At 66.2% G+C, this 904,168-nt stretch carries 820 protein-coding genes, 5 tRNA genes, 2 other RNA genes, 7 pseudogenes and 1 riboswitch (2 of these 835 running past the window's edge); of the genes and pseudogenes, 465 read left to right on the top strand and 369 right to left on the bottom strand.

Going from position 1 to position 904,168, the window contains the following annotated elements:
• Positions 1-543 carry the 5' portion of a universal stress protein gene (locus ACMAUO_RS06405; protein WP_420356094.1) on the bottom strand. The gene continues 342 nt to the left of window position 1, outside the view, so 543 of the gene's 885 nt are visible here — the first part of the coding sequence; its start codon is at positions 541-543; its stop codon lies beyond the left edge, outside the window.
• 43 nt (positions 544-586) lie between these two features.
• Positions 587-1,195, bottom strand: a complete 609-nt coding sequence (gene pdxH / locus ACMAUO_RS06400) for a pyridoxamine 5'-phosphate oxidase (protein ID WP_420356093.1) — start codon at positions 1,193-1,195, stop codon at positions 587-589.
• 170 nt (positions 1,196-1,365) lie between these two features.
• On the opposite strand from pdxH, the gene fabI reads away from it, so the two are divergent.
• Together fabI and aroC are read left to right on the top strand one after the other, a co-directional pair.
• Positions 1,366-2,205: an enoyl-ACP reductase FabI gene (gene fabI, locus ACMAUO_RS06395; RefSeq protein ID WP_420356092.1), complete on the top strand. Its 840-nt coding sequence runs from the start codon at positions 1,366-1,368 to the stop codon at positions 2,203-2,205.
• Positions 2,206-2,356: 151 nt separating this feature from the next.
• On the top strand, positions 2,357-3,445 hold the full coding sequence (gene aroC / locus ACMAUO_RS06390; protein ID WP_420356091.1) for a chorismate synthase: 1,089 nt from the start codon (positions 2,357-2,359) through the stop codon (positions 3,443-3,445).
• 163 nt (positions 3,446-3,608) lie between these two features.
• Here the strand turns inward: aroC and ACMAUO_RS06385 are convergent, their stop codons facing one another.
• Positions 3,609-4,040, bottom strand: coding sequence for an OsmC family protein (locus tag ACMAUO_RS06385; protein ID WP_420356090.1), 432 nt, complete (start codon positions 4,038-4,040; stop codon positions 3,609-3,611).
• Between the two features lie 224 nt (positions 4,041-4,264).
• Between ACMAUO_RS06385 and metX the strand changes: the two genes are divergently transcribed.
• The 4 genes from metX to ACMAUO_RS06365 all read left to right on the top strand — a co-directional run bounded on the left by metX (position 4,265) and on the right by ACMAUO_RS06365 (position 8,517).
• Positions 4,265-5,419, top strand: coding sequence for a homoserine O-acetyltransferase MetX (gene metX / locus ACMAUO_RS06380; RefSeq protein WP_420356089.1), 1,155 nt, complete (start codon positions 4,265-4,267; stop codon positions 5,417-5,419).
• Between the two features lie 3 nt (positions 5,420-5,422).
• The gene (metW, locus tag ACMAUO_RS06375) at positions 5,423-6,028 is read left to right on the top strand and encodes a methionine biosynthesis protein MetW (RefSeq protein ID WP_182968513.1); all 606 of its coding nucleotides are present in this window, start codon (positions 5,423-5,425) and stop codon (positions 6,026-6,028) included.
• A 2-nt stretch (positions 6,029-6,030) separates the two neighbouring features.
• Positions 6,031-6,924 carry a glucosamine kinase nucleotide-binding domain-containing protein gene (locus tag ACMAUO_RS06370; protein WP_420356088.1) on the top strand — a complete coding sequence of 298 codons (894 nt, stop codon included), beginning with the start codon at positions 6,031-6,033 and terminating at the stop codon, positions 6,922-6,924.
• Positions 6,925-7,239: 315 nt separating this feature from the next.
• A complete protein-coding gene (locus ACMAUO_RS06365) occupies positions 7,240-8,517 on the top strand; it encodes a DEAD/DEAH box helicase (protein ID WP_182975506.1) in 1,278 nt (425 codons plus the stop codon).
• Between the two features lie 42 nt (positions 8,518-8,559).
• Here ACMAUO_RS06365 and ACMAUO_RS06360 read toward each other — a convergent pair whose 3' ends face one another.
• The 6 genes from ACMAUO_RS06360 to ACMAUO_RS06335 all read right to left on the bottom strand — a co-directional run bounded on the left by ACMAUO_RS06360 (position 8,560) and on the right by ACMAUO_RS06335 (position 18,347).
• Positions 8,560-8,952 (bottom strand): type II toxin-antitoxin system VapC family toxin, encoded by a 393-nt coding sequence (locus tag ACMAUO_RS06360; RefSeq protein ID WP_420356087.1) that lies wholly within the window; start codon positions 8,950-8,952, stop codon positions 8,560-8,562.
• A complete protein-coding gene (locus tag ACMAUO_RS06355) occupies positions 8,949-9,296 on the bottom strand; it encodes a helix-turn-helix domain-containing protein (protein WP_420356086.1) in 348 nt (115 codons plus the stop codon). The genes ACMAUO_RS06360 and ACMAUO_RS06355 overlap by 4 nt, the downstream gene beginning before the upstream one ends.
• A 98-nt stretch (positions 9,297-9,394) precedes the next feature.
• Positions 9,395-10,840 (bottom strand): MFS transporter, encoded by a 1,446-nt coding sequence (locus tag ACMAUO_RS06350; RefSeq protein WP_420356085.1) that lies wholly within the window; start codon positions 10,838-10,840, stop codon positions 9,395-9,397.
• 5 nt (positions 10,841-10,845) lie between these two features.
• Positions 10,846-13,308, bottom strand: coding sequence for a putative bifunctional diguanylate cyclase/phosphodiesterase (locus tag ACMAUO_RS06345; RefSeq protein WP_420356084.1), 2,463 nt, complete (start codon positions 13,306-13,308; stop codon positions 10,846-10,848).
• Between the two features lie 422 nt (positions 13,309-13,730).
• Positions 13,731-16,247 carry an alpha-glucan family phosphorylase gene (gene glgP, locus ACMAUO_RS06340; RefSeq protein ID WP_420356083.1) on the bottom strand — a complete coding sequence of 839 codons (2,517 nt, stop codon included), beginning with the start codon at positions 16,245-16,247 and terminating at the stop codon, positions 13,731-13,733.
• Between the two features lie 24 nt (positions 16,248-16,271).
• Complete coding sequence (locus tag ACMAUO_RS06335; RefSeq protein ID WP_420356082.1) at positions 16,272-18,347, bottom strand: glycogen debranching protein; 2,076 nt, start codon at positions 18,345-18,347, stop codon at positions 16,272-16,274.
• A 269-nt stretch (positions 18,348-18,616) separates the two neighbouring features.
• Between ACMAUO_RS06335 and ACMAUO_RS06330 the strand changes: the two genes are divergently transcribed.
• Positions 18,617-20,098 (top strand): mannitol dehydrogenase family protein, encoded by a 1,482-nt coding sequence (locus ACMAUO_RS06330; protein WP_420356081.1) that lies wholly within the window; start codon positions 18,617-18,619, stop codon positions 20,096-20,098.
• 92 nt (positions 20,099-20,190) lie between these two features.
• On the opposite strand, the gene ACMAUO_RS06325 is transcribed toward ACMAUO_RS06330, so the two are convergent.
• Positions 20,191-21,006: a class I SAM-dependent methyltransferase gene (locus ACMAUO_RS06325; RefSeq protein WP_420356080.1), complete on the bottom strand. Its 816-nt coding sequence runs from the start codon at positions 21,004-21,006 to the stop codon at positions 20,191-20,193.
• 156 nt (positions 21,007-21,162) lie between these two features.
• Complete coding sequence (locus tag ACMAUO_RS06320) at positions 21,163-21,867, bottom strand: HAD family hydrolase (RefSeq protein ID WP_420356079.1); 705 nt, start codon at positions 21,865-21,867, stop codon at positions 21,163-21,165.
• Positions 21,868-22,238: 371 nt separating this feature from the next.
• Between ACMAUO_RS06320 and ACMAUO_RS06315 the strand changes: the two genes are divergently transcribed.
• The gene (locus ACMAUO_RS06315; protein ID WP_420356078.1) at positions 22,239-22,832 is read left to right on the top strand and encodes a TetR family transcriptional regulator; all 594 of its coding nucleotides are present in this window, start codon (positions 22,239-22,241) and stop codon (positions 22,830-22,832) included.
• 73 nt (positions 22,833-22,905) lie between these two features.
• Here the strand turns inward: ACMAUO_RS06315 and ACMAUO_RS06310 are convergent, their stop codons facing one another.
• From ACMAUO_RS06310 to ACMAUO_RS06280, 7 genes are all read right to left on the bottom strand, one after another.
• Positions 22,906-24,189, bottom strand: coding sequence for an NAD(P)/FAD-dependent oxidoreductase (locus ACMAUO_RS06310; protein ID WP_420356077.1), 1,284 nt, complete (start codon positions 24,187-24,189; stop codon positions 22,906-22,908).
• A 107-nt stretch (positions 24,190-24,296) separates the two neighbouring features.
• Complete coding sequence (locus ACMAUO_RS06305; protein WP_420356076.1) at positions 24,297-25,799, bottom strand: aldehyde dehydrogenase family protein; 1,503 nt, start codon at positions 25,797-25,799, stop codon at positions 24,297-24,299.
• A 249-nt stretch (positions 25,800-26,048) separates the two neighbouring features.
• Positions 26,049-27,620: a TolC family protein gene (locus ACMAUO_RS06300; protein WP_420356075.1), complete on the bottom strand. Its 1,572-nt coding sequence runs from the start codon at positions 27,618-27,620 to the stop codon at positions 26,049-26,051.
• Entirely contained in the window at positions 27,617-29,416 is a 1,800-nt protein-coding gene (locus ACMAUO_RS06295; protein ID WP_420356074.1) for an FUSC family protein, read from the bottom strand. Before ACMAUO_RS06295 ends, ACMAUO_RS06300 begins: the two co-directional genes overlap by 4 nt.
• Positions 29,397-30,446 (bottom strand): multidrug transporter subunit MdtN, encoded by a 1,050-nt coding sequence (mdtN, locus tag ACMAUO_RS06290; protein WP_420356073.1) that lies wholly within the window; start codon positions 30,444-30,446, stop codon positions 29,397-29,399. The genes ACMAUO_RS06295 and mdtN overlap by 20 nt, the downstream gene beginning before the upstream one ends.
• A gap of 2 nt (positions 30,447-30,448) precedes the next feature.
• On the bottom strand, positions 30,449-30,739 hold the full coding sequence (locus tag ACMAUO_RS06285) for a YtcA family lipoprotein (protein ID WP_420356072.1): 291 nt from the start codon (positions 30,737-30,739) through the stop codon (positions 30,449-30,451).
• Between the two features lie 87 nt (positions 30,740-30,826).
• Positions 30,827-31,729: a LysR family transcriptional regulator gene (locus ACMAUO_RS06280; RefSeq protein WP_420356071.1), complete on the bottom strand. Its 903-nt coding sequence runs from the start codon at positions 31,727-31,729 to the stop codon at positions 30,827-30,829.
• A gap of 156 nt (positions 31,730-31,885) precedes the next feature.
• On the opposite strand from ACMAUO_RS06280, the gene ACMAUO_RS06275 reads away from it, so the two are divergent.
• Positions 31,886-32,659 (top strand): SDR family oxidoreductase, encoded by a 774-nt coding sequence (locus tag ACMAUO_RS06275; protein ID WP_420356070.1) that lies wholly within the window; start codon positions 31,886-31,888, stop codon positions 32,657-32,659.
• A gap of 123 nt (positions 32,660-32,782) precedes the next feature.
• Positions 32,783-34,123: an amino acid permease gene (locus ACMAUO_RS06270; protein ID WP_420356069.1), complete on the top strand. Its 1,341-nt coding sequence runs from the start codon at positions 32,783-32,785 to the stop codon at positions 34,121-34,123.
• Between the two features lie 56 nt (positions 34,124-34,179).
• Here the strand turns inward: ACMAUO_RS06270 and ACMAUO_RS06265 are convergent, their stop codons facing one another.
• The 4 genes from ACMAUO_RS06265 to ACMAUO_RS06250 form a co-directional block, all read right to left on the bottom strand.
• Positions 34,180-34,368 (bottom strand): hypothetical protein, encoded by a 189-nt coding sequence (locus tag ACMAUO_RS06265; RefSeq protein ID WP_420356068.1) that lies wholly within the window; start codon positions 34,366-34,368, stop codon positions 34,180-34,182.
• 656 nt (positions 34,369-35,024) lie between these two features.
• Positions 35,025-35,255, bottom strand: coding sequence for a hypothetical protein (locus ACMAUO_RS06260; protein WP_420356067.1), 231 nt, complete (start codon positions 35,253-35,255; stop codon positions 35,025-35,027).
• Positions 35,256-35,346: 91 nt separating this feature from the next.
• Positions 35,347-35,655 carry a helix-turn-helix domain-containing protein gene (locus ACMAUO_RS06255; protein WP_420356066.1) on the bottom strand — a complete coding sequence of 103 codons (309 nt, stop codon included), beginning with the start codon at positions 35,653-35,655 and terminating at the stop codon, positions 35,347-35,349.
• Positions 35,656-35,669: 14 nt separating this feature from the next.
• Positions 35,670-35,855, bottom strand: a complete 186-nt coding sequence (locus tag ACMAUO_RS06250; RefSeq protein WP_420357220.1) for a BrnT family toxin — start codon at positions 35,853-35,855, stop codon at positions 35,670-35,672.
• 985 nt (positions 35,856-36,840) lie between these two features.
• Here ACMAUO_RS06250 and ACMAUO_RS06245 point away from each other — a divergent pair.
• Both ACMAUO_RS06245 and ACMAUO_RS06240 read left to right on the top strand, forming a co-directional pair.
• Positions 36,841-37,041 carry a hypothetical protein gene (locus tag ACMAUO_RS06245; protein ID WP_420356065.1) on the top strand — a complete coding sequence of 67 codons (201 nt, stop codon included), beginning with the start codon at positions 36,841-36,843 and terminating at the stop codon, positions 37,039-37,041.
• An 88-nt stretch (positions 37,042-37,129) separates the two neighbouring features.
• Positions 37,130-37,780: a hypothetical protein gene (locus tag ACMAUO_RS06240; RefSeq protein WP_420356064.1), complete on the top strand. Its 651-nt coding sequence runs from the start codon at positions 37,130-37,132 to the stop codon at positions 37,778-37,780.
• A 149-nt stretch (positions 37,781-37,929) separates the two neighbouring features.
• On the opposite strand, the gene ACMAUO_RS06235 is transcribed toward ACMAUO_RS06240, so the two are convergent.
• From ACMAUO_RS06235 to ACMAUO_RS06120, 24 genes are all read right to left on the bottom strand, one after another.
• Complete coding sequence (locus ACMAUO_RS06235; RefSeq protein ID WP_420356063.1) at positions 37,930-38,100, bottom strand: hypothetical protein; 171 nt, start codon at positions 38,098-38,100, stop codon at positions 37,930-37,932.
• Positions 38,100-38,747: a hypothetical protein gene (locus tag ACMAUO_RS06230; protein WP_420356062.1), complete on the bottom strand. Its 648-nt coding sequence runs from the start codon at positions 38,745-38,747 to the stop codon at positions 38,100-38,102. Before ACMAUO_RS06230 ends, ACMAUO_RS06235 begins: the two co-directional genes overlap by 1 nt.
• Positions 38,748-38,751: 4 nt before the next feature.
• Positions 38,752-39,288 carry a lysozyme gene (locus ACMAUO_RS06225; protein ID WP_420356061.1) on the bottom strand — a complete coding sequence of 179 codons (537 nt, stop codon included), beginning with the start codon at positions 39,286-39,288 and terminating at the stop codon, positions 38,752-38,754.
• A gap of 115 nt (positions 39,289-39,403) precedes the next feature.
• Positions 39,404-39,670, bottom strand: coding sequence for a hypothetical protein (locus tag ACMAUO_RS06220; RefSeq protein ID WP_420356060.1), 267 nt, complete (start codon positions 39,668-39,670; stop codon positions 39,404-39,406).
• Positions 39,671-39,736: 66 nt separating this feature from the next.
• On the bottom strand, positions 39,737-39,982 hold the full coding sequence (locus ACMAUO_RS06215) for a hypothetical protein (RefSeq protein ID WP_420356059.1): 246 nt from the start codon (positions 39,980-39,982) through the stop codon (positions 39,737-39,739).
• 5 nt (positions 39,983-39,987) lie between these two features.
• On the bottom strand, positions 39,988-40,776 hold the full coding sequence (locus ACMAUO_RS06210; RefSeq protein ID WP_420356058.1) for a hypothetical protein: 789 nt from the start codon (positions 40,774-40,776) through the stop codon (positions 39,988-39,990).
• Between the two features lie 21 nt (positions 40,777-40,797).
• Complete coding sequence (locus tag ACMAUO_RS06205; RefSeq protein ID WP_420356057.1) at positions 40,798-41,124, bottom strand: hypothetical protein; 327 nt, start codon at positions 41,122-41,124, stop codon at positions 40,798-40,800.
• Positions 41,121-45,089 carry a phage tail protein gene (locus ACMAUO_RS06200; RefSeq protein ID WP_420356056.1) on the bottom strand — a complete coding sequence of 1,323 codons (3,969 nt, stop codon included), beginning with the start codon at positions 45,087-45,089 and terminating at the stop codon, positions 41,121-41,123. Before ACMAUO_RS06200 ends, ACMAUO_RS06205 begins: the two co-directional genes overlap by 4 nt.
• 23 nt (positions 45,090-45,112) lie before the next feature.
• Positions 45,113-46,147 carry a phage tail protein gene (locus ACMAUO_RS06195; RefSeq protein WP_420356055.1) on the bottom strand — a complete coding sequence of 345 codons (1,035 nt, stop codon included), beginning with the start codon at positions 46,145-46,147 and terminating at the stop codon, positions 45,113-45,115.
• A complete protein-coding gene (locus tag ACMAUO_RS06190) occupies positions 46,147-46,908 on the bottom strand; it encodes a hypothetical protein (protein WP_420356054.1) in 762 nt (253 codons plus the stop codon). The genes ACMAUO_RS06195 and ACMAUO_RS06190 overlap by 1 nt, the downstream gene beginning before the upstream one ends.
• Before the next feature lie 3 nt (positions 46,909-46,911).
• On the bottom strand, positions 46,912-48,534 hold the full coding sequence (locus ACMAUO_RS06185; protein ID WP_420356053.1) for a hypothetical protein: 1,623 nt from the start codon (positions 48,532-48,534) through the stop codon (positions 46,912-46,914).
• A 1-nt stretch (position 48,535) separates the two neighbouring features.
• A complete protein-coding gene (locus tag ACMAUO_RS06180) occupies positions 48,536-52,729 on the bottom strand; it encodes a phage tail length tape measure family protein (protein ID WP_420356052.1) in 4,194 nt (1,397 codons plus the stop codon).
• Positions 52,729-53,370, bottom strand: a complete 642-nt coding sequence (locus tag ACMAUO_RS06175) for a hypothetical protein (RefSeq protein WP_420356051.1) — start codon at positions 53,368-53,370, stop codon at positions 52,729-52,731. Before ACMAUO_RS06175 ends, ACMAUO_RS06180 begins: the two co-directional genes overlap by 1 nt.
• Positions 53,371-53,377: 7 nt before the next feature.
• Positions 53,378-53,596, bottom strand: a complete 219-nt coding sequence (locus ACMAUO_RS06170) for a hypothetical protein (RefSeq protein ID WP_420356050.1) — start codon at positions 53,594-53,596, stop codon at positions 53,378-53,380.
• Positions 53,597-53,775: 179 nt separating this feature from the next.
• Entirely contained in the window at positions 53,776-54,219 is a 444-nt protein-coding gene (locus ACMAUO_RS06165) for a hypothetical protein (protein ID WP_420356049.1), read from the bottom strand.
• An 80-nt stretch (positions 54,220-54,299) separates the two neighbouring features.
• Positions 54,300-55,514: a phage tail tube protein gene (locus ACMAUO_RS06160; RefSeq protein ID WP_420356048.1), complete on the bottom strand. Its 1,215-nt coding sequence runs from the start codon at positions 55,512-55,514 to the stop codon at positions 54,300-54,302.
• A gap of 56 nt (positions 55,515-55,570) precedes the next feature.
• Positions 55,571-56,008 (bottom strand): hypothetical protein, encoded by a 438-nt coding sequence (locus ACMAUO_RS06155; protein ID WP_420356047.1) that lies wholly within the window; start codon positions 56,006-56,008, stop codon positions 55,571-55,573.
• On the bottom strand, positions 56,005-56,274 hold the full coding sequence (locus ACMAUO_RS06150; RefSeq protein WP_420356046.1) for a hypothetical protein: 270 nt from the start codon (positions 56,272-56,274) through the stop codon (positions 56,005-56,007). Before ACMAUO_RS06150 ends, ACMAUO_RS06155 begins: the two co-directional genes overlap by 4 nt.
• 50 nt (positions 56,275-56,324) lie before the next feature.
• Positions 56,325-56,978 (bottom strand): phage head-tail connector protein, encoded by a 654-nt coding sequence (locus tag ACMAUO_RS06145; RefSeq protein ID WP_420356045.1) that lies wholly within the window; start codon positions 56,976-56,978, stop codon positions 56,325-56,327.
• Between the two features lie 17 nt (positions 56,979-56,995).
• On the bottom strand, positions 56,996-58,231 hold the full coding sequence (locus ACMAUO_RS06140; protein ID WP_420356044.1) for a phage major capsid protein: 1,236 nt from the start codon (positions 58,229-58,231) through the stop codon (positions 56,996-56,998).
• Between the two features lie 84 nt (positions 58,232-58,315).
• Complete coding sequence (locus ACMAUO_RS06135) at positions 58,316-59,026, bottom strand: head maturation protease, ClpP-related (protein WP_420356043.1); 711 nt, start codon at positions 59,024-59,026, stop codon at positions 58,316-58,318.
• A gap of 50 nt (positions 59,027-59,076) precedes the next feature.
• The gene (locus tag ACMAUO_RS06130; RefSeq protein ID WP_420356042.1) at positions 59,077-60,420 is read right to left on the bottom strand and encodes a phage portal protein; all 1,344 of its coding nucleotides are present in this window, start codon (positions 60,418-60,420) and stop codon (positions 59,077-59,079) included.
• On the bottom strand, positions 60,408-62,105 hold the full coding sequence (locus ACMAUO_RS06125; protein WP_420356041.1) for a terminase large subunit: 1,698 nt from the start codon (positions 62,103-62,105) through the stop codon (positions 60,408-60,410). Before ACMAUO_RS06125 ends, ACMAUO_RS06130 begins: the two co-directional genes overlap by 13 nt.
• Positions 62,102-62,404 carry a hypothetical protein gene (locus ACMAUO_RS06120; protein WP_420356040.1) on the bottom strand — a complete coding sequence of 101 codons (303 nt, stop codon included), beginning with the start codon at positions 62,402-62,404 and terminating at the stop codon, positions 62,102-62,104. The genes ACMAUO_RS06125 and ACMAUO_RS06120 overlap by 4 nt, the downstream gene beginning before the upstream one ends.
• A gap of 81 nt (positions 62,405-62,485) precedes the next feature.
• Here ACMAUO_RS06120 and ACMAUO_RS06115 point away from each other — a divergent pair, with 81 nt between their 5' ends.
• Both ACMAUO_RS06115 and ACMAUO_RS06110 read left to right on the top strand, forming a co-directional pair.
• Positions 62,486-62,911, top strand: coding sequence for a type II toxin-antitoxin system HicA family toxin (locus ACMAUO_RS06115; protein ID WP_420356039.1), 426 nt, complete (start codon positions 62,486-62,488; stop codon positions 62,909-62,911).
• Positions 62,908-63,297, top strand: a complete 390-nt coding sequence (locus ACMAUO_RS06110; RefSeq protein ID WP_420356038.1) for a type II toxin-antitoxin system HicB family antitoxin — start codon at positions 62,908-62,910, stop codon at positions 63,295-63,297. Before ACMAUO_RS06115 ends, ACMAUO_RS06110 begins: the two co-directional genes overlap by 4 nt.
• 4 nt (positions 63,298-63,301) lie before the next feature.
• Here the strand turns inward: ACMAUO_RS06110 and ACMAUO_RS06105 are convergent, their stop codons facing one another.
• From ACMAUO_RS06105 to ACMAUO_RS06070, 8 genes are all read right to left on the bottom strand, one after another.
• Positions 63,302-63,619, bottom strand: a complete 318-nt coding sequence (locus ACMAUO_RS06105) for an HNH endonuclease signature motif containing protein (RefSeq protein WP_420356037.1) — start codon at positions 63,617-63,619, stop codon at positions 63,302-63,304.
• Positions 63,620-63,675: 56 nt separating this feature from the next.
• Entirely contained in the window at positions 63,676-64,161 is a 486-nt protein-coding gene (locus tag ACMAUO_RS06100) for a DUF6362 family protein (RefSeq protein ID WP_420356036.1), read from the bottom strand.
• A 232-nt stretch (positions 64,162-64,393) separates the two neighbouring features.
• Positions 64,394-66,328 (bottom strand): ATP-binding protein, encoded by a 1,935-nt coding sequence (locus ACMAUO_RS06095; RefSeq protein ID WP_420356035.1) that lies wholly within the window; start codon positions 66,326-66,328, stop codon positions 64,394-64,396.
• Positions 66,246-67,235 carry a DUF7146 domain-containing protein gene (locus ACMAUO_RS06090; RefSeq protein WP_420356034.1) on the bottom strand — a complete coding sequence of 330 codons (990 nt, stop codon included), beginning with the start codon at positions 67,233-67,235 and terminating at the stop codon, positions 66,246-66,248. Before ACMAUO_RS06090 ends, ACMAUO_RS06095 begins: the two co-directional genes overlap by 83 nt.
• Positions 67,236-67,270: 35 nt before the next feature.
• Complete coding sequence (locus ACMAUO_RS06085) at positions 67,271-67,501, bottom strand: hypothetical protein (protein ID WP_420356033.1); 231 nt, start codon at positions 67,499-67,501, stop codon at positions 67,271-67,273.
• Entirely contained in the window at positions 67,498-67,713 is a 216-nt protein-coding gene (locus ACMAUO_RS06080) for a hypothetical protein (protein ID WP_420356032.1), read from the bottom strand. Before ACMAUO_RS06080 ends, ACMAUO_RS06085 begins: the two co-directional genes overlap by 4 nt.
• On the bottom strand, positions 67,703-67,897 hold the full coding sequence (locus ACMAUO_RS06075) for a hypothetical protein (RefSeq protein WP_420356031.1): 195 nt from the start codon (positions 67,895-67,897) through the stop codon (positions 67,703-67,705). The genes ACMAUO_RS06080 and ACMAUO_RS06075 overlap by 11 nt, the downstream gene beginning before the upstream one ends.
• Positions 67,897-68,385: a phage regulatory CII family protein gene (locus ACMAUO_RS06070; RefSeq protein WP_420356030.1), complete on the bottom strand. Its 489-nt coding sequence runs from the start codon at positions 68,383-68,385 to the stop codon at positions 67,897-67,899. Before ACMAUO_RS06070 ends, ACMAUO_RS06075 begins: the two co-directional genes overlap by 1 nt.
• Before the next feature lie 1,176 nt (positions 68,386-69,561).
• Between ACMAUO_RS06070 and ACMAUO_RS06065 the strand changes: the two genes are divergently transcribed.
• Positions 69,562-69,867: a hypothetical protein gene (locus ACMAUO_RS06065; protein ID WP_420356029.1), complete on the top strand. Its 306-nt coding sequence runs from the start codon at positions 69,562-69,564 to the stop codon at positions 69,865-69,867.
• 176 nt (positions 69,868-70,043) lie between these two features.
• On the opposite strand, the gene ACMAUO_RS20915 is transcribed toward ACMAUO_RS06065, so the two are convergent.
• Positions 70,044-70,250 carry a YdaS family helix-turn-helix protein gene (locus tag ACMAUO_RS20915; protein WP_473965173.1) on the bottom strand — a complete coding sequence of 69 codons (207 nt, stop codon included), beginning with the start codon at positions 70,248-70,250 and terminating at the stop codon, positions 70,044-70,046.
• Between the two features lie 80 nt (positions 70,251-70,330).
• Between ACMAUO_RS20915 and ACMAUO_RS06060 the strand changes: the two genes are divergently transcribed.
• From ACMAUO_RS06060 to ACMAUO_RS05990, 15 genes and pseudogenes are all read left to right on the top strand, one after another.
• A complete protein-coding gene (locus tag ACMAUO_RS06060; protein ID WP_420356028.1) occupies positions 70,331-70,711 on the top strand; it encodes a helix-turn-helix domain-containing protein in 381 nt (126 codons plus the stop codon).
• Positions 70,712-70,802: 91 nt separating this feature from the next.
• A complete protein-coding gene (locus ACMAUO_RS06055; RefSeq protein ID WP_420356027.1) occupies positions 70,803-71,054 on the top strand; it encodes a hypothetical protein in 252 nt (83 codons plus the stop codon).
• A 44-nt stretch (positions 71,055-71,098) separates the two neighbouring features.
• On the top strand, positions 71,099-71,359 hold the full coding sequence (locus ACMAUO_RS06050) for a hypothetical protein (protein WP_420356026.1): 261 nt from the start codon (positions 71,099-71,101) through the stop codon (positions 71,357-71,359).
• Positions 71,343-71,690 carry a hypothetical protein gene (locus ACMAUO_RS06045; protein ID WP_420356025.1) on the top strand — a complete coding sequence of 116 codons (348 nt, stop codon included), beginning with the start codon at positions 71,343-71,345 and terminating at the stop codon, positions 71,688-71,690. Before ACMAUO_RS06050 ends, ACMAUO_RS06045 begins: the two co-directional genes overlap by 17 nt.
• A 32-nt stretch (positions 71,691-71,722) precedes the next feature.
• Positions 71,723-71,971, top strand: a complete 249-nt coding sequence (locus tag ACMAUO_RS06040) for a hypothetical protein (RefSeq protein WP_420356024.1) — start codon at positions 71,723-71,725, stop codon at positions 71,969-71,971.
• The gene (locus ACMAUO_RS06035; protein ID WP_420356023.1) at positions 71,968-72,201 is read left to right on the top strand and encodes a hypothetical protein; all 234 of its coding nucleotides are present in this window, start codon (positions 71,968-71,970) and stop codon (positions 72,199-72,201) included. The genes ACMAUO_RS06040 and ACMAUO_RS06035 overlap by 4 nt, the downstream gene beginning before the upstream one ends.
• Before the next feature lie 12 nt (positions 72,202-72,213).
• A complete protein-coding gene (locus ACMAUO_RS06030) occupies positions 72,214-72,477 on the top strand; it encodes a hypothetical protein (RefSeq protein WP_420356022.1) in 264 nt (87 codons plus the stop codon).
• Complete coding sequence (locus ACMAUO_RS06025; RefSeq protein WP_420356021.1) at positions 72,474-72,884, top strand: hypothetical protein; 411 nt, start codon at positions 72,474-72,476, stop codon at positions 72,882-72,884. The genes ACMAUO_RS06030 and ACMAUO_RS06025 overlap by 4 nt, the downstream gene beginning before the upstream one ends.
• On the top strand, positions 72,881-73,246 hold the full coding sequence (locus ACMAUO_RS06020) for an ASCH domain-containing protein (protein ID WP_420356020.1): 366 nt from the start codon (positions 72,881-72,883) through the stop codon (positions 73,244-73,246). Before ACMAUO_RS06025 ends, ACMAUO_RS06020 begins: the two co-directional genes overlap by 4 nt.
• A gap of 190 nt (positions 73,247-73,436) precedes the next feature.
• A complete protein-coding gene (locus tag ACMAUO_RS06015) occupies positions 73,437-75,107 on the top strand; it encodes a DNA cytosine methyltransferase (protein ID WP_420356019.1) in 1,671 nt (556 codons plus the stop codon).
• On the top strand, positions 75,107-75,577 hold the full coding sequence (locus ACMAUO_RS06010; protein ID WP_420356018.1) for a hypothetical protein: 471 nt from the start codon (positions 75,107-75,109) through the stop codon (positions 75,575-75,577). The genes ACMAUO_RS06015 and ACMAUO_RS06010 overlap by 1 nt, the downstream gene beginning before the upstream one ends.
• Entirely contained in the window at positions 75,574-75,960 is a 387-nt protein-coding gene (locus tag ACMAUO_RS06005) for a hypothetical protein (RefSeq protein WP_420356017.1), read from the top strand. Before ACMAUO_RS06010 ends, ACMAUO_RS06005 begins: the two co-directional genes overlap by 4 nt.
• Positions 75,953-76,201, top strand: a complete 249-nt coding sequence (locus ACMAUO_RS06000) for a hypothetical protein (RefSeq protein ID WP_420356016.1) — start codon at positions 75,953-75,955, stop codon at positions 76,199-76,201. The genes ACMAUO_RS06005 and ACMAUO_RS06000 overlap by 8 nt, the downstream gene beginning before the upstream one ends.
• Positions 76,194-76,343: pseudogene (locus ACMAUO_RS05995) on the top strand (helix-turn-helix domain-containing protein); the annotation flags it as partial. The gene ACMAUO_RS06000 and the pseudogene ACMAUO_RS05995, both read left to right, overlap by 8 nt.
• 20 nt (positions 76,344-76,363) lie before the next feature.
• Positions 76,364-77,425, top strand: coding sequence for a tyrosine-type recombinase/integrase (locus tag ACMAUO_RS05990; RefSeq protein WP_420356015.1), 1,062 nt, complete (start codon positions 76,364-76,366; stop codon positions 77,423-77,425).
• A gap of 36 nt (positions 77,426-77,461) precedes the next feature.
• On the opposite strand, the gene ACMAUO_RS05985 is transcribed toward ACMAUO_RS05990, so the two are convergent.
• The 3 genes from ACMAUO_RS05985 to ACMAUO_RS05975 form a co-directional block, all read right to left on the bottom strand.
• Positions 77,462-77,536 (bottom strand) — tRNA-Thr (locus ACMAUO_RS05985).
• Between the two features lie 109 nt (positions 77,537-77,645).
• Positions 77,646-78,059 (bottom strand): RNA polymerase-binding protein DksA, encoded by a 414-nt coding sequence (dksA, locus tag ACMAUO_RS05980; protein ID WP_420356014.1) that lies wholly within the window; start codon positions 78,057-78,059, stop codon positions 77,646-77,648.
• 153 nt (positions 78,060-78,212) lie between these two features.
• Positions 78,213-79,865: an efflux transporter outer membrane subunit gene (locus ACMAUO_RS05975; RefSeq protein ID WP_420356013.1), complete on the bottom strand. Its 1,653-nt coding sequence runs from the start codon at positions 79,863-79,865 to the stop codon at positions 78,213-78,215.
• Between the two features lie 133 nt (positions 79,866-79,998).
• On the opposite strand from ACMAUO_RS05975, the gene ACMAUO_RS05970 reads away from it, so the two are divergent.
• The 4 genes from ACMAUO_RS05970 to ACMAUO_RS05955 all read left to right on the top strand — a co-directional run bounded on the left by ACMAUO_RS05970 (position 79,999) and on the right by ACMAUO_RS05955 (position 85,325).
• Positions 79,999-80,679 carry a TetR/AcrR family transcriptional regulator C-terminal domain-containing protein gene (locus ACMAUO_RS05970; protein ID WP_420356012.1) on the top strand — a complete coding sequence of 227 codons (681 nt, stop codon included), beginning with the start codon at positions 79,999-80,001 and terminating at the stop codon, positions 80,677-80,679.
• Positions 80,680-80,971: 292 nt separating this feature from the next.
• Positions 80,972-83,530, top strand: a complete 2,559-nt coding sequence (locus ACMAUO_RS05965) for a mechanosensitive ion channel domain-containing protein (RefSeq protein WP_420356011.1) — start codon at positions 80,972-80,974, stop codon at positions 83,528-83,530.
• Positions 83,531-83,853: 323 nt separating this feature from the next.
• Entirely contained in the window at positions 83,854-84,633 is a 780-nt protein-coding gene (locus ACMAUO_RS05960) for an SDR family oxidoreductase (protein ID WP_420356010.1), read from the top strand.
• Positions 84,634-84,755: 122 nt separating this feature from the next.
• Positions 84,756-85,325, top strand: a complete 570-nt coding sequence (locus ACMAUO_RS05955) for a GNAT family N-acetyltransferase (protein WP_420356009.1) — start codon at positions 84,756-84,758, stop codon at positions 85,323-85,325.
• Positions 85,326-85,585: 260 nt separating this feature from the next.
• Here the strand turns inward: ACMAUO_RS05955 and ACMAUO_RS05950 are convergent, their stop codons facing one another.
• On the bottom strand, positions 85,586-86,146 hold the full coding sequence (locus tag ACMAUO_RS05950; protein WP_420356008.1) for a DUF4142 domain-containing protein: 561 nt from the start codon (positions 86,144-86,146) through the stop codon (positions 85,586-85,588).
• A 440-nt stretch (positions 86,147-86,586) separates the two neighbouring features.
• On the opposite strand from ACMAUO_RS05950, the gene ACMAUO_RS05945 reads away from it, so the two are divergent.
• Positions 86,587-87,081 carry a hypothetical protein gene (locus ACMAUO_RS05945; protein WP_420357219.1) on the top strand — a complete coding sequence of 165 codons (495 nt, stop codon included), beginning with the start codon at positions 86,587-86,589 and terminating at the stop codon, positions 87,079-87,081.
• A gap of 155 nt (positions 87,082-87,236) precedes the next feature.
• On the opposite strand, the gene ACMAUO_RS05940 is transcribed toward ACMAUO_RS05945, so the two are convergent.
• Positions 87,237-87,650, bottom strand: a complete 414-nt coding sequence (locus tag ACMAUO_RS05940; protein WP_420356007.1) for a hypothetical protein — start codon at positions 87,648-87,650, stop codon at positions 87,237-87,239.
• A gap of 195 nt (positions 87,651-87,845) precedes the next feature.
• Between ACMAUO_RS05940 and ACMAUO_RS05935 the strand changes: the two genes are divergently transcribed.
• Entirely contained in the window at positions 87,846-88,304 is a 459-nt protein-coding gene (locus ACMAUO_RS05935) for a GNAT family N-acetyltransferase (RefSeq protein ID WP_420356006.1), read from the top strand.
• Between the two features lie 11 nt (positions 88,305-88,315).
• On the opposite strand, the gene ACMAUO_RS05930 is transcribed toward ACMAUO_RS05935, so the two are convergent.
• Positions 88,316-89,236: a LysR substrate-binding domain-containing protein gene (locus tag ACMAUO_RS05930; protein ID WP_420356005.1), complete on the bottom strand. Its 921-nt coding sequence runs from the start codon at positions 89,234-89,236 to the stop codon at positions 88,316-88,318.
• A 119-nt stretch (positions 89,237-89,355) separates the two neighbouring features.
• Between ACMAUO_RS05930 and ACMAUO_RS05925 the strand changes: the two genes are divergently transcribed.
• A complete protein-coding gene (locus tag ACMAUO_RS05925; RefSeq protein ID WP_420356004.1) occupies positions 89,356-90,225 on the top strand; it encodes a pirin family protein in 870 nt (289 codons plus the stop codon).
• A 73-nt stretch (positions 90,226-90,298) separates the two neighbouring features.
• Entirely contained in the window at positions 90,299-91,189 is an 891-nt protein-coding gene (locus tag ACMAUO_RS05920; RefSeq protein WP_420356003.1) for a pirin family protein, read from the top strand.
• Positions 91,190-91,224: 35 nt separating this feature from the next.
• Here the strand turns inward: ACMAUO_RS05920 and ACMAUO_RS05915 are convergent, their stop codons facing one another.
• The 3 genes from ACMAUO_RS05915 to ACMAUO_RS05905 all read right to left on the bottom strand — a co-directional run bounded on the left by ACMAUO_RS05915 (position 91,225) and on the right by ACMAUO_RS05905 (position 94,298).
• A complete protein-coding gene (locus ACMAUO_RS05915) occupies positions 91,225-92,484 on the bottom strand; it encodes a cation:proton antiporter (protein WP_420356002.1) in 1,260 nt (419 codons plus the stop codon).
• 249 nt (positions 92,485-92,733) lie between these two features.
• Positions 92,734-93,054 carry a hypothetical protein gene (locus ACMAUO_RS05910; RefSeq protein ID WP_420356001.1) on the bottom strand — a complete coding sequence of 107 codons (321 nt, stop codon included), beginning with the start codon at positions 93,052-93,054 and terminating at the stop codon, positions 92,734-92,736.
• Between the two features lie 290 nt (positions 93,055-93,344).
• On the bottom strand, positions 93,345-94,298 hold the full coding sequence (locus ACMAUO_RS05905) for a LysR family transcriptional regulator (RefSeq protein ID WP_420356000.1): 954 nt from the start codon (positions 94,296-94,298) through the stop codon (positions 93,345-93,347).
• A 105-nt stretch (positions 94,299-94,403) separates the two neighbouring features.
• Between ACMAUO_RS05905 and ACMAUO_RS05900 the strand changes: the two genes are divergently transcribed.
• The 4 genes from ACMAUO_RS05900 (at position 94,404) to ACMAUO_RS05885 (ending at position 97,725) form a co-directional block, all read left to right on the top strand.
• Positions 94,404-94,988 carry a glutathione S-transferase family protein gene (locus ACMAUO_RS05900; RefSeq protein WP_420355999.1) on the top strand — a complete coding sequence of 195 codons (585 nt, stop codon included), beginning with the start codon at positions 94,404-94,406 and terminating at the stop codon, positions 94,986-94,988.
• A gap of 169 nt (positions 94,989-95,157) precedes the next feature.
• Positions 95,158-95,811: a glutathione S-transferase gene (locus tag ACMAUO_RS05895; RefSeq protein WP_420355998.1), complete on the top strand. Its 654-nt coding sequence runs from the start codon at positions 95,158-95,160 to the stop codon at positions 95,809-95,811.
• Positions 95,812-95,948: 137 nt separating this feature from the next.
• Positions 95,949-96,371, top strand: coding sequence for an alternative ribosome rescue aminoacyl-tRNA hydrolase ArfB (gene arfB / locus ACMAUO_RS05890; protein ID WP_182974607.1), 423 nt, complete (start codon positions 95,949-95,951; stop codon positions 96,369-96,371).
• 49 nt (positions 96,372-96,420) lie between these two features.
• Positions 96,421-97,725: a replication-associated recombination protein A gene (locus tag ACMAUO_RS05885; RefSeq protein WP_420355997.1), complete on the top strand. Its 1,305-nt coding sequence runs from the start codon at positions 96,421-96,423 to the stop codon at positions 97,723-97,725.
• A 52-nt stretch (positions 97,726-97,777) separates the two neighbouring features.
• On the opposite strand, the gene ACMAUO_RS05880 is transcribed toward ACMAUO_RS05885, so the two are convergent.
• The gene (locus ACMAUO_RS05880) at positions 97,778-99,271 is read right to left on the bottom strand and encodes an FAD-dependent monooxygenase (protein ID WP_420355996.1); all 1,494 of its coding nucleotides are present in this window, start codon (positions 99,269-99,271) and stop codon (positions 97,778-97,780) included.
• A 426-nt stretch (positions 99,272-99,697) separates the two neighbouring features.
• On the opposite strand from ACMAUO_RS05880, the gene ACMAUO_RS05875 reads away from it, so the two are divergent.
• On the top strand, positions 99,698-101,239 hold the full coding sequence (locus tag ACMAUO_RS05875) for a methyl-accepting chemotaxis protein (RefSeq protein WP_420355995.1): 1,542 nt from the start codon (positions 99,698-99,700) through the stop codon (positions 101,237-101,239).
• Between the two features lie 64 nt (positions 101,240-101,303).
• Positions 101,304-103,037 (top strand): putative bifunctional diguanylate cyclase/phosphodiesterase, encoded by a 1,734-nt coding sequence (locus ACMAUO_RS05870; protein ID WP_420355994.1) that lies wholly within the window; start codon positions 101,304-101,306, stop codon positions 103,035-103,037.
• Between the two features lie 134 nt (positions 103,038-103,171).
• Here ACMAUO_RS05870 and ACMAUO_RS05865 read toward each other — a convergent pair whose 3' ends face one another.
• Both ACMAUO_RS05865 and ACMAUO_RS05860 read right to left on the bottom strand, forming a co-directional pair.
• Complete coding sequence (locus ACMAUO_RS05865; RefSeq protein WP_420355993.1) at positions 103,172-103,570, bottom strand: tautomerase family protein; 399 nt, start codon at positions 103,568-103,570, stop codon at positions 103,172-103,174.
• Between the two features lie 16 nt (positions 103,571-103,586).
• Positions 103,587-105,239, bottom strand: a complete 1,653-nt coding sequence (locus ACMAUO_RS05860; protein ID WP_420355992.1) for a GMC family oxidoreductase — start codon at positions 105,237-105,239, stop codon at positions 103,587-103,589.
• 137 nt (positions 105,240-105,376) lie between these two features.
• Here ACMAUO_RS05860 and ACMAUO_RS05855 point away from each other — a divergent pair, with 137 nt between their 5' ends.
• Both ACMAUO_RS05855 and ACMAUO_RS05850 read left to right on the top strand, forming a co-directional pair.
• Positions 105,377-106,252, top strand: coding sequence for a LysR family transcriptional regulator (locus ACMAUO_RS05855; RefSeq protein WP_420355991.1), 876 nt, complete (start codon positions 105,377-105,379; stop codon positions 106,250-106,252).
• Positions 106,253-106,899: 647 nt separating this feature from the next.
• Positions 106,900-107,946 (top strand): MIP/aquaporin family protein, encoded by a 1,047-nt coding sequence (locus tag ACMAUO_RS05850; protein WP_420355990.1) that lies wholly within the window; start codon positions 106,900-106,902, stop codon positions 107,944-107,946.
• Positions 107,947-108,035: 89 nt separating this feature from the next.
• Here the strand turns inward: ACMAUO_RS05850 and prpB are convergent, their stop codons facing one another.
• The 3 genes from prpB to ACMAUO_RS05835 all read right to left on the bottom strand — a co-directional run bounded on the left by prpB (position 108,036) and on the right by ACMAUO_RS05835 (position 111,746).
• Complete coding sequence (gene prpB, locus ACMAUO_RS05845) at positions 108,036-108,956, bottom strand: methylisocitrate lyase (RefSeq protein ID WP_420355989.1); 921 nt, start codon at positions 108,954-108,956, stop codon at positions 108,036-108,038.
• The gene (gene prpC, locus ACMAUO_RS05840; protein WP_420355988.1) at positions 108,953-110,113 is read right to left on the bottom strand and encodes a bifunctional 2-methylcitrate synthase/citrate synthase; all 1,161 of its coding nucleotides are present in this window, start codon (positions 110,111-110,113) and stop codon (positions 108,953-108,955) included. Before prpC ends, prpB begins: the two co-directional genes overlap by 4 nt.
• 106 nt (positions 110,114-110,219) lie before the next feature.
• Positions 110,220-111,746, bottom strand: a complete 1,527-nt coding sequence (locus tag ACMAUO_RS05835; RefSeq protein ID WP_420355987.1) for an MmgE/PrpD family protein — start codon at positions 111,744-111,746, stop codon at positions 110,220-110,222.
• A gap of 118 nt (positions 111,747-111,864) precedes the next feature.
• Here ACMAUO_RS05835 and ACMAUO_RS05830 point away from each other — a divergent pair, with 118 nt between their 5' ends.
• From ACMAUO_RS05830 to ACMAUO_RS05800, 7 genes are all read left to right on the top strand, one after another.
• Entirely contained in the window at positions 111,865-113,286 is a 1,422-nt protein-coding gene (locus tag ACMAUO_RS05830) for a helix-turn-helix domain-containing protein (RefSeq protein ID WP_420355986.1), read from the top strand.
• 186 nt (positions 113,287-113,472) lie between these two features.
• Positions 113,473-114,033, top strand: coding sequence for a GNAT family N-acetyltransferase (locus ACMAUO_RS05825; RefSeq protein ID WP_420355985.1), 561 nt, complete (start codon positions 113,473-113,475; stop codon positions 114,031-114,033).
• Between the two features lie 39 nt (positions 114,034-114,072).
• Complete coding sequence (gene panB / locus ACMAUO_RS05820; protein WP_420355984.1) at positions 114,073-114,903, top strand: 3-methyl-2-oxobutanoate hydroxymethyltransferase; 831 nt, start codon at positions 114,073-114,075, stop codon at positions 114,901-114,903.
• A gap of 30 nt (positions 114,904-114,933) precedes the next feature.
• Positions 114,934-115,173: an acyltransferase family protein gene (locus ACMAUO_RS05815; protein ID WP_420355983.1), complete on the top strand. Its 240-nt coding sequence runs from the start codon at positions 114,934-114,936 to the stop codon at positions 115,171-115,173.
• A 6-nt stretch (positions 115,174-115,179) separates the two neighbouring features.
• Positions 115,180-115,980, top strand: a complete 801-nt coding sequence (locus ACMAUO_RS05810; protein ID WP_420355982.1) for an acyltransferase family protein — start codon at positions 115,180-115,182, stop codon at positions 115,978-115,980.
• Positions 115,981-116,367: 387 nt separating this feature from the next.
• Complete coding sequence (locus tag ACMAUO_RS05805; protein ID WP_420355981.1) at positions 116,368-117,435, top strand: LacI family DNA-binding transcriptional regulator; 1,068 nt, start codon at positions 116,368-116,370, stop codon at positions 117,433-117,435.
• A gap of 268 nt (positions 117,436-117,703) precedes the next feature.
• Positions 117,704-119,359 (top strand): GMC family oxidoreductase, encoded by a 1,656-nt coding sequence (locus tag ACMAUO_RS05800; RefSeq protein ID WP_420355980.1) that lies wholly within the window; start codon positions 117,704-117,706, stop codon positions 119,357-119,359.
• Between the two features lie 55 nt (positions 119,360-119,414).
• Here the strand turns inward: ACMAUO_RS05800 and ACMAUO_RS05795 are convergent, their stop codons facing one another.
• On the bottom strand, positions 119,415-119,627 hold the full coding sequence (locus tag ACMAUO_RS05795) for an aspartate/glutamate racemase family protein (RefSeq protein ID WP_420357218.1): 213 nt from the start codon (positions 119,625-119,627) through the stop codon (positions 119,415-119,417).
• A gap of 172 nt (positions 119,628-119,799) precedes the next feature.
• Here ACMAUO_RS05795 and ACMAUO_RS05790 point away from each other — a divergent pair, with 172 nt between their 5' ends.
• From ACMAUO_RS05790 to ACMAUO_RS05780, 3 genes are all read left to right on the top strand, one after another.
• Positions 119,800-120,036 carry a hypothetical protein gene (locus tag ACMAUO_RS05790; protein WP_420355979.1) on the top strand — a complete coding sequence of 79 codons (237 nt, stop codon included), beginning with the start codon at positions 119,800-119,802 and terminating at the stop codon, positions 120,034-120,036.
• A 46-nt stretch (positions 120,037-120,082) separates the two neighbouring features.
• Complete coding sequence (locus tag ACMAUO_RS05785; RefSeq protein WP_420355978.1) at positions 120,083-120,355, top strand: hypothetical protein; 273 nt, start codon at positions 120,083-120,085, stop codon at positions 120,353-120,355.
• 80 nt (positions 120,356-120,435) lie between these two features.
• The gene (locus ACMAUO_RS05780; RefSeq protein ID WP_420355977.1) at positions 120,436-122,754 is read left to right on the top strand and encodes a TonB-dependent receptor; all 2,319 of its coding nucleotides are present in this window, start codon (positions 120,436-120,438) and stop codon (positions 122,752-122,754) included.
• Between the two features lie 42 nt (positions 122,755-122,796).
• Here ACMAUO_RS05780 and ACMAUO_RS05775 read toward each other — a convergent pair whose 3' ends face one another.
• The 4 genes and pseudogenes from ACMAUO_RS05775 to ACMAUO_RS05760 all read right to left on the bottom strand — a co-directional run.
• Positions 122,797-123,186 carry a hypothetical protein gene (locus ACMAUO_RS05775; protein WP_420355976.1) on the bottom strand — a complete coding sequence of 130 codons (390 nt, stop codon included), beginning with the start codon at positions 123,184-123,186 and terminating at the stop codon, positions 122,797-122,799.
• A 732-nt stretch (positions 123,187-123,918) separates the two neighbouring features.
• A complete protein-coding gene (locus ACMAUO_RS05770) occupies positions 123,919-124,248 on the bottom strand; it encodes a hypothetical protein (protein WP_420355975.1) in 330 nt (109 codons plus the stop codon).
• A gap of 12 nt (positions 124,249-124,260) precedes the next feature.
• Entirely contained in the window at positions 124,261-124,377 is a 117-nt protein-coding gene (locus ACMAUO_RS05765; RefSeq protein WP_420355974.1) for a glycoside hydrolase family protein, read from the bottom strand.
• Between the two features lie 50 nt (positions 124,378-124,427).
• Positions 124,428-124,703, bottom strand: a pseudogene (locus ACMAUO_RS05760) (phage tail length tape measure family protein); the annotation flags it as partial.
• A 264-nt stretch (positions 124,704-124,967) separates the two neighbouring features.
• Between ACMAUO_RS05760 and ACMAUO_RS05755 the strand changes: the two are divergent.
• The 9 genes and pseudogenes from ACMAUO_RS05755 to ACMAUO_RS05715 form a co-directional block, all read left to right on the top strand.
• Positions 124,968-125,234 carry a BrnT family toxin gene (locus tag ACMAUO_RS05755; RefSeq protein ID WP_420355973.1) on the top strand — a complete coding sequence of 89 codons (267 nt, stop codon included), beginning with the start codon at positions 124,968-124,970 and terminating at the stop codon, positions 125,232-125,234.
• Positions 125,212-125,517 carry a BrnA antitoxin family protein gene (locus tag ACMAUO_RS05750; RefSeq protein WP_420355972.1) on the top strand — a complete coding sequence of 102 codons (306 nt, stop codon included), beginning with the start codon at positions 125,212-125,214 and terminating at the stop codon, positions 125,515-125,517. The genes ACMAUO_RS05755 and ACMAUO_RS05750 overlap by 23 nt, the downstream gene beginning before the upstream one ends.
• Positions 125,518-125,870: 353 nt before the next feature.
• Positions 125,871-126,011 carry a hypothetical protein gene (locus tag ACMAUO_RS05745; RefSeq protein WP_420355971.1) on the top strand — a complete coding sequence of 47 codons (141 nt, stop codon included), beginning with the start codon at positions 125,871-125,873 and terminating at the stop codon, positions 126,009-126,011.
• Positions 126,008-126,196 carry a hypothetical protein gene (locus ACMAUO_RS05740; protein WP_420355970.1) on the top strand — a complete coding sequence of 63 codons (189 nt, stop codon included), beginning with the start codon at positions 126,008-126,010 and terminating at the stop codon, positions 126,194-126,196. Before ACMAUO_RS05745 ends, ACMAUO_RS05740 begins: the two co-directional genes overlap by 4 nt.
• A complete protein-coding gene (locus ACMAUO_RS05735; RefSeq protein WP_420355969.1) occupies positions 126,193-126,387 on the top strand; it encodes a hypothetical protein in 195 nt (64 codons plus the stop codon). Before ACMAUO_RS05740 ends, ACMAUO_RS05735 begins: the two co-directional genes overlap by 4 nt.
• On the top strand, positions 126,384-127,058 hold the full coding sequence (locus tag ACMAUO_RS05730; protein ID WP_420355968.1) for a hypothetical protein: 675 nt from the start codon (positions 126,384-126,386) through the stop codon (positions 127,056-127,058). The genes ACMAUO_RS05735 and ACMAUO_RS05730 overlap by 4 nt, the downstream gene beginning before the upstream one ends.
• The gene (locus ACMAUO_RS05725; RefSeq protein ID WP_420355967.1) at positions 127,048-127,302 is read left to right on the top strand and encodes a hypothetical protein; all 255 of its coding nucleotides are present in this window, start codon (positions 127,048-127,050) and stop codon (positions 127,300-127,302) included. The genes ACMAUO_RS05730 and ACMAUO_RS05725 overlap by 11 nt, the downstream gene beginning before the upstream one ends.
• Before the next feature lie 156 nt (positions 127,303-127,458).
• Positions 127,459-128,328: pseudogene (locus ACMAUO_RS05720) on the top strand (site-specific integrase); the annotation flags it as partial.
• Positions 128,329-128,335: 7 nt separating this feature from the next.
• Positions 128,336-128,452: pseudogene (locus ACMAUO_RS05715) on the top strand (hypothetical protein); the annotation flags it as partial.
• Between the two features lie 174 nt (positions 128,453-128,626).
• Here ACMAUO_RS05715 and ACMAUO_RS05710 read toward each other — a convergent pair.
• Positions 128,627-128,703: transfer RNA gene (locus ACMAUO_RS05710), tRNA-Arg, on the bottom strand.
• A 52-nt stretch (positions 128,704-128,755) separates the two neighbouring features.
• Positions 128,756-129,838 carry an alpha/beta fold hydrolase gene (locus tag ACMAUO_RS05705; protein WP_420355966.1) on the bottom strand — a complete coding sequence of 361 codons (1,083 nt, stop codon included), beginning with the start codon at positions 129,836-129,838 and terminating at the stop codon, positions 128,756-128,758.
• A gap of 58 nt (positions 129,839-129,896) precedes the next feature.
• On the opposite strand from ACMAUO_RS05705, the gene ACMAUO_RS05700 reads away from it, so the two are divergent.
• The 8 genes from ACMAUO_RS05700 (at position 129,897) to ACMAUO_RS05665 (ending at position 139,443) form a co-directional block, all read left to right on the top strand.
• Positions 129,897-130,127 carry a zinc-finger domain-containing protein gene (locus tag ACMAUO_RS05700; protein ID WP_114727402.1) on the top strand — a complete coding sequence of 77 codons (231 nt, stop codon included), beginning with the start codon at positions 129,897-129,899 and terminating at the stop codon, positions 130,125-130,127.
• Positions 130,128-130,138: 11 nt separating this feature from the next.
• On the top strand, positions 130,139-132,967 hold the full coding sequence (gene polA / locus ACMAUO_RS05695) for a DNA polymerase I (protein WP_420355965.1): 2,829 nt from the start codon (positions 130,139-130,141) through the stop codon (positions 132,965-132,967).
• On the top strand, positions 132,967-133,578 hold the full coding sequence (locus ACMAUO_RS05690) for an SCO family protein (protein WP_420355964.1): 612 nt from the start codon (positions 132,967-132,969) through the stop codon (positions 133,576-133,578). Before polA ends, ACMAUO_RS05690 begins: the two co-directional genes overlap by 1 nt.
• Complete coding sequence (locus tag ACMAUO_RS05685; protein WP_420355963.1) at positions 133,579-135,294, top strand: ABC transporter substrate-binding protein; 1,716 nt, start codon at positions 133,579-133,581, stop codon at positions 135,292-135,294.
• Positions 135,295-135,442: 148 nt separating this feature from the next.
• Complete coding sequence (locus ACMAUO_RS05680; RefSeq protein ID WP_420355962.1) at positions 135,443-136,477, top strand: ABC transporter permease; 1,035 nt, start codon at positions 135,443-135,445, stop codon at positions 136,475-136,477.
• Positions 136,477-137,451: an ABC transporter permease gene (locus ACMAUO_RS05675; RefSeq protein ID WP_114727407.1), complete on the top strand. Its 975-nt coding sequence runs from the start codon at positions 136,477-136,479 to the stop codon at positions 137,449-137,451. Before ACMAUO_RS05680 ends, ACMAUO_RS05675 begins: the two co-directional genes overlap by 1 nt.
• Positions 137,441-138,451 carry an ABC transporter ATP-binding protein gene (locus ACMAUO_RS05670; RefSeq protein WP_420355961.1) on the top strand — a complete coding sequence of 337 codons (1,011 nt, stop codon included), beginning with the start codon at positions 137,441-137,443 and terminating at the stop codon, positions 138,449-138,451. The genes ACMAUO_RS05675 and ACMAUO_RS05670 overlap by 11 nt, the downstream gene beginning before the upstream one ends.
• On the top strand, positions 138,448-139,443 hold the full coding sequence (locus ACMAUO_RS05665) for an ABC transporter ATP-binding protein (RefSeq protein WP_420355960.1): 996 nt from the start codon (positions 138,448-138,450) through the stop codon (positions 139,441-139,443). The genes ACMAUO_RS05670 and ACMAUO_RS05665 overlap by 4 nt, the downstream gene beginning before the upstream one ends.
• A 120-nt stretch (positions 139,444-139,563) precedes the next feature.
• On the opposite strand, the gene ACMAUO_RS05660 is transcribed toward ACMAUO_RS05665, so the two are convergent.
• The gene (locus ACMAUO_RS05660; RefSeq protein WP_246374317.1) at positions 139,564-139,959 is read right to left on the bottom strand and encodes a DUF5367 family protein; all 396 of its coding nucleotides are present in this window, start codon (positions 139,957-139,959) and stop codon (positions 139,564-139,566) included.
• Positions 139,960-140,049: 90 nt separating this feature from the next.
• Between ACMAUO_RS05660 and ACMAUO_RS05655 the strand changes: the two genes are divergently transcribed.
• Positions 140,050-140,628, top strand: a complete 579-nt coding sequence (locus tag ACMAUO_RS05655) for a TetR/AcrR family transcriptional regulator (RefSeq protein ID WP_420355959.1) — start codon at positions 140,050-140,052, stop codon at positions 140,626-140,628.
• Positions 140,629-140,650: 22 nt separating this feature from the next.
• Here the strand turns inward: ACMAUO_RS05655 and ACMAUO_RS05650 are convergent, their stop codons facing one another.
• The gene (locus ACMAUO_RS05650) at positions 140,651-143,554 is read right to left on the bottom strand and encodes a ligand-binding sensor domain-containing diguanylate cyclase (RefSeq protein WP_420357217.1); all 2,904 of its coding nucleotides are present in this window, start codon (positions 143,552-143,554) and stop codon (positions 140,651-140,653) included.
• Between the two features lie 171 nt (positions 143,555-143,725).
• Here ACMAUO_RS05650 and ACMAUO_RS05645 point away from each other — a divergent pair, with 171 nt between their 5' ends.
• From ACMAUO_RS05645 to ACMAUO_RS05635, 3 genes are all read left to right on the top strand, one after another.
• Positions 143,726-144,778, top strand: coding sequence for an alpha/beta hydrolase (locus ACMAUO_RS05645; RefSeq protein ID WP_420355958.1), 1,053 nt, complete (start codon positions 143,726-143,728; stop codon positions 144,776-144,778).
• A 388-nt stretch (positions 144,779-145,166) separates the two neighbouring features.
• Positions 145,167-146,273 carry a DNA polymerase IV gene (gene dinB, locus ACMAUO_RS05640; RefSeq protein ID WP_420355957.1) on the top strand — a complete coding sequence of 369 codons (1,107 nt, stop codon included), beginning with the start codon at positions 145,167-145,169 and terminating at the stop codon, positions 146,271-146,273.
• Between the two features lie 35 nt (positions 146,274-146,308).
• Positions 146,309-147,301, top strand: coding sequence for a 2-hydroxyacid dehydrogenase (locus ACMAUO_RS05635; protein WP_420355956.1), 993 nt, complete (start codon positions 146,309-146,311; stop codon positions 147,299-147,301).
• Between the two features lie 456 nt (positions 147,302-147,757).
• On the opposite strand, the gene ACMAUO_RS05630 is transcribed toward ACMAUO_RS05635, so the two are convergent.
• A complete protein-coding gene (locus ACMAUO_RS05630; RefSeq protein ID WP_420355955.1) occupies positions 147,758-148,165 on the bottom strand; it encodes a hypothetical protein in 408 nt (135 codons plus the stop codon).
• 248 nt (positions 148,166-148,413) lie between these two features.
• Positions 148,414-148,566: a hypothetical protein gene (locus tag ACMAUO_RS05625; protein WP_420355954.1), complete on the bottom strand. Its 153-nt coding sequence runs from the start codon at positions 148,564-148,566 to the stop codon at positions 148,414-148,416.
• A gap of 341 nt (positions 148,567-148,907) precedes the next feature.
• Between ACMAUO_RS05625 and ACMAUO_RS05620 the strand changes: the two genes are divergently transcribed.
• A complete protein-coding gene (locus ACMAUO_RS05620) occupies positions 148,908-149,819 on the top strand; it encodes a lysophospholipid acyltransferase family protein (protein WP_420357216.1) in 912 nt (303 codons plus the stop codon).
• A 46-nt stretch (positions 149,820-149,865) separates the two neighbouring features.
• On the opposite strand, the gene ACMAUO_RS05615 is transcribed toward ACMAUO_RS05620, so the two are convergent.
• The gene (locus ACMAUO_RS05615; protein WP_420355953.1) at positions 149,866-150,093 is read right to left on the bottom strand and encodes a hypothetical protein; all 228 of its coding nucleotides are present in this window, start codon (positions 150,091-150,093) and stop codon (positions 149,866-149,868) included.
• 219 nt (positions 150,094-150,312) lie between these two features.
• Between ACMAUO_RS05615 and ACMAUO_RS05610 the strand changes: the two genes are divergently transcribed.
• Positions 150,313-150,546 carry a hypothetical protein gene (locus ACMAUO_RS05610; protein ID WP_420355952.1) on the top strand — a complete coding sequence of 78 codons (234 nt, stop codon included), beginning with the start codon at positions 150,313-150,315 and terminating at the stop codon, positions 150,544-150,546.
• 101 nt (positions 150,547-150,647) lie between these two features.
• A complete protein-coding gene (locus tag ACMAUO_RS05605) occupies positions 150,648-151,070 on the top strand; it encodes a CHRD domain-containing protein (RefSeq protein WP_420355951.1) in 423 nt (140 codons plus the stop codon).
• Between the two features lie 19 nt (positions 151,071-151,089).
• On the opposite strand, the gene ACMAUO_RS05600 is transcribed toward ACMAUO_RS05605, so the two are convergent.
• From ACMAUO_RS05600 to cobT, 4 genes are all read right to left on the bottom strand, one after another.
• Complete coding sequence (locus ACMAUO_RS05600) at positions 151,090-151,422, bottom strand: DMT family transporter (protein ID WP_420357215.1); 333 nt, start codon at positions 151,420-151,422, stop codon at positions 151,090-151,092.
• Between the two features lie 130 nt (positions 151,423-151,552).
• Positions 151,553-151,702 carry a hypothetical protein gene (locus ACMAUO_RS05595; RefSeq protein ID WP_420355950.1) on the bottom strand — a complete coding sequence of 50 codons (150 nt, stop codon included), beginning with the start codon at positions 151,700-151,702 and terminating at the stop codon, positions 151,553-151,555.
• A gap of 188 nt (positions 151,703-151,890) precedes the next feature.
• Positions 151,891-152,655, bottom strand: coding sequence for an adenosylcobinamide-GDP ribazoletransferase (cobS, locus tag ACMAUO_RS05590; protein ID WP_420355949.1), 765 nt, complete (start codon positions 152,653-152,655; stop codon positions 151,891-151,893).
• The gene (gene cobT / locus ACMAUO_RS05585; protein ID WP_420355948.1) at positions 152,652-153,689 is read right to left on the bottom strand and encodes a nicotinate-nucleotide--dimethylbenzimidazole phosphoribosyltransferase; all 1,038 of its coding nucleotides are present in this window, start codon (positions 153,687-153,689) and stop codon (positions 152,652-152,654) included. Before cobT ends, cobS begins: the two co-directional genes overlap by 4 nt.
• Between cobT and ACMAUO_RS05580 the strand changes: the two genes are divergently transcribed.
• The 5 genes from ACMAUO_RS05580 to ACMAUO_RS05560 all read left to right on the top strand — a co-directional run bounded on the left by ACMAUO_RS05580 (position 153,678) and on the right by ACMAUO_RS05560 (position 159,775).
• Positions 153,678-154,124, top strand: a complete 447-nt coding sequence (locus ACMAUO_RS05580; protein WP_420355947.1) for a bifunctional adenosylcobinamide kinase/adenosylcobinamide-phosphate guanylyltransferase — start codon at positions 153,678-153,680, stop codon at positions 154,122-154,124. The two genes, cobT and ACMAUO_RS05580, sit on opposite strands and share 12 nt — an antisense overlap.
• Positions 154,125-154,801: 677 nt before the next feature.
• Positions 154,802-155,746 (top strand): hypothetical protein, encoded by a 945-nt coding sequence (locus ACMAUO_RS05575; protein ID WP_420355946.1) that lies wholly within the window; start codon positions 154,802-154,804, stop codon positions 155,744-155,746.
• Between the two features lie 364 nt (positions 155,747-156,110).
• On the top strand, positions 156,111-157,559 hold the full coding sequence (gene fumC, locus ACMAUO_RS05570; protein WP_420355945.1) for a class II fumarate hydratase: 1,449 nt from the start codon (positions 156,111-156,113) through the stop codon (positions 157,557-157,559).
• 288 nt (positions 157,560-157,847) lie between these two features.
• Positions 157,848-158,918 (top strand): quinone-dependent dihydroorotate dehydrogenase, encoded by a 1,071-nt coding sequence (locus ACMAUO_RS05565; protein ID WP_420357214.1) that lies wholly within the window; start codon positions 157,848-157,850, stop codon positions 158,916-158,918.
• Positions 158,918-159,775 (top strand): TIGR01459 family HAD-type hydrolase, encoded by an 858-nt coding sequence (locus ACMAUO_RS05560; RefSeq protein ID WP_420357213.1) that lies wholly within the window; start codon positions 158,918-158,920, stop codon positions 159,773-159,775. The genes ACMAUO_RS05565 and ACMAUO_RS05560 overlap by 1 nt, the downstream gene beginning before the upstream one ends.
• A 162-nt stretch (positions 159,776-159,937) precedes the next feature.
• Here ACMAUO_RS05560 and ACMAUO_RS05555 read toward each other — a convergent pair whose 3' ends face one another.
• Positions 159,938-160,522 carry a YqgE/AlgH family protein gene (locus ACMAUO_RS05555; protein ID WP_420355944.1) on the bottom strand — a complete coding sequence of 195 codons (585 nt, stop codon included), beginning with the start codon at positions 160,520-160,522 and terminating at the stop codon, positions 159,938-159,940.
• Between the two features lie 116 nt (positions 160,523-160,638).
• Between ACMAUO_RS05555 and ACMAUO_RS05550 the strand changes: the two genes are divergently transcribed.
• The 3 genes from ACMAUO_RS05550 to ACMAUO_RS05540 all read left to right on the top strand — a co-directional run bounded on the left by ACMAUO_RS05550 (position 160,639) and on the right by ACMAUO_RS05540 (position 162,826).
• Entirely contained in the window at positions 160,639-161,397 is a 759-nt protein-coding gene (locus tag ACMAUO_RS05550; RefSeq protein ID WP_420355943.1) for an SDR family NAD(P)-dependent oxidoreductase, read from the top strand.
• On the top strand, positions 161,397-162,314 hold the full coding sequence (locus tag ACMAUO_RS05545) for a polyphosphate kinase 2 family protein (protein WP_420357212.1): 918 nt from the start codon (positions 161,397-161,399) through the stop codon (positions 162,312-162,314). The genes ACMAUO_RS05550 and ACMAUO_RS05545 overlap by 1 nt, the downstream gene beginning before the upstream one ends.
• Positions 162,315-162,403: 89 nt before the next feature.
• Complete coding sequence (locus ACMAUO_RS05540) at positions 162,404-162,826, top strand: hypothetical protein (protein ID WP_420357211.1); 423 nt, start codon at positions 162,404-162,406, stop codon at positions 162,824-162,826.
• Between the two features lie 156 nt (positions 162,827-162,982).
• Here the strand turns inward: ACMAUO_RS05540 and clpA are convergent, their stop codons facing one another.
• Together clpA and clpS are read right to left on the bottom strand one after the other, a co-directional pair.
• Positions 162,983-165,316 (bottom strand): ATP-dependent Clp protease ATP-binding subunit ClpA, encoded by a 2,334-nt coding sequence (clpA, locus tag ACMAUO_RS05535; protein ID WP_420355942.1) that lies wholly within the window; start codon positions 165,314-165,316, stop codon positions 162,983-162,985.
• Positions 165,317-165,652: 336 nt separating this feature from the next.
• Positions 165,653-166,060 (bottom strand): ATP-dependent Clp protease adapter ClpS, encoded by a 408-nt coding sequence (gene clpS / locus ACMAUO_RS05530; protein WP_420357210.1) that lies wholly within the window; start codon positions 166,058-166,060, stop codon positions 165,653-165,655.
• A 303-nt stretch (positions 166,061-166,363) separates the two neighbouring features.
• On the opposite strand from clpS, the gene ACMAUO_RS05525 reads away from it, so the two are divergent.
• The 3 genes from ACMAUO_RS05525 to ggt all read left to right on the top strand — a co-directional run bounded on the left by ACMAUO_RS05525 (position 166,364) and on the right by ggt (position 170,579).
• The gene (locus ACMAUO_RS05525; RefSeq protein ID WP_420355941.1) at positions 166,364-167,512 is read left to right on the top strand and encodes a D-alanyl-D-alanine carboxypeptidase family protein; all 1,149 of its coding nucleotides are present in this window, start codon (positions 166,364-166,366) and stop codon (positions 167,510-167,512) included.
• Between the two features lie 387 nt (positions 167,513-167,899).
• Positions 167,900-168,709, top strand: coding sequence for a type I methionyl aminopeptidase (gene map / locus ACMAUO_RS05520; RefSeq protein WP_420355940.1), 810 nt, complete (start codon positions 167,900-167,902; stop codon positions 168,707-168,709).
• A 115-nt stretch (positions 168,710-168,824) separates the two neighbouring features.
• The gene (gene ggt / locus ACMAUO_RS05515; RefSeq protein ID WP_420357209.1) at positions 168,825-170,579 is read left to right on the top strand and encodes a gamma-glutamyltransferase; all 1,755 of its coding nucleotides are present in this window, start codon (positions 168,825-168,827) and stop codon (positions 170,577-170,579) included.
• Positions 170,580-170,681: 102 nt separating this feature from the next.
• On the opposite strand, the gene nudC is transcribed toward ggt, so the two are convergent.
• A complete protein-coding gene (gene nudC, locus ACMAUO_RS05510) occupies positions 170,682-171,626 on the bottom strand; it encodes an NAD(+) diphosphatase (protein ID WP_420355938.1) in 945 nt (314 codons plus the stop codon).
• 183 nt (positions 171,627-171,809) lie between these two features.
• Between nudC and ffs the strand changes: the two genes are divergently transcribed.
• The 6 genes from ffs (at position 171,810) to folB (ending at position 176,353) form a co-directional block, all read left to right on the top strand.
• An RNA gene (gene ffs, locus ACMAUO_RS05505) (signal recognition particle sRNA small type) lies at positions 171,810-171,906 on the top strand.
• Between the two features lie 68 nt (positions 171,907-171,974).
• Positions 171,975-174,008, top strand: a complete 2,034-nt coding sequence (locus ACMAUO_RS05500) for a DNA polymerase III subunit gamma/tau (RefSeq protein ID WP_420355937.1) — start codon at positions 171,975-171,977, stop codon at positions 174,006-174,008.
• Between the two features lie 13 nt (positions 174,009-174,021).
• Positions 174,022-174,345: a YbaB/EbfC family nucleoid-associated protein gene (locus ACMAUO_RS05495; protein ID WP_420355936.1), complete on the top strand. Its 324-nt coding sequence runs from the start codon at positions 174,022-174,024 to the stop codon at positions 174,343-174,345.
• Positions 174,346-174,370: 25 nt separating this feature from the next.
• Entirely contained in the window at positions 174,371-174,967 is a 597-nt protein-coding gene (gene recR, locus ACMAUO_RS05490; protein ID WP_420355935.1) for a recombination mediator RecR, read from the top strand.
• A gap of 171 nt (positions 174,968-175,138) precedes the next feature.
• Positions 175,139-175,930 carry an SDR family oxidoreductase gene (locus ACMAUO_RS05485; protein ID WP_420355933.1) on the top strand — a complete coding sequence of 264 codons (792 nt, stop codon included), beginning with the start codon at positions 175,139-175,141 and terminating at the stop codon, positions 175,928-175,930.
• A gap of 24 nt (positions 175,931-175,954) precedes the next feature.
• A complete protein-coding gene (gene folB, locus ACMAUO_RS05480) occupies positions 175,955-176,353 on the top strand; it encodes a dihydroneopterin aldolase (RefSeq protein ID WP_420355932.1) in 399 nt (132 codons plus the stop codon).
• Between the two features lie 33 nt (positions 176,354-176,386).
• On the opposite strand, the gene ACMAUO_RS05475 is transcribed toward folB, so the two are convergent.
• Positions 176,387-176,713: a TIGR02300 family protein gene (locus ACMAUO_RS05475; RefSeq protein WP_420355931.1), complete on the bottom strand. Its 327-nt coding sequence runs from the start codon at positions 176,711-176,713 to the stop codon at positions 176,387-176,389.
• A 195-nt stretch (positions 176,714-176,908) separates the two neighbouring features.
• Between ACMAUO_RS05475 and aroA the strand changes: the two genes are divergently transcribed.
• The 4 genes from aroA to ACMAUO_RS05455 all read left to right on the top strand — a co-directional run bounded on the left by aroA (position 176,909) and on the right by ACMAUO_RS05455 (position 181,381).
• Positions 176,909-178,258, top strand: a complete 1,350-nt coding sequence (gene aroA / locus ACMAUO_RS05470; protein ID WP_420355930.1) for a 3-phosphoshikimate 1-carboxyvinyltransferase — start codon at positions 176,909-176,911, stop codon at positions 178,256-178,258.
• Entirely contained in the window at positions 178,255-178,911 is a 657-nt protein-coding gene (gene cmk, locus ACMAUO_RS05465) for a (d)CMP kinase (RefSeq protein WP_420355929.1), read from the top strand. Before aroA ends, cmk begins: the two co-directional genes overlap by 4 nt.
• A 236-nt stretch (positions 178,912-179,147) precedes the next feature.
• Positions 179,148-180,860 (top strand): 30S ribosomal protein S1, encoded by a 1,713-nt coding sequence (gene rpsA / locus ACMAUO_RS05460; protein ID WP_420357208.1) that lies wholly within the window; start codon positions 179,148-179,150, stop codon positions 180,858-180,860.
• An 80-nt stretch (positions 180,861-180,940) separates the two neighbouring features.
• Positions 180,941-181,381 (top strand): hypothetical protein, encoded by a 441-nt coding sequence (locus tag ACMAUO_RS05455; RefSeq protein WP_420355928.1) that lies wholly within the window; start codon positions 180,941-180,943, stop codon positions 181,379-181,381.
• Between the two features lie 25 nt (positions 181,382-181,406).
• On the opposite strand, the gene ACMAUO_RS05450 is transcribed toward ACMAUO_RS05455, so the two are convergent.
• Complete coding sequence (locus ACMAUO_RS05450) at positions 181,407-184,109, bottom strand: M16 family metallopeptidase (protein ID WP_420355927.1); 2,703 nt, start codon at positions 184,107-184,109, stop codon at positions 181,407-181,409.
• 105 nt (positions 184,110-184,214) lie between these two features.
• Between ACMAUO_RS05450 and ACMAUO_RS05445 the strand changes: the two genes are divergently transcribed.
• The 3 genes from ACMAUO_RS05445 (at position 184,215) to ACMAUO_RS05435 (ending at position 186,349) form a co-directional block, all read left to right on the top strand.
• Positions 184,215-185,387 (top strand): serine hydrolase domain-containing protein, encoded by a 1,173-nt coding sequence (locus ACMAUO_RS05445; RefSeq protein ID WP_420355926.1) that lies wholly within the window; start codon positions 184,215-184,217, stop codon positions 185,385-185,387.
• Positions 185,388-185,519: 132 nt separating this feature from the next.
• Positions 185,520-185,726, top strand: coding sequence for a (2Fe-2S)-binding protein (locus ACMAUO_RS05440; RefSeq protein WP_420355925.1), 207 nt, complete (start codon positions 185,520-185,522; stop codon positions 185,724-185,726).
• Between the two features lie 101 nt (positions 185,727-185,827).
• Positions 185,828-186,349 (top strand): hypothetical protein, encoded by a 522-nt coding sequence (locus ACMAUO_RS05435; protein WP_420355924.1) that lies wholly within the window; start codon positions 185,828-185,830, stop codon positions 186,347-186,349.
• Positions 186,350-186,478: 129 nt separating this feature from the next.
• Here ACMAUO_RS05435 and ACMAUO_RS05430 read toward each other — a convergent pair whose 3' ends face one another.
• Genes ACMAUO_RS05430 through ACMAUO_RS05390 form a run of 9 tightly spaced genes read right to left on the bottom strand, consistent with a single transcriptional unit; the run spans position 186,479 to position 192,304 of the window.
• Positions 186,479-186,649 carry a DUF1674 domain-containing protein gene (locus ACMAUO_RS05430; protein WP_420355922.1) on the bottom strand — a complete coding sequence of 57 codons (171 nt, stop codon included), beginning with the start codon at positions 186,647-186,649 and terminating at the stop codon, positions 186,479-186,481.
• A 54-nt stretch (positions 186,650-186,703) separates the two neighbouring features.
• A complete protein-coding gene (locus ACMAUO_RS05425; protein ID WP_420355921.1) occupies positions 186,704-187,000 on the bottom strand; it encodes a hypothetical protein in 297 nt (98 codons plus the stop codon).
• Between the two features lie 27 nt (positions 187,001-187,027).
• On the bottom strand, positions 187,028-187,747 hold the full coding sequence (gene ccmI, locus ACMAUO_RS05420) for a c-type cytochrome biogenesis protein CcmI (protein WP_420357207.1): 720 nt from the start codon (positions 187,745-187,747) through the stop codon (positions 187,028-187,030).
• A 16-nt stretch (positions 187,748-187,763) separates the two neighbouring features.
• Positions 187,764-188,240, bottom strand: coding sequence for a cytochrome c-type biogenesis protein (locus ACMAUO_RS05415; RefSeq protein WP_420355920.1), 477 nt, complete (start codon positions 188,238-188,240; stop codon positions 187,764-187,766).
• Positions 188,237-188,815 (bottom strand): redoxin domain-containing protein, encoded by a 579-nt coding sequence (locus ACMAUO_RS05410; protein ID WP_420355919.1) that lies wholly within the window; start codon positions 188,813-188,815, stop codon positions 188,237-188,239. Before ACMAUO_RS05410 ends, ACMAUO_RS05415 begins: the two co-directional genes overlap by 4 nt.
• Entirely contained in the window at positions 188,812-190,791 is a 1,980-nt protein-coding gene (locus tag ACMAUO_RS05405) for a heme lyase CcmF/NrfE family subunit (protein ID WP_420355918.1), read from the bottom strand. The genes ACMAUO_RS05410 and ACMAUO_RS05405 overlap by 4 nt, the downstream gene beginning before the upstream one ends.
• A 6-nt stretch (positions 190,792-190,797) precedes the next feature.
• On the bottom strand, positions 190,798-191,328 hold the full coding sequence (gene ccmE, locus ACMAUO_RS05400; RefSeq protein ID WP_420355917.1) for a cytochrome c maturation protein CcmE: 531 nt from the start codon (positions 191,326-191,328) through the stop codon (positions 190,798-190,800).
• Positions 191,325-191,489 (bottom strand): hypothetical protein, encoded by a 165-nt coding sequence (locus ACMAUO_RS05395; protein WP_420355916.1) that lies wholly within the window; start codon positions 191,487-191,489, stop codon positions 191,325-191,327. The genes ccmE and ACMAUO_RS05395 overlap by 4 nt, the downstream gene beginning before the upstream one ends.
• Complete coding sequence (locus tag ACMAUO_RS05390) at positions 191,486-192,304, bottom strand: heme ABC transporter permease (RefSeq protein ID WP_420355915.1); 819 nt, start codon at positions 192,302-192,304, stop codon at positions 191,486-191,488. Before ACMAUO_RS05390 ends, ACMAUO_RS05395 begins: the two co-directional genes overlap by 4 nt.
• Before the next feature lie 182 nt (positions 192,305-192,486).
• Between ACMAUO_RS05390 and ACMAUO_RS05385 the strand changes: the two genes are divergently transcribed.
• Entirely contained in the window at positions 192,487-192,780 is a 294-nt protein-coding gene (locus tag ACMAUO_RS05385; RefSeq protein WP_114727460.1) for a YciI family protein, read from the top strand.
• Positions 192,781-192,783: 3 nt separating this feature from the next.
• Positions 192,784-193,200, top strand: coding sequence for an EVE domain-containing protein (locus tag ACMAUO_RS05380; RefSeq protein ID WP_420355914.1), 417 nt, complete (start codon positions 192,784-192,786; stop codon positions 193,198-193,200).
• A gap of 46 nt (positions 193,201-193,246) precedes the next feature.
• Here the strand turns inward: ACMAUO_RS05380 and ACMAUO_RS05375 are convergent, their stop codons facing one another.
• A complete protein-coding gene (locus ACMAUO_RS05375; protein ID WP_420355913.1) occupies positions 193,247-193,786 on the bottom strand; it encodes a hypothetical protein in 540 nt (179 codons plus the stop codon).
• A 232-nt stretch (positions 193,787-194,018) separates the two neighbouring features.
• Between ACMAUO_RS05375 and ACMAUO_RS05370 the strand changes: the two genes are divergently transcribed.
• Positions 194,019-194,918 (top strand): EcsC family protein, encoded by a 900-nt coding sequence (locus ACMAUO_RS05370; protein ID WP_420355912.1) that lies wholly within the window; start codon positions 194,019-194,021, stop codon positions 194,916-194,918.
• 175 nt (positions 194,919-195,093) lie between these two features.
• On the opposite strand, the gene ACMAUO_RS05365 is transcribed toward ACMAUO_RS05370, so the two are convergent.
• Genes ACMAUO_RS05365 through ptsP form a run of 3 tightly spaced genes read right to left on the bottom strand, consistent with a single transcriptional unit; the run spans position 195,094 to position 200,320 of the window.
• Complete coding sequence (locus tag ACMAUO_RS05365) at positions 195,094-196,812, bottom strand: PTS fructose transporter subunit IIC (protein WP_420355911.1); 1,719 nt, start codon at positions 196,810-196,812, stop codon at positions 195,094-195,096.
• Positions 196,809-197,777, bottom strand: coding sequence for a 1-phosphofructokinase (gene pfkB / locus ACMAUO_RS05360; protein ID WP_420357206.1), 969 nt, complete (start codon positions 197,775-197,777; stop codon positions 196,809-196,811). The genes ACMAUO_RS05365 and pfkB overlap by 4 nt, the downstream gene beginning before the upstream one ends.
• Positions 197,777-200,320 (bottom strand): phosphoenolpyruvate--protein phosphotransferase, encoded by a 2,544-nt coding sequence (gene ptsP, locus ACMAUO_RS05355; protein WP_420355910.1) that lies wholly within the window; start codon positions 200,318-200,320, stop codon positions 197,777-197,779. Before ptsP ends, pfkB begins: the two co-directional genes overlap by 1 nt.
• Before the next feature lie 152 nt (positions 200,321-200,472).
• On the opposite strand from ptsP, the gene ACMAUO_RS05350 reads away from it, so the two are divergent.
• The gene (locus ACMAUO_RS05350) at positions 200,473-201,453 is read left to right on the top strand and encodes a LacI family DNA-binding transcriptional regulator (RefSeq protein ID WP_420355909.1); all 981 of its coding nucleotides are present in this window, start codon (positions 200,473-200,475) and stop codon (positions 201,451-201,453) included.
• Positions 201,454-201,503: 50 nt separating this feature from the next.
• On the top strand, positions 201,504-202,355 hold the full coding sequence (locus ACMAUO_RS05345) for a shikimate 5-dehydrogenase (RefSeq protein ID WP_420355908.1): 852 nt from the start codon (positions 201,504-201,506) through the stop codon (positions 202,353-202,355).
• A 49-nt stretch (positions 202,356-202,404) separates the two neighbouring features.
• On the opposite strand, the gene ACMAUO_RS05340 is transcribed toward ACMAUO_RS05345, so the two are convergent.
• Together ACMAUO_RS05340 and ACMAUO_RS05335 are read right to left on the bottom strand one after the other, a co-directional pair.
• The gene (locus ACMAUO_RS05340) at positions 202,405-202,575 is read right to left on the bottom strand and encodes a hypothetical protein (RefSeq protein ID WP_420355907.1); all 171 of its coding nucleotides are present in this window, start codon (positions 202,573-202,575) and stop codon (positions 202,405-202,407) included.
• 5 nt (positions 202,576-202,580) lie between these two features.
• Positions 202,581-203,555 (bottom strand): 2-hydroxyacid dehydrogenase, encoded by a 975-nt coding sequence (locus ACMAUO_RS05335; RefSeq protein ID WP_420355906.1) that lies wholly within the window; start codon positions 203,553-203,555, stop codon positions 202,581-202,583.
• 116 nt (positions 203,556-203,671) lie between these two features.
• Here ACMAUO_RS05335 and aat point away from each other — a divergent pair, with 116 nt between their 5' ends.
• The 4 genes from aat to ACMAUO_RS05315 all read left to right on the top strand — a co-directional run bounded on the left by aat (position 203,672) and on the right by ACMAUO_RS05315 (position 206,179).
• A complete protein-coding gene (aat, locus tag ACMAUO_RS05330; protein WP_420355905.1) occupies positions 203,672-204,364 on the top strand; it encodes a leucyl/phenylalanyl-tRNA--protein transferase in 693 nt (230 codons plus the stop codon).
• Between the two features lie 41 nt (positions 204,365-204,405).
• Positions 204,406-205,080 carry a DUF4412 domain-containing protein gene (locus ACMAUO_RS05325; RefSeq protein WP_420355904.1) on the top strand — a complete coding sequence of 225 codons (675 nt, stop codon included), beginning with the start codon at positions 204,406-204,408 and terminating at the stop codon, positions 205,078-205,080.
• A complete protein-coding gene (locus tag ACMAUO_RS05320) occupies positions 205,077-205,667 on the top strand; it encodes a hypothetical protein (RefSeq protein ID WP_420355903.1) in 591 nt (196 codons plus the stop codon). The genes ACMAUO_RS05325 and ACMAUO_RS05320 overlap by 4 nt, the downstream gene beginning before the upstream one ends.
• A 155-nt stretch (positions 205,668-205,822) precedes the next feature.
• Positions 205,823-206,179, top strand: coding sequence for a hypothetical protein (locus tag ACMAUO_RS05315; RefSeq protein WP_420355902.1), 357 nt, complete (start codon positions 205,823-205,825; stop codon positions 206,177-206,179).
• A gap of 7 nt (positions 206,180-206,186) precedes the next feature.
• Here ACMAUO_RS05315 and ACMAUO_RS05310 read toward each other — a convergent pair whose 3' ends face one another.
• Both ACMAUO_RS05310 and ACMAUO_RS05305 read right to left on the bottom strand, forming a co-directional pair.
• Positions 206,187-206,666, bottom strand: a complete 480-nt coding sequence (locus ACMAUO_RS05310; RefSeq protein WP_420355901.1) for a peroxiredoxin — start codon at positions 206,664-206,666, stop codon at positions 206,187-206,189.
• Positions 206,667-206,717: 51 nt separating this feature from the next.
• Positions 206,718-209,816 carry a bifunctional [glutamine synthetase] adenylyltransferase/[glutamine synthetase]-adenylyl-L-tyrosine phosphorylase gene (locus ACMAUO_RS05305; RefSeq protein WP_420355900.1) on the bottom strand — a complete coding sequence of 1,033 codons (3,099 nt, stop codon included), beginning with the start codon at positions 209,814-209,816 and terminating at the stop codon, positions 206,718-206,720.
• Positions 209,817-209,881: 65 nt separating this feature from the next.
• On the opposite strand from ACMAUO_RS05305, the gene ACMAUO_RS05300 reads away from it, so the two are divergent.
• The 45 genes from ACMAUO_RS05300 (at position 209,882) to ACMAUO_RS05080 (ending at position 253,009) form a co-directional block, all read left to right on the top strand.
• Positions 209,882-213,151, top strand: coding sequence for an AsmA-like C-terminal region-containing protein (locus ACMAUO_RS05300; RefSeq protein ID WP_420355899.1), 3,270 nt, complete (start codon positions 209,882-209,884; stop codon positions 213,149-213,151).
• Between the two features lie 22 nt (positions 213,152-213,173).
• Complete coding sequence (locus tag ACMAUO_RS05295) at positions 213,174-214,421, top strand: DNA recombination protein RmuC (protein WP_420355898.1); 1,248 nt, start codon at positions 213,174-213,176, stop codon at positions 214,419-214,421.
• A 14-nt stretch (positions 214,422-214,435) separates the two neighbouring features.
• Positions 214,436-215,194, top strand: a complete 759-nt coding sequence (locus ACMAUO_RS05290; protein ID WP_420355897.1) for a response regulator transcription factor — start codon at positions 214,436-214,438, stop codon at positions 215,192-215,194.
• A 3-nt stretch (positions 215,195-215,197) separates the two neighbouring features.
• Positions 215,198-216,589 carry a sensor histidine kinase gene (locus tag ACMAUO_RS05285; RefSeq protein WP_420355896.1) on the top strand — a complete coding sequence of 464 codons (1,392 nt, stop codon included), beginning with the start codon at positions 215,198-215,200 and terminating at the stop codon, positions 216,587-216,589.
• A 154-nt stretch (positions 216,590-216,743) separates the two neighbouring features.
• Positions 216,744-219,926, top strand: a complete 3,183-nt coding sequence (locus tag ACMAUO_RS05280; protein ID WP_420357205.1) for an efflux RND transporter permease subunit — start codon at positions 216,744-216,746, stop codon at positions 219,924-219,926.
• Complete coding sequence (locus ACMAUO_RS05275; RefSeq protein ID WP_420355895.1) at positions 219,923-221,206, top strand: efflux RND transporter periplasmic adaptor subunit; 1,284 nt, start codon at positions 219,923-219,925, stop codon at positions 221,204-221,206. The genes ACMAUO_RS05280 and ACMAUO_RS05275 overlap by 4 nt, the downstream gene beginning before the upstream one ends.
• Complete coding sequence (locus ACMAUO_RS05270; protein WP_420355894.1) at positions 221,203-222,834, top strand: efflux transporter outer membrane subunit; 1,632 nt, start codon at positions 221,203-221,205, stop codon at positions 222,832-222,834. Before ACMAUO_RS05275 ends, ACMAUO_RS05270 begins: the two co-directional genes overlap by 4 nt.
• 108 nt (positions 222,835-222,942) lie before the next feature.
• Entirely contained in the window at positions 222,943-223,377 is a 435-nt protein-coding gene (gene rplK / locus ACMAUO_RS05265) for a 50S ribosomal protein L11 (protein ID WP_114727481.1), read from the top strand.
• A gap of 4 nt (positions 223,378-223,381) precedes the next feature.
• Entirely contained in the window at positions 223,382-224,077 is a 696-nt protein-coding gene (gene rplA / locus ACMAUO_RS05260; RefSeq protein ID WP_182973379.1) for a 50S ribosomal protein L1, read from the top strand.
• 292 nt (positions 224,078-224,369) lie between these two features.
• The gene (rplJ, locus tag ACMAUO_RS05255; protein WP_182949581.1) at positions 224,370-224,888 is read left to right on the top strand and encodes a 50S ribosomal protein L10; all 519 of its coding nucleotides are present in this window, start codon (positions 224,370-224,372) and stop codon (positions 224,886-224,888) included.
• 101 nt (positions 224,889-224,989) lie between these two features.
• Positions 224,990-225,364: a 50S ribosomal protein L7/L12 gene (gene rplL / locus ACMAUO_RS05250; protein ID WP_114727484.1), complete on the top strand. Its 375-nt coding sequence runs from the start codon at positions 224,990-224,992 to the stop codon at positions 225,362-225,364.
• 277 nt (positions 225,365-225,641) lie between these two features.
• A complete protein-coding gene (gene rpoB, locus ACMAUO_RS05245) occupies positions 225,642-229,814 on the top strand; it encodes a DNA-directed RNA polymerase subunit beta (RefSeq protein WP_420355893.1) in 4,173 nt (1,390 codons plus the stop codon).
• A gap of 105 nt (positions 229,815-229,919) precedes the next feature.
• The gene (gene rpoC, locus ACMAUO_RS05240; protein WP_420355892.1) at positions 229,920-234,107 is read left to right on the top strand and encodes a DNA-directed RNA polymerase subunit beta'; all 4,188 of its coding nucleotides are present in this window, start codon (positions 229,920-229,922) and stop codon (positions 234,105-234,107) included.
• Between the two features lie 501 nt (positions 234,108-234,608).
• Positions 234,609-234,980, top strand: coding sequence for a 30S ribosomal protein S12 (gene rpsL / locus ACMAUO_RS05235; protein ID WP_003621118.1), 372 nt, complete (start codon positions 234,609-234,611; stop codon positions 234,978-234,980).
• Between the two features lie 15 nt (positions 234,981-234,995).
• The gene (gene rpsG / locus ACMAUO_RS05230) at positions 234,996-235,472 is read left to right on the top strand and encodes a 30S ribosomal protein S7 (protein WP_182949575.1); all 477 of its coding nucleotides are present in this window, start codon (positions 234,996-234,998) and stop codon (positions 235,470-235,472) included.
• A 94-nt stretch (positions 235,473-235,566) separates the two neighbouring features.
• On the top strand, positions 235,567-236,757 hold the full coding sequence (tuf, locus tag ACMAUO_RS05225; protein WP_420355891.1) for an elongation factor Tu: 1,191 nt from the start codon (positions 235,567-235,569) through the stop codon (positions 236,755-236,757).
• A gap of 105 nt (positions 236,758-236,862) precedes the next feature.
• Positions 236,863-237,171 (top strand): 30S ribosomal protein S10, encoded by a 309-nt coding sequence (gene rpsJ / locus ACMAUO_RS05220; protein WP_012227960.1) that lies wholly within the window; start codon positions 236,863-236,865, stop codon positions 237,169-237,171.
• Positions 237,172-237,181: 10 nt separating this feature from the next.
• On the top strand, positions 237,182-237,865 hold the full coding sequence (rplC, locus tag ACMAUO_RS05215; RefSeq protein WP_114727489.1) for a 50S ribosomal protein L3: 684 nt from the start codon (positions 237,182-237,184) through the stop codon (positions 237,863-237,865).
• 12 nt (positions 237,866-237,877) lie between these two features.
• Positions 237,878-238,492 (top strand): 50S ribosomal protein L4, encoded by a 615-nt coding sequence (gene rplD / locus ACMAUO_RS05210; RefSeq protein ID WP_182949569.1) that lies wholly within the window; start codon positions 237,878-237,880, stop codon positions 238,490-238,492.
• Positions 238,493-238,527: 35 nt separating this feature from the next.
• Complete coding sequence (locus ACMAUO_RS05205) at positions 238,528-238,824, top strand: 50S ribosomal protein L23 (RefSeq protein WP_174787951.1); 297 nt, start codon at positions 238,528-238,530, stop codon at positions 238,822-238,824.
• A 16-nt stretch (positions 238,825-238,840) separates the two neighbouring features.
• Complete coding sequence (rplB, locus tag ACMAUO_RS05200) at positions 238,841-239,671, top strand: 50S ribosomal protein L2 (protein ID WP_420355890.1); 831 nt, start codon at positions 238,841-238,843, stop codon at positions 239,669-239,671.
• A 12-nt stretch (positions 239,672-239,683) separates the two neighbouring features.
• Positions 239,684-239,962 carry a 30S ribosomal protein S19 gene (gene rpsS, locus ACMAUO_RS05195; protein WP_007399623.1) on the top strand — a complete coding sequence of 93 codons (279 nt, stop codon included), beginning with the start codon at positions 239,684-239,686 and terminating at the stop codon, positions 239,960-239,962.
• 1 nt (position 239,963) lies between these two features.
• Entirely contained in the window at positions 239,964-240,368 is a 405-nt protein-coding gene (gene rplV / locus ACMAUO_RS05190; RefSeq protein WP_114727493.1) for a 50S ribosomal protein L22, read from the top strand.
• A 3-nt stretch (positions 240,369-240,371) separates the two neighbouring features.
• Entirely contained in the window at positions 240,372-241,049 is a 678-nt protein-coding gene (gene rpsC, locus ACMAUO_RS05185; RefSeq protein ID WP_114727494.1) for a 30S ribosomal protein S3, read from the top strand.
• 56 nt (positions 241,050-241,105) lie between these two features.
• Positions 241,106-241,522 carry a 50S ribosomal protein L16 gene (gene rplP, locus ACMAUO_RS05180; protein WP_114727495.1) on the top strand — a complete coding sequence of 139 codons (417 nt, stop codon included), beginning with the start codon at positions 241,106-241,108 and terminating at the stop codon, positions 241,520-241,522.
• A gap of 3 nt (positions 241,523-241,525) precedes the next feature.
• A complete protein-coding gene (gene rpmC / locus ACMAUO_RS05175; RefSeq protein ID WP_420355889.1) occupies positions 241,526-241,765 on the top strand; it encodes a 50S ribosomal protein L29 in 240 nt (79 codons plus the stop codon).
• Between the two features lie 13 nt (positions 241,766-241,778).
• Positions 241,779-242,057, top strand: a complete 279-nt coding sequence (rpsQ, locus tag ACMAUO_RS05170; RefSeq protein ID WP_182966061.1) for a 30S ribosomal protein S17 — start codon at positions 241,779-241,781, stop codon at positions 242,055-242,057.
• Between the two features lie 14 nt (positions 242,058-242,071).
• Positions 242,072-242,440: a 50S ribosomal protein L14 gene (rplN, locus tag ACMAUO_RS05165; RefSeq protein ID WP_042059420.1), complete on the top strand. Its 369-nt coding sequence runs from the start codon at positions 242,072-242,074 to the stop codon at positions 242,438-242,440.
• The gene (gene rplX / locus ACMAUO_RS05160) at positions 242,440-242,760 is read left to right on the top strand and encodes a 50S ribosomal protein L24 (RefSeq protein ID WP_182996449.1); all 321 of its coding nucleotides are present in this window, start codon (positions 242,440-242,442) and stop codon (positions 242,758-242,760) included. Before rplN ends, rplX begins: the two co-directional genes overlap by 1 nt.
• Before the next feature lie 10 nt (positions 242,761-242,770).
• On the top strand, positions 242,771-243,340 hold the full coding sequence (gene rplE / locus ACMAUO_RS05155; RefSeq protein WP_114727499.1) for a 50S ribosomal protein L5: 570 nt from the start codon (positions 242,771-242,773) through the stop codon (positions 243,338-243,340).
• A gap of 104 nt (positions 243,341-243,444) precedes the next feature.
• Positions 243,445-243,750, top strand: a complete 306-nt coding sequence (gene rpsN, locus ACMAUO_RS05150) for a 30S ribosomal protein S14 (RefSeq protein WP_114727500.1) — start codon at positions 243,445-243,447, stop codon at positions 243,748-243,750.
• Positions 243,751-243,762: 12 nt separating this feature from the next.
• Positions 243,763-244,161, top strand: coding sequence for a 30S ribosomal protein S8 (gene rpsH, locus ACMAUO_RS05145; RefSeq protein WP_114727501.1), 399 nt, complete (start codon positions 243,763-243,765; stop codon positions 244,159-244,161).
• 10 nt (positions 244,162-244,171) lie between these two features.
• Positions 244,172-244,705, top strand: coding sequence for a 50S ribosomal protein L6 (gene rplF, locus ACMAUO_RS05140; protein ID WP_420355888.1), 534 nt, complete (start codon positions 244,172-244,174; stop codon positions 244,703-244,705).
• Positions 244,705-245,067: a 50S ribosomal protein L18 gene (gene rplR, locus ACMAUO_RS05135; protein ID WP_114727503.1), complete on the top strand. Its 363-nt coding sequence runs from the start codon at positions 244,705-244,707 to the stop codon at positions 245,065-245,067. Before rplF ends, rplR begins: the two co-directional genes overlap by 1 nt.
• Before the next feature lie 15 nt (positions 245,068-245,082).
• Positions 245,083-245,661, top strand: a complete 579-nt coding sequence (rpsE, locus tag ACMAUO_RS05130; RefSeq protein ID WP_415530078.1) for a 30S ribosomal protein S5 — start codon at positions 245,083-245,085, stop codon at positions 245,659-245,661.
• Positions 245,654-245,839: a 50S ribosomal protein L30 gene (gene rpmD / locus ACMAUO_RS05125; protein WP_114727505.1), complete on the top strand. Its 186-nt coding sequence runs from the start codon at positions 245,654-245,656 to the stop codon at positions 245,837-245,839. The genes rpsE and rpmD overlap by 8 nt, the downstream gene beginning before the upstream one ends.
• 1 nt (position 245,840) lies before the next feature.
• Positions 245,841-246,332: a 50S ribosomal protein L15 gene (gene rplO, locus ACMAUO_RS05120; protein ID WP_420355887.1), complete on the top strand. Its 492-nt coding sequence runs from the start codon at positions 245,841-245,843 to the stop codon at positions 246,330-246,332.
• Positions 246,333-246,491: 159 nt separating this feature from the next.
• On the top strand, positions 246,492-247,838 hold the full coding sequence (gene secY, locus ACMAUO_RS05115) for a preprotein translocase subunit SecY (protein ID WP_420355886.1): 1,347 nt from the start codon (positions 246,492-246,494) through the stop codon (positions 247,836-247,838).
• Positions 247,835-248,494, top strand: a complete 660-nt coding sequence (locus tag ACMAUO_RS05110) for an adenylate kinase (RefSeq protein ID WP_420355885.1) — start codon at positions 247,835-247,837, stop codon at positions 248,492-248,494. Before secY ends, ACMAUO_RS05110 begins: the two co-directional genes overlap by 4 nt.
• 226 nt (positions 248,495-248,720) lie before the next feature.
• Positions 248,721-249,098: a 30S ribosomal protein S13 gene (rpsM, locus tag ACMAUO_RS05105; protein WP_114727509.1), complete on the top strand. Its 378-nt coding sequence runs from the start codon at positions 248,721-248,723 to the stop codon at positions 249,096-249,098.
• Positions 249,099-249,204: 106 nt separating this feature from the next.
• Positions 249,205-249,597, top strand: coding sequence for a 30S ribosomal protein S11 (gene rpsK / locus ACMAUO_RS05100; protein ID WP_012227919.1), 393 nt, complete (start codon positions 249,205-249,207; stop codon positions 249,595-249,597).
• 119 nt (positions 249,598-249,716) lie between these two features.
• Positions 249,717-250,736: a DNA-directed RNA polymerase subunit alpha gene (locus ACMAUO_RS05095; protein WP_114727510.1), complete on the top strand. Its 1,020-nt coding sequence runs from the start codon at positions 249,717-249,719 to the stop codon at positions 250,734-250,736.
• Positions 250,737-250,760: 24 nt separating this feature from the next.
• The gene (rplQ, locus tag ACMAUO_RS05090; RefSeq protein WP_114727511.1) at positions 250,761-251,186 is read left to right on the top strand and encodes a 50S ribosomal protein L17; all 426 of its coding nucleotides are present in this window, start codon (positions 250,761-250,763) and stop codon (positions 251,184-251,186) included.
• Positions 251,187-251,360: 174 nt separating this feature from the next.
• Positions 251,361-252,446, top strand: a complete 1,086-nt coding sequence (locus ACMAUO_RS05085; protein ID WP_420355884.1) for a catalase family peroxidase — start codon at positions 251,361-251,363, stop codon at positions 252,444-252,446.
• Positions 252,446-253,009 (top strand): cytochrome b, encoded by a 564-nt coding sequence (locus ACMAUO_RS05080; RefSeq protein WP_420355883.1) that lies wholly within the window; start codon positions 252,446-252,448, stop codon positions 253,007-253,009. The genes ACMAUO_RS05085 and ACMAUO_RS05080 overlap by 1 nt, the downstream gene beginning before the upstream one ends.
• On the opposite strand, the gene ACMAUO_RS05075 is transcribed toward ACMAUO_RS05080, so the two are convergent.
• Positions 253,006-254,277: a phospholipase D-like domain-containing protein gene (locus ACMAUO_RS05075; RefSeq protein WP_420355882.1), complete on the bottom strand. Its 1,272-nt coding sequence runs from the start codon at positions 254,275-254,277 to the stop codon at positions 253,006-253,008. The genes ACMAUO_RS05080 and ACMAUO_RS05075 overlap by 4 nt on opposite strands.
• Positions 254,278-254,562: 285 nt before the next feature.
• Between ACMAUO_RS05075 and ACMAUO_RS05070 the strand changes: the two genes are divergently transcribed.
• A complete protein-coding gene (locus tag ACMAUO_RS05070) occupies positions 254,563-255,918 on the top strand; it encodes an 8-oxoguanine deaminase (protein WP_420355881.1) in 1,356 nt (451 codons plus the stop codon).
• A 216-nt stretch (positions 255,919-256,134) separates the two neighbouring features.
• On the top strand, positions 256,135-257,160 hold the full coding sequence (locus tag ACMAUO_RS05065) for an isoaspartyl peptidase/L-asparaginase family protein (protein ID WP_420355880.1): 1,026 nt from the start codon (positions 256,135-256,137) through the stop codon (positions 257,158-257,160).
• 47 nt (positions 257,161-257,207) lie between these two features.
• On the opposite strand, the gene pgm is transcribed toward ACMAUO_RS05065, so the two are convergent.
• Together pgm and ACMAUO_RS05055 are read right to left on the bottom strand one after the other, a co-directional pair.
• Positions 257,208-258,866 carry a phosphoglucomutase (alpha-D-glucose-1,6-bisphosphate-dependent) gene (gene pgm / locus ACMAUO_RS05060; RefSeq protein ID WP_420355879.1) on the bottom strand — a complete coding sequence of 553 codons (1,659 nt, stop codon included), beginning with the start codon at positions 258,864-258,866 and terminating at the stop codon, positions 257,208-257,210.
• Positions 258,867-259,110: 244 nt separating this feature from the next.
• Entirely contained in the window at positions 259,111-259,776 is a 666-nt protein-coding gene (locus tag ACMAUO_RS05055) for a preprotein translocase subunit YajC (protein WP_420355878.1), read from the bottom strand.
• A gap of 124 nt (positions 259,777-259,900) precedes the next feature.
• Between ACMAUO_RS05055 and ACMAUO_RS05050 the strand changes: the two genes are divergently transcribed.
• Positions 259,901-260,254, top strand: coding sequence for an ArsC family reductase (locus ACMAUO_RS05050; RefSeq protein WP_420355877.1), 354 nt, complete (start codon positions 259,901-259,903; stop codon positions 260,252-260,254).
• Between the two features lie 72 nt (positions 260,255-260,326).
• On the opposite strand, the gene ACMAUO_RS05045 is transcribed toward ACMAUO_RS05050, so the two are convergent.
• Positions 260,327-260,536, bottom strand: a complete 210-nt coding sequence (locus ACMAUO_RS05045; protein WP_420355876.1) for a heavy-metal-associated domain-containing protein — start codon at positions 260,534-260,536, stop codon at positions 260,327-260,329.
• 180 nt (positions 260,537-260,716) lie between these two features.
• The gene (gene hpnR, locus ACMAUO_RS05040) at positions 260,717-262,258 is read right to left on the bottom strand and encodes a hopanoid C-3 methylase HpnR (RefSeq protein ID WP_420355875.1); all 1,542 of its coding nucleotides are present in this window, start codon (positions 262,256-262,258) and stop codon (positions 260,717-260,719) included.
• 444 nt (positions 262,259-262,702) lie between these two features.
• Between hpnR and ACMAUO_RS05035 the strand changes: the two genes are divergently transcribed.
• Complete coding sequence (locus tag ACMAUO_RS05035; protein ID WP_420355874.1) at positions 262,703-262,999, top strand: hypothetical protein; 297 nt, start codon at positions 262,703-262,705, stop codon at positions 262,997-262,999.
• A gap of 15 nt (positions 263,000-263,014) precedes the next feature.
• Here the strand turns inward: ACMAUO_RS05035 and ACMAUO_RS05030 are convergent, their stop codons facing one another.
• The gene (locus tag ACMAUO_RS05030) at positions 263,015-264,835 is read right to left on the bottom strand and encodes a cation:proton antiporter domain-containing protein (RefSeq protein WP_420355873.1); all 1,821 of its coding nucleotides are present in this window, start codon (positions 264,833-264,835) and stop codon (positions 263,015-263,017) included.
• 604 nt (positions 264,836-265,439) lie between these two features.
• A complete protein-coding gene (locus ACMAUO_RS05025) occupies positions 265,440-266,462 on the bottom strand; it encodes an L-idonate 5-dehydrogenase (RefSeq protein WP_420355872.1) in 1,023 nt (340 codons plus the stop codon).
• A 520-nt stretch (positions 266,463-266,982) separates the two neighbouring features.
• Here ACMAUO_RS05025 and ACMAUO_RS05020 point away from each other — a divergent pair.
• A complete protein-coding gene (locus tag ACMAUO_RS05020) occupies positions 266,983-269,400 on the top strand; it encodes a TonB-dependent receptor (RefSeq protein WP_420355871.1) in 2,418 nt (805 codons plus the stop codon).
• A gap of 24 nt (positions 269,401-269,424) precedes the next feature.
• Here ACMAUO_RS05020 and ACMAUO_RS05015 read toward each other — a convergent pair whose 3' ends face one another.
• The 5 genes from ACMAUO_RS05015 to ACMAUO_RS04995 are packed head-to-tail and all read right to left on the bottom strand — an operon-like array spanning position 269,425 to position 275,462.
• Complete coding sequence (locus tag ACMAUO_RS05015) at positions 269,425-270,402, bottom strand: aldo/keto reductase (RefSeq protein WP_420355870.1); 978 nt, start codon at positions 270,400-270,402, stop codon at positions 269,425-269,427.
• 17 nt (positions 270,403-270,419) lie between these two features.
• A complete protein-coding gene (locus tag ACMAUO_RS05010; RefSeq protein ID WP_420355869.1) occupies positions 270,420-272,006 on the bottom strand; it encodes a dipeptide ABC transporter ATP-binding protein in 1,587 nt (528 codons plus the stop codon).
• On the bottom strand, positions 272,003-272,869 hold the full coding sequence (locus ACMAUO_RS05005) for an ABC transporter permease (RefSeq protein WP_420355868.1): 867 nt from the start codon (positions 272,867-272,869) through the stop codon (positions 272,003-272,005). The genes ACMAUO_RS05010 and ACMAUO_RS05005 overlap by 4 nt, the downstream gene beginning before the upstream one ends.
• Entirely contained in the window at positions 272,866-273,804 is a 939-nt protein-coding gene (locus ACMAUO_RS05000; protein WP_420355867.1) for an ABC transporter permease, read from the bottom strand. Before ACMAUO_RS05000 ends, ACMAUO_RS05005 begins: the two co-directional genes overlap by 4 nt.
• Positions 273,801-275,462 (bottom strand): ABC transporter substrate-binding protein, encoded by a 1,662-nt coding sequence (locus ACMAUO_RS04995; protein ID WP_420355866.1) that lies wholly within the window; start codon positions 275,460-275,462, stop codon positions 273,801-273,803. The genes ACMAUO_RS05000 and ACMAUO_RS04995 overlap by 4 nt, the downstream gene beginning before the upstream one ends.
• 411 nt (positions 275,463-275,873) lie before the next feature.
• On the opposite strand from ACMAUO_RS04995, the gene ACMAUO_RS04990 reads away from it, so the two are divergent.
• The 7 genes from ACMAUO_RS04990 (at position 275,874) to ACMAUO_RS04960 (ending at position 285,492) form a co-directional block, all read left to right on the top strand.
• On the top strand, positions 275,874-277,112 hold the full coding sequence (locus ACMAUO_RS04990; RefSeq protein WP_420355865.1) for an acyl-CoA dehydrogenase family protein: 1,239 nt from the start codon (positions 275,874-275,876) through the stop codon (positions 277,110-277,112).
• Complete coding sequence (locus ACMAUO_RS04985) at positions 277,109-278,548, top strand: LLM class flavin-dependent oxidoreductase (protein WP_420355864.1); 1,440 nt, start codon at positions 277,109-277,111, stop codon at positions 278,546-278,548. Before ACMAUO_RS04990 ends, ACMAUO_RS04985 begins: the two co-directional genes overlap by 4 nt.
• A 1-nt stretch (position 278,549) precedes the next feature.
• Positions 278,550-279,725: an FMNH2-dependent alkanesulfonate monooxygenase gene (gene ssuD / locus ACMAUO_RS04980; RefSeq protein ID WP_420355863.1), complete on the top strand. Its 1,176-nt coding sequence runs from the start codon at positions 278,550-278,552 to the stop codon at positions 279,723-279,725.
• Positions 279,726-279,750: 25 nt separating this feature from the next.
• On the top strand, positions 279,751-280,284 hold the full coding sequence (locus tag ACMAUO_RS04975; RefSeq protein WP_420355862.1) for a flavin reductase: 534 nt from the start codon (positions 279,751-279,753) through the stop codon (positions 280,282-280,284).
• A 269-nt stretch (positions 280,285-280,553) separates the two neighbouring features.
• Entirely contained in the window at positions 280,554-282,719 is a 2,166-nt protein-coding gene (locus ACMAUO_RS04970; RefSeq protein WP_420357204.1) for a TonB-dependent receptor family protein, read from the top strand.
• A gap of 11 nt (positions 282,720-282,730) precedes the next feature.
• Positions 282,731-284,101 (top strand): LLM class flavin-dependent oxidoreductase, encoded by a 1,371-nt coding sequence (locus ACMAUO_RS04965; RefSeq protein WP_420355861.1) that lies wholly within the window; start codon positions 282,731-282,733, stop codon positions 284,099-284,101.
• Positions 284,098-285,492 carry an FAD/NAD(P)-binding protein gene (locus tag ACMAUO_RS04960; protein ID WP_420355860.1) on the top strand — a complete coding sequence of 465 codons (1,395 nt, stop codon included), beginning with the start codon at positions 284,098-284,100 and terminating at the stop codon, positions 285,490-285,492. Before ACMAUO_RS04965 ends, ACMAUO_RS04960 begins: the two co-directional genes overlap by 4 nt.
• Before the next feature lie 63 nt (positions 285,493-285,555).
• Here ACMAUO_RS04960 and ACMAUO_RS04955 read toward each other — a convergent pair whose 3' ends face one another.
• The 5 genes from ACMAUO_RS04955 to ACMAUO_RS04935 all read right to left on the bottom strand — a co-directional run bounded on the left by ACMAUO_RS04955 (position 285,556) and on the right by ACMAUO_RS04935 (position 292,379).
• Entirely contained in the window at positions 285,556-286,602 is a 1,047-nt protein-coding gene (locus tag ACMAUO_RS04955; protein WP_420355859.1) for an aspartyl protease family protein, read from the bottom strand.
• A 249-nt stretch (positions 286,603-286,851) separates the two neighbouring features.
• The gene (locus ACMAUO_RS04950) at positions 286,852-287,997 is read right to left on the bottom strand and encodes an MFS transporter (RefSeq protein ID WP_420355858.1); all 1,146 of its coding nucleotides are present in this window, start codon (positions 287,995-287,997) and stop codon (positions 286,852-286,854) included.
• The gene (locus tag ACMAUO_RS04945; RefSeq protein ID WP_420355857.1) at positions 287,997-290,366 is read right to left on the bottom strand and encodes a TonB-dependent receptor; all 2,370 of its coding nucleotides are present in this window, start codon (positions 290,364-290,366) and stop codon (positions 287,997-287,999) included. The genes ACMAUO_RS04950 and ACMAUO_RS04945 overlap by 1 nt, the downstream gene beginning before the upstream one ends.
• A gap of 56 nt (positions 290,367-290,422) precedes the next feature.
• A complete protein-coding gene (locus ACMAUO_RS04940; RefSeq protein WP_420355856.1) occupies positions 290,423-291,769 on the bottom strand; it encodes a glutamine synthetase family protein in 1,347 nt (448 codons plus the stop codon).
• Positions 291,762-292,379, bottom strand: a complete 618-nt coding sequence (locus tag ACMAUO_RS04935) for a cysteine hydrolase family protein (RefSeq protein ID WP_420355855.1) — start codon at positions 292,377-292,379, stop codon at positions 291,762-291,764. Before ACMAUO_RS04935 ends, ACMAUO_RS04940 begins: the two co-directional genes overlap by 8 nt.
• A gap of 208 nt (positions 292,380-292,587) precedes the next feature.
• Between ACMAUO_RS04935 and ACMAUO_RS04930 the strand changes: the two genes are divergently transcribed.
• The 3 genes from ACMAUO_RS04930 to ACMAUO_RS04920 are packed head-to-tail and all read left to right on the top strand — an operon-like array spanning position 292,588 to position 295,593.
• Positions 292,588-293,898 (top strand): M20 family metallopeptidase, encoded by a 1,311-nt coding sequence (locus tag ACMAUO_RS04930; protein WP_420355854.1) that lies wholly within the window; start codon positions 292,588-292,590, stop codon positions 293,896-293,898.
• Positions 293,899-293,910: 12 nt separating this feature from the next.
• A complete protein-coding gene (locus ACMAUO_RS04925) occupies positions 293,911-294,759 on the top strand; it encodes a MurR/RpiR family transcriptional regulator (RefSeq protein WP_420355853.1) in 849 nt (282 codons plus the stop codon).
• A 54-nt stretch (positions 294,760-294,813) separates the two neighbouring features.
• On the top strand, positions 294,814-295,593 hold the full coding sequence (locus ACMAUO_RS04920) for an N-formylglutamate amidohydrolase (RefSeq protein ID WP_420355852.1): 780 nt from the start codon (positions 294,814-294,816) through the stop codon (positions 295,591-295,593).
• 37 nt (positions 295,594-295,630) lie between these two features.
• Here the strand turns inward: ACMAUO_RS04920 and ACMAUO_RS04915 are convergent, their stop codons facing one another.
• On the bottom strand, positions 295,631-297,742 hold the full coding sequence (locus ACMAUO_RS04915; protein WP_420355851.1) for an AsmA family protein: 2,112 nt from the start codon (positions 297,740-297,742) through the stop codon (positions 295,631-295,633).
• Positions 297,743-297,979: 237 nt separating this feature from the next.
• On the opposite strand from ACMAUO_RS04915, the gene ACMAUO_RS04910 reads away from it, so the two are divergent.
• Positions 297,980-298,549 carry an NADPH-dependent FMN reductase gene (locus tag ACMAUO_RS04910; protein WP_420357203.1) on the top strand — a complete coding sequence of 190 codons (570 nt, stop codon included), beginning with the start codon at positions 297,980-297,982 and terminating at the stop codon, positions 298,547-298,549.
• A gap of 60 nt (positions 298,550-298,609) precedes the next feature.
• Here ACMAUO_RS04910 and ACMAUO_RS04905 read toward each other — a convergent pair whose 3' ends face one another.
• The 6 genes from ACMAUO_RS04905 to pncA form a co-directional block, all read right to left on the bottom strand.
• Complete coding sequence (locus tag ACMAUO_RS04905; RefSeq protein WP_420355850.1) at positions 298,610-299,479, bottom strand: aromatic ring-hydroxylating dioxygenase subunit alpha; 870 nt, start codon at positions 299,477-299,479, stop codon at positions 298,610-298,612.
• A 10-nt stretch (positions 299,480-299,489) separates the two neighbouring features.
• Positions 299,490-300,428, bottom strand: coding sequence for an ABC transporter permease (locus tag ACMAUO_RS04900; RefSeq protein WP_420355849.1), 939 nt, complete (start codon positions 300,426-300,428; stop codon positions 299,490-299,492).
• Positions 300,425-301,498, bottom strand: coding sequence for an ABC transporter permease (locus tag ACMAUO_RS04895; protein WP_420357202.1), 1,074 nt, complete (start codon positions 301,496-301,498; stop codon positions 300,425-300,427). The genes ACMAUO_RS04900 and ACMAUO_RS04895 overlap by 4 nt, the downstream gene beginning before the upstream one ends.
• Positions 301,495-303,117 (bottom strand): ABC transporter ATP-binding protein, encoded by a 1,623-nt coding sequence (locus tag ACMAUO_RS04890; protein WP_420355848.1) that lies wholly within the window; start codon positions 303,115-303,117, stop codon positions 301,495-301,497. Before ACMAUO_RS04890 ends, ACMAUO_RS04895 begins: the two co-directional genes overlap by 4 nt.
• Positions 303,110-304,234 (bottom strand): BMP family ABC transporter substrate-binding protein, encoded by a 1,125-nt coding sequence (locus tag ACMAUO_RS04885; RefSeq protein WP_420355847.1) that lies wholly within the window; start codon positions 304,232-304,234, stop codon positions 303,110-303,112. Before ACMAUO_RS04885 ends, ACMAUO_RS04890 begins: the two co-directional genes overlap by 8 nt.
• A gap of 105 nt (positions 304,235-304,339) precedes the next feature.
• Positions 304,340-304,942 carry a bifunctional nicotinamidase/pyrazinamidase gene (gene pncA / locus ACMAUO_RS04880; protein WP_420355846.1) on the bottom strand — a complete coding sequence of 201 codons (603 nt, stop codon included), beginning with the start codon at positions 304,940-304,942 and terminating at the stop codon, positions 304,340-304,342.
• Between the two features lie 91 nt (positions 304,943-305,033).
• Between pncA and ACMAUO_RS04875 the strand changes: the two genes are divergently transcribed.
• The 3 genes from ACMAUO_RS04875 to ACMAUO_RS04865 are packed head-to-tail and all read left to right on the top strand — an operon-like array spanning position 305,034 to position 306,629.
• A complete protein-coding gene (locus ACMAUO_RS04875) occupies positions 305,034-305,294 on the top strand; it encodes a hypothetical protein (RefSeq protein WP_420355845.1) in 261 nt (86 codons plus the stop codon).
• Between the two features lie 16 nt (positions 305,295-305,310).
• Positions 305,311-305,991, top strand: coding sequence for a Rieske 2Fe-2S domain-containing protein (locus tag ACMAUO_RS04870; protein ID WP_420355844.1), 681 nt, complete (start codon positions 305,311-305,313; stop codon positions 305,989-305,991).
• Positions 305,988-306,629, top strand: coding sequence for a glutathione S-transferase family protein (locus ACMAUO_RS04865; RefSeq protein WP_420355843.1), 642 nt, complete (start codon positions 305,988-305,990; stop codon positions 306,627-306,629). The genes ACMAUO_RS04870 and ACMAUO_RS04865 overlap by 4 nt, the downstream gene beginning before the upstream one ends.
• On the opposite strand, the gene ACMAUO_RS04860 is transcribed toward ACMAUO_RS04865, so the two are convergent.
• Positions 306,620-307,966, bottom strand: coding sequence for a hemolysin family protein (locus tag ACMAUO_RS04860; RefSeq protein WP_420355842.1), 1,347 nt, complete (start codon positions 307,964-307,966; stop codon positions 306,620-306,622). The two genes, ACMAUO_RS04865 and ACMAUO_RS04860, sit on opposite strands and share 10 nt — an antisense overlap.
• A gap of 243 nt (positions 307,967-308,209) precedes the next feature.
• Here ACMAUO_RS04860 and ACMAUO_RS04855 point away from each other — a divergent pair, with 243 nt between their 5' ends.
• Positions 308,210-309,823, top strand: a complete 1,614-nt coding sequence (locus ACMAUO_RS04855; RefSeq protein WP_420355841.1) for a GH39 family glycosyl hydrolase — start codon at positions 308,210-308,212, stop codon at positions 309,821-309,823.
• Positions 309,824-309,859: 36 nt separating this feature from the next.
• Here ACMAUO_RS04855 and ACMAUO_RS20925 read toward each other — a convergent pair whose 3' ends face one another.
• Both ACMAUO_RS20925 and ACMAUO_RS04845 read right to left on the bottom strand, forming a co-directional pair.
• Complete coding sequence (locus ACMAUO_RS20925; RefSeq protein ID WP_500862072.1) at positions 309,860-310,132, bottom strand: ACT-like domain-containing protein; 273 nt, start codon at positions 310,130-310,132, stop codon at positions 309,860-309,862.
• Positions 310,133-310,213: 81 nt separating this feature from the next.
• Entirely contained in the window at positions 310,214-311,812 is a 1,599-nt protein-coding gene (locus tag ACMAUO_RS04845) for a serine hydrolase domain-containing protein (RefSeq protein ID WP_420355839.1), read from the bottom strand.
• A 275-nt stretch (positions 311,813-312,087) separates the two neighbouring features.
• Between ACMAUO_RS04845 and ACMAUO_RS04840 the strand changes: the two genes are divergently transcribed.
• Complete coding sequence (locus ACMAUO_RS04840; RefSeq protein WP_420355838.1) at positions 312,088-314,409, top strand: TonB-dependent receptor; 2,322 nt, start codon at positions 312,088-312,090, stop codon at positions 314,407-314,409.
• 597 nt (positions 314,410-315,006) lie between these two features.
• On the opposite strand, the gene ACMAUO_RS04835 is transcribed toward ACMAUO_RS04840, so the two are convergent.
• Positions 315,007-316,341 (bottom strand): MFS transporter, encoded by a 1,335-nt coding sequence (locus ACMAUO_RS04835; RefSeq protein ID WP_420355837.1) that lies wholly within the window; start codon positions 316,339-316,341, stop codon positions 315,007-315,009.
• A 182-nt stretch (positions 316,342-316,523) separates the two neighbouring features.
• Here ACMAUO_RS04835 and ACMAUO_RS04830 point away from each other — a divergent pair, with 182 nt between their 5' ends.
• Together ACMAUO_RS04830 and ACMAUO_RS04825 are read left to right on the top strand one after the other, a co-directional pair.
• Positions 316,524-317,597 carry a dipeptidase gene (locus ACMAUO_RS04830; RefSeq protein WP_420355836.1) on the top strand — a complete coding sequence of 358 codons (1,074 nt, stop codon included), beginning with the start codon at positions 316,524-316,526 and terminating at the stop codon, positions 317,595-317,597.
• 105 nt (positions 317,598-317,702) lie between these two features.
• Positions 317,703-318,431, top strand: coding sequence for a helix-turn-helix domain-containing protein (locus ACMAUO_RS04825; RefSeq protein ID WP_420355835.1), 729 nt, complete (start codon positions 317,703-317,705; stop codon positions 318,429-318,431).
• Between the two features lie 30 nt (positions 318,432-318,461).
• On the opposite strand, the gene ACMAUO_RS04820 is transcribed toward ACMAUO_RS04825, so the two are convergent.
• The 23 genes from ACMAUO_RS04820 to rnpB all read right to left on the bottom strand — a co-directional run bounded on the left by ACMAUO_RS04820 (position 318,462) and on the right by rnpB (position 348,408).
• The gene (locus ACMAUO_RS04820; RefSeq protein ID WP_420355834.1) at positions 318,462-319,748 is read right to left on the bottom strand and encodes an NAD(P)/FAD-dependent oxidoreductase; all 1,287 of its coding nucleotides are present in this window, start codon (positions 319,746-319,748) and stop codon (positions 318,462-318,464) included.
• A gap of 525 nt (positions 319,749-320,273) precedes the next feature.
• Entirely contained in the window at positions 320,274-321,422 is a 1,149-nt protein-coding gene (locus ACMAUO_RS04815) for a Gfo/Idh/MocA family protein (RefSeq protein ID WP_420355833.1), read from the bottom strand.
• 72 nt (positions 321,423-321,494) lie between these two features.
• A complete protein-coding gene (gene ligA / locus ACMAUO_RS04810; protein WP_420355832.1) occupies positions 321,495-323,633 on the bottom strand; it encodes an NAD-dependent DNA ligase LigA in 2,139 nt (712 codons plus the stop codon).
• Positions 323,634-323,641: 8 nt separating this feature from the next.
• Positions 323,642-325,351, bottom strand: coding sequence for a DNA repair protein RecN (gene recN, locus ACMAUO_RS04805; protein ID WP_420355831.1), 1,710 nt, complete (start codon positions 325,349-325,351; stop codon positions 323,642-323,644).
• A gap of 40 nt (positions 325,352-325,391) precedes the next feature.
• The gene (locus tag ACMAUO_RS04800) at positions 325,392-326,366 is read right to left on the bottom strand and encodes an outer membrane protein assembly factor BamD (protein ID WP_420355830.1); all 975 of its coding nucleotides are present in this window, start codon (positions 326,364-326,366) and stop codon (positions 325,392-325,394) included.
• Between the two features lie 195 nt (positions 326,367-326,561).
• Positions 326,562-327,542 carry a UDP-3-O-acyl-N-acetylglucosamine deacetylase gene (gene lpxC, locus ACMAUO_RS04795; protein WP_420355829.1) on the bottom strand — a complete coding sequence of 327 codons (981 nt, stop codon included), beginning with the start codon at positions 327,540-327,542 and terminating at the stop codon, positions 326,562-326,564.
• Between the two features lie 415 nt (positions 327,543-327,957).
• Positions 327,958-329,403: a cell division protein FtsZ gene (gene ftsZ, locus ACMAUO_RS04790; protein ID WP_420355828.1), complete on the bottom strand. Its 1,446-nt coding sequence runs from the start codon at positions 329,401-329,403 to the stop codon at positions 327,958-327,960.
• A gap of 80 nt (positions 329,404-329,483) precedes the next feature.
• Positions 329,484-330,875 carry a cell division protein FtsA gene (gene ftsA, locus ACMAUO_RS04785; protein WP_420355827.1) on the bottom strand — a complete coding sequence of 464 codons (1,392 nt, stop codon included), beginning with the start codon at positions 330,873-330,875 and terminating at the stop codon, positions 329,484-329,486.
• Entirely contained in the window at positions 330,872-332,023 is a 1,152-nt protein-coding gene (locus ACMAUO_RS04780; protein WP_420355826.1) for a cell division protein FtsQ/DivIB, read from the bottom strand. The genes ftsA and ACMAUO_RS04780 overlap by 4 nt, the downstream gene beginning before the upstream one ends.
• Positions 332,024-332,073: 50 nt before the next feature.
• Entirely contained in the window at positions 332,074-333,030 is a 957-nt protein-coding gene (locus ACMAUO_RS04775) for a D-alanine--D-alanine ligase (RefSeq protein ID WP_420355825.1), read from the bottom strand.
• Positions 333,027-334,004 (bottom strand): UDP-N-acetylmuramate dehydrogenase, encoded by a 978-nt coding sequence (gene murB, locus ACMAUO_RS04770; RefSeq protein ID WP_420355824.1) that lies wholly within the window; start codon positions 334,002-334,004, stop codon positions 333,027-333,029. The genes ACMAUO_RS04775 and murB overlap by 4 nt, the downstream gene beginning before the upstream one ends.
• Positions 334,001-335,440, bottom strand: a complete 1,440-nt coding sequence (gene murC, locus ACMAUO_RS04765; protein WP_420355823.1) for a UDP-N-acetylmuramate--L-alanine ligase — start codon at positions 335,438-335,440, stop codon at positions 334,001-334,003. Before murC ends, murB begins: the two co-directional genes overlap by 4 nt.
• Complete coding sequence (gene murG, locus ACMAUO_RS04760) at positions 335,437-336,654, bottom strand: undecaprenyldiphospho-muramoylpentapeptide beta-N-acetylglucosaminyltransferase (RefSeq protein WP_420355822.1); 1,218 nt, start codon at positions 336,652-336,654, stop codon at positions 335,437-335,439. The genes murC and murG overlap by 4 nt, the downstream gene beginning before the upstream one ends.
• Complete coding sequence (locus tag ACMAUO_RS04755) at positions 336,651-337,814, bottom strand: FtsW/RodA/SpoVE family cell cycle protein (protein ID WP_420355821.1); 1,164 nt, start codon at positions 337,812-337,814, stop codon at positions 336,651-336,653. Before ACMAUO_RS04755 ends, murG begins: the two co-directional genes overlap by 4 nt.
• Positions 337,814-339,208 carry a UDP-N-acetylmuramoyl-L-alanine--D-glutamate ligase gene (murD, locus tag ACMAUO_RS04750; RefSeq protein WP_420355820.1) on the bottom strand — a complete coding sequence of 465 codons (1,395 nt, stop codon included), beginning with the start codon at positions 339,206-339,208 and terminating at the stop codon, positions 337,814-337,816. Before murD ends, ACMAUO_RS04755 begins: the two co-directional genes overlap by 1 nt.
• Positions 339,205-340,296: a phospho-N-acetylmuramoyl-pentapeptide-transferase gene (mraY, locus tag ACMAUO_RS04745; RefSeq protein WP_420355819.1), complete on the bottom strand. Its 1,092-nt coding sequence runs from the start codon at positions 340,294-340,296 to the stop codon at positions 339,205-339,207. The genes murD and mraY overlap by 4 nt, the downstream gene beginning before the upstream one ends.
• Positions 340,296-341,690 carry a UDP-N-acetylmuramoyl-tripeptide--D-alanyl-D-alanine ligase gene (locus tag ACMAUO_RS04740; protein ID WP_420355818.1) on the bottom strand — a complete coding sequence of 465 codons (1,395 nt, stop codon included), beginning with the start codon at positions 341,688-341,690 and terminating at the stop codon, positions 340,296-340,298. The genes mraY and ACMAUO_RS04740 overlap by 1 nt, the downstream gene beginning before the upstream one ends.
• Positions 341,687-343,162, bottom strand: a complete 1,476-nt coding sequence (locus tag ACMAUO_RS04735; protein WP_420355817.1) for a UDP-N-acetylmuramoyl-L-alanyl-D-glutamate--2,6-diaminopimelate ligase — start codon at positions 343,160-343,162, stop codon at positions 341,687-341,689. Before ACMAUO_RS04735 ends, ACMAUO_RS04740 begins: the two co-directional genes overlap by 4 nt.
• On the bottom strand, positions 343,159-345,246 hold the full coding sequence (locus ACMAUO_RS04730; RefSeq protein WP_420355816.1) for a peptidoglycan D,D-transpeptidase FtsI family protein: 2,088 nt from the start codon (positions 345,244-345,246) through the stop codon (positions 343,159-343,161). Before ACMAUO_RS04730 ends, ACMAUO_RS04735 begins: the two co-directional genes overlap by 4 nt.
• 18 nt (positions 345,247-345,264) lie before the next feature.
• Positions 345,265-346,161 carry a cell division protein FtsL gene (gene ftsL / locus ACMAUO_RS04725; RefSeq protein WP_420355815.1) on the bottom strand — a complete coding sequence of 299 codons (897 nt, stop codon included), beginning with the start codon at positions 346,159-346,161 and terminating at the stop codon, positions 345,265-345,267.
• Positions 346,158-347,171, bottom strand: coding sequence for a 16S rRNA (cytosine(1402)-N(4))-methyltransferase RsmH (gene rsmH / locus ACMAUO_RS04720; protein WP_420357201.1), 1,014 nt, complete (start codon positions 347,169-347,171; stop codon positions 346,158-346,160). Before rsmH ends, ftsL begins: the two co-directional genes overlap by 4 nt.
• A 5-nt stretch (positions 347,172-347,176) precedes the next feature.
• A complete protein-coding gene (gene mraZ / locus ACMAUO_RS04715) occupies positions 347,177-347,650 on the bottom strand; it encodes a division/cell wall cluster transcriptional repressor MraZ (RefSeq protein WP_420355814.1) in 474 nt (157 codons plus the stop codon).
• A 346-nt stretch (positions 347,651-347,996) separates the two neighbouring features.
• Positions 347,997-348,408: RNase P RNA component class A (rnpB, locus tag ACMAUO_RS04710), an RNA gene on the bottom strand.
• Positions 348,409-348,659: 251 nt separating this feature from the next.
• On the opposite strand from rnpB, the gene ACMAUO_RS04705 reads away from it, so the two are divergent.
• The gene (locus tag ACMAUO_RS04705) at positions 348,660-349,634 is read left to right on the top strand and encodes an alpha/beta hydrolase (RefSeq protein ID WP_420355813.1); all 975 of its coding nucleotides are present in this window, start codon (positions 348,660-348,662) and stop codon (positions 349,632-349,634) included.
• Here ACMAUO_RS04705 and petA read toward each other — a convergent pair.
• The 3 genes from petA to zwf form a co-directional block, all read right to left on the bottom strand.
• Complete coding sequence (petA, locus tag ACMAUO_RS04700; protein ID WP_420355812.1) at positions 349,618-350,295, bottom strand: ubiquinol-cytochrome c reductase iron-sulfur subunit; 678 nt, start codon at positions 350,293-350,295, stop codon at positions 349,618-349,620. The two genes, ACMAUO_RS04705 and petA, sit on opposite strands and share 17 nt — an antisense overlap.
• A gap of 106 nt (positions 350,296-350,401) precedes the next feature.
• Positions 350,402-350,872 carry a hypothetical protein gene (locus tag ACMAUO_RS04695; RefSeq protein ID WP_420355811.1) on the bottom strand — a complete coding sequence of 157 codons (471 nt, stop codon included), beginning with the start codon at positions 350,870-350,872 and terminating at the stop codon, positions 350,402-350,404.
• Positions 350,869-352,350, bottom strand: coding sequence for a glucose-6-phosphate dehydrogenase (gene zwf, locus ACMAUO_RS04690; protein WP_420355810.1), 1,482 nt, complete (start codon positions 352,348-352,350; stop codon positions 350,869-350,871). The genes ACMAUO_RS04695 and zwf overlap by 4 nt, the downstream gene beginning before the upstream one ends.
• A gap of 258 nt (positions 352,351-352,608) precedes the next feature.
• Here zwf and ACMAUO_RS04685 point away from each other — a divergent pair, with 258 nt between their 5' ends.
• Together ACMAUO_RS04685 and ACMAUO_RS04680 are read left to right on the top strand one after the other, a co-directional pair.
• Complete coding sequence (locus ACMAUO_RS04685; protein ID WP_114727655.1) at positions 352,609-352,884, top strand: DUF2312 domain-containing protein; 276 nt, start codon at positions 352,609-352,611, stop codon at positions 352,882-352,884.
• Positions 352,885-353,222: 338 nt separating this feature from the next.
• Positions 353,223-353,939: a hypothetical protein gene (locus ACMAUO_RS04680; RefSeq protein ID WP_420355809.1), complete on the top strand. Its 717-nt coding sequence runs from the start codon at positions 353,223-353,225 to the stop codon at positions 353,937-353,939.
• Between the two features lie 472 nt (positions 353,940-354,411).
• Here ACMAUO_RS04680 and proB read toward each other — a convergent pair whose 3' ends face one another.
• The 4 genes from proB to rplU all read right to left on the bottom strand — a co-directional run bounded on the left by proB (position 354,412) and on the right by rplU (position 357,366).
• A complete protein-coding gene (gene proB, locus ACMAUO_RS04675; RefSeq protein ID WP_420355808.1) occupies positions 354,412-355,560 on the bottom strand; it encodes a glutamate 5-kinase in 1,149 nt (382 codons plus the stop codon).
• On the bottom strand, positions 355,539-356,591 hold the full coding sequence (gene obgE, locus ACMAUO_RS04670) for a GTPase ObgE (protein WP_420355807.1): 1,053 nt from the start codon (positions 356,589-356,591) through the stop codon (positions 355,539-355,541). Before obgE ends, proB begins: the two co-directional genes overlap by 22 nt.
• Before the next feature lie 121 nt (positions 356,592-356,712).
• Positions 356,713-356,982: a 50S ribosomal protein L27 gene (rpmA, locus tag ACMAUO_RS04665; RefSeq protein ID WP_114727575.1), complete on the bottom strand. Its 270-nt coding sequence runs from the start codon at positions 356,980-356,982 to the stop codon at positions 356,713-356,715.
• A 69-nt stretch (positions 356,983-357,051) separates the two neighbouring features.
• Positions 357,052-357,366 carry a 50S ribosomal protein L21 gene (gene rplU / locus ACMAUO_RS04660; protein ID WP_114727576.1) on the bottom strand — a complete coding sequence of 105 codons (315 nt, stop codon included), beginning with the start codon at positions 357,364-357,366 and terminating at the stop codon, positions 357,052-357,054.
• Between the two features lie 280 nt (positions 357,367-357,646).
• Between rplU and ACMAUO_RS04655 the strand changes: the two genes are divergently transcribed.
• From ACMAUO_RS04655 to ACMAUO_RS04645, 3 genes are all read left to right on the top strand, one after another.
• Positions 357,647-357,736 (top strand) — tRNA-Ser (locus tag ACMAUO_RS04655).
• Between the two features lie 621 nt (positions 357,737-358,357).
• Entirely contained in the window at positions 358,358-358,615 is a 258-nt protein-coding gene (locus ACMAUO_RS04650; protein ID WP_420355806.1) for an AbrB/MazE/SpoVT family DNA-binding domain-containing protein, read from the top strand.
• The gene (locus ACMAUO_RS04645) at positions 358,612-358,944 is read left to right on the top strand and encodes a type II toxin-antitoxin system PemK/MazF family toxin (RefSeq protein ID WP_420355805.1); all 333 of its coding nucleotides are present in this window, start codon (positions 358,612-358,614) and stop codon (positions 358,942-358,944) included. Before ACMAUO_RS04650 ends, ACMAUO_RS04645 begins: the two co-directional genes overlap by 4 nt.
• A 152-nt stretch (positions 358,945-359,096) precedes the next feature.
• On the opposite strand, the gene ACMAUO_RS04640 is transcribed toward ACMAUO_RS04645, so the two are convergent.
• Both ACMAUO_RS04640 and ACMAUO_RS04635 read right to left on the bottom strand, forming a co-directional pair.
• On the bottom strand, positions 359,097-359,606 hold the full coding sequence (locus ACMAUO_RS04640; protein ID WP_420355804.1) for a hypothetical protein: 510 nt from the start codon (positions 359,604-359,606) through the stop codon (positions 359,097-359,099).
• Positions 359,607-360,332: 726 nt separating this feature from the next.
• Positions 360,333-360,494 carry a hypothetical protein gene (locus ACMAUO_RS04635; protein ID WP_420355803.1) on the bottom strand — a complete coding sequence of 54 codons (162 nt, stop codon included), beginning with the start codon at positions 360,492-360,494 and terminating at the stop codon, positions 360,333-360,335.
• 246 nt (positions 360,495-360,740) lie between these two features.
• Between ACMAUO_RS04635 and ACMAUO_RS04630 the strand changes: the two genes are divergently transcribed.
• From ACMAUO_RS04630 to ACMAUO_RS04615, 4 genes are all read left to right on the top strand, one after another.
• Entirely contained in the window at positions 360,741-361,250 is a 510-nt protein-coding gene (locus ACMAUO_RS04630) for a hypothetical protein (protein WP_420355802.1), read from the top strand.
• A 740-nt stretch (positions 361,251-361,990) separates the two neighbouring features.
• Positions 361,991-364,402 (top strand): TonB-dependent receptor, encoded by a 2,412-nt coding sequence (locus ACMAUO_RS04625; protein ID WP_420355801.1) that lies wholly within the window; start codon positions 361,991-361,993, stop codon positions 364,400-364,402.
• 614 nt (positions 364,403-365,016) lie between these two features.
• On the top strand, positions 365,017-365,982 hold the full coding sequence (locus tag ACMAUO_RS04620) for a VOC family protein (protein ID WP_420355800.1): 966 nt from the start codon (positions 365,017-365,019) through the stop codon (positions 365,980-365,982).
• 105 nt (positions 365,983-366,087) lie between these two features.
• Positions 366,088-366,420 (top strand): hypothetical protein, encoded by a 333-nt coding sequence (locus ACMAUO_RS04615; RefSeq protein WP_420355799.1) that lies wholly within the window; start codon positions 366,088-366,090, stop codon positions 366,418-366,420.
• A gap of 141 nt (positions 366,421-366,561) precedes the next feature.
• On the opposite strand, the gene ACMAUO_RS04610 is transcribed toward ACMAUO_RS04615, so the two are convergent.
• The 4 genes from ACMAUO_RS04610 to ACMAUO_RS04595 all read right to left on the bottom strand — a co-directional run bounded on the left by ACMAUO_RS04610 (position 366,562) and on the right by ACMAUO_RS04595 (position 371,086).
• Positions 366,562-367,383, bottom strand: a complete 822-nt coding sequence (locus ACMAUO_RS04610) for a DUF429 domain-containing protein (protein ID WP_420355798.1) — start codon at positions 367,381-367,383, stop codon at positions 366,562-366,564.
• Positions 367,384-367,561: 178 nt separating this feature from the next.
• Complete coding sequence (locus ACMAUO_RS04605; protein ID WP_420355797.1) at positions 367,562-368,257, bottom strand: hypothetical protein; 696 nt, start codon at positions 368,255-368,257, stop codon at positions 367,562-367,564.
• A 355-nt stretch (positions 368,258-368,612) separates the two neighbouring features.
• A complete protein-coding gene (locus ACMAUO_RS04600) occupies positions 368,613-370,250 on the bottom strand; it encodes an acetolactate synthase large subunit (RefSeq protein ID WP_420355796.1) in 1,638 nt (545 codons plus the stop codon).
• 386 nt (positions 370,251-370,636) lie between these two features.
• Entirely contained in the window at positions 370,637-371,086 is a 450-nt protein-coding gene (locus ACMAUO_RS04595) for a lipocalin-like domain-containing protein (RefSeq protein ID WP_420355795.1), read from the bottom strand.
• Between the two features lie 216 nt (positions 371,087-371,302).
• Between ACMAUO_RS04595 and ACMAUO_RS04590 the strand changes: the two genes are divergently transcribed.
• The 3 genes from ACMAUO_RS04590 (at position 371,303) to ACMAUO_RS04580 (ending at position 374,240) form a co-directional block, all read left to right on the top strand.
• A complete protein-coding gene (locus ACMAUO_RS04590) occupies positions 371,303-372,226 on the top strand; it encodes a LysR substrate-binding domain-containing protein (RefSeq protein ID WP_420355794.1) in 924 nt (307 codons plus the stop codon).
• Positions 372,227-372,248: 22 nt separating this feature from the next.
• The gene (locus ACMAUO_RS04585) at positions 372,249-373,349 is read left to right on the top strand and encodes an NADH:flavin oxidoreductase/NADH oxidase (RefSeq protein WP_420355793.1); all 1,101 of its coding nucleotides are present in this window, start codon (positions 372,249-372,251) and stop codon (positions 373,347-373,349) included.
• Positions 373,350-373,694: 345 nt separating this feature from the next.
• Positions 373,695-374,240 carry a Dps family protein gene (locus tag ACMAUO_RS04580; RefSeq protein WP_420355792.1) on the top strand — a complete coding sequence of 182 codons (546 nt, stop codon included), beginning with the start codon at positions 373,695-373,697 and terminating at the stop codon, positions 374,238-374,240.
• 116 nt (positions 374,241-374,356) lie between these two features.
• Here ACMAUO_RS04580 and ACMAUO_RS04575 read toward each other — a convergent pair whose 3' ends face one another.
• Positions 374,357-375,058: a DUF1868 domain-containing protein gene (locus tag ACMAUO_RS04575; protein ID WP_420355791.1), complete on the bottom strand. Its 702-nt coding sequence runs from the start codon at positions 375,056-375,058 to the stop codon at positions 374,357-374,359.
• 332 nt (positions 375,059-375,390) lie between these two features.
• On the opposite strand from ACMAUO_RS04575, the gene ACMAUO_RS04570 reads away from it, so the two are divergent.
• Positions 375,391-376,170, top strand: coding sequence for an acetoin reductase (locus ACMAUO_RS04570; RefSeq protein ID WP_420355790.1), 780 nt, complete (start codon positions 375,391-375,393; stop codon positions 376,168-376,170).
• A gap of 30 nt (positions 376,171-376,200) precedes the next feature.
• On the opposite strand, the gene ACMAUO_RS04565 is transcribed toward ACMAUO_RS04570, so the two are convergent.
• Together ACMAUO_RS04565 and ACMAUO_RS04560 are read right to left on the bottom strand one after the other, a co-directional pair.
• Positions 376,201-376,869: a flavin reductase family protein gene (locus tag ACMAUO_RS04565; protein WP_420355789.1), complete on the bottom strand. Its 669-nt coding sequence runs from the start codon at positions 376,867-376,869 to the stop codon at positions 376,201-376,203.
• A 55-nt stretch (positions 376,870-376,924) separates the two neighbouring features.
• Positions 376,925-378,274, bottom strand: a complete 1,350-nt coding sequence (locus ACMAUO_RS04560) for a cytochrome P450 (protein WP_420355788.1) — start codon at positions 378,272-378,274, stop codon at positions 376,925-376,927.
• Positions 378,275-378,698: 424 nt separating this feature from the next.
• On the opposite strand from ACMAUO_RS04560, the gene ACMAUO_RS04555 reads away from it, so the two are divergent.
• The gene (locus ACMAUO_RS04555; protein WP_420355787.1) at positions 378,699-379,784 is read left to right on the top strand and encodes a polyamine ABC transporter substrate-binding protein; all 1,086 of its coding nucleotides are present in this window, start codon (positions 378,699-378,701) and stop codon (positions 379,782-379,784) included.
• A complete protein-coding gene (locus ACMAUO_RS04550) occupies positions 379,771-381,411 on the top strand; it encodes a diguanylate cyclase domain-containing protein (protein WP_420355786.1) in 1,641 nt (546 codons plus the stop codon). Before ACMAUO_RS04555 ends, ACMAUO_RS04550 begins: the two co-directional genes overlap by 14 nt.
• Here ACMAUO_RS04550 and ACMAUO_RS04545 read toward each other — a convergent pair.
• From ACMAUO_RS04545 to ACMAUO_RS04530, 4 genes are all read right to left on the bottom strand, one after another.
• Positions 381,344-381,820, bottom strand: a complete 477-nt coding sequence (locus ACMAUO_RS04545) for a free L-methionine (R)-S-oxide reductase MsrC (protein ID WP_420355785.1) — start codon at positions 381,818-381,820, stop codon at positions 381,344-381,346. The two genes, ACMAUO_RS04550 and ACMAUO_RS04545, sit on opposite strands and share 68 nt — an antisense overlap.
• A gap of 228 nt (positions 381,821-382,048) precedes the next feature.
• Complete coding sequence (locus ACMAUO_RS04540) at positions 382,049-382,333, bottom strand: Rdx family protein (protein ID WP_420355784.1); 285 nt, start codon at positions 382,331-382,333, stop codon at positions 382,049-382,051.
• A 132-nt stretch (positions 382,334-382,465) separates the two neighbouring features.
• Positions 382,466-382,735 (bottom strand): HU family DNA-binding protein, encoded by a 270-nt coding sequence (locus ACMAUO_RS04535; protein WP_114727596.1) that lies wholly within the window; start codon positions 382,733-382,735, stop codon positions 382,466-382,468.
• 162 nt (positions 382,736-382,897) lie between these two features.
• Positions 382,898-383,665: a glucose 1-dehydrogenase gene (locus ACMAUO_RS04530; protein ID WP_420355783.1), complete on the bottom strand. Its 768-nt coding sequence runs from the start codon at positions 383,663-383,665 to the stop codon at positions 382,898-382,900.
• A gap of 342 nt (positions 383,666-384,007) precedes the next feature.
• Here ACMAUO_RS04530 and ACMAUO_RS04525 point away from each other — a divergent pair, with 342 nt between their 5' ends.
• Entirely contained in the window at positions 384,008-385,813 is a 1,806-nt protein-coding gene (locus ACMAUO_RS04525) for a HAMP domain-containing methyl-accepting chemotaxis protein (RefSeq protein WP_420355782.1), read from the top strand.
• A gap of 189 nt (positions 385,814-386,002) precedes the next feature.
• On the opposite strand, the gene ACMAUO_RS04520 is transcribed toward ACMAUO_RS04525, so the two are convergent.
• Positions 386,003-386,572 carry an HNH endonuclease gene (locus ACMAUO_RS04520; RefSeq protein WP_182949383.1) on the bottom strand — a complete coding sequence of 190 codons (570 nt, stop codon included), beginning with the start codon at positions 386,570-386,572 and terminating at the stop codon, positions 386,003-386,005.
• A gap of 177 nt (positions 386,573-386,749) precedes the next feature.
• On the opposite strand from ACMAUO_RS04520, the gene gluQRS reads away from it, so the two are divergent.
• From gluQRS to ACMAUO_RS04505, 3 genes are all read left to right on the top strand, one after another.
• Positions 386,750-387,667 (top strand): tRNA glutamyl-Q(34) synthetase GluQRS, encoded by a 918-nt coding sequence (gene gluQRS, locus ACMAUO_RS04515; RefSeq protein ID WP_420357200.1) that lies wholly within the window; start codon positions 386,750-386,752, stop codon positions 387,665-387,667.
• A 122-nt stretch (positions 387,668-387,789) separates the two neighbouring features.
• A complete protein-coding gene (locus ACMAUO_RS04510; protein ID WP_420355781.1) occupies positions 387,790-388,992 on the top strand; it encodes a pyridoxal phosphate-dependent aminotransferase in 1,203 nt (400 codons plus the stop codon).
• Positions 388,993-389,003: 11 nt separating this feature from the next.
• A complete protein-coding gene (locus tag ACMAUO_RS04505) occupies positions 389,004-390,218 on the top strand; it encodes a pyridoxal phosphate-dependent aminotransferase (protein WP_420355780.1) in 1,215 nt (404 codons plus the stop codon).
• A 97-nt stretch (positions 390,219-390,315) separates the two neighbouring features.
• Here ACMAUO_RS04505 and ACMAUO_RS04500 read toward each other — a convergent pair whose 3' ends face one another.
• On the bottom strand, positions 390,316-391,191 hold the full coding sequence (locus ACMAUO_RS04500; protein WP_420355779.1) for a peptidylprolyl isomerase: 876 nt from the start codon (positions 391,189-391,191) through the stop codon (positions 390,316-390,318).
• Positions 391,192-391,501: 310 nt separating this feature from the next.
• On the opposite strand from ACMAUO_RS04500, the gene ACMAUO_RS04495 reads away from it, so the two are divergent.
• Entirely contained in the window at positions 391,502-393,871 is a 2,370-nt protein-coding gene (locus ACMAUO_RS04495) for a TonB-dependent siderophore receptor (protein WP_420355778.1), read from the top strand.
• Positions 393,872-394,082: 211 nt separating this feature from the next.
• On the opposite strand, the gene ACMAUO_RS04490 is transcribed toward ACMAUO_RS04495, so the two are convergent.
• The 6 genes from ACMAUO_RS04490 to mtnK all read right to left on the bottom strand — a co-directional run bounded on the left by ACMAUO_RS04490 (position 394,083) and on the right by mtnK (position 399,710).
• Positions 394,083-394,520 carry a hypothetical protein gene (locus ACMAUO_RS04490; protein ID WP_420355777.1) on the bottom strand — a complete coding sequence of 146 codons (438 nt, stop codon included), beginning with the start codon at positions 394,518-394,520 and terminating at the stop codon, positions 394,083-394,085.
• Entirely contained in the window at positions 394,517-395,476 is a 960-nt protein-coding gene (locus tag ACMAUO_RS04485; protein ID WP_420355775.1) for a BPSS1187 family protein, read from the bottom strand. The genes ACMAUO_RS04490 and ACMAUO_RS04485 overlap by 4 nt, the downstream gene beginning before the upstream one ends.
• A gap of 56 nt (positions 395,477-395,532) precedes the next feature.
• On the bottom strand, positions 395,533-396,036 hold the full coding sequence (locus tag ACMAUO_RS04480; protein ID WP_420355774.1) for a hypothetical protein: 504 nt from the start codon (positions 396,034-396,036) through the stop codon (positions 395,533-395,535).
• 128 nt (positions 396,037-396,164) lie between these two features.
• The gene (locus tag ACMAUO_RS04475) at positions 396,165-397,787 is read right to left on the bottom strand and encodes an ABC-F family ATP-binding cassette domain-containing protein (protein ID WP_420355773.1); all 1,623 of its coding nucleotides are present in this window, start codon (positions 397,785-397,787) and stop codon (positions 396,165-396,167) included.
• Between the two features lie 96 nt (positions 397,788-397,883).
• Positions 397,884-398,441 carry a hypothetical protein gene (locus tag ACMAUO_RS04470; RefSeq protein WP_420355772.1) on the bottom strand — a complete coding sequence of 186 codons (558 nt, stop codon included), beginning with the start codon at positions 398,439-398,441 and terminating at the stop codon, positions 397,884-397,886.
• Between the two features lie 18 nt (positions 398,442-398,459).
• Positions 398,460-399,710, bottom strand: coding sequence for an S-methyl-5-thioribose kinase (gene mtnK, locus ACMAUO_RS04465; RefSeq protein ID WP_420355771.1), 1,251 nt, complete (start codon positions 399,708-399,710; stop codon positions 398,460-398,462).
• 159 nt (positions 399,711-399,869) lie between these two features.
• On the opposite strand from mtnK, the gene ACMAUO_RS04460 reads away from it, so the two are divergent.
• The 10 genes from ACMAUO_RS04460 to ACMAUO_RS04415 all read left to right on the top strand — a co-directional run bounded on the left by ACMAUO_RS04460 (position 399,870) and on the right by ACMAUO_RS04415 (position 410,204).
• Positions 399,870-401,273 carry an aminotransferase-like domain-containing protein gene (locus ACMAUO_RS04460; protein ID WP_420355770.1) on the top strand — a complete coding sequence of 468 codons (1,404 nt, stop codon included), beginning with the start codon at positions 399,870-399,872 and terminating at the stop codon, positions 401,271-401,273.
• Between the two features lie 323 nt (positions 401,274-401,596).
• Positions 401,597-402,079: an MSMEG_0572/Sll0783 family nitrogen starvation response protein gene (locus ACMAUO_RS04455; RefSeq protein ID WP_182949366.1), complete on the top strand. Its 483-nt coding sequence runs from the start codon at positions 401,597-401,599 to the stop codon at positions 402,077-402,079.
• Positions 402,080-402,106: 27 nt separating this feature from the next.
• Positions 402,107-403,075, top strand: coding sequence for a Nit6803 family nitrilase (locus ACMAUO_RS04450; RefSeq protein WP_420355769.1), 969 nt, complete (start codon positions 402,107-402,109; stop codon positions 403,073-403,075).
• Positions 403,072-404,181 carry an MSMEG_0568 family radical SAM protein gene (locus tag ACMAUO_RS04445; RefSeq protein ID WP_420355768.1) on the top strand — a complete coding sequence of 370 codons (1,110 nt, stop codon included), beginning with the start codon at positions 403,072-403,074 and terminating at the stop codon, positions 404,179-404,181. Before ACMAUO_RS04450 ends, ACMAUO_RS04445 begins: the two co-directional genes overlap by 4 nt.
• Positions 404,182-404,189: 8 nt before the next feature.
• A complete protein-coding gene (locus ACMAUO_RS04440; protein ID WP_420355767.1) occupies positions 404,190-404,741 on the top strand; it encodes an MSMEG_0567/Sll0786 family nitrogen starvation N-acetyltransferase in 552 nt (183 codons plus the stop codon).
• Between the two features lie 2 nt (positions 404,742-404,743).
• On the top strand, positions 404,744-405,706 hold the full coding sequence (locus tag ACMAUO_RS04435) for a sll0787 family AIR synthase-like protein (protein WP_420355766.1): 963 nt from the start codon (positions 404,744-404,746) through the stop codon (positions 405,704-405,706).
• Positions 405,703-406,869, top strand: coding sequence for an MSMEG_0565 family glycosyltransferase (locus ACMAUO_RS04430; protein ID WP_420355765.1), 1,167 nt, complete (start codon positions 405,703-405,705; stop codon positions 406,867-406,869). Before ACMAUO_RS04435 ends, ACMAUO_RS04430 begins: the two co-directional genes overlap by 4 nt.
• Positions 406,862-407,146 (top strand): MSMEG_0570 family nitrogen starvation response protein, encoded by a 285-nt coding sequence (locus ACMAUO_RS04425; protein WP_420355764.1) that lies wholly within the window; start codon positions 406,862-406,864, stop codon positions 407,144-407,146. Before ACMAUO_RS04430 ends, ACMAUO_RS04425 begins: the two co-directional genes overlap by 8 nt.
• A gap of 22 nt (positions 407,147-407,168) precedes the next feature.
• Positions 407,169-408,416: an MSMEG_0569 family flavin-dependent oxidoreductase gene (locus ACMAUO_RS04420; protein WP_420355763.1), complete on the top strand. Its 1,248-nt coding sequence runs from the start codon at positions 407,169-407,171 to the stop codon at positions 408,414-408,416.
• Positions 408,417-408,431: 15 nt separating this feature from the next.
• Positions 408,432-410,204: an AMP-binding protein gene (locus tag ACMAUO_RS04415; protein ID WP_420355762.1), complete on the top strand. Its 1,773-nt coding sequence runs from the start codon at positions 408,432-408,434 to the stop codon at positions 410,202-410,204.
• A 31-nt stretch (positions 410,205-410,235) separates the two neighbouring features.
• Here the strand turns inward: ACMAUO_RS04415 and ACMAUO_RS04410 are convergent, their stop codons facing one another.
• The 5 genes from ACMAUO_RS04410 to pip form a co-directional block, all read right to left on the bottom strand.
• Positions 410,236-410,718: a hypothetical protein gene (locus ACMAUO_RS04410; protein ID WP_420355761.1), complete on the bottom strand. Its 483-nt coding sequence runs from the start codon at positions 410,716-410,718 to the stop codon at positions 410,236-410,238.
• Positions 410,719-410,782: 64 nt separating this feature from the next.
• Positions 410,783-411,448: a hypothetical protein gene (locus ACMAUO_RS04405; protein ID WP_420355760.1), complete on the bottom strand. Its 666-nt coding sequence runs from the start codon at positions 411,446-411,448 to the stop codon at positions 410,783-410,785.
• Between the two features lie 929 nt (positions 411,449-412,377).
• Entirely contained in the window at positions 412,378-412,953 is a 576-nt protein-coding gene (locus ACMAUO_RS04400) for a cob(I)yrinic acid a,c-diamide adenosyltransferase (RefSeq protein WP_420355759.1), read from the bottom strand.
• A gap of 12 nt (positions 412,954-412,965) precedes the next feature.
• The gene (locus ACMAUO_RS04395; RefSeq protein WP_420355758.1) at positions 412,966-413,517 is read right to left on the bottom strand and encodes a DUF4142 domain-containing protein; all 552 of its coding nucleotides are present in this window, start codon (positions 413,515-413,517) and stop codon (positions 412,966-412,968) included.
• A gap of 72 nt (positions 413,518-413,589) precedes the next feature.
• Complete coding sequence (pip, locus tag ACMAUO_RS04390) at positions 413,590-414,537, bottom strand: prolyl aminopeptidase (protein WP_420357199.1); 948 nt, start codon at positions 414,535-414,537, stop codon at positions 413,590-413,592.
• Between the two features lie 48 nt (positions 414,538-414,585).
• On the opposite strand from pip, the gene ACMAUO_RS04385 reads away from it, so the two are divergent.
• Both ACMAUO_RS04385 and ACMAUO_RS04380 read left to right on the top strand, forming a co-directional pair.
• Positions 414,586-414,993, top strand: coding sequence for a DUF423 domain-containing protein (locus tag ACMAUO_RS04385; RefSeq protein WP_420355757.1), 408 nt, complete (start codon positions 414,586-414,588; stop codon positions 414,991-414,993).
• Positions 414,990-415,982, top strand: a complete 993-nt coding sequence (locus tag ACMAUO_RS04380) for an SAM-dependent methyltransferase (protein WP_420355756.1) — start codon at positions 414,990-414,992, stop codon at positions 415,980-415,982. Before ACMAUO_RS04385 ends, ACMAUO_RS04380 begins: the two co-directional genes overlap by 4 nt.
• Here the strand turns inward: ACMAUO_RS04380 and ACMAUO_RS04375 are convergent.
• Positions 415,968-416,282: a hypothetical protein gene (locus ACMAUO_RS04375; protein WP_420355755.1), complete on the bottom strand. Its 315-nt coding sequence runs from the start codon at positions 416,280-416,282 to the stop codon at positions 415,968-415,970. The two genes, ACMAUO_RS04380 and ACMAUO_RS04375, sit on opposite strands and share 15 nt — an antisense overlap.
• Positions 416,283-416,395: 113 nt before the next feature.
• Between ACMAUO_RS04375 and ACMAUO_RS04370 the strand changes: the two genes are divergently transcribed.
• Entirely contained in the window at positions 416,396-416,908 is a 513-nt protein-coding gene (locus ACMAUO_RS04370; protein ID WP_420355754.1) for a thioredoxin family protein, read from the top strand.
• Between the two features lie 179 nt (positions 416,909-417,087).
• On the opposite strand, the gene ACMAUO_RS04365 is transcribed toward ACMAUO_RS04370, so the two are convergent.
• From ACMAUO_RS04365 to ACMAUO_RS04350, 4 genes are all read right to left on the bottom strand, one after another.
• Positions 417,088-418,764 (bottom strand): M3 family oligoendopeptidase, encoded by a 1,677-nt coding sequence (locus ACMAUO_RS04365; protein ID WP_420355753.1) that lies wholly within the window; start codon positions 418,762-418,764, stop codon positions 417,088-417,090.
• Positions 418,765-418,813: 49 nt separating this feature from the next.
• The gene (locus ACMAUO_RS04360) at positions 418,814-419,809 is read right to left on the bottom strand and encodes an LLM class flavin-dependent oxidoreductase (protein ID WP_420355752.1); all 996 of its coding nucleotides are present in this window, start codon (positions 419,807-419,809) and stop codon (positions 418,814-418,816) included.
• 194 nt (positions 419,810-420,003) lie between these two features.
• The gene (locus tag ACMAUO_RS04355; RefSeq protein WP_420355751.1) at positions 420,004-421,947 is read right to left on the bottom strand and encodes an OPT family oligopeptide transporter; all 1,944 of its coding nucleotides are present in this window, start codon (positions 421,945-421,947) and stop codon (positions 420,004-420,006) included.
• A 96-nt stretch (positions 421,948-422,043) separates the two neighbouring features.
• Positions 422,044-422,649: a hypothetical protein gene (locus ACMAUO_RS04350; RefSeq protein WP_420355750.1), complete on the bottom strand. Its 606-nt coding sequence runs from the start codon at positions 422,647-422,649 to the stop codon at positions 422,044-422,046.
• A 231-nt stretch (positions 422,650-422,880) separates the two neighbouring features.
• On the opposite strand from ACMAUO_RS04350, the gene ispH reads away from it, so the two are divergent.
• The 20 genes from ispH (at position 422,881) to ACMAUO_RS04250 (ending at position 441,466) form a co-directional block, all read left to right on the top strand.
• On the top strand, positions 422,881-423,894 hold the full coding sequence (gene ispH / locus ACMAUO_RS04345) for a 4-hydroxy-3-methylbut-2-enyl diphosphate reductase (protein WP_420355749.1): 1,014 nt from the start codon (positions 422,881-422,883) through the stop codon (positions 423,892-423,894).
• A 15-nt stretch (positions 423,895-423,909) separates the two neighbouring features.
• Positions 423,910-424,875: a homoserine kinase gene (locus ACMAUO_RS04340; protein ID WP_420355748.1), complete on the top strand. Its 966-nt coding sequence runs from the start codon at positions 423,910-423,912 to the stop codon at positions 424,873-424,875.
• On the top strand, positions 424,865-425,392 hold the full coding sequence (gene rnhA / locus ACMAUO_RS04335; protein ID WP_420355747.1) for a ribonuclease HI: 528 nt from the start codon (positions 424,865-424,867) through the stop codon (positions 425,390-425,392). The genes ACMAUO_RS04340 and rnhA overlap by 11 nt, the downstream gene beginning before the upstream one ends.
• Positions 425,389-426,120 carry an ABC transporter ATP-binding protein gene (locus ACMAUO_RS04330; RefSeq protein WP_420355746.1) on the top strand — a complete coding sequence of 244 codons (732 nt, stop codon included), beginning with the start codon at positions 425,389-425,391 and terminating at the stop codon, positions 426,118-426,120. Before rnhA ends, ACMAUO_RS04330 begins: the two co-directional genes overlap by 4 nt.
• On the top strand, positions 426,117-426,887 hold the full coding sequence (locus ACMAUO_RS04325; protein WP_420355745.1) for an ABC transporter permease: 771 nt from the start codon (positions 426,117-426,119) through the stop codon (positions 426,885-426,887). The genes ACMAUO_RS04330 and ACMAUO_RS04325 overlap by 4 nt, the downstream gene beginning before the upstream one ends.
• A 12-nt stretch (positions 426,888-426,899) precedes the next feature.
• Positions 426,900-427,853 carry a nucleoside hydrolase gene (locus tag ACMAUO_RS04320; protein WP_420355744.1) on the top strand — a complete coding sequence of 318 codons (954 nt, stop codon included), beginning with the start codon at positions 426,900-426,902 and terminating at the stop codon, positions 427,851-427,853.
• Between the two features lie 132 nt (positions 427,854-427,985).
• Positions 427,986-428,969 carry a phosphate ABC transporter permease subunit PstC gene (gene pstC, locus ACMAUO_RS04315; RefSeq protein WP_420355743.1) on the top strand — a complete coding sequence of 328 codons (984 nt, stop codon included), beginning with the start codon at positions 427,986-427,988 and terminating at the stop codon, positions 428,967-428,969.
• Positions 428,970-428,973: 4 nt separating this feature from the next.
• Positions 428,974-429,888, top strand: a complete 915-nt coding sequence (pstA, locus tag ACMAUO_RS04310) for a phosphate ABC transporter permease PstA (protein ID WP_420355742.1) — start codon at positions 428,974-428,976, stop codon at positions 429,886-429,888.
• Between the two features lie 31 nt (positions 429,889-429,919).
• Positions 429,920-430,693 (top strand): phosphate ABC transporter ATP-binding protein PstB, encoded by a 774-nt coding sequence (gene pstB / locus ACMAUO_RS04305; RefSeq protein WP_420355741.1) that lies wholly within the window; start codon positions 429,920-429,922, stop codon positions 430,691-430,693.
• Positions 430,694-430,720: 27 nt separating this feature from the next.
• Positions 430,721-431,419, top strand: a complete 699-nt coding sequence (phoU, locus tag ACMAUO_RS04300; protein ID WP_420355740.1) for a phosphate signaling complex protein PhoU — start codon at positions 430,721-430,723, stop codon at positions 431,417-431,419.
• A gap of 215 nt (positions 431,420-431,634) precedes the next feature.
• Positions 431,635-432,171, top strand: coding sequence for a Spy/CpxP family protein refolding chaperone (locus ACMAUO_RS04295; protein ID WP_420355739.1), 537 nt, complete (start codon positions 431,635-431,637; stop codon positions 432,169-432,171).
• Between the two features lie 213 nt (positions 432,172-432,384).
• Positions 432,385-433,770: a signal recognition particle protein gene (gene ffh, locus ACMAUO_RS04290; protein WP_420355738.1), complete on the top strand. Its 1,386-nt coding sequence runs from the start codon at positions 432,385-432,387 to the stop codon at positions 433,768-433,770.
• 68 nt (positions 433,771-433,838) lie between these two features.
• Positions 433,839-434,189 carry a 30S ribosomal protein S16 gene (gene rpsP / locus ACMAUO_RS04285; protein ID WP_420355737.1) on the top strand — a complete coding sequence of 117 codons (351 nt, stop codon included), beginning with the start codon at positions 433,839-433,841 and terminating at the stop codon, positions 434,187-434,189.
• 37 nt (positions 434,190-434,226) lie between these two features.
• A complete protein-coding gene (gene rimM, locus ACMAUO_RS04280; RefSeq protein ID WP_420355736.1) occupies positions 434,227-434,790 on the top strand; it encodes a ribosome maturation factor RimM in 564 nt (187 codons plus the stop codon).
• On the top strand, positions 434,787-435,533 hold the full coding sequence (trmD, locus tag ACMAUO_RS04275; RefSeq protein WP_420355735.1) for a tRNA (guanosine(37)-N1)-methyltransferase TrmD: 747 nt from the start codon (positions 434,787-434,789) through the stop codon (positions 435,531-435,533). Before rimM ends, trmD begins: the two co-directional genes overlap by 4 nt.
• 30 nt (positions 435,534-435,563) lie before the next feature.
• Complete coding sequence (gene rplS / locus ACMAUO_RS04270) at positions 435,564-435,944, top strand: 50S ribosomal protein L19 (protein ID WP_114729415.1); 381 nt, start codon at positions 435,564-435,566, stop codon at positions 435,942-435,944.
• Between the two features lie 149 nt (positions 435,945-436,093).
• On the top strand, positions 436,094-437,497 hold the full coding sequence (gene leuC, locus ACMAUO_RS04265) for a 3-isopropylmalate dehydratase large subunit (RefSeq protein WP_420355734.1): 1,404 nt from the start codon (positions 436,094-436,096) through the stop codon (positions 437,495-437,497).
• 3 nt (positions 437,498-437,500) lie between these two features.
• Complete coding sequence (leuD, locus tag ACMAUO_RS04260; protein WP_420355733.1) at positions 437,501-438,124, top strand: 3-isopropylmalate dehydratase small subunit; 624 nt, start codon at positions 437,501-437,503, stop codon at positions 438,122-438,124.
• 43 nt (positions 438,125-438,167) lie between these two features.
• Positions 438,168-439,280, top strand: coding sequence for a 3-isopropylmalate dehydrogenase (leuB, locus tag ACMAUO_RS04255; protein ID WP_420355732.1), 1,113 nt, complete (start codon positions 438,168-438,170; stop codon positions 439,278-439,280).
• 77 nt (positions 439,281-439,357) lie between these two features.
• Positions 439,358-441,466, top strand: coding sequence for a prolyl oligopeptidase family serine peptidase (locus ACMAUO_RS04250; RefSeq protein WP_420355731.1), 2,109 nt, complete (start codon positions 439,358-439,360; stop codon positions 441,464-441,466).
• An 81-nt stretch (positions 441,467-441,547) separates the two neighbouring features.
• Here the strand turns inward: ACMAUO_RS04250 and rpsU are convergent, their stop codons facing one another.
• The gene (gene rpsU / locus ACMAUO_RS04245) at positions 441,548-441,751 is read right to left on the bottom strand and encodes a 30S ribosomal protein S21 (RefSeq protein ID WP_010506446.1); all 204 of its coding nucleotides are present in this window, start codon (positions 441,749-441,751) and stop codon (positions 441,548-441,550) included.
• A gap of 253 nt (positions 441,752-442,004) precedes the next feature.
• On the opposite strand from rpsU, the gene def reads away from it, so the two are divergent.
• From def to ACMAUO_RS04220, 5 genes are all read left to right on the top strand, one after another.
• On the top strand, positions 442,005-442,535 hold the full coding sequence (gene def / locus ACMAUO_RS04240; RefSeq protein WP_420355730.1) for a peptide deformylase: 531 nt from the start codon (positions 442,005-442,007) through the stop codon (positions 442,533-442,535).
• Positions 442,532-443,194, top strand: a complete 663-nt coding sequence (locus tag ACMAUO_RS04235; protein ID WP_420355729.1) for a rpsU-divergently transcribed protein — start codon at positions 442,532-442,534, stop codon at positions 443,192-443,194. Before def ends, ACMAUO_RS04235 begins: the two co-directional genes overlap by 4 nt.
• A 68-nt stretch (positions 443,195-443,262) precedes the next feature.
• Positions 443,263-443,730, top strand: coding sequence for a MarR family winged helix-turn-helix transcriptional regulator (locus ACMAUO_RS04230; RefSeq protein WP_420357198.1), 468 nt, complete (start codon positions 443,263-443,265; stop codon positions 443,728-443,730).
• An 85-nt stretch (positions 443,731-443,815) separates the two neighbouring features.
• A complete protein-coding gene (locus ACMAUO_RS04225; RefSeq protein WP_420357197.1) occupies positions 443,816-444,550 on the top strand; it encodes a response regulator in 735 nt (244 codons plus the stop codon).
• 24 nt (positions 444,551-444,574) lie between these two features.
• On the top strand, positions 444,575-445,969 hold the full coding sequence (locus ACMAUO_RS04220) for an ATP-binding protein (protein ID WP_420355728.1): 1,395 nt from the start codon (positions 444,575-444,577) through the stop codon (positions 445,967-445,969).
• A gap of 73 nt (positions 445,970-446,042) precedes the next feature.
• On the opposite strand, the gene ACMAUO_RS04215 is transcribed toward ACMAUO_RS04220, so the two are convergent.
• Positions 446,043-446,606: an outer membrane protein assembly factor BamE gene (locus ACMAUO_RS04215; protein WP_420355727.1), complete on the bottom strand. Its 564-nt coding sequence runs from the start codon at positions 446,604-446,606 to the stop codon at positions 446,043-446,045.
• Positions 446,607-446,757: 151 nt separating this feature from the next.
• On the opposite strand from ACMAUO_RS04215, the gene ACMAUO_RS04210 reads away from it, so the two are divergent.
• From ACMAUO_RS04210 to ACMAUO_RS04180, 7 genes are all read left to right on the top strand, one after another.
• Positions 446,758-447,321 carry a YceD family protein gene (locus tag ACMAUO_RS04210; protein ID WP_420355726.1) on the top strand — a complete coding sequence of 188 codons (564 nt, stop codon included), beginning with the start codon at positions 446,758-446,760 and terminating at the stop codon, positions 447,319-447,321.
• 139 nt (positions 447,322-447,460) lie between these two features.
• On the top strand, positions 447,461-447,664 hold the full coding sequence (gene rpmF / locus ACMAUO_RS04205) for a 50S ribosomal protein L32 (RefSeq protein WP_012554867.1): 204 nt from the start codon (positions 447,461-447,463) through the stop codon (positions 447,662-447,664).
• Between the two features lie 121 nt (positions 447,665-447,785).
• On the top strand, positions 447,786-448,883 hold the full coding sequence (plsX, locus tag ACMAUO_RS04200) for a phosphate acyltransferase PlsX (protein ID WP_420355725.1): 1,098 nt from the start codon (positions 447,786-447,788) through the stop codon (positions 448,881-448,883).
• Positions 448,884-448,944: 61 nt separating this feature from the next.
• Positions 448,945-449,913, top strand: a complete 969-nt coding sequence (locus tag ACMAUO_RS04195; RefSeq protein ID WP_420355724.1) for a beta-ketoacyl-ACP synthase III — start codon at positions 448,945-448,947, stop codon at positions 449,911-449,913.
• 130 nt (positions 449,914-450,043) lie between these two features.
• A complete protein-coding gene (locus tag ACMAUO_RS04190) occupies positions 450,044-450,361 on the top strand; it encodes an integration host factor subunit alpha (RefSeq protein ID WP_114729380.1) in 318 nt (105 codons plus the stop codon).
• Entirely contained in the window at positions 450,358-451,089 is a 732-nt protein-coding gene (locus tag ACMAUO_RS04185) for a MerR family transcriptional regulator (RefSeq protein ID WP_420355723.1), read from the top strand. Before ACMAUO_RS04190 ends, ACMAUO_RS04185 begins: the two co-directional genes overlap by 4 nt.
• An 83-nt stretch (positions 451,090-451,172) precedes the next feature.
• A tRNA-Pro gene (locus tag ACMAUO_RS04180) sits at positions 451,173-451,246 on the top strand.
• Between the two features lie 89 nt (positions 451,247-451,335).
• Here ACMAUO_RS04180 and ACMAUO_RS04175 read toward each other — a convergent pair.
• The 4 genes from ACMAUO_RS04175 to ACMAUO_RS04160 all read right to left on the bottom strand — a co-directional run bounded on the left by ACMAUO_RS04175 (position 451,336) and on the right by ACMAUO_RS04160 (position 455,999).
• Complete coding sequence (locus tag ACMAUO_RS04175) at positions 451,336-452,505, bottom strand: AI-2E family transporter (RefSeq protein WP_420357196.1); 1,170 nt, start codon at positions 452,503-452,505, stop codon at positions 451,336-451,338.
• A 20-nt stretch (positions 452,506-452,525) separates the two neighbouring features.
• On the bottom strand, positions 452,526-454,604 hold the full coding sequence (locus ACMAUO_RS04170; protein WP_420355722.1) for a S9 family peptidase: 2,079 nt from the start codon (positions 454,602-454,604) through the stop codon (positions 452,526-452,528).
• Positions 454,605-454,710: 106 nt separating this feature from the next.
• Positions 454,711-455,148, bottom strand: a complete 438-nt coding sequence (locus ACMAUO_RS04165) for a DUF3574 domain-containing protein (protein ID WP_420355721.1) — start codon at positions 455,146-455,148, stop codon at positions 454,711-454,713.
• The gene (locus ACMAUO_RS04160) at positions 455,148-455,999 is read right to left on the bottom strand and encodes an NUDIX hydrolase (RefSeq protein WP_420355720.1); all 852 of its coding nucleotides are present in this window, start codon (positions 455,997-455,999) and stop codon (positions 455,148-455,150) included. The genes ACMAUO_RS04165 and ACMAUO_RS04160 overlap by 1 nt, the downstream gene beginning before the upstream one ends.
• A 127-nt stretch (positions 456,000-456,126) precedes the next feature.
• Here ACMAUO_RS04160 and ACMAUO_RS04155 point away from each other — a divergent pair, with 127 nt between their 5' ends.
• The 4 genes from ACMAUO_RS04155 (at position 456,127) to fusA (ending at position 461,118) form a co-directional block, all read left to right on the top strand.
• On the top strand, positions 456,127-458,004 hold the full coding sequence (locus ACMAUO_RS04155; RefSeq protein ID WP_420355719.1) for an ABCB family ABC transporter ATP-binding protein/permease: 1,878 nt from the start codon (positions 456,127-456,129) through the stop codon (positions 458,002-458,004).
• A gap of 89 nt (positions 458,005-458,093) precedes the next feature.
• Positions 458,094-458,375, top strand: a complete 282-nt coding sequence (locus ACMAUO_RS04150) for a hypothetical protein (RefSeq protein WP_420355718.1) — start codon at positions 458,094-458,096, stop codon at positions 458,373-458,375.
• Positions 458,376-458,526: 151 nt separating this feature from the next.
• Positions 458,527-458,829, top strand: coding sequence for a 50S ribosomal protein L28 (rpmB, locus tag ACMAUO_RS04145; protein WP_420355717.1), 303 nt, complete (start codon positions 458,527-458,529; stop codon positions 458,827-458,829).
• 201 nt (positions 458,830-459,030) lie between these two features.
• Complete coding sequence (gene fusA, locus ACMAUO_RS04140) at positions 459,031-461,118, top strand: elongation factor G (RefSeq protein WP_420355716.1); 2,088 nt, start codon at positions 459,031-459,033, stop codon at positions 461,116-461,118.
• A gap of 74 nt (positions 461,119-461,192) precedes the next feature.
• On the opposite strand, the gene ACMAUO_RS04135 is transcribed toward fusA, so the two are convergent.
• On the bottom strand, positions 461,193-462,323 hold the full coding sequence (locus ACMAUO_RS04135; RefSeq protein WP_420355715.1) for a PDZ domain-containing protein: 1,131 nt from the start codon (positions 462,321-462,323) through the stop codon (positions 461,193-461,195).
• Positions 462,324-462,393: 70 nt separating this feature from the next.
• Positions 462,394-462,996: a TetR/AcrR family transcriptional regulator gene (locus ACMAUO_RS04130; RefSeq protein WP_420355714.1), complete on the bottom strand. Its 603-nt coding sequence runs from the start codon at positions 462,994-462,996 to the stop codon at positions 462,394-462,396.
• A gap of 101 nt (positions 462,997-463,097) precedes the next feature.
• Between ACMAUO_RS04130 and ACMAUO_RS04125 the strand changes: the two genes are divergently transcribed.
• A complete protein-coding gene (locus tag ACMAUO_RS04125) occupies positions 463,098-464,531 on the top strand; it encodes a coniferyl aldehyde dehydrogenase (protein WP_420355713.1) in 1,434 nt (477 codons plus the stop codon).
• A 51-nt stretch (positions 464,532-464,582) separates the two neighbouring features.
• On the opposite strand, the gene ACMAUO_RS04120 is transcribed toward ACMAUO_RS04125, so the two are convergent.
• On the bottom strand, positions 464,583-465,020 hold the full coding sequence (locus ACMAUO_RS04120; protein ID WP_420355712.1) for a host attachment protein: 438 nt from the start codon (positions 465,018-465,020) through the stop codon (positions 464,583-464,585).
• Positions 465,021-465,227: 207 nt separating this feature from the next.
• On the opposite strand from ACMAUO_RS04120, the gene ACMAUO_RS04115 reads away from it, so the two are divergent.
• Both ACMAUO_RS04115 and ACMAUO_RS04110 read left to right on the top strand, forming a co-directional pair.
• Entirely contained in the window at positions 465,228-466,346 is a 1,119-nt protein-coding gene (locus ACMAUO_RS04115; RefSeq protein ID WP_420355711.1) for a site-2 protease family protein, read from the top strand.
• Between the two features lie 976 nt (positions 466,347-467,322).
• Complete coding sequence (locus ACMAUO_RS04110; RefSeq protein WP_420355710.1) at positions 467,323-468,696, top strand: L,D-transpeptidase scaffold domain-containing protein; 1,374 nt, start codon at positions 467,323-467,325, stop codon at positions 468,694-468,696.
• Between the two features lie 378 nt (positions 468,697-469,074).
• Here the strand turns inward: ACMAUO_RS04110 and ACMAUO_RS04105 are convergent, their stop codons facing one another.
• Positions 469,075-471,285: a malate synthase G gene (locus ACMAUO_RS04105; protein ID WP_420355709.1), complete on the bottom strand. Its 2,211-nt coding sequence runs from the start codon at positions 471,283-471,285 to the stop codon at positions 469,075-469,077.
• 325 nt (positions 471,286-471,610) lie between these two features.
• On the opposite strand from ACMAUO_RS04105, the gene ACMAUO_RS04100 reads away from it, so the two are divergent.
• From ACMAUO_RS04100 to ACMAUO_RS04085, 4 genes are all read left to right on the top strand, one after another.
• Positions 471,611-473,053 (top strand): helix-turn-helix domain-containing protein, encoded by a 1,443-nt coding sequence (locus tag ACMAUO_RS04100; protein WP_420355708.1) that lies wholly within the window; start codon positions 471,611-471,613, stop codon positions 473,051-473,053.
• 182 nt (positions 473,054-473,235) lie between these two features.
• On the top strand, positions 473,236-475,173 hold the full coding sequence (gene acs / locus ACMAUO_RS04095) for an acetate--CoA ligase (RefSeq protein ID WP_420355707.1): 1,938 nt from the start codon (positions 473,236-473,238) through the stop codon (positions 475,171-475,173).
• 47 nt (positions 475,174-475,220) lie between these two features.
• Positions 475,221-476,033, top strand: a complete 813-nt coding sequence (locus ACMAUO_RS04090; protein WP_420355706.1) for a dienelactone hydrolase family protein — start codon at positions 475,221-475,223, stop codon at positions 476,031-476,033.
• A complete protein-coding gene (locus ACMAUO_RS04085) occupies positions 476,030-476,497 on the top strand; it encodes a hypothetical protein (RefSeq protein ID WP_420355705.1) in 468 nt (155 codons plus the stop codon). The genes ACMAUO_RS04090 and ACMAUO_RS04085 overlap by 4 nt, the downstream gene beginning before the upstream one ends.
• Before the next feature lie 13 nt (positions 476,498-476,510).
• On the opposite strand, the gene ACMAUO_RS04080 is transcribed toward ACMAUO_RS04085, so the two are convergent.
• From ACMAUO_RS04080 to ACMAUO_RS04070, 3 genes are read right to left on the bottom strand one after another with little or no spacing between them, the layout of a single operon-like run.
• Positions 476,511-478,049, bottom strand: coding sequence for an efflux transporter outer membrane subunit (locus ACMAUO_RS04080; RefSeq protein WP_420355704.1), 1,539 nt, complete (start codon positions 478,047-478,049; stop codon positions 476,511-476,513).
• Positions 478,046-481,138: an efflux RND transporter permease subunit gene (locus ACMAUO_RS04075; protein ID WP_420355703.1), complete on the bottom strand. Its 3,093-nt coding sequence runs from the start codon at positions 481,136-481,138 to the stop codon at positions 478,046-478,048. Before ACMAUO_RS04075 ends, ACMAUO_RS04080 begins: the two co-directional genes overlap by 4 nt.
• Positions 481,131-482,201: an efflux RND transporter periplasmic adaptor subunit gene (locus ACMAUO_RS04070; protein WP_420355702.1), complete on the bottom strand. Its 1,071-nt coding sequence runs from the start codon at positions 482,199-482,201 to the stop codon at positions 481,131-481,133. The genes ACMAUO_RS04075 and ACMAUO_RS04070 overlap by 8 nt, the downstream gene beginning before the upstream one ends.
• A 798-nt stretch (positions 482,202-482,999) precedes the next feature.
• Here ACMAUO_RS04070 and ACMAUO_RS04065 point away from each other — a divergent pair.
• The 4 genes from ACMAUO_RS04065 to ACMAUO_RS04050 all read left to right on the top strand — a co-directional run bounded on the left by ACMAUO_RS04065 (position 483,000) and on the right by ACMAUO_RS04050 (position 488,432).
• On the top strand, positions 483,000-484,982 hold the full coding sequence (locus tag ACMAUO_RS04065) for a M61 family metallopeptidase (protein WP_420355701.1): 1,983 nt from the start codon (positions 483,000-483,002) through the stop codon (positions 484,980-484,982).
• Between the two features lie 102 nt (positions 484,983-485,084).
• Entirely contained in the window at positions 485,085-485,735 is a 651-nt protein-coding gene (locus tag ACMAUO_RS04060) for a trimeric intracellular cation channel family protein (RefSeq protein WP_420355700.1), read from the top strand.
• A gap of 16 nt (positions 485,736-485,751) precedes the next feature.
• Positions 485,752-486,594 (top strand): extracellular solute-binding protein, encoded by an 843-nt coding sequence (locus ACMAUO_RS04055; RefSeq protein WP_420355699.1) that lies wholly within the window; start codon positions 485,752-485,754, stop codon positions 486,592-486,594.
• A gap of 11 nt (positions 486,595-486,605) precedes the next feature.
• A complete protein-coding gene (locus tag ACMAUO_RS04050) occupies positions 486,606-488,432 on the top strand; it encodes an ABC transporter ATP-binding protein/permease (RefSeq protein WP_420355698.1) in 1,827 nt (608 codons plus the stop codon).
• Between the two features lie 21 nt (positions 488,433-488,453).
• On the opposite strand, the gene ACMAUO_RS04045 is transcribed toward ACMAUO_RS04050, so the two are convergent.
• Complete coding sequence (locus ACMAUO_RS04045) at positions 488,454-489,890, bottom strand: aminotransferase-like domain-containing protein (RefSeq protein ID WP_420355697.1); 1,437 nt, start codon at positions 489,888-489,890, stop codon at positions 488,454-488,456.
• A 194-nt stretch (positions 489,891-490,084) separates the two neighbouring features.
• Between ACMAUO_RS04045 and ACMAUO_RS04040 the strand changes: the two genes are divergently transcribed.
• Together ACMAUO_RS04040 and ACMAUO_RS04035 are read left to right on the top strand one after the other, a co-directional pair.
• Positions 490,085-490,516 (top strand): UrcA family protein, encoded by a 432-nt coding sequence (locus ACMAUO_RS04040; protein WP_420355696.1) that lies wholly within the window; start codon positions 490,085-490,087, stop codon positions 490,514-490,516.
• 12 nt (positions 490,517-490,528) lie between these two features.
• Positions 490,529-491,410, top strand: a complete 882-nt coding sequence (locus ACMAUO_RS04035) for a PhzF family phenazine biosynthesis protein (RefSeq protein WP_420355695.1) — start codon at positions 490,529-490,531, stop codon at positions 491,408-491,410.
• A gap of 101 nt (positions 491,411-491,511) precedes the next feature.
• On the opposite strand, the gene ACMAUO_RS04030 is transcribed toward ACMAUO_RS04035, so the two are convergent.
• From ACMAUO_RS04030 to ACMAUO_RS04020, 3 genes are all read right to left on the bottom strand, one after another.
• The gene (locus tag ACMAUO_RS04030) at positions 491,512-493,104 is read right to left on the bottom strand and encodes an alkaline phosphatase D family protein (protein ID WP_420355694.1); all 1,593 of its coding nucleotides are present in this window, start codon (positions 493,102-493,104) and stop codon (positions 491,512-491,514) included.
• A 28-nt stretch (positions 493,105-493,132) separates the two neighbouring features.
• Positions 493,133-496,006 carry a TonB-dependent receptor gene (locus tag ACMAUO_RS04025; RefSeq protein ID WP_420355693.1) on the bottom strand — a complete coding sequence of 958 codons (2,874 nt, stop codon included), beginning with the start codon at positions 496,004-496,006 and terminating at the stop codon, positions 493,133-493,135.
• Between the two features lie 97 nt (positions 496,007-496,103).
• On the bottom strand, positions 496,104-496,256 hold the full coding sequence (locus tag ACMAUO_RS04020; RefSeq protein ID WP_420355692.1) for a hypothetical protein: 153 nt from the start codon (positions 496,254-496,256) through the stop codon (positions 496,104-496,106).
• 187 nt (positions 496,257-496,443) lie between these two features.
• On the opposite strand from ACMAUO_RS04020, the gene ACMAUO_RS04015 reads away from it, so the two are divergent.
• Both ACMAUO_RS04015 and ACMAUO_RS04010 read left to right on the top strand, forming a co-directional pair.
• On the top strand, positions 496,444-496,962 hold the full coding sequence (locus ACMAUO_RS04015; RefSeq protein ID WP_420355691.1) for an RNA polymerase sigma factor: 519 nt from the start codon (positions 496,444-496,446) through the stop codon (positions 496,960-496,962).
• An 87-nt stretch (positions 496,963-497,049) separates the two neighbouring features.
• Positions 497,050-498,009, top strand: coding sequence for a DUF4880 domain-containing protein (locus ACMAUO_RS04010; protein ID WP_420355690.1), 960 nt, complete (start codon positions 497,050-497,052; stop codon positions 498,007-498,009).
• Positions 498,010-498,033: 24 nt separating this feature from the next.
• On the opposite strand, the gene ACMAUO_RS04005 is transcribed toward ACMAUO_RS04010, so the two are convergent.
• The 4 genes from ACMAUO_RS04005 to alr all read right to left on the bottom strand — a co-directional run bounded on the left by ACMAUO_RS04005 (position 498,034) and on the right by alr (position 502,434).
• Positions 498,034-498,660 carry a LysE family translocator gene (locus ACMAUO_RS04005; protein WP_420355689.1) on the bottom strand — a complete coding sequence of 209 codons (627 nt, stop codon included), beginning with the start codon at positions 498,658-498,660 and terminating at the stop codon, positions 498,034-498,036.
• Between the two features lie 15 nt (positions 498,661-498,675).
• Positions 498,676-499,719 (bottom strand): threonine aldolase family protein, encoded by a 1,044-nt coding sequence (locus tag ACMAUO_RS04000; RefSeq protein ID WP_420355688.1) that lies wholly within the window; start codon positions 499,717-499,719, stop codon positions 498,676-498,678.
• A gap of 58 nt (positions 499,720-499,777) precedes the next feature.
• Positions 499,778-499,882: riboswitch (SAM-I-IV-variant riboswitch) on the bottom strand.
• Positions 499,883-499,994: 112 nt separating this feature from the next.
• On the bottom strand, positions 499,995-501,251 hold the full coding sequence (locus tag ACMAUO_RS03995; protein WP_420355687.1) for a D-amino acid dehydrogenase: 1,257 nt from the start codon (positions 501,249-501,251) through the stop codon (positions 499,995-499,997).
• 19 nt (positions 501,252-501,270) lie between these two features.
• A complete protein-coding gene (gene alr, locus ACMAUO_RS03990) occupies positions 501,271-502,434 on the bottom strand; it encodes an alanine racemase (protein ID WP_420355686.1) in 1,164 nt (387 codons plus the stop codon).
• Between the two features lie 158 nt (positions 502,435-502,592).
• On the opposite strand from alr, the gene ACMAUO_RS03985 reads away from it, so the two are divergent.
• The 3 genes from ACMAUO_RS03985 to ACMAUO_RS03975 all read left to right on the top strand — a co-directional run bounded on the left by ACMAUO_RS03985 (position 502,593) and on the right by ACMAUO_RS03975 (position 504,368).
• On the top strand, positions 502,593-503,057 hold the full coding sequence (locus tag ACMAUO_RS03985; protein WP_420355685.1) for an Lrp/AsnC family transcriptional regulator: 465 nt from the start codon (positions 502,593-502,595) through the stop codon (positions 503,055-503,057).
• A 15-nt stretch (positions 503,058-503,072) separates the two neighbouring features.
• Positions 503,073-504,023: a CHAD domain-containing protein gene (locus ACMAUO_RS03980; RefSeq protein ID WP_420355684.1), complete on the top strand. Its 951-nt coding sequence runs from the start codon at positions 503,073-503,075 to the stop codon at positions 504,021-504,023.
• 135 nt (positions 504,024-504,158) lie between these two features.
• Complete coding sequence (locus ACMAUO_RS03975; protein ID WP_420355683.1) at positions 504,159-504,368, top strand: hypothetical protein; 210 nt, start codon at positions 504,159-504,161, stop codon at positions 504,366-504,368.
• A 97-nt stretch (positions 504,369-504,465) separates the two neighbouring features.
• Here ACMAUO_RS03975 and ACMAUO_RS03970 read toward each other — a convergent pair.
• Positions 504,466-504,900: pseudogene (locus ACMAUO_RS03970) on the bottom strand (transposase); the annotation flags it as partial.
• Between ACMAUO_RS03970 and ACMAUO_RS03965 the strand changes: the two are divergent.
• From ACMAUO_RS03965 to ACMAUO_RS03955, 3 genes and pseudogenes are all read left to right on the top strand, one after another.
• Positions 504,895-505,002 (top strand): annotated as a pseudogene (locus ACMAUO_RS03965) (IS5/IS1182 family transposase); the annotation flags it as partial. The pseudogenes ACMAUO_RS03970 and ACMAUO_RS03965 sit on opposite strands and share 6 nt — an antisense overlap.
• 476 nt (positions 505,003-505,478) lie before the next feature.
• Complete coding sequence (locus tag ACMAUO_RS03960) at positions 505,479-507,287, top strand: M3 family oligoendopeptidase (protein ID WP_420357195.1); 1,809 nt, start codon at positions 505,479-505,481, stop codon at positions 507,285-507,287.
• Positions 507,288-507,321: 34 nt separating this feature from the next.
• Complete coding sequence (locus ACMAUO_RS03955) at positions 507,322-508,653, top strand: ABC1 kinase family protein (protein ID WP_420357194.1); 1,332 nt, start codon at positions 507,322-507,324, stop codon at positions 508,651-508,653.
• A 24-nt stretch (positions 508,654-508,677) separates the two neighbouring features.
• Here the strand turns inward: ACMAUO_RS03955 and ACMAUO_RS03950 are convergent, their stop codons facing one another.
• The gene (locus tag ACMAUO_RS03950; RefSeq protein ID WP_420355682.1) at positions 508,678-509,466 is read right to left on the bottom strand and encodes an exonuclease domain-containing protein; all 789 of its coding nucleotides are present in this window, start codon (positions 509,464-509,466) and stop codon (positions 508,678-508,680) included.
• A gap of 120 nt (positions 509,467-509,586) precedes the next feature.
• Between ACMAUO_RS03950 and uvrB the strand changes: the two genes are divergently transcribed.
• From uvrB to ACMAUO_RS03910, 8 genes are all read left to right on the top strand, one after another.
• Positions 509,587-511,824 carry an excinuclease ABC subunit UvrB gene (uvrB, locus tag ACMAUO_RS03945; RefSeq protein ID WP_420355681.1) on the top strand — a complete coding sequence of 746 codons (2,238 nt, stop codon included), beginning with the start codon at positions 509,587-509,589 and terminating at the stop codon, positions 511,822-511,824.
• A 123-nt stretch (positions 511,825-511,947) separates the two neighbouring features.
• Positions 511,948-512,835, top strand: coding sequence for an aldose 1-epimerase (locus ACMAUO_RS03940; protein ID WP_420355680.1), 888 nt, complete (start codon positions 511,948-511,950; stop codon positions 512,833-512,835).
• A 15-nt stretch (positions 512,836-512,850) separates the two neighbouring features.
• A complete protein-coding gene (greB, locus tag ACMAUO_RS03935; RefSeq protein WP_420355679.1) occupies positions 512,851-513,399 on the top strand; it encodes a transcription elongation factor GreB in 549 nt (182 codons plus the stop codon).
• A gap of 91 nt (positions 513,400-513,490) precedes the next feature.
• Complete coding sequence (gene gshB, locus ACMAUO_RS03930; RefSeq protein WP_420355678.1) at positions 513,491-514,486, top strand: glutathione synthase; 996 nt, start codon at positions 513,491-513,493, stop codon at positions 514,484-514,486.
• A 114-nt stretch (positions 514,487-514,600) separates the two neighbouring features.
• Positions 514,601-515,332: a class I SAM-dependent methyltransferase gene (locus ACMAUO_RS03925; protein ID WP_420355677.1), complete on the top strand. Its 732-nt coding sequence runs from the start codon at positions 514,601-514,603 to the stop codon at positions 515,330-515,332.
• Positions 515,333-515,485: 153 nt separating this feature from the next.
• Positions 515,486-516,820: a cbb3-type cytochrome c oxidase subunit I gene (locus tag ACMAUO_RS03920; RefSeq protein WP_420355676.1), complete on the top strand. Its 1,335-nt coding sequence runs from the start codon at positions 515,486-515,488 to the stop codon at positions 516,818-516,820.
• Positions 516,817-517,761 carry a heme o synthase gene (gene cyoE / locus ACMAUO_RS03915; protein ID WP_420355675.1) on the top strand — a complete coding sequence of 315 codons (945 nt, stop codon included), beginning with the start codon at positions 516,817-516,819 and terminating at the stop codon, positions 517,759-517,761. Before ACMAUO_RS03920 ends, cyoE begins: the two co-directional genes overlap by 4 nt.
• An 11-nt stretch (positions 517,762-517,772) precedes the next feature.
• The gene (locus tag ACMAUO_RS03910) at positions 517,773-517,910 is read left to right on the top strand and encodes a cytochrome c oxidase system small membrane protein (RefSeq protein ID WP_420355674.1); all 138 of its coding nucleotides are present in this window, start codon (positions 517,773-517,775) and stop codon (positions 517,908-517,910) included.
• Between the two features lie 21 nt (positions 517,911-517,931).
• On the opposite strand, the gene ACMAUO_RS03905 is transcribed toward ACMAUO_RS03910, so the two are convergent.
• The 3 genes from ACMAUO_RS03905 to ACMAUO_RS03895 all read right to left on the bottom strand — a co-directional run bounded on the left by ACMAUO_RS03905 (position 517,932) and on the right by ACMAUO_RS03895 (position 521,612).
• Positions 517,932-519,401: a transposase gene (locus ACMAUO_RS03905; protein WP_420355673.1), complete on the bottom strand. Its 1,470-nt coding sequence runs from the start codon at positions 519,399-519,401 to the stop codon at positions 517,932-517,934.
• An 88-nt stretch (positions 519,402-519,489) separates the two neighbouring features.
• Positions 519,490-520,170: a VC0807 family protein gene (locus ACMAUO_RS03900; protein WP_420355672.1), complete on the bottom strand. Its 681-nt coding sequence runs from the start codon at positions 520,168-520,170 to the stop codon at positions 519,490-519,492.
• Complete coding sequence (locus ACMAUO_RS03895) at positions 520,167-521,612, bottom strand: 8'-apo-carotenoid 13,14-cleaving dioxygenase (RefSeq protein WP_420355671.1); 1,446 nt, start codon at positions 521,610-521,612, stop codon at positions 520,167-520,169. The genes ACMAUO_RS03900 and ACMAUO_RS03895 overlap by 4 nt, the downstream gene beginning before the upstream one ends.
• A 28-nt stretch (positions 521,613-521,640) precedes the next feature.
• Here ACMAUO_RS03895 and ACMAUO_RS03890 point away from each other — a divergent pair, with 28 nt between their 5' ends.
• Complete coding sequence (locus tag ACMAUO_RS03890) at positions 521,641-522,210, top strand: TetR/AcrR family transcriptional regulator (protein ID WP_420355670.1); 570 nt, start codon at positions 521,641-521,643, stop codon at positions 522,208-522,210.
• Between the two features lie 39 nt (positions 522,211-522,249).
• Here the strand turns inward: ACMAUO_RS03890 and ACMAUO_RS03885 are convergent, their stop codons facing one another.
• The 3 genes from ACMAUO_RS03885 to ACMAUO_RS03875 are packed head-to-tail and all read right to left on the bottom strand — an operon-like array spanning position 522,250 to position 526,869.
• Positions 522,250-523,287: a hypothetical protein gene (locus ACMAUO_RS03885; RefSeq protein ID WP_420355669.1), complete on the bottom strand. Its 1,038-nt coding sequence runs from the start codon at positions 523,285-523,287 to the stop codon at positions 522,250-522,252.
• Complete coding sequence (locus tag ACMAUO_RS03880) at positions 523,284-525,098, bottom strand: peptidoglycan-binding domain-containing protein (RefSeq protein ID WP_420355668.1); 1,815 nt, start codon at positions 525,096-525,098, stop codon at positions 523,284-523,286. Before ACMAUO_RS03880 ends, ACMAUO_RS03885 begins: the two co-directional genes overlap by 4 nt.
• Positions 525,099-525,147: 49 nt before the next feature.
• The gene (locus ACMAUO_RS03875) at positions 525,148-526,869 is read right to left on the bottom strand and encodes a Y4lR C-terminal helical domain-containing protein (protein ID WP_420355667.1); all 1,722 of its coding nucleotides are present in this window, start codon (positions 526,867-526,869) and stop codon (positions 525,148-525,150) included.
• Positions 526,870-527,078: 209 nt separating this feature from the next.
• On the opposite strand from ACMAUO_RS03875, the gene ACMAUO_RS03870 reads away from it, so the two are divergent.
• A complete protein-coding gene (locus ACMAUO_RS03870; protein ID WP_420355666.1) occupies positions 527,079-528,164 on the top strand; it encodes an NAD(P)H-dependent flavin oxidoreductase in 1,086 nt (361 codons plus the stop codon).
• A 22-nt stretch (positions 528,165-528,186) separates the two neighbouring features.
• Here ACMAUO_RS03870 and ACMAUO_RS03865 read toward each other — a convergent pair whose 3' ends face one another.
• The 12 genes from ACMAUO_RS03865 to ACMAUO_RS03810 form a co-directional block, all read right to left on the bottom strand.
• Entirely contained in the window at positions 528,187-529,392 is a 1,206-nt protein-coding gene (locus ACMAUO_RS03865; protein WP_420355665.1) for a glutathionylspermidine synthase family protein, read from the bottom strand.
• Positions 529,343-529,726, bottom strand: a complete 384-nt coding sequence (locus ACMAUO_RS03860) for a hypothetical protein (protein WP_420355664.1) — start codon at positions 529,724-529,726, stop codon at positions 529,343-529,345. The genes ACMAUO_RS03865 and ACMAUO_RS03860 overlap by 50 nt, the downstream gene beginning before the upstream one ends.
• Positions 529,727-529,766: 40 nt before the next feature.
• Positions 529,767-531,023 carry a toxic anion resistance protein gene (locus tag ACMAUO_RS03855; RefSeq protein WP_420355663.1) on the bottom strand — a complete coding sequence of 419 codons (1,257 nt, stop codon included), beginning with the start codon at positions 531,021-531,023 and terminating at the stop codon, positions 529,767-529,769.
• Position 531,024: 1 nt separating this feature from the next.
• Positions 531,025-531,939 (bottom strand): heavy metal-binding domain-containing protein, encoded by a 915-nt coding sequence (locus ACMAUO_RS03850; protein WP_420355662.1) that lies wholly within the window; start codon positions 531,937-531,939, stop codon positions 531,025-531,027.
• A gap of 19 nt (positions 531,940-531,958) precedes the next feature.
• Positions 531,959-533,044 (bottom strand): hypothetical protein, encoded by a 1,086-nt coding sequence (locus ACMAUO_RS03845; protein WP_420355661.1) that lies wholly within the window; start codon positions 533,042-533,044, stop codon positions 531,959-531,961.
• 2 nt (positions 533,045-533,046) lie between these two features.
• The gene (locus ACMAUO_RS03840) at positions 533,047-533,433 is read right to left on the bottom strand and encodes a hypothetical protein (RefSeq protein WP_420355660.1); all 387 of its coding nucleotides are present in this window, start codon (positions 533,431-533,433) and stop codon (positions 533,047-533,049) included.
• Positions 533,434-533,576: 143 nt separating this feature from the next.
• Positions 533,577-534,539, bottom strand: coding sequence for a Tim44 domain-containing protein (locus ACMAUO_RS03835; RefSeq protein WP_420355659.1), 963 nt, complete (start codon positions 534,537-534,539; stop codon positions 533,577-533,579).
• A gap of 34 nt (positions 534,540-534,573) precedes the next feature.
• Positions 534,574-535,902, bottom strand: a complete 1,329-nt coding sequence (locus ACMAUO_RS03830; RefSeq protein ID WP_420355658.1) for a TldD/PmbA family protein — start codon at positions 535,900-535,902, stop codon at positions 534,574-534,576.
• Positions 535,899-537,164, bottom strand: a complete 1,266-nt coding sequence (locus ACMAUO_RS03825) for a M16 family metallopeptidase (RefSeq protein ID WP_420355657.1) — start codon at positions 537,162-537,164, stop codon at positions 535,899-535,901. Before ACMAUO_RS03825 ends, ACMAUO_RS03830 begins: the two co-directional genes overlap by 4 nt.
• A 64-nt stretch (positions 537,165-537,228) precedes the next feature.
• The gene (gene thrC / locus ACMAUO_RS03820) at positions 537,229-538,626 is read right to left on the bottom strand and encodes a threonine synthase (RefSeq protein WP_420355656.1); all 1,398 of its coding nucleotides are present in this window, start codon (positions 538,624-538,626) and stop codon (positions 537,229-537,231) included.
• A gap of 44 nt (positions 538,627-538,670) precedes the next feature.
• Positions 538,671-539,861 carry an L-dopachrome tautomerase-related protein gene (locus ACMAUO_RS03815; RefSeq protein ID WP_420355655.1) on the bottom strand — a complete coding sequence of 397 codons (1,191 nt, stop codon included), beginning with the start codon at positions 539,859-539,861 and terminating at the stop codon, positions 538,671-538,673.
• 16 nt (positions 539,862-539,877) lie between these two features.
• The gene (locus tag ACMAUO_RS03810; RefSeq protein ID WP_420355654.1) at positions 539,878-541,377 is read right to left on the bottom strand and encodes a carboxypeptidase M32; all 1,500 of its coding nucleotides are present in this window, start codon (positions 541,375-541,377) and stop codon (positions 539,878-539,880) included.
• 111 nt (positions 541,378-541,488) lie between these two features.
• Between ACMAUO_RS03810 and ACMAUO_RS03805 the strand changes: the two genes are divergently transcribed.
• The gene (locus ACMAUO_RS03805; protein WP_420355653.1) at positions 541,489-543,330 is read left to right on the top strand and encodes a tetratricopeptide repeat protein; all 1,842 of its coding nucleotides are present in this window, start codon (positions 541,489-541,491) and stop codon (positions 543,328-543,330) included.
• A 16-nt stretch (positions 543,331-543,346) separates the two neighbouring features.
• Here ACMAUO_RS03805 and ACMAUO_RS03800 read toward each other — a convergent pair whose 3' ends face one another.
• The 7 genes from ACMAUO_RS03800 to ACMAUO_RS03770 all read right to left on the bottom strand — a co-directional run bounded on the left by ACMAUO_RS03800 (position 543,347) and on the right by ACMAUO_RS03770 (position 554,582).
• Positions 543,347-544,612, bottom strand: coding sequence for an MFS transporter (locus tag ACMAUO_RS03800; protein WP_420355652.1), 1,266 nt, complete (start codon positions 544,610-544,612; stop codon positions 543,347-543,349).
• A gap of 136 nt (positions 544,613-544,748) precedes the next feature.
• On the bottom strand, positions 544,749-546,119 hold the full coding sequence (locus tag ACMAUO_RS03795; RefSeq protein ID WP_420355651.1) for an NAD-dependent succinate-semialdehyde dehydrogenase: 1,371 nt from the start codon (positions 546,117-546,119) through the stop codon (positions 544,749-544,751).
• 124 nt (positions 546,120-546,243) lie between these two features.
• Positions 546,244-546,678, bottom strand: coding sequence for a lysozyme inhibitor LprI family protein (locus tag ACMAUO_RS03790; protein ID WP_420355650.1), 435 nt, complete (start codon positions 546,676-546,678; stop codon positions 546,244-546,246).
• A gap of 41 nt (positions 546,679-546,719) precedes the next feature.
• The gene (locus tag ACMAUO_RS03785) at positions 546,720-549,617 is read right to left on the bottom strand and encodes a [protein-PII] uridylyltransferase (RefSeq protein WP_420355649.1); all 2,898 of its coding nucleotides are present in this window, start codon (positions 549,615-549,617) and stop codon (positions 546,720-546,722) included.
• Positions 549,618-549,676: 59 nt separating this feature from the next.
• A complete protein-coding gene (gene mutS, locus ACMAUO_RS03780) occupies positions 549,677-552,331 on the bottom strand; it encodes a DNA mismatch repair protein MutS (RefSeq protein WP_420355648.1) in 2,655 nt (884 codons plus the stop codon).
• Positions 552,332-552,419: 88 nt separating this feature from the next.
• Positions 552,420-553,988, bottom strand: a complete 1,569-nt coding sequence (murJ, locus tag ACMAUO_RS03775) for a murein biosynthesis integral membrane protein MurJ (RefSeq protein WP_420355647.1) — start codon at positions 553,986-553,988, stop codon at positions 552,420-552,422.
• Between the two features lie 108 nt (positions 553,989-554,096).
• Positions 554,097-554,582: a glutathione peroxidase gene (locus ACMAUO_RS03770; protein ID WP_420355646.1), complete on the bottom strand. Its 486-nt coding sequence runs from the start codon at positions 554,580-554,582 to the stop codon at positions 554,097-554,099.
• Between the two features lie 184 nt (positions 554,583-554,766).
• Here ACMAUO_RS03770 and ACMAUO_RS03765 point away from each other — a divergent pair, with 184 nt between their 5' ends.
• The 3 genes from ACMAUO_RS03765 (at position 554,767) to ACMAUO_RS03755 (ending at position 560,857) form a co-directional block, all read left to right on the top strand.
• Positions 554,767-556,008, top strand: a complete 1,242-nt coding sequence (locus tag ACMAUO_RS03765) for a NupC/NupG family nucleoside CNT transporter (RefSeq protein WP_420355645.1) — start codon at positions 554,767-554,769, stop codon at positions 556,006-556,008.
• 685 nt (positions 556,009-556,693) lie between these two features.
• Positions 556,694-559,114: a membrane-bound PQQ-dependent dehydrogenase, glucose/quinate/shikimate family gene (locus ACMAUO_RS03760; RefSeq protein WP_420355644.1), complete on the top strand. Its 2,421-nt coding sequence runs from the start codon at positions 556,694-556,696 to the stop codon at positions 559,112-559,114.
• Between the two features lie 354 nt (positions 559,115-559,468).
• Positions 559,469-560,857, top strand: coding sequence for a M20/M25/M40 family metallo-hydrolase (locus ACMAUO_RS03755; RefSeq protein WP_420355643.1), 1,389 nt, complete (start codon positions 559,469-559,471; stop codon positions 560,855-560,857).
• Positions 560,858-560,928: 71 nt separating this feature from the next.
• Here the strand turns inward: ACMAUO_RS03755 and ACMAUO_RS03750 are convergent, their stop codons facing one another.
• The 3 genes from ACMAUO_RS03750 to tsaD are packed head-to-tail and all read right to left on the bottom strand — an operon-like array spanning position 560,929 to position 563,823.
• Entirely contained in the window at positions 560,929-561,888 is a 960-nt protein-coding gene (locus ACMAUO_RS03750; protein ID WP_420355642.1) for an NAD(P)H-dependent glycerol-3-phosphate dehydrogenase, read from the bottom strand.
• A 4-nt stretch (positions 561,889-561,892) separates the two neighbouring features.
• Positions 561,893-562,720, bottom strand: coding sequence for a 23S rRNA (adenine(2030)-N(6))-methyltransferase RlmJ (locus ACMAUO_RS03745; protein ID WP_420355641.1), 828 nt, complete (start codon positions 562,718-562,720; stop codon positions 561,893-561,895).
• On the bottom strand, positions 562,717-563,823 hold the full coding sequence (gene tsaD / locus ACMAUO_RS03740; RefSeq protein ID WP_420355640.1) for a tRNA (adenosine(37)-N6)-threonylcarbamoyltransferase complex transferase subunit TsaD: 1,107 nt from the start codon (positions 563,821-563,823) through the stop codon (positions 562,717-562,719). The genes ACMAUO_RS03745 and tsaD overlap by 4 nt, the downstream gene beginning before the upstream one ends.
• A 77-nt stretch (positions 563,824-563,900) precedes the next feature.
• On the opposite strand from tsaD, the gene hemC reads away from it, so the two are divergent.
• Together hemC and ACMAUO_RS03730 are read left to right on the top strand one after the other, a co-directional pair.
• Positions 563,901-565,013: a hydroxymethylbilane synthase gene (gene hemC, locus ACMAUO_RS03735; protein WP_420355639.1), complete on the top strand. Its 1,113-nt coding sequence runs from the start codon at positions 563,901-563,903 to the stop codon at positions 565,011-565,013.
• Between the two features lie 79 nt (positions 565,014-565,092).
• Positions 565,093-565,755: a uroporphyrinogen-III synthase gene (locus ACMAUO_RS03730; protein ID WP_420355638.1), complete on the top strand. Its 663-nt coding sequence runs from the start codon at positions 565,093-565,095 to the stop codon at positions 565,753-565,755.
• Between the two features lie 37 nt (positions 565,756-565,792).
• Here ACMAUO_RS03730 and ACMAUO_RS03725 read toward each other — a convergent pair whose 3' ends face one another.
• Together ACMAUO_RS03725 and secB are read right to left on the bottom strand one after the other, a co-directional pair.
• Positions 565,793-567,112 carry an MFS transporter gene (locus ACMAUO_RS03725; RefSeq protein WP_420355637.1) on the bottom strand — a complete coding sequence of 440 codons (1,320 nt, stop codon included), beginning with the start codon at positions 567,110-567,112 and terminating at the stop codon, positions 565,793-565,795.
• A 636-nt stretch (positions 567,113-567,748) separates the two neighbouring features.
• The gene (gene secB / locus ACMAUO_RS03720; RefSeq protein WP_420355636.1) at positions 567,749-568,267 is read right to left on the bottom strand and encodes a protein-export chaperone SecB; all 519 of its coding nucleotides are present in this window, start codon (positions 568,265-568,267) and stop codon (positions 567,749-567,751) included.
• A gap of 220 nt (positions 568,268-568,487) precedes the next feature.
• Between secB and ACMAUO_RS03715 the strand changes: the two genes are divergently transcribed.
• The 5 genes from ACMAUO_RS03715 (at position 568,488) to ACMAUO_RS03695 (ending at position 573,483) form a co-directional block, all read left to right on the top strand.
• Positions 568,488-569,168 (top strand): Tim44/TimA family putative adaptor protein, encoded by a 681-nt coding sequence (locus ACMAUO_RS03715; RefSeq protein WP_420355635.1) that lies wholly within the window; start codon positions 568,488-568,490, stop codon positions 569,166-569,168.
• 69 nt (positions 569,169-569,237) lie between these two features.
• On the top strand, positions 569,238-570,398 hold the full coding sequence (gene mltA / locus ACMAUO_RS03710) for a murein transglycosylase A (protein WP_420355634.1): 1,161 nt from the start codon (positions 569,238-569,240) through the stop codon (positions 570,396-570,398).
• Positions 570,398-571,252, top strand: a complete 855-nt coding sequence (locus ACMAUO_RS03705) for a DNA-methyltransferase (protein ID WP_420355633.1) — start codon at positions 570,398-570,400, stop codon at positions 571,250-571,252. Before mltA ends, ACMAUO_RS03705 begins: the two co-directional genes overlap by 1 nt.
• Positions 571,253-571,348: 96 nt before the next feature.
• Positions 571,349-572,773: a cytochrome-c peroxidase gene (locus ACMAUO_RS03700; protein WP_420355632.1), complete on the top strand. Its 1,425-nt coding sequence runs from the start codon at positions 571,349-571,351 to the stop codon at positions 572,771-572,773.
• Between the two features lie 122 nt (positions 572,774-572,895).
• On the top strand, positions 572,896-573,483 hold the full coding sequence (locus ACMAUO_RS03695; RefSeq protein ID WP_420355631.1) for a Smr/MutS family protein: 588 nt from the start codon (positions 572,896-572,898) through the stop codon (positions 573,481-573,483).
• Positions 573,484-573,611: 128 nt separating this feature from the next.
• Here the strand turns inward: ACMAUO_RS03695 and ACMAUO_RS03690 are convergent, their stop codons facing one another.
• Both ACMAUO_RS03690 and hemF read right to left on the bottom strand, forming a co-directional pair.
• Complete coding sequence (locus ACMAUO_RS03690) at positions 573,612-574,703, bottom strand: hypothetical protein (protein ID WP_420355630.1); 1,092 nt, start codon at positions 574,701-574,703, stop codon at positions 573,612-573,614.
• A gap of 159 nt (positions 574,704-574,862) precedes the next feature.
• Positions 574,863-575,765: an oxygen-dependent coproporphyrinogen oxidase gene (gene hemF / locus ACMAUO_RS03685; protein ID WP_420355629.1), complete on the bottom strand. Its 903-nt coding sequence runs from the start codon at positions 575,763-575,765 to the stop codon at positions 574,863-574,865.
• 148 nt (positions 575,766-575,913) lie between these two features.
• Here hemF and ACMAUO_RS03680 point away from each other — a divergent pair, with 148 nt between their 5' ends.
• The 3 genes from ACMAUO_RS03680 to ACMAUO_RS03670 are packed head-to-tail and all read left to right on the top strand — an operon-like array spanning position 575,914 to position 578,832.
• Complete coding sequence (locus ACMAUO_RS03680; RefSeq protein ID WP_420355628.1) at positions 575,914-577,146, top strand: cytochrome b; 1,233 nt, start codon at positions 575,914-575,916, stop codon at positions 577,144-577,146.
• Positions 577,143-577,925, top strand: coding sequence for a cytochrome c1 (locus ACMAUO_RS03675; protein ID WP_420355627.1), 783 nt, complete (start codon positions 577,143-577,145; stop codon positions 577,923-577,925). Before ACMAUO_RS03680 ends, ACMAUO_RS03675 begins: the two co-directional genes overlap by 4 nt.
• Positions 577,915-578,832, top strand: coding sequence for an S-methyl-5'-thioadenosine phosphorylase (locus ACMAUO_RS03670; RefSeq protein ID WP_420355626.1), 918 nt, complete (start codon positions 577,915-577,917; stop codon positions 578,830-578,832). Before ACMAUO_RS03675 ends, ACMAUO_RS03670 begins: the two co-directional genes overlap by 11 nt.
• A 54-nt stretch (positions 578,833-578,886) precedes the next feature.
• Here ACMAUO_RS03670 and ACMAUO_RS03665 read toward each other — a convergent pair whose 3' ends face one another.
• Positions 578,887-579,555 (bottom strand): dienelactone hydrolase family protein, encoded by a 669-nt coding sequence (locus ACMAUO_RS03665; RefSeq protein ID WP_420355625.1) that lies wholly within the window; start codon positions 579,553-579,555, stop codon positions 578,887-578,889.
• A 46-nt stretch (positions 579,556-579,601) separates the two neighbouring features.
• Between ACMAUO_RS03665 and ACMAUO_RS03660 the strand changes: the two genes are divergently transcribed.
• Positions 579,602-579,802, top strand: a complete 201-nt coding sequence (locus tag ACMAUO_RS03660; protein ID WP_420355624.1) for a DUF4169 family protein — start codon at positions 579,602-579,604, stop codon at positions 579,800-579,802.
• A gap of 33 nt (positions 579,803-579,835) precedes the next feature.
• Here the strand turns inward: ACMAUO_RS03660 and ACMAUO_RS03655 are convergent, their stop codons facing one another.
• The gene (locus ACMAUO_RS03655) at positions 579,836-580,096 is read right to left on the bottom strand and encodes an usg protein (RefSeq protein WP_420355622.1); all 261 of its coding nucleotides are present in this window, start codon (positions 580,094-580,096) and stop codon (positions 579,836-579,838) included.
• On the opposite strand from ACMAUO_RS03655, the gene ACMAUO_RS03650 reads away from it, so the two are divergent.
• From ACMAUO_RS03650 to groL, 3 genes are all read left to right on the top strand, one after another.
• Complete coding sequence (locus ACMAUO_RS03650; RefSeq protein WP_420355621.1) at positions 580,095-580,226, top strand: hypothetical protein; 132 nt, start codon at positions 580,095-580,097, stop codon at positions 580,224-580,226. The genes ACMAUO_RS03655 and ACMAUO_RS03650 overlap by 2 nt on opposite strands.
• A 141-nt stretch (positions 580,227-580,367) precedes the next feature.
• Entirely contained in the window at positions 580,368-580,658 is a 291-nt protein-coding gene (locus ACMAUO_RS03645) for a co-chaperone GroES (protein ID WP_114726807.1), read from the top strand.
• Between the two features lie 53 nt (positions 580,659-580,711).
• Positions 580,712-582,352, top strand: a complete 1,641-nt coding sequence (gene groL, locus ACMAUO_RS03640) for a chaperonin GroEL (RefSeq protein WP_420355620.1) — start codon at positions 580,712-580,714, stop codon at positions 582,350-582,352.
• 160 nt (positions 582,353-582,512) lie between these two features.
• Here the strand turns inward: groL and ACMAUO_RS03635 are convergent, their stop codons facing one another.
• Positions 582,513-583,238 carry a hypothetical protein gene (locus ACMAUO_RS03635; protein WP_420355619.1) on the bottom strand — a complete coding sequence of 242 codons (726 nt, stop codon included), beginning with the start codon at positions 583,236-583,238 and terminating at the stop codon, positions 582,513-582,515.
• Between the two features lie 408 nt (positions 583,239-583,646).
• Between ACMAUO_RS03635 and ACMAUO_RS03630 the strand changes: the two genes are divergently transcribed.
• A complete protein-coding gene (locus tag ACMAUO_RS03630; protein ID WP_012225746.1) occupies positions 583,647-583,850 on the top strand; it encodes a cold-shock protein in 204 nt (67 codons plus the stop codon).
• Positions 583,851-583,858: 8 nt separating this feature from the next.
• Here the strand turns inward: ACMAUO_RS03630 and ACMAUO_RS03625 are convergent, their stop codons facing one another.
• The gene (locus tag ACMAUO_RS03625) at positions 583,859-586,816 is read right to left on the bottom strand and encodes an ATP-dependent DNA helicase (RefSeq protein ID WP_420355618.1); all 2,958 of its coding nucleotides are present in this window, start codon (positions 586,814-586,816) and stop codon (positions 583,859-583,861) included.
• 108 nt (positions 586,817-586,924) lie between these two features.
• Here ACMAUO_RS03625 and ACMAUO_RS03620 point away from each other — a divergent pair, with 108 nt between their 5' ends.
• The 3 genes from ACMAUO_RS03620 (at position 586,925) to ACMAUO_RS03610 (ending at position 591,479) form a co-directional block, all read left to right on the top strand.
• Positions 586,925-588,547 carry a lysine--tRNA ligase gene (locus tag ACMAUO_RS03620; RefSeq protein WP_420355617.1) on the top strand — a complete coding sequence of 541 codons (1,623 nt, stop codon included), beginning with the start codon at positions 586,925-586,927 and terminating at the stop codon, positions 588,545-588,547.
• Between the two features lie 42 nt (positions 588,548-588,589).
• Positions 588,590-590,653, top strand: coding sequence for a lysylphosphatidylglycerol synthase domain-containing protein (locus ACMAUO_RS03615; protein WP_420355616.1), 2,064 nt, complete (start codon positions 588,590-588,592; stop codon positions 590,651-590,653).
• A gap of 94 nt (positions 590,654-590,747) precedes the next feature.
• On the top strand, positions 590,748-591,479 hold the full coding sequence (locus tag ACMAUO_RS03610; protein ID WP_420355615.1) for a MarC family protein: 732 nt from the start codon (positions 590,748-590,750) through the stop codon (positions 591,477-591,479).
• Between the two features lie 52 nt (positions 591,480-591,531).
• Here ACMAUO_RS03610 and ACMAUO_RS03605 read toward each other — a convergent pair whose 3' ends face one another.
• From ACMAUO_RS03605 to thpR, 5 genes are all read right to left on the bottom strand, one after another.
• Positions 591,532-592,143 carry a uracil-DNA glycosylase family protein gene (locus ACMAUO_RS03605; RefSeq protein WP_420355614.1) on the bottom strand — a complete coding sequence of 204 codons (612 nt, stop codon included), beginning with the start codon at positions 592,141-592,143 and terminating at the stop codon, positions 591,532-591,534.
• On the bottom strand, positions 592,140-592,862 hold the full coding sequence (locus ACMAUO_RS03600; RefSeq protein WP_420355613.1) for an NAD-dependent deacylase: 723 nt from the start codon (positions 592,860-592,862) through the stop codon (positions 592,140-592,142). Before ACMAUO_RS03600 ends, ACMAUO_RS03605 begins: the two co-directional genes overlap by 4 nt.
• A gap of 91 nt (positions 592,863-592,953) precedes the next feature.
• Positions 592,954-594,351: a c-type cytochrome gene (locus tag ACMAUO_RS03595; RefSeq protein WP_420355612.1), complete on the bottom strand. Its 1,398-nt coding sequence runs from the start codon at positions 594,349-594,351 to the stop codon at positions 592,954-592,956.
• Between the two features lie 57 nt (positions 594,352-594,408).
• Positions 594,409-596,616, bottom strand: coding sequence for a PQQ-dependent dehydrogenase, methanol/ethanol family (locus ACMAUO_RS03590; RefSeq protein WP_420355611.1), 2,208 nt, complete (start codon positions 596,614-596,616; stop codon positions 594,409-594,411).
• Between the two features lie 361 nt (positions 596,617-596,977).
• Positions 596,978-597,520: an RNA 2',3'-cyclic phosphodiesterase gene (gene thpR / locus ACMAUO_RS03585; protein ID WP_420355610.1), complete on the bottom strand. Its 543-nt coding sequence runs from the start codon at positions 597,518-597,520 to the stop codon at positions 596,978-596,980.
• 199 nt (positions 597,521-597,719) lie between these two features.
• Between thpR and ACMAUO_RS03580 the strand changes: the two genes are divergently transcribed.
• The 5 genes from ACMAUO_RS03580 (at position 597,720) to cyoD (ending at position 603,026) form a co-directional block, all read left to right on the top strand.
• On the top strand, positions 597,720-598,502 hold the full coding sequence (locus tag ACMAUO_RS03580; RefSeq protein ID WP_420355609.1) for a Bax inhibitor-1/YccA family protein: 783 nt from the start codon (positions 597,720-597,722) through the stop codon (positions 598,500-598,502).
• Between the two features lie 657 nt (positions 598,503-599,159).
• Positions 599,160-600,083: a ubiquinol oxidase subunit II gene (cyoA, locus tag ACMAUO_RS03575; RefSeq protein ID WP_420355608.1), complete on the top strand. Its 924-nt coding sequence runs from the start codon at positions 599,160-599,162 to the stop codon at positions 600,081-600,083.
• A 5-nt stretch (positions 600,084-600,088) separates the two neighbouring features.
• Positions 600,089-602,083: a cytochrome o ubiquinol oxidase subunit I gene (gene cyoB / locus ACMAUO_RS03570; protein WP_420355607.1), complete on the top strand. Its 1,995-nt coding sequence runs from the start codon at positions 600,089-600,091 to the stop codon at positions 602,081-602,083.
• Positions 602,083-602,688, top strand: a complete 606-nt coding sequence (cyoC, locus tag ACMAUO_RS03565) for a cytochrome o ubiquinol oxidase subunit III (RefSeq protein ID WP_420355606.1) — start codon at positions 602,083-602,085, stop codon at positions 602,686-602,688. The genes cyoB and cyoC overlap by 1 nt, the downstream gene beginning before the upstream one ends.
• Complete coding sequence (cyoD, locus tag ACMAUO_RS03560) at positions 602,688-603,026, top strand: cytochrome o ubiquinol oxidase subunit IV (RefSeq protein WP_420355605.1); 339 nt, start codon at positions 602,688-602,690, stop codon at positions 603,024-603,026. Before cyoC ends, cyoD begins: the two co-directional genes overlap by 1 nt.
• A gap of 135 nt (positions 603,027-603,161) precedes the next feature.
• Here the strand turns inward: cyoD and fdxA are convergent, their stop codons facing one another.
• The 3 genes from fdxA to ACMAUO_RS03545 form a co-directional block, all read right to left on the bottom strand.
• The gene (gene fdxA / locus ACMAUO_RS03555; protein WP_012225727.1) at positions 603,162-603,494 is read right to left on the bottom strand and encodes a ferredoxin FdxA; all 333 of its coding nucleotides are present in this window, start codon (positions 603,492-603,494) and stop codon (positions 603,162-603,164) included.
• A gap of 174 nt (positions 603,495-603,668) precedes the next feature.
• Entirely contained in the window at positions 603,669-603,986 is a 318-nt protein-coding gene (locus ACMAUO_RS03550; RefSeq protein ID WP_420355604.1) for an RNA-binding S4 domain-containing protein, read from the bottom strand.
• Positions 603,983-606,646 carry a helicase-related protein gene (locus tag ACMAUO_RS03545; protein WP_420357193.1) on the bottom strand — a complete coding sequence of 888 codons (2,664 nt, stop codon included), beginning with the start codon at positions 606,644-606,646 and terminating at the stop codon, positions 603,983-603,985. Before ACMAUO_RS03545 ends, ACMAUO_RS03550 begins: the two co-directional genes overlap by 4 nt.
• A gap of 133 nt (positions 606,647-606,779) precedes the next feature.
• On the opposite strand from ACMAUO_RS03545, the gene ACMAUO_RS03540 reads away from it, so the two are divergent.
• The 3 genes from ACMAUO_RS03540 to ACMAUO_RS03530 all read left to right on the top strand — a co-directional run bounded on the left by ACMAUO_RS03540 (position 606,780) and on the right by ACMAUO_RS03530 (position 609,429).
• Complete coding sequence (locus ACMAUO_RS03540; RefSeq protein ID WP_420355603.1) at positions 606,780-608,204, top strand: leucyl aminopeptidase family protein; 1,425 nt, start codon at positions 606,780-606,782, stop codon at positions 608,202-608,204.
• A 163-nt stretch (positions 608,205-608,367) separates the two neighbouring features.
• Positions 608,368-608,775 carry a MarR family transcriptional regulator gene (locus tag ACMAUO_RS03535; RefSeq protein ID WP_420355602.1) on the top strand — a complete coding sequence of 136 codons (408 nt, stop codon included), beginning with the start codon at positions 608,368-608,370 and terminating at the stop codon, positions 608,773-608,775.
• A gap of 189 nt (positions 608,776-608,964) precedes the next feature.
• The gene (locus ACMAUO_RS03530) at positions 608,965-609,429 is read left to right on the top strand and encodes a hypothetical protein (protein ID WP_420355601.1); all 465 of its coding nucleotides are present in this window, start codon (positions 608,965-608,967) and stop codon (positions 609,427-609,429) included.
• Between the two features lie 31 nt (positions 609,430-609,460).
• On the opposite strand, the gene ACMAUO_RS03525 is transcribed toward ACMAUO_RS03530, so the two are convergent.
• A complete protein-coding gene (locus ACMAUO_RS03525; RefSeq protein ID WP_420355600.1) occupies positions 609,461-610,504 on the bottom strand; it encodes a glycosyltransferase family 4 protein in 1,044 nt (347 codons plus the stop codon).
• A 73-nt stretch (positions 610,505-610,577) separates the two neighbouring features.
• Here ACMAUO_RS03525 and ACMAUO_RS03520 point away from each other — a divergent pair, with 73 nt between their 5' ends.
• Genes ACMAUO_RS03520 through ACMAUO_RS03505 form a run of 4 tightly spaced genes read left to right on the top strand, consistent with a single transcriptional unit; the run spans position 610,578 to position 614,820 of the window.
• Entirely contained in the window at positions 610,578-612,578 is a 2,001-nt protein-coding gene (locus ACMAUO_RS03520; RefSeq protein WP_420355599.1) for a polysaccharide biosynthesis protein, read from the top strand.
• On the top strand, positions 612,575-613,720 hold the full coding sequence (locus tag ACMAUO_RS03515; protein WP_420355598.1) for a DegT/DnrJ/EryC1/StrS family aminotransferase: 1,146 nt from the start codon (positions 612,575-612,577) through the stop codon (positions 613,718-613,720). The genes ACMAUO_RS03520 and ACMAUO_RS03515 overlap by 4 nt, the downstream gene beginning before the upstream one ends.
• Positions 613,721-613,738: 18 nt before the next feature.
• The gene (locus tag ACMAUO_RS03510; protein ID WP_420355597.1) at positions 613,739-614,221 is read left to right on the top strand and encodes a hypothetical protein; all 483 of its coding nucleotides are present in this window, start codon (positions 613,739-613,741) and stop codon (positions 614,219-614,221) included.
• Positions 614,218-614,820, top strand: coding sequence for an HAD family hydrolase (locus ACMAUO_RS03505; RefSeq protein WP_420355596.1), 603 nt, complete (start codon positions 614,218-614,220; stop codon positions 614,818-614,820). Before ACMAUO_RS03510 ends, ACMAUO_RS03505 begins: the two co-directional genes overlap by 4 nt.
• A gap of 85 nt (positions 614,821-614,905) precedes the next feature.
• Here ACMAUO_RS03505 and ACMAUO_RS03500 read toward each other — a convergent pair whose 3' ends face one another.
• Entirely contained in the window at positions 614,906-616,036 is a 1,131-nt protein-coding gene (locus tag ACMAUO_RS03500) for an AI-2E family transporter (protein ID WP_420355595.1), read from the bottom strand.
• A 249-nt stretch (positions 616,037-616,285) separates the two neighbouring features.
• Entirely contained in the window at positions 616,286-618,169 is a 1,884-nt protein-coding gene (locus ACMAUO_RS03495; protein WP_420355594.1) for an ABC-F family ATP-binding cassette domain-containing protein, read from the bottom strand.
• A 316-nt stretch (positions 618,170-618,485) separates the two neighbouring features.
• Between ACMAUO_RS03495 and ACMAUO_RS03490 the strand changes: the two genes are divergently transcribed.
• The 5 genes from ACMAUO_RS03490 to ndk all read left to right on the top strand — a co-directional run bounded on the left by ACMAUO_RS03490 (position 618,486) and on the right by ndk (position 627,280).
• Positions 618,486-620,033 carry a TIGR02677 family protein gene (locus ACMAUO_RS03490; protein ID WP_420355593.1) on the top strand — a complete coding sequence of 516 codons (1,548 nt, stop codon included), beginning with the start codon at positions 618,486-618,488 and terminating at the stop codon, positions 620,031-620,033.
• Positions 620,030-621,313: a TIGR02678 family protein gene (locus tag ACMAUO_RS03485; RefSeq protein ID WP_420355592.1), complete on the top strand. Its 1,284-nt coding sequence runs from the start codon at positions 620,030-620,032 to the stop codon at positions 621,311-621,313. The genes ACMAUO_RS03490 and ACMAUO_RS03485 overlap by 4 nt, the downstream gene beginning before the upstream one ends.
• The gene (locus ACMAUO_RS03480) at positions 621,310-625,461 is read left to right on the top strand and encodes a TIGR02680 family protein (RefSeq protein ID WP_420355591.1); all 4,152 of its coding nucleotides are present in this window, start codon (positions 621,310-621,312) and stop codon (positions 625,459-625,461) included. Before ACMAUO_RS03485 ends, ACMAUO_RS03480 begins: the two co-directional genes overlap by 4 nt.
• Complete coding sequence (locus ACMAUO_RS03475; protein WP_420355590.1) at positions 625,458-626,762, top strand: TIGR02679 family protein; 1,305 nt, start codon at positions 625,458-625,460, stop codon at positions 626,760-626,762. Before ACMAUO_RS03480 ends, ACMAUO_RS03475 begins: the two co-directional genes overlap by 4 nt.
• A 95-nt stretch (positions 626,763-626,857) precedes the next feature.
• On the top strand, positions 626,858-627,280 hold the full coding sequence (gene ndk, locus ACMAUO_RS03470) for a nucleoside-diphosphate kinase (protein ID WP_420355589.1): 423 nt from the start codon (positions 626,858-626,860) through the stop codon (positions 627,278-627,280).
• 42 nt (positions 627,281-627,322) lie between these two features.
• Here ndk and purN read toward each other — a convergent pair whose 3' ends face one another.
• Both purN and purM read right to left on the bottom strand, forming a co-directional pair.
• The gene (gene purN, locus ACMAUO_RS03465) at positions 627,323-627,961 is read right to left on the bottom strand and encodes a phosphoribosylglycinamide formyltransferase (protein ID WP_420355588.1); all 639 of its coding nucleotides are present in this window, start codon (positions 627,959-627,961) and stop codon (positions 627,323-627,325) included.
• Positions 627,962-627,967: 6 nt separating this feature from the next.
• Positions 627,968-629,056: a phosphoribosylformylglycinamidine cyclo-ligase gene (purM, locus tag ACMAUO_RS03460; protein WP_420355587.1), complete on the bottom strand. Its 1,089-nt coding sequence runs from the start codon at positions 629,054-629,056 to the stop codon at positions 627,968-627,970.
• A gap of 98 nt (positions 629,057-629,154) precedes the next feature.
• On the opposite strand from purM, the gene ACMAUO_RS03455 reads away from it, so the two are divergent.
• From ACMAUO_RS03455 to ACMAUO_RS03440, 4 genes are all read left to right on the top strand, one after another.
• Positions 629,155-629,928 carry a DnaA/Hda family protein gene (locus ACMAUO_RS03455; protein ID WP_420355586.1) on the top strand — a complete coding sequence of 258 codons (774 nt, stop codon included), beginning with the start codon at positions 629,155-629,157 and terminating at the stop codon, positions 629,926-629,928.
• Between the two features lie 177 nt (positions 629,929-630,105).
• Positions 630,106-632,301 carry an RNA degradosome polyphosphate kinase gene (locus ACMAUO_RS03450; RefSeq protein ID WP_420357192.1) on the top strand — a complete coding sequence of 732 codons (2,196 nt, stop codon included), beginning with the start codon at positions 630,106-630,108 and terminating at the stop codon, positions 632,299-632,301.
• 66 nt (positions 632,302-632,367) lie between these two features.
• Positions 632,368-633,858 (top strand): Ppx/GppA family phosphatase, encoded by a 1,491-nt coding sequence (locus ACMAUO_RS03445; RefSeq protein WP_420355585.1) that lies wholly within the window; start codon positions 632,368-632,370, stop codon positions 633,856-633,858.
• Positions 633,855-634,670 carry a CDP-diacylglycerol diphosphatase gene (locus ACMAUO_RS03440; RefSeq protein ID WP_420355584.1) on the top strand — a complete coding sequence of 272 codons (816 nt, stop codon included), beginning with the start codon at positions 633,855-633,857 and terminating at the stop codon, positions 634,668-634,670. Before ACMAUO_RS03445 ends, ACMAUO_RS03440 begins: the two co-directional genes overlap by 4 nt.
• 26 nt (positions 634,671-634,696) lie before the next feature.
• Here ACMAUO_RS03440 and ACMAUO_RS03435 read toward each other — a convergent pair whose 3' ends face one another.
• The 4 genes from ACMAUO_RS03435 to ACMAUO_RS03420 form a co-directional block, all read right to left on the bottom strand.
• Entirely contained in the window at positions 634,697-636,145 is a 1,449-nt protein-coding gene (locus ACMAUO_RS03435; RefSeq protein ID WP_420355583.1) for an NCS1 family nucleobase:cation symporter-1, read from the bottom strand.
• A 14-nt stretch (positions 636,146-636,159) separates the two neighbouring features.
• Entirely contained in the window at positions 636,160-637,473 is a 1,314-nt protein-coding gene (gene aptA / locus ACMAUO_RS03430) for an omega-aminotransferase AptA (protein WP_420355582.1), read from the bottom strand.
• A gap of 311 nt (positions 637,474-637,784) precedes the next feature.
• Complete coding sequence (locus tag ACMAUO_RS03425) at positions 637,785-639,053, bottom strand: M20 family metallo-hydrolase (protein WP_420355581.1); 1,269 nt, start codon at positions 639,051-639,053, stop codon at positions 637,785-637,787.
• 178 nt (positions 639,054-639,231) lie between these two features.
• Complete coding sequence (locus ACMAUO_RS03420; RefSeq protein WP_420355580.1) at positions 639,232-639,900, bottom strand: TetR family transcriptional regulator C-terminal domain-containing protein; 669 nt, start codon at positions 639,898-639,900, stop codon at positions 639,232-639,234.
• Between the two features lie 136 nt (positions 639,901-640,036).
• Between ACMAUO_RS03420 and hydA the strand changes: the two genes are divergently transcribed.
• The 14 genes from hydA (at position 640,037) to uraH (ending at position 656,541) form a co-directional block, all read left to right on the top strand.
• On the top strand, positions 640,037-641,485 hold the full coding sequence (hydA, locus tag ACMAUO_RS03415) for a dihydropyrimidinase (protein ID WP_420355579.1): 1,449 nt from the start codon (positions 640,037-640,039) through the stop codon (positions 641,483-641,485).
• Positions 641,486-641,646: 161 nt separating this feature from the next.
• The gene (xdhA, locus tag ACMAUO_RS03410) at positions 641,647-643,125 is read left to right on the top strand and encodes a xanthine dehydrogenase small subunit (RefSeq protein WP_420355578.1); all 1,479 of its coding nucleotides are present in this window, start codon (positions 641,647-641,649) and stop codon (positions 643,123-643,125) included.
• Positions 643,118-645,496 (top strand): xanthine dehydrogenase molybdopterin binding subunit, encoded by a 2,379-nt coding sequence (xdhB, locus tag ACMAUO_RS03405; protein WP_420355577.1) that lies wholly within the window; start codon positions 643,118-643,120, stop codon positions 645,494-645,496. The genes xdhA and xdhB overlap by 8 nt, the downstream gene beginning before the upstream one ends.
• A 14-nt stretch (positions 645,497-645,510) precedes the next feature.
• Positions 645,511-646,338 (top strand): xanthine dehydrogenase accessory protein XdhC, encoded by an 828-nt coding sequence (gene xdhC, locus ACMAUO_RS03400; RefSeq protein WP_420355576.1) that lies wholly within the window; start codon positions 645,511-645,513, stop codon positions 646,336-646,338.
• A gap of 16 nt (positions 646,339-646,354) precedes the next feature.
• Positions 646,355-647,326: a LysR family transcriptional regulator gene (locus ACMAUO_RS03395; RefSeq protein ID WP_420355575.1), complete on the top strand. Its 972-nt coding sequence runs from the start codon at positions 646,355-646,357 to the stop codon at positions 647,324-647,326.
• 235 nt (positions 647,327-647,561) lie between these two features.
• A complete protein-coding gene (locus tag ACMAUO_RS03390; RefSeq protein ID WP_420355574.1) occupies positions 647,562-649,028 on the top strand; it encodes a SidA/IucD/PvdA family monooxygenase in 1,467 nt (488 codons plus the stop codon).
• Between the two features lie 56 nt (positions 649,029-649,084).
• Positions 649,085-649,285 carry a DUF4089 domain-containing protein gene (locus tag ACMAUO_RS03385; RefSeq protein WP_420355573.1) on the top strand — a complete coding sequence of 67 codons (201 nt, stop codon included), beginning with the start codon at positions 649,085-649,087 and terminating at the stop codon, positions 649,283-649,285.
• Positions 649,282-650,652 (top strand): AtzE family amidohydrolase, encoded by a 1,371-nt coding sequence (locus ACMAUO_RS03380; RefSeq protein WP_420355572.1) that lies wholly within the window; start codon positions 649,282-649,284, stop codon positions 650,650-650,652. Before ACMAUO_RS03385 ends, ACMAUO_RS03380 begins: the two co-directional genes overlap by 4 nt.
• Positions 650,653-650,655: 3 nt before the next feature.
• Complete coding sequence (locus tag ACMAUO_RS03375; RefSeq protein ID WP_420355571.1) at positions 650,656-652,248, top strand: gamma-glutamyltransferase family protein; 1,593 nt, start codon at positions 650,656-650,658, stop codon at positions 652,246-652,248.
• Positions 652,242-653,540, top strand: coding sequence for an allantoate amidohydrolase (locus ACMAUO_RS03370; RefSeq protein ID WP_420355570.1), 1,299 nt, complete (start codon positions 652,242-652,244; stop codon positions 653,538-653,540). The genes ACMAUO_RS03375 and ACMAUO_RS03370 overlap by 7 nt, the downstream gene beginning before the upstream one ends.
• A gap of 37 nt (positions 653,541-653,577) precedes the next feature.
• The gene (locus tag ACMAUO_RS03365; RefSeq protein WP_420357191.1) at positions 653,578-654,765 is read left to right on the top strand and encodes a pyridoxal-phosphate-dependent aminotransferase family protein; all 1,188 of its coding nucleotides are present in this window, start codon (positions 653,578-653,580) and stop codon (positions 654,763-654,765) included.
• Positions 654,762-655,667, top strand: a complete 906-nt coding sequence (gene puuE, locus ACMAUO_RS03360) for an allantoinase PuuE (RefSeq protein ID WP_420355569.1) — start codon at positions 654,762-654,764, stop codon at positions 655,665-655,667. Before ACMAUO_RS03365 ends, puuE begins: the two co-directional genes overlap by 4 nt.
• Positions 655,664-656,191 (top strand): 2-oxo-4-hydroxy-4-carboxy-5-ureidoimidazoline decarboxylase, encoded by a 528-nt coding sequence (gene uraD / locus ACMAUO_RS03355; RefSeq protein ID WP_420355568.1) that lies wholly within the window; start codon positions 655,664-655,666, stop codon positions 656,189-656,191. Before puuE ends, uraD begins: the two co-directional genes overlap by 4 nt.
• Positions 656,188-656,541, top strand: a complete 354-nt coding sequence (uraH, locus tag ACMAUO_RS03350; RefSeq protein WP_420355567.1) for a hydroxyisourate hydrolase — start codon at positions 656,188-656,190, stop codon at positions 656,539-656,541. Before uraD ends, uraH begins: the two co-directional genes overlap by 4 nt.
• A 64-nt stretch (positions 656,542-656,605) precedes the next feature.
• Here uraH and ACMAUO_RS03345 read toward each other — a convergent pair whose 3' ends face one another.
• The 4 genes from ACMAUO_RS03345 to ACMAUO_RS03330 all read right to left on the bottom strand — a co-directional run bounded on the left by ACMAUO_RS03345 (position 656,606) and on the right by ACMAUO_RS03330 (position 662,834).
• Positions 656,606-657,634, bottom strand: coding sequence for an isocitrate/isopropylmalate dehydrogenase family protein (locus ACMAUO_RS03345; protein ID WP_420355566.1), 1,029 nt, complete (start codon positions 657,632-657,634; stop codon positions 656,606-656,608).
• A gap of 184 nt (positions 657,635-657,818) precedes the next feature.
• Positions 657,819-659,594 (bottom strand): M24 family metallopeptidase, encoded by a 1,776-nt coding sequence (locus ACMAUO_RS03340; RefSeq protein WP_420355565.1) that lies wholly within the window; start codon positions 659,592-659,594, stop codon positions 657,819-657,821.
• A 64-nt stretch (positions 659,595-659,658) separates the two neighbouring features.
• Positions 659,659-660,573, bottom strand: a complete 915-nt coding sequence (locus tag ACMAUO_RS03335) for a 50S ribosomal protein L11 methyltransferase (RefSeq protein ID WP_420355564.1) — start codon at positions 660,571-660,573, stop codon at positions 659,659-659,661.
• The gene (locus tag ACMAUO_RS03330; RefSeq protein ID WP_420355563.1) at positions 660,570-662,834 is read right to left on the bottom strand and encodes an ATP-dependent helicase; all 2,265 of its coding nucleotides are present in this window, start codon (positions 662,832-662,834) and stop codon (positions 660,570-660,572) included. Before ACMAUO_RS03330 ends, ACMAUO_RS03335 begins: the two co-directional genes overlap by 4 nt.
• A gap of 59 nt (positions 662,835-662,893) precedes the next feature.
• On the opposite strand from ACMAUO_RS03330, the gene ACMAUO_RS03325 reads away from it, so the two are divergent.
• A complete protein-coding gene (locus ACMAUO_RS03325) occupies positions 662,894-663,625 on the top strand; it encodes a JAB domain-containing protein (protein WP_420355562.1) in 732 nt (243 codons plus the stop codon).
• Between the two features lie 59 nt (positions 663,626-663,684).
• On the opposite strand, the gene ACMAUO_RS03320 is transcribed toward ACMAUO_RS03325, so the two are convergent.
• Positions 663,685-664,392, bottom strand: coding sequence for an HAD hydrolase-like protein (locus tag ACMAUO_RS03320; protein WP_420355561.1), 708 nt, complete (start codon positions 664,390-664,392; stop codon positions 663,685-663,687).
• Positions 664,393-664,496: 104 nt separating this feature from the next.
• Between ACMAUO_RS03320 and ACMAUO_RS03315 the strand changes: the two genes are divergently transcribed.
• Entirely contained in the window at positions 664,497-665,126 is a 630-nt protein-coding gene (locus ACMAUO_RS03315) for a JAB domain-containing protein (protein WP_420355560.1), read from the top strand.
• 37 nt (positions 665,127-665,163) lie between these two features.
• Here ACMAUO_RS03315 and ACMAUO_RS03310 read toward each other — a convergent pair whose 3' ends face one another.
• A complete protein-coding gene (locus ACMAUO_RS03310) occupies positions 665,164-666,972 on the bottom strand; it encodes a sensor domain-containing diguanylate cyclase (RefSeq protein ID WP_420355559.1) in 1,809 nt (602 codons plus the stop codon).
• Here ACMAUO_RS03310 and ACMAUO_RS03305 point away from each other — a divergent pair.
• On the top strand, positions 666,971-667,222 hold the full coding sequence (locus ACMAUO_RS03305; RefSeq protein WP_420355558.1) for a hypothetical protein: 252 nt from the start codon (positions 666,971-666,973) through the stop codon (positions 667,220-667,222). The two genes, ACMAUO_RS03310 and ACMAUO_RS03305, sit on opposite strands and share 2 nt — an antisense overlap.
• Before the next feature lie 319 nt (positions 667,223-667,541).
• Here ACMAUO_RS03305 and ACMAUO_RS03300 read toward each other — a convergent pair whose 3' ends face one another.
• The 5 genes from ACMAUO_RS03300 to ACMAUO_RS03280 all read right to left on the bottom strand — a co-directional run bounded on the left by ACMAUO_RS03300 (position 667,542) and on the right by ACMAUO_RS03280 (position 672,735).
• Positions 667,542-669,428 carry a Hint domain-containing protein gene (locus tag ACMAUO_RS03300; protein ID WP_420355557.1) on the bottom strand — a complete coding sequence of 629 codons (1,887 nt, stop codon included), beginning with the start codon at positions 669,426-669,428 and terminating at the stop codon, positions 667,542-667,544.
• Between the two features lie 321 nt (positions 669,429-669,749).
• A tRNA-Thr gene (locus tag ACMAUO_RS03295) sits at positions 669,750-669,824 on the bottom strand.
• Between the two features lie 154 nt (positions 669,825-669,978).
• Complete coding sequence (serA, locus tag ACMAUO_RS03290) at positions 669,979-671,244, bottom strand: phosphoglycerate dehydrogenase (RefSeq protein WP_420355556.1); 1,266 nt, start codon at positions 671,242-671,244, stop codon at positions 669,979-669,981.
• Positions 671,245-671,356: 112 nt separating this feature from the next.
• Positions 671,357-672,190: a histidinol-phosphatase gene (gene hisN, locus ACMAUO_RS03285; protein WP_420355555.1), complete on the bottom strand. Its 834-nt coding sequence runs from the start codon at positions 672,188-672,190 to the stop codon at positions 671,357-671,359.
• Positions 672,187-672,735, bottom strand: coding sequence for a c-type cytochrome (locus tag ACMAUO_RS03280; protein ID WP_420355554.1), 549 nt, complete (start codon positions 672,733-672,735; stop codon positions 672,187-672,189). The genes hisN and ACMAUO_RS03280 overlap by 4 nt, the downstream gene beginning before the upstream one ends.
• 147 nt (positions 672,736-672,882) lie before the next feature.
• Between ACMAUO_RS03280 and ACMAUO_RS03275 the strand changes: the two genes are divergently transcribed.
• From ACMAUO_RS03275 to smpB, 4 genes are all read left to right on the top strand, one after another.
• Positions 672,883-673,626 (top strand): 3-deoxy-manno-octulosonate cytidylyltransferase, encoded by a 744-nt coding sequence (locus ACMAUO_RS03275; protein WP_420355553.1) that lies wholly within the window; start codon positions 672,883-672,885, stop codon positions 673,624-673,626.
• Entirely contained in the window at positions 673,623-674,498 is an 876-nt protein-coding gene (locus ACMAUO_RS03270) for a prephenate dehydratase (RefSeq protein WP_420355552.1), read from the top strand. The genes ACMAUO_RS03275 and ACMAUO_RS03270 overlap by 4 nt, the downstream gene beginning before the upstream one ends.
• A 127-nt stretch (positions 674,499-674,625) precedes the next feature.
• Positions 674,626-675,507 (top strand): 4-hydroxy-tetrahydrodipicolinate synthase, encoded by an 882-nt coding sequence (gene dapA / locus ACMAUO_RS03265; protein ID WP_420355551.1) that lies wholly within the window; start codon positions 674,626-674,628, stop codon positions 675,505-675,507.
• 2 nt (positions 675,508-675,509) lie between these two features.
• On the top strand, positions 675,510-675,998 hold the full coding sequence (gene smpB / locus ACMAUO_RS03260; RefSeq protein ID WP_114726869.1) for an SsrA-binding protein SmpB: 489 nt from the start codon (positions 675,510-675,512) through the stop codon (positions 675,996-675,998).
• Positions 675,999-676,129: 131 nt separating this feature from the next.
• On the opposite strand, the gene ACMAUO_RS03255 is transcribed toward smpB, so the two are convergent.
• Positions 676,130-676,819, bottom strand: a complete 690-nt coding sequence (locus ACMAUO_RS03255; protein ID WP_420355550.1) for a cold-shock protein — start codon at positions 676,817-676,819, stop codon at positions 676,130-676,132.
• Between the two features lie 429 nt (positions 676,820-677,248).
• Between ACMAUO_RS03255 and ACMAUO_RS03250 the strand changes: the two genes are divergently transcribed.
• Complete coding sequence (locus ACMAUO_RS03250) at positions 677,249-678,250, top strand: lipid A deacylase LpxR family protein (protein WP_420355549.1); 1,002 nt, start codon at positions 677,249-677,251, stop codon at positions 678,248-678,250.
• A gap of 581 nt (positions 678,251-678,831) precedes the next feature.
• Here the strand turns inward: ACMAUO_RS03250 and ACMAUO_RS03245 are convergent.
• Together ACMAUO_RS03245 and recG are read right to left on the bottom strand one after the other, a co-directional pair.
• Positions 678,832-679,584, bottom strand: coding sequence for a DUF1796 family putative cysteine peptidase (locus ACMAUO_RS03245; RefSeq protein ID WP_420355548.1), 753 nt, complete (start codon positions 679,582-679,584; stop codon positions 678,832-678,834).
• A gap of 303 nt (positions 679,585-679,887) precedes the next feature.
• Positions 679,888-682,005 (bottom strand): ATP-dependent DNA helicase RecG, encoded by a 2,118-nt coding sequence (recG, locus tag ACMAUO_RS03240; protein ID WP_420357190.1) that lies wholly within the window; start codon positions 682,003-682,005, stop codon positions 679,888-679,890.
• Positions 682,006-682,143: 138 nt separating this feature from the next.
• On the opposite strand from recG, the gene ACMAUO_RS03235 reads away from it, so the two are divergent.
• From ACMAUO_RS03235 to ACMAUO_RS03220, 4 genes are all read left to right on the top strand, one after another.
• Entirely contained in the window at positions 682,144-682,455 is a 312-nt protein-coding gene (locus ACMAUO_RS03235) for an FAD assembly factor SdhE (RefSeq protein ID WP_420355547.1), read from the top strand.
• Between the two features lie 53 nt (positions 682,456-682,508).
• Positions 682,509-685,946 carry a transcription-repair coupling factor gene (mfd, locus tag ACMAUO_RS03230; protein ID WP_420357189.1) on the top strand — a complete coding sequence of 1,146 codons (3,438 nt, stop codon included), beginning with the start codon at positions 682,509-682,511 and terminating at the stop codon, positions 685,944-685,946.
• 47 nt (positions 685,947-685,993) lie between these two features.
• Positions 685,994-686,788, top strand: a complete 795-nt coding sequence (locus ACMAUO_RS03225) for an SDR family NAD(P)-dependent oxidoreductase (RefSeq protein ID WP_420355546.1) — start codon at positions 685,994-685,996, stop codon at positions 686,786-686,788.
• Between the two features lie 199 nt (positions 686,789-686,987).
• On the top strand, positions 686,988-687,125 hold the full coding sequence (locus tag ACMAUO_RS03220; RefSeq protein ID WP_420355545.1) for a hypothetical protein: 138 nt from the start codon (positions 686,988-686,990) through the stop codon (positions 687,123-687,125).
• A 58-nt stretch (positions 687,126-687,183) separates the two neighbouring features.
• On the opposite strand, the gene ACMAUO_RS03215 is transcribed toward ACMAUO_RS03220, so the two are convergent.
• From ACMAUO_RS03215 to alaS, 4 genes are all read right to left on the bottom strand, one after another.
• Entirely contained in the window at positions 687,184-688,143 is a 960-nt protein-coding gene (locus tag ACMAUO_RS03215) for an aldo/keto reductase (RefSeq protein ID WP_420355544.1), read from the bottom strand.
• Positions 688,144-688,164: 21 nt separating this feature from the next.
• Positions 688,165-689,076 (bottom strand): endonuclease/exonuclease/phosphatase family protein, encoded by a 912-nt coding sequence (locus ACMAUO_RS03210; RefSeq protein WP_420355543.1) that lies wholly within the window; start codon positions 689,074-689,076, stop codon positions 688,165-688,167.
• Entirely contained in the window at positions 689,054-689,752 is a 699-nt protein-coding gene (locus ACMAUO_RS03205; protein ID WP_420355542.1) for a carbonic anhydrase, read from the bottom strand. Before ACMAUO_RS03205 ends, ACMAUO_RS03210 begins: the two co-directional genes overlap by 23 nt.
• A gap of 259 nt (positions 689,753-690,011) precedes the next feature.
• Positions 690,012-692,648, bottom strand: a complete 2,637-nt coding sequence (gene alaS, locus ACMAUO_RS03200) for an alanine--tRNA ligase (RefSeq protein WP_420355541.1) — start codon at positions 692,646-692,648, stop codon at positions 690,012-690,014.
• A gap of 146 nt (positions 692,649-692,794) precedes the next feature.
• Between alaS and ACMAUO_RS03195 the strand changes: the two genes are divergently transcribed.
• Complete coding sequence (locus tag ACMAUO_RS03195) at positions 692,795-693,499, top strand: TenA family protein (protein ID WP_420355540.1); 705 nt, start codon at positions 692,795-692,797, stop codon at positions 693,497-693,499.
• Positions 693,500-693,508: 9 nt separating this feature from the next.
• On the opposite strand, the gene ACMAUO_RS03190 is transcribed toward ACMAUO_RS03195, so the two are convergent.
• The 3 genes from ACMAUO_RS03190 to aroB form a co-directional block, all read right to left on the bottom strand.
• On the bottom strand, positions 693,509-693,973 hold the full coding sequence (locus tag ACMAUO_RS03190; protein ID WP_420355539.1) for a GtrA family protein: 465 nt from the start codon (positions 693,971-693,973) through the stop codon (positions 693,509-693,511).
• A gap of 128 nt (positions 693,974-694,101) precedes the next feature.
• Positions 694,102-695,238, bottom strand: coding sequence for an OmpA family protein (locus ACMAUO_RS03185; RefSeq protein WP_420355538.1), 1,137 nt, complete (start codon positions 695,236-695,238; stop codon positions 694,102-694,104).
• A gap of 301 nt (positions 695,239-695,539) precedes the next feature.
• Complete coding sequence (gene aroB, locus ACMAUO_RS03180) at positions 695,540-697,300, bottom strand: 3-dehydroquinate synthase (protein WP_420355537.1); 1,761 nt, start codon at positions 697,298-697,300, stop codon at positions 695,540-695,542.
• A gap of 98 nt (positions 697,301-697,398) precedes the next feature.
• On the opposite strand from aroB, the gene ACMAUO_RS03175 reads away from it, so the two are divergent.
• The 3 genes from ACMAUO_RS03175 (at position 697,399) to ACMAUO_RS03165 (ending at position 699,531) form a co-directional block, all read left to right on the top strand.
• Positions 697,399-697,542 (top strand): hypothetical protein, encoded by a 144-nt coding sequence (locus tag ACMAUO_RS03175; protein ID WP_420355536.1) that lies wholly within the window; start codon positions 697,399-697,401, stop codon positions 697,540-697,542.
• Positions 697,539-698,471 (top strand): site-specific tyrosine recombinase XerD, encoded by a 933-nt coding sequence (locus tag ACMAUO_RS03170; protein ID WP_420355535.1) that lies wholly within the window; start codon positions 697,539-697,541, stop codon positions 698,469-698,471. Before ACMAUO_RS03175 ends, ACMAUO_RS03170 begins: the two co-directional genes overlap by 4 nt.
• Positions 698,472-698,574: 103 nt before the next feature.
• Positions 698,575-699,531, top strand: coding sequence for an acetyl-CoA carboxylase carboxyltransferase subunit alpha (locus ACMAUO_RS03165; protein ID WP_420355534.1), 957 nt, complete (start codon positions 698,575-698,577; stop codon positions 699,529-699,531).
• A gap of 51 nt (positions 699,532-699,582) precedes the next feature.
• Here the strand turns inward: ACMAUO_RS03165 and ACMAUO_RS03160 are convergent, their stop codons facing one another.
• The 6 genes from ACMAUO_RS03160 to ACMAUO_RS03135 form a co-directional block, all read right to left on the bottom strand.
• Positions 699,583-700,749 (bottom strand): transglycosylase SLT domain-containing protein, encoded by a 1,167-nt coding sequence (locus ACMAUO_RS03160; RefSeq protein WP_420355533.1) that lies wholly within the window; start codon positions 700,747-700,749, stop codon positions 699,583-699,585.
• A 50-nt stretch (positions 700,750-700,799) separates the two neighbouring features.
• Positions 700,800-701,246, bottom strand: a complete 447-nt coding sequence (locus tag ACMAUO_RS03155; RefSeq protein ID WP_420355532.1) for a DUF1489 family protein — start codon at positions 701,244-701,246, stop codon at positions 700,800-700,802.
• Positions 701,247-701,249: 3 nt separating this feature from the next.
• Entirely contained in the window at positions 701,250-702,398 is a 1,149-nt protein-coding gene (locus ACMAUO_RS03150) for a nucleoside hydrolase (RefSeq protein ID WP_420355531.1), read from the bottom strand.
• A 185-nt stretch (positions 702,399-702,583) separates the two neighbouring features.
• Complete coding sequence (hemW, locus tag ACMAUO_RS03145) at positions 702,584-703,786, bottom strand: radical SAM family heme chaperone HemW (RefSeq protein ID WP_420355530.1); 1,203 nt, start codon at positions 703,784-703,786, stop codon at positions 702,584-702,586.
• Positions 703,776-705,740, bottom strand: a complete 1,965-nt coding sequence (locus ACMAUO_RS03140; protein ID WP_420357188.1) for a potassium transporter Kup — start codon at positions 705,738-705,740, stop codon at positions 703,776-703,778. The genes hemW and ACMAUO_RS03140 overlap by 11 nt, the downstream gene beginning before the upstream one ends.
• Positions 705,741-705,843: 103 nt before the next feature.
• On the bottom strand, positions 705,844-706,599 hold the full coding sequence (locus ACMAUO_RS03135; protein WP_420355529.1) for a YggS family pyridoxal phosphate-dependent enzyme: 756 nt from the start codon (positions 706,597-706,599) through the stop codon (positions 705,844-705,846).
• Positions 706,600-706,738: 139 nt separating this feature from the next.
• On the opposite strand from ACMAUO_RS03135, the gene ACMAUO_RS03130 reads away from it, so the two are divergent.
• The 17 genes from ACMAUO_RS03130 (at position 706,739) to ACMAUO_RS03050 (ending at position 723,131) form a co-directional block, all read left to right on the top strand.
• On the top strand, positions 706,739-708,040 hold the full coding sequence (locus ACMAUO_RS03130) for an RsmB/NOP family class I SAM-dependent RNA methyltransferase (RefSeq protein WP_420355528.1): 1,302 nt from the start codon (positions 706,739-706,741) through the stop codon (positions 708,038-708,040).
• A gap of 150 nt (positions 708,041-708,190) precedes the next feature.
• Positions 708,191-708,808: a ribulose-phosphate 3-epimerase gene (gene rpe, locus ACMAUO_RS03125; protein WP_420355527.1), complete on the top strand. Its 618-nt coding sequence runs from the start codon at positions 708,191-708,193 to the stop codon at positions 708,806-708,808.
• Positions 708,809-708,869: 61 nt separating this feature from the next.
• Positions 708,870-710,645 (top strand): heparinase II/III family protein, encoded by a 1,776-nt coding sequence (locus ACMAUO_RS03120; protein WP_420355526.1) that lies wholly within the window; start codon positions 708,870-708,872, stop codon positions 710,643-710,645.
• Positions 710,646-710,889: 244 nt separating this feature from the next.
• Positions 710,890-712,056, top strand: a complete 1,167-nt coding sequence (locus ACMAUO_RS03115; RefSeq protein ID WP_420355525.1) for a glycosyltransferase family 4 protein — start codon at positions 710,890-710,892, stop codon at positions 712,054-712,056.
• Between the two features lie 249 nt (positions 712,057-712,305).
• The gene (locus ACMAUO_RS03110; RefSeq protein WP_420355524.1) at positions 712,306-712,530 is read left to right on the top strand and encodes a Flp family type IVb pilin; all 225 of its coding nucleotides are present in this window, start codon (positions 712,306-712,308) and stop codon (positions 712,528-712,530) included.
• A 37-nt stretch (positions 712,531-712,567) separates the two neighbouring features.
• Positions 712,568-713,092 carry an A24 family peptidase gene (locus ACMAUO_RS03105; protein ID WP_420355523.1) on the top strand — a complete coding sequence of 175 codons (525 nt, stop codon included), beginning with the start codon at positions 712,568-712,570 and terminating at the stop codon, positions 713,090-713,092.
• Between the two features lie 12 nt (positions 713,093-713,104).
• A complete protein-coding gene (cpaB, locus tag ACMAUO_RS03100) occupies positions 713,105-713,926 on the top strand; it encodes a Flp pilus assembly protein CpaB (protein WP_420355522.1) in 822 nt (273 codons plus the stop codon).
• A gap of 32 nt (positions 713,927-713,958) precedes the next feature.
• Positions 713,959-715,311: a type II and III secretion system protein family protein gene (locus tag ACMAUO_RS03095; RefSeq protein ID WP_420355521.1), complete on the top strand. Its 1,353-nt coding sequence runs from the start codon at positions 713,959-713,961 to the stop codon at positions 715,309-715,311.
• Positions 715,312-715,322: 11 nt separating this feature from the next.
• The gene (locus ACMAUO_RS03090) at positions 715,323-715,661 is read left to right on the top strand and encodes a CpaD family pilus assembly lipoprotein (protein WP_420355520.1); all 339 of its coding nucleotides are present in this window, start codon (positions 715,323-715,325) and stop codon (positions 715,659-715,661) included.
• A gap of 2 nt (positions 715,662-715,663) precedes the next feature.
• Entirely contained in the window at positions 715,664-716,887 is a 1,224-nt protein-coding gene (locus tag ACMAUO_RS03085; RefSeq protein ID WP_420355519.1) for a CpaE/TadZ family protein, read from the top strand.
• A 32-nt stretch (positions 716,888-716,919) separates the two neighbouring features.
• Positions 716,920-718,287: a TadA family conjugal transfer-associated ATPase gene (locus tag ACMAUO_RS03080; RefSeq protein ID WP_420355518.1), complete on the top strand. Its 1,368-nt coding sequence runs from the start codon at positions 716,920-716,922 to the stop codon at positions 718,285-718,287.
• Positions 718,281-719,249, top strand: a complete 969-nt coding sequence (locus tag ACMAUO_RS03075; protein WP_420355517.1) for a type II secretion system F family protein — start codon at positions 718,281-718,283, stop codon at positions 719,247-719,249. The genes ACMAUO_RS03080 and ACMAUO_RS03075 overlap by 7 nt, the downstream gene beginning before the upstream one ends.
• Positions 719,246-720,196 carry a type II secretion system F family protein gene (locus tag ACMAUO_RS03070; protein WP_420355516.1) on the top strand — a complete coding sequence of 317 codons (951 nt, stop codon included), beginning with the start codon at positions 719,246-719,248 and terminating at the stop codon, positions 720,194-720,196. The genes ACMAUO_RS03075 and ACMAUO_RS03070 overlap by 4 nt, the downstream gene beginning before the upstream one ends.
• Positions 720,197-720,230: 34 nt before the next feature.
• Positions 720,231-720,986, top strand: a complete 756-nt coding sequence (locus ACMAUO_RS03065; RefSeq protein WP_420355515.1) for a tetratricopeptide repeat protein — start codon at positions 720,231-720,233, stop codon at positions 720,984-720,986.
• 2 nt (positions 720,987-720,988) lie between these two features.
• The gene (locus ACMAUO_RS03060; RefSeq protein WP_420355514.1) at positions 720,989-722,242 is read left to right on the top strand and encodes a pilus assembly protein TadG-related protein; all 1,254 of its coding nucleotides are present in this window, start codon (positions 720,989-720,991) and stop codon (positions 722,240-722,242) included.
• Positions 722,239-722,721, top strand: coding sequence for a TadE/TadG family type IV pilus assembly protein (locus ACMAUO_RS03055; RefSeq protein ID WP_420355513.1), 483 nt, complete (start codon positions 722,239-722,241; stop codon positions 722,719-722,721). Before ACMAUO_RS03060 ends, ACMAUO_RS03055 begins: the two co-directional genes overlap by 4 nt.
• Positions 722,718-723,131 (top strand): TadE/TadG family type IV pilus assembly protein, encoded by a 414-nt coding sequence (locus ACMAUO_RS03050; protein ID WP_420355512.1) that lies wholly within the window; start codon positions 722,718-722,720, stop codon positions 723,129-723,131. The genes ACMAUO_RS03055 and ACMAUO_RS03050 overlap by 4 nt, the downstream gene beginning before the upstream one ends.
• Before the next feature lie 56 nt (positions 723,132-723,187).
• Here the strand turns inward: ACMAUO_RS03050 and ACMAUO_RS03045 are convergent, their stop codons facing one another.
• Genes ACMAUO_RS03045 through ACMAUO_RS03035 form a run of 3 tightly spaced genes read right to left on the bottom strand, consistent with a single transcriptional unit; the run spans position 723,188 to position 726,348 of the window.
• The gene (locus ACMAUO_RS03045) at positions 723,188-724,309 is read right to left on the bottom strand and encodes an acetoin dehydrogenase dihydrolipoyllysine-residue acetyltransferase subunit (protein WP_420355511.1); all 1,122 of its coding nucleotides are present in this window, start codon (positions 724,307-724,309) and stop codon (positions 723,188-723,190) included.
• Between the two features lie 2 nt (positions 724,310-724,311).
• Positions 724,312-725,340, bottom strand: a complete 1,029-nt coding sequence (locus ACMAUO_RS03040) for an alpha-ketoacid dehydrogenase subunit beta (RefSeq protein WP_420355510.1) — start codon at positions 725,338-725,340, stop codon at positions 724,312-724,314.
• A 42-nt stretch (positions 725,341-725,382) separates the two neighbouring features.
• Complete coding sequence (locus tag ACMAUO_RS03035) at positions 725,383-726,348, bottom strand: thiamine pyrophosphate-dependent dehydrogenase E1 component subunit alpha (protein ID WP_420355509.1); 966 nt, start codon at positions 726,346-726,348, stop codon at positions 725,383-725,385.
• 197 nt (positions 726,349-726,545) lie between these two features.
• Between ACMAUO_RS03035 and ACMAUO_RS03030 the strand changes: the two genes are divergently transcribed.
• Entirely contained in the window at positions 726,546-727,493 is a 948-nt protein-coding gene (locus tag ACMAUO_RS03030; RefSeq protein WP_420355508.1) for a helix-turn-helix domain-containing protein, read from the top strand.
• Between the two features lie 14 nt (positions 727,494-727,507).
• Here the strand turns inward: ACMAUO_RS03030 and ACMAUO_RS03025 are convergent, their stop codons facing one another.
• Genes ACMAUO_RS03025 through ACMAUO_RS03015 form a run of 3 tightly spaced genes read right to left on the bottom strand, consistent with a single transcriptional unit; the run spans position 727,508 to position 729,465 of the window.
• Positions 727,508-728,683 carry a 5-(carboxyamino)imidazole ribonucleotide synthase gene (locus ACMAUO_RS03025; RefSeq protein ID WP_420355507.1) on the bottom strand — a complete coding sequence of 392 codons (1,176 nt, stop codon included), beginning with the start codon at positions 728,681-728,683 and terminating at the stop codon, positions 727,508-727,510.
• A complete protein-coding gene (purE, locus tag ACMAUO_RS03020) occupies positions 728,680-729,207 on the bottom strand; it encodes a 5-(carboxyamino)imidazole ribonucleotide mutase (protein WP_420355506.1) in 528 nt (175 codons plus the stop codon). The genes ACMAUO_RS03025 and purE overlap by 4 nt, the downstream gene beginning before the upstream one ends.
• Positions 729,208-729,264: 57 nt before the next feature.
• Positions 729,265-729,465 (bottom strand): DUF465 domain-containing protein, encoded by a 201-nt coding sequence (locus ACMAUO_RS03015; protein WP_420355505.1) that lies wholly within the window; start codon positions 729,463-729,465, stop codon positions 729,265-729,267.
• A 174-nt stretch (positions 729,466-729,639) separates the two neighbouring features.
• Between ACMAUO_RS03015 and ACMAUO_RS03010 the strand changes: the two genes are divergently transcribed.
• Entirely contained in the window at positions 729,640-729,810 is a 171-nt protein-coding gene (locus ACMAUO_RS03010) for a YdcH family protein (RefSeq protein WP_420355504.1), read from the top strand.
• A 53-nt stretch (positions 729,811-729,863) separates the two neighbouring features.
• On the opposite strand, the gene ACMAUO_RS03005 is transcribed toward ACMAUO_RS03010, so the two are convergent.
• The 3 genes from ACMAUO_RS03005 to rpmE all read right to left on the bottom strand — a co-directional run bounded on the left by ACMAUO_RS03005 (position 729,864) and on the right by rpmE (position 731,603).
• Entirely contained in the window at positions 729,864-730,442 is a 579-nt protein-coding gene (locus ACMAUO_RS03005; protein ID WP_420355503.1) for a DUF1013 domain-containing protein, read from the bottom strand.
• 238 nt (positions 730,443-730,680) lie between these two features.
• Positions 730,681-731,178, bottom strand: coding sequence for an Hsp20 family protein (locus ACMAUO_RS03000; protein ID WP_420355502.1), 498 nt, complete (start codon positions 731,176-731,178; stop codon positions 730,681-730,683).
• A gap of 194 nt (positions 731,179-731,372) precedes the next feature.
• Complete coding sequence (rpmE, locus tag ACMAUO_RS02995; RefSeq protein WP_114726912.1) at positions 731,373-731,603, bottom strand: 50S ribosomal protein L31; 231 nt, start codon at positions 731,601-731,603, stop codon at positions 731,373-731,375.
• Between the two features lie 227 nt (positions 731,604-731,830).
• Between rpmE and mscL the strand changes: the two genes are divergently transcribed.
• A complete protein-coding gene (mscL, locus tag ACMAUO_RS02990; RefSeq protein ID WP_420355501.1) occupies positions 731,831-732,292 on the top strand; it encodes a large conductance mechanosensitive channel protein MscL in 462 nt (153 codons plus the stop codon).
• 68 nt (positions 732,293-732,360) lie between these two features.
• Here the strand turns inward: mscL and ACMAUO_RS02985 are convergent, their stop codons facing one another.
• Entirely contained in the window at positions 732,361-733,092 is a 732-nt protein-coding gene (locus ACMAUO_RS02985; protein WP_420355500.1) for an SDR family oxidoreductase, read from the bottom strand.
• Positions 733,093-733,325: 233 nt separating this feature from the next.
• On the opposite strand from ACMAUO_RS02985, the gene ACMAUO_RS02980 reads away from it, so the two are divergent.
• The 4 genes from ACMAUO_RS02980 to ACMAUO_RS02965 are packed head-to-tail and all read left to right on the top strand — an operon-like array spanning position 733,326 to position 736,180.
• On the top strand, positions 733,326-734,366 hold the full coding sequence (locus ACMAUO_RS02980) for a hypothetical protein (RefSeq protein WP_420355499.1): 1,041 nt from the start codon (positions 733,326-733,328) through the stop codon (positions 734,364-734,366).
• Complete coding sequence (locus tag ACMAUO_RS02975; protein ID WP_420355498.1) at positions 734,351-735,091, top strand: ATP-binding cassette domain-containing protein; 741 nt, start codon at positions 734,351-734,353, stop codon at positions 735,089-735,091. Before ACMAUO_RS02980 ends, ACMAUO_RS02975 begins: the two co-directional genes overlap by 16 nt.
• Positions 735,092-735,121: 30 nt before the next feature.
• Positions 735,122-735,679, top strand: coding sequence for a GNAT family N-acetyltransferase (locus ACMAUO_RS02970; protein ID WP_420355497.1), 558 nt, complete (start codon positions 735,122-735,124; stop codon positions 735,677-735,679).
• 30 nt (positions 735,680-735,709) lie between these two features.
• Complete coding sequence (locus tag ACMAUO_RS02965; protein ID WP_420355496.1) at positions 735,710-736,180, top strand: hypothetical protein; 471 nt, start codon at positions 735,710-735,712, stop codon at positions 736,178-736,180.
• Here the strand turns inward: ACMAUO_RS02965 and secF are convergent.
• The 3 genes from secF to ACMAUO_RS02950 form a co-directional block, all read right to left on the bottom strand.
• A complete protein-coding gene (gene secF / locus ACMAUO_RS02960; RefSeq protein ID WP_420355495.1) occupies positions 736,110-737,051 on the bottom strand; it encodes a protein translocase subunit SecF in 942 nt (313 codons plus the stop codon). The two genes, ACMAUO_RS02965 and secF, sit on opposite strands and share 71 nt — an antisense overlap.
• An 11-nt stretch (positions 737,052-737,062) precedes the next feature.
• Positions 737,063-738,622 carry a protein translocase subunit SecD gene (secD, locus tag ACMAUO_RS02955; RefSeq protein WP_420355494.1) on the bottom strand — a complete coding sequence of 520 codons (1,560 nt, stop codon included), beginning with the start codon at positions 738,620-738,622 and terminating at the stop codon, positions 737,063-737,065.
• A 162-nt stretch (positions 738,623-738,784) separates the two neighbouring features.
• A complete protein-coding gene (locus ACMAUO_RS02950; protein ID WP_420355493.1) occupies positions 738,785-739,933 on the bottom strand; it encodes a PA0069 family radical SAM protein in 1,149 nt (382 codons plus the stop codon).
• A gap of 176 nt (positions 739,934-740,109) precedes the next feature.
• Between ACMAUO_RS02950 and ACMAUO_RS02945 the strand changes: the two genes are divergently transcribed.
• Positions 740,110-741,129, top strand: a complete 1,020-nt coding sequence (locus ACMAUO_RS02945; protein ID WP_420355492.1) for a Gfo/Idh/MocA family protein — start codon at positions 740,110-740,112, stop codon at positions 741,127-741,129.
• Between the two features lie 31 nt (positions 741,130-741,160).
• Here the strand turns inward: ACMAUO_RS02945 and ACMAUO_RS02940 are convergent, their stop codons facing one another.
• The 3 genes from ACMAUO_RS02940 to ACMAUO_RS02930 all read right to left on the bottom strand — a co-directional run bounded on the left by ACMAUO_RS02940 (position 741,161) and on the right by ACMAUO_RS02930 (position 744,154).
• On the bottom strand, positions 741,161-741,508 hold the full coding sequence (locus tag ACMAUO_RS02940) for a 4a-hydroxytetrahydrobiopterin dehydratase (protein ID WP_420355491.1): 348 nt from the start codon (positions 741,506-741,508) through the stop codon (positions 741,161-741,163).
• A gap of 31 nt (positions 741,509-741,539) precedes the next feature.
• Positions 741,540-743,351, bottom strand: a complete 1,812-nt coding sequence (locus ACMAUO_RS02935) for an ABC-F family ATP-binding cassette domain-containing protein (protein ID WP_420357187.1) — start codon at positions 743,349-743,351, stop codon at positions 741,540-741,542.
• Positions 743,352-743,419: 68 nt separating this feature from the next.
• Positions 743,420-744,154 (bottom strand): response regulator, encoded by a 735-nt coding sequence (locus tag ACMAUO_RS02930; RefSeq protein WP_420355490.1) that lies wholly within the window; start codon positions 744,152-744,154, stop codon positions 743,420-743,422.
• 360 nt (positions 744,155-744,514) lie between these two features.
• Here ACMAUO_RS02930 and ACMAUO_RS02925 point away from each other — a divergent pair, with 360 nt between their 5' ends.
• The 11 genes from ACMAUO_RS02925 to glpK all read left to right on the top strand — a co-directional run bounded on the left by ACMAUO_RS02925 (position 744,515) and on the right by glpK (position 758,559).
• Positions 744,515-745,090 carry a sigma-70 family RNA polymerase sigma factor gene (locus ACMAUO_RS02925; RefSeq protein WP_420355489.1) on the top strand — a complete coding sequence of 192 codons (576 nt, stop codon included), beginning with the start codon at positions 744,515-744,517 and terminating at the stop codon, positions 745,088-745,090.
• 157 nt (positions 745,091-745,247) lie between these two features.
• The gene (locus tag ACMAUO_RS02920) at positions 745,248-745,433 is read left to right on the top strand and encodes a hypothetical protein (protein ID WP_420355488.1); all 186 of its coding nucleotides are present in this window, start codon (positions 745,248-745,250) and stop codon (positions 745,431-745,433) included.
• Positions 745,434-745,523: 90 nt separating this feature from the next.
• Positions 745,524-747,236 (top strand): sensor histidine kinase, encoded by a 1,713-nt coding sequence (locus tag ACMAUO_RS02915; RefSeq protein WP_420355487.1) that lies wholly within the window; start codon positions 745,524-745,526, stop codon positions 747,234-747,236.
• 88 nt (positions 747,237-747,324) lie between these two features.
• The gene (cydD, locus tag ACMAUO_RS02910) at positions 747,325-749,079 is read left to right on the top strand and encodes a thiol reductant ABC exporter subunit CydD (RefSeq protein ID WP_420355486.1); all 1,755 of its coding nucleotides are present in this window, start codon (positions 747,325-747,327) and stop codon (positions 749,077-749,079) included.
• Positions 749,066-750,763, top strand: coding sequence for a thiol reductant ABC exporter subunit CydC (gene cydC / locus ACMAUO_RS02905; RefSeq protein WP_420355485.1), 1,698 nt, complete (start codon positions 749,066-749,068; stop codon positions 750,761-750,763). The genes cydD and cydC overlap by 14 nt, the downstream gene beginning before the upstream one ends.
• A 457-nt stretch (positions 750,764-751,220) precedes the next feature.
• Positions 751,221-751,595, top strand: a complete 375-nt coding sequence (locus tag ACMAUO_RS02900) for an OmpA family protein (protein ID WP_420355484.1) — start codon at positions 751,221-751,223, stop codon at positions 751,593-751,595.
• Between the two features lie 22 nt (positions 751,596-751,617).
• Positions 751,618-753,483 carry a DNA helicase RecQ gene (gene recQ, locus ACMAUO_RS02895; protein ID WP_420357186.1) on the top strand — a complete coding sequence of 622 codons (1,866 nt, stop codon included), beginning with the start codon at positions 751,618-751,620 and terminating at the stop codon, positions 753,481-753,483.
• Positions 753,484-753,487: 4 nt separating this feature from the next.
• On the top strand, positions 753,488-754,267 hold the full coding sequence (locus tag ACMAUO_RS02890; protein ID WP_420355483.1) for a DeoR/GlpR family DNA-binding transcription regulator: 780 nt from the start codon (positions 753,488-753,490) through the stop codon (positions 754,265-754,267).
• A gap of 232 nt (positions 754,268-754,499) precedes the next feature.
• On the top strand, positions 754,500-756,062 hold the full coding sequence (gene glpD, locus ACMAUO_RS02885; protein ID WP_420355482.1) for a glycerol-3-phosphate dehydrogenase: 1,563 nt from the start codon (positions 754,500-754,502) through the stop codon (positions 756,060-756,062).
• Between the two features lie 104 nt (positions 756,063-756,166).
• Complete coding sequence (locus ACMAUO_RS02880) at positions 756,167-757,033, top strand: MIP/aquaporin family protein (RefSeq protein ID WP_420355481.1); 867 nt, start codon at positions 756,167-756,169, stop codon at positions 757,031-757,033.
• A 29-nt stretch (positions 757,034-757,062) separates the two neighbouring features.
• Positions 757,063-758,559 (top strand): glycerol kinase GlpK, encoded by a 1,497-nt coding sequence (gene glpK, locus ACMAUO_RS02875; RefSeq protein WP_420355480.1) that lies wholly within the window; start codon positions 757,063-757,065, stop codon positions 758,557-758,559.
• 115 nt (positions 758,560-758,674) lie between these two features.
• Here glpK and ACMAUO_RS02870 read toward each other — a convergent pair whose 3' ends face one another.
• Complete coding sequence (locus ACMAUO_RS02870; protein ID WP_420355479.1) at positions 758,675-759,172, bottom strand: copper chaperone PCu(A)C; 498 nt, start codon at positions 759,170-759,172, stop codon at positions 758,675-758,677.
• A gap of 144 nt (positions 759,173-759,316) precedes the next feature.
• Here ACMAUO_RS02870 and nrdR point away from each other — a divergent pair, with 144 nt between their 5' ends.
• The 4 genes from nrdR to ACMAUO_RS02850 are packed head-to-tail and all read left to right on the top strand — an operon-like array spanning position 759,317 to position 762,844.
• On the top strand, positions 759,317-759,844 hold the full coding sequence (gene nrdR, locus ACMAUO_RS02865) for a transcriptional regulator NrdR (protein ID WP_420355478.1): 528 nt from the start codon (positions 759,317-759,319) through the stop codon (positions 759,842-759,844).
• Positions 759,845-759,895: 51 nt separating this feature from the next.
• Entirely contained in the window at positions 759,896-760,459 is a 564-nt protein-coding gene (gene nusB / locus ACMAUO_RS02860) for a transcription antitermination factor NusB (RefSeq protein ID WP_420355477.1), read from the top strand.
• The gene (thiL, locus tag ACMAUO_RS02855) at positions 760,440-761,447 is read left to right on the top strand and encodes a thiamine-phosphate kinase (RefSeq protein WP_420355476.1); all 1,008 of its coding nucleotides are present in this window, start codon (positions 760,440-760,442) and stop codon (positions 761,445-761,447) included. Before nusB ends, thiL begins: the two co-directional genes overlap by 20 nt.
• 53 nt (positions 761,448-761,500) lie before the next feature.
• The gene (locus ACMAUO_RS02850; protein ID WP_420355475.1) at positions 761,501-762,844 is read left to right on the top strand and encodes an IS1182 family transposase; all 1,344 of its coding nucleotides are present in this window, start codon (positions 761,501-761,503) and stop codon (positions 762,842-762,844) included.
• A 220-nt stretch (positions 762,845-763,064) separates the two neighbouring features.
• On the opposite strand, the gene ACMAUO_RS02845 is transcribed toward ACMAUO_RS02850, so the two are convergent.
• Positions 763,065-764,228 carry a GNAT family N-acetyltransferase gene (locus ACMAUO_RS02845; RefSeq protein WP_420355474.1) on the bottom strand — a complete coding sequence of 388 codons (1,164 nt, stop codon included), beginning with the start codon at positions 764,226-764,228 and terminating at the stop codon, positions 763,065-763,067.
• 156 nt (positions 764,229-764,384) lie between these two features.
• On the opposite strand from ACMAUO_RS02845, the gene ACMAUO_RS02840 reads away from it, so the two are divergent.
• The 12 genes from ACMAUO_RS02840 to ACMAUO_RS02785 all read left to right on the top strand — a co-directional run bounded on the left by ACMAUO_RS02840 (position 764,385) and on the right by ACMAUO_RS02785 (position 777,402).
• Entirely contained in the window at positions 764,385-765,200 is an 816-nt protein-coding gene (locus ACMAUO_RS02840; protein WP_420355473.1) for an SDR family NAD(P)-dependent oxidoreductase, read from the top strand.
• A 55-nt stretch (positions 765,201-765,255) separates the two neighbouring features.
• Entirely contained in the window at positions 765,256-766,224 is a 969-nt protein-coding gene (glk, locus tag ACMAUO_RS02835; RefSeq protein WP_420355472.1) for a glucokinase, read from the top strand.
• A gap of 111 nt (positions 766,225-766,335) precedes the next feature.
• Complete coding sequence (locus tag ACMAUO_RS02830) at positions 766,336-767,700, top strand: NCS2 family permease (protein ID WP_420355471.1); 1,365 nt, start codon at positions 766,336-766,338, stop codon at positions 767,698-767,700.
• Complete coding sequence (locus ACMAUO_RS02825) at positions 767,697-768,371, top strand: hypothetical protein (RefSeq protein WP_420355470.1); 675 nt, start codon at positions 767,697-767,699, stop codon at positions 768,369-768,371. The genes ACMAUO_RS02830 and ACMAUO_RS02825 overlap by 4 nt, the downstream gene beginning before the upstream one ends.
• An 8-nt stretch (positions 768,372-768,379) precedes the next feature.
• A complete protein-coding gene (locus ACMAUO_RS02820; protein WP_420355469.1) occupies positions 768,380-768,844 on the top strand; it encodes a cupin domain-containing protein in 465 nt (154 codons plus the stop codon).
• On the top strand, positions 768,841-769,473 hold the full coding sequence (locus tag ACMAUO_RS02815; protein WP_420355468.1) for an NUDIX hydrolase: 633 nt from the start codon (positions 768,841-768,843) through the stop codon (positions 769,471-769,473). The genes ACMAUO_RS02820 and ACMAUO_RS02815 overlap by 4 nt, the downstream gene beginning before the upstream one ends.
• 94 nt (positions 769,474-769,567) lie before the next feature.
• Positions 769,568-771,451: a molecular chaperone HtpG gene (gene htpG, locus ACMAUO_RS02810; protein ID WP_420355467.1), complete on the top strand. Its 1,884-nt coding sequence runs from the start codon at positions 769,568-769,570 to the stop codon at positions 771,449-771,451.
• 151 nt (positions 771,452-771,602) lie between these two features.
• A complete protein-coding gene (gene mtnA, locus ACMAUO_RS02805; RefSeq protein ID WP_420355466.1) occupies positions 771,603-772,706 on the top strand; it encodes an S-methyl-5-thioribose-1-phosphate isomerase in 1,104 nt (367 codons plus the stop codon).
• A gap of 129 nt (positions 772,707-772,835) precedes the next feature.
• Positions 772,836-774,647, top strand: coding sequence for an aspartate--tRNA ligase (aspS, locus tag ACMAUO_RS02800; RefSeq protein ID WP_420355465.1), 1,812 nt, complete (start codon positions 772,836-772,838; stop codon positions 774,645-774,647).
• Between the two features lie 8 nt (positions 774,648-774,655).
• Positions 774,656-775,552, top strand: coding sequence for a cell envelope integrity EipB family protein (locus ACMAUO_RS02795; protein WP_420355464.1), 897 nt, complete (start codon positions 774,656-774,658; stop codon positions 775,550-775,552).
• Complete coding sequence (locus tag ACMAUO_RS02790; RefSeq protein WP_420355463.1) at positions 775,546-776,949, top strand: amino acid permease; 1,404 nt, start codon at positions 775,546-775,548, stop codon at positions 776,947-776,949. Before ACMAUO_RS02795 ends, ACMAUO_RS02790 begins: the two co-directional genes overlap by 7 nt.
• 111 nt (positions 776,950-777,060) lie before the next feature.
• On the top strand, positions 777,061-777,402 hold the full coding sequence (locus ACMAUO_RS02785) for a hypothetical protein (protein ID WP_420355462.1): 342 nt from the start codon (positions 777,061-777,063) through the stop codon (positions 777,400-777,402).
• A gap of 52 nt (positions 777,403-777,454) precedes the next feature.
• Here the strand turns inward: ACMAUO_RS02785 and ACMAUO_RS02780 are convergent, their stop codons facing one another.
• Positions 777,455-778,237 carry an exodeoxyribonuclease III gene (locus tag ACMAUO_RS02780; protein WP_420355461.1) on the bottom strand — a complete coding sequence of 261 codons (783 nt, stop codon included), beginning with the start codon at positions 778,235-778,237 and terminating at the stop codon, positions 777,455-777,457.
• Between the two features lie 18 nt (positions 778,238-778,255).
• The gene (locus ACMAUO_RS02775) at positions 778,256-778,624 is read right to left on the bottom strand and encodes a HesB/IscA family protein (protein ID WP_420357185.1); all 369 of its coding nucleotides are present in this window, start codon (positions 778,622-778,624) and stop codon (positions 778,256-778,258) included.
• 147 nt (positions 778,625-778,771) lie between these two features.
• Here ACMAUO_RS02775 and ACMAUO_RS02770 point away from each other — a divergent pair, with 147 nt between their 5' ends.
• The 8 genes from ACMAUO_RS02770 (at position 778,772) to serS (ending at position 787,199) form a co-directional block, all read left to right on the top strand.
• Entirely contained in the window at positions 778,772-779,953 is a 1,182-nt protein-coding gene (locus ACMAUO_RS02770) for a deoxyguanosinetriphosphate triphosphohydrolase (protein ID WP_420355460.1), read from the top strand.
• A gap of 78 nt (positions 779,954-780,031) precedes the next feature.
• The gene (gene argS, locus ACMAUO_RS02765; RefSeq protein ID WP_420355459.1) at positions 780,032-781,825 is read left to right on the top strand and encodes an arginine--tRNA ligase; all 1,794 of its coding nucleotides are present in this window, start codon (positions 780,032-780,034) and stop codon (positions 781,823-781,825) included.
• Complete coding sequence (locus ACMAUO_RS02760; RefSeq protein ID WP_420355458.1) at positions 781,822-782,766, top strand: SPOR domain-containing protein; 945 nt, start codon at positions 781,822-781,824, stop codon at positions 782,764-782,766. Before argS ends, ACMAUO_RS02760 begins: the two co-directional genes overlap by 4 nt.
• An 85-nt stretch (positions 782,767-782,851) precedes the next feature.
• Positions 782,852-783,670, top strand: coding sequence for a segregation and condensation protein A (locus ACMAUO_RS02755; RefSeq protein WP_420357184.1), 819 nt, complete (start codon positions 782,852-782,854; stop codon positions 783,668-783,670).
• A complete protein-coding gene (gene scpB / locus ACMAUO_RS02750) occupies positions 783,667-784,395 on the top strand; it encodes an SMC-Scp complex subunit ScpB (RefSeq protein ID WP_420355457.1) in 729 nt (242 codons plus the stop codon). Before ACMAUO_RS02755 ends, scpB begins: the two co-directional genes overlap by 4 nt.
• 92 nt (positions 784,396-784,487) lie before the next feature.
• On the top strand, positions 784,488-785,090 hold the full coding sequence (gene tatB, locus ACMAUO_RS02745; RefSeq protein WP_420355456.1) for a Sec-independent protein translocase protein TatB: 603 nt from the start codon (positions 784,488-784,490) through the stop codon (positions 785,088-785,090).
• Positions 785,090-785,932 (top strand): twin-arginine translocase subunit TatC, encoded by an 843-nt coding sequence (gene tatC / locus ACMAUO_RS02740; RefSeq protein WP_420355455.1) that lies wholly within the window; start codon positions 785,090-785,092, stop codon positions 785,930-785,932. Before tatB ends, tatC begins: the two co-directional genes overlap by 1 nt.
• Positions 785,925-787,199 (top strand): serine--tRNA ligase, encoded by a 1,275-nt coding sequence (gene serS, locus ACMAUO_RS02735; protein WP_420355454.1) that lies wholly within the window; start codon positions 785,925-785,927, stop codon positions 787,197-787,199. Before tatC ends, serS begins: the two co-directional genes overlap by 8 nt.
• A gap of 52 nt (positions 787,200-787,251) precedes the next feature.
• On the opposite strand, the gene ACMAUO_RS02730 is transcribed toward serS, so the two are convergent.
• Positions 787,252-789,684, bottom strand: a complete 2,433-nt coding sequence (locus ACMAUO_RS02730) for a helicase-related protein (protein ID WP_420355453.1) — start codon at positions 789,682-789,684, stop codon at positions 787,252-787,254.
• A gap of 201 nt (positions 789,685-789,885) precedes the next feature.
• Between ACMAUO_RS02730 and ACMAUO_RS02725 the strand changes: the two genes are divergently transcribed.
• Together ACMAUO_RS02725 and gorA are read left to right on the top strand one after the other, a co-directional pair.
• Positions 789,886-790,776 carry a ferredoxin--NADP reductase gene (locus tag ACMAUO_RS02725; RefSeq protein WP_420355452.1) on the top strand — a complete coding sequence of 297 codons (891 nt, stop codon included), beginning with the start codon at positions 789,886-789,888 and terminating at the stop codon, positions 790,774-790,776.
• Positions 790,777-790,788: 12 nt separating this feature from the next.
• Complete coding sequence (gene gorA, locus ACMAUO_RS02720) at positions 790,789-792,186, top strand: glutathione-disulfide reductase (RefSeq protein WP_420355451.1); 1,398 nt, start codon at positions 790,789-790,791, stop codon at positions 792,184-792,186.
• A gap of 198 nt (positions 792,187-792,384) precedes the next feature.
• On the opposite strand, the gene ACMAUO_RS02715 is transcribed toward gorA, so the two are convergent.
• The gene (locus ACMAUO_RS02715; RefSeq protein ID WP_420357183.1) at positions 792,385-792,747 is read right to left on the bottom strand and encodes a hypothetical protein; all 363 of its coding nucleotides are present in this window, start codon (positions 792,745-792,747) and stop codon (positions 792,385-792,387) included.
• Positions 792,748-793,156: 409 nt separating this feature from the next.
• Between ACMAUO_RS02715 and ACMAUO_RS02710 the strand changes: the two genes are divergently transcribed.
• The 4 genes from ACMAUO_RS02710 to gltX are packed head-to-tail and all read left to right on the top strand — an operon-like array spanning position 793,157 to position 797,615.
• The gene (locus tag ACMAUO_RS02710) at positions 793,157-794,572 is read left to right on the top strand and encodes a class II 3-deoxy-7-phosphoheptulonate synthase (protein WP_420355450.1); all 1,416 of its coding nucleotides are present in this window, start codon (positions 793,157-793,159) and stop codon (positions 794,570-794,572) included.
• Positions 794,573-794,595: 23 nt separating this feature from the next.
• Complete coding sequence (locus ACMAUO_RS02705; RefSeq protein WP_420355449.1) at positions 794,596-795,777, top strand: nicotinate phosphoribosyltransferase; 1,182 nt, start codon at positions 794,596-794,598, stop codon at positions 795,775-795,777.
• A 56-nt stretch (positions 795,778-795,833) separates the two neighbouring features.
• Positions 795,834-796,223 (top strand): hypothetical protein, encoded by a 390-nt coding sequence (locus ACMAUO_RS02700; RefSeq protein ID WP_420355448.1) that lies wholly within the window; start codon positions 795,834-795,836, stop codon positions 796,221-796,223.
• Positions 796,224-796,283: 60 nt separating this feature from the next.
• Positions 796,284-797,615 (top strand): glutamate--tRNA ligase, encoded by a 1,332-nt coding sequence (gene gltX / locus ACMAUO_RS02695; RefSeq protein ID WP_420355447.1) that lies wholly within the window; start codon positions 796,284-796,286, stop codon positions 797,613-797,615.
• Between the two features lie 8 nt (positions 797,616-797,623).
• Here the strand turns inward: gltX and ACMAUO_RS02690 are convergent.
• Both ACMAUO_RS02690 and ACMAUO_RS02685 read right to left on the bottom strand, forming a co-directional pair.
• Positions 797,624-798,407, bottom strand: a pseudogene (locus tag ACMAUO_RS02690) (transposase).
• Positions 798,408-798,509: 102 nt separating this feature from the next.
• A complete protein-coding gene (locus ACMAUO_RS02685) occupies positions 798,510-799,808 on the bottom strand; it encodes a DUF6270 domain-containing protein (protein WP_420355446.1) in 1,299 nt (432 codons plus the stop codon).
• A gap of 383 nt (positions 799,809-800,191) precedes the next feature.
• Between ACMAUO_RS02685 and ACMAUO_RS02680 the strand changes: the two genes are divergently transcribed.
• The gene (locus ACMAUO_RS02680; protein WP_420355445.1) at positions 800,192-800,392 is read left to right on the top strand and encodes a hypothetical protein; all 201 of its coding nucleotides are present in this window, start codon (positions 800,192-800,194) and stop codon (positions 800,390-800,392) included.
• A gap of 25 nt (positions 800,393-800,417) precedes the next feature.
• Here ACMAUO_RS02680 and ACMAUO_RS02675 read toward each other — a convergent pair whose 3' ends face one another.
• Together ACMAUO_RS02675 and cysS are read right to left on the bottom strand one after the other, a co-directional pair.
• Entirely contained in the window at positions 800,418-801,206 is a 789-nt protein-coding gene (locus tag ACMAUO_RS02675; protein WP_420355444.1) for an RNA methyltransferase, read from the bottom strand.
• The gene (gene cysS / locus ACMAUO_RS02670; RefSeq protein WP_420355443.1) at positions 801,203-802,564 is read right to left on the bottom strand and encodes a cysteine--tRNA ligase; all 1,362 of its coding nucleotides are present in this window, start codon (positions 802,562-802,564) and stop codon (positions 801,203-801,205) included. Before cysS ends, ACMAUO_RS02675 begins: the two co-directional genes overlap by 4 nt.
• A 124-nt stretch (positions 802,565-802,688) precedes the next feature.
• On the opposite strand from cysS, the gene ACMAUO_RS02665 reads away from it, so the two are divergent.
• Positions 802,689-804,092: an MATE family efflux transporter gene (locus tag ACMAUO_RS02665; RefSeq protein WP_420355442.1), complete on the top strand. Its 1,404-nt coding sequence runs from the start codon at positions 802,689-802,691 to the stop codon at positions 804,090-804,092.
• On the opposite strand, the gene ACMAUO_RS02660 is transcribed toward ACMAUO_RS02665, so the two are convergent.
• Positions 804,064-805,623, bottom strand: a complete 1,560-nt coding sequence (locus ACMAUO_RS02660; protein ID WP_420355441.1) for a peptide chain release factor 3 — start codon at positions 805,621-805,623, stop codon at positions 804,064-804,066. The genes ACMAUO_RS02665 and ACMAUO_RS02660 overlap by 29 nt on opposite strands.
• Positions 805,624-805,928: 305 nt before the next feature.
• Positions 805,929-806,546 carry a 30S ribosomal protein S4 gene (gene rpsD / locus ACMAUO_RS02655; RefSeq protein ID WP_420357181.1) on the bottom strand — a complete coding sequence of 206 codons (618 nt, stop codon included), beginning with the start codon at positions 806,544-806,546 and terminating at the stop codon, positions 805,929-805,931.
• 344 nt (positions 806,547-806,890) lie between these two features.
• On the opposite strand from rpsD, the gene ACMAUO_RS02650 reads away from it, so the two are divergent.
• Entirely contained in the window at positions 806,891-807,436 is a 546-nt protein-coding gene (locus ACMAUO_RS02650) for an HdeD family acid-resistance protein (RefSeq protein ID WP_114726961.1), read from the top strand.
• Between the two features lie 49 nt (positions 807,437-807,485).
• Here ACMAUO_RS02650 and ACMAUO_RS02645 read toward each other — a convergent pair whose 3' ends face one another.
• The 3 genes from ACMAUO_RS02645 to ACMAUO_RS02635 form a co-directional block, all read right to left on the bottom strand.
• Positions 807,486-808,205, bottom strand: a complete 720-nt coding sequence (locus ACMAUO_RS02645) for an NADPH-dependent F420 reductase (RefSeq protein ID WP_420355440.1) — start codon at positions 808,203-808,205, stop codon at positions 807,486-807,488.
• A gap of 8 nt (positions 808,206-808,213) precedes the next feature.
• Entirely contained in the window at positions 808,214-808,810 is a 597-nt protein-coding gene (locus ACMAUO_RS02640; protein WP_420355439.1) for a cupin, read from the bottom strand.
• A 254-nt stretch (positions 808,811-809,064) separates the two neighbouring features.
• Positions 809,065-810,000 carry a hypothetical protein gene (locus ACMAUO_RS02635; RefSeq protein ID WP_420355438.1) on the bottom strand — a complete coding sequence of 312 codons (936 nt, stop codon included), beginning with the start codon at positions 809,998-810,000 and terminating at the stop codon, positions 809,065-809,067.
• A 172-nt stretch (positions 810,001-810,172) separates the two neighbouring features.
• On the opposite strand from ACMAUO_RS02635, the gene ACMAUO_RS02630 reads away from it, so the two are divergent.
• Entirely contained in the window at positions 810,173-811,159 is a 987-nt protein-coding gene (locus tag ACMAUO_RS02630) for a bile acid:sodium symporter family protein (RefSeq protein ID WP_420357180.1), read from the top strand.
• A 9-nt stretch (positions 811,160-811,168) separates the two neighbouring features.
• On the opposite strand, the gene ACMAUO_RS02625 is transcribed toward ACMAUO_RS02630, so the two are convergent.
• The gene (locus tag ACMAUO_RS02625; protein WP_420355437.1) at positions 811,169-811,966 is read right to left on the bottom strand and encodes an alpha/beta fold hydrolase; all 798 of its coding nucleotides are present in this window, start codon (positions 811,964-811,966) and stop codon (positions 811,169-811,171) included.
• 123 nt (positions 811,967-812,089) lie between these two features.
• Between ACMAUO_RS02625 and ACMAUO_RS02620 the strand changes: the two genes are divergently transcribed.
• Entirely contained in the window at positions 812,090-813,529 is a 1,440-nt protein-coding gene (locus ACMAUO_RS02620) for a pyridoxal phosphate-dependent decarboxylase family protein (protein WP_420355436.1), read from the top strand.
• Between the two features lie 76 nt (positions 813,530-813,605).
• Here ACMAUO_RS02620 and ACMAUO_RS02615 read toward each other — a convergent pair whose 3' ends face one another.
• From ACMAUO_RS02615 to ACMAUO_RS02605, 3 genes are all read right to left on the bottom strand, one after another.
• The gene (locus tag ACMAUO_RS02615; RefSeq protein ID WP_420355435.1) at positions 813,606-815,144 is read right to left on the bottom strand and encodes an APC family permease; all 1,539 of its coding nucleotides are present in this window, start codon (positions 815,142-815,144) and stop codon (positions 813,606-813,608) included.
• A 150-nt stretch (positions 815,145-815,294) separates the two neighbouring features.
• A complete protein-coding gene (locus tag ACMAUO_RS02610) occupies positions 815,295-816,086 on the bottom strand; it encodes a GDSL-type esterase/lipase family protein (RefSeq protein ID WP_420355434.1) in 792 nt (263 codons plus the stop codon).
• A 25-nt stretch (positions 816,087-816,111) separates the two neighbouring features.
• Entirely contained in the window at positions 816,112-816,954 is an 843-nt protein-coding gene (locus tag ACMAUO_RS02605; protein ID WP_420355433.1) for an undecaprenyl-diphosphate phosphatase, read from the bottom strand.
• A gap of 116 nt (positions 816,955-817,070) precedes the next feature.
• Between ACMAUO_RS02605 and ACMAUO_RS02600 the strand changes: the two genes are divergently transcribed.
• Positions 817,071-817,538 carry an MlaD family protein gene (locus ACMAUO_RS02600; RefSeq protein ID WP_420355432.1) on the top strand — a complete coding sequence of 156 codons (468 nt, stop codon included), beginning with the start codon at positions 817,071-817,073 and terminating at the stop codon, positions 817,536-817,538.
• 30 nt (positions 817,539-817,568) lie between these two features.
• Here the strand turns inward: ACMAUO_RS02600 and ACMAUO_RS02595 are convergent, their stop codons facing one another.
• Together ACMAUO_RS02595 and ACMAUO_RS02590 are read right to left on the bottom strand one after the other, a co-directional pair.
• A complete protein-coding gene (locus ACMAUO_RS02595; protein WP_420355431.1) occupies positions 817,569-818,666 on the bottom strand; it encodes a D-alanine--D-alanine ligase in 1,098 nt (365 codons plus the stop codon).
• Positions 818,663-819,238, bottom strand: coding sequence for a DedA family protein (locus ACMAUO_RS02590; protein ID WP_420355430.1), 576 nt, complete (start codon positions 819,236-819,238; stop codon positions 818,663-818,665). The genes ACMAUO_RS02595 and ACMAUO_RS02590 overlap by 4 nt, the downstream gene beginning before the upstream one ends.
• 228 nt (positions 819,239-819,466) lie before the next feature.
• On the opposite strand from ACMAUO_RS02590, the gene ACMAUO_RS02585 reads away from it, so the two are divergent.
• The 15 genes from ACMAUO_RS02585 (at position 819,467) to ACMAUO_RS02515 (ending at position 835,914) form a co-directional block, all read left to right on the top strand.
• Positions 819,467-820,435, top strand: a complete 969-nt coding sequence (locus ACMAUO_RS02585; protein ID WP_420355429.1) for a lytic murein transglycosylase — start codon at positions 819,467-819,469, stop codon at positions 820,433-820,435.
• Positions 820,432-821,298, top strand: a complete 867-nt coding sequence (locus ACMAUO_RS02580; RefSeq protein WP_420355428.1) for an RlpA-like double-psi beta-barrel domain-containing protein — start codon at positions 820,432-820,434, stop codon at positions 821,296-821,298. The genes ACMAUO_RS02585 and ACMAUO_RS02580 overlap by 4 nt, the downstream gene beginning before the upstream one ends.
• A gap of 2 nt (positions 821,299-821,300) precedes the next feature.
• The gene (locus ACMAUO_RS02575; RefSeq protein WP_420355427.1) at positions 821,301-822,557 is read left to right on the top strand and encodes a serine hydrolase; all 1,257 of its coding nucleotides are present in this window, start codon (positions 821,301-821,303) and stop codon (positions 822,555-822,557) included.
• A 5-nt stretch (positions 822,558-822,562) separates the two neighbouring features.
• Positions 822,563-823,198 (top strand): dTMP kinase, encoded by a 636-nt coding sequence (gene tmk, locus ACMAUO_RS02570; RefSeq protein WP_420355426.1) that lies wholly within the window; start codon positions 822,563-822,565, stop codon positions 823,196-823,198.
• Positions 823,199-824,176, top strand: a complete 978-nt coding sequence (locus ACMAUO_RS02565; protein WP_420355425.1) for a DNA polymerase III subunit delta' — start codon at positions 823,199-823,201, stop codon at positions 824,174-824,176. It begins immediately after the preceding gene.
• The gene (metG, locus tag ACMAUO_RS02560; protein ID WP_420355424.1) at positions 824,173-825,711 is read left to right on the top strand and encodes a methionine--tRNA ligase; all 1,539 of its coding nucleotides are present in this window, start codon (positions 824,173-824,175) and stop codon (positions 825,709-825,711) included. Before ACMAUO_RS02565 ends, metG begins: the two co-directional genes overlap by 4 nt.
• Positions 825,708-826,511, top strand: coding sequence for a TatD family hydrolase (locus ACMAUO_RS02555; RefSeq protein ID WP_420355423.1), 804 nt, complete (start codon positions 825,708-825,710; stop codon positions 826,509-826,511). The genes metG and ACMAUO_RS02555 overlap by 4 nt, the downstream gene beginning before the upstream one ends.
• Before the next feature lie 3 nt (positions 826,512-826,514).
• A complete protein-coding gene (locus ACMAUO_RS02550; protein ID WP_420355422.1) occupies positions 826,515-827,306 on the top strand; it encodes an MBL fold metallo-hydrolase in 792 nt (263 codons plus the stop codon).
• A gap of 385 nt (positions 827,307-827,691) precedes the next feature.
• Positions 827,692-829,638: a PrkA family serine protein kinase gene (locus tag ACMAUO_RS02545; protein ID WP_420355421.1), complete on the top strand. Its 1,947-nt coding sequence runs from the start codon at positions 827,692-827,694 to the stop codon at positions 829,636-829,638.
• 190 nt (positions 829,639-829,828) lie between these two features.
• Positions 829,829-831,136, top strand: a complete 1,308-nt coding sequence (locus ACMAUO_RS02540) for a YeaH/YhbH family protein (RefSeq protein ID WP_420355420.1) — start codon at positions 829,829-829,831, stop codon at positions 831,134-831,136.
• On the top strand, positions 831,136-832,695 hold the full coding sequence (locus ACMAUO_RS02535) for a SpoVR family protein (RefSeq protein WP_420355419.1): 1,560 nt from the start codon (positions 831,136-831,138) through the stop codon (positions 832,693-832,695). Before ACMAUO_RS02540 ends, ACMAUO_RS02535 begins: the two co-directional genes overlap by 1 nt.
• A gap of 321 nt (positions 832,696-833,016) precedes the next feature.
• A complete protein-coding gene (locus ACMAUO_RS02530; RefSeq protein ID WP_420355418.1) occupies positions 833,017-834,228 on the top strand; it encodes an amine dehydrogenase large subunit in 1,212 nt (403 codons plus the stop codon).
• Between the two features lie 24 nt (positions 834,229-834,252).
• Complete coding sequence (mauA, locus tag ACMAUO_RS02525) at positions 834,253-834,834, top strand: methylamine dehydrogenase (amicyanin) small subunit (RefSeq protein ID WP_420355417.1); 582 nt, start codon at positions 834,253-834,255, stop codon at positions 834,832-834,834.
• Entirely contained in the window at positions 834,831-835,286 is a 456-nt protein-coding gene (locus tag ACMAUO_RS02520) for a c-type cytochrome (protein ID WP_420355416.1), read from the top strand. The genes mauA and ACMAUO_RS02520 overlap by 4 nt, the downstream gene beginning before the upstream one ends.
• Before the next feature lie 154 nt (positions 835,287-835,440).
• Positions 835,441-835,914 carry a cystathionine beta-lyase gene (locus ACMAUO_RS02515; RefSeq protein WP_420355415.1) on the top strand — a complete coding sequence of 158 codons (474 nt, stop codon included), beginning with the start codon at positions 835,441-835,443 and terminating at the stop codon, positions 835,912-835,914.
• A gap of 19 nt (positions 835,915-835,933) precedes the next feature.
• On the opposite strand, the gene ACMAUO_RS02510 is transcribed toward ACMAUO_RS02515, so the two are convergent.
• Entirely contained in the window at positions 835,934-836,530 is a 597-nt protein-coding gene (locus ACMAUO_RS02510; protein WP_420355414.1) for a nucleoside 2-deoxyribosyltransferase, read from the bottom strand.
• 117 nt (positions 836,531-836,647) lie between these two features.
• Here ACMAUO_RS02510 and guaB point away from each other — a divergent pair, with 117 nt between their 5' ends.
• From guaB to ACMAUO_RS02495, 3 genes are all read left to right on the top strand, one after another.
• A complete protein-coding gene (gene guaB / locus ACMAUO_RS02505) occupies positions 836,648-838,150 on the top strand; it encodes an IMP dehydrogenase (protein ID WP_420355413.1) in 1,503 nt (500 codons plus the stop codon).
• Positions 838,151-838,189: 39 nt separating this feature from the next.
• On the top strand, positions 838,190-839,482 hold the full coding sequence (locus tag ACMAUO_RS02500) for an RsmB/NOP family class I SAM-dependent RNA methyltransferase (RefSeq protein WP_420355412.1): 1,293 nt from the start codon (positions 838,190-838,192) through the stop codon (positions 839,480-839,482).
• Positions 839,483-839,582: 100 nt separating this feature from the next.
• Positions 839,583-841,421, top strand: a complete 1,839-nt coding sequence (locus tag ACMAUO_RS02495) for a cation:proton antiporter (protein ID WP_420355411.1) — start codon at positions 839,583-839,585, stop codon at positions 841,419-841,421.
• Between the two features lie 38 nt (positions 841,422-841,459).
• On the opposite strand, the gene ACMAUO_RS02490 is transcribed toward ACMAUO_RS02495, so the two are convergent.
• The gene (locus tag ACMAUO_RS02490) at positions 841,460-841,918 is read right to left on the bottom strand and encodes a L,D-transpeptidase family protein (RefSeq protein ID WP_420355410.1); all 459 of its coding nucleotides are present in this window, start codon (positions 841,916-841,918) and stop codon (positions 841,460-841,462) included.
• Positions 841,919-842,175: 257 nt separating this feature from the next.
• On the opposite strand from ACMAUO_RS02490, the gene ACMAUO_RS02485 reads away from it, so the two are divergent.
• The 3 genes from ACMAUO_RS02485 to ACMAUO_RS02475 all read left to right on the top strand — a co-directional run bounded on the left by ACMAUO_RS02485 (position 842,176) and on the right by ACMAUO_RS02475 (position 845,927).
• A complete protein-coding gene (locus ACMAUO_RS02485; RefSeq protein WP_420355409.1) occupies positions 842,176-842,892 on the top strand; it encodes a response regulator transcription factor in 717 nt (238 codons plus the stop codon).
• Positions 842,893-843,319: 427 nt separating this feature from the next.
• Positions 843,320-844,501: an AGE family epimerase/isomerase gene (locus ACMAUO_RS02480; protein ID WP_420355408.1), complete on the top strand. Its 1,182-nt coding sequence runs from the start codon at positions 843,320-843,322 to the stop codon at positions 844,499-844,501.
• Between the two features lie 106 nt (positions 844,502-844,607).
• Positions 844,608-845,927, top strand: a complete 1,320-nt coding sequence (locus ACMAUO_RS02475; RefSeq protein WP_420355407.1) for a glycosyltransferase family 4 protein — start codon at positions 844,608-844,610, stop codon at positions 845,925-845,927.
• 231 nt (positions 845,928-846,158) lie between these two features.
• Here the strand turns inward: ACMAUO_RS02475 and ACMAUO_RS02470 are convergent, their stop codons facing one another.
• Entirely contained in the window at positions 846,159-847,616 is a 1,458-nt protein-coding gene (locus ACMAUO_RS02470; protein WP_420355406.1) for a mannose-1-phosphate guanylyltransferase/mannose-6-phosphate isomerase, read from the bottom strand.
• 678 nt (positions 847,617-848,294) lie between these two features.
• On the opposite strand from ACMAUO_RS02470, the gene ACMAUO_RS02465 reads away from it, so the two are divergent.
• From ACMAUO_RS02465 to ACMAUO_RS02455, 3 genes are all read left to right on the top strand, one after another.
• Positions 848,295-850,112 (top strand): glycosyltransferase family 4 protein, encoded by a 1,818-nt coding sequence (locus ACMAUO_RS02465; RefSeq protein ID WP_420355405.1) that lies wholly within the window; start codon positions 848,295-848,297, stop codon positions 850,110-850,112.
• A 59-nt stretch (positions 850,113-850,171) separates the two neighbouring features.
• A complete protein-coding gene (locus tag ACMAUO_RS02460) occupies positions 850,172-852,508 on the top strand; it encodes a glycosyltransferase (RefSeq protein WP_420355404.1) in 2,337 nt (778 codons plus the stop codon).
• 415 nt (positions 852,509-852,923) lie between these two features.
• Positions 852,924-854,450: a hypothetical protein gene (locus ACMAUO_RS02455; protein WP_420355403.1), complete on the top strand. Its 1,527-nt coding sequence runs from the start codon at positions 852,924-852,926 to the stop codon at positions 854,448-854,450.
• Positions 854,451-854,662: 212 nt separating this feature from the next.
• Here the strand turns inward: ACMAUO_RS02455 and ACMAUO_RS02450 are convergent, their stop codons facing one another.
• The 10 genes from ACMAUO_RS02450 to ACMAUO_RS02405 form a co-directional block, all read right to left on the bottom strand.
• Positions 854,663-855,868, bottom strand: coding sequence for an HAD-IIIC family phosphatase (locus ACMAUO_RS02450; RefSeq protein WP_420355402.1), 1,206 nt, complete (start codon positions 855,866-855,868; stop codon positions 854,663-854,665).
• Between the two features lie 97 nt (positions 855,869-855,965).
• Positions 855,966-856,559: a plasmid pRiA4b ORF-3 family protein gene (locus ACMAUO_RS02445; protein WP_420355401.1), complete on the bottom strand. Its 594-nt coding sequence runs from the start codon at positions 856,557-856,559 to the stop codon at positions 855,966-855,968.
• A complete protein-coding gene (tnpC, locus tag ACMAUO_RS02440; protein WP_420355400.1) occupies positions 856,556-858,070 on the bottom strand; it encodes an IS66 family transposase in 1,515 nt (504 codons plus the stop codon). Before tnpC ends, ACMAUO_RS02445 begins: the two co-directional genes overlap by 4 nt.
• 143 nt (positions 858,071-858,213) lie before the next feature.
• Complete coding sequence (tnpB, locus tag ACMAUO_RS02435; RefSeq protein WP_420355399.1) at positions 858,214-858,573, bottom strand: IS66 family insertion sequence element accessory protein TnpB; 360 nt, start codon at positions 858,571-858,573, stop codon at positions 858,214-858,216.
• Positions 858,570-858,977: an IS66-like element accessory protein TnpA gene (tnpA, locus tag ACMAUO_RS02430; protein WP_420355398.1), complete on the bottom strand. Its 408-nt coding sequence runs from the start codon at positions 858,975-858,977 to the stop codon at positions 858,570-858,572. Before tnpA ends, tnpB begins: the two co-directional genes overlap by 4 nt.
• A 19-nt stretch (positions 858,978-858,996) precedes the next feature.
• Positions 858,997-860,478 (bottom strand): ABC transporter ATP-binding protein, encoded by a 1,482-nt coding sequence (locus ACMAUO_RS02425; RefSeq protein WP_420355397.1) that lies wholly within the window; start codon positions 860,476-860,478, stop codon positions 858,997-858,999.
• A gap of 60 nt (positions 860,479-860,538) precedes the next feature.
• Positions 860,539-861,345: an ABC transporter permease gene (locus tag ACMAUO_RS02420; RefSeq protein ID WP_420355396.1), complete on the bottom strand. Its 807-nt coding sequence runs from the start codon at positions 861,343-861,345 to the stop codon at positions 860,539-860,541.
• Positions 861,342-862,532 (bottom strand): KpsE/RkpR family capsule polysaccharide export protein, encoded by a 1,191-nt coding sequence (locus tag ACMAUO_RS02415; RefSeq protein WP_420355395.1) that lies wholly within the window; start codon positions 862,530-862,532, stop codon positions 861,342-861,344. Before ACMAUO_RS02415 ends, ACMAUO_RS02420 begins: the two co-directional genes overlap by 4 nt.
• Positions 862,533-862,609: 77 nt before the next feature.
• Positions 862,610-863,836, bottom strand: coding sequence for a polysaccharide biosynthesis/export family protein (locus tag ACMAUO_RS02410; RefSeq protein ID WP_420355394.1), 1,227 nt, complete (start codon positions 863,834-863,836; stop codon positions 862,610-862,612).
• A 247-nt stretch (positions 863,837-864,083) separates the two neighbouring features.
• Complete coding sequence (locus ACMAUO_RS02405) at positions 864,084-864,878, bottom strand: exodeoxyribonuclease III (protein ID WP_420355393.1); 795 nt, start codon at positions 864,876-864,878, stop codon at positions 864,084-864,086.
• A 333-nt stretch (positions 864,879-865,211) separates the two neighbouring features.
• On the opposite strand from ACMAUO_RS02405, the gene uvrC reads away from it, so the two are divergent.
• From uvrC to ACMAUO_RS02370, 7 genes are all read left to right on the top strand, one after another.
• Positions 865,212-867,092, top strand: a complete 1,881-nt coding sequence (uvrC, locus tag ACMAUO_RS02400) for an excinuclease ABC subunit UvrC (protein WP_420355392.1) — start codon at positions 865,212-865,214, stop codon at positions 867,090-867,092.
• 99 nt (positions 867,093-867,191) lie between these two features.
• Positions 867,192-867,788, top strand: a complete 597-nt coding sequence (gene pgsA / locus ACMAUO_RS02395) for a CDP-diacylglycerol--glycerol-3-phosphate 3-phosphatidyltransferase (protein ID WP_420355391.1) — start codon at positions 867,192-867,194, stop codon at positions 867,786-867,788.
• A gap of 83 nt (positions 867,789-867,871) precedes the next feature.
• Positions 867,872-868,414, top strand: coding sequence for a hypothetical protein (locus ACMAUO_RS02390; RefSeq protein ID WP_420355390.1), 543 nt, complete (start codon positions 867,872-867,874; stop codon positions 868,412-868,414).
• Between the two features lie 57 nt (positions 868,415-868,471).
• Positions 868,472-868,732 (top strand): molybdopterin converting factor subunit 1, encoded by a 261-nt coding sequence (gene moaD / locus ACMAUO_RS02385; RefSeq protein ID WP_420355389.1) that lies wholly within the window; start codon positions 868,472-868,474, stop codon positions 868,730-868,732.
• Between the two features lie 3 nt (positions 868,733-868,735).
• Entirely contained in the window at positions 868,736-869,206 is a 471-nt protein-coding gene (locus tag ACMAUO_RS02380) for a molybdenum cofactor biosynthesis protein MoaE (RefSeq protein ID WP_420355388.1), read from the top strand.
• 230 nt (positions 869,207-869,436) lie between these two features.
• On the top strand, positions 869,437-871,371 hold the full coding sequence (locus tag ACMAUO_RS02375) for a ribonucleoside-diphosphate reductase subunit alpha (protein ID WP_420355387.1): 1,935 nt from the start codon (positions 869,437-869,439) through the stop codon (positions 871,369-871,371).
• A gap of 72 nt (positions 871,372-871,443) precedes the next feature.
• The gene (locus ACMAUO_RS02370) at positions 871,444-872,472 is read left to right on the top strand and encodes a ribonucleotide-diphosphate reductase subunit beta (protein ID WP_420355386.1); all 1,029 of its coding nucleotides are present in this window, start codon (positions 871,444-871,446) and stop codon (positions 872,470-872,472) included.
• 1 nt (position 872,473) lies between these two features.
• Here ACMAUO_RS02370 and ACMAUO_RS02365 read toward each other — a convergent pair whose 3' ends face one another.
• Positions 872,474-873,298: a tRNA1(Val) (adenine(37)-N6)-methyltransferase gene (locus tag ACMAUO_RS02365; RefSeq protein WP_420355385.1), complete on the bottom strand. Its 825-nt coding sequence runs from the start codon at positions 873,296-873,298 to the stop codon at positions 872,474-872,476.
• Positions 873,299-873,356: 58 nt separating this feature from the next.
• On the opposite strand from ACMAUO_RS02365, the gene ACMAUO_RS02360 reads away from it, so the two are divergent.
• Positions 873,357-874,433, top strand: coding sequence for a polyprenyl synthetase family protein (locus ACMAUO_RS02360; protein WP_420355384.1), 1,077 nt, complete (start codon positions 873,357-873,359; stop codon positions 874,431-874,433).
• 146 nt (positions 874,434-874,579) lie between these two features.
• Here ACMAUO_RS02360 and ACMAUO_RS02355 read toward each other — a convergent pair whose 3' ends face one another.
• Positions 874,580-875,398, bottom strand: coding sequence for a glutamate racemase (locus ACMAUO_RS02355; protein ID WP_420355383.1), 819 nt, complete (start codon positions 875,396-875,398; stop codon positions 874,580-874,582).
• Positions 875,399-875,408: 10 nt separating this feature from the next.
• Positions 875,409-876,167: an orotate phosphoribosyltransferase gene (locus ACMAUO_RS02350; RefSeq protein ID WP_420355382.1), complete on the bottom strand. Its 759-nt coding sequence runs from the start codon at positions 876,165-876,167 to the stop codon at positions 875,409-875,411.
• Between the two features lie 232 nt (positions 876,168-876,399).
• Between ACMAUO_RS02350 and ACMAUO_RS02345 the strand changes: the two genes are divergently transcribed.
• The gene (locus tag ACMAUO_RS02345; protein WP_420355381.1) at positions 876,400-876,639 is read left to right on the top strand and encodes a hypothetical protein; all 240 of its coding nucleotides are present in this window, start codon (positions 876,400-876,402) and stop codon (positions 876,637-876,639) included.
• A gap of 177 nt (positions 876,640-876,816) precedes the next feature.
• Here the strand turns inward: ACMAUO_RS02345 and gltA are convergent, their stop codons facing one another.
• The 5 genes from gltA to ACMAUO_RS02320 all read right to left on the bottom strand — a co-directional run bounded on the left by gltA (position 876,817) and on the right by ACMAUO_RS02320 (position 880,487).
• The gene (gltA, locus tag ACMAUO_RS02340) at positions 876,817-878,115 is read right to left on the bottom strand and encodes a citrate synthase (RefSeq protein ID WP_420355380.1); all 1,299 of its coding nucleotides are present in this window, start codon (positions 878,113-878,115) and stop codon (positions 876,817-876,819) included.
• 188 nt (positions 878,116-878,303) lie between these two features.
• On the bottom strand, positions 878,304-878,804 hold the full coding sequence (locus tag ACMAUO_RS02335; protein ID WP_420355379.1) for a SixA phosphatase family protein: 501 nt from the start codon (positions 878,802-878,804) through the stop codon (positions 878,304-878,306).
• Positions 878,805-878,860: 56 nt separating this feature from the next.
• Complete coding sequence (locus tag ACMAUO_RS02330) at positions 878,861-879,205, bottom strand: chorismate mutase (protein ID WP_420355378.1); 345 nt, start codon at positions 879,203-879,205, stop codon at positions 878,861-878,863.
• Between the two features lie 43 nt (positions 879,206-879,248).
• Entirely contained in the window at positions 879,249-880,055 is an 807-nt protein-coding gene (locus ACMAUO_RS02325; protein WP_420355377.1) for a metallophosphoesterase, read from the bottom strand.
• A 129-nt stretch (positions 880,056-880,184) separates the two neighbouring features.
• A complete protein-coding gene (locus ACMAUO_RS02320; RefSeq protein WP_420355376.1) occupies positions 880,185-880,487 on the bottom strand; it encodes a hypothetical protein in 303 nt (100 codons plus the stop codon).
• Positions 880,488-880,666: 179 nt separating this feature from the next.
• Between ACMAUO_RS02320 and scpC the strand changes: the two genes are divergently transcribed.
• Positions 880,667-882,187 (top strand): succinyl-CoA:acetate CoA-transferase ScpC, encoded by a 1,521-nt coding sequence (gene scpC, locus ACMAUO_RS02315; RefSeq protein ID WP_420355375.1) that lies wholly within the window; start codon positions 880,667-880,669, stop codon positions 882,185-882,187.
• 307 nt (positions 882,188-882,494) lie between these two features.
• On the opposite strand, the gene ACMAUO_RS02310 is transcribed toward scpC, so the two are convergent.
• The 8 genes from ACMAUO_RS02310 to miaB all read right to left on the bottom strand — a co-directional run bounded on the left by ACMAUO_RS02310 (position 882,495) and on the right by miaB (position 893,445).
• A complete protein-coding gene (locus ACMAUO_RS02310; protein WP_420355374.1) occupies positions 882,495-887,033 on the bottom strand; it encodes an AAA family ATPase in 4,539 nt (1,512 codons plus the stop codon).
• 16 nt (positions 887,034-887,049) lie between these two features.
• The gene (locus ACMAUO_RS02305; RefSeq protein WP_420355373.1) at positions 887,050-887,670 is read right to left on the bottom strand and encodes a thioredoxin domain-containing protein; all 621 of its coding nucleotides are present in this window, start codon (positions 887,668-887,670) and stop codon (positions 887,050-887,052) included.
• Between the two features lie 100 nt (positions 887,671-887,770).
• Positions 887,771-888,391, bottom strand: coding sequence for a thioredoxin domain-containing protein (locus tag ACMAUO_RS02300; RefSeq protein ID WP_420355372.1), 621 nt, complete (start codon positions 888,389-888,391; stop codon positions 887,771-887,773).
• A 73-nt stretch (positions 888,392-888,464) separates the two neighbouring features.
• Positions 888,465-889,403: a ketopantoate/pantoate/pantothenate transporter PanS gene (gene panS / locus ACMAUO_RS02295; protein WP_420355371.1), complete on the bottom strand. Its 939-nt coding sequence runs from the start codon at positions 889,401-889,403 to the stop codon at positions 888,465-888,467.
• A 5-nt stretch (positions 889,404-889,408) separates the two neighbouring features.
• Positions 889,409-890,329 carry a hemolysin family protein gene (locus ACMAUO_RS02290; protein ID WP_420357179.1) on the bottom strand — a complete coding sequence of 307 codons (921 nt, stop codon included), beginning with the start codon at positions 890,327-890,329 and terminating at the stop codon, positions 889,409-889,411.
• Between the two features lie 20 nt (positions 890,330-890,349).
• A complete protein-coding gene (ybeY, locus tag ACMAUO_RS02285; protein WP_420355370.1) occupies positions 890,350-890,865 on the bottom strand; it encodes an rRNA maturation RNase YbeY in 516 nt (171 codons plus the stop codon).
• Between the two features lie 52 nt (positions 890,866-890,917).
• Positions 890,918-892,075: a PhoH family protein gene (locus tag ACMAUO_RS02280; RefSeq protein WP_420355369.1), complete on the bottom strand. Its 1,158-nt coding sequence runs from the start codon at positions 892,073-892,075 to the stop codon at positions 890,918-890,920.
• Positions 892,072-893,445: a tRNA (N6-isopentenyl adenosine(37)-C2)-methylthiotransferase MiaB gene (miaB, locus tag ACMAUO_RS02275; protein WP_420357178.1), complete on the bottom strand. Its 1,374-nt coding sequence runs from the start codon at positions 893,443-893,445 to the stop codon at positions 892,072-892,074. The genes ACMAUO_RS02280 and miaB overlap by 4 nt, the downstream gene beginning before the upstream one ends.
• Positions 893,446-894,002: 557 nt before the next feature.
• Between miaB and ACMAUO_RS02270 the strand changes: the two genes are divergently transcribed.
• The 4 genes from ACMAUO_RS02270 to ACMAUO_RS02255 all read left to right on the top strand — a co-directional run bounded on the left by ACMAUO_RS02270 (position 894,003) and on the right by ACMAUO_RS02255 (position 902,605).
• The gene (locus tag ACMAUO_RS02270; protein ID WP_420357177.1) at positions 894,003-895,892 is read left to right on the top strand and encodes an autotransporter assembly complex protein TamA; all 1,890 of its coding nucleotides are present in this window, start codon (positions 894,003-894,005) and stop codon (positions 895,890-895,892) included.
• The gene (locus ACMAUO_RS02265; protein ID WP_420355368.1) at positions 895,892-900,136 is read left to right on the top strand and encodes a translocation/assembly module TamB domain-containing protein; all 4,245 of its coding nucleotides are present in this window, start codon (positions 895,892-895,894) and stop codon (positions 900,134-900,136) included. Before ACMAUO_RS02270 ends, ACMAUO_RS02265 begins: the two co-directional genes overlap by 1 nt.
• 183 nt (positions 900,137-900,319) lie before the next feature.
• Positions 900,320-901,486: a nucleotide sugar dehydrogenase gene (locus ACMAUO_RS02260; protein WP_420355367.1), complete on the top strand. Its 1,167-nt coding sequence runs from the start codon at positions 900,320-900,322 to the stop codon at positions 901,484-901,486.
• A 138-nt stretch (positions 901,487-901,624) separates the two neighbouring features.
• Complete coding sequence (locus ACMAUO_RS02255) at positions 901,625-902,605, top strand: sterol desaturase family protein (protein ID WP_420355366.1); 981 nt, start codon at positions 901,625-901,627, stop codon at positions 902,603-902,605.
• Between the two features lie 37 nt (positions 902,606-902,642).
• On the opposite strand, the gene ACMAUO_RS02250 is transcribed toward ACMAUO_RS02255, so the two are convergent.
• Entirely contained in the window at positions 902,643-903,233 is a 591-nt protein-coding gene (locus ACMAUO_RS02250; protein WP_114727028.1) for a CarD family transcriptional regulator, read from the bottom strand.
• An 82-nt stretch (positions 903,234-903,315) separates the two neighbouring features.
• Positions 903,316-904,168: the 3' portion of a bestrophin family protein gene (locus ACMAUO_RS02245; RefSeq protein ID WP_420355365.1), read on the bottom strand. 23 nt of this gene lie beyond the right edge of the window; only the last 853 of its 876 coding nucleotides appear in the window; the start codon falls outside the window, past its right edge — the gene reads right to left on this strand; the stop codon is at positions 903,316-903,318.

Genomic DNA, 904,168 nt, shown 5'->3' with positions numbered 1-904,168 from the left:
GTTCCATGCGATGCAGATCCGCCGGCCGGCAGTGGCGGGGGCGCGGCGGGGAGCGATGACGACCGGGCGGCCGCTGTCGAACAGGATGGCGTGCAGGGTTTCGGACGACGAGATTTCCTCGCCCGAATCCGGATGGGGGACCACGGTGACGTCGGACAGGCGGGCGCGGTAGGTGACGACCTCATGCTCGCGGCCCGTCATGGTGACGAGGCTGGCCGAGGCGCTGCCGATCGGGTTGCCGGCAAAGGGCGGGATCATGTCCGTGACCGTCACGCCGTTGGCGGCGGTGAATTGCCCGAACATCTCGCGCACCGCCAGGGCGCGGCGGGAGCCCTCGCGCTCGGCGGCGGACATCATGTCCTCGACCATGGCGCCGGACAGGCCCTCGCCGGCCAGGGGGGCGACGTCGCGGCTGTCGGCGCGCACATGCAGGCCCGCGATATGGCCGCCGAACTGCCGCGCGAGGAGCAGGGCCGTGGTCAGGGCGGCCTCGGCATTGGATGTTCCGTTCAGAGGTAGCAGGACTTTCTGTATATTTTTCAATGTTATTCTCCAGAATCCCAGGAACGTGGACGGCGGAAGCGGGTCAGGGATAGAGGCGCGTGGTCTCCCATGCCGCATCCGGTGCCGGGCGGCGCCAGACCGCCCGGTCGTGCAGCCGGTGGGCGCGATTCTGCCAGAATTCGATCCGGTCCGGAATCAGGCGGAAACCGGACCAGTCGGCGGGGCGGGGAATGGGCGTGCCTTCCGGGTAGCGGGCCTCTTCCTCGGCCAGCCGGTGCTCGAAGAGCGCACGGTCGGCCAGGGGGCGGGACTGGTCGGAGGCGATGGCGCCCAGCCGCGACAGGCGCGAGCGGCTGGCGAAATAGGCATCGGCCTCTTCGTCGGTGACCGGTTCGACCGGGCCTTCGATGCGGATCTGGCGCATCAGGCTCTTCCAGTGGAACAGCAGGGCGGCCTGCGGATTTTCCACCAGTTCGCCGGCCTTGCGGCTTTCGAGGTTGGTATAGAAGACGAAGCCGCGCCGGTCGGCGCCCTTGAGCAGGATCATCCGTACCGATGGCCGCCCGTCCTTCGTGGCCGTGGCGAGGGCCATGGCGTTGGGATCGTTGGGTTCGGCGGCCTCGGCCGCGCGCATCCAGTGGGCGAACAGGGCGAACGGGTCGGAGCCCAGGTCGATCAGCGGCATGCTCATAGTGGTCGGTCCCATTCTGGCCGGGCGGGAGGCGGAGACATGGCGGGCATGCCACGCATTCGGTGAAACCGGGGCTTCACGGCCGCTCGGATCTTGTCCGACGCGCGCGCTTGTGCAACCACGGCGCCAATCCGATCATGCCATATTCCATCCATTCCGAGGATTCTATCATGTCAGACGGCGCGTCCAAAGCCCCGCCCACCGGCACCCTGATGAAGGGCAAGCGTGGCCTCGTGATGGGTGTGGCCAACGACCGCTCGATCGCCTGGGGCATTGCCAATGCCGTGGCGGCGCAGGGCGGCGAGCTGGCCTTTACCTATCAGGGCGAGGCGCTGGGCAAGCGCGTCCGCCCGCTGGCCGAGCGCGTGGGCTCGTCGCTGGTGCTGCCGTGCGATGTGTCCGACGACGCCGCCATGGACGAGGCGTTCGCCCGCATCGAGGAAGAATGGGGGCAGCTCGACTTCCTCGTCCATGCCATCGGCTGGGCGGACAAGCAGTTCCTGCGCGGGCGCTATGTGGATACGCCGCGCGATGCCTTCCTGACCGCGATGGACATCTCCTGCTACTCCTTCACCGCCGTTGCGCGGCGGGCGGCGCGGCTGATGACCAATGGCGGGTCGATGCTGACCCTGTCCTATCTGGGCGCCGAGAAGGTGATGCCGCATTACAACGTCATGGGCGTGGCCAAGGCGGCGCTGGAGGCCTCGGTGCGCTACATGGCCGCCGACCTGGGCCGCGACGGGATTCGCGTCAACGGCATCTCGGCCGGGCCGATCATGACGCTGGCGGCCAACGGGATCGGCGATTTCCGCTATATCCTGAAATGGAACCAGTACAATGCGCCGATGGAGCGCAATGTGGCGCTGGAGGAAGTCGGCGGGGCGGGGCTGTACATGCTCTCCGACCTGTCGGGCGGGGTGACGGGCGAGATCCATCATGTGGATTGCGGCTACAACATCGTCGGCATGAAGAACCCCACGGCGCCCGACATCAGCGTCGCCGGCGACTGAAAAACCTGCCCGGAGATGCGCGCTGGTGGCGATCCGGCGCGCGTTTCCTGCGCTTCGCGGCGGGCGGCCATCAAGGCCGCTCTCGCTCGCCAGCCCCCGTTTCCGGTCAGGTTTTACGGACTGGGGATCGTAGCCAAGGGATTATCGGGCCATGTCGGATAACAGTTTCGGGCATCTGTTTCGGGTGACGACCTGGGGGGAGAGTCATGGGCCGGCCATTGGCTGCGTCGTTGACGGCTGCCCGCCGCGCATTGCGCTGTCCGAAGCTGATATCCAGCCCTGGCTGGACCAGCGGCGGCCCGGCCAGTCGAAATTCACCACCCAGCGGCAGGAGCCCGATACCGTCGAGATCCTGTCCGGCGTGTTCGAGGGGAAGACGACCGGGACCCCGATCGCGCTGCTGATCCGCAATGTGGACCAGCGGTCGCGCGATTATGGCGATATCGCTGAGCGCTATCGGCCGGGCCATGCCGATGTGGCCTATGACCTGAAATATGGCATTCGCGATTATCGCGGCGGCGGGCGCTCTTCGGCCCGCGAGACGGCGATGCGGGTGGCGGCGGGCGCGGTCGCGCGGCAGGTGCTGGGGGCCGGCGTGCGGATTCGCGGGGCGCTGGTGCAGATCGGCACCCATGCCATCGACCGGGCGCGCTGGGACTGGGACGCGGTGGGGGAGAATCCGTTCTTCTGCCCCGATCCGGAGATGGTGCCGGTGTGGGAAGAGTATCTGGGCGCCGTGCGCAAGGCCGGGTCTTCGGTCGGCGCGGTGGTCGAGATCGTGGCCGAGGGCGTGCCGCCGGGGCTGGGGGCGCCGATTTACGGCAAGCTCGATTCCGACCTGGCGATGGCGCTGATGAGCATCAATGCCGTGAAGGGGGTCGAGATCGGCGACGGGTTTGCCGCCGCTGCCCTGACCGGCGAGGACAATGCCGATCCGATGCGCATGGAAGACGGGCGGCTGGTCTTCGGCGCCAATCATGCCGGGGGGGTGCTGGGCGGGATTTCGACTGGCCAGCCGTTGGTGGCGCGGTTTGCGGTGAAGCCGACCAGTTCGATTCTGACACCCGTGCCCTCGGTGACGCGGGGCGGGGAGAATGTGGAGGTTTCGACGCGCGGGCGGCATGACCCGTGCGTGGGGATTCGGGCAGTGCCGGTAGGTGAGGCGATGATGGCGTGTGTGCTCGCCGATCATCTCTTACGTCACAGAGGCCAGACCGGGCACGACCCGCGCCCCGTCTGACCGTAAATGCGCGCTGGCGGCGATCCGGCGCGCGTTTCCTGCGCTTCGCGGCGGGCGGCCCATAAGGCCGCTCCGCTCCGATGCTCGGAAACACACGACGGGCGCGGCCCTGTGGGCCGCTCTCGCTCGCCAGCCCACATTTTCGGTCAGACGGTCAAGAAGATCAGGCCTTCAGCGTCGCTTCCAGCGTGATTTCGGCCTTGAGCAGTTTGGAGATCGGGCAGCCGGCCTTGGCCTTGGCGGCGAGTTCCTGGAACTGGGCCTCGGTGATGCCGGGGATGGTGGCTGTCAGGGTCAGGTGGGCGGCGGTGACGGCGAAGCCTTCGGCCTGCTTTTCCAGCGAGATGACCGATTTCGTGTCCAGCGCGGTGGCGGTGAGGCCGGCGCCGCCGAGGATGCCCGAGAGGGCCATGGCGAAGCAGGCGGCGTGCGAGGCGCCGATCAGCTCCTCGGGGTTGGTGCCGGCGACGCCTTCGAAGCGGGTGTTGAAGCCGTAGGGCTGGGCGGAGAGGGCGCCGCTTTCGGTGGAGACGGTGCCTTTGCCCTCCTTGATGCTGCCTTCCCAGTGGGCGGTGCCGAATTTCTTGATGGTCATGGCCTCGGTTCCTTCGATGGTTGGCGGAGTGCGCGACCATAACGCGGCGTTGCGCGGGAGGGACCCGCGCGGCCGCACACGATCCGGTGAAAGCGGGGCGCTTCCCTGGTGCGGTGCAGGCGCCTGTTGCGTGTGGCGGGCGCTGGTGCCATAGGACGACCGGACCGTGACAGGGATATTGCCCGCTTCCCGCAATCGTTCATGACGGAATGCCCGCCCGCGCGATGGACCAGACAACGCCCACCCATATCGAGCATACGCACATGCTGTTCCCCGAGGGGATGCAGCTTGAATGCGGCTTTCTGCTGGCGCCGGTCCGGGTGGCCTATCGGACCTACGGCACGCTGTCGGCGGCGCGCGACAATGCGATCGTGGTCTGCCATGCGCTGACGGGCGACCAGTATGTGGCGGAGACCCATCCGCTGACCGGCAAGCCGGGATGGTGGGGCCGCATGGTCGGGCCGGGGATGCCGATCGATACCGACCGGTTCTTCGTCATTTGCATGAATGTGCTGGGCGGCTGCATGGGCTCCACAGGGCCGCGCGATCCGCGCCCCGATGTTGCGGGCGAGCCGTGGGGCACCGATTTTCCGCCGGTCACCATCCGCGACATGGTGCGGGCGCAGAAGCTGGTGGTCGATGCGCTGGGGATTACCCGGCTGTTTGCCGTGGTCGGTGGCTCGATGGGCGGGATGCAGGTGCTGGAATGGGCGGCGACCTTCCCCGAGATGGTGTTCGCCGCGATGCCGATCGCGACCTCGCCCTTTCATTCGGCGCAGAACATCGCCTTCAACGAGGTGAGCCGGCAGGCGATCTTCGCCGACCCGGAATGGCATGGCGGGCGTTACTGGGAGCAGGGCGCGGTGCCGGCGCGCGGGCTGGCGGTGGCGCGGATGATGGCGCACATCACGTATCTGTCCGAAGAGGCGCTGACGCGGAAATTCGGCCGCCGGGTGCGGCGCGACCCGTATAACCAGGCGGGGGCGATGTCGCTGTTCGGCGAAATCTTCGAGGTGGAGAGCTATCTGCGGCACCAGGGATCGTCGTTCGTGCGGCGGTTCGATGCCAATTCCTATCTGACCATTACCCGGGCCATGGATTATTTCGATCTCGGCGCCGACCATGACGGCGACCCGTCGCGGCCGTTCCATGGCACGCGGACGCGCTTCTGCATCGTCTCGTTCACCTCCGACTGGCTGTTCCCGACCTCGCAGGCGCGGTTGCTGGCGCGGGCGCTGAACCGGGCGGCGGCCAACGTGTCGTTCGTCGAGATCGACAGCGACAAGGGGCATGATGCCTTTCTGCTCGACGAGCCGGATTTCGACCGGACGGTGCGCGGGTTTCTCTCCGGCGCCGCCGAACATGCACGGATCGCCTGACTTATGCGCCTAGACCAGCGGCTGATTGCCGACATGATCCGTCCCGGCACGCGGGTGCTCGATATCGGCAGCGGTGACGGGGCGTTGCTGGACTATCTGTTCCGCACCCGTGGCTGCGATGCGCGGGGGATCGAGATCGACATGCGCGAGGTCACGCGCTCGGTGGCGCACGGGCTGCCGGTGATGCATGGCGATGCCGACCACGATCTGGCGCATTATCCCGACGAAGCCTTCGACTACGTGGTGTTGCAGCGCACCTTGCAGGCGGTCGAGCGGCCGCGCGAGGTGCTGCGCCAGATGCTGCGGATCGGGCGGCATGCCATCGTCTCGTTCCCCAATTTCGGGCACTGGCAGTTGCGGCTGAAGCTGCTGACGAGCGGGCGCATGCCGATGACCGCCGTGTGGCATACGCCGTGGTACCAGACGCCGAATATCCACCCCTGCACTATCCTCGACTTCCTGATGCTGTGCCGGGAAGAGGGCTATGTGGTCGAGCAGTGGATGGCGGTGGACGAGGATGGCGAGCGCGCGCCCTGGCGCCGCTCCATCCGGCTGGCCAACCTGTTCGGCGAGCAGGCGCTGTTCCTGCTGCGGCGGCGGGGCCACTGAAGGTGGCGGCCGGGCGCACGCTTCTGGTCGGGATCGACGGCGGCGGGACGCGGACGCGCCTGCGGCTGGCGACGCCCGAGGGCGCGGTGCTGGCAGACGGAGATGGTGGCCCGGCCAATATCGCCCGCGATGCCGGGCCGGCGCGGGAGGCGATCGGGCAGGCGCTGGACCTGGCGCTGTCGCGCGCCGGGCTGCTGGGGGCGGATTGCCGGCTGGTCGCCGTGGCCGGGCTGGCGGGGGCCGAGGTGACCGGGGCTGTGGCGCGGTTCATGGCCCGGCCGCCGCTGTTCGCGCGGCTGGAGATCGTCTCGGATGCCTATACGTCCTGCGTGGGAGCGCATGCGGGCGCGGATGGCGCGATGATCGCGGCCGGGACCGGGACGGTCGGGCTGGCCATTGCCGGCGGGATGACGCGGCGGGTCGGCGGCTGGGGTTTTCCGCAGGGGGATGAAGGCGGCGGGGCCTGGATCGGGCTGGAGGCGATCCGGCTGATGCTGCGCGCGGGTGATGGCCGCGCGCAGCCCACCCTGCTGAGCGAGGCCGTGCGGGCGCGGCTGGCGGATGGGGGAGCGGACCCGATGCTGTGGGCGGTCGGGGCCGGGGCCGCCGATTTTGCCGGGCTGGCGCCGATGGTCAGCGTGCTGGCCAGGGATGGCGACGCGGAGGCGCGCGGCCTGCTGGGCCGGGCCGGGGCGGAAATCGAGCTGCTGCTGGGTGCCCTGCGCGCGGCGGAGGGGTTCGCGTCCTTGCCCTGCTGCCTGCTGGGCGGGCTGGCGCCGGTGCTGCTGCCCTATCTTTCCGCCGCCACGCAGGCCGGGCTGTCCGCGCCGAAAGGCGATGCCATCGACGGGGCAATGAGGCTGGCGCGGCGGCTGCACGACACGCCGCCGGCATAGGATATCGGGCGGGCCCGCTGGGCAGCCATCTGGAATAAGGACTTGCGGTGGGGGCGGCATGCGGGTAGAAGCCCGGCCGTGGACGGCCCCCGCCTGTCCCGTATCTGGACTTGTACGCGCGTGCCTTATTGATGCGGGGGGCACGGACTGGACGGACAAGATACCCTTTCTGACCCACGGATTACGGTGAATGACAGCGTGTCCTGCCTTTGCAGGGACGCGGGCCGTGCGTCGTGTTTTCTTTCGAGTTTTCCGGATGCTCATCCTGTCGTGAGGAATCCGGCCATTGCCGAGTGCCCGGAGGCGCTTCATTTCATGACGACTTTTGCCGACCTTCAGCTTGCCGAGCCGTTGCTGCGCGCGCTGAACGAGGAGGGATACACCACCCCGACCCCCATCCAGGCCGGGGCCATCCCGCACCTGCTGGCCGGGCGGGACCTGTTGGGCCTGGCGCAGACGGGCACCGGCAAGACGGCGGCCTTCGCGCTGCCGATCCTGCACCGTCTGCTGACCCATCAGCGCCGTGCGGCCCCCAAGGGCGCGCGCGTGCTGGTTCTGGCGCCGACGCGCGAACTGGCATCGCAGATCGATGAGAGCTTCAAGGCCTATGCCCGCCATATGCGCCTGAGCCATGCCGTGATCTTCGGCGGCGTCGGCCAGGGCCGGCAGGTCGAGGCGATGCGCCGTGGCGTCGATGTGCTGGTCGCGGCCCCCGGCCGCCTGCTGGACCTGATGGGCCAGGGCCATATCGACCTGTCCGGGCTGGAAGTGCTGGTTCTGGACGAGGCCGACCGGATGCTGGACATGGGCTTCGTCCGCGACATTCGCCGCATCGTGGCCGAGCTGCCGCGCGACCGGCAGACGCTGCTGTTCTCGGCGACCATGCCGCGCAGCATCGCCGAGCTGGCGCACGGCCTGCTGCGTGACCCGGCGACCGTGCAGGTGACGCCGCCGTCCAGCACCGTCGACCGGATCCGCCAGGCGGTGATGTTCGTCGATACCGACAAGAAGCGCGATGCGCTGCAGATGCTGGTGGATTCGCCCAAGGTCGAGCGCGCCGTGGTGTTCACGCTGATGAAGCATGAAGCCAACAAGGTTGCCGCCTTCCTGAACGACCACGGGATCGTGGCCGAGGCGATCCACGGCAACAAGTCGCAGGGCGCGCGCGAGCGGGCGATGTCGGGCTTCCGCTCCGGCGCTGTGAAGGTGCTGGTGGCGACCGACATCGCGGCGCGCGGCATCGACGTGGACGACGTGACGCACGTCTTCAACTACGACCTGCCCAACGTGCCGGAAAGCTATGTCCACCGCATCGGCCGGACGGCGCGCGCCGGGCGGGACGGCTGGGCGGTGTCGCTGTGCGATGCCGAGCAGCGGGCGTGGCTGCGCGACATCGAAAAGGCGATCGGCAAGCCGATCCCGGTGGTGATGGAACATCCCTACCATTCCGAGGCGGCCGAGAAATCGACCATGCGTCCGCCGGTGCTCGGCGGCGGCGGTGGCCGGGGCCGTGGGGGTGGCGGCGGTGGCCGCAACCAGTCCCGCTCGGGCGGCGGGCAGCATCGCGGCGGCGGTTCGCGCCGGGTTGCATGATGATCGGGGGCGCTCCGTTGCAGAACGGAGCGCCCTTTTTCTTTAGGTGGTTGCGAGATCGGTTTGGGAGAAATTATTCCCCTTGAACAGGAGGGGAAGATTGCGCTCCCTGGCGAGGGCATAGCTGGCGCAATCGCCGAAATTCAGCGCGGCCGGGTGCCGTCCCTTGCCGAACCGGATGAAAGCCTCGCGGGCCAGACAGGCATGGGCGGGCGAAAAGGGAATGATCGTGACGCCTGCTGTCTCGATCAACTGATCAAGCCCGTTCCAGATGCCGGGGAACGGGTTGCGTCCGGCCAGCACCATGCTGGTTTCCAGCAGGGTGACGCTGGAGATCAGGCAGCGGTCGGCGGCGACGATGCGGGTGAGGAATGTGTCCGCATCCGGTTCCGCGCGCAGGATCGCCACCAGAACCGATGTATCGAGCACGATCACGCGGGCAGGCCGCTCTCGTCGTACAGGTCTTCTTCTGTCAGCGGGGTGATCCCCTGAAGCTGCGCGGCGCTGGCGCGGCTGATGGCCTGGAGGCGGGACAGCAGGGCCGCCTTTTCCTGCGGTGGCTGTCGCCGGCGCACCCCGTCAGGGATGAATTCGACCCCGGCCTCTTCGAGGGCCTGTCGGATGGTGTCGGTCGCGGGGGATGCCACGCGGGCAAAGGTGCGGGGTGATTCCAGACGACGGATGGTGACGACTGAAACATGGGCGCGCCGCGCCAGTTCCTCCTGAGGGAGATGCAGGAGCGCGCGGGCCGCCCGGATCTGGTCAGAGGTCACATTCATGATCGTTATATATCATGATGATCGTTTTCGATCAATATCCGGTCATGGCACGCCGCTCGGAGCCACCCTGTGGCCCAGCAAAAAAATGCCTGACCGAATCAAGGTTTTTTGGTTCTTTTTTTCAAAAAAGAACATCCTGTCAGAACACCCAGGGCCGGCATCAGCGCGAACAGGGCGAACACCCAGAACGCCGCCCGTTCGGCCCCGACCATGCCGCCGGGGTCTGCCAGGCCGGCGATATTCGCGATCATGCCCGCCCACGCGCCGGCCAGGGCTGTCGTGTAGAGTTGCACCGTGGTCAGCGAGGCCGAGGCGAGGTCGCGGTCGGCGGGCTGGGCGGCCAGCAGCACGCGGGTGAGCAGGTGCGGCCAGGCGGCCCCGACCCCGAGCCCCACCGTCAGGAAGGCGAGGCAGACGGGCAGCATCGCCGGCCATGTGCCGTTGCTGGGCGTGGACAGATAGAAGGCCAGGAAGAGGATGCCGGCCAACCCCAGCGCGGGGGCGGCGACGAGGGCGCGCGCCACGCGGGGTGGCGGGGCGCCGGCGTTGAGGATGGCGCCGGTGGACCAGCCGGCGGCCATCAGCACCGAGAGATAGCCGGCGGTGAGCGGGGACTGGCGGTGGAGGTCCTGCAGGAACAGCGGCGCGAAGATCTCGATGACTTCCACCGTCAGGGCCAGGCAGCCCATCAGGGCGTAGAGGGTGGCGAGGGCGGAGCCCCAGGTGAGCGCGCCGGCGGGCAGCAGGCGCGTGCGGTGGTGGCGTTCGAGATGGGCGAGGCCGGCGAACAGGGCCAGCACGGTCAGGCATCCGGCCAGGTTGGCCCATGCATGCGGGCTGGCGCCGGCCACCGACAGGCACAGGACCGAGCCGACCATCAGCGCGATCTGGGCCCAGGCAATGCCGGGGCGGCCGGCGGCGTCGGTGCCGGTGGCGCGGGGCAGCACGCTGGTGGCCAGGAGGACGAACGGGATGCAGAGCGCCGCGAGCGTCCAGAAGGCGGCGCGCCAGACGCCGAGGCCCGCGAACAGGCCGCCGATGGCGGGGCCGATCAGCGTGGCGACGCCCCACATCGAGGACAGCATGCTCATCGCCCGTGGCCACAGGCCGGGCGGGAAGACCAGCCGGATGACGGCATAGGCCATCGAGACCAGCAGGCCCGAGCCGATCCCCTGCATCACGCGGCCGGCCAGCATGACCGGCATGGCGGGGGCGGTGGCGCAGAGCACGGCGCCGGTGGCGAAGATGGCGGCCGCGATGCCGTAGGCGGCGCGCGGGCCGAAGCGGCCGAGCGCGCGCGCCGACAGCGACGAGCCGACGATCGAGGCGGCGACGAACAGCGATGTGTTCCACGTGTAATAACGCATGCCGCCGATATCGCGCACCGCCGAGGGCAGTACGGTCATGGCGATATAGAGATTGACGGCATGCAGGACGACGCCGGCGGACAGCGTGATGGAGCGTGCCGCGTTGCCGCCGGAGAACAGGGCTGCCCAGCCGGTCGGGGCGTGGGCCGGGCCGGGTTTGCCGGATTGGAAGGACACGGCCGCTATCCGCGGCTTTCGTCGAGCACCGGCCAGTAGATCGGCGGCTGGATGAGCGGGCCGGGGCGGGCGAAAAGATAGCCCTGCCCGTAATCGCAGCCCAGTTCGCGCAGGATGGCGGCCTGGGCTTCCGTCTCGATCCCTTCGGCGATGACCTGCTTGTCCAGCGCCTTGCCGAGCGAGATGATCGAACGGATGATCTCGTGCGCGTTGCGGGCCGGTGTCGTGAGCTGGCAGACGAAGGAGCGGTCGATCTTGATGATGTCGACCGGGAAGCGCAGCAGATGCACCAGGGAGGCGAAGCCCGTGCCGAAATCGTCGAACGCGATGCGGATGCCCGCCGTGTGCAGCATATGCAGGGCCTCGGCGATCTCGTCGGACGCATGGTCGAGGGCGATGCCTTCGGTGACCTCGACGCAGAGCCGGTGGGGCGGAACCCCGGCTTCCTGCATGCGGTTGAGGATGTGCCGCCCCGCCGCCGCGCCGCGCAGGTGCACGCCGGTGAAATTGACCGCGATATAGGCCAGCCCGTCGCCGGCATCGGCCAGTGCGGTCAGGGCGATGGAGATGACTTCGTCCTGCAGGAGGGGGCCGATCGTCTCGTCCGTCAGCAGGATCTGGAAATCCGGCGGCGCCAGCAGGCCGAGTTCGGGGTGGTTCCAGCGCAGCAGGGCTTCGTTGCCGCGCTGCCGGCCCGTCCTGAGATCGACCAGGGGCTGGTAGTAGAGCACGAATTCCCCTGCCGCGAGGGCGCGGGGCGCGTCGGTCAGCAGGCGCGCGGCCAGGGAGTCGGCGCGGTCGAATTCCAGGGTGTAGGGCTGCCGGCGGCCGCCGCCGCGCTGCTTGGCCCAGTACAGCGCCCGGTCCGCCCGATGCATGGCGGAGGCGGGCGTGCCGGTGCAGTCGGTCTGCCCCACGCTGAACCAGAGCGACAGGGTGCGCCCCGAGTGGGACCAGGGCTCGCCCTGGAGGGCATCGAGCCGTTCGAGCAGCGTCTGGGCCAGGGGCTGGGGCACGATGATGCCGAATTCGTCGCCGCCCAGCCGCGCGACGGTGGTGCCGTCGGGAACGATCTGGCCGAGGCGGATGGCCATGTGGCGCAGCAAATTGTCGCCCAGTTCCTGCCCGTAGGAATCATTGACCGACTTGAGGTGATCCACGTCGATCAGGAGCAGGACGGAGAGCGGCTCGGCCTGTTCGAGCGCGGCCTGGAAGGCGGCGCGGTTGCCCAGCTGGGTCAGGTGGTCGGTCATTGCCGCGCGGCGCAGCGTTTCGGCCTCGGTCTGCATGATGGCCATCGCGCGGGCCGCGTTGTCGCGCGCGCGCCCGATATCGCGCAGGCGGTAGGCGACCGTGACGGACAGGGCGACGGATTCGAAGGCGATGCAGGCGAAGGTTGCCATGTCGATCGCGTCGCTCTGGGGCAGGAAGCCGATATTGCGGGCGAGCCGCAGGGCGAAGACCGAGATGACGGGCAGCCAGCCCAGCAGGAAGAACCAGATGATCCGGCTCCGCCTGCGGATGGCGACCGTAATCGTCGCCACGATCCACAGCACGTCAAGAATCAGCACGCCGTTGAACAGGCGATCGGTCCAGATCGGCGGGAACAGCATGTCGGCCGCCGCGATGAAGCCGGCGACGGTGGAAAGCGTGGTCAGGACATAGCCTGTCCACAGCAGGCGCCTGTGGCGCGCTTCGGCCTCGACGAGCGTGAGCAGGAGCATGGTTCCGGCGGCGACCATCGCGCCCAGGAAACAGTCGCTGAGCCGGACGGCCAGCGGGCCGGTCAGGCGGTCGTCGAGAATGCCGAGGAAATTGGTCCAGGAGAGGCAGTAGCCCAGCGCCAGGACGGTCCACGCGGCATACCAGATCTGGAAACGGTCGCGCCGCCGGTCATAGGTGGCCAGGTTATAGACCGTCGCGGAGACCAGGGCCCCGATCATGACCCCGATCAGGATCAGCCAGGCCATGCTCCGCTTCGCTTCGTCATCGGGCGTGCGGGCTTCGATCTTGCGGATGAACAGGGCACCGTCGAGATGGTGAAAGCCGATCGACAGGCCGGAGATTTCCACGCCGGGCGAATCGAAGGGGAAACGCATCAGGCCGCCGGGGGCCCAGTCATTGCCGACATGGCCGTCGGAATAGCTGTAGCTCTGGATGCTGCCGTCGCCGTTGGTCGCGGCGACGGTGATGCGGTCGAAACGATTTTCGTCGAGGAGCAGGGACCAGCCCGAGGGGAGGTCCTTCAGCACCGATGGGTCGGAGAGACGCAGCCAGACCCAGCCGTCGGTGCGGGGCGGCGTGCCGCAGCCCCGGATCCTGTAGGCCGAATGGTCGATCTGCTCCACCATGCCCGCCGCGCCGTCCAGGCAGATGGACGGATGAAGATCCACCGGGGCGGCATGGGCCGACACGCCCAGTGACGAGATCAGCATTGACAGCAGGATCGCCAATGCAGCTTTGAACATCAGAAGGTCTTCACCCGGGTCGCGGCTTCCGCCGTGACGGGCGGGAGGACAGGCTGATTGATTCCCACGATTACCCTTATATCGATTGCTTAGGCGTGGCGTCGTGCGCGGTCTGAAAACGGTCAGGCAAGGTTTACAGGGGCGATTCTCGTCTTGTTGATCTTTCTTACGAGGAAAATGTAACCAAAGCGGCAACAGCATATGCGTTCGGCGTGCGATGGTCGAGAGGCGAGTGCGGCCCGATCGGCGTGCCGTCGGGGCCTGAGGGCGGGCCGTGTGGCTGTTATGGCGCCCGTCAGGTCCCGGCATGGCATGGTTGTCCGCGCCCTTTGTTTTTATTTATGCCGTATCGACTCTGAAACGTATCCCTTTTTGCATCCCTTCTGGTGATTTATCTTCTTTTCGCGCGCGGTCGGGTATTCTTACCGTTGCCAGAGGATATGCGGGCTCTCCAGCGGGATCGCCATGCCGCCATGGGTGGGAACGACGCGGACGGTGTAATCCGTCACCGGCCGGTTCAGCCCGGTCGTGAGCGTGTAATGACACAGGCCATCGGCATCGCGGCAGTCGCCGGAAGGGATGATCACGACGGCGGGCGGCCCGCCATCGACGGGATCGGCGTAGAGCTGCACCTGGACCGCGTCGGCCGGAATGGACCCGAGCGCGAGGGTGACCGCCACGTGATAATGCCCGTCGGGTTGCGAGATCGTTACTGAGTCGACGCGCAGTTCGGGCCAGGATGTATCCAGCAGGTCCTGCCATTGCACGATCTCGCGCGCCGCGCTTCCGCCATCGGCCAGCCGGGCGTGGTAGCGCGTTGCGGCCGGCAGGTAGAAATGGTCGGTATAGTCGCGCACCACGCGGTTGGCGGAAAAGAGCGGCGTCAGGCGCGCCATGCTTTCGCGCATCCGCGCCACCCACGAGGCGGGGATGCCCTGGGCGTCGCGGGCGTAGAAGGAGGGAGCGATTTCGGTTTCGAGCAGGGTGTACATCGCCTCAGCCTCGGCGGCGTCCACCGCCGGGTCCTCGCCATGCTCGCGCCCGTCGCCCAGCGCCCAGCCGACTTCGGGCGCGTAGGCCTCGGCCCACCAGCCGTCCAGTTCCGACAGGTTCAGCCCGCCATTGACCAGCACCTTCATGCCGCTGGTGCCGCTGGCCTCCCACGGGCGGCGGGGGGTGTTGACCCAGAGATCGACGCCCTGGACCAGGACCTGGCCCAGCGCCATGTCGTAATCGGCCATGAAGACGACGCGGCCCCGGACATCCGGCCGCCGTGAGAATGCGATCCAGCGCGTGATCAGCGCCTGCCCCGCCATGTCGGCCGGGTGGGCCTTGCCGGCCAGCACCAGTTGCATGGGCCGCTCCGGATGCGAGAGCAGGCGCGCGAGGCGGTCCGGGTCGTGCAGCAGGAGGTCCGGCCGCTTGTAGGTCGCGAAACGGCGGGCGAAGCCGAGCGTCAGCACGTCGGGGCTCAGGGTCGGGACCGGCAGGCCCGCGGTGCCGCCATTGCCGACATAACCCCGCTGCTGCGCGCAGAGGGCGGTGACCTTGCGGATGAAGTCGGCGCGGGCCTGGCAGCGGGCGGTCCAGAGCGTGCGGTCGTCGAGCGCGCGGATGCGGTCGGCCAGGCCCTCCTGCGTGCCGCGCCAGCGCTCGGGGCCGGCGGCTTCGGTCCAGAGCGTGTCGGCCTCGATCGAATCCCAGCTTGGCGTGTGCACGCCGTTGGTCACATGGCCGACCGGGACTTCGCATTCCGGCCAGCGCGGAAAGAGCGGCGCGAACAGGCGGCGGCTGACGGCGCCGTGCAGGCGCGAGACGCCGTTGACCGCGCCGCTGGCGCGGATGGCCAGCCACGCCATGTTGAAGGGCTCGCCGCGATCGGTCGGATCGGAGCGGCCGAGGGCGAGCAGGCTCTCCAGCGGGATGTCGAGCCGGTTGGCGGTGTAATCGGCGAGGTAGGTGCCGATCAGTTCGGGCGGGAACCGGTCGAAGCCGGCGGGAACGGCGGTGTGGGTGGTGAACAGCGTGCCGGCCCGTGCGATGGTCAGCGCCTGGCGGAAGGGGATGTGCAGCCGCGCCATCAGGCAGCGGGCGCGCTCCACCGCCGCGAAGGCGGCGTGGCCTTCGTTGAGGTGGCAGACATCGGGCTGGTAGCCGAGTTGGTCGAGCAGGCGCCAGCCGGCGATGCCCAGGGTGATTTCCTGGCGCAGGCGCAGGTCGGCGTCGCCGCCGTAAAGCTGGGTGGTGACGCAGCGCACGCCGGGCGGATTGGCCGGGTCGTTGGTGTCCAGCAGATAGAGCGTCGCGCGGCCGACGATCGCCTTCCAGGCGCGGACCCACACATGGCCCTTGCCGAAATGGATCGGGATGCGCAGCACGTCGCCTTCGTCCGTCAGCACCGGGCTGACCGGCAGCAGGGACGGGTCGTTGAACGGGTAGAGCGCGTGCTGCTGGCCGTCCGGCGTCAGTTCCTGGCGGAAATAGCCCTGGGCGAACAGCAGGCCGACCGCGACCACGGGCACGCCGAGGTCGCTGGCCGCCTTGAGCTGGTCGCCCGCCACGTTGCCCAGCCCGCCGGAATAGATCGGCAGCGCCTCGCTGAGCATGTATTCCATGCTGAAATAGGCGATGCAGGACAGGGCGGTGCCACCATGCTTCTGGGCGAACCAGGTGGGGTGGCGCAGCCCTTCGGTCTGGGCCGCCACGGCGTGGCCGACTTCGCGGCGGAAGGCGGGCTTGTTCAGCAGCGCCCTGAGGCGGGCGCGCGAGGCGTTGTTGAGGGTCGTCCAGGGGTTCTGGGTGTGTTCCCAGCATTCGGGATTGATCTGGTGCCAGAGCGGATCGGTCGCGTGGTTCCAGCTCCAGCGCAGATCGAGCGCGAAGCCGTGCAGTGCGCGTTCTGCCGTGCGTGGGGTCAGCGTGGGACTCTCGGGCGCCATGTCACGTCGTCTCCCTTGTGTGCGTTATCTGGTTGTCGCGTCGTGCCTCGTGCGCAGCAGGACGCGGATCGAGCGGGCCTGGGCGGGCAGGCGCGCCATGTCGCTCACCGGCGTCGCCGTTTCGGTGGTGAGGATGTCGGCGGGCGAGGGCGCGGCGGTGTCGATGAGGCCGCGCCATGGGGTGGGGCCGCCGCGCGCCGCCTCGGGCAGGGCGAAATGCAGCGTGTCGTCCCAGCCGTTGATGAAGACATAGAGATCGTCATCCGCCATCGTGCCGCCCCGCAGGAAGAAGGCCAGGCTGCGCGAGATGGTGCGCAGGTCCGGGTCGCCGCCATCGACGCCGTGCCAGGAGACATCGTCGCGCCAGCCGACGCTGCGCGCGATGGAGGGGTGGGCGGCGCGAAAGGCGATCAGCATTCGTACGAAACGCAGCAGGGCGCTTTCGTTTTCCGTCAGGCGCCAGTCGAGCCAGTTGGTTGCGTCATCGCGGTCGTAGGGGTTGGGGTCGCCGCCCCGGCTGTGGCCGAATTCGTCGCCGGCCTGGAACATCGGGGTGCCGTTGGCCAGCATCAGCAGGCAGAAGGCGTTGCGCGTCTGGCGGCGGCGCAGCGCCAGCACCGGTTCGGGCGCGCCGTCGACGCCCTGATGGCCGCAATTGGCGGCGATCTGGCCGGGATCGTCGTAGGAGAACAGGTCGCGCAGCGTCAGCCCGTCATGGCTGGCGATGTAATTGACGCTCTGATAGGGGCGGGCGGCGTGGGCGCGGTCGTCGGGGAACAGGTCGGTGCTGCCGTAGAGGCGGGTCATCAGCGCGGGCACGCATCCGTCATCGCCGCGCAGGAAACGGCGGATATCGTCGCGGAAGCGGGCGTTCCATTGTCGCCAGGTCCGGCCGGGGAAGGCGCGGCCCAGTTGCATCAGCGAGCCGTCGCCGACCCAGGGTTCGGCGATCAGCCGGGTCTGCCGCAGGTGGGAGGCGGTGGAGAGTTCGGTGACGATCGGCGGTTCCGCGAGATTGACATGCCCGGTCTCATCGACCGAGAACATCGAGGCGAGGTCGAAGCGCAGGCCGTCGATGCCCATCTCCTCGATCCAGAACCAGGCGCTGGAGAGAATGAGCTGCCGCACCACCGGCGCCGCCACATCCAGGTCGTTGCCGCAGCCGCTGCGGTTGGTGGGGCGGAACGGAATGCCCGGCGCGCGCGTATAATAGCTGGGATTGTCGATTCCGCGATAGGACCAGACGGGGCCGCCGGCATGGTCCTCGCCCGTATGGTTGTAGACGACATCGAGAAAGACTTCGATTTCGGCTTCGTGCAGGGCGGCGACCATCGCGCGGCATTCGCGCCATGCCGCAGCCACCGTGCCATCGGAGGCATAGCCCGCGTGGGGCGAGAAGAAATTGAGCGGCATGTAGCCCCAGAACGTCCCGTGGACCGGGTCGCGCTGGAAGATCGGCATCAGTTCCACCGCCGTGATCCCGAGTGCCTTGAGGTAGGGGATGCGGGCCGTCAGGGCGGCGTAACTGCCGCGCTGCGCGGCAGCTACGCCGGATGACGGGTCGCGGGTGAAGGCGCGAACATGCAGTTCGTAAATGACGAGATCGTGATCGTGGCGTCGGGGGCGCCGGATGGGCGGGGGGCTTGTGGCCGTGCGGTCCGGCAGGACGCCCAGTGGCGCGCGCCCGGCTGTGGGGCCCGGCCGGCAGGCGGCCGCGCGGTCGAAGCCGGGCGGGAAGAAGACGCCGCGTGCGTACGGGTCCAGCAGCAGTTTTTCGGCGTCGAACAGCAGCCCGTCTTCCGGGCGGTGCGGGCCGGCGACGGAGTAGCCGTAATAACAGGCGTCGCCCACGCGGTCGGCGGGGATGCGGGCGTGCCACATATCGCCCGTCTTGTTGTGCGGCAGGCAAAAGGGCAGGCGCAGGCTGGGGGTGACGAGATCGTCCGCGCGATAGAGCAGCAGCGTGATGGCGGTGGCGTTGCGCGAGAAGAGGCTGAAATTGAACGCCTGTTCCTCGGGCAGCCAGACGGCGCCGGGCGGGAAGGGCGCGCCGTCGGACGCCGTGAAACTGCTGCTGACCGGCAACGTCGCGTTCGGCATGGCCATGCTCGCCACGGGTGGGATGGATGTGCAGCCTAGTGGGATCGCGGCGGGAAGGCGAGAAAATCCCGCGCCGGCTGGAGCGGGACGGTGATGGGGCTTGGCGGACGTGCGGCGTTCGGGACGGGATTTTTTTTGTTTCGAAAAATCGTTCAAATAACAGGAAGATATTCGATTATTTTTCCAGTGCGTGAAAAATCTTGAAATTTCCTGATAATTCCTATTTGATTGATGTCGATAATAAAAATATGGAGGCCGATGTTTTGCGATTGAGTCGTTCCGCGTTATCCAGCCTGCCCGGTACCGTCTACAGGCCGCGTTTCGATCCGGCCTTGTTGAAAAGCGGGATTTTGCATCTGGGGTGCGGAAGTTTCCATCGCGCGCATCAGGTTGCGGCCAGCCAGGCGGCCATTCATCATGCCGGAGAGGATGGCCTGCGCTGGGGCATCGCCTCGGCGACGATGCGGCGGCCGACGCTGACCGATCAGTTGCGGCAGCAGGATAATTGCTACACGTTGCTGACCCGCGAGCCCGATGGCACGGTGGCGTCCGTGATGGCGGCGATCTCGGAAGCGTTGTTCGCCGGGGCCGATCCGGGGGCGTTGATCGGGCGGATTGCCGATCCGCTCATCAGGATCGTGACGCTGACCGTGACGGCCAGCGGCTATCACATCACCGCCGAAGGGCGGCTGGACCCGGAATCCGACGCCATTCGCGAGGATCTGTCGCGCCCGTTTCCCCGCACCGCGCCGGGTATTCTGGTGGCGGGGCTCGATCTGGTGCGGCGGCGCGGGGGCGTGCCGCCCGTGGTGCTGAGTTGCGACAATGTGGCCGAGAATGGCGACACGCTGCGGCAGGTGGTGATGGATTATGCCGCGCTGCGCGGGAACGATGCGCTGTCGGCCTGGATCGGCGGGCATGTGGTCTTTCCCGATACGATGGTCGATCGGATCACGCCGCCCTTTCAGGAGGCGGATGTGGAGGATGCGCGGCGGCTTCTCGGCGGCGTGGAGGATACGATCCCGGTCTCGGCGGAGCCGTGGTTCCAGTGGGTCATCCAGGCTTTCGACGGTGAGCGGCCGGTGTGGGAGGCGCATCCGGGCACGCGCTTCGTGCGCGATGTCAGCGTGTTCGAGCGCGCGAAATTGCAGATGCTCAATGGCACGCACATGATCCTGGCCTATGCCGGGGGGCTGGCGGACCTGCCCACCGTCGCCGAGGCCGCGACCGATCCGGCGCTGGGGGCGATTGCCACGCATTTCATGCGGCATGAGCAGTCGGCCGGGGTGGCGCTGTCGGACGAGGACCTGGATTCCTATGCCGCCGGGCTGATGACGCGCTTTCGCAATCCGGGCATCGCGCATGATGTGGAGCGGATCGGGCGCAACGGCTCGGCGAAGATGGCTGCGCGGGTGATTGCGCCGATGCGGGAGAATCTCGAAGCCGGCCGGAAGGTGACGGGGGCGGTGCTGCTGATTGCCTGCTGGATCCGCTGGTTTGCGCTGCATGAGCAGGAGGCCCTGGAGATCGGCCTGACGGACCCGCGCGCAGATGTGCTGCGGCAGATCTGTGCCGATGCCCGGGATGATCATCGGGCGCAGGCGGAGGCGTTCCTGGCGATGGAGGAGGTGTTCGGGCCGCCTCTGCCGGACCATGAGGGGCAGGTGGCGGCAATCGCGGACATGCTGCGGCGGCTGACGGATGGCGATGTGCGGGCCGTGCTGCGTGAGGTTGCGAAAGCCTGCGCGTAAAGGCGCGCGAGCGCATTCGGTTGTCGGGTGCTGGCCGGCATGATGCCGGCCAGCCATGGGCCAGATTTCGATCGCCGGTACCCGCGAGGCTGTCAGTCGACCTTGCGGAACTTCAACTCGAAATTGTCGCCTTCGCCGATCGCCTGATATTTTGCATGATCGACGGCACCGAGCGCGTATGTCGGGGGGAGCGTCCAGACACCTTTGGGCCAGTCCGTCGTATCCCTGGGATTGGCGGCGACTTCCGAAGTGCCAATGAGCTTGAAGCCGGCACGCTCGATGAGCGCGATGGCATAATCCTGTCGGACATAGCCGTTTTCGGCGCCGGGGTCCTGTGGCCTGGTCGGACGGGCGCGATGGTCTTCGACGCCGAAGATGCCACCGGTCTTGAGGGCCTTGTGAATGGCCGCCAGCAACTCGGGCGCATCCTTGTCCGCCATCCAGTTGTGGAGGTTGCGGAAGGTCAGGATCACGTCGGCGGTGCCTGAAGGTGCCAGGGCGGGGTGATCGTGCCCGAATTGCGTGTAATGGATGCGGCCGTAGAGCTCGGGATGCGCGTCGACCCTGGCTTTCATCGCCGCTGGCCAGGTCGCATATTCGCTTTCGACCTCCGTGCCGCCGGGCACGCCCATTGCCGCATAGTAGGTGCCGTGGTCCCGCAGCAGCGGCGCCAGAATTTCAGTCCAGTAGCCGCTGCCCGGCCATATTTCCACGACCGTGGATCGGGGCGTCACACCGTAGAAGGACAGCAGTTCGTAAGGATGTCGGGCTTGGTCGCGCGCCGTCAGCGCGGGGTCGCGGGTCGGTGCCGATATCGCGGCGCGCAGGGACTGGTGATCGGGGGCCGCCGCAGCCGGCGCCGCGGCGACTATGCAGGCGAGCAGGGACAATGAACTCCGTATGCGCATTGTGACGATCCTTTCCATGCTGGCATCGTAATATTTGCGATAGCACGGGACGCGCCGCGCGGGCCATCCGCCGGGGCATGGTGCCCCGCCCGCCTCATTTTGAAGCCTGACCTGAAATGCGCGCTGATATTCGCCGCGCGCATTTGCGCCGTGGGGTCAGGCGTGGGCCTGTTCCAGCCAGTGGCGGACGTGGTCCAGGTCGTCGACGATGGCCAGTGCTTTTTCGCGGACGTCTTCGGTGGGGGCCAGCAGGTCGGGAACCACGATGACGGGGATGCCGGCGGCGTGGGCGGCGCGGGCACCGTTGTGGGAATCTTCCAGCGCCAGGCAGGATTCGGGGGCGATTCCGATTTTCTCCGCTGCCGTCAGGTAGGGTTCGGGGTTCGGCTTGCCGCGCGTGACGTCGTCGCGGGTGACGATGGCGTCGAAGCGGGTCAGGAGGCCGACCAGTTCCAGGTGGTGGTCGGTGCGGTAGCGGCTGGACGAGGTGGCGATGGCGCGGGGGAGCGCCAGCCGGTCGAGCAGGTCCAGCAGCGGGGTGACGCCCTTTTTCAGCACCAGCCGGTCGCTGTCGACGTAGCGGCGGAGATGGTCTTCCTGCAACGCGAAGAAGCGTTCGAGCGGGAAATCGGTGCCGTAGGTGTCATGCACCATCTGGCGGCAGGTGTCGGCCGGCATGCCGATCATGCCGCGACAGAAGGCCAGAGGAACGTCATATCCGAGGTCGGTCCCCGCTTCGGCCAGCGCGTCCATTGCCAGGGTTTCGCTGTCCAGCAGCAGGCCGTCCATGTCGAAAATCACGCCTTTGACGGCCTGGAAGGAGGATGCGGTCAGGTGAAGGGGAAGCGGGTATCCCGGCATGCGTTCTTCTCTTTCTGCTGTTTCTTTCTGGCCCATTATCGGCCGTGGGCCGGGCGCGGTGCAACCCGGAAAGGAGGTTTTTCGTAAACATCGTTGATTTGAAAAAGGAATTTTGGGCGTGATGGCGCTATGGCGGAGTGTCTGGCATCACGGAGCGCGTGAGGTGCTCTGATGGCGGTGATCGGGCTGGGCTGCTTGCGTGAGGGTGGAGGCTTTGGGCATTCGCCCCTATTATTGATCGCTTGTCTGCTGGCTTTCTTTTCCCCATGCCTGTCCGACCGGTGCGCCGGTCATTTCTGTTCGAGAGCGATCCTGTCTTGTCCGTGCCCCGGCCCCCGGTTTCTTCCCTGCGTGTTGCAGCTTCCGTCTCCGTGCCGTCGCGGCGGGAGGCGCGGCGGAGCGAGACGCATGCCGCGCTGATCGAGGGAGCGATGCGCCTGCTGTCGACCCAGGGGTTCGATGCGACCACGGTTGACGAGATCGCGGCCAGTGCCGGCATTTCGCGCCGGACGCTGTTTCGGTATTTTCCAACCAAGGCCGATATCGTGACCGCGTGGGCGCAGAACATGACCGATGTGCTGACGGCCAGCGTCGAAGCCTGCCCGGCGGATTTCAGCCCGCAGGATATCATTCGCACGGCGCTGGAAGCCGTGGTGCCGCAGATGGCGAAGAACCGCGCCGAGGCGTTCGCCTTTGCTTATCTGATCGAGCGCACGCCGGCGCTGCTGTCGGTCAGTTTGCGGAAATATGCGGGGTGGGAAGATGCGCTGGCGGCGGCGCTGGCCAGCCGGCTGCCGGTTTCGCCCGATCAGGCGCTGGCGGCGCGGGTGGCCGCGCGGTCGGGGATTGCGGCCTTTCGCACGGCGCTGGACGAATGGATCAGGCTGCGGGGGCGGCCGGCGCTGGTGCCGATCCTGCGTAAGGTGCTGGTATTGCAGGCGGAGCTTCTGACCCCGCCTGCCTGAAGACCCTGATAACGAATGGGTTTCCAAAGGGCGACTGCCCTTTGGTGGGTCAAGGGCAAAGCCCTTGCAGCGATCAGTCCAGCCGCACCGACGGCCGCACGATCGCGTCGATCCGGTCGGCCAAAATGGACATCAGGCCACGGAACAGGCCGTACAGCTCCACCTGGTGCTGGCGATAGAGCATCAGGTGGCCCAGCCGGGCGCTGAGGCCGTTCAGGAAGCCGCCGCCGAAGACGGTGCCGCCGGGCAGGGTGCCCCAGCCATTGTAGTTGCCCAGGGCCACGATGGCGCCCTTGTTGCGGAAGACGCAGGTGGGAATCGCGGTGCCGTTGCGCAGCCAGGCCGGCAGGTGGCGGGCGAGGTGATGGGCCTGCTGGCGGGCGACCTGCGCCGTGGGCGGCAGGGGGTCCGAGGAGATGAACGAGCAGTCGCCCATCGCGAAGATGTGTTCGTCATCCTGCGATTGCAGGTTGGGGTGGACCAGGATCTGGCCCGAGCGGCTGAGGGAGAGCCCGTCGAATGCGGCGGTGACGTCCGGCGCCTTCACGCCGGCGGCCCAGACGCGCAGGGTGGCGGGGATGCGCGTGCCGTCCTTCAGGCTCAACCCTTCGGCGTCGGCGCCGGAGACCATGGCGGAGGTGCGGACCGAGACGCCGATGCTTTCCAACTGGCTCTGGGCGGCCGTGGAGACGGCTTCGGGGAAGGCGGGGAGCACGCGGGGGCCGGCTTCCAGCAGCGTGATCTGGAGTTTCGGCGGGGCCGAGCCGAAGGAATGCAGGGCGACCAGGTCCAGCGCCTTGTGCAGTTCGGCGGCAAGCTGGGTGCCGGTGGCGCCGCCGCCGACGATGGCGATATCGAGCGGCTTGCCCACCGCGTAGGCGCGCAGAAGCTCCATGCGGAACTTCTCGTTGAAGCCGTTGGCCTCGACCAGATTGTCGATGAACAGGCAATGCTCGGCCACGCCGGGGGTGCCGAAATCATTGGCGCGGCTGCCGATGGCCAGCACCAGGGCGGCATATTCGACCGTGCGGCTTTCCAGCACCACCTCGCCCTCGGCGGAGCGGAACGGGCCGAGGATGGCGCGCTTGTTGGCGCGGTCCAGCGCCACGATCTCGCCGGGCCAGAATTCGAAATGGCGGCTGCTGGCCTGCGCCATGAAGCTGATGCGGTCGTTCTCGTTCTGTGCGGTGCCCGCCGCGAAACAGTGCAGCATCGGCTTCCAGACATGCGAGAAGCTCTTGTCGATCAGCGTGATCCGGGCCAGCCCCTGACGGCCCAGCGCGTCGCCCAGCCGGGTGGCCAGGGCCAACCCCGCGACACCACCCCCTACGATGAGAATTTCCGGTTTTGTCGCCATCGCGTCTTCAGGGTCCATCTGCAAGGGGTTGCCACGGGTGGCCCGGCATGGGCCGGGGCCCTGCCGGGTCGGACGGGGGCGCCATGTGAAGCGCCCCCGCGGTGGTCTTAGAAGAAGCCGAGCTTCTTCTCGCTGTAGCTGACCAGGAGGTTCTTGGTCTGCTGGTAATGTTCGAGCACCATTTTGTGCGTTTCACGACCGATCCCCGACTTCTTGTAGCCGCCGAAGGCGGCGTGAGCCGGATAAACGTGATAGCAGTTGATCCACACACGTCCAGCTTCCATGCCCCGCCCCATGCGGTAGCAGGTATTCGCGTTGCGGGACCATACGCCCGAACCGAGGCCGAATTCGGTGTCGTTGGCGATGGCCAGGGCCTCTTCCTCGGTGCGGAAGGTCGTGACCGCCAGCACCGGCCCGAAGATCTCCTCCTGGAAGATCCGCATCTTGTTGTTGCCCTTGAAGACGGTCGGCTGGACGTAGAAGCCTTCCTTGAGCACGGCACCGAGATCGGGCGTGCCGCCGCCGGTGAGCAGTTCGGCGCCCTCGTTCTTGCCGATGTCGATATAGTCGAGGATCTTCTTCTGCTGCATCAGCGAGTTCTGGGCGCCCATCATGGTGGTGGGGTCCAGCGGGTTGCCCTGCTTGATGGCCTTGACGCGGGGCAGGGCGCGCTCGATGAAGCGTTCGTAGATCGATTCATGCACCAGCGCGCGGCTGGGGCAGGAGCAGATCTGGCCCTGGTTGAGCGCGAACAGGGCGAAGCCTTCGATCGCCTTGTCGAGATAGTCGTCGTCATGGTCCATGACGTCGGCGAAGAAGATGTTCGGCGACTTGCCGCCCAGTTCCAGCGTCGCCGGGATCAGGTGCTCGGCCGCCGCGTGGGCGATCATCTTGCCCGTGGGCGTGGAGCCCGTGAAGGCGATCTTGGCGATGCGGTTGCTGTTGGACAGCGCGGCGCCGACATCGCGGCCCAGGCCGTTGACGATGTTGAGCGTGCCGGGCGGGAACAGGTCGCCGATCAGTTCCATCAGCACCAGGATGCTGGCGGGGGTGGTCTCGGCGGGCTTCATGACCACGCAATTGCCGGCGGCCAGTGCCGGGGCCAGCTTCCACGAGCCCATCAGCAGCGGGAAGTTCCAGGGGATGATCTGGCCGACCACGCCCAGCGGCTCGTGGAAATGATAGGCGATGGTGGTGTCGGTGATCTCGCTCAGCGCGCCTTCCTGGGCGCGGATACAGCCGGCGAAATAGCGGAAATGGTCGATCGCCAGCGGGATGTCGGCGTTCAGGGTCTCGCGGATCGGCTTGCCGTTGTCCCAGGTTTCGGCGCGGGCGAGCAGGTCGAGATTCTGCTCCATCCGGTCGGCGGCCTTGAGCAGGATCAGCGAGCGGTCGGCGGGCGACATATGGGCCCAGCCCTTGAACGCCTTGTGGGCGGCGTCCAGCGCCAGTTCGACATCCTCGGCGGTGGATTGCGGGACTTCGCACAGCACGCGGCCATCGACCGGCGTGATGTTGGACATGTAGCCACCCTTGACCGGGGCGACCCATTCTCCACCGATATAATTCTCGTAGCGTGCCTTGAAGGGCGGCTGTTCGTTGACAGACATGCGGACACTCCTTGGACTGCGACGGCCCTGATCCGACAGGCGGCCGGAAATGGAGCCGGACATCAAACCGGACCGGGCTGGTCCGTGTTGCTGTATTCCGCGTTATATAGACAGGCGGGCGCCCGGCAATCGGGCGGGAGGTCACATCCGCGTGAAAAATGGCACTGAGTGCCATAATGATATCGTATAAAAATATTATTTAACAATGTGTTGAGTATGTATTTCGGGGTTGGTTTGCGCGGATGCGTATCACGCCCCGCCTAATGCGCCGGTGCCGAAGGCGAGGCCGGCGGCGGCGATCAGGGTGGCGTAATAGGCGTCCGACCGGCTGATCTCGGCGTCCAGCAGGCCGTTCTGCGCCAGTTGCGCCTGGGTGATCGAGCCGGTGCCGCTGCGATAGGCCGTGAGGGCGGCGTCGAAGCTGGTCTGCGAGGCCGTGCGCAGGCTGGTGGCGGCGGCGTAGGCGTGCAAGCCGGTGCGCACGGCGTTTTCCGCCGCCACGATCTGCTGGATGGAGTCGTTGACTGTCTGGCGCAGGGTGGCTTCCGCGCTGTCCGACTGGTCCTGCGCCTGCTTGACGACTGCCGCGCGCAGGCCGCCATCGAAGATCGGCACGCTGATGCCGCCCAGGATCAGGCTGCTGAAGCGGTTGGCCGAGAGGTTCAGCGTGGGCGAGGCATCGCTGCCGACACCGGGCACCGAGGTCAGGTTCATCCGCCCGGTGGCGTAGGAGACGTTGCCGGTCATGAAGATGCTGGGCAGGAACGCATCGCGCGCCGCGCTGACGCGGTTGTGCGCCGCCCGCGCCGCCGCGTAGGCGGCCAGCACGTCGGGGCGCCGCGCCACCGCGCGCTTGACCATCTCTTCGCTCAGCCGGGCGTCGTCCTGCGTCAGGGGGCGGCCGGAGACGTCTTCCAGCCCGATCCGGGTGTCGGCGGAGACGCCGGTTGCGGTCAGCAGGGTGAGGTAGGTGTTCTCGTCCTCGCCCTCGGCCTGGACCAGGCGCAGGGCGACCTGGGCGGTGGCCTGCCGGGCCTGCGTCACGTCAAGGATCGTGCCCTGGCCCTGGTGCAGGCGGGCCTCGGCAGCCTGCTGGACGTGGTGGGCGTTGTCCAGGGCGGTGCGCAGCAGCCGGACGCGGGCGGTGGCGGCGGCGTGGGTGTAGAAGGCGGTGGTGACGGCGTAGATCACCTTCTGGTGCGCCGCCGTGAACAGGACATTGGTGGCGATCTGGGCCTGTCGCGCGGCGGCGACGGTGGCTTCGCGGCGGCCGAAATCGAACAGCAGCCATTCCAGGCCCAGCGTCTGCACCTCTCCGGCGCCGGAATTGCGGGTGCCGGGGCCGTTGCCCAGCGGCAGCGTGCCGTAGCCGTTGGTGACCAGCGACGCATCTTCGCTCTGGCCGTGGCTGTGGGACCAGCCGCCGACCACCGTGGCCGTGAGGTGCGGCAGGTAGGTGCTGCGGGCGATGCCGACCGCCAGGGCGGCGTCGCGCGCGGTGTTCCAGGCGCGGCGGGTCTGCGGATTGGCGGATTGGGCGATGTCGATCAGGTCGGCCAGCGTGTAGGGCTGGGCGGTGCGTGCCGGCAGGGCGGGGGAGGCGCCGCGCGTGACCACCTCCGGGTCGGCGGGGAGGCTGTAGCCGGGCGGCAATGTCAGGCCGTGCTTGCCATGGCCGGGGGGGACGATCGCGCCTTCCGTCGTGACGTCGGGTGTCCAGGGGCGGTCGGGGCGCGGTGGGGCGGTGGCCAGTTCGGAGGTAGCGCAGCCGGCGAGCAGCAGCAGGGTTGCGGCGGCGGCGGTTTGGATGCGGCCGGTCATGATGCGAGGGCCTCCATTGCCGCGATGCGGGCGCCGGCATCGGTGGGCGTGCCGGCCAGCAAATCGGCGCCCAGGCGGCCGGACTCGGCGAAGCCGGTCTGGAACGCGGCGATCCGGTCCATTTCCGCGCGCATGTGGATCGGCTCGGCCAGCGCGTATTCAACCTGCCGTTCGCCCTGCGAAACGGCGGATTGCAGGGCCGCCACGCAGGCGGCCTGTTCCTGCCTTGTGGTCGCCGCGCGCTGGCGCTGGAGCAGGGCCGTGACCGCGCGCAGGCGCTGGGCGATGCCGTCATAGGCGCTGGTGGGCCAGAAGCTGGTGAACATGGCGTAGGTGATGGCGTTGCCGAACATGATGCCGACGATCCGGTCGCGGGCGGTCGCCATGTCGCTGGTCGGGCCGTAGCCCTTGAGGTCGGTCAGGTAGAAGGCCAGGCCGATCTGGAAGCCGGCATAGGCGATCCGCTCGTCGCCGGTCTTGACCCAGGCCGCCAGCAGGGAGACGGCGAAGACCAGGATCAGGAAACCCGTGATGTCCTGGAGATGCGGCTGGACGAAGATGATGGCGGCAATGCCGATGGCGCCGCCGACCAGGGCGCCGCTGATGCGCAGTGTGAGCTTGGCGATCATCTCGCCCATCGTCGGCTGGGCGACGATGAAGCAGGTGATGATGCAGGTATGGATGCCCGGCCAGTCGATCATCCGGAACAGCAGGTAGCTGGTCATGACGGCGGCGGTGCCTTTCACCGCGAAGCGGACATGGGCGGGGTTGGTGAAGGCATCGGGCGCGAAGAAGCCGCTTTTCCTTTTTGCTGGTGTGTCCGGCTGTTTTGGCGTCGGGTCGGGGGTGGTGAAGACGGCCAGCAGCGCGGCCATGGCGGTGCAGGCCGGCCGGTCTGGGGGTATTGTGGGGGCAACGATGGCGGTGGGGTAGTCGCCGTCGGCGAAGATGGCGGCCATGTGCTCCAATGTGTCGATCAGGGCCTGTGGGGGCGGGGCGTCGGGGGCGCGTGTGGCTTCGGACTCCGCCAGGGCCAGCATGGCGACGGCGGACTCCGCCGCCTGGCGCAGGCAGGCGAGGTCGGCCGGGCGCCAGAGCCGTTCCAGGCCGGCCATGCGCAGGGATTTCGTCATGCCCGTGGTGCCTTCGCGCAGCAGGCCGGTGGCATGGGCGCGGGCGTCGGCATCGGTGCCGCGCAGCAGGGCCGCGCTGACGCGCAGGCGGGCGGCGATGTCGTCGGTCAGGACCCGGCGCGGCGAGGGGCAGATCAGCAGGCCCAGCACCACCATCACCGCGCCGGGTACCGCCAGGAACAGGTCGGTATAGAGCAGGGCGCGGGTGACGACTTCGCCGACCGGCACCTGGTCGATGGCCACCAGCCCGTAGACCACGATCAGCCCCAGCATGTAGGCCACCGGTTTCAGCTTGCTGGCCGAGCCGAGGAAGAAGAAGCCGAACGACAGCAGGGTGATGGTGGCGACCAGCGCCATCGGGTGATCCAGCGTCAGCGTGATCAGCCCGTAGATCAGCAGCAGCAGGATCAGGATCAGCACATTGACCGCGATGCCGGCGACCGCGTTGGTCACACGGTCCTTCTGCCACAGCGCCATCGTGACCAGCGCCGGTACCGCGAGGTCCGGCACCTGCCAGATTTCGCCCACCAGCACCGTCGCCGTGCAGCCGGCCGCCATGCGCAGTGCGTAGCCGAGCCGGCCGGGCGTGGGGTCGCGCACCAGGCGCCACAGCCGCGCCGGGGTCAGGGGGGAATCGGTCATGTCAGGGACAGGCGGCGCCATGGCGGATCTCGACCGTGGCCGTGGCCCCCATGCGCAGCAGGGTGGGGGCGGCCCCTTGCAGGCGGACCCGCACCGGGAAGCGCTGGGCGACATGGACCCAGTCCATCTGGCGCGGCACCAATGGCAGCGACCGCGCCAGCCCGGCGGAATCCGCCGACAGTACGCCCCAGCCGATGCTCTCCACCCGGCCCTGGATCGGGGTGCGGCGGTCGATCATCGAATAGACCGTGGCGCAATCGCCGGGACGGACCATGGGCAGGGTGAGTTCGCGCAGGTTGGCCACCGCGTACCAGGCATCGTCGGCGATCAGGGTGAACAGCACCTGCGACGGCGCCAGGACTTCGCCGGCCTTGACCCGCAGGCTGGTGACGTAGCCGTCGGCCGGGGCGGTGACCGTCGTCTGGCGCAATTCGTAGCGGGCGCGGTCGAGGGCCGCCTGGCTGGCGGCCTGGGTGGCCGTGGCGCTGGCGAGGTCGCCGATCGCGACGTCCGCCGCCGCCGATTGCTGGCGGGCCTGGGACAGCGAGATCTCGGCATCGTTCCGCGCTACCCGGGCCTGGTCGTATTGCTGCAACGGGACGTAGGCGCGGCTGGCCAGCGGTGCCAGTCGGGTGACCGTCCGGTCGGTCAGGTCGCGGTTGGTCTGGGCGCGCGTCACCTGGTCGCGGGCGGTGGCGGCCTGGGCGGTGCGGACGGCCAGCAGGCGACGCTGGTTTTCCAGTTCCGCTGTCGCCAGCGCCAGATTGGCTTCGGCCTGGCGCACCGTCAGCGCGTAGGGTTCCGGGTCGAGCCGGTAGAGCAGGTCGCCCTTGCGGACATGCTGGTTTTCATGCGCCGGCAGGTCGATCAGCCGGCCGCCGACGACGGAGGCGACATGCACCAGTTCGGCGTCGATGGCGGCGCTGTCGGTGGAGGGAAAGGCATCGTCCTGGTGGGCGACATACAGGCCGGCGAGGGTGGCGGCGCCGATGCAGGCCACGGCGATGACGATGCCGATGCGGCTTTTGCCGCCCATGCGTACCCGCTCCATGCTCACGGCCCGAATGCCAGCGCCCACAGGGCGAGGGCGGCCAGGGTACCCAGGGCGACATAGGTGAACAGCCGGAAGCTGAGCACGGCGTCGATGCCCGTCAGCAGGAAGACCACGCGCAACCCCACGGCCACCGCGACGCCCGTGAGCGCGCAGAGCATCCAGGCCGGGAAATAGGCGCCGACGATGGGGAAGGAGGGCGCGCCATGCAGCGCGCAGCCGTTCAGGGCGAGGAGGGGGAGAAGGGTTCTTCTTTTTCTGAAGAAAAAGAAGCAAAAAGACTTTTGTTTCATTGGGCTCCGCGCGGGCTGGCAGGGTCCGACTTTAAACGTCCAGAAGTTTTTTGGTTCTTTTTTTCAAAAAAGAACAGGAAAATGCTTTCAACTGCGTAAAAGCGGCGCCATCAGGCCAGCCAGCCAGTCGGCGAACACCCGTACCCGGCGCGCGGCGTGGCGGCGATGGGGATATAGCAGCGTAAGCGGCATCGGCTCGGCGCGCCAGTCGGGCAGCAGGTCGACCAGCGCGCCGGAGCGCAGATGGTCCTGCACGTCGAAGGCCGGCACCTGGATCATGCCCAGACCGGCGAGGCAGCAGGCGATCAGGGCCTCGGCGCTGTTGACGGTGACGCGGCCGGGCAGGGTGAGGGTGCGCAGCGTGCCGTCCTGGAGCCATTCCCAGGGCTCGACCCGTCCGCTGGCGGGCGAGGCGTAGCGCACCGCCTGGTGGGTCGGCAGGTCGTCCGGGTGGCGGGGCGTGCCGTATCGGGCCAGATAGGCCGGGCTGGCGACGTTGAGCAGGCGGAATTCGCCCATCCGGCGGGCGATCAGGGCGGAATCATGCACCGGGCCGACGCGGAGCGCGCAGTCGGTGCCGTCCTCGATCAGGTTCACGGCGCGGTCGGTCACGCCCAGTTCGATGGTGATGTCGGGGTAGCGGGCGAGGAAGTCGGGCAGGGCGGGGGCGACGACCAGCCGGCCGATGCGGCCGGGCATGTCCACCCGCAGCGCGCCGCGCGGGCCGGCGGGATCGCGGCGGAACTGGCCTTCCGCTTCCTCGATATCCGCGACCAGGCGGACGCATTGTTCGTAGAAGGCCGCGCCGTCCGGCGTGGGGGCGACGCGGCGGGTGGTGCGGGCCAGCAGGCGCGTGCCCAGCCGGGCCTCCAGATCCTGGATCGCGGTCGAGACCGTGGAGCGCGGCAGGTCCAGCGTGGCGGCGGCGCGGGTGAAGCTGGCGCTTTCCACCACCCGGGCGAAGATGCGGAACAGGTCGATGCGGTCCATCGCTTCCCTCGAAACCCTCCAAGTATGGGGGCGTTTGTTCGGATTCTACGACATGTGTTGTTCGGAAACGCAAATTTATCCGCGTTTCTGGAATGATATCGTGGCCTGCATGATCTCCCGCATCCGGCGGGGGAGGGACGGGAAGGAGCCATCGAGATGGCCGATCACAGCATCAGCGGAAAGACGGTCCTGATTGCCGGCGGGGCGAAGAATCTGGGCGGGCTGATCGCGCGCGACCTGGCGGCGGCCGGCGCGAAGGCGATTGCGATCCATTACAACAGCGACTCCTCGCGGTCGGACGCCGAGCAGACGCTGGCCAACATTCGCGCGGCGGGGGCCGAGGCGGTGGCCTTTCAGGCCGACCTGACCACGGCCGGGGCCTGTGCCGCGCTGTTCGCCGATACGGTGGGGGCGATCGGGCGGCCGGATATCGCGATCAATACCGTGGGCAAGGTGCTGAAGAAGCCGATCGTCGAGACCACCGAGGCCGAATTCGACGCGATGGCGGCGATCAATTCCAAGGCGGCCTATTTCTTCATCAAGGAAGCGGGGCTGCACCTGAAGGATAACGGCAAGCTGGTGACGCTGGTGACGTCGCTGCTGGGAGCCTACACGCCGTTCTATTCGACCTATGCCGGGGCCAAGGCGCCGGTGGAGCATTATACCCGCGCGGCCTCGAAGGAGTTCGGCGCGCGGGGGATTTCGGTCAACGCGGTCGGGCCGGGGCCGATGGATACGCCGTTCTTCTACGGGCAGGAAGCGCCCGAGGCCGTGGCCTATCACAAGCAGGCGGCGGCGCTTTCGGCCTTCAGCCCCAGCGGCCTGACGGAGATCGAGGACGTGGCGCCGTTCATCCGCTTCCTGGTTTCGGACGGCTGGTGGATCACCGGCCAGACCATCCTGATCAATGGCGGATACACGACCAAGTAATCGGGCCGGCCGGCAGGTCGTTCCCCTCGCGATCCGGCTTTGCGCCGGCTGGGGCCGTGTCTATGGTGACGGCCCGGGCGGCGCGGCATGGCGCCGCCCCTGTTTGTTTCGGGGGGACGGTTCTTGGGTCTGAAGCAGCGCCATATTCTGTTCATGGCATTGGGCGGGTCGGTCGGGGCCGGGTTGTTCCTCGGCTCCGGCGGGGCGATCCAGCAGGCGGGAACGTCGGTGCTGCTGGCCTATGTGCTGTGCGGAATCGTCGTGTTCCTGATCGGCCGGGCGGCGGCGGAACTGGCGCTGTCCGACCCCGAGGGGCGGACGCTGAACGCCTTTGTCGGGCGGTATCTGGGCGCGCGGATGGAATTCCTGGTCGGCTGGAGCTACTGGCTGATCTGGACGCTGGTGTGTATTTCCGAAATCACCGCCGCCGGCATCTTCGTGCGCCACTGGATGCCGGACGTGCCGCAATGGGCGGTTGCCGCCGTGCTGGGGGGCGTGTTGCTGGCCGTGGGTTCGCGCGCCGTGGCCACCTTCGGCGAGATGGAATTCTGGCTGGCCATCATCAAGATCTGGGCCATCCTGGCGCTGATCGGCTGCGGGCTGGTCACGATCCTCGGGCATGTCGGGCCGGCGGGGCCACGGGCATCCTTCGGCCATCTGTGGGATGCGGGGGTGGTGCTGCCGCACGGGATGGCGGGCTTCGCCGCCATTCTGCCGATGGCGCTGTTCGCCTTTGGCGGCACCGAGATCATCGCGCTGACGGCGGCGGAGACCGATGATGCCGTGCGCGTGCTGCCGCGCGTGATCAACGGGATCGTCGGGCGCATCATCGTCTTCTATGTGGGCAGCCTGGCCGTGATCATGGCGATCGTGCCGTGGGGCGAGGCGGATGCCACGCACAGCCCGTTCGTGCTGGCCTTCCAGCATATGGGGCTGCCGATGGCGGGCGAGGCGATCAATGGCGTCATGGCGCTGGCGGCGCTGTCGTCGTGCAATGCCGGGCTGTATGCCACCAGCCGCACGCTGGCGTCGCTGTCGGAAAGCGGCATGGCCTCGGCGCGGCTTCGCGAGCGCTCGGCGTCGGGCGTGCCCGCGATGGCCTTTGCGGCTTCGTTCGCGACCGTGCTGGCCGGCGTGGTGCTGAATTATTTCCTGCCCGATCGGCTGTTCGGCTACGCGATCCAGGGTGTGGCGTTTCTGCTGATCTTCGTCTGGGCGTCGATCATGGTGGCGCATCTGGCCTATCGGCGCAGCGCGGACGGCGCGCGCGGGGTGGTGGCGGCGCTGCCGGGGGCGCCGGTCAGCAACGGGCTGGCCATCGCCTTCCTGCTCGCGATCGGGCTGGATATCGTGTGGGGCGGGCGGCTGTATGTGCCGTTCCTGCTGGATGCGGCTTGGCTGGCGGCGCTGGTGCTGCTGCACGGCCGGATGTCGGCGCGGCGGGCGGGGGCCTCGGTGGTGTGAGGCCATCGGAGGATATGATGGCCCTGTGAGCCTTGTTTCAGGCGCGGCACCCGGCTTTACGAGCCGGTCGTGACCTCGGCCAGCACGGCTTTCACCAGGGCTTCCATGTCCACGCGGCCGTCGATCGCCACTTCCGTCGGCCAGCCGTCGAACCCGACGGTCGGCGCGGCCGGTCCTTCGGCGGCCTGACGGCTCAATTCCGCTCGTGCCGCGCCCATGGCGCGGGCCATCGTCAATATGTCCATGGATAGGTTTTCCTCCACGTTGGCGCCATGTGCAATCCTTGGCTGCGGATATGTCGTGGACCCCGTGGAGACAGGGCGGCTGGGTATGAGCGCGTCCATGGCGCCATAGCCGGCAACGATTCAAGCGTGGCGTGAATGCGCTATCCTCGGGAGGCCGGGGAAGGGAGACGAGGATGAAGCGCTGGATTGTGCTGTGCGTGGCTGTTGGGACGCTGGCTGGCTGCGGTCACCAACCCCAGGACGAGCGCGGGGAAACGCCCGCATGCACGCAATACCGCTCGATGATGACCGCCCCCATGCCGCCGGACGCCATGAGGCGGTTGCAGGAGCGGTGTGGGGCCAGCAGGTAGGTAATTCACTGATTGCCGTGTGCGATTTCCGACCTGTCTAATCGCCGGAAGGATGCCAGGAAGGACGTCGGATGCGCCTGATAGCAGGGGGGCTGAGGCGAGGCCAATCGGGAGCCATTTCAGAGGGGCTGGAGCGGCGACCTTGGCGGAGAACCGAAGGGCTGTGGCCATCTGAATACTTGTGGAAGGTGTGTCGTTCGAGATGATGGCTGATATGTGGAGAACAGTGTCGAGACGGTCGAGCGCGTCATGGCCCGGACACCGGTATAGAGGCCAAGCTGAATAAACAGGCGGATATGAGGCGTCTTAATAGTCCATCTCCGTCCGCATCTCGGTTTCCGTCGGGAAGCAGGCCTCAAGGTCATCCTCGTCGAACACAATCTCCGCGACGGCATAGGTTGGCCCGTTATACCAGGACGGATCGCGCCCGGGTTCGATTCTGATGGCGATCACCGTCCTGCGGCCGATATCCGTGCAGCGCCACTCGCCCGAGGTCGTCCAGAAGGACGAGCCGACGGTGAAATCGCCATGGTTCATCCTTTACTCCTGCCGAAAGAGTAGAATCTCGCGCCCGGCCCGCTTTTCGAGAGACGTTGGCAGTCAGCGGCAAGGCTTGGTTTCTGGTCGGTCACGCCGCCTCCATCGCTCGTCGAACCGCATCCGGTTCACGCGACAGCACGCGCAATAGTGTCCGCACGGCGGGATCGAGGCGCACGCGGCCCTGTTCCCAATTCCGCCACGTTGCCACGGGCACGCCGATCAGGGCAGCAATGGACACCTGCGTCATGCCCATCTGGCGCCGGACGGTCCCAGGGGTCGGGTAGGCCACCCCAAGGCCGTCTGGGGCCTCGGTGCCGTCCTCATGTGCCTGACGGGCCATATCCTCGTCTGTGGTCGCCCTGACCCGTTCCCAATCGATCGTGGACCGACGGGACATCGCTTCCTTCAATGTCATTCTTGCCATCTGCGCCACTCCTTGTCGTGCATGCGACGGGTTGAGATGATCCACGTCACGTTATCTCTCTGCGTGTAGACGACCATGAACGGCACGTCCTCAATCAGTCCGGCCGCCCGGATCCGGACCTCGCCGTAGTCCTTTCGGTCATCGACCTTCTCGAACAGTTCGCCCGCGAAGATCGGAAGAACGTCGGCGAAACTGAACCCGCGGTCACGGAGGCATTTGGTCGCTTTTGGCGTCGTGCCAGTCGAAGGCGCGGTCCATCGTCGTCATGGTATTTATATACGCTGGGAGCGCATATCGTCGCAAGGAGAGCTATACGCTGGCAGCGTATGGGTCTGCCTTGTCGGAGTTCTCCGGACCTCTGTGGAGAAGTCTGGAAGTCTGGAGCCCCTTTTCCTCACGAAGCGCCCGCCTGTGCTGATGCGGTGCCCGCACTTCCGGGCAGCGGGGCTACCAACTGGCAACTGGCAACTGGCAACTGGTGGCTGGTGCTCTGCGCCGGGGGTACAAGCGTCGCGTTTCCTCGTTCGGCTGGCCGAGGAAATGGCAGAAGCATGATTTTAGAAAATGTAGGGAAATCATGGTGCTGCTGGACAGGATTGAACTGTCGACCTCTCCCTTACCAAGATACTTCCTCCACGTAAAAGTGGCGGATTTCCTAGCATGACCCTAGGGGAGGAAGGCTATCTGTCTACAGTTCGTATAGGGTTTTCTGTGCCAGTGGCACAGAATTGACGCAAGGCTTGACTCTGTGCTAAATGTTCTCATTACGTTCTCTCTGTGGAACGCAAGCCACCGGCTCCACCTAATATTGTCGGTCGAGATTTCAATCGGTGAGTCACGAAGCGAACGAGATTGCAATAAGATTCTTATGCAGCCATGTTCTCTGCATACACCGGAATTGTGTGGCTAGATTGCAACGGTCAAACGATATGAGTATTTTGTGAAAATCACTTATCCTATTGATATATAATGAATATATTGGTTTTGGTATAATTGTTAACGAATGATTTCGTGCTGCAAAATTCTTTTTGAACGATTCTGGTCTTAACTTTGGTAAGCAAAAATGCCTAATGTTCAAACGCCGCTTCTGGAGTCCTGTGAGGGTGCCCTCATCAGGGCGATATGTGTCGCGGCCATAAGAATGAACGGAGAGGTTTTATGAACAGAAGCGAATGCGATACCCTGGCCGCCCGCTTCGACTCTTTGAAGGCGCGCGGTTTGGTTGATGTCAAGTTTCTACTGCGCGACGAAGAGAACGCAACACGTGAGGGCGTTTGCGCCGAGGTAGAGCAGATGCTGGTCTCTCACCTTGAAGGTAAGTCGAAAGCTTTCACCTTCGGCGATAGCCATCGCTCGTAAGTCCCGCTTCCCTCTATTCGGAGAAAGCCTCCCACAATATTTGGGAGGCTTTTTTTGTTCGATTTTGCCTGTAGGACCTTGTCGCTAAATGTACATTAAAGACAGCGCTCTTGAAGATTTGTTCCGGAAAGTGCGCCAAACGCAAGAGGAAATCAGAAGCTACTGTTTGGGTGGCGATAAGCCTGTAGCTTCTGTTGACGATCTTCTTTTCTCTGTAAAAAATATGTACGGTATCGACGTAATTCTTTATTTGGTTCCTCACGAAACTATTCATTTAGATAGCTTTCTTCTTCGATATAAAGACCGTTGTGAAATACTGATTAGTGATAGTCTGGCGGAAAGTGAGAGAAGGTTTGCTTCTGTTAAGGAAATTAGTCATATTATAATTGACCAGTCTGAAGATTGGTCAACAGACGTTTTGAACACTATTGATACCCTATTGCGGGATAGTGAACTGGAAATTTCTACAGATGGGGAACATACGCCAGAACACAGTTTAGTTGGCGAACATATTTCTGTCGTTGCGGCAAGCGAGTTTTTGTATCCTGATTTTTTTGTTGATGCAGATAAGAAGCTTATAGAAACGAATTCGACAACAGTTGCTGCGATTTCGGTTCAACGGAAAATACCGGTCAGATGTGTTAAGCTTCTTCATAATGAATCAAATTATACTATGTTCAAACAGTTTAGGGCGCGAGTCTCTGCTACAAGTATCGTTTCCAGCGCACCGTTGGCGTGAGTCGGGCTTGAGCACATTTCTTCCAAAGTTGTAACCACCGGCCGATAAGAAAAAACGCAAAAAGCATCCGGTTTTCGGCCGATGGATCTTGAATACGCAATGCGCCCAGCGGGTTTCGCTTACGCGGAAATCAGATTGATCTTGTTTCGTTATCCGGCCTGAACAGCCTGGTTGGCCTGGTCAGCGGCCGCCTTGGCAGCCTCCCACTCGGCCTCGGTCGGCTCACGGTCCTCCTGGATCGGCGCCAGCAGGGCCTTGATGCTATCCGCGATTCCCGGGATGGCCTGGATCAGGCCGGCAACAAGAGCAGCATACGGCATCACTTGGTTTCCTTGGTCTGGAGCAGGGTGGTCAGGGCGGACAGCGCGTCCTGCCCGGCGGTGATCGCGGCCTGGTCGAGCGGGTCGCCATGCTCGGCCGCGTCCATCAGCGGCAGGATCTGGTCGTGGGCCCGCTGAAACGCAGGCTTGAGGTCGGCCACGACCTTGGGGTCGGCGTCGGCGGAGTGCTCATAGGTGACCGCGAGCTTGGCGGCGATCGGGTAGGAGCGGCCCATCGCCATGACCGCTTGCTGCCGCTCGATCACGGCGTCGCTGCCGCAGGCCGACAGGGAGACGGCCGCACCCAGCAGCAGGGCGATGGCGGCCGCGCCGATCTTGCCGGCCGGTCCGGACGTGCCGCTGGAGCCCGAGGACTGGAGCGGGATGCCGGCGGCCTCGATCGCGGCCTTGGCAGCCGGGGCATCGGCGCGGGCGACGACGACGCCAGTCAGTCCCACCTGGAGCCGGTTCGTGGCCCAGCCGAAATTGAGAGCGATCAGGTTGATCGCCCGATAGACCGGCGCCCAGCGCGAGGTGTCGGCCGGGGGCTGAACGAAGGCAGTGAACAGCTTGCAGCCGATGACAAACAGGGCGACCCGCAGGGCGTCCTGCGCCGGTACGAGTGCCATCAGGGATGCTAAATCCACGAGATTATCCTTTCACGCGCGCCAGCTCGGCGGCGTTGGCCGCATTTCGGGCCGGTCCGGTTGACGCCGGCAGGCGGCCGAGGAACGCGGCCCGCTCGATCTCCCGGCGGTTGACCAGGCCCTGGGACACCACCAGGCGCCCAGTCTTCGGGTCGCGGATCTTGTTCCAGACCGGGAACTGGGCGCTGGCACCGTCGAATCGGCCGGCATTGAGCATCCGGAGCAGCGTCGAGGACGCGGCTGCCGTGGTGCCGACATTGTATTGCCAGGACAGCACCGCGCCCTCCTGGCAGGCCGAAAGCGGCACATGCACCAGCGCGCACAGCTTGCCGCGCAGGATGGCGACCGTGCCGGTCAGCAGCGCCACGGCAGCGTCTTCGGTGATCGGCCGTGTTGCGGCTGTGACGGGCGAGCCATCGGCCAGACAGCGATTGCCGTAACCGATGGTCCAGAGGCCGGCGACGTCCCGGTAGGGCGCCAGGCGCAGGCCCTCCAGCCGGCGCAGCAGCAGGTCTGCGACGCCGAGCGAATCCATCTCCATGATGGGCTCCATTGATGAGCAGGAATCAAAAAGGCCGCCCCGAGGGACGGCCTTGCGAACTTGCGCAGAATCGCAAGCCAGCCTGCCGGCGGCCCGCGAGAGCGTGGTGCGTGGATCATGCGACGGCCTGTGCGCCACCCATGGTGATCTGCTGCCGCAGTAGCGCGTTTTGCGTGTCGAGCGCCGCGATCTGGCCCCGCAGTGTCGCGATCATCTGCGCGTCGGTGGCCTGCTGCTGCTCCAGCTTGTCGACCCGGGCCGACAGGCGCTTGATCTCGGCCTCTGCGGCCCGGCCGCCGAATCCGATCAGCCAGCGCACGGTAAACAGGATGGCGCCGAGGACGGCAGCCCACCAGGGCTGCGGGGTCAAAGGGTCGGACATCAGGACTCCAGGCATAAAAAAACCGCCTCGGGGGCGGTGGGCGGTGCGGACGGGAAGAGGGTGGCGTTACGGTGCCGGTGGCGTGTAGATGCTGCCGACCGGGCATGCCCCCTCCGGATCGGCCGCCAGCGCGAACCCCTCAGGAACGGTTACCGTCGCAGGGTCGGCGATCTGCTGGGTCAGGATGACCGCCCCGGCCGGCGAGGCGATAAATGGTCCGGGCGTGACCGTTTTGCCTGTCGTCGGATCGGTATAGGGCGCCGGCGTTACGACATAATCGCCGGTGCGATAGAGGATGTAATTCGTCGTCATGGCCATTACTCCGCGATCCAGGCTGCGCCGCTGTAGATCACCGGGCAGAACGTCGATCCGCCGCCGGTCGGAGATCCGAGGAAGGTGCAGGCTGTTGCGTCCGTGACGTAGGCCCGTGCGCCCGCATAGCGTCGCGCATCGGTCGGCAGTGTCGCGACCGTGTAGCCGGTCGCAATTTCGCGCCGGACCCCGGCCATGGTGGCTGCGTTTGTCGAATTATCGCCAGCGGCGGCCGTTGGAAATTGCGGTGTTGCGTAGAATACGCCCACCCCAGTGGAACGGTTAAAGGTCAGGGCATTGTACAGATAGCCGCCGTCGTCGGCGAACGCTGAAAGACCCCAATTCGAACCGGCGTTGCTTCCGCTCTCGGGATCGGCATTCGCCGACATAATCCACCGGTCGACACCGCCAGTCTGATATCGAAATTGCCTGAAGCCATTCTTTGCGCCGTTTAAGAAGAGACTGGCCCCCGCAGCCCCGTTTGATCCTGCGGAAATATTGGGGGCGATGATACTCCCCGACATGAGGCATCCGGCCAGGGCGCACTGGTTTGCGTCCGCGTTTGCGCGCGCCTGCGCCTCAGTCGTGATATTGCCCTGCAACGTCGCCTCGGCGCCCTTTGCGCGCGCGATCTCGTCCGAGAGGCCAGACTGCGCCGCTGCAATATTGGTCAGCATCTGTGCCAGCGTCGAGGCGCCGACTGTAGTCGCCGGCGCGAGGCCACCCGGCGGCTGGAACGGCGCATACTGCGCCCAGGCCGACATGGGCGCCGCCATGGCGACCAGCATCAGCACATAACGAAATAGCCTCATGAGTCAGCTTCCTTTCGAAATCAGCAGGACCCCGCCTTGTGTCCACAGCGCGTTTTTCACGCCCGGGTCCGAGGTCGGCAGGGTCACGTCGAGAATCAGGTTGCCGGCGGAATCCACATGCAGCGCCGGCGTGCTGTTCAGCACCAGCGCACCGTTGCCATCCAGTGGCGCGACGCCGTTGGCCTTGCCGACGCCGAGCCAGGACCGGACATAGGACAGTGCGGCCCGATAGCTTGCCCAGCCCGTGCCGGTCTGACGTGAGATCAGCAGCAGGTCGCCCGACTGGACGTTGCTGCTGTCCTGCAATTGAGAGAGGGGTGTTGCGCTCACGTTAAATCCTCCAGCGCGATGGGCAGCAGGGCCTCGGTGACCAGCGACGATCCGTTTTCGAGCAGGAGCGTGGGCGCCGGCGGCGGATCGCCCGACAGGGTGTCGGGCACGAATTGCGGGTAGCGCAGTGCGTGACTGATCCCGTCCAGGATCTCGCCCTGGGCAAACCCGTAGACCTCGTAACCGGCCGGGTTGAGGGTAAAGGCGCCGCGTACCGGGTCGGTGGGCGTGACCACTTGCACCGCCTGCAACATCCTGATGCAGCGCCCGACGATGTATTTGACCTTGTCCACGCCAGCGCCGGCCAGGCCGCAGGCAATTGCGCCCTTGAGGCAGAGCGCCATGTCATGCGGCTCCCGCGTCGTGCCGTGCGGATCGAGATAGCCGCCGGCTGGCCAGGGCTGGCCCTGCGTCCAGCCCGGCGGCCCCCATTCGCTCGGCACATAGAGCGCGTCCGGATTGTCGCGGAGCCAGCCATAGATCCAGGTCAGATAGGCCCCGGCGACCTGCCCGGCGAGCGCTGCGGCCGCCAGGCCTTTCTGCTTGGCCAGATACCAGGTGTGCGCCATGGCGTCGAAGGCGCGCCATTGCCAGCCGGTCCAGGCCGGGTTGCCGTCGGGCGCGTCATAGACCCAGCTATCGACGGCGCCGACCTGCACCGAATCCCAGATCGCCGGCAGGTAGCAATGGGCAAAGGGCCCGCGCAGGTGCTGGGGATGCGCCGCCGCGAACTGGTCCTGGGCGTCGGCCATGAATTGCAGCATCTGCTGCAATTTGGCGCCGTTGCCGATATCGATCCACGGCGTGCCCGACTGGTATCCGGTGATGTAGGGCCCGCGATACGGCACCACGCTCAGATTGCTGCGCGATGGCCCGTTGATTTGCAGACCGAACGGCGCCGAACCGTAATATTTGATCGGCGTCCGGATCCCGTTGACGAGTTGCACGTCGCCGACCTTGAGCGTGAATGCGTCCGTCGACGTGGACTGGATCGTGAAAACGTCAATATTCTGCTCCGAGGTTGGCGGCTGGGCCGGTTGCTCGGCCGCGACATAGGCGACGTAGAGCGGCCCCAGATTGTCCGTGTCGGACTGGATCGTGATCCCCTGGGCATAGTTCGTGCCGCCGAGCGCCGGTACCGTTGGCGTGTCGCCCGTGCCGGGCTGCGCCGTATTGAGGATCAGCCGGGAGACATCCGGCTGGAACCAGCGCCAGGCCGGCACAAGCTTGCCATTGGCATCGAGCGTGCCGGCTGCCGGCATCTGCGTCACCCAGAGCCAGCCGTTGGCGTCCTGCACGCAGTACCAGAGGTTGGAGGCGGCGGCGTAATAGATGCCCGGCGGGCTGGACCAGGTTGCGAACGGGTAGACGTTGGCCCGCGAAATGCCGAAACCGGCATAGGCTGCCGTCATGTCCATCTGGATCGTCAGCATCTGGCTGCCGTCGGGCATCGCGGCGCTGGCGCGGACGATGTCCGTGATCGAGCCAAACGTGTAGTAGCCTCGGTCCGCCGTCCAGACCGATCCCGAAAAGACCTTGAAGGCCCGCATCGGGACGGAATACGGCCCGGGATGGCTCGGCCCGACCGGCAGCAGGCAGGAATACCTGTCCGCGACCGTGCCGGCATCGTGATGCGGCCGATAGATCAGGGCCAGCACCTGGTCGACCGAGGACACGATATCGAGGCTGATCGAGGTGTTGGCGGCTGTCCAGGACAGGAACAGCGCCTGGCACTCGAATGCCATCTCGCTCCGGGTCTCCAGCCCGCTGCTGCCATCCGCCAGGGGCAGCGTGAACGTCACATAGCCGTCGCTGGTGCGCGCTGCCGTGTAGTGAGACGGCGGCTGGGCTGCCCACCGTGTCGTGCCGTCGGCGGCAAACCCGTCGGCGTAGGAGTAGGTGAGCGGGTAGTTGTTATAGGGCCCGTCCGCGCCGGCCCGGAACATATAGGTGCCGTCACTCTCCTGGCTGCACATCAACTGCCAGACATCCAGCAGCCGGGCCTGGGCATATTGCCAGTCGGCGTTATCCGGCTCGGCCTGCTGGAGCAGGCGGAAACTGTCGACCAGCCAGTGGAGCGCATCGCCGGCGGCCGTGCGCTCGGTGGCGCCCATCTTGCGCCACATCGGCCAGGCCTCATACACCTCGCCGTAGGCGATCTGGACGTCGGGCACCGTGACGCAGTAATTGGCCCGGCAGGTGCCGTTGATCGAGGTATCGGCGAGGACGATCTTGCCGGGCGTCTCGCCGCTGTTGGGCACGATCGGCTGGCCAAATGACCCAGATTTCTGGGTGCCGTAGACCCGGTTGCCATCCTTGTCGATATAATAGGCGACGTTGACCGGATAGCCCGTCGGCAGGCCAGTGGTCGGATCTGGCGCAATGTCCGAAAACACGTTTTGCCAGACAAATTGCGTGCCGCCGGTCACCACCTGGTAGACGACGTCCGGCGGGCTCGCCAACTGGCCGACGCCGGCCGTAAAGGTCACGGCCTCGCCGATCACGCCGCTCTCGGCCAGATCCCCATTGGCCGCCAGCGGCCCGCGCACGGCGAACGGCGCGCCCCCGTTGACCATCCACGAGTGATGCCACAGCGGAGCGGCTGCCGCCGTTGGCTTGGTGTTGTAAAAAAAGTAGGTGCAGGCAGCGTTGAACAGGAACTTGGCATAGGCCAGCTTGGCCGGGTCGCGGTCGGCCAGATAGGCCGAGACGACACCGCGCAGCATCAGCGCGATCCCCTCGGACGAGCACACGCCGTCGGCGGTGTAGCCGCCCAGCGCGGCGCCGACGAACTGGTTGTTCTTCACCAGCCCCTCGGCAGTGATGAGCGGGGGCATGCCCGCCGCCGTGGCCGCAGCCCCGGTGGCGCGCTGGAGATAGGCCCACAGGCTGTCCGACATCGCCTGGACGATGGCGATCACCGCCGCGTTGCCGTCCGGCGGCAGGACGCCTCCGCTGCGCAGGCCTGTATAGATCACCCGATTCAGCATGATCGCGGGCGGCATGTTCTGGCTGTTGCCGCCGCCGGCGGACGCCAGCGTCAGGCCCGTGACCGCCCCGCCGATCATCAGCCCGGTTTTTGCCCGCGCCGTCCGCGCTGTCGCGGTCTGCTCGACCCGGCCGCCACCGGCGAAGATCGCGTCGATCTCGCCGCCCGTGCCCTGCGGCACGACGAAGCCGCTGCCCTGCTTCGGGCCATGGCTATGGCCGGGGTCGGTCAGGATATGATTGTGGCCCGGATCGTTGGCGCCGTGGGTGTGCGCCGCCATCAGCTCGCTGCCGCCGGCGGCGCCGAGCTGCGCGCCGTTGATTCCGGATCGGGCCGCGGTGACCCGGCCGGCCGCGCTGTCCAGGCCGATGCTCAGGCGCCCGCGCAGGTCGGGCAGCGCAAAGGTGGTCGCGCCGTCACCCGCGCCGTACAGGGTGCCGATCGCGGCAAACAGCCGGGCATAGTCGGTGCGGCTGATGGCCTGGCCGTAGCAGAGCAGCCAGCCGTCCGGGGCGGCCGGCGCCGCGCAGTCCATCACCACGCCGGGCGGCAGCCAGCCGGCGGACCGGTAGCGGGCGCGCATCGCGGCACGATCCGCGTAATTGGCGGCCAGCCAGGTGCGGTCGACCAGCACCAGGTCTCCGGCGCGCGCCAGGCCGTCAGGGCCGATCAACGGCAGGTATTCCGCCGGCACCTCGTTATAGACCGTGACGGTCCCCGCGAAATTGAGCGGCGCGGTGCTGCCGGCCGTGGTGCCCCGGACGGTCGTCCGCGTCAGGGTGATCGGGCCGGAGACATCGAGCGAGCCGATCCCCCATTCCGCCTGGGCGTCATCTCTGGCGAAATAGTAGAGATCGCCGCCCGACGGAAACGCGGCCGAGAACAGACGACGACCGACCGGCGCACCCTCCAGCAGGAACGGACCGGTGCCGGGACCGGTCGCGGTTTCCTGCACGAAATCTGCCAGTTTCGACATCCGTCAGGGCCTCTCGGAATTTGTCATGTGGGTGCGCCGTCGCCGGCATAGATGACGCAGTTCAGGACGATGGCAGGCGGCATGTTCTGGCTGTTGCCGCCGCCGGCCGATTTGATCGTCACGCCCGTCTTTGCGCTGTCCACGGATTCGTCCGTCGTGGCCGTGGCAGTCCGCGCCGTTGCTTTTTCGTCGACGTCTCCGCCGCCAGCAAAGGCCGCCCCGATCTCGCCGCCCGATCCCTGCGGCACCACGAAGCCGGCGCCATGGGCGGGCCCATGATCATGGCCGGGATCGGTCAGGGTGTGGGTGTGTCCCGGATCGTCGACGTCGTGCGTATGGGCCTGCGTCAGCTCGCTGCCGCCGACAGCGCCGAGCTGCGTGCCGTCGACGCCGGATCCGCCGCTGCTGATCCGGCCGGCGATCTCGCCGCCCATATTGTCCAGCGCGAAGGCCGCGCGGCCTCGCATGTCCGGCAGCGCGAAAGTCGTCGCGCCATCGCCGGCGCCGTAGGCGGTGCCGATCGCGGCAAACAGGGCGGCATAGGTTGTGCGGCTGACGAGCTGCCCGAAGCAGGGGAGCCAGCCGGCCGGCACCGTCGCGCCGGCGTAATAGAGGATCAGACCGGCCGGGAACCAGCCGAGCGCATCAAACTCCTGATCGGCCGTGGTCCGGTCGATGTAATTGTCGGCCAACCATGCGCGATCGACCAGCACCAGGTCGCCGGCGCGTGCCAGACCATCGGCTCCGATCAGTGCCAGGGCTTCGGCTGGCACCTCGTTGTAGACGTCGACGGTACCGGCGAAATTGAGCGGCGCGGTGCCGCCGGCCGTGGTGCCCCGGATGGTGGTGCGCGTCAGGGTGACCGGGCCGGAGACATCGAGCGTGCCGATGCCCCATTCGGCCTGGGTGCCGTCGTCGGCGAAATAGTAGACCGAGCCGCCGCCCGGAAACGCCGCCGCGAAGGTCCGCCGGTCGGGCGCCGCGCCGTTGAGGGTGATGATGCCTGTGCCCGGGTTGGTCGCGGTCTCCAGGACGTAGTCGGCCAGCATCGAGGCCATCAGAGGCGCTCCGTCATGGTCAGGGTGATGGCGTGGCGGTCGGCCGCGCCGAACGGGTTGGACAGGTCGGCACCCGATAGCCGGCCGAACAGCGCCTGGCGGGCAAGCGTGCCGCTGTCGGCGCCGGGATCGGGCAGGAACAGGATGTTCTGGCCGGTCGCGGCCACGCGCAGGATCTGCTCGATCACGGCGCTGTCGGCGTCGCCGAGGGATTGATGGGCGATCGAGGCGGTGCGCTGATACCAGCGGGCATCGACAAACTCGGTCCCGGCAAGGGATGTGAGGCTGTCCTGGCCGAGCGCCCGCCCCGTGGTGCTGTCGGTCGAGAAATTGCGCACCGGCTGCCAGAGCGGCCCGACATAGGCGAGCGGCACGTCCAGCCAGCCGTCAGGGTTGGTCGGGTCGGAGATCGTGAGCCGCACCGTGTCCCCCGCGAGGGTGGCTGGTGCGACGACAACGGACTGCCCGCCGACGATCGGGCCGCCGTTGGTTGTCCAAACCGGCTGCCCGCCGCTGGAGACGGTGACGGTCCAGGTCGCCAGAGCGGTCAGGTTGGTGCGGTGGAGGCTGATCGCGCGCAGCGGGGCGGCGGCTGATAGGGACAGGGCGAGGCCGGCCGCCGTGCCGGGGGTGCGCCAGCCAAGGCTGGGCGCTCCCTGCTGGTTGCGCAGGTTGGAGACGGGCAGGCGCGCCGCCTGCGCGTCAGCGGTCAGCGTCGCGTCGAGGACGCGATTCTGCCAGCCAAAACCACAAATTTGCATGGATCAGACCAATATCTGGAATGTCACAAAGCTGTTCGCCGAGCGGATCTGCTCGCCGACCACGATGCCGGGCGCGCCCCCGGTCAGCCCGACGGCGGGCGCCTGGAGCCAGACCGGATCGCCCAGGTCGAGCGACCAGGCGTAATCCTGCGGCACGCTGACCGCCCATAGCCGGCGCTGCACGCCCCACAGGGCGCCGTGGCGGTCCGCGATCACTTGCGCGTCGGCCGCACTGGCCAGCGCCGTGGTGATCAGGGCCGGATCGTTGGGCACTCGCCAGCGGGCCTTGATATCGCCTGACCACCAGACTGCCGCCCGGTCGGTCTGGGCGACCAGAGATTGCCGGTCGGCCGGGATCTGCGGATGCAGGGTCGATCCCGCCGGCTGCGTGGTGAAATTGTGCTGCCAGCCGATCCGCCAGCGCCAGGTGGGCGGGTCCAGGGAGGCATCGAGCGAGTCCGCGGTAATCTCGGTGATGACGTCCGCCGTCAGTGCCGCGACCGGCTGGGCGGTGCGGGATGGCGCGGTCAGGAGGATCGGCCGGAGGGTTCCGGTCCGTGTCGGCACCAGCGACAGGCCGAGGCCCGACAGCAGCGTGCTGACCGCCTGGGCACCGGTCACGCTGCCCGAGCCGTCCCAATACCAGCCGCCCGGCCACGGTGTGGCAGCCGAGACCGCAGGCCAGCCCGCATCGACGCACGATGCCGGCATGGCCACATCCTCCAGCAGGACCTGCCGCAGGATATCGACCACGGCCGTCGGCGCCGCCCCGCTGCGAAACTGGCCTACGGCGTCGATCGTGATCGCGTAGACCGGTTTCGTGCCCAATCGAAACCAGGTGCCATTGTTGCCCGTCTGGACGGTGTAGGTGCCCGGTGCGGGGCCGGTGGCGTAGAGATCATCCACGGTGCCGCCGGCCGCGATGCCGCCGGGGTAGCCACCCTCATAGAGCGCGGTAATCGCCGCCGGGCCGTCCGAGACCTGATAGACGTAATTGACGCTGTCGATCAGGGTTGGCGTCAGGTTGCAGGCGGTGCCGCGCAGGCGGGGCATCGCCCGGCCTGCCACGTTGGCGTCACCGTCCAGTTTTCCGGTGCCCCCGTAGAGGGTTACCGGCATGGCATTGTCGAGCCAGTAGGTCGCATCGAGCAGGTCGACCGCAACGCTGGTCCGGTCGGGCCGCCAGCCCCGGCCCAGCCCGGCGAAGACCGGCACCAGGTCGGATGCCGCCGGGTCGACCCAGATCCCGCGCGCGCCGTCCCAGCGTTTGCGGCCGGCGTGGATCCGGACCGGCAGGTGATCGTTGATGCGGGTCAGGATCGTGCTGTCCAGTGCCCCGCCCGGGTTGGACAGGGTGATGGCCCCGATCGACCGCGCACCGCCCAGCGCGTCGGCCGACAGGGTCAGTCCACGGTCGACCGAAAGCGCATCGGAGACATAGGGCGGGTAGGCGATTTCCCCATCGACAAACCCCGCGTCCGAAAAACGCAGGGTCTCCACGCTCTCCAGCGCGTCGGACGGGCTGGTGGCGACGCCATGCGGCCGCGTGCCGTATCCGGGCGCCGTGGCGGGCGAGGCGCTGCCCGCTGGCCTCACGATGTCCAGTTCGACGGTACGGATCTGCATGTTATCGGGTCACCAATAGGCGCGAGAGTTGCTGGATGTCGGTCTGGAGGGCCTTTTTCATGGTGGTGACCGCCTCGGTCACGCCATTGGTGGCGTCCACCTGGTTCTGCGCCAGTTTCTGGGCCAACGTCGCCGTCAGCGCGCCCGTGTCGGCCCCAGCCAGCGACTGGAGAATTTTGAGGGTCTGCTGATAGTCGGCGGTATATCCGGTGCCCGAACCCTGCCAGGACTGGGACAGTCCCAAAAACGACTGGGCATCGGACTGGATACGCGACAGGGCATCGTAATCGCCGCCCTGTGCGGCCTGGTAATCCGACGTCAGGCTGCCCTGCGCCAGATTGTATTGATCCTGCACCGAGAGCGGCGACGCGCTGGAGAGCGCCAGGCTCTGGGCGTAGGATGACAGGCTGGAATAGACCGAGGCGACCGACTGCTGTGCCTGCGACAGGTACTGCTGCTGCTGGGCGATGCTGTCGCCGTTATACTCGGCCTGGATCTGCAACCGTTCGGCCGCCAGCGTTTTTTCCAGATCCGCCGACTGCTGGACGTAGCTGGACTGCGTGGCGTAGGCGTCGCCCCAGATCGTCTCAAAGCTCGAAACCAGGTCAGCGCGCTGCTGATCGGCCGAAACGTCAAAATTCTCCAGGTCGGCGCCCTGCTGGTCGCCCGTCGCGGCCAGATAGCGGGCATCGACCGACCGGGCGCTGTAGGCGAGCTGTTGCCAGGTGGACGAGATTTCCGAGATCCGCTGCTGGAGCGTCGAGACGTCCATCGTCTGGCCGTCCAGCGCGTTGATCGCGGTGGAGAGATCACCCGAATAGCCGTCGATATGGTCGACCGTGACCGTGGCGTCGGAATTGAACTTCGACACCGAGACATGGAGGCTGTCGACGGTATCGGCCATCGTTTTCAGCGACGCGATTGCGGTCGTGAAGTCCGAAACCGAACTGAAGGACGACGGCATGCCCTGGTCCAGCGCCTGTTGGAATGTGGCGTCCGAGGTGCTGAGATTCAGGTCCGGCAGCCACTGTGCCAGCGTCAGGTTCTGGAGGCTCGGGTCTTTGTTGTTGGCGTCATCACCTACAAATCCGAGCCGCGTGCCGCCCTGGTAGGCGCTCCCGCCCGAGGCCGTCAGGCCGTTGGCGGACAGAACCGCGTTGATCGAGGCAATATCGCTGGTGAGCTGTGGCGTGACATTGTCGGTCTCTGCCTGATTGAAGACACTGCCCAGTGAGAGCTGACCGTTCGACAACATGACGTTATCGAGCGTGTAAGGGTTTTTCTTGTGTCCGAACAAGCCGCCGATCAGGCCGCCGAGGGCTCCTCCAGCCAGGCCGCCGATTAGCGTTCCTATGCCTGGGATGAACGATCCGGCGGCTGCGCCGATGCCCGACCCCAAGAGCGAGCCGATCGTTCCGTCGGTTCCTCCGCCGACACTGCCCAACATCGACCCGAGGGACATGCCGCCGGCGAGGCCACCAACGACACCCCCAAACGAGAATCCCGATGACGCTATGTGACCGATCGCCGTGACCTGCTCGCTAGCATCGTTGACGTCGTGCGATCCGGCCGAAGCAAATGGATTGCCGCTGCTGGCAGCATTCTGCCGCAGGTTGAACAACTGCCCGATGCTGAAACCCGAGCTGGACGATGCCGATCCATCAGCCTCGCCGAACGGATTCCCCACAGATGAGACCGCCGACGTCGAACCATTCAGCAGCCCCGCGATATCGCCCAGCGTGTTGCGCGTCCCGCCGTCGATCGAATTAAGCAGCGGATCAATCAGCGCCAGCTTGGCGATCATCGTCACCACCTGGCTCTCGATCCCCTGGAGCGCAGACTTGAAGTTGACGCCGGCGCCGGCACCCTGGATCAGTGCCTGGGTGATATCGTCGCCGATCGTGTCCGCCATCGACGACAGGGAGCCCGTCAGGTCCGACAGGACATCCTGCTGGTGCTGATAGGCCTGAGTGGCGCGCGTAACGGCATCGACGCTGTCCAGATACGCCTGGCTATCGGCCGACAGCAGGTCCTTTCCTTCGCGGCGCAGCTCCTGCTCGGCCTGCATATGCGCCAGCATGACCGCTCGCGCGTCGCTGTTCATGCCGATCGAGCGGGTTTCCGCCGTGATGTAAGAGACTTGATCCTCGTTCTGTGACGTCTGCTGGGCCAGCCGGACCTTGTTCTGGGCGTCGGTCAGCGCATCCAGCGCCTGGGTGCGCTTGGCAACGGCCTCGGCAAAGCCGGGCGCCGTGGTCGAAAAATGGTCCAGCGCGTCATTATAGGCCGCCCAGTAATTGGTCGCGTGGGCGGCCTCGGCACCGCCAGATTGCCATGCCTGGGCAATGGCATTCTGGGCCGTGACGTTGCGCAGGATCTCAGCCGTCGACACCGCATACTGCGCTGACAACGTTCTCGCCACGCCTGCCTCGGCAACCATTCGCTCGGTCAGCGTCGCATGGCCGCCGGTCGTGCGCTGGATCGCATCGTCCACCTGCTGGTCAGCCTCGACCATGGCGCGCTGATAGCCGGTCAGAGCCGCTGCACTGGCGGCCGTCTTGCCCTGCTGCTCGATCAGATCCTGATACGGGGTTTTCAGGCCAGCCAGCGCGACGTTGTGCTGGTTGAGCTGGCCCGTCAGCGACTGTATGTCGGCTGCGTATTGCGCGTCATCGAGGTGTCCTTTCCCTCTGATTTCGTGCAACTGGTTCGCGGCGTTGATCTGCTGATGGATCGCCTCGATTGCCCGTTGTTCGCTCGCGATCTGGCCCGAGACGCTACCGTCGGTTCCCGTGAGGCCCGCATTGAGTGTCTGCTGTAGCTGCGCGACACTGACCGCAGAGGCTGTTGGCAGAGTGCCTCCGGCCAACTTCGCCGCTGTCGTGCCGGCCGATCCCGAGACAGCGCCCGCCGAGGCATCGTCCGAGAACGATGGCAACTTCAGGTGGACAAGATCACGCGCGATCAATGAGAGCGCAGTCAGTTCATTGACCTTGTCCGTGATCGGATTGAGGAAGAATTCCCCGATCGGCTCGATAAATTCGCGCAAAGCCTCCTTTCCGACCGAGAGAGACTGATTCAACTCTTCGATCGAACGCTGAAACGGCGTCAGCCCCTGATCGTGCGCCCCTGCCGTGGCGCGCTCCATCTGGTTCAGTAGCGTCGTCCAGGCCTCCATCTGGTGCCCGGATTCCTCCAGGTGCTGGATCTGGAGCACCAGAGCCTGGTTGACGCCCAGAATGCCCTGCTGCGCGAAGTCCTGCGCTGCCTTCAGCGGATCGCGCATGGCCTCGGCCATCGTCTTCGCGGCATCGGGCACGGTCTCGTTCATCACCGTTGCCAGATTGCGGGCATCCTGCGTCAGGCCCGCGAGCTGGGACCCACTGACTGTCGGGACGGCCGCGAACGTCTCTTCGGTCGTCCGGGCATCGGTCAGCGACATGTCGCCATGCGCGGCGATCTGGCGCGCCGCAGTCTCGGCGGCCGACGCCATGGCATCGTAATCGTCCCGCGTGGCGCGCAGATGCTGCGACAGGCCAGCGAGCTGGGCCTGCTCGCCTTCGGCCGACGCGGCAAATTTGGCAATGGCCACGCCGGCACCGAGGGCAGCTACGGCGATTCCTGCGGGCCCCATCATGGCATCGGCGACCAAGCCGGAGGCGCTGCTCAGGCCGCCCATGGTCTGGATCATGTTCGGCATCTGGTAAAATGCAGCCGTGATGCTGCTGCCGCCCGCCAGAATCTGGTCGAAGTATTTATGGGCTTCGTCGGCCAGGATACCGATCTGATAGCCGGAGAGCTTGACCTTCTGGGTGTTCTTGTCCAGCGCGTCGCTGGACTCTTCCGCCGCCTTGACCGCGTCCTTGTGCTTCTGGGTCGCGGTGTCGAGCTTCGCCTGGTAGGTCTGGAGAGCCCGCTGGGCCTCCTCGGCCGTCACGGTGCCCGCCGCCATGGCGGCATCCAGCTTCGTCTGGGCATCGGCCAGAGTGCGCTGTGCCCGCTCCATGGCATTGGCGGTGCGAGTCACCTGATCGCCAGTGTTGACGTAGCCCCGCGCAGAGCGGCCGGCGGCCGTAATGCGGGTATCGACCGTCTCGGCAGCATCGGCCAATTTGTTCAGGGCATCAGCACCAGCCTGAGCGCCGGCAGTGACCTGATCCTGGTATGCGACGCGCAATTCCTCGATCGTGGGCATCAGATTTTCTCACTCAGGATCAGGGCAGGGTAGGTGATGGCCTGACCGGCCTGCCGATCGCGTCGGCGGCTTCGGCTGGTCTTCAAAATCCAAGGCGCGCCGGGGATCATGCCGCCTGGGATGTTCACAAACTGGCGGGCGGTCGTGATGGTCGGGAATTTCCGGCGCGTGGCTTGGCGGGCGCCCTCAACGATGCCGGGCGGAACCGACATCCGCATCGCGCCCGTGTCGATTTTCCGGGCATAAGGCTCCGGATTGACGATCATGACCGTCGATCCGTCCGGGATCTCGTTCAGGTCCATCTTCCAGGGCTTGCCGTCGACCACGACGGTCCATGCCTTGCGGTACCGGCCCGACCGGGAGGGCGATCGGGACATGCAGTAACCGACGGCAAACGCCGCCGCGAGCCCCAGCAGGTTGAACTGGTAGAGGATCACCCCGTCCGGCTGCACGGTCGCCTCGGGCATGTTCGGGCGCCCGTCCACGTAGGTCGTCCAGTGGCCGGGCGCGCTGCCGCTGCGGATCGCATCATCGCGGGCCTGGATCGCCCGCGCGGCCAGATTGGCCGACAGGGCAGCAGGCGACAGCGTGCGATCCGCCCAAAGCCGGATGTTACGCGCGACGGCTGCCCCATTACCCATTATGCCCTCATTTTTTCGACAGAAATTCGTCCAGATCATGTTTGATCTGGACTGCGCGCAGGCGCAGATATGCGCCGTCCATTTCCCTGACGAGGGACGTAACGAAGGCGCAGTCATCCTCGTGGAGACCGCGCTGGTGGCACCACGCGATGATCTCGGCGACCGCCAAAGGCTGCGGGCGCGAGACGCCACGGATCCGGCCCATGGCGGCGCCATAGATATCCACCGTATGACCGCGCGACCCAGTCAGATCCCACCAGCACCGCCACGGTGTGATATTGGACGGGGCCACGTCTACGCGGCGCTTGAGTGCATCTATCGCCGGCCAGTGGGACGCTGGTACTGGCTGGTCGCCGTATTTGACCAGTAAAGGAGCATCATCGACCGCCCATTCCAGGGCGGCCGTCAGTTTTTTCCCGCGTCCTCGATGACCTGCTTCTGGACGCGCCCGACCGATGAGGCGGCCTGGAGAGCGAGCACCAGCAGCCAGCGATTTTCACGATGCTTGATCAGTTCGTTGAATTCATCGAGCGTGACCGGCACTTTGCCCTCGTCGTCGTGCGTCAGGCCGTCGATGCCCATCAGGCACTTTTCCGTCAGGGCCTGTGCCTGACACCGGTCGTCTTCTGACGGGGGCAGGGTTTCCGGCGTCACGGGCGACTGTTGCGGCAACAGATTCACATTGTAGCGAAATGCTGCGGCGCGCCGGAGAGCCCACAGGCGGTCGGCATAGGCATCGCCCATTCCGCGCGTGAGAACGACGAAGGTCTCGCCTTCCGGACCGACGGTAACGGGGGTGCCCTGGGCGACGGCGTCGGTATTGCGAGTGAACGACGAAAGTCTGGCCATGTTCAATTTTTTCCCAAAAAAAGAGGCGCCAGTTCAGGCACCTATATGTCGACTGGTATGTTGAGGATCGATCAGCCGGCCTATGCAGCCCCGGAAATGCGGAAAATCGCGAACGTTCCCTCGGCGCCTTCCATCGGGCCGGGATCGATGTCGAAGGACACGGTATAGGTCTGGTTTTTTCCCTGCGTCGGCAGATTCCCGTTGCGCAGAGCAGAATTCAGGAAGGCAAAGGCATATCCATTGCCGACATCGTCCACTGAACGAATGACGACCGGCCCTTTCTTGCCGTTCCGCATATCCTGATATTGGTCCCAGCTCCGGAAATAGTAGGAGATTGATGCCGCCGCCTGGAATGAACCCTTCCTCATGCCGCAGGCATCAGCATGGCCGTTGCCGTAATCGGCACCAGACCCCGATCGTGACAGCGTGATGGTCGATGCCGTCACGCATCCCTCCGGCTGGACGCCATTGATCCAGCAGCCCAGGTAATTATCGACCGTATTATGCACGGGGCCCGTGGGTGCCGGGAGCACGCTGGCTGCGATATCGGCATCCGATATCGTCTCCTTGGCCGACAGCAGGTCGAAGCTGACTGTGCCGGAGCCACCCTGGTTCAACTGGATCTGCCCCTGGTTGACCAATGAACCGGGGTAATGAAGGAATTTTCCGAGAATTTTCTTCCGGAACGTGTAGGTTTTGTCGATCTTGCCGTTGACGATATCAGCCAAGGTGATGGTTGCGCCGACCGAAAGGGCCGTCTGGTCGGCGACGCCGAACGACCCGGCCTTAAACAGCAGCGCGCCGTCATTGGCCAGATAGGGCAGGATCAGATCCAGATTGTTCGTCGCGTCCCGGATCCACACAGCACCACAGGCCGGCCAGTTCGCGAAATCGGCCGCCCCGGCAATCGCGTCGCGGCCGCCATGGTTGGCGCTGGCACGAAGCACTGTCGCGCCGACTTCGGCGCTGACCGTGAGAACCTTCGGCGCAGCCGCGAAATCTGCCGACATGACGCCAGCAAACATGTCATCGAACGTCGTTGTGGAAAGCGCGCCGGAGATGCTGCCACTGGCCGACACTTGGGTTACGACTGATTCAGAGACCTCTCCGACCGCGTTGATCTCGTCCGGTCGCGATGTCGTCTCGCTCTGCCTCAGGCTATCGCCGGTAATGCGAAGGGCCTGATAGTCGCCTGTGGGTGGCACGCCGAAAGTCGCTTCCAGCGCGTAATCGATCACCGTGTCGTTTGTCTGCGCCCCGGCCGCCAGGCCGGCAGTCGCACCCGTAAAGCCCATGATGTCACCTCATGAAAAAAGGCCGCCCGTGGGCGACCTGGGATAGGGATGTCGGTTCAGGCGCCCCGAACCATCTGGCTCTGGTATCGGTAGGCGACCATCAATGTCGCCGCGTACCAGCGCCCGGACTGACTGAGGTCGGGCGGCGTGGAATCCTGCCCGTCATACTGCAAGCCGGCAGCCCATTTCGGCGCCGCCCCGACTGGCGCACGAAAGGCTGTCGACATGGCATGGCAGTGCGCCAAGGCGTCCGGCGTACTGAGGCCCCCCACCGGGATCATCAGCACCAGGACAATCTGGCCAGCTTCTTCATTCTCGATTTCGCCCATGCCCAGACGGTCCGAGGACGCTGCGCCCATTGGCATGGTCCAATAGGGCCCGGTGCGGTCGCTGAGGTCCTGCAGGAGCGGATCCAGTAATGGGATGCCCATATCCGCGCAGACCGCGCTCGCTCGCGCAAAGGCGTCATTCCAGACGCCTGGGCTGATCATCATTGACCTCCGGCGGATACAAGGGTCCATCCGACCAGCGCCGCACTGTCATAGACAGGGCTGGCATCGGTCAGCGTGTAGGTTTTTGGGCCGTCCGTCAGGCTGTCGCCCTTCTTCGGGGTGAACCCGGCCGCGCCAGTTTCATCCGCTGTGATCTGGGCAATGAATGGCGCCCGCGCCACGCCCTCGACCAACTGCGAGGACTGCGGGGGAGGGCCGGAAGCGATGACGATGACGGAGCTACCATCGCGCGGATGGGAGAGGGTCATCGGTCGCCCGTTGGCCTGGATCCGCCGGCGTCGGCGCCGGGCACGCCAACTCATCGGACACCGACCCCACCGAGGCCGCGCAGAACATCGGCTGCCGCTTGCGGCAGTCCGCCGACGCCAGGCGCGCTCGAACCCCAGGACGACGACCCAACGCCCTGCTCGCTTTCCGACCGCAGTAGCGGATCACGCCCGGACGCATGCCATAGCGCCGCCGCCGTCAGGCGCGTGGCCTGCTGAATCGAGCGTGGCAATGTGCCGGGATCGGCCTTCCCGTCGTCACCGACGGACGGCGCAACCCAGCCCGCCTGATACGTCACGACATATCGCCCCGCGCGCCACATGGCCGGACCGCCATCCGGCGGAAAAACCATGCCCGCGCCGGAGTTCTGCCCCAGCGTGCCGATCGCATCTGCCGACCAGGCCTCGCCGCGCGCCGAGAACGCGGTGATTGCGGTCACAGGGCATCGCCCGAGAGTCAAGCCAATGCATTTTTCGTCCGGACCCAGCTCGATCACATCCCGCCATGTGGCGGACAGGATCGGCCGCCCGATATAGGTCCGCACCATGTCGGACGCATCGAGCAGCAGAGTGGTCAGGCGGCTGTCCTGGGCATCATCCGTGACGCCCAGGTCCGCCTTGAGGTCGGCCAGCAGGGCCAGCGCAACGGGCTGCGCCGGCGGACCGGCAAGGATTGTCTGCCTCACTGGCCGAGCCTCCCCGATCAGCCGCCGGCGGCCGGCATCGCCATCGACTTGATCGGCTGCGCCGCCGAGGGCAGGCCGCCACCGAAACGGGCATAGCCGAAGAAGCCGGTCTGGAGAAAATCGGCATACCGCTCGTTCAGGCGCACAATGCTGACATCGCGGACCATGCGATATTTGTAGTTCTTCAGATTGCCGAACAGAATCGGCTGCTTGCCGGCGCCGATATCTGGCATGCTCTGGTTGATGAGGATCGGATAGCCCGCGAACATATCGGGCATCCCGGCCGTCAGGCTGGAAACCCAGAGCGGCCGACCCTGTGTGTCCTTCAGCTTGTGCAGCGCCTTCGTGCTGTTGTCGTTCATCATGAAGACAGAGCCGGTGCGGTATGCCGGGTCGACACTGTGGATCAGGTCCACAAAATCGTCATAGACCAGCGACGCGGCCGCCGCCGTTACGCCAACTGTTGAGGCCGTCAGAACGCCCATCGGGCCCGCAGCGCCGCCGGCACCGATCGTCAGGTCATCGGCGAGCGTGCGGCCAAACGCAGTCTGGAGCGCTTGGCGGATGAACGCATCCAGGTCGATGAAGCTGTCCTGCATCAGCGTCCACGGCACCAGGATCGCATCCGTCGCATACAAGAAGGCCTTGAGGGTCGTCTGACCGAAACTCAGAGTTCCCTGACCGATCTGGGTGTTCTCGGTAATGATCTTCGCCCGGCGCCCGGTATCATCATTGGTCGGCCAGGGGAGATCGGCGCCGGTATCGGTCACGACTTCATCGAAGTAGTTCAGCGCCTGGAAATAGGACTTCAGGGCGACCAGGAGCTGCGCCGCGAATGCGGGCGGTACCAGATATCCGCCGGCGGTTGCGGGCGTCGTGCTCTGCGCATTCCGGATGTTGCTACTCTGGGTGACGATCCGGCCCTGAGCGAAGATCCGATCGTCCGGCGCAACGCCTTCCATGCCGTTGCGGAGCCATGACATGAAGACGCGGGTTTCGCGCTGGTCCTCGTCCGCACGCTGACCGGGGCTGACGCCTTCGCGCTCGGCCCGTGCCGCCACCTGCTGGGCCAGCTCGGCATCCGCCGCATGCGCCCGCTCCAGGCGGTCGATCTGGGCTTTGACGCCATCAGCCTCGGCCATCATGGCGTCGAACTGGGCGACCTGTTCTGCCGTCACGTTCTCGGTGGAGATCAGGGCGCGCGCGTCTTCGATCAGCTTTGCCCGTTTGGCGCGCAGGTTCTTGATAATCATCTGTGTTTCCCGGATGGATGGAAGGGAGATGGCGACCCGATCAGCGCGTGGTCAGGTCATGATGCAGGGTGGAAAAGCGGCCGATCAGCCGGCGTTTTCCGCCTCCGCAAGCTGGATAAGGCGGCGCCGCGAGGCGAGGCTGGCCGACAGATCAGTCAGCACCGCCGCCGGCGCCGGCGCAGTGAGGATCTCCGGAGCGCGGGCAAACACGCCGGGGCGCAGCGACGCCTTGGCACTCTCGCCGCCCGAGAGGATGGTGTCGGCGAAACCGGCGTCCTTCGCCTCCTGCGCCGTGAACCAGGTTTCCGCGTCCATGAGCTGACCCATGGCATCGGCCGTCTGCCCGGTCTTCTGGGCGTAGAGCGATGCGAGTTGACCATCGATCTTGCTCAGGACCGACGCCGTTTCGGTCATGTCGTTTCTGTTGCCGACCACGACCCCCCAGGCATTGTGGATCATCAGGAAGGCATTTTCGGCCATGGAGACGGATGACCCAGCCAGCGCGATGAAGGACGCTGCCGACGCCGCGATTCCATCGACGACCACCGATACGTTGCCGGCATGGGCTTGAAGGGCAGCTAACATCGCCAGGCCGTCGAACACGTCGCCGCCCGGGCTGTTGATCCGTACGACAATGTCGCCGTCACCGGCCTGGGCGAGGGTCTGGACAAAGTCCTTGGCAGTCGTGCCCCAGAAGCCGATCTCGTCGTACAGGAGGATTTCTGCCGGCTTGTCGGCCGCCGCGCGGGGGCGAAGGCCGAGCGTCTGGGGCAGTCCCGCCTGGGCGTGCGTCATCAGCGCGCGGTTCGAGAACCGCGCGGCGGGCGAATGATATCGGTGCATGGTCAGTCCTGCTGGCTGCGCCGTTCAGGCGCCTGCGGTTGCTGGGGCGCTGGCTGCGGCGGTTTCGAGGCCTGGGTGGTAAGCGGGACGTTCGTGCTGTTGATCAGCGGGATGTCGCCACCCTGGACCGGAGGTCTGTTCTTTTTCCGTCGGGCTTCGTTAATCGTTTGGGTGCCGGAGGAAATTTCCTGCGCTGTCACCTGGGCAGATTTGACCGGGTCCATGGACAGCAGGCCGTCGCGTTCGAACTCGACGAAATAGCTGGTGCCGCCAAAGAGCTTGTAATTCAGCTCGCTTTCGATCCGGCTGAGGTCGGCATCGAGCGTGAAAATCAGATAGGCAAGCGTATTCTCGGACAGACCGGTGCCCCATGAGGTCGTTTTGTCGGTCTCATTGAGCAGATGGAGCGGCACGCCGAAGAAGCGCGAGATGTCCGCCACCTGGTAGCGCCGGGCCTCGATCGTCTGAAGATCCTGCGGGCTGAGCTGAAAGGGCGTGTATTTTGCCCCGTCATCTACCACCACGGTGCCGCCCCATCTCGATACACCGGAATGTGCGGCGTTGAATTCCGCCTTCGCACGCAGGATTGCGTCGTCGCTCATGCGCGTCGGAACCTGCAACACACCGCTAGGCAGAGCAGCGTTTTGATGCAGGCGCCCGGTCCGCTCCTCCATGGTCAATGCCAGGCCGACGGAACCGCGTGCAAACGCCTGAATCCTCGACAAGCCTTTGCGCCCGTCGAAACCCGGTCCGGGGATATGGATCATATCCTCGTGGCGGATTGTCTCTACGAATCCATCGTCATGGGTGCAGACGTAGAAATTGACGCCCGGATATTGCGGCAATCGAACCGGCTCGACATGCCCAGGAAGGAAGGTCTCGAACCCGACGACCCGCCCAGCGCCATCATAGCGGATCGCGCTATAATGGTTCCCCGCCAGCAGCACGTTGATGCCCCATAGTTCCCGCCAGGAGAAAGCAGTCATCGACCGTCCCGGATAAGGGGCCTGCTGGAGCAGGGGGGCCAAGCGGTGCTTGGGCGCCTCCACCCGCTGGCCATCTTCCTGCCGATGATAAATCTTCAACGGCAGCCCCGCGATGACCCCGGATTCCAGCGTGACACAGCGATAAACTGCCGAGCAGGCCATGGCCGTGCTTTCGCTGATGCGCGGCATCCATTCGGTCGAGCGGCCGCCGGTATAGCCAAGCCATGATTCCCAGGACGCGATATCGGTCAGCGGCGTGGTCGGGTTTTCGGGGTTGCCGGCGGCCCGGAACACGGGCTCGACCCGCGCGCGGGGCGCTGCGGCAGCCCCCGTTCCGAATAGACCGCTCAGCAGGCCCACAGGCTCTTCCTTTCGTAAATGCTCCGGCCTTGCGGCTGGGGATTTTTGGACATCAGGACGACGGCGTTCAGCAGCGCCATCAGCGGGTCGATCTTCAGGCGCCCGGCGGCCTGCTTGGTGATGATGATGGCATTGCCGCGTGGCTCCACCTTCGCGTTGCTCACCGCCCAGGCCATAATCGGGCGACCACCATGGAGCAGCGTGCCGTCCACCAGTTTGCGTTCGGCCGTCTTGATGGCGCCGGTCAGCGACCAGCCCTGAGACACACCGACGACGCGATCCCCGGCGATCTGCCGGTCGGCCAGGGCGTCTACGACCGCGCCTACACCCATCGGGTCGAGACCGACCATGGCCAGGCACCCCGACCGATCGACATCGCGCAGGGTATCGGCCAACTGCTCGATATCGGAGCCTGGCTCCTGGACGATCACCAGGTCTCCCTGCCGCTCGAAGTCGCGGAGCTGGGACGCTTCGCTTTTCCGCAAACCCAGAACACCCTCGAACACCCACGACCGCTGCCAGTGCAGCCATTCCATCGTGACGCTGTCGCGGCCGACAACGGCCAGGGACAGCAGATCGTCCAGACCGCCGCCGTCGATTCCGGCCACGACGACCTCAGATCGTGTCAGCAGTTCGTCCAGCGTTAGGTCCGGGTCGCCGGCGCCCTCCCAGTAATCTGCCCCGACCCAGCGGTCAGAGCGGAGCGCCAGCCCGATTTCGACGTTCAGATGCTGGGAGGCCCAGCGGATCAGTTCCTCTTTGCTCGTCTTCTTTGCCTCGGCGAATTCCTCTTCGAGGCGCGGTACCGTAATCGACAGCCCTGCATTTGGCAGCACCATGTGCCAATGCTTTGGGTCTTCCCACGGTGCCGGCTCGTCTGGCACGCGGGCTGGCTTCTGGATGTCGGCAGGAAACTCGTAGATAATCGGCAGCGTACGGCCAGTGCGTTTACCGTCGCGGATGCTTCGCGCCTTGATCAGGTCGGCCCTGAAGACCCCCCGAGGGGGTCGCTCGCTCTGGGTCGAGATGACCACCAGAAAGGCGTCCGATTGGCTGATCATGCCGCCCCGGATCTGCCCCATGACGCGATCTGCCTCGGCTTTTTCGGCAATGACGTGCTCTTCATCGACGAGCGCTCCGGCGAGGATGACGCCGGTCATGACATCGGGGCTAAACGTCTTGATCTTTAGCGTGGCCCCAGTGGGCCGGTAGGTGATACATTTAAGGTGCGACTGAATTTTGCATAAGCTCTTCAACTTTTTGTCGCAATCAATCATGCCCGACGCCTGACCGAACGCTATGTTGGCCAGTTCCTTGGTCGGGGCGACGAGGATGAATTCTCCAAGGGGCCGCTCGTTCATCAGCAAAGAAGTCAGCATGACTGCTGCGCTGTACGTTGTCTTGCCGTTTTTTTTGGGAACTAGCGCGAAAATTTCGCGGATTGCCCGCTGCATGCTGTCCGTATCAAGCGATCCATGGAGCGCCCGAACGATATCGCGGAACCAGTCGCCCCCGGCTTTACCCAGCGGCGGCGTGCCAATGATGTCAGGTATCCGGAGCCGATCGAATATCCGGGCAGCCCTGTCCGCCCTAGCGACGTTCAGGAGGGGTAGATCGGGTATCAGAGAGCGGCCGGTCCTGATCCGGTCTTCCCAGTCAGGACAGCTCAGATCCCACGCCGTCAATGCCGCGCCTCGTTCGGGGCAAGGTCATCGCCCCAATCATCACCCGCGCCCGTGGCGTCGCGAAGGTCACCTTGCCCGTCTGCCCGAGGGGCGAGCTTCGCATGCTCATAGGGACCGACCTCTTCCGCTGCCTTCATGCGGAAGTCGATCGGCGCAGTCTCGTCCCGCATGATCGCCAGCCAGAAGTCGCGCGGCCGGGCTGTTTCGGGGCTTTGAAGTCTCGGCCCCGACCAGCCGGACGCAGAGACATCGAGCTTTTTCTTGCGACCGGCGCCAGGGCGACTGCCACCGCGAGCCATCTGACCCTCCTTTGATTTCTTTGATTGTTTTCAAACACGGGCAAAAAATCTGTGCGTGAGCCTGATGCGGTTGGGGCACCCATGCGCCCCAGAGATTCGATACCCCCCCCCCCGGCATGCGCGGTGCGCATGGGGTGCGCCGGGTGCATAGGTCCGCATTCTTGCATGCGGTCGGCGCATGTATGCGCACCGCGCATGGAAATCCGTTCCGCATGCGCATCACGCATAGGCCGAGCAGAGCATCACAGGTTGAATTATATACACACGATCATACATATGATCTTGCGTCGGTGTTCGGGTGTGTGTATAAACATACTCATGAACAGCCGAGAGATCATCAAGGCGATCGAGGCTGACGGATGGGTGCTCCGCCGAATAACCGGGAGCCATCACCACTTCCGTCATCCCACGAAGCCCGGAACCGTCACCGTCCCGCATCCCAAGCGGGATATCCATCCGAAGACACTGAGAAGCGTCGAGAAGCAAGCAGGAGTGAAGCTCACATGACCAACTACATCGCACTGATCCACAAGGACCCTGACACCGACTTCGGTGTCAGTTTTCCGGACTTTCCGGGGTGCATCACCGCTGGCCGCACCTTGGACGAGGCGCAGTCCATGGCGCAGGAGGCGCTTGAAGGACACATCGCCTGCATGGCCGAGGACGGCGAGGCTGTGCCGGCACCGTCCAGCCTGGAGACGATCATGGCCGATCCGGAGAACCGGGATGGCGTTGCGGTGCTGATCGCCGTTCGGACGCCGAGCCGGGCTGTCCGGGTGAACGTCACTCTTGAGGAAAGCCTGCTGTCAGCGATCTCCGGCGTCAGCAAGAACCGGTCCAAGTTTCTGGCCGAAGCAGCATGGGAGAAACTGAACCGCGAACACGCTGCCTGACGGTCTATCCGTACCGTGCCGCTGTCCGTGCGGCCCGTGTCTTGGCGGTCTTGGCCGTGTGGCACGAGCCGCACAGGAGCTGGATGTTCGACGGGTCCAGCGGCGCGCCGCCGTCTTTCAATTCCCGGATGTGGTCGCCGAAGACACGGACGCCTTCGCGTCCGCAGGACTGGCAGCACCGGCCCCGCTGTTCGACCAGGCGCGTCATCAGGCTGCGCCATGGCTGCGAGAGATAGAAGGGATCAGCGGTTTTCGGGGCTGGCCGAGCTATCCGGGTATCGACCACGGACAAGCGGGGAGACAGGCATTTCAGGCGTGCCATGCGCGGTTCTCCCCAATAAAAAACGGCGCGAACCCCGAAGGATGCACGCCGCCCGATCATGGGGCTAAAAAGACTGCATTTTGGGAAGTTTGGGAAGCAAAAAAATCAGGTTGAGCGATTTTTTTCGCGATGACTGCAATCCCGCAGGAAGCCCAGCCCTTTGCGGTGTGATGGTTCGTGCCGAGGCGGTCGGCGATCTGGCGCCAGCTCATGCGGTGACGGTGCGAGATCGGATGGATCGCCATCCGCAGCAGGATGACCAGGCGATGGTTACGGTGCTCGATCCAGGCGACCCAGTCCAGCGCCTCGCCCATGCGGCTGATGGCGGCTGCTGAGGGGCGGCTGGGCGCTGCCTCGGCATCCATGTCGGCAAACAGCAGATCAGCCTCGCTGCGCACGATCTCGGGCCAGTTGGCACGGATCTCGGCGGGGCGCAGTCCACATGCAGGCATTGCCGCGAGCGTGCAGCCGGCCTCGAACAGACGGCGCTCGATCTCGACCACCAATTCCGGCCCGGTCAGCGCGTTCCCATCCGTTCTCATAGCTGTTCCCTTTTATATCTATATATATCAATATGTTATATGTATTGAGAACAAGAGAACAATGAGAACGCTATTTTCTGCCAAAGCGATGAAAGGCCAGAAGATGGCGATGGCTCATATGTATATGTAAAATCGCGTTCTCAATGTTCCCATGTGACCATGTTGATTTCACACGGTTTTCCTGTTCCCAATGCGTTCCCATCGTGTTCCCAATGCGGAACCGGGCGCGGGATCAGTCGTCGTCGTCGCCGTTGAAACCAAGCTCTTCGGCTGAAACCCACCAACAGCCGCGCTGTTTCTGGCCTTTAGATATCTGCACTGGCTTGGCCTGTTGTCGGGCGGATTCCAGCCTACCCAGCTCGAATACCCAGCGATTGCCGACGAATGGCGTGTCAGAAAACAGGTCCCGCAGCATAGAGTTTGCAGGCGAGAACCAGACGCCAGCGCCATCGGCCATCCGGGGCGTGGGACTGCCACGCTTGTTCTTGAGATCGTCGGGCCGGATGACACGCATCCCATACTGCGCCAGAATCTCGACCGCGTTGTATTTCGTGAGCGCGTCTACATCCGGCGTGGCGCTGCCCTTGTCGTCCAGGACGTGACCGATCAGCGCGCGCAAGGGTTTGCGCTCAGTCGAGCGGTTGAGCTGCACCACACGGGACATCAGGTGGTTGACCATCTGGGTCGGCGCGTCCTGCGACACGACTTCATCGGACTGGCGCATGTATTCGCGCAGGCCCTCAGCCTCGGTCTCAGCCTCGCGCAGCGTGGGGATACCGTCCCTGGTCAGCACCCACCAGCCAGACAGCAGCGCGCCAAGCTGGTCCATCTCGCGCGGGGCGCAGCCGGCCTTGCCGATAGCATCGCGGAACCGTTTGACGGCCTCGCGATAGCGATCCCACCCGGCGAGGGCGCGGCCCCACAACGCGCCGCCGGTGTCTTTCGCCCACCGGACAAGCGCCTGATGCTCCGCGCTATGGTCGGCGCCGACGGCGGGGCGCGTCAATTCGATGATGGTGAACCGGCCGAGATGCTGGGGCTTCATATCCGGGGGCGAAATCGACGCCATGATGATGCTGCCCGCCACCTCGATCTTGCGGGCCCGGCCATCAACGCCGCCGCGCGATCCCTTGGTGCCTTCGCCGCCCGATGCCGACAGCACCATATCGAGCAGGGCGCGGGCGCCGCGCTGGTCCTCACGGTCTGAGGCTTCGTCGATGAACATTGGCATAGCGCGGCCATCCAGTGACTGTTCCAGGCCAGCCTTCGAGGTATCGTTCGTATAAAAATGCAGCGGGGCCGCAGCGCGCAGAACGGCCAGCAGCGATGACTTGCCGCACCCCGCACCGCCAGTCAGGAAGCCCGCCGGGCGCCACGGAATGGCAGCACCATAGTATGAGCAGGCCAGCAGGCCGATGACAGCAATGGCAGCGCCATTCACGCGGAAATTCCAGAGTTCCTGTAGTTGGCCTTGCAAGAAGGCGGCAGATTCGGGCCCACAGCCAGGGCGTGGGATCGGCGAGGGCGACGCAGCCGCCCATATCTGGTTGCCGGTCCGCGTGCCAATCGGCTGGAGCTTGGCACCGATCAGCACCCGGTCGCCGCAATGCACGATCGGCATGCCCTCGACATCGGGCCACACACCCGGGCGGCGGATCAGGATGTGGTCACCGTACAGGCCCGCCTCGAAGCACTCCCGTTGCAGGTACTCGGCCGCGTCATTGATCTTGAAATCTACCGTGATCTCCTCGCTCTGTTCCTGACCATCGCGGCCCTTCTTCTTGATCAGGGTCTTTTTCGGAAACCGGTCCATCAGCCATGCCTTGATGCCGCCGAACAGCGCGATCAGCGCCCCGCGCCGCGTCATTTCGCCGGCCGACAGCGACCGAAGCTGGCCCACGCGGTCGAGGAAGTAGAACACGCCGTCGAGATGGCCGAGGGCGACAACCGGGCATTTCGCCTCCTGGTCGTCCGTTTCCGGCGGCGGGCCGTCGTCCGATCCACCACGGCCACCCTCGATCACCTGAAACTGACGGTCGGCCCCGTCGACAGCCGCGCGCACGCCGGCGAACGGATCAACGGGATCAGTTGATTGCGTCATTGAAGTCCTTGCCTTTCGGCGGCCACGCAACGCGCACGTCGCGCCCAGCCGCCAGATGGTGGTCAATGGCCCGGCGCAGGCCTCGCTGCGCCTCGGGCTTTGTGTCTCTGTCCGCCAGCAGCAGCACCGAGCGCACTTGCGGCGGAAGCTGGACCGTGGCGAGATTTGCGAGGCTGACGGCCGCGATGATCCGCAGCTCCGGGCAGGCGAGGGCGACCGATAGACAGGTCTCGATCCCTTCGCCGATGGCAACCTGCTCGTCGGCCGCCGCGTCGCGCAGGGATTTACCCGATGCACCGCGACGCAGGCGGATTGAGCCGCCGACGAACCGACCGCGTACCTTTTTCGGCATGTCGAGCGGCGCCTTGCGCCAGATGCCGCCGGCATCCTGCGCCAGCCAGGTCTGGTGTGTGGCGACGTGCTGCCCCTGCATGTCGGCAATGGCGGCCAGCATCGCGGGCATGCGCTGGCCGGTTTCCGCGCAATAATGCTCCGGCGCGAACCGGAGCGCGCGCGGCGCCTGGCCCAACCTGCGCAGGTCGATGCCACGTGCCGTCAGATAAGCCTCGACCGGCGTGCCGGCGATATCGGCCTGGGCACCCAGCCACATGGCCTGCGCCCGTTTCCGGCCCGCTTCCTCGCTGTCCCGTTCCCCGCCGGTGGCGACCTTTTCGATCACCTCTGCCCGCCGGATCTCCACGGCGCCGAGATCGCCCAAGCCGAGCCAGCCATAAGCCCAGCGATAGGCCGCCTTGAGGTCGTTGCCCGTCAGCACGGCCGCGACCAGGTCCAGCGCATCGCCAGTTTCTCCGGTCGCGAAATCGGCCCATTTCCCGGACTTCTGGCCGCCCAGATGGACCGCCATCGACCCGCCAGCCTCACCCGCGACCGAACCGCAGACCCATTCGGCACCCTGCCGGCGACCGCCGGGCAGCAGCTCACGCGCCAGGGCCTCGATCTGTTGGGCCAGCATCGCAGAAACTTCGGCAGCAGCGGGGCGACGGGGGCTCATGCGGACGGAGCCGCCCGTTTGCGGCGCGGCCGATACCGCACGACCTTTTCCCAACCCATGACGTCGAGCAATTCCGGGCCGATCTGGCGGTGCCCGTTGATCGCGTTCGACAGCGTACGCAGGTTGCAGCCGGTCTGTTCGGCGAACTTCACCTGGCCACCCGCTTCGGCAACCAAGGTATTCAGTTTTGCATACAGGCCGATATGGTCGACGAGATCGTCGCTCATGATACCGCACCTTTCAGCAAGACCATCCGTCCGCCACGAATCAGCGTAGCGCCAGATGCGAAGACGCGGGCCTGGTCGCGAAGGTCGAGCCGCACCTTGGCGCCGTGCCTGATCTCTTCAAAATTGGCCGGCCGGGCGGGAATGGCATAGGGATGGCGGCGCGGCGCGCTGCCGAATGGCCGCGGGCCGGGACGGCGCTTGTCACGCGGCATGGCGCATGGCCTCGCGACCCGTCGCCGGTATCCGCTTTTGCATACCCAGCACGGATTTGCGCTGATAGACTGAGCGCTCGGAAATCCCGAGCCTGGACGCGATCGTGCGATTGGAAAAACCGAGACGATCGAACGCACGAATAGCCGGATCGAGCCGGCACCAGTCAAGGGCAGGGCGCGCCATCAGCGGGTTCCTTGCTTGAGCGGGACGACCGGGCACGCACCGTCCTGCATGGACATGCCGCGCAACGTCGCCATCGCGTGATTGACGAAATGATTGAGGCGATGGAGGCGCGCCATCAGGGCCTGGCGCTCGTCCTCGGTCACAATCCCATCCGCCAGAACGCGAACGGTCTCGGCCATCAGGTCGCCGGCACCGAGCGCGATATCCTGCATGTCCTGGGCTATATCGCCTTCGCCAACGCGGATCGGCAGGATCGCGTAACCCTCGGCATGCGCCATGGCGGCCAGGATGTGCGGGTGCTCGGCGCACTGGTCGAGGGCGACCGCGACATCAGCAGGCACCACCTGGGGGCTGTTGCGGTTGTAGTAATCCGCGATCTGGCTACGCCCGACGCGCGTGGCACTGGCGGCCGCGTCGATGCCGCCGACGGACGTGACGACCTGCTTGGTTGCCGTTTTTATGGCGGCTATGTCGTGTGGCGCAGTCATCGCGAATATGCGCTTTGAAGGCGGCACGCAGTCCGGAAACTGCGCAAGAAACGAATAAATGCGCACTCATAGAATTTAGTAATAATATATAAATCAAAGAGAAAGAAACTCATCCGTGTGCGTAAGACTTGTTTCATTTGGCGGAATGCCAAAAGATGCGAATTAATTCGCATTTGCGAACGCAAAAGAGAGGATGATGCGTAGATGCCTCGATTTGTGATACAAGAGATCATTCGAACGCTTCCGATAACGTCGCAGTATAATTTTCTAGATATTTTGTATATTTTGCGTCCAATGACAAAAATGGTGCGTATATCATCCATAGAAATTCTTATAGAAATCCAAAAATCGGGATGGCTGCCGATCATTCTTCCGCTCGTGCATTTGCTTCGCTGCTGTCGCAGGATCACGGACCACCAGTTCTCAGGACTGGTGGAAGATACGGAAAAAATTCGCGTGGTTCCGAAAAGACCGCCAAGGCGTCGGGTATCGGCCCGCTCAACAGATTGGCCCCTCTGACGCCTCGACTGGGTGCGGGCCGGCGCATTGGCGCACCGGCCCGCGTCGTCCATCATGGGGTGTCGATCACCATGAAAGGACGATACCGTGGCAGAACATTCCGAACTCATCATGCGCATGAACGGGCGAAGCGAACTGGAAATCAGCCTTGGCGCTGAGTTTATGCGTCTGTCCCCGCAGTATCTTACCGATATCATCAATAGCCTCATTGCGATCCGTGGGGCGATGCCGGTACCGTGCTGTTCGACGCACCTTCCCCAAGACAACGAGATAGTTCCCGGGGTAACTCAGCTATTGTTATCGGCCTCCGCTCCGGCCCAAGGAGGAGATGCGGGCGTTGATCTTGCGGTAGGAGCTGCGGGTCTCGGCTGGTTACGAACACGAGTTCGAACAGCGCACGCCCTTGAGTTTGCGCGCCAGATTCAGGAGGCTGCGGAGAACCCCCCGAGCCCGACGCACTAAGAACGATGTCCAGCAGTGGCACCCGGACTGCATCCGGGTGACCGGGCGCGTCGGGAGCGGCATGGTGGGGGTGTGACGGGGGAGGGGTGGTCATGCGGCATCTCCCGCAGGGGTTGCGCAGGTGCGGGCCGGCGTATTGGCACACCGACCCGCGTCGTCCACCATGGGGTTGTCGAAGCCACCATGGAGGAACCTATGGAACAGCGTGTTGCCGCCCTTGAAGCAAAATTGCAGGAATTCGAGGACGATCTTCCAAAGCTTGTTAAGGGAATTGGGGATCACATCAACAATACAAATTCGGCCGTCGCAGAGCTTGCAGAGCAAATGACGAAAGCATTCGACCACATGTCTACGCTTGCCGACCGCATTTCTGAAATATCCAATCAAACGGAAAGCAACACCGAGGGCATTGTTAAAGCAATGAATGCCATTTCCGATGCGATGGAAAAAACAACAGTATTGTTTGATGCTGTCACTGATATGAGGATTCGCCTGCGGTAGTTCCCGGTGCGGGCGGGGCAGGACGCGAGCGGCGCTGATTGAGTTCACCGCCTGCGACGCACGAATCGACGCCTCACGCATTGCCTTCAATGATGCATCAACACGCACCCGGACCGCATCCGAGTGACCTGAAGCGCCCTCAGCCACATGCTGGGGGCGTGAGGGACCAATCGAAATCATACCGCCGACTCTTCTGCCTGCGTATAGAGATCTGGCCTAAGTTCATGCGCGGGTCGCCCGACTGCCTGCGCAACGGTATCGACGCGCTTTTTCGGAATCCGCCTCCAGCGCGACACTGCCGCCGTGCTGATCCCACATGCACGCGCGATGCTCGTTACCGCACCGCGCCTTTGGACAATCTGCTCAAGGATCGTGTCTCTCATGCAGTTTCGTTAGCATTGCTAACGGATGGTCGCAAGCAGATTAAGGATGCCTCGTTAAGGTGCTGGCGCAAGGGTTACACATGAGCATCACCCCTAAACGCCCCCGCCGCCAGCCCAATGAACGGGCGCTGGAAATTGGAACGCGCATAAGAACGAAAAGAGAACTTTTGGGGTTCACGGCTGATGAGCTTGGGGCCATGATAGGGGTAACCGGGAATGCCGTTACTCAGTATGAGACTGGGCGTGCTACCCCAAAACCTAAGAGATTTGAGGCTCTTGCGTTGTCTCTTGGCACCACGACAACATGGCTATTGACGGGGAATGAGCCGGATCAACTTGCGCGCGCACAAACTAAGGTGGAGCTGGATCTCCTCTCCCTGATCCGAGAGATACCGCTCGACCAGCAGGCCTTGGCGCTGGCCGCTTTGCGCGGGATGGCGGAAACTATACGTAAAAAATAGAAACAGATTAGCATTGCTAACTTTCCGATTGCTTGCTGTTCATTAGCAATGCTAACGATACCTCCATCGCTACCCCGCGATGGAGGACCCCTTGCTCACCCACCCCCAGCCGGCACCCTACGGCCGCCCAGCGGTCACCCACTGCCGCAACCACCTGGACCGCGCGACAGACACCCGGTTCCGCGCGTCGCGCACGCTGGCCATCCTGCTGACGGCCACCCCTGAAAACGCGCCGGTCCCGCCCGAAACCCGCCGCCAGATCCGCCGCGAGATCGCGGCCCTGGAATCCGCCCTGACGATCGAGGCGAATGCCGCATCGCGCCTACGGGTGGTGGCGGGATGAGCGCGCCAGTAACGCCTCTGGGCATGCGGAATGGCCAGTATCTCGTGAGCGACATGAATGGACAGTCGCGCGCGCTTAGCCCGCAGGAAGTCGGGATGCGCAGTACGTTGATGTCGCTGTTTTATGGTGATGACAAATGGTTGCGCGCGACCTTCCCAATGGAGAAGCCGGTCAAGATAAGAGGCCCGCACGGAAAGCTGCTCTGGACGCGCAGGGTCGTGGATTTCGATCTGTCTAAGGCTCGCGATTGGATCGTGAGCGAATGCGTCAGGCGGGACCGCGTCGCCCATGCCGGGGGTGTTTGAGATGCCGCAGGTAGCTATCGCGAACCTCGACAAGGGCATCATCGAACGCCGAGCAAACAATGGCCATGGGATCGTCCCGGTCATTGGGCTGCTCGATGATCGAACCGCCATGTGGACCGGCAAAATTGGAATGTGCCCGCAGGTTTCGTTCGGTGAATGCGCTGACTTCGACAGCAATTGTTGCAGCGGCCTGTATCAGCGCGGCCTCGATAACGGGATCGAGCTTTTCGGACATATTCGGTTCCTCATCGAGTCGGTGAACACCTCGATGATGGAAGCGGCGGGAATGGCTGACAACGGCCATTCCCGCCTGCTGGGCGGTGCAGCATGAAAGCGCGCCGCAGTCCCTCCCTTGAAACCGTGATGATCCCGCGCGTGGAGCTGGCCACTCAGGCCGCGCTGCTGGCCCTGGCCGATCGCGCCCTCGGCCTGGTGATGGATGCTGGCCAGAATGGCGAGCTGGCACTGCTGGATCTGGAGCGGGCGTTCATCCTCGCGCGCACCGCGATCCGGAACGAGATCGCCAGCCGTCCAGCCCATCATGATCCCGGCGCGATCATGCGGCGCCCAAACCGCCCGCGTCGGGCCAGCATCGGCTGCACCACGCCATGATCAACATCGAAGAACTGGAATGGCTGGTCGATATCGTCCTGGGCGATCCACCGACCGACAACGCCGACATCCTGGCGGGCGCTACCGCGCTGGAGCGCGATGCGGACGAGATGGAGGAAACCTGCCCGGACGGCGCAAAGGCATGCCGGGTCCAGGCCCAGCGCCTGCGCGACTTCGCCGCCGCCCGCAAGGCGCGGATGGACGGCATTCCCGCACCACTGTTGCACTGAGGAAATCGAACAATGCAGATCATTCCTGCTGCGGTTTTGTTCGGGCGCTGCATTCCCGAGCTACAGCAAAAAATAGATTGGACCCTGGGTGCCGCACGGACGCTTCGCGCTCAGGCGTCACAGGATGCGCGGGCAGGCAGGCTCGCCCAGGCGAAGCAGCTCGCGAAGAACGCCGATGACTTCCAGATCATCGCGGAAAATATCCTGCTTCGGGCCGTGGACTGGCCGGAGCTGGGCATTCCGCCGGCGCCGACGCAGCGCGGGCGGGTATCATGACGCGCCAGATTGATCTGGAAGACGCCATCGCCCGAACCGTCGTCGCGGCCCGTACGAACCTGCCCGAGATCCGGGCCGTGAACGGTGCCGGCATGGCAGTCACGCGCGTTGCCCTACATGGCCGCCAGATCCGCCATCTGGAGACCATGCGCGGCCGGTCGCTCATGCACCGCGTGCGGACGCTGATCGATTACGGCCTGGAGGACGGCACGAAATACCGCACGCCGCCCGTTGAGGCCCTGCGGCCGGTCGGCGCAGTTCGCACGGTATCGCTCAGCCTGTCGGCCGACACGATGCGCGACATCCACCTGGTCGCGATCGGCGGACATCACCCGCTGACCTTCGCCGCAGCGACGCGCTGGCTGGTGGATCTCGGGGTCAAGGCGGATCGGGAGGGCAGGGCATGAAGGCGCTCTCCATCAAACAACCTTGGGCATGGCTGATCGTGAGCGGCCATAAGGACGTCGAAAACCGCTCTTGGTGGACGTCGTTTCGCGGACCGGTCCTGATCCATGCCGGAAAGCAGCATGATGGCCCAAAGGGCGACTGGGGCTGGCCGGACATCGCTCGTCCGGACGCGCTTGATTACGGCGGCATCATAGGCATCGCCGAGATCGTGAATTGCGTGAGGTTGCATAACTCTCCTTGGTTCTGCGGACCGCATGGGTTCGTTGTCCGGGGCGCGCGGCGGCTACCGTTCGTTCCCCTGAAAGGCCAGCTTGGATTCTTTGATGTCCCTGCCGATGTGGTTCGGGAGTTGGGGCTATGACGGCAACGAAGCCCAAGATCTGTCGATCCGTGCGCACTCTGGGATGCTGGGGCTTTAGTTCGGTGACCAATCGCGTTGTCGGGAGCCGGCATAGGTGGGACCGTCTGGGACGATGCGAATTCTGCAATCGCACGCAGGATCAGGTGCGGATCGTGGAAATCAGATCGGTCCCAGCGGACGGTGAGGCCGAATGAACGCGCTCGCCCCGATCGGCCGCCTAGCGCCGAAGCAGTGGTCGCTGGATACCGCCATCAATGTCGTCCTGTTCGCTGGCCTTGGTGGCGCCTGCGCGGGCTTGGAGGATGCGGGCCTGCCGGTCCATGTGGCCAATAACCACGACCCGGTTGCGCTGGCCGCGCATGCGGCGCTGTTCCCACACACCCGGCACGTCAAGGGCGACATTTTCGACGTGGACCCGCTGGTCGCGACCGGCGGCCGCCCGGTGAATGTCCTGTGGGCGTCTCCCGACTGTCGCGATCATTCGGTGGCCAAGGGCGCCGCGCCGCGATCAGCGCGGGTCCGGTCTCTACCGTGGCAGGTCTGCCGCTGGGCTGGCAAGACCCGGCCTCTGGTCATCATGATGGAGAATGTCCGCGAAATTCGTGGCTGGGGGCCGCTGATCGCCAAACGGGATAAGGCGACCGGGCGCGTCCTCAAGCTGGACGGCACCGTGGCCGCGCGCGGCGAGCGCGTACCACGTCACCAGCAGCAGCTCGTCCGCGACAAGCGGCGAGCCGGCCGGTCCTATCGGGCGTTCGTCGCGCATATCCGGGGGCTGGGATACGATTACCAGGACCGGGATCTGTGCTGCGCCGATTACGGCATTCCGACCAGCCGTCGGCGTTGGTTCGCCGTGGCGCGGCGAGACGGCCAGCCGATCGAATGGCCTGAGCAGACACACGCGCCGGCGGACCAGGCGAAAGCCCGGGGCCTGCGGCCGTGGGTTGGCGCCCACACGATTATCGACTGGTCGATCCCGATGCAGTCGATTTTCGACCGGGCCCGACCGCTCGCCGCGAACACCAATCACCGGATCGCAGTCGGTCTTCGGAAATTCGTGCTGGATTCGCCCAGGCCGTTCATTGTCCCGGTCTGCCATTCATCGAACATCACGGCGCATGATGGCCTGGAGCCGCTACGGACGATCACGACGGAACGCGGCGGCGGGTTCGCGGTTGTGGCGCCGACTCTGGCGACGCTTGCGCACGGCGACTTCCCCGGTGAGACCCGAAGCCCGGTTGATATCCAGAAGCCTCTTGGCACGCTGACTGCCGGTGGGAACAAGTTCGCGTTGGTCGCCGCCTGGATGGTTCAGCACAATTTCACGGTCGCCGAGGGCGTGATCGGTGCCGGCATGGATCAGCCGCTTTCGATGCTGGTGACGCGGGGCACCCAGAAATACGTCGCGGCGGCCAGCCTGGTGAAGCTGCGCGGCACCAGCACGGCGGCGGATATTCTGGATCCGGTGCCGACCCTGTCCGCCGGCGGCAATCATGTCGCGGCCTGCGCGGCGTTCCTGACCAAGTATTACGGGCAGGGTGGCGTGGCCCAAGGGGCGGATGATCCGCTGCATACCCTGACCACACTGGCCCGGTACGGCGTCGTCACCGTCCAGTTCCGGGGCAAGCCGCACGCGCTGTCCGACATCCTGATGCGGATGCTGGCGCCATCCGAAGCGGCCGCCGCACACGAACTGACGCTGCCGGATTGGATCGAGATCGACGGCAAGCGCCGGAGGCTGACCAAGTCCGAAAGCACGCGCCTGGTCGGCAACAGCGTCCCCAAACGCATGGCCACCCTGCTGGCCCAGGCAAACCGCGTTACCGTCCTCGATCGGGCGGCGGTGATCGCTGCGGAGTGATGATGATGTTCAAACGGAAACCTGACTTTGTGATCGGTGGAGACGCCGATCCATATCTTCGTCGCTGGTATCTGATACCGCGCAATCGTTGGCTCAACATCTATCTCCACCACTTCATGCGGAGCGACGATGATCGCGCGATGCACGATCATCCATGGTGGTGGATGAGCGTGATCCTCGCCGGCCCTGGCTATTATGAACACACCCCGAAAGGGATATTCTGGCGGAAGCCATGGCGCCCGCGCTTCGGCAAGGCGACCGCTCTCCATCGCGTTGAGCTTTCGCACATCGGGCAGCCCTACCGTCCGTATGACAGACCTGAGACCCCTGTCTGGACCCTGTTCCTCACGGGGCCGCGCATCCGTGAATGGGGATTCCAATGCCCGAGAGGGTGGACCCACTGGCGCATTTTCTGCGGCGTGCCGGCAGGACTGAACGGTGGCGCGAAAGGGCCTGGGTGCGACTCATGACCCAGCACAGGACGCGGGACGCACAGATCGCCGAGATACTGGGCGCAACGGCATCGGCAGTTATTCGGCGGGACTATCCGATGGACGTCTATCGGATCTGGGTCGACAGGATGCTGGAGGAAGCCGAGGGACGTGGCTATCAACGCGGTGCCCAGAATGGACGGGAGGCCGGCGTTACTATCGGCCGGCACCAGGCGCAGAGCGTCATTTCTGCCGCGATCGCGGTAGCGCTGTCGGAGCACGGCGTGGACGCCGCGCTCAAGGGCGGCGACCCGCTGGCATTTGAACCATGGCCGGAGATGGATGCCCTGGTGGTTGTTCTGGACGCAGCGCGGCCCGGCTGGCGCGACCGGGCGCTGGATGGGGGGCAGGGCGATGGCTGATCCGGCGATTCCGCCCCATCCCTGCCTGGCCGATCTGGTGATCGGGACGGCAGCTTACACGACGCGGCTGTATGGGGATGGGAAGGGCGCCTATGTCGGCGCCACGCGCGAAGACGGCAGCGCCTGCGCGATCGCCCATGTCGGGCGCCTGGTCACGATCGACGGCCAGCGCGTGCTGGAGCTGACGGGGTATCTGACGGTGCCTCGGCGTCCCACGGGGGAGAAGACGAACGATGACTAGCCTGCCACCCAAGCTATTCCGCGTGGCGGATGTGGCCAGTCGCTGGTCCTGTTCGAACCAGACGATCCACAACCTGATCCGGCGTGGCGATCTGCCCGCAATCCGCATTGGCGCACTGTATCGGCTGCGCCCCGATGACGTCCTCGCATACGAAAACCGAGAATGCCAAAATCAGTCGACGCCCCCAGCTACAGCCTCATGGAGCGCAACGGGCACTTCTACGTCCAATGGTGGGACCCGACCCGCAACAAGAGACGCCTATCTCTTGGGACAAAAAACCGCGATGAGGCGAAGCGCGCATTAGGGCGCTTCCTGGCGGGGCTGGAATCGCCTGAGCCTCCGAAATCGCCGGACCTCCAGGCGATCCTCGGAGGCTATGTTGTCGATCGTCGGGAATGCGGAATAGCCAGCATCCAATCTATCGAGCATGCAGCCGCAGCGGTATCGGAGCATTTAGGCACGCTCTCTGCCGAGCACCTGACGCGCAAGGCCTGCCGTGACTATGCCCGCAAGAGGCACCAGCAGGGGCGCAGGGGCATGCCCGACGGAAAATGGAGGGCCATTTCGGACGGGACCATCATCAAAGAACTGGTGACGCTCAGGAGTGCGCTGCGCTGGGCCCACTCCGAGAAATGGATCTCGACCGTTCCATATGTCGAAACGCCCAGCGCACCGCCGCCACGCGACCGCTGGCTGACGAAGGCTGAGTTTCAGCGACTACTTGGCAACACGTCGACGCCCCATGTCCGGCTGTTCATGCTGCTGGCGCTTTATACAGGCGCCCGGACCAGCGCGATCCTCGAACTGACATGGGACCAGGTCGACCTGGCCCTTGGCATCATCCGATTCGGCGCAGGCGTCGGCAACAAGGGGCGCTCGACCGTGCCGATCGTGCCGGAACTGCTGTCAGCGCTCAAAGACGCGGCCTTCATGCGCACCACGGATTGGGTGATCGAGTATCGCGGAGACCGGATTCGGAAGATCAAGACCGCGTTTAACAAGCGCGCGAAGGCTGCCGGACTGACTGGCGTAACGCCCCATACGCTACGGCATACCTGCGCCACCTGGATGGTCATGGGGGGCGTACCGTTTGAGATGGTGGCTAAGTATCTGGGAAACAGCATCGAGATGGTGGAGCGCGTCTATGGGCATCACAGCCCGCAATGGCTCAAGCGCGCAGCGGATGCGCTTTCCTTATTCTCTGGTCCACGTGGACCAGAATGAAGCCGGATGGCAATCTGATAAAATATAAGAAAATCATGGTGCTGCTGGACAGGATTGAACTGTCGACCTCTCCCTTACCAAGGGAGTGCTCTACCACTGAGCTACAGCAGCAACGGGGTGGGCGGTTCCTACCGCCTCCCGGGGAGCGTTGCAAGCCCCCCTGGCGAGAAAACATGACCGGGCCGGGTTGTCGCCGGTCAGGCCCCTCGCCGAAGCGGGGTCAGTCGTCGCGGTGGATCTTTTCCATGCGCTCGTGGCGCTCCTGCGCCTCGATCGACAGGGTGGCGATCGGGCGGGCTTCCAGGCGCTTCAGGCCGATCGGCTCGCCGGTTTCCTCGCAATAGCCGTACGAGCCGTTCTCGATTCGCAGCAGGGCCTGGTTGATCTTGGAAATCAGCTTGCGGGCCCGGTCGCGGGTGCGCAGTTCCAGCGCGCGGTCGGTCTCGACGCTGGCGCGATCGGTGATGTCGGCTTCGTGAATCCCGCCCTCCGAGAGGCTGGCCAGGGTCTCGTCGGCTTCCTTCAGGAGGTCGGCGCGCCATTTCAGGAGCTTCTGGCGGAAATATTCCACCTGAAGCGGGTTCATGAACTCCTCGGATTCCGAGGGGTGGTAATCGGGGGGCAGTGTGATCATGGTGCGCGTCCTTGAATATTGCCCCGGGACGAGATCATCGCCCGACAGGGACCCGCCGCGAAACGGGCGGCTTATACGCCGCCCTCCGCCATCCGCCAAGCCTGAAGCCGCTCGGATTCGTCTGGAAAAGCAGGATTCGAACCGGAGTTCCCCTCACGCCGGCCCGTGGGGAGCGGTCTGGGCGACCGCGCGCGGAGCCTGGGCCGAGGGGGGTGCGTCGGGGAACGTGGTCTCCCACCCCCCACCCAGGGCGGAATAAAGCTGCACCAGGTCGGTCGACAGGGTGGCCGTGCTGCCGGCCAGGTCGGTCTGCGCGCCCAGGATGCGGCGCTCGGCGTCCAGCACCGTCAGGAACGTCACCATGCCGTGACGATACTGGTCGCGCGCCAGGTCCAGCCCGCGCTGGTCGGCCGCGACCTCGTGCGCCAGGCTGTCGCGGCGCATCTGTTCGTCGCGATAGGCCGTCAGGGCGTTATCGACCTCGTGCCACGCGCCCAGGACGGTCTGGCGGTAGGAAATCGCGGCTTCCTGCTGGGCCGATTTGCGCAGTTCGAGCTGCCCGCGCAGGCGGCCGCCCTGGAAGATGGGCAGGGTGATCGAGGGACCGACATTCCATGCCCGCGCGTTCCAGAACCCCAGGTCGCGGAACGACAGGGACTGGAAGCCGAATCCGGCGTCGATGGTCACGCGGGGGTAGAATTCGGCCACCGCCTCGCCGACCTGCGCGGTGGCGGCGTGGAGCTGGGCTTCCGCCTCGCGGATGTCGGGGCGGCGGCGGGCCAGTTCGGACGGCACGCCGGCCGGCACGCGCGGCGGCACCGGCGGGATGGCCTCGGCCCTGAGCAGCTCGCCGGCCAGGGCGGCGGGCGGTTCGCCCAGCAGCAGGCTGAGCGCGTTGACCTGCACGGCGATCTGCTGCTCGGTCTGCGGGATGCGGGCGGTGGTGGCGTCGAGCTGGGATTGCGCGCTCTCCACATCCAGTTCGCTGACCAGGCCGGCCTGGTTGCGCTGGCGGCTGAGTTCCAGCGTGCGGGCGGCGGTGTCGCGATTGTCCAGCAGGATGTGCAACTGGGTCTGCGCCTCGCGCAGGGCCATGTAGTCGCGGGCCAGTTCGGCCATCCGAGCGGTCAGCACGCCGCGCCGTTCCTCGTTCGAAGCCTGCATGTCGGCGCCCGCGGCTTCGTACTGCCGGCGGACGCGGCCCCACAGATCGACCTCCCAGGTCGCGTCGATACTGTCCTTCCACTGGTCGAAGAGGGGGATCGACACATGGCCCGATTCGTCGGCCAGGCTGGCATTGCCCAATTGTCCGCCGAGAGCCTGCTGGACTTGCGGGGACCTGCCGACATCGCTGACGATGCGTTGCAGCATCTTGGTGCTGTATTGCGCGCGCGAATACGACCCGGCGGCGCTGAGGCCCGGATAGCGTTCGGCGCCGGCAATGCGGAGCTGGGCGCGGCTTTGCGCCAGCCGGGCGGTGGCGATGGCGACCGACAGGTTCTGCGATGCCACGCGGCGTTCCAGCGCCGACAGTTCGGCATCGTGGAATACGTCCCACCAGGCAGGGTCGGGCGTCGCATCGGAAATGTCGCTGGTGACCGGGCCTGTTGCCGGGCCGGTCGGCGGGGAGGAGCCCGGCCCGGCCCAGTGCGGAGGCGTCCAGGCGGCGGGTTTATGAAAGTCGGGCCCGACCGCGCAGCCACCGGCCAACGCCGATAATCCGATGATGGCGGCCCGCCAAGAATATCCCTTATGCACCAGACGGTCCCCTGCTTCCCCCGGTCCCGCCAGCGGTCCTATCGACATGACGGGAGGCAATATGACATCATCAAGAACAATGACCGACCGGTTCGGTCATTGCCGATACCCTATCGGCTTTCCCCGTCCGGTCAATCCGTCCGGGCCGGAAAGCAATGGCCGCCGGAGGTTAGTACGCAGCATGTCAGCCGTTCAGTCGCCCAAGGTGCCGGATCTGCCGGGGATTTCCAGCGCGAAGCGGCGGCAGATCATGGATGGCGCGGCCCGGATCTTTGCCGAGCATGGGTACGAGGGGGCCAGCATGTCGCAGATCGCGCGGGATGCCGGGGTCTCGAAGGGAACGCTCTATAATTACTATGACAGCAAGGCGAGCCTGTTCGCGGCCTTCATCGAGGAATGCGCCTGCGAGAAGCTGCCCAAGCTGTTCGAGACCATCGGCGAGGCGCAGAGCCCCGAGGCCACGCTGGAGGGCATCGCCACCGCGATGATCCGCCTGACCACCTCGCCGCTGTCGCTGATGCTGAACCGCATCGTGGTGTCGGAAGCCGCGACGTTTCCGCATCTGGCCGAGACGTTCTGGCAGGTGGGGCCGTGCAAGGCGATCGGCATCCTCTCCGACTGGCTGCGCAGGCGCACCAGCGACGGTATTCTGGACGTGCCCGATCCGGAACTGGCGGCCGAACTGTTCTATGCCCTGTGCCAGACGCGGATCACCTGGCGCAAGCGCCTGCAACTGCCGGTGGATGCCGACCCCGCCCAGATTGCGATGATCGCGCGGACGGTGACGCGGATGTTCCTCAACACGTTCCAGGTCGGCAAGGGGCCGCCGGTGCCGGAACCGGTTCGTGATGAGTCTGTTTGATCCAGATCAAGTCGCCCGCGCGCTATTCGCGCCATCTTTGTGACGGAACAGGCTGAGCCTGCACTCCGAATCATGTGGAAAACCGGGGCTTCGGCCCCGGTTTTTTTATTGGGGCCGGTTTGGCTCGGGCAGGCGTGGTCGCGATGTGCGGGAACGCCGTTGCGGGGGCGGTGCCGGGGCGCTGGCGAACTTTCCTGCTGTCTCATGCGTTTAGAGCCGCGCGCCCGGCGCAAAAGCCTTCTTTCGCCGTCGGTCCATCCCCTGTCCGCCAGATCCCTCAGCCGGAGGACTCATGCCCGTCGACGTTTCCGCCATGCCGCGCCTTGCCCCTTCTTCTGGTCTTCGTCTCCCTTCCGCCCGTCTGCGTGTCGCCCTTGCGTTGATGATGGTCATGCTGTTTTCGGGCATCGTGCCGCGCCTGACCCTGGTGCCGGCGGCGCGGGCGCAGGGGGCCGTGGCACCCGACCGTGCCCAGTTGCAGCATCTGCTGGATACCCTGGACGATCCGCAGCGACGCGCGGCCTTTTTGCAGGATCTGCGGGCATTGCAGGCGCTGCCGCCGGATGCGGCCGACAGGAAGACGGCCGCGGCGGCGAAGGCGGCCAGCGCGCCGCCGCCTGCGACTGCTGCGGATAAACCGGCGGCTGCCGCGCCGATCGCGCTGGCGCCCGGGAGTCTCGGCGCCGTGGCGCTGCATGGGCTGGGCGGCATGGCCGGCACGATTATCCAGCATGTGCGCCATTTCGCTGCGTTGTTCAGCGATCTGCGCAGCGTGGGCACCTGGGGGGAGCGGATGATGGCGCCCGGTGCCCGGCGCGACGGGCTGGTGGCGCTGGGGTGGCGGCTGGGGCTGGTGATGCTGGTCGGGCTGGCTGTCGAGCGTGGGCTGGCCATGCTGCTGCGGCGCTATCTTGTCCGGATCGACGGGATGCTGGCGACGCGGCTGCCTCTGCCGGTGGTCGAGCCGGTGGTCGAACCGGAGCGTGAGGCAGTGGCTCTGCCGCCGGGCGGGAGTGTGGCGCCGGATGGCGACGGGGCCAGCGCCGAACGGGTGCGCGTGCAGGAAGCGACGAGCCGCTGGCGCGCGGCGCGCTTGCTGCGGCAATTGCGGCTGCTGCCATGGGTCGTGCTGCGCCTGGTGCTGGAACTGGTGCCGGTGGCTGCTTTCCTCGGGGTCGCCACCCTGATGGCCAATGTCCTGGCCGGCGACGAGGATGCGGCTCTGCCGGCGGCGCAGATCATGATAATGGTCATCAATGCCTATGCGATCGGCCATGCGGCGGTCGTCTTTCTTGCGGCACTTCTTTCGCCCCGCCTGCCGCATCTGCGGCCGCTGCCGCTGGGCGACGACATGGCGCGGGTCCTGACCGCCTGGATGACCGCGCTGATCGTGCTGCCTGTCGCGGCCCTGTGCCTGGCGGATGCCGGGGGGCTGCTGGGGCTGTCGGAACCGGGGCAGGATGCGATCGGGCTGGTGATCCTGCTGGCGGAACATCTGCTGGTGGCGGGGTTGATCCTGAGGATGCGGCGCCCGGTCGCGGCCATGTTGCAGCCGTCGGGCCTGATGCGCTGGCGGCTGGGGCATGGGCTGTTCGACGGGCTTGCGGAACGGTGGTGGATCTTCGCGCTGGTTCTCGATGCGGCGCTATGGCTGGTGTCGGCGGCCGATCTTCCCGGTGGCTATATGCGGATCTGGCGCCTGTGCGCCATCGCGCTCGGGGTGCTGATCGTGTTCCGGGCGCTGGCGATCCTGCTGTTCGGGCTGCTGGACCGTACGTTCCGGCCCGGTCAGGAGGCGGGCGCGGCCGCGGTCGGCGTGGCCCGGCGTGGCGCGCGCTATTATCCTTATGTTCGTCAGGCGCTGGCGTGGATTCTCGGGATCGCGGGGGCGGTCACGCTGTTGCAGGCGTGGGGGGTGCCGGCCTTTGCGTGGTTCGATGACGGCAAGGTGGGGCGCCGGCTGGTTTCGGCCGCCGCCACGGTGCTGGTGGCGCTGGCGATCGGCATTATCGTCTGGGAATATGTCAACGCCGCGCTGGACCGGCAGATCGGGCGTTATACCAGCAGCGCGCAGCCGGGGCGGGCGATGCGCCTGCGCACGCTGTCGCCGATCCTGCGCACGGTGCTGCTGGTGTGCCTGAGCATCGTGGTGCTCATGACCGTGCTCAGCCAGATCGGGATCAATATCGCGCCGCTGCTGGCGGGGGCGGGGATTATCGGCGTGGCTGTCGGGTTCGGGTCGCAAAAGCTGGTGCAGGATTTTATCACCGGCATCTTCCTGCTGCTGGAAAACGCCATGGAGGTGGGCGACTGGGTGACGGCCGGCGGCCTGTCCGGCACCGTGGAGACGCTGTCGATCCGCACCCTGCGCCTGCGCGCGGGGGACGGGTCGGTGCATATCATTCCCTTCAGCGCGGTCTCTACCGTCACCAACATCAATCGCGGCCTGGGCAATGCCGCCGTCAGCGTCGACATCGCGCCGGATGAGGATATCGACCGGGCCGCCGCCGTGCTGGCGGAGATCGTGCAGGGCATGCGCAAGGACCCCGATCTGGCGTCCGGCATGCTGAGCGACCTGCAATATTGGGGGGTGAACGCGGTTTCGTCGCAGGCCGTGACGCTGCTTGGCCAGATCGTCTGCACGGATGCGGCGCGGTGGCCGGTGCAGCGGGCGTTCAATCGCCTGCTGGTCCAGCGCTTTGCCTCTGAGGGGATTCGTCTGGCGCGGCCGGCGCAGAATGTGGAGCTGATACCGGCATCTTCCGAGCGGGCGGATGCGGGGGAGGACGTGGCAGAGAGCGGGGCTCTGCCCCGCGCCCCGGCAGGAGGCTTGCCTCCTGCACCTCGCTAAAAGGCTGACCTAAAACGCGGGCTGGCGGCGATCTGACGCGCATTTTCTGCGCTCCGGTGCTCACGGCCATCAAGGCCGCTCCGCTTCGATGCTCGGAAACACACGCCGGCCGTGCCGTTTATGCGGCACTCTCGCTCGGCAGGCCGACTTTGCAGCCTCCAAGTTTGGGGATTGCGGGGATGGGGCTTCGATGTTGCCTGTTGAGGTGAGGCGACATAAGATTGTTTTTTCAGGAGTTCTCGAAATGAACCAGAGTCACCGCTGAGGCGGGAAATCAGTTTCTGGCGGCGTGATCCGCAACTGAACTCCATTTCGAGAATGATATGCAAAAATTGCAGAATAAGACGTGTGTCGTCACAGGCGCCGCACGAGGAATCGGTCGTGCCATCGCCGCGCGCTTCCATGAGGAAGGCGCCACCGTGATCGTCACGGATGTCGATGACGCCACCGGCATTGCGACAGCCGCCGGGATCGGGTGCCGGTTCGAGCGGCTCGATGTCCAAAAGGAAGAGGACTGGAAGCGGCTTGCCGACATTGTCCCTGTCGCGGACGTTGTCGTTAACAATGCGGGTGTCACGGGGTTTGAAACAGGCATCGTGGCGCACGACCCCGAACATGCCAGCCTCGCGGACTGGCAGGCGGTTCACCGGGTTAATCTTGACGGAACATTCCTTGGCTGTCGTTACGCGATCGGGGCGATGAAAGCGAAAGGGACGGGCTCGATCATCAATATCTCCTCACGCTCCGGGCTGGTTGGCATCCCCCTGGCTGCCGCTTATGCATCGTCCAAAGCGGCCATCCGCAATCACAGCAAGACAGTGGCCCTCTATTGTGCGCAGCAGGGCTGGAAAATCCGCTGCAACGCGATCCATCCGGCGGCAATCTTGACGCCGATCTGGGAGCCGATGCTGGGAACCGGGCCCGATCGCGAGGCCAGGATGCAGGCATTGGTTGCCGACACGCCCTTGCAGCGGTTCGGAATGCCCGACGAGGTTGCCGCCATTGCGATCATGCTGGCTTCGGACGAAGCAACCTATGTGACGGGAGCGGAGATCAATATCGACGGCGGTCTGCTGGCCGGTTCTGCGGCGGCCCCGACGTAATTCCCATGGTGGCTGATGCCTGTCAGCTCGTTTCCATCGGGCAGGCAGGCTGCCTGCGACAGCGGATGTTTACGGAATCATCCGGCTGACAGGCCGAGGGCTTCAAATTATAACCTTGGCGCATGCTTCGCCTCGTTCCTTTCGGACCCGAACACTTCCCGCTCCTTGCACAATGGTTCGCCACCCAGGCGGAAATTGTGCAGTGGGGCGGGCCGCTTTTGTCGTTCCCTCTCACGGTGCAACAGCTTGGGGCCATGCTGGCCGAGGCGGATTCCGTGCCTCCGTCACGCCTTTGCTGGATGGTCGCGTGCAAGGATGCGCTGGTCGGCCATGCCCAGCTCGGTTTTGACTGGCGCAACGGCTCTGCCCGGCTTTCCCGCGTCGCCGTCGCGCCCCATGCACGGGGTCAAGGGCTTGCGGGGCCGATGCTTCGTCTGATCGTGAACGAGGCGTTCGCGCGACCGGGGATCGAGCGTGTGGAACTGAGCGTCTATACTTGGAACATGCCCGCCATCCGTACTTACGAGAAGCTTGGCTTCAAGGCGGAGGGGACGCGCCGCTCTTCGGCGTTGGTCGACGGTGTGCGTTGGGATGCTGCGATCATGGGGCTGTTGCGACAGGAATGGGCGACGCCCGAGACGCGGAATGATGATCTTGACGATCCGACGCGGACGAGCCCCGGTGATCCGTAAGAGCCTGACCTGAAATGCGCACTGGATCGCCGCCAGCGCGCATTTCAGGTCAGGCTCCAAGCCATCAGAGGCGGCGGGATGCTTGCTGCGCAGGAGAGGCTCGTCCGGCCGACGCTTGTTATATCGTGTGTTTATTGCAGCATAAAAATAGAGACGATATCTGATCCGCCCGGCCCGTCTGTGTGAATGAGGCGCCGGCATGGCCCGGGTCTTGTGGCCGTGGCCGGCGTTGCCGGCGCCCGTTTGCCGCTGGCGGAGGCTTATTTGAGCTGGGCCGCGTAGCCGGCGAGCAGGGTCTTGGTGTCGGTGGCGAGTTTGGTCAGGTCGGCGTTCTTGGAACCGGCGATCTCGCTTTCGAGGATCGGTTTCATTCTGGCGTCGTCGCGCGACAGGTAGCGCATGTAGGCGCGGTCGAACGCGGCGCCGTGGAGATCCTGCATCCGGTCGATGATCTTCTGGTTTTCGGCGGAAGGCTTGGCGGCCAGCGTGATGGCGTGGGTCGACACCAGTTTCGTCAGCTTGTCCTGATTGCCTGTCAGGTCCTTGGCCATGGTCGCGCCGAGGGTGGCGATGTCGCTGCGGGCGGCGTTGGTCTGGGCGATCTTGGCCAGGGCGATCCGGGTCAGGTCCATTTCGCTGAGTTTCTGCGCGAAATCCGTGTCGGCGGTCGTGAGGGTGGGGGCCTGTTGCAGGGCCGGCAGGGGCGGCACGGGGGGCTGGCCGGCCGTGCAGGCGCCGAGGGCGAGAAGGGCCGCCGTAAGCGGGGGCAGGGCACGCGACGTGTGGCGAGACAGGAGCGGCATAAGCGGCTTGAGCGACATGAGCGGCGGATTCTCCTTGGATGTCCGTTGCGGGGGCTGGCGGGGTCGGCCTCCAGATCCATGACGGACGCCCTCCTTGGCTGGCGATATGCGCCATGATGATAGTGCAGGCTACGGAAGGCAATGGCGAAGTAAAGCGGTAATCCTTTCGTTGAGATATTCGGCGATCGGGCTGTCATGAGATGGCCACAATGCATGTAACAGTGCGTTTCATTGGGAAAGAGACATTTTGTGCCCGGCTTGGGCCTTGCATAGACCGGAAAGAGCGCACTAGGTTCATGCAATAGACACGCCGTACCGGGCGTGGGTCGATCGACTGTGGGGATAATCGAGGAATGAACTGTCGCACTCTGTGTCTGCTCGCGGTCTCGTCGCTCCCTCTCGGGTTGAGCGGGTGCGGATATATGGATTCACGGGCGGCGCACAAGGCGCAGATCACCATGATCGGGATGACGTCATACGATCTCCAGGCCTGTGCCGGGCTGCCGGCCGCCACCAAGCAGCTCAATGATACGACCCAGATCTTCATCTATTCCGGAACGCATCCGCAGCCGAGCTATGGCGGGTCGACGCTGATTCCGGTGGGCGATATCGCGACGACGATCTCGCAGTTCGGTGGCGGCGGCGGGACGACCTGCACGGCCGTGATCCGCCTGGATCATGACCGGGTGGCGGACGTGCATTATACCGGCGATAACGACGAACTGGTGGGAACGGACGGCATCTGTTCCATCATCACCCGTGGGTGTGCCCGCCAGCCGGAAGGCACGATGAAGAGTTCCGCCGGCGGCATCTTCGGCCCGGTTTCGGCATTCCATCCGCCCATCACCCCGAACCAGTCGACATCCGCCACCTATTCCCCGCAATCGGGAGCGGTTGTTTCCAATCCGGATGCGAAATCTTCCGACCCGGTGATCGTGCCCCGGACGCAGTGAAGGATACGCGATGGCGGTTCGGCCGAATGCCGGGCCGCCATCGCGGGCGGGTTAGAGCAGATCCTGTTTGAACGTGTGCGTTCGAACAGATGAAGATGCTCGTAAAAACAATAAACTAGAGTATTTCCACCGAACCTGTGTTCCGTGGAAATACTCTAGTGTGCCGGTCCTGTCTCGTCGCGGCGGGGCGGCATGGCTGGCGGCGGGTTGGCATTTGTCCGTCCGATGGCCTGGGTCTGGGCCTTGGTCGTGACCCAATGCAGTTCCTGCTCGGCCTCCGGCACGCTCAATGTGCCGCTGTCGACATCCAGGCCGATGCGCAGGGAGGCCAGATCGACCTGTGAAATCAGGTCGTAATCGGTGCCGACGGCGTTGGGGCCATATCTGAGATGGGCGTTGGTGATGCAGGTGAACCGGTCATAGGCGGTGCCCTTCCTGAACGGGTAGCGGGCGAAACACCGGGAGACGGCTGCGTGCAGGTCGCCCTTGCCCTGATCATCATCCGTACACCCGGCCGACAGGGCGCAGAGCAGGACAACGCCAATTACGTGCCTTTTCCGGCTGGGCATTATCTGTCCGCCGCGATGCGCAACGAGATGGGGCGGGTAAAACATGTGAGGAATAGAAACGAAGAGGAAGAAGCGGAGATCATATTCAATATGCGCGCATGGGGTTTGGAAGGAGATATGACGATATCAGGGATATCATCATGAAACCAACACGTCCCCGGGATCGGCGAACAAAAACATGAGCGAGTAAGGAAAATGGAGACCTGTTCTGTGCGGGGGCTCCGCAGAGCCGACATTGATACAGTTGCGCGGCTCTGGCGTGAGAGTGCGCTTTCTACCGGCATCGAAGCCGAAATCGTGTCAGACGTGGCGGAATATCGTGAGCGCCTCGAAGCCGAATGGAAGAGGGCGTGGCGCGTGCATGTTGCCTGTGACGATTCCGGCATCGCAGGATTTCTGGCGTTCGAACCGGCGGCATCCTGGCTTCGGCAGCTTTTTGTCGCACCGGCAAGGCAGGGGGTAGGCATCGGGAACATTCTGCTCGATGTCGCCAAACGGGAGATGCCTGAGGGGTTCTGGCTTCGGACCAGTGCCGCGAATGTTGCGGCACGGCGATTCTATGAACGGAAAGGGCTACGATATATCGGCGAATTTCCGCACGATACGTTGCCTGTTGCCATTGTCCGCTATCAATGGTCCCGCAAACGCCTGTAACGATCCGGCTGTCATGTCTCCAGAAACCGTGACGCATCCTGTCGCTGGGCGGCACATTCCGTTGCCAGGAAATCGATCAGCGTGCGCGCGGCGGGGGAGAGCCCACGGCGGGAGGGGAAGACGGCATGCACGATTCCGGCGCGTGGCCGCCAGTCGGGTAGGATCTGGAGCAGGCGGCCTTCCCTGATATCGCGCCAGATCATCATGGTGGGAAGCTGGACGATGCCGGCGCCCGCCAGGGCTGCTTCACGCAGGACGGCCATGTCGTCGGTGGCGAGGCGGGGGGTGTGGAAGATCGTCGCCGTCTGACCGTCCGTGCTTTCGAGAATCCAGGAATGACTGGCGGGCGCGGTGTTGAAATCGAGGCTCGGCAGGGTGTTCAGGTCCGCCGGGGAAGCAAGGGGGGCTGCGATCAGGGAGGGGGCGGCAACCAGGCACTGCGTGCTGGTGTCGAGCACCCGCATGATGAGGTTTTCCGATTGCAGCGGCGGGAAGCGCACCCGGATGGCGAGGTCGAGCCGGTCCTCCAGCAGATCCACCCGCCGGTTCGTGCTCTCGAGGCTGAGCGTGACGGCGGGATGGCGCATGATGAACCGGGCCAGCAACGCGCCGAACTGGAAGGTCAGGAGGGCCACGGGGCAAGTGAGCCGGATGATCCCGCACGGTTCGGCATGATGCCGGGCGACCGATTGTTCCGCCGCTTCCGCCTCTTCCAGCACCACCACGCAGCGTTCGTAGAAGCCGCGCCCGGCCTCGGTTACCGAGAAATGGCGGGAGGATCGTTGGAGCAGCAAGGTATCCAGCCGCTCCTCCAGCAGCCGGACCCGGCGGCTGAGCAGGGATTTCTGGAGGCCGGTGGCCCGGGCGGCGCGCGTGAAGCCACCATGGCGGACGACCTGCACGAAATAATAGAGGTCGTTGAGGTCCTTCATCGTCTCATGAATAGGACGCACTGTTCGATCGGGCAATCTTTGTGCGACGGATGGAACGCCCCATCTTGCCATCATGCAGGGGCGTCGCTGTCGGGGCCCCGTCGATCGGGAGCATGGCAATGCAGAAGAAAATTCTCGGCCGCTACGGCAATGATCGCGGCCATTGGGTGGGGGACGGTTTTCCTGTCCGCTCCCTGTTTTCCTACAGCGATTTCGGCGAGCATCTGAGCCCGTTCCTGCTGCTGGATTATGCCGGGCCCTATACGTTCGGCCCCACGGAGACGCGGCGCGGGGTGGGCGAGCATCCGCACAAGGGGTTCGAGACGGTGACGATCGTCTATGACGGCGAGGTCGAGCACCGCGATTCCTCGGGCGGCGGCGGCGTGATCGGGCCGGGCGACGTGCAGTGGATGACGGCGGGGAATGGCATCCAGCATGAGGAGTTCCATTCGGCTGCCTATGCGCGCGCGGGCGGGGCGTTCCGCATGGTGCAGTTGTGGGTGAACCTGCCGGCCGCCGACAAGGGCGCGCCGGCGGCCTACCAGACGCTGCGCGCGGCCGATATTCCGGTTGTTCCGCTGCCTGACGATGCCGGAAGGCTGCGCGTCATCGCCGGGGATTACGGGGTGCAGCATGGACCGGCGCGGGTGTTCTCGGCGTTGAATGTGTGGGACGGCACGCTGCATTCCGGCGCGCAGGTGACGCTCGACCTGCCTGCCGGGCACAATACGGCGATCGTTTCGCTGGAAGGACGCCTGATCGTGAATGGTGGCACGGAACTGGGGAGTGCACAGTTCGCTCTGCTCAGTCGGGAGGGCACGGAGGTGACGTTGCAGGCGACGGAGGCGGCCAGCTTTCTCGTCCTGACCGGGCAGCCGCTGAACGAACCGATCGCCGGTTATGGCCCCTTCGTGATGAACACGCAGGAGGAGATCCGCCAGGCGATCGAGGATTTCAACAATGGGCGTTTCGGCGGCATTACCGCCTGAACGGGTTCGGGGCCGTACCGGCCCCGAACGCCGGCGCGCGTTTCCACATCGGGTCTGGATGGGAGAAAATACGATGATCGAGATGATGATCGAACAGCGGCGCCGCAGTCTGGGTGGCGGGCTGGAAGTGGGGCGCATCCTGCCCTTCGCGCGGCGCCGGATGGTCGGGCCCTTTATCTTCTTCGACCATATGGGGCCGATGGATATCGCGGCCGGGGTCGATCGCAGCCTCGATGTGCGGCCGCATCCGCATATCGGGCTCTCCACCGTCACCTATCTGTTCTCGGGGGAAGTCATGCATCGTGACAGCCTGGGGTCGGAACAGGCGATCCGGCCGCAGGAGGTCAACTGGATGACGGCCGGGAGCGGGATCACGCATAGCGAGCGGTTCGAGAAGGCGCGCGCGGTCGGCGACCATCTGCATGGTATCCAGGCGTGGGTCGCGCTGCCGAAGGGTGACGAGGAAGCCGCACCCTCCTTTTCGCATCATGAAGGCGACGATCTGCCGCAATGGGATGCGGCCGGTGTGCGGGGGCAGCTTATCGCGGGGCAGGCCTACGGGCTGACCGCCGCGGCGCGGACGCATTCGCCGTTGTTCTATGCGCATCTCGAACTGGCGGCCGGAGCGCGGGCGGAAATTCCGACCACGTATCCGGAGCGGGCGCTTTATATCGCCACGGGGGCGATCGAGATCGACGGCGAACGCTATGAGGCGGGGCGGATGCTCGTGCTGGGGGCCGGGGCCTCGTCGTTCCAGGCGTTGGCACCGACGACCGCGATGGTGCTGGGGGGCGAGCCGGTCGGGGAACGGTTCCTGTTCTGGAATTTCGTCAGTTCTTCGAAGGAGCGGCTGGCGCAGGCCGCCGAGGACTGGAAGGCCGGGCGGATGAAACTGCCCGAGGCGGATCATGACGAGTTCATTCCGCTGCCTTCGGCCGACACGGCGCCGCCGCCGATGTCGTGACGGCGGCGAGCGTGGGGGAGACGGCGCGGCGGCCGTCAGGAATTGGCCGTGAGCGCGCCCGTTGGCAGTTGGGCCGATGCTCTCGCGCCCGGCTTCGGGGCGAAGGCGCGGAACATCGGGCCGGTCAGCGTGGTCGAGATCACCGCCAGCACCACCAGCGCGGCGAAGGCGAACTCGGAGAGCATGCCCTGCTGGTGCAGTATGGTCGCGGCGACAATTTCCATCAGGCCCTTGCATTGCAGCAGGGCGCCGACGCTGAGGGTCTGCCGGCGCGTCAGGCCCGCCGCCGGGGGGCAGATATAGATGGCGGCGATCTTGGTCACGATCGAGATCGCCACCAGCGCCAGTGATGCCAGCACGGACGGCCAGGTGAGGGCATCGCCGTCGATATGCAGGCCGCTATGGCCGAAGAACATCGGTGCCAGCCAGACCAGGGCGAAGGTGCCGGCCCATTCGACGGGAAGGCGGCGCACCCAGCTCGGCGGCATGATCGCGCCGGCGAAATAGGCCCCGATCAGTTCGTGCAGCCCCAGTTGCTTGCTGGCCCAGGAGCCGGCGGCGAGATAGATCGGCACCGCCGTCCAGATGACCCAGGCGGGCGGGTTCCTGAAATGGCGGGAGGCCCAGTTTCCGGCCGTTGCCAGGCCGACCAGGAGCGCGACCGCGACGAATTCCAGGCTGGTCCAGCCATGGAGGGCCGCGCTGCCACGGGTGGCGAACTGAAGGGCCGCGAGGCCGATCCAGAGGGCGGCGTCGTCCACCACCGCGAGCTTGAGCGCCAACTGGCCCAGCGGGCGCTGGGCGGGTTCGAGTTCGCGCACCACGCCGATGAGCACCGGCAGCGCGCTGACGGCCATGCAGAGCCCGATCGACGCCGCGGCGATCCAGGGCGCGGCATGCGGGGCGTGCCAGCCCGGCATCGGCAGGAAGAATTCATATGCCAGAAAGGAGCCGATCAGGAACGGGCCACCCAGCGCGATCAGGGCGCTGGTGAGGAGGCGGCCAAGCGGTTGCGGCGGTAGCCGGTGTGCCGCGCCCTCTTCCTCGCCGGGGTGCTGCCACATTTCCAGCCCGGCGGTGAAGGCCAGGATCAGCACGGCGACCCAGCCGATATTGTCGCCGTAGAGCGAGGGGAGGCCGAGCCTGCCGACGGGAACGTGCCAGACCGCCAGCAGGATGCCGATCAGGATGGGCAGGACCGCGATGGGCAGGGCCCGTTGCGTCAGGCGCCACAGCAGCCAGGGCAGCAGCACGAAGATCGCGGCGTCGCCTATCAGCGCCGTAATGTTATGCATCGCTCACCTCCTCTGGTTCATTTTGTGGGCATCCTAACGGAATGAATGTCATTTATGCAAATTGTGTATACCAATATGAAAGAGGTTTCATGCTGGAACACGCGCCGACGTGGAGCGGCGCCCGACGGCGCGCCATGGGCACAGATGCGCAGTGCTGAGATCCGTTTCTTTTAAAAGGCGCGGCACGGATACAAAAAAGGCGGCTCCGCAGAGCCGCCTTTTCCATTTTTTCTTTGGGGCCGGGAGGAATCAGTTGCCCTGATTGCTGCTGTTCTGCTGCCCGTTTTCGTTACCGGAACGGTGATTGTGGCGGCCATGTTCACGGCCATTTTCGCTGCCGGAGTTTCCGTCTTCACGGTTGCCGCGCATACGCTCACGATGGCTGCCGGATTCCCCGTTCCTGTCTTCCATGCCGTTCATCTGATCACGGCCATTCTGCCGATTGCCTTCGCGGTGGCGATGTTCGCCGGAATTGCCGTTCTCGGACCGGCTGCTGTTGTCTTCCTGGGCGTGGGCCATGACGGGCATGGAAAGAGCAAGAGCCGCAGTGAGGATAAGCACTTTTTTCATTTCGTAATATCCTTTCCGCCAGCCATTCTATCTGCCAGCGTCTGGACCGGACGTTATGGAGCAATCATGGCAGAGTAAAGGAACGTAAAGAAATGTCAGCTATGCGCGCAGGGGGTTCTTGAAGAACAGGAATGAATTATCGAACAAATGTGATGGGGATGGGATGGAATAGAAATATTCTTGTTACATGAGTGTGCTTGTGGCCCGTCATTGTTCAGGGCCGCTTTTCAAGCGGCCGTCTTGACGGAAGATCGGGAATACCATGTCAGACCACTCTCGTTGGTCGGTTTTCATGGGGTGATTTGCTCCGATAACGCGACCTCGGAGAGTTGGGATATGATCTGGAGGCGGTGCGCCAGGGCGTTCGCCGCGAAATCGAGAAAGATGCTCGTTTTCGCAGGGCGACGGGATATGCAGGTGCTGAGCAGATGTACCGCCGTCGGGGCGGGTTCCGCCTCCCGCAGCAGTCGGATGAGACGTCCTGTCGCAAGGTCTTCGGCCACCTGGTAGGACAGGACCTGCACGATGCCCAGTCCTTCGCGCGCTATTGCGATTGCGGCCTCGACGTCATTGGCCAAAATGCGTGGTGTCAGTCGTATGCCCTGATGCCGTCTTCGGTCGTGCGGGCCGGAGGCGAAGCGCCACTCCCGCGCGACAGGCCGACTTTCGATGAGGATACTGTCATGTCGCGCCAGGTCACGAACCGATCGGGGCGTGCCCCGCTTTGCCAGATAGGCGGGGCTGGCGACCAGGATGCGTCCGACGCTGCCTGCCTTGCGGGCCACCAGCGTTGAGTCGGTCAGGTCGCCAATGCGGATCGCGACATCGAGACTCTCTTCGACCAGATCGAGGTTGCGGTCCGACAAGACCAGGGTGGCCTGAATGTTTTCATGGCGTGCCAGGAAATCCGACAGCACCGGTGCGACGTGGCGGCGCCCGAATGTCGCCGGAGCGGTGATGCGGAGCATGCCGGCGGGCTGATCCGCCTCATGGGTGGCGGCCCGGGTCAGGGCTTCATACTGCGCGATGAGGTTCCGCGCCTGTATGGCGAATTGCCGGCCGAATTCGGTCGGCGCCAGGCGTCGCGTCGTGCGATCGATCAGGCGTGCCCCCAGCCGTTGCTCCAGCCCTGCCAGGATACGACTGATGCTGGGGGGCGAGCGATGGAGGCGTCGGCCCGCCGCCGCCATGCTTCCCAAGTCCAGCACGGTAACGAATACGGTCAGTTCATCCAGACGGTCCACGGTATTCTTCCATAATCCGAAAGACTGTCGTACCAGAATAGCATCTCGTCACGGTCGTGCAAAACAATGACCCTGGCAAGATGACAGCGCGGGAAGATCGCACCGATGATGACGCTCTACGGCATGCCGCTTTCGGGCCATGTGCATCGCGTACAATTGCTTCTGTCGATGCTCGGCATCGACTACGGATTCGAGATCGTCTCCGGCCCGACGCCGGAATTGCTGCGCCTGAATCCGCTTGGACAGATTCCGATCCTGCGTGATGGCGACCTGGTGTTGGCCGACAGCAACGCCATTCTGGTCTATCTGGCCAAGGCTTATGGTGCGGGCACCTCGTGGCTGCCGGACGACCCGGTGGGGGCAGCGCACGTCCAGCGCTGGCTTTCGATCGCGGCGGGGGAACTGCGGCAGGGGCCGGCGGCGGCCCGCATGGTGGCGCTGTGGCAACGTCCGGGCGAGCCCGCCGATGCCTGCGCGCGTGCGGTGCGCTTGCTGGCGTTCATGGACGCGCATCTTGACGGCCGGACGTTCCTGGCGGCGAACCATCCGACGATCGCGGACCTCGCCTGCTATGGCTATGTCGCCCACGCCCCGGAAGGTCATGTGTCGTTGGACCCTTATCCGAACGTGCAGGGGTGGCTCATGCGGGTGGAGGCTCTGCCCGGCTTCCTGCCTATGCCCTGGATATAGGAGGCTGTTTCAAAAGCCCCGCTGACGACGATCTCTTCTGTGCTCCAGTGCTCGCGGCCGATAAGCCCGCTTCGTTCCGATGCGCGAAAATCACGGCCATGGCTCACGCCATGCTTCCACTCACCATCAGAGCTTTTGAAACAGCTTTTAAGCTCCGCAGGAGGAATTGATGGCGTTGCAGATCATTCTGGGGAACAGGAATTATTCATCGTGGTCGATGCGTGCGTGGATGCTGTTGCGACTGGCTGGCGTGCCATTCGAGGAGACGATCCTGTCGCTTTATGTAAAGGGTGCGCGGGAGGCCGTCATGGAACGTGGCGGCGAGACGGGCCTGGTTCCGGTTCTGCGTGCTGATGGTTTCCCGATCTGGGACACGCTTGCGATTACGGAATATCTCTACGAGCAGAATCCTGCCCTCTGGCCGGCCGACCGCTTCATGCGGGCGCGGGCGCGCAGCTATGCCGGCGAAGTCCATTCGGGCCTGAATGCGCTGCGAGAGGCGATGCCGGTCAATGCGAGGGGGCGCAATCGGCGGGCCGTGCGGACACCGGCCGTCGAAGCCGATATCGCGCGCGTGGCAGCGATATGGGAGACGGCGGAGAGCCATCCCGAGGGGCCCTGGTTGTTCGGGCGCTTTACTGCCGCCGATATCATGTTCGCGCCGGTGGCCTCTCGCTTCCAGACGTACAGTGTTTCCCTGGAAGGTCGTGCCGCTCGGTATCTGGAGCGGATGCTCTCTTACCCATTGGTGCAGGAGTGGTTTGCCGCCGGACGGGACGAACCCGAAATCATCGATATGTTCGAACTGCCCGCAAGAGGATAGATGGCCGACCATCTTTCCTCCGTCTCCAACGACCAGGGGTGAAGGGGACGACTGTCCCCTTCCGGGTGCAGGGCAGAGCCCTGCGACCACGGCGGAATAGCACGCGCACTGGTGCGAAACATGCTATGTCGCGCGCCATGGCAATCCCGATCCTTCCCGGGCTGTCGCTGGCCGAGACCGAGCTGGAGGTCAGCTACATCCTTGCATCCGGCCCTGGCGGGCAGAACGTCAACAAGGTGGCCACGGCGGCGCAGTTGCGGTTTGACGCCGCGCGCTCGCCCTCGCTGCCCGAGCGGGTGCGCGTGCGGCTGCTGGAGGTTGCGGGCAGTCGCGCCACGCGGGACGGAGTGATCGTGATCACGGCCCGGCGGTTTCGCACGCAGTTGCGCAACCGCGAGGATGCCATCGAACGGCTGGCCGAACTGATCCGCGAGGCCGCGCATCGCCCCGCCTTCCGCGTGGCCACCCGGCCCGGCCGCGCGGCGCGCCAGCGCCGGCTGGATGGCAAGGCCCATCGGGCGGGTATCAAGCGGGGACGTTCGGTGCGGCTGGATGATTGACCTGGCGCGACCGGGCCGTGCCGGGCAATGCGGTCTCGGGGGGTGAGCGATGAGCGATCTTTTTGACAGTGGGGCGCCGCTGGGGCGGGTGCCGCTGGCCGCGCAACTGCGCCCGGCGACACTGGATGACGTGATCGGGCAGTCGGCGGCGATCGCGCCGGGGTCGATCCTGCGGCGGCGTATCGCCGGCGGGGCGCTGGGCAGCGTCATTCTTTACGGGCCGCCCGGGGTGGGGAAGACCTCGATCGCGCGCGCGGTCGGCAACATGCTCGGGAAGCGTTTTCGTCCGCTGCATGCGACGCGCAGCGGTGTTGCGGACATCCGCAAGCTGGCGGACGAGGCCCGGATGGTGCCGCTGCTGATCTTCGTCGATGAAGTGCAGCGTTTCACGGCGACCCAGACCGATGATCTGCTGGCGATCTGCGAGGAAGGCACGGCCGATTTCATCGGGGCTACCACCGGCAACCCGTATCATGTGCTGACCCCGGCGCTGGTGTCGCGCTCGACGATTCTGAAGCTGGAGCCGCTGAGTCTGGAGGACATGGAGCAGGTGGTGCGGCGTGGCATCGGCCATCTGCGGGGCGAGGGCGTGGAGATCGGGCTGACGGCGGGGCAGATCCGCCGGATCGCGGGCCGTTCGGGGGGTGATGCGCGCCGGGCGCTGACGACGCTGGAAAGCCTGGCGGTGGGGCATGGGGCGCAGGCGGTTACCATCAGCGATGCGATGCTGGATGAGGCCTATGCGGCGGCGCCGGTCAATCACGACCGGTCGGGCGATGCGCATTATGATGTCGTCTCGGCTTTTGTGAAATCCATGCGTGGGTCCGACCCCGATGCCACGCTTTACTGGCTGGCGCGGCTGATCCATGGCGGTGAAGACCCGCGCTATATCGCGCGGCGGATCATGATCCATGCGTCGGAGGATGTGGGGCTGGCCGATAACACCGCGCTCCAGACCGCCGTGGCGGCGATGCAGGCGGTGGAGAAGATCGGGTATCCGGAGGCGCAGATCGTGCTGGCGCATGCGGCGTTGCATGTGGCGCGGGCGCCCAAATCGGGCTCGGCGTGCCGGGGGATTTCAACCGCGATGCATCATGTGGCGAACAATCCGCCCGCCGCGGTGCCGCTGCATCTGCGCGATGCCCATTACAAGGGGGCGGCATCGCTCGGCCATGTCGGATACCGCTTTCCCCATGACGATCCGCGCGGCTGGGTGGAGCAGGTCTATGCGCCGATCGCGAAGGGAGCGCTTTACCAGAGCGATGCCCGCGATGCGGCGACGTTCGAGAAGCGGGCCGATGACTATTGGCACCGGGTGACCGGTGAGGAGCCGCCGCGCAAGGGACGGACCTGATTGGATCGGAGCCTGTTCGAAACGCGCGTCGGGTTGCCGCCAGCGTGCATTTTCAGACAGGCTCTGACGGCTTCGGGTTCTGCGCCGTGCTGGCGACGATCTTCGACAGGGCGGCTTCGATGGGCGACCATTTTCCGGCGCGGGATGTCGCGGCGACGTAGCCGTCCGGTCGCACCAGCCAGATGCCTTTGCCGTCGGGTGGTGTGCGGAGTTGGGCGTCCAGCAGGGCAGGATGGCGGCCGATCAGCGCGCGTGCCTCGGCGTCATCCCTGGCGAACAGGGTGAATCTGGGCGTATCGCGGACCGGGATGGGGAGGTCGGGGGCGAACCTCTCGCCTGGAGACGGGCCGCGCAAGCCCTTGGCGGAACCCATGTTGAGCGGACTGTCGGGGTAGCCGATCGTGACCTCGGACAGCCTGTTCACGATGGCGCGCTGCACCTCGGCAAATCCGAGGATCCTGTGCGCGAGAAAGCCGCGCAGACGCTGCGCCAGAGGGTGTCTGAGCAGGACCAGCCGGGTCAGGCGGCTGGACTCGGCGAGAATATGGCGGGCGACCGGGCTGCGTTCGTGGCTGTAGCTGTCGAGCAGGGCCGGATCGGCCTGGCCCTGTTCGACGAGGGCCAGTTTCCAGGCGAGATTGAAGGCATCCTGCATGCCGGTATTCATGCCCTGTCCGCCGGCGGGGCTGTGGATATGCGCGGCATCCCCCGCGAGGAATACCCGGCCCGCGCGATAGTCCCGCACCTTGCGTTCATTGACCCCGAAATGCGACAGCCAGGCCGGATCGGAGACGGTGACCCCACCCGGCCCGCGCCGGTCCACAATGGACTGCACCTGCCCCAGATTGGGCTTCTGCCCGGAAAGCGTGCCGATATCGGCGATGATGCGATAACGCCCGGGCGAGACGGGAAAGACCATCAGCGCGCCGTCGGGATGCCAGAAGATCGCCAGTTCGGCCGGAGGAATGGCGAGGCCGGTGAGATGGACATCGGCGATGAGGAAGCCGGTTGAGAGGGTATCGCCCTCGAATTTCATCCCGAGGGTTCGGCGGACGAGGGAGTGGGCGCCGTCGCAGCCGACGAGCCAGCTTGCGTGGATTTCCTCGCTCTCCCCGGAGGCATGCCGCACGAGGCCGGTGACGCCGTCCGCGGTCTGGGCAAAGGCCGTGAGTTCGGTGCTCCGTTCGACGTTTCCTCCGAGTGAGGCGAGGTGGGCCTCCAGCAGGCGCTCGGTTTCCGATTGCGGGATTACCAGCAGCAGGTTGAAGGGAGAGGCGATCTGATCGAATGCGATGCGGCCGATGCGCCGGCTGCCGGTGTGGATGCCGATGGCGTCTGCGCTGAAACCGGTGGCCAGAAAGGCGTCGAGACAGCCGCTGGCGGCGAGAAGTTCGAGGGTGCGTGGCCAGACCGCGAGTGCCCTCGATTGGTCGGTGCGCGCCTGCGACTGGTCGATGATCCTGACGGGCACATGATAGCGCGCAAGTTCGGCGGCCATGGTGAGGCCGACAGGTCCGGCACCGACGACGAGAACGGGTTTCGGCATGGGGCGTTTCCCGGTGACGGCACAAGGTGATCTCCGGCGCGGGGCCGCAGACCGGCGAGCCTGGATGACGCATTGGCTGCATGCGATGGGTATGCAGCGATCCGCGATCGGCTACACCTAACGCCGGAACTGCCCGCCTGTTTCCCCCGGCTGTTTCCCCGCCCTGTTTCCGTTGTCACCCGTCCCGGCCGTCAGGCGCGGCGGATTTGTGGAAGACACGGCCAAGGTCCGCTGTCCGGGGGAGGGGCAAAAGGAGGGATTATGTATCGCTGATTACAGCTCATGCTGACGGCCTGTTTCTTCTTTTTTGTAATGGTTCCCGGATCGGAGTCGATCACTTCATGCGTGCGGTCGATGACATCTTGCATATGAATAAATGGATGTTGCAGTGCTCGGTATTGCTTGTGGAGCGGATCGGACAAAGACGTGAAGATAAACGAACACGGTATATCCGATCTTCAGGATCGGTATGAATTCATCACGATGGATGCGGGGGATTATCGGACTCTGCATCGGTTGCGCCCCATACTGGAGCGCGCATTGCCGGAGGCGCTGGACGCGCTTTATGACAAAATCCGCGAGACGCCCGAGGTCAGGCGGTTCTTCTCTTCCGAAGCCAGGATCGATCATGCGAAGCGTGCGCAGGCGACGCACTGGCAGGCCATCATCGCAGCGCGCTTCGATGACGCCTATGTGGCGAAAGTCCGGGCTATCGGCGAGGTCCATGCGCGGATCGGCCTGACGCCGCGTTGGTATATCGGTGGCTACACGATTATCCTGGACCGGCTGATCCGCGCCGTGATCAGGGAGACGCTACCGGGCACGGGCTTCCTGGTCAGGCCGTCCGCGGGTCGTGATCTGGCCGACGGGATTACAACTCTGTGTAAAGTCGTCCTGACGGAAATCGACCTGACTGTATCGTTCTATCTGGAGGAAATGGAAGCGGCCCGCGCCCAGATGCGGCTGGCGCAGGAACATCAGGCGCGGGAAGATCGCACCACGATCGCGGCCATCAGCGCGGCCCTGACCGCATTGGCCGGCGGTGACCTGGCCTATCGTGTCACCGAGACGATGCCGGAACGCTCGGCGGTGTTGAAACAGCATTTCAACGCCACAGCCGAACAGCTTGGGCAGAGCATGGGAAAGATCGCACGGAACAGTCAGGAAGTGATGGCGAACGCCACTGGTATCCGCCATGGTGCCGACAGTCTTTCCCGTGCGACCGAGCAGCAGGCGGCGGCGCAGGAGGAGATGTCGGCGACTCTGAACCAGATTGCGCGCGGCGCGTCCGGGACGGCCGAGGAGACGGCAAAGGCTCGGCTGATGGCTGAGACAGCGCAGTCCGGCGCGGAACAGGCAGGCCAGATCGTTAACGAGGCAATGGCGGCGATTGGCAGAATCGAAAAATCATCGCAGGAAATTTCCAGTATCATTGACGTAATAAATAATATTTCCCTTCAAACCAACATCCTGGCGCTAAATGCCGGCGTCGAGGCGGCGCGAGCCGGTGCGCAGGGACGTGGTTTCGCGGTGGTGGCCAGCGAGGTCCGCGCGTTGGCGCAGCGTTCCGCCGATGCGGGCAAGGAGATCACCGCGCTGATCGCCAGGGCGGCGGCGGATGTGAAGGCCGGCGTGCGGCAGGTCCGGGAGGCTGGGGAGTCGCTGCGGCAAATCGCGGCCCAGGTGGGTGAGATCAACAGCACCATTGCGACGATTGCCGCCGCGTCGCACGCCCAGTCCGCCAGTCTGGGCGAGGTGAATGCCGCCATCAGCGGCCTGGAACAGACGACGCTGAAGAATGCGGCCGTCGCGGAGCAAAGCGCCGCCGGCGCGCATAATCTGGTCGCCGCGGCGGACGAGCTGGCACGGCTGGTCGCACTGTTCCAGGTGAGCGATGCGCAAAGCGCGTCGAGCCGGCAAGCTATGCAGTTGAGACAGATCGGAGCGAGCGACGTACGCTCTGGATGATTGCGTGATCGCGTCGTAAGGGGACAGCAGCGGCACGTGTCGCACTGGTGCGGGAGACTTCAGTTTGCATCATCTGCCATTCAGGGAGGCAGGCGAATTCATTCGTTACGCACTTGATAGCGCCGCCATCGTTGCCATTACGGACGCGCGCGGCACGATCACTTTCGTCAACGACAAATTCTGCCAGGTCAGTGGGTACGACCGTGACGAGTTGATCGGCTGCAACCACCGGATTCTTCGGTCCGACGTCCATGATGCGGCGTTCTTCCGCCTGATGTATCGGCAGATCGCCAGCGGTCAGAACTGGCATGGTGAAATCTGTAACCGCAGGAAAGACGGCACACTCTACTGGGTCGATACCACGATCGTTCCACACGTCTCCCAGGCAGGCAAGGTCGACAGCTATGTTGCGATCCGCTTCGACATCACGGCGCGAAAGCTGGCCGAGGATGAACTGCGGACCAGCCGCGAGCATCTCAGAACGATCGCCAATCTCGATGCCCTGACGAATCTTCCCAATCGTCGATATTTCCGGGAATATGTCGGTGGGCTGATTGGACAGTATGGCCCATCCGGTCGCCAGTTCTATCTGGCGCTCATGGATATCGATGCGTTCAAGGAAATTAATGATTCGTTTGGTCATGACGCGGGCGATCATCTTCTGGAAATAATGGTATCGCGCTTGCGATCCGTCGTCGACGATCGTGTCTTCATCGCCCGTCTTGGTGGCGATGAATTCGGAATCATCTTCGACGAAACGGAGGAAGACGAAGCACGTAGGTTCTATGAGAAGGTACTCGAAGCTATTCGCGATCCAATCCAGATCGACACCATAAGCTGGCATTGTTCCGCCAGTATGGGATACGCGGCATTTCACAGGCATGGAGATGACGCGACAAGCCTCATCAAGGCCGCCGATCTGGCATTATATCACGCCAAGGCGCTCGGGCGGGACAGGCTTGAGGGATTTCATCCTGAATTATTGGCTTCTGCCGAGAAGAAATCCCAGGCGTTGCTTGAGATCGAGGCGGGGCTGAAGTGCAGGAACTTTCATTTTTCCTACCAGCCGATCGTTTTCCGCGCTCCGGAACGCCATGCTTCTCTGGAAGCGCTTATACGATGGCAGCATCCCCAGCGCGGTCTCCTGATGCCCGCGGATTTTCAGGCCGTGCTGACCGATCCGGCCATGTCCGCGGTTTTGGGGATGTATATGCTGGATCGCGTGTTCAGAGACATGCAGGTCATGCTCGACAAGTCCATCCCATTCGGACGGGTGGCGATCAATATGACCAATTCCGATTTTCGGTCGGATAGCTTTCTGGATCGGTTCTTCAGCCGCTGTGCCGAAACGGGAATCGGACCCGAACGGTTCTGTGTGGAAGTGACGGAACGCATGTTTCTGGGGCGGGACCAGAAACGGGTGGAACAGGGATTGCGCCGGTTACATGCGGAGGGGGTCGAGGTTGCGCTGGACGATTTCGGTACCGGTTATGCCTCGCTGACGCATCTTCAGGAACTTCCAATCGATCGCCTGAAGATCGACCGGCGTTTCGTGTCGAGCCTCACCACGTCGTACGAGGATCAGGTCATCGTGCGTGGCGTCATCGATATCGCACATGGGCTGGGTAAGGCCGTCACGGCGGAAGGCGTCGAAACCGCCAGTCAGGCGAGGATGCTTCTCGACATGCAATGCGACTCTCTTCAGGGCTGGTATTTCAGCAAGGCGTGTGCCGTAGCCGTTCTGCCGTCCGCCATGCAAAGACTGCCGGAACGGCTTGATGGTCTTTTGACCCGATAGAAGGCCGCGAGGATCGGAAGGCACGTTCAACGACGGCATGCCGAGGACCGCAGGGGGACAGGATGTTCGCCATGGATCGTTCTCTGGCTTCGCGGGCAAGGCCGGGGAGAGCCCCGGCCTTGCCTGTATTCAGATCATGCGCCCCTGGGCTTGGCGGCCAGGAACTGGGCTTCGCCGTTGCCGAATGACCAGTCGACGTCGGTGTTCTCGACATAGTTGATCATCACGTCGCTGGAGGCGATGCCGCATTTCCCGGTCAGCGCCTCGGTCAGCAGGCGGTAGAACGCGGTCTTCTCCTTGACCGTGCGCGGGCGGGTCGTCACCGAGACGATCATCACATCGTCGGTACGCGGGATGCCGAATCCGGTATCCTCGATCCGGACACGGCTTTTCTTGTGTTCATAGATGATCTGATACCGGTCGCGCGGCGGGACCCCGAAAGCGTCGAGCACCGCCTGGTGGGCGGCATCGAGGATGCCGGCAAGCTCCGTCTCGGAGCGGCCTTCGAGCATGTCAAAGCGGATGAGAGGCATGATTGTGATCCTTCGCTCAGGCGGTCAGTGCCGGGATTGACGGTGATTGGACGGACGATTTGGCGGCAGCGAGAATCATCGTCGCCGCTTTCTCGCCGATCATGATGGTCGGCGCATTGGTGTTGCCCGAGGTGATGCGCGGCATGATCGAGGCATCCGCCACACGGAGCCCGGCAATGCCGTGTACACGCAGTTCGTGATCGACCACGGCCTGCGATCCGTTCCCCATGGCCGCCGTACCCACGGGGTGAAAAATGGTTGTGGAGATTTCGCCCACGGCCTTTTCCAGGTCCGCGTCGCTCTCCAGCGACGGGCCGGGGCGGAACTCTTCGGGCTGGTAGCGCGCCATGGCCGACTGCCCCACGATCCGCCGTGTCAGGCGCACGGATTCGACGGCGACGCGGCGATCCTCCTCGGTGGAGAGATAGTTCGGATGGATCGCCGGTGCCATGGCCGGGTCGGCGGATTTGAGGTGGACGGTGCCACGGCTTTCGGGGCGGACATTCGCGACCGCGGCGGTGAAGGCGGGGAACGGGTCGAGCGCGCCGCCGAAAGCCGCGAGGCTGAGGGGCTGGACATGATATTCCAGGTTCGCCCTCTCATAGCGCGGCCCAGACCGGGCGAAGACGCCCAACTGGCTGGGCGCCATCGACATCGGGCCCGAGCGGGTCAGCAGATATTCCAGCCCGATCTCTGCCTTGCCGAACAGCGACCCGGCCTCGGTATTGAGGGTCTCCGCGCCCGTCACCTTGAAGGCGTTGCGGATCTGGAGATGGTCCTGGAGGTTCTCGCCGACACCGGGAAGGTCGTTCACGACGTCGATGCCGAGTTCCCGCAGCCGCTTGCCGGGGCCGATGCCCGAGCGTTGCAGGATCGCCGGAGTGCCGATCGCGCCGCCCGAGACGATCACCTCGCTGGAGGCGCGAACGGTATGGACCGTTCCGTCGACCGAGAAGCGGACGCCGACGGCGCGGCCATTCTCGACCAGCACGCGATGGACCAGGGCACCCGTCTGGACGCGCAGATTGGTCCGCTTCATCGCCGGGTGGAGATAGGCGCTCGCGGCGCTCCAGCGGAACCCGTGTTTCTGCGTCACCTGGAAATAGGAGGAGCCTTCGTTGTCGCCCCGGTTGAAATCGTCGATTTTCGCGATGCCGGCCTGGGCGGCGGCATCGCGAAAGGCATCGAGCAATGTCCAGCTTAACCGCTGCCGGTCGACATGCAGCGGGCCGCCCGCGCCGTGAAACGTGCTCGCGCCGGCGAAATTGTCTTCGGCCTTGATGAAATAGGGCAGGACATCATCCCATCCCCAGCCCGGGTTGCCCAGTTGCCGCCAGCCATCGTAATCGGCGGCCTGCCCGCGCATGTAGATCATGCCGTTGATCGACGAGCATCCGCCCAGCAGCCGCCCGCGCGGATAGTTCAGCACGCGATTGCCCAGATGCGCTTCGGGATCGGTCTTGAACATCCAGTCGGCACGCGGATTGCCCATCGCGAACAGATAGCCGACCGGGATATGAATCCAGATCCAGTTGTCGTTGCCGCCGGCTTCCAGGACCAGCACCTTGTTGTGCGGATCGGCACTGAGGCGATTTGCAATGACGCAGCCGGCGCTCCCGGCACCGATTACAATATAGTCGAACGCGCCAAAATCCTCGGTTCCAGTCATGCGATGCAGTCCTCCCCTGTATCCGGATCTTCGTCCGGTGCGCAGACGATTATTCTTCGACATGCAGTACGGAAAATGACGTGGAAGTGAAAAATGCACATTGGCTGAATACAGATCAGTCAGTTATGGAATAGCACATGCAGATCAGGGCATTACGCATGTTCGTCGCGGTTGCGCGGGAGGGCAGCTTCTCGCTGGCGGCCAAGGCGGTGCTTTCCACCCAGTCGACCGTGAGCAAGGCGGTGAAACGCCTGGAGGACGAACTGGATCTGGTTCTGATCGACCGGGCCGCGCAAGGCGTCGCGCTGACGGATGCCGGCGCGGTGGTGTTCCGCCGGGGGCTGGCGATCCTGGCCGAGCGCGACGATCTGCTGGTGGAACTGGCCGAGTTGCGCGGCCTGAAGCGCGGGGTGCTGCGGCTTGGCCTGCCGCCGATCGGTAACGACACGCTGTTCGCTCCGTCTTTCGTGACCTTCCGGGAACGCTATCCCGGCATCGATATCGAATTGGTCGAACGCGGATGCCAGGATCTGAAGGATCTGCTGCGTGCCGGCGAAATTGATCTCGCCGGTCTGCTTCAGCCCTGCGGCGATGAATTCGCGTGGCAGGATGTCTGCTCTGAGCGGGTCGTGGGCGTGGTCGCGGCCAGCCATCCGCTGACGGCGCGCGAATCCACGCCGATTGACGCATTCGCCGACTCGCCATTTCTACTGTTCGAGCGTGGATTTTCGCTGAATCAGATCGTGCTTGCCGCCTGCCGCCGCAGCGGCTTTACGCCGAATGTGGCCGCGCGCTCCACTCAGGTCGAATTTCTCTTCGATCTGATCGCGGCGGGCGTCGGCGTCGGGTTCCTGCCGCGCATGATGGTGGAAACGCGCCAGCATGACGGTATTCGGGCCATCGCGCTCGATGATCCGGAGATGCGCTGGCACATGACACTTGCCTGGCGACGTGGCGGTTATCTTTCGGAAGCGGCCAAGGCATGGCTCTCGCTGACCAGGAGACCGGCGTGAAAGCATGCACGGCATGCGCCGCCATCACGCATTTTCTAGGACGGTTCGTTCCACCCGCCTGCTCTATGCGCATATCAGACGGGTGATAAAGAGCCGGGGAACGGACCGTTCGCTATCGTATGCTCGAAGGCCAGAGCGGCAAGTGGCATGAAGGCCGCATGTGCGTAGTGCTGTGTGGATTTATCCATTCCCGGATCGGTTCGTGTCGCCTCGCGGATAGCGGGATTCGCGGAGAATTTGGGATATGCCCGGGGCGGTCTCGAAAGGGATGGCGACGCCCCTCCGGGTGATGTTCCTTCCGGAAAATTGGGGGTCGTTCTGCTTCCGTGTTCCTTATCGCCTGTTTCATACGTGGATCGTGGCTTGAGTATCGCTGCTTGAGTATCTTTAATATTTGAGAAAATGCTGCTGATCTTATTTTTTTATAAGTAAATAATCTGGAATATATAAATAAAATACCTGCGGCGCGGCGTATGTGTGTTAAACAAAAAATCTATAGATAGTTGTTTTTCGTCTTTCTGTGTCATCACGGGAATATTGTATTGAATTTTTTCCATCCAATACCCACGTATGAGGCGGTGGCGGGATGCGGTCTCGCCACATGACCACGCAGAGCCGAACATTGCGCGAGGATGGTGGACCAAGAGATGTCACGAGACAGAAAGCATGGGGATTGGCACCTCCATCTGCCGCATCTTCATTTGCCGCACTTTCATCTTCCCCATGTCAAATTGCCGCATATCCACTGGCCGCATTTCCACATCCATTTTCACGATCGGCCGCTGGCTGGTGAGCCGCACCCGGAGCGTCCGTTTCACTGGCGGCTCTATCTGTGCGAGATGGTGGCCACGGCGGTTCTGATGGTGATCGGGCTGGGCTGCGTCATCATTCTTTCGGCACCAGGGACCTTGCTGGGCCGGTTGCTTGGCGTTCATCCGGCTTTTCAGGCGGCCTTGTGCGGTCTGTGCTTCGGCATGGCGGGAACGGCGGCGGCCATGACGCCTTTCGGGAAGGTCAGTGGGGCGCACCTGAATCCGTCGGTTACGCTCGCCTTCATGCTTTCGAAAAAGATCGTGTGGATTGATGCCCTTGGCTATGTCGTTTCGCAGGTCCTAGGCGCGGTGCTGGGAACGGCGATCGTCTATGGGGCCGGGTATCTTTTCTCGTCATGGAAGATCCATGCGCTTGCCACCCATTACGGGGCGACGGTGCCTTATACGGGTATTTCCGTCTGGTTTGCGCTGGGATCGGAGATATTGGTCACGGGGTTGCTGATTGCCACGCTGTACTGGCTGGCGGCCCATCCGCGTCATAAGTGGGTGACGCCCTGGATCGGCGGTATTTTCTTTTTTGTGATGAATCCGCTGACGGCGTGGATCTCGGGGAACAGCGCCAATTTCGCCCGTACGTTCGGGCCGGACCTGTTCGCGGGCAACTGGAATGGGTTGTGGGTTTATCTGCTTGGGCCGTTCATCGGGTCTTCCCTGGCTGTGATCGCCATCAAGGCCGACATTCTCGGCAAGATCCATCTCATGGAAGCCCGGCTGGTCAATTTCGGGCATCATGGGCGGGTACCGCATATGGAGGACCCGCATTTCGTGCATGCGGCGCCCGAGCATTACGAGGAATATAAACAGCATCTGGAAACAATCCAGAAACTGCAAAAAGGCCCGACAGAAGCCGCGGCTCCTTAACAATCAGGAGTGAAGGGCGGAGTTGGCATTCCATCGGCCGGAATGGCCGATGGAATGCCAACGGAAGGGGAGCCCCGCGAACTGGCGTTTTACGCCAACTCGCCGACTTTCGGCAGAACCGTTTCCACAATCGACTGATCCAGCGCCTCGTATTCATGATAGCGCAGGGTCCGGTAGAGGGCTTCGCGGGTTTGCATATGGGGCAGCATGGCCTCGGTGCTGCCGTCGCGGCGGAGGGTGGTGTAGAGGTCTTCCTGCGCCTTGTTGGCGACGCGCAGCGAACTGACGGGCCAGATGATCATGCTGTAGCCCATTGCCTCGAACTCGCTGGCGGTGAAGAAGGGCGTGCGGCCGAATTCCGTCATGTTGGCCAGCAGCTTGACGCCTGGCATGCGGCGGGCGAATTCGCGGAACATCTCGGCGGTGGTGAGGGCTTCGGGGAAGATCGCGTCGGCGCCGGCTTCGATATAGAGCCTGGCGCGGGCCACGGCGCCGTCGATCCCTTCGCTGGCGGCGGCATCGGTGCGGGCGATGACGACCAGGTCGCGGGCGGCCTTGCGGGCGGCGCCGACTTTCATGGCCATGTCGTGCGGGGTGGCGAGCTTCTTGTTGTTCAGATGGCCGCATTTCTTGGGCAGGATCTGGTCTTCCAGATGCACGGCAGCAGCACCCGCATCCTCGAAGGTGCGGACCATGTTCATGACGTTGAGCACCTCGCCATAGCCGGTATCGCCGTCGACCAGCAGGGGCAGGCCGGTGGCGTTGACGATCTGGCGGATGAAGAACGTCACCTGGTCGATGGTGATGATGCCCAGGTCGGGCAGGCCCATGCTGGCCGTCATGGCCGCGCCCGAGAGATAGAGCGCGTTGAAGCCTACATCCTTGGCCTGGAGCGCGGCCTGGCCGTTATGGGCGCCGGGCAGTTGTAGGATGCCGGGGGCGTGCAGCAGGGCGCGGAAGCGCCGGCCTGCCGTCTCGCCGCTGGTGGCGCCGCCTGTCAGGTATATCATGCCGCTTTCTCCAGTCCGCCCCGCTCGTGCAGGGGTGTGAAGGGCCGCTTGTCGGGCCCGATATAGTCCGCCGAGGGGCGGATGATCTTGCCGTTCTCGCGCTGTTCGATGACGTGGGCGCTCCAGCCGGTCAGGCGCGCGATGACGAAGATCGGCGTGAACATGGCGGTGGGGATGCGCATCATGTTGTAGGAAACCGCGCTGAACCAATCGAGGTTGGCGAACATGTTCCGCCGCTCGGCCATCACGCGCTCCACCCGTTCGGCGACGTTGTAGAGCCGCATGGCGCCGCTGCGGGCCGAGAGGCGTTCCGCCCACTGTTTGATCACGGCGTTGCGCGGATCGGCGATGGTGTAGACCGGATGGCCGAAGCCGATCACGACCTCGCGGTTTTCCAGCCGGCGCAGGATGTCGGCCTGGGCTTCGTCGGGCGTCTGGTAACGCTGCTGGATTTCCAGCGCGACCTCGTTGGCGCCGCCGTGGCGGGAGCCGCGCAGGGCGCCGATGCCGGCCGTGACGGCGGAATACATATCCGACCCCGTGCCGGCCACCACGCGGCAGGCGAAGGTCGAGGCGTTGAATTCATGCTCCGCGTACAGGATCAGCGAGGCATGCATGGCGCTGACCCAGTCGGGCGGGGGGGCGTGACCGTGCAGCATGTGCAGGAAATGGCCGCCGATGGTCTCGTCGTCGGTCTCGACGTCGATGCGCTTGCCGTTGGTCGAGAAATGATACCAGTACAGCAGTACCGAGCCCATCGAGGCCAGCAGGCGGTCCGCGATCTCGCGCGCGCCGACCGGGTTCATGTCGCGCCGTTCGGGCAGGATGCAGCCCAGGGCGGAAACGCCGGTGCGCATCACGTCCATCGGGTGGGCGGCGGCCGGAATATCCTCCAGCAGGCGGCGCAGGCGGACGGGCAGGCCGCGCAGGGAACGCAGCCGCTCCTTGTATTCCGCCAGTTCGGCGGCGTCGGGCAGGTGGCCGTGGATCAGCAGGTGGGCGACTTCCTCGAACGCGCAGGATTCCGCGAGGTCCTTGATGTCGTAGCCGCGATAATGCAGGTCGTTGCCGGCATGGCCGACGGAGCTGAGGGCCGTTTCGCCGGCGGTGATGCCGGAGAGGGCGACCGATTTCTTGGGCCTGGACGCTTGGGTCATGTCACGTCTCCTTATTGTGCCTTCTCGCAGGGCTCTGCCCTGCACCCGGAAGGGGACAGTCGTCCCCTTCACCCCTGTTCGTTGAGGGGCGGGCGGGGTCGGTCTTTCATGCGGGGAAATTGAAGATTCCGGTTTTGTCGGTGGCTTTCAGCGCCTCCGGCGGGAGAGCGATTTCGAGCTGGCGCAGCTCGTCCGTGCGCAGGGCGGGCAGGCGCTGTGCCACGTCGAGGAAGCGCTCGATTTCGGCAGGGGGCAGGATGCCTTCGGTCAGGACGCGGAATTTCCGGATGTAGTCGGGCCGGGTCCAGGGGGTGGCGCCCAGCGGGTGGGCGTTGGCCACCGCCAGTTCGCCGTCCAGCTTCGTGCCGTCATTGAAGGTGATGGTGATGCGGCCGCCGAAGGCCTTCACCGCCGGGTCGTCGGCATGATAGCGGGCGGTCCATTTCGGGTCTTCCACCGTGTGGATCTTGCGCCACAGCCGCACCGTGTCGGCGCGTTGCGCGCGCTCGGGCAGGTAGGAACGCACATGGTGCCAGGCGCCGTCCTGCAAGGCGACCGCGACGATATACATGATCGAGTGGTCCAGCGTTTCCCGCGAGGCCGTGGGGTCGAATTTCTGCGGGTCGTTGGAGCCGGTGCCGATCACGTAATGGGTGTGGTGGCTGGTCTCGATCAGGATGTCCTTCACGTCGTCCCAGTTGCGGCCGGAGGCGCGGACGTCGGCGCCGAGGCGGAAGGCGAGGTCGATCAGGGCCTGGCTCTGATATTCCGCCGAATGTTCCTTGGTGTAGCTGTCCAGGATCGCGCGCTTGGCCTCGCCGGCCTCGGGCAGGGCGACGCGGTAATGGGCGTCCTTGCCGTCCAGCATCCACGCGATCACGCCGTCTTCGCCCTCATAGATCGGGCTGGGGGAGGTTTCGCCCAGCATGGCGCGGTCCACGGCCTCGACGGCCATCTTGCCGGCGTGGGAGGGGGCGTAGGCCTTCCATGACGAAATCTCGCCCTTGCGGCTCTGGCGGGTGGCGGTGGTGACGTGCAGGGCGTGCTGGATCGACTGGTAGATGGTCTCGGTGGGCAGGCCCAGCAGCGTGCCGATGCCGGCCGCGACCGAGGGGCCCAGATGGGCCACATGGTCGATCTTGTGCTTGTGCAGGCAGATCGCGCGCACCAGGTCGATCTGGATTTCGTAGCCGGTGGCGATGCCGCGCACCAGTTCGGCGCCCGAGCGGCCGCATTGCTGGGCCACGGCGAGGATGGCGGGGATGTTGTCGCCGGGGTGGGAGTATTCGGCGGCGAGGAACGTGTCGTGGTAATCCAGTTCGCGCACCGCCGTGCCGTTGGCCCAGGCGGCCCATTCGGCGTGGACGCGCACGTCCGGCCCGCAGCCGAACAGGGTGGCGCCGCCGGGCCGGGCGTGGGCCAGGGCTTCGGCGCGGGCGCTGACCACCGTATGGCGGTTGACCGAGGCGATGGCGACCGACGCATTGTCGATCACGCGATTGATGATCATCTCGGTGACGTCGGGGACGATGGCGACCGGGTCGGCGGCGACCTCGGCGATCTGCCAGGCCAGTTGCGCGTTGCGCGGTAGCCGGTCGCTCTCGGGATGAACGGTGATGTCGTAATGCCGCATGGTCGGGTTCCTCTTTGGGGGCCTTGCCGCGGAGTATGGCCGTTCTCGCGCATTCGGGAATGGCGATCCGGGCGAAATGGTGCCACGTTCTGGGACCAGTTTTGCGAAGGATGCGAAGATGGCGACGGCGGGCGAGAAGATCTTCGCGGGATCGAGAATCCGCGATCTGCGCACCAGAAACGGCAAATCGCAGCAGGCGCTGGCGACGGCGCTGGGCCTTTCGGCGAGCTATCTCAATCAGATCGAGAACGACCAGCGGCCGCTGACGCCGGGCATATTGTTAAAACTTTGCACGCTGTTCGGCGTCGAGCCGACCTGGTTCAGCGACAGCGGCGATATCCAGCGCATGCAGGTGCTGCGCGAGATCCTGGGCGACCCGCTGTTCAGCGCCATGCCCTATCCACGGCAGTTGCAGGAGGCGGTGCGGGGCGCGCCGTGGTTGTGCGACCAGTTCGTGACGCTCTATCGCGCCTTCCGGGCGTTGCGGGAGGAGCGGGGGCAGGGCGGTGCCGTGATGCCGGCGCCGCAGCCGGGCACCGGGTCGTATGACACGGTGGGTGACTGGGTGCAGGCGGAACGGAATTATTTCGACGAGATCGACCGCGCGGCGGAGGGGCTGTACGAGACCGCGCGGCTGGACGAGGGCGGGCCGGCCGAGATGCTGGGCCGCTATCTGCGCGACCGGCACGATATCCGGATCGTGACCGATGCCGGGCTGGACCGGGAAGGGGTGATGTGGCGGTTCGACCGGCGGGCGCGCCGGCTCTCCGTCACCGGGGGCGTGCCGCCGGAGAGTTCTGCCTTCTGGCTGGCGCAGGTGATCGGGCGGCTGGATTACGGGCAGATCCTGGCTCGGCCGGTGCGCCGGTCGGGGCTGGGCAGCGCCGATGCGCGGGCGCTGGCCACCGTGGGGATGAGCAATTATTTCGCCGGGGCGCTGCTGCTGCCCTACGAGCGGTTTCGCCGGGCTGCGCGGCAGACGCGGCATGACCTGGACCTGTTGCAGCGCCAGTTCGGCGTGAGTTTCGAGCAGGTGTGCCATCGGCTCTCCACCATGCAGCGGCCGGGGGCGGAGGGGATTCCGTTTTATTTCATCAAGACCGATATCGCCGGCAATGTGCTGAAGAGCTACAGCGCCACCCGCTTCAGCCGCGCGCGGTTCGGCGGGCTGTGTGCGCAATGGAATGTGTTCGAATGTTTTTCGGCGCCGGGCAAGCTGCATGTCCAGATGTCGCGCACCACCGATGATGCTGTCTATATCAGCGTCGCGCGGACGGTGGGGCATTCGCCGGTCTCTTATTTCGACCGGCCGCGCCTGGTGGCGATCGTGCTGGGCTGCGCGGTGTCGCACGCGCCGGAACTGGTCTATTCGGCCGGGCTGGACCTGGCGGACGACCGGATGGTGATCCCGATCGGGCCGGGATGCCGCGCCTGCATCCGCACCGATTGCCGCCATCGGGCGATCCCGGCCACCGGCTTCGGGATCGACGCGGGCAGCGAGGAGCGGGGAGTGGTGCCCTATCACATGGTCGCACCGTGAGAAGACCGGTCTGGACATGCGCGCTGGCGGCGAGCCGAGACGGGTTTCCTGTGCTTGCGGCGCACGAGGCCACTTTCGTTCACGGTTGCCATGCCCAAACAGACTTTAGGTGGATTGACCGCGTGGCGGGTCCGTTCCATGCACGGCGGCATGAAAAGAGCGATATCGGAACGGGAAGTACGGAAAATGTGTGATGAATGGCAGATCCGGGCGGCCCGGCGGGACGAGGCCGCCCTGTTGCCCGCAGTAGAGGAGGCATCGGGCGCGCTGTTTCGCACCATCCCCGATCTGGCCTGGATCGCGGATGATGGCGTGATGTCGGCGGAGGCGCATCTGGCAGCCATCGAGGCTGGAACCTGCTGGGTGGCGGTGGATGGGGAGGCTATTGCCGGTTTTCTGTCCGCCCGTGTGGCGACGGAGGATGGGAACGGTGCGGATGTCGGCCGGGCGGTGCTGCATGTGTGGGAGATGTCGGTGGCGCCCGCGCATCAGGGCCGGGGGCTGGGCCGGGCTCTGCTGGAGCACGCGGCTGCCCATGCGGCGGAGCGGGCCATGGCAGCCGTGACGCTGACGACCTTTCGCGACGTGGCGTGGAATGCGCCGTTCTATGCGCGCACCGGTTTCGCGATCCTGCCCGATTTGGCGCTGACGCCGCGTCTGCGGGGCGTGCTGGCGGCGGAGGTGGCGCATGGCCTGCCGGCGGCGCGTCGGTGCGCCATGCGGCGGCCGGTTTCTTCCGTTTCCTGATTATCCGTTCATAAACCACGAAATTTCATGGATCGTATCATGCGCATTACCGTTTTCGACATCCAGGCCATGAAGGCATCCGGGCAGCGGATCGCCATGCTGACGGCGTACGATCACCCCTCGGCCGCGCTGGCCGAGCGGGCGGAGGTGCCGATGCTGCTGGTGGGGGACTCGCTGGGGATGGTGGTCCATGGGGCCGACACCACCCTGCCGGTTACGCTGGACGACATGATCCGCCATGCGCGCGCCGTGGTGCGCGGCAGCAGCTGGGCGCTGGTGGTGGCCGACCTGCCGTTCCTGACCTATGCGACCGAGGCCGATGCCATCGCCTCCGCCCGGCGGGTGATGCAGGAGGCCGGGGTGCAGGCGCTGAAGCTGGAAGGTGGAACCTCGATTGCCCCGACGGTGCGGCGGCTGACCGAACTGGGCGTGCCGGTGATGGGCCATCTGGGCCTGACGCCGCAGGCGCAGCATACGCTGGGCCTGCGGGTGCAGGCGCGGCAGGCGGAAGCCGCGCGGCGGCTGGTGGAGGATGCGCTGGCCTTGCAGGATGCCGGGGCGTTCGCCCTGGTGCTGGAACTGGTGCCGGCACCGCTGGCGGCGGCGGTGACGCAGCGGCTGCGGATTCCGGTCATCGGCATCGGTGCCGGGGCGGGATGCGACGGGCAGGTGCAGGTGTGGCACGACCTGCTGGGCCTGTTTCCGGGCAAATCGCCGCGCCATGCAAAGCGCTATGCCGATATCGGCTCGGTGATCGAGGAGGCGCTGCGGGCCTATGTGGGCGATGTGCAGTCCGGCGCCTTCCCCACGGCGGCGCAGAGCAGCGGCATGGACCCGGACGAACTGTCCCGCGCGCTGGTGGGGGGGTGAACGGGTAGCGCTTGCGATGGAAGGACTGCAATGTCGGGGTGGCTTCATCTAGCAAGCGTTGAGGATAATGTGTCTGAAGCACGTGCCCCGCGTCTTCCAGGATTGGACGTCTTGCGAGCCGCGGCAATTGCCTGGGTCCTGCTCTACCATGCCAGCCTGTTCAATTTTCTCCCGGACTCCTGGTGGATTGTCGGGTTCGGATGGTTCGGAGTCGACCTGTTCTTCGCGTTGAGCGGCTTCCTGATAACCGGGCAATTGTTGAGAGTCTGACCGCAAATGCGCGCTGGCGGCGATCCAGCGCGCGTTTCCTGTGCTTCGGTGCTCACGGCCATCAAGGCCGCTCCGCTCCGATGCTCGGAGACACACGCCGGCCGTGCCGCTGCGCGGCACTCTCGCTCACCAGCGCGCATTTGCGGTCAGGCTCTGAGGCCGATTGTCAGAGGCCGGAGACCGGATTTTGGGCGTTTCTTTTTTCGACGTTTACTCAGGACGTTGCCTGCTTACGTCTTTGTCGTTCTTGTCTATCTGCTGTTTCCAGCCCTGCGTGAGACACCCATACTGCCGCCGGCATGGGAGTTTTTCACGTTCACGGAAAACCTTCTCGTTCATCTGCCGCCATCCAAGGCTTTTTCGCAGGTCTGGTCGCTTTGTGTGGAGGAGCAATTCTATCTGGTTCTTCCTCTTGCCGTTGCATGCCTCTCATTGAAACCCACGCCAGCGCGTGTCGGGGCTGCCATTCTTGGAACCTTGCTGATGGGCGTCGTCGTTCGAGGCGTGGTCTGGTTCGATATTCATGATCATTTCTTTCCGGCCTATCAGGAACGGATTTATTATCCCACATGGACACGGCTTGATGACCTGTTGTTCGGGGTCGGTGCCGCTACAATCCGGGCATTCAGACCGCACTGGTGGCGCCGGATAGTGAAAATATCCGGATGTTCTGCTCGGAAGCGGCATCGTGGGTCTTGTATGCGCAATGGCGGCTTTTGCTCATACATTCACGACTCCATGGACAGTCATGCTGGCACCGGTTCTTGTCGGTGCCAGCATGATTCTCCTCGTGACTGCGGGCAGTAGCGATCGTTCCTTCATCGGACGCCTGTCATGTAAAGCAATCCGTGCGTTGGCTGCTGGCGCGTACAGCCTCTATTTAAGTCATAAGATAGCGTTTCATGTCGTACGGGACATGCTTGCGCCTGTCATGCGGCTGTCTCCTTCAGCGACAATTCTGTTGGCTTTCATGGCTGCTCTCGGTCTGGGAGCCTGCCTTTACTGGAGCGTTGAACGACCGTTCCTGAAACTCAGGACCCGCTTGGATGGCCCGGCGCGGACCCCACTCGCCGCCTAGGATTCTTCGTTTGCAGCGTGGGGAGGCTTTGTCGTTTTGCTTCCGCCTTCTTTCACATGATAGCATTTCATGCGCCCGGTTCCGGCCGATCCGGGACGCGGAATGCGGGGGACGTTGTGGCGGGCAAGCCAACCATTCTGGATGTGGCGCGCGTGGCGGGAGTGTCGAAATCGACCGTCTCGCTGGTGCTCCAGAAGAACCCGGTTGTCAGCGAAGGGGCCCGCGTGCGGGTGCTCGCGGCGATCCGGGAGGTGGGGTATGTCTATAACCGCAGTGCGGCCAATCTGCGCTCGGCGCGTTCGGATGTTATTGGCGTTATCGTCAATGATCTGACCAACAGCTTCTTTGCCGAGATGGCGATCGGCATGGATGTGGTCGTTCGCTCCGCCGGGTTCGTGCAGGTGATGGCCCATACGGGGGAAAGCGTGGAGCGCCAGGGCGAGGTGCTGGCCTCGATGCTGGAGCATGGCGTTTCGGGGATCGTGCTGTCTCCTGCCCGTGGTACGCGGCCGGCCGACCTGCGGGCCATTCTGGCAGGACCCGTGCCGATTATCCTTGCGGTGCGCGATGTGCCCGGCCTCGAGGCGACCGCCGTGGTGGCGGATAATCGTGCCGGCAGCTTGGCGGCCGCGCGGCATCTCATCGGGCTTGGGTATCGCCGGATCGCGTGGCTTGGGGGCTTTGCCGATACGTCGCTGTATCAGACGCGCCTCTCGGGGTTGCGGGATGCGATGGCGGAGGCGGGGCTGGTCTTCGATGCCGTGCATGCAATCGAAAGTCCGGGGTCGCGGCCGGGCGGGGTGGCGGCGATGGAGCGGCTGCTGGGGATGGCGGATCATCCCACGGCCTGCATGTGCGTGAATGACGCGGTGGCGTTTGGGGCCTGTGACGGGCTGCGGGCGGCGGGGCTGGAGCCGGGGCGGGATTTTGCGGTCGTGGGGTTCGACGACGTGATGGGCGCACGCACCGCCGTACCGGCACTGACGACCGTGGCCACCGATCCCGAGGCGCTGGGCCGGCGCGCGGCGGATAGTCTCCTGCATCGGATCCGTTCGGGTGAATCCCGGCCGGAGACGATCGTGACCCCCGCGTGGCTGGTCGTGCGCGCCAGTTGTGGCGAGCCGTTTCTGTCCGGGGCGGCTGATGGAGTGGCGCGCGGGGATCGGCATGACGTTTCCGTGTGAAGGGAACTTCGGAAAGATCGTTCTTTCCGCAGAGAAAAACACCTGACTGTGATGGTGCGTCGTGTTGGATCATACGCCATTTCCTTGACAAGTTTGGAACGTTCCAAATTAATGGCGATGAAACAAGAGCCGGTTGAACGGCCGTCCGATGGGTCTCTCGAAAGCGCCGATATGCAGCGTCGCAGGGTTGTTCCGTCCTGAAGATATGCCTGCATGCGGTCTGCCTTTACCCATCCGCGCCGTTCCCTCCGGCATGGAGGAGAAAGACATGGCGTATGACTACGTGATCGTGGGCGGTGGGCCGGCGGGTTGCGTTCTGGCCAGTCGTCTAAGCGAAGATCCGCAGGTCAGCGTGCTGCTGCTGGAAGCCGGCGGCAGCGACAGGCACATGCTGTATCGTATGCCGGCTGGCTTTGCGAAGATGACCAAGGGGATTGGAAGCTGGGGGTGGGAGACCGTTCCCCAGAAACATATGAAAGACCGCGTGCTGCGCTATACGCAGGCGAAGGTCATCGGTGGCGGGTCCTCGATCAATGCGCAGGTCTATACCCGTGGCAATGCCCGCGATTATGACGGCTGGGCGGCGGAGGAAGGCTGCGGCGCCTGGGCGTATCGGCGCGTTCTGCCGTATTTCAAGCGGGCGGAGGATAATCAGCGCTTCCTCGACGATTATCACGGCGTGGGCGGCCCGCTAGGGGTTTCGATGCCCGCCGCCGCGTTGCCGATCTGCGAAGCCTTTATCAAGGCGGGGCAGGAACTGGGCATTCCCTACAATATGGATTTCAACGGCCGCCGGCAGGAAGGGGTTGGCTTCTACCAACTGACGCAGCGCAATCATGAGCGTTCGTCGGCGTCGCGCGCCTATCTGGACCCGGTTCGGGCGCGGAAGAACCTGACCGTGCGCCTCGATGCGCGGGTCGAGCGCGTCGTCATCGACAAGGGGCGGGCGATCGGGGTGATGCTCTCGTCGCACGGCAAGGCGGAAATGGTGCGGGCGGAGCGCGAGGTGATCGTCTCTTCCGGCGCCGTCGGTTCGCCCAAGCTGCTGCTTCAGTCGGGGATTGGGCCGGCGGATGAACTGCGCGCGCTGGGCGTTCCGGTCGTGCGGGATCTGCCCGGTGTCGGGCGCAATTTGCAGGACCATCTGGATCTGTTCGTGATTGCCGAATGCCGGGGCGATTTTACCTATGACGGGGTTGCCAGGCCGCATCGGACGCTCGCGGCGGGGCTGCAATATCTGCTCTACAGGAATGGCCCGGTGGCTTCGAGCCTCTTCGAGACGGGCGGGTTCTGGTACGCCGATCCGCTGGCGGAATCACCGGATATTCAGTTCCATCTGGGGCTGGGCTCGGGCATCGAGGCGGGGGTCGAGCGGCTGCGCAATCCCGGCGTCACCCTGAATACCGCCTATCTGCGCCCACGGTCGCGCGGCACGGTGACGCTGCGCTCCGCCGATCCGGCCGATGCCCCGCTGATCGATCCGAATTACTGGAGCGACCCGCATGACCGGACGATGTCGATCGAGGGGCTGAAGATCGCGCGGGAGTTCATCCGCCAGCCGGCGATGCAGCCCTTCATCCTCGCCGAGCGCCTGCCGGGGCCGGCGATGCGGTCGGATGCCGATCTGTTCGATTATGCCTGCCGCAATGCCAAGACCGACCACCATCCGGTTGGCACCTGCCGGATGGGTCTGGGGCCGGATGCGGTGGTCGATCCGGAATTGCGCGTGCATGGGGTCGAAGGGCTGCGCGTGTGCGATTCCTCGGTGATGCCGGCGGTGCCGTCCTGCAACACCAACGGTCCCACCATCATGGTCGGCGAAAAAGGCGCGGATATCATAAGGGGGCGGCAGGCCCTCGCTCCAGTGATCTTCGCCGACGAGCGCAACGATGTTCCCCAGCATGCCAGGCGCCGGGTTGCGTGACGGCGGCTATAGAAAGAGGCTCTTGCGGCGGAAAGGGCTGGGGCGCGGTCTCTTTTCAGGTCAGCGCCATGGCGACTGCCGCTTGCGCGTGCAGTGCGGTGGTGTCGAAGATTGGCACCGGGTTGTCTTCGGGGCGGACCAGCAGCATGATTTCGGTGCAGCCGAGGATGATTGCCTCGGCGCCCTCGTCGACCAGCCGGGCAATGATGGCGCGATAGATGGCGCGGGAAGCCGGATTGACCGTGCCGGCCGCCAGTTCCGCATGGATGATCCGGGGGATCTCGGCGCGGTCCTGCGCGCCGGGAACGAGGACTTCGAGCCCGTGCCGCCCTGCCGTGGGACATGACGGTGATTTTCACCGGCACCCGCAGCGATGCCAAGGTGACGAAATCGAACACGGCCTTGCAGGTCGGTAATTATCTGCCGCAGGCGCCGAATGGATGGCGTCGCTGTTCGTGGACCAGCGCGTGCGTTCCGGCATGTTCCGGGGCGCGGGTGTCGGGGGCGGCGTGCGCTATACCGGCCACAGCTATGGCGACACGGCGAATACGCTGTCGTTCTCGGTCAATATGCGCAATATCGCCAACAAGCGGCTCGTCGCGACCTGCACCGCCGTGTCGGCCTGCTTTTACGGACAGGGCTGTAGCCTGATCATGCGTCTGGAATATCGCCGGTGACGGCTTCGGTCTTCTTTCTCGCAGCCGGGGGCGTGGCGTCGGTTCTGTGCGGGCTGCTGGGGGGGCGGCTGCCGCCAATCTGATTCTGGCCATGGTGGCCATGGGGCGGGTGACGCAGGACGGCGATAGCGCCTGCGGCATCGCGGTGACGGCCCTGCTGGTGGCCGGATGTGTGGCCCTGCCGGGAATGCGCGGCCTGGTGCGGGGCCGGGGCGTTCAGGCTGCGGAGTGGGTGCGGGGATTGCGTCGCGCTGTCAGGCTGACGGTCTGGCGGAGATACCGCAGCAGGGTAGGCGGCCTGATGCGCGCAATGGCGTGATGACTGTTGCTCCGCTTCGCCGGATCGGCCATAGCCCGGACTCGATGCAGATTGTTCAACTTTATGTGCCGAGGCGCCGCATGACCGCACGCAGCAGCAGGCTTCGGGTTGCCGGATCGTGGTGGGCCGCCGGTGTTTCCATCGGGGCGTGCATGGTGGCGCTGTCCGCCGCGCCTGCCCAGGCCGCGCCTGAGCCAGTTTCGACGCCGGAGCGCGGCCGCAAGCCCGTGGTGATTCGGAAACCCCTGCCGGCCCCGGCGGCGCCCGAGACGGTGGAGGTCAGCGGGATTCGCCGTGCCTTCACCCATGGTGCCGCCCAGCATCTGCCCGATGCCGATACGCGCGTGACGGCCGAGCGGTTGACCGAACGCGGGGTGGTGGATCTGCGCGGGCTGGAATATGTGGCGCCGAACCTGACGGTGCAGACCATCAACGGCACGGCCTCGACCAATTTCTATCTGCGCGGCCTGGGCTTCAACGACTTTACCCAGAACAATATGGGGCCGGTCGTGACCTATGTGGACGATGTGGCCTATCCCTATTCGACCATGGCCTCGGGCCTGATGTTCGACATGGCGGATGTGACCGTCACCCCCGGCCCGGTCGGTACCGAGCATGGCCAGTCGACCACCGGCGGCGAGGTGAAGCTGCGGACGAACGACCCCACCGATACGTTCCATTACGGTGCCAGCGAGGACATGGCCTCCTATGCCCGCAGCCGTAGCGATGCCTATGTCTCGGGGCCGATTGCCGACGGGTTGAGCTTCCGCCTCGCCGGGCAGGTGCGGCAGGGAGGCGGCTGGCAGACCAATCCGCTGAATGGCGCGCATCTGGGCGATGCCGATAGCTGGGCGCTGCGGGCCAAGCTGAAATGGACGCCGGACGCGCGGACGACGGTGATGCTCTCGGGCCATGTGGTGCGCGACCAGAGCGAGGTGGTGGGTGGCGTGCCCGTCGCGCGCCTGATCGGCTCGGCGCCGATCCCGCATCTGGGCTGGACGCAGACGGAATGGTCGGCGAAGGATGCCTTTACCGATGTGATCGGGCGCAAGAACGGCCTGAAACCCAGCGAGAATAACTGGTTCTGGGGCGCGGACCTGCATATCGCCCATGATTTCGGCCCGGTGACCGTGACGGCGGTCAGCGCCTTCGAGACCGAGCGCGAGGCCGAGTTCACCGATCAGGACGCGACGGCGGCGGCCCAGGCGGATGCCTATCGCACCGTCGCGGCCAACAGCTTTACGCAGGAATTGCGGCTGGCGAACTCTCACGCCGAAGACCGGCTGCAATGGGTGGTCGGTGCCTATTACCAGCGCTCGCGGATGAACCAGGCTTTTCCGTTCGATTATACGGATTACCTGCCGGCCCGTGGCTACATGCAGGTTTCCACCTTCGGGTTGAATCAGGAGGCCACGTCGCAGTTCGGCCATGTCAGCTATCGCCTGCCGCGCAATGTGACGCTGTTCGTGGGCCTGCTGCATGAAATCGACGACCGGGGGATTACCGGGCTGACGTCGCGGATCTATGGCGGGCGCACGCTGAATTTCCACGGCGAGAACACGGCGGCGGCGCAGTTTGCCGGGCAGGTGGGCGTGTCGTGGCAGGCGACGAAGACCGTCCTGCTCTATTACAAGATGAGCAAGGGCTTCAAACCGGGTGGTTTTACCGCCAACAACACGCAGGTCCAGGCGCAGCTCGACCCTTTCAAGCCGGAAACCGTGCTGACCTATGAACTGGGGCTGAAGAGCGACCCGATCCCCAACGTGCTGCGGATCAATGCCGCCGCGTTCTACAATGATTTTCACAACCAGCAGATTCTCGGCACGATCCTGATTCCGGATTACGGGCCGTTGAGCCAGTTGACCAACGTGCCGAAATCGGAAAGCTGGGGTTTCGAGGGCACGATCGATCTGCACCCGTTGCGCCATGTGTTCGTGACGCAGAATATCGGGTGGCAGCGTGGGATTTTTCAGAATTTCCCGACCGTCAACCGCGCGAAGACGAATGCCTATTACGCGCAGACGGGCGTGTGGAAGGCGATCAACGACAATTTTTCGGGCGTGGATAACGGGCAGCCGAAACTGACGCTGAACGGGCAACTCGACTGGCGCCAGGCCGTCAGCCGGGATTACGCGGTCGAGTTCGGGCCCAACTGGGTCTATCGTGGCGCGCAGGCCATGACGCCGGGTGGGACGGGGTTCTATCGCCTGCCGCCCTATTTTGTGCTGGGCGCGCATGTGACGCTGCGGCCGGCGTCCGATCGCTGGCAGGTGACGATTTATGCATCGAACATCCTGAACCGGCAGTATTTCACGTCCGGCGGGCAGGCGACGACGACGTATCTCTACATTCCCGGATCACCGCGCTTTATCGGCGGGCGGGTCTCCTGCGGGTTCTGAAGGGCTGGCCATCGGGCGTGTCGATGGCCAGCGATCGGTCGGTCAGAAGATGTCCTTGATCAGGTCGTCACCAATCCCGAATCCGGCACCGGCCGCCATGGCCTGTCCGAAGCCGGAACCCAGGAGGTTGCCCAGGAAGCCGCCGGATTGCTGGGGCTGGGGCGCTGCCTGCATCGGCGGGGGCGGCGGTGCTGCTGCGGCTTCGTTCGCCATGGCGCCGTGCAGCGCCTGGAGAAGGGCCGTGACCTGCTGCTGTTCGGCCTGGAACGACAGGGCGATTTCACGCAGGTCCAGCATCCATTCGCGGGCCTGGGAATCGCCGCCATTCACGGCGGCCTGGAGCTTGCCGCCCAGCGTCTGAAGCGCCTGGGCGGATTGCTGGGCCTGCGATTGCAGCTGGGTATAGGCTTGGTCGATTACCTGAATGTCCATGGTCAAACCCTGTCCGAAATGTCTCGGTGGGCATCCTACCCCGGCTACCCTCAGGGTTCGTGGGGGAATTTCGGAGATCAGAAGGTCGCTAAGGTATTGGCTTCCCTGCCGCGTCGGATTTTCATGTGTGTGCGGGGAGAGGTGACGCCGTGCGATTCCTGGCTATGGGCGGATTGTCGAGCAGGTCCGGCGCATCAAGATCAGCAATGTCGATGCCCGGTAAAACCGTCAAATCTGAGAATGAAAATTTAAAAAACGATAATTTCTACGGAGTGCCGGACTTGAAAGAATTCGAATCCAACCCGTCGTCGTCTGAATGACATGTTGGTTTAAAGGCGTATTTTTTCACTTCGTTCGCGTGTGTCCGTGATGGTTCGCCACGATGTCATTTTCTTTCGTGGGTCTGTTTATCGGTTTTTCATCATGGGTGTGGTGAAAGAAGGGCTCGGGCAGGAGATCAGGCATGGCCACATATGCAGACGTGATCGAATTGGGCAGAAAGAGGCTGGGGATCACAATCCAGTCCTGCTGGATCGCAGACATCAAGCGCAAGAATGGGGTTGAGATGCGGTCTTCCCATAACCGGAAGGATCCTCACCGCTGCATCAAGCCATGCCCAACCAGATGGGAACCGGAGGTGACGGCCATCATGCGGGAAGTTGGATTGATCTGAATCGGTCGCCCTGATCCGCTGTCGGCATATGCGCGTTGCCGATATGGCGGGGGAAATGGCTATTCTATATCAGCCCATTCCCAGGCTTGCTCGTTGCCCCAGCCATTTCGGTGACAGCGTTGTATGCTCCGGTCAATCTTGAAGCGAAACACGACATAGCCCGGACGTGTCTCCGAAGGGCGCCACCCAAGAATGCGGCCGGCAAGCCATGACGGCTCCGCTTGTTTCTCATGGAGATGGATTTCCGCGCCGATGGCACGGTTAGCCGACGATGAAGCGATGCTCCAGTTGCCGCTCTCGTATTCTCCTGGTCCGATCTTCCAGATCTTGTCTTTCTGGTCTTCCGTGCGGGCGAGCAAATGGAGAGCGGCGAGGTGTCGTTCGGTCACGCGATATCTCCCTCACCGTCTCAATGACCGGTAACCGATGGTCCAGAGCCCAGCGACGTCCCGGTAGGGGGCCAGGCGCAGGCCCTCCAGCCGGCGCAGCAGCAGGTCTGCGACGCCGAGCGAATCCATCTCCATGATGGGCCTTGGCCGGCCTGCTCCATCTGCTGGATCTGGAGCACCAGAGACTGGTCAACCCCCAGCATGCCCTGCTGCGCAAAGTCCTGCGCCGCCTTCAGCGGATCGCGCATGGCGGCAGCCAGCGTCTTTGCCGCGTCCGGCACCGTCTCATTCATGACAGTAGCGAGGTCGCGGGCTTGCTGTGTCAGGTGTGTGAGCTGGGAGGCATCGACAGTCGGGACGGCCGCGAAGGTCTCGACCGTAGTACGGGAATCGGACAGCGACATATCGCCATGCGCTGCGATCTGACGCGCCGCTGCCTCGGCCGAGACCGACATCGCCACGCAGATCGACATCCTCTTCTCGGCCGCCCACCACGCCGTTGACGCGGGTGGTATAGATGGTGCCGGTCGTTTTGCCGGATCGGATGGCCTCGTCACGCAAGCGGCGTGATTCCGCTGCGACCATGCCGCGCAGTTCCGCGCTATTCATGGCTGCATTGATATTCAGGGTGATCTGACGGCGGACAACGTCCGACCAGCGGGCAGAGGTTGCACGACGGGCCACTTGCTTTTCCTCTGGTTTGTGTATATACAGAAACCATGCTGGCGATCACATGGGACGAGCCGAAGCGACTGAAGACGCTGGAAGAGCGCGGCCTTGATTTCGCTGACCTGACGACCTCGTTCTTCCTGTCTTCGATCGTGATTCCGGCTAAACGGGATCGCCTGATGGCCATCGGCCGCTTTCTCGACGGGACGATTGCCGTTGTGTTCGTGGAACTAGGCACCGAGGCGATATCGGTGATTTCGATGCGGCCAGCGAGCCGGAAGGAGCGGAAGCGCTATGAAGAAGCTGAAATCACTTAAGGACGTCACGGAAGACCAGATCCAGGCGATGATCGCCGCCGATCCGGACGCGCCCGAGGCTACGGATGAACAACTGGCCCAGGCGCGGCGTTTCACCGATTCCTATCCCGCGCTGGCGGCCAGGATGAAATCTGGCCTCGTCCACCGGCCGGTCGGCCGCCCCCGCGACCCACAGAAGAAGGTATCGGTCTCGCTGCGGCTGGACCCGGACGTGCTGGACAAATTCCGGTCGGCCGGGCCTGGGTGGCAGACACGCATCAACGAGGCGTTGCGGAAGGCCTGAGCGTTCTTTGCGTATTACGCAAAGAACACCCGCAGTTCCGCGCTGATCTGCTGTGCGCGGATAGCCAGGTAGGTCCGGTCCATGGGATAGCATCCCGTTCGTATGCATCCGCCCGGCCGTTTCCTCGGCTGCTATTGCGGTTCCGAGACTATGCCGGGCGGCACTGATCGGCGAGATACCCATGATCCCGTCCAGGCTGAAGCCCTTGACGTGGAAGATGTCGGCCTCGTCGATGACCAGCACCTGCTGTTGCCATGCATAGGTGATCTCCTCGCTTTGCTCCTGATGCCGCTATTGCCCGCACGCGATTCAGCCACGCCACAATCTGCGCGTTGACTGCCCGGGCATGGAACATGTTCGCCGCGGGCGAACGGAAGCAGTTTTTGCGGACGCTGGAAAGCGACACGACCAACGACGGTTTTCCAAAGATTGTTGCATACCGTCGCATGGACGAAGCCACGCCGCTCGCGGTTTGCAACGAGGTGCCGGCATGACGTGCTGGCTCGCCGTCATCGTCGCCTTGCGCGCCTGCCGCGACTGCGCGGGCCGGGGCTGGATCCGCACCACCTGGTCGGGCGGCCGCGATCTGTTCGTGTTTCGCACCGTGGAGGCGCTGGCGATCTGCGCCGGCTGCGACGGTGACGGGCGACAGGCCTGGGTGCGGGGAGGGGCGGCATGATCACCGCAATCGCGCCCTACGTCCTTATCGTATGGTTCTACGGCGGTCATGGACCAATCGCCGAAGAACTGCCCATGAAAACGCAAGAGGTTTGCGAAAGTGAAGGAAAGCGCCTGACGACCGGTCGCGGATTTGGTCAGAACTGGAGCGGCTACCAATGCGTCGCGACGGGATATGGAGAGAAGCCGTGACCCAGCATAGGACGCGGGAAGAGCAGATCCACGCTTTGGCCAGCAACTTGGCCGGTGTCCGTCACATCGGAGCATTCGAGCGAGAAAGCGCGGAGCGGCAGATCCTGGACGTCGAAAACCGGGTTCGCAGCGAACTCCACGCGGAGATATCGAACTGGACAGAGATGTATGGCCGGTTGTCGGCTCGCGTTGGCGAATACGAGACCGAAATTGAGCGGCTGCGTGCAGAGCGGCTCGCGGCGATTGACGCGGCGGAGCAGGATCGAGCCCAACTCCAGGCGGAGAATGAGCGGCTGCGGGAGGCGCTGAAGCCATTCGCAGAAACCGCCGGCTTTTTCGACGCCGATGGCAACGACTTCGAGCGTGACTATGAAGACGATTTCACGCTCGGCGATCCGGATGAAGAAGACGTCCTTAGTTCCTTGACGGTCGGCGATCTTCGCAGGGCGTTGATTGCTGTTTCCGCCACGCAGCAGGCCGCATGGCGGACGGATCGGGAGCGGTTGGATTGGCTGGAGAGCAAAGAGAAACACTCTGCGCGGCGCGATGCACACGGGACGGTCACAGTAACGGCCATCGTTTCAGGTCGAGGCGTCTGGAATGAGGGCGATTCCCTCCGCGCTGCCGTTGACGCGGCCATAGACCGGGAGGGCCGGGGCGATGCCCAGTAATCCGCTGCTGTCTCATCACTGCCTTGCCGATCTGGTGATCGGCAAGGAATATTGCAAGATGCGCTTCTATGGCGACGGGCAGGGCGCGTATGTCGGCGCAGCCCGTGAGGACGGGAGCGCTTGCGCGATCGCCTTTGCCGGCCGCCTGGTCACGATCGACGGCCAGCGCGTGCTGGAGCTGACGGGGTATCTGACAGTGCCGAAACGAGCAGCGAGCAAAGAGGGAGGCTTCGTCAGTGACTAACGCTGTTGTGGCCGTGGCACCACGCGCCCTGTCGGAGAAAGACGCAGCGCGATACGTGTCCTTGTCAGTGACGGGCTTCCGATCTCATGTTGCCGGCGCGTTGCGTGTCGTCAGGTTCGGGCGCCGCAAGGCATATTTGCGCGATGATCTGGCCAAATGGCTCGACCAGAAAGCCGGAGGCGGGGCCTCGGCGCCCCTGGCGAATCCATGGGACAGCATCCTGTAATCAAGCTGAAGCTGCCCTATATCCAGCAGTTCAACGACCAGCATGGGAAGGCCCGCTACTATTTCCGGCGCAAGGGCATGAAGCGCGTAAAGCTGCCGGATCCGTCGTCTTCCGAGTTCCTGACTGTTTACGAAAATGCGCGGTTAGGAAAAACGACGGGCCCAGCGTCAGCGCCTGCACCGATGCAGATCGACGGCTCTTTGTCGGAATTGATTGCCTCGTGGTGTGAGACGCAACACTTCAAGGTACTCGAGGCGAGCACCCAAGCCGTTTATCGGCGCCTCTTGGAGCGGATGCGAGATGAATCGTACAGTGCGTTGCCCGTCAGCGCGATAGAGCCGAAGCATATCAAGGCGATTCTGAAAAAGACGGGCGACGCGCCGACGACAGCAAACCGACTGCTCAGGCTGCTCCGCCAGCTGATGGATCATGCCATTTATCTGGAGTGGAGAGAGACCAATCCGGCTTTCGGCATCAAGCGAGTGCAGATCAAGAGCGAAGGGATCCATTCCTGGACAGACGCCGAGATCGGCACGTTCGAAGGCGCGTTCGCCATTGGGACGAAAGCAAGATTGGCGTTGGCGTTGCTGCTATATACCGGGCAACGTCGCAGCGACGTCGTTACGATGGGGTTATCCAATCTCTCCAGTGACCTGATCAGTGTCCGGCAGGTCAAGACGAAGGCAATGCTTCAGATCCCGGTTCATCCTGAATTACGCCGCTGTTTGGACGTCTGGAGCGATGTAGGAGCCGGGACGTTTCTTGCCACAGACTCGGGTCGGTCGTTTTCCGTGAACGGCTTTTATAATGTTTTTGTTGCTTGGTGCGCTCAGGCGGGACTGCCGAAAAGGGTGCAGCCCCCACGGACTGCGCAAAGCGGCAGCGCGGCGCTTGGCCGAAGCCGGATGCACTACCCATCAGATCGCCGCCATCACAGGGCATCGCACGCTGGCCGAAATCGACCGCTATACGCGGGCCGTCGAACAGGTCCGGCTAGCAAAAACCGCGATGTCAATGCTGGGCGAAAGTGTCAAACCTTCTGGGGAAAGTGTCAAACCTGAGAATACAGGATTGAAAGACAACAATTTTTCCGAGGATTGGCGGACCCGAAAGGATTCGAACCTTCGACCTTCGCCTTCGGAGGGCGACGCTCTATCCAGCTGAGCTACGGGTCCAGTGACGCCTCCATACCCCGAACCGTTTCGGGGCGCCAGCCCTGGTGGGCAATTATTTGCCGGCCAGGGCGTCCAGCGGTGCCAGGATCGGGGGTGGGGTGTCGCTGCCGTCATGGGGCAGGGCCTGCCATGTGGCGGCGGCGATGTCGCCGCCCGAGGGGAGGGGGCGGTCGGGGTCGGTGATCCATTGCGCGATGTCGGCGGTCGTGGCCTGCCGGCTGCGGCCGCGCAGCAGCAGGTGATAGCCCTGGGGGATGTAGTCGCGCCGCATGCCGGGTGGCAGGTGGCGCCAGAGCGTGGCCATGGCGGACGGGGGGACGAGCTGGTCGTGGCCGCCATAGATCACCAGCGCCGGGCCGCGCAGGTGCGGGGCGGCTTCGGCGGCCTCGTGCATCAGGGCGGCGAGGCCGGCGACGGCGCGCATGCGCGTGGCGTGCAGGGTCAGCGGGTCGAAATAAAGGCGGCGCATGGCCGACATATCGTCGCCCGCCACGACATGGACCGGGAGTTCGTGGCCGGTCAGGCGCCAGTCCGGTGCCGTGGCGGCCAGCAGGCGCAGCACGGTTTCGGGGCCCGCGCCGAGTTTCCACACCGCCGGAGCCAGCAGGATGGTGCCGGCGGCGGGCGGGGCGTCGGGGCGGGCCATCAGGCAGGTCAGCACCGCGCCGCCCATGCTCTCGCCCAGCAGATAGAGCGGCACGCCGGGGTGGCGGCGGGCGATGATCAGGGCTTCGTCGCGCGCGTCGGCGACCATGCGGTCGGTCCCGGCCCACAGGCCGCGATCCTGCATGCCGCCGAAGCCGCGCAGGTCGGGCGCGTAGAGGGTAATGCCCTGGGCCGCGAGCGTGGGGGCGGCGAATTCCCAGGCGTCGCGGCTGTCGTCGAATCCATGCAATGCCAGCATGACCGCCCGGACCTGCCCGCGTGCGGGCCAGATTCGGGTGGGGACGGCGGTGCCGTCGGGCAGGTGCAGGATGGTGTCGGGCGGCACCAGACGGCCATCCGCCGCCCAGGCGGCGGGCGGATGGGGCGGCGGCGGGTCCTGCATTGTGCAGCCTGCGAGCAGCAGGAGCGGGGCCAGGTAGCGCAGGCGTGACAGGCGGAGGTTTGAAAGCACGGTGATCCTGCGTATCATCCCCCATCCATCCTGACCACCGGCCGACAGGGCCATCATCACGAGGCGGAGCGAACATATGCAGGTCCAGACCCTTCCGGCCCAATCCGGCGATCCGGTGCCCCATCCGCGCCTCGGCCATGTCGAGACGGTGATCGTGCAGTCGCGCGTGCTGTCCTGCGACGGCGGGCTGGGCGCGCTGGGCCATCCGCGCGTGTGGCTGCGCATTGCCGGGCACCAGACCTTCTGCCCCTATTGCTCGCGCCTGTTCGTGCTGAGCCCCGATGCCGGGGAAGACAGCGCGCACTGACCCGACCCCCGATGTCCAGCGACGCCCCGATTCACCTGATCCTCGTTGACGGATCGGGGTTCATCTTCCGTGCCTTCCACGCCCTGCCGCCGATGACCGCGCCCGACGGTACGCCGGTCAACGCCGTGTTCGGCTTCACCAACATGCTGGCGCGGCTGCTGCGCGACCATGTGGGCACGCATCTCGCCGTCATTTTCGATGCGGGCCGGCTGACCTTCCGCAACGAACTCTATGACCAGTACAAGGCCCACCGGCCGGAGCCGCCGGAGGACCTGCGGCCGCAATTCGCCCTCGTGCGCGATGCCACCGCGGCCTTTGGCGTGCCGGGGATCGAGGAAGCGGGGTGGGAGGCCGACGACCTGATCGCGGCCTATGCCCGCCGCGTGACCGATGCCGGCGGCCGCTGCACCATCGTCTCGTCCGACAAGGACCTGATGCAGTTGATCCGTCCGGGCGTGGAGATGCAGGACCCGATCCGCCAGAAGCCCATCGGCCCGGCCGAGGTCGAGGCGAAGTTCGGCGTGACGCCCGACAAGGTGATCGACGTGCAGGCGCTGATCGGCGATTCGGTCGATAACGTGCCGGGCGTGCCGGGGATCGGGCCCAAGACCGCCTCGGCCCTGATCGCGGAATACGGGTCGCTGGATGCGATCCTGGAGGCCGCGCCGGCGATGAAGGCCTCGAAGCGGCGCGATAATCTGATCGAACATGCCGAGCGTGCGCGGCTTTCCCGCGAACTGGTGACGCTGCGCGAGGATGCGCCGTGCCCCGTGGCGCTGGAGGAGCTGATCTGCCGCGAGCCGGATGAGGCGGAACTGGGCGCATGGCTGGGGCGGATGGGCTTCCGCTCGCTGGTGCATCGGATGGGGCTGAAGGAGACGGCGGCGGCGGTTGGCGTTGCCAGCCATGCGGCGTCGCCAGCCGTGGCGGCCGCCAGTGCGGAAGCCGCGCCGGTCGCGGCATCCGCCGCACCCGACCGGGCGCCTTTCGGGCCCTATGAGACCGTACGCACCGCCGAGGCGCTGGAAGCCTGGGTGGCGGACGCGCGGCGGGTCGGGTTCTGCGCCGTCGATACCGAGACCGATGGGCTGGACCCGCTGCATGCCGGGCTGGTCGGGATTTCGCTGGCGGTGGCGCCGGGGCGGTCGTGCTATATTCCGCTGGCGCATGAGGGCGCGCCCGCGCAGGCGCAGCTGCTGCCCGAGGACGGGGTGGAAGAGGACCCTGTCGGCGTCCAGATGCCGGTTGCCACCGTGCTGGAGATCCTGGGGCCGCTGTTCATCGACCCGTCGGTGCTGAAGATCTTCCAGAACGCCAAGTTCGACCTGCTGGTGCTGACCCGCGCCGGCGCGCCGCAGCCGACGCCGATCGACGACACCATGCTGATTGCCTACGCCCAGTATGCCGGGCGGCATGGCCAGGGCATGGACGAACTGTCGCGGCTGTATCTGGGCCATACGCCGATCTCCTACGACGAGGTGACGGGCACCGGGCGCAACCGCATTCCGTTCGCGCGGGTCGATGTGGCGCGGGCCACGGCCTATGCGGCCGAGGATACCGACGTGACGCTGCGGCTGTGGCTGTCGCTGCACCCGACCCTGCGGCCCAACCGGGCGCTGGCGCTGTATGAGGAACTGGAGCGGCCGCTGGTGGCCGTGCTGGCCGATATGGAGCGGGCCGGCATTGCGGTGGACGTGACGGAACTGCGGCGCCTGTCGGCCGATTTCGCGGCCCGCATGGGCGAGATGGAGGGGGAGATCCATCGTCTGGCCGGCCGGTCGTTCAATGTCGGTTCCCCCAAGCAGTTGGGCGAGATCCTGTTCGACGAGATGGGTCTGGCCGGCGGCAAGCGGATGAAGTCGGGCGCCTGGGGCACCGATTCCTCCGTTTTGCAGGATCTGGCGGATCAGGGGCACGAACTGCCGGGGCGCATCCTCGCTTGGCGGCAACTGGCCAAGCTGAAATCGACCTATGCCGATGCGCTGGTGGCCCAGGCCGATCCGGGAACGGAGCGGGTGCATACCTCGTTCCAGATGGCCATCACCTCGACCGGCCGCCTGTCGTCCAACGAGCCGAACCTGCAGAATATTCCCATCCGCACCGAGGAAGGCGGACGCATCCGCCGCGCCTTTGTCGCGGCGCCGGGCCATGTGCTGCTGTCGGCGGATTATTCGCAGATCGAATTGCGGCTGCTGGCCCATGTGGCGAACATCCCCGCCCTGCGCGAGGCTTTCGCGCTGGGGCAGGATATCCATGCGCGTACGGCGTCCGAAGTGTTCGGCGTGCCGATCGAGGGCATGGACCCGCTGACGCGGCGGCGGGCCAAGGCGATCAATTTCGGCATCATCTACGGCATCAGCGCCTTCGGGCTGGGGCGGCAGCTCGGCATTCCGCCGGGCGAGGCGCGGTCTTATATCGACGCCTATTTCGCCCGCTATCCGGAAATCCGCGACTATATGGACCGGATGAAGGAAGAGGCGAAGGCGAACGGCTACGTCACCACCCCGTTCGGCCGGCGCTGCTGGGTGCCGGGCATCGGCGACCGCAACGCGGCCCGCCGGTCCTATGCCGAACGGCAGGCGATCAACGCGCCGTTGCAGGGTGGGGCGGCCGACATCATCAAGCGCGCGATGGTGCGCCTGCCGCACGCGCTGGCCAATGCCGGGCTTGACGGACGGCTGCTGCTTCAGGTCCATGACGAACTTGTGTTCGAGGTACGGCAGGGCCAGGAGGGCGATCTGTCGGAACTCGTGAAACAGGTCATGGAATCCGCCGCCGATCTGTCGGTGAGGCTGGTGGTGGAGACCGGGACCGGAACGAACTGGGCGGACGCACATTGATGCAGGAACGGGACAAGCGCCGGCTGGCGATCGGGGCGGTCATTACCGTGCTTTCGGCGGCGGGGGGCTATGCGGGCTACTGGGCGATGGATCGCGCCGGGCCGCTGCTTTCCACCCATGGCAACGAGATCGGCGGGTCGTTCCGGCTGGTCAGCGCGGCCGAGGGCGAGGTGTCGGACAGCAATTTCCGCGGCCGCTGGATGCTGGTCTATTTCGGCTACACGCACTGCCCCGACGAGCAATGCGGCGCGACGCTGCGGGCGATGGCCGGGGCGATGGACCTGCTGGGGCCGAAGCACCGGTCCGTGGCGCCGCTATTCATCTCGGTGGACCCGATGCGCGACACGGCCGAGGCGATGCGGGCCTATACGCTGCGCTTCGGGCCGCGCATCTTCGCCATGACCGGCGCGCCGACCATGCTCAAGGCCGTGACGGCTGAATATCATGCGCCCTATGTGCGTCATGAGGGCAAGGATGGCGATTACAGCATGGAGCCGTCGCCGCGCATCGTCATCATGTCGCCGGAAGGGCGCTATGCCGGTACGATCCAGTCCGATGCCTCGGCGCAGGACATTGCGGACCGTCTGAACGGCCTGATGGCGGCGCAATAGGTGGGGCGCCGGCCTCTTCTGTTTGTCGGCCTGCTCGCGGCATTGGGGGCCGTGCCGGCTGCCCGCGCGCAGGATGCCGCGCCGCCGGGCAGTGCCCGGCCGGTGGGAGACGGGCAGACGCTGGGCAGCCCGCATCGTGGCGGGACGTTGCGGCTGACGGCGTCGTCATCGGGCGGGACGCTCGATCCGCAGATCAATTATACTTCGGAATATGCCCAGCTTTTCACGATTCTGTATGACGGGCTGCTGAGTTTCCGCAAGGCGGACGACCACGCCAGCGACGAGGTGGTGGCGGATCTGGCCGAGACCGTGCCGCAACCCGAGGATGGCGGGCGGACCTGGCGCTTTACCCTGCGGCAGGGGGTGCGGTTCTCCACCGGGCAGGAGGTGACGGTGGCGGATGTCGCGGCTTCCATCCGGCGCCTGTTCCGGGTCGGCAGCCCGACGGCGGGGTCGTTCTACGGTGCCATCGTCGGCGCGGATCTCTGCCTGCGCGATCCGGCGCACTGCACGCTGGCGGGCGGGCTGGATGTCGATCCGGCGACGCGCGCCGTGGTCTTTCACCTGAGCCAGCCGGATGCCGAGTTTCCGCAGAAGCTGGCCTTTCCGCATGCCTCGATCCTGCCGGCGGACATGCCGGACCATGATCTGGGCAATATGCCGGCGCCGACCACGGGGCCGTACCGCTTCGTCAGCTACGATCCGGACCGGGGGGCGGTGCTGGAGCGCAATCCGTTCTTCCATGTCTGGAGCGCCGAGGCGCAGCCCGATGGCTATGTCGACCATATCCGCTACGATTTCGGCCTGCCCGACGAGGCGGCGGTGACGGCGGTGGAAAACGGCCAGTATGACTGGATGTTCGACATGAAGCCGCTGGACCGGCTGGGCGAACTGGGGGCGCGCCATACCAGGCAGGTGCATCTCCGCTCGCTCTACGGCTTCTATTACGTGCCGATGAACGTCAATCTTCCGCCCTTCAATAACCGCTTGGCCCGCCAGGCGGTGAACCGGGCGCTGGACCGGCGCGCGATGACCATTCTGTATGGCGGCGCCGCCGTCGCCGGGCCGCTCTGCACCATTGTGCCGCCCGGCATCCCTGGCGCGCTGGACGAATGCGCCCATACGAAGGGCGCGGACCTGGACCATCCGGCGCCATCCTGGCAGGGGGCGGATCTGGAAGGCGCGCGCCGGATGGTGGCGGCCAGCGGCACCGCCGGGCAGAAGGTGACGGTGGTGGTGCAGAACACCAATGTCGAGATGAGCATGGGGGTGTGGCTGCGCAACATGCTCCAGGCCATCGGCTATGATGCCAGCGTCAAGCCGCTGGCCCATGCGGTGCAGCTTGGGTACATCCAGAACACATCGAACCATGTGCAGATCAGCCTGAGCGACTGGTTCGCCGACTATCCCTCGGCTTCGAATTTTCTCGATGATCTGTTCGGCTGCGAGAATTTCCATCCCGGCACCGACAATTCGATCAACATCGCCGGGTACTGCGACAAGGACGCCCAGGCGGCGATGGACGCGGCCAAGCGGGAGACCGATCCGGCGCGGGCGGCGGAACTCTGGGCGCAAGCGGGGCGGATCATCACCCGCGACTCACCGGCCGCGCCGGCCATTCGCATCAATTATATCGATCTGGTATCGTCCCGGCTGGGGAATTATTTCTATTCGGACCTCTATCACATGATCTTCTCGCAAGTATGGGTTCAGTGAGGCGAGGCGGCGCGTTTCCCTGTTTGCTGGCTGTGTCGCAGGCCGTTGAGAGCGGCTTGACCGGATGGCAGGTTGCCCGGCTTCGCTCTGCCGGGTCGCGCCCGTCTGCCTGCCCCCACCCCCCGACCGGTTCCGAGGAGGTTTCCCCATGACTGCGCAGACCGTGACGGGCGCATCCTCGTCTCCTTCCGCGCCCCGGCCCGCCGGGCCGTGGCGCCGGGCCGGGCGCAGGCTGGCGCGCGATCGCGCGGCGATGACGGCTCTGGCGGTGCTGCTGGCAGTAGCCGTGGCGTGCCTGATGGCGCCGCTTTATGCGCGCGACGTGGCGCATACCGATCCGTTTACCTCCAACGTGGCGGGGGCTGTGACGATCGATGGGCGCAGCGTCGACATCATGCAGCCCAATGACAATCCGCTGCATCTTGGTCTGTCGCCGATCGGCCCGACTTGGCGTGCCTCGGCCGACCTGCTGGGGGCGGACAGCCAGGGGCGGGATCTGGCGGCGCGCCTGCTCTATGGCGGGCGCACCTCGCTGCTGATTTCCTTCTGCGCCGCCACGCTGTGCATCGTGCTGGCCGCGATGGTGGGCATCGTCGCGGGTTATGCTGGCGGGATCGTCGATGCCGTGCTGTCGCGCATCATGGACATCATGTGGGCGGTGCCGGTCTATCTGTTCGCGATCTCGCTTTCCATCGTCACCGTCAGCCAGGGATTGAAGCTGGGGCCGGTCACGATCGGCAGCGACAATCTGCTGATCCCGATCTGCATCATCGCGCTGGTCTATGTGCCCTATGCGGCGCGGCCGGTGCGCGGGCGGGTGATGTCGCTGCGGCGGGCGGAATTCGTCACCGCCGCGCGGGCGCTGGGGGTGCCGGGCTATCGCATCGTGCTGCGCGACATCCTGCCCAACGTCACCGGCACGCTGGTGGTGCTGGCGCCGCTGATGATGGCGCTGGCGATGATGGCGGAATCGGCGCTGTCGTTCCTCTCCATCGGCGTGCAGGCGCCCGGTGCGTCGTGGGGCACGATCATCCAGGATGGCGAGGGGCTGATCTATACCCGTCCTATGGTGGCCATCGCGCCGGGGCTGGCGATCGTGATCGTGGTGCTGGCGCTGAACGTGCTGGGGGATGGCATGCGTGACGCGCTGGATGTGCGCGACAGCGGGCGGGAGCGTGGGTGATGGTCATGAGCGTCCTGCGGCGTCTGGGCCAGACGCTGTTCGTGCTGTTCGGGATTTCGGTGCTGGTGTTCCTGGTGTTCTTCGCCACGCCGGGGGCGGACCCGACGGCGCGCATTGCCGGCCGCAATGCCTCGCCCGAGACGATGGCGCGGGTGCGGGTCGAATACGGGTTCGACCGGCCCCTGCCGGTGCAATATGCGCGGATGATGGAAAAGCTGTTCGTGACGCGGGACCTGACCTCCTACGTCAATCGCGGGCAGAAAGTGGTGCCGGAGATTCTGGAGGCGGCACCGGTCACGGTCTCGCTGGTTTCCGGCGCGGCGCTGATCTGGGTGGTGCTGTCGGTGGCCATGGGCGTGACGGCGGCGGCGTTGCGCGGCGGCTGGGTGGATCGCGGCCTGATGATGCTGGGGCTGGTCGGGATTTCGATCCCGGTCTTCTGGCTGGGGCAGGTGGTGAATCTGGTCACCCAGAGCCGCTATCACGATAGCTGGCTGTTTTCCTGGGTGCCGGGGCTGGGCTATGTGCCGCTGACCGAGGACCCGCTGGGCTGGTTCCGCGCGCTGGCGCTGCCGTGGCTGACGCTGGCGGTGCTGTTCGTGGGCATCTACAGCCGCGTGCTGCGCGCCGATCTGGTGGCGGTGCAGAGCGAGGATTTCATGCGTACCGCCCGCGCCAAGGGCCTGTCGCCGATGCGGGTGCTGCTGGTCCACGGGCTGCGCACGTCGATGATCACGTTCGTTTCGCTGTTCGGGCTGGATTTCGCGCAACTGGTCGGCGGCGGCGCGCTGCTGACCGAGGTGGTGTTCGGTTTGCAGGGGGTGGGGCGGCTGACCTACCAGGCGCTGTCGAACCTCGATCTGCCGCTGATCATGGCGACGGTGATGTATTCGGCGGTGTTCGTCGTGATCGCCAATGCCGTGGTGGACATGCTGTATCTCTTCCTGGATCCGAGAGTGCGCGATGGACGGTGACATGCTGCTGGCGGTGCGCGACCTGACGGTGGCGCTGCCGATCGGCGGGCGGCTGGTGCCGATCGTCGAATCCGTATCCTTTACGCTGGGGGCACGGGAAATCCTGGGCATCGTGGGTGAGTCCGGGTCGGGCAAGAGTGTGACGTCGCTGGCGATCATGGGGTTGATCGACGTGCCGGGCGCGCGCATCAGCGGGTCGGTGCGCTTTCGCGGGCGCGAACTGGTGGGGCTGGCGCCGCGGGCCTATCGTGCGCTGCGCGGGCGCGAGATCGCGATGATCTTCCAGGACCCGATGACCGCCTTTACCCCGGTCTATACGGTCGGGCGGCAGATCGACGAACAGATCCGCGTGCATCAGAAAATCTCGCGCACCGATGCCCGCTCGCGCACCGTGCGCCTGCTGGGCGACATGGGCGTGCCCGACCCCGAGCGGGTCGCCGGGCGCTATCCGCATCAACTTTCCGGCGGCCTGCGCCAGCGGGCGATGATCGCGATGGCGCTGTCGTGCAATCCGGCGCTGCTGATCGCCGACGAGCCGACGACGGCGCTGGATGTGACGGTGCAGGCGCAGATCCTGGACCTGCTGCGCGGATTGCGGCGGGATTACGGGTCGTCGGTGCTGCTGATTACCCACGACATGGGCGTGGTGGCCGAGACCTGCGACCGCACGCTGGTGCTGTATAGCGGGCTGGTGGCCGAACGCGGGCCGACCGGGGCGCTGTTCGCACGGCCGGGGCACCCGTACACGGCGGCGCTGCTGGATTCGATTCCGCCGCTGCATGGCCCGCGCCCGGCGCGCCTGCCCTCCATCTCCGGCAGCCCGCCGGCCCCGGCCGAGCGCCCGGCCGGGTGCCCCTTCGCGCCGCGCTGCGCCCATGTGCATGACGTCTGTGCCGTGCGGCCGCCGCTGGTTGCCTGCGGGGAACAGGATGTCGCCTGTGTGCTGCCGGCCGAGGGGCGCCCGCTGCCGCCGCGTTTCGTCCCGGAGATGCGCGCATGACCAATCTGCCGGACGCTTCGCCATCTCCGCTGATTGCGGCCGAGGATTTACGCATGACCTATCGCGTCGGGCGCGGGCAGGTGCTGCGCGCGCTCGATGGTGTGTCGCTTTCGGTGCAGCCCGGCGAAGTGCTGGGGCTGGTGGGTGAATCCGGCTGCGGCAAATCGACGCTCGGCCGCTGCCTGCTGCGGCTGGTGCAGCCGAGTGGCGGCCGGGTCGTCTTCGATGGCACCGACATCACCACGCTGCCGGAACGGCGCCTGCGTCCGCTGCGGCAGGACATGCAGATGGTGTTTCAGGATTCCTACGCCGCGCTGAACCCGCGCCGCCGTGTCGGCGACCTGGTGGCCGAACCGTTGCGCGTGCATCCCGCCCCCGGCGGCGGGCGGCGCAGCCGGGCCGCTATCGCCGCCCGGCTGGCGGAGCTGATGGATCTGGTGGGCCTGCCGCAGGCGGCGCTGGCGCGCTATCCGCACGAATTTTCAGGCGGCCAGCGGCAGCGGATCAACATCGCCCGCGCGCTGGCGCTTTCACCCCGGCTGGTGGTGGCCGACGAGCCGGTGGCGGCGCTGGATGTGTCGATCCAGGCGCAGATTGTGAATCTGTTCATGGATCTGCGCGACCGGCTGGGGCTGACCTACGTGTTCGTCGCGCATGATCTGGCGGTGGTGCGGCAGATTTCCACCCGTGTCGCGGTCATGTATCTGGGCGCGATCGTCGAACTGGGTGAGGCCGATGCCGTGCTGCATCGCCCGGCCCACCCCTACACCGCCGCCCTGATCGCCGCCGTGCCGGAGCCGGTGGTGCGCACGGAAGGGCTGCCGCCGCCATTGCGCGGCGATGTGCCCAGCCCGATCGCACCGCCGCCCGGCTGCCGGTTTCATACGCGCTGTCCGGTGGTGCGCGATCGTTGCCGGGTTGATCCGCCGGTGCTGCGTGGGTTGCCGGATGGGCGTGAGGTGGCGTGTCATTATCCGTTGGTGGGGGAGTGAGTTCGCGGGGCTTTGCCCCGCACCCCACCAAAGGCCGTCGCCTTTGGAAACCAGTCGTTGAGCAACGATCAGGGGTGAAGGGGACGACTGTCCCCTTCCGGGTTCGGGCAGCGCCCGACCTTACGCCCGCGCCGCGACCCGTTCGCGCCACAGCCCCAGCAGCAGGGCGCCCCAGGCGCTGATGCCGTAGCCCCACAGCAGCCACGCCGAGGCCAGGCGGCAGGTCTGGTCGTCCGCCGCGTAGAGCGTGGGGAACCAGCGCAGGGCGATGGCATCGTAGAGCATGGCGTCGGCCATGACGAACAGGCAGCCGGAAAGGATCTGGTTGCCTTCCAGCCGTGCCAGGCGGCAAACAAGCCAGACACTGAGCAGCGCGACCGGAATGCTGGTCACGAAGCCGATATTGCCGCGCATGCCATACAGGCTGCCGGGCAGGGTATGGACGAACAGGGTGGCCAGAGCCCAGAACAGGAACGCCACGACGGAGCAGATGATGATCTGATTCAAGCGGAGCATTGTTGTCTCACCTTCCATGAAGCGAGTGCTACATTACCGCTATGTAGCACGCGCTTCAATGCCTGATCGTATTCTTTTCGAGAGCATTTCATGACCGATGATTCCGCGACCCCGGACCGGGCCGGGCGGCGCGAGGCCCTGGCGGATGCGGCGGCCGACCTGGTGCTGCGCGAGGGGCTGGGCACGATGGGCCTGCGCGGCCTGGCGCGGCGGCTGGGCACCAGCGACCGGATGCTGATCTATTATTTCGGCAGCAAGGATGCGCTGGTTGCCGGTGTCCTGGCGCGGATCGGCGAGAAGCTGTCGGTGCTGCTTCAGGCTTATAGCGCGGGGCCGCCGGTTTCGCCGGGGGCGTTCCTGGGCCAGGTGCTGGCGCTGGGGCGCGACCCGGTGGTGATGCCGTTCATGCGGGTATGGACCGACGTGATCGCCCGTGCCGCCGCCGGAGAGGCGCCGTACGACATGGTGGCGAAGGCCGTGGTCGCGGACTGGACGGCCTGGATCGGCACGCGGCTGATCCCCGACCCCAACCGCTCCTGTCCGCCCGCCGCCCTGCTGTCGATCGTCGAAGGGGTGACGCTGCTGGAAATGGCCTGCCCCGGCAGCACGGCGGCGGCAGGGCCCTATCTGGCGGAGGCGCTGGCGCGGGCGGACGGCGGGACAGGCTGAAGCCGCGCGGTGTTTCCGGGCGTTATCGGGCCTGTACCACCCGGTTGCGCCCTTCGGCCTTGGCGCGATAGAGCGCCTTGTCGGCGCGGGCGATCAGGCTCTGCCATGTCTCGTTCGCAGCGGCCATGGCGATGCCGGCGCTGACCGTGACCACCAGCTCCGGCGTGCCGACCAGAGTGGGCAGGTCGCTCAGGGAACGGCACAGGGCCTCCATGTGGGCGGCCGTGGCGCTCTCCCCGGTGAGCACGACCAGGAATTCCTCGCCACCATAGCGGCCGGCGGCGTCACCCTGGGTCATGCCCTGGCGCAGGCGGCCGCCAAGCCCGGCCAGAACCTCGTCGCCGATCAGGTGCCCCCAGCCGTCATTGATCTGCTTGAAATGATCGACATCGATCAGCGCGGCCATCAGCGGCGTATCGGCGGGCAGTTCGGCCAGGGACGATTGCAGAAGCGACTGGATCGCGCCCCGGTTCAGCAGGCCCGTCAGGCTGTCGAGCCGCGACTGTTCGATCAGCGCCTGATGGGTGGCGCGGATTTCCCGGGTCTGGCGCTCGACGATCGTTTGGAGCTTCCGGCGCTGCTTGATCAGCAGCCCGACCCGGATGCGCCAGGCCATGTAGCCGGCCAGCAATACGCAGGCGGCTTCGAGGCAGAGCACGGGCCAGCGCTGCCACCACGGATAGGCCATGGTAATTGTGGCGGTCACGACCGCGGATTGCTGATGGCGGTCCGGATCGAAGGCCACCAGCATGAACCGATGGGTACCGGGCGGCACAGAGGGGTAGCGTACCGATCCTTCGGTGGTCTCGGTCCAGCCTTCATCCGCGCCTTCCAGCCGGTAACGGAATCGTATGTGCGGTGCGTCGCGATAATCCAGCGTGCCGAACATCACGCGCATCGGTGCGCGGCTGAAGGCGATCGGCTCGCCATGATAGGGGTGCTGGCCCAGTTCGATGGCCGTGATGACCGGCTGCGGAGAGATGTCGGCCAGCAGGGCGTCCGGCCGGAGCAGGTGCGACAGGCCACGGCTGGTGCCGATCCAGAGCGAGCCGTCCGTGTCCTCCAGCAGGCTGTCCTGGTCCAGATCGTTGGAGACCAGCCCGTCAGCCTCGGTGATCGTGATCCAGCGCCTGCCGTCGAAAACGTTCAGCCCGCGATCCGAACCGGCCCAGACGCGGCCCTTGCGGTCGATTATCAGGCTGTACAGGATCGCGTTGCCGACTGTGGCCGCGTCGTAGAATGTCACGTCGTCGATGCGGTCGCCGTCATGCGTCAGCCGGTAGATGCCCCCCTGGCCGCCGATCCAAAGCCGATGGTCGTCCTGCAGGTCGATCACGTAAGGGGCAAAAGTCGACAGCGGCCATTGGGGCATCACGACTGTCGTGGTGCCGTCGGGGTGCCGGGCCACCAGGCGCCGCCGCTCAAGCAGCCACAATGTGCCGGTCGCGTCGATCTGCCCCCTGACATAGGAGCCGGTCAGGCCCGGAACGGGGACGGGGTCCTGGTCGCGGCGGCTGGCATCGGCCAGCCACGCCCCATGATCCGACAGCAGCCAGACATCGTCGCCGCTACCGATCAGGATCTGGTTGACGCGCTTGATCGCGAGGTCGCGCCGCCAGGTGCTCTGCGTGTCGTGCAGGCTTACGCCTTCCGGCCCGGCCTGCCAGAGGATGCCGCGACGGTCCGTGGCGACGTGTAAACCGGCCTCCCCGATGGTGCGGACGACCGTGTTGGTCCGGGTATCGAGTGCGCTGATGCCGGTGTCGGTATCGATCCACAGGGGCCCCGCGGGCTGGCGGGCCATCTGCCAGATGACGTCGCTTGCCAGGCCGTCGCGCCGGGTGAACGTCTCGAAGATGCCGAACCCCGTGGTGCGCGCCAGGCCGTAACCCATGCGGCCGATCCACAGGTTCTCCTGATTGTCGAACAGCAGCGCCGTCAGCGGCGAGTTGGATTGTTCGCCGCCCAGGGTGACGGTTTTCCAATTCCCATCGGTCCGGATAGCCAGTTCGTCGTTATCGGCCTGGGTGACCAGCGCGCCCTGGGGGGACCAGGACATGGTCAGCAGATGCTGGTAGTTTTCATATTGCCGGTCCGCATGGGGAATCGTTTCGACATGCGGGGCCGTGTCGCCGCGCGGAACGACGACGAGTTCATGCAGGGTCCGTGCGAACACCGTGCCGTCGCGGTCCTGAAGGATCGCTTCCAGCCGGCGGGGCTCGGCCATGGGCGGCAGGGACCGGCAATGCAGGTCGGGGCCCGACACGGTGCACAGGCGGCCGTCGATGGTGCCGATCCATAGCGTATCGCCATCGGCACCCAGGGCCGATACGTCGGTCAGCGGATCGCCGTGCATGGCCAGCATCGTGGCCAGAAGGCTGATATGCTCGCCGGCGGCGTCCTTGTGAATGAATAGCAGGCGATCACGGTCGGTCACGACCAGCCCGCCATGCCAGGGCATGATCTTGCGGCGGCTATCATGCCCCAGCGGATGTCCGCAATCGATCGGCAGGAAGTGCAGTTGGTCGGGAGAGGTCGTGGCAGCGATATTGTACGCGACGTAGATCATGTCGGCATAGGCCAGGACCAGATCCCCCTCCCCGGTCACGGCGGCGGCGACGCCCACGCCGGCGGCGGGCAGGCCTTGGCTGGGGCCCGCGGGGAGAAAGCGCCTGCCGTCGAAGAAGAAGAAGCCATGCTGCGTGACCACCAGGATCTGGCCTGTCGGCAATTCTATCGCGGATATGACAGAAATATTCGAAAGGCCGCTTGTGGCGTCATAGAGGGTGGTAGGGATCGTCTGCCCGTGCACCGCCGGCGACATGGCCGCCAGAAAGACCGCGAAACAGGGCAGGAATGCCAGCCAGGCCGGAATCTTGCGGCGCCGGAATAACGAGCGACGCTTTTTTTCCGGAGGGCCATGCATGGTGAACAAACTATCGAGATCCTAGGCAGGTAACGATTCCGTATTGCCGTCGGAGAGTATGAGGGAAGGTGGAGAATGAGGCAATATTTACGCTTATAAAAACAACGCTCTATTTTCTCAAACACATTTCGGTATAGGACGCATGCGTGAGTTTGAGAATTGGACCCGGCGATGAGCGGACGACGGATCGCCCTGCTGGCGGGGATGCTGGGCTTGATGGTCGGGCTGACGGTCGGGCTGGGGCCGCGCGTGCGGCCGTGGAACGGGGTGCTCACGATGCCGGCCGTGCCCGCCGACCCCGCCGTGCTGGCGGCCTGGATCGCGGCTGGTGAAGCGGCGGCGGGGCCCCTGCGCCCCGGCACCGGGGCGCGGATCGTCTGGGCCGACCCGGCGCATCCCGCGCGCACCGCCTGCGCTGTCGTCTATCTGCATGGTTTTACCGCCAGCCAGGGCGAGGGCGCGCCGGTCCACGCCGATCTCGCCCATCTGTTCGGCTGCAATCTCTATCTGGCGCGCCTGCCGGGCCATGGCCTGCAAGCGCCGGACGCGATGCGTGGCCTGACGGCGGAGCAATTGGCGCATGGGGCGGCGCGGGCGCTGGCGATCGGCGGGGCGATCGGCGAGCGGGTGATCGTGATCGGCACCTCCACCGGCGGAGCCCTGGCGCTGGACCTCGCGGCACGCTTTCCGCGGGCGCTCGCCGGGCTGGTTCTGTGGTCGCCGCTGGTGCGCGAACGGGGGAACCAGCTGGACCCGCTGTTCTGGCCGTGGGGACTGCAGCTGATGTGGCTGGTGCATAATCACGGCCATGACGTGACGCACGCGCCCGCGCTGGGGCCGGTCTGGACCGGGGATGTGCATGTCGATGGCTATGTCGCGCTGGCCGAACTGACGCGCGGGCGCATGGTCGCGCCGGTGTTTCGCCAGGTCACGGTGCCGGTCTTCCTCGGCTATTACGACCGCGATCCGGCGCATACCGACCCGACGGTGGAGGTGCCGGCGATGTTGGGGATGTTCGGGCAACTGGGCACGCCGGCGGCCATGCGCCGGCAGGTGGATTTCCCGCGGGCCGACAGCCATGTGATCGCCTCCCCGCTGCGCTCGCGCACCCCCGGTGCCGTGTGCCGCGCCACGCGCGATTATCTGCATGACGTGCTGCGCCTGCCCTATGCCCCGGATGGCGATCCGGCGGTGTGCGATACGGTGCGGCCGCTCGCCGGCTAGAGCGGATCCTGATGCAATCCGTCGGCGCATGGGAGCATCTCTCCGCATGAATGGTCGCTAAAAGATTGATTTGTCTAAGGTTAAGAAACGGAAATCTGAACATTCCGGATTCCCGGCACTAGTCAGGGAGAAGGAGAGGCGGATAAAATACCGCAGGCACCGGGGCACGTGCGCCCCGGATGTTGCATCCAAGGAAGTGAGACCGATGGCTGAATGTCCGACGAAATGTAAGATCAAGTCCCCCTGCGTGAAGGGAATCCTGGCCGTGGGTCTGGTTGCGGCGCTGGCTTTCGTGGTCAAGAAAGTGTTTTGCAACAAGAACTGAGCCTGAAGATTCCGTCCCGGCCGCGTGCCGGGGCGGCGCCTTTCCGGCCCTGCGGGTAAAGTCGTGGCGCGGCGGGAAGAGGCGGAGCCCGTGATCCGGCGGATCATCCATGTCGACATGGATGCGTTCTATGCGTCGGTCGAGCAGCGGGACGATCCGGCCTTGCGGGGCCGGCCGGTCGCCGTCGGCGGCAGCCGGCAGCGGGGCGTGGTCGCCGCCGCCAGTTACGAGGCGCGGCACTACGGCGTACGTTCGGCCATGCCGTCGGTCACCGCGCGGCGCAAATGTCCCGAACTCGTCTTCGTGCCGCCGCGTTTTGATGTTTATCGGGCGGTCTCGGCCCAGATCCACGCCATTTTCGCCCGCTATACCCCGTTGATCCAGCCGCTTTCGCTCGATGAAGCCTATCTGGATGTGACGGTATCGCTGATCGCGCATCCCTCCGCCACCGCGATCGCCGAGGACATCCGGGCCGCGATCCGTGCGGAGACCGGGCTGACGGCTTCGGCCGGCGTGTCGTACAACAAGTTCCTCGCCAAGCTGGCGTCGGACTACCGCAAGCCCGACGGGCAGTATGTCATCACCCCGCGCATGGGCCCGCGCTTTGTCGAGACCTTGCCGGTCGAGCGGTTTCACGGCATCGGCCCCGCCACGGCGGCGCGCATGCACGCGCTGGGCATCCGCACCGGGCTGGATCTGCGGGGGTGGGACATGGAGCGCCTGGCGCGGCATTTCGGCCGTGCCGCCGCGTTTTATCATGGCATTGCGCGCGGGGTGGACGAGCGGCCGGTGGAGCCCGACCGCAAGCGCAAATCCATCGGCGCCGAACGCACGCTGGAGCAGGATATCCATCATTGGGAGCAGGCCCTGGCGGTGCTGGACGCACTGGTCGACCGGGTGTGGGAGGCTTGCGGCAAGCGCGGGCTGGGCGGGCGCACGGTCGCCGTGAAGGTCCGTTATGCCGATTTCCGCCATACCGGTCGGGCTCGTTCACTGGCCGCGCCGTTGGCATCCCGCGCCGCGTTGCGGGACGTCGCGGTGGGGCTGATGCGGCCGTTCTTTCCGCCCGAAATGGGGGTGCGGCTGCTGGGGGTGACGCTTTCGAACCTCGATGATGGGGAGACCGCCGCATCGGGCACGCAGTTCGCCCTCGCGCTGGATGTACCCTGACGCCGGCGGCGGGGCGCTTGCCGGGAATGGGAGAAATGGCCCATAAATCACGGGTTTCCGGCGCCGATATCGTGGCCGGGCACATCGCGGGATGGCATGAAATGGCGTTGCTTGTCAGAACTTCACGCGACCGGGCGGCGGCCTGGCGCACGGCGCTGCATCAGGCGGCTCCCGATCTCGATGTCCGGGTATGGCCCGAATGCGGCGACCCGGCGGAGATCACCGCGCTGCTGACCTGGAAAGCGCCGCCCGATCTCGCGCAGCGCTTTCCGAATCTGCGGGTCGTCTTCTCGGAAGGCGCGGGGGTGGACCAGTTTCTCTCGCTGGACCTGCCCTATACCGTCAGCCTGGTGCGGATCGTCGATCCGGCGCTGACCGGGATGATGGTGGAGTATGGTACCTGGGCCACGCTGGCCCTGCATCGGCAGATCCCGGCCTATCAGCGGGGGCAGGCCGCCCATGAATGGAAGGGCCTCCCCTATATGCTGGCCCGCGACCGGCGGGTGGGCGTGCTGGGGCTCGGCGTGCTGGGGCGTGCCCTGCTGGAGCGCCTGCGGACGTTCGGCTTCGATTGCGCCGGCTGGAGCCGGGGGGCGCATGCGCTCGACGGCGTGACGTGCTTTGCCGGGGCCGAAGGGCTTCAGCCGTTCCTCGCCCGGACCGACATCCTGATCTGCCTGCTGCCGCTGACCGACGAGACGCGCGGTATCCTCTCGGCAGCCCGTTTCAACGCCATGCCGCGCGGGGCGGCGCTGGTCAATTGCGGGCGCGGTGGCCATCTGGTGGAGCAGGACCTGCTTGATGCCCTGGCATCCGGCCAGTTGTCCCATGCGATCCTGGATGTCACGACGCCGGAGCCGCTGCCGGTGGATCATCCGTTCTGGGACCATCCCGGCATCACCATCACGCCGCACGTGGCCAGCGACACGACGCCGGCCAGCGCCGCCGCGCAGGTGATCGAGAACCTGAAACTGCTGCAACGGGGCGACGCACCGGTTGGGCTAGTCAACCGCCACCGCGGCTACTGACCGACCCTGCCTGTAAATGCGGGCTGGCGGCGATCCGACGCGCGTCCGCTGTGCTCCGGTGCTCACGGCCATCAAGGCCGCTCCGCTCCGGTGCTCGCGGACACACGACGGGCGTGCCGCTGCGCGGCACTCTCGCTCACCAGCCCACATTTCCAGGCAGGGTCTGCGGCCGGGGCTGAAAATGCGGGCTGGCGGCGATCCGACGCGCGGAAACACACGACGGGCGTGCCGCTGTGCGGCACTCTCGCTCACCAACCCACATTTCCAGGCAGCGTCTGCGGCCGGGGCTGAAAATGCGGAAATGCGGTCTGGCGGCGATCCGACGCGCGGAAACACACGACGGGCGTGCCGCTGTGCGATGCTCTCGCTCACCAGCCCGCATTTCCAGGCAGGGTCTGCGGCCGGGGCTGACAATGCTGAAATGCGGGCTGCACCAGCCTCATTCCAAACGGCGTGTTAGCGGCGGACAGGGTCTTCGCCGTGGCAGCCGGTATGGCCGAAGCGGTTGAAACGCTGCCGGGTGCTGTACCGTCGTACGGCGAGGGGTAGCTCGGTCGCCAGGGCCGTCAGGGCCTCGTCGTCGCTCCAGGCCGTCTCGCGGGTAAGCACGGCCAGCATTTCGGCGGGGAGCAGGAGGCGGACCGTCATCTGATCGATCGGCATCGGCGTGTCGGTCATGCTCCACGCCCGCACCACGTCGTACAGGCCGATATCGGCGGCCCGGTGCAGCAGGGTATCGTAGCCATTGCGCGGCTCGCCGCTGGCAAGGAGTTCCTCCAGGCAGGCCGTCCATTCCGGTGACCTGGCTGACAGGGGGGATTCGGCCTCTGGCTCGGGGCCGGCGCCTGAATGTGCTGTCGTCATGGACAATCTCCCTTGTTCCCATCTTTCCATCCGGGACGGGTTGACCGCCGGCTTCGCGAAATGACGGTGAGCGGGAGGGAGGCGGTGACCCTGCCCCTTACATGGGAATCGACGAGGACCCCGCGCAGGGGGCCGGAGATCACGAACATGGGATGTCCGGCATGCGACGGGCGCAGAGCGCGCCGTGTCCGCGGGCCCGCGCTCTTGCTCGCCCCCTGGCTGTGGAGATTGTCCTGCCTGATTGCCTGTCAATGCGAAGTCGCGTGGCCGGAGGAGGGCGGGTCGCTGGCCGGGAAGCTGTCCTTCAGTTCCTCGTCCAGGTTGGCTTCGTCCTGCTCGGTCGTGTGGTCCGGCTTCTTGTCGTCCGGTTTTGGCGGCGTCGGTTTCGTGTCGTTCGACATGATGACCCTCCGTTATTCGGTGTGTGCCCCTATTGGCGCATGCACCGGAACCCCAACGTGGGATCGCCGGGGTTGTTCGCCAACCTGTCGGCCATGTGATGACGGGCGCGGCGAGCGGCCTTCATTGACATGGCGGCCGTTTGGTGATGCATGACCGCTGTCAGGCGGCCCCCAGGCGGGGCTTTTGATGCAGCCTCCCAACCGGGTTATGATCGGTTCATGAAGTTCGTTCCCTGCCGTAGCCGGTATTGCCTTGTTCTCCACCGGGCCGTTGGTCCATGAGCGCGCGCCGGCCTGGGCCGACCCGGGGCTCGGCCCGACCCGATCTGTCCTCCGCAGACATGGAAAGCCCGCCCGTTCCATCGGGTAGCCGCCTGTCGGCGCGCCTGCGGGCGGCCGTGCGCCTGTTCGCCATCACCTGCTGGGTGCCTTCGTCGGTGTCGTTCGAGGCCCTGCTGCTGCTGGTGCCGGGCACGGCGAAGATCCGCTGGACCCGCGTGATCTGGGGCGTGCTGTGCCGGCTGCTGTCGATGAAGATCCGCGTGATCGGCACCAGGGCCGGCACCGTGGGCGGCGCCCGGGCGCGGGCGCGCGGCGAACGGCCGGTGATCTATGTGTCCAACCATTGTTCGTGGCTGGATGTGCCGGTGCTGGGCACGGTGCTGCCGTCGGTGTTCGTGGCCAAGGGCGATATCGGCGCCTGGCCGATCATGGGCACCGTCTCGCGCATCGGGCGGACGATCTTCGTCAGCCGCCAGCGCAGCACCACCGGCCGCGAGCGGGACGAAATGGTCAGCCGCCTGATCGAGGGCGACAATCTGGTCCTGTTCCCCGAAGGCACGTCATCGGACGGCATGCGCGTGCTGCCCTTCATGTCGGCCTTTTTCGCGATCGCCAAGATGCCGCCCATGCGCAAGGGGGCCGAGGCCGACCCGCCGATGCTGACCTATGCGCCCGGCATGGCGCCGCTGATCCAGCCGGTTTCGCTGGTCTATGACCAGTTGGACGGGCTGAATGTCAATCGCCATCGCCGGCCGGTCTTTTCCTGGTATGGCGACATGGACCTGGCGCCGCATGTCTGGCAGCTTCTGCAATGGCGTTCGATGCGCGCCAGCGTGATCCTGCATCCGCCGCTCGATCCCGACGCCTTTCCCAGCCGCAAGGCGCTGGCCCAGGCAGCGTGGAAGGCCGTGGCCGAAGGGGCGGCGCAGTTGCGCCGCAATGCCGAGGACGCGGGCCCGAAGGCTTCGTAAAAAGCCTGTTCCGTCGAAACGGAACGGGCCGGGCGTCGAAACCCCATCAGCGGCGCGCGTGGCGCTGCGCGCGCGGGTGGTCCGGCCATTCCATCAGCACATTTTCCACGGCCTGCGGATCGGTGCGGTCGGCCTCGGCGAACAGTTCGTCGGCGCGGGCCTGATCGCCTTCTTCCTCGGCCTTCAGCGCGGCTTCGGCCAGGCGGCGCGCCTGTTCGTGCTTTCCGGCATCGGCGTCGGCCGGGCGGTCGTCATTGTCGGCGAAGCGGGACATGGCTGCGATTTCCTCAGATTGCCAGACCTATGATGTGTGGTGGCGGCGGGAGGCTGTCCAGTCCTCCGGTGGATGGAAAGGGCGGCCGCATGGCGGCGCAACCTTGGGCCGCCTTCGGGCGTTGGCGCGGTATTCAGTCCGCGTCTTATTAAGTTAACGGGAATATCTGTTCGCCTGCGTATAGAAGTGCGGGGGAGCCGGATTCGGACCGGACGGAGAGTGACCGCTGCTGAAAAAAAGCCCACCTCTTGCCATGATTCGAGCACAGGTGGCGGTCATTACAGACACGATCGGATTGGTTTTCATCAGGAGGGCATAATGGTCTATCTGGGAATGATGAGCCTGGCGTCGGGTCTGCTCATTGCCTGTGGCATTCAGCTCGCGCGATTTGTCGATACGCGGATCGATCCGGAACTTTCGGCCCTGAACCGGTCGGCCGGTCTGGATATCTGACTGTCGGCATGATGGTGTCGGCATGATGCCTGCGGGCGCGGCGCGGCCGCGTCCCATCGGGTTCGTGTTCTGTCTTGCCTGTTTCAACGGAGATCCGGATCATGCGTCGTTCCCTGCTGTTCGCCGGCCTGCTGATGGCTGCCCCGGTCGCGGCCATTGTTCCGGCCGAGGCGCGTACCGTCCAGGTGACCGGCGAATTCGTCCCGGTGGCCGGTGCGAACGAGCATCCGACGGGAACCGTGACGGGCAGATTGAACGAAAAACGGAATCTGCTGACCTATCGCATCGTATGGCGCGGGTTGAGCGGCGCCGTCATGGCCGCCCATTTTCATGGTCCGGCCGATGCGGACCATGATGCCGGGGTGCTGGCACCGATCAAGGGGCCCTATACCAGCCCGTTAAGCGGCGCGGTGATCCTGACGTCCGAGCAGGTTACGATGCTTCGCGCTGGCCATATTTACGTCAATCTGCATACCGCCGCCCGCCCGGATGGCGAGGCACGGGCCCAGTTGCAGGTTCACTGACCCCGATCCGCTCCGCCGGTCAGTGCCCGGTGGTGCGGGAGAACAGATTGATGACGGCGACGCCCAGCACGATCAGCGCCATGCCGGCCACGGCCGGGGCATCGAGGCGCTGTTTCAGCCAGATCCAGTTGATGGTGGAAACCAGCACGATGCCCGCGCCCGACCAGATGGCGTAGGCAATGCCTGTCGGCATCGCGCGCAGGGTCAGCGACAGGAAGAAGAAAGCGAGCCCATAGCCGCCGACGGTCAGCAGCGTCGGCCCCGGCCGGGTGAACTGGTCTGTATATTTCAGGAACGATGTGGCGAAGACCTCGGCGACGATGGCCATGGCGAGATAGAGATAGGCCGTCACGTCCTGCATGATCCTCGATCGGGGTTCCGGCGGATTCCGGTCCGGCGGATCATGCCTGAACCGGAACCCGCTTGAGAAGCCGCGCCGAGACTCTTCCCGCCCAAAGACCGTTATCGGCTATCGATGGGCTTCAGGGGCCGATGATCGTCGGCGACACCAGGATGCTGGCGATGATCGCGGCGACCAGCACGGCCACGACGATGACCCCGCCGATGATCTGCCGACCTCTGTTCATTACCCTGTCGTCGCCGGGGATTCCGGCCAGGCGTTTGTTGTCCATGACCTGTGTTCCTTCCACCCAGATTGCCGGCGTGCGGATCGCATGCGCCTGGGAACCTGCTGGGAAATACAGGCCGGATTGCGACCGGCCCGTATCGGGATTCAGGCTCCTGACAGACATCTGGTGCGGCCGTGGCGTCGCGCAAGCCGGGGCGGCGGTAATCATGCGTATGTGATGGGTGCGCCCGGTCAGCCCGGCGGCACGGCGACGCTCAGCAGGCTCAGGACGCAGCATTCGACGCTGATGGCGGTGGCGCCGAGAACGTCACCCGTCAGGCCGCCGATCTGTTGCCGTGCCAGGCGGCCCAGCAGGAAGGTGGCGACAACTGCGACGAAACAGGACTGAAGCGCGATACCGGCCGGCAGCACCAGCAGCGCGGCGAAGAAAGGTGCCAGCAGGCAGGCCGTCAGCGCGGGGCGAGGGATGCGAAGCAGCGTGGCGGCCAGCCCATCCTGCCGGGCCGGTGTCATGGTTGCGGACAGGGCGGCCATCGCGGCCCGGCCCAGCCCGCCGGCAACGGCCATGGCGACGGCGGGGTGCGGGGCCGCCGCCGCGGCGGTCACGCGGACCAGCAGTGCCATGCCGAGCGCCATGGCACCGTAGCTGCCGATCCGGCTGTCGCGCATGATCGCCAGCTTGCGCGCCGGATCGCGGCCGCCGCCGAACCCGTCGGCGGTATCGGCCAGCCCGTCCTCATGCAATCCGCCGGTCAGCACGAGCAGAAGCGCGACCGCCCAGGCGGCGGCCAGATGACGCTCCAGCCCCATGGATGCCAGCCTGTCCAGAACCTGGCCGCCGGCCGCACCGAGGCACAGGCCCACCAGCGGCCAGGTCCAGACCGAGCGGCCCAGATCCATCCCGGCCCCGCCGGACGAGAGCCAGCCCACGGGGAACCGCGTCAGCAGCCCGATGCCGGCGGCCAGATCGGCGCGGCGTCGGTCCCACCAGTTCATGTCCGCCCGCTGACGCCCGCCTCGGCGAAGCTGGCCATGCCGGTATGGCACGCCAGCGCCGCCCGCAGCAGCGGCACGGCGAGCGCGGCGCCGGAGCCTTCGCCCAGCCGCAGGCCCAGATCCAGCAGTGGGTCCAGGCCCATATATCGGGCCAGCGCGTGATGCGCGGCCTCGGCCGAGCGGTGCGAAAGGCAGGTGTGGGCCAGCCCGGTGGCGTGCAGCCGCCCTAGCGGCGCGGCGGCGGCGCTGCATACGAAACCATCGAGCAGAACCGGAATGCGCTGATGCCGCGCCGCCAGCACCGCGCCCAGGATGGCCGCCATCTCGTAGCCGCCCAGGGCCCGCGCCGCCATCAGCGGATCGTTCCGGCAGGCGGCATGACGGGCCAGGGCGAGATCGACGACCGCCGCCTTGTGCGCCACGCCTTCCGCATCCAGGCCCGCGCCGCGTCCGGCCCAGTCGCGCCCGGTGCCGCCGAACAGGGCCGCCGCCAGTGCGGCCGCAGACGTGGTGTTGCCGATTCCCATCTCGCCCAGGCACAGCAGGTCGGTCTGCGTGCCGACCATTGCGTAGCCGGTCGTGACGGCGTGCAGGAAGGCCGCCGTGGTCATGGCGGCGGCGGTCGTGCAATCGTCGGTCGGTGCCAGATCCGCCATCGGCATGACGGTCAGGCTGGCATCCGCAAGGCGGGCGAGCTGGTTGATCGCGGCTCCGCCGGCGGAGAAATTGCCGACCATCTGGGCGGTCACGCTGGCCGGCCACGGCGAAACGCCCTGCCGAACGACCCCGTGATTACCGGCGAAGATCACGATCCGCACATGCTCCAGAACCGGCACCGCGCGCCCTTGCCATGTGCCCAGCCAGGCGGTGAGTTCCTCCAGGCGGCCGAGGCTGCCGGCCGGCTTCGTCAATGTGGCTTCGCGCGTGGCGATGGCCCGCCGGGTCGCGTCGTCGGGAGGCGGGAGGTCGACGCACGCGGCGTGCAGGTCGGCCATGCTTGAAAAAGTCGTGGTGGCGTGGGGATGGACTTGCATGACGAGTCTTGTGTGGCGTTATGCGTCCGGGCGCAAGAGATCAGGAGACGGGCAGGGGAGTATCGTTGGCAACAGGGGCACTGTGCGACCGCACGCTGGTGTTGGAGAACGTGCGATCGGGAACAGCCGGCATGCCCGGCCTCCTGGATCTCTATCGCCACCGCCCGCGCATGGGATGCGGAAAAGCAAGCGCGGATCGCCCGGCATCGCGATGATCGGGCCGCCGGCAGGCAGGCCGTGGAAGGACCCCTCGACCTCATCCCCACGCCGGAGGTCGGCGGCCCGGTGATGGCGCCGGTGGATTGGCTGTCCGAGTGGTTGACCAATCTTGCGCTGGTGGAACGCGATATCGCATCCGGCACCGGATGGCTCAACCAGATCATGGCCGGCATGGCCGGCATGGCGGGTCGGCTTCATGGCCGTCGATGCCGGTGAAGGCCGGATGATCGTGAAATGCGGCGATCGTGGCTTGAGATGCGCGGGGCGGATTGGTCTGCCGTCCTGTATCTGACGAGCGCATGGCTGGGCGTGTGCGGATGCATGCCATTCGGGGAACAGGGCGCCGTTGCCGGGCTCCGAGATCCCGCGATGATACTCCTGCCTGTTGGTTCGAAGACTTTCGAAATCAGGCGGGCCTGCCGATTCCCCGGGCGCGGGGCAACCGGGCGGAAGCCGCCGGAAAATCGGCTGACGGTACGGCCGATTTCCCGCCTCCGCCGCTCCCGGCCAGTGCGACGCGGGATTCCGGTCGCTCTTCCCCCGCGTCGCGGCATGGCGGATGGGTAGTCGTGAGGGGGATGGCGAAAGAAACGTGATTTTTTGTATCAATTGGAAAATTCCATAAATAATAAAGAACAATGATAATTTATCCGGAACCGTGTTGTGATCCGGCATGACAGCGTTCGCGGGTGTGCAAGAAAAAATGAGGCATGGTTCATGCTTTGACTTGACAGCAGCGGCTGCAACGCCGAGATGATGCCAAAGAAGAAAGATATTTTTACCCGACACCCAGGCGAGCCATCGGTGATGGCGGGGAATGAAAACGGTCTTTCAGGATTCCGGTTTCCGATCATGTCGCCATGGCGCACGGTCCCCGGACGGATTGTCGGTTGTTGAGACAACGAAAGGTTGCACCAGTAATGAGTGATGAGACGAAAGCCACCCGGCGCCGGGCGTCCCGCAAGGATGTCGAGACCGTGGTGACGGCGCCGGCGGCGCCCGAGGCGACGCCTGTGAAGCGTGGACGCGGGAAGGCCAAGGCCGCCGCCTCCAAGATCGAAACGGCGCCTGTCGCGCCGGCCCCCGTCGCGGCCAAGGTCGAGGAAAAGCCGGCGCGCCGCACGCGCGTTGCCAAGGCGGCCAAGGTGGCGGCCGAGCCGGTCGTGGCTCCCGTCGCGCCTGCGCCCGCGCGCCGCCGTGGCACGCCGCGCACGACGCTGAAGGTTGGCCCCGTTGCGGAAGAAGCGGTGACATCGCCCCGCAAGCCCGCCAAGAAGGCGGCTGCCAAGACCACCGCCACGCGCAAGGCCGCGGTCGTGGCGGCGCCGGTGGCGCCGGCCAAGGCGCCCACCCGTCGGAAGGCCGCCCCTGTGGTCGCCGCGCCGGTCGAGGCTCCGAAGCGGGGTGCGAAGGCCCGTGCCGTTGCGGTCGTGGAGACGAAGCCGGCTTCGGTAAAAGCCCGTAAAACCCCGACGAAGTCGGTCAAGGCGGCACCGGCGCCGGAGGTGAAGGCCCCGGTTGTGAAGGCCAAGGCTTCCGCTGGCCGCAAGGCCGCGCCGAAGGAAGTGGCCAAGCCGACGCCGAAGGTCGCGGTGAAGGCGGCGGCGAAGCCTGCCGCGAAGACTGTTGCGAAGGCCGCGAAAGTTCCGGCCAAGGGTGCCAAGGCGCCCGCGCCGGCCAAGAAGGTGGTTGCCGCCAAGGCCGCGCCGACGCCGCAGCGTGGAACCGGCCGCCGCATGGCGAAAGGCGATCGCACGGCGGTCGATGCGTGGCGTGAAGCGCGCGAGGCGCGCAAGCAGGTGCGTCTGGCGCGTCTGGCAGCGGCGCGCGGCCACTAATCACCGCCCGGCGCCTCGCGCCGCAGGTGAAAGCGCTTCGTTCGGAAAGGGGGCGACACGTCATGGACGTGTCGCCCCTTTTTCTTTGGGGCTTGTTTCAAAGGGTGTCGCGAAAGATGCCTGGCGCGGGAAGCCTGACAGTGATTGTCCGCATTGCGTCATGCGCGCTTTCCGGTACGGGGCGTTGCGCTGTTTGGACAGCGTGGGGGGCTGGCATGTCCGTGGCGGGGGTCTCGCGATTCATGCCGAATTGGTGATGGGGATTCGGTGGACGGTGGGCCGGCCGGGGTGGCACCGTGCCGCGGGCGGCTGGCCGGATCTGCCGGTCGCGGCGACGTAATCTGACGTGACGGAGGATGACGACATGTCCGAATACCGATTGCATGCCGATTTGCCGATCGGCCTGAATGCGCAGGGCGAGCGGCAGGAGCATGACGCGATGGGCGCGCTGCCCGTGCCGGCCGATCGTTACTGGGGTGCGCAGACCCAGCGCAGCCTGATCCATTTTTCGATTGGCACCGACCGGATGCCGCTGGAACTCTGCCGGGCGTACGGCGTCGTGAAGAAAGCGGCGGCGCTGGTCAACCAGGCGGCCGGGCGCCTGCCCGACTGGAAGGCCGCCGCCATCATGCAGGCAGCGGACGAAGTCGCCGACGGGAAATTGGACGCACATTTCCCTTTGTTCGTCTGGCAGACCGGATCGGGCACGCAGACCAACATGAACGTCAACGAGGTTATCGCCAATCGCGCGATTCAGTTGCTGGGTGGCGAGGTCGGTAGCCAGAAACCGATCCATCCCAACGACGACGTCAATATGGGGCAGTCCAGCAACGACACGTTTCCCACCGCCATGCATGTGGCGACGGTGCGCGGGATCGACGCGCGCCTGCTGCCGGAACTGGATGCGCTGGCCGGGCTGATCGAAACCCGATCGCGCGAATGGCAGGATGTCGTGAAAATCGGCCGCACCCATCTGCAGGATGCGGTGCCGCTGACGGTCGGTCAGGAATGGTCGGGCTGGGGGCACCAGATTCGCGATGCCATGCGCACCGTGGAAGCCGCGCGCGCGGGCGTGCTGGAACTGGCGGCCGGCGGCACGGCGGTGGGAACCGGGCTGAATGCGCCGGCGGGTTTCGGGAAGGCGATCGCGGCGCGGCTGGCGGAACTGACCGGTGCGGCGTTCGTGACGGCGCCCAATAAATTCGCTGCTCTCGCCGGGCTGGATGCGATGGTGCGCGTGTCGTCCGCCATTCGCGGATGCGCGGTGGTGCTGATGAAAATCGCCAACGATATGCGCTGGCTGGGCTCCGGTCCGCGCTGCGGGCTGGGGGAACTGTCGCTGCCGGCGAACGAGCCCGGATCGTCGATCATGCCGGGCAAGGTCAACCCGACCCAGTGCGAAGCCATGGTCATGATCTGCACCCAGATCCTGGGCAATGATGCCACCGTTGCCTTCGCAGGGAGCCAGGGGCAGTTCGAACTCAACGTGATGCGACCGGTCGTGATCGCGAACGTGCTGCATTCGCTGCGGATACTGGCCGATGGCTGCCGGTCGTTCCGGACCTTCTCGGTCGAGGGCACGCAACTGAATCTCGAGCGGATTCGCCGTTATGTCGAGGGATCGGTGATGCTGGTGACGGCGCTGGCGCCCACCATCGGCTATGACCGTGCCTCGGCGATCGCCCATGACGCGATGGAGCATGACCTGTCGCTGCGCGAGGCTGCTTTGCGATCCGGGCTGGTGAATGCGGAAACCTTCGATCGTCTGGTGCGGCCGATTGATATGGTAGGCCAAGGCGTAGCCGGCGCCTGAGAGCCTTCGTGCAAAGGCGGTCTGGCGGCGATCCGACGCGCGTTTCCTGCGCGCCGGTGCTCACGGCCATCAAGGCCGCTCCGCTTCGGTGCTCGGAAACACACGACGGGCGTGCCGCTGCGCGGCACTCTCGCTCACCAGGCCACATTTTCACGAAGGCTCTTCGCGGCTCACGGGGCATGGACGGTTCCGCTTTGGTTCTGACAATTTCATTGTCATGCTCCGGGAGGGTTTTTCCTGCGAGGCCCTTTCAACGCCTCGGGATGTACGGCAGAAAATTGGGTCATGATGAATATCGTGTCGAATCTGTCGATGAAGCTGGTGCGGCGGCTGGACCCGGAGGAGGCGCATCGCCTCGCCCTGAATGCTCTCATGCTCGGTCTGGGGGGCGGCAGCGGTTCGGGCCGTGACGATCCGGCCCTGTCAGTGCGGGCGATGGGGCTGCGCTTTCCCAATCCGATCGGCATCGCCGCGGGTTTCGACAAGAACGCCCAGGTAATCCGGCCGCTGGCGCGGGTCGGGTTCGGCTTTGTCGAAGCCGGCACGGTGACGCCGCTGCCGCAGGAAGGCAATCCGCGTCCGCGCCTGTTCCGGCTGACGGAAGACCGGGCGATCATCAACCGGATGGGCTTCAACAATCAGGGCATCGACCGGTTCGCGGTGCGCATGGCGCGGCTGCATCGCCTGCCGGCCAAGGGCACGGGGGCCGGCGCGCGGGTACCCGTGGGCGCCAATCTGGGCATCAACAAGAACGGTGCCGACCCCGAGCGCGACTATCCCCGCCTGGTCGGGCGGGTGAAGCATTATGCGGACTATATTGTACTGAATCTGTCATCGCCCAACACGCCCGGCCTGCGCGACCTGCAACAGGCCGACCGGTTGCAGGCCATCCTTCAGGCGATCGCCGAGGCCCACCCCGATCGGCCTCCGCTGCTGGTCAAGCTGGCGCCCGATCTGGCCCGCGACGATATCGGGCCGGTGATCGAGGCCGTGATTGCCGGCGGCGCGCAGGGCGTGACCGTGACCAATACGACGATCTCGCGGCCCGACGGGTTGCGCAGCCCGTATGCCACTGAAGCCGGCGGCCTGTCGGGCCGCCCACTGCGCCCCCTGGCCGAGACGGTACTGCGCGAGGTGGCGCAGGTTGCCGCCGGCCGGCTGACCCTCGTGGCCTGTGGCGGGATCGAAACCGGGGCCGATATCGTGGACCGGGTGCGTGCCGGGGCGGATCTGGTGCAGCTTTACAGCGCCTTCGCCTATGAAGGGCCGGGGATCGTGCAGCGCCTGAAGCACGAGACCGTCCGCGCCCTCAACGCCGAAGGGTTCGAGACGCTGGCCGACGCGAAGGGAACCGCATGATGCGTTTCCTTGATGGGTTCGCACCGCTGGCCGAACAGTATGACGGCTTTATCGTCGATCTCTGGGGCGTGATCCATGACGGCGTCAGCCCCTATCCGGGGGCGCGGGATACACTGGCGGCCCTGCGCGCGGCGGGAAAGCGGGTCGTTCTGCTCTCCAACGCGCCGCGTCGGGTCTCGGTCGTGTGCGACGGGCTGCGCGCCATGGGCGTGACGGATGATCTGTATGACGGCGTGATGACCAGCGGCGAATATACGCGCGGATTGCTGGCCGAGCGCACCGACCCCTGGTTCGCCGGGCTCGGCCGCCGGATGCTGCATCTGGGGGCGCCGAAGGATTATAATCTGTTCGAAGGACTGGATCTGGAACGGGTCGAAGACCCTGCCGAGGCCGATTTCATCCTGAATACCGGGCCGAACCAGCAGCAGGGCGAAGGCGATCCCGCGCCCTATCTGCCGGTGCTGGATGCCTGTGCCGCGCGCGGGCTGAAAATGGTGTGCGCCAACCCGGATCTGGAAGTGATCCGGGGCGGCCGGCGGCTGATCTGTGCCGGCCTGCTGGCCAGCCTGTACGAGCAGAAAGGCTGCGCCGTCCGCTGGATCGGCAAGCCGCATCCGGAAGTCTACGGCCCGGTCCTGCGTATGCTTGACGTGCCGCGCGCGCGCGTGCTGGCCGTGGGCGACGCGCTGGCCACCGACATGCGCGGGGCCAAGGCGGTTGGGGTCGATGGCTGCTGGGTGCTGGGCGGCATCCATCAGGAAATGATCGGCGACGACACGGCCCTCGCCGAAGCGCAAGCGTCCTCGGCCGGTCTGGCCCCGGTAGCCTGCGTGCCGTCCTTCCGCTGGACAGCCTGAGAAACGCCTGAGCTTTGCCCGAACCCAGCAGAGCTGGGGGCGCCGCCTCTTGCTCTGCGTTCCGTCGCCTTATTGTCCCAGAGTCCATCTTGCGGAGCCTGATCGGGCGGGCTGGTGAGCGAGAGTACCCCGCGCCGGATCGTCACCAGCGCGCCTGTCCGATCAGGCTCGGCCGGCTTGGGGGGTTAGGTGGATGGGATCCATATTGATGGTCGCCAGGGCCTGGCGCCATTTGGCCCCGTGGTCCAGGCCGAACAGGATCTCGTCGCTGGGCGGGGCGGGGAGCCAGGCGTTGCGGCGGATGATCTCGTCTTCCAGTTGATCGTCGTTCCAGCTTGCGTGGCCCAGCGCCAGCAGGGCGTTGCGGGGGCCGGCGCCGTCGGCGATGTCGCGCAGCACGTCCAGGCTGGCGGTCAGTGTCCTGCCGTCATCGACCGACAGGCTGCTGTCGCCGCGCCAGTCCGAGGAATGCAGCACGAAGCCCCGGCCGCCATCCACCGGGCCGCCGGCGCAGAGCCCGATCCGCCGGCGCGGCGGCACCGGGTCGATGCCAAGCCGTTCCAGCACGTCATCGAGGCCCGGTTGCGACAAGCGGCGATTGACGATCAGCCCCATCGCGCCTTCTCCGGGCACATGGGCACAGAGAAAGATCACGGTACGGGCGAAAGGACTGTCCGCCAGGGCCGGGGAGGCGACAAGCAGGGAGCCCGTGAGGGAGTCGGCCGAGGTCTGGGATAGCGGAAACATTCTTTTTACATAGACCAAGAACCGCTGGGCATTGCAACCGGGGCGGCCCGATTTGCGACGACACGGGCATTGGCGCTTAACTATTCACGGCAAAAATGGCGAAGGAGCATCCAGCGATGACGAAGATTGTTTTGGTGACGGGGGCGACGGCGGGTTTCGGCAAGGCGATCGCGGAACGGCTGGTGGGCGACGGCTATCGGGTGATCGCCACGGGGCGCCGCCGCGACCGGCTGGAGGCGCTGGCCAGATCGCTCGGGCCGGCGCTGCTGCCGCTGGTGCTGGACATGGATGACACCGCCGCCCTGCGCGCGCTGCCGGCCAGCCTGCCCGCGGAATGGCAGGAGGTGGATATCCTGATCAACAATGCCGGCCTGGCGCTGGGCGTGGGCAAGGCGCAGGATAGCGCGGTGGCCGACTGGCGGCAGATGATCGAGACCAATATCGCCGGTCTGGTCGAAATCACCCATGCGCTGCTGCCGGGCATGGTGGCGCGCGATCGCGGCCATATCGTCTCGATCGGCAGCACCGCCGGTACCTACCCGTATCTGGGCGGCAACGTCTATGGCGGCACCAAGGCGTTCGTGGCGCAGTTCATGCGCAATCTGCGCTGCGACCTGCTGGGCACGAAGATACGGGCGACGAATCTGGAGCCGGGCCTGTGTGGCGGCAGCGAATTCAGCAATGTACGCCTGCGTGACGATGCCAAGGCGGCCGCCGTGTACCAGGATACGCACCCGATCCAGCCCGAGGACATCGCCGAGACCGTGGCCTGGGTGCTGGGCCTGCCCGCGCACGTCAACATCAACCGCATCGAGATGATGCCGACCTGCCAGGCGGCCGGCGGCCTGGCCGTGGCCCGGGGGCTGGAGGTCTGATCGTGGGGGAGAACGCGATCGACCTCAAGACGCTGCTACATCGCAGCCGGATTACGGACGGCACGAATTTCGACCTCGCGCAGCACCCTACCCGCATCGCCCGGATCGCGGATATCGACAAGGCGGCGGGCAAGCATCTGCTGCGCCAGGGGGTAAGGCGCCTCTCGGCATTGCAGGAACTGCTCTACGCCAACAGCACATGGTCGCTGCTGCTGGTGTTCCAGGCGATGGATGCCGGCGGCAAGGACGGGATGATCAAGCATGTGATGTCCGGGGTGAATCCCCAGGGCGTGACGGTGACCTCGTTCAAGCAGCCGGGACCGGTCGAACTGGCGCATGATTATCTGTGGCGCGTGCATCTGGCCGCGCCGTCCAGCGGACGGATCGGGATCTTCAATCGCAGCCATTACGAGGAGGTTCTCGTCACGCGGGTTCATCCCGAACTGCTGGTGAAGCAGAAGATCCCGGCCAGCCTGCGCGATGGCGCGATCTGGGAAGAGCGCTATCGCGATATCAGGCATTTCGAACATTACCTGTCGCGGCAGGGCACGGTGGTGCTGAAATTCTTCCTGAACCTGTCGAAGGAAGAGCAGCGGAAACGCTTTCTCCGCCGGATCGACCAGGACGAAAAGCACTGGAAATTCTCGATCGCCGACGCGCGGGAGCGCGAGCATTGGGACGCCTACCGGACGGCCTATCGCGAGGCGATCCACAATACCGCCCAGCCCAGCGCCCCATGGTTCGTGATTCCCGCCGATCGGAAATGGATGGCACGGCTGCTGGTGATGGAAACGATCATAGAGGCGCTGGAGGGGCTGAAGCTGAGCGTGCCGGACCCGGCGCCCGACATCGTCCGCGACATGGCGGCGGTGCGTCAGGAACTCGAAGCGCAGGCACCCAAGGCGAAGCACGGATGATGATGGAACAGAGAGAATCGTCGCGCATGCCGCGACATGGCAGGCACGGCAGGCGGGCATGGGCGCTCGTCGCGGGCCTGATGCTCGCCATGACCATGCCAGCCGCCGCGCGTCCGGCCCATGCGCAGGAGGCGATCGGGCCGGCCTGCGACAACCGGCATTTCCTCGCTGTGCAGCAGGCGTTCGAAGGCGGGTCGTTGCGTGGCGACCAGCCGGTGCATGTCTGCGGCCGGGTGATCGCGGTATCGCGCCAGCGCCGGACGCGCAGCGGCTGGCATGGGTATTTCTATGTCGATGTCGGGCAGGGTGTGTCGATCCGCATCGTATCGGACCTGGACCGGATGGCGGCACCGGCTTGGCCGTGGGTGGCCAAGGGCGACGCGGTCGATGTCGTGGGCCGGTATTATTACGACAATCCGCGCAGCCAGGGCATCGACTGGACCCATCGCGGCACGGGCCGGAAGTGGGGCATGCCGGGATATGTCAGTGTGAACGGGGCGCGGTATCAGTAATCTTTGCGGGTCGCGTTTTTGTGGGGCTCTGCCCCACGCCCCGCCAAAGGCAGCGCCTTTGGAAACCAGTCGTTGAACGAAAACTCTGGTTGATAAAACAAGGGCCGCACGGCATTTGCCGCGCGGCCCTTTTCTAATCTACAGCCGGAGCGACGATCAGTTCGCGGTTTCGGATTCCCGCTCGCTGCCTTCGTCGCCTTCGGTGGCCGTCTCGGCATTGGCTTCGATATATTCGAAGTCCAGAGCGCCATCCTTGAGCGTGATCTTGACCGCGCCGCCCTTCACCAGCCGGCCGAACAGCAATTCCTCGGCCAGCGGCTTCTTGATGTTCTCCTGGATCACCCGGCCCAGCGGGCGGGCGCCATAGAGGCGGTCGTAACCGCGTTCGGCCAGCCATTCCTTGGCCGCCGACGAGATTTCGATCGTGACGTTGCGATCGGCAAGTTGGGCTTCGAGCTGGAAGACGAACTTCTCGACCACCCGGCCCACGATCTCGGGCGTGAGGTTGGCAAAGGGGATGATCGCATCCAGGCGGTTGCGGAATTCCGGGGTGAAGATGCGCTTGATCGCTTCCTCATCTTCGCCCTCCCGCGAATCGCGGCCGAACCCGATGGCTTCCTTGTTCAGATCGGCGGCCCCCGCATTGGTCGTCATGATCAGGACGACATTGCGGAAATCGACGGTCTTGCCGTTATGGTCGGTCAGGCGGCCATGGTCCATGACCTGGAGCAGGACGTTATACAGGTCCGGATGCGCCTTCTCGATTTCGTCCAGCAGCAGCACGGCGTGCGGATGCTGGTCGATCGCGTCGGTCAGCAGGCCGCCCTGGTCGAAGCCGACATAGCCCGGCGGCGCGCCGATCAGGCGCGAGATCGAATGACGCTCCATATATTCGGACATGTCGAAGCGGACTAGTTCGATCCCCAGCGTCTGGGCAAGCTGCTTCGCCACCTCGGTCTTGCCCACACCGGTCGGGCCCGAGAACAGATAGTTGCCGATCGGCTTCTCCGGGTCGCGCAGGCCGGCGCGCGACAGCTTGATCGCGGCCGTCAGGGCTTCGATCGCCTTGTCCTGGCCATAGACCATGCCCTTCAGGTCGCGCTCCAGGGTCCGCAGCGTCTCCTTGTCGTCCGACGAGACGCTCTTGGGCGGAATGCGGGCGATCTTCGCCACGATGTCCTCGACATCCTTCAGGGTCACGGTCTTGCGGCGCCGGTTTTCCGGCACCAGCATGCGCGAGGCCCCGACCTCGTCGATCACATCGATCGCCTTGTCCGGCAGCTTGCGGTCATGGATGTATTTCGCCGCCAGTTCCACCGCGCCGCGAATGGCTTCCTCGGTGTAGCGCACCTTGTGGTGACGCTCGTAATTGACCTTCAGGCCCCGCAGGATCTTGACCGCATCCTCGACCGAGGGCTCGGCGACGTCGATCTTCTGGAAGCGGCGGACCAGCGCGCGATCCTTCTCGAAATGCTGGCGATACTCCTTGTAGGTGGTCGAGCCGATGCAGCGCAGCGTGCCGGCGGCGAGCGCGGGCTTCAGCAGGTTGGAGGCGTCCATGGCCCCGCCCGAGGTCGCGCCGGCGCCGATCACGGTATGGATCTCGTCGATGAAGAGGATGCTGCCCGGATTATTGTCCAGTTCGGTGACGACCGCCTTCAGCCGCTCCTCGAAATCGCCGCGATAGCGGGTGCCGGCCAGAAGCGCGCCCATATCCAGCGAATAGATCGTGGATTTGAGCAGCACTTCGGGCACGTCGCCTTCGACGATGCGCTTGGCCAGGCCTTCGGCGATGGCCGTCTTGCCCACGCCTGGATCGCCCACATAGAGCGGGTTGTTCTTGGTGCGGCGGCACAGGATCTGGATCGTGCGCTCGATTTCCGAATCGCGGCCGATCAGCGGGTCGACCTTGCCGTCCTCGGCCTTGCGGTTGAGGTTGGTGCAGTAGGCGCTGAGCGCGTCCTGATTCTTCTGGCTGCTCTTGCCGCGTTCCTCGCGCTCGGTCTCCGGGTTCTCCTGCGCGCTGCCGGTGATGGGGCGGCGCGTCGAACGGTCCGGCGCCTTGGCGATGCCGTGCGAGATGAAATTGACCGCATCCAGCCGCGTCATGTCCTGCAATTGCAGGAAATAGACGGCATGGCTTTCGCGTTCGGCGAACAGGGCGACCAGGACGTTCGACCCGGTGACCTCGTCGCGGCCGGTGGACTGCACATGGATGGCCGCGCGCTGGATCACGCGCTGGAAAGCAGCCGTGGGCTTGGGATCGACCGTGCGGTCGGACGCCAGGCCGGCCAGATCCTTGTCGAGGAATTCGGTCAGGTCGGAGCGCAGCTTATCGAGATCGACGCCGCAGGCGCGAAAGACCGTCACCGCGTCGCTGTCATCGACGAGGGCCAGCAGTAGATGTTCCAGGGTCGCATATTCATGGCGCCGGTCGCCCGCTAGGGTCAGGGCACGGTGAAGCGTCTGTTCGAGAGTGCGTGACAACATCCGTGACGCTCCTTTTCCTGGGCCGGACACGAACCCGACGGGTCGGGGTCGGTCGAACAGGATCATATTTGGTGTGTTTTGGACGGAAAGCCAGTGGAAAGAACGATAAAGTTCTGACAGCGCCGTGCGGGCGGCACATGGCACGGGAATGACGCGCATCGCGTGCCCATGCGCGCGCCCGCGCAGGCGGCATGGCAGCGGGAAGCAACGCGGGTGGCACCGCGGGGTTCCGGTTCGGGCGGACCGATCCAGCTTGTTTGATATAATGTTTAAAAACAATAAACTGGAGAGGGGTATGCGGAAATGGCTTGCCCCGTCTTCAGCTTCGGGGCCGGCCTAGTCTTTCTCGATCGTGCATTGCAGCGGGTGCTGGTTCTGCCGCGCGAGGTCCATCACCTGCGTCACTTTCGTCTCGGCGACTTCGTACGTGAAGACACCGCAGACGCCGACGCCGCGCTTGTGGACATGCAGCATGATGTCCGTCGCTTCCTCGCGCGATTTCTGGAAGAATCGTTCAAGGACATGAACGACGAACTCCATCGGCGTGTAATCGTCGTTGAGCATCAGGACCTTGTACATCGCGGGCTTGCGCGTCTGCGGGCGGGTCCTGACGACGACGCCGATCGTCGGGGAATCGGGGTTGTCCGGATCGGAATCCTGTCCGTTGCCGTCGCGTCGGGTCGGGTTGTTGCCGCCATGCGCCCACACCGAACCCGCCACGCCTGTGACGCGCGGGCCGATCATGGGACGGACAGGGAAAAATGCTGCTGTCATGGTCATACCATATTGGATCGGCATCGTGGGTTGAAAGAGCGAAGCGGGGGAATTTTAAGCATGGCTGGGCCCGCTTTTGATGATCAAATCAACCGGAAGCGGCGCATGGCTGCCCGGTTCCGCCCGCAGCCGGGAAAGCGTCAGGCTGAAAAGACTGTATTTTCTTCCCCTTATCGCGGTTTTCTCTGGACGGGCTCAGAAAAAAGGCCATAGAGTTGCCGGATGACGCGGATCCTGTGACTGAGGGGACAGGCGGTGGCCGACGGAGCATGGATGGACGAGAAACGGGGATGGCTCGCCCACCTGTGTCGCGCTGTGGTGTCCCTGGCTTCCGACGCCGGGTGCCGACAGGCCGGTCGCGGGCGCACCCTGCGGCTGACCGTCGGCCTGGCAGCCGGATATCTGGCCACGACCGTGATCGCGGCGCCCCGTGCCCACGCCCAGTATGTCGGCCAGATCAGTTCCATCGTCATGGATGCCCGCACGGGCGCCGTGCTCTCGCAGAGCAACCCCGACCTTCAGCGCTATCCCGCCAGCCTTACCAAGCTGATGACGCTCTACATGGCTTTCAAGGCCATGCGGGCCGGGCAGGTCACGCTCGATCAGGCGGTGCCGGTTTCGGCCCATTCCGCCTCCATGGAGCCGTCGAAGCTGGGGCTGGTGCCAGGCAGCTACCTGACGGTGGAGCAGGCGGTGCTGGGGCTGGTGACCAAATCGGCGAATGACGCCGCCTGTGCGCTGGGCGAATTGCTGGGTGGGGGAGACGAGGGCCGGTTTGCCGATCTCATGACCCGCCAGGCGCGGGCGCTGGGCATGGCCAACACGACTTTCCGCAATGCGTCCGGCCTGCCGAACGAGGAACAGATGACCTCGGCCCGCGACCTGGCGCTGCTGACCCGGCAGATCATCACCGAATTCCCGGAATATTATCATTATTTCGCGGTGCCGGCCTTCTATTTCCACGGTCGGCAGGTGCCCAATCATGACCCGATGCTGCGGATCTATCCGGGTGCCGACGGGTTGAAGACCGGCTATACGGCCCTGGCCGGGCGTAATCTGGTCACATCGGCGGTCCGCGAGAATGTCCGGCTGATCGGCGTGGTGCTGGGCGCGCGGACCAATCCGCAGCGCAGTGCCCTGATGGCCGGCATTCTCGATGACGGTTTCCGCCAGGAGGGCGTGGCCGATGTGCGCCGGCCGCTGGTGCTGGCGCGTGGCAACCGCCGCCGGGCCGCGGTCATGCTGGCCGCCGCGACGCGCGGCAGCGCCGGGCCGGAACAGGTGGCGGAACTGCCCAGTTCGCCCCGGCATCATGTCGCAGCCCGCCATGGCCACGCCCATGCGCCTGTGCATATGGTCGCGGCGGGTCACACCGGCAGTCATCACGCCGCTGCCCGCAAGCGCGGGCGCAGTCATGGCTGAGGGCGTGTTTGGAAACGCGCGACGGATCGCCGCCAGCGTGGATTTCCAAACAGGCTCTGCCGACCTGATCGGATAGGCGCGCTGGGGGCCGACCCTCCGTGCGTTTTCTCTGTTTCATGGCCCCAGGCATCAAGGCTGCTCCGCTTCCAGGTTTGAAAATATGGGGCGGCCGGGGGTGGTGCCTGTTCGGTCGACAGTTCCAGTCAGGCTCTCGGGCGTGGGGCTGGCGGGTGCGTCGCCCTTGCCTTGCGGCGTCGTCCCGCGCATTTATCCCCTGAGAGCCTGACCTGAAACGCGCATCGGATGGTTGCCGGCGCGCATGTCCGGTCCGGCCTTCGGCGTTGAGGGTGCCGTTCTGCGGCAGATGAACAAGCGAGGGGCATCGTTATGGACGGTGATACGGACGCGCGGCGCGTGATCCTGCATACGCAAGAAGATTTTGCCGGCATGCGTGCGGCAGGGCAGTTGGCGGCGCGTACGCTGGACATGATCGTGCCGCATGTTCGCGCGGGCGTGACGACCGGGGAACTGGACCGGGTGATTCATGAGTTCATGATCGCCAATGGCGCCACGCCGGCGACGCTCGGCTATCGCGGTTATCCGAAATCGAGCTGCATTTCGCTCAATCATGTGGTGTGCCACGGCATTCCGGGCGACCGGCAGTTGCAGGATGGCGATATCCTGAACATCGACGTGACCGTGATCCTCGACGGCTGGTTCGGCGATACCAGCCGCATGTACACGGTCGGCGCGATCCCGCGCAAAGCGGAGAAACTGATCGAGGCGACGTATGAGGCGCTGATGCTCGGCATCGCGCAGGTGCGCCCGGGCAATACGCTGGGTGACATCGGCCACGCGATCCAGGAATTTGCCGAATCGCAGCGTTTTTCGGTGGTGCGCGATTTCTGCGGCCACGGCATCGGCCGCACCTTCCATGCCGCGCCGAACGTGCTGCATTACGGCCGCCCCGGTCAGGGGCTGGTGCTGCGTCCGGGCATGTTCTTCACCATCGAACCGATGCTCAATGGCGGCCGGCCGGATGTGAAGGTGCTCGATGACGGCTGGACGGCGGTGACCCGCGACCGCTCGCTTTCGGCCCAGTTCGAACACATGCTGGGCGTCACCGAAGACGGATGCGAGGTGTTCACGCTTTCGCCCGCCGGCCTGAACCACCCGCCTTATACAGTGTCGGCCTGAGGCGCGTGTCCGCCGGCCGGCTGCTCCTGACGGAAATTCCCTTGTCGTTGAAAGGTTCGTAATGCGCTTCTCCCTGCTTCGAGTCCGCTGTGCCGCCCTCATACTGGCGGGGTCGATGCTGGCGGGACTGGCGACGCCGTTCGGGGCGCTGCCGGCGGGGGCGGCGGCCCCGGTGCAGGGAGATGTTCTGACCTTCGGCCAGGCGCAGGCCGCGTTGCTGCCGCTGGCTCCGGCGGAAGGGGCGCACGGCATGGTCGTGTCGGCCCAGCATCTGGCCTCGGAGGTCGGGGCGCATATTCTGGCGCAGGGCGGCAACGCGGCGGATGCGGCGGTGGCGGTGGCCTATGCGCTGGCGGTGGTCTATCCGGCGGCGGGCAATATCGGCGGCGGCGGCTTCATGACCATGCGCACCCCCGATGGACATGCGGTCTTCATCGATTTCCGCGAGCATGCGCCGCTGGCGGCGACCGCGACCATGTATCAGGATTCGAAGGGCAGCGTGGTGCCCAACCTGTCGATCACGGGCTGGAAGGCCGTCGCGGTGCCGGGAACGGTGGCGGGCATGGACATGATCCTGAACCGCTGGGGGCATCTGACGCGCCAGCAGGTGATGGCACCCGCGATCGCCTTGGCGCGGGATGGTTTCGTGCTTGCCGAGGGCGACGTGCAGTTGCTCCATACCTCGACCGCCGATTTCGCCCGTGATCCCGAGGCGCGGCGCATTTTCCTGCGGCCGGACGGCACCCCGTTGCAGGTCGGCGACCGTCTGGTGCAGGCCGACCTGGCCGACAGCCTGTCGCTGATCGCGCGGAGCGGGGCGGCGGCGTTCTATCGCGGCCCGATCGCCGATGCGATCGTCCAGGCCAGCAAGGTCGGCGGCGGCATTCTCCAGGCCGACGATTTCCGTCGCTATGCGCCCCGGGTGCTGCCGACACTCACATGCTCCTATCGCGGCTATCAGGTCGATACCGCGCCGCCGCCGAGCGGTGGCGGTGTCGCGCTGTGCGAGATGCTGAATATTCTCTCGGGTTATGACATGCACAAGCTCGGCCTGTACACCGCGCCTGCGGTGCAGCGCGAGGTGGAGGCGATGCGCCGCGCCTATGCCGACCGGCAGGATTTGGGCGATCCGGCCTTCGTGCAGAATCCGGTCACGCATCTGGTCGATATGCGCTACGCGCGCCAGGTACGCGGGGCGATTCCCACCGATCGCGCGGTACCCTCGGCTTCGCTGAAGCCCGGCCAGATCGAGCCCGAAAAACACGAGACGACCCAGTTTTCGGTCGTCGACGACAAGGGCATGGCGATTTCGGTCACCTATACGCTGAACGGCTGGTTCGGCGCGAAGGTGATCGGCGGCCATACCGGCATCTTCCTCAATGACGAGATGGACGATTTCTCGTCGCGTCCCGGCGTGCCCAACATGTTCGGCATTGTCGGCAGTGAAGCCAACGCGATCGCGCCGGGCAAGACGCCGCTGTCCTCGATGTCGCCCACCATCCTGTCGCGCAACGGCAAGCCGGTGATGGTGATCGGCAGCCCGGGCGGATCGCGCATTCCCACCATCGTGCTGTCCACGATCCTGGGCGTGGTGGATTACGGGCTGGATATCCAGCAGGCCGTGGACCTGCCGCGCATCCACGAGCAATGGCAGCCGGAACCGGTCGAGATCGAGCAGGGGGCGCTGACCGACGCCGTCGCCGCGACGCTGGAGCAGGAAGGCTACAAGCTGGCGCCGCATGCGCCGTGGGGCGTGGCCGAGGGCATTCTGGTCGGGGCGCCGCGTCTGGGCGTGCGGCGGGTCGGGACGGCACGGTATTTCGGCGGCTTCGACCGGCGGCATCCCGGTGGGGCGGCTGTCGGGGAATAGTCCAAAAAACTTTGATTCGTTCAGGAGCCTTGTGCTGGGGACACACGATGTTCCTGACCGAATCAAAGTCTTTTTGCTTCTTTTTCTTCAGAAAAAGAAGACTTACGCTTCCTCCAGCCAATCCTCGATCATCCGCCGAGCAATGGTTGTCGGCGCCGGCAGGGTAAAACCCTCCGGATTACGCACCTCATCCCGCCTCAACCACCGTGCCTCGGCGATTTCCTCCGGGTCCAGCCGCAGGGTTTCGTCCTGGGCAAAGGCGATGAAGCCCAGCATCAGGGCGCCGGGGAAGGGCCAGGGCTGGGCTGAGTGGTAGCGGATGGCGTCCACGCGGATGCCGACTTCCTCCCACACCTCGCGTGCCACGGCTTCCTCGGGCGTTTCGCCGGGTTCCACGAAGCCTGCCAGGGCCGAAAACATGCGGCTTTCGGGGCCGAAGCGGGTGCCGCGCGCCAGCAGCACGTGCTCGCCGCGCCGGACGAGCATGATCACGACCGGATCGGTGCGCGGAAAATGCACATGCGTGGAGTCGGCGGTGCAGACCTGGCGATGCCCGGCCTGGTCGGGCCGGTTCGGTGCGCCGCAGACGCCGCAGAAACGGCTGCGCGCCCGCCAATGCACCATGCCGCGCGCCTGGGCCAGGATTGCCGCATCGCCGGGCGGCAACAGCCCGGCGAGCGGGCGCAACTCGCGGAATGTGCCGCGTGCCTCGGGAAAGAGCGCGTCCGGCAGCTCCAGATGGCCGAGATCGAGGGCGAACAGAGGGCGCTGCTCCAGATAGCCCAGGAAGGTCCAGTGCGCCGGGTCGAGCAGGCCGAGGGCGGAGCGTACCGTGCGCAGCCTCGGCAGCTCGATGCGGGCCGCGTTGTCGCTCTCCTGCACGATCAGGTGCAGGCCACGCCAGCATGGAACGAGAAGCGTATCGCCGTCGGTCAGGTAGCGCGCGATTCGGTCGGGGGCCGTGCGGTCCTGCGCCGCGCGATCGATCGGGCTGCCGGCGTAGAAAATGCCGCCGGTCGGGCCGGGATCGGGCGGGGCAGGGGGCATGGTGGGGGTTCCTGTGTGTCCGTTCTCTGTCCCAAGGATTTTGGACCTGAAGAGGATAATAATGAAATCAATAATTTAATGGTCTTCTGATTGAGGGAGTGTGCCTGCTTCATGGCGAAGGCGGCCCGGCGCCCCATTCGCCCCCTTGTATCCGACACCGGTTTGCGTGCTAAGAAGGCGACGGGAGACCGGCAACGGACGGGCGCCTTGCCAACCCGGTCAGGTCCGGAAGGAAGCAGCCGCAGTGAGTTTTGTCCGGGTCGTCTGTTCGGTCTCCCACCCCGGAAATTCAGTTTTCGATGATGCCGCCGCCCCGGATGCGGCGTTGTGTCGCTCCCGGAAATCGTCATGACCATGTCTTCGGACCAGGATATGTCCGGGGACCCGGATCTGCCGCTTCCGCCCGATGCGGGCATGGGCCTGTTCGGGGATGCCCCGGCCCCCGTCGCCCCATCGGTGCCCGCGCCAGCGCAGGGCCCTTACCGCGTGCTGGCGCGCAAATATCGCCCGACCACCCTTGATGACCTGATCGGTCAGGAATCCACCGTACGAATCCTGCGCAATGCCTTTGCGCTGGGGCGGGTGGCCCATGCCTTCATGCTGACGGGCGTGCGCGGGGTGGGCAAGACGACCACCGCGCGCATCATCGCCCGGGCGCTGAATTGCATCGGGCCGGACGGCAAGGGCGGCCCCACCGCCGATCCGTGCGGGGTGTGCGCCAATTGCGTGGCCATTCTGGCTGACCGCCATCCCGACGTGCTGGAGATGGACGCGGCCTCGCGCACCGGCGTGGACGATGTGCGCGAGATCATCGAGGCCACGCGCTTCCGCCCGATGCAGGGGCGGATGAAGGTCTTCATCATCGACGAGGTCCACATGCTCTCGCGCAACGCATTCAATGCGTTGCTCAAGACGCTGGAGGAACCGCCGGCCCAGGTCACGTTCATCTTCGCCACCACCGAACTGCGCAAGGTGCCGGTGACGGTGCTGTCGCGCTGCCAGCGATTCGATTTGCGCCGCGTGCCGCAGGCCGAACTGGCGGCCCATTTTGGCCGTATCGCCCATGCCGAGGGCGCGGACTGCACGCCCGACGCGCTGGCGCTGATCGCCCGCGCCGCCGACGGGTCGGTGCGCGACGGGCTCTCGCTGCTCGATCAGGCGATCGCCCAGGGCGGCGCCGAGGCCGATGGCGGCCCGATCGGCGCCGAGCGCGTGGCGGACATGCTGGGGCTGGCCGATCGCGGCCGGGTGTTCGACCTGCTGGAGGCCGTGCTGTCGGGCCAGCCGGACCGGGCGCTGACGATTACCGACGAAGCCCATGCCCGTGGCGCCGATCTGGGCGTGATGCTGGGCGATTTGCTGGAACTGATCCACACCGTCTCGCGCCTCAAGGCGGTGCCGGCGCTGCGTCAGGCCGCCGATCTGCCGGAGGCCGAGCGCGAGCGGGGTGGGGCGTTGGCCGACCGGCTATCGGTGCCGGTGCTGGGGCGGACGTGGCAGATGCTGCTGAAGGGCCTGTCGGAAGTCGAAATGGCGGCCGACCGGCGGCAGGCGGCCGAGATGGTGCTGATCCGGCTGTGCTACGTGGCCGATCTGCCGCCGCCCGGCGATCTGGTGCGTCGCCTGACCGAGGGCGGGGCGTCGGCCACAACCGGCCCGGCGGTGCGCAATGGCGTATCCGATGGCGGGCCGGCTGCCATGGCGGGCGGGGCGGCGCTGTCCGGCACGGTCGCGTCCGGACGGCCGGGCGGTGGGCAGGTCGTGGCTCATGGCGGCTTGCGCATGGTGGCCAATGGCGGCGTGCGGATCGCCGATCCGGCGGCGGAGCCGGCAGGCGAATCGGTTGCGGAGATGGTGCCGGAGCCCGCGGACGCGCCGGTGCCGGAAGACGATACCCCGCCTGCGCTGACGACATGGCGCGAGGTCGTGGCGTTCGTCTCCGGGCGCGATGCCATGCTGCATGGCCATCTGCGCCATTCCACCCATCTGGTCGCCTTCGCGCCGCCGCGCATCGATATCCGCGTGCAGCGCGCCGGCCTGCCGGGCCTGATCCGCCGGCTGGAAACCCTGCTGCGCCGCGAAACCGGGCAGGAATGGGAGGTCCGTTCCTCGACCGAGGAAGGACAGCCGACCCTGGCGGAGCAGGGGGCGGAGATCATCCAGTTCCATCGGGCGTCGGCCGAGAGCCACCCGCTGGTTCGCGCGATTTTCGCGCGCTTTCCCGATGCCGTCCTCGGGGCGGTGACGGATCATTCGCTTGACGATTACGGGCTGCCGCCCGAAGAGGCGGCATCCGTCACGCTGGCGCCGGATCTGGAATTTGCCCCGCTCGATGCCGAACTGGTGGACGAGGACGATCTGGACGCCGGCGACGAAAGGTAAGGAGAGACAGTCGATGAAGAATCTTGCCGGGCTGATGAAGCAGGCCACCCAGATGCAGGCGCGCATGGAAGAAATGCAGTCCAAGCTGGAAGGCATGACGATCGAAGGCAGTGCCGGAGCCGGCATGGTGCAGGTGACGCTGAACGGCAAAGGCGACATGAAGGCCATCAGGATCGACCCCAAGCTGGCCGATCCGAACGAGATGGAAATGTTGCAGGACCTGATCATCGCCGCCTGCGCCGACGCGCGTAAGCTGCTGGACGAGCGCGCCTCCGAGGAAATGAAGAAGGTTACCGGCGGCATGAACCTGCCGGCGGGCCTGAAGCTGCCGTTCTAAGAGACGACTCGGGTCAGGCGGACGCATGGGTGGAGCGGACATCGAACGGCTGATCGCGCTGCTGGCGCGTCTGCCGGGACTGGGGCCGCGTTCGGCCCGGCGCGCGGCGCTGGCGCTGCTGCGCCAGCCGCAGACGCGCATGCTTCCGCTGGCCCAGGCGATGGAACAGGCGGCGCGCACCGTGCGCACCTGCTCCACCTGCGGCAATCTGGATACGCACGATCCCTGCGGCATCTGCGCCGATCCGGCGCGCGACCGGGGGCTGGTCTGCGTGGTCGAGACGGTGGGCGACCTATGGGCGCTGGAGCGCGCCGGCGTGCATCGCGGCGTCTATCAGGTGCTGGGTGGCACGCTGTCGGCGCTGTCGGGCACCGGCCCCGACGATCTGAACGTGGCGCCGTTGCTGGCAAGGCTGGAGGAAGGCGGCGTGCGCGAGGTGATCCTGGCGCTGGGGGCTACCGTCGAGGGCGCCGCGACCACGCATTGGTTGCAGGACCGGCTGGAGGGCTTCGACGTGCCGGTCAGCCGCGTCGGGCAGGGCGTGCCGATGGGGGGCGCGCTGGACGTGCTGGATGATGGCACGCTCGCCGCCGCCCTCACCGCCCGAAAAATCTATTCGTAAACGCGCGCTGGTGGCGATCCGACGCGCGTCCGCTGTGCTCCGGTGCTCACGGCCCGTAAGGCCGCTGCGCGCCGGTGCTCGCGGACACACGACGGGCGTGCCGCTGCGCGGCACTCTCGCTCACCAGCCCACGTTTCCGAACAGATTTTTTGAGACTATGGGGAGAGGGGGATGACGATGTGGCCGGTGTCCGAGGCGATTCCCCGGGTGGCTTTCGTGACCGGTGGGGCGGTGCGGCTGGGGCGGGCGATTGCGCTGGCGCTGGCGGATGCGGGCTTTGCCGTCGCCATTCATTATCGCTCGGGGGATGACGAGGCCCGGCGGACGGTGGAGGACATCGTCGCGCGGGGGCAGCGCGCCTGCATGCTGCGTGCCGATCTGGCCGTCGAGGCCGAGGTGACACCGCTGCTCGACCTTGTGCGGGCGGAACTGGGGCCGGTCGGCGTGCTGGTGAACAATGCCAGCACCTTCGACCGCGACGAATGGAACGATGCGACCCGTGCCAGTTGGGATGCGCATCTGGAGCCCAATCTGCGCGCACCGTTCGTGCTGACGCAGGCCTTCGCCCGCCAGGTGCCGGACGGGGCCGAGGGCATGGTGCTGAACATGCTCGACGAGCGCGTCTGGTCGCTGACGCCGCATTTCGTCAGCTATACGGTGTCGAAATCCGCCCTGTGGACGCTGACGCGCACCCTGGCGCTGGCGCTGGCGCCCAAGCGTATCCGGGTCAACGCCATCGGGCCGGGCCCGGCACTGCCCAGTCCGCGCCAGAGCGCGGAGCAGTTCGCGCGGCAATGCGCCTCGGTGCCGATGGGGCGTGGGACGGGCCCGGACGAAGTCGCGCTGGCCGCGTTGTCGCTGCTGTGCCTGCCGTCGGTCACCGGGCAGATGCTGGCGCTGGATGGCGGGCAGCATCTGCAATGGTCGCCGGCGCCGCCCTCCGGTCAGACGCCGGAAGAGTAACCAGAAGAACCAAGAGGCCGTTCAATGTCCATTTTCGCCGCCTGGCCGGTCCAGCCGCCGCTGCGCCGCGTGTTCCTGAAGGACATGGTGCTTCAGGCCAATATCGGGATCTATCCCCACGAGCAGGGCGTGACCCAGCGCGTGCGCGTCAATATCTCGTTCGGCGTGCCGGACGAGCCGGGGCTGACGGTCGGCCGCGACGATCTGAGCCGCACCGTGTCCTATGAGCGGATCGTGCTGATGGTGCGGCGGATCATCGCCGAGGGCCATGTGCGGCTGGTCGAGACGCTGGCCGAGCGAATCGCCATCGGCGTGCTGGCCGACGAGCGGGTGCGGGTGGTGCGGGTGCGGGTGGAAAAGCCCGACATCTTCGACGATCTCGATGCCGTGGGCGTCGAGATCGAACGCTGGCGCGCCGAATGAAAAACCCCCCGCCAGAGGCGGGGGGCATTCCCATCAGTTATCGTGCTCGTCGGAGTCGGTGCTGACGTCGATGTCGGCGCTGATCTCGTCGTCATCGTCGTCGAGATCCGAAGTGTCTTCCATCACGTCGTCATCGGCCTCGTCGTCGGTATCCAGATCGACGGCGGTATCGATGTCACCGTCCTGGGCCTTTTTCGGGCTCTCGGGGACGACATCCACGGGTGTGCGGCGCAGGCGGGGCACATCTGCCGGCTGCTCGGTGCCGCATTTCGGGCAGACGACCGGGCTCTTGCCCAGATCGTAGAAACGGGCGCCGCAGGAGACACAGACGCGCTTGGTGCCGAGATTGGGCTGGGCCATGCTTGAAACCTGTCGATCCTGGAGTGGGTTGGACAAAAGCCGCGGCGAAGGCTGCTTAGGGCGGAGCCCCATGCCAGCTTGTGCGCCGCATGTCAAACCGCGATCGTTGCGTTCGTGACATTTCGGCGTTTTTTGATGCCGTGACGCATGCCGGTAATTGACTTCGCCGCGAACAATCCGGAAGGGATTGGTCCCATGGAAAGCATCAACGCCCCCGCCTCGCGCCCGCTGACTGTCCACGCGGCGACGACCCCTTTGTCCGGGGCCGTCGCGGTGCCGGGCGACAAGTCGATCAGTCATCGCGCGCTGATGTTCGCGGCGCTGGCGCGTGGCGAAACCACGATCACCGGCCTGCTGGAAGGCGAGGACGTGCTACGCACCGCTGCCGCCATGCGGGCGCTGGGCGCTACCGTCACGCGCACGGCGCCGGGCACCTGGCGGGTGACCGGCCGGGGGCTGGGGGCGTTGCAGGAGCCGGACGACGTGCTGGACATGGGCAATTCCGGCACGGCGGCACGGCTGCTGTCGGGCATCCTGGCCAGCCACGGCATCTTCTCGGTCATGACCGGTGACGGCAGCCTGCGCGGCCGGCCGATGAAGCGGGTGACCGATCCGCTGTCGGCCACGGGCGCGCGCTTCACGTCCCGTGCGGGCGGGCGGCTGCCGCTGGCGATCGAGGGCGTGGCCGATCCGGCACCGCTGTCCTACCGCCTGCCGGTGGCCTCGGCGCAGGTGAAGTCGGCCGTGCTGCTGGCCGGGCTGAATGCCGCCGGTACCACGCGCGTCGAGGAACCGGTGGCGACGCGCGACCATACGGAAAACATGCTCCGCCATTTCGGCGCCGATGTCTCGGTGGCCCCGCTGGATGCCGGCGGCCGCGTCATCACCCTCACCGGCCGGCCGGACCTGGTCGCGCGCGATGTGGCGGTGCCGGGCGACCCGTCATCGGCGGCGTTCGTGCTGGCGGCGGCGCTGCTGGTCCCGGGATCGTCGGTGACGGTGCGGGGTGTGGGGCTGAACCCGCTGCGCACCGGCCTGTTCACCACCCTGCGCGAGATGGGCGCCGACCTGCGCCTGTCGAACGAGCGGGTGGAGGGCGGCGAGCCGGTGGGCGACCTGACGGCCGTGGCGGGCCCGCTGCACGGCGTGGACGTGCCGGCCGACCGCGCGCCGTCGATGATCGACGAATATCCGATCCTGGCCGTCGTGGCCGCCCATGCCTCCGGCCCGTCGCGCTTCCGGGGGCTGGAGGAACTGCGCGTGAAGGAAAGCGACCGCCTGTCGGCGACCGTGGCGCTGTTGCAGCGCAACGGCGTGACGGTGGACGTGGTGGGCGACGACATGCTGGTGACCGGCACGGGCGGCGCCGTGCCCGGCGGCGGGCTGGTCGAGACGCGGATGGATCATCGCCTGGCCATGAGCGCCACCGTGCTGGGCCTGATCGCGGCCCAGCCCGTGAAGGTGGACGATACCGCCTTCATCGACACCAGCTTCCCCGGCTTTATCGACCTGATGAACGGCATCGGCGCGGGGCTGGCGGTATGAGCCGCGCGCTGGTCATCGCCGTCGACGGCCCGGCGGCCGCCGGCAAGGGCACGCTGGCGCGCCGGCTGGCCGATGCGCTGGGCCTGCCCTACCTGGATACCGGGCTGCTCTATCGCGCGGTCGGGCGGCGGATGCTGGATGCGGGGCTGGACCCGGCGGCCCAGCCGGCCGACGACCAGGCGCGGCGGGTCACGCCCGAGGACCTGAAGCGCGGCGACCTGCGGGTGCCGGAGGTCGATCGCGCGGCCAGCCTCGTCGCCGCCCAGCAGGCGGTGCGGGCGATCCTGGTCGATGTGCAGCGCGATTTCGCCCGCGCCGCCGGCGGCGTGCTGGACGGGCGGGATATCGGCACCGTCATTTTTCCCGATGCGCAGGTCAAGCTGTTCATTACCGCCTCGCCCGCCGCGCGGGCGCGCCGGCGGTGGGCGCAACTGGCGACCGATCGCGACGCGCCGGACCGCGAGGCCCAGATCGCGCGCGTCGAGGCGGAACTGGTGGCGCGCGATGCCGCCGATGCCGGCCGTGCCGTGGCGCCGCTGAAGGCCGCCGCCGATGCGGTGGTGATCGATACCGATCACCTGACGGCGGAACAGGTCCTGGCCGAGGCCCTGCGGGTGGTGCGGGTGCGGGCCGGCGCTCTCGGCACCGTGTAGGCGGATTCCGCTTCGCGGAGCGGATCTGTGCCGGTTTGTGTTGACAGGCCGGGGTGCGAGGGTGTCTGTGCATTCCACGCGCGGTTCCTCCCTGGGGGCGCGTTGATGCATCGGCCGTCAGGCATGTCGCGACAGGGGTCGTGGACCTAGCCGGGCAAGTCGTTCCGCTGTTGACCGGCGGTGCGCAAGACATCCGGCCCGCCTGCCGTGCCGGAGACGGGATTTACAGGTACCTCATGGCTTCAGCCACCTTACAGTCTGCCGATCATTTCGGCGGCGAAGATTTCGCGACCCTGCTGGACGAGACCCTCGGCCGCGATACCGCGTTCGATGGTTCGGTCGTCACTGGCCGCGTCGTGCGCCTGACCGACGAATTCGCCATCGTCGATGTCGGCCTCAAGAGCGAAGGCCGCGTGGCCCTCAAGGAATTCGGCCCGCCGGGCGCCTCGCCCGACGTGAAGCCGGGTGACGTCATCGAACTGTTCGTCGAGCGCTACGAAGACCGCGACGGCTCGATCGTCCTGTCGCGCGAGAAGGCGCGTCGCGAGGAAGCCTGGACGAACCTGGAAAAGGCGTTCGAGAACAACCAGCGCGTCAACGGCACGATCTATGGCCGCGTCAAGGGTGGCTTCACGGTCGACCTCGGCGGCGCCATGGCCTTCCTGCCGGGCAGCCAGGTCGATATCCGCCCCGTGCGCGACGTCACCCCGCTGATGGGCGTGCCGCAGCCGTTCCAGATCCTGAAGATGGACCGTGCGCGTGGCAACATCGTCGTGTCGCGCCGTGCGGTGCTGGAAGAGACGCGCGCCGAGCAGCGCAGCGAGCTGATCCAGGGCCTGAAGGAAGGCATGATCCTGGACGGCGTGGTCAAGAACATCACCGACTACGGTGCGTTCGTCGACCTGGGCGGCGTGGACGGCCTGCTGCATGTCACCGACATCGCCTGGAAGCGCATCAACCACCCGTCCGAGGCGCTGCAGATCGGCCAGCCGGTGCGCGTGCAGGTCATCCGCTTCAACCCGGATACGCAGCGCATCTCGCTGGGCATGAAGCAGCTCGAGGCCGATCCGTGGGAGAACGTGGCGATCAAGTATCCGCCCGGTGCCCGCTATTCCGGCCGCGTCACCAACATCACCGACTACGGCGCGTTCGTCGAGCTGGAGCCGGGTGTCGAGGGTCTGGTGCACGTCTCCGAAATGTCCTGGACGAAGAAGAACGTCCATCCGGGCAAGATCGTCGCGACCTCGCAGGAAGTCGACGTCATGGTCCTGGATGTGGACAGCGGCAAGCGTCGCATCTCGCTGGGTCTGAAGCAGGTGCAGCGCAACCCGTGGGAGCAGTTCGCCGAGGAGCACAAGATCGGCTCCACGGTCGAGGGCGAGATCCGCAACATCACCGAGTTCGGCCTGTTCATCGGCCTGTCCGCGGACATCGACGGCATGGTCCACATGTCCGACCTGTCGTGGGACGAGACCGGCGAAGTCGCCATGACCCACTACGAGAAGGGTCAGGTCGTCCAGGCGAAGGTGCTGGATGTCGACGTCGAGAAGGAGCGCATCTCGCTCGGCATCAAGCAGTTGCATGAAGACCCCGCCGCCGACGCCCTGGGCAAGGTGCAGAAGGGTGCCATCGTCACCTGCATCGTGACCGCCGTGCAGTCGAACGGCATCGAGGTGAAGGTCGACGACGTGCTGACCGGCTTCATCCGCCGTGCCGAGCTAGCGCGCGACAAGGCCGAGCAGCGTCCGGAGCGCTTCGCGGTTGGCGAGAAGGTCGATGCGAAGATCGTGTCGGTCGATCGCGCGGCCCGCAAGCTGGCCCTGACCATCCGCGGCCGCGAGGTCGAGGAAGACAAGCAGGCGATCAACGAGTACGGCTCGTCCGACAGCGGCGCCTCGCTGGGTGACATCCTGAGCGCCGCGATCCGTCGTCGTAACGCCGACGCCTGATCGGTCCGGTTCACGGATTGAACTAAGGAAAGGGCGGTGCCGGAAACGGCACCGCCCTTTTTCTATTCAAGGGACTTTCAATGAAGCTTGAAGATCATGAGCTGGCTTCGGTGGAAGCGCATTGTCTGGAATATGAAAGCGAGCTGTGGGGTATTTACAGGCATATAGCAGAGGAAGCATTCCCGGAGCGGAACAGGGAACAGCATAAGGAAATATTCCTTCATTTTCTGCGTCATGCCCTGGAGAACAAGCTCTTCCTTTTGAAAGAAGACCCCGATTTCGTGCGTCATCTCAACAGTGTGGCGCCGCCGCACAGGCAGTATCGTCTGCCCGAACCCGGGACACCTGCGGAATTCGAGGCTTTCTTCCGGCTTTTCTGGCCGGAACCCGAAAACCCTGAATATGACATGGAAATTCTGGTCGTGCTGGAAGCGGGTGGGCGTATCTGGTGGATGCAGGATGGCGAGCCCACGGAATGGTTTCTCGGTTATCCGGGAAACAGGCGGAAACCTGCCCGATAGCGCGCCATCGGGCAGGGCAACAGGTTCACGGCGTCGGCGTCGGGCCCTTGACGATTTCCGCCATGTCATGCGGGCGCACCCAGGTCCGGAAAGCGGTCTGCACGGCGGTGGCGGTCATGTCGTAATAGGCGTGGGCCGCGCGGTCGGGCGTGTCCAGCGGCAGGCCCAGTTCGATCAGGTGCAGATCCTGCGCCGCGATCGAATCCAGGCTGGCGCGGGCCAGCGGCAGGCCGCGTAGCAGCGAGGCCTTGGCCAGCGTCAGTTCGGCGTCGGTCACCTTTTCGTCCTGCAAGGCCTGGACATCGTGCAGGGCGGCGTCGCGCGCGCGGCCCACCTTGTCGGGGTCGGCGCCGAAGCTGATGCTGTAGCCGCCGCGATGGCGCGACCAGGAGAAATTGCTGCTGACGGAATAGACGTAACCTGTGCGCACGCGCAGGTCGCGATAGAGCCGTGACGAGAAGCCGTCCCCCAGGATCTCGTTGCCGACCGTCAGCGCGAAATGGTCCGGGTGGGCGGCGGTCAGGCCCAGGCTTTCGGCAAGGATCGCGGAATCCTGCACGCTGGTGCGGTCGGGCACCTGGGTGCGCGAGGCCCGGCTGTCGGGGCGGGGCGGCAGGTCGACCGAGGGCGTCGGGCTGGTGGGGCGGGTCCAGGCACCGAAGGTGCGGCCGATCACGTCATGCGCCTGTTCGGGGGTGACGTCGCCGACCACGACGATGGTGGTCAGGTCGGGGCGGTAGGCGCTGGCATAGAAAGCCTGCACGTCGGCCTGTTTCAGCGTCATGATCTTTTGCGGATCGGGCTGGCGCAGCGTGGGGTCGCCGGCCGGCGAGACCGCCGCCTTCACCGCGCGGCCGAACAGGTAGTTCGGCGAGGTCAGCAGCCCGGCATAGGATTGGGCCGTCTGCATGCGCACCACCTGGAACGCGCGGTCGGGCAGGGCTGGGTGCATTTCGTTATCGGCCAGCAGGCGCGTGGCTTTTTCGAAATCGGGCGTCAGCACCGACACGCTGAAGCCGGGGCCGGCGCTCTCGGTGGCGGCGATGTCGTCCAGCGCCTTCTGGAAGGCCAGCCGGTCCAGCGACTGGCTGCCGTAGCTGAACAGATCCTCGGTGATCGCGGCGATGCCGTCCTGGCCTTTCGGCTCCTGCATGTTCGCGTTCTGGCGGATCTCGCCATAGACCGAGACGGTGTGGCTGACATGCGCCGGATGGACGATCAGCCGCAGCCCGTTGGCATAGGTAAAGACGCTGGGCAGCCCGACCGGTGGCGGCAGGTTGACGGTCGAGAGGGCATCATGCGCCCAGTCGGGCAGGGCCACCGGATGGTCGGGCGGCGTGGCGAAGGATTCCGAGCCGCCGAAGCCCTTGCCGGCGACAGGATGGCCGGAATCCTCGGGCGTCAGCAGGGCGGTGACGGCCTGATGCGGGTCCAGGATCTGTTTGGCCAGGCGATTGACGTCCTCCACCGTAACCGCCTTCAGCGCGGTGCCCAGCGCATCGGGCGAGTCCAGCCCCATGACGGCCAGCGCCTGCGACCAGGTCTCGGCAAGTCCGCTGATGCTGTTGGCCGAGAAGCCCAGTTGCGCCAGTTCCTTGCGCCGTGCGGCCTCGACCAGATCGGGCGGTACGCCCTTGTCGCGGATGGCGGCGATGATGCCGTTGATCTCGGCCAGCAGGGGCGCGGGGTCCTGGGTGCGGGGATAGGCCGCCACCGCGATGCCGATGCCGGCATTGGCCTTGGGCGCGAATTCGAAGCCGGCGAACAGCGCCTTGCCGGAGGGCACGAGGTCATACAGCGCACCGCGCTGGCTGGTCAGTACATCGGCCAGGATCTGCGCGGTTGCGTAATCCTTCGACCGCAGGCCGGGCATGCGCCACGCGACGGTGGCGAGGCCCACGGGATAATCGGTGGGGAAATGCAGCGTCTGCCCCGTGACCGGTCCCGGCTGCACGGGCGAGCGCTCGGGCAGCGCGCGGCGCGGGATGTCGCCGAAGATCGCCTTCACCCGTTCGATCGCATGGTCGGGGTCCACATCGCCGGCAATGACGAGGATGGCGTTGTTGGGCGCGTACCACGCATCATAGAAGCGGCGCAGCAGGGCGGCATCGGTCTTGTCGAACGAGGGGCGGGTGCCCAGCGCATCGTGCTCGTAGGGCGTGCCGGCGAACAGGATGGATTGCAGGCGGGTCAGATACTGGTAGCTGGGGCTGGACAGGTCGCGCGCCACCTCCTGCTCGATCGCGCCGCGCTCCTTCTCCCAGTCGGCGGCGGCCAGGGTCAGCCCGCGCATGCGCAGCGCCTCGATGCGCAGCATCACGTCCAGGTCTTCCGCCGGGGCGGTGTAGAAATACTGGGTGACGTTCTCGGTGGTGTCGGCATTGTAGCTGCCGCCCAGCCGGGCACCGATGGCGGAAAGCTGGTCCTTGTCCAGTCCGGCGCTGCCACGGAACATCATGTGCTCCAGCGCGTGGGCAGTGCCGGGAAAGCCTTTCGGTGCCTCGCTGGAACCGACCAGATAATTGACTTCGGTCGTCACCACCGGGGCCAGACGGTCGCGCACCACCACCACGCGCAGGCCGTTCGGCAGGGTGGCGCGAACGGCAGTGTCGGCGACGGTTGCCAGTGGTCGGGGAGACGGTGCGTCGGCCCGGGCAGCCTGTGGCATGGGCATGGCCAGAAGGGCCAGGGAAAGGCTTAATGCGGTGGTGGCCAGTCGCGCTGTCATGATTCGCTGGTACTCCTGCTGATCCAGGCAGCGTAGACGCCGGACACCACGGTGAAAACCGGGGGACGGCCATGCAGGCAAACGCGACGGAAAAGGGAGGATGCGATGAGCGAAGCCATGCCGGTTGCGGGAATGGACGAACGGGTCGGCCAGGTGATGGACGCGGCGGTGGCGCGCGGACGGCTGGTGGGCGCCACGGTGCTGGTGTCGGTGGACGGCCAGGTGATGGTGCGGCGCGCCGCCGGGCTGGCGAATCGCGAGGCGGACGTGCCGATGCGGCCGGATACCCAGGTGCGCCTGGCCTCGCTGACCAAGCCGGTGGTGACGGCGGTGGCCCTGGCGCTGGCGGAGCAGGGCGCGCTCTCGCTGGAAGACCCGGTCACGCGCTTCCTCCCCGATTTTCGCCCCGCCTGCGCCGATGGATCGGTGCCGACGATCAGGCTGCGGCATCTGCTGACGCATACGGCCGGCCTGTCCTACGGCTTCGCCTTTCCGCGTGACGACAACCCCTACGCAAGAGCCGGAATCTCCGACGGCATTGCCGAACCCGGCATGGCGCTGGACGAGAATCTGGCCCGCCTGGCCTCGGTGCCGCTGCTGTTCGCGCCCGGCGACGGCTGGGCCTACTCGCTGGCGCTGGATGTGATGGGCGGCGTGCTGGAACGCGCGGGCGATGCCATGCTGCCGGATCTGGTACAGCGCCATGTCGGCGCGAAGCTGGGCTGGACCCGCACCGGCTTCGCGGTGTCCGATTCCGCCGCACTCTGCCCGCCTTACGCCGACGGGCGACCGGCTCCGGTGGCGATGGGCGCGCGCTATGTGATGCCGCGCCAGTTGGGCGGCGGCAAGGTCAGCGAGATCGTGTTCGCGCCCGACCGGGTGCTGGACCCGGCCTCCTATCCGTCGGGCGGCGCCGGGATGGTCGGCACCGCCGAGGAATTCCTGACCTTTGTCGAGGCGCTATGCAGCGGCGGCGGCCCGATCCTTGCGCCGGAAAGTGCCGCGCTGTTCGGGCGGAATGCGATCGGCGACCTGTCGATGGGCCCGATGAATGCCGGCATGGGCTTCGCGATCGGGGCGGCGGTGGTCGAAGACCCCGCACGGGCGCGGACTCCGGTTTCGCGGGGCGCTTTCACCTGGGGCGGCGTCTATGGCCATCAATGGATCGCCGATCCGGTGCGCGGCGTGTCGATCGTGATGATCAGCAATACCGCGCTGGGCGGCATGGCGGGCGCCTATCCCGACGCGGTGCGGGATGCGGTCTACGGCGCCGGCTAACGCCTGCGGGTAGGAAGCAGGGGGCGACATCCGCGACGGGCGTGGAGCTCATATGCGATTCTCAAATGAGAATGCTATTGCGAACCATTATCATCCGTGCTTGAAGGGAGGGGCACGGAGATGAGACGCCAGATGTTTGTCTGTTCTTGCAATATGCTGACCGACCATGATGTGGAACGCGCGGTGGATGGCGGGGCGACCCGCCCGCGCGAGATCTATGCGTCGCGCGGATGCCGGGCGCAGTGCGGCAATTGCGTGCCGGGCGTGCTGTGCCTGCTGCGCCGCGCGCTTCAGGCACGCGCCGAAATGGCGTCGTCGGAGGCGTTGCCCGCCGTTTGAGCCCGCTGGCCGGGTATCGACGTCAGGGAAACGCGCGTCGGCGCGCCATCATTGCGCATTTCGGGGATGCGGCGGTGAGGTGAGCTTGATACAAGATCCGCATGTCTTTTGGTGATCGCATCAATCAGTTCGACGTCTGGCTGCTGGACCGCGTGTTCCAGCCATTCGCCGATCGCCTGCCCGAGCGGGTGCCGGCGATGGCGGTGGGGATGAGCTTCCAGCTCGGCGCCATCATGCTGTCGGCGGCGTCGATCATCGCGATGATCGTGATCGGGCACATGTCGCTCAGCGACGCGATGTTCAATGTGCTGGTCTGGTGCCTCGGCCTCGCCTTCTATGTGGGCATCAACCGGGTGCGGCCGATGGTCCGGCCCGGCCATATGAACCCGCTGCGGGTGATGCTGGCGGGCATGCGGCCGCTCTCGATCCCGTTTGCGATCTATGCGCTCTATCAGGGTGCGACGGCGCCGCCGCATTTCGAGATCGCGCTGTGGTTCAATTCGCTGGCCAATATCATCTTCGTCGCCGGGATCTACCTGATCTCCTGCGAGGTCAGGCCGCCGGGCCACCGCCAGACCTCCCGCGCACGCTTCGGCCGCATGCAGGAACAGGGCAGCCTGTAGGTCCTGCAGGCGGATCGCCTGGCTTCGAGAGCAGATCCTGTTTGAACGTGTGGGTTCGAACAGGTGAAGATGCTCGTAAAAACAATAAACTAGAGCATTGTCACCGAACCTGTGTTCGGTGGCAATGTTCTAGAAGTCGATGCAGCGGCCTTTGACGGTCCAGTCGCCATAGCGCGTGGGCTGCTTTTCCTTGGGGCCGCCATATTCCTTGGCGTCGGACGTGGTGGTCGCAGCCGCGGGCGCGTCGGTGGCCGGCGTGGCGGGCGAGGGCGCTTCGTTTTCGGTATCGGTGCTGGTCATGGCGCCAGCTTGGCCCGACTTTCGGCCATGGGCAAGAAACGGCCGTGTGATCAGTCAGGGTTTGTCGGGCGGCTTCATCCAGCGATCGCCGGCATGGCGGGAATGGGCGATGAAAAAGCCGATCAGCCCACCGATCGCCGCCGCCAGGGCGGCCAGTTGCAGCCCGGCGCCGATCAGCAGCATGAAGATCGGGCCGGCCGTCACCCCGACCGCGAAGGTGAGCAGGCTTTCGCGCAGGGTCGGGCCGAAGCGCCGCTCGGCGCCGCAATGGGGGCAGATTTCCGCCGTTCCGCGAATCGTCTTGTGGCAGAACGGACATTGCTCGACGGTGCCGGCGATGGGTTCGATCATGAGGGGCCCTTCAGGTCGCCGCTGGGTCTATTGATGCTCGGACTCGGCGATCCGCTGCTGGGCGGCCATGCGCCAGGGCGCGTCGGCCGGGGCGGCATCGAGCGCGCGGCGGAACAGGGCGGCGCTTTCCGGCGTTACCCTGCCGTCGGCCAGGGTCTGGGCCTCGGCGGCGCGGGCGGCGATTTCGGGCACGAACTGGATCGCGGTGGCCTGGCGCCAGGCCTCGGCCGCCGCCGCGTAATGGTCGCGCGCGGCCTCGGCCTGGCCCAGCAGCAGGAAGCCCCGGAAGCGATTGGGATCGTCCGGCGACATCCGCGCCAGTCCGGCGCGCAGTTCCGCCAGCAGCCCGTCATCGCGCTTGTCCTGCGCCTTCTGCGCCAGCAGGCGCGGCGCGAGGGGCTGCGCGGGCAGCGACGGATGGCCGCACAGCAGATACAGCCCCGTCGCGCTGACGGGCAGCAGCAGCAGGCACACCAGCACGACCGGGGTGGTGATGGCGCGGCCGATACCCCGCATCGGCGCGGCGTCCGACGCCAGCAGCCGGCGCTGGATTTCCAGCCGCGCGCCCTCATGCTCGCTGTCGGCGATCAGGCCGCACTCCCGGTCGCGGTCCAGTTCGGCAAGCTGCGCGCGCAGCAGGACGAGGGCCGATTCCCGTTCGTCCCGCAGGCGGGTGGTGCGGCGGAAGGCCAGGAGAGAAGGCAGCAGCACAATGGCGCTGAGCAGGAAAATGCCAATCCAGATCATCATTATCTCAGCGCGGTCAGGTCAGGTCGGTCAGGCGCGTGCGTTCGTCGTCGCTCAGCGGCGCGGGGCCGGAGCCACGGGCGCGGCGGAAGGACAGGAAGGCGACAAGACCGCCGACCAGCAGGGCAAGGACCGGCATCAGCCACAACAGGACCGTGCCGGTGGTCAGCGGCGGGCTCAGGCGGATGAAATTGCCGTAGCGGCCGACCATCCAGTCCATGATCTGGCGATCGGACTCTCCCTTGGCGACATGCTCGCGCACCACATGGCGCAGGTCGCGCGCCAGGCCGGCGCTGCTGTCCTCGATCGATTCGTTCTGGCAGACTAGGCAGCGCAGTTGCGACCCGATGGCCTGGGCGCGGGCTTCCTGATGGGGGTCGGGCAGCATTTCCGACGGATCGTCCACCGCCACGGCGGCCAGCGGCGAGAGGCCGATCGCCACCGTCAGCACGGTCGCCAGCACGAGGGCCAGCCGGCGCATCGCAGTCCTCATGTCCGCAGGCTCGCGGCCAGGGGCAGCAGGATGTCGTGCATGGTGGCCTCGTCCAGTGCGGCGGCGGAATGCCATCTTATGATACCGCCCGGCCCGATCAGGAACGATTCCGGCACGCCCGACACGCCCCAGTCGATCGCCGTCATGCCCGAAAGGTCGCTGGCGATGCGGGCATAGGGATTGCCCGCGCGGCGCACGAAGCCCAGCGCGTCGGCCGGCTTGTCCTTGTAGGCGATGCCCCAGATCGGCAGCCCGTCCTTCAGCGTGTTGAGCTGCGGCATCTCGGCGACGCAGGGGATGCACCAGGAGGCGAAGAAATTGACCAGCACCGGCACCTTCAGCGCCCGCAGGTCGGCGGCCCCGAACCCCTGGCCGGGCGACTGGTCGGGCAGGGCGAAGTCCGGCACCGGGCGGTTCAGCGCCGGGGCCTGGATGTCATGCGGGTCGAACGAGCCCCGGCGCATGCCCGACAGCATCTGCCAGAACGCAATGCCCGCGCCCCCCGCCACCACCAGCGGTGCTGCCATCAGCAGGCGCCGGCGCGTGAGGTCCGGCTGGGATGTCTTGTCGCTCATGACGTCGCCACCAGCCCGGCGCTCGCGGCGCGGCGCGGCGCGCCCACGCGCATGCGCCGGTCGGACAGGGAAAGCACGCCGCCCAGGGCCATGATCAGCCCGCCCAGCCACATCCATGGCGCCAGCGGATTGTAATGCAGGCGCAGCACGTAGGTCGTCTCCCCGCCATTCTCGTGCCGGTCGCCCAGCACGCCATACAGGTCGGACATCAGGTTGGTATGAATGGCCACCTCCGTCGTCGTCTGGCTCTGGCTGGCGAACGTGCGCTTGGCCGGGTGCAGCACCGTGACCAGCCGCCCGTCATGCCGAACCTCGATCGTGGCGACCAGCGCGGTGTAGTTCGGGCCGGGTGCCGCGCGAACGTCGGTCAGCGTCCACGCATCGCCGGCCAGCATTTCGGTCTGGCCCACATGGACCTCGACGATCCGGTGCTGGGCCTGCGACATCGCGGCCAGCCCCAGCACGCTGACGCCGACGCCGGCATGGGCCAGCGCCGCGCCCAGCGCCGCGCGCGGCAGCATGCGGGCACGCTGCCAGCTCGCCCCCACCGGGATGCGGAACAGGCGGATGCGCTCGGCGATGTCGGCAATGCTGCTGGCAATGACCCAGACGGCGCCGGTGGCGGCCAGCATCGGCAGCACGTCACGCACCCGCCATGCCACGAAGGCGAAGGCCAGCATCGTCACCGCCGCGGCCCACCACAGCCGGCGCAGCACCGGCCATAATTGCGCGCGCTTCCACGGCATCATCGGGCCCAGCCCCATGAAGACCATCAGCGGAATCGCCATCGGTGCCGCCGTCGCGTCGAAGAACGGCTTGCCGACCGAGATCGTCTTGCCGAACAGCAGCGACATGAAGGGCGGATACATCGTGCCCGTCAGCACCACAGCGCAGATCGAGCACAGCAGGATGTTGTTCAGCACCAGCAGCCCCTCGCGCGACACCGGGGCGAACACGCCGCCGGCCGTCAGCGAAGGCGCGCGGATGGCGAACAGCAGCAGCGATCCGCCGATCACCAGCGCCAGCAGGCCCAGGATGAAGATGCCGCGCGCCGGATCATTGGCGAACGCATGAACGGAGTTGAGAATGCCCGAACGCACCAGGAAGGTGCCGGAGAGCGAGAAGGAGAAGGTGCCGATGGCCAGCAGTACGGTCCAGATCTTCAGCGCCTCGCGCTTTTCCACGACGATGGCGGAATGCACCAGCGCGGTACCGGTCAGCCACGGGATCAGCGAGGCATTTTCCACCGGGTCCCAGAACCAGTAGCCGCCCCAGCCCAGCACGTAATACGACCACCACGAGCCGAGCGCGATGCCGCAGGTCAGGAAGCACCACGCCGCGACCGCCCACGGACGCACCCAGCGGCCCCAGGAGGCATCGACGCGGCCCTCGATCAGCGCCGCGACGGCAAAGGCGAACGGCACCGCGAAGCCGACATAGCCGGTGTAGAGAATGGGCGGATGAAAGGCGAGGCCCGGGTCCTGCAACAGCGGGTTCATGCCCTGGCCGTCCATCGGCGCCGGCCACACCCGGTCGAACGGGTTGGAGGTGGTGAGGCAGAACAACTGGAAGCCCGCCGACACCCCGCCCAGCACCGCGATCACCCGCGCGCGCAGGGCCGAGGGCAGGTTGCGGCCGAACAGAGCCACCGCGCCGCCGCACAGGCCCAGGATCAGCGCCCACAGCAGGACCGACCCCTCGTGATTGCCCCATACGCCGGTGATCTTGTACAGTAGCGGCTTGGCCACCGCGCTGTTGGCCGCGACGTTCTGGACCGAGAAATCGTCCTGGATCGCCGAATGGACCAGGCACGCGAAGGAATAGAGCAGCGCCAGAAGCTGCCCGATGGCCAGGGCGGGGGCCAGTGCCATCAGGCGCGGGTCGCGCCGCTGTGCGCCGACCATCGGCAGCACCGCCTGCCCGGCGGCCAGGCAGCAGGCCAGCGCGAGGGCGAAATTTCCCAGTTCCGGGGTCATGTTCAGTCAGCTTCCATGCTGCGGGGCAGCTTTATCCTGGCTCGTGGCGCTTTTGGTCATGCTGTTCCAGCTCGCGGCGTCAGGCGGCTTGCCGTAGCGCGGGTCCCATTTGCCGCTGCGGCGCAGAGCCTCGGCGACTTCCTTGGGCATGTAGGTTTCGTCATGCTTGGCCAGCACTTCGCTGGCGCGGAACGATCCGTCGGCCAGCACGCTGCCGATCGCCACCACGCTCTGCCCCTCGCGGAACAGGTCGGGCAGGATGCCTTCGTAATGCACCGTCACGGCATCCTGGCCGTCGGTCACGTCGAACTGGTTGGTCGGTGTGTCGCCGTTCTTCTGCTGGCGCACCGATCCGGCCACCACCATGCCGCCCAGCCGGATGGTGCGGTCGGCGGCCGGCGGATGGGCATGGACCTGCGACGGCGCCATGAAGAAGACGATGTTGGAGGAAAACGCGCTCAGCGTCAGCGCGGTGGCGGTGCCCAGCCCGATCAGGCACCCGCCGACCAGCCACAGGCGGCGGCTCTTGCGGGTCATGGCGCGGACACTCCGCCGGCCCGCCCGGCGCGGGACGGGCGTTCGACCGCCGCCAGCCGCGCGCGGGCGCGGCGCAGGCGCAGCGCCGCGCCGGTGCCGAGGACCACGGCCAGCCCGATGGTCATTCCGTAGGCGGCGACGATATAGGGCAGGTGGGTCATGCGACGGCTCCGCTCAGGTCCGGGCCCGAATCCTGGGCATCGTCATGGGCCTCCGTGCGGCCCCGGCGCATGGCCAGCATTGTGCGGACCCGGCTTTCCATCACGGCGGCACGCAGGCGCGCGACCAGGATGGCGGCGAAGCCAAGCGTGAAGCCGATGGTGCAGACCAGCAGCGGCCACAGCATGTCGGTCGACATGGTGGGCGCCGCGGTCAGCGTGATGCTGTCGGGCTGGTGCAGGGTGTTCCACCATTGCACACTGAACTTGATGATCGGCAGATCCACCGCCCCGGCCAGGCCGAGGATCGCGGCGGCGCGATAGCCGCGCTGCGGTTCGTCGAAGGCGCGGATCAGCGCGATATGGCCCAGATAGAGAAAGAACAGCACCAGCACCGAGGTCAGCCGTGCGTCCCACACCCACCAGGTGCCCCACATCGGCTTGCCCCACAGCGAACCGGTGGCGAGGCAGATGGCGGTGACCGAGGCCCCGACCGGCCCGATTTCCACCGCCGCCAGGTCGGCCAGCGGATGGCGCCAGACCAGCGACAGCAGCGAACAGACCGCCAGCCCCATATAGCCGGACGATGCCAGCCATGCGGCCGGCACATGGACATACATGATCCGCACGCTGTCTCCCTGCTGCCAGTCGGCGGGCGAGAGGAACAGGCCCCAGACGATGCCCGCGAGGGACAGCACGATGGCGGGCCAGGTCAGCCAGGGTTGCAGGCGCGCGCCCAGCCGGAGAAACCGCCCCGGATTGGCGTAGCGGTGGAAGAAGGTGCCCGTGCGTGCGGCAAGGCTCGGTGTGGCGTTCAAGACGGTCTCGTACTCCCCACGCGCGGGGGGCTCCTGTCTGTCTGTGCGTCCGTCTGGCGACGGCGGGGGCGTTTCGCTTTCCGTTCCTACACGAACATGCGAAGAAAGGCACGGCCCGCGCCGGAACCATGGCGCGTTGTTCACATACCGGCCCGGCCCGCGTTTTTCGGAGGGGGACTTCCATGCTGTTCGCCATCATCTGCACCGACAAGCCGGGGGCGCTGGAAACGCGCCTCGCCACGCGGCCGCAGCATCTGGCCTATCTCCAGGCCTATCAGGACCGGATCATCCAGGGCGGCCCGCTGATGGGCGCGGACGGGCGGCCCTGCGGCAGCATGCTGCTGATCGACGTGGCGGACCGCGCGACCGCCGAGGGCTTCGCCGCCAGCGACCCGTATGCCAAGGCCGACGTGTTCGAAAGCGTGGTGATCCGCCCCTTCCGCCCGGTCTTTCGCGATGGCGCGCTGGTGGAATAGCGGATGGCGTACTGGCTTGTGAAATCCGAACCCGACGCCTTTTCGTGGGACCAGCAGGTGGCCCATGGCGTCGAGCCCTGGACGGGCGTGCGCAACCATCAGGCCAAGCGCAACCTGATGGCGATGGCGAAGGGCGACCGCGCCTTCTTCTATCATTCGAATATCGGCCGCGAGATCGTGGGCGTGGTCGAGATCGTGCGCGAAGCCTATCCCGACCCCACGGCCACCGATGGCGGCTGGGTCTGCGTCGATGTCCGCGCCGTGGGGCCGATGCCCCGCCCGGTCACCCTGGCGGCGATCAAGGCCGATCCGGACCTGGCCGACCTGGCGCTGGTCCGCCAGTCGCGTCTCTCGGTCGTGCCGGTGTCCGACGCGCATTGGGCGCATCTGTGCCGCATGGGCGGTTGGGCAGGGAACTGAGCCCGATTCCGGGTATCTCCGCGGCCCTTGGCCCCGAGGCGGGCCTTTACGGCTCGCCCGCGGCGCCTTCCGCGCCGATGGCTTCGATGCCGCGTCCCGGCTGGCCCGCATAGGTCGAATAGGTAAAGGATGCGTTATAGGCCGGCTGCACCGGGGCGTTGAACTTCACCGGCACGTCGAAGACGCTGAAATGCGAGGGCACGTCGCTGGAATCGCGCGGCGTCTGGCGGGCTTCGATCGACGGCAGGCCGGGTCCGTGGAGCGCGCTGACCTGCGGGCTGAAGGTCTGGGCGGTCACGTCCTCGTCTTCCACCACCTGGTAGCCGTCGGGCGGCGGCGGGGCCGGGGGATTGTCCGGATCGACGGTCGGGTCGTGGCGGGCATCGACCGGCTCCAGCGACGCGGCAACCGGCGCGCTCAGGCTGCCGGTCGCAGGTGCTGACGCGGCGGTGGAATGGCGCGGGGCAGCGTGGGCGGCTTGTGCCGTCACCATGCTCCAGCCCGCCACGAGGGCCATGCCGGTGCAGGAAAGCAGGCTCAGGCGCATTGTCCGCACGGCGGGCCGTGGGGCCTTTTTCGCATCCATAGGGGTTCTCCTTGCGTTCGGACTGTACCTGGGCTGTGACCGGTTCGTCCTCTCCCGGCATGGACATGGCGGCCCTGCGTCACGAACCATATACGGCGTGACGGCGAATTTGCGAGAGGGGTAATATGCTTGATAAAGCGACGTCCGCCGGTACCGGTGGGGCTTCATCTATTGGCCGTCGTTCCGTCCATGCGGGCGGGCGGGGGCGCATGATCGGCAGGAGGGTTGGGGAATGACCATTCAAACCGGGGGCGAGATCGCCCCACTGGTGCTGGACGCCCCGGCAATCGCCGAACTGCAGCGGGCGCTGGAAAAGGTCGAATCGGGGCGTGGCGTGCTGGTGCGGCTGGCGGACCTGATGGGCGGGGCCGTGGGGCAGGCGGCGCTGCTGGGCATGCGCGGCCTGGGCATGGCGCCCACCATGCAGGCCAAGCTGAAGGGAATCGCCGAGACCGCGATTTCACGCGCTTTTGATATCGCGATTGTCGGCATGACGCCCCTCAAGGGCGAACAGTCGGTTCCCGACTCGTCCTCATCGGCTCCTTCCGCCGCCGTTTCCTCCTCGGCGGCGGTTGCCTCGGCGCCCCTCGTCACGCCCACATGGCGGGGGCCGGCGCTTCAGGCGGCGGTGACGGTCTCGGGCGCGGTCGGCGGCTTTGCCGGGCTGGCCGGCCTGCTGCCCGATGTCACCTTCACCACCATGGCCATCATGCGCGAGATCGCGCGCATTGCCCGCGAGGAAGGCGAGGATCTCTCCACCCAGGATGCCAGGCGCGCCTGCCTGGAAGTGTTCGCGCTGCGCGCCTTCCCGGTCGGGGCGTCCGACGACGAGAGCGAACTGGGCTATTTCTCGGCGCGGGCCATGCTGCGCGGCCGGCCGGTGGTGATGCTGGTGTCCGAGGTCGCGTCCCATTACGGGCTCGGCCTGTCGCGCAAGCTGGCGGTGCAGATGATGCCGGTCGCGGGGGCCCTGTGCGGGGCATCGCTCAACGTGGCGTTCCTGGCGCATTATCGCGCCCTGGCCCGTGCGCATTTCACCATCCGGCGCCTGGAGCGCGAACATGGGCCGGAAGTGCGGCGCACCGCCGAATCGCTGCGCGCCACCATGACGGGCGCCAGCCAGCCGTTCTGATCAGCGGCCGGCGCCTGACCGAAAATGCACGCTGGCGGCGATCCGACGCGCGTTTCCTGCGCTCCGATGCTCATGGCCATCAAGGCTGCTCCGCTTCGGTGCTCGGAAACACACGCCGGGCGCGCCGCTCACGCGGCGCTCTCGCTCACCAGCCCACATTTTCGGTCAGGCTCTTTTATGCCAGCGCTTCGCCCTTCGCGGGCGCGCGCATCAGCAGGCCGATCAGCACGGCGCTGACGACCGTGCCGGCCAGCAGCGCCACCACATAGGCACCCAGATGCGTGACGGCGCCCGGAATGGGCAGCACGAAGATGCCGCCATGCGGCACCTTCAGTTCCACGCCCGCAACCATGGTGATCGCGCCGGCGGTGGCCGACCCCGCCATCAGGGCGGGGATCATCCGCAGCGGATCGCGGGCGGCGAAGGGAATGGCGCCTTCGGTGATGAAAGCCAGCCCCAGCACCGCCGCCGTGGCGCCGGCCTCGCGCTCCTCGGTCGTGAAACGGGCGCGGAACAGCCGCGTTGCCAGCGCCGCCGCCAGGGGCGGTACCATCCCGGCCACCATCGTCGCCGCCATGGGCGTATAGACCGCGCTGGCAACCAGCCCGACCGAGAAGGCATAGCCCGCCTTGTTCACCGGGCCGCCCATGTCGAAGGCCGACATCGCCCCCAGGATCAGCCCCAGCAGCAGCGCGCTGGAGCCCTGCATGCCGCGCAGCCAGTCGGTGAGGAAAGCCATCAGGGCGGCGACCGGCCCGCCGATCGCATAGACCGTCAGCAGGCCGGTGATCAGCGTGCCCAGCAGCGGCAGGATCAGGATGGGCTTCAACCCTTGCAGGGTGCGCGGCAGGCGGATCAGCCGATTGAGCCCATCCACCGCATAGCCGGCGATGAAGCCGGCCGCGATCCCGCCGAGAAAGCCGGCATCGAGGTTGGCGGCGAGCAGCCCGCCGATCATCCCCGGCGCCAGCCCCGGCCGATCGGCCACCGAAAAGGCTATATAGCCCGCCAGCGCCGGCACCATCAGCGCGAAGGCGGCCTTGGAGCCGATGGTGAACAGGGTATGGGCCAGCGTCCCGGCCGAAGCCGCATCGCTGGCATGGATGCCGCCCAGCGCGAAGGCGAGCGCGATCAGCAGGCCGCCGGATACGACGAAGGGCAGCATGAACGACACGCCCGTCATCAGATGCTTGTACGGCCCCGCCCGTTCGCCCATGCCGGCGGGCCGGGATGCGGAAGCCCCATCGGCCACCGGCTGCACCGTCGCCTCGGCCAGCGCCTTTTTTATGACGGCGGCACCGCCGGTAATCGCCGGCTTGGCGCCGGTGACGTAGATGCGCTTGCCGCCGAAGCGGCTGCGATCCACTTCCCGGTCGGCCGCGATCAGCACCAGATCGGCCTCGGCGATCTCCGCGTCGGTCAGCGGATTGCCCGCGCCGACCGAGCCCTGGGTTTCGACGCGCAGCGGATAGCCCAACTGGCGCGCAGCCTCCTGCAAGCCCTCGGCCGCCATGAAGGTATGGGCGATGCCGGTGGGGCAGGAGGTCACGGCGACAATGCGGGGCACGCGCGCGTCCGGGGGTGCTGCGTCGCTCGTCCCATCCAGTTCCGCAAGAGCCCGGCCCGGATCGGCCAGCACGGCCTCGAGCGTCAGATGGCGGTCGGCGCGCGCGGCCAGCGCGTCATCGGTCGGGGCGTTGGTGCCGACCAGCAGCAGCACGTCGTTCGTGCCCGGCGCGCCGTCGGGCAGGGGGTTGAGGATTCCCTGCGTGGTGCGGATCTCGATATCCAGCGTGCGCCCGGTTTCGCGCCCCGCGCGGCGCAGCGCCTCGCCGGCGAGAACGCCCGTCACGCTCTCCTCGCCGGCCTGGATCACGGCCAGTATGTGTTTCATGTCGTCTCTCCCGCCCCGCCGGCTTCTGCGCGTCCGGCTGTTGCGATCGTCACTTGCCCCATCAGGGCCCGGATCGTGTCGCGATCCGGAAGATTAGGCCCCGTGAGGCCCAGCTTGCCGACCGCGAAGGCGGTCGACAGGCGCGCGATCTCTTCCAGCCCCGCCGCGTCCGCCAGGGCGGCGACCAGCCCCGCGACCATGGCATCGCCCGCGCCGACCGTGCTGGTCACGCCCTCGGCCCGCAACCGTGCGGTCATGGCGACGGAATGGAACAGGAACAGCGCCCCCTGTGCGCCCATCGAGACCACGACCAGTTCCACCCCTTTCGCCGCCAGCCGGGCCGCGACGCGCAGCGCGTCTTCCGCCGTTTCCACGGGCTCGCCCGCCCAGTCCGCCAGTTCCCGCAGGTTCGGCTTGATGATGTTGGGCGGGGTCTCGCCCTGGAGCGCCAGCAGCAGCGGCAGGCCGCTGGTGTCCAGCAGCACGCGCGCGCCCTTCCGGCGCAGCCGGGCGATCAGCTCGGCATAGAGGCCGGGCGGGCACCCCGGCGGCAGGCTGCCCGAGAGCACGATCAGGCTGTCGCTGCCGGCGAATGCCTCCACCTGCTCGATCTGTTTCTGGAGGTTGGCCGCATCCACGGCGGCGCCGTCCATATTGATGTCGGTGGTGTCCCGATCATCCACGATCTTCAGGTTGACGCGGGTGGCGCCGGGAATGCGCAGGAAGTGGTCGGCGATCTTCTTTTCCGCGCACAGCGCCTCGAACAGCGCGGCATTTTCGCTGCCCAGCAGCCCGAACGCGGTGACCGCGATGCCCCAGTCGGCCAGGCAACTGGCGACGTTCACGCCCTTGCCGCCCGCATTCTGCCGCACGGCACGCGCGCGATGGACTTCGCCGGGGACCAGGTGATCGACCGTGATCGTCTGGTCGATCGCCGGGTTGAAGGTGACGGTGGCTACGCGCATCACACGTCCTTTCCATCGGGCGCGCCATCCAGCGCGCGCACTGCATCGGGTGTTCCGGCTTCCAGCGCCCGCGCGGCAAGGGCGCGCAGGGCCGCGAGGTCGGTGCCGCGAATCCGCGCCTTCACGGCGGGAATGTCGCGTGGCGTCATCGACAGTTCATCGACACCCAGCCCCGTCAGCAGGGCGGCCCCGAACGGATCGCCCGCCAGCCCGCCGCACACGCCCACCCAGCGGCCATGGCGTCGCGCGCCTTCCACCGTCTGCGCGATCAGGTTCAGCACGGCGGGGTGCAGGCTGTCGGCCTCGCTGGCCAGTTCCGGATTCTGCCGGTCGATGGCCAGCGTGTACTGCGTCAGGTCATTGGTGCCGACAGAGAAGAAATCGGCATGTTCCGCCAGGATATGCGCCTGCACCGCCGCCGCCGGCACTTCGACCATGATGCCGACCGGGATAACTGGCGCGTCCAGTTCCGCACGGATGGCCTCGCACCGCTGCCGCAGCGCGATCAGTTCGGGCACCGAGGTGATCATGGGGAACATGATCAGCAACTCCCCGCCCGCCTTCGCCGCCCGATAGAGCGCGCGCAATTGCGGGTCGAGCAGGTCCGGCCGGCGCAGCAGCAGCCGCGCGCCGCGCACGCCCAGGAACGGATTCTCCTCATGGGGTAGGTCCAGATGCGGCACCTGCTTGTCGCCGCCGATATCGAGCGTGCGCACGATCAGCGGGCGGCCGTCCAGCGCCTCGATCATCTCGCGATAGACGGCGTATTGCTCGTCCTCGCCCGGGGTTTCGCCGCGTTCGAGGAACAGGAACTCGGTGCGCATCAGCCCCACGCCCTCGGCACCCTGCGACAGGCAGAACGCCACCTGGTCGGGCCGGTTGACGTTGGCGCCGATGGCCACGCGATGGCCGTCCGTCGTCTCGGCCGGGTTGGCGCGCTTCTCTTCCTCCGCCGCGCGCAGGCGGGCGCGTTCGGCCAGCCATGCGCGGGCCGAGTCCAGGTCGGCCTCCGTCGGGTCCAACCAGATGCGCCCGGTATCGCCATCGACAATCGCCGTGGCACCGGGCGGCAGCGCCAGCAATCCGGGGCCGCCCGCCACGACCGAGGGCAGGCCCAGCGTGCGCGCCAGGATCGCGCTATGCGATGTCGGGCCGCCCAGCGCGGTCGCGATGCCGGCCACGCGGCTGATATCCAGGGTCGCGGTGTCGGAGGGCGACAGGTCACCGGCCACCAGAATGCACGGTTCCTCCGGCAGGTCGCCAAGCGTGCCGGTGCCCAGGTCGGGGTCGATCTGCGCCAGCACCCGGCGCCCGATATCGCGCAGGTCCGCCGCCCGCGCCGCCAGCATCGGGTTGCCGAGCGACGACAGCTTCGCCGCCATCTGCTCCACCGCCTGATGCCACGACCAGGCGACGCCATGGCCTTCGACCATGATCTGGCAGGTCAGCGTGATCAGGTCGGTATCGTCCAGCAACCCGGCCTGCGCGATGAAGATCGCGGCGTCTCCCGCGCCCAGCCGGCGCGTCGTGTCGTCGATCAACCCCGCCATCTGCGCGCGCGTGCGCACCAGCGCGCCATTGAGCAGCGCGCCGCCGGCCACGAGGTCCACGGGCTCATCCGGAACGTCGGCTTCGGCAGCAGCAAGGATATGGATCCTGCCGATGGCCAGCCCCGGGCTGGCGGCGACGCCGGAGATCAGGCGCGGCGCACTGACCGGCGCCCATCCTTTCAGCGGCCCCTTGCGCGCCGCCGCTTCCGCCTTTTCGGCGGCGCGGGCGGCATCGGCCTTTTCCTGCGCCGTCAGGCGCGTGACGACGCAGTGGAACCGTTCCAGCGCCGCGCGCGCATTGCCGCCGGCGGCCGAGATCACGACCGTATCGCCGGCCTTCAGGCCGAGTTGCAGCAGGGCGACCAGGCTGCGCGGATCGGCGGCTTCCCCGCCATGACGCACCCGCAGCGGGCTGCCGGCGCTCTTCGCGGTCTCGGACCATGTGGAGGCCGGGCGCGCATGCAGGCCGGCCGGGTAATCGACAATCCATTCGATCCGTTCGGGATAGTCCTCCGCCGCGCCGGAGGCGGCGGGGGCCGGCGCTTCGTCCCGCAGCGCGGCGGCAATCACCTCCGGGTCGCGCGTGGTAATCAACTCGCGCAGGCGGGCCTCGTTCTGGATCAGGCGCGTCAGGCGCCGCAGGATCGCGATATGGCTGTCCGACCCGGCGGCGATGCCGACCACCAGATGCGCCACCTGTCCGGGATTCCATTCGATTCCATCGACGAATTGCAGCACCACGATGCCGTCGCTGCGCACCAGCCCCTTATCCTCGCCGGTGCCGTGCGGAATGGCGACGCCGGAGCCGAGATAGGTGTTGGCCACCTGTTCGCGCCGGATCATGCTGTCTTCGTAACCGGGAACCACGCAGCCGGCGGCCACGAGCAACTGCCCGGCCTGGCGAATGGCATCGTCCTTGTCCGCCGCGCGGGCATCGATCCGGATCAGGGTTTCGACCGCGGGGCCAATGGGGATGGGGGGGATGGGGGGCATGGGGCGCGCCTCTCCGTTCTTGTTTTTCGGTTAGAGAAAACGTTCTCTCCAGCTATTGTCAATAGACAGGGAGGGGAGAAGGATGCCATTGGCAGAGCATCTTCTCGTGTAGGCCATTTTCACATGGCATGTGGAGAGAGAACGATTTCTCGATGAGTGTCGGAATCAAGGATGTTGCGCGGGTGGCGGCGGTCTCGCCGGCAACGGTTTCGCGCGTGCTGGCCGGTCGCGCCGTCGATCCGGCGATGCGCGACCGGGTGGTCGCGGCGGTGCGCGAGACGGGCTACCGGCCCAATCTCGCCGCCCGGCGCCTGCGCTCGCGCCACACCAACACCATCGGCCTGATCGTCGCCGATATCCGCAACCCGTTCTTCACCGCCGTGGCCCGGATGGTCGAAGGCATCGCCTATGAACACGGCCTGCGCGTCATCTTCAGCAACACCGACGAGGATGCGGCCAAGGAGGCGATGTATCTGCAATTGATGCAGGAGGAACGGGTCACCGGCGTCATCCTCGCCCCCACGCGGCATGGCGTGGACAATATCGCCCAGTACCAGAGCGATTTTCCGATCGTCCTCATCGACCGCGCGGCGTCGGACGGCGCGTGCGACAGCGTGGTGCTCGATAATGGCGCCATGGCGGCCAGGCTCGTCGCCCATCTTCACGAATGCGGGCACCGCCGCATCACCGGCCTGTTCGGCACCGCCACCGTCACCGGGAACGAGCGCTGCGCCGGCTACGAGCGCGCCATGGCCGATCTCGGCCTGCCGGCCCATGCCGTGCGGGTGCCGCATGAGCGCGCGGAGGCCGAGCGTATCGTCACCGACCTGCTCGCCGATGCGTCGCGGCGGCCGGGCGCGCTGATCGTCAGCAACGGCGTGATGCTGTTGAGCGTGCTGCGGGCCGTCAATGCGCTGGGACTGACGATTCCCACGGATATCGCGGTCACCAGCTTCGACAATGAGCCCTGGATGGAGTTCGTCGGCGGCGGGTTGAGCGTGATCGAGCAGCCGGTCGAGGAAATCGGCCGCGTTGCCGTGACGATGCTGCTCGACCGGCTGGACCACGCCGATCAGGTCACGCGCCGGGTCGTGCTGGCAGGGCGTTTCATCGCCCGAGGATCAGCGGGATGACACGCGACGCGCCATCCCCACCAAGCCCCCAGAAAGAGGAGACAAGGGACATGAAACCGCCGATTGGTCGCGATACGAAATTGTGCATGTCGCTGTCAGGCCGGCCCGGCAATGCGGGGTCGCGGTTGCATAACCGGCTCTATGAGCTGCTGGACCTCGATTATATCTACAAATCCTTCAGCACCACCGACCTGCTGGCGGCGATCGGCGGTGTGCGTGCGCTCGGCATCCGGGGCTGCGCGATTTCCATGCCATTCAAGGAAGCCGTGATCCCGCTGATCGACCGGCTGGAGCCCTCGGCCCAGGCGATCGAGAGCGTCAATACCATCGTCAATGACGACGGCGTGCTGATCGGCCACAATACCGATTACATCGCGGCGCGGAGCCTGCTGGCCCGGCGGGCGATCAACCCCGCGACCCCGTTCCTGCTGCGCGGCAGCGGCGGCATGGCCCGGGCGGTGGTGGCGGCCCTGCGCGACAGCGGCTTCACCGACGGCACGATCGTGGCCCGCAATGAGGAGGCAGGCCGGACGCTGGCCGAGGAGTATGGCTATCGCTGGCGCCCGGACATGCCCGAACAGGGGGCACCCCTGCTGGTCAACGTCACGCCGCTGGGCATGGAAGGCCCGGACAGCACGGCGCTGGCCTTCCCCGAATCGCTGATCGATTCCTGCGCCATCGCCTTCGACGTCGTCGCCCAGCCACCGGAGACGCCGTTCCTGCGCGCGGCTCGCGCGCGTGGAAAGAGCGTCATTTCCGGGGCCGAGGTCATCGTGCTCCAGGCTATCGAGCAGTTCGTGCTCTATACTGGCATCCGCCCGTCACCGGCCCAGATCCGCGAGGCGGTCCTGTTCGCCCACGGCCCCGCCACGGCAGAGGCCCTGGCCCTGCCGGCAGACTGAGGCCGAGGCCGGAGACGCGCGCCGGATGGCCGCCGGCGCGCCTTTCCGGTCAGGCTTTGGGGCTGATGATCATCCTTGTGGCCGCGACCATCGCTGCGAGGATGTAGAAGCCGATCACGGTGCGGGCCATGCCGGCGTAATGCGGCATCACCAGTTCCAGGGCGATGGCCGCGACGCAGCCCGCGAGGCAGCAGAGGAAGAAGGTCTGGCCGGCCTGCATGGTCGTTATCCCGCAACCGGGGTCAGGGCCGGCCGGCCGGCCAGCACCGCATCGACATTATCCAGCGCCAGCATGCACATGTCGGTGCGGGTTTCCACCGTGGCACTGCCCACATGCGGCGTCAGGAACAGGTTGGGCTGGGCCATCAGGCGCGGGTCGGGGTTCGGCTCGTTGCGGCAGACATCCAGCCCGGCGCCGGCGAGCTGCCCGTCCTTCAGGGCGGCGAGCAGCGCGTCCTCGTCCACCAGGCTGCCGCGTGCGGCGTTGACGAAGATGGCGCCGCGCGGCAGCAGGCCGAACAGTTCGGCGGTCATCACCGGCCTGCCGTCCTTGCTGCCCGGCATATGCAGGCTCAGCACGTCGCAATGCGGCAGCATCTCGCGCGGATCGGCGAAATAGGTCGCGCCTTTTTCCTGGTCCGGTGCCAGGCGGTGGCGGTTGGAATAGAGAATCTTCATCTCGAAGCCCCGCGCCCGCCGGGCCACCGCGCGGCCGATGCGCCCCATGCCGATAATGCCCAGCGTCTTGCCGGTGACGCGGGTGCCCAGCATTTCGTCCAGGCCCAGGGTCCGGCCCCAGCCCGATTCGACCAGCGCCAGATATTCCTTCGCCCGGCGCGACGCGGCCAGGATCAGCAGCATCGCCATGTCGGCGTTGCAGTCGGTCAGCACATCGGGCGTGTTGGTCAGGGTAATGCCGCGTGCGAGGATCGCGGGGATGTCCAGATGGTCGGTGCCGACGCTGATGGTGGCGATCACGCGCACGCTGTCGGGCAGGGCGGCGACGGTGGCGGCGGAAACCTGCGTGCTGCTGGTCACCACCACGGCATCAGGGCGGAAATCCCGGGCCTGGGCCACCAGTTCGTCTTCCGTCAGCTTGTGGTCCGGGGCGGGCAGCGTGTCATAATCCCGGGCGATGCGCGCATTGGCGGCAGCCAGCAGATGCTGGGAGACGATCAGGCGGGGGCGTGTCCGGGACATGGGTCGACCTCTTTTTCGTGGGTGCCGCGCAGCCGGCGTCCGTTACAATTTTGACCGATTGCCGGTGTGTGTCCAGCCGCTTGGCACGACGCGAGGGGAATGCGATGGGCGAAGGCATGGACATCACTCCCGAGATCATGATCCAGGCCTATGCGATCGGCCTGTTTCCGATGGCGCCCGACGCCCGGTCGGCGCGGCTGGAATGGTACGATCCGGAATTGCGGGGCATCCTGCCGCTCGACGGGTTCCACGCTCCGCGCCGGCTGCTGCGCACCGTCCTGTCCGACCGGTTCGAGATCGTGTCCGACCGCGATTTCGAGGCAACGATCCGCGCCTGCGCCGCCCCGGCGCCGGGGCGGGAGGAGACATGGATCAACGAGCGGATCGTCCGCCTGTTCTGCGACCTGCATGCACAGGGCCACGCCCACAGCGTGGAAAGCTGGTGCGACGGAGAACTGGTGGGCGGCCTCTACGGGGTTGCGATCGGCGGGGCATTCTTCGGTGAGAGCATGTTCAGCCGTGCCCGCGATTCGTCGAAGGCTGCGCTGGTCTCGCTGGTCGCGCGGCTGCGGCGCGGGGGCTTCACGCTGCTCGACACGCAGTTCGGCACCGAACATCTGGCGCGTTTCGGCGGGATCGAAATTCCCTCATTGCGTTACAAGCAGCATCTGGCGGCAGCCTTGCGCCTGCCGGCCCGCTGGCCGGACGAAAGCTCGGCCGATGAGCGTGATGCAATCCGTCATGAAATTATCGCCATGCGGGGCGGAAGCGACGCAGGCGCAATTTCGTCCGGCGACGGAAGCGGATAGGGTCGTCGGGCATTATCGAAAGCAGGAAGGAATTCAGGACCATGATCCATCCGACAGGGGCGCGCGCGGGCCTGGCTGGCGCGCTGGCGGTGAGCCTGATGACGGCAATCGCGGTTCAGCCCGCGCGAGCGCAGAGCGAGGCGGACCACCCGCCGCTGGCCCCCGCGCGCGACGTGCAGGTGCAATATGCCGTGCAGCCCGACGGCGCGCCGGCCCCCAAGACGATCGAGGCCTGGTTTACCGCCAATGGCGGCATGATGCGCATCGACAGTCCCGAGGCCATGGGCTCGACCATCCTCAACCGCACCACGCGGCAGGTGACGATCGTGCTGAACAAGCAGAAGGTCTATACGCAGTTCGATGCCCATAACGGCATCCGCAACCCGTTTCTGCTCGATCTGTCTATGCAGTTCACCCGCAAGGGCAAGGCGCAGGTCGCGGGGGTTTCCTGCACCGAATGGGCCGTGGTGTCGGGGCGCGGCACGGCCACCGCCTGCGTCACCGATGACGGCGTGATCCTGCGCGAGGACGGCGTGGATGGCGACGGCATGAAGGGCCGGCTGGAAGCCACGCGCATCACCTACGCCCCTCTTCCTGCCAGCACGTTCCAGCCGCCCGAGGGCTACCAGATGGTCACGCGCCATCGGGTCGCCCCCTCGCACGCGGTGGGCAGCGGCCAGCCCGTAACCGGTGGGGCAGCACAGTCCAGCCAATGAACAGCAGAACGCGCCGTCTGGCGCTGGCGGGCCTGGTCCTCACCCTGGCCCAGCCCCTCGGACAGGCGGCGCGGGCGGCGGGGGATGCGCCGTTCGTCACGCCGCAGCAGGATGTCGATATCCGTTACGCGCTGGCATCGCCCGACCCGTCGATTCCGTTGCAGCACCAGCGCATGCGCTGGTCCGCCGCCACCCGTCGGCAGCGCGTCGATCCCGACGGGTCGGCCACGTACATGATCACCGATTATCGCGCGGGCAGCCTGACGGTGATCGACCAGGCCCGTGGCGCCCGCACGGTCATTCCCGCCCCCGCCCAGGCCCTGTCGGAGCCGGGGCAGCGGGCATCGGGCAACTGGGCGCGCGGCGAGACGATGCTGGTGGCCGGCGAGAGCTGCACCATCTGGCACACGCATGACAGCGACGGCCGGGTCAGCGATGTCTGCTACAGCGAAGGCGGCGACATGCTCCAGGTCATGCAGGACGACCAGATCGTGGTGCGCGCCGAACAGGTGACCCACGCCGCCCAGCCGGACGCGGTCTTCGCGGTGCCGGAGGGGCTGAAGACCATCCAGGCCGCCCACCCCTGAGCGCATTTCAGGTCAGGCTCTGCGAGATGGTTTCCGTCTCCTTCACTTCATGACGGAAATGGGGCGAAACCTGCCCGTAAATCGCCATGAGAGGATGGTGTGTTTCCTTTCATGCAGGATGGTTCGGTTCCTGCACGGAAAGAAAGGGTACGGCCATGCATAAACTGGCTCGGCTTCTGCTGGTGGTTCCGGTGATGGCGGCGGGGCTCGCTGCCGCGGCCCCGGCGGCCCATGCGCAATGGCGCGGTCACGGATATGGCGGTCCCGGCTGGCACGGTGGCGGCTGGCACGGGGGCTATTATGGTCGTGGTCCCGGCTGGGGCGGCCGGGGTTATTACGGTCGTGGCCCCGGTATGGGCGGGGCCTTCGTCGGCGGCCTGATCGGCGGGGCGCTGATCGGCGCGGCCGGAACGGCGATCGCGGCCCAGGCCTATGCGCCGCCCCCTCCGCCCCCGCCGCCGCCCCCGCCGGTCTATGCGCAGCCCTACGGGTACGCCTATCCGGCCTATTGAGTGGGTGTCAGAGTTCGGATGCCGCCTTCATCACTTCGGCAACATGGCCGGGCACCTTGACGTTGCGCCACACGCGGGCGACCCGGCCCGCGCCGTCGATCAGGAAGGTGGCGCGTTCGATGCCCATATATTTGCGGCCATACAGCGTCTTCTCGACCCACACGCCATAGGCTTCGGTCACCGCGCCGGTGGCGTCCGAGGCCAGCGGAAAGGCGAGGTTCTGCTTGGTGGCGAAATTGTCGATCGCCTTCATCGAATCGCGCGACACGCCGATGACGGGGATGCCGGTGCCGCCAAGCGCGCTCAGGGCCTCCTGGAAGCCGCATGCCTCGGTGGTGCAGCCGGGCGTGCTGGCCTTGGGGTAGAAATACAGGATGAACGGCTTGCCCCGTATCGCCGCCAGGCTGACATGCCGCCCCTTGCTGGCCTGCATGTCGAAATCCGGCACCGGGGCGCCGATGGCGGGAAAAATCGGGGTTTCGGCCATGGTGGGTCTCCGTTCGACCCCGTTCGGGGCGATCTGTCGTGGGCGGGCGTTCTATTTTGATGGGTTTGCCGGTGCCCGCAAGGGCTCCGCCGGGTCCTCCACCGGGCCGATCAGGCGCGCGAACAGGGCGCGCACCGACCTGGCGAGGTCGTCCATCAGGCGCAATGCCTCGTCTATCGACGCCACGCCGATCTCACGCAGCAGGATGTCGCTGGTGGCGGCGGGCATGGTGGCGGGGTCGGTTGGCGGACGGGCGCCGAACAGGATGCGCAGCATGCTCTGCACCGATCGCCACAGCCGGTCCGCCCGCAGCAGCACGGTTTCCGCCGCAGGGTCCAGATCGCCATGTCGCGCCAGCAGGCGCAGCGCCTCGCGCGTGCAGGGCGAGCGCGCCTCGGCGGTGCCGGCGACCAGTTGCAGCGTCTGGGCGATGAATTCCACATCCATCAGCCCGCCCGGCCGGCGCCGGATATCCCACGGCCCCTCGGGCGGCAATTCGCGCGCGATCCGGGCACGCATCGCGCTGGCATCGTCCAGGATCGTCCGGTGCGCGGCGGGGGAGGGGCTGCCATCCAGCGCGGTGCCGATCGCCGCGCGCATGGCGCGCACCAGCGCCGGCGCGCCGGCGACCACCCGCGCGCGGGTCAGGGCCATGCGCTCCCAGGTCCAGGCGCTTTCGGCATGGTAGCGGCGGAAGGAGTCCAGCGACAGCGCGACCGGCCCCTTGGAGCCGGAGGGGCGCAGCCGCATGTCCACCTCATAGAGCGGGCCTTCGGGGCCCGGCGCGGTCAGCGCGGCGACGAAGGCATGAGCCAGCCGGACGAAATATTGTCCCACGGGCAGCGGGCGCGACGGCAGCCCACCTCCCTCGGCGGCGGCGCGCGACGAGATCACGCTTTCGGTCACCTCCGCCGGGTGGTCGTAGATCAGCATCAGGTCCAGGTCCGAGCCGGGCATCATCTCGCGCGACCCGGCCTTGCCCAGCGCCACCACCGCCATCGCGCCGCCGGGCACGCGCCCGTAGCGTTCCCGATGTTCGGCGGTGACGGTGCGCAGCAGGCCACGGATCACCGCGTCGGCCATGTCGGTGCGCGCGCGGCTGGCGCTGTCCACATCCATGCGATGTTCCAGCCGGGCGGTGGAGAGGCGGAATTCCTCGCCGCGCACCAGGGTGCGCAGCACGGGCAGCAACTGCTCGGTCGAGGTGGCGGTGGCCACATGCTGGCGCACGAGCTGGGCGGGCGGCAGGTCGGCGGTGCGCGCATCGGCCTCGTCGTCGCCGATGCCGCCCAGCAGACCTTCCAGCGCCGCCGGCGTTTCCGCCAGATGGTCGGCCAGGAAGGCCGAGCCGTCGAGGATGGTGGCAATGCGCCCGATCAGCGCCGGATTGCGCTCCAGCAGCGAGAGAAACTGCACCCCGGCCCATTGGCGGGAGAGCATGGCGTCGAACCGGCGCAGGCAGGTCAGCGGTTCGCGGCGCTGGCCGAAGCTGGAGAGAAGGGCGGGCATCAGCCGGCGCAGCAGGCTGCGCGCGCGGTCCGAGCGCAGGGCCCGCAGGCGGTTGCCGCTCCAGCGGCCCAGCAGGGCCAGCGCATCGGGAATGTCGGCCTCCGCGAAGCCGGCGCCGCGCAGATGCTCCGCCATGTCCTCGGCCTCGGGGTCGATCGAGGCCTCGGCGCCCTCGGGCTCGGCGAACTGGCGTTCGAAGATCCGGCGCGATTCCTGCATGATCGGCAGCATCATCGCCGCCAGCGCGCGGCCGCTCTCTTCCTGCATGAAGATCGCGTAAATATTGAAGGCCTCGCGCGTCGCGGGCAGGCTGTGGGTCTGGTGGTCGGCCTGCATCTGCAGCCGATGTTCGGCGCGGCGCAGCATGCGATAGGTGCGGGCCAGGCTTTCGCCCTGCGGGCGGGGCAGGATGCCGGCGCGCACCAGCCGGCGCAGGGCGCCCAGCGTGGTGGGGTCGCGCAGTTCGGGCTCCCGCCCGCCCCACACCAGTTGCAGCGCCTGGGCGACGAATTCCACTTCGCGGATGCCGCCCTGGCCCAGTTTCAGGTTGTGGCCCAGCAGCCAGTCGCGGGCCAGCCCGGGGTCGTGCACCGTGCGGTCGGTCAGGCGCGACAGGCCGGTATGGCCGGCATTGCGGTGATGGTCGATGCGCGCCTTCATGTCGTGCAAATCGTCGATCACCGCGAAATCGAGATGCCGGCGCCAGACGAAGGGGTGGATCGCGCGCAGGAACCGGCGGCCGGCGCCGATGTCGCCCGCCACCGGGCGGGCCTTGGTCATCGCCGCGCGTTCCCAGGTCTGGCCCATGCTTTCGTAATAGGCGATGGCGGCGGGAAACGAGATCGCCGGCGGGGTCGCCGAGGGGTCGGGGCGCAGGCGCAGGTCGGTGCGGAAGACGTAGCCATCGGCATCGCGCGCTTCCATCAGGCCGACAAGGTCGCTAGTCATGCGGATGAAGATCCGGCGCAAATCCTCGTGGCCCGGATGGCAATCGGGATCGTACAGCACGATCAGGTCGATATCCGAGGAGTAGTTCAGTTCCCGCGCACCCAGCTTCCCCATCGCCAGCACGACGAATCCGCTGCCCCGGCTCGGGTGGCCAGGGTCCGGCAGAACGAGTTGCCCGGTATCATGGGCCGTACGCAGCAGATGTCTGACCGCGGCATCCAGCGCGCCCTCGGCCAGGCGGCTGAGGGCGAGGGTCACCTGTTCCAGCGTCCACAGGCCGCCGATATCGGCCAGCGCGATGGCCAGCGCGGCCTGGCGCTTGGCGGCGCGCAGGGTGGCGGCGATCGTGGCGCGGCTGTCGCGCGGGGTCAGCGCCGCCATGCTGTCCAACGCCGCGGCCATGCCGGCATCCGGCCCCTCGGCCAGCAGGCGGGCGAACGGCACGGCGTCGCGCCGGATCAGGCCGGCCAGATAGGGGCTGTTGCCACCCATCGCCGCCAGCATCGCCGCCACGCCTTCGGCTTGCAGCAGGTCCGGGTCCAGCGCGTGTTCCCGCCACAGCTCGTCCAGATCCTCGCGCAGCAGGGTGGCGCCGCGCGGGTCGGCGGGGGCGGGCCAGGCGCGGCCGGTCCAGGCGGCCGGGCCGCAGGCGGGCGGCGCCTGGGTGGCGCGGGCGGTGCGATGTCGGGGCATGGATCGTCCTGGTCCGGACCCCGCGCCGTGGCGCGCCGGGGTCGCGGCGCACCCTGGACGGCGGCATGACGCAAGGTCAAGACCCGCGACCGCCCCGGCCCCGCCGCTGGGCGCGCTTCGTGTTGATGCTGGCGGCGGCCTGCGTGGCGGCGCCGGCACTGCTGGTCCTCGGGGTGCTGGCATGGCTTTCGTGGCGACCGGTCGATGTCACGCCCCTGGCGCGGCTGGCGCTGGCGCGCGTGCTGCCGGTTGGCGAACCGGGGCAGCAGGCCAGCCGTCTGGATCTCGGACAGATGCGCATCGGCTGGGACTGGCTGCATCGTGGCCTGGCCGCGCCGCTGGAAGTGGCGGCCGGCGATCTGCGGCTGCACCGGCCCGACGGCAGCGTGGCGGCCAGCGTCGGCGCGGTGCGGCTGGTGGTGGCCAGCGGCCCGCTGCTGCATGGGCGCGTCGTCACGCCCGAACTGGCGCTTTCCGGCGCGCGGGTGGCGCTGCGGCGGGGCCGTGACGGCGCGATCGGCCTCGATACCGGATCAGCACCCGCCCATGGCGGCGGGAAGGGCCCGCCGTTCGATCCCCGGATGATGGAACGGCTGGCGCTGGACGATGTGGCGATCACGCTGCACGACCTGTCCACCGGCCAGACCTGGCACGCCGACGGCGTGAATGCCGACCTGCATGCCGTGCATCATGCCGCCCTGTTCGGCCTGGTCGGCCATGCGGGCCTGACCCTGGCGGGGCCGGGCGTGCGCGCCTCGCTGCGGGCCGACGGCCAGGCTGATAGCCAGGCTGACGGCGCCCCCGGGCTGGTCTGGCATCTGTCCACGACGCCGGTGACGCCCAGCGCACTGGCCCCGCTGTCGCCGGGCCTGGCGCATGCCGACCTGCCCGTCTGGCTGGATGGCACGGTGTATTTGGCGGCCGGCCGGGACGGGCTGATCGCCCGCCCGGTTTCGGCGGCGCTGCGCGTGCAAACCGGCGCCGGCCGCATCGTGACGGGCCCCCATGGCCTGATTCGCGTGGCCGGCGCGCGAGCCGATTTCGCTGCCGACTTCACGCCCGATGCTGGCGGCGGCCTGCTGCCGGGCGGGGCGAAGATCCGGCTGGACACACTGACGGCGAGCCTGCTGCCGTCCGACCGACCCGCCGGCACGCCCACCGATACCGCCACGCTGACGGCCCATGCGGCGCTGGACATTGCCCGCCTGAACGGCCCCGGTCCGATCGACGGCTCGGTGGATGCGACCATTCCGGCGCTCGATTTCGCGACGCTCGGCTCCTACTGGCCGGAAGGGGCGATGAAGGGCGCGCGTATGTGGGTCACACGGAACATCACGCGCGGCGCGGCGCATGACCTGCATGTCGCGATCGGGCTGGGCAGCCCGGCGGGGTGGGGGGGGCTCACCATGCGGTCGATGACCGGCGGCGTCAGCGGCTCGGACCTGGAACTGCATTGGCTGCGCCCGATCCCGCCGATCGAAGGGGTGAATGCCGTCCTGACCTTCGAGGGGCCCGATGCACTGTCGATCGCTTTCAGCGACGGCACCCAGACCATGGAGCGCGCCGGCCGGCATGTCGGCGCCACCGGCATCGGGCATCTGGCGGTGGGCGACGGGCATATGCGCATCACCGGTTTGCAGGGAAAGGACCAGATCGGCGACATCAGCACCACCCTGCGCGGCAATCTGCGCGATGTGCTGGCCCTGCTGGCCGAGCCGCGCCTGCACCTGCTGTCGCGCCATCCGGTTGCGTTCGAGCGGCCCAGCGGCAATGCGCGGGTGGTGCTGCATCTGGTCCTGCCGCTGGACGACAAGGTGTCGGTCGATCAGATCCATCTCAACGGCCATGCCGACGTGGACCATCTGCATCTGGGCAACGTGGTGCAGGGGCGGGACCTGGATGACGGACGGGTGGCGCTGGATGCCACCACCGAAGGGTTGAACCTGCACGGTACGGCATTGCTGGGCGGCATGCAGTCGGTCCTGACCTATGGCATGGATTTCCGGGGCACGCCGGATGTCCGCACCACCGAGACCGCGCATGTGCGTGCGCATGTCACGCCCGAGAGCGCGGTGCGCGCCGGTTTCGATGTCGGCCAGCGCTTCCATGGCAGCGCGAACCTGGATGTCGATTACGATCATTTCCCCGGCGGCGCCGGGCAGGTGGGCCTGAAGCTGGATCTGGCCGATGCCGCGCTGACCATCCCGGTATGGAGCAAGCAGCGGGGGCAGCCGGCTGAAGCCTCGGCACGGCTGGGGCTGGACGACGGACGCCTGGTTTCGGTCGAGGCCATTCATGCGACGGGCCCGGACCTGCTGATCGACGGCCGCGCCACCATGGGCCGCGATGGCGGGCGCACCCTGATGATGCGCGGCTTCCGCGTCGGCCGGTCGCGCGGCGACGCGACGGTGGGTGTCTCGCCCCGCCCGAACGACCCGCTCCATGTGGCCGTCCATGCGTCGGTGCTGGATCTCTCGCCGCTGCTGGCCCCCACGCCGGCCTCGGCGACATCTGCCAAAACACCCGCCAAGGGCGCCTATCACATGCCGGAGGCCGCGTCGGGCCGGGTGCATGGGCCGCCCGGACGAAGCTGGCTGATCGACGCCGATGTCCGGACCCTGTTCTATGCCCGGGAATCGGCGCTGACCGGCGTGCATGCGCATCTGGAGGATAACGGCGTCCGCCTCACGCGGATGCGGTTTTCCATGGCCGGCCCGTCGCCGGCCAGCGCGACGCTGACGCCGGAGCATGACGGCCGGCATCTGTGGGCCAGCGTCGAGGATCTGGGCCTGATGCTGCGCACGCTGGGTGTGAGCACGAAGTTCGACGGCGGCCGGACCGTTATCAAGGGCGTGTTCGACGATGCCCAGCCCAGCGCGCCCTTCGCGGGCGTGCTGACGGTCGATCCGATCACGGTGCGTGAGGTGCCGCGGGTGGTGCGCCTGGCCAATAATGCGTCGCTGTATGGCTGGATGCAGGCCGCGCAGGCGCCGGGCTTCTCGATCGCGCGCATCTCGCTGCCCTTTACCTTCCGCGACGGCATCCTGGCAGTGCATGACGGCGTGGCCAGCAATGCCTCGCTGGGGGTGACGCTCGAGGGACCGGTCGATCTCGACCGGGGGAAGCTGGACCTGAAAGGGACGATCGTGCCCGCCTTCGCCGTCAACACCATTCCCGGCCACATGCCGGGGGTGGGGCGGCTGATGAGCCCCGAGAAGGAGGGCGGCCTGCTGGCGGCCACCTTCGCGGTCAGCGGGGCGCTGGATTCGCCGGCATTGCGGGTCAATCCGTTCTCGCTCTTCCTGCCCGGCGTGATGCGGCGGCTGGTGGAGTAGGCGGTTTTTGGAAGGAGAGGCGATGTCCGACGGTCTGGGCGCCGGCGTGTGGGGGCTTGTGGCCCTGGCGGCGATCGCGATCGTGGCGGTTCTGGTGCTGATGGCCCGGCGCGGCGGCGGGCGCGGAACGGATGGCGGCGACCTGCTGGCGCGTGTCTATGTGATGATGGAGCGCGACTCCTCAGCCCGCCAGACCGATGCCGAGGCCCAGCGCACCCGGCTGGACCAGTTTCGGGGCGAGACTGCCGACCGGCTGGCGATGATGGCGCAATCCCTGACCCGCGACCTGGCCGAGGCCCGGGTGCGCCAGAGCGAGGCACTGCGCGAGATGGCCGAGAGTTCGGCGCGCCAGATCGAAGCCATTCGCGCCACGGTGGACGAACGCCTGCACGAGGCGGTGGAACGCCAGATGCAGACTTCGTTCCAGCGCGTGCTGGAGCAGTTCACGGCCATGCAGAAGGCGATGGGCGAGGTCTCGGCGATGACGGCGCAGATTGGCGACCTCAAGCGCCTGTTCTCCAACGTCAAGACGCGCGGCGGCTGGGGCGAGGCGCAGTTGCGCGCCATCCTCGACGACGTGCTGCCGCCCGGCGCCTACGAGGCCAATTGCCGCCTGCGCGAGGGCAGTGCGGAGGTGGTGGAATTCGCCGTGCGGATGCCGGTGCGGGCCACCACGCCGCCGCTGCTGGCGATCGATTCCAAATTCCCGACCGAGGCGTACGAGCGTCTGCTGGATGCCGTGGACCGGATGGATGCCGAGGCCGAGCGCGCCGCGCGCCGCGCGCTGGAAACCACGCTGAAGATTGAAGCCCGCAAGATCGCCGCCAAATATATCGTCCCGCCGGTGACGGTGGAATTCGCGGTCCTGTATCTGCCCACCGACGGGCTCTATGCCGAAATCGCGCGGATTCCGGGGCTGGTGGACGAAATCGGGCGTACCTGCCGGGTGATGATCATGGGGCCGGGCCTGCTGCCCGCCATGCTGCGGACGATCCATCTGGGATACGTCACCATGGCGCTGGAGGAACGGACCGATGGCATCGCCCGGCTGCTGGGCGCCACCCGGCAGGAGATGCTGCGGATGGACGGCGTGCTGGAACGGCTGGCCCGCAATGCCTCGGCCATGTCGTCGTCGATCGACGAGGCACGGCGGCGGACGCGGGTGGTGGCCAAGCAGTTGCGCGGGCTGGACGGGATCGACCCCGACGCCGCGCCGGCGGTGGACGAGGGCGCGGCAGAGCGTGGTGAAACCGAATTTAATGGTGCTTGAGGCGGGGTGCGATCATGCCTGACCGGACCATGAATGCGACATCGACCTCAGAACCGTTTCCCTCGCCAGGGGAGGCCGGACCGGGCCGGGAGGCCAGGCCACGGGTGCTGCTGGTGGAGGATGACGGCAAGATCGCCCAGGAAGTCGCCGAAGAGCTGGAAAGCCGGGGCTTCGCCGTCTGCCATGCCCAGACCGGGCCGGCCGGACTGGCGGCGGCACTGGCCGAGACGTTCGACGTGATGGTCGTGGACCGGATGCTGCCCGAGCTGGACGGCCTGACGCTGATCGAGACCCTGCGCGGGCGCCAGGTTTCCAGCCCGGTGCTGGTGCTCTCGGCGCTCTCGGCGGTCGATGACCGGGTCAGCGGCCTGAAGGCCGGCGGCGACGACTACCTGACCAAGCCCTTCGCGATGGAGGAACTGGCCGCCCGGCTGGAGGCGCTGATGCGTCGCCCCAACAACACGCGCGAGACCATGCTGCATGTCGGTCCGCTGAGCATGGACCTGATCGAGCGCACGGTCACACGGGACGGCCAGCCGATCGACCTGCTGCCGCGCGAGTTCCGGCTGCTGGAATATCTGATGCGCCGGCCCAATCAGGTGCTCACCCGCACCATGCTGCTGGAAGATGTGTGGAACTACCGGTTCATTCCGCAGACCAACCTGGTGGATGTCCATATCGGCAAGCTGCGGCGCAAGATCGACGATCCGGCCGGCGTGCCGCTGATCCAGAGCATCCGGGGCACCGGCTTCATGCTGCGCGTGCCCGAATAGGCCATGCAACTGGGCGAGGTGCTGCGCACCGCGACGTTCCGGCTGACGCTGGCGGTGGTCGTGGCGATGATCGGCACGGCGGCGCTGCAATTCTCGGTGGGATACACCCAGACCAAGGCGTTCGAGTTCCGCCGTACCGACGCCCTGCTGCACCGCGAGGCCGCCCTGCTGGCGCGGGAATCGCCGCAGGATCTGGCGCACAAGATCAGCGAGCGCGCGACCGACGACCTGCGCGTGGTGATCAACCAGGCCGCCCTGTTCGATTCGGCCCATCATCATGTCGCGGGCGACCTGCGCGACTGGCCCGAGGGGCTGGAGGTCGATGGCCACGTCCACGAACTGACGGTACGGCCGAACGAGGATGCGCCCTATGTGCTGCGCATCCTGGCGGTACCGGTCGCGGGCGACCGGGTGCTGGTGCTGGGGCGCGGGCTGCACATGCTGGCGGAATGGCGGCTGATGATGCGCCATTCGCTGCTGGTTTCGATCGTGCCCACGGTGCTGTTCGCTCTGCTGTGCGGCATCATATTGAGCCATCGCGCGCTGGGGCGCGTGGGCCGGATGCACGAGGCGATCGACCGGATCATGGATGGCGACCTGCACGAGCGCCTGCCCGCCGGGCGCCAGCGCGACGAGATGCAGCGCCTGGCCGGCAGCGTGAACCGCATGCTGGACCGGCTGGAGCATCTGATGGGCGAGATCCGCGACGTCGGAAACGATATCGCCCATGACCTGCGCACACCCCTGGCCCGCGTACGCGCCCGGCTGGACCGCGCGCAGGCCGGTGCGCTGTCGGCCGACGACCTGCGTACCGTGATCGCGCGGGCGATCGACGATCTGGACCAGTGCTTCTCCATCATCACCGCCCTGCTGCGGATCGGCGAGATCGAGAATGCCCGCCGGCGGGGCGGATTCTCGCTGGTGGACCTCAACGAGATCGCGGCCGACATCGTCGATCTGTACGAGCCGATCGCCGAGACAAGGCAGATCCGGCTGGAATTTCTCGCCGCATCGGGGCCGGTTCCGGTGCATGGCGACCGCGACCTGCTGATCGAGGTGCTCGCGAACCTGATCGATAACGCGCTGAAATTCACCGATGAAGGCGGCGACGTCACCCTGGCGACCTTCACCGACAGCCAGGGCGCGGCGCGGCTGGAAATCGCCGATACCGGCATCGGCATCATGCCCCAGGAACGCCAGGCGGTGATGAACCGCTTCTATCGTTCGGACAAGAGCCGCCATGTGCCGGGCAGCGGGCTGGGGCTCAGCCTCGTCTCGGCCATCCTGCGCCTGCACAACGCGCAATTGACCATTTCCAATGCCCGAAGGCACGATGAGCGTCCCGGCGCGCTGTTCGGGGTCACATTTCCCCCTCCCGCGCAGGCTGTTTTTTAAATGGGAATTTCATTGGCGTGATCGAATGGCGTGCTAACGAGGCCCCCGAACGATCGGGAGTGACGACGATGCACGCTTGCGGGCCAGATCGCAGGAGCGTGGCGGACAGGCCGAGTGGGCGCGCGACCCGGCGCGCAGGGGGTTCGCGCCGCGCATGAACTCGATTGTCGTCACCGCGCTCAAGCGGCCCTATACGTTCGTCGTCCTGTCGATTCTCATTGTCGTGTTCGGTGTCCGGTCGATGGTCCAGACCCCGACCGACGTCTTCCCCAGCATCAAGATCCCCGTCGTCGCGATCGTCTGGACCTATACCGGCCTGATGCCGGAGGATATGTCCGGCCGCGTCGTCTATTATTACGAGCGCGCGCTGACCGCGACCGTCAATAATATCGAGCATATCGAAAGCCAGTCCTATTACGGGCGCGGCATCGTCAAGGTCTTCTTCCAGCCCGGCACCGATACCGCGGTGGCGCAGACGCAGATCACCTCCGTCTCGCAGACCGTGATCAAGCAGATGCCGGCGGGCATGACGCCGCCCCTTGTGCTGACCTACAATGCGTCTTCGGTGCCGGTGCTGACGCTCCAGGTGTCGTCGGACACCATGACGGCCTCGCAGATCTACGACATGTCGTCGAACCTGATCCGCCCCGCGCTGGTGGCGGTGGCGGGCGCCGCGATCCCCAATCCCTATGGCGGCCAGCCGGGCAATATCATGGTCGATCTCGACCAGGCGAAGCTGCTGGCGCACGGGCTCTCGGCCACCGACGTGGGCAATGCGCTGGGCAGGCAGAACATCGTGCTGCCGGCGGGCGACCAGCAGATCGGCGCCTTCGACTTCATGGTGCAGACCAACGCGACCCCGCGCGCGATCGACGAATTCAACGGGATTCCGGTCAAGCAGGTGGGCAACTCCGTCGTCTTCCTGCGTGACGTGGCATGGGTGCATCAGGGCGGCCCGCCGCAGACCAACATGGTGCTGGTCAAGGGCCATCAGGCGGTCCTGATCGTGATCATGAAGAGCGGCGACGCCTCGACCCTCGACGTGGTCAGCGGGGTGAAGGCGCTGCTGCCCGGCGTCACCGCCACCCTGCCCCCCGGCGTGCAGATCAAGGTGCTGAACGACGCCTCGACCTTCGTGAAGGAGGCGGTGCGCGACGTGGTCCAGGAAATGGGCACGGCGGCGCTGCTGACCAGCCTCGTGGTGCTGCTGTTCCTCGGCTCGTGGCGCTCCACGGTCATCATCGCCACCTCGATCCCGCTGGCCATGCTGTGCGCCATCATCGGGCTGGGCTGGGCCGGGCAGACCATCAACGTCATGACGCTGGGCGGCCTGGCGCTGGCGGTCGGCATCCTGGTCGATGACGCCACCGTCATGATCGAGAACATCGACGCGCATCTGGAAATGGACAAGGACCTGGAAACCGCGATCATCGACGCGGCGAACCAGATCGTGATCCCGACGTTCGTGTCCACCCTGTGCATCTGTATCGTCTGGATGCCGCTGTTTCAGTTGACCGGCGTTGCCGGCTGGCTGTTCATGCCCATGGCCGAGGCCATCATTTTCGCGATGATCGCCTCCTTCATCCTCTCGCGCACCCTCGTGCCGACCATGGCGAAATACATGCTGGCGGCCCAGGTCGCGGCCCATCATGCCGCCAAGGAGGGCCATGCGCCGCCGAAGGGTTTCTTCGGGCGCTTCCAGCAGGGGTTCGAGGCGCGGTTCACGTCGTTTCGCCATGGCTATCGGGAATTGCTGACGGCGCTGGTGGCCGCGCGCATGCGCTTTATCGGCACGTTCCTGGCGTTGGCGGTCGGCTCTGTCGGGCTGCTGGTGTTCGTGGGGCAGGATTTCTTCCCCGAGATCAATTCCAACGCGCTGGCAATGCACATGCGCGCGCCGCTGGGCACCAAGCTCAACGAGTCCGGCAAGATCTCGATGCTGGTCAGCGACGAGATCCATCGCCTGCTGCCGGGCGAGGTCGATGACATCGTGGCCAATTGCGGCCTGCCGTTCAGCGGCCTGAACCAGGCCTTCATCCCGACCCCCACCGTCGGCACGCAGGATTGCGACCTGACCATCACCCTGCGCGACGAGGAAGCACCGGTGGCGGCCTACCGCGATATCCTCCGCAAGGGCCTGGGCGAGCGCTTCCCCGGCACCGAAATGACCTTCATGCCGGCCGACCTGACGGCCAAGATCCTCAATTTCGGCCTACCGGCGCCGCTCGACGTGCAGATCAGCGGCCGCAACCTGGCCCAGAATTTCACCTTCGCCCAGCACCTGGCCGAGCGGCTGCGCCATGTGACGGGCGTGACCGACGTCGCGGTGCAGGAGCCGATGACGACGCCCACCCTGCGGGTGAACGCCCGGCGCTCCTACGCGCTGGGAACCGGCCTGACGGAAGCCGACATCGCCAACAACGCACTGGCGACCCTCTCCGGCAGCGGCCAGGTCTCGCCGACCTACTGGCTGGACCCCAAGACCGGGGTGTCGCATCTGGTCGATATCCAGACGCCGCTGCAATTCCTGCAGAAGCTGAACGACCTGGAGACGATTCCGATCGACCGGGGCGACGGCAACCCGCTCAGCAAGGCGCCTCAGATCCTGGGCGGCCTGAGCCAGATCATCCAGACCGGCACGCCCGGCGAGGTCTCGCACTACAACATCCTGCCGGTGTTCAATATCTACGCCACCAATAACGGGCTCGACCTGGGCGCGGTCTCGCGTGAGGTGAACCGGGTGGTGGAGGCATCGCGCCACGACCTGCCGCGCGGCTCCAGCCTGACGGTGCGTGGCCAGGCGGTGACGATGAACAGCGCCTACCGCCAGCTCGGCATCGGATTGGCGATGTCGATCCTGCTGGTGTACCTGATCATCGTCGTCAACTTCCAGTCGTGGCTGGACCCGTTCATCATCATCACCGCGCTGCCCGGCGCGCTGGCGGGCATCGCGTGGAGCCTGTTCCTGACGCACACCACGCTTTCGGTGCCGGCGCTGACCGGTGCGATCATGTGCATGGGTACCGCCACCGCCAACTCGATCCTGGTCGTCTCCTTCGCCCGCGAACGGCTGGACGTGCACGGCGATGCCATCAAGGCGGCGATCGAGGCCGGGTTCGAACGTATCCGGCCGGTGCTGATGACGGCATCGGCCATGATCATCGGCATGCTGCCGATGTCCCTGAGCAATTCGCAGAACGCGCCGCTCGGCCGGGCGGTGATGGGCGGGCTGATGGTGGCGACGGTGGCGACGCTGCTGTTCGTGCCCTCCGTCTTCGCCCTGCTGCATGGCAGGCGATCCGAACGACACCGTAGCGCCGAAGGAGAACGCGCATGAGCGCCGTGGAACAGACCCGCGGACCCAAACCGTCGGGACGCGGGAAGCTGCTGGCCGGCGTTGGCGTCATCCTTGCGGTGGTGGTGGTCGGCGGCGGGATCATCCAGCGGCAGATGCATGTCAGCGCGCTGCGCCACCAGACGGAAGATGCCGCGATCCCGCGTGTGCAGTTGATCTCGCCCGCCAAGGGGCCGAGCATCCGCACGCTGGATCTGCCGGGCAATATCTCGGCCTGGTACCTGGCGCCGATCTATGCCCAGGTCTCGGGCTATGTGCGCATGTGGTACAAGGATTTCGGCGCCGAGGTGAAGGCGGGCGACGTGCTGGCCACCATCGACACGCCGGGGCTCGATGCGCAATACGCCGCGTCGAAGGCGAATTTCGACGTGGCGATGGCACGCTACAAGCTGGCGCAGATCACGGCGAAGCGCTGGAAGGCATTGCAGGGCACGCAGGCCGTCTCGCAGCAGGAAGTCGACGTGCAGGCCGCGAATGCCGAGGCCGAGCAGGCGCAGGTGGAGGCCGCGCGGCATGAGGTGTCGCGCTATGCGGCGCTGATCGGCTTCAAGCAGATCGTCGCCCCCTTCGACGGGGTGGTCACCTCGCGCCTGGCCGATGTCGGCGATTATGTGAATGCCGGCGGCGGCGATGTCAGCGCACGCGGGAACGCGACGGAACTGTTCAGCGTGGCCGATGTGCATCGCATGCGTGTGTTCGTGTCGGTGCCGCAGGATTATGCCGACATCATCAGCCCCAAACTGACGGCCGAGGTAACGGTGCCGCAGCATCCGGGACGGGTGTACAAGGCCACGTTCCTCGCCACCGCCGCCGCATTCAACGCGACGACCCGCACGGTCACCACCGAACTGACGCTGGATAACAGCGACCGCACGCTGTGGCCGGATTCCTATGCCACCGTTCATTTCCGCGCGCCGGGCGACCCGGACATCCTGGTGATCCCGGAGGGCGCGCTGATCTTCCGTGCCGATGGCATGCAGGTGGCGCTGGTCGACGAGCATAACCGCATTCGGCTGCATAACGTGACGGTCGGGACCAATCTGGGCACGACGGTGCAGATCCGTGGCGGGCTGAAGCCCACCGACCGGGTGGTCAACAACCCCTCGGCCGGGCTGCTGGACGGGCAGGAGGTCCGCGTGGTGGATGCCACGCCGGGCTATAACGCGCAGCCGGCGGCGGCGAACGACTCGGCCCGCAGCGACGACGTCCGCGCCATGCCGAATGATCGGTCGGGCGCGGAGGAGGCGGGAGTCCGTCAATGACCCTGTCTTCTCCCGCGCGGCGATCGCGGCGCCGTTCCGCCCGTCCGCTGCGGCGCGCGGCCCGCTGGGCCGGCGGCCTGACGTTGCTGGCCAGTCTGGCCGGATGCGACATGGCGCCCGCCTACCACCCCGATCATTTCGTCTTTCCCGACAATTGGAAGGGCGAGGGTACGGTGCGCTACGCCACGCCCGACGAGGCCGCGCTACGGGGGGATTGGTGGAGCGTCTTCAACGACCCGATGCTGAACCGCCTGGAAGAGCAGGCCAATCGCGCCAATCCCGATTTGCAGGTCGCGGCCGAGACCTTCACCCAGGCGCGCGACATGGCGGCCGAGGCGCAGGCGGGCCTCTATCCGCAGGTGACCGGCGGCGCCGGCATGGCCAAATACAAGGGGTCGGCCCATCGGCTGTGGCGCGGGGCAGGGTCGACCGGCCCCGTCTACATGTCGTCGGAGCAATATAGCGGCACCGCGACGTGGGAGCCCGATTTCTGGTCGGCGATCCGCAACCGCAAGCGCATGCGCACCCAGGCGGCGCAGGAGCGCGCGGCGGATTACGCGCTGACGCGGTTGAGCACCGATGCCGAACTGGCGTCCGATTACATCGCCCTGCGCGGGCTGGACGTGCAGGACGCCGTCTATCGCGACTCGATCCGCACCTACAAACTGGCGGTGCAGATCACCCATATGCGCCAGGCCGGGGCGATCGCCGCCGGGCTGGACGTCTCGCGCGCCGAAAACCAGCTCTACGCCACTCAGGCGCAGGAGACCGACCTGCTGGCGCGCCGGGCGGTACTGGAACATGCGATCGCGGCATTGGTGGGCGTGGCGCCGGCCGCCTTCCATATCGAGCCACAGGACCAGTTGCACTTCCCCGATGTCGGGGTGCCGATGCTGCTGCCCTCGGCGTTGCTGGAGCGCCGGCCGGACGTGGCGGCCGCCGAGCGTGAGATGGCACAGGCCAACCGGGCCATCGGCGTGTCGCGCGCCGCGTTCTATCCGAACGTGTCGGTAAACGCGATGACCGGCTTCATGGATAACGGCTTCACGCTCGCCGATCTCTCGAACAGCATGTATTCCTATGCCGTGCAGGCGGCGATGCCGCTGTTCCAGGGCGGCCTGCGCCGTGCCGAATTGCAGCGCACGTGGTCGCAATACCGCCAGGCCGAGGATAATTATCGCGGCGTGGTATTGCAGGCCTTCCAGGATGTCGAGGACGGCCTGACCATGACCGGGCAGTTGCGCGCCGAACTGGCACAGCAGCACCATTCGGTGCAGGCCGCCGTCCGCACCCAGGGCATGACCATGGCGCTCTATACGGGCGGCCTGACCAACTACCTGGACGTGGTGGTGGCCCAGATCGCCGCCCTGACGGCCCGGATCGCCGAAGTGCAGGTCGAGACGCGCCGCCATCAGGCGACGGTGGCGCTGATCCGCGCGCTGGGCGGCGGATGGTCGCGGGCCCAGCTTCCCTCCGACAAGTCGGTCATGCCCTTCGCCCCCTTGCAGTACGAGGGGCTGCGCGTGCCCAAGGAAGCCGGGGGCATCGCGACGGGCAGCGGGCCGGACCAGTTGAACCTGACCGGGACCGGCCTCCGTGGGACGGGGTTGACAACCCCGGTCCAATAGGGTTAGGGACCCGCCTCTTACGGAACGCGGGAGGCCGCGCTCGCCGTCTTGCACGGTGGGCCGGCCGCAGGAACCGCGGTCCGGGTGAAACAGTCAGGAGCCCCGGATATGGCCAAAAAGATCGTTGGCTACATCAAGCTACAAATTCCCGCCGGCAAGGCGAATCCGTCCCCGCCGGTCGGTCCGGCGCTGGGTCAGCGCGGCCTGAACATCATGCAGTTCTGCAAGGAGTTCAACGCCAAGACGCAGGGCCTCGAGCCCGGCATGCCGATCCCGGTCGTCATCACCGCCTTCGCCGACCGCACCTTCACCTTCATCACCAAGACCCCGCCGAACACCTATTTTCTGATGAAGGCTGCCAACATCAAGAAGGGTAGCTCGACGGTCGGCAAGGCGGCCGCGGTCGGCAGCGTCACGATGACGCAACTGCGCGAGATCGCCGAGCAGAAGAAGCAGGACATGAATGCCAACGACATCGACGGGGCTGTGCGGATGCTGATCGGCTCCGCCCGTTCGATGGGCCTTACGGTGGTGGAGGGCTGATCCAATGGCCAAGAACAAGCGTCTGACGGCCGGCCAGGCCTCTGTTGACCGCAACAAGGCCTATGGCCTCGACGAGGCGATCGGTCTGGTGAAGCAGACCGCGACCGCCAAGTTCGACGAGACGATCGAGATCTCGCTGAACCTGGGCATCGACCCGCGTCACGCCGACCAGATGGTCCGTGGCCTGCTGTCGCTGCCGAACGGCACCGGCAAGACCCTGCGCGTGGGCGTGTTCGCCCGTGGCGCGAAGGCCGAGGAGGCCCTGGCCGCCGGTGCCGACGTGGTCGGCGCCGAGGACCTGGCCGAGAAGGTGCAGGCTGGCGAAATCGCGTTCGACCGCTGCATCGCGACGCCGGACATGATGGCCCTCGTCGGCCGCCTGGGCAAGATCCTGGGCCCGCGCGGCCTGATGCCGAACCCGAAGCTGGGCACGGTGACCATGGACGTGAAGGGTGCCGTCACGGCGGCCAAGTCCGGCCAGGTCGAGTATCGCGCCGAAAAGGCCGGTATCATTCATGCCGGTATCGGCAAGGCGTCTTTCGGCAGCGACAAGCTGGCCGAAAACATCCGCGCCTTCGTCGATGCGGTGCAGAAGGCCAAGCCGACGGGCGCCAAGGGCACCTATCTGCGCAAGGCCGCTCTGTCGTCCACGATGGGCCCCGGCGTGCGCGTCGACGTGTCCTCGTTCTCGGCGGCCTGAGCGCCAAGAGATGACGTGATGCCCGCAAGGGCATCGCGGACAGGAGGCGGGGCACTTCGGCGCCCCGTTCTTCCGAACCTGTCCATGACCGGATGTGGCTGATGCCTTGATGGACCTTCGGGTCCGCAACCGGAAGACGGGGATTGCCGGATAGGGGTGGTTATGCCGCCCGCACTGGTTGTTCCGTTGTTCACAGGACAGGCGAACCGGAGGATGGGCCGCAAGGCTTTGTCTTCCTAGGGTAAACCCGGCCTGTTGGGGCATCCCCGGCAGGTCACGACGGAGACGGGAATTGGACCGTACGGAGAAGCGGGAGTTTGTTGCCTCCCTCGCGGCCGTGTTCGCCGAGACGTCCATGGTTGTCGTAACCCGCAATGACGGGCTGACGGTGGCCGATGCGACGATTCTGCGGCAGCGCGTGCGTGCGGCTGGAGCGACTTACAAGGTCGCGAAGAACCGGCTGGCCAACCTCGCCCTGGCAGGGACCCGATTCGAAGGCATTTCGCCGCTGCTGAAGGGGCCGACCGCGATTTCGTGGTCTGCCGATCCTGTGGCCGTGGCCAAGGTGCTTGTCGAGTTCGCCAAGACCAACGAAAAGCTCGTTCTGCTCGGTGGAGCGCTCGGCACCCAGACATTGAATGTCGATGGGGTCAAGGCGCTGGCCGAACTGCCGTCCCTGGATACGCTCCGGGCGCAGCTGGTGGGGATGATCTCCACGCCGGCCACGCGCATCGCGGGTGTTCTCCAGGCGCCGGCCGGACAGCTTGCGCGGGTTTTCGGCGCCTACGCCAAGAAGGACGAGGCTGCCTGAGCCATCTGCGCCCCGCATGCGCGGGGTGAGGAAATTTGCACAGTCTCGTGAAATCGGGATTGTGTTGCGCCAATCAGTATATACATTAGGAAGACCAAATCATGGCCGATCTGACCAAACTCGTTGACGAGCTGTCCGCCCTCACGGTTCTCGAGGCCGCCGAGCTCTCGAAGCTGCTGGAAGAGAAGTGGGGCGTTTCCGCCGCCGCTCCGGTTGCCGTTGCCGCCGCGCCGGCCGCTGCCGCCGCTGCCCCGGCTGAAGAGCAGACCGAGTTCACTGTTGTCCTGGCCAAGGCCGGCGACAAGAAGATCAACGTCATCAAGGAAATCCGTGGCATCACCGGCCTGGGCCTGAAGGAAGCCAAGGACCTGGTCGAGGGTGCGCCGAAGACCGTGAAGGAAGGCGTGAACAAGGACGAAGCCGAGAAGATCAAGAAGGTTCTTGAAGAGAACGGCGCGACCGTCGAAGTGAAGTAATCTGCCGGGTGTTGGCGGCCCTCGGGCTGCCTCTCCTGCTTGATGCCAGGTGAGGGCGGGAAACCGGAAGGTGCCCGCCCCCTTGGCCGTTCTGGCGCCCTGACCGCAAGGTCTCGGGCGCCTTCGGCGGTAGAAGGCCCATCTTTCGGGGTGGGCGGGGGTGCCGGATTCGGTGCCCAGGCATGGATGGTTTGTGATGATCCGCTTTCGGTCGCCGTGGCTCCGGGTTCCGGGCGCGGAAAGGTCCGGGTCGTCGGGGATGGGGGCAGGATAGACGATGAACGCCATTACGAAATCGTTCACGGGACGCAAGCGCATCCGCAAGAGCTTCGGGCGGATACCCGAAATTGCTCCGATGCCCAATCTGATCGACGTGCAGCGCGCCAGCTACGAGGCGTTCCTGCAGATGAACGTGTCGCCCGACAGCCGGACGCAGACCGGCCTGCAGGAAGTGTTCCGTTCGGTTTTCCCGATCAATGATTTCGCCGGGCGCGGTCGCCTGGAGTTCGTGCATTACGAGCTCGAAGAGCCGAAATATGATGTCGAGGAATGCATCCAGCGCGGTCTGACCTTCGCGGCGCCGCTGAAGGTGGTGCTGCGTCTGATCGTGTGGGATGTCGACGAGGACACGGGCTCGCGCTCGATCCGCGACATCAAGGAACAGCCCGTCTATATGGGCGACATGCCGCTGATGACGGATAACGGCACCTTCATCATCAACGGGACCGAGCGCGTCATCGTCAGCCAGATGCACCGCAGCCCCGGCGTGTTCTTCGATCACGACAAGGGCAAGACCCATTCGTCGGGCAAGTTCCTGTTCGCCGCCCGCGTCATCCCCTATCGCGGCTCGTGGCTCGATTTCGAGTTCGACAGCAAGGACCTGATCTACGTCCGCATCGACCGCAAGCGGAAGCTGCCGGTCACGACGCTGCTGTACGCCCTGGAAGGCGAGGCCTCGGCCGCCGCCCGCGCCGCGAAGGCCGCCGAGGGTGGCGATGTCGAGGCGATGGAGATCCGCGGCATGGATGCCGACGAGATCCTGGGCTATTTCTACAATCAGGTCGTCTTCACCAAGACCCCGAAGGGCTGGGCCCGTCCGTTCGACGCCGAGTCGTTCCGTGGCATGAAGCTGCTGGAGCCGCTGGTGGACGCGCAGAGCGGCGACGTGGTGGCCGAGGCCGACGCCAAGCTGACCGCCCGCATGGTGCGCAAGATCGCCGAGACGACCAAGGAAGTGCTGGTCGGCGCGGCCGGCCTGGTCGGCCGTTACGTGGCGCATGACCTGGTCAATCCCGAGACGGGCGAGATCTACGCCGAGGCCGGCGAGGAACTGACCGAGGCGCGTCTGGAGGCGCTGGAGGAGGCGGGCGTCGATTGTCTGCCGACGCTGGCGGTCGATGCGGCGAACGGCCCGTGGATCCGCAATACGCTGGCGGTGGACAAGAACGGCTCGCGCGACGACGCGCTGACCGACATCTATCGCGTGATGCGCCCTGGCGAGCCGCCGACCCCGGAAACCGCCGAGGCCATGTTCTCGGGCCTGTTCTTCGATGCGGACCGCTACGACCTGTCGGCGGTCGGCCGCGTGAAGATGAACATGCGCCTGGGGCTGGACGCGCCGGACACGATGCGCGTGCTGCGCAAGGAAGACATCCTGCGCACCGTCAAGATCATGTGCGAGCTGAAGGACGGCCGCGGCGCGATCGACGACATCGACAATCTGGGCAACCGTCGCGTCCGCTCGGTCGGCGAGCTGATGGAAAACCAGTATCGCGTCGGCCTGCTGCGCATGGAGCGCGCAATCCGCGAGCGCATGGGTTCGGTCGATATCGACACCGTGATGCCGCATGATTTGATCAACGCCAAGCCGGCGGCGGCGGCGGTGCGCGAGTTCTTCGGCTCGTCGCAGCTCAGCCAGTTCATGGACCAGACCAACCCGCTCTCCGAAGTGACGCACAAGCGCCGCCTCTCGGCGCTTGGCCCGGGCGGCCTGACCCGTGAGCGCGCGGGCTTCGAGGTCCGTGACGTCCATCCGACCCATTACGGCCGCATCTGCCCGATCGAGACGCCGGAAGGCCCGAACATCGGCCTGATCAACTCGCTGGCGACCTACGCCAAGGTCAACAAGTACGGCTTCATCGAGACCCCGTATCGCCTGGTGCGTGACGGCGTGCTGCAGGACGGCTGGAAATACCTCTCCGCCATGGAAGAGGAAAAGCTGATCGTCGCCCAGGCCGACGCCAAGCAGGATCTGGAAGGCCGCCTGACCGACGAGCTGGTCTCGGTGCGCCGTGGCGGTGACTTCCGTCTGGTGAAGCCGGAAGAAGTGACGGCCTGCGACGTGTCGCCCAAGCAGCTTGTCTCGGTCGCCGCCGCGCTGATCCCGTTCCTCGAGAACGATGACGCCAACCGCGCGCTGATGGGCTCGAACATGCAGCGTCAGGCGGTGCCGCTGGTCCGCTCCGACGCGCCGCTGGTCGGCACGGGCATGGAAGCGGCCGTGGCGCACGATTCGGGCGCGACGATCGTAGCCAGGCGCAGCGGCGTGATCGACCAGATCGACGGCGCGCGCATCGTGGTCCGTGCCACTGATGCGGCCGGGGCGACCCAGGGCGTCGATATCTACCGTCTGCGTAAATATATGCGCTCGAACCAGTCGACCTGCATCAACCAGCGTCCGCTGGTGCGCGTGGGCGACCAGGTGCTGGCCGGCGACATCATCGCCGACGGCCCCTCGACCGAACTGGGCGAACTGGCGCTGGGCCGGAACGTGTTGGTCGCGTTCATGCCGTGGAACGGGTACAATTTCGAAGATTCGATCCTGATCTCCGAGCGGATCGCCCGCGATGACGTCTTCACCTCGATCCATATCGAGGAATTCGAGGTCATGGCCCGCGATACCAAGCTGGGCCAGGAGGAAATCACCCGCGACATTCCCAATGTCGGCGAGGAAGCCCTGCGCAACCTCGACGAGGCGGGCATCGTCTATGTCGGCGCCGAGGTGAATCCGGGCGACATTCTGGTCGGCAAGGTGACGCCGAAGGGCGAAAGCCCGATGACGCCGGAAGAGAAGCTGCTGCGCGCCATCTTCGGCGAAAAGGCGTCGGATGTCCGCGATACGTCGCTGAAGCTGCCGCCCGGCACCACCGGCACGATCGTCGATGTGCGCGTCTTCTCGCGTCGCGGTGTCGACAAGGACGAGCGCGCGATGGCGATCGAGCGCGCCGAGATCGAGCGTCTGGCCAAGGACCGCGACGACGAGCGCGCGATCCAGGAGCGGTCGTTCTACAACCGGTTGCGCGAGCGTCTGGTGGGCCAGGTCTCGGGCACGGGCTTCAAGGGCATCCGTTCGGGCACCGAGATCACCGAAGAGGTGCTGGCCGAGCATCCGCGCGGTGCATGGCGCAACATCACCGTCGTCTCCGATCCGGTGATGGTCGAGCTGGAAGTGCTGCGGCGCGAGTTCGATGCCGCCGTGGCCCGCATCCAGGCGCGCTTCGAAAGCAAGGTCGAGAAGCTGCAGCGCGGTGACGAGCTGCCGCCCGGCGTGATGAAGATGGTCAAGGTGTTCGTCGCAGTGAAGCGCAAGCTGCAGCCGGGCGACAAGATGGCCGGCCGCCATGGCAACAAGGGTGTGGTCTCGCGCGTCGTGCCGGTGGAAGACATGCCGTTCCTCGAGGACGGCACGCCGGTCGATCTGGTGCTGAACCCGCTGGGCGTGCCCTCGCGCATGAATGTCGGGCAGATCCTGGAGACCCATCTGGGCTGGGCCTGCGCCAATATCGGCAAGGGAATCGGCGGGCTGGTGGACGAATACCAGCGCACCGGCGAGAAGAAGCAGGAACTGCTGGACCGTCTGAAGACCGTCTATGGCGACAAGGTGTATGACGATTCCATCGTTACCCTGCCCAACGAGCAGCTGGTGGAACTGGCCAACAACCTGCGCAAGGGCGTGCCGATCGCAACGCCGGTGTTCGACGGTGCGTCGATCCCCGATATCGAGGCGATGCTGACCTATGCCGGCGTCAACAAGTCGGGCCAGTCGCAGCTGATCGATGGACGCACGGGCGAGAAGTTCGAGCGTCTGACCACGGTGGGCTACATCTACATGCTGAAGCTGCATCACCTGGTCGACGACAAGATCCATGCCCGCTCGATCGGCCCGTATTCGCTGGTCACGCAGCAGCCTCTGGGCGGCAAGGCCCAGTTCGGCGGCCAGCGCTTCGGCGAAATGGAGGTCTGGGCGCTGGAAGCCTACGGCGCGGCCTACACGCTGCAGGAAATGCTGACGGTGAAGTCGGACGACGTGTCCGGCCGCACCAAGGTCTACGAAGCGATCGTGCGCGAGCAGGACGATTTCGAGGCCGGTATTCCCGAGAGCTTCAACGTTCTGATCAAGGAACTGAAGTCGCTCGGCCTGAACGTGGATCTGGAGCAGAGTGGGGACTGACGCCGCCGTCAGTCACACCATTCCGTCTCTATCTGTTCTTTTTTCATGGATGGTTGCGGCCCGGTGGGTCGCAGCCATTCATTTCCCCCAGGGGGTTTGCGGCGCATGAACGAACTCATGAAGATCCTGGGCCAGACTGGCCAGACCACGGTCTTCGACCAGATCAAGATCCAGCTCGCCTCGTCCGAGCAGATCCGGTCCTGGTCGTATGGCGAGATCAAGAAGCCCGAGACCATCAACTACCGGACCTTCAAGCCCGAGCGCGACGGCCTGTTCTGCGCGCGCATCTTCGGGCCGATCAAGGACTACGAGTGCCTGTGCGGCAAGTACAAGCGCATGAAGTTCCGCGGCATCATCTGCGAGAAGTGCGGCGTTGAAGTCACGCTGGCCAAGGTCCGCCGCGAGCGGATGGGCCATATCGAGCTGGCCAGCCCGGTCGCGCATATCTGGTTCCTGAAGTCGCTGCCCAGCCGCATCGGCCTGATGGTCGACATGACGCTGAAGGATCTGGAGAAGATCCTGTATTTCGAAAGCTACGTGGTGCTGGAGCCCGGCACCTCGCCGCTCAAGCAGTACAGCCTGCTGAACGAAGACCAGTATCTCGACGTCATGGACGAGCATGGCGAGGAAGGGATCGAGGTCGGAATCGGCGCCGAGGCCATCAAGAAGGTCCTGGAGCGGATCGACTGCAAGGCGGACAAGGAGCGCCTGCGCCAGGAGCTGAAGGACACGACGTCCGAGGCCAAGCGCAAGAAGCTGGTCAAGCGCCTGAAGCTGATCGAGGCGTTCGCCGAGAGCGAATCGCGCCCCGAGTGGATGATCATGGACCTGATTCCGGTGATCCCGCCGGAGCTGCGTCCGCTGGTCCCGCTCGATGGCGGCCGGTTCGCGACCTCCGACCTGAACGACCTGTATCGCCGCGTCATCAACCGCAACAACCGTCTGAAGCGGCTGATCGAGCTGCGCGCGCCGGACATCATCGTGCGCAACGAAAAGCGCATGCTGCAGGAATCGGTCGATGCGCTGTTCGATAACGGCCGTCGGGGCCGTGCGATCACGGGGGCGAACAAGCGGCCGCTGAAGTCGCTGTCCGACATGCTCAAGGGCAAGCAGGGCCGCTTCCGCCAGAACCTGCTGGGCAAGCGCGTCGATTATTCGGGCCGTTCGGTGATCGTGGTCGGGCCGGAGTTGAAGCTCCATCAGTGCGGCCTGCCCAAGAAGATGGCGCTGGAGCTGTTCAAGCCGTTCATCTACTCGAAGCTCGAGAAATACGGTCACGCCACCACCATCAAGGCCGCGAAGCGGATGGTGGAGAAGGAGCGTCCCGAGGTGTGGGACATCCTCGAGGAGGTGATCCGCGAGCATCCGGTGATGCTGAACCGTGCGCCGACGCTGCATCGCCTGGGCATCCAGGCGTTCGAGCCGGTGCTGATCGAAGGCAAGGCGATCCAGCTTCACCCGCTGGTCTGCACCGCCTTCAACGCGGATTTCGACGGCGACCAGATGGCCGTGCACGTCCCGCTGAGCCTCGAGGCGCAGCTGGAAGCGCGCGTGCTGATGATGTCGACCAACAACATCCTCAGCCCCGCCAACGGCAAGCCGATCATCGTGCCGTCGCAGGATATCGTGCTGGGGCTGTATTATCTCAGCCTCGAGACGCCCGAATTCCGCGTCACGCCTGATCGCAACGAGTACGACGCCGAAGGCCGGATCACGGTGCAGGGCGCGTCGTCCTTCGCCACGGTCGGCGAGGTCGAGTACGCCCTGTCGGCCGGCGCCATCAAGCTGCATGACAAGATCGTCGCGCGCTACGAGACGGTCGATGCCGATGGCAAGCCGGTGCGCCAGACCGTGATCACCACGCCGGGCCGCATGCTGATCGCGCAGATCCTGCCGCGCCATGCGGCGATTCCCTTCGCGCTGATCAACAAGCAGCTGACGAAGAAGAACGTGTCGGACGTGATCGACGCGGTCTATCGCCACTGCGGCCAGAAGGAAGCGGTGATCTTCTGCGACCGGATGATGGGGCTGGGCTTCCGTCACGCGGCCAAGGCCGGCATCTCGTTCGGCAAGGATGACATGATCATCCCGGCCGAGAAGAAGGAGCTGGTCGATCGTACCGCCACCGAAGTGAAGGAGTTCGAGCAGCAGTATCAGGACGGCCTGATCACCGCTGGCGAGCGCTACAACAAGGTGGTCGATGCCTGGTCGCGCTGCACCGACGAGGTGCAGGCCGCGATGATGAAGGAGATCTCGCGCCAGGAGGTCGGCAAGGTCACGAACTCGGTGTGGATGATGAGCCACTCCGGTGCCCGTGGGTCGCCGGCCCAGATGAAGCAGCTGGCCGGCATGCGCGGCCTGATGGCCAAGCCGTCGGGCGAGATCATCGAGCAGCCGATCATCGCCAACTTCAAGGAAGGCCTGTCGGTTCTCGATTACTTCACCTCGACCCACGGCGCCCGCAAGGGCCTGGCGGACACCGCGCTGAAGACTGCGAACTCGGGCTACCTGACGCGCCGTCTGGTCGACGTGGCGCAGGATTGCATCATCGTCGAGGAAGATTGCGCCTCCGAGCGCGGCCTGACCGTGCGTGCGGTGATGGATGGCGGCGAGGTCGTCTCGTCGCTGTCCGAGCGGATCCTGGGCCGCACGGTCGCGGCCGACGTGCTGGACCCGGCGACGGGCGAGGTGCTGGTCAAGCGCGACCTGCTGATCGACGAGGCCCTGGCCGAGAAGATCGAGAAGGCCGGCGTGGAGAGCATGCTGATCCGTTCGGTGCTGACCTGCGAGAGCCGGGTCGGCGTCTGCGGCCTGTGCTACGGGCGCGATCTGGCGCGCGGCACGCCGGTGAACATCGGCGAGGCGGTCGGCGTGATCGCCGCCCAGTCGATCGGCGAGCCGGGCACCCAGCTGACCATGCGTACCTTCCATATCGGCGGTGCGGCGCAGCGTGGCGCCGAGCAGTCGATGGTCGAGGCGTCGCGTGACGGGCAGGTGACGATCAACAACCGCAACGTGGTCCATAACAGCCAGAACGTGCCGATCGTGATGTCGCGTAACTGCGAGATCGTGCTGACGGACGAGAAGGGGGTCGAGCGTGCCCGCTTCCGCGTGCCTTACGGCGCGCGCCTGCTGGTGGAAGAGGGCGCCACGGTCACACGCGCCCAGAAGCTGGCCGAGTGGGATCCGTACACCCTGCCGATCATCACCGAGCAGTCGGGAACGGTCGAGTATCTGGACCTGATCGATTCCATCACGCTCGTCGAGCGGATGGACGAGGTGACGGGCCTGACCTCGAAGGTGGTCGTCGACTACAAGCAGGCGGCCAAGGGGGTCGACCTGCGTCCGCGCCTGCAGCTCAAGGATGCGAACGGCAACGTCATCAAGCTGTCCAACGGCAACGACGCCCGCTACTTCCTCTCGCCCGATTCGCTGCTGTCGGTCGAGAACGGGGCGCAGGTCAGCGCCGGTGACGTGCTGGCCCGTATCCCGCGCGAGGGTTCGAAGACCCGTGACATCACGGGTGGTCTGCCCCGCGTCGCCGAACTGTTCGAGGCACGGCGTCCGAAGGACCATGCGATCATTTCCGAGACCGACGGCCGCGTCGAGTTCGGCAAGGATTACAAGGCCAAGCGCCGGGTCATCGTGAAGAACGACGAGACGGGCGAGGAGACCGACTACCTGATCCCGAAGGGCAAGCACGTCTCGGTCCAGGAAGGCGACTTCGTCCGCGTGGGCGATCCGCTGGTCGACGGTCCGCGCGTGCCGCATGACATCCTGAAGGTGCTGGGTGTCGAGGCACTGTCGGACTATCTGGTGAACGAGATCCAGGACGTCTATCGACTGCAGGGCGTGAAGATCAACGACAAGCACATCGAGGTGATCGTTCGCCAGATGCTGCAGAAGGTCGAGATCCTCGAGCCCGGCGACACGACCTACCTGGTCGGCGAGACGGTGGACCGGATCGAGTACGAGACCGAGAACACCAAGCGCCTGAACATGGGCGAGCGCCCGGCCGCGGCCATGCCTGTGCTCCAGGGCATCACCAAGGCCTCGTTGCAGACCCAGTCCTTCATCTCGGCGGCATCGTTCCAGGAGACGACTCGTGTCCTGACCGAGGCCGCCACGGCCGGCAAGCGCGACACGCTGAACGGCCTGAAGGAAAACGTGATCGTCGGGCGCCTGATCCCGGCGGGCACGGGCAGCGTGATGAACAAGCTGCGGGCGATCGCGGCTGGGCAGGACCGCCAGCGCCTCGCGCAGGGCCGTCCGGTGGTCACCAAGGCCGGCTGAGCGCGTCTCGGCAGGTGTCTGCCGCCCTTGTGAAGGGGCGGGTTGTGGAAGGGGCCGGGTGGCAACACCCGGCCCCTTTCCTATGGGGCTCAGGTCCTGTATCTGATGACCGACCGGATCGTGCCGAATCGGATGATTGGCACGGTCGGGATGCGTGACGATCGCGCGACGGCGGGCCTGCCGTGACTGCATGCCCGCCATCGCCGGCCCGCCGAGATAATTCGGCGGGAATCGGCCGCGAATCCTGAGGTAACACTTGACTCAAGGGCAGGGGCTTCGTAGGTTCCGCGCCCTCGGCTAGCCCCGTCTCGCATGACGTCGTTGGCCGTCGAATGCAGCATGCAGGCATGCGGTGCCGTGGTCCGGAAGGGCCGCCAAGGCCGGATGTAAATATGATGCCCAGGCGAATGATTCTCATTCGGTGGGATTTTGTTGTGAACGACAGTCGGCAACCTAAGACGCGGTTGGCCGGCCGAAATTTGTAAGGATCGGGAAAGGCGTATGCCGACCATCAACCAGCTGATCGCCAAAGGCCGCGAGCCCGCAGCCAAGCGCAATAAGGTGCCTGCTCTGCAGGGTTGCCCGCAGAAGCGCGGTGTCTGCACCCGCGTCTACACAACCACACCGAAGAAGCCGAACTCGGCTCTGCGTAAGGTTGCGAAGGTGCGTCTGACGAACGGCTATGAGGTCGTCAGCTACATCCCCGGTGAAGGCCACAACCTGCAGGAGCACAGCGTGGTCCTGATCCGTGGTGGCCGCGTCAAGGATCTTCCGGGCGTTCGTTACCACATCCTGCGTGGCGTTCTGGATACCCAGGGTATCGCCAAGCGTCGTCAGCGTCGCTCGCTCTATGGCGCGAAGCGTCCGAAGTAAAAGGAATAACCAGGCATGAGTCGCCGTCATCGCGCCGTGAAGCGCGAGATTCTTCCCGATCCGAAATTTGGTGATGTCGTCATCACGCGCTTCATGAATGCGCTCATGTATGACGGCAAGAAATCCACCGCCGAAGGCATCGTCTATGGTGCGCTCGAGGTGCTGCGTCGCCGTGGTGGCGCGGCCGCCGATCCGGTTGTGATGTTCCACAGCGCGCTGGACAACGTGAAGCCGGCCGTCGAGGTCCGTTCGCGTCGCGTCGGTGGTGCCACCTACCAGGTGCCCGTCGAAGTGCGCACGGAGCGTCGTCAGGCGCTTGCGATCCGCTGGCTGATCGACGCCTCGCGCAAGCGTGGCGAGAACACCATGCAGGAGCGTCTGTCCAACGAGCTTCTGGACGCGGTCAACAATCGCGGGTCCGCCGTGAAGAAGCGTGAAGACACGCATCGCATGGCCGAGGCCAACAAAGCGTTCAGTCATTACCGCTGGTAAGGGGCGTTCGTCCGGTCTAAAGACCGGCACGCTTCCGGTTAGGAACATTTCAACCCGACTCCCGGCCCGAGGGCCGAGGTAACGGAGATAGACGATGGCAAAGGCTAAATTCGAGCGGACGAAGCCGCACTGCAATATCGGCACGATCGGTCACGTCGATCACGGCAAGACGTCGCTGACCGCCGCGATCACCAAGACGCTGGCGAAGACCGGTGGCGCCACCTTCAAGGCGTACGACCAGATCGACGCGGCGCCGGAAGAGCGCGCCCGTGGCATCACGATCTCGACCGCCCACGTCGAGTACGAGACCGCCGCGCGCCACTATGCGCACGTCGACTGCCCCGGTCACGCCGACTACGTGAAGAACATGATCACGGGTGCGGCGCAGATGGACGGCGCCATCCTGGTGGTTTCGGCCGCCGATGGTCCGATGCCGCAGACCCGCGAGCACATCCTGCTGGCGCGTCAGGTCGGCGTGCCGGCGCTGGTCGTGTTCCTGAACAAGGTTGACCAGGTCGACGATCCGGAACTGCTGGAACTGGTCGAGATGGAAGTGCGCGAGCTTCTGTCCGCCTATCAGTTCCCGGGCGACGATATCCCCATCATCAAGGGTTCGGCCCTGGTGACGCTGGAAGATGGCGATCCGGAAGTCGGCGAGAACCGCGTGCGCGACCTGATGGACGCCGTGGATGCCTACATCCCGCAGCCGGAGCGTCCGGTTGACCGTCCGTTCCTGATGCCGATCGAAGACGTGTTCTCGATCTCGGGCCGCGGCACCGTGGTGACCGGCCGTGTCGAGCGTGGCGTCGTGAACGTCGGTGACGAAATCGAAATCGTCGGCCTGCGTCCCACGCAGAAGACGACGGTGACGGGCGTCGAAATGTTCCGCAAGCTGCTGGATCGCGGCGAGGCCGGTGACAACATCGGCGCGCTGGTCCGTGGCACGAAGCGTGAAGACGTCGAGCGCGGCCAGGTTCTGGCCAAGCCGGGTTCGATCACCCCGCACACGAAGTTCAAGGCCGAGGCGTACATCCTGACGAAGGAAGAGGGTGGCCGTCACACGCCGTTCTTCACCAACTATCGTCCGCAGTTCTATTTCCGCACCACCGACGTGACGGGTGTCGTTCACCTGCCGGAAGGTACGGAAATGGTCATGCCGGGCGATAACGTCGCCATGGATGTCGAGCTGATCGCGCCGATCGCGATGGACGAAGGTCTGCGTTTCGCCATCCGCGAAGGCGGCCGCACCGTCGGCGCCGGCGTGGTGGCCTCGATCACGGCCTGATCGGGTTTGTAACCAGAACTGGCGACCCCGGCCGGAGCAATCCGGCCGGGGTCTCCTTTGGCGGCTCGGGTTCCCCCGAACCATTGAAGTTGGACTGAATAGACGATGGACAACCAGAACATCCGCATTCGCCTGAAGGCGTACGATCATCGGGTGCTCGATAACAGCACCAAAGAGATCGTCAACACGGCGAAGCGTACGGGTGCGCGGGTTCGGGGTCCTATCCCGCTGCCGACGCATATCGAAAAATTCACCGTTAACCGCTCTCCCCATGTGGACAAGAAAAGCCGCGAACAGTTCGAAATTCGGACTCATCGCCGGCTGCTCGACATTGTCGAGCCGACCCCGCAGACCGTGGACGCTCTCATGAAGCTCGACCTCGCCGCTGGCGTGGACGTCGAGATTAAACTTTAAGGTCCAGACGATGCGCACCGGATTGATCGCAAAGAAGCTGGGCATGACCCGGCTGTTTAAGGAAGACGGCACCCATGTGCCCGTCACCGTCCTGCATATCGACAATGTGCAGGTGGTGGATGTCCGTACCCAGGAGCGTGATGGCTATACGGCCGTGCAGCTCGGGCTCGGCAACGCCAAGGTGAAGAATGTCTCCAAGCCGAACCGCGGCCATTTTGCCCGCGTGAAGGTCGAACCCAAGAAGAAGCTGGTTGAATTCCGCGTTGCGGAAGATGCCGTGCTGGAAGCTGGCGCCACTCTCTCTGCCGCCCATTTCGTGGTGGGGCAGAAGATCGACGTGACGGCCACCAGCAAGGGCAAGGGCTTCGCCGGCGCCATGAAGCGCTGGAACTTCGCGGGTCTCGAAGCTTCGCACGGCGTGTCCATCAGCCATCGTTCGCATGGTTCGACGGGTAACCGCCAGGATCCGGGCAAGACCTTCAAGAACAAGAAGATGGCCGGGCACCTGGGCTCCGAGCGCGTGACCACCCTCAATCTCGAGGTGGCGGCGGTGGATGCCGAGAAGAACCTGCTCCTGGTCCGCGGCTCCGTGCCCGGCGCCAAGAACGAGCTGGTGCTGGTTCGTGATGCGATCAAGAAAGCCCGTCATGCCGAGGCGCCGTATCCGGCGGCCCTGGTTGAGGCTGCGGGCTGAGGATAGAGGGCAATGGATTACGAAATCAAAACCCTCGACAACGGGAGCGCCGGCACGGCCGTGCTTCCGGACGAGATTTTCGGGGTGACGCCGCGGGCGGATATCATGGCGCGTGTGGTGCACTGGCAGCTGGCCAAGCGCCGTGCCGGCACGCACAAGGTCAAGGGGATGGGCGAAGTCTCCGGCACGACCAAGAAGCCGTACCGCCAGAAGGGCACGGGTAGTGCCCGTCAGGGCTCGCTGCGTGCGCCGCAGTACCGCACTGGTGGTGCCGTGCATGGACCGGTCGTGCGCGATCATGGCTACGACCTGCCGAAGAAGGTGCGTCGTCTCGGCCTGATCTCCGCGCTGTCGCAGAAGGCCGCCGAAGGCAAGCTGGTGGTGCTGGACGCCGCCACGTCGTCGGGCCGCACTGCCGAACTGGCCGCCAAGGTCCAGGCGCTGGGCTGGAAGTCCGCCCTGATCGTCGATGCGACGGTCGAGGACAATTTCGGTCGCGCCACCCGCAACCTGCCGAAGATCGACGTGCTGCCCACCATCGGCGCGAACGTCTACGACATCCTCAACCACGACGTGCTCGCGATCACCCGCGCCGGCGTCGAAGGCCTGAAGGAGCGCCTGGCATGACCAACGTGCTCGCAATCCGCAAGAAGGCGGAGCGCATGTCGCGTGAGACGATGTATGACATCGTCCGCGCGCCGCTGATCACCGAGAAGGCGACGGCGCTGTCCGAGAAGAACCAGGTGGTCTTCAAGGTCGCGATCGACGCCACGAAGCCGGAGATCAAGGTCGCGGTCGAAGGTCTGTTCGGCGTGAAGGTCCTGGGCGTGAACACGCTTGTCCAGAAGGGCAAGACGAAGCGCTTCAAGGGTCGCCCGGGCCAGCGTTCCGATGTGAAGAAGGCGTTTGTGCAGCTTGCCGAGGGTCAGTCCATCGACCTGACCGCGAAGCTGGTCTGACGCGGGGTAGCAAGACATGGCACTGAAGCACTTTAATCCGGTCACCCCCAGCCTGCGCAATACGGTCCTGATCGACCGTAAGGAGCTGTGGAAGGGTAAGCCTGTCAAGGCTCTGACCGAAGGCAAGAACAAGTCCGGCGGACGCAACAACCATGGGCGCATCACCTCGCGCTTCATCGGTGGCGGCCACAAGCAGTCCTATCGCTTCGTCGATTTCAAGCGGCGCAAGTTCGATGTGGCCGGCACGGTCGAGCGTCTGGAATATGACCCGAACCGCACCGCCTTCATCGCGCTGGTGAAGTACGAGGACGGCGAGTTGGCCTACATCCTGGCGCCGCAGCGCCTGAAGGTGGGCGACCAGGTGGTGTCCGGCGCGCGCGTCGACATCAAGCCGGGCAACGCGATGCCGCTGTCGGCCATTCCGGTTGGCACGATCGTGCATAACATCGAGCTGAAGCCGGGCGCCGGCGGCAAGATCGCCCGTTCGGCCGGCACGTACTGCCAGCTGGTCGGCAAGGATGCCGGCTATGCGCAGATCAAGCTGCAGTCGGGCGAGCTGCGCGTCGTGCGCGGCGAGTGCATGGCGACGGTTGGCGCGGTGTCCAATCCGGACAACATGAACCAGCACATGGGCAAGGCCGGTCGCGGCCGCTGGCTGGGTCGTCGTCCGCATAACCGCGGCGTCGTGATGAACCCGGTCGACCATCCGCATGGTGGTGGCGAAGGCCGCACCTCGGGTGGCCGTCATCCGGTCACGCCGTGGGGCAAGCCGACCAAGGGTTACAAGACCAGGGTTAACAAGCGTACGGACAGTCTGATTATCCGTCGCCGGAAAACCGGTAAGTAAGGGGCAAAGAAGATGGCACGTTCCGTCTGGAAGGGCCCGTTCGTGGACGGGTATCTGCTGAACAAAGCCGATGCGTCGCGCGCGTCGGGTCGTAACGAAGTGATCAAGATCTGGTCGCGTCGCTCGACAATCCTGCCGCAGTTCGTCGGTCTGACGTTCGGCGTCTATAACGGGCACAAGTTCCTGCCCGTGCAGGTGTCGGAAAACATGGTGGGGCATAAGTTCGGCGAGTTCTCGCCGACGCGGACCTTCACGGGGCATTCCTCGGACAAGAAGGCGAAGCGGGGCTGATATGAGCAAGCCGAAGCATCCGCGCACGCTCGCGGAAACCGAGGCGCAGGCCGTCACGCGGAACATCCGCGTGAGCCCGCGCAAGCTGAACCTGGTCGCGGCGCTTATTCGCAACAAGCCGGCGGCCCAGGCCGTGGCGACACTGACGTTCTCGAAGCGTCGCATCGCGCAGGACGTCAAGAAGACCCTGCAGAGCGCGATCGCGAACGCCGAGAACAATCACCAGCTGGATGTCGACCAGCTGGTGGTGGTTCGCGCCGAGGTTGGCAAGTCGATCGTCATGCGTCGCTTCCATGCGCGTGGCCGTGGCCGTTCCTCTCGGATCGAGAAGTTCTTCAGCCATCTGAAGATCGTCGTGGCCGAGCGTTCGGCCGAGGCTGAGACAACCGAGCAGAAGGCGGCCTGATCCATGGGACATAAAGTCAATCCGATCGGGCTGCGGCTCGGCATCAACCGCACCTGGGACAGCCGCTGGTATGCCGGCGCCGACTATTCGCGCCTGCTGCATGACGACCTGAAGCTGCGTTCGCACCTGCGTCGCAAGCTGTCGGGCGCCGGCGTGTCCCGCGTGGTGATCGAGCGTCCGGCGAAGAAGCCCCGCGTGACGATCTACGCCGCCCGTCCGGGCGTCGTGATCGGCAAGAAGGGCCAGGACATCGACGTTCTGCGCAAGGATCTGACCCGCATGGCGAAGACCGACGTTGCGCTGAATATCGTCGAGATCCGCAAGCCCGAAATCGACGCGACGCTGGTGGCCGAGAACATTGCCCAGCAGCTGGAGCGCCGCGTGGCCTTCCGCCGCGCCATGAAGCGCGCCGTGCAGTCGGCGATGCGTCTGGGCGCGCAGGGCATCCGGATCAACTGCGGCGGTCGTCTGGGCGGTGCCGAGATCGCGCGTGTCGAGTGGTATCGCGAAGGCCGGGTGCCGCTGCACACGCTGCGCGCGGACATCGATTATGGCGTGGCCACGGCGAAGACCACCTATGGCACCTGCGGTGTGAAGGTCTGGATCTTCAAGGGTGAGATCCTCGCCCAGGACCCGCTGGCGCAGGATCGGCGCGCCGCCGAGCAGGCTCCGCAGCGCTAAGCTGCGGAACCTAAGGATCTAGAACGGCGCCAGGCGGCGCGTGAGGATTTAGAACAATGCTTTCTCCCAAGCGGACAAAGTACCGCAAGGCCCACAAGGGCCGCATTCATGGGCTGGCGAAGGGCGGAACGACACTGAATTTCGGTGCGTTCGGCCTGAAGGCCCTGGAGCCGGAGCGGGTCACCGCCCGGCAGATCGAGGCCTCCCGCCGGGCCATCACCCGCGCGATGAAGCGTGCCGGTCGCGTCTGGATTCGGATCTTCCCCGATCTTCCGGTCTCGACAAAGCCCGCCGAAGTGCGTATGGGCTCCGGCAAGGGGTCGCCGGAATACTGGGTGGCCCGTGTGAAACCGGGTCGTATCCTGTTCGAGATCGAAGGCGTTTCGCCGGAACTGGCGCGTGAAGCGCTGGCGCTGGGCGCTGCGAAGCTGCCGATCAAGACCAAGTTCGTGACCCGCATCGGAGAGGCGTGAGATATGGCAAAGGCAACAAAGCCGGCCGATCTGCGTGCCAAGACCGCGGAAGAACTGGAGGCGCTTCTCATTGACCTGAAGCGCGAGCAGTTCAACCTGCGGTTCCAGCGCGCGACCGGCCAGAATGATGGACAGGCGCGTGTTCGTACGGTGCGTCGTGAGATCGCCCGTCTGAAGACGATTGCGTCCGAGGCGTTGAAGAAGAGTGCAGTCGGCGCGGAAGCGTCGGCCGCGAAGTCCTGAAGGGAGACGGGCGATGCCGAGGCGCGTCCTGAGCGGACGGGTGACCAGCGACAAGATGGACAAGACGGTAACCGTGCTTGTCGATCGTCGCGTCATCCACCCGCTGTATAAGAAGTTCATCCGCCGTTCGAAGAAGTACGCGGCGCATGATGAGCAGAACGAGTGCAAGGTTGGCGACACGGTGCGCATTGAAGAGTGCAAGCCGATCTCCAAGCGCAAGACCTGGACCGTGATCGTCCGTAACGGTGCCCCGCTGGGCGCCGCCGGCGTCGAGTCCGGCGCGCAGGCGTAAGAAGGGCATAGGTTATGATCCATCCCGAGACCAACCTGGACGTCGCCGATAATTCGGGCGCGCGTCAGGTGCAGTGCATCAAGGTGCTGGGCGGTTCCAAGCGGAAGACTGCCTCGGTCGGCGACGTGATCGTCGTGTCCGTCAAGGAAGCGATCCCGCGCGGCAAGGTCAAGAAGGGCGACGTTCACCAGGCGGTGATCGTGCGTACTTCGTACCCCGTGCGTCGTCCCGATGGCAGTGCCATCCGCTTCGACCGGAACGCGGCCGTCCTGATCAACAAGCAGCAGGAGCCGATCGGCACCCGCATCTTTGGGCCGGTTGTGCGTGAACTGCGTGCGCGCAAGTTCATGAAGATCATCTCGCTGGCGCCGGAGGTGCTGTAATGGCCGCGCGTATCAGGAAGGGCGACCAGGTCGTCGTCACCACCGGGTCCTCGAAGGGGACTCGCGGCGAGGTGCTGTCCGTGCTGCCCGGTGACAACAAGGCCGTGGTGCGCGGTGCTGCGGTGGCCAAGCGCCACACGCGCCCGAACCGCATGGGTGAGCAGGGAGGCATCATCGAGAAGGAGATGCCGATCCACCTGTCGAACCTGAAGCTGGTCGATCCCAAGAGCGGCAAGCCGACGCGCGTCGGTTTCCGTGTCCTGGAAGATGGCCGCAAGGTCCGCGTCGCCAAGGCGACCGGCGAAGTCATCGAAGGCTGAGGAGGCGCGGATGTCTGAAGTACAAGCCACCCGCTCGGTGCCGCGTCTGCAGAAGCGTTATCAGGACGAGCTGCGTGCGAAGCTGCGCGAAGAGTTCGGCTACAAGAACGTGATGCAGGTTCCGCATCTCGAGAAGATCGTCATCAACATGGGTGTTGGCGAAGCCGCGGGCGACCAGAAGAAGCTGGACGCCGCCGTTGCCGAGCTGACGCTGATCGCCGGACAGAAGCCGGTCAAGACGATCGCCAAGAAGGCGATCGCCGGCTTCAAGATCCGTGCGGGTCTGCCGATCGGCTGCAAGGTGACCCTGCGCCGCGCCCAGATGTACGAATTCCTCGACCGTCTCGTGACCATCACGCTGCCGCGCGTCCGCGATTTCCGCGGCCTGCCCGGCAACAAGGGTTTCGACGGCCATGGCAACTTCGCCATGGGCATGAAGGAACAGATCGTGTTCCCGGAAATCGAGTACGACAAGGTCGACGATATCCGTGGCATGGACATCATCTTCGTCACCAGCGCGAAGACGGATGCGGAAGCGAAGGCTCTTCTGAAGGCGTTTGATCTGCCCTTCGCTGCGTAATCGCGGCGATTGGGGCTTCCGCCCAGAGGTCAGAAGACCTATTAGACACGTTGTTTGGAAAACCGTCGGGATGGCCCGACAGGTTCCGGAGGGTAGAACAAGGCATGGCCAAGATCTCCGCCGTTAACCGGAATGCCAAGCGTCAGCGCATGGCAACCCGGGATAAGGCTAAGCGGATTGCGCTCAAGAACATTGTCATGGACCGGACGCTTCCGGTCGAGGACAGGTTCGAGGCAACTCTGAAACTCGCAGAGCTTCCCCGCAATGGTTCGCGCGTTCGCGTGCGTCTGCGGTGCAAGCTGACGGGGCGTTCACGCGCCAATTACAGGAAGTTCGAACTCTGCCGTATCGCGCTGCGCGATCTGGCTTCCAGTGGCCAGATTCCTGGCATGGTCAAGTCGAGCTGGTAAGGGCAGGGAACGATGTCACTTTCTGATCCGTTGGGTGATATGCTCACCCGGATCCGCAACGCGCAGCGCGCGCGTCATGCGGCCTGTGTCTCGCCGGCGTCCAAGCTGCGCGCGAATGTTCTCGAGGCCCTGCGCCGCGAGGGCTACATCCGTGGCTACGCCCAGGAAGAGGTGCGCAAGGGCATTGCCCAGCTGCGCATCGAGCTGAAATACCTGGATGGCGAACCGGTCATCAAGGAGATCCATCGCGTATCCAAGCCGGGCCGCCGGGTCTACTCGAAGATCAAGGAACTGCCGCGGGTCTATGCCGGCCTCGGCGTGTCGATCCTGTCGACGCCGCGTGGCGTCCTGTCCGATGCGGAAGCCCGCGCTGCCAATGTTGGCGGCGAGGTCCTCTGCCGCGTGTTCTGAGGAGGGATACATGTCGCGTGTAGGCAAATATCCCGTCGAAATTCCGTCGGGCGTCCAGGTCTCGATCGTCGATGGCGTGCTCGTGGCCAAGGGCAAGCTGGGCGAGCTGAAGCTGCCGCTGTCGTCGCATGTCGAAACCGAGATCGCCGACAACAAGGTCGCGGTCCGTCCGGTCGGCAGCGCCGCGCAGGCCCGCATGATGTGGGGCACGACGCGGTCGCTGGTGGCCAGCATGGTCAAGGGTGTGTCCCAGGGTTTCTCCAAGACCCTGGAAGTCACCGGCACCGGCTATCGTGCCGCCGTGCAGGGCAGCAACCTGGTCATGAATCTCGGCTATTCGCATGACATCGTCTATGCGATCCCGCCGGGCATCAAGATTTCGACCCCGCGTCCGACCGCCATCGTGGTCGAGGGCGTGGACAAGCAGCGGGTCGGTCAGGTTGCGCTGGATATCCGCAGCTTCCGCAAGCCCGAGCCGTACAAGGGCAAGGGTGTCCGCTACGACACCGAGACCATCCGTCGCAAGGAAGGCAAGAAGAAGTAATGAGCACGCAGCAGGATTTGCGGGAGCGTCGGCGTCAGCGTCTGCGCTTCCAGCTTCGCCGCAAGGGCGGCGGGCGTCCGCGCCTGTCGGTGTTCCGGTCAGGCAAGAACATCTATGCCCAGGTCATCGACGATGCCGCCGGGCGTACCCTTGCCGCCGCTTCAAGCCTGGACAAGGCGCTGCGCGAGCAGCTGAAGACCGGTGCCGACTCCGATGCGGCGACGGCGGTCGGCAAGCTGGTTGCCGAGCGCGCGGTTGCCGCCGGCGTCACGCAGGTGGTCTTCGACCGCGGTTCGTATCTGTATCATGGGCGTATCAAGGCCCTGGCGGAGGCTGCCCGCGAGGGTGGTCTCGCCTTCTAAGGAAAGGGGCACGCAATGGCACGTGAACCGAGAGAAGGCGGCCGGGGTGGCCGCGAGCGCGAGCGCGAAGGCGATGATCTCGTCGACAAGCTCGTCACGATCAACCGCGTTGCGAAGGTCGTAAAGGGCGGCCGTCGTTTCGCCTTTGCCGCGCTGGTCGTGGTGGGTGACCAGAAGGGTCGTGTCGGCTACGGCGCCGGCAAGGCCCGCGAGGTGCCCGAGGCGATCCGCAAGGCGACCGAGCGCGCCAAGCGCACGATGATCCGCGTTCCGATGAAGGAGGGCCGTACCCTCCATCATGACGTCGCCGGTCATTTCGGCGCCGGCAAGGTGGTGCTTCGTTCGGCTGACGCCGGCACGGGCATCATCGCCGGTGGCCCGATGCGCGCCGTGTTCGAGAGCCTGGGCATCAATGACGTGGTGGCCAAGTCGCTCGGAACCCGGAACCCGCACAACATGGTCAAGGCGACCTTCGACGCGCTGGAGCGTTGCGCCAGCCCGCGTTCGGTTGCCAACCGTCGCGGCAAGAAGGTTTCCGACATCCTGGGCCGCCGCGAGGTGGCCGGTGCCGCGGAGGTGAGCGCCGATGTCTGAAGGCAAGACCGTCCGCGTCACGCAGGTGGCATCGGGCAACGGCCGCAAGCCGGGCCAGCAGGCGACGCTGGTCGGGCTGGGCCTCAACAAGATCGGCCGTACGCGGGAACTGGAGGATACACCTTCGGTTCGCGGCATGATCACCAAGGTGGCCCACCTCGTGAAGGTGGAGGATTGAGATGAACCTCAACGAACTGCGCGATAACGAGGGCTCTCGTTATCGCAAGAAGCGTCTGGGTCGCGGCATCGGGTCCGGCAAGGGCAAGACGTCGGGCAAGGGCGTGAAGGGCCAGAAGGCGCGTGAGGGCGTGTCCCTCAACGGCTTCGAGGGTGGTCAGCTCCCGCTGTATCGCCGTCTGCCGAAGCGCGGCTTCAAGAACATCTTCCGCAAGGTCTACGCCCCGGTGAACCTGGGTGCGCTGGACAAGGCGATCGAGGCTGGCAAGATCGATGCCGGCGCGACCGTGACCGAAGATGTGCTGCGCGCGGCCGGCCTGGTCGGCTCCGGCAAGTTCGCCGGTGTCCGCCTGCTGGCGAAGGGCGAACTGGCCCGTGCCGTGACCATCGAGGTTGCTGGCGCGTCGGCTACCGCGATCGCGGCGGTCGAGAAGGCCGGTGGGACCGTCCGGGTTGCCAAGGCGGCGCAGGACGAGGCCACGGCTTCGGCTTGAGCCAGGTTCCGGGATGGCATGCCCGTCAGGCCGTCCCGGATCGGCCCCGGCGTTGTCTCTTGCGTTGGTGCAAGACGACGCCTTACACTCTTTGCTGATGTGTCATGACAGCGTCCCGTTTCGTGCGGTGACGCTGTTGTTGTTGAAAGGGACGGGCGCATGGCCTCCGCGGCCGAGCAGCTGGCTGCCAATCTGAATTTCAGCTCCTTCGCCAACGCGACGGAACTGAAGAAACGAATCTGGTTCACCCTGGGGGCGCTGATCGTCTACCGTCTGGGTACCTACATTCCGGTTCCCGGCGTCGACGCGACGGTCATGGGCCAGCTTCTGGCGCAGCACCAGGGCGGTATCCTGGGAATGTTCGACATGTTCACCGGCGGAGCCCTCGGTCGCATGACCGTCTTCGCGCTGAACATCATGCCGTATATCAGCGCGTCGATCATCGTGCAGCTGATGTCCTCGGCGATCCCCGCGCTTGAAAACCTCAAGAAGGAAGGCGAGCAGGGGCGGCGCAAGCTGAACGAATATACCCGCTACCTGACCGTGCTGATCGCGCTGTTCCAGGCCTATGGCATCGCCGTGGGGCTTGAGAACATGCACAGCGCCGCCGGTTCGGCGGTGATCGCACCGGGCATGTTCTTTATCGTGTCGTGCGTGGTGACGCTGCTGGGCGGCACGATGTTCCTGATGTGGCTGGGCGAGCAGATCACGTCGCGCGGGGTGGGCAACGGCATTTCGCTGATCATCTTCGCCGGTATCGTCGCCAACCTGCCGCATGCGTTGGCCAGCCTGTTCCAGCTTGGCTACACAGGCGCGCTGTCGCCGTTCTTCGTGCTGGTCTTCCTGGTGCTGGCGGCGGTAACCATTGCCTTCATCGTCTTCATGGAGCAGGCGCAGCGCCGGGTGGTGATCCAGTATCCCAAGCGGCAGGTGGGCCAGCGCATCTATGGCGGCGACTCGACGCATATGCCGCTGAAGGTGAATACCGCCGGCGTGATTCCGCCGATCTTCGCCTCTTCGGTGCTGCTGATTCCGGTGACGATCGCGGGCTTCATGAACAATGCCTCGATGCCCGGATGGCTTTCGTTTCTGGGTCAGGAACTCGGGCAGGGGCAGCCGCTTTACATGCTGTTCTATGCGGCCATGATCGTCTTCTTCTCGTATTTCTATGCGGCGGTGACGTTCAATCCGCAGGAGACAGCCGATAATCTGCGCAAGCAGGGCGGTTTTATCCCGGGCATCCGGCCGGGTGCGAACACGGCGGCTTATTTTGATCGGATTCTGACGCGACTGACGACCATCGGTGCCGCCTATCTGGTGGCGGTGTGTCTGCTGCCGCAGATTCTGATCAGTCACTATAACGTGCCGTTCTATTTCGGCGGGACCAGCTTGATCATCATCGTGTCGGTGACCATCGACACCGTGACGCAGATCCAGTCCCACCTGGTGGCTCACCAGTACCAGGGGCTGATGCGGCGGGCGCGTGGGAAAGGCAGGGGTCGGTGAACGTCATATTTCTTGGCCCTCCCGGGGCCGGCAAAGGAACCCAGTCCAAGCGGCTGGAAGCGCGCTACGGCATCGCGCAGATCTCGACGGGGGACATGCTGCGCGCCGAGGTGGCGGCAGGCACGCCGATCGGCCAGGAAGCGAAGGCACTGATGGATTCGGGGCAACTTGTTCCCGATGACGTGATCATCGCGATGCTCGAATCGCGGATCTCCCAACCCGATTGCGCCAAGGGATTCATCCTCGATGGATTCCCCCGGACGGCAGGGCAGGCGGCGGCGCTGGATTCGATGCTGAAGCGGCGTGGGGCACGAATCGACGTCGTGCTGTTTCTCGAGGTCGATGAAAACGCGCTGGCGGACCGGATCGCGGGCCGCTTCACCTGCGGCACCTGCGGGACAGGGTATAATGACCTGTTCAAGAAGCCTAAGGTCGAGGGCACCTGCGATGTCTGTGGCGGGCATTATTTCGTCCGCCGCGAGGACGACCGGCGTGAGACCGTTGCGGCCCGCCTGGCGGCCTACCGCGAGCAGACAGCGCCTATCCTGCCGTATTACGAGGCCGAAGGCCGCCTGTACCGGATCGACGGCATGGCCGACATCGATACGGTGACGGCGCAGGTTTTCAAAATCATGGATAGCATCACGAAAAAGTGATCGTTATTCATTGACTCTAAAGGGCGCGCGGGTATATTGCGCGCCCTCAAGGTATCGGCTCCCGCGTCCGACTGGCGCGGAGAGCAGAGATCACGAATCCGATTGATGATGGGGTTGACCGGCGGTGCCGGCACGTTCACGACGCTCCGGCTAGCCGGTGGTGTGGAAAAGCCCCGGCGACGATCTTAAGGGCCCGAGTAACGCGGGCGGACGAGGAGTAAGTGGCGTGGCGCGTATTGCCGGCGTGAACATCCCAACCAACAAGCGGGTGACGATTGGCCTGCGTTATATTTATGGCATTGGCCCGACCAAGGCCGAGCAGATCTGCCAGCAGCTCGAGATTCCGGCCGAGCGCCGGGTGAATGAGCTGTCGGACGACGAGATCCTAAAGATCCGCGAGCTGATCGACAGCGAATACCGGGTTGAAGGCGATCTTCGTCGCGAAGTGGCGATGAACATCAAGCGCCTGATGGACCTGGGTTGCTACCGTGGCCTGCGTCACCGTCGCGGTCTTCCGGTTCGTGGCCAGCGGACGCACACCAATGCCCGCACCCGCAAGGGTAAGGCGGTGGCGATCGCCGGTAAGAAGAAGGCTACCCGCTAAGCGGCTCCAGCCGCATTCGCGGCCAGCGCCGCGCCCCCTTGGTTATGATTTTCCAAGGGGCATCCGGCGCGGCTCGCGTTGATGAACAGACAGGACCAGGAAGACTATGGCGAAGGCTGCAGCTCCGCGTATTCGGAAGAAAGAGCGGAAGAACATTATCTCGGGGGTGGCGCATGTGCTCTCCACCTTCAACAACACGATGATCACGATCTCCGATGCCCAGGGCAACGCGATCGCGTGGTCTTCCGCTGGTGCCCAGGGCTTCAAGGGCTCGCGCAAATCCACCCCGTACGCGGCGCAGGTCGCGGCCGAGGATGCAGGCCGCAAGGCGCGCGAGCATGGCATGGAGACGCTGGAGATCGAAGTGTCGGGTCCGGGTTCGGGGCGTGAGAGCGCACTGCGCGCGCTGCAGGCGGTCGGGTTCTCGATCACCTCGATCCGCGACATGACGCCGGTGCCGCACAACGGCTGCCGTCCGCGCAAGCGTCGTCGCGTCTGATCGTCAGGCTCGGATTCGTTTTCTGCCGGCCTTGCGCCGGCGGGGTTGAGTGTCATCAGGCACCCGTTCGCACGGGTGCCGTCTGCCTTGGTGCAGATCAGTTTTGAAAGGCCATCAACTTGGTCCTCCAGAAAAACTGGCAATCTCTGATCAAGCCGGAGAAGCTGGAAGTCGAGCCGGGCGGGCAGCCGTTGCGCACAGCGACTGTGGTGGCGGAACCGCTCGAGCGTGGCTTCGGCATGACGCTCGGCAATGCCATCCGGCGCGTGCTGCTGTCGTCCCTGCAAGGGGCGGCGGTGACGGCGATCCAGATCGACGGCGTGCTGCATGAGTTCTCGTCGGTGGCCGGCGTCCGCGAGGACGTGACGGACATCGTGCTGAACATCAAGCAGCTTGCGCTGCGGATGCATGGCGAGGGGCCGAAGCGCATGGTGCTGACGGCCACCGGGCCGGGCGAAGTGCGCGCGGGCCAGATCCAGACCGGTCACGATATCGAGGTGATGAACCCCGATCTCGTGATCTGCACGCTCGACGAGGGTGTGAAGTTCGGCATGGAATTCACCGTCAATCTGGGCAAGGGCTATGTTCCCGCGGCGGCCAACCGCCCCGAGGACGCGCCGATCGGCCTGATCCCGGTGGACGCGATCTATTCGCCGGTGCAGCGCGTGTCCTATAAGGTCGAGCCGACCCGCGTAGGCCAGGTGACCGACTATGACCGGCTTCTGCTGACGGTCGAGACGAACGGTGCGGTGACGCCCGAGGATGCGGTGGCCCTGGCTGCCCGGATCCTGCAGGACCAGCTCCAGCTGTTCATCAATTTCGACGAGCCGCGCCCGGTCCGGACCGAAGAGCCGCAGGACGATCTGCCGTTCAATCGGAACCTGCTGCGCAAGGTCGACGAACTGGAACTGTCGGTCCGCAGTGCCAACTGCCTGAAGAACGACAATATCGTCTATATTGGCGATCTGGTGCAGAAGACCGAGCAGGAGATGCTGCGGACGCCGAACTTCGGCCGCAAATCCCTGAACGAGATCAAGGAAGTCCTGACGTCGATGGGGCTGTCCCTTGGTATGAACGTGCCGGCTTGGCCGCCGGAAAATATCGAAGACCTGGCCAAGAGGCTCGACGAGCCCTTCTGACCGGAAAGACAGGAAGACTTTATCATGCGTCACGGTGTTGCCGGCCGGAAGCTCGGCGTTACCTCCACCCATCGCGCCGCCATGTTCCGTAACATGGCTGTCGCGCTGATCAAGCACGAGCAGATCACCACGACTCTGCCCAAGGCGAAGGAGCTTCGCCCTGTGGTCGAGAAGCTGATCACGCTCGGCAAGCGCGGCGACCTGCATGCCCGCCGTCAGGCCTATGCGCAGCTCCGTGACGACGTGATCGTCTCCAAGCTGTTCGCGGCCGTGGCGGATCGCTACAAGGCCCGCAGCGGCGGCTATATCCGCGTCCTGCGCGCGGGTATCCGTCACGGCGACGCCGCCGACATGGCGGTGATCGAACTGGTGGATCGCGATGTGTCCGCCAAGGGCCAGGATAGCGGCCCGCGTCCGGAAGTCGTTTCGGACGAAGGGCTGGCGGCGTAAGTCTTACGCTCCGGCTTTATGAAAAGACCCGGCCTTTCGGCCGGGTTTTTTTATGTCTGAACGGCTGGAATGGCTGGGCAGTTTCGGGTGGCCCGACCCGAAAATAAATTGTTTCAGATGAAATAATGATCGTGCCGCGGCGTTGGCCTTGGGAATGACAGGGAAACATTCATCATGATGGCCCTGATACGCGAGAGGCTGGCGGAAAAAGGGGGGTGGCTCCGGCTGGCGGCGATGTGCGCGGCACCCGGCCTGCTTGCGCTGGCTTTTGCCCTGGCCGCCGGATGGCTGACACCTGGTCGACTCACCTCCGGCATGTTCATGCGGACCTTTCGAATGGTGGACGGGTCCCATCCGGGCTTTCGCCGTAACCATGCCAAGGGCATCTGCGTGACGGGATGGTTCGACGCGAGTGGGGAGGCGGCGCAGCTTTCTCGTGCGGCGCTGTTCACCCGGCAACGGTCGCCGGTCGTCGGCCGGTTCGCTCTGGCTGGTGGGATGCCGTTTCAGGATGACGCACCGGAGAAGGTCCGCAGCCTGGCGCTTAGGATCATGCCGACGCATGGTGGCGAATGGCGTATGGGAATCAACGATATTCCCGTCTTTCCCGTGCGGAACGCAACCGATTTCAACGATTTCCTGCTGGCATCGCGCCCGGATCCACAGACGCACCGGCCCGATGCGGCCCGCATGGTGGCCTTTCTGGCGCGGCATCCGGAAACGCAGCGGGCACTGGCACTGCTGAAGGCGCGCAAGCTGACCTCGGGTTTCGCGAACGATACCTATAACAGTCTCGACAGTTTCACCTTTGTGAATGCGGGGGGAACAACCACTCCCGTGCGATGGGCGATGGTTCCCGAGCAGGAGGCGACTCCTGCGGTCGGGCAGGGGGCGGGGCGCGATTATCTGTTTGAGGACCTGATCGCCGCATTGGCACGCGGGCCGTTGCATTGGCATCTGGTCGTGACCGTCGGCGGGGCCGAGGATGTCACGGCCGACCCTACGGTGCCTTGGCCGGCCAGTCGGCGACAGGTCGATGCCGGAACGCTGACGCTGGCTCGGGCAGAGAGCGAGGATGGCGGCCCCTGCAAAGGCATCACGTACGATCCGCTGATTTTGCCCGAGGGAATCGCCCCGTCCGACGATCCGATCCCGGCGGCGCGATCGGCCGTCTATGCCCGTTCCTTCGTCCTGCGTTCAGGTGAGCCGGAAACCGCGAGCGCCATCAGCAGGGCCGCTATCCGGTCGGGAGACCAGTGATGCGCCCGGTCGAGTATTTCCCCCTTTTCGCCCGCCTCCTGCATTGGCTGATGGCCGCGATGATCCTGGCGATGCTGTTCATCGGCATCATCATGGTGACGACGGTGGAGCCGGCCTATCACCGGCTGGTCGATCTGCATCGCCCGCTCGGCATCAGCATCCTCCTGCTGGCTGTAGTCCGGCTGGTCAATCGCCTGCTGATCCATGTGCCGCGATTGCCGGAGACGCTGCCGCCGATCCTGCGTCTGGCCGCGCGAACGTCGCATATCGTGCTCTATGCCCTGATGATCGCACTGCCGCTTGTGGGGTGGGGCATGCTGTCAGCCGGGGCGTATCCGGTGGCGATGTGGCCGGGCTTCGCGCTGCCGCCGATTCTGCCGCATGATCCCGCCCTGTTCGCGATTTTGCGCCGCCTGCACACATGGCTGGCGCTCACCCTGTTCGGTGTCGTTCTGGTCCATCTCGCGGCGGCGCTGATGCACGGGTTGCTGCTGCGCGACGATGTCCTGCCCAGCATGACAGGCGGCGGGGGCAGCCGGGCGGCGGACGACCCGGCCTCTTAGCCCGGCTTGATGGGTGTATAATGCGTGCCGGGCGCGATCGCGGTGACATAAGGCCCGGTCCAGTCCCGCGTGAAGATCCGGTTCAGGGTCGCGGCCGGGTTGTAGCCATGGACGAAGATCGAGGCATCGACGGTGGTGTTGAAATAGCTCCATTCCCAATTGCCGGTGCCGATAAAGACGGCATCGTCATCCGCGACGGCATATTTGCAATGCTCGACGCGCGCGAAGGGGATGAACCCGCTGCTGGCCTGCGGAACAGTGCTGAATTTCACTTCGATGTTCGGCATCGCGGCCAGGCTCTTCAGATAGGATTGCATCGGCTCGTTCAGCGCCCAGTTCGACACGATGATCTGCACCGACACGCCACGGGCCGCCGCGTCGCGCAAGGCGGTGTCCAGTTCCGGCCAATATCCTTTCGGGCCGTAATGTTTCAGGGCGCTCAGCGTCAGGACCTGAAGCCGGAAGACATGCCGGGCCGCATGGATCATCGTGACCAGAGACGGTTCCTCCGCCGTCAGCGTGGTCGGCATCATCATCGGCGGACTGAAGGCGGGGAAGGCGATCACGCTTTCTCCGCCCGGCTCGCGCAGCATGACCGGGGCGAAGCCGGTCGCGATCGGCCGTTCGGCCGGCGGCTGTGTGCGCATCTGGGGCAGGGTGCGGCCGCCGCCCAACGCCCACAGCGTGTCGAACGCGCTCCCGAAACTGCCGGCGATGGCGGTGTCGTCGATCGCGGCACCGATCTCGTGGATTTCCTCCAGCGCCCGCCAGTCCCAGTTCTGGCTGCCGACGAACACCTGCCGCCCGTCGATGATCATGAATTTGGCATGCAGCACGCCGCCCGTCAGGCGCTGGGTCGGCAGGGTTTCGATCTGGATATTACGGATAGGCTTCAGCCGTTCCAGAACCGGTGCGGTTTCTTTCAGGAAACTGTCGTCCACCACCAGGCGGACCTGGATGCCGGCATTCGCGCGCTCGATCAGCGTCTCGATAACGGCGGACATCGCGCGGCCGGGTCGGTCGGCGATATAGAACTGCGCCACGTCGATTGTGTGGTTGGCATGGCGGATCATGTCCAGCCATACCGGCTGGGTGCGCGGAACGCCCGGTTCGCCATAGATGCTTTCTTCCGGCACGCTTTCGACGATCTGGAAGGTCGGGGCCGCACTCTCGGCCCATGCTGCGTGGCCCGGAAGAGAGAAAGACGCGAGAAGGGCGAGAAGGCCGGCCTGGCGCCGAAACCGGAAGGTGAAAGATGCGTCGGCCATATCCTGCTCCCAATCATGTCCCGGGCAGGGGCGCCGTTCCGCGCCGTCTCGCCAGTGGCCGGCATTCTGATCATGGGGTAGCGAGCCCGGCAAGACGGGTCGTTATCCGTGCGTATGGAAATCTGCGGAAAGTCTGGTCATAACGGGTGTTCGCTGGTAAAAACACCCGATCCACGCCCGTTCAGTACCGAGACTTGATGACGATCCGGACTTCGCACCTCCGGGACAGGGCTTCATCGCGACAGGGTGTTCATCACCCTGACATTCGGTACCGGGAGAGCCGTCATGACGGTCGATCTGCTAATCAGGGACGCCTATCTTTATATTGATCGCGACTGGGAAGTTGCGAATGGCTGGCTGGCGGTCAAGGACGGTCGCGTCCACGCCATCGGTGACCGGGCCGAGGAGGCGCCGACGGCGCGGTCGGTGATTTCGGCCCACGGGCGGCTGGTCACGCCCGGACTGGTCAACGCGCATCACCATATGTACCAGAACCTGACTCGGGCCTACGCCCCGGTGACGAACGGTACGTTGTTCGAATGGCTCAAGGGCCTCTATCCGCTCTGGGCCGATCTGGATGAAGAGTCGGTCTATCTCTCGACCTGCGTGGCCATGGTCGAATTGCTGATGGGCGGCTGCACGACCTCGATGGACCATATGTACGTCCATCCCCGGCCATTCCTGATCGATGCGCAGTTTCGCGCGGCGCGCGATATCGGGTTCCGCTTCCATGCCACGCGCGGGTCGATGACGCGATCGGTCGAAGATGGCGGCCTGCCGCCGGCATCGGTGGTGCAGGACGAAGATACGATCCTGGCCGACAGCGAACGATTGGTGGCGGCCTTCCACGATCCGGCACCGGGCGCGATGGGCCGCGTGGCGCTGGCGCCCTGTTCGCTGTTCAGCGTATCCGAACGGATCATGACCGAATCAGCCCGCCTGGCCGAAAAGCACGATCTGCGCCTGCATACCCATCTGGCGGAAGATCCCGATGAGGACGCTTATTGTGCCGAAATCTACGGCTGCACGCCGACCGAGTATTTCGAGCGTGTCGGCTGGGCCAGCCCGCGTTCATGGGTCGCGCATTATATCTATCCCACGGGTGACGAGATCGACCGGCTGGCCCATGCCGGCGTCTGCACGGCGCAATGTCCCTGTTCGAACATGATGATCGGCGGCGGCACGGCCGACGCGATGGACATGCGGCGGCGCGGCATGCGCGTCGGGCTGGGCTGCGACGGGTCGGCATCGACCGACCATGCGTCGATGTGGCTGGAAACCCGCATGGCAATGCTGCTGGGTCGGTTCCGGCATGGTCCGCATGCCATGTCGGCGCGCGATGCGCTGGACATGGCGACACGCGGCGGCGCGGCCTGCCTGGGCTGGGAGGACGAGATCGGGCATCTGCGGCCCGGTGCCTGCGCCGATCTGGTCATCTGGTCGATGTCAGAGGTCGCGGCGGCCGGCGCGTTGAGCGATCCGGTCGAGGCATGGTTGCGCTGTGCGCCGGCCGTCGCGGGCACCACCATCGTCAACGGAAAGGTGCTGGTGTCGGATGGCGTGCCGGTGCTGGCCAATCTGGGCGACATCCTGCGCGATCATGCGCGGGAGGCGAGGCGGATCCAGCGGCTCGGGGTGTAAGGAGAAGGTCTTCTTTTTCTGAAGAAAAAGAAGCAAAAAGACTTTTGACCGTTCAGGGCCATCGTTTGTTCCCAGCACAAGGCTCCTGAACAGATCAGAAGTTTTTTGGTTCTTTTTTTCAAAAAAGAACAATGCGCGCGCGTCCCGTTAACGCCTCACGGCCCCTTGTTCGTTTCGCCCCCGATGGTACCGTGCCGCCAGACAGTGAGGTGACAGATGAACGGAAAAGGACACGGCCCAAAGGCCCTTGCGGCGATCGGGGTACTGGCGGCGGCCTTGTGGTCCGGCAGCGGGGCGCGCGCCGATACGGTGCCGGTCATGGTCATCCACGGCGGTGCCGGGGTGATCAAGGCCGATATGTCGATCGAGCGCCAGCAGATCGTGAAGGCGGCACTGGGGCGCGCCTTGCAGGCGGGGTATGCGGTCCTGAAGGCCGGACAACCGGCGAAGGATGCCGTGGTCGCCGCGATCCAGGTGCTGGAGGATGATCCGAACTTCAATGCCGGCAAGGGCGCCGTCTTTACGCATGACGGGCATAACGAGATGGATGCCGCGATCATGGACGGGGCGACCCTCCAGGCCGGGGCGGTTGCCGGCGTGTCGCATGTGCGCAATCCGATCACGCTGGCCCGCGCCGTCATGGAGCAGTCCAAGCATGTGCTGCTGATCGGTGCGGGGGCCGAGGCGTTCGCCCAGGCCCAGAAGATTGCGCTGGTGGATCCTTCCTATTTCTGGACCCAGCATCGGTGGGACCAGTTGCAGAAGGCGCTGAAGGAAGACGCGGCGCACACCCAGCATGCCGACGAGACGACCGACCGCCATTTCGGCACGGTCGGCGCGGTGGCGCTGGATCACGCGGGGCACCTGGCGGCGGGTACCTCGACCGGCGGCATGACAGACAAATTATGGGGCCGGGTGGGCGATTCGCCGCTGATCGGGGCAGGGACCTACGCCAATGCCGGCTGCGCGATGTCCGGCACCGGGTGGGGCGAGTTCTATATCCGCACCGTCGCGGCGCATGAGATCTGCATGCGTGTGACCGCGATGCATGAAACGCTGGATCATGCGGCACAGGATGTCATCAACCGCGAGATTCCGGCACTGGGCGGCGATGGCGGGGCGATCCTGGTCGATGCGCAGGGGAACATCGCGATGCCGTTCAACACCAGCGGCATGTATCGGGCCTGGGTAGGGCGCGACGGCGTGTCGCATGTCGAGATTTTCGGCAACGGCAAGACGTAGGGGGAGCCGCCGGTCATGAGACCGGCGTTCTCCGCACGGGTCGCTTCCTAAGGTGCTGCGTTGGCCGCGAACAGGGCGGATATGGCGGTCGTCGCCTCGTCCTGAATGCGGTGCAGATGGTCTTCGCTGACGAAGCTCTCCGCGTAGATCTTGTAGACCTCCTCGGTGCCGGAGGGGCGGGCGGCGAACCAGCCATTCTCCGCCACCACCTTCAACCCGCCGATTTCGGCATTGTTGCCGGGCGCGCGGGTCAGGGTCGCGCGGATCGGCTCGCCACCCAGTTCATGCAGCCCGACCTGCTCGGGCGTCAGCGATTTCAGCAGCGCCTTCTGCGGCGCCGTGGCCGGGGCGTCGATCCGCGCGTAATAAGGGGTACCGAGTTCGGCGGTCAGCTTGCGATAGGCGACGCCGGGATGGTGCCCGGTCCGGGCGGTGATCTCGGCGGCGAGCAGGCCGAGGATGATGCCGTCCTTGTCGGTGGTCCAGGCGGTGCCGTCCTTGCGCAGGAACGACGCGCCGGCGCTTTCCTCGCCCGCGAAGCCGAATCCGCCGTCGATCAGCCCCTCGACGAACCATTTGAAGCCCACGGGAACTTCGACCAGCCGGCGGCCCAGCCGGGCGGTGACGCGATCGATCATGCTGCTGCTGACCACCGTCTTGCCCACTGCCGCCTGGGCGCTCCAGCCAGGCCGGTTGGCGAACAGATAGTCGATGGCGGTGGCCAGGTAATGGTTCGGGTTCATCAGCCCGTCGGTGCCGGCGACGATGCCGTGCCGGTCGGCATCGGTATCGTTGGCGAAGGCCACGTCGAAGCGGCTACCCAGTTCGATCAGGCGCGCCATGGCATAGGGCGATGAGCAATCCATGCGGATCTGCCCGTCCCAGTCGGCCGTCATGAATGAGAAGGTGGGATCGACCACGGTGCTCACCACCGTGGCGTTGAGGCGATAGCGTTCGATGACCGGCTGCCAGTAGGCCACGGCAGCCCCGCCCAGCGGGTCGATCCCGATCGCGACATCGGCGGCACGGATGGCCTCCATGTCCAGCACCGCGCCCAAGTCGTCGATATAGGGGGTCATATAGTCGTGCCGATGCACGCAGGCGGCCCGCAATGCCTGTTCGTATGAAACGCGGCGCACGCCTGCAAGTCCGGCCGCGAGGTAATCGTTGGCCGCGCGTTCGACGATCTTGGTGATATCGGTATCGGCCGGGCCGCCATGGGGCGGGTTGTATTTATAGCCGCCATCTTCCGGCGGGTTGTGCGACGGCGTTACGACAACGCCATCGGCCAGGCCGCTGGTACGCCCCCGGTTGTAGGTCAGGATGGCATGGGAGATCACCGGTGTCGGGGTATAGCCGCCCTGGGCGTCTATGAAGGTTTCCACCCCGTTGGCGGCAAAGACCTCTAGCGCCGATTCCAGCGCCGGCTTCGAGACCGCATGGGTGTCGATACCGATGAAAAGCGGCCCATTGATCCCGGCGGAGGCGCGATAGTCGCACACGGCCTGGCTGACGGCGAGGATATGGGCTTCGTTGAAACTGGTATGGAATGGCGAGCCACGATGCCCGGACGTGCCGAACGCGACCCGCTGGGCGGGGATGGCCGGGTCGGGCTTCAGATCGTAATAGGCCGCAGTCAGTTTCGCGACATCGATCAGGCGCGAGGGCGGAACCGGTTTGCCGGCCAGTGGGCTGATCGTCACCATTCCTGTGTGTCCTTCCTGTATACGAGACTGTTCCGAACACACCGATTCCGGGCAAGGCTTACCCGAAGGAACTCCGCTCGGCATAATTCCGCGCCAGACATGCCCGAATCGCTGTTTCTGAAACCGTCTCTAAGTGTCGTGCCTCCGTCGCATGCTGGCGTGGCATCATTATGAAGCGCGATCGAAACGCCTGCCGGGGCATCGGGATGCGGTGCGCTACGGCAGGCGCTGGAAAAAAGCGCGCTCAGTGGCCGGCGGCGGTGCCAGATGCGTTGGAGGTGCCCGTGCCTTCATGCACGGTGGTCGACGGCGTGATCACGCGGTTCAGAACTTCGAACGACACGGCATCCATCGTCGTCACATCGACGGTATCGCCGACCTTCAGGGTCGGCAGCAGGGCCTGCATCGCCTTGGTGTGGACTGTGATCGTCTGGGTGGCGTTGGCCGGGTCGATGGTGGTGACGACGTTATGCGCCGCATCGACCGCTGCGATGCGTACCCGCTTGCGACGGAAGGAGACCATCGTGCCGTGGGGATGGCGGTTGGTTACGCCATGTGCCGAATTCACGGTCGATTCCGGCTGCGGGCTGTCAGCGGGCACGACATCGGCGCCGATGGTCTGGAAAAAGCGGATATTGATCCGGTCGCCCGGCTGGATATGGGGCAGGTTATGGACGGTGCGGGGAATATCGACCGTGATCAGGCCACCATCGCCGCCGCGCAGCAGCACTTCGCCCGAAGCGGGATCGATCGTCTCCACCGTCGCCTGGGTCACCTGGTTTCCGGTGATGACCGAAGCCTGGGCGTGGGCGCGCAGCGGCATGGCCAGTACCAGGGCGGCGACGGGCAGCAGCCGTGCGGACCGCGACAGGCGGTTGAGGAGGTGACGTGTGTTTGCGGGTGCCATCATGTCTGTTCCTGCTCTCTCATCCGATTTGGCGCGGCTTTGAAACTGATATTAAGAGACTGTTTTCAAAGTGTCGATGCCGGGCAGAAGCCCGGCTCGGTTGCAGCGGGATGGAGAGGGAGGCGACATGGCGCGCTCGGTCACGATTTACGGCATCAAGGCCTGCGATACGATGAAGAAGGCGCGGGCGTGGCTGGACGCGCACGGCGTGGCCTGCACGTTCCACGACTACAAGACCGGCGGCATTGCGCGCCCGGTGCTGGAAGGCTGGGTTCGGCAGGTCGGATGGGAAATCCTGCTGAACCGTTCCGGCACCACGTTCCGCAAGCTGCCCGATTCCGACAAGGCCGACCTGACCGAGGCGCGGGCCGTCAACCTGATGCTGGCCCAGCCATCGATGATCAAGCGCCCGGTGCTGGATGTAGACGGTGCATTGACCGTTGGGTTCATGCCCGAAACCTACGCTGCCATATTCGCCTGACGGCCACGGCGCGCCGGAGACGATCCGACGCGCCATTCCAGTCAGACTCGGCAGGAAAGTGTCGCGCGATCGTCAGGCAGCGATTTCGAACCCGGCATCCTCGACGGCCATGCGCAGGGCGGCGGGTGAGGTGAAGGCGGGGTCGTAGCTGACCGTGGCCCGGCCGGGTTCCAGCGTAACCTCGGCGGCGGAAACGCCGTCAGTCTGCTCCAGCGCCTTCTTGACCGAGTTAACGCAGCCATTGCAGGTCATGCCCGTGACGTTCAGCGAGAGCGTTTCCATCGTTCTGTCTCCTTGAAGGGGCGGGGTCGCCACGTCTCTCAGCTATGCGCTGACTCGGCCTGGCGCAAGGACGGCTTCCCGCGATTGAGCCCGGCGTTCAAGACGACCGAGGCCGAACCGGACGCGACTCGAAAACAGAACGTACCGGACAGGTCGTCCATCGCCCGGCCGTTGTTCCCCTCACTCGGCTGGGGCCGTGCGGGACTCGTCCACGAAGGTCTCGGTCGCATCGTCGATGGCGCGGCTGCGCCGTCCGGCGGGGTTATGGACATACAGCGCCTTGCGGTCGATCTTGTCCGCGACTTCGGGTTGCATGGGCATTTCGTAGCGCGGCTTGCGGCGGTGATCGGCCAGTTGCAGCTTGGGGTTGAAGACCGAATTGAACTTCCAGATCATCGTCAGGAAGTTGGTTTGCCCGCGCAGCGCCAGGCGCAGGGCGAGCCCCAGCGTATCCTTGATCGCGTTCCAGCCCAGATGTTTCTGGTTGAGCACCTGCTGGGTCTTGACCAGCTCCTCGTAGAATTCCTCCAGAGGCAGGGTGGTGGGCAGCACCGCGTGCTGGATATCGAACAGCCGATAATCCCGCGTCGTCAGGCGCCGGGCCTCGCGATGCCAGATTTCCGTGCCCGGATAAGGCGTGGTGACCGAGATGTTCACGATATCCGGAATCTCCAGGCACCATTGCCGGATGACCTCGAACCGCTTCCGGTCCCATGACGGGTCGGCGATGATGTTGATCGCGACGATCAGGCCCAGCGAGCGGGCGAATTCCAGGGCTTCGAAATTCCGGTCCAGCGATACCCGCTTGCGGAAATGCCTCAGCCCTTCCTCGTCCACCGCTTCCATGCCGATGAAGATGTAGCTCAGCCCCAGTTCCTTCCAGAACCGGAAGACCTCCTTGTTGCGCAGCAGCACGTCGGCGCGGGTTTCCAGGTAATATTCCTTGCGGATGCCGCGCCGCTTGATCTCCTCGCCGATCGCCATGCCATGTTCGGCATGGACGAAGGCCACGTCGTCGACGATGAAGATGCCCGGTTCGCGGATCGCCTCCAGTTCGTCGGCAATCAGGGTCGGGCTGGCGGTGCGGTAGGAGCGCCCGTAGAAGGTCCAGGCGCTACAGAACGTGCAGTCCCACGGGCAGCCGCGCGCGAATTCGATCGACGCCGCCGGGTCGAGCGTGCCGATGAAATATTTGCGGCGATGCCGCAGCAGGTCGCGCGCCGGGCGGATCGTGTCCAGCGACGGGACGAAGATCGGCGGCGGCCCTTCGCCCGTCAACGTCACCACGCCGGGCACGGTGGTGATGTCGCCGCCTTCCTGGCGTGTGTCGAGCAACCGCCCCACCGTGGCGTCGCCTTCGCCCTTCAGGATGCAGTCGATCGCCCCCTCGGCCAGTTCCAGGATGTCGCGGGCGATGAACGAGACCGAATGGCCGCCGACGAACAGGAACACGGTGGGCATGCGTGCGCGCGTCTCGCGGCACAGATCGACGATCTCCGGCACGTTGGCCAGGTAGTTTCCGGAAAAACAGACGGCGTGGGGGCGGAAATCCTCGATCATGCGCCAGTAGTCGCGGTGGGTTTCCACCTGCAAATCGATGATCTTCACCTCATGCCCGGCCTGTCGGGCCGCACCCGCGACCAGTTCCAGGCCCAAAGGCTCCAGCCGCAGGAAGACCTTGGTGTACATCAGGGCGCTGGGATGGACGGCGAGTATTCTCATTCTGACACCTCGTTTTTCGCCACCGGAGCGTGGCGGAATGAAGTGGCGGCCATGCCGAAAGGAGATGGCGGCGCGCGGGGGCTATCGTTTGTCGTGGACCTGAATATTTTTCCCAGATGGATCGGGGGCCGTCACCCGAATTGTGGGTAATGACACCTATGCATGAGAGGGATGAGGCCCTGTTCCGAGTCGGGCAGTCTTTGATTATTGCCGGATTCATGCGGGAATGCGGTTGGATATTGGTGCATGATCGGAGGATCATCGACGAATTCATGACGGTGTGAACGAGTCCTGCCATTCTGGCATGCGCCCGGCGCCCTATCGCGGGCGAACGATCCATGGCAAGCTTGTTTGAAACAAGGTGTCCCGATAGCGGTCCAATCAGGCGGTGTCGGGCACGAATCATGGTTATGGACGGCTCCGTATGGGGCTGCGGCGGTCGGAATGAAGCATAAGAACGGATCGGGTCTTGGTTGGGTTGCCGGTGCCGCAATCCTGCTGGCGGGGTGCTCGTCGGAAATCGGGCGCCGCCCCACGGATACCGACATCTCCTGCCTGCGGGCCCAGATGGGCGCGGAGCTGAAGCTGAGCTTTCCGCTGGCGGCGAATACCTGCCAGCGCATGACGGACCATAATTTCGTCATCGGCACGAAGAATCCCAAGCCGATACCGCTGAACCTGCACGGCGCCCCGGACCTTCAGACCCTGGCCGACCAGTACGGCTACAGCTACACCCGCTGACGGCCCGGCAGGGTTTTACCTGCCGAGCGACGAGACTGCCGGAGGGGTGGGGGCATCCGCCGGCAGGATCGCCGGCGTGGCGTGGCGCAGCCGGTCGATCATCCCGCGGGCAATTTCACGCTCGCCCATGATGACGGTATCGGCACCCAACCCCGCAAGATGGTCGACTTCGGCATCGGAGTGGGCCCGTCCGACGATCAGGATCGCCGGATTGAGCGCCCGAGCCTGCTCCACGACCTGCCCTGCTTCGAACGCTCCCGGAATGGCGACGATGATGCTGCGGGCCTTGGGAAGATTCGCAAGGCCGAGCACATCGGGCGACGCGGCATTGCCGACGATGACCTCGATGCCCAGGGCCTCCAGTTGCGCAATGCTCTGGTCGGCGTCTTCGATGACCAGGAAGGGCGTATGCGACGCCCGGAGCGCGGCCACGACGATCCCGCCCACCCGCCCGTATCCCACCACCACCACATGACCTGTCAGGGTGGTCGGCACGACATCGCCTTCCCGATAGGCCTCCTTCTTCGCCGGTTCGGAGAGTGCCGTCTCGACAGGGGGGGCGGATGAGGGCGAAAGGGAGGCGGTTGCGGCCCGGATGACCCGGGCTTCAAACGCAGGTTTGAGGATCCGCTCGCAGAAAGCAAAGATCAGCGGGTTCAGGATGATGGAGATGATGGCGCCCGCCAGCACCAGGCTGCGCCCCTCTTCCGGCAGCAGCTTCAGCGTGACGCCCATATCGGTCAGGATAAAGGAAAACTCCCCGATCTGCGCGAGGCTGGCCGAAATGGTGAGCGCGATCACCACGCCGCGCCGAAAGGCGATGACGATCAGAAACGCGGTGATCGACTTTGCGACCAGAATGATCGCAAGCGTTCCCAGCAGGGGTAGCGGGCTTTCGACCAGCGCCCTTGGGTCGAACAGCATCCCGACCGATACGAAGAACAGGACCGAGAATGCATCGCGCAGCGGCAGGCTCTCTTCCGCAGCGCGCTGGCTGAGTTCGCTTTCCGACAGGATCGTGCCGGCGAAAAAGGCGCCGAGCGCCAGCGAGACCCCGAACACTTTCGCCGCGCCGTAGGCCGTGCCGAGCGCGATGGCCAGCACGCCAAGCCGAAACAGCTCGCGGGACCCCGTATACGCAATGCGATGCAGCATCCATGGAATAAACCGGCGGCCGATCAGCAGCATCACCGCCACGAAAGCCCCCAGTTTCAGCACTGTCACCGCGAGCACGCCGCCCAGTCCGGGGTCGAAGCCCAGAAGATGCTCCATGAGCCGCACAAGCGGATCACGGACGACGCCGCCATGCCCTGCGGTGCTTGCCAGGGCGGGGATCAGCACCAGGGCCAGGACCGTCACCAGATCCTCGACGATCAACCAGCCGACGGCAATCTGGCCCCGTTCCGTGTCGATCAGGCGCCGCTCCTGCAGCGCCTTCAGCAGTACGACGGTGGATGCGACCGAGATGGCCAGGCCGAAGACGATGCCGCCGCCAGAGGACCACCCCAGGGCGATGCCCAGCACCCAGCCCAGCACCGTGGCAACACCGATCTGCGCCAGCGCCCCCGGGATGGCGATAAAACGCACCGCCAGCAATTCCCTCATGGAGAAATGCAGGCCGACACCGAACATCAGCAGGATCACGCCCAGTTCCGCCAGTTCCGGCGCCAGGGATTGATCGGCTACGAAACCGGGTGTGTGCGGCCCCACCACAACCCCAGCGACGAGATAGCCGACAAGCGGCGGCATGCGCAGGCGATTGGCGATGGCACCGAAAATGAATGCAAGAACGAGCCCCGCCACGATCGTGGAAATCAGGGGGGTGTCATGCGGCATGGCTGATTTCTCCGGACGGCTGCCGAAACAACGGCCCGCCCCCTCTTGGGGATCGGGAAGGAAGGGTCTTTATTTTGGACGATGATTGCCGCGGTCAGATCAGTCGGCGGCCACGGTCTTGATGCGCCGGAAGGCGGCGTCCGCCGCCTCTGCCACCATCAGGCCGATGACCATCATCGCGATCAGGGGGCTGGCATGCGGCATGGCCGGAAACTCCTCTTTCCAGGCATGACAATGGCTTGTCCCCACGCCGGGAGCACTCAATTTTTTTAGACGTTTTCGAGATGTGCGGTCTCTTGCTCCGACGGCGCCTGGCGGACGGGTCGCCTAAAATATCAAAGTGTTAAAGTGCATTGGCACGCGGTTGATATGCCAACGGCAGAAAGACGAGGGCACCGCGCGCGATACGACACACCGACCGCAACGAATGGGACAGACGGAAGAAAAGCCCGGTCAGAATAAGGATCTTCAAGAAAACCATTTCAGAATCTCCCCCATTTACACAATGAGGGCCATGCGGAAGAAGGCTTGGCCGGCCGCAGGGGCGTGCATGACGCGGCATCCAGCATTTCAAAGCATGTCAACACGCGCAGGGTTTTCGGGCTTATCCCGCCAGATCAAAAAGTACTTTTGATGAGTGCCGCCGATCGGTGGACGTCGCGAACGCCTGATCGAACGCCGCCAGCCCGAACCGATGGGTCACCAGCCCGTCCGCGATCCAGGGATTGGCGGCCAGCAGGTCGAGCGCCGCGCCGAATTCCGTGTCGAAGCGGAACGAGCCGCGATAATCCAGTTCCCGCGCGATGATCTGGCCGAGCGGGATGCCGACATCGCCGGGCGGAAACATGCCGACCTGGACCAGAATGCCGCCCTTTGCGGTGCAGGCGATCGCCGTCGGCAACGCACTGGCGGCCCCGGAGGCTTCGAACACGACGTCATGATCCGCCCGATAGGGTGCCGAGACGGTGTTGATGACGGATGTGGCGCCCATCCGGCGGGCGATCGACAGCGGAAAATCCTGAAGATCGGTGGTAATGATCGTCCCCGCCCCGGCGATCCTCAGCCCGGCCACGATCAGGGCGCCGATAGGCCCCGCGCCCTGAACCAGTATGGTCCTGTCCCGAACGTCTCCCGCGCGGCTAATGGCATGCAGCGCAACCGACAGCGGCTCGGCCAGGCAGGCACCGCGGACATCCAGGCCCGGCGGCAGCGGGTAGATCTGGCTGGCTGCCACGGTCATCAGGCGCCGGAACCCGCCATCCGTGTGGGGCAGCATGGCGGCACTGCCCAGAAAGCGCGTATCGTTGCATAGATGCCGCAGGCCCAGCCGGCATTCGCGGCAGTCTCCACAGGGGCGGGCCAGATGGATCGCAACGGGGTCGCCCGGCGCCAGCCCGCTGACGCCGGGCCCGGTTCGTTCGACGAAGCCCGAGATTTCGTGGCCGAGAATCATGGGCTCGCGCAAGACGGACGCGCCCACGCCACCATGTCGGAGATAATGCATGTCGGAGCCGCAGATCCCGCCCCATGCGACCCGCATCGTCACCTCACCGGTCCCAGGCGCGGTGACGGGTACCCTGTCCAGCCGCAGGTCCTCCCTGCCGTGGATCACGAGTGCTTCAGTCATGCATGAACTGTCGGACATCGAGGCAGTACCCTGTTGTGGGAGAGAACTCCGTCCTCGCGCGGGCATGAGAAAGGCCGGCGAAGGCGCGCAAGGCAGGCCGGCCGTATCGCACGAATGACTTGCGGCCGGTCTGCCCGGTTGCTAACGCCCGAGCGGGTTGCCGGATGCCCGGCATCGAAACCTGTCTGGAGATGGGCGCGGCGGCGTCTGCGATCCTGCCGGGAGGAGTGGCCCTGTCGTCGAGGCGACGCTCTTATCGCCGGATCGGCTGGCGATGGACGGTGATTTCAGGATGCGGGAACTCTGGGTCGCCGGCTGGCATCATCGCTGAGAGAGCGGCTTTCCAAGCACGCTCTGCATGTCTGCACGAGACACGCGGCGCTGATCCAAAGGGTGTTTCCGGACGGACACAGAACGGCAGATTCGCCTGCGGGTCGCGACGTGGTGACGTGCGGGGTGTTGATTTCGTCATAAACAGGCGGTTCGTGTGAATCTGCGGGAAGCAGGGAAGGGGATAGGATTGTCGTCGAGGTTCGTTGTCTCTCTGTTTATCGCCGCTACGGCGCTTTCCACCGGCGAGGCCACGCGCGCCTGGGCCCAGGCCGTCGCCGGGCAGGACCAGCCGGCGAAGCGCCCGGTGACGGAAGCCTCGCGTCCGAAGACGGAGAGCATTACCGTCACCGGCAGCAATCCCGTGGAAAGCGCCGATGGCGTAACGGGCCGGGCACCGGGCGGCGGGATGATGAGCGAGCAGACCGAAGCCAAGGCGATCACCACCGTCGGCCGCGACTTCATCGCCAAGCTGGCGCCGATCACCTCGGCAGCACAGATGATCCAGTTCGCGCCGGGCACCAATATCGCCTCGTCCGACCCGTTCGGCCTGTCGGACCAGACATCGATCAATGTCCGCGGCATGAACCAGTCGGAACTCGGCTATCTGTATGACGGCGCGCCGATCGCCGACATCTCGGCCTACGACCCCTATACGTCGCAATGGGGTGATACCGAGAACTACCAGGAAGTGCAGCTCTCGCAGGGAACGTCGGATATCAACGCGCCGCTGGTCAGCGCCACCGGCGGCCAGATGAATGTCAGGACGGTCGATCCATCGCATACGTTCGGCGGGCTGGTCGATTATTCCTACGGATCGCACAAGACCAACCGTGGATTCATCCGTGTGAATACGGGCGATATCCTCAATACCGGCGTGCGCGGCTATATTTCGTATTCCAATGCCACCTTCGGCACCTGGCGCGGCCCCGGCCGGGGGCAGCGGCGGCATATCGATGCGAAATTCATAAAGGAATGGGGGCAGGGAAATTCGATTTTTTTCGTCGAGGCCTATAACGAGAACAACCAGCCGACCTATGCCCCTGTAACCGCGCAGCAATGGCGGCAATCAGGCAACAGTTTCAACTACACCGCGAACCCGTTCGAAACGAACGAGGCCGGCAGCTACTGGCCGACTGAACTGGGCGCCTGGCGCAGCCTGATCCTCGTCGCGCCGATGCATTTCACGCTGACGCGCGACCTGTCGCTGCACATCACGCCCTATCTGTACTGGGGCAGCGGCGGCAGTGGCATGGGGCAGTGGGACATGCCCGTCAACAACTACAATCCTTCCACGGGACAGAACGAAAATCTGGTCCTGCCCTATCCCGGACTGGCCTATGACGATGCTGGCACGCAATCCTTCCATGGTGACGGATATTACCTGATGCGGGAATATCACCCCGGCATCACCGGCCATCTGGACTACAAGGCAGGCCGGCATCAGACGATCAGCCTCGGGGCGTTCTACGATTATTATGACGATGCCGAAGTCACCAATATCAGCCAGTTGGGACCGAATGGTGACCCACCGAACATATGGGGCTCCTACGGGCTGAAATTTCCCAACGGGTATGAATATAACCTGTTCCTGAACTATCACATGATCACGCAATCCATCGGATTGTATGTCAGCGATTCCACATCCTGGCTGAACGACCGGCTGAAGCTGAATGCCGGGTTCAAATATGTCATGATGAATCGTGCAGGCACCAATAATTACGACAATGCCGTGCCCTATGCCGTTGGCACGAATTACGCCACGCCACTGCCGCGCCTCTCAGGCAGTTACCGGATCGACGATCACAACCAGGTCTTTTTCGACGTCGCCACGAACTTCCGCATGCCGACGACCAATTCCTATTTCTCGGGCGTGCCGGGGAACAGCATGGGCATCGGCGGATCGGTCAAGCCCGAATTCGCGATTTCCGAGGAACTCGGCTACCGCCATTTCGGCCTGTACAATCTGACGATCAATCTGTTCAACTACAATTTCACCAATCGCAACATCACCACCAATACGATCGTCAACGGCAGTTCCTTCGGCGGGGTCTCGATGAATGCCGGCGGCCAGACGGTGCGGGGGGCGGATATCGAGTTCGGCCTGCGCCCGTGGCATCATTTCAGTCCGTACGTATCGGGCGAATATCTCTATGCCCGCACCGACAACAACCTGCCGGCGACGGCGGACAACGGTGCGCTCGATTATCTGCCCTCTGCCGGCAAGCGGGCGCCGATGGCCCCCGAATGGACGACCAGCGCCGCCCTGAGCTACGATGACAGCCATCTTTTCGGCAATTTCATGTATCGCTGGATCGGTCGCCAATATTCCGATTTCATGGATCAGGAATCGCTGCCCGCCCATGGCCAGATCGACATGACGCTGGGCTATCGCCTGCCGGACATGTGGCACCTGAAGCACCCGCAGATCCAGCTCAACATGTACAATCTGGCAAGCTGGCATTACCGCTCGGGCATTCAGAGCCTGTCGAACAACACCAACCCGACCATGGGCGTGCGCGGCAACATGATCGACTTCTCCGGCGCCCCGGCCTATCTGATCGCCAGCACGTTTGCGATGATGGTAACGGCAACGACCGGCTTTTAAGAAAGCAGAGAACGCGCGCGGGGCTCAGAATCCTGCGATCGGATGCGGGATATAGGGTTCCTCCAGCGCCGCGATTTCGGCATGGTCCAGCGTCACGTCCAGGGCCGCGAGCGCGTCGTCCAGATGGCCAGGTTTCGAGGCTCCGACGATAGGGGCGGTAACACCGGGCTTCTGCAGCAGCCATGCCAGGGCCACCTGCGCCCGGGGCACGCCGCGCGTCTGCGCAATGTGACCGACCGCATCGATCACCGCGCGGTCGGCGGATTGCGTGTGGTCGTACAGGTTATGCAGCACATTGTCGGTTTCCTGCCGGATGGTGCGTTCGCGCCAGTCGCGGGCCAGCAGGCCGCGCGCCAGCGGGCTCCAGGGCAGGATGCCGATCCCCTGGTCGCGGCAGAAGGGCAGCATCTCGCGCTCTTCCTCGCGGTTCAGCAGGTTCAGATGGTCCTGCATGCTGACGAATTCGGTCCAGCCATGCAGGCGGGCGGTGTAGATCGCCTTGGCGAACTGCCAGGCGAACATCGACGATGCGCCGATATAGCGTGCCTTGCCGGCCTTTACGACGTCATGCAGCGCTTCCAGCGTTTCTTCGATCGGGGTGTGCGGGTCCCAGCGATGGATCTGGTACAGATCGACGTAATCGGTGCCCAGGCGGCGCAGGCTGTTATCGATCTCGGCCAGGATGGCGCGGCGCGAGAGGCCCGATCCGTTCGGCCCCGGACGGGTGCGGAAAAATACCTTGGTGGCCAGCACCACATCGTCTCGCCGCGAGAAATCGCGGATCGCGCGGCCCACGATTTCCTCGGACGAGCCGTCGGAATAGATGTTGGCGGTGTCGAGGAAATTGATCCCGGCTTCCAGCGCCTGGCGGATCAGGGGGCGGCTGTGCTCCTCGTCCAGGGTCCAGGAATGGTTGCCGCGATCGGGCTGGCCGTAGGTCATGCAGCCCAGGCAGAGGCGCGAGACCTGGAGGCCGGTGCGGCCCAGTCGGATATAGTCCATGGGATTATCTCTTTCTGTCAGGCGGCGGAAAGATCCTGTGCGGCATCCAGCAGGGTGCGGGTAAAAGTGTGGCGGGGAGCGGTCAGAATCTCTGCCGCCGGACCCGCCTCGACAATCCGGCCGGCCTGCATCACCAGAACATCGTCACACATCCGCCGGATGACGCCCAGATCGTGCGAGATGAACAGATAGGCCATATTCAGTTCGCGCTGCAATTCCTCCAGCAGGTCCAGCACCTGGGCCTGCACGGAAACGTCCAGCGCCGAAACCGGCTCGTCGCACACGATCAGCGCCGGGCGGACCGCGACCGCGCGCGCGATCGCTACCCGCTGGCGCTGGCCGCCTGAGAGACTGGCCGGCCGTCGCGCGGCGATCGACGCGGGCAGGCGCACGCGGTCCAGCAGGGTGGCGATGGCGTGGTCGTGATTGCCGGCAACCGATAGCGCGTCCGCCAGGATTTCTCGCACTGTCCAACGGGGGTCGAAGGACCCCAATGGGTCCTGGTAGATCATCGCGATTGCCCTGCGCCGGGGGCGACGATCCCCTTCCGGCACTCCCTGCCGCCCGCCCCGGACCCATCGCTCACCCATCAATGTTACCTCCCCTGTGTCGGGCTGCGTCAGGCCCATTACGATGCGCGCGGTGGTGGTCTTGCCCGAGCCCGATTCCCCGATCAGGCCCAGCGTACGGCCGGGATGGAGGCTGAATCCAACATCGGACAGGATGCGCCGCGCGACCCCGTCGGGACCGCGCCGGCTGAGCGACAGGTCGCGGGCGGTCAGCAGCGGAGCCGTCTCGGTGTCGCGCTGCGCGGTGGCGCGTGGCGGGTGGCGCACCGGATCGGCGTCGAGCAGAGTCCTTGTATAGGCATGGATGGGCCGGCCAAGGACCCGCGCGGTCTCGCCCTGTTCCACCACCGCGCCGTGGTGCAGGACGATCACATGATCGGCCAGGCGGGCGACGAAGCCGAGATCGTGGCTAATCAGCAGCAGGCCGGTGCCATTGTCGCGCAGCCGCCCCAGCAGGCGCAGGATCTGGGCTTGCACCGATGGGTCCAGCGCCGTCGTCGGCTCGTCCGCGATCAGCAGAGGGGGTGTCAGCGCGATGGCGCTGGCGATCAGGGCGCGCTGGCGCAGACCGCCGGAGAGTTCGTCGGGGCGCTGGCGGGCGCGGAGGGCCGGCTCGGGAATCCCGAGCTGTTCCAATAGGTTATGCACCCGCTCGTTGCGCGTGGTGCGCGTGCCCCATTCGTGGGCGGACAGGGATTCGGCGATTTCCCGCCCCACGGGGCGCAGCGGGTCCAGGGCCACCAGGGCATCCTGCAGGACCATGCCGATGTCGCGTCCACGCAGCGCGCGCCAGTCGCGCGGCGACAGGTTGCGGAGATCCCTCCCGCCCAGTGCGAGCCGGCGGGCGGAGACGCGGGCCCGTGGTCCGGCGAGGCCGATCAGGCTGCGGGCGGTGACGCTCTTGCCCGATCCGGATTCCCCGACGAGCGCCACCACCCGGCCCGGTTGCAGGGTGAAGGACAGGTCATGGACTGCCACGTGCTCGCCGGTCGGGGTAGGGAAGGAGACCGAGAGATTTTCGACTTCCAGAATCATGGTCCGCGTCCCTCGATTGCGCGTTGCAGGGCGCGGCCGGCGATCGTGGTGGCGAGCATGGTCAACACGATGGCGAGGCCGGGAAAGAAGGTCATCCACCATGCCTCGGCGATGAAATCGCGGCCCATCGACAGCATCGTGCCCCATTCCGCCGCCGGCGGTGGGGCGCCCAGACCGAGGAACGAGAGCGCGGCCGACCACACGACGGTCTGCCCCACGCCCATGGTGGCGGTGACAACCAGCGGGCGGAAGGCGTTGGGCAGGATGTGCCGGACGACGATGCGCGCCGGGCTGTGGCCCAGCGCCCGCGCGGCCTCGACATAGCCCGCGTCGCGCACCGACAGCACCTGGCCGAACACCATGCGCGTATAGCCGGCGGCGCTGCCGACCCCGATCGCGACGATCAGCGGACCGATGCCGCTGCCGAGCGTCGCGGTGCACAGCAGCGCCAGCACCAGTACGGGAAAGGCGAACAGGATGTCGATCAGCCAGCGCACGCCCTGTTCGGCGATGCGGCCGCCCAGACCGCCGATCAGCGCCAGGATGGTGGCGATGCTCAGCGATAGTGTGATGGCGCCGCAGCCCAGTGCCAGCGACTGCCGGGCGCCGTAGATCACCCTGGCCAGGATGTCGCGGCCGGACTGGTCTGTGCCGAACGGATGGGCCATCGACGGGGCGTGGAAGGCCTCACGCGGGGCGATGGCCAGCGGGTCGGTGTGGATGAGCAGGTGCGGGGCCAATGCGGCAATGGTCAGCACGGCCAGAAACAGGACCGCGGCCGCCGGGCCGAGATGGCCGGGACGTGGCAGGCGGCGCCGGGAGGGCAGGCGGCCCATGGAGGGGGCGAGGGACAGGCTGGTCATGGGCGCGTTCCCTTCAGTCTGGGATCGACGAGGACGATGAGCGTGTCGGCGGCGAGGCCGGCCAGGATGTAGGTGAGCGCGATGAACAGGACGATGCCGGAGACCAGCGGCATGTCGTGCGTGGCGACGGAGAGGAACAGTTCGCGCCCCAGCCCCTGCCGCGAGAAGATGATTTCGATGGCCACCGCGTTGCCGACCAGCGCGCCGACCGCCCAGGTCGAGAGGCTGATGCAGGGCAGGAGCGCGTGGCGCAGGGCATGGCGCAGCCGGACCGCGCCATCGCCCAGCCCGCGTGCGCGGGCGGTGAGGATGAAGGGTTGGTCCAGCGCCAGATCGAAGGATTCGCGCATGACCTGGGCGAGGAAGCCGGCCAGTGGAATGGCCAGCGACAGGGTGGGTAACACCAGCGACGCCAGACCGTGATTGCCGGCCGGAGGCAGCAGGCGCCATTCGAAGGCCAGGCCCCACAGCAGCAGGATGCCCAGCCAGAATTGCGGCAGCCCGGCGCCGATCGTCTCCAGTGTGGAGGCAATGGCCCCCGCCACGCCGCGCCGGGCGGTCGGCACGACCGAGAGCAGTGCCAGCAGCCATGCCACGCTCATGGAGGAGGCCATCAGTGCCAGTGTCGGCGGGGCCTGCGCGCGCAGTACCGCGATGACGGGCATGTGCTGCGAGAAGGACTGGCCGAGGTCGCCGCGTGCGATGCGGGCGATATAGAGGCCGTATTGCACCGCGAGCGGGCGATCGAGCCCGTATTCATGGCGGGCGGCGGCGATGGCCTCTGGCGTGGGGTTGGCCGAGGCGCCGCCGAGAATGGCGGTGACCGGGTCGCCCGGTGTGAGGTGCAGGGCGGCGAAGGTCAGGCTTGCCGCGGCCAGCAGCACCAGCAGGCCGCCCAGCAGGCGCCACGCGGCGCGGTGGAGAAGGTGGGTCATCGTGTCACCCATGCATCATAGAGGCTGGTCACGTTCAGCGAGGGTTCGAGCCGCACGTCATGCACCGCGTGCGACAGGGCGAGGCGGGTGCTTTGCGGATAGGTCGTGATCTGCAGGAAGTTCTGCGCCGCGATCGTCTGGGCTTGCAGATACAGCGCGCGCCGCCTGTCCGGGTCGGTGGTCAGCAGGGCGTCGTTTACGACCTGGTCGAAGGCGGGATCGCTGAAGCCGGCTTCGTTCTGGTGGTGGCCGCCGACGCCGGCGGCGCCGAGGAAGGCGGAGGAGAAGATGATGCGCAGTACGTCGGCGGTGTTGGTGTTCCAGTAGCCGATGCGGACGTCGTAGTCCCAGTGGCCCTCGCGTTCCAGGATCGTGGTGTCGTCGCCATTTTCCAGCCGCACGTCGAAGCCAGTGGCGCGTGCGGTGGCCTGGACCTGTTCCCACAGCGTGCGTTCGGCAGCCGAGAGCGAGGCCTTGAGCGGGACGTGGACCACCAGATTGCGCCCGTCGCGGGTGCGGATGCCGTCTTCGGTGCGGCCGGTCCAGCCGGCCTGGTCCAGCAGGGCGCGGGCCCGGTCGGGGTCGTAATCGGCGTGATGTTCGAAGGCCGGGCTGTAGAACGGGGTGGTCGGGCTGAGCGGGCCGCCGGCGCGGCGGTAGTGGTGGAAGAAGACGCTGGCCAGCGCGCCGTCGATGTCGGCGGAGCGGATGAAGGCCTCGCGCACCCGGATATCGTCGAAGGGCGCGCGCTTGATGTTCAGCGTGCCGTTGGTCGGATTGCCGGGGCGGTCGGCCATCAGCAGCCAGAGGTCGGAGTTGCGCTGGGCCGGGGTTTCGGCCTCGGGCGGCAGGGAGTCGATGACGTCGACTTCGCCGGCTTGCAGGGCCGCGAAGCGCACCGAGGCCTCGGGGATGATGCGCCATTCGATGCGGTCCAGACGCGCCGGACCGGTGTGAAGGGCCGTGGGCGGGGCCCAGCGATAGGCCGGATTGCGCTCCAGGACAATCTGGCTCTGGTGGTCCCAGCGTACGATGTGGAACGGGCCAGAACCTATTGGATTCTGGCAGTTTTCGTCGCGCGGGCGGGCCAGGGCGCGGGGGGATTCGATGCCGAGGAAGCCCTGCGCCAGCACTTCGAGGAAGGCGGCGTAAGGCGTCTTGAGATGCACGGCGGCGGTGTAGGTGTCGATGATGTCGGTGCCGGCATATTGCTTGATGTAGCCGCCGGCGGTGCTGGATTGGGTGTGGGGATCGACCATGTGGTCGAGGTTCGCGCGCACGGCTTCGGCGGTGAATGGCGTGCCGTCGGTGAAGGTGACGTCGTGGCGCAGGTGGAAGATGTAGGTCCGCCCGTCGTCCGAGACCGTCCAGTCGGTGGCCAGCCAGGGCAGGATGCGGCCTGAGCCGTCCATCGCCACCAGCGAATCGAGATATTGTTCCGCCAGGAAGACCTGCGGCATGTCGCCCTGCACGTGCGGATCGAGACAGATCGGTTCGCGGTCGGTCGCGTAGATCAGGGTGCCGCCCTGGACCGGTTGGTGCGCCGTGGCGCGCGAATCGTGGCGGCGGCACCCCGTCATGGCGAGCAGAAGTGCTGCGGCGCCCAGCCACAGCGCGTGGCTGATGCGGTCGGAGACGGGGCGGGGGAGAAGGGGCATCGACATGCTTCTGGGGATGAACCGCTAAAAATGATCGTGAATTTTTCCTGATGGTGACGATCTTTATCGTGTTATTTTTCAATCTCAAGATAAAATATATCATTTATCGTTGTATAATGTTCGGGCGCGGTCCCTCGAGGGGCAGGTGGCAGCATCCCGGCGCCGAGGGGCGTGTGGGGCGTTGCCGTGCTGGCGTCGATCGCGTGCGGCGGCGGCTCCGGGATTGGCCGGAAAAGTGATTTTGGAAAATTAAATTATATAATTCAGTATGTTGTTTTGGATTTTTCGTCCGTTCCGGTGGTTTGTTCGTGATATCTGTATTGACTCGGTGTGAATCGTTTATAATCCTCCGAAGCGCGTAAGTTAATTACGTTAAATTTTGTTATTTGCGGCGGAAGGTCCCGGAAGACGATGGACGCATTGACACAGGATGCGCCGGCCACAGCCCCCCTGACGGAGGAGGGTCTGCGGGGGGTGTTCGAGCGGATCGCCGCGGGTGCGGTGGCGCGCGAGCAGGGGCGAAACCTCCCCTATGAGGCGGTATCGTGGTTGCGTGAGGCGGGATTCGGGAGGTTGCGGGTGCCGCGCGAGGCCGGGGGCGCGGGCGTGGGGCTGGTGGAGAGCTTTCGCCTGCTGACCGAACTGGCGGCGGCGGATTCCAACCTGCCGCAGATCGTGCGGGCGCATTTTGCCTTCATCGAAGGACGGCGGCGGGACACCGACCGGGCGCGGTCGGCGGCCTGGTATGCCCGCATCGTGGATGGCGCGCTGTTTGGCGCGGCGATGGCCGAACTGACCGACAGCACCGGCACCAGCACCACGCTGACGCGGCAGGGCGACGGCTGGCGGCTGGACGGGACCAAATATTATTCGACCGGCACGCTCTATGCCGACTGGATCATCGTCGTGGCCGACGAGAACGGCGAGCGGGTGCATCTGGCGGTCCCGGCGACGGCGCCCGGCGTGACCCGGCAGGATGACTGGGACGGGTTCGGCCAGCGGCTGACCGGTAGCGGCACCACGCGCTTTGACAATGTGGCGGTTGCGGAAGAGCAGATCCTGGCGCGGTCGTCCTTCGACCATGTGCCGAGCAGCAGCTTTCTGACCGCCTATTACCAATTGTTCCATCTGGCGACGCTGGCGGGGATTACGCGGGCGGCCCTGCGCGACGCGGTGGCGTTCGTGCGGCCGCGCACCCGGACCTTCGGCGTGCCGGGCAAGGTCAGCCAGCGCCATGATCCGCTGGTGCAGCAGGTGGTGGGGCGGTTGTCGGCGCTGGCCTATTCGACGTCGGCGCTGGTCGAGGATGTGGCCCGTGCGCTGGAACGCGCCGCCGAGGCGTGGGATTCGGGCGTGCTGGCGCATCCGCTCTATGACGAGGCCGAGCGCATTGCCTTTCAGGCGCAGCAGATCGTGCTGGAGCAGGCGCTGGAAGCGACGACGCGGCTGTTCGAGGTCGGCGGGGCGTCGGCCACGGCCGTCTCGCTGGGGCTGGATCGGCATTGGCGCAATGCGCGTGTGCTGGCCTCGCACAATCCGGCGGTGCAGCGGGCGCGCGCGCTGGGGGATTTGGAACTGAATGGCACGGCGCTGGATGCGATCTGGCGGCCGGCCGCCACCACCACGCCGGGCACGGAGCAGTCGGCATGAGCACCCAGGAGAGCGCGCCGCGACAGTTGCACGTCAATCTGTTCGAGATGGCGTGCGTGGGCCATATCGTGCATGGCATGTGGCGGGCGCCCGGCAATAACCGCCATCGGTTTTCCGAACTGTCTTACTGGACGGAGGTGGCGCAGCTTGCCGAGCGCGGGCTGTTCGATGCCGTGTTCCTGGCCGATGTCGTGGGCACTTACGACCGCTTTGGTGATGGCACGGCGGCGGCGTTGCGGCAGGCGGTGCAGATCCCGAACCTCGACCCGCTGATGCTGGTGCCGGCGATGGCGGCGGTGACGAAACATATCGGTTTTGGCGTGACCTTTTCGACCACCTACGAGCCGCCCTTTGCCTTCGCACGGCGCATGGCGACGCTGGATGTGCTGACGAACGGGCGCGTGGGGTGGAACGTCGTGACCTCCTACCTGCAATCCGCCGCGCGGAATTTCGGGCTGGAGGACGAGATTCCGCATGACGAGCGCTATGTGATCGCCGACGAATATATCGACGTGCTCTACAAGCTCTGGGAAGGGAGCTGGGACGACGACGCGATTATTGCCGATCGGGCGGCCGGCATCTTTACCGATCCGTCGCGGGTAAGGGCGATCGAGCATCACGGCGCGCATTTCAAGGTCGCCGGGCCGCATCTGGTGCAGCCGTCGCGGCAGCGCACGCCGGTGCTGTTTCAGGCGACCGGATCGGCGGCGGGGCTGGAATATGCCGCCCGCCACGCGGAAGTGGTGTTTATCGGCGGGCAGACGACCGAGGATGTGCGCCGCAATATCGCCGCGACCCGTCGCCGGGCGCAGGCATTCGGCCGCCGGCCCGACGATATCCGCTTTATCGTCCAGGCGGGGATCATCACCGGGCCGACCGAGAAGGCGGCGCAGGAAAAGCTGAAGGCCTATAGGGAGTTTTACAGCCTAGAGGGCGCGCTGATCCATGCGCAGTCGGAAGTGGATCTGCGCCGCTACGACCCGAACGATACGATTGCCAGCGTGCTGAAGCGCGAGGGTGCGCGCTTTGGCAATATGGGGCGGCGGTTCCGGCCCGAGCAGACGGTGGGCAGCGCGCTGGAGCAGATCGGCCGCTTCGACGAAGGGCGCTATTTCATTGCCGGCGCGCCGGGGCGGGTGGCCGATGCGATCGAAGCCTGGCTGGATGTGGATGGCATCGATGGCATCAATCTGCGCCAGTACCATTCCTTCGAGACCGCGCGGGACTTTATCGACCTGATCGTGCCGGAATTGCAGGCGCGGGGGCGGTATCGCACCGCCTATGCGCCCGACGAAACCTTGCGCGAGCGGCTGTTCGGCGCCGGCAATGCCCGGCTGCCCGACCGGCATGCCGCCGCGCGCTATCGCGACCCGGCGGCGCTGGCCACGCCGACACCGCCGCTTTTTCCTGACCTGATCCAGAACAAGGCATCCTGACATGAGTGTCGCGATCCCCAAGAAAATCAATGTGCTGTGGTTTCTGCCGACCCATGGCGATTCCCGTTATCTGGGCACGCAGAAAGGCGGGCGGCCGGTCGATCTGCCCTATTTGCAGCAGGTGGCGCGAGCGGCGGATGCGCTGGGCTATTACGGCGTGCTGATCCCGACCGGGCGGAGTTGCGAGGATAGCTGGGTGGTGGCGTCGGCGCTGGCGCCGAGCACCGAGCGGCTGAAATTCCTGATCGCGGTGCGGCCGGGCCTGCAATCGCCCACGCTTTCCGCACGGATGACGGCGACGCTGGACCGGATTTCGCACGGGCGGCTGCTGATCAATATCGTGACCGGCGGCGACCCCAAGGAGAATGCCGGCGACGGATTTTTTGCCGACCACGCCGAGCGCTATGCGATTACCGACGAGTTCCTGGAGATCTATCGCGCCCTGCTGCGCGGTGAGACCGTGAATCATGAAGGCCCGCATTTCCGCATCGAGGACGGGCGGCTGCTGTTTCCGACCTTTCAGGAAAACGGACCGCCGCTTTATTTCGGCGGGTCTTCGCCGGCGGCAGTGGATGTGGCGGCGACGCATATCGACAAATATCTGACCTGGGGCGAGCCGCCGGCACAGGTGGCTGAGAAGATCGCCAATGTGCGCCGCAGGGCCGAGGCGCAGGGGCGGGAGGTGTCGTTCGGCATCCGCCTGCATGTGATCGTGCGCGAGACCAATGAGGCAGCGTGGGCCGAGGCGGACCGGCTGATCTCGTATCTGGACGATGCGACCATCGCCGAGGCGCAGAAGGTGTTTGCGCGGATGGATTCCGTGGGCCAGGCGCGCATGAGCGCGCTGCATGGCGGGCGGCGCGACAAGCTGGAGATCAGCCCCAACCTGTGGGCGGGTGTCGGGCTGGTGCGTGGCGGCGCGGGCACCGCGCTGGTGGGCGACCCGGCGACGGTGGCCGAGCGGATCGACGAATATCGCAGGCTGGGCATCGATAGTTTCATTTTCTCCGGCTATCCGCATCTGGAGGAAGCCTATCAGTTCGGCGAACTGGTGCTGCCGCTGCTGCCGACGGCGCACCCGGTGCGCGGTGCCGCCTCGATCAGCAATATGGGGCCGTTCGGCGAGACGATTGCCGGCGATCATCGGCCCGGCACGTCCGGCCATCGCGCCGCCTGATAAACGACCCGAAGGATCGGCTGAGATGAATGTTTCCGTAAAAGCTCCTTTGCCCGGCGCGCTTGAAGCCGAAGCCGGGCAGCGGTTCCGCGACGGCATGGCGCTGCTGGCCGGCGCCGTGACCATCGTGACCACCGATGGCGAGAATGGCCGGCATGGCTTTACCGCGACCGCCGTGTGCAGCGTGTCGGACGCGCCGCCGACCCTGCTGGTCTGCATCAATCGCACCACCAGCGCGCACCCGCATGTTCTCGACCATGGGGTGCTGGCGGTGAATGTGCTTGGCGGGGCGCAGCAGGGGCTATCCTCGGCCTTCGGCAGCCGGTCGAAGACGATGGAGGAGCGTTTCGCGGGCGCGCGCTGGCAGCGGGGCGTGACCGGGGCGCCGCTGCTGGACGGGGCGCTGGCGACCTTCGAATGCCGGGTCGAGCGCGTTGTGGAAGCCGGCACCCATACGGTGGTGTTCGCGCAGGTGCTGGACGTGCATCTGGCCGGGGAGCAGACGGACGGGCTGGTGTGGTTTGCGCGGCGCTATGCCGTTCTGCCGACATCCTGTTGACGGGAGGGCGGGCGCGGATCTGGCGCGCCTATAATTCACGATAAAAATCGCAAATATAAAAAGAAACAAAGTGGAAATGTGCTTTCTGTTGCACGGAAAATAACGACGACAAGAAATGTGCAAATTCGATCGTCTCCGCTTGTTCCATCAGATTCTGGAAATCGCGTGCCATGCCCCGTTCCTTTTCGCGTCGTCTTGCCCGGTCCCGTCGGGTGGGGTCGTTTTCGCTATCCGCCCGGCTGCTTCTCGGCCCCTCGGCGCTGGCCCTGATGCAGGCTGGGCCGTTGGCGGCTAGCGCCTGGGCCGATGATCCGGTTACGCGCCGCGCCGCCGAGCATGCGCCCCATGCGGCCGCTCCTGCGCCGAAGAAGGCTGCTGCGGCCGCAGCACCGCAGGTGAAGGGCGAGGATATCGTGGTGGCGACCCATCGGCTGTCGCCAGCCGATCTGGCGCGGGCGCAACTGGACAGCCTGCCGGGAGCGGCGACCGTGATCGACGCCAAGCAGGTGCTGCGCGGGCGCAACCTGACCAATGCGGATGCGCTGGCGTTTCAGCCCGGCGTGTTTGCGCAGTCGTCAGGTGGTGGCGACGGGTTGCGGCTGTCGATCCGTGGGTCGGGGATTCAGGTCGGCACCAATTATTTCCGCTCGGGCATCCTGATGATGTTCGACGGGTTGCCGGTGACGACGCCGGCCGGCACGCCCTATGAATTGTTCGAGCCGCTGGGGCTGCGCTACACCGAAGTGCTGCGGGGCGCGAATGCCTTCGATTATGGCGGGCTGCAACTGGGGGGCGGCATCAATTACGTGACCCAGACCGGCTATGACGCGCAGACCTATCAGGCGCGCGTCGAGGCCGGCAGCTTCGGCTACACCAAGGAACAGCTCAGTTCGGGCAAGGTGATCGGCAAGGCGGATTATTATATCAGCGTGACCAATTCCTATCGCGGCGGGTACCAGACCGAGACGCAGTCGAACAGTTTCGGGGTGAATGCGAATTTCGGCTATCGCTTCAACGACAGGGTTTCGACGCGCTTCTTCTTCCGCTACCGGCAGACGCGCAACGGGTATCCGGGTTTTCTGACCCGCGACCAGATCCTGACGGACCCGAAACAGGCGCAATCGCCCTATCGGGCCTGGCATTCGATACGGATTCAGCCCGGTACGAAGTTTTACGGGAATACGACCACGATCCGGATCGACGACCAGTCGAAACTGGATCTGGGGTTCGATTACCAGGATGCGCCGATCGACATCCAGAACACCAGCTTCAGCCAGATCTGGGGCTACAAGACGGTTGCCGCGACGCTGAACTATACGCGCCATGACGTGCTGGCCGGGCACAAGAGCGATACGCAGCTCGGCTTCATGGATACGTCGGACCTCGAAGCCTGGCAGACCAACCGGGTGCGGGTGGCGACCGGGCATCTGGCCGGGTTGCCGATGGGGCAGATTTTGCGCCATGTGACCTATGGCGGGACGGAAAACTACTTCCATCTTCGGAATAATACCGAAATATTCCATAATTTCTGGCTGACGACGGCGGCGGCGGTGGCATTTATCCAGAAATCGTCGGGCGTGCCGTATCCGTACACGGCGGCGGGAGCGAACTTCAAGCAGTCGTCGGTCAATTTCGTGCCGCGTGGCGGGTTTCGCTATGTCGTCAGCCCGCATGTGGAACTGTATGGCAATGTCAGCCGCAGCATCCAGCCGCCCAACGACTGGAACCTGAATTATGCGGGGCCTTATTTTACCGGCAATATTCCGCAATCGGGGATGAATTCCGGCGCGGGGAAGCTGCGCAACCAGACGGCGACGACATATGAAATCGGCACCACCGGGCAGGCATGGCGGAACAAATGGAGCCTGACCTATTATTATTCCAACGTGCGCAATGAATTGCTGTCGGTGATGACGCCGGCTTCGCAGGCCATCGGGGCCTCGATCTACGGCAATGCCTCGCCGACGACGCATCAGGGGGTCGAGGCTTCGCTGGAAACGACGCTATATGAATGGGCGGGCAACAGGCTTTCGCTGCGGCAGGCCTATACGTGGCAGGATTTCCGCTTCCGCCATGATTCGGTGTTCGGCAATAACCGGCTGCCGGGGATTCCGGAGCATTTCTATCAGGGCGAGATTCATCTGGACACCAAGGCGGGGTTCTATGCCGGCTTCAATGCCCAGGTCTCGTCGAAGGTCGGGGCCGCGTATGACGAGACCTATTTTGCGCCGTCCTATCACATCTACAACCTGAATGTCGGCTATGAGTGGCCGGGCAAGCATCGGCAGGTGTTTCTCAGCGTCAATAATCTGGCCAACACGCATTATGCCGCCATCGTCGTGCCGGGATATATCGCGGCAGGCAGGCAATTGTCGGTGATGCAGCCGGGCGATGGGCTGGGCGTGTTCGCCGGCGTGTCGCTGGGCTTCAACTGAGGGGCTGGGCAATGTCTGAAATCCGGCTGAATGCCTTTGACATGAATTGCGTGTCGCACCAGGCCAGCGGGCTGTGGCGGCATCCGCGTGACCGGTCGGGCACCTACAATACCATCCGTTACTGGACCGATCTGGCGCGGCTGCTGGAGCGCGGCCTGTTCGACGGACTGTTCCTGGCCGATGTGCTGGGGGTGTATGACGTGTATGGCGGCAATGCGGATGCCGCGCTGCGCAATGCGTCGCAGGTGCCGGTCAATGATCCGGCGATGCTGATTTCGGCCATGGCGGCGGTGACGGAGAATCTGGGATTTGGCCTGACCGCCACGCTGTCTTTCGAGCCGCCTTATCCGTTCGCGCGGCGGATGTCGACGCTGGACCATCTGACGCAGGGGCGGATCGGCTGGAATATCGTGACCGGCTATCTGGACAGCGCGGCGCGGGGCACCGGGCAGGCGCGGCAGGTGGCGCATGACACGCGCTACGATATTGCCGATGAATATCTGCATCTGGTCTATCGCCTGTGGGAGGAAAGCTGGCAGGACGATGCGGTGCTGCGCGATGCGGCGCGGGGGGTCTTTACCGACCCCGCGAAGGTGCGGCGGATCGTGCATGAGGGCGAGTATTTCAAGCTGGATGCGATCCATCTGTGCGAGCCGTCGTTGCAGCGCACGCCGGTTCTCTATCAGGCCGGGGCGTCTTCTCGTGGCCGGGCCTTTGCCGCGCGGCATGCGGAATGCGTGTTCGTGGCCGGGCCTTCGGCGGCGGTGGTGGCGGGCAGTGTCGCGGATCTGCGGGCCCGGGCGCGGCAGGAGGGGCGGCATGGGGGGGACCCGCTGGTCTTCTCGCTGCTGACGATCATTACCGGGCCGGATGACGAGGCCGCGCAGGCGAAATGGCAGGATTATCGGCGGTATGTGAGCCTGGAGGGGGCGCTGACGTTGCTGTCGGGGTGGACGGGGATCGATTTCTCGCAGTACGCGCCGGACGATCCGGTGCGGCATATCCGCAATGACGCGATCCATTCCGCTGTCGATGCGCTGACGGTGCAGGACCCCGGCAAGGTGTGGACGGTGCGCGAACTGGCGGAGCATGCGGCGATCGGCGGCATGGGAACGACCATTGTCGGCGGGCCGGAACGGATTGCCGATCTGCTGGAGGAGTGGGTGGTGCGGACCGGTGTCGACGGGTTCAATCTGGCTTATGCGGTGACGCCCGAGAGCTTTGCCGATGTGGTGGAATTTGTGGTGCCGGTGCTGCAACGGCGTGGCATCTACAAGCGGGATTATCGGCCCGGCACCTTGCGTGAGAAATTGTTCGGGCGCGGAGACCGGCTGGGTGTGGACCATCCGGCCAGCCGGGTGCGTCGTACGGAGACGGCATGACGGATTCAGTGCCCGGGATCGCCATTATCGGCGGCGGCTTCAGTGGGGCCGCGATTGCATGGCATCTGACGAACGGGAACGCGGCACTGCCGCCCGTGACGGTGTTCGAGCCGCGCGAGGCGCTGGGGCAGGGGGTGGCGTATGGGGCGCGCGATCCGCGCCACCGCATCAATGTGCCGGCCGCGCGCATGAGCCTGACAACGGCCGTGCTGGACGATTTCGACAGTTGGCTGCGGGCGGATGGGGCGCTGGAGGCCGATCCGGAGGCCGTGTTGCCCAATGGGGCGGCCTATCCCGCGCGATCGGTGTTCGGGCGGTATGTGGCGGCGCGGCTGGCACCGCGCCTGGCCAGCGGGCAGGTGGTGCATCGGCGGGTGCGCGTGACGGAGGTGACGCCCCGCTCGGAGGGCGGGTGGTGGATTGCGACCGATGACGGCGAGCGGGCGGCGGCCGGGATCGTGGTGATTGCGACCTCGCATCCGCCGCCGGCGCCGCCGGCGGCGTTGGCCGGGCTGGTTGGCGGCGGGGGGCGGCTGGTGGTCGATCCCTGGGCGGTCGGGGCGTTGCAGGGAATCGGGCCGGAGGATCGGGTGCTGATCGTGGGCACCGGGTTGAGTATGGCGGATGTGGTGGCGTCGCTGGATGCGGCCGGGCATCGGGGGGAGATCGTGGCCCTGTCGCGGCGGGGGCAGGTGTCGCAGGCGGATCTGAGCGATGTGACCGATGCGTGGGGGGATTTTTCCACCGATCCGGCCTCGACCGCGCGCGGGGTGTTGCTGCGCGTGCGGCGGGCGTTGCGCGAGGACCCGGAGCGGCCGTGGCAGACCGTCTTCAACGCCGTGCGTCGGCAGGCCGGGGCGATCTGGGCGGCGTTGCCGGTGGCGGAGCGGCGGCGGCTGGTGCGGCATGCCCGCCCGTTCTGGGATACGCGGCGCTTTCGGATCGCACCGCAGGTGGAGCGGGTGCTGCATCGGCGGATTGCCGAGGGAACGCTGCATGTGCTGGCCGGGCGGATCGACGAGGCTGCCCGGCGGGGGGAGGGGTTTGCCGTGACGCTGCGCCGGCGGGGTGGCGGGCGGGAGGTTCTGTCGTTCGACGCGGTGGTGACGACGACCGGGCCGGATCATGCCCGTATCCTGTCCTCCCAGCCCTTTCTGGCGGGGCTGGCCCGGCGGGGGCTGCTGCGGGCCGACCCGGTGGGGCTGGGGGTGGAGACCGACCGGGAGGGGCATGCGCTGTCGGCGGCGGGGGAAGCGGAGCCGAGCCTGTTTGTCGCGGGGCCGCTGTCGCGCGGGACGTTCGGCGAGCTGATGGGGTTGCCGGAAGTGACCGCGAACGCGGAGATGATTGCCGGGACCATTCTGCGGGCGGTGGGGCGGGTGCCAGCCTGAACGGCGAGGCGGGGCGGATGAAAAGACAGTGCGGGTGACGGCGAAAGTGTCAGGCGCTGTGTGTCACTGATAGCGCCTTTCGGGGTGGGGTTCTTTGACGGACGTGAATCCTTCGTGGGATTCGTCGAAATGGAGATGGCGTTCGGGGGCGGTGTTGCGGTCTGTCGTTGGCTGGAAGATGAAGCGGTTGTGGGGGAAATCGAACAGGGCGACGATGCCCGAGAAGAAATCTTCGCCGAGGGCACCGGTGGAAAGGTGGTTCTGCACCACCAGCGGGATGTCGGTCATGGTGTGGGAGCCTATTGCGACCCGGTCGAAACGATGCCGGGCACCGACCTGCGTCGTCGCATAGCAGGTGGCGATGCGGGTATCTTCGGCGAGGCTGGCTTTTGAGATGCCCGCGTCTCGGGCGTCGGTGTAGGGGATTATGCTGATGCCGAGATCCGGGTCCAGCTTGAACTGGCGGGTGATGGGGCCGATCTGGACCGCGATGTGGGTGGTGCTGTCCATCTTTACGCTGGTGAACGCGCCGGCGAAGATGCGGGCGGGAGAGTCGCCGCACTCCTTTTTCGTGCTCCAGTGGAAGATGGCCAGCTTGCCGTGCGGGATGTCGAGCAGCAGTTCCGCGCCGATGAAGAACTCGTACCCCAGCAGGCCCAGCAGGGGGCGCGTGCCGACCATCCGCGTTGCATCATGTTCCAGCAGGGATGCGGGAACCATGGAGAGCGACAGCGTGCCGATCCGGATATCGTCGATTTCGGTATGATGGGTGATGACCGGCTGGCCGTCCTGGGCGATGAGGGGCTGTGCGGGGCCGAGAGGAAACCAGATGTCGCCGTAGTTACGGATCAGCACCGGTCTTAATCCCGGACTGACGAACATCGCGGCGTCCTGGTCCTCGACATGGACCGGAATGAGCGGCGCATCGCCCTGTCCGCCGAGCAGCGGCACCACCGTTGCGCCCTCGATGCAGGCTGACGGCGGGAGCGTGGCCTGTGCGTGGGACGGGGTGGACAGGGCGAGCAGGGCGGAGAGGAAAAGGGCGCCGCCGATCGTCCGTCCGGTTGGGGCGCGGTTTTCAGCGGACTTTCGACGGCAGGAGGAGGGCATGGCGTGTCCCGGCGCGTGTGCGTTGTCCGAGCAGAGGGGGTGCCGCCAGCATTGCCGTAATAGGTGCGAGCGAGCAGCCCCCGCGTGATCATCTCTGCCATGTAACGAAGGCGGGCGTCGAGGGGGCGGAGGCCGTGCCCTTCGATCTGGTGGCGGTGACGGCCGGACAGATCATGCGCTGTCGGCAACAGGCGGGGCGGAGGCGATCCTGTTCGCTGCGTGGCTGGCGCCGCCCTGTGCTCTATCGGCTCAGTGTTGTTCCTGAGAGGCAAGGCGTGCCGCGCACCAGGCGGAGATCAGGACGAAGACTATGGAAATCGTGGTCAGGCTTTTCAGGTCGCCATAATAGAGGATCTGACCCCCCGCCCAAGGGGCGACGGCGAGCCCCAGTCCGGCAATGAAGTTGATTTCGGCGACGACTTCGCCCGACCGGTCCTGCCGCCCGACGATGGCGAACAGGACCGGCACGACGAATGTCCATGAAAACTTGAACAGCAACGTGCCCACGACGAACGAAGGCGCCCAGGGCCATAACAGCATCAGCAGGCTCGCCGTCAGTAGTCCGTAGCCTGCGAGTGCCAGGCTGCGATCGGAATAAGCGTCCTTGCCAAGCCAGGTGGCTGCCGACGACCCCAGGATGCCGAACCCGGCGGCCAGGCCCAGCATATATCCGCTGTGCTGTGCGTTGAATCCTGCCGCCAGCGCGAGTTGTCCGGAAAAGGTCCAGATTGCGCTCAGTCCGACATAGAATAGCAGCACGGCGAGACGGCGGATGGTGACGTGCCAGCCCGATGCCGGAGCGGAACGGCTGGAGCCCCCGGATTCGTGGAGCGTTCGGCCGGGCGGCAGGCGGGAGGCCCCGAACAGGAGGAGCGTGAGAAGGCAGGGCAGCAGCAGGAAATAGGCTGCGATGCCCGTATGCAGGAAGAGGGTGGGGAGAAAGATCAATCCGAGCGTGCCGGCGACGCACTGGCCCATGATGTAGACACCGTAGGCCTGCCGGCCGCGCGGATGAATGTTGGCGTAGCTCATCGCCACGATGCCCATCAGCGCGTTGCCCGTGGCGGTCAGCAATCTCGCCGCCAGCAGGATATCGGGGTGGTGCAGGCAGGCCAGGGCGAACAGGTTGCCGGCAATGGCGGTGAGAATGGCCGCGCGCAGGAGAAGGGGCCAGCCGAACCGGGGCAGGGCCATGCGCCCGAATAGCCCCGCAAGGCAGTAGCCCGCGAATTCCAGCGAAAAGAAGAGCCCCGTCCGCCGGGCGTCGTAGCCCAGTTCGGCCATGAGCTGGGTTGCGAGAACCGGGGCGCACAGCAGGCTGGCATTGGCCACGCCCGCGCACGCCGCGATCATGAAGAGGCCGGTGGCCGGGCTTTTCCCCTTCGCCGATGTCATCAGAAATCGGCCGTGACGTCGAAGCCTACATTGGCGGGAGCGGCGACCACGTCATGCACGTAGCTGCCCGCGGGCTGGGCGAAGAAGGTGTTGAATTTCGAAAGAATGATGTAGCGATTGAGGACATTGTTGCCATAGAGCGACGCCGACCAGCGCTTTCCGCGATACATGACCTTGAGATCGAGCTGATTCCACGACGGGATATTCAGAATGGGATCGGCCGACGTGGCGTGGGTGCCGACATAGGTGCTGTCGACCCACCGGAAATTGGCCTGGAAAATCAGCGACCGCTCCCTGCCCAGCGGCAGGGTATAGGCGCCCCGGATATCGGCGGTCCAGTCCGGCGTGCTGGGCAGCGCGCTTCCGGTCCGGACGACAGGGGTAAGGCCGACGCCCGGATGGATCACGTAATTCAGGAATTTCGACGGTGTGTAGGCGGCATTGGCATTGATTTCGAAGCGGGGGGTGACGTGCCAGTTCAGGTTCGCCTCGAAACCGGTGATCCGGCTTGCCCCCGCGTTGGTAATGGCATTGGAGGTGATGCCGTTGCGGACAACGGTGGACTGGACCTGCTGGTCATGGATCTCGGTGTCGAAACCGGCGAGGTCGATGTGAATGGCCTTCGTGAGCTGCGACTTGATGCCCATTTCGAAGGTCTGCGTCTTTTCGGGAAGGACGGGGCTGACGTCGGAGGGCACGACCGGGGCCTTCTGGTAGCTGCCGGATTTGTAGCCCTGTGCGTAGCGGAAATAGATGGAACTGCTTGACGCCAGGTCATAGCGAACCGTTGCCGAGGGCAGGGCCTTGTGCCAGGCCCGCTGGCTGTTGACGCCCGCGTCGAAGGACGACCACGAGCCCAGGCTGGAAATCGGCGCGCTGAGGACGTTGTTGGCGGGGATCACGTACCGCTCCAGTCCGTTGGCCGCGACATCTTCCCACACATAGCGCAGGCCGGCATCGATATGCAGGCGCGGGGTGATGGCGTAGCCGACCTCGCCGTAGCCGGCGTACCCTGTCCGCCGCAGCGAGACGATCTGCGAATTCCAGATTCCGCTATAGAGGGAGTTCGTCAGGTGGTCTGGTGAATCCAGATCGGACAGGACGTAGAAGCGGTTGGTGTATTCGCGGTCCTTGTAAGCCGAAAAGCCGACATTCCAGGTAAATTTTCCGGAATCGACCGAACTGAGCCGGAGTTCCTGCATCTTGGACTGCTGCTCGGAATAGAGAGCCTGGAGATTGTTCTGCAAGGCGGAATTGCCGACGAAATCCACCGGAACGTTCGAATAGGCTTCCCGCCAGGACGTGATCGACGAGATCTTCATGAAGGGCAGGGTATAGGCGGCAACAAAGGCGGCGCCGTAATTCTCGCTGTCGGCCTGATAGGCCAGGTCGCCGTTGAGCGTGTAGCATTTGCAGCCATCGAGCGGGCCCGAGCCGGCCTGGTTGCCGTTGTCACGATGATAATCGCCGATCAGTCGCAGATCCAGGTTTTCGAGCGGCGTGTAGCGCAGCATGCCCCGGAAGCCGCCCTTCTGTTCCACGCCGGTATAGCGATTGAGGCTGACATGCGAGCCGTATTCACGGACGAGGTCCTGGCCAGGGAAATAGGGATCGACCAGCGGGAGCTTGGATGTGCCGTTATTCTTTATGTAGCCGTCCGAATGACTGTAATCCGCGATCAGGGAGCCGTACAGGTTGCGGGCGATCCGCCCGCTGACATAGGCTTGGACCTTCCCGGTATTGAAGCTGTCATAGCCGACCTCCATCCGATGCACGGCCTGATCCGTGGGGGCAGCCGTCGTGATACTGACCACGCCGGCCTCGGCATTGCGGGCGAACATCGTGTTCTGCGGCCCCTTGAAGACCTCGACGCGCAGGGGGTCCATGAAGCCGACATCGAAATTCAGCGCCGGCAGGTAGACGCCATCGACATAGGTGCCGGTCGCGGCTTCGAGCTGGGCGTTCGTGCCGACACCGCGGATGACCAGTTGCTGGGATTCCGGCGTGGGCGACAGGCTGCTGGTCGTCATGTACAGGCCCGGCGTCATGCCGAGCAGGTCGGTCGTCTGCGTGACGTTGAGCTGCTTCAGTTCCGCCCCCGAATAGCTCGACACGGATTGCGGGACATGGACCAGTTGCCGTTGCCGGCTCTGCCCCATGACGTTGATATCCTCTGCCAGCGCGGGACCTGGAACGGCCGCCTTCGGCTTCGCCGTCGTGGCGGCCGTCTTCTGGCGTGGTACGGCTTTGTGCGCCGACGGGGGATCCTCGGCCCAGGCAGTCTCGGCCGAAAGGCCCAGGGTGACGATCGCCAGCCCAAGGAAACAGGAACTCCGTTTCCATTTCTCTTTCAAAACAATCTGGGCCATTGCATCACTTCCTTATTCTTGCCGAAGGCTTCCGTTGCGGTTACCGGAGGGTTGTTTCAGAAAATCGTCGCGTAGCGCCGGCACGACTCGTCGTCGGTCCAGTCTTGTATTTTATCGATCTCGCATTGTTTCGCGGACCGGATGCCTTCGACGAGTGCGCTGTCCAGCCAGCCTCGTACGACGGAATCGGCCATGAAGGCGTCCAGTGCCTCCCGCAGCGAGCCCGGCAGGCGACGGATGCCCATTTGCCGGCGTGTGGCCTCGTCCATGCTGTCCGGGTCCCCATGGCACAGGCCGGGCGTCGGCAAGCCGTGGCGCAGGCCCTCGATCCCTGCGCGGACCAGGGCGCCGAGCGCCCAGTACGGGCTGGCCGTGCCGTCCGGCGGCCGGAACTCGATATTGAAGAGCCTGGCCGTCGTGGCGGGGTCGGTGGCGGCGACGGGGCAGATCCTCAGCGCTGCTTCGCGGTTGTGCAGGCCGAAGCTGGCATAGGCGGAACTCCAGTGATGGGCCTGAAGCCGCATGTAGGATATCGCCGTGGGAGCGCAGAAGACCATGAGCGCGGGCATGTGCCTCATGATTCCGGCGACGAATGCGCCGCAGCGTTCTGAAACGCCCGCCGGGTGCTGCGGATCGAACGTCACGAACCGGCCATCCCTGTCTTTCAGGGAGAAATGGATGTGCATGCCGTTGCCAACACCCTGCGGTGTCATCTTGGGGGTGAAGGTGGCCTTCAGCCCCGACAGGCGTGCCGCCTCCCGCGTGACTTCCCGGAACAGGACGGCCTTGTCGGCTGCCTGCAAGGCATCCCTGGGGGCGCAGGGAACCTCGTACTGATCCTGTCCGTATTCAGGCAGGATGATTTCGGGATCGACGCCCACATCGGCCAGGGCGTCCACGAGAAGCCTCATGAAATCGTCGGCGCGGCGCATGGCCTGGAGAGAGAAGGCCGGTGCGTGAGCCCATGTCGCGCCGGTGACCTGGAATTCCGATTCGAAGGCGCAGAACAGGGAGAGGCCGAATTCGGTTTCCAGGTTCTTCAGGGCCGCGCGGAGAAACGATCGGCCGCAGCCGTACCACGGTTGGTGATCGAGTGTCGTGATGTCGCACAGCATGCCCGAGAACGCGCCGTCTCCCAGGCGGGTCGTCCGGTAGGCCGTGTCGGGATCGGGGCGCAGCCGGAGGTCTCCGACGCATCCCCATGGATTGTTCGCGGCGATCTCGTCGAAGGGTGTCAGCCCCAGATTGGCCGGCACCCAGCCGCATCCTTTCAGGACGGCCCGTTCACGAAGGGGAAGGGGGAAGAAGCGCCCGCGTGTGATGCCGACCAGATCGTTGGTCAGAAGGGCGAACAGTCCGGTGCGGTCCACGGACTGCCAGGGGACTTGCGGGGTTTCAGACATCGGCTTCGATCTCCTCGATCCGGGTGAGGATGTCCGATGTACTGGTCACGACGCAGTACCCGCCAAATGCGCGCAATGCGGCATCATGACGATCCTGACTGTATGTGGCGCAGGCATCTTCGGCGAGGAAGACCCGATAGCCGCGATCGGCCGCGTCGCGGACCGCCATGTCGACGCACTGGTCGGTCAACTGCCCCGCGATGACGAGGTGGTCGGTGCCGAGATTGCGCAGGATGTAGTCGATATTCGTGGAATTGAAGACGCCTGATGAGGTCTTTGGAAGAACGATTTCGTCCTGGCGGGGGGCCAGTTCCGGGATGATGTCGCCGGCGGGGTCGTCCGGCGCGATGTGGATCGGCGTCAGCTTGTGGTCGAGAGACCGGTCGCGGCCATCGGAACGCAGGCTGCGGATGATCGTATGCAGGACGTCCAGCCCGGCGTCGCGCGCACCTTGCAGCAGGCGCTGCTGGTTCGGGACGGCCAGTGTCGCGTTGCGCGCGGTGAAATACGCAGCATCGTCCTTGTCGCAGGGATGCATCCAGACAGTCTGCATGTCGACCAGGAGCAGTGCCGCGCGTCCCGCACGCATCCGTGAATCACGAGGAAGCATCAGGTTCTTTTCCATAGAGAACGGAAAACGGCCACAGGCTGCGGCCGGCTGTCCATATCATGGACGATGACGCAGGGATCGGTGCGATGTCAATATGTTTTCGTTATGGACATTAAATTGGAAAATGTGTGATATCTTACATTCAGTGGCGCGGCATGATGCCGGACCGATGCCGGTTCGGGTCGCTGCTTTCGATGGGAGAGGTCCGATGCGGGAGGTTTTCGAGACAGTCTGCGCTGTGATCGACGCAGAGCGGGATTGGGCGATCCGTCATACGCAGGCGATCGTTCGCATTCCTTCGGTCAATCCGAAATTCCAGCATCAGGAGGGGCTGAACCGCGAAGCGGAGGTGCAGGCCTATCTGGCCGCCCTCCTGGACGATATGGGATTGGGCACGCAACGATACGATGTCTTCCCGGACCGTCCGAACCTGATCGCCAGCCTGCCGGGCGAGGACGAGACTTCGCTGATGCTGAATGGGCATATTGATGTAGTGCCGGCCGGCGAGGCGGCCCGCTGGTCCATGGACCCGTTTTCGGGCGACCTGCATGACGGGCGGTTATGGGGACGCGGTGCCACGGACATGAAAAGCGGGGTCGTTGCCATGATCGCCGCATTGCGTGCCGTGCTCAAGGCGGGCGTGCGGCCGCGCGGGCGGGTGGATATTCATTGCGTGGTGGACGAGGAAGCCGGTGGTTTCGGTGCCATTGACGCGGCCGCGCGTTTTCCGAAATGCCGTGCCGGTATCATCACCGAAACGAGCTTCGGCCGTATCATGCCGGCCGAGGGCGGACTGGAGTGGGTGCGGGTTGTCATTCCCGGCCGGGCGGCCCACTCTGCCTGGCGCTATACATCGCTCTATCCGCAGGCGGACCGGGCGTTGCGCACGCCGGGCGTCAATGCGGTCGACCTGGCGGCCCGCTTCCTGATGGCATTGGGTGAGCTGGAGCGTGACTGGGCGATGACGAAGAGCCATCCCCTGATGCCGCCGGGCATGAATACGCTGCATGCCGGTGTCATTCGCGGGGGCGCCTTTTCCGACGCGAACGGCGTGCCGACGATGATGGAGAACCCGGCGATCACGCCCGATTGCTGCGCCATCGATATCGATCTGAAATTCCTGCCTCATGAGCGGACGGCCGATATACGAGCCGCGTTCGAGGCGTTCGTCCATCGTTTCGCCCAAGGCCATGACTGGCTGCGCGCGCATCCCCCGCAGGTGATCTGGGAACTGGGTGGCCTGCATTTCGAACCGATGAACACGCCCGTCGAGCACCCGCTGGTGCGCGCGCTGGCCGGGGGCCGAGGCGCACTGGGGCTGGAAACGGACGTTACCGGCTTTATCGCGGTGTCGGATGCTGCCCATTACGCGGCCCAGGGTGTTCCCTGCGCGATTTACGGGTGTTCGGGCGACAATGCACATGGCATAGACGAACATGTTATTGTCGAAAGTATTGCTGAGACGACTAAAGTTCTGGCTTACAGTATCATGGAATTATGTGGTCTTCAGGACAAATAAGCGGACGAGAACATGTCAATTCGGGACCAGTTGATCGCCCGGAGCGCCGACCTTACGCGCTCCGAACTGAAGGTCGTTCAGATTCTGATCGATAATTATCCACTGGCGGTGATGGGACCGATGTCGGCCCTGGCGCGGCAGGCCCATGTCAGCGATCCGACGGTGATGCGCGCGGTGGCCAAGCTGGGCTTCGACAGCTACCAGGAGATGAAGCAGGCGATGCTGGGCGAGCTGGATACCAGTCGCCTGTCACCGTTGCACATGCTGCGGAACAAGGATGCGGAGGCGTTTCGCTCCGACAATGTGCATAATCTGTTCATCGACGGGATTGTCGCCAACCTGACCACCATGCGCGACAGCTATCTGCCGCCGACCTTTCGTGCAGCAATGGACCTGCTGGGCCGGCGCCGACGCTATATCCATTGTCTGGGCGGCCGGTCGAGCAAGCATCTGGCCGCGTTGTTGCGTGGGCATCTGATCCAGGCCCGGCCGGGCGTCTTTCATATAGATGGCGGGCCGGCCGATCTGGTCGACCTGCTGGCTGATTTTACAGAGAGCGACACGTTGGCCGTCTTCGATTATCGGCGCTACCAGACCGATGTGGTGGAGTTCGCCAAGGCTGCGCGGGATCGCAAGGTGCGGATCGTTCTCTTTACCGACATGTGGCAATCGCCGATCGCGCATTTCGCTGATGTGACGTTGAGTGCGCCGATCGAGACGGTCTCGCCGTTCGATACGCTGATTCCGGGGCTGGTGCAGATCGAAACGCTGCTGGCCGCCATGATGGCCGACCCGGAATTCGGGGTGCGCGAACGGTTGGAAGATATCGAGAAAACGCGCGACAGGTGCGGGATATTCTGACGCCGCCAAGTTGCGTCGTGCATCCGGTCGCCTAAAAATATCGTAGGGATACCAATGGATAAGATACACCGGGTGGATGCGCGCGACCGATCGGCGGCCGAGGCCGTCCAGATCGTCAATCCCGCGGGCCGCTCGCCCTATCTGCTGCTGTGCGAACATGCCTCGTCCTTCATTCCGGCGGAATATGGTGATCTGGGCCTGCCCCTTGATGAGCGGCTGCGCCATATCGCCTGGGATATCGGTGCGCGGGAGGTTGCGTTGTCTCTTGCCGAGCATCTGGACGCGCCCCTAGTGCTGGGCCAGGTATCCCGGTTGGTGATTGACCTCAATCGGCCCCTGCACAGTGACAGTTCCATCCCCATCTCCAGCGAGGTGACGGAGATTCCGGGCAACATGGCGCTTTCGCCCCGCCAGCGACAGGAGAGACAGAGGCGCTGGTTCCATCCATTCCATGATCTGGTCGGCGAATGTCTCGATCGTCGGATGGCAGCAGGGCAACGGACACTATTGGTGGGAATTCACAGCTTCACGCCCGTCTTCAAGGGAGAGCGGAGGCCATGGCCGGCGGGTATCCTCTTCGGCCAGGCCCGCACATATGGCCGGACGTTCATCCGTGCGCTTTCTGCCAGTTCCGGGTGCGAGGTGGCGGAAAACAATCCCTATCAGATCGAGGCGGACGAGGATTATGCCGTACCGGTGCATGGAGACGCGCGCGGTATTCCGGCCTGTCTGGTGGAAATTCGCCAGGATCTGATCGCTGACTCCGCCGACGCGCGCCAATGGGCTGCTTTTCTGGCGCGCGCCGCGCGCGTGGTGCAGGACGAAGTGTTCTAGAGGCGTGGAGAGGCTTCCGGCTGGCTTTCTGCGACGGTCAGTGGCCGTTCTGCTGCTGCATCTTCTGCTTCCTCTCCCATGCCGCGCGGACCTGTTCTGCTGCTGCTGACTTGCGGGCGGCGGGGCGGGTTGCCTGGGCGCGGCCGGCTTTGGCGGCGGGCGAGGGGTGGGGGCCGGTGGTGGCGCCGGGGGCGATGCCGGCGGCGGGGTTGGCGTTGGCCTGTTCCACCGCCTGTTCGCAGGCCGAGCCCTTGCCGACGCCGAACTGGATGGTGGGGATGATGGCGGCTGGCGGGAAAACCGCCGCCAGCGCGCCCGTCGCGGCCAGGCGGCCGGCGATTTCCACACCTGGCAGGATGGTCGGGCTGCGCAGCGGGCCGGTGATGTGGACCGCGCCGGGGAAGGAGGCGACGGTGAAATGGATCGCGCGGGTGGTGATGGCGTAATCCAGCGTGTTGTTGCGGAAATTGATCGTGCCGTCGCCGGTCGTGCGGGTATCGCCGGTCTGGAGCAGGAAGGATTGGGTGGACAGGATGCCTTCCTTCAGCGGCATGTCGGCGATGAAACATTGCAGCGGGGTCCGGTCGGGGAGGCCCAGCGCGGAGAGGAGCGCGTTGCCCAGTTGCAGGCCCAGCAGGTCCGGCAAAATGGCGGACAGGTGGCCGCCCTGGTCGAGCACCAGCGTGATGCCGCCCGTGCCGTTGGCGACCAGGTTGGCGACCGAATGGCCGGTGGAGGACAGTGTGACATGGCCGCCGATGGTGCCCTGGCCTTCGAGGGAGCCGGCGCCCTTCATCAGGCGCGTTACCGGAACGCGCGAGACATCCAGCTTGAAGCGCGTGCTGAAATTATTGTCGGCGGCGGGGGTGAGGGTGGCGGTGGAGGCAAGCGCGCCGGTGCCGACGGCGAAGTTGAGCTTGCGGACGTCGATCGCGCCGTCCTGCACCGTGGCGTCGACGTCGATATTGTCCAGCGGGATGCGTTTGTTTTCGATATGGTCGCCATGATAGGCGATATGGGCGTTGACCGCGTTCAGCTTGGGCACGTTGATGCGCTGGTCGGGCAGGACGTTGCTGTCTGACGGGGGCTCGGTCTTCGCGTGGCCGGGTTCGCCGCCGACGAAGCCGGCGAGGTCGGCCAGGTCCACGAGGTGGGAGTGCAGGGCGGCTTCGACGAAGGGGACCTTCTGGTGCGGATCGACGATGATGTCGCCGCGGATATCCGAGCCGCCGAGATGGCCTTCGAAGCCGGTGAAGCGGATCTTTGCCGCCGTATAGTCGAGTTTTCCGGCGATGGCGTAACGCGGCGTCTGCGGGATGGGGATGCCGATCAGCGGATAGAGCAGGGACATATCCGGGCCGGTGAGCTTCAGGGCGAGTTGCGCGCCGGCGAAATGGAGCGGGTCGTCGACCGTGCCGCGCAGGGTGACCGATGTGGGACCGTTGGCGACGGACAGGTCGACCGGGTAGGGGTTCTGCGCGTTCGCCAGGGTCAGTAGTGCGCCGCCGACGAAATGGCCGGTGATCGGCTGGGCGGCGTAGCGGCCCTTGGCATCGGCGACGATGGTGCCGGGTTTGCCGTCCGCCGGGGGCGTGGTGTGGACCGCCAGGCGGAAATCGCTGCGCAGGCGGGCCAGGGCGATGCGGATATCGCCGTCGGTGATCCGTAGTTCGTCGATATGGGGGAGGGTGGTGGGCGATCCGTCATCCGGGGCCGGTTTGCCGTCCGCCGTGAAGGTGTAGTTGTTGCGTCCGTCCTTCAGGGCCACGATATCGCCGCGTGGGGTGTCGAGCGCGACCAGCGGGAGGGTGAGGCCGTGGCCGACGAGATAGGGCCATGGCTTGACCGCGACGGTCAGGGATTTGGCGCTGGCGAACTCTTCCTTTTCCGACGTGAAACCGTCGGGCTGGGCGATATGCGGATCGTCCAGCGTGATCGTGGTCGTCCAGCCGAGGCGAACATGGAGATGGGCGACCGTTACCGGCCGGTGAAGGGACGCCGAGGCCCGGCGGTTGATCATGGGCACGAACCAGTCCCAGTTCCACAGCGCGATCAGCAGGACGATGGCCAGCGCGAATATGCCGGCCAGGATGGCCAGGGCCCTGCGGATGGGGGACGGACGAGGAGATGTGCCGGGCTGTGGGGTCAAGAAGGGGTCTCCGTGCGGGCCCGGCGGGCGGGCATGGGGGGCCGGTCGCGTGTGTCCGGCCTTAACATGATGATGTTTCATCTTTTACGGTTGAGGGCGGGTGGGGTTCCCCGGGTGGGGCTGCCGGGTCGGGCGCGGGCGGTTGCGCATTGTGATTGCGTGGTGATTGCAGGGGCGGGCCCGCCATGGGAGAGGATGGGGCGGGGCATGTGTTGCGCCCCTTGCCGGAGGTGCATGATGGCAGACCTGGTTCCGCTTCAGTTCGTGACCCTGCTGGGGAGCCTGCGCAGGGCCTCGCTCAATGCCGCCGTGGCGAAGGCGCTGCCCGCGCTGGCGCCCGAGGGGGTAAGCATCAGCGCGCTGGGCTCGGTCGGGGCGTTTCCGCTCTATGATGCCGATGTGCAGGATCGGGGATTTCCGGCACCCGTCCTGCTGATGGCGGAGCAGATCCGGGCGGCGGATGGGGTGATCATCGTGACGCCCGAATATAATTACTCGATGCCCGGTGTGCTGAAGAATGCCATCGACTGGCTGTCACGGGTGACGCCGCAGCCGCTGGCGGGAAAGCCGGTGGCGATCCAGACGGCTTCGCCGGGCGTGATCGGCGGGGCGCGGGCGCAGTATCATCTGCGTCAGAGCCTGGTCTTTCTCGATGCCATGGTGCTCAACCGGCCCGAAGCCATGATCGGGCAGGCCGGGCAGAAGATCGACGCCGAGGCGCAGGAACTGACCGATGGCGCGACGCGCGATTTCCTGGCGCGGCAATTGGTGGCGCTGGCGGCGCTGGCACGGAAGCTGAAAGCGTAGGAGGCACGTAGGCCAGGGTCAGGGCATTTGTGCCCTGACCGGGTGATCGGGTGGATGGCGTCAGGCGGCGGGCAGGGCGCCGGTGGCGCCGTAGCGGACCTGTTTCTGCTTCAGCCAGCGGCGGTAGGTGACCGAGAGGGAGTCCGCGCGGGTCGGGATTTCGGCGCGGGCGTCCAGCGGCAGCAGGCGGGGGCGCTGGTTTTCCAGGATGATCCGGTCTTGCAGGAAGATCTTCTGCTGGAACTGGATCAGGTCGGCCTGGGTCGAGATGTCGTCGATCAGGAACATGACCGGGTGGGCGCGGCAGCGCTCGGGCTCCGTCGGCTGGACGAACAGGGCGATGACGTCGGGGCGCAGCGGGTCGTTGGGGCAGGTCTTGTACAGCAGGGTCACGAAGGGGGAGGCGACGCGGTAGATATAGCCCGTGTCCTGCCCGCCAGCGGCCGACAGGGCGGCCTGCGGCTGGTGGAAACGGCAGTCGGTGGCCCAGACTTCATCGACGTCGCGCCGCCATTCGGTGTGGTAGCGCAGGACTTCGGTCTGCGGCTCGGCGCCCAGGATGTTGGTGTGGACGAAGGGGAAATGCGCCATGTCGAGGAAGTTCTCGACCACGCGCAGGCCCGAGGCGTGGACGTCGATCGAGCCGCAGCAGACCAGGCGGCGGTCGGGTTCGTCGGCTTCGGGGATGGCGAGCGGGGTGGCGGGGGGCGTGCCGAGGCTGGTCCACAGGCAGCCATAGCGTTCGGCGACCGGTAAAGGGGCGTCTCGCCCTTCGGCGTGGACCTGCACGCCGTCGGGGCCGCGCCGGATCGTCAGGTCGACGCCCAGCAGGCGTGTATGGGCGGGGTCCTTGCCCAGTGTTTCGAGAAAGCCGACCGCGTGCCAGGCATCCAGCACGGCGCGGTCTTCCTGGTCTGCGCGATGGGTCATCGGAATCTCCTTACCTCACGTCGCGATGATACGGCACGCCGAGTGCGGCCGGGGCGGCCATGATGCGGCGCATGCGGTGCCAGACGACCACCGGCACGATGATGAACGCGATCGTGCCCAGATAGGGCAGCATGTTCAGGAAGGCGGGGGCGATCGGCCAGTTGCGGGCCTGCCCGACGAAGGACAGTGCGGTGATCAGCCCGAACAGCAGGCCCGACAGGGTGGCGCCGAAGGGCCGGTAGCCGGCGAAGATGACCAGGGCCAGCGCGATCCAGCCCCGTCCCGCCACTAGCCCTTCCGACCAGACGGGAACGTAGGTGAGGGTGAGGTAGCCGCCGGCGGCTCCGGCGAGGCCGGCGCCGAGCGTGACGTACCAGAAGCGCAGGGCGGTGACCGGCAGGCCGGCGGCGTCGGCCGCCGCCGGGTTTTCGCCGACCGCGCGCATCGCCAGGCCGTGGCGGGTGTGGAACATGACCCAGTGCGCCAGGGCCGGAAGCACCAGATAGATCAGGTAGACCGGCAGGTTCTGGCCGAAGAAGGCCGGCCCGATGATCGGCAGGGAGGACAGGCCGGGGATGGGCACGCGGCCGAACGTGGCGGGCGAGGGTACGCCTGCGTAGTCGTGGCCGATGCTGGCCGACAGGCCGAGGCCGAGAAAGGTGATGGCCAGGCCGCACAGCACCTGGTTGGCGCGGACGATGACGGTGGCGAAGGCGAAGACCATGCCGCCGGCCGCCCCCGCCATGGTCGCGGCCAGCAGGCCCAGCCAGGGGTTGGGCACGGCGACCACCGTGATGATGGCGATGACCGCGCCCAGCGACATCAGCCCCTCGACGCCGAGATTGGTGACGCCCACGCGCTCGGCCAGGACCTCGCCCAGGGCGGCCAGGGCCAGGACGCCGCCGGCGAGAACGGCGGTGGAGAGCATGCCGGTCAGGAGTGCGATCATGGCCGGGCCTCCTTGCCGACTGGACCGGGGCCGACGGTGACGGGGCGGTAGTGGGCGAGTTCGTCGGCGATGGCGATCATGAACAGGACCAGTCCGGTGATGGCCAGCACGGCCGAGCCGGTCAGTTGCTGGGTTTGCAGCACGATGCCGGCATTGAGGATGAAGGCCATCAGCAGGGCGGCGGGCAGCACGTTGAGGCAGGAGCCGCGTGCCAGCACCGCGACCACGATGCCGAAATAGCCGAAATTGTTGGCCAGGCCGCCTTGCAGCCGGTGGACGGTGCCCGCGACCTCGAACACGCCTGCCAGCGCGGCGAGGCCGCCGGACAGCAGCATGACGCCCAGGATGCGGGCGCGGACCGGGATGCCGGCATAGCGGGCGGCCTGCTCGTTCGCGCCGCCGATGGTGATCTGGTAGCCCCAGCGGGTGCGGGTGGTCAGCCAGGCCAGGGCGAGTACGATGGCCAGCGCGATCGGGAAGCCCCAGTGGACCACGCCCCAGATTTCGGGAATGCGCACCGGCAGGCGGCCGGTCGAGGCCAGGGCGCCGGTGACGCGGTCGTGCCATGGGCCGACCGCCAGGTAGGTGGTGAGCAGTCCGGCGACGAAATTGAGCAGCAGGGTGGTGATGATCTCGTTGACGCCGGCATAGGCGCGGGCCAGGGCGGGAACCAGGATCCAGCCCATGCCGCAGGCGATGCCGCTGGCCGCCATCAGCGGCAGGACCAGCCACGCCGGGCCGGGGAGGAACAGCCCGACACCCGTGGCGCCGATCGCGCCGGCATAGAACTGGCCCTCGGCGCCGATATTCCATACGCCGATCCGCCCGGTGACGGTGACGGCCGCGCCGGTCAGCAGGAGCGGGGTGAGGAACAGGGCGAGGTCTTCCAGCCCGAAGCGGGAGCCTACGGTGGAGCGTATGACAAGATCGGCCAGCAGGCGGGGGTCGCGGCCCGACAGGGCGAGGAACAGGGTGGTGATCGCCAGCGCGGCGACGACGGCGCCGGCGCGCCAGGCCAGCCGGCGGGCCGGCGTGACGGTGGGTTGGCGTTGCAGCGTGCCGGCCATCAGGCCTCTCCTCCGGCCAGTGCCATGTCGCCCGGTGTGGCGCCGTTCTGTGCCGAGCGGCCGCCCATCAGCAGGCCGATCGTTTCCATGTCCGCCGTTGCGGCGTCGATCGTGGCCATCAATTGGCCGTGGAACAGCACGCCGATGCGGTCGGCGACGTTCAGCAGTTCCTCCAGGTCCTCGGACACCAGGACCACCGCCACGCCCTGGTCGCGCAGGTCGGTCAGGTAGCGGAGCACGGTGGCGATGGCGCCGATATCCAGCCCCCGGCTGGGGTAGGCGGCGACCAGGACCCGGCTGGCGATGCGGATCTCGCGCCTTGCCACCAATCGCTGCTGGTTGCCGCCGGACAGGTTGCGGATGGGGGTGGCGAGGTCGGGCACGCGGACCTCGGCGGCCTCGACGATGGTCTGGGCCAGGCGGCTGGCGGCGCCGTGGTCGTAGAGGCCGTGGCGGCCGATCGGCGGGCGGTCATATTCGCGCAGCGCCATGTTGTCGGTGATGTCCAGCGAGGGAGCCAGGCCGCTGCGTAGCCGGTCCTCGGGGATGTGGCCGATGCCGGCGCGGGCGAAGGCGGCGGGGTCGGCCAGCGGGGCCGGGGTGCCGTCGAGCAGGATTTCGCCCGCCGAGAGGGGCATCATGCCGGTGAGGACCTGCGTGAGTTCGCGCTGGCCGTTGCCGGCGACGCCGGCGATGCCGAGGATTTCGCCGCCATGCAGGTCCAGCGTGACGGCGCGCAGGGTTTCCACGCCGCGCGGGTCGCGGCAGGTGGCGCCGCGCAGGCTCAGGACCGGGGTGGGGGCGATGGGCGCTGCGCCGGGGGCGCGGGCGCGGAGGTCGCGGCGGACGATCTCGCGGCCGACCATGGTGGTGGCGAGGCCGGCGGCGGTGCAGTCGGCCGTGCGGTAGGTGCCGACATTGCGGCCGGCGCGCAGGATGCTGATGCGGTCGGAGATGTCGATGACCTCGTCCAGCTTGTGGCTGATCAGGATCACGGCGTTGCCCTGGGCGCGGAAGGCGCGCAGGGCGCGGAACAGGTCGCGCGTTTCGGCCGGGGTGAGCACCGCCGTCGGTTCGTCGAGGATCAGCAGGCGGGCCTGCCGGGCGAGGACGCGGAGAATTTCCACCCGTTGCTGCTCGCCGGCCGAGAGGTCGGCCACGATGGCGTCGGGGCGGACGGAGAAGCCGAACCGTTCCGACAGGGCGCGGGTGCGGGCTTCCAGCACCTTCGCCGAGGCCAGGAAGGGGGTGTCGCGCCAGCCCAGGTGGATGTTCTCGGCCACCGTGAAGGCGGGGACCAACTTGAAATGCTGGTGGACCATGCCGATGCCGGCGCGGATGGCATCCTGCGGGGCGGCGAAACTCTGGCCGTAGCCGTCGAGGATGATCTCGCCGCCATCGGGCTGGTAGATGCCGGTCACCACGTTCATCAGCGTGGACTTGCCGGCGCCGTTTTCGCCCAGCAGGGCGTGGATCTCGCCCGGCGCGATGTCCAGGCTGACATCCTGGTTGGCGATCACGCCGGGGAAGTATTTGCAGATTCCCTGCAATTGCAGGATCGGGGGGGTGCCGGGGGGGACCGGAGGCGGACCGTCGTTCCGGGCGTGCAGCAGGTCAGTCAAGGCCGGTGACTCCTTCGACCGCCCAGTCCCACTGATAGATCCGGGCATCGTCCATGACCTCGCCGGCTGGCACGCGCACGCGGCCGGCGGCGTCGCGGATCGGGCCGCGGAAGGGGTTGTAGCCGGCCATGATGCGTGTGCGCATGGCATCGGCCTGGGCTGCGATTTCCGGCGGCACGGTGCGGCCCCATGGGTCGCGGTCCACGCCGTTGCCCAGGGTGAGGAAGCGGCCCTGGGGCTGCCAGGTGCCGGCCAGGCGGGCGCGGACCTGGGAGACATAGTAATCGCGGAAATCGAGCGTGACGGAGCTGACATAGGCTTCCGGCCCGTACTGGCGCATGTCGGTGTTCCACATCGCGGCCTTGATGCCGCGCTGTTCGGCGACGCGCAGATAGGCGGGTTCGTCCATGATGCCGCACAGGAAGTCGCAGCCGTTCTCGGCCAGCGCGGTGCCGGCCTGGGTGGCGGCCTGCGGGTCGAACCAGGCGTTGATCGAAATCGCCTGCACCGTGACCGCCGGGTTGACCGAGCGTGCGCCCAGCAGCACCGCGTTGGTGCCGGCATAGACCGACGGGATCGGGAACGAGCCGATGAAGCCGATCTTGTTGGTGCGCGTCATCAGTCCGGCGGCGATGCCGATGACGTAGCTGGCGTACCAGTGGGTGATGTAATACCAGCCCAGATTGCCGCTGACGGCGTGGCCGTCGCATTCCATGAAGGCGACGTCGGGCGCGCGGTCGGACACGTCGCGGATGAAATCGCCGTAGTTTGAGGTGGCGATGACCATCTGTGCGCCCTCGGCCACGAACTGGCGGAAGATGCGCGTGGCGTCGGCCGAATAGGGCACGCTTTCGACATAGATCGTGCGCAGGTTGGGAAAGGCCTTGCGCACCGCCTGTACGCCCTGATTGTGCATCATCGTCCAGCCGCCGTCGGTGACCGGGCTGGTGTGGCCGAAGGCGACCAGGGCGTCGGCCTCGGCGATCGGGGGCAGGATGCGGGGCTGTGCCCGCAGGCCGGGTGGACGCAGCAGGCCGCTGCCGGCGGCTCCGGCGGCGAGGCCCAGCATATGGCGTCGTGATGTCAGAAGCCGTCTGTTCGGCGCGTGCGTGGTCATACCTGACCCGGAATGGTCATGGTTCCGCTTTCCCCTCTCGATGCTCGCCCGCGCCGGTCCCACCCGGTGCCGGCGATTCCCCCCGGAAACGGGCCGCCTCCTGCTCTACAGGCCGGCGAGTTCGCTGGCGTGGGCGCGGGTGATGCCGTGCCGGGCCAGGTCCTGCCATGTCGCCTGCGGATCGGAGCCGACCGCGCGGCATGCATCTTCGACCACGATCGTCTCGAAACCAAGGGCCTTCGCGTCGATGGCGGTGCAGCGCACGCAATAATCCAGCGCCAGCCCGGCGATGAAGACGCGGTTTATGCCCAGTCCAGCCAGCCACGAGTCCAGACCGGTGCGGGTGGTGCGGTCGTTGTCCATGAAGGCCGAATAGCTGTCGATGTCCGGGTCGCGGCCCTTGCGGATCACCATGCCGATTCGCGCCTGGTGCAGCGTGGCCGCCAGGGCGGCGCCGTGGGTGCCGGCCACGCAATGGTCGGGCCAGTGATCGGTCGTGGCCTTTCGCCCGTGGGTGCTGGCGAAGGAGACGTGGCCATGAGGGTGCCAGTCCTGGCTGGCGGCCTGCTGGCCGAAGGGCAGGAGGGTCAGGTGGTTGATGACCGGGATGACCGCGTCGCCCTGCGGGACCGCCAGCGCGCCGCCGAGCAGGAAATCGTTCTGGAGGTCGATGATCAGCAGCGCATCGTGGGATGTGACATGGATCATGGCGTCTCTCCGTTCGGTACGGTTTCGGAACAGGGATGGCACGTTTCGGAAGGTCGGGCTATCGGGGATTCTGGGACGGGGCGGAGGTCGCATGAGCCGGTGGGAGCGGATGCGCCTGGAACTGGAGGGATGCACGGCGGTGGAGGCCATCGTGGGTTTTGCCCGTGAGCGCGCGGCCCTGATGGCGCTGGAGTGCGTCGTGGTCGAGAGCGGGCCGGGGCGGGTGGTGTTTGACGTCGCGGGGCCGGAACCGCTGGTCGGTGCTTTCGAGATGGCGTGCAGCCTGGGGCCGGCGGGGTGTCTGGTGCCGGTGGTGCGCTGCCTGCCGGTGGCGGGGGATGATGGGGTTTAGGGGGGGAGACCGGATTATGGGCGTGAACTGCGATGGCGGGTGGTATCCGCTGATGTTGTCGGCGGATCTGGAGCCCGGCACGGCGGCTGGCAGCACCGTGCGGGGGCGCGATCTGGCGGTGTGGCGCGACGGGCAGGGGCAGGCGCATGTGTGGGACGATCGCTGCCCGCATCGGGGCATGCGGCTGAGCCTGGGGTTCGTGCGCGAAGGGGCGCTGGCCTGTCTGTATCACGGCTGGCGGTTCGGGGCGGATGGGCGGTGCACGCATATTCCGGCGCATCCCGATCTGTCGCCTCCCGGAACGATCCGGGCGGCGCCGCTCCGGGTCGTGGAGTGCTGGGGGCTGGTCTGGGCCTCGGCTGAGGAAAGCGGGGCGTTGCCGGGGGATGATCCGGCGATGGGCGCGGTGTCGTGGGTGCCGGTGCGGTCGCTGCGGATCGAGGCGCCGTGGCGGGATGTGGCGGGGGCGATCGGGATGCCGGAGGGGGATCTGGCCGCCATATTGGACCGCGATGTGGAAGGCCGGGTGCTGGCGGCGCTGCTGCCGGTTGGCGAGGGGGCGTGCATGCTGCACCTGCTGGCGGCGGCGCCCGCCGAGGGGGCGCGTCTGCATGATCTGGCCGATTGGGGGCAGGATGTGCGGGCGCGGGTGGAGGAACGGGCCGGGCAGGTGTTTCTGGCGGGAGTCGTGGCATGAGCGATCCGGGCATGAGCGACCTGGTGCTGTACGACGACGAACTGGACGAGGATTGCTATCGGGTCCGGCTGTTTCTGTCGCTGCTGGGGCTGCGGGCGCGCCGGGTGGTGGTCGATGTCGTGCCCGGTGGGGAGCAGGATAGCGCGGCTTTTCGCGCGGTTTCGCCGGCCGGGGTGTTGCCGGTGTTGCGCATCGAGGGACAGGCGGTCTGCGGGGCGGAGGCCGTGCTGCTGGCGCTGGCGCATGGGCGGCCGGGCTGGTTGCCGGAGGGACGCGCGGATTTTGCCCGGGTTGCGCACTGGTTGCAGTTTGCCGGCGGGCCGTTGCGCGCGGCGTTGCTGATGCGGCGGGCCAGCCTGTTCGCGGGGGCGGGGGACGAACAGTCCGACCGGCGGCGGGCGGCGGTGGCGGCGCTGCGGATTTTGGAGGACCATCTGGCCCATCGGCGGCTGGATGGGGGGCTCTGGGTGGTCGGTGAGGGGCCCACGGTGGCCGATGTTGCGCTGTTTCCCGCCGCCGCGCTGTGTCGCGACTGGGGGGAGGAGCATTCCGCCTATCCGGCGCTGCGGCGCTGGGTGCGGGCGGTGCGGGCGTTGCCGGGATTTGTCACCATGCCCGGCATTCCCGATTACGGCTGATCGGCTTCCGGGCGGCGGGGGCGGCGGGTGACCAGGAGCTGGTTGATGCGGAAGCCCTCGACGTCCACGACCTCGAACAGGAAATTGGCGGCCTCGACCTTGTCGGCCTTGCGGGCCATGCGGCGCAGGCGGTGCATGACGAAGCCGCCGATCGTATCGAAATTGTGGCTGTCGGGCAGGTCCGGCACGCCGAGTTCGCGGATGACGTCGCCGATCGGGGCGGCGCCGTCGATCAGCCAGGAATTCTCGTCGCGGCGGACGATGGCCTGTTCCTCGAACGGGTTGGCCAGGCCGTCCATCAGCGCGCCCATGATGTCCTTGAAGGTGATCAGACCGACGACCAGGCCGTATTCGTTGACGATCAGGGCGAAGCCGGCGCCGTGGGTGTCGAACTGGGCCAGCGTGTCCCACAGGTTGAGCGTGTCGGGCAGAGAGAGCACGTCGCGGCGCATGCGGGAGATCTGCTTGGCGACCGGCAGGATCGTGGCCGTGGGGTCGACGTCCTCGGGCTTTTCCACCACGGCGGCCAGGACGTCCTCGGCGCGGATCGAGCCGATGACGTTGTCCAGCCCGCCATTGCAGAGCGGGTAGCGGGAATAGGGCTTGGCCCGCACCTTGTCGCGCTGGCTCTCCGCGCTTTCCTGCATGTCGAGGAACACGATCTCGTCGCGCGGGGTCATGGCCGAGGTGACCGAACGGTCCTGCAGGCCCAGGACGTTCTGGATCATCTGGTGTTCCTGCTCCAGCAGGACGCCCGAGGCGGTGCCGGCGGCGAGGATGGCGCGGAGGTCTTCCGGCGTGACGGGCTCGACGGCCGAGGCGGCGGGGATTTTGAGCGCGCGCAGGATGACGTCGGACATCTTGGAGAAGATCCAGACGAACGGGTAGAGCACCTTCAGCGCGATGGCGGGGAACCAGCCGATGCTGAGCGCCACGCGGTCGGGCGCGTTCATGGCGATGCGCTTGGGCAGCAGGTCGGCGAACAGCACGAACAGACCCGTGATCAGCACGAACGAGAGGGTGGAGGCGACGTGGCCGGCCACGCTGTCTTCCAGCCCGGCGCGGCGCAGGATGTCGGCCAGTGGCGGGGTGACCATGTCGCTGCTGATCACGCCGCCCAGCACGCCGACAGCGTTGAGGCAGATCTGGAGCACCGTGACCACCTGGCCGCTGTTGCGGCGCAGGCGGAGGAAATTCACCGCCCGGCTGTCGCCGGCCTCGGCGCGCGTGCGCAGCCGCACCTCGCGCGCTGCCGCGAACGAGATTTCGGACAGGGCGATCAGGATGCTGAACCCGATCAGGATCACGACCGCGACCAGTCCGGCCAGCAGCATCATGACCGTGCCTCCGCCCGCGCGGCGCGGCCGGGGCGGGGTGCCGGGAGGGCTGTGGGACGGCGGATGGGGGCCGGGTGCCCCTGGGCGGGATGGGTCATGAGATGGGCAATCTAGCGCATCCGCGCCCCTTTCGGCCAGCCGGATGAATATTGGGGGGCATTTGCGGGGTGAAGATCACGAATTTGACAAGTCGGCGTTCACCGCGATGCTGTCGTGCTTCCTCAACTTGGAGTGTCGGTGTTGATGAAGAGGGTAGCGGCGGTTCGGATTGTTCGGGTCTGTTCGGTGGTGACCGGCCTGGTGGCCTGCGGTGTTTCGTGGACCGCCCGGGCTGGAGCGCCCGACACCGTGCCGTCGATAGAGATCGATGCGTCGGGTGCCGGGACGCCGTTCCGGCACAGTTGGGAGCAGGCATTCGGTTCGGACCGCGCCGACATGGTGCTGACGGAGAGCTATCTGCGGAATGCGGACCGGACGCGGGAGGCGACCGGCTTTCGGTATGTGCGGTTCCACGGCATCTTCGACGACACGATGGCCATCATGGCGCCGGATGGTGCCGGCCATATGCATTACAATTTCCGCAAGGTCGATGCCGTGTATGATGGCCTGCTGGCGCATCATATCCGGCCGCTGGTCGAGCTTTCGTTCATGCCGAGCGCCATCGGCAGCGACCCCCTGCGCCGCGATGGCGGGCTGGAGCCGCTGGTCCATGGGAAGGCGGATGACGTGGCCAGGCCCATTACGGATTATAGCGGCGGGACGCTGTGGTATCGGGCCAATGTGACCTATCCGGCGCGTATGGCGGACTGGAACGCGCTGATCCGCGCCTTCGTCACGCATCTGGAACAGCGTTATGGCGCCGGGGAAGTTCGGCAATGGCCTTTCGAGGTCTGGAATGAGCCTGACCAGGCGACGTGGGTGGCGCAGCCCCGGATGGCGACCTATTTCGCGCTTTATGACAATACCGCCCGTACCATCAAGGCGGTCGATCCGGCGCTGCGGGTCGGTGGGCCCGCGACGGGGGCGATCCACTGGGTTGGGGATTTCGTCGATCATGTGATGCGGGAGCATGTGCCGGTCGATTTCGTCTCGACGCATATTTATGCCAATGACCCGCCCGATCTGCTCCGGTTGCCGAAATCGCCGGCCAATACAGGGAATACCGTGTGCGATGCGACGCGGACGGCGCGTCAGGTGATCGATCGGTCGGGGCATCGGGACCTGCCGCTGTATATCACCGAATTCGGGGCGGATTGGGATATTCATAATGGCAGTGCGGATCGTCCGTGGATCGCGCCGTGGATTGCGCAGACGGTCCATGATTGTGACGGGCTGGCGCCGATCATGTCCTACTGGACGTTCTCGGACGATTTCGAGGAGCAGGGGGTGATCGCCAACGAGTTGCCGGGTGCGTATGGCCTGCTGACGACCCATGGCATTGCCAAGCCGGCGTTCAATGCCTTTGCGCTGCTGCATCGTCTGGGAGAGCGGCGGTTGCCGGCTGGGTCGGCCGGTGACGATGTGCTGGCGACCCGGCGGGACGATGGGACGATTGCGGTTGCGCTGTGGAACCGCGATCGGGACCGGGCCCGGGAGCAGCATCTGGCCTTCAGGGGCGTGGGGTCGGTCAGAGGGGCGACGGTGATCGTGATCGATCGCAGCCATGGCACGCCTGCCGCGTTGTTCGAAGCCATGGGGCGGCCGGTCTCGCCCACGGCCCGGCAGGCCGACGCATTGATTGCCGCTGCCCGGTTGCCCGCGCCGCAGCCGGTGGCGTGTGCGGAGGGGAGCCGGTGTGATGTCAGGCTTCCGCCCGAAAGTCTGGCTTTGTTGCTTGTGCCGGGACCGTCGAAGTGAAGCGGTGGCGACGGATGGAGAGAATTCTTCTGCCCGTCAATCGAGACAGGCATATTGGACGTTCCATACGAACACGATTGCCCTGAGCTTCTCGGCAAGTCTCAGGGCAGCCATGTCTTCGAGGCCCGTTTGGTGGATAACCAGTTTCATGCTGTCGGACGGAGCGTGTTCCATGACCATGTGGTCTGGCAGAAGGTCTCGCTGGGCGAACAGGGCAAGGACGCGCAGGACTGTCTGGATTTCGGCGGCTCCCGTGACGATGAAGTGATGGACGGGCCGGGATGGGGAGCCATTCGGGTCGACATGCATCAATTGGCTTCCTGAAACTGATCTTTCAGGCCACCGATAGCGCGTTCGATGCCTTCGTTGGCCGACCTGTCTTGCTGGGGGTCAGTTCTCGCGCCGCAGGGTGACGCCTCGCGCGCGTGGCGAAATTCCCCAGGCGGTTTGATGGTCTTGCGCGAAAAGGAGCCATTTCGGCGTTTGCAGCGCGTCGGATGTGGGCACCGCATGCCACCAGCCGGCACCATGTGACTGGAGCCTGTGCATGGAGCGCCCCCACTGTGCATGGTCGACCACCATTACGGCATGATCGCCTTCCTCGTGGATCGTCACGTGTGCGTCCCATGATGCAAGGCGATAGCGGCCGGCGATCATGGACGGCGATTGCGGGGCTTTCGGCAAGTGGCGCATGACCGTCTTGTGGCCGAATTCATTCACCACGATCGCATCCGGAGCGTCGGGGGAGGGAGGCTGGATAGATGTACCAAACAGGAACGGATGGTAGATATGACCGCTCTGATTCCACAATGCCGGCACTTTCATGCTGGTCAGATCGATCAGCAGGACGCCATCCTCTTCGACGATCGACACCGGATGATCGATCCCTTCGGGAAAGAAGAGGCCGGAGAATGATTTGCCGGGCGCGCATGCCTCCATGGGATCGAGCCCTTCGATGCAGGTGTCGATGATGGCCCTGGTCAGGGTTGGTGCCAGTGGAGCGCCCGAATAATTGAACGTGATGAAAATATCCAGGCCCAGGTCCGGCAGCCTGGCCATGTCGCACCCCCCGCCGATCACGCCCCCGGCGTGTGAAATAACCCTGACCCCCCGATAGGTCTCGTTAAAGAGCCCCAGGCCATAATGTGTATCCACGCCGTTCGGAAGAACTGTCGCTGCCTGCATCGCCTGCCAGGTCGAAGCGGAGCCCACGACGGGGGCACTCATGTGACGCAGCCAGCGCAACATGTCATCCACCGTTGCGATGATGCCCCCTTCGCCCGCGATTTCCGATCGGAAACCCGGCGATCGGACAAAATGTCCCATTCCGTCCGGCAGATGTTGTGTCGCGACATTCGACGCATATACATGGTCCCGGCGGCGTAATTCGGTATCGAGCATGCCGGCCGGTTCGAATATTCTCTTTCTCAGGACGTCTTCCAGCTTCTCTCCGCTCAGCTTTTCGATGACGGCGGTCAGCAGCACGTAGGCGCTGTTGTTGTAGCTCCAGCTCTCGCCCGTTTTGAATTGCAGCGTGTTGACCTGTGCCGTCAGCTTGGCCAGGTCGCTGCTCGCCAGGACATTGCCGAAATTCGGCAGATATTGCATGACGACTTCGAAGGCATCCAGCGCACCGCCGGTATGCGACATCAGGGCCCGCATCGGAATATCGGCGACAGGGGACGAGAGTTCGGACAGATATCGACCGATTGGCGTATCCAGTTCGGCCCGGCCGTCCTCGACGAGCAACATGAAGGCGAGGCAGGCGAAGTGCTTCGATGTCGAGCCGATTCGGGTGCGAATTGATGGGGTCATGGACACCGGAAGTTCGGTGGTCGCCAGTCCGAACCCGCGCCGATAGACCGGTTCGCCATGCAATGCGATGCCGACCGCGCAACCTGGATGATCTGTCTGATCGAATGCCTGGAACAGCGTGTCGATCCGGCCTGGATCAATGGTGATGCGATAAGATCCGCCTTGTGTCGTCACACTCGCCTCCGATGGTACGTCCGATTGGGGTCGAAACGATCTCGGTTATCTCCATACCCCTCGTTCGCCATGCCTGCAACACAACTTTATCCTGAGAAAGATCTATTTTTCGTTGAGCGCGGTAAGCGCAGGTTGTTCTATTCATTTGATAACAAATTGATATATATAGAAAAATAATAAAAAAATCCGTCAAATCGCTGATCATTGCCAACTTGCAATGGTAAAAAAATTAGCCTAACCAGGATAACTGTATCTCAAAGCGGGATTGTGTCATCATGCAGAACGCCCTCCCATTGCCGTCTCCTGTTAGAAGTCGTCGCCACAGGCTCCTGGTCTGCGCTGCGACGATCGCGGTGATCGGTCCTGGCATTTGCTTTGCGGCGGCGCCGCAAAGTCCGGTCGCGAAAGTCAGGAAACCTGTCAGCCCGATTACGGGCAAGGCGCCGGATACGAAAGCTGCTTCGCAGGCAGCCACCAAGCCCGGCAAGATGAAGGAGGCGACGGAGGAAATTACCGTCGTGGCACAAAAGACGGGCAGATCGTCGCTGATGACGACACCAATGTCCATCAGCGTGGTGACCGCGGCCGATCTCAAGCGTCTGGCTGCTACCCAGTTCAGCGATTTTGCCGATACGGTTCCTGGATTGCACTACACGACGCAAGGGGCCGGACGGGCGACCGTCAATATCCGTGGTGTGACCACCGGAACCGATATTACGCCCACCGTGGGATTCTATATAGATGACGTGCCGTATGGTTCCAGCACGGCGTGGGCGAATGCGTCCTCTCTTGCGCTGGATGCCGGGCTGTTTGATCTTTCGCAGATCGAAGTGCTGCGGGGCCCGCAGGGTACGCTCTACGGCGCCAGCACGATGGGCGGACTGATCGATTATCATACCAGCGACCCCAGCCTGACGGACGTCAAAGGTACGATACGGAGCGGCGTTTCCACGACGCAAGGCGCGCTGGGCTATAACGGTGGCACCAGCATCAACATCCCGATATGGCGTGATAAGCTGGCGTTTCGCCTGAGCGATTATTACTATCATAATCCTGGATGGGTGAATGATGCCCATATGGGCCGGCAGGATGTCAACCAGGCCGACACATTCGGCCTGCGCGGCGAACTTCTGTTCAAGCCCACTGAAAATTTCGATATGCGCCTTTCGACATACGGTCAGAATATCGAGCAGAACGGAACACCGTATGTCGATATGACTCTTCCACAGGTCGGGAATGCCAACCTTCCCCTTTTTGGTTCCATGAACCAGTATGATTACGTCAAGGAGCCTTTTTCAAATCATTTCCGGATCTATTCGGGAACGATTCATTACCGGACCCCTTACGTCAATATCACCAGCATATCCAGCTGGCAGACGATTCGAACAAAAAGCGTTGCGGACGAATCGCTTTTCTATGTTCCTCTTCTGAAGTCGGTCGGTCTGGATCGAGAGGCGGAAAGTTTTCTGAAGCGTACGAATGTCAAGAAGGTTACCGAGGAACTTCGTTTGTCTTCAACGGGACACCATCCGCTGGAATGGTTGGTTGGTGGCTTCTTTACGAAAGAAGACGTAAGCAATTATCAGTATATCTATGGCTATAGCGATGTTGCGACGGATACCAAAGTGACTGATTTATCCGCCAGCGTTCCAACCAGCTATCTGGAACTGGCGGCATTCGGCAACCTGACTTATCATGTCACGCCCAAGCTCGATCTGATGGGGGGGATACGGTATTCCTACAATCAGCAGAGTTTTACGCTGAGAGAAGGCGGCACGCTGGGAGGCGAACAGTCGCTTCCTGTCGATACCCATCAAGGGGTCGTGCTGTATATGGGAAATATTCGATATCGGTTCAACAGCCAGATGATGGCCTATGGCCGGATTGCGAGTGGTTACCGCCCTGGTGGACCGAATTCGGTTTTTGCCGATCCGGTTACGCATGAGACGACGGGTACGCCTTCATTCAGTGCCGACCGCCTGACCAGCTATGAAGTCGGTTACAAGGGAGCGTTCCTCAATCGCAGGATCCTGGTCGATACGACGGGATATTTCATCTATTGGCGGAATATCCAGAGTGTTCTTTATTCCAGTGGCGTCAGCTATATTGGCAATGGTGGATCGGCCCGGATTTTCGGCCTGGAAGGCACCATAACCTTCAATCCGATCGACGGGCTGCGAATTATCGACAGCATCAACCTCAACCAGTCGCAATTGGCAACCAGTGCGCTGTCCAGTCTCGGCGGATATGCGGGGGATCAGTTGCCGAATTCACCGAGATTTACGAATTCTCTTATTGTGGATTACAGATTCCCTGTCTTTAAATATACGGGCGATATCGGTGCCACGATCAACTATATCGGGCCGCGTGTGGCGGGGTTCAATTATCAGCCCGGTGCGGAGCAATATCGCATGGGTGACTACACGACGCTCGGCCTGAATGGCGGTATCACGTTCGGAAAATGGGACATGCAGATCTATCTGCACAATCTGAACAATTCACATGGCATTGTCGGGGCCCAGACCTCTTTGGGGTATGGTCAGATCGCGATGCTGCAGCCCCGTACCGCGGGATTCAATCTCAGCGCCGCGTTCTGATCCGGAAAATGGGGCCGCATCCGCTGCGGCCTCGTTGGATGCTGTGCCGGATCGGGATGGCCGTGCGCATGAGCAGACCGTAAAGGCGATGTATAACAGCAGCGGTGACGCCGTGGGATGAAGACGCGCCCTCTAGTTCGCGGTGATAGGCTGCGCGGGGCCGAAATGCGCATGCTGCGTGTTGCCTCCGGCCGTGACGGCGGTGCATGACGGCGGCAACTTGGATGCGATCCGCGTGGGCGGCGGGATGTCCAGCGCGGCGAGACCGGGTTTATTCTTTCGGTGTCGCAGGCCGGGTAGGCAGTGCGATCGTCGAAGCACGGTACCGATCTGCCGCTTGCGCGCTGCAAAACACAAAACAGATGCGCTGAACCCGTTGATCGAGGGGCTGTCGGGTTGGCAGTATGATGCTGTGACGGACAGGTAGCCCGCCGATCGGCAATGCGCCATCGAAAGGACCTGGCGTCGTCGATCGCGGACGGCGCGCTTCGATTGTTATGAAAATGATCCGGTTTCTGCCATGAGGTCGGTTCTGGCCTGGTGGTGCGATCCGGGACAGATCCGACCTCATGGAGGGGGCTTTGCCCCTCTCTTCTGTCAGGTGTCCTGCGGGCGCCGCGAGCGTGTCGCCATGAGTGTCAGGATGAGGGAGGCGATCAGCACGCAAGCAAACCTGGATACTCCCACCGCCCAGTTGAGCGCGGCGTCGCCTGGCAGGTGCGAACTGACGGCGACGACGAGGCTGGGCATGATCCCCATTGAAACCAGGATCGAAAGGCCGTTGATCATGCCGTAACCGGCACCGGCATGTCGGGATCCGATGATATCGAGTATCAAGCGGTATCCATAAAGTTGCGAAACCGTGTAAAGTACCATATCGAGTCCGTAGAGGCCGAGCGCCAGCGCGAATGGATGGGCGAAGGTCGTCAGCGACGTGACCAGATCGAGGATATAGCAAGCCAGCATTGCGAGGACGGCACCCGTGTTGCCGTAGCGTGCGAACGTCCTGTCGCAGAGCGCGCCGCCGATCAGAACCCCCAGAATGCTGCTGATCAGCAGGACCGAGCCGAGTGCGCCACTGACGGTTTCGACCGATAGCTGCGCCGTCTTGGCAAGAAGGGGAACGCTCCAGATCTGCTGCTCGATTTCGGCGGCCGAAAACAGCGTGAACGCGGTGACAACGGGCAGTAATACGCGCCTGAATTGCAAGAGATCCTGGAAGGTCGACCGCAGGCGGGGAAGAAATCTGCCTCGTTTCGCCGGCGTCTTGCGCGGCTCGACAAGGCGCAGCAGGGGAAGGGTCAGGAGTAGCATTGCGGCCGCGGCAACGATGTGCTCGATCCGCCATGCTTCCATCGTGGCGGGGAAGACGTGCCGCCACGCGCTATGGTCGATCACTGGCAGCAAATTGGCACCAAGATCCATGCCGATCGTGTTCGACACGATTTGTCCGATGAAGACGGCTGCCAGCGCCCGTCCCCGCCACGGTACGGGTGCGAGGTCGGCAATATAGGGCATGACAACCGCGCATGCCCCAGCATAGCCGACGCCAACCAGGAAGCGGGCGCACAGCAGGCTGACGAAGCCAGGAGCCAGTCCGGTCAGAACGACGCCGGCTATGCAGGTCGTCACGAACAGGCGCATCATGTAATGACGCGCCACACTGTCGGACATGATACCGAAGACGACCAGCAGGACGGCTTCCGGCAGGCCGATTGCCAGCCCCTGCAACAGGGCGACCTGCTGATTGCTGAGGGCCATCGAGTGCTGAATAAAGGGCTGCAAGGGGAAGAACGCTTCGCGCGCCAGGGTGACCAGCGAAATTCCCAGCACGACGAGTGCCATCTGGACAAGATGGGCGCCTTTCGGCCGGGTATCAATCGCAGGCGCGCTTATCATACCCTCCGGCACGGCATGCTCCGGCATGGTCATTCGTTACTCCATCATTCTGGATTGGGTGGATGAAGCGCGTCGCACGCTGTCTCTGCCGGCCGCCAAGGGGTTCCGTCACCAGTCCTTGACGAGTTACCATTATAGGATAGGATTATCCTGTAAAGGATAATCTGTTCGATTTGATAAAGAAACGGACAGACGGTGCCGGGGTGCCCGATGGCATGACAGCCGGCGACCGGCTGGGAGCATGTTCCATCCCCTGTATTCTCGCAACTTCAAGGATTCGTCTCTCGATGTCGAATTTTCAGGATCGTCGTGTCGATGATATTCTCGAACAGGCCGTTTGCTGGGACAATCATGTGTGCCTGCCGCTGGAGGCGAATGATGATACTCTTCCGCAACTCGAGCGGTTTCGGGCTGCGGGTTTCACCGCCGTTACCGTTAATATCGGATACAGTGAGGCACCTGGCGGCGATCACGGCCTGATTGCCCGTCATTTTACCCGCTGGATCCATGAAAACGGCGATCGCTTCATGCTGTTGCGGCATGCGACGGACCTTTCGGTCGCCAAGCGGACGGGGCGGTTGGCCGTGGCCTTTGACATTGAGGGGGTGGCAGCCCTGGAAGGCGATTTGGCGCGTATCCAGGATTTCTATGACCTGGGTGTCCGATGGATGTTGCTGGCTTACAATACGCGCAGCCAGGCGGGATGCGGATGCCATGTCGACGATGACGGCCTTACTGATTTCGGCAGGGCCGTCATCCGGGAAATGGAACGGGTCGGCATGGTCGTCTGCTGTAGCCATGCGGGAGCGCGGACGGCACGCGATATCCTCGATTACGCCTGTCGTCCAGTGCTGTTCTCGCATTCCAATCCGCGTGCGTTGTGCGATCATCCGCGGAACATCGACGATACCCTGATCGATGCATGTGCAAAGACTGGCGGTATCGTTGGGATCAATGGTGTCAGCCTGTTTCTCGGTACGCAGGATGTGAGTGCGACCGCGATCGTCCGGGCGATCGATCATGTTGCCGGGCGGGTCGGCGTGGAACATGTTGCCCTGGGACTGGATTATCCGTTCATGACCGATACGTCCGATCTTCAGGATATTATCGCGGCAAATCCGGAAGCATTCCCGCCGGCCCTGGGCTATGGAGGAACGATGACGTTCGCCCCGCCGGAGATTCTGCCTCGGATTGTCGACAGCCTGTGTGACCTATCCTATTCTGATGCGGATATTCTCAAGATTCTCGGGGGTAACCTTGCACGACTGGCGGCAAGCCTCTGGCGCTGAAGCCGGGGATGGTGTGCCGGTGCATAAATCCTGTGCAAAAGGCGATATGCGCCCAAAGGGGCTGCGGCTATCATGGTGCGGCCTAATGAATGAGAGCGCGACAGGATGACCGACCATCAACCGACACTTGGAAAGGCGCTTCGCCGCATTCGCGACGAGCGAGGCTGGACCCTGAAGGAGATGAGCCGCCAGAGCGGTATTCCATTCTCGACCCTGGCCAAAGTCGAGCATGACCGCCTGAGCCTGTCATACGACAAGATTATGGAAGCCTGCCGTAGACTGAATATGAGCATGGCGGATCTGCTGATCGATACGCAGAAGGCTTCGCCGCCCGTCATGACGGGACGCCGCAGCATCGGTCGGTTGGACAATGCGCTGCGTATCCGGACAAAGAATTACGATTATTATTATCTCTGCCCGGATCTGCGCCATAAGCATATGCTTCCTATTTTTAGCCGCATTCAGGCAAAGACGCTGGAAGATTTCGGCCCCCTTGTCCGCCATCCCGGGGAAGAATGTATCTATGTCGTCAAGGGGCGGGTCACCATTCATACCGATGTCTACGCGCCGCTGACGCTTGAGACCGGTGAAATGCTGTATCTCGATGCCAATATGGGGCATGCGTATATTCTTGGCCCAGACTGTGACGAGGCCGAGATCATCGGCGTTTGTTATGAGGCCGGAGAGAATGTTCTGAGCACCTTTGTGCAGGATCATGCGGTGCCTAGCGGCGAAGCGGAACCGACACCGAATACCGCGCTGCCCGGTCAGGACCTCGACGGGGTGCCGAAACGCACGGGCCGGCGCCCGCGCCGGCTGACCGGAGCACGCTGAAAGCATATTCGATGACGCGACCGTGACCCGTCACATCCATCGTTCCGCACGATAGGGAGCGGGATCGATAAATGGTTTTTCATCATTCATCATTTCCGCAAGAAGGCGGCCGGTCACGGGGCCCAGCGTGAAACCCTGATGCGCATGGCCGAAATTCAGCCACATCCCTTTTTCGCCAGGTGCTTGTCCCACGACGGGCAGCATATCCGGCATGCATGGACGGCTGCCCATCCAGAAGCCTTCGTCCAGCGGTTCTTCCAGTCCGATAAGATCGTTGACGCCACGCCATGCGGCTTCCAACTGGCGACTGTCGGGCGGCGCATCCCGCCGGGCGAATTCCGCCCCTGTCGTGATCCTTACCGACCCGTCGCCAGGAAGAATCATGGTCCCTGCGGCCTGATGCAGCAACGGCATCGTCGGAGGCCGCGTGCAGCGGTACCATTTATGATAACCTCTTTTGACAAAAAGAGGAAAACGAAATTTTAGATTCCGCAGGAGATCGCCCGACCAGGGGCCCAGCGCGATGACGACCTGTTCCGCCTCGATATTGCCGTGGGTTGTTCGCACCGACCATCCTGCCCCGGAGCGGGTCAGTGTCCGGGCATCACCGACAAGTCGCCTTGTTCCCTCGGGATCGAACAGGGCTGCATAGCGATCGACCAGAGTGCCCGGATGCGTCACGAACCATGGGTCACCCCAGACAATCGCGCCCGGCACGTCTTTTCTGAGTGCCGGTTCCGCGTTCCGCACCATTTCCGGAGTTTCCACGTTCATGGTCAGCCCGTATTGCTGCGCCATACGGTGGGCATCGGCGATGTCTCGTGCGACAGCCCTGGTATTGCCATGTAAAAGGCAACGCCATCCGCCATGTCGAACGAGGTCCGAACTATGCGATTCTGCGACCAGGGGGGCGTGTTCTGTCAAACAATGTTGAATCAAAGCGGAAAATGCGACGCAGACATCCGGATAACGGCTTGCTGTCGACATTGATGCATAACGCAGAAGGGGGCGCCAGAGAGCCGGCAGTGCCGTGATGTCGTAGCGGGCGGCGGGCGAGCGCCCGAACGCGATCCGTGCCAGTTCACCCAGGTTCAGGGGAAACCGGTATGGCTCACAGGCCTCGCGCTGGATCAATCCGGCGTTGCCGAATGATGTCTGTCGACAGGTCGTGTCCCTATCGACCAGGAAGACATCGAAGCCGCGGCGAGAAAGGTGCAGGGCCGTGCTTGTGCCGACCATGCCTGCACCCAGAATGATGACAGATTTCCCCATGATTCCTCGTGCCGGGTGGGGTGGCATGCCGGGAAGAGGCGCCATTTATATCCCATGTGGGATACTATGATCTATGTAGGATCATGTGGCAACACGCACATGCATCGAAACGGCGCATTGACGTGGACATTCTGTCGTGTATGGGGGCTGCATATATTTTCGGATTGAACCGGCGGACGCGGAATGGCTTTCTGTCATCCGAGCTTCTGACCGGATGTCTTCAGGCGTGCATGCAAGTAACGATCACCGGGTGAGTCGCCACGTCATTTGTGTGATTTGCCTTCGGCTTCAATAACAGCCAGAAAGAAATGCTGGCCGGAGGTGTATTGCCAGCTTCGGGCGGCACATTGGCCGTGTTGCGATGGACGCGCTCGGAGCCTGTTTGAAAATACGTGCTGGTGAGCGAGAGCGGCCCGGAACGGGCCGCGCCCGTCTTGTGGGGCGTTGCTTGACCTGGGGGTATCTTGTGTCGCTTTCCCAGGCGCTGGCGGAAAGTATCGAGACCTTGCGGATCATAGAGCAGATGCGCGCCCAGCCCCCGGCCTGAAGGCGGGGGGCTGGGCTGAAGCGTCAGGGCAGGTTCTTGACGGTATAATCATGCAGCCCGCTGCTGAGGGCCAGGATGACTTCCGTCAGATGCAGGGAGACCCGTCCCGAGAACAGGGGCGTCTGGCCTGAACGGATGGCCTCGGCCTGGACCTGGATGCCGCGTGCGAAGTCGATTTTGGACGGATAGCGGGGGACCTGCGCGGCTGGCTTGCCCTTGGGGTAACGGACGGTCTGCCCGCGATAGAAGCGGACGGGCAGCTTGTGGCCCAGCAGCTTTTCCAGCCCATCGGTCAGCATATCCAGCAAGGAACGGCGATAGTCGCGTTGCAGGTTGATCACCGAGCGGTTGTCCCACAGGTCGCGCACGGTCAGGCTGCCTTTTTCCCCGAGGACGGTCAGGGAGCGATCACGCGGGGCGGCCAGACCGCTTGTCAGGCGGGCGACTACGCCTGAGCGGAAAGTCAGGCAGCCAACAGAAAAATCCGGCCCCAGCGGGTGGTTGCCCACGCCCTTGTCACGGAAAGTCAGGGCGGAAGACGCCGCGACGTGCGTGATCGGGCCGAAAAGCCCGTACAGCCAGCTCAGCGCGTAGCCCGCATGTTCGAGCGTGCAGCCTACCTCGAACTCATGCAGGCCGGGCCACGGCGCGCCCGACCGGTTGCGCCATTGCCGCCAGTCGTCTCGAAAGACGGGGCCATCATCCATTTCCGCATAGACCAGGTTTGGGCGCCCGATTTCGTCTTTTTCCATCAGGCCGCGGGCCAGCATGAAGGCGTCGCTCAGGGCGTTGGCGGGGGCGCCGCAAAGGATGAGGTTTTTCTGTTCGGCCAGGAGGGCCAGTGTCTCGGCCTCTTCCACCGACATGGCCACGGGCTTTTCGCAGTAGACATGCTTGCCGGCGTTCAGCGCGGCCATGTTGATGGGGAAATGACTTTCGGGTGTTGTCAGGTTGACGACAATATCCACCGTCTTGTCATTCAGCAATTCGTCCAGCCCCGCATAGGGTGTGACCGAATAGAAAGTGCAGAACTGGCGTAACCTTTGCGCGTCGCGATCCCATACGCCTTTCAGGCGCAGTTCGGGATAGTTCTGCAAGGTGGCCAAATAATAGTCAGCGACGAACCCGGTTCCGACAAAGGCGATGTTGGTCATGATGCTTCTGTTACCCATGTTGAGGCGGAATCTTGCTGGTGTTTTCGATGAATACCAGACGGAGCCGCTGCGCCTGCGCCGGTACTGGATCTAGGCCTCCGGCAGGCCGGCCAGTTCGCGCCAGCCGGGTTCGTCGAGGGTGTCGAGGCCGAGTTCGGCGGCCTTGCGGGCCTTGGAGCCGGCGTCGGTGCCCAGGACGACCAGGTCGGTCTTCTTCGAGACGCTGTCGGTGACGCGGGCGCCGAGGCGCTCGGCGATGGCCTTGGCTTCGGGGCGGGTCATGGTGGTCAGCGTGCCGGTGAAGACGATTGTCTTGCCCGACAGGGTGCCTTCGCTCTGCGGGGCTTCGTCCTCGATCGTCGTCAGCATTTTGACGAGGTCGTCGAGGGTGGCGCGGTTGTGGGATTCCATGAAGAAGGAGGCGAGTTCGTCGGCGATGGCGGTGCCGATGCCGGTGATCGAGCCCAGCGCGAGGCGGGCGTCGGAGCCGGTGGTGGTGGCGGCCAGCATCTGCTCGCGCCAGTTGGCGTAGGAGCCGTAATGGCGGGCCAGCAGGCGGGCGTTGCTGGCACCGATGCGGCGGATGCCCAGCGCGTAGATGAAGCGGGCCAGCGGGATGGTCTGGCGGGCGCGGATCGCGGCCGTGAGGTTGCGGGCGGAGAGCTCGCCCCAGCCTTCGCGCTTGGCGATGTCTTCCTCATGGTTTGGAAGACGGAAGATGTCGGCTGGGGTTTTCAGCAGGCCGTCGGCGTGGAATTCGGTGATCGTGCGTTCGCCCAGGCCGTCGATGTCGAAGGCGTCGCGCGAGACGAAATGGATCAGCCGTTCCACCACCTGCGCCGGGCAGGTCAGGCCGCCGGTGCAGCGCCAGACGACCTCGCCGGGCGGGCGCTCGGCGTGGGCGTGGCAGATCGGGCAGGTATGGGGGAAGGCGAAGGGCGCGCCGCGCGGCGGGTCGCCTTCCTTGCGCGGCACCACGCCGAGGATCTGCGGGATGACGTCGCCCGCGCGCTGGATCTGCACCAGGTCGCCCTCGCGGACATCCTTGCGCTGGATTTCATCTTCATTATGCAGCGTCGCACGGGTGACGATGACGCCGCCGACATTGACCGGCTCCAGAATCGCGACCGGCGTGAGGGCGCCGGTGCGGCCGACCTGGATGCCGATATGGGTGAGGCGCGTGATGGCCTGTTCGGCGGGGAATTTCCACGCGATGGCCCAGCGGGGGGCGCGGCCGACGAAGCCCAGGCGATCCTGCAAGGCGAGATCGTCGATTTTATAGACGACGCCGTCGATGTCGTACTCCAGCCCCGAGCGTTCGCGGGCGATGTCGTCCATGAAGGCTTCGGCTTCGGTGGCGCTTTCGACGATCTTCGACAGCGGGTTGACCGTGAAGCCCCAGTCGCGGAGCCGGTCCAGATAATGGGCGTGCGTGTCGGCCACGCGCTCGGACGAGAAGCCCTGGGCGTAGGCGAACAGCGAGAGCGGGCGGCGGGCGGTGATTGTGGCGTCGAGTTGGCGCAGGGAGCCGGCTGCCGCGTTGCGCGGGTTGGCGAACAGTTTCTGGCCGGCACTGGCCTGGGCTTCGTTGATTGCCAGGAAGGCGGGTTTGGAGAGGAAGACTTCGCCCCGGATTTCGATCAGCGCGGGGGCGGGGCCCTTGAGCTGTTGCGGCAGGTCCTTCAGCGTGCGCAGGTTGGCGGTGACGTCCTCGCCTTCGGTGCCGTCGCCGCGTGTGGTGCCGCGCACGAAGCGGCCATGTTCGTAGGTGAGGCTGATCGACAAGCCGTCGATCTTGGGTTCGGCGACGAAGCGCAGGGCGCGCGTCCGGTCCTCGTCCAGGCCGAGGAAACGGGCTGCGCGGGTCACGAAGGATTCGAATTCCTCGCGGTCGAACACATTGTCCAGCGACAGCATCGGCACCAGGTGGCGGTGCCGGCTGAAGGTGGTGGCGGGCGTGCCGCCGATATGCAGCGAGGGGCTGTCGGCGCGGCGCAGCTTGGGAAAGCGCTGTTCGATCGCGAGATTGCGGCGGCGCAGCGAATCATATTCGGCGTCGGTGACGGCGGGGGCGTCGTTTTCGTAATAGGCGCGGTCGAGCGACCTGATCAGGTGGGCCAGGCGCTCCAGTTCGGCGGTGGCCTGGGCGGCGGTCAGGTCTGCGGGGTCGATTGCCGCGGAATTGGGTGTGGCGGGATCGGGGGTGTCGGCGCCGGAAGCGGGAGACATGGGGGCAATTACCCTTGCAGGAGGCTGTCGGCCGCCGCCCGCGCGGCCTCGGTGATGGTGTCGCCGGCCAGCATGCGGGCGATTTCCTCGCGTCGTTCCTCGGCCGATAACGGTTCGGCGCGGGTTTCGGTTCGGCCCTTGGCCACCGCTTTGCTGATGCGCAGATGGGCGTTGCCGCGCGCCGCGACCTGCGGGCTGTGGGTGACGACCAGGACCTGGACATCCTGCCCCACGCGCGACAGGCGCTCGCCGATGGCCGAGGCCGTCGCGCCGCCGACGCCGGAATCGACCTCGTCGAACACCAGGGTCGGCACGGCGGAGCGGCCGGCCAGCACCACCTTCAGCGCCAGCATCAGACGGGAGAGTTCGCCGCCCGAGGCGACCTTGGCCAGGGGCCCCGGCGGCTGGCCGGGGTTGGCGGCGATCTGGAAGGCGGCCTGTTCGCGCCCGCGCGCATTCCACGCCTCAGGCGGCAGGGCGGGCAGGGTGACGAAGAAGCGGGCGCGTTCCAGCCGCAGGGGCTTGAGTTCGGCGGTGACGGCGGTCTCCAGCCGGCGGGCGGTCTTTTCGCGGGCCGCCGACAGCAGGCCGGCGGCGTCTTCGAAACGGGCGCGGCGTTCGCGGACCAGTTGTTCCAGCGCGCCGATGCGGACATTGCCGGAATCCAGCGCCGCCAGCCGGTCGCCGAGCGCCGTCAGCAGGCCCGGCAGTTCGGGCACCGAGACGCCATGCTTGCGGGCCGCCGCGCGCAGGGCAAACAGCCGCTCCTCGGTCTGTTCCAGCAGGCGGGGGTCGGAATCGGCTTCGGCGGCGAGGCGGGAGAGCAGGGTTTCGGCTTCGCCCAATGCTTCTTCGGCGCGTTCGAGCGCGGCCAGCGCCTCGTGCGCCAATCGGTCGGCGCCGTCGGGTGTGCTGGTGTCGCCGGGGGCGGGGAGCAGGCGTTGCAGGGTGCGGCTGGCGCCGCGCAGGGCGGCGGCGGGGCCGGAGGAGCGGCGGTCGCGCGGCGAGAGTTCGGACAGGGCGGCGGCGATGGCCTCGCCGCGCCGTTCGCCCTGTTGCAGGCTCTGGCGCATGCCGGCCAGATGGGTTTCCTCATCCTCCTGCGGGGCGAGGGTGGAGAGGTCTTCGACCGACTGGCGCAGCCATTCTTCCTCGCGCGCCGCGCTTTCCATCGTGGCGCGGGCGGCGGCCAGTTCGGCCGTGGCGGCCATCCAGGCGCGATAGGCGGCGGCGGTGTCGGCGCGCAGGTTGGCGGGAACGCCGAAGGAATCGAGCAGGTCGAGATGCGTGCCCTGGTCGGCCAGGCCCATCTGTTCGTGCTGGCCCTGGATTTCGACCAGCAGGGATGCCGCGCGGCGCAGCAGGTTCACGCCCACCGGCTGGTCGTTGATATAGGCGCGCGATCGGCCGTCCACGGTGACGATCCGGCGCACGACCAGCGGTTCGCGCGGGTCGTCGATGACGATTCCCTGTTCGGCCAGCTGGGCGGGGAGTGGGTGGTCGGGTGCCAGTTCGAAACAGGCGGTGACGCTGGCCTGCTCGGCGCCGGCGCGGACCAGGCCGGCGCTGGCGCGTTCGCCCAGCGTCAGGCCCAGGCTGTCGAGCAGGATCGACTTGCCGGCCCCGGTCTCGCCCGTCAGCACGGTGAGGCCGGGGGCGAACGGCAGGTCCAGCCGCTCGATCAGCACGACGTCGCGGATCGACAGATGGGTCAGCATCGGGTTGCCCCGTATGGCGCGAGGATGGCCCCCACGCCCGTCAGAAGACGGAGTGCCATACGCGCGAGAAGAAGCCGCGCTTTGCGTGTGCGGCCTCGGACGGCGGCGGCGGGGCCTTGGCCAGCGGCTTGGCACCATCGGCGGCGTCGGCCGATTTCGCGGAGGCCTTGTCGGAGACCTGGCCCGGCACCGGGGTCTCGGCGGAGAGCAGGTGCTTGCTGCGCAGCGTATCGTAGGCGTAGCGGTACCATTTGCTGCCCGGATAATTGTAGGACAGCACGGAGGCGGTGCGGCGTGCCTGGTCGGTCAGGCCCAGGTCGAGATAGACTTCGACCAGCCGTTCCAGTGCTTCCGGGACGTGGTTGGTGGTCTGGAAGTCCTGCACCACGCGCTGGTAGCGGTTGACCGCCGAATGGTAGGAGCGCTGCTGCTCATAATAGCGGCCGACCAGCATTTCCTTGCCGGCCAGATGGTCGCGGCAGAGATCGACCTTGAGCTGGGCGTCACGCGCGTAGGGCGATTGCGGGAAGCGGGTGATGACCTCTTCCAGCGCGTTCATCGCCTCGATGGTGCCCTGCTGGTCGCGCTGCACCTCGGCGACCTGCTCGTAATAGCAGAGCGCGCGCAGGTAGAAGGCGTAGGCGGCGTCGGGGCTGGTGGGGTGCAGTTCGAGGAAGCGGTCGAGCTGCTGCACCGCGTCGGGATACTTGTCCTGCAGGTAGTAGGCGTAGCCCGCCATCAACTGCGCGTTCGCGACATAGGCGGAATAGGGATAGTTCTGTTGCAGAACGTCGAATTCCGCCGCCGACAGGGCGTAGCGCTGGTCGCGCAGGGCGTCGATGCCGTTATTGTAGAGCGTCTCGACCGGAGGAACATGCGATTCCAGGTCGTTGATCGTCTTCTTGTCGCCACTGCATGCCGCGAGCGACAGAATGACGGCGATAGAGGCGTATCGGGCGGCACGATGGCCGGCCGAACGGTCAGCGGAATGGTTTCGAATGCTGCGCAGGGACATGCCGGCTCTTCCAGTTCGGTCTGCCTTATATCATGCGGCGGGCCGGGGTGAAGGCCACGGCGTCGTTTTCAATACGATCCGGCCTGAATTTGGTGGATTGGGGGGCGGAACGGCCTTCGATGGCCGCAGGCACGGAGGCCACCGCAAATGCGCGCCGAATCGCCGCCGGCGCGCATTTGCCGACAGGGGCGGCGGTCAGGCCGCCGCGCGGAGGGACTGGGGGCGGGGTGTGCGTGCCTGTAGCCGCCAATTGGCGGCATCGGCGAACAGCGTCCGGAGCAGCCGGTTGTTCAGCGCGTGGCCGGATTTGTGGCCGGTGAAGGCGCCGTTGATCGTGGCGCCGGCCAGATAGAGATCGCCGACCGCATCGACCATCTTGTGGCGCACGAATTCGTCGGGGCGGCGCAGGCCGGACGGGTTGAGGATCGCGGCGCCGTCCACGACGATGGCGTTGTCCAGCGAGCCGCCGCGCGCCAGGCCGGCCGCGTGCAGGGCCTCGATTTCCTGCCGCAGGGTGAACGTACGGCAATTCGCGATCTCGTCGCGGAAGCTCCGGCGGTCGAGCCGGGCGGTGAAGCTCTGTTCGCCGATGGCGGCGGCGGGGAAGGCGATGGACATGGCCAGGTCCAGGCCGGGCTCGCGGGCAGGCCGCAGCTCGGCGAAGGCGTCGCCGTCGGTGACGCGGACGGGGCGGAGGATGTCGATCACCGCGCGGGGGGCGGCCTGTTCGGCCAGACCGGCGCAATCGAGCAGGAAGACGAAATCGGCCGCCGAGCCGTCGAGTACCGGCAGTTCCGGCCCGTCGACGTCGATCAGCACATTGTCGACTCCGGTGGCGGACAATGCGGCCATCAGGTGCTCGATGGTGGCGACCCGCAGGGCGGGGGTTGCCGGATCGCCGATGACGGTGGACAGCCGCGTATCGACGACATGATCGAAACGGCCGGGAATGGTGCGCCCGTCGAGATCGACGCGGCGAAAGACGATTCCGCTGTTTTCGGCCGCCGGATGGAGGACCAGCCTGATCCGCAGGCCGGTATGCAGGCCGATGCCGACGCAGGAAATGCTCTGGCGGAGCGTGTGCTGGCGGGTGGTGCGGGTGGGGAGGGGACGTGCGGAAACGGTCTCGCCGGTCGGTGACGATTCCTGCTCCGACATCATCAGCATTCCGTCCATTCCAGTTCCCTGCCGTTGTTTCCGGTGCTTCTTGCCTGGCCGTTACAGAACCGACAGCACGAGAGCATGATCTGTAATCGCAGGAAAGCGGAAGCGCGAGTCACTGTTTATTGCCGACTATTACGGCTTAACAAGCTGAAACATAAAGAAAAAATAAAGTCACAAAATCGACGTGGTGGGAACTGGAACGGGGTGTTTCGAGTTGCTGCCGGCCGGCCCGGGAGCATGGGTTCGGAAGGGGAGACCGTGGCCGGAAATGTGGGCTGGTGAGCGAGAGCGGCCCAACGGGCCGCGCCCGGCGTGTATTGGCGAGCATCGCAGCGGAGCGGCCTTGATGGCCGTGAGCAGCGAAGCGCAGGCAATGTGCGCCGGATCGCCACCAGCGCGCATTTACGGCCACGGTCAGGCCACGGTCTCAGGGTTGGCGGCGCAGGAAGGCGGGAATATCCAGCCCGACTTCCTCACCCGTGGCCGGGCGGACGGTGGCGGCGGGTTCCTGCTCCGGCAGGGCCGGTTCGGCACGCTGGGTGTCCGGTGCCGGGGCGGGACGCCCGCCGCGCAGGACGCCGGTGACGATGTTGAACAGGCTGCCGCGCTGGGGCGCCGGCTGGGGCTCGGGCGCGCGCGGCTGTTCGGAGAACAGGGACGAGCGCGGGGAAGGACGGGCGCCCTGGTGCAGCGCCTGCTGCGGCATCGAATGGGGCGAAGGCGCCGAGACCGGCGGGGTGTTCATGAAATTGGGCGCCGGGTGGCGGGCGGCGGCTTCGGCCTGGGCTTGCGCCTGGGCTTCGGCGGTGGGCTGGGCTCCGGCGGTCGGGGCCTGCGGGGCGCCCTCGGCGGCCTGCGGGGGGGCGGCTTCGGCGGGCTGCGGCTCGGCCACGCGCACCGGCGGGCTGTCGATGCCCGTGGCGACGACCGAGACGCGGATACGGCCGTTCAGCGATTCGTCGATCGCCGAGCCGAAGATGATGTTCGCGTCGTCGGCCACTTCCTCGCGGATGCGGTTGGCGGCCTGATCGACTTCGTACAGCGTCATGTCGTCGCCGCCGGTGATGTTGATCAGCAGGCCGCGCGCGCCGGCCATCGAGGTATCTTCCAGCAGCGGGTTGGAGATCGCGTCCTCGGCGGCGGAGATGGCGCGGTTTTCGCCTTCGGCCTCGCCGGTGCCCATCATCGCCTTGCCCATCTCGGCCATGACGGTGCGGATATCGGCGAAATCGAGATTGACCAGGCCGGGGGCCATCATCAGGTCGGTGACGCCGCGCACGCCCATATACAGGACGTTGTCGGCCATCTTGAACGCATCCTTCCAGCTTGTCCGCTCGGTGGCGAGGCGGAACAGGTTCTGGTTGGGGATGACGATCAGCGTATCGACATATTGCTGAAGCTCGGCGATGCCGGCATCGGCCGATTTGGTGCGGCGGCCGCCCTCGAAGGTGAAGGGCTTGGTGACGACGCCGACCGTGAGGATGCCGCGCTCGCGCGCCATGCGCGCGATGACCGGCGCCGCGCCCGTGCCCGTGCCGCCGCCCATGCCGGCGGTGATGAAGACCATGTGCGCGCCTTCGAGATGGCGCGCCAGCTCGTCCGCGGCTTCCTCGGCGGCGGCGCGGCCGATTTCCGGCTTGGCGCCGGCGCCCAGGCCCTGCGTGAGGTGCGGGCCGAGCTGGACGCGGCGATCGGCCTTGCTGTGGGACAATTGCTGGGCGTCGGTGTTGGCGACGACGAATTCCACGCCCTGGAGTTGCAGGTGGATCATGTTGTCGACAGCGTTCGTCCCGCCGCCGCCGACGCCGATCACGGTAATCCGCGGCGTGAAATCGGAGTGGCTCTGCTGCGGAATGCTGAGATTCAGGGTCATGGACGTCTCCCAGGACGAGTCGTTAGATTTTCGGTACCGATTCGCATGCGGATTTTCAGGGGATATTCTGAATCATCTTCCTATACCCTGTCTCGTATGAATTCCACGACGCGGCGAAGGAAACCGCGTGGCCGGGGCTCGGAAAAATCCATGTCGCCCAGCGCGCCGCCGCCGCCCGCCGCCCAGGCCAGCAGGCCGGCCGAGGTGGCGAAGGAGGGCCACGCCGCCGGATCCTCGGGCAGCCCGCGAATATTGTTCGGCCGGCCCAGCCGCACCTGGCGGTTGAGGATGCGCGCGGCCATGTTGCCCACGCCGTCGAGCAGCGACGCGCCGCCGGTGAGCACCACGCGCCCGTCGGTGGCGCGGCCGACGCCCGCCGATTCCAGCCGGTCGCGGACCATCTCCAGCGTTTCCTCGATCCGTGGCCGGATGATGGAGACCACCTTGGAGCGGGAAATATTGACGAATTGATGTTCGTTGTCGCCGATGAGCTGCACCGGCAGCAGGTCCATGTCGTCATCGGCCGAGAGTTCGGCCGAGCCGTACATGGTCTTGAGCCATTCCGCGCTGTCGATCGACGTGGACAGCACATGGGCGATGTCGCGGGTGACGTGCATGCCGCCGACCGGCAGGCAGGCGGTGTGCAGCAGGTGGCCCTCGCCGAAAATGGCGATCGAGGTGGTGCCGCCGCCCATGTCGACCACCGTGACGCCCAGTTCGCGCTCGTCTTCGTCCAGCACCGCCAGGCCAGAGGCGAGGGGGGCGGAGACCAGTTCCTCGATCTTGAGTTCGGCGCGCGAGAGCACGGTTTCCAGATTGCGCAGGGCGGTGGTCGAGGCGTCGATGACGTGCAGCCGCGAGGTGAGCTGGTCGCACAGATGGCCGCGCGGATCGGGAACGCCGGCGGTTTCGTCCACCGAGAAATCCAGCGGGATGGTGTGGATGGTCGAGCGGCCCTCGGACATCGCCCGCATCTGGCCCTCGGTGACCACGCGCCGGACGTCCGATGCCGTGATCTCGCGCCCGCCGACCGGCCAGCGGACATTGAACAGCCGGCTCTCCGGGTGGCCGCAGGACAGATTGACATAGACGCGGTCCAGCCGGCGCTCGGCGGCGTCCTCGGCCTGGCCGACGGCGGCGCGGATCGCGGCTTCGGCCTCGTGCAGGTTGACGATGCCGCCGGAGCGCACGCCGTGCGACCGGCGCCAGCCATGGCCCAGCACGCGCAGCGTGCCGTCGGCCTCGCCGCGCCCGATCAGGCACATGATCTTGGTCGAGCCGATATCCAGCACCCCGAACGTGCCTTGCCGCCAGGTGCGCGGCGGCGTGGGGTCGTCGGGCGGCGGCAGGGCCACGCTGCGGCCGGATTGTTCGGCCGGCACCAGGGCCTGTTCGCGCCGCCGGGAACGGCGGCGGCGCGCGGGGCGCGGGGCGGGCTCGGTGCCCTGCGGGACCACGACCAGATCGTTCATGTGCGCCTCCTCGCTTCGGGCTCGCCATACGGCGGCAGGTTGGGAACCGGTGGGGGCAGGGCCTTGTGGGGCTGGGCCTGCCCGGATGGGAACGGTGGGACGGCGGCTGGCGGTGCCGGTGTCGCGGCCGGCGGCGGCAGGGCGTGGGGCCCGGCGGCCGGTGGGTGGGGGGAGGCCCGGTCCTCGGCCGGCGGTGCCCGGAGCGTGGCTTTGGGCGGCGTGGCTTTGGGGGGCGTGGCTTTGGGCGGCGGGGCGCTGCCGGTGGCGGTGGCCGGTTTCGCGGTGCCCGCGCCGGCCGGGGATTGCGGGCTTGTCTCGGGCTGGCTGTCGGGGGCGGCCGGGGGCGGCTGCTCCACCACCATCCGGTCGGGCAGGCGCAGATCGATGCTGATGACCGGGCGGTCCAGCAGCTTCATGGCGGCCTGGAGGTCGGCCAGCCGTTTCAGGGCCGGGAGTTCCTCGCCCTCGGGGAGCAGGACCGTGGTGCCGTCGCGCAGCGTCAGGTTCCAGCGGCGCAGGCCGACGCGGACGGCGGCCGCCACATGGTCGCGCACCACGGGCTGGGTTGCCAGCGCGTCGACCAGCGAGGCGGCGGCGGTATTGGCGCCCAGCCCGACCACCAGCGGCAATTGCATGAAGGCCTGGGCGTCCTTGCCCGTCATGCCCTGGTCGCGCACCTGGTTGCCGGCGCGGTCGATCAGCATGAAGCGGCCCTGGTTCTGCCACACCGCGAAGGGGCTGCGTTCGGTCAGGCGCACCACGATGGTGCCCGGCAGGTGGCGCTCGACCACCGAATGATCGACGAAGGGCAGGGCGTCGATCCGCTCGCGCGCGGCCTCGACCGAAAAGCCGAGGACCGGATCGCCCACGCGCACGCCCAGGGCTTCGCGCAGCGCGCCCTCGTTGGTCAGGACGCGGCCGCTGATCTGGATATCGGTGACGCGCAGCGGCAGCATGCTGACCAGCCGGGCGCGGATCGGGGCGAACCGTTCCTCGGACTTCATGTCGCGCACCACCACCACGCCGCCCGCCGCGACGGCCAGCAGGACGATCGCCAGCGCGAGCGGGCGCACCATGCGCCGCCGCCGCCGCAGGAAGATCGACAGCCGTGAGGGGCGATCGTCGCGGTTCTCTCCTGTTCGTCTCATCGAGAGGGCATGGGGCGTGTCATGCGTTGGTCAGCCGCCGGCCCGCGCGGTCATGTACGGCATGCGGCGTGCTCGACCATCCAGCGGCAGAGCGCGCCATAGGCGATCCCCTGCGTCTGGGCCTGTTCGGGCAGCAGGGAGGTCGGGGTCATGCCGGGCTGGGTGTTCACCTCCAGGATGACGAGGCGGCCGGGGCCGTCGCCGCACCGCGTGTCGTCGTAGCGGAAATCGGTGCGGGTGGCGCCGGTGCAGCCGAGGGCGCGGTGGGCGGCGGCGGCGAGGTCCAGCGCCTGGGCGAAGGCCTCCGGGTGGATCTGCGCGGGCAGGACATGCTGCGATCCGCCGGCCTGGTATTTGGCGGCGTAGTCGTAGAATTCATGCCCCGTGGCGGGGTTGGGGGTGATGTCGGTGACCGTCAGGGCGCGGTCGCCCATCACGCCGACCGTCAGCTCGCGGCCGGGGATGAATTCCTCGACCAGGGCGTGGGGGCCGAAGGTCCAGGCGGCGGCGATGGCGGCGCGGCGGTTGGAGCCGGTGCGCACGATCTCGACCCCCACCGACGAGCCTTCGTTCAGCGGCTTGATGACGTAGGGGGCCGGCAGGGGATCGGCGGCGGGGAAATCGGCGATGTCGATGACCGCGCCGCCGGCCACCGGCAGGCCGGCGGCGAGGAAGACCGCGCGGGCCGCCGCCTTGTCCATCGCCGTGGCCGAGGCGCGGACGCCGGAATGGGTGTAGGGGATGTCCATCCAGTCCAGCACGCCCTGGATCGCGCCGTCCTCGCCCAGGCGGCCATGCAGGGCGTTGAACACCACGTCGGGCCGGTGGGTGGTGAGGTCGGCCACGATCGTGCCCAGGTCGGGGCCGGCGTCGAGCACGCGGACCTCGTACCCTTCCTCGCGCAGTGCGGCGCTGATGCCCGCGCCGCTGGAGAGGCTGACCGTGCGCTCGGCGGAGACGCCGCCCATCAGGACGGTGACGCGCCGTGCCGGGGTGCGGGTCGTCATGGCGTTTCTCCTGTCCCGGCCGGGGCGGCGTCGGTGGCGGGTGTGGCGCGGCCGATGCGCTTGATTTCCCACTCCAGCAGGATGCCGGTGCGGGCCTGCACCCGCGCGCGCACCGTCTCGCCCAGTTCTTCCAGGTCGGCGGCGCTGGCGTGGCCGGTGTTGAGCATGAAATTGCAGTGTTTCTCGCTGATCTGCGCGTCGTGCAGCGCGAGGCCCCGGCAGCCGGCGGCGTCGATCAGTTCCCACGCCTTGCCGTGCTCGGGATTGCGGAAGGTCGAGCCGCCGGTGCGGGCGCGGGTGGGCTGCGACTCTTCGCGCGACTGGCGGATGGTGGCGATGGCCTGGCGGATCTCGGCCGGGTCGGCCGGGGTGGCGCGCAGGCGGGCGCGGGTGACGATGGCGCCGGCCGGCAGGCGCGAGCGGCGGTAGCCGAAGCCCAGCGCCGGGCCGGACAGGCGGGCGGTGCTGCCGTCGCGGGTGACGATCTCGGCCCAGTCGAGGACGGTGGCGATGTCCGAGCCGTAGGCGCCGGCGTTCATCGCCACCGCGCCGCCGATCGAGCCGGGGATGCCGGCGAGGAATTCCAGCCCCTTGAGGCCGGCGCCGGCCGCGTGTTCGGCCACCACCATGTCCAGGCATGCGGCGCCGACGATCAGCCCGTCGGGCTCGACCGCGATTTCGGCGAAGCCGCCGCCGAGGCGGATCACCAGCCCGTCGATGCCGCCGTCGCGCACGATGACGTTGGAGCAGGCGCCCAGGATCGTGACCGGCAGGTCCGGCGGCAGGAGGCGCAGCGCGTGGGCGAGGTCATCGGCGTCGGCCGGTTGCAGCAGCAGGTCCGCCGGGCCGCCGACGCGGAACCAGGTGCGCGGGCCCAGCGGCGCGTCCGCGCTCAGCCGGCCGCGCAGGCCGGCGAGGCTGGCGCGGACGCTGTCGGTCCAGCTCTGCTCCATGGTGGCGGCCGGCGTGGTCATGCCGCGCAGTCTCCCTTGCGGGCATTGGGGTTTTGCAGGGCGGCGAGCTGGGCGGGAAGGGCCTGCGCCCAGTTGGTGATGTTGCCGGCCCCCAGGCAGACGACGAAATCGCCCGGCTTGGCGATGGCGTGGACCATTTCCGCCAGATGTTCCGGGTCGGGCAGCGGCACCACCGAGCGGTGGCCGCGTTCGCGCAGGCCGTCGACCAGCGTGTCGCGGTTGATGCCGTCGATCGGGGCCTCGCCGGCGGCGTAGACATCGGCGACGATCACGGTGCCGGCGTCGTTCATGCAGGTGCAGAATTCGCCGAACAGGCTTTGCAGGCGCGAATAGCGATGGGGCTGCACGATGGCGATGACGTCGCGCGCGCCGGCCTGGCGGGCGGCCTTGAGCACGGCGGCGATTTCCACCGGGTGGTGGCCGTAATCGTCGATCACGGTGATGCCGCCGGTCTCGCCCGTGCGGGTGAAGCGGCGCTTGACGCCCCGGAAGCCGGCGAAGGCCGAGCGGATGGTGGCGTCGTCGATATCCATCTCGACCGCCACGGCGATCGCGGCCAGCGCGTTCTGCACGTTGTGGTGGCCCAGCATGGGCAGGCGGAACGGCCCGGCGCGGCGGGTGCGGTTGCGGTTGCGGTTGGTGACCACGACCTCGAACGTCGCGCCCAGCTTGTCGGTGATCACCTTCTCGGCGCGGATGTCGGCCTGGGGGGAGAAGCCGTAGGTGACGATGCGGTGGTCGGAGAGGCGGGGGATCATCTGCTGCACCGCCGGGTGGTCGATGCACAGCACCGCGAAGCCGTAGAAGGGGATGTTGGAGACGAACTGGTCGTAGGCCGCCTGCATGGCCTCGGGCGTGCCCCAGTGGTCGAGATGTTCCGGGTCCATGTTGGTGACCACGGTGATGACCGAGGGGAGGCGCAGGAACGAGCCGTCGCTCTCATCGGCCTCGACCACCATCCAGTCGCCCGAGCCCATGCGGGTGTTGGTGCCGTAGGCCTCGATGATACCGCCATTGATGACGGTGGGGTCCAGCTTCGCGGCTTCCAGCACCGCCGCGACCAGGCTGGTGGTCGTCGTCTTGCCGTGGGTGCCGCCGACCGCGACGGACCAGCGCAGGCGCATCAGCTCGGCCAGCATCTCGGCCCGGCGCACCACGGGGATCAGGCGGGCGCGGGCGGCCACGACCTCGGGGTTGTCGCGCCTGACGGCGGTGGAGGTGACGACGACCTGCGCCTGGCCGAGATTGGCGGCGTCATGGCCGATGGCGACGGGGATGCCGGCCGCGCGCAGGCGCAGCACGTTCGCGCCCTCGGCGATGTCCGAGCCCTGCACCGCATAGCCCAGCATGTGCAGCACCTCGGCGATGCCGGACATGCCGATGCCGCCGATCCCGACGAAATGAATGGTGCCGATGGAAAGGGGCAGGGCTCTCATGAGGTGGTCTCCGTCTTGGCGGCTGTCGGCGTAGCGGCTGGGTGGGCGGCTATGTGAGCGGCAGGGTGGGCGGCTGTCGGATAGGCGGGGTCGGGGCGGTGATGCAAGAGGCCTTCGACCAGATCGGCTAGGCGCCGGGCGGCGTCGGGCCGGCCGAGGGACCGGGCGGCGGCCGCCGCGCCCGCCAGGGTGGCGGGGTCGGACAGCAGGGATTCCAGTCGCGTCGCCAGGGAGGGGGCGGTGAAATCGGGCTGGCGGATCATCCACGCGGCGCCGGCGGCGACCAGGGAGGCCGCGTTGGCGCCCTGTTCGTCGCTGGCGGCGATGGGCAGCGGGACCAGGATCGCCGGGCGGCCGGCATCGGTCAGTTCCGCCACCGAGGAGCCGCCGGCGCGGCCGATGACCAGATGCGCCGCACCCAGCAGTTCGGGCACGTTGGCGAAGAAGGGGGAGATGTCGGCGGGAATGCCCAGGGCCGTGTAGGCGGCGCGCACGCGCTCGACATCCTCGGCGCGGGCCTGCTGGGTGATGCGCAGGCGCGCGCGCAGAGGGGCGGACAGGCGGGCGATGGCGTCGGGCACCACGTCGCTGAACACCCGGGCGCCCAGCGAGCCGCCCCAGACCAGCAGGCGGATCTCGGCGTTCGGCGGGGTGTAGGGCTGGTCGTGCAGGGCGGCGATGGCGTCGCGCACCGGCATGCCGGTCAGGGTCGTCTTCGCGCCCGCCGGCAGGCGGGCGACCTGGGGGAACGAGGTGGCGATGCCGTCGGCGAAGCGGGCCAGTTGGGCGTTGGCCTGGCCCAGCACGGCGTTGCCTTCATGCAGGACGATCAGCGGGCGGTGGCGGCCGAGCAGGCGGGCGCCCAGCAGCGGCGGCACGGAGGGGTAGCCGCCGAAGCCGACCACCGCCGCCGCATCCAGCCGGCGCAGGATGGCGCGGGCCTGGAGCGTGCCCTGTGCCAGCGCCAGTGCCGCGCGGGCGGCGCGGACCAGGCCGTGGCCGGCGATGCCGGCGCCGGGCAGGACGAATTGCTGCCCCTGCGCGAAGATGCCGTGGTCGCGGGTGCCGGCGCGGCGGTCGGTCATCAGCGCGATCGGGTGGCCTCGGTCGGCCAGCGCGCGGGCCAGGGCCTCGGCCGGAATGAAATGGCCGCCGGTGCCGCCGGCGGCGATGACGATGGGGCGGCGCGTGGCGGCGGGGGGCAGCGGGCTCATGCGGTGGCCTTTCGTGCCGCGAAGCTGGAGCGGCCGCGCGGAATCCGGCTTTCGCCCATGCGGTGCCGCGTCAGGGCCAGCACCATGCCGATGGTCAGCGCCACCGACATGGCCGAGGAGCCGCCATAGGAAATGAACGGCAGCGTCATGCCCTTGGTCGGGATCAGATGCAGGGTCGAGCCCATGTTGACGAAGGCCTGGAGGCCGAAACCGGTGATCAGCCCCACGGTTGCCACGACGATGAACTGGTCATCCTCGCGCAGCAGCTTCAGCAGGGTGCGCACCACGATCAGGCAGAACACGCCGATGATGAACAGACAGACCAGCATGCCGAATTCCTCGCCCGCGACGGCGAAGACGAAATCGGCGTGGGCGTCGGGCAGCAGGTCCTTCACCCGTCCCTCGCCGGGGCCGCGCCCCATCAGGCCGCCATTGCCGAAGGCGCGCAGGGCGGTGTCGATCTGATAATGGTCGCCGACATTGGGGTGTAGGAAGCGCTCGACGCGCGAGCGGACATGGGGAAAGGCCACATAGGCGCCGAGGAAGGCCGCCACCATGCAGCCGGCCCCGGCGCCGACGAAGAAGATGTTCAGCCCGTCGATGAAGAGCTGGGCCATGAACACCGTGGTGATGACGCTGAGCATGCCGATGTCGGGCTGCGATTTGAGCAGCAGCAGGATGACGGCGAACAGGCCCAGCGCGATGGGCATGCCCGGCAGCAGGCGGCGGCTGCGGCGTTCGGTCAGCAGCCACGCGGTGACGACGGCGAAGCAGGGTTTGAGGAATTCGGAGGGCTGGACCGACATCATCGGCAGCGCGATCCAGCGCCGGGCGCCCTTGATCTCGATGCCGTGGACCAGGGTGAGCGCGGTTGCGGCGGTGGCCAGGACGAAGCCCGCCAGCGCCAGCCGCTTGATGCCGCGTGGCGAGAGCAGGGAGGTGGCCACCACGATCAGGCCGGCCAGGGAGAGGAAGACCACCTGCTTGAGGATGAACATGTCGCGCGAGGCGCCGATGCGCGTGGCCACGGCCGGGCTGGCGGCCAGCATCAGCACGTAGCCGAAGCCGATCAGGATGCAGACGCACGACAGCGTCACCCGGTCGACATTGCGCCACCAGCGGGCCAGGAAGGAGGTATCGACGCGCGAGATGGCGGCCATCAGCCTTCTCCCTTCGTTCCGGCCAGTCCGTGGACGAGGTCGGCGAAATGCCGGCCGCGATGTTCGAAGCTCTTGTACTGGTCGAAGCTGGCGCAGGCGGGCGAGAGCAGGACCGTCCGCGCGCCCGTCTGCCGGGCCAGGTCGCGCGCCATGGGCACGGCGGCCTCCATCGTGCCCGCCAGCGTGTACGGGACGTGGTGCGCCGCCAGTGTCTCGGCCAGGGCCGGGGCGTCCTGTCCGATCAGCACCGCATGGGCGATGCGGGGGAAGTGGGGCGCCAGATCCGTGATGCCGCCGGCCTTGGCGACGCCGCCGGCGATCCAGACCAGATGGTCGTAGCAGGTCAGGGCGCGGGCGGAGGAATCGGCGTTCGTGGCCTTGCTGTCGTCGATGAACAGGACGCCATCGACCGTGGCGACCGGCTTCTGCCGGTGGGGCAGGCCGACGAAGGAGCGCAGGGCGGGAGCGATGGCGGCGCGGGGCACGCCCAGCGCCAGGGCCATGACCGTTGCCGCCGCCGCGTTCTCGGCATTGTGCGCGCCGGGCAGGGCCGGGGCTTCGGCGAGATCGGCGATGACGCCTTCCGCGTCGCGCAGGATGCCGCCGGCGCCGGACAGGTCGGCGTTGGGGGACTGGCCCGAGATGGTCAGCACCCGGTCGCCGCTGGCGGCCAGCCTGTCGATCATGCGGGGAACGTCGTCGCCCGGTGTCTCGCCGAAGCCGATCACGGCGAGGTCGCCGCCGCGCTGGCTGTCGAAGATGTGCCATTTGGCGCGCAGGTAGCCGTCCATGTCGCCGTGGCGGTCCAGATGGTCCGGCGTGAGGTTGAGCAGGCAGGCGACGGTGAAATGCAGGTCCTGCAACCGTTCCAGCATGTAGGACGACATTTCCAGCACATACACGCCGTCGTCCGGCAGGCAGGGCAGCGAGAGCGAGGCGGGGCCCAGATTGCCGCCCGCCGCCACCGGGATGCCAGCGGTGGCCAGCATGTGCGTCAGCAGGGCGGTGGTGGTCGATTTGCCGTTGGTGCCGGTGATGCCGGCGAAGCGCGCGTGCGATCCGGCGCGGCGCACCGCCTGGTACAGCAGGTCGGCGTCGGACAGGATGGGGATGCCGGCCTCGCGCGCCATCAGGGCCACCGGATGGGGCTTGGGCAATATGTGGGGGATGCCCGGCGACAGCACCAGCGCATCCATGCCGTCAAGGGACTCGAACGGGGCCACGGTGACGCCCGGGATGTCGGCGAGGGCCTGGCGGGCGGCCGCGTTGTCGTCCCATGCCCGCACCGAGGCGCCCATGGCGGCCAGCGTGCGGACCACCGGCGCGCCGTTATTGCCCAGGCCCAGCACGGCATAGCGCCGCCCGGCGAACAGGAGGGCGGGAAAGGCGCTCATCGCAGTTTCAGCGTGGCGAGGCCACACAGTCCCAGCACGATGGAGACGATCCAGAAGCGGATCACGATCTTGGGCTCCTGCCAGCCTTTCTTTTCGAAATGATGGTGCAGCGGCGCCATCAGAAATACCCGCCGGCCGGTACGGCGGAACCAGAAGACCTGGATGATCACCGACAGGGTCTCGACCACGAACAGGCCGCCGACGATGCACAGCACCAGTTCGTGCTTCACCGCGACCGCGACCGCGCCCAGCGCGCCGCCCAGCGAGAGCGAGCCGGTATCGCCCATGAAGACCGCCGCCGGGGGAGCGTTGAACCACAGGAAGCCCAGGCCGGCGCCGACCAGGGCCGAGCAGAAGACGCAGAGTTCGCCCGTGCCCGGCACGGCGTGCAGTTGCAGGTAATCGGCGAAGACATGGTTGCCGACCAGATAGGCGATCAGACCGAAGACCAGGGCGGCGATGATCACCGGCACGATCGCCAGCCCGTCCAGCCCGTCGGTGAAATTGACGGCGTTGCCGAAGCCGCTGATCGTGATCATGGCGAAGAGCGGGAAGGCGTAGCCCAGCGGCAGCAGCCAGTCCTTCATGAACGGGAAGGCCAGGTGATTGGCCAGGTCGGCCGGCATCAGGCTTTGCAGCCAGTAGCCGCCGATCAGCGAGATGGCGAATTCGCTGCCCAGCCGCGCGCGCTTGGACACGCCGGCCGTGTTGCGGCGGGACAGCTTGAGATAGTCGTCGGCGAAGCCCACGGCGCCGAAGCCCAGCGTGATCAGCAGCACCGCCCAGACGAAGCCGTTGGTGAGGTCCGCCCACAGCAGGGTGGAGGCGAACAGAGCCATCAGGATCAGCACGCCGCCCATGGTGGGGGTGCCGGCCTTCTCGAGAATATGGCGCTCCGGCCCCAGGGCGCGGATCGGCTGGCCGCCGCGCTGGATGCGGCGCAGTTGCGCGATCAGCGGCTGGCCCAGCAGCAGCGAGATGACCAGCGCCGTCAGGCAGGCCGCGCCGGCGCGGAACGTGATGTAGCGGAACAGGTTGAGCGCCGAGATATGCGCGCCCGCGTGATGCTGGAGCAGATCGTAGAGCATCAGCGCGTTTCCGTCTCATCGGCGGTCAGGACCGAGACCACGTCGCGCATGCGGCTGCCGAGGCTGCCCTTCACGAGCACGGTGTCGCCGGCGGCCAGGGCGGCCCGCACCGTGGGGGCCAGGCTGGCCGCGTCGGGCGCCCATGCGCCGCGTCGGGAGGGGGGAAGCAGGTCGAAGAGATATTGCATGTTCGGGCCGGAGCAGAAGACGAGGTCCGCATGTGCCAGGGCGGCGGACAGGAGGGATTCGTGCTCGGCGCGCGCGAAGGCGCCGAGTTCGCGGATATCGCCCAGCACGGCCACGCGCCGGGCGGTGGCCAGCAGGTCGAGCACCGCGAGCGAGGAGCGGATGGAGAGCGTGGAGGCGTTGTAGCTCTCATCGAGCAGCGCCGCGCGTCCGTTCAGGATCGGGGCCAGTCGGCCGCGCCCGGCGCCGGGGCGGAAGGCGGCGAGGGCCGAGGCGGCTGCTGCGACGTCGGCGCCGAGGGCCGCCACCGCTGCCAGGACGGTGGTGGCGTTGCGTGCCAGGTGGTGGCCGGGGGCGTTGAGGCGCAGCGGAAACGGCTGGCCGGCGATGGTGACGACGCAATCGCTGCCATCGGCGGCGAGCGTGAGGTGGGACAGGACGGCCATGCTGTCGGGGGCTTCGCCCGCGCGCCAGAGGCGGGCGTCGGCCCGGGCGGCCTGTTCGGCGAAGATCGGCTGGCCTTCGGCATCGTCGGGGACGATGGCGGTGCCGCCGGGCGGCAGGGCGGCGATCAGGCTGGATTTTTCGCGCGCGATGGCGTCCAGGCTGCCCATATGGCCCAGATGCGCGCCGGCGATGGTGGTGATGATCGCGATTTCCGGCCGGACGAGGGCCGCCAGCGGGGCGATTTCGCCCGGGTGGTTCATGCCCACCTCGCACACGCAGAACGCGGCGTCCTGCGGCAGGCGGGCCAGTGTCAGGGGAACGCCCCAATGGTTGTTGTAGGAGGCGGCGGCGACATGAGTGGGGCCGATGGCGCCCAGGGCCAGGCCCAGCATGTCCTTGGTCGTCGTCTTGCCCACGCTGCCGGTGACGGCGACCATCCGGCCGGCGAAGCGGGCGCGGGCGTATCGGGCCAGGTCGTTCAGCGCCGCCAGCGTGTCGGGAACGGCCAGCACGCGCGGGTCGGCGGGGTCGAGGCCGCCTGCCGCCGGGTCATGGACCAGCACGGCCGCGGCACCGCGTTCCAGCGCCATGCGGACATGCGCGTGGCCGTCGCTGCTGTCGCCGACCAGGGCGACGAACAGGTCGCCGGGGGCGAGTGTGCGGGTGTCGATGGAGATTCCTGTGACGGTGACCGGTGCGTGGCCGGCGAAATGGCCGCCGGTCGCAGCTTCCAGCGCCTCGCGGGTCCAGAGCGCGCTCATGCCGCCACCCCGGCCATGTGGCGGATGACCGACACGTCGTCGAAGGGGTGGGTGGTGGTGCCGATGGTCTGGCCCTGCTCGTGGCCCTTGCCGGCCACCACCAGCACGTCGCCGGATTGCAGCATCGACAGGCCCTCGGCGATGGCGCGGGCGCGGTCGCCGATCTCGATCGCGTTTGGTGCGCCGGCCAGGACCTCGCCGCGGATCGCGGCCGGGTCCTCGGTGCGGGGGTTGTCGTCGGTGACGATGGCGATGTCGGCGCGGTGGGCGGCTTCCTGCCCCATCAGCGGACGCTTGCCGCGATCGCGGTCGCCGCCGGCGCCGAAGACGGCGATCAGCCGGCCGGTGGCGTGGGGGCGCAGGGCGTCCAGCAGGCGGGCCAGGGCGTCGGGCGTGTGGGCGTAATCGACATAGGCGGCGGCGCCGTTGGGCAGCAGGGCCGCGCGCTCCATGCGGCCGCGCACGCCGGTGAGGGTGGGGAGAAGGGCGATGGCCCGGGCCAGCCCTTCGGCGCCCGGCGCGGCGAGGGCGGCGGCCAGCAGGGCGTTGTCGGCCTGGAAGCGGCCGGGCAGGGCCAGGGTGACCTCGTGGATCGTGCCGCCGGCTTCCAGCCGCAGGTGCTGGCCCTCGGGCAGCGGCGTGCTGTCCAGCAGGCGGATCGCGTCGCCCTGTGTGCCGACCAGCCGCAGGTCGAACCGGCGGCGAGCGGCGATGGCGCGGAGCGCGGCCAGGGTTTCGGGGTCCATGTCGGCATTGGCCGCCGCCAGCGCGCCTTTGGGCAGCAGGCGGTCGAACAGGGCCAGCTTGGCGGCGCGGTAGGCCGCCAGCGTGCCGTGATAATCGAGATGGTCGCGGGTGAGGTTGGTGAAGCCGGCCGCGGTGAGGCGCAGCCCGTCCAGCCGGTGCTGTTCCAGCCCGTGGGACGAGGCTTCGATGGCGACATCGGTGATGCCGCCGCGCGCCATGGCGGCCAGCGTATCGGCCAGGCCGACGCTGTCGGGGGTGGTCAGGATGGGGCCGGTGGGGGGCAGGGCGATCGGCGCGATGACGCCCAGCGTGCCGATGCTGGCGGCCTTGTGGCCCTGGTATGCCCAGATCTGGCGCAGGAAATCGACGGTGCTGGTCTTGCCGTTGGTGCCGGTGACGGTGACGATCCGGCCCGGTTGCGCGCCCGCGCAGGCGGCGGCCAGCAGGGCCAGCGCCTGCCGTGGCTCGTCGGCGTGAATCAGCGGGACGCCGGGCGCCGCGTCGGGCGGGACGTCGCGCGGGGCGACGATGGCGGCAGCACCCGCCGCGATGGCGGCGGGGATGAAGGCGCGGCCGTCGGCCCGCGTGCCGGGGATGGCGACGAACAGCGTGCCGGGCTGCACCTTGCGGCTGTCGGCGGTGACCAGGCCGATCGGCGGGTTTTGGGCCCCCGGGGCGGCGGACAGGCCGGCGGCGGCCAGCAGATGGGACAGGATGTGCGTCATCCCCGGACCTCCGGATGCGTGGGCCGGTTGGGGGCGGCCTGTTCGGCCCGCGCGGTATGCAGCCGCGCGCGCGGTGGCAGGGCGGCGGTGTGCGCCGCTTCGTGGGCCGGTGTTTTCGGCGCTTTCGGCTGGTTGCGCGGGTCGCCGGGGTCGTTGCCCGGGCCCAGCGGGCGGTAGCCGCGCGGCACCGCCGGTTCCAGCGGGATCGCCATGGCGTCGTCGACCGCCTGCGGGTTGGTCGTGTTGGGGAACAGGCCGAGCATCGGGCCGATGCGGGTCACGATCTTCGACACCGTGGGGGCGGAGTTCCACGCCGCCGTGGTCCAGCCATGGGTCTGCGGCGTGGCCTTGGGGCTGTCGAGCATGACATAGACGGCGTAGCGCGGGGCGTTCATCGGAAAGATGCTGGTGAACGCGGCGATGTTGACATGCTTGAGGTAGCCGCCGTGCGGGCCGATCTTCTCGGCGGTGCCGGTCTTGCCGCCGACGAAATAGCCGGGGGACTCCGCCGTCTTGCCGGTGCCCTTGGTCACGTCCAGACGCAGGATGCGGCGCAGCAGGGCCGAGGTCTCTGGCGAGATGACGCGCGTGGCGCCGGGCATGGTGGCGGCGTCCGCCGTCTCTTCGGCGGCCGGTGCGGTCATGACGGCGGGCGTGAGGGTGGGGGCGGCACCTTCCGCGACGGCGGGCATGAGTTCGGCGGGATCGTTCGCATGGTCGGCGTCGCGGGCCATCAGCGTGGGATGGAGCAGGATGCCGCCATTCACGGTGGCGGCGGTGCCGCGCACGATGGCCAGCGGGGGCTCGGCGACGCCATGGCCGAAGCCGACGGTCATGACCGTGGAAATGCCCCAGGTGCGGGGCACGATCGGACGGCCGGCCTCGGGCAGTTCGATCGGCACCGGGGCGAAGAAGCCCATGTCGCGCAGCCAGGTCTGCTGGCGCTGGGCGCCGACATCCAGCGCCATGTGGGCGGCGGCGGGGTTGGAGGAATAGGCCATGACCTCGTTCAGCGTCAGCCATGGGGCGAAATGATCGCTCTTCATGTCCGCGATGGTGAAGCGGCCGATATGGATCGGGATCGAGGAAAACCGGTCCCACGGATGGGCCACGCCCAGTTGCAGCGCCATGGCGGCCGTCTGGAGCTTGAAGGTCGATCCGGGCTCGTACATGCCGGTGACGGCGCGGTTGAAGCGGGCGTCGGGGTCGGCGCGGCCGAAATCGTTGGCGTCGTAGTCCGGCAGGCTGACCATGGCGATGATCTCGCCGGTATTGACGTCCATGACGATGGCGCAGGCGCCGATGGCCTGGAACAGGTCCTTGGCCGCCGCCAGTTCCTCGCGCACCACCGCCTGGATGCGCACGTCGAGCGACAGGCGCAGGGGCGTGCGGTCGCTGTCCAGGCGCTTGTCCATCGAGCGCTCGATTCCGGCCACGCCGTGATCGTCGATATCGACCGCGCCCAGGATGTGGGCCGCGACCCGGCCCAGCGGGTAGTGGCGGCGCTCGCCCGGTTCGAAATAGATGCCGGGGATGCCCAGATTGTTGATCGCGACTTCCTGCATCGGCGAGATGTCGCGGGCCAGGTAGACGAACTGTTTTTTGGTCGAGAGTCGGCGGATCAGTTCGGCTTCGTCCAGATTGGGCAGGACGGTGCGCAGCTTTTTGGCCGTGTCCTGCGGGTCGATCATTTCCTGCGGGTTGGCGTAGACCTGCGCCACGGGCAGCGAGATGGCCAGCACCTGGCCGTTGCGGTCGGTGACCGAGGCGCGGTGGACCTGCGGCAGCGCGAAATCCCCGGCCATCGTGCCCTTGGGGTCGCTGTGGGGAATCGGGGGAACCTGGGGGGCGATCTGCCGCTGTTCGGGCGCCATCGGCGCGATGACGGTAGCGAGCGACAGTTTCAGCGCCACGGCGCCGAACAGGCCGAAGAAACCGGCCGACATGACGAGCAGGCGCGATTGCGTGCGCTCGCGCGCCGTGCGGGTGCGCAGGTCGTCGCCGGTGACCCGGACATCCATTCGCGCGGGCCGGGAGGGCCCGTCCCGCGTCTCGTCTGGTGTGTCGGTCGGGCCGTGGGTCATGTCACCTGTGGGGGGTCGTCAGTTGCTGACTGGAACGGGGGGAGGAAGCGCGCCGGAACGCGAGAAGCCGAGAGAGGAGCCTCTGCCATATCCTCTTGCCTCCTCATACGGCGTGGGACGCGCCGCCGGTCTCCAGGCCGCGACCGCGACGGGCAGCGGACGAACTGGTCCGGCCGATGCGTAACGCGGCTCGGAAGCGGCCGCTGGCGGTAGCACGGGGCGCGCGGCATGGGCAACGGAGACGGCGGCATGGTGGTCGGCATTATGTGTCAAATCGGGCGAAACCGGGGCGGGGTGCGTCCTGGGGGCCGTGACATGGGCCGCGACCGGCGGAAGCGTGGCCTGGGCCATCACGATCGGGCGTTCGGCCAGCCGCTCGGGGCGCGGCGCGGGCGGAGTCGCATCGGCGACGAGGACCCGGTGCGTCGTGACCGGTTCGGCGGCCGGCATCGCGGGGCGCTGCGCCGCCGCCACCACCATCGGCGCCTGGGCGACATGGGCCGGCGGGGGCGCCGACGCCATCGGGGCGGGGGGCTCGGCCGGACGTTCGGCGGGGGCCGGCGCATGGGAGGCCAGGCTGGCATCGAGATGGGCGCGGGGATCGACCGCCGCCAGCGGACGCGAGCCGGGCGCGGGCAGGCGCTCGGCCAGCGAGGCCATCTGGATGAACTGGGTGGGCGCCATCGGGTGCATGTCGGGCAGGAAGCGCGCCGACAGGCTGCCCAGCCGGTCGGGCTGGTTCAGCAGCGCCCATTCCGCGCGCAGCATCGCCGTCTGCTCGCGGATGTGCTGCGTGTCGCCGACGATCTGCGCGATCTGGTGGTCGAGAAGCGTCGTCTGGTGCTTCTTGGAATAGAGGAACAATCCGGACAGGCCGGCCATCACGGCGCATAGAAAGGTAAAGGATCGCATCATGGGCGACGCTCCGTGGGGCTGGTGGCTGGGATGTCCACGAGGGGAAGGCGTTCGATCGCGCGCAGGCGGGCGCTGCGGGCGCGGGAATTGGCGCGGCATTCGGCCTCGCCGGGGCGCAGGGTGCGCCCGGTGAGCAGCCGGAAGGAGGGAGCTTCGTCCCGCGCCTGGATCGAGCGGGGGTCGTAGCGCGAGGGGCCGGGCAGGCGGCCGGCCGCGCGGTGCATGGCCTGCTTGACCAGCCGGTCCTCCAGAGAGTGGAAGGACACGACGACCAGCCGGCCGCCGGGGGCCAGCAGCTCCAGCGCCTGATCGAGGCCCGCGCGGATCTGCCCCAGCTCGTCATTGACGTGGATGCGCAGGCCCTGGAACGAGCGGGTGGCGGGGTCGATGCCCGAGCGGTCGCCCGGCACGACCGAGCGGATGATCTCGGCCAGGCGGAATGTCGTCAGGATCGGGGCTTCGGCGCGGGCGGCGACGATGGCGCGGGCGACCCGGCGGGACAGCCGCTCTTCTCCATATTGATAGAGAATGTCGGCGAGGTCGGATTCGGCCGTCCGGTTCACGATATCGGCCGCCGTGGGGCCGGTGTCGCCCATGCGCATGTCCAGCGGCCCGTCATGGCGGAAGGAGAAGCCGCGCGCGCCTTCGTCGATCTGGAAGGACGAGACGCCGAGATCGAGCACCACGCCGTCGAGCGGCGGGGCGTCGCGCGCTTCGAGCAGGGCGCGCATGTCGCCGAATCCGCCCTCGACCATGTGCAGGCGGCTGGTGCCCTCGGCGGCGCGCAGTTCGGCCTGCAGGGCCTCGCCGCGCCGGATGGCGGCGGGGTCGCGGTCGATGGCCCACAGGGTGCAGCGGGCGGCGGCCAGGATGGCGCGGGCATAGCCGCCGCCGCCGAACGTGCCGTCGAGATAGGTCGCGCCGTCCCTGGGGGCCAGCATCTGCAGCACTTCCGCCAGCATGACGGGGACGTGGCCCGGCGGGGGCGTGGTGGTGAAGGGCGTTGTCATGGCGTTCATGCGTCGGCTTCCGGGCGCGGGGCGGGGCGGGCGCCGGAGAGGGTGCGCGAACGGGTGCGGGCTTCCACGCGGCGGCGTTCGGCGGCGGCGGGTTCCCAGATCTGGAAGGTTTTGCCCACGCCCATGAAGGCCACCGCCTCGGTCAGGCCGGCATGTTCCTTCAGCGGCTCGGGCAGGATGATCCGGCCTTCGCGGTCGGCGTCCATCGGGTAGGCGTCGGCATAGAGGGCGGCGGCCAGGTCGTCATGGTCGTCGGAAAAGATGTCCATGCGGTCCAGTGGCTGGCTGAGGGCGGCGAAGGCGGCGGGCGGCCAGGCTTCGATGCAGGGATGCAGGTGCGAGGGGCGCAGGATCACCAGCGATTCGCCGGCGGCGGCCTGGCTGCGGAGCGCGGTGCGGAAGGCGGCCGGAATCGAGACGCGGCCCTTGGCGTCGAGGCGGTTCTGGTGGGTGCCAAGGAACACACTCACGCTCTGCGATGCTCCCTCGGCTGGAATGGTTGTGGACGCAGGCGGGCCGGCGCCGCATGGGTGCCGTACTGGGTCTGCATGGGATATCATGGGATTTTATGGGACGTCAAATTAAACGCGCGGAAATTCTGGCGGAAAACCGCTGTTTTTTTAGAATTGTTCCAGTCGAGACATTGCGGGGGGTCAGTCTTCGCCCACGTTCGGGAGAGCAATGTCAATGGATGGCGAATGTTTATGTTCTGTTCTAGTTCCGGTGAGATCAAAACGAGAACAGATATTGTTCGCAGGACTGTCGGGCGTGCGATGCGGACTCGGGCACGCGATGCGGTGGATACGGGGGGGAAACGAGGCCAGACGGTCTGTAAGCCGGGTTCTGTCCACCTTCGAAGAAGGATGGGCGACCATTCCTCTGGGACGCGCCTTGCGGCACGCCTCACGCGACCAACCCGAACGACGGGGCGGAGGAGCCCCCGACGGTGCCGCGAGCGACCCGTCTGCCGTTCCTATTCGGTCTTGCTCCCGGTGGGGTTTGCCCTGCCGCCCGCGTTGCCGCGGGCGCGGTGCGCTCTTACCGCACCGTTTCACCCTTACCCGCACCATCTCCGGCGAACCGGAATGCCGTGTGGGCGGTCTGTTTTCTGTGGCACTTTCCCTGGGGTCGCCCCCGCCGGCCGTTAGCCGGCACCGTTCCTCCGTGGAGCCCGGACTTTCCTCCATCGCATGGAAACCCACGCAACAGCGGTCGCCCGACCGTCTGGCTGGCGGAAACTGACCGCGACACCGGGTTGCGTCAAGGGGGAATGCGCCGCATCAGACATAAGAGACTGTTTGAAAAGCCCCGCTAGCGGCGGCCTGACGGCGGTTTCCTGCGCGTCGGTGCTCACGGCCATCAAGGCCGCTCCGCTCCGATGCTCGCAAACCACCGCCAGACGCATGGCTGACGCCACGCTTCCACTCACTATCGGAGCTTTTGAAACAGCCTCTACAGAGATTTGGCAGGAGATGACGCATGGATCGGTCGGGGACGGGGCGGGAGCAGCCCGGAATGATGGCGCGCCTGCTGATGCGGCATCTGGGCGGGCGTGGCCGGTCCCGTCGGCAGGCGGCCCGGCCGCGTACGCTCGATACGCTGCGCCGGACGCTGGACCAGCCCTGTTTTCCGCAGGCGCTCTCCAGCCTGCCGCTGCGGCAGGTTCTGGCCCTGCGGGTGCCGGGGGTGGAGGAATTGCGGCCGGCGCGGCTGTATGTGCCTCATGGGCGGGTGCGGGGCGCGGTGCTGTTCATGCATGGCGGCGGATTCGTGCATTGCGGGCTCAATTCCCATCACGGGATCTGCTGCCGTCTGGCGCGGGAATCGGGGGCGGTGGTGCTGTCCTACGATTACCGTCTGGCGCCGGAGCATCGTTTCCCCGCCGCCATCGAGGATTGCCTGGCGGCGCTGGACTGGCTGGCGGGCGAGGCCTGGCGCTGGGGCGGAAAGGTAGCGGTGGCCGGGGACAGCGCGGGCGGCAACCTGGCGGCGGTGCTGGCGCTGCTGGCGCGCGACCGGGGCGGGCCGGATCTGGCGATGCAGTTGCTGTATTACCCGTCGCTCTACGGGGCGCGGGATGTGCCGTCACGCGAGCGCTATGCCGAGGGCTACATGCTCACGGCCCGGCTGATGGAATGGTATGGCGAGCAATATGCCCGCACGCCGGAGGACCTGACCCATCCGCTGCTGGCGCCGATCTTTGCCGATTCGCTGGCCGGGCTGCCGCCGGCGGTGATCGTGCCCGCGCAGTTCGATCCGCTTTATGACGAGGCCACGGGTTATGCCGAGGCGCTGCGGGCGGCGGGCGGGCGGGCGGAGGTTCGCTGCTTTCCCGGCACCATCCATGGCTATCTGAACATGTATTCGTTCATGCCCTGGGGGAAGGCGGCGATCCGGTTTGGCGGGCGGCGCCTGCGCGCGGCCTTCGCCGGGGCGGTCAGATCTGCTGGATAGTCGAGAAGTCGAAATCCTTCCCCGGCGGGTTCTCGCCGATGCGGATCGTGGTGGGGGTGGGCATCGCGTACGGGGGCACCGGCAGGTTGTAGGGGGCCGGCGCGCCGATGAAGACCCGGCCGGCGAGGTCGAATTTCGAGCCGTGGCAGGGGCAGGCATAGCCGCCCGGCCAGTTGGCGACAGGCGTGGTGGGGTCGGGAGCCGGGGAATAGGTCGGCACGCAGCCGAGATGGGTGCAGATTCCGACCACCACGCCATAGGCGGGCACGATCGAACGGTGCCAGTTGGCGGTGTAGGGGGGTTGCTGCACCGTGCCCGAGGACGGGTCGCGCAGGCGCGCCGTCAGCGATGCCTGTTGCAGCCGCGCCAGGGCCTCGGGCGTGCGGTGGGTGATGAAGACTGGGCTGCCGTGCCAGACCACGGTGATCTGCTGGCCGGGGGGCAGTTTCGACACGTCGACGTCGATCGGCGGGCGGGCCGAGCCGGCCTCGCCGGGGCGCAGGCTGTCGAGGAACGGCCAGGAGAAGGCCACCACGCCCGCGCCGCCGGCCGCTACCGTCAGCAGGGTCAGGAAATCGCGCCGGTTGCCGGTGGCCGGGGTGTCGGGGGCCTGGGCATCGGGCACGGTACTGTCGGTTTCAGTGGGGCCGGTCGTTGTCATCGGGGATCTGCCGGAGTTCTGGTCGTTGGAATGTGGTGGAGCCTGCCGGGGAATGTGGGCTGGTGAGCGAGAGCGTCGCGTGGCAGCGCGCATTCCCCGGCAGGCATCACTTCGGCATCGGGTGGTATGTGCCGGGCGACCCCCAGTCGGTCTGTACCGTCTGGTTGATGCGGTCGACCTTGAGCGTGAACAGCTTGGGCAGCGTCTTGCTGTCGCCGGGACAGGAGCCGGAATGTTTCTCCATCACGTCGAAACGCGCGGCATCGGGCGGGTCGTTGCCGTTGACGATGAACAGCAGGCAGCGGCCGGGGGTGTCGGTGGTCATGCCGTTATGCGTCACCACCGTGCGGAAATGCTCGACCAGGGCGGTGTCGTCGAACCAGTTCGCGTGGCGGAAGGTGATCTGGTCCGCCGCCTGGTCCAGCCAGCCCATGCGGGCGGCGACCGTGGCCAGCAGCACCAGCGGCACCACCATGACCACCCGGCGGATGATGCGCTGGCGGATGGTCCGTCGGGGGCGGCGCGGAGGCGTGCCTCCCGGCGGGGTGGTCGTCGTCGTGGCGGCCGGTGTCTTCATGCCATGTCCTCGTGCCAGGCGTGGCCGTCCTGGGCCAGCAGGGCGCGCGCGGCCTCGGGGCCCCAGCTTCCGGCCGGATAGGTTTGCAGGGGCACCTTGTTCTCGGCCCAGCCGCGCAGGATCGGATCGATCCAACGCCATGCGGCCTCGACCTCGTCGCGGCGGATGAACAGGATCGGGTCGCCGCGCACCACGTCGAGCAGCAGGCGCTCGTAGGCGTCGGGGTAGCGGGTGCCGAAAGCCTTCTCGAAGGCGATGTTGATGTCGGCCTGGCGCAGGGTGAGGCTGTCGGTCGGTGTCGGGTCCTTGGTCGAGACCGACAGGGTGACGCCTTCATCGGGCTGGATGCGGATCAGCAGCCGGTTCGCGCGCGGCTTGCCGGGGAAGATCGACCAGGGCGCCGCCTTGAACTGGATGACGATCTCGCTGCATTTTTCGGCCAGGCGCTTGCCCGAGCGCAGGTAGAACGGCACGTTGCCCCAGCGCCAGGAATGGATCTCGGCCCGGATGGCGACGTAGGTCTCGGTGTCGCTGGTCGCGTCCTCGCCCAGATCTTCCAGATAGCTGGGCAGGGTGTGGCCGTCATTGGTGCGGCCGCGCGCGTACTGGCCGCGTACCGTGAAGGCCGCCACGTCGTCGGGGGCGATCGGGCGCAGGGCGCGCAGCACCTTCAGCTTCTCGTTGCGCAGGCTGTCGGCTTCCAGCGAGCCGGGCGGGTCCATCGCCACCAGGCACAGCACCTGGAGCAGATGGTTCTGGATCATGTCGCGCAGGGCGCCGGACTTGTCGTAGTACGGGCCCCGGCTTTCGACGCCCACCGTCTCGGCGGCGGTGATCTGGACGTAGTCGATCGCGTCGCTGGACCACAGGCGCTCGAACACCGGGTTGGCGAAGCGCAGGGCGATCAGGTTCTGGACCGTTTCCTTGCCCAGATAGTGGTCGATGCGGAAAATATGGTTTTCGGGGAAATGGCGGCCGACATGGTCGTTGATCGCGTCCGCGCTTTCAAGATCGGTGCCGATCGGCTTTTCCAGCACCACGCGCGACTGGTCCGTGACCAGCCCGTGGCTGCTGAGATTCTCGCAGATCTGGCCGTACAGGCCTGGCGCGGTGGCCAGGTAGTAGACGCGGATGCGGTCCTGCGGCGCCTCGGAGAGCAGGGTCTTCAACGCCGGCCAGGTGCTGTCGGCTTCGGCGCCGTTCAGGCTGACATAATGGATCAGGTCGAGAAAGCGGCGCGCGGTTGCCTCGTCGAGATCGGCCGGCTTGACGAATTCGGTGAGGGCCTTTTCGGCGCGGCCCTGGTAGTCGGCGCGCGACAGGGGCGAGCGCGCGGTGCCGATGATGCGGGACTGATCGGGGATCTGCCCGTCGCGGTAGCGATAATACAGCGCCGGCAGCAGCTTGCGCATCGTCAGGTCGCCGGTCGCGCCGAAGACGATGTAGTCGAAAACATCAACGGGAGGGAGCTGGGGCATCGGATACGGCCTCCTTGCATCGGGTCGGAGCGTTACGGGGCGCACATGGCCTGTGCTTGAGACCGGCACCGTCGTCATGGGGGGGATGAGCTGCCTGCACGGGTTTGGGCCGAGCCCCCGCGACCTGTCAAGTTGCCATTGACCGGCCGCCAGCGTCACGATAAGCCCCCCGTTCGCTGACTGGTTGCGGCCCGATCCACGGTCCGGGACGGACCGGAGGGGCGAAATTCCATCCCAATGCTGGAGGCAGGCCGTTCCATGGACGCGGAAAATTTCGGTGATGACGACAAGGCTGCGGCGGTCGGCGGGATTGCGGCGGACCGGCTGCGCAGCATTATCGAGCGCGTCGAGCGCCTGGAAGAAGAGCGCAAGGCCTTGGCCGGCGACATCAAGGACATCTTCACCGAGGCGAAATCCGCCGGGTTCGATGTGAAGGTCATTCGCCAGATCATTCGCCTGCGCAAGCAGGAGCCGGCCGAGGTGGAAGAGCAGGAGACGCTGCTCGACATCTATCGCCGCGCCCTCGGCATGTAAAAAATCTGCCTTGAAAGCCGCCCTGCTGGCGATCCGACGCGCATTTTCTGCGCTTCGGTGCTCACGGCCATTCAGGCCGCTCCGCTCCGATGCTCGAAAATACACGACGGGCGCGCCGCTGCGCGGCGCTCTCGCTCAGCAGGCCAGCTTTCAAGGCAGATTTTACGTTTCGAGGGATATTTGTCTCGGGTATTGAGAGACTGCTTCAAAAGCGCCGTCAGGCCGCCGCCAGCGGGGTTTTTGAAGCAGTCTCTAGGCGTTCACGCGATCCTTGCGCGGGTGGTGGCTGATCTGGTCACATGGGCGGTGGGGTTCGTACTTTCCGTGGTCGTGCGCAGATGCCGTTTCCGTTTTCCGACTGGATGCCCTGGTGGTTGCAGCTCGCGCTGCTGATTCTGGGGATGCTGTTCATTTTCCTCTGGATGCTGGTGCCGTTCGCGGTGTTCGGCGTGAAGGGGCGGCTGGATGCCCTGGCATTGCAGATCGAGGATCTGCAGGCCGAATTGCGGGTGCTGGCCGTTCGCCCCGAGGAGCGGGCACCGGTTTCACCGGTGGCGCCACGCCCCGCGCCGACCGCGGCACCCGTGGTCGAGCCCGTGGCGCCTCCGCCGCCGCCGGTGCGCGCGCCGGGGCCGGTGGCGGCCAGCGACGCCTATGCGGCCCGGCCCGAGCGCCCGGTTTCGCCCCCCCGCCCGACCCGCTTCGACCCGCCGCCCGCCGCTCCGGCCAGCGTGCGCGCCGCGCCGCCGGTCGAGCCGCCGGCCTATGCCCCGCGTTCGGGCGCGCCGGTTTCGCATGATGCCGCGCGGCCCATGCCCTGGCATGAGCGGCCGGCCGCCGCGCCGCGCGATCCGGGTTTCGTGCCGCCTGAAGCGGCGCGACCGCCCGTCATGCCGCCGCCGGTTGCGCCCGTCGTGTCCGAACCGGCCGACGAGGCACCCGTGCGGCCGGTCTATCGCATGCCGGCAGGGCGCGAAGTGCGTGCGTCGCGTGACGATGACTGGGACAATCGGCCGCGATCCGAACCCTCCCTGCGCTGGCCGCCGCGTACCTGAGCCGGGTTACAGCATTGCGAGCCTGAGCGGAGATGCGGGCTGGTGAGCGAGAGTGTCACGCAGCGGCCCGGCCGTCGTGTGTTTCCGAGCACCGGAGCGGAGCGGCCTTGAGGCCGTTCGCCGTGCAGTATAGGCGGGCCGGATCGTAGGCGGCCCTTGCACTGCGAGCCTGAGTGGAGATGTGGGCTGGTGAGCGAGAGTGTCACACAGCGGCCCGGCCGTCGTGTGTTTCCGAGCACCGAAGCGGAGCGGCCTTGATGGCCGTGAGCATTGGAGCGCAGGGAACGCGGGCCGGATCGTGGGCAGCCGTTGCATTGCGAGCCTGAGCGGAGATGTGGGCTGGTGAGCGAGAGGGTCGCGCAGCGGCCCGGCCGTCGTGTGTTTCCGAGCACCGAAGCGGAGCGGTCTTGATGGCCGTGAGCATTGGAGCGCAGGGAACGCGCGCCGGATCGCCACCAGCGCGCATCTCCGCTCAGGCGGTGAGGACGAGGTCGTCGCGGTGGATGATCTCGTCACGGCCGCGCCAGCCCAGCAGGGCTTCGATGTCGTCCGAGCGGTGGCCGGCGATCTGGCGGGCGTCGGTGGCGCCGTAGGCCGACAGGCCGCGCGCGATCTCGTTGCCGTCCATGTCGGTGACCAGTACGAGGTCGCCCCGTTCGAAGGTGCCCTCGACCGTGCGCACGCCGGCCGGAAGCAGGGATGACCCTGCCGCCAGGGCCCGCCGCGCGCCGTCGTCGATCGCCATCTGGCCGGCCGGGGCCAGGCCGCCGGCGATCCAGCGCTTGCGGGCCGACCGCCCCTCGGGTAGCGGCAGGAACCACGAGCAGCGCGCGCCGTCGCGCAGGCGTGCCAGCGGGTGCGGGTCCTTGCCCAGCGTGATCGCCATGGCGCAGCCGGCCTGGGTGGCGATGCGGGCCGCCATCAGCTTGGTGCGCATGCCGCCGGAGGAATAGCCCGGCGGCGGGGCGCCGCCCATGGCCTCGATATCGGCCGTGAGCGCGGTGATGACGGGCAGGTGGCGGGCGGCGGGGTCGATCCTGGGGTCGGCGGTGTAGAGGCCGTCGATGTCCGACAGCAGCACGAGCTGGTCGGCGCCCGTCATTTCCGCGACCCGGGCCGCCAGGCGGTCATTGTCGCCGAAGCGGATCTCGGTGGTGGCGATGGCGTCGTTTTCGTTGATCACGGGCACACAGCCCAGCCCCAGCAGGGTGTCGAGCGTGGCGCGGGCGTTCAGGTAGCGGCGTCGGTCTTCGGTGTCGCCGGGGGTCAGCAGCAACTGCGCCGCGACCAGCCCGTGCGCCGACAGGGCGTCGGTCCATGCCTGGGCGAGGCGGATCTGCCCGACCGAGGCGGCGGCCTGCTTTTCCTCCAGCCGCAGGGTGCGGCGGGTCAGGCCCAGGCTGTGCCGGGCCAGCGCGATAGCGCCGGAGGAGACGAGGATGATTTCGGTGCCCGCGCGCCGCAGGGCGGCGACATCGGCTGCCACGCTGTCCAGCCAGTCGGTGCGTGGGGCGGCGTTTTGCGAATCCACCACCAGCGCGCTGCCGATCTTGACGACCAGCCGGCGGGCCGTGCCCAGGCTGGGCAGGTCCTCGCCCGTCACGGCGTGGGCTCGGGCCATTGGGGGGTGGCCGGCGGGGCCTCGTGGCGTTCGGCCTCGCGAATCGCGGTGACTTCGTCCTGCAGCAGCCGCAGCACGTCGTCCAGCCCCTGGCGGGTGACGCCGGAGAGGGTGACGACCTTCGCCCCGCTGGCCTTTTCCAGCGCGCGGCGGCGGCTGGAAATCTGCTGCGGGGTCATGGCGTCGATCTTGTTGAGGGCGATGATCTCGGGCTTGGCGGCCAGGCCGGGATCGTAGGCTTCCAGCTCGTGGCGGATGGTGCGCCAGGCCTTGACCACGTCGCCGGCCGCGCCGTCGATCAGGTGCAGCAGGACCGCGCAGCGCTCGACATGGCCCAGGAAGCGGTCGCCCAGGCCCGCGCCTTCATGCGCGCCGGCGATCAGGCCGGGGATGTCGGCAATGACGAATTCCTCGGACACCGACAGGCGCACGACGCCGAGCTGCGGATGCAGGGTGGTGAAGGGGTAGTCCGCGATCTTGGGCCGTGCGGCCGAGACGACGGAGAGGAAAGTGGATTTGCCGGCGTTCGGCAGGCCGACCAGCCCGACATCGGCGATCAGCTTCAGGCGCAGCCAGATCCAGCGTTCCTCGCCCGGCCAGCCCTTGTCGGCGCGGCGGGGGGCGCGGTTGGTGCTGGTCTTGTAATGCGCGTTGCCGTGGCCGCCATCGCCGCCATGGCACAGCACGATGCGCTTGCCGGGTTCGTCGAGGTCGGCGAGCATCGTCTCGCGGTCCTCGTCGAAGATCTGGGTGCCGATCGGCACCTGGATCACCACCGTCGGCGCGGCAGCGCCCGTGCGGTCGGAGCCGGCGCCGTTGCCGCCCTTGCGGGCGCGGAAATGCTGGGTGTAGCGGAAATCGATCAGCGTGTTCAGGTTGCTGGCCGCGACGAACACGATGTCGCCGCCGCGCCCGCCCTTGCCGCCGTCCGGACCGCCGAATTCGATGTATTTCTCGCGCCGGAAGGCCACGACGCCGTCGCCGCCGTCACCGGACTTTACGTAGATCTTGGCTTGGTCGAGGAATTTCATCGTAATGGTCCGGTGGCAGCGTGTGGTCGCGGCGGGAGTATATCCCACCATGACGCAAAAAGGGCCGGTCCCGAGGACCGGCCCTTTGCGGGGTCGAAAACGGTCCCGAGAAGCGGGGTGCTTACTCGGCCGCGATCGGCAGCGCTTCGACCGACACGTGCACGCGGCCTTCGGCGCGGCGCTCGAACTTCACGTGGCCATCGACCAGCGCGAAGATCGTGTGGTCGCGGCCGAGGCCGACATTGGTGCCCGGCTTCATCTTGGTGCCGCGCTGACGGAGGATGATGTTGCCGGCGATCACGCTTTCGCCGCCGAACTTCTTGACGCCGAGACGACGTCCGGCGCTATCGCGCCCGTTGCGGGATGAACCGCCTGCCTTTTTTTGTGCCATTGCCTGAACTCCTGACTCTGAACTGACCTGATAAGCCTGCCGGCGGCGTGTTTACGCCGCCTGGCGGATTCAGGCGGCGTTGATCTCGGCGATGCGCAGCACGGTGACGGGCTGGCGATGGCCGTTCTTGCGGCGGCTGTTCTGCCGGCGGCGCTTCTTGAAGATGATGACCGTGTCCAGACGGTCCTGCGCGATGACCGTGGCGGTCACGGTGGCGCCGGGAACCAGCGGGGCGCCGATCGTCGTGCCGCTCTCGCCGCCGACGGCGAGGACGTCGGTGAAGGTGATGGTGGAGCCGGCTTCGGCTTCCAGCTTCTCGACCTTCAGGACGGTGTTGGGGGAAACGCGATACTGCTTTCCACCGGTACGAATGACTGCGAACATGCTCTAACCTGTCTTTCCGATCTCTTGGCGCGTGCGGCCCCGGAGCGGGACAGGCGACGCGACCCAGTCGCTTTTTTTTATTGGCCGTGCGGGCACGGCTACCCCTCGTCAGCGCGGGGGCGAGGTGCGGCTTTTACTGCCGGCTGCCGCGCGCCGTCAACCGCCGATTGATGGGGCGGGCGCGGGAGGGGCCAATATTATGTCGGAAAAACGCATCAAGGTCTCTTGCACGCCCCGCGGCACCACCCTATAAGCCCGATCCATCGCCGCTAGCGAAGACGGAGAGGTGCCGGAGCGGTCGATCGGGGCGGTCTCGAAAACCGTTGTGCGTGCAAGCGTACCGTGGGTTCGAATCCCACCCTCTCCGCCAGAGACCGCAGAAAACAGCCATTTTCAGGCTGTGCAAAACGCCCCCCCCCCAAAAATCCGCCCTAATTTCTGTGTAAATCCGTGCAAATGACCTTTTGGGGTTGTTTGCACAAGGGATTGTGGCGGCATGGCCGAAGCTGTGTGGCGGCGCGTTGCGCCGGGTATCTATTAGCGCGGCGCGGCGCAATATCAGGTCAAGATCGCTCGCAAGGCCCTGTCCATCGTCGAGACGTTCGACAGCTTCGAGGATGCCGAGCGCTTCTGGGCAAAGACCATCACCGAGATTGACGGAGGGGTGTATGTCGATCCGACACGCGAACGCGAAACGCCTCTGGTCGATGTGCTGGATAAATACGAGAAGGAAGTGACCCCGACGAAGCGCGGGGCACGCCGACCTTCATCTCGAAGAGGGCAAGTTGGCGTCGTCCAGATCGTCGTCGGCCAGAGAAGACCTCCGCGACTGGAAGCCTTGCGGATGTCACAGGCGTGACTGAATCTCGGCTGTTTCCCTCACCGTGCATAACGAAAACTGCCCACTCTGGCTGCCTGAATGCCGTTGAAACGCCCCGTAAAAGAAGTTATATTTAAATATAACATTCGGCAGGCCAATTAGGAGCGATCAATGCACACCACCAATCTCCGCAAGGTCGGCGGGTCGGTCATGATGGCTGTTCCTCCCGCCGTCCTGGAGACCTTGCATCTGTCCGTAGGCGCCAAGGTCTCGATCACCGTGATCGAGGGGCGCTTGGTCGTCGAACCGAAAGCCAGGCCGAAATACACGATGGCCGAACTTCTGGCCGCGTCGGACTATTCCCAGCCTCACGCGCCGGAAGATCGTGAATGGGTCGATGCCCCGGCGGTCGGGGGTGAGCTTCTGTGAAGCGTGGCGACATCTATAAGGTCGATCTGGACCCGACCGAAGGCAGAGAACAGCAAGGATACCGGCCCGTTCTGATCGTGTCGCCCGACGAGTTCAATCGGGTCACGCGCCTGCCAGTCATCCTGCCCATCACGAATGGTGGCGACTTTGCCCGCCGGCTGGGCTTTGCCGTGTCACTGACAGGAAGCGGGACGGAAACGACCGGCATCATCCGGTGCGATCAGCCCCGCGTTCTGGACCTGAATGCCAGGAATGGCCGGCTGGTTGAGTCCTTGCCTGATGAAGTTATGGACGAGGTTCTGGCGAAGGTGGTGACGATCTTCGAGTGAGGGGCGTCCTTGGGGAAAAGGGGTTTTGGGGGAGTCAGTCGGGGTCAGGCTCTCGGCATGAAGGCTGGGCTCGTCCGCCAGCGATCCCTGCTGCGGGAACGGCTTGTACAGGCGTGAGCTATGTCCTGTCTGGCGAACAGAAGCCTTCGACGTCAAAGCTCTCGCCGCATGCGCTCGCGCAATTCATTGCATCTTTTGGCGTAACGCGAGGCTTTTGAGGCGGTGAACAGATTGACGCATAAGGCGCCGGCCAAAGAAATAAAAGAGAGGCTCGTCAGAATCTCGCCGGACATGGAAAGCGTTTCGTCATAATGGGTGGCTGAATACCATAAAAGAGCAAGGCTCAATACTGCCCCAAAGAAGCCGAAGACACCTGTCGAGCGCAGAAGGGAATCTTCAGTGCTCTCAAACGCACCTGTTTCGCGCCACAGATCGAATAACTGCCGGTCTATTGCTCCAACGGCCGCGGCATGCTTGCTCTCTTCTTCCGGCGTGCGCTTGTGGGGGTTCTTCCGGTGGATCTCCAATTCTTCCCTCGCCTTGGCGAAGACACGCCGCCGCTCCTTGATCGCGGGCAGGCTGATATCCACAAAGCTGAATATGGCGACGTTAAGACCCGCAGATAATTGCGCGATGGCCTGAAAATCTCCCCAAGTCGTCATCTGGGTTGAGTCCTCTTTCCCTGTATCGGTACTGGACAGAGTTAATCAACGATGCCCGGGACAGGTAGTAAGAGGAACGCGCATCTGCCCTTATAAGGAGCCATTACCTTGGGGCCTGTCGGGCCATGCGCGTCGGGGCGGGTGGCCATCCGCCTGACCGTCGGGGTCTGCCGCCATCCGTCGTGGCCCGGTAATACCGGAAGAGAGAAAAGCTGAGGCGCCATATTGGAAATGGGACGAAATTTTCGGGTAGTTTGACGATGGCTTACGCGAGCGCGCGGCCTGATCTGAGCGAACGATAAGAGGGTGTTTGAAAAGTCGGCCTGCTGAGCGAGTGTGCCGCACAGCGGCACGTCCGGCGTGTATTTTTGAGCATCGGAGAGCGGAGCGGCCTTGATGGCCGTGAGCACCGAAGTGCCGCAAATGCGCGTTGGATCGCCGGCAGGGTGACTTTGCAAACAGAACGGCCAAGGCAGGATTGCTGGGCCGGACATGCGCTGCGCGATCTGGGGCCTGCCGGGTGCTACCCTACCCCTGGTGCATCGCCGGCGCGACGCCGCCAAATCCATGAGGAAACCGCCCGACCGGCCCCGCCGAGAAGGCCGGCGCGGCAGTCCGGGGAAGGGGCCGGGGCACGGTGGGGGACGGTACGGTACCATCCTTCGATGGTCGATGTTCAGGCGACAATCGCCCCGACCTCGGCGGCCGGGGCGGTATTCAGGGGGGTTATTGCGCCTTGATGCGTTCGATCACGTCGAGCCAGAAGCCCTGTTCCTTGAGGTCCAGCATTTCCAGCGCCACGCCGTAGCGCTTCTCGGCTTCCGCGAGTGCCTGGTTCCCGAGTTCCTTCACCATCTGTTCGGCTTTCTCTTTTGGATGCAACGCCATTGAGTTCGTCCTTCAGATTTGAAATTGGTCATCGGATCGTGCGATCCGGGGCCGGGAGCGAGTTAAGCCTTAAATCCGGGCGGAGCCAATATGGTCGATGTCCGGACGCTGGGCAGCATCGGAATGCGGCCATGAACCGCGACCGGTCGTTAAGGGCAGATGTGCGTTCCCCTTACTACCTTCGGGAACCATTTTTCGTTATGAATTCCGTCGCATATGGAAAATGGGTAAGAGGGCGTAACCCGGATGACGACATGGGGAGATTTTCAGGCCATCACGCAATTATCTGCGGGTCTCAACGTCGCTATATTGAGCTTTGTGGATATCAGCCTGCCCGCGATCAAGGAGCGGCGGCGTGTCTTCGCCAAGGCGAGAGACGAACTGGAGATCCACCGGAAAAATCCCCATAAGCGTACGACGGCGGAAAAGAGCGATCATGCCGAAGCTGTTGGAGCAGTGGACCGGCAGTTATTCGATTTGTGGCGCGAAACAGCCGCATTCGAGAGTGTTGAGGATTCTCTCATGCGCTCGACAGGGGTCTTCGGCTTCTTCGGGGCGATATTGAGCCTTGGCCTCTTATGGTATTCAGCTATTCATTACAACGACATACTTTCCCTGTCTGGCGAAATGCTGACAAGCCTTTCTTTTATTTCTTTGGCTGGTGCATTGGGTGTCAATTTGTTCACCGCCTCGAAAGCCTCGCATTACGCCAAGAAGTGCAATGAGTTACGTGAGCACATGAGAAAAAAACTTTGACGCTGTGTCCATGGATGGGCTCGCTCCTCGGCGCGGCGTGATCGTGGCTTGCCGGGCTGGCAGCATGGCTCGTCCGGGGGCGTGACCGGCATTCCGAACAGAGGACGCTGTTTCAAAAACTCCGATGTCGGGCGGTGCTTGGCACTGGCCATGCCTCCGGCGGCGGTTTTCGCGTATCGGAGCGGAACCGCCCCGAGGGCGATGAATCCCGAAGCGCCGGCAAACGCCGTCAGGTTGCCGCCAGCGGGGCGTTTGACGCCGCCTCCGTGGCATGCCGACGAATGGTTGGCCCACTCTCCCAAGCCGATTCGAGGTTGAGCGGAAGGCCTGGCGTCGTTTGGGTATCAGTAGGGGATGCCGGGGATTGATATCCCTGTGACACGCCCCCTCAAGGGAGACGGTCCATTGGTGGCCAGTCGTGATGCTTCCCTCCCTGCATTGTGTTCCTGACAGTGATGGATCGGCCATATGACGCGCATGCGCGGATGTCGGCGTCGGCCATGATTGGCATGTGACGCGCTGTCGGGTCGTTGAACATCGGGGCGTCCATTTCTGCCGCAGGCCGGATTTCTTGCAGAAGGGGGCAGGGTTTATGACAGTTCAATGAAGAAGAACCTATTTCGTTGAGGGTTCCCTGTATGGGCGGTGTCTCTCTGGCGACCGATCCGGATCGACGGGTCGACGCTGGTCGTTCCGTGGATGTCGGGACGGGGGCGGCAGCATGGTGCCAGGGGACTCAAGTGAAGAAATATCTTCTTTTTTCGGCGTGCGTCATATGTTGTTACGGCACGGCCGCCGACGCGGCGGGCAAGAAGCAGAAGACTGATTCCAATGACCGGAAGGCGCATTGGACGCAGAACGGGAACGGTACATCCGCTGCTGCCGGGAAGGGCAAGAAATCGTCGGGCCCTGTCGAGAAATCGAAAGCCGAAAAGCTGGATGTTCTGGGATACCGGACCACGGCGGGCGGCGGCATGATGGTGAAGCATACGACGCCGAAGAGCGTCAGTACGATCACCCATGACTATATCGATATGCAGTCGCCGACCTCGACGATCGAGTCCCTGATCCAGACGGTGCCCGGTGTCGTCTCCGCCAGTGAAGGGCCGCTGACGACGTCGTTCTCGACGCTGCATATCCGGGGCATGGCCCAGGCGGAAATCGGCGTGACGCTGGAAGGCATGCCGGCCGCGAATCCCTTTACCTACAGCACCTATACCCCGTCGCTGGTCGATAGCGAGAATATCAGCCATATCAATGTCATGCAGGGGTCGGTGGATATCAATTCGCCCACCTACAATGCGACGGGTGCTGAAATTTCCGCCTCGATCCGCCGTCCCTCCGACAAGCAGAATTTTTATGTCGCCGCGTCCGGGGGGTCCTATGGCACCAATAAGGATTTCATTCGCTACGATACCGGCGAGATCGGGCATACCGGTGTTCGTGGCTTCATTTCCGGGTCCTATGCGCGTTCCGACATGTGGCGCGGGACGGGCGATATCAGGAAATGGCATGTGGACGCGGCGCTGACGAAAAGCTGGGCGGCCAACAGCAATTCGGAAATCATTTTCGGCTTTACGCAGGCCGCGCAGAACGAATGGCTGTATCCCTCGCTGGCGAACTGGAAAACCTATGGGATGAACTACGGCCTGGATGACCATTATTCGGCTGGAGATACGCATTACCAGGATCTGAACGGCAAGAATACCGGATCGTATTATGGCGCGCTGAAGAACCATTTCAGCTTCGGCCATGGCCTGAGCCTGGACGCGGAAGCGTATTCGGTCGAGTTTCACGGCCCGTATTATTATGGCGAAACGATACCCGTCAAGAACGGCTATGTGGGTGCCGTTCCCTATAAATATCTCGATAATTACAAGAATCTTCCGGGATATGATCCGACAAACAGCAAGCTGACGGGGGCCGAGATTTCGGATTGGTACACCCTGTCGTCAGGGGTGAACCTGGTCGGGCACTGGCAGCATAAATTCAATACGCTGAGTGTCTCGTACTGGTATTCCTACGCGCAGGAAGCGGCGAGCGAGCGGTTCTACCCTGTCAGCAGCACGGGGCAGTGGAGTTCCAAGGTTCCGCTGACGGCGAATGGCGGGGTTCCATTGAACGAAGATAATGAAAACGCCTTGCAGCAATTGAACAGCTTTGCCGTTGACGACAAGATGTCGTTTCTCGACCATCGCCTGACGATCGACGGCGGCATCAGGATGGCGATGGCGAACCGGCAGTACACCCAGGACCTGCCCGGGGTGGTCGGAAGCAATTACAAGTCGATCAAGAATGTCTTCGTGCCGTCACCGCAGGTCCTGATCAGCTATCAGTTCAATCCGCATCATCAGATCTATGTCAATGGAACGACCGGCTATCATCTTCCGGCGGGATTGAGCTCGCAGCTTGCGACGTACAGTCGTTCCACCGGCAAGCCGGCATCCATCCCCATGTCGGATTACAAGCCGGAATATATGATCACCGAGGAAATCGGTTATCGCTATAGCGGCGCCGTGATGGCCAGTGTGGCGGGCTTCCATTACAACGTCACCAACCATCAGATTTCCGCCCTGAGCTACCAGCCCGGATCGACTTCCACGATCTCGCAACTGATCAATGCCGGCGGGCTGGAAGCCTATGGCATTCAGGCGGAAGTGGCCACGCATCCCTGGCATCATGTAAGCCTCTATGCGTCCGGCCAGTATATGCACACCAGTAACGGCAATAATATCGCCTATGCCGGCGACTATCTGGCGACCAAGGGCAAGCAGGAAGTCGGGGCGCCGAAATTCTCGGGCGCGCTGGGCCTGACCTATAATGACGGGACCTGGTTCGGGAACTTCAACCTGCAATATACGGATTCGCAGTATGCGACCCTGATGAACGACCAGAGCATTCCCCATTATATCACCGCCAATCTGGGCTTTGGGCGGCGTCTGCCGAAGATCGGGAATATCTCGCCCAAGCTGAAGATCAATCTGGTCAATATCGGCGACGCGCATTACCTGTCGTCGATGTATGGTTACACGACCAACGCGACGACGCAGACGGGCATCGTCACCGGCAAGAAGCTCACCGGCTCCCAGCCGACCTATGTGATCGGTTCTCCGTTCGTCGTCATGGCGACGCTCTCGGCGACGTTCCCGTAAGGAGCGGGTCAGACAGCGGGAGGCCTTCTGGCCTCAGAGCCTGACCTGAAATGCGCGCTGGCGGCGATCCAGCGCGCGTTTCCTGTGCTTCGCGGCGGGCGGCCATCAAGGCCGCTCCGCTCCGATGCTCGGAAACACACGCTGGGCGCGGCCCGTTCCGGACCGCTCTCGCTCGCCAGCCCACATTTCAGGTCAGGCTCTGAGTGGTGGCCGGGCGCTGTGTCTGCCCGGCCAACCGATCTGGACAGACAAAGTGGGGGCGGTCGAGCCTGCCTGGAAATGCGCGTTGGCTTGCTGCCTGCGCGCATTTTCTTTTTGGATCTCGCGGAGCGGACGGCGACCATGCCGGCGGGCCTTAGCTTGCCCGGATAGAGTGGTGACTGATCGACCCGGCCGGGCGTCTGGCTGCCGGAAATCGCGGGCGCGTGGGGTGGTGCCATCCCCGGAATGTGTTGCGCACGAAGACTTTTACGCACGAAGACAGCGAAACGCGCATAAGGGGTTGGGTGTTATCGTCATATCACGCAGACTACTGCGTCGGCCGGCGCGGGAAATCGTGCCCCTGTCGCGGAGCTTCTGCCTGGCGCCGGTCGGAAGAGAGAGGAACTCCAGACGTGTCATCACTGAACCCGCGCGCGTTTCGCTGGAATGCATCCGGGCGCCGAGCCAGGGCGGTCGGGATTACGCTGGGGATCGCCCTGGCAAGCCTTGCCCTGCCGGCTGCCGCCGAACCTCCGCCGGTCGTGGCGGCCTCCGGGCCGCGCATGCCGGGGAAACTGCTCTATGCCGAACTCGCGACCCCGAACCTGGACGCGGCAAAAGCTTTCTATGGCGCATTGCTCGGGTGGACGTTCCGCGACGCCACCAACCCACGGGGGCGGGCGGTCGTGGCCCTGGTGCACGATCAGCCGGTCGCCAGCCTGATCGAACGGTCGCATCCCCCGCGCCATGGCAGCCCGGCCTGGCTGCCCGTTCTCTCGGTGGCCGACCCTGCCGATGCGGTGGCGAAGGCGAAATATTGGGGTGGCAGGGTCATCCTGCCGCCTGCCGCGGTCGCCGAGAGCGGCCTGACGCCGGGGGAGGAGACGATCCTGGCGGATCCGCAGGGCGCGCCCTTTGCCGCCTTCCGTGCCCGGACGGGCGACGCGCCGGACGACGACACGCCGCCCGCGCAGGGTGAATGGATATGGAGCGCCCTGCTGACGCGCGATCCCTTCACCGCCGCCGGGTTCTATCAGCAGGTCTTCGGCTATCAGGTGCAGGCCGCGCCGGATGCGACCAAGGACACCGCGTATCTGCTGCTGTCGCAATCCGTTGCGCGGGGGACCGTCAACCCGCTGCCGGCGCGCGTGCCGCCCAGCGCGCGGGGGCGCTGGGTCGCCTTCGTCCAGGTGGACGGCGTCGGCGCCTCGGCCGAAGCGGTCGAACGGTTGGGCGGAAAGGTGCTGGTCCAGCCGCATCCGGACCGCCGGAACGTCATGATCGCCATCGTGTCGGACCCCGCCGGAACGGTGTTCGGGCTTATGGAATGGCATGGGGCGGATCCGGCGTCGGCAGAGCAGACGGAGAATGCGAAATGAAGCGCGGTTTCTTTCGCGTCCGCATTGTGATCGGCGCGCTTTCCCTCCTTGGGCTCCTTGGCGGCTGTGCCGATTATGATGGGTATGGCGGGTATGGCGGCGGATATGGCGGCTATTACGACTACGGCCCAGGCTGGGGTGGTGGCTGGGGCGGCGGCTGGGGCCCCGGATACCGGATCGGCCCCGATGTCGGTGGCCGCTGGCGGGGTGGGCCACGTGGCGGTGGCGGTTTTGGCGGACGCGGCGGCGGTGGGCGTGGCGGCGGCGGCCCCGGCGGTGGCGGACATGGTGGCGGTGGGTTCGGCGGCGGTGGCGGCGGCGGACACGGTGGCGGTCCCGGCGGCGGCCATGGTGGAGGCGGTGGCGGTGGTCACGGCGGCGGCGGGCATGGCGGTGGTGGGGGACATCACTGACGCGGCGCGATCGGACGATCGATGATATCAGTGATCTCCCGGCAGCCCGCTCTCGGGCCGCCATGGCGCGCTGATATGCGGCGGGCGGCCCCCGATCATGACCGCGCCGCAGTCAGGTTAGCCGGGAGCGGGTAACCTGGCCTCGATTTTTGTCGGGGGCGGTGCGTCAGCACGGGAGGGTGCCGTCTATCCTCACCGAAAGGTTTCGGGCCGATCTCGTCAGGTATTCGCGCACTGGCGGGCTTGCCGGCAGAACCATGTAGCCCGAACATCGGTCGCCAATGAGCAGGGACGCTTCACGGCGGCGTAGTCGCCAATGGAGTGCGATAAGCACGCAGAGTGCGGCGTCCAGCTTGTCCTGGTCCGATTTCCGGGGGCGAACCGATTTTCCCGCGGCGCGACACCATTCCGCCAGTTCCGTGCAACCCAGCAGCCGCGCCTGTTGTGCCGCGCAGGCCGTGACCCGGACCCAGTCGGCCACGCGAAAGGTTTTTGCGCGCGCCGGATTGTATCTGGGGGCGTTCAGTCGCCCGAAAAAGCCGTCGCCTAGCGACGCCAGCGCGAGAGCCGGGAAGACTTCCATCAGATAGAGGCCGCTGGCAGCCAGCCTTGCTTCCTCGGGATCCTCCTTCGCATTCAATGCCGTCAGGAAACGCCAGATCGGCGAGGCGTTGCAGAACATGCCCGATCGCCCGCGATTGGCCGGCTGTACGCCACCGCCGAGCCAACTGACGAGGGTGGCGGCCACCCGTTCCACCGGCCGCATGCCGGCAGCATTGGGCACGATCGTCGGTTGGTCCAGCGCGACGAGTGTGATGCCGCTTTCGGTACGGACGGTCTGGATGAAGGCGAGAGCCTGGTCGAAGGAGACCAGTCGAGGCGCATGGAAGGATGTTGGATGCCCGTTTTCGATACCGACGGCGCAGATGGCACCGGGTGCCTTCGGGTTGTCCGTCCATGCGGAATCGAAACCGATATAGATGTCCATGCCTGCTTCCCTGACCCGATCCTGCGGCGCGCGATCGTAGGGCCGGGGCGTAAACATAATGCTCACCATCGGTCGTGGCGTGCGATTTATCGGGCGCCGCAACGACATGCGCGGGGGCTGTTCCTGGCCGGCAGGGCATCCTGCATTCAGGCGCACCGGGTGGAGACGCTTTTTCCCTTTATGCCTCGGGTGGCAATGTGGGCGGGTCGAAGGGCTGGGTGCCGGTGCGCCAGCGTTCGGGCCCGTCGGGGGTGGTGAGAAGCGTCCGGGCCGCGCTGTTGAGAAAGACGGGATCGCTCTTGAGGCCGATTTCGGCCTCGATGCTCTCCAGGCGTTTTTCCAGGGCGAACAGGAAGATCATGAACTGATGCGCGGCGTGGGCCTGGTCGCCCTGGTAGCCGAGATGCTTTTCGCAGAAATCGCCCTGCCGGCATAATGCGACATCCAGGCTGTAATAGCCCCTGCATACCATGGGGCGGGCGGCATAGATCGAACAGTTTCCCTCGAAGAGGAACGGGCAGAACGGGACGCCGGTCTCCGTGCGGTCTTTCAGGGCCTGAAGGCGATCCGGCGGGAAGGTCTGCCGTGCCTCATGGACGGCCAGGAGCGCGAACAGCGGATTGACCTGCACCAGGCTGCGGCAGCACGTATCGCAGCCCCTGGCACAGGACCGTGGCGCGGTGGGGCTGATCTGCCGGAGGGTATCGGCGACATCCTCGCAGAAATCGAGTGTGCGCCGCGCGAGACGGAGAAGATCGGCTTCGTTGGTGGCGGCCGGCAGGTCGCGCCGGAAGGCGGCATCGGCCTGATTCATCTTCTGGCGCATATAGGTGAGGGGCGAGGCATCGCGGGGGGCGGGCTCGTCAGTATTCATAAGGCGAATTGGTCCGAATTGACTTGGGGCTCTGCTGGGAGCGCCTTTTCAGGCTGGTGGTTCTGCCCGATCGAAAGACGGAGCTCTCTCGTATTCAGGGGATGTTGGAGGGCGTGGGGACGGCGTCGATCAATTGGCGGGATGTGGATTGGATTGATTCATGTCTGAATTTTCTTCGTGGTGTCATGAACGATTGGGATGGTCAAAGGAAAATGGCCGTCAATAGAGAAGATTTCTGAATGGTAATCTGTCGGGCTCTCCCCGCTGAAAAGGGGGCGGAGCGCCGTCTGGCGTGCGGTCCTGTGCCAGCGGGCGCCGTCCGGGGAATGGAAACGGGCGCCCGGTGGGGGAGTGTTCAGGTGACGGGGATGCGCTTGCCCAGTTCGTCGATCAGCACGCGGATATTGTCGGAATAATCGATCGGGATGGCGATGATCTGCACGCCGCCCTCGACGAAGGCGCGTTCGAGCGTTGCTTCGAAATCCTCGATCTTTTCGACGAAATGGCCCTTGGCGCCGTAGGATTCGGCGTATTTGACGAAATCGGGGTTGCCGAACGTCATGCCGTAATCGGGGAAATGATCGACCGCCTGCTTCCAGCGGATCATGCCGAAGGCGCCGTCATCGATGATCAGGGACACGAGGTTGAGCTTGAGGCGGACGGCGGTTTCGATTTCCTGGCTGTTCATCATGAAGCCGCCATCGCCCGAGACGGCCAGCACGCGCCGGTCGGGATAGAGGATGGCAGCCGCGATGGCCGAGGGCAGGCCCGCGCCCATGGTCGCCAGCGCGTTGTCCAGCAGGAGGGTGTTCGCGACGCTGGTGCGATAGTTGCGCGCGAACCAGATCTTGTACATCCCGTTATCCAGCGCCACGATGCCGTCCTGCGGCATCACCTTGCGGATATCGGCGACGACCCGCTGCGGCGTCCAGCGGTCGTCGGTGGAGCCTTCCAGGATGTGCGCCAGGATGCCGTCGCGCAGGCCGAGAAGGGCGTCGGCATTGGCGAGGCGGCCTTCGACCTGGTCGGCCAGGCGCGACAGCGAGACGCCGATATCGCCGATGACTTCGGCCTGCGGGAAATAGACCTGCTCGACCTGGGCGGGCTCGTAGCCGAAATGCACCACGTCCGGCCCGTTGGCGCCCATGATGAAGGGGGGTTTTTCGGCGGTGTCGTGGCCGATCGACAGGATCAGGTCCGCGCGTTCGATGGCCTCGTGGACGTAATCGCGTTCGGTCAGCGCGGCGGTGCCCATATAGAGTTCGCTGCATCCGCCGACCGCGCCCTTGCCCATCTGGGTGGTGAAGTAGGGCAGGCGCGTGCGCGAGAAGAATTCGTACAATTTGCCGGCGAGGCGCGGGCGGGAGGCTGTGGCCCCCAGCATGACCAGCGGGCGTTTGGCGGACAGCAGGAGGTTGGCCGCGATGCGCAGTGCTTCGTCACCGGCGATTGGGGCATCGATGGGGTGGGGGTGGATCAGCGACAGGTTGCCGCATTCCTCGCGCGCGATGTCTTCGGGCAGTTCGAGATGGACCGGGCCCGGACGTTCTTCCGCCGCCACGCGGAAGGCGTCGCGGATCAGGGTCGGGATCATGTGGGCGGAGACGATCTGCCGCGCCATCTTGGTGAGCGGGCGCATCGTCGCCACGACATCGACGATCTGGAAGCGGGCCTGGCGTTCGGACAGGATCGGCTTCTGGCCGGTCAGCATCACCATCGGCATCGCGCCCAGATGGGCGTAGGCGGCACCGGTGGCGAGGTTGAGCGCGCCGGGACCGAGGGTTGCGAGGCACACGCCCGGCTTGCCCGTGAGGCGGCCATGGGTCGCGGCCATGAAGGCGGCCGCCTGCTCGTGGCGCGTGATCGTGAGCTTGATCGAGGACGTGCGGAGCGACTCCACGATATCGAGATTCTCTTCGCCGGGAATGCCGAAAATCCGATCGACGCCCTCGTTTTCCAGGGCGGCGACGAGGAGGTCTGATGCTTTTGTCATATGATCATCTCCGGACAGATAATAACCTGTCATGCATCGTTGTCCGGAAAGAACAGGGAAGAAAGCGTTCGGGCTGTTCACATCACGATCAGGCCCGTCACGATATGAGGATGTTCCCCGTGGCGAAATCCGTCCGGATGGGTGGCATCCGAACAGATCCCGGGCAAAGGCTCAATCGGCAATTCGCGGCCGTCAGCTCTCCGGATTAAGCATTGCCGTCATTGCCCCAGGGGAGCCTGGCCGGAAATGTGGGCTGGTGAGCGAGAGTGCCGCGCAGCGGCACGGCCGTCGTGTGTTTCCGAGCACCGAAGCGGAGCGGCCTTATCGGCCGTGAGCATCGGAGCGCAGGAAACGCGCGCCGGATCGCCGCCAGCGCGCATTTACGGTCAGGCTCGTTTGAAGCGGATCAGGCTGCGGGAGGCGCCGCGATCGGCCCAGTTGGGCATTTCGCGCCAGGGGGTGACGACGGTGGCGTAGGGGCCCTCCACCCTGACGGTGCGCCGTTGTTCCGTGCCGACCCATTCGGGGGCCCAGGCGGTTTCGACGCTGGTGATCCACTGATCGTGCTCGATCCGATAGCGGCCGATATAGGCGACCAGCGTCTTCATGAGCTGCGCCCGGTCCCAGTCCGTCACCGCCGGCTGGCGATTGCTGCCTTCCAGGTTGAAGGCGACCCATCCGTCGGCGGTGAAAACGACCCGTCCGCGCGGGCATTCGCCCATGGCCTCGATCATCTCGCCGGTCTTCTTGTCTTCGACCTGATAGGAAACGAGCTTCCAGGTGCCGATCAATTGTTGTGCCAGATCGTCGGAATGGGCGTGCTTTAACTGCGTCACTTTGAGAATGACTCCTCTTGAAACAAAGGCCAAGTAAGTGAAGCCTTTTGGCTTCGGGCAGTATTTTTGTTATTCTTGTTTTGACTGTTACATTGGGTGTTTCGTGGATAGTTATTCATTTATACGAGGGGAATGTAGGGCATTTGAGCGGTTTTTTCTATTCAAAATGGGACAAAAGATTTATGCTCGTTCGACAAAAATCGGAGCCGTCCAAAAATGATCTACGATGAAGTAGGCGACCTGAGGTTCTTCGTGATGCTGGCCGAGGCGCAGAGCATGACCAAGGCGGCGCGCGGGATGGGCACGTCGCCGGCCGTGGTGTCGCGGCGGCTGGCCCGGCTGGAAGGCCGGCTGGGCAGTTGCCTGGTGAACCGGAGCACGCGGCGCTTCAAACTGAGCGAGACGGGGCAGATCCTGTATGATCGCGCGCTGCGGATCGTGACCGATATCACCGATCTGGAGGCCGAGATTTCCTCGGCCGAGCGGATGCCGCAGGGCAGCCTGAATATCGGCGCGCCGCTGGAACTGGGGCGGCGCCTGATCGCGCCCTTCGTGGAAGCGTTCAACGAACGCTATCCCGAGCTGAAGATCGGGTTGGCGCTGGTCAGCGAGGGGCGGCATGAATTCGGCGACTGCCTGGACCTGATCGTGCGGCTGGGCATGCCCGACATGCCGACCGCCATCGTGACGCATCTGGCCTCGACGACGCGCATTCTCTGCGCTTCGCCGACCTATCTCGCCCGCGCGCCGGCACCCGCGACGCTCCAGGACCTGGCGGCGCATGATTGTCTTTGCCTGCGGCGCAGCAAATCCATGACCCTCGTCAACCGTTGGGCGTTCGGCGAGGAGGAGGACCGGGAGGTGGTGACGGTGCAGCCGCGCCTGTCCTCGACGAGTTGCGAGGTGATCCATGACTGGGCGTTGTCGGGGCAGGGGATCGCCTACAAGCTGATGTGCGATGTTCATGACGATCTGAAATCCGGCAAGCTGGTGCATGTTCTGCCGGAGCTCTCCGGGGAGAGCATCGATTTCTATGCTCTGCGGCCGCACCGGCAGGGCGTGCGGGCGAATGTGGATGTGTTCCTGCGGGAGTTGCGGGCTTATCTGCGGCGGTGCGGCGGGTTTTCCTACCGCGCATGAGAATGAACGAGGGAGGGTGCCCATGACGCGATCGAGGCTGTTTCAACCGGTGGGGATTGGCGGGCTGACGCTGGCCAACCGGATCGTCATCGCGCCGATGTGCCAGTATTCGGCCGCCGAGGGCCATATGACGGACTGGCATCTGATCCATCTGGGCAATCTGGCGCTGTCGGGGGCCGGGCTGCTGACGATCGAGGCCACCGCCGTTCTGCCGGAAGGCCGCATTACCTATGGCGATGTCGGGCTGTGGGATGACGGCACGGAAGCGGCGCTGCGCCGCGTTCTGGAGGGGGTGCGGGCGTGGTCGGACATGCCGATCGGGATTCAGCTTGCCCATGCCGGGCGCAAGGCGTCATGCGAGGTGCCGTGGAAAGGCGGGCGGCAGATCGCGCCCGATACCGCGAACGGGTGGCAGACGGTGGCGCCTTCGGCCGTGCCGTTTACCCCGGAGACGCATGCGCCGGTGGCCCTGGATCGCGACGGCATGCGGCAGGTGCGCGAGGCTTTCGCGGCAGCCGCGAAGCGGGCGGCGCGGCTGGGGCTGGATCTGGTGCAGATCCATGCCGCGCATGGCTATCTGCTGCATCAGTTTCTCTCGCCGTTGTCCAACCTTCGGGACGACGAGTATGGCGGCGCGCTGGAAAACCGGCTGCGCTTTCCGCTGGAAGTGTTCGATGCCGTGCGCCAGGCCTTTCCGGACAAGCCCGTTTCGGTCCGTGTTTCGGGCACCGACTGGGTGGAGGGCGGCTGGACGATCGACCAGACCGTGGCCTTCGCGCAGCGCCTGAAGGAACGGGGGTGCGATGCCGTGCATGTCTCCAGCGCGGGGTTGAGCCCGTTGCAGGAGATTCCGGTGTCGCCCAGCTATCAGGTGCCGCTGGCCCGCGCCGTTCGGCAGCAGGTGGACCTGCCGGTGGTGGCGGTGGGGTTGATTACCGATTTCGACCAGGCGGAGGGGATCGTCGCCACCGGCGATGCGGACATGGTGGGGCTGGCGCGGACGATCCTGTACGACCCCCGCTGGCCGTGGCATGCGGCGGCCCATCTGGGAGCGCGGGTGAAGGCGCCGGACCAGTATCTGCGCTGCCAGCCTTCGCGCTATCGGGATCTGTTCGCGGTCTGACGACCGGGCGCGCGGGCATGAAAAAACGGCACCGCCATCGGGGGATGGCGATGCCGCTTGAGGTTTCACGGCGCGAGGGTTGGGAAATCGACGGTTGGGAAACTGCCGGAACGCCGTGAGTTCCTTCCTAATAATGAGAATGAATATCAATTGCAACATAAATCGGGACCGGGTGGCCGTTCCTGGAGGGGGGATGGGAGGTTATTGATTTATTTCAAGTCCCTGGAAGCCGGGACGCATGCGCATGCCGGATATGATTGTTCCATGACGGCGGGGCGGCGGGGTTGCCGATGCCGGAACCGCTCCCCACATGGCCTCTCGAACGTCATGTTCATGGAGAAGACAATGTCGAACAAGACCAAGGGCCTGACCGCTGGCGAGGCCCATGTTCACACCTATCTCGGGACACCGACCGATCTGAAGAAGGAGGCGGTCGAAGGCATTTCCGCCGGTCTGCGGTCCGTTCTGGCCGATGTGTTCGCGCTCTACATCAAGACCAAGAATTTCCACTGGCACATGAGCGGTCGGCATTTCCGCGATTTTCATCTGCTGCTGGACGAGCAGAGCGACCAGATCTTTGCCATGACCGACCCGCTGGCCGAGCGCGCGCGCAAGCTGGGGGGCACGACCCTGCATTCGATCGGCGAGATCAGCCGCCTGACCAAGGTTGCCGATAACGACGCGCTCTACGTGACGCCGGAAGACATGCTGGCCGAACTGCGCGAGGACAACCTGGCGCTGACGGGCCGGCTGCGCGCGGTACACGCCATCTGCGACGAGGGCGGCGACGTGGCGACGGCGAGCCTGCTGGAAAACTGGATCGACGAAACCGAGCGCCGGACCTGGTTCCTGTTCGAATCGACCCGCCCGTCTTTCGGCGGCAACGACTGAGAGGACGGTCGCGCGTTCGCGCGCGTCTTTCTGATCTGACCTGTTCGAGACCCCGTCGCGGCCGATGGCCTGCGGCGGGGTTGTCGTTTGGGAGGCCCGGTCTGGCGTGCAGGCTGTTACGCCTGACGCGGCAGGGGGCGCCGCTGCCGTACCGTTTCCGCCAGCAGGGTATCGATTTGCGCCTGTGTCCGGGCCATGGCTTCAGGGGCCAGGGGAGCGATCGTGTAGGCGAGCGACATGTGGAATCCGTACTGGCTATGATCGGTACGGTGGATGGCCAGTCGTGTGGCGATTTCGTCGCGCAGGCGCCGGATGGCGGCCTCCTGTACGTGGTTGAAACCCGTGACCTTCAGCCGGACACCGCGAGCGGTCATCTTCAGGCCGGTGGCGCGCATGACGATGGGTTGCGGGTAGTCGAACGGGGTAGCGGCCAGGAGTTGGGCGGCATGCTGTGTCACCGTGTCGATCGGCGCGCCGGTCGGCAGGGAGGCGGGCCAGTTCCGGGGCGTGCGTTCGTGGTCGTTCACGCCTTCGAAGACCGTCATGTGAAAGGAAGAGGCGGGGAGGATGGCGAGTTGCCGGGCGATCGGGCTATTCGCCAGCGCGTCGCGCAGCCTGCCCATGAGCGTGGCGGCCGCCGATCCGCCATCGAGCGGGATGATGATCGTGTTGCCGCGAAAGGGCATCGCCGCGCCGCGGGCGTCGAACTTGCGCCCCACTTCAGGCGTCGTGCTGGCGGGCGCGGCACGTGGAAGGAGCAGGCTGCCCCCGATGGTCGCAAGGACAAGGCGTCGGGTGGTCGCACCGGTGGACATCATGTTGCGGCATTCTGTCGGGAAGGTTGCGGAAACGAAGCCGAAGCTTCCGGTCCGATACGGACAGGCGGGAGGAACGGAAAACCGTGTCCGTTCTATATCCGCGTCTTGCCGGGAGTGTCATGTTATCGTGTTGTGAAGGCTGACAACGGAATGCGACGGCGGTTTTAACGGCTGTTCCCGCACGCCCACTGTCGCAGGTCCGCGACAGGTGTTGCGCGGGCCTGTCACGAGGACGCGAGAGCGTGTCGGGGGCCTCTTCCGCACCGCAGCGGCCTGTGGCGATCTCATGCCCGGCAGCCGGCGTTTCGCCTGGCTCAACGGGAGAGGATTGCATGGCAATCACGGGAAAGGTCGCGCTGGTTACCGGGGCGGCCCAGGGCATCGGCCGGGGCATTGCCCTGCGGCTGGCACGGGATGGCGCCGATGTGGCGCTGGTCGATCTCAAGGCCGAGGCGCTGGACGCGGTGGCGGCCGAGATCGCGGCCCTGGGGCGCCGGGCCACGACCTTCGTCGCCGATGTGGGCGACCGCGAACAGGTGCGCGCGGCGGTCGACCATGCGGCGCGGGAACTGGGCGGATTTGACATCATGGTCAACAATGCCGGCATCGCGCAGGTCAAGGCGCTGGCCTCGGTGACGCCCGAGGATGTGGAGCGCATTTTCCGGATCAATGTCCAGGGCGTGCTGTGGGGCATCCAGGCGGCGGCCGACCGGTTTATCGCCGCCGGCCAGAAGGGCAAGATCATCAATGCCTGCTCGATCGCGGGGCATGACGGCTTTGCGCTGCTGGGCGTCTATTCGGCGACGAAATTCGCCGTGCGGGGGCTGACCCAGGCGGCGGCGAAAGAATATGCCAGCAAGGGCATCACCGTGAATGCCTATTGCCCCGGCGTGGTGGGGACCAGCATGTGGGTCGAGATCGACCAGCTCTTCTCCGAGATCACGGGGGCGGAGAAGGGGGCGACCTTCCGCAAATATGTCGATGGCATCGCCCTGGGCCGGGCGCAGACGCCGGAAGACGTGGCGGGGCTGGTGTCGTACCTCTCCGGCCCCGATTCCGATTACATGACGGGGCAGGCGGTGCTGATCGACGGTGGGCTGGTCTATCGCTGATAAGGTGGCGCTGATCGCGTCCGCGCCCATTCAGGGCTGGTGGGAAAGGATGTCCCGCCAGGTCTCCTCGGTAGGGCGGGCCATTTCGAACAGCGCGTCGCGCCGGATCGCGGCGTAATCGCCAGAGCGGCCGGCGCGCAGGATCGGCTGCGCCCCGGCGGTGTCGTAGCTTCCTTCGGCCAGCAGGGTGCGCCGGATATGCACCTCCACCACCTCGCCGAAGACCATCCAGCTTTCCAGATCCTGCCCCTCGGCGGTGCGCAGTTGCAGCATCTGGGTCAGGCGGCATTCGAAATGCACCGGACTGTCCGCCACCCGTGGCGGGCGGACCTGCGTGGAGGGCAGGCGCACCAGGCTGGCGAGGTCGAATTCGCTGACATCGTGCGGGACGGCGGCGGAACTGAGATTCATCGAACCGGCCAGGGGCAGGGTGGCGAGGTTCCAGACGAATTCGCCCGTGGCCTGGATGTTGGCCACCGTGTCTTTCCAGCCGATGCTGGAAAAGCCGATGACCGGCGGCTGGTAGTTGAAGGCGTTGAAGAAGCTGTAGGGTGCGAGATTGGCCCGGCCTGCCGCGTCCACCGAGGAAATCCAGCCGATCGGGCGTGGCCCCACGATCGCGTTGAACGGGTCGTGCTTCAGGCCGTGGCCGGTGGCGGGCCGGTAGGAATGGAAGGCATCGGGCGGATCGGATGACATGGCTGGCGTCCTCGACGGAGGCTGGGGGAGATCGTGCCGTGGCCGGCGGGGGATGTCAGCGGCGGTGCAGCCGGAAGGCGGGGGCGTGGCTGGGCCGGGTGGACAGCACGCCGACCGGCAGCACCGGCCGGTGGTCGGCGAGGGTGAGCGAGACATCCTGGAGCAGGCGGGCCAGCACCAGCACCGCCTCGGTCATCGCCAGTTGCGCGCCGATGCAGACATGCGGCCCGGCGCCGAACGGCAGGAAGGTGAAGCGCGGGGGATCGGGGCGGTCCAGAAAACGCTGGGGATCGAACTGCGCCGGGGCGTGCCACAGGGCGGGATTGCGGTGCAGCATCCAGAACGGCAGCAGCACCATCGCGTTGTCGGGCAGGGCGTGGCCGCATAATTCGGTTTCGCCCGCGGTTTCCCGGCCGCTCATGAAGGCGGGGGGATAGAGGCGCAGGGTCTCGCGCACCACGGCCGTCGTGACGTGCAGGGAGGGCAGCGACGTGGCCGCGCCGTCGGGCGTCAGGTCCTTGTCGCGCACTTCCTGCGCGATCTCGTTCTGCCAGCGGGGGGACTGGGCCAGTAGCAGGCAGGCCCAGAACAGGACCGATGCCGTCGTTTCATGCCCGGCGACGATCATGGTGGCGACTTCGTCGATCAGTTCGGACGTGGTGCCGCCGCCCTGCTCGCCGAAGGCCGCCTGCATCAGGTCGAACAGGTCGCGCGGGGCGTCCGTGGGGGCTTGCGCGCGGCGCGCGGCGATGATCCGGCCGATCAATGCCACCCATTGGCGGCGGAAACGCGCGCGGCGCCAGCCCAGCAGGGTCGGCGTGCCGGGCGGCAGCAGGAAATCGGAGGGGCGGGGCGTGCCGATGCCGGTCATGAAGCGGGTGACGGAATCGCGCAACGGCTGGTCGAACGCGCCGATCTCCAGCGAGAACATGGAGACCGCCGCGACATCCAGCGCCAGGCGCCGCATGGCCGAGAACAGGTCGACCGGCCCGCCGAGATCCAGGCTTCGGCAACCCCGGTCGGCGCAGGCGGCGATGTGCCCCGCCAGCACCGGCACCGTGCGCGGGGTGAAGGCCGGGGCCATGGCGCGGCGCTGCCGCCGCCACGTATCGCCCTCGCTGACCAGCAGGCCGCGCCCGACGATGGGGCTGAGCACGCGCTGGCCGACGCGCATGCGGCGATAATGCCCGGCATCCGACGTCAGGATCGCCTGCATGGATTCGGGACCGGCGGCCAGCACCAGCGGGCGGCCCAGCGCGCGCAGGCTGACGACCGACTGGGTGAAACAGCGCCCCGGAAAGGCCGAATAGCCGTTGCGCCGCAGGGACGCCAGAACGCGCAGGCCCCCGGCGCGTTCCGACAGAAGAGGGGGCATCGGCGGAACGAGGGGAGATGAGTCGAGCACGCGCGGACCTTTGCTGGACGGGTGGCCAGCGTAGCCAAACCGGTCGGGGCGGGAAAGCGCGGCCGGTGCGTGGGAGGGGTGCGATCTGGCCCGTGCGCCGGAGAGAGAATGTTAATTCTCTGTCGCAACAATTATCTGTCGTGCGCGCGGGGGATTGTGATAGGCCCTCGAAGAGGTACGGCATTGTTTTGCTGGAGCCTGTATCGCCTGTCGTCGTGAGTTGATTGCGGGAGCGAAATGCGTAATAGCCCGTCGGCATTGTTTGGCGACGGCGGCGCGTGGTGCCTTTGTTGCCGGTCTTTTTGCGGCGTGCCGTGCGATGGGGCCGCGGACATTCAGGCGATGCGGGTATGGGAACAACTGCGCCGGACAAGGCGATTTTGCGACGGATCGGGGTAGCGTGCGAGCCTGTGTGGGAGGCCGTTTGAACAGGCGATCTGCCGGGCGGAGGGGGAACAGGCCGCGTTTTCTGGCCGGGATGCTGGGGATCGGTCTGGCCCTTCTGGTCCTGCGGCCTGTTGCCGCGCGGGCGGAGGCCCTGAATTTCCTCGTCTGGGAATGGGGCATCAGCCCTGATGTGGTCCGGGCCTGGACGGCCATGACCGGCGTCGCGATCAATCAGATCGTCTTTGACAATGGCGACCGGCGGGACCTGCTGATTGCGAACGTCAATGCGCCGATCGACCTGGCCGTGGTCGATAGCGCCCATGTCCAGGCGTTCGGCGAGCGGGGGCTGCTGCTGGACCAGTCCGGCCTGCCCTTGCCCGAGACGTCGCGCAGCGAGGAGCGGTGGCGCGGCATGTGCGGGCGCTATGGCGTGCCGTATAGCTGGGGGAATACCGGGATCGTCTATCGCGCCGATCGCCTGAAGGTGGCGCCGCAATCGTGGGGCGACCTGCTGAAGCCGGACCCCGCCCTGGCCGGGCATATCGCCATGACCGACGACCAGGAGGAATTGCTGGCCGCCGCCCTGAATTTCATGGGACGCCCGATGAACAGCGGCGATCCGGGGGATCTGCGCCGGGCCTTCGAACTGCTGCGCGCGCAGTCGCCCGCCGTGCTGACCTATGGCCTGCCCACGACGGCGCAGCAGCGGCGCGATGTCCGGGGGCAGATCTTTATCGGCCTGGGAGGGACGGGAGACCAGAAGACCTTGAACATGGACGGTGGGGGAAAGGAGACCTGGCGCTTCGTGACGCCGCGCGAGGGCGCGATGGTGTGGACCGATTGTCTGGTCGTGCCCAGGCGCACGCGCAACCCGGGCATGGCGGAACGGTTCGTCGCGTTTCTGGCGCAGGCCGACAATGCGGCGGCGAATGCCATCTTCCTGCGCCAGCCGACGACCAACGCCCATGCGGCCGCCCTGCTGCCGGCCAGGATGCGCGAGGACCCGCAGATCTATCCGCCTGCCGGTTATCCCATTCTCTATCGCGGGCCCTTTCCGACCGACAGCCTGCCGCTGCGGCGGCGTATCCTCTCTGCCCTGCTGGCGCTCCATGACGCTCAGTAGGCGTGCGTTCGCGGTGCTGTTTCCCATCGTCCTGCTGGGGCATATCCTGGCGGGCGGGGCCGCGTATCTGGGGTATCGCCACGCGCTGGTCACGCAGAACAGGGCCAGGCTCCAGCAGAATCTGTCGCAGCTTCAGAACGCCTACGCCGATTATGCGTCGCTGGATTCGCAATTGCTGTATGTGGTGCGCAACAGCCCGGCTTTCCTGGCCTTTGTCGATGAAAGCGATGCCGAATACCGGACCAGGGTCCTGGCGATCGGTGTGCAGGACAGCCTGCAATCGCTGCTTCCCAATGACGGGACGAGCGTGTCGTGCAGTGTTTTCCAGTCGGATGGAAAGCAGATTTTCTATTTCGACAACGGGACGGACCCGTTCCAGAAGCTGGGGGCGCGCCAGTCGGCCTTCGCGCAGGCGGTGCTGAACGACGATGTGGCATCGCGTTCGGGACTGGTGACCGAGGGAGACGGCACGACCTATCTGGCGATGGCCGCGAAGGTGCAGGCGCGCACGGGCGGCGTGGGCGTTGCGGGGCCGCAGCCGGATCAGGCGGTCGTCATGCAGGTGGCGGTGCGGCCCCGCCGGTTCGAGACGATCCGCGACACCATGGCCAGGGAATATGGCGCGCCGGTTGTGCTGACGGATCTGCCACCGCCGGCATCGCACCGGGAGTTATTCGCCACTATTCGGCTGGCGCCCGGCCTTTATGCGCAGGAAACGCCATCCGTCGCCTATCTGCGTGCCCCGCTGACGCGCTTTGCCGCCGTGACCGGTCTGTTCGTCATCATGCTCAGCGTGGTGTCGGTCTCGGTGCTGATGGTGCTGGTGCGCCGCTATATCATCGTGCCGGTGGAGGAGCTGGATCGTCAGGTGACGGCGATTACGGAAAATCGGCGGCAGGATATCGACGTGCCCGATCTGGGGGAGGTCGGCCGGCTGGCGGCGAACGTGCGGCTGCTGCATGGCCAGTTGACGCGATCGCTGCGCCAGGTCCGGCAGCTCTACGAGACGGATCTGGTGACGGGGATCGGCAACCGGATCTATTTCAACGCCAAGCTGGACCAGTTCTATCAACTCAGCGCCACGACCGGCCGGCCGCTGACGATGTTGTTCATCGACCTGGATAATTTCAAGCAGGTCAACGACCTGCATGGTCACCGGACCGGCGATGCGCTGCTGGGGGCGGTGGCGCATGCGCTGAGTGCCGCCCTGTGCGATGCGACCGGAGATGGGGCCGAGGCGATGGGCATCGTGGCGCGGCTGTCGGGGGACGAATTCACCGCGCTGATCCTGGCCGATCCGCGGAGCGCGGTGGTCAGGACGTTGATCGACGCCTTCCTGCTGAAGTTTCGCGGCGGCTTTCAGGTCGATGCGGCGTCTTATCCCGTCACCGCCAGCATCGGGGTGGCGGCGGCGCCGGGCGATGCCGATACGTCGGCGCATCTGCTCTGGTGCGCGGACCATGCGATGTATCATGCCAAGGCCGCCGGCCGGAACACGGTGGCCTTCTATGCCGACCTGCCGCGCGATGAAGTGGCCGGGGCGGCGCCGGAGCGGGGCGTTATGCCGGGAGAGCGCGGACGAGCAATGCGGCCACCGCTTCCACAAGCTGCCGGTCCCGCGGTGTGAAGCGGTCGGGGATCGGGCTGTCGATATCCAGCACGCCGATCAGCCGGTCGCCGACGAGGAGCGGCACCACGATTTCGGAGGCCGAGGCGGTGTCGCAGGCGATATGGCCGGGAAAGGCGTGGACGTCCGCCACCACGATGGTCTCGCGGCTGGTCGCGGCGGCGCCGCAAACCCCCTTGCCCAGCGGGATGCGGGTGCAGGCGACCCGGCCCTGGAACGGCCCGAGGACGAGCTGGTCGTCGCGCAGGAAATAGAAGCCGGCCCAGTTGATGCGGGGCAGGGCCTCGAACAGCAGGGCGGCGACATTGGCCGCGTTGGCGATCAGGTCGGGCTCGCCGGCCAGGATGGCCGCGACGCTGTCCAGCAGGTCGTCCGGCGTGACACGTTGATCGGCAGGCTGGTGGCTCATGGACATGCTCCGGTCGTCGAACGCCCTCTCATACTGCGAAGTGCAAATAAGTGGAACGTGGGGGAAAGCGTGGCCGGAAATGTGGGCTGGTGAGCGAGAGCGGCCCTTCGGGGCCGCGCCCGTCGTGTGTTTCCGAGCACCGGAGCGGAGCGGCCTTGACGGCCGTGAGCACCGGAGCGCAGGAAACGCGCGTCGGATCGCCACCAGCGCGCATTTCCGGCCACGCTTTCAGCGGTCGGTGTGGCCTAGGGTGCGCTCGGGATCTATCTTGTCGCGCACTCTCTGCTTCAGCTCCTTGGGGCCGGGGAAGCCGCCGTCGCGGGTGCGTTCCCACAGCAGGCTGTCATCCAGCATGATCTCGAAGCGACCGCCGCTGTCGTCGGGGATCAGCGCGACCTCGCCCAGCGCGCTGCCGAAGGTCGAGAGGAGTTCCTGCGCCATCCACGCCGCGCGCAGCAGCCAGTTGCAGCGGATGCAATAGCGGATCGTCAGGCGCGGGTGCTGGGTGGGCATGGCGCGGTCTTTCCCGAGGCGGTGGCCCGGGGCGGTGCGCCCGGCCGGTTCCCGGAGGGAACGCGGCTTGCCTCGCAAAGGATGCATGGGGGTGGGCGGGGCGCCCCGCCCCGCCCATGCCGGTCGGGCGGATCAGACCGTCTTTTTCAGGTTCGGGCTGGCCTTGAAGCGGACGGTCTTGCCGGCCTTGACCTTGACCGGTTCGCCGGTGCGGGGGTTGAGGGCCTTGCGGGCCTTTGTCTTGTGCACGGTGAACGTGCCGAAGGAGGGCAGGGTGAAGCCGCCTTCCTTGTGCAGTTCGGCCACGATCGCATCGATCAGGTCGTTGGCGGCCTTGCCGGCGGCAACGCCCGTGCAGTTAAGAGAATCCTGAAGAACGGCGGCGATGAAAGCCTTGCTCATGGAGGAGCGTGTCCCAATGGTTAAAGATGTCGGGACGGTAGCAGCGGGATCGGAAAAATGTCTAATCCGATCGTAACGAAATATGCCTGAAACGCCGTCTTTTTTTGGCAGGTGTGGACGAAAAGCTGCTTTTGGCAGGTTTTCGTCCGGTAAAACCCGCTCTTACTGGGCGGTATAGCCGCCATCGATGACCAATTCGCTGCCGGTCATGAATTTCGATTCGTCGGAGGCCAGGTAGAGGATGCCGTAGGCGATGTCGTCGGCCTCGCCCAGATGGCCGATCGGGTGCAGGGCTTCGAGCTGCTTGCGCGCGGCGGCCTGGTCCGGGGTTTCGCCGGTCAGGCCCTGGACCATCGGGGTCCAGATATAGCCGGGATGGACCGAATTGACGCGAATCCGGTAGCCGGAGCGGGCGCAATGCAGGGCCGCCGACTTGGTGAACAGGCGCACGCCGCCCTTGCTGGCGTTGTAGGCGGCCAGGGTCGGGTCGCCGATCAGGCCCTCGATCGAGGACAGGTTGATGATCGAGCCGCCATGGTCCTTCATGGCGGCGACGGCGGCCTTCGTGCCCAGGAACACGCCGTCGAGATTGATCGACTGCACGCGGCGCCAGTCATGCAGGCTGGTGCTTTCCACCGTGCCGGAATAGGCGATGCCGGCATTGTTGACCGCGATATCCAGCCGCCCGAAGCGGGCCAGGACGGCGGCGATGGCCTGCGTCCAGTCCTCTTCGCGGCTGACATCGAGGGGAACGAACAGGGCTTCGCCGCCCGCCGCCTCGATTTCGGCGACGACGGCATGGCCTTCATCGGCCTTCAGGTCGGCGACCGCGACCTTCGCGCCCTCCCGGGCCAGCATCAGGGCGGTTGCCTTGCCGATGCCGAGGGACGCGCCTGTGACGATCGCGACTTTTCCGGAAACTCGTGCCATGACGGCGCTCCATGATCAGAAATGGCGTGCACTATGGTGAGGACGCTGGGCGGGATTCCATGATCTGGGTCAAGGCGCGGATGCGGCTCTTCGGCCTCGGCAGGCCGCGCGTGGGTTGGACGATAGGCCGGCGTGGTGCGGTTTTCCAGGAAATAGGTGGAACGGGCACCCTGTGCGTGGCGCGCCGCCGGCGGGGAGGCTGAAAAGTAAATGGAAACTTCATAATTCGGGTGGGTATTCGATTGTAGGGTCGCGCGCCTCTCCCGGCCATTCCGGCCCCGGGTAGCGGCGCGAGATGGAACGAAAGGATGGCTTGTGCGATCGCCGGGTATCAAAGGGTCGTTGAGTATCGTTCTGTTTCTGATCGCTCTTTCCTGTATCGTTTCGGGATTGTCTTCGATACGGGGCCTGACCTACGTCAATGGGCGGGTCGAGGACATCACCAACCGGTCGCTTGCCAGCATCAAGGCGCTTTCGACCCTGCGCACCGAGATCCAGAATTTCCGGGGAATCGAGATCCGGCAGCTTGCCGTGGCGTCGTCGGACGAGTTCAAGACGCTGTCCGGCGAAAGCGACGCGGTGTCCGACAGGATCGCCCATGCCATCGACCGGTATGTGCCGTTTATCACGACCGACCGGGAGCAGGCGCTGTTCCATAATATTCAGGAGCAGTGGTATCAGTACAAGGATCTGCACGACGACACGTTCAAGGACTGGTCGGTTGCCCAGGACCATGCCCATGCGGTGGCGACGGCCGGCCAGGGGCTGGTCGATGCGGAGGAAACGGTATCGGAGACCCTGACCTCGTTCCTGGATGGCAGCATCGGGGATGCTGCCTCCTATGGTGTTCAGTCGGCGACCGTCTACAGGACGACGGTTCGCTGGGTTTATGCGGCCTATGCCGTGCTGTTCGTCGTTATGCTGGCGGCAGTTCTCGTGGTTCTGTACACGATCCTGCGGCCGCTTCAGCGGATCAATGCCTCCATCACCCGGCTGGCGGCGGGCGAGACGGACCTGACATTCCCGATGGCCGGCAGGACGGACGAGATTGGTGCGATTTCCCGTTCGCTCGAGGTCTTTCGCGTTGCGGCCATCGCGAAGCAGGCGCTGGAGCGGGATGCCGAAGACCAGCGCCGGCGTGCGGAGGCCGAGCGCGCCGCCATTCAGGAACAGGCCGAGGCCGAGGCGCGGGAATGGCTGCTTCAGGCAACCAGTGCGCTGGCTGACGGGCTGAAACGGATGGCGGGCGGCGATCTTTCCTTTCAGATCATGACCCCGTTTTCGGCGGAATTCGAATCCCTGCGTCGCGATTTCAACCGGTCCCTGGCCCAGCTTGGCGCGGCGTTCGGCCAGATGTCGGCTGCTGTTCGCGTGATCGGTGACGGGACCCATGGGCTGGCGGCCGGGGCGGAGACGCTGGCACGGCGGACCGAGCATCAGGCCGCCGCGCTGGAGCAGACGAATACGGCGGTGGCGGGGATCGCCCGGAGTGTTGCGGATACGGCGGAACGCTCGGAGACGGCCCGCGAGATCGGGGCGCGGGCGCGCCGGTCGGCGGCGACGTCGAGCACCGTCACGCTGGAGACCGAAGAGGCGATGCGGCGGATCGAGCAGGGATCGGAGAAGATTGCCGCGATCGTCGACATGATCGACGGGATTGCCTTCCAGACCAATATCCTGGCGCTGAATGCCAGCGTCGAGGCGGCCAGGGCGGGGGAGGCCGGCAGGGGCTTTACCGTGGTGGCCAGCGAAGTGCGCCTGCTGGCGCAGAAAAGCGCCGATGCCGCGCGGGATGTGCGCAGCGTGATCCGCGCGACCGCCGCCGACGTGAAGGAAGGGTCCAGCCGGGTCAAGGATTGCAGCGGGACGCTGCGGACGATTTCCGATTTCATTGGCCAGATGGGGCAGCATCTGGATGCCATCGCCGTGGCGGCGAAGGAGCAGTCGGCGAGCCTGTCGGAGATCAATGCCGCCATGGGGGCGCTGGACCAGACGACCCAGCAGAATACGAATGTTGCCGAGACATTCAACGGAACCTCCAGGCAACTGGCCGCCGAAGGGCGCAGGCTCAGCGGACTGGTGGAAAAATTCCGGCTGCCGGGAGGACGTGCGCATGCGCCCCGGATGATCGCCGTAAGCGGGCGTTAGGAGCGCGCGTTTTCGGCCAGACTTATAGAGGCGGTTTGCAAAGTCGGCCTGCCGAGCGAGAGTGCCGCGCAGCGGCACGCCCGGCGTGTATTTTTGAGCATCGGAGCGGAGCGGCCTTGATGGCCGTGAGCACCGAAGCGCAGAAAATGCGCGTCGGATCGCCGGCAGGGTGACTTTGCAAACCGCCTCTCAGGTGTCCAGTTCGCTGTCCCAGTATAGATAATCCCGCCAACTCTCATGCAGGTAGTTCGGCGGGAAGGAGCGGCCGTTTTCCTGGAGTTCCCAGGTGGAAGGCTGGGCGGGGGTGCGGCGCGGATACATGTGGAGTTCGTGCGGCATCCGCGAGCCCTTCATCAGATTGCAGGGGCTACAGGCGGTGACGACATTTTCCCAGGTGGTGCGGCCACCCTTGCAGCGGGGAATGACGTGATCGAACGTCAGGTCGTGGGTCGGCAGGCGATCGAGACAATATTGGCAGGAAAAATTGTCGCGCAGGAAGACATTGAAGCGGGTGAAGGCCGGTCGGCGCGCGGTCTGGATGTAATCCTTCAGTGCGATGACGCTGGGTAATCGCAGCGACCGGCTGGGAGAGCGGACTTCCTCGTCATATTCACTGAGAACCGAGACCCGGTCGAGGAACACAGCCTTGATGGCATCCTGCCACGACCACAGCGAGAGCGGGAAATAGGAAAGCGGCCTGAAATCGGCATTCAGGACCAAGGCCGGATAATGTGGACTGCCAGCAAGCAAGGGGCGCATCCTTTCGTGATGCCGCCACACCATCATCAGGCGTTGTTACTCAAAATCCGAACGCCGAATGATATGCGCCGTTGAGAACCTTCAATCCATATCGCAAATATTCGGTGTTTCCGCAAGGGAGGCGGGGGGATTCATGCCGGCTGTGCGGCATGGTGGCGAATGAGAGAGCGTGAAGACATGACGGCATCGTGCTGTTTTCAGGATGGAAATCCGGATACGGGCCGTGGGTGGGTGACGCGCTTTGCGCCCAGCCCGACCGGGTTTCTGCATCTGGGACATGCCGCCGCCGCGCTCGCGGCGTGGAATGCGGCCCGCGAGTCGGGCGGGCGCTTCCTGCTGCGGATCGAGGATATCGATCCCGGCCGCTGCCGCAGGGAATGCGAAGAAGCGATTATCGAGGATCTGGCCTGGCTGGGCATCGTGCCGGATGGCGCGGTTCGCCGGCAGTCCGATCATATGGCGGATTATCGGGCCGTGCTGGACGCACTGGCGGGGCGCGGGCTGCTCTATCCCTGTTTCTGCACCCGCGCCGATATCAGGCGGGAGGCCGCCGAGGCCGCGCACGCGCCGCATCATGCCCCCGACGGCACGCTGGCCTATGGCGGCACCTGTCGCGGCCTGTCGGCGGAGCGGGCCGAACGGCTTGCCGCCGGCGTGCCGCATGTGCTGCGGCTGGACATGGCGCGGGCGACCGCCGAGGCGGGTGGCGACGTGATGCATTGGCGGGAATGGGTCGGAGGGGAGCGGCGGATGGTGTCGGCGCCGGTCGCGGCGTTTGGAGACGTGGTGCTGGCGCGCAAGGACTGCCCGGCGTCCTATCATCTGTGCGTGACGCATGACGATGCGTTGCAGGGAGTCAGCCTGGTGACGCGGGGGGAGGATCTTCGCCCCGCGACCGCGGTGCATCGGCTGTTGCAGGTGCTGATGGGCTGGCCCGCGCCGGATTACGTCCATCATCCGCTGCTGCTGGATGAAGAGGGGCGCCGGCTGGCCAAGCGCGACCGGGCGCAGACCCTGCGGGCGCTGCGGGCGGCGGGGCATGATGCGCGGGCCGTGCGCGAGGCGGCGATGGGAAAAGCGGTCCTGCCGGCCTGATCTGCGGCGATCGGCAGTTTCCTCGGCCTGCACTTCGCATTACGGTGTGCGCCCGCCGGGCCGCCCGTGGTGCCGGCGCTTCTCCCCGTTACTGGTTTCCCCGTTACTGTGGACTTGGTGTCATGGATCTTATCGCCGCCCGTCTGAACAAGGTCAGCCCCAGCCAGACCATCGCCATTTCGACCAAGGCGCGCGCCTTGAAGGCGGCTGGACAGGATATTATCAGCCTGTCGGCCGGCGAGCCCGATTTCGACACGCCGCAGAACATCAAGGACGCGGCGATCCGCGCGATCGCCGAGGGGCAGACCAAATATACCGACGTGGCCGGCACGCTGGCGCTGCGCCGGGCCGTGGCCGAGCGGTTCCGCATCGATTCCGGGCTGGATTACACGGCCGACGAGATCATCGTCTCCACCGGCGGCAAGCAGGTGATCTACAACGCCATGGTCGCGACCCTGAACCCGGGGGATGAGGCGATCATCCCCGCGCCGTGCTGGGTGTCGTATCCCGACATCGTGGCGCTGGCCGACGGGGTGCCGGTGATCGTGCCGTGCCCGGCGGAGACCGGATTCAAGCTGCGGGCCGAGGATCTGGAGGCCGCGATCACGCCCCGGACCAAGTGGTTCTTCCTCAATTCGCCCTGCAACCCGACCGGTGCGGCCTATTCGGCCGAGGATCTGCGGCCGATCTGCGACGTGCTGCTGCGGCACCCGGATGTGTGGATCTTTACCGACGATATCTACGACAAGCTGGTTTACGACGGCTTCGTGCCCGCGACCATCGTGCAGGTGGAGCCCAAGCTGCGCGACCGCACCGTGACGATGAACGGGGTTTCGAAAGCCTATGCCATGACCGGCTGGCGCATCGGTTTTTCGGGCGCGCCGGCCGTGCTGACCAAGGCGATGAACAAGCTGCAGAGCCAGTCGACCTCGGGCACATGCTCGATCAGCCAGGCGGCGGCGCTGGAGGCTCTGTCTGGCCCGCAGGATTTCATCGGCGAGATGGTGCGGGCCTATCAGGACCGGCGCGACCTGGTGGTGGGGATGCTCAACCAGGCCAAGGGGCTGAGCTGCCATCGGCCGGAGGGGGCGTTCTATGTCTTCCCGTCGATCGAGGGCTGTCTGGGCAAGGTGAGTGTCGGCGGGCGCGCCATTGCCAATGACGAGGATTTCGTCACCGCGCTGCTGGAGGAAGAGGGCGTGGCGGCGGTGCATGGCGCGGCCTTCATGTTCGCCGGGCATTTCCGTATTTCGTACGCCACGGACACCGAGAGCCTGCGCGAGGCCTGCACCCGTATCCAGCGCTTCTGCGCCGGCCTGCGCTGAGGACTGGTCCCATGATCCTGGATGAACCCGGCTTTGCCGCCCGCACCGGGCGGCTGGAATCGCCGGCTACCATCGCCATGGCGGTGCGGGCGCGGGCGTTGCGGGCCGAGGGGCATCGGGTGCTGTCGCTGGCGCTGGGCGAGCCGGATTTCGCGACCCCGCGCGCGGTGATCGAGGCCGCGCATCAGGCGGCGCTCGACGGGCAGACGAAGTATCCGCCCGTCGACGGCACGCCGGCGCTGAAGGCGGCGATCGCGCGCAAATTCGCGCGCGAGAACGGGTTGGAGTACAAGCTGTCGGAGATCATGGTCTCCAATGGCGGCAAGCAGGTGATCTTCAACGCCTTCATGGCGACGATCGACGGCGGCGACGAGGTGGTGATCCCGGCGCCGTACTGGGTCAGCTATCCGCTGGCGGCGCGGCTGTTCGGCGGGGTGCCGGTGGTGGCGGAATGCCGCGAGGAAGACGGGTTCCGGCTGACCGCGCCGGCGCTGGAGGCGGCGATGTCGCCGCGTACGCGCTGGGTGGTGCTGAACTTCCCCAGCAATCCGACCGGCGCGGTGATGGGGCTGGCGGACCTGGAAGCCGTGGCCGAGGTGCTGCGCCGGTATCCGCAGGCATGGATTCTTTCTGACGAGATCTACGAACATCTGGTTTTCGACGGGGCGCGGCATCATGCGCTGGCGGCCGTGGCGCCGGATCTGGCGTCGCGCATCCTGACGGTGAACGGGGTTTCGAAATCCTATGCCATGACCGGCTGGCGCGTGGGGTATGCGGGTGGGCCGGAACGGCTGATCCGCATGATGACGCGGATCCAGGGCAATGCGACCTCGGGCATCTGTTCGATCGCGCAGGCGGCGGCGGCGGCGGCGCTGGATGGGCCGGCGTCGCTGATCGCGGAGATGCGCGATACCTATGCGCGGCGCCGCACGATGGTGGTGGAGGCGTTGCGCGCCATTCCCGGCGTGACCTGCGCCATGCCGCACGGGGCGTTCTATGCCTATCCGGGCATTGCCGGTTGCCTGGGGCGGACCAGCCGGGGCGGGCAGGCGGTGCGGACGGACGAGGATTTTGCCCGCGCCCTGTTGGAGGAACAGCATGTGGCCTGCGTGCAGGGCAGCGCGTTCGGGCTGGGGCCTTACCTGCGCCTGTCCTGCGCGACCAGTGATGACGTGCTGGGCGAAGCCTGTGCACGGATCGCCGATTTCGTAGACGGCCTGCACTAAGGCATTCGTTCAGGGATATCTTATGTTCCCAGCAAAAAATCCCTGAACGAATAAAAGTTTTTTGGTTCTTTTTTTTCAAAAAAGAACAAATACGGCCTTAAGGTTTCGACCGTACGGGCACCGGCACATTGCACAACGCGACGCCATGGGCGGGGCGGACGAAGAACGGGTCCGTGCGGTTGGCGCGGGCGTTCAGGTAATCCGTGAATGTGGGGCTGTCGGTTCGCATGACCTGAAGATGCGGCTGCCTTGCCCGGGGCAGATCGGCGGCGAGCGAGATGCTCTGGATCGGGACGGTCTGGGCCTTGCTGGCGTAGAAGCCCAGGGCGGCCGTGCCGCGCGGCAGGGCGCCGAAAGACTCCATGCCGGTGAGAACCCGCCCCACGACGGCGAGATTGCGATCGAGCTGGCGGGGGGCTTCGCTGTTGACGGCGTACAGTTCCTGCCCGTCGCCGGTATCGGGGGGCATGTCGCGGCCGGCGCCGACCATGCCGTAGCAGTGGGGCAGCCATACCCGGTCGCCCTCGGCCGCCACGGGCCACCCTGACCAGAACCCGGACGACGGCGCGTAGGGATCGGGAAAGCCGAGTGGACGAATGGCGATATCCTGACGGGCGCGATCATATTCCGCCGGCGGATGGGCAACGAAGCCTGCGGGCGGTTTGGCCTTTCCGTCGCGCGTGGTCCATTGCACGACGTAATTGTCCTGCACGCGGACGATCGCGCCGCCGTCCCATCCGTGGGCGCGGGCCTGACGCACGATATTGCCGGTATGAACCGGTGCGAACTGGGGGGCGAGTTCGATCGTCACCTGTGCGCCGTCGGCCAGTGTCATGACCAGCAGCCGGTCCGGCGGCACGTCGGCCCAGGCGGTATCTGGCGCGTGGGCCACGATCTCGGCGGGGGTGGGGTTCGGTGCCGCGGCGGCGGCATTCGGCAGGAGCAGGGCGATGATCGGCAGGAAACGGCGCATGAGAATGATCATGCCCGCGGCGAAAGGATGACGGCAAGTGTGAAAACAGGGGGGATTTCCGCGTCTGCCCTTTTGTGCCCGGCCCGTCGAATGGTCGGCGGGGCGGATGAATTCCACGGACATTCTTTCCGCGTCATCTCTTCCGGCATTTATCGGGGGATCGCCGCACCTGTATTATTCTGGCAACAGTTTGTGATTATATTCCATCATATATGGATCTATGTATGGTGGTATATAGACAGGCCCGGATCGGCGGTGGCAAAAAAGACACATCTTATGGTCTTTGTTCATATCCGGGCGCGCCAGATCCATGCACGATCGCTTTTCTCCCTTTTTCATCGCCGGAACATTTGGCGCCTGTCTGCTGGCGAGTTCGGCGCTGGCCGCGCCGGCTGTTTCCACGCCGGGCAAGACCGGCAGCCATGCCGCCGGCAAGACGGCGGCGGCCAAGGCGCCCGCCGCCGGAACGCGGGCTGCTGAAACGCCGGCCGCCGCGGCCCCGATCGCCGGGATACTGGATGGTTCGAACGGCGAAACGGTGACCGTCCATGGCCATCATGCGGCGGATGGCACGGGCGCCAAATATATGAACAAGACCGTCTATCTGGGGCCGCTGGGTAATCGGGACACGCTGGATACGCCGTATTCCATCATGGGCGTTCCGCATGACGTCGCGGTCAACCAGCAGCTCCGCAACATCAACGACATGGCGCAGTATCTGCCCTCGGTGCAGCTGGAGATCCGGGGCGACCCCAATACGTCCCGCCCGCAGTCGCGCGGGTTCGAGGCCGACGTGGTTGCCAATTCGCGCCTCGACGGGCTGAATGTGGTCTCCACCACGCCTTATCCGGCGGAATGGGTCGATAACCTGCAAGTCCTCAACGGGCTGGCCGGGGCGATGTATGGGCCGGAAAACCCGGCTGGCGTCTTTGAATATACGCTCAAGCGCCCGACCGACCGGCGGACCGAGCGGCTTTCGGTCGGTGCGGATTCGATCGGCACGCCCATCGTCAATGGCGATATCTCCGGGCGCGTCGGCCGGAATGGCTGGTTTGGCTACCGCCTGAACATGCTGCATGCCGACGGCACGGGCTATGCGTCGGGAAGCTCGATCCGGCGTGAGATGGTCAGCGCGGATTTCGATATCCATCTGGACGACAAGACGGTTATCGAGCTGGATGCCAGCCATTATACCTACGCCGCGCGTGGCCTCGCGCCCGGCTTTGGTATTCCGGCCGGTACTGCCGCCAATCCGACCGGTATCGGCGGGCAGTTGCCCGAAGCGCCGGACCTGGGCAGGCGCCTGGCGCCGGGCTGGAGCGGCTACAACATGGAGACCAATACGTTCTTGGCCAAGGTCCGGCACCAGATCAACGAGGATTGGAGCTTTACGCTGGGCGGGCTTTACCAGGACGCCATGCGGCAGTCCTTCGGCATCAGCGATACGCTGACCGCGACCGGCGGCACGGATGGGTTCTATTCCTCGAAGGCGACCGCGACGACGACGGCCAACGATTTCCGTGTCGGCAGCAACATGGCGTATTTCAACGGCCGTGTTTATACCGGGCCGGTCAGGCATGACCTGGTGATCGGCACCAATGGCTACATGATGGGGAATTACAACCCTGTCAGGGCCGTGACGCCGGCGCAGAGCCTTGGAACATACAATATGTATGGGGACGCGCCCACCAGCGGCACGCAGCCTTATTATACGGGGCGTTACAAATCGAGCAGCATCGTCAGCCAGTCCTTCATCGTGGGCGATACGCTGACGATCAACAGGCACTGGTCGATCATGGGGACGCTTGCCTGGAGCTGGATCGACCAGAAGGGGGCGCTGAATGCCAGCAGTGCGCTGAAAAAGACCTTTTCGGCCAACGCGGCTTTCAGCCCGACGACCAGCCTGATGTACAAGCCGACCGATAACCAGACCTTCTATTTCACCTATGGGCGGTCGGTCGAGGCGGGGCCGGTGACGCCGAACAGTCAGTATTATACCAATACCAACATCGCGCTGCCGATTGCGCATTCGGAAGAATATGAAGTCGGCTACAAGCTGCGTTATCAGAAAATGCAGTTCAACGTCGCGGGTTTCCGCATGACTTCGCCTTATGCGATGTATGTTGCGGCGGCGAACGGCACCTGCGCCGGCGGGACGACCTGCCAGACCTACACTTATGGCGGCACGCAGCGCAATTATGGTGTGGAAGCCCAGATTTCGGGTGAGGTCCTGCCGAACCTTTCCGTTCTTGCCGGCATGACCTGGCTGGATGCGGAACTGGTTGGCAGCAGGACCGCCGCCTATAACGACAAGGAAATCGTGGGTGCGGCGCCGTTGCAGGCAAGCCTGCTGCTGGATTATCGGCTGCCGGCCTCGCTGGGTTCCTTCGCGTCGGGGTGGGCGTTCAATGCCGGTGTCCATTACATGGGCAACCGCGCGGCCAACGTGACGAATACGCTGCATACCGGGTCGTACACGACGCTGGAACTGGGCACGCGCTATGCCTTCCACGTCGCCCGCTTTCCGTGGGTGGCGCGGTTCGGCGTCAGCAACGTGACCAACGAACGCTATTGGGCATCGGTTTATACGGGGGCGCCCAGTGGCACGTCCGGGGCGGCATCGACCCTGTATGCGGGACTGCCGCGTGTCTACCACTTCACCTTGTCGGCGGAGTTCTGAGGGGCGTCTTCCCGGTCCATGGGAACATCAGCAAAATCCGGATTCTTAGAGGCTGTTTGAAAAGTCGGCCTGCCCAGGGAGAGTGCCGCATAAGCGGCACGGCCGGCGAGTAATTTTGAGCATCGGAGCGGAGCGGGCTTAATGCCCGTGAGCACCGAAGCGCAGAAAATGCGCGTCGGATCGCCGGCGGGATGACGTTGCAAACAGCCTCTTACCTGTTATCCCTCTCGATATCTCTGACTACGAAACGAATGGTCGTGGTTCCCATCGTGGGGGCGTATGTCAGCGATCCGATGGCCCTGACCGGCTTGTCCACGAGCTCTGACAATGCGGCCCGGGCTCTCGCGCCGGTAACGCCTGCCACAATGGAGTTCTGTTCAAGAACGATGTCGAAATGTCGCTGATTGGTGACGGGCGTATCGATTTCAACGCCTTGGCCGACATCGACGGGCCGGCTGATCGTTAATCGCAGGATGTGGCATTGAACGGAAACAGGCTTCCTGTCAGACGCGACACAGGGAACGCGCTGTATCGAACCGTGCATGCTGACCACGGAAGGTTCATATCTTAAAAATTCCCGGGCCTGCGCGTTCGCGATCGACAGGAGCGTGAGGATAACGAACAGGCCCCCCTTGCCGGCGGCACTCATCGCGTATTCTCCTGATTTTTCAGGTCGCCGTCTCCCAGCATCAGGTCCCATAGGGGTTTCTCCATGAACTGGCCATCGGATGTTCGAGGTGTGCAGCCAAGCTCTGCGACGGACCAATGGTTTGGCATGTAATTGCCGGAGCCGGGCTTGCATTGCGCGGCGTCCGTGACCAGACGGATGTGATCAGGCGGGATACCCAGGGCCGCATAGGTTTTCTGCATCCATGGTGCGTTTGTTTCATGCGCGGAGTACATCCCCCACCAGCGATCGGCCGGCGTGGCCGATGAAGCGGAAAGCCATGAGGCGATGGTGCCGGTGTCCTGATAATGGTCCCAGGGGCTGGAGAGGAGGATGACGCGCGCAACCGGCGTACTCTTCGCGAAAAAAGCGGCCAGTCCGGCGCCCTGGGAAAAACCGGAAACCGCAATATCGGCCCATCTCGGCTGATTGTGATCGAGATATCGGTCCCAATGTTCCGACGGCCATCTTCGATGCAGATAGCGCAGCATGGCGGCTGTTCGTGCTGCCAGTCCCTCGGCTGGCGAGACATCGAGCCCCTCCATAGGTGAACCGCCAAAAAGCTTTGCCTTGCGGTATTGCGAGAAGCAGGGGTCTTCTGACTGGTCGCACAACCGCGTTCCGGGTGGGTTATAGACGTAATCAATCATGATAACGCGATAATGATGCTCCAACGCATCGGCAATGAACGGAATGGTCGGCGTTCGACGTAGCGACGGGGCTCCGCCGAAGAATACGAGAAGACGACCATCCTCTCTGTTATCTTTAAGATATCCCGAGACATTTCGTGAATCACTTCTGTCGATGTCCCTGTCGGTGTCACTCGGATCGACGTCATGTTCAACGATCTGGCTGGACCAGTCGGCGGCGCCTGCAAACTCGGGCCGCATGCAGAAAAGGAGAAGAATTCCAGAAGCAGCTTTTATGAAGGTACGCATCGGACTATCCCTGCGCCTCGCCGGACACTGAAAGCGGAATTGCGCCTTTCCGGGCATTAATTTGCAGTCGTGCGGCTGAAAAATACTTTCGTCATCTGGTTATGGTCAAAGCGCGCGACCAGATCGCCGTATGTATTGAACCCTTCACCCGGCCTGGTTGAAAGAGGCTGACTGTAGCGCCAATCCATGATGACAGAGCTATCATGGCCGCTCCGGCGAAAGGTTGCCGGGCCGAAGGCCTGGACAAGGTCGCCTGGGGTGGTACCAAACCTTGCCTGTCCGGCAATCGTCACGTCTTCGGACTTGAGGGCATGGGATGCCGATGCGTCGCCCTCATGCCCGACTGTTGGGATCACATGATCCCGGTACAGGTCGCTCAGTCGGGTCGTCTCAAGGGTAATGCCGGTCTGTCCGATGCGGTTGTGCGGGTCCAGAGCGTGGTGGATAGTCGGCAGACCGCCATGGAGGGGCGTCGGAATCCATGGCCCTGATATTTTCGGGCCTGCGATTGCAACAATCGGAAGGAACAGGAGGGCGGAGAGAGCGAACGCGAGGCGCACCTTGAAGGTCCTCCGAGACACGCTCCGCATGGTGCTACAGGACGGCTGGCAAGACAATAAAGTATGTCCGCCTTTCAGCAAGCTTTTCGTCGTCCGGCCATGGACTCCGAAGGGCGGGAAACCGCCTTTCAGGCATGCAGGCCTGGCGCTTCGCGGCCGGTGCGGGCGACATATTCCGTGTAGCCGCCATCGTAGCGGTGGAGGCCTTCCGGAGTCAGTTCCAGCACCCGGTTCGACAGGGCGGCGAGGAAATGACGGTCGTGGGAGACGAACAGCATCGTGCCGTCATAATCGGCCAGGGCGGTGATCAGCATTTCCTTGGTGGCGATGTCGAGATGGTTGGTCGGTTCGTCGAGCACCAGGAAATTCGGCGGGTCGTACAGCATCAGGGCCAGGACCAGCCGCGCCTTTTCGCCGCCGGAGAGCACGCGGCAGAGCTTGTCGATATCGTCGCCGGAGAAGCCGAAGCCGCCGGCCAGCGCCCGGAGCGAGCCCTGGGGGGCGAGGGGGAAGGCGTCGTTCAGGGTTTCGAAGATCGTCCGGCTGCCGTCGAGCAGGTCCATGGCGTGCTGGGCGAAATAGCCCATCCTGACGCTGCCGCCGAGCGTGACCGTGCCGGCATCGGGCTCGGTGGTGCCGGTCACCAGTTTCAGCAGGGTCGATTTGCCGGCGCCGTTGACGCCGAGCACGCAGCACCGCTCCTGACGGCGGATCAGCAGGTCGAGATCCTTGTAGATCACCCGGCTGCCATATGATTTGTCCACGCCGCGCAGATTGACGACCGCGTCGCCCGAGCGCGGGGCCTGCGGGAAGGTGAAGGAGAGCGTCTGGCGGCGCTTGGGGGGCTCGACCCGGTCGATCTTGTCGAGCTTCTTGACCCGGCTCTGCACCTGCGCGGCGTGGGAGGCGCGGGCCTTGAAGCGTTCGATGAAGGCGACTTCCTTCGCCAGCATCGCCTGCTGGCGGTCGAACTGCGCCTGCTGCTGCTTCTCGTTCATCGCGCGCTGCTGCTCGTAGAACTCGTAGTCGCCCGAGAAGCTGGTCAGCGTGCCGCCGTCGATCTCGATCACCTTGTTGATGATCCGGTTCATGAAGGCGCGGTCATGCGAGGTCATCAGCAGGGCGCCGTCATAGCCGGCCAGGAACTGTTCCAGCCAGATCAGGCTTTCCAGGTCGAGATGGTTGCTCGGTTCGTCGAGCAGCATCACGTCCGGCTTCATCAGCAGGATGCGGGCCAGGGCCACGCGCATCTTCCACCCGCCCGACAGGCGGCCGACATCGCCGTCCATCATCTCCTGGCTGAAGCCCAGCCCGTGCAGGACTTCGCGGGCGCGGCCTTCCAGCGCGTAGCCGCCCAGTTCCTCGAAGCGGGCCTGGACTTCGCCGAACCGTTCGAGGATGGCGTCCAGTTCGTCGAACCGCTCCGGGTCGGCCATCGCGGTTTCCAGTTCGGCCAGCTCCGCCCCGATCTCGGCCACCGGGCCGGCGCCGTTCATGACCTCGGCAGCCGCGCTGCGGCCCGACATCTCGCCGACATCCTGGTTGAAGAAGCCGACCGAGACCCCGCGATCGGTCAGGACCTGGCCTTCATCGGGGTCTTCCTGGCCGGTGATCAGGCGGAACAGCGTCGTCTTGCCCGCGCCGTTCGGCCCGACCAGCCCGATCTTCTCGCCCTTTTGCAGCGCCGCCGATGCCTCGATGAAGATGACGCGATGGCCGTTATGCTTGCTGATAGTGTCGAGACGGATCATGGGGCCTCAGATGCCGAAGGGAGGGGCGGAGCGGGAGCGCCCTTATTGCCCAGCCCTTGCGTGCCGTAAACCGCAGGGGCGCACGCAAGGGACGCTTTACAGGAAATAGAGGATTTCCAGCAGTCCGTTGCAGAGCCCGTGACAGAGGGCCGTGGTGAGATAGGGGCGGCAATGCTGACGGATTGATTGGTAGTAGGTGAGGCTGAAGATACTGCCGGATACGAACCCGATGACGAGGGCAGCGGAGAAAGAGTGTTCAGTGAAAATACCGTGGCTTTGCTTGGGGAGATGCAGAACGAAGAAAATGAGATCCGACAGGATGATGTAAAATATCAGTCTCGTTCTGCCGGTCAGGTTCCAGGGGCGCGAGAAGATGAATTTATAGCCGAAATGGAATATTGATGTCTCCATCAAGGGGCCGGTGAAGAGAAAATCCACGAATAATGCGATGTAGCCCGGCTGTTCATGATTATGTGGATCGGCGCTCGATTGGCCCGGCAGGGCGAGGAGGCACAATACATTCAAGGCGAAATCGACGAGTGCCATCTTGATGGCGAGTGAATAGCCTATGCGTGCACTCGGCTGCCGGGTTTCTGTTGTCGATATGTTCGGGAGCAGGGTCTGATCGGCGTTGGGCACTGTCGGGAAGTCCATTGCGGGACCTGCCTTCATTCAGTCGGCGCGATCGGCGGCGAGGGTGCTGAGCGCCGCGATGGTGGGTGTGCGTTCGGGGTGCGCCAGCAGGTCGTGGGCCAGGCGCAGGGCGGCTTCCTGTCTTGCCGCGCGGGTGGCACGGTCCGGGATCACGTCGAAATCGGCGACGTGGGCGTAGCCGGTGAGGCGGCGGATGATCTCCAGCGCGGCGAAGGCGATCGTGTCGGCTTCGATGTCGTCGAGGAACTGGGTCTGCACCTGTTGCAGGGATGCGGGATCGTTGCGGAACAGGGGGGCGGCGTAGGCGTCGCCGGACTGGCCTTGGGCGATTGCGTTGGTCCAGAGGGTGGTGAAATCCTGCCGGAAGTGGTGCCAGAACTGGTCGATGTCGCGTAGCGCGCGGGTGCGGCCTTCTGGCGTGGGGGTGGCGAAGAGGTGCATCAGCAGATTGCCGACGAACAGGCCGCAATCGAAGCCGATCGGGCCGGGGAGGGCGAATTCGCCGTCGATGACGCGGGTATCGTGGGCCGCGACCATCACCGAGCCGGTATGCAGGTCGCCATGCAGCAGGGCCTGCTGGCAGGTGAGGAAACGGGCCTGCATCTGCCCCACGCGCCGGCGCACGGCCGGGTCGGCGCGGAGGCTCGCCACGATCGGGTCCAGTTCGGGGCTGAGCCAGTGATTGCGCGGGTGGGCGTGGTAGGGGTCGGTCAGCACCAGATCGACGGTGATGCGGGTGAGGGTGTGGTTGCGGGCGAAGGGGGCCAGCAGGGCTGAAGCGTCCTCGAACTTCAGGGCCAGCGGCGAGGTGGGGAAGGTGGCGCGGGCCACGAAGCGGCCGATGGCGGCGGCGGCTTCGGGCCAGTCGCCGCCCTGCATCAGGCCGTGGCGCAGCACCACGTGGCCGTCCAGGCTTTCGACCACCAGCACGAACAGGTCGGGGTCGAAATGCAGGAGTTCGGTCGTGAGGGCGCCGACATGGGGGCGGACGGCGCGCAGATAGGCGGCCTCGAATGCCGTGCGGTCCAGCGGCATCTTCCAGTTGGGGTCCACCCGGACATGGGGCAGGGACTGCTTGAAGCAGACTCCGCCGGCCGGGCCGTCGATCAGGAATACATTGTTGAGGTTGCCGTCGCTGACCTCGCGCACCCGCCAGTCGTCCGGCTGGCCACCCACGCGTGCCGCGAGGGCGGGCTGGGCGGCGAGAAACGCGCGGATGCCGGCCGGGTCCAGTGTGCGGTAGGCCGTGGGGGAGGCGGATCGGGTCATGCTCTGTGTCTCGTAGCCGGGTCGTCGGTGTGGCGGGAGCATAGCATGGCGGGCGGGGAAGGGCGTGGGGGAGCGTAATGCATACAATGTCGCGCCGGGATTGCCGGTATTGTATGGAGGGACACGCTTCAATCCGTTCCCTGTGAAAGTCTCCGCCCGATGTCGAACCGGCCTTATCTCGCGCACTGGAAAGAGCAGATCGACCATAATGCGGGGGCGATCTACCTCACGCTGGTCGATGCGCTGGCGCTGTCGATCCGCAAGGGCGATCTGCGGGAGGGGGACCGGCTGCCGCCGCAGCGGACGATCGCGGAGTATCTGGGCACCAACCTGACGACCGTGACCCGCGCCTTTACCGAGGCGCGGCGGCGGGGGCTGATCGACGCCACGGTGGGGCGGGGGACGTTTATCCGCGTCGGCGCGGGGGAAAGCCACTGGCGGCATACCGGGCCGGCGGTGATCGACCTGACCATGAATTTGCCGCCGGTGCCGCAGGACCCGCCGCTCCAGAAGATGATCCAGGCCGATATCGCGGCGCTGCTGAAACAGCAGGACCTGAACAGCCTGATGTCCTACCGCGTGACTGGCGGGACGATGGAGGAACGCCAGCTTGGGGCGAAATGGATCGCGCCCGTGGTCGGGCCGCGCCGGGTGGACGAGGTGCTGGTGGCGCCGGGGGCGCAGAGCGCGCTGGCGGCCATCGTCACCACGCTGACCCAGCCCGGCGATGTGATCGTGACCGACCGGATTGCCTATCCGGGCATCCGCACCATCGCTGCGCAGTTCGGGCTGATCCTTGCCGGGGTGGACAGCGACGCCGAAGGGATGATGCCCGAGCAGCTCGACCGGGTGTGCGCGCAGCATCATCCCCGGGTGCTCTACTGCATTCCCACCATTCATAATCCGACCACGGCGACCATGTCGCTGCAACGGCGGCGGGACATCCTGGCGGTGGCCCAGTTGCATCATCTGCATGTGGTGGAGGACGATCCGTACAGCCTGCTGATGGACACGCCGCCGCCGGCACTGGCGGCGCTGGATCATGGGCGGGTCTTCTATGTGGCCACGCTGGCCAAGACGCTCAGCCCCGGCTTGCGCACGGCCTATGTGGCGCTGCCGGGCACGGACATGACGCGCCGGGTGACCGCCGCGATCCGGGCGATTGCGCTGACCAATGCGGGGCTGCTCAGTGCGCTGACCGCGCGCTGGATGCAGACGGGCGAGGCGGACCAGATCCTGCATGCGATCCGCACCGAACTGCGTTTGCGGCAGTCCATCGCGCGCCGGATTCTGGGGGAAGGGCACTGCATGAATCCCGATGGCCCGCATGTGTGGCTGAAATTGCCGGACTGGTGGGGCAGCACGGACTTCGTGGCCTATGCGCGCCGCCGGGGGCTGGCGCTGGTGCCCAGCACGGTGTTCACGATCAGCGGCGAGCCGCCGCAGCGGGCACGGGTCGCGCTGGGCAGCGCGCCGGATGCGGTGAGCCTTGAGGATTCGCTGCGTGGGGTGGTGTCGGTGCTTCAGCATAAACGGTCGCCGGGTTTTGCCGATATTGTGTGAGACTCTGGGCGGACAGGTGTGCTGGTGGTGGTCGGCGCCGTGGGCGGCATCAGATAAAGGTGCGGGGTGTTCACGAGTTCGTGATACATGAAGCGAGGAATAACAATGGGTTGTGAGGGAAGGAGGCTATTGTACCCTGTCTGATACCATATTGTATGGAATTGAAATCGGCGTTGTGGGGTGCGTCGAGGGGATTGTCTTCATTGTAGTGAAGGCGTGATCCATACAAGATTTTACCTCCCGCCTGATCCCGTGCCACGACATCTCCCGTCAGGGCGGCCTGCCTCGCGCCGCCGGATAGCGATCCATACGGGAGATCCATCATGCCGAAAGTCGAACACGCCCCCCACAAGGACGGCGATATCTTCGTCGATTACGAAAACAAGGTTTTCGAGGACGTCAAAGCCGAGCCGGGCGAGAAGGCGCTGGTGACCTTCCATACCGTTGCGTTCGAAGGCTCGATCGGGTTCGTCAATCTTTTGCAAGCGACGCGGCTGATCCGCAAGGGGTTCGAGACCTCGGTTCTGCTGTACGGGCCCGGTGTGACGCTTGGTATTCAGCGCGGCTTTCCGCGTCTGGGGGATGAAGCCTTTCCGGGGCATATGAACTGCAACAGGCAGATTGCGAAAATCATCGAAGAGGGCGGCAAGGTCTATGCCTGCCGGTTCGCGCTCCAGGCGCTGTATGGCCATGGCGAGCCGTCTCTGATTCCAGGAATCACGCCGATCAATCCGCAGGATGTGCTGGACCTGGTGCTGCTGCATCGCCGGGACAATGCCTTCATTCTCGATACCTGGACGCTCTGATCAGCGATTGCGGGAAGGACCATCGGCATGTCACGCATCGTTCGCGCCGCGGCCGTCCAGATTGCGCCCGTTCTGGGCGATGATGGATCGGGAACCGCGCGGAAAGTCTGCCAGAGCATTCGCGACGCCGCGGAACGGGGCGTGAAGCTGGCGGTCTTTCCTGAAACCTTCGTGCCTTATTATCCGTATTTCTCGTTTATCCAGCCGGCCTTTCGCTTTGGGGGCGAGCATCTGGCGCTTTACGAACGCGCGGTCGTCATTCCCGGTCCGGTGACCGGAATGGTGGCCGAGGCGGCGCGCGAGACCGGGATGGTGGTCGTGCTGGGCGTGAACGAGCGCGATCATGGCACGCTCTACAACACGCAGATCGTCTTCGATGCCACGGGCGAGATTCTGCTTCGGCGGCGCAAGATTACCCCGACCTATCACGAGCGGATGGTCTGGGGGCAGGGCGATGGCGCGGGGTTGAAAGTGGTGGACAGCGCGGCGGGGCGCATCGGCGCGTTGGCGTGCTGGGAACATTACAATCCGCTGGCCCGCTACGCGCTGATGACCCAGCACGAGGAGATCCATTGCGCGCAGTTTCCGGGTTCGCTGGTCGGGCAGATTTTCGCCGACCAGATGGAAGTCACGATCCGGCATCATGCGCTGGAATCGGGCTGTTTCGTCGTGAATGCCACCGGGTGGCTGACCGACGAGCAGGTCAGCCAGGTTGCGGGGGATCCGGCGTTGGAAGGCCCGCTGCGGGGCGGCTGTTTTACGGCGATCGTCTCGCCGGACGGCAGGCTGCTCGGCACGCCGCTGACCGAGGGCGAGGGGATGGTGATCGCCGATCTGGATTTTGCGCTGATCACCAAGCGCAAGCGGATGATGGACTCGGTGGGCCATTATGCGCGGCCTGAACTGCTGAGTCTGCTGATCGACCGGCGTCCGGCCCGGACCGTGCATGAGTATGGCGCGGGTGTGGGGCCGGATGGGGTGGAGGCGCTGTCATGAGTGTTCCGACCATCGGCACCATTGCCGGACGGCAGTTGATCACGGACCTGCAATCGTTCGGGCTGCAGATCGGGGAGCAGGGTGGGGGCGTGACCCGCAAGGGTGGGGCCGGCCCGTCGGACCATAAGGCGATCACCATTGCCGGGCAGACGGTGATGGTGCCGGTCTATACCGCCGAGGCGCGGCGCTCGCCTTTTCAGGCGAGTGTGCCGGGGGATGACGGCACCAGCATGCTGGAGCGGGATGGGCAGGCGCTGGGGCCGATCCGTTTTCCGGCACCGCCGCGCTTTTATGGGCTGGAGACGGCGGACGGCATTCCGTACTGGAAGATCGCGCTGCTGCATGGGCGCGACACGCTGGCGACCACCGTGCACCAGACCTGCATCCGCTATGCCGACCGGCGGACATCGTGCCAGTTCTGCGCCATCGGCCAGTCGCTGGAGGCCGGTCGCACCATTGCCTACAAGACGCCCGCGCAATTGGCCGAGGTCGCGAAGGCGGCGGTGGAACTGGACCATGTGCGCGACATGGTGCTGACGACCGGCACGCCCAATATCGTGGATCGCGGCGCCGCCGTGCTGGCGGAATCGGCCCGTGCGATCCGGGCGGCGGTCGATCTGCCGTTGCAGGTGCAGTGCGAGCCGCCGCGCGACCATGCCTGGTTCGGGCGGTTGCGCGAGGCCGGGGCGGACAGTCTGGGCATGCATCTGGAAGCCGCGACGCAGGCGGTGCGGGACCGGATCATGCCCGGCAAGGCGACCGTCAGCGTCGATCGGTATCTGGAGGCTTTTGCCAGCGCGGTGCCGGTTTTCGGGCGAGGGCAGGTGAATACCTATCTGCTGGCCGGGCTGGGGGATACGGCGGAGGAGATCCTGGCGCTGGCCGAGCGGCTGATTGCGCTTGGGGTCTATCCGTTCGTGGTGCCGTTCGTGCCGATTTCGGGCACGCCGCTGGAGAACCATGCGCCGCCATCGTCCGATTTCATGAAATCCGTTCTGGCCCCGCTGGGTGGGATGCTGCGCGCGGCGAACATGAAATCGACCGATATCCGGGCGGGGTGCGGCCGCTGCGGTGCCTGTTCGTCGCTCTCGGCGTATGAACAATGAGGCCCGGAATGGAGGATATCGAGGATCGTCCCTTTATCCCGACGGAATATGTCGTGCGGCTTGCGCGCTCGAAATGGGAGCGAGCCGGACATTATGCCCTGCGGCGTGAAATCTTCTGCCGGGAGCAGGGGGTTTTTCAGGATGACGACCGCGACGCCATAGATGCGCGGGCCATGCCCATCATCGCTTCCTGCTGCGTGGCCGGGATGCCAGACCGGATTGTCGGCGCCGTGCGCATCCATGAAGCCGAGCCGGGCATCTGGCGCGGTTCGCGGCTGGCGGTCCATGCGGAGCATCGCCGGCTGGGGCGGATCGGGGCGGAACTGATCCGCATGGCGGTGTGTACCGCGCATGGGCTTGGGGCGCGGCGCTTTTTCGCGCAGGTGCAGGAGCAGAACGTGCTGTTCTTCCGGCGCCTGCACTGGACGAGCCTCGGGGCCATCACGCTGCATGGTCTGCCGCATCATGAGATGGAGGCCGATCTGTCCCGCTATCCGGCGCATGGACGGGCGCAGACATGGTTGCTGCGTCCCCAGCCCGCCCTGCGGCGGAGTGCGTGAGGATGCGCGCCCTGGCCGAGATACTGCATGGCCTGCGCAGCAGCCGCGCGCTGTCCGCGAAACGCGATATTGCCGGTACGGTCGCCGCTCTGGGCTACGCGGGCGCGGATGCCATCCCGCTGGGGGACGATTGCGCGGCCATTCCGGATGGCGACGGCTATCTTCTTTTCGCCAGCGAGGGATTTCAGGACGGGTTCGTGCGCGCCATGCCCTGGTTCGCCGGCTATTGCGGCGTGATGGTCAATGCCAGTGACATCGCGGCCATGGGCGGTCGGGCGATTGCGGTCGTCGACACGTTGTGGGGCGAGAGTGCGGGGAGTGTGGCGCCGATCCTGCATGGGTTGCGGGATGGGGCGCGGGCCTATGGCATTCCGGTTGTCGGAGGGCATACCAATCTGGGCAGTGCGCATTGTTCGCTGTCGGTGGCCATTCTCGGGCGTGCGCGGCGGCTGCTGACCAGTTTCGATGCCCGGCCGGGCGAGGTGCTGGTGGCCGCCATCGATCTGCGGGGAAAGTGGCACGATCCGCATCCGTTCTGGGATGCCAGTTCGGGGACGGGTGGGGATGCCGCGCGGCTGCGGGCCGACCTGGAATTGCTGCCGGAGATCGCTGAGGCGGGGCTGAGTCGGGCGGCCAAGGATATCAGCATGGCGGGGATTCTTGGCACCGCCGTGATGCTGGCGGAATGTTCGCGGATCGGGGTGACGGTGGACCTGGAGGCGATCCCTCGGCCCGATGGCGCGCCGATGGAACGCTGGCTCGGTGCCTTTCCCAGCTATGGCTATCTGCTGACCGCGCGGCCGGCGGATGCGGAGGCGATTCTTGCCCGCTTCCACGCGCGGGGAATCGCGGCCGCCGTCATTGGTGCCTGTGACGGGTCGCGGAAGCTGGATGTGCTGCGGGGCGGCGTGCGCGAGACGTTCTGGGATCTGGGGCGGGAGCCTCTGATCGGCTGTGCGCCATGACGCTTTCCATCGGTATTCTCACCCATTCGACCAATCCGCGTGGTGGCGTGGTGCATGGCATGGCGCTGGCCGAGGCACTGTGCGACGCCGGGCATGAGGCGACGCTGATTGCGCCCGATGCCAGCGGGAAAGGTTTCTTTCGTGACCCGCGCTGTGCCGTGCGCTGCATTGCGGTGCCGGAGGTGCGTGACCTTTCCGCGCGGGTCGAATGCCATGTCGCCGCCATCTGCGAGGCGTTGCGGGGTGCGCGCTATGACGTGCTGCATGCGCAGGACCCGATCAGTGCCAACGCGCTGGCCGATCTGGTGGCGGACGGGCGGATTTCGGGGTTTGCGCGCACCGTTCATCATCTCGACCGTTTTGCCGATCCGGGTCTGGCGTTTCGTCAGGCGCGGGGGCTGCGGGCGGCGGCAGAGCTTTTTACCGTCAGCGCGCTGTGGGAGCGGACCCTGCTTGCGGAGTGGGGGCGGCCGGCGCCGGTTGTCGGCAACGGGGTCGATCCGCTGCGGTTTTCGCCGGAGGCTGGCGAGCGGGATGGCGCATTGCGGGCGCGGTACGGATTGCCGCCGGATGGGCATCTGATCCTGTCGGTGGGCGGGATCGAACGGCGGAAGAATACGCTTGCCCTGCTGGAGGCGTTTTTGCGCCTGCGCGCGGTGCGGCCGGATGTGCACCTGGTTGTCGCCGGGGGGGCGTCGCTGCTGGATCATTCCGCTTATCGCGCGGCTTTTGCCGAGCGGCTGGCGGCCAGCGGACAGTCGGACGCCGTGACGGTGACGGGGCCGGTCGCGGATGCCGATATGGCGGCTTTCTACCGGCAGGCGGCGGTGCTGGCCTATCCCTCGCACAGCGAAGGGTTCGGGCTGTGCCCGGTCGAGGCGCTGGCCTGCGGCACCCCGGTCATCGTGCCCGATGTCGCGCCCTTTACCGAGCATCTGCATGGCGACGAGGCCCTGTGGTGTGTGCCGCAGCCCGACACCCTTGCCCGTGCCCTGCATGACGCGCTGCGGCCCGGTTGTCGCGACCGTTTCGAGGCCATCGGCCCGGCGGTCGCGCGCCGCTTCCGCTGGCACGACGTCGCCGCGCGGCACATCCCTGCCTATCGGCGCCTGGTGGCCTTGCCCCGCGCCGGGGTGCTTCAGGAGAGTTCGATCAATGCCTGAAATGATCTTTCGTGTCCGCTGGCCGGACGAGACGGAGAGCGACTGTTATTCGCCCTCGCTGGTGGTGCGCGATCACCTGGTGCCGGGGGCGGATTATCCGGTTGCGGACTTTCTGGCCCGGGCCGACGCGGCGCTGACGGAGGCCAGCGCGCGGGTGCGGGCCCGGTACGGGTTTCCGTGCAGCCGCGCACTTGGCCAGTTGCAGGACATTCGCGCGAGTTGCGCGCGCTTTGCCGATTCAGGGGATGCGCGGGTGCGTGTCCTGTCGTTCCACTGAAATCCCTTTGCGGAATATCCTTATGTCACAGAATGAAAAAACCATTCCCGTCGTGATCGTCGGCGGCGGGCAGGCCGGGCTTTCGCTGAGCTGGTATCTCTGCCGCGAGGGTGTGGCCCATGTCGTGCTGGAGGCGGGAACGGCCTGCCATTCCTGGAATGACGAGCGGTGGGACAATTTCTGTCTCGTGACCCCGAACTGGCAGTGCCAATTGCCGGGACACCCTTATGCGGGAAACGATCCGCATGGCTTCATGGTGAAGAACGAGATCATCGAGTATGTGCGGTCTTTTCGGGACTCCTTCGCGCCGCCGCTGCGCGAGCATATGCGGGTGACCTCCGTGACCCGGCATGAAGAGGGCGGGTACCGGGTGGTGGCCAACGGGGAAACCTGGCACGCCCGGCATGTCGTGATCGCCTCCGGTGCCTATCATGACGCGGTGATTCCCGGTTATGCCGGGGCGATCGATCCCGCGATTATCCAGATTCATTCGCAGGATTACCGCAATGCGGCGCAGCTTCCCGAGGGGGCGGTGCTGGTGGTGGGCAGCGGGCAGTCCGGTGCGCAGATCGTCGAGGACCTGCATCTGGAAGGCCGCAAGGTGCATCTCTGCGTCGGGACCGCGCCGCGCGTTTCGCGCTTCTATCGCGGGCGGGACGTGGTGGACTGGCTGGCGGACATGAAATTCTACGATCTGACGGTGGACAGGCACCCGCTGCGGGATGGCGCGCGCGACAAGACCAACCATTATGTCACCGGCCGCAATGGCGGGCATGATCTCGATTTGCGGCGGTTCGCGAAGGAGGGCGTGGGGCTGCATGGCACGCTGGAAACCATCCGGGACGAGGTCGCGCTTTTCCTGCCCGACCTGAGAGAGAATCTCGACGACGCGGACAAGACCAATGCCGACATCAAGGCCTCGATCGACGCCCATATCGCGCGGGCGGGGATCGAGGCGCCGGTCGAGGCCCCGTATGTGCCGGTGTGGGAGCCTGACGGCGGGAACGCGCCGCTCGACCTGAAGGCAGCCGGGATTACCGCCATCCTGTGGTGCATCGGGTTCCGGCCGGATTATCGCTGGATCGATGTGCCGGTCTTCAACGGGGCCACGAAGCCGGTGTGGGATCGGGGGGTGACCGATGCGCCCGGTTTCTACTTCCTGGGCCTGCCCTGGCTGCATACCTGGGGGTCCGGCCGGTTCTCCGGCATCTCGCGCGATGCCGCGTGGCTGGCCGGCCAGATTACCGGGAAAGAGATCCCGATCGCCTGAAGGAGGACGCGCGCCATGCTTCCGTGGACGACCTACGATGCCATGCGGCATGCGGCTTCGGCCGATCCTGAAGGGTTCTGGCTGGAGGCCGCGCGGCGCATCACATGGGAGCAGGCGCCTGTCGCCGCCTGCCGGCCGCGCGCGGACGGGTGGCATGACTGGTTTGCCGGCGGCACCCTCAATAGCTGCCATAACGCGGTGGATCGGCATGTGGCGGCGGGGCGTGGCGACCAGGCCGCCCTGGTCTGGCACTCCTGCGCGACGCAGGAGACGCGGAGCCTGTCCTACGCCGCACTTCAGCAGCGGGTTGCGGGGTTTGCCGGTGGGCTGCGGGCGCTGGGGGTGCGCAAGGGGGATCGGGTGCTGATCGCGGCGCCCTGCATGGTGGAAACCGTGATCGCCATGCTGGCCTGCGCGCGGCTGGGTGCGGTGCATGTGGTGGTCTTTGCCGGCTATGCGGCGGCGGAACTGGCGCGGCGGATCGACGATGTGACGCCGAAGATCGTTGTCGTGGCCAGTTGCAGCTTTCAGGGGCGGACGGTCGTGCCGGCGCGGGCGACGCTGGAGGACGCGCTGGCCGGGGCGGTGCATGGGCCCGATGGCTGCGTCATCGTGCAGCGCGCTGCCTGCCCGATGCCGATGGTGCCCGGCCGGGACCATGATTTTCATGCGCTGGAGCAGGTTTCGCCGGTGGCACCGGTGTCGGTGCGGGCCGAGGACCCGCTCTATATTCTCCATACGTCCGGGACGACGGGAACGCCCAAGGGGATTGTCCGCGACAATGGCGGCCATGCGGTGGCGCTGAGCCTGTCCATGGAATTGATCTATGGCTGCGGACCGGGGGATTGTTTCTTCACCACGTCGGATCTCGGCTGGGTGGTGGGGCATTCCTATGGTGTGTATGCCCCTTTGCTGGGCGGGGGGACCAGCGTCATCGTGGAAGGCTGCCCCTCGGCTTCGGTGATCGAGCGGCTCTGCATTGCGCATGATGTGAAATGCCTGTTTACGACGCCGACGCAGTTGCGGGTGATGCGCCAGGGGGGCGTGGAACTTTCAGGCGGCAAGCTGCCGGCGCTGAAGCGGGTGTTCGTGGCTGGGGAATATGCCGATCCGACCTTGCTGGACTGGGCGCGGGCCTGTTTCGATCGGCCGGTGGTGAATCACTGGTGGCAGACCGAAACCGGATGGAGCATCACCGCGCATTTCTTCGGGCTGCCCGAGGCGGAGCCGGCGGCGATCCTGAATGATATCGGCCGGCCTGCCCCCGGTTTTTCGCCGGTGGTCCGCCCGGCGGTGGCGGGGGAGCGGAGTGGGGAGATCCTGCTGGCGTTGCCGCTGCCGCCGGGCTGTCTTGCCGGGATCTGGAAGGCGGGCGCGCCGCGGCCCCCGACTGCGTATCTGGCGGAGGGTGGGGCGTGTTATCGCACCTTCGATGAAGGGCTGATCACGGACGATCACGCGGTGCATATGCTGGGGCGCTCCGACGACGTCATCAAGGTGGCGGGGCGCCGGGTTTCCGGCGTGCAGATCGAGAAGATCATTGCCGGGCACGGGAACGTCCATGCCTGCGCGGTCGTGGCCGTGGCCGACGGGCTGCGGGGGCAGCGGCCGGTTGCCTATGTGGTTCCGGCCTCGTGGCCGGCGCGGCCGGAATGGGCGGCGGAGATTGTCGAACGGGTCGCGTGCGGCCTGGGACGGTGGGCGGGGTTGAAGGAGGTGCTGTTCGTGCGGCAATTGCCGACGACGGTATCGGGCAAGATCATGCGCCGGACCCTGGCGACCGCCTGAGGATGTGTTCAGTCCGCCTGTTCTGCAATCGTTACTGGCCCGGCATCGCATCGCGGGGACGGGCGGGGCGCAGCAGGTAGAGGGTTTCGACCATCAGGCCGGGTAGCAGGATCATCCCGGTGGTCAGGCCGCCCAGCCAGAAGGCCAGGAGCCCGGCGGCCAGGGATGCGGCCATGACGCCGCGCCCGGCCGGGCCGAGTGCGACGACGAACAGCACGGCACTGAAGGCGCTGGCGGTGGCGGCGGCCAGCGTGCGCACGGGGTGGGAGAGCAGGTCCGTTCCCATGCCGCCGACGAGATTGCCCATGATCCGCGCATGGTCCGTCTGTCCGGCCATGCCGAACAGGAAGGAGAACGGCAGGAACAGGATGCCGAAGATATCGCGCAGCAGCAGGAAAAGCCCGTTGACCAGCGGCGCCATCATGAGGATGGCGGCAGCGCCCCCCATGCAGGCGACGACGAGGACGATCGCGAGCCGTTCAAGCAGGATGGAAAGGCGGTCTGTGTTCCGCATGGCGCGGATCAAGGGCCGGCGCGCCAATCCGCGCGGGCTTGTCGTATGACCAGGGGAAGCCTGCTTATTTCTTCTTGATCCACCATTTCACGGGCTCGGGTTCGTCCTCGATCACCTCGGGGGCCGGGGCGCGGCGGGGGCGGGGAGCCGGTGCGGGCTTCGGCGGTTGGGGTGCGGCGGGGCGTGGCTTGGGGGCGGAAAGTTCCGCTGTCAGGCGCGCGATTTCGGCACGGGCCGCGGACAGGCTGGAGCGCAGGGCCAGGATTTCCTCGTCACGGCTGGCCAGCCCGGCCTGGGCTTCGGCCAGAACGATATCGGCGTGGCCGATACGGGTTTCCAGCGAGCGCAGGCTGACGTGGGCATCGTGGCTGGCGCGGTCGGCGTCGTCACGCTGCTTCTGCAACTGCTTTACCTGCTGGCGCAGGCGCTCGATTTCGCCACCATCCTCCTGCGGCGCATGCATCGCGCGGGCCGCTGGGCGGTTGAGGACATGATGCTCGACCCGGACATCGCCATCCTGGACGAATTTCCGCCGCCGTTGCGCCGCATCGAAGGGGCGGGCATTGGCGCGGGGCGTCGACGGGGCGGAGGAAGCGGGGGCGGATTGTTTCGAACCGAGACGGGACAGGGCGAGGCGAAGCGCCTGCTCGTTGACCTCGTCGCGATTGTCGATGTCGGGCTGGTCGCTTTCTGCGGCAAAGGGGAAGGTATCGTTATAGGATGCAGACATGGGGGCGTCTCTCAAAGTGGAGATGAAAATCGTGGGGAATGTTTGAAAATATGCCGGCGTGGTGGCGTGTTTTCTGTCTTGTTCATGTCATTCCGAACGAAGCGGGCATTGTTCTTGTGTTGTGCGCCGCGCCGGAATGACCGGGTGCCGATTTCAGGTGGGCAACCGGTTCGGGACCGGTGAGTGCGAAGCGCATATGGATAAGAGAATTTGATCCAATAAGTTTCATATACTCTCTTTCCCGAAGAAATTGCAAGACCATGCCGTTCGCAAGTTCTTGTGGCGTTGTGTTGCAAACCGATACTGCATGTGTGAAATTTCATTCATATGTAATATATGATATTAAATTGTCGTAAATAATTGCCAATATTATCGCATTTGATGGATAGATTGCGTTATTTTGAGTGTGGTTATGGTTTTATTTTTGGTTTTTTCGGGTGTATGTTCTGTTTGTTTTTTATAATTCGATAAAGTGTGGATATTTTTCTTATTTTTTCTTTCTGTGGTTGCTGTGATTTGACTGGGTGGACGGTTCCCTGCGTGATTACTGGGAGACGCTGAAGGGGGTTGGGCGTTTTTTTGTCTTTTCCAGGTTCTGGAATAGGTGGAATAATAGACATCACGTTTCCGTGATGTCTAGCATGATTCAGTCTTTCATGGAAACGGCGTTGCCCGGCGCGCCCGTGTGTTCAAAAAAACAAGACGCCACAGGCATGGATCGGCGCCGGGCTATCGGACAGTGCCTGCAATTGGGGCGGGTTTATCAGAGCCTGTTTGGAAATGCGGGCTGGTGAGCGAGAGCGGCCCGTGAGGGCCGCGCCCGTCGTGTGTTTCCGAGCATCGGAGCGGAGCGGCCTTGATGGCCGCCCGCCGCGAAGCACAGGAAACGCGCGTCGGATCGCCGCCAGCGTGGATTTCCAAACGGGCTCTCAGATGCCCTGACTGCCTGGCTGCCATAGAACGTCATCCTGTCCGTCATTATTCAGGTGCCGGGCCAGTACGAACAGGTAATCGGAAAGCCGGTTCAGGCAGCGCAGGACCGACGCGCTGACGAATTCCGCCTGGCGGAGCATGACGACCTGGCGTTCCGCCCGGCGGGCTACGGTGCGGGCCAGGTGGGCGTGGGCGGCGCCCGGACTGCCGGCGGGCAGTACGAAGCTGCGCAGGGGCGTCTGGCGGGCGCGCAGGCGTTCCGTCGCCTGTTCGAGGAACGCGACCGCCGCGTCGCCGCCGCGAAAATTATCGGCATCCTCCGGCCCCTGTTCCGGCACGCACAAGATACCGCCGATATCGAACAGAAGAGACTGGATGCGCGCGAGGCATGCGGCATCGGGCGACGGGGCCAGTACATGCAGGCGCAGCAAGCCGATCGTGGCGTTGGCTTCGTCAACCGCGCCCATGGCCTCGATTCGGGCGCAGGATTTGTCGACCCGCGTTCCGTCGCCCAGCGAGGTCTGTCCGCCATCGCCTCCCCTGGTGACGATGCGGTCGATTCGGATGCTCATGCGGCGTTCCGCTCAGTGATGGGGTCGGTGATGGTGCCCGTGTTGGCCCAATGTCCTGGCCATGTCCAGATGGGACTGGATGTCGGCCTGCATGTCGGCGGCGTAGGCCTTCAGGGCCGGATCGGCGCCGTTGGCGGCTTCGGCCTGGAACAGCGGGGCCGCATTGTCGTGGCCGGCGATCTGCAGCGCGGTGAAGTCGCGATCGAAGGCGCGGCCGTTTTCGGCTCTCAGGCTGTCCAGCACATGCTCATCGTCCGTGTCCAGATCGTCGGGCAGGATGGTGCCGTGCTGGTCGGCGATGGTCTTCAGCCGGTCCTGGCTGGCGGTGTGGTCGGAGACCAGGCGCGCGGCAAAGGTCTTGAGGTGCGGATCGCGGGCCTGGCTCTCGGCCAGTTTCGCCGCCGCGATGATGAAATCGTTGCTGCGGGCGGCCCTGTCGATGAATGTGATGTCCGTTTCGGTCAGGGAGGGTGGCGACGGCGTGGGGGCGGGTTTCGGCGCTGTGGCGCAGGCGGCCAGCGGCAGGAATGCCGCGATGGGCAGCCAGCGGGCATGTTTGGTCATTCGTCCCTGATCCTTCCGGGCATGCGGATACAGGGGTAACGCGATCGTGCGGGCCGGGTTCTGACCTTGGCGCTAGAGAGCGCGCAACTCTTCCATGCAGGTAACGAGCCGTCGGCGGATTCCCGGTTCCAGCGCGGAATGTCCGGCATCGGGCACCAGGGTGAGCGTGGCGCCGGGCCAGGCATGGGCCAGGTCCCACGCGGAGGTGCAGGGGCAGATCATGTCGTAGCGGCCCTGGACGATGGTGCCGGGGATATGGGCGATCCGCTCCATGTGGGCCAGCAGGCCGCCGGGCGGGAGGAACAGGCCGTGGCGGAAATAATGCGCCTCGATCCGCGCCAGGCCGATCACCGCGCGGTCGCGGGCGAAGCCGGCGACGGCGGCGGGGGCCGGGATCAGGGTGGAGCAGATGCCCTCGTAGCTGGACCATGCCCGCGCCGCCGGCAGGTGAATCGCCGGGTCGGGGTCGAACAGCAGCCGGCAATAGGCAGCCAGCGGATCGTGGCGGTCCTGCTCCGGCAGATGCGCGAGGAAGGCCTTGTGGGCGTCGGGGAAAACATGGGCCAGGCCGTGGAAGAACCAGTCCAGTTCGCTCGGCCGGCCGAGGAAGATCCCGCGCAGGACCATCGCGCGCACCCGCTCGGGGTGGGTCTGGGCGTAGGACAGCGCCAGCGTGGAGCCCCATGAGCCGCCGAACAGGACCCAGTCCGTGATGCCCAGCGCGGTGCGCAGATGCTCGATATCCCGCACCAGGTGCGGCGTGGTGTTGGCGGCGACCGACGCATGGGGGCGCGAGCGGCCGGCGCCGCGCTGGTCGAACAGCACGATTCGCCAGTGCGTGGGGTCGAAGAAGCGGCGATGGACCGCCCCGCTGCCGGCACCGGGGCCGCCATGGAGGAACAGGACCGGCCGGCCGGCCGGGTTGCCCGCCTGCTCCCAATAGAGTTCATGCCCGTCGCCGACTGGCAGGTAGCCGCTCTCGTACGGCGCGATGTCGGGAAACAGGTCGTGGCGTGGCATGGCGCGACTATACGGCAACCGGGGCGCCCGGCTAGACTGGTGGTTGTGATGAGTGAGTCTGGTTCCTTTCCGCCTGTGCCGCGCGCGGCCCGGCTTTTTCTTGCATTGGGCGGCCTGCTGGGGCTGCTGTCGGTGGCTGGCGGCGCGCTGGCCGCCCATCTGCCCGATGCGACGTTCGCCACGTCCTCCGGCCGCACGCTGGCGCGCGAGGCGGTGGAGATGGGCATGTGGCATGCGCCCGCGCTGCTGGCGGTCGGTATCCTGCTGTGCGTGCGCGGGCGGCGGGTGCCGCTGCTGCTGGCCGGTGCCGCCTTCGCGCTGGGGGTGGTGCTGTTCTGTGGCGCCGTCGGCTGGACGGGGGTGACGGGCCGGCATCTGGGCCCGGTCGCGCCCACCGGCGGCAGCCTGCTGATGCTGGCCTGGCTGCTGATGGCGGTGGATGGGCTGCGCCGATGACCGCATCTGCCCATGGTGACGAGGCGCCGGTCGTGCTGGCGCACCCGGTGCGCGCGGCCTATCTGGCGGCGGAGGGGTTCGAGGACGCGCTGGCCGAGGAACTGGGCCGGCAGGGCGTGGAGATCATGGCGTGGCATGGGCGGCTGGCGCTGTCGGCCAGTCCGCCGGTCGCGGCGGCATGGGCGCTGGATATCTGGCTGGAGCCCGAGCTTCATGCCATTGCCTCGATTGGCGCGGCGGCGGCGCTGCTGCGCGGCCGGCAGCGCAACTGGGCCTGCCATGCCGTGCGCCATCATCGTCGCGCGGCGCTGATTGCCGATCGTCTGCCGCCGGTTGCAGCCCGGCCGCTGGTCTTTCCCGCAGCCGCGCCCACCGGGCATCTGGGCGGGTGGACGCTGCTGGCGCCGGATACGCTGCTGCTGTCGACGCGCAAGACCTCGCCCTTCGTGAATGGAGAGGTATCGTTCGTCGAGGATCGGGTGGGGCCGCCGTCGCGGGCCTATCTGAAATTATGGGAGGCCTGTGCCCGGTTGGGTGCCTGGCCGATGCCGGGGGCACGCTGCGTCGATCTGGGGGCGTCGCCCGGCGGGTGGACGTGGGCGATCGCGCAATGCGGGGCCGAGGTGGTGGCGGTGGATCGCGCGGACCTAGCGCCCAACGTGGCCGCCATGCCGGGGGTGACGCTGCGCCGCGAAAGCGCGTTCGGGATCGAGCCCGCCGAACTGGGGCCGGTGGACTGGATGTTCTCCGACATCATCGCCTATCCGACGCGGCTGCTGGCGCTGGCGCGGCGCTGGATCGCGGGGGGTACGGCGCGGCGCATCGTGATGACCATCAAGTTCCAGGGCACCACGGACCACGAGACCGCCGCCGCGTTCGCCGCCATTCCGGGCGGGCGGGTGCTGCATCTGTGGCACAACAAGCATGAGCTGACATTTCTGTGGGACCGCGAGGCGGCGGCCCCGGCCGGCGCGTTACCGCCCGGCTGAGGCCCGGCGCGCGCGCAGCCGCCGGTCGATCGCCCATTCGCCGATCTGCACGATCGGCAGGGCCAGCAGGAAGCAGGCGACCGCGACGCCCATGACGATGATCCGTTCGCGCGCCTCGGCATCGGAGGCGCCGGTGACGCTGTACAGGCTGCTCCACAGCCTTGTGCCGGCAATGTGATCGACCAGGTAGGCGACATGGGCGCTGTAGCGCAGGGTGGCCATCAGGGCGGCCGTCAGCGCGACCATGGCCACGGTCTTGATCAGCGTGCGGGCGATACCGGGTTGTGCGGCCTCTGTCATCCGGGAGAAGATCCTTTTACCATCATGGCGGGTCTGTATGGCTTTCGACGTATGAGATCCATCTTAACCTGATATTATGCCTCGTTCATCCTTGGCTTCATGGACCGAATTTCATGCTTCTGCGCCGCCTCCTTCCCCTGACCGTCCTGATGGCCGGTCTGGCCGCCACCCCGGCCCTGGCCGAACTGCCGCCCGTGCCCCAGGTGGGGCAGGAGACGCCGAAGCCGGTCGCCGCGCCCTATGGGCCGACCGAGGGCGCGCAGGCGCAGGTCGATGCCGCCTTCAAGACGGCCAAGGAAACCGGCCGCAACGTGCTGATCGATTTCGGCGGCAACTGGTGCCCGGACTGCCGCATGCTCGCGGGGGTCATGGAACTGCCGTCGGTCGCGCCCTGGGTGGCGGCGCATTTCGTGACCGTGTCGGTCAATGTCGGGCGGATCAATACCAACCTGGATATCGCCCAGCATTATGGGGTGACGATCAAGGCCGTGCCGACCGTGCTGATCGTGACGCCGCAGGGCCGGCTGCTGAACCCTGACGGCACGCTGGCGCTGGGTGATGCCCGGCGGATGTCGGCCCAGGCTGTCGTCGACCTGCTCGCCGGCTGGAACGGCCGCGGGGCCTGATTGTAAATGCGCGCTGGCGGCGATCCGGCGCGCGTTTCCTGCGCTCCGGTGCTCACGGCCATCAAGGCCGCTCCGCTTCGGTGCTCGGAAACACACGACGGCCGTGCCGCTGCGCGGCACTCTCGCTCACCAGCCCACATTTCCAACCAGGCCCCACACGGTTTCCTTGGGGTGGTCCTTTAACGAAGGTGGAGGAAGCGGTCGGCTTCCTGCACGATGTCGGCCAGGGTTCCCGGTTTGAAGGGGCTGATCAGGCCGGCGGCGTCGACCAAGCCGGTGAAGGGCTGCGAGCCGCCCAGCGCGCAGAGATCGGCATAGACCGCCATCGCGCCCGCCTGGTCGGCCCGGCTGTGCAGCCAGAACTGCATCGCGCAGCACAGGGCCAGCGTGTAGTCGATATAATAGAAGGGCGAGCGGTAGATGTGGCCCTGGGCCTGCCAGCGGCCGCCGCCGGCGGGCCAGGACAGGTCGCCGTAATCGCGCCAGGGCAGGTACAGCTTCTCCAGCTTCTGCCAGGTCTCGTGGCGCTCGGCGGCGGTCATGTCGGGGTTGGCGTAGACCTCATGCTGGAAATGATCGACGCAGACGCCATAGGGCAGGAAGCTCAGCGAGCCGATCAGGTGCATGCGGCGGAAGCGGTCGGCCAGACCGTCCTCGACCATCAGGTCGATCTGCGGCCAGGTGAGGAATTCCAGCGCCATCGAATGGATTTCGGCGGCGTCCATGGTCGGCCATAACAGGTCGATCCCCGGCAGGTCGCGGCTCTTCCAGTTCTGGTAGGCGTGGCCCATCTCGTGGGTGAAGACCGTGATGTCGTGCTGGGTGCCGTTGAAATTGGCGAAGATGAACGGCATGCCGACCGTGGGAAAGGCGGTGCAGAAGCCGCCGCCGGCCTTGCCCTCGCGATTGCGCAGGTCGAGGAAGCCGCCTTCGACCATCTGGCGGTAGAACGCGCCCAGATCGCCGCCCATGCGGTCGAACATCGTCTGCGCCCGTTCCAGCAGCAGGTCATGCCCGCCGGCCGGCTTGGGGTTGCCCATCGGGTCGATCAGCGATTCGTCCCAGAAATGCACGCGGTCCCAGTTCATGGTCAGGCGGCGGTTTTCCATGATCGCGCCGACCAGCGGCACGACATGGGCCAGCACGTCCTCGCGAAAGCGCGCGACATCCTCGGGGCCGTAATCGACGCGGCGCATCCGCCGGTAGCCCAGGGGGATGTAGCTGTCATAACCCAGGGTGCGCGCCATGCCGTGGCGGACCTGCACCAGCTGGTCGTAGATCCGGTCCAGCTCGGGCCCATTGGCGGCGAAGAAATCCCAGCGCGCCTTCTCGGCCTCGTGGCGCACCGCGCGGTCGGGGTGTTCGGCGAAGGGGGCGAGGCCGGACAGGTTGACCGTCTGGCCCTGCACCGTCACGCGGGCGGCGGCCAGCAGGGCGGTGTAGTCGGCGCCCAGGCGGGCTTCCTCCTCCAGTGCCTCGCGGATGCGCGGGTCGAAGGTGGTGATGTCGGTTTCCCACAGGCGGACGGTGTGGGTGCCGATGGCGGTGGCGAGGCCCGCGCGGTCGGGGTCGTCCAGCAGCCGGCGCTTGATGGCGACTTCAAGCTCGGTCACCAGAGGGGTCAGGCGGTCGGCGAGGTCGCGATCGGTGCGGGCCTGCTGGCTGGTGGTATCCTGGGAGAAGCGCAGGGCGACCATCGAGGCCCAGCTGTCGTACGCCCGGCGTTCGGTGTCGAAGCGGGCGAGGGCTTCGGTGCGGTGGCCTGCGTCCAGCAGAGTGGAGACGGCGCCGAAAGCCGTGTTCAGGCTTTCGGCGGTCGGGGTGGGGAAAGTGAGGTCGGCGAATTGGATGGACATGGCTGGTATCATCGCATCCGCGCTGCGGGCCGTCCACGATCCTGTGCGGTCAGGTTTCCGCCAGGGCGCTCCGGGCCTCCGCCGCGAGGGCGAAGGAGTGCAGGCGGGCAGTGTGATCGTGGATCGCGCCCACGATCATCAGTTCGTCGGGCTGGTGGCGTGCGATGAAGCGGGCCAGGCCGGTGCGTACGGTCTCGGGGCCGCCCACGACGGCGCAGGCCAATGCCCGGTCGATCCCGGCCTGTTCGGCGGGTGTCCAGAGCCCTTCCGTCTCGGCGACCGGGGGTGGAAACTGGCCGGGCCGGCCCCGGCGCAGGGCCACGAATTGCTGCTGGTGCGAGGTGAACAGGAACCGGGCCTGCGCGTCGGTATCGGCGGCCACCACGTTCAGCCCCAGCATGACATAAGGTTGGGCCAACCGGGCGGAAGGGGTGAAGCGCTGGCGATACAGCGCCACGGCTTCTTCCATCATGTCCGGCGCGAAATGCGAGGCGAAGGCGAAGGGCAGGCCCAGATGGGCCGCCAGATGGGCCGAGAACAGCGACGACCCTAGCAGCCAGACCGGGATCTCCAGCCCCGCGCCGGGGATGGCCTGTACGCGCTGGCCGGGCTGGGGCGGCGCGAAATAATGCAGCAGTTCGGCGACCTCCTGCGGGAAGCGGTCGGCGCTGGACGGGTCGCGGCGCAGGGCGCGCATCGTTTCCTGGTCCGAGCCGGGGGCGCGGCCCAGCCCGAGGTCGATCCGGCCGGGGAACAGGCTTTCCAGCGTGCCGAACTGTTCGGCCACCATCAGCGGGGCATGGTTGGGCAGCATGATGCCGCCGGCACCGACGCGGATATGCTGCGTGCCCGCCGCCAGATGGCCGATCAGGATCGCGGTCGCCGCCGACGCGATGGCCGGCATGGCATGATGTTCCGCCACCCAGTAGCGGTGAAAGCCCAGTGCCTCGGCATGGCGGGCGAGGTCCAGACTGTTGCGGAAGGCGGTGGCGGCGTCGCTGCCGCGAACGATCAGGGACAGGTCGAGGACCGAGAAGGGGATCAACGTCCAAAACTCCTTTTGCCGTTCGTGTCGACGCTCTCAGGGCCTGATGGGACATGTGGGCTGGTGAGCGAGAGCGGCCCGTCAGGGCCGCGCCCGTCGTGTGTTTCCGAGCATCGGAGCGGAGTGGCCTTGATGGCCATGAGCACCGAAGCGCAGGAAACGCGCGCCGGATCGCCGCCAGCGCGCATGTCCCGTCAGGCACGGCGGATGCGGTGGCCGAACCATAGACATATGGCGACAAAGACGAGGAATCCCAGTGCCGACGGCAGGGGGCTCGTCTCGGGAAGGATGGCCAGCGCGTCGTCGCGGCCGGTGGCGCCGGCGATGCCGGCCAGCAGCACGCCCGTCAGGCTCTCGCCGACGATGAAGCCGGAGGCGAGCATGGTGGAAACGCCGCCTTCGCTCTGCCTGGCGTGGCGGGTGCAGACCCAGCCGATGATGGCGCCGATGGCCAGCGTGACGCTGACCGCCGGGGGAAGATACAGCCCGATTCCCACCGCCAGCGGCGGCATGGCGCCGCCGACGCGGCGCAGCAGCAGGTCGGCCAGGATCAGCACCACGCCCAGCGCGATGCCGATCAGGATCATGGTCCAGTCGAGCTGATGCTGGAAGATGCCCTGTGCGATGGTGGTGAGAAGGGCGGGCTGCGGGGCGGGCAGGGCGTGGTCGGGGTTCATGCTGGCATGGGGCATGGCGCCGACGAAGCCGTAGGCCTGGTAGAGCAGTTCCAGCACCGGTGGGATGACGATGGCGCCGCTGACGCAGCCGACCAGCAGCGCGACCTGCTGCCGCCAGGGCGAGGCACCGACCAGTTGCCCGGTCTTGAGATCCTGGAGGTTGTCGTTGGAAATGGCCGAGGAGGCGACAATGGCCGAGAGGATGTAGAGCGCGAAGGCGATGGCCAGATGGTGCCCGTTGGCCGACATCTCGGCCGGCAGCACGCCCAGCGGCTCCAGCAGCAGCATGAAGGACGCGACCAGCACGATGGCGATGATGGCGATCCCCGACAGCGGCGAGGAGGACGAGCCGACGATGCCGGCCATGTAGCCGCACGCGGCGGCGACCAGGAAGCCGAACAGCGCGCAGAACGCCACCGCCGCCAGCGCGGCCGAGACGATGGCGCCGCCATGGGCGAAGGGCGACTGGAAACTGACGAACAGGACGAACAGGATGGCCAGGCACAGGCCCGTCAGCAGCAGGAGCGTGCGGGGCGTGAGGTCGCGGCCGTCTTCGTCGGCGGAACCGTGGGCGTGCATCATGTCGCGGATGCCCGCCGCGACCGGGCGGGCCAGTACCGCCAGCGTCCAGATGGCGGCGATGGCGATCGTGCCCGCGCCCATGAAGCGCACCTTCTGCGTCCAGATCCGCGTGGCGAAATCGGCGGCGGCGAGGTGGGCGGGATTGGGTAGCTGGACGCTGAGGATCGGGACCGCGACATCCCACGCGATGAAGGTGCCGATCAGCATGGCGAGGCCGCCGGCGATCCCGACCAGGTAGCCGGCGCCCAGCAGGGCCAGCGAGAAGCCGGTCGAGGCGCGGAAGATGGCGCCGCCCCAGGTGGTGGTGACCGCCGCGCCGTCGGCCAGCAGCCGCAGGCCGCCGGTGGCGAACGTGACCAGCGCCGAGAGCAGGCCGCCGGTCAGCAGCGCGCGCAGGCTCTCCGGGCTGCCGCTTTCCGATCCGGCCTTCAGGATTTCGGCCGCAGCCACGCCTTCGGGGTAGGGCAGGTCGCTGTTGGTCACCATCGCCCGGCGCAGCGGCACGGTGAACAGCACGCCGGTCATGCCGCCGGCCAGCGTGAGCAGCGTCGTCTCCAGATAGGGGAAATGCTGCCAGTAGCCGATCATGATCATGCAGGGCAGCGAGACGAACACGCACGACAGCGTGCCGGCGGCCGAAGCCTGCGTCTGGACCATGTTGTTCTCGAGGATCGTGGAGCCGCCCATCGCCCGCAGCACGGACATGGAGATTACGGCCGCGGGAATCGACGAGGCGACGGTGAGGCCGATCTTGAGCCCCAGATAGACGTTGGAGGCGGTGAAGACGATGGTGATCAGGGCACCGAGGATAAAACCGCGCAGGGTCATTTCCCGCTGGCTGGCGGCGGGCGCGGTCGGGGCGAGGGCGGTGTCCGTCATGCTGTCTTCATGTCGCTTGTATCGCTTGTTCCGTCGGTGGGGCCGTGGGCGCGTCGGCCGCGGGCCTTGCCGCGCGCCGACGGCACGGGTGCCGGATCACATATGGTGGAAGGAGGGGGCGATCAGGTGGGTCTGGTTGTATTCCAGCTGCTCTTTCGTCAGCTGGAGGCCGACTTCCAGACGGTAGCCGTCGATCGTGACGTGCTTGGAGACCGGCAGCGTGATCGGCACGATGCGGGTGTGGGTCAGCATCTGCGTGACGTTGGCCGGGAACTGCACCTTCTCGACGAACTGCTTCTTGTTCTTGATCTCGTCGCCATAGACCACGGCGATGAAATACGGGACCTCCACCGTGCGGCCGACGCTGGGGCCGCGCGTGACGTTCAGCCCCAGGCTGACCTCCGCGACGACGGCGGTCATCAACTGGTGGCCTGCCCCCCTGTGGCACTGGCCGGTGACGCGCGTGACGCTCGCCCGCGAGGCCAGGTGGCCGATATCGTGCGACGAGCCGGTGAAGGCGATCTGGTCGGCGGCCGCGCCGGGGACCTCGATGGTCGGGCAGGCCGGTGCGAAGCCGTCGGGGTTCTCCAGGGAGCATGCCGCCAGCGACATGGCGAGCGGCAGGATCGCCAGGCCGCTGAGATGGGCGGGGCGAAAGCGGCGAAGGCCGCTCGGGCTGGCGATGGTCATGCGGGGGATCATGCGGGTTCCGGCGTCTCGTGCTTGGTCATGGTTGCGGGGGCCGCCATGTGGACGGGCTGCTTGTGTGGCTCCGGCTGGACGGCTATGTCCAAATGCACCGGGGTTACAGGAAAATGGCTTGCGCCACGGCCCCGGTTTGCGTAGGGCCGGACCAGCACCGGGATGCGCGGCCGGCCGGTCGCTGCCCCCGGCCCGTATCCTATACCGCTCGCCGGCCGTTTGGGGAACACCATGCCCGACCAGATGATTCAGACCTCCGATTCCGCCCCCGTCGCGACGTCCCCGGCCGAGGCGCCCATGCGGTCGCTGAAGGTTCTGCTGGCGGGGCCGCGCGGCTTCTGCGCCGGGGTGGATCGCGCGATCCGCGTGGTCGAGGAAGCGATCCGCCGCTATGGCGCGCCGGTCTATGTCCGGCACGAGATCGTGCATAACCGCACCGTGGTCGAGGAACTGGAAGCCCAGGGCGCCATCTTCGTCGAGGAACTGGACGAGGTGCCGGCCGACGCGCATGTCGTGTTCTCGGCCCATGGCGTGCCCAAGACGGTGCCGGCCGAGGCCGAGCGGCGCAACCTGCTGTACCTCGATGCGACCTGCCCGCTGGTCTCCAAGGTGCATCGCGAGGCCGAGCGGCATTTTGCCGATGGGGGGCCGGAGAGCCGCCATATCCTGATGATCGGCCATGCCGGCCACCCCGAAGTGGTGGGCACGATGGGCCAGTTGCCCGCCGGCGCGGTGACGCTGATCAACGATGCGGAAGAGGCGCGGACCGTCCAGCCGGCCGATCCGGCGCGCCTGGCCTTCATTACCCAGACCACGCTCTCGGTCGATGATACCGCCGAGATCGTCGAGATCCTGCGCAGCCGCTTCCCGCTGATCGAGGGGCCGAAGCGCGAGGATATCTGCTACGCCACCACCAACCGCCAGGAAGCGGTGAAGGCGATCGCGCCGGGCTGCGATCTCGTGATCGTGATCGGTTCGCCGAACTCGTCGAATTCCCAGCGCCTGCGCGAGGTGGCCGAGCGTTCCGGCGCGCCGCGCGCCCTGCTGGTGCCGCGCCTGAGCAATCTGGACTGGTCGGTGCTGGACGGGGTGAACACGCTGGGCATCACCGCCGGCGCCTCGGCGCCCGAGGCGCTGGTGCAGGAAATGGTGACGGCGCTGGCCAAGCATTTCTCGCTGGAAATCGAGGAACGGACGGTCAAGGAAGAGAACGTGACCTTCCGCCTGCCGGCACCGCTGGGCTGATCAGGCCCGGTTCGCATGGCTGTCTATACGGATGTGTCGGACGGGGCGCTGCGCGCGTTCCTGTCCCTTTACGACATTGGTGAACTCACGGCCTATCGGGGCATTGCCGAGGGGGTCGAGAACAGCAATTTCGTCCTGCGGACCACGGACGGCGATTTTATCCTGACCCTGTATGAGCGCCGGGTGAATCCCGACGATCTGCCCTGGTTCCTGGGGCTGATGGGGACGCTGGCCGATCATGGCCTGTCCTGCCCGCGCCCCGTGGTGGGGCGTGACGGAGAGGCCCTGCGCACCCTGGCGGGCCGGCCGGCGGCGATTACGACCTTCCTGCCCGGTGTGTGGCCGCGCGACGTGCGGGTGGCGCATTGCGCGCCGCTGGGTGCCGCGCTGGCGGCGCTGCATGTGGCGGGCCGGGATTACAGGGCCGAACGCGCGAACGGGCTGGGGCCTGCCGCGTGGGGGCCGCTGCTGGAGTCCTGCCGGGCGGATGCGGATTCGGTATCGCCGGGGCTGGGGGCGGAACTGGATGCCGCGCTGGGGGCGATTCTGCCGGCCTGGCCGGGCGTGGGCGATCTGCCGCGCGGGCAGATCCATGCCGATCTGTTCCCCGACAATGTGTTCTTTCTCGACGGCGCGGTGTCGGGACTGATCGATTTCTATTTCGCCTGCACCGATTTCCTGGCCTACGACATCGCGATCTGCCTGAATGCCTGGTGTTTCGCGGCCGATGGCGTGTTCGTGCCCGAGCGGGCACGGGCGCTGATCGCGGGATACGAATCGGTACGGCCGCTCGATGCCGCCGAGCGGCAGGCGATGCCGGTGCTGGCGGCGGGGGCCGCGATGCGCTTTCTGCTGACGCGGCTGTATGACTGGCTGAACACGCCGGCCGGCGCGATGGTGACGCGCAAGGACCCGCTCGATTACCTGCGCCGCCTGCGCTTTCATCGCACGGCGGGGGATGCGTCGGTCTATGGCGTCTGAAGCCGACGAGCGGCCGGTCGAGGCCGATGCCGCCTTCGAACTGGAGGCGCCGAATGCCTCCGCGCCGGTCGAGATCTGGACCGATGGGGGCTGCAAGCCCAACCCGGGTCCGGGCGGCTGGGCGGCGCTGCTGAAATTTCGCGGGACCGAGCGCGAGATTTCGGGGGGCGAGGCCGAGACCACCAACAACCGCATGGAACTGACGGCGGCGGCCGAGGCGCTGGAGGCGCTGAAGCGCCCCTGCGTGGTGGTGCTGCATACCGACAGCGAATATGTGCGCAACGGCATCACCCGCTGGCATACCGGCTGGGTGCGACGGAACTGGCGCAATGCCTCGGGCGACCCGGTGGCGAACATGGATCTGTGGCGGCGGTTGCTGGAGATCAGCAAGCGCCACCAGGTCGAATGGCGCTGGGTGCGTGGCCATTCGGGCGACGAGAACAACGAACGGGTCGACCGGCTGGCCACGGCGGCGCGGGACGCGCTGGGGCTGGCCTATCCCGTTCGCCGCCGGTGACGGCGCCGGCGCTGGAACTGCGCGGGCTGGCCGTGGCCCATGGCGGATGCGACCTGTTCGCCGGACTGGACCTGACAGTGCGGGCCGGGGTGTTTTCCGTGCTGCTGGGCTCCAGCGGCGTGGGCAAGACCAGCCTGCTGCGGGTGATCGCGGGGCTGGATCGCCCGGCGGCGGGCACGGTGGCGGCCGATGACGGCGCGCCGCTGGCGGGCCGGGTGGCCTGGATGGGCCAGCGCGACCTGCTGCAACCCTGGGCGCGGGTGATCGACAATGTGACGCTGGGCGACCGGCTGCGTGGCCGGCGGCCCGATCGCGACCGGGCGGCGGCGCTGCTGCGGCGGATGGGGCTGGCCGACCGGCTGGCGGCGCTGCCGGCCGAACTGTCGGGCGGCATGCGCCAGCGCGTGGCGCTGGCCCGGACCCTGTACGAGGATCGTCCGGTCGTGCTGATGGACGAGCCCTTTTCGGCGCTGGACAGCGTGACGCGGGCGCGAATGCAGGATCTGGCGGCCGAGACGCTGCATGGCCGCACGGTGGTGCTGATTACCCATGATCCGCTGGAAGCCTGCCGGCTGGGGCAGGCGATTCTGCTGATGGCGGGCGAGCCGGTGGGCGTGGCGGGCATCGCGGTTCCGGAAGGGATGGTGCCCCGGCCGGCCGATGACGATGGCGTGCTGCATATCCAGGGCGTGCTGCTGCGCCGCATGCTGGATATGGCGGGGCCATGAGCGCCGGGCGAATCGCGGCGCGGCTGGGTCGGCCGGTGGGCACGCTGTGCGGGCTGGGCCTGCTGTGGTGGGCGATTGTCCGGCTGGGCGGGGTGCCGCCCTATCTGCTGCCGCCGCCGGGATCGGTGGCGCGGGCGTTGTGGATGCAGCGTGGATTGCTGGCCGGCGCGGCGGGGACGACGCTGCTGGAAACCGGGCTGGGGCTGCTGCTGGGCACGGTGGGCGGTGGCGCGCTGGCGCTGCTGATGATGGCCTCGGCCCCGGTGCGGCGCTGGATGATGCCGCTGGTGCTGCTCAGCCAGGCGGTGCCGGTCTTCGCGCTGGCGCCGCTGCTGGTGCTGTGGTTCGGATTCGGCATCGCCTCCAAGGTGGTGATGGCGGTGCTGGTGATCTTCTTTCCCATCACCTCGTCCTTTTTCGACGGATTGCGCCGCACGCCGCCGGGATGGCTGGACCTGGCGCGGAGCATGGATGCGCGGCCGGGGCTGGTGCTGCTGCGGCTGCGGTTGCCGGCGGCGCTGCCGGCCTTTGCCTCCGGCCTGCGGGTGGCCGCCGCAATCGCGCCGCTGGGCGCGGTGGTGGGGGAATGGGTGGGGGCGTCGTCGGGGCTGGGCTTCCTGATGCAGACGGCCAATACCCGCTTCGAGACCGACCTGATGTTCGCGGCGCTGCTGGTGCTGGCGTCGATGACAGTGCTGCTCTGGTGGGGGGTGGACCGGGCGCTGGCGCGGATGCTGTACTGGGTGCCGGACGATCGGTCCGACTGAAGGAGTACTATCGTGGCGCGCGCCATCATCATCGACACCGACCCCTCGCCGGACGATGCGGTCGCTTTCCTCATGGCGCTGGCCTCGCCCGACGAACTGGAGGTGCTGGCGCTGACGACGGTGGGGGGCAACGTGCCGCTGGCGCTGACCACGCGCAATGCCCTGATGGCGCTGGAACTGGCCGGGCGGGGCGATGTGCCGGTCTATGCCGGGGCGGCGGGGCCGCTGGTGGGGGCGCTGCGCACCGCCGAGCATGTGCATGGCACCACCGGGTTCGATGGCTACGACCTGCCGCCGCCGTCTCTGACGCCGGCCGAGGGGTTCGCCCCCGACCGGATCGTGGAGCTGGTGATGGGCCGGCCGCGTGACAGCGTGACGCTGTGCTGCCTGGCGCCGCTGACCAATATCGCCCTGGCGATGCTGCGCGAGCCGCGCCTGGCGGAACATCTGCATGGGATCGTGCTGATGGGCGGGGCGCGGACCGAGGGCGGGAACATTACCCCGGCGGCGGAATATAATATCCATGTCGACCCGGAGGCGGCGGCACGGGTGTTCGATTCGGGCGTGCCGATTACCATGATCCCGCTGGACTGCACGCACCGGGCGATGACGACGGCGGCACGGATGGCGCGGCTGCGCGCGATCGGCACGCCGCTGGCCGAGGCGTTCTATCACCTGCTGACCTTCAACAAGCGCTTCGATGCGCGCCAGGGGGGCACGGATGGCGGCCCGCTGCATGATCCGACGGTGATTGCGGCGCTGCTGCGGCCGGAGCTGTTCAGCGGCCGGCTGGCCCATGTCGGGATCGAATGCCAGGGCACGCTGACGCGGGGCATGACGGTCATCGACTGGCGGAGCGTGACCGGCCGGCACCCGAATGCGCTGGTGCTCAACCGGGTGGATGCCGAGGGATATTTCGATCTGGTGATCGAGCGCCTGTCGCGCTTCGGCATCGCATCGCCATAAAGCATCGCCGCGCGGCGATGGAAGGTTGCCGGACGGGGGTGCGCTCCAGTAATGGTCGCGCGTTCGCGCCGGTCGGGCGCGGCCGATCCTGACGTCGCTTCCCTGTGGGGCGCCCTGCTGTCCGGAGTCCGCATGGACCAAATACCGCCCCCGTCTTCGTCCCAGTCTTCGCCCCCGTCTTCTCCTGTCCTGCCCCGTGCGACAGGCGGCGTGGGAGATCCTGTCTTCGCGGGGCTGGTGCGGCTCTCCGGGTGGCTGATCCTGGCGATCATGGGCGGTCTGATCGCGGTTCTGGCGTGGGGCGGGCTTTCGGCGTGGTCTTCGTTTGGGCCGGGCTTTGTGTGGAGCACGGCGTGGAACCCGGTGACGCAGCATTTCGGGGCGGCGGCGCCGGTATTCGGCTCGGTGATGACGACGCTGCTGGCGCTGGTATTCGCAGTGCCGCTGGCGTTCGGGATCGCGTTCTGGCTGGTCGAGATGGCGCCCGCGATGGTGGCGGGGCCGATCGGGATGGCGGTGCAGTTGCTGGCGGCGGTGCCGTCGATCATCTTCGGGATGTGGGGCTTCTTCGTGATCGTGCCGGTGATGGCGCATTACGTGCAGCCGTGGGCGCGGGTGCATCTGGGGCATATTCCGGGGGTCGGCATGTTCTTCCAGGGGGCGCCCTACGGCACCGGGATGCTGACGGCGGGGCTGGTGCTGGCGGTGATGGTGACGCCGTTCGTCTGCGCGGTGATGCGCGACGTGTTCGTGGCGATGCCGGCGCAGATCCGCGAGAGCGCGTATGGGCTGGGGGCGACGCGGTGGGAGGTGATGCGCAGCGTGACGCTGCCCTGGTCGCGGCCGGCACTGATCGGCGGGATCATGCTGGGGATGGGGCGGGCGCTGGGCGAGACGATGGCGGTGACGTTCGTGATCGGCAACACCAACCGGATCGGCTGGTCGCTGTTTTCGCCGGGGAACACGATTGCCTCGCTGATCGCGCTGGAATTTCCCGAGAGCCCGGCGGGGAGCCTGAAACTGGCGTCGCTGCTGGCGCTGGGGTTCATCCTGATGGTGATCTCGTTCCTGACGCTGGCCTGTTCGCGGCTGCTGCTGCGGCGGGGAGGGGCGTGAGCGCATGGACGGGACAGGGAGCGCGGTGATGGCGGGTTCGGCGGGTGCGGCCGTGGGGGCGGGGTGGAACCGCCCGGGCGGGCTGGCGCTGCGGCGGCGGCTGGTGGACCGGGTGGCGACGGGGCTGAGCATCGCGGCGACGGCGATCGTGCTGCTGGCGCTGGGGTCGATCCTGCTGACGCTGCTGGTGCGGGGGCTGCCGGGCCTGTCATGGGGCACGCTGGTGCATGCGATGGCGCCGCCGGGGAGCAATGGCGGGCTGGCGAACGCGATCGTGGGCAGCCTGGTGCAGACCGGCTTCGCGGCGGCGATCGGCACGCCGGTGGGGCTGCTGACGGGGATCTACCTGTCGGAATATGCGCGCGACGGCCGGGTGGTGGATCTGGTGCGCTTCGTGTCGGACATGATGCTGTCGGCGCCGTCGATCCTGGTGGGGTTGTTCGTGTATATGCTGCTGGTGATGCCGTTCGGGCATTTCTCGGGGCTTTCGGGGGCGATCGCGCTGGCGGTGCTGTTCGTGCCGGTGGTGGTGCGGACGACGGAGGACATGCTGCGGCTGGTGCCGCTGACGATGCGCGAGGCGGCCTATGCGCTGGGGGCGCCGAAATGGCGGGTGGTGTTGCAGGTGTGCCTGCGGGCGGCGCGCGGTGGCGTGCTGACGGGCATCCTGCTGGCGGTGGCGCGGGTGTCGGGCGAGACGGCGCCGCTGCTGTTCACCTCGCTGGGGAACATGAACTGGTCGCTGGACCCCGGGGCGCCGATGGCGAGCCTGCCGGTGGCGATCTATCAATATGCGGGCTCGGCCTATGACGACTGGGTGCAGTTGGCCTGGACGGGGGCGCTGCTGATCACGGCGGGGGTGCTGGCGCTGAACGTGCTGGTGCGGCTGTGGAGCCGGCAGGCCGGTTCCGGGCGCTGACGCTGAACCTGACGGGTTGGGAATACGATTTATGGATGGGACGGTGATGCAGGACGCGGCGTTGGCGGTGCGGGGGCTGGATTTCTGGTATGGGGCGAACCACGCGCTGAAGGGCATCACGATGGATTTCCCGGCGCGGCGGGTGACGGGGATGATCGGGCCGTCGGGCTGCGGGAAATCGACGCTGCTGCGGGTGCTGAACCGGATGTATGACCTCTATCCGGGCCAGCGGGCGACGGGGGAGGTGCTGTTCGACGGGCGGAACATCCTGTCGTCGGACCTCGACCTGAACGTGCTGCGGGCGCGGGTGGGGATGGTGTTCCAGAAGCCGACGCCGTTTCCGATGTCGATCTACGAGAACATCGCGTTCGGGGTGCGGCTGCATGAGCGGCTGTCGCGCGCGGAGATGGACGCGCGAGTGGAGGACGTGCTGCGGCGGGTGGCGCTGTGGGGCGAGGTGAAGGACCGGCTGGGGGCGTCGGCGACGGCGCTGTCGGGCGGGCAGCAGCAGCGGCTGTGCATCGCGCGGACGATCGCGACCCGGCCGGAGGTGATTCTGCTCGACGAGCCGACCAGCGCGCTGGACCCGATCTCGACGGCGCGGATCGAGGAACTGCTGGACGAACTGAAGGGCGAGTTCACGATCGCGATCGTGACGCATAACATGCAGCAGGCGGCGCGCTGCGCGGATCGGGTCGCGTTCTTCTACATGGGCGAACTGGTGGAGGTGGACAGTGCCGACCGCATGTTCACCGCCCCGCGCGAGCGGCGCACCCAGGATTACATCACCGGCCGGTTCGGCTGAGTTCGGCGGGCAGGGGGAAAAGGCAGCATGGTGAAGGAACAGGCGCACACCGTCAGCAGCTACGAGCAGCAGCTTGCGCAGTTGCGCGGGATGATGGTCGCCATGGGGCGACTGGTCACCCGGCAGACCGAGCAGGCGGTTGCCGCCGTTGTCGAGGGCGACACCGAGGCCGGCCGCACGGCGCAGGCGCTCGACCCGCAGGTGGACCAGATCGAGCGCGATATCGAGACGCTGGCGATCCGCCTGCTGGCGCTGCGGGCGCCGATGGCGGGCGACCTGCGCGAGATCGTGGCGGCGATGAAGATCTCGGGCGATCTGGAGCGCATCGGTGACTGCGCCGCCAGCGTCGCCAAGCGTGCGCTCAAGGTCGATGCGGTGCCGACCGATGTGCCGGCCGGGGCCCTGCGCAGCATGGGGCGGCTGGTGCAGGAGAATTTGCGCCGGGCGATCGATGCGCTGGACCAGCGCGACAGTGCGCGCGCGGTCGAGGTCTGGCAGTCGGACGCGGCGGTGGACGAGCTTTATACCGCCATGTTCCGCGAGCTGGTGACCTACATGATGGAGGACCCGCGTACCATCCGGTCCTGCACCCATCTGCTGTTCATCGCCAAGAATCTGGAGCGGATCGGCGATCATGCCACCAATATCGCCGAGCGGGTCTACTACGCCGCCACGGGGGAGATGCTGCCGACGGAGAGGCCGCGCGGCGGCGCGTCCGTCCGCTGACGGCGGCTGCGGGACGCTGCAAGGGGGGCGAGATGCGCGCCGGATCGCCGGGAGGAACCCGTGTGGGGCGGCGCTTCAGGCATGCGGCCTGATGGTGGCGGCCATGCTTACATTTCGTAGCATAAAGGTCTGATTTCGAACCTGCTTCCTATGGTTAGATTTCGGGGATGGACCGGGGGAGACTCCGTGCCTGTTACGGAAATAGAGGCGCACATATGTTCAAGAAGACGATCCTGGCGGTGACGGTCATGGCGGGCCTGTCGGCGACCGTGGCCCACGCGCATGATATGCCCCAGCCTCCGCCGGGCCCTGGGCCGGGTCCTGGCATGCATGGCGGCTGGGGGCCGCGCGGCGGCATGGACGTGCTGGCCGGGCTGAAGCTGACGCCCGCGCAGCACAAGCAGATCCATGCGATCCTGAAGGCCGCGCGCAAGGACAAGCGGGCGGACTGGAAGCAGGAAGGCGCGCTGCATGAGCAGATCCGCGACCTGCTGCTGGCACCGGGCCCGGTCGATCGCGCGAAGCTGACATCGCTGACCCAGCAGATCGAAACCCTGCATCAGGCCAATATCGACAGCCGGCTGGATGTGGCGGTCAAGATCCATGACATCCTGACCCCGGCGCAGCTTGCCGATGCGAAGGCGCGCGAGGACAAGATCCGTTCGCTGCGCGACCAGTTGGACGAACTGACCGCGCCGCCTCCGCCGCCCCCGTCGGGCAAGGGCGCGCCCAAGGATGACGACGCGAACTGAAGCCAGACCATGAATGCGCGCCGGTGGTGAGCCGGCGCGCATTTTCCGCGCCCTGGCGCGCGGAAACGGAGGCCGGCGCGGATGGCGCGAAGACGCGCCGGGCCGGAATCGTTGACAGCGTGTGGGGAGGGGCGTAAAGCCTCCCCGGAAATCAGGACCGCCGCCTCGCGAGTGTTCGCGCAGTGGCGCGATATCTTTTGGGGTGAACGTCCTTTGTTCGAGGCGCTGTCAGGTAAGCTTTCCGGTGTGTTCGACGGCCTCGCCAAGCGCGGTGCGCTGTCCGAGGCCGATGTCGCCGAGGCGATGCGCGAAGTGCGCCTGGCGATGCTGGACGCCGACGTGGCCCTGCCGGTCGTCAAGGATTTCGTCAACAAGGTGCGCGAGCGTGCCGTCGGGCATGAGGTGCTGGACAGCATCTCGCCGGGCCAGGCCGTCGCCAAGATCGTCAATGATGCGCTGATCGACGCGCTGGGCGGCGCGGGCGCGGTGCCGCTGAACCTGAATGCCGTGCCGCCGGTGCCGATCCTGATGGTCGGCCTGCAGGGCTCGGGCAAGACCACGACCTCGGGCAAGATCGCCCTGCGGCTGGCGACCCGCGAGCGCAAGAAGGTGCTGCTGGCCAGCCTGGATACCCAGCGCCCGGCCGCGCAGTTGCAGTTGCAGCAGCTTGCCGAGCGCGCGGGCGTGCCCTCGCTGCCGATCGTGCCCGGCCAGACGCCGGTCGAGATCGCCCGGCGGGCCATGGATACCGGGCGGCGCGAAGGTTTCGACGTCGTCATCCTCGACACCGCTGGCCGCCTGTCGATCGACGAGGCGCTGATGAACGAGGTGCGGGAGATCCGCGCCGAGACGTCGCCGACCGAAACCCTGCTGGTCGTCGATGCGATGACCGGGCAGGATGCCGTCAATACCGCCCGCGCCTTCAACGAGGCCGTGGGTGTGACCGGCGTGGTCATGACCCGGATGGACGGCGATGCCCGTGGCGGCGCCGCGCTGTCGATGCGGGCCATAACCGGCGCGCCGATCAAGCTGACCGGTTCGGGCGAGAAGCTGGACGCGCTGGAGGAGTTCCACCCCGAGCGCGTCGCCGGCCGCATCCTGGGCCTGGGCGATATCGCTGGCCTGGTGGAAAAGGCCGCCGACACCCTGGACCATGAAGAGAGCGAGAAACTCGCCCTCAAGATGATGCAGGGCAAGTTCGACCTGGACGACTATGCCGCGCAGATCCGCCAGATCGCGAAGATGGGCTCGCTGTCGGGGATTCTCGACATGCTGCCCGGCATGGGCAAGGTCAAGCAGGCGCTGGGCGACAAGGACCTGGATACCTCGGTCCTGAAGCGGCACCAGGCCATTATTTCGTCCATGACCCGGGCGGAGCGCAAGACGCCCGCCATCATCAAGGCGTCGCGCAAGAAGCGCATCGCCGCCGGGTCGGGCAGCACTGTTCAGGACGTCAACCGGCTGCTGAAGCAGTTCGATGACATGTCCACGATGATGAAGCGGATCAGCAAGCTGGGCATGAAAGGTCTCATGCGCCAGGGGATGTCCGCTCTCATGCCCAAGGGGCCGAAACCGCCCGGCGGCCGTCCGTTCGGCTGACGCGATCGACCCGATCGTTTCGTCCCTCTACCGCATTCCGCACGTTTTCATTTCGGAGAATTGCCTCAATGAGCCTGAAGATCCGCCTCGCCCGCGCCGGCGCGAAGAAGCGCCCCTACTACCACATCGTGGTGGCCGACAGCCGTTCGCCCCGCGACGGCCGTTTCGTCGAGAAGGTGGGCGCCTATAACCCGATGCTGCCCTCCGACCATGCCGACCGCATCCGTCTGACCAGCGAGCGCATCACGTACTGGCTGTCGCAGGGCGCCCTGCCGACCGACCGCGTCGCCCGCTTCCTGGGCAATGCCGGCCTGATGGCGAAGCCGGTCTACACCGAGCAGCCGAAGCAGTCCGCGCCGAAGAAGCGTGCGCAGGAGCGTGCCGCCGCTGCCGCCGCCGCTGCTGCCGCCACGGCCTGAGCCCGCGGGCGGATAGAGACACGGGCGGGCTGAACCGGTGGATCGCGAGCGTATCCTGATGGGTGTGGTGGGGCGGCCGCATGGCGTGCGGGGGCTGGTGCGCGTGCACAGCTACGCCGCCGTGCCGGAAGACCTGACGTCCTATGGAACGCTGACCGACGACCGGGGGCAGGTCTGGACCCTGCGCTGGCGTGGTGACGGCATTGCCGAACTGCGCGACGCGGCGGGCCAGCCCGTGGCCTCGCGGGAGGCCGCGCAGGCGCTGGTCAACCGCCGCCTGTATGTTGCGCGGGCCAGCCTGCCGGAGCCGGATCAGGACGAATTCTATTTCACCGACCTGATCGGCCTGGCTGTCCATGAACAGGGCGGCAACGCCCTGGGGCGGCTGCTGGTCGTCCATGATTACGGCGCCGGGGTCAGCCTGGAAATCGGTGGGGAGGGGCGTGCGCCCCTGATCCTGCCGTTTACCCAGGCCTGTTTCCCGGTGATCGACATCGCCGCCGGCCGGATCGAAGCGGTTCTGCCGGACGAGGTCGAGGTGCAGGGCGACCTGTCGCCGGAGGCCGGGGCGGTTTCCCCTGCCGTCGGAGAGGCGTCATGACCTGGCAGGCGACCGTCCTGACGCTGTTTCCCGGCATGTTTCCCGGTCCGCTCGGCCAGTCGCTGGCCGGACGGGCGCTGGAGGACGGGCTGTGGTCGCTCGATCTGCGCGACCTGCGGGAATACGGCCTGGGGCGGCATCGGACGGTGGACGACACGCCCTTCGGGGGCGGGGCCGGCATGGTCATGCGTCCGGATGTGGTGGCCACCGCGATCCGCGACGTGGCGCCCGCCGGGCGGCCGGTGATCTACCCGACGCCCCGTGGGCGCCCGCTGCGCCAGGACGACGTCCGTCGCCTGACCGGCGGCCCCGGCGTGGTGGTGCTGTGCGGGCGCTACGAGGGGGTGGATGAGCGGGTGCTGGAGGCATGCGCCGTCGAGCAGGTCTCGATCGGCGATTACGTGCTCTCCGGCGGGGAGATGGCGGCCCTGGTGCTGCTGGATTCCTGCGTTCGGCTGATCCCCGGCGTCATGGGCTCGGACGCCAGCGGCACGGAGGAGAGCTTCTCCGACGGGCTGCTGGAATATCCGCATTATACCAAGCCGGCGAGCTGGGAAGGGCGCGATGTGCCCGACATCCTGCTGTCCGGTCATCACGCCGCCATCGCCCGCTGGCGGCAGACTGAATCCGAGACGGCGACCCAGGTCCGCCGGCCCGATCTCTGGGCCGCGTATCGCCGCCGCACCGGCCAAGACACGTCCGATCCGGTCAGCCATGCGGCTGATCCCGACCGGCTGCACTGATTAGACTGTTTTGAAACGAGGAACCCGATCATGAACATTATCCAGCAGTACGAGGCCGGTGAGATTGCCCGCCTCTCCGCCGAGCGCGCGGTCCCCGAATTCGGCCCCGGCGACACGGTCCGCGTGTCGGTCCGCGTTGTCGAAGGCGAGCGCAAGCGCGTCCAGGCCTATGAAGGCGTGGTGATCGCCCGTTCGAACAAGGGGCTGAACAGCAACTTCACCGTGCGCAAGATCTCGAACGGCGAAGGCGTGGAGCGCGTGTTCCCGCTCTATGCGCCGACGATCGCCGAGATCAAGGTCGTGCGTCGCGGCGCCGTGCGTCGTGCGAAGCTGTATTACCTGCGCGGCCGTCGCGGCAAGTCGGCGCGTATCGCCGAGCGCGCCCGCGAGACGGTGACGGCCACGGCCTGATCACCATCTGATACGCGATGCGCCCACGACGGCTGCGGCCGGCGGGTGGCGCATCGCCCTGATTCCACGGGTTCGTTCCTTCGCCGTCCGCGTGGCTTCGCGGGCGGCGGGGCCGTACCCCGCCATGCCGTTCCGAAGGGGGAAGACCGATGGCCGCACGTACGCTGTTCGACAAGATCTGGGACAGTCATGTCGTGGAACGGCTCGAGGACGGCACGGCCATTCTCTATATCGACCGGCACCTCGTGCATGAGGTGACGAGCCCGCAGGCGTTCGAGGGGCTGCGCCTGAGCGGCCGCCGCCTGCGCCGGCCCGATGCCACCATCGCGGTGGTGGACCATAACGTGCCGACCTCGGACCGCACCCTGCCGATCGAGGAGCCGGAAAGCCGCAACCAGATCGAGACGCTGGAGCGCAACGTCCGCGAATTCGGCGTGCCGTATTTTCCGCTTCTGTCCGAACGGCAGGGCATCGTGCATGTGGTGGGGCCGGAGCAGGGGATTTCGCTGCCCGGCATGACCATCGTCTGCGGTGACAGCCATACCTCGACCCACGGCGCCATGGGCGCGCTGGCGTTCGGCATCGGCACGTCCGAGGTCGAGCATGTGATGGCGACCCAGACGTTGTTGCAGAAGCCAGCCCGCAACATGAAGGTGGTGGTCGAGGGCACGCTGGGCCCGGGCGTGACCGCCAAGGACGTGATGCTGGCGATCATCGGCACCATCGGCACCGCCGGCGGCACCGGCTATGTGATCGAGTTCGCCGGCTCGACCATTCGCGGGCTGGACATGGCCGGGCGGATGACGATCTGCAACATGTCGATCGAGGCGGGTGCCCGTGCCGGGCTGGTGGCGCCGGACGAGACGACGTTCGACTATGTGCGCGGCCGGCCCTTCGCCCCGCAGGGCGAGGCGTTCGAGCAGGCGGTGGCCTACTGGAAGACGCTGGCGGCCGACGAGGGCGCCCATTACGACAAGATCGTGGAACTGCGGGCCGAGGATATTCCGCCGGTCCTGACCTGGGGCACCAGCCCCGAGACGGTGATCCCGGTTTCCGGCACGGTTCCCGACCCGGCGGCGGAGAGCGACGAGGCGAAGCGCGCGCAGATGCAGCGCATGCTCGACTATATGGGGCTGGAAGCCGGGCAGAAGATTGCCGGGATGCCGGTCGATGTCGTCTTCATCGGTTCCTGCACCAACAGCCGGATCGAGGATCTGCGCTCGGCGGCTTCGATCGTGGCCGGGCGGCATGTGGCGCCGGGCGTGCGGGCCATGGTGGTGCCGGGTTCGGGCGTCGTGAAGGCGCAGGCCGAGCGCGAGGGGCTGGACCGGGTCTTTCTCGATGCCGGTTTCGAATGGCGCGAGGCCGGGTGCTCGATGTGCCTGGGCATGAACCCCGACCGGCTGACGCCGGGGCAGCGCTGCGCCTCGACCTCCAACCGCAATTTCGAGGGGCGCCAGGGGCCGGGTGGGCGCACCCATCTGCTCTCGCCCGCGATGGCGGCGGCGGCGGCGGTGACGGGACATCTGACGGACGTGCGGGAGCTGATCTGAGCCATGGATAAATTCACCGTCCTGACCGCGATCGCGGCACCGCTGCCCGAAGCGAATATCGACACCGACAAGATCATCCCGGCGCGGTTCCTCAAGACCACCAAGCGCTCCGGCCTGGGCGTGCATGCGTTCGACGGCATGCGCTACAATCCGGACGGGTCGGAGAAGCCGGATTTCGTGCTGAACCGGGAGCCGTATCGTAAGGCGGGCATCCTGATCACCCATGATAATCTGGGCTGTGGTTCGTCGCGCGAGCATGCGCCGTGGGCGCTGCTGGATTTCGGCATTCGTTGCGTGATCGCGCCGTCCTTCGCGGACATCTTCTTCAATAACTGCTTCAAGAACGGCATCCTGCCGATCCGTCTGCCGCGCGAGATCTGCGATGCGCTGATGGACGATGCGCGGCTGGGCGCCAATGGCCGGCTGACGGTCGATCTGGAGCGCCAGGTGGTGGTGCGCCCCGATGGCGAGGAGATCGGCTTCGAGATCGACCCGCTGCGCAAGCATCTGCTGCTGGAAGGGCTGGACGATATCGGCCAGACGCTCCAGCACGAAGGGGCGATCAGCACGTTTGAAGCCGCGCGTGGGCAGGCCCAGCCTTGGCAGACGCGGATCGTCATCGACTGACCGCCGCACGCGCCGCCTATTTGTCACGACAGGAAAACGAGAAATGACCGTTACCAAGAAGCTCCTTGTCCTGCCCGGCGACGGGATCGGCCCCGAGGTGATGAACGAGGTCGCGCGCGTCGTGGCGTGGATGGGCCGTGCGCGCGGGATCGCCTTCGATATTTCCGAAGACCTGGTCGGCGGCGCGTCGCTGGCGGTGCATGGCGTGCCGATCCGTGACGAGGTGATCGTGGCCGCCCGCGCGGCGGATGCGGTGCTGTTCGGCTCGGTCGGCGATCCGAAATGGGCGTCGGTCGGTTTCGACCTGCGGCCCGAGGTCGCGATCCTGAAGCTGCGGCAGGAACTGGGGCTATTCGCCAATCTGCGCCCCGCCAAGGTGTTCGATGCGCTGGCCGAGGCCAGCACGCTGAAGCCCGAGGTGGTGGCCGGGCTGGACATCATGATCGTGCGCGAATCGGTGGGCGGCATCTATTTCGGCACGCCGCGTGGCATCGAGACACTGCCGGACGGCACGAAGCGCGGCATCAATACCGAAGTTTATACCACGTCCGAGATCGAGCGCGTGGCGCGGGTGGCCTTCGACCTGGCGCGCCAGCGCGGCAACCGCGTCTGCTCGGTCGAGAAATGCAACGTGATGGAGAGCGGCCTTCTGTGGAAGGAGGTCGTGACCGATCTGCATGCCCGCGACTATGCCGATGTGGAACTGACCCACATGCTGGCGGACAATTGCGCGATGCAGCTTGTGCGCAATCCGCGCCAGTTCGACGTGATCGTGACCGGCAACCTGTTCGGCGACCTGCTGTCCGACCTGGCGTCGATGCTGACCGGCAGCCTGGGCATGCTGCCTTCGGCCACGCTGGGGGCGGTGGACGGCGAGGGAAAGCGCCCGGCGCTGTACGAGCCGATCCATGGCAGCGCGCCGGACATCGCCGGCAAGGGGATTGCCAATCCGCTGGCGCAGATCCTGTCGTTCGCGATGCTGCTGCGCTATTCCTTCGCGATGGAGGCGGACGCCGCGCTGATCGAGCAGGCGGTGGCCAATGTGCTGGCCAGCGGGCTGCGCACCGCCGACATCATGAGCCCGGGCATGGCCCAGGTCGGCACGTCCGTGATGGGCGAGGCCGTGGTGCGTGAACTGGACAAGCTGAACGGCTGATCCCATCCCCGGCCGCTCCCCGGATCAGGGGACGGCCGGGCTTCCCATGAGCCCGGGCATCTGGAATGCTCCGGATCATGCGCTCGTTTCGAATCGTTATCGCTGGATTCGCGATGCTGGCCGCCGTGCCGGCCGTCGCTTCCTCCGCCTCCGCCCCGTCCGCCGATGCCTTGTCCGAAGTGCGCGGCAAGGCCGCCTTGTCGTGGGTGGACCAGCAGAACCAGCGCACCTTCGCGGCGCTGGAGGCCGATCCGCGTTATCGCGGGTTTCATGATTCGGTGCTGCGAATCCGTCAGGACGCGCATCGCATCCCGGTGCCGGCCTTTCTCGGCGGGGCGATCTTCAATCTGTGGCAGGATGCGGCGCATCCGCGCGGGATCTGGCGCGACGCCACGCCGGAGAGCTTCCTGGCGGGGCAGCCGGCATGGACCACGCGGCTGGATGTCGACGATCTGGCCCGGCGCGAGCATCGCGACTGGGTGTTCCAGGGCGCGGACTGCCTGGCGCCCGACGATTCGCCCTGCCTGATCCAGCTTTCGGAAGGGGGCGAGGACGCGACAACCCTGCGGGAATTCGCGCCCCTCTCCGGCGGGTTCGTGCCCGGCGGTTTCCTGCTGCCCCATTCCAAGCAGGATGTGGCGTGGCAGGACCGCGACACGCTGCTGGTGGCGCGTGACTGGGGAGAAGGGGCGGCCGGCGTTGCGGGCGGGGCGATGACCCGTTCGGGCTATCCGTTCGTGGTGCGTCGCCTGCGCCGGGGGCAGGCGCTGGACCAGGCCGTGGAGGTCATGCGCGGCCAGCGCGATGACGTGTCGGTGTCGCCCGTGGCGCTGTCCGATGGGGACGGGCACCGGCTGGTGCTGATCCGCCGTGCGGTCACGTTCTTCGAGGATCGGTACAGCCTGGTCACCGGGCAGGGGGTGCGGGCGCTCGATCTGCCGGCGCGGATGGATCTGCATGGCCTGCTGGCCGGGCGGTTGATCCTGTCGGCCAATCAGGACTGGGTGTCGGGCGGCGTGAACATTTCGGCCGGCAGCGTCATCGCCGTCGATCCGGATGGGCGCAAGCCGGTGCAGGTGCTGTTTACCCCCGGTGCGCGCCAGGCGGTCGACGAGGTCGCGGTGACGGGCACGGGCGTGGTGATGACGGTGCTCGACTCGGTGCGCGGGCAGGGCTGGGTCTACCGGCCCGATGCGGCCGGCGGCTGGCATGGTGTGCGGCTGGCGCTGCCCGACATGATGTCGGTCCATATCGTGGATGCCGACCGCCGCTCGGGGCGGGCATTTCTCTCGGTCTCGGGCTTCCTGACGCCCCAGCAGCTCTGGCTGGCCGACAGCACCGATGGCAGCGCGCGGAAGATTATGGAACTGCCGCCGCAATTCGACGCGGCCGGGCTGGTGGTCGGGCAGGAATGGGCGACTTCGACCGACGGGACGCGCATTCCCTATTTCATCGTGCATCGGGCGGATATGCGCCTCGATGGTAGTAATCCGACGCTGCTGACGGCCTATGGCGGGTTCCAGGTTTCGTCACTGCCCGATTATGACCCGGTGGCCGGGCGGCTGTGGCTGGATCGGGGCGGGGTTTATGTGGTGGCCAATATCCGGGGCGGCGGCGAGTTCGGGCCGGCCTGGCATGAGGCCGGGCGGATGACCGGGCGGCAGCATGTCTTCGACGATTTTGCCGCCGTGGCGCGGGACCTGATTGCCCGGAAGGTGACCGTGCCCGCGCATCTGGGGATTCGCGGGCGCTCGAATGGCGGGTTGCTGATGGGGGTGGAACTGACCCAGCACCCCGATCTGTGGGGGGCGGTGATCATCGGCGTGCCGCTGCTGGACATGGAGCATTTCGAGACCATGGCCGCCGGGGCGTCGTGGGCTGGAGAGTATGGCAGCATGGGCGTGCCGGAGCAGCGGGCGTTCCTGGAGCGGATCTCGCCGCTGCGGGCGCTGCATGCCGGCGTGCATTATCCCGAGCCATTCATCTTTACCTCGACCCTCGATGACCGGGTGGGGCCGGTGCATGCGCGGCTGTTCGCGGCGCGGTTGCAGACGCTGGGGGTGCCGTTCCTGTATTACGAGGATACCGAGGGTGGTCATTCCGGGACGGTGAATGCAAGCGAGGTCGCGCGCGAGCGGGCGCTGGAGGCGGTGTATCTGAGCCGCCTCATGAAGTCGGGGGGCTGAAGGGGAGGCATCCGGGCATGAAAAAAGCCGGCCTCCCGAGGGAGGCCGGCTTTCTTGCGGGGATCGACGCCCGAGGGCGGATCAGAACCCTTCGCGCTCCAGGCGCTTGCGCTCCATCTTGCGGGCGCGGCGCACGGCCTCGGCAGCCTCGCGCGCCTTGCGCTCGGAGGGCTTTTCGTAGTGGCGACGCAGCTTCATCTCACGGAAGATGCCTTCACGCTGCATCTTCTTCTTGAGTGCCTTGAGAGCCTGGTCGACATTATTGTCGCGAACGAGAACCTGCACTTGGTCGCTTACTCCTGTTTGTGGCTGCCTTGGGGTTAACCACGAAAACCATGGATGGGTTACCGCCCAAGGCCCGGCCCTGCATGCGATTCCCGAATGGCGCGGAGCTATAACATGGGCCTTGCGCGAAATACAAATCATTCCGCCCGTTTCCCGCCGGCTTTGGGCGGACTATTTTACAGGCCCGCCGCGCGCCAGGCGCGGGGGTGGATGATTCCGGGCGGCCACGCCGGCAGGATGAAGGACAGACACCGTGACCTTGCTCAAGATCGCCCGGATGGGGCATCCCGTGCTGCTGCGTCGCGCCGACGACGTACCAGACCCCGCCGCGCCGGAGATCGGCCGGCTGATCGACGACATGATCGAGACGATGGAGGATGCGCGCGGGGCCGGGCTGGCCGCGCCGCAGGTGCATGTCTCGCTGCGGCTGTTCGTCTATCGCGTTCCGGCCGAGCGCAGCGCGGGGGAGGACGATCCGCCGCGCGAAGCCAGTGTGCTGATCAACCCCGTGCTGCGGCCGGTCGGTGACGAGATGGTGTTGCGGCCCGAAGGCTGCCTGTCGATTCCCGGCCTGCGCGGCATGGTGCCGCGCCATGTGCGCGTTGCCTATTCGGGTCTGGATCGGGACGGTGCGCCGGTCGAGGGCGTGGCGACGGGTTTTCTGGCTAACGTGTTGCAACACGAATACGATCACCTGGACGGCATTCTTTATCCGATGCGGATGAAGGATCTGGGCCAGATGGGATTCGACGAGGAAATCGGGCGCTACGGAGTGCGGACATGAACGGGATAGGGGCGGTGGCGGGGCTCGCGGCCCGGCTGGCCGGATGCGCGCTCGCCTGCGGCCGGGCGGGGCGGCCGGAACGCAGCCTGGCGCGCGACGAGGCGGTGTGCCGGCTGGGGGCCGTGGCGGGCGAGCGCGGATGGGGGATGGACGTGCTGCGCGAGGTCGCCGGCCCGGACGCCGACCTGCTGTTCCCCGGCGGGTCCGCCGAACTGGTCGAGGCGTGGTTCGACCTGGCCGATCGGATCATGATCGACGCCGCGCGCGGGCTGGACGAGCCGCGCCTGGGCCGGCGGGTGCGGGCGGTCATTTTGCTGCGGCTGGGGGCGGTGACGCCGGACCGGGACGCGGTGCGCCGGGCGCTGGCGGTTCTGCTCGCGCCCGGCCATGCGGGGTTGCTGGCGCGGGTCATGGCCCGCACGGTGGATGCGATCTGGGAAGCCGCCGGAGACCATGCGACCGGGATCACCCGGCAGACCAAGCGGGCGAGCCTGGGCACGATCTATGCGCAGGTGCTGCTGTTCTGGCTGGCGCGGGGGGATGACAGCGCGGCGGTGGCGGCTTTTCTGGATCGGCGACTCGCCGGCGTGGTGCGCCTGGGGCGGGCGAAGCAGGCGCTGCTGGCGCGCTTGCGGCCCGGACGGGCCCAGGCCGCGTGAGCGAACAGAAGGCGCCGGGCCGGCGGCAGGGTGCCGGGGCCGGCCTGCTGTTCCTCCGCGAGGAGGAGATGCGGCAGGCGCAGGAACTGATGATGCTGGCCTGGCGGGACTTTGGCGGGGTGGTCGATCCGGTGCTGGAATCGCTGGGGCTGGGGCGGGCCCATCACCGGATCTTGCAGCTTGTGGGCCATCATCCCGGCATCGCCGTCGGGGCGCTGATCGACCTGCTGGGCATTACCAAGCAGAGCCTGGGTCGTGCGCTGACCGACCTCCAGGCACGGGGTTATGTGGTGCAGGAGGTGGGGCGGCGGGATCGCCGGCTGCGCCTGCTGTCGCTGACCGAGAGCGGGACGGCGGTGGAGCGGCAGCTTTTCGATTTGCAGCGCGAGAAGCTGATGGGGGTGTACCGCGATGCGGGCGCCGCCGCGATTGATGGTTTTCGGCGCGTTGTGCAGGGATTGATGGACGACCGGACGCGCCGCGTGCTTGAGGACGTGGCCGCCGCGGCGGAACGGGCGCATCGTAGTGGCGCATGAGAGGCTGTTTGGAAAGCTCCGATGGTGCGCGGAAGCCGCCGCCCGCGGGGCTTTTCAAACAGCCTCTGAGCCGGGACGGACGATGATGGGACTAGACGCGCGAGACAACGGTGTGCGGGACGGATCGGTGGCGGGGGCGCACATCCTGGTGGTGGACGACGACCCGCGCCTGCGGCGCCTGCTGCAACGCTACCTGACCGAGCATGGCTTTCGCATCAGCGCGGCGTCGTCGGCGGCCGAGGCGCGGCAGGTGCTGGGCTTCATGCAGCCCGACGCGATGGTGCTGGACGTGACCATGCCGGGCGAGAACGGGCTGGCGCTGACCCGCGCCCTGCGCCAGGAGGGGCAGGACCTGCCGATCCTGCTGCTGACCGCGCGCGGCGAGCCCGAGGACCGGATTACCGGGCTGGAGGCGGGGGCCGACGATTACCTGGGCAAGCCGTTCGAGCCGCGGGAACTGCTGCTGCGGCTGAAGGCGCATCTGCGGCGTTTCGCGCCGCCCGCGCCCTCGGACAATCTGCGGGTGGTGCGGCTGGGGGGGCTGGAGTTCGACCCGGCGCGCGGCCTGCTGTCCGGGCCCGAGGGCAGCGTTCACCTGACCGGCGGGGAAGTCGCGTTGCTGAGCGCGCTGGCGCGCCGCCCCAACGAGATCCTGGCCCGCGACGACATCGCCCGCCTGCTGGACATGGAGGAAATCGGCGAACGCGCGGTGGACGTGCAGGTGACGCGCCTGCGCCGCCGGATCGAGCCCGACCCGCGCGAGCCGCGTTTTCTCCAGACCGTGCGGGGCAAGGGATATGTGCTGAAGCCGGGCATGTGACGGCGGACGGGAAGGGGGCCATCCATGGCGGAGGGTGACGGGCCAGGCGCGCCGACGCGGCCACGCCCCATGGCGGGGCTCTACCGCCGGATGGATCGGCCGGTGCGCCGGGTCCTGCCGCGCTCGCTGCTGGGGCGGATGCTGCTGATCGTGCTGATCCCGCTGCTGGTTACGCAGGGGATCTCGCTGGAGCTGTTCTACGGCAATTATCTCAAGGTCGTGTCGCGCCGCATGTCGGGTGCCGTGGCGGCGGATATCGTCCTGACGCTCGACCTGCTGAAGCGGTATCACGCGCCCGGAGACAGGGTCTGGATCCTGAACCAGGCCCGCCTGCGTACGCAGCTGGACATGGACTGGGCCCCGGGGCGGCGCCTGTCGCGCACGGGCTCGACCCATGTTCTGGGCCCGATGGATGACGATCTGGCCAATGCGCTGGACAGTTCGATTGGCCGCCCGTTTTTCGTCGACTGGATCGACGATCCGCAGACCGTGCATATCCGGATCCAGATGCCCGACGGGGTGCTGGATGTGGGCGCGCCGCGCAAGCGGCTGGCGGTGGCGCCCATCTGGCTGTTCGTGGCCTGGGTGGTGGGCAGCACGTTCCTGCTGTTCCTGATCGCCAGCCTGTTCATGCGCAACCAGATCCGCGCGATCCGCCGCCTGGCGCGGGCGGCCGAACTGTTCGGGCTGGGGCGCGATATCGGGCCCATCCGCCCCGAGGGCGCGCAGGAGGTGCGCAAGGCGGCGGTGGCGTTCAACCGCATGCAGGAGCGTATTTTCCGGTTCGTGGCGCAGCGCACGGCGATGCTGGCGGGGGTCTCGCACGATCTGCGGACGCCGCTGACCCGCCTGCGGCTGTCACTGGCGATGATCCCGCCACGGGGCACCATCGACGCCGCGCAGTTCCATGCCGAGGTGACTGACATGGTTGCCGACGTGGCGGAAATGGAGGGCATGATCGAAAGCTACCTCTCCTTCGCCAGAGGCGAGGGGGCGGAGACGCCGGTCCTGGTCGATATGGGCCAGATGCTGGACGAGGTTGCATCGGCCTTTCGGCGGGCGGGCGGGGTCGTGCTGTCGATCTCGGTGCCCCGGCCGGTTGAGGCCGTGCTGCGGCCGGGCGCGATCCGCCGCGTGCTGGACAATCTGTTGCAGAACGCGCGGCGGCATGGCGCGCGCGTGGCCCTGAGTGCCAGCCATGACCAGCGGGGCGTGGTGATCTGTGTCGATGATGACGGGCCGGGCATTCCGCGCGACCGGATGGAGGCGGTCTTCCGGCCGTTCGAGAGCGGGCAGGATGGCGGGACCGGGCTGGGCCTGACCATCGCGCGCGATATCGTGCGCGCCCATGGCGGCGACATCGCGCTGCGGCAGAGCCGGCTGGGCGGCTTGCAGGTCCGGATCGTGCTGCCGGCGTAAGCGCCGTCAGACGCTGATCACGCGAGGGAGACGCCCGCCGGAGCGCCGGCCGGGCGTGCTTGCGAGACGCCTTTTAGGGCAGGCTGTTGCCCGAGCCGGCATGGCCCGGACCGCTGTTGGAGCTCATCGGGCCGCTGCTGCCGCCGAATGTGCTGTTCATGTTGCTCAGTGGGTTGTAGCGGCCGACATTGCCCAGGATCTGTTGCAGGACATTGATCTTGGTGCCCGGAGTCGGCGTGGCGCCCGGCGCCATGTTGGTGAAGCGCGCGTCTTTCTTGTCGAGGGTCTGCAGGTTCCGCAGCACGCCCTTGTCGTCGAAATTCAGCACCACGACGTTCTGCGAGCGGATGCTCGGGAAATCCATGGGCGCCGGCACCGTGCGCATGGAGATGTAGATCCACGTGTTGTCGTCGAACGTGGCGTGGGTGGTGGGCGAGCCCAGCAGGTCCATCGCTTCGGCGCGGGTGCTGACGCCGGGCTTGAGCTGCTTGTAGTCGTCCGCCTCGATCAGCGAGCCGCGCTGTCCGGGGCGGGGCGAGAAGATCGAGCAGCCGGACAGCAGCAGGCCGAATCCCACGATCGCGCAGGGAAGAAGACGCCCGATGGGGCGGATGGTCGTGTCCGAAGATGACCGCATGGCCTGTGGGGCGTCCTGATCCGGGGGAAAACTCTTCCGTCCGGTGCCCGATTGGGGTGGCGAAGTCAATTCTTCATCGCCATACAGGGAGCATTATCAGCATTGAGGCACGCGGATTGACCGGGTTGCCGCCGGGCGGGAGCAGGACAGGATGAAGACGGAATTTTCCCGCAGGCTCGCAGTCGGACGAATCGGGGCGGCGGGCCGGGAGATGGAGATCGAGGCCGATGCGGGCGAGCGCGCCGCCCTGGCGCGCCGTTTCGGCCTGCCGGCCATTCACGCGCTCTCCTGCCGGTATCGCCTGACGCTGGGGCGGCGGGACGAGGTTCTGGCCGAGGGCTGGATGACGGCCGAGGTGGAGCAGGAATGCGTGCTGACGGCCGAGCCGTTCGTGAGCGTGCTGACCGCCGAGATCGTCGCCCGCCTGGTGCCCGCCGAGCGGTTCCGGGAAGACGAGGAACTGGACCCCGAGGCGATCGACGAGATCCCGTACGAGAACGATACGATCGATCTGGGCGAACTGACGGCCGAGGAACTGTCGCTGGCGCTCGACCCCTATCCGCGCCGGCCGGGGGCCATGCTGCCCGACGAGATCGGGCATGTGGACGTGCCGCCGACGAATCCGGAAGGGGCGGAGGGTATGGAAGAAGGCCGGGAAGAAGGCCGGCCGTCGCCATTCGCGGGGCTGGCGGCGCTGCGGAAGGACGATGCCTGAGAGGCGTGCCGGGGCGGGTTGGCGAGAAGATGCCTTGCGAATGGGCTTTCTTCCTGCTAGAGGCGCCCCCTCATTATCGATAACTGATCGGGTTCCAGCCGGGCCCGGTTAAGATCCCAGATCGGAGGGGCCCGGGCCCATGGCTGTACCCAAAAGAAAAACCTCGCCGTCCCGTCGCGGCATGCGCCGCAGCCACGAGGCGCTGAGCGTGCAGGCACATGCCGAATGCGCGAATTGCGGCGAACTGAAGCGCCCGCACCATGTCTGCAGCCATTGCGGCCATTATGACGGCCGTGAGGTCGTTGCGGCTGGCAAGACGCTGAAGACCGCCGTCCGGGCCTGACCGGCGGCGCATGGCTGCACGGACGCGATGACATGGCCCGTCAGGTGGCGGGCCATGCATTCTTGCGACACGATTCCGTGACGACCTTGCGAATTTGGTGTTCACCCGGCAGAAGGCAGGCATGAGCGAGACAGGTTCCTCTTTTTCCGGGGCTGAGCCCTTCACGCTGGCAGTTGACGGCATGGGGGGGGACGGTGGTCCGGAAGTTGTGGTGGCCGGCCTGGCGATTGCTGCCGACAGGCACCCCGGCACACGGGTTCTGCTGATCGGCGACGAGCACCGCCTGACCGAGACGCTGGCCCGCCACCCCAAGGCGGCCGCGATCTGCACGGTGCGCCCGGCGGGCAGCGCCATTCCCATGGACATGAAGCCGACGGCCGCGCTGCGCGTGCGCGATTCGTCGATGCGGCTGGCGATGGATGCCGTGGCGCAGGGCGAGGCCCTGGGCGTGGTATCGGCCGGCAACAGCGGCGCGATGCTGGCGCTGGCCAAGATCGTCATCAAGACCCTTCCCGGTGTCTCCCGTCCCGCCATGGCGGCCATCAGCCCGACGCTGAAGGGCGATGTCGTGATGCTGGACCTGGGCGCCAATGTCGCCTGCGACGCGCGCAACCTCGTTGAATTCGCGGTGATGGGCGAAGCCTTCGCCAAGGCGGTGCTGGGCCTGCCCGCGCCGACCATCGGCCTGCTGAATGTCGGGTCGGAGGAAGTGAAGGGCGACGAGAAGCTGCGCCAGGCGGCCGAGATCCTGCGCAACAGCGCCCTGGGCGCGCAGTTCCACGGCTTTGTCGAAGGGCATGACATTACCGCCGGCACGACCGATGTGGTGGTGACCGACGGCTTTACCGGCAACGTCGCGCTGAAGACCGGCGAGGGCGCGCTGAAGATGGCGTTCGTGCTGCTGCGGCAGGTCTTCCGCTCGGGCCTGCTGGCCAAGCTGGGCTACCTGCTGGTGCGCCCCGGCCTGGAGCGCATGCGCGAATGGCTGGACCCGCGGCGTTATAACGGCGCGGTATTCGTCGGCCTCAACGGTGTCGTGGTCAAATCGCATGGCGGGACCGATGCGGAAGGCTTTGCATCGGCGGTGGATGTTGCCATGGATATGGTATCGCACCGGTTCAATGAAAGCATAAGGGACCAGATCTCCCGACTGGAGACGCTGTCCGTCATGCGTCCGGGCGTGGAAAAGGAACAGCCGGCGGTCGCAGCCGTAAGCTGACCCGCTCCGCAGGGGCGGTGCGTCTCCATGGGGGGCGAAGGCCGGGCTTGGAATGATGGGAATGATGGCGAGACGTTCGCTGATGGTCGGGTTTGGCGGGTATCTGCCGGACCGGATCGTGACCAATGACGAGCTGGCGGCTCGCCTGGAGACTTCGGACGAATGGATCCGGGCCCGTACCGGGATCGGCCAGCGGCATATCGCCGGGCCCGGCGACACTGCCGTGAGCATGGCGGCGGCGGCGGCGACGCGGGCGCTGGATTATGCCGGCGTGGCGGCGGCCGATGTGGGCGCGGTCATCGTCGCGACCAGCACGCCGGACCAGGCCTTTCCGGCCACGGCCGTGCGCGTGCAGGCCGAACTGGGGATGCGGGGCGGCTTCGGCTTCGATATCGCCGCCGCCTGTTCGGGCTTCGTCTATGCGCTGACCGTGGCCGACTCGCTGATCCGCAGCGGCCAGACGGACTCGGCCCTCGTGATCGGCAGCGAAGTCTATTCGCGCATTCTCGACTGGTCGGATCGCGGCACCTGCGTGCTGTTCGGCGATGGCGCAGGCGCCGTGCTGCTGAAGGCGGGCGATGCCGCGCAGCCGGCCGGCATCCTGTCCACGCACCTGCATTCGGACGGCACGACGGGCGACCTGCTCTATGTCGACGGCGCGGTGGGGCTGCGCGAGCAGTCCGGCTTCCTGCGCATGCAGGGGCGCGACGTGTTTCGCCACGCGGTGGCCAAGCTCTCGTCCTCGGTGGACGAGGTGCTGCAGGCCAACGGGCTGACCTATGCCGATGTCTCGTGGCTGGTGCCGCACCAGGCCAATCTGCGCATCATCGAGGCGGTGGCCCGCAAGCTGGAACTGCCGCCCGAGCGCGTGGTGGTGACGGTCGACAAGCACGCCAACACCTCGGCCGCGTCGATCCCGCTGGCGATGAACGAGGCCGTGCGCGACGGCCGCATCCGCAAGGGCGACCTGGTGCTGATGGAGGCGCTGGGCGGCGGGCTGACCTGGGGATCGGCGCTGGCACGCATCTAGGCGCCGGCATATGGGTATCCAGAGGTTTTTCCGGGCCTTGGGGTGGCTTGCCAGACACCGAACGTGAAAAAAGAGTGCGGCTTAACGCATTGAATTGACGCCTCCTCGTCGCATGCCATAGTTTTGCGCTATGAGCACCGTGACCCGCGCCAGTCTGGCAGAGCATATTTACAGTCAGGTCGGACTCTCCCGAAATGAGTCGGCCGACCTTCTCGAGCATGTGCTGGAGCGCGTCGCGAAGGAGCTTGAGGGCGGGAATACCGTTAAAATCAGTGGATTCGGGACGTTCTCCGTTCGTCAGAAGGGGCGCCGCACCGGGCGCAACCCCAAGACGGGCGTCGAGGTGCCGATCCTGCCGCGATCGGTCCTGGTCTTTCGGCCCAGCCAGCTTCTGCGGGCGCGGGTCAATGGCCGGCAGGTCGAAGGCATCGAGGATGACGGTGAATGAACACGCTCAACGCCGGGCAGGCAGATTGGCCGGATTCCGGCATGCCGGAACCGGGCGAGGCTGCCGACCCCCATGTGCTCGATGACGCGGCCGGTGCCGGCCGCCTGAAAAAGGCGCCCCATGCGTTCCGCACCATCAGTGAGGTCGCGGACGAACTGCATGTGCCGCAGCATGTGCTGCGCTTCTGGGAGACGCGGTTCAGCCAGGTCCGCCCGCTGAAGCGGGGCGGTGGCCGGCGCTACTATCGCCCCGACGATATCGAATTGCTCCGGCGGATCTCGGACCTGCTGTATGTGCAGGGTTATACCATCAAGGGCGTGCAGCGCATGCTGCGCGAGGGCGGGGGGGATGCTGGTGCCCCTTCCGCCGAGAGCCCGGCCGAAATGGTGGAGGTGTCCGAACTGGATGTGCCCGATTCGCCTGTTCCGGTCGAGTTGCTGGACGGTGATGCCGAGGCCGAAGCCGAGACGCCCGAGCCTGTGATGGACGCGCCTGTGGCCGTCGAGCCGGTCGATGGCGGTAGCGTGCTGGAAAGCGCGGTCGAATCCGTGACGGTGGTGATGGTCGAGGCCGAATCGCCCGTGCCTTCTCCTGTGATTCCGGATGAGGAAACGGCCGCAGCCGCCTCGGAAATCGCGCGAATCCATCGCGAGAACCTGATCCTGAAGGATAGCCTGCGCGGGATTCTGGTCGAATTGCAGGCCCTGAGGCGGCTGATTCCGGTCTGAGCCGGATTTGCTGCCAGATTGCTGGCACTCATGGGTTGCGGAGGATGGCACACGCTGCTACACGGCGTGTCGTCGCAGACGGTCGGGCAGTAGCGCAGCCTGGTAGCGCATCAGTCTGGGGGACTGGGGGTCGTGGGTTCGAATCCCGCCTGCCCGATATTCCCGTCTGCGACCATTTCCCTTGAAAAAATAGAGAGATTACCCCGGCCGGGTCGAGCGGGCTCCGTTGGTTTGAGGCCAGCCGGTTCAGCCGAGGCTGCTGTCCGGCAGGTCGTCCATCTCCTCGCGCTCGGCGCGCGTGGGGTCCTGGAGGCGGTCGCGGGTCCAGTTGCGCCAGATCAGGTGCAGGACGGACATGATGGCCGGGCCGATGAACAGGCCCAGCAGGCTCCAGCTTTCCACCCCGCCGAGAATGCTGACCAGCACCCACAGGAAGGGCATCTGGGTCGATCCGCCGATCAGCGCGGGCCGCACGAAATGATCGGCGATGAAGATCACGGCCATGCCCAGGCAGAAGATGACCAGGGCGGCGATGACGGTGCCCTTCACCAGCAGCGCCAGCGCCACCAGCGTGACCGCCACGACGGCGCAGAATGGGATCATGGCCGCCACGGCGGTGAAGACGCCGAACAGGAACGGATGCTGCGCGCCCGCGATCAGGTAGGCGACGCCCATCAGCGCGCCTTCGCCCAGGCCCACCAGCACCAGGCCGGCGACCGTGCCGTGGATCGAGGCCACGATCTGTTCGGCGATGGTCTCGCCGCGCTTGCCGAAGGCCCGGCGGGAGACCACCAGGCACTGCCGGGTGATCGTGTCACCATCCTTGAGCAGGAAGAACAGGGTGAGGATGGTGAAGATGAACAGCAGGCCGCGATGGAAGACCTGCGTCCCGACCTGCTGCGTCATCCGCACGCTGCGGCCGATATTGAAGGAATGCAGCAGTTCCGACACGTCGTCGGGGTCCTGCAGGTGCTGCTGCCACCAGTTGGTGATGGCCGAGGCACCGGCGGGCAGGCGGCGGAGCCAGCCCGGCACCGGCACGCCGGTATGGCGCGCGATGTCGGCCCAGCTCAGCACCCCCTGGGCCTCGCGCCCCGCCTCGAGCGCGAACAGGCCCATCGGGATCAGGAAGATCAGGGCGATCGCGGTGGTGAACAGCAGCGGCAGGATGACGCCGCCGGGCCGGATCTTCCAGCGGTCGCGCACCGCGACATAGGGCGGCCAGGCCGCGATGGCGAAGATGACGCCCCAGATCAGCGACGGCAGGAACCCGCGGACCGTATAGAGCCCCAGCAGCACGAAGGAAGTGGCCAGCAGGCCGCGCGCGATGCGCTGCACCTTGTGGCGCTCGCGCATCTGGCGGAACGGCGACCGGTCCATGGGGGGAACGATCGCGGGGCTGGCGTGGTCCGTCATCATGATCCTTTGTTCGGGCGTCACGGCAGGGTCGTGCCATCCGCCGCCCAGATGGCGAAGGCCTGGATCAGGGCGGCTTCCTTCAGGGCGTCGAAGCGGCCCGAGGCGCCGCCATGGCCGGCTTCCATATTGATGCGCAGCATGACGGGGCGGTCCGACAGCGTGTGTTCGCGCAGGCGGGCGACCCATTTCGCCGGTTCCCAATAGGTCACGCGCGGGTCCGACAGGCCGCCGATGGCGAGGATGGCGGGATAGGGGCGCGGGCCGACCTGTTCGTAGGCGGCGTAGCTGGCGATCAGGTCGTAGGCGTCCGGGTCCTCCAGCGGGTTGCCCCATTCCGGCCATTCGGGCGGCGTCAGGGGCAGGCTGGTGTCGGACATGGTGTTCAGCTCGTCCACGAAGGGCACCACCGCCACGATGCCCGCGAACAGGTCGGGGCGCATGTTGGCGATCGCCCCCATGACCATGCCGCCGGCCGAGCGCCCGTCGCTGACGATCTTGCCGGCGCGGGTGAAGCCGGTGGCGACCAGATGGTCGGCGCAGGCGATGAAATCGGTGAAGCTGTTGGGCTTGTTGCGCCCGCGGCCGCCGAGGAACCAGTTCCAGCCCTTTTCCGACCCGCCGCGCACATGGGCGATGGCGTAGAACCAGCCCCGGTCCACCAGGCTGAAAACGCCGGTGGAGAAGGTGGGTTCGATCGTATGGCCATAGGACCCGTAGCCGTAGAGCAGCAGTGGGGCGGAGCCGTCGAGCGGCGTGTCGTGCCGGCCCAGCACGGTGACCGGCACCTCGGCTCCATCGGGGGCGAGGGCGGTGAGGCGCCAGCAGCGATAGCGTGCGGGGTCATGGCCCGACGGGACCTCCTGGCTTTTCACCAGGTGGCGGGTCCGCGTCCGCATGTCGTAGGCGTACCATTGCCGGGGCGTGGTCGGCGACTGGTAGACGTAGCGCAGTTCGGTCGTGTCGTATTCGTAGGAGCCCGAGAAGGACAGCACATAGGCTTCCTCGTCGGACGACAGCACATGGTCCTCGCCATCGGCGGGGCGGATCACCAGGGCCGTGTTGGCGTCGCGGCGTTCGCGCCAGACCAGATGGCCGGCGAAGGCGACGCAGTCGGTGATGTAGCGGCCGGGCTCATGGGGCACCAGGTCGCGCCAGTTTTCCCGTGACAGGGCGGTATCGGGCGTTTCCATCAGCTTGAAATCGACCGCGCCATCGGTGTTGGTCAGGATCGCGAACCGGTCGCCCCAGTGGCTGAGCGTGTAGAGCACGCCGCTGCGGCGGGGCTCGACGCATATCGGATCGGCCTCGGGGCGGCTGCCGGGGATCAGCCAGGATTCGGACGTGTCCTGATTGGCAGCGGAAATGACGATCCAGCGTCCGGAGCGGGTGGCCTCGACCCCGATGAAGAAGCCGGGATCGGCTTCCTGATAGACCAGCACGTCCTCGGCGGTGCCGATGCGGCGGCGATAGATCCGCGTCGGGCGGCCGTGGGAATCGCGCCAGGTCCAGAACAGGTACTGCGCATCGGGCGAGAAGGCGAAATTGCCGCTGCAATTCTCGATCGCCGGCCCGACCGGTGCGCCGCTGGCGACGTCGCGGATGATGACCCGATAGACTTCGGAACCCTGGCTGTCTTCCGCGTGGGCGAACAGGCGGTGGTCGGGGCTGTGCGCCGCCGTGGCGACGGCGAAATACTCATGGCCCTGTGCCGCGCGCTCGACATCCAGCAGGACGGTCTCGTCCTCCGGCCGGCCAGCCGGATGGCGGGCGTAGATGGGGTGCTGGGCGCCGGTATTGTAGCGCATGTAATAGCGCCAGGGGCCGTGCGGTAGGGCGGGGTAGGTTTCGTCCTCGCGGATGCGGCCGCGCATCTCGGCGACGATGGCGGCCTGCAAGGCTTCGGTCGGCGCCAGGGTGGCGGCGGTATAGGCGTTTTCGGCCCGCAGATGGGCGGCGATATCCTCGCGCAGCACGGACGGGTCGCGCAGGACGGCCTGCCAGTTCTCGTCCTTCATCCAGCCATATTCGTCCACGCGCGTGCGGCCGAGCTGGGTGATCGTCTGGGGCTCCTTGCGGGCGACCGGGGCGGTGGTCATCGTCTCTCTCCATCGCTGTCCGACCGGAAGCCGGGACCAGCCGCGACCATACAAGACCGCCTGTGGAAGGGACAGAGGGGGTGGCCGTAACCTGACGGCCAGACTTTCAGAAAGCCTGGCAACCCGTACGGATCACCAGCCCGACGGATTGCTGCTGGAAGTCGCGGCGGTATTCCGCGCGGATGGCGTCCAGCCGGGTGGCCAGGCCGGGGGCGTCAGGGTCGGCGGCGATCCAGACGATGCGCGAGGGTTCGGCGGTGACCTGCAGGCTGGTGCGGTCGCGCCAGTGCCCGCTGGCCTGGAACACGCTGAGCCCGTCGGGGAAGCGCGGGGTGACCGCGCGGGCCAGGAAAGCCTGCCATTCCGCGTCGGTGACCGGACGGCCGTCGGGGCGGGTCAGGCCGAACAGTAGCGAGGCCTCGATACCCCGGTGGGCGCCGAATCGTGCGCAGGCCAGTTCTCCGCGTCTCGCTCTGTCAGGGGCTGCCGGGGCGCAGGCGGCCAGCAGGGACGAGGCCGCGAGAACGCACGCCGCCGCGCGCATCAGGCGAAGGCCGGATTGTCCAGCCCGGACAGGCCCGTGCGCAGGCGGCGGCCATCGGGGCTGTCGGGGTCGATCAGGCCGTGGCGGAGGAACAGGTCGATCAGCACCAGATTGACGTTGAACTTGAAATCGTCGCCTGCCCGCACGATCCGCCAGGCCTCGTGCAGGGGCATCAGCGCGAAGGACTCGACCTCGCCATCGGTTGGGACGGGAACGAAATCGGGCGGCAAATCGAGGTCGTAGCAATGCAGGACGTCGCGGCGCAGGCCCTCGGGGCGCTCCATGGCGTAGCGGATGCGGGCCGAGGGCGTGGCGTGGGCGACCAGGCCGGGGGCGATGCCGGCTTCCTCGGCGGCTTCCTTCTCCAGCGCCTGCCGGGGCGTGTGGCCGGCGGGGATGCCGCCCGCGACGAGGTGGTCGAGCTTGCCGGGGTCCAGGCGCTTGTTCATGGCGCGGCGGCCGACCCACAGATGCAGCCCGTCCGGGCGGCGGACCAGCCCGTTCATGTGCACGCCATGGGCGATCAGCCCGAACAGCGGCAGGGCGCCCCGGTCGATGCGCGCGACGGGCGGCGCGTCGGCCGTGGGGGCGACGTCGAACAGTTCGTGGTGGGAGCGGTAGAGGCCATCGGCGGCCAGGGCCTCGCCGAGGGCCTCCAGCCGGGTCGGGTCGTCCAGCACCAGCGCGCTGTCCCGCCTGCGCAGGCCGCGCCGTTCCAGTTCGGGCACCAGGGCGGGTGCGATCCAGCCGGCCGGGGTCTCTCCAAGGCGGAAGGGGGTGCGGTCGCCGGGCAGGCGCGCTGTGTTGCAGGAATCGAGATGCCGGATGAAGGGGGCGGCGTCCGCTGACATGCGCGTCTGCTCCTTGTGCGTGGGCTTGGCATACCGGCTGGGGGAGGGTGTGACAATCCTGCCGCGCCGGCTGCCGGGCAGGGGTTGGTGGTTTGCAAATGCGCCGCCGCATGCCACATCCAGAGGCATGACACCGCCCTCATCCTCCGCCCGGCCCGCGCGCGAGCGCCCCGTGCTTGTGACCCTGCGCGCCCTGCTGCCCTATCTCTGGCCTCGTCACGATCTCGGCACCCGCGCGCGGGTCGTGGGTGCGTGCCTGCTGCTGGTCGCAGCCAAGATCGCGACCATCGCCGTGCCGTATGTGTACAGCCTGGTGGTCGATGCGCTGCATGGCGGCCAGGGCGGCGGTGCTTCCGGGGCCATGAGTGAAATGACGGTGCCGATGGCGCTGATCGTCGGATACGGGACGCTGCGCCTGATGTCGGCGGGCATGGGAGAGTGGCGCGATGCGCTGTTTGCCCCGGTGCGCTTTCATATCAGCAGCGTGGCGGCGATGCGCAGTTTCCGCCACATGCATGCGCTGTCGCTGCGCTTTCACCTCGACCGCCAGTCGGGCGGGGTGACGCGGGCGATCGCGCGGGGAACCGAGGCGATCGAGACCATCCTGCGGGTGGGCGTGTTCAACATCGTGCCGACGCTGATCGAGGCGCTGCTGGTGATCGTGGTGATCTGGCGCCTGTTCGACTGGCGCTATGCCGCGATCATGCTGCTGGCGGTGGCCGCCTATGTCGCGTTCACGATCAGCTTCACCTCCTGGCGGATCGGCATCCGCCGCGAGATGAACGAGATCAACAGCGAGGCGAGCTGGAAGGCGCTGGACAGCCTGCTGAACTACGAGACGGTGAAGTATTTCGGCAATGAGGAGCATGAGAGCCGGCGGTACGAGGAGACCCAGCGCCGCTACGAGCGCGCGGCGGTCAAGACCCAGCTTTCGCTCAACGGGCTGAATTTCGGCCAGGCGGCGATCATCGCCGTGACGCTGACGGTGGTGATGCTGCTGGCGGCGCACGATGTGGGGCAGGGGCGCCTGACGGTGGGGCGGTTCGTGCTGGTCAACACCTATCTGATGCAGCTCTACCTGCCGCTCAATTTCCTCGGCAGCATCTATTCCTCGCTGCGCACCTCGCTGGTGGATCTGGAGCAGATGTTCCGCCTGCTGGAGGAAGCGCCGGACGTGAAGGACAGGCCGGACGCCATCGACCTGCCGGCGCGGCTGGACGAGGCGCCGGCGGCGGCGATCCGCTTCGAGCATGTGCGCTTCGGCTACCGGCCCGACCGCGAGATCCTGCATGATGTCAGCTTCAGCGTGCCGGCGGGCGGGCGGGTGGCGATCGTCGGGCCGACCGGGGCGGGCAAATCGACCATCAGCCGGCTGCTGTTCCGCTTCTACGACGTGAATTCGGGGCGGGTGGTGATCGATGGGCACGACGTGCGCGACTACCATCAGGCGGCGCTGCGGGCGGCGATCGGCGTGGTGCCGCAGGACACGGTGCTGTTCAACGACACGATCGGCTACAACATCGCCTATGGCCGGCTGGGGGCGTCGCAGGACGAGATCGAGCATGCGGCGCGGCTGGCGCAGATCCATGATTTCATCGTCAGCCTGCCGGATGGCTATGCCACCCGGGTGGGCGAGCGGGGGCTGAAGCTCTCGGGCGGCGAGAAGCAGCGCGTGGCCATCGCCCGGACCATCCTGAAGAATCCGCGCATCCTGATCCTCGACGAGGCCACCAGCGCGCTGGATACCCATACCGAGCAGGAGATCCAGGTGGCGCTGCGCACCGTCTCGGCGGAGCGGACGACCGTGATCATCGCCCATCGGCTCTCCACCGTGATCGACGCGGATGAAATCCTTGTGATGGGGGATGGCGTGATCAAGGAGCGCGGTACCCATCGCAGCCTGCTGGCCCGCGACGGACTCTATGCCGGCATGTGGGCTGCCCAGGCCGAGGAGCGTGGAGAGGATGCCGGCCAAGCGGCGGTGGGGGCTGGTCTTCCGGCCTGAACGGGGGCACCTTGCGCCCGCCGCGTCCATGGGGCGCAGTTCAAGGCGCGCAGTCGAATATGCGCATGAAAGTTTAGGGAGAGGATGACATGGCGGAGACGGAAGGCGAGGGCCCCGCGCTGGGCCAGGACGGATCGGTGCCCGAGGAACTGAGCCATTGCGGTGCCGTGGTCGACAAGGCCATCGAATACATGCTGGGCGAGAACCTGCCGCCGATCGCCATCGCCTCGGCGCTGCTGGGCGGTTCGCTGGGCCTGCTGTCGCGCACCATGGACCAGGGCACGATGCTGGCGATGCTGGAAAACGCCATCCACAGCGTGCGCTCGGGCGACCTGCATCCCGACCGTGACAAGGTCACGCGCCCCGAATAAGGGGGAGGGCCGAAAGGGGATTCGGGCGAAAACGCCTCGAATCGCGCCTTTCGGCTTGACGGGGCGCGGTACCTTGGCCATAAGCCGCGCCTAATCTTGACGATCGTTGCCGGGCATTATGCCTCGGCCCCAGTTATCCGAGGATGATACCATGTCTCGCCGTTGCCAGATCACGGGCAAGGGCGTGCTGACGGGAAATAACGTCAGCCACGCCAACAACAAGAGCCGCCGCCGCTACCTGCCGAACCTGCAGGAGACCTCCCTGCTGTCCGATATCCTGGGCACGCCGGTGCGTCTGCGTGTGAGCACGAACGGCATTCGCACGGTCGAGCATAACGGCGGCCTGGATTCGTTCCTGCTGTCGACGCCCGACCGCAAGCTGCCGGTCGAGGCGCAGGCGCTGAAGCGCCGCATCCTGCGCGCCCAGGAAAAGAAGGCCGCGACGGCAGCCTGAAGATCCTGCCCCGGTCCAGCCGTTTTTTCGGCCGGGCCGGGCTTGCATGTCTCAGGTGCCTGACGCATGTCAGGGCCATCTGTCTATTCAGCCGGTCTGCATCTTCCTCGATCCTGGTGATGAGGTGGGGGGCTTCCGGCTCCGACGGGCGCGAGGGGAAAGGTTCCGTTCGCGCCTGAATTGTTTTGTGGAGGTTCCCCCGTGTCTGAAAAGTCCGATCTTTCACTGATCCGTAATATCGGCATCACCGCGCATATCGATGCCGGCAAGACCACGACCACCGAGCGGATCCTGTATTACACCGGCGTGTCGCACAAGATCGGTGAGGTCCACGAGGGCAACACCACGACCGACTACATGGACCAGGAGCGTGAGCGCGGCATCACGATCACCTCGGCCGCCGTCACCTGCGAATGGGACGGGCATCGCATCAACATCATCGACACCCCGGGCCACATCGATTTCAACATCGAAGTGAATCGCTCGCTGCGCGTGCTCGATGGCGCGGTGTTCATCATCGAGGGCGTGGCCGGCGTGCAGCCGCAGTCCGAGACCAACTGGCGTCTGGCCGACCGCTACAACGTGCCGCGCATCATCTTCATCAACAAGCTGGACCGCACCGGTGCCGACTTCTACCGCGCGTTCGACACGCTGAAGGAGAAGCTGGACATCGTCGCGATTCCGCTGCAACTCCCGATCGGCGCCGAGGAAAACTTCGTCGGTGTGGTCGATCTGGTCGAGATGCGCGCGATCATCTGGGAAGGCGGCGAGCTGGGCGCGAAGTTCCATTACGCCGAGATCCCGGACGACCTGAAGGACAAGGCCGCCGAGGCCCGCCAGGAACTGCTGGACACGGCGCTGGCCGTCGACAACGCGGCGATGGAAGAATATTTCGAGAAGGGTGACGTCGACGTCGCCACCCTGAAGCGCTGCATCAAGAAGGGCGCGATCTCCGGCGAGTTCCGCCCCGTGCTGTGCGGAACGGCCTTCAAGAACAAGGGCGTGCAGCCGCTGCTGGACGCGGTGATCGACTACCTGCCGGCGCCTGACGACGTTGCCGGTATCCGTATCGCGCCGCCGGAAGGCGAGGAAGTCGACGAGAATAACCTGCCTATCATTCCGGTCGATCCTGAGGGCAAGTTCGCCGGCCTGGCGTTCAAGATCATCAACGACAAGTACGGTACGCTGACGTTCGTGCGCGTCTATCGTGGCGTGCTGCGGTCGGGCGACTCGGTCCTGAACACCACGAAGGACCACAAGGAGCGTATCGGTCGTATCTTCCAGATGCATGCCGACAAGCGCCAGGAAGTGAAGGAAGTGCACGCCGGCGACATCGCCGCCTTCGTGGGCCTGAAGGACACGCAGACCGGTGACACGCTGGCCGATGCTTCCGATCCGGTGGTGCTGGAGCGCATGAGCTTCCCGGTGCCCGTGATCGACATCTCGGTCGAGCCGAAGACGAAGGACGGGGTCGAGAAGATGACCCTGGCGCTGCAGAAGCTGGCGGGCGAAGACCCCTCGCTGCGTCTGAAGACCGACCAGGAAACCGGCCAGACCATTCTCTCGGGCATGGGCGAACTGCATCTGGACATCATCATCGACCGTCTGCGCCGCGAGTATGGCGTGGATGCGAACATCGGCGCGCCGCAGGTGGCCTATCGCGAGACGATCACCCAGCCGCATATCGAGACCTATACCCACAAGAAGCAGTCGGGTGGTTCGGGCCAGTTCGCCGAAGTGAAGATCGAGTTCGCGCCTCTGGAGCGGAATCAGGAGATCCAGTTCGAGAACAAGGTCGTCGGCGGCACCGTGCCGAGGGAATATATTCCGGCGGTCGAAAAGGGTATCCGCGTGCAGTCCTCGACGGGCGTGCTGGCCGGCTTCCCGACCGTGGACTTCAAGTTCACGCTGCTGGACGGCAAGTACCATGACGTCGACTCCTCGGCGCTGGCGTTCGAAATCGCCGCCAAGGCCTGCTTCCGCGAAGGCATGAAGAAGGCCAGCCCGGTGATCCTGGAGCCGATCATGGACGTGGAAGTCACGACGCCGAACGACCATGTCGGCGACGTGGTGGGCGACCTGAACCGTCGTCGCGGCATGATCCAGAACCAGGAGAGCTCGGGCTCGACCGTTATGGTCCGTGCGCTGGTGCCGCTGAAGGAAATGTTCGGCTACATCTCGCACCTGCGTTCGATCACGAAGGGCCGTGCGTCCTTCACGATGCAGTTCCATCACTACGACCCGGTGCCGCGCAACGTGGCCGAAGAGATCGTGGCCAAGTCGGCCTGATCCCGACCGGATCGCACGAACAGGAAAGCCGGCCCGAAAGGGCCGGCTTTTTTTGTCTGGGAACAGGCAGGCGCTCAGAGATAGGGGTGGAGCGTGAGCGTGGCGGAGGATTGGCCGGAGCCGCGGCGGATCGTCAGCGATACCAATGAGCCCGGCGGGCCGTTCAGGGCCTGCTGGAGCGCCTGCGGGGGCGGGCTCAGGATCGTATCGCCAGGACGGATGCCGGCCTGCTCTCCGGGGCTTCCCTTGCCGACGGCCGTGACGCGCGCCGCGTCCTCCGCCCGGGTGACGGCGAGACCGGAGAGCGCGTAGGTGAAGGGACCCGGCGACAGGCTGTTGCGGCGGGTCCAGAGTACCCGCTGCGCTGGATCGCAGGCCAGATTGAAGCACCGCAGCAGGGGCAGGCCGATCAGGCCATCGGAAATATCGACCATCTGATTGTCGGGCAGCAGCAGGGCGAGCAGCCCCTCGAAGGCGTATCCCGCGAACGCCATCTTCTCCAGCCGGATGATCCGCGCCCCGTTTCGCGCCGGTGCGTACGGCCGGTCGTCCGACCACAGGCCGAGTGTGCGGGCGGTATGATGGTTCAGCCGCACCAGCGACAATCCGCCGGTATCGAGCAGGAAGCGCAGGCGCGTGCCGTTGACGATGCCCGAGGCGGTCAGGAAAGGAGACCACCGGCCGCCTTCCGGGCGCGTGATTGCGGAATCCAGCCTGGTGAAGCCTTCCAGCTTCGGACGGCCATTCGGCCAGACCCGCCATTGCAGGGTGTCGAAATCCAGTTCGCTGAAGACCGTCGCGAGAATGCCGGAGGCCAGCGCCCCGGCGATCTGGTCGCCCAGCACATGCGGCCCGACGCCGATCAGCAGGACATTCTCCTGGCGTATGATTCCGGCGAAGGATGCGTCGCTGATCACGAACGTCTTGCGGAAGCCGGTCACCCCTCCGACACCGACATTGAGCGTGCCGCCGTCAGGGAGGGACAGTTGCCGCGCCAGATCTTCACGGATCAGGCTGAAGGCGCCCCCGGTGTCGATGGCGAACAGGAAGGTGCCCGCCTTGCCGATGCTGACGGGCATGACCACCCGGCTGCCGACAAGCTGGATCGGCCCGACCAAGGGGCCGTCCTCGGCGGCGGCAAGACCGGGAGAGGCGGTGACGGCCAACGTCGCCCCCAGGGATGAGCAGAAGCGACGCCGATACATGAGGGGCTGCCTTCCTGGACGATGGCGCGCCCCATTGGAGGGGCGCATTTTTTCAAGACGTCGCCATTTTTCAGGAAGACAGGCCCTCCAGCAAGATCTCCAGTGCCGCCGGGACCGGGGCGGGGCCGACCTTCTCCTCCGTCAGTTGCCCATTCAGCAGCAGCAGGGCCAGGCCATGCACCTGCGCCCAGCTTGCGGCGGCCTGTGCCGTGATGGGGGCCGCGCGGAACGAGCCGGCCCGCTGCCCTTCTTCGAGAAGGCGCAGCAGGATCTCGAACGCCTTCAGCGCCGTTTCATTCAGGTCCGGATCGACGCTTTTGTCGGCGTCCGAACTGAACATCAGGCGATAGAGGCCGGGCTGGTCCTGCGCGAACGCGATATAGGCCTCGGCCGCGTGCAGGAATTTTACGCGGGCGGGGCGATCGGGGGGAGCGATCGCGTCGGTCATGATGGCTGCAAGCCGTTCGAAGCCGATTTTCGCCAGATGGCGCAGCAGGGCGTCCTTGTCGCGGAAATGCTTGTAGGGCGCGCCATGGCTGACGCCAGCCTGCCGCGCGACCTCCCGCAGGGTGAAATTCCAGTTCTGGTCGGCGGCCAGCATGGCCAGGGCCGTTTCGATCAGGGCCCGGCGCAGATCGCCATGGTGATACGTGCGGACCCCGGTTTCACGCATGCGTGTGCTCCATGTAGACAGAAGAAACATTTTATTGACGCCGGAGAGGCGTAGGGCGTATCTGGCATGAGGAAGTTTCTCCTGTAAACATGGAGGCCGCGATGGCCGTCATCTCATCCCTGGAAACCCGGCAGGCCGAATTGTCCCGGATGCTGGAGCATCAGCGCCATGCGTTCCTGCGCGACGGGCCGCCCGGCGCGCGGCAGCGGCGGGACGATCTGCGGCGCCTGAAGGCGGAGATTCTGCGGCGGCGCCCGGATATCGCCCGTGCCCTGAATGCGGATTTCGGGCAGCGCTCGGCGCGTGAGACGGCGATCGTGGAACTGGTTCCGCTGGTGCAGGCGATCAATTATCTGTCGCGGCATCTGCGGGGATGGATGAAGCCGGAGCGGCGGCGGGTTTCGCCCTATTTCCTGTTCGGACGGGCGTGGGTGATGCGCCAGCCGGTGGGCGTGGTCGGGATCGTCGCGCCGTGGAATTACCCCGTATCGCTGGCGCTGGTGCCGCTGGCGACGGCCATAGCGGCCGGCAACCGCGCCATGATCAAGCCGTCGGAACTGACGCCGGCCACCTCGGCCGTGATCCGGAAGATCGTGGAGGCGGTCTTTCCGGCCGACCAGGTCGCGGTCGTGACGGGCGATGCCGATGTGGGGGCGCTGTTTTCGGCGCTGCCGTTCGATCATCTGCTGTTCACCGGCAGTACGGCGGTGGGGCGGAAGGTCGCGGTCGCGGCCGGGCAGAACCTGACGCCGGTGACGCTGGAACTGGGCGGCAAGTCACCGGTCGTCATCGAGCCCGGCTTCTCGCCCCTGCGGGCGGCGGAGCAGATCGTGTTCGGCAAGCTGACCAATGCGGGGCAGACCTGCATCGCGCCGGATTACGTGCTGGTCCATGAGGACGACCGGGATGCCTTCGCGGATGCCTGTGGCAGGGTGGTCGCGAAACGCTATCCCGGCGGCTTCAGCGGCTCGGCCGATTATACGGCGGTGGTGAACGCGCATCATCACGACCGTCTGGCCCGGCTGGTTCGGGATGCCGACGAACGGGGCGCGCGGATCGTTCCGCTGGGGCGCGAGCCGTCTGGCCGCGACGAGGGAGGCCGCGTCATGACGCCCGTTCTGCTGCTGGATGTCACGCCGCAGATGGCGGTGATGCAGGAGGAGATCTTCGGGCCGGTGCTGCCGGTCCTGACCTATCGCACGCTCGACGAGGCCATTGCGTTTATCAATGACCGTCCCCGGCCGCTCGCGCTCTATTATTTCGGAACCCAGCCGGCCTTGCAGGAGCGGGTGCTGGCCCGGACCATATCGGGTGATGTCACGATCAACGGCACCTTGCTGCATTACGCGCAGGACGACCTGCCGTTCGGTGGTGTGGGGGCCAGCGGGATGGGCGCCTATCACGGACGGGAGGGCTTCATGGCGCTGACCCATCCGCGCGGGATCTATCGGCGGGGGCGCTGGAATGCCACGGCGCTGCTGCAACCGCCCTCCGGCCGGCTGACCGACATGATCACCAGCTTTCTTCTGCGTTGAGGCGCCGATCCGGCCATCGCCCGATGGGGCGCGATCTTCAGGCTCGTCCGGTCAGATCACGTATTCGATGTGATCTTTCAGGGAATGGTCTGGCGTTTTCGTCAGGTCTTTCCGGATGATTCCGATGATTTTTGTTCTGGCCCCGGGTTTGAGGTGACTGACGATTCCCGCATTGCTGGCCGATGGCGCGATGACGAGAAGCCTTTCATACGCATGGTCCCGTTCATTGATTTGTCTGGCGACGAATTTGCAGAATGCGTCCATCTCCAGCCTGTGGCGGTCATGGCGTGGGTTGAGGGCATGATGGGCGGTGGAGCCGGTGTGGTACGTCGCTCCCGGTGCGTCGTCTCCAAGGTCCGAGGTTCGTTGATGGGCGGATATGGCATCGAAGGATTCGATGGTGTGCAGCGCGTGATTTTCGGCCGGTTGCACAAAACGGGCATGCTCCCCGTCCGCGACGACGATCAGAATGCGGCCCCGGGTGCTCATTTTCCCTGATCCTTGTGAAAAGCGGATCTTTTTCGCTTTCCCTTGCAGATGCGTGCCGGGCGGCAGGAAACAATATACCTCCGGACTCTGTGATGGGGGCGGGGTGACGTGCCGTTGCGGGGCATCTGCGGGCGTCGATGAACTTATGCCGTGCCATTCTGTTAACCGTGCTCGCGTAGCAGGCGATCGTTCATCGAGGGCACGGCAATGACCTGGTCCATCCCGATCGGCAGATTTGGCGGCACGACGGTCCGCCTTCATCTCACCTTCCTGTTCTTTCTGATCTGGATCGGTGCGGCCTATGGCATGCGCTCCGGCGCGCAGGCGGCGATTGACGGGGTCCTGCTTGTCGTGGCGGTGTTCGCCTGCGTCGTGCTGCATGAATTCGGACATGTGATCGCCGCGCGGCATTATGGCGTACGCACGCAGGATATCACGCTGCTGCCGATCGGCGGGGTCGCCCGCATGGCGCGCATTCCCGAACAGCCGACGCAGGAACTGGTGATCGCGCTGGCGGGACCCGCGGTGAATCTCGTGATCGCCGCGATCCTGTATAGCATTACGCGGACCGTGCCGCATCTGTCCGCCGTCGATCTCCAGGGTCCCGGCGCAGGCCCGATGTCGCGGCTGTCGAGCATCAATCTGTTTCTGGCGGTCTTCAACCTGATCCCGGCTTTTCCGATGGATGGCGGGCGGGTGCTGCGGGCCTTGCTGGCCTATCGGATGGGATATGCCCAGGCGACGCGGATTGCCGCCTCGATCGGGCAGGGGATCGCTTTTGTCTTCGGGTTTCTTGGCCTGGTCGGCAATCCGATCCTGCTGTTCATCGCCCTTTTCGTCTATCTGGGGGCCACGGGCGAAGCGCAGGGCGCCCTCTTCCGGCAATTGGCGCATGGCATGATCGTGGCCGACGTCATGACCACCCATCTGGAGAGCGTGTCGCCCGACAGCCGGATCGACGAGGTCGTTCTCAGGATGATCCATACGCCGCAGCGGGAATTTCCGGTCGTCGACGGGCAGGGAAAATTATGCGGCCTTCTGACGCACGCGGCCATCCTGCAGGCCATGCATGCCGGCCGGATGGATACGATGGCCGCCGATGTCATGACGCCGGATATTCCCGGCCTGCATCCCTATCAGAGCGTGGACGAGGCCCTGCGCCTGCTGGAAGGAAGCCAGGTGCCGGCAATCGGAGTGAATGATGACCAGGGACGATTCATCGGGCTGGTGTCCCAGACGAATATCGGGGAAATCATGACAATTCATATTTTGCGCGACAAAGGCCGCATGCCATCCACGCTCCCGGCCACGCGCCGGGCGACGTGATCGGGGCGGGCGGTCCGGGCCGAAACGTCAAACGGCAACTTAATGGCCCCTGACGCCGCCTGCGGTGTGATCGCGGCGCAAATCACGGGCTTGCGCTGCCGGCCGGGCGCGCGATGGACTGACAGGGAGGCAGGCAATATGGTCCGTCAGGAAGGTTTCTGGGAAGAAACGTCCGTGACGCACGCATTGCGCAATCATGCTGACGCGGGTTCTTCACGTCCTCGTCGGGAGGGTAACGCGCAATGAACCCAGATGATTTTTCAAAAAAATGCTTCTGCTGGCTATGATTGCGACTGCCGGCTTTCTGCTGGGATTCGGATGGATTTATGCGCTGCCCATGTTTGTGGTGACGCTCGGATTTCTCGCAAGGTCACGCAGGCAAAACTGACCGCGTTTTGAAAATGCCATCCATCGGGACAGGCGAGCTATAGATCGGGGGCAGACGAGGGGCCCCACCTTGTCCGCGACCAGCCTGGTGGCCTCGATTTTGCCAGCCAGCACATAGCCAAAACTTCCGCCTCTCCGTGGAGAGGCGGAAGCCTGGATAAATCAGATTGTTGAAAAATGGCAGCCTTAGCCGCGTGCCGGCGGAACAGGCGGCGGCGGCGGGGGAGGTGGCGGCGGGGCTTCGACCGGTGCAGGCGGCGGCGGCGGCGGCTTGTCCTCGGCGCACGCCGCAAGAAGCACCACAGGCAGCGCTGCGGCTACCATCGCGACCGTGCGCAGCCGCCTGTGACGGGACAATGTTTCAGAAACCGTGAACATCTGGTACCCCCGAGTTGGAATTTCAGCAGAGAACGGGTAATTAGGAGCACCTCTTGACAAAAAGTCAAACTACTATTTGCGTGATCCGGAGATAATTCGGGAGTCATGTTTCGTGCGGGTGGGATGGTGTGCGGTCAGGTCAGGTCGGCAGAAGTCAACGACCGTCGTTCGGTCGCAGGGGGCCACCCGCAGCGCAGCCGCACGCAGCCTGATGACCCTCGCCGTGACATGCGCGCTTGCGGCGTGCGGTACGAATCCGGAACATGCCAATACCGCACTCGGTCATCTGATTGATAGCGCGCCGCAACTGACCGTCGCGGGAGAGCCCGTGAATGTCGCGTTGCTGCGGCGTTTCTATGCGCGCCATGATTTCGAACCCGTATGGACAGCCCGGCAGACAGAGGCGAATGCACTCCTGAAGGCGGTTTTGCGTGCCGGAGAGAACGGCCTTGACCCTGAATTGTTCCATGCCGGCCTGTTGCGGCACGAGACAAATTTGTTACCGCTTGATCGCGAATTGTTACTGTCCGATGCTTTTCTGTCATACGGCGATGCCCTGGCCCGAGGGGCCGTGCCCGTGGAACGCCGCAAGGACGACGAGGCGCTGACGCCTGGGCCGGTCGATGTGGCCGCCAGGCTCGATGCGGCGATCGACAGTTCCGATCCGGCGGCGGTCATCGAGGCGCTGGCGCCATCGACGCCGACCTATCGGGCGTTGCGTCAGGCGTTGCGCACATGCCGCCAAATGCCCGCGGGCCGTAACAGCGGTGAGGCAGGGTGTGTGCGCAGGATCGCGGTGAATCTCGAACGGCAACGCTGGCTGCCGCGTCCGCTGCCGCCGGATCGTGTGGTCGTCAACGTGGCCGAGGAAAGACTGGTGCTTTACCGTGCCGATCGGCCGGTGTTTTCCACGCGGGTCGTCGTCGGCCAGGATGTGGAGCGGAACCAGAGCCCTGAATTCCGCGCCGATATCGATGCCAGCCTGTATAATCCGCCATGGGTTATTCCGCGCGATATCGCGGAGCGGGAGATCATGCCGAAGATCCGCCGCGACCCCGGTTATCTGGCGCGGAACAGGATGGTCGTGCAGGCCGATGGCGAGATACAGCAGCAGGCGGGCCCCGATGCCGGGCTCGGGCTGATCATGTTCGATATGCCGAACCGGTTCGATGTCTATCTGCACGACACGCCGGACCAATATCTCTTCAGGCGCGATAACCGGCGTATCAGCCATGGATGTATCCGGGTCCAGAATCCCCGCGACTTTGCCGCCCTGCTGATGCGCGAGCCAGTCGACGTGATCAATCAGGGGATCGCGAAGGGAACGACCACGCGCAATGCGCTGCCCGTGCCCGTGCCGGTATTCGTGGTCTATCTCACCGTGTTTCCTGATGCCGAAGGGGTTTTGCAGTTTCGTCCGGACTTCTACAATCGCGATGCCGAAATCTGGCAACACCTGACGAGGCAGCCATCCGGGAGGCATCCCGCGGCGCAGGCGGATAATCGCCCGATCTCTTCAGCATCTCTTCTGGCCGCCCTGGAGGGTCCGGGAACGCCGGTGGGCAGGTTTTTGAAAAAGACCTGATGATCGGGTTAGAGGCTGTTTGCAAAGTCGGCCTGCCGAGCGAGAGTGGCGCATAAGCGGCACGGCCGGCGTGTATTTTTGAGCATCGGAGCGGAGCGGGCTTAATGCCCGTGAGCACCGAAGCGCAGAAAATGCGCGTCGGATCGCCGGCAGGATGACTTTGCAAACAGCCTCTTAGAGCAGATCCTGTTTGAACGTGTGCGTTCGAACAGGTGAAGATGCTCGTAAAAACAATAAACCAGAGCATTTCCACCGAACCTGTGTTCGGTGGAAATGTTCTGGATATCCCGCGATTGACGGCGCGCCATTGCGCGGCCCCGGTCAAATGGTCTGCCCCGTCCGCCGAGCGATCCGGACGGGGCAGGGAACAAGGCCTGTTCAGGCGCTCGTCTGTTCCAGCACGGGGGTACCCTGGCCCTGTGTCGCCTGGGCCTTGGCGACGCGGCGCCAGCGATGCAGGGTCGGCTCGGTGTAGCCGTTGGGCTGGGTGGCGCCGGTGAAGACCAGTTCGGCCGCCGCGCGGAAGGCGGGGCCGTCGGGGTTCTCGGCCAGCGGGCGATAGCCTTCCTCGCCCTGGTTCTGCGCGTCGACGATCGCGGCCATGCGCGTCATCGACGTGCGGACGTCCTCTTCCGAGATCACGCCGTGGCGCAGCCAGTTGGCGACATGCTGCGAGGAGATGCGCAGCGTCGCGCGGTCTTCCATCAGGCCGACATCGTTGATGTCCGGCACCTTGGAACAGCCGATCCCCATATCCACCCAGCGCACGACATAGCCCAGGATGCCTTGCAGGTTGTTGTCCAGTTCCGCCCGGCGCTCGGCGGCCGACCAGGTGATCTGCCGGGCCAGCGGCAGGGTGAGCAGCGTTTCCAGGGCCGCCGGCGGCGTGGTCTCCAGCCGGGTCTGCACCGCGCGGACATCGACAAAATGATAGTGCAGGGCATGCAATGTCGCCGCCGTGGGGGAGGGCACCCAGGCCGTGTTCGCACCCGCGCGGGGGTGAGCGATCTTCTGCTCCATCATGTCGGCCATGCGGTCGGGCATCGCCCACATGCCCTTGCCGATCTGCGCGCGATCCTTCAGGCCGCAGGCCAGGCCGATGGCAACGTTGCGCTGCTCGTAGGCGGTCATCCACGGCTCGGCGCGCATCTCGCCCTTGCGCACCACCGGGCCGGCCTGCATGCAGTAATGGATCTCGTCGCCCGTGCGGTCGAGGAAGCCGGTATTGATGAACACCACGCGGTCGCGCGCGGCATGGATGCAGGAAGCCAGGTTGGCGCTGGTGCGCCGTTCCTCGTCCATGATGCCCATCTTGATCGTGTTGGGCGGCAGGTCGAGCATCTGCTCCACACGGTCGAACAGCGCGTTGGACAGTGCGACTTCCTCGCCGCCATGCATCTTCGGCTTGACGATATAGATCGAGCCGGTGCGGCTGTTGATGGTAGGCGAGTTGCCGCGCAGGTCGTGCAGCGCGATGGCGGCGGTGATCGCGGCGTCCAGCACGCCTTCGGGGATGGCGTGGCCGGTGCTGTCCACCACCGCGTCGGTGAACATATGGTGCCCGACATTGCGCACCAGCATCAGGCTGCGCCCCGACAGCACCAGCGACGAGCCGTCGGGCGCGGTGTAGCGGCGGTCGGGCGCCAATTGGCGCTCCACCATCCGGCCGCCCTTGGGGAAGGCGGCCGTGAGTGTGCCCTTCATCAGGCCCAGCCAGTTGCGATAGACGAGGATCTTGTCCTCGACATCGACGGCCGAGACGCTGTCCTCGCAATCCATGATGGTGGTCAGCGCGGATTCCGCAATCACGTCCGCGATGCCGGCCTTGTCGCGGCTGCCGATCGGCGAGGTGGAATCGAAGCGTAGTTCGATATGCAGGCCGTGATTGCGCAGCACGATCGCCTCCGGCGCGTCGCCCGTGCCCTGAAAGCCCGCGAACTGGGCGGGGCGGCGCAGTTCGACCGGCTCGGCGACGCCTTCGAGGGTCGCGAACAGCCGCCCGTCCGCGATGTGGTAGCGGGTGGCGTCGGCGTGGCTGCCCTGCGTCAGGGGCGTGATTTCGTCCAGCAGCAGCCGCACGCGGCGGATCACCTGCGCGCCGCGCTGTTCGTCATAGCCGCGCGCCGGCATGCCGGAGGGGCCGTAGGGCTCGGCATCCGTGCCGTAGAACGCATCGTACAGGCTGCCCCAGCGCGCGTTGGCGGCATTGAGCGCGTAGCGGGCGTTCGTCACGGGAACCACGAGTTGCGGGCCGGCGACATGGGCGATCTCGGCATCGACATCGCGGGTCGTGATCTCGAAATGGGGCGGCTGGGGTTCGAGATAGCCGGTGGTCCGCAGCAGCCGGATCTGGCCCTCGACATCGGCCGCGTCGAATCCCGGGGCGGTCAGCAACTGGTCCACGGCCTGTTGAAGCAGCCGACGCCGCGCCAGCGCGTTCAGGACCCTGGGCGTGAACTGCGAGACGATGTCGGACAGGCCGGCCCAGAACCGGTCGGGGGCGATGCCGGTCCCGGGCAGGACCTCGTTCGTGACGAAGGCATCGAGGGCGTGATCGACTTGAATCTGACCAATCGTGCGGCGGGACATGGCGGTTCCCCTTGATAGGATGGTGCGGACCGGTCGGGTCCGGTGGTGTAAGTGGTGGCAGGTCTGTCGAGTGGACAGGCTGGGGTGGCGGTTCAGAACCCGGCCTGGTTGCTGCCCGGGGTCATGCGCCGGGCAGGGTGCGGTGTGGCCTTGCCGATGGCAATGGATTCGACGGGCATTGACGAACCTTCCTCTTCGATGATCCTGTGCGATCAGTTAAGGAGACCCATGAAGTCGATGCCAGACAAAAGAAGACGTTAAATCATGAATGGTGTAAAACCATTTACATACTGATCTGTATATTTGTAAAAACGGGTAAATAAGCATGTCCCCGACCCGCATCGGTCGCATTATCCGCAGGCTTCGGACCGAACGCTCTCTGTCGCAGCAGGCGCTGGCCGTCAGGCTGGGCATTTCGCCCAGCTACCTCAACCTGATCGAGCATGACCAGCGCAGCGTGACGGCGTCGCTGCTGATCAAGCTGACGCGGGCGCTGGATGTCTCGATCGAGGCGCTGTCGGGCGTGGACGAGCAGCGGATGGAGGGGTTGCTGCACCAGGCGCTCTCCGACCCGCTGCTGGGGGCGCATGGCGTGCCGGCGCAGGAAATCGCGGCGCTTGCGGCCCAGCCCGAGGCGGCGCGGGCGGTGCTGACGCTGCATCAGGCATTCCGGGCCGCCCATCATGACGCGACCCGGCTGATGCTGCCGACCGGCACGCGGGTGATCCTGCCGCAGGACGAGGCGCGGCTGGTCTATGACGAGCGGCTGAACCATTTTCCCCAACTGGAAGAAATCGCCGAGCAGGTGCGCGCGGAGATGGCGCGGACGGCCCGCCTGCCCGATGGCGAGGCGGTGGCGCCCTCGGAAAGCAACCACATGATCGCGACCCGGTTGCGCCAGCATCATGGTATCGTGGTGCGCATCACCGCGCTGGACGGGGCGTTCCGCCGCTATGATCCCGACAGCCGGCTGCTGCTGCTGTCTGACCTGCTGCCACGGGAAAGCCGGGGATTTCAGCTTGCCTTTCAACTGATGCTGCTGGAAGGGCGGGAGGTGATCGAGGCGCTGTTGCAGGAGATCGCGCCCAGCACCGAGGATGCCCGCATCGTGATCCAGATCGGGCTGGTGAATTATGCCGCCGCCGCGTTGCTGATGCCCTATACGCCGTTCCTCGCGGCGGCGACGGCGCTGCGCTACGATCTGGATATTCTCTCGGCGCGGTTTGGTGTGTCGTACCAGCAGGCGGCGCAGCGGCTTTCGACCTTGCAGAAGCCGGGCGAGCGGGGGGTGCCGTTCTTCTTCGTGCGCACCGACCCGGCCGGGAACATGACAAAGAGTTTCTCCGCCTGCGGTTTTCCGGTCCCTCGGCAGGGGCATTCCTGCCCGCAATGGAATGCCAATACCTGTTTCGCGACGCCCGGCGTGGTGCAGGCGCAGGTGGCCCAGTTTACCGACGGGCGGACCTTCCTGTGCTTCGCGCGGACGGTCTCGGGCATTTCGACCGGCTGGAACGACCTGCAACCGGTCCACGCCATCGCCATGGGGTGCGATATCACCCGTGCGTCGGAAATCGTTTATTCCGACCGGCTGAATCTCCAGGCGCCGGCCATTCCCGTCGGTATTTCCTGCCATCTGTGCGACTGGACCGAATGCCGCTCGCGCGCGCATCCGCCGCTGCATCATCGTCTGGCGCTGGATATCAACCGGCGGGATGCGCTGCCGTTCACGCTCGATACCGGGCCGGAGCGGCCGGGTGGCGGCGGATGACCGCACGGACGCCCGCGATGGGGCCGTGAACCAACGCGGGCCCCGGATGTTTCAGCACCATGGCGTCCGGGCCTGAAATTGGGCTCGTGTAGCGGGGATGAACGCTCTATATTGGAAGATGTACATCCCCCCAACCAAGAAATCGGCATTAGAACCGATCAGACAGGCGGATTGAAAATACAGTGTCAGAAAAAGAAATTTTCCAGATCCCACCCTCCTTCGCCGCGCAGGCCGGCGTCGATGGTGCCCGCCTGCGGCAGATGACCGCCGATGCCGCGCGTGATCCGGAACGGTTCTGGCTCGGCCAGGCCGGGCGTGTGGACTGGACGCGGCGGCCCACGCTGGCTTCGGGCTCGTCCTTCGCCGATGACGTGTCGATCCGCTGGTTCGCGGATGGACGGCTGAATGCCAGCGTCAACTGCCTGGACCGCCATCTGGCCGAACGGGGCGAGCAGATCGCCCTGATCTGGCAGGGGCAGGAGGCGTCGCAGGTCGAGCGCCTGACCTATCGCGCGCTGCATGAGCGCGTGTGCCGGATGGCCAACGTGCTGCGCGGGCTGGGGGTCGAACGCGGCGACCGGGTGGCGATCCATCTGCCGATGGTGGTCGAGGGCGTGGTGGCGATGCTGGCCTGCGCGCGGATCGGCGCCCTGCATGTGGTGCTGTTCGGCGGGTTTTCAGCTGAAGGGTTGGCCGACCGGCTGAATGACAGCGGGGCGGTGGCGATCATCACCGCCGACGAGGCGCGGCGCGGCCCCAAGCGGATCGCGCTGAAGACCGTGATGGACGAGGCGCTGGCGCGCGGCGTGCCCAGCGTGCGGCATATGCTGGTGCTGGCGGTGACCGGCATCGACCTGCCGATGCAGGAGGGGCGCGACCTGGCCCTGGCGCCGCTGCTGGCGCAGGCTTCGCCGGAATGCCCGCCCGCCGACATGGAGGCCGAAGACCCGCTGTTCCTGCTCTATACCTCGGGCAGCACCGGCAAGCCGAAGGGCATGGTCCATTCCACCGGCGGCTACATGGTCTGGGCCTCGTTCACCCATGAGATGGTCTTCGACCATCGGGAGGGGGATGTGTTCTGGTGCACGGCCGATATCAGTTGGATCACCGGGCACACCTATGTGGTCTACGGGCCGCTGGCCAATGGCGGCACGATCCTGCTGTTCGAGGGCCTGCCGTCCTGGCCCGCGCCGGGGCGGTGGTGGGAGGTGATCGACACCCACAAGGTGACCACCTTCTATACCGCGCCCACGGCGATCCGCTCGCTGATGCGTGACGATGATGCGGTGGTGAAAGGCTATGCGCTGGACAGCCTGCGCCTGCTGGGCAGCGTGGGCGAGCCGATCAGCCCCGATGCCTGGGTGTGGTTCCACGAGGCGGTCGGGCGGGGGCGCTGCCCGGTGGTCGATACCTGGTGGCAGACCGAGACCGGCGGCATCCTGATCGCGCCGATCCCCGGCGCGGTGCCGCAGAAGCCCGGTTCCGCCACCCTGCCTCTGCCCGGTGTGGACGCCGTGCTGCTGACGGACAAGGGCGAGGTGATCGAAGGCGAAGGAGAGGGCTGCCTGTGCATCGCCCGCTCCTGGCCTGGGCAGGCGCGCACCATCTGGGGCGGGCATGAACGCTTCCGCCAGACCTATTTCAGCTTCAGCCCCGGCTATTATTTTTCGGGCGACGGGGCGCGGCGCGATGCGGACGGCTATTACTGGATCACCGGGCGCATCGACGACGTGATCAACGTCTCGGGCCATCGGATCGGCACCGCCGAGGTCGAGGATGTGGTGGCGACCGACCATCGCTTCGTCGAATGCGCGGCGGTCGGCGTGCCGCACGACATCAAGGGGCAGGGGCTGGTGGTGTTCGCGGTGGCGCGCGATGCCTCCGTGCCGGACCTGGCCGAGGCCGCGTCGCTGGCGGTGACGAAGGGAATCGGGCGCTATGCGGTGCCCGAGCGGGTCTATTTGGTACCGGACCTGCCGAAGACGCGATCGGGCAAGATCGTGCGGCGGCTGCTGCGCAAGATCGCCTGCCATGAACTGGAAGGGCTGGGCGACCTGTCGACGCTGGCCGATGCGACGATCGTGGACCGGCTGATCGCCGTGGTCGGGCCGGCGAAATGAAATGGTGCGGGCGGGGTTGTCCCGCCCGCTTCCGAGGGAGGATGGCGATGCGGCCGTGGTGGCTTGCCGGCCTGTTGTGCCTGATCGCGGCGGCACTGCTCGCCGGGCCGGGCGAGGCCATGGCGCGGATGGTGACGCGGCCCGTCACCTGGACCCAGGATGGCGTGCGGTTCGACAGCGTGCTGGTCTATGACGATGCGGTTTCGGGCCATCGGCCGGGGCTGGTCATGGTGCCCAACTGGCATGGGGTGAATGCGCTTGCCATCGACAAGGCGCGGATGATCGCGGGGCACAGCTATGTCATCCTGCTGACCGACGTCTATGGCGCCTCGGTGCGTCCGGCCGACGACGCGCAGGCCCAGGCGGCGGTCAAGCCGCTGATGGCCGACCGGGCGCTGCTGCGGCGGCGGATGGCACGGGCGCTGGCCGAATTGCGGGCGCAGGCGGCGTCGGCACCGATCGATCTCTCCCGTCTGGCGGCGATCGGGTTCTGTTTCGGTGGCACGGCGGTGCTGGACCTGGCGCGCAGCGGGGCGGACCTGGGCGCCGTTGTGTCGTTCCATGGCGATCTGGCGACCGATGATCCGGCGCTGGCGCGGGGCATCCGGGCTTCGGTACTGGTCATGAACGGGGCGGACGATCAGTGGACGATGCCCGACGTTCCGGCCTTTCTGCGGGAAATGGGCCAGACGCCCACGGCCTGGCAGTTCGTGGCGATCGGCCATGCGGTGCATTGCTTTACCGAGACCGAGGCGACCACACCAAACGCGCCATGCCGGTACGATGCCGATGCGGCGAAGCAGTCCTACGCGCTGATGCGCGGCTGGCTGGCGACGCATCTCGCGGGGGCGGCTCGGTGAGGGTGTCGTCCGCCCGGCTGGCCCTGATCGTGGGGCTGGCCGTGCTGCCGTGGGGGCCGGCGGCATGGTCGCAGGCCTATCCCGCCGGCGCGGGTTTTCCGCCGGGCGTGTTCGTGCCGGGGGGCGATGTGGCGTCGGCGGCCGACCGGGCGCGGCGGCAGGCGGCGGCGGAGACGGCGATCCGGCAGCAGGATCTCGCCGCCCGCACCCGTCAGCAGCAGGCGATTGCGCGCGACCAGGCGGCGCTTGATGCCGCGCGCGGCCAGCGCGGCGCATCGGCCCCTGCCTCGCCCGGACAATGGCAGCGCGAACAGGCGTTGCGGAACGACATCGACCGGCGGATCGCGGTGCAGCGCCAGGGCGTGACCGTGACGCCGACCGGGCCGGGCGGATGGATCATGCGGGACGGGGAAGGGACGAGCCGGGGCGTGTGCCGCGAGATCGGCGGTGTCCTGACCTGTTGAGCGGCCGGTCGCCTTATGGCGGCCAGCCTGCACGGGCGGGTGGCGCATCGTGGCGGTTCCACCAGCCGCCGCCGAGGGACTGGAACAGGCCGGCGGTGTCGGACAGGCGGGCGGCGCGGGCCTGCGCCAGGGTGAGGCGGGCCTGGAGCGCGGTCTGGGTGGCCAGCAGCATGTCCACCCGCGAGGCATCGCCGTAGGCGACGCGCGTGCGGGCGATGTCGAGGCTGCGCGTCGCCGCGCGCTCGGCTTCGCTGTCGGCGACCAGGGCGGTGGCGTCGGCGCCGACGGCGTTGAGGCTGTCCGTGACGTCCTGGACGGCGGCGACGACGGCGGCGCGGTATTCGGCGGCCGCCTGTTCGTACTGCGCGCGGGCGGCGCGTTCCTGATGCATCAGTTGCCCGCCCTGGAACAGGGGCTGGGAGACCATGCCGGCGATCATCCACTGGCCGTAGCCGGGAACGAACATCTGGCCGATCGAGGCTGCCGCCACGCCCGGCTGGGCGCTGAGCTGCAGGTTGGGCAGGCGGTTGGCGATCGCGACGCCCACCTGCGCGCAGGCGGCGTGCCAGCCGGCTTCGGCCACCTTGACGTCCGGCCGCTGGTCGATCAGCCGGGCGGGCAGGCTGACGGGCAGGTCCTGGGGCAGGGTGAAGCCGTCCAGCGTGAAATCGGGCGTGGGATCGTCGGGCATGTCGCCGGCCAGGGCGGCGATCTGGTCATGCTGCTGCGACACTTGCTGGCGCAGCGGCACCAGCGTCGCCTCGGCCTGGGCAAGCAGGGCGCGCTGCTGGGCCAGATCGGCGTCGGAGAGCTGCCCCAGGGCGATCTGGCGCGTGGCGGACTCCAGGATCTGGCGCTGGCTGGCGATCACCTCCTGCACCGTGTCGACCTGTGCGCGCAGCGCGGCGTAGGCGATGGCCGCCTGGACCAGTTCGCCGGTCAGGGACAGGTAGGCGGCTTCAAGCTGGTAGCGTTCGGCATCGCGCTGGGCGCCCGAGGCTTCGATCCCGCGCCGCAGTCCGCCCCAGATATCGGCCTGGTAGGAGATGTTCAACTGCGCGGTGTGGACGGTGTAGAGCCAGTTGTTGGTGTTGGGCACCGGCGAGTAGGTGCGCGAGGTCTTGAAGCGCGCCGGATTGAAGCTGGCCGAGATGTTGGGATACAGCACCCCCGCCTGGGCGGCGCGATTTTCCTGCGCCACGCGCAGCGCGTGGCGTGCGGCGTCCAGGTTCGGGCTGTTGGCCAGCGCGTGCTTGATCAGCCGGTCCAGCGCCGGGGAATGGAACAGTTCCCACCACTCGGCGGGGATGTCCGCGCCGGGGTGGAAAATCTGGGCCTGCCCGTCGGCACCCGCCACGCTGTCGGTGCGGGTGGGCTTGCCCGCCTGCGCGAACTGCGTGGTGGGCGCCGAGGGATGGTGGAAGTTCGGCCCGACCGCGCAGCCGCCCAGATCGGCCAGCAGCGCGAGCGCGCCGGCGCCGCACAGCAGGCGCCGCCAGTGGCCCGGGGACGGGGCGCGCATGGACGGAACGCGCGAGGACGCGGCGGTCATGTCCGGTCTCCCTTCCGGCGCGGGGCGCGGCGGGCGTGCCAGGCTTCCAGCTCGCAATAATAGGTGGGCAGGATGAACAGCGTCAGCAGGGTGGCGATGCCCAGCCCGCCGACGACGACTGTGGCGAGGCCGCGCTGGACGTCGGTGCCGATGCCGGTGGCCAGGGCCGCGGGCAGCATGCCCATGCTGGCGACGGTGGCCGTCATCAGCACCGGGCGGAACCGTTCGCCCGCACCTTCCAGCACCGCGTCGCGCAGGGGCATGCCTTCGTCGCGCAGCCGGTTGATGGCCGAGATCATGATGATGCCGTTCTGGATCGCGACGCCGAACAGGGCGATGAAGCCGACGGCGGTGGCGATGTTCAGCGTCTCGCCCCGCAGGTTCAGGGCCACCAGGCCGCCCAGCGTGGCCATGGGCACCACCGCCAGCACCAGGAATGCCTGGCGTATGCAGCCGAACTGGCTGAACAGCAGGACCAGCATCACGCAGAACATGATGGCCAGGGCCACGGTCAGGCGGGCCTCGGCCCGTTCCTCCTGCTGGAAGGTGCCGGCCCATTCCAGCCGGTAGCGCGCGGAGTCGAAATGCACCTGGCCGGCGATGCGGGCTTGGGCCTCGGCAAGGTACTGCGACAGCGGGCGCTGGCCGTTATCGACGCGGATGGTGATCTGCCGGTGGTTCATCTCGTGCGCGATGTTCGCCTCTCCGGTCTGGAGCGAGACGCGGGCAACCAGTCCGAGCGGCACCCGCGCGCCGTTCAGGCCGGTGAGCGGAATCTGGCGGATGGCGGAAAGGTCGTTGGTCAGCCGCCGGAGCATGTGCGCGGTCATGGCGTAGATGCGGTCGCCCACATAGACCTGCCCCACGGCGGCATCGCCGACCATGTTCTGCACCACGTTCATGATATCGTTGCCGCTCACGCCGTAGCGCGCCGCCGCGGCCCGATCGACCGTGATATCCAGTTGCGGGATCTCGGGTTCCTGGAAGATCGAGGCGTCGGCGGTGCCGGGCACCTGCCGCAGCACGTCGACGATATGGGTGCCGATGCGGCGCAACTGCTTCAGGTCGTCGCCATAGACGCGCAGCACCAGCGGGCTGTGCGCGCCGCCGACCAGGTCGTTCATGTTGTCGGCGATCGGCTGGCTGATGCCGAAGCTGATGCCGGGGATCTGCGCCAGCCGGTCGTGCAGGCGGTGGATGAACGCCACGCGGGTTTCGCCGTGCGGCCAGGTTCTGTAGGGCGTGAGGCCGACCGGGGCCTCGATATGCGAGGGGCTCCACGGGTCGGTGCCCGAATCGTTGCGGCCGATCTGCGTGGCCACGAAGCTGGTCTCGGGGAAGGCGCGGATCGCGTCGCGGATCTCGTCGGCCATCGCGCTGGCCTTTTCCAGCGACAGGCCCGAGGGAAGCTGGATCTGCAGCCACAGCGAACCTTCGTCGAGATCGGGCAGGAACTCGCGCCCCGTGCGCGCGCCCAGCCAGACCACCAGGCAGAAGGCGAGCGCGCCAGCCAGGTAGGCCGCCCACGGCCGGTCCACCATATGCCCCAGCCCCCGCCGGTAGGCATGGTGCAGCTTTTCCAGCGGCACGTTGTGAAACAGCCGGTGCGGCTTGCGCATGGCCAGATAGGCCAGCGCGGGTGTCAGCGTCGTGGCGCAGATCAGGGCGCCGATCAGGGCGAAGCTGACGGTGAAGGCCATCGGCCGGAACAGCCGGCCCTCGGCGCCCTCGAAGGCGAAGAGCGGGCCGTAGGCAATGATGATGATCAGGGTCGCGAAGACGATCGCCTTGCCCACATGCCGGGTGACGGCCAGGATGTCGCCCTCGTCCATCTTGTGGTCGGGGCGTTCCTCGCGGATGCGCAGGATGGCCTCGGTCACCACGATGGCGCCGTCGACGATCACGCCGAAATCGATGGCGCCGAGCGAGAACAGGTTGGCCGGCATGTGCAGCAGGTGCATCAGCACGAAGACCGTGGCCAGCGCCAGCGGAATGGTGACGGCGGCGACGATCGCGCTGCGCGGGCTGCCCAGGAACAGGACCAGGATCAGGAACACCAGGCTCACGCCCTCGACCACCGTGTGCGTGACCTTGTCGGTGGTGGTCCGCACCAGGCTGTCGCGGTCGATGATCGGCACGATTTTCACGCCCGAGGACGCAAGCTGGGCCTGAAGCCGGGTGACCGTGGCGTGCAGGTCGTCCAGCACCAGCGACGGGTTCTGCCCGCTGAGCATCGTGACGATGCCCTCGATCGTGTCCGGGTTGCCGTTCAGGCCCAGGATGCCCTCGCGTACCTGATGGCCGAGCTGCAACTCGCCCAGGTCGCGGATCAGGACCGGTACCCCGTTGTGCTGGGTCACGGCGATGGCGCCCATGTCGGCGAGCGTATGGACCATGCCGACGCCGCGTACGATGTACGACTGGTCGCCGCGTGTGACGCGGCCGCCGCCCGCATTGGCGTTGTTGGCCTGCAACGCCGTGATCACGTCATTGACGCCGACGCCGTAGCGGAACAGGGCCTGCGGATCGAGCACGATCTGGTATTCGATGGTGAAGCCGCCGAAATTATTGACCGCCGCGACACCGGGAACCTGCTCCAGGGCCGGGATTACGATCCATTTCTGGATATCGGACAGTTCCATCAGGTTCCGGCCGTCGGATTCCAGCGTATAGCGGTAGATCTCGCCCGATGGACCGGTGATCGGCCCCAGCGTGGGGATGACGCCCGAAGGCAGCATGGACTGGGCCAGCTGTTCGGACACATGCTGGCGCGCGGCGCCGACATCGGTGCCGTCGCTGAAGATCAGGGTGATCAGCGACAGGCCGAAGGTGGAGCTGGAGCGGCTGTCCACCAGCCCCGGCGTGCTGGCCAGCAGGCGCTCCAGCGGGATCGTGACTTCCTGCTCGATCTCCTCGGCCGCCAGGCCGGGAACCTGGGTCGTGATCTGGACGTTGACCGCGCCCAGATCGGGATAGGCCTCGACCGGGATCTGATGCCAGGCGATCGCGCCCAGGGTCATCAGGATCATCATGGCGGCGAAGACGATGCGCCGCTGCTGAAGGCAGGTGGCGATAAAGCGGTTAATCATCGTTCAGCAGCACCGCGCCCTGGGTCACGACGCGGTCGCCGGCGGACAGGCCGGACGTGACCTCGCACAGGTCGCCGTCGTCATAGATGATCTCGATCCCGCGCCGCCTGTAGGCATGGGGCGCGACCTCGACGAACACCGTAACGGCATCGTTGTTCATCAGCAGCGCCGATTGCGGGACCATGATGCGCGGAGGTTGCGGGGTCAGGATGGTCACGGTGGCGAACATGCCGGGCTTCAGCGCGCCGTCGTCATTGGCCAGCACCACCCGTGCCTGGAGCGTACGGGTATCGGTCTGCAACGCCGGTTCGATCGCCGCGATCGTGCCGTGCGTCGTGCGGTCCGGCAGGGCGGGTAAGGTAATATCGACCTCCTGCCCGACATGCACGGCATTGGTCAGGATTTCCGGCACGGCGGCGACGGCCCAGACCTGCCGGGTGCCGGTGAGCGTCATCAGCGGCGCCGTCGGGTCGGTGACGAAGGCGCCCGCGGCGGTGTTGACCGCCGAGACCATGCCGTCGATCGGTGCGGTCAGCCGGATCACGCCGCCCTGTCCGGGCTGGGCGCGCAGGGCGGCCAGCCGCGCGGTGGCACGGTCGTCTTCCGCCTGGGCCTGGAGCCAGGCGCTGCGGGCGGATTCCACGTCGCGCGTGGCGGCGCCGCCGGCGCTGGCGACACCCTGGGCGCGGACCAGGGCCCGCCGGGCGTAGTCCAGCCCCGCGCGGGCCTTCGCGGCATCGGTCGTGGCCTGGGCCATGTCGCCCGAGGCCAACTCGGCGAGGACCTGGCCGCGCGTCACGTGATCGCCGGCGGTGACCGGCAGGCTGACGATCGCGCCGGCAACCGGCGTCATGACCGAAAGCGACTGCGACGGCTCGGCGCGGATCTCGCCGGGAACGGGGATCGTGCGGCTGGGCGAGACGAGCGTGACAGGGGTGACGGACAGGCGTGCCGCCAGCGGGGAATCCGGCGCGACCGTCAACAGGCCATGGTCGTTGCGGACCATGGTGGTGGCCGAAGCCATGGCGGAGGGCGCGGCCCCGGACAGGATGGCGCAGACCATGAGTCCGGCCGCGACGAGACGCGCGATACGACCGGATGATCGGGAGAAGGGCGGCGAATATATCACGGGCGCGGTCTGGTGCATGGGCCTGAGCCTGGGGTCCTGGAAGAAAAGGCGGCATCCATGTGCCCCAATGAGGGCCAGGACAGGACCGATTCTGGACGAGAATATGGTGTTACGGGAAGGCAGTTACGGGAAGGCACGGGCCGGCACCGCGCGCTGCCACTAGCGACGATCCCGATCCTTGTCCATGGGCGCGCGCCCAGGGGCGCCTTGCAGGCTGGCAAGCCGGCCGAGGGTGTGGAACGGGGCTGGCGCCCGGGGACGGCGGCGGGGGCTGGGAAGGCCGGACGATCCGTGGCCACGACATGGAAAAGGGGGCCGGCGGCGAGGGGGAAAACGGGATCTGTGGAAAAGGAAATGAAAACATCTGTCTGTATCAGGTCTGGCACGGTTTTGTCTTTGTGTATCGGGCCGATCCGGCCGATGCGCGGCCAGGAGGGACGGGCACGACAGGCACGTATGACGATCGATAAAATATTACAAACTTTTTCAAATTCATAACGATAAGATGATCGTTATTTAATATTGCCTCGTGAGAGAATGCGAAATTCGCATATGTCATGAAAATTTCATGGGCCTTTTCCGGGGTCTCCGCATGGGAGCGTCGGGTGGATGCAGGCACTTGCTGGCGGCCGGCGTGACGGGCCGGGGATTTCATGTCATTGCGGAATGTGATCGCCGGGCCTGTGACCCGGTAATGCCCGCGATTTCCCGAAATTTTGAAAGGTTGTCCATTTGCGTCCGCTTTCCAAACGCATTCTCGCCCTTTCCTTGTCCACGGCCCTGGCCACGGTCGGCCTGGTGGGGCTGTCGCAGCGCGCGGGGGCGGCTGACGGCCAGCCTCAGCCGGAGCCTCTGCCGCTGCCCGATTCCATCCCCGCGCCGCGTGACGTGCCGTTCGGTGGCACCATCCGGCTGTCGGTCGATGCCACCGACCTGACGCGGCATATCATGACGATTCACGAGACCGTGCCGGTGCCGGCCGCGCTGGCGGAGACGGGCGGCGACCTGCCGCTGTTCTACCCGATGTGGCTGCCGGGCGACCACTCGCCGACTGGCGCGCTCGACCAGTTCGGCGGCCTGGTGGTGAAGGCCGGCGGGGCGACGCTGCCGTGGGTGCGCGACAATGTGACGGTCAGTGCCTTCCATATCCCCGTGCCCAAGGGGGCGCACACGGTGGACGTGTCGTTCCAGCTTCTGTCACCGGTTTCGCGCGAGGAAGGGCGCGTGGTGATGACGCCCGAGATGCTGAACGTGCAGTGGAATGCGGTGGCGCTCTATCCGGCCGGGTATTTCACGCGCCAGATCCCCATCGAGGCCAGCCTGCGCCTGCCCACGGGCTGGCAGTACGGCACGGCGCTGCGCGCGCAGGGCAAGGCGGGGGACGTCGTGACCTTCAAGCCGGTGCCGTTCAATACGCTGGTGGACTCTCCGCTGTTCGCCGGGCGGTATTTCCGCCGCATCGACCTGGCGCCGGGTGCCGCCGTGCCGGTGGCGCTGAACCTGGTGGCGGACAAGCCGGGCGAACTGGAGGTGACCGATGCCCAGATCGCGGTCCATCGCGCGCTGGTGACGCAGGCGAACCTGCTCTACGGCTCGCATCATTACGATCATTACGATTTCCTGCTGGCGCTGACCGAGGAACTCGGCGGGATCGGGCTGGAGCATCACCAGTCGAGCGAAAACAGCGGCCCGCGCGGCTATTTTACCGAATGGGACAAGACGTTCGCGACGCGCGACCTGCTGGCGCATGAATATACCCACTCGTGGAACGGCAAATATCGCCGGCCGGCCGGTCTGTGGGCGCCGAACTTCAACACGCCCCAGCGTGGGACGGGCCTGTGGGTCTATGAGGGGCAGACCCAGTATTGGGGTTATGTCCTGGCGGCGCGCTCGGGCCTGATGACGGTGCCGCAGGTGACCGAGGCGCTGGCCGAGGTGGCGGCGACGTATGACACCCGCCGTGGACGCACCTGGCGGCCGCTGCTGGATACGACCAACGATCCGGTGATCGCGCGGCGCGCGCCGCTGTCGTGGCGGAGCTGGCAGCGCAGCGAGGATTATTATTCCGAAGGCCAGCTCATCTGGCTGGATGCCGATACGCTGATCCGTCAGCTTTCCGGCGGCAAGCATTCGCTGGACGATGTGGCGCGCCATTTCTTCGGCACCAATGACGGCAGCTTCATCACCAGCACGTACGAGTTTGACGACGTGGTAAAGGCGCTGAACGACATCCAGCCCTATGACTGGGCGACGTTCCTGCATCAGCGGCTGGACAAGACCTCGGAGCACGCGCCGCTGGACGGATTCACGCGCGGTGGCTACCGGCTGGTCTATACCGACCAGCCCAACAAATACGTCGCATCGTTCGCCAGCGTGCGGCATGTGGCGGATTTCGCCTTCTCGCTGGGCTTTACGGTAGGCAAGAGCGGCACGCTGGGCAATGTGGAGTGGGGCAGCCCCGCCTGGCAGGCCGGGATTACCCGGGACGCCAAGCTGGTCGCGGTGAATGGCGAGGCCTATGACCCCGACGTGCTGCGCGAGGCGATCGTCGAGGCGAAGGACGCGCATTCCGCGCCGATCGCGCTGCTGTTGCAGGAAGGCGACCGCTACGTGACGGTCTCGGTCCCGTATCATGGCGGGCTGCGCTATCCGCATCTGGAGCGCGTGGACGGCAAGCCGGACATGCTGGCCGATATCCTGGCACCGCGTCACTGAAGACCGGCGGCGGGGAAGACTGGAAGCGGGGGGCTGCGGGCGAGGTGCTGATGTACGCGCGTTCCGGCCTCCCGCTGCCAAGCGGGGCCAGCGGGTTCTGACATGCGCCAGACTCTCATGCGCCCAACCCTGGCTTCGGTCGTTCTGTTTGCCGACCTGGCGGGAACGCTGGTATTCGCCGCCGAAGGCGCGATGGTGGCGTCCGCGCGGCATCTCGATCTGTTCGGCATCATGGTGCTGGCCTGCGTGGTCGCGCTGGGCGGCGGCATGATCCGCGACGTGCTGATCGGCGCCGTGCCGCCCAGCGCGATCCGCGACTGGCGCTATCCGGCGCTGGCCTTCCTCACCGGGTTGGTGGTGTTTCTTCTCCCGCCCGCCCTGCGGCTTGCGCCTGGGGGATCGGTGCTGGCGGTGCTGGATGCCGCCGGCCTGTCGCTGTTTGCCGTCGCGGGGGCCGAGAAGGCCCTGTCGCGCGGGGTCGGCCCGCTGGGGGCGGCGCTGATGGGCATGGTAACGGGCGTGGGCGGCGGTGTGATGCGCGACCTGCTGCTGGCGCGCGTGCCGCTGATCCTGGTTTCGGACATCTATGCCACCGCCGCGCTGGCCGGCGCGGCGGTGGTCGTCGCCAGCCGGCGGCTGGCGGTGCCGGTAGCCTGGGGGGCCGTGGCGGGCGGCCTCGTCTGCTTCGGCCTGCGGCTTCTGGCGCTGCGCTATGGCTGGAACCTGCCGGGTGCTATGCTGCTTTCCCGGTAAACGGGCGGGAGAGACCATGCGACGTCGGACGATGCTGCTGGGGGCGGCGATGCTGCCCGTTCCGGCATGGGCACGGGGCGAACGGACCGTGGACGTGCTGTATGCCGGGTCGCTGCTGAACCTGATGGAACGGGGGATCGCCCCGGCCTTCGACGCGACCGGTGCTGATATCTTTCGCGGCTATGCGGGCGGTTCGGGGGCCCTGGTCAACCAGATCCGGGGCGGGCTGCGGCGGGGCGATGTGTTCATCAGCGCCGATCCGGCCCTGAATGGCCGGCTGGGCGATCAGGTAGGCTGGTATATCGTCTTCGCGCGCTCGCCGCTGGTGATCGGGTACAACCCGCAGAGTGCCTTTGCCAATGCCTTGCGGACGCGGCCCTGGTACGAGGTCCTGCAATCGCCCGGCATCCGGATCGGCCGGACCGATCCGGCGCTGGACCCGAAAGGGGCGCTGACCGTCCAGATGTTGCAGCGGGCCGAGGCGTTCTACCATCAGCCCGGCCTGGCGGGGCGGATCATGGGCGCCGACCGGTCCGGGCAGGTGCGGCCGGAGGAAAATCTGGTCGGGCGCCTGCAATCGGGGCAGATCGATGTCGGCTTCTTCTACGCGATGGAAACCGCCGACCTGCATATCCCGAGTATGGAACTGCCGCCGGACCTGTCGCTGGCGGCCCGCTATTCGGTCACGATCCTGAAGGATGCGCCGAACCCGGACGGGGCGGCCCGGTTCGTTGCCTTCCTGCTGGGCAGGGAGGGCAGCGCCATCCTGAGGCAGCATGGGCTGGAGAAGATGGTGCCGGTTCTTGCCGGGGATGACAGGACGCTGCCCGCGCTGCTGCGGCCGGTCCTTCGTCCCTGACGGCGCGAGCCATGCGGCGGATGCCCGGTGCGGTAAAAGGGCTGGCCTGTCTGCTTGGCCTGTGGCTGCTGGCACCCTTCGTGGCGGGCATGATGCGGCTGGGCGATGCGGACTGGTCCGGCGTGGATCGCGCCGGACTGGCCCGGGCCGCCGGCGTGTCGATGGCCAGTGCCGGCGTGGCGACGCTGGTGATCGGGCTGTTCGGCATTCCGCTGGGTTATGTGCTGGCGCGGGGGCGGGGCTGGTGGACGGTGTGGCTGGGCGGGGTGGTGCAGTTGCCGCTCGCCCTGCCGCCGCTGGCGGGTGGCGTGCTGCTGCTGTTTCTGCTGGGCTATGGCGGGCCGCTGGGCGGACTGGGGCTGAGCGAGCATTTCGGTGGCATCGTCGCGGCCGAGATGTTCGTCGCGGCGCCGTTCCTGATCATCGCCGCGCGGTCGGCCTTCACGGCGGTCGATCCGGTGCTGGAGGATGTGGCGGCGACGTTGGGGCACCGGCCGGGCGCCATCTTTCGCCGGGTGAGCCTGCCGCTGGCGTGGCGGCCGATCCTGGCCGGGCTGGTCCTGGCATGGCTGCGGGCCTTCGGCGAATTCGGCGCGACGGTGATGCTTGCGTATCATCCTTATTCCTTGCCGGTCTTTACCTATGTCGCGTTCGGCGAGGCGGGATTGCCGGCCATGTTGCCGGTGCTGGCGCCGACCCTGCTGCTGGCCGGGCTGGTGATGGCGGCGGGGCATTGGCTGACGCGGCCCATCGCCCGTGGCGCCACCCCCCGGACGGGTCCGTTGCCGCTTCTGGCCGCGCGGGAGGGGGCGGAGGCGCCGCCGCGGCATCTGGCGCTGGCGATCCACCGTGCCCTGCCGGGTTTTACCCTCGACGTGACGCTGGAAAGCCGGGCGCGGCGCATTGCCATCCTCGGGCGGTCCGGATCGGGAAAATCGATGACCCTGCGGGCGATCGCGGGGCTGGAGGATGTGGCGGGGCAGGTTCGGCTGGATGGAGGCGACCTGTCGCCGCTGCCGCCGGAGCAGCGTGCCGTTGCCTATGTTCCGCAGGGTTATGCCTTGCCGGCGCATCTGACGGTGGCGCGGCAGGTGGCGTTCGCGACCGATTGCGTGCCGGAGCGGGCGGCGGCCTGGGTGGGCGTGCTGGGGCTTGAGGCTCTGTCGGGGCGGTATCCGGCCGAACTCTCGCCCGGCCAGCGTCAGCGGGTGGCCCTGGCGCGCGCCTTGTCGCGGCGCCGTGTGGACCTGGTGCTGCTGGATGAACCGTTTTCGGCGCTGGATGCCCCCTTGCGCGTGCGGCTGCGGCGGGAGGTTCTGGCCGTGCTGCGCGGCATGGAGGTGCTGACGGTGCTGGTGACTCATGATCCGGCGGAGGCGCTGGCGATGGCGGAGGAACTCGTGCTGCTCGATGGCGGCCGCGTGATCCGTGCCGGCCCGACCGCCGATGTGTTCGCCCGACCGGGCGGCGAACTGGCCGCCCGCCTGCTGGGTGCGGAGGCGATCGGCGACGGGGTGATGCTGCCGGACGGGCGGATCGACGTGGGGCAGGGCGTGGAGCTGCTGGTGCGGCATCCGGACGGCGAGGGGACGGAGCTGCCGCCGCCGGGGACGCGGGTGCGCTGGTCGGCGCGGCCCTATCAGATCCGGCTGGCGGAAGACGGCGCCTATCCGGCGCGCATCCTGTGGCGGGGAACGGTGCGCGACGGCCAGCGCCCGATGGGGCTGCTTCTGGGCGATGCCGAACTGGAGATCCTGGCCGATCCGTCCTGCAAGGCGGATGGCGCGTGCCGGGTGAGCATCGACCCGTGCTGCCTCCAGGTCTGGCCGGCGGCCTGATGTCCGGGTTTTGGGGCCTGATCAGATGATGCCGGTGGCCTCGCTGGTTACGGGTTCGTTGATGGCGTCGCGTACGATACGCAGCGCGCGGTCCAGGGCCGGGCGATTGTCCGGGGCACCCAGGCAGATCCGCAGACCGGATTCGGCGTCACGGGACACGCAGCAGGCTTCGGGCGGTGTGAGTTCCACCCCGGCGCGCAGGGCGTGGTTCAGGGTACGCTGGGCCGCCAGTGGGGAGAGCGGCACCCAGACATGGGGCGAGCGCGCCGCGCCCGGACTGTCCATGGCCGGCCCCAGGATCTGGCAGGCCATGGCCAGGCGTGCGGCGGTTTCGGCCTGGACCGCGTCGGCGACGGCGTCGGCGGTGCCGTCCGCCACCCAGCGCGCGAAGATCATGCCGCCGAGTGCCGGCGGGCAATAGCCCAGCGCGCGGATGCCGCGCATGATCCTCTCGCGCGCCACATTGGGCGGCAGCGTGACGAAGGCCAGGCGGAAGCCCGGACAGATCCCCTTGGAAATGCTGGCGAGATAGACCGTGCGTTCCGGCGCGATGGCGGCGAGCGGCGGCGGGCGGTCGGCCGGATCGGCATAGAGGTAGTAGGCGTCGTCCTCGAAGATCGTCAGATCGTGCTGCCGGGCGATCCGCGCGATGTCCTGCCGCCGGGACAGGCTCATGGTCCGGGTGGTGGGGTTTTGCAGGGTCGGCACCGTGAACACTACGCGGGCGCGGGTTTCGAGGGCGGCGCGTTCCAGCGCGGACGGGATCAACCCTTCCTCGTCCATCGTCACGCCGCGCAATGTCAGGCCCATATGTTCGGCGGCGGTGCGGGCGCCGTAGAAGGTGGCGGACTCGCACAGCACGATGTCGCCCGGCCGGCAGAGCGAGGACAGCACCAGCGCGATCGCGTGCTGGCCGCCATTGCACTGGATCAGATCGGCCGGGTCGCATGCCAGGCCGTAGCGGCGCGCCAGCCACGCAGCCCCGGCTTCGCGCACCGAGCGCAGGCCGCTGGCCTGGATATACTGGACGGCGGGTTCCAGGTGCCCGGTGGCGGCCAGGTCCGCGACCGCGCGTTCCAGCGCCCGGGACAATCCGACACGCGGCGGGATGTTGCAGCGCAGGTCGATGCAGGCGCCCGGCAGGCTGGTTGCCTCCGGGGCGGAGGCGGCAGGCACGGGATCGAAGCTGGTGGCGATCGCGATGTCGGGGCTCGCGCCCCGGATGAAGGAGCCGCGGCCGACATGGGCCAGCAGCAGGCCGCGTCGCTCGGCCTCGGCATAGGCCTTGGTCACCGTGCCGACGCTGAGCCCGAGTGCGTAGGCGAGGTCGCGCTGGGGCGGCAGGCGGCTGCCGGCGGGTAGAAGCCCCGATGCGATGTCCCGCTCCATCGCGTCGACCAGACGGTGGTAGAGCGGGCCGGGCGGGGGTGGAATGTCGGGGCGCCATTGAGGGGTCATGCGGCCTGCCATGGGAATGGGGTCTGATTGATATATGACAATATAACGATTGACCGTCGAATGTCCTAGAATAAAACTCCAGGAACGAAGAGAAAAACTGAATTGTAATAGTACAATTTCTGGAATTGTCCTGCATGCCGGGGGAAAGGATGCCTCGGCGCGGACGGACTCTTCGTGCTGAAAGAGGATGATTGATGATGGTCATCATGGGAAAGGCGACGGGGTCGGCCCGGAAGCGAGCCTGGCCGTTCCGGCTGTCCGGGTCGAACGGGATCTGGAATCATGTCGAGGGAATCGGGATCGGGCTGGTCATCGCCCTCGGCCTGGTCCTGCTGCTGGCGGTGCATGGGCCGGCAAACGGTCAGGACGCGCCGGCGGACAAGACGGATGCGGTGCGGGTGACATACGACGCCGCCGACCTGCGCGATGCGGCGCATGCGCGTGGGCTGCTGGCGCGGCTGGATCATGCTGCGCTGGTGGCGTGCGGCGACGACCGGGCCAGCCTGGATGCACTGCGTGCCGCTATCGAGCGGTCGGATTGCCGGCAACAGGCTCTGGCGCGGGCTGTGGCGCGGATCGGAGCACCGGGGCTGAGCGCCGCGTTGCACGATACGCCGCCGGCCTGACGGAGCCGGCGCATGAGCATGAACGAGCGGGATGATGTGGAGAAACGGAAGATGACGACATACGCCTTTCACCAGGTCGATGTCTTCGCGGCCGCGCCGCTGAAAGGCAATCCGCTGGCCGTTGTCGCGGGAGCGGATGGGCTGGATGATGCGCGGATGGCGGCCTTTGCGAACTGGATGAATCTCAGCGAGACGACGTTCCTGCTGGAGCCCACGGTGCCCGGTGCCGACTACCGGGTGCGGATCTTTACGCCGGAAGAGGAGCTGCCGTTCGCGGGGCATCCCACGTTGGGATCGTGCCATGTCTGGCTGGCGATGGGTGGTGTGCCGCAGGGGCGCGACGTGGTGCAGGAATGCGGTGCCGGGCTGGTGACGGTGCGGCGCGAGGGCGACGTACTGGCCTTCGCCGCGCCGCCGCTGCGGCGCGCGGGAGCGGTCGATGCGGCCGATCTGGCGGTCGTCACACGGTTGTTGGGATTGTCGCCGGATGGGGTGATCGCCGCGAACTGGGTGGATAACGGCCCCGGCTGGCTGGGTCTGATGCTGCGGGACCGGGAGGAGCTTCTGGCGCTTCGGCCTGATTCACAGGCTCTGGCTGGGTGGAACGTCGGTCTGGTCGCGCCGTGGAACCCGCTGCGCGACGGGGATGCGGCGCAATTCGAAGTCAGGGCGTTTACCGGAGGCGCGGCAGTCTTCGAGGACCCGGTGACCGGCAGCCTGAATGCTGGACTGGCAAAATGGCTGATCGAATGCGGTCTGGCGCCGCACGCCTATATTGCCAGCCAGGGAACCGTGCTGGGCCGAATGGGGCGGGTGCGGGTGGCACGGGATGAAGCCGGCATCTGGGTTGGCGGCGAGACCGTGACCCGGATCAGCGGTCAGGTCACGCTGTAAGAGCCTGTTTGGAAATGCGCGCTGGCGGCGATCCGACGCGCGTTTCCTGCGCTTCGGTGCTCACGGCCATCAAGGCCGCTCCGGCACCAGGCCGTGACGGGCTATGCCTTCACCAGGCCGGGGTTGCCCCTTTCGGTCACGAAGCTGGCATAAGTCGACACCCTGCCGTCATGCTGCGTGACGGTATCGAGAATTTTCAGGTCGCCGCGCCAGACGTCTCGGCCAACGTCGCACACCACGTAGCCGCGCCTGTCGATCGTCGCTTTCAGATGGGGGTTTTCCGCCCGGACGGAGCGGCTGAAGCCATCCTGGTCGCCCCAGCCGTCGAAACCCGACGTGATCGAGGTGGCCAGGAACTCGACGGAGAGCGGTTTGCGATGATCCGGGTCGTGAACGATGTCGCCGGCGAAATGGCGATGCGCGTCGCCGGTCACGTTGACCACGTTGCCGGGGCAATGGGCCTCGATGAACTGTAGAAGTTTCCGCCGGCTGTGCAGATAGCCCGACCACTGGTCCATGCTGTAGATCAGTTCGGAACTGGGTGACGTCCGATGTGCCAGGTTCATCAGCATCACCTGGTGCGCCAGCAGATTCCACCGCGTGCCGGATCTGGCGAGGCCGGTGAAAAGCCATTCCTCCTGGGTGTCGCCCATCATGGTACGATCGGCCGACCAGACATCCGGACCCTGGGGCACATCGCGATCGCCATAAACCTGGTCGCTGCGGAACTGGCGTGTATCCAGAAAGAAGGCATTCATCAGGTCGCCGAATTGGGCCGAACGATAGATCCGCATTGCACTGCCGACGGGCATGGAGGCGCGGCGAAGGGGCATATGTTCATAATAGGCCTGCATCGCCACGGCCCGTCGCGTCAGGAACACGTCGGACGGTGTTCCATCCTGGTCCGTGTTGCCAGCCCAATTGTTGTCGACCTCATGATCGTCGAACACCACGAACCAGGGACATGCCGCGTGTGCCGCCTGCAGGTCCGCATCCGTCTTGTATTGTGCGTAACGCCGTCGATATTCGTCCAGCGAGTAGATTTCCGGCCCCGCGTGCCGACGCGGCAGCACCGCCATGCGCCCGTTGATCTTGTGCGGGCCGTCGCCGCTATCGCCGCTTTCATAGATATAATCGCCATAATGATAGACGAAATCGATCGGTTCCCCGGCAATGGCACGCCAGGCGGTATAGAAGCCGTTTTCGAAATGCTGGCATCCCGCCGCGGCGAAACGGACACGCGCCACGGCCGCGCCCGGCAGGGGCAGCGTCCTGCCGCGCCCCACCACCGTTTCGAATCCCGCGATCCGGAACCGGTACCAGTAGGGGCGGTCGGGTTGCAGCCCGGCGAGTTCGACATGCACCGAATGCGCCAGTTCCGGGTGCGCCAGCGCCTGCCCGGACAGGACTGGCGCGCGCATGGTCTCGTCTTCGCTGACATCCCAGTCGACCAGGACCGGGCGCGAGGGCATGCCCCCCATCTCGTCGAGCGGGGATGGGGCGAGGCGGGTCCAGATCACGAAGCCGTCGACGGACGGGTCACCCGATGCGATGCCCAGTGTGAAAGGGGTGCTCTCGAAATGCGGCTTGCGCAGAATGTTTCGTGGCGCGATCATACCGCCCCACGCATGGAACGGCATGATCAGCCCGCCTGCGCCGATAAATCGGCCGAAATCACGACGTGTGAATTGCATCGGATTCATGTCCTCTGGAATGGGTCGGTCAGTTGATGATGACGTGGAAGTAGAAAGACCGGCCGTAATTGTCTTTTTCTGAAATATACTGCAATGTGCTGCCAGTTCTCCAGACGGGTTGCTGGTCCGCGAGATTCATGATCTCGTATTTCAGGGTGATGTGATCGTGGACCTGATGCCAGAAACCCAGGTTGAGCGAAAAGAGGGAACCGAAGCCGGTATTCTGCCAGGGCTGGTTGCCAAGGCCGGTCAGATACTTCCCGGAATAGGTCGCCGTAGCGCGCAATGCGCCGCGAATGGCGGGAATATGCCAGGTCAGCGCACCGTTCACCAGATAGTCCGGCTGGTAGATCAGATGATTGGTATGCAACATGGTGGTGCCGTTGGAATAGGTCATGCTGCCCTGCATCCAGGTCGCATTGGCGGATGCGTCGAAGACCTGGCCCCATAGCGACATATTCCGGTTCATGACATTGAATTCCACCCCCTTTATGTTCGAACCGCTGGCATTCATGGGCTGGCGGATCAGCGCCAGGTCGCCCTGGTACATCTGGTACGTGGTCAGGTTGTAGATATCGTCCTTGATCCATTTCGAGAAAAAGGCCGCACTGACCATGCCGTTATTGTGGTTGAAATATTTGTCGACGGAAACGTCGAAATTCTGTGCCCGCCTGGGCTTCAGATTGGGGTTGCCCTTGGTGATGCTGCATTGGGTTCCACCGCTCGCGGAGGAATCGCTGCCGTCGCCGGTGCATGACATGGTTTCCGCGGCCGCGATGTTCCCCGGTGTCGGACGTCCGATCGACTGGCTGTAGGACGCATGCACGGTCACACTGTGCGGAAAATGATGGACGACATCGAAGGACGGAAGCGGATTGATATATCCGCCACGATTGCGTGTCGTCCCTGTCACGGCCGTGCTGTTGTAGTTCGTGACAGGCGTCCAGGCCGTGTAATCGACATTGTCGACGCGCACGCCGGCGATGAAATGCGTGTTGGCCAGATTGTAATGCAGCGACAGGTAACCATCCGTGACGTTTTCACGATAACGATAATCCCAGATTCTCTGGTCATATGCCGTCAGCGCCTGGTTGGCCGCACTCTGCTTCAGGCTGGACCATGGAAAGTCGAACGGGACGTTCAGCACCGGCGATGAAATATTGTTTTTCCAGGCGACATATCCCGTATTCAGGAGATAGGACGTCATATTTCCACCGGTATCGTAATTCTGCTGGTTCGAATCATCCCAGATCGTCAACTGGCGCCATTCGAATCCGGTGGCCAGACCGAAGCCCCGCGCATGCGGACCCACATTGTAGGTATAGTCCGCGCGCGCTGTGGGAATCCCCTCCCAGGCATGCTGCTCCAGGTGGGTGATGCTGCTGGCGGCATATTTGGCGGTCTTGGCGAAGCTGTTCCATCCGCCGGTTGCCTCGTAGAGTCCATTGGTTGGGCTGCCGGTATAGCTCGCCCAGATATTCTGGGGATAGGTGCGGGCCTGGATATAGGGCTCGTCGTTATCGTATGTTTCCGTCGTCTCGCCCGCACGGATCCTGAAATTCGACTGGCCGCGGGTCCAGTCGAGATCGCCCAGGATGCCGTTATGCTGCCGCCGCCACTGGTCCTGCCGGCGCTTCAGATACAGGCTGTTGATCTGGATTTCGTCCAGGCCGTTCGCGTCCTGCCGGATGCCGGTATTGCCCTTCCGGTAGTATTGGGCGTCGTCCATCGTGGAGTTTTCCCACCGCACATAGGACCAGCCCATGACCGAGGCATGAAGCCCGGTACCGGTCGGCTGCCATTCCAGCCGCCCCGATCCGCCGACGGTCGTCAGCTCGTTCTGGAAATTGCCGGTATGAAAAGCCGATGGTCCAACCGATCCGCCCTCTACCGGGGCACTGGCATCATGCCCCTGGGGATCGAAATACTGCAGGGATTGCCAGTCCTTGGTCGAATTGCGCACGCGGACCTGATAGCGGCTCGACAGGACAAACCCGAATTCCCTGTTCTTGCCGAACGTATCGGAAATGATGCCCTTCGCGCCTTCGCCCCAATGGCGATCGTAACCCGCTTGCCCGCTATGACCGGCCGCTCCCCCGTAGGTAGAGTAGATTCCGTATCCGTCGAAATATTTGTAAAGACCTTTGTGGGAAAACGCGCTCATCGGCTGCATGTCGATCACCGCGCCCAGCGCGTCGCCATCCTGTTCGGCCGTGAAGCTCTTGTACACATCGGTCCGGTTGATCATTTCAGCCGGCATGTCCTGCAGGTTGACCTGGCGGGAACCGCCGCCACTCTGGCCTACCGACGCCATCGTGATGCCGTCCACGGTCGTCTGGTTCAGGTCCGGCGCGATGCCGCGCACGCTGACATAACGCGCTTCGTCCGCGTCGACGATGCCGGCGACACCGGGGATCAGCACCAGGGACGATGCGATCGACGACGTGCCACCGAGATTCTCGAATGGATCGTACGAAATGCTGTCGACGATGACATCCGATGTCCGCTTGTTCGACTGCACGCTGCGATGGCCGGTGACGAACAGGGTTTCGATATCGTTGGCTTCCGCCGTCTTTTTTGCCGGAATTGCCTTTTGGGGGGCCGAAATCACCACAGCGGCACGGCCGTTGAATGCCTTGACGAGGAGCGGGCTGCCACGCAGAAGCGCCTGCAACGCGGCCTGGTCGGTCATCATTCCCGACACCGGTGCGAGATGGATGCCCCTGGTGTCGGCACCCGTCGCCAGAATGCTGATACCGCTTTGCCGTTGATAGGTATCGAAGGCTTCCGACGCCGAACCGGCGGGAATGTTGAAGGAATGCGTTGCGGCCATTGCGACGCCGGATGACAATCCGGTCCCAAGGAACGCAATGACCTTTAGCGCATTATAGCGACTACGCATCGAATAACCCCGATAACTTCCAGAATATATCCGGAAGATGCGCGGCGTGCGCAAGACGCCTCCCCCGGGGAGGCAATATATGTGTGAAAGTTTTATTTCATTTTTTTCTCATTTTCATGATGTTGCGGATTGCTCCCGCGCTGTCTCCAACCACTCCACGCGAAGGCAACGGCTCTGGTTTGTTGCGGTGATGGAAAATATCTTCATGAAAAACAGTAGGATATGGTCGTTCCACATCGGCGGTACGCATCCTGGAACTGATTCGGACAGGGCGCGCGCAGGCAACGATGCCGGGTGCGGGCCTACCCTGCCGCTCTTTACGAATGGAAATCATTCTGTCAGGAGGGCGCCTCGGGACGAGGGGACGCCAGCAGACAGTGACCCAGAAAACGTCAGAGAATATACCGGGCTTTCCTGCCTCATCGACACAGGCGGGATTGCTGCGCGAAGAGCGGTTTCGTTGGCTCGCCGCGGAAATCCTGCCGCATGAGGCTGCCGTGCGGCAATGGCTGCATCGTCACAGGCTGGTCAATGCGACATCCGACGACATTATTCAGGAATGCTATGCCCGCCTGTGCGCCTGGTCGCCGGATCGGGTGGTGAACGGGCGGGCGCTTTTCTTCCATTGCGCCCGGAACCTGATGGTCGAGCATGCGCGCAAGGCGCGGGTCGAATATCTCGATCGGAATCTCGATCCGGGAGAGATCGACATTGCCGATACGTCGCCGCCCCCGGATCGTATTGTGGCTGCGCGCGAAGAGTTGAACCGCCTGAAGAGAAAAATGCTCGGTCTGCCGGCTTTATGTCGTGACGTGTTCGTCATGCGCAAAATATACAATCTGTCCCACGAGCAGATCGCGCTGAAACTCGGCATTTCGCGGCGTTCGGTAAGACGGGAAATGGCCCGCGGCCTCGATTTGCTGGACTTCAGAGAAGACGATCAGGACGCGATCTGAATATTCTCCCAATGATCAGAAAAATATGAAATCCTTCGGGTTCTGATGGAACGACGGACAGCGGAGCGCCGCCACGAAGGAAGAAACGTGAACGAGATCCTCAACATCATGTCGGACAATCGGACGGCGCAGGCCAATGAATGGGTGGCCATCCTCGACGCCCTCGCGGTATCGGATGCCGAGCGCCGGCGTTTCGATGCGTGGCTACAGGAGGATATGCGCAATCTGGGCGCCTATCTCAGGGCACAGGCGATCTTCCGGTCGCTCGATTACATGCCCGACGAAATTGCCGCGGTGGCCGCCACGCCCGCTCCGGCGGAGGCCCGTCCAGGCCGCAGGCGTGTCCTTGCCGGGGCCGCTGCGCTGGCCGCGTGCTGTAGCGGGCTGATTGCGACGCGGTCCACGTCGGAGCGCATTCTCCTGCGCAGAACGGCGCGGGAAGCGCCCGGCCGCTTTTTCCTTCAGGGCGGCCTGATCACGATGGACTCGCTGTCGATGGCGTATTTTCCCAGTCACGGCCGCCTGTCCGATATTCAGATGGTGTCCGGTCGCATGGGGGTTCAGACAGCATCGCGCCCGGTCCGTATCAGGACCGGCGCGCTGGTTCTGCATGCGGTGGATGCCGATTTCGATCTGTTGGCGGACGGGCGCAATATCTCCGTGGTGGCGTATCAGGGCAGCATCGCCATTTCTCGGCAAGGTGCCAGTCGGACGATCGCGGGGCCGTCCGTTTTCTCGATGGTCTCGGTCCCGGATGGCGAGAGCATCGGGGGCAGGGCAGGCGTACTTGCGACACGTGACATCGCGGCAAGCCGGGCATGGCGCGACGCCCGGATCGTTCTGGACAATGCGCCGCTGCGAGACGCCGTGGCCCAGTTCGCACGCTATTCCGAAACCCGCATGCTGGTCGCGAACCAGGCAATGTCCACCCAGCGACTGACGGGCACCTTCAACCTGTTGCGGCCGCATTATTTTGCACGAACCGTCCAGATGCTTCTGCGCTGCCAACTGGCGGAACCCGACGCGCGGACCATCGTCCTGTCGTGACCCAAATCGGCGACCTTGTGGCCTTTATTTCGGATCGTGCAGCAGCAGCACGCAGCCGAACAGGATGAACAGGGCGCCGCTGGTGCGCTGCATGCGCCGGCGCCAGGTGGTGCGGGACAGGACTGCCGCCAGCCGGGCGCCGCTGCCGGCGTAGATGAGGTACCACAGCACTTCCACCACCGCCGAGGTTGCGATCAGCAGTGCATATTGCGGGGCCTGGGGGGCGGCGGGATTGACGAATTGCGGCAGGAACGACGCCGCGAAGATGATCGCCTTGGGGTTGCTGGCCCCGACCAGGAACGACGTGCGCAGCGAGGCATGCCAGGGCAGGGGCGGCAGGGCAGCGCCTTCCGCCTGTGCGGCGGGGGCGTTTGACAGCCAGCCGCGCACGCCAAGCTGGATCAGATAGAACGCACCAGCAAATTTCAGGATCGTGAACAGCAGGGGCGAGGCCGCCAGCACGGCGCTGAGCCCCAGTGCCGAGGCCGCCATCAGAGCGACCAGCGACAGCAGGCAGCCCGTCATGTCCGGGATCGCCCGCCGCACCCCGTAGCGGATGCTGGCGGTCATGATATGCGTCATGTTCGGCCCCGGAATGGCCGAAAGCAGGAACACGGCGTTCAGGTAGAGCAGCCACGATTGCAGTGTCATGACGGGGGCGGGTTCCTATGCGGCGTCGGCGGTCGTGAGTGCGCGCAGGTCGGCCACCAGCGCATCCACGCGGGTGATTTCGGAATCCCAGGCGAACATGAAGCGGGCGCTGCCGCCGATGAAGGTATAGAACCGCCAGCCCCGCGCGTGCAGCCCTTCGGTCAGGGTCTCCGACAGTTTGAGAAACACGCCGTTGGCTTCGACGGGGAACATGATCTCGACCCCCGGCAGCCGCTCGACCTGCTTCGCGAAATGGCGGGCGCAGGCGTTGGCGTGGGCGGCATGGGTGCGCCAGGCGCCGGTTTCGAACATCACGGCCCAGGGGGCCGAGAGGAAGCGCATCTTGGAGGCCAGTTGCCCCGCCTGCTTGCAGCGGTAGTCGAAACCTTCGGCCAGGGCGCGATTGAAGAAGATCACCGCCTCGCCGATCGCCATGCCGTTCTTGGTGCCGCCGAAGCTCATGACGTCAACGCCGGCCTGCCACGTCATTTCGGCCGGCGAGCAGCCCAGGGTTTCGATGGCGTTGGCGAAGCGTGCGCCGTCCATGTGCAGCCGCAGCCCCAGTTCGCGGCAGGTGGCGGAAATCGCGCGGATCTCGTCCAGCGTGTAGACCTGCCCGGTCTCGGTCGGCTGGGTGATGGTGACGGCCTTGGGGCGCGGGAAATGGATATCGGTGCGGCCCAGCACGAAAGCGCGGATCGTCTCGGGCGTCAGCTTGCCGTTGGTGGTGCGGCCGACCAGGATCTTGGCGCCGTTGGAGAAGAATTCCGGCGCGCCGCATTCGTCGGTTTCGACATGGGCGATGTCGGCGGCGATGATGCTTTCGTAGGACTGGCAGAGCGACGCCAGCGCCAGCGAATTGGCCGCCGTGCCGTTAAAGACGAAGAACAGTTCGCAATCGGTCTCGAATGTCCGGCGGAAGGCGTCGGCGGCGCGCAGCGTCCACGGATCGTCGCCATAGGCGGGGGCCGAGCCGCGATTGGCCTCTTCCATCGCCCGCAGGGCTTCGGGACAGATGCCTGCGTAATTGTCGCTGGCGAATTGCTGGGTATGGGGCATCGCGATTGCGGCCTTTCCTCGCTTGCTACAGGCATCACGAGGATTGGTGACAGTGAGGTAGCGGTCCGTTTTTTGCCGGATCGGCCACATCTTCCCGAAACGGGAACGCCACCTTGCTCGGATGCAGGTTGGTGCCGGGAGATCCCGGCTCTGGATGCGGCGCGCACCATATCGCAGCGTATTGGCCGCGGCAAGCAAGGCCCCCGCGCATGGCGGGGATGCGTATTGACGGGATGTAAAAAGGCGTCCGACGGGTGGGCCGGGCGCTGCCTGGATCAGGCTTTATAGCGGCTGAGGGCCAGGTCCTCATGCGCGATGTCGGGCTTGCGGCCCGACAGGATGTCGGCCAGCACCCGGCCCGAGCCGCAGGCCATGGTCCATCCCAGCGTGCCGTGGCCGGTATTGAGATGGAGATTGCCGATTCCGGTCGCGCCGATGATCGGCGTGCCGTCCGGCGTCATGGGGCGCAGGCCGGTCCAGAAGGTGGCGGCGGGCACGTCGCCGGCGCCGGCGAACAGGTCGGTCAGCGAATGTTCCAGCGTCGCCCGGCGCGGGGCGCGCAGCGTGGTGCTGAAGCCCGCCAGTTCGGCGGTGCCGCCGACGCGGATGCGGTCGCCCAGCCGGGTGATGCCGATCTTGTAGGTCTCGTCCATCACGGTGGAGACCGGGGCGCGCGCCGCGTCGATGATCGGGGCGGTGATCGAATAGCCCTTCACCGGATAGATCGGCAGGTCGAGCCCCAGGCTGCGCACCATGGCCGGTGAGAAACTGCCCAGCGCCAGCACGTAGGAATCCGCATCCATCCGGCCCCGGCTGGTGTCGATGCCGGTGATGCGGCCGCCCTCGCGGTACAGGCCGCGGATCGTGGTGTCGTAGAGGAACGTCACGCCGCGTTCCGCCGCCATCGCCGCCAGGCGCTGGGTGAACATATGGGCGTCGCCGGTCTCGTCGCCCGGCAGGCGCAGGCCGCCGACGAGCTTGCCCCGGGCCGCCGCCAGGCCGGGCTCGGCCCGCACGCAGCCAGCGGCGTCCAGCAGTTCGTAGGGCACCTTGTACTGGTCCAGCACGCGCAGATCCTCGCCGATATGGTCGAGCTGCTTCTGCTTGCGGAAGACCTGGAGCGTGCCCTGCTGGCGGTCGTCATAGGTGATGCCGGTGCTGGCGCGCAGGTCGTTGAGTACGTCGCGGCTGTATTCCGCCAGCCGGACCATGCGGCCCTTGTTGCGGTCGTAGGCGGCGGCGGTGCAGTTGGCCAGCATCTGCGCCAGCCAGCGCCACTGGTGCGGGTCGGCCATCGGGCGGAAGACGAAGGGGCGATAGGCCATCAGCAGCCAGCGCACGGCCTTGAGCGGCACGCCCGGCCCGGCCCAGGGGGAGGAATAGCCGGGCGAGACCTGGCCGGCATTGGCGAAGCTGGTTTCCAGCCCCGCCGCCGGCTGCCGGTCGATGACCGTGACTTCGTGGCCTGCCTGCGCGAGGTACCAGGCCGAGGTCACGCCGACCACGCCGCCGCCGAGAATGATGATCTTCATGATATGTCGTCAGGTCCGCTCAGGAGAGGGAGGAGGCCGCGCCGTCCGCGACATAGGCGCGGTGGTAGCGGTGGCCGAGGGAAGTGAGGATTTCGTAGCCGATGGTGCCGGCGCCACGGGCGACCTCGTCGACCCCGTGCTGCGGCCCCAGCAGGTCCAGCATGGCGCCGGGGCCGGTGAGGGAATCGGGGGCGTCGGTGATGTCGACGGCCATGGAATCCATCGAGATACGGCCGATGATCGGCAGGGGCTGGGTGCCCAGCCAGGCGCGGCCCTCCCGCGCCGCGTGGCGCATGAAGCCGTCGGCATAGCCGGCGGCGATGGTCGCGATCCGGCGTCTGGTGGTCGGGCGGTAGGTCAGGCCGTAGCCGACGCCGTCCCTGGGGCCGACGGTGCGGGTCTGGAGAATGCGGGCTTGCAGGCGCACGACCGGGCGCATCGGGTTGGGGGCGCTGCCGTTGGGCGCCACGCCATAGAGTGCCGCACCGGGGCGCACCAGGTCGAAATGGAAATCCGGCCCCAGGAAGATGCCCGAGGAGGCGGACAGGCTCAGCGGCGCGGCCGGCAGGCGCGCGCGCATGGCCAGCAGGCGGTCGCGCTGATGGGCGCTGGCCGGGTCGGACGGGTCGTCGGCGCAGGCGAGGTGGCTCATGACCAGGCAGCGTTCGATGCCGCGCCAGCCGTCGGGGTCGGCGTCGATCCGGTCGAGATCGTCTTCCGACAGGCCGAAGCGCGACATGCCGGTATCGAGCTGCACCGCCGCCGGCAGGGTGCGGCCCAGCCGGTGGGCCAGGGCGCGCCATGCGCCGATCTGCTCGACGCTGTTCAGGACCGGGATCAGGTCGTGCTGCACGCAATCGGCCTCGGCCCCGGCCAGTGGGCCGTGCAGGACGAAGACCCGGCTCGCGCGGGCGATATGGGGGCGCAGGGCGATGCCCTCGTCCACATGGGCGACGAAGAAGGTGCGCGCGCCCGCCTGCTCCAGCATGGGGGCGACCCGCGCCGCGCCCAGCCCGTAGGCATCGGCCTTGACCACCGCCGCGCATTCCGCGCCGGCCGCGCGGGTCCGCACCGCCTGATAATTGGCGCGAATGGCGTCGAGGTCGATCGTCAGGGTCGCGCCTGCGCGGGCCCGGGGCCAGCCGGCGTCGTACAGATGGGGAATGGGGGTGGCATGGGACATGGGCGGCGCGGCCTCGACCGATCAGGGTGTGCGCCATCAGCTTAGGCTGGCTTCGGCTGATATTTCCTGCCGAATGACCGCATGATCTGTCGTCGAAGAGCGGGATATGCAATTCTCTGCGCCGAAATGGCATGATCTGCCGGGATGGTTGCCGAAGCATGATAGATTCCGATTCAAAACAGAATATGGACCGGGCGACCGAGGCGATTCTGCGCCATCTGAGCCAGGACGGGCGCATGACCAATGCCGATCTGGCGCAGCGGGTCGGGCTGTCTCCTTCGGCCTGCCTGCGCCGGGTGCGGCAGCTGGAGCGGGCCGGGGTGATCCGCGGCTATCGCGCGATCATCGACGAGCGGGGGCGCGAGGCAACGACGATCGTGATCGTGCGGATCACGCTGGACCGGCAGACCGAGGAATGCCTGCGGCGGTTCGAGGCGCGGGTGAAAACCTGCCCCGATGTGCGCCAATGTTATCTGATGACGGGCGATGCCGATTACCTGCTGCATGTCGCGGTGCGCGATGCGGCGGATTATGAGCGCATCCATAACGAGGAACTTTCGCGCCTGCCGGGCGTGGCCCAGATCCAGAGCAATTTCGCCATCCGTCCCGTGGTCTGGCGATAAGGGAGAGACACACCCATGCCGGACCAGGTGGAGACCGCCATTCCCGACAGTCACCGGGCCCAGCCGGTGGAACTGGAGCGGGGCGATACCGTGCGCCGGGCCGTGGCGCGGATCGCCCGCGTTCTGCGCGACCATCTGGAGGCCAATCTGCCGGTGGCGATGGATGGGCGGAATGTGGAGGGCGTGCATCAGGTGCGCGTGGCCCTGCGCCGCTTTCGCGCGCTGGCGGGTCTGCTGCGGCGCGATTATCCCAGCGCGACGCTGGACGAGGCGGCGGCACGGGCGCGCATGCTGGCCCGCGCGGTCGGCGAGGCGCGGGATTGGGATGTCTTCATGCTGGAGACGCTGCCCGGCCTCAGCCCGCTGGGGCGGGCGGGGGTCAATGTGGCCGGGCTGCTGCTGCCGCTGGCCAGCCGCTTGCGCGACGGCGCCTACGGGCGGGTCCGGCAGGTGCTGGGCGGTGAGGATGCCGAGTGGCTCCTGCATCTGATGGGGCACCTGGCCGATGGTGGCCTGTGGGACGAGGCGCGGTCGCCGGCGGGGCTGAAGGCTCTGGAGGAACCGGCGGCCGATTTCGCCGCCCGCCATCTGGCGCGGCTGCATCGCAAGGCGCGGCGCCAGGGGCGGGGATTTGCGCGGCTGACGCCGCCGGAGCGTCATCAGGTACGCCTGGCCCTGAAAAAACTGCGCTATGCGTCGGAATTCTTCGTCACGCTTCATGCGCCGGGGCAGAAGGGCGGGCCCTTTCTGCGGCGTCTGGCGGCGGTGCAGGCGGCCCTGGGGGCGGATAGCGACGTGCTGACCACGGGGCGGCTGCTGGCGCTGTTCGACGGTGGGGCGGGCGGCGAGATGCGCTATGTGGTGGGCGCGGTGACCGGCTTTCTGTGCTGCCGGCAGGATGCAACCCACGAGGCGGCGCACAGGCGGTGGCGCAAATTTCGCCGCACCCCGGTCTTCTGGGCCTGAAGAGCCCGAAGCCCGGAAAGGCGTTCATCGGAATGTCATGAAGTCTTCATCGGGCCGTCGTTGCCTCCTGTCCGATATCGTGGTCTTGAACCCGCATTCTTACGGACATGCTGCCGCGAGAAGGAGAGCCATGTCATGATCAAATCCGAGATCGTCGAGATCGATGGCGTGTTCGTCGGGGTCGTCATTCAGTCCCGTCACGATGGAACGCGCGTTTTCCGTGCCATTCATGAATGGCTGCGCCCGCTGAACGGGCAGATCATGGCGTCGCTTCAGGATGCGCGGACGCTCGCGGCTGGCCTGTTTCGCCGCCAACGGGTCGTGGCGGCGCTCGCCGCCGCCTGACGGCCCGACCCGAACGCGCGTCGGATTGCCGGCAGCAGCGCTTTCAGCGCGTTACTCAGAGGGTGTTTTAACAGGCTGTCGGGTTGGGCCCTGCTATCGCCTCCGCCCGCTCCATCAGGGTGGCGATGTCGGCGGTCAGCTTCTCGCGCAATTCTTTCGCGCGATCATAACGGATGGAGCGGTATTTCGAGGCATTGGCATCGATCTTCGTGCCGTCGATCGACACCGTGCCCAGCCGCACCAGCGCTGTCTCGCGTGCCAGCAAGAGCACATGCACGAACGCCGCCTCGATCGCCGTGCGATTGCTGCGCCGGAACGTCGCGATCGTGTCATGGTCAGGATGCAGGTTCGCCGCCACAAAGCGCATACCGATGTCACGATACGTCGCCCGTTCGATCCGACGCGATGAGAATACGCCGTTCGCATAGGCGTAAATCAGCAGCGCCAGCATCAGGCGCGGATGATACTGTGCCTTGCCGCCAGTCCGCCGGGGCACCGAAAAGGCCCCCAGCGGCACTCGCTCCACCGCCGCCTCTCGAAGGATGTCGAGGCAACAATCTCGTCATCATGCGTGTGGTTGATGATCGCCCATATTCGCAAAACTCTGCGGGAAATCAATCAAACCGCTTTCTGATTCAGGCTCTAATAAAACTGTCATATGGTGCGCCGGCTTGCAACCAATTCAGATCGGACAACTCGAATGGAGGGTGTTATCTATTTGAGTTGAAACATTTTAGTTTTTGGCTTGGGGTTGCTCGGTGACAAAAATTTCATCCGGCTGATGATTACGGCGCCGGTATCGGTGGAAGATAAATGTCCTGCCTCATCGATTGGGCCAAGGGGGGCAATCCGTATGCGGCGAAGGGACGAGGGGGCGTCCTGCCCTGACGCTGCCGTGAGCGCCGCGATATGTGCTATCTGGTCTGTTATGGGACCTTAATAGGGGAATTAAGCGTTCAACCCATGCCGCGAACGGGCGCTGGACTGATGACAGCGACGCTTTTAAAGCGGGCTGCAAGATAACGGGCTAAAGCGGGCCCCGTGCATCGGTGCGGGGGCGTTATAAGGAGTGCCGCGCCGATGCTGAAGCAGATTCTTTTCACTGGCCGGATGGACTGTCAATCGCGTCAGGCGGCCGATGGCGGCGCGCCTGCGGCCGCGGTTGGGGATCTGCCGCGCTGGGATTTGCGGGATTTGTATGAGAGCCCCGACTCGGACGCGCTGCGCACCGATCTGGAACAGGCGGAATCGGATGCCTCTGCCTTTGCCGCTGCCTGGAAGGGGCGGCTGGCCGGTGCCGCGCCGGCCGAACTGGCCGAGGCGATCGGGGAATATCAGCGGATCGACGAGGTGCTGGGGCGGGCGGCGTCATACGCGCAATTGCTGTTTGCCGGCGATTCGTCCGATGCCGGGATCGGGCGGTTCTCGCAGTCGATCAATGAGCGGCTGACGGATATTTCCAGCCATCTGCTGTTCTTTACCCTGGAGCTGAACCGGATCGGGGACGAGGACCTCTCCGCCCGTCTGGCTGACCCGGCGCTGGCGGTGTGGGGGCCGTTCCTGCGTGACCTGCGGGTTTTCCGGCCGCATCAGTTGAGTGACGAGATCGAGCAGGTCCTGCACGAGAAATCGGTGACCGGGGCTTCCGCCTGGAACCGGCTGTTCGACGAGACGATGGCTGGGCTGCGCATTCCGCTGGATGGGCGGGAGTTGACGGTGGGCGAGGCGCTGAATCGGCTGTCGGATCAGGATCGCGCGGTGCGCGAGCGGGCGGCGAAGGCGATTGGCGGCGTGTTTGGCGGCAATATCAAGCTGTTCTCGCTGATCACCAATACGCTGGCCAAGGACAAGTCGATTACCGACTCGCTGCGGCATTATCCGCGCCCGGGGTCCTACCGCAATCGCAGCAACATGGTGGAGGACGAGGTCGTCGACGCGCTGGTGCAGGCGGTGACGGAGGATTATCCGCGCCTGTCGCACCGCTATTACGCGATGAAGGCGCGCTGGCTGGGGCTGGAGAAGCTGGAGCATTGGGACCGCAATGCCCCGCTGCCGGCGGCGGACGAGCGGACCATTCCGTGGGACGAAGCGACGCGGCAGGTGTTGGCGGCCTATGAGGGGTTCGATCCGCGCATGGGGGCGGTGGCGCGGCGGTTCTTCGATAATCCGTGGATCGATGCGCCGCCGCTGCCCGGCAAGGCGTCGGGGGCGTTTGCCCATCCGACGGTGCCGTCGGTCCATCCGTATCTGCTGCTGAATTATCATGGCCGGACCCGTGACGTGATGACGCTGGCCCATGAACTGGGCCATGGGGTGCATCAGGTGCTGGCGGCGCCGCATGGCTACCTGATGTCCGGCACGCCGCTGACGTTGGCCGAGACGGCGAGCGTGTTCGGCGAGATGCTGACCTTCCGCGCGCTGCTGGACGGCGAGACCGATCCGGCGCGGCGGCGGCTGATGCTGGCGGCCAAGGTCGAGGACATGCTGAATACGGTCGTGCGCCAGATCGCGTTCTACCGGTTCGAGACGCTGGTGCATGACGAGCGGAAATCGGGCGAATTGCTGCCCGAGCGGATCGGCGCCATCTGGCGGCAGGTGCAGACGGAGAGCCTGGGGCCGGCCTTCAACTTTACGCCGGATTATGACGTGTACTGGACCTATGTCCCGCACTTCATCCATTCTCCGTTCTATGTCTATGCGTATGCATTCGGGGATTGCCTGGTGAATGCGCTTTATGGCGTGTTCACCTCTGGCCATGCGGGGTTCCAGGACAAATATCTGGACATGCTGCGGGCGGGGGGCACGATGCGGCATCGCGAATTGCTGGCGCCGTTCGGGCTGGACGCGGCCGATCCCGGGTTCTGGCGCAAGGGGCTGGACGTGATCGCCGGATTTATTGACGAACTGGAGCGTGCCTGACGTGGCGGAGGAACGGGATCTCGACAATACCGGCATGTTCGGTGAACTGCGTCGGATGGTGCGCACGTCGGGCGCGGTCGGCGGTATCGCCGCGCGCATCGCCGGCCACAAGATGGGGCTGCGCACCAACCACGCCACCCATGCCGGCGACCTGAAATCGATCCTCGGCGGCCTGAAGGGGCCGCTGATGAAGGGCGCGCAGCTTCTCTCCACCATTCCCGGCGCGCTGCCGGATGAATATGCGGTGGAGCTGGCGCAGCTTCAGGCCAATGCGCCGCCGATGGGGTGGAGCTTCGTGCGCCGCCGCATGGCCGCCGAACTGGGGCGTGACTGGGAACGGCGCTTCCGTTCGTTCGAGCATGAGGCGGCGGCGGCGGCCAGTCTGGGGCAGGTGCATCGGGCCGTGCTGCCGGACGGACGCCGGGTGGCGTGCAAGCTGCAATATCCGGACATGCAGGCGACGGTGGATTCCGACCTGCGGCAGTTCCGCATGGCGGTGGGGCTGTATTATCGCATCGACAGCACGATCAAGCAGGATGACGTGCTGGTGGAACTGACGGCTCGGTTGCAGGAGGAACTGGACTATCTGCGCGAGGCCGCGAACCTGCGGCTCTACAACCTGATGCTGGCCGACTGCCCGGATGTCAGCGTGCCGATGCCGGTCGAGGACCTGACGACGCGGCGGCTGCTGGTGATGGACTGGCTGGATGGCCGGGGCGTGCAGTCGGTGCTGGATACCGACCCCGCGCAGGAGCAGCGCGATGCCATGGCGCGCGCGCTGTTCCATGCCTGGTATGTGCCGCTCTATCGCAACGGCGTGATCCATGGTGACCCGCATATGGGCAATTTCACCGTGCGTCCCGATTACGGGCTCAACCTGCTGGATATGGGCGCGATCCGGATCTTTCCGGCGCGGTTCGTGCAGGGGATCATCGACCTGTATCGCGCGCTGGAGACCAATGACGAGGATCTGGCCTATCACGCCTATCAGGCGTGGGGCTTTACCAATATGTCGCGCGAGACCATGCGCGTGCTGAACGAGTGGGCGCGCTTTATCTACGAGCCGCTGATGCAGGATCGGGTGCGGGCGATCCAGGAAAATGACGACCCCCAATATGGCCGCGTGGTGGCCGAGCGGGTTTATGCCGGCCTGAAACAGACCGGCGGCGTGCGGCCGCCGCGCGAGTTCGTGCTGGTGGACCGCTCGGCGATCGGGCTGGGCAGCGTGTTCCTGCGGCTGGGGGCGAAGCTGAACTGGTATCGGCTGTTCCAGGAACTGATCGCCGATTTCGATTCGGCCAAACTGGCGGCGCGGCAGGCGGACCTGATGCGGCAGGCGCTGGTGCCGCCGCCGGTCGAGGGCTGATCCGCGCGGCCCTTCGGGGCTGCGTCAGAGTGGTAATGTGAGTTGCTGTACGGGGGCGTCGGCCTGCCCCGTGCGGCGGGCGCGTTCGGTGCGAAGGGTGAAGGCCAGGTCGGGACCGGGGGGCCTGGGGTTGGCCATCAGCCGGTCGAGATCGGGGGTTGCCAGCGTGCTGATGCGGCGGCCCCGCAGCGGACCGTGTGGCACTTTGACCAGCAGCGCCGGCTGGCGGGACCAGCGGAGCAATTGCTCCACCGACGCCAGCGCCAGCATGTCGCGCAGATGGTGGGCCGTGACATAGGCATCGGGGCCGGCGCGATGGGCGGGATTGCCCAGATGTTTTTCCAGCCCGGTCGGGCGACGGGAATGGCGCAGTCCCTGGTTGGAATGGCCGGGCTCGTCGGGCCACAGGCGCAGCGCGCATTTATAGGTGCAGATCCATCCCGTGCCGGCCATCAATGTGGGCGGCAGGAGGGCGCGCAGCCATGTCTGCTCGAAGCTGGCGCGGTGGGCTGCGAACGCCTGCGGGCGGGGGGCCGGGCGGAGGATGCCTGGGGCGATGGTGGTGATCGGCGGCGCGTCGTGTACATCCTGGTCGGTGATGTGGTGGATCGCCGTGGTCCAGGGGGCGATCGGGCCGCCGGGATGGGTGAGCTGCGCGCAGGGGGGCGCCGCCAGACGCCAGCCGTCGGGCGTGTGCGCCACATCCTGCCAGCCGATCTCGACGATGCCGCCATGGGCGGCGTCTCGGCCGCTGGTTTCCAGGTCGATGACCCGGACATAGGGGGCGGGTTGGGGGGACAGGGTACCGTCCATCTGCCCACTCTAGGGACGGGAGGCGGGATTCCAAAATCGAATCGGCGCGCCCGGCGTGCGGGCTGGTGCGCGCATGACGGCTCTTGCGCTGGCGTCGCGCGATCCCCACAGTCCTGAACCATGCCCGCGCCCGCCCGCAAGAAGACCCGTCGTCCCGATCCGTCCGAAGAGGTCGTGACCTTTCAGCCCGAACGCCAGCCGGCGAAGGAGAAGACGCGGCGGCTGGTCATCCAGTCGCCCTACGAGCCGGCGGGCGACCAGCCGCGCGCCATCGCCGAACTGGTGGCCGGGGTCGGGGAGGGGGAACGCGACCAGGTGCTGCTGGGCGTGACCGGGTCGGGCAAGACCTTCACGATGGCGAAGATCATCGAGGCCACGCAGCGGCCGACGCTGATCCTGGCGCCGAACAAGACCCTGGCGGCGCAGCTCTATGGCGAGATGAAGCAGTTCTTCCCCGACAATGCGGTGGAATATTTCGTCAGCTACTACGATTACTACCAGCCGGAAGCCTATGTGCCGCGCTCGGACACGTATATCGAGAAAGACAGCCAGATCAACGAGCAGATCGACCGGATGCGCCATGCCGCCACCCAGGCGCTGCTGGAGCGTAACGACGTCATCATCGTGGCCTCGGTTTCGTGCATCTACGGTATCGGGTCGGTCGAGACCTATTCGCGCATGGTGGTGCGGCTGGAAACCGGGGGCGAGATCGATCGCGACAAGCTGGTCAAGGCGCTGGTCGAACTGCAATATCGCCGCAACGATGCCGCCTTCCAGCGCGGCACCTTTCGTGTGCGCGGCGAGACCGTCGATATCTTTCCGGTGCAGAACGAGGATCGGGCCTGGCGGGTCTCGCTGTTCGGCGACGAGATCGACTCCATCACCGAATTCGACCCGCTGACCGGCGACAAGACCGGTGACCTGCAGGAGGTCAGTGTCTACGCCAACAGCCATTACGTGACGCCGCGCCCGACGCTGACCCAGGCTGTGACGAGCATCAAGCATGAACTGCGCCAGCGGCTGGCGGAGTTTACGGCGGAGGGCAAGCTGCTGGAGGCGGAACGGTTGCAGCAGCGGACCACGTTCGACCTCGAGATGATCGAGACCACCGGCGTCTGCAAGGGAATCGAGAATTATTCCCGCTACCTCTCGGGCCGCAAGGCGGGCGATCCGCCGCCGACGCTGTTTGAGTATCTGCCCGAGGATGCGCTGCTGATCGTCGATGAGAGCCACGTGACGGTACCGCAGATCGGCGGCATGGAGCGGGGGGATTTCGCGCGCAAGTCGATCCTGTCGGAGTTCGGGTTTCGCCTGCCGTCCTGCCTCGACAACCGGCCGTTGAAATTCGCGGAGTGGGACAAGTTTCGCCCGATGACGGTCTTCGTCAGCGCTACGCCGGGGCCTTGGGAGATGGGGCGCGTGGGGGGCGTGTTCGCCGAGCAGGTGATCCGCCCGACCGGGCTGATCGACCCCGTGACCGAGATCCGCCCGGTGGAGCGGCAGGTGGACGATCTGCTGGCGGAATGCCGCCTGACGATCGCGGCCGGGGGCAGGGTGCTGGTGACGACCCTGACCAAGCGCATGGCCGAGGATCTGACGGATTACATGAACGAGGCCGGTATCCGGGTCCGGTACCTGCATTCCGACGTCGATACGCTGGAGCGGATCGAAATTATCCGCGACCTGCGCCTGGGGGCGTTCGACGTGCTGATCGGCATCAACCTGCTGCGCGAGGGGCTGGATATTCCGGAATGCTCGCTGGTCGCGATCCTGGATGCGGACAAGGAGGGGTTCCTGCGCTCGCGCACCTCGCTGATCCAGACCATCGGGCGAGCGGCGCGCAACATCGATGGGCGGGTGCTGCTGTACGCCGATACCATGACCGATAGTCTGCGCTACGCGATCGAGGAAACCGCGCGGCGGCGGGCGAAACAGTCGGAATGGAACACCGAACACGGGATCACGCCGCAATCGGTGCGCAAGCATATCGGCGAGGCGCTCTCTTCTGTCTTCGAGCAGGACTACGTGACCGTTACGCCGACCAAGGGGGCCGACGTGGCGGAATTCGTCGGCAAGGATCTGGGCAGCACCATCGCGGAGCTGGAAAAGCGGATGCGCGCGGCGGCGGCGGACCTGGAATTCGAGACCGCCGCGCGGCTGCGCGACGAAATCAAGCGGCTGGAGGCACTGGATCTGGGGCTGGACCCGGTGCCCGTGCCGGTTTCGACCGCGGGTGTCGCCGGCAGCGCCGGCCGGCCGCCACGGCGGAAAGGGCAGGGGCCGGAACCGATGGGGCCGGGCGGCGGCGGTTACGACCCGGCCAAGGGGCGCGGTGGCCGGCGGCGGGGCGGACGCTAGAGTAAGAGGTTGTTTGAAAAGTGTTGATGCCGAGTCAAGAGCGGGCCGGTACGGGCCGCACGTGGGATTGCCGGCAGCGGCACTTTGCAAACAATCTCTAAACAGGGACGGGAAGAGAAACGGATGATCGAACTGAAGGCGGGAGCGGCCCGGCTGGGCCTGCTTCCCGAACTGGGCGGTGCGGTGACCTTCTGGAAAAGCGGGGAGGTCTGCGTGTTCGATGCCGTCAGCGATCCGCACCTGCTGGCACAGAAGGGGCACAAGGTTGCGGCCTATCCGCTGGTTCCGTTCTCCAACCGCGTCGCGGACGGGCATTTTCGCTTCGATGGCGCGGAATACCGGATGAAACCGAATTTTGCCGGCGAGCCGCATGTGATTCACGGCAATGCCTGGCAGCATAAGTGGGAACTGGAGCTGCTGGCCGACGATAGTGCCACGCTGCAACTGGAATGGCATCCGCCCTATGACCGCCCCATGGATGAATGGCCGTTCGCCTACCGGGCGCAGATCCGCTTCGACCTGCGCGAGGAGAGCCTGGTGGTGGGGATGGTGATCGAGAATATCGACCAGCGGCCCCAGCCGGTCGGATTGGGATTTCATCCGTATTTCCCCCGGCGTGGCGGGGTGAAGGTGGGGTTTGCGGCCGATACGGTATGGACGAATGACGAGCATCATCTGCCGGCGTTGCGCGTCCCGGCCACCGGCGAATGGTCGTTCGAGCATATGCGCGCCGTCACCGACCAGGCGATCGACAATTGCTATGCCGGGTGGGACGGTGCGGCGTTCCTGCGCTGGCCCGATGACGGGCTGGCGCTGACCATTTCGGCCAGCCCGACCTTTCGGCACCTGGTGCTGTTCACGCCGCCGGACCGGAATTTCATCGCGATCGAGCCGGTGAGCAACATGAACGATGCGCTGAACCATGCCGGCGTGACCGACCGGGGGATCACGATCCTGGCGCCGGGGGCGCGGCTGGAAGGGCACATCCATTTTGCGCTGACCGCCTGCTGAGGCACTATGCGGCCCATGACCCACGATGATGACGACGATGACGAGGCGCGACCGCGTGCCATAGACGGGGTATCGCGCTACATCACCCCGACCGGCATGGAGGCGACGCGGCGAGAGTTGAGTGCCCTGCTGTACGAAGAGCGGCCGCGTATCGTGGAAATCGTGTCCTGGGCCGCCGGCAATGGCGACCGTTCGGAAAATGGCGACTATCTGTATGGCAAGAGGCGCCTGCGCGAGATCGACCGGCGTGTGCGCTTCCTGACGCGCCGGATCGAAAAGGCGATCGTGGTCGATCCGGCGGCGCAGACCCAGCGGAATCGGGTCTTCTTCGGGGCTACCGTGACCTATGTGACGGAGGAAGACCTGGAGCGGACGGTCGTGATCGTGGGGGTGGACGAGGCTGACCTGGCGGTGGGGCAGGTCAGCCTGGCATCGCCGATTGCGCGGGCGTTGCTGGGCGGCCATGTGGGCGACGAAATGCGGGTCATGACGCCGTCGGGAGCCGAACTGATCGAGATCCTGGCCATTTCCTATCCCGAACCTGTCGGGATTGATGCGCTATGAGGTTTTTCGCGGCCACGAACTCGACTAAGAAACAGAGGCTGGTGACAGATCGTGTCATCAAGGTATCGGATTGTGCCTGGAGGTCGCGTTCATGTCCCGCTCGCTGAAGGTTGCCGTGCAGATGGACCCCCTGTCGGGGATCGACATCAACGGCGATTCGACTTTTGCCCTGATGCTGGAAGCGCAGGCGCGGGGGTACGATCTGTTTGTCTACCAGGTGCAGGGGTTGAGCCTGCGCGAGGGGCGTGTGACCGGTGGCGCGCGGGCCGAGCGGCTGACGGCGCGGGCGCGCCCGGCGCGGGTGCGGCGGGTTGCGGGCGATCATGCCGAACTGGGCGAGGAGCAGGTGATTGACCTCGCCGCGATGGATGTGATCCTGATGCGCCAGGACCCGCCCTTCGACATGGCCTATATCAGCGCCACCCACATGCTGGAGCATGTGCATGGCGTCGGGCCGGGCAAGGCCCTGGTGGTCAATGACCCGGAATGGGTGCGCAATGCGCCCGAGAAGCTGCTGGTCACCCATTTTCCCGAACTGATGCCGCCGACGCTGGTGACGTGGGACGTGCTGGCGATCCGCGATTTCCGCGCCGAATGGCGCGATATCATCGTCAAGCCGCTGTTCGGCAACGGCGGCGCGGGGGTGTTTCGCATCCGCGAGGATGACGAGAACCTCAATTCGCTGCTGGAGATGCATTTCGCGCGCTCGCGCGAGCCGCTGATGATCCAGCGCTACGAGCCGGCGGTGCGGCGGGGGGACAAGCGGATCATCCTGGCCGACGGCGCGCCGATCGGCGCGATCAACCGCGTGCCGGCGCAGGGCGAGGCGCGGTCGAACATGCATGTGGGCGGTAAGGCCGTGAAGGTCGAGCTGAGCCCCAGGGACCGCGAAATCTGCGAGGCGATCGGGCCGATGCTGCGCGAGAAGGGCCTGATCTTCGTGGGGATCGACGTGATCGGCGACTGGCTGACGGAGATCAATGTCACGTCGCCCACCGGGTTGCAGGAAATCGACCGTTTCGATGGCATCAATTCCGCCGGGCTGATCTGGGACTGCATCCTGCGGCGGCTCGACGGTGGCGAATAACGGGCGCCGGGACGGCGGACGAGGAAAAGGAATGGGTGATTTGCGCTGTGGCATGGGGCTTTGGTCCGCTATCCCCTTGAAGACAATCGCCCGGCAGGGCACAGAGGGTTCCCGATGAGCAACGTTCTTCAAGATGCACCGGCCGAGGCGGATGCCTCGGCCGGGCTTGCCTGTGCCCCGGCTCCGCGTTCGGCCCTTGATGCCGCAGCCGTCAAGGCCGCCTATCGCCGGTGGGCCGGTGTTTATGACACGGTTTTCGGCGGCGTTTCGGCCTTCGGGCGCAAGCGGGCGGTCGCCGCCGTGAACAGCCTGCCGGGCACGGCGGTGCTGGAGGTCGGCGTGGGTACCGGTCTGGCCCTGCCGCATTATCGCGCCGACAAGCGCATCACCGGGATCGACCTCTCGGGCGACATGCTGGATCGCGCGCGCCAGCGGGTCGCGCGGATGAATCTGCGCAATATCGACGCCCTGCTGGAAATGGATGCCGAGGATACGCGATTCGCGGATGCGTCGTTCGACATCGCGGTGGCGATGTTCGTGGCGTCGGTCGTGCCCAACCCCCGCCGCTTGCTGGCGGAACTGAAGCGCGTGGTGCGGCCGGGCGGGCATATCCTGTTCGTCAATCACTTCCTGGCCACGGGCGGCGTCCGGCTGGCGGTCGAACGCGGCATGGCCCGGGCATCGCATTCGCTGGGCTGGCATCCGGACTTCGCGATGGAAGCCTTGCTGCCGCCTGACGACCTGGCTCGCGCGACCATTCAGCCGGTGCCCCCGGCCGGGCTGTTCACGCTGGTTACCCTGCCGCGCCTGCCTGCGCCGGCCCGGGTGGAGAAGCCCGCCGCCTGAAACTGCCCTGCCATGTCGGCATGACCGGAATGCCGGCCATGCCGGGGGCGGGGGCTGGTGGCTCTCGTCTTGGGAGTCAAGTTTCGGTAACATGATCACGATTTCGAGCACGGTCGCCCATCGGGCGGCCCATCGGCGCAGGAGAAGTGGCGTATGCCGGCAGAGAGGCAGGTCCGGATGAATGTCGCAACCGGCGGCTTCCTGGCGCGGAGTGGCGGCCTGAGCGGCCATAAGGCGGTCGGAACGCTCTATCTGGTCATGGCGGTTCTGGCCGGCCTGATCGGGGGCGGCCTGGCGCTGCCGTTGCGTATCGGGGCGGATGCAGGTGCCTCGTGGGGCCGGATGGCGATCGATCATGGTGCGCTGATGGTGCTGTTCTGTGCCCTGCCGGCGCTGGTCGGCGGGTTCGGCTCGTGGTTCGTGCCGCTGCTGCTGGGCGCGCCCGACATGGCGTTCCGCCGCCTGAACCTGGCCTGCTGGGCCGGTGTCGCCCTCAGCTTCGGGCTGGTCGCGGCCGGGGTGTCGACGGCGGCCGCGATGATGCTGTGGTGCGTGGCGATGCTGGGGCTGGCGATCAATATCGTGGCCACGGCCCTGAACATGCGCGGCCGTACCATCGCGCTGGGGGCCATGCCGCTGTTCGTCTGGGCGCAGGTCCTGACGGCGATGATGATGGTGATCGTTCTGCCGGTGCTGGCGGCGGCGCTGACGCGCGGCCTGCTGGCCGGCGCGGGCACCGATATCGTGGCGCGGGCGCTGCGTGCCTTTTCGGGGCCGGAAGTGGGGCTGCTGCTGCTGCCGGCGGCCGGTGTGATCTGCCAGTTGGTCGAAACCTTCTCCGGTGTGGCGCTGCGGCTGCGCGAAACCGCCCTGGGGGCGATGGTCGTGCTGTCGGTCGGCGGGGCATCGGTCTGGGTGCATGATGTCTTCGCCACGGGGCTGGCGGCGCAGCCTGCCGCGCGGCCGCTGATCGAGCAGGCCGTGATGGCGTTGCCGATGCTGGTGCTGCTGGTGGCGTGGGGCAGGACGATGCTGGCCGGGCGGCCGGTCTTCCGCGTGCCGATGCTATGGGCTGTCGCGTTCATGGCGATGCTGGTTGCGGCACCGTTGCAGGCGCTGTCCGGCGGGGCCGACGCGCATGCTCTGGTGTTGCCGGCGGCGCTGTTCGCCGCGTTCGGCGGGTTTTACTACTGGATCGGCAAGATGGCCGGCGGCGCCTATCCGGAATGGACGGGGCGCATGCATGTGGCGCTGGCGGCCGGCGGCAGTGTCGTGAGCCTGCTGCCGGGTGGCGTGATGGCGGGGGTGGTGATGCAGGGCCTGTCGATGCTCGCCTTCGTGGCCGTGCTGGCCGTGGCGCTGCTGGGGCGCCGCAATATTTCGGGCAATTACTGGGGGGCGGGTGCCCGCACCCTGGAATGGACGTTGCCCTCGCCCGCGCCGCGTGATTCCTTCGCCGGATTCATGGTCGGGGGAGCCGGGGCATGAGTGCCGGCGCGTCCGCACAGGAGGCACCGCGTTTCGACGCGGCACTGGTCGGGACCGAGGCCCGCGACTGGTTCGCGCTGCTCAAGCCGCGCGTGATCTCGCTGGTAGTGTTTACCGGTGCGGCCGGCATGGCCATGGCGCCGGGCCATCTGAACCCGGTGATCGCGTGTGTTGCCATTCTGTGCATCTGCATGGCGTCGGGGGCCGCGGGTGCGATTAATATGTGGTACGATCGCGATATCGACGCGATCATGACCCGTACCGCGCGCCGCCCCATTCCCGATGGGCGCATTCGTCAGGATCAGGCGCTGGGGTTTGGTATCGGCCTGTCGACGGCGTCGGTGCTGCTGATGTGGCTGGCGACGAATGCGCTGGCGGCATTCATCCTGGCGTTTTCCATCTTCTTCTATGCCGTGATCTACACGATGTGGCTGAAGCGCTCGACGCCGCAGAACATCGTGATCGGCGGGGCGGCCGGCGCGTTTCCGCCCATGATCGGCTGGGCGGCGGCGACCGGATCGCTGGACGTGATGCCGATCGTGATGTTCGCGATCGTGTTCCTGTGGACGCCGCCGCATTTCTGGTCGCTGTCGCTCTATGCCTGCAAGGATTACGGCCGCGCGGGCATTCCCATGCTGCCGGTGGTGCGCGGGGCCCGGCATACGCGCTGGCAGATCCTGATCTATACGCTGATCCTCTCGGCGGTGTCGCTGGTGCCGTCGGTGCTGCATCAGGCGGGATGGCTGTATTCCGCCACGGCGGTGCTGCTGGATGCCGGCTTCGTGGGCTGCGCGGTGCGCGTGCTGCGGGACCGGCAGGATGCGACCGGTGTCAGCCTGACCGGTGACGGCGCGGCGCGGCGGGCGTTCCGCTTCTCGCTGCTGTATCTGTTCCTGCTGTTCTGTGGCCTGCTGGCCGATCATTTCCTGATCATGGGCTGAGGAGGCCGGTGATGGATCAACCGCTTGCCCTGACCCCCGACCAGTCGCGGGAATGCGTGCGCCGCCATCGTGGCCGGGTCCTTGGCGTGGCCTTTACGCTGCTCGGCCTCGCGGCCGTGTTTTATGGTCTGGCCTTGGTGCGCATGTAGCGACCTGCGGTTCGGGGTTTCTCACGGAACGGCTTTTCCGGCTGCGTTCAAGGTCTGGAAGAGAAATGCCAGCGCGGCCTGGTCGCTGGGGAAGTGGCCGCGTGCCTGGGCAGCCCGCCCGAGCATCGCATGCATCGCCTTGATGGCGCTTGTGGCAGACAGGAGCATCCGCCCCCACGGGCTGTCGGCAAGCGTGGCGGAGGGCGTTTTTCCGGCGGTGGGTGAAGAGCCCTGTAAAGCGACGAAATCCGGTAGATGATGCAGCAGGTCGTCGGTCGAAGGATGGATCTGTGCCTGCGGGAAGGCTGTGCGGATGGCCGCCGGAAAGCCGTCATGCTCATCGACCACGGCCATCAGGACATCTTCCACGCCCCGCTGCTTCAGCGCCTTCATGATACGGTGCCCCAATACCGAGCTTTCGTGCGATTCGATCCATAGGCCGAGAAGGTCCACTGTGCCTTCGAGGCGCATGCCCAGCACAAGATGCACCGTTTTGTCGCGCACGGTGCTGTCGTCACGGATGGTCACACGCAGCGTATCGAAGAAGATCACGGGATAGAGCGCGTTCAGCCGGCGGCCCTGCCAGGCGGTGACGGCGTCGAGAAGGGCGCCGGTTAGCTGATCGGTCGGCTCGGGAGACGGGTCTTGATCCTCGGTCTCCGGCACGGGCTCCCGGGTCGTGCGATTGCCCATGGGGGGCGCATACATTGCGACCATCCGTTCATCGACACCGGGAAAATGTTGGATTTCCTGGGCAAGGGATTCGGGATCGAGCGTTTCCGGCAGGCCGTGGGAGACGTCCGGCACCACGGCGTCGGTTTCGGTCTGGGCGATGTGCGGCCCGTTGCCGATGCGCTCAGTGTGGCGGCCGGCCGGGAGATGCGGGCCCAGTTCTTCATCCAGTCCGCTGTTGAGCAGACGTTCGGCCAATATCTTTTCCTCGTTCGCGCGGGCGCCGCTCTCTGCCATGTCGCGAGTCGCGGGGGCCGTTTGAACCTGATTCGGGGGAAGGGCGGTTCTTTCCCGGTTGGTTGGCGAGGCAGCTTGATCCGGAGCCGCCATCAGGGTGCGTTCGTAGGCGCGTTCCCAGAGGGCGGGATTGGACATTGCCTCATTGGCCACCAGCGTGAAGAAAGCTGGATCCATCCCGGCTTGTGCGGCGTCTTCGATGGTCGAAAGGATCTGGTCCGCCGCCGGGACAGGTGGCGCGTCCGGATCCATGATCTGTTCCGGGTCGGTCGGGAGCGCGTCCGGCGGGGTGGGGGTGTTGTGGAGGGTTCCTGGGCCGTCTGCCGCTTCGGCTGAAAGGAAGGCCAATGCTGCAATGGCTTCCGGTGACAGGGTGATGGTGTCGCCGTCAGCGGAAGCCGGAGAATTGTCGGAACGATTGCCGCCGCCGGCCTGGGCGCCGCCGGCCTTTGAGGGGTCGCTCTCTGCTCCCGGAAAGGAGATGGGAACCGATTCCGGCTGTATGGGGGCGATCCGGGTCATCGGGCTTTTCCATTGGCGGACGGGGAGTTGGTACGGTCCCTTTCAAGAGTTAGCAAATCGTTAAGAAGCGGATTCGAGACCTCTCCGGTCAGACTGCGGGTCGCGGTTGGTCCACGATGTCTTGTGGTGTGGTCTGGACCGGGCTTATGGCGGCGTGCCGTATCCGGTAGCGCCGATAAAGAACAGTCCATAGCGTCAGGCCGCCCATCGTGGCGTAGCCGATGATCGGGCCGACCACGAGATATGTGTTGATCGGCAGGCTGTAGATGAGCACGACCGAGACGACGGCGTTCGCCAGCAGCCCGAAACCCCACACCAGCGTCATGGCCATGATGGTGTGCCGGACGGGGGCGTCGTTTCGGCGGGCGTCGAAATCGGCGAGGGCCTGGGCGGATTGGCGCGCCATTGTGGCCCGTGCCAGCGGGGAGATCAGCGGCTTGCCGATCGCGGCGGAGAAGAGGAAGGCTAGGCCGATCAGCAATGTCGCCGCCTGTTCGCGAAGTTCGAGCAGGCGCGCCGATCCGCCGCCGATGAATGCGAGCAGTGAGAGCGCGATGCCGGCCAGGGCGATGAGGGAAAGCGCATCGATCCGTCGCCTGAGGATGAAGCCGCCGACGCTCCACGCCAACGGCGGCATCGACGAGGCCAGGAGCGCATGCACATCGCCCCAGCCTGCCTGCATCCGATCGTAGATCAGCACGGGAGCGGCGAAATTCACCGCCAGATCGAGCACGAAGAGCGCGAGGCCGGGGCCGCGACGGCTGTTCATCGGGTTTCACTCCGGGGGATCCAGTTGCCGTGGAAGCCGGGCGGCACGCGGTGGGGTAGATGGATGGTGGCGACGGGCGGTTCGTGAAACCGGCGGGCGTCGAGGATGACGAGGTCGGTCGTCTCGGTCGCCATGTCGATGACGAGGCCGATCAGCCAGCCGTGGCCCTCGGGACTGTCCGCTGTATCGGGAACGAAGACGAACTCGCCGGGATGGCGGTTGGCGCCGAAATCGTGGACCTGCCGTTCGCCCGTCGTGAGGTCGTGCGCGTAGAGCGCCGTCGCGCCGAGGAAGCGATCGGCCGGATCGGCCGGCAGGGCGAGGCTCCAGACATAGCGGTAGGGCTGGCCGAAGAATCGTTCGTCAGGGCGGGGGAATTCCTGCGGCGCGGCGTCAAGCGTGCGGATTGTGACCGTGCGGCAGGCAGGGTCGACGATCCAGCGTTCCAGCCCGCGCGAGCGGGCATCCGGCCCCTGCGCGCCATCGCCGAACATCGTATCATAGACACAGAGGTCCAGGAGCACCCGTCCATCGGCCGTGTCATGGGCGTGGGCGACGTGGAACGCATATCCTGGTGTCACCGGGCACCAGATGATGTCTTCCTGCCCGCCATGGCGCGGCATCAGCCCGACCCGCGCCGCGTGTGCCGGGTTCCAGCGATAGGGGAAGCCGTGGCCCGCGACGAGGGCCTTCATCGAAAAGGTGACGGGCAGGTCGAGAATAATCACGAAGCGATCGGTGATTGCGCAATCATGGATCATCGGGCCGTGCTTCACCGCGATCGGTTCCTCGCGGATCACCTGCCCGGCGGTGTCGACGACGACATGGCGGATGATGCCTGGCTCGTGGCCCTCGTAACAGATCGCGTGTTGTTCGCCGGTTTTTGGATCGCGGTGAGGATGCGCGCTGAAGGAGCCTTGCAGCGAGCCGTCGAAAGGATTGTAGCGCTGATCGTCGAGCGTCTCGCCGAGTTCGACCGGGTAGCTGCCTGCCTCGACCAGGGCGAAGGTGCGGCCGCCGATCGCGACGACATTGGTGTTCACCGTGTCGAAGGCGTGGCGTGGGCCCGGTGCGGGGGTGATGCCGCGCGTCCTGGCGACTGTGTTCGAGCGGATCCAGCGGTTGCGATACCAGAGGGCGCGGCCACCCGCGAGCGCGAGCCCGTGGACCATGCCGTCACCGATGAACCAGTGATAGGAGGCCGGATCGGGCGCGACCGGGTTGGGGCCGATGCGCAGATAGCGCCCGTCGAGCCCGGCGGGGATCGTGCCTGTCACGGCCAGTTCGGTGAGTGTCCGTTCCTCGGTCATGGGCGCGTGCATGCCGGTCAGGAACGGGTTGCCGCGCGTGGGGGCTGGCATGCGTTTGCGGTTGAACGTGGCCAAAGCCTCGACTCCCCTGGTCACCGTGCCACGGATCGGCGTTTCGATCGGGCTTCCCATGTCGGCCTCCAATGTTTACGCTGTTAATATGGGCAAGAATGATAACAGTGTCAACATAAAGAAGGTCGCCTATCATCATGGTGATCTGCGCGCGGCGCTGATTGCCGAAGGGCTGCGGTTGCTGGCGGAACGGGACGTGGATTCGCTGTCGCTGCGCGAGGTGGCGCGGGGGGTCGGGGTCAGCGCGACCTCGGTCTATCGCCATTTCCCGGACAAGGAGGCGCTGCTGACGGCACTGGCGCTGGAGGGGCTGGTGCGGCTTGGTGTGGCGCAGCGTGCGGCGCAGGCGGCAGGGGATGGTTGCTCCGGCTTTGCGGCGACGGGGCGGGCCTATGTGCGGTTTGCGCTGGCCAATCCGGCCCTGTTCCGTCTGATCTTTGCGTCGCCGGTGCTGGCGCCTGTGAAGGCTGCCGGCAAGCTGGACTCGGAGGTCGCGACATTGCTTCAGAGCAATGCGGCGATGGTGGCCGCCCAGCGGGGTGGCGAGGCTGCGACCCGAGCTATCGAAGCTTGGGCACTGGTCCATGGTCTGGCCATGTTGATGCTCGATGGCCAGCTTCCGGCGGAGGAGACAATTATCGAGAAGGTGATCGGATAGGGCAGTATGCCTTGAGCGATCGCTGGATGGCGGGCAGGGTCAGCGCGGCGGATCGTGCGGGAGCAGGTGCGCCAGCATGTCGGCACGTTTCATGGTGACCCACGCTTCTGCGCCCACGGGCCCCCAGGTCGGATAGGCGATTTGGGCGAAACGGCCCCAGGCATCGCGATAAAGGGTCCAGGCCGCCTGTGCCTGTTCGATTTTTCCCCAGGTGACCGTACCCGCGTCGGCCAGCATACCAGGGGCGGCAAGCTGTTTCAGCGCGTGGCGTATCCTGTTGTCGGCGGCGGTCCGTTCCTTCTGTCCCAGCGGAGGGGGATGGCCACCCTGCAAGCGGGTGAGCATATCGGCGAAATCCTGATTTTGCAGTTCTTCTTCGTGGATGACGAAGGCCGAGCGAAGTGTTCCGCTCTGGTCAATCTCGTTGTCTGCGCGTTCCGCCGCCCATTTTGCCTGTGCTTCTGTCAGGACCTGAAAAATCGCACGGGCCGATACCGGCAATCGGGCCCTGAATGCCGCAATGACGCGCTTGGTCTTTTCTTGCTGAAAACGCGCCTGGTGTGCTTCGCAAAACCCGCCGGTCTGGCCGCTGGTGGCGTCGTCACAGAAATCGAAATCCTGTTTGTACCAAGGCTGCCTTGTGCCCTGGAGATGGGCGACGCGGGCTTCGGCTTCCGCCGGCGCCCAGGATCGGGTGCAGGCCAGATGCAGGGCGTAAGGGAGATCACGCGCTGCCCCTTTGCCGTTGGCATAGACCATCATCAGCATGTGACTGCCGTAATAGCCATGCGGGTTTACATCGGTTTCTTCGGTTTGCTCGACAAATGCGCAGAGGCGGGCCTTTGCCGGATCCGCCGGCAAGCCGATGCCGAAATACAATGCCTCACTATCGCAATCGGTCAGGGCTCTTTTCTGTTGCGCGGTTGGCAGGTCGGACTGGGGAGGGCGTGCATTGGCGGTATCGTGGCACGTCTGGGCAATGGAGGCCGGCACGTCATCGTCCGCGCGGGCTGAGAGGCCGGCTGTGATGCCGGCCATGACGAGAAACGGTAAGATGGTCCAGGCGGATCGGGTCATGGATTGCCGCCGCGCCTACGGACGAAGCGAATGGCGATCAGGGCGGCTATGCCCGCGAGCAGGGCCGCGAAGAGCAGCTTAAGTGGTAGACCGGACGTGTTCTGCGCCTGTGCCGGCGCCGGTTGCGGAGCGGCGGGTGCCGGGTGAGACGGCATCTCGGTCGTGGTTGCCGTCGGCGGTGGCGGGGTCGATGTGGCCGGCGTGGCCTCGGTCTGCGGCGGCGGGATCAGCATGGCCGCGTCCTCGTCGGACAGGAAGCCGTCGGTTGCCGGACGGTGGACTGCCTGCTGCCAGGCCGTGATCGCGGCGCGCGTGGCTTCGCCATAGAGGCCGTCCACGACCGTGTCGGCCGGCAGGTAGCCGAGGTCGACCAGTTTTTTCTGGAGGGCGATGTGGCGGTCCAGCGGACGCTGGCTTTCCAGGCGTGCCGCGCCGGAGAGCCGGACGCGATATTGCGCCGCCAGCCGGTCCATGGCGTCGTTGTAGCAGGCGGCGCCGTTCGGCGGCAGGTCCTGTGGTCCGTCGCCGGGAATGGGGAGGCCGCAGGACTGGTTGGCCGCATTTTCGTCGAGGACGACCTGCTGCTTCAGGTCCTTCCATCCGTCCTCGCCGGCCTGGTGGCGCAGCGCGTAGTATACTTGGTCGAACATCAGTTCGTGCCGCGCGGCTTCGCTGTCATGGCACAGCATTGCGGCTACGCCGTTGTTGGCCGGCGGAGGATCGCAGGAGAAATCGGGGTGGTACGGCCCGGATGGCGCGGAGCCGGCGCCGGTCGCTTGCCTGTCGGACAGGAGCGCGCGGGCCTGTGCCTCCGAAATATAGTCGTTGCGGGCCAGGAAAGCGGCCAGCCCCTGCGGGAAGGGAAGCACGGCGCGATCGGCCTTGGAGCAGTATCGGCCGTTCGCGGTTTCCTCGGGCGATTTCAGGCTGCATGCGGACACGCCGAAATTGCTTTTTGCCGAACTCTGCGCGCGTGGCAGCATGTGCGCCCAGGCGGTGGAAAGTTGGCCGAGGCGGGCCCTGGTCGCGACGTAATAGGCCAGATAGCCATTGGGTTCCGACCGGCCGGAGGACTCCCATTGCCGGGTCTGCCTCGCCAGATCTTCCACCAGATAGGAGCGGTAGGCCGGGTCGTCGCTGACGTTCGTGAGTTGGCCGTCATGATAGCGATAGAGGATGACGGGCGTGAAGGAGCCCGCATGCGAGGCGAAAGTGTAGAGAAAAGCCTGGTCGTACGTCACGATGACCGGGTCAGGCGTGCCCGGTATGGCGACGATGTCGGGCGGGCCGCCGCCATCCTGCATGCCGAGGTCGGCATGTACCCATTGGCCGTCCGGACGCTGGCCGAAGATGGAGGTCGTCTCGCAGCAATGCGCGCCGCCGGTATAGGCCGAGACCATGATCTGCGGCAGGGAAGCGGCGGTATCCAGCTTCTGGATGCTCAACTTCAGGGCCATGAAGCCGGCATCCTGTCCATAGGGGGCCAGCGGAAACGAGGCCAGGCGGGCGCCCTTGGCCTTGATGGATAATGTGGCGATGCGGCAGATGGCCGACGGATTGGGATCGGCCGGTTGCCATGCCATGGCCGCGCCGCATTGCGTTGACGATTTCAGGGTGACCGATGCCGTCAGGCCGCCAGCGGCGAGATCGAGCCGCGATCGGTCGTCGAGGCTCGCTTCCGCCAGCGCGGGCACGACGTGCGAGGCGGCGTGCGCCAGCCGGCCGCCTGCGACCAGCATGGCAAGGGTGAGGAGGCCGGACACGGCAAACCGGTTGCCAGCCATGGTGCGCCTGGGAAATGTCTTTGGCATCAAGTCGCCTTTCCGGTTGAAAGTTCCGACGACGTCCTGCCGTGAAACGTCATTTCGGCTTCTTGGGTGGGCTCTTCCGTGGGGTTCTGCCGCGGGATGACCGGGGAGGCGTCTTTTGGGGGGGAGCCATGATACTCATCATAAGGGCCATGAGTTCTTCGTCGGAACCCTCGGGCGTTTCATCATCCATCGTGGGATAGCCCATAAGACGTGGCGCGAGAGTCTGATCGAAAATCGCGAACATGATGGGAATTTTCTGTAGTGGCTGGCCCCGGGTGATTTCGCGGGCCGTGATCGCAAAGGAATGCGAGAGAGGATCCTTGCGATCTTTCAGGAGCAGGGCCGTGCGCGCGATGACGGTGGCCCAGAAATTCCGTTGTGTTTCAAGCCGCTTCCATAGCGCCTTCGCGCGGGCCTCGGTGGACTCGGCGCCATCGAATATGGCGTCATTGTCCTCGAACCAACTGGCGATGACGGGATAGCAGGCCGCCCAGTCCTCACTGGCGGCAACAAGTGTCTCGCATTCTTCCTCGTCGAGGGATGCGAGGGCGCCTTCGGGATCATAGCAGTCGAGCAATGTCTGGACGGATGCGTCATGCGTCGGGCGAAGCGCGGTCATGGCGCACGCATCCACGATATCGACCAGGCCGGGCGCCGGATATGCAGCGTTCTTGAGGCCGTCGGCCAATGCGATGCCCAGGACGGTGTGGAGGTAATCCGGCGAGACGTCGCCTTCTTCGCCCGGCCCCGAAATCTGTTGCAGGATGCCGCGCTGTTCCGCCGCGCCGGCGCAAGGGGCGATGTAAGCGTCCTTGACGCCGAATCCCTGCTTGAGCAGGACCAGGGCGATGGATCGTGCCCGCCCTTTCTGAAGCGCGATCCCGAGACTTTGGGCGCCTGCGCCGTCAATGGGGCTGGAGACGCATCCCACGACGCGGTAAGGCGGCACGGTTTCCTGATCGGGGGAAATGCCGGACCGGATGGCGTTCCTGACCAGAGTGTCCAGGCGCCGTCGAGCGGATTTATCGACGATCCACGTTCTGAGGACCGCAAGGCGACCGAGGGCCTGCGCGCTGAGGAGGCCGGCGGCCAGCCGATCGCCCAGGCCCTCGATCGCGCCGCTTCTGACCGGTTCGGAGGAATCGAGAAGCCATGCGCAGGCCAGCGGCTCGAAACGCCTGTCGGGATTGGCCGCGGCCAGTCTGCACATCATGCGTCTGCCGACCACCGGAATTCCGGGAAGAACTTCCGCGAATGTCTGATGCAGCATCGAGGGATCATCGCCGACGGTGGTGATCACCTCATCGAGAATAGCCGCGAACGCTGCTTCAGGATGCGCGTCGTCGCCAATGGAAAGCGCGGATGTCTCCTCGATGACCGCGTGTTCGTCGGGCGCGAGGTCTTCGGGAACCGGTACGCCCGCCCGCACATAGCATCGGGTGATCGCGATGCTGCCGCTGAGGGTGACCGCATTTTCCCCGGACAGGGTGCCGAGATGCCGGGATACGGCGTCCAGGCACTCACGACCGAAACGCTGGCCGTTTTCCTGCGCCATGCGCGCCTGGTCGAGCGTCATCGTCAGAAGCTCGCAGAGGTCGTCTTCCGGATCGGACCCGGTTGCCGTGGAGGCGATCGCCCGCGCGAGTGCCCGGACATTCTGGGGATCCATGGCAAGTGCCCGTGCCGCTTCCACCTTCATGTCATGAAACAGGCAGTCTGCATCCGATGCCGCCAGGGAGGCCGGAGCTGCGCTGGATTTCTTTTTCTTCACGATGTTTCCTCGCGGCTGGCGGCAGGCGCTTTTTCCTGGAAATCTATCCCCGACGATCCCATCGGCAAGACTCTATGAGGCCGGTCCCGGCGGGGTCAACCATACTGCGCAGGCAGCGGGCACGGGCGGTCTGGCGCTTTCCATGGCGGATGTGCGTACCGTTGATTAAGGTGGGGCACGGCAACCCATGCCGTCGCGCAGGGGGGCTCATGTCCGGTCTTGATCGTATTGGTCTGGCCCTTCCGCTGATTCAGGCGCCGATGGCGGGTGTTTCCACGCCCGCCATGGCGGCGGCGGTGTCGGAGGCGGGTGGCCTTGGGTCCATCGGTGTCGGCGCGGTCGATGTGGCCGGCGCGCGGGGTATGATCGCCGAGATCAGGGAACGGACGGATCGTCCTTTCAACGTGAACCTGTTCGTGCATCCCGCACCATGTCGCGATCCGGCGCGGGAGGATGGATGGCGGGGATGGCTCGCGCCGCTGTTCGCCGCGTTTGATCGGCCGGTCCCGACGGCATTGCGCGTGCCCTATAAAAGCTTTGCCGACGATCCCGAGATGCTGGACATGCTGTGTGCGGTTCGTCCGCCGGTCGTCAGTTTCCATTTCGGCATTCCTTCGGCGGGGATCGTCGCGGCGCTGCGGGCGACAGGTGCGCTTCTGCTCGCCACCGTGACCAGCCTCGACGAGGCGCGGGCGGCCGAGGCGGCCGGCATGGATGCCGTTGTCGCGCAGGGGATCGAGGCGGGGGGCCATCGCGGGATGTTCGATCCTGCCGCGCCGGACGATGGGTTGGGCATCTTTGCGCTGACGCGGCTGCTGGTCCGGCAGGGTCGCTGCCCGGTGGTCGCCGCCGGTGGGATCATGGATGGCGCGGGCATCGCCGCCGCGCTCGATCTGGGCGCGGTGGCGGTCCAGATGGGAACGGCTTTTATCCTATGTCCGGAATCCGCCGCCGATGCGGCCTATCGTGCGGCGCTGACGGGGCCGGGGGCCTTTCATACGCGGATGACCAGCCTGATTTCCGGCCGGCCCGCGCGGGCGCTGGCGAACCGCTTTACGGCTCTGGCCGACGTGGGGGATGTACCGACCCCGCCGGATTATCCTGTCGCCTACGATGCGGGGAAGGCGCTCCATGCCGCCGCTAAGGCTTGTGGAGAATACGGGTTCGGCGCCCAGTGGGCCGGGCAGGGGGCGCCCCTGGCCCGATCCATGCCGGCGGCGCAACTGGTCGCCTGTCTGCGGGAGGAACTGGTGGCCGCCCGCGCGATGTCGGCGCCGTTGCAGGAGCGGCGATAGCAGCGGGTCCTTCCCAGGAGCCCTATGTGACGAGCAGGTGGGGCACGATGGGCGAGGCATGGCGGATGACGGCATCGGGGCTCTCGCGTACCGTCAACCCGGCGAAATGGCTGCCGACGATCCATGCCCCGATGGAGGCGGTGACGCCGTCGATGCGATGATCGGCATAGTGCTGGTAGATGCGGGGATAATCGCCGTAAGTGCCGGGCTCCAGCGCCAGAGTTTCCGTGCCGGAGACGATGCGGATATTCTCGCCGCCGCGCGCGTGGATGGGCTTTTCGACGTAGCGCTCCATGCCTTCGGGCGTCCAGGCGGCGGGCAGCAACAGCGGGTGGCCGGGATGGCGTTGCCAGAGCGCGGGCAGGAGCGCCTTGTTGGAGAGCAGCGCCGTCCAGGGCGGGTTGAGGAATCGGCAGCCGCATCGGCGCAGGTGGCGGGCGCCCGCGTCGCGGAACATCAGCTCCCACGGATACATGCGGATCATGGAGCGGATGATACGGCCGCGATGCAGCAATCGGCCGTCGGTGCTGATCTCCAGGTCGCGCAATTCGCAATGCACCGCCTCCAGACCGGCCTGCCGCGCCCAGTCGGCATAGTAGCGGGCATGGACCGCGTCCTCTCGATTGTCGGGATAGGGCACGACGTGGACGACATCCTCCACCTGGCCCTGGGCGCGGAGGGCCATCAGGTGGTTGACCAGTGCGGCTTCGCTGAGCGCGCGGTCGGTTCCGGCGGGGTGTGTCGCGCGCCGCCATGCTGCCTGCATGCGCGTGCTTTCCGGCAGGGTGGCCGGTGTATCGGCATTATATTCGATCAGTTTCGGCTGCCCGTCCCGCCACGCGAAATCGAAGCGGCCGATCAGGAAGGCATCGCGGCGTTCCCAGGAATCGCGCACCACCGGCTGCATTGCTTCGGGAATGCGGAATTCGTCCAGGCCGCGCCGCGTGCGGACGGCTTTGTCCACCAGGTCGAGGCACATGCGGTGCAGGGTCTCGGCCGCGCGGCGCAGGGTTTCGGCGGCGGCCGGTGTGATGGCGTAATACGCATCTTCCCGCCAGGCGAAGCTGCCGTCATCGTTGCGGTAATAAGTGTAGCCGATGGCGTCGGCATCGCCTTGCCAGTCGGGGCGTGGGGGGCACGCGATGCGCCGGACACCGGGGAGCATGGGGATACGGTGGTTATTCGCCGCCGCCGCCATGGCCGGCGGCGCTGGCGCCGAAACCGGCATGGCCCGCCGATTCCGCCTCGCCGCCGCTGCCGCCCGCGCGGCCGGAGCGCGGTGCGTCGTCATCGTCGCGGCCGCGGTTGCCAGTGGGGGTGAAGAATGCTCCCCCGCCGGAGGCATGGTACGCATGGTGTTGGCGGGGATCGCATTCCTCCGGCTTGCGGTTCTGTGGATCGCCCGGCCGGGTGCCGGCCGCCACGGCGGGATGGCCCTGCGCGTCCTGACGGCAGGCCTGGTCGTCCGCCTGGTGGCTGGAGCCGATCAGGAACGATGTCGCGCCGGCGACCCCCATCGCTCCGGCGGCGGCGACAAGAATGGTTGTCCTGGGTTTGGTCATTGAAAAGATCCTGACAGGTGCCGATCCGTCACGCGCGCGCTCATTCGGGCGCCACGGCGCGGGTGGCGAGCGTGCGCATGCCGTCGGAAATCCGGTCGCGCAACTGGCGTAGCTGCGTTTCCTGCGTGCGGGTGCGCTCGACGGCCAGGCGGTCGTTCTCCGCCATTTCGGCCAGTGCCTGCGTCACCTTGTCGGCGGCCTGCGACAGGGCTTCGATCTGGCGCGGATCGACCCCGCGCTGGGCGGCCGTGGTGCGCGCGGCTTCCAGCGCGCCGTCGGCCACCAGGCCCAGCACCTGGCGATCGGCCTCGTTGAGCTTGTCGCGGGCGGCGGCGGCATGGCGATTGTCGACCTGCCCCACGGCGACGGCGCAGGCGGCCTTGAGGTTGGGAATGGTCTTGGTCAGCGCCGAATGCAGCGCCACGATCCGGGCTTCGGCGGCCTCGCGCGTGCTCTTGAGCATCGGCACGGTCAGGGCCGCGCGCATCAGGCCCTCGCGCTGTTCGGCGAGGTGCCCGGCAAAATTGGCCAGCCGGCCGCGCAGTTCCATGACCTCGGCCGCATCCACCGGGTCGTTGGTTGCCAGCGCGTGGCGGCGCAGGCTCTCGGCCTCCTGCTGGCCACGTTCCAGGGCGAGCTGGCCGGCGGCGATGTCGATATTCAGTTCGCGTACCGCGTGGCGCAGGGCCTGGTACATCGATTCGAAATTCTCGATATTGCGCTTGAGGTCCGCGATGGTGGTGCGGGCTTTGGCTTCCTGCTGGTCCATCAGGGTGGTGAAGCGTTTGCGGTTTTCGGCAAAGCCGGACAGCGCGTCCTTTGCGCCGCCAACCAGTCCGCCCAGGCGGGCCAGCAGGCCGCCGGGCCGCGCGCCTTCGCCGCTGGCGATCTTGCGCAGGTCGCCGATGCGCAGGATCTTCACCCCGTCCAGCACCGAGGCCGCGATGTCGCCCACGGCGTCGGACTGGCCCAGGGTGCGGCCGGCCAGCATGCGGTCGGCGATCTCCGCAAGCTGGGTCAGCGCGCCGTTACCGTGTTCGAGCAGGGTGTTGAGATCGTGGAAATTCACTGCGTCCGCGCGCCGATGGGCCTCGGCGACCATGTCGGGTGGCAGCCTGTCCAGTTCCACCAGCCGGGCGAAGGCTGCCATCGGCTGGTGCAGCGGGCCTTCCGGAGCCGCTGCGGGTGGCGGTGCCGAGGTTTCGGTGGGCAGGGCAGGCGGTGTGGGTTCGTCCTCGGCATACAGGGCGCTGAGATCGAGGGGCTTGTCCTTGTCGGCGTCGTTTTCCGGCGGCATTTCAGATATCCAGCGACAGGGTCAGGGTGGGGGCGAGGTCGAAATCGGGGTCGGGCTGGCCGGTGTCGAGCATGGCGGTTCCGACCGCCAGGAATTCGACGATATGGTCGCCCCAGACATGGGATTCCTCTTGCAGGCGCGTGCCGATGATCTCGTTGGCGCCGCTGGCGGCGGCGTGGGCGGTCATGCGCTCCATCGCGGCCTCGCGGGCCGTGTAGTAGGCTTGGGTGAACAGGTTCAGTTCCACGCACTGGCCGGTCTGGCGCAGCGTGGTCAGCAGGCTGCGCCGGGGAATATGCTGGACGCAGCAGCCGACGACCAGATCCAGCGGCCGGCGGCCGGCCTTGAGCGCCAGGGCGAAATCCTGGCCGGACAGGTCGGACGTGAAGGGGCGCCCGTCGGGGCGGCGGTAGCCGGGATGCCCGTCCTGGTGGACGATGGCGGTGCCGAAGGCGCGGAATTCCAGCATGCCGGAATCGGCAAGCTGCGCGATTTCCAGCCGCGTGCCGACGATTCCGTCCGCGCCCAGCGCCTCGGCTTCGGCGCGCATGATCTCGACCGCCTTTTCGCGTGCGCCATACATGGCGCCGGTGATGTCCGTCAGTTCGTAGGCGCTGTTATTGAGCTGGAAATTCGCCTGGACCTTCCAGATGCTGTTGCCCATGCACAGGCCGAGCGCGCGGAAGCCCGCATGTTCGACCACCAGCAGCTCACGGACGCTGAAATCGGAGGTGACGACCCCGCCCTGCCGGGCATGGGCCGCCATGAAGCCGGTGGGCGCGGTCGCGGACGGGCCGTCGCCGGCGGACGTGGCATCCGGGGCGGTGGGTGTCTGGTTCCAGCCTGGCGGGCTGGCGGCGGGGTGGCCGGGACCGCCAGCCGCCGGGAAGCCCGGCATTCCATCGAAAATGCCCATACGTTGTGGTCTTTCTTCGCTAGCTGAACAGGTCGCCGATATTGCCGAGCAGGTCGCCGACGGCGCCGGTCGCGTCGGTGGCCCCGGTTTCGATGGCCGCGCCGATGATCGCGGCCGCGCCCGCCAGACGTTCTTCGCCCGTCAGTTCCACCGCCGTATTGAGCAGTTCGATGTTCTCGGTGAGCTCGGCGCCCTCTTCTCCGGTTTCAATCTTGTTCTCGATCCCGGCGAAGAGCGGGCGGTGCCCGGCGATCCGCGCGGCGTGATCGTCGAGCGCGGCCAGAAAGGCGGGGGTGAGCGGGACCGTGCCGGGCTGCCGCCGGTAGCCCAATTGGGTGATTGCGGCGCGCAGGCGGCAGGACGTGATGATCCCGTTGCTGGTTTCCACCGAAATGGAGACGATTTCATCATGGGCCAGCGCGCCGGTCCAGAAGGCGCGCAAGGGATCGTCGGCCAGGCGGGCCAGCGCCGCGTCGCGTGCCTGGCGTTTCCATTGACCGAGCAGGGGTGTCTCGCCTCCGCTCCAGGGGGCCAGTGCTGCGTCGTAGCGAAGCGGGACATCGACGGTTTCGATCGCGCCGACCGAAAAGCCGATCGGCACGAGGCCCATGCGCATGGCCAGGGCGAAGGTGGTGGCGTTCCACGGCACGCAGGGCAACGCCGGGCCGGCGTCGAGGCCCGGAACCACCACCGCGTCGCCATGCAGCAGGAAGCCCAGTGTGCCGCCACCGCCCGCCAGCCGATAACGCAGGTTCAGCACGGCATTGGCCCCGCGTGACAGGGCGGCGGCGCGCAGGCGGAACATGGCCACGCGCCAGCCCTGCTCATGCACCGTTGCCCAATGCGACTGGCCGAGGGAAAAGCCGGTCTTCCACCATGCCTCGGCATGGACGCTGCCCAGCGCGCGCGTGGCGGTTCCGGCGAGGCCCTGGCGGATCGAGCCCAGCCGCACGATCGGGGGCGGGCGGCCGTCGAGACGGGTGAAGGCGTTGCCGGTCGGTTGGGCGCCGGAGGCGGGAGGGAAGGACGGGATGGCGTTCGCCGGAGCCGGCCCGGCGGTGCGCGCGGATCTGCCGCCGCCCAGGAATCCGAGGAGGCGCCGCAATGTCATCCGGACCAGCGTGTGGCGTGTGCCAGGGCGTCGCCTTCGCCGGAGACGGTGCCGCCCAGCGCACGGACCTGTTCCATGAGGGTGGTGATCCATTCGCGTAGCGGCAGGATTTGGCGGCTGAGGGCCACGCCCCGGACCTCGTGGACGATGCTGGCCTCGATATCCGCGCCGGTGCGGGCCAGGCGGAACAGATATGTGGCCAGGCGGATATCCAGCCCGTCGATGGTTTCGGTCTTGCGGAAAAGCCCGCGCCTGCTGCGCGATACGGTCGTCTGGCGTGGCAGGGCCTGCTCGCAGAGATGCGCGAACCGATCGAGGAAACGATCCCGTTCGGCTTCCGCTTCACGGATCAGCGCAGCCACGTCGTCGAAGGAGTCGGTCATTGTCCGCGCCCACCTCCTCGTGCGTCATGCAACGGGCGGTGTTACGTTTCGTTAAAAAAACGGGCGCGTCAAGGATGGATCGTGGGCTTCGTCAACGGGATGGAGGAAGGCAGGTGGGGGTGGTTCCCGCCCGCGAGAGCTTCTCAGCGCGTCTGCTGGATTGCCGAGAGCAGCCAGCCGCCGCCGCGTGAGGGGCGCATGAAGGTCCAGAGTTCGGTGATGGTGACCCGTTCGGTCGAGCTGCCGTCGATGACGCGGCCGGTCATGTCGGTGGTGATGTCGACCATCGAGTAGCGCATGGCCACGGTGGCGTAGTCGAACCCGTTCTCGCTCCATGCCTCGGACAGGTCGCCATGTTCGAAGCGGACGTCCGAGACGACGTTGCGGGCGCCACGGCTGGCCAGGTCGGAAAGCTGGGCGTTGAAATAGCCCACCATTTCCGGCGTTGCCATATGTTGCAGGGCCGGCAGGTTCTGCTGGCTCCAGGCGGCCTGGATATCCATCAGCAGGCGCTGGAAGGCACGGTAATCGTCCGGGGTGATCGTCACCTGGGTCGACGCCGCCGAGGGGCCGGCCTGGCCGTATGACGGGGGGGCGGCGATGGGGGCACCCTGGCGGGCGCCACCGCTGAAGCGGCGCACCAGCCAGCCGATCAGCAGGCCCAGCAGCAGAAGCTGGATCAGCAGGCCGAAGAAGCTGCCGCCGCCGGTCAGGCCGCCGGCGATGCCGTGGCCGAACAGCACGCCGAACAGCCCGGCGCCCAGCATGCCGCCCAGGAAGCCGCTGGCGAACGGGTGCGGCCGCGCGGCATAGGGCGAGCCGTATGGGGCGCCGTAGGGCGAACGCGGATAGGAGGACGGCCCGTTGGCGTAGCCGCCGGACGAGGGCTGGGTAATCGAGCGCTGCATCGGCGACGCGCCGTACGGCGAGGTCTGGGTGGGCGCGGGCGCGCTGTAGGTGCGCGAGCCGCGGCTGCCCATCGAATAGCCGCCGCCGGGACGGGCATCGGCGCCATGCGGCAGGAGGGGCAGGACGGCCAGGGCGGCGCCGAGGAGCAGAATGCCGGAACGGCGGGCGTTGCGGACGGGCTGGTTCGGTTTGGTCATTGCTCTGTCCATATCCTGTCGCGAAGGGCGGCGTTCAAGAGCCGGCGATCATCATATCGTCGATGCGGATCGTGGGCGCATTGATGCCACGACGGAATACCAGGTCGTTCGCCAGCATCAGGCGGGCGAACATATCGTTCAGGTTTCCGGCGATGGTCAGTTCCGCGACCGGTTCTGCCAGCGTGCCGCCCCGGATCATGAAGCCGGAGGCGCCCCGGCTGTAATCGCCGGTCAGCCCGTTGATGGCCGAACCCATCAGTTCGGTCACGTAGATGCCTTCCTGGATGTCGGCCATCAGTTCCGCCGGGGTGGGGGCGCCGGGGCGGGCATACAGGCTGCCCAATGACGCGCTGCCGCCACGGCTGGCCCGGCCGTTGCCCTTCAGGCCCAGTTGCCGGGCACTGCGGGAATCCAGCGCCCAGTTGGTCAGCACGCCGCCTTGTACGATCACCAGTTCGCCGCAGCGGACGCCTTCGCCGTCGAACGGGCGGGACGACAGGCCGCGCGGCCGCGTGGGGTCGTCGAGGATATCGACGCCTTCGGGCAAAATCCGCTGGCCCATTTTTTCTTTCAGGAACGACGTGCCGCGTGCGATGGCGCTGCCATTGACGGCCCCGGCCAGATGGCCCAGCAGGCTGGACGACACGCGCGGATCGTAGACGATCGGCAGGCTGCCCGTGCGCGGACGGGTGGGGTTGAGGCGAGCCACCGCCTTTTCGCCGGCGCTGCGCCCGGTCGTGGCGGCATCGGCCAGGTCGGACAGATGCACGGTGGCATCGTAATCGTAATCGCGCTGCATGCCGGTGCCCTCGCCGGCCAGCACGCTGACGGACACGGAATGGCTGCTGCGGGCGTAGCGGCCGGAGAAGCCGGCCGAGGTCATCAGCACGATATCGGCCAGGCCGAAACTGGCCGAGCCGCCGCTGCTGTTGGTTACGCCCGCCACCGCCAGCGCCGCCTCTTCGGCCGCGCGGGCGCGGTCGATCAGGGCTGCCGTGTCGGGGCGGGCCGTATCCAGCAGGTCCAGCCCGGCGGCATCGACGAAGCCATGCTCGGCCTGGGGGGACAGGCCGGCATAGGGGTCCTCGGGCAGGACGCGCGCCATGGCCAGGGCCTGGTCGACCAGCGCGTCGAAGCGCGCGGGGTCGAGGCTGGTGGCCGAGACGGTGGCGGATTGCCGGCCGAGGAACACGCGCAGGCTGAGATCGCATGTCTCCGACCGTTCCAGATCCTCGGTCTTGCCGTTGCGGATCTGCACACCGTGCGCCGTGTGCGCCGAATAGGCGGCGTCCACCGCGTCGGCGCCGGCGGCGCGGGCCTTGGCGATCAGGGTGCCGATCTGGTCCAGCGGGTCGGTACTCATGCTGCCAGCGCCTCGGCGATCGACCCCAAGGTGGGGATGTTCTGTACCGGGCCCAGCGATGCCAGCGTGGGGGTGCCCCGGAATACGCGGGCGGCGACGCGCTTGACGTCGTCGATCGTGACCTTGTTGACCAGGCTCACCGTTTCGGCCGTGGGTACCAGGCGGCCGAAGACCTGCAACTGGCGGGCCAGTTGCTCGCACCGGCTGCCGGTGCTTTCCAGCGACATCAGGAGCGAGGACTTCAACTGCGCCCGCGCGCGGTCCAGTTCGTCCTGCCCGACCTGAAGCTGCACCTTGCGCAGTTCCTCCAGTGTGACGGGCACCAGTTCGCTGGCCTGGTCGGCGCCGGTGCCGGCATAGATGCCGAACAGGCCGCCATCGCGGAACGGGGCGTTGAAGGAATAGACCGAATAGACCAGCCCGCGCTTCTCGCGGATTTCCTGGAACAGGCGCGACGACATGCCGCCGCCCAGCAGGGTGGAGAGCAGCAGGACCGGGTAGTAGTCCGGATCGCCGTAGCCGACCGAGGGGAAGCCAAGCACGACATGGGCCTGGTCCAGATCCTTCTCGCGCCGGAATTCGCCGCCGGCATAGCGGGAGTCGAAGCTGGCGGGGCTGCCCAGCGTCGGCAGGTCGCGGAAATGGCGCTCGGCCAGGGCCACGACGTCTTCATGGTGCAGGTTGCCGGCCGCCGCGACCACGGTGTTCGCGGTCGTGTAATGGCCGCGCATGTAGCGCATCAGGGTCTCGCGGCTCATGTCGCGGATCAGCGCTTCGGTGCCGAGCGTGGGGCGGCCCATCGGTTGCTCGGGGAAGGCGGTTTCCTGGAAATGGTCGAAGATGATGTCGTCGGGCGTGTCGTTGGCCTGGCCGATTTCCTGCAGGATCACGCCGCGCTCGCGCTCGACTTCCTCGGACGCGAAGCTGCTGTGGGTCAGGATATCGCCGATGATGTCGGCGCCCAGGGCGAGGTCTTCCTTCAGCAGCTTGACGTAATAGGCGGTGTGCTCGCGCGCCGTGTAGGCGTTGATGTGGCCGCCGACATTCTCGATTTCCTCGGCGATGCCGGCGGCGCTGCGGCGCTCGGTGCCCTTGAAGGCCATATGTTCGAGGAAATGCGAGACGCCGTTTTCCTCGGCGTGCTCATGGCAGGTGCCGGCGGCGACATAGGCGCCGAGCGACACGGTTTCGACCCTGTCCATGCGCTCGGTGACCACGGTGAGGCCGGAAGGGAGGCGGGTAACATTGATCTGGTCGGTCATCAGGGTCCTGCGTGACGGTCCGGCCGGCGGGGCCGGACGTCCGGAGAAAGGGGAGGTAAAGGCGTCAGCTATTCTTCATTGCCGCCGCGCGAACGCGGTCTTCCACCGCATCCAGTTGGTTGGGCACGACATCATAACGCTCCGGCCGGTCGAACAGATCCGCCAGATGGGGCGGAAGGGCGGGCCGGATACCGACCGCCTGTACCATCGCGTCGGGGAATTTGGCCGGATGGGCGGTTGCCATCGCCACCATCGGGATGCCGGGCTCGCGGAACATCCGGCCGGCGGCGATGCCGATGGCGCTATGCGGGTCCGCCAGATACTGGCTGGAGCGGTACAGGTTACGGATTTCGGTCTTCGTGTCCTCGTCTTCAAGGGCGAGGGCGTGGAACAGGCCCGATGCCTGGCGCCAGACCGCATCGGGGACGCTCATGCGGCCGGTGCGGCGGAAATCGGTGACGGTGCGCGCGCAGGCCTCGGCGTCGCGGTTCAGCAGTTCGAACAGCAGGCGCTCGAAATTCGAAGAGACCTGGATATCCATCGATGGCGACAGGCTGGGCACGACCTCGCGCGCGGTCATGTCGTTGTCGCGCAGGAAGCGGGTCAGGATGTCGTTGCGGTTCGAGCCCACGCAGAGCGCGCGGACCGGCAGGCCCATGCGGCGGGCGGCCCAGGCGGCGAGGATATTGCCGAAATTGCCGGTCGGCACGGCGAACGAGACCTCGCGGTCGGGCGCGCCGAGATTGAGCGCGGCGTAGACGTAATAGGGGATCTGGGCCGCGATGCGGGCCCAGTTGATCGAATTGACCGCCGAGAGCCCCATCTCCTGCCGGAAGGGGGCATCGGCGAACATCGCCTTCACCAGGTCCTGGCAATCGTCGAACGTGCCCTGGACGGCGAGGTTGGTCACGTTGGGTTCCAGCACCGTGGTCATCTGCCGACGCTGGACGTCCGACGTGCGACCCTCGGGGTGAAGGATGACGATCCGCACCCGCTCGCGCCCGCGGCAGGCCTCGATCGCGGCTGAGCCGGTATCGCCCGAGGTGGCGCCCACGATGGTGACGCGGGCGTCGCGCTCGGTCAGCACATGGTCGAACAGGCGGCCCAGAAGCTGCATCGCCATGTCCTTGAAGGCGAGCGTGGGGCCATGGAACAGTTCCTGGACGAACAGCCCGTCTTCGACTTGGACCAGCGGCACGATGGCGGCGTGGTCGAACCCGGCATAGGAGTCACGGCACAGGCGCAGCAGCACGTCGGGCGCGATGCAGCCGGCGGTGAAGGGCGCGATGATCCGCGCCGCCAGCTCGGGATAGGGCAGGCCGCGCAGGGCCCGCCATTCCTCGGCGGTGAGGACCGGCCAGCTTTCCGGCAGGTAGAGGCCGCCATCCTCGGCGAGACCGGCCATGAGAACCGAGGAGAAATCGCGGACGGGGGCCTGTCCCCGGGTCGAAACGTAGCGCATGCCCCCTTCATACCGCCAAGCGGGCGCCACGCGAAGGGGTTGCGTCAGCGTACGGGTGCGGGAAGGGCGGCGGTGTCGATGCGGTAGATCGTCAGCGGCCATTGCACCGCCATCTGCCCATGATTGAAACGGGGCGTGCGGTCGAGCTGCGCGGTGGGAACATAAAGCTGCCCGGTTGCCGTGATGGTGGGGGTTGCCGGCCAGCGCAGGCGGGGATCGACGACGATGCGCTGATAGATGCGCCCGGCGGTGAAGCGGAAGATGCTGCCGGTCGAAATGTCGTCGAAATACAGCGTGCCGTCGCGGGCGACCGTCATGCCGCCCAGGGGCGGGGTCTTGTACCAGAGCGTCGGGCTGTCATCGAGTTCGAAGCTGGTGATGGTGGTATCGGTCAGTAGGTCGGTGCCGAGCCGGTAAAGCGGGCCGCCTGGAGACTGATAGTATAGCCATTGCCCGTCGGGGCTGATTTCGATCTCGTTCGCGTTGACGATTGCGGTGTGGCCGGTCGTGTCCTGCATCACGCGGCCGTCCATCGTGATCGGGTGCTGGGCGGTCAGGGACGGGTTATGGTCCATCAGGCGCCGCTGGGTGCCGTGCTCCAGATTGATGACGATCAGGCCGGGCACGCCGGAATCGAGGATGAAGGCATGGCCCTTGCCGACCCGGACGCCCGCGACATGGCTGCCGGGGCGGAGTACCGCGGGGTCGATGGTCCAGCTTTGGGTCACGCTGGCGGTGTGGGTGTCGAGCTTGACCAGTTTGGCGGGGGCGATGGCGTGGTCAGTGCTGTCGAAACCGCTATCCAGCACCCATAGCGTGCCGTCATCGGCCAGTTGAATGCTCTCGGCCGAGACGAGGCGCTTCTCCGGCGCGGTGGCGGGGGCGTTCCATTGGGTATCGGGATAGGGGTGGGTCGTGCCGTCCGTGTCGTGCAGCGCCAGGGTGGGGCCGGGGGCGCCGGTCCAGGCCGGGGCGTCGAGGATCATGCGGCCGTCGGGCAGGACCACCAGGGCGGTCCAGACCTGACTGGTCGATTCGGCCACGGCGGTCATCGGGGCGGACGGGTTGAGCGGCGGCGCGGGCTTGGCGGCCAGGGCCGGCATGGCGGCGGAGAGGATCGAGACGGCCAGCGCGGCCGGGATCACGCGGGACGGGAGGGTGCGGGTGCGGAACATCGGCGCCATGTCGCCACGATCGGCCGCCGAAGGCAACCGGCCGGGCGGTATGGCCGCCATCCCCGTTCGGCTGGTGTTACGGTGTGCCGCAATAGCGTTCGCGCAGATGGGCGCGATAGGCATCGGTGGAGGGCGGTGCGCCGGTGGCGGCCGCCACGATCCCGGCGGTGGAGAGCCGGCTGGCCTGCCCATGCACATGCACGCGCAGCCAGGTGACCAGCGGGGCGAAATCGCCGCGTGCGATGCCCTGTGCGATGGCGGGGTCGGCGTCGAACGCCGCCTTGCGCAGTTGCGCGGCCAGGATGGCGCCCAGCGTGTAGGTGGGGAAGTAGCCCCAGGCGCCGGACGGCCAGTGGATATCCTGCAGGCAGCCCAGACGGTCGTTCGGCACCTCCAGCCCCAGCAGGTCGCGGATGCCGGCATTGAAGGCTTCCGGCAGGTCGCGCAGGGGCAGGGAACCGTCGATCAGCGCGGTCTCCAGCTCGTAGCGGACCAGTACGTGGGCGGGGTAGGTGATTTCGTCGGCATCGACGCGGATGAAGCCGGGTTTGACCTGCGTGACCGTGCGGTACAGCGCGTCGGCCGACCAGCCGGCATCGGTTTCGGCGGCGCCGAAGGTTTTGCGCAGCACGGGGGCGATCCAGTCGATGAAGGGCCGCGAGCGCGCGATCTGCATTTCCATCAGCAGCGACTGGCTTTCATGCAGGCTCATGCCCCGGGACTGGCCGACGGGCAGGGTGTGCCATTCCGCCGGCAGGCCCTGTTCGTAGAGCGCGTGTCCGGTCTCGTGGACCACGCCCATCAGGGCGGAGAGGAAATCCTCGTCGTCGTAACGGGTGGTGATGCGGACATCGTCCTCGGCGCCGCCGCAGAAGGGGTGGATGCTGACATCCAGGCGGCCGCGCGCCATGTCGAACCCCAGCGCGGTCATGATCTGCCGGCCCAGGGCTTCCTGCCGCGCGACGGGGAAGGGGCCGGACGGGGTGACGATCGGCGGCAGGGTGGCCTGGTGGGCCTGGGCTTCGGCGATCAGGCCGGGGAGGTCGCGGCGCAGTTCGGCGAAGACCGGGTCGATATCGGTGCGGCGGGTGCCGGGATCGTACTGGTCCAGCAGCGCGTCATAGGGGGAAAGGCCCAGCGCCGCGCCCTTGACGATGGCCAGTTCGCGCGTGCGCTCCAGCACGTCGGACAGCAGGGGGAGCAGGGCGGCGAAATCGCCGTCGCGGCGGGCCGTGCGCCATGCGACCTCGCATCGTGACGCGGCGCGGGACGAGGCTTCGACGAGTTCGGCGGGCACCGAGGCGGCGTGCAGCCAGGCGCGCCGCATTTCATGCAGGTTCGCGGCTTCCCACGTGCCGGCGGGGGCTTCCGCCCGCTCCAGCAGTTCGCCGATGCGCGGGTCGGTCAGCATGTCGTGGCACAGGACGCTGAGGGTGGCGATGCTGTCGGCGCGGCTGTCGGCGGCGCCCGAGGGCATCATCACGTCCTTGTCCCATCCCAGGATGCCCAGCGCGTTGCGGATGCGCCCGATACGGGCGAAATGGCTGGTCAGGTCCTGGTAAGCGCTTTGTGGCATGGTCTCTCTTCTTGCGAACGGGACGGGCTGCCGCACTGTGGGCGATGGCGGCCGGCGGATGCAACCGGGACGAATGGAATGGACGGACGACAGGACAGAGCGGCCCAAGCGATGAGGCTGCTGGCGGATGGCGACCGTGAGGGCGCGACGTCGTTGCTGCGGGCGGCGTTGGCCGAGGCGCCGGATGACCCGGATAGTCTGCATGGCATGGCCTGTGTGGCCCGTGCGTCGGGCCGGGCGGACCTGGCGATCGGGCTGGCAGGGCGGGCGATCGCGATCCTGCCGGCCGCGCATTTTCATATTACACTGGGCTGCGCATTGCACGAACAGGGACATCTGGAGCCCGCGCGTGCTGCCCTGCATGTGGCGACCCTGCGCGAGCCGCGTGATCCACGGGCGCATGCCGCGCTGGCGGCGGTGTTGGGGGAGATCGGGCGCTGGGCCGAGGCCGAAGAGAGCCTGCGCGCCGCGTTGGCACTGCGTCCGGCGGATACGGCGTTGCTGCTGGATTGGGGGCGGGCTGCCATTCTGGCCGGCGGGGCTGACGTTGCGCCTCGATTGGCGGCGGGGCGGTTTGTCGTGGAGGATGCCGGGCGGCTGCATGAACTGGCCGGGCTGCTGTCGGAACGGGGCCGGCATGGGCAGGCGGAGATGCTCTATCGGAGGGTGCGGGATCTGTGCCCGGAGCAGGGCGCCGCGTGGGCCAATCATGGGGCCGTGCTGTTTGCGTTGAACCGGCATGAGGAAGCGCTGGCGGCGCTGGAGCAGGCTGACCGGCTGGCGCCGGATGTGGCCGAGACGTTGAACAATCTGGGGCTGGTGCTGATGGCGCTGGGGCATCTGGCACGGGCGGGTGAGGCGCTGGCGCGGGCACGGCGTGCCGCGCCGGACGATGTGCGGATCGCCATCAACGAGGCGACCATCCTTGGCGATCTGGGGGAGGATGGGGCGGCCGAGCGCCTGCTGCGTGGTGTGCTGGCGGACCCGGTTGCGGCAGGGGGTGTGGAGGGGGCGCGGGCAGGGTTCAATCTGGGAACGCTGTTGCTGGCACGGGGTGATCTGGCGGAAGGGTGGCGGGCTTTCGAGGCGCGCACCCATCTTCTGCCGGAGACGCGCTGGCCGGATATTTTGCCCTGGGATGGATCGGCGCTGCCGCGTGGCCGGTTGCTGCTGCATGCCGAGCAGGGGATCGGCGATGCGATCCAGTTCCTGCGTTATCTGCCGCTCTGTTTGCGTCGGGTTGGGGTGGTGCTGGTGTTGCCTCCCTCGTTGCATCGGCTGGCGCGGACCATGCCCGATCCGGAGGGATTGATCGCGTCGCGCTGCACACTGCTGTTGCCCGGTGTGCCGGTGCCCGATGATGTGGTGGCCCGCTGTGGGCTGCTCAGTCTGCCGTTTCTGCTGGAGGTGGCTGAGGTGCCGCCTTTTGTGCCCTATCTGCTGCCGTGCGGGTTCGAAAGGACGGGTTCTCGGGTTGGGTTGTGCTGGGCGGGCAATCCGGCGTTTCGTTTCGATCGTCGGCGGTCGATTGCGCCTGCGATGCTGGCGCCGTTGGGCGCGGTCGCGGGTTTGTCCTTCGTCAGTCTTCAGCACGGGGCGGTTGCCGAGGATCGGCCGTTTGCGATGGAGGCCGCCGCCATGGGGGCCTGGCTGGAGACCGCGCAGGTGATCGCCGGGCTGGATCTGGTGATTACGGTCGATACCGCGATTGCCCATCTGGCCGGGGCGATGGGGCGGCCGGTCTGGCTGCTGAACCGGTTTGGCGGTGACTGGCGGTGGTCGGCCGCGTTCGACCGGGTGGCGCCGCCGCGCTGGGGGAACGGGACCAGCCGGTGGTATCCGTCGCTGGAGCAGTTCAGGCAGAGCGTGCCCGAGGCGCCCGATGAGGCGTGGCGGGAACCGGTGCTGGCGTTGCGCGGTGCGTTGGAGCGATGGCGGGATCGGGATCTGTGAAGGTTGGGATAATTTCTCAATTTTTCATGAAGGTGCGCAGGCGGAGATAGCTGAAGAGGCTCAGTGCGGCTGTGGCCGATATCATCCAGCCCGGGATCAGCGGATTGCCGCTGATGGCGATCAGCCAGGTGACGGCGGGTTGGGTCAGGCCGCCGAATATGGACACCGCGAGCGCGTAGATGATGCCGAACAGAAAGGAGCGGCTGTGTGGTGGCAGGGCGTCCAGCAGGATTTTCCACAGGCTGGTCATCACGAAGCCGGAAAGCGCGAACATGGACACGTTCAGTGTCAGTTGGCTGGCCAGGCCGGGATCGTGGATGGCGTAGGAATAGACGAATGGCGAGAGGATGCCCATCAGGACGGTCACGAAGATGACCATGCCGGACGGGTGCGGATGGCGGGCGATGAACGCCATGCTGGCCAGGACGCTGAGTGAGCCGGCGGCCAGGCCGGCTGTCATCGCGGCCATGCCGGTTGCCGGCGGGAGATGGAGCACCGATACCGCGTAGCTGACGCCGAAGGTGCGCAGATAGGTGGAGACGGTTCCGCTGACGATGCCGAGGAAGACGAACAGGATGACCTTGCGCACCGCACGCCGTTCCTCGGGGGAGGGCGGCGTGGCCGGGCGGCGGGGCGTGATGGCGTGGCCGGCGGCGGCGAGGCGGCGGATGAACAGGCCCGCCGGAACGATGACGAGCCCGAAGGCGAAGGGGACCCGCCAGCCCCAGGCGAAGAGGGCATCGTGCGACATGCCGAGCGACAGGACGAGGCCCAGCAGGACGGCGAGCAGGCTGCCGAGGAGCTGCGTCATGTACTGGAGCGTGCTGTAGACGCCGCCGAGGCCGCCGGGGGCGGCTGAATAGAGCAGTTCGGTCGCCGGCCCGACCTCGCCGCCATCGGAAAAACCCTGGAGAATTCGGGCGAGAATGATGATGATCGGTGCCGTGATGCCGATGGCGGCGGCCGGTGGGGTTGCGGCGATCAGGAACGAGCCGAACCCCATCATGCCGAATGTCAGCATCAGGGCCGCATGCTGTCCGTGGGCCCTGGCGAATCGCCCGATGACGACGGCGCCCAGTGGCCGCATGACGAAGCCGACGGCGAACGTCATCAGCGCATACAGCAGGTTCATCAGGTTGCCGCTGCCGCTGGGGAAGAACGCATGGCCGATCATGGGCGCGAAGAACGCATAAGCCATGAAATTGTAGAATTCGAGAAAATTGCCGGCGCAGGCGGCGCCGATCAGAACGCCTGCCCGGGCGTGGCCCGTATTCTCCGCCATCGGTGCGTCTCTCCGTTCTGTTCCGGCCGACCGGTGGCCTGGGCGCCACGGTATATTGCCGGTTCTGGAACGTTATGGAAACGGTTCGATGGGTGAGGGCCCGGCACGATGCGGATATCGTGCCGGGGGTTGCCGATCAGGGGGTGTGGATCAGCTTGTGGTTGACGAATTCGGTGATGCCGAATTCCGACAGTTCGCGGCCGTAGCCCGAATTGCCGATGCCGCCGAAGGGCAGGTCGGGGGCGGTGCCGGTGACGTCGTTGACGAAGACCATGCCGGTCTCGATCTTTTCGGCCACCTTGCGGCCGCGCGCGATGTCGCTGGTATGCACCGAGCCGCCGAGCCCATAGGGCGAATCATTGGCCAGGGCGATGGCCTCTTCCTCGCTGCCGACAGGATAGATGGTGGCGACCGGGCCGAAGATCTCTTCGTAGAAGGTCGGATTGTCCTTTGTGACGTCCTTCAGGATCGCGGCCTTCATGAAGAAGCCTTCGCGCTCGAGTTGCTTGCCGCCGGTCACGAGGGTTGCGCCGTGCTTCACCGCCTTGTCGACCTGCGAGATCGCGCGCTTCATGGCGTCTTCGCTGCTCATCGGGCCGTGGGTCACGCCCTGTTCCAGCGGGTCGCCATAGCGGAATTCGCCGATGGCCTTTTCCAGGCGGATGGTGAATTCGTCGACCAGCGAATCATGGACGATCATCCGCTTGGCGGCGGTGCAGACCTGGCCGTTATTCCACATCCGCCCCGCGACCGCGTTGGGGATGACCTGATCGAGGTCGGCGTCATCGAGCACGATGAAGGCGTCGGCGCCGCCCAGTTCCATCGTGCTTTTCTTGAGCGCGCGCCCGGCCTGGGCCGCCACCGCGCTGCCGGCGCGTTCGCTGCCCGTCAGGGCGACGCCGCGGACTTCCGGACGGGCGATCAGCGTCTCGGACTGGTCGTTGGTGATGAACAGGTTGGTGTAGGCGCCGGCCGGGGCGCCGGCCTCGCGGAACAGGGCCTCGAAGGCTTCGGCGCATTGCGGCACGCCCGGCGCGTGCTTCACCATGACGACATTGCCGGCCATCAGGTTGGGGGCGGCGACGCGCGCGAGCTGGTAGTAGGGAAAATTCCAGGGCTCGACGCAATAGATCACGCCCAGCGACTGGCTCAGCACCGTGGCGTTGCCCTTCGCGACGTCCAGCTTCATCGGGGCGAGGAAATGTTCCGCCTTTTCGGCGTAGTAGGCCAGGATGTCGGCCGAGAGTTCGATCTCGCCGATGGCTTCGGGAAGGATCTTGCCCATTTCGATGGAAATCAGGCGCGCGTGCTTTTCCTTGTCGCGGCGCAGGATGTCGGCGGCCTTCTGGACGATGGCGCGGCGTTCGGCGAAGGAACGGTGCCGCCAGTCATCCTTCCACAGCGTGTGGGCCGTCTCCAGCTTCGCGACGACCTCCCGATCGCTGTGCAGGTCGAAGGTTTTCTCGGTCTTGCCGGTCGCGGGGTTGATCGTGCGATACATGCTCATCGGTCTGTCCTTCCTGGACGGTCTCAACACACACTTTTTCAGGTGGGGGCGCGCGGCGTGGATAACCAGAGCGCGATCGCGAAGGCGTGATCATCCTGACGGAAAGGAGTCCGGTGCAGCCGGTTCAGGGCGTGTTCGCGGGGGCCGTCTTGCCGAATTTTTCGACCCGCCAGTGAAAAGCCGCCTGCAGGTCCGCGATATGGTGGCGGGTGAGGGCTTCCATGCAGGCCAGACGGGCCGGTGGGCCGCCCGAGCCTCCGGAGAAGGAATGATATTCGGTATCGCAGAACGCGTCGCGATAGGCGGTCCATGCGCGCTCGGTCCGGCCGAGTTCCATTCGGGTCTGGTCGGTTACCGCGTCGGCAATCTGCCGGTAGGTGGATTCACGTTGAAGATCGGCCTGCTTTTCGGCCGCCGCGAGACAGGTGGCCAAGGCATAAGTCTGCGCAATATCGCGGCATGGCGCGTCGGCGGCGTTCATGTGCTGCGCGTGGGCGGAGGGAGCCCCGCCCGATAGCGCCAGCAGGAAGATGGCGCGGAGTCCTGGTATTTTCCGCATGTGTGACGGTGGGGTTGCCATCGTCACGCGCACGGACGCCGTCAGATGGACAGGGTTTCGACGGGGGGAACCTCGGCGTCGCTGGTGGCGGCTTCCTCGGCCTGGCGCAGGCCCTGGATCAGGGCCTCGCGGATTTCCGTCAGGCGGCGTTCGTCGGTGATCTTCAGGCCGAACAGGTCCTTGACGTAGAAGACATCGACCGCGCGCACGCCGTAGGTGGTGATGTGGGCCGAGGCGATCTGCAATTTGTGGTCGCTGATCGCCTGGGTGACGTCATGCAGCAGGCCGGGGCGGTCGCGGCCGTTGACCTCGATGACCGTGTAGCTGTTCGAGGCGCGGTTATCGATGACCACGCGCGGCGGCACGTGAATGGCGCGCATGCGCCGCCCGTATCGCATGCGGCCGATGCCGCCGATCTCGCGCGCGATGTCCGTCCGGCCGGACAGGGTCTGTTCGACCAATGTGGAGAGGCGGGCGAGCTGGTGCGGTTCCTCGAACGCTTCGCCGCTGGCGTCCTGGATCCAGAACGTGTCCAGCGCCATGCCGTTGATCAGGGTGTGGATGCGCGCATCGACGATCGAGGCGCCGGCGATGGCGAGGGCGCCCGCGATGCGCGAGAACAGGCCGGGATGGTCGGCGGTGTAGATGGTGACTTCGGTGACGCCGCGTGTCGGCAGGGGCTGGGTTTCGACCGTCAGCGGAGACTCGCGGCGTTCGGATTCGCGGATCAGCAGCGCGTGGCGGGCGTGGGTGTCCTGGTCGAAGGACAGCCAGTAGCTGCCATAGCCCATGCCGAGGAACTGCTCGGTCTCCTCGGCAGAGAAGCCGTCTTCCTCCAGGATCTCGCCGACGGCTTCCTTGGCGCGGGCCACGCGCACGTCGCGCTCGGTGGTGGCCAGGCCGCCTTCCAGCACCTCGGCCACGCGCATGTACAGCTCGTGCAGCAGGGTGGCCTTCCAGGCGTTCCAGACGCGCGGGCTGACGGCGCGCATGTCCACGATGGTGAGCAGCAGCAGCAGGCGCAGCCGTTCGGGCGACTGGATGGTGTCCGCGAGGTCCAGGATGGTCTTCGGGTCGTCGATATCGCGCTGGAAGGCGGTCTGGCTGAGCAGCAGGTGGTGCAGCACCAGCCACGAGACGGTCTCGGTCTCCTCGCCGGTCAGGCCCATTTCGGGGCAGACTTCCAGCGCGATCTCCGACCCCAGCTCGGAATGGTCGCCGCCGCGGCCCTTGGCGATGTCGTGCAGCAGGATAGCCATGTACAGCGCGCGGCGGGACTGGAGATTGCGGGCCAGGTCGTAGGCCAGCGGGATCTCGTCGGCCATCGCGCCGTGTTCGATCCGGCCGAAGATGCGGATGGCCTCGATCGTGTGCTCGTCGACCGTGAAGACGTGGTAGGTGTCGAACTGCATCTGGCCGACGATGCGCGACCAGTCGGGCATCAGCCGGCCCATGATGCCGGTCTCGTTCAGGATGTGCAGCCAGTAGGCGTTGCCCTGGCGCCGGTCCTCGGCGGTGGCGTGGAAGCTGGGGGCTTCCTCGCGCGGCGTGGCGTCTGCCGTGGCGGCGGGGAGGCGGGGGGCGCGTTCGGGCGGGGCGCCGCACAGCAGGTCGAGGAAGATCCGCGCCGCTTCGGGATTGCCGCGCAGGCTGGCGGCCCGGCGCTCCCAGCGGATCAGCTTGTGCATGGCCATGGGATGGATGGGCAGCTTGCGCGTGCGGGCCCATTCCAGCAGGCGCATCATCTGGATCGGCTCGGCATCGAAGGAGGTGCCGCGTTCGGGCAGGATCTGGCCGTCCAGTACCGTGAAGCCGGCGTCGCGCATCGCGGTGTCGGCCTGGGGCGCGTTGGCGGTCGGGCCCAGCGCCTGGCGCATCACCGCCGGTTCCAGCACATGGGTGAGGCGCATGACCTCGCGCACCGTCAGGAAATAATGGCGCATGAAGCGCTCCACCCCGACCTGGCGGCCGTGGCGGGTGTAGCCCATGCGGGCGCCGACCACGGGCTGGACGTCGAAGGTCAGCCGTTCCTCGGCGCGGCCCGAGATGTAGTGCAGGTGCAGCCGCACGCTCCACAGGAAGTTCCATGAGCGGCGGGCGCGCTTGGCTTCCTGCTCGGTCAGCAGGCCCAGGCTGCTGAAGCCGGGGGCCAGCAGGTCCGACACATGGCGGGTGCCGAAGGTGTAGCGGCACATCCAGTACAGGGTTTGCAGGTCGCGCAGGCCGCCGCGCCCTTCCTTGACGTTGGGTTCCACCAGGTAGGGGCTGTCGCCGAAGCGGTGGTGGCGGGCCGTGCGTTCGCGGCGCTTGTCGGTGATGAAGCGGGCGGCCCCGGCCTCGACGCAGGCGACGATATAGCGGGCCTCGAACATCGCGAACAATGCGTCGTCACCGGCCAGCAGGCGGGCGTCGAGCAGGGTGGTGCGGACGGTGGTGTCGGCCTCGGCCTCGGCGATGCATTGGGGGATCGAGCGGGTGGCGTGGCCGACCTTCAGCCCCAGGTCCCAGAGGAAATACAGGATATATTCGACGACGCGGCTGACATCGGCCGAGGGCTCGTCCGGTGTGAGGAACAGCAGGTCGATATCGCTGAAGGGGGCCAGCATGCCGCGCCCGTAGCCGCCGGTCGCCGCCACCGCGAGGATCGGCCGCCCGGTATCGGGCGCGAAATCCAGCGCGTGCTCCATGGTGAAATCGACCAGGGTGCGGATCATGCCGTCGGTGTATTGCGCCAGTTGCTTGGCGGCGGAGGCGCCGTGGAGGCGATGGGCCTCGAACTCCTCGCGCACCGACGCCTGGAAGCGGGCCAGATGCCGGCGGAACAGGCCGATCGCCACCTCGCGCGGGACGGCATCCCCCGTTTCCGGTGACAGGAGGGAGGCCGCGAGGCTTCGGGTCAGGTCCCTGACGGACAGGGAAGGAGAAGACAGAGTCGGCATCGCGGCGTAATCGGTTTCCTGAAAATGTTTACGGCCGGACGTCCGCCCGGCCTGACATTCTATCCGTGGTCCAGATGTCGCGATTCTTCAAGCATCAGTTTCTTGAGCGCATAGACCATGTCCAGCGCGCCGCGCGGCGTCAAGGCATCCGGATCGAGCTGTTCGAGCATCTGGCGCACGGCTTCGGGCATGCCGGGGTCGGCCGGATCGGTCGGCTCGGGGGGGGGCGGCGCGTCGGTGGAGGCGAAGAGCGGCAGGGGGCGGGCGCCGACCGCGCGTTCCTTTTCCAGGCCGGTCAGAAGCCTTGCCGCGCGGCGGACGACGGGCTCCGGCACGCCTGCCAGCCGGGCCACATGCACGCCCCAGCTCCGGCGGGCCGACCCCGGAACGACCTCGTGCTGGAACACCACCTGGCCCTTCCATTCGCGCACGCTCATGGTGTGGGGGGAGAGGCGGGGGAGGCTTTCGGCCAGCTCGGCCAGCTCATGGAAGTGCGTTGCGAAAATCGAGCGGCACCGCAACGTGGAATGCATGGCTTCCAGCACCGCCCAGGCGATGGCGAGACCATCCAGCGTGGCCGTGCCCCGGCCGATTTCGTCGACCACCACCAGCGAGCGCGGGCCGGCCAGGTTGAGGATCGCCGCCGTCTCGGTCATTTCGACCATGAAGGTCGAGCGGCCGCGTGCCAGGTCGTCCGACGCGCCGACGCGCGAGAACAGGCGGTCGACGATGCCGATCCGCGCCGCCTTGGCCGGGACCGGCAGGCCGGCCTGGGCCAGGATCACGGCCAGGGCGTTCTGGCGCAGGAAGGTCGATTTGCCGGCCATGTTGGGGCCGGTTAGCAGCATGACGCGCTGGGCGGGTTCCAGCACGCAGTCGTTGGGGGTGAATCGCTCGCTGCGGGGGAGTGCGGCCTCGACCACCGGGTGGCGGCAGGCGGTGAGGGTGAAGGCGGCGTCGTCGGTGACCTCGGGGCGGCACCACAGGCCGCCGGCGGCGAGATCGGCGCAGGATTGCAGCACGTCCAGCACCGCCAGCGCGTGGGCGATGGCCGGGACCGCCGGTTCGGCCAGGATGTCGCGCACCAGGGTGGCGAAGATGCCGCGTTCGCGGGCGCTGGCGCGGTCGCCGGCCTCGGCGATGCGGCGGTCGAGGCTGATCAGTTCGTCGGTCGAGAAGCGGGCGGCGCTGGCGGTGCCCTGACGCAGGATCAGGTCCGTGCGGTCGCGCACGCGGGCGGCGGCAGCGCTGGGGATTTCGATGACGTAGCCGAGCTGCGCGTGGTGGCGGATCTTGAGGCTGGCGACGCCGAATGCTTGCGCATAGTCGTTCTGCAGGCCGGCGATGATGCGGCGGCTGTCGTCGCGCAGGCCGCGTTCGGCGTCCAGTTCGGGATCGAAGCCGGGGGCGACGACGCCGCCATCCTCGACCCGCGCGGGCAGGGAGTCGGCCAGGGCGCGTTTCAGCAGGTCTTCCAGCGCGGTGGCGCCGCCCAGATGACCCATGGCCTCGGCGATCGGGGCGGGTGGGGCCGCGCGGCCGTCGGCCAGGGCGGCCGCGATGCGCCGGGCGATGGAGAGGCCGTCGCGCACGGCCGCCGCGTCGCGCGGCAGGCCCCTGCCCAGGGAGAGCCGGGCCAGGGCGCGGGCGATGTCGGGCGTGCCGCGCAGGCCCTGGCGCAGGGCGGTGCGCACGCCGCCTTCCTCGATCAGCCACGACCAGCCGTCCTGGCGGGCGGCGATCGGTGCGCAACGGGTGAGGGGGGCGGCGATCCATTCCGCCAGCAGGCGGCTGCCCGGTGCGGTGACGGTGCGGCTGACGCTGGCCAGTAGCGTATGTTCGGTGGTGCCGTCGCGGGTGCGCAGCAGGTCCAGGCTGGTGCGGGTGGCGGGATCCAGCCCCAGGATGCCGCCATTTTCATGGGCGTGGGGGTGGGCCAGGCGCGGCATCTGGCCGGCCTGGCTGCGGCGGACGTAATCGAGCGCCATCGCGGCGGCGACGGCCTCTTCGTCGGAGAACGTGCCGAAGGCGTCGAGGCTGGCGACCTCGAAGGTCTCGGCCACCCGGCGGCGGGCGGTGGCGGCGGCCGGGGGGGTGGCCTCCGGCGCGCGTCTTGCGTCGAAATCGCCCAGTTCGATGCCACCGGCGGCGAGGATCTCGGCCGGGTCCAGCCGGCCCAGCAGGTCCATCAGCCCGTCGGGCGGGAGGGAGGCGGTTTCGAACGCGCCGGTCGAGATGTCGATCCACGCGACGCCCCAGCCACGGCTGGCCGGGGCGCGGCCGGCGCCGGCCGCGACCGCCACCAGCAGGTTCTGCCGGCCGGCTTCCAGAAGCTCGTCCTCGGTCAGGGTGCCGGGGGTGACCAGGCGCACCACGGCGCGGGCCAGCGGGCCCTTGGCGACGCCCTTGCCGGGCTTGCGGGGTGGTTCGGTCTGTTCGGCGACCGCGACGCGGAAGCCCCGGCGGATCAGCCGGGCCAGGTAGGCCGAGGCTGCCGCCACCGGCACGCCGCACATCGGGATCGGCATGTCGCCGTGCGTGCCGCGCGTGGTCAGCGAGATGTCCAGCGCGCCGGACGCGGCTTCGGCGTCGGAGAAGAACATTTCGTAGAAATCGCCCATGCGGAAGAACAGCAGGGCTTCGGGATGTTCGGCTTTCAGGGAAAACCATTGCGCCATGGCCGGGGTGGCGCCGTCCGGGGAAGGGAGCGTCATGCGGGCCTGTGTACAGGGGCGGGGGTCGATGGGCTAGCGGGGAAATGCGCGGCGGAGGCCCGCGCCGGCCGCCGTTTCCGCTCCGGCTTCATGCCGTGCGCCCGCGCCGGCGGGCCAGGCGGCCGCGCAGCATGGCGACGGCGGCGCGGAGTTCCATGACGCCCAGCACTTGCAGCCCGATGCCGTAGGCCAGCATGCCGGCCGTGACCAGGACCATCAGCGCCAGGATGCGGAGGGGGCCGTGGCGGACGGCCAGGGGGCCCAGGGCCGTCAGGTTGAGCATCAGCAGCGTTGCCGCCATGCCGAGTGCCGCGAGCAGCATCCGGGCGACCCGCGAGAGCGTGGCCGGGAAGATCCGCAGCAGGGCGCGGCGGCGCAGCAGGAAGCCGAGGATCCCGACATTGACGATGGCGGCCAGGCTGCTGGCCAGCGGCGGGCCGGCATGGAGCAGCGGGTGCATCAGCAGCAGGTTGAGGGTGAAATTCAGGGTGAGGGTGAACAGGCCGATCCGCACCGGGGTGGCGGTATCGCCCCGGGCGAAGAAGCCGGGGGCCAGCACCTTGATCAGCACGAAGGCGGGCAGGCCGATGGCGAAGGCGCGCAGCGACTGGGCCGACAGCATGGCGTCGCGCTCGGTGAAGGCGCCGTGCTGGAACAGGGTGGCGATGATGGGGTGGGCCAGTACGATCATGCCCAGCGCGGCGGGCAGGGTGAGGACCATGGCATAGTCGATCGCGCGGTTCTGTGCGCCGTGCGCGCCGTCATGGTCCTCGGCCGCGACGTGGCGACTGAGGACCGGCAGCAGGGTGGTGCCGGCCGCCGCCCCCAGCACGCCCAGCGGCAACTGGTTGATGCGGTCGGCGAAATAGATGAACGAGACGCTGCCGGCCGGGAGGTAGGAGGCGATCATGGTATCGACCAGCAGGTTGATCTGGCTGACGCCGCTGCCCAGGCAGCCGATCGCCATCCGCCGGAGCAGGGTATGGATGCGGGCGGTGAGGCGGGGCGGCAGCAGCATGAGGCGGAAGCCGGCCCTGTGTACCGCCAGCAGCAGCAGGCCGAGCTGGACGACGCCCGACAGGGTGACGCCCCAGGCGGCGGCCTGCCCGACATCGCCGGTGAGCGGCGGAAGCAGGAGGATGGCGGCGATGCCGACGACGTTGAAGGAGACGTAGGCCGCCGCCGCGACGCCGAACCGGTGCAGGCCGTTGAGCACGCCCGACACCAGCGCCGCCGCGCAGATCAGCACCAGGTAGGGGAAGGTGATGCGGCTGAGCGTGACCGCGATGTGGTAGCGCTCGCCATCCATGGGGAAGCCGGCGGCGATGACGCTGACGACCTGCGGCATGAAGATCTCGCCCAGCACCGCGATCATCATCAGCCAGGTCAGCAGCACGCTGAAGGTCTCGCTGGCGAAGCGGCGGGCCTTTTCGGTGCCGTCGGTGGTGAGCATGGCGGAGAAGATCGGCACGAAGGCCGTGTTCAGCGCGCCTTCGCCGAAAAGCTGGCGGAACATGTTCGGCAGGCGGAAGGCGATCTGGTAGGCATCCTGGACCGGGCCGGCCCCCAGGAAGGCCGCCAGCAACTGGTCACGCACCAGGCCCAGCACGCGGCTGAGCATCGTCCAGCCACCGACGGTAAGAAAACCCTTGAGCAAACGGGACCTCCTGCCTTGGCCGCGCGCAGGATGGGCGGGCATTTCCCGCGCGCATACTGCACGACCCCGCGATTTCGGCCCAGCGTGATTCGCGCGGCGGGAGCGGGATTAGTGATCCAGGATGGCGCGTTCGATGGCCAGGCGCATGCGCCGCGATTCGGGCGAGGTGAGGCTGACGAACCAGTTGGCCAGCGTGCCGTCGCGGCCGATCAGGTATTTGTAGAAATTCCAGCGCGGGCGGGACAGCACGCCGCCTTCCTGCCCCAGCCAGCGGAACAGGGGAATCGCCTCGGGACCCCGGACATGGCTGCGCGTGGCCATGGGGAAGGTCATGCTGTAATTGCGGGCGCAGAAGGTGGCGATCTGCTCGGGAGAGCCGGGTTCCTGGTTGCCGAAATCGTTCGACGGCACGCCGATGACCGTCAGGCCGCTGCCGCGATAGAACGACCACAATGCCTGCAGCCCCTCGAACTGGGGCGTGAAGCCGCATTGCGACGCGGTGTTGACGATCAGCACCGGCTTGCCGCGCAGGGCGCCGAGGTCGATCGTGCCGCCTTCCAGGGCCGGCAGGGTAAAGTCGTACGCGGTCGTCATGAGCCGATTCGATCTGTTGTCGTCTTTATACGGTGCGGGAGCCTAAAGCAGTTTCCGTTGCCGCACGAGTAGGCAGGGGCGGCGCCATCCGCCACTCTGGACAGCACATCGCGCAGAGCACAGTGTCGTTACGGTTTGGGTCGTTACGGTGTGATTCGTTACGGTTTTGGATTGGTAGGGTGGAATGGCGGTCCTGCATGGAATTCTCGGGCTGGCCTGCCTGATTGCGCTGGCGGTGGCGTTTTCGGCGGATCGGCGGGGCATCCGCCCCCGGATCGTATTGGCCGCCGTGGCGATGCAGGTGGCGCTGGGCGGGCTGATCCTGTTCGTGCCGCCGGGGCGGGCGGCGCTGCATGCGCTCTCGGGCGCCGTCGATACCGTGCTGGGCTATGGCGCGCAGGGCAGCGCCTTCCTGTTCGGCCCGCTGGTCGGGCCGCGCATGGACACGCTGTTTCCGGGTGGGGGCTTTATCTTCGCGCTGCGGATCCTGCCGCAGATCGCCTATATCTCGGCGCTGATCGCGATCCTGTATTATTACCGCATCATGCAGCGCCTGGCGCGGCTGCTGGGCGGGCTGCTGCGGCGGGCGCTGGGCACGTCGATGATCGAATCCTTTTCCGCCGTCACGACGATCTTTCTCGGCCAGAGCGAGATGCCGGTGGCGCTGCGGCCGTATGTGCCGCTGCTGACGCGCGAGGAACTGTTCGCCGTCATGTGCAGCGGCACGGCCTCGGTCGCGGGCTCGGTGCTGGTGGGGTATGCGGGGCTGGGCGTGCCGATGGATTATCTGCTGGCGGCGTCGGTGATGGCGATTCCGGGGGGACTGCTGTTTGCCAAGATCCTGATGCCGTCACGCACGCCGACGCGGGTTTCGGGCCTCGACCTGGAATTCGGCCATGAGCATCCGGTCAATGTCTTCGAGGCCATCGCCATCGGCACCGCCAGCGGTGTCGGCGTGGCGGTTGCCGTGGGGGGAATGCTGATTGCCTTTATCGGGCTGATCGCGCTGGCCAATGGGTTGATCCATGGGCTGGGGGGCTGGTTCGGGGTGAGCAATCTGTCGCTGGAGACGATCTTCGGCGTGATCTTCGCGCCGCTGGCGTGGCTGATCGGGGTGCCCTGGCATGAGAGCGGCGTGGTCGGTGCGATCATGGGGCAGAAGCTCGTGTTCAATGAATTCGTGGCCTATGTCGCGCTGGGGCCGCATTTTCATGACGCGACGCTCGATCCGCGCGCGCTGGCGATCGCCTCGTTCGCGCTTTGCGGGTTCGCCAATTTGTCGTCGGTCGGCATCCTGATTGCCGGCTTCGGCAGTGTTGCCCCCGAGCGGCGGGGGGAGGTGGCCAGCATGGGGCTGCGGGCGGTGTTTGCCGGGTCGCTGTCGAACTTTGCCAGCGCCACGATTGCCGGCATGTTCGTCGGTTAACGGGTGTTGTTGACCCCGAACGGGTAAAGCGGCATTTCCGGGCATGAGACATCCGACAGTGGCGGCATGGAGACTTGCGAGCGTTGCAGTGTAACGTTCGTAATCCTTCTCCAGACCCGTGCCAGCATCGCCAGGTGTTTCAAAACGCACGCTGGCGGCGGTCTGATGAGCGCTTCCAAACCGGCTCTGACGATGTAATCGGACCCGTCGTCGCAGGTAGCCCGGCACGCATCCGATGAACATGTGATGATTTAAAAAATATATCGTAATTCCAGCGAATATTATCACAGGAATGATATTCACAGAGGGTTGATGGGCGGAACTGGTCTTTTTTCGTTAAAGGGCAAGGGCCGTAATAAACGGGGCATCATACGTGGATGCTCTGAAGATTCTTGATTGAAGAAAGTAGAATTATTTATTTTTCTACTTTTCTGGAAAATTCAGTTTTGAATCTTCCCATGCGGCTGGAGGCGTGACCAGTGATTGTACATGCTCATCCGGACACGAGTTGATCGCAATAGAATTGAACGATCCACCTTTCCGGTATTTTTTGATATCGAATCGACGGATAATGTAAATAGATACAATGTGTTGTTTTTAAAAAAAAGTAACAAAATAATTTAATAAGAATAAGTAGTAAAATTCTTCTTTCAACAAGAAGGAAATTGTTCATGCTGGAGGAAAAATGTCAGACGATATAAGGGCCAATTCAAGGCCGATATTATTAAGTTCCGTGATATTTGTTGTTGGCTTGATCCTTATGGCAGGAGGGGTTGAGCTTATTTTTCTGGGAGGAAGCGCATACTATTTCATTACCGGTATTGCACTGGCTGCGAGTGCGATCCTGGGCTGGATGCGGCGCAGTCTTGCATTGTGGATCGTGGCGCTGACCATATTGGGCACCCTGATCTGGTCGCTTGCCGAAGTTCATTTGTCTTTTTGGGAATTGGAACCGCGTCTGGTTGCGTTTCTGGTTCTGGGTGGTCTTGTCCTTCTGCCGTGGTTCAGGAGCAGGCTGCTGCCGGTCTCCCGTGCCGCAACGATGTCGGTGGCGGGCGTGACGGCGGTAACATTCCTGACCCTGGTGACCGCTGCATTGCAGCCCGCCGGCATCTCGGGCAAAGCGCAACTCGCAGCGAACGAAACGGGTGGGTCCGACGCATCGGTTCCCGATCAGGACTGGCAGTATTATGGGCGCACGCAGGGGCAGGATCGTTTCTCGCCACTGAAGCAGATCAATGCCGGCAACGTCAGGAACCTGAAACTGGCCTGGAGCATGCATACCGGCGATACCATGCGCCCGGGCGAGGATCAGGGGGGAACCGACGGCGGGCATGAGTTCAACTTTGAAAACACGCCGATCAAGGTGGATGATACCCTGTATGTCTGCACCGGACATAGCTGGGTGGAAGCCATTGATGCGGCAACCGGCAAGATCAAATGGAAATATGACCCCAAAGCCGAAACCGGCCCGGACGTCTATCTCGCCTGCCGTGGCGTGGCCTATTACAAGGCTCCCGAAGGGGCCAGTGCCCAGTGTCCCGAGCGTATCATCGCGCCGGTTCTCGATGCGCGCATGATGGCGCTGAATGCCAAAACGGGCGAACCGTGCGACGATTTCGGCGAGCACGGATTTATTTCATTGACGCAGTATCTTGGCCATGTTCCCGCTGGATTCCATTTCGTCACATCGCCGCCGATGATCATAAGCGACCGCGTCATTACCGGTGGCTGGATATTCGACAACCAGGCGACGTTCGAGCCTTCGGGGGCGGTGCGTGCGTTCGATCCGATTACCGGCAAGATCGTCTGGGCGTGGGATGTGGGACATGATCCGCAGACCTGGACACCTGGGCCCAACGACGAATTGAGCCGGGATACGCCGAATGCCTGGGGGGTTTATACCGCCGACCCCAAGCTTGGACTCGTCTACCTGCCGACCGGCAATGCGCCGCCTGATTATTTCGGTGGGCATCGGCGCCCCTTCGATGACAAGTTCAGTAGTTCGATTGTGGCACTGGATGCCAGAACAGGTGAACTGCGCTGGCATTTCCAGACCGTTCATCATGACGTCTGGGATATGGATGTGCCGGTTGGTCCGTCCCTGATCGATCTGCCCGGCCCCAATGGGACAACCATTCCGGCGCTGGTGCAGACGACCAAGCGCGGCGAATTCTTCATGCTGAACCGCGAGACCGGCCAGCCGGTGGCGGATGTCGAGGAGAAGAAGACACCTCAGGGAGCGGTCCCGGGCGACTGGACGACGCCGACGCAGCCTTATTCGGTCGGCCTGCCTTCGGTCGCGCCGAAGGACCTGACGGAACAGCATCTGTGGGGTGCCACGCCGATCGACCAGATGCTGTGCCGCATCGAGTTCCGCCAGGCTGCCTATCAGGGGCAGTTTACGCCGCCGCAACTGAAGGAGACCATCGTCTACCCTGCGTTTGACGGTGTCGTGGACTGGAATGGCGCATCGGTCGATCCGGTGAACAGACTGGTGATTTCCACCGCCAACTATATCCCCTTCATGCTGCGGATGGCGCCGCGCGGGCCTGTCGAGAAGGCGGGGATGGTGCCGCCATGGGATGGCAGCGGAAACGAGCCGCATGTGAAGGGCGGTGTTTATGGTCCGCAATACGGTACGCCGTATGTCGGTTACGTCCATCCCTGGCTGAACCCGCTCAAGGTGCCCTGCGATGCGCCGCCGTGGGGAACCCTGACGGCCATCGATCTCGTCAGCCGGAAAATTGTCTGGCAGCACCCGATCGGCACAACGCGGGACACCGGCCCGTTTGGGACCCGCAACAACCTGCCGCTGCCGACCGGTATGTTCAATATTGGTGGCACCATGGTGACCGGCGGGGGACTTGTCTTCCTGGGTGCGACTGCGGACGATTACCTGCGTGCTGTTGATGAAAGTACCGGCAAGGTCGTCTGGAGAGCACGCCTGCCGGCGGGCGGCCAGGCAAACCCGATGTCTTACATGATCAATGGCAAGCAGTACGTGGTCATCGCCGCCGGCGGCCACGCGGGCCTGGGCACACGCACGGGCGACTATATTCTTGCCTATACGCTTGATGGCGAGCAGGCTTCGCAAGCCCATTAAGCCGTCGCAATGTCAGGATTTTCATTTTTGAAACCCTGATATTCCGGCATTGTTTGAAGAAGGCCGACAGAAATGTCGGCCTTTTTTTGTGCTGGGTATCCGGCGTCTCTGACTGGAGCCCGGTAAGGGGAGAATTTCTGGAATATCATTTATTTCCAATCTGTTGGTCTGGAAAGGTGCGGGGACCATATGCTGCCAGGGTTGACCGGCTATTGCCGATATGCGGCTTTCCACTCGGAACGATCCTGTTATAAAATTATGTCTTTCTGATAATTTTTGGAGCCGATTCCATTGTCTCTGCGCAATATATTCCGCCCTGAGGGCAGTGATGGGCGTCTCCGGTGGACAGCCGACGTGCATGCGTTCGTCGCCATTGCCCTTGCCTTCGGTGTGGCAGGGCATGCCTGGGCTGCGCCGGCTGGCGACCGGCATGCGGTGGACGCGTCGCTGGCGCTGGCGGAAAAGGCGATCGGGTTGCGGTCGGTTGCCGGGCCGGGCAACCAGACGCCGCAGGTGGCGCAACTGTTTCGGGATGCGCTGGTCGCGGGTGGGTTTTCCGCCTCGGATATTACGATCACGCCTTATAAGGACACGGCTTATCTGATTGCGCGGTGGCCGGGGAGCGATCCGTCGCTCAAGCCGCTGGTGATTTCGGGGCATATGGATGTCGTCGAAGCCAAGGCCGAGGATTGGACGCATGACCCTTTCACGGCGAAAATCGAGAAGGGCTTTCTGCTGGGGCGCGGCGCCACGGACATGAAGCTGGATGATGCGATCGCGATCGAGACGCTGATCGGGTTGAAGCGCGCGGGATACAGGCCCCGGCGCGACATCATCATCGAATTTTCCGGCGACGAGGAAACGGCGATGGCGACGGGGGCCATCATCGCGGAGAAGCTGGCCGGTGCAGAACTGGTGCTGAATGTGGATGGGGCGAACGGGGTCATCGACGAGAAGACCGGCAAGCCCGATTATTTCGCCTGGGAGGGGGGTGAGAAGACCTATGCCGATTATCGGCTGGTCGTGACCAATCCCGGTGGCCATTCCTCCGAACCGCGCCCGCTGAACGCGATCGACGAGATGGCGGAAGATCTGCTGCGCATCCAGCATTATCGCTTTCGGCCCGAGATCAACGATCTGAGCCGGGGGTATTTCCTTGGTGCGGCGCAGTGGGAGGCGGCGCCGATTGCGGCTGCGATGCGGGCCTTTGCGGCCGAGCCGACGAATGAGGCGGCGATCGAGACCCTGTCGGCCGATCCGTCCTTCGTCGGGCGGATCGGCACCACCTGCGTGGTGACCGAAATCAATGGCGGCCATGCCATCAACGCGCTGCCGCAGCGGGTGACGGCCAATGTGAATTGCCGGATCTTTCCCGGCCATCCGCGCGCGGAGATTCTGGACGAATTGAAGCAGACGGCGGCCGATCCGGCCATGACGATCACGGATGTGACCGAAGGATCGGTCGAGACGCCGGCTTCGCCCATGCGGGCCGATGTTGTCGGTGCCATCGAGCATGCCGTGCATGGGGTCTATCCGCGCGTGGCCGTTTTTCCGTCGCTGGGATCGGGTGCCAGCGACAGCATGTGGTTCCGGTCGCATGGGGTCCCGAGCTATGCCGTGAGCCCGCTGTTCATCAGGAATTCGGACTCGTTCATGCATGGGTTGAACGAGCGGACGCCTGTGGCGAGCGTGGGGCCGGCGCTCGATATCATGGCGGCGATGGTGACGGATCTGTCCCGGTAGGGCTGCTCGGTTCGGGCCGGTCGCGTCTATGCGGCTGGTCGGTCTGGGACGTGGCGATCCATCGGAAGCATCTATTCGATGCCGACGGGGCGACTGAGGAGGCGGTCGCGGGCTTCGGGCAGGTCGATGTCGCCGGCCAGGAGGAGGGACACGGTTTCGATGACCGGGACCGTGATGCCATGGGCGCGGGCGAGAGTGAGGATGGCGGGGGCGGTGGCGACGCCTTCGGCGACGGTGGTGCGGCTGCCCAGGATCGCGGCCAGCGATTCGCCCCTTCCCAGCGCCAGGCCGAGGCTGAAATTGCGTGATGACGGGCCGGTGCAGGTGAGAATGAGGTCGCCGACGCCTGCCAGGCCTGACAGGGTGGAGGCGCGGCCGCCCAGCCCCAGCGCCAGCCGGCCGAGTTCGGCCAGGCCGCGCGTCATCAGCGAGGCGCGGGCGTTTTCGCCCAGGCCCGCGCCGATGGTGGCGCCGGCGGCGATGGCGATGACGTTCTTGGCCGCGCCGCCGACCTGCACGCCGATGGCGTCGTCGCTGGCATAGAGGCGGAAGGTCGCGGTGGTCAGGTGGTCGGCCAGGGTGCGGGCCAGAGAGAGGTCGGCGCAGGCCAGCACGGCGGCGGTGGGCAGGCCCTGGGCGACTTCATGCGCGAAATTGGGGCCGGAGAGAACCGCGCGCGGCAGGTCGGGGTGGCGGTCCGCGATGATCTGCAACGGCAGGGCCAGCGTGTCGCGCTCCACGCCCTTGCAGCAGGCGATCATCGGGCCGGCGGGGGGCATCTGTGCCAGCACGGCACGCAGATGCTGCATCGGGACGGCCAGCAGCACGGCGTCGGCCCGGGTGGGCATCTTGCCGGTGACGGTGATGGTCTCGGGCAGGACGATCTGCGGCAGGCGGGGCAGGGTGCGGGCGTCGGTCAGGGTTTCGGGGTTTCGGGCCCAGAGATGGACCTGTGCGCCGGCGCGCGCGGCCTGGGTGGCCAGGGCGATTCCCCAGGCGCCGGCGCCGATGACGGCGATGCGTGCGGCCATGGGCCTATTCCTCCACGATGCGCGTGACGGTGGCCTCTCCCGTGCCGTCGGGGGAGAGATGGGTCAGGGCGCGCAGGGCGGGAAGGGCGGCTTCGACGAAGCCGAAGGGGGGATTGATCACCACCAGCCCGCAGCCGTTGAGGCGCGTGGGGTCGAGCGGCGGGCGCAGGGTGAGTTCCAGCGCCACGATGTCGCGAATCCCCGAATCGCGCAGCGAATCGAGGAAGGCGCGAACGGGCGCGCGGTGCTTGATCGGATACCAGCCCGCCAGGATGCCGGTGGCGAAACGCCGGTGCGCCGTCTTCAGCCCTTCGGCGAGGCGGGCGAATTCGTCGGGCTGCTCGAAGGGGGGGTCGATCAGGACCAGTCCGCGCTTTGCTTCGCGCGGGGGGAGAAGCGCTGTCAGGGCGGCGTAGCCGTCGCGGGCGTGGACCGAGACCTGGCTGTTATTGGCGAACAGGCTGCGCAGGGCGTGGCTGTCTTCGGGGTGCAGTTCGCAGCAGACCAGCCGGTCCTGCGGGCGCAGCATCATCGCCGTGATCAGGGGGGAGCCGGGATAGATGTCCGGTGCGCCGGCCCGGCGGACCAGATCGAGATAGGCGGGGGGGAGGTCGGCCGGCGGGTGGTCCAGCAGGCGGCCGATCCCGCCCTGCCATTCCATGGTGCGCGTGGCCTGCGTGCCGCCCAGGTCGTAGCGGCCGATGCCGGCGTGGGTGTCCAGCACCGAAAAGGCCGCCGGCTTGCGGGCCAGCGCCTGGAGCAGCAGCACCAGCAGCGCGTGCTTCATGCAGTCGGCGAAATTGCCGGCGTGGAAGGCGTGGCGGTAATTCATGCGGCGGTGGCGTCCAGGCGTGCCGCCATCTGCTCCAGCGGCCAGCGGGGGCGGGGGAGAAGGTCCAGGTCGTCCAGCGGCGGCAGGCCGAGGGCGTGGCGGGCGCGCATGGTCTCGATGGCTGCCCAGCCGACCATGACGGCGTTGTCGGTACACAGGCGCAGCGGTGGGGCGGCGAAGGGCAGGCCGCGTGTCTGGGCGAGTGCATCGAGGCGGGTGCGCAGGGCGCCGTTGGCCGCGACGCCGCCGGCCGCGACCAGCAGGGTGGCGTCGGGCATCATGTCCAGCGCGTTCGCCACGCGGTCGCCCACGATATCCGCCACCGCGTTCTGGAAGCTGGCGGCGATGCCGGCGGCGACCGGGCGGGGCAGGGCGTCCATGGCGTAGGGCGCCAGTTTCTGCGCCACGGCGGTCTTGAGGCCGGAGAACGAGAAATCGCATCCGGGCCGGCCGTGCAGCGGGCGGGGGAGCGGCCAGGGGGTGGGATCGCCCTCGCGCGCCAGGGCCTCGACCGCCGGGCCGCCCGGCCAGCCGAGGCCGAGCATTTTGGCCACCTTGTCGAACGCCTCGCCGGCGGCGTCGTCGATCGTGCCGCCCAGCTTGCGATAGCGGCCCACGCCCTCGACGGCGATGCACTGGCAGTGGCCGCCGGAGACCAGCAGCAGCAGGTAGGGGAATCGGGCGCCGCCGGGCACCAGGCCGGGCAGGCGCGCGGTAAGGGCGTGGGCCTCGATATGGTTCACCGCGATGAAGGGGCGGCCCAGCGCCACCGCCAGCCCCTTGCCGACGCCCGCGCCCACGATCAGTCCGCCGATCAGGCCCGGGCCGGTGCTGGCGGCGATGGCGGCCAGGGCCTCGGCGGGCAGGCCTGCGGCGTCGAGCGTCTGGCGCACCAGGCCGGGCAGGGCCGCCAGATGCGCGCGGGCCGCGATTTCCGGCACCACGCCGCCGAAGGGGATATGGCCGGACTGCGAGAGCACGGTTTCGGCCAGGATCGTGCCGTCGGGGGCCAGGATGGCGCAGGCGGTGTCGTCGCAGGACGATTCGATGGCCAGGATCGGCGCCTGGATCGGTGCCGGGGCGTCTGGGGAGGAGGAAGACATGATCATTGCATAAAATAGGGTTCCGCCGGGCGTTATGTCATCTTTCCTTCGTCGCGTCGCGGTAATAGAGACAGCGGATGGTTTTCGCTCCGTCCTCCAGCTCCGACCGCTCCGGCGCCCAGATTTCGGCTCAGGCTTCGGCATTGCAAAAGATCGCGGCCGAAGCCGCCGCGCGCCAGAGGCAGGGTGTGCTGCGCCCCGCCCTGCCGCATCGGCGGCAGTTGCCGCTGCGTGTCGGCACGCGGGCGTCGCCGCTGGCGCTGGTGCAGACGCGGGCCTTCCTGACGATGCTGACGCGCTTCTGCCCCGTGCTGCGCGACATGGGGGCGTTTCAGGAGCACCAGATCAACACCACCGGCGATCAGGTCCAGAACCGCCGGCTGGCGGAAATTGGCGGCAAGGGATTGTTCGCCAAGGAAATTCATGACGCGCTGTCGGACGGGCGGATCGATTTCGCGGTCCATAGCCTGAAGGATCTGGAGACCACGCTGCCGCCCGGCCTGGTGCTGGCCTGCACCCTGCGGCGCGAGGATGCGCGCGATGTGCTGATCCTGCGGCCGGGGGCCGTGCAGCCGGACCAGGTCGATCCGGCGGCGCCCTTCGACAGTCTGCCGCAGGGGGCCTTGGTCGGCTGTGCCTCGGTACGGCGGCAGGCGCAGATGCTGCATGAGCGGCCCGACCTGCGCTTCGGCCTGCTGCGCGGCAATGTGCAGACGCGGCTGGACAAGCTGGCGGCGGGGCAGTGCGAGGCCACCCTGCTGGCGTTGGCCGGGCTGCGGCGGCTGGGCATGGGCGACCGGGCGGATATCATTCTCGACCCCGAGATCATGGTGCCGGCGGCGGGCCAGGGGATCGTGGGCGTGACGGTGCGCGAGAGCGATATCGAACTGCGCGAATTGCTGTCGGCGATCGAGGATTACGAGGCGCGGGCGGTGTCCACCGCCGAACGCGCGCTGCTGGCGGAACTGGATGGATCGTGCCGCACGCCGATCGGCGGCTATGCCCGCCTGATCGACGATGCGCAGGCGGGTGGGCCGATGCTGCGCCTGACCGGGCTGGTGGCGCGGGAGGATGGGTCCTTCCTGCTGCGACGTGTCGTGACCGGCGCGCCGGCCGATGCCGAGCGGATGGGGCGCGAACTGGGCCGCAGCCTGCGGGCCGACAGCCCCGCGGATATTTTTGCGCCCTGACCGGACGGACGCGCCGCCATCGGGCGGGGTAAGACCGGCGGTGCTGGTGACCCGGCCTGAGCCGGGGCTGAGTGAAACCATGACGGCCGTGACGGCGCTGGGCTGGCATGCGGTGGCCCTGCCGGCGCTGCGGGCCGAGCCGATGGTGCATGGGCCGCTGCCGGTGCGCGGCGTGCAGGCGATTCTCGTGACGAGCGGGCAGGCGGTGACCGCGCTGGCGGGGCGGGTGCCGGCGGATATGCCGATTCTGGCGGTCGGTGCCGCGACGGCGCGGCGTGCGCGCGCGGCCGGTTTCGCGCATGTGACGGCGGCGGACGGCACGGCCGATGCGCTGGCCGATCTGGTGCGGGCGGAATGGCGCCCTGCCGATGGCGTGCTGCTGCTGGCGACGGCGCCCGGATATGGGTTGGATCTGGCGGAAGCGTTGCGGCGCGGCGGTTTCAGGGTCGTGCGGCGGTGCGTCTATCGCATCCGGCCTGGGATGCCGCCCCCGGAGGATCTGCGGGCGCTGATCGGGGGGGATGGGGTGGCGGCGGCGCTGTTCTTCTCGGCCGAGACGGCGCGCCAGTTCCTGCGGCATCTGCCGCGCGATGTGCGGGATATGTTGCGCGATGCGCGGGCTATCGCGATTTCCGACAAGGCGGCCGAAATGCTTGCCTCGGCGCCCTGGCGGGAAATCGTGCGGGCGGCCACGCCCGATCAGGCTGCGATGCTCGATCTGCTGGGGGTGGCCGCCCGGTAGTCGGGCCCGGCCGCCTGTCGGGCGGCCGGGGGCTGCATCAGTGGAAGGCTGCGGCGCCTGCGTTCAGGTCCTCGCCCCGGGCGCGGGCCTGGCGCATGTAGGCGCGCGCGTGTTCCGGGATCGAGAGGGACAGCGTCAGCAGGCCGGCGAAGACATAGAGGCCGGAGAAGATCCAGATGATCCCCTCGATGCCGTGCCACGCCTGGAACCAGGTGACGATGGCCGGGCCGACCCAGGTGCTGGCCCCGGCGCCAAGGCCCAGGGCCGACAGGGCGGCGGCCTTCTCTTTCGGGCAGATCTGCGGGACCAGGCCCGAGAGAGGGACGAATGCCGCGATGGTCGCGCCGTAGAAGATGCCGACCAGCGCCGCGATGAGGAAATTGCCGTGAAAGGCCAGCGGCACATAGTAGAAGGCCGGGACCGAGATCGCGGCGCCGAGGCAGCCGGCGACCGACACCACCGTGCGATGGCCCAGCCTGTCGGCCAGCATGCCCGACATCAGGTTGAACAGGATGTTGCTCATGAACACGATCGAGAGCAGCACCAGCCACTGCGACAGGGTGAAGCCGACCACCTTGGTGAAGAAGGCGGGCATGATCACCAGGAACGCATATTCGGACGAGGTGTTGATGGTGCGGACGATCAGCGCCATGAACGTCCTGGGTTCGCGCCACAGGATGGAGATCGAACCGAAGAAGATCCCGCCCACCGAGACGTTGGCGGGGGCCAGGCGGCTGGCGCCACGCGGTTCGCGCGTCATCAGCAGGGCGACGCAGCCGCCCGCGACCACCAGCACCAGCGACAGCCAGAAGGTCGTGATCTCGCCGACCAGCGGGATCGTGACGCTGGCGAAGAGCGAGCCGAGGGTGGGCAGGCCGCCGGAAAAGGCGAACCAGAACCAGCCGGCGGCCGAGCCGAGTTGGCGCGGCGGGGTGGCGGCGGCGATCCAGACCAGGAACCCGTAGGCGAACAGCGGATAGCCCAGGCCGCGCAGCGTGTAGGCGGCGAGCATGACCGTGTAGTTGCCGGTCATGATGCCGGCCATCAGGAAGACGACTTCGAAGGCGGCCCAGATTGCCAGGCCGATCCACATGACGCGCTTCGGCCCCCACAGATCCGACAGCGGACCCGACAGCCAGGACGAAATGGACACGGCGACGCCGTAGATGGTGAACAGGAAGGCTACGTCACGCGACGTGACGCCGTGATTTTCGAGATAGGGGGCCAGGTAGCCGGCCTCGACCCCATCGCCGACCATGAACAGAAGCAGCCCGACAAAGCCCCAGAGCAGGGGGCGCGGGATGCCCATCCGCTCGACGAGGGAAGGGCTGGGCAGCAGAGTATCTGTCTGCGTCAAGGGGAGTGTCTCCTCTTTAACAGGCAGCCAACATAACGGTGAGGGGCTTCGCCTCATTACGAAGCATCGATGCAAGCTGCGTTCGGAATCGCGATGCGGCGCGCGCAAGGATCGATTCCGAAATCATCATGTAGGGATGCGCGTCCAGGACGCGGAAATCACCAGTTTCCTGGCGAAATCTCGGTGTGCGATAATATATCGCGTGGGACGGTTTTTATTATAAAAATATTCTGAATAGTTCAGAATAGAGTAAAACCGGTATTCATTCCCCATTCGCGCAGGGGATGCGCAAATGTTACTTCTGTCTCTCCTGCTATGAATCTCGTGTGCGCATAGTATAAGAAATATACGCGCATTTGAAGGAAAAAATCATAAAATATGGAGAAATTTTGTCAAATATATATTGATGGTGTGGCATATTATTCGGCAAATAAATATGCTGTATGAGGAATTATTTTATAAAAATTGTGATTTTTTATACAAATACTGGAATTTATTTTATTATATTATTTGATATCTGTTTAGATAAAAAAATATATTTTCTTGGATTGCGCCGGGCGAGCGGGCCTGGGGCCTAAAAAGAAAAGGCCCGCACGAGGCGGGCCTTTCCGTTGGATAACAGTCGCTTGGAGCGGATCAGGCGTTGCCGGCCGTCTGCGGGAAGTTGGCGCGCTTGGCCTGCCACAGGGAGACGAAATCGATCGGCTGCAGCACGACCGGCGGGAAACCGCCGTCGCGCGTGACGTCGCTGATGATGTTGCGCACGTACGGGAAGATCAGGCGCGGCACTTCCACCAGCAGGATCGGCTCGACCAGGTCGTCGGGCGCGTTGCCCAGGGTCACCACCGCGGCATAGGCCAGTTCGGCGACGAACACCGTGCGGCCGGGGGCGGCGCCTTCCTTTTCCGGGGCTTCCACGGCTTCGGTCTTGATCGACAGCACGACCTCGAAGACCGGCTGCTCGGGCGGCAGGCGGTTGGCCTGCACGTCGATGTTCACCGAGATCTGCGGGTTTGCGCGCAGCGTGGCGAAAATCTCGGCGCCCGAGGGAACTTCGAAGGACAGATCCTTGATATACTGAACATTAATGGCCAACGGCAGCGCCGGCGGGGCATTCTGGCTTCCGTCGGCGGGGAGCTGGGTCGAATCTGACATGAACGAGGATTTCCTTGCGGGCAATGAAGGCGGATACCGGGTATCGCCGGTAGCATGCCCCGCGACGTTCGCCAACCTCGGGGATCGGCGGGATGGAAATTCCTCCCGCCCCGGATCGTCCTGCCGCATTGTGTCGGCAGGATGCGTTGCCTATGTGTTAGGGCAACATAGGGGAACGCGCTGCCGGCAGGCCCGGCGCGCCTTTCGGTTAGGCGTGGTGATGGATTTTTCGTTTAGTCATTTTCCGTTCGACCTGGTGCTGTTCGGGCTGATCGCGGCGTTTCTCGCGCTGCGGCTGCGCAGCATCCTGGGCACGCGGGTGGGGGTCGAGCCCGCATCGCCCGCCGCCCCGGTGCCCCGGCCCGGCCCGGTGATCGAGGGCCGCGCCGAGCCGCCGGCCCCGCTGACCGACTATGACGTGCCGGCGCCCGAGACCCGGGTGGGGCAGGTGCTGGCGGCGATCGCCGGCCAGGAGCGCGATTTCGTGCCGGCGCAGTTTCTGCGCGGGGTCGAGGTCTCGTTCCGTCAGGTGGTCCAGGCCTTCGCCGCCGGCGACCGGACCATGCTGCGCGAACGCCTGACCGCCGAGGCGTTCAGCGCGTTCGATGCCGCGATCCAGTCGCGCGAGCAGGCCGGGGAGACCCAGAGGAGCGAGGTGCGCGCCATCACCAGTCTGGCGATCGTCGATGCCGCGATCGACCAGTTGGCCGGGGCACCGCAGGCGCGGATCGACGTCCGCATCGTCTCGGACCAGATCAGCCTGACGCTGGACAAGGACGGGCACCCCGTGGCGGGCACCGATGCCGTGACCGAGTTTTCGGATCTGTGGACGTTCGAGCGTCTGCTGGGAGCCTCGATCGGTGGCGCGGCGTGGCGTCTGGCGGCCAGCCGCAGCGCCTGATCGAGCGCTCCCGTCCGGCGGCCGTTGGCCGCCCATCTTTCGCATGCAAGAGCAAGTCTGGCTGTTTCCTTGAGCTATTTCCGTCTGCCCACCGTCATGCGGGGCGTTTGTGCCGCCGCAATCCTTCTGCTGTCCGCCTGCGCCGAAACGGGGCAGGAGGGCGTGCACCAGCCCGTTCCATTCGCCGACCTGTCCGGCTGGGGGCCGGATGAGGCGGGGCGCGCGCTGCCGGCCTTCCTGGAGGAGTGCCGCCATCTCGGCCGCTTGCCGGCCGAGGCGACGCTCGGGAGCGAAAGCGGGCCGGGGGCGCATGTCGGCGACTGGCTGCCGGCTTGTCAGGCGGCGACGGCGGTGCCCACGGGGGATGGTGCTGCGGCGCAGCGCTTTTATGAAACCTGGTTCGCGCCGGTGCTGATGTCGTCCTCGGCGCTCTTTACCGGCTATTACGAGCCCGAGATTCGCGGGGCGCTGTCGCGCGGCGGCATCTACCAGACACCGGTCTATCGGGTGCCGGAGGATCTGACGCGGGCACGGGCGACCGATGGGCGCTGGGTGTCCGGCCACTGGCAGGGCGGGCAGTTCGTGCCCTACTGGTCGCGGGCGCAGATCGACGCGGGGGCGCTGGCCGGACGGAACCTGGAATTGCTCTGGGTGGCCGATCCGGCGGACCTGTTCTTCCTCCAGATCCAGGGTTCGGGGCGTGTGCGCCTGCCCAGCGGGCAGATCGTGCGGCTGGGTTTCGGCGGCAAGAACGGGCAGCCTTATGTGCCGCTGGGGCGCGTGCTGGTGCAGAAGGGCGAGATGAGCGAGGATGCGGTGAGCATGCAGTCGATCCGCGCCTGGCTGACGGCCCACCCCGCCCAGGCCCGGGCCGTGATGGAGGAGAATCCGAATTACGTGTTCTTCAACGCGCTGGACGACGTGCCGGTCAGCCAGGGGGCGCCCGGTGCGATGGGCGTGCCGCTGGAGCCGGGGCGCTCGGCGGCCGTGGATCGCAGTGTGATTCCGCTGGGTACGCCCGTCTGGGTCGAGACGGCCTTGCCGGCGCCGGCGAACCAGACCTGGCATCGGCTGGTCTATGCGCAGGATATCGGGACCGACATCAAGGGTGCCGGGCGCGCCGACCTGTTCCTGGGCTGGGGTGACGAGGCCGAGCAGACCGCCGGTGCGATGCGCCAGCATGGCCGGATGGTCGCCCTGACGCCCCGCCCCGTCGTCACCCGACCCTGATGGCGCCGCGAAGCGGGCCGGGAACCGGCGCCCGTGCCCCCCGTGCCGTGCGCCAGGCGATCGGGCCGCATCTTCTGGTGCGGAACGACTGCCTGCGCGAACTGCGCCGGATGGAGGCGGATTCGGTCGATGTCGTCGTGACCTCGCCGCCCTACAATATCGGCCTGGGCTATCGGACCTATCGCGACCGCATGTCGGAAGACCAGTATCTGGACTGGATGATGGCAGTGGCGGCCGAACTGCATCGGGTGATGCGGCCGGACGGGTCGTTTTTCCTGAATATCGCGGGATCGTCGGCGCAGCCGTGGCTGCCGTTCGAACTGGCCGTGCGGCTGCGCGAGATCTTTCATTTGCAGAACCATATAAGCTGGATCAAGTCGATCTCGGTCCATGACGACACGTATGGTCATTTCAAGCCGGTCAACAGCGCGCGTTATCTGCACCGCAATCATGAGCATCTGTTCCATCTGACGCGCTCCGGCACGGTGGAACTCAGCCGGCTGGATATCGGAGTGCCGTACAAGGACAAATCGAACATCGCGCGGCGCGGGCATGAGCAGGACAGGCGCTGCCGGGGGGATACCTGGTTCATCCCCTATGAAACGGTGCGCGACAAGGCGCAGAAATTCAATCATCCGGGGACCTTCCCCGTGCAGTTGCCGCGCATGTGCATTCGTCTGCATGGCCGGCCGGATGCGGTGGTGCTGGATCCGTTTATGGGTACAGGGACCACGCTGGTGGCCGCTCAGATGGAAAGGGCGCGTGGCATCGGGATCGAATTGGACGCGGCCTATGTAAAAGTGGCGCGGGAGCGGCTGAAACTGGCCATGGAACAGGACGAACCATCGGCCTGATCGACCCACTCAATCGTTTTTATTAAAAATATGACTTTGACAGATGTTTTCTATATCCGGCAAACCTCTCCTTGAGACGATAGAGGAGGGGTGGACGTGTCGGTGCGCAAGGCAATAGTTTCGGTGGCGGCTCTGGGGATTGTCGCCTATGGCGGCGTTGTGGGGTATCTGACCCATTTCGACCATGCAACGGCACCGACGCTGGATACCCATTCGCCGACCCTGGCGGACCCGGTGACCTCGGCCGCCTTCGCGGCGATTCGCGAGGCACGATGCGATTATTGCCACACGCGCAATGTCGAACTGCCCTTCTACTTCCATGTGCCGGTCGCCAACCAGTTGATGCAGCGCGATGTGGACCAGGGATTGCGCCATTTCCGGCTCGAGCCGGTGATCGAGGCGTTCCAGACCGGGGCCGTTCCGTCCGAGGAACAACTGGCGCGGATCGAGGAAGTGGTGCGCCAGAACCGGATGCCGCCGACATTGTATCTGCTGATGCATTGGCATGCCCATCTGTCGCAGGCGCAGCGGGACGCGCTGCTGAACTGGGTCGCCGCCGAGCGGCGCGCGCATTATGCGACGCCGGGCGTTGCCGCGCGTTTCGCCGCCGAGCCGGTCCAGCCCGTGCCCGAGAGCGTGCCTGTCGATGCGGCCAAGGTGGCCCTGGGCCAGCGGCTGTTCTTCGACAAGCAATTGTCGGGTGACGGCACGCTGAATTGCGCCAGTTGCCATGGGCTGGATAAGGGGGGCGCGGATGGGCGCGTCACGGCGCTGGGGATCGGTGGCCAGCATGGGCCGATCAACGTGCCGACCGTCTATGACGCGGTGTTCAACAAGAGCCAGTTCTGGAACGGGCGTGCCGCGACGCTGGCCGAGCAGGCGGCCGGGCCGGTGATGAACCCGCTGGAAATGGGCTCGCATGACTGGGCGATCGTGTCGGACAAGGTGAAGGAAGATCCGACCTATGTCTCGGCCTTCCATGATGCGTTCGGGTCCGACGATATCGACAAGGACCGGATCACCGATGCCATCGCGGAATATGAAAAGACGCTGATCACGCCCGACAGCCGCTTCGACCGCTATCTGAAGGGCGACGAGCAGGCGCTCAATGCGCAGGAAAAGAACGGGTATGCGCTGTTCAAGAATATCGGCTGCTCGGGCTGCCATACCGGCGTGTCGCTGGGCGGGCAGGCCTTCGAGGTGATGGGGCTGGAGGGCGATTATTTCGCCGCGCGCGGCGGGGCCGTGACCGATGCCGACAAGGGGCGCTTCACCGTTACCCAGTCGCCTGACGACATGGAGCGCTTCAAGGTGCCGAACCTGCGCAATATCGCGCTGACCGCGCCCTATTTCCACGATGGCAGCGTCAAGACGCTGGAAGAGGCGGTGCGGCTGATGGCGCGCTACCAGACGCCCGACCATACGCTGTCGGATCATGATGTCGCTGATATCGTGGCCTTCCTGCGCACCCTGACCGGCACCTATCAGGGACAGCCCCTGGCCGGTGCCCAGGCACCCTGACGCGCCATCTTGATGGGCAGCGCGCGTCCGGGCTTCGGTCCGGGCGCGAACTGCTTTAAGATCAGGCGGATCGGGGCGAGGGGCGGCATGGGGTCGCCCGCCGGCGGGCGGGGAGAACAGGGGTGCGCCGTCGACGGGTCCTCGGGAAAGACGAACAGGCGCTGTGGTCGGCCTTTGCGCGCGATATCCAGCCGCTGGCCCGCAGGGCCGCGCGGCCGGCGCCCGTGGATGCTGCGCCTTCGGTTCCGCCTGCCGCCGTTCCGGCCGATCGACGGGAGCGTGTTGCCCCGTCCGTGACCCCTGTGCCGCAATCCGACATGCCGCGCGTGGCCCGGCCGGGCTTTACGCTGGTGCGGTCGCGGGCCGAGGTCGCCATTGGCCATCGCGGGCCGGGTCTGGACGATACAAGCTGGCGGACGCTGGTCAGCGGCAAGCTGCGCCCGTCACGGACGCTCGACCTGCATGGCCAGAACGCGCATGCGGCCTTCCAGCGGCTGCATGGTTTTCTGATCCAGGCCCGTTCCGACAATCTGCGCTGTGTGGAAGTCATTACCGGCCTGGGCTCGGGCCGTGACGGCGGGGTTCTGCGCCGCGAACTGCCCTTCTGGCTGGGGCGGCCGGACCTGCGGCCGCTGATCCTGGCGGTGGTGCATCCGCATGCGGCCAATCAGGGGTCGGTGCGTATCCTGCTGCGCCGGGCGCGCGTTTGACGTTGGCGCCGCGCGGGGAGAGGCTGTTTGCAAAGCCGGCCTGCCGAGTGAGAGTACCGCGCAGCGGCACGCCCGGCGTGTATTTTTGAGCATCTGATCGCCGGCAGGGCGGTTTTGCAAGCAGCCTCTTAGCCTAGTCGCCATTCCGCGGTGTGAACGGCCAGCCAGCGGCGCAGCATCAGCACAGCGGTGATTTCGCCGGTCATGTCGTGCAGGTAGCGGCCGCAATCGGGGCCGCTGACCAGGGTGCGGCCGGCATCGTTCTTCAGCGTGTCGAGCGCGCCCTGGCTGCTGGCGAGGCCGACCGCGTGGCGCCAGCCGGCGACCTGTGCCGGCGGGGTGAGCATCGGCAGCATCAGCCCGATATCGAGCGATGCGGCGGCGGCGACGATCTTCCAGGCTTCGTACAGGAGGCCGGCGGGGGCGCGGCCGCGTTCCTGGGTGAAGCGTTCCGCGAAACTCTGTACCGGCTGGCCATGCACGGTTGCGCGGACGGTGTCGGTCAGGGTGAAGAGCGGCGTGGCGCCGGCCTGTTCCAGCGGGGCCAGCAGGGTGTCGAGCGCCTGGGGGGGCATGGGGTCGGAGATCTGCGCCACGTCGACCTTGCCATCACGTAACGCGGCCAGGGCTTCCTGCGGCGTGGCGATGCCCGTGACCGGGATCGGGCGGAAGCCGAAGATGGCCATGGCCATGACGGTGGCCAGTTCGATGCCGTGATCGCTGGAGACCGCCACCCGGATCGGACGGTCGCGCACCAGGTCGCGCAGGGTGCGGTGCAGGTCGGCCCGGCCGACCACGATGGGCGAGACCAGGCTGAACATCAGCGGGACCCAGCGGCCGAAATCGTAATGGGCGCGCGGATCGCCGGTCAGCGAGGCCACCAGCGCCGCGCCGGGAACCAGCAGGGCCGTGGCGCCGTCCGGCACCGTCTGGGTATCGAACTGGTTGGCGCCGGTCACGCCGTCCAGCCCGCTGGTGAGGTGCGTGGTCAGCGGAGAGGGGGAGCCCAGCCCCTGTGCCAGGGCCGGGGCGAGGACGGTGCTCCAGTGGCCCGCGGCGCTTTCGGCGCTGCCGGCGACCAGCAGGGCGGGATCGACGACGGTGCCGCCGGCCGGGGCGATGGCGGCGATGTGCGTCAGGGCGCCCGCGTGGGCGGCGGGAATACCGGCGAGTGCGGAGAAACCCGCCATGGCAAGAAGCTGGCGGCGGCGCATGCGCATCTAGGCCCGACCGGGCCGTTGGTCAGAACAGGGAACGGGTCGGGTAGTGGGCAAAGGCGGCATCTCCACGGCAGGGAACATCCCAGCGCCTGTCTTGCGCTGGAATGCGGCGAGTCTATGGCAGGTGCCGGGGCGGCCCTCGGCGGCGAAGGAGCGACTTTACGGCCAGTGGACCTCGGGGGGAAGACTCATCAGAATCGCCTCGGTGTTCCCGCCGGTCTTCAGGCCGAACAGGGTGCCGCGATCGTGGATCAGGTTGAATTCCACGTAGCGGCCGCGCCGGACCAGTTGCGCGCGGCGTTCCTCCTCGGTCCAGCGCTCGTTCATGCGGTGGCGGACGATGGCGGGGTAGGTCTCGAGGAAGGCCAGGCCGACATCGCGGGTGAAGGCGAAATCGGCCGCCACGTCGCCGGTGTTCAGCCGGTCGTAGAAGATGCCGCCCAGGCCGCGTGGCTCGTTGCGGTGGGGCAGGAAGAAATAGCGGTCGCACCATTCCTTGAAGCGCGGGTAGTAGGCTGGGTCGTGCGCGTCGCACGCGGCGCGGAAGCCGGCGTGGAACTGTACGGCATCTTCCCGCGCCTCGGCGCTGTCGGGGAACATCGGCGTCAGGTCGCCGCCGCCGCCGAACCAGCCCTGGGTGGTGATGATCATCCGCGTGTTGAAATGGGCGGCGGGAACGCGGGGATTGCACATATGGGCCACCAGGCTGATGCCGGTGGCGAAGAAGCGCGGGTCCTCGGCGGCGCCGGGGATGGTGGCGCGGAATTCGGGGCTGAACGTGCCCTCGACCGTCGAGACGTTGACGCCCACCTTCTCGAACACCCGGCCGCGCATCAGGCTGATCACTCCGCCGCCGCCTGGCGTGCCGTCTTCGTTCACGCGGTCCCACGGGGTGCGGACGAAGGCGCCTGGTGCGTCGCGGCCGGGGAGGGTCTGCACGTCGCCGGCGTCCTGCTCGATCTGCTCGAAGGCGTTGCAGATGCGGTCGCGCAGGGTTTCGAACCAGGCGCGGGCCTCCTGCCTGAGGTCGTCATGGGGGGTGGGCGCGCGGGTTTCTGTCATGGTCGGGTCATCTTCTGCGTCGGACGGGTCGGCGGAACGGGGGTTTTGAAACGGGGTCCATAGAGTCCGATCATGGGGGCAATTGCAAGAAGGGGCGGGGGGCCGTTATGGAAGGCGGGCGCCGTTGGGGCGGAGGATTGAGGACCGAATGACGGACGCAGGTTCCCGCGACAGGCAGGATCGACAGGCGAAGACGGGCGTTCTGCCCTGGCTGGACGCGCGGCTGCCGGTCGTCTCGGCCTTTCGCCGGGAATATGTCGACTACCAGACGCCGCGCAACCTGAACGGGCTGTGGAATTTCGGCGCGATCCTGACGGTCGTGCTGCTGGTGATGCTGGCGACGGGCATTTTCCTCGCGATCAATTACACGCCGACCGCCGCCGGGGCGTTCGCGTCGATCGAGGCGATCGAGCGCCAGGTGCCGAGCGGTTGGCTGCTGCGGTCGATCCATGTCACGGGCGCCAGCATGTTCCTGGCGGCGCTGTATATCCATCTGTTTCGCGGCCTGTACTACGGGTCGTACAAGGCGCCGCGCGAGATGCTGTGGCTGACCGGGCTGGTGCTGCTGGCGATGGTGATGTTCACGGCCTTTGCCGGGTATGTGCTGCCCTGGGGGCAGATGTCGTATTGGGGCGCCGATGTCGCGGGCAAGGCTGTCGATGCGATCCCGGCCGTGGGGCCGTGGCTGGAGCATTTTCTCCAGGGGGGCGATGCGCCGGGGGATGTGTCGCTGCATCGCTTCTTTATCCTGCACATGGTGCTGGCCTTCGCGGTGCTGGGCGTGGTGGGGGTGCATGTCGCGGCGCTGCATGTGACAGGCTCGAACAATCCGCTGGGGGTCGAACCTAAAGGGCCGCGCGATACGGTGCCTTTTCACCCTTATTATACGAGCAAGGACGCGCTGGGGCTGATCCTGTTCGCGCTGCTGTTCGCGGTGGTGGTGTTCTTTCTGCCCAATGTGGTGTTCGAGGCCGAGAATTTCCGGCCGGCCAATCCGCTGCATACGCCGGCCGATATCGAGCCTGAATGGTATTTCCTGCCGTTCTACGGGATCCTGCAGTCGGTGCCGTCGAAATTCGGCGGGCTGCTGGCCTCGGTGGGGGCGATCCTGGTGCTGTTTCTGGTGCCGTGGCTTGACCGTTCGCCAATCCGCTCGGCGCGGTTCCGGCCGCTTTATCGGGTCTGCATGGGGCTGCTGGTCGTCTGCTTCGTCCTGCTGGGCTTTGTCGGACGGCATCATGCGCAGGGGGGGTGGATGATCGCGGGGCGGGTCGCGGTCGTTTATTATTTCGCGCATTTTCTGGTCCTGCTGCCGCTGTCGGCGCGATGGGAGCGGGAGGTCGTTCTGCCGGACAGCATCGCCGGGGGGCGTGGGGCATGAGGGGCGGGGTGATTCTGCGGTTGGTATCGGTGCTGGCTTTTGCCGCGCCGCTGGCCGATCTCTCGCCGGCCATTGCGCAGGCGGGGCCGCATGACCGGGCGCCGCATCAGGCCTGGAGCTTCGAGGGGCCCATGGGGCGCTTCGATCTGTCGGCCGTCCAGCGTGGCTATGCCGTCTATGCCCAGGTCTGTTCGGCCTGCCATGGCATGAAGGCCATGACCTATGGCGACCTGACGCGAATGGGGCTGACCATGGAGCAGGTCGGCCGGATCGCGGCCACGCAGCAGGTGCCGGGCGGGGTGGACGCGCAGGGCGACCCGGTGACGCGCGCGGCGACGCCGGCCGATCATTTCCGCGATCCGTTCGTCAATCCCGAAGCCGCGGCGGCAGCGAATAACGGCGTGGCGCCGCCCGACCAGTCGCGGCTGGCGCTGGTCTATCCCGGCGGGCCGGACCGGATCTATGCGGTGCTGACCGGGTATCGGCCGCCGCCGGCGGGGTATCGCCCCAGCCATGCCGGCGCCGTCTACAACCCTTATGCCAGCGACCGCGAGATCGCGATGCCGCCGCCGTTGCGCGACGGGCAGGTTGTCTATACCGACGGCACGCCCGCCACCACGGCGCAGGAGGCGCGGGATGTCACCACCTTCCTGGCATGGGTGGCGCAGCCTCATCTGGAGGCGCGCCATCGGCTGGGCGCGCAGGTGGTGCTGTATCTGCTTTTTCTTGCCGTTCTGGCGTTCCTTCTGAAACGGAGAGTCTGGTCCGATGTCCACTGAAACCGCCCCCCTTTCGTCTGCGCAGGACGCCATCGAACCCGTGATCGGCCTGATCGGCGGGTCGGGCCTGTATGATATCGACGGGCTGGAAGACAAGGAGTGGCGCACGGTCGAAACCCCGTGGGGCCTGCCGTCCGACCAGTTGCTGTTCGGCCGGCTGGATGGCGTGCGCTGCGTGTTCCTGCCGCGCCACGGGCGGGGGCACCCGATCCCGCCGTCGCGCCTGAACTATCGCGCCAATATCGCGGCGCTGAAGATGTCGGGCGTGACCGACATCGTGTCGCTGTCGGCCGTGGGGTCGCTGAAGGAGGAACTGCCGCCGGGGCATTTCGTCATCATCGACCAATTCATCGACCGGTCTTTCGCGCGCGAGAAGAGCTTCTTCGACACCGGCTGCGTGGCCCATGTGTCGGTGGCCGACCCGCTGTGCCCGCGCATCGGCGACGTGCTGGAAGCGGCGGCGCGGGACCTGAAGCTGGATGTGACGCGCGGCGGCACCTACCTGGTGATGGAAGGGCCGCAATTCTCGACCAAGGCGGAGAGCAATCTTTACCGTTCCTGGGGCTGCTCGGTGGTGGGCATGACCAACATGCCGGAGGCCAAGCTGGCCCGCGAGGCCGAGATCTGTTACGCGACCGTGGCCATGGTGACCGATTACGATTGCTGGCACCCGGACCATGACAGCGTGACGGTCGATGCCGTGGTGAAGGTCATGCTGTCGAACGCCGACCGCGCCCGGGCGCTGGTCAGGTCGGTGATCCCGACCCTGGGCCGTCCGCGCGGGCTGTGCCCGGCCGGGTGCGACCGGGCGCTGGAGCATGCGCTGATCACCGCGCCGGACAAGCGCGACCCGGCCCTGCTGGCCAGGCTGGAGACCATTGCCGGGCGCGTGCTCTCGCGCGGGTGATCCTGGTCGAGGGGGCGCCGGGACACTTGCTCCGGCGCCCCTGTGATTGTGGTCTCACAGTAGCTGGTTGAAGAAGGCCAGGCTGCGGGCGCGGGCGAGGTCCGCCGCCGCCGCGTTGAAGCTGGCGCGTTCCGAGCAGCCGAAGCCGTGGCCGGCGTCCGGGTAGGTGTAGATCGGCAGGTCGGGGTGGGCGGCGCGGATGGCGGCGATGTCGGAGAGCGGGATCGAACCGTCGGTCTCGCCGAAATGCAGTTCCACCGGGCAGTGCGGCACCAGGGTGCGCTCGGCGGCGATGCCGCCGCCGTACCAGCCGACCGCCGCGCCGAAGGCGTTGGTGCGGCAGGCGGCCTGCCAGGCGATGGTGCCGCCCCAGCAATAGCCGATGATGCCGATATGGGCCGGCTCCAGCGCCAGGGCCCGCGCGGCGGCGGCGATGTCGAGCAGCGTGTCTTCGGGCGGGATCGCGGCGCGCAGTTTCAGGCCCTTCTGCACGCCGTCCTGGTCGTAGGCCAGTTCCACGCCGCGTTCCGCGCGGTCGAACAGGGCGGGGGCGATGACGCGGTAACCGTCGGCGGCGAAGGAGTCGGCGACGGCGCGGATATGATGATTGACGCCGAAAATCTCCTGCACCACCACCAGCGCGCGGGGGGCGTCGGCCGGGCCGGCGGTGTAGGCGGAGAGCGTATGGCCGTCTGTGGCGGTCAGGGTGATGGTCTGGCCCATGAGGCAGGTCCTTTTCTGTCCCGATATCGGCCGGTAGAGTGGCGCCATGGCTGAAATCGTCAACCTGCGACAGGCGCGCAAGCGCAAGATCCGCGCGGACCAGGCCGCCATTGCGGCGACGAATCGTGCGCTGCACGGCAGGACGCTGGCCGAACGCGACCGCGAGCGGCTGGAGGCCGAACGGGCCCGGCGGGCGCTGGACGGTGCCCAGCTTGCCTCCGGGCCCGAGCAGGACGGGCAGGCGTGATGTGCGCTTGCGAGCCTGTCAGGGCCCTTGCGGTCAATGGAGCGTGAGGCACGTCGTGGCGTGGCGCAGGGCCGGCAGGGCGATCGGGCCCTGCTGCGCCACCCTGACCGAGTGCAGTTGCCCCTCCAGCGAGCGGGTCCAGAAATCGAGGAACCGGCGGAGTTGCGGATAGGACGGCGCCAGGTCGAGCTCCTGCCAGATATAGGTCTGGAGCAGGGTCGGGTGGTCGGGAAGGCGATAGAGGATTTCGGCGGTCGTCAGGCGGTAGTCGTTGAGCTGGAGCCGGAGGGACATGGACACCTCGCTGGATCGACAGTTGGGCTACAGCGCCAGCCTGCGGGAGCGGGTATGGGAATTTCAAGAAAAATTCTTTTATTCCCAGAAACTTGGCAGTCGTCGAAAGAAAGTGCTGCCAAAGCGTTGACATGGGCGGGGTGGGCACCTACCTGTTTGTTGGCACTCTCGCTAGGGGAGTGCTAAAGCGACGCGGCTCTGGCGCGCGTGCCAACCCGGTGGCGTTGCTTATTCAAGGGCGTTACCTTTTTTAGACGTGGAGCGATCCATAATGACGAATTTTCGGCCCCTGCATGACCGTGTGGTCGTCCGTCGCCTGACCGGCGAAGAGAAGACGGCTGGCGGCATCATCATCCCCGACACCGCCAAGGAAAAGCCGATGGAGGGCGAGGTGATCTCGGTCGGCCCCGGCGCTCGGAACGAGCAGGGACAGATCGTCGCCCTCGACGTGAAGGCGGGCGACAAGGTGCTGTTCGGCAAATGGTCGGGCACCGAGGTCAAGATCAATGGCGAGGAGCTGCTGATCATGAAGGAAAGCGACATCATGGGCGTGATCGCCTGAGGTCCTTCCTCTTTCCTTTCTGATTAACGGGTTTCCTACAGGAGAATTCTAAAATGGCAGCCAAGGACGTAAAGTTCGGCGGTGACGCACGCCAGCGCATGCTGCGGGGCGTGGACATTCTGGCCGACGCGGTGAAGGTGACTCTGGGCCCGAAGGGCCGGAACGTCGTGCTCGACAAGAGCTTCGGCGCACCCCGCATCACGAAGGACGGTGTGTCGGTCGCCAAGGAAATCGAGCTGGCCGACAAGTTCGAGAACATGGGCGCCCAGATGGTGCGCGAAGTGGCCTCGAAGACCAACGACGTGGCCGGTGACGGCACGACGACGGCGACCGTGCTGGCCCAGGCCATCATCCGCGAGGGTGCCAAGGCCGTGGCCGCCGGCATGAACCCGATGGACCTGAAGCGCGGCGTCGACAAGGCCGTGAAGGCGGTCGTCGAAGAGCTGAAGAAGAACACCAAGAAGATCACGACCCCGGCCGAAACGGCGCAGGTCGGCACGATCTCTGCCAACGGCGAGACCGAGATCGGCGAGATGATCTCGCAGGCCATGCAGAAGGTCGGCAGCGAGGGCGTCATCACGGTGGAAGAGGCCAAGGGCCTGCACACCGAGCTGGACGTCGTCGAGGGCATGCAGTTCGATCGCGGCTATATCTCCCCGTATTTCATCACGAATGCGGAGAAGATGATCGCCGATCTGGACAACCCCTACATCCTGATCCACGAGAAGAAGCTCTCGTCGCTTCAGCCGATGCTGCCGCTGCTCGAGAGCGTCGTGCAGTCGGGCCGTCCGCTGCTGATCCTGGCGGAAGACGTCGATGGCGAGGCGCTGGCGACCCTGGTCGTCAACAAGCTGCGTGGCGGCCTGAAGATCGCTGCCGTCAAGGCGCCGGGCTTCGGTGATCGTCGCAAGGCGATGCTGGAAGACATCGCGATCCTGACCGGTGGCCAGGTGATCAGCGAAGATCTGGGCATCAAGCTGGAAACCGTGACCCTGGCGATGCTGGGCCGCGCGAAGAAGGTCCGGATCGAGAAGGAAAACACCACGATCGTCGAGGGCGCCGGTTCGTCCGACGACATCAAGGGCCGTTGCTCGCAGATCCGCGCGCAGATCGAGGAGACCTCCTCGGACTACGACCGTGAGAAGCTGCAGGAGCGTCTGGCGAAGCTGGCCGGTGGCGTTGCCGTCATCCGCGTCGGTGGCTCGACCGAGGTCGAGGTGAAGGAGCGCAAGGATCGCGTCGACGATGCGCTGCATGCGACCCGCGCCGCCGTCGAGGAAGGCATCGTTCCGGGTGGTGGCACCGCGCTTGCGCGTGCGTCGACCGCGCTGAGCCACCTGCATTTCCACAATGACGACCAGCGCGTCGGTGCGGAGATCATCCGCAAGGCCCTCCAGGCTCCGCTGCGCCAGATCGCCCACAATGCGGGTGAAGACGGTGCGGTGATCGCCGGCAAGGTGCTGGAAGTCAGCGACTACAACTATGGCTTCGACGCCCAGATCGGCGATTACAAGGATCTGGTCGCGGCCGGTATCATCGACCCGACCAAGGTTGTCCGTACCGCGCTGCAGGATGCGGCGTCGGTTGCCGGCCTGCTGATCACCACCGAAGCGATGGTGGCCGAGAAGCCGGAAAAGAAGGCCCCGCCGGCCCCCGGCGGCGGCATGGGTGGCATGGGCGACATGGATTTCTGATCCATCAGCCTGTCGGTCCGGGCCCTGTGCCCGGGCCGGAAGCCGCTTTATCCGGCAGGAAAGGAGCCGTCCGTTCGCGGGCGGCTTTTTTTTGTTTTATCGGCTGGGGCGTTCCTTGTGGCAGAGCCCGAAGAAGGCCGTCGGGGCGACATCGAGATCGTCAATGTTGTTCGTGCCCGCCGTCAGTGTCGTCAGGCGTAACCGTCCGGGTGATCTTTCCTGTTTCATCGAGAAAATTGATCGAGGCCTTGCCCTCTTCACTCACCTTCATGACAAGGCGCTTGCGACCAGCAGCATCCCGCAACACGACTTCGGACGATTTATCGGTCGCACGTCCGACAAATGCCCGCTGTGTACCGCCGACATTCGCGGCACGATAAGCAGCTTCCTGCTGCTCCGGCGGCAAATGACTGGCCCGGTCAGCGGCAGCAAAATCCTCGTATTTCTCCGGCTGATCATTCACGATCAGACCCGCGGTGCGTTGTTGCCCGTCTTCGATGCCCAGCAATTGTATGACCTGATCCTGATGATATCGGTCGAAAGTCAGACTTCCTCCACTGGAGACTGTTCCATTTTCTTTCTTTCCCGCAAAAATCAGGCCACCGTTTTCTGTTCCTTCGTCGTTGAAAAACAGCATCCCGGCCATCCGGCGGTCGGGGCGAGGATATTCTTTCGCGTCTACGATTAATCCGGGAGCCTGGGCACTGCTTGCGATCGTCATGCGCAAGGTTCCATCAGGCTCGCGAATATTAATTCGTCCTACATCAATAGTCTTAAAATTGACTGATTTGTTAAATAGGCCAGGAGATGTTAAGGTTCCCCACGCCACAACTAAAGTTAAAGCGCCTGCGTAGACAACAAGGGCACGTTGTGCATCAAACTTCATGACTGTATTTCTGCTTCAGATGGCGTTGAGTTTACAAAATATGACATTTTGTATCCTCGGATCATAGCGCAATCGAATTGAAAGCCAATACGCGCGCCCCTGTCGCGTGATCGCCTTCTTGGCGGCTTTCCGGGCTTTCTCGGCCGCCCTCATTTCCTGTCGGCGTCCGATCTCGGCCTGGTCCGGCGCATGCAGGACCGAGCCACCGGATGTTCATCATGGACTTTCAGTGATGTCATGATTTTTTGAACACCCGATACCCGGATGGTTTGACAAACTGGCCGGGTTCGTGCGCCCATAACCGCATCTGGATCGATGCTGGTCGTCGGCGGGCAGCCCGTCGGGTATCGCGTGTCGGGCAGACATCGATCGAGCGGCATCATGCCGGCAACAAGGGACGAAGTGACTATGGCGACCGGTACCGTGAAGTGGTTCAACGCAACCAAGGGTTTTGGCTTCATCATGCCCGAGGACGGGGGCAAGGATGTGTTCGTGCACATCACGGCCGTTCAGGCGGCGGGTCTGCGGGGCCTGAACGAGAACCAGCGCGTCAGCTATGACGTCGTGACCGAGCGCGGCAAGGCGGCGGCGTCGAACCTCAAGCCGCTCTGACGGCAGGATTACGGGGCGGGGGGCCTTGCGTGCTCTCCGTCCGCCGAGGCGCGCAGGAACGCTTCCAGTTCCCGCGCGGTCTCGGCCAGGCCGGCCCGGCGGACGGCGACCCCCTCGGGGAAGGCCGACATCAGCCGTGACGGCGCCCGGCGGTCGAGCAGCACGAATGCGCCCCGATCGCCCGAACTGCGGATCAGCCGGCCGAAGGCCTGGCGCAGGCGCAGGCGCGCGATCCGGTCGTCATATTCACCCGGCGCCCCATGCGACAGGTGCGTGCGGCGCTCGCGATGCAGGATATCGGGGCGGGGCCACGGCACGCGCTCGAACACCACCAGACGCAGCGCGTTGCCCGGCACATCCACGCCGTCGCGCATCGCATCCGTGCCCAGCAGGCAGGAATTTTCCTCCGAGCGGAAGATATCGACCAGCGTGGCATTATCCATGCCGTCGACATGCTGGGCGTAAAGCGGGAGGCCCGCTTCCTCCAGCGGTTGCGACAGCCGCTTATGCACGGCGCGCAGGCGGGAAATCGCGGTAAACAGGCCCAGTCCGCCGCCGCCGGCGGCCAGGAACAGCGTGCGATAGGCGGCGGCCAGCGCGCCGATATCGTCATGGGCCACGTCGGTGACGACGAAGGCGCGGCTCTGCTGGCGGTAATCGAACGGGCTGGCCAGCGAGGCGCGCAGCGCGGGCGAGGGCAGGTGGCTGGCGCCGGTCCGGGCCTCGGCGGCTTCCCACGCGCGTTCGGCTTCCTCCGGGTCGTCCCTGGCGTTTTCGTCGCGCAGGGTGGCAGAGGTGATCAGGACGCCATGGGCCGGGGCGGCCAGTACGGTGGCGAAGGGGATGGTCGGGTCCAGCCAGTGGCGGTGCAGCCCGACATCCTGCTCGCCGGGGCGCTGGCCCTCGCGGCGGTCCATGCGGATGAAATCGACATATTGCGGAGCGCCGAGCTGCGTGCCGTCACGGGTCTCGCCGATCGCGCGCAGCATCGCGCTCCAGCCGTCGACGCGGCTGAGGGCCCGGCGGCGCATTGTGCGGACCGCGGCCTCGATCCGCTCGCGGGTGGCGGGGTCGAGGTCGCCCGATTCGTCGTCCAGCCGTTCCAGCAGCCGGTCGACCAGGGTGCGCAGGGCGACCGACAGCCGGTCCAGTGCCCGCGCCAGCGTGTTTGCGGCCGGCGTTACGTCCTCGGCCAGCGGGTGCAGGTCGCATTCGATGGCGCCTGGCATGGCGAAAGGCTGGGCGGGGTCGCCGGCGCGGCTGCGGGCGAGGACCTGGCAGGCCAGCAGGTGCAGGAACTGTTCGCAGGGATTGGGCAGGGTGTCGCGCGCGGGGGGCGATGCGTCGGTGGCTGTCTGGTCCTCGCCGGGTGGGGAGGGCATGGCGGCGCGCAGCATGCTGGCCAGACGGCCGGACCAGCCGGGCGCGGGCAGGGCGTGGGCGGCCTGCAACACGGCATCCAGCGGCGATTCCAGCCTGGCGTCGCCCACCACCAGATCGTCCAGGCGGCGCTTCAGGCCACGGGCGCGGGAGCGCGCACCTTCGGCGCCCAGCAGCCAGCGGCGGAGTTCGGCTGCTTCCAGCCCCGACAGTTCGACGGAGAAGGCGCTGTCGGCGGCGTCCATCACGTGATGGCCTTCGTCGAACACGTAGCGGGTGGGGATATTGTCTTCGTCGGAGGCCGTGTCGCCGCCCATGGCGTGCCATGCCGCCTGCGTCATCACCAGCGCGTGGTTGGCGATGACCAGGTCGGCCTGGCGCGCGCGGCGGATCGAATGTTCGACGAAGCAGCGCTGATAATGCGGGCAGGCGCCGTGGATGCATTCGCCCCGCCGGTCTGCCACGCCCGCCAGCGTGCCGCGGCCGAACAGGTCGCCGAACCAGCCGGGCAGGTCGCCGCCCATCAGGTCGCCATCGGCGGTGACGCCGGCCCAGCGGGCCAGCAGCGACAGCGCGACGATGCCGCCCGAGGGACCGCCCCGGTTGCCGGCGACGTTCACGGCTTCTTCCATGTTCAGCAGGCACAGGTAATTTTCCCGGCCCTTGCGCAGGACGACATGCTGCCGCCGGATCGCCGGGTCGGGGTGGAGCCGGGTCAGTTCGCCCTCGATCTGGCGTTGCAGGTGCCTTGTGTAGGTGCTGATCCAGACGGAGCCGCCATTGCGTTCCGCCCACAGGCTGGCGGGGGCAACATAGCCCAGCGTCTTGCCGGTGCCGGTTCCCGCTTCGGCCAGGACCATGTGCGGGTCGCCGCGCGTCAGGCGGGGGGCGAAGGCGGCGCTGGCCGCGCCCGCGAAATCGGCCTGTCCGGCGCGGCTTTCCGCCTGGGCGCCCAGCATCTCGGCCAGCCGGCGGCGGGCGTCGGCCACGGAGACCGGCAGGCTGGAGGGGGCCGGGCGAGGAGCTGTTTCCTCCCATTTGGGCAGGCGGCGCCAGACGCGGATGGCGTCGCCCGGTTGCAGGACCTCGGCCGGCAGGGGGTGGGCGGCGCCGAGCGCGGCCAGCACGCTGGGACCCCAGGCCCAGCCCGCGTGGTCCATCCTGACCGCCAGCGCCGCCATTTCCTCGCCGGCCGGGGTGGGGCGCAGGGCCGTGATATGGTCGAGAAGGAGATCCGCGAGGTCCGGCAGGAGGTCGGCCTCGGCCTTGCCGACCCGTGCGTCGTCCAGCCCCAGGGCCAGTGCCAGCCCGCGTGCGGTCGGCGGGATCGTGCGGCCGGGCATGGCGAACAGGAACAGTTCCAGCAGGTCCAGCCATGCTGTCGGCTGGGGCTGGGGCGGCAGGCCCAGCCGGCGCGCCGTCAGTGGGGCGTGCACGACCAGGGGCGGCGGCATGTCCCGCAGCAGGCGGGCCGCTTCCTCGCCCGGCACGGCCAGGAGTTCGCCGTCGGGGGTGAGCAGCGAGCAGGTGCCGTGACGCGCCACCAGGGCGGGCGGCAGGTCCGGGGAAGGGGGCGGTGTGGCCATCAAGGGAACATATAGGGCACAAATCGCCGCCTGTCGCCCACCGGATGGACAGATGATGTATGGTATGGATTGACCGGTCAGGTTTCAGTTCATAGCTTCCTGCGCATCATGTCCGATCAGAACCGTCTCGATCCCGCTTCCCTGCCCAAGGCCTGGCCGTTCGAAGAGGCGGCCAAGCTGGCCGCCCATGTGGAACGCAAGGCCCTGCCGGCCGATGCGCCCGCCCTGCTGGAAACGGGCTATGGGCCGTCCGGCCTGCCGCATATCGGCACCTTCGGCGAGGTGGCGCGGACCTCGTGGGTCCGGCAGGCCTATACGCGCCTGACGGGGCGGCCGACGCGGCTGCTCGCTTTCTCCGACGACATGGACGCGCTGCGCAAGGTGCCGGACAATGTGCCCAACGGCGACATGCTGCGCCAGCATCTGGGCAAGCCGCTGTCGCGCATTCCCGACCCGTTCGGCACCCACGAATCCTTTGCCGCCCACAATAATGCGCGGCTGCGGTCGTTCCTGGACGGATTCGGCTTTGAGTATGAATTCGCGTCCTCGACCGAGTATTATGCCAGCGGCCGGTTCGATGCGGCGTTGCGCCGCGTGCTGGAAGTACATGACGAGATCGTCGCGGTCATCGCCCCGACGCTTGGCCCGGATCGTCGGGCGACCTATTCCCCGGTCCTGCCGGTGCATCCGCGCACCGGGCTGGTGATGCAGGTGCGCATGGACGGCATCGACCCCGTGGCGGGGACGGTGCGCTGGACCGACGAGGAGGGCGAGACGTTCGAGACCCCGGTGACCGGCGGCCATGCGAAGATGCAGTGGAAGGCGGACTGGGCCATGCGCTGGTTCGCGCTGGGTGTCGATTACGAGATGTCGGGCAAGGACCTGATCGACAGTGTGAAGCTGTCGGGCAAGATCTGCCGTATCCTGGGTGGCGAGGCGCCGGCCGGCCTGACCTATGAGCTGTTCCTGGACGAGAACGGCCAGAAGATCTCGAAATCCAAGGGCAACGGCATCTCGGTCGAGGAATGGCTGCGTTATGCGCCCGCCGAGAGCCTGGGCCAGTATATGTTCAACGCGCCCCAGCGGGCGAAGCGCCTGTTCTTCGACGTCATTCCCAAGGCGGCGGACGAATATCTGGCCAATGTCGCGCGGGCCCGGACGCTGGCGGCCGACGATCCGGCGCTGCTGGCCAACCCTGCCTGGTTCATTCATGCCGGGCGGATCGACGACCGTGCGGGCAGCCCGCTGACCTTCGCGATGCTGCTCAACCTGGCCAGTGCGGCGAACGCGGATACGCCCGATGTGCTGTGGCGGTTCATCCATCGCTATGACGCGGCGGCGTCGCCCGAGACCTGCCCGATGCTGGCGCGGCTGGTGGATCACGCGATCGTCTATTACGCGGATTTCGTGCGGCCCTCGAAGACGTACCGGGAGCCCGACGAGCGGGAGCGCGCGGCGCTGGCCGATCTGGCGGAGACGCTGCGCGGGCTGGAAGGCGGGGCGACCGATCCCGACATGTTGCAGAACCTGGTCTTCGAGATCGGCAAGCGGCATGGGTTCGAGCCGCTGCGGAGCTGGTTCGGCTGCCTGTACGAGGTCCTGCTGGGCCAGAAGGAGGGGCCGCGATTCGGTATTTTCATCGGTCTCTATGGGGTGGCGGAGACGGTGGCGCTGATCGAGGCGGCGCTGCTTCGGGCGGCGGCCGGGACCGCATCTGTCGTCGCCGGTTGACGCAGGGGTGGTGACCTCTGCCATGGCCGGGTTCGCTCTCTCATGGTTCTGAACTGCTCCCTGCCGCCGGAGGCGCCGCCGCCTCCGGCACCGGGTTGGCGGCGCCTGCTGCGGCATCTGCCGCATGTGGTGGGCCTGTGCCTGATGGTCGCCGCGATCGTCGTGGTGCAGCACGAGGTCCGGGACCTGCATTGGGACGATATCCGGGCGGCGCTGGGGACCATTCCGGCCACCACCATGATGCTGGGGATCGGCTGTACGGTCCTGTCCTATTTCATCCTGGCTTTCTACGACTGCCTGGCGGTGGTGCAGGTCGGTCATCGGCTGTCGTTCCGCAAGGCCGCCTTTGCCTCGTTCTGTTCCTATGTGCTGTCGCACAATCTCGGTTTTGCCGCGATTTCCGGGGCGGCCGTGCGTTTTCGGCTGTATGGCAACTGGGGGCTGGGGGCGTTCGATATCGCCCAGATCATCGCCTTCTGTTCCGCGACCTATCTGCTGGGGGCGGGGGCGCTGATCGGTGCGGTGCTGCTGCTGGAGCCGGGTGCGATTCCGGTCGTCGGGGCGCATCTGCCGCATCTGGTGCTGGCGGGGATCGGGCTGCTGCTGTGGGCGGCGGTGGGAGGTTATATCCTGCTGGGGCTGTGGCTGACGCAGGTGCGGGTCTGCCGCTGGACCATCGTGCTGCCCCGGCCGGCCATGGCGTTTGCCCAGATGGTGGTCGCGGCCGCCGAGGTCGCCGCCACGGCCGGGATCGCCTACATCTTCCTGCCGTCGGGGATCGGGCTGGGATATGGGGTGTTCCTGGCCATCTATATCGCCTCCTATACCGCCGGTCTGGTGGCCAGCGTGCCGGGCGGGCTGGGGGTGTTCGACGGTGCGATGATGCTGGCGCTGGGGGCGTATCTGCCGCCGTCGCAGATCGTCAGCACCATTCTGGTCTTCCGGCTGTTCTATTACATCATCCCGCTCTTTCTCGCCGGGCTGATGTTCGCGGGGCACGAGCTGTTCCTGCGCGGGGATGCGGCCCTGGCGCGCAAGACGGCGCCTCGGATGCCCCGGCGCGGACCGCGCGAGGTCCGGCCCAGCCATGTGATCCGCGAGAGCGAGGCCGATTTCTCGGTGGTGGTGGCGACGGGGGCGGTCTCGATCTGCGGCGCGCTGCTGATCGCGCTGACGATCCTGGACCCTGCATCCTGGAGCAATGCCGGGGGGTTGCATCATCTGGTGGGGGTGGCGGGGGATTACCTGCTCTCGCTGATGGGGGTGGCGTTGATCGGCCTGGCCGTGGGCCTGTCGCAGCGCGTGACGCTGGCCTGGAAACTGACGCTGGGCCTGCTGGTGGGGGCTGCCGCGCTGACCCTGCTGCGGGGGGCATCGCTGGCCGTGCCGGGTATCCTGGGGCTGGTGGCGGTCCTGATCGCGCCGTTCCGCAGTTCCTACTACCGGCATGCGCGGATTCTGAGCGAACCGCTGTCGTTCCGTACCGGGCTGTCGCTGGTGCTGCTGATCGGCTGCGTACTGGTGCTGGTCTGTTCCGGGCCGCAGGACGAGGTTGGCGGGAGCTGGTGGGAGGTGATGCTGTTCACCTCCTCCCACGGCATTGCGCAATGGGTCATGGGGCTGGCCGTCGTGCTGGGACTGGTCATGATCGGCCGGCTGGTGCGCCCCGGGCGGATCGCCGTGCGGCCCTGGGATAGTGCCGGTGAGGCCGAGTACCGGGCGCTGGATCATGCGCTGGACGATCTGGGGCCGATCCCGCCCGCCGGGCTGATCCCAGGCGAATCCGGCCTGGCCCTGCTGCCGTTCGTGCGGACGCAGACCTTTCTGATCGGGCTGGGCGACCCGGCCGGGGCCTCGGCCGATTGTGCCTCCGCCATCTGGTGGCTGCGGGACCTGGCGGTGCAGGAGGGCAGGCAGCCGGCATTCTGGCAGGTCGGGGCCTCGATGCTGGATGTCTATAACGATCTGGGCCTGACATCCTGGCCGCTGGCGGAAGAAACCGGGGATGAGTTGTATCTGTGCTGTGTGCCGCAGAGCGTGCAGCCTGTCATTGCCGTGATGCAGACCGATGGGGCTGTGCCCGCCATCCGCCTGGACGGGGCTTGACGGCCGCGCGAGTCTGGGAAAAACGATAGGCGGCTTTCGACTGGCGGCGACTGGTCGGGCATTGCCGCCAGATCGCTCCTTGGAATGCGTTCCGATGTCCCCAGGCCTTCATGGCATTGCTTCCCTCGGTTGGAAGGATGCGCTCTCCGTCTTCAGCAATACGTTCCTGCTGGCGTTTCCCGCGCTGTTCTCGATCGTCAATCCGCTGGGGGCGTCGCTGATCTTCTCGCAGGTGACGGCCGGGCGGGAGCGGAGCGAATCCCTGGCGCTGGCCCGGACGGTCGCGCTCTATTCGGCGGCGCTGCTGATCGCGTCGATCTGGGCCGGCAGCGCGATTCTCGCATTCTTCGGCATTACGGTGGATTCGCTGCGGATTGCCGGCGGGCTGGTGGTTGCCGTGCGGGCCTGGTCGCTGCTTCAGGCGCCGGAGGAAGCCGCCGCGCGCAAGGAAAAACAGGCCATGCAGGGCGGGCGGACCGTCACCGTCCCGAACTGGACGGAAATGGCCTTCTTTCCGATGACCATGCCGTTCACGGTCGGGCCGGGTTCGATCGCGGTCGCCATCGCGCTGAGTGCCTCGCGGCCGGCATCGCCCGCGTGGCTGCCCTTTTACCTGGCGATTTCGGCCGCCGCGATCGTCGTGGCGGGAACGGTGTGGCTGGCTTATTCCTACGCCGAACGGCTGGTTGTCCTGCTGGGGGTGACGGGCGCGCGGATTGTCTCGCGCCTTGCCGCGCTGATCCTGCTGTGTATCGGCGTGCAGATCCTCTCGGCGGGGATCGAGGGGCTGGTGGTGACGATCATGCACGCGGCAGCGGCGTCGTGATTTTCTAGGCTGTCTAAAAGGCCCGCTGGCGGAGGCCCGACGGCGGGGCTTTTTAGACAGCCTCCTCGGGGGTCAGCAGGGGGGCGATGGCGGTGCGTAGCGCCGGCAGCACTTCTGTTGCGAACCAGGGGTTGCGGCGCTCCCATGCGCCGGTGCGCCACGAGGGATGCGGCAGCGGGAAATAGCGGGGCAGGTAGGCGCGGAAATCGCGCACCCGGTCCTCCACCCGGCCTGGCCCCAGGACCGCCGCCTGGGCGTAGGAGCCGACCAGCAGGGTCAGGGCGATGTCGGGCATGCGGGCCAGCAGCTTCGCCCGCCAGAGCGGAGCGCATTCCGGGCGCGGTGGGCGGTCGCCGCCCTTGGGCAGGCGGCCCGGATAGCATAGGCCCATCGGCAGGATGGCGATGCGGCTGGAATCGTAGAAGGTCTCGCGATCCATGCCCAGCCAGCCCCGCAGCCGGTCGCCGGAGGCATCGTTGAACGAGATCCCGGTTTCATGAACCCGTGTGCCGGGGGCCTGGCTTGCGATCAGCAGGCGGGCGGTGGGCGAGACATGCAGGACCGGCCGTGGCCCCAGCGGCAGGCTGTCGGCACAGACCCGGCATGCGCGCACCTGTGCCACGAGAGCGGCCAGATCGTCCGCCGCCCCGGTGCGCTGTGTCATGAGCCCAGGAGTTCTGTCACCCATTGGGGAACCATGCGGGTCGCCGGGCCGACCAGCGTGCGGTCGAACAGGGTGGGGACCTGGGGGGCGTCCAGGTTGATGTCCACCGTTTCGGCATGGTCGCGGACCTCGGCCACGAAACCGGCGGCCGGATAGACCGTGCCGGAGGTGCCGATCGTCACGAAACAGTCGCAGCCGGCCAGGGCGGTTGCGATACGATCCATATGAAGCGGCACTTCACCGAACCAGACGACATCGGGCCGTAGTGTAGGGCGGTGGCAGGCCGGGCAGGGGGTGTCGGGCAGGCAGTCATCCAGCCATTCGGGCGTGGCGCCGCAGGACGTGCAGCGGACCCGGCGCAGTTCGCCGTGCATATGCAGCACGTTGCGGCTGCCCGCGCGTTCGTGCAGGTCGTCGATATTCTGGGTGACGATCAGGATTTCGCCGTTCCAGCGCCCGTCATGCGCGGCCCGCTCCAGTTCCGCCAGTGCCAGATGGGCGGCGTTGGGCTGGACGGCCGCCAGTTCGGCGCGGCGCCCGTTATAGAAACGGTCGACCAGCATCGGGTCTCGCCGGAAGCCTTCCGGCGTGCAGACATCCTCGATGTTATGGCGGCTCCACAGGCCGTCTGCGTCACGGAAGGTCTCCAGGCCGGATTCCCGGCTGATTCCGGCGCCCGTCAGGACAACGATGCGTTCCGCTGGATGATGCTGGGTCATGCCTTATCTATGCCCGATCGGTGGGCATAAGAAAACCGCCGCGGGGAGGCCCCGCGGCGGCTGAAAAGAGACCTGGCTGGCCGGGCGCGGTTTACTGCGCCTCGTCCACCCCGGCATGGGTCTGCGGCGCGAAGGTCCAGCCTGCGCCATAGGGCTGCGGGTGCAGCAGCGGCCAGCCGCTGGTCGGCGCGCCGAAGCCGCCGCCCGCGAGGGGAGCCCCGGTGTCGCGCAGCTTGGCGACATCGGCCGCCGTGACGTTGGCCGGCGCATGGTTGCCCCATCCGGTGCGGATGAAGTTGACCACATCCGCGATCTGCTGGGCCGACAGGGTCTTGCCGTAGCCCGGCATGGCCACGGCCGAGGGGGCCCAGTTGGTCGGCGGCAGGACGCCGCCATGGACGACCACATTGACCAGCGAGGTCGGGTTTTCCGTCACCACCACCGGGTTGCCGGCCAGCGGCGGGAACATGCGGGCCACGCCGCCGCCGTCATTGCGATGGCAGATGGCGCATTCGCGCAGGTAGACATCGGCGCCCGGCGACGATGCGGTCTTCCCCGCGTTCAGCATGTCCGCGGTCGAGGCATCATACGTGTAGTTGCCCTGTGCCGGGGGAACCGGCGGCAGGCTCTTCAGGTATTTGGCCATCGCGCGCAGGTCGTCGTCGGTGAAATACTGGGTGCTCCAGCCCACCACGTCGGCCATGCCGCCGAAGACGGCCGAGTGATCGATACGGCCCGTCTTGAGGAAGTAATACAGATCGTCCTCGGACCAGCGTCCGATGCCGACCACCGGGTCGTTGCGCAGGCTCGGCGCCACCCAGTTGTCGATCGGCGCGCCGCCGGCCAGGAAGACCGCGCCGCCGCTGGCATCCAGCGCCTTTTCCTGCATGGCGAAGCCGCGCGGGGTATGGCAGGCGCCGCAATGGCCCGGGCCGGTGACCAGATATTCACCGCGCGCCACCACCGGATCGGTGCCGGCCGCCGGCTTGAATTCGGCCGGGGACGGCGCGAACAGGGTCCGCCAGATCGACAGCGGCCAGCGCATGGACATCGGCCACGAAATCTCGTTGGCCCTGTTGGGCTGGGCCACCGGCTTCACGCCATGCATGAAATACGCATAGAGCGCGCGCATGTCGTCCTGCGTCATGCGCGAGAAGGCCGGGTAGGGCATGGCCGGATACAGCGTCGAGCCGTCCTTGCGGACGCCGTGGCGGACCGCCTGGTCGAATTCCTCGAAACTGTAGCCGCCGATGCCGTCGGAGCTGGGCGTGATGTTGGTGGAGTAGATCGTCCCGATCGGGCTCTTGATCTCCAGGCCACCGGCATAGGCCTGCCCGTGGAGGGCGGTATGGCAGGCCACGCAGTCACCCAGGCGGGCAACATACGCACCCTTGTCGATCAGCGCCTGATCCGGCGCCTGAGCCATTGCGGCCGTGGCAAGGAGGCTGAACGCCGCCGTGCCGATCGCAACCTTAAGCCTGTTGAGCATTCTGTTCACCATGCGTCGCGTTGATGCAAAAAAAGCGGAAGATCGAACGGAAGTGCCTCATTGTGCGGGAATGCCTTCCGCGTTCTTCCGGGCATCAACCTCCCTCTGGTAGGTCTCGTTGGCGCGCTTCAGCAGGAACTGCCGGATGTCCTCGATCTGCGCGGGCGACATCGAGGAATCGAAGCGGTCCATGCCGTAGGCCGTCAGCGCGCCGCGACCGACCACGTTGTAGAATGCATCCTGGTGACGGATCGCGCCGGACCAGCGCAGATCGGGCAGAACGCCGCCGGCTTCGCCATTGTCGCCATGGCAGGCCGCGCAAAAGGTCTGGAACTCGAAATAGCCGTTATCCGTCCGCTTTTCGTCGAACTCGGCGGGCGGCTTGACCGGCAGGTAGCCCTTGTCGTTCTGCGGCGGCAGCTTGGCGTTGCCGTCCAGCGAGAAGGCGACGACGCGGGAATGGTTGACGGTCCAGCCGCTGGTGCGGGCGATGCCGCCCAGGAAGAACGGATAGATGCCGCCCCAGCCCACTTCGACGGCGACATACTGCTTACCGTTCGCCAGGTAGGTGACCGGGGGCGCGATGATGCCGCTCTGGGCCGCGAAGCTGAACAGGTCGTTGCCGTTGGTGGCGTCGTAGGCGTGGAATTCGCCGTTCGCCAGGCCCTGGAACAGCAGGTCGCCGCCGGTGGCCACGATGCCGCCGTTCCACGGGCCCTTGTGATCGACGCGGAAGGCTTCCTGCTGCTTGATCGGATCCCAGGCCACGATCCAGCCCTTCAGGTCCTTGATGAAGGCGTCCTTGGCGTCCTGCTTGTCGGGCAGGCCGACCTTGTTCATGTCCAGGCCGAGATTCCAGCTGTCCGGATGGGCCTTGAAGCCGCCGACCTGGTTGGAATACAGGAACGGAACCTGCTGTGCCGGGATGTAGACCAGGCCGGTGCGGGGGCTGAAGGCCATCGCCGCGAAATTGTGGCCGCCCAGGTCGCCCGGGATGCCGTACCAGTCCTTGCCCGTCAGCGTGTAGAGCGCATCGGGATTATAGAGCGGACGGCCGGTCTTCGGGTCCAGGCCGCTGGCCCAGTTCACGTAGACATAGTTCTTGCCCGACAGGAACTCGCCGGTCTTGGCGTCGATGACGTAGAAGAAGCCGTTCTTGGGCGCGTGCACGATGACGTGCCGCATCTGGCCATTGATCGGCAGGTCGAGGGTCATGATCTGCTGGACCGAGGTGAAGTCCCACTGGTCCATCGGCGTTTCCTGGAAGTGCCAGACATATTCGCCGGTATCGGGCTTGATCGCCACGATGCTGCCCAGGAAGAAATTGTCGCCCTTGCCCTCGGAACGGTACTTGTAGTTCCACGGCGAGCCGTTGCCGACGCCCAGATAGACCAGGTCGGTCACCGGGTCATAGACGATCGAATCCCACACGGTGCCGCCGCCGCCCTGCTTGGTCCAGGCGCCCGTGGGGCTCCAGGTCTGGTAGGCCTTGTTCATCAGCACGCTGTCCGAGGCCGCGTTGTCCGGCTTGTTCTCGGGGTTCGGCACGGTGAAGAAGCGCCAGTCCAGTTTGCCCGTCTCGGCGTCGAAGGCGGAGACGAAGCCGCGCGCGCCGAATTCCGAACCGCCATTGCCGATGATCACCCGGCCGCGGGCGATGCGCGGCGCGCCGTCGACCGTGTAGGAACGCTGGTTGCCGAGCGCGCCTTCGGTGGGGATGGTGTTGACGCTCCAGACCAGCTTGCCGGTCTTGGCATCGAGCGCGATCAGGCGGCCGTCGAACGTGCCGAAATAGACCTTGCCGTTCCAGTAGGCCGCGCCGCGATTGACGGTGTCGCAGCAGCCCTTGTCGGCGATGTTGCCGGGCACGCGCGGGTCATAGGCCCACAGCAGCTTGCCCGTGGCCGCATCGAGGGCCTTCATCTTGCTCCAGTTCGTCGTCGCGTACATGACGCCGTTGACGACCAGAGGCGTGCCTTCCTGGCCGCGATTGGTGTCCAGGTCGTAATACCAGGCCAGCTTCAGGTTACCGACATTGGAGCGGTTGATCTGGTCGAGCGGGCTGTAGCGCTGCTCGGAATAGGTCCGGCCATATGTCATCCAGTCGCCTGGATGGTCATCGGCATGGATGATCGCCTCTCCCGTATCGCTGGCAACAGGGTCAGCCGCAATGGCGGCATGGCCGCACAGTGTGACGGCGCATATCGTTCCGGCGGCAAGCGTTCCTCGCAGAGAACGTCCTTTCCGGAAAGCAGCTCGCATCATGTCCGATGTCCTCGTGACAATAGAAAAAACAGCCCGGCCTTCCCCGGCCCCTGACCGGGAGGAAGCAGGCTCAGTGCGACCATACTGAGGCTGTAAATTCAGTCTTCTGACGATTTTGTGTGTGCCGGGGGCGTGCCCTGAAACACACGGATTTGATTGATCGTCGCGGAACCCGCGCTGAAACAGCATGGTATGCCTCATTATATTGATTCTACGATCTTTTCCGCCGCGTAGATTAAGCGGATGTAACATATTTCCGTTCGGTGGGTGAAACATTAATATTCATTAATGTAATTAAATATATTCATAATTCTGATGAATTGGCCGTGAGATCGGCGAAGAAATTCGGTCTGGAATCCGGTTATCCCGCCAGATCGTACTCGGCCAGACTCTCATAAACCGCTTCATCCGGGCCGCGCAGGGACTGGTAGAGGGTCAGGCGCGGGATTTCGACCGGCGGAAGGGGGAGGGCGGACCATCGGGCCAGCCAGGGGGCCAGCCTGTCCGGTGACGGTGTGGCGATCGTGCCGATCGTCACATGCGGCAGGAAGCGCCTGCGCTCGATCGCCAGGCCGGCCGCGCGGCGCAGGGCCGTGTCCACCTTGCGGTGCAGGTGCAGCAGGGGGGCGCTGCGCTCGATTCCGATCCACAGGGTCTGCCGGCCGTCTTCCTGTTCGAAAATGCCCGGTGCTTCCGGCTGCAGGCGGACGGCCGGCGCGCGGATGGCGGAGAGGGCCATGTCGAGGTCCTCCAGCCGGTCGCGGCCGGAGATTTCGCCGATGAAGCGAAGCGTGACGTGACAGGTGGCGGGATCGACCCATCGCACGCCGGCCAGGCTGCCGCGCATGGCCGCGATGGCGTCACTGAGCGGCGATCCGACACCAAGGGCGATGAAGAGTCTCAACTGTCGTGCGTCCTCGGCTGCGGGAAGGTTTTCGCGATTCCGTCCGTTGCCTTATAATAGGGCCCTTCATGGTGCTGGCAGTTCTAAATATTGAGGAAAAGTCATCCGGAAGCGAGACGATTTTCCTTGAAATGTTGCCGGCGCCTCCCACATCTCAGCTATGTTGCGTCCGGAATTGCCCGGACAAAGGAAGGATGTCATGGCTTTCAGCCCGGATTTTCGAACAATGTCCCGACCCGCAGGCACCGGGGTCGGCGCTGGAGTCATCGACCAGGGGCTGCGTGCCTATATGCTCCGGGTCTATAACTGGATGGCTTCGGGCCTGGTGCTGACCGGACTCGTGGCCTATCTGGTTGCCAATACGAGCCTGCGGGCCGCGTTCTTTGCCGAGATGCTGTTGCCCAACGGCGGCGTGGCCGTGCGGCCGACCGGGCTGGGCATGCTGGCGATGTTCGCGCCGCTGGGCTTCGTCCTGGTCATGTCGCTGGGGGTGAACCGGCTTTCGCGGCAGGCGGTGCAGATGCTGTTCTGGCTGTTCTGCGGTGTCATGGGCGCCAGTCTGTCCAGCATTCTCCTGACGTTCACCGGTGTCTCGGTGGTGCGCGTGTTCTTCGTCACGGCCGGCACGTTCTCGGCCATGTCGATCTGGGGATATGTGACCCGCACCGACCTGACGCGCTTCGGCTCGTTCCTGATCATGGGCCTGTTCGGGCTGGTGATCGCGGGGGTGGTCAATCTGTTCCTGCACAGCCCGATGGTCTATATGCTCTACAGCGTCGTGGGCGTGTTCATCTTTATCGGCCTGACCGCGTTCGACACGCAGCGGATCAAGATGACGTATCAGCAGTTCGCCTATTATGACGGGCCGGACGGTGCGGCCAAGCGCGCGGTCTATGATGCCCTGGCGCTGTATCTGAACTTCATCAACCTGTTCCAGTTCCTGCTGCAGTTCATGGGTGTGCGCAACAACCAGAACAATTGAGGCGCTCGAATCGCTTCCTGATCGCGCATGACGATCCGGGCCCCGCCGAAAGGCGGGGCTTTTTTTTATCCGTCGCCGATCGACGCCGAAAAATCAGGCGGGTGGTGACGAACGCTGTGGAATTTCGGCCAAAATAAGACTTATTCTTCCAGGGAAAGAGTGAGATGACGCGGATGTGATGTTAGGCATCTCGTTCTATCCAATTGAAATAAAACAAATTAATGCTGCCATTTTGGTCTGTTTGAAATGATCTGAAACATTATGTGAAGGCTTGCTTGTAAGGTCCTTCCGGTCGGATAAGGCGGTAAGAGAACTATGAACGAAAGGATAGCTGCGCAGACAGGACGCTCGAGGCACGCGGCGGCACATGAGGCCCAGTCCGGTTTGTCGGGATGGAAAATATGTTTGACCATTCCGATCCTTGATCAGGATCAAGGCCGAGAAGCCGACGAAAACTCATGACGGGATCGATCCGGCGAAGGCCTCCCATTCCAAGAGGGAGGTAGACGGCGGTTGGATATCAACGGATGTAATATACGGCGAGAGACCCACACCGGGATTCGCGGTAGACGTGAAGCATGGCCGTTGTTGCTTTGGGGGCCCGTGAACGAAGCGAGCATATGAGCAAGGGTGATGTCGAAACCAACGAGGCGTGAGATGAAGAAAAAAATCTTGCCAAGATTATCGAGTTTATTGTGTTTGTCCTCAGCGTTCCTCTTGGCGGGATGTGACTGGGCACTGCTCGATCCGAAGGGCACCATCGGTGTCCAGGAGAAGAGCCTGATCCTGACCTCGACCTACGCGATGCTGCTTGTGGTCATACCGGTCATCGTTCTGACGCTGCTGTTTGCATGGCAGTATCGTCATTCGAACACGAGTGCCGAATACCTGCCGAAATGGTCGCACTCGAACAAGATTGAAGTGGTGATCTGGGTCGTTCCGTCCGTGATCATTCTCTTCCTGGCAGTGCTGACCTACCAGACCTGTCATTCGCTTGATCCGTATCGTCCGCTCGAAGAAGAAGCCAATGTGAAGCCGATTCACGTTGAAGTCGTCGCGCTGGACTGGAAGTGGCTGTTCATCTACCCCGACGAGGGGATCGCCACCGTCAACCAGATGGCCTTTCCGGTGAATACGCCGGTTGACTTCCGGATCACCTCCGACGCGGTGATGAACTCGTTCTTCATCCCGCAGCTGGGCTCGCAGATCTATGCGATGGCCGGCATGCAGACCCAGTTGCACCTCGAGGCCAATACGGCTGGCAACTATCTCGGCGAGTCCGCGAATTTCAGCGGCCGGGGCTTCTCGGACATGCGCTTCCGCGCGCTGGCGATGAGCAACGACGACTACACCGCCTGGGTCCAGAAGGTGAAGGCGGCATCCGAGCAGCTCGACAACTCGAACTATTCCAAGCTGGCCGCGCCCAGCGAGGCGAATCCGGTCGAGTATTTCTCGCATGCCGAACCTGGCCTGTTCGACCAGATCGTGGCCAAGTACAACAATGGCATGGTCATGGATAAGAGCACGGGCAAGATGTTGCATGTGCAGTCCGCGATGTCCGACATGAATATGAAGGAATAGGACCGATGTTAGGAAAATTAAGCTGGTCGGATATTCCGATCGATGTGCCTATCCTTGTCGGCACCTTTGCCGGTGCGGCAATCGCCGGCCTGGCGGTGCTTGGGCTCATCACCTATTACGGCAAGTGGGGCTATCTCTGGAAAGAGTGGTTCACTTCGGTAGACCACAAGCGTCTGGGCGTGATGTATATCGTCCTGGCCCTGGTCGCCCTGTTCCGTGGCTTCGCGGACGCCATCATGATGCGCTCGCAGCTCGCGCTGGCCTATGCCGGCAATCCGGGCTACCTGCCGCCGCATCACTACGACCAGATCTTCTCGGCTCACGGCACCATCATGATCTTCTTCATGGCGATGGCGTTCATGACCGGGCTGATGAACGTGATCGTGCCGCTGCAGATCGGCGCGCGCGACGTGGCCTTCCCCTTCCTGAACTCGCTCAGCTTCTGGATGACGACCATCAGCTTCGTGCTGATCAACGTGTCGCTGTTCATCGGTGAGTTCTCGCAGTGCGGCTGGCTGGCGTATCCGCCCCTGTCCGAGCAGCAGTTCAGCCCTGGGGTCGGTGTCGACTACTATATCTGGGCGGTTCAGCTTTCGGGTGTCGGCACCCTGCTGACCGGTGTGAACTTCTTCACCACCATCGTGAAGATGCGCGCCCCGGGCATGACCTACATGAAGATGCCGGTGTTCACCTGGACCATCTTCTGCACCAGCGTGCTGATCATGCTCTCCTTCCCGATCCTGACCGTGGCCCTGGGCCTGCTGGGTCTGGACCGTTACCTTGGCATGCACTTCTTCACCAATGATGGTGGCGGCAACCAGATGCTCTATCTGAGCGTGATCTGGGGCTGGGGGCATCCGGAGGTCTACATCCTGGTTCTGCCGGCGTTCGGTGCGTTCTCTGAAATCACGCAGACCTTCTCGCGCAAGCCGCTGTTCGGCTACAACACCATGGTCTATGCGACCTGCTCGATCATGGTCCTGTCGATGGTCGTGTGGCTGCATCACTTCTTCACCATGGGTGCCGGTGCGAACGTCAACTCGTTCTTCGGCATCATGACGATGATCATCGCCATCCCGACGGGCGTGAAGATCTTCAACTGGCTGTTCACCATGTATAAGGGCCGCGTCGAGTTCCACGCGACCATGTACTGGGTGATCGGCTTCATGATCACCTTCACCATCGGTGGCATGACCGGCGTCATGCTGGCCATTCCGGCCGCTGACTTCGTTCTGCATAACTCGCTGTTCGTTATCGCCCACTTCCACAACGTCATCATCGGCGGTGTGTATTTCGGCTATGTCGCGGCGATGAACTTCTGGTTCCCGAAGGCTTTCGGCTTCAAGCTGAACGAAGCCTGGGGCAAGCGGGCGTTCTGGCTGTGGTTCGTTGGCTTCTACTTCGCGTTCATGCCGCTCTATGTCCTGGGCTTCGAAGGCATGACCCGTCGTATGAACCACTACGACAACCCGGAATGGTATCCGTGGCTGCTGGTTGCCGAAGCCGGCGCCGTGATGATCGCCCTGGGCATCGTCTGCCAGCTGACGCAGCTCTATGTCTCGATCCGTGACCGCAACCTGGCCGAAAACCGCGATCTGACGGGTGATCCGTGGAACGCGCGCACGCTGGAATGGTCGACCTCCTCGCCCCCGCCGTTCTACAACTTCGCGGTTGTTCCCGCGGTGCATGACCTGGATGCGTTCGCCCATGACAAGGAGGCCGGCATCGATACCCGTGCCGCCGGTTCGAACTACCAGCCGATCCATATGCCGAAGAACACGGCTGCTGGCTTCAGCATCGGTGTGTTCAGCCTGATCCTCGGCTTTGCCGCGGTCTGGTGGATCTGGTGGCTGGCGGCCGTTGGCCTGATCGGTGTCATCGCGACCGTGATCGCGCGGAGCAGCAACAACGATGTCGACTACTATGTGCCGGCGTCCGAGGTTGCCCGTATCGAGAACGAGCATACCCGTAACCTTCTGGCGGCACAGGCGGCGGAATAATGGCGCACGATATCACTGCTGATGCGGCCCACGCCCATGATGAGCACCACGAATCTCCCGTGGTGTTCGGGTTCTGGCTGTATCTGATGACCGACTGCATCATCTTCGGAACGCTGTTCGCGGTGTTCTCGGTGCTGCGGAACCAGTTTGCCGGTGGTCCCACCGGCAAAGACGTCTTCGAACTCGGCGGGGTCGGGATTGAGACAGCGATCCTGCTGCTCAGCTCGATCACCTACGGCTTCGGCATGATCAGCGCGCACCAGAACAAGCTGGGCGCGCTGCGGGGCTGGCTCGGGATTACCTTCCTCCTGGGCCTGGGCTTCCTGTTCATGGAAATCCGTGAGTTCTCGCACATGATTGCGGAAGGCAACGGACCGGATCGCAGCGCGTTCCTGTCGGCCTTCTTCACCCTGGTCGGGACCCACGGGCTGCACGTGACCTGCGGCCTGCTGTGGATGGCGGTTCTGATCGTCCAGACGGGCGGCCAGACGGTTCTGTCCGAGCGTATGACGAACAAGCTGACCTGCCTCAGCCTGTTCTGGCACTTTCTGGACATCGTCTGGATCTGTGTCTTCACCTTTGTCTATCTGATGAGTGTGATCTGATGGCTGACGCGCACGCGCATACGGACCATTCGGGAGCGAGCCACGGGAGCGTAGGGTCTTACCTTACCGGGTTCGTCATCTCTGTCCTGCTGACGGTCGCGGCTTTCGGCATCGTGATGGCACACAGCTTCTCGCCCTCCGGGACGATTGCTGCCATTGCGATCCTGGCTGCCGTGCAAGTTGTGGTTCATCTGGTGTTCTTCCTCCACATGAACACGTCGTCGGAACAGCGTTGGAACGTGATGGCGTTTGCCTTCACGGTGCTGACGGTCTTCGTTCTGGTTGTCGGCACGCTGTTCATCATGCATGACACCACGATCAACATGATGTCGCGCTGATATCCGCCTTCCCGGGTGCCGCAAGGCACCCGGATTGGATGGATGCCAGACATGAAAAAGGCCGGTGAGGGAAACCTCACCGGCCTTTTTCATGTCCGCGTCGGGAGCGGCGGATGCCGCTCCGACCGGGTGGGATCAGTCCTTGTGCGGCTCGGGCGACAGGAGGTCCTTCTTGCCCGGCTTGTCCTTCCATTCCTCGGCGTCGGCGGGCGCGGTGCCCTTGCGCGTGATGTTGGGCCATTTGGCGGAATAGCTGGCATTGATCTCGGCCCAGGCGGCGGCGCGGTCGTCGCTGTCGGGAACGATGGCTTCAGCCGGGCATTCCGGTTCGCACACGCCGCAATCGATGCACTCGTCGGGGTTGATGACCAGGAAGTTCTCACCGGCATAGAAGCAATCGACCGGGCACACCTCGACACAGTCCATGAACTTGCAGCGGATGCAGTTTTCGGTGACCACGTAGGTCATCGTTCATCTCCGATTATCTGTAGCTGCGATAACGTCGTGAGCGACGACATCGCCAGCCTTGGGCCTGCGAGGCGCCGCCAGCGGGCTCCTCGCCTATGATGCGGGTTGGTATGAAAGTCTTTTGAAGCCATGGCAAGTCAAAGACGCCATGTCGCCATGTCGGGGCGCCGATGGTCACTCGGCGGGCGACAGGGCGCGTTCGGGCACGACCTCGTAGAGCAGGCGCGCGACGGAGGCCGGCCCGCGCCGCTGGGCCAGCGCCACGATGCGCAGCACCATCACGCCGTCGCCGGTGGGCGGCGGCAGGGTCAGGACGTCACCGGGGCGTACCAGCGCATGGGCCTTTTCGGTGCGCTGCCGGTTGATCCGCACCAGGCCGGCCTGGGCGATGCGGGCGCAGTCGGACCGGCTGCGGGCGAAGCGCGCGCACCACAGCCAGCTATCGAGCCGCTGTGTCGCGGCTTCATCGGGTGCCGCGCGGTCGCGGCTCATCGCCGTGGGTATTTCAGGGCGGCCAGCGCCGCGAACGGGCCGTCCGGGACGGGGCGTGGTGCCCGGATGGCCGGGATGGTGCGAACGGGGCCTGAACCTGAGCCTGAGCCTGTGGCCTGGCCCTTTGGCCCGGACGGACGGGTTGGCCCCTCGGGCAGGGCTGCGGGGTTCCGGTGCCGCTGGCGGCGTCGCGCATCCTGGGTGACCGCCAGCATCGGCGGCGCGGCCGGGCCGTATTCGCTGGCGCCGAGGGGGCGGGCGGCGCGGACGGGAATCTCCAGCGCCTTGAGGATCGCCGCTACCATCTCCGGCCGCACGCCCAGGCGTGACGGCAGGCCGTCGGGCAGGGGGACCGGGCCGTTGCGCGCCCGCCAGCGCAGGTCGCCGGACAGTTTCTCGGCGATATCCAGGCGCAGGCGCACCGGGCCGGCGGCGATCCAGCCCAGTTGCGCCAGGATGGCGTCGTGCGGGCCGTCGGTCGGGATCGAGACCGCGCCGGCGGGTGGCAGGTCGGGCAATTTCCGCCCGGCCCGCGCCGCCAGCAGGATGGCGCGCAGGTGCATGGCGTGGGGGCGCAGCAGCGCGGGCATCAGCACCGCATGCCGCCCGATGCGCACGCCCAGCGCCTTGAGGCGCGCCCGCTGGGCAGGGGGAACGGACAGGCTCTCGGCCGCCACGCCGCCCTGTTCCTCCAGCCGGTGAAGAACGCCGCGTAATGTGGGATCGGACTCCACGGCGGCGCGGGCGGCGAACAGGGGGGCCATGACGTCGCGCACCTGACGGTCCAGCCACTGGGCGAGATGGGCCCGGATACGTTCCTTCTGCGCGCCGTCGAGAAAGGAATTGTCCAGTACGTCGATCCGGGGGCGCAGCAGGTGGTCGCCGCCACGCAGGCGCGCGACGGTGCCGCCGTCCCATGCGACGAAGCGTCCATCGGCCGAGAACGCGAAGGCGTCGTCGGGGGCCTGCGTGAGCGCCTGGACGCGGCGGGGGATTTCGGTGCGCAGGGCGCGGCGGGCGGCGCGCAGCAGCAGGCGCTGGTCGGGCAGTGCGCAGGCGGCATCCGCCACCAGGTCCAGGCCCACCACCCGGCCCACCGGATGGCCTTCCACCACCACCTCGCCCTGGGCGGTGACGGCGGACAGCAGGTCTTCCTCGGCCGATTCATCCAGGCGGCGGATCAGGGAGGCGGCGCGGCGGTCGACGAAGCGGGCGGTCAGCCGTTCATGCAGTGCGTCCGACAACTGGTCCTCGACCGCGCGGGTGCGCTCCTGCCACAGGGTGGCGTGGCGCACCCAGTCGCGCCGGGCGGCGATATAGGCGCAGACGCGGATGCCCGAGAGGCGGTGCATCAGGGAATCGATATCGCCCTCGGTCTTGCTGAAGCCCGCGATCTGGGACTCCATCCAGGCCTCGGGCACGTGCTCGTCGCGTATGACGTGGGTGAAGATCCGTGCGCAGAGCCTGGTGTGGCTTTCGTCACCCAGCTTGCGGAAATCGGGGATCTGGCAGGCTTCCCACAGCAGCCGGGTGGCGCGGGAGGACCGGACGAGGTTGCGGATGTCCGGCACCGCCGTCAGGCTGCCGAGGGTCAGGACGTCGGTCGCCTCGTTGCCGGCGGTGAGGCCGATCATCGGCGGGGGGCGGTTCAGGCTGGCCAGCAGGGCCTCGGGGTTGGCGAAATCCAGATCGCTGTTGCGCCAGAACAGGCGCTCGATCGGATCGAAACGGTGGGATTCGACGGCCTCGACCACGTCCTCGGACAGCGGGGGGCAGGTGCCGGCGCTGCCGAAGGTGCCGTCGCGCATGCCGCGTCCGGCGCGGCCGGCGATCTGGGCGATTTCGGCGGGGTAGAGCCGCCGGGCCCGCATGCCGTCGAATTTCGACAGGCCGGCGAAGGCGACATGGTTGACGTCCATGTTCAGGCCCATGCCGATCGCGTCGGTGGCGACCAGGTAATCGACCTCGCGCTCCTGATAGAGTGCCACCTGCGCGTTGCGCGTGCGCGGGGAGAGCTGGCCCATGACGACGGCGCAGCCGCCGCGCCGGCGCCGGATCAGTTCGGCGATCGCGTAGACTTCGGTGGCCGAGAAGGCGACGATCGCGGAGCGGGGGGGCAGGCGCGTCAGCTTGCTCGCACCCAGATGGGTCAGGCTGGAGAGGCGGGGCCTGGTGTCGATCTCGATGCCCGGCACCAGGCGGCGCAGCAGCGGGCGGATGGTCTCCGCGCCCAGGAACATGGTTTCCACCATGCCGCGCGCATGCAGCAGCCGGTCGGTGAAGATATGGCCCCGGTCGGGGTCGGCGCAGAGCTGGATTTCGTCGACCGCGACGAATTCCGCGCGCTGGTCCAGCGGCATGGCCTCGACGGTGCAGGAGAACCAGCGGGCGTTCGGCGGGACGATCTTTTCCTCGCCGGTGATCAGCGCGACGGCGGCAGCACCTTTGGCGGCGACCATGCGCTCGTAATTCTCGCGGGCCAGCAGGCGCAGGGGAAAACCGATGATGCCGCTGGAATGGGCCAGCAGCCGCTCGATGGCGAGATGGGTCTTGCCGGTATTGGTCGGCCCAAGGACGGCCCTGATTCGCCTGGCATGCGCAGGGTGGAAGGCGTGTCGCGCGGCACTGGGGGACCCGGCCCCCGAGGATGCACCCATCATGCCGCCATGCTCAGATGACACCGGATGGATTGCAAGCAAAACCCGCGTCAGCATTGTAGAATGCGTGCGCGACCGGTTGCGTTGCCCGACCGCAGGACGCACGCTGCTGGTGTTCGGGTCGCGGAGGTCGCTGATGTCCATTGAAGAATTCCCCTGCCTGCTGCCGTCCACGCGGGGGCGACGCAGCGGCGTGCGCGTGATTCACGCCATCACCCAGGCTGATCTCGGCACTCTGGCCGAACGAGTCGGTGAATCCGGCGCCGCCTTCCTGCGCGAGTCGGGCTTTCGGGGGCAGGTCGGAGAACTGGGGCTGGTGCCGGGCAAGGATGGCGTGGCGGCGGCGGTGTTGGGGGTGCGGGCGGGCGCGGACCCGTTTCAGTTCGGCACGCTGGCGAAGGACCTGCCGCCGGGGGCATGGAAGATCGCGCTGCCGGAGGGCATTGCCCCCGATATCGCGGTGCTGGGCTTCTGCCTGGGGGCTTATTGCATGCCCGCCTTTGGCCGGACCGCGCGGCCGGAGCGGGAGATCGCGCGCCTGATCGTGCCCGCCGGCGGGGCCGCCGGGGCGGAGGTCGCGCATGCGATCCGGCTGGGGCGGGACCTGATCAACGCGCCGCCCAACCTGATGGGGCCGGCCGAGCTGGCCGAGGCCGCCCGTACCCTGCTGGAGCCGCTCGGCGCCCGGGTGGAGATCGTGAAGGGGCGGAAGCTGGCGCGGGCCTATCCGACCGTCGCGCATGTCGGCGCGGGATCGGAGCGGGCGCCCAAGGTGGTGATCGCCCGCTGGGAGGGCAGCCGGGCCGGGGCGAAAGCCCCGCTGCTGTCGCTGGTGGGCAAGGGCGTGTGTTTCGATACCGGCGGTTATGACATCAAGCCGGCGGCGGGCATGCTGCGCATGAAGAAGGATATGGGCGGTGCCGCCATCATGCTGGCCCTGGCCCGTCTGGTGATGGCGCGCGACCTGCCCATCCGGCTGGAATTGCGCCTGGGATGCGTGGAGAACAGCATCTCGGGCACCGCCATGCGGCCATCGGATGTGGTGGTCACGCGGTCGGGGCAGACGGTGGAGATCGGCAATACGGATGCCGAGGGCCGGCTGGTGCTGTGCGACCTGCTGACCGAGGCTAGCGAGGCGGACCCGGACCTGCTGGTCGACGCCGCCACGCTGACCGGTGCCGCCCGCGTGGCGCTGGGCCCGGACCTGCCGGCGCTGTTCAGCAATGATGATGCGGTTGCGCAGGCGATCCTGGAGGCCGGTATCGCCAGTGCCGACCCGCTGTGGCGCCTGCCGCTATGGGACGATTATGCCTCGTGGCTGCGGAGTCCGGTGGCCGATCTGAACAATGTGGCGGCAAAACCCATGGCCGGAGCGCTCACGGCGGCGCTGTTTTTAAAAAAATTCATCAAAACAGGCGTGCGCTGGGCACATATCGATGTGTATGCCTGGAACGATCATTACCGTTCCGGACGGCCGGAAGGAGGCGAAATCCCGGTTTTGCGTGCCGTGTACGCATCTTTGTTGCGGGTCCTGCATGCAAGGGACAGTACGCAATCGTGAAATAATGACAAGGAACGAACTATCCCCGTTTCACGGGCTTATATCTGCCGCATTCTGAAACTATATACGGTTCTGGAATGACCGTCGGACCCTGAGCGGGAACGCTGACGGCGACAATTTTGGGAGGGCATTGCCGACCTCCTCGGGAAAGGCTTTTTTCACTATGGCTCAGAACTCATCGACCACCGACCAGTTGGTCAACACCCTGCGCGACACCATCGTTGCCATGGTGCGCCGTGACGGGCCGGATCTGTCGGCCCGCCAGCTTGGCGTCTTCCTCACCTGCTATCTTGAGGAAGGGGCACATACCGTCCGTGGCCTCGCCGCCGCGCTGAACGTGTCCAAGCCGGCCATCACCCGTGCCCTCGACCGGCTCGGCGAGCTGGATCTGGCCCGCCGCAAGGTGGACCCGATGGACCGCCGCTCGGTCCTGGTACAGCGCACGCTGAAGGGCTCGGCCTATCTGCGCGAACTGCGCTCGATCATGGGCGAGGCCGCTGGCGTGCCGGCGACCGGCCGTGCCGCCAAGATCGTGCGCGAAGAGCGCGCGCCGCGCCGCGCCGCCGGCTGATGCGGCGGGGCGGCTGCCCGTCCGGGCAGCCGCCCATTCCATCCTGGAAGACGACAGACCGATCGGATGAATTGGCGGGTGACCGTGCGTGACCGATGGTCCGCACGCGCGCCCCTGTGCCCGCCGATTCCCTTCGGCGTCCATTCGGGCGTCAATTCAGCCGATTGGGACAGACGTAGGAGAAAGATCATGCGTATGGCATCGCGTATTGTTGCCGTGGCCGCTCTCGCCGTTCCGTTTCTGATGACATCCCTTCCTGGCCCGGTGACCGCCCGTGCCGCCGATGAACTGGGTAAGCCCGTCGGGCATATCCGGCTGGTTGCGAAGTCGGCCGATGTCGGCGTGGGCTGGACGTGGGGCAGCGGGAAGCTGACCTATGGGCACCATACCTATAAATTCACCATCAAGGGCGGTTCGATCGCCGCGGTTGGCTATTCGAAGATCGAAGGCACCGGCACCGTTTACAACCTGAAGAACCTGCATGATTTCGACGGCACCTATGTGGCCGGCAATGGTGAGGCGACGGCGGGTAACGGTGTGGGTGGCAGCCTGCTGCACAACGGCAACGGCGTGACGATCAAGATCGACACCATCTCGCAGGGCGCCCGGCTGGCCGCCGCCGCCCAGGGGCTGGAACTGACACTGACCCGCTGACGGGTCTTTCGGCGCCGGCCCGGTTTCGTCGTCAGACGGGCCGGGTCGGTTGCCGCATGCGCCGCTCGACGAAGGCGCTCCAGGCCAGTTGCGGCAGCAGGACCACGAGCAGGCCCGCTGTTGTTCCCGACTGGCCATGCAGGACGGCGTAGGCCGTCACGCCCCCCCACAGGACGAACCCCCAGTGTATCAGGGTGACGGTGACCGGTGAGAGGCCGGTCTGTGTCGCGCGTTGATAGAGGTGCTCGCGATGGCCTTCCATCAGGCGGGCGCCGTTCCGCCAGCGACGGGCCAGCGTATAGAGGACATCGTAGATCAGTCCGGCCAGCAGCATCGGCACCACGTACCATGCGGTCAGGCCGGGATGGCTGGCGCAGGCGAGGCCGAACGCGCCGGCCAGCAGGCCGCAGGGCTGGCTGCCGACATCGCCCATGAAGATTCGGGCCGATGGAAAATTGAACGGCAGGAAGCCGGCCAGGGCCGCCGCCAGCACGAGGCCCGTGCCGCCGAGAGCGGTCCCCGCCGCCAGGATGCCGATGGCGAGACCGGCCAGCATGAGCGAACCCGAGACCAGCCCGTTCAGCCCGTCCATGAAATTGACGGCGTTGGTCATGAACACCAGGCAGCAAACCGACAGGACGAACCAGGCCGGCGCGGCCAATGGGGCGCCCAGGGGAGTGGGCAGCATGGCGGGCAGGCCGGCGGGAACCGGGAGCGTGAGGGCCACCAGGACCGATGCCGCGACCTGCGCCCCCAGCTTCAGGAGGGGCGACCATTGGTAGACATCGTCCAGCCAGGAGATCGCGGCCAGCAGGATCGTCGCGGCCAGCAGGCCGGCGAGGGGCAGGTCCAGCGGCGGCAGGCCGTGCAGCATGCGTCCGGCCGGGACCGCCAGCGCGAAGGCCGCCATGATGCCGATGCCGCCGCCCTTGGGCGTGGGCCGCGTGTGCGAACTGCGATGCCCGGGATGGTCCATGACGCCCAGGCGGATCGTCGCCGCCACGATCAGGGCGGCGATGGTCCAGGTGGCGAACAGCAGGAACGGGAAGGCCAGGGTCGGGGACGGGGCGATCACGACCGCCTGCCGCGATGTTTTGTCGTCATGGCTTCTTCTAGCATGGAATGGGCTGGGCTATATGATCGGGGCAATGGCTTCGCAACGCCCTGATCCCGGCGACGACCCCGGCGAGCCCGACGCCGGGCGGCGTCCGGTCAACCGAATCGCCGTCAACGTGATGCTGGATGGGGGGCTTGCCGCGCTCTCGGCCCCGCTTGCCCGCTGGCTGGCCGACCCTGGCGGCGGCCTGCTGCATCCGCTGTGGTTTATCGCGGGTGGGGCGATCACGCTGGTGATCAGCAGCCTGCCGTTTCGCGTCCAGCAGCAATATTGGCGTTTTTCCGGGGTGGATGACCTGCTGGGAATCGCCGGGGCCTCGGCGGCGAGCGCCGTGCTGTTCTCGCTGGGTCTTTACGTCACCGGCTTTCCGATTCCCACGCCGGCTTTTCCGTTCATCCATGCGCTGGTGCTGCTGGTGATGCTGGGTGGGGTGCGGGTGGTCTACCGCCTGTCCTGCCGGCATTCGACGCGGCGCTATCCGTCCGCCCAGGTGGTGCTGATCGGGTCCGACCAGTCCGCCGACCTGTTCATCCGCGCCATCGAGCGCGCGCCGCAGCCGGCGTTCCGGGTCGCGGGCATCATGACCGGCGGGCGGCGGCAGACGGGGCGCAGGATCCATGGTGTGCCGATTCTGGGCCATGTGCGGACGATGGACGACATCCTGGACCGGGCGCGCGGCGGGAGCGGGTGGCCGGACCTGCTGATCGTGACCGATGCCGAATTCCGGGGCGAGGAACTGGCGCGGGTGCTGACCTCGGCCGAGCAGCGCGGCCTGTCCGTCCAGCGGGCGCCGGACCTGACCGACCTGACCCCCGCCGCGCGGCTGGAACTGCGGCCCATCGCGATCGAGGAATTGCTGAACCGGCCGCAGGTCGACCTGGATCGCGAGGGAATGGCGGCGCTGCTGGGCGGACGCACGATTCTGGTGACCGGGGCGGGTGGTTCGATCGGATCGGAACTGGCGCGGCAGATCGCGGGATATGCGCCGGGCCATCTGCTGCTGCTGGACCATGGGGAGTTTGCCCTGTGGCAGATCGACCTTGAATTGTCCGAACGCGCGCCGGACGTTCGGCGCGAGGCGATTCTGGCCGATGTGCGCGATCGGGACCGGATGGAGGAAATCTGCGCCCTCTATCGCCCGGAACTGGTCTTTCATGCCGCTGCCCTGAAGCATGTGCCGATGGTCGAGGCCAACCCGTGCGAGGGCGTGCTGACCAACGTGATCGGCACCCGCGTGGTGGCCGATGCGGCGGCGCGCAACGGGGCGCATGCCCTGGTCATGGTCTCGACCGACAAGGCGGTGAATCCGTCCAGCCTGATGGGGGCCTCGAAGCGCGCGGCCGAAATGTATTGCCAGGCGCTGGATGTCGCGGCCCGGAGCGGTGGCGGCGGTGGCGGCAAGGCCATGCGCTGCGTGACCGTGCGGTTTGGCAATGTGCTGGGATCGACCGGGTCGGTCGTGCCGCTGTTTCGCCGCCAGTTGGAGCGGGGCGGGCCGCTGACCGTTACCCACCCCGACATGCAGCGCTATTTCATGACGGTGTCGGAAGCGGTGGGGCTGGTCCTGCAGGCGAGCGTGCGCGGCACGATCCGCGACCAGGCGGGAAGCGGCACGGATACGCTGCTGCGCAATGGCGGGATTTTCGTGCTGGACATGGGCAAGCCGGTGAAGATCGTCGATCTGGCGCGGCAGATGATCCGGCTGGCCGGCCTGCGCCCGCAGGTGGATGTGCCGATCCGTTTCACCGGCCTGCGGCCCGGTGAAAAGCTGTTCGAGGAATTGTTCCACGGGCGCGAGGCGCCGGTGGCGACCGACCACCCCGGCCTGCGCATGGCGACGCCGCGCATTGTGGACAGTCATGCGGTGGGGCTGGTGATCGACCGGCTGGCCGTCGCCTGCCACAGGGGGGATGCGCCGGCGGTCCTTGCGCTGATCAGGGGTCTCGTTCCCGAATTCGCCCATAACCCGACCGGCGATCCGCACGATACGATGGCGGAACCGACCGACGCCGAAAGGACGATGCATTCATGACTGCTCCGCTTCCCGACAGCCTTCCGCCCATCGCGTTTCTCGACCTGCCGGCGCAGCAGGCGCGGCTGGGCGACGCGATCCGGCGGCGGGTCGATGCCGTGATGGCCCATTGCCGGTTCGTGATGGGCCCCGAGGTCGCGGAACTGGAGCAGGCTCTGGCGGCCTATGCCGGGGCGGACCATTGTGTCGGCGTGTCCTCGGGCACCGATGCGATCCAGATCGTGATGATGGCCGAGGGGATCGGGCCGGGGGATGCCGTCTTCCTGCCGGCCTTTACCTACACGGCGACGGCCGAGGTGCCGCTGCTGCTGAATGCGACGCCGGTTTTCGTCGATGTCGACCCCAGGACCTTCCAGATCGACCCGGCCAGCCTGGAACGGCGGATCGCGCAGGTGCGGGCCGCCGGGCGGCTGCGCCCGCGCGCGATCGTGGGGGTCGATCTGTTCGGCCAGCCGGCGCCGTGGCCCGAACTGCGCGCGATTGCGGAGCGGGAAGGGCTGTTCCTGATGGATGATTGCGCCCAGTCGTTCGGCGGTGCGCTGTCGGGCCGCAAGCTGGGATGCGAGGCGACCGCGACGACGCTGTCCTTCTTCCCGTCCAAGCCGCTGGGCGGCTATGGCGATGGCGGCGCGATCCTGACCAACGACGCCGAGCGGGCGGACCTTTACCGTTCGCTGCGCACCCATGGCGAGGGCAAGACGCGATACGAGGTGCTGCGCATCGGCATGAACGGTCGGCTCGATACGCTCCAGGCGGCGGTGCTGCTGGCGAAGCTGGACGGGTTCGACGACGAACTGGCGCGACGCGACGCCATCGCGGATGCCTATGATGCCGGGCTGGAGGGGCATGTCGTCACGCCGGCGCGGGTACCGCATTCGCAGAGTGCGTGGGCGATCTATGCCGTATTGACCGAAAACGAGGCCGCGCGCGCGGCCTTGCAGGAACGGCTGAAGGCGAAGGGCGTGCCCTCGGCGATCTATTATCCGCGGCCCCTCCACCTTCAGCCCGCATATCAGGGCTCGCACGACGGAACGGCGTTGCCTGTTGCCGAAGATCTTTCTTGCCGTATTCTCGCATTGCCCATCCACCCCGAACTGACGGATGCGGAGGTCGCGCGGGTTATCGCGGCCGTTCGCGGATAAACGAGAAAGACATTAGGCATGAGACGGGAAACAGCACTGCTCCTGGGCTTCCTGACAGTCACGGTCGGGACTTCGGCCGTGCTGTGGTCCTTTGCGATGCCGAATTTCAAGCCCCTGGCCATTCCGGAGATGACGAATGGCGTGATCAGCGTGGGGCCGATGCGCCACCAGCGCGCGCTGTCGGCGGCGGAGATCCATACGCTCAATGACTGGTTGCAGCATCATCGCACCGTCTGGGGGCCGCTGGGGCAGACGCCGCCTTCGTCGGGCGACGCCACCATTACCCTGACGGCCAACCGGCCGGCCGGGGCGGACGGCAAGCCCGTTCCCTACAGCATGACGCTGTGGACCGGCATCAGCGCCGCCGACTGGAACAATACGGTGTTCCTCGAGGATCGGCCGGGGGCGGTGATCCGCGTGCATCAGTTTTCCGAAGCCGATTTCGCGGCGTTGCGCCAGCTTGTGGACCAGCATCCGTACGAGCGGACCGCCTTTCCGTGATCGCCGTTCCGTCGCGGACGGCGGCGCTGATCTTCGATTGCGACGGTACGCTGGTCGATACGCTGCCGCTCTATCTGCGGGGGTGGCTGGCGGCCTTGCAGTCGGAGGCCGCGCATGAGGTGGCGCCGGAATGGTTCCACGGTCGGGGCGGCCTGTCGGAACATATGGTGCTGGACCTGATGGAAACGGAACTGGGGCGGCCGCTCGACCGGCCCGCCATCGTCCGTGCCGCCCGGCGGAACGTATTGGCCGCCATGGATGATCTGCGGGAAATCGCCGTGGTGGCGGAGCTTGCCCGCCGGTATCGCGGCACGCTGCCGATGGCTGTGGCCTCCAGCGGCTCGCGGGAGATCGTTCTGGCGTCGTTGACCCGTACGGGGCTGCTGGAACTGTTCGATACCGTGGTGACCATCGACGACGTGGCGCGGGCCAAGCCGGCGCCGGACCTGTTCCTGGAGGCCGCGCGCCGGCTTGGCGCCGCGCCCGAATGCTGCCTGGTGCTGGAGGACAGCGCCGAAGGACTGGCGGCGGCGGGCCATGCCGGCATGCAGGGTGTGGATATCCGACCCTATATCCGCCCTGTGAACGACCGGCTTTGAAAGCCTGACAGCCTCGCGGAGCCTGACCGGGAATGTGGGCCGGTGAGCGGGAGCGGCCCGCCAGACCATATTCCCGGTCGGGCTTTCAGACCCGGTCGGAATCTTTCAGTGGCGGGCTGGCCCGGTCCATCACCGCCAGCAGGGCGGCCGTCAGCGGGGAGGCCAGGATCAGGCCGGGGAGCCCGAGGATGGTGCCGAACACGGTCTGCGACAGGATGGTGACCCCCGGCGGCATCTGCACCGCGTGGCGCTGGATCAGCGGCGCCATGACATTGCCCTCGAAGAACTGGATGGCGGTATAGAGTGCGAGCACCATCAGCCCCTCGCGCGTGCCGACCGACAGGCCCAGCAGGATGGCGGGGATCGCGCCGATGAAGGCGCCGATATAGGGAATGAAGTTGGCCAGGCCGGCGACGACGCCGAGTGCCAGGGCCAGCGGCACGCCGATGAACCACAGGCCCAGCGCGGACAGCATGCCGACCACGAACATGTCCAGCGCCTGCCCGGCGGTCCAGGCCCACAGGGTGCGCCCTGCCACCAGCAGCAGCTTGCGCGCGGTGGGGCGTTGCGCCGTGGGGAACAGGCGCAGCAGGCCATTGACGTAAATGGCGGGCGAAAGGGCGAAATACAGCCCCGCGATCAGCACCACCGCCAGGGTGCCGACGACGCCGAAGGCCGAGGACAGGACGCCGGTCATGGACCCGGCGATGCGCGAGCCCATGCCGTCGGTGCCGCCGCCGGTCTGGTTGCCGCCCAGCGCCTGCGGCAGATGGTCCAGCAGCGTGCGCCCGAACTCGCTGGTGCCCAGTTGCGTCCGCACGGCATAGGCCTGCGTGGTCAATGCCACGCGCAGGCGTGTCGCCTGTTCGGCGATAGTGGGGCCGCTGCTCCAGATCAGGCCGCCGAACGCGGCGAGCAGGACCACGACGACCAGGGACAGAGCGAGCCAGTAGGGCAGCTTGACCCAGCGTTGGACCAGCGTTGCCAGATTGTGGAGGATGACCGCGAGCAGCGTCGCGGCGAAGACGACCATCAGCACGGGACCGAGCAGCCAGATCGAGAGGATCACGGCGGTCAGCAGGATCGTTCTCTGGAGCAGGGTATGGATTTTGGCCAACTGCACGGCGCGGGCATCGGTGGAGGACGATTCGTGCTGGGGCTCCCGCTTTTCCTCGGAAGTGGCGGGCTTGGAGTCGGTCACGGCGATGGGGGGCATGGCGTTTCCGCTTTGTGGTCGGCTGGTGGCCGGAGACCGGCCACGCATCATGAATTCAACAGGTCCGAGTGACAAACCCGGCATCCAACGGATTTGAGGGTCTGAACACCTGGGGGAGGGGTCGCATATCCGCCGGCCTGCGTCGATGTCGCCGGGGCCGGGTGGAACGCTATCCTGCCAACGCCCCGGTGAACGAAAGGATACCGGATGGTGGTGTGGGCCGGAGAGCCGGGCTGTTCTGTGGCCCGGTCAATCCTGGGCCGAGGCTTCCTCGATCGCCGCTTCGGCCAGCAGCCATTCTTCTTCGGCCGCTGCCTCTTCGCGGCCGATGGCGGCGAGGCGGGTGTTGATGGCGGTGACGTCCTCGGCGCTGCCGGTGGCATAGAGGGTGGGGTCGGCCAGACGCGCTTCCAGCCGGGCGCGTTCCACCGTGAGTTTGCCGATGCGGGCTTCGGCGTCGCGGGCTTTTTTGCGCAGGGGGGCGACGGCCTTGCGGGCTTCGGCGCGGTCGCGACGGTCTTCGCGTCTGGGCGCGGCGGCGGGGGTTGCCGGGCGGCTGGCGGCGCGGGCGCGCTCGGACAGCCAGACGCGATATTCGGCCATGTCGCCATCGAAGGGGCGCACCGTGCCGTCGCCGACCAGCCACAGCCGGTCGGCGACCAGTTCGACCAGATGCGGATCGTGGCTGATCAGCAGCACCGCGCCTTCGAATTCGGCCAGGGCGCGGATCAGCGCCTCGCGCGCGTCGAGGTCCAGATGGTTGGTCGGTTCATCCAGGATCAGCAGGTGCGGGGCGTCGCGGGTGGCCAGGGCCAGCAGCAGCCGCGCTTTCTCGCCGCCCGAGAGGTCGCGCGTGACCGTGTCCGCGCGGTCGGCGTCCAGCCCGAAGCGGGCGAGCTGGGCGCGCACCGCCGTGGGGGGCGCCTTGGGCATGGCGCGGGCCATGTGGGCGACCGGCGTTTCGTCGGGCACCAGTTCCTCGGCCTGATGCTGGGCGAAATAGCCGACCCGCAGGCGCGGATTGTGGTTGGCCGTGCCCGATAGCGGGGCCAGGCGGCCGGCGATCAGCTTGGCGAAGGTCGATTTGCCGTTGCCGTTCGCGCCCAGCAGGGCGACCCGGTCTTCCATGTCCAGCCGCAGGGACAGGTTGGAGAGGATCGGCTTGCCATCATAGCCCACCGACACGCGGTCCAGCGTCAGCATCGGTGGCGGCAGGGGCGTGGGTTCGGGGAAGGCGAAGCGGGTGGGGGTGTCCTCGACCACGGCTTCGATCGCCGGCAGTTTTTCCAGCGCCTTGATGCGGGCCTGGGCCTGCCGGGCCTTGGTGGCCTTGGCGCGGAAGCGATCGACGAAGGACTGCATGTGCGCGCGCTGGGCGGCGATCCGCTCGGCGGCGCGGGCCTGCTGCAAGGCCTGCTCGGTGCGGATGCGGACGAATTCGTCGTAACCGCCGGGGGTCAGCGACAGGCGGCGCTGGTCGAGATGGGCGATGGCGTCCACCGAGCGGTCCAGCAATCCGCGATCGTGGCTGACGATCAGCGCGGCGCCGGAGAAGCGGGCCAGCCAGCTTTCCAGCCAGATCGTGGCTTCCAGGTCGAGATGGTTGGTGGGTTCGTCGAGCAGCAGCAGGTCGGGGTTGAGGAACAGGGCGGTGGCCAGCGCCACGCGCATGCGCCAGCCACCCGAGAAATCCGAGACCGGGCGGGCCTGGGCGGCGGCGTCGAAGCCCAGCCCCGAGAGGATGGTGGCGGCGCGCGACGGGGCGCTGTCGGCGCCGATGGCGCGCAGGCGCTCGTGGATGTCGGCCAGTCGCGCCGGGTCGGTCGTCTGTTCGGATTCGGCCAGAAGGGCCGTGCGCTCGATATCGCCGGCCAGCACGGTATCCAGCAGGTTGGCGTCGCCCGAGGGAGCCTCCTGCCGGATGCGGGCCATGCGGGCGCGGGAGGAGAGGGTGATGGTGCCGCCATCGGGCGCGATATCGCCGGCGATGGCGGCCAGCAGGGTGGATTTGCCGGCGCCGTTGCGCCCGACCAGGCCGATCTTGCGCCCCGGATCGACGCTGAGCGATGCGCCGTCCAGCAGGGTGCGCCCCGCGATGCGGAGGGTCAGGTCGGAGATGACGAGCAGACTCACGGGGGCGGGCTCCGGAAGATGGGCGGGACCTTGGCGCGGCCCTCGGGCGGTACAGGCCTCCCGGCAGTGCGTCGGGTGCGCCGTCCGGCGGGGGCCTGACGCGGCGGGCAGGATTTGACGACCGTGTACCTACCAGCCCCGCCCGATATGCTCCAGTGCGGCGTTGCGGAATGGGCAATGGCGTCGTCACGGGTCCATGGTGCTTGCAGGCGGCCGGTCGGATATGTTTGGAAAAGAGACAGGTTATCAATCGAAGCGGGGCCTGTCGGGGAATGGGGACTGGCAAGATGGTACGTGATCGCCGGTGCGGGATGGCGTGACACGCCGCCGGCCGTGGCCTGAGGCCTCCACCGATCTGTTCCGCCATGTCACCGCTGACAAGGCGGTGCTCTATCGCGCCATCATGGAGGTCTTCGCGGCGGCAAAGCGGCAGTACCGGCTGCAACTGAGGCCGGACGAAGTGCTGGCCGAAACCGATTGGGCGGGTGGCGTGCCACCGTCGCAGGAAGAAGTCACCACGGCACTCGCGCAACTGGCCGCCTGGGGTAATCTGGAGTCGCAGCCGGATATGGCGCGTGTCTCCACGCTCAGCGATTACTATCGCGCGCGCTATCTCTACCGGCTTTCGCGCGGCGGCGAGGCCGTCGAGGCGGGGCTGGGGGTTTTTGAACAGCATCTGCGCCATCGGGCGGAATTGCAGACCGTTGCCCTGGAGGATATCGACAGCCGCCTTCAGGCCCTGCGACGCCTGCTGGACGAGCGGGCACCGGGCGGCGGCGTGGACGAGGCCAAGGCGCACGAGATCTTGCGTGACCTGGTCCGCGTTTTCGAGGACCTGACCACCAATGCCCAGGCTTTCATGGCCGGGGTGGCGCGAAGCCTGGAATTGCAGCAGGCCGATGCGACCGCGCTGGCGGCCTACAAGCGCCGCCTGATCGAGTATCTGGAGCGCTTCATGGGGGACCTGATCCGGCGTTCCGATACCATTGCCCGGACCCTGCGAAGCCTTTCGGCCGTGATCGACGACGTGCTGCGGCAGGTTGCCGAACGCGAGGCGCGCGATGCGGCACCGGGCGACGCCGGGGAGCGGGCGGACGAGACCCGGCGTCGCCGGGAGGATTGGCGCGAACGCTGGAAGGGGCTGAGCGGCTGGTTCCTGAGTAACGGGCATGAACTGCCCCAGGCCGAATTGCTGCGGGCGCGGGCGCGGGCGGCCATTCCTCAATTGCTGGCCGCCATTGCCGCGATGAACGAACGGCGCAGCGGGCGCAGTGACCGTTCGGCCGATTTTCGTGTGCTGGCGCAGTGGTTCGCCGCGTGCGAGGGCGATGACGAGGCGCATCGCATGGCCCGCGCGGCGTTCGCGCTGCATCCGGCGCGCCATTTCTCGCTGGACGTCACGGCCGAGCAGGATGTGCCGTCCAGCACGTCCTGGCTGGATGCGCCGGTGCTGACGATCAATCCGCGTCTGCGCGAATATGGCGAGGCGGTACCGCGCGGCAGGCCGGCGAGCCTGCGCGACCGCAGCCGCGAACGTGCGTTGCTGGCGCAGCAACTGGCCGAGGAATCCCGTCAGGTCGAGGCCGCGAGGCGGCGGCTGGCGACCGGCCGTGCGACGCGGCTGTCGGAACTTGGCGAACTCGACAGCCGGGCGTTCGGTCTGTTTCTGGGTCTGCTGGGCGAGGCGCTGGCCGATCAGGCAGACCCGGAGCAGGTGGTCGAGCGGCTGACGGGGGATGGCCTGCTTCATCTGCGTCTGGAGCCGCTGGCGGCCGACAGCCGTGCCGAGATCCGCACCCCCGCCGGTACCTTCAGCGGGCGCGATCATCTGCTGACCATCCGGCCGACGCGGGAGCCGATGTGAGCGGGCGCGCGCCACGCCGTACGGCCCGGCAGTTGGGTGCATTGCAGCGGGCGCAGCAGCAGGACGAGTTCCAGCGCGGCGTGCGCAGCCTGCTGATGCGGCCGCTGATGCCGGCGGGCCATCCCGATTTTCCGGCCGTGCAGCGCCAGGCCGAGCGCCTGCGCGAATGGTTTGCACGCGAGGCGGGGTGGCCGCTGCATGTGGACCGCGACAGTGCGCGCCTGTTCAAGCGCCCGGCCGACCTGGCCGATCCGACCCGGGGCCTGCCGGATTATGATCGTCGGCGCTATGTGCTGCTGTGTCTGGCCTGCGCCGTGCTGGAACGCGCCGATGCGCAGATCACGCTGCGGCTGATCGGCGAGCGCATCGTGCAGCAGGCCGCCGATCCGGCGCTGGAGGCGCTGGGTTTTACCTTCACCCTGCTTACGGCGCCGGAGCGGCGCGAACTGGTCGCCATCTGCCGGACGCTGCTGCATCATGGCGTGCTGGAGCGTGTGGCCGGCGAAGAGGAGAATTTCGTCCTGGAGAGCGACCGGCAGCAATCCGACGCGCTGTATGACGTGCATCGCCGTGTGCTGGCAGGATTTCTGGCGGCGGTGCGCGGCCCTTCCACCTGGCGCGCCGAGGAGGCCCCGGCGGAGACCGAGGCCCGGTTGCAGGCATTGGTGGCCGGGTTTGTGCTGGACAGCGAACAGGGCCGTCGGGATGCCGTGCGGCATCATCTGGCGCGGCGGCTGCTCGACGATCCGGTGCTGTATCTCGACACCCTGGATGACGAGGCGCGCGCCTATTTCATCAACCAGCGCGGCGTGCTGGCCGTGCGACTGTGCGAGGCCGTCGGGATGATCGCCGAGCAGCGCGCGGAGGGGCTGGCCCTGGTTGACGAGGGGGGTCAACTGACCGACATCGCGATGCCCGCCGAGGGAACCGAGGCCCATGTCACCCTGCTGGTGGCCGAATTCCTGGCCCGGCGCCTGCGGGGAGCGCGTGCGCCGGTGGCGGTATCCACCGAGGAGATCGCCCTTTTCCTGCGTGATGCTGCCGGCCGGTATGGTCGTTACTGGCGCAAATCGGCCCGTGCGCCGGGTGCCGAGCGTGAACTGGCGGAGATTGCGATCGGGAGACTGTACCGGCTGGGGCTGCTGGCGCGCGAAGCGGAGAACGTCATACCCTTGCCGGCCATCGCCCGCTTCGCGCTCGGCCCGTCTGACGTGCGGAGCGCATCGGGCGGCGAGTCGCTTCTTCCCTTCGACATGCCTTTGTCTGATTCCGGTCCATGACAGCAGATCTTCTTGCCATCGTGCCGTCCCGCCCCGATCTGCCTGAGCCGCGACGCGAGCGCTGGCAGCCGTTGCGGATGGGCCTGATCGAGCTGTTTCATTACGACAGCGAGGAATTCTGGTTTCATGACGGGCATCTGCTGCTGCGCGGCAATAATGGCACGGGCAAATCCAAGGTTCTGTCGCTGACGCTGCCGTTGCTGTTCGACGCGCAACTGCGTTCGTCCCGGGTCGAACCCGATGGCGACCCCGGCAAGAAGATGGCCTGGAATCTGCTGCTGGACAGCTATCCCCGCCGCATCGGCTATAGCTGGATCGAATTCGGCCGGCGGGAACGCGATGGCCGCGCGCGCTACCTGACCCTCGGCGCCGGCCTGTCGGCGGTGGCCGGGCGTGCACAGGTGGATAACTGGTATTTCCTGATGGAAGGCGATGGTACGGCAGCCGATCCGCGCCTGGGCCAGGATGTGTGGCTGACCACGGCCGATCGTCAGGTGCTGACGCGCGAGCGGCTGCGGGAGGTGCTGGCCGGTCGCGGCCAGTTGTTCGAAAGCAATGCGCAGGCTTATCGCAGGGCCGTGGACGAGCGGCTGTTTCATCTGGGAACGCGCCGTTACGACGCCCTGATGGACACGCTGATCCAGTTGCGCCAGCCGCAACTCTCGAAGAAACCCGATGAGAGCGGATTGTCCCATGCCCTGAGCGAGTCGCTGCCGCCGCTGCCCTCCGAACTGCTTGGCGACGTGGCCGAGGCGCTGAACCAGCTTGAAGAGGATCGCAACCGGCTGGAGGAAACCCGCCGGCTGGAGCAGGTGGTGGCGCAGTTCGAGCAACGCTATCGCGTTTATGCGGGAATGCAGGCGCGTCGCCAGGCGCGCGAACTGCGCCAGGCCCAGACGGGCTTTGACAATGCCAGCGAGGCGCGCAACCGGATCCAGTCCGACCTGGAACGGTGGCAGGGTGCCGAACGCGATGCCGCCGGGCAGCTTGAGGCCGCCAAGCAGGACTATTCGATCGCCCGCGAGCAGGTGGAGACCTTGCAGAGCGATCCGGACAATAACGAGGCCAACCGGCTGGCCCAGGCGGAACAGGACGCCGCCCAGCGCCGGGGGGAAGCTGATGCCGCCGCCGAACGATGCGGCGAGGCGTCTGGCCGACTGAGGCGCGAGGCCGATCTCGGCCAGCGGCGCGGCCGCCGGGCGGAGGAGGCACGAGAGCGGTTGGCGGTGGGGCGTATCCGCGTAATGGGGGAAGCGGCACGGGTTGGTGTCGAGACGGATGTTGCCGTCAATCCGCTCCATGCCCTGACGGTGGATGCGCTGGCCGGGCCGCTTGCCGCGCCGCGCGAGGCGGGCGAAGCGCTGCGCGCGCTGGTAGTGCGACGACGCCGGGACATTGCGCATCTGCGCCAGTGCCATGCCGAAATCATGCGGTGCCAGACCCTGCTGACGGGCGCGCGGGAGCATGCCCAGGCGGCCCGGACCGATCTGGACGATGCGTTGGAACGGCGGGAGCGGGCCGACCGGGGGGCCGAGCAGGCGGGGCAGGCCCTGGTGGAGGCATGGTCGCGTCATTGTGCGGGCCTGGTGCAATTGGGCTTCGATGCCGACGAGGCATTGCGCCGGCTGGTGGACTGGACGCTGCGCCCCGAAGGGGAGAATCCGGCACTGGGGGCCTTGTCGGTTGCGTGGCAGGCGGCCTTGCGGCGATACGCCATGCGCCAGGCGGAACTCGATGCCCGGCGCGACAGCCTGCATGGGCAACGCGCGGAACTGGAAGCGGAGCGGGCGCGGCTGGTGGCGGGCGAAGATACGGTGCCGCCGGAACAGGCGACCCGTTCCGGTGCGGCGCGGGCGCAGCGGTCTGGCGCGCCGCTGTGGCGCCTGGTGGATTTCAGCCCCGCGCTGGGGGCGGCGGAGCGCGCCGGGCTGGAAGCCGCCCTGGAAGCCGGTGGTTTGCTTGATGCCTGGCTCTCGCCGGATGGGTCGTTGCTTGATGGTCGGGGACAGCCTTGGCTGGATGCGAGTTGGGTGGAGCGCCCGTCCGTGGCGGGGACCTCGCTTGGCGACGCGCTGATTGTGACCTTGCCCGACTCCTGCCCTGTCACGGCCGCGACGGTAGCCGGCTTTCTGGGCTCGGTGGCCTATGGCCCGGAGGACTCGCCCGACGCTGAAACGTGGTTTTCGCCCGATGGCCGCTATCGTCTGGGAACCCTGGCCGGCGCCTGGCGGAAGGCCGAGGCGCGGTATATCGGCCATGGCGCGCGCGAGCATGCGCGGCGGCGGCGATTGCAGGATATCGCGGAGGCGCTGGCTGGCCTCGATGCGGAAAGGGGGGAATGCGATCGGCAGGCCACGGAACTGGATGCGTTTCGCCGGCGGGCCGAGCAGGAGTGGCAGGGCGCGCCATCGGACCGGCCTTTGCATGACGCCATCGCGGCGGCGATGCAGGCCGGGCGGGAAGCCGGCCAGGCGCGGCAACGGCTGGAACTGGCCGATGGGCGCTGCCGCGACGCCGAGGCCAGGGTGCATGAGGCGCGCGAGCGTGTGCGTCACGATGCCACCGACCTGCGCCTCCCGGCCGAGGAATCGGGCCTGTCGTCGGTCGAGCAGGCGCTGGAGAGCTTCGATCAGGCACAAAGTGAGCTGGTGCAGGCCGTTCATGAATGGCAGCGTGCGTGGCCGGAGCATCTGGAGCAGCAGCAACGCGAAGGCGAGGCGCGCGCAATGCTGGAGCAGGCCGAAGCGGCCCTGACGCGGGCGAAGGCGCTGGCGGAACAGGCCCGGATCCGTTTTGAGGCGCTGCATCAGTCCATCGGCCAGCAGGTGGAAGATCTTCGGCGGCGGCTGATGGCGGCGCTCGCGGAACGCGGACGGGCCGAACAGGTGGTGGAGCACTGCCGGGCGCTTTTCAGCGAGGCGCAGAAAGCCCATGTCGTCGCCGCCACGCATATGGAGCAGGCTGAAAGGACGCTGGCCGAGCGCGGCGCCGCCCGCCTTGAGGCGACCGAACGCCTGCGTCGTTTTTCCCTCAGCGGGCTGCTGGCGTCCGCGCTGCCTGGGCTGGAATTGCCCGAGCACTGGAGTGTCGATCCGGCCCTGAACCTGGCACGCCGCATCGAACAGGCACTGACCCGGATTGCCGATGATGACGCGGCCCGGACCCGGGCGCAGAGACAGGTGGCGGAAGATCTCAACGATTTGCAGCGTGCCCTCACGGCGCTGGGTCAGCAGGCGATTTCCGAGCCGAACGACTGGGGCATTACCGTTGTCATCCAGTACCAGAATCGTGCGGAGCGGCCCGACAGGCTCGCGCAGTTGCTGGCTGACGATATCGCGCAACGTGGCGAGCTGCTCTCGGCGCGGGAGCGCGAGGTGCTGGAGAATCATCTGCAAGCCGAGATCGCCTCGGAAATCCAGCGGCTGATCCGTGCCGCCGACGACCGCGTGACCGCGATCAATGATGAACTATACCGGCGGCCCACCAGCACCGGCGTGCGCTACCGTCTGCAATGGGAGCCGCTGAGCGTGGAGGACGGCGCGCCGGTCGGGCTGGAAGAGGCACGCAAGCGACTGCTCAACACCAGCCCGGATCTGTGGTCGGCGGAGGACCGGGCAACGGTCGGCGTCATGCTTCAGCGGCAGATTGCCGCCGAACGGGCCAATGCCGAGAGTGCCGCCGCCAGCGGCAGCCTGATCGACCAGCTTGCGCGGGCGCTGGATTACCGGCACTGGCACCGTTTCCGCATCCTCCGCCAGCAGGACGGGCAGTGGCGCCGATTGTCGGGGCCGGCCTCCAGCGGCGAACGCGCGCTGGGCCTGACCGTGCCGCTCTTCGCCGCCATTGCCAGCTTCTACGGTCATGGCGGCAATCCGCTGGCGCCGCGCCTGATGCTGCTGGACGAGGCGTTCGCGGGCATTGATGACAATGCCCGTGCGCACTGCATGGGGCTGGTGCGGGAATTCGATCTGGATTTCGTCATGACCAGCGAACGCGAATGGGCCTGTTACGCGGAGTTGCCCGGTGTGGCGATCTGCCAGTTGCAGCGCCGCGAGGGGATTGATGCGGTGTTCGTCTCGCGCTGGGTCTGGGATGGCCGCGCCAGACGGTTGGAGGACGATCCCGACAGGCGATTTCCCGCCGCATGAGTCATGACGCGCCCGATCCGCGCCTGGTGCGTGTGCTGGGCGGCCCTGAACTGGCGTCCGTTCGTCTGCGGTTGCGCCGTCATTTCGAACGTGCCGAACCGGAGGCGGCGCCGGCCATCATTCGCCTGGATGCGCTTGACCCCGCCGCGCACATGGCATTGTGCCAATTGACCGGCCGGCCCTCGCGCAAGGCGCGTTCGATGATGTTGGACATCGGGGCCCTCGATATTCAACTGCGTGAGGCGGATCTGGCCGATTCGCTGCGTGATGCGCTGGAACGGCTGGATGGCCCCATCGTGGCGAAGGCGCGATTGCGGCAGGCCTTGCAGGACCAGTGGTCGGCGCTGGTCGCGACCGCCGGCGTCGGCCCGCTGCTGCGGGCATGGCTTGACGCCGCGCCGGATGCCTTGGTCCGGCTCAAACGCCTGGGGCGCGGCCCCGAAGGGGCGGCGCAGTTGCTGGCGGCCGCCGACGCGGTGCTGGGCCGCCTGCCGGCGCAGGGGCAGCCCCGCTCGCAACTGGCCGCCGAAACCCTGGGCGACGCCCATGCCCTGGATGACCGGCGGCCAGTTGCCAGCCTGGTACTGACGGCGTGGCGGCATGGGGAACGACGTGGCCGGGACGGTGAATGTGTCGCGATCGGGCCGGACGGCGCGGAGGATGCCGAGGAGCGGCTGCGCGAGGTCTGGGCCCGGGCGGGTATTCTGGTCAATGAACTGGCGCGCCCGGCGCTGCTGCTCAATCTGCCGGTCGTCGACATGGCCCTTGCCACCTGGAAGCCGGGGGAGCCGGCTTATCTGTCGCTGCGCCAGTTGCTGCGGATGCCCCCGGCCTGGGCTGTCGATGGGCGGTCGGTCTTTGTCTGTGAAAATGCCAATCTGCTGGCCATCGTCGCGGACCGGCTGGGCGCGTGGTGCGCGCCCATGGTCTGTACCGACGGCATGCCGGCCGCCGCGCAACGGACATTGCTGGACCAGTTATGGCGCGCCGGGGCGCGTCTGCATTATCACGGCGATTTTGACTGGCCGGGGATCGGCATTGCCAATTTCGTCATGCAGACGTGGCAGGCGACGCCGTGGCGCCTGTCTGCGAGCGATTACGAAGCCGCCGTGTGCGCGGCGCCGGGCTGGCGGCACGATCTGGGGCCGGGAACCATCGGTGCCGCGTGGGATCCGCTGCTGGCGCCCGCGATGCGGCGCCATGGTGTCGCCATTGCTGAAGAGGCCGTGGCAGCGGTCCTGATCGAGGATCTGCATGGCCGCGGTCCGGCCTCTTTCATCAGCCGGGCTTCCCACCCATGAGCAGGATGGGCTAGATGGCGCGCGAAAGGGGCGCCGGTCCGGATGGGCAGGGGGTCCCGGTCATGCAATGCGACCATAAAAAAAGGAGCCATCCCATGGCGACCGAACGTACCCTCTCGATCATCAAGCCGGACGCGACCCGGCGCAACCTGACCGGCAAGATCAATGCCGTGTTCGAAGATGCCGGTCTGCGGATCGTGGCGCAGAAGCGCGTGCAGCTGACCGAAGCGGTCGCCGGCGCGTTCTACGCCGTCCACAAGGAGCGCCCGTTCTATGGCGACCTGGTGTCGTTCATGATCTCCGGCCCGGTCGTGGTGCAGGTTCTGGAAGGCGAGAATGCCGTCCTGAAGCATCGTGACGTGATGGGCGCCACCGACCCGAAGAAGGCCGCCCCCGGCACCGTGCGCGCCGAGTTCGCCGAGAGCATCGAGGCGAATTCGGTCCATGGTTCGGACAGCCTGGAAAACGCGAACAACGAGATCGCGTTCTTCTTCGCGCAGACCGAAATCCTGCCCTGATCGGCAGGGGGCGGGCACCCTCGGGTGCCCGCCATCGGCTGGTCAGACGACCAGCAGCGATCCGCCGCCATCCACGGGTGACGGCGCTTCGGGCCGCAGCAGCCTGTGCAGGGCGGCCGGATACAGGCGATGTTCCTGTTCCAGAACGCGCGCGGCGAGCATGTCGGGCGTGTCGCCGGCATGGACCGGCACCGCCGCCTGGCCCAAAATCGGGCCGTCATCCATGACTTCCGTGACCAGATGCACCGTGCAGCCATGCAGCTTCACGCCGGCTTCCAGCGCGCGCTCATGCGTGTGCAGGCCGGGGAAGGCGGGCAGCAGGCTGGGGTGGATGTTGAGCATCCGTCCGGCCCAGGCTTCGGTCAGGAAGGGTGTGAGCAGGCGCATGTAGCCGGCCAGGCAGACCAGTTTCACGCCGGCTTCGCGCAGCATGGCGTCTACCGCGCGCTCATGCGCCGCGCGGTCCTTGCCGAAGGGCCGGTGATCGACGGCCTCGGCCCGCAGGCCGGCCGCGCGGGCGATATCCAGGCCCGGCGCATCCGGCTTGTTGCTGAGGACCATGACGATGCGGGCCGGGAAATCTGGCGCGGCGCAGGCGTCGATCAATGCACGCATGTTGCTGCCGCGCCCGCTGATCAGGATCGCGATCGGGCAGCGATCGTCCGATGAGAATGCACGCACGGAGGATCAGCCGGTGAAGTCGGGGCGGGTGGTGAAGCGCAGGCCGGCGGGGGTATCCGCGGCGGAGGCCTCCAGCTTGCCGATTACGACCGGGGCCTCGCCCGCCGCGCGCAGGGCGGCCAGTGCGGCCTCGGCATCGCGGGCGACCAGCACCATGCCGATGCCGCAATTGAACACCTTGAGCATCTCGTCGGCATCGACCTGGCCGGTTTGCGCCAGCCAGCGGAAGACGGGCGGAATCTGCCATGATGCGCCGTCGATCACCGCCGTCAGGCCGGCCGGCAGCACGCGCGGCAGGTTGCCGGGCAGGCCGCCGCCGGTGATGTGCGCGGCGCCCTGAATCAGGCCCTGCCGGTGCAGGTCCAGCACCTGCCTTACATAGAGGCGCGTGGGCGTCATCAGCGCCTGGGCCAGGGTCTGGCCTTCGGCGAAGGGGCAGGGGGCGTTCCAGACCAGGCCGCTGCGGGTGACGATGGCGCGGACCAGCGAGAAGCCGTTGGAATGCACGCCGCTGGCCGAAAGCCCGATCAGCGTGTCGCCGGCGGCGATTCCGTTGGGCAGCAGGGCCGAACGCTCGGCGGCACCGACGGAGAAGCCGGCGAGGTCGTAATGGCCGGGAGCGTACATACCCGGCATCTCGGCGGTTTCGCCGCCGACCAGCGCGCAGCCCGACTCGGCGCAGCCCTGGGCGATGCCGCGCACCACCTTGGCGGCGTCTTCGACCGCCAGGCGGCCGGTGGCGAAATAATCCAGGAAAAACAGGGGTTCCGCGCCCTGGACCACCAGGTCGTTGACGCACATCGCCACCAGGTCGACGCCGACTGTTTCGTGCAGGCCGCTTTCGATGGCAATCATCAGCTTGGTGCCGACGCCGTCGGTGCAGGAGACCAGGACCGGATCGGTGAAACCGGCGGCCTTGAGGTCGAACAGGGCCCCGAATCCGCCCAGGCCGCCCATGGTGCCGGGGCGGTCCGTCGCCTTCGCCGCCGGCTTGATGGCATCGACCAGCGCGTCGCCGGCTTCGATGTCCACGCCTGCGTCGCGGTAGGTGGCGCCGGCGGGCGGGGTCGAAGAGGAGGGGGGAGCGGAGGTCATGGGCGGGGCCTTCGTAAACGGCGGGGGTCGAAGAATGGGGCGAGGTAGGGTAAACGCTCTGGGTTCCTTTACGGCAGGCGAAGGCGGCACGCAAAGCAGTGGTTGAACAGGCGGTGCAGAATCCGGGCGAACAGGTGCCGGCGGGTGGCGTGGACCAGCTTGCCTTGCCCTTCGGGCATCGCAGCCGCTTCGCGCGCGCCGATTTCGTCGCGGCCGGGTCGAACAATGCGGCGCGGGCCTGGCTGCTGGGCGCGAACCCGTGGCCCGAGCACAGGCTGGCGCTGTGGGGGGCCGCCGGTGCCGGCAAGACGCATCTGCTGGAGATCTGGGCGCGGGAGCAGGGGGCCGTGCTGCTGCGCGGCGCGGATGTGACGCGGGCGATGCTGGGCGAGCTGCTCGACGGGCGGACGGAGACGTTTCGGGCCGTGGCGGTGGACGATGCGGACCACGCGGAGGACCAGCAGGCGATCCTGCATCTGCTGAATGCGGCGCGCGAGCAGCGGATCGCGCTGGTGATGGCGGCCCGGCTGCCGCCCGCGCGCTGGCTGGTGGCCCTGCCGGACCTGGCCAGCCGGCTGCGCGCGACGATGGCGATCGAACTGCGCCAGCCCGAGGATGCGCTGCTGCGGATTCTGCTGCTGCGCCATCTGGCGGACCGGCAGATCGTGGTCAGCCAGCCGGTGACCGAGTGGCTGCTGCGCCGCCTGCCGCGCACCGCCTCGGCCATTCGCGATGCCGCGATCCGGCTGGATCAGGCCGGGCTGGCGGCGGGGCGGCGCGTGACCCGCGCGCTGGCGGTGTCGGCGCTGCATGACCTGCTGGACCATGAGGAGGCGCCGGCCGACCGGCTGGCAGAGCTGCCTGTCCGCTAGAAAAAGTTCATCTACCATCGCGTTGGCATGACAGGTGGTTCCGCCTAGTTTGACGGATTGAAGGCGGATTTGTGGCAGGAGATTGGATTGACCAGACCGACGGGGAAAACGCCCGCGCGCCGGACATCCGGACGGACAGCCGGCAAGCGTGCGGCCGCACCGGCGACACGGCGGCGGCTGGCGCCGCCCGCGCCGCCCGCGAAGACACCGCCGCCACCGCCGATCGACCTGCATTCCCCGGCCCGGTTCATCAACCGCGAACTGTCCTGGCTCGATTTCAACCAGCGGGTGGTCGAGGAGGCGGATAATCCGCGCAATCCGCTGCTGGAGCGGCTGCGTTTCCTGTCGATCAGCGCGGGGAACCTCGACGAATTCTACTCGGTCCGCGTGGCCGGCCTGGTGGGGCAGGTGCGCGAAGGGCTGCTGAGCATGTCGCCCGACGGGTTGACCCCGGCGCAGCAGCTTGCGGCCGTGCGCACCCGCACCGCGCGCCTGCTGCGCGAGCAGCAGCGGATCTGGAAGGATCTGCGGGGGCTGCTGGCCGAAGCGGGAGTCGTGGTCTGCGGCCTGGACCATATTACCGAGGCCGACCGTGAGTGGCTGGATGGCTGCTTCATGGACCGGGTCTTTCCCGTCCTGACGCCGCTGGCGATCGACCCCGCGCATCCGCTGCCGTTCATCCCGCATATGGGGCTGGCGCTGTCCCTGCGGTTGATGAGCAAGGAGAGCGGGCGCTTCGTCATGAGCGCGATGATCCTGCTGCCGGCCCAGATCGACCGCTTCATCCGGCTGCCGGCCAGCCTGTCGCCGCCCGGCGTCGCCCGGTTCATCATGCTGGAAAACATGATCGCGCTGTGCATCGACCGGCTGTTCCCCGGCATGGTGGCGGGCGACTGGGGCGTGCTGCGGGTGATCCGCGATACCGACGTGGAATTCGAGGACGAGGCCGAGGATCTGGTCCGCTCCTATGAAACCGCGCTGAAGCGCCGGCGCCGGGGGGTGGTGATCCATCTGGATATCGATTCCCGCATGCCGCCCGATCTGGGGCAGGCGGTGGCCAGCGACCTGAATGTGCCGCCGGACGAGATCGAGATCCAGCCGGGGCTGATCGGGGTGGTGGACCTGAAGCAGCTGATCGTGGACGACCGGCCCGAACTGCTGTTTCCGCCCTATACGCCGCGCTTTCCGGAACGGGTGATCGATTTCGGGGGGGATTGCTTCGCCGCCATCCGCGCGAAGGACATGATCGTCCATCATCCGTTCGAGAGTTTCGACGTGGTGGTGCAGTTCCTGCGGCAGGCGGCCCAGGACCCGGCGGTGGTGGCGATCAAGCAGACGCTGTACCGGACCTCGCGCGACAGCCCGATCGTCAAGGCGCTGATCGAGGCGGCCGAGGCCGGGAAGTCGGTCACCGCGATGGTGGAACTGCGTGCCCGGTTCGACGAGGAGGCCAATATCCGTCTCGCCCGCGCGCTGGAGGCCGCCGGCGCGCAGGTGGTGTTCGGCTTCGCGGACCTGAAGACCCATGCCAAGCTCAGCCTGGTCGTGCGGCGCGAGGGCGGGACGCTGCGGTCCTATGCCCATTTCGGCACCGGGAATTATCACCCGATTACCGCGCGGATTTATACCGACCTTTCCTTCTTTACCTGCGACCCGGAACTGGCGCGGGATTCGGCGCGGTTGTTCAATTACATGACCGGCTACGCCATGCCGGCGCGGATGGAGGCCATCGCCTTCTCGCCGGTGACGATCCGCCGCACGCTGGAAGAGCTGATCCAGGCCGAGATCGAGCATGTGCGGGCCGGGCGGCCCGGGCAGATCTGGCTGAAGATGAATTCGCTGGTCGATCCGGACCTGATCGACCGCCTCTATCGGGCATCCTGTGCCGGGGTGCGGATCATGGCCGTGGTGCGGGGCATCTGCTGCCTGCGGCCGGGGGTGGCGGGGCTTTCGGAGAATATCCGCGTCAAGTCGATCGTGGGGCGGTTCCTGGAACATGCGCGGATCTTCGCCTTCGGCGACGGGCACCGGCTGCCGTCGCGTTATGCGAAGGTCTATATCTCCTCCGCCGACTGGATGGTGCGGAACATGGACTGGCGGGTGGAAAGCATGGTACCGATGCGCGACCCCACGGTGCATGCACAGGTCCTGGACCAGATCATGGTCACGGACCTGAAGGACAATCTGCAATCCTGGGTGTTGCAGCAGAACGGTGTGTGGCGGCGGCTCGAACCCGGTGCCCGGCCGTTTTCGGCCCATGATTATTTCATGACCAATCCTTCGCTGTCCGGGCGGGGGACTGCCGCGCAGGACAGTGCCATCCGGGTCAGCACGCCGTTGCCGCGGCATCAGGACCGGATTCTCGATGATTGAGGGTTTCAGTGAAGGTTTCAGCATGACGCAGCTTCCGCCGGTCGCCGTTCGCATGTGCCGGGCCCGATGATCCGGGTTCCGCATCGCCGTTCGGCCGTTGTCGATCTGGGGTCGAACTCCGTCCGGCTGGTCGTCTTTGACGGGATTTCGCGGAATCCGATTTCCATCTTCAACGAAAAGGCGGTGCTGCGTCTGGGGCGGGGGCTGAATGCCACCGGGCGGCTGAACGAGGAAGGCGTGGGCCTGGCGATGCAGGTCATGGACCGGTTCCATGCCATCGCGCGGGGCATGGATGCCGATCCGTTCGAGATCCTGGCCACCGCCGCCGTGCGCGATGCGACCAATGGCCCTGAATTCGTCGCCGCCCTGCGCGCGCGGATGCCCGGGGTGCCGATCCGCATCCTCTCGGGTGAGGAAGAGGCGGATTATTCGGCGACCGGCGTGCTGTGCGGCCTGCCGGAGGCCGATGGGCTGGTGGCCGATATCGGTGGCGGGTCGCTGGAACTGATCCGCCTGTCCGCCGGGCGCAAGCTGGATGCCTGCACCCTGCGGCTGGGGGTGATCCGGCTGAACGACCGGGCCGAGGGGGATCTGCAGAAGGCGCGGAACATTGCCGATGCCGATATCGCGCAGGTCGGCTGGCTGGACGATGTGGTGGGGCGGCCGCTCTATCTGGTGGGGGGGGCTTTTCGCGCGCTGGCGCGCCTACAGATCGCCCGGACCAGTTATCCGCTGAATATCGTGCATCTTTTCACCCTGTCGGGCGAGGGGGCGCGGGACATGACCGAGTGGGTCATCAACACGCCGCGACGCGCGCTGGAACGAGTGCCGGGCGCGCCGCGCAAGCGGCTGGAGGATGTGCCCTTCGCGGCCATCGTGCTGCGCCGCCTGCTGCGCCGGTTGCAGCCCTCCAGCGTGGTTTTCTGCGTCGATGGCCTGCGGGAGGGATGGTACATGCGCCGGGTCGCGGCTTCGGTCGCGGCGCTGGACCCGCAGGAAGCCGTGGCGCGGGAGATGTGCCGCCGCCTGGGGCGCAGCGAGACTTTGCCGGACCAGTTGATGAACTGGACGGCACCGCTCTTTCCCGGTGAGAGCACGCCCCAGCGCCGGCTGCGTCGCGCGGCGTGCCTGCTGTCGGATATCGGGTCGTACGATCATCCCGAATATCGGGCCGAGCAGACCTATCTGCGGGTATTGCGCATGCAGGGGGTGGGGTTCGATCATCAGGCCCGTGCCTTCGTCGCCCTGACGCTGGCGGTGCGCTACGAGGCCGAACTGGGCCATGATTTCCTGCAGCCGTCGCGCCTGCTGCTGACGGCCGAGGATTTCCAGCGGGCCCTCATCCTGGGGCTGGCGCTGCGGCTGGCCTATACGGTGTGCGGCGGCACCGAGGAACTGCTCGACGGGACATGGATCAAGCTCTCGGCCGGGGAGGTGACGTTGCATCTGGCGCGGGGACGCGGCGTGGTGCGTGGTGAAAGTGTGCGGCGCCGGCTGGACCGGCTGGCCGAGGCATTTGCGCTGCCCGCGCGGATCGAGGAGGCCGGCACGGCATGAGGCCTCGCGTATTGGGGTGGTGTGTTCCCGCACTCATGGCGGCGGGAGTGTTGCTGGCGACCGCGCGGGCCAATGGTCCGCCCAAACCCGATCACGACCCGGATGTGCTGTGGAAGATCGTGCATGGGCGGTGCGTGCCCAACGAGCTTGGCGAGAATACACCCGCGCCCTGTGCCGCGGTCGAGCCGAACCGTGGCTATGCGGTGCTGAAGGACCGTGAAGGTGTTGCGCAATATCTGCTGATTCCGACCGATCGGGTCACCGGCATGGAAGACCCTGCGATCCTGAGCCCGAACGCGCCGGATTATTTCGGCGCGGCGTGGCATCAGGTCGACCGCGTGCTGGCGGGGCTGGGCCATACCATGCCGCGCGAGACGGTGGCGCTCGCGATCAATTCGCAGCATGGCCGTTCGCAGAACCAGTTGCATATTCATGTCGATTGCCTGGCGCCGGAAATCCGGGTGGCGCTGCATTGGGCGCGGCCGCAGATCGGCGCCGGCTGGACGCCACTGACCCTGGCGGGGCATCGCTATCGCGCCACGCGGATCGACGGGCAGGAACTGGACGGTGCCTATCCGTTCCGGCGGCTGGCGGCCTCGCTGGCCGACCCGGCGCGCGAGATGGGCGGGCATACGCTGGTGGTGGTGGGCACGGTCTGGCCCGGTGGACGGCCCGGCTTCATCCTGCTGGACGATATGGTCAAGCCGGTGTCGGGCGACCGCGCATCGGGCGAGGAATTGCAGGATCATGCCTGCAAGATCGCGCATTTCGAACCCGGTCGGGCGCTTCGGGCATCAGCCTATCCGCAGTGACTTTCGCTTCGGCCCGTTAAGCGGGATCAGGCACCCGATGGCGAGGCGCCCTCGTTGACCTGCTCGGGAAGCAGGCGTGGGGAGAGCGCCAGATAGATCCCGGCGCCGGCCGCGACGCCGACGAACCATGAGAGTGCGCTGATCGCGGACAGGGCCGGCAGGAACTGGCCGGCGGAGGCCAGCACGCCGCCGGCCGCGAAGGCCACCAGCGCGGGGGGATTCCAGCCGCCGCGTCCGTCATACTGACCGCCACGGCGATAGAGGGCGGGTACGTCCAGCATCTGGCGGCGCACCAGATAGAAATCGGCCAGCATGATGCCGGTGACCGGGCCCAGCAGGCCGCCGACCACGTTCAGCACCTGATAGATGCTCGCGGCATCGTCGAACCATAGCCAGGGCACGAAGAACACGCCCAGCACCAGCACCAGGGAGGACGCGCGGTCGAAATTCAGCCGGCGGGGCATCAGGTTCATCAGGTCGTAGGCGGCGGGCATGATGTTGGCCACGACATTGACCGACAGGGTGGCCAGAACCAGCGTGGCCCCGCCCAGCACCGTGATGACGGGGTGATTCAGCGTCAGCAGCAGTTCGACCGGGTTCCAGATCGGCCGGCCGAACAGGATCATGGTGGCCGAGGTGGTGATGATGCCCATCGGGGTGAAGACGAGGGCCGTGACCGGCAGGCCGATGGCCTGGCCGATCACCTGGTCGCGCTCGGAGCGGACGAAGCGCGAGAGGTCGGGAATGTTGACGGCGAAGGTGGCCCAGATGCCGATCATGCCGGTGACGCCCAGCGCGAAGGCGGACCAGAACGCCCCGCCATGCAGGCGTGACGGCTGGGCGAACAGCGGGCCCGGCCCGTGGCCGACCCTGAGCGCCCAGATGGTGGCGAGCAGCCCGATGGCAATGACCAGCGGGCCGGCGACCAGTTCGAAATTGCGGATGCGATGCACGCCGTGGCCGGCGATCCAGGCATGCAGGGCCCAGATCAGCGCCATGGCCAGCCACATATGCACCCGCATGCCCAGGAACGACACGTCCAGCGAGGCCCAGCCGCTGATCACGGTCGAGAGGATGGCATCGACGGCCTGGGCGGCGGCGTAGGATTGCACCGAGAACCAGAAGATGGCGCAGAAGCCGCGCAGCAGGACCGGAATTTGCGCGCCGGACGGGCCGAAGGCGGAACGGATCAGCACGCAGAACGGAATGCCGTAGCGCGTGCCCGCCCGGGCGTTGAACCACATGGCCAGGAACAGGACGACATAGGCGACCGCGACCACTTCGAGGCATTCCCACGCCGAGAAGCCCAGGGCCATCAGGCCCGCCGCGGCCTCGTAGACCACGATATTGTGGACCATGCCCATCCAGACAGTGGCCATGTTCAGCCACGTCCAGTCCCGCCGCGCGGGCGGGACCGGTGCGAGGTCGGCGTTGTACAGGCCCGGATCGTATCCGGCGGGCGCGGTGTCTGCCATGCGTGTCCTGTCTCCTACTCGACCGTGCGGAGAATGTCGGCCAGCGTGCCGAACAGTTGGTCGATCTCGGATTTCTGGATGATCAGCGGCGGCGAGACGGCGATGACGTCGCCGGTGTAGCGGACCAGCACGCCCTTGTGGAACGCGCGGTCGAAGATCTCGTACGCCCGCGCGCCCGGTGCGCCGGGGCGGGAACTGAGTTCGATCCCCGCGACCAGGCCGACATTGCGGATGTCGATGACATGGGGCAGGCCGCGCAGGGCGTGGGCGGCTTCCTCGAAATAGGGGGCGATGTCGCCCGCGCGCTCGAACAGGTTTTCCTCGGCGTAGGTGTCCAGGGTTGCGAGCGACGCGGCGCAGGCTACCGGGTGGCCGGAATAGGTGTAGCCGTGCGGCAGTTCGATCCCGGTTTCGGGGCCGTTCATGAAGGCTTCGTAGACATGGTCGCGCGCGATCGCGGCGCCCATCGGGATGGTGCCGTTGGTGACGCCCTTCGCGCAGGTGAGGATATCGGGCAGCACGCCGAATTTCTCGGACGCGAAGGGCGTGCCGCCCATGCGGCCGAAGCCGGTGATGACTTCGTCGAAGATCAGCAGGATGCCGTATTTGTCGCAGATCTCGCGCAGGCGCTTCAGGTAGCCGACCGGGGGCGGCAGCACGCCGGTCGACCCGGCCATGGGTTCCACCATGACGGCCGCGATGGTCGAGGGGTCGTGCAGGGCGACGATCCGTTCCAGATTGTCGGCCAGTTCCGCACCATAGGCCGGGAGGCCCTTGGTGAAGGCGTTGCGCTCCAGGTCCAGCGTGTGCGGCAGGTGATCGACGCCGGTCAGCAGCGAACCGTACAGCTTGCGGTTGCCGGAGATGCCGCCGACGGAAATGCCGCCGAAGCCCACGCCGTGATAGCCGCGCTCGCGCCCGATCAGGCGGGTGCGGGCGCCGTCGCCGCGCACGCGGTGATAGGCGATGGCGATCTTCAGCGCGGTATCGGCGGCCTCGGAGCCTGAATTGCAGAAGAAGACGTGGTTCAGGTCGCCCGGTGCCAGGGCGGCGATGCGGTCGGCCGCCTGGAAGGCCAGCGGATGGCCCATCTGGAAGGTCGGGGCGAAATCCAGCGTCGCGATGGTCTTCTGGACCGCCTCGGTGATGCGGGGGCGGTTATGGCCGGCATTCACGCACCACAGGCCGGCGCAGCCGTCGAGCACCTTCCGCCCGTCCTCGGACGTGTAATACATGCCGTCGGCCGCGACCAGCATGCGCGGCGTCCGGCGGAATTGCCGGTTGGCCGTGAACGGCATCCAGAACGCATCGTGATTGGTAGGCGGCATCGCGGAAGGCTCCTGAGATCGAACATGCGAGTCCGTCCGGGAAACAACCGTCACGGCCGCGCAACCATCACAGGATGGAACACGCGGCGGCGCCGGGCTAGATGATTTTTTGCCCGGCGGCCGGTCACCATGTGGTGTCGGAGCCTGATCGAAAATGTGGGCTGGCGAGCGAGAGCGGCCCGCAGGGTCGCGCCCGTCATGTGTTTCAGAGCACCGAAGCGCAGCGGCCTTGCGGGCCGAGAGCATCGGAGCACAGGAAACGCGCGCCGGATCGCCGCCGGCGCGCATTTTCGGTCAGGCGTTCAGTCTTGTCAGGCGTTCAGTCTTGTGTCGGCATCGAGCACCGCGCGCAGCAGCACGTTGGCGCCGGCCGCGACATCGTCAGGCTCGGCGCTTTCCGCCTCGTTGTGGCTCAGGCCGCCCGCGCACGGGACGAAGATCATGGTCGTGGGGGCGACGCGGGCCATGTAGGCGGCGTCGTGCCCGGCGCCCGAGACGATGTCGCGCGCCGGATAGCCGAAGGATGCGGTGGCCGCGCGGACCGATGCGATGCAGGCCGGATCGAAATGCACGGCCGGCGAATCCCATACCCGCTCCATCGCCAGGGCGATTCCGGCCTCGGTGACGATCTGTTCGATCCGCCCGCGCAGGTCGGTTTCCATCGCCACCACCACGGCGTCGTCGGGGTGGCGCAGGTCGATGGTGAAGAAGACCTCGCCGGGAACGACATTGCGGCTGTTGGGCCGGTTCTCCAGCAGGCCGACCGTGCCGACGGCATCGGGCCCATGAGCCAGCGCGACCGTGCTGACGGCCTCGATGATGCGGGCCGCCGCCAGCAGGGCGTCGGCGCGCATGTGCATGGGGGTGGTGCCGGCATGGGAATCGCGCCCGGTCAGCGTGACCTCGTACCAGCGCATGCCCTGCACGCCGGTGACGATGCCGATGGTCTTGCCCTCGGCTTCCAGGATCGGTCCCTGCTCGATATGCAGTTCGAAATAGGCGGCGACCGGATGCTGGCCGCAGGGGGCCTCGCCCCGATAGCCGATGGCCGCCAGCGCGTCGCCGAAGCGGATGCCGTCGCGGTCGGTCTTGTCCAGGGCTTCCTGCTCGGTGAACACGCCGGCGAAGACGCCGGAGGCGAGCATGGCGGGGGCGAAGCGCGAGCCTTCCTCGTTCGTCCAGTTGATCAGTTCGATCGGGTGGCGGGTCTCGTGGCCCGATGCGTGCAGGGCGCGCAGCACGGCCAGGCCGCCCAGCACGCCCACGATGCCGTCGAACTTGCCGCCGGTCGGCTGGGTGTCGAGATGGCTGCCCATGGTGATCGGCGGCAGGCCGGCGTCGCGGCCCGGACGGCGGGCGAACTGGTTGCCCATTGAATCGTGGGTGACGGTGCAGCCCAGGGACGTGCAGGCGGCGGCGAACCAGGCGCGGACCTGGCGGTCTTCCTCCGTCAGGGTCAGGCGCCGGACGCCGCCCTTGGGGGTGCCGCCGATCCGCGCGGTTTCCAGGATGTCGGCCCACAGGGCCGTGCCGTTGACCGTGATGTTGCCGCCAGCCTGAAGGACGCCCGAACTGCTCATGTCTGCTCTCCCGCAATGCGATCCGCGCCGGCGCTGCCGGCGGGCCCGTGCCGTCCCTGCCGGGCGGCGGCTTCGGGCGGATCGTGTCGTCAGATAAATGTATGGTCGGTGCAATACCGTGAACGAGGGTGTGAAAGGTTATGGATATTCAAAACCTGATATCAGCATAGGGTTGATATCAGGTCATTTCTATCCCGTTCAGGACCAGGGTGATGATCGTGTTGGCGGCGTCGTCGTAATCCTGCTCCGCGAGGACGGGCTTGCCCAGCACCGTGCAGACCTGGGCGCTCATGTCGGCATAGGTCTGGGTCATCGCCCAGATGCAGAACAGGAAATGCGCGCCGTTGACCGGCCGCATCTGCCCCGTTCGCTGCCAGATGCGGAAGACGTCTTCCAGGTTCTGGGCGTACTCGCGCAGCGAGGTGTTGAAGTAATTCTGGATGTTCGGCGCGCCTTGCAGGACCTCGTGCGCGAAGATGCGCGAGGCGTCGGGCCGGTCGCGCGAGAAGGCGATTTTCGAGCGGACATAGCCTTCCAGCGCCGCGCGGGGCGTGGCGTCGGCGTGGATCCAGACCGTGGCGTCGCCCAGCCAGTTATCCAGGATGTTTTCCAGCACCGCGCGGTACAGGTCCTCCTTGGTGCCGAAATAATAATGGATGTTGGCCTTGGGCAGGCCGGCCGCGGCGGCGATGCCGGCCATGCTCGCCCCCTTGTAGCCGTCACGGCCGAATTCCCGTTCGGCAGCCCGCAGGATCTGCCCGGTGCTGGCGCGGCGGGGGGCCCCGACCGGCCGTTCGTGGGCGGTGGCGAGGGTCAGGGACGGGGCGAGGGGGGCGGGGCGGGACATGGTGCAAGATTTTAGGCTTTGCGCGCGCCGCGCAAGCGGGAAAACGTTACCTCGGTTGTTACAGGATTGCACCATTCCCGATCCGGCCGCCGGATGGCATGCTGTCGGGGTCCGATATCGTGGGGGAAGAGCGGCGATGCTTCTGGTGCAGGGCGGAACGGTGGTGACGGCCGAGGACACGCGGCGGGCCGATGTGCTGTGTGACGATACGGGGCGGATCGCCGCCGTGGGGCCGGCGCTGGACGTGCCGACAGGGTGCGCGATCGTGGATGCGGGCGGGCTGCTGGTGATGCCCGGGGGCATCGACCCGCATACGCATATGGAAATGCCCTTCATGGGCTCGGTGGCCAGCGACGATTTCCAGACCGGGACCGAGGCCGGGGTGGCCGGAGGAACCACCACCATCATCGATTTCGTCATTCCCGAACGCGGCGGCTCGCTGCTGGGGGCCTGGAAGGACTGGCGGGCCAAGGCGGAAAAGGCGGTGGCCGATTATTCGTTCCACGTCGCCGTGACCCATTGGGACGAGCAGGTCCATGCCGACATGGGCACGCTGGCGCGGGAATGCGGCGTCAATTCCTTCAAGCATTTCATGGCCTACAAGGGTGCGCTGATGGTCGATGACGGCGTGCTGCTGCGCTCGATCGGCCGGGCGCTGGAACTGGGTGCCCTGTGCAACGTGCATGCCGAGAACGGCGATGCCGTCGCCTTTCTCCAGCAGGACCTGCTGCGGCGCGGGCTGACCGGCCCATCCGCGCATCCGCTTTCGCGGCCGCCCACGGTCGAGGGCGAGGCGGCGCAGCGGGTGATCGCCATTGCCGGGCTGCTGGGGGCGCCGGTCTATATCGTGCATGTCTCGACCGAGGAGGCGACGGCCGCCATCGCCGCCGCCCGGGCGCGCGGGCAGCGCGTGTATGGCGAGGTGCTGGCCCAGCATCTGGTGATCGACGACAGCGTGTATGCCGATCCGGACTGGCTGGGGGCGGCGCGGCATGTCATGAGCCCGCCTTTCCGGCCGAAACATCACCAGAAGGCGCTGTGGGCGGGCCTGGCAGCGGGGCAGTTGCAGACGACGGCGACCGATCATTGCTGTTTCTGCGCCGGGCAGAAGGCGCAGGGGCGCGACGATTTCACGAAGATCCCCAACGGCACGCCGGGAATCGAGGACCGGATGAGCGTGCTGTGGCACCATGGCGTGCGGACCGGGCGCCTGACGCCGCAGGAATTCGTGGCCGTGACCTCGGCCAATACGGCGAAGATCTTCAACATCCATCCGCGCAAGGGCGCGATCGTGCCGGGGGCCGATGCCGACCTGGTGCTGTGGGATGCCGAGGCCAGCCGTACCGTCTCGGCCGCGACCCATCACCAGAACGTGGATTACAACCTGTATGAGGGGATGAGCCTGACCGGGCTGGCGCGGCATACGATCAGCGCCGGGCGCATGGTCTGGTCGGACGGCGATCTGCGCACCGTGCGGGGGGCCGGACGGTATGTGGAGCGGCCGTGCTTCGGGCCCGACATGGCCGCCCAGGTCCGGTGCAACGAGACGCTGGGCACCGGGGTGGTAAACGGGCTCGCGTCGTGACGCGGGGCCGTTTCCTTCCCGGACGGTAGGCCATAGACTGGTCGGACGGATGGCCTCGGGGGAGGTGATCCGGACCGCGTTCCGGTTGTCTGTCCTGCGGGGGGTGGGCAGCCAGGACATTGGCCCTTCGGGGCATGTCACTTGCTCGACGGAACCGAACGATGCGCGACCATATCCGCTTCTATCTGGGCGACACGCTGTGTGAACTGGCGTCCGTTCCACCGACCCTGACGGTCCTGGACTGGCTGCGGGAACATCGGGGGCGGACCGGCACCAAGGAGGGTTGCAACGAAGGCGATTGCGGCGCCTGCACCGTGCTGGTCGTCCGACTGGAAGGGACCTCTCTGGTCTGGCGGGCGGTGAATGCGTGCATCCAGTTCGTGGCGATGCTGGATGGCGCCCAGTTGTTCACGGTTGAGGATCTACGCGCGGCCGACGGCACGCTGCACCCGGTCCAGCAGGCGATGGTGGATTTGCATGGCTCGCAATGCGGGTTCTGTACGCCGGGATTCGTGATGTCGATGGTCGCCTACCGCAAGGCGCCCGGGGCGGTGGCCGAGGACGGGCCGATCGACGACGCGCTGGCGGGCAATCTGTGCCGCTGCACCGGATATGCCCCGATCGTGCGGGCGATGAAGCAGGCCATGGCGGCCGGTCCCGATCGGTTCGACGGGATGGCAGATGCGGTCGTGGCCCGTCTGGCGGCGCTGCGCGACGGGCGGACGGTCTGTATGACGGCGCCGGAAGGGCGGCTGACGATTCCCGCCGATGCCGACGCGCTGGCGGCGACGCTGGCCGAGGACCCGGCGGCCACGATCGTTGCGGGTGGTACCGATGTGGGGTTGTGGGTGACCAAGGGGCTGCGTGTGCTGCCGCATGTCGTCATCATTGGCGGAATCGCCGATCTGCGGGGGCTGGAGCGGACGGCGGAGGGGCTGCGGATCGGCGCTGCCGTGACCTATGGGGAGGCCCGGGCCGCGCTGGCGGATCTGCTGCCGGATGCGGGAGAGGTCGTGCGGCGCCTGGGATCGACGCAGGTGCGCAATGCCGGCACGGTCTGCGGTAATATCGCCAATGGCTCGCCGATCGGCGATGGGCCGCCTGTGCTGATCGCGGCCGGGGCCACGCTGCATCTGCGGCGGGGCGATGTGCGGCGGACGCTGAAGCTGGAGGATTATTTCCTGGCCTATGGGCGGCAGGACCGCCAGCCGGGTGAGTTCGTCGAGGCCGTGACGGTGCCGGTGCCGCCGGCCGGGATGCTGTTTCGCGCCTACAAGATTTCCAAACGCTTTGATCAGGATATCTCGGCGCTGCTGGGGGCTTTTGCCCTGACGCTGGACGGGGAGGGGCGGATCGGCGAGGCGCGGATCGCCTTTGGCGGCATGGCCGCGACCCCGTGCCGTGCCCGGGCGACCGAGGATGCGTTGCGGGGGCGGATATGGAACGCGGCGACGCTGGAGGCGGCACGGGCGGCGATCGCTACCGATTTCGCGCCGATTTCCGACATGCGGGCCAGCGACTGGTATCGCCGCACGGTGGCCGCGAACCTGCTGACACGGCTGTTTGCCGAAACCGCGCCCAGTGTGGAGCGCCCTGAAACGCGGCTGGCCGGACGGGGGCGGGAGGTGGCCCATGTCTGACCTCGTGAGTGATCTTGCGGCTGATGCGCGTGCCGCTGTCGTGCCCGGCGGGGCGTCGCAGAGCCTGCGGCATGAGAGTGCCGCGATGCATGTCTCGGGTTCCGCCGCCTATATCGACGATATGCCGGAGCCCAAGGGGTTGGTGCATGTGGTGCCGGGCCTGAGCACGCGGGCGCATGCGCGGATCGTGTCGATGGATCTGGATGACGTCCGCGCCGCGCCGGGTGTGGTGCGGGTGCTGACGGCGGCGGATATTCCCGGCCACAACCAGGTCAGCCCGGTGGGGAAGAATGACGAGCCGCTGCTGGCGTCGGACATCGTGTCGTTCCACGGGCAGCCGATCTTTGCCGTTGTGGCCGAGACGCGCGGCCAGGGGCGCCGGGCGGCGCGGCTGGCGCGGATCGTCTATGAAGACCTGCCGGCGGTGCTGGATATCGACCAGGCACGGGCAGCGGGGGGCGCGCTGGTGTGGCGCGCGCTGACCATGCGGCGCGGCGATGTGGAGCAGGGGCTGGCGGCAGCGCCCCGCCGCCTGTCGGGCCGGATCGTGATGGGCGGGCAGGAGCATTTCTACCTCGAAGGACAGGCGGCGCTGGCGCAGCCGGGCGAGGAGGGGGAGATGCGGGTCTGGTCCTCGACCCAGCATCCGACCGAGACCCAGCATATGGTGGCGCATGTGCTGGACCGGCCGAGCAATCTGGTGACGACCGAGATCCGGCGCATGGGCGGCGGGTTCGGCGGCAAGGAGACCCAGGCCAACGGGCCGGCCTGCCTGGCGGCGCTGGCGGCCGAGCTGACCGGGCGCGCGGCCAAGATGCGGCTGGACCGCGACGACGACATGATGATGACGGGCAAGCGTCATGATTTCGCGGTCGATTACTCGGTGGGTTTCGACGATGACGGGCGGATCCGGGCGGTGGATATGGTGCTGGCGGCGCGGTGCGGGTGGTCGGCCGACCTGTCCGGCCCGGTGACCGATCGGGCGCTGTTTCATGCCGACAATGCCTATTATTACCCCGATGTGCGGCTGCGCTCGGAACCGCTGAAGACCAATACGCAGTCCAATACCGCCTATCGCGGTTTCGGTGGTCCGCAGGGGATCGTGGCGGCGGAGCGGGTGATCGAGGAGATTGCCTTTGCCACCGGGCTGGACCCGCTGGATGTGCGGCTGCGCAATGTCTACGGCACCGGCACGCGCGACCTGACGCCGTATCACATGACGGTCGAGGATTCGATCGCGGCGGAGATCATGGCGGAACTGGCCGAGGGATGCGCCTATCGCACGCGCCGCGCCGCGATCCGGGCCGCCAATGAAGACAGCCCGCATATCAGGCGCGGGATTGCGTTGACGCCGGTGAAATTCGGCATCTCCTTTACCGCCACCCATTACAATCAGGCGGGCGCGCTGGTGCATGTCTACACCGATGGCTCGGTGCAGGTGAACCATGGCGGCACCGAGATGGGGCAGGGGCTGCACACCAAGATGGTGCAGATCGCGATGCGGGAATTCGGCCTGCCGGCCGACCGGGTCCGCATTACCGCCACCACCACCGGCAAGGTGCCCAACACCTCGGCCACCGCCGCGTCCAGCGGTGCCGACCTGAACGGCATGGCGGTGCTGGATGCCGTGCGCCGGATCAAGGGGCGGCTGGTGGCGTTTGCGGCCACGCATTGGGGTGTGTCCGAGGATTCGGTGCGCTTTCTGCCCGACGGTGTGCATGTCGGCGAGACGATCGTTGCCTTCCCGGAATTGACGAAGGCGGCCTATTTCGCGCGCGTGTCGATGTCGTCGAGCGGGTTCTACAAGACGCCGAAGATTTCGTGGAACCCCGATACCGGGCGGGGGCGGCCGTTCTTCTATTTTGCCTATGGCGCCGCGTGCGCCGAAGTTGCCGTCGACCTGCTGACCGGCGAGATGCGGATCGAGCGGGTCGATATCCTGCATGATGCCGGGCAATCGCTGAATCCGGCGATTGATATCGGGCAGGTTGAAGGGGCCTTCGTGCAGGGGGCCGGATGGCTGACCACCGAGGAACTGGTCTGGGACGAGAGCGGCCGGCTGCGCACCCATGCCCCCAGCACCTACAAGATTCCGGCCTGTTCCGACCGGCCGGGCATCTTCAATGTTTCCCTGCTGGAGCGGGCGCCCAATCGCGAGGAGACGATTTTCCGCTCCAAGGCGGTGGGGGAGCCGCCCTTTGTGCATGGGGTGGCGGTGCTGCATGCGATTTCGGACGCGCTGGCCAGCCTGGATGGCTACCGCTCCTGCCCCGGCCTGGATGCGCCCGCGACACCCGAGGCGATCCTGCGCGCGGCCGGGCGGATGCGGGCCCGCGCCGCCGCGCGGGCGGACGCGGGAACCGTGGGCTGACGGCCGCCTGGCCCATGGACGACATCATCACCATGCTGGCCGGCTGGCGGCGGGCGGGGTGGCCCGTGGTGCGCGTCAGCATTCGCGCGGCCCTGGGCTCGACCCCGCGCGAGGCCGGGTCGTTCATGCTGGTTGCGCCGGGCGCGCAGGTCGGTACGATCGGTGGAGGGCGGCTGGAGTGGGAGTGCGTGGCGAAGGCGCGTGCCTTGCTGGCCGGTACCGGCATGGCCGGGGAACTGGAGATCCCGCTCGGGCCGGAACTGGGCCAGTGCTGCGGCGGCCGGGTGCGGGTGCGCATCGAACGCGCGGAGGAGGCGATGCTGGACGCGATCGTGCGGGATGCCGATGCCGCGCGGGCGGCGCTGCCGCATCTGCTGCTGTTCGGGGCCGGGCATGTGGGGCGGGCGCTGGCCCGGGCGCTGGCGCCGCTGCCCTTGCGGCTGGTGTGGATCGATCCGCGTGCCGAGGAGTTCGGATCGGTGCCCGAAGGGGTCGTGGTGCGGATGACCGAGGATTGGGAAGGCGTGCTGGCGGCCGCGCCGGCGGGGTCCGGCGTGCTGGTGCTGACCCCCAGCCATCGGCTGGACGCGCTGATTGTCGGCGCGGCGCTGGAACGGGATGATTTCCGCTATGTCGGGTTGATCGGGTCCAGGACGAAGCGGCGTGGGTTCGAGGCCGGTTTTCGTGCCGTGGGCCTGGGGCCGGAACGGATCGCGCGCCTGGTGTGCCCGATCGGGGACCGGGGCATTCGCGACAAGCGGCCGGAAATTATCGCGGCGCTGGTGGCGGCGGAAATTGTCGAACGCCTGCTGCATGGTAATGATACGGGTTCGGAACGGTAGGCATGGGGAACAGGACATGAGGCGACCGGTCCGAAGCCAGCACATGATGCGGCTGCATGCGCGCTGCATCCTGTATTTCAACGCGGTGCGCGACCATGGCTCGATCCGCGAGGCGGCGCGGCAGTTGAACGTGACGCCCTCCGCCCTGACGCGGCAGATCGCCCAGATGGAGGACGAGATCGGCGCGCCGCTGTTCGACCGCCTGCCGGGCGGCATGGTGCTGACGGCCGTGGGGGAGATCGTGGCCCGGCATATCGTCACCGTCATGCAGGATGCCGTGCGAACCGACGAGCAGATCGCGGCACTGGCGGGCATGCGGGGCGGGCGCATCAGCGTGATGACGGTGGAAGGTATTGCCGGCGACCTGATGGCGCGGCTGCTGACGCGCATGACCCGCGTCTGGCCGGATATCGACCTGCACGCGGAGACGGGGTCGCCCGCGCAGATCGTGGCGGCGCTGAGCGGAGGCACGACGGATCTGGGCATTGCGTTCTCGCTGAACGAACCGGATGATCTGCGCCGCGTGGCGGTGGCGTGCTTTCCGGTGGGGGTGGTGATGCCCGCCGACCATCCGCTGGCCGGCCGGCGCAGCGTGCGGATCGAGGAATGCCTGGACTACCGGCTGATCCTGCCGAGCGAATCGCTGTCGCTTCACCAGGTGATGGAGCCGATGCTGCATCCGTGGCGTGACAGGCTGGATGTGGTGCTGGAAACCGGGTCGATCGAACTGACCAACCGGATGGTGTCGGCCGGGGTGGGGTTGGCCTTCCAGTCCCGGCTGGCGCTGGAGTTCGATATCGGTCGCGGCGCGCTGGCCCATGTGCCGCTGGACGACCCGAGGGCCATGACCGACCTGGGTGTGTATGTCCGCGAGGCGCGGTGGCTGCCGCCGGCGCTGGAGCGGCTGATCGTCGAGGTGCGCGAGGCCCTGCGGGAACAGGAAGAGGCCGCCCGCATTCATGGGGCCGAAGACCTTGTGATGGAATAGTTTGTTTTAAAAACAAACTATTATGACGGTATTCTGAATTTTTGTTTCATTCGGCTTTGTTGCCGAACGGGCAACATGTTGGTCAATTTATTCTACTGGACGGAACGGCCCCTCATCCGGTTAGTTTCGGTGCCGTGATGGTGTGGGTTGGGGAACCCGGGTCCGTGTCGGGGGACACGGACCCACGCCGTCGGTCCATGGGTCTGTCCGACCAGGGAAGTGCAAGGAGGCGCGGATGGCTGCCGATCGCGATAATCGTCCAACCGGACAAACCCCGGAAGAACGTCTTGCGGCGCTCGATGCCCAGGTCAGGCGCGATCTGGCCGTTATCGACTATCCGCGCCATGACTGGACGCCGCGCCTGACGCGCGATGGCGAGCCGGTGCTGGATGTCGCCATCATCGGCGCGGGCCAGGGTGGGCTGGCGACCGCTTTTGCGCTGAAGCGCGGCAATATCAGCAATGTGCGGATTTTCGACCGTGCGTCGCGCGGCGGCGAAGGGCCGTGGATCACCTTCGCCCGGATGATCACGTTGCGGACGCCGAAATATGTGACCGGCCCCGATCTGGGGATTCCGAACCTGACGCCGCGCGCCTGGTATGAAGCGCGATATGGCGCCGAGGCGTGGGAGAGCCTGGACAAGATCCCCCGTGGCGACTGGCAGGCCTATCTGGACTGGTATCGGGCCGTGCTCGACCTGCCGGTGGAGAATGACCGCACATTTACGCATGTGGCGTGGGAAGACGGGCTGCTGCGCCTGACCTTTGTGGACGCGGACGGGCGGGAGCATCGGCATCTGGCGCGCAAGCTGGTGCTGGCGACCGGGATCGACGGCGGCGGCCGGTGGCATGTGCCTGACTTCATCCGCCAGGCCCTGCCGCGCGAACGCTACGCGCATACGTCGGAGCCCATCGATTTCGCCGCGCTGCGCGGCAAGCGGATCGGCGTGCTGGGGGCGGGGGCATCGGCCTTCGACAATGCCGCGACCGCCCTGGAAGAGGGCGCCGCCTCGGTCGCGCTGTGCCTGCGCCGTCGGGTCATTCCCTCGGTCAATCCGTATCGCTGGATGGAGAATGCCGGGTTCCTGGCGCATTTCTCCGCGCTGTCCGACACGCTGCGCTGGCGGTTCATGCGGCATATCTACGAACTGAACCAGCCGCCGCCGCAGGATACGTTCTGGCGCTGCCGCCGGCACCCGACCTTCAGCTACCATACCGGCTGCGGCTGGACCGGGGCGCGGATGGAAGGCGACGAGGTTGTCGTGCAGACGCCCGATGGCGAGATGCGGTTCGATTTCGTGATCATCGGCACCGGCTTTGCCGTCGACATGGCGTTGCGGCCGGAGACCGCGTCCTTCGCCGGGTCGGTGGCGCTGTGGCGCGATCGCTTCAGCCCGCCCGAGGGCGAGGACAGTGCCGTGCTGGCGGCGCATCCTTATCTGGGCGAGTCCTATCAGTTCCTGCCGCGCGACGCGGCCGATCCGCTGGCGCCGATGCTGGCGAACATCCACAATTTCACCTTCAGCGCGACGCCCAGCATGGGGCTGTCGGGGGCGTCGATCAGCGGCATGCGCTTCGGCGTGGAGCGGCTGGCGCGGGGGCTGGGGCGTGATCTGTTCGTGGCCGATGGGGCCTGGCATCTTGAGCAGTTGCTGAATTATGTGACGCCGGAACTGGTCAGCCTCGACCCTCCGGATGCATGATCCCTCGTGATCCTGCCGGCGTGGCGGCACGGCAGGCCGAGGGACGGGACAAGCCCATGAGCGAACATGATGGTGACAGCATTGTGCCGGAGGAGGCGGTCGTCATTGCGACGGCGCGCGATATCGGCCTGAGCATCGACGGGTCCTGCCTGCCGGGCGTGGTGGCCAACCGGGCGCTGCTGCGGCGCTATGCCGATCTGGTCCATGGCTTTGCCCTGCCGGATACGTGCGAACCGGCATACGAATACCGCCCATGAGCGCGCCCGCCATGAGTGATCCGTTCGACGCGCTGGCCATTGCCGCCGATATCCGCCAGGGCCGACGCAGCGCCGTTTCCGTGATGACGGAAACGATCGCCGCGATCGAGGTCCGTGACACATCCATCAACAGCGTGACCCGCATTTTCGGGCCCCGCGCGGTGGGCGAGGCCGAGCGGATCGACCGCCGCCTGGCCGCCGGCGACGATCCGGGGCCGCTGGCCGGCGTGCCGTTCGGGGTGAAGGACCTGTTCGACGTGGCCGGCGAGGTCACCACGGCGGGGTCGGTGGTGCTGCGGGAATCGCCGCCGGCGACGCATGACGCCGCCGTGGTCGCGCGCCTGCGCGCGGCGGGCGCGATTCCGGTCGCCAGCCTGAACATGGACGAATTCGCCTACGGCTTCGCCACCGACAATGCCCATTACGGCATCACCCGCAATCCGCATGACACGGCGCGGCTGGCCGGTGGGTCGTCGGGTGGCTCGGCGGCTGCCGTGGCGGCGGGGCTGCTGTCGCTGACGCTGGGGTCGGACACCAACGGCTCGATTCGCGTGCCGGCATCGCTGTGCGGCGTGTGGGGGTTGAAGCCCACGCTTGGCAGCGTGCCGCGCGAGGGGGCCTATCCCTTTTCCGCCAGCCTGGACGTGGTGGGGCCGTTTGCCGGCACGCTGGATGGGCTGCGCGTGGCCTATGAGGTCATGGCTGGTGGCCCGATGCCCGAACTGCCGGTGGCGTCCGACCTGCGGGTCGCGAAGCTGGGCGGCTGGTTCGGCGCGAATCTGTCGGACACGCTGGCCGGGGCCATCGACGCGGTGGCCGCGCATCTGGGCGGGCTGGAGACGGTGGAACTGCCCGAGGTGGCGCGCGCGCGCGCGGCTTCGTTCCTGATTACGGCGGCCGAGGGGGGGACGTTGCATCTGCCGCGCCTGCGCCGGCATGCGCTGCGCTATGATCCGGCGACCCGTGACCGGCTGATTGCCGGGGCGCTGCTGCCCTCGGCCACGTCGGTGCAGGCGCATCGGTTCCGTGGCTGGTTCCGCGAGCAGGTCCATGCGCTGTTCCGCTCGGCGGATGTGCTGATTGCTCCGGCGACGGTGGGCGAGGCGCCGCTGATCGACCAGCCGACCATCGTGGTGGATGGGCAGGTCGTCTCGGCGCGGGCCAATCTGGGCCTCTATACGCAGCCGCTGAGCCTGGCGGGGGTGCCGATCCTGAGTGCGCCGCTGCTGGGCACGGGGGGATTGCCGCTGGGTGTGCAATTGATTGCGGCCCCGGGGCGGGAAGCCGCGTTGTTCGCCCTGGCCGGCGCGCTGGCGCGGGCGGGGCTGGTCGGCAGGGTGCCGCCTCCGGCATCGAAGGGACGTTAGGCCATGCTGAATACTCCGCGTTCCCTGCGCGGGATGGTGACATCCCCGCATCATCTGGCCAGCCAGGCCGGCCTGGACGTGCTGCGCGACGGCGGTACGGCGATCGAGGCGGTGGTGGCGACGGCGGCGGCGCTGGCCGTGGTCTATCCGCACATGACCGGCATTGGCGGCGATGCGTTCTGGCTGGTGATGTGGCCCGATGGCCGGACCGAGACGATCGATGCCTGCGGCGCGGCCGCGCGGCGCGCCGACCTGGCATTCTATCGCGCCGCCGGGTGCGACACGATTCCCTGGCGTGGGCCGCTGGCGGCCAACACGGTCGCCGGCACGGTGTCCGGCTGGGACCTGGCCCTGGAGTGGAGCCACGCCATGCAGCCCGGGCTGGGCCTGCATCGGCTGCTGCGCGATGCGATCTATTATGCCGAGCAGGGCGTGCCGATTACCGAGGGTGGGGCCGCGCTGACGGCTGCCAAGATGGGCGAACTGGCGGGGATTCCCGGTTTCCGGCAGGTGTTCCTGCCCGGCGGCAAGGCGCCCCAGGCCGGGGACATCCTGCATAACCAGGCCCTGGCGCATACGTTGCGCCGGCTGGCGGGGGATGGGCTGGATTCCTTCTATCGCGGCGCGCTGGCGCGGGACCTGGCCGAGGATCTGCGCCAGTTGGGCAGCCCGCTGGATCTGGCGGACCTGAATACCCACCATGCGCAGGCGCGGCCGCCGCTGCATGTCGATATCGCGGGCGCGCGGCTGTTCAACATGGCGCCGCCGACCCAGGGCGTGGCGTCGCTGCTGATCCTGGCGCTGTTCGACCGGCTGCGGGCCGAAGAGGTCGACGGGTTCGATTATTTCCACGGGCTGGTCGAAGCGACGAAACAGGCGTTCCGCTATCGCGACACCCATGTGGGCGACCCGGCCTTCATGTCGGTGGCGGCGCAGGAGGTGCTGGACGATGCCATGGCGCTGGATCGCATGGCGCTGGACATCGACCCTGAAGTCGCGGCGCCGTGGCCGCATCCGCCGCAGATGGGCGATACGGTGTGGATGGGGGCGGTGGATGCCGATGGCGTTGCCGTCAGCATGATCCAGAGCGTGTATTTCGAATATGGATCGGGCGTGGTTCTGCCGCGCAGCGGGATTGTCTGGCAGAATCGCGGTTCCAGTTTCCGGCTGGCCGAGACGGGCTGGAATGCGCTGCGTCCGGGGCGCAAGCCGTTCCATACGCTCAACCCGGCCGGTGCGCGCTTCGCCGACGGGCGCACCATGGTCTATGGCACCATGGGTGGCGAGGGGCAGCCCCAGACGCAGGCGGCGCTCTTCACCCGCTATGCCCGCTATGGCGTAACATTGCAGCAGGCGGTGACGGCGCCGCGCTGGCTGCTGGGCCGCACCTGGGGCGAGACCAGCACCAGCCTGAAATATGAGGACCGGTTCGCGCCCGAGGTGATCGCGCGGATGGTGGCGGCGGGGCATGTGATGGAGCCCATGCCTGCCTTTACCGCGACGATGGGGCATGCCGGAGCGCTGGTGCTGCATCCGTCGGGCCTGATCGAAGGGGCGACCGATCCGCGCAGCGACGGGATGGTGGCGGCATGGTGAAGATGCCTGTGCGCGAGACGGCATCGGGCCCGCGCGCGGTCGTGCGGTGCGACGACCTGGGAGTCGCTCCCTATTCGGATTCCGACGATCATCTGTTCCGCCCCTATCTGGGAGCGGGGCATGCGGCGACGCTGGACCGGATCGCGGCCTGGATGACCGAGGCGGGAATGACCGCGCGGGTCGATGCCGCCGGCAATATTGTCGGCCGTTATGAAGGGCGGCACGCCGATGCGCCGGCGCTGGTGATCGGCTCGCATGTCGACAGCGTGCGCGATGGCGGGCGCTATGACGGCATGCTGGGCGTGATGCTGGGGATCGAGACGGTGGCGTGGTTTGCCGAGCGCGGCCATCGCTTTGCCTTCGCGATCGAGGTGATCGGGTTCGGCGACGAGGAAGGATCGCGCTTTCCGGTCTCGATGCTGACCAGCCGTGCGGTGGCTGGGGTGCTGGGTGACCAGGACCTGGCGCTGGTCGATGCGGCGGGCGTCGGGCTGGCCGAGGCGCTGGACGGTTTCGGCCTCGACGTGGCGCGCTTTGCCGATGCGGCGCGGCAGCGGGAGGACGTTCTGGCCTATGTCGAGGCGCATATCGAGCAGGGGCCGGTGCTGGAGGCCGAGGGGCATGCGCTGGGTGTCGTGAGTGCCATTGCGGCCCAGTATCGCTTTCGCGCCGTGGTGACGGGCGTGGCGGGCCATGCCGGCACCATGGCGATGCGCCTGCGCCATGACGCGCTGGCCGCCGCCGCCGAGATGGTGCTGGCGGTGGAGCGGATCGGCGGTGCCGGGCCCGAGGACCTGGTGGCCACGGTCGGGCGGATGGAGGTCGGGCCGGGGGTGCCGAACGTGGTGCCTGGGGCGGTGACCTTCAGCATCGATATCCGCTCCGGCGTTAGCGCGGTGCGCGACCGCGCGGCGGACGAAATCCGGGAGGCGCTGGCGGAGATTGCCGCCCGGCGGGACGTGGGGCTGGACCTGACGCTTCAGCAGGACCTGCCGGCGACGCCGTGCGATGCCGGATTGAGCCGGTTGATGGCGGACGCGGTGCGGGACGTGACCGGTGCCGAGCCGCGCGTGCTGGTCAGCGGGGCGGGGCATGATGCGATGGTGATGGCGCGGCTGGCGCCGGTTGCGATGCTGTTCCTGCGCTGCCGGGGCGGGATCAGCCACCATCCGGCCGAGGCGGTGGAGGCGGACGATGTGCAGACGGCGCTGGATGCCATGACGGCCTTCGTCACCCGTTTCGAACAGACTTGGTCGGGGGCCGGGACGGCGCTGACGGAAGAGGAGAGCTAGGGTGTTCGGACAGATCGACCCGCCGCATCGGCTGCTGATGGGGCCTGGCCCGGTGAACGTGCATCCGCGCGTGCTGCGTGCGATGTCGGCGGACATGCTGGGGCAGTTCGACCCGGAGATGACGCGGTACATGAACGAGACGATGGCGCTGTATCGCCGCGTGTTCATGACCGAGAACCGTTGGACGTTCCTGGTGGACGGCACGGCGCGGGCGGGGATCGAGGCGGCGCTGGTGTCGCTGGTCGAGCCCGGGGCGCGGCTGCTGGTGATCCAGGCGGGGCGGTTCGGGCTGCTGCTGTCGGAGATCGGGCAGCGGATCGGGGCGGAGATTTGCACGCTGGATATTCCATGGGGCGAGGTGGCGAGCCTGGAGCAGATCGAGGCGGCGATCGTGGCGCATCGCCCGCAGGTGCTTGCGGCGATCCATGGCGATACCTCGACCACGATGGCGCAGCCGCTGGAGGGTGTGGGCATGATCTGCCGGCGGCATGGCGTGCTGTCCTATGTCGATGCCACGGCGACGCTGGGCGGCATGGCGGTGGCGGCCGATGCGTGGGGCGTGGACGTGGTGACGGGCGGCCTGCAGAAATGCATGGGCGGGCCGCCGGGGTCTTCGCCGATCACGATTTCCGACCGGGCGGCGGCGCATATCATGAAGCGGCGGCATGTCGAGGCGGGGATACGCGGCGCGGACCTGGACGAGGGGCCGGGGGCGCTGATCCGGTCGAACTACTTCGATCTGGCGATGATCATGGAATACTGGTCGGAGAAGCGGCTGAACCACCATACCGAGGCGACCAGCATGCTGTATGCGGCGCGCGAGGCGGCGCGGGTGATGGTGGAAGAGGGGCTGGAGGCGCGTTTCGCGCGGCATCGGGCGGCGGGTGCGGCAATGAGTGCCGGGCTGCGGGCGATGGGGCTGACCCTGTATGGCCAGGATGCCCACCGCATGACCAACGTGACGGGGGTTTATATTCCCGAAGGCGTGGATGGCGAGCGGGTGCGGGCGCGGATGCGCGGGGAGTTCGAGATCGAGATCGGCACCGCGTTCGGGCCGCTGGCGGGGAAAATCTGGCGGATCGGGGCGATGGGCTACAACGCGATGCGGCACAAGGTGCTGATCACGCTCGGCGCGCTGGAGGCCGTGCTGCGCGCCGAGGGCTACGCCCCGCCGGTGGGCGCGGCGATCGACGCCGCACGCGCCGTCTACGAGGCTGAACCATGACGGCGCCCTATCCCCGCGATCTTGTCGGCTATGCCGGTCATCCGCCCGACCCGCGCTGGCCGGGCCAGGCGCGGGTCGCCGTGCAGTTCGTCATCAATTACGAGGAAGGGGCGGAAAATTCTGTCCTGCATGGTGATGCGGGGTCGGAAGCCTTTCTCTCCGAGATGGTCGGTGCGCGATCGGTGCCTGGGGCGCGGGCGATGGCGATGGAAAGCCTGTACGAATATGGGTCGCGCGCCGGGTTCTGGCGATTGCGCCGGCTGTTCGTCGAGCGGGGGCTGCCCGTGACCGTCTTCGGGGTTGCCGCCGCGATGGCCCGCAATCCGGACGCGGTGGAGGCGATGCTGGAGGCTGGGTGGGAAATTGCCAGCCATGGCCTGCGCTGGATCGATTACCAGGATATTCCCGAGGCGCTGGAGCGCGCGCATATCCGCGATTGCATCATGCTGCATACGCACCTGACGGGCTCGCGGCCGCTGGGGTGGTACCAGGGCCGCACCAGCCCGAACACCGCCCGGTTGATCGTCGAGGAAGGCGGGTTTGTCTATGACGCCGATTCCTATGCCGACGACCTGCCGTACTACGACCGCCATCATGGGCGGCCGCAACTGGTCGTGCCCTATACGCTGGATGTGAACGACATGCGCTATGTGGCGCTGAACGGCTTTACCGAGGGCGAGCAGTTCTTCCGCTATCTGCGCGATACGTTCGATAGCCTGTACGAGGAGGGCGAGGTGGCGCCCAAGATGATGTCCGTGGGGCTGCATTGTCGCATTGCCGGCCGTCCGGGGCGCGCCCGCGCGGTTGCCCGCTTCCTGGACCATGTCCTGGCCCATGAGCGGGTCTGGGTGGCGACGCGGCTGGATATTGCCCGCCACTGGCTGGAGGTTCACCCCGCATGAATCCGGTGATGCAGCGCGTGAACGGGATGGAGCCCGCGCGGTTCGTCGAACGGTTCGGCGCGCTTTACGAGCATTCGCCCTGGGTGGCGGAACGCGCGGCGGCCCTGCGCCCGTTCGCGGACCCGGACGCGATGCTGACGGCCATGAATGGGGTGCTGGCGCGCGCGACGACGGAAGAGAAGCTGGCCCTGGTGCGCGCCCACCCCGAACTGGCGCGCCGGGCCGGGCTGGACCCCGACCTGACCCGTGCCTCGCAGGCCGAGCAGGCCTCGGCGGGGCTGGATCGGCTGACGCCGGAGGAATATGCGCGGTTCAACAGCCTGAACGATGGGTATGCCGCGCGGTTCGGCATGCCGTTCGTGATCTGTGTCCGCCTGTCGGACAAGGCGCTGATCCTGTCGGAGATGGCGCGCCGGCTGGCCCAGACGCCGGAGCGGGAACTGGAGACCGCGATCGCGGAGATCGGCAAGATCGCCGGCTTGCGGCTGACCGATGCGCTGGCGCGCGAGGAGCAGGATTCATGAGCACGCTGTCCAGCCACGTTCTCGATCTGGTATCCGGCCGGCCGGCGGCGGGCATGGAGATCGCGCTGTGGACGGGTGAGGCGTGCCTGTTTCGTGGCCGGACGAATGAAGACGGACGGTGTCCGGATCTGGCCGGGGTGGGGGCACTGTCGCCGGGGGCTTATCGGCTGGAATTCGCGGTTGCCGCTTATTTCCGGGGGCAGGGCGTGGCGCTGAGCGAGCCGCCGTTTCTGGATGTGGTGCCGATCGCGTTCGGGATCGCGGCGCCTGCGGCCGATGGTACGGGCGGGCATTACCATGTGCCGCTGCTGGTCTCGCCCTATGGGTTTTCGACCTACCGCGGGAGCTGAAAAAGACACGCCCCGCCGAGGCGGGGCGTGGGGTGCCGGTTTCCGAAGAAACCGGCGGTCGGTATCAGACCAGGTGCTGCTTCAGCGCGGCGGTGAATTCGCGCGTGCCGGACTTGCCGCCCAGGTCGCGGGTCAGCAGCTCGGGCTTGGCGATCACGGCCTTGATGCCGCTCTCGATACGGGTCGACAGATCGTCGCGCCCGACATGCTCCAGCATCATGTTCGCCGCCAGCAGCAGGGCCAGCGGGTTGGCCAGGTCCTTGCCGGCGATGTCGGGCGCCGAACCGTGGACCGCCTCGAACACCGCGGCCTTCTCGCCGATGTTCGCACCCGGGGCCATGCCCAGGCCGCCGACCAGGCCGGCCGTCAGGTCGGACAGGATGTCGCCGAACAGGTTGGTGGTGACGATGACGTCATACTGCCAGGGGTCGATGACCAGCTGCATGGCGCACGCATCGACGATGCGCTCGTTGCATTCCACGCGGCCTTCATATTCCTTGGCGACCTTGCGGCCTTCTTCCAGGAACAGGCCGGTCAGCAGCTTCAGGATGTTGGCCTTGTGGACCAGCGTCACCTTCTTGCGGCCATGCTTGACGGCATATTCGAACGCGAAGCGGACGATGCGGTTACATTCGGCGCGCGAGTTGTAGCCGGCGCCGGTCGCGATCCCGTGCGGGTCGTCGCCCACCGGAATGTAGCTTTCCATCGCCGCGTAGTACCCTTCCAGGTTCTCGCGGACCAGGACCAGGTCGATCTTGTCGAACCGGGCACCGGGAACGAACGTGCGCGTCGGGCGCAGGTTGGCATACAGCCCGAATTCCTGGCGCAGGGTCACGTTGATGGACTTGAAGCCGCCGCCCACGGGGGTCGTCAGCGGGCTCTTCAGGGCCAGGCCGGTGCGGCGGATGCTGTCGATCGTCTGGGGGGGCAGCGGATTGCCGGTCGCGTCAACCGCCGCCATACCCGCGAGCTGCTTGTCCCAGGCGAACGGCGCGCCAACCGCGTCCAGGATCTCGGTCACGGCATCCATGATTTCCGGGCCGATCCCATCGCCGGGGATCAGGGTAGCCGGAATGGTCTTTTCAGCGGACATTGTCGAACGTCTCCCTCTGTGCTTTGCCAGGCCCGACCTGCCGACCGTGCGTTCGCGAGGCGGGGCAGCCGGGCCGGAACCCGTATGGTCCTAGGCCCGTGGCAGACGGGTGACAATCGCGCCGGCCCCCGCCACGAGGGCTTTCGCGGTCACATTATCTGGCGCTGTCCGGGGAGGTTTCGCGCTATTCCGCCACGATCGGGGCACAGGCCGCTTCGAGCCATGCGCGGGCGTCGGAAGCCAGTTGCGGCGCGATGAGATCAAAAACCCGTGCATGGTACGTGTCCAGCCAGGCCGTCTCTTCACGGGTCAGCAGGGCCGGGTCGATCAGCCGCCGGTCGAACGGTGCCAGGGTCAGGGTCTCGAACGCCAGGAAGCTCCGGCCGGCCTCGGCGAGGGCCGGATGGGCCAGCAGCAGGTTCTCCAGCCGGATGCCGAAGGCGCCCGGCCGATAGTAGCCGGGCTCGTCCGACAGGATCATGCCCGCCGCGACCGCCACCGGCCGGTGAACGGGCGAGATCGAGCACGGCCCCTCATGCACCGAAAGATAGCTGCCGATTCCATGGCCGGTGCCGTGGTCGTAATCCAGCCCGTCCTGCCACAGCGCGTAGCGTGCCAGGGCATCCAGCGCGTGCCCCGTCGTGCCGACCGGGAAGCGGGCCCGCGCCAGCGCGATATGGCCCTTCAGCACGCGGGTGAAGGGGCCGCGCACGCTGTCGGGGCCCGGCCCCTTGCCGGTCCAGAGGGTGCGGGTGACGTCGGTGGTGCCGAAGGGATACTGGCCGCCGCTGTCGATCAGATAAACCTCGTCGGCGCCGATCGTGCGGGCGGAGTCCGGGGTGACCCGGTAATGGATCACCGCGCCGTTGGGGCCGGCGCCCGAGATGGCGGGGAAGCTCTCCTCGCGATAATCGGGGCAGAAGGCGCGGAATGCATCCAGGCGGCTCGCGGCCTGGAGTTCATTCTGGCCGATGCCCTGCGTATCGACCCAATGGAGGAAACGGCATAGTGCGATGCCGTCGATCAGGTGCGCGCGGCGCGCGCCTTCCTGCTCGACCGGGTTCTTGCAGGCGCGCGGCAGGGCGCAGGGGTCGGTGGCGCGGGCGATGGTGGCGCCGGCGGCCTGCAGCGTCTGGATGAACCAGATCGCCGTGCCGACCGGATCGACCCGCACCGTCTGTCCGTTCAGGGCCGTCAGGGCCGCGTCGAGCCCGGAAGGCGGTACGATCCGCACCTGCGGCCCCAGCCAGTGGGCGGTATTGGGCGGCACGCGGGCCGGGTCGATGAACAGGTCGACCTGCGCGTCGGCGTGCAGGATGGCGAAGGCCAGGCAGGCCGGCGTGTAGGGAACGTCGCTGCCGCGAATGTTCAGCAGCCAGGCGATGGATGTCGGGTCGCCCAGGATCGCCGCGTCCTGGCCTTCGGCGCGCAGGACGGCCGCCATGCGGGCCCGCTTGTCGGCGCTGTCCTCGCCCGCGAAGGAGAGGGGATGGGGCAGGCAGGGGGTGCCGGGGGCGGCCGGCTGGTCGGTCCAGATCCGGTCCACCGGATTGGCCGCCAGCGGCACCATGTCCAGCCCGCGCGCCAGGAAGGGTTGCAGGCCGGCCTCGCCGACCAGGCGGGGATCGTAGCCGATCCGCAGGCCGCGCCCGCCCTGGGTCGCCAGCCATTCCGCCGGGGGCGTGTCGCGCATATGCAGGCGGGCCCAGGCGGTGCCGTCCACCTGCTGGTCCATCTGCGTGATGTAGCGCCCGTCGGAGAAGACCGCCGCCGGGCCGTCGCGCAGCACCACCGCCATGCCGGCGCTGCCGGTAAAGCCGCTCAGCCAGGCCAGGCGCTCGGCGTAGGGGGCGACATATTCGCCCAGATGCTCGTCGCCGCGCAGCAGGAGGAAGCCGTCGACATCCATGTCCTCCAGCACGCGGCGCAGTGCGGGGAGACGGGTTGAGATCTCGGGCATTCCTTTATCCTTTTGCTTTAGAAACAGTATATTCCGTTGATTTCTGTTTGCGTTGCCTGAACTGTCAGGCGCCCGTCGCGGCATCGGGGCGGCGCAGCACGAGCGTGGACCAGTCGCCTTCGGTCAGGTGCCGTTCCAGGACCAGGCCCTGCCGCCGGTGGGCGGCCACCACCATGCGGGCCTGGCTGTTCAGCAGGCCGGCCAGGATGGCGGTGCCGCCGGGGGCCAGATGGGCCGCCAGATCCCTGGCCATCAGGCAGAGCGGCCGGGCGAGGATATTGGCGAAGATCAGGTCGAAGGGGGCATGGCGCTTCAGGCCCGGCGTGCGCCAGCCATTGCCCAGCCGGGCTGCGACCAGCGTGGAGAGGCCGTTCAGCGCGGCATTCTGCTGCGTCGTGCGGACCGACCACGGGTCGATATCCACCGCCAGGACCGGGCGGTGCAGCAGGGCCGCCGCCGCCATGGCCAGGATGCCCGAGCCGCAGCCCATGTCGAGAATCCGGCGAGGGCGGCGATGGGCGACCTGTTCGAGGGCGCGCAGGCAGCCACGGGTCGAGCCGTGCTCGCCCGAGCCGAAGGCCATGCCGGCATCGAGCGTGATGGCGATGCGGCGCGACTGGGTGGGGCCTTCCAGGTGGGTGCCGCGCACCACGAAACGCTGCCCGACATCCTGCTCGGGGAAGGATTCGTAGGTGCGGGCCAGCCAGCCCTCGGCCTCGGTGCGCGTGCGTTCCAGTTCGGCCGCGTGGCCGCTGACGGCGGCGGCGAGGGCCAGGGCGGCCGTCAGTTCGGCTTCGCCGTAACCGACATCGCGCACGCCTTCGACCCGCCACAGGATCTGCGTATCGTCCACCTCGAAGATGCCGATGGTGGAGCAGACGACCGACAGGGCGTCCTCGTACGCCATGACGGCGTCGGCGGGGACGGTGATGGCGATGGTTTCCAGTTCCGTCGCGTGGCGACGGGTCAGACTTGTCATGGTGCTTTCTCGACAAAACTGTCCAGGAGACGTTTCGGTCCGGCCTTGTCGAAGGCGACTTCCAGCCGGTTGCCCTCGACGGACGACACCGTTCCGTATCCGAATTTCTGATGAAAGACCCGCGTTCCGACGGCCATCGTCGCCTTTGCGGGGGCTGTTGTGGCATCGCCCGTCCCGGCCGCGCGCGGGCGGCGCGCGGTGATGGGGAAGGCGCTGGAGAAAGCGGGGGCCTGGCCGAAGGCACGGCTGCGCGCCTGGCTGGCGGCGCCGGTCGTGGTCACGTATTCGTCGGGCAGTTCCTCGATGAAACGGCTGGGCATGGCCGATTGCCAGTTGCCGTAGATGCGGCGGCTGGCGGCATGGCTGATGATGGCCCGGTGCCGTGCCCGCGTGATGCCGACATAGGCGAGGCGCCGTTCTTCCTCCAGCCCCTTCAGGCCGCCCTCGTCGAGCGTGCGCTGCGAGGGGAACACGCCTTCCTCCCAGCCCGGCAGGAACACGGTGTCGAATTCCAGGCCCTTCGCGCCGTGCAGGGTCATGATGCTCAGGCGCTCGGTGCTGGCGCTTTCCTCGTTTTCCATCACCAGGGCGACATGTTCGAGGAAATGGCCCAGGCTTTCGAAATCGGCCAGCGCGCGCACCAGTTCCTTCAGATTGTCCAGCCGGCCCGGCGCCTCGACCGAGGTGTCGGCCTTCCACATGTCGATATAGCCGCTTTCCTCCAGCAGCCTGTCGATGACCACGACATGGCCCTCGCGCGGCAGGGCTTCGCGGCCCTGTTGCAGGATGTTCAGCAGCGCGGCCAGGCTGTCGCGGGCCTTGCCCTTGATCTCGCCGCGTTCGAGCATGCCGCCGATCGCGGCCGTCAGCGGCATGTTGCCGTCGCGGGCGGCCTGGTGGAATTTCTGCATCGCGACGGCGCCGATGCCGCGCCGGGGCACGTTGACGATGCGTTCGAACGCCAGGTCGTCCGCCGGCTGGTTCAGCACGCGCATGTAGGCCAGCGCGTCGCGGATTTCCGCGCGTTCGTAGAAGCGCAGGCCGCCGACGACGCGGTAGGGCAGGCCGAGCGCGATCAGCCGTTCCTCGAACGCGCGGGTCTGGAAACCGGCGCGGACCAGGATGGCGATCTCGGACATGCGGTGGCCGCCGGCGCGCAGGCGTTCGACTTCCTCGCCGACCAGCCGGGCTTCGTCGTCGGAATCCCAGACCGAGGCCACGCGCACCTTGTCGCCCGAGGCGTCCTCGCGGCCGGGGCGCAGGGTCTTGCCCAGCCTGCCGTCATTATGCGCGATCAGGCCGGAGGCGGCGCCCAGGATCTGGGCGGTGGAGCGGTAGTTGCGCTCCAGCCGGACGATGGCGGCTCCGGGGAAGTCGCGCTCGAACCGCAGGATGTTTTCCACTTCCGCGCCGCGCCAGGAATAGATCGACTGGTCGTCGTCGCCGACGCAGCAGATATTGGCCTGCTGGCCCTCGCGCTGGGCCAGCAGGCGCAGCCACAGATACTGGATGGTGTTGGTGTCCTGGTATTCGTCGACCAGGATATAGCGGAACAGCCGGTGATACTGGGCCAGCACGTCCGGCCTGGTGCGCAGGATTTCGGTGACGTGCAGCATCAGGTCGCCGAAATCGCAGGCATTGAGCTGTACCAGCCGGGCCTGGTAGCTGGCATAGATCGCCCGGCACTGGCCATCGGCGAAATCGCAATCCTCGGCCGGGGTGACGCGCTCGGGCGTCAGGCCGCGATCCTTCCAGCGCTGGATCACGCCCAGGATGCCCTGCGGGGGCCAGCGCTTGCTGTCGATGCGCAGCGGCTCGATCACCTGCTTGAGCAGGCGGAGCTGGTCGTCGGTATCGAGGATGGTGAAACCTGAACTGAGCCCGACATATTCGGCATGGCGGCGCAGCATGCGTGCGCACAGGGCATGGAAGGTGCCCAGCCACAGCCCTTCGACCGGTTCGCCCAGCAGGGTGCCGATCCGCTCGCGCATTTCGCGCGCCGCCTTGTTGGTGAAGGTGACGGCCAGGATCTGGTAGGGCCGCGCGCGGCCGGAGAGCAGGATATGGGCGAAGCGGGTGGTCAGGACGCGCGTCTTGCCCGTTCCGGCGCCGGCAAGGACCAGGAGCGGGCCGTCGGTCGTCTCGATCGCCATCCGCTGTTCGGGATTGAGGCGCTGGAGATAATCCGGAGCATCGGGGGTGGGGGCTGGGGTCTGGTTCACGGTTCCCGTATAGGGCGTCGCGGGACTATGACCAAGCATTGCGGACTGATTCCCGCGCCGGGGGATGGGTCCATCGGACAGGGGAGACGGGCAGCGGCATGACGCGGGCGGGCAGGGACGGCGGAAAGGGCGCGGGGCGGGCGGTGCCTTTCAGGGAAACCGGGCCGGCCGGGCACCGGGGGCGGATGCGTGCCAGGGTCCTGACATCCGGCGCCGCGTCGCTCGCGGATTACGAGATCGTGGAGATGCTGCTGTTTCTCGGCGTGCCCCGGCGGGACACCAAGCCGCTGGCCAAGGCGTTGCTGAACCGATTCGGCAGTCTGGGCGCGCTGCTGTCGGCCTCGCCCGACGGGCTGCGGGAGGCCGGCCTGTCGGACCGGGCGGCGGCGGCGCTGGGGCTGCCGGCCGCCGTGGCCGACTGCCTGTCGCGCCCCGATCCGCTGACGCGCACCCCGATGCGGGACTGGGATGCGGTGCTGGTCTATTGCGACACGCAACTGGCCGACGCGCCGCCCGGCCAGTTGCGGGTGCTCTTCCTCGACAGCATCAATCACATCATTGCCGACGAAGCGGTGGACGATAGCGGGGGCGGCGCGCCGGAACTGACCCAGCGCCATATTCTGCTGCGCGCGCTAGACCTGCACGCCACGGCGCTGGTCGGAATCCGCATCGCGCCCTGCTGGCCGCCGCCGGTTGCGATGATCGAGGGGGATGCCGTGCTGATGCAGGCGATTTCCTACCACGCGCAGAACCTGTCCCTGACGGTCCAGGACCATGTGTTCCTGCGGCGCGGCCAGTGGCTCAGCCTGCGTCAGCAGCGACGTCTTTAGGAGTCTGGCGGGCGATGCGCCGGCGGTCCGGGAGGCATTTTCCTTCGGGCTCCGGAAGGTTATTCCGCCGCGGGATGGATATGCGCGGCCGCCAGTTGTCCGCGGATTGCCGCCATCAGCTCGCCGGGATCGGTCACCAGCGCGTCGGCGCCGGCTTCGGTCAGTTCTTCCTCGCCGCCATATCCCCACAGCACGCCAAGCCCCCGGATATGGTTGGCATGGGCGCCGCTGATATCGAACCGGCGATCGCCGACCATGACGGCGTGGTTTCTGGCGATATCGTGCTCTTCGAGCAGTTGGGCGATCAGTTCGGGTTTCTCCGCGCCGGTATCGTCGGGCCGGGCGCCGTAGAGCGCCGTGAAATAGGGGGTCAGTTCCCGCAGTTCCAGGATGGCGCGCGCCAGGTGAACCGGCTTGGAGGTGGCCAGGAACAGCCGGGCGCCCGATGCCGTCACCGCCTCGATCACCTCGCGCATACCAGGGAAGACCGGACTGCGATGCATGCCGCGCCGCTCGTAATGATAGCGGTAGCGCCTTACGGCTTCCTCGGCCCGATCGTCGCCGTAATGCGTGAGGACGCGGGCGACCAGGTCGTGCAGGGGCGGGCCGACAACCCAGGTCAGGTCTTCCGCCGGATCGGGTTCATGGCCAAGATCGCGTATCGCGTCATGCAGGGAACTGATAATGCCGGCGCGGGAATCGATGATGGTACCGTCGAGATCGAGAAGAACCGCGTCGTGATGGTTGAGAGACGACAGAACATTCATACCGGCGATGGTCCTTTTGGCTCCATGAAGAGCCCTTATACCCAAGCTGCCGCTTCGCGGCCATTGTCGGCCGCCTGTGCGGGTGGCCGGGGCCTTGGGATGGCATGACCGCTCCTTCCGCCGGTGCCGGCGACGTCGCGCTGCTGTCCGCGATCCTGACGCTGATCCTGCCGTCGGGGGGCGACCCCGCCGGGCTGGCGCATGCGATGCTGACGCGATTCGGCACCGCCGGCGCGGTCTTCGCCGCCGATGCCGACGAATTGTCGGCGGTGGCCGACGGGCGGCTTCAGGTGGTCGTGACCCTTCCGCTGCTGCGTGAGGCGGCGATCCGGCTGATGCGCACGCGCATCCGGCACGGCAACCTGCTGGCGTCACATGATGCGCTGATGGCTTATCTTCAGGCCGTTCTGGCGCGCGACACGCTGGAGCAGTTCCGCGTGCTGTTCCTGGACCGCAATGCCCGGCTGATCGCCGATGAAGTCCTGGCCCAGGGTACGATCGACCAGACGCCCGTCTATCCGCGCGAAGTCATGCGCCGTGCCATCCGCCTGAAGGCGAGCGAGCTGATTCTGGTCCATAACCATCCCGGCTGGAACCCGATGCCGTCGCGCGAGGACATCATGATGACCCGGCGGCTGGAACAGATCGCCACCGTGCTGGGGTTGACGGTGCGCGACCATGTCATCGTGGGGAATGGTGGGGCGACCAGCTTCCGGCAATCGGGCCTGCTGTAAGAGGCTCTCGGTCGGGCGCGTTCTTCAGGTGCTGTCTTCAGGTGCTGTCGGCCGTCTGCTCGGCGGGGGTTGTGTCGGCGATCATCAGACGGTTGCGGCCGCCCCTTTTGGCGACATAGAGCGCCTGGTCGGCGCGCTCGATCAAGGCCGCATGGTCTTCGCCGGGCTGGTGACTGGCGATTCCCATGCTGATCGTGACATGCAGGGTCGGGCCGGACGGGATCGCGATGGAATCCGACGAGACGGCGCGGACCAGGCGGCGCGCCAGGCTGATGGCCTGTTCGGGATTCTGGTCCGTGATCAGGACCGCGAATTCCTCGCCGCCGATCCGGGCGACCATGTCGCTGTCGCGCACGGCGGCCAGGACCGTGGAGGCGACCCGCCGCAGCACGACGTCGCCGATCGGGTGGCCGTAGCGGTCATTGACCAGCTTGAAATGATCCAGGTCGAAAATCGCGACCGCGATTTTCGCGGCATCCTGGGCCAGGCCGGCATGGAGGGCCTGGAAGAAGGCGCGCCGGTTGGGCAGGCCGGTCAGTTCGTCCGTATTGGCCGCGTGCTCGTTGGCTTCGGCGATCCGGCGGTTCTGCTCGTCCTGCGTGAACTGTTCGGTCACATCGCGGATCAGCCCGCCAAAGCCCAGATCCTCATCCAGGCGATGGGCCAGGATCTCGACATGCCGGATCGTGCCGTCGCGGCGGCAGATGCTGACGACCTGACGCAGATCTTCCCGGCTGCCCGATACGAGTTCGGCCAGCGCCCGGCTGAGGGGAGGGCGGTCTTCGGGGATGACGCTTTCCAGCATGTGCTGGCCCAGCCGGTATTCGACCGGTACGCCGAACAGTTGCTCGGATGCCGGATTGAGGTAGCTCCAGCGGCCGAAGGCATCGACCCGGAACAGCACGTCGCCCACACGATCCGCCAGGTGGCGGAAATCGCGCAGCCGCCGTTCGGCCAGCGCCGCTTTCTGGTCGCGCTGGGTCAGCACGGCGCCCAGCGGCAGGGCGCAGAAGAAGATCGTCGCCAGGTCGAGCTGGAAAATATAGATCCTCAGCGAGTCCGGCCCGTGAAGGGGCATGACGGGACCGACATCGGTAAAGATGAAATAGCTGCCGATCATGGCGATGATCGCGACGGCCAGCGCGGCACCTTTGGCGTACAGGTGATAGGTGGCCAGAAGCAGCGGCGGCAGAAGCAGGAACTGGAACGGATAGCGGGACTGGCCATAGACCATGATCGCCGCGCAGGCGACGAGCGCCATCAGGCCGCCGGCCACGAACGGCGAGGGGGCATCGTGATCTGCGTCGCCCTTGGTATCGTAGGGGTTCAGGGCCAGCAGAACCGGAACCGTGATCAGGACGCCGGGCAGGTGGGCCATGGTCCAGGCCATCGCGCCGCCCAGCCAGCCGCGCCCTTCGCTGAAATACAGGGCCTCCGCGGCGATGGCCGCCGAGCAGATGACGGCCATTGCCGTCACAAGGGCGAAACGAAATGCCCATCCCGGATGTTCGAAAAAGCCGGAAATCGGGCTGAAACGGCGGGTCAGGAAAATGGCGAGCAGGATCTCGACCAGATTGGCGCTTGCGAAGCCGACGCTGGTGACCCAGGGGCGATGGTCACCCAGATTGACCAGCGTGGACAGCAGCAGCAGCAGGGGCGCAAACAGTCGCCAGTCGAAATTCCGCATGCACAGGGCCGCGGCCACCAGGATCGCGTTGGCGGGCCAGATCATGGCGGAACTGCCGCCATGGCGGGTCCATCCCACGCTGGCGATGGCGACGAGGCACCAGACAACGCAGGTCGATACCGTCGACAGACTATTCCGACGTGCCAGGATTCCTGCCATGTTCCGCAACCCGTTCGTTCTTGTAATTTCAATTATCATTATCCGTCCATTGGTGGACAGACCGCAGGGACGCTCAAATACACAGAGCAACAAAAATATTGATTTGCTGTGCCCGGAACCACATGCCGCGAAGGCGGCTGCGATGGCCTTTGCTGCCTTGCCGGTTTCCGCAACAGCGTGTGCAGGGCGGTTGGGGCGCCTGCGGGCACTTCGAACAGGTGAGGATGCTCGTAAAAACAATAAACTTTAGTCGTCGGACCGGCAGGCGTCGATAAAGATTGATGAAGTCATGTTCATCCATGTACGAAAGAGGCGTTGGCTGACCTGGTGGCTTCTTGCCTCATCTGGTGATGTGGCCCCGGCTTTTAGCGCGGGCAGAAGGAGGACACAGGATAATGAACCCTGGGGAAAGTCGCACATACGCCGGGCAGGAATGGTGGGATCTCTCGGTGTCCAGACTTGTCCGGGTTGGAGAAGAATTCTTTGCGCCATGGCCGTGCTTAGGGAGAAGCCCTGCCTCCGTGAAGAGAGCAGGGCCTGGTCATGAATGGAACTGGAGAGCGGATGCCTCAGGCGATCTGGGCTGACGCCGGTTCGGCCGATCGGGCGGAGACAGTGTAGGGGCCCGCAACCTTGATCTGGATGGCCAGCAGGGCGATGCTGTTGGGGTAGCGTGTGCCGATCGGCAGCAGGGCCTCCCCCTCTGTCCAGCGGCTGTTCTCATGGTGCGGCGTAGCCCAGCCGGGAAGGTCCTGTTCCGTCAGATGCGCGGTGATGTGCGCCGCGTGGTTGCCTTCGAACAGTATGATCTCTCCTACCGAGACGCCCAGATTGCGGCGATCATCGACAAAAGGGCCGATCACGTCGCTGGGACGGCTGGTGCGCGAGAGCAGGCGCACGCTTTCGACCCCGGTGGGCAGCATGAATGTCACGTACTCCCCGGCCGGCCGGGCGGGCCGGACGATCTGTCCTCTGTCAGTGAGGAGATGGAGGTCCGCATCGTTCGTCAGGACCGGCGCATCCATGCGGTTTTCGAGCCCGGCCTGTCGGGCACGGGTTTCGAGCCGGCGGAACAGGGGCTCGACAAACGCCCGGTCGACACCCAGCGGTGCTGCGGCGTCCGTCGACCATGTTTTGGCATGGCCGCCAATCCTGGTGACATGTCCCTGCTTGCGGAAGGTCCGGCGGTTGCCGGTGTCGAGGTAGCTTTCCGTCAGCACGCCATCGGCCATGATCACGGAATGATCTTCGGTCTCGATATGATAATATTCGTAAGCCGTGAAGGATTTGTCGTAAAAAATGGACCGTCCGTTGATCAGCATGCGGGCTGGAACGAATTTGCCGTCAAAGAACAGGCAGTGTTCGGCCGTGATCAGCAAGTCCTTGCAGGGGACGCCCTCGGAAATTGCATCCTTGAGAATACGGACGGGCCAGCCTGCCTGATCGTCCGGACGATCGGGATTGACCGTGGCATGGGTTTTGCCAGCCCAGATGACCTTGCGGCTTAGTGCTTCGCCATCAACATAAACCGTGACATCATTGCCGGATTCGAGGTCCTGAACGGCGACTGGACCGGTCGGGGTTGAAATCATCGAGTCGGCCAGAAAGCAGATACCAATATATGTGTTGCCGGCCGAATAGGTTACTTTCAGCGGGTTGGCGCCCTGACCCACGATATAGGTGGCGTCGGGCAGCAGGGAAGCGTTTGCCGGATTGACGCTGTAGTTCGCCACGACCTGTCCGTCGGCTCCATACATGGTGATGATTTTCGAAGAACCGCTGCTGGAAATATTATAGGTCGCTATGGGTTGAGTTGTATTTTGAAGTTCTATTGTGTCGTATGTGGGATCATAATTATTGAATGTGACTGCGGAGGCGCCATTATTGGCGAGGAGGTTCAGAACGCCATTGTCGGCATTCAGGATAAGCGTGCCGCCTCCCGATTGAAAATTGACGGTCGAACCGGCCAGAATAGTGATGAGGTTGCTGCTTCCGTTATAGGTGCCGCCATATCCGATATTGATTGTGGAGCCACTGAGTAACCCAATTAAGGAAGACCCAGAAAAAGAGGCTGTTCCACCATAAATATTGACAGTATTTCCGGAAAGAGCATTTACGCCTATATTTATGTCTGTTTTGCCACCTATGTAGTAGGTATTTCCGCTTATGGCATTTGCAACCAGATTGATGGCGCCCGTGCTTCCCGGCATGGAAACATAGGTACCGCCAATAAGGCCAACAAGAGTCGTAATGGAAGAGGATCCGGTTACGACATCGCCTGTCGGTGCGATTTTTAATTGAAGAAGATTGATTCCAGAACTTAGATCTCCGGTATAAATGGCATTTCCGGCAGGATCTGTGATCACGACATGATATTGTGTCGTGGTCAGAATACCAGGAATGCCAATCGTGGATTCGGTTTCCGTATAAGTGACGCCGGAAGCTGTTTGGACCATTGTTCTGTCCTTCAATCTCTTCAATAGCGAGAACGCCGATTTGTCATATAAAAGTTAACAAATTGGCCAATGGCGGAGAGATGGCATCGCGTGGTGGCTGGAAAAATCCGTCGGGCGAAAATGACATGATCTGAACGCCGGGCATGTGTCTGGCAGATGGCCCGCAGTGGGGGCAGATCGTGCCGGGGCAACAGCGGAAATGCTGTTCCATTGCTGTTGGGAGAGGGACTGTTTCTGGAAAATCTTTCCCGGATTTCAGCGCCTTCCTTGTGGAGGAATGGGCTAAAACTAGGGAATATCAATGGATTTTCAGAAAGTCGTTGGTGCCGGGTGAGGGATTTGAACCCCCGGCCTTCGGTTTACAAAACCGCTGCACTACCGCTGTGCTAACCCGGCGGCGATGGGGCGTTGCTCCATCGTTTAGGCTATCCACGACATCGTGGTCCGTTTGAGGACCAGAGCCGGGACTGTGTGCTTTTGCCTCTGTCTCCCGAACGGGTCAAGAGGGCGGGGTGGCGGGGGATATCATGACCCCGCCATCCCTCTCTGGTCAGGGCTGCTGGTAGAGCAGCCGGGCGCGGATCGTGCCCTTGAGGTCGCGCAGGCGGCGCAGGATGCGGTTGTCCTTGTCGGTGTCGCGTCCCGTATCCGCCTCGACCACCACGTAGCCCAGCTCGCCATCCGTCTGGAGATACTGGGCCGTGATGTTGCTGTTCTCGGCCATGAAGATCTCGTTGATCTGCAGCATGATGCCGGGAACATTGCTGTGGACGTGCATGAAGCGGGTGCCGCGCGGGCTTTCGGGCAACTGCACGGTCGGGAAATTGACCGCGCCCAGGGTCGAACCCACGTCGGAATATTCGATCAGCTTGCGCGCGACCTCGACGCCGATCCGCTCCTGCGCCTCGGCGGTCGAGCCGCCGATATGCGGGCTGAGGATGACGTTCTCCAGCCCCTGGAGCGGGGAGGAGAAGGAATCGCCGGCACCTTTGGGCTCGGTCGGGAACACGTCGATCGCCGCCCCCAGCAGGTGGCCGTCGCGCAAGGCCTCGGCCAGGGCTTCCAGGTCCACCACGTTGCCGCGGGCGTTGTTGATCAGGAACGAGCCGGGCTTCATCGCGCGGATCTGCTCGGCGCCGATCATGTTGGCGGTGCTGGGGAGCTGCGGCACATGCAGGCTGACCACGTCGCTCTGCGCCAGCAGGTCGTTCAACGTGTCGACCGGGGTGGCGTTGCCATGCACCAGCTTGTCGATCACGTCGTAATAGATCACCCGCATGCCGAATGCCTCGGCCAGGACGGAAAGCTGTGAGCCGATCGAGCCGTAGCCGACGATGCCCAGCGTCTTGCCCCGGACTTCCCAGCTATTAGCGGCGGATTTGTTCCAGCCGCCGGCATGGCACTGCACCGAGCGCGGGAAGATCCGCCGCATCAGCATCACGACCTCGCCCATCACCAGTTCGGCGACCGAGCGGGTGTTGCTGAACGGGGCGTTGAAGACCGGAATGCCATGGGCACGGGCCGCCGTCAGGTTGACCTGATTGGTGCCGATGCAGAAGCAGCCCACGGCGATCAGCCGGTCGGCGGCGGCGATGACCTCGTCGGTCAACTGGGTGCGGGAGCGGATACCCACGATATGTACGCCCTCCAGGGCCTCGCGCAGCGCCGCCCCTTCCAGGGCGGTCTTCAGGCGCGTGACGTTCTCGTATCCGTTGGCTTTCAGCAGCGACACGGCGCTGTCGTGAATGCCTTCGAGAAGCAGGATGCGGATCTTGTCCTTGGGGAGGGACAGGTGAGAGGGGGCTTCGCTGCTCATCTCGAATACTCGCGCTTATTCGGGGAAGATGGTGCTCCTATCCGATCGGCGGATAAATGGATAGGGGAAGGATGGCATCGGTGCCATGTGCCGCCCGGACGGGTGGGGGAGTTCACCGCGCCGGCAGGCCCGTGTTCAGCAGGGAGACGGCGTCGGCCAGCATGGCCGGGTCGCCCACCGCCAGCACCGTGCCGTCGCTCTCGGCATGGAGCGGGCGGCCGTGCCAGTCCGTCACCCGGCCGCCGGCCCCTTCAATAATGGGGACGAGAGCGGCCCAGTCCCAGATCTTCATCGTGCATTCCGCGATCACATCGACCTGTCCCAGTGCCAGCAGGCCGTAGGCGTAGCAGTCGCCGCCCCAGGTGACGCGGCGGGCGGCGCGGCGCAGCGCGTCCCAATGCGGAGTCGGGGCGTCCGCGATCATCTCGGGGGAGGTGCAGGAGAGTTCCGCCAGTTTCAGCTCGGCGCAGCGGCGGGTTCCGACTGTGCCGGGCAGGCGGGACTCGTAGAGCGTCGGCCGGCCGCGCACGCCGATCCAGCGTTCGCCGGTGATCGGCTGGTCGATGATGCCCAGCACCGGTACGCCGTCTTCCAGCAGGGCGATCAGGGTGCCGAAGGTGGGGCGGCCGGTCACGAAGGCCCGCGTGCCGTCGATCGGGTCGATTACCCAGCACCGGTGGGCGCCCGCGCGTTCCAGCCCGAATTCCTCGCCCAGTACCGCGTGGTCGGGCAGGCGCTCGGCCAGGATTGCCCGGATGGTGCGCTCGGCCGTGCGGTCGGCGACGGTGACCGGGCTCTGGTCGCTCTTGTCGTCGACCGTGACCCCGGCCCGGAAGAACGGGCGGATGACGCATGCGGCGGCATCGGCGGCGGCGGTCGCGGCGTCCAGCAGGCGATCGGCGTCGGGAAGGGAGATATCGGCCGGGGGCGTGCCGGTGTGGGTCATGGCTGGTGTCCTCCGTCGGACAGGGTGTGCAGGTAGGCGATGATCGCCGCGCGGTCGCGGATGTCGGACAGGCCGGGGAAGGCCATGCGGGTGCCCGGCGCGAAGCGGGCCGGGCTTTCCAGCCAGGTCGAGAGGGCTTCGTCGGTCCAGAATTCCGACCGGTGTGCCGAGAGCGCGGGGGAGAAGCTGTAGCCGGGGATGCCGGCGACCGGGGTGCCGGCGACGCCGAACAGGTTGGGGCCGACCGTGGGGGGCGCGCCCTTCGTGAAGCTGTGGCAGGTCGTGCAGGACCGTGCGGCGAGGGCCTGCCCGGCTTTGGGATCGGCATGGGCCAGGGCGTCGGCGACCGGGAGGCCGGCCGATCCGTCGGGCGGTTCGGGCAGGGCGAAGGCCGGACGGAGCGGGGTGGCCACGGGGATGGCCAGGTGCCCGGCCCAGACGCTGCCGGCCATCGCCAGCGCGGTCAGCAGGAGTGCGGCGCCGATGCGGTTGGCGTCGTGGCTGTCCATCCGGGTTACGAGGCTCCATCGGTGTTTCGGTTGCATGCCGGCCGGTCCTTACCTAGACTGCCGCCCGCCTTGTGTGAAGCAGCGTGGGATCGTGCCGATGGGCCGGAGCGCATGTCCGCAGCGGCGTTTTTCCGGCCGGACGTTTCCGCCGCTTTCGAGTGTCAAGGCCCGCTGCGTGTTCGCATGAATCCAATCGTCATCATTCCTGCCCGCATGGCCTCGACGCGCCTGCCGGGCAAGCCGCTGGCCATGATCGGCGACCGGCCCATGATCCTGCATGTGCTGGAACGCGCGCGCGCCGCCGATATCGGGCCCGTCGTGGTCGCGGTGGCCGACCCCGAACTGGCGCGGGTGGTGGAGGCGGCGGGCGGTACCGCCGTCCTGACCGATCCGGCGCTGCCTTCGGGCTCCGACCGGGTGTGGCATGCTCTGGCGACCGTCGATCCCGACGGGCGGCATGACGTGGTGCTCAACCTCCAGGGCGATCTGCCGGGGCTGGTGCCGGAGACCCTGGCCGCCGCCCTGCTGCCGCTGGCCGATCGGGCGGTCGATATCGGCACGCTGGTCGCCCCGGTCACGGAACCCGGCGAAGCGCAGGCGGATTCGGTCGTGAAGGTCGCGTGCGCCTTTCCCGAGGGTGCCCCGCGCGCCGTGGCGCGGGCGTTGTATTTTTCACGGGCGGCGGTTCCGTGGGGCGAGGGTGCGCTGTGGCACCATGTCGGGATCTATGCCTATCGCCGGGCGGCGCTGGCGCGGTTCGTGGCCCTGCCGGAAGCGGCTTTGGAAAGGCGTGAGAAACTGGAACAGCTCAGGGCCCTGGAGGCCGGAATGATCATTGGATGTGCCCGGATCGGGGCGGCACCGTTCGGCGTGGATACGCCGGCGGACCTGGAACGCGCGCGCCGCATGCTGGCGGACGTGGCATGAGCGGCGCGCCGTCGATTCCCCAGATGGGCATCGTCGCCTTTCAGGGGCGGCCGGGAGCCTATTCCGACCTGGCGTGCCGGCAGGCCTTTCCGGGCTGGACCACGCTGCCCTGCGAAACCTTCGCCGATGCGATCGCGGCGGTTCATGACGGGCGTGCCGACCTGGGCATGCTGGCCTGCGAGAACAGCCTGGCGGGGCGGGTGCCGGATATTCATGCCCTGCTGCCGCAGGCCGGGTTGAACATCGTCGGCGAGCATTTCCAGCGGGTGGAGCATTGCCTGCTGGGCGTGCCCGGCAGCACGATCGAGCAGGCACGGCGGGTCCATACCCATCCGGTGGCCATGGCGCAGATCCGGGGCATCATCGAAGCGCTGAACCTGACGCCGGTGGTGGAGTTCGATACGGCGGGCGCGGCCGAACTGGTGGCGCGGTGGAACAACCCCGAGGATGTGGCCGTGGCGTCGGCGCTAGCGGCGGAGCTGAACGGCCTTGTGGTGCTGCGCCATAATGTGGAGGACGCGGCGCATAACACGACCCGCTTCTACATTACGTCGCGCGCGGCGGTCCGGCCGCCGCCGGGGCAGGCGGGCACGCTGACCACCGTGCTGTTCCGGGTCCGCAATACGGCCGGCGCGCTCTACAAGGTGCTGGGCGGGTTCGCGACCAATGGCGTGAACATGACGCGGCTGGAGAGCTACATGCTCGATGGGTCGTTCGCCGCCACGCAGTTTCTGCTGGATGTCGAGGGGCATCCCGAGGATGCGCCGCTGGCGCAGGCGTTGGCGGAACTGGCCTTCTTCTCGGAAACTTCGGCGATTCTGGGTGTTTATCCGGGTTCGCCGTTCCGTGGCCATGCGGTGGCGGACCGATGAAGGTTGCCTAGCCACTACCCCCGGCATTAACACAATGGATTAACAGCACAGGCGGGACCCCAATCCTGCCGGGGTGGCCCGAGGGGCGGCCCGCGTCACAGCCTGCGAGATTCGAGTGGAAACGACTATGTTCAAGGGTTCGATCACAGCCCTGATTACGCCGATGAACGATGACGGATCGCTGGATTTTCCGGCTCTGGGCCGATTCCTCGACTGGCAGGTGACCGAAGGCTCATCGGGTGTCGTGCCGATGGGCACCACGGGCGAAAGCCCGACCCTGACGCATGACGAACATGCGCGTGTGGTCGAATACGCGGTTCAGGTCGTGGCGGGGCGGGTGCCCGTCATTGCCGGCGCGGGCTCCAACAGCACCACCGAGGCCGTCAACATGGCCCGCCATGCCAAGGCGGCGGGTGCGGATGCCGTGCTGGTCGTCGCGCCCTATTACAACAAGCCGACGCAGGAAGGGCTGTACCGTCATTTCATGGCGGTTGCCGATGCGACCGACCTGCCGCTGGTCGTCTACAACATTCCTGGGCGCTCGGTGGTCGATATCTCGGTCGAGACCATGGCGCGGCTGGCGCGGCATGCCCGGATCATCGGTGTGAAGGACGCCACCGCCAATCTGCTGCGCCCGATCCAGGTGCGTCGGGCGATCGGTCACAAGCCCTTCAACCAGCTTTCGGGCGAGGACGGTACCGTGGTCTCGTTCCTGGCCGCCGGAGGGGATGGCTGCATCAGCGTGACCGCGAATGTCGCGCCGCGCCTGTGCGCCGAACTGCATCGGGCCTGGCAGGACGGGCGCGTGGCTGACGCGATGGAATTGCAGGACCGGCTGTCGCCGCTGCACGATGCGCTGTTCTGCGAGAGCAATCCGGCGCCGGTAAAATATGCCGCCAGCCTGCTGGGGCTGGCGGGCGAGACCTGTCGCCTGCCGCTGGCGCCGCTGACCGATGCGTCCCGCGCCCTGGTCCGCGAGGCGCTGGCCGCCGTGGGCCTGTTGAACTGACGATGGCCGAGAAAAACAAGAGTGGCATGATCTCGCACGGGATCGCGGCGCAGAATCGCAAGGGCCGGTTCGACTACAAGATCCTGGAAACGGTCGAAGCCGGGCTCGTGCTGAAGGGACCGGAGGTCAAGAGCCTGCGCATGGGGCGGGCGACGATCAACGAAGCCTATGCGGGCGACCGGAATGGCGAGATCTGGCTGTTCAACAGCTATATCCCCGAATATCAGGGCGGCGTGCTGTCGCGCTTCGAGCCCCGTGCGCCGCGCAAGCTGCTGCTGCATGGCAAGCAGGTGAACAAGCTGCTGGGGGCCGTGGCGCGCGAAGGCGTGACGCTGGTGCCGCTGGATATCCATTTCAATGCCCGTGGTCTCGCCAAGGTCACGCTGGGGATCGGCGAAGGGCGCAAGAAGGCCGACAAGCGCCATGCGATTGCCGAACGCGACTGGCAGCGCGACAAGGCGCGGCTGATGCGCAACAAGGGCAAGGAATAGGCCGTTCGTCTGGGTGCGTTCGCCCGGCGTGATCGCGCCTCTGTCGCGCGAGACACCAGGAAGAAGGTTTTCCAAACAAAAACAGGGCCGCCCGAGGGCGACCCTGCTTGTTGATCAGGCATGACGCCGGATCAGTCGACGCTGATCGACGCGGCCTCGGGGCCCTTCTGGCCCTGCACGACCTGCACGTTCGCCGTCTGGCCTTCGGTCAGGCCGGTCAGGCCCGAACGCTCTAGAGCCGAAGCGTGGACGAAAATGTCCTTGCCGCCGCTTTCCGGGGTGATGAAGCCGAAGCCCTTCGTGGCGTTGTACCACTTTACGATGCCGCGCATGTCCTGCGCATGCGACAGGTCGGGGGCCGGACGGGCCGGACGGGCGCCGAAGCCGCCGGGGGCACGCGGGGCGCCGGCGCCGAAGCCGCGCGGACGCTCCGGCTGGGCCGTGCTCTCGTCAACCGAGACCACCGCCGCGACCTGGCGACCCTTCGGCCCCTGGCCGATGCGGACCACCAGCGTCGTGCCGGGGGAGACGGAGCTGTGCCCGCTCTGTGCCAGCGCGTTGGCGTGAAGGAAGACATCGCCCGAACCGTCGGCCAGTTCGACGAAGCCGAAGCCCTTCTCGCTGTTGAACCACTTTACGGAGGCACTGATCTCCGGTCCCGAGGCGATCACCTGGGAGGGGGCGCCACCGCCACCGCCCATGGGGCGACGGGGAGCACCGCTGCTGCCACGATCACCAAACGTCGGCGGCGACATGAAATCGTCGTCAAATCCGCCGCGGCGCGGGGAACGGGGGCTGCGGTCGGTCCTGTTACTTCTCAACGGTCGTAATCCCGAGGTCTAGTTGGCGGGTCCTGTCCCAGGAGCCACCGGATGAAGAAATTTTGCTGGATCAAGGCATTACACAACCGTTCTCCGAACCGCCTGAGCGGCCGTGGCGGACAGCATCCTTTCCCCGCGCGGACCCTAGCACGAATGCGTCGGTGTCCAATACAGATAAGCATAACTTCCGCCCGCGGTTCCATCATGTTGTCATCTTTAATATGACTAACCATTAATGTTTGCGCCATCAGCGGTGGACCGCCGGATTGTCGTTATGACGGCGGGCTGTCCGATCACGAAAGTCACCCGTGGGCTTTCTCGAAACGCCGGGACGTTTTAGACAGTCGGTGGGCGCGGTTCGGATGCGGCGTCGCGCAGGTGAAAGGGAAGCTGATGGGCCAGACAAAGACGGAAAGAACAGCCCTTTGGATGGCGCGTGTCGGTACGCTCGCCGGCATGGGGTGCCTTGCGGCAGCCGTTTGCGCCCCGGCCCATGCCACGCCGCTGCAGGACCCGTATGGAACCTGGACGATCCAGGGGGAAAACGACGCGGTCACCACGCTGAAGGGCACGTCGGACCAGTATTACACCAGTGGCCTGCGCGTGAACTGGACATCGGGCACCGATAACCAGCCCGCTCCGATCGAGACCATCAACCATGCCATCATGGGGGCAGGCGTCACCCGCATCAGCATGGGACTGCAGCAGCTTATCTTTACCCCGCAGAATACGCAGATCAGCACGCCGTCGCCGCGTGACCGCCCCTATTCCAGCCTGCTGCTCGGCACCATCAACCTGATCAACGATACCGATTTCTCCCGGTCGGTGTTCGGGATCCAACTCGGCATGATGGGCCCGGCCGCGATGGGCGAGAAATTGCAGAACGGTTTCCATGGCGCGATCGGCGATACCCGCAACCTGGGGTGGCGCCACCAGTTGCAGAACCAGCCGATCTTCCAGGTGCAGGCCGGGCGGACCTGGCGGTTTCCGCTGGCCGATGTCTACGGCATTTCGATGGACATGCTGCCCGCGGCCTCGGCCGCGATCGGCGATTACCGGATCTATGGGTCGGTGGCCGACACGTTCCGGATCGGCCAGGGGCTGAACAGCGATTTCGGCACGCCCACGATCGGGTCGGGTACCGATGGCACCGATGCCTACCGGCTGACGCGCCCGGTGTCGTGGTATGTCTTCGGCAACGTGACGGGCTCCGCCGTCGGTTATGACGCCACCCTGCAAGGCAATACGATGCGCAGCAATTCGCCGCATGTGCCGGTGAACTGGGATGTGGGCGAGATCCATGCCGGCGTCGCGATCATGTGGCATGGGATGCGCCTGTCCTACAGCCAGGTATGGCAGACCCAGGAATTCAAGGGTGCGCGCAGCGGGCTGTTCAATTATGGGTCGCTGGCCCTGTCCGCCAAATTCTGAAAGTCGGCTGGAACATTGGTCCTTCCTGGACTTTGGGGGGTGAAGCGTTGAATCGAATATGAAAAAGCATCGGATTTCGATGTGCTTCGATTCGAGTGAAAATGCTTCTGCGTAAGGTGGTGGAAAACTTCCAAGGAAGAGAGGGATCGGCAATAATGTCGGCTTCAGCAGGGGTAGTTTCAGGGCCGGTACCGTTCCGGACGGCTTTCACGACGCAAGATTAACAGCGGATTCCCGCGCTGAGTTTCGACGTGAGTATGTCATTAGGGGCGGTGGACAGCCTGGTCTCCATGCTACCGCGATGGGCGTGGAGACGTGGCTTCTCTTCCGCTTATGTCGTGCAATCGCCGTTCGTTGGGCATTGGGGGGCACCGTATTTTCACACGTGGCTGCTCCGGGTGGATCGACAAGAAATACCAGCCGGTCTCGTTCAAATCATTGCTGCATTGCCCGCTATGCCGCCTGAAGCGCCGAAATCCAGCCAAGGATACCCTTTTTCGATTGCAGGGGCAGGACCCAAGGATGGATTTGAGCGCAGGCTATGCTACCAGTTCATCATTCTTCAGAAGACTCTCATGAATTCACTCCTTAAGGAAGTCAAACGCGGCATCTTTCTTCATAAACGAAAGAATTGAATGGATAATTGAGTTGTCTATATCAGCATGGAATCTATCCCCAGTAAATTTTGAAAAAGAATAAAATTCACAGTAACACGACTGATCCAAAAAACTCACATTCTTTATGAATTCACCATCAGTGGAGATTCCATTGTATGAAATCATCACAAGTGAAAAATTGCTATATTTTTCTTTTATTGCATTATGCAAATGGATAAAATCTTCTTTTTTACATGAATCATGAGAGAAATTTAAAAAAACTTTGTTTTCTTTTGAACTAAGGGTGTTGATAAGTCTATCGGTTCTGCGCTTCAATGTTTCGTAAACAGGCCCTTCTAAGGGGTTGAAATGATTGAATACGAAATTTGCATTATGATTTTCTCTGTAAAATGAATGGTGACAAAAACTATGATCTTCTCCCCATGGCCTTTCGTGGAGCGGTATGAAACTATAATACTTTTTATCTAAAAAAGTGGAAAAATCATCATTGATACAGTGAACTAGCATGGGATTTGTTGTGAATAGCCAATCCATGGGCAAGGAAAATCTCCTCAACCCTAAAGTTTCAATGGTTTTTGCTGGAAGGCAGCATGTTCCGAAAGGTATAAAAAAAGAAACTGGATCAAGAGATTTAAATAATTCAAATAGATTACGATCTTCTTTCATCTCTGTGGTCTCTTTGGACCCAAAAAATTTTGTAAGATATTGAATTTTCATATTATAATCCTTGTCTTAATATTTTTTCTGAAATTATCATTTAAGCTTGCGACGACTTGAGGCAAATCGAGACCGTTGACCGCTGTGTGTGTCTTCTGGAGGTTCCTGATTGCAGCAGGTTGGATGGTGGTCTATCTGTATCATCAGATGAATAATCCGGACCATGATTTACCTTATCTGTAAGTAACCTGCTTTCAATCTTTGGCTTCCAAGACCGGGCCAGTTGCAAAATTTTAAATTTAAAACAAGATTTCGGCAAGTCCTTGTTTCATGGTGATTTCTGGATGGTTGTTGAGCAGGATCTTAGCCGGACCGTAAGGTCCGTGTCGCGTCGTGGCGGTCAAACAGTTCCACGGCCAGTGCGATCGCCCCACGCCTTGCCTCGGCGTTGCCTTCGACGATCCGTTGCGCGTCTTGTGCCGCGGTCGTTACCAGCAGGTCCAGCCGGGCGCCGGTGGCCAGTCGCAGGTCCGGCAGGCCGGACTGGCGGCGGCCTGTCAGGTCGCCGCCGCCGCGCAGGCGGAAATCCTCGTCGGCGATCAGGAAGCCGTCCTCGGTATCGCGCAGCAGGGCCAGTCTGCGCCGCGCCGTCTTGCCCAGGGCGTCGTCATGCAGCAGCAGGCAGAAGGATTCGTCGCCGCCGCGACCGACGCGGCCGCGGAGCTGGTGCAACTGCGCCAGGCCGAACCGCTCGGCGTGCTCGATGACCATGACCGTGGCGGCGGGGATGTCGACCCCGACCTCGATCACCGTCGTCGCGACCAGGATGCGGGTGCGGCCGGCGGCGAAATCGGCGATTGCAGCCTCGCGCACCGCGATGTCCTGCTGGCCGTGGGCCAGGCCCACGACTGGCCCGAACCGTTCGGCCAGCACCGCGAAGCGGGCTTCGGCCGCTGCGATGTCCAGTGCCTCGCTCTCGCTGACCAGCGGGCAGACCCAGAAGACGCGCGCGCCACCCGCGATGGCGCGGCCGATGCCGTCCAGCAGGTCGCCCAGTGACGCCATGGCGTGGAGCGAGGTGCGGATCGGCAGCCGCCCCGCCGGCTTCTCGTCCAGGCGGCTGACCTGCATCTCCCCCCATTGGGTCAGCAGCAGGGTGCGGGGAATCGGGGTGGCGGTCATGACCAGGATGTCGGTCAGGTGGCCTTTTTCACCCAGCAGAAGCCGCTGTTCGACGCCGAAGCGGTGTTGTTCGTCGATCACCGCCAGCGCCAGGTCGGCGAAGACCACCTTGTCCTGGAACAGGGCGTGCGTGCCGACCACCAGGGGTGCACGGCCGGTGGCGATGTCTTCCAGCACGTCGCGCCGGGCCCGGCCCTTGACGCTGCCGCTGAGGAAGGCGACCGGGACGGGGGCCAGCCGGGTGAAGGTGGCCAGATGCTGGCGGGCCAGGATCTCGGTCGGTGCCATCAGCACCGCCTGGTGCCCGGCCTCCACCGCGCCCAGCATCGCCTGCAGGGCGACCAGCGTCTTGCCCGCGCCGACATCGCCCTGCACCAGGCGCAGCATCGGGCTGGGAGATGCAAGATCGGCATCGATTTCGCGCAGGGCGCGGGTCTGGGCGCCGGTCGGGGGGTGGCCGAAACGCTCCAGCGACGTGGTGCGCAGCACGCCTGTGGGGATGATCGCGCGGCCGGGACGGTTGCGGTTGCGCCGCCTGGCCTCGGCCATCGCGACCTGTTCGGCCAGCAATTCGTCGCAGGCCAGACGCAGGCGGGCCCGTTCGGACGCGGCGGCGTAGGCATCGTCCTTCAGCAGGTCGGGGAATTCATCGGGGCAATGCAACTGGCGCAGCGCGGTTTCGAAATCCGGCCAGTGCCGTCGCGCGACGAGCGTGGGGTCCAGCCATTCCGGCAGGGTAGGGAACCGTAGGAAAACCTGTCGCAGCGCATTGCGGACATGGCGGGGGAAGAGGCCCGCCGTCAGTGGCCAGACCGGGTCCAGCATCGGGATGCGCCCGATATCGCCGCCCGGCACGATGTGATCGGGGTTGGCGATCGAGAGCCGGTCGCCGAATTCGTCCAGCATGCCGGAGACCGCGACCGTGCTGCCGATCACCATCTGCCGTGCCTGGTAGGGGGAGAAAAAGGCCAGGTCGATCGCGCCGCTGCCGTCTGACAGGCGGACCCGCCATGGTTGGCGCGAGCCGCGCGCGGGGGCATCGACCCGCTGCACGGTGCCGGACAGGGTGCAGATCCGGCCTGGGATGGCGTCGCGCATTGGGGGGCGATAGCGCCGGTCGATGAAGGATTCGGGAAGGTGGAACAGCAGGTCTGCCACGCGCGTGCCGCCGGTCGCGCGCGCCAGCAGCTTCGCGGTGGCGGCGCCGACCCCGGGCAGCGTGGCGAGCGGGGCCAGAAGCGGGCCGAGAAGGCCCGGTGAATCGTCCTGGGGGGTGGTATCGGACACGCTGGGCTCGATCGTCCTCAAATCCCCCGGTTAATTTCCGTGGGGCCGTTTCTGGGGGCCGGTGCGACTGCCGGGCTGACAGGACCCTGACGGAGGGCTATAGGACAGCAACGCGAAGGAACAAAACGAAACCATATCAGGGCAGGCACCATGTCCCTCGACATACCGGACTTTTCGAACCTCGATCCGCGCCGTCGCCGGATCTATTTCCGCGCCACGCATCGCGGCACGCATGAGACCGACATCCTGATCGGCGGCTTTGTGGCCCCGCGTCTGGCGGCGATGTCGGATGCGGACATGGATGCGCTGGAAGCGGTGATGGACCTGCCGGACGCCGACCTGGCGGACTGGCTGAGCGGCCGCAAGCCGGTGCCGGCCGAGGTCGACTGCCCGATGATGCGGGCCATCATCGCCGACGCCAACGATCCCGCCCGGCAGGCCGCGATCCGGGGAGAACGATGACAGCAGAGGGAAGGGACCAAGCCGCCGCGCCAGCCTCCGGGCACCCCGGCTGGATGAATGTCTGGGGGGTGCCGGACGGGTACGACGCCTTTCTCGTCGCCCGGCGCGCGCGCGAGCATGACGGGCCGGTGCTGCATGTGGCGCGCGACGATGCGGGCATGGCGCGGATCGGCGACCTGCTCTCGTTCATCGTGCCGAATGCGGAGATCCTGCGTTTTCCGGCGTGGGATTGCCTTCCCTATGATCGGGTGTCGCCCAATCCGGCGATCATCGCCGAACGGGTCGCGACCCTGACGCGCTTGCTGGAACCCGCGAAGGGGCCGCGCATCGTGCTGACCACGGTGGGCGGGCTGGTCCAGCGTGTGACGCCGCGCGCCGCCTTTCGCGGCCAGTCGCTGACGGTAGCCGCCGGCGACAGTCTGGATCAGGAGTTCCTGATCGAACTGCTGGTGACCAACGGCTACAACCGCACCGATACGGTGATGGAACCGGGCGAATTCGCGACCCGGGGCGGTATCTTCGACATCTTCCCCTCCGGCGATGCCGAGCCGGTGCGGCTGGACCTGTTCGGCGACGAGGTCGAGAATATCCGCCGTTTCGACCCGGCCACCCAGCGGTCTTCCGAGCGGCTGGACCGGTTCGTGATGCGTCCGGTGGCCGATTTCAGCCTCGATCAGGCCAGTATCTCGCGCTTTCGCACCGGTTGGCGCGATCTGTTCGGGCCGGCTGCCGCCGGCGACCCGCTTTATCAGCATGTTTCCGACGGTCGGCGCCATGCCGGGCTGGAGCACTGGCTGCCGCTGTTCTACGAGCATCTGGAAACGCTGGTCGATTATCTGCCGGGCGTGGCCGTGATCATGGCGCATCAGGCGGACGAGGTGCTGTCGTCGCGGCTGGAAATGATCGCCGACCATTTCGAGGCGCGGCGCCAGCCGGTGCGCGAGGGCGAGGTGCCATACCGGCCGCTGCCGCCGCATCTGATGTATCTGGACCGCAAGGGATGGGACGGCATGCTGTCCGGCCATCCGGTGGTGGTGTTCAATCCCTTCTCCCGCCCGGATGGGGCGGAGGGTATCGACGCGCTTGGGCGGCCGGGAATCCTGTTCGCCCGCTCGGTGGTGGATGGATCGCGCGAGAACGTGTTCGCCATGCTCGATGTGCAGGTCCGGCAATGGGCCGAGACCGGGCGCCGGGTCTATCTGTCGGCCTGGACCCGTGGCTCGCGCGAGCGGATCGCGACGCTGCTGCGCGAGCACGGCATGCGGGCCGAGACGTTCGAGACCTGGACCCAGGCGCAGGATCTGCCGGCCGGAACCGTCGGGCTGCTGACGCTGGGGCTGGAACGCGGCTTCATTGCAGACAATCTGGCCTTCGTGTCGGAACAGGATCTGCTGGGCGAGCGGATTTCGCGCCCGCCGCGCCGCCGCAAGCGGGCCGACCAGTTCATCGCCGAGGCGTCGGAGATTGCCGAGGGCGACCTGGTGGTGCATCAGGATTACGGCATCGGCCGCTATGACGGGCTGGAGACGGTGGCGGTCGGCAGCGCGCCGCATGACTGCCTGCGCCTGGTCTATGACGGCAGCGAGAAGCTGTTCCTGCCGGTCGAGAATATCGAGCTGCTCAGTCGCTTCGGGTCCGACCAGGCCGGGGTGGCGCTGGACAAGCTGGGCGGTGCGTCGTGGCAGAACCGCAAGGCGCGGATGAAGCAGCGCATCCGCGACATGGCGGGTGAACTGATCCGCACCGCCGCGATGCGCGCGCTGCGCGAGGCACCCAGCCTGACCCCGGCGGAAGGATTGTGGGACGAGTTCTGCAGTCGTTTTCCTTTTGCGGAGACCGAGGACCAGTCGCGCGCCATCGTCGATGTGCTGGAGGATATGGGCTCCGGCCGGCCGATGGATCGTCTGGTGTGCGGCGATGTGGGGTTCGGCAAGACCGAGGTGGCGTTGCGCGCGGCCTTCGTGGCCGCGATGTCGGGCGCGCAGGTGGCGGTGGTGGTGCCGACCACGCTGCTGGCGCGGCAGCATTTCCGCACCTTCTCGGCCCGGTTTGCCGGGCTGCCGGTCACGGTGGCGCAATTGTCGCGCATGGTGACGGCCAAGGAAGCGGCGGCGGTGCGCAAGGGACTGGCCGACGGCACGATCAACATCATCATCGGCACCCATGCCCTGCTGGCCAAGGGCGTGCAGTTCGCCGACCTGGGACTGCTGATCATCGACGAGGAGCAGCATTTCGGCGTCGCCCACAAGGAGAAGCTGAAGGCGCTGCGCGAGGATGTGCATGTCCTGACGTTGTCGGCCACGCCGCTGCCGCGCACGCTGCAACTGGCGCTGACCGGCGTGCGGGAAATGAGCCTGATCGCTACGCCGCCGACCGACCGGCTGGCGGTGCGCACCTTCATCATGCCCTTCGACAGCGTGGTGATCCGCGAGGCGATCCAGCGCGAGCGGTTCCGGGGCGGGCAGATCTTCTGCGTCGTGCCGCGGATCGAGGATCTGGACCGGATGGGCGCGCGATTGCAGGAAATCGTGCCCGACGCGCGGCTGGTGCAGGCCCATGGGCGCCTGACGCCCACCGAGCTGGAACGGGTGATGACCGAGTTCAGCGACGGCAAATACGATATCCTGCTCTCCACCAATATTGTGGAAAGCGGGCTGGACATGCCGGCGGTGAATACGCTGATCATCCATCGGGCCGACATGTTCGGGCTGGGACAGCTCTATCAGTTGCGCGGGCGCGTGGGGCGCGGCAAGCAGCGCGGCTATGCCTACCTGACCTGGCCGCAGACCCATGTGCTCTCGGCCGCCGCCGAGAAGCGGCTGGAGGTCATGCAGACGCTCGATACGCTGGGAGCGGGATTCACCTTGGCGTCCCATGATCTGGACCTGCGCGGTGCGGGCAACCTGCTGGGCGACGAGCAGTCGGGCCATATCCGCGAGGTCGGGATCGAACTCTACCAGCAGATGCTGGAAGACGCGGTGGCGGAACTGCGTGCCGAGAAGGGCCGGCGCAAGGCCGAGGACCGGGACTGGACGCCGAACATCATCCTCGGCCTGCCGGTGCTGATTCCGGAAGAGTATGTGCCGGACCTGCCGGTGCGGCTGGGGCTGTATCGGCGCATCGCCGGACTGGCGAACGATGCCGAGATCGAGGCGATGGAGGCCGAACTGGTCGACCGGTTCGGCACGCTGCCTGATCCGGTGCGCAACCTGCTGGATGTCGTCGCGATCAAGCGCCTGTGCCGCGAGGCCGGGGTCGAGCGGCTGGAGGCCGGGCCGAAGGGGATGGTGATCCAGTTCCGGGGCAATCATTTCGCCAATCCCGCCGGGCTGGTAGCATGGATGGCGAAGCAGAAAGAGGGCAATGTCCGCCTGCGTCCCGACCACAAGCTGGCGCTGGTGCGGGAGATGACGAATGCGCAACGCATCCGTCTGGCAAAGGACACGGTCCAGGCTCTGGGTCGCCTGGCGGAACAGGAGAAGGCGGCCTGACGACACACCCCGCTTGTGGTGACGGACACGCGGAAGGAGGAAGCGGAATGAAAATCGATCTGGCAGGAAAAACGGCGATCGTCAGCGGCTCGACCGCCGGGATCGGGCTGGCCATCGCGTTGGCCCTGGCCGAGACCGGGGCGGACGTGATCGTCAACGGTCGCAGTCAGGCCCGGGTGGACGAGGCCATGGCCTATATCCGGACCCGCATGCCCACCGCGCGGTTGCGCGGCGTGCCGGGCGACCTGGGCACCAAGGAGGGAATCGACGGCTTTATCCGCCTCGTTCCCCAGGCCGATATTCTCGTCAATAATCTGGGCATTTTCGAGCAGAAGCCGTTTCTTGAGACGCCGGACGAGGATTGGCAGCGTTTCTTCGACATCAATGTGCTGAGCGGCGTGCGCCTGACCCGCCATTATCTGCCGGGTATGGTCGAGCGGGCGTGGGGGCGCGTGGTGTTCGTCTCCAGCGAATCGGCGCTGAATATTCCGGCGGACATGGTCGCCTACGGATTTTCCAAGGCCGCGCAGGTGGCGATCGCCCGGGGGATTGCCGAGGGCGTTCCCGGAACGGGCGTGACGGTCAATTCGGTGTTGCCGGGGCCGACCCGGACCGAAGGCGTGATGGAGATGTTCGCCAAGGCGGCGCAGGAGAGCGGCCGGCCGATCGGGGAGATCATGGCCGAGTTCGTGCCGCAGCACCGGCCGGCCTCGTTGATCCGCCGCCTGGCGGAGCCCGAGGAGATTGCCAGCATGGTTGCCTATGTCTGCTCGCCGCAGGCGTCGGCCACGACCGGGGCGACCTTGCGGGTGGAAGGGGGCCTGTTGCGCCATCCGGGGTGAGGGACTGCTCTGTCGACTCGGTCGGCCGGTGATCCGATGCCGGTTATTTTTCAAATGATGGCTCAGCGGAAATGGGACGTGCTTCCTGCGCGCCGCACGAAGATGTTTTCGTCACAAAACAAGTCATCGGGCGTGTGGCCCTTTTCGTGCTGTCGTCACGGATGTTAAGAACAGTAACAATACAGGAAGGGAGCGATGCATGCCTGAAATCGAGGATCGTGCGCCCCAGGCACCACTGCGCGATGTATTTCAGCTGATGGGTGCGATCCTGTTCGTCATCGGCATGATCATGATCGGGTGGCGGGCGGCTTTCTTCTCGGGGGTATGGCCCGCCTGATCGCCCTTGGGGCCTGTTCCGCTTTTCCGAAGTGAGAGCACGTTTGGCCGATGGATGGTCATTCGGGACCGGATAGCGCGGTCGCGAGCGCGTTGCGTTCTTCGGCGGTCAGCGGACGCGCGGCGGCGGCGACGTTGGCTTCGATCTGTGCGGGGCGGGTGGCCCCGGCAATGACCGAGCCCACAACATCGTGCGACAGGAGCCAGCCGAAGGCCAGTTCGGTCAGGCTGCGCCCGTGCGTGCGGGCCACGCGATCCAGCCGGTCGAGAAGAGTCCAGTTGGCGTCGGTCAGGTACCGGTCGGCCAGATGGATCCAGGCGCTCAGCCGGCTCCCGGGAGGCGGGGGTGCATTGCGGTGGTATTTCCCGGTCAGGATGCCGCTGGCCAGGGGGAAATAGGGCAGCAGCCCCAGGCCGTAATGACGGATCGCCGGCACCAGGTCGCGCAATGCGTCCCGCGCCAGCAGTGACAGTTCGTCCTGGCACGAGATGAAGCCGGCATAGCCGGCCGCGCGGGCGACGTGGCAGGCGTCGGCGACCTGCCAGGCCGGGAAATTGGAGCAGCCGGCATAGAGGATCTTTCCCTCGCGGGTCAGGTCGTCCAGGGCGCGCAGTGTCTCCTCGATCGGGGTGGCCGGGTCGGGGGTATGGACCTGGTACAAATCGATCCTGTCCGTGCGCAGGCGGGTCAGGCTGGCTTCGACGGCCTGGCGGATGTAGCGGCGCGACGCGCCCTGAAGGTAGCCCTCGGCATCCATGGGCATGCCGAATTTGGTGGCCAGCACGATCTCGTTGCGGCGCGGGCCGAGGATCGCACCCAGTGTTTCCTCCGACGCGCCGTAATGGGCTTCGCGCCGGCCATAGACATCCGCGATGTCGAACAGGGTGATGCCGCTGTCCAGGGCCTGGTGGACCACGGCCCTGGACTCGTCCAGCCCGATGCGGCCGCCCAGATTGTTGCAGCCCAGCCCGACGGCCGAGACGCGCAGGCCGGAACGGCCGAGGTGACGATATTCCATGGGGAAAACCTTCTTGCCCGCTCAGGGCATCTCCAGCCCGACCGAGACCGGGCAATGATCGGACAGGTCCGGCGCCTGGGTCTGGTCCTGCGTGTCGTAGGTCAGGACCCGGAGGCTGTCGGGGTGGAGCCATGCGCGGGCCTGGTTGCCCAGCAGGATGTGGTCGATGAAATAGGTGCCGCCCCAGCATGGGCTGGCGCGCCCCGCCGTGGTCAGTGTCAGGGGGCCGTCGGTTTCCAGTTGCCGGAAGAATGGGTCGGCAGGGGTGAGGTTGCGGTTGAAATCCCCCATGACCAGGAAGGCTACGCCTTCGTCCTGCCGCTGGGCAATCCAGTCATCCAGCACCGTCAGCTGCCGGGCGAGCGTGCGGCAGGCCGGCCGCCGGTCGGCCAGGGCCGCGTTGCGGCAGCCGGCCTTGAGATGCACGATGAGGATGCGCAGGCTGGCGGTGCCGTCACCGACCGTGACATCCAGCCCCACGCGCAGATGATGGGGAGCGTCGGGCGGATAGACGTCGAGTTCCGACAGGTCTGGATGGCGGGTGACGGTCAGCCCGGTGGCGACCGCCAGCCCGACGCGCTGGACCACGTGATCGTCGCTCATGACGACCTGATAGTGTTCGGGTGGGAACAGGCGGGCGGCCAGGGTTGGGGAATCGACTTCCTGAAACCCGATGATGTCGGCGCCGAGCCGTGTGGCGTAGAGAGCCAACTGGCGCAGGCCGGCGTCGCTGCGATGATGAAGATCGGGGGGCAGGGCGGGGTCGCCCGGTGGCCGTGCCGTCAGCCAGTCCAGGTTCCAGGTCGAGACCTTGATCGCGCGGGCGGCCGCGCCGTGGAGCGGAGATGTGGCGAGGACGGCCACCAGCCACCCGGCACAGGCCAGGAAGCGGATGACCGCCGATCGCGGATCAGGCCTGTTCAGTCTTCGCATCCACCTCACGGGTCAGGCGGGCGATGGCTTCGTCGACATGGATGCTGGATCGTGAGGTTTCGTCCAGGATCACGACCTCGCCGCTGGCGATGTCGTAGAACCAGCCTTGCAGGATCAGCGTGTTGCGCGCCAGGGCGGCGGCCACGGCCGGATGGGTGCGCAGATGGGCGATCTGCAGCAGCACGTTCTGTTCCGCCAGGCTGCGCACGGATTCCGGGCCGGCGTCGGTGGCGCGCAGCGCGCCCGCGACTGCCCGCGCGGCTTCGGCGTTGCGCAGCCACGACGCGACGGTGGGCATGTGAGCGAGTTTGGACGGATCGGGGTCCAGCAGCGCCTTCATCGCCCCGCAATCGGAATGGCCGCAGACGATGATATGCGACACGCCCAGCGCCAGGACCGCATATTCGATCGCGGACGACACGCCACCCAGCATTTCGCCGTAGGCGGGGACGATATTGCCGATATTGCGCAGCACGAACAGGTCGCCCGGCTGGGTCTGCGTGATCATGCTGGGATTCACCCGGCTGTCGGCGCAGGCGATGAACAACGTGTCCGGAGATTGCTGGCCGGCCAGTTCCGCGAACAGTTCGCGATTCTGCGGGAAGATCTCGGCATTGAATTTCTCGACCCCGTGCAGGAGCGAGATCAATGTTTTCTTGGCATCAGTGTCGGCCATCGAAGGTCCCTATGTTCTGAAGTCCGCCTGGAACTCCACAGTGGCGTTCGAACGGTCACCCTAACAACGGCCGTCCTGGAGGAGACGTGCCGTCTTGGCATGCGGGCGCCGGGGCGCCGGCATGGCCGGGCCCGTCGAAGATAGCATGGAAACGAGGACGGCACAGGTCCGGTTTCGCTTGCGGGGGCCCGGGACATACTATGTCAGGCGCCGGACACATCGCCGTGTCATCGGGACACGGCGATGGGGGGCTGTACGCTCAGGCCAGGGACTTGCGCACCGCGTCGAGCGCCGCGTCGGCCTGCGCTACGTCCGGGCCGCCGGCCTGGGCCATGTCGCGCCGCCCGCCGCCACCCTTGCCGCCCATGGCGGCACTGGCCGCGCGCACCAGTTCGACCGCATCGAAACGCTCGGTCAGGTCGGCGGTGACGCTGACGACCACGCTGCCCTTGCCGTCGGCGGTGGAGACCAGGGCCACCACGCCCGAGCCGACCTGCTGGCGCAGGGAGTCGGCCAGCGGCTTCAGTTCGCGCGCCGGCAGGTCGCCGACATTGCGGGCGATGAAGCCGATGCCGTTGATCGTCTCGGTGGTGGCGCCGCCATCGCCGCCGCTGGCCAGCTTGCGTTGCAGGTCGGAGATCTGGCGCTCCATGACCTTGCGTTCTTCGAGGATCACCGCCAGCCGCTCGGGGGCTTCGGCGGCCGAGACGCGCAGCATCGCCGCCACCTGGGCCAGCCGCTGCTCGGTCGCGACGGCGGCCGTTTCGGCGGCCTTGCCCGTTACCGCCTCGATGCGGCGGATGCCGGCCGAGACGCCGCTTTCCGACGTGATGCGGAACAGGCCGATATCGCCGGTGCGGTTGACATGCGTGCCGCCGCACAGCTCGATCGACCAGGCCGGGCGGTTTTCCTCCGCCGGGCCCATGAACACGACCCGGACCTCGTCGCCGTATTTCTCGCCGAACAGGGCCATCGCGCCCTGCGCCACGGCTTCCTCCTGCGACATCGGGCGAGTGGTGACCGCGCTGTTCTCGCGGATACGGGCATTCACCTCGGCCTCGACCTCGGCGATTTCCTCCGGCGTCAGTGGGCGGGGCTGGCTGATGTCGAAGCGCAGGCGGTCGGGCGCGTTCAGGCTGCCTTTCTGCGTTACGTGCTCGCCCAGGCGCCGACGCAGGGCCTCGTGCAGCAGGTGGGTGGCGGAATGATGGGCGCGGATCGCGCTGCGCCGTTCGTGATCGACGGTGGCGGTGACCGCCTGGCCGACGCGGACCGTGCCTTCGATCACCGTGCCGGAATGGACCAGCAGGTCGCCCAGACGCTTCTGCGTGTCGGTGACGGCGATGCGCAGGCCGGGTGCTGTGATCAGGCCGGTATCGCCGACCTGGCCGCCGCTTTCGCCGTAGAACGGGGTCTGGTTGAGCAGCAGGGCGATCTCGGCGCCCGCCGGGGCTTCGGTCACCGACTGGCCGTTGCTGACAATGGCCTGGATTTCGGCGTCGGCCTGTTCGGTCGCGTAGCCCAGGAACTCGGTGGCGCCGAATGTGTCGCGGGCCTCGAACCACACGGTCTCGGTCGCGCTGTCGCCCGAGCCGCTCCATGCGGCGCGAGCGCGTTCGCGCTGCACCTGCATCGCGGCGTCGAAACCCGCGACGTCGACCTCATGACTGCCGCCGCGCAGGGCGTCCTGCGTCAGGTCCAGCGGGAAGCCGAATGTGTCGTACAGCTTGAAGGCCACGTCGCCGGGCAGTTTCTGGCCGTCGCCGAGCTTCGCGGTCTCGTCTGCCAGTAGCGCCAGGCCGCGTTCCAGCATCGCCTTGAAGCGCTCTTCCTCGCCGCGCATGGTCTCGCGGATCAGGGCTTCGGCCTGGACCAGTTCGGGGTAGGCGGCGCCCATCTGGCGCACCAGGGCGGGAACCAGGCGGTGGAACACCGTCTCCTTGGTGCCCATCATGTGCAGGTGGCGCATCGCGCGACGCATGATGCGGCGCAGGACGTAGCCGCGACCGTCCTTGGACGGCAGCACGCCGTCCGCGATCAGGAACGAGGTGGAGCGCAGGTGGTCGGCCACCACGCGGTGGCTGGCGCGGAACGGGCCGTCCGGGTCCTGGCCCGTGGCCTCTGCCGAGGCCAGGATCAGGGCGCGCATCGTGTCCGTGTCGTAATTGTCGCGCTTGCCCTGCATGATGGCGGCGAAGCGTTCCAGCCCCATTCCGGTGTCGATCGAGGGGCGCGGCAGCGGCGAGCGGATGCCCGGCGGATCCTCGAAGAACTGCATGAACACGAGGTTCCAGATCTCGACGAAGCGGTCGCCGTCCTCGTCCGGCGAGCCGGGGGGGCCGCCGGGAACGTCGGGACCGTGGTCGTAGAAGATTTCCGAGCACGGGCCGCAGGGGCCGGTGTCGCCCATGCGCCAGAAATTGTCGGAGGTGCCGATACGGATGATCCGCTGGTCGGGCAGGCCGGCGATCTTGCGCCACAGGGCGGCGGCGTCTTCGTCGTCGGCGTAGACGGTGACCAGCAGCTTCTCGGGAGACAGGCCGAAATTGCGCGTGATCAGATTCCAGGCGAGTTCGATCGCTTCGGGCTTGAAATAGTCGCCGAAGGAGAAATTCCCCATCATCTCGAAGAAGGTGTGATGGCGGGCGGTATAACCGACATTATCCAGGTCGTTATGCTTGCCGCCGGCCCGGACCACCTTCTGCGCCGTGGTGGCGCGCGAGTAGGGGCGGGTTTCCTGCCCGGTGAAGACGTTCTTGAACTGGACCATGCCGGCATTGGTGAACAGCAGGGTCGGGTCGTTGCGCGGCACCAGCGACGAGGACGGCACGATCTGATGACCGTTGGCCGCGAAATAGTCGAGGAAGGTCGCGCGGATATCGTTTGTGGAGGTCATGGCGGAGGGCTGACGATCCTGAAATGGCGAAGGCTGGAAAGCTCGGATACCATCACCTAGCGCACGGCGTGCCCGGCAGGAAGAGCAAGGGCGTGCGGTGAGGCGAATCGGCGCCCCCATAAAAACACCGAAGGAAGGATGAACGCATGGACTGGATCGCGGAACGGGACTGGCCCCGCCTGGAACAGGGCCTGGCCGGCAGGCTGCGGCGTGACTGCGGCGCGGACTGGGAGCGGTTCATCCATCATCCCTTCGTGCGCGGCATGGCGGAAGGGACGCTGCCCGAGGCCGATTTCCGGCGGTTCCTGATCCAGGATTATCTGTACCTGATCCAGTATGCGCGGGCCTATGCGCTGGCGATCTACAAGGCCGATACGATGGAGGACATGCGCTCGGCCTCCGGTATCGTGTCCGGCCTGCTGGATACCGAACTGGCGCTGCATATCGCCTATTGCGCCGGATGGGGGCTGGGTGTCGAGGATCTGCACGACCAGCCCGAATCGCTGGAACTGCTGGCCTATACACGCTTCATTCTCGATCGGGGGCAGACGGGCGATCTGCTGGACCTGATCGTGACGCTGGCGCCGTGCCTGATCGGCTACGGTGAAATCGGTGCCCGATTGATGGCGGACCCGGCGACCCGGCGGGAGGGGAATCCCTACTGGGACTGGATCGCCCTCTATGGGGGCGAGAAGTTCGTCGGGCTGGTGGATGCCGGGCTCATGACGCTGGACAGGCTGGCCGGGCGCTATGGCGCGGAAGGGCGCTATCCCGCGCTGCTCGCCGAATTCCGGACCGCCGTGAAGCTGGAGGCCGCGTTCTGGCATGCCGGCCGGTCCGGCATGCTCTGAGCTGCCAGCCTAGAGGTTTGGTTGCCGGTGGCGGAAGACCAGCCGGTGGCTGAGTGTGAAATTGGCGGCGAGGCCGGCAAGGGCTCCGGCGGCCAGTGCCAGGACGGGAACGGCCCGGCAGAGGGGGAACAGCAGGAACAGCGCGAAGACCATGCCGCGATTCATGACGAAGCCCAGCGAACTGGCCAGCAGGAAGCGGACCCACTGAACCAGGGGCCGGTCGGCATGCACGACGTGCCGGAACGTCCAGAGCCGATTCACCAGCCAGTTCATGCTGGCGGCGATGAAATAGGCCAGCACGGTGGCGCCCGTCAGGCCCAGCACGGGCCGGAATCCGTAGACCGCCAGTGTGTCCCAGATCAGCCCCGTTGTTCCGACGATCCCGAATTTCAGGAATGGCCCGATCCGGGCACGCAGATCGCCTCTCACGCCGGGCGACGGGACATCGGCGGGAGAGGGGCGGGAATCCGGCACGCGCGGTCTCGTCAGCTATGGATGTGAAGGGCCGCCTTCACATCATGGCGGAAGGGAGCGCGCAATAAAAAAGGGATGCCCGAAGGCATCCCTCTTTACCCTGTCGAACCAGGCGGAAACCGCCAGGATCAGTGCAGGATGATTTCCACGCGACGGTTCTGCGGCTCGCGGGTGTTCGGACCCGTCGGAACCAGCGGATGCGCCTCGCCGTAACCATGGATGTCGATCGCGTTCGCGGGAACGCCGTCACGGATCAGCTCGGCCTTCACGCTCTGCGCACGACGCTCGGACAGGCCGAGGTTGTACTTCTCGCCGCGCGGACCCGGATGGGCCGCCGAGTTGTCGGTGTAGCCGTTGACTTCGATCCGCGTCGTCTGGACGTGGGTCGAGGCCTGGGCGGCTTCGGCCACGATCTCACGCGCACGCGAGGTCAGGTCCGAACGATCCCAGTCGAAGAACACCAGGTAGGTGCGCGCCGGGGTCGGGGCGGGCGGCACAACGACCGGAGCCGGCGGCGGCGGCGGCGGCGCGGTGTCGAACGCATAGCGCAGACCCAGGATGAACTGGTGGTTGAAGCGGTGGTCGAAGTTCGCGTTGCCACGGGCTTCGCCATTCGGACGATACGACGTCATCGTGAACGAGCCGTTGTTGAAGGTCTGGCCGACCATGCGATACTGCGCCGTGACCTGCAGACCCGGAACGTTCGGGATGTCGAAAGCCGCACCGGCGATGCCCTGATAGGCGAAGCCACCCGTCGTGCCGCCCAGACGGTCAACATTGCCGTTGGAGTAGCTGGTCGTGGTCGGGTTGTAGTGCTGCCACAGATAGCCTGCACCGACACCGACGAACGGCGTCACGGGAACGTCGATCCCGAACTGCTTCAGGTCGATGTCATACAGCACGTTCACCAGGCCGCCATAGGACTGGTCGCTGCCGCTGGTCCTGGCGGGAGCGGTAACGCCGCGGTGGTTGATCTCGGAATAGTTGTAGAGACCTTCAACCTCGACGCGCAGGCCGTTGCCGAGGCCCCAGCCGAAGGAGCCGAAGCCCGTGAAGCCGTCGTGATGACGGTACTGCGACGAGCTGGAAACCGACGAGCCGGTGAAATTACCCACCGGGTTGTTGGCGAAATGGCCATGCTGGTTCTGAACCAGGTTGTAACCACCGCCCAGATCGACATACGGACCGGTAATGATTGTCGCGTTGGCTGCAACAGGTGCAGCCGCCATCAGCGTGGTGGCGAGTAATGCCGTGCGGAGACGCATTTTTTCGTCCTCTTGATCATCCGTTCGAGTAACCGTCAAACCATAGACGGCCAACCTCAGCGTGATGCTTAACCCCCTATAGAACTTCCGGTTCCGGGTTAGGAACCCGCATCGTGGGCAAAGCAGCCATTACCACTAAGCACCGTGTTGAAAAAGCAACAGTTTGTTTCGCTAGGATTACGTGCGGATTGCAACCATTTCCGCGCGAGGGTGATTCGACGGTGCTGCGCCGCGGCCCTATTGCAGGATTATGTGATATCCGCGCATCTGTGTTGCGATGCCGCAACGCATGACGGAAACGTCATGCGGCGCATCCTTCCGCCAGCAGTATTTCCCGCACCAGGCTGTCGGGAACGTCGCGGCAGGTGAACGCCTGTCCGATGCCGCGCACGAGGACGAAGGACAGGCGCCCGTCGCGCATCTTCTTGTCACGCTGCATGTGGGCGAGCAGCCTCTCGGCCGAAAATGTCTGCTCCAGGTCGCGCAGGCGCGCCGGCATGCCAAGCCGTTCCAGATGGGCCGTCACGCGCTCGACATCCGCGCTGGCGCACAGGCCCATGCGCTCGGAGGTGAGGAAGGCCAGGCGCAGGCCGAGCGACACGGCCTCGCCATGCAGCAGGCGGCCGTCATATCCCAGCTCGGCCTCCAGCGCGTGGCCGAACGTGTGCCCGAGATTGAGCAGGGCCCTGCCGTCCGATTTCCGTTCCTCGCGTTCGTCGTCGCCCACGACTGCGGCCTTGAACGCGCAGGCGCGGCGCACGGCCTCGGCCTGGCTGTCGGCATCGCCATCCAGGACCGCCTGGCCGTTGGCCTCGCACCATTCGAAGAGGGCGGCATCGCCGATCAGGCCGGCCTTGACGATTTCGGCGTAGCCGGCGCGGATCTCGCGCGGCGGCAGCGTGGCGAGGGTCGCGGTATCGGCCAGCACCGCCAGCGGCTGGTGGAACGCGCCGAGAAGGTTCTTGCCGAAGGGCGTATTGATGCCCGTCTTGCCGCCGACGGAGGAATCGACCTGCGCCAGCAGGGTGGTGGGAATCTGCACGAAGGGCAGGCCGCGCATCGTGGTCGCCGCCGCGAATCCCGCCAGGTCGCCGACCACGCCGCCGCCCAGTGCGATGACGGTGGTGCCGCGCTCGACCCCCATCTCCAGGAGGATGCCGGTCACACGCTCATATTCCGCCAGCGTCTTGGAACCTTCGCCCGGCGGCACGACGATGGTCCGGGCCTCGATTCCCTCCTGGGCCAGCCCCTGGAGCAATTGCGGAAGATGGAGGGCTTCGACGGTCGAATCGGTGACGACCACGACACGCTTCTGGGGCAGGACCGGCGAGAGCAGCACGCCGGCGTGGCGCAGGAGGTCCTCGCCGATCGTCACGTCATACCGCCAGCGATCGAGCATGACGGGAACGAGCCGCGGTTGCCGGCCCAGTGCCAGGGCGTTGATGACGGTCGCGGCACTCTGTTCCACGCTTTCTTCTCCACAATCCACGGTAATGTCTGCCTCGGCATAGGTCGGGTAACGGATGTCCATCAGTTGCGCCAGAACGTCGCGCGGATTGCCCGCGTTCAGGAGCGGGCGGTGGCCGCGCCCCTGTACCCGGCGCACCAGGATGGGCAGCGGGCAGCGCAGCCATACCGATGTCGCGCGGTCGCGGACGATCGCCCGGGTCATCGGGTCCATGAAGGCGCCGCCGCCCGTCGCCAGCACCACGGGGGGGCCGTCGAGGATGCGGCGGATGACCCGGTGTTCGCCCTTGCGGAACTCGGCCTCGCCATACTGGGCGAACAGGTCGGCGATCGAGCAGCCCGCCGCGCGTTCGATTTCCAGGTCGGCGTCGATGAACGGCATGCCGAGGCGCGTCGCGATTCGCCGGCCGATCGTCGTCTTTCCCGCGCCCATCAGCCCGACCAGAACGATGCTGTCGTCGCGTGCGCCGGGGTCGGAGAAGGGAGGCAGGGTCGTCCCTGTGTCGTGAGCGGAAGAGGCGGACGGCATCGCCTGGTCCCCGGCGGAAGGTTGAGGGGTGGACTCGGACGGATCGGAGGCGTTCTGGCGTGACATGAACGCCAACCTACCATAGAGCAAAGACAACTCGCCATGTCGCATCACGGCCGGATTTTCCGGCAGGGCGGCGGGCATCATCGCTTTGGGGTTCGGTTATGCTGCGCATCCTGCTGGCTCTTGCGGGCATTGGGGTTCTGGTCGGAATCGGTGGGTTCATGTCGCTGGGTGCGTTTCCGCCCCCGGCGCCGACCATGCCGGTACACAAGGACCTGCCGCCGGATCGATTCGTCCATTCATGAGCGGGGCCGTCCAGGCCGAATCGTTCCTGGAAATGCTGGCCGCCGAGCGTGGGGCGGCCGCGAATACGCTGCGGGCCTATGCCCGGGACCTGCGTGACCTCGAATCGTTCGCGGCGCGGGACGGGTGCGCGATGGCGGATGCCGACGCGGGTGTGTTGCGCGACTATATGGCGGGCCTCGCCCGGGCCGGCCTGTCGCCCCGGACGCAGGCGCGTCGCCTGTCCTGCCTGAAGCAGTTCTATCTGTTCCTGACCCGCGAAGGATTGCGGACCGACAATCCGGCCGCCGTGCTCGACGCGCCCCGCCTGCCGGCCACCTTGCCGCGCTTCCTGACCGAAGAGGAAGTCGATGCGCTGCTGGGCGCATGCGACACGCCGCCCGATGACGGGCGGCGCTGGCTGGCCGCGCGTGCGGCGCTGGAGATCCTGTATGCGTCCGGATTGCGGATTTCGGAATTGCTGGCGTTGCCGCGCCGTGCGCTGGCGGGCGACGCGCGGATGCTGCTGGTGCGCGGCAAGGGGGGGCGGGAGCGCCTGGTGCCGTTATCCGTCCAGGCACGCGCGGCGGCAGAGGCGCTGGCGACGCGGGACCAGGCGCTGCACAGCCCGTACCTGTTTCCCGGCCGGGATGGGCAGCGGCCGCTGACACGGCAGGGCTTCGACCGGATCCTGCATGACGTGGCACTTCGGGCGGGGCTGGACCCCGCGCGCCTGTCGCCGCATGTGCTGCGCCACTCCTTTGCCACGCATATGCTGGCGCGCGGGGCCGACCTGCGGGCCCTTCAGATGCTTCTGGGCCATGCCGACATCGCTACGACCCAGATCTATACCCATGTGCTGGCCGAACGGCTGCGCGCGGTGGTCGAGGCGCATCATCCGCTCGCGGGGGGACGGAAGGGCGTGGACGGGCTGGGGAATTCGCCCTCGTAGGGCGCGCGGCCGGTGGCACCGGGCGGTCGTGCCATCCGATGGATTTGGCAGTGGACCGGGTGGGGGGACTTGGCAGGATTCGTGGCTGTGCTATCCGCACGGGATGCGCCAGTTTCTAGATTTTGAAAAGTCGGTCGCCGAGCTTGAGAACAAGATCGACGAACTCCGTCACATGTCCGGCCCCGACGGCATCAATATCGCCGAGGAGATCGCCCGTCTGACCGAAAAGTCGGACAAGCAGCTTCGTGCCGCCTATGCCAAGCTGACACCCGGGCAGAAGGTCCAGGTCGCCCGCCATGCGCAGCGGCCGCACACGGCCGAGTATATCGGCACCCTGATCCAGGATTTCACGCCGTTGGCCGGTGATCGCCTGTTCGGCGAGGACAAGGCCGTCATCGGTGGACTCGGCCGTTTCCAGGATATTCCGGTGGTGGTGATCGGGACCGAGCGCGGATCGGAACTGGAGAGCCGGCTGGAACATAATTTCGGCATGGCGCGCCCCGAGGGCTATCGCAAGGCCCAGCGCCTGATGGAACTGGCGGGCCGTTTCGGCATGCCGATCCTGACCTTTATCGACACGGCGGGCGCGTGGCCCGGCATCGACGCCGAGGCACGCGGCCAGGCGGAGGCGATCGCGCGTTCCATCGATACCTGCCTCTCGGCCCCGGTGCCGGTGATTGCCACCGTGATCGGCGAAGGCGGATCGGGCGGTGCCATTGCGCTGGGCGCGGGTGACCGGGTGATGATGCTGGAGCATGCGATCTATTCGGTCATTTCGCCCGAGGCCTGCGCGTCGATTCTGTGGCGTGACCCCAAGCTGGCGACCAGCGCGGCCGAGGCGCTGAAGCTGACGGCCCAGGATCTGCTGCAACTGCATCTGGTCGACCGCATCATTCCCGAACCGCTGGGGGGCGCGCAGCGCGATCCGGAGGTCGCGATTCGCGCGGTGGGCGATGCCATTGCCGCCGAATTGCCCGACCTGATGTCGCTCAGCGGGGCCATGCTGGTGGCGCAGCGCCGCGAGAAATTCCTCGCCATGGGTCGCGACGGTCTGACCTGATCACCCGAATGGTGAATTGATTGCGGCCAGCCCACGGTGACGGCCCCAAGCTTATTGGTCGGGGCGGACGATCATGCAGTCCAGCCCCTGCTGGTGCAGGGACGAGCACGCGGTGGCGGCGCTGCCGCGTGCCAGGCCGGCCAGCCGCGCGCGATAGAGCGGATGCCCGTTGAATGACGGGACGGGCTGCACGACGCTGCGTGCGCCGTTCAGGGCGTTGAACGCCGCCTGCCGGGCCATGGTGTTGGCGAATCGGGCCTGGCCCTCGGAGGCGAACGCGCCGACCTGAATCGACCATTGGCCGTAATTCACGCCGGCCGGGACGGCGGCAGCCACGGGCGCGCGGGCGACGGCCGGCAGTGCGACGAATGGTGCGGCGGCCATGGGTTGAGCGGCGGTCGGCGTGGGTGGTGGGAGCGCCGACGGCAGGGGCGGCGCCAGCGGCTGGCAGGGAGCGTCGGGATCGTAGGCCGCGTCGGGGTTTTGGGCGCATTGTCGTGCGGGTGCGGCGCGCGGCACATAGGCTGCATACTGGACGGGCTGGCCGCCGGTGGGGTTGGCGATGGTGGGTGTGACGACGACGGGCGGCGCGGGCCGGGACGCCGCCGCCATGGCGACCGGCAGCCTGGCCGGCGTGGCCGATACCATCTGGGTACCGCTGCCATAGGCGGCCAGCGGGCCGCTGAGCGCGACCGCCGTGCCCAGGTTGGGGGTGACCGAGGCGAGGTAGTTGACCGTCTCGTTCGGCAGTTGCCGGCCGGTCTGGAGATAGTCGTCCAGGCGTTGCGGGCCGGCATTGTAGGCGGCGAGAAAGCCGGGGGCGCCATAGCGGTCGTACATCTGGCGGATATAGGCGGTGCCGGCGAGGATATTGTCGTGCGGTTCGTACGGGTCCGGTCCCAGTCCGTTCTGCGCCTGCATGTCGGCGTAGGTCTGGGGCATGAGCTGCATCAGGCCCATGGCTCCGGCGGACGAGGTGATCGGCTGTCCGTGCAGGTATTCATGGCCGCCCGATTCCTGCTGCATCACCGCGCGCACCCATTCCTGCGGGACGGAGAAGCGGGTCGAGGCATCGGCAATATAGGGGCGCCATGGATCTTCGGGCGGGCCGGGGGCCCGATAGGCACCATTGCGGGCGTAATAGCGGGAATAGCGCGAACCGGGCGTGCTGCTGCATGCCGCCAGCATGGCGGGAACGATCAGGGCGAGCCCGATCATGGCGGCATGGCGGCCGCGCCTCCGGCGGGGGCCGGGGGAAGGAAGGGGCGCTAGATCAGGCATAGGCCGGCGAGGTCCCGCCGTAGCGATTCAGGAAGCATGTCGCCCGCGCCGCTGCCGGCGGCCAGGTCGGGCGGTGCGTCGGCGGGGGACAGGTAGCGCCAGCCCTGGAACGGCCGCATCGGGCGCGGGGCAACCGATATGATCTCCGGTGCCAGCACCACCAGCGCGCAGGCGACCCCGTCCTCGCGCGTGTCGGGACGGATCTCGACGACGCGCTGGCGGCACAGGATCAGGCCGCCAATGACCCGGTAGAGCGAGCCGCCATCGAGGATCTCGGATGCCCGGCGGGGAAACATGCGGGTGCGCAGCCAGGGGTGGCCGGACGGCCGGGTGCCGTCCAGCCCGTCCCCGGCCCCCTCGGCCATGGTGCGCTGCCGGTGCGCCAGGTCTTCAACCGAGGCGATGCCGACCGCGAGCTTGACCAGGTGCAGCATGGATCAGGGATGCGCGGGGGCTGGATGCACGTCGCTCTGCGCCTCGCGCAGGAACGTATCCAGGAAGCGCTGCGCGTCGATCGACTGCACGATCCGCACCTTGCGGATGCCTGTCTCCTTCGGTGCCGTGGCGTCGGGCCAGACGACGACGTGGCCGTAATGCGGGCCGTTGGCGATGTCGATGTCCATATAGGCTTCGAGCGAGGTGCTGATCAGCGTGGGGTCGGCTGCGATCGCTGTCGCCATTTCATCCCACATCGGCAGGGGGTCGTAATAGGTGCCGATATAGTCCGTCATCGGTGTGCGCTTCTGCTGGATGCGCTTGAGATAGTCGCGCGTCATCATCAGGTCGTTGGACACGTTGCCGACGACGGTGATCGACGGCCACGGGGCGGTGAGGGTGATATGCGCGGCCTCGGGATCGAAGATCATGTTGAAGTCCGACGCGAAATCGACGTTGCCTGTCAGGGCGCGCATGCTGGTGTCCAGCAGGCCGCCCATGAAGATCAGTTCCTTCGCCGTGGCGGCGAAGGTCGGGTCGATGCGGATCGCCAGCGCCAGGTTGGTCATCGGCCCGGCTTCGACGATGGTGACCTGATGCGGATGGGCGTGGACCTGCCGGATCAGGAACAGGGCCGCGCTTTCCGCCGAGGGTTTCAGGCTCGGGGCGCCGTCCTTCATCGCCGGTAGCGGCGGCTGTTCGGAGGGCACCTTGTCCATCGACCCCAGTGCGCCCCATGCACCCTTCCAGGGAATGGTGCCGAACTGCTTCTCGCGCAGGCGCATCAGGGGCACGCTGTTGATCAGCGGATAGACGGCGCCGTCGGCGACGGGCACGTCGGTCCGGCCGATGATCTCCAGGAAGCGGCGGAGATGGGCGGATTCCTGGTTTTCCCAGCCATCGCCGGTGGCGACGGTAAAGCCCAGCACCTTGACGGCGGGGTTGAACAGCAGGGGGATGATCGATTGCTGGTCGGAACCGCCGGGGCCGAGAAAATCATTGTCCTCGATCACCAGTCGCGGCTCGGCCGCATGGGCGGCCGGTTGGGTGGCGGCCAGCAGGCCCGTGCCCAGGACGAGCGCCTGCAATGCGGCGGGCAGGAGGCGGCGGGAGGCGGTGTGCGTCCGGCGCCGGAAAGAGGAAAATGGCATGCTGCGTCCTGTGTGCGAGAGCCCGGCTGCCCGGTTGCCCTGAGACTGTTTTAAAAATACCGCTTCTGGCAATCCGGCGCGTGTTTTCTCCGCTTCGCCGCGATCGGCGATCAAGTCGCCGCGCTGGCCACAAAACACAATTCCGAGCCAGTTTGACGTTGGTATTTATTATTTTAAACAGTGGCTTAAAGAACCATGGCGCCGAGTAGGGCCTCCAGGCGGAGGCGGCCCGCATTCGTGGCACGCAGGACCGGCTCCTGCATCGTCCCGTCACGTACGAGATAGCCTTCTTCCTGCGCTGCCGCCAGAATCACCGGATCGAGCGCGTCTTTCATCGCCATGCCCGTGCGCTGTGCGAATCGCGCCTCGGGCACGCCTTCGGTAAGGCGCAGGCCCATCAGCAGCATTTCGCGGGCGCGGTCGCGCGATGTCAGGATGTCATCCTGCATCAGGCCGCTGCCCGTTCGTTCCACCCGTTCGGCCCAGGGTTCCGGGGCGCGGTGGCGGCGGGTGGCGTGCAGGCCGTCCGCCAGGGTTGTCCGCCCATGGGCGCCGGGGCCGATTCCGAGATAATCGTCATAGCGCCAGTAGGTCAGGTTATGACGGCTTTCCGCGCCCGGCCGGGCGTAGTTCGAGACCTCGTAGGCGGCCAGTCCGTGACCGGCGGCGACCGTGGCGGTTTCCTCGTACATCAGGGCCCCCGAATCCTCGTCGGGCAGGGTCAGCAGTCCCTGGCGGTGCAGCCCTTCGAAGCGGGTGCCGGGCTCGATGGTCAGCTGGTAGAGCGACAGATGGTCCGATACCAGGGCGAGGGCCCGGTTCAGTTCGGCCCGCCAGGCGGCCGGCGACTGGTCCGGCCGTGCATAGATCAGGTCGAACGAGATGCGCCCGAACAGGTCGCGCGCCGTTTCCAGCGCCGCGATGGCCTGGCCGGCGGAATGTTGCCGCCCCAGCAGCCGCAGCGCGTCATCATCGAGGCTCTGGATGCCCAGGGACACCCGATTGACCCCGGCATCGCGAAAGGCGCGCAGCCGCCCGATCTCGACGCTGGTGGGGTTGGCCTCCAGCGTGATCTCCAGATCGGGCGCCGTGGCGAACAGGGACCGGGCGTCGGCGATCAGGGACGCGACCGTCTCGGGCGCCATCAGCGATGGTGTGCCGCCGCCGAAGAAGATCGACCCCAGCCGGCGCGGGCCGTCTTCTGTCAGGCGGGCTGCTTCATGGGCCAGTTCGCGCCGCAGGGCGGCGGCGAAGCGGGCCTGGGGAATGGTGTCGCGGACATGGCTGTTGAAATCGCAGTACGGGCACTTGGCTAGGCAGAATGGCCAATGGACATAGAGCGCGAGGGGCGCCCCGCCATCGGCCGGCGCTGGTGCGTCAGATGGCAAGCCGCACGCCCAGTTCCACCACGCGATCGGGCGGAATGCGGAAGAATTCGGTGGCGGGGACGGCGTTGCGCGCCATCAGCAGGAACAGCGACATCCGCCAGCGCGACATCTTGGGTACCGAGGAGCGGACCAGCAGTTCGCGGCTCGTGAAATAGGAGGCTTGCATGGCGTCGAACTCGACGCCGTTGGCCTTCAGGTCCTCCAGCGCGCGGGGCAGGTTCGGCGTTTCCATGAAGCCGTAACGCAGGATGACCCGGTAGATATTCGGCGCGAGTTGCTGCAGGGCGACACGGTGGCCGCGTGTGGCTTCCGGCTGGTCGAGGGTCTGGACGGTGACGAACAGCACGTGCTCGTGCAGCACCTTGTTGTGCTTCAGGTTGTGCAGCAGGCAGGTCGGCACGAATTCCGGTGTCGCGGTCATGAAGACGGCCATGCCGGGCACGCGGATGGTGCGCGACTGCGGCAGGCGGGCCAGGAACGAATTGACGGGCAGGCTGTCCAGTTTCTGCCGGGCCATGATCAGGCTGCGGCCGCGCTTCCAGGTCGTCATCATCAGGGTCAGCGCTGTGCCCAGCAGGACCGGAACCCAGCCGCCCTGCGGGATCTTGAGCGCGTTCGACGCGAAGAAGACGCTGTCCATGATGAAGAAGCCGCCGAACGTCGCCGCCGCCGCCGCCCGCGACCAGTGATACTGGCGGCGGAACACCACCATCGCCAGCACGCAGGTGCACATGAAGGTGCCGGTGACGGCGATGCCGTAGGCCGAGGCCAGGGCGTCGGAACTGCGGAAGGACACCACCAGGAGCAGGGCGCCGACCATCAGGAAGCGGTTGAATTCGGGCAGGAATATCTGTCCTTCTTCATCCTTGTTGGTGTGGGTGATGCGCATGCGCGGCAGGTAGCCGAGCTGGATGAGCTGGCGGCAGAGCGAGAAGCCGCCCGAAATGCCGGCCTGGCTGGCGATGACGGTCGCCATCGTCGACAGGACGATCATCGGGATCTGCATCCAGTGCGGCCCGAGCAGGAAGAACGGATTGCTGATCGCGGACGGGTCGGAAATGATCAGCGCGCCCTGGCCCATGTAGTTCAGCGCCAGGCAGGGCAGGACGCAGAACAGCCACGCATAGCGGATGGGCTGGCGGCCGAAATGGCCCATGTCGGCATACAGCGCCTCGGCGCCGGTGACGGACAGCACGACCGAGCCCAGCGCGATGAAGGACAGCCATCCGTGATAGATGATGAACTTTACCGCGTAGATCGGCGAAATCGCCAGCAGGATATGCGGGTGGCGGATGATCGCCAGCAGGCCCAGGATACCGAGCATGCTGAACCAGACCACCATGACCGGCCCGAAGATCGTGCCGACCTTGCCCGTGCCGTAGGACTGCACGCTGAACAGGCCGATCAGCACCACGATTGCGATCGGAATGATCAGTTCGCGCGCGGCGGGGAAGCTGACCTCCAGTCCTTCGACGGCCGAGAGGACCGAAATCGCCGGCGTGATCAGCCCGTCGCCGAAGAACAGGCAGGCGCCGGCGATGCCGGCCATGCCCAGGAAGAGCTTCAGCCGGCTGTCCGTGGAGACTTTCTGCGCCAGGGCCATCAGCGAGATGATGCCGCCCTCGCCATTATGGTCGGCGCGCATGATCAGGATCACGTATTTGACCGTGACGATCAGGATCAGCGACCAGAGGATCAGGCTTTCGACCCCCATGACTTCCCAGGCATCGATCCGGTGATGCTGCGAGACGACGAGGATGGTGGAGCGCAGGGCGTAGAGCGGGCTGGTGCCGATATCGCCGAAGACCACGCCCAGGACGGCCAGCAGGGCGGCGAAACCGACCGGATTGGCGGCATGTTCGTGCTGGTCGGCGCCGAATTCGGTAATCTTGGACGACGTGTCCGGATGGCCTCCGGTTTCGGCAGCCGTTGTGGCTGTCCGGGCGGGCGGCATGGATCCGGCAGCGTGGTCGACCGGGTCTGGCGTCATGTCGGGACGGCTCCGAGGAGTGTTGGCAGGCGACGGCGCGCCGGCCGCGTTAACTCCCGGCATAGCGTCATGATTCGGGGGCAGCAAGGCGAGCGGGCGGGATGGCGCCATTCGGTGGGCTGGCAGGTCGGTGGCCGAAGATCGCGCTGCCCACGCGGACATGGGTGGCACCCGCCGCGATCGCGGCCTCGAAATCCGCCGACATGCCCATCGACAGCATGGCCAGGCCGTGGGTCCGTGCCAGATCCGCCAGGTAGCGGAAATGCGGCATCGGGTCTTCCTCTGCCGGGGGAATGCACATCAGGCCGCGCACGGCGTGGCCGAAACGCTGGCGGCATGCGGTGATGAAACTGTCGGCCTGCGCGCGCGGGATGCCGGATTTCTGGGATTCGTCGCCGGTGTTCACCTGCACCAGCAGATCCGGCAGCCGCCCTGCGCGATCGGCGGCGCGGGCCAGTGCGTCGGCCAGCGAGGGGCGGTCGAGGCTCTCGATCATGTCGGCGATCCGCACCGCCTCCAGGGCCTTGTTGGTCTGCAGGCCGCCGATGACATGCAGGCGCATGGCGGGCCAGTCGGCGCGCAGGGAGGGAAACTTCTCCGCGGCTTCCTGCACGCGGTTTTCGCCGAATACGGTCTGGCCAGCCTGCAGGGCCTCCAGCACGCTGGATTGCGGGTGGAATTTCGAGACCGCCACGAGCGTGACGGCGTCTGGGGCGCGGCCCGCCCGGCGGGCCGACGCCGCGATCCGCTCCCGGATGCCGGCCAGGGCGATGGCGATCGTGGATGGGCGGGGCCGGTCGGCGGTGGGGAGGGCGGTCGTCATGGCATTACGGTTGGACGGGGCCGCGCGCCGGTCAAGGGGGATATGACACAGATTCCCCGGCTGGAGGGGTGGCGGTGGAAAGATGGGCATGCCATCAGCACGCGGCATCATGAAACAGGACGGGAGGAGCGGACGCACCATGAACCAGGGCGCACCAGACGGACGGGGGCAGCGCGGACCGCGCGGGGCCGGGGCGGACCCGACGCGGGATATCGCCTTCGATATCGTGCAGGGCGTTCTGGAACATCGCCGTATGCTGGAGACCAGCCTGGACCAGTCGCCGGCGGCGCGTGGCGCGGATGCGCGCGACCGGGCCGCAGCACACCGGTTGGCGGCCACCGTGCTGCGGCATATGGGCACGGCCGGCATGGTTCTGGAACCGTTCCTGAAGAAGGAGCCGCCGCTGCCGGTGCGCTCGGTGCTGCTGATCGGCGTGGCACAGATCCTGTTTCTGGACACGCCCGCCCACGCGGCGGTGGGCACGGCGGTCTCACTGGCCCGCCGACGTGGCCTGACGCCGTTCGCGGGCCTGGTGAATGCCGTGCTGCGCCGCGTGGCACAGGCCGGCGCGGGCGCGCTGGACGGTCTGGACCAGGACCGGCTGGACGTGCCGCCCTGGTTGTGGGGTGCGTGGGGTGACCTGGCGCGGCCGATCGCCGAAGCCCTGGGGCGCGAGGCCCCGCTTGATATGACGATGCGCCCCGGTGCGGAGTGCCCGTCCGGCGCGGAACTGTTGCCCACCGGTACGGCGCGCCTGCCGGCCGGGACACGGGTGGCGGAATTGCCTGGATATGCCGAGGGGACGTTCTGGGTGCAGGATGCGGCGGCGTCGCTGCCCGCGCGCCTGCTGGCGGCGCAGCCCGGTGAGCGGATTGCCGATCTGTGCGCGGCACCGGGGGGCAAGACGGCGCAACTGGCCTTTGCCGGGGCGGAGGTCACGGCCATCGAGCGCGAGCCGGGCCGCATGGCGCGGCTGCATGAGAACCTGGCGCGTCTCGGCCTGACGGAACGGGTGACGACCGTGCTGGGCGACGCGACCACCTGGCGGCCAGACGCGCTGCTGGATGGTGTGCTGTTGGATGCGCCCTGTTCGGCGACCGGTACCGCGCGGCGGCACCCCGATGTGTTGTGGATCAAGCGCCCGCGCGACTTGCAGGCCCTGACCGAGGGGCAGGACCGGCTGCTGGCGGCGGCGCGCGACATGCTGCGCCCCGGTGGGCGCCTGGTCTATGCCGTCTGTTCGCTTCAGCCGGAGGAAGGGCCCGAACGCGCCCGCGCCGCGATGGCGATGGGGCTGGTGCCCGATCCGTTCTCGGCGGAGGAACTGGCGATGCTGCCCGAGGCCCGGACCCCGGAAGGCTGGCTGCGGACCCACCCGGCGCTCTGGGCTGGAATCGGGGGGATGGACGGGTTTTTCGCGGCGCGTTTCCGCCGCCCCTGACATCTCCTGCGATCGTGAGGGCAAGGGTCATGGCGGGGCGGCATGCAACAGCTTGCATGCCGCCCGTGATTTCCTGTTACAGTGTTTGTCATGCCCATTCATTTCCCCCCCCTTATCGCGCCCAGTGTCCTTTCGGCCGATTTTTCGCGCATGGCGGACGAAGTCGCGGCCGTTGAGCGGGCCGGGGCCGACTGGCTGCATCTGGATGTGATGGACGGCCATTTCGTGCCGAACCTGTCCTTCGGTGCGCAACTGATCAAGGCGCTGCGCCCGCAATCGGGGCTGGTGTTCGACGTGCATCTGATGATGGCGCCTGTCGACCCGTATCTGGAGATGTTCGCCCAGGCGGGGGCCGACCATATTCATGTGCATGTCGAGGCGGGGCCGCATACGCATCGGACCTTGCAGCAGATCCGTGCGCTGGGCGTGAAGCCGGGCGTGGCCATCTGTCCGGCGACGCCGGCGCAGGCGGTGGAGGAAGTGCTGGACCTTGTGGACGTGATCCTGGTCATGACCGTCAACCCGGGATTCGGCGGCCAGAAATTCCTGACCAGCCAGTTGGAGAAGATCCGCACGCTGCGCCGGATGGCGGAGGCGACCGGCCGAGATATCCGGATTGGTGTCGATGGCGGCGTGGATGTTCGTACCGCGGCGCTGGCGACCGAGGCCGGGGCCGACATGCTGGTGGCCGGAACCTCGGTCTACGGCCAGCCGGACTATGAGCGGGCCATTGCCGATCTGCGCGGGGCGGCCAGACGGGCTGCATGATTCAAGGCAGGCTGTCATGCATGGGGTGGACGGATCTGTCTCGTGAAATGAGAGGGACCTGATGGTCCTGCGACGTTGGAGCCAGGACGCGCGTCTTTCGCTGGCCCGCCTGCCGTCGCTGGCGGGGCTGGGGCGTGTTCCGGCAGCGCCGGTCCACGCCGTGCGCGACCTGTGGCCCGGCGACCCGACATCCGGGGCGCAACTGGCGCTTGGCAGCCTGACCCATGGCGGGGTGACCCGGCGGATCGGCCCCGGCCGGTGGGAAGATCCGTCCTATCCCGATTCGTTCCGGGCCTATCTGCATGGGTTCACCTGGCTGCGGGACCTGCGCGCCGTTGGCACCGATTCGGCGCGGCTTCAGGCCCGCGCGCTGGTCAATGACTGGCTGGCCCATCCGCCGACCGACCCGATGGTGCGTGACTGCGCCGTGACGGGCGCCCGGCTGGCCTCGTGGCTGGGGCATTACGATTTTTTCGCCGCGTCGGCCGACGACGGATTCCGCCATCGCCTGATGCAGCGCCTGCTGGCAGAGGGACGGACGATCGCGGCCCTGCTGCCGCCCGAGACGCATGACTGGCGGGCGCTGATCGCCTTCAAGGGCCTGCTGGCGGCGGCGATCGCGATGCCGGAGCATAGCGGCTTCCTCTCCCGCTTCATGCGCTATCTCGATGCCGAACTGGCGCGGCAGATCATGCAGGATGGCTGCCATATCCAGCGCAGCCCCGAAATCCAGTTCCTCGCCCAGCGTGAGCTGGCCGAGATGCGGGCGATGATTCAGGCGGCCCAGTTGCCGCTGCCTGATTCGCTGGCGCTGGCGCTCGACCGGATGAGCCCGGTGCTGCGGGCCCTGCGGCATGGGGATGGGGGGCTGGCGCTGTTCAACGGCAGCCATGTCGGCAATGTCGCGATGATCGAGATGGTCCTGGCGCAATCGACCCGGTCGCGGGTGGTGGCGACCGCCATGCCCGATGGGGGCTTTATCCGCCTGCAGGTCGGGCGTTCGCTGCTGCTGGTCGACGCGGCGGCGCCTCCGCCGGCTGGTTTCGACAGCCTGGCCCATGCGGGGACTTTGTCCTTCGAGTTTTCGGTGGCGCGGCAGCGTGTGATCGTCAATTGCGGCGCCGGGCAGACGCCGGAATGGCGGCGCGCGCTGCGTGAAAGCGCCGCGCATTCGCTGCTGGTGCTGGAAGGCCGGTCGTCCTCCGACATCGGGCCCGATGGCGGTATCCAGCGGCGCCCGCCGCATGTGACGGCGGAACAGATGGGCCAGGACGGCGCACACTGGCTGGATCTGTCGCATGATGGCTATCACGCGCCCTTCGGTGCCTCCTGGCGTCGCCGGCTCTATCTGGGAGACGGGGGCGAGGATCTGCGGGGCGAGGAAATCGTCGAGGGCGAACGGGCGCAGTCCTTCGACCTGCGTTTTCATCTTCATCCCGCCGTCGGGGCGGAATGGGATGCCGAAGGGCAGATCGTCATTTTGGATATTAACGGGCGGATCTGGAAATTCCGTGCCGACAGCGGGACGCTGGCGGTGGAGGAGAGCGTCTATTGCGGGGCGGGGAAGCCCGAACGGACGCGCCAGATCGTCATTCATGTACGGCCGGGCGATGACGTAACGGCTGAAGCGGCAGTCGAGGACGTGGAGCCTCCATCGGAGGAGGCGGCGGAGTCGCAGCCCGTCGAAGAGGCGGCGGCGGCGGACCAGGGCGGCGATCATGAGGCCGCCGGGTCCAAGGCGGCCATCCCGGAGGCTCATGCCCGCGCCGCGCGTCCGGGAAGCGAGGAGCGGACGCGCCAGATCGTTCGCTGGGGACTGATGCGGGTGGACGGTTAGATGATCTCTATCCGGCCGTTGTGACGAACGGGTCGACGTGTTTTGCCCGGTCGGCGCGCCCTGATCGTGCCCATGAATTTTCGCGATGACGTGGCATGGTGCTATGAGAGCCTGTGTGGAAATACGCGCTGGTGGCGTGTCGTCGGTGCATGTCCGGACAGGCTCTGCGCGGGTTGTGGCATGGAGACGAAGGGACGGGATGCCTTGCATGCGGATGGTCGGCACGGATAGCGTGTGAACGACGATGAAAATTCTTGAAGTGACCAACGTCGATTTTTCCCTTCGGCATTTTCTTCTTCCTCTGATGCGGGGTTTGCGGGCCGAAGGGCATGAGGTTGTCGGCGTCTGTGCTGACGGGCCTTTGCTTGCCGAGGTGCGTGACGAGGGGTTCCGTGTCGAGACGGTTCCGATGGCGCGGTCCTTTTCGCCACTGGCGCAGATCCAGGCATTGACGGCGCTGATGACCCTGATCCAGCGGGAGCAGCCGGACATCGTGCATGCGCACATGCCGATCAGTGGCCTGCTGGCACGGCTGGCGGCGAAGCTCAGCGGCGTTCGGTGCGTGGCCTATACGTGCCATGGCTTTCTGTTCAATCAGCCGGGATCAATGCCCCGGCGGGGCCTGTCGCTGGCGCTGGAATGGATGGCCGGCCGGATTACCGACCGGTATTTCACGGTTTCCACGCAGGAGGCCGAGGATGCGCAGCGCCTGCGTATCCATCCGGAGCCGCTCGCGCTGGGCAATGGCCGCGACCCGGCCAGCTTTCATCCCGATCCCGAAGCGCGGCAGCGGATTCGCGCCGAACTGGGTGTGTCGGCGAATGCGGTTGTGATCATCGCCGTTTCGCGGCTGGTGCGTCACAAGGGCTATCCGGAACTGCTGGAGGCCATGGAACAGGTGTCCGGAGCGGAACTCTGGGTGGTGGGGGAACGCCTGGCCTCGGATCACGGACCGTCGCTGGACGAGAATTTTGCACGCGCGGAGCGCGAACTCGGTGTGCGGCTGCGCCGGCTGGGCTATCGCAGGGATATTCCGGCCCTGCTGGCGGCGGCGGATATCTTTGTGCTGCCCAGCCACTTCGAGGGGCTGCCGATGTCGGTGATCGAAGCGATGCTGTGCGGCCTGCCCGTCGTCGCGACCGATATCAGTGGCCCGCGCGAGCAGGTGGTAAACGGCCGCACCGGACTGCTGGTGCCGCCCGGAGAAGTTGCACCGCTGGCCCGGTCGCTGCTGCGCCTGGTACGGGATACCGATCTTCGATACCGGATGGGTGAAGCCGGGCGGATACGCGCGCAGAACCGATATGATGAAGCGGCTGTTACCGCTAACGCCGTCGCGGCGCTGCTGGGCGAGACGGAGGATGAGGGAGAGGGGAAAGACACGATGCCGGGCCCTCAGAGCCTGACCTGAAATGCGGGCTGGCGGCGATCTGCTAAGGGTCGCCTCGACAGGTGGCGCGGACAGCGCGAGATTATCATGTGGTTTTCCGCGAGCGCCGTATGGACAGTCATGGTTTCGGTGTCTAACGTACTAATATTGACTTAAAAATTCGAGTGAAAAGCTGCCTCGTTCGGGTTCTGGTATCCTGAATGCAATCGGTATGGAGTATGTCCGGCGGATTTGTGGGCTCTCAAGAATATTCAGAGAGGGGCGAGTGTCATGCGGTTCCTGCGGGAAGTTGTTGCGCTGAAGCGCGATCGTCGGGGCGTGACCATGCTGGAATATGGGCTGATCGCGGCACTGGTCGCTATCGTGGCCATTACCGCGCTGACGACATTGGGTAAAAATCTGGGCAACACGTTCAACAGTGTGGCCAGCGAACTTCCGACCAGCGATTCATCAGGTGGAAATCAGTCCGATACCGGTAAAGTCGGCATCGATTAGTCATGTCCGAAATCCACTGGTGTGATCGATATTGTTCGTGAGGGTCAGCACCGTTGCCGGAATGGCCGGGTGGCCGCTGGGGGCAGCCTGTCTGGGCGGTGTGACGGTGCTTCTGGTCTGGGCTGCCCTTTATGATATCGCGACCCGCCGGGTCTCGGACCGTCTGGTTCTCTGTGTCGCCATGCTGGATTTTCTGCTCGCCTGCCTGGGCGATTATCCGTGGTGTGGGATCCTGTCCGGCCTGTGCCTCTTTGTATTGGGGGTGGCCTGCTGGTCGCGCGGGTGGATGGGCGGCGGAGACGCCAAATTGCTGGGGGCTGTTGGCCTTGCGCTCCGGCCCGGCCAGGTGCCGGTGCTGGTTCTGGATATCGCCTTGGCCGGCGGTGTGCTGGCCCTGGGCTATCTGCTGGGCCGGGCGGCCCTGCCGCTGTGCCCTGGCAGGGCCGCTCCTCGAAACGGGGTCCGGCGTATCTTGCGGATCGAGCGCTGGCGGCTGCATCGCGGATGCCCCCTGCCATATGTATGCGCCATAGCGGGAGGAAGCCTCATCGTTTTCCTGTAACCGGGGCATGTGATGTTTCGCTTTGTTTTCTTCGTTCTTATGGCAATCGGGTTGGGAGGATTTGGGACCGTGGCATGGATCGCGGCCCATCGGCCGGCCGTGAGACCGGAGGTGCGGCAAGCTGTCATGGTCAGGGTCCTGGTTGCGTCCCGGTCACTGGATGGAGGGCATTTGCTGAAGCCGGAGGATGTAACCGCGATCGACATCCCCCAGGGGCGGGAAAGCTCCGATATGACGGTCGATTCGGCCGAAGCGCGTGAGGCGCTGACGGGGGCCATGCTGCTTCATGCCGTTGGCGGGCGCATGATCCTGCGGTCGGGCGACCTGCTGCGTCCGGGCGACCGAGGGTTTCTCGCGGCTGCGCTGCATGGGGGGATGCGGGCCGTGACGGTCGGTGTCGATGCGATTACGGGCACTGCCGGGCTGATCTGGCCCGGTGATCATGTCGACCTGATCCTGACCCAGACCTTTCCGACCGAGCCGCAGGCCGAACGGCGCGTGGTGGCCGAGATCGTGCTGTCGAACGTGCGGGTGATCGCCATTGACCGTCGCCTGGTGCAGGGCAGCGATGCCGGCCGGGAACCCCAGGCGCGGACGGTGACACTGGAAGTGACCGCGATCCAGGCCGAACAGGTTTCGGTGGTGACCCGCATGGGGCGGCTGTCGCTGGCGGTGCGTTCGGCAACACCCGGAACCGAACCCGAGCCGGTGCCGCGCGCCGCCTGGGCCGGCGATGTTTCGCGGACAATGCGCGATGACGCGGTAGCGGCTTCGGCCGCCCGTTCGGTTCTGCTTTACGAGGGGGGAGCGGACGGGAAGGAGGTGCGGTTCTGATGGCGGGTAGCGGGAGAGCGGCGCGGCTTGTTATGGCGATCACCCTATGGGCCCTGCCGGTGGTGAATGTCCATGCGCAGGAATCCGGCGCGGGGGAACAGGCCGATGGGGAACGGGCCCTCAGCCTGGAGGCCGGCAGCGGGCATATGGAATATCTGCCCGAACCCGCCGCCCGGATCTTCGTCGTCGATCCCAGGGTCGTGCAGGTTCGGCCGGCCAGCGGCACGAGCATGGTTCTCTATGGTGTGGCGGCCGGTCGGACGACGGTGATGGCGAGCGATGCCGCGGGCCGGACGATCGCGCACTTTACCGTCGATGTGACGCCGTCGCGCTACGGAGCGTCGCAGGCCGAGGCCGAGATCGCGCGCCAGATGCCGGGTAGCCAGGTCCGGATCCAGGCCGATCTGCGCAATCTGGTGCTGACCGGCTCGGTCGAATCCCCCGAGGATGCGGCGAAGGCCGAGGAGATCGCAAAGGGGTTCCTGGCCGGTAACCAGGGGGTGACCAATCGGATCGCTATCCGCTCGGCCACGCAGGTCACGCTTGTCGTGCGGATTGCCGAGATGGACCGGAACGTGGTCCGCCAGCTGGGCATCGACTGGCAGGCGGTCGGCAATATGGGAAAGTTCGGCAGCTTTCCGGCGCTGACGCTGAACATGAATGCCAGCACGGCCGCCTGTGTCGCGACCCGCAATCCGTTCTGCCTGGGCAGCAACGTCAATGGCGTGGTCGATGCGCTGGCCCAGGACAATCTGGTGCGGTTGCTCGCCGAGCCGAACCTGACGGTCATGAGCGGGCAGAGCGCCAGTTTCCAGGTGGGTGGCCAATATCCCATTCCGCTGGCGCAGCAGGCCGGGGCGATCTCGGTTGCCTTCAAGAGCTATGGCGTCAGCCTGACCTTTCTGCCGACGGTCTTCAGTAATGGCCGGATCAATCTGCATGTGGTGCCGGAGGTGAGCCAGTTGAGCAACCAGAACAGCGTCTCGGTCACGACCTCGGGTTCTACCTCGGTCATTCCCGCCCTGACGGTCAGACGGGCGGAGACGACGGTGGAACTGGGCAGCGGCGAGACCTTCGCCATTGCCGGTCTGCTGGAGGATTCGCTGACGGATTCGACCAAGGCCATTCCCGGGGCCGGTGATATCCCGGTGCTGGGGGCGCTGTTCCGGTCGGGTAATTTCAATCGGCAGGAGACCGAACTGGTCATTCTGGTCACGCCTTATCTCGTCCGGCCGGTGGCCGATCGCGCCCGTATGACGGTGCCGACCGACATGGCGGGGGTGCCGGGCGAACTGGACCGCCTGCTGCTGCTGCGGCAGGCGATGCCGAGCCAGCCCGCCCGGCCCGTTGCCGTGCCGGGCAGTGCCGGGTTCTTTGTCGAATGACGGCGGTGGGCATGCGCCATGTCCGGTCGGGCGTGCTGTGTTGTCTTCTGGGCCTTCTGGTGGGCTGCTCCTCGCTGGAGCCTTATCGCAAGCCTTATGCCTGGCATCCCGCGGGGGCCAACCAGGCCAATCTGGCGGCGATGGTGGCCGATCCGCATGATCTGGCGCGTGGACAGTCCGGACAGGAGACGGATGCGCAGGCGCCGGTGCTGGCGATCGAGCGTGTGCGGGAGGACAAGCCGAAGCGACTGCCATCCACCAGCGGGATTTTCGGCGGCGCCATGGGATCGGGGTCGGGACTGGCGGCCGGTGTCAATGGTGGTTCGCCCGTATCCGCCTACGGATATTAACGATGACGGGGATGGACACGGCGAGCCGGCACGACAGACCGTTCCTGATGGGGTTTATCGGTGACGCCGCGACCGAGGCGCTCATTCGTGACGGGCTGGGGCCATTCGTCGGCTTTACCATCGATCTTCGCCGTGGTTCCGTCCGGACGGCCACGGCTGCTTTGCGTCGGCAGGCGACACCGAAGATACTGATCGTCGATATCGGGGATGAGAAGCAGCCGATCAGCGCCCTGCGCGAACTGGCCAATGTGGTCGAGCCGGATGTATCGGTGCTGCTGGTCGGTGCCCTCGACAGTGCGGATTTCTATCGCGAGGTCACGCGCGGGCTCGGCGTGCTGGAATATCTGCCGCGTCCACTGACGCGGGAAAAGATCGCGCGCGAATTCGGCCCGGTGCTGGTGGGGCAGATCCCCGAGCGCGACAATGGTGGCCGGTGCGTAACGGTGACCGGCGTGCGGGGAGGGGTGGGGGCTTCCACCATCGCGGCCAATCTGGCCTGGCTGTTCGGTGTGGCGATGCAGCGCCATACGGTGCTGCTGGATGCCGACCTGTATCGGGGCATGGCGGCCCTGTTGCTCGACGTGGCGGCGGGGGCCGGGTTGTGCCAGGCGCTGGAGATGCCGGAGCGGATCGACGTGCTGCTGGTCGAACGCGCGGTCGTTCGGGCGACCGAACGGCTGCATGTGCTGGCGGATCGGCTCGATTTCATGACCGAACTGAACTGCGCGCCGGCCGCGACGCGCGCCTTGCTGGGCGTATTGCGGCATCGATATAATTTCATCGTGGCGGATGTGCCGTTCGTGCCGAACGGGTTCAGCCGCGATCTGCTGATGGACGTGCATCAGCGCATTCTGGTTCTGGAGCCGACCCTGGCATCGGTGCGCGAGACGCTGCGCCTGCTGGAGGTTCCACCCGGCCCTTTGCAGAAACAGCGGCCGGTTCTGGTCCTGAACCGTATGGGCCGGCCCGGGACGCTGAACCGTCGGCAGGTGGAGGATGCCCTGAAAAGTCATGTCGACCTGATCATTCCCGATCTGCCGCGCCAGGTCGGGAATGCCGAAACATTGGGGGAGGCGGCGGCCGGCACGCGCGGCGTGTTTCGTAATGCGATGCTCGAACTGGCGCGGCAGGTCGATGCGGTGGGCATGCTGGATGTCGGGTCAGGATTGTCGGTGTTGCCGACAGCCGGGAGCGGGCGACGCTGGCTGTCGCTTGGTCGGCGATGACGGGGTTTCATCCTCCGGCCTTCGGCCGTCGCATGATCAAGGGGGCCCCGCTGTCCGCGCCCGACAAGGTGGCGCCGGCAGGGCAGTCCCAACACCCCGTGGCCAGGTCCGAACCCGCCGGTGCCGGCCTGCCGTTTGAGATTCTTGCTGATCTGCGTGCGATCTGTCTGGATCGGCTGGACCCCGCGGCTGTCGCCGCCATGGCGCCGGAGCGGCTGCGCGCGGATATGGAGCGGCTGATTTCCGAGATCGCCACCGAGCGGCGCATCCAGTTGAACAGTCGTGAGCAGAGGATCCTGGCTGAGGAACTCGTCTTTGACATGCTTGGGCTGGGGCCCCTGGAACCGTTGCTGGATGACGAGATGATCAGCGAGATCATGGTGAATGGGCCTGACAAGGTCTTCGTCGAGAGCAGAGGCAGGCTTGTCGCCTCGGCGGTGCGGTTTCGCGATACGGCCCATCTGGTGGCGATCTGCCAGCGGATTGCCTCCGCCGTCGGGCGGCGGATCGACGAAGCCAGCCCGATGGCCGACGCGCGGCTACAGGACGGTTCGCGCGTCAATATCGTCTTTCCGCCGCTGGCTCTCGATGGCCCTTATCTGACGATCCGGAAATTCGGGCGCCAGATCATCGATTTGGAGCGGCTGGTCGCTTTCGGGTCACTGACCGCGCCGGTTGCGCGCGTGTTGCGGATTGCCGCCCGGGCACGGCTGAACATCATCGTCTCCGGCGGCACGGGGGCAGGCAAGACGACATTGCTGAACGCCCTGTCGCGGCTGATCGATTCCGGCGAACGGGTGATCACCATCGAGGACGCGGCGGAGTTGCAGTTGCAGAAGCCGCATGTGGTGCGCCTGGAAACCCGGCCGGCGAACCTGGAGGGCGGTGGAGAGATCGCGCAGCGCGAACTGATGCGCAACGCGCTGCGCATGCGCCCCGACCGCATCATCATCGGGGAATGTCGGGGGCAGGAAGCCTTCGACATGCTCCAGGCGATGAATACCGGCCATGACGGCAGCATGTCGACGATACATGCCAATACCACCCGCGATGCGCTGACACGCATCGAGAACATGGTGCAGATGGGCAATATGGGTCTGCCCTCGCACGCGATCCGGACCCAGATCGTGGGCGCCATCGACCTGATCATCCAGGTGGAACGCCAGCGTGACGGCGGGCGGCGTATCGTCCAGGTGACCGAGATCTGCGGCATGGATGGCGATGTCATTACCCTGAACGATATCTTCCGCTCCGAGATTCTGGGTGAGGGGCCTGATGGACGCCTGATCGGGCGTTATACGGTCAGCCGCATGCCGCCTTCGTTCATGCGGCGGCTGGCCTGTTTCGGCCTGGAGCGCGAATGGCATGCGGCCCTTGAACAGGCTGCCGGCGAATGCTGAACGGCGCGATCTCACCGACGATGCTGCTGGGTCTGTTTGGCCTGTGGCTGGCGGCCGTGGCCGCGAGCGGACTGCTGGCCCTGCGGGCGCATGAACGCAGCCGTCGCCGGGATGCGCGGATGGCGGGGGTGGTGCGGCCTTATCGTCCGGAACCGGTGGTCGAACTGTCGGCATTCAAGCCGATGCGTCGGGTCCGGCGCCCGCTGGCCGAGCGTGCGATCGGGCTGTTGGGCGTCGACGTGGCGCGGGCGGAGCTTTACCCCCTGCCGTGGTGGATCGTGCCGATCGGGGCTTTTGTCGCGGTGGCTGTCCTGATGTTCATGATGAAAGATCTTGTCGGCGTTTATGCGATTCCGCTTACGGTTGCAGCCGGACTCTGTCTTTGCCGGGCCGGTTTCGGCTGGATGACGGAAAGGCGGCAAGAGCGGCAGCTTCGGCAGTTTCCCGACGTGTTGTCGACCATCGTGCGGTCGGTCAGTGTCGGTATTCCGGTGCTGGAGGCGATGCGGGGCGTGGCTCGGGAAGTGCCGGAACCGACTGGGCCGGAATTTTCCCGTATGCTGGAGCAGGTTTCCATCGGTGTTCCGCTGGAAGATGGGCTTCGCGACATGGCGGCCCGGTCGGGCCTGCCGGAATATCGGTTTTTCGCCACCGCGCTGGCGCTCCAGGCGCAGACTGGCGGTTCGCCGCGCGCCACGCTGGAGGGGCTGGCCGATGTGATCCGCAAGCGGCTGGCCCTGAAGGCGCGCGGCTATGCCCTGGCGTCGGAGGCACGGGCCAGCGCCGCCGTGCTGGCCGTATTGCCCGTGGTGCTGGGCGTGCTGCTGTGGCTGACGAACCGGGCTTATATCCGCCTGCTGTTCACCGACCCGGCGGGGCACGCGATTCTGGCGCTGGCCGTCGGGTCCCTGACGATGGGCATTCTGATGATGCGCGCGATCATCCGCCGGACCCTGGCATGACCGGGCTGGTGCCCGCGCTCGGGATAGCGACGATTGCGACGCTGCTGGCGGTGACGATGTTGGTGGGGGCAGCCATACGGCGGCAGCGCATCCGGCGACGATTGCGCGAATTGCGGGGACAGCCCTTGGGGCGCGCGGCAGATGGGGTCGCGGTCAGGGGGATGGGTACCTCGTCGCTCCGTCTGATTGCCGCCCTGGGCCACTGGATCGTCAGGCGGGGGCTTTTATCCACCGGCACGCTGGACGAACTGCGTGCCTCCCTGGCTGCGACCGGCGTGCGCGGTGCCGGTGCGGTCGGCCTGTTTATCGGGGTCAAGATCCTGCTGGCAACGCTGCTGCCTCTATCGGCGATCGTTCTCCTCTCCCGGCTGGGGAGCGACCTGTCGCCATTGCCGTATCGAGCCCTGATCGCCGCCGCCGCGATCGGTGGGCTGTTGCTGCCGGACTGGATCGTGCGGGCGCGGCGCAACCGCTATCTGCGACAGGTCGAACGCGGCCTGCCGGATGCGCTGGATGTGATGGTGATCTGTACCCAGGCGGGCATCGGGCTGGGGCCGGCGATCGTCCAGGTCGGCGTCGAACTGCAGGACGCCTGTCCCGCGATCGCTGGTGAGTTCGCCCAGACGGCCAGCGAATTGAGCGTGATTGCCGATACCAGGCAGGTGCTGGTCAATCTCGGCGCGCGCACCGGTGTCGATGGGCTGAGGCGGCTGACGGCGACGCTGTTGCAGACGCAGCAATATGGAACGCCGATTACCGATGCGTTGCGTGGACTGGCGGCCGAACTGCGGCAGGAGACACTGACGCGCTATGAGGCCGGGGCCGCGCGGCTGGCCGTTCTGCTGACGCTGCCGACATTGCTGTTCATCATGCCCTGCGTGTTCCTGATCGCCGGGGGGCCAGCCGGTATTCAGGTCATGCATATTCTTCATCACCATAACCCCTGATGCAGTGGACGGGATATCATTTGTGAAATCGGCCATGATTACGAAACGGGTGTTCGTCGTGCTGATGGCGGGGAGCCTGTCCGCCTGCGCTGGCAGCGGGGGCAGGGATCGTGCCGAGGGCGGGCGCCTGGACGTCGCGCGCGCGGCGCTGCGCGGTGGGGCGCCGCAGATCGCGCTGCGTGCCGCCACGGCCCGTCTGGCCGATGATCCGATGGATGCGGGGGCCGCTCTGATCCAGGGCGATGCATTGACGGCGCTTGGGCGGCTGGAACAGGCGGAATGGAGTTATCGGGCTGCCTTGCGTCGTCGCCCGGATCTGGCTGGCGCCCATATGGGGCTGGGACGGTGCCTGCTGGCGACCGATGCGGCGGAGGCCGAGCGGCAATTCCTGTCGGTGGTGGGGCGGGAGCCGGGCAATGCCGCCGCATGGAATGATCTTGGTGTCGCCCGGGATCTGCTGCGCCGCCATGACGATGCGCAGATGGCCTATCGTCGGGCATTGGCGGTCAATCCGCAGATGATCGGCGCGCAGGTCAATCTGGCCCTGTCGCTGGCGATGGGGGGTGACGCCGGCGCGGCCGAGCGCATGGTGCGTCCGTTTGCGGAAGATGCTGGCGCGAACGCCAAATTGCGTCACGATCTGGCGGCGGTGCTGGCGATGGGCGGCCAACGTGGCGAGGCCGCGCGCATTCTCTCCGCCGATCTGTCGCCGCAGCAGGTTGGCCAGGCCCTGTCGGCCTATATTGAGGCGCGCGATGGGGCGGGGGCGCCCCGGATTGCCGTGCCGTAGCCATGTCGGGCGCGACGGGCAGGGGCTGGTGGCGATCGCGGAGAGAGACCGACCGGCGCGGTGCGGTCGCGTTGCTTGTTGCCTTAGCCTTGCCGGTACTGATGGGGGTGCTGGGTCTTGGGATCGATGTCAGCTACTGGGCGATGACGCGCCTGGAATTGCAGCGTGTCGCGGATCTCGCGGCCGTGGCGGGGGTTGCGCGCTACGGGGCCAGCGGGCAGGTCTCCGATGCGCTGAATACGGCCGCGGCTGTTGCCGAGCTGAATGGCCTGCCGGCTGGCACGCAGGGTGGGGACGGAATCGTGACCCGGACCGACACGGCCGGGGCTTACAAGACCACGATCACCTTCGCCGCGCCCGCTACGCTCACGGTGACGATCGTGAAGGCGGCGCCGCGCCTGTTCAGTGCCTTGTTCCTGACCTCCGGCACCCAGCCGGTTTCGGCCCGCGCCGTGGCGCGGCTGACAGTGCGCACCCATGGCGCCGCCGCCTGCGTTCTCGCCCTTTCGGGCGTGGGTGAGACGGTTCTTGAGGATGGCGCCCGCCTGAGCATGCCGGGGTGCGACCTGCGCACCAACGGTGCCCTGGCGCTCGGTGCGGAGGCTGCGATCGATGTTGCCAACCTGGTTGCCGGCGGGACCATCGGGCCGGATGGCAATGATGTGTGTTCGGCGCTTACCTGCGTGCAGTATGCGGCGCAGATGGCTGATCCCTATGCGGATCTCTACGGAGGCCTGCTGGGCATGTCGTTGCATGCCGTGAGCCTGCCGAAGGGGCAGACGACGCTCTCGCCACCGCCCGTGGGAACGGCCTATGCGTGGCAACCGGGCGGCGGGGCCTATACGCTGATGCCGGGGATTTATTACATCAGCGGGGATTTCAGCGTGAACGCGGGCACGACGCTGACCGGGACGGGGGTGACGATCATCGCCAGCGGTAATGTCGCCATCGACGGCAATGCCTCGCTCCATCTCGCGGCACCGGCCACGGGGGCTGCGGCCGGATTGCTGTTTGCCTCGGCCGGCAGCCTGTTCCAGTTCACTGGTGGGACGGCTACCACTCTGACCGGCGCGATCTACGCGCCGCATGCCAGTATGATCATCGACGGCGACAATGGCGCGGCGGCCGATTGCCTCTATGCCGTTGCCGCATCCGTGATGTTCAAGGGCGGCGCCAGCTTTGCCGATGGCGACTGCCGGGCGGCGGGCATGAGGCCGATTTATGACCTGCCGGGTGTTGCGAGCCTGGTGGAATGATGGGCGCCCGCCAGGATGGCCTCGGCCGGGCCGGGGTGGCCGCACTGGAATTCGCGCTGGTGACGCCGTTCCTGCTGATGGTCCTGGCCGGGCTGGCGGATTTTCCGCTGGCATTCTGGGATCGGATGGCGCTGATCTCGGCGGTGGAGAGCGGGGCGAACTATGCCTTTGCCGTGGAGCAGAATGCCTCCGGCACGCATGACTCGCTCTTGCCCGGCGACGTGAGGAGCGCGGTGCTGGCCGCCGGTGGACTGTCGGGCATGATTGTCACGGTCGGTTCGGCCACGACGAACTGCATTCAGCCGGGAACGGTCAGTAACCTGATCGCGGTGCCGGCGGATGGTACCTGCCCGGACGGGACTTTGCCTGGAACCTACATGAGCATAGCGGCATCTTATCGCTATACGCCGTTCATGCCGTTTTACGCGATGGTGGCCCCGGCGACCCTGACCGACATGGCCACGGTCAGGCTGCAATGAGTCGCGGGCGTGATCTGGCACGCGACGGGCGCGCGGCGGCCGTGATCGAATTTGCCATCGTGGCCGGCATTTTTCTGATGATGCTGGTGGGCGCGATCGAAATGGGGCTGCAATGGTGGACGCGCGACTGCCTGCAAATGACGGCGGACCTGACGGCCCGTTGCGTTGCCGTGGGCGCGTGCAGCGACGATCCGCTGGGGTTTGCGACAACCGAGGCTGCCGGTTGGGCGTTGCCGGGGGCGGTATCGGCACTGTCGGTCGATGACAGCGCCACATCCTGCCATGGCATGGCCGTGTCGGGCGGGCGGTTCGTTATCGTCCGGATTCGGTCGGATTTATGGTCGGGTCTGCAGTTTCCGTTTTTCGCGTCGTCACTCTCGGTCTCGGCCTGCTATCTGCGGGTATCGTGAGGGACGGGAACGCCCTCCCGCCGGAGCGGCGGAAGGGACGCCCATCTGCCTGAGGGTCAGCGCGGCAGGAAGGTCCTGATCTTGCTGTTGACCTCTTCCGACCGTTCCATCTGCGGCATGTGGCCGGTGTCGGGCAGGATTTCGACCGTGATCGCGTCCGGCAGGTCCGCCGCGTGGCGCGATGGCAGGATTTCGTCGTCCTTGCCCCAGATGACCAGGGTGGGGGGCACGCTCTCCAGCACCGGGCGTAGATTGTCGGTCTGGCGGCCATCGGTGAAGTTTGCCGCCGCTACCTGGCGCAAGGCGTCCACCGCGCCGTCCAGACGCTTGTAGCGCAGAACGTCGTCCGCCATCTTGCGGCCGATCAGCCCCTTGTCATGGACCAGGTAGGACAGGACCGGGATCAGGGTCTTCTGGCGGTCGGCGGTGATGAAGCCGTCGATGAAGGCCATGTTGATGTCCGGCCCGAGGCCGGCCGGCGCGAGCAGGGCCAGCGAAGCCACGCGCGATGGGGCGTTTTTGACCGTGGCCAGAGCTACCCCGCCGCCCAGCGAATGGGCGACCAGATGGGCGCGTTCGATGCCTAGCGTGTCCAGCAGGTCCACGACCACCGAGGAGAAGAATTCCAGCGATCCGGGGCCGACATCCTTGCCCGAGCCGCCATGGCCGGGGAGGTCGAAGGCGATGACACGCCGGTCGGACGCCAGGGCGGCATGGTTGAACAGCCAGTTGCCGATATCGCCGCCGAAACCGTGGATCAGCACGATCGGGTCGCCATCGCCATGCCCGATGTCCAGAACGCGCAGCGAGCGCCCCTTGACGTCGATCACGCTCGGCTCGGGCGGGGTGTCCTCGGCGTCCTCGGCCGCGCCGGCGGAAAACTCGGCGTTGAAATGTGCGATGAAGGCGTCGATGTCAGCGTCGGAGGTGTCGGCGTCGGCCAGCACGCCGATCAGCGCGCCGACCGGCAGCATTTCGCCTTCCTGCGCCACCTGGCGGCGCAGCACGCCGGCTGCCGGGCTTTCATAGGCGTTGGTGATCTTGCTGGTTTCGATATCGGCCAGGTCGTCGCCGGCGCGGACGGTCGCGCCGGGGCGGACCATCCAGCCGGCCAGCTTGCCCTCGGTCATCGCCAGACCGAATTTGGGCATGGTGATGGGGGTGATGGAAGCGTTCATGATCAGGCTGCCTCGGTGACTTTGTGGTTCATGACGGCCTTGACGGCGGCCTCGATCTTCGCGGCGTCGGGCAGGTAGAGGGCCTCCAGCACCGAGGCGAAGGGGACGGGGGTGTGGGGCGGGATCACCCGCCGGATTGGCGCCTTCAGGGCATCGAACGCCTCTTCCGCCACCAGGGCCGAGATATCGGCGGCCATGTTGCAGCGCGGGCTGGATTCATCGACGATCACCAGCCGGCCGGTATCGGCCACGCAATCCAGGATGGTGTCGCGATCGAGCGGCGAGGTGGTGCGCGGGTCGATGACGGTACAGCTGATGCCCTGGCGTTCCAGCTTGTCGGCTGCTTCGTTCGCCAGCTTCACCATCCGGCCGAAAGCCACGATGGTGACGTCGTCGCCCTCGCGGGTCAGGTTCGCCTCGCCGAAGGGGATGGTGTAGGCCTCGTCGGGCACATCTTCCTCGTCGTCATACATGACCTTGTGTTCGAGGAAGATCACCGGATCGTCGTCGCGGATCGCTTCGATCAGCAGCCCCTTGGCTTCGTAGGGCGAGGACGGGATGACGACCTTCAGGCCCGGGATGTGGGTGAACAGCGGATAGAGCGCCTGGCTGTGCTGGGCGGCGGCGTTGAAGCCGGCGCCGAACATGGCGCGGATTACCAGCGGGGTGCGGGCCTTGCCGCCGAACATGTAGCGGAACTTGGCGGTCTGGTTCATGATCTGGTCGAGGCAGCTGCCGACGAAATCGACGAACATCAGCTCGGCCACCGGGCGCAGGCCCGTGGCGGCGGCACCGGCGGCGGCGCCGATATAGGAGGCCTCGGTGATCGGGGTGTCGAGCACGCGCTCGGGGCCGAATTCCGTGTACAGGCCCTTGGTGACGCCCAGCACGCCACCCCAGGCGTCGACGACGCCGGAAGTGCCGCCCTGGCCGCCGGCTACGTCCTCGCCCATGATGATCACGCGCGGATCGCGGCGCATTTCCAGTCGCATGGCCTCGTTGATGGCCTGCCGGAAGCTTTTCTTGCTCATGATTGTCTCTTTTCTGGCTCGCGGGAGGATGAGGCTGGGCGCTCAGTACCGGACATAGACATCGGCCAGCAGGTCGGCGGGCTCGGGCAGCGGGGCGGCCTTGGCGGCGATGACCGAGCTTTCGATCTCGTCGCGGACGGCCTCGTCGATCGCATCCAGGTCCGAATGGTCCAGCAGGCCGGCCTCGGTCACCTTCTTGCGGAACAGCTCCAGGCAGTCATGGTCGCGCTTGGCCTCGGCGACCTCGCCGGCGGCGCGATAGGTCATGGCGTCGCCTTCGAAATGGCCGTACCAGCGCTGCAGATGCACATGCAGCATGATCGGCCCGTTGCCGGCGCGGGCATGGGCGATGGCTTCGCCGGCCGTCTGGTAGACCGCGAAGAAATCCGATCCGTCGCATTCCAGATACGGCATGCCGAATCCGGCCGCGCGGTCCTTCTGCGTGCCCGCGACGGCGAAGGACGAGCCCGTGGCCTCGCCATAGCCGTTATCTTCCACCACGAAGACCACCGGCAGTTTCCACACCATGGCCAGGTTCAGGCTTTCCAGCGTGGTGCCCTCGTTCGACGCGCCGTCGCCGTAGAAGGCGACCGCGACGCCGCCATCCTTCAGCGTCTTGTGCGAGAGCGCCGCGCCGCACATCAGCGGCGGCCCGCCGCCGACGATACCGTTGGCGCCCAGCATGCCGCGCGACAGGTCGGCGATATGCATCGAGCCGCCCTTGCCGCGGCAGACGCCGGTGCTCTTGCCGTAAATCTCGGCCATCATGCCCGAGACCTCGACGCCCTTGGCGATGCAGTGGCCGTGGCCGCGATGCGTGCTGGAGATGGTGTCGTTGTCCGTCAGGTTGGCGCAGACGCCGACACCCGACGCTTCCTCGCCGCAATAGAGATGGACGAAGCCGGGGATCTCACCCGTGGCGAATTCGACATGCAGGCGCTCCTCGAAATCGCGGATCGTGCGCATGGCCCGATAGGAGCGAAGCAATGTTTCCCGTGCGATCTGCATTGGAAATCTTCCCTGTTATTCCGGGGACATCGAATCCCGATATCCGTCGCCACAGGGGAACGCCGATTGACTTCGACGACAAGAAAGACTGTTATTCGAATAACGAATATGTGACGCTGTCTGTCCGTTCTGTCGCGTTCCTGCGACAGGCGGGACGGGTTAAATGAAGACAGGCCATAACCGTTCGAAAGAGACGGATGATGTTGCAGATACCATCACCTTGGGTGGCCGGCGCTGCTCCGGCCGCCGCTGTTGCCCGGATGCAGCTTGCCGCGTCCTGGCAACGCTGCGAGGGCGACTATGCCCTGGACCCTGCACAATCGGGACTTACGGACCTGATGTCGTGCTTCGAATTGCGCCAGTCCTGCGATGAGGCCGGGCCGCTGCTGCGGTTTGCCGATGCCGAGCTGGACCGGCTGCATGTGATCGTGCGCGATATGGATTATGCGGTTCTGCTGGCCGACCGGACCGGCACCGTGCTGACCCGCCGGACTGTGCGGGATACCGAGCGGGGTTGCCGGCGCTGGCATCTGTGGCCCGGCGCGCGGTGGAACGAGCGCGAGGAAGGAACCAACGGCATCGGGACCTGCCTGGCGGAGCAGCGGCCCGTCACGGTGCATATGAACCAGCACTGGCGGATGAACCTGCGCTATCTGACCTGCACCGCCGTGCCGGTCTATGACGCTCTGGGGCGGCTGGCGGGGGCGCTGGATGCCAGTTCGTATCATCCCGACCCGGATGCCCGCGATGTTGCGCTGATCCGCAACACGATCACCGAGGCCGCGCGGCGGATCGAGGCGCGCTGCTTCAGCGACCTCTATCGCGGGCACATGATCGTGACGATGGGGGCGGATGACGGCACGTCGGCCCCGCTGCTGGCGCTGGACGCCGATCGCCGGGTGGTCGGCGCCACCCATGCAGCGCGCCGGGAAATGGGGCTGGAGGATGGCGACGAGCTGGAATTCTGCCTGATGGACGAACGGGGGCCCGGGCGGGATGGCTTCCGCGTCGCCGAGAAGGCTGTGGTCGAGGCGGCGCTGGCCTCGGCGCGGGGAAATGTCAGCGCGGCGGCGCGGCAATTGGGGATCAGCCGGTCCACCCTGCACCGGAAGATCAGGACGCTCGCGATCGAAGCTGGATCGTAGGGAAAGTCCTGTTCCTACTCGGTGGGTTCGTCCTGCTGGCCGTATCCTTCCGCCAGCGGGCCCAGGGCGGCGTCGACGCCGAATTCGCCGGGTAATGCGCCGGCAGGGAATAGCACGTTGACGTGACCCATCTTGCGGCCGGGCCGGGCTTCGGCCTTGCCGTAATGATGCGGCAGCAGGCCCGGTGTCGCCACGATGGCCGGCCAGAGTGCCATGTCGTTGGGGCCGACGAGGTTCTTCATCACCGCGTCGGAATGCCGGACGGCCGGCGGCAGCGGCAGGCCGGCGACGGCGCGGACATGCATGGCGAACTGGTCGACCGGGCAGGCATCCATGGTCCAGTGGCCGGAATTGTGCGGGCGCGGCGCGATCTCGTTGACCAGGACCTGCCCGTCGCGATCGACGAACATCTCCACGCCCAGCAGGCCGACCAGATCCAGCGCATTGGCGATGCGCAGGGCGATCTTGCGCGCATCGTCCCTGACCGTCTCGGGCACGCGGGCGGGGGCGAGGCTGAGATCGAGGATGCCGTTCCGGTGGCGGTTTTCCGTTACGTCGAAGGTGACCGCCGCGCCGTCCAGCCCTCTTGCGACCATCACGCTGACCTCGCAGGCGAAATCCACCATGCCTTCCGCGACCAGCGGATGAGGGGCCAGGGTGTCGAAGGCGGGCTGCATGTCTTCGTCGCGATGGATGCGGCTCTGGCCCTTGCCGTCATAGCCCAGGCGGGTGGTCTTGAGGATGAAGGGCAGGCCGAGCGCGGCACGGGCGGCGGACAGGTCGTCTGGCGTGCGGACGTCCCGCCATGGCGCGACGGGGATGCCGGCTTCGGTCAGGAAGCGCTTTTCGGCGACGCGATCCTGGCTGATGCGCAGGATATGGCCGGACGGGCGCACCGGGCGGAGGGCCGCCAGCAGTTCCAGCCCGTCGGCGCTGATATTCTCGAATTCGAAGGTGACGACATCGACGGCCATGGCGAAGCGGCGCAGGGCGTCCGGGTCGTCATAGGCGCCGATGGTGACGGCGTGGGCGACCTGCGCCGCCGGGCCGTCGGGCTCGTCGGTCAGGATATGGGCCCGGTAGCCCAGCCGGGCGGCGGCGACGGCGGACATCCGGCCGAGCTGGCCGCCGCCGACGATGCCCAGGACCGCGCCAGGGGGCAGGGCGCCGGGAGAGGACGGCGTGCTCATCGTGACGGGATGTCCGCGACCGCGTCCGTCTGGGCCTGGCGCCAGGCCGACAGCCGGCCGGACAGGCCGGTATCGTTCAGGGCCAGGATCGAGGCGGCCATCAGGGCGGCGTTGATCGCGCCCGCCTTGCCGATGGCCAGCGTGCCGACGGGTACGCCGCCGGGCATCTGGACGATCGACAGCAGGCTGTCCATGCCCTTCAGGGCGTGGGATTCCACCGGCACGCCCAGAACCGGCAGGATGGTCCAGGCCGCGCACATGCCCGGCAGGTGCGCGGCGCCGCCCGCGCCGGCGATGATGACCGAAAGGCCGCGTGCGGCGGCGGTGCGGGCATATTCGGCCAGGCGGTCGGGCGTGCGGTGCGCGGAGACGATCCGCACCTCGTGCGCGACGTCCAGCGCTTCCAGCACCGCGACGCCATGCCGCATGGTTTCCCAGTCGGACTGGCTGCCCATGATCACTCCGACCCGGGGCGCGGCCTGGGAAGTGGAATGGGGAGAAGGGGTGGGAGGCGTATCGGTCACGCTGGTCGGCTTTCGGGGGTGGAAGGAATGGGAGAGGCTTGCGGGAGGGTTATGGCCTCAGGCGATACTGTCGGGGATCAGGCGGCTTTCCAGCCACGAGATTTCGTCCTTCAGCAGCAGCTTGCGCTTCTTCAGCCGCTGGAGCTGGAGCTGATCCATCGGATGCGGCGCCAGGCGGCTGATGACGGTATCAAGGTCGCGGTGTTCGCTGCGCAGTTCGTGCAGCTTGCGGAGCACGGTATCCCGGTCAGTCAGCATTGTACCCCGTCTCGCATGTGGTCGGCCACCCATTCTACCGACTCTTGCCGGGATGGCGAGATCCCCGATGGCGCGCATGGCCGCCCTGGCGAGTTCTGCAATTTTAGCATGCACCGCGCCAGCATGGCTGGCTTAGGCTGTCTGGTGTCGGAAACGCAACTCGCTGGAGGCATCATGTCCCACGAACCCAGAATCCGTAGCCTGCGCCTGCGTCATGCGCGCCTCGATGACAGAATCTTCGATGAGGACCACCGACCGTCGCCGGATCATGGCGTTCTGCGACGGCTGAAGGTGGAGAAGCTGCGGATCAAGGAAGAAATCGAGCGGCTTTCTCAACCGGCCTGAGCCTGGGCGACCAGACCGAAGGCGGGCGGGCATGATCTGCCCGCCCATGCCGATCAGTTGGCGTCCTCGCTGATTTCCAGCGGCACCGGGACGGCCTGGCCTTCGCGGGTCAGGCGATCGTTCGCGGCCTGGACCATCGCGTTGAGGTCGGTCTGGCTGCACAGGCCCAGGATCACCGGGTCGCGCGGCTTGATGTTCGCGCTGTTCCAATGCTGGCGGTCGCGCACCTTGGCGATCGTGTCCTTGGTGGTGCCGAGCAGCTTGACGATCTGCGGTTCGGAAAGCTGGGGAAAATTGCGCAGGATGAATGCGATCGCGTCGGGACGGTCATTGCGCTTGGCGACGGGGGTGTAGCGCGCGCCCTTTGCCCGGCGGTGGATCGGGTTGGGCGTGGTCAGCACCTTCAGCCGCAGGTCCGGGTTGGCTTCGCATCGCGCGATGTCTTCCTGGCGGACCTGATGGTTGGCGACCGGATCGTAGCCCACGATGCCCTGCGCGACTTCACCATCGGCGATGGCCTGCACCTCCAGCGGATGCATGCCGCAGAATTCCGCGATCTGGGTGAAGGTCAGCGCCGTCTTTTCGATCAGCCACACAGCGGTGGCCTTCGGCATCAGGGGCAGTGCATTCATGATAACGGGTCCTAACTGCGCAATGGGTGGCGCCGCGCAGGCACCCGGTCCATGTCAGCGTCCCGGAACCCGGTCCACCCCTGCGTGCCTGCAGACGCGCAATGACTTGATTACCGATATGGGGCCGTTCGGGGGGAGGGGTCAAGGGCGGGCGGGCTGTCCGGACCATGAAAAAAGGGCCGGGCTTGCGCCCGGCCCCCTTGATCTTCGGTCTGTGTTGTCCGAACCGTGCGGGCGATCAGGCCGCGTGTTCGGCCGGGGCCGCATCGGCACCGTCATTGGCCACCGCAGGTGAGGGCTGGACCGAAACGGCCGGTGCGCCGGTGCCGACGGGGATGCGGCGCGGCTTCAGGGCCTCCGGCACGAAATGCCGGACGGCGACGCGCAGCAGGCCGTTCGTCAGGTCCGCATTGTCGACCACGATATGGTCGGCAAGGACGAAGCGGCGTTCGAACGCCCGGGTGGCGATGCCGCGATGCAGCACTTCGCCCGTCGGCGCGGCATTGGCCAGACGGCCGGCCACGACCAGCGTGTTGTCCTGAACCGTCAGTTCGATATCCTCGGGACCGAAACCGGCGACCGCCATGGTCAGGACGTAACTGTCCTCGCCCAGCTTTTCGATATTGTAGGGGGGATAGGACGGGGCAGCCGGGTTCTGGGCGGCATTGTCCACGAGGCGCGCCAGACGGTCGAAGCCGATGGCGGTACGGAAAAGGGGTGCGAAATCATAGGTCATGTCAACCTCCTCGACAGCAAGGTTAATTCAGCCGGCTGATTTTGGCCCCTCGACGAGCGGGCCGGTGCCTGACTGGCGGAAACCCGAATGGCGTTTCCGTATCCCTGATGTGAGAAACCCCGCCCCCCGGTTCAAGGGGCAGGGTTCCGCAAACATGACAATGTGGCGGGCGGGGGAGCTTGCCCCCGCGGCTCTTACGCCTTGGCGCGGCGGCCCAGACCACCGAACTTCTTGTTGAACTTCGCCACCTGGCCCCCGGTGTCGAGCATGCGCTGCACGCCGGTCCACGCGGGATGCGACTTGGGGTCGATGTCCAGGCGCAGCGTCGCGCCGGGCTGCCCGTAGCAGGAACGGGTCTTGTATTCGGTGCCATCGGTCATGATGACATTGATTTCGTGATAGTCGGGGTGAATGCCGGATTTCATCGTCAAACCTTCATGTTGGGCCCGCCGATGCCGACCGGGGGCGTTTGCATGGGCGTATAGATGAGGCGCGGCGCGGGATCAACGCCTATCTGCCGGCAGTCGGGACCATGGATTTGTGGCGGTGGGGAGACAGTTGCCGCGCACATGCGGCACGGTGCGTTTTCCTGTTCGTGTGGTATCAGCCGGATTGCTATCAACTGTCTATCGGCAATGCACAAGGAGGCTTCATGTCCCTCAAGGCCCCGTCCATCCATACTCCGGGATGGATTTTGGAATTCCGCGCCTTTCTCATGCGCGGCAACGTCGTCGACCTGGCGGTCGGCGTCATCATCGGCGCGGCCTTTACCGCGATCGTCAACAGTCTGGTCAAGGATATCTTTACCCCGTTCATCGGGCTGCTGATCGGCGGTATCGACTTCACCAACGTCTTCTTCACGCTGCGCGGGCCGCATCTGGCGACCCTGGCCGAAGCGCAGAAGGCGGGGGCGGTGACGATCAATGTCGGGCTGTTCCTGAACGCGCTGATTCAGTTCGTCATCATCGGCTTCGTCATCTTCTGGGTGGTCAAGGCCGTGAACAAGCTGACCGTGAAGCACGAGGCGCCGGCCGAACCCCCGCCGCCGCCGCGCAGCGAGGTGCTGCTGGAAGACATTCGCGACCTGCTGGCCGCGAAGAAGACCACGCCCTGAGGCGGGATGACGTGGCATGCCGGCAGCGGTTTATCCGCTGTCGGCACGCCACGTCGTTATTCCGGCAATCAAGCCGTCAGGCCGCCATCGACGGCGAGGCAGGTGCCGGTGATGTAGCCGGCGCGGGGGCTGGCCAGGAACGACACCATATCAGCGATATCGGAGACCTTGCCGTAGCTGTCGGTGGCGGTGAAGCCGCGGATGGTGGCCGCGCCGTCGCCATGCGCCGGGTTCAGGTCGGTGTCGATCGGGCCGGGTTCCACCACGTTGACGGTGATGCCCCGCTCGCCCAGGTCGCGCGCCACGCCGCGTGCGAAGCCGCCCAGCGCCGCCTTGGTGGCGGAATAGAGCGAGATGCCGGGGAAGGGCGCGCGCTCGCCGAACGCCGAGCCGATATAGATCAGCCGGCCGCCGGAGCCCATATGCTTCACGGCTTCCATGGTTTCCACCATCACCGCGCGCACGTTCAGGTGCAGCGTGCGGTCGATCTGCTCCACGCTCATTTCGCCGATCGGGCCGTAGGGGTAGATCCCGGCATTGCACACCAGGGTATCGAGCCGGCCCAGGGCCGCCACGGTCTGGGTGATGGCGGCGATGTTGCCGTGGGTGGTGGCGCCGTCGGCCTGGATGGCCACGGCCCGGCGCCCGAGGGCCTCGACCTTGGCCACGACCTGGGCGGCGGCGGCGGCGTTGCTGGCATAGGTCACGGCAATGTCGAAGCCGTCTTCAGCCAGTTTCGCGGCGATCGCGGCGCCGATTCCACGGCTTCCGCCGGTCACGAGGGCGACACGTTGGGTCATGGATCTTATCCTTGGCTTCTGAGGTTAAAGGGCCGGCTCGTCGGTATGGACTATAGGGCTTGAGCGGGACAGGTAAACTTTCGGGTAAAAAGCCAAAGGACTACAGGGAAATTTCACAGTCACGTCATGTCCTGCCGGTCATTGACAGGTGCTATGCGCATTGACCTTGCGGCTGTTCGACAGAGATATTTAGGGGCGATATGGATGGGTTCATGAGGGCGATGAAACCCGGCTTGATCGAAGAGACAGTGATCGTGGCGCATCGGCCGGATCGTTCGTCCGGTTTGGGAGCGGGGTTGTTCGCACTCGAGCGCAGAAGCATGACGAATGCGTTCAGGGCCTGCTTTGCCCTGTGGCGTGACAGGATGCTGGCCCTCTTCACGCTCGCGGGGTTTCTGTCGTGCCTGCATCTCTGGGGACGGAGCCAGCCGTGGCCGATGATGGCGGCGGCGGGCGGATTCGTGGCGTGTCTGCTGGGGTGCGCGATCGAGCGGTTTCTGGACGAGCGGCTGGCTTTTCATGAAACCGACGGTCTGCTGGCGGCGGCGGCGTTGCGGCGCCGGGAACGCCGACAATACAGGATGGCGTGGCATCTGGTCGGATTGGGCATTGCCGCCTTCATGACGCTGGCCCTGCGGCCCGCGCTGCTGCCGGCCACTCTTCCCGGATATGTCGTGGGTGTATTGCTCGGGCAGGTGACGGTCCATGTCGTGCGGTCGCTGGCGCCGGTGGGAACGGCGCCTGTCATGCGGCGTATTCTCGCCTGGCCCCGGCGCTGGCTAGCCGGTGTGGGGGCGGCCGTCGTGATGGTGCCGGTTCTCCTGCTCGTTGCGCGACTGCCGGATCCGGCTGCGCGCCTGTGGCTTGCGGGGATCGGGGCCAGTGTCATCGCGCTGGGGCTGACCGGCATTGATCATGATGTGGTGCGGTTCATGGCGGGCGCCGGGCATGCGCCGTGGCATGTCATCCGCCATCATGTGCGGGGACTGGCCGCGTTCGGTGTTCCGGCCACGCTGGTTGCGTTTCTTGCCATCGGGCCGGCTGGGGGCGGCGTATTGCTTGCCGTTTCAGGAGGCAGCCTGTTTCTCGTGTCGCTCAACATTCTGGTTGCCCTGCTTTACGGAAAGCAGGCGGCTTCACTTGTCATCATGCTGACATTTGCCATGATTGCCGTGATCGCAAGCATGTTGCCGGTCTTGCTGCCTCTCTTCCTGGTTGTCTTCCTCTGGCAGCTTGGCCGCCGCGCGGCGGCGCGGACATGGATCGTCGCATGACGCCGGTGGTGTCTCTTCGAGGCGCTCAGGTCGCGCATCAGGGCAGGACGGTCGTTCACGCGATCGATCTGGATATTCCGCGCGGGTCGTGGTTCGGGCTGGTCGGGGCGAATGGATCGGGCAAGACCAGCCTGCTCAAGGCCCTGGCTGGCCGGTTGCCGTTTTCGGGCGGGGCCTGCCTGATCGACGGACGGGACATGATCGCGGATCGGGCCGGGCGGGCCGAGCAGTTCGGCTTCGCGCCACCGGCCGATCGATTGCCCGACAGTTTGCGTGGCTGTGAAATGCTCGCATTCGTCGGGGGGAATCTCGACCGCGTGCATCGGAATCTGGGCCCGCTGCGCCAGGCACTGGGGTTGGACAAGCTGCTGGATCAATGGATTGGCAATTGCTCCGCCGGGATGAAGCAACGGCTTGCCCTCGCCGCCGCCTTTGCGGGTGGGCAAAAGCTGGTCATTCTGGATGAGCCGTTCAATTGGCTTGATCCGGTGGCGATTTTCGATCTGCGCCTGGCATTGCGCCAGATGGTCGATGACGGTCTGACGCTGATCACGGCCCTGCATGACCTGAATGCCCTGGTCGTGGCATGCGATGGCGGGCTTATCCTTTCGCATGGAAAGAAGAGGATCGATCTCAGTCGTGGCATGTTGCGGGATGCCGCGGCCTCGCCCTCTCTCTTCGAGAAGGAGATGATCGATATCCTGAGGACGGGCGCCGCCGAATAGGAACGGCGTCGTCCAGGCGGCGAGGGCACCGTGAGCGATCTTCCGACCTTTCATACCAGGAGACTTGTCGTCAGGCCCCGCGTGATGGCGGATCTGCACGCTTGTCTGGTGATGGATCGTGATCCGGAGGTTACGCGGTTCGTGGCTGGTCCCTGGAATGATCCTGAACGCCACGCGGCTTTCGTGCGGGAGAGGATTACGGCCGATTTCGGTGTGGGGCTGGGATATTGGTCGGTGTGCGACCGGTATGAGCCGCATCGCTTTCTCGGATGGGTGTTGCTGATCCCCTATGATGGAAACGGCCCCGATATCGAGATCGGCTGGCGGTTCGTCCGCCGGGCGTGGGGGCGGGGCTATGCGACGGAGGCCGCCCTGCCGATTGTGGCGCATGCGTTCGGCACGCTGGGATTGGGGCGGATCGTTGCCGGCATCGAGCCGGGGAACGACGGCTCGATGAATGTGGCCCGCAAGATCGGGATGCGTCGGTCTGGCCAGGAGGCGGGCGGGGAGGCGTTGTTCGTCATGAGCCGCGCCGATCATGAGCGGACGTCCGGACGGCGGGGGATCGAACGTCACGAGGTGTTTTGAGCGGGGTCGATTCTGCTCTAGGCTTCGGCGATGACGAAAAGCTGGAACATGATCGGGCGACAGAAGCTGGCGGCATCGCTGCTGGTGGCGGCCTTTGTCGGGCTGACGGGATGCCGGGGCGGTGCGCCCGCCGAGAGCATCCAGCCGGTCAACAGGCTGCCGCTGCCGTTGCAGGCCTATCTGAGCCTGGATGCGTATTTCATCGCCCAGGGGATGGTGAAGGGACGGCTGTCGGATGGCCGGCTGATGCATGACCAGGCGCGCGACCTGGTGGCCGCGACCCTTTATGCCCGCCAGCTGGCGGCCCGGAACATGATGCACCCGACGGTGGATGGTCAGAAGCGCGTGCAACTTGCCATCGAGATGGTGCTGGACTGCGTGCAGCAGGCAAACAGCGGGTCGACCGCCGCCTGCCTGGGGCCGCCCTCGGTCAGCGGGGCGGCCGGGAGTCCCGTCGCAGACGCTTCTCGCCCAGCAACAGCAGAATCGGCGCCGCGATAAAGATCGAGGACGAGGTTCCGACCACGATCCCGAACAGCATCACCCATGCGAAGCTGGACAGGCTGGCGCCGAACAGGGCCAGCGGCAGGGCCGCCAGGAACACGGTGGTGGATGTACCCAGCGTGCGGCTGAGGGTTTCGTTGATCGAGAGGTCGATCAGTTCGGCCAGCGGCATGGTGCGGTATTTGCGCAGGTTCTCGCGCACCCGGTCATAGACCACCACCTTGTCGTTGGTGGAGTAGCCCAGGATCGTGAGGATGGCCGCGACCATCACCAGGTCGAACTCGAAATGCGTGATGACCAGGAAGCCGATGGTCTTGGTCAGGTCGAGGATCAGGGTGATCACGGCGCTGACCGCGAACTCCCACTCGAAGCGGAACCAGATATAGCCCAGGATCATCAGCAGGCTGATGCCGAGCGCCAGCATGCCGTCGCGGAACAGTTCGGCCGAGACCGAGGCGCCGACCGCGTCCGCGCGCAGCACCTGCGCGCCCGGCAGGGTGGCGACCGCGTGGCGGACCGAATCGACCAGCGCCTGGGTGCGGGCCTCGTGATCGGCGCTGGCGGCAGGCGGGGCATCGAGGCGGATCAGCACGTCGTCGGGCGCGCCGAAGGACTGCACGCCGGCGGCCTCGACATGCTGGGTGGCCAGCGCCGCGCGGACCTGACCGAAATCGGCCGGGCCCTGGGTGCGGACCTCGACGACGATGCCGCCGCGGAAATCCAGCCCCAGCGTCAGGCCCGGATGGAGGAACAGGATCACGGACGCGATCGACAGCACGGCCGAGGTGGCGAGGCCCATGAAGCGGCCGCGCATGAAGTTGATTTTTGTGCCGTTGGGCACGAAGCGCAGGAGGGGGCGAGAGAACATGGTGATGCGCCTCAGACCGGCAGGACAGTGGGACGGGTGCGGGCATACCAGCGCACCATCAGCATCCGCGACAGCAGCAGCGTGGTGAACAGCGTCGTGACGATGCCGATCATGATCGTCAGGGCGAAGTTCTGCACCGGGCCGGTGCCGAAGGCGAACAGCATGATATGCGCCAGCAGGGCCGTGGCGTTGCTGTCCAGGATGGTGGAGGTCGCGCGCTCGAAGCCGGCCTGCATCGCGGCCAGGGGGGTACGGCCGCGGCCGATTTCCTCGCGGATGCGTTCGTTGATCAGGATGTTGGCGTCCACCGCCATGCCCAGGGTCAGCAGCATGCCGGCCATGCCGGGCAGGGTCAGCGTGGCCTGGAACAGCGACAGGATGGCGACCATCAGCACCAGGTTGGCCAGCAGGGCGACGTTCGCGTACCAGCCGAAGCGGCCATAGAACAGCGCCATGAAGACGATGACGAGGGCGAAGCCGACGCCGAGGCTGATCATGCCCGCGCGGATCGAATCGGCGCCCAGCGACGGGCCGATGGTGCGCTGTTCGATGACCGACAGCGGGGCGGGCAGGGCGCCGGCGCGCAGCAGCAGGGCGAGGTCGGTGGCCGACTGCGCGTCGAAGCCGCCGCTGATCTGGCCGTTGCCGCCGGTGATGGGGCTGTGGATGACCGGGGCCTGTACCACCTTGTTGTCGAGCACGATGGCGAAGCGGCGGCCGACATTGGCCTGCGTGGTGGCGGCGAAGGCGCGGGCGCCGATGGAGTCGAGGGTGAAATCGACCGCCCATTCGCCGGTCTGCTGGTCGATGGCGGCGGAGGCGTTGGTCAGGTCGGCGCCATCGACATCCACATGGTCCGCGATCGGCAGTTTCTGGTCCGGCGCGTTCATCATCGGCAGCAGGCTGATGCCGGGACCCGGCGCCGCCGAGCCGAGCGCGTTGTCCTGCACCAGGTGGAACGTCATCTTCGCGGTGGTGCCGAGCAGGTGCTTGACGCGCTCCGGATCGCTGATGCCCGGCAGTTCGACCACGATGCGGTCGTCACCCTGGCGGGTGATCTCGGGATCGACCGCGCCGGTCGCGTCGATGCGGCGGCGGACGATCTCGATCGACTGGGTGACGGCGTCGGTCGCGCGCAGGCGCATGGCCTCGGGCGACAGCGTGATGGCGATTGAGCCGTCCGGCCGCTGGGCGACGGCGAATTCATTGGGCACCGCCATGGGCATGGCGCGGAGGGCCTTGAGGTCGGCCTCGGTCTCGGACGGGCTGCGCGGGGTGAAGGTCACGGTGCCGGCCTGGGCGTCGGTCGCGACGTCGCGGTAGCCCAGGCCGGCGCCGAGCAGCGCCTGGCGGGTGCCGTCGGCCAGCGTGCGCAGGCGGTCGGCGGCGACGGTGTTCATGTCCACCTGCATCAGCAGGTACGAGCCGCCCCGCAGGTCGAGCCCCAGATGGATCTGGCGCCACGGCACCGTCGGCGCGGGCTGGCGCAGGGCATTGGGAAGGCAGAGCAGCATTCCCAGAAAGCAAACGGCGACGACCGAGGCCAATTTGAGCCGGCTGTAATACATCATGACTGAAAAGGGTGCTCCTTACGCTCGGCCCAGCCGGCTCCCTGTTCGCGTGTCGATGCCGGCGCATGGCCGGCGACGCGGGAACATGCCGGGCCCAAGCGCCGGATGCAACCGCCCGACGGCTTCCGCCGCACGAATCCTTCCGTTTCGTCCGCGTATTCGTCAGAACAGGGACAGTTGCGGGTCCGGCGGGGCCGGGGGCGGCGCGAAGAGCGCGCAGTCCAGCGGCCGCCCGCGCGTGAGGCCCAGTGCCCGGCGGGCGCGGGCGAAACGCTGGGCCAGCAGGTCGGCATGCACGCCCTGGCCCCGGCCGCGCCGGCCGAAGGTCGAATCGTTCAGCTTGCCGCCACGCATTGCGCGGATGCGGTGCAGGACGTGGTGCGCGCGATCGGGGTAGTGCCGGGCCAGCCAGTCCTCGAACAGGGGCGCGACCTCCAGCGGCAGGCGGAGCAGGGCGTAGCCGGCATCGCAGGCGCCGGCCCTGGCGGCGGCGCCGAGAATCGCTTCCAGTTCGTGGTCGTTGAGGGCCGGGATCATCGGTGCGGCCAGGACGCTGGCGGGAATGCCGGCGGCGGCCAGGGCTGATATGGCATCGAGCCGCCGGGCCGGGGTCGAGGCGCGGGGCTCCATCCTGCGGGCCAGTTCGGTATCGAGCGTCGTGACCGACAGGCTGACCCGCACCAGGTTGCGCGCGGCCAGGGCCGCCAGCAGGTCGAGGTCGCGCAGGATGCCGGCCGATTTGGTGACGATGGTGACCGGGTGGGAAAACCGGTCCAGCACCGCCAGGATGGCGCGCGTCAGGCCCATCTGGCGCTCGACCGGCTGGTAGGGATCGGTGTTGGTGCCCAGCGCGATCGGGCGCACCCGGTAGGCATGATGACGCAGTTCGCGCTCCAGCAGGCGCGCGGCGTCCGGCTTGCAGGTGAGGCGGGTTTCGAAATCCAGCCCCGGCGACAGGCCGATCCAGGCGTGGGTGGGGCGGGCGAAGCAATAGATGCAGCCATGTTCGCACCCGCGATAGGCGTTGATCGACCGGTCGAAACCCAGGTCCGGACTCTCGTTGCGGGTGATGATGGTGCGGGCCGGCTCGAATGTGAGTTCGGTGCGCGGGGCGGCGTCGTCATCGGCCAGGCTGTCCCAGCCATCATCGACCGGTGATGCGTGATGGCGGGCGAAGCGGTCGGGCGGCGACAGGGTGGCCCCGCGCCCGTGGCGGATGCCGGCCACGCTGGACGACTCGCCGGACAGCGTGCGCGCGGCGGTGCGGGTCGGTTGTCCGGAGCCGATGCGGATGGGGGATGGATTGGACATGACGGGCTCCGGGAGGCGCCTGTTGCGGGCGGAGCGCATGATGGCAGGCCGACTTTGGGCGATCAAGAACAAAAAGAGAACATGCGATCCGGCGCTGGTTGCCCGGTGCCGCCGCCTCTGGCCGAGCGGGCGCGGGTGCTCTAACCCTTCGTCATCCTGGATGCGGAGAGGACACGATGGCGGGGCTGTTCGGTGGCGGAGCGAAACGGGGTGAGGCGGCGCGGCAATTGCGCGTGGGTGTCATCGGCGCCGGTCATTTCGGACGGTTTCATGCGCTGAAGGTCGCCGCGTCGCCGCGCGAGACGCTGGTGGGCATTCATGACCCGGACCAGGCGCGGGCGGCCGTTGTCGGGGCCGAGGCGGGCGGGGCGCCGGCGCTGGCGCTGGACGACCTGCTGGCACGTTGCGAGGCGGTGGTGATCGCGGCCCCGGCCGAACATCATTTCGCCCTGGCCGACCGCGCGCTGCGGGCCGGCCGGCATGTGCTGGTGGAAAAGCCGATCGCCTCGACTCTGGAGCAGGCCGACCGGCTGGCGGCGCTGGCCGTGGAGACGGGGCTGGTGCTTCAGGTGGGGCATCTGCTGCGCTATTCGGCCGAGCATCGGGCCATTACCGGGCGGATTACGCGCCCGCTCTATATCGAGGCGACGCGCATCGCGCCCTTCAAGCCGCGCGGCACCGATGTCTCGGTGATCCTGGACCTGATGATCCATGATCTGGACCTGGTGCTGGCGATCGTGGACAGTGAGATCGTGGATGTCGATGCGCTGGGGGCGGCGGTGAGTTCGCAGCACGAGGATATCGCCAATGCCCGGGTCCGCTTTGCCAACGGGTGCGTGGCGACCATCACCGCCAGCCGGATCTCGCTGAAGACCGAGCGGCGGATGCGGCTGTTTTCCGAGGAAGGCTATCTCTCGGCCGATTTCGTGAAGCGCGAACTGACGATGATCGGGCGGGAGAAGGGATTGCCGCTGCCGGGCACCGGCGGCTTCCGGCGCGAGGTCGTGAGCTGGGACGACCACGACACGCTGGCGGCCGAGCATGTGGCCTTCGCCGCCGCGTGCCTGGATGGCGCGCCTGTACTGGTGGATGCGCAGGCGGGCCGGCGCGCGCTGGCGGCGGCGCTGGCGGTGACGGACAGTATCACGGCGGTGCGGGCGCTGTGGGAGGCGTCCGGGCTGGTCAGCCCCGGCTGAGGGGTGGTCGGTGGGGCTATCAATGAGGCTATCAGTGGGGCAGGGTCTCGATCCGGGCCGCCATGATGAAATCGTTGCGGTGCAGGCCGCCGATGCTGTGGGTTTGCAGCTTCAGGCGCACATAGCCCCAGCCGAAGGCGATGTCCGGATGGTGGTCGGCGGCCTCGGCCAGGGCCGCGATGCGTTCGACCAGCGCGTAGGCATTGGCGAAATCGGGCAGGACGCAGGACCGCTGCAATGTCGTGCCGTCCGGGGACAGGGTCCATTTCGGGATCTGGGCCAGCAGGGTTTCGGCCTCGGCGCGCGTCAGGGCCGGCGTGTTGCGCGGGCAGGGGGCGATGACCTCGCGCGCGAGGGCGGTGGTGGCGGACAGGGGCATGGGGGCGTCCTTCAGCCGCGCGCGGCGCGGGTCAGGATGAACCCAGCGACTCGCGCAGCATTTCCAGTTCCAGCCAACGCTCTTCGGCCGCCGTCAGTTCGGCTTCGGCGCGGTCCAGTTTTTCCGTCGTCGCGGTGAAGGCCGCCGGGTCGCGGGCATAGAGCCCGCCATCGGACAGGATCGTCCGCAACTGGCCGATCTTTTCCTCCAGGGTCGCGATCTGGCCGGGCAGGCGGTCGAGCGCGTGCTGGTCCTTGTAGGACAATTTGCGGGCCGGGCCTTTTTCCGAGCGTTTCTGCGTCGGCGCGGATGCACCTGTTTCGGTGCGCCGGTCCCGGCCCGCCGGGGCCATGCCGCCGCGCTGGGCCAGCATGTCGCTATAGCCGCCGGCATATTCAACCCACCGTCCGGCACCTTCCGCCAGCAGCACCGAGGTGGCTACCCGGTCGAGGAAGTCACGATCGTGGCTGACCAGCAGCACGGTGCCGGCGTAGGCGTCCAGCATCTCCTGCAACAGGTCGAGGGTTTCCAGATCCAGGTCGTTGGTCGGTTCGTCCAGCACCAGCAGGTTGGAGGGGCGGGCGAGGGCGCAGGCCAGCATCAGCCGTCCGCGTTCGCCGCCCGACAGCGCGCTGACGGGGGTGCGCGCCTGTTCCGGGCGGAACAGGAAATCCTTCATGTAGCCGATGACGTGGCGCTTCTCGCTGCCGACCTGGACCATGTCGCCGCCGCCGCCGGTGAGCGTATCGGCCAGGGTGCGGGCCGGGTCGAGCGTGCGGCGCTGCTGGTCGAGGGTGACGACCGACAGCGCGGTGCCGATGCGGATCTCGCCCGAATCGGGCTGGTCCTGGCCCGTCAGCAGTCGCAGCAGGGTACTCTTGCCCGCGCCGTTGGCGCCGACGATGCCCAGACGGTCGCCGCGCAGCACGCGCAGGTCCAGCCCGTCGATGACCGTGCGGGGGCCGTAGGCCTTGTGGACGCCCTCGGCCACGGCGACCAGCTTGCCGGACAGGCCGTCTTCATTGGCCTGCATCCTGACGCCGCCAGGGGCGCGCACCGCTTCGCGCCGGGCCTGGCGCAGGGCCGCGAGTTCGCCGACCCGGCGGACATTGCGCTTGCGCCGGGCGGTGACGCCGTAGCGCATCCAGTCTTCTTCGCGCGCGATCTGGCGGTCCAGCTTGTGGGCGTCGCGTTCTTCCTGTTCCAGAATCTCTTCACGCCAGGATTCGAAGCGGCCGAAGCCCTGGTCGAGGCGCCGTGTGACGCCGCGATCCAGCCAGACGACGCTGCGGGACAGGGTTTCCAGCAGGCGGCGGTCATGGCTGATGATGATCATGGCCGACGACAGGGACAGCAATTCGCGTTCCAGCCACTCGATGGTCGGCATGTCGAGATGGTTGGTGGGCTCGTCCAGCAGCAGCAGGTCGGGTTCGGGTGCCAGTGCCCAGGCGAGGGCGCAGCGGCGGGCCTCGCCGCCGGACAATGTCGCCGGGTTTTCTTCTCCCGTCAGGCCCAGTTCGCCCAGCAGCAGGGCCGCGCGGTAGTCGGGCCCCTCGGGCGGCATGCCGGAGCGGACATAATCCAGCGTGGTGGCGAAGCCGGACAGGTCGGGTTCCTGCGGCAGGTAGCGCACGGTGGTGCCGGGCTGGAGGAAACGCTCGCCGTCATCGGCGGCGAGTTCGCCGGCCGCGATGCGCAGCAGGGTGGATTTCCCGCTGCCGTTGCGCCCGACGAGGCAGATCCGTTCGCCAGCCGAGACGCCGAAGCCGGCGCCGTTGAGCAGCGGAGCGCCACCGAGCGTCAGGGTGATGTCCTGAAGAAGAAGGAGAGGAGGCGACATGATCCGGGTTCTGGACCATGGCAAGGGCAGCGCGCAAGGGAGAAAGCGGTAATGCCCTGCAAGGCGGATTTTTAAGTGATTCTTGGGCCGCCGGTGACGGCCTGATAGGTCGCGATGGCCAGGGTCATCGGTTCGAAGGGTTTGGTGATGACGAAGGCGGGTTCGATCGCCTCGCCCGTCAGCAGCCGTTCCGGGTAGGCGGTGACGAAGATGACCGGGGCCATGTGGTGGCGGAGGATGCTGGCGACCGCGTTCGCGCCGTCGCCGCCCGTGCCCAGATTGATGTCCGCGAGGATCAGGCCGGGTTTCGTCTGGCGCGCGAGTTCCACCGCGTCGGCCTCGGTCGCGGCCACGCCGGCGACCTGGTGGCCGCACCAGCGGACCAGGTCTTCGATATCCATCGCGATGATCGGTTCGTCCTCGATGATGAGGATGGAGGTCTGGGCCACCTTGCGCAGCCCGGCATGGGCGTGGGCGAGAATGTCCGCCGCTTCGGCCTCGCCCAGATCCACGACCCGCGCCGCGTCGGCGATCGTCAGTTCCTCCAGCGATGTCAGCAGCAGCAGCTTGCGTTCCAGCACGCTCAGGGTTTCGGCCTCGGAGGCGGCATCCTGCCGGAACTGGCGCGAGATCCACTGGTAGAGACACTGCCGCGCCGGCATCGGTCCGGCTTCCGCAACGGCCAGTCCTCGCAGGCTTTCGGCCACCAGAAGATCGCCGCGTGGCTGACTGCCGGTCAGCGCCCGGGCGTAACGCCTGGCATAGGGAAGGGCCCGGATCAGATCCTGCCGCCGCGAGAGGGGCATTGAACGGTCAACTCCGCAAGGAACTAGGGAACACGTTACAATATGGATCATGACAGCGTTAAATTTGTCCGCAAGGGGAAGTAGGGGCTAAGGTGACCGTCCGCCCGTGATCGTGTCGCCGTCGTGACATCAGGACGGCGGACGAATGCGTCGCCACATCGCGCGGGATGAGTCCCGGCGACGGGCGGATGGGGTGCCCCGGCTGGCAGCGGATGCCGCCGACAGAGTGGCCAGGCGGGGTCATGACGAGATTTTAACGGTGGATTAGGGTTTTCTAAACGCTTCTCACGCCTTCGTCATGATTAAAACACAACCCAGACATTACACTGGTGCGCGTGTTGGCAAGAGAGGAAAAGAACAATGGCCCATAATTTTCATGACCAGGTGATCGCGATCCTCCCGCGCCTGCGTGTTCAGGCGCTGGCCCTGACGCGAAATCGAACGATGGCTGAAGACCTGGTGCAGGATGCCGTATGCAACGCGCTGGCCGCCCAGGACAGTTTCATCCCCGGCACCAATTTTTCGGCCTGGATGCATCGCATCCTGCGCAATCGCTTCATTTCCGACCTGCGCAAGCGGCGGGAAACCACGGATATCGAGGATATCCCCGCCTCGGTGCTGGCCACGACGGCGCCCCATGAGGACCGGCTGGCACTGAAGGATCTGGCAATGGCGCTGGACCGTCTGCCCGAAGACCAGCGCGAGGCGCTGATCATGGTGGTGCTGCACGGCATGAGCTACGAACATCTGGCGGAGGCGACCGGATGCGCGGTCGGCACCGCCAAGAGCCGGGTTTTCCGTGCCCGCCGCCAGCTGGAAAGCTGGATGATGGGCGAAGAACATGACTCGCCGCAGATCAAGGCGCGGGTGGCCCGCATGCGCGGCCTGCTGGCGGCGAGGACGGGAACGCGCAGGCCTGAAGTGGCGCGTTCCTGATCCACGCCCGGCAACCCTTCGCTTCCCTGGCGGTTATTTCCTGAGTCGGACGGCTGGACGGTAGGTCGCGGGCTGTTTTACTGTCCGCCGATATCGACACGTTCGGGATGCGGGTTCAGAGGGTTGGCGGGGTATTAGTGGATCTCAGGGATCATCAATGACGTCCCGCAAGGATTCCCGTCCGAGGCGGCCGTCGAAAACCAGCAAGACCACCCAGCGAGACGATCCGTTCGAGCTATGGCTCAAGCGTGGGCTGCATGAGTTGTTCGACGGAGTCGCTTCGGAGCCGCTTCCCGAGGAGTTGCTGCGTCTGATCGAGGAAGACCGCAAGACCAGGGGCTAGATGGGCAAGGGTGGCGGCCGGAACAGGCCGGGGCGTGGTACGCCATATGGTGGATGGCTTTTTAGGCTGTTCGGGACGGTCAGTGCGCGGATGATCGCGATCATCCTCTGCGCGGCCGGCCCCATGGCCGTGATCGCCAGCCTTCAGGCGTGGAACAGCTATCGTCATACGCTTGAGGCGCCGGCGTTCCGGGCGGACATGGCGGTCAGCCGGATCGATCTGGAAGTGCGCCACGATGTCGATCATATCGGCGCCCTGCTGTCTTCGGTCAGTCGGATGTCGCTGGATGAAGATGGGTTCGCGCGGATCTTCCAGATGGCCCGGTCGCTGACCGGGGAATTCTACCGCCTGGCGTTGCTGGACGATCATGGGCGGGTGGTGCTGGCGGTCAATGGCGATACGATACCTTCGCTGCCTGACCAGGTGCCGTACGACGATCTGCCGCGCTTCAGCGGTGACGTTCGGGTGGTGCCGCTCGATATCCCGCGGCAGGATGCGAACCGGCATTCCTATATCCGGGTGACCCTTTCCACGCCGATTGCCGATTCCTCGGGGACGGTACGATCCGGTTTCCTGACGGCGGTCATGCCCGTGATCTGGAGCCGCCGTCATCTTCAGATCGGCGATCCCCGACTGGATTTCATGCAGAAGAACGGGGCGATCGACGCCTGGATCGTCGGCCGCGACCAGACACTTTCCCCTTTATGCGATGATTGTGCTTCTCCCGGACCGCCGCCCGCGGAGGTGCAGCGCTGGATCGGGGCCATGACGTCCGTTCAGCGCGAGGTCCGGCAGACCATGAGCGTGGGGGATGCCGCCTTTGCGTTCGGCCCGATCGAGGGCGGGGTGGCGGCACTGACGATGACCCGGCGCAATTCGGCCGAAACCCATGCGCTGGTCATGTTCGTGATCTGGCTGTTCGTCATCGTCAGCCTGCTGGGATGCTGCCTGATTATCGTGACCCAGAGCGCGAATGCGCTGCTGGTCGCGCCCGTGCGCCAACTGACCGGCTCGGTCGAGCGGTGGCAGGCGGATGGCGGCGTGTTCGATGCGCAGGCGAGTTGGGTCATGCCGATCGAGATCCGGCAACTGGCACGGGCCTTCACGCAGGCGACCCGCAGCCTGGCCCGCGACGAGCGGCGGCTGGCGCGTGCGGCGGTAAGGCAGGAACTGCTGCTGAAGGAGATGCATCATCGGGTCAAGAATAACCTGCAGATCGTTGCCTCGCTGCTGAACCTACAGGCCAACCGCATCCGCCAGGCCGAGGCGCGCGAAGAATTCGCGCAGGCGCGCGACCGGGTGCGGGCGCTGGCGACCCTGCATCGCTACCTGTATGCCGAGGGCGAATTGTTCAGCATGAACATGGAGCATTTCGTCACCGAACTCTGCGGCCAGATCATGCAGGCGGCGGGGCATGCGGGCAGCGGGCAACTGGCCCTGTCGGTTGAGGCGGCGACGCTGGAACTGGAGCCCGACCAGGCGGTGCCGCTGGCGCTGATCATTACCGAGATCGTCAGCAATGCCATCAAGCATGCCTTTGCCGATGGGCGGCGCGGCACCATTTCCGTCAGGCTGGAGCGGGTGGAGCCCGGCCAGGCGCGGCTGGATATCGCCGATGACGGGATCGGGCTTGCCGGCGGATACCAGCAGGCCAGCGAGGAACGCAGCGGGATCGGCATGCAGTTGATCCGTGGTTTCGCGCGACAGTTGGGCGGAAGCCTGAAGATTATCGAGGAGGACGGGACGCGCTATATCCTTCTGTTCCCTCTGAAAGAGGACGAATCGGGCGATCTCGTCCGCTGAATCCGCATGGCCGGTGGCCGGATGGCGGGGTGATTCACGAGCGGGAATGGGTGTCCCTGGCTGGACGCTTCGATTATAGGTCGCGGTCATGAGCGGTGACAAAATGGTGATGCGCGCCTGGACACGGGCGCAATCGCGCCTGGGGCGCCGGCAGGCAATGCCGGTCATGGCCTGCGGCTTGCTGGCGGGGCTGGTCGCCGTCGGCCAGGCATGGTGCGTGGCGGCGGTTCTGGCGCGGGGACTGATCGGGGCGGGCACGGCCGCGTGGCCGGGTGCCGGGCTGCTTCTGGCCGCGTTGGCGGGCCTGGCGGTAGTGCGTGGCCTGATCATGGCCGGAGGCGACATCTGTGCGGCCCGGGCCGGGCAGGCTGCCCGCCGGCGGCTGCGCGACGAGGTGCTGGGCGCCATCCTGCGGGGCGGGCCGGCCCTGCTGCGGCGCCGGCACAGCGCGGAACTGGCGGTCCTGGCGGTCGACAGGATCGAGGCGCTGGACGGGTTCTTCGCGCGCTGGATTCCCGCATCTGTGCTGTGGATCGCGGTTCCGGGACTGATTGCGGCCCTGGCCGCGCTGGTGCAGCCGGGTGCGGCGGTGATCATGGTCGTGTGCGGGCTGGCCGTGCCGGTGGGGCAGGCCGTCTTCGGCATCGGCGCGGCCGTAGCGTCGCGCAACCAGTTTCTGGCCATGACCCGGTTGCAGGCCCGCTTTCTGGACCGGGTGCGCGGTATCGCCACCATCGTCCTGCTGAACCGCACGGATGACGAGGCCGGACGACTGGCCACCGCCGCCGACGAGCTGCGCCGCCGGACCATGAAGATCCTGCGGGTGGCGTTTCTTTCCTCGGCGTCGATCGACTGCGCGATGGTGGTGGCGCTGGTGCTGATCGTCGTACGGGATGGCGGCATGCTGGCCGTGCTGCGCCATGGGGGCACTTCGGCCTCGCTTGCCGATGCGGCGGCGCGCAGCCTGTTCGTGCTGCTGCTGGTGCCGGAATTCTTCGCGCCCCTGCGTGCGCTGGCCCTGGCCTATCAGGATCGCGCCCATGCGGCCGGTGCGGCATCCGCCATGGGCGATCTGCCGGACGGAACGGATGCGGCGGCGCCGGCCGGCGCCGCGGTGCCGCGTCTTTCCGAAGGCGGGGTGTCGGTGGCGTTCGAGCATGTCACCTTTGCCTGGGATGCCGCGCGCGGGCCGGTGCTGAGGGATCTGAGCTTCGCCGTTCGGGCAGGGGAGATCCTGACGCTGGTCGGGCCTTCGGGGGCCGGTAAATCGACGATCATCGAGATGCTGCTGGGCTTTATCGTGCCGGGTAGCGGCCGCGTGCTGGTGGGGGGCGTGGATCTGGCGGCCGTGACGCCCGCGACCCAGTCCGGGCTGATGTCGTGGATCGGGCAGAAACCGGTGCTGTTTGCCGGGACGCTGCGCGAGAATATTCTCTTCGCCCGCCCTGATGCGGATGACGATGCGTTGGCCGCGGCGCTGCGCGCGGCGTCGGTCGATCGTTTTGTCGCGGACTTGCCCCAGGGGTTGGACACGCCGATCGGTGAGGGCGGGTTCGGCCTGTCGGGCGGGCAGGCGCAGCGCGTGGCGATTGCGCGGGCCTATCTGAAGGACGCGCCGCTGCTGCTGCTGGACGAGCCGACGGCGCATCTGGACCCGGAGACCGAGCGCGAGATCTTTGCCAGCCTGCGCATTCTGGCGCAGGGCCGGACGGTGATCCTGTCCAGCCATGCGGCGGGGGTGCGGGCGTTTGCCGGTCCGTGTCTCGATCTGGGGAAGAGTGGCGATCCGGCACCGGGCGCGGGGCGGATGGCGCCCATCGAGGAAGGGCATGTCCATGTCTGATCGCTCCCTTTCCGGTTCGCGGGCGCAGGATCGTGATGGGCTGACCCCGGTCCTGCGGGTTCTGGGATTGTGGAAGGATCGCGCGCCGCGTCTGGTGATGGGCGGTGTGCTGTCGCTTGTGGCGCTGGCGGCGGGGCTGGTGCTGATGCGTGGGGCCGGCGCGCGCATGGCGGGGCTGGCCTTCGGCGGCGCGGTGGCCGGACTGGCGCTGTTGCGCGTGGCCGGTGTGGCGCGCGTGGTGCTGCGTTATGTCGAACGCCTGGCGACCCATGATGCGATGTTCCGGGCGCTGGCCGATATCCGCGTCTGGTTTTTCCGCCGGCTTGCCGGTGGGGCGGCTGCCGGGCTGGGGTTTCGCCGGGCGGGCGACCTGCTGTCGCGGCTGGTGTCGGATGTCGAGGCGCTGGACGGGCTGTATCTGCGGATTATGGTGCCGCTGGCCGGGGCGTGCGTGGTGCTGCCTTTTCTGGTGCTGGCGGTTCTGCCGGTCGATCCGGTGCTGGCGGTGATCGTCGGCGGGCTGTTCGTGATCGGCGCCTTCGTCCTGCCGCTGGCGGCGGCCGTGATGGGGCGGCGCGAAGGGGCGATCCTGACGCATCGTCTGGCCGACCTGCGGATCGGGGTGCTGGATCTGGTGACCGGGTTACGTGAAATCCGGGCGTTTGGGGCTGAAGGGCGCATGCTGGCGCATGCCCGGGCGCGCGATGCCGCGTTGCTGCGGGGGCAGGCGCGACAGGCGCGGCTGCTCGCGATGATGGGCGGGGCGTCTTATCTGTGCGGGCAGGCGGCGGTGCTGGCGGTGCTGGCGGCGATCCTCGGTGTCGGGCTGGGGCCGATCCCGGCGGCGCGTGGAGTGGGGCTGCTGTTCCTCGTGATTGCCGGCTTCGAGAGTGCCGGCGGCCTGACGCGGGCCGGGGCGCTGGCCGGCGGCATCAGCCGCGCGGCGGCGCGGGTGGTCGCGGTCGGCGAGACGGATGGGCCGGTGGTGCCGGCGGGCACGCGGCCGGCCCCGGCGGGCACCGATATCCGCTTCGAACAGGTGTCGTTCCGCTGGCAGGCGGATCGGGCTGCCGTGTTCGACGGGTTGAATCTGGAGATCAGGCAGGGGGCGCGGGTTGCGATCCTGGGGCCTTCGGGGATCGGGAAATCCACGCTCGCGGCGCTGCTGCTGAAGGTGGCGGCGCCGACCTCGGGGCGGATCATGCTGGGCGGCGAGGATCTGGCGACGCTGGAGAGTGGCTCGGTGCGCCAGCGGATGGCGTGGCTGTCGCAGGCGACGCATCTGTTTGCCGATACCATCCGCGCCAATCTGCTGCTGGGGCGGCCGGATGCGACCGAGGCCGATCTGTGGACGGCGCTGGATCGCGCGCAGGTGGGCGATGTGGTGCGTGCGCTGCCCGAGGGGCTGGATGCTTGGCTGGGTGAGGGCGGGGCATCGCTCTCGGGTGGCCAGGGGCGGCGGATCGCGCTGGCGCGCACGCTGCTGTCCGACGCACCGATCCTGATCCTGGACGAGCCGGCGACCGGCCTGGATGCCGAGACCGAGCGCGAATTCCTCACCACGCTTTACGATGTGACGGCCGGGCGCACGGTGATCCTGATCGCGCATCGTCTGGTCGGTGTGGAAAAACTGGATCGCGTTTGGCGCCTGTCGGACGGCCAGGCGGTAGCCGCCGCCGTCTGAAGCCGGCGGTTTTTCCTGGGGATGGCGTTTCTGCTCGGAGAGCCGTGCTGGTGAGCGAGAGCGGCCCTTCGGGCCGCGCCCGTCATGTGTTTTCGAGCATCGTAGCGGAGCGGCCTTGATGGGCGCCCGCCGCGGAGCGTGGAAAGCGGGCGTCGGATTCCTCGGAATAGAGAGTACGGTGTTTCTGCCCGGAGAGCCGTGCTGGTGAGCGAGAGCGGCCCGTCGGGCCGCGCCCGTCGTGTGTTTTCGAGCATCGGAGCGGAGCGGCCTTGATGGCCGTGAGCAGCGAAGCGCAGAAAACGCGCGTCGGATCGCCGCCAGCGCGGCTCTCCGGGCAGAAACTGTTGACGTGGGGGTGGGGAGGGGGCACCAAGGTTCCCTATCCATATGTCGCTGACTTTCCCGCATTGTTGGCGGCGGATTCATCCGTAAGCCGGTTAAGCAAGGGGATCTGCCGATGCGTCGCCTCTCTCTCGTTCTGGGGTTGTGCCTGCTGGCGGGGTGCGCCGATGGTCCGTCGCGGAAATATGTCGTGTTCTTCACCCGTGATTCCACGGCGCTGGAAGATCCGGCCCTGTGGGTGGTGCAGCATGCGGCGGAGCAGGCAGTGCATTATCCGCAATCGATGGTGACGGTCGAAGGCTATGCCTCGGCGCATGGCGACCTTTCGGCGGACGCCCTGCTGGCGATCGACCGGGTGAAGAAGGTTTCGGGACAGTTGGTGGCTGACGGGGTGAAGGTCGATCGGATCCGGCAGAAGCCGCGCGCGCCCTCGAACGAGGACGGTGCCGTGGGATCGCGCCGTGTCGAGATCGAGATTGCAGCACCCTGACGCCCCCGTTGCGGACCGTATGATGGTGTCGCCCGCCGCCGGCATGACGGCCCCCGAGAGGGCGGATACGCCCCGCGCGATCCTGTCGCGTGTGTTCGGATTCCCTGATTTCCGTGGCCTCCAGGAGGAGGCGGTGGACGCGGTGATGGCCGGGCGCGACTGCCTGGTGCTGATGCCGACCGGCGGGGGCAAGAGCATCTGCTACCAGGTGCCGGCACTGGCGCGTCCGGGCACCGGGCTGGTGATTTCGCCGCTGATCGCGCTGATGGACGACCAGGTGGCGGCCCTGCGGCAGGTGGGCGTGAATGCCGGGGCGCTGCATTCGGAACTGGAACCCGAGGATGCGGCGCGGGTGCGCGCGGACCTGGCGGCCGGGCGGCTGGATATCCTGTATGTCTCGCCCGAGCGGCTGCTGTCGCCCGGCACGCTGGACAGGCTGTCGCGGCTGACGATTTCGGTCATTGCGATCGACGAGGCGCATTGCATCTCGGCCTGGGGGCATGAATTCCGGCCGGAATACCGTGCGCTGGCCACGCTGCCCGAGCATTTTCCCGGTGTGCCGCGCATTGCGCTGACGGCGACCGCCGATCCGCGCACGCAGACCGATATTCTCGGCGCGCTGGCGATGCCCGATGCGCTGGTCCTGCGCGCCAGTTTCCATCGGCCCAACCTGGATATCGCGGTGCGGCCGAAGACATCGGAACTGCGCCAGTTGCTGGAGGTGCTGGGCCGGCATGAGGGGGAGGCCGCGATCGTCTATTGCGGCAGCCGCAACAAGACCGAGCGGGTGGCGCGGTCGCTGACCGAGCGCGACTGGCCGGCGCTGCCGTTTCATGCCGGGCTGTCGCCGATCGAGAAGCGGGCCGCGCTGGCCCGGTTCCGCTCGGGCGAGCCGGTGGTGATCGTCGCGACCGTCGCCTTCGGCATGGGGATCGACCGGCCCGATGTGCGGACGGTGGTGCATCTGGATATGCCCTCGTCGCCCGAAGCCTATTACCAGCAGATCGGCCGCGCCGGCCGCGATGGCGAGAAATCGGAGACCGTCCTGCTCTATGGCGGCGACGATATCGCGCGGGCGCGGCACTGGCTGGAGCAGTCCGCCGCACCCGAGGCCCAGAAACGGATCATGAGCGCCCGGCTGGAGGCGATGATCACCCTGACCGAGACCACGGGGTGCCGCACGCAGGCGCTTCTGGGCTGTTTCGGCGAGACGCTGGCCACGCCGTGCGGGCATTGCGACAATTGCCGCAATCCGGTGGCCTCGTTTGATGGCACGGTCGAGGCGCAGAAGGTGCTGTCGACGATCTATCGCATCGGCCAGAAATTCGGCGCGGTGCATGTGGCGGCGGTGCTGCGGGGCAAGGAAAATGAGATGGGCGCGCGCTACAGCCATGACCGGCTGAGCGTGTTCGGGATCGGCAAGGACCGGCCGGAGCAGTTCTGGCGCGGGGTGATCCGGCAGTTGATCGCGCGCGGGGCCATCCGCGTGACCGGCGATTATAATGCGCTGGCGCTGAACGAGGCCGTGGCGCGCCCGATCCTGCGCGGCGAGGATAAGGTGCTGCTGCGCGACGACCCGGTGGAGGAGCTGAAGACGACGCGCGCCACGCGGTCGGGGGGCGCCGCGCGGTCGGCCACGGCGCGGCCGGTGGTCAGTCTGCCGCCCGAGGCCGAGGGGCCGTTCGCCGCGCTGCGTGCCTGGCGGCTGGGCGAGGCGCGCGAGCAGGAAATTCCGCCTTATGTGATCTTCCACGACGCGGTGCTGCATGACATCGCGATCGAGCGCCCGGCGACGTTGGACGAGTTGGGGCGGATCAAGGGTGTGGGGGCGTCCAAGCTGGACCGCTATGGCGACGCCGTGTTGCAGGTTCTGGCCGAGGCGGGCTGACCCGATGGCCGGCGTGCCCTCCGAAGAACGCTATCGCGAGATCCTGTCGCTGGTGCGGGCGCGCGGCTATGTGGCGAATGAGGAACTGGCGCAGCGCCTGCGCGTGGCGGTGCAGACGATCCGCCGCGATGTGAACCATCTGGCCGGGATCGGGCAATTGGCCCGGCATCATGGCGGGGCGGGGCTGATCTCGTCGATCGAGAACATCGCCTATGCCGAACGGCAGATCCTTAACCGGCGGGAGAAGGAGGCGATCGGCCAGATCGCGGCCCGGGAAATTCCGGATCATTCGTCGCTGTTCATCAATATCGGCACGACGACCGAAGCTTTCGCGCGGGCGCTGCGGCATCATCAGGGGCTGCGGGTGATTACCAATAACCTGCATGTGGCCTCGACCCTGGCGCCGGAATCCAGTTTTCGCGTCGTGGTGGCGGGGGGAACGGTGCGGTCGCATGACGGGGGGATTACCGGCCCGACCGCGACGGCGATGATCGACCAGTATCGCGCCGATTTCGGGGTGATCGGCATCAGCGGCATCGAGGAAGACGGCACGCTGCTGGATTTCGACCTCGACGAGATCGACCTGGCGCGGGCGATCATGCGCAATGCGCGCACGGTGTTTCTGCTGGCCGATCATACCAAGTTCGGGCGGCGACCGATGGGGCGGGTGGGGCATCTGTCCGAGGTGCAGGCGCTGTTCACCGATCGGCCGCCGCCGCCATCGGTGCGCGCGGTGCTGGAGCAGCACCAGATCGCCCTCCATATCGCTGGTGTCAGCCCGTAAACGTGGGCTGGTGGCGATCCGGTGCGCGTTTACGGGCAGACACCCTCGGTGCCGTGCAGTCTGTGCGGGCTTTCCGCTTTCCGCAGGGTGGTGTGTTCCAAAGCGAACATTGCGATGGGTTTCATGACAAAATAATCAGGTTTTTCGGGTTCGAAACCGCGCTTCATCGCTTCGTTTTGCGTTGATTTCTCCTTTTATGTTCGTTTACGAACATCGGCAGGAGGAACGAGCCATGTTGTCCGATCCATCGCGCGGGGTGAATGCCGCGCAGGAACCCTATGACCTGCTGATTGTCGGGGGCGGTATCAACGGCGTCGGCATCGCGCGGGATGCCGCCGGGCGCGGGGCGTCGGTGCTGCTGGTGGAACAGCACGACCTGGCGTCCCATACCTCGTCCGCCAGCACCAAGCTGATCCATGGCGGGTTGCGGTATCTGGAATATTACGAATTCCGCCTGGTGCGCGAGGCGCTGATCGAGCGCGAGCGGCTGCTGGCGATCGCACCGCATATCATCTGGCCGCTTTCCTTCGTGCTGCCGCATTCCAAGCTGGTGCGGCCGGCCTGGATGCTGCGGATGGGGCTGTTCCTGTACGATCATCTGGGTGGCCGGATGACGCTGCCGCGCTCGCGCGGGGTGCGGCTGGACCGCGACCCGGTGGGCACGCCGCTGCGGTCGGATTACCGGCGCGCCTTCATCTATTCCGACGGGCGGGTGCTGGACAGCCGCCTGGTGGTGCTGAACGCCATGGATGCGCGCGCGAAGGGGGCCGATATCCGGACGCGCACCAGGCTGGTCGCGGCGCGTCGGGTCGATGGCGTGTGGGAAGCGACGATCGAGGATGCGGCCGGCCAGCGGGTCGTGCGGGCGCGTGGGCTGGTGAATGCGGCCGGACCCTGGGTGGAACGCATCCTGCGCGATACGCTGGCGATCAAGACGTCCAAGCAGGTGCGGCTGGTCAAGGGCAGCCACATCGTGGTGCCGCGCTGCTTCGAGGGCGAGCAGGCTTATATCTTCCAGAATCCCGACCGGCGGATCGTGTTCGCCATTCCCTATGAGCGGGATTTCACGCTGATTGGTACCACCGACATTCCGTGGGCCGCCGATCCGGGCGAGGTCAGGATCGGCGACGACGAGGTGCGCTATCTGTGCGAGAGCGTGAACCGGTATTTCCGCAAGCCGGTCACGCCCGAGGATGTCGTATGGACCTATGCCGGGGTCCGGCCGCTCTATGACGACGCGGCGCAGAATGCCTCGGCGGTGACGCGCGATTATGTGCTGGATGTGGACGCGCCGCCGGGCGAGGGCGTGCTGCTGTCGATCTTCGGTGGCAAGATCACGACCTATCGGCGCCTTGCGGAACATGCGCTGGAGAAGCTGGCCCCCAGCCTGCCGGTTCTGGGCGGGCAGGGATGGACGGCCAGCCGGCCGTTGCCGGGGGGCGATCTGGGGCCGGGCGGGTTCGATGCCGCCGTGGCGCGCCTGCGGGCCCATGCGCCCTTCCTCTCGGCGGACGATGCCTGGCGGCTGGTCCGCAATTACGGCACGCTGGCGTGGGACATCGTGGGGAAAGCGCAGCGCCAGGCCGATCTGGGCGAGGATTTCGGCGGCGGGCTGACGGCGCGCGAGGTCGATTATCTGATTGCCCAGGAATGGGCGGTGACCGCCGAGGATATCCTGTGGCGGCGCTCGCGCCGGGGCCTGCATATCGATGATGCGGGCAAGGCGCGGCTGGAACGCTATCTCGACGCCCGGCGCGAGGCCGTGCGCGACAGCCGGCCCGCCATGGCCGGCTAGGACCGGCGGCGTCCATCCGGGCTGCCAGCCCGGACGGACGCGCCCCGGGATCAGGGACTCCAAGAGCAATAACCCGAAAATCAATAAAGAGAAGAAACGGGACCATGTTCAGGAACAAGCAGTTTGTCGGCGAGCTGATCGCTGAATTCATCGCGGTCTTCATCATCATCCTGTTCGGTGATTCCGTGGCCGCGATGTATTCGCTGTATGATCCCAGCCCGTACCGCAATGCCTATTGGGGCGTGTGCATCGTCTGGGGGCTGGGGGTTACCATCGCCATCTATGTGACCGGTGCGGTCTCGGGCACCCATGCCAATCCGGCGGTGACGCTGGCGCTTGCGCTGTTTCGCGGTTTTTCGTGGCGCAAGGTGGTGCCCTATGTTGCCGTTCAGGTGCTGGGCGGCATGGCGGGGGCGGCCATCGTCTATGTGCTCTATGCGCCGGTGATCGATCATTTCAATCTGGCGCATCATCTGGACCGCCTGCATGACGGTGGCGCGGCCGGGGTGTTCTTTACCCATCCCGGCGATTTCGTGACGCCGCTTCATGCCCTGGTGGATGAGACCATCCTGACGGCGATGCTGCTGTTCGGGATATTCGCCGTGACGTGCGAGTATAATACCCAGGCGCCACAGGCCAATTCCGGCGCGCTGATCATCGGGTTGCTGGTGGCGGCGATCGGCGCGTGCGCGGGCTATCTGGAAGCCTGGGCCATCAATCCGGCGCGCGATTTCGGGCCGCGCCTGTTCTGTTATTTCGCGGGCTGGGGGCCGTCCGCGCTGCCGGCGCCGGATCATTACTGGTGGGTGCCGATCGCGGGGCCGCTGGCGGGCGGTGTGATCGGCGCCGGCGCCTATGAATACCTGGTGCGCCCTTATATGCCGCGCCTGCGCGACCGGGTGGCGTCATCGGAGGTCGGCCCGCTGGCCGACGCCCCGGTGGCCGATACCGGCTTTTCCGGCCAGCCATGACATCGAGCGCAGACTCGGGAGGAACGAGCATGAGAAACAAGAATACCATCCTGGCGATCGACCAGGGCACGACCTCGACCCGCAGCATCGTCTTCGATCGTGACGCGCGGCCCCTGGCGACGGCGCGCGCCGAATTCGCGCAGCATTATCCCGACCATGGCTGGGTGGAGCATGACGCCGAGGAGATCTGGCGCGACGTGCTGTCGACCGCGCGCGGCGCGCTGGAGCAGGGCGGCGGCGTGGAAAGCGTGGCGGCGATCGGCATCACCAACCAGCGCGAGACGATCGTGGTGTGGGATCGCGCGACGGGCAAGCCGATCCATCGCGCCATCGTCTGGCAGGATCGCCGCACCGCCCCGCTCTGCGCCCGCATGCGGCAGGAGGGCTGCGAGGACCTGGTGCGCGCGCGGACGGGGCTGCTGCTGGACCCGTATTTTTCCGCCAGCAAGCTGGCCTGGATCCTGGACAACGTGCCGGGCGCCCGGCGGGATGCCGAGGCCGGGCGGCTGGCCTTCGGCACGATCGACAGCTTCCTGCTCTGGCGCCTGACGGGTGGGCGGGTGCATGCGACCGACGTGACCAATGCGGCGCGCACGCTGCTGTTCGACATCCATCGCCAGTGCTGGGACGAGGATCTGCTGCGCCTGTTCAATATCCCCGGCAATCTGCTGCCCGAGGTGCGGGGCAACAGCGAGATTTATGGCGAGACCGATCCGGCGCTCCTGGAGCGTGCGATCCCGGTGGCGGGCATGGCGGGCGACCAGCAGGCGGCCCTGGTCGGGCAGGCCTGCTTTACGCCGGGCATGGCCAAGGCGACCTATGGCACGGGCTGCTTCGTGCTGCTCAATACCGGCGAGGCGCCGGTGACCTCGGCGAACCGGATGCTGACCACGATCGGCTACCGGATCGGCGGCAAGACGATTTATGCCCTCGAAGGCGCGATCTTCGTCGCGGGGGCGGCGATCAAATGGCTGCGTGACGGGCTGCAACTGATTACCCATGCCTCGCAGACCGACGACATGGCGACGCGCATTCCGCATAGTCATGGCGTGTATATGGTGCCGGGATTCGTGGGGCTGGGCGCGCCGCACTGGGACCCGGAGGCGCGCGGCCTGATCTGCGGCCTGACGCTGGATGCCACGGCGGCGCATATCGCCCGGGCCGCGCTGGAATCGGTGGCCTACCAGACCTACGACCTGATGGAGGCGATGGCGCAGGATGGCGGCGGGCTGGTGACGACCCTGCGCGTCGATGGCGGCATGGCGGCCAATGACTGGTTCTGCCAGTTCCTAGCAGACATCCTGCAGGCCGGCGTGGAGCGGCCGACCCATCTGGAGACCACGGCCACGGGTGCGGCGTTCCTTGCCGGACTGGCCTGTGGCGTCTGGACCGATCTGGACGATGTGGCGGCGCGCTGGTCGCGGGGCCGCGTGTTCGAGGCCAGCATGGAGGACGCGCAGCGCCAGACCATGCTGGATGGCTGGCGGCAGGCGGTGCGGCGGACTCTGACCCCCAAAGCGGCCTGATCGCGGGCCGGGGAGAGTAGATCCTGTTTGAACGCATGCGTTCAAACAGGCGAAGATTCTTGTAAAAACAATAAGCTAGAGAATTTCCACCGAACCGGTTTTCGGTGGAAATTCTCTAGGGTGTCGTCTCTTCGGTATTCGCCGACGGTTGGACGACAAAGGGAACGCTGCGCGTTGCGCCGCCCATGAAGCGGAAGGTGATGGTGATCTGCTGGCCGGGGCGCAGGCTGTCGTCATAGCCGGTGCAGATCAGGTGGTAGCCGCCGGGCGGGAACACCAGGGTGGTCTCGGCCGGCAGGGCCAGATGCGCGAACAGGGTCGCGGTGTCGCTGGTGCTTTCCTGTTCCGTGTGATGGGCGAACAGCTTCTGGCAGGCAGGCGATGAGACGCCGGCCAGCAGATGAACCGATTTGCCGCGATTCTCGATCGTGAAATACCCCGCCGCGATCCGGCGATCGGGGCGGAGGATCTGTATCGAGGTATCGCGGATATCGATATCCTGTCCGGTCGCGGCCTGGTCGTCCTCGGGCGCGAGGGGGGCGGCCCGGGCGGCCGAGAGGCCTGCCTGGCTCATGAGGATCAGTAATCCGATCAGCAGCGCGTGTCGCGTCATGGGCTCCTCGGCTTCATTGCGGGAAGAATATCAGGATGCCGGAACGGGGCAAAGCGGGCCCGGCATGGACGCATGGGCTTGCGTCCGGTTGATTTCGTGCGCATTTCCCACCTCGGAAACACGCTGCTCAGGACTGATACCCGCATGAGATGCCCTTTTTGTGGTCATGACGATACCCAGGTCAAGGACAGTCGCCCGCATGAGGACGGGGCGGCGATCCGTCGCCGGCGGATCTGTGCGTCATGCGGCCAGCGTTTCACGACCATCGAGCGGGTGCAGCTTCGGGACCTGCATGTCATCAAGACGGACGGGCGGCGGGTGGCGTTCGAGCGGGACAAGCTGGCGCGGTCGGTGCGCATTGCGCTGCGCAAGCGCCCGGTGGATGACGAGCGGATCGAACGAATCGTCAACGGCCTGGTGCGCAAGCTGGAGGCGTCGGGGGAAACCGATATCCCGTCGGGCGATATCGGCAAGCTGGTGATGGACACGCTGCGCGAGGTCGATATCGTGGCCTATATTCGGTTCGCCAGCGTGCATTGGGATTTTCGTGAAACCAAGGATTTCGCGGCGATCCTGGAGTCGATCCCCGGAACGGTCGAGGCCCGGGCCGCCGCGGCCGGCGGGCGGCAGGACGAGGCGCCGGGGGATGGGGCTATGGACCTGGCGACGTAAAGAGGCGATGAAGCCGCCTTTCGCGGAATCGTGGCAGCAGGAGACAGGCGCATGAACGGATCGCAGGACGAAGACAGCACCCATGCGCGGACCCGCTCGCGGACCGCATCGCGCGTGGCGGTGGTGCAGGCCCTTTTCCAGATCGAACAGGCCGGCGACGCGCCGGAGGCGGTGATCCAGCAGTTTCTGCGCCACCGGCTGGTGGTGACGCCGGGAAGCGACCAGGGCGCCGAATATGAGGACGGGCGCGTGCCTGAGGCCGATATCCGCCTGTTCGAGCAGGTGGCGCGGTCGGCGGTGGCGCGGCGTGAACAGATTGACGCCCTGATCGTGGATGTGCTGCCGGCTTCGTGGCCGGTCGGGCGCCTGGACCCCGTGCTGCGGGCCCTGCTGCGTGCCGCTGGCGGCGAACTGGCGGTGGTCGGCGGGGTGCCGACGCGGGTGATCATCAACGAATATCTCGATATTGCCCACGGCTTCTTTTCGGGGGACGAGCCGAAGATGGTCAATGGCGTGCTCGATACGCTGGCGCGCCGGCTGCGCGCATCCGAGACCGCGCCCGAAACCGCGTCCGATGGGGCGCCCCAGGAAACGCATGGGGCCGAAGGCGCCTGATCCGGCGGGGCGCGCCGTGTCGCAGCCTTTGTCGGGCGCGGGCCTGCCGTCGGAGTTCAAGTTCATCCGGCGGCATTTTCGCGCCCTGGCGGGCGAGGGGGCGCTGGGTCTGACGGATGACGCGGCGCTGGTGCATCCGCCGGAAGGCCGCGAACTGGTGATCGCGGTCGATACGATGGTCGAATCCGTGCATTTTCTGCCGGACGATCCGCCCGATACGGTGGGGCGCAAGCTGTTGCGCTGCAATCTGTCCGATCTGGCGGCGATGGATGCGACGCCGCTGGGCTATCTGCTGTCGCTCACCCGGCCGCAATCGCGGGATGAAGAGTGGTTTGCCGCTTTCGCCGCGGGTTTGCGCGACGATCAGGCGCGTTATGGCCTGACCCTGCTGGGGGGCGATACCACCGCGACAAAGGGGCCGCTGGTCCTGTCCCTGACCATTCTTGGCCATGTGCGGCCCGGCGGGGCCCTGCGGCGCAGCGGGGCGCGGGATGGGGATGATGTCTGGGTGACCGGGACGATCGGCGACGGGGCGCTCGGGTTGCGGGTGCTGCGCGGTGAACTGGCGGATGCCTCCGGCTTTCTGGCCCGGCGCTACCGTCTGCCGGAGCCCCGGCTGGGGCTGGAACTGGGGGGGATTGCCTCGGCGGCGATGGATGTGTCGGACGGGCTGGTGCAGGATCTGGGCCATCTGGCGCGGGAAAGCGGCCTGGGCGCGTGGCTCGATGCGTCGTGCGTGCCCTTGTCCGACGCGGCGCGGCGGGCGGGGGCGGCGTGGCTGCCGACCTGCCTGACCGGGGGCGACGATTACGAATTGCTGCTGGCCGTTCCGCCGGAACACGAAGGGGCCCTGCGCCATGCCGCGGCGCGGGGGGGCGTGCCGGTGACGCGGATCGGCCGCTTCGACCGCACGCTGGACGGGGTCGACGTCCGCGATGGGGCAGGTGGCGTGCTGGCGCTGGATCGCACCGGCTGGAGCCACCTTTAGGAGGCTGTCGGGTTGGGGTACCAGCCTCTGGCGATCTGGGGTAAGCTTTCAGGATGAGCAGCTTCATCCCATTTGATCGATCGCAGCCGTATCTTCTGCCGCCGGATGTGAAGTCATGGCTGCCGTCGGACGATGTGGCGCATTTCATCGTGGCGGCGGTGGAGCGGGTGCCGCTGGGGGCCTTTTCGGTGCCCCGGCGGACTGGCGGCAAGGCACAGTATCATCCGCGCCTGATGCTGGCGCTGCTGATTTACGCCTATGCGAACGGCGTATTCTCATCGCGTCGGATCGAACGGGCGACGTATCGTGACATCGGTATGCGCTTTGTGGCGGCGAACCTGCATCCTGACCATGACACGATCGCGACGTTCCGGCGCAGCAATCGCACGGCGATCGAGGCAGCGTTCCTGCATGTGCTGGAACTGGCACGCGAGACGGGGCTGATGCGGCTTGGCACGGTGTCGATCGACGGCACGAAGATCGATGCCAACGCCTCGAAATACCGTTCCATCCGTTATGATCGCGCAAAAGAATTGCGCGAAAAGCTGACCGCCGACATCGCCACCCTGATGGAGCGGGCAGAGGCGGCAGATGCGACCGATACGGATCACCAGGCCTTGCCGGAGGAACTGGCCCGCCGGGAGGCTCTGAAGGCAAAGCTGGATGAAGCCTGTGCGCGGCTGGAAGCGGAAACCCAGGAGCAGGCCGAGACCGCCCGGCCCGAATACGAACGCAGGAAAGCAGCCTTTGATGCGAAGCGGGGACGGCGCGGTCGGCCGCCGAAAGAGCCGGACGATAAACCGCCATCAGACCGGCAGATCAACCTGACCGATCCGGACAGCAAGCTGATGCGTCGCTCCGACGCCCATGAATACCGGCAAGCCTACAACGCCCAGGCCGTGGTTTGTGCCGAGGGCAGCCAGTTGATCCTGGAACATGGGATAGTTGCGACGACGGCGGACGCGCCCAGCTTCGCCGCCACCATCCTGGGCATGGAGAAAAGGATCGGCCTGCCACGCACCGTCCTTGCCGACACGGGTTTCGCCAGCGGCAAAGCCATCGGACTATTGCAGGCCAGCGGCGTGGATCCGCTGGTCGCCATCGGACGCCCCATGGACCGGCGCCCTTATGACTTCCGGCCAGAGCCACCATCCAAGGCGCCGCCCCGGATCACCGAGCCATGGCGCCTGGACATGAAGACTAGGCTGCAACAGGACCCGGCAAAAACCCTCTACACCTTACGCAAGCAGACCGTCGAACCGGTCTTCGGCATCATCAAGAGCGTCATGGGCTTCACCCGTTTCGATCTCCGTGGCCTCGCCAACGTCGCAACAGAATGGACGCTCCTCGCCCTCGCATACAATTGCCGCAGGATCACACGACTGACGGCCGCGTAAACGCCCTCGCCACTTAATAACAGGGCCCAACCCGACAGCCTGTTAGAAGCTGTTTGAAAAGTCACCCTGCCGGCGATCCGACGCGCATTTTCTGTGCTTCGGTGCTCACGGTCATCAAGGCCGCTCCGCTCCGATGCTCAAAAATGCACGCCGGGCGTGCCGCTACGCGGCACTCTCGCTCGGCAGGCCGACTTTGCAAACAGCCTCTTGGCCCCGGCTGTCAGTTCGCTGTCAGCGAACGGTCATACACGCGGTAGCGCTTGCAGGGGTCGGGGGCGAGGCGTTCGATCAGGCGGCGCATCGGCATGTTGGTCTCGACGATCCAGCCCATTTCGACCATCCGGTAGGGCAGCGACTGGCCGCGCCGCATCAGTTCGGTAATGGCCAGGGCCGGCAGGATGGCGCCCAGGGCCGTGCCCTCCATCTTGGAACTCACGCCCAGCAGGATGACGCGGGCGGAATGGAATTTGTGGCGGAGCAGGCGCGCGGCCAGCTTCACCCAGCCCAGCGGGGAGGGGGCGCCGCCGAGGTCGCTCGCGATGTCGTAGAGATTCGGCACGACGAGGGCGACGGCCACCGGGTCGCCGTTCTGCTCGATCAGCACATAATGCTCGGGCTTCAGGATCGGCTTCATCTGCGCGACCATCGCCGTCATCTCGGCTGGGGTCAGCGGCAGGGAGCCCCAGTTGTTGCGCCAGGCGTCGTTGTAGAGCCCGCGCAGGATCTCGCCGTCCTCGGCCATCCTGTCCTTGCGCATGGTGCGCGTGGTCACGCTGCCCAGCCGGCCTTCGCCCAGCCGCAGGCTGGAGGGAACGAGGTGCTTTTCTTCCGCCTGCGGGCCGATTTCCATCTGGTAGGCGAGGAAATCCATCGCCTGGGCGAAACCGGCGGCCTCGATCAGCGGCGGGAGCCAGCGCGGGTGCCAGGGCATGGCGATCATCGGCGGGGCGTCGTGGCCCTCGATCATCACGCCCGTTTCGCCGTTGGAATTCAGCGTGAAGGGCCCGCGGGCGGTGACCATGCCCTGCGCGCGCAGCCACGCGCATGCGGCGTCGAGCAGGGCGGCGACCACGGCGGCGTCGTCGATGGCGTCCAGCGCCCCGAAAAAGCCAATATTTTCGCCGAGTCTCTCGATGGCCAGGTCGTCGATCTGCGCGGAAATCCGGCCGACGGGCCGGCCGCCGCGCATGGCCAGGAAATATTGCGCGCGCCCGTGGCCGAAGAAGGCGCTCTTGCGCGGGTGCAGCAGATCCTTCTGCTCCATGTCCAGCGGCGGCACGTATCCGGGCAGCCCGGCATAGAGCCGGCGCGGAAGACGGATGAACTGCGAGAGCTGACGAAGGCCGGATACGGGAGTGATGACAAGTTGATCCGCTTCGTTCATGACCGTTCCGTTTTTGGGCTGCGGTGGGCCGGAACCGGGTGCCCGCGATGGCGGGGAACCGGCCGAGCCATGCAGCAGGCAAGTGGCTGACTGGAGTGGCCGCATAGGCCAGCCTGTGCTGATGACATGGAAATGGTAGTCAAAGAAAGGGGCCCGATGACCAAGATCCATCAGGGTGGCGAAATCCGTTTTGATCCGGCGACCGTCCTGATTACCGGGGCCTCCAGCGGCATCGGGGCGGAACTCGCCCGCTTCTATGCGCGCTCGGGCCGCCGGCTGGTTCTGTGGGGGCGCGATCCGGCCCGGCTGGAGCAGGTGGCGCGCGACTGCCGGACCATGGGGGCCACGGTCGCGACGCGGGAGTTGAACCTGGCCGACGGGGCCGCCGCGATCGCGGCCTTTCGCGAGGATGACGACGCGCACCCGGTCGATCTGCTGATCCTGGCCGCCGGCCTGGGCGACATGCGCCAGCAGGCGGCGCTGACCGAGCGGGCGGAGACGGTGCTGGAACTCGGGCTGGTGAATTTCGCGACCCCGGCGGCGCTGGCCACGGCCGGGGCCGAGCGGATGGTGCCGCGGCGGCGGGGGCATATCGTGCTGCTGGGCTCTGTCGCGGCTTTCCATGCCCTGCCGTTCGCGGCCGGCTATTCGGGATCGAAAGCCGGGCTGGCGCGTTTTGCCGAGGCGCTGCGCAACGGCCTGCTGGACTACGGCGTGGGCGTGACGCTGGTTTCGCCGGGATTCGTCGATACGCCGATGAGCCGGCGGGTGAGCAGCACCAAGCCGTTCCTGCAAAGCGCGCCCCAGGCCGCGCGGCTGATCGCGCGGGCGGTGGAGGAAGAGCGGCCGCATCTGATCTTCCCCCGAATCTTCGCGGGTCTGCGTGTGCTGGATATCGTGCTACCGCGTCGGATACGGGATTTCGTGCTGAGGCGCCTGAAGGCCGAACAGGCGCCGCGCCCGACGATCTGACGCCCGGCGCGCCTGTTTGCGTCGGCATACCATCCGCAGGGAGCCTGGACTGGACATGAAAGAAATCGTCGCCGTGGATATCGGCGGAACCCATGCCCGTTTCGCGATCGCCACGGTGGAGGCGGGGCGTGTGGTGGCGCTGGGGGATGCCCTGACCCTGAAATGCGCCGAACATGCGAGCCTGCTGCTGGCCTGGGAGGCCTTCGGCCGGCAGATCGGGCGCACGCTGCCGCGCGCCGCCGGCATTGCCGTCGCCTGTCCGATCCAGGGCGATATCCTGAAACTGACGAACAATCCGTGGATTATCCGCCCCGCGCAGCTTGGCGCCCAGTTGGGGGTGGACGAGCATGTGCTGGTGAATGATTTCGGCGCCGTGGGGTATGCGGTGGCGCAGGTGGACGCCACCCATCTGCGCCATCTGTGCGGGCCCGATCGCGCACTGCCGGCCGAGGGCGTGACCACCATCGTCGGCCCCGGCACCGGGCTGGGCTCGGCCTATGTCGTCCGCCGCGACGGGCGCTGCCTGGTGTGCGAGACCGAGGGCGGGCATGTGGATTTCGCGCCGCTGGACAGTGTGGATGACCGGATTCTCCAGCGGCTGCGGCAGCGTTACCGCCGGGTTTCGGCCGAGCGGATCGTCTCCGGGCCGGGGCTGGTGAATCTCTACGAGACGATTGCCGAGCTTGAGGGGCAGCCGGCGCGTATCCATGACGACAAGGAACTCTGGACGCTAGGGCTGGAAGGGCGCGACCCGATGGCATCGGCGGCGGTGGAGCGGTTCTGCCTGGCGCTGGGCGGCGTCGCGGGGGATCTGGCCCTCGCGCAGGGAGCCAACGGCGTGGTGATTGCCGGCGGGGTGGGCCAGCGGCTGGCGGACCATCTGCCGCGATCGGGGTTCGCCGAGCGATTCGTGGCCAAGGGGCGATTCGAATCCATGATGGCGCGGATGCCGGTGAAGCTGATCACCCATCCGCAGCCGGGATTGCTTGGAGCGGCGGCCGCCTTCGCCGAACGCTTCGCCTAGGCGGCTCATGAGGCACTTTTAAAACCGCCTCCAAAGGGGTGCGGGGTCTCTTGCATCATATCGGAAGCGGTAGGACATTCCCTTGACCTTTGTTGAGGGAAGAGACTGGCAGTGACGCATGACGGCGCCGGGGCAACCGGCTGGATCGACCGTTTTTTCCATGTGACGCGCCGGGGCTCGACCCTCTCGCGGGAACTGATTGCCGGGCTGACCACGTTCGGGGCCATGGCGTATATCATGATCGTCAATCCGGCGATCCTGGCCCTGGCGGGGCTGGACCGGCATGACATGATCATGACGACCATCGCGGCCTCGGTCGTGGGCTCGCTGCTGATGGCGCTGCTGGCCAACCTGCCCATCGCCCTGGCCCCGGCCATGAGCAGCAACCTCGTCTTCGCGCAGGTTGTCGTGGTGCAGATGGGGATCGCGCCGCCGGTCGCCTTTACCATGGTCTTTATCGGCGGGCTGGGCTTCGTCGCGCTGTCGCTGACGCAATGGCGGCAGAAGATCGTGATGGGGTTTCCCGTTTCGGTCCGCACCGGCATCCATTGCGCGATCGGCGCCTTTATCGCCCATATCGGCATGGTCAGCGGCGGGCTGGCGGTGAAGGGGGCGGAGGGGTTCGCCTTCGGGTCGCTGCGCGATCCGGCGGTGCTGCTGGCGATCGGCGGTCTGTTCCTGGCCGGGGCGCTGCGGATGCTGCGGGTGCCGGCGGGAATGTTGCTGAGCATCGTGGCGGTGACGCTGGCGGGGTGTTTCGTCCACCATCCCGATGGCCATCCGGTCACGTCGCGGCCTTCCGCCTGGCTGGAGTGGCCGCATTATCCGGTCCACATGCTGTTTCCCTTCGATTTTCATGGGTTCGTCACGCATCTCGGCCTGGTGCTGCCGGTGACGCTGTATTTCTTCCTTGGCGATTTCTTCGATGCGACGGGCACCATGATGGCGGTGACGCGCAAGGCCGGGCTGTCGGTCGAGGACGGGCAGCCGGTGCTCGGCCGGGCCGCCTTCGTGGCCGATGGCACGGCCAGCGTGATGGGCTCGATTCTCGGAACCTCCACGGTGTCGGCCTATCTGGAATCGCTGGTCGGGGCCGAGGCCGGGGGACGGACCGGGCTGGTGGGGGTGACGGTGGCGGCGCTGTTCGCGCTGTCGTCGGTGCTGTGGCCGGTCATTACCGCCGTTCCGGCGGTGGCGACCGCGCCGGTGCTGATCCTGGTCGGGTTGGGCATGCTGTCCGACATGGGGCGGGCGGAGCAGGACGATGCGGGGGGGATTCTCGCGCCCCTGCTGATGGTGCTGGTCACGGTCATGACCGGCAATTTCATGGTCAGCCTGGCGCTGGGGCTGCTGCTCTATACCGTGCTGGCGGTCGTGGCGCGGCGCTGGCGCGAGATTACGCCGATCCTGCTGCTGCTGGACGGGGTGTTCATCTTCTATCTGGTGCTGGCCAGTGGCATCGGGGGAGGGACGTGAAGGCATTTGGCGCGTTGCTGCTGCTGTCGGGCCTGTCCTTCGCGGTGCCCGCCGCCGCGACGGAAGGGGGGAGTATGTGGCCCGACACGCCGGATGCGCGTCTGGAACTGGAAGCGCTGGTCGCGACGCTGGATGCGCGCCTGCTCTCCCACCCCAGCGCGACCCTGACGCTGGAGGGCTGGTGCCGCGATCACGGTCTGGCGCCGGTGGCCCGTGTGGTGGCGCGCCGCGTGCCCGGTGTAAAGCGGGCGCCGAGTGCCGAACAGCGGCGGGAACTGGCCGTGGATGCGGAAGTTGACGTTGCTTATCGCCGGGTGGAACTGGCGTGCGGAGGGCGTGTGCTGTCGGTCGCGGACAACTGGTATGTGCCCTCGCGCCTGACCCCGGCGATGAACGACCTTCTGGCGCGGACCGATACCGCGTTCGGCCATGTGGTGGCGGACCTGCATTTTACCCGCCGGACATTGGAGAGCACTCACCTGTTCACGCCGCTGCCCGATGGGTGGGAGCGGGATGGCCTGCCGCCGCCGGGGGCGGGGAGAATTGCCATTCCAGCCGCGATCCTGCGCCATCGTGCGTTGCTGTATCGTCAGGACGGATTGCCGTTCAGCGAGGTGGTGGAAACCTATACCGGTGCGATGCTGGATTTTCCTCCGCCGCCATCGAAGTGAGAAATGCCATGACCCGATCCGCAATCGACCTGCGCAACCCCGACCTGCCGGCTGAGGCGGTACGGGAGGCGCTGGCGCTGGCGCCGCATCCCGAGGGCGGGTGGTATCGCGAATTATGGCGTGACAGCCCGCCGGATGGTGGACGGGGTGCGGCGACGACCATCCAGTTCCTGCTTGCGCAGGGCGAGCGGTCGCATTGGCATCGGGTCGATGCCGCCGAAATCTGGTGCTGGCAGGGCGGTGCGCCGTTGCGCCTGCGCATGGCGCGGGATGGGGCGGAAGAGACCGTGATTCTGGGGCCGTGCCCCGGCGAGGGCCAGGTTCAGCAGGCGGTGGTGCCGGTGATGGACTGGCAGGCGGCCGAATCGCTGGGAGCGTGGAGCGTGGTGGGCTGTATCGTTGCTCCGGCTTTTCAGTTCTCGGGCTTCGAACTGGCCCCGCCCGGATGGTCGCCGGAGGGAGCCGGGGCATGAGCGGCGAGCCTGACTGGCTGGTGTGGGGGCGTGAGATCCAGGCCATTGCCCAGACCGGCCTGACCTTTGCCCGCGATCCGTTCGATCGGGAGCGGTATGAGGCGTTGCGGATGATCGCGGCGCAGATGATGGCGGCGGGCTGCGACGAGCCTGTGGCGCGGATCGAGGCGCTGTTTGCCGGGCAGGAAGGATATGCGACGCCGAAGGTCGAGGTGCGTGCCGCCGTGTTTGACGATTCGGGCCGGATCCTGATGGTGCGTGAGGTGCTGGATGAAGGGCGCTGGACCCTGCCGGGCGGCTGGGCGGATGTGAACCTGACCCCGGCGGAGAACGCGGTGAAGGAAGTGCGCGAGGAGAGCGGTTATATCGTGACGGCGCGCAGGCTGGCGGCGGTGTGGGACCGCACCCGGCAGGGGCATGGAAGCAAGGCGTTCTCCTGCGCCAAATTCTTCTTCCTGTGCGACCTGGCGGGTGGGGAGGCGGCCACCAGTGTCGAGACCTCCGAGATCGCGTGGTTCGGCGCGGAGGAGATTCCCGAGGATCTGTCGCTCGGCCGGGTGTTGCCGGGGCAGATCCGGCGCATGTTCGACCATTACCGCGAACCCGGCCTGCCGGCCGATTTCGAGTGATGGGAGATCGACGCGGCGCAGGCCGTTGAAATTATGATATTCGTGACCCATATGCAGGGTCTGTGTGATTTGACGTAATAGAGAGATTTCCAACATGGTCGATCAGGCTACCGGCTCTGACGCGAGCCGCCCCGCTGCGACGGGTGGCGAGGAACATGCTTTCAGCGCGGAGGTCGGGCGGCTGCTCGATCTGGTGGTGCATGCGCTGTATTCGGAGCGCGAGATTTTCCTGCGCGAACTGGTGGCCAATGCCGCCGACGCCACCGACCGGCGGCGCTTCGAGGCCCTGACCGATGCGGCGCAGGCGCTGCCCGAGGGCGCGAAGGTGCGCATCGACCCCGACAAGGACGCGCGGCGCCTGACCATCAGCGATGATGGCGCGGGCATGAGCAAGGAGGAACTGGCGCGCAACCTGGGCACGATCGCGCGCTCGGGTACCCGTGCGTTCGGCGAGGAACTGGCCAAGCACAAGCCCGAGGAACGCTCCGGGCTGATCGGGCAGTTCGGCGTGGGCTTCTATGCCGCCTTCATGGTGGCGGATCATGTCGATGTGGTGTCGCGCCGGGCCGGGACGGACGAGGCGTGGCGCTGGTCTTCGGACGGCAAGGGCAGCTTCACCCTCAGCCCCGCGACGCGCGAGCAGCCGGGCACCGATATCATCCTCTACATGAAGGAGGATGCGGACGAATTTCTGGACGCCTGGCGCCTGGAAGCGATCGTGCGCAAATGGGCCGATCACATCGCCTGGCCGATCACGATCAAGAGCGACGGCGAGGACAAGGCGGCCAATGCGGGCACCGCCCTGTGGCGCAAGCCGCGCGGCGAGGTGACCGAAGAGCAGCTCAACGAATTCTATCGCCATATCAGCCATAATTTCGATACGCCCTGGGCGACGCTGCACTGGCATGCCGAAGGCACGATCGACTTTACCGCGCTGCTGTTCATCCCCGGCAGCCGCCCGTTCGAGTTCGGCGAGCAGGTGCGCGAGAGCAAGGTGCGGCTGCATGTCCGCCGCATGTTCATCACCGATGACGCGGCGCTGCTGCCGCCGTGGCTGCGCTTTGTACAGGGTGTGGTGGATACCGAGGACCTGCCGCTGAACGTCTCGCGCGAGATGTTGCAGGCGACGCCGGTGCTCCAGCGCATTCGCAAGGCGGTGACCAACCGGGTGCTGAACGAACTGCGCACCCGCGCCAAGGATGCCGAATCCTATGCCACCTTCTGGGACAATTTCGGTCCGGTGGTGAAGGAAGGGATCTGGGACGATGCGGAATACCGCACCGATCTGGCGGGTCTGGCCCGGTTCCGCTCCAGCACCGAAGAGGGCTGGACGACGCTGGCCGATTACGTGTCGCGGATGAAGGACGGGCAGGAGGCGATCTATTACCTGACCGGCGACAATGCCGACACGCTGCCGGCCTCGCCGCAACTGGAAGGGTTCAAGGCGCGCGGGATCGAGGTGCTGCTGCTGACTGACCCGGTCGATTCCTTCTGGCCCGAGCGTCTGGGTACGTTCGAGGGCAAGGCGCTGCGCAGCGTCAGCCAGAGCCATGCCGACCTGGAGAAGTTCGAGGCCCCGCTGTCCGAAGGGGACAAGGCGGAACTGGACACGCTGCTGCCGGCGCTGAAGGAGGCGCTGGGTGATGCGGTGTCGGACGTGCGCGGCAGCACGCGGCTGGTGAGCAGCGCGGTGGTGCTGGCGGCGGCCGGCCAGGGGCCCGACCTGCAATTGCAGCGTCTGCTGCGCCGCAGCGGCCAGGCGGTGCCGGATCTGGCGCCGGTGCTGGAGGTCAATCCGGCGCATCCGCTGATCCGCGACCTGGCGGCGCGGGTGGCGCGGGGTGAGGCGGTGACCGATACCGCGCTGATCCTGCTGGATATCGCACGGATTCAGGAAGGCGAGAGCCTGAAGGACCCGACGGCGTTTGCCAGCCGGCTGACGGCGACGCTGACCCATATTCAGGGCGGCGCCGCTTAAAGAAAGTGCCATGACAGGTTCACGCACCTCTGGTGCGTGAACCTGATAGAATGCCGCGTGAAGCCCGCAGCCTGATGGTTGCGGGCTTGATGCCGTGCCGTTTGGGTGCTTCCCTGCGCGGCCTTTTTCCCAGCCATTGGAACCGTGCGGCATGAAAATCGGTAATGTCCCTTATCGCAGCGTATGGGTGGACCAGGATGATGGCTGGTCGGTCCATATTTTCGACCAGACCCGCCTGCCGTGGGCGCTGGATATCCTGCGCCTGACCGAGCGGGACCAGGTGGCGCAGGCGATCCGCAGCATGCAGGTGCGCGGCGCGCCGCTGATCGGCGCGGTGGCGGCCTATGGGCTGGCGCTGGCGCTGCGTGTCGATGCCTCCGACGCCGCCATGGAGCGTGATGCCGCCCTGCTGGCGGAGACGCGGCCGACGGCGATCAATCTGCGCTGGGCGATCGACCGCATGCTGGCGCGCCTGCGCCCGCTGCCGGCCGAGGCGCGCGTGGCCGCCGCCTATGACGAGGCCGGGCGGATCTGCGACGAGGACGCGGCGCAGAACGAGGCGATCGGCCGCCATGGCCTGGGCCTGATCCAGGAGATTGCGGCGCGGCGGGGCGAGGGGGCGACGGTCAATATCCTGACCCATTGCAATGCCGGGTGGATCGCCACCGTCGATTGGGGCACCGCGCTGGCGCCGATCTACATGGCGCATGACAGCGGATTGAAAGTGCATGTGTGGGTGGACGAGACCCGGCCGCGCAACCAGGGCGCCGCGCTGACGGCGTGGGAACTGGGCAGCCATGGCGTGCCGCATACCGTGGTGGTGGATAATGCCGGCGGGCATCTGATGCAGCACGGCTCGGTGGATCTGGTGATCGTGGGCACCGACCGCGTGACACGCGGCGGCGACGTGGCCAACAAGATCGGCACTTATCTGAAGGCGCTGGCGGCGCATGACAATGGCGTGCCGTTCTGGGTTGCGCTGCCCTCGACCACCATCGACTGGCGGGTGACGGACGGGCTGGCCGAGATCCCGATCGAGGAGCGTGCGGGCGCCGAGGTGACGAGTGTGACTGGCCAGACCGCCGATGGCCGGATCGAGACCGTGCAGGTGACGCCGCCGGGCAGCCGGGCGGCCAATCCGGCCTTCGACGTGACGCCGGCGCGGCTGGTGACGGGCCTGATCACGGAGCGCGGGCTGTGCGCGGCCTCGCATGCCGGGCTGGCCGAGCTGTTTCCGGAGCACGCCGAGGCGTGATCGTGGCGCGGAGGCTGGTGGGCGAAGGCAACCCTTGACAGGGGCGGCCCGGCCCGGCTTCCTCCGCCTTCGATCGAACGGGGCGCGTCGCGCTCCGTCCCTTGTTTCTTGGTGACACAGGACCGGACCATGCATCCCTACCGTACCCATAGCTGCGCCGCCCTTCGGGCCAGCGACGCCGGGCAGACCGCCCGCCTCTCCGGCTGGGTGCACAGCAAGCGCGATCATGGCGGTCTGCTGTTCATCGATCTGCGCGATCATTTCGGCATGACCCAGATCGTGATTCCCGCCGGTTCACCGGTGCTGGAGGCGGTCGAGCGCGTGCGCGTGGAAAGCGTGCTGACGGTGACGGGCGAGGTGGTGCTGCGCGACGACGCGACGCGCAACCCGAACCTGCCGACCGGGGATATCGAACTGCGCGCGCAGACGGTGGATGTGCAGTCGGCGGCCGATGTGCTGCCGTTCCAGGTCGCGGGGCATGAGAACTATCCCGAAGACCTGCGGCTGACCTATCGCTATATCGACCTGCGCCGCGACAAGGTGCACCGGAACATCCTGCTGCGCTCGCAGGTGATTGCCAGCCTGCGCCGCCGCATGACCGAGCAGGGCTTCATCGAGTTCCAGACGCCGATCCTGACGGCGTCTTCGCCCGAGGGGGCGCGCGACTTCCTGGTGCCGGCGCGCATGCATCCGGGCAAGTTCTATGCCCTGCCGCAGGCGCCGCAGCAGTTCAAGCAGCTTGCGATGGTGGCCGGATTCGACCGGTATTTCCAGATCGCGCCGTGTTTCCGCGACGAGGCGGCGCGTGCCGACCGGTCGCCGGGCGAGTTCTACCAGCTCGATTTCGAGATGGCCTTCGCCACCCAGGAAGACGTGTTCGCGACCCTGGAGCCGGTGATGGAGGGCGTGTTCCGCGAGTTTGGTGGCGGGCGCACGGTCAGTGCCGCGCCGTTCGAGCGGATTCCCTATGCCACGGCGATGAAGCTGTATGGCAGCGACAAGCCGGACCTGCGCAACCCGCTGCTGATCAGCGACGTGACCGAAGCGTTCGCCGATTCGGGCTTTGGCCTGTTTGCCCGCATCGTCGCCGCCGGGGGCGAGGTGCGCGCGATTCCCGCACCGGGGGCGGGCGACCGTCCGCGCACCTTCTTCGACAAGCTGAATGCCTGGGCGCGCGAGGCCGGGGGCGGCGGGCTGGGTTACATCATCTTCGACGAGGAAGGCGGCAAGGGCCCGATCGCCAAGAACCTGGAGCCCGAGCGGGTGGAGGCGATCCGTGCCAAGGCCGGGCTGAAGGCGGGCGATGCCGTGTTCTTCGCGGCGGGCAAGGGCGACGAGGTGGTGAAATTCTCGGGCCAGGTGCGTACGCGCATTGCGACCGAGCTGGACCTGATCGAGCCGAATGCCTTCCGCTTCTGCTGGATCACCGACTTCCCGATGTACGAGCGCAACGAGGAAACGGGGCAGATCGATTTCTCGCACAACCCGTTCTCGATGCCGCAGGGCGGGCTGGAGGCGCTGAACAGTCAGGACCCGCTGACGATCACGGCCTATCAGTACGACATCGTGTGCAACGGCATCGAACTGTCGTCGGGCGCGATCCGTAACCATCGTCCGGATGTGATGATCCGGGCGTTCGAACTGGCGGGCTATCCGGCCAGCGAGGTCGAGGCGCGCTTCGGCGGCATGCTGAACGCCTTCCGCTACGGCGCGCCGCCGCATGGCGGGTCGGCGCCCGGTGTGGACCGCATGGTCATGCTGCTGGCCGACGAGCCGAACATCCGCGAGGTGATCCTGTTCCCGCTGAACCAGCAGGGCGAGGACCTGATGATGGGGGCCCCGGCGCCGGTGACGCCGGAGCGGCTGAAGGAACTGTCGCTGGCGCTCGACCTGCCGCGCCCCAAGCCGTCGGCGGGGAAAGACACCAAGCCGGCGGAATAAGTCCGGATATGACGCGTGACCGGTGGAGCATCATTGCGCGGAAGGGCGTGATGGGCTCTGCTGCCAGCATGACATCAAGCATCCGATGCGCCGCCACGGTGCGGCCGGGCAGGGGACTGCTGGCCGCGCTCCTCCTGGCCCTGGGGTGGGGAGGGGGAAGCCCTGCCCGGGCGGAGACGCCGATCGCGCTGGCGCCGCATCGCGCGGTCTATGACCTGACGCTGGTTGCCGTGACCGGCGGGGATACGATTTCCGCCAGCGGGACCATGACCTATGCGGTCAGCGATGCCTGCTCGGCGTGGTCGACCCAGCAGCAATTGCGCCTGCAAACGGTGTCGCGCTCGGGCGGCGTGACCGAGATGGTGTCGGACTATGCGACGCTGGAGGCCAAGGATGGCCATAGCCTGGTGTTCCGCACCGTGCAGACCGCCAATGGCCACCCGGCCAGCCGGGTGATGGGCGAGGCGACGATGACGCCGACGGGCGGCGAGATCCGCTATACCGAGCCGAGCGCGCATACGGTCCATCTGCCTGCCGGGGTGATGTTTCCGATGGCCCATACCAGGGCGATCATCAGTGCCGGGGAACAGGGACAGACATCGCTGGCGCCGGCGCTGTTCGACGGAACTGGCGAGGATGGGGCGCAGGATACCTATGTCATGATCCTGGGGTGGAACCATCCGCCCTCGGCCAGCCAGTATCCCGCGCTGGCGCGCCTGCCGTCCGGGCGGGTGCATGTGGCATTCTACACCGCGTCGTCCCACGACATGCGCCCCGATTACGAGATCGGGATGCGGTATTTCGCCAATGGCGTCTCCGATGACCTGGACATGGATTTCGGCGATTTCCGCATGCACGGCACGCTGCATGAATTTACCCCAGCCCCGGAAGGCCACCGATGCTGAACCCCGCGCTGACCCAAGACAGCCCGCAGGATGCGGCCCCTGCCAACGGGAGCGGTCTGGCCCATTCGTTGCGGACCCGCCACGTTTCCATGATCGCGATTGGCGGGATGGTCGGGGCCGGGCTGTTCGTGAACACCTCGGTCATGATCGAGGGGGCGGGGCCGCTGGTGCTGCTGTCGTACCTGATGGCCGGGCTGATCGTCTTTCTGGTCATGCGCATGCTGGGCGAGATGGCCATCGACTGCCCCGAGGCGGGGTCGTTCGTGGGGCATGTGCGGCGGGGGCTGGGGCATCGGGCCGCCTTTGTCACCGGCTGGTCGTACTGGCTGTTCTGGGTGGTGGTGGCCTCGGTGGAGGCCAAGGCGGCGGCGCTGATCGTGGCCCCCATGCTGGGCGTGACCCAGTTGACGGTGGCGCTGGGGCTGATTGCCTTGATGACGGCCGTCAACATGGGGTCGGTGCGGGGGTATGGCGAGTTCGAATTCTGGTTCTCCCTGATGAAGATTACCGCGATCGGGGTGTTCACGCTCATTGCCGGGCTGGCGCTGTTCGGGGTGATCGGGTCGTCGCTGCATGGCGGTATCGCGCATCTGTGGGATCAGGGCGGGTTCATGCCCCATGGGTTCGGCGCTTCGCTGTCGCTGTTGCCGGCGATCCTGTTTACCTTCGCGGGGGCCGAGATCGCGACCGTGGCGGCGGCGGAAACCGACAATCCCGGCTATAACATCGTCCAGGCGATCCGGACCGTCGTGGTGCGCGTGATGCTGTTCTACATGGGGTCGCTGGCCGTGATCCTGTGCCTGATTCCGTGGAACCAGATCCGGGCCGGGCATTCGCCGTTTCTCGACGTGCTGCACCGGATCGGCATTCCCGGCGCCGAAACCGCCATGACCGTGGTGGTGCTGGTGGCGATCGCGTCGTGCCTCAATTCCACGCTGTATGTCACCTCGCGCATCCTGTTCGAAATGGCGGCGCATGGCGATGCGCCGGCGGCGCTGGTGCGCACCGGGCCCAGCGGGGCGCCGCGCCGGGCGATCGCCATCGGCAGCCTGGTGGCCTGCGTGCTGACCGTGATCGCCGCGACCTTTCCGGGAGAGGTCTTCGGCTTTCTGCTCAATGCCTCCGGGGCGATCATCCTGTTCGACTATCTGATGGTGGTCTTCGCCCAGATCGCCCTGCGCCGGAAGATGCGTGACGAGGGGCGGCAGCCGGCCTTTCCGATGCTGCTGTTTCCCTACCTCTCGTGGCTGACGGTCGGTGCCATCCTGCTGGTGATGGTCACGATGATGCTGATGCCCGATACGCGGGTGCAGATCGAACTGGGTAGCCTGACGCTGATCCTGATCGTGGCGCTGGGGGCGGTGACCCCGCGCCGGCGCGGCCGTGCGCCGTCGTGATGGCTCGTGGTGTCATGCGGCCATATTTCGCCATTTCAACGCCATGATGATCGGACCATATTGCCGCTGACGGGACGCAAAGATCCCGTGTGCAAACAGGAGTTGGTTCGCATGAACAGGCAGATTGTCAGGGGCGCCCTGCTGGCGCTGGGCGTCATCGCCGGAGGCGCCATGACGGTGGGCGACGCCGCCCCCGCCCAGGCACAGGCCTATCGCTATGGCCCGGTCACGCCGGGATGGGCGCCGCCGCCCATGCCGCCGCCGCGTGCCGAGATGGTGCCGCGCCCGCGTCCCGGCTGGGTCTGGGTCGGTGGTGGCTGGGACTGGAACAATGGCGGCTATGTGTGGGTTCCGGGACGCTATGTGCGCGGCGGCCGGCGTGGCGGCTGGGGACCGGGGCGCTGGATGCAGCGTGGCCCGCGCTGGGTGTGGGTGCGGCCCGGCTGGCGTTGACGGCATGATGTGAAAAGGCACCCGTCGGCGTTGCGGCTGACGGGTGCCGGCTTCAGGCTTGGGCGTCGTCCAGCGTGATGACCAGCGGTACGTGGTCGGAGGGCTGGTTGCGGCCGCGTTCGTCACGGTCCGGATGGGCGTCGCGCAGGCGTTCCGCCAGGCGGGGGGAGAGCAGGGCGTGGTCGATGCGCAGGCCGCAATCGCGTGGCCAGGCGCCGGCCTGATAATCCCAGAACGTGTAATAGCGGCCGTGCGGGTGCAGGGCGCGTAGCGCGTCGGTCAGGCCCAGCCAGATCAGGCGGCGGAAGGCGGCGCGGGTTTCCGGGCGCACCAGGGCGTCGGTGGGGGGCAGGGCGCCGGGGGCGCAATCCTCGTCGGTCGGGCAGACATTATAGTCGCCGGCCAGCACGAAATCCCGGCCGGCGTCGAGCAGGGCGCGGGCATGCAGGGCCAGTGCCTCCATGAAGGCCAGCTTGGCCTCGTATCCGGCTGTGCCGCCTGAATTGCCGTTGGGCAAATAGAGATTGCCGAAGATCAGGCCGTTGGCCTCGATTTCCACATAGCGGGCCTGGGGGGCGTCGTCGTCCAGCAGGGGCAGCGAACGGGCGGTGACGGTGAAGGGCACGCGCGAGAGGATCGCGACGCCGTTATAGCTTTTCTGCCCGACCACCACCGATTCGTAGCCGGCGGCGCGGAAGGCTTCGGCGGGGAAGACGGAATCCTCGCACTTGATTTCCTGAAGGCCGAGCAGGTCGGGTTTCTCGCGCTCCAGCCAGTCCAGCACATGGGTCTGGCGCTGGCGGATGGAATTGACGTTCCAGCTTGCGATTTTCATCTTGGACGGGCGGCCTGCTCAGTCGATCGAGAAACTGGTGCCGCACCCGCAGGACGAGGTGGCGTTGGGATTGCGCACCGTGAAATGCGCGCCCATCAGCGAATCGTTGAAATGCAGTTCGGCGCCCGACAGCAGGTCCATGCTGGCGGGATCGACCCGCACGCGGGCGTTGCCGGCGGGCACCACGATGTCGTCGGGGCGGGCCTCGCCGTCCAGCGCGAAGCTGTACTGAAAGCCGTTGCAGCCGCCGGCCAGCACGCTGACGCGCAGCGCGGTCGAGGCGGCGTCAACGCCCGGCTGGGCGGCGATGATGTCCTGAAGCCGGGTCGCGGCCTCGGGCGAGACGCGGAAGGCCGTGTCGGGCGAGGAGGAAGAAGGGAGTGGCATGTCCATCGGGATCACCATCGTCGCGCGGCCCAGGTCGGCATGCTGGCCAGCATGCTGGCCTTGCGGCGCCGGGCGGGTTATCGACAGGGGGCGGTGGTCCGGTTTAGAGGCCGGGCGTACGCCACCCATCCGGGATTGGGGTTATATATGAGCGTCGCACCCTATGCTGTCCAGACCGCCACCGCCCGGGGGCGCCTGTATGCCGAGCCGGAATCGCCCAGCCGCTCGCCATGGCAGCGCGACCGCGACCGGGTGCTGCATTCCGCCGGCTTCCGGACGCTGCAATACAAGACGCAGGTCTTTGTCAACCATCAGGGCGATTTCTTCCGCACCCGGCTGACCCATTCGCTGGAAGTGGCGCAGATCGCGCGCTCCATCGCCCGCAGCCTGTCGGTGGACGAGGACCTGACCGAGACGCTCGCGCTGGCCCATGACCTGGGCCACACCCCGTTCGGCCATGCGGGCGAGGACGCGCTGGCGGCGGCCATGCAGGATTGGGGCGGTTTCGACCACAATACCCAGACGCTGCGCCAGGTGACCAAGCTGGAGCGCCGCTATTTTGATTTCGACGGGCTGAACCTGACCTGGGAGACGCTGGAAGGGCTGATCAAGCATAACGGCCCGGTGGATCATCCGACCGGCTATGTTGCCCGCTATGCGGACGGGCTGGGGCTGGATCTTTCCAGCTATGCCTCGGTCGAGGCCCAGATTGCCGCCATGGCCGACGATATCGCCTATCACGCCCACGACCTGGATGACGGGATGCGCGCCGGGCTGCTGGATCTGGCGGATCTGGCGGACCTGCCGGTGGTCGGCGCGGCGCTGGCGCTGGTCCGGGAACGGGCGGGTGGGGTCGCCATGTCGGGCGATATCGCCGAGGAGACGCATCTGCAGGACCGGATGCGGCATGAGACCATCCGCCGGGTTATCAACGCCCTGGCGGTGGATCTGACGGAGCAGACGCGGCGCAACCTGGCGGAGCTGGCCCCGCAATCGGCCGATGACGTGCGCGCCGCCGCCATGCCGGTGGTGGCCTACAGTCCAGCCATGGGGCGCGATAACGGGGCGATCCGCACCTTTCTCTACGCGCGGATGTATCGGCACTGGCGGGTCAACCGCATGACGCGCAAGGCGCGGATCGCGGTCGAATCGATCTTCTCGATTCTGGCCAATGATATTTCCCTGCTGCCCGACGGCTGGCGGCAGGAGGCCCGGGCGACCGACGCGACGGGTGCGCGGCGGATCGTGGCCGATTATATAGCCGGGATGACAGATCGATTCGCGATGGAAGAACATCGACGGTTGACGGATCTGTCCGTGGCGGGCTGAAACGCCCGACCAGTAACGTTCATACGCGCCGGGCGGGTGATCCGCCCGCGCCGGTGTTTCAGTGGGAAGCCGTATCGCATGTCCGACAGTCTGTTCGTTCGCTATCTCTCGCATGTGCGCGATGCCCTGCGACGGATCGTTCCGGACCTGCCGGAGGAGGTGGCGGCGCGCGTGGAACTGACCCCGACGCGCGATCCGGCCCATGGCGACATGGCAACCAACGCCGCCCTGCTGGCGGCCAAGCCGGCGCGTCGCCGCCCGGCCGAGATCGCGGCCGAACTGGCGGCGGTGCTGGTGGCGGTGCCGGGTATCGCCAGGGCGGAACCGGCCGGGCCGGGCTTCGTCAACCTGACGCTGGACGAATCGGTGCTGCGCGCGGTGGTGGGCGATGTGCTGCGCGCCGGCGAATCTTACGGCGATGCCACGCTTGGGCAGGGCGTGCGGGTGAATGTGGAATATGTCTCGGCCAACCCGACCGGGCCGATGCATGTGGGGCATTGCCGGGGCGCGGTCGTGGGCGATGCGCTGGCCAATCTGCTGGCCAAGGCCGGATATGCGGTCACCAAGGAATATTACATCAACGATGCCGGCGCCCAGGTGATTGCCCTGGCCTGGGCGGCTTACTGGCGGTACCTCGAAGCCATCGGCACGACCATGGACCGCGAGGCGTTCGCGGAACTGGTGCCCGGCGGCATCCAGTATGGCGGCGATTATCTGATCCCCGTCGGGCAGGCGCTGGCGGAGCAGCACGGCACTGGTCTGGCGGGGCCCGGCGGCCAGCCGGCGGCGGCCGAACTCTGGATGGACACGGTCAAGCCCTTCGTGGTGGCCGCGATGATGGCGATGATCCGCGAGGATCTGGACGCGCTGGGCGTGCGGCATGACGTCTTCACCAGCGAGGCCAGGATTCTGGCCGATGGCGTGACCGATCGGGCCATCGCGCGGCTGGATGCGCAGGGCCTGCTCTATGAAGGCGTGCTGGAGCCGCCGAAGGGCAAGCTGCCCGACGATTGGGAGGCCCGGCCCCAGACGCTGTTCCGCTCCACCGCGTTCGGCGACGATGTGGACCGGCCGCTGCGCAAGTCGGACGGGTCGAACACCTATTTCGCCAATGATATCGGCTATCACGACGACAAGGTGCGTCGTGGCGCGGACCTGCTGATCGATGTCTGGGGCGCCGACCATGGCGGCTATGTCACCCGGATGAAGGCGGCGGTGCAGGCGCTGGCGGTTGGGGGCAAGGCGGTCGGGTTCGATGTGCTGCTGTGCCAGATCGTGCGAATCGTGCGCGATGGGCAGCCGGTGCGGATGTCCAAGCGGGCCGGCACCTTTGTGACACTGCGCGACCTGATCGACGAGGTGGGGCGCGATGCGGTGCGCTTTACCATGCTGACGCGCAAGGCCGATGCCCAGATGGAGTTCGATCTGGACCAGGTGGTGGCGCAGACCCGCGATAATCCGGTCTTCTACGTGCAGTACGCCCATGCGCGCTGTCGCTCCGTGCTGCGGGCGGCGCAGGAGATGCTGGGTGAGACCGCCATCGCCCCGGCGGCGCTGGTCGAGGCCGAACTCGATGGAATCGGGTCGGATGCCGAACTGGCGCTGCTGCGGCGAATCGCCCAGTGGCCGCGCACGGTGGAAGGTGCCGCCCAGGCGCATGAGCCGCACCGGGTCGCCTTCTATCTTGGGGAACTGGCTGGAGATTTCCATACGCTGTGGAATCGCGGCCGCGATGATGCGACACTGCGCTTCCTGCAGGAGGATGATCCGGTTGCCACCCGTGCGAAGCTGGCGATGGTCGAGGCCACGGCCACGATCATCCGTTCGGGGCTGGCGGTTCTGGGCGTTGAGCCGGTTGAGGAAATGCGATGAGCGATACCGACCCCTCCGGCCGCGACCCCTATGAGGACCGCCTGAACCGCGTGCGCGAGCGCATGAGCGCCGACTATGGCGATGAAGAAGCACCGCCGCCGCGCAAGCGCCCGGCCCGCCGGGTTGGTGGCATGCTGGACGGATTGCTGGGCAGCGACCCCACGACACGGCGCCTGGCTTATGGCGCGGCGGGGCTGGGTGGCCTGCTGGTGATTGGCATCGGCGGCTGGGCGCTGCTGGGGCACCAGCAGACGGGCATTCCGGTTCTGGGGCCGCCGCCCGGCCCGGTGCGGGTGCGGCCGGTCGATCCGGGTGGCATGCAGGTGCTGGGAGCCGAGGCGCCGAGTGGCGATGACGGCGCGGTGGCACGCCTGGCACCGGGGCCGGAACAGCCGCGCCCCGACCGTTTGGCCCAGCAATACGGCCAGCCGCCGGCACCGTCGGCCGCTGACGCGACGGCGGCTGCGACACCGCCTGCTGCCGCATCGGCGCCGGCGCCGGCCAGCCCGCCTGTGGCCGACGCGCCGCTTCCGGTGCCTGCCGCCGGTCCTGCGCCGGTTGCCGCCGTGCCGGCCCCTGCTGCTGCGCCGCCGCCGAGGACGACGACGCTGGCCGCCGAACCTGCCGCGCCCATGCCGCCAGCCGCCAATGCGGCGCCGGCGGCGACGCCCGCCGCGCCGGCTCCGGTGGCGGGAGGGCGCTATGGCGTGCAACTCGCGGCGCTGGATTCGCAGCAGGCGGCCGAGAAGGAGTGGGCACGCCTGACGCAGCATTATCCGGATTTGTTCGGGAGCCATACGCCGGTGATCGAGCGGACCGAGCGCAATGGCGCCGTGTTCTTTCGGCTGCGCACGCGCGGGTTTGCCAGCATCGCCCAGGCCACGTCGTTCTGCGAGCATGTGCGGCTGAACGGGCTGGCCTGCACCCTGGCCGGGTTCTAGGGCCGGGCCATTGGCGAGCGAGCCTGTCGATAGAGTGCATGCGCAAGGGCAGGAGGGCGGCCTGCCCGAGGGGCTGACCGCGCCCATGCTGCATCTGGACGGGTTCGAGGGGCCGCTGGACCTGCTGCTGGAGCTGGCCCGGGCGCAGAAGGTCGATCTGGCGCGGATTTCGATCCTGCAACTGGTCGAACAGTATCTGGCGATCGTCGAATCGGCCCACCGCATCCGGCTGGAACTGGCGGCCGACTGGCTGGTGATGGCCGCTTGGTTGGCCTGGCTGAAATCGCGCCTGCTGCTGCCGGCCGAGGACGGCGAGGACATGGACGCCGAGGAGGCGGCCGAACTGCTCCAGGCGCGGCTGGTCGAACTGGCGCGGATCGGGCAGGCGGCGGCGTGGCTGGGCGCGCGCCCCCAGTTGGGCCGTGACGTGTTTGCCCGTGGCGAGCGGGAGGACCTGACGGAAATCGACCGGTCTGGGCTGGCGCTCGACCTGTCGCAATTGATGGGCGCCTATATGGCCGCCATGCGGCGTGGGGCGCGCAAGCGGGTCTATCAGCCCCGGCGGATGCATTTCTGGACGGTGCAGGACGCGCTGGCCCGGTTGCACCGCCTGCTGGGCGCCGACACGATCCCCGGTGGAGGGGAGTGGTGCGAGCTTGGGGCCTTTCTGCCGGAAGGCGGGCCGGCGATGGATGGCGAGGATGCGGAGGAACGCATGCAGCAGCGTCGCGCGGCGATGGCCGGCACGCTGATCGCCGGACTGGAACTGGCGCGCAACGGCACGATCGAATTGCGGCAGGATGAACAATTCGGCCGGATCATGCTGCGCCCCAATGCGGGGGGCGAGGCGGCCAACGATCCGGGCATGGGGCCGGACATGGACAGGATGGACGCGGCGGAATGACCGACGACAGCCAGCAGATACCGGTCGCGCCGGCCTCCGGTGAGGAACCGGCCGCCGAGGCGGTGGGAAACGAGGCTTCAGGAAACCCTGGGGACTCGGGCACGCCGGCCGTGCCGCTGGCGATCCGGCTGATCGAGGCCATGATCTTCGCCAGTCCGGACCCGGTGTCCGAACGCGCGATCGCCGAACTGCTGGAGGCGCAGGGGCTGGTGCCGCCCGAGGCCGAGGATCTGGCGGCCTATGTGCGTGCCGTGATCGAAGGCGTGGTGGCGCGATATGACGGCCGGGGCGTGGCGCCCGTTCTGGTGGCCGGCGGCTGGCAGTTCAGGACCGCCGCCGATCTGGCGCCGCGCCTGACCCGCGTGTTGCAGCGCCCGCGCCGGCTGCCACGCGCCACGCTGGAGAGTCTGGCGATCATCGCCTATCACCAGCCCTGCACCCGCGCGGAAATCGAGGAGATTCGCGGTGTGTCGCTCAGCCAGCAGGTGCTGGACAATCTGCTGGAGGCCTCGCTGATCGTGCCGCGTGGCCGCAAGGAGGTTCCGGGGCGGCCGATCCTGTGGGGGACGTCGGCCGATTTCCTGCGCCATTTCGGCCTGCGCGACCTGCGCGACCTGCCCCGGCGCGAGGAATTGCTGGTGGATGTGCCGGATAATCCCGCCCTGCGGGCCGCTGCCCCGGAGGAGACGAAGACGGAAGCGGTTTCCGGCCCGCCGGTGGCGTGATAGGTGTCCTTTCTTTCCGCGCTGTTTCGACGCGGTTCGCGCCATGTCACGTCTGAGTTGGTCAATGTCCAAATCTGAGCCACGGATCGGTCATGTTTGATTTCGCATGGTCCGAGATGGCGCTGATCGGTGTCGTCGCCCTGTTGCTGATCGGGCCCAAGGACATGCCGGTGGCGATCCGCACCGTCACCGGTCTGATCAAGAAGGCCCGCAAGATGGCCTCGGAATTCCAGACCCATGTCGACGAGATGGTGCGCGAGGCCGACCTGACCGAGGCGCGGGATGCGCTGGGCGGCATCCGGCGCTTCAATGTCCGCAACCAGATCATGCGGGCGATCGACGATGACGGCACGCTTCAGCGCACCTTCAACGAATCGCCGCTGGATACGCGCCCCGCGACGCCGCTGGTCCCGCCGCCGACCGCAGCGCCCGATTACGATCCGGACGGGCAGCATCGCTATGGCTATATGCCGCCGGCGCAGCCTCGGGACGATGCGGCCTTTCCCCCGCTCGTCGATGATGGTCCCGCGCCGGCCCTGCTGCCGCCCGCCGTGGCGCGGCGGCTGGCGGCCGATCGGGCGCGGCTGCGTCCGCCCGCTTTCCTGCCGCCGGTGCGGGTAATCCATGGGGCGCGGCGCGTGCCGGTGGACGTGCCCGGCGCGGCGCGGACGGCGCCTGCGGGAGAGCCGACGTAATGGACGAGTCCAAGCCGGGAGAGACGGATCTGAACGACGACAATCGGGGCCATGCCGATCCGATTCACGACCAGCCCATGCCGCTGCTGGAGCATCTGGTCGAACTGCGGCGCCGCCTGATCTGGTCGGCGGTGGCGTTCAGCCTGTGTTTCCTGCTGTGCTACCATTTCTCGGCGCGGATCTACCTGTTTCTCGCCCAGCCGCTGGGTGACGTGATGCGCGCGCAGGGCGAGCAGCCGCATCTGATCTACACGGCGCTGTACGAAGCCTTCTTTACCTACATCAAGGTGGCGATCTTCGGGGCGGGGTTCCTTTCCTTCCCGATCGTGGCCATGCAGGCCTGGATGTTCGTGGCGCCGGGCCTGTATCGCAGCGAGAAGCGGGCTTTCCTGCCGTTTCTGGTCGCCACCCCGATCATGTTCCTGATGGGGGCCGCGCTGGCCTATTATTTCGTCTTTCCCTTCGCCTGGAAGTTCTTCCTCTCGTTCCAGACCGCTGACGGGCAGGACGGGTTGCAGATCCAGCTTCAGGCCAAGGTGTCGGAATATCTGGCGCTGGTCATGAAGCTGATCATGGCCTTTGGCGTGGCGTTCGAACTGCCGGTGGCGCTGACGCTGCTGGCGCGGGTGGGGATCGTCACCGCCGCCACGCTGAAGCGCTTCCGGCGCTATGCCTATGTGGGCGCGTTCGTGATCGCGGCGATCCTGACGCCGCCGGACATCATCACCCAGACCGGTCTGGCGGTGCCGCTGATCGGGTTGTACGAAATTTCCATCATCTGCGCGCGCATGGTCCAGCCCAAGCGCCCCGAGGATCCGGACCAGGAGAATCCCGATGCATGACCTTCGCGCGCTCCGCGCTGATCCGGCTGCTTTTGACGCATCCCTGACGCGCCGGGGCGAGGCCCCCGTCGCCGAACATGTGGTGCGGCTGGACGAGGACCGGCGCGCGGCCGTGACCGCGTTGCAGGATCGCCAGGCCCGGCGCAAGACGCTGTCGAAGGAGATCGGAACCCTGCGCCGCACGGGTGCCGACAGCGCAGCCCTGGAGGAAGAGGCTGTCGCGCTGCGCGAGGAGATCGAGCGGCTTGAGGCCGTGGTCCGGGACCGGGACGCGGAAATTCGCGACCTGCTGGTGACGCTGCCCAACCGGCTGGATGACGGTGTGCCCGATGGTGCCGACGAGACCGCGAATGTGGTCGTGCATCAGGTTGGCGAGCGGCGGAATTTCGCCTTTGCCCCGCGCGAGCATTTCGCGTTGGGCGAGGCGCTGGGCATGATGGATTTCGAAACCGCGTCCAAGCTGTCGGGCGCGCGCTTCGTGGTGCTGCGGGGGGCGCTGGCGCGGATGGAGCGCGCGCTGGGGCAGTTCATGCTCGACCTGCATGTGCAGGAGCATGGCTATACCGAAACGGCGGTGCCGGTGCTGGTCAACGAGGCCGCGATGTTCGGCACCGACAAGCTGCCGAAATTCGCCGACCAGTCCTTCCGCACCGAGGATGGGCGCTGGCTGGTGCCGACGGCCGAGGTGCCGCTGACGGCCAGCGTGGCGGGGGACATTCTGCCGGGGGCCATTTTGCCGCGCCGGATGGTCGCGCTGTCTTCCTGCTTCCGCAGCGAGGCCGGGGCCTCGGGGCGCGATACGCGGGGGATGCTGCGCCAGCACCAGTTCCAGAAGGTCGAGATGGTGTCGGTCACCCGGCCGGAAGACAGCGATGCGGAACTGGAACGCATGACAAGATGCGCCGAGACGGTGCTGGAGCGGCTGGGCATTCCCTATCGCCGGATGCTGCTGTGTGCCGGCGATACCGGATTTGGCGCGGCGAAGACGTTCGACCTGGAAGCATGGCTGCCGGGGCAGGATGCGTGGCGCGAGATTTCCTCGTGCTCCACCACGCGGGATTTCCAGGCGCGGCGGATGAATGCGCGCTTCCGGCCCGCCGAGGGTGCAGCGCCGGAGTTTGTCCATACGCTCAACGGCTCGGGCCTGGCGGTGGGGCGTACGCTGATCGCGGTGATGGAGAACTACCAGAACGAGGATGGCAGCATCACGGTGCCGGAGGTTCTGCGGCCATATATGGGCGGGCTCGCCGTCATAGACGTGGACTGAAATATCCAACGGGACAGGCGCGCCGGTGGCAATTCGGCGCGCCTTTGTCGTCTCAGGTGCGGGCGGAGGATCGGGGCTTGTGTCCATGGGCGGCCGGGCCCTTGCCGAAGCTCTTGCCCGGTTTATGGGAACCGGGGCGTTTGTGGGCCGGCCGGTCGGTTTCGTCCGCGCGGGCGCGGCTGCTCTGCTGGCGCAGCACGTCCTCGATCCAGTCGTTCAGGCGGGCGGTGGCGTCCTCGGCGTCTTCGCTCGCGCGGTAGGCGTCGGGGAAGCGCAGCGCCAGCCAGCGCCAGGCGACCAGGCGCTTGTGGCGTTTTTCCGCGCGTTCCAGTTCGACGCGATCCGCGCGCTCGGCGGGGGGGAGGCGGCCGGTGCCGGGGGGGATGACCGGGCGGCCGGCGGCGTGGTCGGCCGCCCACTGGACCAGGCGCTGGATGCCATTGTCGCGGTCGTCCACCGGGCACATCGCATAGACCCAGCGCTGGGCCAGCGTCAGGCCGGTGACGCCTTCCAGCGCGGTGGCGATGGCGAAGGCCTGTTCCATGTTCGCAAGCCGGTAGTTCGGGTCGTCATGGCGCAACACGGCGCGGCGGATGCGTGACAGCACGCCGAACAGGCTCTCCGAGCCAATCTCGGCCGCCACCGCCTGGATGATGTCGGAATCGGGCTGGACCTGCGGGCGCAGGTCGGTGGGTTCGGCCGGGGGGGCGGCGAGCATGGTGCGCACGAACGCGGCACTGCCGGCGCCGGCCAGCACCGCCACGATGCCCTGTTCGTGCTTGCCGTAGCGGCCGGCGCGGCCGCCGATCTGCTTGACTTCCTGCGCGTTCAGGTCGCGGGTCTGGGTGCCGTCGAACTTGCGCAGGGCGGTGAAGATCACGCGGCGGATCGTCAGGTTCAGGCCCATGCCGATGGCGTCGGTGGCGATCAGGATATCGGCCGCGCCGTCATTGAAGCGCTGGGCCTCGGCCCGGCGGACCTCGGGGCTGAGTGCGCCATAGACCACGGCGACCTTGCGGCCGCGCGCCACCAGCAGCGCGCGCAGGTCCAGCACCTCGCGCCGCGAGAAGGCGATCAGCGCGTCATGGGGCTTGAGGTCCTTGATCTGGACCGCCTCGCTGGCGGTGACCAGCGGGCCCTTGCGCTCCAGCCGTACCTCGTCCAGCGGATCGCCGCAGAGTTCGGCGATGCGGCGGACCATCGGCACGCAGTCAGGGGCGCCCAGTACATAGAGATGCCGTGCCGGCGCGCCCATGATCGCCGCCGTCCAGGCCGCGCCGCGATCGGGGTCGGACAGCATCTGGGCTTCGTCGATGATCGCGACATCGACGGGGTTGTGCAGCGGGCACATCTCGACCGTGGCGGCGAGGTGGCGGCTGCCGGGGACGTCGATCCGCTCTTCGCCCGTTGCCAGCGATGTGGGGACGCCGCGTGCGGTCAGGGCCTCGCGGAATTCATGGGCCAGCAGGCGCAGGGGGGCCAGCGCCATGCCGCTTTCGGCGCGCGCCAGGGCTTCCAGCGCAGTGTGGGACTTGCCGCTGTTGGTCGGGCCGGTGACCAGGGTGATCCGGCGCTTCAGGGCCCGGGCGGTCTTGAAATGCGCGGCGTAGCGGTCCAGCGCCGCGACGCGGGCGATGACGGCGTTGCCGACCTTGCGGGTGCCGGCGTCGGGAACGAGGGCAGGGGTGGTGGGGGCGCCGCCGCGCCATTCCGGCAGGTGCTTGCGCAGGGCCACCAGTTCCCTGGGATCGAATTCCCAGTGTTCGGTGCCGTCCGGCTGCGGCACGCGGCGGGCCACGGGCAGGCGGTTCTCGGCAATCCAGCGCAGGGCTTCCTTGCCCGAGCACCGCAGCAGGCGCGGCACCTCGGAGAAGCCGACCAGGCTGGTTTCCCATTCCTGCAGCCGGCGTTCTTCCTCGGTGCGGCGGGCGCGGGCGGCCTGTTCGATGGCCTCCTGTTCCTGCCGCCTGATGTCGGCGTCGCGGCGCATGCCCTCGACGAAGCCCGATCGCGGGTCGAGCGCGAAGGCTTCGGCCACCGCGCGGGACAGGGTTTCGGTCTCGGTGGGCGTCAGGATACGGCCGGTGCCGTCGAACAGGTCGGCACGGATGGTTTCCACCGCCGCCTCTGGCGTGGGGGCGCTGGCGCGCAGGCGGGCGCGGATGATGACCGAGAGCGCATCGAGCAGCCGGGCGTCATCGGGTTCCGGGTCGTCGATCGTGGCGGCGGCGGCTTCGGTATCGGCGCGCGTGACCCAGACCTGGCCCGCGCGGCGGGTGAGGTCCATCAGGCGCGAGCCCCACGGCTTGCGGCGTACGGTACACAGCGCCGCGCGGAAAGTTGCATCGTCGACGCGGTCCTGCCCCGGTGTCAGGGCGCGGGCGATCGTGCGTTCCAGCTTGGGCAGTTCGCGGGTTTCGACCGTCAGGCCGGTTTCGGCGATGGCGGCGGCGACGGCGCTGACGGCGGGGGAATTGGATGTCATATCCGGTTTGTGCGCCATCGCGCGTCATCTCACAACGGTTGTGCGTGGGGCAGATCTGCCCGTGTCTCAACCCTCCGATCGCGGTTTTGTGCTGGCATCGGGCGCGCGGGGTGCTTAAACATCTCTCCCTCTTGCACGAACGGGGCGCATGCCGCGCGTCGTGGCCTATGAGTTCCTGTCATGACGGAGAGTTCTGATCTCATGTCCGATACGTTGACCATGCCTGTTGGGACCATGCCTTCGGAGGCCGTGCCGAGCGGTCTGGAACCCGTTCCGGGTGAGGCTGGCGTGTATCATCTGGCCGAGCCGACCAAGACCTATGGCCATCTGAACGCCGAGACGGTCCTGACCGTTCATCACTGGACCGATCGCCTGTTCAGCTTCACCACCACCCGCGATGCCGCGCTGCGGTTCGAGAACGGGCAGTTCGCGATGATCGGCATCGAGGTCGAGGGCAAGCCGCTGCTGCGCGCCTATTCGATCGCCAGCGCGAATTACGAGGAACAGCTCGAATTCCTGTCCATCGCCGTGCCCGACGGCCCGCTGACCTCGCGCCTGCGGCACGTCAAGCCGGGCGACAAGGTGCTGATCGGCCGCAAGCCCACCGGCACGCTGCTGCTGGACAATCTGCGCCCCGGCCGCAACCTGTATTTCCTCTCCACGGGCACCGGGCTGGCGCCGTTCATGAGCCTGATCAAGGACCCGGCGGTCTATGAGCGGTTCGACAAGGTGATCCTGAGCCATACGGTGCGGATCTCGGGCGAACTGGCCTATGCCAACCATATCCGCCACGAACTGCCGCAGCACGAGTTCCTGGGCGAGGATGTGTCGGGCAAGCTGCTGTACTATCCGGCGGTGACGCGCGAGGCGTTCGCGGTGACCGACCGCATCACCAAGCTGATCGAGTCCGGCAAGATCTTCACCGACCTGAACATCCCGGAACTGGACCCCGAGCATGACCGCGTGATGATCTGCGGTTCGCCCGAGATGCTGGCCGATACCGAGGCGCTGCTGGAATCTCGCGGTTTCGACGAGGGCAACAACTCGAAGCCCGGTGCCTATGTGGTCGAAAAGGCGTTCGCCGAACGCTGATCGGAACCCGACATGACGTATGATTTCGACCTGTTCGTCATCGGTGCGGGGTCGGGCGGGGTGCGCTGCGCGCGCATCGCGGCCTCGCATGGTGCCCGCGTGGCCGTCGCCGAAAACCGGCATTGGGGTGGCACCTGCGTCAATCTGGGATGCGTGCCCAAGAAGCTGATGGTCCAGGCCGCCGAATATGGCGACCTGGCCCGTGACAGCCATGGGTTCGGCTGGGATTTCCCCTCCGGCCATCATGACTGGGCGGCCCTGATTGCCGCCAAGGACCATGAGATTGCGCGCCTGAACGGCATCTATGTCTCGATGCTGGAAAAATCCGGGGTGAGGCTGTTTACCGGCACTGCCCGGTTCGAGGATGCGCATACCATCGTGATCGGGCCCGGCGAGCTGGCACCCGACGCGCCGGTGCGGCGCGTGACGGCGGCGCGGATCGTGATCGCTACCGGGTCACGGCCGGACCTGCCCGCTATTCCGGGGATCGAGCATGCGATCTCCTCGGACCAGGCGTTTCATCTCGAAGCGCGGCCGAAACGGGTGTGCATGGTCGGTGGCGGTTATATCGGCGTGGAGTTCGCCGGCATCTTCCAGGGGCTTGGGTCGGAGGTCGATCTGGTCTATCGCCAGCATCTGCCGCTGCGTGGGTTTGACCATGACCTGCGTACGGCGCTGCACGAGGCGATCGCGGGCAGGGGCATCCGGCAGCATGCGGGGCGGTCGCCGGTGGCGATCCGGGCCCATGGCCGCCACTACACGGTCGAACTGGATGACGGCGCGAAGATCGAGGCCGATTGCGTGTTCTTCGCTACCGGGCGCAACCCGAATGTGGGTGCGCTGGGCCTGAACCATGCCGGTGTGTCGGTGACGGCCGGCGGGCGGATCGTCGTCGATGCCGTGGGCGAGACGAACGTGCCGGGCATCTTCGCCATCGGCGACGTGACGAACCGGCTGAACCTGACGCCGGTTGCCATTGCCGAGGGCCATAGTCTGGCCGACCGTCTGTTCGGCCACGGGCACCCGCGCGAATGGTCGCTGGAGACGACGCCCAAGGCCGTGTTCTTCTCGCCGCCGCTGGCCAGTGTCGGCCTGACCGAGAGCGAGGCCGCGCGCGACGGCAATGTCGATATCTATCTGGCGCGCTTTACGCCGATGCGCCACACGCTCAGCGGTCGCACGCGCAAGACGGTGATGAAGCTTGTGGTGGATCAGGCGAGCCAGAAGGTCGTCGGCGCGCACATGCTGGGCGACGACGCGCCGGAGATGATGCAGGGGCTGGCCATTGCCGTGACGGCGGGGCTGACCAAGCAGGATTTCGACCGCACGGTGGGTATCCATCCGACCTCGGCCGAGGAATTCGTGACCATGCGCACCCGCACGCGGGTCACGGAGCGTTCCAGCGACTGAAATACAATGGCGCGTGTTTTCGCGGATGATGCGTAAGAGGCTGTTTGAAAAGTCGCCCTGCCGAGCGAGATTGCCGCAAAGCGGCGCGCCCGGCGTGGGTTTCCGAGCATCGGAGCGGAGCGGCCTTGATGGCCGTGAGCACCGAAGCGCAGGAAACGCGCGACGGATCGTCGGCAGGGCGACTTTGCAAATTGCTTCTTAGTGCGGGGTGACCCAGCCATTGCCGGTGGCGTCGCCGAGCTGGCCCTGGCCGTAGGGGCCGCTGCTCTGATAGGCGCTGCCGAAGCGTGACAGGTCGGTGCCGGTGACCGAGTCACGATGCACGTTGGCCTCGTGGTCCGGGTCGGGGCCGTGGGTCATCTCCATCGACGGGGCGTCCTGATAGCCGGGCGGCAGGCTGCGGCGGCCTTTGACGGTCATGTCTTCGCCGTGCTGGGCCTCGACCCCTTCCTCCTGCGGAGTTTGCTGCTGCGTGTCGCCGGGAGCGGCGAGCGCGGGGATGGCAAGCAGGCAGAAGCCGGCCAGAAGCGGAAGCAGGCTGGTGTGGAATGTGGCCGGCATGGGGAATCCTTCCATTTTTATATGGGACACAGCATGTCATGTGCGCCGTGGCCCGTTAAGACCCCCCGTACCGCCTTGCGGGCTGGATGCCGGGGCCTGACGGGGCCGTCACTGGCATATGATGTCGGACTGTCCCTGTATCAGCCGGGTCTAGCCGATTGCGGCGGATCGTTGCACGCCCGAAAAACATGGCTGGCAGGCAGGGAAAGCGATGCATCGGCCATGCGGGCGTACGAATATATCGCCCGGTGCCTGCGCGGCGACGATCCTCTTTGCGTTGAGAGGCGATTTTCGACATAAAGGCTCCCCCTTTGCAAGGCCGGCCATCGGGGCTCGGGCTGGGGAAGATGGCGGCGCGCATCGCTGGGATGTCGCGACCGGACGATCAGAGGAATTTTAGGAACCGACCATGAGTGCGACGCACAGCCACGACAAATCTTCCCGGCAGGCCTGGACGCCGGAAAGCTGGCGGTCGTTTCCCATCCGTCAGGTTCCCGCCTATCCCGACGCGACCGCCCTGCAGGCGGTCGAGGACCGGCTGCGCCGATATCCGCCGCTGGTCTTCGCTGGGGAGGCGCGGCGCCTGAAGGCCAGCCTGGCCGCCGCGTCGCAGGGCAAGGCCTTTGTGTTGCAGGGCGGCGCGTGCGCCGAGAGCTTCAGCGAGTTTACCGCCGATATCGTCCGCGACACGTTCCGCGTGCTGTTGCAGATGTCGGTGGTGCTGACCTTCGGCGCCAAGGTGCCGGTGGTGAAGATCGGCCGCATGGCCGGTCAGTACGCCAAGCCCCGTTCGTCGGATAGCGAGACGATTGATGGCGTGAGCCTGCCGTCCTATCGCGGCGACATCATCAACGGTGCGGCCTTCACGCCCGAGGCGCGGATTCCCGACCCGGTGCGGATGGAGACCGGCTATTTCCAGTCGGCGGGGGTGATGAACCTGCTGCGGGCGTTTGCCGGCGGCGGCTATGCCAACCTGCATGAGGTGCATCGCTGGAACCTGGGCTTCGTCGAGCGTTCGCCTCTGGCCAAGCGCTATGGCGTGCTGGCCGAGCGGATCGACGAGACGCTGGCCTTCATGGCCGCCTGTGGCGTGACCGGTGCCACCAGCCGCCAGTTGGACGAGACCGAGTTCTACACCTCGCACGAGGCGTTGCTGCTGCCTTACGAGCAGGCGCTGACGCGCATCGATTCCACCACGGGCGAATGGTACGACTGTTCGGCCCATTTCGTCTGGATCGGTGACCGGACCCGCCAGCCGGATGGCGCGCATGTCGAGTTCCTGCGCGGCGTGCGCAACCCGATTGGCATCAAGGTGGGGCCGACCACGACGATCGAGGATCTGGAGCGTCTGCTGGAGATCCTGAATCCGAAGGATGAGCCGGGCCGGATCTCGCTGATCTCGCGCATGGGGGCCGAGGGCGTGGCGCGGCATCTGCCGGCGCTGCTGCGCAAGGTCGTGGCTTCGGGGCGCACGGTCACGTGGTTGTGCGATCCGATGCACGGCAACACCATCTCGACCGTCAACAAGGTCAAGACCCGGTCGTTCGACGCGATTTTGAGCGAGATTCGCGGGTTTTTTGACGTGTTCCAGGCTGAAAACGCCCACCCTGGCGGGGTGCATGTGGAGATGACCGGGCAAAACGTGACGGAGTGCGTGGGCGGTGCCCACCGCTTGACGGAGGCCGATCTTGGTGAGCGGTATGAGACCTTCTGCGACCCGAGGCTGAATGCCGAGCAGTCGCTGGAGATGGCATTCCTGCTGGCCGAGGAACTGACGGCGCGCCTGCGTGGTGGGTCGGGCAAGAAGGGCACGGAGGCCGCGTAACGGAACAGAGCATCGGAGGGACGATGTCGGCAGTCCAGTCACCTACGGCATTCGGTCCATTTCAGGCGCTGGATGACGCGACCATCCGGGCGCGGACCGATGCCTATTTCAACCGGACACGCGACATCGTCACCCGCTTCGGCGACCGGCGGGTGACCTATGCCCTGTTCGTTCGCCGGCCGGTCCTCTCCGCGACGCGGCTGATGACCGAATGGCTGGACAATGTGGCTCATGCCAGGGGGATGACCCTGACGCATGAGGTGATGTTCCCCGAAGGTGCCTGGGTGGGGGCGGGGGAGCCGCTGGTTTATATCACCGGCTCGTTCGCGGCGCTGGCCGACCTGGAGACGCTGCTGCTGCAGAAGCTCGGGCCGCCCTGCGTGGCGGCGCTGAATGCCTACCAGATGGCGATGGCGCTGCCGAAGGTGCGCTTCCTGGCCATGGAGGCCCGGCATTGTGCCGGCTTCGAGATGCAGGAACAGATGGCCTATGCGGCCTCGGTCGGTAGCCTTGCGGCCCGGAACGAGGGGGCGCTGGGCTTTGTCGGCGGTGCCAACGATGCCACGGCGGGCTTTTTCGGCCAGTCGGCCGGGCTGGGCACCATGCCCCATGCCCTGATCGGCTATGCCGGGTCGACGCTGCGCGCCGCCGAGATGTTCCATGAAGCGTTTCCTGAATCCGACCTGGTGGTGCTGACCGACTATTTCGGGCGGGAGATCACGGACGGGCTGGCGGTCTGCCGCGCCTTTCCGGAACTGGCGGCGGCGGGACGGCTGGCGGTGCGGCTGGATACCCATGGCGGGCGGTTTCTCGAAGGGCTGGACCCCCAGACGTCCTACGCCGCGCTGGAGCGCAATACGCCGGGCACCATCCGGCGCTATCGCTCCGAGACCGAATTGCGGAATCTGGTCGGCACCGGCGTTTCGGCCGCCGCGATCTGGCGCATGCGCGAGGTGCTGGACGAAGCGGGCTTCCCCCGGGTGCGGATCATCGTCTCGTCGGGTTTCAACGTCGAAAAATGCCTGGCGATGGCCGACGCCCATGCGCCGATCGACGTTGTGGGTACCGGCTCGTTCATTCCCGATCGCTGGTCGGAAACCTATGCGACCGCCGACATCGTGTCGTATGACGGCGAACCCCGCGTGAAGATCGGCCGCGAGTTCCTGCTGCGTCGCGCGGGCGATCGGGCTGCCGTCGGCACTTGATCCCATTCTCCCGTCGGGGCATGCCCCTTCGGGCATCATCACAGGGAATTGCGCATTTGACCGATACTCCTATTTCCGATTCCACGGCGGACGAGTCGGGCTGGCGCGTCCGGATCCTGGATCTGTCCGGTGGCGCCGAGGAGGGAATCGTCGAGGAGATCGGCGGTTTCGTCGATCTGTCCCATGCCAATGCGTTTGCGCGGGCCTATGTGCGTGACAGCATCGAGCGTTGCCGCGTTCCCGGTGCCTCGCCGCGCGAGGTGCTGCAATCGTGGCTGACGTTCGGCGAGGATGCCGAAATCCAGGACGCGGGTGACGAGGCCTGGCGTTCGGCGAATGAACTGGACGATTTCACGGCCAATCCGGCCTCGCCGATGGAGCGGGACTGGCGGGCGCTCGACCCGCGCCGGCTGGTCGAGGATGACGAGGACGATATCGACGAATAACGGCCGGGCTGGCGGGCGTTCCGGCTGGTCTTTCCGGCGCGCCCGACGCATATAGGCGGCATGAAACTCCGCTTCGCGCCCAGCCCGACGGGCCTGATCCATGTCGGCAACGCCCGTCAGGCGATTGCCAACGCCCTGTATGCGCGCCGCCATGGCGCCACGTTCCAGCTCCGCATCGACGATACCGACCGCGAGCGCTCGCGCGAGGAGTATGCCGATGCGCTGCGCACCGACCTGACATGGCTCGGCATCGCTTGGGACGAGACGTTCCGCCAGTCGGATCGGCTGGACCGCTATGCGGCGGCGATCGAGACGCTGAAGGATAGCGGCCGGCTGTATCCGTGCTTCGAGAGCGAGCAGGAACTGGCCGCCAAGCGCGAGGCGCGCATCCGCATGCGCAAGCCCCCGGTCTATGACCGTGCGATGCTGCGCATGACGGCCGAGCAGCGCGCCCAGGCCGAGGCGAACGGCAAGGTGCCGTACTGGCGTTTCCGCCTGTCTGACGGGATCGTGGCGTGGGACGACCTGGTGATGGGCCGCTCGCAGGTCAAGCTGCCCTCCATTTCCGACCCTGTGCTGGTGCGGGCCGACGGCACGGTGCTGTATACGCTGGCATCGGTGGTGGACGACCTGGAAACCGGGGTGACGCATATTCTGCGTGGCGAGGACCATCTGACCAATACCGGCGTGCAGACCGACATTGCCGAGGCGCTGGGCGCCCGGCCGGGGCGCTTTACCTTTGCGCACCTGCCGCTGCTGCTGGACGAGGCGGGGGGCAAGCTGTCCAAGCGCTTCGATGGGCTGTCGTTGCGTGCCCTGCGGCAGGACGGGATCGACCCCGGTGCTGTCGTGTCCTATCTGGCTCGCCTGGGCAGTTCGGAGGATCCGGCGCCGCTGTCCTTCGAGGAACTGGCGACCACCTATGACGTCCGCCGTGTCTCGCGTTCGGCCGCGCGGTTCGACATGCGGCAGTTGATGGCGCTGAACCGCAAGGTCATGCACCAGAAGCCGTTCGCCGACATGCGCGACCTGCTGCCGGAGGGCGCGACCGAGGCGTTCTGGCTGGCCGTGCGCGGCAATGTCGACCTGCTATCGGAACTGCGCCACTGGTGGGATGTGGTCGGTGGCACGATCGTCCCGCCGGTGCAGGACGGGGAGGGCGACTATCTGCTCCAGGCGCTGTCCCTGCTGCCCGTCGATCCGTGGGATTCGGAGACCTGGAAGAACTGGACCAATGAAATTCGTGCCGCGAGCGGGCGTAGCGGCAAGGCGCTGTTCCATCCGCTGCGGGTTGCCCTGACGGGTGAGGAAAAGGGGCCGGAGATGCGGGACCTGCTGCCGCTGATGGGCCATGAACGTGTGGCGGAGCGGCTGCGTATCGCCGCGCGCTAAAGCGAAACCTACCTGCCTGGATCGTAGCCTGCAGCGTTGAAGTCGTTGGTGCACTCATCGGACGAGAATGCGTGGAGAGTGCACCGATGGTGTCCCAGAGGTTTCGACGGTACAGGTGGCAGGAAGCGCAGTTCGGCACCGGCATATTCGATGAGGCGCCGGGTGTGCCGCCCTTGGGGTTGGAGATGTTGTCCATAATGACGACGTCGTTTCATGACGAACGGAGCGATCATGCCGCGCTGAGCCAAGTTGGTGATGATGGTGGTGGTGTGCCAGCACCCATGCGCAACCTTCTGGCTGCGCATGGGGGGGCGCCATGTTGGTCTTGGCCCAGGTTTTGTCGATGAAGCCAGACGCTGGGGGTGGAGATCGACTTGTCCGTCGAACCAGGCCTGGCGCTGGGTTAGGATATCCGGTCGATCCTGTTCCGTCGCGTGCGCGGTATTTTTTTTGCACGTCAGCGTATGGCGCGCAAAGAGATGCTGCAGGAACCCGTTACCGGAACTATGGCTTCGATCCGGCAGAGTCCGGCGAAGTCCCGCGGTCGTGATGTCCGGGGTTTCGTCCAGAAAGCGACGGATCCACTCATGCTGCGCCTCGATCCGGCCGGAGCGATGGTCGCCGCCCAGCGGTCCAGGCGCGACATCACCTTGCCGCCGATCCAGCGCCCGCCATCGGCTGACGGTCGCAGAGCTGACCACAGACCGCTCCGCCGCAGCACGACGCTGGTACCGCCAGCAACTGCCGCAGCACACGAATACGAAGATCGATCGATAGGACTCGACATGGCAGCCGGCCTCCCACCCGGCCTCCATCATGAATCACAGATCTGGTACCCTGGCACACCTCGCGATTCATTCAGTTCGGAGAATGCTCTAATCATTTGTGTTTGAACTATTCGTGAGCGCTCGCGTGAATGACCAGCTCCGGATGGTAAATGTTCTGAAGACCTGATTGCTGCGTTTCACGGCACACTGATCGCGCTGTTGTGGCTTCGGCAAAGTAAGCGTGGAGGGCGTCCCGCTCTGTAGCGATGGCGTGCAATTGGGCGGTGATAGCATCGCGCTGTTGCGTGGCCTCGGCTAGGTAGCTGCGAAGGGCATCCCGTTCTTCGGCGAGGGCATCGCGCTGCTGCGTGGCCTCGCCCAGGTAGCCGCGAAGGGCGTCCCGTTCTTCGGCGAGGGCATCGCGCTGCTGCGTGGCCTCGCCCAGGTAGCCGCGAAGGGCGTCCCGCTCTTCGGCGAGGGCATCGCGTTCCGAAATAAGATTTTTCGAATTTCGAGAAAGGTCTTCACGTTTTTTTGCGCCATCAATCGCGTATTTTATAAAAATACCTCCTTTCTTGTAGCGGTCTCCCAAAATGATCTCACGAACATTTTCAGAGAACAGAGCCGTCGCTTCGGGAATGAAGTGAGTGTACCAGGGACCGTCCCACGAAACGTCATGTCCAGTCATGAGGACGTTACGTGGGACCTCATTTATAATGATATTACTATAATTTCTCTTGATATATTCATATGCTGTGTCAAGGAACGCGTTTACAGAGGAAGTATAATTTCCATCACCGAACATCTCGTTCGAATGTGATGCAACTTTATTTGTAAAATAAATTTTGTTCAGTATTATTTTGTCAAATTTTTGCGCCATATGAACAAAGTTATCGAAGTAAAATTTCCATGCATCAAAATATGCTTCATCGTTAAAGTCAAATCTCTTAATATATTTTCCGATTGCTGATTTTATTTTCTCATCATTAAAAATCGGATTATGCTTAAAAAGTATCCCCTCGACGCTCATTGGATCGATAACGTAGGAAAAGGCTTCTATTTCGTATACAGCACAAAATATGTCTCTTGTTATATCAAAAATCAAAATATCATCGTCGGCTTCTTCTAGCTCCCGGAGATGATTCTTTCGAAAATCATCTTGCCAGTAGCGCGTGAGTTCAGACGGAAAATCATGATCCATGAATGGGAGGCGCTGTGGCGCTTTCGACATGAGTGGAATTGTCGGCCTTCTCCACAGATGATCAGAATGCTTTACGGCAAAGCATTCAACCATTTTGCAAATATCATGCGTAATGCATCCTCCAAGAGACAATATGCGAACATGGCTGGGAAATTGCGAGTGTTTTCCATAGGACGAAAGAGAATTGGAAACTATTGTTGCCAATTTTCTATTTTTTGTCTCCATACGTGGCGCCTTCATTATACAATTATACGAATAAAAAGTATTTTATGCAGCAATCAGGTCAGGTTTCAATGGGATTTTGCAGAATTGGTGAGGAGTGATGAATTATCACAAAATTGTGTTGAAACCATTCCGCTGGTAAGAGCCGCGCGGAGGCCGTCCACGACATGCGCTCAGCACTTGCGTCGTCTCGACCCACCAGGCCAGGGCGAGGTGTCGAGAAACCGTGTGATCTCATCTGGTAGCCCAGTCTGTCCGTTCCGTCGCACGCGGCAAGGACGCTGCCCAGGCCATCAGACAGGTGCCGCAGGCGTCCAGCCATGATTCGGTTGCGGCCTTCGATATGATGAGTGCGCGTATGACCTGGCAGACCGCACTGGTTTATCTTGAGCACCACGCATCATGCACCGGAGATCATGGCCGTATGGCCGCTCATCGGGCCGGGGACGCTGATCTGCGCGGATGATTTCAATGTTCCACCGCTTGAGCCGGGTGGGAAGGAACGGATCGTGGACCAGTTCCTGCACAATATCCGCGTGAAGATGCCGAATTCGGGCTACCAGAAGGTCTGGCAGATATCCGGTTGAGAAAAGGGCCGTGGAAGCGGCAGTGTCAGCTTTTGCTGTTGGTTGCCCGCGCTTTGCGTCCGCGGGCCAGTTCGGTCACTACGCCGTGCAGGGTGCGGAGTTCCTGTTCCGTGACTTCGCCGCGCGTGAAGAAGTGGCGCAGGTTGCGGACCATGCCGGGGCGTTTCTGCTCGTTGCGCAGGAAGCCGCATTCGTCGAGCTGGCCGACCAGGTTGCGCATGAAATTGTCCAGTTCGCCCTTGGTGGCGACGTGGGTTTCATTGGTCATCAATGTGCGCGGCGGGGTGGCGTCTTCAGCCATCCACCATTCATAAGCCATGATCATGACCGCCTGCGCCAGGTTCAGCGACATGAAGGCCGGGTTCAGCGGGTAGCGGATCAGCGCGTCGGCACGGGCCATGTCCTCGTTGTCCAGCCCGGCGCGCTCGGGGCCGAACATCAGGCCGGTGCGCAGGCCACGGCTGCTCATCTGCCGCAGTTCGGCGGCACCCCCTCGGGCGGTCAGCACGGTCTTGACGATATGGCGGGGGCGAGGGCAGGTGGCGAAGACGTGGTGCAGGTCGGCCACCGCGTCATCGACGGTTTCATGCACCGTCGCGGCTTCCAGAATCCGGTCGGCGCCGGAGGCGGCGCGCCAGGCGCGTTCCAGCGGCCAGCCGTCGCGCGGGGCGACCAGGCGCAGGTGGAACAGGCCGCCATTGGCCATGGCGCGCGCTGTGGTGCCGATATTCTCGGCCATCTGCGGGCGCACCAGGATCACGACCGGGCTGTTGCCGATCGGGCCGATATCGGCCCCGCCGTCACGGCCGGTCATGCGCGCCTCCAGATGGTGCCGGTAGAGCTGTCTTCCAGCAGGATGCCGCGTGCCGCGAGATCGTCGCGGATGGCGTCGGCGCGGGCGAAGTCGCGGGATTTGCGGGCGGCGAGGCGTTCGGCGATCAGCGTGTCGATCTCGGCCTCGTCGACGCCGGCGCCGGCGCGGAACCAGTCATCGGCCGACTGGCCCAGCAGGCCTAGAAGGCGGCCGGATGCGCGCAGGCCACGTGCGGCATCGCGGTCGCCGGCCAGGGCGCGGTCGGCGAGGGCATGCATTTCGGCCAGGGCGCGCGGCGTGTTGAGGTCGTCGCACATCGCGGCGAGAACCTCGGTCGGGACCGGATCGGTTTCGTCGGGCGGCAGGTCGCCGATGGCGCGATAGAAGCGGTTGAGCGTCTGCTTCGCCTCGTCCAGCCCGGTGCGGGTGAAGTTCAGCACCGAGCGGTACTGGGCATGCAGCAGCAGCAGGCGCAGCGCCTCGGCGGGGGTGTCGGACAGCACGTCGCGGATAGTCAGGAAGTTGCCCAGCGATTTGGACATCTTCTCGCCGTTCACCAGCAGCATTGCGTTATGCACCCAGTGGTTGGCGAAGCGGCTGTGCGGGAAGCAGCACTGGCTCTGTGCCCGCTCGTTCTCATGGTGGGGGAACAGCAGGTCGCTGCCGCCGCCATGGATGTCGAAGCTTTCGCCCAGATAACGGTGCGACATGGCCGAGCATTCGATATGCCAGCCCGGCCGGCCCCGGCCCCACGGGCTTTCCCAGCCCGGCAGGCCGGGCTCCGACGGCTTCCACAGCACGAAATCGCCGGCGTCGCGCTTGTAGGGCGCGACCTCGACGCGGGCGCCGGCCAGCAGGTCGTCGGGCGAGCGGCCGGAGAGCGCGCCGTAATCGGGGAAATGGGCGACGGCGAACAGGACGTGGCCCTGGGCCTCGTAGGCGTGGCCGCTGGCGATCAGGCGTTCGATCAGCGTGATCATTTCGCCGATGTGGTGGGTGGCGCGCGGTTCCACGTCCGGCGGCAGCACGCCGACGGCGGCCAGGTCGTCGTGGAAATCGCGGATCGTGCGGGCGGTCAGGCTGTCGATCGTCTCGCCGTTCGCGTGGGCGCGGGCGTTGATCTTGTCGTCGACGTCGGTGATGTTGCGGACATAGGTGACGCGCGGATACAGGTGGCGCAGCAGGCGCACCAGGATGTCGGCCGTGATCATGGCCCGCAGATTGCCGATATGCGCCAGGTCATAGACCGTGGGCCCGCAATAATAGACCCGCACATTCCCCGGATCGAGGGGCGCGAAGGGAACCGTCGTGCGGCTGCTGCTGTCGTGCAGGGTCAGTTGCGGCGTGGTATCGGACATGATGGCGCCTAGATGCGACAGGGACGGGGCGGACGCAACACCCTTATGTGCGGCGGCGGCCGAATAGAAGGATACGGCGCGTGGCGTCTGGTCTTTCCGGGGCCGATCTGCTCTGGATGCGCCCATGTCGGACCCCGCCTTGCCCCAATCGGAACTTCGTCTTCTGCTGCGTGTCGCGGCCCCCATCGCCCTGGCGCAGATCGCACAGATGGCCATGGGCGTGACCGACAGCGTGCTGCTGGGTGGGCTGGGGGCCGATGCCCTGGCGATCGGCGGGCTGTCCACGACGCTGTTCTTTACCGTCCTGGCGATCCTGCAGGCGATGCTGGGGGCGGGCGGGGTGCTGATCGCCCAGGCGCGCGGGCGGGGGGATAGCGACCGGATTGCGCCGATCCATGCCATGCTGTTGGTGACGGCGCTGCTGCTGTGCCTGCCTTGCCTGGCGATCCTGGACCAGGCGGGCACATTGCTGCGGCTGATGCATCAGCCCGAATCCTTTGTCGGCCCGGTGTCGTCCTTTACCCATGTCCTGATGTGGGGTGTTCCGCCCGCCCTGATCGGGACGGGCGTGGTGGAGGTGGTGCTGCCGGCGCTGGATGCGCAGGTGATCCTGCTGCGGGTGATGCCGGTGGTGGCCGTGGTGAACGGGGTGCTGAACGCGGCGCTGATCCACGGGCTGTTCGGCCTGCCGGCGCTGGGGTTGCAGGGATCGGCGCTGGCGACCGCGCTGACCATGTGGGGGAGCGCGCTGGTGCTGCTGGCGATGGTGCATTCCCGGCCGCATCTGCGCCTGCTGCTGTGGCCGCTGCGGCCGCGCATGGCCGACATGGCGGTGCTGCTGCGGCTGGGGTTGCCGATGTTCGCGGCCGCAGGGGCCGAGATCATGCTGTTCGAGGTCACGGGGTTGCAGGCGGCGACGCTGGGGCCGCGTGCGCTGGCGGCGTTCCAGATCGTGCTGAGCGTGACCGCGACCACCTACATGGTGACCATGGCGCTGGGGCAGGCGGCGAATGTGCGGGCGGCCTACTGGACCGGTGCCGGGCGGCCCGAGCGGGTGCGTCGCGCGGCGCGGGTGGCGGTGGGCACCGCGATTACGGGCATGGGGATGGTGGGGTGCCTGATCTATCTGTTCCGCGCCCGGATCGTAGCCTTCTATCTGGACCCGTCGGTGCCGGCCAATGCGGAGAGCGCGCGTATTGCCACGGCGGCGCTGTTGGTGGCGGCGATCTTTCAGATGGCCGATGGCACGCAGGCGGTGCTGGTGGGCGTGCTGCGCGGGCGGGGGGATGCCATGGTGCCGATGGTGCTGGCCATCGCCGGCTATTGGGGCGTGGGCTTTCCGCTGGCCAATTGGCTGGCCTTCCGCTGCGGGTTTGGCGTGGTGGGGCTATGGGGCGGCGTGGCGACGGCGCTGGTGGTCGTGGCGCTGCTGCTGGGGGCGCGGGTTGTTTATACGCTGGGCAAAGGCCGGGCGGCGGTGACACCGCCCGAGGCTGAAATCAGCGGGATTCCACACCGATCTGCTTGATGTCGTGGAACGTCAGGTCGGGGTTCATTTCGGCCGTGCGGCGCATCATGAAGGCCGAGCCGGCGAGGAAGACCGGATCGCCGTCCAGATCGTCGGCCATTGCCGAGCGGTTGGCCATGGCGAACAGTTCCAGCTTCGCCTTGTCGCCTACCACCCAGCGCGCGAGGTTGTAGGGGGTGGATTCGAAGCCGATGCTCACCCCGTATTCGCCGCCCAGACGGGCCTGAAGCACGTCGAGCTGGAGCGTGCCGACCACGCCGACGATCGGGGGGGCGCCGTCCTGCGGGCGGAAAAGCTGGACCACGCCTTCCTCGGCCAGCTCGGTCAGGGCCTGGCGCAGTTTCTTGGCCTTCATCGCGTCGTCCAGCCGGACGCGGCGCAGGATTTCCGGGGCGAAATGCGGCACGCCGGTGAAGCGCAAATCCTCGCCGGCGGTGAGCGTGTCGCCGATGCGCAGCGTGCCGTGGTTGGGGATGCCGACCACGTCGCCGGCGAAGGCTTCCTCGGCCAGTTGGCGGTCGCGGGCGAAGAAGAATTGCGGCGTGTGCAGGGCGAATTGCTTGCCGGTGCGGGTGTGCTTCAGCCGCATGCCGCGTTCCAGCCGGCCCGAGCAGATCCGCGCGAAGGCCATGCGGTCGCGATGATTCGGGTCCATGTTGGCCTGGATCTTGAAGACCAGGGCGGTCAGGCCGGTCTCGTCCGCGCGGACGGTGCGGGTTTCGGTCGCCTGGTCGCGCGGCGGCGGGCCGAAGGCGACCAGCGCGTCCAGCAGGTCGGTCACGCCGATTTCCTTCATCGCGCTGCCGAAGAAGACGGGCGTGAGGTGGCCGGCATTGAAGCTCTCGCGGTCGAAGGTCGGCAGCGCGGCTTCGGCCAGTTCCAGTTCCTCGGCCAGTTGCACCATGCGCGGGTCGGACTGCTCCAGGGGGGGCGAGACATGAAGCTGGCGTTCGCGGAGATCGTAGGTGCCGGCGAACTGCGCGGCGCGGCCGACCGGCCAGGTGGCCGGGGCGGTGTCCAGCGCCAGGGCGGAGGAAATTTCATCCAGCAGCGTGAACGGGTCCTGCGCCTCGCGGTCCATCTTGTTGATGAAGGTGACGATCGGGATATCGCGCAGGCGGCAGATCTCGAACAGCTTGCGGGTGCGGTCCTCGATGCCCTTGGCGGCGTCGATCACCATGACCGCCGAGTCCACGGCCGTGAGCGTGCGGTAGGTATCTTCCGAGAAGTCTTCATGGCCCGGCGTATCGAGCAGGTTGAAGATGCAGCCGCCATATTCGAACGTCATCACCGAGGTGACGACCGAGATGCCGCGATCGCGCTCGATGCCCATCCAGTCCGACCGGGTGCGGCGGCGTTCGCCCTTGGCCCGCACATTGCCCGCCATCTGGATTGCGCCGCCCGCCCGCAGGATGCGTTCGGTCAGCGTGGTCTTGCCCGCGTCGGGATGCGAGATGATGGCAAACGTGCGCCGCCGGGCGATTTCGCGGGCGATGGTCGGGGCGAGTTCGGAAGAGGGCTCGGCGTTCACGGCAAAATCCCATGCGGGCTGTGGAATCGGGCAAGGCCGGCGGGCTGTTGCGGCAGCCAATCACTATAATCGGTAAGCCGGGCCGGACAGGCGGTCTGGTGAGCGAGAGTGCCGCGCAGCGGCACGCCCGTCGTGCGTTTCCGAGCATCGGAGCGGAGCGGCCTTATGGGCCGTGAGCACCGACGCGCAGGAAACGCGCGTCGGATCGCCGCCAGACCGCCTGTCCGGCCCGGCTTAAAATGCGGACGCCGGGCGTGGGGGGGTCCCCACGCCCGGCGCTGCGGTCGTTGGCCTGGAAGACCGGATCAGCGCGAGTAGAACTCGATGACCAGGTTCGGTTCCATCTGCACCGGGTAGGGAACGTCCGACAGCTTCGGCGCGCGCACGAAGCGGCCCTTCATCTGGCGATGATCGACTTCCACATATTCCGGCACGTCACGCTCGCCGCTCTGCGAGGCATCGAGGACGATGGCGAGCTGCTTGGACTTCTCGCGGACCTCGATCACGTCGCCATCACGCACCAGGAAGGACGGGATGTTGACCTTGCGGCCGTTGACCGTGATGTGGCCATGGCTGACGAACTGGCGGGCGGCGAACGGCGTCATCGCGAACTTCAGGCGATAGACGACCGCGTCCAGCCGGCGCTCCAGCAGGTCGATCAGGTTCTCGGAGGTGTCGCCCTTGCGGCGCACGGCCTCGTCGTAATACTTGCGGAACTGCTTCTCGCTGATGTTGCCGTAATAGCCCTTCAGCTTCTGCTTCGCCATCAGCTGGACCGAGAAGTCCGACGGCTTCTGCTTGCGGCGCTGGCCATGCTGGCCGGGGCCGTATTCCCGCTTGTTGACCGGCGACTTCGCGCGGCCCCACAGGTTGACGCCAAGGCGGCGATTGATTTTGTACTTGCTCTCGAGGCGCTTGCTCATCGCGCGCGGTCTTTCATAGTCGATGGACGGCATCGTGGCCCGAAGGCCGGTTGCCGCCCTGTATTGCACCGGTAGGCCCTGTTCCGCATGAACAGGGCGGGCGCGAACCGCATTACCGGTGCCGGGGAGCAATCACCCGATCTGGCACCGGCCGGTTCGTCCACGTTCCCGGCAGTGGGGCTGGCCTATAGGCGGTTCGGCCCGAGCCTGTCAACCGGATGGAACGGGGCCGCGGAGGCCGGCCAGGTGGCGGCATGGCGGCGGGAGCGAAAAAAGCCGGTGTCGCGTGGCGTAAAGTCCGTATACTCCACGATATCTTCTGTTTTTGTCATTGAGGAGAGGCCATGGCCACCCCGTTTACGCAGCGCTGGCAATTATTCGTCCTGCTGGGCCTGCTGTCCGTCGCGCTGGGCATCGTCGCCTGGATCGACGCGATTTCGGTTACCCTCGCCAGCACCGTGATTATCGGCATCGTGCTGGTGATCGCGGGCGGGGCGCAGTTGTTCCACGCCTTCGCGGTGCGCGACTGGGGCGGCTTCATGCTGTCGCTGCTGGGTGGCGCGCTCTACGTCGCCGGTGGCATCTCGCTGATGTATGAGCCGGTTACCGGTTCGATCGTGCTGACGCTGTTCATCGCCGCCTGCCTGATCGTCTCGGGGACCATGCGCATGCTGATCGCGGCGCGGCATCGTGAACTGAATGGCTGGTGGATCATCCTGGGTGCCGGGCTGATCAGCCTGCTGGTTGGCGTGTGCCTGTATATGACGCTGCCCTGGTCGGGATTGTGGCTGATCGGCACCTTCATCGCGGTGGAACTGATTGCCGCCGGCGTGGGCTGGGTGCAGTTCGGCCTCGCGCTGCGTCAGGCGAACACGCTGACCGGTCCCTGAAACAGGGAACCATCCAGGAGACGGACGCGGGGGGCATGGCCCCCCGTTTTCATGTCCGGGGCAGGCCCAGGCGCGTGCGCAGTTCCGGAGCCGTCAGGTCGGCCTCGAACCCGTTGGAGCCGGGCTGGAACAGGCGCGCGGTCTCCAGCGGGCCGACTGCGACCGGGTCGAACCCGGCCTCGGCAATCAGGGTGCCGACCGTGCGCATGGCCGCCGGGTCGTCGCCGGCATAGGGAATGCCCAGCAGCGGCGGCGGCGTGCGGTGGGCCTCGGCGCGGATGGTCGACATATCTTCGGAATTGAAGGCGCGGACGACATGCGCGCCGGGGAAGAAGGATTGGGTGGTGATGCCCGCGCCCTGCGTCCGGGCCGTGCGGGCGGTGTCGCCGTCGCGCCAGGGATAGGGATTGCAGGCGTCGATCACGATCTTGCCGGCCAGCAGGGTGTGCAGGCTGGCGCCCAGGCTGGGAAGCGCGCCGTAGGGAACGGCCAGCAGGACGACATCGCCGAACCGGGCGGCATCCTGCGGCGTGCCGGCCTGCGCGTTGCCGCCCAGCGCCTCGGCCGCCGCGCGGGCCGATCCGATATCGCTGGCCGAGAGCATGACCGGATGGCCGGCACGCAGCCACAGGCCGGCCAGGGTGCTGCCGACATGGCCGGCCCCGATGGTGCCGATCCGGAGCGGTTGTGCCGCATGGGCGAGGCGGGCGGGCAGCAGGGCGCAGAGTCCGGCCAGGAGCGTGTGACCCAGGAGCGCGCGACGGTGCATGGCATGCTTCATGCCTGGTGCCACAGGGCGGTCAGTGGGCCACCGGCACCCTTTGCCGGGTCGCTGGCGGGGAAGGGGACGTGGTTCATCCGTGCGATCTCCTCGGGCGAAAGCGCGCTGCGGCGCAGGTCGAAATGCTGGTCGGGCGGATAGGCGCCGACGACCAGGAAATCGTCATCCGATCCCAGGTTGCGGTGGCCGGTACCGGCGGGCAGCAGCACGACGTCGCCGGCCCGGACATCGACGACCCGGCCGCCGGGTCCGCCGAGCATCAGGCGGGCCGAGCCCGACGCGACGCCCAGCACCTCGTGCGCCGTGGAATGGAAATGGTGGAAATCATAGACCCCCCAGCGCCATTGAGGTGGCCAGCCATTGGCGGTGAACAGGTCCTCGAACGCCGAAGCCGGGTCATGGCCCGGCAGGGCCAGCACGTTGCGGTAATAGAGCACCGGCAGGTGGTCGTTGTTGGGCACCCAGTCGTTGCGCGGCAGCATGAAGGAATCGACGTCATGGTCGCTCGCGCCGGCGGCATGCACCTCGGTCCCGGCCAGCGAGAGGCCGAGTCCGGCGAGGAAGGTCTGGAAAGCGCGTCGCGAGACGGTCATGTCCGGTGTCCTCCAGCGGCGGGTGGAGGCTTTACTATGTCCCGTCGCTGAAACGGGCGACCAGTGAAAAGCAGTTTAGAGACGGTTCTCGGAGCCTGTCTGGACATGTGCGCTGGTGAGCGAGAGCGGCCCGTCAGGGCCGCGCCCGTCGTGTGTTTCCGAGCATCGGAGCGGAGTGGTCTTGATGGCCGCCCGCCGCGAAGCACAGGAAACGCGCGTCGGATCGCCGCCAGCGTGCATTTCCAGACAGGCTTTCAGCGCAGGGGGAGCGGGATGTGATTGACGGTGAGGATGCCGCCCGTCCATTCGACATCCCATGACGTATCGGTGGCATCGGTATGGTGGCCGACCAGATTGGCGATGATCAGGGCGGCGGCGGGCCGGGTCTGGCCGGCGGCGCGCAGGGTTTCGATCAGTTCAGGCAGGTTGCGCATGCTCATATGCCCGCTGGCGGAGGCGGCATCCGGACTGCCGGTCAGTTCCGCCGAGCCGCTGCCCTCGAGCTGCATGTCGCCACGGCGGGCCCGCAATGTCCGGATCGTGACCGGTACGGCGACGCTGTGGGCCGGGCGGCCGGCGGTTGCGGCCAGCAGGGGGCCGAGCGCCTGGACCGGCACCGCGAAATCCGATCGGGCATCCTGCGGCAGCAACGATGCCAGCACCGTGTCGCCGTTCATGCCGGCGCCATGCAGGTCCAGCGAAACGGCGATGGGCTGCGCGCCGCTGCCGCCGGCCAGATGCAGGCGCAGGGCGGTGAAGCGGATCTGTTTCGTGCCGGTATGGGCGATCGGTGCGGACCAAGAAATATCATACGCCTTGCCGGCCGCCAGCCCGGCCAGGATCGGCTGGAGGGTCGAGAGGAAATAATCCGCCGTGCAGCCGGCAGCGTGGTGATTCACCAGCGCGCCCAGCAGCACCACCGACGCGGCGTCGAGGATATCGCGCATGTCGCCCGCATTGCCGCCGGCGCCGGCGCCGGTCACCGTGACCGATGCGGCGTGCAGCGAGGGGGCACCCGCGCCGGTGGAGAAATGCAGCCCGTAATTGCGGGCGGTTGCCTCGGCCGGCGAGGCCAACACGCCGCCGGCCGTGCCGATGGCGCAGGCCGGCGGCAGCGGGGCGGCATGCGCGCCGGAACCGGCCATGGCGAGAACGGCACCGACGAGAGCCGGCAGAACGGGAATGCGCATGATCATCGACTTGCCCCGGCAATTACGATCCTATACCGCCCTTCCTTGGCACGGGATCGTGACCAAGGCGAGGCACACTGCGATATTCCGGCGGAGATCGTGCCGGTCCATGGTGCGGACCGCCGATTCGTCCTTAATATCCGGTGTGTTCACCGTCAGCGGAATGTTTCCGATGCTCAAGCCCGATCCGTTCCTGATCAGCCTCGTCTGTACCGTGATCATCGCCACGGTCCTGCCCTGTCATGGCGCCGCCGTGCCGGTCTTTCAGGATCTGGCGATCGCGGTCATTGCCGTGATGTTCTTCATGCAGGGCGCGCGCCTGTCGCGCGAGGCCGTGGTGGGGGGCATCGTGAACTGGCGGCTGCATCTGGCCATCCTGCTCTGCACCTTCGCGCTGTTTCCGCTGCTGGGGCTGGGGCTGCATGCGCTGTTTCCGAACATGCTGCACCCGTCGGTCTGGCTGGGCATCCTGTTCCTGTGCTGCCTGCCTTCCACCGTGCAGTCCTCGATCGCGTTTACCTCGATCGCGCGCGGCAATGTGCCGGCCGCCGTCTGTGCCGCGACCACATCCAATATCCTGGGCATCTTCATTACCCCGATCCTGACCGGGCTGGTGCTGGCGCGTCATGGCACGGCGTCGGGCCAGGGGGGCGTTGTCGCCATCATGCTGCAATTGCTGCTGCCCTTCGTGCTGGGGCAGGTGCTGCAACCCTGGCTGGGCAAATGGGCGCATCGCAACAAGCGCCTGCTGTCCATGACCGACCGGGGGTCGATCCTGATCGTGGTCTATACCGCGTTCAGCGAGGCGGTGGTCCAGGGGTTGTGGCACCAGATGCCGCTCTCGCAGATCGGGCTGATCATGCTGGCGGACAGCATTCTGCTCGCCCTTGTGCTGCTGATCACCACGCTGGGCAGCCGGGCCCTGGGCTTTCCGCGGGAAGACGAGATCGCGATCGTGTTCTGCGGTTCGAAGAAGACCCTGGCGTCGGGCGTGCCGATGGCGAACGTGCTGTTTCCGGCCGCCACCGTAGGGCTGGTGGTGCTGCCGCTGATGATCTTCCACCAGATCCAGCTCTTTGTCTGCGCGGTGCTGGCCCGGCGCTATGCCGCCGCCTGGGAGCGTCGGCAGGAGCCGGAAGTGCTACAGAAAGCGTCCTGACGCCCGGGGTCAGGACGTCAGGAAGGCCGATAGGGCATCCATCAAGGGCTGGGGCGCTTCCTCGGGGATGTAGTAGCCGCACGCGATTTCGGCCTCGTTGAGCGGGCCGGTCGCGTAGGGGCGCCACAGGTCGGCGGGATTGTACCAGCCGCCCAGCCGCCCCTCGCGCGACCAGGCCACCAGCAGCGGGCAGGCGATGCGCAGATCGCCCGGATAGGGGGGGATGCGGTTATGGCCGTTCGCCCCCGGCGTCTCGCCCGCCGGCATGGTTTGCAGGTAGTCGGCCACCGCCGGTCGGCTGAACGGGGCCGTGGAATGCGGTGCCGGGCGGGTCCATTCCTCGGGAACCGCCATCGTCGCCGATTCGGGCTTCGGATGAAGCTGGGCGAACCAGCAACTGCTGTAGCGCGACAGTTCGAATGCCAGGTCGGCGCGCCCGTAATGGCCGGGCGAGGGGATGCATTCGATCGCGGCCATGTGGGTGACCCGCTCCGGCGCCAGCCATGCGGCGTAGGCGGCGATATGGCCGCCCGTGCCGTGTCCGGCCACCGCCAGGTGCTCGTGACCCAGATCCCGCGCCAGGCGCAGCAATTCCTCGGCCTGGCGCCGGAAATCCAGGTCGCGCGGCAGGTCCGGGCACAGCACGGTGTGGGTGTCGGCCAGGGCTGGCGCGATGGCATGCCAGGCGGCGTGGCTTTGCATCTGGCCATGCAGCAGGACCAGCAGCCTGCCTTGCCCGCCAAGCCTGGCCCGGCGCGGGCTGCCGCCCCACGCCACTTCCGTCAATTCGAGTTTGCCAAAGAACATGCAGGTTCCATTGAAGACTTGATGCGCCCGATGGCACACATATAGGCACGCATTGAATTATTGGACAGAACCGCGCGACTGGCCAGCCCGCCCGTTGCCGGCATAAAGGAAACGGACGCGCCCATGACCGGCCTCGACCCCGACAATTGGGACGATCTGCGTCGTCTCGGCCACCGGATGATCGACGATATGGTCGACCGGCTGGCGACCCTCCGGGATGGACCGGTCTGGCGCCCGATGCCCGATACGGTGCGCGCGGCCCTGCATGAGACCCTGCCGACCGGCCCGACCTCGCCCGATATTCTGTACGAGCGTTTTCGCGAACGGATCGTCCCCTATGCCACGGGCAATACCCATCCGGGCTTCATGGGCTGGGTGCATGGGGGCGGTACGGGCGTGGGCATGCTGGCCGAACTGCTGGCTGGTGGGCTGAATGCCAATTGCGGCGGCCGCGACCATGCGCCGGTCGAAATCGAGCGGGCGGTGATCGGCTGGGCGGCCCGGATCATGGGCTTTCCCGACGAGACCACCGGTTTGCTGGTCACCGGGTCATCCATGGCGAACATGATCGCGGTCGTGACCGCCAGCCGGGCGGTGCCCGACGGGCTGGCGCTGCGCCGGCAGGGCGTGGGCGGGCGCAAGCTGGTCGGCTATGCCGCCGCCACCGCCCATGGCTGCATCGCCCGCGCGTTCGACCTGACGGGGCTGGGCACTGACGCGCTGCGCGTGCTGCCGGTGGACGCCGACCATCGCATGGATCTGGCGGCGCTGCGGGCTGCGATTGCCGCCGACCGCGCGGCGGGGCTGGAGCCGTTCATCGTGATCGGCACCGCCGGCACGGTCGATGTCGGCGCGATCGACGATCTGGACGGGATCGCGGATATCGCGGCGCGGGAGGGGCTGTGGTTCCATGTGGATGGGGCATTCGGCGCGCTGGCCATGCTCTCGCCCACCCGCCGTTCGTCGTTGAGCGGGTTGGAGCGGGCCGACAGCCTGGCGTTCGATTTCCATAAATGGGCGCAGGTTCCCTACGACGCCGGCTGCATCCTGGTCCGCGCACCGGGCCGGCAGGCGGCGGCGTTCGCGCAGTCCCTGGCCTATCTCACGCGCGAGGATCGGGGACTGGCCGGCAATGCGCCCTGGTTCTGCGATCTGGGGCCGGACCTTTCTCGTGGCTTTCGCGCGCTCAAGGTGTGGATGACGCTGGGCACCTATGGCACCGACCGGATGGGGCTGATGGTCGATGAATGCTGTGCCGTGGCACGGCATCTGGCCCGGCGGGTGGACGACGAGCCGCTGCTGGAGCGGCTGGCGCCGGTGGGGCTGAATATCGTCTGTTTCCGGGTGTGCGTGCCCGGTGTGGACCTGGACTGGCTGAATGACGAACTGGTGAAGGACCTGCACGAATCGGGTGTCGCGGCGCCGTCGACGACGACGGTGGATGGCGTGCGGGCGATCCGTGCGGCCATCGTCAACCACCGTACGGTGGCGGCGGATGCCGATGCCATGGTCGATATGCTGCTGCGGCGGCTGGCGGACAGGTTGGAGGTCGTCGCCGGATAAAAGCCGGAAGCGCTGGTGAAGCGGGCTGGCCTTATGCGCGCCGGGTTGCCGCCGGCGCGCATGTCCGGCCGCCCTTTCAGATCGCGGCCTTGCTGTCCTCCCGGCCCAGGCGCGAATGCGAATGGCCGTAGAATGCGTAGCTGAGGATGCCCAGCACCACGTAGGTGCCCAGCAGGATCATCGGCAGCGGATTGCCGTTGAACAGAGCGCGGACCATGTCGACGAACAGGGGGCCGGCCATGATCAGGCAGAACACGATGCCCAGCGCCGGTGCCACGCCGATCCACACCCCGGCGATACGGACGCCGCCCAGCGGCACGCTGAAGGGGCGCGGCAGATCGGGCCGCGCGTTGCGCTGCCAGATGACCGTGAAGCAGACGATGCCGAAGGCGGCCGCCGTGCCCAGGCTGACCAGGTCGCTGATGATGTCGATCGGCAGGGTCGCGGTGGCGATGGCGACCAGCGCGCCCAGCACGATGGTGCCGACCCACGGCGTGCGGAAGGTGGGATGCAGGCGGCAGAAGATCGGCGGCAGCAATCCGTCGCGGGCGATGGTGAAGAAGACGCGCGTCTGGCCGTAGAGCAGGCCCAGGATGACCGAGCAGAGGCCGACCACGGCGCCGACCTTGATCAGCAGCGCCAGCCAGGGCTGGCCGATCGCGTCGACCGCGATGGCCAGAGGGTCGGCCACGCCCAACTGGCGGAAGGGAACGACGCCGATCAGCACCGTGGCGACGCACATATAGACCAGCGTGCAGAACACCAGCGAACCGATGATGCCCAATGGCACGTCGCGCCTCGGGTTGCGGGCTTCGGCCGAGGCGGTCGATACGGTCTCGAACCCCACATAGGCGAAGAAGATCACCGAGGCGGCGCGAAAGATGCCGGGTACGCCGAAATGAAACCCGCCTTCGCTGGGCGGGATGAAGGGCAGCAGGTTCTGCGGATGGACGTAGCGGATGCCGAAGATCAGGAAGAGCATCAGCACGCCGACCTTGATGAACACGATCAGTGTGTTGATCCGCGCCGATTCCTCGATGCCGAGAACCAGCAGACCCGTGACCACCGTCACCGACAGGGCGCCCACCAGGTCGATCCGGGGGGCGACCAGCAGGCTGGCGCCATGGGCCGTGGGCAGGGTCTGGACCAGGGTGGTGCTCAGGAAGGTGGGCACATGGACGCCCAGATCGTGCAGTAGGCTGGTGGCGTATCCGGAAAACCCGGCCGCCACGCCGGCGCAGGACACGCCATATTCCAGCAGCAGCAGCCACCCGACCGCCCACGCGGCCCCTTCGCCCATCGAGACATAGGCGTAGCTGTAGGCAGAGCCGGAGACGGGCATCGTCGATGCCAGTTCGCCGTAGGACAGCGCGGTGAACAGGCAGGCCAGGCCGGCGACCAGGAAGGAAAGCAGAATGGCCGGCCCGGCATAATTGGCGGCGGCGGTGCCGGTCATGACGTAAATGCCGGCGCCGATGGTGGAGCCGATCCCCAGCATCATCAACTGGATCGGGCCGAGCGTGCGCCGCAATCCGTGGTTCTGGCTCTCGGATTCGATTTGCTGGATGGTTTTTCGAAGCCGCAGGCGACTGGTAGAAGCTGGAGGGAGAGACATAAATTTCACAATATCATATCGGGGAAAGCCTGTATCGTTGCAAAAGGGGTTCGTGCGCAAGGCCGCAGGCGGCAGGGCGCGCCATGGCCCGGAGGGATGTGATGGAGGGATGTGACCGGGCGCATCGGAAGCTGTTTTCGGACAGCTTCGTCAGTGGCGACGGTCGCCCAGGATGGTGGCCACGGTCGGCTCGATCATGCGCGCGATGTCCTGTTGCGCGGCCGCGGTCGGGTGGAGCGGCGGGTCGGGCGGGGTCAGGTGCGGGTCCAGGAAGCGTGACCGGTCGGGGGCGCCGTTGGCTTCCACCGCCGTGCCGACATCGAGCAGGTGCAGCCAGGGGCGGCCCTGGCGGATGTCGGTCTCCAGCATGCTGTTCAACTGCCGCGTGTTCGCGCTGATCCAGGGGGAGCGGATCGAGGGCAGGACCTTCAGCAGCAGGATCTGCGTGGTGGGGAAGCGGGCATGGATCGTGTCGACGATGCGCGTGATCCCCGGATAGGTGTGGGCCGCGTCGATATGGACATGGCCGAAATTATTGGCGCCGATCATGATGATGAACAGGCGCGGGGACTTGCGGAAATCCAGTTCGCCATGCGCCAGCCGCCACAGGACGTGGCAGGTGCTGTCGCCCTTGAAGCCCAGATTGATGGCGTGTCGGTCACCGTAATAATGCTGCCAGACCGGGGCGAAATCGCGCCAGGGTTCCGGGCCGTGGCTCTCCCAGTTCTGGGTGATCGAATCGCCCAGCCAGACGACATCGAACGGGCCGTTGGCGATTTCGGCCTGCTTGTCGGCAAAGCGGTGGTGCCACCATGGCGTGTCCATGCGCGAGACCTGCTCGACGGCCAGATTGGCGGTCGCGGCCGGCGCGATGGCCGGGGCGGCGAGAGCGAGCAGGGTGGTGATCGCCAGCAGGGGGCGAAGGCGGGCGGAACGGGTCATGATATCCGGGGATGTCTGGAAGCTGTTAGTGGCCGAGGACGATGTAGGCGACGGCACCGGCGATGATGCAGTAATAGCCGAACGGGCGGAGCGCCCATTGCTCGTGCTTGCGGAAATAGCGCATCAGGAAGGCGGTGCTGGCCAGCGCGGTCACGGCCGCCACCACGGCGGCCACCGTGGCAAGCTGCATCTGCCCCGGCGCGAGGGTGACGTGGCGCATATGCGCGGCCTCGCGCACCGCCGCCCCGATGATGACCGGCTGGGCCATCAGGAACGAGAAATGCGCGGCGCCCTCGTGATTGAGCCTGCGGAACAGGCCGCCGACCATTGTCGCCCCCGAGCGCGAGATGCCGGGGAAGAAGGCGAGGCACTGCCACAGGCCGATGATCAGGGCGTCGGCATAGGTGAGCGAGGCGATGGGGCGCCCGGGCTGGATGGCGCGGTTACCGCGCAGCCGGTCGGCGAACAGCAGCAGGAAACCGTTGATGACGAGGAAGATCGCGGCATAGCGGGCGCTGCCGAACAATGCGCGCAGCCAATGTTCCAGCAATCCGCCGATCAGGACGGCGGGAATGGTCGCCACCACCAGCAGGGCCAGGATGTGGATGCTCTCTGCCTGCCGCTGGCTGCCGTGGCGGCCGGAAAGGCCCTGGAAGATGGCGATCCAGTCGCTGCGGAAGAAATACAGCAGCGCGACCGCCGTCCCCAGATGCAGCATGACCAGGAAGGGAAGGAAGATCTCTCCGTGCGGGTCGAACACCCAGCCGAGCAGGGCCGGGACAATGACGGCATGGCCCAGGCTGCTGACCGGGAAGAGTTCGGTCGCGCCCTGGAGGATCGCGATCATGATGGCTTGGAAAACTGTCATTGTCCGGCTGTCCATGGCGATTTAGACTGGCGTGGTGCCCATTTTTTACCAGCTCGGCAAGCACTTGCCTGAGAGTATGGCGAATTCCGGGCCGCAGGGAATGAGGAGAGAGGCATTTGGTGCGTGAAAAAGGAAGCGCGATCGTCTTCAGCAGCCTGGTCCTGCTGGTGGCGGTCGTGTTCTACGCCTACGCCCGGGCCTCGCAGACCGATCTGAGTCATGATCGCTATCCGCTGACGGCCCGGTTCATTTCCGCCAACGGCCTGCATGTGGGGGCGGATGTGCAGTTGGCGGGCGTGCCCGTGGGGCGCGTGACCGACATTGTGCTGGACCCGGCGATGGCGGTGGCGAATGTGCGCTTCACGGTGGATCGGGCGCTGTCGCTGCCGAGCGACAGCGCGGTGATGATCGGCAGCGCGACCATGACCAGCGACGATTCGCTGATGATCCAGCCGGGTAAGGCAAAGGACAGGCTGGCAGCCGGCGCGGTGATCACCAACGCGCAGGAAGCCGTCAGCCTGGAACAGCAGGTCAGTAATTATATCTTCGGGAATGGTGGCCTGCCCTCCGATTCGGCGCCGTAGCCCGCGCCGGGGGCGCCGCGGAACAGGCTCTCAGTCGTTAAGCGGATAGGAGGCCAGGAGTTTCTTCTGGAGACGCCAGTAACGCAGCATCGTGAAGGCGCCGGATGACCGCCAGCCGGCCTTTTTCTTCTTTGCGCCGATGCGGAACGTTTCGCGGTAATGCATGAACTGCGCGGCATAGGCCTCGCGCAGCGTGGTGCGGGAATCCCAGATATGGGTCGCCTCCGACCCCACGCCGTTGATCTCGATGATCTCGAACCCCCGGCCGAGTCGAAGGGCGGCGATCGATTCGAATTTCAGGTCGATTCGGCCGAAATGGAAATCGGGGATGTCGCGCATGATCCGGTCGATCTGCTCGGTCAGGGCCGGCGTGATGTCGTCGGCGCCATTGCGGAAGATCGAGCCCTTGCAGTGATTGCCGGCGAAGACCAGGCGCATCGTCTCGCCCGCCGGCAGGACGTCGTGAACCCGCGCGCCAAGGCGGGGCAGGTAGAGATGCGGCACCAGGCGGGTGCGGGCGTCGGCGTCGATCAGCTCGCGGACGGTCGAGCGGCCGTCACCGACCAGGAGCGGCGCTTCCTTGTAGGTGAGCGATGTGATCCGGCCCCGTTCTTCGTCGGGATGGCGGATGTAGAAGACGCCGGCCTCGTGCTCGAAGGGAATGAGCCGCTGCATCACTAGCCGGATGTCCGGCGGAAACAGCGCAACCGCCGCAGCCAGTTCCGCAGGCGTGGTGACCAGCTTCACACCCGTGCCGTTGCATCCGACATCGGGCTTCACGACCACCGGCAGCGCCAGCCCGGCCCGGGCCAGGGCCGCTGTCGCGGCGGCCGCGTCGTCGGCCGATCCGGTGGTGACGGTGGTGTAGGGCGCGATCCACTGGCGCGCGACATCGCCGGCCATGTCCAGGATATCGGTCTTGCTTTCCCCGCACAGGCCGCCGGTTTCGATCCGTGGGTTGGCGGCGGTGGGCAGGCTGAGATCGCCGTGGCGCAGGCCCATCAGGATCCAGTACAGCACGATGGGCGTGTAGAACGCCCAGCCCGGCCAGAATTCGAACATCGACAGCGGCGACGGCGGCCGGGATGCGCCGGCCTCGGAGGGGGCGGCGGTGGAGACATGGGTCATCGGGACGGACTCCGCACATTGGCCACGATCCGGCCGACGAGAAGAATGGTCAGGGCGAATCCTCCCATTCCGGCCCATTTCCATGCACCCAGATGGGTGATCAGGAAATGGCCGACCTGTAGCGATACCGCGAAGAGCAGCGTTGTCCAGATTAGGGTTGCCAGGATCGCCGCCAGCGCGAAGCGCCGCACCGATGCGTTGAAGAACCCGCAGGCGGTATAGAGCGGCAGGCGCGCGCCGGGGATGAAGCGGCTGATGAACACGATGCGGAATACATTGCGGCCGAACCAGTTTCCGCCGTTCTCGTCCTGGGGAACCTTGACCCAGCGCCGGGCCGCCGGCCACAGGGCCGCGAGCCTGCCCAGGCCGTATAGGCCCAGATCGCCGGCCACGATCCCGACATAAAGCGCGAGTAAGGCAACGGGCAGGGCGACCTGGCCGGTCTGGACTTCCATCGCGGTCATGATGGTCGCGGCGTCTTCGAGGATGAAGGTGCCGATGATGATGACCAGCGCCTGGATGAGGGGCGCGGCCCCGGCTTTGGCGAACAGGGCGGAGAGTGAGGGAAACATGACCGGGTTACCGCCGTTCAATCCCGGAACGGCAGAAAAAATCGGGTCGGAATCCTCACGTCGTGAACCTCTTGCCCATGGAACCCGTTCCACGCGGCGGCCGGACGAACCGGCCGGGGCGGTGCCCGGACTGCGGACCTTGTGGCATGCTTCGCGATCACCGCCAAATCGCCTGCCGCCAGCGGCGAGGATTGAAAGCCCCCGGTCGGTTGTGGCACAGCTTCGGTCATGATCGGACGCCGTGATTTCCTGCTGTCGGCCTCGGCCGCTTTCGCTGCCGTGCCCGTGGCGCGCGCGGCGACGCAATCCTATGCCGCATTCCTGGCCGGGGTGCGGGCCGAAGCGGTGGGGCATGGCCTGTCGGCCACGATCATCGACCGTGCCCTGGCGCTGCATGCGCCGAATGCGCGGGTGCTGGAACTGGATCGCCACCAGCCCGAATTCACCCTGACCTGGGCGCAATATCGCCAGAAGGTGCTGACGGAAAAGAAGATTGCCGACGGGCGCGCGGCGGCGGCCAGCCGCGCCACGTTGCTGGCGGATGTCAGCGGGCATTTCAGTGTCGACCGCCAGCCGCTGGTGGGGATCTGGGGGCTGGAATCGGCCTATGGCACGCGGATGGGGTCGTTCCATGTCGCGGACGCGCTGGCCACGCTGGCCTATGACGGGCGACGGGCGTCGTTCTTCCGGGGCGAACTGATGAATGCGCTGCGGATTCTCGATCATGGGGATGTCGCACCCGATTCGATGCTGGGCAGTTATGCCGGCGCGATGGGGCAGCCCCAGTTCATGCCCAGTGCCTATCTGCGTTATGCCGTCGATTTTACCGGCAGCGGCCGCCGGGACATCTGGAACAGCGAACCCGACGTCATGGCCTCGATCGCCAACTATCTGGCCCGTTGCGGCTGGGTGGCCGGCGAGCCCTGGGGGCAGGAGATCACGGTGCCGGCAACCCTGGCGCAGGCCGAGCTGGGGCGCGGCAATGTCCGTACCCTGGAGGACTGGATGGGGCAGGGCGTGCGCCGGGCCGATGGGCGCGCATTTTCGCGCACCGATATTCGCGGGGCGGTGATCCGTCCGGACGGGCCTGGGGGGGAGGCCTTCATGGTCTATCGCAATTTCTCGGTCATCCGGCGTTATAATCCGTCGGATTTCTATGCGCTGGCCGTTGGCCTGCTGGGTCGCGACGTCACGTGACGCGCCGCGTCCTGCCCGTGACGCTGGCCGTGCTGGGGCTGGCGGGCTGCCATCGGGCCGAACCGCCGCTGCCGCCGGCCAACCCGCATTACGTGGTGGGGTCGCCTTACCGGATGGGTGGGGTCTGGCAGTATCCGCGCGAGGATTTCGGCTACCGGCAGACCGGGCTGGCGGTCGCCGACCCCGACCAGACGCCATACATCACCGCCGACGGCGAGCAGTACGATCCGCAATCGCTGACCGGCCGCCATGCCACCCTGCAACTGCCGGCGATCGTGACGGTGCGCAATATGGAGAACGGGCGGGAACTGACCATCCGCCTGAACGATCGGGGCCCGGAGGAGCGTGGGCGCCTGGTCGGCCTGACGCCCCGCGTGGCGGCCCTGCTGGGGATCGGTGCCCATCCTGTGCAGGTCGAGATCATCGGACACGAGGCCGAGAACGAGCAACTGGCCGAGGCGTTGCCGGGCGGCCAGCATCTGGATGTCTCGGCCGCGCCGGTCGACCAGATTCGCGCGGAATCGCTCGATCGTCCGGGGAGCGGCGGGACGGTCGTCTCGGCGCCGAACGGTTCGGTCGGGACCACCGATGTCTCGGCCCTGATGCGCGACCTGCCGCCTGACGTGCGGCAGGGCTACGTTCAGGGCGGCATGTTGTGGGTGGATGCGGGAACATTTTCCACCCTGCGCTATGCTCAGGTGGCCGCCGCGCGGACCGGTGGACGGGTGATCCCGATACAGGAGCGCGGGCGGGCACTGTGGAGGGTCCATGTGGGGCCCTTCATGAATGTCGCCGGGGCGGACAGGGCGCTGGACCAGCTTTTGGGCGCCGGAATGACCGGTGCCCGGATCGTCGTCGAATAAGGATGAACGTGCAAACCCGAAGGTTTCTTCTGGCCGGGACGGCTTCATTGGCCGCTACCGGTTCTCTGGCGGCTGCCGCGCCGCGCCGGCATCATCCGCATGGCGCCAAAGGTGCGCCGTCCGCCGCGCAATCGGATGACGAATCCGGCCCGGACCAGGCTGCGGCACCCGCCGGGCCGCCGGCTGCCAGCATGATCGGGCCGGTCGATACCGTCGCCCGCTGGGCGTGCATCGTGGATGTGACCACCGGCACGGTACTGCTGGAAAAAGCGGCCGACGAGCGTATGCCGCCTTCGTCGCTGACCAAGATGATGACGGCCTATATCGTCTTCGGCATGCTGAAGGCCGGGCGGCTGAAGCTGGACCAGGCGTTGCCGGTCAGCGAGAAAGCCTGGCGCATGCAGGGCTCGAAGATGTTTGTGCCCCTCGGCGAGAGCATTCCGGTGCAGGATCTGATCCAGGGCATGGTCATCCAGTCCGGCAACGATGCATGCATCGTGCTGGCGGAAGGCATTTCCGGCTCGGAGGAGCAGTTCGTCGCCCTGATGAACGAAACCGGGGGCAAGATCGGGCTGACCAATTCGCATTTCATGAATGCGACCGGCTGGCCGGCCGACAACCATTATATGAGCGCCCGCGACGTGGCGACGGTGGCAGTGCGGCTGATCCGCGATTTCCCGGAATATTATCACTTCTTCTCGGAGAAGGATTTCCGCTTCAACAAGATCTCGCAGGGCAACCGCAACGTGCTGGTGGACAAGGGGCTGGCCGACGGGCTGAAGACCGGCCACACCGATGCCGGCGGGTTCGGGCTGTGCGCCAGTGCCGATCGCGGCGGCAACCGCGTGGTGCTGGCGCTGAACGGCATGCCGTCGAGCAACGCCCGCGCGCATGAGGGCGAACGGCTGCTGGAATGGACGTTCGCGAATTTCGAGAACGCGACGCTGTTCCGCCGGGGCGATGTGGTGGAGCAGGCGGCCGTGTGGCTGGGCACCCAGCCGACCGTGCCGCTGGTCGCGACCCGCGACGTGGTGATGACGCTGCCGCATGGGTGGCGGACGCGGGTGCATATCGGGGTGGATTATCAGGCGCCTGTGGCTGCACCGGTGGCGGCGGGGCAGGTGCTGGGTGACCTGGTGCTGACGAATCCCGGCCTGCCGGATATCCGGATGCAGCTTGTGGCCGGACAGGCCGTGCCGAGGCTGGGCCTGCTGGCACGGGCCTCGACGGTGCTGGGCCAGAAACTGGGCCGGCACTGAGAGCGGTGCCGGGTCTGTTCATTACGTTCGAGGGTGGCGAGGGGGCGGGTAAATCCACCCAGGTCGGTCTGTTGGAAGCGCATCTGCGGGCGGGCGGGCATGATGTGGTGCGCACGCGCGAGCCGGGTGGAACCCCGGGCGCCGAGGCGCTGCGCGACTTCCTGCTGTTCGGCGGCCATGATCTGTCGCTGCGCGCCGAGATCCTGGCCCATTTCGCGGCGCGGTGCGACCATGTGGACCGGCTGATCCGGCCGGCGCTGGCGCGCGGCGCGGTGGTGATCTGCGACCGGTTTGCGGATTCGACCATGGCCTATCAGGGTTATGGGATCGGGCAGGGTGACCCCGCGACGATCGGGCTGATCGAGGTGCTGACCAGTCAGGTCGGGCTGACGCCGGACCTGACGCTGGTGCTGACCCTGGAGCGCGCGCGGGCGTTGCAGCGCCTGCATGCGCGGGGCGGCCGGTCCGACCGCTATGAAGCGGCGGACGAGGCGTTCCATGCCCGTGTGGCCGAGGGGTTTGCCGCGATTGCCGGGGCCCAGGTGGGGCGGTGCGTCTGTGTGGCCGCCGACCGGCCGGCGGAGGCGATTGCGGAAGAGATTGCCCGACTGGTCGATGCGCGGCTGGCGGGAGCCGCCTGAATGGCGGGTACCGCGCCACGCGACGGCCCGGAGCCGGTGGGGCATGACGATGCCCGGCGCGCGTTTGAGGACGCATGGGGCGCCGGGCGGCTGCATCATGCCTGGCTGCTGACCGGCCCCGAGGGAATCGGCAAGGCGAGCTTTGCCTTTTGGATGGCGCGGGTGCTGCTGAAGGCGACGGCGGCGGACAGCACCGCCGCGCGGCGGATCGCCGCCGGCAGCCATGCCGACCTGCTCTATATCGCCCGTGGCGTGGACGAGAAGCGCCAGCGGATGCGTGCCGAGATCGTGGCCGACGACGTGCGCCCGATCGGACAGTTCCTGCACCGTACGGCAGCCGAGGATGGTTGGCGCGTGGTGATCGTGGACGGCGCGGAGTTCATGAATCGCAGTGCCGCCAATGCGATCCTGAAAATCCTGGAAGAGCCGCCGCCCCGCGCGATCCTGATCCTGACCTGTGCCGCGCCGGGCCGCCTGTTGCCGACCATCCGCAGCCGGTGCCGCACGCTGCGGATGGAGCCGTTGCCGCCGGCGCAGATGCAGGAGGTTCTGGCCCGCGTGGCGGTGGATGTCTCGCCCGAGGAGATCGCGCGGGTGGCGCCGCTGGCCCATGGGGCGCCCGGTCGGGCGCTGGCGCTGCTGGCGGGCGATGGTGCCGTGCTGGGCGCGCTGGTGGCGCGCGTGCTTGAGACGCCGCCGGACGAGGGGGCGATGTACGAGATCGCGGAAAGCGTGCTGAAGCGGGAAAATGGCTTTCCGGTCTTCTTCGATCTGTTGTGTGATGCCATATCGAAGCGTGCGCGCGCCCTTGCTTTGCGCGATGGGCGTGGCGGAGAGCACGCGGACGGATCGTTGTCGGCGCACCGCATGGCGGAGCTTTGGCGCCGCCTGACCGATCTTCGGGTCGAGACGGAACGGTTCAATCTGGATAAACAACAGGCCCTGCTGAGTGGCCTGACTTTGGTGAGTGGAAGATGACAGGGCGCTATTACGTCACGACACCGATCTATTATGTGAACGGGGCGCCGCATATCGGTCACGCCTATACCTCCGTCGCCGCCGACATCATGGCGCGCTTCAAGCGGCTGGCGGGCGATGACGTCTTCTTCCTGACCGGCACCGACGAGCATGGGCAGAAGGTGGAGCAGGCGGCGCAGGCCGCCGGCGTGGCGCCGATCGCCTTTGCCGACCAGGTTTCGGCCGATTTCCGTGCGATGTACGACGTGATGAATGTTTCGTACGATGATTTCATCCGCACGACGGAGCCTCGGCACATCGCGGGCGCCCAGGCACTGTGGGAGCGGATCGCGGCGAACGGGCATATCTATCTGGGCGCTTATGAAGGCTGGTACGCGCTGCGCGACGAGAGCTTCTACAACGAGGACGAACTGGTCACCCGCCCGGACGGCACGAAGGTGGCGCCGACCGGCGCGCCGGTCGAATGGGTGCGCGAGCCGTCCTACTTCTTCAAACTGTCGGAATTCGCCGATCGGCTGCTCGAACTGTACGAGACCCGGCCCGGCTTCATCGAGCCCGCGTCGCGGCGTAACGAGGTGGCCAGTTTCGTGCGGCAGGGGCTGCGTGACCTGTCGATCAGCCGCACCAGCTTCCGCTGGGGCATCCCGGTGCCCGGCGATCCGGACCATGTGATGTATGTGTGGGTGGATGCGCTGGCCAACTATCTGTCGGCCATCGGCTTCCCCGATGCCGACAACCCCCGCGCCGGGTTCTGGCCCGCCAACCTGCATCTGGTGGGCAAGGATATCGTCCGCTTCCATGCGGTCTATTGGCCGGCGCTGCTGATGGCCGCCGGGCTGGACCTGCCGGAATGCGTGTTCTCGCATGGATGGTGGACCATCGAGGGCGAGAAGATGAGCAAGTCGCTGGGCAATGTCGTCGATCCGCGCGACCTAGTGGCGCAGTTCGGCGTCGATCCGGTGCGCTTCTTCCTGATGCGCGAAATGCCGTTCGGCGGTGATAGCGACCTGAGCCGACGGGCCATCATCAACCGGCTGAATGTCGAACTGGCGAATGATCTGGGCAACCTGGCCCAGCGCACCCTCACACAGGTGGCGCGCAATTGCGGTGGCGTGCTGCCCGCGCAGGGCGTGAGGACCGAGGCCGACGACGCCCTGCTGGCGCAGGCGGCGCTGCTGCCGACACTGATGCAGGGCCATATCGACCGCCATGCGCTGACCGATGCGCTGGAGGATGTGTGGCGGGTGATCCGGGCCTGCAACGCCTATATCGACCATCAGGCCCCCTGGGCGCTGCGCAAGACAGACCCGGAGCGGATGGCGGTGGTGCTGCGTGTGCTGGTGGACGCGCTGCGTGTGATCGGCACCATGCTCCAACCCTACATGCCCGCCAGCATTGGCGCGATGCTGACGCAGCTTGGGGTGGCGGAGGACGAGCGCGATTTCGCGTCGCTGGATCGTCCGCTGCCCGAAGGTCGCGTTCTGCCCGCGCCGCAGGGGGTCTTCCCGCGTTATGTGGAGGAAGCGGCGCAATGAGTGGGGCCGCGACCGGGCTGATCGATTCGCATTGTCATCTCGACCATTTCACCGATGAGGAGATCCCGGGCCTGCTGGACCGGGCACGCGCGGCTGGTGTGGACGGGATGGTGACGATCGGCACCCGCCTGTCGCGGGCGCAGCAGCAGAAGGACCTGACCCGCTTCGACCGGCCGGATGTGCGGGTGTGGTGTACGGTCGGCACCCATCCCGACCATGTCGAGGAATGCGACGTGGCCGATGCCGACGGCATCATCGCGCTGGCCGACGATCCGCGCGTGGTCGGGATCGGGGAGAGCGGCCTGGATTATTTCCATGGTGCCGAAGCTGTGCGGCCGTTGCAGCAGGCGCGCTTTCGCGCGCATATCGCGGCGGCGCGGCGCATGGACCTGCCGCTGGTGATCCATGCGCGCGAGGCGGATGCGGACGTTGCGGCGATCCTGCGCGAGGAAGTGGAAGCCCATGGGCGGTTCCGTTTCCTGCTGCATTGCTTCGCCTCGGGTCCCGATCTGGCGCGGGCGGGGCTGGAACTGGGCGGGTATATCAGCTTCTCGGGAATCCTGACCTTTCCGCGTTCCGACGCGCTGCGGGCGATTGCGCGCGATATCCCCGAGGATCGGCTGCTGGTCGAAACCGACTCGCCTTACCTGGCGCCGGTGCCGCGTCGCGGCAAGCGCAACGAGCCGGCGCTGGTCGCCCATACCGCGCTGCGGCTGGCCGAAGAGCGCGGCATGACGCCCGAACATCTGGCGGAGCGGACCACGGAAAATTTCCGCCGCCTGTTCAGCCGGGCGGTCTGAGCGATGGAACTGGTCGTCCTGGGATGTGGCGGATCCGCCGGCGTGCCGATGATCGGCGGGCCGGATGGCCGGGGCGACTGGGGGCTTTGCGATCCGGCGGAACCCCGCAATGCGCGCAGCCGGGCATCGGTCCTGCTGCGGGGCGATGACGGGCAGGCGGTGCTGATCGATACCGGGCCCGATTTGCGCGCGCAGTTGCTGGCGCAGGGCATCGATCGGTTCGATGCGATTCTATACACCCATGCCCATTCCGACCATATCGCGGGGCTGGACGAGGTTCGGGCGGTCAACCGGGCGATCGACCGGCCCCTGCCGGTGCTTGCCACGCCGCCGGTGCTGGCGGAGCTGGAGGCGCGGTTCAATTATGCGTTCCGCCCGTGGGTTCCGCCCGGCTTCTATCGGCCGGTCGTGGTGCCGCGGGAGGTGCATGCCGGCCAGACGCACGACGTCGCGGGGCTGCGCCTGACTCTGTTCGAGCAGATTCATGGCCGTACGCTCTCGCTGGGGGTGCGGTGCGGGACAGTTGCCTATTCCACCGATGTGGTGGATCTGCCGGAAGAGGCGTTTGCCGCCCTGGAGGGGGTCGAGACCTGGCTGGTGGATTGTTTCCAGCGGACCGGGCCGCACAATGCCCATGCCTGGCTGGATCTGGTGCTGGAATGGCGCGAGCGCGTGGCGCCGCGCCGGATGATCCTGACGCATATGGGCACTGACATGGATTGGGCGTGGATGCGCGACAACCTGCCGGAGGGCGTGGAAGCCGCCTTCGACGGCCTGCGAGTGCCTTTTCGCTGACCCGCGCATGACCGCGGGGGCGGCGGGTCGTTTCGAAAAACTCCTGCTGTCCGGGTGTGTGTTTCCGGAGCGCGCGCGATTTAGGTTGAATCCCGAACGCGGGGAGCGATAGCCTCGGCAATGACGGCCCGGGATTTCGCAGCGCGATACCTGACTGCGATTCCACCATTGCCAGTCGCCCTTGTCTGGGGCGGCAGCGTGCCTATCTGCCTGTAAACGGGCAAGACAGCAAGGGGGATTGTGTATTGACCACCCGATTGCAGAGCGAACAGGACTGACGGTTCTTCCCGCTCCGGGGACGGCTCCCCGGAGGCAACGCCTATCCATGGTGCATGGCGCCCAGACGCAGTGACGGATTCTGGCGCCGGTTCGGAGACTCCCCAGGATGGTTTCTGATTTCAACGTGTTTTCTCTGGCGACTGCGATGCGCGATCAGCGTCGCGAAATCGAGATGAGCCTGTCTGACTATCTTGAAGCCTGCCGTACCGATCCGTCCTGCTACGCGACCGCGGCGGAGCGGATGCTGAAGGCGATCGGCGAACCCAGGAGTGTCGATACCTCGCGCGATCCGCGCCTGTCGCGCATCTTCATGAACCGTACCCTGAGGATCTATCCGGCCTTCTCCGATTTCTACGGCATGGAGGAGACGATCGAGCAGATCGTGGGCTTCTTCCGCCATGCGGCGCAGGGATTGGAGGAACGCAAGCAGATCCTCTATCTGCTCGGCCCTGTCGGAGGCGGTAAGTCGTCCCTTGGCGAGCGGCTGAAGGCGCTGATGGAGAAGGAGCCGATCTATGTGCTGAAGGCCGGGCGGCATGTCAGCCCCGTCTTCGAAAGCCCGCTGGGCCTGTTCGATCCTGACCGCATGGGGGCCGCGCTGGAGGAACAGTACGGCATTCCGCGCCGGCTGCTGGGCGGCGTTGCCAGCCCGTGGGCGCTGAAGCGGCTGGAGGAATTCGACGGCGACCTGTCGCGCTTTTCCGTCGTCAAGGTGCATCCGTCGCGGCTGCGCCAGATCGCGATCGCGAAGACCGAACCCGGCGACGACAACAACCAGGACGTGTCGGCGCTGGTGGGCAAGGTCGATATCCGGCAGCTCGAACATTTCAGCCAGAACGATCCGGATGCCTACAGCTTCTCGGGCGGCCTGAACCGCGCGAATCAGGGGCTGCTGGAATTCGTCGAGATGTTCAAGGCGCCGATCAAGATGCTGCACCCGCTGCTGACGGCGACACAGGAGGGCAATTACGTCGGCACCGAGAATATCGGCAGCATTCCCTTTACCGGCGTGATCCTGGCCCATTCGAACGAAGCCGAGTGGCAGACCTTCCGCAACAACCGCACCAACGAGGCCTTTCTGGACCGCGTCTGCGTCATCAAGGTGCCCTACTGCCTGCGGGTGGCGGAGGAGACGAAGATCTACGAGAAGCTGGTGCAGTCCTCCAGCCTGGCGAACGCACCCTGCGCGCCCAACACGCTGGAAATGCTGGCCCGTTTCGCGGTCCTGTCGCGGCTGAAGCCGCATCCGAACTCCACCCAGTTCGCCAAGATGCGGGTCTATGACGGCGAGAACATCCGCGAGACCGACCCCAAGGCGCGCACGATGCAGGAATATCGCGATGCCGCCGGGGTGGACGAGGGGATGGACGGCGTGTCCACCCGCTTTGCCTACAAGGTGCTGTCCGCGACCTTCAACCATGATTCGGCCGAGATTTCCGCCGACCCGGTGCATCTGATGTATGTGCTGGAACAGGCGGTGCGGCGTGAGCAGTTTCCGACCGAAATCGAGGCGCACTATCTGGCGACGCTGAAATCGGAACTGGCGGGACGTTATGCCGAGTTCCTGGGCCACGAGATCCAGAAGGCCTATCTCGAGAGCTATAACGATTACGGCCAGAACCTGTTCGACCGTTATCTGGATTATGCCGATGCCTGGATCGAGGATCAGGATTTCAAGGACCCGGATACCGGGCAGATGCTCAATCGCGAGCTGCTGAACGCGGAGCTGACCAAGATCGAGAAACCCGCTGGGATCGCCAACCCCAAGGATTTCCGCAACGAGGTGGTGAAGTTCTCGCTGCGCGCGCGGGCCGGCAATGGCGGGCGGAATCCGTCCTGGACCTCCTACGAGAAGATCCGCGACGTGATCGAGAAGCGGATGTTCAGCCAGGTCGAGGATCTGCTGCCGGTGATCAGTTTCGGCTCCAAGAAGGACGGCGAGACCGAGCGCAAGCATGACGAGTTCGTCGAGCGGATGGTCTCGCGCGGATATACGGAACGTCAGGTCCGCCGGCTCGTTGAGTGGTACATGCGGGTGAAGCAGTCCGCCTGAGGCGCTGTTGCCAGGGTGCCGCTGATGGCCGGTCCCGTGCGCGGTTTCCATGCCTCGCGGCGACCGGCCGGCAAGGCCGCTTCGCTGCGGGGTGCCAGGGCCCGCGCGGACGCGGCCCCTGGCGGCCCGCTATCGACGCAGCATCAGCATTATTTTCGAAACAGCCTCTGAACGGGAATGGTGCCGGCCAGTGGATATCATTGACAGACGTCCCAATCCCCATGGGAAAAATCTCGAGAACCGGCGGCGGGTGCTGCAACGGGCCCGCTCGGCCGTGCAGACGGCGGTGCGGGATGCGGTGGCGCGCGGCAAGATCCGGGAAGTGGGGCAGGGGAATGCGATCTCGGTTCCGGCGGATGCGCTGCACGAGCCCTCGCTGCATCGTGTCTTCTCCGAGGGCGCGCGCGAGATCGTGCTGACCGGCAACCGCGAGTTTTCGCGCGGCGACCGGCTGCAACGGCCGCCGGGCGGTGGCGGCGGCCAGGGATCGGGGGCCGGGCAGGCCGGCGAGCAGGGGGGCGGCGAGGATTCCTTCCGCTTCGTGCTGAGCCGGGACGAATTCCTCGACCTGTTCTTCGATGACCTGGAACTGCCCGACCTGCTGAAGCGCGAGATATCGACCACCGAAAACGGCGTGCCTGCCCGCTCGGGCCTCAGCAACGAAGGGGCGCCGTCGCATCTGGACCTGGGGCGCACGATGCGGCGCTCGATCGCGCGGCGCCTGGGGCTGGGGCGGCCCAAGCCGGCCGAATTGCAGGAGGTCGAGGAGCGGATCGCCGCGCTGGAGGCCCTGCGGCCGGCTTCGGCCGAGGAACTGGAGGAACTGGAGGGGCTACGCGAGCGGCGCGGCATGCTGCGCCAGCGGCTGGCGCGGATTCCCTGGGTCGACCCGGTCGATCTGCGTTTCCGGCGCTACACCATCATGCCGCAGCCGGCGACGCGGGCGGTGATGTTCTGCATCATGGACGTCTCGGGCTCGATGACCGAGCGGATGAAGGATCTGGCGAAGCAGTTCTTCCTGCTGCTGCACGTGTTTCTGGAGCGGCGGTACAAGAAGGTCGAAATCGTCTTCATCCGCCACGCCGAGAGCGCCGAGGAGGTGGACGAGGATACGTTCTTCCACGATCCGCGTACCGGCGGCACCATCGTCTCCTCGGCTTTGGAACTGATGCGCACCATCCAGCGGGAGCGTTTTCCGTCGGCGAACTGGAACATCTATGTCGCCCAGGCGTCCGACGGCGACAATGCGTCGTCCGACACCACCCGGACGGCGACCCTGCTGCGGGACGATATCCTGCCGGCGGTGCAATATTATGCCTATATCGAAATCACCGGGTCGGGGGCGGTGATCCGTGGCGAGACCGATCTGTGGCGCAGCTATCGCGCCATCGCCGACGAGAACGATCATCTGGCGATCCGCCAGGTGGGCGACCGCAAGGAGATTTTCCCGGTCTTCCGCGACCTGTTTTCCCGTCAGCGCGATACGGCGGAGGCTTGATGGATCAGATCATATCAGGAGGCGGCACGCCGGCCCGGGCCGGGGGGCTGCTCTATTCCGGCAATGACTGGAATTTCCAGACCATCCGCGACTGCTACGACGCGATCGAGGAGATCGCGCGCGGCGAACTGGGGCTGGAGACCTATACCAACCGCGTGGAGATCATCACGTCCGAGCAGATGCTGGATGTCTACACCGCGCATGGCATGCCGGTGGGCTACAAGCACTGGTCGTTCGGCAAGCGCTTCATCGGGCATGAGAACGCCTATCGGCGCGGGCTGATGGGGCTGGCTTATGAGGTCGTCATCAATTCCGATCCCTGCATCAGCTACCTGATGGAGGAGAATTCGGCGACGATGCAGGCGCTGGTGATCGCGCATGCGGCGTTCGGCCATAATCACTTCTTCCGCAATAACAGGTTGTTCCGGGAATGGACGGACCCGTCCGATATCCTGGATTATCTGGAATTCGCGCGCGGCTACATCGCCCGGTGCGAGGAGCGGCATGGCCAGCGGGCGGTGGAGCGGGTGCTGGATGCCGCCCATGCCTTGCAGAACCAGGGGGTCAATCGCCATTCCGGCGCCCGCAAGCTGGACCTGAAGGCGGAGCAGCAGCGCGCGAAAGAGCGGCGGGCCTATGAGGACAGCATCTTCAACGATCTGTGGCGGACGCTTCCCACCGAGGCCGGTGGCGCCGATGGGGTGGCCGAAGGGGCCCATGCGCGCCGCCTGCTGGGGCTCCCCGAGGAAAACCTGCTCTATTTCCTGGAGAAGAACGCCCCGCGCCTGGCCCCGTGGGAGCGGGAGATCATCCGCATCGTGCGGATGATCGCGCAATATTTCTATCCGCAGCCCCAGGTGAAGATGATGAACGAGGGCTGCGCGACCTGGGTGCACGTCTACATCATGCGGCGGCTGCACGAACTGGGGCGGATCGACGATGCGGCCTATCTGGAGGTGATCCATTCGACGTCGAACGTGATCAACCAGCCAGGCTTCGACATGGGGGGAGGGGCGTCGTTCAATCCCTATGCGCTGGGTTATGCGATGATGACCGATATCGTGCGCATCTGCACCGAGCCGACCGCCGAGGACCGGGAGTGGTTCCCCGACATTGCGGGCAACGGCGATGCGATCGGCACGCTGCGCCATGCCTGGGCGGAATATCGGGATGAGAGCTTCATCCAGCAATTTCTCTCGCCCAAGGTGATCCGCGATTTCCGCATGTTCCGCCTCAGCGACGACACCGCCCAGCCCTATCTGCTGGTCGATGCCATCCATGACGAGGCCGGGTATCGGGAGATCCGCCGCAGCCTGGCGCGTGTCTATGACCCCGGCACGTTCTATACCGAGATCGAGATCGTCGATGTGGACCTGCTGGGCGATCGCACCCTGAAGCTGGAGCACCGCACCCGGTCCGGCCAGTTGCTCCAGGCCCGCGATGCGCGGCAGACGCTTGATTATCTCGCCGCCCTGTGGGGCTATGGCGTCGTGTTGAACGAGGTGGATGACCAGACGGGTGCGGTGCTTGCGAGCCACACCGCTGGCCCGGCGCAATAAGGGGAACCGGCAGGAAAACGCGCGCCGGCAACGGCGCAGGCGCGTGTTTCGGGTTGGAAACATGCGGAATGTTTCCCGTTTCCCGCGGTGCACCTACCATTATTTCATTGGTATCAAAAACTCTGAAATTCACTTGCGATTTTTCGAAAGTGGACGACTAGCCGTTCCGACGAAAAATTTGTATCGAAAGAACATCAAACCAGGCGGCGAGCGTGGTCCTGCTCCGCTTCCTGCCCCCGAATCGTGATTCGGGGGATGGTGTGGCGAACAACGGGGTTGGCGGGATGAAGATGATATTTCCTTCGTGGGTCCGACGGTCGCATGCTGGCTGATCGGCGGTCTCGCGTTGCGCGGCGGATTGCGCGCTCCCTGCTGGCCGCCACCGTTCTGACGGCGGTCGCGGCACATGAGCCGGCGCATGCCGCCGAGCCGATCCTGCAGACCGAGGAAAGTGACGTCGTCACCCTGCCGCCCGGCGGCCCGCACCGGGTCCTGGTCGAGGACGGAGTCTATCGCCACAGCAAGGACGGGCGGGTCTATGTCGTGGACCTCGATACCGGCCGGCTACTGGGCATGGTGCAGGCGGCCTATAACGCCAACATGGTGGCCGATCCGGCGGGCAAGGCGTTCTATGTCGCCGAGACGACGTGGGAACGCGGCAATCGCGGCAAGCGCCACGATATCCTGGCGGCCTATGATCCGCGCACGCTGGAGATGGTCGCGGATATCGACCTGCCGGGCCGTGCGCTGATCACGCCCAAGAAGCCCGACATGGCGATCGGTGCCGATGGGCATTATGTCTATGTCTACGATTCCAGCCCGACCAATGCCGTCCATGTCTATGACACGGCCCTGAAATCGGTCGTGCAGACGGTGGACGTGCCGGGATGCGGGCTGATCTTTCCCTGGGGCAATGCCGGCTTCTCGTCGATCTGTGGCGACGGGTCGCTGGCGAACGTGCAGATGGATGCCAAGGGCAAGCCGACCCTGACGCGGACCCCGCCGTTTTTCGTGCCCGATCGCGATCCGGTCTTCGAACACAGCCCGGAGGTCGCGGCCGATGGCCATGTCTGGTTCATTTCCTACAGCGGCCTGATCTACGAGACGACCCTGGGCGCGCAATCGAGCGTCGCCAAACCCTGGTCGATCCAGCAAGCCGCCGGCCTGAAGGTGGCTTCGGATGCCCGTGCCCCGTTCGAGGTGACGTGGCGGCCGGGCGGATGGCAGCTCGCGGCGCTGCGGGCGCGCGATTCGCATCTGTTCGTGCTGATGCACAAGGGCACGTTCTGGACGCACAAGGATGCCGGGTCCGAATTGTGGGAACTGGATCTGAAGACGCACCGGCTGGTCAGGCGTATCCCGCTGGCCGCCCCCAGCATGATGGTCGGCGTGACCCAGGATGCGCAGTCGCGCATCATGCTGACGGATGAAGCCGGCGACCTGATGGTGCTGAACGGTGCCGACGGCAAGCCTGTGCGCAAGATCGGGGCATTGGGAGATGCGCTGATCTTCACGGCCGCCCCCGGAGAATGAGCCCCCGCGTGACGGAGAAACGATATGCCCAATCCTGAAGACAGGGGGGCCGTCGGCGTGACGCGGAACGGCCTCGACACGATGGCCGAGCGGTTTGCCCGCTATCTTGCCGGCCGGTCCTCCCGCCGTAGCGCGCTTGCCCGGCTGGGCGGGTGGGCCGCCGCGATTCCGGCCTTTCCGCTGCTGCCGGTCTGGCGGCGCGATGCGCGGGCTGCTGCTCCGGCCGCACCAGCCGCGCCGTCCCCCTTCGCGGCGAAGGCGCAGGTGAAGGACGATACGAAGTGCGATTACTGGCGTTATTGCGCCATTGACGGCAATCTGTGCACCACCTGCGGCGGCGGGGTTCATAGCTGCCCGCCGGGAACGCATCCGTCGCCGACCTCGTGGATCGGTACGTGTTTCAACCCGCAGGACCGCCGCTCGTACCTGATCGCCTATCGCGACTGCTGCGGGCAGGATGCCTGCAACGAACAGAACTGCCTGGGTACCGATGGTGACCTGCCGACATATCGTCCGCAGGCCAACAACGACATCATCTGGTGTTTCGGTACCGGTTCGTTGCTCTATAATTGTTCGACTGCCGTGATTGTAGGAACTGCCGAATGAAGAAGATCCTTACCCTGGCCCTGCTTGTGGGCGCCGCGACTCCGGCTTTCGCCGCGCCGGATGGCCAGGCGCTCTACGGTGCCAATTGCGGCATCTGCCACCAGGGCGGTGGTGTCGGCGCGCCGGGCCAGTTTCCGCCGCTGGCGAACCGGATCGACAAGATCGTCTCGACGCCCGAAGGCAAGAAATATGTCACCGAAGTGCTGATGAACGGCCTTGCCGGTTCGATCGACGTCGCCGGGACGACCTATGTCGGTTTCATGCCCAGCTTCAAAAGCCTGTCCGATGACGATGTGGCGGCGATCCTGACCTATCTGTCGTCGCTGGGCAGCACCAAGCCCGCGCCGGTCGTCGCCGCGGCCGATGTGGCGGCCGCGCGCGCCGCGCCGATGGCCTCCTCTGCCGTTGCGGCGGCGCGGAAGGACCTGAATGCGGCGCATCCACTGCCGTAAGACCCTGACTGGACATGCGCGCCGGCAGCGATCCGACGCGCATGTCCCGTGCCGCGATGTTGACGGCGATGAAGACCGCACGACTCCGATGTTCAAAAAGATACGCCAGGGGTGCCGTCATGCGGCACGTTTGCCTGGCAGACCGATGTTTCAAATGATCTCCGGGTCGGGCGGGCGTCTTGCCCGCCTGACGGGATCGGCCCTGGTGATCGCCGCCCTGGTCGGCCCGATGATGGCGGGCCGGGCCGCGCTGGCGCTGGACCAGGTCCGCACCACCTATCTGGAAAAATGCGGCGGCTGCCACGGGATCGAGGGGCGGTCGGGGCAGACCTATATCCCCACCCTGCGTGACCGGATCGGCATGTTGAGCTGCACGCCGGAGGGGCGGGCTTATCTGCTCACGGTGCCCGGCGTTTCGATGTCGCTGATCCGCGATGACGCGCTGATGGCGCAGGTGATGAATTTCGTCCTGTTCGACCTCGGTGGCCGCAGCACGCCAGCGGGCACGCGGCCCTTCACGGCGGAAGAGGTGCACACCCAGCGTGGCCACCCGTTGAGCACCACCGATCTGCCGGCCGTGCGGGCTGGCGTGTGGGCGCGGGCGATCGCCTGCGCGAACCGCCGGTAACGGGCGGCTGCCCGTCCCGTCAGGGCAGGCGGCGCGCCAGATCGGCGGCGGCGATGGCGAAGGCCTGGTAGAAATCGTCATGCACGGCGACCATGCCGCCGGAGAGGCGGATAAAGCCCTCGGTCATGCCGTTCTGCACCATGCCGTCCGAATGGGCGAGAATCCCGTCCGCATCTTCCATCGCCCCCGATCCGACCGGGGCGTCGGGTGTGATGCGCGGGCGCAGGGTGTCGTTCCAAGCCGCATTTCGGTAGGCGGCGACTTTTTCGGGATAGGGGCGACCGTCGGTGGTATAGCCGGCGAGGGGCTTGCCCTGGGCCATCATGTAGCCGATTTCCACCGCCGTCCCAGGGTCCATGTCCGCGGCCCGGCGGAAGGGGTCGAGGCAGAAGATGCCGCCAGCGCAGCGGTCCATGAGGTCGCGGTCGGCGGTTACAATCTTCAGGATGGTCTCCAGCCCCGGTGGCAGCAATTCGATGCCGGCCTGGCCGTCGAAGGGGGCGAGGCCGTCCAGCCCCACCTCCCGGCACAGTGCGCGCAGCCGGTCGAAAATGGCGACCGCGCCGGGGCGAAAGACCAGATCGCCGGCCAGATAGACGGTTCTGTTCGCTGTCATGCCGCTTCTGCACTCCTTTTTCTTGCCACGATCCGATTCGCATCTTATGTGGAAGCGCCAACGGTCGGGTACCCGAGGCACTGGGACCCCTGCAACGGTAGATGAGGTTCCAGCACGATGTCTTCCCCCAGCCATCCGCTTTCCGTCTCTCGTGTCGAGGAGCGCATTCGCGAGGCCCTGGCATTCGACGATGTTCTGGTCGTTCCCGCGGAATCGCGGGTGCTGCCCGGGCAGACATCCACCAGCAGCCGCCTGACGCGCCGCATCGGCCTGAACATTCCGCTGATCTCGGCGGCGATGGATACGGTGACCGAGGATGCGATGGCCATCGCCATGGCCCAGCAGGGCGGCATGGGCGTGATCCACAAGAATCTCACGATCGACGAGCAGGCCGAGCATGTGCGGCGCGTGAAGCGCTATGAATCGGGCATGGTCGTCAATCCGGTGACCGTGTGGCCCGACCAGACCCTGGCCGACGTCAATGCCATCATGACCCGCCATGGCATCAGCGGCCTGCCGGTGATCGAGCGCGACACCAAGCGGCTGGTGGGCGTGCTGACCAATCGCGACGTGCGCTTCGCCACCGACCCGAACCAGCGGGTCGATGAACTGATGACGCGCGACAATCTCGTGACTGTCCGCGCCGATGTGGGCCGCGACGAGGCGCGCCTGCTTCTCCATCGCCGCCGGATCGAGAAGCTGCTGGTGGTCGATGACGAGAATCGCTGCATTGGGCTGATCACCGTCAAGGACATGGAAAAGGCGGTGCTCTATCCGCTGGCCAACAAGGACGAGATGGGGCGCCTGCGCTGCGCGGCCGCGACGGGTGTGGGCGAGGATGGTTTCAACCGCGCCCGTGCGCTGATCGAGGCCGGGGTGGACGTCGTCGTGGTCGATACCGCGCATGGCCATTCGGCCGGCGTGATGGACGCCGTGGCGCGGGTCAAGGCGCTTGACGACCGCATCCAGGTGGTGGCCGGCAATGTCGCAACGCCCGAGGCCGCCATTGCCCTGATCGAGGCGGGCGCCGATTGCGTGAAGGTCGGTATCGGTCCGGGGTCGATCTGCACCACGCGCGTCGTGGCCGGCGTGGGCGTGCCGCAATTTACCGCCGTGATGGAAACGGCGGTGGCCTGCCATGAGCGCGATATTCCGGTGATCGCCGATGGCGGCATCCGCACCTCGGGCGATATCGTCAAGGCGATCGGCGCCGGGGCCGATGTGGTGATGGTCGGCTCGCTGCTGGCCGGCACCGCCGAGGCACCGGGCGAGGTGTTCCTGTATGAGGGGCGGTCGTACAAATCCTATCGCGGCATGGGTAGCCTCGGCGCCATGGCGCGCGGCTCGGCCGACCGTTATTTCCAGCAGGAAATCAAGGAGACCCACAAGATGGTCCCCGAGGGGATCGAAGGGCGCGTGGCCTTCAAGGGCGGGATGGATGCCGTGGTGCATCAGCTCGTCGGCGGGCTGCGGGCCGGCATGGGCTATACCGGCTCGGCGACGGTCGCCGATCTGCAGGTGCGCGCGCGCTTCCGCCGGATTACGGGTGCGGGTCTGCGCGAAAGCCATGTCCATGACGTGGCGATCACGCGCGAGGCGCCGAACTATCGGCGCGACTGATCCCATCCCAGATCGCCATCTCCGACTGTCAGGACGACCATGACGCCCAGCGCGCGGCTTGCTGCCGCCATTGATCTGCTGTCGGAGATGGAGGCGACGCCGCGTCGCCCCGCCGATGCCGTTGCCAACGCCTTCTTTCGCGAGCGCCGCTATATCGGCGGCGGGGACCGTCGCGCCGTGTCCGAGCGGGTCTGGGCCGTGCTGCGGCACTGGCGCCATCTCGGCTGGTGGCTGGAGCAGGCGGGCGCGGAGGCGACCTCGCGCACGCGCCTGATCGCGGCGATGCTGTTGATGCCCCGGCCGGGCGAGGCGCCGGGGGTTCTGTTTTCGGGCGACCGGTATGGGCCCGCGCCGCTGACCGCGGCCGAGCAGGAGATGGCGGCGCGGCTGCGCGGCCAGGCGCTGGCCGATCCGGCAATGCCGCAGGCGGTCCGGCTGGAAGTGCCGGACTGGCTGCTGCCCCGGCTGGCCGAAACATTCGGCGCCGCGCTGGAGGCCGAGGTCTCGGCGCTGGCGGGTGAGGCGACACTGGATCTGCGGGTCAATCTGCTGAAGACGACACGCCAGGAAGCGGCGCGCCTGCTGGCGGAAGGGGGCATTCACGCCGAGGAGACGATTCTCTCGCCGTGGGGGTTGCGCGTGCCGGGGCGGCAGCCGGTGACGGCGACGGCGGCCTTCAAGGCGGGTCTGGTGGAAATCCAGGACGAAGGCAGCCAGATCGTGGTGGCGGCGGCCGATGCACGGCCGGGCATGCGCGTGCTGGATTATTGCGCGGGTGCTGCCGGCAAGACGCTGGGCATGGCCATGACCATGCAGAATCGCGGCCATATCGTGGCCTGCGATGTCTCCGAGCCCAGACTGGAGGGTGCGGTGCGCCGGTTGCGCCGGGCTGGGGTCCATAATGCGGAACGGCATCTGCTGGTTCCGGGCGATCGCTGGGCACGGCGGCGGGCCGGCAGCTTCGATCGCGTGCTGGTCGATGCGCCCTGCACCGGCACCGGCACCTGGCGCCGCAATCCGGACGCGCGGCTGCGCCTGACCGAACGCGATCTGGAAGAACTGACGGCCAAGCAGGCCGAGATCCTTTCGACCGCCGCCACGTTGGTCCGGCCGGGCGGGCGGCTGATCTATGCCACCTGTTCGGTACTCCGCGAGGAAAACCAGGACCGGATCGCGTCGTTTCTGGCGGCGTCGCCGCAGTTTCGGCGGGCCGGGCCCGAGCCCGATTGCGGCCTGCCGCCCGATCTGGCGCAGGATGGGATGATCGCGCTGTCGCCCCTGCGCCACGGCACGGACGGGTTTTTCGCGGCTATTCTGGAACGGGTGGCCTGAATTCCCGGCGCCGCTTCCGTGCGGCGTTCTATCCTGCTCACGCACCACGACATATTCTGGTACCCTGCGGTTTTTCGAACCAACCGTCCGGGATAGGTGTATGCAGGAAAATCTGGCCATCGGGATCTTGTGCGTTCTGGGCGGTGGTATTGGCGCCCAGTGGATTGCGTGGCGGTTTCGCCTGCCTGCCATCGTCCTGCTGTTCGCTCTGGGGCTGATCTATGGTCCCGGGCTGAACCTGCTGCATCCGTCGGCGGCGATCGGGCAATATTTCCATCCGATGGTCTCCCTGGCCGTTGCCTTCATCGTGTTCGAGGGCGGGCTGGGGCTGGATTTCCGCCAGTGGCGCGCGGCGGGCGAGGGAGTGCTGCGTCTGACGGTGGTGGCGCTGCCGATCAACCTGGTCCTGGGGAGCCTGGCGGCCCATTTTGTCGGGCATCTGCACTGGGGCGCGTCCTGGCTGTTCGGCGCCATCATCGTGGTCACCGGGCCCACCGTGGTCCTGCCGCTGCTGCGCCATACCAAGCTGCGTCCGCGTGTGGCGGCCTTCCTGCGGTGGGAGGCGATCCTGAACGACCCGGTCGGAGCCATCCTGGCGACGCTGGTGCTGGAGTTCCTGATGATCCAGGGCAACCGGCATTCCGGGATGTTCGTGGCGGAGATCGTACCGCACCTGCTGTTCGCCACCATGATGGGGCTGGGTTGCGGCGTCTTTCCGGCGGTGCTGGTGCGGTTTCTGTCCCGGCGCGACCTGATCCCGGAAATCCTGCGGATTCCCATCATCCTGACCCTGGCGATGAGCGTGTTCGCCATCTGCAATTTCTTCATGGAAGGCGCGGGGCTGATGGCGGCCACCGTCTTCGGCATGGCGCTGGCGAACCTGCATGTGCTGGGCATGAGCGAACTGCGCCGCATCAAGGAATCGCTGGGCGTGCTGGTCGTATCCTGCCTGTTCGTCATGCTGACGGCCGACCTGCATCGCGAGGTGCTGGCGCGCCTGTCGCTGCCGATCGTCGCCATGACGCTGACGGTGCTGTTCGTGGTGCGTCCGGTCGGCATCCTGCTTTCCACCATGCGGTCGGGCTTGACGTGGCAGGAACGGCTGTTCGTCGGCTGGATCGCGCCGCGCGGCATCGTCGCCGCCGCCGTGGCGGGGGCGGCGGGCCTGCAACTGAGCGATGCCGGCTATCCCAGCGCCGACCTGGTGATGCCCGGCGTGTTTGCCCTGATCGCGACGACCATGATCCTACACGGTTTTTCTCTCCGCCCGCTTGCCCGTGCCCTGCGTCTGACGCTGTCGGACGATCCCGCGCTGGCGATCGTGGGCGCGAGCGCCTGGTCCACCGACCTAGCGGGGGTGGTGCATCGCCTGGGCTGCCCGGTTGTGCTGGTGGATACCTATGCCGGCGCGCTGGCGGCGGCGACGCGGGCCGGCATTCCGACCCTGCGGGCGGAGTTGCTGTCCGACGAAGGGATGGAGAGCCTGGAGGAGCGCCCGGCCGACTACCTGATCGCCACGACGCCGGACGCGATCTATAACGGGTTGGTCTGCGCCCGGCTGGCGCCCGATTTCGGGCGCCAGCGCGTGTTTCAGGTCAGTCCCGGCGTGGCCCGGCTGGATCTGTATCGTGGGTTGAGTCGCGATTCGCGGGGGCGGGTACTGGGAGAACCGGCATGGAATTTCACCCTGTTCGAAACCTTGTTCGAACGCGGGTGGCGTTTTCGCGCCATGCCGCCCGTCCCGGCGCCCGCGGGCAGTGCGCCTGCCGCGCCGTCGGGTTCGGCTGACGGGAACCGCCTGATGATCCTGACGGTACGCAAGGGCAGCGCGATCCTGGTCTGTTCGGCCGAGGATGCAACGCCGGTGGAACCGATGGCCGGGGACATCGATGTGGTCATGGAGCCGCCGGCACCACCGGAACAGACCGGGCTGGCCTGAGAGCCCGACCGAAAATGCGCACTGGCGGCGACATGTCTTCAGGCGGGCGGAAGGACCTCGATTTCCGATAGGCCGGCTGCCAGCAGGCGGCGCAGGTCGGCCTCGGTCAGGGCGATGCAGCCTTCGGTCGGCTTCCGGTCGGGCGATTGCAGGTGCAGGAAGATCGCCGATCCACGGTCGGCGACCGGCGGCGAATCGTTGTAGCCCAGGACGATCACGATATTGTAAACGTCGTCGTCACGCCACATGCGCTCATGGCGGCCAGGGTGCGGCAGCGTGACCGGGCGGTTGTAGTCCGCATGGGTGAGGTCGTCGCACCAGCCGTCACTGGGTGCCAGCGGTTCGACCGGAAGATGGCTGGTGGGTGCGGGTACCCGGTCCGCACGATACAGAACCCGCCGCAGCGGCAGCAGGCCGGCCGGCGTGGCATGATCGCCTTCCTGCTTGTGGATGCGGACGCCGGCGGCACCGATGACGGCCGGGATTTCCTCGCCCATGCAATGCAGGCGTGCGCCAGACCCTGTATTAGTTTTTAGTAACCCGCGTATCATGAATCGCTCCAACTGGATCGCTTTTTGCTCGGAATCGGTTCTAAATTGCCGGGCCTGTGGTCTGGATACGGCGACGTGACCGGGATAGTGAGTATGGTGTCAAGTCGGCTGACCCGGATGCTGCCGTTTCCGTCCCGGGAATGATATAGGATAAAGATGCCGGCCCGGCGTGAATGGGGTTCGGTCAAAATAAAGAGGGTTCGATGGCAGGTGCGCGTCCCATTCTGATAGTGGATGACGATCAGACGTTACGTCATATGCTCGTCGAACAATTGCAGCTGGAGGGAGAATTCCAGGCGATCGAAGCCGAATCGGTGGCCGATGCCTGGGAAAAGCTGAACGCGCCGGGCGCGCGCTTCGACGCCATCATCCTGGATGTGACGCTGCCCGACGGCGACGGCCGCGATTTCTGCGCCGAGTTGCGGCGGCAGGGAAAGCGGATACCGATCATCATCCTGACCGGTTCCGACGAAGAGACCGATGTGGTGCGCGGGCTCGATGCCGGGGCGAACGACTATGTCGCCAAGCCGTTCCGCATCGCCGAACTGCTGGCCCGCCTGCGCGCCCAGATGCGCATCTTCGAAAACAGCGAGGATGCGGTCTTCTCGATCGGGCCATATGTCTTCCGTCCCTCGGCCAAGCTGTTGCAGGAGCCTGCCCGCAATCGCCGCATCCGCTTGACGGAGAAGGAAGCCGCGATCCTGAAGTTCCTCTACCGGGCCGGAACGCGGCCGGTGCCCCGTCAGGTTCTGCTGAACGAGGTTTGGGGCTATAATGCCGCCGTTACCACCCATACGCTGGAAACCCATATCTACCGGCTGCGGCAGAAGATCGAGCCCGATCCGACCAATGCGTCGCTGCTGGTGACCGAAGGCGGTGGTTATCGCCTCGATCCGGAAGGGGGGCTGCGCGCCTCCTGACCGTTCGTTCGTGTGGCGTCGGAAAGACCTTCTGACGCATGCGGCCGAGGGCTCTCCCGGGAGCCTTTCTATCTTCCTTCGTGTTTCTGAGAGCAGCTTCACGTGATGAGGTGATTCCGCCTGATCACGACGAACTGGTGATCGTCCAGATGATCGACGAAGCGGTGATCGGCGATCCCGGGACGGTCCTCGCAATGCCGGGGCCATATCCGGGGTCTGTTTCGGCGCGAAACCCGCGCGATGGTCGGCGGAATGGTGAAGGTGCCTTGAATGCCGCGACCGTGGGCTGCGATGTGATCGCCGATGGCGTAGATTGTCAGCTTATAATAGAGGGTTCCGTCAAATCCTGCAGATGGGTAATCGTGCTCACGGATCTCGTTTCGGGACGCCGGCAAGCGCCGGGGGCGGGAAGAGGGAGACGCGCTCCATGAGCAAGCCGGCGGAGGTTAATGCGCCGTTGTCCTGCGCGCTCGTGGCAAGGTGGCGTGAATGGCTGGTGACCCAGGCCCTGCCACTCTGGAGCGAGCGCGGATTCGATCCCCGGCAAGGGCTGTATCATGAGCGGCTGACATGGGGCGGTGCGGTGGCGCCGTTGCCCGAACTCAGGCTGATGGTGCAGGCGCGGCAGGTCGCGGTCTACTGCCGGGCGGGACTGGACGGGTTCTACGGCAACTCGGCCCAGGCACTGACCGATGCGTTGCTTTGTCTGGACACCGTCGAGCGACTGTACCGGCATGCCGATGGCGGGGCGGGCTGGGTCTTTTCACTGGCGCCGGATGGTACGCCTGCCAGCCGCGTGCGTGATCTTTACGCCCATGCCTTCATCCTGTTTGCCTATGCCTGGGCCTACCGACTGACCGGTGCCCCGCGCTATCGGCGGATTGCCCGTGAAACGGCGGAGGAAATCTGGCCATTATTTGCGATGGAGGAGGGATTCCGCGACTGTGTGCCTCAGACGAATGCGGTGCGTCGCCAGAATCCCCACATGCACCTGCTGGAAGCGTGTCTGGCCCTGTTCGAGGCGACAGACGAGGCCTTCTATCTTGATCAGGCTGAGCGTCTGGTGACCCTGGCATCCCGCCGGTTCATGGATCCTCGTTCAGGCGCGCTGCTTGAGGAATTCGATGCGGCCTGGGCACCGCTTGCGCCACCGGGGCATAATCGGGTCGAGCCCGGGCATCTGTTCGAATGGGCATGGCTACTGGGTGAATATCGCAGACTCGCCCCGGGCACGCAGGCGAAAGGCCATCTGTATGCAATGGCCGAACGGTTGTTCGCCTTTGGAAGCACGGGAGGTTGCGCACCGGATACGGGCCTTGTCTATGACGCCATGACCGAGGACGGTGTGGTGTGCGCGCATTCAACGCGCATCTGGCCGCAGACCGAACATCTGCGTCTGCTCTGCCGGCGTCGCAAGGATGCAGGGGAGGGGGGAGAGGGGTTGCTGTCTTCAATCAGCGAACTTTTTTTCACGCGCTATGCGCCAGCGCAGCTTGCCGGCGGATGGATTGATCGCCTGGATGAGGGCCTGGCCCCGATGGTGGATCATATGCCGGCCAGTTCGCTCTACCATATCTACGGTGCGGCGAGAGAGATTGTCTGTGCCTGACGGTTCGCTCCGCAACGTGGATCCGCCTGAATATCTTTTTGACAGAAAACGACTTTATGTCGATTTAATCGTTTAATTCGTGAAATTTCCTTTTTGTGAGGCAATATTGGCTCGAGATTCTTCTTTTCATGTCGGTGTGGATGGATTCAATCTGGCGCTCCCGCGCGGAACGGGTATTGCAACCTATGCGCGCACATTGACGCATTGTCTCAAGTCGATGGGATGTACCGTGGATGTCGTCTACGGCATGGATATCTCTCCCCGCATGTCAGCCGACCTGCGCGAAGTCATGTTTTTCGACATCCTGGGCCAGACCTCGACGAAGAAGGCCTCCAAATCCATCATCCCGCGCTGGTTGCGGAATGTCGTAGCCGATAGGGTTACAGGGGCACCTAAAGCGGTCGAGGTGCCCATCTCTGGTCGGGTCGAGGCGCGTGGCTTCGCCCAAAGGTTGCCGGCGTTCGACCGGGTATTGAATGTGCAGAATCTCTATCACGCTGCCGGGCGGCATTTTCGCTCGACTGGTCGCTTCATGGCGATCTCCGTTCCCAATCCACCGGCGATCATGCATTGGACCTATCCTTTGCCCATCAGGATCAAAGGTGCGCGAAATATCTATACCATTCATGACCTTGTGCCGCTGAGATTGCCCCAGACGACGCTCGACAACAAGAAATTCCATTTCGAATTGATCAGTAAGGTCGTGCAAGGCGCAGATGCGATCTGCACCGTGTCTGAAGCCTCCAGAAAGGAAATTCTGTCGTTTTTCCCAGAGGTTGAGAAGAGGCTGCACAATACATACCAGTCATTCGAGCCGAATACGTCGATTGATGTCTCGCGTGAAGAAGGAATCAATCGGGAAATCAGGGAATTGTTCGGCTTGCAGCCGGGAGGATTCTTTTTGTTCTTTGGCTCTTTGGAGCCGAAGAAGAATATCGGCCGTCTGATCGAAGCGTTCCTCATGGCGCGGACGGAGCGCACGCTCGTCATTGTCGGGGCCATGAGTTGGAAGACGGATGACGAGCTTCGCTTTCTGGAGCGTGGCATCGCGGCCGGGCGCATTCAGAAACTGGAATATCTGCCTGCGCCGCTTCTGGCAGCGTTGATCCGGGGAGCACGCGCGGTTCTTTTTCCGTCGCTCTCTGAAGGTTTTGGGCTGCCCGTGCTGGAAGCATTGTCCTGGGGAACGCCGGTGATGACCTCGCGTGAAGGCGCGTTACCCGAAGTCGCCGGAGAGGCGGCCTTGTTTGTCGATGCCTATGACCCGTCTTCGATCAGCGCGGGGATCGAGGAACTCGACAGCAATGATGTGCTTTGCGCCAGCCTGAGAGAACGGGGACCACGACAGGCAGCATGCTTTGATATGGGAAAATACGAAGAGCGGTTATGGGAAATGTACCGATCTGTTGTCTCTCTTGAAAATTAATGCCGTAGGCGTCTCTGTTCGGTTGACCAGACTTTGGCGGAGAACGGTGGCGGTGGGCGACCGTTGCATCTATGCAGCTATCCTTGTGCGCGTTTTTTCAAAACAGGCGCTGTTTACGGCCTGCTCCATGCATGTTCATGGAAACGGTGCTGAAAAGTTGGCTGTTCGGCCAATTGATGGAGTGGGCTTATCGGCCGTACGGCCGATAAGCCCGTATCCATTCAGACGACGTTATGCCCTCGCATAAACGTCTTCGATGCGCACGATATCGTCTTCGCCCAGATAGGGGCCGGACTGGACTTCGATCAGCGTCAACGGAATCCGGCCGGGGTTTTCCAGGCGATGGACGGCGCCGAGCGGCAGATAGACGCTTTCATTCTCGCGCACCATAATCAGGTCGGCATCGCGTGTTACCATAGCCGTGCCGCCGACCACGACCCAGTGCTCGGCGCGGTGGAAGTGCTTCTGGAGCGACAGCTTCTGGCCGGGGTCGACCGAGATGCGTTTGACCTGGAAGCGATCGCCCTGGATCAGGCTTTCATAGAAACCCCAGGGCCGATAAACCCGATTATGGCTGAGTGCCTCGGGACGCCCTGCTGCCGTCAGGCGGGCGACCATTTTCTTGACGTCCTGGGCCCGGTCGCGATGCGACACCATGACGGCGTCCTTCGTCACCACGACGATCAGATCTTCGACGCCTGTGACCGTAGCGACGATGCCGTCAGACCGGACATAGCAATTCTTCGCGCCGTCGAGAAAAACATCTCCCGAGGTTGCATTGCCGTCAGCGTCTTTCGGGGTCAGTTCCCACAGCGCGTCCCAACTGCCGATATCCGACCAGCCGAAGTCCCCTGGCACGACAGCAGCCTTTTGGGTGCGTTCGGCGACGGCGTAGTCGATTGAAATATCGGGAGATTGGGCAAAGTGCTCCACGGAAAGGCGTTCAAAGTCCGAATCGCATGTACGGTCGTCGACCGCCTTCTTGACCGAGGAGTAAACCAGTGGCTCGAAGGTCTCGATCTCGCTGAGCAGCGTGCTGGCGCGGGCCACGAACATGCCGGAATTCCAGAGATAATGTTCGTCACGAATAAAATCTTCCGCCTGTTCTTTATTCGGCTTTTCGAGAAATTTCGCGACGTGGAAGGCGCCCGGCACGTCGGCCAGTTCATTGCCGCGCTCGATATAGCCATAACCGGTTTCCGGTTTGGTGGGCTTCATGCCGAAAGTAACGATATAATCCTGACGGGCGGCGTCGACCGCCACGGTGAGTGCGGTATTCAAGGCCGTCTGGTCTTTGATCGCGGCATCGGCCGCCATGACCCACATGACCGCATTGGGGTTTTCCTCGGCGATCAGCAGCGCGGCAGCGGCGATCGCGGGGGCGGAATTTCGACCCATCGGCTCCAGCACGATGCGGGCATTGGTGATGCCCACTTCGCGTAGCTGCTCGGCGATGATGAAACGATGATCGGCGTTGCAGACGACGACGGGGCGGCCAAATCCAGGCTGCTCGCCGCGAAGGGCCGTTTCCTGCAATAGCGTTTTATCTGAAAGTAACGGCCAAAACTGTTTCGGAAAACTTCCACGCGATACTGGCCAGAGGCGACTGCCAGACCCACCAGACAGGATAACCGGAACGACTGTTCGAGTGTTTATTGCCGCATTAGGTGTATAATCAGACGGTTTCATTTGCGGGCACGTGCTCCGATTAGACATAATTGTTTGATCTCCTAATCAAAAGAGATTGCCTTGAACAGGCATAAAATCGTGTGAATGCCGATTTTCAAAGGTCTATCATGCTTGAGTGTTGTAACTATGCGGCCTTATATTCGCAAATAGCTATCTATCCGGTCGACCGTCAGGTGCAGAGAAGTCCTGCCATATTTGGGCTTGAAGCGTGAGACGGGTCAAGGGTCATGTCCGAACATGAGACCTAAAGATCATCAGAGCCCGTTTGGAAATGTCGGGTGGTGAACGAGGGCGACCAGCGAGAGCCGCGTCCGTCGTGTGCATGCCGAAGCCCAGCGGCCCTGATGGCCATTTCTACTGAGGCGCAGGAAATGCGCGTCGCATCGCTTTCCTCTTAATCTTCCTGATAAATTCGTGCCTCTTTCGAGCTGGGCAGCTTATCAGTCTGTTCCATTTTTCAAGGTCGTAGCCTGCAATGGCGGGCTTCGGTGACGTGAAAAAACCAGGAGTGACATGGACGTGCCATCTTTTATTCGTGATAATGGGGAAAGCAGAGAGGCAGGTATCGAGATCAGGATCGGCGGTGGCAGGGACGAGAGAAGGCTATGATCCAAGTTTACCTCGGCGCTGACATCTCCATCATCTTCCTGCAGATTGAATTGAGTGGAAAACGATATCGTGGGTAGTGACGTGAAGAAATTTCAAAGAAAAATTTGGTTCGATGTCTCTGATCTTCTTGGTTATTTTCCTGATAATCGGACTCCTACAGGGATACAGCGGGTTCAGATCAGCATTATCCAGTCGATTCTTTCAGGAAGCGAGAGCGAGGAAATAGCGCTTTGTCAATTCCTCGAGGACGAGAATGGGTGGTTTTTGGTCGATCCCGACCGCTTTGTGAAGGTATCTACGCTCAGTTTGATGGGCTCAGATGCGCGGGATCTGGTGTGGCGCCGGGAGGTATCGACGCTACGACAGGAAGCGATGGCAGAAAAGATCGACGCTTTTCCGCTGAGGTCTGTTCTGATCAATATCGGTACATCGTGGTGGCTTCCCAATTATTTCATGCATATCCGTGAGGCAAAAAAGAAGAGCGATATTTATTATATTCCCTTCATTCATGACGTAATTCCCGCTGTTGTGCCACGTTTTTGTGCGCATGAACTTGTGCATGAATTCATTGATTGGTTCATGGGCGTCGTACAGCATTCGGATCGGTATTTCGCCGTCTCGGAAGCAAGCAAAAAGGATTTTCTGGCGCTTGCAACGGAATTAAATGCGGGCATTCCCTCCGCTGATGTGCGCGTCGTGCATCTTGCCGCCGAAAAGAAAACTGTTTCCGTGCCAACCGCTGCGGCCACGAGCCTTTTCAGGCGAGAGGGAATTGAACCTGGGAAATTCGTTTTCTTTATTTCGACCGTTGAATCGCGCAAGAATCAGGCCGGAGCACTGGATGCCTGGCAAAACCTGATTCGTAACAACCCGAAGCTGCCTATTCCCAAACTGGTCATCGTTGGCAAACGCGGTTTCGAGAGCCATTTTTTCCTGGAGAAACTCGCCACATTTATCGAGGCTGAAAAACATATCGTCTATATCGAGAGTGTCAGCGACGAGGAGCTTGCAGCGCTCTACTCATCCTGCCTCTTCACGATCTATCCGAGCTATTATGAGGGTTGGGGACTGCCAATCACGGAATCGCTCGGTTATGGGAAGGTCTGTGTTACTGCGGACAACTCCTCGCTACCGGAAGCGGGGCAAGGATTGACTGTCACTTATCGCACCGGATCAAATCACGATTTCGAAGAAAAGCTTCTTTCTTTGATCAAGGACAGGGGCCATCTATCCGCGTTGGAACAACGCATTGCGGAAAATTTTCAGTCTCGTCACTGGGAGACGATCGCCCAGGAGGTCTTGGCATTCGCCCACGCCGTCCAGGAAGGGGTGGAGCAGACCAAGAAGATCGAGCCCGTGCTTGAGCCCGCCTACTACGCGCTCAATCGTAACAGGCAGTTAAAGATTTCAAGCGATCTCACCTCGGCGGAGGTGCTGCGTGATGGTTCGGGCTGGCATCGTCTTGAGGATTTCGGCAGTTGGACACGGGGCACAGGGGCGCGGCTGACCTTCACCGTGGCGCAGCCATGCAACCGGATTGCGATCCAACTCAAGGGAATTCCATCGTCTCACAGCGAAGTAACGGTTTCAGCCAATCTGGCTGGATCCTCCACGAAGTTTCGCCTCAATCCAGATGAAGAAGCATGGTGTTTCCTCGACTTTGACGGGGATATTGCAGGGAAGAAACTAAACATAGACGTTTATTCTCGTGAAGTGGAAACGACTACCAATCCAGAGACAGGTCATTCTCGTGTCATTTCGGTAGGCGTGTGTGGTGTGTACCTTTTTGACAAGACCAATGCCAACGCACGGACCGATTTTATCGAGGCAAAGCTTTTCGATCTTCTGAAATACAAAAAGATGAAAAAATTGCTTTGCACCCAATAAGTCTCACGAAAAAAAATCGAAGGGACGTAAATGTGGGATCGATACAAGGTTGGCGAGACATGAAAGAGATTAGGCGCGAAGAGATCGTAAGTACTTTGTTGCGATTTCGGGCAGGGAAATTCTACAAATCGGGCGGTGTCTGGGTATCCAAGGCTCTATCTCGGAAAATGAAGGGGGGAAATGCTGCGCGGGATAAGGCGGACTGGGACGCTGCGGCTCGGCATTTCAGGGAAGCTGTGGCGATCGATGGAACGATCCCGCATATCTGGATTCAGCTCGGGCATGCGTTGAGCGAACTCGGCGATCATGAGCAGGGGCTTGAGGCTTACCGAACAGCCCTCTTGCTCGATCCTTCAAAGGGCGAATGTTACCTGCACATTGGACGCCGACTGGCGGAGGATGGGGATGTCGAGAAGGCGATAGAGGCCTACAAATCGGCCCTTCCGTTTGAAGATGTGTCGGCTTCCGCAGAACAGGAAATCACCGCTCTACGTCCATCTTTTGCCGCATTCCTGCGGCAGAAAGAGACAGTAAAGGCGATCGCGGCTGATATTCGCCCCAGCACGGTGGAAGGGCGATACAAGATTGCTTCGGAGGAGGCGACTCTCTGTTTTGACGTCAGTGATCTGATTGCGCATTTTCGGCATAACAAGTTTCCGACTGGCATTCAGCGTGTTCAAATTGAGGTCGTGGCAGAAGCCGTGGCGACTTGTGCCGGTCGCGTTGAGATTTTTTTCTTCGTCGATGGCGTCGAGCATTTCATTGATCTCGATCATCCAACATTCACCTTGCTGGCAACGCTATGCAAAAATGATGATCAGGAGGCTTGGACGGCGGCACGGGACGGATTTTTTGCGCGTATTCCATTTTCACAGCCCTATTTGCCCCCGCATGGCGCGATAGTGGTGAATCTTGGTACATCGTGGTGGATGTACAATTATTTTCTTGCGATCCGCAATCTCAAGCGCGAGCGCGATATTACTTTCATTCCCTATGTTCATGATCTTATTCCCGCGATCAAACCGCAATATTGCGTAGAAGGCGTCACAATTGACTACAATACGTGGCTCGTAGGCGTATTTTTTCATGCTGACGCTTTTATTACCAACTCAACGTCGACGACACGCGATCTGACTTATGCCGCGCGCGTCATGGGCCATCCATTGAACGAGCGGAATGTCGCGACGATCCCTCTTAGCGCGAGTTTTTCCGGGGATGATGAGGGGCGCGCGCTTCCGAGTGAGGCGCTTATCAGAAGGTGGGGCCTGCAGGCTGAGGGTTATGTTCTATTCGTCTCGACGATCGAGGCGCGTAAGAACCACGAAGCTGCATTCCTGGCCTGGCAGGCGCTTCTGCAAAAAAATGATGCGGACGCCGTTCCTCCGCTCGTGTGTGTCGGCAAATTCGGCTGGCTAAATGACCGGGCTATGTCCGTCATTGCGGCTGACCCTTCGCTCAGCAGCAAGATCGTCTTTATTCAACGGGCGAGCGATCTCGAGCTTAAAAGCCTTTATAGATTGAGTCTTTTCACCGTCTATCCAAGTCATTACGAGGGGTGGGGGTTGCCGATTACGGAATCTCTCTCTTATGGGCGCGTGCCGCTGGTCGCGGATAACTCTTCCCTCGTGGAGGCTGCCGCCGGGTATGGGGTGGTATTTGAGAGTGGCAACGTCACCGATTTCGTTGAGAAGGCAGAGAAGTTGCTCTTCGATACGAAATTCCGGGCAGAACGGGAACGGCAGATCACCGAGCATTATCATCTGACGACCTGGCGGACGATGACGCATGAGATCGTCGCTTTTTCGGATAGCGTAAAGACCAGTAAAGGGTCGCTTTACGAGGGCTTCCCCAAGACTCTTGGTGGGCGTTATGTCCCACTCAATCTACACCGTGACCGCAGTATCTGGCACGGCATTGCCAGCGGTGAAATGTATCGTGTTGGCGAGGGGTGGCTCTGGCCCGATCCGAGCGGTTGCCGCATCAAGCCCGGTTCGGCACAGCTTTGTATTCCGAATCTTGGATTCCCCATTGCGCGTATCTTCCTGCACGTGCGCGGACTGAATTCAAAGTCATCGACTTTTTCGATCCATACCCAATCGGGTCTTGTTTTTTCCAGCACGACGAATGCGGGGCAGGGTATGTGGGCAGTGTTCGATGTGGAGGTCGACAGGGAAGGCTGCGTATGTTTCGAGATTCGTTCCGCCGACTATGAAACTATTGTAATGGATCATGGTGGCAGCCCGAAGCACTATGCAGCCGGCATCCCTGTCTTGGGTTTCTGTGCCTCTGACAGAGACGATCATCGTGACAGGCTGGATTTCCTTGAGGCTGCGGCAAACAATACGCTGGAGAACGTCGGTGCCTTTGCGAAGAGTTACACACAGCACTGGGTTTGATACTGGATCCTTTGGGTTGTGAGGTGGCCAATTTGGGGAAGGCTTTTTATCTGAGCTGAGGAATCTTCCGCGAGGCATACAGTCAAGAAGGTCTCAGCCGAGATCCGGAAGCGTGACGTAGGGAGATGAAGGGGGCCGGCAAGAGAGGATGACGGCGTTTATCAACGCTCATCGCGAGGGACTTGGATGCTGCCATCAAGTCCTCCTCTCACGAAATACACTGCCCGCCCTCCGACCCAGCAGGTATCTGCCTCATGCATCAGGCCCGTAATCACATGTGTTCATGCACACCCATGGCGCGGGTGTATCCGGCTGTACAGGCCTAATCTCCGATATAGTTACCGGGCATCTCTCGTCTTTGACAGGGGGGGCGCCCGGTGATTGACGCCAGTTCAATATGGTTGGGAGTGAAAGAATGAAAACAAAGGCTTTCAGGTATGCATTTGTATTGGTCGTGTTTTACGGTGGCCAACGGTGCGCACTGGGCGCATCCGGAACAATAGGAAAGCCGGCCGTAAATGCAATGTCCGGCGGCACGCTCACTTCGCAGGTAGACGACAAAACAGGCGGCCTGAAGAACTCTGGGCAGGCTACGATGCCGCTGGAAACTCGTAGGATGGAGGCGCTGCCCGTGCCGTACAGAGGTCCAAATCCTGCCTCGGCGCTAGTGGCACTCTACCGGCACATCGTTCCTGACACTCTGAAGGTGGCCGCTGATGGCGACGACGACGCGCCGTCCATTCAGCGCGTTCTGAACATCCTCTCTTCCAATGGCCAATTGGGCGGCGAGATCGTGTTTCTTCCCAGAATATATAAACTGAACTCGCCGATCGTGCAGACCAATCAGGGAGTCTGGCGATGTGTACAGGGGCATATGTCCACCGGTGGCCTGGCTGCCGACCCAGCGCAGCGTTATGGGGGTACGTGGTTTCAGATTGGTGCGCGGTTCATTGGCTCCTCGAGCCGCCCGATCACGATTTCAAGCGGAACGGCTATCGGCGCGACCATAGATGGGTGCGCGTTTTTCGAGATCCAGCCGGCATCGCGTAAGCCTGCGGCCGGTAGCGTAACCGCTTCTTGGAAGCCTGCGGCCTATCCGTTCGTAATTGGCATCCAAGATGTGAAAGGAGAGGTGTTCATCACCAACACATTGTGGCGTGGTATTACGAAAGGAGTCTATTCGGATAACGCTGGCCGCCTTCAGGTGCGCAATGCGATGACGGATTTCTATACAACCGGCTTTGAAGTCCATCATGATTATGACGTGGATCGCTTCATCGGGATACACGAATGGGGTTTCAACGGCAGTGAATTGGATAAGCTCCATTACAAGACGCACAATGAAAATCTGATCCGTCTCTATCGTGCCGACACACCGATACTGGATGATATTTTTGCTATCAACACGTTCTCCGCCATCGACCTCGAACAGGATTCCGCATCCGGATCTCTGGTCGGAGGCGTCTCGACCAAGGTGAACATCGGTACTTTGATTTGTGACGGGTCAGTGCACTGTATTCTGAACGACGCACCAGCTGCGACGGTCAAGATCTCGATCCTCGACGCGCAGGGGCAGGATAATACGCAAGAGGGCTTGACGGCCCATACGGGGTCCAGCGCGATCGAAATGGCAGCGTACGGTACGGTGCAGGTGGGGAGCCTTTACACGCAGGCCATGGCCCAGGGAGCTATCCATCTGTTTGGAAGCCAGTGCAGCTACGTTAGCGTCGATAGCTTGGTAATTGATGAAGCCGGCGGCGCAGCCGGCGCGCGTGGCTATGTTGCGGATATGGCGACCTGCGCGCAATCGCCCGTTGGCGGAACGAATACCGTGTCCCTGGGAATGCCCCCGACGCGGATCATGGTCGCGCCACCCTCGACATATATGCCGTCTACGGCCACTGGATCGCTGTTGTGGGCTGCACAAACGTCTCATCAATAATGGATCTGGCCAATTGAGAGGCCCAAGCTGCTGGAGGACGAGACACGCGGTTGAAGAAATCGCCGGCGCAGCCAACTCTGAACGAGGCAGCGTTGCGCGAGCGATTCCCTCATCAACTTTGTGGCCAAACTGCCAAGTGCCGCCGGCCGGATAGGATTCATGGCTTCCTACCCGGAAACATCGAATGGCTACCGTCCGACGTCAGGAACCCTTCAAATATCAACAGGTCTTGATGCCTGAAGATCAGCATATTCCCACCAACTGATCTCGTTCTGTGTTTCGGTCAGGGTAAATCCATTGGCCTTGAAAATGGAGCGGCAGGGGAGATTTTTCTCGGTCTCCACCAATCGCGCCTTGGCGGAATTATAGCCTGCTTGCCGGAATTTTTCCAAGAGTGCTCTTATGACATGTTCTTCGACACCCAGCCCCATTACTCGGCAACTCATGATAAATTGCTCGATTTCATTCTGTCGAACAAGGGCAACAACGACCAGGCCATAGGCCGTAAATTTGTCTTCAACCTTGAATGAAACAAATTTCATTCCCTGGGTGAAGGCGGCCTGGCATGTTTCCTGAGACCAACGCTCGCCCGTGGTGTTGAATTGATTGGTCTTATTCAGAAGCTCGAAAGATCTAAAGAATCCCTCACTTTCTACGTCATCGATTTCTATTTCTTCATACTTTATGTTCAGGGATTTTATGAATTCTTCCTGGGAAACACTATTCTTGAAATCCTCACGTTCGACCTGTGCTTTGATCATCTCCGTTCTGTTGGTCGATTCATTGGAAATTTTTGAAGTCTGCGTTTCGGCAGCCGCCAGCAGAATATGACGCCACAGGATCGGATTGCCGCCCAATACCCGCATATCGGGATAAATGCTCTTAATGTCGGAACGTTGCGCAGGATTATCATCGATGAATACGACACTATTGGGAAGAACATTGACGATCTGTAGGATCTCTTTCATGTTTTCCGACTTTTGCCGCCAGTTGATGCGACGGACCGCGAAATCATCAAGAGAAATCATTTTTCCCATGATATGTGGCCACGCTTCCCTGACAACGGCTTCTTCGTTCTTGCTGATGATCGCAAGAATGACGCCGCGTCTTTTCAGCAGAAGCAACGTTTCCCAGAACGCCCTCGGCCATCCTTCGGTGGTTGCCATTTCGGATGGCGTATGTTCGGCAATGATACCGCGCCATAACGTATCATCAATATCGACGACTACCATTTTTACGGAGTCGATCTGGCGCACGATCCTGTACATTGCAATCAGCTCGTTCCAGCCGGACTTCAGGAAGAGCGCAATTTCTGCATCGTAGATTTCGGGCGCCCGCTGGACAACTTCCAGACGGTTCTGATCAAATTCGAAATCAAAATCCCCGATCATGGAGCCATGATTGAATGAGGTGATCATATCCTCATTAATGTACTGTCTACCTATTGACGCCATTGTATCGTTGATATCGTAAAAAAATAGTAAGCGCCGATGTAAGGCGGCGTTGACGTAACGACTATTTGGCCTTTCGCTGGCGGGGTGCCCATTTCTTTGCCAGGGCAGTGAAGCGGGTTTGGATCAAGTCGACGTTTGGCTGAGTGTGGAGATCATGGGCGTCCCCCAGGGCTTCCAGTGCGTCCTCATGAAATTCATGCGTCGGATCAGTGAGGGCCTCCAGCTTTTCAGCATAGCCCCAGGGGCCTCCCGAGTCCTCGGGCGGACACATTCCGGTGGCCTCGAGCAGGCGTGGATAGCTGGCGTGCGGGTCGGCAGGGGCGATATCGTGGATCCTGACGCTATGCTCCCAGCCATCGCCGAAGTCGTAGAGGTATCGGAAGGACTTGCCTCGCATTTCCTCCAGAGCCTCAGCCAAGGTCGTCTTGCGCGCATCGAGCGGACCATCGAGACCATAGGAGGGGTCGGGGATGCCGAATCCCGTGCGTCCGAAGGTCAGTTCCCACAAGTGGCTGTCGGTCCATGCCAGCGCAGCCTGGAGGACGGTGTGCAAGCGATCGAGCCTGATACCCAGCGGCACTTCGATCATACGGCTCACAGCCGGTGTCACGTCATCCAGTGTGATCGTCATCCGCACGACGAAGGCATTGCTCAAGCAGCATGCTCCAGTTTTTGGATCTCTCTCGCTGCCTGCCAGTTCCAGGGCAGGAGTTCGTCGATCCGGTTAATCGGGTGGTTGCCGATACGTGCGATGACGTCGGTGAACCAGGCTTCGGGGTGCACGCTGTTCAGGCGGCAGGTCTCGACCAGCGAGTAAAACAGGGCCGAAGCGTCGCCCCCCTTGGTCGAACCGACAAACATCCAGTTGCGGCGGCCAAGGGCAACCCCACGCAGGGAATTTTCGACCAGATTATTGCTGATTTCGAGCAGACCGTCATCGCAATAGCGGACCATCGCCGCCCAGCGGTTGAGCGGATAGCGGCATGCCTTTGCCAAGGCACTGTCCGATGACAGCCCCCGCATCCGCGCTTCCAGCCATGGTCGCAAGGTAGCCAGCTTCGGGCATGCCAACTGCTGGCGAACCTGCCGTCGTTCATCGGGAGGCGCCCCCTTGATGGCGCGTTCGATCGCGAAAAGCTCGCCGATCCTTACCACGGCCTCGGCCGCGATCGGCGACGGGTTCTTTTCCAGGATGTCGGTAAACTTGCGTCGCGAGTGGGCCCAGCAGCCGACCTCGGTTACCTCGCGCGGTGCCTTCGTGCTGGGATCACGGTACAGCGTGTTGTAGCCGGCGTAGCCGTCCGCCTGAAGATATCCCCGATAGCCGGCGAGATGAGCTGCGGGATGCTCACCACCGCGACCGATTGTAAAGCGGAACGTTACGGCGGGCGGGCGCATGTCACCGCTCGAACGATCGTCGCGCAGATAGACCCAGAAGTACGCGGTGTGGCTACCGCCCTCGCCTGTGAGCAATGTGACCGGCGTCTCATCACCATGTATCTTGGAAGCTTCGAGAATGTAGGAGAGCAGCCGTTCGCCGAGCGGGGCCATCAGCCAGGCCAGTTTGCGGGACCAGCGGCCCATCACATCGCGATCGATGTCCACGCCCAGGCGACGCAGGATCATCGATTGACGGTGCCAGGGCTGATGATCGACGAAGCGGCTGACGAGAAGATGCGCAAGCAACGCGCTGCTCGCCATCACCTTCGGCAACGGCAGATCAATGGCTGGAGCCTGGCCGATTTTCTCGCAGGAACGACAGGCGATGCGGGGACGAACATGGCGCAGGACGCGGAAGCGGGCCGGAACGTAGTCCAGCACTTCGGTGACGTCCTGGCAGATGATGGTTTCGGCGCCGCCACAACCGCATGGCTGCGGGCGATGCTCCGTCGTCACGCGCGGGATGTGCGCGGGGATCGGCGCCCGGGTTCCAGCTTTCCGTGCAGATTGCGGCTTTGACGCTGCGGGAGCATCATCGTTGGCGAGTTGGGAGGCATCGACCTCTTCGAACATCAGGCGCAGTTGCGCGATGTCCATCTTCTCGGAACTGCGACCGAACTGGATGCGCAGAAGCCGAGCAAGGCGATGCTCCAGCTTTTCGATTGTCAGGGTCTGGATTTTGACGGTCTGCTTCGTTGCCCTCAGTTCGCTCCGTTCCAATTCCATGGCTTCGGCCATCTCCCGCAGCATTTTCTGCAGGAGAACCGGATCTGTGGGGAGGCGATCAAGGTCGAACCGCATGCCTTGAACTATAGCGCGAGCAACGTTCCGATCCTATATAAAACCTCAGTTTTCTGCGGTTTTACCGTTCACGCAAAGGTCGGTGCAGGCACCTCGTCATGGATGATCGCCTGCCTCCAATCGAGACCTTCAATCAGCATCGCCAATTGCGCAGCCGAGAGTCGGGCTGCCGCCCCGTCCTGGGTTCGGGGCCACACGAACTTCCCACGCTCAAGGCGTTTCGCATACAGGCAGAGCCCCGACCCGTCCCAGACCAGCGCCTTCAACCTGTCACCTCTTTTGCCGCGGAACAGGAATACAGCGCCGGAGAATGGATCGAGTTGCAGGATATTACTAACCTGGGACGACAATCCGTCGAAGCCTTTGCGCATGTCGCACGGCGCCAGCGACAGATAGATCTTCGCCGACGGCGGCAGCGTCAGACTCAACGTTCAAGCTCCCCGACGATGTCGAGGACCAGCCTCAGTGCTTCCCGGTCAACGAGCCTGTCGACCGATACGGTGAAGCCGCCCTCCCGCCGAATGTCGATGCGGCCGACCTCCGATGGCTTTGCAGGAGACTCGGAACTCACCAGTTCGACCGGCACGAACCCGGCCATCGCACCGCGCACCAATTGCTTGCGCCATGTGTATAGCTGGCCAGTTCCGATCCCGTAGCGTCGCGCCACTACCGCAACGATAGCGCCTGGCTGCGTCGTCTCTTTCAGAATCGCGAGTTTTTCCTCATTGCTCCAATGCCGCCGCCGCTCCATTCGCACGACCGCTCCACCATCCCGGCATGCGCTCATACGAGGCTCTTTTGACTGCTCAATATCCACTCGCAAGGCCTCCATGTGCCTCGCCAGCTTCACGCTATTCCCGCCCCGAACAAGGTCGGGTTCCGTCGGCGCTTACAAAAAATACGTTCGTATATTTCTTGATCTCTTCTGCGATGAATTTATTCAACTCTTCAACAAAATGTACAGGATTTTCTATACTGTATCTGTCAAGAAGTTTTCCGATATAATTTTGTTGCGGAAGAATAAACGAGAATACGAATGTCGTTATGCCATACTGTTGGTTCCACCTTAATCCGCTCCGAAGAAGCATTCTGGTGGCGGATTTGACGTGATCTAAAAGATCCTGATGAGCTTGCATGTCGCCCTGCTGGATCTTTGCAAAGGCACCGTCAGGTAAAGCATTTCGGATCGGGATCTGCAGGATTTGAAAGTTATAACTTCCAATAGGGTGGACGGGCTGTTCCGGAAGATCATTGGAGAACAGATATAATTCTGTCTCGAATGTTTCCTCCAGAGACGGGACGGCATTGGCCCACGCGTCAGAAAGACAAGACCCGACAATCAGTACTCGTTTGATATTGGACTGATTGACACGTAAGGTCGTAGGGTTTCTATAATTCTCTCCGAGAATATCAGAACGAGAGACAAGCAGAGAATCAGAACGGCTATCGATATCTTTCTTTGTGACCAAATAAAATTCTTCAGAATTTAGGAGTTGATTAATCATCCCTAGAACAGTGGTTTTGTTGCGAACGCACTGAGCTCTATACGCATCATTATTTACGCTCCGCTTCAAAATAGATTGAAAAAGTAATTCTACATCTTCTTCTGTGACTATTTTGTTCTGGATGCTTGAAGGATCTGCGCTCACGTTTTGTTCTCCATCCTCATCTTTAAGCATATCGATATAATGTGTATCAGTTTCTGGTGCGCGTTCTGTGAATATTTTTCCGGTAAGTAATCTATTGTAAATATCTATACCTTCTTGAACACTATTGCAGATGGCCATTTTGCCATCTTGCAGAACCATACTATGGTCGCAAACATCTCTTATATATTCCATACTATGTGAAACGATTACGAGTGCCCGATCCTTGCGTTTTTCAAAAAGTTCTCGGCGGCAGCGTTCTGCAAAACGCGCATCGCCAACCATGGCGACCTCGTCAATCAGATAACTGTCAAATTCGATCGCAATGGATAATGCAAAGGCAAGTCGGGCTTTCATGCCTGATGAGTAGTTTTTCACCGGCTCGCGAAGATGTTGACCCAGTTCTGCGAAATCATCGACAAAACGACGCATCTCGTCGTAATCGCGATTATAGATGCGTGCGATGAACCGCAGGTTATCCAGTCCACTCAAGCTGCCCTGGAACGCGCCCGAAAATGCCAGTGGCCAGGAGACGGACATGTCCATTTCGACCCGTCCCGATGTCGGCACGTCGACGCCGCCGATAATCCGCAGCAAGGTCGATTTGCCAGCGCCATTATGCCCGAGAATGCCCCATTTTTCACCGCGCTGAATGGTAAAATTCACGCCGTTCAGCACGCGCTTCATGCCAGACGATGTGTGGAATTCCTTGACGATGTCGACGCATCTTAGCATGGCTTGGTGGCTCTATCCCGTGATTTCCAGATGCTTTCTGACGCCTGCGGTCAGGAATATGCCGATAAGCACCATCAGGGCAGTGCTCCAGGTATCGTAGAAAAGATCGTACTTAACGCTGGCTTCTATCCCGAACTCGCCGCCCCGGATCATCTCCACGTTGTTGGCCATAGGAGAAAGCATCAAGATCCATTGGTAATGGAGCGGAAGCCAGGCAACCATAACGAACGCTCCGCTCATCGGGAGCGATAGATAGCCGAAGACGGTCACGGTTTTTTCGATAAGATCGGACATTTCGCTTAACGACGCGGCCAGTAGGGCGGTCGCGAAAGAAAAAACGCATTGATAGGAGATGCCGAGCAAGAGGAGGCCGTAATCTTTTGGCGGGTTCATGTAGCCCAAGCCGATGGCACCCATCATTACAATGCCGCCGGCCATGATTGTTCCGATAATTTCCAGAAACGAGCGTGCCGTGATGACGTCGAAAGGCGTTACCTGTCGATGGAAAAAGAGGCTGCCATTGGACTCATACGCCTTGACGGCACGCCCCATGCAATGCCGCCACATCGTCAGGGGAATATAGCCCGTGACCACCATGGCCGTCATGGCCAGACCATGCTCGCGCGCCGGCCGGATAGCCGTCCATACGATTGCGACGCCGGCACAAAAAAGAATTGGTTCTCCGATCACCCAGAGAAAACCCAAATTTTCGCGCCCGTAGCGGGTGTGCAGTTCCCGAAGGATGAGCGCATGAATGACCTTGTATTGAATAATGAAGCAGGAGAGTAGCGTATCGCGTCGTTGAGGTTGTGGCGTCATGTGATCTTGTGCTCCCTCGCGCCTGCAATGAGAAGCCGCCCCATGATGTAAGCGCTGTAGAAAGAGACGAGAGAAATTGCCATCACTTCGAGCGTCGACGGATATGCGGGATAATCAGGCTTATCGGGGCGGGAGACTTCTTCCAGGAAGACCATCTGATGGTCTGCTCGGGCCTTGGCGCTTTGCAGGGATGTCACCTCTGACGCCAACACCTGCTGCAGGATCTGCCGCTGGATGGTCAGGTTGTCAAACTCGGTCAGTGTCGGCACCAGGGAATGGGTATCACCCGTCAACCGGGCGGATGCGGTGTTCAATTGCTTGCGCAGGATATTGATCTGCTGCTCGTAGACGGCGATGGAGGGACTGTCGGGCGACGTCTGGCGGGTCTGGTCCAGGCGCATCTGCGTGGCGGTGAGCAGCGATTGCAGCGCGTATTGCGTGGAAACGAGGGGCTCGCTCTGCTTCTCCGGGTCGATCATCGCGCTGGTATTGCGGAAGGCTGCAAGGCGGATTTGCAGGTCGCGGATCTGGTCGAGCGTTGTGTCGACCTCTCGCTGTGCGGCATCCACCAGATTCGCGCGCTGCCGGCGGTTTATCTCGTTCACCAGATCTTCTGCGGCCGCGATGAGCGCCTTGGCAATGCGCTGTGAATCCTCCGCGCTGAAGGTGCGGACGGTCAGGACAGACAGTGAGGTCTCGGCATCGATCTGCGCCTTAACGTGTTTCTTGTAGTATTTGTAGAAGCTTTCCAGATCGCGCCGCGAATACCAGTTGGGGAAGCGGGACATGAAATCTGCGCCCGGGTGCGAGAAGACCTGGGCCAGTCCGTCTTTGTGGAGCAGGAGTGCCATGGCGTCGCGCGACATGAGATAGTCTTGCACGGCGAACGTATCATCGCTGGTGACGGACTCATTCATGCCGGTTTGCATCATCATGGAAAGCGGCGTACTCCCCATGCTGTGCTCGCCACGCACCATGAAATGGGCTTCGGAAATATATTGCGGGCTGGCGATAAGGGTCAGATAGAGAAAGAGGAAAATATTGGGCACAATAACGGTAAAAAAAAGTCCCGACCTGATCTTGTTTCTTACAAAAGACACGCCGGCCGCAAGCGGCGCTGCCGCATGGGCCGGCTGGGATGCGGGCGCTAGGGCTAATGAAGGGTGTTCTTGAAACTCATCTGACATCGAAAGACTTTCCTGCTCCAACCTCGATCGAAAAACTGCACATATCCTGTTTCGTTGCAGGCATCCTGGCTTACGCGCTAGCGCGCCACCATGTAGCCCGCCGTAATGCCCGGTTGGACGATTGTGCTGATAAGGGTGAACAGCTTGTAGAAATTATTCGCCTTCGCGTTGGAGTAATACAGCATGTCCTTGTCTCTCATGGCGAAATGCTGCCCCAGGAAATAATTGCCAGGATTCATCATGTCGATTTGGTACACGATCGGCGTGACCGGCTTGCCCTCGGCCACAGGAAGACCCAGCCGCCGGACGACGTCGTTGTCTTCATAGCGCAGAAGGAAAATACCGTTGGGATCGGACTGTTGGTCCAGGGGACCTCCCGTCCTGGCAAGGGCTTCGGACAAGGAGAGTTCAGGTACCGTAAACGGGACCTCCGACACCTTGCCGGTGGCACCGAAGACGGTAAAGGTTCTGGGCTTGTAGATAACCTCGATCCGGTCGCCGGGATGAATGGCAATGTTCTGCGACGGGTCGTTTTCCGGAACGCTCATCGCCACGCGCGCCACGTGGTCGCCCCGCGTCAACTGGATGATGGAATCCTCCGGCGGATGGGGGCTGCCCTGCGCCAGGGCGATGACATCCATGAGACGCTCGCGCGTGGGGGTGAGGAATACGCGTCCAGGGCGGGTGACGTTTCCATAGACGATGGCGGAGTTGGTCACGCTCTCGACGACATGGACGACGACCTGAGGCGCCTGCGATTTTCGCGCCAGGGCCTGGCGTACCGTCGCCGCCGCCTGATCCACCGTCTGTCCTGCCACATGCAGCGTACCTGCATAGGGGACGGTGACGGTTCCTTCTGCACTGACCTTCAGTGGCGGCAGATTGCTGAGCATGGCCTTGGCGCCCTGAGGGTCCTGCGCGGTGCCGCCGGACGACAGGATGCTGCCGGTATTCTGGGTGGTTGTAGAGCCGCCCGCCATGGCGGCGGCCATCGACGTGCCGCTGGCATTGCCGCCGCCGCCGCCGAACAGGCCATTGCCGATCTCATAGATCGAAACCTGGATCGTATCACCTGGGCCGATCATGTCATTGCTCGTAGGCCGGTCGGTCACCTTGTCCAGGGACGAAAGTGGGGCGGGGGAATCGCTGGCAAGAATGGTTAGGAGGTCGGAACTGATCTGTACGAGGCCGAACCCTATCTTGTTTTTCTTTGGATTTTTTTGTGCGCTAAGGAACTGTGATTCCGTGGGGCCGCTGCTTGGCAGGGAACTACAGCCTGACAGGAAGAGCAGGCCGCTCGCCAAGACGCCGGATACCTGTGCTGCAATACGGTATGTGGCGACGCCAGAGCGCAAGCGAGAGTGTTGAGGAATCATATGAACCACGCGACATACCACCAAGAAAAATTCGTCTCTGGTCAAACTGCCAAAGCTCTATGTCAAAGGTTGGACAGATTGACAAGAAACCAGGTCGGCGCACATCGGCTGCCGCTGATGGCCGGTCGAAGTTGGGCCAGCAGCGAGATTTCCATCTCTCTCGATCCCGTACACTTCAATCTCGGAAATCGACCGCGACCGGAACGTGATCCGATGTCGTAGGCCAGTCGCGTACATCTCGCAGCACCGTCATGTCGACCAGACGCTCCGTTAGATCGGGCGTAATCCAGACATGGTCCAGGCGACGCCCACGATCGGATGCCTTCCAGTCGCGGTTGCGGTAGGACCACCATGTGTACAGCTTTTCGTCGGCCGGCACGAAATGCCGCATTGCGTCGACAAAGCCATTTTCCTGCCAGGCCAGCAGCCGCGTGGTCTCGGGCGGCGTGTGGCTGACGACGGTCAGCAGTTGCTTGTGGCTCCAGACATCCTGCTCCAGCGGCGCGATGTTCAGGTCGCCGACCAGGACGGTGCGGCGGTTGGTGCGACCGGCGAACCAGGCTGTGGCTTCGTCCACGAACGCCAGCTTGTGCGCGAATTTCGGGTTGGCCTCGGGGTCCGGAATGTCGCCGCCGGCTGGGATGTAGAAATTATGCAGTTCGACCGTTTCGCCACCGAGTGAGAACGACGCCGCGATGTGGCGGCAATCGCCGCGCCCGCACCAGTCCGGCGTGTCGTCAAGCGAGGTCAGCGCCACGCGCGACAGGATCGCGACGCCATTATAGGCTTTCATGCCGCGATAGAGCGTGTGGGTATACCCCAACTCGCGGATCGCATCGGCAGGGAACAGGTCGTCCGGGACCTTGGTTTCCTGCAGGCAGATGATGTCCGGTCGAAGATCCTCTCCCAATCGGGCGAGCAGGGGCAGCCGAAGGCGGAGCGAATTGATATTCCACGTCACGATGCGCATATCAGTGGCATTGCCTATCATGCGCTGGCTGGCAAGAGCGATTCCCGCCATCACGAACAAAACGGGATCGAATCGCGGATGATCGGGTAGACGGTGCAGGCTCCTTGTCGTGAGCGGGAGGGATCCTCGGTTTTTTGGGCGGATTGCCTGAAGTCCATCGAACATCAAGGCCGTGTTGGAATAATTTTTATCATTATCAGTGGGTTATTTTTCTGTGCTGCTTTCTTGTGCAATCCAAGCCGGGGTCAGGAAAACTGCCCGCCCCACGATTCTGCCCGTGCCTGCTCCACAGACTTATCCACATGATCGGTGGATGAATGAGGGGGCGGCCTGATGGACGGCGATACGACTGCCACCCCGCGCCTCCGGGGTGTTGAGGCAATTCAGCAGGCCCTTCAGACCATGCCGCTTTCGTCTGGCGTCTATCGCATGATCGGCGAGAAGGGAGAGGTACTGTACGTCGGCAAGGCGCGGATTCTGAAGCGGCGGGTGACGTCCTACACCCAGCTGGGCAAGTTGCCCGAGCGGTTGCGGCGCATGGTGTCCGAGACGGTGGCGATGGAAATCGTCACCACGCATACCGAGGCGGAGGCGCTGCTGCTGGAAGCCAACTACATCAAGCGCATGAAGCCGCGCTTCAATATCCTGCTGCGCGACGACAAAAGCTATCCGTGGATCATGATGAGCGATGGCGACGCATTTCCGCAGATCGCGAAGCATCGCGGCAAGCTGGTCAAGGGGGCGTCCTACTGGGGGCCCTTCGCCTCGGCCTGGGCGGTCAATCAGACGTTGAACCTGCTTCAGCGGGTGTTCCTGTTGCGGTCGTGCTCGGATGCGGTGTTCAACGCGCGTACGCGGCCATGCCTGCTGTTTCAGATCAAGCGCTGCTCGGCGCCCTGTGTCGGGCGCATCGACCAGGCGGACTATGCCCATCTGGTGGAGCAGGCGCGGGCCTTTCTGTCCGGCCAGCGCAACGGCCTGCGCGATGAACTGGTGCGCGAGATGGAGGAGGCCGCCGCCAGCTTGGCCTTCGAGCGTGCGGCAACCATCCGAGACCGCATCCGGGGCTTCGCGGCGATGCAGGATTCGTCGGTCATCAACCCCGCGTCGCTGGAGGATGCGGACATCGTGGCCATCGCCCAGGTGGCGGGGCAGTCCTGCATCCAGGTCTTCTTCATCCGTGGTGGCCGTAACAACGGCAATCGCGCCTTCTTCCCCATCCATGCCCGTGACGAGGCGCCGGGTGAGGTACTGGGCGCGTTCCTGTCGCAATTCTATGATGACAAGCCGCCGCCGGCGCAGATCCTGCTGAACTGCGAGATCGCCGAGCATGACCTGATGGCCGACGCGCTGGGGATCAAGCGCGGCCGGAAGGTCGAAATCCTCGTGCCGCAGCGGGGCGAAAAGCGCGCGGTCGTCGAGCATGCGGAGACGAACGCGCGCGAGGCGATGGAACGCAAGATGGCCGAAAGCACGGCGCAGGCGAAGCTGCTGGACGGGGTGGCCGACCTGTTCGGGCTGGATTGCGCGCCACGTCGGATCGAGATCTACGACAACAGCCACATCATGGGCGCCAACGCCTATGGCGTGATGGTGGTGGCGGGGCCGGAAGGGTTCGACCGGCGGAGCTATCGCAAATTCGCGATTCGCGGGCCGATCACGCCGGGGGACGATTTCGCGATGATGCGCGAAGTGCTGGAGCGGCGCTTCAGCCGCGCCCTGCGCGAACGCGAGACGGAAGGGGGCTCGGCCGATTGGCCGGATATCGTCCTGATCGATGGCGGGGCTGGGCAGTATTCTGCCGTGAGGACGATCCTGGATGAACTCGGCGTGTCGGACGTCACGCTGGTGGCGATCGCCAAGGGGCCCGATCGGGATGCCGGGCGGGAATGGTTCCATGTGGCTGACCGCCCGGCCTTCCAGCTGCCGCCGCGCGATCCGGTACTTTATTATCTACAGCGGCTACGCGACGAATCCCATCGTTTCGCCATTTCCACCCATCGTGCCGGCCGGTCCAAGGCGTTGGTGAAGTCGGAACTCGACGAGATTCCGGGTGTCGGCGCGGCGCGCAAGCGCGCACTGCTCAACCAGTTCGGGTCGGCCAGGGGGGTCAGGCAGGCGGGGCTGGCCGAACTGGAGGCAACGCCGGGGATCAACCGCGAGACCGCGCGGGTCGTCTATGGCCATTTTCACCCCGGCTGGAGCGGCGGGTAGCGCCCGTTGCAGATGTTGGAGCAGGTGTGAGCGATTTCTTCATCAGACCGGCGTGAAGTACCGTTCCTGTTCGCCGTGTCTTGCTGTACGGTGCAACCGATGCTGACCGACCTGCCCAATATCCTGACCCTGTCGCGGATTGGGGCGATTCCCGTCCTGGTTGCCCTCGTGGCGATGGACAGCGCGATGACGGATTGCGCGGCTTGCCTGCTGTTTATCGCGGCGGCGATTACCGACTATCTGGACGGTCGGCTGGCGCGCGCGCGCCAGCAATATTCGGAACTGGGCCGGATGCTCGATCCGATCGCCGACAAGCTGCTGGTCGGCGCGTCGCTGATGATGCTGGCCGGAACCGACCATCTGCCGTTCGGCGCGCTCTATCCGGCCATCATCATCCTGGCGCGGGAAATCCTGATCAGCGGTATGCGCGAGTTCCTGGCCTCGACACGGATCAGCCTGCCGGTGACGCGGCTGGCGAAATGGAAGACCGGCATCCAGATGACGGCGATCGGCTTCCTGCTGGCCGGCGACGGGACGGGCCGGTTGCTGCATATGCCATGGCTCCCGGTCGGACTGATCGGGTCGATGCTGCTATGGATCGCGGCCGTGCTGACGGTCATGACCGGATGGGATTACCTCATGACGGCGCTGCGGCATATCGGCCGCCATGATGGTGCGTCAAAAATCGCGTCCTGATTGTATCATTGCATTTCATGCCACTTGTGGTTGCAGAGACGAATGGGCAGACTTCCAACCGCTGGCGGAGCAGATGCGGGCGGATGAGCATGATGATGCGCAGGGCGGCGGTGCTTTCACTGCTGGTATTGCAGACGGGTTGTGCCGGGTTCGGCAAGGTGATGGCCGATGACGCAACCTTTCCGGGCGCCAATCCGAACCTGCCGGGCGGAGATGCCGAGAACCTGCGTCGCGCCCGGGGGGAAGGGGTGGCGGAACGGCCGATCCTGCCTCAGGGCGGCAATATGTGGCCGGGTCCGCCCGCGCCGCTGCCGACCCTGGGAGACGCGACGCGGGAGCATCATGGGGCCGACGATGACGGGTTGCCGGCCGACGCGGCGACTGGCCCGGAACTGCCCGAGGGTGGCACGCTGAGTGCGGGCGAGCAGGCCGAGATCCGGGGCGGCGTGCAGAATGCCTCGGGCCAGGCACCGGGTTCTTTGGCCGGGCAGGAGGATGCGGCGCCCGCCCGGTCCGGCCAGGCGGCCTCAACCATCGTTATTCCCAATGGCGACGGCACCAGCACGGTCATCACCCCGGACGGCACCGTGAAGACGGTGCGGGACACGCAGGGCGTTTCCAGATAGGAACAGCCGCGCGGTCGGGCCGGAAGGCGGCACGGCGATGACGGGGAGGCGCTACGCATGGTGGAAATCCTGTATTTCGCCTGGCTTCGCGATCGGCTGGGCCGGTCGCGGGAGACATTCGTGCTTCCCGATGACAGGGTGCCTTCGGTTCGCGACGTCATGGACAGGCTGCGTCGGCGCGGCGCGGCTTATGAAGAGGTGTTCGCCGAAGGCGGCGGGCCGATCCGCTGTGCCGTCAACCAGGAATTCGCCGCGCTCGATACGCCCGTGCATGCGGGTGACGAACTGGCTTTCTTTCCGCCCGTAACGGGGGGATAGACCGTGCTGATCGATATCCGGGTGCAGGAAGAGACGTTCTCGCTGGATGCCGAGATGGCGCGACTGGCGGGGGCCGGATTCGATGTCGGCGGGATCGGCGCTTTCATTGGGCTGGTGCGGGGCGACGCGGGGCTGGCCGCGCTGGCCCTGGAACATTATCCGGGCATGACCGAATCCATGATCGCGCGAATCGTGGCGCAGGCCGGTACCCGATTCGGGCTGCTGGCCTGCACAGTGATCCATCGCGTGGGGCGGTTGCCGGTCGGGGCGCCGATCGTGCTGGTGTTGTGCGCGGCGGCACATCGCGGCGCGGCGCTGGAGTCGACGGGGTTCGTGATCGATTGGCTGAAGACGCAGGCGCCGTTCTGGAAACGCGAGGATTATCCGGACGGGCAGGCGAGGTGGGTGGCAGCCAAGGAAAGCGACGAAGCCGCCGCCGCCCGATGGGACGCAGGCGACCGATCGGAAGCGTAACGATTCCGATCTCGGCCGGCTGTATGGCGCCGCTGGAGGAGGGTGAAGAAAAAAACTTTTTGCTTGACGCGGAAAGTCCTGACTTCGCGGCAAAACGGGCCCTTGCCGTCTCGGCATCTTCATATATCTAGTGCGTTCCTGGTTGCCCTGACGCGATATGTAGCGTCATAATGCTGCCCTGGACATGAGGCATAATCGCCGTGTCCCGGCGATTTTCACGGAGATGATGGATGAGCCTGGATGACGTATCCGGAACCGTGTCTGATCGTCCGGTCGATGAGCGTGGCCCGTTTCAGGACCACGAATCCGGCCAGACGCCCGATATGTTCGATGATGTCGTCCAGCTACCCGGCCACCATCCCGTGCGGGTCAACCGGTCGCGCGATGCACTGCTGACGCCGTTCGGCAAGGCGACGCTGGATAATCGCTACCTGCTGGACGGCGAAAGCTATCAGGACCTGTTTGGGCGCGTCGCCTCCTATTACGGCGCCGATCCGGGGCACGCCCAGCGTCTGTATGACTATATCTCGCGCCACTGGTTCATGCCGGCGACGCCCGTGCTCTCCAATGGCGGGACGACGCGCGGCCTGCCGATCTCCTGCTTCCTGAACGAGGCCAACGACAGCCTGCGCGGCATCGTCGATCTGTGGAACGAGAATGTCTGGCTGGCCAGCAAGGGCGGCGGCATCGGCTCCTACTGGGGTAATCTGCGCTCGATCGGCGAGAATGTGGGCCGGAACGGCAAGACCTCTGGCGTGATCCCCTTCATCCGCGTGATGGATAGCCTGACGCTGGCGATCAGCCAGGGGTCGCTGCGCCGGGGATCGGCGGCCGTGTATCTGCCGGTCTGGCATCCCGAAATCGAGGAATTCATCGAGATCCGCCGCCCGACCGGTGGCGACCCGAACCGCAAGGCGCTGAACCTGCATCACGGGGTGCTGGTCTCGGATGCCTTCATGCGCGCCGTGGCCGAGGATGCGGAATGGGCGCTGCTGTCGCCCAAGGACGGCGCGCATATTCGCCACGTCTCCGCGCGGTCGCTGTGGATTCGGATCCTGACGGCGCGGATGGAGCAGGGCGAGCCCTACATCATCTATTCCGACCATGTGAACAACGCGCGGCCCGAGCATCACAAGCTGGCGGGGCTGGAGGTCAAGACCTCGAACCTGTGCGCCGAGATCACGCTGCCGACCGGCATCGACCATCACGGCCAGGAGCGGACGGCTGTCTGCTGCCTGTCCTCGCTCAACCTGGAAACCTGGGAGGAGTGGAAGGACGATCCGCAGTTTATCGAGGACGTGATGCTGTTCCTCGACAATGTGCTGCAGGATTTCATCGACCGGGCGCCCGACGACATGGCGCGCGCCAAATACGCGGCCTCGCGCGAGCGGTCGGTCGGGCTGGGGGTGATGGGCTTCCATTCCTTCCTGCAGGCGAACAACGTGCCCTTTGAAAGCGTGATCGCAAAGGTCTGGAACAAGCGGATTTTCAAGCATATTCGCGAGCAGGCCGACAAGGCGTCGCGCAAGCTGGCGGAACTGCGCGGTGCATGCCCGGACGCGGCGGAATATGGCGTGATGGAACGCTTCTCGAACAAGCTGGCGATCGCGCCGACGGCGTCGATTTCCATCATCGCCGGCAATTCCAGCCCCGGGATCGAGCCGATCGCCGCCAATGTCTTTTTGCAGAAGACGCTCTCCGGCTCGTTTACCGTGCGCAATCGGCACCTGACCAAGCTGCTGATCGACAAGGGGCAGAACACGGACGAGGTGTGGTCGTCGATTACCCTGACCCAGGGCAGCGTCCAGCACCTGGATTTCCTGACCCAGCAGGAGAAGGACGTCTTCAAGACGGCCTTCGAACTGGACCAGCGCTGGGTGGTGGAGCATGCGGCCGACCGCGCCGGCTATATCTGCCAGGCGCAGTCGATCAATTTGTTCCTGCCGGCGAACGTGCATAAGCGCGACCTGCACCAGATCCATTTCCTGGCGTGGAAGCGGGGCGTGAAATCGCTGTATTATTGCCGTTCGCTGTCGATCCAGCGGGCGGATACCGTCAGCAACGTCCTGGACAAGAGCGACGTCCTGGTTCCGGAGCCGGCAGCCGCCGCGCCGGCCACGCCGACGTCATCCACCAATTACGACGAGTGCCTGGCCTGCCAGTAAGCCGGTAAGGCGGCGGGCGCCGCCTTTTACCCCTACGGGCTGTTGCCGCATTGCTGTCGCGGAGAAAACGACATGACCGAACCCCTCAACGCGCCCCAGCCCGAGGGCGAAGCCCATTTCGACCTGCTGACGGCGAATCCGGTCTACAAGCCGTTTCGCTATCCTTGGGCGTATGATGCGTGGCTGACGCAGCAGCGCGTGCACTGGCTGCCGGAAGAAGTGCCGCTGGCCGATGACGTGAAGGATTGGCACCGCACCCTGACCGAGAGCGAGCGGCATCTGGTCACCCAGATCTTCCGCTTCTTCACGCAGTCGGACGTGGAGGTGAACAATTGCTACATGAAGCATTACAGCCGGGTGTTCAAACCGACTGAAGTGCTGATGATGCTGTCGGCCTTCTCGAATATCGAGACGATTCATATCGCCGCGTACAGTCATCTGCTCGATACGATCGGCATGCCCGAATCCGAGTATTCCGCTTTCCTTAAATATAAGGAAATGAAGGATAAATATGACTATATGCAGGGCTTCTCGGTCGACAGCAAATACGACATCGCCCGTACGCTCGCGGCCTTCGGCGCCTTTACCGAGGGGCTTCAGCTTTTCGCGTCCTTCGCCATCCTGCTGAATTTCCCGCGCTTCAACAAGCTGAAGGGAATGGGCCAGATCGTGTCGTGGTCGGTGCGGGACGAGACCCTGCACTGCCTGTCCATGGCCCGGCTGTTCCGCACCTTCATTCATGAAAATCCGGAAATCTGGACCGAGAAGCTGCGCGAGGACATCCGCCAGGTCTGCCGCGACATCGTCGATCACGAGGATGCGTTCATCGATCTGTGCTTCGAGATGGGGCCGGTCGAGGGCCTGGATGCCGATCTGGTCAAGACCTATATCCGCTTCGTGGCCGACCGCCGACTGAGCCTGCTGGGGCTGGACGGGATGTACCACGTCCCCGCGAACCCGCTGCCGTGGCTGGACGACATGCTGAACGCCGTCGAGCATACGAATTTCTTCGAAAACCGTGCGACGGAATACAGCCGGGCCTCGACCTCCGGCACGTGGGAAGAGGCGTTCGAGGAGAGCATCTTCCAGTCGGACGGCTGATTTATCCGGCGTCCAGTGGCGCTCCGTCACGCAGGATGGCGTCGGCCTCCGGCGTGAAATGCCCGTCTGCCCGGTGCAATGTCATGCCGGGCAGGAGGGCGGCGTCGCCCCGGCCGCCGACCCGCCCCTGGACCAGCACGATTCTGGCCGGCCGGCCGGCCTTGGGCCAGAAGGGGATCAGACGGATCGACCCGATGCCATGCGCCCGCATGGACGCGATCGCCGCGTCGAGCGAGGCGGCGGGCAGGGCGAGGGTCAGCGTGCCATGATGGCGCACCTGCCGCCCCAGGCTGCGGACCCAGACATTCAGCATGTCGTGCGCCCCGACGCGCCGCGCGATATCGCGGCGCGGATCGGGTGAGGCGCTGGCATCGGTGCGATGCCAGGGTGGATTGGCGAAGGCATGGTCGAAGCTGCCTCCCTGGGCGGGGAATTCGGCGATGGGGGGCAGATCGGGCAGCGTCGCGCACAGCGCGCGCAACCGGTCGAGGCCATTGTCGTTGAAATTGGTCTGGGCCAGGGCGGCGGTGCGGGCATCGCGTTCCACGCCCACGCCGGCGATGCCGGCCACCCGCCAGGCCAGGCACATCAGTCCCGCGCCGGCGCCGCATCCGCCTTCCAGGATGCGCTGGCCGGCACGGGCAGGGACGGAGGCCGCCATCAGGACGGGCTCCAGCCCCGTGCGGTAGCCGTGGCGAAATTGCCGGTAGCGGAGCCGGCCGTCGAGCAGCGTTCCGTGGCTCGGGACTTCGATGGGTGCGTCGTCCGCAGCACATGCCAGATGCGGCGTCGGCTCATGTATGATGTCCTTCGGCTTGACCGTCATTCTCACGCCGCTCATATGTTCTACAGACCAATCCAACGGGGCCGGGGAGTTTAACCTTTTGGGCGTTGCAGTCACTCTGCCGGAATCCGAGAAAACGGCAACCGCGAAGCATTCCGGCTCCGGCGCCTCGGCGCAGGAAGGGGCCGAAGCTGCTCTGCATGAGTTGTCGAGCTATCTCGCCGACGACATGGCCGCGTGCAATCGCGCGATCATCGAGCGGATGGACAGTCCGGTCGCCCTGATCCCCCAGTTGGCGGCCCATCTGGTGGCTGCCGGCGGCAAGCGGCTGCGGCCGTTGCTGACGCTGGCCTCGGCGCGCCTGTGCAACTACCCGGCCGGGCCGGACCATCAGCGCCACGTCGCGCTGGCCGCGTGCGTGGAATTCATCCACACCGCGACCTTGCTGCATGACGACGTGGTGGATGAGAGCCTGCTGCGGCGCGGCCTGGCCAGTGCCAACGCCGTGTTCGGCAACAAGGCGTCTGTGCTGGTGGGCGATTTCCTGTTCGCCCGTTCGTTCCAGTTGATGACGGATGACGGCTCGCTGAAGGTGATGGCGATCCTGTCCTCGGCGTCCGCCACGATCGCCGAGGGCGAGGTTCTGCAGATGTCGACGCAGAACGACCTGTCCACCTCGGTCGACCAGTATCTGACGGTCATCCATGGCAAGACGGCGGCCCTGTTCGCCGCTGCCTGCCGCGTCGGGGCGGTGGTGGCCAAGCGGCCGGAGGCCGAGGAAGTGGCGCTGGAGGCGTTCGGCACCAATCTGGGCATGGCCTTCCAGCTGGTCGATGACGCGCTGGATTACGCGGCCGACCAGGCCGTGCTGGGCAAGACCGTGGGCGACGATTTCCGCGAAGGCAAGATCACGCTCCCGGTCCTGGCGGCTTATGCCGCCGGAAGCGAGGAGGACCGCCAGTTCTGGCGGCGGGTCATCGAGGAAAGCGAACAGGCGCCCGAGGATCTCGACCACGCTCTGGCCCTGATCGCCCGGACCGACGCCATCGGTGTGACGCTGGATCGTGCCGCCGCCTATGCCCGCGCGGCATGTGAGGCGCTGGATATCTTCCCCGATACCCGTTTGCGCCGCCTGTTGCAGGATACGGCGTCCTACACCGTCAGCCGGGCCCGCTGAAAGCCTGATCGGAAAGGCGCGCCCGCGGCGATCGGCGCGTATTTTCCGTATCGTGTTGCGCATGGCGCATAGGGCGGCACCGGCTTGCCCGCCCGTTTTTCCAATCGGCTTTTAAAGAACCCGTCATGAGGCGGGGCCCCGGCGATTCAGATTGCGGCGGCTGCCGGAGCAAAGAGGGTTGGCGTGCCATAGCCCAGCGCGGCCATGGCGGTCGTCATGCGCGCGGGTTCGGTCGGCATGGCGGTGAAGAGGGCCAGGTCGTGACGAAGAGCGGGTTCGGGCCGGGGCGGAAGAGTCCGCAGCACCGTTGCAGCCTGACGCGCCACGGCATCCGCCGGGTCCAGCCAGATCATCCCTGGTGGCGAGGCCGCGCGAAAGGCGTCCATCAGGAATGTGTAATGGGTGCAGCCGATGCCGACCACGTCGATCCGGTCGCCGCCGGGCTGTTCGAACAGGGCCGCCAGTTCCCGCTGGACGATGTCGGGCGGGGCCGCATGGCCACGAAAGACACGTTCGGCCAGATCGGCGAGCCCGCGCGCGCCGTGGGCCAGCAGGGTGCAATCCGGGGCGTAACGCTGTTGCAGGGCGCGCAGATAGGGACGGCGGACGGTCGCCCGCGTCGCCAGCAGCCCGATGGTGCGGGTGCGGCTCAGTTCGGCGGCCCATTTGATCGGCGGGACGCAACCGACGAACGGAATGCCGTATCGTTCCCGCAGCGCCCCCAGCGCCAGAGTGCTGGCGGTGTTGCAGGCGATGACGACGAGATCGGGCGCAAGGCGGGCAATGGCCTCGCCCATCAGGGTGACCACGCGCGTAATCAGTGCGGCATCGTCCTGCTCGCCATACGGATAGATCGCCGTGTCGGCCAGGTAATCGACCGGTGTGCCGGGGAGCCGGGCGCGAAGCGCCCGAACGATCCCGAAACCGCCGATCCCCGAATCGAACGCGAGAATCCGCTGCGTCATGGCAGGGAGATCAGCCCTGGCCCTGCGCGCTCTTGAAGGCCAGGGCCTCCTCCAGGCTGGAAACGCCGCCATGCCTGCCCGACCAGCCGCACGGATCCTCGAGGAAGCGCCGGACCTCGGATGCGTCCTTTTCCGAGAAATAGGGCTGGCCGGCGCAGGCTTCCAGCACATCCCACCAGGTGCACAGCGCGTGCAGCGAGATGTTCATGTCCGCCAGCGTCCGCAGCGAACCGGGGAACACGCCATAGAAGAACACGACGAAGGTATGGTCGACGATCGCCCCCGCGTCGCGCAGGGCGCGGGCGAATCGGATCTTGGAGGAGCCGTCGGTCGTCAGGTCCTCGACCAGCAGGGTGCGCATGCCGTCGGGCACGTCGCCTTCGATCTGCGCATTGCGCCCGAAGCCCTTGGGCTTTTTGCGGACATAGGCCATCGGAGCCATCATGCGGTCGGCGATCCAGGCGGCGAAGGGGATGCCCGCGGTTTCGCCACCCACGACGGCGTCGATGCTTTCATAGCCGATATGCCGGCCGATCTTCTCCACACCCAGTTCGACGATCTTGGCCCGGGCGCGCGGGAAGAAGATGATGCGGCGGCAATCGATATAGACCGGCGATTTCCAGCCCGATGTCAGCGTATAGGGTTCCTCGGGACGGAAATTGACCGCCTTGATCTCCAGCAGCAGCTTGGCGGTGGTCAGCGCCGCATCGCGGTCCCAGGCGGTGGAGCCCGACGAGGCGCCTGTGCCGTAGCCTGTTGAATCGTTCATCTGATGTGTCTTTCCGGTCCGATAGCGTAGGAAACGAGGTGGAAAAGCCTTAGCGGGATCGTCCGGGAAAATCTATCGCGCGACGGACATCATTCCATCGGGATTCCATCCGTGCCGCGCCATGCGAGGGGCTGGATCGCGTCCGGCCGGGGGGCGGTTTCTCTTGCCGGAGATGGAGATACTCGTTAGTATAACTGTAATTGCAAATCGTTCGCAATAAGGATTCAATACCGTGGCGCCAGAAAACGGCCGGATTACACGAAACTGCGAACGGGCGGTGGTCACCGCGTACCGGGAATTGCGGGATGTCGGGACGGGCGATGTTTCGGCGTTCCACGCCTGCACCACCCTGTATCGCATCCATCACCCCGAGGCGTCGCTGAATGAAGCCCGGCGCCTGGTTTCCGAATGGATCGACCACCATGTGGTGCGCGAGGCCGAAGGGCCGACGGCGGGTTGCGACTGTCCCTGACAGTCGTCCCACACTGATATGCGGGCAATGAAAAAGCCCGGCGGCCGATCGGCCGCCGGGCTTTTTCATTACGTATGAAGCATCGTGCGGGGAAGGAACGCTCCCCGACCCTGACGGGCTTGGGCGAGTCTGCCGATCCGTCCGGATGGAACCACCCGGACGGATCGGCTTCAGGCCTCAGCCACGCTTGGCGAACGGCACGAAGTCGCGTTCCGGCGAGCCGGTATAAAGCTGGCGCGGACGGCTGATGCGCTGGCCGGGCTCCTCGATCATTTCCTTCCACTGGCTGATCCAGCCGGTGGTGCGGGCGAGGGCGAACAGCACCGTGAACATGCTGGTGGGGATGCCCATGGCCTTGAGGATGATGCCCGAATAGAAATCGACGTTCGGATAGAGGCTGCGCTTGACGAAATATTCGTCGCTGATCGCGATCTTTTCCAGTTCAACCGCCAGGTCCAGCAACGGATCGTCCTTGATCCCCAGTTCGCCCAGAACCTCGTGGCAGGTCGCCTGCATGATCTTCGCCCGCGGGTCGAAGTTCTTGTAGACGCGATGGCCGAAGCCCATCAGACGCACGCCGCTGTTCTTGTCCTTCACCTGGGCAATGAACTCGGGGATGTTGTCCTTGCTGCCGATCTTGGCCAGCATCTTCAGCACGGCCTCGTTCGCGCCGCCATGGGCGGGTCCCCACAGCGCGGCGATGCCGGCGGCGACGCAGGCGAACGGATTGGCGCCTGTCGAGCCCGCCATGCGAACCGTCGAGGTCGAGGCGTTCTGTTCGTGGTCGGCATGCAGGATCAGGATGCGATCCATCGCCCGCGCCAGGATCGGGTTGATCTTGTAGGGCTCCGACGGATGCGCGAACATCATCGAGAGGAAGTTTTCCGCGTAGTTCAGGTCGTTGCGCGGATAGATGAAAGCCTCGCCCTGCGTGTATTTATACGCCCAGGCGGCAATCGTCGGCAGCTTGGCGATCAGGCGCATCGCCGAAAGGTTGCGGCTGGCCGCGTTCGAGATGTCGTTGGCATCGCTATAGAAGGCCGACAGCGCGCCGACCGTGCCGCACAGGATCGCCATCGGATGCGCGTCACGACGGAACCCGTTGAAGAAATTACGGATCTGTTCGTGCAGCAGCGTGTGCGACTTCAGGGTCGCAACGAAATCGTCATGTTCCGTGGTCGTCGGCAGTTCGCCGTTCAGCAGCAGATACGCGACCTCGGTGAACGTGGCCTGCTCGGCCAGTTGGGCGATCGGATAGCCACGATGCAGCAGGACGCCCTTCTCGCCGTCAATAAAGGTGATCTTGCTGGTGCACGACGCCGTTTCGCCATAGCCGGGGTCGAACGTGAAGACACCGAGATCAGCGGTGATCTTGCGGATGTCCAGCACGTCGGGGCCCAGCGTTCCGGAATGGACCGGCAGACTGGCTGTTTTGCCCTCTAGCGAGACGGTGGCCACTTTTCCTGGCTCGGTCATCAAACTCTCCTCTTGGTCGTTCGCCGCCGTGCGAGCGGCCATTCTCATCCCCAACCTGCGGACACCTGTCCTCTGCGTGACAGTTTGCGACATATCGATCCGCCGCTGTGTCCTCGTGCAGGCATGCGCCGAGATAAGGACGAAACGGCTACCGTGGCAACTCTGCCGGAAGGGGGGCGCTTACCCCTTCAATTGCATAGCGCACGGGTCAGTACGGCCTGTTTGCGTGCTAGTGCATGCCAGGGGCCATGCACCGTGAAACAGGCCAGGGAGGCGACGGGAAAGCCCCGAATCAGGATGCTCTTGTCCGGGTCGTCGATGGCATGTCCGGCCAGGTCCATCACCAGTTGGTACAGATCCGGGTTGTGACCTACTACAATGATATTGTTAATGTTTTCTGGCGTTTCCTGAAGAGTTTCCAGGATGCATTCGCTGCCGCGTTCATAAAGCCGGGCCTCCTGGCGTACCTGCGGCGCGATGGTGGTGGAAAACGGCCCGAGCGCCGCGTAGGTTTCGCCCGAACGCATCGCCGGGCTGATCACGGCCAGCTCCGGGACGAAGCCGATCTCGCGCAGTTGTGTTCCGCGCTGGTGCGCCTGGCGGCGTCCGGCCGGGGTCAGGGGGCGTCCGAGGTCGCTGGACGGGCTGGGATCGCCATAGGGTCCGGGAAAGGCTTCCGCGTGGCGCATCAGCACCAGTGTCCGCGTTGGGGCCCCCGTGGCGGCGGGATCTGACGCGGCGGCCATCAGACGGCGCCGGGCCCGGAGGATTTGCGCGCGATGGCTTCATGATGGCGGATGACCTCCTTGATGATGAAGGCCAGGAACTTCTCGGCGAAGTCGGGGTCCAGCCGCGCGGCCTCGGCCAGTTCGCGCAGCCGCGCGACCTGCCGGGCCTCGCGGGCCGGATCGGCGGGCGGCATGTTATGGCGCGCCTTCAGCTCGCCCACGGCCTGGGTATGGCGGAAGCGCTCGGCCAGCATGTAGATCAGCGCGGCATCGATATTGTCGATGCTCTGGCGGAGCCCCAGAAGCATCTCCTGGGCGCTCCGCGCCTGGCTTGTCTGGTCGATGGCCACGGTATCGTTCACGTCAACATGCTCCTGTCTGTCGATCGTGACGTTATACCGTGTTTCAGTCCTCGGCGGGCAGATCGATCCACGCCAGGTGGCCGCCTTTTCCGGCGCCGGTGTCGGTAAAGACCGATCGCCCGCCGGCGCGTCCGTCGCGCACCCACGGACGGCCGTCGGTCGACCGGCGGTCATGCCCGCAATAGACGGTGTAGCCCGGCGGGATATGGTCGACCCAGTTCAGCCTGCGTTCCGGATAGCCGTCCTTGCGCGTGCGGCCCGTGGTTTCGCCGAACAGCGCGCGCGACAGCAGAGGGGTGACATCCCCGAGGCCCGGCGGCGGGGATTCGGCAAGCATGCGGGAGTGGAAGCCGCCATGCACGAAAATCCGCCGCCCCAGGACGATCCACGGGGGCGCCTGCGCGATGTCCCGCACGGCCCGGTGACGGACGTCATCGTTATCCGGAGCCTGGAACTGGCGGACGGTCTCGCTCAACGCGGCGTCGAACCGCAGCTTGTGGCCGGCCAGCGCGCGCGCCAGCTTGCGGTCATGATTCCCCAGGATGAACAGCCCGCGACCGTCATCCAGCAGGCGCTGCATCAGCCGGAAGGTGCCGACGCTATCCGGTCCGTGGTCCACCAGGTCGCCGAGCTGGATGACGAATCGGTCGGTTGCCACCGCGTGTTCGAAGGCCCGCAGATCGCCATGCACGTCGCCGACCACGCGAATCGGGCGCCCGGCGATCAGCGCTTCCAGCGCCGGCAGGTCGCGCCAGAATCCGGCACCCTCGGCCGGCAGGGAATCCGGCGTGGGGAGGGGCGGTGGCTGCCAGGCGGTGTCGTCGGCGGACGGGTTGTGATTCGGCGGCATGGGGGCTTCGGTCACGATGAGGGGAGATGATAGGCCTTTCGTCGGATATGGGGTGACGGTCTCCATTTTGCCATGTGTTCTTCGTCGATGCCCCGGAGCGCATGGTCAGCGCATGGCTGCCAGTCGCTTTTACCTGGATGGCGCCAGCCAGCCGGGATAGCGCCGGTCAATCCTGAGGATGATGCTGTCCACGCCACGGCGCAGCAGCGCCACGTCCTCGGCCAGCAGGATCAGTCCGAGCGGGAGCATCCACAGGCCCAGGATCGGCAGAAAGGACAGCAATCCCCCCACGATCAGCACGAAACTCGCCAGAATCCGCATCGGGCGGCGGGATGGAACGCGCAGCCAGTGGATCGCCCCGCGCAGGCGGGACGGCACGCGGGTTAGTGCCATGCGCACCAGCCGCTCATGGTCGTCTTTCGGGTCGCTCATGGGGCACATGCTCAAGGATAACACTCTTTTGTTGTGACGGGTCTGCCAGGAAAGAGAACAGATGGCGTGTCGGCCCGGCCTGACATCCGATACGGTATCCTGTCTCCATGGCAGGATCAGGGCGGCCTGACCTGCGCAGTACAAGACCAAGATAACGAAAAGACACGAGGAAAGGTTCCATGATCGATCATAGCCGAATCCGGAACGCCGCCTTCCGGGCAAAAGTGACCACCGCCGAGGAGGCCGCCAAATATATCCGTCCGGGCAGCATGGTCGGCATGAGCGGCTTTACCGGGTCGGGTTATCCGAAAGCCGTTCCGCAGGCCCTGGCCGCGATCATCGAGGGGGAAAAGGGGAAGGGAAACGATTTCCGCATCCGCCTCTTCACCGGCGCTTCCACCGGCCCCGAGCTGGACGGCGCGCTGGCCAAGGTGAACGGCATCTCGTTCCGTATGCCCTACAACTCGGACCCGATCCTGCGCGGCCGTATCAACAGCGGCGAGACCGAATATCTCGACATGCATCTGAGCCACGTGGCCCCGATGACGTGGCAGGGCTTCTTCGGCGAGATGGATACGGCCGTCATCGAGGCCGTCGCGATCCGCGAGGACGGCACCATCGTTCCGTCGTCGTCGGTCGGCAACAACAAGACGTGGGTCGAGTCCGCCCGCCAGGTGATCATCGAGGTCAATAGCTGGCAGCACTCGGCGCTCGAGGGCATGCACGACATCTGGTACGGCGCCGCCCTGCCGCCGCACCGCGTCGCCATTCCGCTGCTGCGCCCCGATGACCGGATCGGCCAGGCCACGCTGAAGATCGACCCGTCGAAGGTCGTCGCGGTGGTCGAGACCCATGCGCCGGACCGCAACGCGCCCTTCTCGCCGCCCGACGCCGCCGCCAAGGCCATCGCCGGACATCTGATGGAGTTCTTCCACCATGAAGTGGCGAAGGGCCGTCTGCCGCAGTCGCTGCTGCCGTTGCAGTCGGGCGTGGGCAACGTCGCCAACGCCGTGATGAGCGGCCTGGAAGAGGGGCCGTTCGAGGACCTGACCGCCTTCACCGAGGTGATTCAGGATGGCATGCTGGGCATGCTGGAATCGGGCAAGATGCGCGTTGCCTCGGCGACCGCCTTCTCGCTGAGCCCCGAGGCCGCGGAATCGCTGAACGACCGCATGGCCGAATTCCGTTCCAAGATCATCCTGCGCCCGCAGGATGTCAGCAACCATCCCGAGCTGATCCGTCGCCTGGGCTGTATCGCGATGAACGGGCTGATCGAATCCGACATCTATGGCAACGTCAATTCGACCCAGATCATGGGCTCGCGCGTCCAGAACGGCATCGGCGGTTCGGGCGATTTCGCGCGCAATGCCTACATCTCGGTCTTCATGACGCCGTCGACCGCCAAGGGGGGCAAGATCTCGGCCATCGTGCCGATGGCCTCGCATGTCGATCACATCACCCAGGATTCGCAGGTGCTGGTGACCGAACAGGGCCTGGCCGACCTGCGCGGCCTGTCGCCCAAGCAGCGGGCCGAGACGATCATCCGCAACTGCGCGCATCCGGACTATCGTCCGCTGCTGCAGGATTACTACAAGCGGGCGCGGGAAGGCTCCTTCGGCCAGCAGTCCCCGCATCTGCTCAAGGAATCGCTGTCCTGGCACCAGCGCTTCATCGAAACCGGCACGATGCTGCCGGGCTGACATCCGTCAGGCCGCGCTCCCGGGGTAACTCGGGGCGCGGCGTTCGCGGACGGAATGCAGATTGTTCGATAAATATCTGTTTGTAAAAGATATTATCTAGCGGGATAATATCTTTTACAAAAACATGATATGCGATGGATCGCTTTCCATATCGTGTTTCATATCGCGACATAATTCTTTGTTTTTATAAGATTTATTACTAAATCTGCGGGCTTCTGACTATCCGGCAGTGTGTCCCGATGAAGTCATATCGCCACGACATTTTCTATTTTATTGTTTTTAAATAAAATATCCCCAAAAGCTCGCCCTAATGGGCCGCTTCGGTCCGTGGTTGGCCGACCATGCTCGCCGCGTGGTCGAGATCGACCGACAGCACGCGGCTGACGCCGCGCTCCTGCATCGTCACGCCATAGAGCCGGTCCATATGCGCCATGGTCAGCTGATGATGCGTCACGACCAGGAAGCGCGTGCCGGCTTCGGCCACCATATCGGCCAGCAGGGCACAGAAGCGCCCGACATTGGCATCGTCCAGCGGTGCGTCGACTTCGTCCAGCACGCAGATCGGTGCGGGATTGCAGCGGAAGACCGCGAAGATCAGTGACAGGGCGGTGAGGGCCTGTTCGCCGCCCGAGAGCAGCGACAGCGTGGCCAGCTTCTTGCCCGGCGGCTGGGCATAGATCTCCAGCCCCGCCTGCAACGGGTCGTCATTGCCCACCATGCCCAGATGCGCCCGCCCGCCATTGAACATGCGCGCGAACAGCGACTGGAAATGCCTGTCGACTTCGGCGAACACCGCCAGCAGGCGCTCGCGCCCCTCGCGGTTCAGCGCGCCGATCGAGCCGCGCAGCCGGGCGATGGCCGTGTCCAGTTCGTCCTTTTCGCGCTGGATGGTCGTGATCCGCGTCTCGGCCTCGTCGGCTTCCAGTTCGGCGCGCAGATTGACCGGCCCCATATCCTCGCGCTCGCGGGCCAGGCGGGCAATCTTGCGGCGCAGGCTGGTTTCCGCCGCTTCGGTCAGGTCGGGGGGAACGATGCCGGGTGGCTCCGGCGTCTCGGTCAGCAACTGGGCCAGAATCGCTTCGGCCTGCTCGTGCCGGCCCTCGGCGCGCAGCACGGCTTCGCGCCCGGCCGCCAGGGCCGCCTCGGCGTCGCGCCGCGCAGTCTGGGCGTTTACCAATGCCTCTTCGGCTTCGGCCAACTGACGGGCGGCCTCGGCGTGGCCGGCCTCGGCCTTGTCCATCGCCTCGCGCGCGCTCTCGCGGCTGCGGGTGACCTCTTCCGGGGTAGAGGCCAGCCGGGCATGGTCCGACCTTGCGGCATCGAGGCGGGTCGTGGTGCCTTGCAGGTCGACGGCCGCGGCCTCCTGACGGGCGGTCCAGTCGGTCAGGGCGGCCGCAACGCCGGTCAGGCGGGCCTGAATGGTCTGTTCCTCGCCGGCCAGGGTGGTGCGATGCTGGCGGGCCTCGTCCTCGGCCTGCCGGGCGGCGGCCACGGCCTCGCGTGTCTCGCGAACGCGGGCTGCGATCGCCTCCAGGTCGGGCAGGGCCTGCTGCTCCGCATGCATGCGGGCCAGCAGTTCCGCCGCTTCGTCCCGTTCCTGACGCAAGGCTTCCAGGCGTGGCGCCTGCGCGTCCAGCACGCTGCGGGTCTCGATCAGCGTGGCCTGCTGGGCCGCGTGGGTGGTCTGGGCCTTCTCCAGCGCCCGTTCCGCGTCCTGCTGAAGCTGCCGCGCCGCCTCATGGGCGGTTGCCGCATCGCGGGCCCGGGTTTCGGCGGCGGCGAGGGCGGAATCGGTCTCGGCGCTGGGGGGGAGGGCCGCGAGGGTGGCTTCGGCTTCCTGCCGTGTGGTCTCGGCCTGCTCGGCCTCGCGGGCGATACGGTGCAGTTCGGGGAGGATCGTCGCCAGCCGCGCTTCGGCCTCGTTATTGCGGGCGGCGGTGGCGTCATCTTCCCGCTTTGCGGCTTCCAGTGCGGTTTCGGCGCGTTTGCGGGCGTCGCGGCAGGCCGCTTCAGCGGCCTGCGCGGCCTGTTCCTGCTGGCGGGCGGCCTCGTGGCGCCGGGCCAGTTCGGCGGCATCCGGCAGGTCGGCTGCCGCCTGCCGAGCGGCATTCAGTGCGGTTTCGGCCTCCGCAAGCGTTTGCGTCGCCTGATCGTGCTGGGGTTGGACGGTCTCCAGCCGGGCGCGCGCGGTGGCATCCAGCCGGCTGATTTCGGCTTCCTCGGTGCGGGCCTGACGCAGTGTGGCCTCGATCGCCGCGCGGGTGGCGCGGGCCTTGCCGACCGCCTCGGTCGCCGCCGCACGGGCCTGTTCGGCGGTGGCCAGAGCGGCTTCTGCGGCCGGCAGATCGGCCAGACGGGTCTGGCGCGCGGCCTCGGTTTCGCGCAGGAGATTGCGCTGTCGCAGCAGCAGCGCCGCCCGGCTGGGCTGGCCGGCCGCCACGCGATAGCCATCCCAGCGCCATAGCGCACCGTCGCGTGCCACCAGGCTCTGGCCGGGCAGCAGGTCGCCCTGCAAGACCGCGCCATCGGCCCCGTCATCCAGCAGGCCGATCGCGGCAAGGGCGCGGGCCATCGCGGGTGGCGCGGTCACCAGCGTGGCCAGGGCAACGGTGCCCGCGCCCGGCAACGGTGCGGCGTTCAAAGGCGACAGGGTATGCCACAGGCGCGGCGCGTCCGCTGCGATGGATGCATCCAGCCCGTCGGTCAGGGCCGCGGCGAGGGCGCCCTCCAGCCCGTCGGGCACCGTGATGTCATCGACGACCGGCCGGAAATGCGTCTCGCTCTGTCCGGTCTTCAGCGCCTGGGTCAGGCCGTCCGCCTGCGCGGCCAGGCGCGAGAGATCGGCCTTCAGATCGCTCAGGCGATGCGTCGCGGCGTCGCGGTCGGTGGCGGCGCCGGCCAGGGCGGCTTCCGCCTCTTCCAAGGCCTGGCCGGCCTCGGCGAGGTGCCGTTCGGCATCCTCGCGCGCCGTTCTGGCGGCGGCCAGCCGTTCCGGTGCGATGGCGGCAGCCTGGGCGCGTGCCAGATCCTCGGCCAGGGCACGCAACCGCGCGACGGCGCGCTGATGGGCCGTGTCCGCCGATTGCAGGGCGGCCTGGGTCGTGGTGCGCCGGTTCGTGCCCTCCTGAAGGCGGGCATAGGCGTCGATCCGCGCGGCGGAGGCCGCCTGACGGTCCAGCTCCGCCTGTTCCAGCGCGGCGCGCGCGGCATCGAGGGTGGATTGCGCCGCGACGAGGCCGGAGCGCAACGCATCCCGGTGTTCGGCGGCGACCCGCTGGGCATGGGCCTCGTCATGCCGGCGCTGCAAGCCCTGCTGTTCGGCCCGCAATGCCTCGGCGCGCTCCGTGGCTTGGGCCAGGGCACGGCGGGCTTCGTCATGGCGCCGATGGGCTTCGTCCGCCCGGCCGCGTGCCAGGCTGGCCGCCAGCGTGGCGTCGGACTGTTCCTGCGCCGCCTGTTCCAGCGCAGTACGGGAGTCCGCAACGCGGGTGGTTGCCGCCGCCAGTTCGGTAGCCTGGGCCTCCAGTGTCGAGGCTTCGGGCAGGGTGCCGCGCAAGGTCTCCAGTTCGGCGGCGAGGGCGGCATGCTGGGCGTCGAGGCGCGTGTGGCGCGCCTGAGCCTCCGTGAGGGAAGCCGCGACCTGCGTTGCGCGGGCCTGTGCGGCATTGGCCTCCGCGCCCGCCTGTTCCAGAGTCTGCTCACGCGCCTGCACCATGGCGGCGGCGTCGGTCTGGGCCTGGGCGGCCTGTGCCATTTCATCCGGCAGGGCTTCGAGGCGCGTGGACAGGCCGGTCTGCTCGGCTTGCAGGCGGGCGACGTTTTCGGCGGCGTCGGTTTCGCGCGCCTGGGCGGCCTGATGGTCGCTTTCGGCCTGGGCCAGCCGTTCGGTCGCCGCCTGCGCGGCCTCGGTCGCCCGCTGCTCCTCGCGCGCCATGCCTTCGGCCAGGATCTTCTGGCGCTCCAGCAGCGTGCGGCTTTCGTCCGCGCGCGTGCGCAGCGCGGGCAGGTCGCGATTGGCCTCGAATTCCGCGATCACACTGCTCTCGGCGGCCTCTTCGGCCTGGACCAGTGCCTGCCGTGTCTGCCGGGCCATCTGGCCGGCGCGTTCCACCGCCAGACGCGCGCGGGCATGCAGCAGGGCCAGAAGCGTGGTCTCGGATTCACGGAGCGCGCTGGAAATCTCGCGATAGCGTTTCGCCTGCTGCGACTGGTCACGCAGGCTGCCCAGATGGCCCTCCAACTGGATGCGCAGATCCTCGGCGCGGGACAGATTGGCTTCGGTGGCGCGCAGTTTCAGCTCGGCCTCATGCCGTCTGGCATGCAGGCCGGTGATGCCGGCGGCTTCCTCGAGGATGCTGCGCCGTTCCTCGGGGCGGGCATTGACCAGTGCCGAGACGCGGCCCTGGCTGACCATGGCCGATGAGCGCGCGCCCGAGGCCAGATCGGCGAACAGGGTCTGCACGTCGCGGGCACGGATCGGCTTGCTGTTGACGCGATAATCGCTGCCGGAGCCGCGCTCGGCGCGCCTTGTGATCTGCAATTCGTCCTGATCGTGCAGCGGAGGGGCGGCGATCCCCTCCGTGCCTTCCAGCGTCAGCGTCACTTCGGCCAGGTTGCGCGCCGGGCGGGCGGCGGTGCCGGCGAAGATCAGGTCGTCCATCTCGCCGCCGCGCAGGGAACGGGCGGAACTCTCGCCCATCGCCCAGCGCAGGGCCTCGACCACATTGGACTTGCCACAGCCGTTCGGCCCGACGATTCCGGTCAGGCCGGGCAGGATATCGACCGAGACCGGGTCGGCGAAGCTCTTGAAGCCGCCGATGCGCAGGCGGACAAAACGGGCAGCCATGGGAGCAGGGACCTGATCAGCTCAGCGAAGCGACCTTCTTGGCAAAATCTTCGTAGTTCATCTCCTGGCCCACCATCTCCTTGTCATTGAAGCGGAAGGTCGGGGTGCCCTCGATCTTGTATTCGGCCTGGGCGCGGTTTTCCTCGTCCATGATGGCCTGACGCAGCGTGTCGTCGGCGAGCGTCTTCTGGAACAGGTCGGCGGGCATGCCGGCCAGCGCGGCCATCTTCTGCAATTCTTCCTGCGGGTTGACGTCGCGGGCGAAGGCCCAGCGGTCCTGGCTGGCCAGCAGCGACAGCACGAACGGCTCGTAGCGCTCCGGCGGCAGGGTGCGGGCGACCATCGCCGCCGCCAGCGCGATCTGGTCCAGCGGAAAATCGCGGAAGACGTAATAGACCTTGCCCGTGTCGATCAGATTGGTGCGGATCTGCGGGAAGACCTCGGCCGCGAATCGCGCGCAATGGGTGCAGGTCAGCGAGAACCATTCCTCGACATGTACCTTGGCTGCCGGATTGCCGGCCGCGCGCACGGCCATGCGCGGATCGGTGGCGGCCCGCGCGGCGCGGATGGACAGGGCCTGTCCGAACAGGAGGGCAGGAGTCGCGGTCGCGATCAGGGCGCGGCGAGTAACGGGCATGGCTGAACGGTCTCCGGCAGGCTGAAACGGGCGGATGGTAAAAGGGGGAAAGAGCCCGCAAAGCGGACAGGCGTCAAGATGCCTGCGAGGTGGGACCAGATCAGGTCAGCGAGGCCACCTGTCTGGCGAAATCCTCGTAGCTCATCTCCTGGCCCACCTGCGCTTTGTCGTTGAAGCGGAAGGTCGGGGTGACCTCGATCTTGTATTCGGCCTGGCCGCGGTCTTGCTCTTCCATGATGGCCTGGCGCAGCGTGTCGTCGGCGAGCGTCTTCTGGAACAGGTCGGCGGGCATGCCGGCCAGTGCCGCCATCTTCTGTAATGCGTCCTGCGGGTTGACGTCGCGGGCGAAGGCCCAGCGGTCCTGGCTGGCCAGCAGCGACAGCACGAACGGCTCGTAGCGCTCCGGCGGCAGGGTGCGGGCGACCATCGCCGCCGCCAGCGCGATCTGGTCCAGCGGAAAATCGCGGAAGACGTAATAGACCTTGCCCGTGTCGATCAGATTGGTGCGGATCTGTGGGAAGACCTCGGCCGAGAAGTGCGCGCAATGGGTGCAGGTCAGCGAGAACCATTCCTCGACATGCACCTTGGCAGCCGGATTGCCAGCCGCGCGCACGGCCATGCGCGGGTCGGCGGCAGCCCGCGCGGCGCGGATGGACAGAGCCTGTCCGAACAGAAGGGCAGGGGTCGCGGTCGCAATCAGGGCGCGGCGGGTAACGGGCATGGCTGAACGGTTTCCCACAGGCTGAAACGGGCGGATGGTAAAAGGGGGAAAGAGCCCGCAAAGCGGGCAGGCGTCAAGATGCCCGCGAGCGGGTGGAGGAAGGGGTCGGCACCGGACGGGCCGACCACCAGGCCGAAAGAGCCGAGCCCGAGATATTGTGCCAGATCGAGAACAGCGCCCCCGGCAGGGCCGCCATCGGGCCGAAATAAAGCCGCCCCAGCGTGGCGGCCAGGCCGGAATTCTGCATCCCGACCTCGATCGCCAGCGTCCGGCAGGCGCTTTCTTCCAGCCCCAGCAGCCGTCCGCCCCAATAGCCGCCCAGCAGGCCGATCCCGTTATGCAGCACCACTCCAAGCAGGACCAGCGGCCCCGCTGCCGCCAGCGACGGCCGCACCGAGGCGACGATGGCGCCGATGATCGTCATGATGGCGATCATGGCCACCAGTGGCAGGGCGGGCTCCACCCGGCGCACCAGGCGCGGAGCCAGCATGTTGACGGCCAGCCCTGCCGCGACCGGCAGCGCGACCAGCATGACGATGCTGCGCAGCAGGGCCAGCACGTCCACCTGCACGTCGGCCGCCACATACAGCCGCGTCAGCAGCGGTGTGGCGACGATGCCGACCAGGGTGGAAAGCGTGCTGATGCTGACCGACAGCGCCACGTCGCCGCGCGCCAGGTAGATCATGACGTTCGATGCCGTGCCGCTGGATACGCTGCCGACCAGGATCATGCCGACCCGCAATGCAGGCGGCATGCCCAGCAGCCGCCCGATCAGCCACGCCGCCAGCGGCATGATGGCGTAATGCAGCACAATCCCCGCCACGACCGGCGCCGGGCGGCGGGCGATGCGGCGAAAATCCGCCACCGTCAGCGTCACGCCCATGGTGAACATCACCAGGGCCAGCAGCGGCGTGATTGCCGGTGTCAGGACCATGAAGGCGCCCGGCCGGCCGATGGCGGCGACCGAGACCAGAATGGCCCAGAGCGGGAAGAGGCGGGTCAGGACGGACAAGTCGGTCAGGGGGCGGGCGGTGGTGCCGGCGGCGGGGGCGGCCGTACGCGCACCTTGCGGATATGCAGGGCATCCGCATCGAGCACGCGGAAGACCAGCCCGCTCTCATGGGTCAGCACCTCGCCGCGTGCCGGCACGTGGCCCGCCAGGCGGAAGACCAGCCCGCCTACCGTCTCGATCTCGGCCTCGCGCTCGGCCTCGGTCAGCAGCGTGCCAAGCCGGGCCTCGAACTCGCCGACCGGCAGGCGGGCATCGACGTCGAACGTGCCGTCCGGCCGTTCCTGGATCAGCACCGCCGTCGGTTCGTCATGCTCGTCGGAAATGTCGCCGACGATGGTTTCCACCAGGTCCTCGATCGTCACCAGCCCGTCGACGCCGCCATATTCGTCGATGACCAGCGCCAGATGGAGGTGGCGCTGGCGCATCTGCAACAGCAGGTCCAGCACCGGCATCTGCGGCGCCACCATCAGGGGCTGACGCAGCAGCGTCTCCACGTTGAAGGCTTCGCTGGTCCCGGCATAGGCGATCAGGTCCTTCACGTGGATCATGCCCACGATGTCGTCGAGTTGCTCGCGATAGACCGGCATGCGCGAATGGTTCTCGCGCCGCATCAGGGCCAGGGCCTCGTCCTGGCTCAGCGAGACCGACATGGCGACGATATCGGCGCGCGGAATCATCACGTCGTCGGCGGTGATGCCGCGCAGCCGCAGAACGTTCGCGATCAGCGCGCGTTCCTGGCGGTCGAGTTCCGAATTGGCGTCGGTCCCGTCGCCTTCGGCCTCGTTGGCCTCCTGCACCAGGGCGGCGATGGAGTGGCGCAGCCCGTGTTCGCCACGCCGGCGGCTGAACAGGGAGAGCAGGCCCCGGCCGCGCGGACGCGGCGCATGGGCGTCGTCAACCCGGCCCGACGCGCCCTCGGGCGACACGGACTCGGGCAGGGGGCGGTTCACTGCGCGTCCTCCATGCGGCCCGACGGCGCGCCGGGGCGGAATTTCCATGGATTGGGAACGGACAGGCGGCCCAGGATGCGGGCTTCCTCCATTTCCATCCGTCGTGCCTCGCCGGCCTGGTGATGGTCATGGCCGCGCAGATGCAGGATGCCATGGACGACCAGATGCATCAGATGATGCCGGATCGGCCGCCCCGCCGCCTGTGCCTCGCGCCGGACGGTTTCGAGCGCGATCATGATGTCGCCACCCGGTATGCCGTCGGGGTAATCGAAGGTCAGGACGTTCGTGGGCTTGTTGCGGTCGCGATGGCGCGCGTTCAGCCGTCGGATCGCGCGGTCGCAATCCAGCGCAATCGTGACCGGCGCTGGCTCGGCGCCAGCCCAGGCGGCGCGCGCGGTGCGGCGCACCAGGGCCGCGATTCCCGGAACGGCGCCATACCAGCGCGCGTCGGCGACGATCACATCGCAATCCGGGCTGTCCTGCACCATGGTGGAGTGAGGGCCGGCGGCCATTTCGGCCGCCGGCGGTCTTATAACGTCCCCGTCCGTTTCGGCGGGGCGTTTGCTACTTCGCGGTTCCATTGTTCTCCCGGCGCGCCCTGCTGCGGGACATATCCCGTTCGGCCGCCGCTCGCTGATCATAGGCGTCCACGATGCGCGCGACCAGCGGGTGTCGCACCACGTCGTGGGACTCGAAACGCATGATACCGATTCCCGGCAATCCTTCCAGCGTGTCCACCGCGTCGCGCAGACCAGAGGTGACGCCGTTGGGCAGGTCGACCTGGCTCAGGTCGCCGGTCACCACCATGCGGGTGCCGCTGCCCATGCGGGTCAGGAACATCTTCATCTGCGCGGCGGTGGTGTTCTGTGCCTCGTCGAGGATGACGAAGCTGTGGGCCAGCGTGCGGCCGCGCATGAAGGCCAGCGGCGCGACCTCGATCTCGCCCGTGCCCATGCGCCGCACCACCTGGTCGCCGGGCATCATGTCGTGCAGGGCGTCGTAGAGCGGGCGCAGGTAGGGGTCGATCTTCTCCTTCAGGTCGCCGGGCAGGAAGCCCAGCCGCTCGCCCGCCTCGACGGCCGGGCGCGAGAGCACGATCCGGTCGACCTGGCCGGCCTGGAGCATCGCCACGGCCTGGGCGACCGCCAAGTAGGTCTTGCCGGTGCCGGCCGGCCCGATGCCGAAGACCATTTCGGTCTGCGCCAGCATTTCCATATAGCTCGCCTGGCCGGCCGAGCGGGGGGCGATGGCGCCGCGCTTGGTGCGGATGGCCGGCAGTTCCGCCAGCGGCACGCGCGGGGTATCCGAGATCGACGCTGGGGCGTGGGTCATCCTGGTCCGTCCTTCGGCTGCCGGGCGGGGCATGGTGTGGTGGGCGGCGGCCATGCGGATCGCCGCGTCGATATCGGCGCTGTCCAGTTCGCCGCCGCCGCCTTGCAGGCGGTGATAGAGGCTGGCTAGGGCCGCCTGGGCGATTTCCACGCGGTCGGGGCTGCCATTGAGGGCGACACGGTTGCCCCGGCAGGACAGGCGGATACCGAATCCACGTTCGAGATGAAGCAGGTGACGGTCATGATCACCGACGAGTTGTGCCAGCAGGGCATTGTCGTCGAATTGCAGCGTGACCGTCCGCATCGCGGCGATGTCGGACGGGGCTTGATGATCGCGCGTCCGGGCGGGGCGCCGGCCGGGCAGAATCGCTGATGCCGTCTGTTCTCTCAAGCGAAGGCTCTCTCCTGTATGAGGGTTCCACTCAGTGAGTTGGTGTAGCGCTCCCGGATCTCGACCTGTGCGATCTGCCCGATCAGCGCGTCGGGCCCATCCACATGCACGGGTTGCAGATAGGGTGACCGGCCGGACAATTGCCCCGGCTTGCGCCCGCGCCCAGTAAACAGCACGGGAACCACGCGCCCCACCGTCGCGGCATTGAAGGCGTCCTGCTGCGTGCGCAGCAGGGCCTGCAACGCCTGGAGCCGTGCGTCCTTCACGTCCTCGGGCACCTGGAGCGGCGCGCCGGCGGCCGGGGTGCCCGGACGGGGGGAATATTTGAACGAGAACGCCTGCGCGAACCCGACATCGCGGATCAGCTGCATCGTCGCCTCGAAATCCGCATCGCTCTCACCGGGATGGCCGACGATGAAATCCGACGACAGCGCGATGTCCGGCCGCGCGTCGCGCAGGCGCAGGACGATGTCGCGATATTCGGCGGCGGTATGACCCCGGTTCATCGCCGCCAGGATCCGGTCCGACCCCGACTGTACCGGCAGGTGCAGGAAGGGCATCAGCGCCGGCAGGTCGCGATGGGCGGCGATCAGCGCCTCGTCCATGTCGCGCGGATGCGATGTGGTATAGCGGATGCGCGCCAGCCCGGGGATCGCCGCCAGGGATTCGGCAAGGCGTGCCAGCCCCCACACCCGGCCGTCCGGCCCTTCACCGTGATAGCCGTTGACGTTCTGGCCCAGCAGCGTGATCTCGCGCGCACCCGATTCGACCAGGCGTCGGGCCTCGCGCAGTACCGAATCGACCGGACGGCTGGATTCGGCGCCCCGCGTATAAGGCACCACGCAGAACGAGCAGAATTTGTCGCAGCCTTCCTGGATGGTCAGGAAGGCCGTGAGGCCGCCCGGCGTCTGCGGGGCCTGGGCATCGGGCAGGAAATCGAATTTCTGCTCGGCCGGGAAATCCGTGTCGATGACGGCGCCGGCCGCGCGCGCCGCCCGCGCGACCATCTCCGGCAGCCGGTGATAGGTCTGCGGGCCGAGCACGATATCCACGAAGGGCGCGCGGGCGAGGATTTCGGCGCCTTCGGCCTGGGCCACGCATCCGGCGACGGCCAGGATGGTGCGCTGGCCCTCGGCGGCGCGGGCGTCCTTCACCAGGCGCAGGCGGCCGAGTTCGGAGAAGACCTTTTCCGCCGCCCGGTCGCGGATATGGCAGGTGTTCAGGATCACCATGTCGGCGGCGTCGGGCGTTTCGACCGCCTGGTATCCCAGGGGGCGCAGCACGTCGGTCATGCGTGCGCTGTCATAGACATTCATCTGGCAGCCCCACGTGATGACATGGAGGCCCTTTACCTCCCGGTCGGACTCCATGGGGGGGCAGACAGAATGCTGGGTCACGATTGAAACTTCCTGGGCGCGCCGCCGGACCATCCCGCGCGGTCGCGGGAACACATCATATGCGCGGGGCGCCCGGTCAAGGGCACGAGTCGGAGCACTCGGGGCGTGACAGCGTCATCGTGCGGCAAACCTCCCTCGTACGGGGCGGGACGCGGCGGCGTCGTTACCTGTGCAATCAGGTAAAAATATGGGGGCTTTTGTCAAGGCAAGTTTCCGAGTCCCGGACAAAACCATGTGCGCGCCGTGCCGCGGGTGCGCCTGACATTGTTTTTTATCGTCTCGTCAAACGATTGCCTTATAAATGGGTTAGACGTGCCGCTCGGGGCGAGGCGGCATGTGAACGATGGACCAGCCGGACCGTTGATCGGGATGACGCACAGGAACAGGACGGGGACACGTTGGCAGCGGTGCGGCGACGTCGGGTGATTGCACGGCGGGGAGCGAAGAGGACGGATCGGCCGGAGCATCGGGGCTGGACCGTAGGGAATGGTGACCCTGCACGCTGGAACGGCTTCGTCGTTGCGGGGGGCATGCTTGCGATCGCGCTGTGCTGGCCGGCCGATACCGTTCTCGGTGCGGACCCGCAGACCTACACCACCACCATTACGCCGACGGGCGAGGCCGATCTGGATGCCGCGATCAGCGCGTCCTCCAGCCTGGTGTCTCTCCAGAAGACCCATGCCGTCAGCCCGTTCGCCCTGGCCGGCCGCATCCGCAACGATTACGACCGGCTGCGGACCGCGCTGGAAAGCTACGGCTATTACGCCCCGACGATCCGGATCAGCGTGCGGCCGCGTGGCGACAAAAATGCGGCGCCCGCCACGTCGATGGACGGAACCGATCCCCAACTGCCGGAATGGTTGCAGGCGATCCCCAAGGGCCAGGCCGTGCAGGTGACGATTACGCCGACCAGGGGCGAGATCTTCCGCCTCGGCCGTGTGACGCTGGTGCGCGCGGCCGGCGACGGAACCGGGCCGGTGGTCCTGAACCCGATCGAGAGCAAGGCCCTGGGCGTGAAGCCCGGCCAGCCGGCCATCGCCTCCGACGTGCTGACGGCGGCGGCGAGCCTGCAAACCGAGATGAAGGAAGAGGGGCACGCGCTGGCGCAGGTCGCCCCGCCGAAAGCATGGCTGCGACCGGAGACCCACACGCTGGATGTGGAATATACGGTGCGCAGCGGCCCGGTGGTGACCATCGGCGCGATCAGCCTCTCCGGTATGAAACGCACGCATCCGGCCTATATCGCCCAGCGGATCACCATGCATCCCAATGACCTGTACCAGCCCTCGCGGATCGAATCCGCCCGGCAGGATCTGGCCGGGCTGGGGGTGTTTTCCGATGTGCAGGTCAATGACGCGCCGCCGCTTTCGGCAGGCAACCAGATGCCGCTGTCGCTGGATTTCAAGGAAGGCAAGGTGCGGACCGTGGCCGTGCAGGGCGGCTATTCCACCGATCTGGGCGGGCGCGGCGGCGTAAGCTGGACGCATCGCAACATCTTCGGCAATGCCGAGCGCCTGCGCCTGACGGCACTGGTGACGGGCCTGGGCGGATCGGCCCAGCAGGGACTGGGCTACGATGTCTATGCCGACCTGATGAAGCCGGATTTCGGTTCCCGCGACCAGAATCTCAGCGTGCGGGTCGAGGGCATCCGCCAGCTTCTCTATTCCTACCGGCAGACGGCGCTGCTGGTGCGGGCCGGCGTGGTGCGCAAGCTGGGCCAGCGCTGGACCGTCTCGTTCGAAGGGCAGGCGGAACAGGAGCAGATCGAACAGATGGGGATGGTGAATGATTACACCATCGTCTCGCTGCCCCTGGGGGCGACCTATGACAGCACCGGCCTGAGCAACCCGATCGACCCGGCCACCCATGGCGTCCGGGTAGCCGCCAGCGTGACGCCATCGGCATCGCTGATCGACGGCACGTCGTTCTTCACCATCATGCAGGCGAATGCCTCGACCTATTTCGACCTGACGCATCTCGGCATTTCGCGGCCCGGCCGCAGCGTCATCGCGGTGCGGGGCATCGTGGGCAGCGTGCAGGGGGCCTCGACCTTCGATATCCCGCCCGACCAGCGCCTGTATGCCGGCGGCAGCGCGACCGTACGCGGCTTCCGTTACCAGGGCGTCGGGCCGCAGTTCGAAGGCAGCAAATATGCCATCGGCGGTACCTCGATGGATGCGGGATCGGTTGAATTCCGCCAGCGCTTCTTCCGCAGCTTCGGCGGGGCGCTGTTTGCCGACGCGGGGCAGGTCGGTACCGGCAGTCGGCCGTTCCAGGGCACGCTGCGGGTCGGGGCGGGTGCCGGCGTGCGGTACTATACGCCCATCGGCCCGGTGCGCGTGGATATCGCCGTGCCGCTCAACCGGCCGAAGCGCGGCGATACGTGGGAACTCTATCTCGGTCTGGGGGAAACCTTCTGATGGCGCAGGAGACTCCGCCCCCCGCCGCCGGGCCCGCGCGACGCTGGCCCAGGATCGTCGCCTGGACACTCGGCCTGCTGCTCGGCGTGCCGCTGGCCGTGGTCGTGCTGGGCGTGGTGGCGATCCTGATCGTGGCCAATACGGGCTGGGGCCGCCATTCCATTGCGCGCCAGACGGCGGAGCTGACGGGCGGCGCGGTGACGCTGGACGGCATTTCGGGCCGTTTCCCCGACGCGCTGCGCATCGCCCGGATCAGCCTCAACGACCGCAAGGGAACGTGGCTCTCGATCGAGGGGCTGGAACTGGACTGGCGGCCGACCCATCTGCTGGCCCGGCAGGCGCGTGTCGACCGGCTGTCGATCGCCCGGCTGGCCATTCCGCGCCTTCAGGCGGAAAGTGGTGCGAAATCCGCCAAGAGCAGCAATGGCGGCAGCAGTTTCGACCTGGGGATCGACCTTCGCGCCGTTCATGTCGGGCGGATCGAGGTCGGCGCCGCCATCGCGGGCAGCGACGCCGCCTTCTCGCTCGATGGCAACGCGCGCCTGGCGCATCTCGCCCCGGTTCTGGACGGGCTCAGCGTGGCGACGCTGCCCACGGCCGCGATCGACCTGAACCTGAAGCGCCTGGATCGCGCGGGGGCCCTGGCCCTGCGGACGCAGATCGTGCCGGGGCGCCTCGGGCTGCACCTGACGGCGGACGAAGGGCCGGGCGGCTTTGCCAGCACGTCGGGCCTGGAAACGCTGGACCCGTTGCACCTGGCGCTCGATCTTGACGGCCCGAGGGACGCGAACCATCTGGCATTTACGCTGAAATCCGGAGATATATCTTCCAATATCAATGGTATAATTGATTTTATAAATGTAAGATCAAACCTCTCTATCATGGCCCGCGCACCCCATATGACCGTGCGCGACGGGATCGGCTGGCAGAATTTCGTCCTGGATGCGCATCTGTCGGGCGATGTGCATCATCCGGTCGGGAATGGTCATCTGGCGCTGGACCAGCCGATGGCCGCAGGGGTGGCGGCCAACCGGATCGCGGTCGATTTCGAGGGGCATGAGGCGATGGGCGGCCAGCCGTCGAACGCCCACCTGCATGCCGCAATCGACGCGCTGTCGATTCCAGGCAGCCATCCCGGCCTGTTCGCCGCCGCGCCGCTGACGCTGGATCTGTCCCTGCATCCCGACGACGCGGGCTGGCCCCTGGATGTCCGGCTGGATCATACGCTGCTGCATCTGGCGGGGCAGGTCATGACCGCGACGCCGTCGCATGGAACATTCGATCTCGACGTGCCGGCGCTGGCGCCTCTCGCAGGCGCGGGCGGGACCGATCTGGAGGGCCATCTTGGCTTGCATGGCGCGTTTGCGATGCCCGCGCGGCCCGGCGATGCGATGACGCTGGCGCTGGATGGCCCGCTGGCGATCACCGGGGGCCTACGACAGGCGGTGTCGCTGATCGGTCCCGATGGTAAATTATCGCTGCGCGCGTCCATGCAGAGCGCGGTTGGCGACCATCCCGGCCTGTTGCGCATCGACCAACTGGCATTGGACGGGCAGGCCGTGCACCTGGCGGTTTCGGGCAGCCGGTCGGCTGCTCCGGCGGCAGACCCGGTCTCGGGCGGAAAGGCCGGCGCCGCGGTCGATGCGACCGCGAAGCTGGCGATCGACGACATGCAGCGTGCGTCGCCGGCAATGCGGGGGCAGGCGGGGCTGACGCTGGCGATCAACGGACCGATGACCGATTTCTCGGCCACCGCGCATCTCGAAGGGCAGTTGGGCACGAAGGAGATGCCGGCGGGCCCGCTCATGCTGGATGCCGTCTTTCATCACCTGCCCACCCATCCGCAGGGCACCTTGATGGCCAAGGGAACATTGGACGAAGCCCCGCTGTCGATCGCTGCCGACCTGGAACAGGACCCGCAGGGACGGCGTACCATCGATCTGGCGCATCTGGACTGGAAGAGCCTGTCGGGCAGCGGGCATCTGGTGCTGAACCCGCACCGGGTCACGCCTCTGGGCACGCTGGATGTGCAGATGGATCGGCTGGCCGATCTGTCACGTCTTGCGGGTCAGCCGGTATCCGGCTCGTTGAAGGCGTCGATCCGCACATCCGATCCCGCATCCGACAGTGGGCCGAACGCCAAGCCGCCGGTCGTGACGGTGGCGGTCGACGGCGCGCTGGCCAGTGCGCAGGCGCGTCTGCGCAGCCTGTCGCTGGCCGGCACGGTCACCGATCCGCTGGGATCCACGCTGACCGACATGACATTGCGGCTGGACGGCGTATCGGCGCCCAATGTGGCTGGCGATGTGCGGGTGACGGCGCGCGGGCCGCGCGATGCGATGGCGATCGGCGCCAATGCGACATTCCAGGCCCTTGCCGGTGCTCCGGCAGCGCTGGCCGCCACCCTGGTCGTGGATACGCCGGCGCAGTCGGTCGCCATCCGGTCGCTGGAGGCCAATGCACGGGGCGAGGCGATCCGGCTGACGGAGCCGGCCCGGATCGGGTTCGGCAAGGCGATCGGCGTCGATCATCTGCGCCTGACGCTGGCGCCCCCCGGCGTGCCACCGGCCAGGATCGACGTAGCGGGTACCGTGAAGCCGGCGCTGGGCCTGACGGCGACGGTCGATAATCTGACGCCCGCCATTGCCCGCCCCTTCATGCCGTCGCTCCGGGCGGACGGGACGATCAGCGCCCGGGCCAACCTGCACGGCACGACGGCCAATCCCGAGGGCACGGTGAGCGTAACGGCCAGGGGACTGACCTATCACAGCGCTTTCAGCGGCGCGCTGCCGCCGCTGAACCTGGATGCGAACGCGCAATTGTCGGGCAGCCAGGCGCGGGTCGATGCCACGGCGCATGCGGGATCGCTGCTCGACCTCGCGGTGAAGGGAACAGTGCCCACGGGGTCATCCGGTGCCCTGGGCGTGCAGGCCGATGGCCATGTCGATCTTTCGGCGGCCAATGCCTATCTTGGCGCGCAGGGGCGGCAGGTCGAGGGCATTGCCCGCCTGTCCATCGCACTTCGCGGCGCGCTGTCGGCTCCGAAGGCCTCGGGAACCGTGACCCTGACCGGCGGGCAGGTGCATGATTATGCGCAGGGAATCCAGCTTTCGAACATGAAGGCCACGATCATCGCGCAGGATGACCGGCTGACGATCGACAATCTGTCGGCCACGGCCGGGCCGGGCAGCATCGGTGTCAGCGGAACGCTGGGGGCTTTCCAGCCGGGCCTGCCCATCGATCTGCGGATCACGGCGAAGAATGCCCGCCCGCTGGCCAGCGACCTGGTCACGGCGCAGATCAATGCCGACATGACCGTCAAGGGCGCGCTGGCTTCCCGCATCGACGTGGCGGGGCAGGTAACCATCCCGCATGCCGAGATCAATATTCCCAGTTCGTTGCCGCCGTCGATCGCGACCCTGGATGTGATCCGCCCCGGCGACAAGCCGCCGCCATCCGATGCCGAGAAGGCCGGCAAGTTCATGGTCGGGCTTGATGTCACCGCGTCTTCGCCGGGCCAGATGTTTGTGCGCGGGCATGGGCTGGACGCCGAAATGAGCGGCCGGCTGCGTGTCGGCGGAACGGCCGATGCCCCCGACATCACCGGTGGGTTTACGATGCGGCGCGGCAGTTTCAATCTGGGCGGGGTGTCGCTGGAATTCACGAAGGGCCGGGTCGCCTTCAACGGTTCGGGCGTGACCCAGGCGATCGACCCCACGCTGGATTTCGAGGCCGAACGCGCGACGGCCGCCGGCACGGCGAAACTGATCGTCGGCGGTTATGCCAGCGCGCCCAAGATCAGCTTTTCCTCCACACCGCCGCTGTCGCAGGACCAGATCATGGCGATCCTGCTGTTCGGCACCGATGCGCAGTCGCTCTCGACCACCCAGATGGCCGAAATGGCGGCGGCCGTCGCGACCCTGACCGGCGGATCGGCCTTCGACCCGCTGGGCAAGGTGCGCAGTACGCTGGGGCTGGACCGGCTGCAACTGACGGGTGGATCGGGCGTCGGCAAGGGAAACGGCACCAGCGTGGAGGCGGGCAAATACGTGATGCGCGGTGTTTATGTCGGCGCGAAGCAGGCCACCAGCGGGTCTGGCACGCAGGCGCAGGTCCAGGTCGACCTGACACGTCGCCTGAAACTGAACACCACCGTGGGTACCGGCGGCAACGTCACCGGCTTTACCACCCCGGAGAACGACCCCGGCAGCAGCATCGGCCTGTCCTATCAGTTCAATTATTGACGCGGCGGATCAATCGGGAAATCGGCGTTACGGGTTGTCCGTCATGCCGAGCCGGAACACGCGCGTCTGGGCATCGCCGATCGAAAGCTCTATTCCGAGGCGTGTCGGGCAGGGGTACCATGACCGAAAGGCAGGGATGGTCTGTTCCGGCACTTTCCTGGCGCGCTACGAATTGAGGGCCACATGAAAATCGCGGTTGCCGGCCTCGGCTATGTCGGTCTGTCAAACGCCGTTCTCCTGGCGCAGCACAATGACGTCACAGCGGTCGACATCAGTTCCGCGCGCGTCGAGAAGGTGAATGCGGGCATATCGCCGATCATCGACAAGGAGATTGAAGATTTCCTCGCCAATGAGCGGCTTTCGCTACAAGCGACGACCGACCCCGCCGAGGCGTATCGTGACGCCGATTTCGTCATCGTCGCCACCCCCACGAATTACGATATAGAGACCAGCCACTTCGACACGTCCTCCGTGGAGGCCGTGGTCTCGGATGTCATCGCGTTGAACAGATCCGTGACGATCGTCATCAAATCGACGATCCCGGTGGGCTTCATCGAGAACCTCCGTGCGCGAATGGATACCGACCAGGTGATCTTTTCGCCCGAGTTCCTGCGGGAGGGTCGTGCGCTTTACGACAATCTGTATCCCTCGCGAATCATCGTGGGGGAACGCAGCGAACGCGCCCGCGTCTTCGCGGACCTGCTGATCGAAGGAGCCGTGAAGAAGGATATCCCCGTCCTTCTCACGGACCCCTCCGAGGCTGAAGCCATCAAACTCTTCGCGAATACCTATCTCGCGCTGCGTGTGGCCTTCTTCAACGAACTCGACAGCTATGCCCTGGCCCGCATCCTCGATCCACGCCAGATCATTGACGGCGTTTGCCTCGACCCGCGGATCGGGCAACATTACAATAATCCGTCCCTCGGTTATGGCGGCTACTGCCTCCCCAAGGATACGAAGCAGCTTCTCGCCAATTACGACCAGGTCCCGCAGAACCTGATCTCGGCGGTGGTCGATGCAAACCGCACCCGCAAGGATTTCCTTGCGGAGCGGATTATCGCGATGAAGCCCGGGATTGTCGGTATCTATCGGTTGGTGATGAAGGCCGGATCGGACAATTTCCGGCAGAGTTCCATCCAGGGGATCATGAAGCGCATCAAGGCCAAGGGGATCGAGGTCGTCGTCTACGAGCCCAGCATGCAGGATGACCGCTTCTTCGGCTCGCGCGTCATACGCGATCTGGCGGAGTTCAAGGCGCTCAGTGACGTGATCGTGGCGAACCGGCGCACCCCGGACCTCGCCGATGTCGACAGCAAGGTCTTTACCCGCGATGTCTTCGGCGCGGACTGATCCCATCGGAGACAGGGGCATCGAGACCGGGACAGCCCTTCCATGTCAGGTGGTCTTGCCGTTTTATAAGCTGAATTGTTGCGCGCGTTATAACAGACTATGGGCTGTTGTCGCACGCACGACGATAGGGTGAGGGAAATGATCGATCCGTTTTCATGGCTTGCCGGATGGATCCAGGAAAACTGGCTGATTCCGATCCTCTATCACTTCGGGTGGATGGAGTGGGAGGACACCTCCTTCCTCTGGGCGATGTTCGCGATCTACGGCGTGTTGCAGGTCGTGCTGAATCTTGCGATCTGCATGCCGCTGGAGCGGTTCTGGCCCCTGCGGCAGTGGGAAAACCGCGACAACGTGACCATGGACGTCGTCTATACCCTGATCGCGCGTATCGGCCTGTTTCCACTGGTGACGTTCTTCGGCTTCTACGAGATCCAGACCTGGCTGAATGGCTGGCTGACCGATCATGGCTATATTCCACCAACGCTGGAGAGCGTGTTTCCGACCCTGATGGACTGGCCTGTCGCCACGTTCTTCCTGTACGCGGTGATTCTGGATTTTGCCGAATATGTCCGCCACCGGCTGTCGCATGTCTTCGGCTGGTGGTACGGGCTGCACGCCCTGCATCACGCCCAGACGCAGATGACATTCTGGTCGGATGACCGGAACCATCTGCTCGACGATGTCACGTCCTATGTCTGGGCGATTGCCGTCGGGCTGCTGATCGGCGTGCCGCCACTGCAATTCCCGCTGCTGATCCTGTTCCTGCGGCTGGTCGAGAGCCTGTCGCACGCCAATACGCGGGTCGGGTTCGGCTGGCTGGGCGAGCGGATCCTGGTCTCTCCGCATTTCCACCGCGTGCATCACGGCCTGCGCTCCGCCGGCCGGCGCTCGTGCAACTACGGTGCGGTCTTTCCCTGGTGGGACATGATGCTGGGAACGGCGAATTTCTCGCACAATGTGGTGGAAACCGGCGACCCGAAGGCCGAACAGGCGCTGGTCAGCGGTGGGTGGCTGGCCCAGCAGGCAGCGGGGCTGCGGCTGTCATGGCGCCTGGCGACCCGTCGCTGGCGGCGGGCCGAAACCCGCGCACCGGCGGCCACGGGGCCAGGCGGAGCATGAACAAACAGGATCGGCCCCCAACGGGGGCCGGCAGAGATCAGGCGGCCTTCATTGCCGCCGTCAGGGATTCCAGCACCGCGGTCGGCTCCTTGCCTTCCAGCACCGCGACTTCGGCCACGAAGCGTTCCTGCGCGGCCTCGAACAGCTTGCGCTCGCTGAAGCTGCCATCCAGGCTGTCGACATTGCGGCGCAGGTCGCGCAGCACTTCGGCGATCTGGACCAGATCACCGGAATTGATCTTTTCCTGGTAGGCGACGGCACGACGGGCCCACATGCCACGGCTGACATGGGGCTTGCCCTTGATGATGGCCATGGCCTTGTCCACGATCTCGCGCGAGACGATCTTGCGGAGGCCGGCCTTGCGCGCCTTGGTCAGCGGGATGCGCAGCGTCATCTGGTTGCCGGGAAACGAGATCTGGATCATTTCCAGCTTGGTGCCCGCGATCTCGTCGATGCCGATGCGATCCACCCGCCCGACACCGTGGGCGGCGTAGACGATGGCGTCGCCCTCGCGGAAGGGATCTTCGTCCTTGACCTTGGTCTTCGCCTGTGCGGCAGTTGTGGCTGCGGCAGTGCGCGCCATTGCGTCGGTCACACCGCCCTTTGGGGTCGTTCTGAACATGCTCATTTGACTAGTTATATCACATTTTTCCTATTCTGTCTCGATCCTCGGGTCGTGCCGGCCCTGTGAAACGCTCAGGGCACGGCTCTCAGGACTGCACCCCGCGCACCGGCGCGATCGGGCCTTCGACGGGGATATGGACCGGCTGTAGCAGGTCGATCTCGATCGTCCGGGCCATGGTCCGCATCGGCATGGCATGGGGCGAATTATCGAAGGGGTCCTGCAGGTCGCTGCCGATCTTGTCCAGCGCGACGAACAGCAGCCCGACCAGCGATGAGCCCAGCGGCGTGATCCACCCCAGGGTCTGCACCATCGACAACGGCAGGATGACACAGAACATATTGGCCACCAGCCGGGGGATCAGCGAGAACTGGATCGCCAGCGGCGTATTGCGGATGCGCTCCAGCCCGCCCTGGGCGTTGGCCAGATCGGACAGGATGCGGTCGATCTGGCCGTGCACGGCACCGTCGATCTTCTGTCGCGCCACTTCCTCGTTCACCGCCAGTCCGATCTGATAGAGGATGGCATTGGGCTGATTGTTCAAGCCGACGATGGCGCTCTGCATCTCCGGCGGCAGCAGCCGGGCGATATCGGCCGAACCGTCCAGCCGCCCCAGCGCCGCACGCAGCGCATACGGATAGGCCGCCATGGCGCTGGCCAGATCCGGCCGGCCGCCCAGCAGCGACCCGGCCTGCCGGCCGAACGAACGGCAATTGTTCGTGATCGCGCCCCAGAGCGTCCGTGCTTCCCACCACCGTCCGTAGGCGGCATTGTTGCGCACCCCGAGGAACAGCGCGACAGCCGAGCCGAGCAGGGATACCGGCAGGGTCGGCTGTTCCATCCAGTCCTGGTGGAAGACCTGGAACATGACGACGACAAAGATGTCCCATGCCCCCAGCAGCGCCAATGTCAGCAGGCTTTCGCGCATCAGGATGAATAAT

Origin of the sequence: Gluconacetobacter brunescens, from assembly GCF_048695475.1 — a bacterium.
Classification (GTDB): Bacteria; Pseudomonadota; Alphaproteobacteria; order Acetobacterales; family Acetobacteraceae; genus Gluconacetobacter.
The sequence above is the reverse complement of the archived record's forward strand: the minus strand, read 5'-3'. Positions and strand labels throughout refer to the sequence as shown.

Bases quoted from the DNA above. Each gene is read 5' to 3' on its own strand.
- ACMAUO_RS05680 (WP_420355962.1), top strand. From the start codon at position 135,443: ATGACTGCGCAGACCGTGACGGGCGCATCCTCGTCTCCTTCCGCGCCC.
- ACMAUO_RS03750 (WP_420355642.1), bottom strand. From the start codon at position 561,888: ATGGCCGCACGCATCGCCGTCATCGGCGCCGGCGCCTGGGGAATCGCC.
- ptsP (WP_420355910.1), bottom strand. From the start codon at position 200,320: ATGCCCCCCATCCCCCCCATCCCCATTGGCCCCGCGGTCGAAACCCTG.
- ACMAUO_RS05495 (WP_420355936.1), top strand. From the start codon at position 174,022: ATGAAGAATCTTGCCGGGCTGATGAAGCAGGCCACCCAGATGCAGGCG.
- rpsD (WP_420357181.1), bottom strand. From the start codon at position 806,546: ATGAGCAAGCGCCTCGAGAGCAAGTACAAAATCAATCGCCGCCTTGGC.
- ACMAUO_RS03590 (WP_420355611.1), bottom strand. From the start codon at position 596,616: ATGATGCGAGCTGCTTTCCGGAAAGGACGTTCTCTGCGAGGAACGCTT.
- ACMAUO_RS05205 (WP_174787951.1), top strand. From the start codon at position 238,528: ATGTCGCGTGAGACGATGTATGACATCGTCCGCGCGCCGCTGATCACC.
- ACMAUO_RS03250 (WP_420355549.1), top strand. From the start codon at position 677,249: ATGGCGCGTGTCGGTACGCTCGCCGGCATGGGGTGCCTTGCGGCAGCC.
- ACMAUO_RS06035 (WP_420356023.1), top strand. From the start codon at position 71,968: ATGATCAACATCGAAGAACTGGAATGGCTGGTCGATATCGTCCTGGGC.
- ACMAUO_RS03205 (WP_420355542.1), bottom strand. From the start codon at position 689,752: ATGGCCGACACTGATGCCAAGAAAACATTGATCTCGCTCCTGCACGGG.
- ACMAUO_RS02270 (WP_420357177.1), top strand. From the start codon at position 894,003: ATGCTTGCGATCGCGCTGTGCTGGCCGGCCGATACCGTTCTCGGTGCG.
- ACMAUO_RS03165 (WP_420355534.1), top strand. From the start codon at position 698,575: ATGCGCCAGTTTCTAGATTTTGAAAAGTCGGTCGCCGAGCTTGAGAAC.
- ACMAUO_RS02890 (WP_420355483.1), top strand. From the start codon at position 753,488: ATGGCCGGCGTGCCCTCCGAAGAACGCTATCGCGAGATCCTGTCGCTG.
- mraY (WP_420355819.1), bottom strand. From the start codon at position 340,296: ATGCTCTACGATCTGCTCCAGCATCACGCGGGCGCGCATATCTCGGCG.
- recN (WP_420355831.1), bottom strand. From the start codon at position 325,351: ATGCTGACCCATCTGTCGATCCGCGACGTCGTGCTGATCGAGCGGCTG.
- ACMAUO_RS02470 (WP_420355406.1), bottom strand. From the start codon at position 847,616: ATGAAACCGTCTGATTATACACCTAATGCGGCAATAAACACTCGAACA.
- ACMAUO_RS02760 (WP_420355458.1), top strand. From the start codon at position 781,822: ATGAGCGATACCGACCCCTCCGGCCGCGACCCCTATGAGGACCGCCTG.
- serA (WP_420355556.1), bottom strand. From the start codon at position 671,244: ATGAGCAGCGAAGCCCCCTCTCACCTGTCCCTCCCCAAGGACAAGATC.
- scpB (WP_420355457.1), top strand. From the start codon at position 783,667: ATGACCGACGACAGCCAGCAGATACCGGTCGCGCCGGCCTCCGGTGAG.
- gltA (WP_420355380.1), bottom strand. From the start codon at position 878,115: ATGACCGAGCCAGGAAAAGTGGCCACCGTCTCGCTAGAGGGCAAAACA.
- ACMAUO_RS06265 (WP_420356068.1), bottom strand. From the start codon at position 34,368: ATGGACATATTGACGATGGCCCGCGCCATGGGCGCGGCACGAGCGGAA.
- ACMAUO_RS05880 (WP_420355996.1), bottom strand. From the start codon at position 99,271: ATGCCGAAACCCGTTCTCGTCGTCGGTGCCGGACCTGTCGGCCTCACC.
- ACMAUO_RS03960 (WP_420357195.1), top strand. From the start codon at position 505,479: ATGGACTGTCAATCGCGTCAGGCGGCCGATGGCGGCGCGCCTGCGGCC.
- ACMAUO_RS02645 (WP_420355440.1), bottom strand. From the start codon at position 808,205: ATGCACCGTCGCGCGCTCCTGGGTCACACGCTCCTGGCCGGACTCTGC.
- ACMAUO_RS05055 (WP_420355878.1), bottom strand. From the start codon at position 259,776: ATGATGGCACCCGCAAACACACGTCACCTCCTCAACCGCCTGTCGCGG.
- ACMAUO_RS02455 (WP_420355403.1), top strand. From the start codon at position 852,924: ATGAAAACAAAGGCTTTCAGGTATGCATTTGTATTGGTCGTGTTTTAC.
- cyoD (WP_420355605.1), top strand. From the start codon at position 602,688: ATGGCTGACGCGCACGCGCATACGGACCATTCGGGAGCGAGCCACGGG.
- ACMAUO_RS06355 (WP_420356086.1), bottom strand. From the start codon at position 9,296: ATGAATGTGACCTCTGACCAGATCCGGGCGGCCCGCGCGCTCCTGCAT.
- ACMAUO_RS04415 (WP_420355762.1), top strand. From the start codon at position 408,432: ATGCTTCCGTGGACGACCTACGATGCCATGCGGCATGCGGCTTCGGCC.
- plsX (WP_420355725.1), top strand. From the start codon at position 447,786: ATGAGCGAGACAGGTTCCTCTTTTTCCGGGGCTGAGCCCTTCACGCTG.
- ACMAUO_RS06220 (WP_420356060.1), bottom strand. From the start codon at position 39,670: ATGTCCGACCCTTTGACCCCGCAGCCCTGGTGGGCTGCCGTCCTCGGC.
- ACMAUO_RS04950 (WP_420355858.1), bottom strand. From the start codon at position 287,997: ATGACATCGGCGAAGGGGAAAAGCCCGGCCACCGGCCTCTTCATGATC.
- folB (WP_420355932.1), top strand. From the start codon at position 175,955: ATGTCCATTTTCGCCGCCTGGCCGGTCCAGCCGCCGCTGCGCCGCGTG.
- ACMAUO_RS03925 (WP_420355677.1), top strand. From the start codon at position 514,601: ATGAGCAACGTTCTTCAAGATGCACCGGCCGAGGCGGATGCCTCGGCC.
- rpsA (WP_420357208.1), top strand. From the start codon at position 179,148: ATGGCTTCAGCCACCTTACAGTCTGCCGATCATTTCGGCGGCGAAGAT.
- ACMAUO_RS04940 (WP_420355856.1), bottom strand. From the start codon at position 291,769: ATGTCTGAAACCCCGCAAGTCCCCTGGCAGTCCGTGGACCGCACCGGA.
- rnhA (WP_420355747.1), top strand. From the start codon at position 424,865: ATGGCGTCTGAAGCCGACGAGCGGCCGGTCGAGGCCGATGCCGCCTTC.
- ACMAUO_RS03210 (WP_420355543.1), bottom strand. From the start codon at position 689,076: ATGCGAAGACTGAACAGGCCTGATCCGCGATCGGCGGTCATCCGCTTC.
- ACMAUO_RS04590 (WP_420355794.1), top strand. From the start codon at position 371,303: ATGATCTACGATGAAGTAGGCGACCTGAGGTTCTTCGTGATGCTGGCC.
- leuD (WP_420355733.1), top strand. From the start codon at position 437,501: ATGGATAAATTCACCGTCCTGACCGCGATCGCGGCACCGCTGCCCGAA.
- ACMAUO_RS02265 (WP_420355368.1), top strand. From the start codon at position 895,892: ATGGCGCAGGAGACTCCGCCCCCCGCCGCCGGGCCCGCGCGACGCTGG.
- ACMAUO_RS02755 (WP_420357184.1), top strand. From the start codon at position 782,852: ATGCTGCATCTGGACGGGTTCGAGGGGCCGCTGGACCTGCTGCTGGAG.
- ACMAUO_RS05050 (WP_420355877.1), top strand. From the start codon at position 259,901: ATGGCGCGCTCGGTCACGATTTACGGCATCAAGGCCTGCGATACGATG.
- ACMAUO_RS05295 (WP_420355898.1), top strand. From the start codon at position 213,174: ATGTCCGACGGTCTGGGCGCCGGCGTGTGGGGGCTTGTGGCCCTGGCG.
- ACMAUO_RS02415 (WP_420355395.1), bottom strand. From the start codon at position 862,532: ATGTCAGATGAGTTTCAAGAACACCCTTCATTAGCCCTAGCGCCCGCA.
- ACMAUO_RS03650 (WP_420355621.1), top strand. From the start codon at position 580,095: ATGGACACCTCGCTGGATCGACAGTTGGGCTACAGCGCCAGCCTGCGG.
- ACMAUO_RS02640 (WP_420355439.1), bottom strand. From the start codon at position 808,810: ATGACCGTCTCGCGACGCGCTTTCCAGACCTTCCTCGCCGGACTCGGC.
- rpmF (WP_012554867.1), top strand. From the start codon at position 447,461: ATGGCTGTACCCAAAAGAAAAACCTCGCCGTCCCGTCGCGGCATGCGC.
- xdhB (WP_420355577.1), top strand. From the start codon at position 643,118: ATGTCTGACCTCGTGAGTGATCTTGCGGCTGATGCGCGTGCCGCTGTC.
- groL (WP_420355620.1), top strand. From the start codon at position 580,712: ATGGCAGCCAAGGACGTAAAGTTCGGCGGTGACGCACGCCAGCGCATG.
- ACMAUO_RS03510 (WP_420355597.1), top strand. From the start codon at position 613,739: ATGAGACGGGAAACAGCACTGCTCCTGGGCTTCCTGACAGTCACGGTC.
- ACMAUO_RS06080 (WP_420356032.1), bottom strand. From the start codon at position 67,713: ATGCCGCGTGACAAGCGCCGTCCCGGCCCGCGGCCATTCGGCAGCGCG.
- rpsC (WP_114727494.1), top strand. From the start codon at position 240,372: ATGGGACATAAAGTCAATCCGATCGGGCTGCGGCTCGGCATCAACCGC.
- ACMAUO_RS05005 (WP_420355868.1), bottom strand. From the start codon at position 272,869: ATGACCAGCCTGTCCCTCGCCCCCTCCATGGGCCGCCTGCCCTCCCGG.
- rplF (WP_420355888.1), top strand. From the start codon at position 244,172: ATGTCGCGTGTAGGCAAATATCCCGTCGAAATTCCGTCGGGCGTCCAG.
- petA (WP_420355812.1), bottom strand. From the start codon at position 350,295: ATGACAACGACCGGCCCCACTGAAACCGACAGTACCGTGCCCGATGCC.
- ACMAUO_RS03890 (WP_420355670.1), top strand. From the start codon at position 521,641: ATGGGCAAGAATGATAACAGTGTCAACATAAAGAAGGTCGCCTATCAT.
- ACMAUO_RS05290 (WP_420355897.1), top strand. From the start codon at position 214,436: ATGCCTGACCGGACCATGAATGCGACATCGACCTCAGAACCGTTTCCC.
- gluQRS (WP_420357200.1), top strand. From the start codon at position 386,750: ATGACGGCATCGTGCTGTTTTCAGGATGGAAATCCGGATACGGGCCGT.
- ACMAUO_RS05565 (WP_420357214.1), top strand. From the start codon at position 157,848: ATGAATATCGTGTCGAATCTGTCGATGAAGCTGGTGCGGCGGCTGGAC.
- cyoB (WP_420355607.1), top strand. From the start codon at position 600,089: ATGTTAGGAAAATTAAGCTGGTCGGATATTCCGATCGATGTGCCTATC.
- ACMAUO_RS04125 (WP_420355713.1), top strand. From the start codon at position 463,098: ATGGCCGTCATCTCATCCCTGGAAACCCGGCAGGCCGAATTGTCCCGG.
- fabI (WP_420356092.1), top strand. From the start codon at position 1,366: ATGTCAGACGGCGCGTCCAAAGCCCCGCCCACCGGCACCCTGATGAAG.
- ACMAUO_RS05895 (WP_420355998.1), top strand. From the start codon at position 95,158: ATGGCGTTGCAGATCATTCTGGGGAACAGGAATTATTCATCGTGGTCG.
- miaB (WP_420357178.1), bottom strand. From the start codon at position 893,445: ATGGAGTCCGACCGGGAGGTAAAGGGCCTCCATGTCATCACGTGGGGC.
- ACMAUO_RS04975 (WP_420355862.1), top strand. From the start codon at position 279,751: ATGAATGTTTCCGTAAAAGCTCCTTTGCCCGGCGCGCTTGAAGCCGAA.
- ACMAUO_RS02550 (WP_420355422.1), top strand. From the start codon at position 826,515: ATGGAACTGGTCGTCCTGGGATGTGGCGGATCCGCCGGCGTGCCGATG.
- recR (WP_420355935.1), top strand. From the start codon at position 174,371: ATGGGTGGAGCGGACATCGAACGGCTGATCGCGCTGCTGGCGCGTCTG.
- pstB (WP_420355741.1), top strand. From the start codon at position 429,920: ATGGATGGGACGGTGATGCAGGACGCGGCGTTGGCGGTGCGGGGGCTG.
- ACMAUO_RS04425 (WP_420355764.1), top strand. From the start codon at position 406,862: ATGCCTGAAATGATCTTTCGTGTCCGCTGGCCGGACGAGACGGAGAGC.
- ACMAUO_RS03060 (WP_420355514.1), top strand. From the start codon at position 720,989: ATGTCGGGCGCGACGGGCAGGGGCTGGTGGCGATCGCGGAGAGAGACC.
- murC (WP_420355823.1), bottom strand. From the start codon at position 335,440: ATGAGAGCCCTGCCCCTTTCCATCGGCACCATTCATTTCGTCGGGATC.
- ACMAUO_RS04055 (WP_420355699.1), top strand. From the start codon at position 485,752: ATGCGACGTCGGACGATGCTGCTGGGGGCGGCGATGCTGCCCGTTCCG.
- ACMAUO_RS02355 (WP_420355383.1), bottom strand. From the start codon at position 875,398: ATGACGCAGCGGATTCTCGCGTTCGATTCGGGGATCGGCGGTTTCGGG.
- ACMAUO_RS04485 (WP_420355775.1), bottom strand. From the start codon at position 395,476: ATGCGTACCTTCATAAAAGCTGCTTCTGGAATTCTTCTCCTTTTCTGC.
- ACMAUO_RS04520 (WP_182949383.1), bottom strand. From the start codon at position 386,572: ATGCGCCCCTTGCTTGCTGGCAGTCCACATTATCCGGCCTTGGTCCTG.
- polA (WP_420355965.1), top strand. From the start codon at position 130,139: ATGTCCAGCGACGCCCCGATTCACCTGATCCTCGTTGACGGATCGGGG.
- ACMAUO_RS04075 (WP_420355703.1), bottom strand. From the start codon at position 481,138: ATGATTAACCGCTTTATCGCCACCTGCCTTCAGCAGCGGCGCATCGTC.
- ACMAUO_RS05930 (WP_420356005.1), bottom strand. From the start codon at position 89,236: ATGAAGGACCTCAACGACCTCTATTATTTCGTGCAGGTCGTCCGCCAT.
- ACMAUO_RS06020 (WP_420356020.1), top strand. From the start codon at position 72,881: ATGAAGGCGCTCTCCATCAAACAACCTTGGGCATGGCTGATCGTGAGC.
- ACMAUO_RS03330 (WP_420355563.1), bottom strand. From the start codon at position 662,834: ATGCTTGGTCATAGTCCCGCGACGCCCTATACGGGAACCGTGAACCAG.
- ACMAUO_RS03580 (WP_420355609.1), top strand. From the start codon at position 597,720: ATGGCTTTCAGCCCGGATTTTCGAACAATGTCCCGACCCGCAGGCACC.
- ACMAUO_RS05800 (WP_420355980.1), top strand. From the start codon at position 117,704: ATGGCGTATGACTACGTGATCGTGGGCGGTGGGCCGGCGGGTTGCGTT.
- ACMAUO_RS06085 (WP_420356033.1), bottom strand. From the start codon at position 67,501: ATGAGCGACGATCTCGTCGACCATATCGGCCTGTATGCAAAACTGAAT.
- ACMAUO_RS03810 (WP_420355654.1), bottom strand. From the start codon at position 541,377: ATGCCACAAAGCGCTTACCAGGACCTGACCAGCCATTTCGCCCGTATC.
- ACMAUO_RS04510 (WP_420355781.1), top strand. From the start codon at position 387,790: ATGGATCTTATCGCCGCCCGTCTGAACAAGGTCAGCCCCAGCCAGACC.
- rpmD (WP_114727505.1), top strand. From the start codon at position 245,654: ATGTCTGAAGGCAAGACCGTCCGCGTCACGCAGGTGGCATCGGGCAAC.
- ACMAUO_RS05850 (WP_420355990.1), top strand. From the start codon at position 106,900: ATGTCACGAGACAGAAAGCATGGGGATTGGCACCTCCATCTGCCGCAT.
- ACMAUO_RS03270 (WP_420355552.1), top strand. From the start codon at position 673,623: ATGAGCGGCGCGCCGTCGATTCCCCAGATGGGCATCGTCGCCTTTCAG.
- ACMAUO_RS05955 (WP_420356009.1), top strand. From the start codon at position 84,756: ATGCTTCGCCTCGTTCCTTTCGGACCCGAACACTTCCCGCTCCTTGCA.
- ACMAUO_RS03620 (WP_420355617.1), top strand. From the start codon at position 586,925: ATGTCCGATCAGAACCGTCTCGATCCCGCTTCCCTGCCCAAGGCCTGG.
- ACMAUO_RS03795 (WP_420355651.1), bottom strand. From the start codon at position 546,119: ATGAGCATGTATCGCACGATCAACCCCGCGACCGGCAAGACCGAGAAA.
- aroA (WP_420355930.1), top strand. From the start codon at position 176,909: ATGGAAAGCATCAACGCCCCCGCCTCGCGCCCGCTGACTGTCCACGCG.
- ACMAUO_RS02705 (WP_420355449.1), top strand. From the start codon at position 794,596: ATGTCGGCAGTCCAGTCACCTACGGCATTCGGTCCATTTCAGGCGCTG.
- ACMAUO_RS02615 (WP_420355435.1), bottom strand. From the start codon at position 815,144: ATGTCTCTCCCTCCAGCTTCTACCAGTCGCCTGCGGCTTCGAAAAACC.
- ACMAUO_RS04005 (WP_420355689.1), bottom strand. From the start codon at position 498,660: ATGACACTGCAATCGTGGCTGCTCTACCTGAACGCCGTGTTCCTGCTT.
- ACMAUO_RS05780 (WP_420355977.1), top strand. From the start codon at position 120,436: ATGACCGCACGCAGCAGCAGGCTTCGGGTTGCCGGATCGTGGTGGGCC.
- ACMAUO_RS06175 (WP_420356051.1), bottom strand. From the start codon at position 53,370: ATGGGTAATGGGGCAGCCGTCGCGCGTAACATCCGGCTTTGGGCGGAT.
- rpsH (WP_114727501.1), top strand. From the start codon at position 243,763: ATGTCACTTTCTGATCCGTTGGGTGATATGCTCACCCGGATCCGCAAC.
- rpsS (WP_007399623.1), top strand. From the start codon at position 239,684: ATGGCACGTTCCGTCTGGAAGGGCCCGTTCGTGGACGGGTATCTGCTG.
- ACMAUO_RS05975 (WP_420356013.1), bottom strand. From the start codon at position 79,865: ATGTCGATAGGACCGCTGGCGGGACCGGGGGAAGCAGGGGACCGTCTG.
- ACMAUO_RS02630 (WP_420357180.1), top strand. From the start codon at position 810,173: ATGCTCAAGCCCGATCCGTTCCTGATCAGCCTCGTCTGTACCGTGATC.
- ACMAUO_RS04410 (WP_420355761.1), bottom strand. From the start codon at position 410,718: ATGCGGAACACAGACCGCCTTTCCATCCTGCTTGAACGGCTCGCGATC.
- ACMAUO_RS06155 (WP_420356047.1), bottom strand. From the start codon at position 56,008: ATGATGATCAGCCCAGGCGTCTGGAATGACGCCTTTGCGCGAGCGAGC.
- ACMAUO_RS05775 (WP_420355976.1), bottom strand. From the start codon at position 123,186: ATGGACATTCAGGTAATCGACCAAGCCTATACCCAGCTGCAATCGCAG.
- ACMAUO_RS05970 (WP_420356012.1), top strand. From the start codon at position 79,999: ATGTCAGCCGTTCAGTCGCCCAAGGTGCCGGATCTGCCGGGGATTTCC.
- ACMAUO_RS02480 (WP_420355408.1), top strand. From the start codon at position 843,320: ATGAGCAAGCCGGCGGAGGTTAATGCGCCGTTGTCCTGCGCGCTCGTG.
- ACMAUO_RS05000 (WP_420355867.1), bottom strand. From the start codon at position 273,804: ATGACCCACCTTCTCCACCGCGCCGCGTGGCGCCTGCTGGGCGGCCTG.
- ACMAUO_RS06105 (WP_420356037.1), bottom strand. From the start codon at position 63,619: ATGGCACGCCTGAAATGCCTGTCTCCCCGCTTGTCCGTGGTCGATACC.
- ACMAUO_RS04730 (WP_420355816.1), bottom strand. From the start codon at position 345,246: ATGACCCACGGCCCGACCGACACACCAGACGAGACGCGGGACGGGCCC.
- ACMAUO_RS06100 (WP_420356036.1), bottom strand. From the start codon at position 64,161: ATGAGAACGGATGGGAACGCGCTGACCGGGCCGGAATTGGTGGTCGAG.
- ACMAUO_RS03160 (WP_420355533.1), bottom strand. From the start codon at position 700,749: ATGATCGGGCTCGCCCTGATCGTTCCCGCCATGCTGGCGGCATGCAGC.
- ACMAUO_RS03365 (WP_420357191.1), top strand. From the start codon at position 653,578: ATGGGGCCTGGCCCGGTGAACGTGCATCCGCGCGTGCTGCGTGCGATG.
- ACMAUO_RS02495 (WP_420355411.1), top strand. From the start codon at position 839,583: ATGCAGGAAAATCTGGCCATCGGGATCTTGTGCGTTCTGGGCGGTGGT.
- ACMAUO_RS03655 (WP_420355622.1), bottom strand. From the start codon at position 580,096: ATGTCCCTCCGGCTCCAGCTCAACGACTACCGCCTGACGACCGCCGAA.
- ACMAUO_RS05755 (WP_420355973.1), top strand. From the start codon at position 124,968: ATGCTGGCGATCACATGGGACGAGCCGAAGCGACTGAAGACGCTGGAA.
- rpsL (WP_003621118.1), top strand. From the start codon at position 234,609: ATGCCGACCATCAACCAGCTGATCGCCAAAGGCCGCGAGCCCGCAGCC.
- ACMAUO_RS03955 (WP_420357194.1), top strand. From the start codon at position 507,322: ATGTTCGGTGAACTGCGTCGGATGGTGCGCACGTCGGGCGCGGTCGGC.
- ACMAUO_RS06185 (WP_420356053.1), bottom strand. From the start codon at position 48,534: ATGCAGATCCGTACCGTCGAACTGGACATCGTGAGGCCAGCGGGCAGC.
- ACMAUO_RS03885 (WP_420355669.1), bottom strand. From the start codon at position 523,287: ATGACCCGATCCGCCTGGACCATCTTACCGTTTCTCGTCATGGCCGGC.
- ACMAUO_RS04570 (WP_420355790.1), top strand. From the start codon at position 375,391: ATGGCAATCACGGGAAAGGTCGCGCTGGTTACCGGGGCGGCCCAGGGC.
- ACMAUO_RS04475 (WP_420355773.1), bottom strand. From the start codon at position 397,787: ATGATCCGTCTCGACACTATCAGCAAGCATAACGGCCATCGCGTCATC.
- ACMAUO_RS05445 (WP_420355926.1), top strand. From the start codon at position 184,215: ATGAGCGAAGCCATGCCGGTTGCGGGAATGGACGAACGGGTCGGCCAG.
- moaD (WP_420355389.1), top strand. From the start codon at position 868,472: ATGGTGGAAATCCTGTATTTCGCCTGGCTTCGCGATCGGCTGGGCCGG.
- ACMAUO_RS05690 (WP_420355964.1), top strand. From the start codon at position 132,967: ATGCAGGAACGGGACAAGCGCCGGCTGGCGATCGGGGCGGTCATTACC.
- ACMAUO_RS03830 (WP_420355658.1), bottom strand. From the start codon at position 535,902: ATGAGTACCGACCCGCTGGACCAGATCGGCACCCTGATCGCCAAGGCC.
- ACMAUO_RS04135 (WP_420355715.1), bottom strand. From the start codon at position 462,323: ATGTATCGGCGTCGCTTCTGCTCATCCCTGGGGGCGACGTTGGCCGTC.
- ACMAUO_RS03480 (WP_420355591.1), top strand. From the start codon at position 621,310: ATGACAGCAGATCTTCTTGCCATCGTGCCGTCCCGCCCCGATCTGCCT.
- ACMAUO_RS06075 (WP_420356031.1), bottom strand. From the start codon at position 67,897: ATGGCGCGCCCTGCCCTTGACTGGTGCCGGCTCGATCCGGCTATTCGT.
- mutS (WP_420355648.1), bottom strand. From the start codon at position 552,331: ATGACGCTCCCTTCCCCGGACGGCGCCACCCCGGCCATGGCGCAATGG.
- ACMAUO_RS03120 (WP_420355526.1), top strand. From the start codon at position 708,870: ATGGTCCTGCGACGTTGGAGCCAGGACGCGCGTCTTTCGCTGGCCCGC.
- ACMAUO_RS02250 (WP_114727028.1), bottom strand. From the start codon at position 903,233: ATGAGCATGTTCAGAACGACCCCAAAGGGCGGTGTGACCGACGCAATG.
- ACMAUO_RS04130 (WP_420355714.1), bottom strand. From the start codon at position 462,996: ATGCGTGAAACCGGGGTCCGCACGTATCACCATGGCGATCTGCGCCGG.
- ggt (WP_420357209.1), top strand. From the start codon at position 168,825: ATGCTGGCGGGACTGGCGACGCCGTTCGGGGCGCTGCCGGCGGGGGCG.
- ACMAUO_RS06215 (WP_420356059.1), bottom strand. From the start codon at position 39,982: ATGACGACGAATTACATCCTCTATCGCACCGGCGATTATGTCGTAACG.
- ACMAUO_RS06010 (WP_420356018.1), top strand. From the start codon at position 75,107: ATGATGATGTTCAAACGGAAACCTGACTTTGTGATCGGTGGAGACGCC.
- ACMAUO_RS05990 (WP_420356015.1), top strand. From the start codon at position 76,364: ATGCCAAAATCAGTCGACGCCCCCAGCTACAGCCTCATGGAGCGCAAC.
- ACMAUO_RS03085 (WP_420355519.1), top strand. From the start codon at position 715,664: ATGACGGGGATGGACACGGCGAGCCGGCACGACAGACCGTTCCTGATG.
- ACMAUO_RS06275 (WP_420356070.1), top strand. From the start codon at position 31,886: ATGGCCGATCACAGCATCAGCGGAAAGACGGTCCTGATTGCCGGCGGG.
- ACMAUO_RS05860 (WP_420355992.1), bottom strand. From the start codon at position 105,239: ATGACTGGAACCGAGGATTTTGGCGCGTTCGACTATATTGTAATCGGT.
- ACMAUO_RS05315 (WP_420355902.1), top strand. From the start codon at position 205,823: ATGCATAAACTGGCTCGGCTTCTGCTGGTGGTTCCGGTGATGGCGGCG.
- clpA (WP_420355942.1), bottom strand. From the start codon at position 165,316: ATGTTGTCACGCACTCTCGAACAGACGCTTCACCGTGCCCTGACCCTA.
- ACMAUO_RS04340 (WP_420355748.1), top strand. From the start codon at position 423,910: ATGGCTGTCTATACGGATGTGTCGGACGGGGCGCTGCGCGCGTTCCTG.
- ACMAUO_RS06365 (WP_182975506.1), top strand. From the start codon at position 7,240: ATGACGACTTTTGCCGACCTTCAGCTTGCCGAGCCGTTGCTGCGCGCG.
- ACMAUO_RS02725 (WP_420355452.1), top strand. From the start codon at position 789,886: ATGTCCGATACGTTGACCATGCCTGTTGGGACCATGCCTTCGGAGGCC.
- ACMAUO_RS04080 (WP_420355704.1), bottom strand. From the start codon at position 478,049: ATGACCGCCGCGTCCTCGCGCGTTCCGTCCATGCGCGCCCCGTCCCCG.
- ACMAUO_RS05920 (WP_420356003.1), top strand. From the start codon at position 90,299: ATGATCGAGATGATGATCGAACAGCGGCGCCGCAGTCTGGGTGGCGGG.
- greB (WP_420355679.1), top strand. From the start codon at position 512,851: ATGACCCACGATGATGACGACGATGACGAGGCGCGACCGCGTGCCATA.
- ACMAUO_RS06135 (WP_420356043.1), bottom strand. From the start codon at position 59,026: ATGACGCACGCCCAGGCGGGACTGCCCCAGACGCTCGGCCTTCGCCCC.
- ACMAUO_RS03325 (WP_420355562.1), top strand. From the start codon at position 662,894: ATGACGCGGGCGGGCAGGGACGGCGGAAAGGGCGCGGGGCGGGCGGTG.
- ACMAUO_RS04190 (WP_114729380.1), top strand. From the start codon at position 450,044: ATGAGCACCGTGACCCGCGCCAGTCTGGCAGAGCATATTTACAGTCAG.
- ACMAUO_RS05380 (WP_420355914.1), top strand. From the start codon at position 192,784: ATGGCGTACTGGCTTGTGAAATCCGAACCCGACGCCTTTTCGTGGGAC.
- ACMAUO_RS03825 (WP_420355657.1), bottom strand. From the start codon at position 537,164: ATGACCGACCAGATCAATGTTACCCGCCTCCCTTCCGGCCTCACCGTG.
- metW (WP_182968513.1), top strand. From the start codon at position 5,423: ATGCGCCTAGACCAGCGGCTGATTGCCGACATGATCCGTCCCGGCACG.
- ligA (WP_420355832.1), bottom strand. From the start codon at position 323,633: ATGTCTCCCGCTTCCGGCGCCGACACCCCCGATCCCGCCACACCCAAT.
- ACMAUO_RS05440 (WP_420355925.1), top strand. From the start codon at position 185,520: ATGTTTGTCTGTTCTTGCAATATGCTGACCGACCATGATGTGGAACGC.
- rplR (WP_114727503.1), top strand. From the start codon at position 244,705: ATGAGCACGCAGCAGGATTTGCGGGAGCGTCGGCGTCAGCGTCTGCGC.
- ACMAUO_RS03760 (WP_420355644.1), top strand. From the start codon at position 556,694: ATGTCAGACGATATAAGGGCCAATTCAAGGCCGATATTATTAAGTTCC.
- ftsL (WP_420355815.1), bottom strand. From the start codon at position 346,161: ATGATGCGATCCTTTACCTTTCTATGCGCCGTGATGGCCGGCCTGTCC.
- ACMAUO_RS03850 (WP_420355662.1), bottom strand. From the start codon at position 531,939: ATGGGCATTTTCGATGGAATGCCGGGCTTCCCGGCGGCTGGCGGTCCC.
- ACMAUO_RS05675 (WP_114727407.1), top strand. From the start codon at position 136,477: ATGGTCATGAGCGTCCTGCGGCGTCTGGGCCAGACGCTGTTCGTGCTG.
- ACMAUO_RS04405 (WP_420355760.1), bottom strand. From the start codon at position 411,448: ATGTCTGCATCCTATAACGATACCTTCCCCTTTGCCGCAGAAAGCGAC.
- dksA (WP_420356014.1), bottom strand. From the start codon at position 78,059: ATGATCACACTGCCCCCCGATTACCACCCCTCGGAATCCGAGGAGTTC.
- ACMAUO_RS05765 (WP_420355974.1), bottom strand. From the start codon at position 124,377: ATGGATTCGCTCGGCGTCGCAGACCTGCTGCTGCGCCGGCTGGAGGGC.
- hydA (WP_420355579.1), top strand. From the start codon at position 640,037: ATGCTTCTGGTGCAGGGCGGAACGGTGGTGACGGCCGAGGACACGCGG.
- ACMAUO_RS02635 (WP_420355438.1), bottom strand. From the start codon at position 810,000: ATGCGCATTCCCGTTCTGCCGGCTCTCGTCGGTGCCGTTCTCGCCATG.
- ACMAUO_RS03535 (WP_420355602.1), top strand. From the start codon at position 608,368: ATGGCTCAGAACTCATCGACCACCGACCAGTTGGTCAACACCCTGCGC.
- secD (WP_420355494.1), bottom strand. From the start codon at position 738,622: ATGATGTATTACAGCCGGCTCAAATTGGCCTCGGTCGTCGCCGTTTGC.
- ACMAUO_RS03340 (WP_420355565.1), bottom strand. From the start codon at position 659,594: ATGCCCGAGATCTCAACCCGTCTCCCCGCACTGCGCCGCGTGCTGGAG.
- ACMAUO_RS04780 (WP_420355826.1), bottom strand. From the start codon at position 332,023: ATGAGACGAACAGGAGAGAACCGCGACGATCGCCCCTCACGGCTGTCG.
- ACMAUO_RS04230 (WP_420357198.1), top strand. From the start codon at position 443,263: ATGCGGCAGGCGCAGGAACTGATGATGCTGGCCTGGCGGGACTTTGGC.
- ACMAUO_RS03665 (WP_420355625.1), bottom strand. From the start codon at position 579,555: ATGGGCCAGACCATCACCCTGACCGCCACAGACGGCCATACGCTCTCC.
- ACMAUO_RS02260 (WP_420355367.1), top strand. From the start codon at position 900,320: ATGAAAATCGCGGTTGCCGGCCTCGGCTATGTCGGTCTGTCAAACGCC.
- ACMAUO_RS05500 (WP_420355937.1), top strand. From the start codon at position 171,975: ATGACCATGTCTTCGGACCAGGATATGTCCGGGGACCCGGATCTGCCG.
- rpsP (WP_420355737.1), top strand. From the start codon at position 433,839: ATGAGCCTGAAGATCCGCCTCGCCCGCGCCGGCGCGAAGAAGCGCCCC.
- ACMAUO_RS04420 (WP_420355763.1), top strand. From the start codon at position 407,169: ATGTCACAGAATGAAAAAACCATTCCCGTCGTGATCGTCGGCGGCGGG.
- rpe (WP_420355527.1), top strand. From the start codon at position 708,191: ATGGCGGACGAAGTCGCGGCCGTTGAGCGGGCCGGGGCCGACTGGCTG.
- ACMAUO_RS02715 (WP_420357183.1), bottom strand. From the start codon at position 792,747: ATGCCGGCCACATTCCACACCAGCCTGCTTCCGCTTCTGGCCGGCTTC.
- ACMAUO_RS02780 (WP_420355461.1), bottom strand. From the start codon at position 778,237: ATGAAAATCGCAAGCTGGAACGTCAATTCCATCCGCCAGCGCCAGACC.
- cysS (WP_420355443.1), bottom strand. From the start codon at position 802,564: ATGTCCGATACCACGCCGCAACTGACCCTGCACGACAGCAGCAGCCGC.
- ACMAUO_RS05550 (WP_420355943.1), top strand. From the start codon at position 160,639: ATGACGAAGATTGTTTTGGTGACGGGGGCGACGGCGGGTTTCGGCAAG.
- ACMAUO_RS03600 (WP_420355613.1), bottom strand. From the start codon at position 592,862: ATGACCCAGCATCATCCAGCGGAACGCATCGTTGTCCTGACGGGCGCC.
- prpB (WP_420355989.1), bottom strand. From the start codon at position 108,956: ATGATATACCTGACAGGCGGCGCCACCAGCGGCGAGACGGCAGGCCGG.
- ACMAUO_RS05280 (WP_420357205.1), top strand. From the start codon at position 216,744: ATGAACTCGATTGTCGTCACCGCGCTCAAGCGGCCCTATACGTTCGTC.
- ACMAUO_RS02320 (WP_420355376.1), bottom strand. From the start codon at position 880,487: ATGAGCGACCCGAAAGACGACCATGAGCGGCTGGTGCGCATGGCACTA.
- ACMAUO_RS03770 (WP_420355646.1), bottom strand. From the start codon at position 554,582: ATGACGACCGCGTACGACTTTACCCTGCCGGCCCTGGAAGGCGGCACG.
- ACMAUO_RS03765 (WP_420355645.1), top strand. From the start codon at position 554,767: ATGGCGGTCCTGCATGGAATTCTCGGGCTGGCCTGCCTGATTGCGCTG.
- ACMAUO_RS03370 (WP_420355570.1), top strand. From the start codon at position 652,242: ATGGTGAAGATGCCTGTGCGCGAGACGGCATCGGGCCCGCGCGCGGTC.
- ACMAUO_RS20915 (WP_473965173.1), bottom strand. From the start codon at position 70,250: ATGAGAGACACGATCCTTGAGCAGATTGTCCAAAGGCGCGGTGCGGTA.
- ACMAUO_RS04030 (WP_420355694.1), bottom strand. From the start codon at position 493,104: ATGCAATTCACACGTCGTGATTTCGGCCGATTTATCGGCGCAGGCGGG.
- ACMAUO_RS02975 (WP_420355498.1), top strand. From the start codon at position 734,351: ATGGATCGTCGCATGACGCCGGTGGTGTCTCTTCGAGGCGCTCAGGTC.
- ACMAUO_RS04925 (WP_420355853.1), top strand. From the start codon at position 293,911: ATGTCAATTCGGGACCAGTTGATCGCCCGGAGCGCCGACCTTACGCGC.
- rplK (WP_114727481.1), top strand. From the start codon at position 222,943: ATGGCCAAAAAGATCGTTGGCTACATCAAGCTACAAATTCCCGCCGGC.
- ACMAUO_RS05385 (WP_114727460.1), top strand. From the start codon at position 192,487: ATGCTGTTCGCCATCATCTGCACCGACAAGCCGGGGGCGCTGGAAACG.
- glpD (WP_420355482.1), top strand. From the start codon at position 754,500: ATGTTGTCCGATCCATCGCGCGGGGTGAATGCCGCGCAGGAACCCTAT.
- ACMAUO_RS04705 (WP_420355813.1), top strand. From the start codon at position 348,660: ATGGATCGGTCGGGGACGGGGCGGGAGCAGCCCGGAATGATGGCGCGC.
- ACMAUO_RS05085 (WP_420355884.1), top strand. From the start codon at position 251,361: ATGATGGCCCTGATACGCGAGAGGCTGGCGGAAAAAGGGGGGTGGCTC.
- ACMAUO_RS04325 (WP_420355745.1), top strand. From the start codon at position 426,117: ATGAGCGCCGGGCGAATCGCGGCGCGGCTGGGTCGGCCGGTGGGCACG.
- ACMAUO_RS03870 (WP_420355666.1), top strand. From the start codon at position 527,079: ATGTCCGGTCTTGATCGTATTGGTCTGGCCCTTCCGCTGATTCAGGCG.
- guaB (WP_420355413.1), top strand. From the start codon at position 836,648: ATGTCTTCCCCCAGCCATCCGCTTTCCGTCTCTCGTGTCGAGGAGCGC.
- ACMAUO_RS05560 (WP_420357213.1), top strand. From the start codon at position 158,918: ATGCGTTTCCTTGATGGGTTCGCACCGCTGGCCGAACAGTATGACGGC.
- rpsJ (WP_012227960.1), top strand. From the start codon at position 236,863: ATGGACAACCAGAACATCCGCATTCGCCTGAAGGCGTACGATCATCGG.
- ACMAUO_RS02915 (WP_420355487.1), top strand. From the start codon at position 745,524: ATGATCGCGATCATCCTCTGCGCGGCCGGCCCCATGGCCGTGATCGCC.
- rpmE (WP_114726912.1), bottom strand. From the start codon at position 731,603: ATGAAATCCGGCATTCACCCCGACTATCACGAAATCAATGTCATCATG.
- ACMAUO_RS03975 (WP_420355683.1), top strand. From the start codon at position 504,159: ATGATCAAATCCGAGATCGTCGAGATCGATGGCGTGTTCGTCGGGGTC.
- ACMAUO_RS05830 (WP_420355986.1), top strand. From the start codon at position 111,865: ATGGCGACGGCGGGCGAGAAGATCTTCGCGGGATCGAGAATCCGCGAT.
- ACMAUO_RS03280 (WP_420355554.1), bottom strand. From the start codon at position 672,735: ATGCAACCGAAACACCGATGGAGCCTCGTAACCCGGATGGACAGCCAC.
- ACMAUO_RS02535 (WP_420355419.1), top strand. From the start codon at position 831,136: ATGGATCAGATCATATCAGGAGGCGGCACGCCGGCCCGGGCCGGGGGG.
- ACMAUO_RS02520 (WP_420355416.1), top strand. From the start codon at position 834,831: ATGAAGAAGATCCTTACCCTGGCCCTGCTTGTGGGCGCCGCGACTCCG.
- ACMAUO_RS05435 (WP_420355924.1), top strand. From the start codon at position 185,828: ATGTCTTTTGGTGATCGCATCAATCAGTTCGACGTCTGGCTGCTGGAC.
- ACMAUO_RS03705 (WP_420355633.1), top strand. From the start codon at position 570,398: ATGGCGCCGCGAAGCGGGCCGGGAACCGGCGCCCGTGCCCCCCGTGCC.
- ACMAUO_RS03070 (WP_420355516.1), top strand. From the start codon at position 719,246: ATGACCGGGCTGGTGCCCGCGCTCGGGATAGCGACGATTGCGACGCTG.
- ACMAUO_RS03185 (WP_420355538.1), bottom strand. From the start codon at position 695,238: ATGCGTCTCCGCACGGCATTACTCGCCACCACGCTGATGGCGGCTGCA.
- ACMAUO_RS04955 (WP_420355859.1), bottom strand. From the start codon at position 286,602: ATGCCCTCCTCCTGCCGTCGAAAGTCCGCTGAAAACCGCGCCCCAACC.
- ACMAUO_RS03275 (WP_420355553.1), top strand. From the start codon at position 672,883: ATGAATCCAATCGTCATCATTCCTGCCCGCATGGCCTCGACGCGCCTG.
- rsmH (WP_420357201.1), bottom strand. From the start codon at position 347,171: ATGACAACGCCCTTCACCACCACGCCCCCGCCGGGCCACGTCCCCGTC.
- ACMAUO_RS03320 (WP_420355561.1), bottom strand. From the start codon at position 664,392: ATGAATGTTCTGTCGTCTCTCAACCATCACGACGCGGTTCTTCTCGAT.
- ACMAUO_RS05415 (WP_420355920.1), bottom strand. From the start codon at position 188,240: ATGAGGACTGCGATGCGCCGGCTGGCCCTCGTGCTGGCGACCGTGCTG.
- uraD (WP_420355568.1), top strand. From the start codon at position 655,664: ATGAATCCGGTGATGCAGCGCGTGAACGGGATGGAGCCCGCGCGGTTC.
- ACMAUO_RS04070 (WP_420355702.1), bottom strand. From the start codon at position 482,201: ATGGTCTGCGCCATCCTGTCCGGGGCCGCGCCCTCCGCCATGGCTTCG.
- ACMAUO_RS06280 (WP_420356071.1), bottom strand. From the start codon at position 31,729: ATGGACCGCATCGACCTGTTCCGCATCTTCGCCCGGGTGGTGGAAAGC.
- ACMAUO_RS06090 (WP_420356034.1), bottom strand. From the start codon at position 67,235: ATGCTGGCCCAACAGATCGAGGCCCTGGCGCGTGAGCTGCTGCCCGGC.
- ACMAUO_RS02785 (WP_420355462.1), top strand. From the start codon at position 777,061: ATGAACAGGCAGATTGTCAGGGGCGCCCTGCTGGCGCTGGGCGTCATC.
- xdhC (WP_420355576.1), top strand. From the start codon at position 645,511: ATGGACGACATCATCACCATGCTGGCCGGCTGGCGGCGGGCGGGGTGG.
- ACMAUO_RS06015 (WP_420356019.1), top strand. From the start codon at position 73,437: ATGAACGCGCTCGCCCCGATCGGCCGCCTAGCGCCGAAGCAGTGGTCG.
- ACMAUO_RS04490 (WP_420355777.1), bottom strand. From the start codon at position 394,520: ATGAGTGCCGCCGGCAAGGGGGGCCTGTTCGTTATCCTCACGCTCCTG.
- rplV (WP_114727493.1), top strand. From the start codon at position 239,964: ATGAGCAAGCCGAAGCATCCGCGCACGCTCGCGGAAACCGAGGCGCAG.
- ACMAUO_RS03305 (WP_420355558.1), top strand. From the start codon at position 666,971: ATGTTCCGCAACCCGTTCGTTCTTGTAATTTCAATTATCATTATCCGT.
- rpsQ (WP_182966061.1), top strand. From the start codon at position 241,779: ATGCCGAGGCGCGTCCTGAGCGGACGGGTGACCAGCGACAAGATGGAC.
- ACMAUO_RS04160 (WP_420355720.1), bottom strand. From the start codon at position 455,999: ATGTCAGCGGACGCCGCCCCCTTCATCCGGCATCTCGATTCCTGCAAC.
- ACMAUO_RS03090 (WP_420355520.1), top strand. From the start codon at position 715,323: ATGCGCCATGTCCGGTCGGGCGTGCTGTGTTGTCTTCTGGGCCTTCTG.
- ACMAUO_RS02590 (WP_420355430.1), bottom strand. From the start codon at position 819,238: ATGTTTCCCTCACTCTCCGCCCTGTTCGCCAAAGCCGGGGCCGCGCCC.
- purM (WP_420355587.1), bottom strand. From the start codon at position 629,056: ATGACCTCCGCTCCCCCCTCCTCTTCGACCCCGCCCGCCGGCGCCACC.
- ACMAUO_RS03345 (WP_420355566.1), bottom strand. From the start codon at position 657,634: ATGTCCGCTGAAAAGACCATTCCGGCTACCCTGATCCCCGGCGATGGG.
- ACMAUO_RS02530 (WP_420355418.1), top strand. From the start codon at position 833,017: ATGCTGGCTGATCGGCGGTCTCGCGTTGCGCGGCGGATTGCGCGCTCC.
- ACMAUO_RS06235 (WP_420356063.1), bottom strand. From the start codon at position 38,100: ATGCCGTATGCTGCTCTTGTTGCCGGCCTGATCCAGGCCATCCCGGGA.
- ACMAUO_RS02685 (WP_420355446.1), bottom strand. From the start codon at position 799,808: ATGGAGACAAAAAATAGAAAATTGGCAACAATAGTTTCCAATTCTCTT.
- recQ (WP_420357186.1), top strand. From the start codon at position 751,618: ATGGTGTCGCCCGCCGCCGGCATGACGGCCCCCGAGAGGGCGGATACG.
- serS (WP_420355454.1), top strand. From the start codon at position 785,925: ATGCATGACCTTCGCGCGCTCCGCGCTGATCCGGCTGCTTTTGACGCA.
- ACMAUO_RS03995 (WP_420355687.1), bottom strand. From the start codon at position 501,251: ATGAAGATCATCATTCTCGGCGGCGGCGTGGTCGGCGTGACCTCGGCC.
- ACMAUO_RS05525 (WP_420355941.1), top strand. From the start codon at position 166,364: ATGGACGAGAAACGGGGATGGCTCGCCCACCTGTGTCGCGCTGTGGTG.
- ACMAUO_RS04355 (WP_420355751.1), bottom strand. From the start codon at position 421,947: ATGACGGACACCGCCCTCGCCCCGACCGCGCCCGCCGCCAGCCAGCGG.
- ACMAUO_RS06195 (WP_420356055.1), bottom strand. From the start codon at position 46,147: ATGGCCTCGATGCTGGCCGACTACGTCCTGGAGACCGCGACCAACCCG.
- ACMAUO_RS04905 (WP_420355850.1), bottom strand. From the start codon at position 299,479: ATGACCCATCGCGCAGACCAGGAAGACCGCGCCGTGCTGGATGCCTGG.
- ACMAUO_RS02965 (WP_420355496.1), top strand. From the start codon at position 735,710: ATGACGAAAAGCTGGAACATGATCGGGCGACAGAAGCTGGCGGCATCG.
- ACMAUO_RS06160 (WP_420356048.1), bottom strand. From the start codon at position 55,514: ATGGGCTTTACGGGTGCGACTGCCGGCCTGGCGGCCGGGGCGCAGACA.
- ACMAUO_RS05455 (WP_420355928.1), top strand. From the start codon at position 180,941: ATGAAGCTTGAAGATCATGAGCTGGCTTCGGTGGAAGCGCATTGTCTG.
- ACMAUO_RS02335 (WP_420355379.1), bottom strand. From the start codon at position 878,804: ATGCGCCACGCGGAAGCCTTTCCCGGACCCTATGGCGATCCCAGCCCG.
- ACMAUO_RS04775 (WP_420355825.1), bottom strand. From the start codon at position 333,030: ATGACGACCCGCACCCCGGCACGGCGCGTCACCGTCCTGATGGGCGGC.
- ACMAUO_RS04000 (WP_420355688.1), bottom strand. From the start codon at position 499,719: ATGCCCCATACCCAGCAATTCGCCAGCGACAATTACGCAGGCATCTGT.
- aroB (WP_420355537.1), bottom strand. From the start codon at position 697,300: ATGTCACGCCAGAACGCCTCCGATCCGTCCGAGTCCACCCCTCAACCT.
- ACMAUO_RS03150 (WP_420355531.1), bottom strand. From the start codon at position 702,398: ATGCCATTTTCCTCTTTCCGGCGCCGGACGCACACCGCCTCCCGCCGC.
- pstC (WP_420355743.1), top strand. From the start codon at position 427,986: ATGGACCAAATACCGCCCCCGTCTTCGTCCCAGTCTTCGCCCCCGTCT.
- ACMAUO_RS04040 (WP_420355696.1), top strand. From the start codon at position 490,085: ATGATGGTCATCATGGGAAAGGCGACGGGGTCGGCCCGGAAGCGAGCC.
- ACMAUO_RS04640 (WP_420355804.1), bottom strand. From the start codon at position 359,606: ATGACGACTTGGGGAGATTTTCAGGCCATCGCGCAATTATCTGCGGGT.
- ACMAUO_RS04495 (WP_420355778.1), top strand. From the start codon at position 391,502: ATGCACGATCGCTTTTCTCCCTTTTTCATCGCCGGAACATTTGGCGCC.
- ACMAUO_RS05065 (WP_420355880.1), top strand. From the start codon at position 256,135: ATGAACGGAAAAGGACACGGCCCAAAGGCCCTTGCGGCGATCGGGGTA.
- ACMAUO_RS05825 (WP_420355985.1), top strand. From the start codon at position 113,473: ATGTGTGATGAATGGCAGATCCGGGCGGCCCGGCGGGACGAGGCCGCC.
- ACMAUO_RS02820 (WP_420355469.1), top strand. From the start codon at position 768,380: ATGACCCGATCCGCAATCGACCTGCGCAACCCCGACCTGCCGGCTGAG.
- ACMAUO_RS03300 (WP_420355557.1), bottom strand. From the start codon at position 669,428: ATGGTCCAAACAGCTTCCGGCGTCACTTATACGGAAACCGAATCCACG.
- ACMAUO_RS02880 (WP_420355481.1), top strand. From the start codon at position 756,167: ATGTTCAGGAACAAGCAGTTTGTCGGCGAGCTGATCGCTGAATTCATC.
- metX (WP_420356089.1), top strand. From the start codon at position 4,265: ATGGACCAGACAACGCCCACCCATATCGAGCATACGCACATGCTGTTC.
- ACMAUO_RS04680 (WP_420355809.1), top strand. From the start codon at position 353,223: ATGCCGTTTCCGTTTTCCGACTGGATGCCCTGGTGGTTGCAGCTCGCG.
- glgP (WP_420356083.1), bottom strand. From the start codon at position 16,247: ATGGCGCCCGAGAGTCCCACGCTGACCCCACGCACGGCAGAACGCGCA.
- ACMAUO_RS05725 (WP_420355967.1), top strand. From the start codon at position 127,048: ATGCCCAGTAATCCGCTGCTGTCTCATCACTGCCTTGCCGATCTGGTG.
- thrC (WP_420355656.1), bottom strand. From the start codon at position 538,626: ATGCGCTACGTTTCGACCCGGGGACAGGCCCCCGTCCGCGATTTCTCC.
- rpmB (WP_420355717.1), top strand. From the start codon at position 458,527: ATGTCTCGCCGTTGCCAGATCACGGGCAAGGGCGTGCTGACGGGAAAT.
- ACMAUO_RS05030 (WP_420355873.1), bottom strand. From the start codon at position 264,835: ATGCCGCATGACACCCCCCTGATTTCCACGATCGTGGCGGGGCTCGTT.
- ACMAUO_RS06115 (WP_420356039.1), top strand. From the start codon at position 62,486: ATGCGCCCCAGAGATTCGATACCCCCCCCCCCGGCATGCGCGGTGCGC.
- tatB (WP_420355456.1), top strand. From the start codon at position 784,488: ATGTTTGATTTCGCATGGTCCGAGATGGCGCTGATCGGTGTCGTCGCC.
- ACMAUO_RS06045 (WP_420356025.1), top strand. From the start codon at position 71,343: ATGCCGGGGGTGTTTGAGATGCCGCAGGTAGCTATCGCGAACCTCGAC.
- ACMAUO_RS03860 (WP_420355664.1), bottom strand. From the start codon at position 529,726: ATGACCAAACCCAGGACAACCATTCTTGTCGCCGCCGCCGGAGCGATG.
- ACMAUO_RS06140 (WP_420356044.1), bottom strand. From the start codon at position 58,231: ATGATTATCAAGAACCTGCGCGCCAAACGGGCAAAGCTGATCGAAGAC.
- ACMAUO_RS02425 (WP_420355397.1), bottom strand. From the start codon at position 860,478: ATGAAGCGCGTGCTGAACGGCGTGAATTTTACCATTCAGCGCGGTGAA.
- ACMAUO_RS04175 (WP_420357196.1), bottom strand. From the start codon at position 452,505: ATGACGGACCACGCCAGCCCCGCGATCGTTCCCCCCATGGACCGGTCG.
- ACMAUO_RS05595 (WP_420355950.1), bottom strand. From the start codon at position 151,702: ATGGACAACAAACGCCTGGCCGGAATCCCCGGCGACGACAGGGTAATG.
- nrdR (WP_420355478.1), top strand. From the start codon at position 759,317: ATGAGATGCCCTTTTTGTGGTCATGACGATACCCAGGTCAAGGACAGT.
- ACMAUO_RS03550 (WP_420355604.1), bottom strand. From the start codon at position 603,986: ATGAGCCGCGACCGCGCGGCACCCGATGAAGCCGCGACACAGCGGCTC.
- ACMAUO_RS04220 (WP_420355728.1), top strand. From the start codon at position 444,575: ATGGCGGAGGGTGACGGGCCAGGCGCGCCGACGCGGCCACGCCCCATG.
- cmk (WP_420355929.1), top strand. From the start codon at position 178,255: ATGAGCCGCGCGCTGGTCATCGCCGTCGACGGCCCGGCGGCCGCCGGC.
- ACMAUO_RS02930 (WP_420355490.1), bottom strand. From the start codon at position 744,154: ATGCCCCTCTCGCGGCGGCAGGATCTGATCCGGGCCCTTCCCTATGCC.
- ACMAUO_RS05325 (WP_420355904.1), top strand. From the start codon at position 204,406: ATGATCCATCCGACAGGGGCGCGCGCGGGCCTGGCTGGCGCGCTGGCG.
- ACMAUO_RS03215 (WP_420355544.1), bottom strand. From the start codon at position 688,143: ATGGAATATCGTCACCTCGGCCGTTCCGGCCTGCGCGTCTCGGCCGTC.
- ACMAUO_RS05045 (WP_420355876.1), bottom strand. From the start codon at position 260,536: ATGGAAACGCTCTCGCTGAACGTCACGGGCATGACCTGCAATGGCTGC.
- ACMAUO_RS06345 (WP_420356084.1), bottom strand. From the start codon at position 13,308: ATGTTCAAAGCTGCATTGGCGATCCTGCTGTCAATGCTGATCTCGTCA.
- ACMAUO_RS04385 (WP_420355757.1), top strand. From the start codon at position 414,586: ATGAGTGAGTCTGGTTCCTTTCCGCCTGTGCCGCGCGCGGCCCGGCTT.
- cydC (WP_420355485.1), top strand. From the start codon at position 749,066: ATGTCCATGTCTGATCGCTCCCTTTCCGGTTCGCGGGCGCAGGATCGT.
- rpoB (WP_420355893.1), top strand. From the start codon at position 225,642: ATGAACGCCATTACGAAATCGTTCACGGGACGCAAGCGCATCCGCAAG.
- ACMAUO_RS05645 (WP_420355958.1), top strand. From the start codon at position 143,726: ATGAGCGGACGACGGATCGCCCTGCTGGCGGGGATGCTGGGCTTGATG.
- ACMAUO_RS04885 (WP_420355847.1), bottom strand. From the start codon at position 304,234: ATGACCACGCACGCGCCGAACAGACGGCTTCTGACATCACGACGCCAT.
- ACMAUO_RS03115 (WP_420355525.1), top strand. From the start codon at position 710,890: ATGAAAATTCTTGAAGTGACCAACGTCGATTTTTCCCTTCGGCATTTT.
- ACMAUO_RS04540 (WP_420355784.1), bottom strand. From the start codon at position 382,333: ATGCCCACCCAGCACCCGCGCCTGACGATCCGCTATTGCATCCGCTGC.
- ACMAUO_RS03805 (WP_420355653.1), top strand. From the start codon at position 541,489: ATGAGGCTGCTGGCGGATGGCGACCGTGAGGGCGCGACGTCGTTGCTG.
- alr (WP_420355686.1), bottom strand. From the start codon at position 502,434: ATGTCCCATGCCACCCCCATTCCCCATCTGTACGACGCCGGCTGGCCC.
- ACMAUO_RS04100 (WP_420355708.1), top strand. From the start codon at position 471,611: ATGTCCCCGACCCGCATCGGTCGCATTATCCGCAGGCTTCGGACCGAA.
- ACMAUO_RS06260 (WP_420356067.1), bottom strand. From the start codon at position 35,255: ATGAACCATGGCGATTTCACCGTCGGCTCGTCCTTCTGGACGACCTCG.
- ACMAUO_RS04630 (WP_420355802.1), top strand. From the start codon at position 360,741: ATGACGACATGGGGAGATTTTCAGGCCATCACGCAATTATCTGCGGGT.
- ACMAUO_RS04930 (WP_420355854.1), top strand. From the start codon at position 292,588: ATGCGGGAGGTTTTCGAGACAGTCTGCGCTGTGATCGACGCAGAGCGG.
- ACMAUO_RS05015 (WP_420355870.1), bottom strand. From the start codon at position 270,402: ATGGACTATATCCGACTGGGCCGCACCGGCCTCCAGGTCTCGCGCCTC.
- cyoC (WP_420355606.1), top strand. From the start codon at position 602,083: ATGGCGCACGATATCACTGCTGATGCGGCCCACGCCCATGATGAGCAC.
- ACMAUO_RS03690 (WP_420355630.1), bottom strand. From the start codon at position 574,703: ATGCGCATGCGCCGCCGCCAGCTTCTTGCCATGGCGGGTTTCTCCGCA.
- aroC (WP_420356091.1), top strand. From the start codon at position 2,357: ATGTCGGATAACAGTTTCGGGCATCTGTTTCGGGTGACGACCTGGGGG.
- ACMAUO_RS04185 (WP_420355723.1), top strand. From the start codon at position 450,358: ATGAACACGCTCAACGCCGGGCAGGCAGATTGGCCGGATTCCGGCATG.
- phoU (WP_420355740.1), top strand. From the start codon at position 430,721: ATGGTGAAGGAACAGGCGCACACCGTCAGCAGCTACGAGCAGCAGCTT.
- ACMAUO_RS04990 (WP_420355865.1), top strand. From the start codon at position 275,874: ATGGACGCATTGACACAGGATGCGCCGGCCACAGCCCCCCTGACGGAG.
- ACMAUO_RS05555 (WP_420355944.1), bottom strand. From the start codon at position 160,522: ATGTTTCCGCTATCCCAGACCTCGGCCGACTCCCTCACGGGCTCCCTG.
- ACMAUO_RS06180 (WP_420356052.1), bottom strand. From the start codon at position 52,729: ATGCCCACGATCGAGGAATTGCGCGTCGCATACCAGGATCAGGTCACT.
- ACMAUO_RS04945 (WP_420355857.1), bottom strand. From the start codon at position 290,366: ATGGCCCAGATTGTTTTGAAAGAGAAATGGAAACGGAGTTCCTGTTTC.
- xdhA (WP_420355578.1), top strand. From the start codon at position 641,647: ATGCGCGACCATATCCGCTTCTATCTGGGCGACACGCTGTGTGAACTG.
- ACMAUO_RS02450 (WP_420355402.1), bottom strand. From the start codon at position 855,868: ATGATCACCTCATTCAATCATGGCTCCATGATCGGGGATTTTGATTTC.
- ACMAUO_RS03420 (WP_420355580.1), bottom strand. From the start codon at position 639,900: ATGTCCCGCCCCGCCCCCCTCGCCCCGTCCCTGACCCTCGCCACCGCC.
- ACMAUO_RS04585 (WP_420355793.1), top strand. From the start codon at position 372,249: ATGACGCGATCGAGGCTGTTTCAACCGGTGGGGATTGGCGGGCTGACG.
- ACMAUO_RS02840 (WP_420355473.1), top strand. From the start codon at position 764,385: ATGACCAAGATCCATCAGGGTGGCGAAATCCGTTTTGATCCGGCGACC.
- ACMAUO_RS04470 (WP_420355772.1), bottom strand. From the start codon at position 398,441: ATGGACTTCCCGACAGTGCCCAACGCCGATCAGACCCTGCTCCCGAAC.
- ACMAUO_RS04235 (WP_420355729.1), top strand. From the start codon at position 442,532: ATGAACGGGATAGGGGCGGTGGCGGGGCTCGCGGCCCGGCTGGCCGGA.
- ACMAUO_RS03815 (WP_420355655.1), bottom strand. From the start codon at position 539,861: ATGGCGGCCATACCGCCCGGCCGGTTGCCTTCGGCGGCCGATCGTGGC.
- aat (WP_420355905.1), top strand. From the start codon at position 203,672: ATGGACATCACTCCCGAGATCATGATCCAGGCCTATGCGATCGGCCTG.
- ACMAUO_RS04440 (WP_420355767.1), top strand. From the start codon at position 404,190: ATGGAGGATATCGAGGATCGTCCCTTTATCCCGACGGAATATGTCGTG.
- ACMAUO_RS03605 (WP_420355614.1), bottom strand. From the start codon at position 592,143: ATGACACAGCGCACCGGGGCGGCGGACGATCTGGCCGCTCTCGTGGCA.
- ACMAUO_RS02305 (WP_420355373.1), bottom strand. From the start codon at position 887,670: ATGCCCGTTACTCGCCGCGCCCTGATCGCGACCGCGACTCCTGCCCTC.
- ACMAUO_RS03630 (WP_012225746.1), top strand. From the start codon at position 583,647: ATGGCGACCGGTACCGTGAAGTGGTTCAACGCAACCAAGGGTTTTGGC.
- tnpA (WP_420355398.1), bottom strand. From the start codon at position 858,977: ATGGAGGCCTTGCGAGTGGATATTGAGCAGTCAAAAGAGCCTCGTATG.
- ACMAUO_RS03065 (WP_420355515.1), top strand. From the start codon at position 720,231: ATGATTACGAAACGGGTGTTCGTCGTGCTGATGGCGGGGAGCCTGTCC.
- rplN (WP_042059420.1), top strand. From the start codon at position 242,072: ATGATCCATCCCGAGACCAACCTGGACGTCGCCGATAATTCGGGCGCG.
- ACMAUO_RS03050 (WP_420355512.1), top strand. From the start codon at position 722,718: ATGAGTCGCGGGCGTGATCTGGCACGCGACGGGCGCGCGGCGGCCGTG.
- ACMAUO_RS04455 (WP_182949366.1), top strand. From the start codon at position 401,597: ATGCCGAAAGTCGAACACGCCCCCCACAAGGACGGCGATATCTTCGTC.
- ACMAUO_RS03005 (WP_420355503.1), bottom strand. From the start codon at position 730,442: ATGAATGCACTGCCCCTGATGCCGAAGGCCACCGCTGTGTGGCTGATC.
- ACMAUO_RS04090 (WP_420355706.1), top strand. From the start codon at position 475,221: ATGCGGCCGTGGTGGCTTGCCGGCCTGTTGTGCCTGATCGCGGCGGCA.
- ACMAUO_RS06110 (WP_420356038.1), top strand. From the start codon at position 62,908: ATGACCAACTACATCGCACTGATCCACAAGGACCCTGACACCGACTTC.
- ACMAUO_RS03170 (WP_420355535.1), top strand. From the start codon at position 697,539: ATGAGCGGGGCCGTCCAGGCCGAATCGTTCCTGGAAATGCTGGCCGCC.
- hpnR (WP_420355875.1), bottom strand. From the start codon at position 262,258: ATGAGAATACTCGCCGTCCATCCCAGCGCCCTGATGTACACCAAGGTC.
- ACMAUO_RS04400 (WP_420355759.1), bottom strand. From the start codon at position 412,953: ATGAGCATCCGAATCGACCGCATCGTCACCAGGGGAGGCGATGGCGGA.
- hisN (WP_420355555.1), bottom strand. From the start codon at position 672,190: ATGACCCACACCGGCACGCCCCCGGCCGATATCTCCCTTCCCGACGCC.
- fumC (WP_420355945.1), top strand. From the start codon at position 156,111: ATGTCCGAATACCGATTGCATGCCGATTTGCCGATCGGCCTGAATGCG.
- ACMAUO_RS04740 (WP_420355818.1), bottom strand. From the start codon at position 341,690: ATGAGCGCGCTCTGGACCCGCGAGGCGCTGGAAGCTGCGACCGGCGGC.
- ACMAUO_RS03220 (WP_420355545.1), top strand. From the start codon at position 686,988: ATGCCTGAAATCGAGGATCGTGCGCCCCAGGCACCACTGCGCGATGTA.
- ACMAUO_RS05450 (WP_420355927.1), bottom strand. From the start codon at position 184,109: ATGACAGCGCGACTGGCCACCACCGCATTAAGCCTTTCCCTGGCCCTT.
- hemF (WP_420355629.1), bottom strand. From the start codon at position 575,765: ATGACAGAAACCCGCGCGCCCACCCCCCATGACGACCTCAGGCAGGAG.
- cobT (WP_420355948.1), bottom strand. From the start codon at position 153,689: ATGCAAGTCCATCCCCACGCCACCACGACTTTTTCAAGCATGGCCGAC.
- ACMAUO_RS05345 (WP_420355908.1), top strand. From the start codon at position 201,504: ATGAAACCGCCGATTGGTCGCGATACGAAATTGTGCATGTCGCTGTCA.
- ACMAUO_RS03625 (WP_420355618.1), bottom strand. From the start codon at position 586,816: ATGGCCACACCGCCCCCTTCCCCGGACCTGCCGCCCGCCCTGGTGGCG.
- ACMAUO_RS04045 (WP_420355697.1), bottom strand. From the start codon at position 489,890: ATGACCCCTCAATGGCGCCCCGACATTCCACCCCCGCCCGGCCCGCTC.
- ACMAUO_RS03910 (WP_420355674.1), top strand. From the start codon at position 517,773: ATGGATCAACCGCTTGCCCTGACCCCCGACCAGTCGCGGGAATGCGTG.
- ACMAUO_RS03025 (WP_420355507.1), bottom strand. From the start codon at position 728,683: ATGAGCACGCCGTCCTCTCCCGGCGCCCTGCCCCCTGGCGCGGTCCTG.
- ACMAUO_RS02625 (WP_420355437.1), bottom strand. From the start codon at position 811,966: ATGTTCTTTGGCAAACTCGAATTGACGGAAGTGGCGTGGGGCGGCAGC.
- zwf (WP_420355810.1), bottom strand. From the start codon at position 352,350: ATGCCCCAGCTCCCTCCCGTTGATGTTTTCGACTACATCGTCTTCGGC.
- ACMAUO_RS03445 (WP_420355585.1), top strand. From the start codon at position 632,368: ATGATCCGGGTTCCGCATCGCCGTTCGGCCGTTGTCGATCTGGGGTCG.
- ACMAUO_RS03010 (WP_420355504.1), top strand. From the start codon at position 729,640: ATGTCCCACGAACCCAGAATCCGTAGCCTGCGCCTGCGTCATGCGCGC.
- ACMAUO_RS02675 (WP_420355444.1), bottom strand. From the start codon at position 801,206: ATGACCGGCCGTGACGGCGGGGCCGATATCGGCCCGATCGGCAACAGC.
- ACMAUO_RS04535 (WP_114727596.1), bottom strand. From the start codon at position 382,735: ATGAGCAAGGCTTTCATCGCCGCCGTTCTTCAGGATTCTCTTAACTGC.
- ACMAUO_RS03235 (WP_420355547.1), top strand. From the start codon at position 682,144: ATGTCCCTCGACATACCGGACTTTTCGAACCTCGATCCGCGCCGTCGC.
- thiL (WP_420355476.1), top strand. From the start codon at position 760,440: ATGGGGCCGAAGGCGCCTGATCCGGCGGGGCGCGCCGTGTCGCAGCCT.
- ACMAUO_RS03920 (WP_420355676.1), top strand. From the start codon at position 515,486: ATGCCGGCAGAGAGGCAGGTCCGGATGAATGTCGCAACCGGCGGCTTC.
- ACMAUO_RS04615 (WP_420355799.1), top strand. From the start codon at position 366,088: ATGGCGGCTATTACGACTACGGCCCAGGCTGGGGTGGTGGCTGGGGCG.
- htpG (WP_420355467.1), top strand. From the start codon at position 769,568: ATGGTCGATCAGGCTACCGGCTCTGACGCGAGCCGCCCCGCTGCGACG.
- ACMAUO_RS04900 (WP_420355849.1), bottom strand. From the start codon at position 300,428: ATGATCGCACTCCTGACCGGCATGCTCTCCACCGCCGTTCTCGCCGGC.
- ftsZ (WP_420355828.1), bottom strand. From the start codon at position 329,403: ATGACCCTGAATCTCAGCATTCCGCAGCAGAGCCACTCCGATTTCACG.
- ACMAUO_RS02620 (WP_420355436.1), top strand. From the start codon at position 812,090: ATGACCGGCCTCGACCCCGACAATTGGGACGATCTGCGTCGTCTCGGC.
- ACMAUO_RS04165 (WP_420355721.1), bottom strand. From the start codon at position 455,148: ATGCGCGCGGCGGCGTGCGTTCTCGCGGCCTCGTCCCTGCTGGCCGCC.
- secB (WP_420355636.1), bottom strand. From the start codon at position 568,267: ATGTCAGATTCGACCCAGCTCCCCGCCGACGGAAGCCAGAATGCCCCG.
- ACMAUO_RS05750 (WP_420355972.1), top strand. From the start codon at position 125,212: ATGAAGAAGCTGAAATCACTTAAGGACGTCACGGAAGACCAGATCCAG.
- ACMAUO_RS04050 (WP_420355698.1), top strand. From the start codon at position 486,606: ATGCGGCGGATGCCCGGTGCGGTAAAAGGGCTGGCCTGTCTGCTTGGC.
- ACMAUO_RS02485 (WP_420355409.1), top strand. From the start codon at position 842,176: ATGGCAGGTGCGCGTCCCATTCTGATAGTGGATGACGATCAGACGTTA.
- rplS (WP_114729415.1), top strand. From the start codon at position 435,564: ATGAACATTATCCAGCAGTACGAGGCCGGTGAGATTGCCCGCCTCTCC.
- ACMAUO_RS05945 (WP_420357219.1), top strand. From the start codon at position 86,587: ATGATCGGGATGACGTCATACGATCTCCAGGCCTGTGCCGGGCTGCCG.
- ACMAUO_RS05965 (WP_420356011.1), top strand. From the start codon at position 80,972: ATGCCCGTCGACGTTTCCGCCATGCCGCGCCTTGCCCCTTCTTCTGGT.
- ACMAUO_RS05580 (WP_420355947.1), top strand. From the start codon at position 153,678: ATGGACTTGCATGACGAGTCTTGTGTGGCGTTATGCGTCCGGGCGCAA.
- ndk (WP_420355589.1), top strand. From the start codon at position 626,858: ATGGCGACCGAACGTACCCTCTCGATCATCAAGCCGGACGCGACCCGG.
- ACMAUO_RS02850 (WP_420355475.1), top strand. From the start codon at position 761,501: ATGAGCAGCTTCATCCCATTTGATCGATCGCAGCCGTATCTTCTGCCG.
- ACMAUO_RS20925 (WP_500862072.1), bottom strand. From the start codon at position 310,132: ATGCATGTCGACCCGAATGGCTCCCCATCCCGGCCCGTCCATCACTTC.
- mtnA (WP_420355466.1), top strand. From the start codon at position 771,603: ATGAAAATCGGTAATGTCCCTTATCGCAGCGTATGGGTGGACCAGGAT.
- ACMAUO_RS03680 (WP_420355628.1), top strand. From the start codon at position 575,914: ATGACGGACGCAGGTTCCCGCGACAGGCAGGATCGACAGGCGAAGACG.
- ACMAUO_RS02545 (WP_420355421.1), top strand. From the start codon at position 827,692: ATGGTTTCTGATTTCAACGTGTTTTCTCTGGCGACTGCGATGCGCGAT.
- ACMAUO_RS03000 (WP_420355502.1), bottom strand. From the start codon at position 731,178: ATGACCTATGATTTCGCACCCCTTTTCCGTACCGCCATCGGCTTCGAC.
- ACMAUO_RS05395 (WP_420355916.1), bottom strand. From the start codon at position 191,489: ATGACCCACCTGCCCTATATCGTCGCCGCCTACGGAATGACCATCGGG.
- ACMAUO_RS03950 (WP_420355682.1), bottom strand. From the start codon at position 509,466: ATGGACGGTACCCTGTCCCCCCAACCCGCCCCCTATGTCCGGGTCATC.
- ACMAUO_RS04935 (WP_420355855.1), bottom strand. From the start codon at position 292,379: ATGCTTCCTCGTGATTCACGGATGCGTGCGGGACGCGCGGCACTGCTC.
- ACMAUO_RS04155 (WP_420355719.1), top strand. From the start codon at position 456,127: ATGACACCGCCCTCATCCTCCGCCCGGCCCGCGCGCGAGCGCCCCGTG.
- tatC (WP_420355455.1), top strand. From the start codon at position 785,090: ATGGACGAGTCCAAGCCGGGAGAGACGGATCTGAACGACGACAATCGG.
- ACMAUO_RS05370 (WP_420355912.1), top strand. From the start codon at position 194,019: ATGACCATTCAAACCGGGGGCGAGATCGCCCCACTGGTGCTGGACGCC.
- rplL (WP_114727484.1), top strand. From the start codon at position 224,990: ATGGCCGATCTGACCAAACTCGTTGACGAGCTGTCCGCCCTCACGGTT.
- ACMAUO_RS06065 (WP_420356029.1), top strand. From the start codon at position 69,562: ATGGAACAGCGTGTTGCCGCCCTTGAAGCAAAATTGCAGGAATTCGAG.
- ACMAUO_RS03055 (WP_420355513.1), top strand. From the start codon at position 722,239: ATGATGGGCGCCCGCCAGGATGGCCTCGGCCGGGCCGGGGTGGCCGCA.
- ACMAUO_RS02985 (WP_420355500.1), bottom strand. From the start codon at position 733,092: ATGACCCAACGTGTCGCCCTCGTGACCGGCGGAAGCCGTGGAATCGGC.
- mfd (WP_420357189.1), top strand. From the start codon at position 682,509: ATGAATGTCTGGGGGGTGCCGGACGGGTACGACGCCTTTCTCGTCGCC.
- ACMAUO_RS04635 (WP_420355803.1), bottom strand. From the start codon at position 360,494: ATGGCGTTGCATCCAAAAGAGAAAGCCGAACAGATGGTGAAGGAACTC.
- rpsE (WP_415530078.1), top strand. From the start codon at position 245,083: ATGGCACGTGAACCGAGAGAAGGCGGCCGGGGTGGCCGCGAGCGCGAG.
- ACMAUO_RS05475 (WP_420355931.1), bottom strand. From the start codon at position 176,713: ATGGCCCAGCCCAATCTCGGCACCAAGCGCGTCTGTGTCTCCTGCGGC.
- ACMAUO_RS03865 (WP_420355665.1), bottom strand. From the start codon at position 529,392: ATGCCGGTTTCGGCGCCAGCGCCGCCGGCCATGGCGGCGGCGGCGAAT.
- ACMAUO_RS04025 (WP_420355693.1), bottom strand. From the start codon at position 496,006: ATGCGTAGTCGCTATAATGCGCTAAAGGTCATTGCGTTCCTTGGGACC.
- ACMAUO_RS04020 (WP_420355692.1), bottom strand. From the start codon at position 496,256: ATGCGTACCGCCGATGTGGAACGACCATATCCTACTGTTTTTCATGAA.
- ACMAUO_RS06240 (WP_420356064.1), top strand. From the start codon at position 37,130: ATGTACATTAAAGACAGCGCTCTTGAAGATTTGTTCCGGAAAGTGCGC.
- ACMAUO_RS03435 (WP_420355583.1), bottom strand. From the start codon at position 636,145: ATGGCAGACACCGCGCCCGCCGGATACGATCCGGGCCTGTACAACGCC.
- ACMAUO_RS04840 (WP_420355838.1), top strand. From the start codon at position 312,088: ATGCAGAACGCCCTCCCATTGCCGTCTCCTGTTAGAAGTCGTCGCCAC.
- ACMAUO_RS02365 (WP_420355385.1), bottom strand. From the start codon at position 873,298: ATGACGGTCAAGCCGAAGGACATCATACATGAGCCGACGCCGCATCTG.
- gorA (WP_420355451.1), top strand. From the start codon at position 790,789: ATGACGTATGATTTCGACCTGTTCGTCATCGGTGCGGGGTCGGGCGGG.
- ACMAUO_RS05700 (WP_114727402.1), top strand. From the start codon at position 129,897: ATGCAGGTCCAGACCCTTCCGGCCCAATCCGGCGATCCGGTGCCCCAT.
- ybeY (WP_420355370.1), bottom strand. From the start codon at position 890,865: ATGGCCGCCGGCCCTCACTCCACCATGGTGCAGGACAGCCCGGATTGC.
- ACMAUO_RS02790 (WP_420355463.1), top strand. From the start codon at position 775,546: ATGCTGAACCCCGCGCTGACCCAAGACAGCCCGCAGGATGCGGCCCCT.
- ACMAUO_RS02325 (WP_420355377.1), bottom strand. From the start codon at position 880,055: ATGCCGCCGAATCACAACCCGTCCGCCGACGACACCGCCTGGCAGCCA.
- rplX (WP_182996449.1), top strand. From the start codon at position 242,440: ATGGCCGCGCGTATCAGGAAGGGCGACCAGGTCGTCGTCACCACCGGG.
- ACMAUO_RS02815 (WP_420355468.1), top strand. From the start codon at position 768,841: ATGAGCGGCGAGCCTGACTGGCTGGTGTGGGGGCGTGAGATCCAGGCC.
- aspS (WP_420355465.1), top strand. From the start codon at position 772,836: ATGCATCCCTACCGTACCCATAGCTGCGCCGCCCTTCGGGCCAGCGAC.
- ACMAUO_RS04450 (WP_420355769.1), top strand. From the start codon at position 402,107: ATGTCACGCATCGTTCGCGCCGCGGCCGTCCAGATTGCGCCCGTTCTG.
- ACMAUO_RS02605 (WP_420355433.1), bottom strand. From the start codon at position 816,954: ATGACAGTTTTCCAAGCCATCATGATCGCGATCCTCCAGGGCGCGACC.
- ACMAUO_RS05635 (WP_420355956.1), top strand. From the start codon at position 146,309: ATGGCCCATAAATCACGGGTTTCCGGCGCCGATATCGTGGCCGGGCAC.
- ACMAUO_RS04170 (WP_420355722.1), bottom strand. From the start codon at position 454,604: ATGACCACCGCCCCGGTCGCCCGCAAGGAGCCCCAGACGATCACCCAG.
- ACMAUO_RS04210 (WP_420355726.1), top strand. From the start codon at position 446,758: ATGAAGACGGAATTTTCCCGCAGGCTCGCAGTCGGACGAATCGGGGCG.
- ACMAUO_RS03040 (WP_420355510.1), bottom strand. From the start codon at position 725,340: ATGAGCAAGAAAAGCTTCCGGCAGGCCATCAACGAGGCCATGCGACTG.
- pgsA (WP_420355391.1), top strand. From the start codon at position 867,192: ATGCTGACCGACCTGCCCAATATCCTGACCCTGTCGCGGATTGGGGCG.
- ACMAUO_RS03905 (WP_420355673.1), bottom strand. From the start codon at position 519,401: ATGACCCGGATCGCCCCCATACAGCCGGAATCGGTTCCCATCTCCTTT.
- ACMAUO_RS05375 (WP_420355913.1), bottom strand. From the start codon at position 193,786: ATGGATGCGAAAAAGGCCCCACGGCCCGCCGTGCGGACAATGCGCCTG.
- ACMAUO_RS03785 (WP_420355649.1), bottom strand. From the start codon at position 549,617: ATGCCGACTCTGTCTTCTCCTTCCCTGTCCGTCAGGGACCTGACCCGA.
- ACMAUO_RS04225 (WP_420357197.1), top strand. From the start codon at position 443,816: ATGGGACTAGACGCGCGAGACAACGGTGTGCGGGACGGATCGGTGGCG.
- ACMAUO_RS03615 (WP_420355616.1), top strand. From the start codon at position 588,590: ATGGTTCTGAACTGCTCCCTGCCGCCGGAGGCGCCGCCGCCTCCGGCA.
- murB (WP_420355824.1), bottom strand. From the start codon at position 334,004: ATGACCACGCCGGCCGCCACCATGGAGCAGAGCTGGACCGACAGCGTC.
- rplQ (WP_114727511.1), top strand. From the start codon at position 250,761: ATGCGTCACGGTGTTGCCGGCCGGAAGCTCGGCGTTACCTCCACCCAT.
- glk (WP_420355472.1), top strand. From the start codon at position 765,256: ATGAAAGAAATCGTCGCCGTGGATATCGGCGGAACCCATGCCCGTTTC.
- smpB (WP_114726869.1), top strand. From the start codon at position 675,510: ATGGCCGAGAAAAACAAGAGTGGCATGATCTCGCACGGGATCGCGGCG.
- pstA (WP_420355742.1), top strand. From the start codon at position 428,974: ATGGACGGGACAGGGAGCGCGGTGATGGCGGGTTCGGCGGGTGCGGCC.
- ACMAUO_RS05815 (WP_420355983.1), top strand. From the start codon at position 114,934: ATGTCGGGGTGGCTTCATCTAGCAAGCGTTGAGGATAATGTGTCTGAA.
- ACMAUO_RS03895 (WP_420355671.1), bottom strand. From the start codon at position 521,612: ATGGGAAGCCCGATCGAAACGCCGATCCGTGGCACGGTGACCAGGGGA.
- ACMAUO_RS02950 (WP_420355493.1), bottom strand. From the start codon at position 739,933: ATGTCCAATCCATCCCCCATCCGCATCGGCTCCGGACAACCGACCCGC.
- ACMAUO_RS04685 (WP_114727655.1), top strand. From the start codon at position 352,609: ATGGACGCGGAAAATTTCGGTGATGACGACAAGGCTGCGGCGGTCGGC.
- ACMAUO_RS06335 (WP_420356082.1), bottom strand. From the start codon at position 18,347: ATGCCGAACGCGACGTTGCCGGTCAGCAGCAGTTTCACGGCGTCCGAC.
- uvrB (WP_420355681.1), top strand. From the start codon at position 509,587: ATGCCCGCGCCCGCCCGCAAGAAGACCCGTCGTCCCGATCCGTCCGAA.
- ACMAUO_RS02585 (WP_420355429.1), top strand. From the start codon at position 819,467: ATGATCGGACGCCGTGATTTCCTGCTGTCGGCCTCGGCCGCTTTCGCT.
- ACMAUO_RS04215 (WP_420355727.1), bottom strand. From the start codon at position 446,606: ATGCGGTCATCTTCGGACACGACCATCCGCCCCATCGGGCGTCTTCTT.
- ACMAUO_RS05275 (WP_420355895.1), top strand. From the start codon at position 219,923: ATGAGCGCCGTGGAACAGACCCGCGGACCCAAACCGTCGGGACGCGGG.
- ACMAUO_RS03715 (WP_420355635.1), top strand. From the start codon at position 568,488: ATGGATTTTTCGTTTAGTCATTTTCCGTTCGACCTGGTGCTGTTCGGG.
- ACMAUO_RS02350 (WP_420355382.1), bottom strand. From the start codon at position 876,167: ATGAACGATTCAACAGGCTACGGCACAGGCGCCTCGTCGGGCTCCACC.
- rplB (WP_420355890.1), top strand. From the start codon at position 238,841: ATGGCACTGAAGCACTTTAATCCGGTCACCCCCAGCCTGCGCAATACG.
- metG (WP_420355424.1), top strand. From the start codon at position 824,173: ATGACAGGGCGCTATTACGTCACGACACCGATCTATTATGTGAACGGG.
- fdxA (WP_012225727.1), bottom strand. From the start codon at position 603,494: ATGACCTACGTGGTCACCGAAAACTGCATCCGCTGCAAGTTCATGGAC.
- ACMAUO_RS04150 (WP_420355718.1), top strand. From the start codon at position 458,094: ATGGCGGAGACGGAAGGCGAGGGCCCCGCGCTGGGCCAGGACGGATCG.
- ssuD (WP_420355863.1), top strand. From the start codon at position 278,550: ATGAGTGTCGCGATCCCCAAGAAAATCAATGTGCTGTGGTTTCTGCCG.
- ACMAUO_RS04820 (WP_420355834.1), bottom strand. From the start codon at position 319,748: ATGGCGCCTCTTCCCGGCATGCCACCCCACCCGGCACGAGGAATCATG.
- ACMAUO_RS02255 (WP_420355366.1), top strand. From the start codon at position 901,625: ATGATCGATCCGTTTTCATGGCTTGCCGGATGGATCCAGGAAAACTGG.
- ACMAUO_RS06060 (WP_420356028.1), top strand. From the start codon at position 70,331: ATGAGCATCACCCCTAAACGCCCCCGCCGCCAGCCCAATGAACGGGCG.
- ACMAUO_RS03385 (WP_420355573.1), top strand. From the start codon at position 649,085: ATGAGCGAACATGATGGTGACAGCATTGTGCCGGAGGAGGCGGTCGTC.
- ACMAUO_RS04870 (WP_420355844.1), top strand. From the start codon at position 305,311: ATGGGCGTGAACTGCGATGGCGGGTGGTATCCGCTGATGTTGTCGGCG.
- argS (WP_420355459.1), top strand. From the start codon at position 780,032: ATGTCCGACAGTCTGTTCGTTCGCTATCTCTCGCATGTGCGCGATGCC.
- ACMAUO_RS02870 (WP_420355479.1), bottom strand. From the start codon at position 759,172: ATGACGCGACACGCGCTGCTGATCGGATTACTGATCCTCATGAGCCAG.
- tuf (WP_420355891.1), top strand. From the start codon at position 235,567: ATGGCAAAGGCTAAATTCGAGCGGACGAAGCCGCACTGCAATATCGGC.
- ACMAUO_RS02665 (WP_420355442.1), top strand. From the start codon at position 802,689: ATGTCGGACCCCGCCTTGCCCCAATCGGAACTTCGTCTTCTGCTGCGT.
- pncA (WP_420355846.1), bottom strand. From the start codon at position 304,942: ATGATCCATGTCACATCCCACGATGCGCTGCTGATCATCGACCTCCAG.
- cpaB (WP_420355522.1), top strand. From the start codon at position 713,105: ATGTTTCGCTTTGTTTTCTTCGTTCTTATGGCAATCGGGTTGGGAGGA.
- ACMAUO_RS02710 (WP_420355450.1), top strand. From the start codon at position 793,157: ATGAGTGCGACGCACAGCCACGACAAATCTTCCCGGCAGGCCTGGACG.
- ACMAUO_RS02940 (WP_420355491.1), bottom strand. From the start codon at position 741,508: ATGCCCCTGTCCGCCACCACCGCCCTCGCGCGCGAGGTCATCGCCCCC.
- ccmI (WP_420357207.1), bottom strand. From the start codon at position 187,747: ATGATCTGGATTGGCATTTTCCTGCTCAGCGCCATTGTGCTGCTGCCT.
- ACMAUO_RS06200 (WP_420356056.1), bottom strand. From the start codon at position 45,089: ATGTCGAAACTGGCAGATTTCGTGCAGGAAACCGCGACCGGTCCCGGC.
- ACMAUO_RS05740 (WP_420355970.1), top strand. From the start codon at position 126,008: ATGACGTGCTGGCTCGCCGTCATCGTCGCCTTGCGCGCCTGCCGCGAC.
- ACMAUO_RS06305 (WP_420356076.1), bottom strand. From the start codon at position 25,799: ATGTCTGTCAACGAACAGCCGCCCTTCAAGGCACGCTACGAGAATTAT.
- ACMAUO_RS05855 (WP_420355991.1), top strand. From the start codon at position 105,377: ATGCAGATCAGGGCATTACGCATGTTCGTCGCGGTTGCGCGGGAGGGC.
- ACMAUO_RS04565 (WP_420355789.1), bottom strand. From the start codon at position 376,869: ATGTCATCCGATCCGCCCGATGCCTTCCATTCCTACCGGCCCGCCACC.
- ACMAUO_RS03440 (WP_420355584.1), top strand. From the start codon at position 633,855: ATGAGGCCTCGCGTATTGGGGTGGTGTGTTCCCGCACTCATGGCGGCG.
- ACMAUO_RS03980 (WP_420355684.1), top strand. From the start codon at position 503,073: ATGCCGGACCAGGTGGAGACCGCCATTCCCGACAGTCACCGGGCCCAG.
- ACMAUO_RS04375 (WP_420355755.1), bottom strand. From the start codon at position 416,282: ATGACAGAGGCCGCACAACCCGGTATCGCCCGCACGCTGATCAAGACC.
- ACMAUO_RS03515 (WP_420355598.1), top strand. From the start codon at position 612,575: ATGACTGCTCCGCTTCCCGACAGCCTTCCGCCCATCGCGTTTCTCGAC.
- murD (WP_420355820.1), bottom strand. From the start codon at position 339,208: ATGAGCGCCTTTCCCGCCCTCCTGTTCGCCGGGCGGCGCTATGCCGTG.
- ACMAUO_RS05035 (WP_420355874.1), top strand. From the start codon at position 262,703: ATGAAGCATAAGAACGGATCGGGTCTTGGTTGGGTTGCCGGTGCCGCA.
- pgm (WP_420355879.1), bottom strand. From the start codon at position 258,866: ATGGTGACGATCAGCCCACTGGCCGGCAAACCGGTTCCGCCCTCGCGC.
- ACMAUO_RS02490 (WP_420355410.1), bottom strand. From the start codon at position 841,918: ATGGGCGAGGAAATCCCGGCCGTCATCGGTGCCGCCGGCGTCCGCATC.
- ACMAUO_RS05670 (WP_420355961.1), top strand. From the start codon at position 137,441: ATGGACGGTGACATGCTGCTGGCGGTGCGCGACCTGACGGTGGCGCTG.
- ACMAUO_RS02575 (WP_420355427.1), top strand. From the start codon at position 821,301: ATGAACGTGCAAACCCGAAGGTTTCTTCTGGCCGGGACGGCTTCATTG.
- ACMAUO_RS04610 (WP_420355798.1), bottom strand. From the start codon at position 367,383: ATGGACATCTATATCGGTTTCGATTCCGCATGGACGGACAACCCGAAG.
- ftsA (WP_420355827.1), bottom strand. From the start codon at position 330,875: ATGAACGATCTGGTCGTGGTCCCGCAGGGCACCGAGCCCGCCCCGCGC.
- ACMAUO_RS03155 (WP_420355532.1), bottom strand. From the start codon at position 701,246: ATGCTGCACCTGGTCAAGCTCGCGGTCGGCATCGCCTCGGTTGAAGAC.
- ACMAUO_RS04695 (WP_420355811.1), bottom strand. From the start codon at position 350,872: ATGAAGACACCGGCCGCCACGACGACGACCACCCCGCCGGGAGGCACG.
- ACMAUO_RS04825 (WP_420355835.1), top strand. From the start codon at position 317,703: ATGACCGACCATCAACCGACACTTGGAAAGGCGCTTCGCCGCATTCGC.
- ACMAUO_RS03245 (WP_420355548.1), bottom strand. From the start codon at position 679,584: ATGAAAATTCAATATCTTACAAAATTTTTTGGGTCCAAAGAGACCACA.
- ACMAUO_RS05900 (WP_420355999.1), top strand. From the start codon at position 94,404: ATGATGACGCTCTACGGCATGCCGCTTTCGGGCCATGTGCATCGCGTA.
- ACMAUO_RS02610 (WP_420355434.1), bottom strand. From the start codon at position 816,086: ATGACCCGTTCCGCCCGCCTTCGCCCCCTGCTGGCGATCACCACCCTG.
- ACMAUO_RS04115 (WP_420355711.1), top strand. From the start codon at position 465,228: ATGACCTGGTCCATCCCGATCGGCAGATTTGGCGGCACGACGGTCCGC.
- cyoE (WP_420355675.1), top strand. From the start codon at position 516,817: ATGAGTGCCGGCGCGTCCGCACAGGAGGCACCGCGTTTCGACGCGGCA.
- ACMAUO_RS04855 (WP_420355841.1), top strand. From the start codon at position 308,210: ATGAAGAGGGTAGCGGCGGTTCGGATTGTTCGGGTCTGTTCGGTGGTG.
- ACMAUO_RS06285 (WP_420356072.1), bottom strand. From the start codon at position 30,739: ATGAAACAAAAGTCTTTTTGCTTCTTTTTCTTCAGAAAAAGAAGAACC.
- ACMAUO_RS06070 (WP_420356030.1), bottom strand. From the start codon at position 68,385: ATGACTGCGCCACACGACATAGCCGCCATAAAAACGGCAACCAAGCAG.
- ACMAUO_RS05865 (WP_420355993.1), bottom strand. From the start codon at position 103,570: ATGCCTCTCATCCGCTTTGACATGCTCGAAGGCCGCTCCGAGACGGAG.
- mdtN (WP_420356073.1), bottom strand. From the start codon at position 30,446: ATGGAGCGGGTACGCATGGGCGGCAAAAGCCGCATCGGCATCGTCATC.
- ACMAUO_RS03175 (WP_420355536.1), top strand. From the start codon at position 697,399: ATGCTGCGCATCCTGCTGGCTCTTGCGGGCATTGGGGTTCTGGTCGGA.
- ACMAUO_RS06255 (WP_420356066.1), bottom strand. From the start codon at position 35,655: ATGTCCCGTCGGTCCACGATCGATTGGGAACGGGTCAGGGCGACCACA.
- rpmA (WP_114727575.1), bottom strand. From the start codon at position 356,982: ATGGCACAAAAAAAGGCAGGCGGTTCATCCCGCAACGGGCGCGATAGC.
- rplO (WP_420355887.1), top strand. From the start codon at position 245,841: ATGAACCTCAACGAACTGCGCGATAACGAGGGCTCTCGTTATCGCAAG.
- cobS (WP_420355949.1), bottom strand. From the start codon at position 152,655: ATGAACTGGTGGGACCGACGCCGCGCCGATCTGGCCGCCGGCATCGGG.
- glpK (WP_420355480.1), top strand. From the start codon at position 757,063: ATGAGAAACAAGAATACCATCCTGGCGATCGACCAGGGCACGACCTCG.
- ACMAUO_RS04920 (WP_420355852.1), top strand. From the start codon at position 294,814: ATGGATAAGATACACCGGGTGGATGCGCGCGACCGATCGGCGGCCGAG.
- ACMAUO_RS04965 (WP_420355861.1), top strand. From the start codon at position 282,731: ATGTCTGAAATCCGGCTGAATGCCTTTGACATGAATTGCGTGTCGCAC.
- ACMAUO_RS03500 (WP_420355595.1), bottom strand. From the start codon at position 616,036: ATGCCCCCCATCGCCGTGACCGACTCCAAGCCCGCCACTTCCGAGGAA.
- ACMAUO_RS04120 (WP_420355712.1), bottom strand. From the start codon at position 465,020: ATGAGCACCCGGGGCCGCATTCTGATCGTCGTCGCGGACGGGGAGCAT.
- ACMAUO_RS05665 (WP_420355960.1), top strand. From the start codon at position 138,448: ATGACCAATCTGCCGGACGCTTCGCCATCTCCGCTGATTGCGGCCGAG.
- ACMAUO_RS02375 (WP_420355387.1), top strand. From the start codon at position 869,437: ATGAGCCTGGATGACGTATCCGGAACCGTGTCTGATCGTCCGGTCGAT.
- ACMAUO_RS05950 (WP_420356008.1), bottom strand. From the start codon at position 86,146: ATGTCGCTCAAGCCGCTTATGCCGCTCCTGTCTCGCCACACGTCGCGT.
- trmD (WP_420355735.1), top strand. From the start codon at position 434,787: ATGACCTGGCAGGCGACCGTCCTGACGCTGTTTCCCGGCATGTTTCCC.
- ACMAUO_RS03545 (WP_420357193.1), bottom strand. From the start codon at position 606,646: ATGATGGGTGCATCCTCGGGGGCCGGGTCCCCCAGTGCCGCGCGACAC.
- ACMAUO_RS04830 (WP_420355836.1), top strand. From the start codon at position 316,524: ATGACAGCCGGCGACCGGCTGGGAGCATGTTCCATCCCCTGTATTCTC.
- ACMAUO_RS05310 (WP_420355901.1), bottom strand. From the start codon at position 206,666: ATGGCCGAAACCCCGATTTTTCCCGCCATCGGCGCCCCGGTGCCGGAT.
- ACMAUO_RS06165 (WP_420356049.1), bottom strand. From the start codon at position 54,219: ATGGCCAGACTTTCGTCGTTCACTCGCAATACCGACGCCGTCGCCCAG.
- ACMAUO_RS06150 (WP_420356046.1), bottom strand. From the start codon at position 56,274: ATGACCCTCTCCCATCCGCGCGATGGTAGCTCCGTCATCGTCATCGCT.
- ACMAUO_RS06310 (WP_420356077.1), bottom strand. From the start codon at position 24,189: ATGGCGACAAAACCGGAAATTCTCATCGTAGGGGGTGGTGTCGCGGGG.
- ACMAUO_RS05075 (WP_420355882.1), bottom strand. From the start codon at position 254,277: ATGGCCGACGCATCTTTCACCTTCCGGTTTCGGCGCCAGGCCGGCCTT.
- ACMAUO_RS06040 (WP_420356024.1), top strand. From the start codon at position 71,723: ATGATCCCGCGCGTGGAGCTGGCCACTCAGGCCGCGCTGCTGGCCCTG.
- ACMAUO_RS02770 (WP_420355460.1), top strand. From the start codon at position 778,772: ATGAGCGTCGCACCCTATGCTGTCCAGACCGCCACCGCCCGGGGGCGC.
- ACMAUO_RS03635 (WP_420355619.1), bottom strand. From the start codon at position 583,238: ATGAAGTTTGATGCACAACGTGCCCTTGTTGTCTACGCAGGCGCTTTA.
- ACMAUO_RS02730 (WP_420355453.1), bottom strand. From the start codon at position 789,684: ATGACATCCAATTCCCCCGCCGTCAGCGCCGTCGCCGCCGCCATCGCC.
- ACMAUO_RS04295 (WP_420355739.1), top strand. From the start codon at position 431,635: ATGTTCAAGAAGACGATCCTGGCGGTGACGGTCATGGCGGGCCTGTCG.
- ACMAUO_RS05350 (WP_420355909.1), top strand. From the start codon at position 200,473: ATGAGTGTCGGAATCAAGGATGTTGCGCGGGTGGCGGCGGTCTCGCCG.
- ACMAUO_RS05335 (WP_420355906.1), bottom strand. From the start codon at position 203,555: ATGTCCCGGACACGCCCCCGCCTGATCGTCTCCCAGCATCTGCTGGCT.
- ACMAUO_RS05625 (WP_420355954.1), bottom strand. From the start codon at position 148,566: ATGTCGAACGACACGAAACCGACGCCGCCAAAACCGGACGACAAGAAG.
- ACMAUO_RS05745 (WP_420355971.1), top strand. From the start codon at position 125,871: ATGTTCGCCGCGGGCGAACGGAAGCAGTTTTTGCGGACGCTGGAAAGC.
- ACMAUO_RS02650 (WP_114726961.1), top strand. From the start codon at position 806,891: ATGGCCACCCCGTTTACGCAGCGCTGGCAATTATTCGTCCTGCTGGGC.
- ACMAUO_RS05935 (WP_420356006.1), top strand. From the start codon at position 87,846: ATGGAGACCTGTTCTGTGCGGGGGCTCCGCAGAGCCGACATTGATACA.
- alaS (WP_420355541.1), bottom strand. From the start codon at position 692,648: ATGACCTCCACAAACGATATCCGCGCGACCTTCCTCGACTATTTCGCG.
- ACMAUO_RS05485 (WP_420355933.1), top strand. From the start codon at position 175,139: ATGACGATGTGGCCGGTGTCCGAGGCGATTCCCCGGGTGGCTTTCGTG.
- rplU (WP_114727576.1), bottom strand. From the start codon at position 357,366: ATGTTCGCAGTCATTCGTACCGGTGGAAAGCAGTATCGCGTTTCCCCC.
- ACMAUO_RS03140 (WP_420357188.1), bottom strand. From the start codon at position 705,740: ATGCCGCCCGCCCGGACAGCCACAACGGCTGCCGAAACCGGAGGCCAT.
- rplA (WP_182973379.1), top strand. From the start codon at position 223,382: ATGGCCAAGAACAAGCGTCTGACGGCCGGCCAGGCCTCTGTTGACCGC.
- ACMAUO_RS06385 (WP_420356090.1), bottom strand. From the start codon at position 4,040: ATGACCATCAAGAAATTCGGCACCGCCCACTGGGAAGGCAGCATCAAG.
- ACMAUO_RS03660 (WP_420355624.1), top strand. From the start codon at position 579,602: ATGGCTGAAATCGTCAACCTGCGACAGGCGCGCAAGCGCAAGATCCGC.
- ACMAUO_RS06300 (WP_420356075.1), bottom strand. From the start codon at position 27,620: ATGACCGGCCGCATCCAAACCGCCGCCGCCGCAACCCTGCTGCTGCTC.
- ACMAUO_RS04195 (WP_420355724.1), top strand. From the start codon at position 448,945: ATGATGGCGAGACGTTCGCTGATGGTCGGGTTTGGCGGGTATCTGCCG.
- dapA (WP_420355551.1), top strand. From the start codon at position 674,626: ATGTTCAAGGGTTCGATCACAGCCCTGATTACGCCGATGAACGATGAC.
- ACMAUO_RS04110 (WP_420355710.1), top strand. From the start codon at position 467,323: ATGACCCTCGCCGTGACATGCGCGCTTGCGGCGTGCGGTACGAATCCG.
- ACMAUO_RS02775 (WP_420357185.1), bottom strand. From the start codon at position 778,624: ATGCCACTCCCTTCTTCCTCCTCGCCCGACACGGCCTTCCGCGTCTCG.
- ACMAUO_RS05305 (WP_420355900.1), bottom strand. From the start codon at position 209,816: ATGCCCCGACATCGCACCGCCCGCGCCACCCAGGCGCCGCCCGCCTGC.
- ACMAUO_RS05540 (WP_420357211.1), top strand. From the start codon at position 162,404: ATGACCATGCCAGCCGCCGCGCGTCCGGCCCATGCGCAGGAGGCGATC.
- ACMAUO_RS02555 (WP_420355423.1), top strand. From the start codon at position 825,708: ATGAGTGGGGCCGCGACCGGGCTGATCGATTCGCATTGTCATCTCGAC.
- ACMAUO_RS03645 (WP_114726807.1), top strand. From the start codon at position 580,368: ATGACGAATTTTCGGCCCCTGCATGACCGTGTGGTCGTCCGTCGCCTG.
- ACMAUO_RS05605 (WP_420355951.1), top strand. From the start codon at position 150,648: ATGCGTCGTTCCCTGCTGTTCGCCGGCCTGCTGATGGCTGCCCCGGTC.
- ACMAUO_RS04575 (WP_420355791.1), bottom strand. From the start codon at position 375,058: ATGATGTCCACCGGTGCGACCACCCGACGCCTTGTCCTTGCGACCATC.
- rpsN (WP_114727500.1), top strand. From the start codon at position 243,445: ATGGCCAAGATCTCCGCCGTTAACCGGAATGCCAAGCGTCAGCGCATG.
- ACMAUO_RS05010 (WP_420355869.1), bottom strand. From the start codon at position 272,006: ATGATTCTGGAAGTCGAAAATCTCTCGGTCTCCTTCCCTACCCCGACC.
- ACMAUO_RS03315 (WP_420355560.1), top strand. From the start codon at position 664,497: ATGACCGCTCCTTCCGCCGGTGCCGGCGACGTCGCGCTGCTGTCCGCG.
- ACMAUO_RS04755 (WP_420355821.1), bottom strand. From the start codon at position 337,814: ATGGCCGCCATCTCGCGCGTCGATACCTCCTTCCTGGCCCGCTGGTGG.
- ACMAUO_RS04985 (WP_420355864.1), top strand. From the start codon at position 277,109: ATGAGCACCCAGGAGAGCGCGCCGCGACAGTTGCACGTCAATCTGTTC.
- ACMAUO_RS05885 (WP_420355997.1), top strand. From the start codon at position 96,421: ATGAGCGATCTTTTTGACAGTGGGGCGCCGCTGGGGCGGGTGCCGCTG.
- mtnK (WP_420355771.1), bottom strand. From the start codon at position 399,710: ATGACCCGATCCGCCTCCCCCACGGCCTACCGCACACTGGACCCGGCC.
- ACMAUO_RS03225 (WP_420355546.1), top strand. From the start codon at position 685,994: ATGAAAATCGATCTGGCAGGAAAAACGGCGATCGTCAGCGGCTCGACC.
- ACMAUO_RS05070 (WP_420355881.1), top strand. From the start codon at position 254,563: ATGACGGTCGATCTGCTAATCAGGGACGCCTATCTTTATATTGATCGC.
- ACMAUO_RS05025 (WP_420355872.1), bottom strand. From the start codon at position 266,462: ATGACTGAAGCACTCGTGATCCACGGCAGGGAGGACCTGCGGCTGGAC.
- tnpC (WP_420355400.1), bottom strand. From the start codon at position 858,070: ATGGAATTGGAACGGAGCGAACTGAGGGCAACGAAGCAGACCGTCAAA.
- hemC (WP_420355639.1), top strand. From the start codon at position 563,901: ATGGTTTTCGCTCCGTCCTCCAGCTCCGACCGCTCCGGCGCCCAGATT.
- ACMAUO_RS05915 (WP_420356002.1), bottom strand. From the start codon at position 92,484: ATGCATAACATTACGGCGCTGATAGGCGACGCCGCGATCTTCGTGCTG.
- ACMAUO_RS05320 (WP_420355903.1), top strand. From the start codon at position 205,077: ATGAACAGCAGAACGCGCCGTCTGGCGCTGGCGGGCCTGGTCCTCACC.
- ACMAUO_RS02795 (WP_420355464.1), top strand. From the start codon at position 774,656: ATGACGCGTGACCGGTGGAGCATCATTGCGCGGAAGGGCGTGATGGGC.
- ACMAUO_RS03310 (WP_420355559.1), bottom strand. From the start codon at position 666,972: ATGGCAGGAATCCTGGCACGTCGGAATAGTCTGTCGACGGTATCGACC.
- ACMAUO_RS03110 (WP_420355524.1), top strand. From the start codon at position 712,306: ATGCGGTTCCTGCGGGAAGTTGTTGCGCTGAAGCGCGATCGTCGGGGC.
- pfkB (WP_420357206.1), bottom strand. From the start codon at position 197,777: ATGCGCGTAGCCACCGTCACCTTCAACCCGGCGATCGACCAGACGATC.
- ACMAUO_RS02310 (WP_420355374.1), bottom strand. From the start codon at position 887,033: ATGGCTGCCCGTTTTGTCCGCCTGCGCATCGGCGGCTTCAAGAGCTTC.
- rpoC (WP_420355892.1), top strand. From the start codon at position 229,920: ATGAACGAACTCATGAAGATCCTGGGCCAGACTGGCCAGACCACGGTC.
- ACMAUO_RS05940 (WP_420356007.1), bottom strand. From the start codon at position 87,650: ATGCCCAGCCGGAAAAGGCACGTAATTGGCGTTGTCCTGCTCTGCGCC.
- ACMAUO_RS03840 (WP_420355660.1), bottom strand. From the start codon at position 533,433: ATGACCGACTCCTTCGACGACGTGGCTGCGCTGATCCGTGAAGCGGAA.
- ACMAUO_RS03730 (WP_420355638.1), top strand. From the start codon at position 565,093: ATGACGGCCGTGACGGCGCTGGGCTGGCATGCGGTGGCCCTGCCGGCG.
- ACMAUO_RS06325 (WP_420356080.1), bottom strand. From the start codon at position 21,006: ATGCGCATACGGAGTTCATTGTCCCTGCTCGCCTGCATAGTCGCCGCG.
- ACMAUO_RS03075 (WP_420355517.1), top strand. From the start codon at position 718,281: ATGCTGAACGGCGCGATCTCACCGACGATGCTGCTGGGTCTGTTTGGC.
- ACMAUO_RS04105 (WP_420355709.1), bottom strand. From the start codon at position 471,285: ATGTCCCGCCGCACGATTGGTCAGATTCAAGTCGATCACGCCCTCGAT.
- ACMAUO_RS04460 (WP_420355770.1), top strand. From the start codon at position 399,870: ATGTCGAACCGGCCTTATCTCGCGCACTGGAAAGAGCAGATCGACCAT.
- ACMAUO_RS02370 (WP_420355386.1), top strand. From the start codon at position 871,444: ATGACCGAACCCCTCAACGCGCCCCAGCCCGAGGGCGAAGCCCATTTC.
- ACMAUO_RS03380 (WP_420355572.1), top strand. From the start codon at position 649,282: ATGAGCGCGCCCGCCATGAGTGATCCGTTCGACGCGCTGGCCATTGCC.
- ACMAUO_RS06190 (WP_420356054.1), bottom strand. From the start codon at position 46,908: ATGCAAATTTGTGGTTTTGGCTGGCAGAATCGCGTCCTCGACGCGACG.
- ACMAUO_RS04060 (WP_420355700.1), top strand. From the start codon at position 485,085: ATGCGCCAGACTCTCATGCGCCCAACCCTGGCTTCGGTCGTTCTGTTT.
- ACMAUO_RS04435 (WP_420355766.1), top strand. From the start codon at position 404,744: ATGCGCGCCCTGGCCGAGATACTGCATGGCCTGCGCAGCAGCCGCGCG.
- ACMAUO_RS02515 (WP_420355415.1), top strand. From the start codon at position 835,441: ATGATCTCCGGGTCGGGCGGGCGTCTTGCCCGCCTGACGGGATCGGCC.
- ACMAUO_RS02390 (WP_420355390.1), top strand. From the start codon at position 867,872: ATGAGCATGATGATGCGCAGGGCGGCGGTGCTTTCACTGCTGGTATTG.
- ACMAUO_RS04550 (WP_420355786.1), top strand. From the start codon at position 379,771: ATGACGCTCAGTAGGCGTGCGTTCGCGGTGCTGTTTCCCATCGTCCTG.
- ACMAUO_RS03880 (WP_420355668.1), bottom strand. From the start codon at position 525,098: ATGCCAAAGACATTTCCCAGGCGCACCATGGCTGGCAACCGGTTTGCC.
- ACMAUO_RS04600 (WP_420355796.1), bottom strand. From the start codon at position 370,250: ATGACAAAAGCATCAGACCTCCTCGTCGCCGCCCTGGAAAACGAGGGC.
- cyoA (WP_420355608.1), top strand. From the start codon at position 599,160: ATGAAGAAAAAAATCTTGCCAAGATTATCGAGTTTATTGTGTTTGTCC.
- puuE (WP_420355569.1), top strand. From the start codon at position 654,762: ATGACGGCGCCCTATCCCCGCGATCTTGTCGGCTATGCCGGTCATCCG.
- obgE (WP_420355807.1), bottom strand. From the start codon at position 356,591: ATGAAATTCCTCGACCAAGCCAAGATCTACGTAAAGTCCGGTGACGGC.
- ACMAUO_RS03035 (WP_420355509.1), bottom strand. From the start codon at position 726,348: ATGCAGATCGCACGGGAAACATTGCTTCGCTCCTATCGGGCCATGCGC.
- ACMAUO_RS04835 (WP_420355837.1), bottom strand. From the start codon at position 316,341: ATGACCATGCCGGAGCATGCCGTGCCGGAGGGTATGATAAGCGCGCCT.
- mauA (WP_420355417.1), top strand. From the start codon at position 834,253: ATGCCCAATCCTGAAGACAGGGGGGCCGTCGGCGTGACGCGGAACGGC.
- ACMAUO_RS05630 (WP_420355955.1), bottom strand. From the start codon at position 148,165: ATGACGACAGCACATTCAGGCGCCGGCCCCGAGCCAGAGGCCGAATCC.
- ACMAUO_RS03800 (WP_420355652.1), bottom strand. From the start codon at position 544,612: ATGGCGGAGAATACGGGCCACGCCCGGGCAGGCGTTCTGATCGGCGCC.
- ACMAUO_RS06320 (WP_420356079.1), bottom strand. From the start codon at position 21,867: ATGCCGGGATACCCGCTTCCCCTTCACCTGACCGCATCCTCCTTCCAG.
- ACMAUO_RS06225 (WP_420356061.1), bottom strand. From the start codon at position 39,288: ATGGAGATGGATTCGCTCGGCGTCGCAGACCTGCTGCTGCGCCGGCTG.
- ACMAUO_RS04505 (WP_420355780.1), top strand. From the start codon at position 389,004: ATGATCCTGGATGAACCCGGCTTTGCCGCCCGCACCGGGCGGCTGGAA.
- ACMAUO_RS04995 (WP_420355866.1), bottom strand. From the start codon at position 275,462: ATGCCCCTTCTCCCCCGCCCCGTCTCCGACCGCATCAGCCACGCGCTG.
- ACMAUO_RS04350 (WP_420355750.1), bottom strand. From the start codon at position 422,649: ATGATCCCCCGCATGACCATCGCCAGCCCGAGCGGCCTTCGCCGCTTT.
- ACMAUO_RS05835 (WP_420355987.1), bottom strand. From the start codon at position 111,746: ATGCGGCATTACGACATCACCGTTCATCCCGAGAGCGACCGGCTACCG.
- ACMAUO_RS04380 (WP_420355756.1), top strand. From the start codon at position 414,990: ATGACCGCATCTGCCCATGGTGACGAGGCGCCGGTCGTGCTGGCGCAC.
- rplC (WP_114727489.1), top strand. From the start codon at position 237,182: ATGCGCACCGGATTGATCGCAAAGAAGCTGGGCATGACCCGGCTGTTT.
- ACMAUO_RS02420 (WP_420355396.1), bottom strand. From the start codon at position 861,345: ATGACGCCACAACCTCAACGACGCGATACGCTACTCTCCTGCTTCATT.
- ACMAUO_RS06120 (WP_420356040.1), bottom strand. From the start codon at position 62,404: ATGGCTCGCGGTGGCAGTCGCCCTGGCGCCGGTCGCAAGAAAAAGCTC.
- ACMAUO_RS03425 (WP_420355581.1), bottom strand. From the start codon at position 639,053: ATGAGCAGTTCGGGCGTCCTTCAGGCTGGCGGCAACATCACGGTCAAC.
- ACMAUO_RS02500 (WP_420355412.1), top strand. From the start codon at position 838,190: ATGACGCCCAGCGCGCGGCTTGCTGCCGCCATTGATCTGCTGTCGGAG.
- ACMAUO_RS03080 (WP_420355518.1), top strand. From the start codon at position 716,920: ATGATCAAGGGGGCCCCGCTGTCCGCGCCCGACAAGGTGGCGCCGGCA.
- ACMAUO_RS04650 (WP_420355806.1), top strand. From the start codon at position 358,358: ATGCACACCACCAATCTCCGCAAGGTCGGCGGGTCGGTCATGATGGCT.
- ACMAUO_RS04605 (WP_420355797.1), bottom strand. From the start codon at position 368,257: ATGAATACTGACGAGCCCGCCCCCCGCGATGCCTCGCCCCTCACCTAT.
- ACMAUO_RS05340 (WP_420355907.1), bottom strand. From the start codon at position 202,575: ATGCAGGCCGGCCAGACCTTCTTCCTCTGCTGCCTCGCGGGCTGCGTC.
- ACMAUO_RS03900 (WP_420355672.1), bottom strand. From the start codon at position 520,170: ATGAACAGCCGTCGCGGCCCCGGCCTCGCGCTCTTCGTGCTCGATCTG.
- ACMAUO_RS04815 (WP_420355833.1), bottom strand. From the start codon at position 321,422: ATGGGTAACAGAAGCATCATGACCAACATCGCCTTTGTCGGAACCGGG.
- ACMAUO_RS06030 (WP_420356022.1), top strand. From the start codon at position 72,214: ATGCAGATCATTCCTGCTGCGGTTTTGTTCGGGCGCTGCATTCCCGAG.
- ACMAUO_RS04430 (WP_420355765.1), top strand. From the start codon at position 405,703: ATGACGCTTTCCATCGGTATTCTCACCCATTCGACCAATCCGCGTGGT.
- ACMAUO_RS03610 (WP_420355615.1), top strand. From the start codon at position 590,748: ATGTCCCCAGGCCTTCATGGCATTGCTTCCCTCGGTTGGAAGGATGCG.
- ACMAUO_RS04370 (WP_420355754.1), top strand. From the start codon at position 416,396: ATGCTTCTGCGCCGCCTCCTTCCCCTGACCGTCCTGATGGCCGGTCTG.
- ACMAUO_RS02300 (WP_420355372.1), bottom strand. From the start codon at position 888,391: ATGCCCGTTACCCGCCGCGCCCTGATTGCGACCGCGACCCCTGCCCTT.
- ACMAUO_RS03095 (WP_420355521.1), top strand. From the start codon at position 713,959: ATGGCGATCACCCTATGGGCCCTGCCGGTGGTGAATGTCCATGCGCAG.
- ACMAUO_RS02900 (WP_420355484.1), top strand. From the start codon at position 751,221: ATGCGTCGCCTCTCTCTCGTTCTGGGGTTGTGCCTGCTGGCGGGGTGC.
- ACMAUO_RS06005 (WP_420356017.1), top strand. From the start codon at position 75,574: ATGACCCAGCACAGGACGCGGGACGCACAGATCGCCGAGATACTGGGC.
- cydD (WP_420355486.1), top strand. From the start codon at position 747,325: ATGAGCGGTGACAAAATGGTGATGCGCGCCTGGACACGGGCGCAATCG.
- ACMAUO_RS05365 (WP_420355911.1), bottom strand. From the start codon at position 196,812: ATGAAACACATACTGGCCGTGATCCAGGCCGGCGAGGAGAGCGTGACG.
- uraH (WP_420355567.1), top strand. From the start codon at position 656,188: ATGAGCACGCTGTCCAGCCACGTTCTCGATCTGGTATCCGGCCGGCCG.
- uvrC (WP_420355392.1), top strand. From the start codon at position 865,212: ATGGACGGCGATACGACTGCCACCCCGCGCCTCCGGGGTGTTGAGGCA.
- gltX (WP_420355447.1), top strand. From the start codon at position 796,284: ATGAAACTCCGCTTCGCGCCCAGCCCGACGGGCCTGATCCATGTCGGC.
- ACMAUO_RS02925 (WP_420355489.1), top strand. From the start codon at position 744,515: ATGGCCCATAATTTTCATGACCAGGTGATCGCGATCCTCCCGCGCCTG.
- ACMAUO_RS03395 (WP_420355575.1), top strand. From the start codon at position 646,355: ATGAGGCGACCGGTCCGAAGCCAGCACATGATGCGGCTGCATGCGCGC.
- ACMAUO_RS03670 (WP_420355626.1), top strand. From the start codon at position 577,915: ATGTCCACTGAAACCGCCCCCCTTTCGTCTGCGCAGGACGCCATCGAA.
- ACMAUO_RS03475 (WP_420355590.1), top strand. From the start codon at position 625,458: ATGAGTCATGACGCGCCCGATCCGCGCCTGGTGCGTGTGCTGGGCGGC.
- ACMAUO_RS06245 (WP_420356065.1), top strand. From the start codon at position 36,841: ATGAACAGAAGCGAATGCGATACCCTGGCCGCCCGCTTCGACTCTTTG.
- aptA (WP_420355582.1), bottom strand. From the start codon at position 637,473: ATGCCGCCTACCAATCACGATGCGTTCTGGATGCCGTTCACGGCCAAC.
- ACMAUO_RS03940 (WP_420355680.1), top strand. From the start codon at position 511,948: ATGATCGAACTGAAGGCGGGAGCGGCCCGGCTGGGCCTGCTTCCCGAA.
- ACMAUO_RS05810 (WP_420355982.1), top strand. From the start codon at position 115,180: ATGCGCGCTGGCGGCGATCCAGCGCGCGTTTCCTGTGCTTCGGTGCTC.
- pip (WP_420357199.1), bottom strand. From the start codon at position 414,537: ATGCCACGCCACGACCTGTTTCCCGACATCGCGCCGTACGAGAGCGGC.
- mscL (WP_420355501.1), top strand. From the start codon at position 731,831: ATGTCCCTCAAGGCCCCGTCCATCCATACTCCGGGATGGATTTTGGAA.
- ACMAUO_RS04875 (WP_420355845.1), top strand. From the start codon at position 305,034: ATGAGCCGGTGGGAGCGGATGCGCCTGGAACTGGAGGGATGCACGGCG.
- ACMAUO_RS05410 (WP_420355919.1), bottom strand. From the start codon at position 188,815: ATGAGCGACAAGACATCCCAGCCGGACCTCACGCGCCGGCGCCTGCTG.
- ACMAUO_RS05655 (WP_420355959.1), top strand. From the start codon at position 140,050: ATGACCGATGATTCCGCGACCCCGGACCGGGCCGGGCGGCGCGAGGCC.
- ACMAUO_RS04800 (WP_420355830.1), bottom strand. From the start codon at position 326,366: ATGTCCCTGCGCAGCATTCGAAACCATTCCGCTGACCGTTCGGCCGGC.
- panB (WP_420355984.1), top strand. From the start codon at position 114,073: ATGCGCATTACCGTTTTCGACATCCAGGCCATGAAGGCATCCGGGCAG.
- ACMAUO_RS05960 (WP_420356010.1), top strand. From the start codon at position 83,854: ATGCAAAAATTGCAGAATAAGACGTGTGTCGTCACAGGCGCCGCACGA.
- ACMAUO_RS04500 (WP_420355779.1), bottom strand. From the start codon at position 391,191: ATGCGCCGTTTCCTGCCGATCATCGCCCTGCTCCTGCCGAATGCCGCC.
- ACMAUO_RS04865 (WP_420355843.1), top strand. From the start codon at position 305,988: ATGAGCGATCCGGGCATGAGCGACCTGGTGCTGTACGACGACGAACTG.
- ACMAUO_RS04735 (WP_420355817.1), bottom strand. From the start codon at position 343,162: ATGACGCACATCCTGTCCCATCTGCTGGCCGCCGCCGGCCTGTCCGCC.
- ACMAUO_RS02405 (WP_420355393.1), bottom strand. From the start codon at position 864,878: ATGCGCATCGTGACGTGGAATATCAATTCGCTCCGCCTTCGGCTGCCC.
- ACMAUO_RS04580 (WP_420355792.1), top strand. From the start codon at position 373,695: ATGTCGAACAAGACCAAGGGCCTGACCGCTGGCGAGGCCCATGTTCAC.
- proB (WP_420355808.1), bottom strand. From the start codon at position 355,560: ATGGCCCGAGCCCACGCCGTGACGGGCGAGGACCTGCCCAGCCTGGGC.
- rplD (WP_182949569.1), top strand. From the start codon at position 237,878: ATGGATTACGAAATCAAAACCCTCGACAACGGGAGCGCCGGCACGGCC.
- ACMAUO_RS02945 (WP_420355492.1), top strand. From the start codon at position 740,110: ATGGCGGGGCTGTTCGGTGGCGGAGCGAAACGGGGTGAGGCGGCGCGG.
- ACMAUO_RS03540 (WP_420355603.1), top strand. From the start codon at position 606,780: ATGTCCATTGAAGAATTCCCCTGCCTGCTGCCGTCCACGCGGGGGCGA.
- rpsK (WP_012227919.1), top strand. From the start codon at position 249,205: ATGGCGAAGGCTGCAGCTCCGCGTATTCGGAAGAAAGAGCGGAAGAAC.
- leuC (WP_420355734.1), top strand. From the start codon at position 436,094: ATGGCCGCACGTACGCTGTTCGACAAGATCTGGGACAGTCATGTCGTG.
- ACMAUO_RS03985 (WP_420355685.1), top strand. From the start codon at position 502,593: ATGATAGATTCCGATTCAAAACAGAATATGGACCGGGCGACCGAGGCG.
- ACMAUO_RS05925 (WP_420356004.1), top strand. From the start codon at position 89,356: ATGCAGAAGAAAATTCTCGGCCGCTACGGCAATGATCGCGGCCATTGG.
- ACMAUO_RS05910 (WP_420356001.1), bottom strand. From the start codon at position 93,054: ATGAAAAAAGTGCTTATCCTCACTGCGGCTCTTGCTCTTTCCATGCCC.
- ACMAUO_RS05735 (WP_420355969.1), top strand. From the start codon at position 126,193: ATGATCACCGCAATCGCGCCCTACGTCCTTATCGTATGGTTCTACGGC.
- ACMAUO_RS05285 (WP_420355896.1), top strand. From the start codon at position 215,198: ATGCAACTGGGCGAGGTGCTGCGCACCGCGACGTTCCGGCTGACGCTG.
- ACMAUO_RS03790 (WP_420355650.1), bottom strand. From the start codon at position 546,678: ATGCGGAAAATACCAGGACTCCGCGCCATCTTCCTGCTGGCGCTATCG.
- ACMAUO_RS05300 (WP_420355899.1), top strand. From the start codon at position 209,882: ATGACGCAAGGTCAAGACCCGCGACCGCCCCGGCCCCGCCGCTGGGCG.
- ACMAUO_RS03130 (WP_420355528.1), top strand. From the start codon at position 706,739: ATGAACCAGGGCGCACCAGACGGACGGGGGCAGCGCGGACCGCGCGGG.
- ACMAUO_RS05270 (WP_420355894.1), top strand. From the start codon at position 221,203: ATGACCCTGTCTTCTCCCGCGCGGCGATCGCGGCGCCGTTCCGCCCGT.
- ACMAUO_RS04960 (WP_420355860.1), top strand. From the start codon at position 284,098: ATGACGGATTCAGTGCCCGGGATCGCCATTATCGGCGGCGGCTTCAGT.
- secF (WP_420355495.1), bottom strand. From the start codon at position 737,051: ATGTTCTCTCGCCCCCTCCTGCGCTTCGTGCCCAACGGCACAAAAATC.
- ACMAUO_RS04545 (WP_420355785.1), bottom strand. From the start codon at position 381,820: ATGAGCCACCAGCCTGCCGATCAACGTGTCACGCCGGACGACCTGCTG.
- ACMAUO_RS04035 (WP_420355695.1), top strand. From the start codon at position 490,529: ATGAGCATGAACGAGCGGGATGATGTGGAGAAACGGAAGATGACGACA.
- tsaD (WP_420355640.1), bottom strand. From the start codon at position 563,823: ATGTCTTCCTCCTCCCCAGACGCCCCGGCACCGATCCAGGCGCCGATC.
- ACMAUO_RS05660 (WP_246374317.1), bottom strand. From the start codon at position 139,959: ATGCTCCGCTTGAATCAGATCATCATCTGCTCCGTCGTGGCGTTCCTG.
- ACMAUO_RS05620 (WP_420357216.1), top strand. From the start codon at position 148,908: ATGGAAAGCCCGCCCGTTCCATCGGGTAGCCGCCTGTCGGCGCGCCTG.
- ACMAUO_RS02920 (WP_420355488.1), top strand. From the start codon at position 745,248: ATGACGTCCCGCAAGGATTCCCGTCCGAGGCGGCCGTCGAAAACCAGC.
- prpC (WP_420355988.1), bottom strand. From the start codon at position 110,113: ATGACCCAAGCGTCCAGGCCCAAGAAATCGGTCGCCCTCTCCGGCATC.
- ACMAUO_RS03195 (WP_420355540.1), top strand. From the start codon at position 692,795: ATGGACTGGATCGCGGAACGGGACTGGCCCCGCCTGGAACAGGGCCTG.
- ACMAUO_RS03030 (WP_420355508.1), top strand. From the start codon at position 726,546: ATGATGTTGCAGATACCATCACCTTGGGTGGCCGGCGCTGCTCCGGCC.
- ACMAUO_RS05615 (WP_420355953.1), bottom strand. From the start codon at position 150,093: ATGTCCCGCTTCGCCGACAATGACGACCGCCCGGCCGACGCCGATGCC.
- nusB (WP_420355477.1), top strand. From the start codon at position 759,896: ATGAACGGATCGCAGGACGAAGACAGCACCCATGCGCGGACCCGCTCG.
- ACMAUO_RS03835 (WP_420355659.1), bottom strand. From the start codon at position 534,539: ATGACCAAACCGAACCAGCCCGTCCGCAACGCCCGCCGTTCCGGCATT.
- ACMAUO_RS05790 (WP_420355979.1), top strand. From the start codon at position 119,800: ATGGCGTCGCTGTTCGTGGACCAGCGCGTGCGTTCCGGCATGTTCCGG.
- rplP (WP_114727495.1), top strand. From the start codon at position 241,106: ATGCTTTCTCCCAAGCGGACAAAGTACCGCAAGGCCCACAAGGGCCGC.
- ccmE (WP_420355917.1), bottom strand. From the start codon at position 191,328: ATGACCCGCAAGAGCCGCCGCCTGTGGCTGGTCGGCGGGTGCCTGATC.
- murG (WP_420355822.1), bottom strand. From the start codon at position 336,654: ATGAGCCCGCTGCCCCCCGCCGCCACGCGCCGCCCCATCGTCATCGCC.
- ACMAUO_RS02510 (WP_420355414.1), bottom strand. From the start codon at position 836,530: ATGACAGCGAACAGAACCGTCTATCTGGCCGGCGATCTGGTCTTTCGC.
- pdxH (WP_420356093.1), bottom strand. From the start codon at position 1,195: ATGAGCATGCCGCTGATCGACCTGGGCTCCGACCCGTTCGCCCTGTTC.
- map (WP_420355940.1), top strand. From the start codon at position 167,900: ATGGACGGTGATACGGACGCGCGGCGCGTGATCCTGCATACGCAAGAA.
- ACMAUO_RS02595 (WP_420355431.1), bottom strand. From the start codon at position 818,666: ATGACCCATGTCTCCACCGCCGCCCCCTCCGAGGCCGGCGCATCCCGG.
- ACMAUO_RS05705 (WP_420355966.1), bottom strand. From the start codon at position 129,838: ATGATACGCAGGATCACCGTGCTTTCAAACCTCCGCCTGTCACGCCTG.
- leuB (WP_420355732.1), top strand. From the start codon at position 438,168: ATGACCGTTACCAAGAAGCTCCTTGTCCTGCCCGGCGACGGGATCGGC.
- ispH (WP_420355749.1), top strand. From the start codon at position 422,881: ATGCCCGACCAGATGATTCAGACCTCCGATTCCGCCCCCGTCGCGACG.
- ACMAUO_RS03335 (WP_420355564.1), bottom strand. From the start codon at position 660,573: ATGACAAGTCTGACCCGTCGCCACGCGACGGAACTGGAAACCATCGCC.
- arfB (WP_182974607.1), top strand. From the start codon at position 95,949: ATGGCAATCCCGATCCTTCCCGGGCTGTCGCTGGCCGAGACCGAGCTG.
- ACMAUO_RS04860 (WP_420355842.1), bottom strand. From the start codon at position 307,966: ATGATGCTGCTGGCCGGACTGGTCGCGGTCGTGATCCTGATCGGGTTC.
- rplE (WP_114727499.1), top strand. From the start codon at position 242,771: ATGTCTGAAGTACAAGCCACCCGCTCGGTGCCGCGTCTGCAGAAGCGT.
- ACMAUO_RS02845 (WP_420355474.1), bottom strand. From the start codon at position 764,228: ATGAACGAAGCGGATCAACTTGTCATCACTCCCGTATCCGGCCTTCGT.
- ACMAUO_RS02565 (WP_420355425.1), top strand. From the start codon at position 823,199: ATGGCGGGTACCGCGCCACGCGACGGCCCGGAGCCGGTGGGGCATGAC.
- ACMAUO_RS03855 (WP_420355663.1), bottom strand. From the start codon at position 531,023: ATGCCGCCGGAAAACGACGCCGACAAGGACAAGCCCCTCGATCTCAGC.
- ACMAUO_RS04910 (WP_420357203.1), top strand. From the start codon at position 297,980: ATGGCAGACCTGGTTCCGCTTCAGTTCGTGACCCTGCTGGGGAGCCTG.
- ACMAUO_RS03015 (WP_420355505.1), bottom strand. From the start codon at position 729,465: ATGCTGACTGACCGGGATACCGTGCTCCGCAAGCTGCACGAACTGCGC.
- ACMAUO_RS03530 (WP_420355601.1), top strand. From the start codon at position 608,965: ATGCGTATGGCATCGCGTATTGTTGCCGTGGCCGCTCTCGCCGTTCCG.
- ACMAUO_RS05425 (WP_420355921.1), bottom strand. From the start codon at position 187,000: ATGATCGAACCCATCGCCGGCACCGTCGAGCAATGTCCGTTCTGCCAC.
- ACMAUO_RS05650 (WP_420357217.1), bottom strand. From the start codon at position 143,554: ATGCATGGCCCTCCGGAAAAAAAGCGTCGCTCGTTATTCCGGCGCCGC.
- ACMAUO_RS04250 (WP_420355731.1), top strand. From the start codon at position 439,358: ATGCGCTCGTTTCGAATCGTTATCGCTGGATTCGCGATGCTGGCCGCC.
- ACMAUO_RS03595 (WP_420355612.1), bottom strand. From the start codon at position 594,351: ATGCTCAACAGGCTTAAGGTTGCGATCGGCACGGCGGCGTTCAGCCTC.
- ACMAUO_RS03045 (WP_420355511.1), bottom strand. From the start codon at position 724,309: ATGAACGCTTCCATCACCCCCATCACCATGCCCAAATTCGGTCTGGCG.
- ACMAUO_RS03520 (WP_420355599.1), top strand. From the start codon at position 610,578: ATGGCTTCGCAACGCCCTGATCCCGGCGACGACCCCGGCGAGCCCGAC.
- lpxC (WP_420355829.1), bottom strand. From the start codon at position 327,542: ATGGACGGAATGCTGATGATGTCGGAGCAGGAATCGTCACCGACCGGC.
- ACMAUO_RS02460 (WP_420355404.1), top strand. From the start codon at position 850,172: ATGAAAGAGATTAGGCGCGAAGAGATCGTAAGTACTTTGTTGCGATTT.
- ACMAUO_RS03375 (WP_420355571.1), top strand. From the start codon at position 650,656: ATGCTGAATACTCCGCGTTCCCTGCGCGGGATGGTGACATCCCCGCAT.
- nudC (WP_420355938.1), bottom strand. From the start codon at position 171,626: ATGCCCCCTGCCCCGCCCGATCCCGGCCCGACCGGCGGCATTTTCTAC.
- ACMAUO_RS06295 (WP_420356074.1), bottom strand. From the start codon at position 29,416: ATGGCGCCGCCTGTCCCTGACATGACCGATTCCCCCCTGACCCCGGCG.
- clpS (WP_420357210.1), bottom strand. From the start codon at position 166,060: ATGATCGGCCCGCGCGTCACAGGCGTGGCGGGTTCGGTGTGGGCGCAT.
- ACMAUO_RS04395 (WP_420355758.1), bottom strand. From the start codon at position 413,517: ATGACCAAACATGCCCGCTGGCTGCCCATCGCGGCATTCCTGCCGCTG.
- ACMAUO_RS05080 (WP_420355883.1), top strand. From the start codon at position 252,446: ATGCGCCCGGTCGAGTATTTCCCCCTTTTCGCCCGCCTCCTGCATTGG.
- gshB (WP_420355678.1), top strand. From the start codon at position 513,491: ATGTCCCGCTCGCTGAAGGTTGCCGTGCAGATGGACCCCCTGTCGGGG.
- rpmC (WP_420355889.1), top strand. From the start codon at position 241,526: ATGGCAAAGGCAACAAAGCCGGCCGATCTGCGTGCCAAGACCGCGGAA.
- ACMAUO_RS04530 (WP_420355783.1), bottom strand. From the start codon at position 383,665: ATGGCACGAGTTTCCGGAAAAGTCGCGATCGTCACAGGCGCGTCCCTC.
- ACMAUO_RS06000 (WP_420356016.1), top strand. From the start codon at position 75,953: ATGGCTGATCCGGCGATTCCGCCCCATCCCTGCCTGGCCGATCTGGTG.
- rpsG (WP_182949575.1), top strand. From the start codon at position 234,996: ATGAGTCGCCGTCATCGCGCCGTGAAGCGCGAGATTCTTCCCGATCCG.
- scpC (WP_420355375.1), top strand. From the start codon at position 880,667: ATGATCGATCATAGCCGAATCCGGAACGCCGCCTTCCGGGCAAAAGTG.
- ACMAUO_RS03390 (WP_420355574.1), top strand. From the start codon at position 647,562: ATGGCTGCCGATCGCGATAATCGTCCAACCGGACAAACCCCGGAAGAA.
- ACMAUO_RS04365 (WP_420355753.1), bottom strand. From the start codon at position 418,764: ATGTCCATCCAATTCGCCGACCTCACTTTCCCCACCCCGACCGCCGAA.
- ACMAUO_RS03135 (WP_420355529.1), bottom strand. From the start codon at position 706,599: ATGACGACCGCCCTCCCCACCGCCGACCGGCCCCGCCCATCCACGATC.
- ACMAUO_RS04970 (WP_420357204.1), top strand. From the start codon at position 280,554: ATGCAGGCTGGGCCGTTGGCGGCTAGCGCCTGGGCCGATGATCCGGTT.
- ACMAUO_RS05405 (WP_420355918.1), bottom strand. From the start codon at position 190,791: ATGACCCCGGAACTGGGAAATTTCGCCCTCGCGCTGGCCTGCTGCCTG.
- ACMAUO_RS03745 (WP_420355641.1), bottom strand. From the start codon at position 562,720: ATGAATTACCGCCACGCCTTCCACGCCGGCAATTTCGCCGACTGCATG.
- ACMAUO_RS06025 (WP_420356021.1), top strand. From the start codon at position 72,474: ATGACGCGCCAGATTGATCTGGAAGACGCCATCGCCCGAACCGTCGTC.
- ACMAUO_RS03675 (WP_420355627.1), top strand. From the start codon at position 577,143: ATGAGGGGCGGGGTGATTCTGCGGTTGGTATCGGTGCTGGCTTTTGCC.
- ACMAUO_RS04445 (WP_420355768.1), top strand. From the start codon at position 403,072: ATGAGTGTTCCGACCATCGGCACCATTGCCGGACGGCAGTTGATCACG.
- secY (WP_420355886.1), top strand. From the start codon at position 246,492: ATGGCCTCCGCGGCCGAGCAGCTGGCTGCCAATCTGAATTTCAGCTCC.
- ACMAUO_RS05430 (WP_420355922.1), bottom strand. From the start codon at position 186,649: ATGACCAGCACCGATACCGAAAACGAAGCGCCCTCGCCCGCCACGCCG.